Genomic DNA, 922,746 nt, shown 5'->3' with positions numbered 1-922,746 from the left:
ATTTCCATATATCCCAAAGCATAAGCATTTATGATTGCCGATGAGATAGGCAATACATGAATAAAATTTAGTTTAGCTCCTGAAACTTTAGCAAACTGTACAGCCTGTCGTATAGCTTTACTCGTTAGTTCTTCTTGAGCAATATCAACAGCTACTAAAATAACTTTATACATACACATCTCCATCTAAAAATTTTCATTCCAACTTTTAAAGTATAAGATAAAAGTGATAAAATAATTGTGAATATCTTTACATGGATAAATTAAATATTTTTACCTAAATGGCAACAATCGCTGCACCTAACAGCAACCCTGTTTTCGATTACCATTCTTCGCCATTTAAAGGTCCGACATAATTGCAATCACAAGATATTATAGAAACTAAAATCAAATAGTTAATATAATATTAAATACATTATTTAAATTAAAAAAGTTGTATAAAGACGTATATAAAATTCCACAACTGTGTAAAATACGCCAAATTAATTATTGCTTTATTTTTTAATTCATTGAGGCAAAAAAATGACAAATGATTGCTCGAGTAAACCGGATACGGAAACCATTGCTACTGAAATTAGTTGCTTGAAAACTTTTATAACCTATATATTAAAAGCGCTAAATCAAGCCGATGCGGGAAGAGCTATACTCAATATGGAAAAAGAAGTTCTTGCTATGCAAGATGCTAAACAAGCAGAAGTTTTTCAACGAATAATAGAACAAATCAAAACAGCCTATCGAAGTTAATAAAAAATCCCACCTCATCAGGTGGGATTGATTATTATTTTACCGATTAAGATAAGTGCCCATACGTAAAGCTTCAATGCGCTTATCAAGAGGAGGATGGGATAAAAACAACTCACTAAAAGATTTAGAACGTCCGTTGATGCAAAAAGCCATCATACTGCCAGCTTCCTGTGGTTCATAACTTGTTTTCAAACGCTGTAATGCAGCAATCATTTTTTCTCTACCCACTAAATGCGCCGAACCTGCATCTGCACGGAATTCGCGATAACGCGAGAACCACATAGTAATAATACTGGCCAAAATACCAAATACAATTTCTAACACCATTGATACCGCAAAGTAAATCATTGGATTACCCTGGCTACTTTCATTGTCATTATTACTATTTGATAAAAATCCAGACGCCAGCTGAGCAATGATGCGTGAAATAAAAATGACAAAAGTATTCACTACTCCTTGTAATAAAGTCATTGTTACCATATCACCATTTGCTATATGGCTGATCTCATGGGCGATAACCGCTTCGGCTTCATCACGTCCCATACTTTCTAACAAACCTGTACTAACAGCAACCAATGACGCATCACGACGAGCCCCGGTGGCAAAAGCGTTAATATCGGGTGCATGATAAATAGCAACTTCTGGCATTTTTATGCCAGCTTGATCAGCCTGACGCTTGACGGTATTTAGCAACCAATGTTCCGTTTCTGTTGTCGGACTTTCAATCACCTGCCCACCAACAGAACGTAATGCCATCCATTTTGACATCAATAATGAGATAAATGAGCCACCAAAACCAAAAAGACCAGCCATAATCATTAGCCCTGGAACGCTTTGTCCCTGGATGCCGGTCAAACTCAAAATAATTCCAAATACAAACATTACTGCCAAGTTTGTAAGTAAAAACAAGGCTATTCGCATCATAAAAATTGCTTTCCTTTATTAATTAACAATGATTAACATTAAATTAGTAATATAAATAATGTTTTTTAACTACTTTTCAAGCCCTTTGTTGTGCAAATATGAAAAAAACACTCAACTTTACATTTTTACAAAAAACTAGCACAAACTGGCATTTTTATTATCTTAAAACAACAATTTTCTTATATAACTTATTGTTTTCTATAAACCACTATAGTTAAAAACTATACAAAATAACCGTATGCGGGTCAATTATGGCTTCTTTTTTTACTCAATGAATTAAAAAATTGGTTTAGCTAAGCAAAAACGACTTAACTAGTCAGCAAAAAAAATAATATCCATATTTTATTAATTAATCATCAAATTAATAACAACTCATTAAGTTAATAACAACTCATTAATAATATACCAAAAAACATTAAATGTTATTATATAAATAAACTCAATTATATACTTTAATATTTTAACTAAATATTTAACTTATAAGTAATCAAGTTAATTAAAATATAAAAAAACTTCTACTATTACGAAACAAATTAATTATATAAAACTTAGTATTTTTGTGAAATTGAGAAGCAATTAACTTACATGAGCAATAATTTATAAAATAATAAATACAAAGTAAAAAATAAAAAAGTGAAAAATTAAAGTAAATATTTGTTAAGGAAACTATAATGAAAAAATTAATCTATGTAATAACTTTACTATTTATCTTAATTAATTATGCCACAGCGATACCAAATGATAATGTTATAAAAACCTTTAATGGCGAAGAATTCCATTTAACTGGTGATTACTATCATCCAAATATAACAGATGTTAATCAAAAAATGACACCGGTTATACCATTTGAAGGATTATCTACCCATGGTGGTCAACAAATTGTTGACGGCTATAAACAAGCATTCAAACATGATGTAATGGGGGATTTTATAAATTTGCAGCTTAGTTTAGTAAAAAAACAAATATCATCCAATGACCAACATACGATTATTCAAAATCTGGCTGTTATAAGAAAACAATTTCCTGAGTTAATTAATTTTTGGCAAGGGCTCGCTGCCGCAACACACCATACACTGGAGGAAATTTATCTAGTTGCCTGGTCAGAAGAGGGATTATTTGCTAATGAAATTCAAAAAGATACCAATAATTCTCTTGAAAAAATGGCTGAAATAACGAAAAAGGGCTCAGCATGTACCTCGATAGGATGGTCAAACGGCATTTTAGGTCAAACTCAAGATATGAATGTTGCCTATTCAGGCTGGGGCGCTATTTGGCAAAGTCCAACACTAATTGTGCATGCTCCAACCCCCTTCTTTACCTCAATTGTGATGGGAAAAAAACTAGCAACCACAACAAATATTATCGAAGGTTTGCGCCAAGGTAGTGGAAAAAATGGCGTGCCTATTAGTGCGGTTATTATGGCAATCGCCGCTAAAATTGATAATGTTTATAAAGTCCCTGCTCTTTTTGCTGCTCTAAAAACAAATGGCGCTTATTCACCTAGCTTTGTCGATTTAAAAAACCAAATTATTACCATAGAAATAACAAATAAAGGTAATAAAGTGATTGATGGAACAAAGAAAGGCTATGTTGTCCATACCAATCACCCAATTGGTGAAGAAAAACGTTTAGTGAAAAAATATGCCCAAGGTAACAGGCAACTGTTCGATAACTTATCCGCCAATACTTTGTGGCGGCTTGCTACCGCCAAACTGCGCGCTATATATAGCCCGACTAAAAGTGTCGATGCACTAAAAAACTTATTTAGCGTTAAACCTATTTTGATGCAAGGCTATAAAGGAAATGCTTTTATTACCACCAATGCCATCATACATGATCTAAAAGCGGGATGTACCTATGGCACGACTTGGTCACCAAACTTACAGGATTTTACTAAAGTCTGCTTTGTAAATTAATTTGTTATTACCGAATATTGTCGGTGAGTTAAAAATAAATAATATCAAACATAAATAATAAACCGATATTTTAATATGTCATTTAGACGATTATATTTAGGTCATATCGAAAATGATCTAGTAATCACTTAAATAAGCGAGTTATCTCTTCTGATGAAAAATGCAAAGATAAATAACATTGAGTTAATGTGAAAATTTTTATTAAACATTAACCAACCCTTTATACTAAAAAAACCAGCTATTGCTGGTTTTTTTAGTATAAAAATGAATTTTAATTATTTTTTAGTCTGATGCGACGCTTGCAAATCTGCCAGATCAACTGGAATTTTCACTGTTTCATCAAGATAGGGATCTGGTAATTCATAATTTTTAGGTAAATCATCTATCGTTTTTAATGGTGCTTTCCCTTGTCGAGCAAAGCGTTCATTAATACGACTTAATTTAATTGTGTCCGCTTCTCGATTTTCCTTTTCACGCTTAACATAATTAAGCGAAATAATATTTTTACTCGCCTTCATAGCGCGATAGCGGGCAATATCTTCCTCAATATATTTAAACTCAGGATTTTTCGCTATGCGTTCCTTGTAATTAGCAATTAAATTAGCAACATATTGGCTAATATTACCGACAACACTATAGCTAGCAGGCATAATGCTATCCCAAGGTAAGGCATTATCTTCAAAATTCTCACCCGTTTCAGCTGGATCGATACCCGTTGGCATAACGATATCCGGTGTAACACCTTTGCGCTGGGTACTACCACCATTGATGCGGTAAAACTTCTGAATAGTATATTGGACAGAACCTAAAGCCGGCCAATCTGGACGTAACATATGATCATAGACACGACTTAAAGGATGATATTGCTGAACGGTACCCTTACCAAAAGATGATTCTCCAACTATTAACGCACGACCATAATCCTGCATTGCAGCAGCAAAAATTTCTGACGCTGATGCACTAAAGCGATCAATTAATACCGTAAGTGGGCCTTTATAATAAACGACATCATCATCATCCACATCCTGACGAATTTTACCGTTGTTATCACGTACCTGAACAACTGGACCACTTGGAATAAATAAACCAGATAATGATACTGCTTCAGTTAAAGCACCACCGCCATTGCCACGTAAATCAATGACAAGTGCCGTGACATGACTTTTAGCCATTTTTTGTAACTGTGTTTTAACGTCATTAGTTAATCCAACGTAAAAACCGGGAATATCAAGTACGCCAACTTTTTTCTTGCCAACATTTTTGATCGTGAGTTTCACCGCCCTATCTTCCAGTCGAATATGCTCACGAATTAATGTCACGCTATGAGGCTTGGCGCGTTTCGAATCTGAAATAACTTCAAGGCGTACCTTACTACCTTTAGGTCCTTTGATAAGGGCAACAACATCATCTAGTCGCCAGCCAACAACATCTGTCATCGACTTACCCGTTTGGCCTACACCAATAATCTTATCGCCGACCTTTAATAATTTACTTTTTGCTGCCGGACCACCTGCCACCATTGAGTTGATAATAATATAATCTTCATCTTGCCGAAGTACTGCACCTATTCCCTCCAATGACAAACTCATTTCTGAGTTAAACTGTTCGGTATTACGAGGAGAGAGATAGTTAGTATGCGGATCTATTTCTCTAGCAAAAGCATTCATAATCAACTGAAAAACATCTTCACTTTGCGTTTGCGCAAGACGTTTTAATGCAAAATTATAGCGTTTTGTTAATATTGGCTTAATTTCGCTATCATTTTTACCTGACAACTTAAGATTCAACCAATCAAACTTAACTTTTGCATCCCACAGCTTATTTAGCTCCTCAACGGTTTTAGGCCAAGGCGCTTTACTTCTATCAACTTCAATGACATCGTTATTAGCAAAATCTAGCGGCATATTAAGCCGCGATAAAGCATATTGAAAACGTTCATAGCGACGCTGTTGAGCTAAATTAAATATTGCATAAAGCTCATTTAGATGACCGGTTTCAAGCTGCTGTCCTACTTTGCTTTTCTCACTAGCAAATTTGTCAATATCCGATTGTAAAAAAACATTATGGCTATAATCCAACAGATTTAAATAACGAGCAAAAATCTTACTAGAAAAGTTTTCATCCAAATTAAATTGACGATAGTGAGAACGAGTAAAACGTGAAACAACTCTTTCGCTAATAATGGCATGCTGGCGTTCCTGTTGAAGCTGAGGAAGCTTCTGAGTTGTTATTAGTGTTGGAGGCGCTACAGTATCTGCGAATGATGTAGCCATTGCAGTTATACCAAACACAAAAGCCAGTTTAATATAATTATTCATGCCGTGATTGGCCTCCGTATCAGAACTTTAAATGCTCAGCGCGTACGATCATTGCCAATCCTGTCGGCAATTGTACCCGAACACCATCCTTAGCTATCTCAAGCACTGACGCATCTACGATACTTTGGCCAACCATAACCTTTAATACTTGACCAACTTTTAATGTAGAAATATCCGTTACAGACTGTAATTTGGCTAGATTGGCCATTTTACTATTATGAGTTTTTTTAGCTTGATTTTTAGAATAAGAATGATGTTTATGTTTTTTATTTATTTCCTTAGTCTTAGTCGTTGAGCGAGAAGACTCACTTTTCTTACTAGAAGTTGCCGATAAGATCTTTTCGTTGTCTACCTTCTGGACTTTCTGTTGAAATTCCCGTTTTCTTACTTTTTGCTCTGTTCGTTGAGCCTGAATACGAGCCTTTGCATCCATTAGCTGCTGACGCGCATACTCCACATGTTCTGATTCCAGATCACCACAATCATTGCCATCCAAATCAACACGTTTAGCACCTTCTTTGACACCATACAGATAACGCCAACTAGAAGTATACATTCTCAAAGCAGATCGCAATTGGGTTTTACTGATACCATCCTCTTCAGTAAGTCTTGCCACAATATCCTGAAAGATTCCAATCTTCAGTGGACGAGCCTCACCTTCAGCAATAAAGCATTGAGGAAAACGCTTAGCCAAAAAAGCAATTATTTCTTTACTACTATTCAACTTAGGTTGATTTTCCATGAAATTTCCTGATTACAACGGTTTTGCCAACCAACGCAGGCATGAACAGGCGATATTATAATAGCGTTGCAGACAATTGCCACGCAAACCAACTGTTAAATTACATTAATTTGTGGATATTTTGGTATAACACACGCTTTCAAGTGGTTACAAAGTATTACAACTAAGGCTTTCAGACCATTTTCATCCTCTTCATCAAAACGATCAAAAATAGGACTATCAATATCTAATACGCCAATTAACTGTCCATTGACTGCTAGCGGCAAAACTATCTCTGAACGACTGAGACTATCGCAAGCAATGTGCCCAGTAAAAGAATGGACATTAGCAATACGCTGTACTTTATTTTCCATAAAAGCAGTCCCACAAACACCTTTTCCTTGCGCAATACGTACACATGCGACCTTGCCCTGAAAAGGGCCAAGCACAAGCGTATCATGACTTTTCAGATAAAACCCTAGCCAATTAATATTATCCAATCTTTCAAACAGCAGTGCACTCGTATTTGCAAGCGTGGCAATAAAATCATATTCACCTGCAATTAAGCTAGTTAAATCACATGAAAGATCATGATAAAAAACTTTTTTTCCCATAACATCCCGTTTGTCAAATTCTACATATACTCATCTGGTAGATAAATCACCAATATGGCGATTTTTTATCTCTCTAGGTTAACAATTCGCTATATTAATCGTTATGTTTTTTAACTTATTGTAATTTAACTGGCCGGTCAAATCACACAATAAATGAAAATTAATTCAAATTTTAGCTAATTATTAAATATGAAAAAAGTTTCAATAAAAAAATTATAAGCATTTTCAGTAATAACATATAACAAAAAAACCGGCGATAATCATTTTCGGCTATCTTTTTATTCTATTAACCTAAGCCCTATTTGTATTTAAATTAGCAATATTGATTCATCGCAATTTATTTGTAATTTAGTCGCTTATAATTTCGTCTAAGGTACATTTTTCATTAACATAAAAGTTATTTAAAACTGTTAGTTTTCAATAAGTAATAGTAAAAAAGCCACCCGTTTACCACCATCCCAATAATTTTGGAAAAGCGTTCCATTTATACTATTCTAAAAACTTAAAGTATCTATAGCGATTTGTTAACATTTTAAATAATTAGTGGGGATCACAGATGAAGAGAGCAAAACTAAAAATTTCCACCTACGTTATTGATGATGCACTCTTGGCTGACGCAGCTGAAAACACTATCAGTATCCCTTGTGAATCAGATACTGAATTTTGTATGCAACTTGATGGCTGGGATGAAAATACAAGCATTCCGGCCACACTAGATAATAAACCTGTTCTTCTCTATCGCCAGTACTATGATAAAAAAAAGCATCATTGGATTATGAGAATAGTTTAGTCATATCAGAATTAAAAAAGAGACCGAGCTAATTCCAATACTCGGTCTTGGGAAATGGCTCTAGAGAGCCGTGCGCTAAAATTTGTCATAGAGACGTAACAAAATGCAATTTAATACTAGCTGTCAGTTACAAAATTAGCTAGTGATAAAAACATATTCATTACATTAAATTAACATTAATTGTTCTCATAGAATAAAATATTTACTAGCCAAAAATTAAATTTGAATTGCCCTTACTTTCTCTCAAATTCGAAATATATTCGGTATGTTTTCTTAATGTTGACAGTCACCAAAATTAATAATTTTTTAAAAAATCGAATTCGTTTAAATAAAATTACAAGCAAAACTATTTCGATAGAAATTATAAGGCAAACAATAATTTTTAATTAGTTTTTACAAAGATTTTGCGCGGTTTTGAGTATCGGAGTGATGTCTATTTTCTGCTGTGATAAATCTGCCGGTTTGAGTAATATAGTAGAAAGTGGTGATGCGATAATTTCACGCTTTTTCATCTGCTCTGCCGCTATACTATTAAGAGGATATTGCATTAAGGTACTAGGATTTATAACCAATAATGCGCCATTGGTGCGACACTCAAGCATTACTTCCTCGCGCTTAAAAATCCATTTATCACCAAACTGTTTTTTACTAACCGTTATAATGGGTGGGGATGAAATTACCGGAAAAGAGACTGTTATTGTTAATAGTAATACCAACCTACTAAACTTTACCATATCAATATTTCCTTATAATTCATAATAATGAGATACAATTACTTACAATATCATTCATATTATCAGAAATAATTTTTATAACCGTTTTTTATTTTTGAATTGTTTAAAAAAGATAAAATAAAATGCTAAATGATAGTAGAGAAAATAAATTTCCCACTGGTGCTCAAAGTGGGAAGTTATAAATTAAACATGCACAGCGCTAGACATTGCTTTCAACTCTTTATCTAATAAAAATAGTGATTTACCATCTTCGCCAACTAACTCAAACTTATCCAAAATTGATTTGAATAACTTTTCTTCTTCATGTTGTTCTGCAACATACCACTGCAAAAAATTAAATGTCGAGTAGTCTTGCATCTCCAATGCCAGATGTACAAGAGCATTAATTTCATGTGTAATATTTTGTTCATGTTGATAGGTTTTTTCAAAAACCTCTTTTACAGAATTAAATTCCGCAGGCGGGGCATCAATTTGACCTAATATCGGCATTTCACCAGTATCGCTAAGATAATTAAATAAACGTTGCATATGCCCCATCTCTTCCTGAGAATGCGTTTTTAAAAACACCGCGGCCCCTTCAAAACCTTTATAATTACACCATGCACTCATTTGCAGATAGAAATTTGCTGAAAAAAACTCTAAGTTAAGCTGTTTATTTAATTTTTTAACCATCTCTTGCTGTAACATTGTTCACACTTCCTATGTTTTTAAATAAAGTTCAATTTTATTATCTTCAGTTATACCAATGATAAAGGTGTTGTAATTAAAATAAAACTAAAATTAACCATTATTTGATCAAAATAATGGCCTAAAATAGAACACTTTCATTACAATCACTATTAAAATATTATAGAAATAATAAATAGTTACATATTTATTCAAGACAAACTATGTCTCGTTTACTAAACTTAATGTAGAAATCATATTTGATGGGGTCGAAAATACGAGTATGAGCTACAATCTCGCCGAATTGGCAAAAGAGGAGAGGGAAAAACTAAATCTTGATCTTGCCGCTGCAAGTGTTGCATTTAAGGAAAGATACAATATGCCGGTTATTGCCGATAGAGTTGAAGCAGAGCAAGCGGTGCATTTGCGAGAGCATTTTCGTAAGCGGCTTAAGCTATTTCGCAAAATTTCTCATACTCTGGAGCAATTACCTTACGATCCGCGAAAAGGCTAATATAAAAAATAACCATAAATGTTAATATGCTAACAACTTTTTGCTGTTAATTTATTAATCGCTAATCGCTTTTAATTTGATAAGTAATGGTTTCATCCTGGCAATTAACAATCACCTGATAGCTAACATCTTTTTTCTTACCCCTAACGCTCAAAGGGATTCTATAACCATGTTTGATTGCTGTAATGCTATTATTATTTATCCATGCAACTACATTCGAACCACCAAGTAACTTTTTATCCTTATTCCAGTATGGCAAGCGAGTTTGAATAAAATCATTCTTCACTTTTGCGCCAATTTGCTGCGGGTTTAAATTATCACAATTGATGAATTTAGCCGTTCTTCCCTCACTAATTTCAATATCCTGAGCTGTTATTGAAAAAGATAATAACGTGGATAATATCATAGCTAGCAACATACAAAGCATCTTCATCACTTTCATTTACTCCTAAACATTTTCTTATGAAAAGTAAGTATAATTAGAGGTGTAAAGGCATATCCATCATATCAACAATATGCAATAACATAAAAAATGTTATTTCTCTTATTTAAGGTCGTTATCAGTTTGCTTTTTAACCGCATGCTTTGCACGGATCTCCTTAGCGACTAAAGCAATCGCTTCCCCACTACTCATTCCATCAGCCATCAATTGATGAATACGTTCAGCAGCTTCTTGTTGCTCCTGATGATTTAACGTTGGCATATCTGAAAACATTTATTTTTCACTCATTTTTTATTTAAACATCATTATCAATATAACATTAGCATAGTTTGACCTATGAAAAACGTTATTTTATGGTAGTATATTCGTTAATAACCCTTATCGTTGCCTAATAAATATGCGCCTGCAAAAAATTCAATTACCTTATTCATTAGATGCCGCTTTAAACTATTTTAATGCTATCGCCAACCAGCCATGGGCGATGTTATTACATTCGGGTAATGCAAGCCATCCACATAACCGTTTTGATATTGTAGTCGCTGATCCAGTAACCACGTTAGAAACAAGAGACAGTATCACGCAAATTCACCGTGAAAATGAAAAAATCAGCTCAGAACTTGATCCATTTGAGCTATTAAAAAGTGAAATGCAACATTTGAATCTCACTTTCACAGTGAATAGCGATCTTCCTTTCCAAGGGGGAGCTTTAGGTATATGGGGCTATGATTTAGGCCGGCGAATAGAAATTCTGCCGGAACTTGCTAAGAAAGAATTAAGCTTTCCCGATATGGCGATCGGTGTTTATCTTTGGGCATTAATTGTTGATCACCATAAAAAAATAGTAACTTTGCTCAGTTATCAAAATGTTGAACAACGCTTGTCATGGTTAGAAAACCAAACGAAAATACCAACTGAACAGTTTCAAATGTGTGAACCATGGCAAAGTAACATGTCAAGACAGCAATATCACCATAAAATTAGCCAAATTCATCAATATTTGCGCGATGGTGATTGTTACCAAATTAATTTAGCGCAACGTTTTAAAGCCAAATATCAGGGTAATGAATGGGAAACGTTTCTTAAACTTAATCAAAATAATCAGGCACCCTTCTCCGCCTTCATTCGTTTAGAACAACATTGCGTGCTCAGTGTATCCCCTGAACGTTTTCTTTGGCTGAACGACAATTCAATTCAAACCCGTCCAATCAAAGGCACATTGCCTAGGCTGACTGATGCCCAAGAAGATCAAAAACAGATAAAACGTTTACAATTATCAACCAAAGATCGCGCTGAAAACGTAATGATAGTTGATTTATTGCGTAATGATATTGGTAAAGTTGCAATACCAGGAACAGTCAGTGTACCAGAACTTTTTGTGGTTGAATCTTTTCCGGCTATTCATCATTTAGTTAGCACTATTGTTGCACAATTGCCTTCTAGCTATCATCCCACTGAGCTATTAAAAGCCTGCTTTCCAGGCGGCTCAATTACCGGCGCGCCGAAAATACGTTCAATGGAAATTATTGATGAACTTGAACCTCATCGTCGTCATAGTTACTGCGGAGCAATTGGCTATATCAGTTTCTGCGGTACGATGGATACAAACATCAGCATACGTACCTTATTAACTGAAAATCAAAACCTTTATTGTTGGGCAGGCGGTGGAATTGTGGCAGATAGTACCGCCGAAAAAGAGTATCAAGAGACTTTTGATAAACTGAGTAGAATATTACCCGTATTAGAAAATAATCAATGTTAATGAATATGTTAGATAATTTTATTAACCGATTTCAATTAATATTACCTATCGCCACTGGTACCGCTCAACCTGTTAATACCGATAGCGCAAAAAAAAGTGCCGCTGTACTATTACCCATTATTTGCAAACCTGAACCCACTCTGCTATTTACCAAAAGAACTGATAACTTGCGCCTTCATGCTAGTCAGATTTCTTTTCCTGGTGGCGCTCGTGAACCCGATGATCATAATTTAATTGAAACGGCCTTACGTGAATCTTATGAAGAAATTAATATTTTGCCAAATCAGGTGCAGATCCTCGGAAAAATGCAGCCAATAAAAAGCCATAGTGGCTATTTAGTGACGCCTATTGTTGGATTACTATCAACAAAGGTTTCTTATTACAAAAATCCAGCCGAAGTAGCCGCTATTTTTGAAGTCCCACTGAAGCACGCCCTCACCTTAACTCATCATCATTCCATTATGATCAATAATGCAGGCCATAAAAAGCGTCTGTTCTTTTATCGCTACAATCAATATCTAATTTGGGGATTAACTGCAACAATTCTCAATAAATTGGCCCTACAACTTGTTTAAAATAGGCAAAAAATAAAAAATCTTTTTATTTTACATTTTATTCACTGCTACTGGTATATTTCAAAAAAACGATAAACTGGCAATCTATTATAACACGGTAATATTACAACCATAACATTTAGTCTTAAGTGATTACTTTATCGTTTTTATTTTTCCAGGGGGTTCTTAGTGATCAGTGTTTTCGATATGTTTAAAGTAGGTATTGGCCCATCCAGTTCTCATACCGTTGGTCCAATGAAAGCGGGTAAAGAATTTGTCGATCAATTGGTAGAAAAAAATTTACTTTCCTCCGTCACTCGTATCGCTGTTGATATTTATGGTTCACTTTCATTAACCGGAAAGGGACATCATACTGATATTGCTATTATTATGGGTTTAGCGGGTAATTTGCCAGCAACCGTTGATATTGAATCAATTGCAGATTTTATTGCCAATGTTGAGCAAACTGAACGTTTATCTTTAGCAAATACAAGCCATTATGTTGATTTTCCACGCCAAGGCGGGATAAATTTTCATTATAATAATTTACCATTACATGAAAATGGTATGACCATTACCGCTTTCAATAATGATAAGCAAATATTCAGTAAAACATATTACTCGATAGGTGGCGGCTTCATTGTTGATGAAGAACATTTTGGCCAACAAATATCTACTAATAAAAAAGTACCCTATGCCTATAACTCAGCAGCTGAACTGTTACTTCATTGTAAGAAAACCGGTTTATCTGTTTCTAGTCTTATGATGAAAAACGAATTAGCGCTGCATACGAAAGAAGAAATTGACCACTATTTTGCTAATATTTGGCATACCATGCAGGCTTGTATCGATAGAGGGCTTAATACTGAAGGTATTTTACCCGGCCCGCTTCGCGTCCCCCGACGCGCGCCGGCATTACATCGCGTGCTGACCGCTTCCCAAAAAATGTCCAATGACCCAATGGATGTCGTTGATCTGATCAATATGTTTGCATTAGCGGTCAACGAAGAAAATGCCGTCGGTGGTCGTGTCGTAACAGCACCCACTAATGGTGCCTGCGGCATCGTTCCTGCTGTGTTAGCTTACTATGATCATTGTATAGAACCTATTACACCGGCTCTTTACAATCGTTACTTTTTAGCTTCAGGGGCAATTGGTATTCTTTACAAAATGAATGCCTCTATATCAGGTGCTGAAGTCGGCTGCCAAGGTGAAGTCGGTGTTGCCTGTTCAATGGCCGCTGCTGGATTAACGGAATTGCTGGGTGGTAATCCTGAACAAGTCTGTATTGCCGCTGAAATTGGTATGGAGCATAATTTAGGTCTTACCTGTGACCCGGTTGCAGGGCAAGTTCAAGTCCCTTGCATTGAACGTAATGCAATTGCGTCAGTAAAAGCTATTAATGCGGCAAGAATGGCATTACGTAGAACAAGTGAACCCCGCATTTCTTTAGATAAAGTTATCGAGACCATGTATGAAACAGGTAAAGATATGAATGCTAAATACCGTGAAACTTCTCGCGGAGGTTTAGCTATTAAAGTTCAGTGTGATTAATTTATCACGCATCTTAAAATATATTCCTTATCGTTTATAACCCTTTCCATAAAAAGGGTTATTTTTATTTATTACACATTTTTATAGCCAATTAGTTAAAAATCTTACCTGTATTAAAGTACAGTTTATATCTATAGAATTGCAAATTAAATTCTATTATTATTTCATACAAGATAATAACAACTATAACAAAATCAACTTGCTTGATAAAAGTTATCTTTCTCTAAATATATTTATATATATTTTAAATTTTCTGATCAGCGGCATATTTTTTCTTATATTTAAATGATAATCTATAAATTAATTAGTTTTAATAATGGTTAATGCTTTATAACATGAAAAACTATTCATATTAGTGATTATTTGATTGTATTCATCCGTCAACGGAGAGTACACTCTAATAATCATTTTTATTATTTAACCTACTTCTTAAGGGGAAAAGTAGTGAGTGTAGCTATTATAATTAGCACTCATGGTGTTGCTGCAAAACAGTTGCTCATGACCGCTGAAATGTTGATTGGCGAACAACAAAATATCGCTTATATCGATTTTGTTCCAGGTGAAAACGCTGATACATTAATTGAAAAATATAATCAAAAGCTTAATGAGCTCGATGTTTCTCAAGGTGTGTTATTTTTAGTAGATATGTGGGGAGGCAGTCCATTTAACGCCGCTAGTCGAATTATTGAAAGTAAAGATAAAGACAAATATGATATAGTTACCGGAGTTAACGTCCCCATGTTAGTTGCTACGTTACTATCCCGTGATGATGATCCTACTTTTAGTGAATTAGTCAACACTGCTATTGAAACCGGTCGCAGTGAAATTAAAGCGCTCAACAATCAGCAGACTAGCGATAAACCGCAAAATTCACCGACGCCAGCTCCCCCTCCAAAGGTAACCAATTCAGCTACGCAAGGCCATATGTTTATTGCCCTTGCACGAATTGATGATCGTTTAATTCATGGTCAAGTGGCTACTCGCTGGACCAAAGAGACAAAAGTTAAACGTATTATCGTAGTCAGTAATGAAGTTGCTAAAGATCATGTTCGTTCCACCTTATTAAAACAAGTTGCGCCACCGGGTGTCACTGCGCATGTGGTCGACGTAGAAAAATGTATTCGTGTCTACAATAATCCTAAGTATGCCGGTGAACGCGTTATGCTGTTATTTACCAATCCAACAGACGTTTTACGCCTTGTGGACGGCGGTGTCGAAATAAAGTCTGTTAATATTGGTGGCATGGCATACCGTGAAGGTAAAACACAGGTTAACAATGCAATCTCAATCGATAATGAGGATATTGATGCTTTCAATCAATTATCCAAACGAGGCATTGAACTTGAAGCGCGTAAAGTTTCTAGTGACAACAAACTGGATATGTTAGCTCTTATCAAAAAAGCAAAAAACTGAGTTTCCTTTTTTGGTTATCCATTCACGATTTAAAAATAGATTCACCAACGTTGTTGGTTACAGGAGATAAACAATGGAGCTTACCGTTGTTCAAATCATACTCGTTTTCCTTGTTGCCTGTATTGCAGGTATGGGTTCTGTACTAGATGAATTCCAATTTCATCGTCCTTTAATTGCTTGTACACTAATTGGTCTCGTACTTGGTGATCTAAAAACAGGGATAATTATCGGCGGCACGCTGGAAATGATCGCGCTCGGATGGATGAATATCGGTGCGGCCATGGCTCCCGATGCCGCCCTAGCCTCAATTATTTCTACCATTCTGGTTATTGCCGGCGGGCAGGATATTGGTACCGGTATTGCATTAGCAATTCCTTTAGCTGCCGCAGGACAAGTATTGACCGTTATTGTTCGGACAATCACTGTTGCATTCCAACATGCATCTGATCGCGCTGCATTATCTGCTAATTTACGTGCATTAACCATAATTCATATTTTAGCTCTGTTACTACAGGCTATGCGTATTGCTATTCCTTCTTTAATTGTTGCTATCTCTGTAGGTACTTCAGAAGTCCAACACCTACTGGATTCAATTCCTGAGGTTGTCACTAAAGGGTTGAATATTGCTGGCGGTATGATCGTTGTTGTCGGTTACGCTATGGTAATCAATATGATGCGTGCAGGTTATCTAATGCCATTCTTCTACTTGGGCTTTGTAACTGCTGCATTTACCAATTTCAACCTAGTTGCACTAGGCGTGATTGGTGTTGTGATGGCTATTCTCTATATTCAACTCAGTCCAAAATACAACCAATCACAAATTGCTGCTTCGCAAAGTAACGGCAATAGTGATTTAGATAATGAATTAGATTAATTAAGGAATGTAATAATGGCAGATACAACTTCAGTAAACCAAACAAATCTAAAAAAGCTTACTGCTGGTGATATTCGCGGAGTTTTTTTACGTTCCAATCTTTTTCAAGGATCGTGGAACTTTGAACGTATGCAAGCCCTGGGCTTTTGTTTTTCAATGATCCCAGTGATCCGCCGTTTATACCCTGAAAACAGTGAAGAACGTAAACAAGCCATTAAACGCCATCTTGAGTTTTTTAATACTCATCCTTATGTAGCAGCGCCTGTTTTAGGTGTTACCATAGCGATGGAAGAGCAAAGAGCTAATGGCGCGGATATCGATGATGGTGCAATTAATGGTATCAAAGTAGGTTTAATGGGCCCTCTAGCGGGCGTTGGTGACCCTATTTTTTGGGGCACAGTACGTCCAGTTTTTGCGGCTCTAGGCGCCGGAATTGCAATGTCAGGTAGTCTACTAGGACCGCTACTATTTTTTATTTTGTTTAATTTAGTTCGCTTATTAACCCGTTATTACGGTGTTACCTATGGCTATAAAAAAGGGCTCGATATTGTTCATGACATGGGGGGTGGCTTTTTACAAAAAATGACCGAAGGTGCTTCTATCCTAGGGCTATTTGTCATGAGCGCATTAGTCAATAAGTGGACTAATGTTAATATCCCTTTAGTCGTATCAGAGATAAAAAATCCCAATACTGGTGAGGTAACAATTACCACCGTACAAACTATCCTTAATCAATTAATGCCGGGTTTAGTGCCATTATTACTAACCTTTGGTTGTATGTGGTTATTGAGACGCAAGGTTAATCCACTATGGATTATCATTGGTTTCTTTATTCTAGGCATCGTTGGCTATTGGGCTGGATTTTTAGGCTAACAGACTCAATTTCTTAATTGTCAATTGCGGGAGGTTGCAACCTCCCGTTTTTAATTTTATCTTTACAGCAGATTAATAATCGATTGGAGTCTTTGCTCATGAATATGAATAATATTGTATTGACTGTCTTGATCCTACTAATGCTAACTTATGCTATCTATGAAGAATTGATTGTTAACTTATTAAATGGAAAAACAAAATTAAAAATAAAGTTAAGGCGTAAAAATAGAATCGATGCCGTTATTTTTATTATACTGATCGCGATTGTTATTTATCATAATATTATTCAACATGGTAGTCAGCTAACAACCTATTTATTAATGATTACCATTATTATTGCTATTTACTTAACATTCATTCGTTATCCTAAGCTTTATTTTAAAGATAAAGGTTTTTACTACAATAATGTCTATATATTGTACGAAAATATTAAAACAATTAATTTATCGAAAGATGGAATATTAATAGTCGGTTTAGAAAAAAGAAAAATTTATATTGCTGTTAAACAGTTTGATGATTTAGATAAAATTTACAATTTTATGATCAATAATAAATAAATATAAATAATATTGTTAATTATTCTTATATATTTAATCAACTTGAATTATTATTTTTATTAAAAATTAAATGATATTAATTTTATAAATTAATAAAAATTTAAATAATTGCCTTTTATTATTTTTATGATATCTTTTGTGATAAGTCATTGGGGAGTAGCTTGTTCTAAATAAAATTGTCTATTAGCGATTAATTTAGAAATTTCATGTCAACATACTCGTTATGATCCATAACGTGGCATGAATACCTGACAAGGTTGGCGAGACCATAGGCATATTTTTACTCTAGGTTGGAAGTAAAAATATGTGTATGGATAACTTTCCAACTGAGACGGTATAATGAACTTATACGCAACCCTAGCTTTATCTCTTGCATTATCGATGGATGCTTTTGCTGCATCTGTTTGCAAAGGTGCTAGCTTGTTTAATCCCTCTTTACGTGAAGCAATAAGAACTGGTTTTATTTTTGGTATTATTGAGGCCATCACTCCCATCATTGGCTGGAGTTTGGGACTATTGGCCAGCCAGTATATTATTAAGTGGAATCATTGGATAGCGTTTAGTCTATTATTCATGTTGGGTAGCCAAATGATATATCAAAGTTACCATCATGCAAAAAACAATAGCAAACCTCAACCTATTCACTGCCACAATTCTTTTACCCTTATTGCTACTGCCTTAGCAACCAGTCTGGATGCAATGGCTATTGGTGTCAGTCTGGCCTTTTTGCAAATTAATATCATCCATACAGCGATGGCAATCGGACTAATGACCATGATTATGGCAACACTTGGAATATTATTAGGTCGTTATATTGGTCCATTATTAGGAAAAAAAGCCGAAATGATTGGCGGTGTTATCCTAATCATTATCGGATTTAGTATCGTTTATCAAAATATTTAATTTATTAAATAATTAATACACATCTATGTTTTTAATGCTTTTTTAGGTTAAAAATGATAGCAAACAGACACTAAACAATAAATTTTTTAACCATTACTAACAAAAATTATTAATTGAAAATCTTTAATGTGTAATATTTACTAACAAAATAGCTAACCATTTAATTGATTGATTACATTATTTTAAAATAAAATAGAATATATTATAGACTGATGATAATAATTTTTATTAATTACAAATGGCATTTTTTGCCTATCTATAAATATCAAAAATCATAAAATAGAACTTATAAATAAATCAATAATTCTTTACAGTTAGGCTATTTACCCACTGATTGTGGAAGGTGAACATGTCGGAAAATGTAATCAATGATATTGTTAATTGGCTAGAAAGCCAATTACAACGAAATGAAGGCATTAAGATTGATACCATTGCTAATAAAAGTGGTTATTCTAAATGGCATTTACAACGGATCTTTAAACAATTAAAAGGTTGCACTTTAGGTGAATGTGTTCGTAAACGTCGATTACTGGAAGCAGCCAGGTTATTACGAGAAGATAAATTTTCTATTTTGGATATAGCCCTACAATACGGTTTTAGTTCGCAAGCAACTTTTACCCGAATTTTTAAAAAACATTTTAATACTACACCGGCTAAATTTCGCCAAAATGGGCAGTTACCCGACTTTAATCAATTTATGGACTAATCTAGAATTATTAATTTTTAGACTTTAGTTATTATATGCCAGTCTAAATGCTGGCTTTACGGCTGTTTGCAATAAAATTATGCTTGAATATATCTCTTTCCAGCAATGGATGCTATTAATTAACAATCATTAATTTGATTCATGCTATTTCATTGACTAACCAATTTTCGAATTGTATAAGCTGCTGATGAAAATTTGGATATTGAAACTGGATCTCAGCGATTAATTGCTTAATTGTCGCTGGTTGGTATTTTTTGCCAATCAACTTTTGACTAAAAAGCTCTAATGGCGATGGATCTAAACTATCCGTATAAATTTTGCTAGTTGAAATTTTTCCTTTATCAATATCAAAATGAAGTTCAACTCCACCCCAGGCAAATCGGGTTTCAAGTATATGACTAAAAGCTGGCGCGTGACCAAAATTCCACTCCCAGCTAGATTGTTCAGCATAAATGTCAACAAAACCGGGTAAATCAGGCAAATTAGTTGGTGAAATTATTTCTGCCTTCACTACCTCATCATAATAGTTAAAAAAATTGTTTGCTAAGGCGTTACAAATTGCCTGATGACTAATCTGAACATCAATTTCAGCTAAATTCATTACCCTAGAACGTACGGAGGTAATTCCTTTACTAATTAATTTCTTCGGATCCGGATTTAAATAACTGGCTAAACGGTTTAAATCTGTATTAATAAGTAAAGTACCATGATGAAAACCGCGATCGTGTGTTTCAAAATAAGCTGATCCTGAAATTTTACGCTCACCATGGCCGGAATGGACAACTAGATCATTTCGACCTGAAACTTGAGCCTTTATCCCAACCTCAGCTAGTCCTGCAATAATAATTTGTGTTGAAATAGTTTTATCATAGGCTGGTTTACCCGCCATAAAGGTAAAACAGGTGTTTCCCAAATCATGAAAAACCGCACCACCACCACTGCGGCGGCGAGCTAATTTGACTCCATCTTGGGCCATTTTACGTGTATTACACTCTTTCCATGGATTTTGTGCCCGACCAATAACGACAGTATTATTATTGCGCCAAAGAAACATAATCCGCTGCTTGACTGACATTTGGCGAAAAATAGCCTCTTCAACAGCTAAATTAAACCAGGGATCAAATGATTCAGAAATAAGAAGACGTATTGAAGCCATAAGAATTTTGCCAGCCTATATTCATTTTGTTATAGCAAAAACCAAAAAGTTATTATAACTAAAAATGACACTTAAATACGGCGTGCCTGCCAGAAAACCTTGCGCCAGTATATATTGTTTAACGAAGAGCGAATAACACCTTTGCTAGTTGAGGCATGAATAAAAGTATTATCCGTATCATAAATACCAACATGTAGACCATTTTCACCTGAGCCGGTTTTAAAAAAAACCAAATCGCCCGGCATAAGATCCTTAATATTAATACGGGTGCCATAAGTGGTTTGAGCTATTGTCGTGCGCGGTAATTGAATGGCAAAACGATCACTAAAAGTTCGATAAACAAAGCCTGAACAATCAACTCCACTTGATGCTAAACCACCATAACGATATGGCGTACCATACCATTGTGATAGTTGTTCTTTAAGTTGAGCGATGGTCATAATAGGATCAGAAAGTTGGCTTTTTAACGGCGGAGCTGTTCTGTTTACTGAAGAAGAACAGCCAATTAAAGTAAGGTAAAATAAAAAAAGCAGGTGTTTAATTCTTATTAACATAAAGCACCTTTATCGCTTAATAGGATAATTAAATAGACTTTAATCAGTGTTTAATAAAAAACAAGTTTTTATTAATCGGTAATCGCTATTTTTAAGCAATACACTGGCTATAAAAATAAGTATTCTGCTCAGTTTTTTAGCTTTATTTTCGCGTTACTTCAGGCCGAGAAATAATCCAAATACCAAGCAAAATAAATACTACACCGACAAATTTAATCAATGTCGCCGATTCATTAAACCAAGGCAAAGTAACTGCGAATAAATAAACTAGTACATAGCTTAAACTAATCAGTGGATAAGCTTTACTTAATGCTAAAAATTTCAAGGCAAATAGCCAGCAAACCATCGAAAGCACATAGCCAATTAAACCGATAAAAATCAGCCCAAACGCCGGCAGATTTTCAAGTAACCAATTAACATCCATCCACTGATGATTTAATTTAAACTCAGGCAATATAGTTACTCCAGCTTTTAAACAAAGCTGAGCTAAAGTGGTCAATATTACACTACCGATACCCCAAAAGTAGCCTTTCATATATTTAATAAAACTATACCCAACATGATAATAAATACGCCGATCCAATGTTTGATACTGATCTTCTCTTGATAAATAAATTGTCCAATCACTGTAACGATAACAAAGTTAATACTTAACATAGGATAAGCAATACTAAGCGGTAAAATTTGTAGTAATTTAAGCCAAAATAGCATGCCTAACGCAAGCAAAATAATCGCTATTAGCAGCCATTTAATGGTTAAACTATTTTTTGCCGGCAAATCACTTTGCCAATATATCACCGCTTGCTTTTGGCAAACCTGTCCAATGCAAGTTAACAAGCTAACAATTATCAATAAGAAAAAATGTGTCATGGTTGCTGATAATAGGTCATTATTGCCATTCTTGTATTGCGAACTACATGATCAGGCTTAGGAATATCATCAGGCAGCCCTTCATTTCTACGTAATAAAAGAACCACTGAAATTTGTCCTTCTTTCCGTGACAAGCTAAGCCATTTAGCAAAATTTCCTTGTTTGATTAAGCGAAATTGGCTATCGGGATAATTTAAGCCGTATCTTAATTCACCTGATCTTTCATATAAATAAATATCACCTTGATGTAATTCCCATGCCAAAGCTGCGCCTAATCCAACATTATCCGCTAGCACAAACTTGCTTTCTTCCAACAAAGATATATTTTGCCGAATTAATTGCTGCGGTAGCTTAGAATCAATAGTATCTTGCGGTAATGCATAACTTATTGATAAGCTCAAGGCTAAAGAACATGCCGCGCCCCACAGCCAATACCTGGCATTGGATATCAGACTAAAATAGCCAATAATCAGCCAAATGCAAAAAACCGTTATACCTAATGCCAGTTTTGGCCATTCCAACGGGGTATATAAAGGATGCTCAACAAATAACCCCATAATAATCAAAGTAATAATTGCCAATATGGCAAAAGCGATATTGGTAAAACCGTTAAATTTAATGGCTGTCAAATTGCGATTTTTAACACAATCAACCGCATATTTTGCCATCATTAATGCAAGCGGTGCCATCACCGGCAACATATAAGTAAGTAATTTACCCTTAGCGATACTAAAAAATACAAAAGGGACAATAAACCAACAAAGCAGAAAAAACATTTCCGGTTTGATTTTTCGTTCCCGCCAACTTTTTAATAATGTACCAGGTAAAAGCCCTAACCAAGGTATTACACCAAGTAAAATAATGGGAATATAAAACCAAATAGGCGCTTTATGTTGGGCATCCTCTGATGAGAAGCGCTGAATATGTTCTACCCAGAAAAAGTAATGCCAATAATCCGGTTCATATTGATTGACAGCTAATGCCCAAGGAAGGCTTATTAATGCCGCACTGATGATGGCTATGCCACCAAATTTGAGCATCTCAGTAAAACGTTTTTGATACAACATAATTGGCAGCATGACAATAACCGGGATAGCTAAGGCTAAAAAACCCTTGGTCATAAATGCCATACCACAGGTAAGCCCCATAACTGCCCAGGCAAGTAACTTTGCAGCAACCGTTGATGCTTTTAATAACCAAAAACAACATAGCATACAAGCAGTAAGCCACATGGTAAGCATCGGATCGAGTACGCTATAGGTGCCAACCGCAAAAACCAAAAACATCGAAACATACATCAAAGTAGCAACAAACGCGACATTTCGATTACGCCACATTACCATTGCTAACCAGTAAATTAAGCCAGCGCTGATCATAGTTGCAAACACAGCACCAAAACGAACAGCAAAATTGGTATCACCAAATATCATTTGACTGATATTATTTATCCAATATCCGGCCACTGGCTTTTCAAAATAGCGAATATTAAGCAAGTAAGGCACAATCCAATCACCTTTTTGCAACATTTCTCGGCTAATTTCTGCGTAACGCGTTTCATCTGGCTGCCACAACAGTCGGCCATTTAACGGTACTAAATAGGTAAAAATAAAAAAAAGTGCTAATAAAAAAGCACCGGTTTTTTGTAACTGTTTAGTTAACATCAAGCGCTATACCTCGTGTTGACACCCTAGCCAACCCTCACGACCTGGAAAAGATGAACGAATAATTTTCCCGTGTGGTAAAGAATCAATATCATTAGGTATTAATTCACGCAACGGACAAAATACCATTTGTTCTGCAATCATTCTCGCTAGTAAGCTGTCAAATTGCATCGATTTAGACATACCTTCTACTTCAGTATGAATAGTATAAACAGGCGTTCCCGCATCTTCCTGCATCGCGTTAATAATAAAATCATTAAAGTTTTCATCTTTAACCAAAGTGCCAACAACTTCATCATAAGTCGGTAGTGTTACTGGAATTTGTACAGTACCAATCGAACCATCCGCTAAAATAGGACGAAAAGGATGGGTACCACGGCAATCACTATTATAGTCAAATTTAAAATTTTCTTTCGCCGTTAATACACGTTCATCGGCCCGCCAACCAGCCACAGCTGAACATTTCACGCTAGCGCCCGTTGCGGCTTCAAGCGCATCCACGCCTAATTTAATTTGTTCGACTAATTTGGTTCTTGGCCATTTACCTACATTAGCTTGCCAGCCTTGATGATCCCATGCATGTAGCCCAACTTCATGACCTGCATCCAATGTTTGTTTCATTAAGTAACCTAGATCATTGGCTATTTTTTTACCTGACCAGGCTGTACCGGCTAATAAAATATCCCAACCATAGAGTGATGTCGCATTCGATCTTAACATTTTCCATAAAAATTTAGGTCGAAACAGGCGCCATAAATGACGCCCCATGTTATCTGGACCGACACTGAAAAAAAAACTGGCTCGAATTTGATATTTAGCGAGCACTTTAAGTAACTGTGGCACACCTTCTTTGGTACCTTGATAGGTATCCACATCAATTCTTAAGCCAATTTTCTTCATTATTTTTTACCTAATTCTTCCGTCGCAGCTTGCAAAAAGAAATCTAAAGTTTCATCAATAGTCTGTTTCATATCAACAGTTGGCTCCCAATCGAGCAAGCGCCGCGCATTTTCAATACTAGGTCTACGGTGCTCAACATCTTGATATCCTTTACCATAATAACTACTACTTTCAATCTTTTTAAGACCAGCAAATGGAGGAAAGTGTTTACGTAACGGATGTCTTTCAAAACTGTCAAGTAGCATATCAGCTAATTGAGCAATGCTTGCTTCATTGGTCGGATTACCAATATTAATAATTTGACCATCGCATTTTTCATCTTTATTTTCAATAATACGAAATAATGCTTCAATACCATCTTTAATATCGGTGAAACAACGCTTCTGAGCGCCGCCATCAACTAATTTTATCGGTGAACCTTCGACCAAATTTAAAATTAATTGGGTAATCGCTCGTGAACTACCAATACGAGCAGAATGTAAACTATCGAGACGTGGGCCCATCCAATTAAACGGTCTAAATAGAGTGAATTTCAACCCTTCTTTAACACCATATGCCCAAATAACGCGATCTAATAGCTGTTTAGAAACAGAATAAATCCAACGCTGTTTGTTAATTGGCCCGACAATTAAACGAGAAGTATCTTCATCAAATTCTTTATCATCACACATCCCGTAAACTTCAGAAGTTGATGGGAAAATAATACGTTTATTATATTTTACACAATAACGCACTATCTTTAAGTTTTCTTCAAAATCTAACTCGAAAACTTTTAATGGATTGCGGGTATATTCAATCGGTGTTGCAATAGCAACCAGTGGTAAAATGATGTCACATTTTTTAATATGATATTCAATCCACTCAGTATGAATACTGATATCGCCTTCAACAAAATGAAAACGCTGATCATCACCAAAACGGGGATCATTAATAAAACGGGCAACAGCAGAAGAACTAATATCCAAACCATAGATATCATAGTGACCATCTGCTAATAAACGTTCGGTTAAGTGATTACCAATAAAACCATTTACACCCAAGATCAAAACACGCTTACGCCGTTTTACCTGGGTCGTCGGTCTAGCACCAACTCGCACGCCATTGACGATTCCCATTTCAGCCGCTAAACGCGATCCTTCAACGTATAATCCAGCTCCACTCTGCCCGGTCAGAATTTCAAGCACACCTTGACCACAAGCTATTTGCAATGGTTCGGTAGAAATGATTGTACCCGGTAATTTATCGTGTGATTTTTCTAGCACACGGGCACGCCAGACAATCATTTTACTCTCAGCCAAATAAGTAAATGCACCAGGATATGGCTCGGTTACCGCTCGTACTAAGTTATTCACTTCGGTAGCAGATTTAGACCAATCAATTAAACCATCTTCAGCGCTACGACGGCCAAAATAGGTTGCCTTACTTTCATCTTGGGGTGTTGCTGAATAATCACCTATTTTAATTAAAGGTAATGTATCAGCCAAAAGCTGTTCAGCCGCCTGACGAATTTTCTCATGTAACACTAATGCGGTATCTGTTGCATCAATAGAGATTTTTTTCTGTGCAACAATATCACCTGCATCCGGCTTGGCTATCATCTTATGTAATGTGACACCCGTTTCTGTTTCACCATGCAAAATAGCCCAATTGATCGGCACACGACCACGATATTTAGGCAATAAAGAACCATGCAAGTTAAAAGCACCTTTAGGGGCTAACGCCAATAACTCTTGACTAAGCATGTGGCGATAGTAAAAAGAGAAAATAACATCCGGTTGCATTTTCTCAATACGCTCAATCCAAAGTGAATGATTGACATTTTCTGGCGCAAATACAGATAAACCCATCTCAGCTCCCAAGCGCGCAACTGAGGAAAAGAAATGATTCTCTTTAGGATCATCTGTATGTGTAAAAACAGCCTGAATTTCAAAGCCCGCCTTCTGTAGCGCCTTTAATCCCACACAACCAATATCATGGTAAGCAAAAACAATAGCTTTCATTATTTTTTTTCCTGATTTTCGTCAGTATCTAGATGAACACCAACTATCTTTTGAATAAAGTAACGGGGTCGGGCACGAACATCATTGTACATTCTGCCAATATATTCACCGAGTAGTCCCATGGCAATAAATTGCGCGCCAATAAATATGAATAGAATAGCAAACAGCGTAAAAACACCCTCTGCAGCCCACATTGCACCAAAAATAAGACGCAAAATAATTAACAGAACCGCCAGTAAAAATCCACTTGCCGCAATAAAACTACCAACTACACTCAACAAACGTAACGGTGTAGTAGTTAAACAAGTGAGTAAATCAAACATTAAATTTACTAGCTTCATCAAGCTATATTTTGAATCACCAAACTCACGTTCTGCATGGGCAACATCAATTTCGATCGTTCTTTTAGCAAACGTATTTGCTAAAATGGGAATAAATGTACTGCGTTCATGACACTGTAGCATCGCATTAATAATATTACGCCGATAAGCACGCAACATGCAGCCATAATCGCCCATGGCGCGCCCAGTTGCTTTGGTGATCATGGCATTAATGATTTTTGACGCTGTTTTACGAAACCAAGAATCTTGCCGATTCATCCGTCTGGTCCCGACTACGTCATAGCCTTCTTCCGCTACCTGTACCAGATGTGGAATTTCTTCAGGCGGGTTTTGTAAATCAGCATCTAAGGTGATCACAAGATCACCGGTTGCCTGTTTAAAACCAGCCATAATGGCAGAATGTTGACCATAGTTACGATTTAAAATCACTGCGATAACGTGATTTGCCGGATTTTCAGCAGCATCCATCAGCAATCTAGCTGAATTATCAGCACTACCATCATCAACTAAAATTAATTCATATGGCTGTTTCAATCTCTGACAAGCAGCCAATGTTCTTTCCAATAACTGGGGTAAGCTTTGCTCTTCGTTATAAATAGGGATAACGATAGAAACTTTTTTTATTTCTTCAAAATCATTTTGAAAAGACACTATCTCGGCTCCGAAAAAATTTCATTAATAGCAGCAACAACGCGATCAACATCTTGAGCACGCATGTCAGGGAATAGTGGCAATGAACATAAGGTCTTCGAGTTCCATTCAGAATTAGGTAGAGAAAGAGATGGATAATGTTCTCTATAATATTTTTGCGTATGAGCCGCTCGGAAATGTAGACCAGTACCAATATTCTTCTCTTTTAAGCGTTCCATAAAACTATCACGGTCAATACCACAGACAGCTTTATCGACTCGAACCATAAACAGATGATTGGCATGTAAATGGGGATAATCGGGTACATCCAACATTTTTAACGGCAGATTGGCAAGCGCTTGTCGATAATAAGCAACAAGCTCTGCACGGCGTTTATTTATCTGTGTTAACTTTGTTAATTGAACAACAGCAATTGCCGCATGAATATCAGAGAGATTATATTTAAATCCAGGTTCAACGACCTCAGCCTGTGGTTTACGACCTTGTATTTGTCGATCGAAGGCATCTACACCTAAACCATGAAATTTTAAACATCGCAGACGTGTGGCCAAGGCATCATCATCGGTAGCGACTAAACCGCCTTCGGCACAAGTGATATTTTTAATCGCATGAAATGAAAAAATGGCGGTGCCCTGTTGACCAATCCATTCACTTTGATACTGAGTACCTACGGCATGAGCCGCATCCTCGATCAATGCGATATTGTTTCTTTGTGCAATCTCACGTAACGCGTCAAGATCGCATGGCGCCCCGGCGTAATGTACCGGAATAATCGCTTTTGTCTTAGGGGTAATCGCCTTCTCAACGACATCAGGCTGAACCATTAAAGTGTCACGATCTACATCAATCATGACTGGATGTGCCCCTAACAAGGTAATCACATTAATGGTTGAAACCCATGTTAATGAGGGGGTAATAACTTCATCTCCAGGACCAATTCCTAAGGCCATAAGCGTTATATGCATACCCGCTGTTGCCGAACAAAAAGCAATTGCATGCCGACAACCAAATTTATGGCGAAAGTCTTCTTCGAGTTGATGATTTTGCGGCCCGGTGGTGATCCAACCAGAACGTAATACATTTTCTACCGCCCGGATCTCTTCGTCACCTATTGCTGGGCGAGAAAAAGGAAGAAAATCATTCATGAGATTAACCTACTAGCAATTCATCTAATATTTTTTTAGAGTCAGTTGTCTATAATATCATAAAATAGCTTAACTACACATCAACATGACAATAACTTTCCAATCTAACTAATCAGAGCGGATTAATTTGTTAAATATACTTGGCTAAAGAGAATTTCATATTAGTTAAGTAAATTAAAAAGCAAAATAAAACCCCTAAAAATTCTTAGCAATAAGAAAGTGAATAAATAATAATAAGTAAATTTAAAGCCAATGTTAGTGCAATTTTGTTAATAAGTCTTTTTGATTAATAGAGCAAAATAACGAACTTTTGTTTAGGATTATATTGATATAATTGAATAATAAAAAAGCCGCTTTAGCGGCTTTTTAGAATAATAATGCATTATTTATGAGGCTTTATCTTTTCAACCCGGCCTTTCAACTTTTGCCCTGGTCGAAAAGTCACCACTCGACGAGCAGTGATGGGAATATCTTCTCCAGTCTTTGGATTTCGACCTGGTCGCTGATTTTTATCACGCAGATCAAAATTACCAAACCCTGACAGTTTCACCTGCTCCCCATTTTCTAATGAACGACGAACTTCTTCAAAGAAAAGTTCAACCAGGTCTTTCGCATCACGTTTGCTTATACCCAGTTTTTCGAACAGACTTTCTGACATTTCAGCTTTTGTAAGCGCCATAGGTTTAGTCCCTCAAGGATGCTTGGAATCGCCGTTTTAACGCAGCAACACATTTATCAACAGTTGCGGCAATCTCTTCTTCTTCCAGAGTACGATTTGTATCCTGCAAGATTAAGCTAATAGCAAGGCTCTTATAACCTTCCGCTACACCTTTACCACAGTACACGTCAAACAAGTTTATGCCAACTATATGATTTATGCCAATTTTCTTGCATTCAGCTAATACGTCCGCTGTTGCTACTTCTTCTGGTACTACAACAGCAATATCCCGTCGGTTGGCAGGAAAACGTGAAATCATATTTGCTTTAGGAATAACACGCTCTGCAACAGTATCCCACAGCAATTCAAAAACAAGTGTCCGACCATTCAAATCTAGCTTATTTTCCAGTTCAGGGTGAATAACGCCTATATATCCAATATAATCATTATTCAGATAAATCCCAGCGCTTTGTCCAGGATGAAGTGCAGGATCAGAATGAGCCTTATAAATAATATTGTCTAATTTTCCGGTTAATGCCAATATTGCTTCGACGTCACCTTTGATATCAAAAAAATCCACAGAGCGTTTTTCTTGTGACCAGTGCTCTTCATAACGATTGCCAGTAATCACACCCGCCAACATCAATTCTTGCCGAATACCATGCTCTGCTGTTACATCCGGCACAAATCGTAATCCAGTTTCAAACAGTCGAATGCGATTTTGTTGACGATTTTGATTGTAAATTACTGTCGTTAATAAGCCGGGCAATAAAGAAAGCCGCATTACCGACATATCTGCTGAAATAGGATCCGGTAAAATCATTGCATCAGAATCTGGATGCAGTAGTTGCTGAATTTTAGGATCAACAAAACTGTAGGTAATCGCTTCATTGTAATCACGATCAATTAATAATGTTTTCACTCGTTTTAATGGCAGCGCTGATTCACAACGGGGGGTCATAACTAAATCTGCATGTAACGGTACATCCGGTATATTATTATAACCATAAACACGGGCTACTTCTTCAATCAGATCTTCTTCAATTTGCATATCAAAACGCCAAGAAGGAGCAACCACCTGCCAATTATCTTGCTCACCATTCACTTGGCATCCTAAACGCTGAAGGATCTGGGTAACGTTAATATCTGGAATACAATGACCAATCAAGCGATCCAGTTTTTGCCGAGTCAGGGTTATTGTTGCCACTTTCGGTAAGTTTGTTTGATGGCTAACATCAATAATATTTCCAACCTCGCCACCACAAATTTCAACGATTAATCTAGTCGCACGTTCCATAGCTTTATATTGCAGCTGTGGATCAACGCCCCGCTCAAAACGGTGTGAAGCCTCAGTATGAAGACCATAATTACGTGCCCGGCCAGCAATCGCCAGTGGATCGAAAAAAGCACTCTCTAACAGAATATTAGTGGTTTTTTCATTAACGCTGGAGTGCTTGCCACCAAAAATACCGGCAATCCCTAAGGCATTCTTCTCATCGGCAATGACTAAAGTATCTGGCTTCAAAGTTACCTTGCTGTCATCGAGCAAAACTAATGTTTCATCCTGTTTTGCCATTCGAACAATGATCATGCCATTTAAGCGATCAAGATCATAAGCATGCAATGGTTGACCTAATTCTAATAACACAAAATTAGTAATATCAACCACCGGATCAATACTACGGATCCCCCCTCGACGTAATTTTTCTCTCATCCAGCTAGGAGTTTGCGCTGTAACATCGATGCCTTTTATTACTCGTCCTAAAAAGCGTGGGCATGCCATAGACGCTTCCACCTGAATAGGAAAAACACTAGCATCAGTGGCTTTAACTGGTTCAATTTCTATCGTATTTAACTCTAGGTTATTGATAGCTGCAATATCGCGAGCGATACCTAAAATACTTAAACAATCAGCTCGATTCGGTGTCAAACTTACATCAAAAATATGGTCATCTAGTTGCAAGTAGTTACGAATATCGGTACCAATAGGCGCGTCCTGTGGTAGCTCAATAATACCAGTATGATCATCCGAAATGCCAAGTTCAGAATAAGAACAAAGCATACCTTCAGAAAGCTCACCGCGGAGTTTTGTCGCTTTTATTTTAAAATTATCGGGTAAAACTGCGCCAATTGTTGCCACAGCGACTTTTAACCCTTGACGACAATTTGGTGCTCCACAGACAATATTGAGTAACTGTTCAGTGCCAATATTGACCTTTGTTAACCGTAACTTATCTGCATTAGGATGCTGAACACATTCAACAACCTCACCGACTACCACACGCTGGAATTGACCGGCGACAGATTTAACATCATCAATCTCCAGACCTGCCATTGTCATCTGCTCTGATAAGGCTTCACTGCTTATTGCTGGATTTATCCATTCACGTAACCAAAATTCACTCAATTTCATGTGATAATCCTGCCTTATCTAAATTGTTTAAGAAAACGAAGATCATTTTCAAAAAAAGCACGTAAATCCGTCACACCATAGCGTAACATCGTTAAACGCTCCATTCCCATTCCAAAGGCAAAACCAGAATATAAGTCAGAATCAATGCCAACATTGCGTAATACATTGGGATGTACCATGCCACAACCTAACACTTCTAACCATTTACCATTTTTATCCATCACATCAACTTCAGCTGAAGGTTCAGTGAATGGAAAATATGATGGCCGAAAACGAACGCAGGTTTTTTCTTCAAAAAAATGATTTAAAAAGTCATGCAATGTACCTTTTAAATTGGTAAAACTAATATTTTTATCAACAATCAAGCCTTCTGTCTGATGGAACATTGGCGTATGGGTTTGATCATAATCATTTCGATACACTCGACCAGGAGCAATAATACGAATTGGGGGTTGTTTACCCTTCATAGTACGAATTTGCACACCAGAAGTTTGTGTACGTAATAGACGCTTAGTATCAAACCAAAAAGTATCATGTGAAGCACGAGCCGGATGATGAGCTGGAATATTTAAAGCATCAAAATTGTGATAGTCATCCTCTATTTCAGGGCCGGAAACAACAGAAAAACCAAGTTCAGCAAAAAATTCTTCAATACGATCAATGGTACGAGTTACTGGATGAAGACTACCATGTTCGATCTGGCGACCTGGCAATGAAATATCTATTTTTTCTGCCGCTAATCGAGCATTCAATATCGTATTTTCTAACTGCTCTTTACGTATATTCAATGAATTCTGAACTTGTTGTTTCGCCTGATTAATAACTGCTCCTGCTGCAGGGCGCTCTTCTGCAGGTAGATCACGCAACGTTGACATCTGTAGTGTTAAATGGCCTTTTTTACCTAAAAACTCAACACGCACTGAATCCAACGCAGCAACATCCTGAGCTTTTTCTATGGCTGCTTTTGCCTGCGCAACCAACTCGATGAGATGTGGCATTGTTCCCTCTTCTTACGACCCTTTGGCCTAATCATTGTTGAAAATAAAATTTTTTAGCAATTACTAACAAAAAAGCCTCCATTTGGAGGCTTATCGCGGTTTTTCGTTTCTTTTCTTAAATGCGCGAAAGCCCCAAATTTTAGGTGCTAAAATAAAAAAAGAAACGAAAAAAAACAATTTTCATCTTTAAGCAGCTATTCATAAAATAACTCTTACTTATAATACAACGGGTCATCGATAATAAAAAAGAGGGAGCTAAGTCCCCCTTAATTTAACTGATTTAAGCTAACGCGCTTTTTGCCTTCTCGACTAATGCTGCAAATGCAACTTTATCAAAAACAGCAATATCAGATAAGATTTTACGGTCAATTTCAATTGAGGCCTTCTTCAAACCATTAATAAAACGACTATAAGACAAACCATTCTGACGAGCAGCAGCATTAATACGTGCGATCCACAATTGGCGGAACTGACGCTTACGCTGACGACGGTCACGATAAGCATACTGACCGGCTTTAATTACCGCCTGGAAAGCAACACGATAAACACGCGAACGAGCACCATAGTAACCTTTCGCTTGCTTTAATATTTTTTTGTGACGTGCGCGGGCTATTACACCACGTTTTACGCGAGCCATATATACCTCCTATCACTTCGAATTAAATTCGATAATCTTAAACTAAAAAATTCAAACTTATGCGTATGGCAAACAAGCCACTACCAAAACCAGGTCACCTTTAGAAACCATGGTTTTTGGTCGTAAATGACGCTTACGCTTAGTTGACTTTTTAGTCAGAATATGACGAAGGTTAGCGTGCTTACGTTTAAAACCACCACTGGCAGTTTTTTTAAAACGCTTTGCCGCACCACGTACTGTTTTGATCTTTGGCATTTTAAATATCCACTTCGCATTGTTAATTGTAACTAGCTAGGCGAATAGTTTTCCATCTAGATAGAACGCTATTACTTGATTGCCTAACTATTTCTTTTTCGGTGCAAGCACCATGATCATCTGACGGCCTTCGATCTTGCTTGGAAAAGATTCGACGACTGACATCTCATCCAAATCGTTTTTGATACGATTAAGCATATCAATACCGATTTGTTGGTGCGCCATTTCACGACCACGAAACCGTAACGTGATTTTGGCTTTATCACCATCATCCAGAAAGCGAATCAGGTTGCGTAGTTTGACCTGATAATCACCTTCATCTGTACCAGGTCGGAATTTAATTTCCTTTACCTGAATAACTCTTTGTTTCTTTTTTTGCTCTTTGAGCGATTTACTCTTCTCATAGAGGAACTTGCCGTAATCCATGATACGGCAAACCGGCGGCTCGGCATTTGGACTGATTTCGACTAAATCAACACCAGCTTCCTCGGCTTTTTCAAGAGCTTCTTTTAGACTGATAATACCAATCTGCTCGCCATCTAAACCAGTTAAACGAACTTCAGAAGCACGAATCTCCGTATTAATACGATTCGGGCGCGCCGTTTGAATTCTTTTTCCGCCTTTAATACCTTATTCCTCCAGTTGATAAATACGACGAGTGCGAATTTCATCAAGCACTCTTTCTGCAAATTCTGTGACGTCAAATGTTCCTAAATCTTTACCATTACGGGTTCGAACAGATACCTGATCCGATTCAACTTCTTTATCACCACAAACTAGCATATAAGGAACACGACGCAAAGTATGCTCACGAATTTTAAAGCCTATTTTCTCGTTTCTCAAGTCCGCTTTTGCACGAATACCAAAATTACTCAATTTTTCTACTATTTTTTGTACAAAATCAGCCTGTGCATCCGTGATATTTATTATAACAATTTGTAATGGCGCTAACCAGGTTGGGAAGAAACCGGCATAATGCTCAGTTAAAATCCCAATAAAACGTTCAAGTGATCCTAAAACAGCACGATGGATCATTACTGGTACCTGACGTTCATTATTTTCATCCACATAGGAAGCACCTAAGCGACCCGGTAATGAGAAATCGAGCTGTACAGTACCACATTGCCAAGCCCGATCCAAACAATCATACAGGGTAAATTCAATTTTAGGCCCATAAAATGCACCTTCACCGGGTTGATAATCAAATACAATATCCCCCAGTGCCTTGGCAAGATCGGTTTCTGCGCGATCCCATTGAGCATCAGTGCCTATTCGTTTTTCTGGCCGGGTTGACAATTTAACGGCAATTTTTTCAAAACCAAAGGTTGCATACACATCATAAATCATTTTAATGCAACTTTTTACTTCAGTTAAAATCTGATCTTCAGTACAAAAAATATGCGCATCATCTTGGGTAAAACCACGCACTCGCATCAAACCATGTAAAGCGCCAGATGGCTCATTACGGTGACAGCTACCAAACTCCGCCATACGTAATGGTAAATCACGATAAGATTTCAAGCCTTGATTAAATATTTGTACATGCCCTGGGCAATTCATCGGTTTTATACAATATTCTCGGTTTTCCGATGATGTGGTAAACATGTTTTCTTTATAGTTTTCCCAGTGACCTGTTTTTTCCCAAAGAATGCGATCCATCATTAATGGACCTTTTACTTCTTGGTATTGATATTCAGTCAATTTAGTCCGGATAAAGGTTTCCAATTCACGAAATATTACCCAACCATCATTATGCCAAAACGCCATACCTGGAGCTTCTTCCTGCATATGATAAAGATCAAGTTGCTTACCTATCTTACGATGATCTCGCTTAGCCGCTTCTTCTAAACGTAATAAATAAGCAGCTAATTGTTTTTTATCAGCCCAGGCTGTTCCATAGATCCTTTGTAACATTTTATTATCGCTATTACCGCGCCAATATGCACCAGCCACTTTTTGTAATTTGAAGTAATGACAAAAACGCATATTAGGGACATGCGGCCCACGACACATATCAATATATTCTTCATGATAATAAAGTCCAGGATGATCATTTTTATTAATATTTTCATCCAAAATTTTAACTTTATAATCCTCACCTCGAGCAACAAACGTATCCCTAGCTTCCTGCCAACTAACCCGCTTTTTGATAACATCATAGTTCGTTTCAGCAAGTTCGTGCATGCGCTGCTCAAGTTTTTCTAAATCTTCCTGGGTTAAAGCGTGTTCCAGATCAACGTCATAATAAAAACCATTTTCAATGATAGGACCAATTGCCATTTTAGTCGTTGGCCATAATTGTTTAATCGCATGACCAAGTAAATGTGCGCATGAGTGACGAATAATCCCTAAACCATCAAGATCTTTACTAGTAATAATGGCTAATTTAGCATCACTATTAATTATATCACTCGCATCAACAAGTTCACCATTAACACGACCGGCTAAACAGGCTTTTGCAAGACCTGAGCCAATATCCTTTGCAATATCCATTACTGAAACAGCATGCTCATATTGGCGTTGACTTCCGTCAGGAAGAGTAATAACTGGCATTTAAAATCCTTAATTTACAGTGGTGACCCATACGCAAGATCACATGTATAGAAATATATTTTTATTAAAAGTGAGTTAAAGCAATTTCTTACTTCACCTTGTAAGTGATGTACGTGATAAAATACTAAAATAGAGCGAAAAGAATACGTACTTGCATTAACTTAGCGGCGCATATTACCATCATGCAGGTCTAATTAATAGATTAAATCTAGGATAATAAGAATAAAACACTAAAAAACTAGTGACAAAATAATTGTCAGCTAGTTAAATTTTGATTAATTAACTTAATTTAAATTTATTTTTTATTATACAATGAAATAGCAATAAAAAACTAGTTTAGTCTATCGCTAAAATTTTATTCAGTTCGGTTCGCTACAATTTTTAGTAAAAAATATAGTAAGATAAAAGTCATTATCAATTTTCTTCTTATAAATCAACAATTAATCTATCATAGCTATTGAGTTGTAAGCGTTTTTAATTTTCCAAAGATAGCGTGGTGCCTGTACATTAGGGTGTTTTGTTTGAATATGTTGATAAAACTCTTCTGCTGTTAGTTCATTAATTTTATCGATTGCAACATGACGATTTTTATCAAAAATTCGTAATAATGCCCCGGCACCATTAGCATAAGCAACCACAGTTGCATAATAAAGTACTTTTGGATCACGAATACCAACTAAATGATTTTTTTGAATAAAACGAATATAGGCGGTTCCCACATCAATATTGATCGCCGGATCTTTAAGTTGACTCGTGGTAGGTTGCCCCACTTTGCCTTGTAACCGATACGCATCACGACCAGCAGTAGAAGCCTTAACTTGCATTAGACCTATTGCATTGGATTTACTCACAGCATTAACTCGAAAATTAGATTCCACTTTAATAATTGCTCTAATTAAATTTTCATCAATCGCATAGCGTTGCGCCGCTTGTTTAATTACACCATCGTAAGGGGTTTTTGACGGTACACTTTCGGTTTGCTCTTCCATGAAATAGCGTAGATAATCGTTCTGATAGACTGTTTTGGGGTTATTAGATTGTTTGCTTGAACAGCCGATTAATAAAATAATGAATACGACTCCACAACTTTTAAATTTCACCTTACACCAATCCTCTAGTGGTATGATCTATTTAGCATAGCCTAATAAGATAAAAATAAAAAATTACCCTCTTTAGCGTTGAGTTGTGAAGAGGTTCTCATATCTGCTACTTACATTACAATTACAATAATCGGTCGTATTGACATCTTTCATATATAGTTGATAATCATTCTCATTAAAGTGCAATTTACTACTTTTTTACCGGGAAACCACTTATGTATAAAAGATCCAACCTTTCATCTAAGCACACTTTTACTGGTTTAATAATAATTGCTGTTGTTTTTCTTTTTAATCCCATCGCTTACGCAAAAAAATTTACCGTTGTAACAACTTTTACTATTATTCAGGATATTGCGCAAAATGTGGCAGGTAATGCAGCCAATGTCCAATCAATTACCAAACCGGGAGCTGAAATTCATGAGTATCAACCAACTCCCAAAGAGATATTAAAAGCACATAATGCTGATTTAATTTTATGGAATGGATTAGGACTTGAAACCTGGTTTAGTCGTTTTTTTGAAAACTTCAAACATATTCCTGCCGTTACAGTTACTAAAGGAATAAAACCGATGCCTATTCGAGAAGGGGAATATCAAGGAAATCCTAATCCTCATGCCTGGATGTCTGCCCAAAATGCATTGATCTACATTGAAAATATTCGGGCAGCACTAGTAAAATATGATCCTAAAAATGCAGATATTTATAACCAAAATGCGAAAATATATGCTAGTAAAATTAGCAAAATTGATGCACCACTACGGAAAAGACTGGCACAAATCCCGCAGCAAAAGCGTTGGTTAGTAACCAGTGAAGGTGCTTTTAGTTATTTGGCTAGCGATTATGGTTTTAAAGAAGCTTATTTGTGGCCAATTAATGCAGAAGAACAAGGTTCACCGCAACAAGTTCGTAAAGTTATCGATACTGTAAAAAAACATAATATTCCAGTTGTGTTTAGCGAAAGTACCGTTTCTGATAAACCAGCGAAACAAGTCAGCCGAGAAACCGGGGCTCAATATGGTGGTGTACTCTATGTTGACTCTTTGTCTACCCCCGATGGCCCAGTTCCAACATATATCGAATTATTAAAAACTACCGTTGATACTATTGCAAAAGGTTTTGGTCAATAATAATGAGTAACAATATTTTTTACGAAAAACCAAACTTAGTTGTTGATAATGCTACTGTTACATACAATAACGGGCATACTGCTATTTACGATGCCAGTTTTAATATTACTGGTGGTTCAATTTGTGCGCTAGTAGGCGTTAATGGTAGTGGCAAATCAACGCTGTTTAAGACAATAATGGGTTTAGTAACACCAACAAAAGGACGTGTAACATTAAACAATGCTGCGATCAAAACAGCACTTAAACAAAATATTATTGCTTACGTACCACAAACTGAAGAAGTTGACTGGAACTTTCCGGTTCTAGTTTCCGATGTAGTTATGATGGGCCGCTACGGTAAAATGGGTATTTTACGTATTCCAAGCCAGCAAGATAAACAAATTGTTGCTGAAGCATTGGCGCGGGTTGATCTTACCGGTTTAGAACAACGACAAATAGGTGAACTTTCTGGCGGCCAAAAGAAAAGAGTTTTTCTTGCGCGAGCACTTGCGCAAGAAGGAAAAGTATTGCTGCTTGATGAACCTTTTACCGGCGTCGATGTAAAAACAGAAAATGCGATTATTGAGCTTTTACGCTCTTTACGTAGCAATGGCTATTTAATTTTGGTTTCTACACATAACTTGGGAAGCGTGCCTGAATTTTGCGATCAAGTTATTTTAGTAAACCGAACTATACTGGCTAGTGGCCCGATCGAAACAACCTTTACCCAAAAAAATCTTCAACTCGCCTTCGGCGGTGTACTACGCCATATTAATCTCTCTGGTGCAGAACTTCACGATGATGATGATCCTCGTTCATTAACTGTTATTACTGATGATGAAAGAGCAGCTGTTTTTTATGGCAACCATGAACAAGCATCCGTCATTAAAAAGCAACCAAAGGAATAAATCATGTTGGATCTGTTACTTCAACCTTTTGAATATAACTACATGGTTAAAGCAATCTGGGTTAGTGCTATCGTTGGAGCAGTCTGCGCTTTTCTGTCAGCTTATCTAATGTTAAAGGGGTGGTCGTTAATGGGCGATGCCCTTTCTCATTCTGTTGTTCCCGGAGTCGCAGGTGCCTATGCCCTTGGCCTTCCCTATTCTATAGGAGCATTTTTTACCGGTATTCTTGCCGCACTTTCCATGACATTGGTGCGCCATATTTCAAAACTAAAAGAAGATGCAGTAATTGGTTTTATTTTTTCCACCTTCTTTGCCATAGGATTGCTAATTCTTTCATTAAATCCCACTTCCGTTAATGTACAAACCATTATCTTTGGCAATATTTTAGGTATTGCAGATGAAGATGTATTACAAGTTGAAATTATTATTACCATTTCTTTTATTATACTTATGTTTATCTGGAGAGATTTACTTGCCGTATTCTTTGATGAAAATCATGCCCGTTCTATTGGACTAAATTCGCTAAAATTAAAAATTATTTTTTTTACCCTATTAAGCGCATGTACGGTTGCTGCCTTACAAACTGTGGGAGCTATACTTGTGATAGCAATGGTTATTACCCCAGGCGCTACAGCTTATTTACTCACGGATCAATTCAAGCGGTTACTTATTATTGCCATACTAATCGGATTTACTTCCAGTGCTCTTGGCGCTTATATCAGTTATTTTATTAATGGTGCGACAGGCGGAATTATCGTTACTTTGCAAACACTGATTTTTCTTTATGCCTTCTTTTTTGCCCCTAAATATGGTTTATTTGCTTCCCGCCGCAAAGCACGACAAGAAATTGTACACCTCAAACAGTTAAAACAAGAGGTAAGCAACAATGAATGATTTGATGGAATTATTAATAACACCTTTTACTTTTCCTTTTATGCAAAAAGCTATCATTACCGCCCTTGTAACCGGAACAGTGTGCGCTATTCTTTCCTACTTTTTGATACTTAAAGGTTGGTCTTTAATGGGTGATGCTATTTCTCATGCTGTATTACCCGGCATCGTTATCGCCTTTGTTATTGGTATTCCTTTATCAATTGGTGCTTTTATATCAGGAATTTTTTGTGCATTCGCGACCGGTTATCTAAAAGAAAATAGCCGCATAAAAGAAGATACTGTCATGGGTATTATTTTTTCTGGTATGTTTGCCTTTGGATTAGTACTATTTGCCCGTATCGATACAGATCAACATCTTACCCATATTCTTTTTGGTAATATCCTTGGCATTACCAAAGCTGAATTTAAACAAACGCTTTGGATCTCAGCTTTTACTATCGCGATTATCCTGTTAAAGCGCAAAGATTTTATGCTTTATTGTTTTGATCCTAATCAGGCAAAAGTTATTGGTTTACCCGTTAAACTTTTACATTATGGATTACTCTCTTTATTAGCACTTACCATTGTGGCATCTTTACAAGCGGTAGGAATAATTCTGGTCATTGCTATGCTTATTTCCCCTGGAATTATAGCTTTTACACTCTGTCAAAATTTCAATCGAATGTTAATTATTGCAGTTATCGCCTCAACCACATCCTCTTTAATAGGCACTATTTTGAGTTTTCATATTGATGCAGCAACGGGGCCTTGTATTGTAATAACTCAAGCTATTTATTTTATTGCTGCATTAATCCACAGCTATATTAGTAAAATAAAAAAGCGCTCTTCTTTCGATAAAATTTCAATTCATCCTTAAGCTAAGAAATATATTAAAAATAACCAGAAAAAATTAGGATTATCTTATTTATTACAGATGATAATCCTTAGTTTTTCATACAAATTCTATTTATTAACTATAAATTGTCATAATATGATCTCAAGAATTGAAATGAATGATGCAATAACTAGAATGTAAATAGGTAATAATTCATTTCATTATTCAAATTAACATTTTGTCATCATAAAAATCTTTACTAAAGCTAAATTAGAAAACAATATATTTAACAATCATAGCAAAATAAATATTCCAATTAATTGATTTAAAAATAATTAATCGGAATTTGGTCAAAGCTGGCTCGCGCAGAAGTTGACATTTCCTTGTCAGCTTTGATAAGCATTAATTGATATATCAAGGCTATTATTGTTAAATTGCTATAAAAACATTCAAAACAATAGTTTTATTGCTAGATAAGTTATTACTGATGATCTTCATTCAACTGTTCAATAAAATTATTTTTCAATTGATTATAATATAAGAAAAACTACCAGCCTAAAATATTCATTATGAAGTAAAGTATTCCTCCTAGTATAATCGGTAATATATACAAAATAAAAAACTGCTGGAAAATGGTATGACGAGGAATAGTAATTTTAGCTTCTATCTCTTCTTTTGATACTTCAGTACCTTTCGCTCTTTCAAAAATAAGATGATCTTCAATACTTTCTTTAATAAATTTCAATTGACGATTCATTCTGTTACCTGAAGCACTCAAAGCTTGACCAACAAACATTAAGAAAAATAGTAAAATAAAACCAAGATTAGCTGTCGAAAGTCCCATATGAGTACTGGGAATTGGTGAATTATGCCAAAAAAAATTTAAAAAGACCGTGTTTTGCCGTATCATAAGAGCCATAATTTTAATAAAATCATTGGCTACAGCATTTAAGCCATCCCCTTGTAAACCTTGCTTTTCTGCTAGCAAAACTAATGAAACTACAGTAGACACCAGCGCTAAAGAAAAAATTATCCATCCTAAAACCCGCTTTGTAATAGCGATATAAAATGCTGTTTGATAATTCATTAAATCTCCTCATATTTTTTATATTACCATTTATATTAAATGATAAAATGTTATCAAAAACATATAAATGTTATTTTATCACTAACCAAAATAAGACCTCACCTACCTATATTAAAAGATTTCTTTATTTTAAATTGATAGAATTAAACAACAAATCATGAATAATAGGAGTGCTTTTAATGTCTCATGAGCTATCTATCAAAGCTGCTATTTTTGACATGGATGGGCTATTGATTAATTCTGAACCCCTTTGGAGCCAAGCAGAAAAAGAAATTCTTAGTAAACTTGGAGTTAATACTTCAATTGCTAATCAACTTCCCGACACTCTAGGATTACGTATCGATCAAGTGGTACAACTGTGGTATTTAGCTGCCCCCTGGCAAGGAACCTCATTAGAAGAGGTGGAACAAAAAATTGTTAGACGGGTTATTGAACTTATAGAAGAACAACGACCTTTATTACCAGGTGTTAAACATGCACTTCAACTATGTCAGGATCATAATTTGAAAATTGGTTTAGCATCAGCTTCACCAAAGCACATATTAGAAAAAGTACTCACTATGTTTAATATTCGCAATTACTTTTCAGCAGTAGTATCAGCGACACCATTACCCTACAGTAAACCCCATCCAGAAGTTTATTTACAAGCAGCGAAACTGCTAGCTATAGAACCAACACATTGTGTGGCTTTTGAAGACTCTTTTCATGGTATGATTGCGGTTAAAGCTGCACGTATGCGTAGTATCGTTGTCCCACCAAAAGATCATTTCACTGATCCACGTTGGACATTAGCAGACGTCAAACTCAATACGCTGGCTGAATTAACAACTAAGCATATCGTTTAAATTTGATCAATTGGCAGTAATTTGATGCATCAGTATACTGCCAAACTAATGCAATATCACTTCTCTTACAAAAAATTGCTCTTATTATTTAATAAATAAGATATTTTTTTCGATTACACTACTCAAACTAAGCCAAAACTATTATACTTTGCAAACTGTATAAATAAACAGTTGGATATTATATGCTATGACTGCCACCGGGCATCTGTTTTTTTCAGTATCATCATTAATACTTGTGCATAAACTAGCAATAACACCTGAGTTTGCACATGGTGATTGGCTTCATTTATTAGCCGGTGCGCTACTTGGCGCACTGCTACCGGATATAGATCATCCATCCTCTTCTCTCGGACGCTTATTTCGTTTCATTTCTGTGCCAATTTGTCGTTTATGTGGTCACCGTGGTTTCACCCACAGTTTACTCGCATGGCTGCTCATTATGTTATTATCAACTCAATTGCCCAATAGTTACTGGCTTTCTGATGCCCTGATTCAAGCATTCTTATTAGGTTATTTTAGTCATTTAGTCGGGGATATGTTAACCGCGAAAGGGATACCTTTCTTATGGCCAGCAAAAATTTCTTTCTGTTTTCCTATCTTAGGTAATAATTCTAATCAAAGAGCAGAACATTCTATCGCCATCTTATTAGCTATTTGTGCGATATTAATTCCATCGAACTATCAATTACCACTACGACCGCTGTTACAAGAAACAAAGAAAAACGTTATTACATATGTAGTTAATGAATTAAATGATTTAATTTTATTCCATTCACGATGAAATATTATTAATATAAAATTGAATTTAGTTATAAGAAAATTATTTTTATTGCTGATAATATATAAGGGAAAATGAGTTTCATTGGAAGTTTTTCATCATCTTACTTCACCAATGACAAAAAATCTTATACCTAGAACAATAAACCGAGCTGGAGAGTGGGTATGAATTTCCCTGTAATTCTGAATGTACTTATCTTTATCCTATTATTGCTGTTATTGGCCAAAATAAGTGCAGATGGATGGAGTCTATCAAAAAAAGTTTTTGTCGGTCTTCTTATTGGTACTGTTTTTGGTGTTGTTTTACATTTAGTATATGGTATTAATAATCAAATAGTGCATGATTCATTATCTTGGTTCAATATTGTAGGCAATGGGTATGTGAAATTACTTCAAATGATTATTATGCCTTTGGTATTTGCTTCCATACTAAATGCGGTAGCACGTTTGCATCAAACCTCTTCATTAGGAAAAATCAGTTTTTTCACCATTGGGATCCTTCTTTTTACAACAGCCATTGCCGCTCTCATCGGGATTATTATTACATATTGGTTTGGCTTAACTGCAGAAGGTCTGGTACAAACTAGTAGTGAAACTATTCAACTTGGGATAATAGAAAATAACTACATCCACAAGGTTTCTGATTTAACAATACCTCAATTAATATTATCATTTATTCCTAAAAATCCATTTGCCGATCTGGCAGGAGCTAATCCAACATCTATTATTAGCGTTGTTATTTTTTCTACCTTTTTAGGCATAGCGGCTCTCCAATTAGCTAAAACTAATCCCGAAAAAGGTGAAAAAATATTATCTGCTATTGATATTTTTCAATCCTGGATCATGAAGCTGGTTCGGCTAGTTATACGGCTTACACCATATGGAGTAATGGCTTTAATGATTAAAGTTGTTGCTAATTCAAACCTACAAGATATTATTAAACTTGGCACTTTTGTAATTGCTTCTTATTTAGCATTATCCTTAATGTTTATTGTCCATGCTATACTTCTTTCTTTCTCTGGCATTAATCCGATAAAATTTTTTAAAAAAGTCATTCCTGTATTAATTTTTGCATTTACTAGTCGTTCAAGTGCTGGCAGTATTGCATTAAACGTTGAAACGCAAACTCAGCAACTGGGCATTCCTGAATCAATTGCTAATTTTTCAGCATCCTTTGGCACAACAATTGGTCAAAATGGATGCGCAGGTATTTACCCCGCAATGCTTGCTGTAATGGTTGCCCCAACGGTAGGAATCAATCCCCTGGATCCTATATGGATCGCTACACTTGTTGGTATTGTGACCATAAGTTCTGCCGGGGTGGCCGGCGTAGGTGGGGGAGCAACTTTTGCTGCATTAATGGTTTTACCCGCGATGGGATTACCAATTACTTTAGTAGCGTTACTTATTTCGATTGAACCATTGATCGATATGGGAAGAACTGCATTAAATGTTAATGGCTCAATGGTTGCAGGAACAATTACTAGCCAATTGATGCATCAAACGGATAAAAGTATTTTCGATAAATAATATTTCAAACTTATAATCTCTGTCCAAAAGTCCTATTAGAAATCTCTTTAGGACTTTAAAACAACTAGTCAACTTTATGAAATAGATTATTTTTATTATTAAATACGATTGACAATAACGATTATTTTAAAACTTAAATAATTATTTTGTCTATTCATAATTTTCATTTTAAATCCACTAGATAACCAATAAATGCATACTATAAAATAAATATCTTGTTTCTCACAATTGTAGAATTATTAACAGTTTTTTTACTAGATGAAAAATTACCACCAGGTATAAAAATGGTGAACAGGCCCAATTCCTTCGCCAACATTTAATCTATTGGCATGCTTCAAGGTATTTTGCACATAATTTTTAGCTGCAATAATTGTATCTTGCCAGTTGTCAAAGTAAGGACGCTTAGCAGCCAACGCTGCAGATAATGTACAACCAGTACCATGAGTATTTTGTGTTCTTACTTTAGGTAATGAATATCGCCATTCACCATTATGTGTAATAAGCCAATCGGGGCTTTCTTTATTATCAAGATGTCCACCCTTTATAAGCACAGCCGGGCAGCCAAATGATAATAGTTTTCTTCCTTGAGATACCATCTCCTGTTCATTTCTAGCTATATTGCAATTAAGAAGTACTGCTGCCTCAGGCAAATTGGGGGTAATAAGAGACACTTTAGGTAACAAAATATGAATAAGACTATCGATTGCATCAGCATCCAATAATGGTACCCCACTTTTCGCAAGCATAACGGTATCTAGTACCGTAAAAGATAATGAATATTTTTCTAGTGCCGCTGCTACTATGGATATATTTGTAGCATTTGATAACATACCAATTTTCACACTATCAATTCGAACATCAGTTAATACTGATTCAAGTTGTGAAGCGACAATTTCGCCAGGAATATTATGAATTGACTGTACTGCGCAAGTATTTTGCGCAACTAATGCGGTTATCACAGCTGCACCATAATTTCCTAATGAGGAAAATACTTTCAAATCAGCATGTATACCTGCACCACCCGTTGGATCAGTTCCAGCAATTGATAAGGAATTATAAATCATAAATTTTCCTAATATTAAAATATTAATCAGAATAATTTATGCTACCTTACTTGACTTATTAGATTAAACCAATAGTTATTTTATATCACAACAAATGAATATATTACCTTTACTACCCTATTTCACTATTTTTTGTTTAGTGTTAAGATATAATAAAAATCATTCTCATTATATATCTTTTATCAATTTTGTATTTTTAATGAAATAACCCAAATACAACTAATTTTGTTGCACTTAAGCATAATATTTTTCTTATCAAGAATGGCTTTAAAACTAAAAATTTACTATTGTATTTTATAAAATGAAATAATAAATAATTTATCTATCAATAGCGCTCATTTTATATAAATAAAACCAATGGATATCACAGATTAGTCTCTTGCTTTAGCATAAAATAGTATTCAATATTGACAAGTTTATTGATAGGAACCAGTTTTATAAATAATAAAATTAAAATCAATTTTTTTCAAAACAAAAAAATAACACTATTATTGGATTATATTATCTTTCAATCGTGAAATATAATGAATCTTACAAAACCATCTGTTTTTATTAATTTAAATAAAAATTTTATATAGATAATAGTACATTTAAAATTAGATACCTAATACTAATTAACAAATACCATTTATAACTAATAAAATGATTTAACTGCATAAAAAATTAATGTAGCGCATAAAATGGTATTTATTATACAGTTTATTAAATAAAAATTGAATAATAAAGTATAAGAAATAAAAAAAATGCGACGACAATCTTGTTATTAATGCTAATGTTATTTTTATTGAAATGCCAAACTCTCAACAACGCTTTAATATTCAAATTATCTTAATATAAATTTTTTATTACTTATCCTTTGGCTAACTCAACGGCTGTGGAATATAGTTAAAACATTTTCTATACATAACCAAATACTATAGATGTTTTAAGCATAATAAATATTTAACTTTAATAATTCATTCTATCGAGAGATAACTCACTTGAAAGTTAATATATAACAATTCTTTCCTCTATCTAAAAAAATATAACTAATAAACTATAAACACATTGATTAGCTTAATTCGATAATCATAACTTTACACTAAAAATATGACATTAATAATTTTATGATTTCAGTTAAATTAGTTGATAAAATTAATAATGCAGTTTGATAATTTATTTGATTTATTGTTAGTACAATTTAATATTTTTAAAAAAGATTTACACTAACAATACTTAATTAATTTATAATTTGAGTAATAATGGGCTATTTTACCAAATTGCATAATTAAATAACGAACATTTAATTAACATATAGATATAATTTTCAAATTTTATTTAACGTTTATATTTTTTTCAATAAAACAAATTATAATCAATCTTACATACATTTAAGCTACCGTGATTTCCCTGGTGTAATATGGCGATTTGAATGATATACTATAAGATAATACTATTTTAATTTTAGATAATAATTTGAGATAAATTATAATTTAATTTGTAATTTTTTTAAATAATTGTAGATGTGTGTAATAAGAAGATATCGTTTAGGGGGTTTTTCATTCCATAATATTTCCGTACCATCTTTTATAATTGCACAAATCATACCATTTGGCATTCTTTTCAAATCAAGATAACCACTAACATTGTAAAGTTTTTTTCGTACTCTTGAAAACAATTGGCTAACGTTATTTGCTGTAATACTCCTATATCTATCCATCCACACATACTGAATAAGGTGTTCTAAATCCATCGTATCCTTGCCATGAGAAAAATTGAGGATAACTTCAAGCATAAGAAATTCTTTAGGGGTTTTTTACAACTTCATCTTCTACTTCAACCGTCCTACCAACGCTATTGATAACTATATACGACTTCATAGCTTCCTCCTCCTGATAAAATATAAATAAACTAATATAGTTATACTTATATCAATAAAGAATACAAAACTATACTTTTTTATTGAGCTTATGTTCAAAATTTTGATAATAGTTTTTTTAAAGACTAAATTAACTAAATTCATTTTACAGCAATAACAGGTTTAATTAACATAAATTTTATTTCATTTAATGAATTTTAGTTCCTAATAGTATCTAAATATTATTACTAATTATGGAAAATTTTAAAGCCATCTTTATCTCTTTTATTAAAAAAAAATAAATTATATCTTTCCAAACAGTATATTTATAAAATAAAATAACGCACGAGCCATTATAGTAATCGTAATGGTTGTAACAATAAAGTTTAATATTTGTCTTATTTTTGTTTCAATAAAATCCTTTAAAAAAGTAAATCTAGAATCTGGGGGTTATACCCATATGCCTAAAGAAAATGATGTTCTTTTATGGTGTCTTATAGGTTTGTTTTCTGCATGGGGAGGTGCTACTAGATATATATTAAATACGGAAAAAAAGAAATCAAAACGACGATGGATAGCGATGATATTTGAAATGATTATATCTTGCTTTACTGGATTTATTGGAGGCTTATTAGCTATGGAATATGGCTCTAGTGACTATATTGCACTAGTAGTTGCGGGCTTACTAGGATCCATGGGTGGTACAGGATTAAAATTACTATACCAAAAAGTTTTCAATTTAAAGGTTGATAAAAAATAATTTACTTTTATAACTGCCATAATTATAGACATTCAATTATAAACAGCTATGTTTTCTTTTCACTTTAATTACCACTAAGGGTAGTGTTGAAATAAAATTCTACTTTTAGTGGATATCTACTTTATCATTCTGATAAATAAAGTGTTGTATTCACAGCTTATTTACCAAATAGATAATTTTATTTAAATGCAATGTTAACTTTATTATATTATGTATTTTAAAGATAATAATTATTAACTTATTACATTTAAATAGTAGAAAGAAATTATAATTTTTAATATTATTTCTCCTTTGCATTAATAATAAATTATAAAATATAAAATTTATCACATGCATTTATTAATGCGTAATAAGCAAAAAAGATAAAATAAAAAATAACATTTATAATATAAAAAATTTATTTTTATATATTTAATAATATTAAGCAAAATTAGTTTCATTTTATTCTGTTGAGACATTAAAATCCTTAATCATATTTTTGATCATATTAGCAAATAGTAAATAGAATGACCCAGGAAAAAATGAATATAAAAAAATATGCAGAAAATAGCAAAATAGTACATATCAATCATAACTTTATACAAGATAATCAAAGCTCCTTAATTAGAACTTTTGTTATTGAAGAAGTAAATGTTGAATTTATACGATTGGTATTTACTTTGGCCAATATGCCATCTGGTTCATACATAGAAATTATCGATCGTAAGAGACAACATACACGTATCTTTCCACTAAAGGAAGGTTCTACGCTAAATGTAACTTTTTATACTAATTGCATTGATATTAAAGTTATTTTACCAAAAAATTATCACTATAGTAATAATCAAATAATGGAACTTGCTTATTATGAAGCACTTCCGCTTAATCTAACACAAATTGTTGAAGATAGTAATGATGGGCGACAACCCTACATGTGGTATAAAAATACGCCTTTTTTTAACCCAGCTCGCGCTGTACATTTTGTCGTATTTAATGGTTATGGTGGAACTTGCTCATTTATAGGTTCAGCTAATCACGTATTAACAAACCGCCATGTTGCTTTAGGTCCCAATAGTCAAATTGATCCGGAAGCGATAAAATCCAGTGAAATGTGGGTTAACAAACATAATATCGCCAACGACTTTTCATCACCTGAAACTGATACTATTCATTTTGATGTCGATAAAATATTGACGCACGGAGAATCAAATGGTGGGCTTGGTGATTATGCCTTATTTACTATTGCGGATTTTGATTATCACAATGCTCACGTTAAAACTTTATTTGGTGGTTTAAAACTGCAACAAACATTAAATAAAAAACGTGAAAACATCTATATTCCGCAATATGGTGGCGCAAAGCCTTTACAAATTAGTGCCCGACTTAGGGATTCTATGGATCCTTTTGCATCAATAAATCCTGATGTACCAGAGGGAACATTACTCATTCATGGAGATATGGAAGCAGGATCCTCCGGCTCCCCCCTGGTTGGTCGAGAAACACACAATATATTAGGAATTTTATGGAGTCGTTTTATAATTTTCCAACAAGGTATTTCATCACCATACCTGCTCGATAAGCTTAAAGAATTTATTGCTGATAGTAATACCCAAGTCAAAGCACAGGATAATATTGTGTCACACAACATTGAAGCCACCCCGGTAGATGACGCTGAAATTAAAGTGATATTTGGCGATAAAGAACAATTAATTCCTTTTAATACTGTTCTAGTTGAAAACCATGACGGCTACTCTATTATTGAAATGGCTGGCTTAGATCTAACAACCAAAACAACTTTGGCAGTAAAATATAAAGTATTGGCAATTATGTCTAATAATCAGGCGACACATCTCAATGATCCTGCCTTAACTGGTGAAGTAACTCTGCGATTTATCCCTTATCAACATCCACAAGATACTGTTATTAAAAGCTGGTTTGTTGCTCGAATAGAACGAAATGGCGAAATTGTAAATAATTATATTGCACGTATATTAAGCTATAACTACGATATTTTCGAAATACCATTCGATGTTAAAAAAGCAGATTGCATGCCATTAATATTTGATGCCAAACAAGCTAATACTATTCTACATCCATTTACTGAAACCAATCCTAATTTATCATTTTATACTCTACGCCATGGACAAGGAGCAGAAAATATCGGTGAAATTAGTGATGATTACTCAATTTTAAAAACACAAGTTATCAATGAAAAAGGTGAAAAAGAGTTAGTTACTTTCCAGGCATATCGAATTAAATCCATAACAGAAAGTGAGCCCTACCCTTATATCTCTATGCCAAGCAGAATTAATGTGAAATGTAATTATAACATTGAAGGACCATCATATTTAAGAGTCTGTTATTACCCAGAGGATAATCAGAATTTAATTGGTAAAGGAACATTCAAAGGCATTATTGCTCTCCATGCAAGCGATGAAAGCGGTTCTGCTGAGAGATTATGTAAAAATATTCTATTAGATATTACGATAAATGGATAATTTAATAATGTTGTAACAGCAATAAATAGTAACACTCATTTAAATTAACTGGGTATTACTCATAATAAAACCATAATAAATAATATTAGATATTCACTCAATTTTAAGTGGCAAAAATAAGCTGTTATCAATACCGCTGAGTTCTATTTTGTTGCTGTTAATAAAACTAAATATTTAAGATTAATAGTAATAAATTAAGTTAACAGCATAAAAGTATTAACTTGGCATTTAACTTTGTCTTTATAAAATTAAATAGGTCATAATATGAAAGAAGAAAAAATTACTACCGAAAAAAAAGATTTAGTTTTTGCATTTGTTCTTTTTCCAGGAATGACACCATTAGATATTATTGGTCCTGCCACACTATTACAAAATCAAGGATTTACAATAGAATATGTTTGGCATGATAAACAACCAATCTCGACAGAAATTAATTGTGTAACACTCACACCTACCACAACATTTGATGAATTAGATGCTATAGATATCTTATGCATTACAGGTTCACATAATCCTTTCCCAGCACTTAACGATACTAAAATGTTAAAATGGATACACAAAGTTGGCCAAAATGCTAGGTATATTACTAGTGTATGTAATGGCTGTATGTTTTTAGCCGCGGTAAATCTTTTAGATAATTATAGATCTTCAGTACATTGGGGTTACAATGAATTTTTAGCAAAATTAGGTGCTACTGTTTCTAACGAACGGGTTACCATTGATAGAAATAGAATTTCGGGTGGTGGCGTAACCGCTGGTATTGATTTTGGACTGCGCATATTATCAATTATAAAATCAGAAACTGATGCAAAGGTAATGCAACTACTTACCCAATATGATCCTCAACCCCCCTTTCAATCAGGAAACCCGGCAACAGCTGAACCAGAAATAGTGAATATAGCGTGTGATAAAATTAAAACATCATTTGAAACAGAAACACCTGATTATCTTGAAATACTTGAACGTGCTATTGAAAGAAAAAAAGACTTTATAAATAATTAAATTATATATTCAATAATGTTGAATATTATTTAATTTATTGATACATTTAAGTTATTTTAACAATATAGCATCCGGATGTATTATGATTAATAAGCTTAAGTGCCATAAACCCTGTGCAGTTATATTGAAGTACTCTTTATCTACGCTTTTTTTCATTTCATTTACAGCTACGGCTCATCAATACCAAGAAATTGCAGCACTTATTGAGCAACGTCTTTCTTACATGAAATATGTTGCTAAGTATAAATTTGAAAAACACCTATCAGTCGAAGATCGTACTCAAGAAAATAAAGTTATTTTAAACTCTATTAATAAAGCAGAAATTTTAGGCCTGGATAAAAAATCAATAAAGCCTTTTATAATATCCCAAATAAATGCCGCTAAAGCTATTCAATATCGCTATAAGGCAGACTGGCTAGCTATGCCAGAAACGATCGTTCAACATGATGATTTAGCAGTTATCCGTTTAAAAATTAGCAAATTAACTGATGACATCATACAATTAATTGCCAAAGAATTAAAAAACAACGGTCAAATAAAAAATCAGATCTGTTCATATATAAATAAAATCCAGCTGCATAATCTTAAAGCCGCTGATAAAAAAATAATCTGCTCATCACTTGAGCAAATATCTTTAAAAAATAAAAATACAAACTCAAAAGAATAATCTGGCAATCGGCAAAATTGTCTATTTAGTTAATTTATACTCTTGAGAAAAATTAATATGCCTATATCACCATTAACATCTGCTCCAGCATTTCCATCTGAGCAATTAAATTATAAAGAATATAATATCGACAATTACAATAATATATTATTAGAATTTGATAAAAAATTAATGATTCTACGAATATATCATTGAAACAAAAAATAGAATTTAACAATGAAATTATAGGATTAATTAATGAAATTAAAAAATTGCATGATAGTCATTTGGAATCAAGTGAAAAAAACAACAAAAATTTTATAGCAGAGTTACAAATATTAAAAATAAAATTTGGGATGGTCGCCATAAAATATGCTGATACTGACTGGGAAAGTTTTGGCCTTTCCGAAGAAATATTTAAAAATAATCATCAATTTTTGAACTCGCATTTATGTCGATTATCATTAGATGAGCAACAACGGCAAAACATAACCGACAACGATATAAATCAAGTTTGGTATTGTTGTTTATATAATTTTGCCTATGAATTAGCTCACAATAAGGTTGCCCCTCCAGCTGATAAAAATCATACTAAATATCATACTGAATATTATTCCATAGTAGATAAATTAAAAGCAGAAAATTTACCAGAAGATAAGATTTTTGCGATAGCAAATGCGCGCAGTGCGTTAATTCTTTGCAGGGATTCTTTTGTTACTGAAAGCCCTAAAGACAATGCTTTATTTATAGCACTAAAGGAAGTTAATAAGTTTTATGATAATTATCTCAACATTAATGAAAATACTAATATTGAACAATTAGAGCTCGAATGCGAGGTGCTAATGAAAGAAAAATCACTCTATATAGCCGAATCAATAAAACAGGAACTCCAGGAATTCAGAAACAATTGACTCAACCAACTTAATTCTAAATAGCAAAATTCAATATACATAATTACTATATAAGTGAGTACTCCAGCTTATATAACCAAAGAAGTAAGATAGTTTAGCTCACTAAAATAGCAGAAATTATTTTATAGAGAATACTATTCTAATTATTTGATGACTATTTTCTCCACAAATCATAATTTACTGCTATTGTTGCATTGATATCTTATAAATTCGGAGTTCTACTATGAAATTAAAAATATTATTTATTACATTAATCAGTGTGTTATTAATAAATCCTGTTTTAGCTGCCGAAAAAAATGACACAAAAAGATATGTCAGAGCAATAACGTAAAATGGGGAGTTGTCATTTTAAAGCTACACAACAATCATTAACGGGTGAAAAAGAAAATCCTTTTGCAATCCTGCCTTCGTAATAAAAAAAATCAGCAAAATGAAAGAATGAAAAATTGTAGTAAAAAAGCTAGCAACATGAAATTTAAAAAAGATGAACGGCAAGAATTTATGCAGGAATGCCTAAGTAATAAAAATAATTAATTTAATATATCAATAAGGCTACTTTCTTTTTAGTGGCTTACTTTTTTATTTCTAGAATATTGCTTTATTTTAATTAAAATAGAAATGACACCATTGAATATTTAATAAAAAATAAAATAGTAAATTATTTATCAAAAACTGTCACTTTTGATATATTAAAAATAATAATTAGAATTTAAAAAAATTAACATTTCCTAAACGAAATATAATTTAAAATAATAACGTTATTCATTTTCCTCATACTAATAGAGTGACATCAGATTACATTATCGTCACATATCAAGCAAATTTATAAAATAATTTGCTTCATTTAACAGAATTTTTCTTATAAAGTAGCTATATTATATTTTCATCTTCATTTTACTATTCAGAATTATAGATGGTTTACAGCGGGAAAGTTGCTAACCTAAAGAGATAAATATAATGCATAATGAATGGCAAGAAGTTTTAGATTTCTGGTTTAAGGAATCTACCAATAAACAATGGTTCGAAAAAAAACCACAATTTGACGCTATCATCCGGGATAGATTTAAACTTACTACTGAAAAAGCGAGTCGTGGTGAACTTGCTCATTGGCGTTGCTCAATAAAAGGGAGATTAGCTGAAATTATTGTGCTTGATCAGTTTTCTCGTAATATTTGGCGTGATACAGCAAAAGCTTTTTCGCAAGATAATATGGCGCTTATGTTAGCTCAAGAAGCAATTAAACAACCAGATTATACACACTTACCAATAAAAGAACGTAAATTCATTTTAATGCCATTTATGCATTCAGAATCACCTTTCATACATCAACAAGCTGTTCCTCTTTTTACTGCATTAAATGATAAAATAACACTTGAATTTGAAATGCGGCATAAAGAAATTATTGATCATTTTGGTCGCTATCCACACAGAAATGGAATTCTTAATAGAGTTTCTACTGCTGAAGAAATATTATTTTTAAAAAAATCGGGTTCAAGTTTTTAGCTTATAAGAAGAGCAGTAGAGTATATATTTGCAATATGTACTCTATTTTGTGAATTAACAAAACAATGATCTTTTTGCAACTTTTAAATTAAGTTATTGTTCAATTATTTTTTAAATATTACACTGAAATAACCGCAATATTTCGATAAAAAACGCGTCATAACCACCATTCAAACTATTTTATTAATGAAATAGTATTTCTTTAAAATAGATAAGATTGGCAGATATTATTTTAACCAAGAACTTGATGAGATTAGCAGACGATGCCAAACAAAATATTAATAACCAGCTACAACATTAGTGGTTTTGGTGGTATGGAAACTGTTTGTCGTGAATTTATTTTGTTATTAAAACAGCGGCGACCAGATATAACTGTCAGTTTTGTCTTTTTTAATGCTAAACAAACGCAACCGAATGATGATTGGTTAGATAACATAAAATATAGTCGATTATATTCCAATATTAAAAACGGCAAGCTGCGACGTATTCATTATGCTTTGCAGCTACGACAACTACTTAGCGAGCAAAAAATTAACGCAATTATCGCCTTGGATTCGATTGCCTGTTATAACTCAAATATCAGTAGAAAACTTATCTTAGGCAGACAAATACCACTAATTTCCTGGCCACACTTTGCCATTAATGGAAGTTATAAAAAAGAATATCTTTTAAAAGCAGATTACCATTACGCGATAAGCTCAGGTATAGCGAGGCAATTAGTTGCCCTCGGCGTCGATGAAAATAATATTTTTACCTTATTTAATCCAATAAAAAAACAGGACATTGTTATCCCTCGACCTAAGGAAAAAACTATTTTCTTATATGTAGGGAGAATTTTAGCAAAAGAGCCAAAACAATTCGCTTTTTTATTTACTGGTTTGGCAAATGTTAGTGATGATTGGCAACTCAATATTGTCGGTAGTGGCGAAGAAAATGAGATCAACGAATTAAAGCTGTTAGCTAAAAAATTAAATATTGCAGATAAAATTAACTGGCATGCCTGGCAACCAGAGGCTTGGTCATATATACAAAAAAAAATAACCGCGATTTCTGCTTTTTTATTAACGTCAAATACAGAGGGATTTCCTATGGCACTTGCCGAAGCCATATCCTATGGCATTTATGCAATAAGTTCAGATTGTCCAGCTGGGCCGGAAGATATCATTAAAAACGATATTAATGGAGAATTATTTCCTGTTAATGATCTACCCTGTTTCGTTAATATATTGCAGAGTATTGTTGATAATAAAACCTTACCCTCACAGGTTAGCATAAAAAATTCTATCTCAAATTTTTATGAAGATAGCTATTTTGACAGAGTTAATTCATCCCTGAAGAAAATTCTAGCGTGATAGCATTTAGCGGATTAATCATTATGATTAATCCGTGCAAAAACAATATTAGATGGCAACCTCTCAAAACGACATAAACCCTATTTTTGCCAAAAAATTAAACTACGTAAAACACGCCTTATTTGTAGCAAAATATAAGCTAAAGCAGACTCAAGATTGCCTCGCGTTCTTCTTTTTTCTTTAATAACATACTTTCTTCTATCAGCCTCCAAATTGCTATTTTCAACGGAAACAATCGGATGCTTAATAATTTCGGCTAAATAATATCCTTTAATTGCCTGTTTTTTATATAACAGGCCCCACGAATCAGCAACAAAAAATTGTCTTTCAAATTCAGTGATTATTCTTTTACAGGTGTTACGATGAATTAAGTAACAACAGGCACGAAAAATTTTATCCGGACTATAAGTTAATAGACGAAAGGTCACATTAGCGATGGTTACTTTATTAAAAAAACTTAACGAAATTCGTTTTCTTGAACTCAGTCCTTCTTGACCACCTAGCAAATAAACATAATCTTTTTTTAATAAATTACTTTTACCCTGTTCCAGCGCTTTGATTAGAGGGGATAATTTTTTATCAATGATAACATCGTCCTCTAGGATCAATGCCCATTCGATATCATTTTTTACAATATGTTGATAAATTGATTGATGGCTCAAACTACAAGCAATTTCATTCATTCCGCTTGCTTTCACATCAAACTTACCTGAATTAGCGGATTCAAACCAAGGCATGTCACCCTGAGTTAACTTAGCACCTTCGATGGCATCAACTATCGTGAAAGGTAAAGCTTGTGACGACAAAGCTTTACTAATTTGTCTTCTTCTATCTGTATCCTTTTTTAATGAAACAATAAAAATAGGGCAAGATTTACTCATTAACGCCACCAAAACTTTATATTTAATAATATGTTAACTAAATTATAACTAATCAATTTTATTTTACTATCTATTATATCAGCAGAATAATATCATTTATTCTAGTATTTATTGTAATATAAGCATAATAATTGCCCAAAAAAACACAAAATAATTTTTTATGTTGAAATTTAATATAAATTGTTATTTACCTTGTGTAAAAAATAATTAGTTAATTTAATCAGTTAAATATATTACATAAACATAAAAATAATATTAATTTAATTACTATATTTATCCATTATGATATTTATCTATCATAAAAATCAAAACAGAAACTAATTCATCTTATATTTTCAAGTAATGATTTAATTTAACATAAGAAAAAAAACTGATTAGCAACAGATCAGAAACCATTTTAAAACATCTCATCACTAAAAAATATTATATTTATTTTCAATAAGATATAAATTTTTCTTCATTTCTAAAAAATATAATGATTATTAATCAATTTTTATAAAGTATAATGGTTATAGCAATGGTTTTTTCTTTCCACTAACGCTAGAATCAGTAACAATTTACGATAAAATTAATGCCAGCTTTGCCAAAAGGAAACTTAATGTATTTCAATAGTAAGGAGATGATACTAACAAGCTATGAATTCTCATCTGCTAAGGTAAAAAATTGCCAGTTTCATATTGCTTACGGCGCAGATATGAACTTCTCTCTTGGTACTGCGATCTCTATCTGTTCGATTCTACATTTTAATAAAGATTATACCTTCCACTTTTATATCTTCACTGATATGATTTCTGCAGATGAACTGAAAAAATATGATGAACTAACAAAAATATATAATACAAAAATAACAATATTACTTATCGACACTCTGCAGCTAAAAAAATTACCAACCAATAAATTGTGGTCTCATGCAATCTATTTTCGCTTTATCATTGCAAATTATTTTCACCAAAAAATAAATAAAATATTATATTTAGATTCAGACATTATTTATTCGAGTGATATATCAGAATTATTCACCATCAATTTAAGCCATCATATTATTGCGGCTGTCGCTGACCGAGACCAATACCTATGGAAAAAACGGGCTGAAATGCTAGCAACACCAGCAATAGCTAATGGCTACTTTAACTCTGGCGTTATGCTGATCGATACCGATAAGTGGTATAAAAATAAAGTAACTGAGAAGACGATAAATGTATTACTTGATGATAAGACAAAAGCAAAATTTATATTTTATGATCAGGATGCATTAAATATATCTCTGGTAAATCAAGTTTTATTTTTAGAGAAAAAATTTAATACCCAATTTAGTATTAATTATGAATTAAAAAATAGAACATTATTCCTTACCATTGATAATGTAAAATTCATTCATTATATTGGCCCAACCAAGCCATGGAATAATTGGTCTGAATATCCCAGTACAGATCTGTTTATTACAATAAAAGAAAAATCTCCTTGGAAAACGACCCCTCTTATTGCGGCATCAACTTCCAACCAATATCGATATGCAGCTAAGCATATGTTTAATAAGAAAAAATATATTCAATGGCTATTGAATTATCTCTATTATTTTGTTATTAAAGTTTTATATAAATAGCAAATGGCATAAACCGTGAAATTGGATAATCGTCATTTGATGATAGACAATCATCCATTTTTATAGCTAAATTTTTAATCTATAGATATAAAAAAAATTTTCAATTTAATTTACTTTCATAATCTATATATTCGAATTGCGCTTTGGTCAATGTTAAATTAATGGCTTTAACAAAACTTTCAACCTGAGCAACAGTAGTTGCACTAGCAATCGGTGCGGTGATCCCATTAAAAGCCATTAACCATGCAAGGGCGACTTCGGCTAAGGTAGCTTGATGAGCATCAGCAACTACCTGCAACGCCTTAAGAATTCTTTCACCTCTTTGATTAAGATATTTATCGATATCACTTTTTCTAAGACTACTATTTAAATCACTTTGACAACGATATTTTCCGGTTAAAAAACCAGATGCCAAACTATAGTAAGTAACAACCCCAATATTTTCTTTGATACAGAGTTTCTTCAACTTATCATCAAAAGCGGCGCGATCGTAAATATTATATTCTGGTTGTAATACCTGGTATCGCGGTAAATTCTGACTATTCGCCACATCTAACGCTGTTTTCAATTGCCTTGCATCCAAATTTGAAGCTCCTATAGCGCGAATTTTGCCTGTTGTTAAAAGCTTCTGATAAGCGTTTAACGTCTCTTCATAAGGTGTATTGATGTCAGGCCAATGAGAAAAATAGAGATCAATGTAATCTGTTTGTAAACGCCGTAATGAATCTTCAACCGCGTTTATAATCCAGCGAGCAGAAAGCCCACGCTTACTAGGCGAACCTAAATCTGCGCCCACTTTGGTAAAAATAATTAATTTATCTCTGGCAATGGAATGTTTAGTTAGCCAATTTCCAATGATAGTTTCAGATTCTCCTCCACGATTACCTGCTGCCCAACTTGAATAAACATCTGCCGTATCAATTGCAACTAAACAGTTATCATAGAGAGCATCTAAGATGGTAAAACTCTCTTTTTCATTGATAGTCCAACCAAATACGTTACCACCAAAAACAAGTGGTGGGATAACAAATCCAGTTGAACCTAACCTACGCAATTGCATATTTCCTCACTTGTTTTTAAATAAAGCGAATGTAATAGCTAGAGGGCACCTCGAAAAACTCGAAATCTTCAATGGCTCTCCGGCTTGTCTCTAAATAATTAGATGTTTTTTGATCCCCCCGCTACTAATCCTACCGTCCATTGCCATGGACAGTGTCATTTTGTCCATTCTGGGCGTTAAAAAGCTAAGATGCCGGTACGCTGGAAGTACGCCAACCGCTTTAGGTTGTAACATGCTGCCATCATCGTCATGGCAAAATTAGCGCGCACTTGCCCAATGGTACGGATCAGTTTTCTACCCATTTGTTCCATCGCCGCGAATGCATGTTCAACCCGTGCCCTAATCTTTGCAATCCGGTGGTTGCGCCCTTGCTGAGTCTTGGACAACGGTTTATTTCGATGGCCTTTACGCTGAATCTGGCTCCTATAGCCGTTTGCCTTGAGCCAAGCTTCCCGTTCCGCAGAGGGATAGCCTCGGTCGGCGTAGATATTACGGTTGGTGTTGGCCTTGTCGATGACCCTCTCGAAATGCTGACTGTCGTGAGTGCTGGCCGTATCGGTGACGATTTTTCTGATGAACTTGTACTTCTTGTCCATGTTCACAGAAAGCTTATAGCCATAATGGCTCTTACCGTGTTTTTTAGTCCACGTGGCGTCTAAATCTTTTGCCGCCGCTTGGTTGGTTTCCAATGAGCAGGTATCGCTTCCTGCTTGAGTTGCTCCTTTTCGTCCTTCGTGAACGACTGCTTCGGAGCAGGTACCAAGGTGGCATCGATGATTTGGCCTCCCCGAGCTATAAAGCCTTTCTTCAAAAGCTGTGAGGTTACACCATCGAAAATGGCTTTAGCACCAGCTTCACCGATCCTGTTCTCGAACGTCCACACAGTGGTACGGTCAGGTATATTGATGGCATGGAGCAACCCACAGAAACGCTTGAAGCTCATTCTGTCCAAAAGCTGGTACTCCATCTGCTCGTCAGACAGGTTGTAGATACGCTTTAGAACTAAAATGCGAACCATGGTCTCGGTTGGAAATGGTGGACGTCCTCCTTTTTTGCTGACAGGGCGTGGTACCACATGGTCGATTTCCGCTGCCAGATGCGCAAAGTCTATACAGGTTTCGATCTTGACCAGAGGGTCGACCAACTGGTCAATCGTCTGTAGGTGATACTGGTCTGCAAGGAGGTCATACTTAATGGCGTTTCTTTTCTGCATGGTGGTCAGGGCAATAGGTCAGTTTTCGATAATTTTATCTGCGAAATCAAACTCTGGTTAGGTTTTTCGAGGTGCCCTAGAAGATTTTAGTGGTACTTTTACAGCAAGATTGTATTTATTAAATGTTAAACCCTATTTAACTTACGGATATAGTACAGCAATTTAGATATGTTAATTATAACTTACCAATAGCCCAATAACTTCCACCATAAACCTCCAATGACTAACCAAATTAAAAGATTAACCACACTTAATATAAACCCCACTTTCCACCATTCAGCTAAGGTTGTATAACCAGAACCAAAAATAATCGGCGCAGTACCTGTAGCATAATGGGTTAACGACATCATTAATGATGAAGAGAAAGCCAGGATCAAACCAAGCAAAATAGGTGGCGCGCCCAATGCTAATCCAGCAGTAAAAAATGCTGCAAACATTGCCATAATATGGGCTGTGGTGCTGGCAAAAAAGTAATGGAAATAGACATATATTAAAACAAGTAACAACATGCCACCAATCCAGCCGATCCCCAGATGATCAATAGCGTTTCCAACTGTTTGAGAAAACCAATTAGTCAACCCAAGCTTACTTAGAAAAGATGCCATCATGACCAATGCAGCAAACCAAGTAATTGTATCCCATGCCCCCTTGGTTTTCAAAATATCATCCCAAGCTAATACCCCGGTACAAAGTAAAACGGAAAGACCGATAAATGCCGCAGCGGTAGGGTTAATAGTAAAAGCGCTACCAAAAATAAGCGCAGGCACACCAGCCCACATCAGCAAAAGCATGGCAAATACCGCTAAAGTAATTTTTTCTGCTACTGAAATAGGCCCTAACTTGTGTAATTTTTGTTTCGCGAAATTTGGTGCATCGGGTGTTACTTTAATTTCAGGTGGATAAATCCAATAGATAATTAATGGCATAATCAATAACGAAATAATACCTGGTATAAAAGCGGCTATTGCCCACATTCCCCAACTTATCTCAAATAGAGGTGTGGTATTTTCCATAATCAAACTAACAATCAATGGATTAGGGGCAGTTGCCGTAATAAACATCGCAGATGTAATTGGATTGATATTAAAATTAACCAATGAAAGATAACGGCCAATTTTGAGTGTGCTACCTGATTCTGGATCAGAGCCGAAACTCTTTGCAATTGAGCGCATTATAGGATGAATAATACCACCACCCCGCGCAGTATTACTTGGTGTAACTGGTGCTAATATTGTTTCTGCAATCGCCAATGAATAAGCGATGCCTAAGGTCTTTTTGCCAAATAAAGAAATAAAATAATAACCAATACGGGCACCTAAGCCGGTCTTATTTAGACTAACAGAAATCATTATTGAAATACCTATCAACCAAATAAGTTGATTTGAAAAACCGCTCAATGCATCATTAATGGCTTCCGTCGGATTATTAGGATTAGTTACCCCCGTAATAGCAATTAATGCAATTGCGATAATGGAGATTGCACCTATTGGTAAGGCTTTACCTATGATAGCTATTATAGTCCCAATAAAAAGCGCAAATAATTGCCAAGCATTTACCTCAACACCGTCAGGAGTAGGAATAATAAACCAGATGATGAGAGTGATTGTAATAGCAATTATGGTTGGTAAAGGTTTGAATGGGGTCAATTTATCCATATTGTATTATCCAATTGGTGAAATATATCTACACAAAAAATAATTAATAACTTATAAATTAAAAAATCACGCTAACAAATCATACAACTACTTATTATATAAATTTATAGATTAGTAACTATATTTATTTTTATCAAGCTTAATAATAAATATTAATTTATAAGTTTATTAAATTATCCAATTTATTCTTTTAATTTTTATCTCTTTATTGTAAGAATAAGTTATTTTTATATGTTAAAACTGTGAGTTGTATTACAAAAATCACAATAAATTTTATTCATTAATTCACTAAGATCAACTATTTCTATTTCTTTTAGTCTTAGTTATTTTCATAATATAGCAAATTAATCATAATTATTTATGGTTAATTTTGTCAAATAACAAATAAGTTTATTTGTTTTATTAAAAAACAATAGATTTATTTGAAAATCAGAATTACTTTATAAAAAATAATATATTTTATATTACAATATAATGTGTAAATCTATTTATTTTTGAATAGATATAAAATTAAAGTCAAAAAAAAGCAGCAAATCAATATGTCCATTTGTGCTAACCCAAAGCCAAGAAAGATGGTCTTTATCGTTAATGATAAAGACCATCCAATATGATTTTATATCAGTTCAGCTAGACCTATTTCTCTATCCATTCAGTATGAAAGATACCCTCTTTATCAATCCGCTTATAAGTATGAGCGCCAAAATAATCACGTTGTGCCTGAATTAAATTTGCCGGTAAAAAAGCAGCGCGATAACTATCATAATAAGAAATTGCTGCTGTAAGCGTAGGTAATGGAATACCATTTTGTATACCAAAACAGACAATATCCCGTAATGATTGCTGATATTCATCAGTAATATTCTTAAAATAAGGCGCTAACATTAAGTTTGCTAAAGATGGGTTTTGGCTATAGGCATCGGTAATTTTTTGCAAAAATTGCGCCCGAATAATACAACCAGCGCGGAAAATCCTGGCAATTTCACCATAATTTAGCTGCCATTGATATTCATCCGATGCTGCTTTTAATTGCTGAAAACCCTGTGCATAGGAAACAATTTTACCTAAATAAAGTGCCCGACGAACTTTTTCAATAAATTCCTGCTTATCACCTTTAAATGAATTAACAGCCGGTCCAGTCAGGATTTTTGCTGCTGCCACCCGCTGCTCTTTTAAAAAAGAGAGATAACGCGCAAATACTGATTCAGTAATAAGCGTAACAGGTACTCCCAAGTCTAAAGCACTTTGACTGGTCCATTTTCCAGTTCCTTTATTAGCGGCTTCATCCAATATGACATCAATCAAATAATTACCAGTCTGGTCTTCTTTTTTACGAAAAATATCGGCCGTAATTTCGATTAGATAACTACTTAATTCCCCTTTATTCCATTCAGTAAAAATATCAGCTAATTCTTCATTATTTAATTTTAATGCGTTTTTAAGTATTGAATATACTTCAGCAATAAGCTGCATATCACCATACTCGATGCCATTGTGCACCATTTTTACATAATGACCTGCACCATCGGGACCAATATAGCTGACACAGGGCTCACCATCGGCCTTAGCTGCAATTTGTTGCAAGATAGGCGCCACTAAATCATAAGCCTGTTTCTGTCCACCAGGCATGATAGAAGGCCCTTTTAATGCACCTTCTTCACCACCAGAAACGCCGGTTCCAATAAAGTTAAAACCTTGTGCTGAAAGTTCTCGATTACGTCGAATAGTATCCTGAAAATAAGTATTACCACCATCGATTAGGATATCACCTTTATCCAGATAGGGTGTTAAGGAAGCGATGGTTTTATCTGTCGCTTCACCCGCTTTTACCATTAATAAAATACGACGTGGTTTTTCTAATGAATCAACAAATTCTTCAATTGTATGACAGGGGATTAATTTTCTACCTGGATTTTCTGCGATCACTTCATCGGTTTTTTCTTTAGAACGATTAAAAATCGAAACAGAGTAACCTCGGCTTTCAATATTGAGCGCTAAATTACGGCCCATAACAGCCATACCAACTACACCAATTTGTTGTTTTGACATGAAAAACTCCTGTCTGACAATTCATTACCCACAATTAACGAGCAAATATATTTTTACGTATTGATATATTAACTTACTCTATAGTTTGGTGATAGTGATTTCATGCCTCCAAGGACACGATATTTCGGCTAAAAACGATTAAAAAAACGTTATTATATTGAAATTTTTGTTCAAAGTGCCCATTATTCTAAAGGTTGGCATAAGCCGTCATATTAGAAGGTAAAATAAATTTTATGGAATGGATCGCTGATCCTACGATGTGGGCAGGGCTTCTTACTCTTATCGTACTCGAAATCGTGCTTGGCATTGATAATTTAGTCTTTATCGCTATCTTAGCTGATAAATTACCGGCTAAATTACGTAATAAAGCAAGAATAACTGGTTTAACCTGCGCACTCTTTATGCGCATCATCTTATTGTTTAGTCTCACTTTACTCGTTTCACTAACCAACCCTATCATTAATATTTGGGGTCACCCATTTAGTGCGCGGGATATTCTGATGCTTGGTGGCGGGCTGTTTCTGCTTTTTAAAGCCACTATGGAGCTTAATGAACGATTAGAAGGTAAAGATGAACGATCTGGCAAGCAACGAAAAACGGCTAAATTTTGGGCTGTTGTCGCGCAAATTATTGTATTAGATGCTATTTTTTCACTTGATTCAGTAATCACTGCGGTAGGTATGGTTGAACATATTGGCATTATGATTGCCGCAGTCACTATTGCTATGATTTTAATGATTATCGCTAGTAGACCATTAACCCTGTTCGTTAATACCCATCCAACGATTGTTATTCTCTGTCTCAGTTTCTTATTGATGATCGGTTTTAGCTTAGTTGCTGAAGGATTTGGTTATTTGATACCGAAAGGCTACTTATACGCTGCTATTGGTTTCTCTATTATGATCGAATCACTTAACCAATTTGCATTATTTAATCGACGCCGTTTTTTAAAAGGCACCAAATCACTGCGGGAAAGAACCGCTGAAGCAGTATTGCGGGTTTTAGATGGTCAACATGAACGCGCTGAATTAGATCATCGCACCTCTGATTTAATCGCTGATAATAATGGTATTTTTGATCCACAAGAACGACAAATGATTGTTCGTTTATTAGGATTCGCTCAACGTAATGTTAGTAGTATTATGACTTCGCGCCATGACGTTGAATACATTGATATCAACAAGCCTGTGGATAAGCTACTTTCATTGCTAGAAAAAACACCACATACCCGTCTTGTTGTTACAGATGAATCGATAAGCGATGAACCAGTCGGGGTTATACACGTTATCGACATATTAAATCAACAATTAAAAAAGCAAAAACTTAACCTACATGCCTTAATTACCCAGCCACTAATTTTCCCTGAAGGCTTATCACTACTTCAGGCATTAGAGCAGTTTCGTAAAGCTCATACCCATTTTGCCTTTATTGTTGATGAATTTGGCTCTGTCGAGGGAATTGTTACGCTAACGGATATTATGGAAACTATTGCCGGTAATATGCCAATTAGCGAAGCAGAGGTGGATTCTCGTCATGATATTCAACAATTAGAGGATAGCCGTTGGGTTGCTAATGGCTTTATGCCTTTAGAGGATCTGATCCTGTATGTGCCAATTACGCTTGATGAAAAACGTGAATATGAGACGATTGCCGGATTATTAATGGAGCATCTACAACGAATGCCTGTGGTAGGTGAACGTATCAAAATTGAAAATTGGATTTTTGAACCGTTGGAAGTCACCAGCCACCGCCTTAAAAAAGTGTTGATTACTCCCCTGCAACTGGCTAAAAATGATGTTAAACAGAATATTACCTTAACATAAAACATAACGCGCTAATCATGGCGCGTTACATTTGTTGAATATTAAGCTAAAACTAATTTTTCGATTTAACTTCTTTTTCTAACCAACTATCTAGTGCTTTTTTAGCTTGCGATTGAAACTCATCACGCAGCAATTTTTCAATATTCAATTGATATTGTAAATTTTTCCACTTACCATAAATACGCAGAGGAATGGACAATTGATTAATTTTATTAATAAAATTATCATTTCCATACCAGCCTTTATTGATATTAACCAGCAATTTGACGTCTGCTGATTTCCCGGCTAAATTTAGCCAACCGTTGCCATCAATACTCATAGCGTCTGAATAAGCAACCAGATTTGAGAACGATAGCATGCCTTTATTAAGTTTTGTATCAACGGTTAAATTTTCAATTTGGGTATTATCGTCAAGATTTTGCGGGGTATCAATTTTATCAGTAAGGCGTGAAAAGGCGTGTTGGATCAGTGAAGCTATATTTAATCCTGTTAACTGTGCCTTGGATAAAATTACATTAGCGTTACCGGACCAAAAATTTAGCAGCGCAAATTTATCGTATCCAGGCCCTGATAAATTTGCTGCTAACATCAATGAACCATCTAGTTTGGTCGGCATGTCAAAGGATTGCAGCAAAGGAGCCAACCTAACATGATTAAATTTGGGCTTAGCCGTGACAATAACCGGACTATTTTGATAATTTAAACTAATAGGTAATTCAAAATTTCCACCTAATAATCCACCTTCTAGCTGACTAACATTTAATAACGCTTTTTTATTGGTTATCTTAGACTTAAAGCTATCAACAACTAAACCTCGATATATAAGTTTATCGGCAGAGATTGTTGCTTGAAATGGGAATTGCTTTAAATAACTTAAATCATAACTATCGGTTTCAATCGTCGCAATAACAGGCTTAGGACTTACTTGAGGCGTTATCTTTGTCTCTGTTAAAGGTTGTAATAAAGATGGCCAACCTAAAATCTTATCTAGATCCAGTTTTGTGGAAGTAATATTTAATTGATAATCTGGTGATTTACCTAAATGAGCAACTAAATTTCCAGTTAAATTACTATCATTGACGTCAATAGCTAAATTAGACAGGGTTAATATTGGTTGCTGATCATGCAAATAATCAAACAATAAAGTTGCATTGCCGCTAATGCCATCTGTTGGTAAATTAATACCACTAATTTTATATTCTAATTGATTAATTTCCCCAGCAATCTGATGCGGATAATCTGCAATATTTAACTTACTTTTTAAAGAAAAAGTGAGATCTTGCTGATCCTTACTCACATTGCTACTAAAATTAACGCTAATGAAATGATCATCTTCCCTGCTGAGCGACAACATAATATTACGCATATTTAGCTGGGTATCATTATCCAACTGCCAAATTAACAAACTATCAGTTAGTTTTATTTTATTAATCTCAAATAACCATTTGCTATCATTATTATTTTTCCTACTAATACGGTTAAGACCTTCTGGAGCAATCGGGGCATCTGGATTTGATTTTGCTTCACTATCTGGAGTAGCGCGCAAAACTGCATTACTGATTACAATCTGTTCAACAGACAGTTGGTGGGAAATTAACGGCCATAAGGAGACATCAAGCCGCATGTTATCTGCACTAATGGCCGGCTTAGTCGCGCCCGGCGCGGTGAGTGAAATCGGCCCAGTAATAATACTTAGCCTAGGCCATACATGCCAACGCATTTCGCCTTGAAAAACTAAATGATATCCGCTTTTTTGTTCAACTTTATCAATTAAATAGTGACGAAAATCATTGGGATTAACGAGCAACACTAGCGCCGTTAAGCCTGCTAAAATAACCACCATCAGAATAGCTAATGTGGTCAAAAATCGTTTCATCACTGTCTCCATCAATGGTATTCAAACAAACAATTAATGACTTCATCTTTAGATAGCTTATTTTCCGTGACCTGAGAAAATAAAATTATTTTGGTTATAGCATGATTTCAGCTAAACACCGAATTAATTAACTTAAAATATCACAATTTATGATTACTTTTATCATCTTCACTAATTCTACTCCCTACCGCACCTTGTTGATTTTTATATTTTGCATCCTGACGGCGATTATAGGGGCGCTCAGCTGAACCGGATAAAACTTCAAAACTTAATGCGCCAATAACCATACCCGGCCGTAGTGCCAATGGCAGTTTACCTGAATTATAAAACTCTAGCACAATCTGACCGCACCAACCGGGATCAATACGGTGCGCAGTAACATGCACCATCAATCCCAAGCGAGCAAGAGAAGAACGGCCATCAAGCCAACCAACAGCATTATCAGGCAAAGTGACTGATTCTAAAGTGACCGCCAATGCTAATTCACCTGGATGCAAAAAAAACGCATCATCATGGCTTAAGGTAATTTCATCACTCATCACCCGATCTAATGCAGCATTAACTTCATTTTTGGGCCCACTAAGATCAATATAAGGTGCAGTATAGCCCTGAAATATTCGAAATTTATTGCCTAAACAAACATCAACGGTTACCCCATTGATCCGTTCGATTGATGGGCGTGGTTCAATAACCAATTTCTTTTCATCAAGCCATTTAACTATATCACGGTCACAAAGTCGCATTTTTCCATCTCCTTGCGAGAATGCCTAATCTATTTATAGATAATTATTGGCAGAACTCCCCTATTTTAGCTTTTAGAATATCAATCGCCACTCGATTTTTTCCGCCACGAGGAACAATAATATCTGCATATTGTTTCGATGGCTCAATAAATTGAAGAAACATTGGACGAACAGTTTTAGTATATTGTTCAATAACAGAATCTAATGTTCTTCCTCGTTCATTGACATCCCGTTTAATTCTTCTTACTAAGCAAATATCCAGTGGCGTATCAACATAAATGGCAAAATCCATATTATTACGTAAGCGCTTATCGGTTAATAATAAAATACCTTCAATAATAATCACTTTTTTAGGCTGAAAAAAAATGCTCTCTCGCTTACGTGTATGCTGAGTATAATCATATTGTGGCAGATCAATGCCTTTTCCTGCCTTCAACAATTGAAGATGATGAAAAAGCAAATCATGATCCATTGAGTTGGGATGGTCGTAATTTACTTTCACTCGTTCTTCCATCAGCATGTCATGTTGATCTCGATAGTAACAATCCTCAGTAATCACACCAATATTGTGGTCACCCACTTGAGTACGTAATTCATGATAAAGCGTTTTCGCAATAAGACTTTTACCCGATGCTGAAGCACCTGATATACCGACAATAGCGCACTTATGTGCTGGATCAGCCATTTTAAATAACCTGAGTTTAAATAATAGAAATTAATATAATTAAATATTATGAGCGCCGGAATTATAAGGGCTTATTGTAGTATCTGCCAGCATTTAAAATTAGGTCTGGCTAATTTTCATAACAAGACCTAATAATAATTACCACTACATATTTATTTTCAATCAATAAGCTATGGAGTTAATCAGTTTAAATAGCTCGGAAAGCAATTTCAGTGGGAATTTTTTCTCCTGCCCAATACATCTGAGCAGAAATTGTCGATGCTATTTCTCGATAAATATCAGCGAACTCACCATCAGGATCGCGCATTACTGTCGGTTGACCTTGATCTAAATCCTCACGCAAAGAAATATGTAATGGGATCTTACCTAACAGCTTGCACTGGTATTTTTCAGCCAATATTTCTGCTCCACCTGAACCAAAAATAGGCTCTACGTGACCACAATTACTACAAATATGTAGACTCATATTTTCAACAATACCCAATACCTGCACTTTTACTTTGTCAAACATCGCGATGCCTTTCATCGCATCAAGCAAAGCAATATCTTGTGGTGTGGTAACGACAATCGCCGCGGTAACGGGTATATTCTGTGCTAAGGTTAATTGAATATCACCAGTTCCAGGTGGCATATCAATCACTAAATAATCTAAATCTGGCCATTCGGTATCCTGTAACATTTGCATCAAAGCCTTGCTAGCCATTGGACCACGCCATATCATCGCATTATCATCATTAATCAAATAACCAATTGAATTAGTCGCTAGCCCATAATAAGCCATTATAGGTACCATATGATGCCCATCAGGTGATGTGGGCCGCTGATTTTTAGTTGCCAACATAGTCGGAATAGAGGGACCATAAATATCAGCATCCAGAATACCTACCTTCGCTCCTTCTTGCGCTAATGCCAACGCCAAATTCACTGTCGTGGTTGATTTGCCAACCCCTCCTTTACCTGAACTAACAGCGATAATATTACGCACTCCATTAATACCAGGCAAATTATTCGCTCTACGTAATGTATTGATATTATGACGTAATTCCCACTCTACTGTTTGCGCGCCAGTTATTTTTCGTAATTGCGGTGTCAGCTGCTCAATTAATAACTTAAAAGGTGTTTTCCAGGCAAAGGGCATGACTAATTCAATATGTAAAACATCATCGAGTAATACACAATGACATAATGCCTTTAATGTACTCAGATTACTTTGCAGTGTCGGATGAGAAAATGTGTCTAAAACCTCAGCAACTTGCTGAGTTAACTTTTTTGCTTTTGTTTGTTTGAAGGATCCTGAATTCATCGCAGCTCCTTTTATTTAGTATTAAATTATCAACAATTAATCACTACATCATACCAGAGAACAATTTAATTAAGATAAATAGATAATAAAAACGACGCTTATCAAGCAAAATTACGATAAAATAATGATTGATTATTCATGTTCAGGCCTAGCCGGAAAAAACGCAATCAGTTAACATCAAATTATTGTTCAATTTTTATGGGAATTAGATCCTTACTATGTCTCAAGTCGCGAAAAAACTTTTGGTAACCTGTGCGTTACCTTATGCTAACGGTTCAATACACCTTGGCCATATGTTAGAGCATATTCAGGCCGATATTTGGGTTCGTTATCAACGAATGCGCGGCAAGCAGGTTTACTTTATTTGTGCCGATGATGCCCATGGCACTCCAATTATGCTAAAAGCTCAGCAATTAGGTATAACGCCTGAGGAGATGATTAGTAAAGTAAATCAGGAACATCAACATGATCTTGCTGACTTTGCCATTAGTTATGATAATTACCATTCAACTCATAGTGTAGAAAATAAAACATTATCTGAACAAATTTATTTAACACTAAAAAAGAGTGGCTATATCAAAAACAAAACTATCTCGCAACTTTATGATCCTAAGCAAGGTATGTTTCTACCTGATCGCTTTGTTAAAGGGGGTTGCCCAAAATGCCAAGCCGCTGATCAATACGGTGATAATTGTGAGGTCTGTGGAGCAACTTATAACCCAACAGAACTTATCAATCCCCACTCGGTGATTTCTGGTGCAACGCCTGAAATGCGTGAAACAGAGCATTTTTTCTTTGATTTACCCGCATTTAGTCATATGCTGCAAACTTGGACACGCTCAGGGGCTTTGCAACCACAAGTGGCAAATAAAATGCAAGAGTGGTTTGAGGCGGGTTTACAGCAATGGGATATTACTCGTGATGCCCCTTACTTCGGTTTTGAAATCCCTAATGAGCATGGCAAATATTTTTACGTCTGGTTAGACGCTCCTATTGGTTATATGGGGACATTTAAAAATCTATGTGACAAACAACCCAATATTGATTTCGATAGTTATTGGCACAAAGATTCTACTGCCGATCTTTATCACTTTATCGGTAAAGACATTGTCTACTTCCATAGCCTATTTTGGCCAGCAATATTAGAAGGTAGTGGTTATCGTAAGCCTACCAATATCTTTGTTCACGGTTATATCACTGTAAATGGCGCAAAAATGTCCAAATCACGGGGTACATTTATTACCGCGCGCGCCTATTTAGATCAGCTGGATGCTGATTGTTTACGTTACTATTATGCCGCTAAGCTTTCTTCCCGCATTGATGATATTGACCTTAACTTAGAAGACTTTGTCCAACGGGTAAATAGCGACATCGTGAATAAAGTCGTCAACCTCGCGGCTCGCAATGTTGGATTCATCAATAAACGCTTTGATGGTATGTTATCATCGCAACTTGCAGCTCCTGAGCTTTACCAGCAATTTATTGCCGCAGCAGACAAAATTGGTCAACAATTTTGTCATCGTGAATACAATAAGGCGATTCGTGAAATTATGTTACTTGCCGATCTAGCCAATCGTTATATCGATGAGCAAGCACCCTGGGTAGTTGCTAAGCAGGAAGGTCGCGAACAAGATTTACATGATATCTGTTCGATGGGTATCAATTTATTTCGCGTGCTAATGACTTATTTAAAACCTATATTACCGGGACTCACCAACCGGGCAGAAACTTTTTTAAATATTTCACTAAACTGGGATGATATTAGCGACCCTTTGCTAAATCATGAAATTACGCCATTTAAAACCTTATTCCAGCGAATCGAAATGAACAATGTAACCGCTATGTTAGCGGCATCTAGCGAAAATATAACGGCGCAAACAATGACTAATCAACAAGATTGCGAAAATTCTTTCCAAGATGTCATCAGTTTTGATGACTTCAACAAAGTCGACTTACGAGTTGCTTTGATTAAGCAAGCTGATTTCGTCGAAGGCTCCGATAAGCTGCTAAAACTCCAATTAGATTTAGGTGATAGCAGCCGACAAGTTTTTTCTGGTATTCGCGCGGCTTATCCTGATCCGAAAGTACTTGAAGGGCGCTTAACGATCATGGTCGCTAATTTAGCACCACGAAAAATGCGTTTTGGCGTTTCAGAAGGGATGGTATTAGCCGCCGGTCCTGGTAACAAAGATATCTTTCTATTAACTCCAGATGCTGGCGCCAAGCCCGGCATGCAAGTAAAATAGATTAACAATAAAAAGCATTAAATCAAAATGGCGACAATTGTATTTTCGCCATTTTTAATCCCAGTGACTACACCAGCCTGGCACATTAAGTGGGCTAATTGTATTATCAGTATGTTTTGTTATAGGACTGGTATGATGTTGTTTTGCAAAAATATCTTTTATATTAGTTGGCAATATTTACGCGCTTTTTTACTCATTTATCTCTGCCTAATAATAGGAAACCTAATATCAAATTTACTGCCTTTTTCTCTGCCTGGAAGTATAATTGGCATGCTGGTGTTGTTTAGCTTATTAACCGTCCAAATCATACCTGTCCACTGGATACAACCGGGCTGTCATTTGCTACTCAAAAATATGACATTGCTATTTATTCCAATCGGGGTAGGCATAATGAATTATTATGATATGCTTAGCCAACAAATTATCCCTATTTTACTCTCCTGCATTATTAGTACCTTAATTATTATGATTATTGTTGCTTATAGCTCACACTGTATTCATCGTGACCCTAATATAAATACCTCGGATGCTGGTAAGCAGCAGAAAAAACAAATTAAGCAAAAAAATAGGCCAAATAACGAGTAACAACAATGTTAAATCATATCTGGTGGTCACTACCTTTTACTATTATCGTTTTCTTATTAGCGAGAAAATTATCCCAAAAATACCGATTAACTATTTTAAATCCGCTGTTAATTTCAATCACTATCATTATTGCTACTTTACTAATAACACATACTTCATATAGCCATTATTTCTCTGGTAGCCGTATTCTCAATGATTTGTTACAGCCGGCAGTTATCGCCTTGGCTTTGCCATTATACGAGCAATTACATCAAATTCGTGCCCAATGGAAATCCATTATTAGTGTTTGTTTTATTGGGAGTCTGATTGCTATGGTCACAGGAACCGCTATTGCGTTATGGACAGGCGCGAGCGTCGAAATGGCTGCTTCAATATTACCAAAATCTGTTACAACACCGATTGCGATGGCGGTTTCACAAGGGATTGGCGGCATACCAGCCATCAGTGCAGCTTGTGTGATTTTAGTTGGCATTTTTGGTGCTATGTTTGGGCATTTACTGTTTAATTTTTTGCGGATAAAAAAACCTATTGCTCGAGGATTAGCGATGGGAGCAGCCTCACATGCAGTAGGTACTGCACGTAGCGCCGAGATAAACTACATTGAAGGTGCCTATAGTTCTCTCGCATTAATGACGTGTGGCATAATCACCTCATTAATTGCCCCTTTCATTTTTCCTTTAATAATCGATTTATTACATTAAATGATTAGCTATAAAAAATGAATCAACAACATATTAATCACTTTCTGTCTATTTTATGTAGAAAAATTAATCTCACTATCTCACTGGCGGGCGGTAACTTTAATTTTTAGGTTATTTTGGCTGAATAAATTTAAATCCAATCTAGTCAGTCGCCACAGTAGCCTTGAACAATGTGTTAAAGCAACTAATTGGAGGTAATTTCAGCTAGTCTGAATATCGTATTTACAAACTTGCTGCCTTCTGACTATTATAAGTCTTATCTAGCAATAAGCTGTTGAATTAATCAGGGGCCGCACATGATAATAAGTAAAATAGCCCTTATTAAGCTGACTTTCTCTATCCTGTAATCTATAGGCATAAATGATGAGGAAATTCCTTATTTATAGCTTACTTACCATTATAGTAACAGCAATCGTTGCTACTCTAGCATTCGATCGTTGGATTAGTTGGAAAACTGCTGACTATATCTATGATGATGTAAAAAAATTACCACCTCGCAGCGTTGGTATGATTTTAGGTACGTCAAAATATTATTCTGCTGGTTTACCTAATGAATACTATAAGTATCGAATTCAAGGTGCCATTAACGCTTATAATAGCGGTAAAATAAAATACTTACTGGTTAGCGGTGATAATGCCCATTACAATTATAATGAACCTATCACCATGCGTAGAGATCTGATCTCAGCTGGTATCCCAGCGGCAAAAATTGTGTTAGATTTTGCAGGCTTCAGAACATTGGATTCGGTTGTCCGAACTCACCAAGTGTTTGCCACTAACAATTTTACTATTATTACCCAACGTTTCCATTGTGAAAGAGCATTATTTATCGCTATGAAAAAAGGGATTGATGCACAGTGCTATGCAGTTTCCTCACCCAAAAAAATCATTAAAGTTCGTTTACGCGAGGTTTTTGCCCGTATTAATGCCCTAATTGATCTCTATATATTAAAAAGTGAACCCCGCTTTTTGGGACAACAGGAATCTATTCCCGCAGCGATAAAAATGCCTGATGGTATCAACGGATATCCTGCCGTTTTACCTGAAGAGCTGAAATAATTTCAGCTAGCAAGTAGCGAATTTATTGGTTAAATAACGCCATAACCACTCTATTGGCCCTTGCTTAAAATATTTCAACCAGCTGATGGCAAATATAATATTAATGAACCAAATCAGCGGCACAAAGCTAAGTAATGCTAAACGGCCAAATTGAGCAAAAAAACCAAACCGATAAAAAATAGTGGTACAGATCAGCGTCTGTAATAAGTAGCTAGTTAAAGCCATAAGGCCAACTGATTGCAGGCATTTAATAATGAAGATATTTTTTATTTGTGGCCAAAAACCATAAATAATAGCAATATAGCCAATAACTTGAACCGGAATAATAATCTGATTAATAATAAAACCTAATAACCCAGTTACAATATAACTCCAGTCATAGTAATACTGGATGGCAATAGAACAGAGTTGAATAAAAATAGTTAATGGGATTGTCCAATAAGCAACATAGCGATAATGAAACAAAGAAAAATTTCCCGTTAACCAGCCAATTCTCACTAATGCTGCACCAGCCATCATTAATGCCAATAACTGCCAACCATAATCGATCACTAACATAATTAATCTTTGTGCTACCGATTCAGCCCGATATAAGAATGCTTTCCATCCGCCCGCTATTTTAATGTTGATCTCATTAGTAAAATCATTTTCTGCTGGATACCAAAATGACGAAACATCGGTAAAATAACTAAAACTGCCAAAAATAATTATGCCGGATAAATAAATAACAATAGATTTATAATAGAGCTGCCTAGTGTTATTAAAATGAATAAATTTTATTGCCAATAGCCCCGTCAAAGCATAAGGCAATAGAATATCGCCATCCCATAACCCAATGCCATGCAGCAGACCAATAATAGCCAATACAAACAGACGAATTTGATTCCAATATAAACCCTGCTTAGACAAAAATTCAAAACTTGCACCAAATAACAAACTAAAAATTGCCAGAAATTTTCCCTGCACAAAGATATTCAAAAATACCCAGCACCAAATATCCCCGGCTGTTGTGCTAGCAATATAAACTGGATTCACATAAGCTAATTCAGGTAGCGCAAAAGCAAAAATATTAACCAGCAAAATTGCAAAAATAGCGCTTGCACGCAGCAGATCAATTTGTTCAATCCGCTGCCGTCTGGCTTTAATAACAAACATTAATTAGCGGTAACGCAGGCGAGAAATATTGCGTAAAAACTCCTGACGGGTATTTTGACTTGATTTAAATAAACCACCTAGCGAGGTTGTCATAGTGCTGCTGCTTACATCACGAACGCCTCTGGCTTTCACACAATAATGAACAGCATCAATTGAAACCGCGACATTACTTGTACCTAATAAAGTTTGTAGCGCAATTAAAATCTGCTGGGTCAAGCGCTCCTGAACTTGTGGCCGTTGAGAAAAAAATTGAACAATACGATTAATTTTAGATAAACCAATCACTTTATCCTTTGGAATATAGGCCACTGTCGCCTTACCATCGATAGTGACAAAATGATGCTCACAAACACTAGTTAACGTAATATCACGAACCGTTACCATTTCGTCGAAATCCATTTTATTTTCGATCAAAGTAATTTTAGGAAAATTATTATAATCGAGGCCTGAGAAAATTTCGTCAACATACATTTTAGCAACGCGCTTAGGTGTTTCCACTAAGCTATCATCTTTAAGATCGAGATTAAGTAAACGCATAATTTCACTCATGTGCCCTTCAATCTGTTGTTTACGCTCATTTGAGGAAAGAGATTGACCGCAAAGAGGGGTTTCAAGACCACGAGCTTCTAGTGCTTTACGAACAAGATGCGCTTCTTGACTGAGCGATGACATGCATTTCTCCAACAATAAAATTCAACATTAATTTAACTAAACATTCAATAAATGGATACCATTATCCCATTACAATAGCCTATCCTAACAAAATATTTTTTATATCGCGCTAATTTTCATATCAGAGTCATTATTTATTCTTTTTTTTCTGTTCATTTATATCAAAACATCAATTTATATTACTATAAATAATCGATTTACTGACTATAGCCTCATTTTAAATCCATCGAGTTGCGACTAAATATTTTATCAAAAAAGATGAGCCTGTTAGCTAGCAAAATTGATTGCTTTAATATCACAATACAATAAATAGTGGCCGTCGTTTTTGTATATTTATATTGTTATTTATTGTGGGTGGCAGCAAAGAAATTATTTTAACCATAGCGTTCAGATTTTTAATAGCCTATTGTTTAAGCATGTAAAGATTAAAAAATGTTCGGCGATGGTTTTCCTGTTATGAAAGATTGGCTGATCGATCATTAAGAGCGCAAAATCGATAAGAACGCAAAGGATAGTCAAAATTGAATAATTATTTAAAAAAGATCGTTATTATTTAGATTATTTTGTATTTTTGTCAGTATTTCTATCAAATTATTAATTTCTTTTTCAGTTAATCCATAACTAACTTTTTCACATATTGAAAAGGAAGTTTTTATTAACTGCTGCTCTAATTGTTTCCCTTTTTCCGTTAAAAAAACATTAGAAATCCGGCGGTTGTTTTCAGGTACTACTTTGTATATAAAACCTTTTTTTTCCAGGTGCATTAGCATACGAGTAATACCGGTCTTATCTTTAATTAATTTATCAGAAATAATGGTTTGATTTATTCCATCCTCTTCCCATAAACATTTCATAATCAATAACTGTTCTGGTGATAAATTAAACGGACTCAGTATCTCTTTTATTTTACATGTTAGTAACAGATCGGTTTGATGAATAAATTTATAAAAAAACATTTCGCTTAATGCACTCCTAATATATGAATAATTTACTAAGGCAAAATTTCTTTATGATCAGTCTAATAAAATCCTGGCTTAAAGAGAAGTCAGCGGCAAATTTTAATATTAAGAGTGCAATTTCAGTCGACTTTATTTTTTACCTAATATTTTGTTATTTCTAACGCAATATCTTGTTAACTTAAATTATAATCGTAAGCTAACCTGGCCATTCAATGTCGCATTAATTAATACGCCAGCTACAGATTTATCTTCTTAAGACCTACTTATAATCGTAACAATTTCTTCTTCAATTGAATGATGACTAGGTATCCATCCTAATAACTCTCTTGCTTTATCACTATTTAAATTGCCATTCACTCCAATGACGAGCGATACAGTTTCGCCCCATAGCTGTTTAGCATGTGCAAAATTTATGCTGGCAACCGTTCGCTTTATTGCCATTTTTTTATTAATCATCATAACAAGATCTTTAACTTTCATCTGAAAGCTAGAGGGATGATATAATTCGCCAGCCGCTGATTTTTCTAATGCTAACCAATAGAGTTCCGCTAAATCCTGCACATGCACAAACGACAACATATTGTCACCATTATTAATGTAAAATAACTTATTATGTTGTAATGCCTCACCAATTAAGAAAGGTAAAATAAAGTTGCCACCTTTGCCATACGGATGAGGGATCCTAATCACGATGGTTCTTATTCCATTTTTAGCTGCATTTAAAACTAAATTCTCAGTTTGTACTCTTTTAACTATAAATGTCGGAGGAGCCTTAGCAACATGATCTTCGGCCAATGCAGTGCCTTCGCCACCAACAGTCTGTAAATCAGCCAATACCATCGCACCACTGGAGTAAATAAAAGTTTTATTTGTCCCTCTCATAGCGGTAATAATGGTTTCAACAGCTAAATAATCATGTTCAAACACCGATGTTTCATCACCAAATACACCTGGCATCGCGCTATAGATAACCGCATCAACTTTTTCACCATAGGTTTTAAGCTATCAAGCTTCAAAATATCACCACATACTGGTGTTATAGCCATTTTTTTTATTTTTTCCGCAGCGGAGGTTGATCTCACTAACCCATAAAGCTCAACAGGTTGGGTTTTCAGTTTCTCAACGATAGCTGAGCCAATATAACCAGTTGCGCCAATAATTAATATTTTCATCTAGCTACACCTCAATTTATTTTATTTATTACTATTAATGTATGTAATAGTTAACCAAACAACAGTTGATTAGTCAACTATTGTTTGGGCAATAATTTACTAGATGAAATAGGTTGTTATAATAAATAAAATTTATTTAATTCATATAATTACCCTATCAAGAACGAAATTTCAAACCAATTAAACTGCCAAAGCTAGTATGTACTAACTACTTTTTTTGATAAATAATGATAAAAATTGGCGGGCGCCACACTAATTCTCCATTAAGTAGCAGGTATGACAGAGCAGAAACCATTTTGCCCTCTGCTGCATTTTCCCATGCTAATCTCAATAAAAACGAATGTTTATTTTGGCACTAGTAACAATTTGTACAAACCGGCACGATGTAAACCTGCATAATTATGTTTTCAGTCTTGAATACTAGATTAAATTAATCCATAAAGAGGCAATAAAGTAGATAACTTCTTTGTTAATAAGTGAGATTGTTGTCATAATGCACTGAAAATATTTGGCAAAATTATGCCAATATCAGTCAAAACGGTAGTATTATTTGGAGCCAGATATGGAGCATTATCATACCGACCAATTATTATCGCTGAAGGAAGTATTAAATAATATATTTACCCTAATCACCCCAATTGCAGAAAAAGAAATTATCCCATTAACAGAATCAATTAATCGCATTACTGCCAGAGAAATTATATCGCCAATTAATGTCCCTCCATTCGATAATTCAGCCATGGATGGTTATGCAATACGCTTTAATGATTGGCATGACGCCGCCCCATTGGTTGTTGCGGGTACAGCGCTAGCTGGTTCTGCTTTTCGCGATCCGCTGCCAGCCAAGTCTTGTATTCGCATTATGACAGGAGCACCGATCCCCTCTGGCGTTGATACGGTCATCATGCAAGAAAACACCCGGTTAGTTGATAATGCCATTAGTTTCATTCAGCCAATAAAACCAGCTAGTAATATTCGTTTTGCCGGCGAAGATATTCGACAAGGTGATACAGTCGTAACAATAGGCAGCAAACTTTCCGCCACTCAGATATCCCTTGTTGCATCATTGGGGATCAGCGAGATTGAAGTTTTTCGCCAGTTGAAAGTGGCTATTTTCTCTACTGGCGATGAACTACAAACTATTGGCCAGCCATTGGCTGCCGGTCAAATCTATGATACCAATCGGCTTGCAATACGCTTAATGTTAGAAAAAATGAACTGCCAAGTGATTGATTTAGGGATTATTGCCGATGAGCCTGACAAACTCTATCAAGCGTTTGAACAAGCGGACCAACAAGCCGATCTGGTTATTAGCAGCGGTGGTGTGTCGGTGGGGGAAGCTGATTATACCAAGCAGATCCTTAATGAAATAGGCAGCATCAATTTTTGGCAACTGGCAATCAAACCCGGTAAACCATTTGCCTTTGGTAAACTAAAATCTGCCTGGTTTTGTGGTTTACCCGGTAATGCTGTATCCGCTATAGTCACCTTTTATCAACTGGTACAACCCATTATCAATCACCTTTCCGCTTTTAGCCAATGGCAAAGAACACCCTATTTAACAGCGCGCACCACCAGCCTGATAAAAACATCACCAGGACGCCTTGAGTTCCAACGAGGAGTTGCCAGGGTAAATTCTCAAGCCGAGTTAGAGGTAACCCCCATGCCACAGCAAGGTTCACACATTTTGAGTTCATTTAACCAAAGTAACTGTTTTATCGTTTTAGAGCAAAAACGTGGCACGGTTAACGCAGGTGAATTTGTTGATATTGAGTATTTTAATCATTTATTAATAAGTGAATAAATATGGCTATTGAATTATCTGACCAAGAGTTACTCCGTTATAATCGCCAAATTATTTTACAAAATTTCGATTTTGACGGACAAGAAAAATTAAAAACAGCAAAAGTATTAATTGTCGGAATGGGTGGTTTAGGTTGTGCCGCCGCTCAATATTTAGCCGCAGCAGGCATTGGGCAACTAACACTATTGGATTTTGATACCGTCTCTCTATCAAATTTGCAACGGCAAATCCTATATAACGACCAATCTATCGGTAACGCAAAAGTTGACTCGGCCAAAACCGCATTACATAAAATAAATCCGCACATAGAAATTTCTACGGTTAATAGAAAACTGGCAGAATATGAACTGAATACTTTAATCAAACAACAAGATGTAGTTGTTGATTGTACCGATAATGTGACTATTCGCGAACAGCTTAACCGCCTATGTTTAACGTTAAAACGCCCATTAGTATCAGGTGCAGCTATTCGCATGGAAGGACAACTGGTGGTATTAACTTATCAAGATAATACCCCCTGCTATCACTGTTTAAGCCGTTTATTTGGTGAAAATAATCTCTCTTGCATCGAAACCGGCGTTATGTCTCCACTGGTTGGTATTATTGGTAGCTTGCAAGCGATGGAAACATTAAAATTACTCACTAACTATGGTAAAATTATCAGCGGAAAAGTGCTATTTTATGATGCTATGTCAACAGAATTTCGAACGATTAATTTAATGCCTGATCCTAATTGTGAAGCCTGTCAGGCAACCACCATATAGAGCTAACTTTTATAGCTGTGAAACCAATATATCACTTTTTAATTATTTATTTTATTAGTGCTAACCAAGTGATGGAAACTTAACGCAGCTATAGATCATCATAAGTTTTTACTGAAGGTGCCTTATAGTGTAAAAAACGATCAAGTAAATTGGCCGCCTTATCTTCAACAATCGCCATATGTCGATATTTTTCTTGTAAAAACTTTTCATCAGCCATTTTTTCTATCATAGCAACTAACGGTGCCCAATAATTATTAACATTTAGTAAGCCACATGGTTTTGTATGTAAGCCAATTTGACCCCAAGTAAAAACTTCACTAAATTCTTCCAGGGTACCAAATCCCCCCGGTAGCGCAATAAACCCATCAGCCAAATCAATCATTTTCTGCTTACGTTGATGCATAGTATCAACAATATGGATTTCACTCAGACCAGTATGAGAAATCTCACGTTCAACTAATAAATTAGGCATTACACCAACCACTCGACCACCTTGCTCCAATACCGAGTTAGCTAAAACACCCATAATACCGACGCGGCCACCGCCATAAACCAGCGTTATTTTTCTGTTAACCAGTTCGGATGCCAATGCAATTGCCTGCTGTTGATAAATATCACTGGCTCCTACACTAGATCCGCAATAAACTGTTACACTATTTATCTTATCCACATTATCCTCCTTAACTTAAATTTACTAATGTCAGCCTTAGCAGACATTAATCAAATCTAACAAACGCATAAATATTTTTCATGTCATTTCTTTTTTAAAATTAACAATTATTATAGTGAATATCCTATTTACAATCGGCATTGAAAAGAATATTTGTTTACTTATCTTTTATGTAATAATTACACAATATCATTAAGCAAATCTTGCTGTTACTGAGTTATTATTTAGTTTCCTAACATTTATTTTGTTCTCTATTTTTGAGGTTACCTCCAGATGTCATTTGTCTTAAATCAAAAGCGTAAAACGCTGTTGCCCGTATTGTTGTTGCTATGCGCAATGATATCAATACAAAGTGGAGCTTCATTAGCAAAAAGTCTATTTCCAACTATCGGTGCACTTGGCGTAACAGCTTTAAGACTATTTTTGGCAACAATTATTCTTTTTATAATTTTTAAGCCTTGGCGAAAAAAGTTACGCGGCCATTCATTAAGACATTTAGTTATTTATGGTATCTCCTTAGGCTCAATGAATTCGCTGTTTTATCTATCGCTAGAAAGGATCCCATTAGGGATCGCTGTGGCATTAGAGTTCACCGGCCCCTTAGCCGTAGCAATGTTCTCATCTCGCCGCGCGATTGACTTTGTTTGGATATTAATGGTTATTGTTGGATTAGCCTTTCTACTACCTTTTAGAAACAATATTAATAGTTTAGATCCAGTTAGTGTTACATATGCTTTAGCTGCCGGTATTTGCTGGGGAACGTATATCATCTTTGGTCAGCGGGCTGGGGCGGGCTATGGTACAGCAACAGTGGCTTTAGGTTCGTTTATCTCGACATTGATTTTTTTTCCGGTCGGTCTTCTTACCGTTGGCATTGAACCGCTATTTGATCTGTCAATTCTACCAATTGCACTTGCGGTGGCTATTTTGTCAACGGCCTTCCCTTACACGCTTGAAATGTTTGCCCTAACACGTATGCCGGCGAAAACATTTGGTACCTTAATGAGTTTGGAACCGGCAATGGGGGCCTTTATGGGCATGATATTTCTTAATGAACACTTAACATTAACCCAGTGGTTCGCGCTATTTTGTATCATTGGCGCATCAATTGGTTCAGCATCTACCATGAAAACAAAAAACGAAACGGTTGAAATCAATTAAGTCGTTTTTCACGCTTAAACAGTGTGAATTCAAGACTAAATTCACACTGTAACTTGTTGCTAATTTCCCTTGCATTCCTATTTTTTATCACCATATTTATAATTGTAAGTAATAAAATAACGCTTACATCAATATTACCTATCAATTTAATAGGATCAAATGATAAGACTATTGATTAATAATAAGTTATTGTTTAGATAAAGTATTAATACATTATTTGATATAACGGGAGCGTAATAATGAGCACAGCTAAATTAGTTAAAGTACCGAAAATTGATTTACTTTATACCCGTAATGATATTAGTGATAGTACTAAAAAACACGCTATTTCTGTTTTAAACCCGCTAGTTGCACAACTTATTAATCTGTCATTGATGACAAAACAAGCACATTGGAATCTGCGCGGTAGAAACTTCATTGCTGTTCATGAATTATTAGATGAATTTAATTCCTCTATTTTAGAACATCAAGATGAATTAGCGGAACGCGTGGTACAAATGGGTGGTACAGCTATGGGCACAATAGAGAGTGTTCATGGCCATACACCATTAAAAGCATACCCAACCAATATTCACGATGTACAAGATCATTTGAAAGCCTTGGCCGATCGTGCTGCGGTGGTTGCCAATAATGTTCGTAAAGCAATTGATGAAGTTGGTGAAGTGGATGCTGAAGATATTCTCACTGGCGCTTCTCGTGATCTGGATAAATATCTCTGGTTTATCGAAGCCAATATTGAAAAATAACCGTTGTATCTCTCGATAACTATATAAAAACAAAATGTCGTCATTTAGCCACAAAGGAGTGTGGCTTTTTTATGTTTATTTATCCACTTAATATCAATTAATTTTTTTACTATAATTGTTAGCATTGTTTGCAATTAATAAGGATTTTCATGGATATTGTCGTTAAAGATGCTAATGGCGCACACTTAAGCGATGGGGACAGTGTGCAAGTTATAAAAGATCTCAAAGTTAAAGGAACATCAAAAACCCTAAAACGAGGTACGGCGATAAAAAACATTCGCCTAACCCAAAATAAAGATGAAATTGAGTGTAATGCAGAAGGAATTAAAGGTTTAGTGCTAAAAACCTGCTTTCTGAAAAAAATCAGCTAATTTCAATAAGGAGTAATAAGTAGCAGATAAAAAGGCTTATTACTCCGTTTCTTTAGGAAGTGTCGAGGATATTTCCGGTTCAACTATCGGAAACACCGGTAATGAAGCTAATAAACGAGCACCATACTGCTTGGTTCTTAGTCGTTTATCATAGATAACAATCTCACCATAACAATCATGGCTACGGATCAAGCGACCGACTTGCTGAATTAACGTGAATGAGGCAGTTGGCAAACTTTGTACTTCAAATGGATAAAGATTTAATGTTTTTAACCATTCATTTTCAGTAATAATGATCGGGTTTGTGATCGGTGGAAAAGAAATTTTTTGAATATGTACCTGCGACAAATAATCGCCTTTAAGATCCAAACCTTCAGCAAAGGATTGTAATCCAACTAACACACTAGTGAGTCCTTGATCCACACGTTGACAATGAGTTTCGACCAACCGATAACGCGGTTTATCACCCTGAACCAACAATTGCTCGCGTAACTCGTTAACTTGATTCAAAAAGCCTTCCATTGCTCGTTGACTACTAAACAAAAATAGGATGCCACGATGTTTGCCAGACTGGAGTTGTTGTTTAAAATAATCAGCCATTTCCGCTAAGTGTAATATTTCATTTTGCCAAGTCGGTTCGATTGACATTTTAGGGATCACTAATTGCCCTTGTTTAACATGATCAAAAGAAGCTTCTAAACTAACAAAGCGATCATCTTCACGCTCATTTAACCCGGTTAACTCCGTGAAACGAGCATAACTATCTAATGAACGTAAAGTGGCTGAAGTCACTATGATATGTGGAATATTTTGCCATAACAGCTGATTTAACTGTTCATTGACCCGTATACCCGCACAATGAAAATAGTAATGTAACTGATTTTTGTCATAATGACGGCTCAACCATTTGGATACTGGCGCATTTGATGACGTTTCACAGCCAGCTAAACGCCAAAGTTTAACCATATTTTGCCAATAACTGAGCATCTTACTGCTGATTAACAGGCTGCGATGCAAAGTAGCAGCATCATGTTTGCCAGTTTGTTCAGACAAGTGCTCGACTATTTTTTCAGTCAGCACAACAAAATCATGGCTGAGTTGCAAAAGTTGTTGGCAACAAACATTTAATTCCGCTGGTAATTGGCCTAATTTAAACAGATAAATCGGATCCTGACTATTGTCAGGTAATAAATGCTGAGTAATAGCCATAACCTGACTAAAGCAATCAATTAATTTTTGTCGGTGCCGGATTAAATGATTAGTTTTGGCGAGTTTTGGTGGTTTAACTGGGCAGTAGTGGCTCAAATAGTGCTCTATGTGACGTACAAAATTATCTAACTGCGCGGTCAGATGAGGTAAAGTAATATTCGCTTCAACTTCCAAGCTATCTCGGGCTACATCTGCGATATGATGCCCTTCATCAAGGACTAACAACATCTTTTTAGCCTCAGGTAAAACCGAGCCACTTTCCATCGCTGCCATCACCAATGCATGATTAGTAACGATAACATCAACTTGCTCAATTTTCCATCTGGCCAAAAAAAATGGACAGCAATGATAAAACTGACAATTTCTGGCTAAACATCCAACTTTATCGGTACTGATTTTTTGCCATAAACTATCATCTAACGCTGTTTTATAATGATCTCTTACCCCATCCCAATGACCGGCGATAAAATCAGCATGTAGCTGCTGACAAACCGTGCGCTCTTGTTGACTGGTTACCGCCATCTCCTGCTGCAATAACAACATCAAGTCAATCTGCGGCTGATCTGCCGCACAAATAGCAGTCAAATTGTGTGGGCACAAATAACGCCTACGGCCAAAAATAGCAATAAATCGTAGATCAGGAATAATTTTAGCTAACAAAGGGAGATCTTTATGTAAAATTTGATCTTGCAAGGCAATATTGGCCGTACTGATGACTAAGTGCTTGCTATTTGCCCGACTAATAGCAATACCCGCAATTAGATAAGATAGGGTTTTCCCCACTCCGGTTGGTGCTTCAATAACCAGATGACGGCCTTGTTCACCTGATAATGTCTTAGCTACTTCGGCGATCATTTGCCGTTGGGCAATACGTGGAATAAAGCCGTCAATATAAGTCGATAGCGATTTATACCAAAGACTTATCTGATTTTTAATTGTGTTAGATAGCGCCATAGAAATCTTATATAAAAATATCAACCATTTTGATGAGTATAAAACGATAAAAATATTAAATTTATCATAGTGTTTTATCAATAAGATAAAAATTTAATCCAGATTTAATTTCTCACAAAAAATCGATATACTAGTTTTAGTTAACACTCAACCCCAAGTTAAATTATTGCTTATTATAGAAGGGTATTATGTACGAAGCATTTTTTGTTAGCCCGCAATGGCTTCATCGGCATTTAACGGATGAAAATATTGTCCTAGTTGATGCTTCTGCGCCGCCACCTACCGATCCAACTGATTATCAACAACGATATTATCAAGAACATATTCCCAGTGCGCAATTTTTCAATTTGGATATTGTTGCTGACCAAAGTAATAATCTGCCTCATATGCTACCTGATGAAATAACTTTCACTCTAGCGGTTGAGCAATTAGGCATCAGCAATCATCATCAAGTTGTTATTTATGATCAAGGCGCACTATTTTCCGCCCCGCGTGCCTGGTGGACCTTTAAAACATTAGGCTGTAATAATGTTAAAATTTTAGCCGGAGGGCTATGCGGATGGAAAAAAGCGGGCTATTCGCTAGACTCCGGTCTGTCTGCGGTACGTGAAAGACAGCAGTTCGTTGCTAAATGTATTACTGATCAAGCTTTATCCCAACAACAAGTCATCACCCTTCTTCAACAACCTAATGTCCAATTTATCGATGCACGCCCCACTGCCCGTTTCAGTGCACAGCAGCCAGAACCGCGCCCAGGATTACGGATGGGACATCTGCCAGGCAGTAAGAATGTTCCTTGGGATTGGTTAGTCAAGGAAGGTTGTTATAAATCACCGGCAGAGTTAAAAGCTATTTTTGCCAAACAACAGGTTGACATTATGCAGCCCACAGTCATTAGCTGTGGTTCTGGTATGACTGCCGCTGTAGTGTTACTTGCTTTAATACTTTTAGGTAATAAGAATGTCAAACTTTATGATGGCTCATGGGCTGAATGGGGTCAAGATAATGGATTACCGATTGAAACGAAGTAAAATAAAAACATAACTGCTAAACTGGCAATTATGTTTTTATATGAGAAATGCTTATTATCTTTAGATAGTGGGCTATGGGCGACCGACCATTCCGGCGATAAAAAGGACAACGATAGCACCAATTACGGCAACAATAAAACTGCTTAAATTAAAGCCATCCACTTTGCCTTTACCAAAGAAGGTACTGATATAACCGCCGACAACTGCGCCGACAATACCGAGGATAATGGTCATGATAATCCCCATATTATAAGCACCTGGCATGACCCACTTAGCAATAATACCAGCGATCAAACCAAAAATAACCCAGGACAAAATACCCATACACACCCTCCGAAATATCCAACATATCAAATAAGTTAAAAAACTAACTTGCTAACATTTCAAATATATGAACACTTTTTAGTAAAGAACCTAACCGCCAGAAATGCAAATAGATAAGCTATTTTTTATCAAAAATTTGTGATAATCATTTTATATTAGTCGATTAGGAGTCTTATAATATGTTGTATTTTATACTGTTTTTTAACTATGCTGTGACAAATCAACAAAAAGTATGACGTTCAATTATATTAGCAATAGCGGCTGATTTTTTCTCTACTCTAATCTGATTAAATAACTCAGCTGCTTCAACATACTTTTTACGCAAATAACCTAACCACTGTTTAATACGCGCGGCGTGATATTGACCTCTATCACCTTGTTTTTCCAGCTGAATATATTTAAACAGAATTTGCATAACCTGCGGCCAAGCCATCGGTTCAGCTTGATATTTGATCACTTGAGCCAGGTTAGGAACATGTAATCCACCTCGTCCAATCATCAACGCGTCACAGCCGGTTATCTCCCTGCACTCATTTGCACTATGCCAATCCCAAATTTCGCCATTGGCGATAACCGGTATAGTTAATTTTTGGCGTATCTGGCCGATGGTTAGCCAATCGATTTTTTCTGCCCGATACCCCTCTGCCTTAGTTCGACCATGAATGATAATTTCTGTCGTACCAGCCTGTTGCACCGCATCGGCAATTTCAAATGCCAGACAACGATCATCCCAACCTAACCTGACTTTTACTGAAGTAGGTAAACTCGTAGGTACTGACGCCCGGATCGCCTTAGCAGCCTGATATATCCGCTCAGGATCCTTTAGTAGTGTCGCCCCACCGCCATGGCCATTAACTGTCGGAGACGGGCAGCCACAATTGAAATCTACCCCCCAAGAGCCTAACTCTACTGCTCGTGCCGCATTTTCAGCTAACCATTGCGGATGCTGACCCAGTAATTGAATACGTACTAATGTACCTGATACAGTTTTACTTGCTTGATATAATTCAGGGCAAATTCGATAAAATGTTTTGGTTGGCAATAAACTATCCACCACCCGCAAAAATTCGGTGATACAAAGATCATATTCGTTAACTTCAGTTAATAACTGACGCACCAAAGAGTCGAGAACCCCTTCCATCGGGGCGAGTAATATTCGCATTTATCCGCTACCTGGATTTTTTTGGTGCTAAAGCTTTAGTATTAACGTTGCTATTTGTCGGTTGTTTTAGTGGTTTACTCTTAGCATGAGAAGCTTTTGCTACCGATTTACGTCTGCGTTGTTTGCTTGCTGGGCTCTTTTTTGGCGTTGGTTCTGGCTTAATAGTCGGATCAGGTTCATAGCCTGCGAGTGCCATACGCGGGATACTCTGTTTTAACAATCGCTCAATCGCTGTTAATAAACTTTGCTCATCAATAGCAACTAGCGAAACTGCCAAACCTGTCGCTGCCGCCCGCCCAGTACGCCCAATGCGATGTACATAATCCTCTGCTACATTGGGTAATTCGTAATTCACCACATAGGGTAGCTGTTCAATGTCCAATCCTCTGGCAGCAATATCGGTTGCCACCAGAACTCTAATCGCGCCTGATTTAAAATCTGCCAGCGCCCGCGTTCGCGCGCCTTGGCTTTTATTACCATGGATCGCCATCGCTTTAATGCCATCCTTAATCAGATGTTCAGTTAAGCGATTAGCGCCAAATTTAGTGCGGGTGAAAACCAATACCTGCTGCCAGTTTTCACTGCCAATCAGATAAGAAAGCAATTCAGCTTTACGTCGCTTATCAACAAAATGAATAAGCTGTTTGACCTGCTGTGAAGCGGAATTACGTGGTGCCACTTCCAATATGGTCGGATTATGCAGTAAGCCATTTGCCAACTGTTTAATTTGGTTAGAAAAAGTGGCTGAAAAAAGTAAATTTTGGCGTTTTGCCGGTAATTTATTTAATATCCGTCGAATATCATGAATAAATCCCATATCTAACATTCGATCAGCTTCATCTAATACTAAAATCTCAACCTTTGACAAACTAACGGCATTTTGCTGCACTAAATCAAGCAAACGACCTGGGGTTGCCACTAAAATGTCAACTCCTCCCCGTAATTTCATCATTTGTGGGTTGATACTGACACCACCAAAAACCACCAGCGATTTTAAGCGCAAAAATTGGCTATATTCACGCACATTTTCTCCAACCTGAGCGGCTAATTCACGAGTTGGTGCCAAAATTAACGCCCTAACCGGTTTTTTGCCTTTTACAACAACAGGCGTATGACTAAGATGCTGTAATATAGGTAAAACAAATCCGGCGGTTTTACCTGTTCCTGTTTGCGCGCTGGCCAACAGATCTTTTCCAGCTAATATGGCCGGGATTGCCTGCTGCTGAATTAAAGTCGGCTTTTCGTATCCGACCGCTTTAATCGCCGATAAGATCTCTTCAGATAAACCCAATGAGTTAAAACACATAAATATAAAATACTCCAAGTTTCAGTTGACTTAATTTCAGTCAACTGAATATAAAAACCATCACTATAAGCTATTAAAAATGGCGGTTAATGACAGTAAAATAATTGATTACTGACAACCGCTATCACCAACTAATAAAAACGAAATAAAATAATTAACATAAATTCATCAAATAACCATTAACCTGATAAAATTAAATATGCATAACCTTATTTTATTCCATATTATTGAACTATTTTAAGGATGCTATGAAAAAAAATCTGCGCTTATTATCTATTGCTATCATCTGCCTACTTATCGTTATTATAGTGGCTGGATACTACTACTATCAAACCTATCAGAATAAAACGCTCATTCTGTATGGTAATGTTGATATTAGAACGGTCAACTTAAGTTTCAGAGTCAACGGTAAACTTCAGACACTGAATGTCGATGAAGGGGATAAAATTAGCGCCGGTCAGATCTTAGCTTCTCTTGATAATACTCCCTATCAAAATAGCCTGCAACGCGCGACAGGTATTCTTGCTAGCGCAAAAGCCAAATTAGATATGTTAGAAAGTGGTTATCGTAGCCAAGAAATTGCTCAGGTTGAAGCCGAAGTGGCGCAACGGCAAGCAGCCTGGAAGTATGCTAATAGTTTTTACCAACGCCAACAAGGGCTTTGGACACAACGGGTGATTTCCGCCAATGACTTGGAAAATGCGAAAAATAATCGAAACCAAGCGCTTGCAGCGCTAAATGCAGCAAAAGATAAATTAAATCAATTTCAGACCGGCTATCGTACTGAAGAAATAGCCGCCGCGCGAGGTGAATGGGAACAGGCGGTCGCTGCATTAGCGCAAGCAAAGCTGGATCTGGCAGATACGATACTAACCACACCCTCGCCGGGTACTATCCTAACCCGTGCCATTGAGCCAGGGACTATTCTTACTGCCGGCAGCACTGTTTTTACAGTTTCGTTGATCCGACCTGTCTGGGTTAGAGCTTATGTCAGTGAACCTCATCTCGGCAAAGCAATACCTGGGCGAGAAGTATTACTTTATACCGACAGTCGTCCAGATCAACCCTATCATGGCACTATCGGTTTTGTCTCACCAACCGCAGAGTTTACGCCTAAAAGTGTACAAACCACCGACTTACGTACCGATTTAGTTTATCGTATTCGGGTCATTGTTAATGATGCTGACGATATGTTGCGCCAGGGTATGCCGGTGACGCTTCATTTTGCAGAAAAAAAATACTAAGGCTTAATGAATGGTCAATACTGTTCATAAGATTACATTGACTGAGGTCGAAAAATGCTTTTCTGGTTTAGCTTCACCTGCGGTGGCAAAACTCACCACTGAGATCACCGGAGGTTCAGTGACCGGCTTAGTTGGACCTGATGGTGCAGGAAAAACAACGCTAATGCGTATGCTGGCTGGTTTATTAAAACCCGATAGCGGTAATATCACTATTATGGGCTTAGATCCGATTAGTCAAGGTGTTGACGTCCGTCGCAATCTTGGTTATATGCCACAAAAATTTGGTCTTTATGAAGATCTCACCGTACAAGAAAATCTGGATCTATATGCCAGTTTATGTGGCGTGATAGGAGAAAGCCGCCAACAAATTTATCAGCAATTACTAGATTTTACCGACCTTAGCCGTTTTACCCAACGACTGGCAGGTAAACTGTCCGGGGGCATGAAACAGAAGCTTGGCCTGGCCTGTACATTAATCAGTCGGCCAAAAATCCTGTTGCTAGATGAACCTGGCGTGGGTGTTGATCCTATTGCTCGTCAAGAGCTTTGGCGAATGGTTCATGAACTGGCAAGCGATGGTATGCTGATCCTTTGGAGTACATCCTACTTAGATGAAGCTGAACAATGCCGAGATATTTTACTGTTAAATCAAGGGCAACTACTTTATCGGGGGATACCGCAGGCATTAACTAATAAAATGGCTGGACGCTCATTTTTACTGCAAGTTCCAGCATCAAAACGCCGCGCATACTTACAAGATGCACTATTATTACCACAAACTACCGATTGTGTTATCCAAGGGCACTGTATTCGCCTGATCTTAAAACAAAACAGCCAGCAAACCGATTTCCTTACCAGTCTGAATTTAGCGGATAGTAAACTTATTACCGCTAAACCCCGTTTCGAAGATGCTTTTATTGATTTATTAGGTGGTAGCCCATCGCAACGTTCTGAGCTTGCGGAAATTATGCCGCAAATTCCAGCTGATCCGACTGAAACCGTCATTGAGGCACAAAACCTTAGCAAACTATTCGGTGACTTTGCCGCTACGGATAATGTTAACTTTACGGTTAAACGCGGTGAAATTTTTGGCTTGCTAGGTCCTAATGGCGCCGGCAAATCAACAACATTTAAAATGATGTGCGGATTAATGGTACCAAGCACAGGCAGGGCATTAGTCTTGGGGATGGATCTAAAAATAAGCTCGAATAAAGCCCGCCAACATCTTGGCTATATGGCGCAAAAATTTTCACTGTACGGTAATTTAACAGTTGCTCAGAACTTAAAATTTTTCTCTGGTATTTATGGCCTTAGTGGCAGTCAGCAACAGCAAAAAATTAGTAACATGATCAAGGCCTTTAATTTAAATCCAATACTGCAACAAACCACCGATGAATTGCCATTAGGCTTCAAACAGCGACTAGCCTTGGCCTGCTCATTGATGCATGAACCGGACATACTTTTCTTGGATGAACCCACTTCAGGTGTGGATCCCCTGACGCGAAGAGAATTTTGGTTACATATTAACGACATGGTAAATAAAGGCGTTACCGTAATGGTTACCACTCACTTTATGGACGAAGCGGAATATTGCGATCGAATTGGCTTAGTTTACCACGGTAAAATTATTGCTGCTGGCACACCCGATGAATTAAAAAGCCAAATCGCCACGGCAGAAAATCCGGATCCGTCGATGGAACAGGCTTTTATTAGTTTGATAGTTAACTATGACCGAGGGAAACAATGAGCCAAACAGAAAAACAATCAGCCCACGAAGCGCAGTTTTCCTGGCGTCGTTTACAGGCCCTGTGTATTAAAGAAAGTAAACAGATTTTACGTGACCCCAGTAGTGCGCTGATTGCCGTCGTTATTCCATTAATGCTACTATTTATTTTTGGCTACGGCATTAATCTGGATTCAAGTAAATTACGGCTTGGCATTTTGGTCAATCAACAAAATAATCAAGTGCGAGAATTTGTCGCTACCTTTACCGGATCCCCTTTTATTGATGCGACAATTAGCGATAATCGAACATTGCTAATAGATAAAATGCAAGCAGGCGAAATCCGCGGTATGGTAGTGATCCCGGTCGATTTTGCCAGCCAGCTTAATCGTCCCTCAGGGCATGCATCGATCCAGGTTATTACCGATGGTAGTGAGCCGAATACCGCCTATTTTGTACAGGCTTATGCTAAAGGCATTTGGCAAACCTGGCAGCAGCAACAAGGTGAAAACGCCGGTTATGCTACTCAACCATTAATTGTTACTGAATTACGCTTCTGGTTTAATCCAGCAGCCATTAGCCAACATTTTATTATTCCAGGTGCAATTAGTATCATTATTACCGTAGTCGGTGCCATTCTGACTTCATTGGTGGTTGCCCGCGAGTGGGAACGCGGCACAATGGAAGCCCTACTTGCCACCCAAATAACCCGCACAGAATTGCTGCTTTCCAAACTATTACCTTATCAATTGTTAGGCACCTTTGTCATGCTACTTTGCATGTTAGTCACGGTCTTTATTTTGCATATTCCTTATCGTAGTTCACTATGGTTGTTATTTATTATTACCAGTCTCTACTTGGCTACTGCCCTTGGTATGGGATTACTGATATCTACCTTAACCCGTAACCAATTTAACGCCGCTATCGTTGCATTAAATGCCGCTTTTTTACCTGCCATCATGTTGTCAGGGTTTATTTTTGAAATTGATAGTATGCCGATAGTTATTCAATGGGTAACGTATTTGATCCCAGCTCGTTACTTTGTTAGTAGTTTACAAACTCTATTTCTGGCCGGTGACATTTATGTTGTCCTGTTGACCAATTTTCTTTTATTAGCCACCACCGCCATCATCTTTATTGGGCTAACTGCATTAAAAACGCGTCGCAGACTTGATTAGGGAGAGAATATGCTACACCGTCTCTATACACTGATTATCAAAGAATTACAGTCACTACTACAAGAGCCTCAAACCCGCGCAATATTGATCCTACCGGTTATTTTCCAAATGATCTTATTTCCACTGGCCGCTACTTTAGATGTCACTAACACTACAATAGCTATCTTTAATGCGGATAAAGGCCAAGATTCGATTGAATTAACACAACGATTGGCAAAATCGACGACTTTCTCTAAAGTCTTACTACTTAATAATAATCAACAAGTTGCTGAAACAATCAATAATCGTAAAGCACTTTTAGTGGTACATTTTCCGCAAAATTTTAGTGCTCAACTGGCACAAAGAAAATCGACGCCGGTTCAACTAATACTTGATGGTAGAAATTCTAATAGTGCTCAAATCGCCGCTAACACAGTTAGCCAGGTTATTGAAAATTATCAACAACAATTAACAAACCAGCAGATAGCGCATAATAATAGCGAATTAATCATTCGTCATTGGTATAACCCTAATCTTGATTACAAATGGTTTATTGTTCCATCCTTGGTAGCATTAATTACTACCATTGGTGTATTAGTCGTCACTTCATTGTCAATTGCCCGTGAGCGTGAACAAGGCACACTTGATCAGTTACTGGTTTCACCCCTGACTACCTGGCAGATCTTTATCGGTAAAGCAGTGCCAGCATTACTTATTGCCACCTTTCAGGCAACATTGGTGCTGATTATCGGGATTTTCTGTTACAAAATTCCATTTTCCGGTTCATTGTTTATTTTTTATACTACGATGGCAATTTATGGTTTGTCATTAGTGGGTTTTGGTTTATTGATCTCCGCTATATGCTCAACTCAGCAACAAGCGTTTATTGGTGTGTTTGTCTTTATGATGCCGTCAATATTGCTATCAGGTTACGTCTCACCTATAGAAAATATGCCGGCTTGGTTACAAAATGTCACCTGGATCAATCCTATTCGACATTTTACTGATATTACTAAACAAATTTATTTAAAAAATGCCGATTTGGCCGTACTATGGCACAATTTGTGGCCATTACTGATTATTTCATTATTTACCACAAGCCTGGCTTATTGGTTATTTCGCCGAAAAATTGCCTAAATGGTAAAATAAAAAATCCCGCTAACATTATCAGCAGGATTTTTTTAACAAACAGATTAAATTAACGACGATCGCCTAGAATACGTAACATCATTAAGAACAAGTTAATAAAATCTAAATAGAGTGTCAATGCACCAAGAATAGCGTATTTACGCATACCTTCTTGATCTCGACTATCAATTTGGCTGCCCATGTCTTTCAGTTTCTGTGTATCATAAGCCGTCAAACCTGCAAAAATTAATACACTGGCGTAGGTGATAACCAACGTTAAGCCAGAACTTTGCAGCCAAATATTGACCAATGAAGCAATAATTAGCCCGATTAGTGCCATAAATAAAAAACTACCCATACCACTTAAACTACGTTTGGTTGTATAACCATAAAAACTAAGTGCCCCAAACATAGCAGCAGTGATAAAGAAGGTACTGGCAACCGAAGCGCCAGTGTAGGCAACTAATACGAGAGAAATGGTTAAGCCTGTCAGCGCCGAGTAGAGCATAAACATGGCCGTTGCCAGCGCGCCACTCAATTTGGGCAACAGAAATGATAATCCTATGACTAATGCAAATTCAGCAACAATGAGGCCTATCAATACCCAACTATGCGTCGCCAGATACATAATAATATTACTATTATTAATCGCATACCAAGCAACAAACGCAGTTAATAACAAACCTACCGTCATCCAGCCGTATACTTGCGCCATATAGGTTTGAATACCTGCGCCAGCGCGCTGGACGATCGAATCATTTTGATGTTCAAATCGATCCATGATGATTACCCTCATCACTTGCGTTAAAGATAAAGCTATTTAGTAAACTAAATAACTCAGTAAACTTAAATTAAGTCTATCATAATTTCTGGCTAAAACCATGGTTTGATATGCGCAAATAAGAGAAGGTTTTACATTACTTTTACTTTATTTAGCTAAATTTCAATAAATTGAAATAAATTCAATAAAAATTGTGTTACCAACGCTGAAATGCGGCTTGATCACTCGCTCTGGCCTCAACCCAACGACTGTTTTGCCCTTGAGCTAAATGCTCTTTTTTCCAAAATGGCGCTTTTGTTTTCATATAATCCATAATAAATTCTGCCGCTAAAAAAGCGCTACTACGATGATCGCTAGTAACACCCACAAACACGATTTCCTCACCCGGCTGTAAAGTACCAATCCGATGAATAATACAGATGCGTTGCAACTGCCAACGACCACGCGCTTCATTGGCAATATCCTGTAACGCTTTCTCTGTCATGACTGGATAATGTTCAAGAGTGAGGGTGTTAATACTATCACCCAAGTTGTGATTACGCACTTTACCAGTGAAAGTAACCACCGCACCATCATCATAACATTGTGCTAACCATTCATATTGTTCACCAACATTAAAATTCGCTTGTTGAATAAGCAATCGTGTATTTGTCATTTATCCTCCCGTTACCGGTGGAAAAAATGCGATTTCATCGCCAGCAGTTAATGGATGATCTGACTGTACAAAGGTATGATTGACCGCAAAAAGCAGTTTTTTGTGATCTAGTGCTAATGCCCAGCGCTCTCCACGTTGGCTTAATGCATCACGTAATTCTTCTACGGTGGAATAACGATTTTCTAACTCTAACCTATCAGTGCCTGTCAATTCACGGACTTGGGCAAAGAAAAGCACTTTAATCATGGTGTTACCTTAAAATCACCGGATTTCCCACCCGTTTTTTCCAATAATCTAACCGCACTAATCACCATATCTTTCTGCACCGCTTTACACATATCATAAATGGTTAATGCGGCAATTGATGCAGCGGTCAACGCTTCCATTTCAACGCCAGTTTTACCGGATAACCGACAATATGACTCAATTCGAATGCGATTATTGCTTGTTTGTGCTTCCAGTAAAACTTCCACTTTACTGAGTAATAGTGGATGGCAAAGCGGGATCAGATCCCACGTTTTTTTAGCGGCCTGAATACCAGCAATCCGAGCGGTAGCAAAAACATCACCTTTATGATGACTACCATTGATAATCATATTAAGCGTCTTAGCATTCATTGTTATAAATGCTTCAGCCCGCGCTTCACGTATGGTTTCCGCTTTAGCAGCCACATCCACCATATGCGCCTCACCCGCTGAGTTGATATGGGTTAATTGAGACATTTTAAGCTCCTTGAGATCGCTAAAAATCGCATTTATCCCCCAATAATTGAAAGATTTGACGTGATACCACTATCTCCTTGATGAAGAAAATGGCTTGCACGTTTTAACTGTAATTCTGCCCGAATACGTGCTTTTAATGCCTCAGATTGGGATGCATCAACCAATAGATCGCGTAAAATAATACTGCGCTCGCCAAACAGACAGAGATGAAGATGACCGATAGAAGAGACCCGTAAGCGATTACAACTTTGACAAAAATTCTGCTCATAAGGCATGATTAAACCAATTTCACCATAGTAATCAGGGTGCTTAAAAACCTGGGCCGGTCCATCAGAACGACAGCGTGGTATTTGCTGCCAATTTTGCTCTAATAACCGCCGCCGGATCTTTTCGCCTGAGACATGGTGACGACGAAATATTTTATCACTCTCGCCAGTTTCCATTAATTCAATAAATCGTAGTTGGATTGGCCGCAGTTTGATCCAGTTGATAAAACTCGCTAAATTACTGTCATTGATGTTTTTCATCAACACAACATTGACTTTTATTTTGTCATAACCTGCCTCTAAAGCAGCATCAATCCCGGCCATGACTTGAAAAAATTTATCTTGCCCAGTAATGGCTAAAAACTGTCGCGGATCAAGACTATCAACACTGACATTAATATCCGTTAAACCGGCATTTTTCCACTGGCTAACATTTCTGGCCAGTCGATAACCATTAGTAGTTAGGGCAATTTTCTTGATCGCATGGTTTTGTTTGATGGTAGCAATAATGTCAATAAAATCACGGCGCATGGTGGGTTCGCCGCCGGTTAAGCGAATTTTTTCGGTACCAAGCTCAGCGAAAGCTTTAGTCAGAAAAGCAATTTCCTGCAACGATAAAAAGGCTTGATCACCATTCGATTTATATCCATTTGGTAGACAATATGTGCAGCGAAAATTACATACATCCGTTATGGATAGTCTTAAGTAATAGAATTTACGGGCAAAAGTATCAATAAGTTGAGTCATAATAACGCCTTTCCAAATACGGGAGATGCAGGCATTTCTACCTTGCACCCTGGTGGCTGATAAATGCCACGGCCTCAATACCCTATTTAAATGTTAAGTTCACAAACTTAGGTAAAAAGGCTAGGAGTTAATAACACCACATACAATAATAGCGTAATGTGATGATTGCTATAAATCTTATTGCTAAATATTTTAAAAAGCGATTAAGCACTCAAATCTATAGGTTGCAATTCAACAAGTTAATCAATTAGCGGAAAATAATGTAATATAAAAGAATGACAAAGTTATTGTTTAATATCACGTTAATTCAATAAGGTCTGATATTTGATAATCAATTATGTCAAACCGCTATCAGCAAATAATAAAATAGGGGAAGTAATGCATAATCGCAGTATTCTTAATAATTTAGGCCAAGTTGTCGCGCTGGGTGGTGGTCATGGCTTGGGTCGGGTGATGTCATCCCTTGCCTTTCTAAATTCTCAATTAACAGGGATTGTCACTACAACCGATGATGGTGGCTCTACCGGTCGAATTCGCCGTTCTGAAGGTGGTATTGCCTGGGGAGATACGCGCAACTGTTTAAACCAATTAATTACGGAACCGTCGATTGCATCAACTATGTTTGAATATCGTTTTGCCGGTAACGGTGAACTTGGTGGCCATAATCTGGGTAACTTAATGCTAAAATCGCTTGATCATCTCAGTGTTAGACCGTTAGATGCGATCAACTTAATTCGTAGTCTATTAAAAGTGAAGGCGCATCTTATTCCTATGTCCGAGCAACCGGCTGATTTACTGGCAATCGATTTGATGGGCAATGAAATCTATGGCGAAGTTAATGTTGATCAACTCACCTCTCTACCACAAAAATTAATGTTATCTCCTCAGGTAAGTTGCACGCCAGAGGCTCTCGATGCTATCCATAATGCTGATTTGATCATCATTGGCCCAGGTAGCTTTTTAACCAGCCTGATGCCTTTATTTCTAATGAATGACCTAACGCAAGCATTACAAGCATGCCGGGCAGCAATCATCTATATTGGTAATCTTGGTAAAGAACTAAACCAACCCGCTGCCAATATGCAACTAACCGAAAAAATTGCAATGATTGAAAAACACATTGGCCAACAGAAAATTGATGCGGTTATCGCTGGTCCAGTAACCAATACATCAAGCCTACCAGATCGAATCGTGCTCCAAAGAAAACTGGCTGACCAAAATGTCTGTTACCGCCATGATCGAGACTTATTGCGCCAGGCTATTGAAGACATGGCACACAAAATTCATCAACTTAAACCTTTTAATTTATCTCCTTACCCGAATGCCAGCTAACGGCTTGCTTGGCACCCACCCCGCCTTAGAGGGCGTGGCTGCACCGCACTGCGGATAAAAATTGTCTAATGCTTTAAGAATTAGCAATAAACTGTTCACGTAGCAATTGAATTTGATCGCGTAAACTGGCTGCTTGTTCAAATTCAAGATCTTGTGCATAACGATACATTTGTGCTTCTAACGCCTGAATTTTAAGCTCCAATTCTTTGGTCGAAAGTTTCTGATAATCTTCGATAATCGGTGATACTTGCGGTTGTTTATGTTTACCTTTTGCCGATACTGGTACACCGACTTGTAAAATATCGCCAACTTTTTTATTTAAACCTTTAGGTACAATACCATGCTGTTGATTAAAGGCGATTTGCTTTTCGCGACGACGTTCCGTTTCTTTAATCGCTTTTGCCATTGAATCAGTAACCTTATCGCCATATAAAATAGCTTTACCTTTCAGGTTACGCGCTGCACGCCCAATCGTTTGAATTAATGAACGCTCTGAACGTAAAAATCCTTCTTTATCTGCGTCTAAGATAGCAACTAGTGATACCTCTGGCATGTCCAACCCTTCACGCAACAAGTTGATGCCCACTAAAACATCAAATACGCCTAATCGCAAATCACGAATAATTTCGACCCGTTCAACGGTATCAATATCTGAATGCAAATAACGAACCTTTATGTCATGTTCTTGCAGATAATCGGTCAAATCTTCTGCCATTCTTTTGGTTAACGTTGTTACTAGTACCCGTTCATTTACCGCTGTACGCAAATTGATTTCAGATAACAGATCATCAACCTGAGTGGCTACCGGACGAACTTCAATTTCGGGATCGAGTAAGCCAGTTGGCCGCACAACTTGCTCAATAATTTCATTTGCCGATTTTTCCAATTCATACTTACCTGGCGTGGCAGAAATATAAATTGTTTGTGGGGAAAGTGCTTCAAATTCCTCAAAACGTAATGGGCGATTATCCAACGCAGAAGGTAAGCGAAAACCATATTCTACCAATGTCTCTTTACGCGAGCGATCACCACGATACATACCGCCAATCTGTGGGATGCTGACATGCGATTCATCAATAACTAATAAACCATCTGCGGGTAAATAGTCAAACAACGTTGGTGGTGGTTCACCGGTTGCACGACCAGAAAGATAACGTGAATAATTTTCAATACCAGAACAATAACCCAATTCATTCATCATCTCTAAATCAAACTGGGTACGCTGTGTTAACCGCTGCTCTTCAACAAGTTTACTATTTTCCAGTAGTAATTTACGTCTTTGTGCCAATTCAGTTTTAATCTGCTCCATGGCTTCAAGGATACGCTCACGCGGAGTTACATAGTGGGTTTTAGGATAAATGGTAAATCGCGGTACATTATGTTGGATCTGTCCGGTTAAGGGATCAAAAAGCGCTAGCCGTTCTACTTCCTCATCAAATAATTCAACTCTTAACGCATATTGATCTGATTCGGCAGGAAAAATATCAATCACTTCCCCCCTAACTCTAAATGTACCTCGCTGAAATGCTTGATCATTGCGGCTATATTGCAAATCGGCCAGACGGCGTAAGATAGCTCGCTGATCAATAATCATACCTTTGGTTAAATGAAGCATCATTTTTAGATAGCTATCAGGATCACCTAAACCATAAATCGCTGATACCGAAGCAACAACAATAACATCACGTCTTTCAAGCAGCGCTTTAGTGGCAGAGAGTCGCATCTGTTCAATATGTTCGTTAATAGAAGCATCTTTTTCAATAAAGGTATCGGAGCTTGGAACATACGCTTCTGGTTGATAATAATCATAATAAGAAACAAAATATTCCACCGCATTGTCAGGGAAAAAAGCCTTCATCTCACTATACAATTGTGCAGCCAACGTCTTATTGTGAGCCATTACCATTACCGGGCGGTTAACCTGCTCAATAACATTAGCGATAGTGAATGTTTTACCCGATCCGGTGACACCAAGTAAGGTTTGATGAGCCAATCCATCATTAAGACCTTCGATTAATTTCTTTATCGCTGCAGGCTGATCACCGGCAGGTTGAAATTCAGCATGCAATTTGAAGACTTTACTCATCTAACCCTCTCTACTAAAAATATTTCTTTATCATACTGGATAAAAAAACAGTTTCAATGACAGCAGAAATAAAAACCCAGTTTCACCCACAACCAATTATTTACATATATTTATCATTTTAATAACTTAGTTATCCCCAAGCTTTTTTTACCTTGAATTATATTTTATGCTAATCAGCCAATGTAAAACTTTATTATATATCATTTCAGACTTGATTTTATATAACATGTTAATATTTATAAAATTTTACTTCAGAGCCGAGAATGGCATCAACTGCCAGCCAAGCCTCATCCCATCTCGGTTAGCGTAACTTTTCTAGATCTAATACACAAGGTTATCCACAGGAATAGTGGATAACTCAAGAAATTCTTTTCAGCACCAATAGTTGTAAGATTTTCACTTGAGCATTGGCAAAAATTTTTGCCAAAAAAATAATCACAAAAAAAAATTTTTTTATAAGAAAAAAAAAAGAAAAATAGCATTTCATTTGTTGCAATTAAGCTAATTCAAGCAAAATATGGCTAAAGTGGCATAACGCTTTAGCCCCAAAATTACTCCTATTACAGTAGGTTATCTAAATTGACAAATTTGCCAATCGAATGAGATTGCCAATTCGGCAAATGCGGAATAACGCCTAAACATGGTGCGGACAGCCGTTGCTGTAATGTTAACAAATAATCCTGCTGATATTGACCCGGTAAAACAATTTCATTAGCCACCCAGCCTGCCAATAATAAGCCACTTTGCTCAATGGCCTGTGCGGTTAATATTGCATGGTTAATACAACCCAATTTAATGCCAACTGTTAATATCACTGGCAATTGCTGTTGTATAACCCAATCAGCCAAAGTGTGCTCAGCACAAAGCGGTGTATACCATCCACCAGCACCTTCGACAATAATCCAGTTAGCAGATTGTGTTAATTTATTTAATCCTGTATGCATTATCTGCCAATCGATAAGCTCCCCTGTTAGTTGACTAGCAATATGGGGTGAAGTTGCTTGAGCAAAAACGATCGGATTAACATCATGGTAATTCAGTTTCACGCTACTATTTTTTCTTAATAATTGAGCATCTGAATTTCTTAAGCCAATAGTTAACTGTTCACTGCCTGAAGCTACCGGTTTATAGCCCGCTGTTTGATAACCCTGATCGGCAGCTGCTTGTAGCAGCGCACAGCTGACGACAGTCTTACCCACATCTGTGTCAGTTCCAGTGACAAAAAAACATCTATTCACGATATAACATTCCATAAACCAGTTGATAAGTTAAGGGAAATTGCTGATTAATATGAGGATAATGATCAACCAGTTTAGCTAACTGGTTTTTTGTCATTAGACCCTGCTGCTGACGCCCATCCGTTAGATAAGTCGCGCCAATACCCTTTATAGATTGAAGTAAACAGGCAAATGTAGGGTAAGTTAAATGCCAGCAACGCTGTTCTAAACTATGCGGCCAATCACGACAAGCCTGCTTAATTTGTTCAAAAGTCATAAAAGAATTAATGTGCCGGTTATTATCAACTTTTTGCCAACACTGTTGTAGCTCTTGTAATGAGCCATCGACTAAAGTAGAAAAAGCAACGACCCCACCCTTTTTAGTAACACGATATAACTCACTTAATGGGGTAGATAAATTACTACACCACTGAATAGCAAGATGACTAAAACAGAGATCAACACTTTCATTGGCCAGTGGTAACCTCTCCATATCGGCTTGGATATAGCTCATAGCCGCTTGCTTTTGTTGAGCAATGGCTAACATTGATGCCGACAGATCGAGGGCAATAACCCGTTTTCCGGCTAACTGCCACTGAGCACTGAAATAGCCGGTACCACAGCCAGCATCCAGCACTTTTTTACCAGGTATTGCAGATAAGCAATTAAACAGATGTTGGCCACTTTGTTGTTGAAATAAGGCAATATTGTCGTAATTTTTGGCCGCCCGGCCAAAAGCATGAGCAATCGCTTGCTTATTCATCGGCGTCGTTGTTAAAGAAGTCATTTAATGTTTCCATTAACTGTGCAATATCGGCTAATTGATGATTTGCCATTAAGGTGATCCTTAATCTTGCACTACCCGCTGGTACCGTTGGCGGCCGAATAGCTTGCACCCAAAATCCTTGCTGGCGTAAAAATTGAGATAACTGTAAACAGCGTTGATTACTACCAACAATGAGTGGCTGAATTGCGCTAGTTGAATTTAATAGTGGCAATTGAAAGTGGTTGGCTAATTGACGAAAATAATCAATATTGCGCTGTAAATTGGCTCTTAACTCATCTGCTTGACGAATTTGTCTAACCGCCTCAGTTAATGCCACTGCTTGAGCCGGAGGCATTGAAGTACTATAAATCAAATGGCGAGCATATTGCAGAAAATAGTCAGCGGTGTTTTCATCACAAAGCAGTGCCGCACCACTAAGACCAAAAGCTTTACCAAATGTCACCACCAGCAGTTCAGGCTTTATCTTATGTAGATAACAACTACCTCTGCCTTCATGGCCTCTTATGCCAATACCATGGGCATCATCCACTAATAACCACGCCTGCGCTTGCCGCGTCACTGCATGTAATTGAGCTAAAGGGGCACTATCGCCATCCATACTAAATATACCTTCAGTGGCAACCAGTGTTTTACCATTATGATTGGTCGCCAAAAGATGCCTTAAGGCGTCAGGTTGATTGTGGGCAAAACGTTGTAATCTAGCTGGCGATAACATCGCGGCTTCCAGTAAGGATGCATGACTGAGTTTATCGGCCACAATATGATCATTTTTGTTCATTAAGGCCGTTATTACACTTTGATTTGCCGCATAGCCGGAAATAAATAACAAAGCACGGGGGTAACCTAACCAATCGGCAAGCTGTTGCTCTAATTGGGCGTGAGCGCAATTAAAACCGATAACATGACCAGAGCTTCCACTACCTGTCCCATATTGGCTTAATCCTGTTTGCCAGGCTTTAATAATTGCAGCATGATGACTTAATCCCAGATAATCATTACTTGAAAAATTGACATACTGCTGTTGTTCAAAGATTAGCGTACACGCATCATTTTTTTTTATTAGCTGCCGCTGCCGCCACAATGCTTGCTGCTTGCGCATATCAAGTTGACGAGTTAAAAATGTTGACCAATTCATTATAGTGCCGCGTTATAAAACTGTTCCGTATCCACTTGCATCATCGCTTCTTCCAGCCGCTCAATTTGCTGGTGGTGAGTCAAGGCGGTTGCAAGCGGTTGAGGATTAATATTTAGCTTGCGAAAAAGTTGCTGATCTTTATCTTCTTTGGGATTAGCGGCCGTCAATAACTTACAGCCATAAAAGAGGGAGTTAGCCCCGGCCATAAAACAGAGTGCTTGCATCTGTTCATTCATCTGTTCACGACCAGCAGAAAGCCGGACAAAGGAGGTTGGCATCATAATACGGGCAACAGCGATGGTGCGAATAAAGTCAAAAGGATCGACATCTTCATTATCTTCAAGGGGCGTTCCTTTTATTTTTATTAGCATATTAATCGGCACACTTTCAGGAGCCTGCGGTAAATTAGCTAATTGAACCAATAGCGCCGCCCGATCAGCCACCTTTTCACCTAAACCAACAATTCCACCAGAGCATACCTTCATGCCTGCCTGACGAACTACATCAATCGTATCCAGCCGTTCTTGATAGGTTCGAGTGGTAATAATACTGCCATAAAATTCAGGTGAGGTGTCCAAATTGTGATTGTAATAATCAAGTCCAGCCTCCGCTAACCGGTGTGCTTGCTGATCATTTAATTTACCCAGTGTCATGCAGGTTTCTAGGCCTAACGCTTTGACTTCTTTCACCATGGTTTCGAGATAAGGCATATCGCGTTCATGGGGATTGCGCCAGGCAGCGCCCATACAAAAACGGGTTGAACCGGCTTTTTTGGCTTGTTTAGCCGATTCGATCACTTGCTGGACTTCTAATAGTCGCTCGGCTTTTAATCCGGTTTTATAGCGAGCACTTTGTGGGCAATATTTGCAATCTTCCGGGCAGGCGCCGGTTTTAATGGAGAGTAAAGTACTAATCTGGATCTGTTGAGGATCAAAATGTTGACGATGAACTTGCTGAGCTTGAAAAAGTAATGCAAAAAAAGGTAAATCAAATAGTGCTTGTGCCTGGCTAAGTGTCCATGGTTTTTCCATCTTCACCATTCTCTCTTCTGAAACAAAAAGTATTGCCAGTTTAAATAACTGCGTTATCATGTAAACTAAAATAAATATAATTAGTTGACTATGGATAATGAAAATCGACGATCTTAATTTTGATGCGAAACATATTTGGCACCCATACACTTCAATGACCAAACCAATACCAGCCTATCCTGTCGTGCGCGCTTCAGGTGTCGAACTTGAATTAGCTGATGGCAGAAAATTGATTGATGGTATGGCTTCCTGGTGGGCAGCAATTCACGGCTATAACCACCCCGTACTCAATCAAGCCGCTACAGAGCAATTAACGAAAATGTCCCATGTAATGTTTGGCGGCATCACACATCCGGCAGCGACTGCTTTGTGCCGACAATTAATCGATATAACTGATGATAAATTAGAGTGTATTTTTCTGGCTGATTCCGGCTCAGTTGCGGTCGAGGTGGCATTAAAAATGGCATTACAATATTGGCAGGCGCGAGGCGAAGCGCGCCACCAGTTTATTGCCTTACAACAAGGATATCATGGTGATACCTTTGGTGCTATGTCAGTTTGCGATCCGGAAAATTCGATGCATAGTCTTTATCGGGGCTATCTACCCGAACATATTTTCGTGCAAGCACCTCAATGCGGTTTTTATCAACAATGGCAAGCTGACTCTCTGATCCCATTACAAAAAATACTAACCGAACGGGCAGACAAAATTGCTGCCATTATCGTTGAGCCGATCGTTCAGGGAGCGGGCGGTATGCGAATTTATCACCCTAATTATTTGACGGCTGTGAGAGAATTATGCGATCGCTATAATATTTTGCTGATTGCCGATGAAATCGCCACCGGTTTTGGCCGTACCGGCAAATTATTTGCTTGTCAACACAGCGGCATTGCGCCGGATATTTTATGTTTAGGTAAAGCGCTAACCGGTGGTTATGTTACTCTGTCAGCCACTCTGACCAGCCGTTCTATCGCAGACACTATCAGCCTAGGTAAAGCCGGCTGTTTTATGCATGGGCCCACTTTTATGGGCAACCCACTAGCCTGCGCGATCGCTGATGCGAGCATAACATTACTAAGGAATAGCCCATGGCAAAAATGGGTGAAAAACATTGAAACTCAATTAATGGCTGAACTCTACCCACTGCGAGATCAACCACAAGTTGCTGACGTGCGAGTTTTAGGCGCAATTGGTGTTGTTGAAATGAAAAGCCCCGTCAATGTGCCTGAATTACAACGTCATTTTGTTGCTGAGGGAGTCTGGATCCGGCCATTTGGTAAATTAATTTATTTAATGCCACCCTATATTATTACCGCTGAACAGCTGACTAAGTTAACGCAAGCGATAAAAAAAATAGTCATCAAGCTGTAAATTAAAAATAATTTAGTTTTCAATTATATGGGTCGTGATCCACATCGGCCCTTTGCCAACCGGATACCGATCTAATGCTTGTAGCACGCCAGTCACCGCATCTATTTTATAAACCGCAATATGATCGGACTTTTGGCCTGCAGCCAGCAAAAAATGACCGCTTTGATCAATATTGAAGCCACGCGGTTGAGTTTCGGTTGCATAAGCTGCCATCGGCGTTAATACTAACCCCTCTGCTGTCACCTCGAAGTGGCGAATAATACTGGCAGAACGTTCACTAGCATAAAGATGACGACCATTTGGCGTAATATGGATATCGGCAGCCCAAGGTTTACATACCGCTCCGGCAGCTAAAATGTCACAATTTTGCTTTTGCTGATAAGGTTCAAATGCAGAATAAACATTAATGGTGGCATCTAGCTCATTTAAACAATAAAAAGCGGTGTGGTTGGGTGAAAATGCCAAATGGCGAGGCCCTGCGCCTTCGTTAGTTGTGATCCGATAAGCAACCTGTTCGGTTAAATGTCCATTGTCATTGATGGTATAAACGCGGATCTGATCTTCCCCTAGACAAGGGACAAACAAGTGTGAATTATCAAAACTTACTCCCGATGCATGGGGATGTTTTAAATCGCCAATAACTTGAATTGGTGATTGAGCGATCCCCTGTTGATCAACCGGTAACACCATTAAATTACCTTGATGGTAAGAGGGAATAAATAACCAACGCCCCTGATTATCAGTTTCAATATGGGTTGGCGTGGCGGGAATAGCGGTAATGGCCTGTTGGCTGAGTTTTCCTTCAGCTGAAATAAGATAAGTAATAATCGCAAAATCAGGACGGATACCAACATAAAGGTGTCGACCATCACGACTAATCTGCATCGGCTGTACTTCACCTGGTAATGTCAACTGTTGCAATAATGTCAGTTTGCCCTTTTCATCCATTGACCAAACATGAATTTGCTTGCTTTCTGGACTGGCAACATACACCACCTGTTTCATTGCTTAACTCCTCAGAAATGATTCGACAAAATAGCCTTAGTTATCATATCCGATTTGCTGCTAAATAATGACAAAAATAGCCAAATGGTTAATAAAAAAATTTATGCATCAGCTGACTGATGTCACTATATTGCAGGTTTTTATAAATTATCACTGTGTGACTAAAGTTTATATTTACCGATAATAATTACTTGACTGTTGAGAGCCATTGAATATAGCCTTATTCAACTAAATTTAGTATTCAGATTATCACCAATTAAATTAAATCCTATAAAAAATCTGTTGTTAAAAAGTAAAAAAATAATATTATATAAATATATAAGATATTTTTTTGTTAATAAAAATATCTTAACAAAAACGCAATATAATCAATATAGCCATTAAATATTTAATATAAATTTCACATTATTGTTTACTGTAAGCAACATATAAGCCGAGTTTATTTGACCAATCGCTTTATATAGATTTTATCAGTCTCGCATAATTAAGTCATAAATAACATCAGAAAGCCGTGAGCAAAATTTTAAAATAATAAACCGAAAATATCAGGATGAGCAGATTAACACCATTAAGTGTTAATAAAAAATTAAGGAATAGTAATGAAACCCCGCGAAAATTTAATGGTAGACTTAGAAACCATGGGCATGGGCAGTTGCGCCGCCATTGTAGCAATCGGTGCGGTTTTTTTTGATCCAACAACCGGTGAAACCGGTGCTGCCTTTTATCAAGCTGTCGATCTCTCTTCATCAATGTCTGCCGGTGGAACAGTTAATGGCGAAACCATAAAATGGTGGTTATGCCAATCTAATGAAGCTCGAGCAACGATTGCCAAAAAAAGTTTACCGCTAATTGATAATGTTCTGCGTGAATTACATTTCTGGGCGCGCGAAAATGCACAAGAACGAATGGATGGTTTAAAAGTCTGGGGGAAAAGCGCTAATTTTGTCTTAAGAGGTGCTTATGAAAGATCAAATTTAACCCCTTTTTGGCATGTCGGTAATGATCGTGATGTACACACTATTATCGATATGGGAATGAACCTTGGCTTTAATCTACAAAGTGAGTTGTCAATGGTTAAAACGCAAGATAATGCGCTTAATTGTGCGCTTTATCAAGTGAACCATGTTGCCAATATTTGGCAAAAAATTATCCAACATGAGGGGTGAAAATTTATTTCTGCTAATGAAAATTACCAATGATTAATATCAAATACCAATAAACTTACATTACACTAAATTATTTGATAAAAGCTAGCTAAGTAGAAATAGCTAGCAATTAATAATAGTAAATATTGCATAATACAAAAGTTTGTAAATCTGATTTGAAATTATAATATTGGTTACTTCACACACTAAAAATGGCTATTAATATTATTTAGCTTGCATATCCACATCGACAACTTGATAAAAAGCATTTGCCGTATCAGCAATTGACCAAACACCTAAAATAACTTGATAACCAGTGCGTTGTGGAACATCACAATCAAAATAAATTTGATCTTTAGCTGGCATCTCACCACCGTCAAAACGCTCACAGAACGGTTTTAAATCAAAAGAGGCACGGGTTAATGGTGCATTGGGATTCCAATCCTGTTTAGTAATAAAAAACTCCCATTTTTCTGTTCTGTGTGTCTGGGTTAGCGACCAACGAAAGGTGTTTTTGCCTGAAGTTAGCGGTACTTTTTTCCAGCGATCTACACTTTGTTCGTTGAGTTTATAAAATGATGAATTATCACCACTAGCTATCTTACCATCACGAGCACCGCCTTGCGGAAAACCTTTCGGCCCTTCAATAGACATAGGATCATATTCAACAGCGCCACAATTATTATTTTCATGTATCCAACATAAAACTGCCCGGCTCTTAGGTTCAAAAATAAAACTATGCTGTGGTTCCGGTTTTGCAGATGCAGTTGCAATATTGGCAGCACACATGAGTGCTAACGGGGCTAATAGTAATTTACTTTTCATTTAATACATCCCTTAAATAATTTCTACTTTTAATAATTAACACTATTTTTATATAACATTACTTACAGCAGGCTAAATTATTATGCCTATAAAACTAAAATATCAATTTAATTAATCTATTTTTTGCTTAAAAAAATATTTCACTTAAATATAAATAAAATAAAAAATTAATATATTGGTCTTTATGTAAAAAATTATGACCATCAAATAACAAATAAAATAATATATTAAATAGGATATAAATATAATTTCAGCAAATCTTAGTTAAATTATTCTAACGTTATATTTAATAATAAGAAGAATTTTAATTCATAAATAATCCATTTTTATAAAATATAATAAATTAATATCTAATTTATCATCTAACCAAAATATCAGTTAAAATTAACAACCATCAGCATAATAAATTTAAATACTAATATTAAAATACGCTGTTCAGATAGGAGCATTTATTGTTAAAAAAGACAATAAATATCGATTTAAAATTAACAACATTGACATTAAATTAAAAAAAATGTCCATTTATTAACTCAACGGGCCAAAAATTTTGCTGCTTATTAATATTCAATTATGTTGCTAGTTTATTATCCCCTAGGGTAATTATTTATTTTTTCTGGTTTAGTTAACGTCTATTATTCGATATGATTAGATTTGAAAAAATTTATCGGTTTGCACCTGTAAGATAAATAATTTACTAAGTTACATTGTTTAAAATTACTAGCTAGATTAAATGCTATATCACTATTTAATGAGGCTGATTTATGTCATATCGCGTCATCGCTTTAGATCTCGATGGTACTCTATTGGATCCACAAAAACAGATCTTGCCACAATCTTTAGCAGCTATAAACCAAGCTCGTCGCCAAGGGATCAAAGTTATTATTGCTACCGGCCGCCATCACGTTGCTATTCACCCATTTTATCAAGCACTGAATTTAGATACGCCGGCAATTTGTTGCAATGGTACTTATCTCTATGACTATCATGCTAAAAAAGTGCTGGAATCGGATCCGTTATCAGCAGCAGAAGCGACTAAGGTAGTTGCCTATTTACAAGGTACCGATATCAACCACTTGATGTATGTTGATGACGCCATGCTATATCAACAACATAATGATGCTATTGAACGAACATTGAAATGGGCAGATTCTTTACCTGAAAATCAACGTCCCAATATCCATAAAATTGACGATTTTAATACAGCAATCCAACAGGTTACGGCTATTTGGAAATTTGCCACTTGTACGCCTGATATCGAAAAATTACGTACTTTTAGCCAAACTATTCAACAAGAGCTGGAGCTTGCTTGCGAGTGGTCATGGTTTGATCAAGTTGATATTGCTAAAAAAGGCAATAGCAAAGGTTTGCGTTTACAACGTTGGGTCGAATCACAAGGTTTGACGATGAAAGATGTGATAGCTTTTGGTGATAATTTCAATGATGTCAGTATGCTAACTGCCGCAGACCTCGGCGTTGCAATGGGTAATAGCTGTGATGAGGTGAAAAAACATGCTGATATAATTACCGATCAAAATAGCGCGCCAGGGATCGCTCAAGTGATCGAAAAATATGTGTTATAAAGGCTGTAAAGCTATTTGCACAACTGACTAATAATCTTTGTTCGCAAATATTGCATCATCATTAGAATTAAAGCCGCCGAGTTAGCGATAGACTCTTGATTTGGGCATAAACCCATTTACCCGGCTTTATTTCTAGCTCATCTCTTGCCCAACGCGTGATCCTGGCCCAGATAAAGTGGCTATCTATTGCTAACTTAACATCTATTTGCTCGCTGTCATCAATGCACTCCACTACTCTAACGCTTAATATATTACGAATCGTCGTTTGCGTTGGCTTATGTAAGGTTAAAGAAACGTCTGTAGCATCAATACGGATCCGAACCGATTGACCTAATTGAAATTGCAACTGGGGAAGCCACAATCGTTGATCCGATATAGCAACCGATGACATGGTATAAAGGCTATGATGCTCGATCACCTTAACATTTAAGATACTACTTAATGCATCAGCTTGCAGCCAGGGACGGAAAATACTGCTTGACCAAATATCAGCTAATGGCGCGACTGCTTCAATTTTACCTGCTGACATAACAATTACATTATCAGCCAACCGGACTATTTCATCCAGATTATGACTGACATAGAGAATAGGGATTTGGATATCTTGCGATAACTTTTCCAAATAGGGAAGTAACTCTCTTTTGCGTGGTAAATCTAACGAAGCTAATGGCTCATCCATTAATAATAATTCAGGCGCGGTTAATAATGCGCGGCCAATAGCCACTCGTTGTTTTTCGCCACCTGACAACATAGCTGGCAAGCGCGGCAATAATGTTTCAATACCGAGCAATTGAACAATATCATCAAAGTGTGATTTCATTGCGCGAGACATGCCATATTGCAAATTACCTTTGACGCTATAATGTGGAAACAGGCGCGCATCTTGAAAAACATAACCCATTTTACGCCTTTCTGGTGGTACAAACAGACCTTTATCCGTATCGACTAAAACCCGATCATTAAAAATAATCTGTCCTTTATCAGGTTTGGTAAGCCCACCTATCAGGTTTATCAGGGAGGTTTTGCCAACACCGGAAACGCCAAAAATAGCGGTGATGCCTTGAGTTGAAAGTGTGGTATCGGCATAGAGCGATAAATCCCCTAGCTGCTGTTGCAGACGCAAAGCTAACACATTGCCCCCAAGCGTTTTCTGCTACAACGAGTTAACCATTCAGAAAAAAGTAACGACAGCAAGGCTAAGATGATAGCAATAATACATAAACGAGCCGCGGCTATTTCTGCGCCTGGTGTTTCAATTAGAGTATACATGGCTAATGGAATGGTTCTGGTTTCTCCTGGAATATTAGAAACAAAGGTAATCGTGGCACCAAATTCACCTAGTGAACGAGCAAAAGACAAAACCATACCGACAATAATTCCCGGTAAGATAAGCGGTAAGGTGATGGTAAAAAAAACCCGTAATGGATTAGCGCCTAAGGTTCGGGCGGCCTGCTCAAGGCGTCTATCAACCCCCTCCAATGCTAATCTTATTGCTCTAACCAACAATGGAAAAGCGATGATGGCAGAAGCTAAAGCGGCACCTCGCCAACTAAAAGTAAAACTAAATCCAAACCAATCGTATAGCCATTCACCTATTGCCCCATGGCGACCAAATGACAGTAAAAGGAGATAACCTACCACTACTGGCGGTAATACTAGCGGTAAATGGATCAGACTATCGAGTAATGTTTTGCCCGGAAAATGACAACGCACCAAGATCCAGGCCATTAATATTCCTAAAGGCAGACTCACCAATACCGCAACACTCGATACTTTTAAGCTTAAAATAATAGCTTGCCACTCATATTCACTTAGCATCTGCAAAAATTAATTTCCTATAATGGCCTAAAACCATAATGTTTAAATGTTGCCGCTGCGGCCGGCGTTTTTAAATAGGCAAAAAAATCGTTAACCTGATTAGTCTGATGATTTTTGACAATCGCCATCGGGTATTCGATAGCGTTATAACTGTTCTCTGGAAATATGCCAACTACTTTAACCTTTTTACTCACCCCCACATCAGAGCCATACACTATGCCTAATGGTGCTTCATTCAACTCAACTAATGCCATACCACTGCGAACATTATTGGTTCTGGCTAACATTGTATCAACGGTTTTCCAGGCGCCTAAAGCAACTAGTGCCTGTTTAGCATAGATACCAACCGGGACATGATCAGGATCACCGACAGCAATTCGTTCACCATTGGCAAGTGTGCGCCAATCAGTTTTTTGGCTAATTGTGATTGGTTTTAGTGTTGAATTTATTGGCGCAATAAGAACTAAATTATTACCTAACAAAGTATGGCGACTGGCATTAACCATAAGTTGTTTCTGTTGCACATAATCCATCCATTGTTGGTCAGCAGAGATAAAAATATCGGCCGGAGCACCCTGTTCAATTTGTCTGGCTAACGTTGAGGAGGAAGCATAAGCGGCAATAATTTTAGTATTATGATCCTTTTCATATTGCGTTACGATATCATTTAAGGCATTGGTTAACGATGCAGCAGCAAAAACGGTCACTTTATTCTCCGCCGCCCAATTCTGGCCAATGACCAACAAAAAAAGTGCAACCGCTGCCACTATTTTGGCAATATATTTTTTCATCATTGATACCTTTTTCATTATTTTTATCGTTATATATATCAGGATATAACGAATAATGAAAGCCGTATGATATCGATAAAATTAAATTGTCCGAGTTAGTTAAAAACAGTGATAAACAGAATAAATGAGCGGTATAACAATTGCTAAACATCTGTTGTTAAAAGATAATTAACAACAAAATAAAAATAATTATATCATCTTGATAGTTAATAAAAAAAATCAGCTTAAAATTTCAATGGCTGGAATTAGCTGATAAAAAACCGTTATTTTGCTTATCATTTAAATAAAGTTATTTATACAAATTTTATTTATTAAAGAATATAAAAAATTGGCAATTAATTATTAGAGGCCTAGCTAATTAAATCAGTATTATCTTCCACCCTGCTATAATTGTGTCACCATAAGTTAAATAATGATATTTTAAAAATAATAACCCGCTAACCCTTGCTGAATAAAATAAAACAACATTGGACAATCTATGAACGACAAACCATTATCATCGGCAACAAACATAGATCAAGGACAACTCAAACGAGGTTTACAAAATCGCCATATTCAACTGATTGCTATAGGTGGTGCCATAGGCACAGGATTATTTATGGGCTCAGGCAAAGCTATCTCTTTAGCTGGCCCGTCGCTTATTATTATTTATCTAATTATCGGCTTTGTTTTATTTTTCGTAATGAGGGCCATGGGGGAACTACTCCTTTCCAATTTAAATTATAAATCCTTTAGTGATTTTTGTGCTGAACTTTTAGGCCCATGGGCCGGCTTTTTCGTTGGCTGGACTTATTGGTTTTGTTGGGTAATCACCGCAATCGCAGAAATTGTTGCTATTACTGCCTATATTGGTTACTGGGCACCTGATTTTCCGCCCTGGCTGACTTCATTACTTTGCATACTCTTGTTATTAACCCTTAATCTGGTCTCGGTTTCCTTATTTGGTGAAACAGAATTTTGGTTTGCGATTATCAAAATCATTGCCATTGTCTTTCTTATTTTGATTGGCGTAATATTAGTGATTATCGGCTTCAAAACGCCTACCGGTCATATTGCATCCTTCAGTCACCTGTGGAATGATGGCATCTTTCCCATGGGCATTAACGGTTTTTTTGCCGGTTTCCAATTAGCTATCTTCTCTTTTGTTGGTATTGAAATCGTTGGCGCCACCGCAGCCGAAACGCGCGATCCAAATCGCGTGTTACCAAGAGCGATCAGTGCCATTCCGTTTAGATTTATCGCCTTTTATGTCCTTTCTTTAGTGGTTATTATGTCAGTCACCCCTTGGCGTGAGATTGCTGCCGATAAGAGCCCATTCGTCGAATTGTTTGTCTTAATTGGTGTACCGGCTGCCGCCAGTATTGTCAACTTTGTGGTGCTGACTTCAGCCACTTCCTCTACCAATAGTGGCGTCTTTTCCACCAGCCGGATGTTATTTGGGCTAGCCAAGGAAGCCAATGCCCCCAGCCAATTTAGTCAATTATCCAATAAAGCAGTGCCAGTTAAGGGATTATTTTTTACCTGCTGTTGCCTTAGTATGGCAGTGGTATTGATCTATTTTATTCCCGATGTTATGCGGGTTTTTGTCCTGATCACCACCGTAGCTGCGATCCTTTTTATGTTTATCTGGAGTATGATCCTGTGTGCTTATCTGGCTTATCGCAAAAAACAACCGCATCGCCATCAAACTTCGATTTATAAAATGCCAGCTGGCATTGTTATGTCTTGGGTTTGCCTACTATTTTTTGTGTTCGTTTTAATATTGCTAACCTTAGAAAAAGATACTCGCCAGGCGCTACTAGCGGTACCCATTTGGTTTGTAATATTGCTAATTGGTTATCAAATTGCTAAAAATCGTAAAACTTGATACTAATTAAACTAAACATGGTGGTTTACTCCACCATTTTATTCATTTTACCTGGTTGTATTAACTCTTAGCATTAAATCATCTAAATGATAGTGAACACTTTTTCTGTTATTGGCTAACATATCAGAAATTGTAGGCCATTTCTCTAATACATCATGTATCATATAGTGTATTTCATTTTTATATTTTTCATATTCTTTAGCTCTGGTTTCAGGGTATTGAGATGATTTATCTATAAAAAAATTATTTTTCTCGAATACATACTCCATATCTTTCCACACAATGAATTTATTATCATAAAAATCACCTTCTAACGATAAATATAAATAGGCTAATGTATCAAGAATTGTGATGAAATCATTTTTACCAGCATATTTATCTAATTGATGTATATTATATTGTTCAGCAGTTTTACTGTCATATATATCAAAAAATTCCATATTACAATCATTCATATACAAACTTTGAATAAGATGTTTATATAATCTGGCATCAGATACAGCATTAAGATTCTGCAATTCTTTAGCACTTATTCCTGGTACAACTCTTATTCCTGGTACAATATTAGCGTTAACCTCTTTATCTTCGTAATAATAAATATTACTATTATCTATTCTTTTTTTTATTTCTGAGCACAATAAAGTAATAGATGATTTTACTCCTTCTTGCTTGCTATGCTCATCTGCAAAAAAAAAATTCAACCGATTGATTACAAACACCCTTTAGCTTATCGATGATAGCATGATTAATATTACTCTTGACTTTTCTATAACATTGACTAATAGAATTAATATTACCTATACGCATAATTTGTTATTTCAACCATCCCAAAAACAACAAATATCAATAATTTCATTATTAATTAATATAACGAAACCACCTAAAATAAAAATAATCTACTAAACTAAATAGTGAACAAATCTCAGATTAAATAATAAAATGGCTGCTGATTAATCGGTGAATCAATCAGCAGTCGTTAGCGTGTTATTGGCTGGCTTTATATTCAGCTTCCGCTTTAATAAAGCGTTTCACGGCGCTCTGGCTAGGTGAGGTAGTTAACAGGCTAACAACAACAATGGCGATTGAGGCAAAAATAAAACCGGGAATAATTTCATACAAACCAAACCACTTATATTGCATCCATATCAATACCGTTAAAGCACCGACCAACATACCGGCTAAAGCACCATAGCGATTCATACGTTGCCACAAGACAGAAATCAAGATCACTGGACCAAAGGCCGCGCCAAAGCCTGCCCAGGCGTTGCTAACCAAAACCAATACTTTATTATTGGGATCACGAGCAATAAAAATAGCCATTGCCGCCACCACTAACACCATGGCGCGACCAACCCAAACTAACTCTCGCTGGCGAGCTTTAGGTCTGATAAACGGTTTATAGAGATCTTCAGTCAACGCACTGGCACAAACCAATAATTGACAACTTAAGGTACTCATCACAGCAGCTAAAATGGCTGATAACAATATCCCGGCCAGCCAAGGATTAAATAAAATAATGGCTAATTCCATAAATACCCGCTCAGGATTAGCCATAACCGCACCGGCAACGGCGGGATGCAGATCAAAATAAGCAATAGCAAAAAAACCAACCGCAATCGTACCTGTTAAACAGAGTACCATCCAGGTCATACTAATACGCCGTGCACGGTTAATGGTTTGCGCTGATTCAGCTGCCATAAAACGTGCTAATATATGCGGTTGGCCAAAGTAGCCTAAGCCCCATCCCAATAAAGAGATAATGGCAATAAAATTTAATCCTTTAAACATATCTAGATATGCGGGATCTTTATTGTTAATGAATGTTACCGCGCTGTCCAAGCCACCGACAGCAAAGATCACCATGATTGGTGTTAATAATAAGGCAAAAATCATCAAAGTGGCTTGTACCGTATCCGTCCAGCTAACGGCTAGAAAACCGCCCAAAAAAGTATAAATAATGGTGGCTAATGCACCTAACCACATCGCTTGCTGATAGCTTATGCCAAAAGTATTTTCAAACAGTAATCCGCCAGCAACCACACCGGAAGCACAATAGATAGTAAAAAAAACCAAGATCACCAAGGCCGAAACAATACGCAACATTTTACTTTTATCTTCAAAGCGGCTGGTAAAATAGTCAGGTAATGTCAGCGAATTATGATTATTTTCGGTTTGCACGCGTAATCGCCCAGCGACTAATCGCCAATTTAAATAAGCGCCTAAAGATAATCCGATTGCAATCCAGCTTTCCGCTATTCCGCTTAGAAAAATAGCGCCCGGTAATCCCATTAATAACCAACCGCTCATATCTGATGCACCAGCAGAAAGCGCCGTTACTACCCCACCTAAACGACGTCCGCCTAAAATGTAATCATCAAAACTGGTTGTTGAACGATAGGCCCAAAAACCGATTAACAACATCACAAAAATATAAATCACAAACATAATTATCATTGGGTAGCTTAATATCATCTGTCCCTCTCCATCGTTTTTCTCTTTTTTAGTTTTGTTAGTATGCAGGCATGTAAGTTATAATTTTGAATTAACGAAAATTAGACTTATTTTTAACGCATAAACTGACTTTTTATTTTCCTATTCTTCTTGAAATTTTATTTTGATGAAAATATAATCAACTCAATAAATAAACCATAAAATAACAAAAAATTAATAGTTATTGGGCCAATAATCAGAAAACTAGCCACAAATGTTAATTTGTTTGGTGATATATTTAGTTAAATAATTATAACATTAATTAATTTAATATTTTTTTATTTATTTATTTATGTTTCAGCAAGATATAACAATACTTATAATAAAATCTATTTTAATTAATACAAAAATAGATTTATTTCACATTTCTCACACTTTCATTAGTTAACAATATTGCACCAAATTAAAACATAAAGGATATTGTTAAATTACCGACTTCTAACAATCAGCAAAAGAATAAGAATGAGTCGCCGCATAACTGCAGTCATTCTTTCTGTTGATAAAGTAACCAGATAAGGTATTGAAACAACTTTACAACGCCTGGTGCTTAGATCGATTAGTTAACAGGACAGGCAATATTTAATTATCTTAGACACTTTGATAATGAGGAAACTATGATTCAATTCCCGGCTACCAAAGTTAATGAAAAAGAAAATTCATCTAGTGACATCGCAATATGCCCTAAAACAGGAAAGCCCTCCTTTTTAAATTTTGCACAGCATATTTTACCTCAATCCGCAAAACGCTCAGCAATCACTGCAGCCTATCGATTACCTGAAACACAGCTATTACCTCTATTAGTGCAACAGGCACAGCTACCAGAAACTGAGACACAAGCGGCTTATCAACTAGCCTATCAGCTAGCAAAAAATCTACGTCAGCAAAAAAAGAGTGTTGGCCGTTCTGGTTTAGTCCAGAGTTTATTACAACAATTTTCTCTCTCGTCGCAAGAAGGGATTGCGCTTATGTGCCTGGCTGAAGCACTGCTGCGCATCCCCGATAACGCTACCCGTGACATATTGATCCGCGACAAAATTAGTGGTGGTGACTGGCAGTCACATATTGGACAGAGTTCATCATTATTTGTTAATGCCACCACCTGGGGTTTGCTAATTACCGGCAAATTAGTTGCCAGCCATCATGAAACTAAACTTACCAGTGCTCTTAACCGGATCATTAGTAAAAGTGGTGAACCCATTATTCGTCAAGCTGTGAATATGGCAATGCGGCTAATGGGTGAGCAATTTGTCACTGGTGAAACCATCACAAAAGCACTAAGTAATGCGCATAAAATGGAAAATGAAGGTTTTAGCTACTCGTATGATATGTTAGGTGAAGCGGCCTTAACCGATGAAGATGCCAAAAGCTACATGGCTGCTTATCAACAAGCGATTGATGCTATTGGTAAAGCTTCCGACGGCAAAAGCATTTATGCCAGTGCCGGAATTTCCATTAAACTGTCTGCCCTCCATGCAAAATATTGCCGGGCTCAATATGAGCGGGTGGTGTCTGAGCTTTACCCTCGTCTGTTAACATTAACCTTACAAGCACGTCATTACAATATTGGCATTAATATTGATGCTGAAGAAGCTGATAGATTGGAAATTTCCCTAGATCTGTTAGAAAAGCTGTGCTTCGAACCGCAACTAGCCGGCTGGGATGGAATTGGCTTTGTCATTCAGGCATATCAAAAACGTTGCCCCTATGTTATCGATGAAATTATCGATTTAGCGCAACGCAGTCAGCACCGTTTGATGATCCGACTGGTAAAAGGCGCTTATTGGGATAGTGAAATTAAACGCGCGCAAATAGATGGTCTTGAAGGTTACCCGGTCTATAGCAGAAAAATTTATACTGACGTCAGTTATCTGGCTTGTGCGCGTAAATTGCTGTCGGTGCCCAATTTGATTTACCCCCAATTTGCCACCCATAACGCCCATACCTTAGCCACGATTTATTATATGGCTGGTGAAAATTATTATCCTGGCCAATATGAATTTCAATGTTTACATGGCATGGGCGAAGAGCTATATCAACAAGTTGTCGGCGCCATCGCCGAAGGTAAACTTAATCGTCCATGTCTTATTTATGCCCCAGTCGGTAGTCATCAAACCTTGTTGGCTTACCTGGTGCGCCGCTTACTGGAAAATGGCGCAAATACGTCATTCGTTAATCAGATTGCCGATCCTAATATTCCATTAGATAAACTGGTAGCCGATCCAGTGCAACAAGTGCTGGTGGCGGCTGAAACGGCAGGCCAACTGGGTTTGCCACATCCACAAATCCCACTGCCTCGTGCGCTATATGGCAGCAAGCGCCTCAATGCTATTGGTATTGATTTGACTAACGAACATCACCTGGCGGCACTGGCGCAGACCCTACTGACCACCCCTCTCTGTTATCAGGTTAAACCTTTACTGGCAGGAGAACCACCCTCGCCGACTGAAATTTCAGCCCGACAGCCGATCACTAATCCGGCTAATTTTGACGATATCGTCGGCTATGTCCATGAAGCAAGTCTAACCGACGTCGAGCATGCGTTGGAAATTGCTACCGACGCAGCTACTCGCTGGGCGACGATTCCCGTCATAGAACGAGCGGCCATTTTGCAACAAGCGGCTAGCCTGATGGAGCAGCAATTCTCCCGTTTAATTGGCGTATTGATCCGTGAAGCCGGCAAAACCTTTAGTAATGCCATTGCTGAAGTGCGCGAAGCGATCGATTTTTTGCGTTACTACGCCGTACAGATCAGTGAAAATTTCAATAATGAAAGCTATTCGCCACTGGGTGTGGTGGTTTGCATTAGTCCGTGGAATTTCCCACTGGCGATTTTTAGCGGCCAAATCGCTGCCGCTTTAGCGAGCGGTAATAGCGTATTGGCCAAACCGGCAGAGCAAACACCGATTATTGCCATGCTAGCGGTTGAGTTACTGCACCAGGCGGGCATTCCCCGCGACGTTCTCCAGCTGCTGCCCGGTAGCGGCGAGCGAGTGGGTAGCAAACTGATCAGTGACAAGCGGACGGACGGTGTGATGTTTACCGGTTCAACCCAGGTGGCCAAACTGATCCAGCATAATCTTGCCGGCCGACTCAATGCTCAGCAACAGCCCATTCCACTGATTGCCGAAACCGGCGGCTTAAATGCCATGATTGTTGATTCATCCGCACTGACGGAGCAAGTTGTCAATGACGTTATCATTTCAGCCTTCGATAGTGCCGGTCAACGCTGCTCTGCCCTACGTATTCTTTGTATCCAGGAAGAGGTCGCTGAACGCACACTGACGATGTTAAAAGGTGCGATAGCCGAATACCGAATCGGTGATCCTAGCCAGCTGGCAACCGATATTGGCCCGGTCATTGATAGCGAAGCACAGCAGAATATCGAACAGCACATTGCCCAGCTGCGTCAAGCAGGGAAAACCCTGTATCAGGCTGAGCAAACTAGCCAACAGCATGATAATCAATGGCAACAAGGCACCTTTGTCCGACCCACCTTAATTGAAATTGACCATTTTAATGAACTGAAAAATGAAATTTTTGGCCCGGTACTACATATTTTACGCTTTAAGCGCCATCAACTAACCAGCCTGATCAAACAAATTAATGACTCAGGTTATGGCTTAACTTTAGGGCTGCATAGCCGTATTGATGAAACTATCGCCGACGTTTGCCAGACGGCCAAAGTAGGTAATATTTATGTTAACCGCAATATGGTCGGTGCGGTAGTTGGGGTACAACCATTTGGCGGAGAAGGACTATCGGGTACCGGGCCAAAAGCCGGTGGCCCGCTTTATCTCTATCGATTGCTCAGCCAAAGGCCAGCTACCATCATGGATAAACTGTTTACGCCACCAGATAATCGCTATCCAGTTAAACATGGCCAACCATCATTGCAGCCATTAACGCCCTTTGCTGCCTTCTGTGATTAGGTAAAAAATCGCCATCATGCAACTGTTGCTGCGGTTATTGACCTCTATCAGCCATTGACCGCAACCGGCATCTGCCATCAGCTGCCCGGCCCAACCGGAGAGCATAATAGTTATAGGCTAGTGCCACGCGGGCGGATTTTGTGTCTGGCGGAAACACAAGCAGATGCAGTGATCCAGCTAGCAGCAGTGTTAGCGATGGGATGTCAGGTGCTATGGCCAAATAATGCCATCCAGCAGCAATTGCAGGCAGAGTTGCCTGCTTTAGTCAACCAGATGATCAGGCTAGCTGATAATTGGCAACTAACCGACTGCCAATTTGATGGGGTTATTTTTCATGGCGATCGCAATCAGTTACAAACTGTTTGTCAAGCAGTGGCTGAACGTGACGGGCCAATTATTTCCGTGCAAGGATATCGATCCGGAGACCAGCATTTATTCCTTGAGCGTTTAGTCCATGAACGAGCTATCAGTGTCAATACTGCGGCGGCCGGCGGCAATGCCAGTTTAATGACACTAGAATAATTTTTCATTGCCAACAATAAAGCCTTAGCGATTTGCTAAGGCTTTATTTATCTAATAACTGTGAAATAATTTAGTTTCTATCCATAGCAACCTTATGCTGAGTGATCGGCCTGCCAGTCTAGGAATTGCTCATATTTACGCAACGCAATATTGTAATTACTAAAGGCAGAGTCGGTCATTTTATCCTGCATCTGAGCCTGAATTTTTTCAATCTCCAATTCAGCGAGCGGAAATTGTATTTCACTTAACAACTCATCCAGTCGACGCAGCCGCACCACATATTCACGTACGGTACTATGGCTCATTTCAGTCTCTTTAAACAGATACTGTTTAAACGACATAATATCAAAATAGCCAGTATCACTATTACAATAGATTTCACTACAAAAACGACATAACGCGGTAAATTTATGCTGTAACTCGGCCCAAGCTTGCCCATCAACCAGCTCAGTCATCGCTGAAATCGCTTCTTTATTCAGAATTTGATCATTAAACACCAATGAAATCCGATCAAGGGTTTTGTTACAGTGTGCGCAGTGAATTTGACTATGTTTATAGTCTTTAATATAACGGCTCAGCGGCCGCTTCTTTTGGTTAGAAACAGACATATTAGATAAGCCCTGTGTGTAAATCGTAAACAAAAAAATAAAAAATATTATTTATCTGGATTTAAGCGCACTCGTAGCCGTTTTATCGCCTGGCTATGTAGCTGGCTGACGCGGGATTCCCCGACATTCAACACCGCGCCTATCTCCTTCAGGTTCAGATCTTCTTGATAATAGAGCGTCAAAACCATTTTTTCCCTTTCAGGCAAACATTCTATCGCCTTTATAATATTTTTGCGAATATCAGTTGCTATTAAAGTTTGCAGCGGATTTCGCTCGTCGTCAACCTCAATAATCGGTTCACAGCTCTCACCATGCACTTCATGCCACTCATCATAAGAGCATAATTGACTATTGTTGCTATCCTGCAATAACTGCTGATACTCCGACAGACCGATGTGCAACTTATCAGCAATCTCCTGCTCGCTCGCCGGTCGGCCTAGTGCTTGCTCAAGCTGCTGCATCACTTTGGCCCCTTCCCGCGCCAGACGGCGCACACTACGCGGCACCCAATCGCGGGCGCGTAATTCATCTAACATCGCGCCACGTACCCGTTGCACGGCATAAGTAGCAAAAGCGGTACCTTGCGTCATATCAAATCGCTCGATCGCATCTAACAAACCAATACCGCCAGCCTGAATTAAATCATCCAGTTGCACGCTAGCAGGTAATCTCACTTGCAGTTTTAATGCTTCATGACGTACTAAAGGAAGATAGCGCTCCAATAGTACATCTTTTTCAATTATCCCATCCTGGGTGTAGAGATCGTTCACCGTAAGCACCTGTCATTGATAACAGGCGCTTATTATCCGAAATTGAGGCGGCAAATAATGGCGTAAATAGTACTATAAAACGGGCTTTTTTTACTTATCTATTATTTTTAACCACCTCAGTTAACCGAACACGGAACCTAGCGGCAAATTATGGCCAGTGTCAAAAGCATTGACTTAGGCTAATTGATCGTCATTTAGGGCAATACTTTGTTGCTTGAGGATGGTGCCGTCAGGAGGGATATCAGTGAATCAGGCAGGATAGCTTGCGACGATCACACCATATTACAATTAATTGCTATTAATAATTATTGATTTTAACAGTGATGGCGATAATATCTTAGCCTATTTTATAATACAGGCCGGCAAAAGCCGGCCTGCAAAGAATTACCAAAATAATGACTAATTAAACTATTAACGCAGTAAAGAAAGCACTGACTGGTTAGACTGATTAGCCATTGCCAATACTGTGGTGCCCGCTTGTTGCAAGATTTGGGCATTACTTAAGTTAGACACTTCTTCCGCAAAATCGGCATCCAGAATACGGCTACGGGCAGCAGACAGGTTGTTAACCGTATTGGTTAAATTCTCAACCGCTGATTCCAACCGGCTCTGTATGGCACCCCATTGGCTACGTTTAGCAGAGACATCATCCAAGGCTTTATCAAGTTTTGCAAAAACTTGATCCGGTGTTACCGAACCTGCACCTTGACCTGTACCTTGGCCACCTGGTAAGGCCGTACCTACAGTACCGGCATGGCTAGTGTTAATTTTAGTACCAACTGTGATACCCACTTCTTTATCAGCACCACTAGCATCAGCTGCTAAAGTCACCTCGTAAACGTCGCCTGCAGTCGTTTTCAATACATATTGATCAGCAACCGCATTACCCGTTGTATTATCCAGCTTTTGATGCAACTCATACCCTGAGCTTAATGCATTACCTACCGTAAGACCAGAAGCACCAGCATTAGTTATTGTAACGTTAGCTGCATCCAAGGCATTTGTGGCAGTATTTCCGGTGAAAGTTAGATCGGCATCAAGTCCAGCTGCTGTTGCTGCAGTTGAGTTATACTGCATTGTTGCTGCCGATCCCGATGACGCACCTGCTGCAAATACATTTAAATCAATATCTTTAATATCTAGAGTAGCGATAGTGGTTGCCGTTACATTTACCGCAATTTGTTCACCATGGTTGGCACCCGTTTGCAGCATTATCGTGCCATTGGTATCTAATGTTTTATTGCCGTTAAATTCGGCTTGGTTAATAATACGGCCAATTTCCTCTATACGCTGTGTTACTTCAGCTTGCAGCGTCGCAATATCTTTGTTTGAGTTAGTACCGTTACTGGCCTGCACCGCTAAATTACGGATCGCCTGCAAGTTATCATTCACCTGTGACAACGACCCTTCGGCGGTTTGTGCTAACGAGATACCATCATTGGCGTTACGCGTCGCTTGTTTCATACCCATAATGTTAGAGGTCATGCCATTGGCAATTGACATGCCAGCCGCATCGTCTTTGGCACTGTTAATGCGCAGGCCAGTAGATAGACGTTGGATAGTAGTGCCCAAGTTATTTTGGGTTTTATTTAATGCTTTTTGCGCATTTAACGCAAACATATTGGTATTGATAACCAGAGCCATAATAATTCCTTTATTTAAATTTAACTTTTTAATTGGCCAAAACGTTTGGCTGTTTTGATTATCGTCACAGCGGTTTGATACTTTAATTTTTTGTGGCAATAAATTAATTTGGCCTGATTATTTAACTTCTATTAGCTGAGGCCGATAATCAATTTAATAAGGTTTAATTAATCAAATAGGATAGGGAAAAATCATGTCAAATATGACTTCGTTGGGTGTAGGATCAGGCATGCCAATTGATCAATGGCTGGATAGTATGGAGGCCAATGAAAAGCAAAGATTGCGGCCGTTAAAACAGAAGCAACAAAAATATAATCAAAAGATCAGTGCTTATGGTTCATTGCGGGCTCAGCTGGATAAATTACAACAAGCCGCTGAATCATTAATGAAGTTTGATAAAATTAGTACCACTTCAGTCAGTAAAAATCATAACACGGTAACTGTTAGCAGCGACGAAAAAGCGGTTGCTGGTAGTTATGAGGTAAAAGTTGAGCAACTGGCACAGGCCCAATCATTAGCCACCACTAAGGTTGATGATGTAAAGAAAAAATTGGCTGGCCCTGTTGCGGCAGGCCAAGAGCGGATATTAGTTATCAAGCAAAACAGTGAAAAACAACCGCTGGAAATTAAATTAAGCGAGCAGCAAACATCACTGATTGAGATCCGCGATGCAATCAATAGAGCCGATGGCAATGTCAGTGCTAGCCTGGTTAAAATAAAAGAGGGTGAACATCAATTAGTACTTACTGCCAAAAAAACCGGCACCGATTCGGCGATGGAGATTGAAGTTAAAGGTGATAGTCAGCTAAATGGCGTTTTAAATAGTAACCAAATGAAACCAACCGTTGCTGCTAAAAATGCTATAGTAGAGATTAATGGTATCCAAATTGAGCACAGTAGTAATGAAATTAAAGACGCGCCCGAAGGGATCACATTTACCCTGGTTAAAACGGCAGAAAAAGATAAAGCTGGCGGATTAATATCAGAAACCGTCACTGTAGCTCGCGATATCGAACCGACTAAAAAGGCGATCAAAAACTGGGTTGATGCTTACAATAATCTGCATAGCTTTTACAAAACACAAACCAAATATGAGCCAACCAAATTAGGTGAAGCGCCTTCTGCCAATAATGGCGTACTATTAAACGATAGCGGTTCAGCAATAATCTTCTCACAAGTAAAAAATATGACCTTAAATGTGCAAAATCTGCCGGATATGAATCATTTGAACCATTTTGGTATCGGTTTTAATCATGAAGGCAAATTAACTATTGATGATAAAAAACTGGATGAAACACTAAAAGATAACCCGGCGAAAGTTAAACAATTTTTTATGGGCGATGGTGAAAAAACCGGCTTTGCCACTGAAACCTTTAATTATCTTAAAAAGACCCTGGATACCCTGGAAGGCCCACTACATCTCAACACAGAGTCACTGAATAAACAAATAAAAATACTCAATGTAAAAATGGAAAGTATGCAAAAGAATATAGAGGCAAAACTTAAAACTCAGCGGGACAAATTTATTGCCATGGATAAAGCCATCAGCGAGATGAAACAAAGCAGCAACTCTTTAGTGGCCTTACTGACGAAATAAATTATGAATACATCAGCAGCTGAAACTTTATATACTCAGGTTGATATTGAAAGCCAGGTTTTAAATGCTTCACCTTATCAGCTAGTAAAAATTTTATTTGATGGCGCCTTGAGTGCCTTAAAACGAGCGGTAATTTATATTGAACAAAATAATATTCAGCAAAAAAGCCGTGCTATCTCAAAAGCGATTGCTATTATTAATGAGGGATTAAATAGTGGCGTTGATCTAGAGCATGGCGGTGAAATTGCTGAAAATATCTCGTTACTGTATGACTATATGATCCGCCAGTTGCTATATGCCAATCTTTATAATGATGTTGACAGAATTCAACAGGTAATTAAATTATTGACTGACTCGGCAGACACATGGGCACAACTTAACGATCCGGCAACACAATCTAATGAACAGTGAGCAACAGATCTTTTTGCCTGCTTACCATCATTTGCTGACGATTAGTCAGCAAATGTTAATGCTGGCACAACAAGCGCAGTGGGAGGAACTATTAATTGTAGAACCGGATTATCGCCAAGCGGTTGGCCAGGTGACGGCGTTAGGCGCCATTGCCGGATTGCCTGAGCCTTTACAGCATAAATTAACCAAAATGTTGCAAACAATATTGCGTGAAGAAAGTGAAATTCGGCAATTAATGCATAGCAGAGTGCATCAACTGACAACCTTTATTAGACAGACCGCTCAACAACAACAGCTGGAATGCTATTATAATCCAGTCGAACAATAAGTTTATGTGACTTAAATTATCAACTTTATTATTAAGCTAATCATCAATATCGCGCCAGTTTTATTCACTCAACAAGAATCAATTTTATCTGTATAAAACAAAAAAAGACCGCTATAAGCGGTCAAAACATAATACCAGGGTAGGTAAATGATACATATTTTACTGTGGGAAATAATAAATCGGCATGCTTTTGGATTGGCAGTTTAGCAAATAGTTAAGCCCAAATGCCCCTTGCTTACTCCAAAAATCTCCTTTGCTTGTTGCTATAATTTATTCTCCTGAATAATAGGTTCTTTTTATGGTTGATATTGGCTGATGATTTAAAATTTTATTACATTTTTGCGCTGTAATTATGCTTAGCAGGCAGTTTAAACCATCATAATTGTTTATTTTATTAATAATTATTTAATTTATTGTCTGTCATATTTTAATAAAGAAAATACGCAACACGATTTATAAGTTCAAACAGTTTTTTTTCCAGCAAAGATTAATATTAATATAATTATCTTTAAATTTAATCAGTTATCATAAACAACAACAACCAAATTTTTTATTTATAATTTTAGTTGATCATTATTAAAGACCAGCAAATAAATAACGCTAAAAAATGTTAATTGAAAATTCAACTTTACTTACGCTATTGGCAGAAATATTTGTCACCAGCTAGCAAGATGCCGATATTAAATACTGGTAACATTATCTTATAAACAACATGACTAATTTTTTACAAAAAAGATTGAAATATATAATTATCAACATAAAATAATTATACCAATTATCAACAACCTAAGTCGATATAAATACTTTGATTAAAATTTTTTGCCCGGTAGTGATTTTTTGTTTATTTTCAAGTGAATCAGTTTCTACTGATCTTTTTACCAATCACCGCTGTCAATTAAATCCAAACATTACACCAACACGGCCCGGTAATGTATGCTGCCCGGCTGCTAATCCAGATGAATACTACTGCTATTTTTCATCTAAACAATCGGTTCAAGATAAAAATAACCACTAATCGTTGATTAAAAGTAACGGCTGGTTAATATCAAATAAATTTTTCATTTTCTCTTTAGTCAACGCAAGCTTGACGATAAGTTTAGCATAAAGTAAAAAACTTAATTTTATACTGAATTGACAGTAATAAATATATTTAATATAGAAGGATATATTTTAAATATTATTAGCAAATAGAATTTGATATTTGCAGCTTGAAAATTTAATTACTAGTGATAATAGATTACAATCATTCGCTTTTATCAACCAGTAATTCCGTTGCTATTATTTATAATAGTATTTATTAGCACCATATAATAAAAAATAGCCACTGATTGGTGGCTTAGTATTAATAAATGCCCTTTAAACCGGCATATTCATGATTTCCTGATAGGCACCGACTAACTTATTTCTCACCTGAATACCAAACTGCAGGGATAAACTGGCCTTTTGCAGATCGACCATCACATCATTGAGCTCAACCCCGGGAGTTTCCAACGTTAATGCCTGGGCTTTCTGGCTGGCGTTGACCCGTGTCTGATTAATTTTAGCTACCGCATTTAATAAATGGCTGGCAAAACCAGTTTGTGGTGCCGCTGCCAGTTGGCTATTATTGATGCTAACCATTTCTGTTGTCATTTGCGCAATAACAGACTGAATAGCGGGAATTGACATAAAAACCTCAACCTATTTTTTCCAATAATTTTCTCTAAGTCGTGCCATCGTATTGATTTATCTTTTGGCACTAATCGGAAAACAACCCTATCACAAGCTAAATAAATCAAAACCAACAATTAGCGTCGAACTAAAAGTCTATTTCGGCCATTAAACCGAGGGCAAAAAACGATAATAGCAGGATGAAACTGGAAATACTTTATCAGTATGGGGAAGCCACTTTGTTACGCCACGTTATAAATCTTGATCAAGAACAAGAAGGCAAGGATTGTTTATGAATGCCATAAATACGAATGGAGCAAATCCGCTCAAGGGATTAAGTACCATTTTCGAAAAAATAAAATCTGATCCTAAAGTGCCGCTGATCGTTGCCGGTGCTTTGGCTATTACTTTTTTCATCGCTGCTATGTTTTGGTTACAGGGAACCGACTATCGACCGGTTTATACCAATCTTAGCGATAAAGATGGAGGAGAAATTGTTACTCAACTAAGCCAAATGAATATTCCTTATCAGCTGTCTGACGATGGTAGTATGGTTAAGGTGCCGGCTGATAAAGTGCATGAGGTGAGACTAAAGTTAGCACAGCAAGGGTTGCCCAAAGGCGGTAATGTCGGTTTTGAACTACTGGATCAAGAAAAATTTGGTTTGAGTCAATTTAATGAACAAATCAACTATCAACGAGCTTTGGAGGGCGAATTAGCCCGAACTATTGAATCACTCGGTATTGTACAACGCGCCCGGGTACATTTAGCTATCCCAAAACCGTCACTATTTGTTCGTGAGCAAAAAGATCCCACCGCGTCAGTCACCCTCAACTTACAAAACAGCCGTAAACTGGATGATGGTCAGGTTGCCGCTATTGTGCATATGATTTCCAGTAGTGTCAGTGGCTTATCTGGCAACAATGTCACCATCGTTGATCAATCAGGTAATCTATTAACTCAACCCGAGGGTATTAGCCGTGATCTTAATCTGACACAACTCAACTATGTTCAATCGATCGAAAATCGTTATAAGCAGCGTATTGAATCAATTATTACGCCACTGGTTGGCCGGGGTAACGTACAGGCGCAGGTTACTGCTCAAGTTAATTTTGCCCGTACCGAAGAAACCGCAGAAGAGTATAAACCTAATCAACCGCCTAATGAATCAGCCGTGCGTTCAAAACAGAGCAGTCGCAGTGAACAAAATGGCCAATCACTGATTGGTGGTGTACCTGGTGCGCTGTCTAACCAGCCAATACCTGAGCCAAAAGCACCGATTGACAGAGCTAATGATAAGAATAACCCTCGCCCGCTGAATAATAATCATAATAGTCGGGTTGATGAAACGACCAATTATGAAATCGATCGGCGCATTCGTCATACCCAACATCAAATAGGCTCGCTACAGCGACTGTCGGTGGCAATCATCGTTAATTATGCTGATAGCGACAGAAAAGAAAATGATGATAGTTTACCTCTGACAAATGAAAAATTGGCCCAAATAAAAACATTAGCCCAGGAAGCGATGGGGTTTTCTGAACAGCGTGGTGATAGCCTGTATGTGGTAAATGCACCATTTGAACCGCAGGATGCAGAACTAAAACCGCTTGAATTTTGGCAGCAACCTATTGTTATCGCCAATCTATTAGAAATTGGCCGTTATCTGTTGTTATCGTTTTTGGCGTGGCTATTTTGGCGTCTGATAATCCAACCTCAATTACGCAAAAAACGTGAAGCGGCGGAGAGCGCTAAAACGGCCGCTGATCTTGCCATAATAAGAGAGGCAAAACGCGCCGCTCAACAAAAAATTGAACATGACGAAGCCATGCGCCAGGAGCAGAAGCGTCAGCGTATCAACGCAGAAATGCAGACCAAACGGTTACGTGAAATGGTGCAAAAAAATCCCCGCGTAATGGCGATGGTTGTTCGTAATTGGATGAGTGAAGAACTATGAGTTTTAATGGAATTGAAAAAAGTGCAGTTATGTTAATGTCTGTAGGTGAAAAGCTGGCTGCTGAAATTTTTAAACATTTGAATAGCGGTGAAGTACAAAAATTAAGTGTCGCCATATCAAATTTAGGCCAAATTTCTAACCATCAATTGACAGATATATTGTCTGAATTCGAAGAAAATGCCACCCAATATGCGGCAATTAATGTTAATACCAAAGATTACCTGAATTCAGTATTAATCAAAGCACTGGGTGAAGAACATGCTAATAGTTTATTAGAAGATATTTTTGAGACCAAGGAAACCGTCACTGGTATCGATAAACTGAACTTTATGGCACCCGAAGTAGCAGCAGAGATGATCCGGGATGAACATCCGCAAATTATTGCCGCTACTTTAGTTCATTTAAAGCGCACCCAAGCTGCTGAAATTTTAGCGCTGCTGGATGAAGAATTACGTCATGATGTGGTATTGAGGATCGCAACCTTTGGTGGCATACAACCTTCCGCTTTAGCTGAGTTAACTGAAGTGCTTAATAGTTTACTCGATGAGCAAAATATTAAGCGAAGTAAAATGGGTGGTATCCGTACTGCAGCCGAAATCATCAATTTGATGAAAAGCCAGCAAGAAAAAATGGTTATTAGCGCCGTTAAAGAATATGACGATGAATTGGCGCAAAAAATCATCGCTGAAATGTTCTTGTTTGAGGATCTTATCGAAATGGACGATCGTTCGATGCAACGCCTGCTACAAGAGGTGGAAAACGATTCTCTGGTTATTGCATTAAAAAGTTGTTCACAGACTTTACGCGATCATTTCCTCAATAACATGTCACAACGTGCAGCTGAAATCATGCGTGATGATCTCGATTCACAGCTCCCTGTTCGCCTATCTCAAGTGGAAACAGAACAAAAAGCAATCCTGTCTATTGTTCGCCGCTTGTCTGAAAATGGTGAGATTGCGTTGAATGGTGGTGATGATCGTTATGTCTAAAAAATCTCAATCGCGATGGCAGCCCTGGCTGCCCGATGAAATTACCATTTGGGCAGATTTAAATCCTGCGATTAATCGCCTGCATGAAGAAGATGAAAATTCATCCGTTGAAGATAATGAAAAAGATGTTTTGAATAAAATCAACCAATTGGATGAATTAAAAGCGCAAGCTAAAGAAATCGGCTATCAGGAAGGGCTATCAGCAGGGCATCAAGCCGGCTTGGTGAAAGGCCAGCAAGAAGGTTATCAGATTGGCTATCAACAAGGTTTGACTGAAGGTCACCAGGCAGCGACTAATGAGGTCAAAAAAGAGATGGCCGCTATCACCCAACAATGGCAAGCACTACTAATTGAGTTTCGCCATTGTTTAGAAGGCTTAGACAGTATCATTGCGTCACGCTTAATGCAGATTGCCCTGCAGGCTGCCGGTCAACTATTAGGACAGCCGGCGGTTTGTGACGGTAGCGCGTTATTGAACCAAATTAGTCATTTTCTGCAACAAGATCCGCTATTGTCAGGCACTCGTCAACTGCACGTTAACCCTGCTGATCTGGCACTGATTGAATCACAACTAGGTGATAGCCTAACCACCAATGGCTGGCGTTTGATGCCAACGCCAGAATTACATCGATATGGTTGTAAAATTAGCACGGAAAACAGTGAGCTAGATGCCAGCATAGAAACCCGCTGGCTTGAGCTTTGTCAGTTAATTATGCCGGAGAAATGCGCATGACGGCAAAACTTGCCCGCTGCTTAAGCCGAATAGATAGCTTTGAAAAGCAGATCAGCCAACTACAATCAGTGCGTCACTATGGCAAATTAACCCGCGTAACGGGTTTAGTATTAGAAGCAACCGGTCTGCAAATGCCGTTAGGCGCCAATTGTTTAATAAAACGGCAACAACGACAAGCTAGTGACGAAATTAGCTGTGAAGTGGTAGGTTTTAATGGCGACAAAATGCTGTTGATGCCTTACCAGGATCTAGAAGGGATTGTGCCTGGCGCTCAGGTTTATCAGCTATCGGCGTCAGATAAGCAGCAAAATAGTGGTCAACAATTTCCCCTTGGCCCTGCTCTACTAGGTCGTGTGCTAGATGGTTTTGGTCAGCCATTAGATGGTAAGCCCTTGCCTACCATAGATACTTTCTCTTCTCTGGTTACCCCTCCTATTAATCCACTACAACGCGAACCGATTAATCACCCGCTTGATGTGGGAGTAAGAGCGATTAACAGTTTGTTGACGGTTGGTCGCGGCCAACGAATGGGACTATTTGCTGGTTCAGGGGTAGGAAAAAGTATTTTATTAGGCATGATGGCGCGTTATACCCAGGCTGACGTGATCGTTGTTGGCCTGATTGGTGAACGGGGCCGGGAAGTAAAAGACTTTATCGAAAATATTCTTGGTTCTGAAGGTTTACAACGCTCAGTGGTTATCGCTACGCCGGCGGATGTCTCTCCCCTACTACGCTTACAGGGCGCCACTTACGCCACCCGGATCGCGGAAGACTTTCGTGATCGTGGTTTGCAGGTATTACTGATTATGGATTCGCTCACCCGTTATGCTATGGCACAACGTGAAATTGCACTAGCGATCGGTGAACCTCTTGCAACTAAAGGTTACCCGCCTTCAGTATTTGCCAAATTACCTTCGCTAATAGAGCGGGCCGGTAATGGTACTGAAGGTAGCGGCAGCATTACCGCTTTCTATACCGTGCTAACCGAAGGTGATGATCAACAAGATCCGATCGCTGATTCAGCGCGGGCTATTCTTGATGGGCATATAGTACTGTCACGTAGCCTGGCAGAAGCGGGGCATTATCCAGCTATTGATATTGAAGCCTCAATTAGTCGAGCGATGAATAATCTTGTTACTAAAAGCCATTTTTACCAGGCGCAACAGTTCAAACAGCTATTATCCCGTTATCAACGTAATCAAGATCTGATTAATGTTGGCGCTTATGCCGCGGGTAGTGATCCAATCCTGGATCAAGCCATTCAGCTTTATCCCCATTTGCAGCAATTTTTACGCCAGGATTGCGATGAATACTGTTCAAAGGAGACTTCCCACCAACAGCTTTGTCAGTTATTTCCTGCGACTAGTTTTGAAAATCCTAGTGAGGAACCATGAAGCAAACAAACTCCTTCGCACTATTACATAATTTAAGCCGTAACGACAGCCACCAGGCGGCGCTACAGTTATCGCATATTCAGCGGCAACGTCAACAAATGCAACAACAGCTAATACAATTGCTACAGTATCAAGATGAATATCGCCAACAGCTTAATACCATTCTTCACCATGGAACTTCTTCCGCAATATTACAAAATTATCAGCAGTTTTTACTGACGCTTGAACAAGCGATCACGCAACATCAACAACAGGTAGTTAGCTGGCAGCAGCGTGAAACGATCGCCAAAAAAAATTGGCAGGGAAAACAGCAAAAAACTAACACCTTCAATAAGCTACAACAACGTAGTGAACGTTTACAGAAAAAACAGGCTGATTTTATTGAACAAAAACAAATGGATGAAATAGCACAACGTGCCGTTTTAAGGACATCATAATGATAGATACATCGGTAACATTTAGCGCTGGCGCGCACTCATCTAAGCAACAGTTATCATCACCAACAGAACATGCTGCCAATTTTGCTGACATGCTAGCTAACTATTCATCACCAGCAAAAGAGAAAAACTCACCAGACAGCGCTAACTCAGATCTGGCCCAACAAGAAAATGAATTATCGGCTATCAATGGCTTTTTGGCGGATGAAGTCACTGCACAAATCAACGACAGCGCCGACTTATCCCTTGAGCAAGAATTTATACTGTTAGCTGATAATCAACTTATTGATCAACTTCCTATTTCGCTGGCAACCATAGCCTCGCAGCTAAAGCAGGAAAATAGTCCCGCCGGTTTATCAGAAGAATTACCCGAGCAGACTAATAGCCAAACATTAACTGATGATATTGAGCAGCGGGATAAAAACCTTAGTTTAAAACATCTTACTCTGCTATCAACCACAAATAATCCCTCAATTGACTTTCCTCTGTCCAATATATCATCGCCGTTTGTTAAACCAGACGCCGCCCAATCTCAGTCACAATTGACTAAACAGGATATAGCGCCATTGCAGTCATTACTGGCAAAACAAGGCGTCTCGCCATCTGAAGCATTATTACCACCAATTCAGGCTAATATCGCTGCCACAAGCCAGACTCAGGCAATAGAAAACCCAGCACTAGCTACTGGATCGATAACCAATAATACTACGATATCATTAACATCCTTAATGCCAAACTCAACAACATTAAGTCACTCAATTTCACCTACCATCAATTCTATTGCCTTGGCTACCCCGATTGATCATCCTGAATGGGGACAAAAATTTAGTGAGCAGATCTTATTTCTCAGTCGTCATGGTTCACAACAAGCGGAGCTACGGCTTTATCCCGAAGAATTAGGCAACCTACAGATCCAACTTAAAGTTTTCGATGATAAAGCTCAACTCTCTATTGTTGCGGCTAACCAACAAGTCCGTCAGGTTATTGAAACAAATCTGCCTCAGTTACGTCATGCATTATCAGAACAAGGCATAGAACTGGGTCAAACACATGTTGGTGATCAGCATAATAAGCAACATAGTGATGAAAATAGTCAACCGTTCACATCACCATCATCAATCGCTGATGATCGACAGCAACAGACAAAAGATGATGCATTAGTCAGATCCCAACCAATTATGCAGACCGCCATAACAACCGGTATTGATATATTTGCTTAAATTTATCAGCCATCTTTATTATTTTGATAGGGGAAAATTTCCCCTACTATTTTCAACATTTATCAATGGCAAAATAACCTCCCATTTTTATTGTTTTATTCCTCCGTCAAAATATTCATTGAGCAGGATAATTATATCGAAATGCAGAAACAGGGATAACACGTTAATTGATAATAGTTTCATTATCCCAAGTAAAATCAAAAGGAATTACCTGTCTATGTCCAGGTCTCAACGTCAAGGAAAACGCATAAGTCGGATCATGCTAACCATTATCGCGTTACTCTTAATATTAAGTTGTTTTATTGCTGGCTACTGTTGGTGGCTATACCAAATAAAAAAACAGGATGAATATCAACCAGAAAAAAGAACCCTGGTGATCCCGGTATTTATGTCCCTAGGGGCGTTTACGGTTAATCTGATTGATAATGATAAACGCGATCGCGTGTTGTATGTGGAAATTACTTTACGCCTTACCGATGAAGAGACACGTAAGCGCCTACATGATTTTATGCCTGAAGTACGCAGTCGAATATTACTGTTGTTATCCCGCCAAAAAGCCACTGAGTTAGTCACAGAAGCCGGCAAGATCCACCTGATGTCTGAAATTAAACAGGCATTAAGACCGACTTTTGAATCTGAATTAGAAGAGTCTGAGCAAATTATTACCGATGTATTATTCACAACATTTATTTTACGATAAATCCCATGAGCGAGAATTTTCTTTCACAAACAGAGGGTGATGCCCTGTTAAATGATGCTCCAGCTGGTAATCCTATTGTCAGTAAAGCGAAAAAAACATCTAAAAAAACATCTAAAGCTAAAATGGATATCCAACCTTACAATCCGAATACCCAAAGACGTACTGTTCGCGAGCGGCTGCAATCGCTGGAAATGATCAACGAGCATTTTGCCCGCCAATTTCGGATGAAATTATTTAATCTTATGCGGTATAGCCCGGATATTACAGTCGGTTCAATAAAAATTGAGCCTTTCTGTGATTTTGCCGACAATCTGCCTGCGATGAGTAACTTTAACCTGATCCAACTGAAGCCACTGAACGGAACCGCCCTTTTCACTTTTGAAACTAATTTAGTTTCTATTGCGGTTGATAATCTGTTTGGTGGAGATGGCCGATTTACCACCGCTATTGATGAGCGGGAATTTACCCATACTGAACAGCGCATTATTGATAAAATGGTAGAGTTAGCACTCGATGCCTATAGTGATGCATGGCAAATTGTTCACAAAATCCAGGCAATCTATATTCGTTCTGAATCACAGGCAAAATTTACTAATATTACCTCTTCACCTAATGATATCGTCATTACTACTCCATTTTTAATGGAGATTAACAATATGATCGGTGAATTTAATATTTGCATTCCTTTTTCTATGATCGAACCTCTTTATGAACAATTAACCAACCCGCCAGTTGAAAAGATGAAACAAGATGGCGGCGTCTGGATGAACGGTTGGGTTAAACAGGTTAAATATTCTGAATTAGAGTTAATTGCTAATTTAGTTGAACATCCAACGCGGCTGTCTAATATCCTCAAACTGCAAGAAGGGGATGTGATCCCTATTGAAAAACCTGAACGTCTTATGGTCCATGTCGATGGTGTGCCCGTGCTAACCAGTAAATATGGAACATTGAATGGGCAATATGCTCTTCGTGTCGAACATCTTATTAATCCAGTTTTAAACGCTCAGGAAGAGGAGCAAAACCATGAGTGACACCAACGATTTTACTGAAAATCAAGCTAACACTTCTGCTGAAGATATCTGGATAGAAACCATTGCTCAGCAATCTAAACCGCCGAAACCAAGCGATAGTGGGCCGGCTATCTTTGATAATTTGGAAATGCAAAATCTTGAAAATCAATTTTCAGATATCAACATGATTATGGATATCCCGGTAAAACTCACTGTTGAGTTAGGACGTACCAAAATGACTATCAAAAAACTATTAACCCTGACGCAAGGTTCGGTTGTTTCACTCGATGGTTTGGCTGGTGAAGCGTTAGATATTCTGATCAATGGCTATTTGATCGCACAAGGTGAAGTGGTAGTGGTCTCAGAAAAATATGGTATTCGTATTACTGATATTATTACTCCATCAGAACGCATGCGTAGGTTGAGTCGATAAATTATGCCAGCCTATTCGTCTTTTTTCATATCTGGCGCGGCTGATAGCGTGGCCCCTTTATTAAAAGGGGGCGCTACGCCCAATAGTCCAATGCTTTCAGGCAGTAGCATGTTAACTGAAATGAGCAGTTCCTTATTACTAATTATTGGCTGTTTATTGATTACGTTATGGCTAGTGCGCCGTTTTTTACCTAAGCGTTATCTACCCACTGGCACAAACGCCATCAAGGTAATAGATAACTATTCATTAGGTAGTAAAACCAAAATTACTATTATTGAAGTTGATCAACAAGCGCTGGTGCTCGGTGTTACCGAAGAAAACATTAGCTTGCTACATAAAATGCCGGCCAAAACAGAACTAAGCGAACAAGCTGAGGAAAAATCTGCTCCACCTTCTTTTGGCCAATTAATAAAAACATGCTTAGTAAAAAGTAGAAACAGTGATGCGTAAACGGCTATTTTTATTATTAGGCACGCTACTTTGGCTGCCATTCGATACCTACTCTGCTATACCCACCATCGTTAGCCAGCCATTAGCCAATGGCGGCCAGAGCTGGTCATTGCCAGTGCAGACGCTTATTTTTATCACCGCGCTCGGTTTTATTCCTGCGCTGCTGCTGATGACCACTAGTTTTACTCGCATCATCATCGTCCTCGGCTTATTACGTAATGCATTAGGCACCCCGACCGCACCACCTAATCAAATTTTATTAGGCCTGGCGCTATTTATGACTTTTTTTGTCATGTCACCCGTATTTGATAAAATTTATCAAAATGCTTATTTACCCTTTAGTGAAGAGAAAATTACCATTGAAGTGGCTTTATCTGAAGGCGCTAAACCCTTACGTCAATTTATGTTACAACAAACCCGACAACCTGATTTAGCACTATTTTCCCGCTTAGCCAATGATAAAGAGTATCAAACACAAGCTGATGTTCCGCTGCGTATTTTAGTGCCGGCATTTATTACCAGCGAACTAAAAACAGCTTTTCAAATCGGTTTTATGATATTTATTCCTTTCCTGATTATCGATCTGGTGGTTGCCAGCGTATTAATGGCGTTGGGTATGATGATGGTTCCGCCTGCCACTGTTGCGATGCCATTCAAATTAATGTTGTTTGTTTTGGTTGATGGCTGGCAATTAATTTTAGGCTCATTAGCGCAAAGCTTTTTTAATTAGGAGTAAAAATGACACCGGAAACAGTGATGGAGCTTGGTATTGATGGGATGAAAGTTGCTATTGCATTAGCAGCACCACTGTTGCTGGCGGCGTTGATCAGTGGTTTAATTATTAGTTTATTGCAAGCAGCCACCCAAATTAATGAGATGACCCTGTCTTTCATTCCTAAAATTATTGCTGTTTTTGTTACCGCGATAGTAGCCGGCCCATGGATGTTAGAACTATTTATCGAGTATACCCGTCAGTTAATCACTCAACTGCCGCAATTTATTGGTTAATGATGATCACTTTTACCACCGATTTTTTTTATACTTATGTTAACCAACTATTTTGGCCATTTGTGCGAATATTAGCCCTATTTAGTATTGCACCTTTTTTTGCTGAAAAACAAATTCCTAAAAAAAGCAAAATTGCCCTCGCCTTGATGATCACGATTTTAATCTCAACGTCATTGCCTTTACCGCAAATTCCGCTCTTTTCTGCCATGGGTTGTTGGATATTAATACTACAAGTTTTAATCGGTTTATTAATGGGACTGACGATGCAAATTGCCTTTGCCATCGTTCGTTATGCAGGGGAAATATTAGGCATGCAAATGGGGCTCTCGTTTGCATTATTTGTTGATCCCTCAGCCGGCCCCAATATGCCAATTATAGCGCGTTTTGTGAATCTATTATTACTACTCTTGTTTCTCTCTTTCGATATTCATCTTTGGCTGTTGTCACTGTTAGCAGATAGTTTTCAAACTATTCCGCTGCTATCATCATTAAATAGCAACAGTTTTATATTAGTTGCCCAATCAGCCGGAATTATTTTTTATTATGGCTTATTATTGGCTTTACCTATTTTAACCTTATTATTAATTATTAATATCAGTTTGGCGATTTTAAATCGAATGACCCCCCAGCTTTCTATTTTTGTTGTCGGTTTCCCTCTGACACTTTTAATTGGTATTTATCTATTACCGCTGTTAACAACCATAGTGACCAAATATGCCGAGAAAATATTTAATGATATTCTCGGTCAATTAACACTGATATTGCTTACATTAGCTGGGAAATAATAGTTTTAAAATCGCTTTCTCCGATAACGTTAATTCTTTATTTAATACTAGATCGCTAAATCCGTTTAATTCTATGCCATAACCGGTATAAATTTAGCTTATTTTTAAATTAATAAAGCCACTTTGCCCGATAAGCAATAGAGTTTATTTAGGTATCGCTATCCACTCAGCAACAATATCCTGATACACACCGGTCTTTTTATTTAGATGTAACCATTGATCTACATATAGTTTCCAACTCATATCGTCACGTGGCAGCATATAAGCTTTCTCAATGTATTGCAGAGGTCTTTTCGGATTAAGCGCGCACAATTTTGGATACTGCTTTTGTTGATAAAGCGCTTCTGATGCATCGGTAACCATAACATCAAATTTTTTATCAATAATTTGCTGGAATATTGCTGCATTATCATGAGTCAGCTGTAACTGTGCTTTCGGTAAATAACGGTGCACAAAAGCTTCGTTAGTACCACCAAACGGGGCAATCAAACGAACTGTTGGTTTATTGAGTTGCTCAATAGTTTGGTATTTTGCTTTATCATCACACCGTACTAATGGGATTTTACCATCAACCGCGATTGGGGCAGATAACCAAGCCGTCTGTTGGCGCTTTAAGGTGACAGAAATACCACCAACCGCAATATCACACTGTTTACTGCGAAAATCTTCCATTAAAGTTTTCCAGGTGGTTTTTTGCCATTTAACTGTCGCTCCCAGACTGGTGGCCAGATTTTCCATCAGGGCCACATCAATCCCTTCATATTTACCATCCTGCAGTAAATAAGTATAAGGCCTATAATCACCCGTTGCGCAAACCGTTAATGTTTTCGTTTTCATCACTCGGTCAAGATGAGACTGCGCCTGTGCTGCTGCGCTCAAGAAAACCAGGCTGACTACTGTCAATTTCTTCATCATGCTTGTTCCTTCCTTTATCTCAGGAAATTGTTTATCGCAGAAAAATCGAGCTAAACAAAATTACCCTCAATTATGAAAATGAAAAATAGTAAAATTTATTCAATATTACTATTTTTTCAACACTATGAAACTGTTATTTTTTGATATTACGTTATAATTTTTGACGTTATATTATATATAGTAACTTGATAGTTAATTTAATAGCTATCCATCGAATTCTATTATCCTACAATAATATTGGCTTAATATTTAATATAAAGAATTAACTATTATTGAATAATAAAAATAATTTTCCAGCTATTAATTAAAATAAGTAAGATAGAAATAAAAATAGCGTAGATGAAAAAAAAATAAAAAACCAGGAGAAAATGGCTCCTGGTAAAATTTTATTTAATTATCGGCTGATTTTTTGTTGTTTACTTTATAATCTAAAAAAGTATTAACAAAATCACTCAACGCAAAATTTTAAATAGCGATAAATCTTTCATTTGACCATATATGCTATAAGAAGCCTGCATCACTTCTTCTAACTGCTTAAATTCAGTTATTTCTTCCAGCAAATTGGTATCCATTAATTGGCTTTGCCGCTCTTTTAATAATACTGAAGTCTCTTCATGACGACTACTTAAATTTTCAACCTCTTTTAGTTGTAAACCAAGCTGGCTAGTAATAGTAGAGAGGGCTTTGGTGGTATCTTGTAAACCTCCAGTAGCCGTATTTATCGCAGCGGCCATAACAGCTTGCTCCTGAGGAGTGGCTGATTGATAAGGTGCTTTTAAAGTAGTAATTACCGAATCTAAAGATTGAAAAATATTTGACCCAGTTGCCGGCAGCAAAACTTGTTCGGCAGTAAAGTACACCGTTACTTCACGATCAGCATCAATATGTTGCTTAACTGCATCGGCGCCACCTTGATAACTAACCGTACCACTGTTATTCATCTCTAACGGTGCAGTATCGGTTTTATAACCAGCAAACATATAATTGCCCGAACCATCTTTATTATTGGCTAAAACAAACAATTGAGATTTTAAATCTTCAATTTTAGTGGCATAAGCCAGGCGTTCTTTATCATTCAGAATCGACTGATTAGAAACTGCCACCAAGGTTTCCTTGATGTTACGAGTCACATCCTCCATTTTGTCTACAACTTGCAATTGTGATTGCATCTGATGTTGAGCAATATTATTCACTCTTTGATATTGAGCTAAACGGACTTGTGTCTGCTTAATCTGTAGGTTTTCTGCCGCTGCTGCCGGATCATCGGCTGATTGTAACAGCCGTTCTTTGGTGGTTATACGCTGATATTTATCTGCTAATTCTGACTGGGAGCGCATCATACTACTCATCTTTTGATAATGCATCAATTGATTACTTAAACGTGTTACCATCACTTTTTCCTTTTAAATTAATTACATTATCAACATCAGAAAATGCGCATTAAAGTCTCAAACAAACTATTTGCCACTTGAACAACTTTGGCGTTTGACATATAAAATTCTTGCATGCGGGTCATTTCCAAATATTCTTCATCCAGATTGACACCGGCAATTGACTGCTGCTTCTGGTAATAACTATCGGTTATCACTGATTGGGCTTTTACGTCTACTTTGGCCTGATTTGCTTTAGCCGCTATATCACTAACGACAGAAGTATAAGCTTTGCTGTAAGTTGACCTGCCATCAATCAACTTTTTATCTTGTAGTGCTAATATTTCCTTAATATTGCTATTATCTGCCTGCCCTGTTCCCGCCTGACCAGCAGCTGCAATACCTGTCGGATTGGTCATTACAACCGATAATCCATCAATAACCCCCTCAACCGGCTTGATAATAAACTGGTCACCGGCTTGTGGTGTTGAAGTCGTAGCAACCTCAATTTCCATACCAGCAAAGGTCAATTTTGTGCCGTTAGTACTAGATGCGGGTGTAACAGTGACAGTTACCGGCTGCTTTGTTGCCAGTTCAGTGACCTGCCAATTGTTACCATCAAAGGTCATGGCATAGTCAATACCTTTAACTTGAGTGGTATTGGTAAATTGAGCAGAAAAATCACTGCTACCCTGATTTTGTTGATTGGCCACAATAGTCGGTTGGCCAGTCTTAAACAGTGCTTGACCAGCATTACCCTGTAAATCATAACCGCCCTGCTGAACCTGATTGACACTTTCAGCCAACACCAAACCCAGATGGTTAATTTTTTGTCGGTTAGGTTGCAGTACCTCATCACGCACGGCTAATGCACCGGCTAATTGACCGCCAGTGACAGAAGCATAATCAATTTCACGGCGGATGGTCATGCCATCATCATAACCTAGTGTGATATGGTTAGGATCAGCGGCTGATGGCTGCGCGAAGATCTTATTCGCTTTGTTGCCGTTGACCAGTGATAAGCCATTGGTAAGGTTAATATTGATAGTCTCACCATGGGCAACAACATTAATGCCAACCACTGCTGACAGTTCGCGTGCCAGCTGATCACGCCTATCTAATATCTCATTCGGTACATTGCCCTGCAGGCCTTTGACTTTTGTGATCTCACCATTCAAATTGGCCACTTGTTGCGCCAACTGTGAAACTTTATCCGCTATCATGCCAATATTGCCATTTAACTGCCGTTCCATGGCATTAAATTGCTGTTCAACCGATTTAAACCGATTAACTAAAGCTTGAGATTTGTTAACCACGACATTTCTCAACGGCTCAGAAGCAGCATCCGTTGACAACATTTGCAAACTACTAAAGAATTCAGTCACCGATGAAGCTAAATCGGTATCAGAAGCCGACATTAATTTATCCAATTGCAATGCATAGTCAGCATAAACTTTTAACTCAGACTGCTTTGTTAATGACTTGTTATAGTTGGTATTGATAAATTCATCGTATTCACGTTGAATACCAGCCACTTTTACTCCATTCACATTGTTTGTACTGCTGCCATCCGTTGCTAAGGTAATGGTTTGACGGTGATAACCCTCTACTTTAGCATTGGCTATGTTACTACTAATTGTTGCCAACGCAGTTTGCGCTGTTTTTAAGCCGCTCATTGCGGTATTCATTAAACTGCCAGACATAGTCAGTCTCCTAACAAATTCTAATACTGCCAGCTAACCGACAGTGAGATAATGGTTTTACCCAATAAAATATCGGCTTCGAAAGACGAAACTTAAGTAGTGAGCATCAAAAAAGATCGCTTAAATCATGCTGATAGAGTTGCTTTGCTTGTTGAGTGGTAGTTTTCAACTGTTGAATAAGTTGGATCAGTTTTTGCGCATAGCTCGGATCGGTAGCATAACCCGCTGCTTGTAACGCAATTGCCGCCTGTTCTGGTGTATTGGCAACCACGACTTTAGCGTAACGTTGGTTTTGCGTCAGCAAATTAACATAATCGGTAACCGCCTCAAAATAAGAGGGATAGACCCGAAAATCATCGCGTATTTTGACTGCCTGGCCATCAATATATTCGGTAGTGACGATATTGGTCACCTTACCACGCCAATTTTTACCGGCTTTAATAGCAAATAAATTATGACTAGGGGTTCCTTCAGCGGTCATAATTTGACGTTGTCCCCAGCCGGATTCTAAGGCCGCTTGGGCAATAATCAGTAAATGCGGAATACCACTATTTTCACTGGCTATTCTGGCTGGTATAAACAACTTAGCCAGGAAATCGGCACTGTTTTCTGATAGATATTTTAGGGCTCCCGCTGCTTCTTCCGGTAAAAAACGGCGAAATGTACTAACTATCTGTTCCGGTAGATGGTGGTTAAGTGACGGCGCAGACTGAACATCTTGCGGTTCACTATGCTGACGAGTTAACTGTTCAACCATAATATCAGCAAAACCTAAGCTTTTGTGCGACAGATCTTGGGCTAATTGCTGATCATAAAGGGAGGTATAAAGATGACTTTGTTGGTTACTGAACAAACCTTCTTGTGGTAAAGCCGCCCGCATGCTTTTTAGCATCATCTGGACAAAAACACTTTCTAATTGCTCAGCGACCTGACGCAGCCCCTGTTGAGGCTGCTGGCTAACTTGATTCTTCAAGGCATTCAATGATCTGGCGTCGTAGGCTGCTCCTGTCAGTGTTGCAAGATCTTGCATTAAATGATCTCCAACTTAGCGCGCAAACATCCCGCACTTTCCATCGCCTGTAAAATTGACATGAGATCCATTGGTGTAGCACCTAGCACATTTAACGCGCGGATCACTTCATTTAAATTGGCACTGGCATTCACTTTATGTAGCCCATCATTTTTTTCATTCAGGGCGATATCGGTGTTACGGGTTACTACCGTCTTACCACCGGCAAAAGGGGTGTCAGGCTGACTGACGTTAATTTGTCTATCCACCGTAATCGAAAGCCCACCTTGAGAAATGGCACAATTATCTAACATCACACTACGATTCATCACCACCGAACCGGTACGCGCATTTAAAATAATTTTGGCATCAATCGGTACTGATTTTATAGATAAATTCTGAATTTGCGCTAAAAAACGTACTTGTTCACTCTGTATAGCTGGTAATCTGAGTTGAACTGTCCGGGCATCCAATGGCGTTGCAGTACCAAAACCTTTGATACGATTAACTGCATCAGAAATCGTCTGCGCCAGCGAAAAATTTTCTTCATTCAACTGTAAATTAAGGATGTTGGTTTTACCAAATTGGCTGGCCAGTTCACGTTTGATTACCGCTCCCCCACTAATGCGGCCACCCGCTAATTGGTTAACCTTGACACTACTGCCCCCGGCACTGGCGCCGGCGCCACCCACAATGATGTTACCTTGGGCAACGGCATACACCTGATTATCAGCGCCTTTTAACGGGGTCATCAAAAGAGTACCGCCGCGCAAACTCTTAGCATTACCCAATGAAGAAACCACCACATCAATGGTTTGTCCAGCACGGCCAAAAGGCGGTAATTTGGCGGTGATCATCACCGCCGCCACATTTTTCAACTGCATGTTGGTACCCGCTGGCACCGTGATCCCCAATTGAGACAGCATATTATTCATACTTTGGGTAGTAAACGGGGTTTGCATAGTTTGATCCCCCGTTCCATCCAGTCCGACTACTAAACCGTAGCCGATCAACGCATTTTCCCGCACGCCTTCAATACTGGTTAGATCACGAATACGTTCTGCTGATACCATGCTCGAACATAACAATAACATTGGCAATGGTAACCAAAATAGTAACTTAGATAATAATGAATCAACCATAAGCTCCCTCTGTTTAGAATGGCGAAATATTTAACAATATCCGCTGTAACCAGCCCATATTTTGCGCTTCGTTAATATAACCATCACCGACATATTCAATACGAGCATCAGCAACCTGGGTTGAATTGACGCTATTGCTACCACTAATGGTTCTTGGATTGACCACGCCCGAGAAACGGATATATTCTGTGCCTTGATTAATAGCGATCTGTTTTTCACCGACAACCTGCAAATTACCGTTAGCCAATAATTTAGTGACGGTCACGGTTATGGTTCCTTTGAAGGTATTATTGGCATTGGCGCCACCTTTGCCGCCAAACTCATTTTCGCCTTGTATGTAATAGGCATGTGGTGGTTAGCTACTATCACATGAAGTGGAGTGAGCCAGATTTTCGCCTAAGGTTATGACCTTCTATGGAAGCTATAGCCCTCCACTTCACCTTTCACGCCAGCATTAACATTGAACGGTTGCCAAGAGCAATGACTCTGCATGTACAAGGCTAATAGGCGTGATGGTTCAGTGAAAGGAGAAAGCATTTATGTTTCAGTTAGGTATTGATGTCAGTAAGAAAACTCTTGATCTGTGCCTATTGCGAGAAGGTGTAAAAGGCAGAGTAAAAACACGTAAGCTTAAAAACGATTTCAACGCCGCCAGCGCTGTAATAACTTGGCTTCGCAAGCAACACGTTGAGCCGACTGATATCCATATCATCATGGAAGCCACCGGGGTTTATCACGAATTACTGGCTTATGGCCTTCACAAGTCCGGAGTAAGGATATCGCTTGCCAATCCCCATCGAGCAAGAGAGTTCGCACGAGGCATGGACATTTTGTCAAAAAATGACAGTGTTGATGCTTATATGCTCGCCTGTTACGGTGCACTTAAAGTGCCTGAACGATGGGTTCCCCCGCCTGAAAATGTCCGTTATCTCAGTGCACTTCTTCGCCGACGAGATGCGATTATCACCGACAGAACCCGTGAAAAAAACAGGTTGGAAAAATGTCGGGCAACGGACACCCCTCCTGCTGTGACTGAATCCATCGAGAATGCACTTCGTAACTTAAGCACGGAGATTGAGCATCTGGATGCTCTTATCCTAGCTCACCTTGACCAGCATCCTGAATTAAAAAAGGATTTTGACTTGCTGACGTCGATAAAATCCGTCGGTATTCAGTTAGGTCTGAATATGCTGGTTATATTGCGCAGTCATCATTTCGACACTGCAAAGCAGGCAGCTGCTTTTCTGGGCGTGGTGCCTATTGAAAAGATCTCCGGTTCCTCAGTCAGAGGTAAGCCGAGACTGTCTAAAATAGGACCCCCTGAAATCAGGGCAAAGCTTTATCTGGCGTCACTGTGCGGTCTGAAATTTAACCCTGTGATGAAGCTGATGTATGAGAGGTTGTGCCAGCGTGGCAAGGCTAAAATGTGCGCCATTGGTGCTTTGATGAGGAAACTTGTTCACTGGTGTTATGGCGTTTTGCATACGCAGAAAGCGTTTGATGCTGAATATCAGTCTTCCGATGGGCGTAGCGCATGTAAGGCGGCATGATGTTGTTTTATATGGCTCTATAGTTAAACCGACGACACCCGGCGTAAGCCGGTGAAGGACTGTCAGAGAGCCGTATACCCCATCCGCCCTGAATAGCCATGTGTGCTTATAGCTATGATGGTGTTGATATAAGCCCTTTTAACCCCGTTAGCGCGGCCTAGCCGCGATGTATCGGGGACTTAGTACTGGCAGCTTGCTGACAGTGCTTAGGAGGCTGTATTCCTGAAATTAAAGCGAGTTTTTTCTTGACTTTACACGGTAGCTTCCATGCCGCCTATTGTGGTTGCTGCTATTGTCGGCACCCTAGTTTCATTAATTCAAGCTTTAACCCAGATCCAGGAACAAACATTAGGATTTTTATTTAAATTAATTAGTGTCATTGTCACTTTACTGGTGATTGCCGATTGGTTGGGACATGAAATCTATCGTTTTACTGATCTGATCTTTCAAAGGATTGTAAACTTATAATGCCTTTTCAAGAGTTACAACAATATTTATTAGCTTATTCACTGTTTATCCCCCGGTTATTGGGATGTTTCACTACACTACCTATTTTGAGTAAAAAATTATTAGGCGGAACATTACTAAGAAATGGCATCATATTTTCTTTAATATTTTTTTTAATCCCTACCATTGATCCACAATTAATCATCAATATCAGTGGCAATGAATATATTTTACTCATTATTAAAGAAACATTACTGGTTTTTTTTTCGGCTTTATCGCTGCAATACCTTTCTGGATGATGCAATCTATCGGTTTTATGATCGATAACCAACGTGGTACTACAATGGCTTCTATTGTTAACCCGCTGTTTGATGAACAAACCTCACCAATGGGATTATTTTTTAGTCAAGCTTTTACAACGCTATTCTTGATTAGCGGCAATTTCCTATTACTGATACAAACCCTTTATTACAGTTTTTCTCTTTGGCCTATCGATCAATTTTTACCTGGCTTTAATGAGCAATTATTAGCATTTTTCATTCAGCTATTTAAATTGATGTTAGATAATTTTCTGATATTAGCGGCACCTTTAGTTATTGCGATGTTTATTGTTGAATGGGGATTAGCATTAATTAGCCGTTTTGCTCCTTCATTAAATGTATTTATCTTATCTATGCCCTTAAAAGGTGCTATTTCCAGTTTATTATTAGTCACTTATTTTAGTATATTAATTTCGCATGCAGAAATAATACAAAGCCAAATAAATAAAAGTTATAAAAAACTGATTCAAATATTGAGCTAAACAATGAGTGGCGAAAAAACCGAAGCACCAACCGCAAAAAAAAGCAAAGATGCACGCCAAAAAGGCCAAATACTTAAAAGCAAAGAGATTGTTTCCAGTAGCATTATTGTGATCCTATTATCGCTACTATTAAGCTTATCCACTTTCTTTATTGAACATTTTTTATTGCTCTTTGCTTATCTTCAAGACAGTAGCTTGCTAGATTTCCAAACAGGGAAAGCCAAAATTTTGCCACATATTTGGCATATTACAATTAATATTTTATTACCAATTATAATCGTAACAATAATTATTATCGTATTATCTCATGTTGCTCAGTTTGGTTTTTTACTTAGCCCTTCATCTTTAAAACCCGATATTAAACATATTAATCCGATCGCCGGTGCAAAAAAAAATATTTTCACTTAAAAATTTACTTGAATTTTTTAAATCATTAATAAAAGTTATTTTTATTGGTTTTATTGTTTGGTTTGTTATTAAAGGTAATATTAATTTTTTTTCCATCTGCCAATATGCGGATTAAAATGCATTCCAGTATTTATTGGACAATTACTTACCCAACTAACTGTTATTTGCGTATTAGGATTAATTATCATTTCGTTATTAGATTTTTGTCTTGAACACTATTTTTATATTAAACAGTTAAAAATGAGTAAAGAGGAAATAAAAAAAGAACATAAGGAAATGGATGGTAATCCGGAAATTAAAGGTAGAAGAAAACAATTACATAAAGAGCTGCTAGTTAACAATATCGTAAACAAGTTAAACAATCCTCAGTAATTATCACTAACCCAACGCATATCGCGATTGGTATACGCTATGTTAAAAATCAAACCCCTTTACCTATCGTCACCTTAAAACAAACAGATGCTTTAGCGCAGTTGGTAAAAAAAATTGCCAAACAAGAAAATATCCCTATTATTCAACGAATTCCTTTAGCCCGTAGCTTATATGCCGAAGGGATTATTAATCAATATATTCCAGAAAATACCATTGAGACGATGGCTGAGGTGCTACATTGGCTAATCGAAATCAAGCAAACAGATGAATATCATTAGTATCATCAAGTGAGTGATTATTTACCCATTAAAAATCCTTATCGTTATTTTTTTTATCATTATAATGTTAACACCTAATATGAGTAAAAACAAAATTTAAATCTAATTTTTTACCGATTAAATATATTTTCTCACATTACTATAGCTTATTTTATTAATCAAAAACTGGATAAACCAGCTAAATGATTAAAAAAATTTAACTATTGAGCAAGTATTAACTAAAAAACACCCCATTATCGCGGTTAAAAACTTTTTTTAAAAAATTTTCAACCGAAAAATACAATTTAAGTCTAATTTTATATGTTAAAATAAATCTAAAATTTAATAAAAAAATACATTAATTAACAAAAAACAAACAATGATAGTGTTTTTATTAACCCTAATATGGTAATTAACGATCAATAAAAGCGGAAAAAACGAATGATAACATAGCATCTATCAATTAAATGAATAAGGACATATTTTTTAATATTTTGAAATATATTCTGACAATTAGAAAAATTATTAATTGAGCTGGCAATTACCGCCGTAGAAAAAGCGTATTTAACGGAAGCTAATGATATTTCTTGCTGGCTAACGCAATTAGATAAAAAATATCTTGAATCAGCATTACTGATAAAAATCCTTATTTTGCTGCGTCAGGAGCAGTATCAAACTATTTTGGAGTTGGCGCAACAATATGACTATCTAAATTTAATGCCTTTTTTTATTTTATCTGCCCATCAGCTAGGCTTAACAAAATTAAAAAATAACTTTTTGGCTAAACTTAATATAAATAAAAATCAACATGCTGATTTAATTAATTTTGCTTTATCATTAATAGAAAATTATCAGAGCAATTAATATGAAAATTAACTATGATTATTATCCACATGATTTCAAAACGATAGTGCAATTAACTGACGATCAGCACAATAATATTGTTGTCACTACAGATAATATTGCGCTTAACCAACAGCAAATATTACTTGATGGATTAATCAAAAATTTAAGTCAATATACGCATCAAATTGATAAGGATGAATAATGGATATTAAACAGGTTAATAACAACATAAAATTTAATTTAGATGAAATTAATCAATCGATAGAAAATGTTAATCCAATCAATAATCAATTTGCCATAACTGCAAGATCAGCAAATAATGAAATCAATTTCTTTGAACAAATAGAATCAGTACGCCAAAATATGAGCCGGGCAAAAACTGAATTCCAGCAAAATATGAATAGTGAAGAGTTATCACCGCAAAAATTAATGCAAGTACAGTGGTCGTTGATGAGAATTACCTTACAGGAAGAATTAATTGCTAAAACTGCCGGTAAAGTTACCCAAAGTATGGAAACCTTATTAAAGGCACAATAACCAGATGAAAATAGTGCTGATTACCTTACCGTTGTTATTATCCATACTGCTAACTGGCTGTAAAACTGATCTCTATACTGGCCTGTCGCAAAAAGAGGCTAATGAGATGTATGCATTACTCAGAAATGAAGGAGTTTCCATCCACAAAGAAGTCGACAAAGAAAATACCGTCAAATTGCTGATTGATGAATCAGACATCGCACAGGCAACTGAGATATTAAAACAACATGGTTACCCAAGAGAAGTTTTCTCTTCGTTAAAAGACGTTTTTCCAAAAGATAGTTTGATTTCTTCTCCTGTTGAAGAGCAAGCGCGGCTTAACTTTGTTAAAGAACAAGCGCTGGCAAAAACAATATCACAAATAGATGGCGTCCTTAATGCTCGGGTGCATGTGGTTATGCCTAATAATAATGATAAAAATAGCTTCTCTTCCGCATCTGTCTTTATAAAATATGCGCCTAATGTCCAACTAGATAACTATACTCCACAAATAAAGCGATTAATTCACAACAGCATTGCTGGATTAGATTTTGATAGAATTAGCGTAGCATTAATACCTGGCTCGGAAATATTACCTAGCAATACATATAGTCAAGAAAAACATTTTTTAGGTATCGATATTAATGAACATACTTATAATAAATTTATTATTCTTATATCTTTACTTATTTTTTTACTTATTAGTACTAATCTACTGCAATATTTCCTTAATAAAAGAAAATCGTAATAAAATATGCTGACACTTTTCCAATTACAATATTGCCCGGCACTTTATATTAATATTGAAAATTTACCTAATCTATGGCAAAAAACACTACAAAATTTACCTAATTGGCGCCACTCAAAAAATATAAATAAAATTATTTTTAAACATTATAAATTAAATAACAATATGATAAAAATTGAGAAAAATGAAAATATTGCCCTTTTCCCTCAATATGAATTTAATCAAATTTTAGCTTTATTAGGCATAATGTTACACATCAAATCACTTTCTCATTGCATTAATAGTAAGCAAATAGGCTTTATTATTAATGAGATTGGTAAAGAAAAATATCGCTTTTGTTTAGCCAACGCAAATTTTATTATTGGTAATTGGCCGGAAGGCTGGCAACAAAAATTACCACTTGAAATGCATATAAATTATTTTTGCCAAACCGGACTTAATTTCTGGTTAGAGACTATCAACCAGAATAATGTCGATTTAATTAAACGCTTAAAATTACGCTTACCGAAAAAAAAGATAGAAAAAAATATTATCATAGCCGATAAGTATAAACCCGTTGCAGAGATATTATGTCAAAAGATAACCAAAGAAGTAAATTTACAATGTTACCATTTACTCAAATAGATGATCAGATCATCATTAACGATGAAATAAAAATTTTAAAAAAAGCCGATTATCAATCCTATCTTAATGGCCAAGAATTTATCAATATTGCCAAACAGCATGCCAGAAAAATTGAAAATGATGCAGATAGTATTTATCAAGAGCGTTATACCGCCGGTTGGCAAGAAGGTTTGGCACAATCAGCCCAACAACAAGCAGAGATTATTCATCAAACTTTAATAAATTGCCAAATTTTTTATCAACAAGTCGAAAACCAATTAGTTAATATTACTATAGAAGCGATGCGAAAAATTATTGCTAATTATGAACCTAATGAACTTTTATATAAAAATATCAGCCAAAATCTTGCGCTTGTTCATCAACATAAAAAAGTTATCTTACGCATTTCACCTAAGCAAGTTAATTTTTTGCAAAGTAAATTAACCGAACTACATAAAATACAACCAGAAATTGAGTATATTGATATTGTTGAAGATCCGAGATTAGAAGAGAAAGATTGTATTTTAGAAACTGAAGTCGGTATGTTAAATGCCACTATTGAGAGTCAATTAAATGCAATAAAGCAAGCCTTACTAGGAAAATAAACATTGTTTTAATTAATAGCAGTAGATAAAAAATTAAATAATAGTATTTTCCTGCCCTAATTCATTTTCCTCACCCGGCAGTGATAACTAGCTTTCAGATTTATAGTGAACCTTTTATAAGAAAATTCCTATTTTTTTGATTTTTTAAATAATTGAAATAAATCGATCACTAAATAGTGAATTAATTTTTTATTATAGATTTTAATAGATTAAATTACCATTTAGGCTTCAAATTGATCAATAAAATACTGATTAAAATATATTTCAGTATTTAGCCAGTTAATTTAATAAAATGACAATAATCAAACATTGCTGGCATAAAAGCACAATTTTATCTATATTGGAGGATTATTAAACTACATTATTCGTTTAATTTAGATAACATGCAAGTAATAATAGGAGCACGCATGATCACCTTTGATAAAAAAGTTTTATGGATGACATTTTTTATTAGTCCTCTTGCGATAGCTAATGATAGCCTATTTACCGTAATGGATGACCCTGCAACGGCAAAAAAAGATATTGAAATGTCAATCTCAGGTGGTTATCAAGTACAAACAGGAAACTCAAAGAGTTCAAACTTAACAGCAAAATCAGCACTAACACTCTATTCTTCAAACTTAGCTTATAGCTTTTGGGGAAATGCTACCAACAACTCATCCAATGATAAAAGATCATCGGAAACCTATCAGTTAGGTGCCAGGACTCGATACAATTTAACTAAATATGATTATCTATTCGGTCAAGCTAGCTGGTTAACTGATAGATATAATGGCTTTGATTCTAAAGACGTATTTGCCGTGGGCTATGGCCGACAAATATTTGATGGCCCCATTCATTCACTAAAAGTTGAAGCTGGCCCAAGTGTCAGATATGAACATTTTACCAGTGGTGGCCATGAAATAACAGGATTAGGCTACATTGGTGCAAACTATGAATGGAAAATTACTGATAATACGTCATTTAAGCAAGGTATATCATTTTTTACCCGACTCAGCAATGACTCTTCCGCTATCTCAGAAACTGCCTTACAAGTTGCCATGAGTGAACGGCTGTCACTCAATTTGATCTACAACGTTAACTGGAATGATAATCCTCCGCTCTCGGCACCAAAACGGATCAGCACCAAAACATCCATCCAATTAGGTTATGCTTTCTGATAAATCGATTATTATTATTAATTACTAAAATCAATAGACCTATCTAATTAGGTCTATTGAAAATATTATTAAAACTCTTGCCGGGTTGGACGAAACAGAATTTCATTAATATCAACATTTTCTGGTTGTTTTATAGCAAAAATTACCGCTCGAGCATAGGAATCTGCCGGAATGGCATAATCGTTATAAAAAGATCGCATTCTGGCAGCGATATCTGGATCACTAATACTATCAAGCAACTCACTAGTGATTGCCCCTGGCGAAATCACTGTTGTTCTAATATGATAAGGTATCATTTCTTGCCGCAAACCTTCCGAGATCACTCGTACTGCCGTTTTGGTCGCTGAATAAACTGCACTGCCTGGCTTTACTTTATGTCCTGCAACTGACGATGTATTAATAATATGGCCACTCATCTGTTTTTTCATATAGGGAAGCGCTGCTGCTATCCCATAAAGCACGCCCTTTAAGTTAATGTCGATCATCTCATTCCATTCATCAATATGACAATCTTCTAACAGTGATTGCGGCATAATACCGGCATTATTAACTATCACATCAATTCGGTTATACAATGCAATTGCTCTGTCAACTAATGCCTGTAGCTGCTCAGGTTTTGTGACATCGGTGGCGACAACGGCTTCTTTATCAAGATTTAATTCTTCGGCTAATGATTGCAATCTATCAATACGACGCGCCCCCAAAACCAGTTTGGCACCATCTTTAACTAAATGACGAGCTAGTTCTTCACCTAATCCACTACTTGCACCGACAACGACAATAACTTTATTTGCAATTCCTAGTGCCATAATCATTATCCTTTTGGTTATATACTATTCATCAGCATATTTGTCTAAGCAATTGACCTTTTTTAATTTGACCTGCTGAAAGAATCTTACTGCAAGCCATCTAACCTTTCGATATCTTCAGGTCGCTTTTCCAACTGAGATAAATAGCGCAGATAAAAATAATCAATGTCCTGAATGAGTTAAGCTGTTTACTGTTCAATAACCATTTTTCCCTCTACTCACAGCGAAGAAAATTTTGTCATCAAAGCTAATCTTACTAGCTAGATAAAAGATAGCCACTAATGAACAATAGATAATTTTAACTATAGTCAATAATAGGCCAAGGATCTTTGATAAAGAGAATAAAAACACTAACTCATTATTGCAACCATTTGAGCTATTTTTAGCCTAAAAAAGTATTCTATCGAATGCATAAAATAAGATTAATATTTTATTTTTTATAAAGACAAAAACCTTATTATCTATTTATTCTTATTATTTTTAATTATATAAAAACAATTAATTAAAAAAGTTGACATTATTTTCACAGCAATAACAGATAAATTTTTAATATTAAGATAAGTTATTTTGTTAAACACAATAATAATCTTATAAACAACTTAATTGAATCTATAATGCTATTAATTATGAACAATAAAATAACAAATATTGTATTTTAATAATATTGTAAATAATTATTTTATTTTCCTCCCACTAAAGGTGTTAATAAATACTTTACCCATTGCGCAACTATTTTTTATTTTGTGATCCTTATCACTACCCCTACTGTATAAGCGATGATACTGTGACTAAACAAAATATCTTTCGTTTTGTCCGTGCATGATTTTTTATCAAACACCGTATTACCTGGCTTAAACTTCGTAAATAAAAAAATCATCACAATATTATTACTTTCGATATTTTATAAATCGAAAGTAATATAAACCCATTATTCTATAAAAATGAACTTTAATCATGATCACAGTTTCGTTTACTTTCTTTTGTTGTAATTACTAATGCGTTGTTTGTGCAATTAACTTTAGTTTCTATTGTTTACCACCACGATTTAATAACGTAACAGGAGTTAAAATGAGTACTGATACAATAAAACGCCGAGAAACTATTATCGACATGCTATACCATGATGGTAGTGTAAAAGTTACCACTCTTAGCCGGCGTTTTAATGTCTCTCTGGTGACCATTCGTAATGATTTACGTTATTTAGAAAAAAAAGGCTGTGCATTACGCTCGTATGGTGGCGCAATGGCAAATAACAAATTTGCTTTCGACAGACCCTTTCAAATAAAAGGTCAAATAGATAGAGAACTAAAAATATTGATCGCTGCCAAAGCGGCAGAGTTTGTCCAAGATGGCGATTCGATAATTATCGACTCAGGCTCAACAACAACTGAAATTGTGCCTTTTTTACGTAATCATCATGCATTGGTGGTGATGACCAACGCACTTAATATCGCTTATGAATTAGCCAATCTTGAGCAAATTGATGTGATAGTTCTAGGTGGAAATACGCGTAAAAATTCCTACTCCCTTTATGGTTCAATCGCAGAACAACAGCTTGCTCAATATCGTTTCAATACCTTGTTTCTTGGCGTTGATGGTTTTGATCTTGAAGCTGGCATCACAACCCCTCATCCAGGCGAAGCTCACCTTAATCGTATTATGTGTGATGTAGCACATCAAATTATTGCTGTCACAGATGGCAGTAAATTTGGCCGTAAGAGCTTTTGTTTAATTTGTGAAACCACACAAATTCATCATCTGATTACTGATAGCCGGATCCCAAAACAGTACCGTGAAACACTAGCTGAACTTGGGGTTAATGTCATTATTGTCGACGAATAACGCCTTGTTGATTTAATCCTAAATATAAATATACATCAGCTAGCAGGGAAATATTATGCAGTCGCTACTACAACTTATTCATCGCCATAAATCTGGCGAAGCGGTCGGGATCTATTCTGTTTGTTCTGCTCACTCCTGGGTATTAGAAAGCGCTTTACAGCTAGCAAAAGAGAGAAAAACCTCGCTTTTAATTGAAGCTACCTCTAACCAAGTAAATCAATTTGGCGGCTATACTGGTATGCAACCAATTGATTTTAGAAATAAAGTATTCAACATCGCGCATAAACTGGATTTTCCGACCCAACAAATTTGGCTAGGTGGTGATCATTTAGGACCCAATGTATGGCAAGAACACAGTGCAGAACAGGCTATGATATTTTCAGAAACGCTGATCTACGACTATGTCAAAGCTGGATTTCGAAAAATTCATCTTGATTGTTCAATGCCTTGTGCTGACGATGCAACACCTTTAACGGACGAAATTGTAGCTCAACGTGCAGCCCGTTTGTGCGCTGTGGCTGAGCGCAGTTGGCAAGAAAATGGCGGTGAAGCACCCGTTTATGTTATTGGTACGGAAGTGCCTACACCAGGTGGTGCTAAATCAGCACTGACCGGTATACAAATCACATTAGCTAAAGCTGCCGACACAACCCTTAATATCCATCAAAAAGCTTGGCACAATACAGGACTCACCGACGTTTGGCCTAGAGTTATCGCTCTGGTTGTGCAACCGGGCGTTGAGTTTGACCATTACCAAGTTGAACACTATCAGCCAGAAAAAGCGAAAGCACTTAGTCAATATATTAAGAGCCATCCCCACATCGTTTACGAAGCCCATTCAACCGATTATCAAACTGCACAAGCTTACCAAAATTTGGTACGTGATCATTTCGTTATTTTAAAAGTCGGGCCGGCATTAACATTTGCCCTGCGTGAAGCACTGTTTGCACTTGATAAATTAGATCGTGAATGGAATGGAGAACATGTTGCAGCGCATCTTAGCGAAACCCTTGAGCAAGTGATGTATGAACAACCAAACCACTGGCGGCCTTATTACCAAGGTAGTGCACATCAGCAATATATTGATCGCCAATACAGTTTGAGCGATCGTATTCGCTATTATTGGACCAATCCTAAAGTCTCGGCGGCAGTTGAAAAGTTATTAACCAACTTACGCCAGCATCCCGTTCCCCTCGCTATGTTAAGCCAATATCTACCAGAGCAAATGGAAGCAATTAATGCAGGTCGCTTATCAGCCACTGAGCCGAAAGAGTGGGTAAAGGATAAAATTCGTTCGGTATTAATGCATTATGCCATCGCTTGTGAGACAAAAACAGAAGGAGCCGTTGTATTATGATCCCCTTTTTCTCATATGATGCCCTATGGCTTAAAAGCCATAACGCGCAATACACCGTACAAGAAATCGAGCAACAACCTCAGTTATGGCGTAACTTATATCAAACGCTAACAGATAATTCAGCTGCCTGGCAAAACTTCCTTTACCCAATACTAAAACACGCTAATTTACAAATTATTCTGTGTGGCGCAGGCTCTTCAGCATTTGTTGGCAAATCAATCGCACCTTGGTTACGCGAACATAGACATTTAAATGTTTATGCTATTGATTCAACGGATATTGTGCCAACACCAAAGCAATATTTGGACAAAAGTAAACCCACTTTATTTATTTCTTATGCCCGCTCGGGTAATAGTCCAGAGAGCCTTGCGGCAATAAAGCTTGCAGATCAATTGTTAACAGAGTGCCATCATTTAATCTTAACCTGTAATCCCCAAAGCAAACTCACAGATTATGCAACAAACCGAGCAAATGTCTATTTACTCACTATGCCCGAAGGATCAAACGATCGCAGTTTTGCCATGACATCCAGTTTCAGTTGCATGGCATTAGCGACCATATTGTTATTAGGCAATTCAAATTTAAGCCATGCGCAACAGAATTTAGCCACCTTAATCACTTTATGTGAAAACCAGGCCAGCAACTGGCAAACAATTATTCAACCTATTATTCAGCAAGGTTTCAATCGCATGATAGTTTTAGGTTCCCACTGTTTTACCGGTATAAGTGAAGAAGGTGCGCTTAAAATGTTAGAGTTAACGGCGGGACAAGTTGCCACCCGTTATGACTCAACGATGGGAGTTCGCCATGGCCCGAAATTTTTTATTGATGAAGAAACGTTAGTTATCATTTTGCTTTCTCAAGAAGCGTATTGTCGACGTTATGATCTGGATCTACTTAATGAATTAAAGCATGATGGACGGGCTAAAAAAATCCTGGCCTTAAGTAGTCTACCTGATAGTAATGCCATTGAACTTAACACGACGCTAGCTGATATTTGGCTTATTTTTCCCTACCTATTATTTCTACAATTAATCGCGGTCGAAACTTCACTATCCCTAGGGCTAGCACCTGATAATCCCTGTCCAACAGGTGAAGTAAATCGGGTAGTAAAGGGTGTCCATATTTATCCCTACATACAACCAGAACAATAATAAGGAGCGTATATGTCCCCTCCAAACATCTTAATGACTCGAATTGATAATCGTCTGATCCATGGTCAAGTCGGTATTACTTGGACCAATTCTCTCGGTGCCAATTTAGTTGTCGTTGCCAATGATGAGGCTGCCAATGATCCAATCCAACAATCTCTCATGGATATGGTGGTATCCGATGGCGTACAAACCCGCTATTTTACCTTACAAAAAACGATTGACATTATTCATAAGGCAGCAGAACGGCAGAAAATTTTCATTGTTTGCAAAACGCCGCAGGATGTATTGACGCTGGTAAAGGGTGGGGTACCGATCGATTTTGTCAATATCGGTAATATGCATTTCTGCGAAGGGAAAAAACAGATCCATAAAACCGTTTCCGTTGATAACAATGATATCGACGCTTTTCATCAGCTTAATCAATTAGGTATCACCTGCGAAATTCGCCGTGTTCCAGATGAAAGCGGTGAAAATATTACCAATCTGCTAAATTAATGGAGACAAATATGTTTATTGATGCATTATTAATCGCCTTATTAGCAGGTATTGCTGGTGTTGACTTATTTAATGGTCTAACCCATCTTCATCGACCGATTGTAATAGGCCCGATCGTAGGGCTAATTTTAGGTGATGTGCAGACAGGTTTATTAGTTGGTGGGACTTTAGAACTTGTTTGGATGGGAATGGTACCACTTGCTGGAGCGCAACCCCCAAATGTGGTTATCGGTGGTATTATTGGCACCGCTTTTGCTATTCTCACCCATTCTGATCCTAAAGTTGCTATTGGGATTGCCATTCCCTTTTCGATTGCGGTGCAAGGTTGCATTACCCTATTATTTACCCTTTATTCACCCATGATGCATAAATGCGATCAAATGGTTAAAAATCTCAATTGGCGTGGTGTTGTTGAGTGGGTAAACTATTTTGGCATTATTATTCTATTTTGTTTTTACTTTATCGTTGCCTTCTTACCTATTTACTTCGGCGCTGACGCCGCCAGTGCTATGGTACAAAAAGCCCCACAATGGCTGCTCGATGGACTGGCGGTTGCCGGTGGTATGATGCCTGCAATCGGCTTCGCTTTACTGATGAAAATCATGATGAAGAAAACTTATATTGCTTATTTTATCTTAGGTTTTCTTGCTGTCACCTTCCTTAACCTACCGATTATCGCCGTCGCTTTAGGTGCCTTTGCTATCGCTTTAATCGATTTCTTTAACCGCACTCGTAATAATGATGGCGAAACAGCAAACATGCCATCAAAAACCAATCAACAGGAGATGAATGATGGCATTTAATGGATCTGATGAAGAGATGGCAAATAAAAGCGAACAACGCATGGCTCAAGCCCTAGCCACCAGCCAGGTAGAGAGTGATGACTATATTGATACCACGCCGGGTAAAGCACTAACCTCCTATGATATTAATGTTATGGCGCTACGTTCGCTCCTTTTGCAAGCTTCTTTTAACTATGAACGTATGCAAGCCGGTGGCTGGTTATATACGCTTATTCCCGCTTTGCGTAAAATTCACAACAATCCACAAGATCTTGCCAATTCCATGAAAATGCATATGGAATTTATTAATGTTCACCCTTTTGATGTCACTTTTTTATCCGGCCTGGTATTAGCTATGGAGCGCGGTAAAGAAAAAATTTCGACTATCCGCGCGGTTAAAGTTGCCTTGATGGGGCCATTAGGCGGGATTGGTGATGCCTTATTTTGGCTCACTCTATTGCCAATATGTGCCGGTATCGGTGCTTCACTTGCCTTGCAGGGGAGTATTTTTGGCCCGATCGTTTTCTTGCTGTTATTTAATATTGTTCATTTTGCCTTACGATTTGGTCTAGCCCATTACGGTTATCAAGCAGGAACTAAGGCGATTGCGATACTAAAAACTCACACCAGAAATATTTCTCATGCTGCCTCTATTGTCGGTATGACGGTAATCGGGGCACTGGTAGCTTCATATGTTCATCTCTTTACGCCGTTAATACTAAAGGCCGGTGAGGCCAAGGTGGCATTACAAAGCGATGTGTTGGATAAATTAATGCCCAATTTATTACCGCTGGCTTTCACACTAATCGTTTATGGTTTTTTAAAACGTGGGTTTTCAGCCGTAAAAATGATCGGAATTACCATCCTATTTGGGCTGGCAGGTAAATTAGTTGGATTCTTATAAGGAGTAAATATGTTAGGCATTGTCATTACTGGCCATGGAAGTTTTGCTAGTGGTTTAATGCAAGCAATGGAGCAAATTGTTGGTAAACAAGAGCAGTGTACTGCCATTGATTTTACTGAAGGCATGACAACAGAAGATTTACATCAAGCATTAAATCAAGCCAGTAAAATTTGTGATATCGGTGACGGCTTAGTATTTCTTACTGATTTACTTGGCGGCACACCATTTTCGCAAGCCTCGCAGTTAACATTGGCACATCCACAATGGCAAGTCCTAACGGGAACGAATATGCAAATGGCGGTCGAAATGATGTTAGAACGACAAGCGATCGATGCAGAAAAATTTCGTGATATGGCGCTGGATTGTGTCCACCAAGGATTAACCAGTTTATGGCATCAGCAACAGCAGAATAAAAGATCTCATAATAATGATGGTATTTAAGGAGTTACCATGTATTTAATATCTACCCGCGAAATGCTAAAAAATGCCCAACGAGGGCAATATGCGATACCCGCGTTTAATGTTCACAATTTAGAAACTATCCAAGTCGTTGTTGAAACTGCGGCCAAAATGGCTTCACCGGTCATTCTGGCCGGTACACCGAGTACCTTTACCTACGCCGGCCTTGAATACATGGTATCTATTTGTACCCAAGCCGCTTCATTGAATAAATTACCCCTTGCTCTCCATCTGGATCATCATGAAGGATTGAGCGATATCTGCAATAAAGTCAAAGCCGGTGTTCGCTCGGTAATGATCGATGCCTCCCATCTACCATTTGCAGAAAACATCGAGATCGTGGCTAATGTTGTGCAATTTTGCCAACGTTACGATGTGAGTGTCGAAGCTGAATTAGGTCGCCTGGGGGGGCAAGAAGATGAATTAGTTGTTGATAGTAAAGAGAGTTTTTATACCGATCCGATTGCTGCTAAAAAATATGTTGCGCAAACTGGTATAGATTCGCTGGCAGTTGCCATTGGTTCTGCTCACGGACTCTACCATGATGAACCTCATCTTGACTTTGAACGCCTGGCGGAGATCCAGCAGCAGGTAGATATTCCATTAGTTTTACATGGCGCATCAGGCATATCTGAAGAGATGATACGCCAATCTATTTCATTAGGGATCTGTAAAGTCAATGTGGCTACCGACTTAAAAATTGCCTTTGCTGATGCAGTAAAAATATATCTATCTGAACATCCTGACGCTAACGATCCCCGCAAATACATCACACCAGGTAAACAAGCAATGCAACAGGTAGTAGAAAATAAAATCATGATGTGTAATAGTGCCGGAAAAATCTAACGCTATATTGCCACTTCAATTAACCACTATTTAACACAGCTTGATGATTTATTATTTGGCAATAACTTATTCCAATAATATGAAATAACAAAGCTAGCTTAATTTTCATTAAAATAGATAAAAACAGCAATAAAAATAAATTATCCAGCGACTGACTAAATATTTGCGCTCGAATAAATTGATATTTAACAAGTTTAAATAATCATTAAAATTAGTTGTTTTGTTTAATAACAGAACAACTATTATCCTGAAACACCACTAAGCAAGCGCTACCCATAAAGGATCTTCAGGAAGATCGGTGATCGAGAGACCTGTTTCTGTCGGTGTTAACATAACCGTAGGTGGCTGCAAAAAGCTATATTGCTGTTGTTCATCATTATCATAAATTAATGCTTCCCGCTGATCTTCTGATAACCCCAAGTAAACCAGATCGTGATTAACATCTAAACTACTTCCGCATCTTACTATCCGACCAGCTATACTATCATACCAACTTCTAATTGGATTTCCCTCCCGATCCTGTAACCCCTGTAACATTGTGTGATCCGTAGAATGGGGCATTTCATAAATAAGATCATCATTTATTCGGTAAAATTTCCGGTAGGGTTTTTAGCTGGTTATAACTAGCATCAAGTAAAATCAAATTATCTGGCAACACATCAGGCAGTTTATCTAATTGATTAGACGCTACACTAAGCATTTTCAACATTTTTGGCAGCTGATTGGGTAATCTGTTTAGCAAATTTTTATCAACTCGGAGTTCTTGTAACCGATGCGGAAGTTTAGCAGGCAGCCCAGTTATCTGATTGTTGCTGATATCAAGAAACCATAACGTGTCAGGCATAGTGTTTGGTAATGCCGTCAAAAATGCGCCATTAACCTCTAATTTTTCTAGCTTAATCGGCAACTTATTAGGCAAAGCGATCAATGGATTGTCACTGGCCTTGAGATGATAGATGTAACTCGGCAGATTATCAGGCAAACTCTCAAGATTATTTTTATTAACATGCATAATGGTTAATAATGAGGGTAACTTATTAGGTAAAGCGGTTAATTTGTTATCACTAGCTTTTAATACTGATAATCGTTCAGGCAGATAATTAGGTAAGCTAATTAATTGATTGTGACTAGCATTTAAGGAGACTAAGCCTTTTGGCAGATTATCAGCTAGCCTAACCAAGTTATTACAATCCACCTGTAATTCTATTAATGTTTCAGGTAAATGCTCAGGCAAGTTAGTTAACTGATTTGTACCTACAAGCAAATGGGTTAATTTTTTAGGTAGCTCATCGGGCAGTCTGGTTAATTGATTATCACTGACATCTAATTTTATTATCCATTCTGGTAAATTAGGCAACGAAGTTAAATTTAGTCCAGATAAATTAAGAGATGAATTTTCTTCAGTAATACAGGTAAAAACTCTATTGAGTGCAGTCTCTCGCTTTTCCGATGGATCGATATTTGGTTGTTGATACCCAATCATACCATCCAGCGATTAGATCCATTAAAGCAGGTGATAAAGCCATAGTGTCGCCATCCTAATACAAGTCAATTGTTAAAAAATATTTATTAATTCACTTAAATTTAACAATTAATTCACTTTATTAATACTATAGAAATGTTAACTGTATCAAATATTGCATAAAATAATTACTAGAAAATGGAAAGCATTGGCAAATAACTGAATGAACCATAAAAGAATTGTTGCCAGCAGCAAGATGGCTAATTTGCTACTGGCAATTACATGATGCTAAATAAAAGATGAGAGGTTAAAAGCCGATCAAATAATCAGCCTTCCGCTTGATCGAGATAGGTAATGATAAATAGTGGCTTGCTTGCCAGTGATTCAAGCTCTGGAGCATCAGAATATTGCGCCAATAAGGGCATAAAAATTGACTGGCCAATAATGCTGCGACTTGGCGGCGCTGCTGGTCTTAATCCCCACACATTATGGTAGATTATCGGCACAGTACGACCCTGCCAATCTGCATTACCGACATACAGCATAATATGCCCTTTTATATAGACTAATGTTTTAAATGGTTGGCCATATTTGATCAAATAAGCAAGCCGTTGATCAGTTGAATAATGGCTTAAATCAATTCGCTTACCACTTAACGATTGAGCTAGTGAATTTCTGGGTAGAAAAATACCAAAAGGCAGCATAAGATTTCTTACTTCCGCAGAGCAGTCATTGAAACCATAAAGACTTCCCCAGCCATAATCTTTACCTTGCATGTATTGAATGATATGCGCCATATTTTCTGCTGTTGGTGAAATAGGTGTCTGACGCACCATCTGTTCAAACTGTGGCGCATAACGAATAACAGCATAGCCCTTATCATCGTAGGCCGGTAATGCGATATTTGTTTTACCGTTAATCGATTTTAATGGCAATAATGTACCGGTACGGGCGGTAAATCTAAATACGCCCTGCTTATCAGTGAAACTGGCATTATCATTAATAACTGCCCCAAGCTTTTTTTTCGCCATGGTTGTCCACTGTTGGATAAAATGATCATTCACTTTAGCAATATGTGAACTATCTACCCAGCCCATTTCAGTAGACGATATTATAAAACTCCAGGATCTATCAGCGGTTACTGCCACAATGTAAACCGGTTCAGCGGGATGCAGAGTGGAATTTTGTAACATATCAAAAGGATAACCTTGACCTGCCTCACGCGGATCTTCAAAAGCAGGATAAGCTGTTGGTAAGAATCTTACCGCGGTTTCACGTAAAGTGATCCCCCGGGCAGTAGGCGTGTATCGATCGGCGATCGACACGGATACCCGATGTTGCATTTTTGCTTTCCAGCTAGCATCTAATAAACGAAAATTTTCGCCATAGTGACTGACATTAGCCGCAGTAAATTTTTCAGCAAAATGTGATAAATTTCTTTTCGCACCTTTTGCATCCTGCAAAACTGACTGAATATAATCACCATTCCAGGGAGATTGCGCACCAAAATAGTGTGCTAACAGGGTATTAAAAGCTTTTTTTTGTTGTAATTCAGTTAAAAATGGTTGTCGGTAACTAGGCTCATTAGGTGGGATCCAGCGAGCGCTATTTTGTGGATAATTAGCAATCGGAAAAAGTTTTTTCGTTTGATCAATAACGTTAATATCTTGCTTATCATTAAATAATGATAATGAATGAGGTGTTTTATTGCTACAACCAATCAGTAATAACAGAATGCTAAAGCCAATCATTTGTTTCATCAACGCCAGCTCCTCTAGATTTACTACTTTTCACTATATCCATATCATGCGGACTTATTTAATTTTAAATATTAAGATTAATTAAAATCTTAATTTATATTACACCATCTACTATTAATAATAACAACATATAAGCCATTAATTTTTAACATTTAGCTACTGACTGATAATCAATAATATAGTAATTATGGTTAATCTGTTATCAATAATAATTTTTATCTTTATTATTAATCAAAAAAAATAGTAAAATTAACTGATTCTTAATACCCTATTATTGATAAGGATAAAAATAAATATTTATCTATTTTTATAACTTAATATTGAACATAGAAATAATTTATTAATTTCAGACTAAATTATCATCATATTATAATAGACTTTAATTCTGCTATTTGATATTCAGAAAGTTGATACAATGGATAAAATAAAAAACCAATAGATAAAGTAGCACCTGAAAATTGAATAGCAATATTTCCCACTCTTATTAAATGCAATTATTTTACACTTTAACCGCTTTTATTTAATAAATAAATATAATTTGACAAAATATTAACAAATGAATTACCTTTATGTGGCTAGTGTTTGTACTATCGATCGATCCATAAATAAATCAGTAAATATTATATTAAGGAGCTTAATATAAATCTTGCTATAAAACGTGGGTTATTAATACTATCAATAACTTCTGCCATGGTCACAACCTTTTCATCAACTGCAATTGCAGGAACAGAAGGAAAACAGCAATATTATTGCAAAGGTAACCATGGTGATGATAATGATCGAGGACTATGGGATTATATTTTCACCGCATCTAGTAAAGCAGATGCTGAAAGTCAAGCCGAAAAGCAATATAAAGTTGATGGCCCCAATGCTTTTGTTAATATCAAAGAATGTACACTCCAAAATTAAATTTGAGCAATAAAGCTTTAATTTCCTCCATGCCAACAGTGGCAAGGAGGTATTTATATCTCAAGACTAATTAACTGGCTTATTCTATTTTAAGCGAAAATCTTAGTCACTATTTTATCGATTCTGTTTGCCACTATCAGGCACTAATGACATAACCACGGTTTCAAAAGGCGATAACGTCACTAATGCCGATTGATTAATGGTAGCCGGTTTCTTACTACCCGCTTGACTAATATAATTCAGGCTAACTTGATAACTTTGTGGCGTGCCAGCGGGTAATTCTAAATCACGCTGTAAATCCAAATAATAAACCTGGGGTTTATCCGATGGATTTCTTAAACTGATAATCGATTTATTGCTACCCCAGGCAGCCCAACCATAGATCGCTAATTTGGTTGGATCACTACCTATCCAATGACTATCAAATAAAATAGCTTGATTTTCATACGCCCAATTTGCCGCACTGGCTAATACCTGCCAATTATTATCGCTTAACAGCTCAGGCGTAATATACATTTCTTGTAGCTGAGTGCCGGTAGCAAAATAACTCCACACTTGATCAGCAAAGTCCCGCTCTGATTGGCTAGCAAGGTATTTGGCTTGTTTAGCATAAATAATACCATGCAGCATCAACGAATTAAGCGGAAATAAGGGTCCTTTCATAACAATTGAACGATAAGATTCCGCATCGCGATAAGTAAGCCATTGTTGTACTTTAGTGCCCGGGCCATAATAGTTAACATCATCACCCCCACGCCAAATCGAATCAGCGTAAAAAAGCCAGGATGGGGTCGCTTGAGTACCAGTGGTCAGGTTAATATAAAGATTATTATTTGCTTTTCGCATATCACTGATCATATGAATTGCCGCATCAAAGTCACTAGTAAAGCGGCTACCAGCAATCACCTTATCGGCATTGCCGGTACCATCCAATTTAAACATAGTAATATTTTGTTGTTTGATTAACTGTAAAATACGTTGATGAAAATTGGCATAATAATTGGCACCTGATAGGGCCAATTTACCATCCATTATTTCATAACCAAATTCTACCGCATGGGAAACGCGAATATCACGTGGTTTATTATATCCTCCCCAGGGTGATAACCAAATACCTAATGCCGCATGATATTTTTCAGCTGCAATTTTTAATTTATTAAACTCATTGGGGAAATTAGCACCAAATCCCCAGTTACCGGTTAAATTATCCCAACCATCATCAAATAAATAGCCATTTAATTTGACACCACGTTTTTTGACCAACTGTTCGCCATACTGTTTAATACGTAATAATGCTTGCTTTTCGGTATAGGGATTAAAAAAACCAATATCAAGCCAAGAATTATAGTGTAAATAAGGATGATAAGGACGAGCACGAACAAAATTTAAAAACTGATTGACATTACGCCGTAATTGGCCAGCTGCATAAATGCCAATATAAGTTTTGTAACTAAGTGTATGGCCTGGCTGTAAAGGAATGGCCTGGGCTATTTTTTGTGTTACTCCGCCTTCATAAGCTATCGTATTGGTTAACGGATTTTCTGGAATGACAAAAAATGAATCACTAATAATTGGAGAACTGACAACCGAACCATAAACAAAAGGCGCCTGCGTCTTAAAAGGCATTAATGACACCATACTCATGTTTAGGGGATTATTTTCAGCGCTGATTTGGATTTCATAACGGCCAAAATTAGCCCGGTCACATAAAGACAATATCGTGGTGACTTTGATAGTGTCTCTAATATAATTTATTGTGATGGTATTTTTATCCTGCTTAATATCTTGCAGGTTAAAATCTTTTTCCGCTAATTTTTTTCCTGAATTAAAATTAATTTCAAATAAATTATCAGTTTTAATTGCATCATTATTTCTGTTATTTTTAAACCAAAGTAATATACCTTTCTTATTATCGGATAATAGAATGTTTATATTTTTACCCGTCAGTTGATACTCTTTTGCCTGTAAGGATTTTACTAAACATAATGACATAAATATACTCAATATAATAACACTCAATGCTCTCATGCAATAAACTCCTATTGACTGCTTAATTATTTTATTTTGCAAAAATCAAGTCCTAAAGCATGTAACATGGCTTATTACAGCAAAAACCATATCAAGAAAGTGTGAACTGGTTGGCAGTTGTTGGTTTATATGACTAACAGTAAGCAATTAAAGCATCATTTAGTGATATAAAAACAGATAAAAGGTGAATTTCTTAACCAAAAATTCTATTATTGAAATATTTAACAAATGCTTCAATATTTTCTCCAGTTTAAAATTTAATTTATAACATTCAATTTCTTCATAAAATTTCTCTATTTATTTACGACTAGCTAACACTGTTGTTTAGTAGGAGTTTTTATACTAAATAACAGTTGCTAAATTTTATTTATCATATTTTCTGCTATATCTTTTATTGGTTGAAATATTATCTTATTGCAATATTTGATATAAAAAAGTTTTACTTTAACTAACTATTTATATTAGTTAATACCACAATGAAAAATTATCCAATATTATATTAATATCTAATAAAATAAATTTTTATATCAATCTAAATCGATGTAAAATTACTTTAAGTAAAATATAGTGGGTGTTTTTATCGATTATAAGCGGCAATAAACCTTCTCGGCGTCCATCGCAAACAAATTTGACCCAAAAAATAAAAAGACTATTATATATCTCTCGCTTGCTGTTATTATTAGCCCTATTATCGATTACTATAAAAATTTGCAACCATGGATAAATTTACCCGTCCTAAACTAACGCTGCCTAATGGCGCAAATAAATTATTACTGCATTCTTGTTGCGCTCCTTGCTCAGGTGAAGTAATGGAAGCACTAAGTGCTTCAGGTATTGATTATACTATTTTTTTCTATAATCCAAATATTCACCCACAACGAGAATATGAGATCCGCAAAAACGAAAATATTCGTTTTGCCGAGCAGCATAATGTGCCGTTTGTTGATGCTGATTATGATAGTGATAACTGGTTTGCACGTGCCAAGGGGATGGAGCAAGAACCTGAGCGTGGAATTCGTTGTACTATGTGTTTTGATATGCGATTTGAGCGTACCGCTCTTTATGCTGCCGAGCATGATTTTAGCATTATCTCCAGTTCATTAGGTATTTCTCGCTGGAAGAATATGCAACAGATCAATGATTGCGGTAAGCGTGCCGCCAGCCATTACGATGGCCTAACTTATTGGGACTATAACTGGCGTAAACAAGGTGGTTCCGCAAGAATGGTGGAAATTAGTAAGCGCGAACAATTTTACCAACAAGAATACTGCGGTTGTATCTATTCTCTGCGTGATACCAATAAACATCGGCGCACACAAGGACGGGAGATCATCCGCATCGGCGTTAAATATTATACTGACGACAAACAACCCTAATGAGGCAAGCTATTTCAATAAGCAGGCAAGCGTTAAATACTATATTGGCGACAAATAATAGATCGAACAAAAAATAGCAGTGCCTGGCTTCAGCCAGGCACTATTTATCCAATTTGCTAAACTATTTACCAGGCCGTAATGCTGGAAACAGAATGACATCACGAATTGTATGACTATTGGTTAATAGCATGATCATCCGATCAATACCAATACCTAAGCCAGCCGTTGGTGGCAATCCATGCTCCAGTGCAGTGATATAATCCTCATCATAAAACATGGCTTCATCATCACCCTCATCTTTCTGACGAACCTGCTCAGCAAAGCGTTCAGCTTGATCTTCTGCATCATTTAGCTCAGAAAAACCATTACCAATTTCACGACCACCAATAAAGAATTCAAATCGATCGGTAATAAATGGATTATTATCATTACGACGAGCCAACGGAGAAACTTCTGCCGGATATTCAGTAATAAATGTCGGTTGGATCAAATGGCTTTCCGCCACTGCCTCAAAAATCTCACACTGCAGACGGCCTAATCCCCAGCCTTTTTCTACCTCTATATTGAGTGATTTTGCGATGATTGTCGCTTTAGCCAGATCATCCAAATCAGCCGGATCAGTTTCGGCCCGATATTTGACTATCGCTTCTTTCATCGTCATTTTGCTAAAAGACTGCCCGAAATCAAATGAATGCTCACCATATGTTACCTGGGTTGTGCCTAATACTTCTTGCGTTACCGTTTTAAATAACTCTTCGGTTAACACAATAAGATCTTTATAATCAGCATAAGCCATATACAGTTCCATCATGGTAAACTCTGGATTATGCCGCGGCGAAATGCCTTCATTACGAAAATTACGATTAATTTCAAAAACTCGCTCGAATCCGCCAACAACTAAACGTTTCAAATAAAGTTCTGGCGCAATACGCAGATACATATCAATATCTAACGCATTATGATGAGTAATAAATGGACGTGCCGCTGCACCACCCGGTATAACCTGCATCATGGGTGTTTCGACTTCCATGAAATCTTTACTAACCATGAAGTTACGTAAAGCCGACAACACACGTGAACGCGTAATAAAAGTCTGGCGTGATTGTTCATTAGCAATAAGATCGAGGTAACGTTGGCGATAACGCGTTTCCTGATCTGCCAGCCCATGGAATTTATCTGGCAGAGGTCGTAATGCTTTGGTTAATAAATAGACTTCATGCGCATGGATGGTTAACTCACCTGTTTGGGTCTTAAATAATTTACCCTTAACACCAAGAATATCGCCCAGATCCCATTTCTTAAACTGTTCGTTATAAATACCTTCTGGTAAGTCATCGCGAGAAACATAAATCTGAATCCGACCGCCCATATCTTGTAAAGTCGCAAAAGAGGCTTTACCCATGATACGGCGTGTGATCATTCGGCCGGCAACAGAGACGTCAATATTCAGTGCAGTAAGTTCTTCCGCATGGTTCTCATCATATTTACCATGCAAATCGCCAGATAAATACTCACGGCGAAAATCATTAGGAAAAGCAATGCCATTACCACGCAATCCGGCCAGTTTTTCACGCCGAGTTTTTAATTCATTATTTAAATCAAGGGACCGCTCAGTACCCTGTTGTTGTTGAGACATCTTTTTTCCTCATAGGCCAGCTTTTAAGCTTGCTTCAATGAATTTGTCCAGATCACCATCCAGCACAGCTTGGGTATTGCGATTTTCAACACCGGTTCGTAGATCTTTAATTCGAGAATCATCCAGCACATAAGAACGAATTTGGCTACCCCAGCCAATATCAGATTTATTTTCTTCTAATGCTTGTTTATCGGCATTTTTCTTTTGCATCTCTAGTTCATATAATTTTGCTTTTAGTTGCTTCAATGCCTGATCTTTATTCTTATGTTGAGAACGGTCATTCTGACATTGGGTAACAATGCCAGTTGGAATATGGGTTATCCGTACCGCTGACTCTGTTTTATTAACATGTTGGCCTCCAGCCCCTGACGCCCGATAAACATCAATGCGTAAATCCGCCGGATTGATTTCAATATCTATATCATCATCTACTTCAGGATAAATAAACGCTGAGCTAAATGAGGTATGGCGGCGACCACCAGAATCAAAAGGACTTTTACGCACTAATCGATGAACACCGGTTTCAGTCCGTAACCAACCAAAAGCATACTCACCAATAATCTTTATCGTGGCAGATTTTAAGCCTGCAACATCACCATCTGACGCTTCAATAATTTCTGTTTTAAAACCTTTTGACTCTGCCCAACGAAGATACATGCGCATCAACATGCTAGCCCAATCTTGCGCCTCAGTTCCCCCTGAGCCTGCCTGTAAATCAAGATAACAATTAGCACTGTCATACTGCCCTGAAAACATACGACGAAACTCTAATTGTCCCAGTTTTCCTTCCAGCTGCGTTAACTCCGCGACCGCCTCATGAAAAGTTTCTTCATCATCAGCTTTAATTGCCAAATCGAGCAAACCAGATACATCGTCTAAACCTTGTATCAAGGCATCAATAGTTTCTACTATTGCTTCAAGAGAAGAACGCTCCTTACCCAATGCTTGGGCTCGCTCTGGTTCGTTCCACACATCAGGCTGCTCAAGTTCTGCATTTACTTCTTCCAAACGTTCTTTCTTGGCATCATAGTCAAAGATACCCCCTCAAGATCTTCGTCCGCTCAGACAGATCCTGAATTTGATTTTTTATTGGATTAATTTCAAACATACCCTTATATCTTATTTATGTTATTTTCATTAAAAGTCATAAAAATATAAACCGCCTATTGTAGCGGATCTGATTGCTGGATTATAGTTTTTCAGTCAATATGCTTCATGATAACTCATTTTACCAACCAAATAGCCGCTTTTAGTCAGTAAATGCCACTATAAGAATAATGCTTTAAATCTAACTAGTTGCAATTAGTGGCAGAAAAATAGTGATTATAATAAGGGAAATCATAACTATACCTACCACTGTTGATGGTCAAAATAGGCTAAATACTATTCGCAAGGCCATAAATGCTGAATGAGTAACTGGATGTTACGATTACCACGATACTCATTCACATCTAGTTTATAAGCCAATTCGACCATTTTAATACTATTGTCAGGCCAATAAGCGGTATCAATATTAAAGGCGATGCCATCTATCATCGGACCACCAGCCAGTGGTTCTAACATCACTTTTAGATGACAATCACCGACAAGACGTTGTTGCAATAGGCGAAATTTGCCATCAAAAATTGGCTCAGGAAAAGCCTGGCCCCATGGCCCGCCATTTCTAATTAGTTCAGCAATATCCAATGACAACTCTTCATTATTTAGTTCACCATCACTCCAAATAACCCCTTCAAGCATATCGTTATCCAGTAGTTCTGCCATCAGATTAGCAAAGTTCTCTTGAAACTGAGTAAACTTCTGCTCCTCCAGCGTTAATCCTGCCGCCATAGCATGGCCTCCAAACTTTAAAATTAATCCCGGATTAAGCGTATCTAAGCGTTCAAGAGCATCCCGTAAATGCAAACCATAGATGGAACGCCCTGACCCCTTTAAAATCCCTTCACCAGCCGGCGCGAAAGCAATAACCGGACGATGAAATCGTTCTTTGATCCGAGAAGCCAATATTCCTACTACTCCCTGATGCCATTCAGGATGATAAAGCGCAAGACCATTGGGTATTTGATGACGTTTTTCTTCTATTTGCTCAAAAATCTGCCAAGCCTCTTGCTGCATATCCTGTTCAATTTCGCGGCGGGTACGATTTAAACTATCTAATTCATTAGCCAATTTTCTAGCGTGAACGATATCATCAGTCAATAACAGTTCTACACCGATTGACATATCATCTAATCTTCCCGCTGCATTAAGCCGTGGCCCAACTGAGAAACCTAAATCATTAGCAACCAGACGACTAACATCACGTTTGGAAACTTCAATCAAGGCTTTGATCCCGACACAGCTTCGTCCCGCCCGAATACGGTTTAAACCTTGATAGACTAAAATACGATTATTACTATCCAAGGGAACAACATCAGCCACCGTACCTAATGCAACCAAATCTAATAATTCAGCCAGATTAGGCATCTTACGTGCTTGTTGCTCAAACCAATCAGTCTGGCGCAATGCAGCACGTAATGCTGACATCAAATAAAAACTGACACCAACCCCCGCTAATGCTTTTGATGGAAAATGACAATCAGCTAAATTAGGATTAATGATTGCTTCTGCACAAGGCAGGGTTTCTCCTGGTAAATGGTGGTCGGTAATAATCACTTTTATACCGTGTCGTTGAGCAACTGCAACGCCTTCATAGGAAGATATACCATTATCAACGGTAATAATAAGTTGCGCTTTTCTTTTAATTACTTGATCAACAACCTGCGGGCTAAGCCCATAGCCATCTTCAAATCGGTTAGGAACCAAATAATCAAAATGACGATATCCCATCGCGCCCAGCGCTCGCAGTGTCAATGCCGTACTGGTTGCACCATCGGCGTCGAAATCACCGACCACTATAATTCGCCAATGTTCATTCAGAGCAGTGATTAATAACTGAACCGCTGTTTCAATACCATTAAGTGATTGGTAATTAAGCAATCCTTTTGCACCTGTTTCTAACTCATTTTCTGATAACACACCTCTCATAGCGTACAAACGGCGTAATACCGGAGACAAATGAGCAGGAAGGTGGCTATCATCTGCTTTCGGTCGGCGACGAAGCTGTATTTTCATATTTATTGTTAACTCATTATGATTTTTTCTTAAGTTTTTCTAATCCTTTAACTAAATCATCTGCCGTCATATAACCAGGTATTACTGTGCCATCGTCTAACACCATAGCGGGTGTCCCATTGATACCAAGCATATGACCGATATTAAATTGAGCGGCAATATCGACTGTTTTGCATTTTTCAATCGGAGAAATCGTTTCGCCTTTAAAAGCGTCTGTTAATGCTTTTTGTCGATCAGCACTACACCAGATAGATGTCATTGTTTTAGCTGATTCGTGGTGAAGGCCATTACGAGGGAATGCCAAATAACGTATGGTGATACCCTTTTTATTATATTCTGCTATATCTTGATGAAATTTCTTGCAATAACCACAGGTAACATCGGTAAACACGGTGACAACATATTTTTCCTCTGGTGCTTTAAATATGATCATCTGGTCGCTCATTGCTTCTATTTTCTTTGCCAAGATCTGATTTGTAACATTAACCGGCATTTGACCACTTAAATCATAAATCGGTCCTTCTAATAAATACTTACCGTCTTCAGTCACATAAACCAGACCTTGGCTAGTAATTACTGTACTTAAACCTACAATAGGTGACGGATGGATATTCTCAGTTTCTATACCCATTTTATTCAATGTTCTTTTAATTGCCACATCATCAGCCAATGCAGAATGTGACATTGCGGCCAGAAGACCAATTAACCATACGATATTTTTTTTCATTTAGAATTTCCTTGATCCTCAATCAACCTCGAGGATGATGTTGTTGATGCAATTGCCTTAAACGCTCTGTGGCAACATGGGTATAGATCTGGGTGGTAGAAAGATCACTATGTCCAAGTAACATTTGTACTACACGGAGATCTGCCCCATGATTCAGCAAATGGGTGGCAAAAGCATGTCTTAATACGTGAGGAGAAAGTTTTTCACTATCAATTCCAGCAATTGCTGCATAATGTTTAATCCGATGCCAAAAAGTCTGACGTGTCATTTGCGTACCTCTTTTACTCGGAAATAATACATCATTAGTCAATCCATTAAGTAAGATTGGACGACTTTCGGTTAAATAAGTTTCCAACCAATAAATAGCCTCTTCACCCAAGGGTACCAATCGTTCTTTATTACCTTTTCCCACTACCCGAATAACACCCTGACGTAAACTAATATCTGTTAATGTTAGCCCAACCAGTTCAGAAACACGTAGCCCACATGCATAAAGCACTTCAAGCATCGTTTTATCTCTTAATTCAATCGAATCATTAGTGATAGGTGCATGCAGTAAATCTTCAACTTGTTTCTCATTAAGATCTTTAGGAAGCCGTTTCGGCAATTTAGGTGCCGACAATTGTGCCGTCGGATCATCGGTGCGCAGTTTCTCACGATAGAAATACTGAAATAAGCGTCGCATGGCACTCAGTAAACGAGCAGAACTGGTGGCTTTATAACCGCCCTCTACCCGTTCTGCCAGAAAAGATTGTAAATCGATGATCTCCACCGTAAGCAGATCATGACCATGGCGCGATAACCAATTAACTAATGCTTGTAAATCAGTACGGTAAGAAGAAAGCGTATTAGCGGCTAAATTGTGCTCAAGCCAAATAGTATCGAGAAATTGTTCTATCAACGGATGACTGTCTCTATTTTTTTCAGTTGACACAACAGCACTCCTAGTAAATTAATTGCACCATATTATGCCTCAAAAAATGCTTTCTGCCACAATGTCATCTTCACATTTATGAATATTGTTTCTTTATTAATTAAATTAGAATGATAATTGCATATAACTAATTAAATTAATAATTTAAATCAATATCAACTGATTAATTATAGTATTAAATATTGTCAATTAGGAATAAAAAACTATTGACTCTCATTAGTTTTTTATAAGTGATTACTTATTATCGATATTTAAATTTGTAAAAAATAAAAATCATGATGATATTATTATAAACATTCCATTTTAAAATATAAAAATAAATTAAAAAAACAAATCAACCACTCTATTATTTAATTAATTCCGTTATAACCAATTGATATTTTAATAAGTTGATATTTCAATAATATATCATCCCAAAAAAACGCTATACAAAATAAAACAAAAAATAATCTAATCAATATAAATAGATGGTTAACATGACAAATTATTAAGTTGTTTATTGCATTACGAATATAAATTTTTTAATAACAATCAAATTTATAATTAAAAAGGATAATAAATATGCCAGTAAATATTGTCTATTCTGCCACTCCAACAACTGAAAACTCACATGGCGTAGAAAAAAGAGCAATTGGTAAGTCCATCTTTCTAAACCAAGCTAATGGTACACCTATTTCATTAGCACCAGGCTTACCCGATTTAGAACAACAATTTGCTGAAATGGGGATCGTTGATCTTCGTACTCATGATTGGTACGGTGTTTGTGATATCGATAGTTGCTTTGATACAACAGATATTAATTACCTTGATCAGATAACAAATAATGCGCCAGACAATGTTAAAAAACAAATAAATAATTACGCGGATGATTTTTTTAATCGAAGAACTATTTGCTTAAATGCCCCACAATATTTTTCTGCTGAAGAAGAGCCTCTATTCAATTGGCAACCAACCGATACCTATCTTAAAAAATCTTTATCTAATAAATATTATCAAGGCGAACAAAAGCCGAATATATTATTTAGAATAGGAAGAATGCTTAATGGTGGTAAACAAAAACCCACCAATATTGAAAAATATTGTCAATTAGTAAAAAAATTAGTAGAAAGATATAGTATTAACTATCATTTGATAGGTCTGGCTTATCCAATTTCTGAATACGAAATTTGGAATGAACCCGATCTTGGTTTTTTCTGGGCAACACCCGAAAATAATCAGCGCGCAGTTATCGAATTTTATGATTTTTATTGTGCCGTTGCCAATACAATTAGAGCAACTGCCCCCTGGGTAAAAATTGGTAGTTGCGGAACAGCATTTGTTTTTAAGAATGAAAATTTTGTCGATAACTTTATTACCTATATAAAAAATAATCATGTTCCTTTTGATTTTTACTCATATCACTATTACGCAATCGATACTGCCAATCCAAAAAATATTTATGAAATCCAAGAGTATGTTCGCAGTACATTAAATAAATATGGCTTCCAGCAAGTTAAATGCTATATAACTGAATGGGCCTTAACGGCTAACGCCAGTAAAATTAATAATACTAAGCTGCAAAGTCATGTTGCTGCTGCCTATTTGCTCTCTTTTTTGATCCACGCAGAACAGGCTGGCGTAGATAAAGCCTATCTATATCGAGCTGATGGAGCAGAGTTTGGTCTGTTTGATAATAGTGCTTATGCTACCTATGCTGCCCAGGCATTTTGGCTATATAATCAATTTGCTTCTCAGCGTGATTCATCAATTATCAAATTAACAGACACCTCCAAAACTGGCATAACAACAACCGGCGCAATTAATGCCAACAATCAAATAAACATTCTTGTGGCCAATTATACAGCCGATCCCACTAATGTCGGCGAAAGCGGTCAAACAAAGCTACCCACAGGAGTCAAACTGCAATCACAATATTATATTGATACCGCGATCCCTGCTACTTTAATCGATAATGAGCGTTGGTATGGCAGCAATAATGTTCCACCACGTAATAGAAATAAAGTGTTATATAATAATAAACCAGTACCAAATGGCGCAAATTCGCCCAACCAAAATGACCAATTAAAATACGACGATGCCAACTATCAGCAATCGAGTAAAGGATATATTGTTACCGTAACAGATATTCCTGCTAATTTTAATCACTACACGATTATTTTACATAAAGTATTTAATGGCGGACAACGTCAAACACTTAATGGAGAAACTTTTATTTATGAACCCTATGGTACTATCTCACAATCCCGAGAGATAGTTATTAAAGATGATGATCCTAGCACAGCAGGAAATAATACATTAGCTTTAATAACGATCGAATTATACTAATTCAATAGTTATTATGCGTCATTTGAAAAAATTTCAAACCTATTATAACAATAAAAATCTGTTACTAGTGGTGAACTCAATAACATTTTTAGTGATTAGATATTACTATCAATTCAAATAATAGGTTTGTTCTTCATAAATTTTATTATTCAGATAAAGATAAAAAATTATGTCGTTAGTAATAAGCTAAAATTTTATTCTTATAATAATAAAAACTATCTTATAGACTTTAAGCATATATAAATGTTAAATTAAAAACTAATTATCCCTGCCTATCAGTTATAAAAAAACTGATTTCATTAAACTATTAATAGAATGAAAATCAATTAATTTTTATGACTAAATTAAATAAAAAAATATTCATCAAATTTAATTATCTTAAATGAAATTTATTATGCTAATTTTTTCTTCGCTAAATAAGCAAAATAATTATGATAATCATCTTTAACAATATGGAGCTAAACAATGCAAAAACATAAATTTATTATAAAATTTAATAAATCTGTTATCCATGAAAGAAAAGATAATAATAAATTAATTTTAAAACCTACAATATTAAAGGATGGGTTTCTAAATAATTTTAATTACTATTCTATTGTTGATGATGATTTACTAACAATGAAAAACCAGCTGATTAATTGCCAAAACCTTACTGGTATTTGCTACGTTGAAGAAGCTGACAATTTGCCATTAGATGAACTACAACGTTTAGCGGATAAAATAAATAGTTATGATTTTGTTGAATATGCCTATATTGAACATACCGATACGCCCCCGCCATTCAGGCAATTATTAGATAATAAGACAGAGCAAATTTATAATACCCCTAATTTTAACCCTCTCCAAGGCTATCAAGGTGGGACAACCTCAAATCATATTGGTATTGATATCGAGTATGCCTGGTCACTTGGTATAGTTGGTCAAGGGATCCGCTGCGCCGATATAGAAGGTGGATTTGATTTTGAGCATGTTAATTTACAAAGAAAAAGTTTTATAAATCTATCACCTGAGTATCCACTTAAAAATGAACATGGCACCGCAGTTGCTGGAATAATGTATGCCAAAGATATGGGATTGGGTATAAAAGGATTAGTGCATGGAGCAGATACTTTTTATGGTGTTTCAGAAGCGCCAGCAGGACGAGTTAATGGAATTGCTAAAGCATTAAAATACTTAAGGGCGGGAGACGTATTTATTTATGAATTACAATCCATGGGGCCACGTAATAAATATGTCCCAGCCGATTACCAAAAAGCGGTTTGGGATATCACAAAAGAAGCCACTGATGCCGGCATTATTGTCATTATGGCGGCTGGCAATGGCGCTGAAGATTTAGATCATAAATTATACAATGAATATAGAAATCGTAATGACGATGGTGATAACGGTGCAATTCGTGTTGGTGCGGGCGATAAAAAATACTTGATCCCCACTGATTTCACCACTTATGGCAGCATGATACATGTGCAAGGATGGGGGCTAAATGTTGTCACAACCGGTTATAACGATTTATACAATACCGGTGAGCATAATAATTATACCCATACTTTTTCGGGTACATCATCTGCTACGCCGATTGTTGCTTCCGCTGTTGTGGCGATCCAATCATGGTATAAACAATATATTGGTGAGGTTATTAAACCAAAAGACATGCGTTCACTGTTAATCGAAACAGGCACACCGCAAGGATACCATCAAACTAGTAATAAATGGATAAATATTGGTCCATTACCTAATGTACGCCGAGCAATTAGTACACTACAAAGGCGTTTACAATAAATAAGCGCTAAATATGATCACTAATAATATAATATCTTGCCATGTGGTAATTTTTTAGCAAATTAACTTAAAACCAGATCGCGACATTTATCTTTTAGACTGATTAAGATCTGGTTTTTTATCCCATTATCTGAAAGAAATAAGATTAAATATTATAAAAAATAGAAAATAGCATAAAAAAAAGCCAGTTTTAACTGGCAAACATATCAAACACAACACCAGGGAAAGTCTCTATCTAACAAGAATAGAATGAACAAATAAGGCGTAGAAATTGCAAGGACTAATTAGAGGATAGGTTAAAAATAATTATTTTCTATCTTTATTGATGATAATATGAGGCATATCAAAAAAACAGCCATATTAATTAACGTTAATGAAATAATATGACTTATAGTTCAACCTATAAATTAACCTTAATTAACTGAATTATAATATTTTTTTAATGTTTTTCTGCTATAATACTCTATTATTACTCGCAAAATGACAACAAGTTGCAAAATGAAAATTGGTCTTTTTTATGGTTCCAGTACCTGCTACACCGAAATGGTTGCAGAAAAAATCCAGTATAATCTAGGTGAAGAATTAGTTGATTTATATAATCTTAAAGATATTTCGCCGCAATTAATGGAAAATTACCAAATTCTGATTTTAGGTATTCCTACTTGGGATTTCGGCGAACTACAAGAAGACTGGCAAGCAATTTGGGATGAACTCTGTTCGTTAAATTTAGCCGGCAAAATTGTATCCCTATATGGTTTAGGCGATCAAATCGATTATAGCGACTGGTTTCTTGACGCACTAGGTATGCTTTATGAGCAGCTATTACGGATGCATGTAAAATTTGTCGGCTTTTGGCCTACAGCAGGATATACCTTTAGTAGCCTTAAACCATTAACCACTGATGGTAGCCAATTTGTCGGACTAGCGCTCGATGAAACCAACCAATTCGAACAAACGGATGAACGGATAGAACAGTGGTGTATGCAAATATTAAATGAAATAGAAGCCTTATTATAAGGCTTCTATTTCATATCAAATATCAGGGTACTGCAACAACAATTGATTTAAATTGCGCCACTCCTCTTCTGGCATACTATCTGAAGCAATCCATAACCGAATCCGCTTATTACATTGCAATGAACGAAGAGTAAGTTTTATACCAAATAAGCAAAACCAAGGTTTTTTAACAATCAGCCATTCACTTTTCTTCCACTGTATCTTATTACCATTAAGTAAAGCTAAACTACCTTTACAACGACTTATATTTTTTTGACTCCTTACCCAACTTGCCACAATTAATAAGGTTGCTATCAACCAAGTGACCAGATTATTTGGCGGCCAAGATGAAAAGAAAACTAACAAGCCAATTCCCACATGAACACCCGTTGAAAAAAGCTGTGTCAGCCACGAAACATTGATATTAAATTTCCAAAGAACCACGTTGTTTATTTCTACTCTGTATCAATTGAATCATATGATAAAGACCATCATCATCAGGACGTCCATGATTCATCAACCAGTTGAACAAATCAGGATCTGCACACTCTAGTAAACGAACAAACAGACATTTCTCATCCTCTGTGAGTGAATCATATTCATACTCAAAAAAAGGCATAATGGCGATGTCCAACTCACGCATTCCTCTGCGACAAGCCCAGTGGATCCTGGGTTTATTATTGATATCCATACGATAAAATAACCTTAAAAACTTTTGTGAATAATTTTTGATTCCATATCAGAATTTAGCGTAGCAAATTCTCATCAATATCGAAATGATTTAAGTAACATTTTTGTAAAAACCACAACTAACCACTAACTAAAAACTTTATATAGATAAATTATTCGACATTAATTTTGTTAGTTAATTTTGATAATATTACTTGCTTTGTCTGTTAGCTATTTTACCATTATGACTACTCTTATCCAGGTTACTAGCGGATGAACACATGACAAGCCTAAATAGATTTACACCAGCAACTTGTGAAATAGACCATCAATTACCCTTAACGTTAATGTCACTTAATGATTGGAGTTTCATCACAGCAACAGGGGTTGATGCTGAAAAATATCTACAGGGTCAATTAACCGCGGATATTGCTACATTAACTGCACAACAACATATATTCACCGCCCACTGTGATGCCAAAGGAAAAATGTGGAGCACACTACGTTTATTTCATTATAACCAAGGCTTTGGCTATATTTTACGCACTAGCGTGGCAGCAAAACAACTTGCTGAACTGAAAAAATACGCGGTTTTCTCGCAAATAGCACTCAGCCAGCAGCACAATACTGTGCTGTTAGGTGCTGCCGGCCAAGAAGTTCGTGACGCATTGAGCAGCCATTTTTCTCTATTACCCGATAAGGAAAAGCCCGTTATTCATCTAGGGCAGACGACTTTACTGCACTTTAGTTTACCGTTTGAACGTTTTTTAATTGTTACTGATAGCGCAACTGCTGCTGAACTAACAAAACATTTCCCCCAACATGGTGATAGTCAGCAATGGTTAGCGTTCGATATTGCCGCTGGAATTGCTAATATTGATGTTGAGAATAGTGAACAATTTATTCCTCAAGCCGTTAATCTACAAGCATTACCCGCAAGTATTAGTTTTCAGAAAGGCTGCTATAGCGGGCAGGAAACGGTCGCTCGAGCAAAATATCGCGGCGCCAATAAGCGTGCCATGTTTTGGTTAACCGGGACAGCAAATACGCTGCCAAAAACTGGAGATGCTATCGAGTGGAAAATAGGTGATAACTGGCGGCGCACTGGAACAGTATTAGCTGCTGTTACCATGACAAAAGGTTTTATTAGTGTGCAAGTTGTCATGAATAATGATATGCCTAAAGAGAGTATTTTTCGGCTGGTTGGCGAAACCAATAGTCAGCTCACTATTCAGCCTTTGCCTTACTCATTGTCGGAAGAGGAATAACATATCCGTCGATTGCTAATAAAAAGGTATTCAGATAAGCAGTTTTCATATAGCAAAACAGGGATCCTGAAAATATCCCTGTTATAAAATTAATACCTAATTAATGTAACCTTATTCATTTTATTGGTAAAAAATACTGTTGGATCCCAGTCAGTAGGTTTAGCGTTAGGGTGTAATCCATCAGTCTGGCTGTCAATAACACGCTGATTGGCCATGTTTCAATCAGATGCAATACTGTTATGTCGAGCTAAATCGGCACTACTACTTCAACCCGGCTTTGATTTAATGTCAAACATGTCATTATAACCCTACCTCTATTATAGAAGGTATAGCGCCTCTCACCCGTATCATTGGTAGCCACATTAATTTCAATTTGCTCAACTTGAGCAAATCTTTTATCAATAAAAATATCGGTTATTACTGTTAATTGATCATTAATGTTGAGCAATAGCAGCTGCCAGGGAACTAATAGGATCTAGCTGATTAATATTATCTATTATTGTTACCACAGTTCCTATTGCAACAGGAAAAGTAACTATAGCATCAGTCAGAATATTAGCTATTTTAACTATACTATCTGCCATTTGTAGTTCTGAATCATTTATCTCCTTTAATGAAAATTTATCAAGTTGACCACCAAAACCACAATCTACTATTGATGCGTCAATTTGTGAATATGATTGATACAATTCATCTAGCGATGTTTCTAATGTTTTGTCATTATTAATTTTAGAAGTAGTTGTATTTTCCATTTTTTATCCTTTCCTTGGTTAAATAACAGTATAGCTCTTATACATAAAAGTAGTATTACAATAAAAAACATAACAATGAATATCATTCTAATAATATATTTTATAACAATAAAAAATAATAAATCACTTTCATAGATATTCTTAAACTGAAATCCAATGTTATTTCTATTAATTAACTTACAGTATTTATTAATGATTATTTTCTAATCATAACTTGATTAATTACTCTTTTTTAATCACTATGCTTAATCAATACATAATTTACGATTCATTTTTTGCGGCAACATATTATTCTGTGCTACCCAATCGGAAAGAACAATAAATCTAAGACCAATAATAAGTTTCATATCGTCAGCAGATACTGATGAATTTAAAAATTTAAGCTCTATTCTTGATATCTCAATTTTCTCTGCTGATTCCTCAGTAGGCTTATATTTTTTGTTCTCTTCATCATAAGATATTTTTATTTCGGCTGAATATAAATATAATCTAACAACATCAGATTCTGAATTTAATACGGTATGAGTAAATAGTATACCGCTATTTTTATCAGTAATATTAGCAACAGAATGTCTAATCAGTGTCTTCAATGATAAATTGATATATTTTTTTCTTGCTCTGATACATTTTGATATTGCTGTAATGTTTTTGCTAATAAATCTTTATAATTATTATTATCATAATAAATTTTATGGGTAGACGAAGTTTCGACAAGAAACAGGGGGCTAGATAAAAGTATTGAAAGATATTTACGATAATTTTCATCATTATTCTCTTTCTTTGGATCAAGGGGACTCCAATCACAAATTTCTTTAATAAAAGATAGGAAAGATGTTACAAAATGCTGCGGATAGTCAATAAGCATTGGTAATAATTTTTCTATTTCATTATTACTATGCATCTCTTTTAATAAAGACTCTTGTTCTAATAAATTTTCAACATTATTACCAATGACTGTTGCTCCACTAGTAACTCAATCTGATTTTAAATTTTCATCTTTAACTATATATTTATTAACAATAGAATTATATGATCCATTCAAAATTGAATATAAATTTTTATCTTTAAATATTCCCATAAAATATCCTTTTATATTTTAATGTAGACAATCAATAATAATTAACTTTTATTCTTAAGCAATAAATAAAATAATAATAGGTAATAGTTATTATTTCTCATTAAAACAATAGTTCATACTTTCTTTTTTATTTTTTGCTTTAGTTTTCATTTTTTTTATCCATTCTTCCAAATCACTTCTGGTCGTATCAAGTAGAATTTCAGCAATTTTCTTATCATAAATAAAAGTATGCATTTTTAGCAAAATATTTTTTATTTGTATGCGGGAAACATATTTATCGGTAGGCTGACTTTTAGTATTACCAGTTTGTCTTTCAAATAAGATATGCGAAGAGTTTATATAAAATTTCACATCATCTTTACTTGCTGATGCGATAACACCTTGGGAAAATAATATATTGGTATTTTTTTGTTCAGAATAAGATAATGCAGCTTTAGCTAACTGAGTAACAGAATTTTTAATTTTATTCTTATCAATACCAGTAATACTATCATATATATTTACAATCTTATCAATGAGATCATTATAGTTCTCTTCTCGATAACTAAGATCAATTAACTTATCTTCCTCCACCATCATTAGCACATTTTTTTTCATTTCCTCCGCATAAGCCATATATGCCTCAGCATTGCCTGACATGCTTGGTTTTTGCGGATCATAGCCAATGCCACCCATCGCTATGGTACTTATAATAGCAAGACCATTGGCTGGCGATTCTGCTAATTTTTCAGCCGTAATATCCGTCGACTTCCCGTCTCTATTCATTTCATTAAGTTGTTGAGCAACCACTAAATCTTTATCTTGATAAGCGCCAATGATATCTCCTGTGGATAATGTAAGTTTTGAATCACTGTCATAAACTTGATTTGATAATGTCGGTGCTGGTCTTAATGATTTAATCCAATCAATTAGTTTTTTATATTGCTCTTCCATATTTATTTCATTCATAAACACTCCATATTTAATAATGAAAAATTTAATATCAATAATATTTATTTTAAACTTATAAAAACAATCTAATAAAAAATTCAAATTTAAATAAATAAAATAATTACCATATAATTGCTATAAAAACTCGATACGCTGATCACCAACATCATATTTTATTTTGTTGTTTATTTTAATTTGCATTTTATCACGGATAATAACATTGAAATCAATAACAATTGTCATTAATTATATATGGCTTTATTGAATAAAAATAACTGATTAAAATAGTATTTAGTCAATTACGTTGGTTGCTATTTTATTATTTTTAATCAGCCAATTTTTAATAAAACAAACGTAAAAATACAATAAAATAACTTTAGTTAATTAATGTTTTGCCATAACGCACAAAGCTGGGTTTTACAACCTGAACTGGCATTTCATGTTTTTTTATTTGTACAACCGCCTGCATGCCAATATTCAATGGTACTCGTGCTAAAGCTATACTTAACCCCAACGTAGGCGAAAATGTGCCACTGGTAATGATCCCTTCACATAATTTACCTGCTGTATCAGTAAAACGAACCGGCAAATCAGCTTGCAATATTCCTCTATCACGCATCACTAAACCAACTAGTTTTTCTGTGCCTACCTGCCGTTGTCTCTCTAGCGCATCTCGTCCGATAAAATAGCGCTCTTCCGGCTGCCAGGCTATTGTCCATTCCATATTAGCCGCTAATGGTGACACCAGTTCACTCATTTCTTGTCCATAAAAATTCATTCCTGCTTCCAGACGAAGGGTATCACGTGCCGCCAATCCCGCCGGCTTAATATCTAAATCAATTAATTTTTGCCAAAGTTTGACAGCCTGCTCTTTCGGCAGTGCTATCTCATAACCTAATTCGCCGGTATAACCTACAGTAGTAATAAACCAGTCATCAATTTGTTTACCATAGAAGAGTGGCATATCCATAACCGCAGTTTTCTGCTGTTCATTAAGCAGAGATTGTACTTTGAGTTGTGCATCTGGGCCCTGTATAGCAATGAATGCCAGATCATCTCGTACCTGCACATCAATTAGGTAATTTTCTATATGTTGATTGATCCAAGCTAAATCTTTCTCCCGAGTGGCAGAATTAGCAATTAAGCGATAGTAATCATCATCAAAATAGTAGACAACCAAATCATCGATCACGCCTCCCGATGCATTTAACATACCCGTATAGAGCGCTTCACCAGGCTCTTTCAGTTTTGCTACATCATTGGCTAATAAATAACGTAAAAAATCTCGGCACAGTTCACCATGCAGATCAATAATTGTTAAATAAGAAATATCAAACACGCCAGCTGCTGTCCGAACAGCATGGTGTTCATCAATTTGAGAGCCGTAATGCAATGGCATCAGCCAGCCATGAAAATCGATCATGGTTGCATTACATGCTAAATGCTGCTGATATAATGAAGTCTGTTTTATCGTCATTGTTCTATTTTCCTCATTAATAGGTATAGACAAATTAAATTGTTAAATCAAAGTACCTATAGTAGAGTAAAACATTAAGCTGAAAAACGGAGAACTACAGTAGTAAAAATAATAACCCAAATTGCTAAATTAAATTAATTAAAACAACTATTTCAAACCAGCAGTGTTATTCCATGTAAAACGATAGATTAAAAGTAATGCACCGATAAGTTACACTATTTCTGATGAATTTGTTGTGACTTTTGCTAACCATTCAGGCATATCATGTGCTCCTAACGCATAGCTTAACAATTTTGGTTTTATGCCTGGTAGTGTATTAGCCAACAGTAATCCAACATCACGAACCATTTTTTTGACTAGATTATTGCCATCAAATAATTGCCGGAGCCCTTGCATACTAGCCAACATTAGTACAGCACTATGTTTACGTTTACGTTCATAACTTTGTAAGTAAAAATACTGCCCAATATCTTTACCTGCGCTATTCAAACGCCGTAATTGTCCAATCAACTCTGCAACATCCATAAAACCTAAATTTACTCCTTGACCTGCTAAAGGATGTATCGTGTGAGCAGCATCACCTAATAAAGCAATACGTTGACCGGCAAAATTTCGCGCATACTGGCCAATAAGTGGAAAAATCTGACGTTCACTAATTAACTGACAAAAACCGAGGCGCATATCTAAAGCTACACTTAACTCTTTTTCAAATGCAGAAACCTCTAAATTCAAGCGTCTATTCGCTTGCATTGCCGGTAATGACCAAACAATTGAGCAAAGATGAGGATCCTGTAGCGGTAAAAAAGCTAAAATGCTATCGCTATGAAAAGATTGACGAGCAGTTAGCATATGGGGCATCTCAGTTCGAATGGTGGCTACCAATGCCGTATGTTCATAATCCCAGAAGCTAAGCGGAATATCCGCTTTTTCCCTTAACCATGATTTAGCACCATCAGCACCAACTACCAACCTTGCCGTCAACATTTGCTCATTATCAAAAGTCATAAATACTTCATTCTCGCCCCAAACAACTTTTTGCAACCTATTGTCTGTTAATAAAGTAATATCTTTGCTTGATTGAGCCTGTTGCCATAATGATCCACGAATAATCGAATTTTCAATGATATATCCGAGACCAGGTAAATAATGCTGCTTGGCATCAAATTGTATATGACCAAAACTATCTTGCTGCCAAACCTCCATTTGCTGATAACTACCAACTCGTTTCTGCACGATGGTTTGCCAAACACCTAAATAATCGAGTAATTTTTGGCTTGCTGCATTGATAGCAGACACTCTGAGTGAAGGCGCTTGTTGCGGATCAAATTGATGTTGCACAGGAGAATTTTCAATAACAGCAATCCTCATCCCGCAGCCCCGTAATCCACAAGCCAGAGCGAGGCCAACCATACCACCACCCACAATAACCACATCAAACGATTGCATAGTGAAAATATTCCTTCTTAAATAGCTAGAGATGAAACGATCGTCCCATTGCTTGGTGGGCTAAAATGTCACGCATAAGTGGTAGTGTTTCCATTGCCATTAATCCAACATTACGGCCGATAGCACAAATTAGATGATTATTGGAAAATAAATGAACCAGGTTATCGGTTAACTTTATGGTGCTTTGACGATCATCATGACGCTGCATTTGATACTGCATAAGAACCGAGTAAGCTCCCATATCACCACCATGATTGGCTACTTTACTAATTATATTGGCAAGGATCATGACATCACGCATACCAAGATTAAACCCCTGACCAGCAATAGGATGTAAAGTTTGTGCTGCATTGCCAACTAAAACCAATCGATAGCTAATCAATCTTTTCGCTTGCGAAAGTAACAATGGAAAACAGTAACGCTCACTAACGGCCTTAATTTCACCTAACCGCCAGCCAAACCATTTTTGTAATTCTGTCATAAATTGGTCATCACTCCACTGCATAATAGACTGCTGGTTTTCCAATGGGTGACACCAAACCAACGAACTACGCCCTTTAGACATAGGTAACATTGCCAACGGACCATGTTGGGTAAAACGCTCGAAGGCTTGGCCCTGTGGTGCTTGGCTAGTTAAAATATTAGCAATAATTGCACATTGTTGGTATGACGCGCGCTGCCATTCAATTTGACTGATTTTACCTATCATGGAATCGCTGCCATCAGCAGCAATTAATAATTTCCCGGTTAATACTTTACCACTCGTTAATTTGACTGATACATGCTCAATTGTGCGCTCAACAGCAATAACTTCATCAGGACAATATAATTCAACACCCGGCGCTTTTTTAAGCTGCTCAAATAAGTAATTTCCTGCATCCTGCAATTCGACAACATAACCAAGTGCAGGAAGGGAATAATCTTTGGCATACATATTTACCGCGCCAGCATGGCCATAGTCAGAAACATGAATATTAGTAATTGGCGTCACATACTTTTTTAATCCGTGCCAGACACCAATTTGATTAAACTGTTGGCAAGTGCCATAAGCCAGTGCAATTGTTCTGGCATCAAAACCAGGATGTGCCCTATTAGGTAACCTTGCTTCAATTAATGAAACTTGAACCTTTCCCTGACTGAAGGCGGAAATAGCAAGTGCTAATGACGCACCTGTCATACCTCCGCCAACAATAATTACTTTCATCGTTTCTAATCCCCTGCCTACTTTGCTGCTGCCATCAGTGCTTCTATCTCATCAGGATCTTTAATAGCAGCCGCTGTCAGGTTTTCATTACCTTCTTCAGTGATCACAATATCATCTTCAATACGGATACCAATTCCTCGATAAGCTTCATGCACATTAGCATCCGGTGCAATATAAAGCCCCGGTTCAACGGTCAATACCATACCCGGCTCTAACGGACGATCGCGATTGTTTCCATAGTCACCAACATCATGGACATCAAGCCCTAACCAGTGACTTAAACCATGCATAAAAAAAGGCAAATGAGCTTTACTTTCGATCAGTTTGTCTAGTTCGCCTTGCAAAAGACCCAACTTAATTAAACCTTCGATCTTAATCTTTATCACCGCCGCCATCACTTGATGAATAGTGACCCCAGGTCGATATAAAGTTAAAGCGCTATTTAGTGCCATCAATACAATGTCATAAATTTCACGCTGCGGTGGGCTGAATTTACCATTGACTGGAAAGGTACGCGTAATATCACTGGCATAACCTTGATATTCTGCACCGGCATCAACCAAAACTAAATCCCCTGCCTTCATCACGGCATCATTTTCGGTGTAATGCAAAATACATGCATTTTGCCCACTGCCGACAATGGTAGTATAAGCAGGCGATTTTGCGCCTTGACTGGCAAACTGATGTTCAATTTCTGCAGCCAGCTGATATTCATACATATCAGGCTGGCAGGTTTGCATTGCTCTAAGGTGTGCATCAGCAGAAATTTTGCTAGCTTCACGCATTAGAGTGAGTTCTTCAGGTGATTTAAATAATCGCATTTCGTGCAGCATTGGCCGCCAATCAATTTGAGTAGATGGAGCTTTTAATTTTTGCCGACTACCTTGCCTTAACCGATTAAGTGCTGCACCAACAATCTGATCGGCATAAGCAAATTCACCTTGCGCATGATAAATAGCGGCTAAACCATTCAATAATTGATAAAGTTGTTGATCAATTTCGGCAAACGGTAATGCCCGATCCACGCCCAGTTTTGCAATCGCGGCTTGCTGGCCTAAACGACGACCAAACCAGGTTTCCATCGCTTGATCACGCACACGATTAAATAGTATGCTCTCACTAGAGGTTTCATTATATTTAATAATAACTAACGCTGCTTCAGGTTCACTAAAACCAGTTAAATAGAGAAAATCACTGTGTTGCCGATAGGGATATTCACAATCTGCATTTCGCAAAGCAGATGGAGCGGCAAAAAAAATAGCCGCGCTGGCAGGTGCCATTTTTTTTAATAACTTATGGCGACGAGATATAAATGGTTGTTGAGTCATGCCTTCTCCCGCAAGCGATTAACAACAAAATAGGTTAGAATATTATGCCTATCAATGTAATGTTGGTTTATCGTTTTTTGCTTTCATTTGCCGATCTTTTACCTCCATAAAGGCAATAAAACAGAGCTGAACTGCGACCTTAACATACTCAATGATCTCTTCCAAAGCCTGTTCTAACTCATTTTGATCGTCATTTTTGTCATAACCCAACATACCAATATTACGTAAATCCGTAACAATTTCTTTTAATTCTTTTTTTTCCATCAACTTAGGTTGCGTAACCCCCAAGCCTAATAAAAAATGGTTAACCCAACCGGCTAAGGCATCAGCTCGCTCAGACACCTTATCATTTTCAGGTAACAACAAATTAAAAATGAAATCATTATTATCTAAAGATGCAAATGTAAAGTCATAAAGCTCACGGAGTGGATTAGTTAATATCTGTGAAAAAGCTAATCCATCATTGGTTAGTTCATAAATTGACTTTTTCCAGTTATAATCGTGATTACCGCCACAAATTAGGCCCGTAATTAAGCCGTGCATTTCTGCGGCTGTTAAAGCAACATTCTGTTGTTGCAATAGTAGCTCAAGAGTTTGATAATTAGGTAAAGATTTCTGTATTGGCATGTCTGCTCAGTTACGTTAATAATATTGATATGTAATATGCTACCATCAAGGACGGTCGCTATACTAGATAAGTGCACAAATTGCACATATATTACTCATAATTATTCTGATAGCATCAATAGAATTATGGGCAGCGAAATATTACTTGTCTATTTCGTTTCCCCACATAATCAGGAAGGTATAATGTCTACACAACCTGTTGATATTCAAATTTTGGGACGAACATTAAGGGTTAATTGCCCCAAAGAACAACAAAATGCCTTAAAATCGTCTGCGGCTGAGCTAGAGCAACGGCTAAAAGATCTAAAAAATCGAACTGGTGTCACAAATACCGAGCAACTTATTTTTATCGTCGCTTTAAACATTTGTCATGAACTTGCGCAAGAAAAAATCAAAACTCAGGACTACACTGATAATATGGAACAAAAAATCCGTGTATTGCAACATACGATCGAACAGGCATTGCAAGAACAAGCGCGCATTACTGGACGAACAATTACTCCGTTAGAATAAAACCGATGAATAAAACAACATTGGTACCAAAATAGAGTAAGAATAGGTTGCTTTCTGTATTTACTTTCATACAATAGATACTAAGATATAGTTTAGAATTCTCTGAGATGCTCGTCAGCGGGTCAGTCCCCTGAGCCGATATTTCAAATCACTTAGAATGTGGCTATCTGTTTATGGTGTGCATGCCTGGTCAGCTAGGGAAAGCCTAGCCACTAGGAAGCCTAAAGTTAACGATACTACGTTCACCTTGAACCCCGGGTTCAAGGGTTACAGCCTGCAACGGCATCTTGGAGGTCCTCAATGAGCTTACTTTTATACTTTCAATGTTACCATTTAAATATACTATGCTTCAGTCAATAAAAGTTGAATGATACAATTATAAAAAACCGTATTATTTTATTGCTGCCAAATTAATAATTCCCAATTTTATGTCTAATAATCTAGTCGCACGACAGAAAATTATCCGGCAAACAGTTCGCCAATATCGTCGACAATTAACATGCGAGCAACAAAATAGCGCAGCAGATAAAATAACTCACCTGGTGTTAGAACACGAACTTATCCGATCTGCCTCCCATTTGGCGTTATTTCTTTCATTTGATGGTGAAATCAATACTCATCTATTAATTAAAAAACTTTGGACACAAAACAAAAAAGTTTATCTACCTGTTTTGCATCCCTTCAATCGCCATCAACTACTGTTTTTACACTATAGCCCTGACACTCAACTGATAAAAAATCGCTTTCATATCGATGAACCAGCACTTAATGTTATGGATGTGATGCCAGTAGCACAGTTAGATATTCTGTTCGTGCCACTAGTCGCATTTGATAAACAAGGACAACGATTAGGTATGGGCGGCGGATTTTATGATAGGTTGCTTGCCAATTGGCGTAAAAAACACTTTTATCCGATTGGATTGGCGCATGACTGCCAATTGGTTGATAAAATTCCTACCGCACGATGGGATATCCCATTACCAGAAATAATTACACCTTCAAAAAGATGGCGTTGGTAAACAATTTAACCGGGATTAACCAGAGTTATATTAAAATCAGCAATTGATCTTATGGTCAAATAGTTGTTATTAACTGTTTCTTTCCCCTAACAATATTTTGTTGCAACATAGCAATATTATTCTGATAAGAATTACGATAAACATCATAATGGCCATTGCGTTTATTTAAATATATTCGTTTACCCTGATATTTATCTAAATCTTGTTTATGTTGTTGGATAAAATACTTTATTTCATCCGCAGATAGGCTATCGATAGTTAATTTAATTTTTTTATTAAAGTTTTTTTATGGTTAATAATTTCTAACTGAGTTGTTCGTGTTTTTCATCCATGGTAATAAATTTTAATGATATTTTCTCATCAATTTTTATTTTTTGTTGACTATTAGCCAGTTTAGCTAATGCAATAATCGAAATTTCATTATCATTAACCAAAAAACGATTTAACTGTTTTTCTTTCTGCTCATTTTGATGATGAGTAATGTGACTCTTTTTAATAAAACTTCCCATGGCAAAAGTGAAGTTTCCATCTGCTTGCTTTTCCACCGCATAGATAGCAGCAAGTTGATTAAAAAACTTCATTAATTTTTGTTTATCGGTAAAATGATAAACTCCTACATTTGAATCGAATACAGTAAAAACTGGCTTATGATCCTCATCATTCTCGATTGTTAGCATCACCGAATGAGCATTTAAGCCAATATTTAAATAAATACCATCACAATTAGGTCGGAATCTATTCAATATATCAACAAAAGATTGAGAGGAGGTCTCTAGCAAACAATACCGTTCTATTCCAATTATACTTTCATAGCCAATATTATAATTAGAAAGAAAAAATTCAATATCCCTTGAATATGAATTAATGATATTTGCTTTTGCCTGATTAAACTTGATCAAAATATCTTTTATAGAAAAAATATTGTCTTCTATACAAATACGTTTCCATTCTACATAAAGATCTCTATGCCATTTAAATTGAATCAACTCAATATTTTGATTAATACTTTCTGCATAAAATATATCAAAAAAATAATTAAAATATTTTCTCTCAACAAAATGCTTATTACTTCTGCATACCTGCATAATATTTTTATTATTTTCATTAATAACTTGTCTTATGTTAACTAAATTTGTTGCATAAAGTAGAGCATATTTATTAATAAAATTATGTAAATAAATTGCTTCATTCAGTAAATCATTAATTTTGGTATTAGCATGTCGTTTTTTAGCTTCAATAATGATTTTTTCGTAATCATCCATATAACTAGTTATTTCTAAATTGCTTAATTGATTTAATTCTTTAATTGATTCTAAGAATTTATCACCTTACGCGTAACCACGCTGAGCAAACTGGCACATGTACATTAAAGACAAGCCGTAACATATTCCTTCATCAATTTGAAAGCGCTTATCGGTTAAACTAGTTTAAAATACCTTTCTTTCAAGAGTGCTATATTTTGATTAAAATCTTCAAAAATATGTTTAGTTTGACAAAAATAATATCTGGCCTTCTTATTCCATTAATTGACATAATAACCTCCTTACAGTATCGGTTGCCTAGTTAACTAAATAAAACCTTAAATGAATTTAAATTACAATAAAGTCAATAATAAGCGCTTTTTTTATAAAATAGAATAAATTGGTTGTATTTTATATTTACAAATAAAATATGTTAAATTAAATATATTAATTAATAAGTAAGTTATTAATTATAGAAATATTCATCTCTAGTCAAATAGACATGTTAATACACAATAAATAAAAATCAGCCCGCCTTAACGGGCAATCTATTGGAAAAAAGTAAATTAGTAAAATTTATTAATTTAATAAAGAAGGCGTGTCCGGATCGTACCAGGTAAAGACTTTAATTTTTGTAATAAACTTTTTGCCGTCGTTGCCGGTTGCGATGTAATATCAATCACAACATAACCAATATTGCCGGTGGTTTGCAAATATTGTGCCGCTATATTAATCTCATCTTCCATAAAGATCTGATTAATACGATTTAACATCCCCGGACGATTTTCATGAATATGCAATAAACGATTAGTATCGTCAGTATGAATAGGTAATGAAACTTCAGGGAAATTGACCGCCGATAAAGTAGAACCATTATCAGAATATTTTGCTAACTTATTAGCCACTTCAGAACCAATATTTTCCTGTGCTTCTTGCGTTGAGCCACCAATATGAGGGGTTAAAATAACATTATCAAAACCTATTAACGGTGAACTGAAAGGATCACCATTACTGGCCGGTTCTTTAGGAAATACATCAATTGCAGCACCTGAGATATGCTGACTTTTCAACGCCTCAGCTAAGGCCGGGATATCAACTACGCTACCACGTGAAGCATTGATCAAAATCGCGCCGGGTTTCATCAAGGTTAGTTGTTCTTTGGCAAACATATTCTTAGTACTCGCTGATTCAGGAACATGTAAGCTAATAACATCACTCATATTGAGTAATTCGGTCATAGTAGGAACTTGGCAAGCATTACCTAGCGGTAACTTATTTTCAATATCATAGAAATAAACATTCATTCCAATATTTTCAGCTAAGATACCTAATTGAGTACCAATATGACCATAACCAATGATACCTAATTTCTTACCCCGTGCTTCATAGCTTCCTTTGGCTTGTTTATTCCATATTCCACGATGGGCTTTCATGCTCGCTTCTGGAATACGACGTAAAAGCAATAGTAATTCGCCAAGTACCATTTCTGCCACAGAGCGTGTATTGGAAAATGGCGCATTAAAAACTGGAATGCCCCGCTTAGCCGCAGCTTGAATATCAACTTGATTGGTGCCAATGCAAAAGCAACCGACTGCAATCAATTTTTCAGCTACGGCTAATACCTGTTCGCTAAGATAGGTACGGGAACGAATACCGATAAAGTGGACATCTGGGATCACTGCGATTAATTCTTCTGTTGATAATGCACCTTCATGATATTCAATATTGTCATAGCCTGCTGCCCGCAGATTATTAATTGTACTTTGATGCACACCCTCTAAAAGCAAAAATTTAATTTTCTGTTTTTGTAAAGATACATTAACCATTTACCCCATCCTATCATTAAGATTACGGCGATCACCTATTTTGTCATACAAACATAACAAAAATTTTCCCAGTAGCAATACTATCATTTACCCAGGCAACGAAATAAATCTCAACTAAAACGCTATAACGAACAAAAAGGAAATTAAAGAGGAAAAAATAAGATTTTTATCATATTAAATCAATTATTATGATATAACTCACTAAATTTGAGAGTAAAAAAATATAAATTTAATCCAGGCAATAAGTACTACCTTAATAGCCGGTCAGCACTTTAAAAACCACCAAATAATTAGCTGTTAGCCGTTAATTTTTTTACTCCAGCTGGTGTTGCCAGCAAAATAATATCTGCTGGGCGATTGGCAAATAAACCTACCGTTACTACGCCGGCAATCGCATTAATTTTATTTTCAAGCTCTATCGGATCTAGGATCTCTAAATTGTGAACATCAAGAATGACATTACCATTATCAGTAACCACATTTTGCCGATATTCTGGCATGCCTCCTAACCTTACCAATTGACGAGCGACATAAGCGCGCGCCATCGGAATCACTTCAACAGGTAATGGAAATTTACCTAAAATATCAACTTGCTTAGATTTATCAGCTATAGCGATAAATTGCTTAGCCATCGCAGCGATGACTTTTTCACGCGTCAAGGCAGCGCCACCCCCTTTGATCATCATTAGATCTGGATTAAATTCATCAGCACCATCAATATAAATATCAATACCATCCACATCATTACTATCAAGAATAGGAATGGCTAACGCGGTTAATTTGTCTGTAGAAGCAACCGAACTTGAGACTGCACCTTTAATTAAATGTTTTTGTGTCGCTAAGCCATCAATAAAATGCGCAACGGTAGAGCCTGTTCCAACACCAACCACCATATCTGGTTTGATATATTCCAAAGCAGCCCAGCCGACCATTTTTTTTAATTCATCCTGTGTCATAATTAGTTGCCCTATTATTTTTTATTGCTAAAACCTACTAATTAATTAGTATAACGAAATTTCCCCGGCTATCGATTGGAAAAATATTGCATAGTAAGATATAGAATAACATCTGAATTGAATTTTAAAGAGATTTTTTCGTGATTAAACGCCCTGACTATCGAGCACTACAAGCATTGGATACTGTGATCCGTGAACGCGGCTTTGAACGCGCTGCGCAAAAGTTATGTATCACTCAATCTGCCGTTTCCCAACGAATTAAGCAGCTTGAGAACCTATTTGGTCAACCATTATTAGTGAGGACTATCCCTCCTCAACCGACTGAGCAAGGACAAAAACTACTCGCGCTATTACATCAAGTGGAATTACTAGAAGAGCAATGGCTTGGTGACGAAAGTAATGGCACAACCCCGTTGTTACTATCAGTGGCAGTCAATGCTGATAGTTTAGCAACCTGGTTCCTGCCGGCTCTTAATCCAGTACTACATGACAGCCCTATTCGTCTTAATATTCAAGTCGAAGATGAAACCCGGACTCAAGAGCTGCTACGTAGAGGAGAGGTCGTTGGCGCGATTAGTATTCAACCAGAGCCTTTACCTGGCTGCCTGGTAGATAAATTGGGTGCACTGGATTATTTATTTGTATCCTCACCGACTTTTGCTGAGCGTTATTTCCCTACCGGGGTAACAAAAGCCTCACTGTTAAGAGCACCTGCTGTCGCTTTTGATCATCTAGATGATATGCATCAAGCTTTTGTGCAACAGAATTTTAACCTATCTCCGGGTAGTGTTCCTTGCCATATTGTGAATTCATCAGAGGCATTTGTTCAACTTGCTAAGCAAGGCTCAACCTGTTGTATGATCCCACATTTACAAATTATTGATGAATTAAATTCAGGTGAACTAGTCGACCTAACGCCCGGACTATGTCAGCGTAGAATGCTATACTGGCACCGCTTTTCGCCTGAAAGCAGGACAATGAGAAAGGTAACTGACGCCCTGGTAAAAACTGGACGCCAGATATTAAAACAAACAGATAATGATAATGTGGCAAATAACAATTAACGTTTCAATTCAAAAACAACATCAACTTGATCGGTAAAATCAATGCTCTGTTGTTCATAAGTTTGATTGCTATCACTGGCAGCAGCAGCCACCATTTGGTTCATAGCCTTCATTCTTGGCATTGGATAAGGGGTTGCATCAGGTGCTCGATAATTAATACTATAAACTTTGCCTAATTTAACATTAAATCCTGCTGCTAACGCTTCTGCTTGCGCTTTAGCATTGTCAATTGCTTTATTACGAGCTTCATCACGATAATGTTTAGGATCCTTAACACCAAATTGCACCGAATTAATTTCATTTAAACCAGCTGCTAAGGCACCATCCAATAAAGTATTCAATTGATCTAGTTTATATAGTTTAACTTCTACTGAACGTTCCGCAGTATAACCGACTATTTTAGATTTTTCGGCGCTTTTATCATATTCATATTTCGGTTGAGTCGTGATATTTGCCGCATTGATATCGCTACTTTCTATCCCTTTATCCTTGAGAAAGTCAAAATATTGCTTAACACGTGCGTCAACCGCCGTTTTAGCTGAGGCAGCATTTTTTTCAGTTACAGCAACATTAATTAGTAAAGTGACCATATCTGGTGTGGCTTTAATCGTTGCATTACCTGAGGTCACGATATGTGGCCCATTAGGTAAGGAGTTAGATTGAGCAAGTAATGGTAATGAACTGACTGACATCATCGCTAAAAATATAATCGAACTAAGCTTCACGAGACCTCCTGCACATAATTAATCAACTCTAGATAGACTATTTGCTAGCCAATAATCGTTTATTCTTAACATAATAGAATATTAAAAAGCATAATGGGAAGATTAATCATAATGAATAATTTTAATCAACGCTAACTAATGCAAATTTAAATAGCGAGATTTTACTAACCAATAAAAATATTGGTGTGAAAGCTAATCCACACCAAAATAATTGGCTAGCTATTTTTGGTTTGATATAAATGAACATCCATTTGTGGAAAAGGTATGCCAATATTATGTGCATCTAACTGTTTTTTAAAATTTTCCATCAAGTCCCAATAGACATTCCATCCATCAGCATTAGTCGTCCAAACACGTACGACAAAATTCAGAGAAGAAGGTGCCATTTCATGTAAACGGATAGTAACACCTTTATCATGCTGAATACGCTCATCTGCCGCAATAACATCACCTAACACTTTTTTAACCTTATCAATATCCGCATTATAGCCGACACCCACCATAATTTGAGTACGCCGATTAGGTTCACGAGAAGTGTTTATAATATTGTCGTTAATCACTTTGCTATTGGGTATAACAACAATGCGATCATCAGCCGTACGTAATGAAGTTGAAAAAATCTGGACATGCTCAACGGTTCCTTCCACTGCACCTAAAATAACATATTCCCCTGCCCGCAATGGCCTAAAAATAACCAATAACACACCAGCAGCAAAATTAGATAAAGAACCCTGTAAAGCTAAACCAATCGCCAAACCGGCAGCACCTAAAACAGCAATAACAGAGGCAGTTTGCACACCTAACTTACTTAATACTGCTATTAAGGTAAATGCAATAATGCCATAACGAACAATTGCTGATAAAAAATCTCTGACCGTCTTATCTATACCACGTAATGACATTAATCGATTAGTGATGTGACTGATCCATTTAGCAACAATCAAACCAGCAAATAAAATAACTAATGCAAAAACGATATTTACCGCATACTGAATTAACAAATCCTGATGATTAATAAGCCAACTCTTTGCCTGATCGATCGTTTCTACCACACCATTTTCATCCATCTCAATCCCCCTCGAGAAAATAAATCAATTACTAATCATATATCCGAAACTGTATAATTTTAGATATAACATTGACAAAATAAAACAGCGATTTTGTTATCTTTTAATCGATAATGTTTAATAAAATAAAGTTACGATAGTTTTCCAGCATTTTAATAAAATCATCTAAACCACAAAATGCAATACTCTCGTTATCGTAATAACACATCCCTTCTTCTAAATCTTCTGTTTGAAAGTGTAACTGATTAGCTCGTATCATGATCTCTTTATCATCCATGAACAATGTAAATTCACGTCCGATTTTTTTCCATTGACGCCCGCTGCCTTTAATAGAATGATAACCTGTCTGAATCTGCTCTAACTGACATAAATCACCTTTAATTTCCTCATTCAACCAATAACCAATTGCTTCATGATCCATTGAAAATCGAGCGATGATATGGCCAGTGACATCCTGTTGAAATTCATAATCCATACCTGATCTCCGTCCTGTTCCTCGAGTGTATTTTTTATTTATATCAGCACAAATATTATCATTACCATAAAAATACTTTATTTCAGCAATAATATAAATACCCTATTACATATAGAGGTGGCTATTTAAAAATTGGCGCTTAATAAGCAATATCGTTTCAGCCATTAAAGAGAAAAGACTTAGCTAATTTAATGTAACAACTCCATTTTTAAGAGAGTTTATAGTTATATTGTCTTGTAAGCATATTTCTAAATATGTAATCTTCAATTATGGCCGTTCAAAAATTATTTTCTTCGTAAAATGGGTAGATGATGGCTGTAATTCTCTACAGTTGGAATTTAATATTTAATAAAAGGATTTAAGTTATGGATGTTAAAGAAATTAATGATAAATTAGATAAAATTATAAACCAAGCATATAAAGATGATAGAATTAATAACGAAGAAGTTCAGAATATTCGTGACATAGCCGATCTTGTTTTTGAAAAAATTGTCATTGAAGCGGCTAACACTGGTAAAAATAATTCCATAACAGCATTCCAGAAATCATGCGATGTAACGGTTCAATTAATGCAAGATTCTTTTTTAAAATTGAAAAAAGAAAACCTTAACAGCAGTCAAAAAGATCTAATTAAAACAGCATTTAATGCACAACTTACTTATATAAAAGCAAATTTTGATCGCTTTTTTAATTCCCTTTAACAGATCTAATCTGAAGTTGTCTGGTAAATAATAAATACAAATCCTAAAGAGACATAAGTTTTTCAGATAGCAGATAAATGAATCTAAGCGCTATACCCTATCTCTGATTAATTACAGCAAGAAATAGGGTATATGAAAAATTATTACTTCAAACAGCTGACTGGAAAATTATTGTTTCCGCTTTTTTTGTATATTGAGGTAGTAAGTCAAAATTTAAGTATTGGTATATATTTTGACTCTTATTTCCCATGCCATTAATCAATTGCAGATACTCTTCTACCGTTGGTAAGTATCCCAATAATGAAGCAACTGCTGCCAACTCTGCTGAAGCAAGAAAAACCCTTGCGCCAGTTCCTAGTCGATTAGGGAAATTACGGGTAGAGGTCGAAACCACGGTTGCTCCATCCATAACACGAGCCTGATTACCCATACATAGTGAGCAACCAGGAATTTCAATCCGTGCCCCACTTTTACCAAAAATATTGTAATAACCTTCTTCGATTAGCTTAGCAGCATCCATTTTAGTCGGCGGAGCAACCCATAAACGAGTGGGGATTTGCCCTTTATGTTGCTCTAGAAGCTCACCTGCCGCACGGAAATGACCAATATTAGTCATACAGGAGCCAATGAAAACCTCATCAATTTTTTCATTCGCCACGGAAGATAATAAACGTGCATCATCTGGATCATTTGGTGCACATAAAATGGGCTCGATTATTTCATTTAAATTAATTTCAATAACTGCTGCATAATCTGCATCAGCATCAGCCGTTAATAGTTGCGGATCAGCCAACCATTTATTCATTGAACTAATGCGACGTTCGAGAGTACGGCGATCACCATATCCATTCGCAATCATCCATTTCAATAATACAATGTTAGATTGTAGATATTCGATAATGGGCTCTTTATCTAACTTGATAGTACAACCCGCAGCTGAGCGTTCTGCCGAGGCATCCGCTAATTCAAACGCTTGTTCAACTTTTAATTGGGGTAAGCCTTCAATTTCTAATATTCGGCCTGAGAAAATATTTTTCTTACCTCGCTTTTCGACCGTCAATAAATCCTGTTGGATCGCATAGTAAGGGATAGCATGAACTAAATCACGTAAAGTAATACCTGGCTGCATTTGACCTTTAAAGCGGACTAATACCGATTCAGGCATATCTAAAGGCATAACACCGGTCGCCGCAGCAAAAGCAACTAATCCGGAACCAGCAGGAAATGAAATACCAATAGGAAAACGCGTGTGTGAATCACCACCCGTTCCCACTGTATCCGGCAACAGCATCCTGTTTAACCAAGAATGAATAATACCATCACCGGGACGCAAAGAAACACCGCCACGATCCATAACAAAATCAGGTAAAGTATCATGGGTGGTTACATCGATAGGCTTTGGATAAGCGGCAGTATGACAAAATGACTGCATAACCAAATCGGCTGAAAAACCTAAACAAGCTAAATCCTTAAGCTCATCTCGGGTCATTGGTCCTGTAGTGTCCTGCGAACCAACCGACGTCATCTTCGGTTCACAATATTCACCAGGACGAATTCCAAGCTTATTACAAGCACGACCAACCATTTTTTGTGCCAGGGTAAAACCTCGGTCACTTTGTATAACTGATTTTACCTGGCAAAATACTTCAATCGCAGGCAAGCCCAAAGACTCCCGCGCTCGTGCTGTCAGTCCACGGCCTATAATCAGCGCAATCCGCCCGCCGGCTCGAACTTCATCAAGTAAAACGTCGGTTTTTAATGCAAAAGTTGTTAATAAGGCATTAGTGGCATGACAGCGAATTTCTCCTTTATAGGGATAAATATCAATCACATCTCCCATATTCAGTGAAGTCACATCAACTTCAATCGGCAGGGCGCCCGCATCTTGCATCGTATTAAAAAATATTGGTGCAATTTTTCCACCCAAAACAATACCGCCATTACGTTTATTTGGTACAAAAGGAATATCTTTGCCCATAAACCATATTACTGAATTGGCTGCTGATTTTCGCGAAGAGCCTGTACCGACAACATCACCAACATAAGCTAATGGAAAACCTTTTTTACACAATGTTTCAATCTGTTTGATAGGCCCAATGACACCAAGCTCATCGGGTATAATTCCATCACGGGTATTTTTAAGCATTGCCTGTGCATGTAACGGAATATCCGGTCGTGACCAGGCATCAGGTGCTGGTGATAAATCATCAGTATTGGTTTCCCCCGTTACCTTAAAGACAGTTACAGTCAGTTTCTCTGCTAATGCAGGTTTATCAAGAAACCATTCGGCATTTGCCCATGAATCTATAACTTGGCGCGCATATTGGTTGCCCATATTTGCTTTTTCTTCTACGTCATAGAAGTTATCAAACATTAACAAAGTATGGGACAATGCTTTGGCTGCTATTGGTGCCAACTGTTCATCATCCAGCGCATCAATTAATGGAGAGATATTATAGCCACCCTGCATAGTGCCTAATAACTCTGTCGCTTTTGCTGGTGTAAGTAAGGGGGAATATGTTTTTCCTTTAGTAATAGCAGCTAAGAAGTCAGCTTTCACGTAAGCAGCTTCATCAACACCAGGAGGAATACGATTACTTAACAGATCTAATAGGAAATTTTTTTCAGTTTCAGGTGGGGTTTTTATTAGTTCAACTAATTTAGCAACTTGGGTAGCATTTAGTGGCTTGGGTATTATTCCTTGTGCTGCACGTTCAGCTACATGCTCACGGTACTCTTTTAGCACGACGTTCTCCTCAATTGATTTTAATTTATATACCTGGATGTCTACATCTCAAATAGAAAATGAAGGGCCTGGTCAGAGGAATTAGCTTAACATAATTTTACTTCTATCAATTATGCCCAGTATGGAACATCCAGAATAACAGAATTTAATTATACTGTTAATTTATTTACATACCTCCAACATTCATCAGAGCCAATAAATATTGCTGCGGTTTTTTGATCTCATGTATTGCTACTCTAGGTAAAAAATTTTATCCATTAGTAGCAAAAATGGTTTGTTTTTTATAGACAATTGCAATAACTAGTTAATTTTATTAAATAATAAACATTTCAATTGAATAAAATATTATTCTTACTTTTCAAGCAAAAAATAGCTCCCTTATTTAAATCAAATAAAGGAGCTAGTAATAAGTCGAATAATGCTTACAACAAATTTATTTTACGAGAATAAAATAAATTACTTTTTCTTTGCTTTTGGATTAGGCAAATCAGTAATACTTCCCTCAAATACTTCAGCTGCCATACCGATTGATTCGTATAATGTCGGGTGAGCATGAATAGTCAATGCAATGTCTTCTGCATCACACCCCATTTCAATTGCTAAGCCAATTTCACCTAGTAATTCGCCACCATTAACACCGACAACCGCCCCACCAATAACGCGGTGGGTTTCCTTATCAAAAATAAGCTTAGTCATACCCTCTGAACAATCAGATGCAATAGCACGACCAGAAGCAGCCCATGGGAAAGTGGCTACTTCATAACTGATACCTTTTTCTTTAGCTTCTTTTTCTGTCAAACCAACCCAAGCAACTTCAGGTTCAGTATAAGCAATTGAAGGAATGACTTTTGGATCAAAATAGTGTTTCAAACCAGAAATCACTTCAGCCGCCACATGACCCTCATGAACACCTTTATGAGCCAGCATTGGCTGACCGACAATGTCACCAATCGCATAAATATGGGGCACATTGGTACGCATCTGTTTATCTGTGTGGATAAAACCTCTCTCATCCACTTCTACTCCGGCTTTACCCGCATCAATTAATTTGCCATTCGGTACACGACCAATTGCCACTAAAACAGCATCATAACATTGTGGTTTGGCCGGTGCCTTCTTGCCTTCCATCGTTACATAGATACCATCTTTTTTGGCTTCCACCGCAGTCACTTTCGTCTCGAGCATTAAATTAAACTTCTTACTTATCTGTTTAGTAAAAAGCTTAACAATGTCCTTATCTGCTGCAGGAATAACCTGATCGAACATTTCAACCACATCAATTTCCGATCCTAATGCATGATAAACAGTACCCATTTCTAAACCGATGATACCGCCGCCCATCACTAACATACGCTTGGGTACTTTTGTTAGTTGCAAAGCATCAGTAGAATCCCATACTCGCGGGTCGTCATGAGGAATAAATGGAAGCTGGATCGGACGTGAGCCTGCAGCAATAATAGCATTGTCAAAGTTGATGGTTGTTGTTTCTTTTTTACCTTCAACAACCAATGTATTAGCACCGGTAAATTTACCTAATCCATTAACAACTTTAACTTTACGACCCTTTGCCATTCCGGCCAAACCAGTTGTTAATTGGCCAATAACCTTTTCTTTCCACAGCCGTACTTTATCAATATCTGTTTTCGGTTCACCAAATACGATCCCATGTGCCGCCAATGCCTTCGCTTCTTCAATAACTTTTGCAACATGCAATAATGCTTTGGAAGGAATACAACCGACATTAAGACAAACACCGCCTAATGTCTCATAACGCTCGACTAAAACCGTTTCTAAACCAAGATCTGCACAGCGAAAAGCTGCTGAATAACCCGCAGGTCCCGCTCCTAGAACCACTACTTGGGTTTTAATTTCAGTACTCATCATGACCTCTTACTTTTGTTGTCCGGCGAGTCAGACGAAAAAATTTATAACCACCGAGACGTGTGTACTAAAGGCAGTTTACAGAATTGTTAACATCCTTGAAAGTGCTCTAACGTGACATAACTCTCAACCTATAGGACAAATTAGAAAAAATTCTGTAATTACTAATAATAAAACAGACCGACATTCAGTCGGTCTATAAATTACATAACCAAACGGCGAATATCACTCATTAACTGTGCAATACGAGTGACAAAACGAGCGCCATCTGCACCATCGATGACACGATGATCAAAGGAGAGTGACATAGGTAATATCAGACGTGAAATAAATTCACTGCCATTCCATACTGGCTTCATAGATGAGCGAGATAGCCCCATAATAGCCACTTCTGGCGCATTAATAATTGGTGTAAAACTTGTTGTACCGATACCACCTAAGCTAGAAATAGTAAAGCTGCCACCTTGCATATCAGACGCGGTCAATTTGCCGGCACGTGCTTTCTTCGATACTTCCATCAATTCTTTGGAAAGCTCGATAATACCTTTCTTATTAACATCGCGAATAACAGGCACAACCAAACCATTTGGGGTATCAACGGCAATACCAATATGAACATATTTTTTCAATGTTAATCGCTGAGCATCGGCAGAAATTGAACTATTGAAACGAGGTATTTCTTCTAATGCTCGAGCAACCGCTTTCATGACAAAAACTAATGGTGTAATTTTTACTCCCGTTTGCAACTTTTCCATCTCTTTATTTTGCTGCTTACGGAAAGCTTCTACTTCGGTAATATCAGCATCTTCCATGACAGTCACATGCGGGATCATTACCCAGTTACGACTCAAATTAGCGCTAGATATCTTTTGAATGCGGCCAAGTTCAACTTCTTCAACTTCACCAAATTTACTAAAATCAACTTTTGGCCATGGTAGCATGCCTGGCAAACCACCCGCGGTAGTCGCTCCAGCTTCAGAACGTTTTACCGCCTCTTTGACATAAGTCTGAACGTCCTCACGCAGAATGCGACCTTTACGCCCTGTTCCATTTACCTTAGCCAAATTAACACCAAATTCACGCGCTAAACGGCGAATAAGCGGTGTTGCATGCACATACGCATCATTTTCAATAAATTCATTTTTAGTCTCAGAAACATTACTTGCCTGTGCTGTAGATGAGACTTGAGGGGGTTCAGAAGGCGAGGCCTCTGATTTTTTCGCTATTTCAGCGCTGCTAGTTTCCGCACTGGCAGCTGGCGAAGCTGCGGTGGCATCAACCGCAAAAATCATAATTAGTGAACCGGTTTTAACTTTATCGCCTTTAGCAATTTTGATCTCTTTAACTTCGCCGGCAAAAGGCGCTGGCACTTCCATCGATGCCTTTTCACCTTCTACAGTAATTAGCGATTGCTCAACGGAGATTTTATCACCAACGTTAACCATTATATCGGTAACTTCAACTTCATCATTACCAATATCCGGTACAATAACTTCCGTTAATTCACTTTTTGCTTGACCCACATCTTTGCTATCTGCTTTATCCGTGTTTGCATCAGAGGTTGTTTTAGCGCTAGCTTCTGTTACTTTTTCCGCTGTATCAAAAACCATAATCAACTTACCGGTTGCGACTTTGTCACCAACTGCGACTTTAATTTCTTTCACAACACCAGCCTGTGGTGACGGAACTTCCATTGACGCCTTTTCACCTTCTACGGTAATTAACGACTGCTCAACATCAACTTTGTCGCCCACTTTTACCATAATTTCGGTAACTTCAACTTCATCTGCACCAATATCAGGAACGTTAATTTCAATAGACATTGATTTTACCTCTTATGCCAAACGTGGGTTAATTTTTTCTGGGTTGATGTTGTATTTTTTGATGGCTTCATTCACCAATTTTACATCCATTTCACCACGTTTAGCTAATTCACCCAACGCTGCTACTACCACATAGGAAGTATCAACCTCAAAATGATGACGAAGGTTTTCACGGCTATCTGAACGACCAAAACCATCAGTACCCAAAACACGATAATCACTTGCAGGAATGTAGGAACGAATTTGTTCTGCAAATAATTTCATATAATCTGTTGATGCAACTGCCGGAGCATCATTCATGATTTGAGCAACATAAGGTACACGAGGTTTATCAGATGGATGTAACATATTCCAACGCTCACAATCCTGTCCTTCACGAGCTAATTCGGTAAATGACGTTACACTATAAACATCGGAAGCAATACCATACTCACTAGACAAAATTTTTGCAGCTTCGCGAACATGGCGCATCATTGAACCCGATCCCAACAATTGAATTTTGCCTTTTTCGCCTTTTAGTGACTCCAGTTTATAGATACCTTTACGAATACCTTCCTCAACACCAGTAGGCATCGCTGGCATATGATAATTTTCGTTCAAGGTAGTAATATAGTAGTAAACATTTTCTTGTTTCTCACCATACATACGAACTAAACCATCATGCATAATAACAGCAACTTCATAAGCATAAGCTGGATCATAAGAGATACAGTTAGGTATGGTTAGTGACTGGATATGGCTATGCCCATCTTCATGCTGCAAGCCTTCACCATTCAATGTGGTACGTCCTGAGGTTCCGCCAATTAGGAAGCCACGCGCTTGCTGGTCTCCAGCTGCCCATAACAGATCACCAATCCGCTGAAAGCCGAACATGGAGTAATAAATATAAAATGGGATCATCGGCAGATTATTTGTGCTATACGATGTAGCAGCAGCTAACCAAGAAGCGCCGGCACCCAATTCGTTGATGCCTTCTTGAAGAATTTGACCTTTTTCGTCTTCTTTGTAGTAAGCAACTTGTTCACGATCTTGAGGGGTGTACTGTTGTCCATTTGGACTATAGATCCCAATTTGACGGAATAAACCTTCCATACCAAAAGTACGTGCTTCATCAGCAATAATTGGCACTAGACGATCTTTAATTGAGTTATTTTTTAACATTACATTCAAAGCACGTACAAATGCGATCGTAGTAGAGATCTCTTTATTTTGCTCTGCTAATAATTGACCAAAATCTTCTAGGCTAGGAATATCCAATTTTTCATCAAATGTAGGATTTCGTGCAGGTAAATATCCACCTAATGCCTGACGACGCTCATGCAGATATTTATATTCAGCTGAATCTTCTTTAAAAGTAATAAAAGGTAATTTTTCTACTTGATCATCCGCTACCTGCACATTAAAGCGATCACGGAAATAACGAACCCCTTCCAGGTTCATTTTTTTCACCTGATGGGCAATATTTTTACCTTCAGCAGTATCGCCCATGCCGTAGCCTTTAACTGTTTGAGCTAAAATGACTGTTGGCTTGCCTTTAGTGTCTTGCGCTTTTTTAAAAGCGGCATAAACTTTTTTCGGATCATGACCACCACGGTTTAACGACCAGATTTCATCATCGGTCATATCCTTGACTAGTGCACTTGTCTCAGGGTAACGATTGAAGAAGTGTTCACGAACATAAGCGCCATCTTTAGACTTAAATGTTTGATAATCACCATCCAAAGTTTCATTCATCAACTGAATTAGTTTACCTGAAGTATCCTTACGCAATAATTCATCCCATCGGCCACCCCACAGGACTTTAATGACCTGCCATCCAGCACCGCTAAAGATACCTTCTAATTCATTAACAATCTTACCATTACCAGTAACTGGCCCATCAAGGCGTTGTAAGTTACAGTTGATCACAAAAACCAGGTTATCTAACTTTTCACGAGTCGCAATCGTGATAGCACCTTTAGATTCAGGTTCATCCATTTCACCGTCACCAAGGAAAGCATAAACTGTCTGATCTGCGGTATCCTTTAAACCTCGGTGTTGTAAGTATTTTAAGAATTTTGCTTGATAAATAGCACCTATTGGACCTAATCCCATCGACACCGTAGGAAATTGCCAAAATTCAGGCATCAATTTAGGATGAGGATAAGAGGAAAGACCTTTGCCACCAATTTCTTGCCGGAAATTGTCCATTTGCTCTTCAGTGAGACGACCTTCCAAAAATGCGCGTGCATAAATACCAGGCGAAATATGTCCTTGGAAATAAACTAAATCTCCACCATTTTTATTGTTTTTTGCCTGGAAGAAGTGATTAAAACAGACTTCATATAAAGTTGCAGAAGACTGGAAAGATGCCATATGACCACCTAACTCCAGATCTTTTTTAGAAGCTCGTAAAACTGCCATTACAGCATTCCAACGAATCGCAGAGCGAATACGACGCTCTAAATCCATGTTGCCTGGATAATCAGGCTCATCCTCTACGGAAATAGTGTTGATATAATCACAGTTTCCAGAACCAGCTGCGATATTAACGCCGCCCTTGCGTGCTTGTTGTAATACTTGATCAATAAGATACTGAGCACGATCAACACCTTCTTCACGGATGACCGATTCGATCGCCTGTAACCAGTCGCGAGTTTCGATCGGATCCACGTCATTCTTCGACATATCTGACATGGTCTATTCCTTATCTATTATCTGTTTCTAATATAGTTACTGAGCCATCTTTTGAACATATTTACTAAACCAGAAAGAAGAACAAAAGATAGTCACTATTGCCGCAACTTTGTCTCTAATAAATCAGAGCGGTAATGCAGACGCAGCAACAAAAAAATCTGCACTACTAAATTAAATTTTGATATTGTTGTATTCGACGTAAAGAACGCTCACGACGTGTATGCTCACGACTGATGTCCAGCAAAATCTCCTCAATAAATGCTAAATGACGATGTGAAGCTTCCTGTGCTTTTTCAGGTTCACGTGCGATAATAGCCTCAAAAATTTGAGTTCTATGTTTACTTACTGCTGCGTGCATTTCTTTACGGGTATATAAGCACTCAAAATTTTGTCTAATATTCTGCTCTAACAATGGAACCATACAACGAAGTATATGAAGTAATACCACATTATGAGCCGCTTCATTAACAACCAGCTGATATTGCAAAACAGCCTCAACTTCAGCATTAACATCCCCACGCTCTTCAATATCCTGAATTTGTAAATGACTGATCTTAATCCGAGCCAGATCCTCATCGGTTCCTCTTAAAGCAGCATAATAAGCAGCAATACCTTCAAGTGCATGACGTGTTTCTAAAAGATCAAATTGTGATTCCATATGCCCAGATAATAACTGGGTAAGCGGATCACTAAAGCTTTGCCATAGATTTGTTTGGACGAACGTCCCCCCTCCTTGTCGGCGAAGAAGAAAACCTTTTGCTTCAAGCCTCTGAATAGCCTCACGCAAAGAGGGACGAGAAACATCAAATTGCTTAGCCAACTCACGTTCAGGTAGCAATTTTTCTCCGGGGCGCAATATTCCTTCAAGGATTAAATGCTCAAGGCGCTGTTCAATGACATCAGATAATTTAGGTTGGCGAATTTTGCTATAAACCATATTTACAATAGGCCACTTATATTTTGCGTAAATACTTATTTAACACTACCAAAGTCAATTGGTAATACCAATTTATCCTAGATGTACATAAAGTAACAAAGTATTCACCAACTGTCCATAAGAGCTTATATTTAACCTTAAGAAAGTCGCATTTTTTGATAAAGATTTTTAAAAATTAAAAATAAATGATAGTTTTAATTTGTTTTTTAGCAACGATGTTAATTTTTTTATACATATAACTAATCAACTGAAACGTTACTATTTACCTTTAATTAAATTATTAATCAATATAAATGAATTAATATTCAATCCAGCAGTTAAGAACATAACAATTTTATTATAAATAACATTAATGGTTTTCAGTGAAAACGATTGATAGAGTTGATATTAAAAATATCCTTAATTTTTCAAAACATCTAAAATAATTAAAAAAAATTTAATTAATAAAGTTTCTTTGATATCAATATTTTGATTGAATAAATAGTTAGAATATTTAGTAGTATTATTCAACTATTCATGAAATCTCATAGAAAGATCTATTGCTGTAATATTTTTAGTTAATGCACCAACAGAAATATAATCTACCCCTGTCTTTGCATACTCTTTTAATGTTTTAAGTGTAATATTGCCCGATACTTCGAGAGCCACTTTTCCCTGAGCAATCATTACCGCTTCTTGCATCATAGAGATAGTAAAATTATCTAACATAACAATATCTGCTTTTGCTTCAATTGCTTCAATCAATTCATTTATATTTTCAACTTCAACCTCGATAGGAACATTTGTATGCGCTAAACGCGCTTTCTTAATTGCTGAAGTAATATTCCCTGCTGCAATGATATGGTTTTCTTTAATTAAATAAGCATCAAATAAACCTAGCCTGTGATTAAAACCACCTCCACAAAGTACTGCATATTTGAGCGCGCTCCTTAAACCAGGAATGGTCTTACGAGTATCTAATAACTTTACTTCTGTGCCTTGTAATATCTCAACATAATGAGCTGTTTTGGTAGCAACACCTGATAAAGTTTGTAGAAAATTAAGTGCAACCCTTTCAGCAAGCAACAGTATATGAGCATCACCTTCGATAGTACAAAGAGTCTGGCCAGATTTAATTTTGTCGCCATCACGGACCTGCCATTTAAGCTGAACAGATTGATCAAGTTGCTGAAATATCTGCTCTACCCAACGCATTCCACAAAATATACCATCTTCCCGGGTAATTATTTTAGCAGTAGCCAACTGATTTTTTGTCAGCAATTGTCCACTAATATCACTGTCTATATTTATATTTCCACCTAAATCCTCCTGTAATGCGAAAGTAACATTAGCTGGAATATCTTGATGTAAACGTTCTAATAATTTTTCCTTACGTCGCTCAACATCATGAGTGATAAACACCATTACAACTCCTTAATATTTACAGTAATAAATTATTTTGAACTATTACTCCACGGCATTGCATAAATATCTCTAGTAAATTTTTTTATTAACTTACATCAATCCTACACGTTACTACAACCTATAAAATCTAAATAGAAATTTTTTCTGCATAATTAATGTGGAGACTAACTATAATAAAAATTCTTTATCTTAGAACTGAATAAATAATTCATTTCATGAAAGATATGACAAATGTATATATTTCCAATGAGCTATTATAAATAGTTATTTATTTCTACTGTCAGCAAACTTACAAATGATGACTAATATTAAAAAATTTATATCAATAAAAAATAGCTAAATTAATTATTTGTGAAATTGCTCGAATTTATTTTTTTATTTTCAATATAAAAAAATAATATTTAGAACAATATTCTAATATTTTATTTTCTCATTGTTATTTTTTTTTACCATTGTGCATTATCACTTTATCTTCAATCGATAATGGAAAATATGATGAAACAACAAGGATTCTCTCTAATGGAAATAATGGTTGCAATTGCAATTATTGCTGTTCTTAGTGCAATTAGTATTCCAAGCTACAAAAGTTATATGCAAAAAGCATCTCTGACTGACATGTTGCAATTTATTGTTCCTTATAAAATGCATACCGAGCTGTGTGGATTTGAAAATGGGTATTTTACAGGTTGCCACAATGGCATATCTTCAATTCCGACAAGTAAGACAGGAAAATATGTCAGTAATATCGATGTGAAAGATGGAATAATTAAAGTTGTTGGTACAAAACCACTGAAAGATTTAACAATAACATTAGAACCGACATTATCTACAACAGATAATCGAGTGAGCTGGAAAGTTTCTTGTGAAAGTACAGATTCCGGATTAAAAAAACATTGTGCAGACACCTTTAGATTCTAAATAATAGGATTCTATTATGACTTTCATAACAGCTATTCCCAAAGACTTTAATGTTATCGAAGATGAATTAAAAAAACTTTGTTATCGTCATGATATTGTAATGATCGAGTTCAATTCAAAAAAACTTTCCATTGCGAGTTATAGAAAACCCAATGACGAATTGTTAACAGCATTACGTTTTATTTCTAGTGTTCCTGTTTGTTATGATATCTGGCCAAAAGAAAAAATTGAGCATTATTTTAATCGCTGTAATCATGAAGTTGAAATACAAGAAGAACCTATACGTTATGATCCTTCAATTAACAATGAAGAAAAACCTAATTCACCAGCAGTAAATTATGTCGATTATCTTATTGGATCTGCTATTGAAAAACGGGCATCAGACATTCATATTGAGCCATTTAAGACCGGTGCCAAAATTCGAATCAGAGTTGATGGTAAATTATTTTATGTTCCTTCGCCGCCAGTCGAAAATTGTGCAGAAATATTTGCCCGATTAAAAATATTGGCAAAATTGAATATTGCAGAAAAGCGCTTGCCTCAAGATGGGCAACTTGAATGGATCAGCCGTGATATCCACTATGCTATTCGCATTTCAACATTACCAACTCTTTATGGTGAAAAAATAGTTTTAAGGATATTAAATACTAAAAACCATTATTCTTTAGAACAACTAGGTATAAAAAATAATTTTCTTGTCATTTTAAAACAAAAACTTTCACTGCCACAAGGAATGATTCTTGTCACTGGGCCAACTGGAAGTGGTAAAACAGTAACGCTTTATAGCTGCCTTGAATATCTTAATCACAGTGAATTAAATATTTCAACGATTGAAGATCCAGTAGAAATACCAATAAAAGGGATTAATCAAATACCTGTAAGCGAAAAAATAGGATTAGATTTTTCAACCATCTTAAGGGCATTACTTCGCCAAGATCCTGATATTATTATGGTAGGCGAAATCCGCGATCAAAAAACAGCCGAAATTGCTATAAAAGCTGCCCAAACCGGCCATTTAGTATTATCAACCCTCCATACAAATTCAACGAAAAGTACACTAGAACGACTAGAAAATTTAAGCATATCACCACATTTGATAAATTCTTGTGTGAAATTAATTATTGCTCAGAGACTGGTTAGAAAACTATGTCCTAGCTGTAAACGTCATGAGGAAAATCCTGTTACTATTCAATATGATAATATTGAAACTGTAATTACAACCTGGCGGGCGGTTGGATGTGACCATTGTTTCGGTGGATATTTAGGTCGAACCGCAATTTATGAGTTTTTAGAGCTTAAGGAAGAAACTCTTGCTACGCAATTTTATCAGCTACCAATAAAAACAGAAAAAATACCTTTCGTTAGTTTATTTGCTTCTGGATTACTTCTAGTCAAAGCCGGCATAACAACACTAAAAGAATTGTATGAAGTAACAGGACAGGACATAATTCAGTGAATTTTATCTATATATATCGAGCAATTAATACTCAGGGAATATTAATAGAAAATTATAAAATATCTCATTCTAAACAAGAGGTTTTTAAATATATTCTTAGAAGCAATTTAATACCTATTTCAATTAAAATCCGAGAAATTGCGCTATATACCACAAAAATTCTTAGCTATCGTTTGCATTTTATGTATCAACTTAGTGTATTACTTAAATCCAATATTTCTTTAATTCAAAGTCTAAATATTATTCAAAAAGAATGTAATATGTCCGTTTGGAAATGTATATTAACAGAAATCATTAAACGTATTAATCAAGGGGAAGCATTCTCTTCGGCATTAAAACATTATCCTAAACTTTTTCCAGAAATAATTTATCGACTAGTAGAAATAGGAGAACAAACCAATAGCCTGGAAAAAAATTGCCAACTTATTTACCAACAACTTCAACAACAACAAATTTTAAAACAAAAAATAGCTAAAGCACTACAGTATCCATGCATTATTTTAATTATCGCTTCAGTCGTGGTTTCGCTAATGTTATTTTTCGTTTTACCTGAATTTAAAGCAATATACCAAACATTTGATGCTCAACTTCCAATAGCGACTAGGTTGCTTATTACCATTTCTGATAAAATTGCTGACAATGCTCTGTATATCGTTGTTACCTTAACTTGCATTTGTTTAGGGTATTTTACATATAGAAAATATACGCCAAATTTAATTAAACAAGAACAAAAGGTTATCTTACATTTGCCATTACTCAATAAGCTTATTGGTTGGCAACAACTTTACTATTTTTTTCAAACACTACATATTACCCAAAAATCAGGATTAACATTATTAGAAGGGTTCGAATATGTATTAAAAACACTAAAACATCCCGTTTATCACGATGCCATCCATTCTATATATCAAAAAATTCAACGAGGTATTTCTTTTAGTGACAGTATAAAAAGAGAAAAACTATTCCCATATCTATGCTTGCAATTTATTACAGCCGGAGAATTATCTGGTAATTTAGTATTATTTTTAGAAAAACTAGCTAATTGGTATCAAAATAACCTAATAAACTATGTTAATAAAAAGATAAAATTAATTGAACCAATGCTAATACTATTACTCGCAGTTGTAATTACTGGATTATTATTCACTATGTATTTGCCGATTTTTAATTTAGGTAATATTATTTCTTAAGTAATCAATGTAACAATAAAATAAAAAATATTATTATGTTAAAACCCGTTATAATAAACATAAAAAAATTATCAGACCTTTGCCTGGAATTTACCATTTAAATTTATTGAAAGAGAGGATGCATGAGCTATATTGTTGCTCTCACAGGCGGGATAGGAAGCGGCAAAAGTACCGTTTCAGATAAATTTGCATCCTTAGGAATACCAATTGTTGATGCAGACATCATTTCAAGACAAATAGTTATGCCTAATACTTATGCTTTTAACATGATAAAACAACATTTTGGTTCAACTATTCTCAATAACGATGGCTCTTTAAATCGCGCCAAGTTAAGAAAAAAAATATTTAGCGATCCAAGAGAAAAAAATTGGTTAAATAATTTGCTTCATCCATTAATACATCAAGAAACCCAACGCCAGCTAACTTTACTTAATTCCCCTTATGTAGTTTGGGTTGTCCCGTTGTTAATTGAAAATAATCTAGAGCACCTTGCCAACCGCGTGCTAGTCATTGACGTAACACCTGAAGAACAAATAGCTCGTATAATGAAACGTGATAGAATTAGCCAACAAGAAGCAAAAAATATTTTATCTAACCAAGTTAGCCGAACAAGGCGTTTAGAAAAAGCTGATGATATAATTAATAATCACGATAATAACTTAACACTTGATGAAACTTTAGCGAAATTACATCAGAAATATTTGCAATTAGCTATGAATGCTTCTCAGGAAACACACAATGAGTAATACTATTTCTACCATTATTTATGAACATCCATTAAATGAGAAAATGCGCTCTTGGCTGCGCATGGAATGTTTGCTTCAGCAACTCATTGACTTGAAAAACATCAACTCATTAGCTAGTGGATTAGCTTTTTTTCGTGCCGTTTCTGAATTAATCGAAGTATTAGATCGCAGCGATATACGTGCAGACATTATTAAAGAATTAGATAAACAAAAAAACAAACTTAATCAATGGTGCAGTGATCCCCATGCAGATAAAACTCTGATTAAAAATCTTCTAAAAGAACTGCAAGAAAATCTCACTTCATTAAGAGAAGCACCACGCATTGGTCAACACTTACGGCAAGATAAAGTTATTAGTATTGCTCGCCAGCGGTTAAGTATACCCGGAGGTTGTTGTAGTTTTGATTTACCAGCCTTACATTTATGGTTAAATACGCCTAAAAAAGAGATAGAAACTAGAATTAACTTTTGGATTGACGGCATCCTTCCGTTATGTTCCGCTTTAAATATGCTATTAAATTTGATCCGCAAGTCCAATACATTCACCAGTCAAAAAAGTTATAATGGCTTCTATCAAGGTAGTGTAGAAAATGCGGATCTGATCCGAATAAAGTTACCGATAAATCTATCTCTATATCCTCAGATTTCTGGACATAAAACACGTTTTGCTATCCGATTCTTACATGAAGACAGTGAAAATGGTATTGTACCTGATGAATTACCATTTAAATTAGCCTGTTGTTAGGAGTCATTATGCCAGATAAGCTCACGGTAAAATGTCCGACTTGCCATAAAATTGTTATTTGGCAAGAGAGTAGCCCTTATCGCCCTTTTTGTAGTAAACGATGTCGATTAATCGATCTTGGTTAATGGGCTGGTGAGGAAAAAAGGATCTCAAGTCAACGAAATATTTCCGAAATAGATGATTGGAGTGAAATATCCGATGATCATGACATTAAAAAATAAGCTTAAAGTCAAAAGTGCTATAAATTTCACCTGTACCATTATATAACCCTTAGGTAAGATAATTTCAAAACTTAGTTATATTAACTTATCTGTGGGATAGGCAAACTCAAATCACGTTGTTGATTAGCATATCAACAATTACTCGGTTAGCAGGTGGAAATTCTTCGGCTACCAGTGATTTTTGCAAAAGCCAACGTGAAGATTGGCCTTCTTTTCCATAAGGCTGGCAATCCCACTGCTCTACCAGAAAAAAATGTAATGTTATTCTACGATCAGGAAATTCATGTTCAACAACCTGCAACAATTGACTGTTAATAACATCTATCCCAATTTCTTCTTTAAGTTCACGCAACAATGCTTCTACTGGTGTTTCGCCTATTTCTAATTTACCACCAGGAAATTCCCAAAAACCACCCATATGTGAATTAGCTGCCCGTTGGGTAATAAAAACTTCTTGTTTCGTATTTCTAATAATACCAACAGCAATATGTAATTGTTTTTTTTTCATAAAAATAATTTAATTACTTTTGAAGTTTACAGTAAAAGAGCGGATATATTTTCCGCTCCTGTTTTTAATTGTTTTAGCAACTGAGCTTTAACCTAAGCTACCATGACAATGCTTATATTTTTTACCTGAGCCACATGGACAAGGTTCATTACGACCAATTTTATGGCCTTGGGCCGCCATTTGAGCTTCTGTTTTTGACATCAATGCTTCATTTTCAATTTCATGGCTCAGGTGCTGCTTTTTCATAAGACGTTCTGCCTCTTCACGTCTTTGCTGATCAAGTATAGCTACTTCCTCTGGTAATCGAACTTCTACTTTGCTTAATGTGCTAATTACTTCATATTTCAGAGTTTCTAGCATATTGGCAAACATACCAAATGACTCGCGCTTATATTCCTGTTTTGGATCTCTTTGTGCGTAACCTCGTAAATGAATACCCTGGCGCAAATAATCCATTGCAGCCAAATGCTCTTTCCATAATGTATCAAGAGTTTGTAACATGATGCCCTTCTCAAAATTACGCATCATCTCACTACCTACAATTGTCTCTTTTTCCTTATAAGCTGCAACCGTTTTTTCTAGAATACGTGCACGCAAAGTTTCTTCATGTAATTCGGGTTCTTTATCCAACCATTCTTGAACAGGTAATTCTAAACTAAAATCGTTGCTTAATCGCTTTTGTAAACCATCAATATCCCACATTTCTTCCAAAGATTGGGGAGGGATATAAGCATCAATAGTTACGGTTATAACATCTTCACGAATACTGTCAATCGTTTCACTAACATCACCACCATCTAATAAATCATTGCGCTGTGAATAGATAGCTCGACGCTGATCGTTAGCAACATCATCATATTCCAAAAGTTGTTTTCGAATATCAAAGTTACGGCTTTCAACCTTACGTTGTGCATTAGCAATTGCTTTCGTTACCCAAGGATGTTCAATCGCTTCACCAGGTTTCATACCCAATTTACGCATCATTCCTGCCACTCGATCAGAGGCAAAGATACGCATCAAAGAATCTTCCATTGAAAGATAAAAACGGGATGAACCGGGATCACCTTGGCGTCCAGAACGCCCACGTAATTGGTTATCAATACGACGGGATTCATGGCGTTCTGTACCGATGATATGTAAACCACCAGCAGCAATTACCGCTTCATGCCGCTCTTGCCATGCTGTCTTTATTTTATCAATTTGCTCCTGACTAGCGTCCTCTAGTTTATTGATTTCTGCTTGCCAGCTGCCTCCTAATACAATATCTGTACCTCGCCCCGCCATATTAGTTGCAATAGTCACTGAACCTGCCTGCCCGGCTTCAGCAATAATATCTGCTTCCATTGCATGGAACTTAGCATTTAAAACATTGTGTGCAATTTTAGCTTTAGTTAGTTCCTGAGAAATTAGCTCTGATTTTTCGATTGAAATAGTACCTACTAATACCGGTTGGCCTCGGCTAGTACATTCACGAATATCATCAATAATGGCAGCAAATTTGTCCGCTTCAGTCATATAAACTAAATCAGGTAAATCATTACGGATCATCGGACGATTAGTTGGAATAACAATTGTGTCCAATTTATAGATAGATCTAAATTCGAAAGCTTCTGTATCAGCAGTACCGGTCATACCGGCGAGTTTTTCGTATAGCCGAAAATAATTTTGGAAGGTAATTGATGCCAATGTTTGATTCTCATTTTGTATTTCAACACCTTCTTTTGCCTCAACAGCTTGATGCAATCCATCTGACCAACGGCGTCCTTCCATTGTCCGTCCAGTATGTTCATCAACAATAATAATCTGACCGTCTTTAACAATATAATCTACGTCCCGGCTGAAAAGTGCATGAGCACGTAGGGCAGCCATGACATGGTGCATAAGCATAATATTAGCTGGAGAATATAATGACTCCCCCTCTTCCATTAAATTCGCTTTCGCTAATAATTGCTCAATTAATTCTAATCCACGTTCTGTCAATGTAACTTGACGTGATTTTTCATCAACAGAAAAATGACCTTCTCCTTGAAAAGTGTCTGAATCTTCTTTTTCTTGCTGCTTAAGATTAGGGATTAGTTTATCCACTTTTTTGTATAGATCTGAACTATCTTCTGCCGGTCCTGAAATAATCAATGGGGTACGAGCTTCATCAATTAAAATAGAATCAACCTCATCGACTAATGCATAATGGAGTTTACGCTGCACACGCTCTTCCGGACTAAAAGCCATGTTGTCACGCAGATAATCAAAACCATATTCATTATTAGTCCCATAGGTAATATCTGCGGCATAGGCTTCACGCTTCAATGTAGCAGGCATACCAGGTAAATTAATACCGACTGTCATACCAAGAAATTCAAACAATAGCCGATTATTTTCTGCATCACGCTTAGCTAAATAGTCGTTTACAGTAACAATATGGACACCCTTACCCGTTAAAGCATTTAAATATGCAGGTAATGTAGATGTTAATGTCTTTCCTTCACCAGTACGCATCTCTGCAATACAGCGCTCATTGAGTACCATCCCCCCTAGCAACTGAACATCAAAATGCCGCATATTAAATACCCGTTTACTGGCTTCGCGAACGGTGGCAAACGCCTCTGGGATTAAATCATCTAATGTTGCACCTGATTTAAGGCGCTGGCGAAATGCATCAGTCTTGGCTTTAAGTTCTTGGTCGGAAAATTTTTCAAATTCAGGCTCTAACTGATTAATAATATCAACAAATTTACCTAAACGACGTAAAGTACGATCATTACGACTACCAAAAATTTTTGTTAGTAACTTAGTTAACATAAATATTTTTTCTCAATTAAGGCGGTGTTCTTGTTAGAATCCGCCTATATTATCTATTTTAAACCAATATAATTAATATATTCAGTTGAACAATGGTTGCTATAAGAATCAACGAAAAGTCTATGAAATTTGTGTTAAGGCCCAGCTCGAATACCCTGACCCCAAGCAACCCATAGCGCAGTTTGGTAGGTAACGTGGTAAGAAGATTGTGTTAATAAATAGCTGAAATTTTGCTCATTTGGATGAAAAACACTCAAATTAATCATAGAGTAAAGAGTGTCAAGCATATTATAAAGCGAAATTGGTTTGTTGTGCGCACTTAAGTTGGCATCCAGCTGCTTTTGTGTCTCTTGGGCTGAAAAAACAAAAGTCAGCTGACGGATCATATTACGTAAAGCATGCTGATGCCAATAATTTGCGCCACAATTATAAAAAATACGATATTTACTGGCAGCTATTAGATGATCTAATGCTAAATTTTGCTGATAATGGGGTAATAACTGGCTAGTATGTGACATATTTTCAGTCACTTTTGCCAAAGTTGTAGGTATACCAATACTAGCCGTTACAATACCTAATAGCAGGTGCGGCCAAAAATATCGTTTACCAAAATGTCGACAAAGATCTAATATATTCATTAAATATCATATAATATAAGAGTTGGAGTAAAAAATGCGCGATAGTTATCCCCAATCTTTAAATATTTTGTTAAAAGAGAGCAACCTTGAGTCCAATACCTTACAAACGATTCAACAGCGCGCGCAGGCATTAATTAAACTCAATAATACTGTTATCAGCCTACTTCCTATCGAGTTAAAGGCTTGGTGTCGAGTCGCTAATTATCGTCAACATATTCTTATTCTAGAAGTTACAAATGCTAGCCGAAAAGTACGACTAAACTATGAACTTCCTACGCTACTCTCAACATTACGTAACACTATTTTACCATCTTTATCTTCAATCAACATAATGATTAATCCATCATTATCATCTAAAAATTCAAAAAATTGCTTATCATTTCAGCAAATAGCTATAAAACCATCAAAACAGATAATAAGCCAGCTAAGCAAAGAAAGTGCAAAGACAATTCGTAACCTAGCAAAAAGAAGTCCAAAAAAACTAAAGGAAAAATTAGAGCGGCTAGCTGCATTGGCCGGAGAGAATACCAAAGCAACTAGCAATAAAGATTAGTGTTGAGTAAAAAGCATCAACGAAAGTAACGTAAGAGAGAGAATAATCCACTGATGTACCATAGTTAGAATATCCTGCTTAAAATAATATATCTCAGATTATTATTGTCGAAGGTGTTTTAAATGCGACTGGCATTTCAGATTCATCTTCGAACGTCACCATATCCCAAGCAGATTCCGTCGCTAAAACAGCCTGCAATAATTTGTTATTCAATGCATGGCCTGATTTATACGCGGTAAACGCAGCAATGATATTATGACCACACATAAATAAATCACCAATAGCATCTAGCGTTTTATGACGTACAAATTCATCTTCAAAACGCAAGCCATCTTCATTTAATACGCGATAATCATCAACAACAATCGCACAATCAAAGCTACCGCCCAAACATAACCCTTTAGATTGTAAATACTCAATATCACGCATGAAGCCAAACGTACGCGCACGGCTAATATCTCTAACAAAAGATTTTGCCGAAAAATCTAATTTATAACGTTGAGTACTACTATTAATAGCAGGATGATTGAAATCGATAGTGAAATCTAAGCTAAATCCATTATAAGGTGCTAGCTCAGCCCATTTATCACCATCTGTAACTCGGACACTCTCTTTAATACGAAGAAATTTCTTGGCGCTGTTTAACTCTTCAATGCCTGCATCTAACAATAAAAATACAAAAGGCGCAGCACTTCCATCCATTATTGGAATTTCTGGTGCATCTACCTCAATGATAATATTGTCAATTCCTAGCCCTGCTAATGCAGCATTCAGATGTTCTACCGTTGAAATACGTACATCATCTTCATTGACCAAGCAGGTACATAGCATAGTATCACGTACCGATTTTGCCTCAGCCGGGAAATCAACCGGTGGATTTAAATCTGTACGGCGGTAGATGACCCCGGTATTGGCCGGTGCTGGACGCAATGCTAAAGTGACTTTCTTGCCAGTATGTAAACCGACGCCCGTCGCTTGAACAATACGTTTTAGTGTCCTTTGTTTGATCATCATTTTCTCTCACATCGTTAACAGTCTTGCTAATCCTCACTCCAGGATTAGCAAGATATTTTAGCACAAAAAGCAGAGAAACCAATCAATTGTTAACTAATCAGCCTGTTTTCTTAAAAAAGCTGGAATATCAAGATAGTCCGGCTCTTTATTTGATTGCATATTTTGCTCATTCACCACTTTAGCAGCAGATTTTTCCTCTGTTAACGGCATCATAGCCGGCATTGAGCCTTGCATCTGCTGATAACGCTGCTCTAGCGATGATTTTTGGGCTGTTTTGTTAGTAACCAATGTGATTTCTGGCCGCTTATCCATACCAATTCCTGTAGCAACCACGGTCACCCGTAACTCATCATTCATTTCAGGATCCAGTGAAGTACCGATAACAACTGTTGCATTATCAGAGGCAAATGCACGAATGGTATTACCCACTGTTTCAAATTCATCAAGCCGTAAATCAAAACCTGCGGTAATATTAACTAATACACCACGAGCGCCCGATAAATCGATATCTTCCAACAAGGGGCTGGAAATTGCCATTTCTGCCGCTTCTTCAGCTCGATCTTCACCTCGTGCTACGCCTGATCCCATCATAGCATAACCCATTTCAGACATGACGGTACGAACATCTGCAAAATCGACATTCATTAAACCTGGACGAGTAATCAGCTCAGCAATGCCTTGAACCGCGCCTTTCAACACATCATTGGCGGCACCGAATGCATCTAGCAAAGAAATACCGCGTCCAAGCACTTTTAATAATTTATCATTCGGAATGGTAATCAAGGAATCAACATGCTTAGACAGTTCTGAGATCCCTGTTTCAGCAAATGCCATGCGTTTTTTACCTTCAAAGTTGAAAGGTTTGGTCACAACCGCTACCGTCAGTATACCAAGCTCTTTAGCAACTTCGGCTACAACAGGGGCTGCGCCGGTGCCCGTACCACCACCCATACCAGCAGCAATAAAGACCATATCTGCCCCATCAAGCGCATTGCGCAAGGCTTCACGATCTTCTTCAGCGGCATTACGACCAACTTCAGGATTCGCTCCTGCTCCCAAGCCTTTAGTAATACCATTGCCGATCTGAATAGTTTGTCCTACTGCTGTTTTACGTAATGCCTGAGCATCTGTATTAACAGCAAAGAATTCAACACCTTCGATGCGTTCACGCACCATGTGTTCAACGGCATTGCCACCGCCACCGCCAACGCCGATGACTTTAATCACCGCGTCATTGGTTAATTCCATTGGTTCAAACATAATCTCTCTCCGTTTTGTGCCTTATATAGAAGCGAAGATTTGCTTCTTACAAAATTAAAATTCTTTTCTCAGCCAACTAGTGATTTTATGAAACCAACTACTCACTGATGTACGCTTATCCATTTCGGCTTCATTCCCAATATGAGTCTGTTTGCCGTAATGCAGGAGCCCGACAGCTGTGGAGTAATAAGGCTCCTGTGCATAGTCCGTTAAACCAGTTATATTTAATGGCTTACCGATGCGTACCTGAGTATGGAATACTCTTTGGGCACATTCGACTAGACCATCAATTTGAGCACCGCCTCCTGTTAAGACAATACCCGCTGCCAGATGATGTTTAACACCTTGCTGACGTAATTGTTCTTGCAATTTCAAAATCTCGTCATTTACTAAGTTTAGCAACTCTGTGTAACGTGGCTCGATAACTTCAGCTAATGTTTGACGTTGTAAACTTCTTGGCGGCCGTCCACCTACACTTGGTACCTCAACATTTTCGTCTTTACTAACAATAGTACCTAATGCGCATCCATGGCGAACTTTTATTGTTTCCGCATCACTAGGGGGAGTACCAAATGCATAAGCAATATCACTTGTCACGACATTACCAGCATAGGGTATAACCTTGGTATGGCGCAGTGCACCGCCAGTATAAACGGCTATGTCCATAGTTCCTCCGCCAATATCGACGACACATACCCCCAATTCACGTTCATCTTCCGTTAAAACGGAATAACTTGACGCTAAACCGGCAAAAATTAATTGATCTACTTTTAAACCACAACGTTCAACTGCTTTGACAATATTTTTGGCCATATCATTATGGCAAGTAATTAGATGTACCTTAGCTTGCATACGTACACCTGAAAGTCCTACTGGATTTTTAATTCCTTCTTGATAATCAATCGCATATTCTTGTGGTATAACGTGTAAAATTCTATGCTCATCACGGACCCGGACAGATTTAGCAGTATGAACTACGCTATCTACGTCATCTTGAGTAACTTCATCCTCAGAAATAGGCACCATACCTATTTCATTTTGGCAACTAACGTGCTTGCCAGAAAGCGCCAGATAAACCGATGATATTTGGCAATCCGCCATCAATTCTGCTTGATCAATAGCTCGCTGCACACATTTAACGACTGATTCCAAATCATTCACACCGCCTTTATCCATCCCTCGAGATGGACAATTGCCGACACCAATAATATTTACCATCCCATCAGGCAGAATTTCACCAACCAGCGCAGAAACCTTGGAAGTTCCAATTTCAAGACCAACTACTAATTTTCTGTCCGTCGTTTTAATCATCGTTAATTTGCCTGTATCTGATCAATCAGCAGTCTCAAACTATTTCAATTCAGTGTGTAACAGGTTCGGCTAAAAGTGGTAACCAACCTACCGCAGCACCGCTACCATATCGCAAATCTATATATCTAAGACGTTTATCTGTCACTTGTTTTAATAGTGGATAAAGCTCAACAAAACGGTTTAATCTTTCTTTAATATCCTGTTTACCGATATTTAATCGAATATCATTCGCTAAAACTAATTGCCACGCGCGTCGTGCAGTCATTGATACTGACTTAATGCTAAAATTATGTGGCGCTAGTTGCTGTTGCATAACACGATACATCTCTAATACTTCTTGCTGGCTGCCTTGTGGACCATATAGCATTAGGAAATTACCTTTAACATTTAGTAACGCTGGTAAGCTAAAAACAGAACCTTCTGAATTAATAAAAAAGGTATCATTCCATTTGGCATAAGGCTTATATTCCACTAAATGAATTTTTAGTTCATCCGGCCATTGTTTACGTACCGTAACTTGCCTTATCCATGGCATGGTTTTTATTTGATTCTGGATCGCATTCACATCAATAGTCATAAATGTACCCGGCATACCTAGTGCCAATATTGCTTTTCTAACATTATCATCACGGGTGTAAAGGCGTTCTCCAGTGATCACCAGCTTGGAAATAGGCAATCGATTAACGTCTTTCATCCAATTTAATACCATCCACCCACTCCATATAATAGTACCCAATACTATCAAGAAGAAGATAATGCCTGCCAAATAAGAACCATTACTTCGGCCGCCATCGTTGTGACGCTCTTTAGGTTCTTTATTATGAACGTTCAATGATGCCTGCGGCATATTACTTAGCCAATTCCAAAATCTTTTTAGCTAACTGTGAAAAACTCATTCCTGCTTGTTTGGCAGCCATCGGTACTAAACTATGACCGGTCATTCCCGGTGAGGTATTAATTTCTAATAAATAAAAAATACCATTGTTATCCCTCATGACATCAACGCGTCCCCAACCAGTACAACCAACCGCCTTATAAGCCGCTAACGCTAATTCATTCAATTGTTGTTCTTCTTCAGTTTTCAACCCACTAGGACAAAAATATTGTGTTTCATTAGAGAGATATTTGGCATCATAATCATAAAAAACGCCTACCGGTTGAATACGAATCGAAGGCAGTACCTGCTCCCCTACAATTGCCACGGTATATTCAGGCCCATTTAGCCATTTCTCAATCAGCACATCTTTGTCATAACGAAAAGCAAACTCGAGCGCTATTCTTAATTCAGGCAAAGTGGTTACTTTACTCATACCAACGCTTGAACCTTCAAGACTTGGCTTCACAATAAGCGGTAAGCCCAAATGATAAACAGACTCAAAAAGCATTTCATCTGACATCATTGCTAACTGTTGTTTCTCCAGTGCTATATAGGGTGCAATCGGTAAACCTATCCCCGTCCATAACTGTTTAGTACGTAGCTTGTCCATCGAAAGTGATGAAGCTAAAACACCACTACCGGTATAGGGTAAACCTAAAAATTCTAAAACCCCTTGCACCGTGCCATCTTCACCACCGCGTCCATGTAATGCGATAAAAACTCTATTATAACCAGCTTCTTTTAATTTGATGACAGCAAAATCTTTAATATCAACTGGATAGGCATCTATTCCAGCATCACGCAAACCATTTACTACCGCCTCACCAGATTGCAGTGACACCTCTCTTTCGGCTGAATTTCCGCCTAAAAGCACGGCAACTTTATCAGCCATGATCCTTTCCCTCATTTGTTAGCATTGGCCGTAAATCTGTGTCAGCCAAATTACGTGCTATCTTGCCGATATTACCAGCTCCCTGTATAAGTATCAGGTCATTATCTTCGATAATTTGTGCTAATGTTTCGCTAATTTGCTCATGTTCAGCGACAAAAATAGGATCCAATTTGCCTCGATTGCGAATTGTCCGACATAATGAGCGACTATCTGCACCAGGAATAGGCTCCTCTCCTGCCGGATAGACATCTAGCATTATCAATACATCAACCTGCTCTAAAATATTGGCAAAATCATCATATAAATCACGCGTGCGAGTATATCTGTGAGGTTGAAAAACCATCACGATACGTTTATCTGGCCATCCTTCTTTTGCTGCTTTAATAGTAGCATTAACTTCTGTTGGATGGTGACCATAATCATCCACCAGCATAACGCTACCTTTTTTGCCATTAACTTCAGCTAAAGGGAAATTACCTAAGAAATCAAAACGTCGACCCGTGCCTTGAAATTTTTCTAGCGCAGTCAAAATAGCACTATCATCAATTCCTTCTTCCGTCGCTACCGCAATAGCCGCAGTTGCATTTAATGCATTATGACGACCTGGTGCATTCAAGATAAACGCTAAATCAGTTCGGTTTTCTCGCGCTACAGTAAAGAAACCTTGATTGCCTCGTTGTTCATAGGATTTAATGCGCACATCTGCGTCATCACTAAAACCATAAGTGGTAATATAACGACCTATTTGCGGTAGCAGCGAACGCACCACAGGATCATCGATACATAATATTGCTCGACCATAAAATGGCAGATTATGTAAGAAACTAATGAAAGTCTGTTTTAATTTCTCAAAATCACCATCATAAGTCTCCATGTGATCTGCTTCTATATTTGTTATAACAGCAACTAGTGGTTGTAAATGTAAGAAAGAAGCGTCACTCTCATCGGCTTCTGCAATTAAATAGCGGCTAGTCCCTAGACGTGCATGAACTCCTGCTGCTTTCACTAATCCGCCATTGATAAAAGTTGGATCTAACCCTGCTTGCGCATAGATGCTGGCAATCATTGCGGTAGTCGTTGTTTTGCCATGGGTTCCTGCGATAGCAATCCCATGACGAAAACGCATTAATTCAGCCAACATTTCAGCGCGTCGAATGACCGGAATACGAGCTTCGCGTGCTGCAATAATTTCTGGATTATCGGCAGCGATTGCCGTAGATACGACAACAACGCAAGCATTTGCAACATTCTCTGGTCGGTGATTAAAATAAATTTTTGCGCCAAGCTCTATTAATTGCTCAGTAACCGTATTAGGTAACAAATCAGAACCACTAATTTCATAACCTTCGTTAGCCAATACTTCAGCAATACCGCCCATGCCAGCACCACCAATGCCAACAAAATGGATATGCCTAACTCGATGCATTTCAGGCACTGTTGCTCTTAATTTGGCTAATTGTTGTGTATTCACTTTACTCTCTTCACTATTTCTATCGCTGATTTCAACATTCTGCAATGTAAAATCGGTTTCATTTAGCAACTTCAATTAAGGTTGCCGCCACACGTTTAGTTGCGTCAGTAATCGATGTCGCTCGTGCTTTTTTTGCCATATCCAATAACTGCGGACGCGACCATTGATTTAATTGATTCACCAACGCATCCGTTGAAAATTGCGGCTGCTCAACAATTTTCGCTGCTCCAGCCTTCTCTAACGGTAACGCATTCCAGTACTGTTGCCGATCTTTATGCTGAAAAGGAACAAAAATTGCTGGTAAGCCGGCAGCAGCAACTTCACTTACCGTTAAAGCACCTGCTCGACAGATGATGATATCAGCCCAAGCATAAGCCTCAGCCATATCATCAATAAATTCAGTTACTTTATAATTATCTGATTTACCACATAATTTTTTATATAAAGTTTCCGTCATTTGCTGAGCACCTTTGCCCGCTTGATGCCAAATAGTCACCTTTCCATCTAGTTGAGCGGCTACTTCGGGTAATGTTTGGTTTAAAATTCTTGCCCCTTGACTACCCCCTATCACTAAAATTCGAATAGCGCCATCACGATCAATTAAACGTTCTTCGGGTTCAGGTAAGGCTAATACCGTCTCCCGAACTGGGTTTCCGACTACCGTAGCATTAGGGAATGCACTTGGAAATGCTTGTAAAACACGCTTAGCAATTTTAGCTAACCACCGATTAGTTAAACCTGCTACCCCATTTTGTTCATGCAGTACAATTGGAATATTAGATAACCAGGCAGCAATACCGCCCGGGCCAGAAACATATCCTCCCATGCCTAATACGACATCAGGTTGATAACGCTGCATAATCACTTTTGCCTGCTTTATTGCTTTAATAATTTTAAACGGAGCTACCAGCAATGCTTTGATACCTTTACCACGTAAACCAGAAATGTTTATAAATTCAATCTCAATGCCATGCTTAGGAACTAAATCTGCCTCCATCCGGTCAGCAGTTCCTAACCAACGAACATCCCAACCTTGTAGCTTTAAATAATTAGCCACTGCCAGTCCGGGAAAAACATGTCCTCCAGTACCGCCTGCCATCACCAGGAGGCGTTTTGGTTGGCTCATTTCGTTCTCCTTACAAATGCTTGTGCTCTCTTAAGGCGTGTTTCAAAATCGATACGTAACAAGATAGCAATGGCAATAAACATAATTAATAAGCTAGAGCCGCCATAGCTAATTAACGGTAGTGTCAATCCTTTAGTTGGTAACATTCCGGCTGCAGCGCCAACATTAACCAACGCTTGGAAAGTAAACCAGATACCGATTGAACAGGCTAGATAACCGGAAAAATGTTGCTTTGCATCTAATGCCCGCTTGCCAATCATCATGCTGCGAAAAGCAACGAAAAATAACATTACAAGCACTAACACAACACCGATATAACCAAGTTCTTCCGCTAAAACTGAGAAAATAAAATCAGTATGTGCTTCAGGCAAATATTCTAATTTTTGGATAGAATTACCTAAACCTTGGCCCCATAATTCACCACGCCCAAACGCCATCAAAGATTGTGTTAATTGATAGCCACTGCCAAAAGGATCCGCCCATGGATTGAGAAAAGAGGTTATTCGACGCAAACGATAAGGCTCAAAATAGATCAAGCCAATAACACCTACCGCACAAATAACAATACCGATAATAAACGGTGCTAATCTAGCACCTGCCAGGAATAGCAGTGCTAAAGTTGTCACAACCAGCACAATTACTGTACCTAAATCAGGTTGTAATAGCAGTAAAATAGCCATTAATATTAAAATGCACATCGGTTTGATAAAGCCCAAAAACCGCGTTCGCACCTCATCGGTTTTTCTGACTAAATAACTCGATACATAGCAAAATAAGGCTAATTTTGCGATCTCAGCCGGCTGTATACGGACAATACCGGTATTAATCCAACGAGAAGCTCCATTAACTGAGCTTCCGGCAACCAATACCACTAATAACAATATTAGGGAGGTTATCAATAATAAAAAATTATATTTTTCCCACCACACCATTGGAATATTTAAGACTAATAAAGCTAAACCAAATGATAAAATAAGATAGATAACATCGCGTTTAGCAAAGAAAAAAGGATCTTGCGTTAAACGCTGCCCAACTGGCATCGATGCTGATGTCACCATAATAAAACCAATTATAGCCAGACCTAATGTAAGCCAAACCAAAGTACGATCATAAAGGATCGTATCCAGAACATCGTTATCCGGCTCACCGTTAGCCCAATTTGCTAGTCGTTTGAAGTTAAATATCATTCTTGACCTAACTCCTTTGCTAATTGGCTAAATCTATCACCCCGTTGTTCAAAGTTACGAAATTGGTCGAAGCTAGCACAAGCAGGCGAAAGAAGTACCATATCACCGGCTTTCAATTCTGGTGCGATGGCGCGCAGACATTGCTCCATTGTATCTAGTAACAAACTATTCGGTTTTAATTGTGCCAATTGATAACCATCACGGCCAAAACAGCACAATTTAATGTTTTTTGCTGAGATATAGGGTTTTAAAGGTGAAAAATCTGCTGACTTTCCCTCCCCACCCAATAATAAATAAAGCGTTCCAGCTACTTGTAAACCTTTTAAAGCGGCTTCTGTGCTGCCAACATTCGTTGCTTTAGAATCATTAACCCATTGAATACCTTGATTCTGATGAACTAATTGGCAACGATGAGGCAAGCCTGCATATTGAGTTAATGCCGTTAAACTTGCTTTTCTTGGAATCTTCACCGCATCCGCTAAAGCCAGGGCAGCCGCGCCATTAAGATAGTTATGCTGCCCAACTAACCGTATTTTAGCGGTATCAATAATTGGTTGCCCTTTTATTTGTAGTTCTTGGCAACGTGTATTTAATTGATAATCCCCACTATTAATGCCAAAACTGATACAACGTGCATCACGGCCCAATAGTGGCCAAGTTTGTGGTTCTTGTTCATTAATAATACAAACTTTAGCGCCAGCATAAATTCGTAACTTAGCCGCGCGGTACTGTTCAACACCTGTCGGATACCGATCCATATGATCTTCTGTCACATTTAATATGGTTGCTACCGCAGCCTTTAAACTTGATGTTGTTTCAAGCTGAAAACTAGAAAGCTCTAATACATACAAATCATAATCTTTTGCTAATAATGTCAGCACCGGCGTTCCAATATTGCCACCAACTGCCACTTGCCAATTAGCTGCTTTTGCCATTTCACCAACTAATGCTGTAACCGTACTCTTACCATTAGAACCGGTGATAGCAACTATCGGTTTATCTATTTCACGACAAAAAAGTTCAATATCACCAATAATTTCGATACCTTTATCTGCGGCTTCTTTTAATTCTGGAGTAGCAAGCGAAATACCGGGGCTTGTAACGATCAAATCAGCCGCCATCAACCATTCACTATTCCAACTACCACAGTGACAGACGACTTCCGCCGGCAATTTATCCTTACCTGGCGGTGTTATTCTGGTATCAATTACGCGTGGCACAACCTGGCGAGAGAGAAAAAAGTCGATACAAGATAGACCTGTCTGGCCTAACCCGATGATGACAACTTTTTTGCCCTGATAATTAGCCATTATTAACGTACCTTTAATGTTACCAATCCAATCAATACCAGCATTAATGAGATTATCCAAAAACGCACAATGACTCGAGGTTCAGGCCATCCTTTTAATTCGTAATGATGGTGGATCGGCGCCATCCGAAAAATGCGTTGACCACGCAGTTTAAATGATCCAACTTGTAAAATTACCGATAAGGTTTCAACAACAAACACACCACCCATAATCAGTAATAAAAATTCTTGCCGTAATAAAACTGCAATCGTTCCCAATGCACCGCCTAATGCCAATGAGCCAACATCGCCCATGAAAACTTGCGCAGGATAGGTGTTAAACCATAAAAATCCCAAACCGGCACCAACAATTGCCGTACAAACCACGACTAATTCACCTGCGTGGCTGATATAAGGAATTTTTAAATAGTTGGCAAAGTTGAAATTACCCGTTGCCCAAGCCACTAATGCAAAACCTGCCGAAATAAAAACGGTTGGCATAATCGCTAAACCATCTAGTCCATCAGTTAAATTAACTGCATTACTTGTGCCAACAATGACAAAATAAGTCAGTAAAATATAAAACAGACCAAGTTGTGGCATGACATCTTTAAAAAATGGTACAACCAATTGAGTGACTGCCGTATCTTTACCTGTGCTATATAGAGCAAATGCTATTCCCAAAGCCAATACGGATTGCCAGAAATATTTCCACCGAGCAATCAACCCTCTAGAGTTTTTACGTACCACTTTACGATAATCATCAATAAAGCCAATAACACCATATCCCAATAAAACGGCTAATACGCACCAAACATATGGATTATTTAACCGCGCCCATAGCATGACTGAAATCACAATAGAAGATAAAATCAACACACCGCCCATGGTAGGTGTGCCACGTTTGCAAAAATGCGATTCGGGACCTTCATCACGCACAATTTGACCTATTTGTAATTTTTGCAAATAGGAAATCAAATGGGGCCCCATCCATAGCGCAATCACCAAAGCCGTTAACAAACTGGTAATAGCCCGAAATGTCAAATAGGAGAAAAGATTAAAGCCAGAAAAATATTTAACTAAATATTCGGCTAACCAGACTAACATAAAAAGCACTCCTGTAAGGCGTGTACAACTTCTTCCATTGCTGTACTGCGCGAACCTTTAACTAAAACTGATACCGTTTCGTGTTCTTTTATTAATGGGATCAGTTTTGCAATTAACTCTTTTTTAGAAGCAAAATGCTCACCGCAACCACTCTGTTGACTAATAACGATACTTTGTTGACCAATACTTAACACTCGGTCAAGCTTCATTTGCTGAGTCGCCAAGCCGACTGCTTGGTGCCATTTTTCGGTCTGATCGCCTAATTCACCCATATCACCGACCACCAAAATACGGTATCCAGGCATTTGAGATAAAACATCAGCAGCAGCAATCATAGAGCCGGTATTGGCATTGTAGGTGTCATCTAAAATAAGTTTACCGGGCGCTAAATGAATTGGGTATAAACGACCTGATACCGGCTGAACAGCTGCCAATCCAAGCCTTATTTGCTCAAGCGTCGCACCAACAGACATAGCTAAAGCACTAGCCGCTAATGCATTAGCAACATTATGTTTACCGGCTAAGGGTAATAATATTGAGACAATACCGATTGGTGTATGCAACTCAAATTCGCTACCTATTGATTTCGTGGTAATATTTTCCGCATAAAAATCAGCCTGTTGCTGTTTCTCTATAGAAAAACGCCAAATGGTTTGTTGTTGTTTAAAATAAGATTGCCAATTTTTCCAATCATGGCTAGCTAAATTAATAACTGCCGTTCCTGTTTCCGCTAATCCCTGAAAAATCTCTCCCTTTGCCTTAGCAACACCCGCTAATGAACCAAAACCTTCAAGATGAGCAGCAAATAAATTATTAACCAATACACTATCCGGTCTAACCATATTAGTGGTATAGGCAATTTCACCGATATGATTGGCTCCCATTTCAATCACTGCATACTGGTGCTCTGCCGTCAATCGAAATAACGTTAACGGCACACCAATATCATTATTGAAATTACCTGCAGTAAAAAGTGTTGTACCACATTGTGATAGAATGGCGGCCACCATCTCTTTAACCGAAGTTTTGCCAGAAGAGCCCGTCAGCCCTATAACCTTAGCTTTGCTTTGTGATCGAACCCAAGCGGCTAACTTCCCCATAGCTAAACGCGCATCTTTAACAATAACTTGTGGACAGTGAATAGTTAACGGTCGCTCAACTAATAATGCCGTAGCACCAGCTGCAATAGCCTCTTTAGCAAAATGGTGACCATCAAAATGTTCACCCTTTAAAGCAATAAATAAACCATTAACGGGTTGCTGGCGGCTATTGGTTGTTACCGTATCCAGCCATAAACTCGCTGCCTGCTGATCATTTATTTGCTGTAAAGCACCTTGGGTTACAGTAGCCAATTGCTTCAATGAAATAGGGATCATGCCATCACCCCCAATAGCCGGGCTACCGTCAAGCGATCGGAATAATCGAGCCGACGATCACCAATAATTTGATAATCTTCATGACCTTTACCGGCAATTAATATGACATCATCAGTATCGGCCTGCATAATCGCACTAGTGACCGCTTCCACTCGGCCAACAATCGGCATTGCCCGACCAGCATCAAGAAAACCGCTTAAAATATCATCGATTATGGCTTTTGGCTCTTCACTACGTGGATTATCATCGGTTACTACCACAATATCAGCATACTGTTCAGCCACACTACCCATTAATGCACGTTTACCCTTGTCTCTATCACCACCACAGCCAAATACACACCAAAGTTTGCCACGACAATGGAGACGGAGCGCAATTAATGCTTTTTCGAGTGCATCCGGAGTATGAGCATAATCGACAACAACCGTTGGCCGCCCTGGTGAGGTGAAGACTTCCATTCGTCCACAGACCGGTTGTATGGCATGTGATGATTTTATCACCGTATCAAATGGGTAACCGATCATTAAAAGTGTCGCCATGGCTAACATGACATTATTAACATTAAAAGCCCCCATTAGTGGGCTTTCTAGCGAACTTTTTCCCCAAGTCGAATTAAAATGAATAGTCGCCCCACGATCATGATAATCAACTTGCTCCACTAGCACCCAAGCACCCTGCCAATCGGTAGGTATGCGATCCTCCATCGAAACTGCACATGCTTGTGGCAATCTTGCAAGCCACTGCAAACCGGTATCATCATCTACATTGATAATCTGTTTATCAGATTTATGGCTTGAAAATAATAACCATTTTGCCGCTGCATAATTTTGCATATCACCATGATAATCAAGGTGATCACGACTTAAATTAGTAAACACAGCAGCGGTAAAAGGAATAGCAGCAACCCGACCTTGCACTAAGCCATGGGAGGAAACTTCCATCGCCACTAAGGTTGCCTGCTTGTCAACCAACAACTGCAATTCAGCCTGAACATCAACCGCCGAGCCGGTGGTATTTTCACTAGGTACAATTTGTCCTAATATTCCGTTACCAACCGTGCCCATTATGGCACTGACTTCGCCCAGCCCTTTAGCCCACTGAGCAATTAGCTGAGTAGTGGTTGTTTTACCATTTGTTCCTGTTACACCAATTAATCGCAATTTTGCAGCTGGATGTTGATAAAATTCTCCCGCTAACAGTGATAATTGATTATTCAGATCATTAATATAAATGACAGGGACGCCATGCATATATCGAATCGTTCCAGCTTCTGTCTCGCCTTGTGCTTCAGCAATAATTGCGGCCACACCTTGCGCTATCGCTTGAGAAATATATTGTCGTCCATCTGTTTGATGGCCATTAATTGCTAAAAATAGGTCTCCTGCCGCTACCTTACGGCTATCAAGCGTCATTTCTCGTAACACCTTATCTGGCGCGTTAACACCCAGTGGTGCAAGTAAATCGCGTAGATTACGATCTGCCACCTGTATCCTCTTTTATCTTGTTAATTACTAATTCATTATCATCTGAGGTCAATGCATCAGGCTCTATATTCATTAAACGTAAAACGCCGCCCATAATGGCTCCAAATACGGGCGCAGAAACAGCACCACCGTAATATTTCCCCGCAGTAGGCTCATTGATAATCACAACCAGGGCATAACGAGGGTTACTTGCCGGTGCTACGCCAGCCGTATAAGCAATATATTGATTAATATAATGGCCATCATTACCAACTTTTTTTGCTGTACCTGTCTTAATTGCTATTCGATAACCCTTCACTGCGGCTCGAACACCACCACCACCAGGCAATGCAACACTTTCCATCATGCGAACCACCGTCCGCATAATCGCCTCAGGGAAAATACGAGCTCCAGATACCGGCGGATCAACTTTTGTAATTGATAGCGGGCGATAAATACCAAAACTACCAATTGTTGCATAAACTCTCGCTAACTGTAATGGTGTTACCATTAGCCCATAACCAAAAGAAAAGGTGGCCCTTTCAAATTCAGACCACCGCATTTTTTTATTAGGAAAGATGCCACTACTTTCTCCAATTAATCCTAAATTTGTTGGTTTACCCAAACCGAAACGAGCATAAACGTCTACCAGTTCATCGGCAGGCATCGCTAACGCTAACTTTGAAACACCAACATTACTTGATTTTTGTAAAATACCTGTAATCGATAACTCACTATACCTTGCTACATCTTTAATTTCATGACCACTAATTATATAGGGTTGAGTATTTAACACACTATTGGCTTTGACAATTCCATTATTCAATGCACTAACGATTACCATCGGCTTAACTGTTGATCCAGGTTCAAATACATCGGTGATCGCGCGGTTACGCATCACTTGAGTTGGAGTACCAGCAAGATTATTCGGGTTATAGGAGGGGCTGTTAGCCATCGCCAATACTTCACCCGTATGAACATCGACTAAAATAGCAGTACCCGACTCGGCTTTATTCTCCATTACACTGCGTGTTAATTCACGATAAACCAATGACTGTATGCGTTCGTCAATACTTAATACCAAGTCGTGGGCAACCTGACTATCAATGGAAGAAACATCTTCGATAACTCGCCCATAACGATCTTTACGCACTATCCTTTCGCCTGGAGCCCCAGTTAATAGATAGTTAAAGCTTTTTTCAATTCCTTCAATTCCCTGTCCATCAATATCTGTTACCCCAATTAAATGCGCTGCTACTGGACCAGATGGATAATAGCGACGAGACTCTTTACGCAAATAAATACCGGCTATTTTTAATTTGCTAATATATTCACCAACAGATGGATTCACTTGGCGCGCTAAATAGGCAAACCGACTGTTAGGGTTAAGACTAATTTTATGGTTCACTTGCTCGAGCGGGAGCCTTAGCTCATCCGCTAATGCTTGCCAACGTTCATCATTGGTTAATCCACCATTTTCGTAAATTATTTTCGGATCAGCCCAAATAGCATAAACCGGAACACTTACTGCTAGCTGACGCCCCTCACGATCACTTATCATGCCCCGTGCAGCCGTCACTTTCTGAACGCGAAGCGAACGCATATCACCTTCTTTAACAAGCTCTTCCGGGTTAATAACTTGTAGATAAGTAACACGAATAATGAGACCAATTAATGCCAATCCTATGCCCGCACACAATAGCAAGAAACGCCAGCTAACATAGCTAACTTTTTCTTCGTACCGTCTTTTATACTTCACTGAGCGCGCAGGCTTCATGTTGTTTACCTATTGACTAAAACTATTTTGCAATCACAATATGTTCTTGTGTCGGATCTACATGGACCATTTGTAGCTTTTCAACCGAAAGGCGTTCAACTCGACTATGATTTCCTAATGAGTTTTCTTCCAAAATCAAATTGCGCCATTCTATATCTAAAGATTCTTTTTCTTCTGTCATCAAATCCTTTTGTGCTGTCAATAATCGTGTTTGATGACTGACTGTAACAATTGAAATCGCTGATATAATAATCACTATCAATAGAATCAACGGGACAGCTCCGTGCCGAAAAATATCGTAACCAATGATCCTAATTAAGCTATATTTTTCCGCAGTCATTATCATTCCAACATTTCAGCAAAACGTACAACTGAGCTTCTTGCTCGTGGATTTTCGATAACTTCTCTTGCTGTCGGTTTCATTTTGCCTAACACTTTCAATATCGGGCTACCAATTGCTTTTAATTGCACATCGGTTAATGGTAATCCGACCGGGATTTTTGGTCCTCTGCTATGCTCGCGGATAAAACGCTTAACCAATCTATCTTCCAATGAATGAAAACTAATAATCGACAACCGTCCCTGCGGTGCCAATACCTTCAATGAACCCTCTAATGCTTTTGCTATTTCTTCCAATTCACTATTGATATAAATACGAATTGCCTGGAACGATCGCGTTGCTGGATGCTTATGTTTCTCTTTAAACGGACTAACTTGTGCTATCAATTCTGCAAGTTGTTTTGTCCGTGTTAATGGCTCTTCCGCTGAATGATGGTTACGAGCCACAATCGCTTTTGCAATTCTTTTTGCAAATCGTTCTTCACCATAAGTTTTCAATACCCAGGCTATATCCGATTCTTCCGCCTTCATCAGCCATTCAGCGGCAGATTGACCTGTCGTCGGATCCATTCGCATATCTAATGGTCCATCACGCATAAAAGAAAAGCCTCGCTCTGGATCATCTAATTGCGGTGATGAAACACCTAAATCAAGCAGTACGCCATCAATCTTGCCAACTAATTCCTCTTCTGCAATAAATGTCTGTAACTGAGAAAAAGAACCATGTTTAATTAAAAATCTGTCATCAGTGATCATTTTTTCAGCGGCTGCCACTGCATGCGGATCTCTATCTATCGCGATCAGGCGCCCTTCACTGCCTAACCGGGAGAGAATTAATTGCGAGTGCCCTCCCCGGCCAAAAGTACCGTCAACATAAATGCCATTTGCTTTTATATTCAATCCATTGACTGCTTCATCAAGAAGCACACTGATGTGTTTAAACCGACTGTCTGCCATATTAAAGAGATAGATCCTGTAACCGCGTTGATAATGGTTCATTTGTGCTGTGTTGAGCCTCAATATCCGTTTGTACTTGCTGATACCAAGTCTGCTCATCCCATAACTCAAATTTATTAATTTGACCAACCAGCATAACTGCCTTTTTGAGCCCGGCATGTTGCCGCAAAGTATTAGCGAGCAAAAGACGACCTGCACTATCCATCTGACATTCACTGGCATGCCCAAGTAATAAACGCTGAACACGACGTTCAGCCGGATTCATAGTAGAAAGTTGTGATAGTTTTTTTTCAATAATTTCCCATTCAGGTAATGTATAAAGTAATAGGCATGGCTGATGAAGGTCGATAGTAAAAACCATCTGCCCTTCAGACTCCTCGTTCAGCATACCGCGATAACGCGTAGGCACGGTTAATCGCCCTTTGCTGTCGAGATTGACGAGTGTTGCGCCACGAAACATATCTCTTCAACCCTTATATTACAAAAATCACCACATTACACCACAATTTCCCACTTACTATAGAGTTTACGAAGGGTATGAAAATCTTGTCAAGCAACAGCACGGTGCTTTAGTTTTATTTACAGAATAATGTTGGAAGATGATTGGGTGGGTTTTCTGACGAGTAAAAAATTAAAAACAATTAACATTATGATAAAATTGAATAAATTAATTTTTATACTTATATTCACTGCCGAAACTTATTTATTTCGCAAAAAATGAAATAAAAACTAAAATACACAACCAATGCTTCATTTTAAATCAACCTTCAGATAACACTTTATCCATACAAATAACAATTAATCAAACTTCCCCAAAATTATTTGTCGTAAAATTTTAAAAATTATATTATTTATCAGTATATTGCACATACTGATAAATATACAGTAACTTTTTATATCGTTTATCGTACAAAGTCTATACTTTGAATAGAAAAATATTCTAATCAGTCCGTGACTATTTTATGTGTGAATCTTATTATTCGAAACAATTTTATTAGGAATTATTACTATTTATTGTTATTAGTTTATTAATTTTTAAAAAATACGCCATTTTAATAGCGCATTTTTTAAATTTGATTAAATAATTTTTAACTTAAGTTAAATTTTACGACTTAAGCTACCTCTTCTACATAGGTCACGCTGGATACGTGTTACACCAATGCTTGGCTTATTATTTTCACTTAAACTGGCTAATACCAGTTCTATTACTTTATCAGCAATAGCTTGGTGACGTTGAACAACCGATAATACTGGACAAGTAAAAAAATCTAACAATTCATTATCACCAAAAGTTGCAATCACAACATCATTTGCTAATTGCCCATTACGCTTTAACATCACGTCCATTACTCCTTGTAACAGAGAAAATGATGTTGTAAAAAACGCTTCCGGCATTTCATTATGATTTAACCACTGCGCAAAAATTTCTTCAGCAGCATGACGTTCATAACTACTCGCATATAAATAAGTGACAGAATGTGAATTATCTTGCCAAGATTCTCTAAATCCCTGTTCACGTAATAAGCTAACAGAAAGCTCTGGCAGCGCACCTAAATAGAGAACTTTTTTAACCGAAAATTTGTGTAATTCAGTTGCTAACATTTTGGCATCTTGTAAATCATCACCAACAACACTAATAAAATGCTGTTGTTCTAATGCGCGATCTAAAGCAATAATAGGTAATGAACGGTTAGTCCAGCGCTGATAAAAGGGATGTTCCGGGGCTAGAGCGGTAGAAACAATGATTGCATCCACCTGACGCTTTAGTAAGTGCTCGATACACCGAGTTTCGTTATCTGGTTGATCCTCCGAGCAGGCAATGAGTAACTGATACCCACATTGACGTGCCTTACGCTCAAGATAATTTGCAATCCGTGTATAACTGGTATTTTCTAAATCTGGGATCACCAAACCAATTGAATGGGTACGGCCAGCTCGAAGACCTGCAGCAACCGCATTTGGATAATAGTTATGTTCCTTAACAACAGACATCACTCTTTCAACGGTCTTATCACTGACTCGATACTGTTTAGCTTTACCATTGATAACATAACTGGCGGTTGTGCGAGAAACTCCGGCTAGACGGGCAATTTCATCCAATTTCACGTTGATGACCCCTTTTACAAACAGGAAAAGTCTCAAAAGCTTGAGACAATAAATGTTGCTCCATTTTAACTTGCTGAAGAGATATTTTCACCGCAAAATTTGCTTTTTTTTCACCATGAAAACCCTATTAGAATTTAGTCTTGGTACATGGATTCAATTTCACGCTGATATCGTTGTGCGATGATCATACGCCTTAATTTTAAAGTCGGGGTTAATTCACCATTTTCCATAGAAAAACCAATAGGTAACAGAGTAAAACGTTTTACTTGATGAAAACTGGCAAAATTCTTTTGCATTTCTTTGAGGCGTGAATCAAATAGTTCAACAATACGACTATTACGTAATAGCTCCAATCGACAGCAATATTTCAAATTAATTGAATGGGCATACTCTTCCAGTGAATCAAAACAAGGCACGATCAGTGCGGAAACAAATTTACGCGCATCAGCGATTACTGCAATATGTTCAATAAAACGATCTTGACCTAATGCCCCTTCAATCAATTGAGGAGCAATATATTTACCATTAGAGGTTTTCATTAAATCCTTTAACCGTTCGGTAATGAACAAGTTTCCGGCTGCATCAAGCTTACCGCTATCTCCTGTTTTGAACCAACCATCTTGGGTGAAGGCCTGTGCTGTTTCAGTTGGCTTATTAAAGTAGCCCCTCATTACAATAGGCCCTTTAACCTGGATCTCATTTTCCTGACCAATACGCACCTGAATATCAGATAGCGGTGTACCAATCGAACCTAAGCAATAATTATTCTCTTCCCAACAAGAAATTGTTGCGCAAGTTTCTGTCATACCATAACCATATTTGATATTGATACCGACAGCCAAAAAGAAACTAATAACTTTATCATCAAGATGAGCGCCAGCGGCAGGTAAAAAACGTAACCGACCACCTAAAATCATTTTTAATTTAGTTAATACCCATTTATCCGCATTACTATAAAAAAAACAGTGCAACCAATTGCCTTTTTTTCCTTGTTGAGCCAGTGCTACATGACGTTTACCTTGACTAAGCGCCCAATTGAAAAGCTGTCTACGAAGCCAAGACGCTTTGGCAACTTTCTGATTTATGGCAGCATAAACTTTTTCATAAAAACGGGGCACCGCGCACATCACAGTGGGTTTTACTGCAACCATAGCTTCTCTAACACTTTGAGCATCTGTTAAATAGACATTTTGTGCGCCAATATGCATAACATAGAAACTCCAAGCTCGCTCAAAAACATGAGAAAGTGGCAAAAAACAGAGTGAAATATCTGACTCAGTTAATGTTAAGCGTTTATCATGTAAATAAAGTTGAGCAGCCATATTGGCATAATCAAGCATCACACCTTTCGGCTCACCGGTGGTACCTGAAGTATAAATTAATGTAAATAAATCACTTAATTGATGTTGTGCAATCCGCTGTTTCAATTCTGCCAAAAATAGGGTTGAAGATTTCGCTATTAATGCAGATAGAGGGTAAGCTTTTGGGCAATCAGAAATATCAATATCTTCATTAAAAACAATAATATCAGTCAATTTAGGACAAAATTCAAATAGCGACTTAGCTATATCATATTGAACCTGATCACCGACAAATAGAATGCGAATATTAGCATCATTTAAGATATAAGTAGCCTGAGTGACACTACTGGTTGAATAGAGAGGCACCGTCACTGCCCGAAGTTGTAAAATGGCCAAATCAGTTAAAGACCAATTCATACCATTGTCGGCAAAAATAGCGACATTTTCTTGTACGTTCACGCCTAATTCAAGTAATGCTAAAGAAATAGATTCTGTTTTTTGTCCAATTTCTTGCCATGTTAATTGTCTTTGATGAGCTGCTGACCATTCTCTAAAAGCAACTCTTTTAGCCAAAGTTGGCGAATTAATCTTTTGTTGAAACTGGTTAACTAAATGATAAGAATGCAAATTCTCAATAGTCAAAATATCTTCCCTTAGTGAACTTTTATTTACCAAATATAATTATTTAATGACAACAGGTTATATATGCTAAAGTTATAAAAAATAATTTCAGCGTACAGCTGTTAGCTAATAGCGGCATTATACATAATTGCTGGATAAAAAAAGAGGCTTTAATGAAATTAAAAAACACGTTCACGCCAAATCCACACTAACGTATCAATGACTTGGCATAAAAGTGCTTTTATAAAAGAAAATATTTTATATATCAATTTGATAATTGTAATGGGATAATTTACAAACTATCTTTAATTCAAACGTTATTATCTATTCCTATCGACTTATTTGCAGAATATACGAAAAAATATTCTATTTATTAGTTACTCAGTTGTCCTAATTGCGTTTTCATCCACTTATGCCCTTTGTCACGAGTTGTGGATTCATGCCAGATCAAATAACAGGGACGCGCTGTTTTTTCCCAGGGTAATTCAACTGATCTTAAATTTAACTGATTTGAATAATATTCAACAAGCCATTTTGGTGCAATAGCAACAAAATGAGTTTGAGAAACAATATTTAATACGCTATTTAAATCTGTTCCTTGGTAAATAATAGAATGAAAAAGATCGCTATTATGATAATAGGGTTTACTAAAAGAGCCCATATTATCCATGGAGACAACAGCATGTTTTTCACGCTGTAATATATCATCAGAAATTGTATTTTTAATATTGGGGTGATTATTAGAGACAGCTAAAACTAATTCATCATTAAATAATGGATGGTGATGATATTCAGGTTTATCAAATTCGTTATAGCTAATAACAAATTCTGTTTCCTGATATTTTAATTGATGGGCAATATTATCATCAAGATAGGATTGAATAATTACGTCAATGTTTGGTGCATTCTCTTTAACTCGAGCAACAATACTAGCTGCCAAACGAATATCTAGCGGGCTACATATTGATAATTTAAATACTCTTTCACTCTGTTCTGGCTCGAATCCTGCACCTGGTAATTCATTATGCACTAGTTGTAATGCTTGTCTAACTGGACCAAATAGTTGCTTAGCACGTGAAGTTGGCTGAATACCTCGGCCATAACGAACAAAAAGCTCATCATTGAACATCACTTTCAGACGCGATACAGCATTACTGACAGCAGGCTGTGACATACCTAAAATTTGCGCTGCACGGGTCACATTCTGCATCTGCATCTGCATCTGCATCTGCATAACTACATCAAAAACCGTTAATAAATTTAAATCAACATTTCGCAAATGAATATCGCTTGGCTCTTTTTTCGTTGCTGAAACTATGTTGTAGTCAGTCATTATTTTACTCCACTTGATATATATGTATGTTCAATGAATAAAAATAAAAGATTAACCCAATTAATTATTAACTTAGGTATATTGTTTTATTATTAAATTCATTAAAATAAATTAAGCGAACCATTTAATTTTTTAAATGATTTTAGCTTCCATGCATTAACATTAACTGATCAGTTTAAAAATCATTTCACCAAAACCCTAATTATAGAATTATTACTCTTCAACATTCACATAATCAATGAATAATAAAATTAAATATCCATCTATTAATCCTTCAATTAGATGATAAAACAAAGCATGGTAGAATTCATAATAAAATTATTCAATTCTTATTATTCATAACAAATTATCAGATTCATCACAGAATAAATTATTGCTTATTCAATATTTCCTTTACTCATTTTTATAACAAACACTTCCTAATATATTTTTATTAAACTAATTTTATACTTCACAATTAAGAAACATTAACAAAATAAATTAAAGATAACTGAATTAATTTTTAACGAAATTTTATCAGTTTTTTGAATTAAATGAATAGATAAAAATAGTATTAAAAATATAAAATTTAGCCATATAGCCTAGTAAAAACATTTGCTATATTAACAAAATAAATTTTTATTTAATGTTGACATAATGATAAAGATCAGGTAATCATTAAGGTAATATTTTTGATATTAATAAGGTCAATGTTTTATGTATCTTTTTATTCACCTACTAAGCCTACTACTTCTCGCATTTTCTGTGCGCGGTATGCTTATGGGTGAACGAAGTTATTAATATCCACCCGCAATAAAAAAACCGCGCAGATGCGCGGTTTTTTTATGCCCACAATCTAACTAAATAGCACTTTCTATAAATTTACTAATAAAAGAACCGATAACAAGCAAGAACACAATAAAGGAACAAACAGTATGAGCAATAATATCATTATCTTTGATACAACATTACGTGATGGCGAACAAGCTTTACAAGCAAGTTTAAGCGCCAAAGAAAAATTACAAATTGCTTATGCTTTGGAACGTTTAGGCGTCGATATTATTGAAGCCGGCTTTCCAGTCTCCTCACAGGGAGATTTTAAATCTGTGCAAACCATCGCCAAAGAAATTAAAAATAGCCGTATATGTGGTTTGGCACGCTGTATTGATAGCGACATTGATATCGCCGCTGAAGCATTAAAAGTTGCCAATAGTTTCAGGTTGCACCTTTTTTTAGCAACCTCGTCATTGCACATCAAACATAAATTAAAACGTTCATTTAACGATATTTTAGCCCTCGCTAGCCACTCTATTAAGCATGCCAGACGTTATACTGATGACATAGAATTTTCCTGTGAAGATGCTGGGCGCACTGATCCCGATAATTTATGCCGGATCGTGGAAACAGCAATCAGTGCCGGTGCAACAACGATTAATATCCCTGATACTGTCGGTTACACTATCCCTTTTCAATTTGGCAATATTATTAAAGATCTTTTTAATCGAGTACCAAACATCGATAAAGCCATTATTTCGGTCCACTGTCATAATGATTTAGGTATGGCGGTAGCCAATTCTATTACTGCAATTCAAGCCGGTGCTCGACAAGTAGAAGGAACGATTAATGGTTTAGGAGAACGTGCTGGCAACTGCGCCTTAGAAGAAATTATTATGGCAATTAAAGTGCGCCAAAAAATGTTGGCCGTCACAACAAATATTAATCATCAAGAAATTTACCGTACCAGCCAATTAGTCAGCAAGTTATGTAATGCCCCTATCCCTGCTAATAAAGCGATCGTTGGCAGTAATGCTTTCTCACATTCTTCAGGTATCCATCAAGATGGTGTACTAAAGAATCGAGAAACTTATGAAATTATGACACCAGCATCCATTGGCTTAAGGGAAACGCAATTAAATCTGACTTCTCGTTCTGGCCGAGCGGCGGTAAGGCACCGAATGACAGAGATGGGATATCAAGATACAGATTACAATTTAGAACGTTTGTATGAAGCATTTTTGCACTTAGCTGATAAAAAAGGCCAGATCTTCGACTATGACCTGGAAGCTTTAGCTTTTATAAATCAACAACAACAAGAGCCTGAATTTTTCCGTTTAGCCTATTTCAGTATCCAATCTGGCTCAAATCTACTAGCCACAGCCACGATAAAAATAATATGTGGCGATAAGGAAAAATCTGATGCAGCAACAGGCAATGGTCCGGTGGATGCGATTTATCAGGCCATTAATAAAATAGCAAAATATCCAATTAAACTGATTTCCTACCAGTTATCCGCTAAAGGTCATGGCAATGAAGCTTTAGGTCAAGTTGATATCGTTGCAGAATGCTTTGGCCGACGTTTTCATGGTATCGGCCTGGAAACCGATATTGTCGAATCGTCTGCTATGGCAATGATCAATGTGTTAAATAATATTTGGCGCGCAGAATTAGTGAAAAAACAAAAAAATTACAGCAATACAGAGGTAGTTCAATAATATGGCTAGTAATTATAATATTGCTGTATTACCAGGTGATGGTATTGGCCCTGAAGTTATGCCACAAGCCTTAAAGGTGTTAGCTGCTATTGGCCAACAGTTTAATTTGACCATCGTCACACATGAATATGATGTCGGCGGAATTGCTATTGATCGCCATGGTCAGCCATTACCAGCTGCAACACTTTCAGGTTGCCAACAAGCGGATGCGATACTCTTTGGTTCAGTTGGTGGCCCGCAATGGGAACACCTGCCGCCTGCTAGTCAGCCTGAGCGTGGCGCATTATTACCCTTACGTAAACATTTTCAGTTATTTAGTAACCTACGACCCGCACGTCTATATCCTAGTTTAAATAACTTCTGTCCATTACGGGCGGATATTGCCGCAAAAGGTTTTGATATTCTTTGTGTGCGTGAATTAACCGGTGGGATCTATTTTGGTCAACCTAAAGGACGTGTTGGGTCTGGTATTGATGAAAAAGCCTTTGATACCGAGATTTATCATCGTTTTGAAATAGAACGCATTGCGCATATCGCTTTTCAGGCAGCACGTAAACGAAGCTATAAAGTAACATCAATAGACAAAGCCAATGTATTGCAAAGTTCGATTTTATGGCGAGAAGTTGTCAATGATATTGCCAAAATTTATCCCGATGTCGAAATCAATCATATATATGTCGATAATGCCACTATGCAGCTCATCAAAGATCCTGCTCAATTTGATGTTCTGCTCTGCTCTAATATTTTTGGCGATATTATTTCCGATGAATGTGCAATGATTACCGGTTCAATGGGGCTGTTACCTTCCGCCAGTTTAAATCAACAAAATTTTGGCTTATACGAACCAGCTGGCGGCTCAGCACCGGATATCGCTGGTAAAAATATTGCTAATCCAATTGCGCAAATCTTATCTGTAGCGCTATTAATGCGTTATAGCCTGCACCAACCACATATTGCTGATGCGATAGAAAATGCCGTCAATAAAACCTTATTGCAAGGTTATCGAACTCAGGACTTGGCATTAGATAAGCAATTTGTCAGTACCGATGAAATGGGCAGTATTATTGCCAGTCATATTATGCAAGAGGTTTAGATTATGGCGAGAACTTTATATCAAAAATTGTACGATGCACACATTGTCCATGAAACAGAAAATGAAACACCATTAATTTATATCGATCGCCATTTACTGCATGAAGTCACTTCGCCTCAAGCATTTGATGGATTGAGAGCACATAACCGCTCGGTCAGACAACCCAATAAAACTTTTGCTACCATGGATCACAATGTCTCTACTCAGACTAAAGACATTAATGCTAGTGGTGAGATGGCTCGCATTCAAATGCAAACCTTGATAAAAAATTGTCAACAATTTGCTATTACTCTTTACGATTTAAAACACCCTTTCCAAGGTATTGTCCACGTTATGGGGCCAGAACAAGGCATAACTTTACCTGGCATGACTATCGTATGCGGTGATTCCCACACCGCAACTCATGGTGCATTTGGCGCATTAGCTTTTGGTATTGGCACATCCGAAGTTGAGCATGTCTTGGCCACGCAAACCTTAAAACAAGCTCGAGCTAAAACCATGAAAATTGAGGTCATTGGTAAACTAGCTAATGGCATCACAGCAAAAGATATGGTACTGGCGATGATTGGCAAAATCGGTAGTGCCGGTGGCACCGGTTATGTTATTGAATTTTGCGGCGAAGCAATTGAAAACTTAACTATGGAAGGCCGAATGACTGTCTGCAATATGGCAATTGAAATGGGTGCTAAGGCGGGTATTATTGCGCCTGATGAAACCACTTTTAATTATATTAAAGGCCGACAATTTGCACCAAGCACAGAACAGTGGCAACAAGCCGTTAGTTATTGGAAAACGCTGAAGACTGATCCCGGTGCTCATTATGATGCGATCAAAACTATCTATGCTGATGAAATTGCCCCTCAGGTTACCTGGGGAACTAACCCTGGGCAAGTAATTGCGATCGATAGCCCCATACCGTCACCAGATCAATTGCGCGATCCCACTGAATATGCTTCTACAGAGAAAGCATTAAATTATATGGACTTACAAGCTGGGAGCAAATTGACCGACATTAAGATTGATAAGGTATTTATCGGCTCTTGCACTAATTCGCGTATTGAAGATTTGCGTTCTGCTGCCGCTATCGCGAAAGGCAAAAAAGTGGCCCCTAATGTACAAGCAATTGTTGTTCCTGGTTCAGAGCCAGTAAAAGCACAAGCTGAGCACGAAGGTTTAGACAAAATATTTATCGATGCGGGTTTTGAATGGCGTTTACCGGGTTGCTCTATGTGCTTAGCAATGAATAACGATCGCCTTGCTCCTGGCGAACGTTGTGCCTCCACCAGCAACCGTAATTTTGAAGGACGGCAAGGCCGTGGAGGTCGAACTCATTTAGTCAGCCCAGCAATGGCAGCCGCGGCGGCTATTTACGGCCATTTTGTCGATGTACGTAAAATCGATAATAATCAAATAAAACAGGAATTGGCAAAATGAAAAAGTTTATCCAACACACCGGCTTAGTGGCTGCTTTAGATGTTGCCAATATTGATACTGATGTGATTATTCCAAAACAATTTTTACAAAAAGTCACTCGAATCGGTTTTGGTCAACACCTTTTCCACGATTGGCGTTTCCTGGACGATAACGGGCAACAACCTAATCCGGATTTTGTCCTTAATAAACCACGTTACCAAGGTGCTACTATTTTATTAGTCCGTGAAAATTTCGGTTGTGGATCATCGCGCGAACATGCGCCGTGGGCATTAACAGATTACGGCTTTTGCGCCGTTATTGCGCCAAGTTTTGCCGATATTTTCTATAACAATGCCTTTAACAACCAATTATTACCAATTAAATTAAATGAAGAAGAAATTAACCAGTTATTTAACTATGTTGAACAATATGAGGGTTGTCAATTCACCATTGATTTGACGACCCAAACAGTCATTACTTGGGATAAAACTTATTTTTTTAGCATTGATAATTTTCATCGTTATTGCTTGATGAATGGGTTAGATAATATTGGATTGACTTTACAATATGAAAAGTTCATTACCCGTTATGAAGAGCAGCAACCACTATTTTTGCGATAACAGTTAAAATAACAGGCACTGCCTCACTATGTAGGCAAAGCCTGATTATTTTTCTTTTTATTTAAATTAATTAAAATGTTAGAAAAGGTGATGATATTCTATTTAATTAGATGCCTAAATCTTATATTGCGTTTTATTTACTGAAAAATAATTTAATTTATCTATTAATAATGAAAAATTATCCACATGTAGGGCTATATTTATTAATTTATTCACCTTTTCTGTGGATATCCATGTGAAAAAAGCTAGAGTAAACAGGGTATAATTTCATAAGTTTTTCAATCGATAGATTTCGAAATAAAAAATTAATAGTTTTTTTCATAGAGATAAATCGATTTAATCGATTAAACATAGCTCAAAGCAGAACAGATAGCTAACCATCAAAACAGGATGAACAAAGATCCAGCAATATCCATTTTATCCACAGGATACGCTGTTTTGTTAAACAAGCTAACCGCTCTTTTTAATATAAACCATCCTGTCAAGACTGTAAATTAAACCAGTAAAGGCTTTTTATTAGAGTTATCCAGTAAAATTGTGGATAACTATAGCTGAGATCCTGTTTATTACCGATTCGATTAAATTCATAACAGAAAAAAAATATATCGACCATGGATAAAATGATTTGATTATCAATGGATTGTTCTTATTTACTCGATCTATGTTAAAATTTTCACTGTGTGTACAAATTTAACTGGCTATTTTTTATACAGGCGTGATTTATGCAATTTTCTCCCCTGCCCCCTGATGATGAACAAAGTTTACTGAGTAAAGCCAAAAGCCTAGCGGGTTATACCATGGCTGAACTGGCTTATCAGGCAGGTATCGCAGTCCCCCACGACCTTAGATTTGCTAAAGGTTGGGTAGGTCAGTTATTAGAATATTGTTTAGGCGCAAATGCTTGTAGCAAAGCAGAACAAGATTTTGCCCATCTTGGTATTGAACTTAAAACCATCCCTATTAACCGCTATGGTGAGCCATTAGAAACAACCTTCGTTTGTGTGGCAGCTTTAACCGGTAATAGTGGAGTAACCTGGCTTTCAAGTCATGTACGTCATAAGCTATCACGGGTTTTATGGATACCCATTGAAGGTGAGCGCCAAATCCCATTAGCTAAGCGAAGAGTTGCTTCACCCTTATTGTGGAGTCCCAATCCCATTGAAGAGCAGCTGCTTAAAACAGATTGGGAAGAATTAATGGATATGATCGTATTAGGTCAGGTTGAAAACATCACCGCACGCCATGGCCAGATACTACAAATCCGCCCTAAAGCTGCAAATAATAAGGCTTTGACAGAAGGGATAGGTAGACACGGCCAGCCAATAATGACGCTACCGCGTGGATTTTATCTGAAGAAAAATTTTACTGCTCCAATACTGGCCCGCCATTTTGATTTACCAACTCATAAATAACAACTTAACCCAGCTATCTGCCGAGTGTGGTCTTTATAATGACAATTTACGATAATAATGCTCAACTCGTTGACGAGCCTCTTCATAGGATGCACGACGAATATTGTGCATTTCTTGCCAACGTACATTGAGCGGTACATGGTAACCTTCATTTTTGGCGGCTTGAATAAATTCAGCCAGTGCCTCTACTGAATCCAGTACCGTTATTTTGGCATATTTTCCAATCACTTTAGGCAAAAATAGCGTTACCGGAAAATTGTCAGCCAACTCCGATGACTCATTATAAACATCTGCACCATGATGAATCAGCTTATGCTGTTTATCACGACCTAGCGCACAGTGAATATCATCAGCTAACCACTCAGAACGAGAATTTGTTGTTCCTTGTGTGGGGTCATTACGTTTAATGTTATCTAAAGAGCCAAAATCATGGAAATCAGTAGCGACTAGTAATAAATCATAATCAGGGACAAAAAATTCTTGTATTTCCGGTTCACTTAACACATAAATCGGTTTCCCGGCTATTTCTATTCGATAGTGGTTATGATTATTAGATTGAGGAATAGCTTCAAATTGATATTCCTGCCCAGTTGGTGAGCGTGCTAATAAAATCCTGCGATCGCCACGTGAGCGAGATGACTCAAGACAACCTAACTCGATCAGTTCGTTGATCCTATCGCGAGTTATTGTCAAAGGCACACCAATTGCTTCACCATTTTGTATATTTTTACTGATCAAGGCATTGTATTTTTGCACCTGTTCTGACTGTCCAACAAGCTTACTAAAATTTTGATCAACACAAATAAATCCGGCTTGTGGACCCCAATCGGCAGTTTTCCCTTTAATCATAAGTGGCTTAGTGGGATAACCGGCTTCAATTAAAGAGGTCGCAAATGGACTAATGGGGCGAATACCATAAATTAGATTTTTTTGAATCGCATAGTTAGAAAGGGTTTTTAAATGCGTTGCTGGAATACCACTTTTTGGTTGGTTTTTCTGACAACTAGTGGAAGGAGCAGGTTGTTCCGCCATTTGTCTAGGATAGGCAGCATTTAATATTAAATTATTAGATATACGATGCATTTATACTTTATTCCTGCCATTTGAAAAGTGATATTTTACCTATTTTATTGCATAAAAAACAGTCAGATAACTTACTTTAATAAGTAAAAAATAAATTCAGATTGATTGCATGTCTTAACTAATATTCATTCAATTTGATAGATAATTAGTTGACTTAAGCGCAAATAAAAATGTGCCATAAATGGCACATTTTTGTTGCAAAATTATATAGATTAGTTAACGCTTTTTGCTAGCCTGAATATAAAGCATATCCAGTGCGATGGTAGCCGCCGCTAAGGCAGTAATTTGTGAATGATCATAAGCCGGAGCAACTTCCACAATATCCATGCCAACAATATTCAATGGTTGTAAAGCTCGCAACAACTTTAAGGCACGATCACTGGTTAACCCTCCGACAACCGGCGTTCCTGTACCGGGCGCAAAGGCAGGATCCAAACAATCAATGTCAAAGGTCAAATAAACCGGTAATTCACCCACTGTCGATTTTATCTGAGCAATAATATCTTCCAGCGGTGCGTCATTCACATAAGCTGCATCCAACACTGTAAAGCCATTGTGCTTATCATATTCGGTCCGAATACCAATCTGAATTGAGTGTGTGGCATCAATTAATCCTTCATTTGGCGCATGGTAAAACATGGTACCATGATCAAATTGACTACCATTACTATAAGTATCGGTATGAGCGTCAAAATGAACCAACGCCATGGGGCCAAAATGCTTTGCGTGTGCACGCAGTAAAGGTAACGTGACAAAGTGATCACCACCAAAGGTTAAACATCTTTTGCCAGATGCCAATAACTTTTCGATATGTGCCTGCAACTTATCGCTCATATCCTGTGCATCACCAAAAGCAAATACCAGATCTCCGCAATCAACCACTTTTAACTGATCGTTGAGATCAAACTGCCATGGCCAACGTTTACCCTCCCATGCCAGGTTTGCTGATACCTGTCGAATAGCAGCCGGCCCATGACGGCTGCCCGCCCGACCTGATGTCGCCATATCAAAGGGAACACCGGTGATCACCCATTGTGCATCACTATCATAAGGTGAAAAATGGAGTGGAAAACGCATGAAACCAAAGGCATTAGAAACCAAAGAGTTATCTTCTTGATTATTTAATGTATTATTGATCATATAATTTATCTCAAACTGTTTATTAGTGAATAACTTTCACTATTAAGGCTACTGCGCTTCTGCCTGGCATCCTCCCTGTCTTAAAGGACGAGATTGACGATGCACCGGTTAAGATTTATTCCCTTATCGCTCAATAACCTTGGCTAACTTATATTGACTCACCTTCTAAATAGGTATAACCATATAATCCTGTTTCAAATTCAGCCAGAAACTGCTCCTTTAAACTTTTCGTCAAATCTTTACTATCGACTTGATCACGAAAAAGCGTCAATAACATGTTAGGATCAAGCTTGACGTAATGGAGCATATCCGCTACCGAATCTCCCTCTTCACTTTGTAAATACCTGACTTCACCTGAATTATCAATATAGACGTCAATCGCTGCTGTATTGCCAAACAAATTATGCATATTGCCTAATATTTCTTGATAAGCACCGACCATGAAAAAGCCTATCATCGGCGGCTCTTCCGGATCATAATTAGGCATCGGCATAGTAGCAGCGATACCATCACCATCGATATAGTGATCAATAATACCATCCGAATCACAGGTAATATCTAATAAAACCGCCCGCCGTTCTAATGGCGCATTTAATCCTTGAATCGGTAATACTGGAAAAAGTTGGTCAATACCCCAGGCATCCGGCATAGATTGAAATAACGAAAAGTTAACATATAACTTATCAGCCATTCGCTCTTGTAACTCATCGATAATAGGACGATGAGCTCGATTACTGGGATCTAAATCCTGCTGAATACGACGACAAATATTAAGATAAAGTTCTTCAGCCCAAGCACGCTCTGTCAAATCTAACATGCCATGGGCATATTGGGTATGCACATCATATAACGAAAGTTGACTATCATGCAGCCATTCACGTAATGAACGGCTATTTCCCTGTTGCATTTCATTCCATGTCTCCCACAGGGAAATCAGCGATAATTCGGTATCTTTCGGTGGTGGCGTGATCTTAGTAAATTCATTACGTTCAACACCAATTATATTGGAAACTAATACGGTATGATGCGCGGTTAACGCTCGACCAGATTCAGTGATCACCGTTGGATGCTCTAACTCATGTTCATCACAAGCTTCACCTATCGCCCAGATAACATTATTGGCGTATTCATTTAAACCATAGTTGACAGAACAATCCGATTGCGACCGAGTCCCCTCATAATCAACCCCAAGACCACCACCAACATCAAAACACTCAATTTTGACACCTAATTTATGTAACTCAACATAAAAACGAGCTGCCTCTCTAGCGCCTGTGGCAATATCGCGAATATTAGACATCTGAGAACCTAAATGGAAATGTAATAATTGCAAACTTTCCAGGCGCCCTTCACTCCTTAATGTATCAATCAACTGCAAAACCTGAGCCGCGGCCAAACCAAATTTTGATTTCTCACCACCACTCGCTTGCCATTTACCCGAACCTTGTGACGCCAAACGCGCTCGTACTCCCAAACGAGGAATAACATCTAACCTTTTAGCTTCATCCAAAACTAGGGCAATTTCAGTCATTTTTTCAATCACTAAGTAGACTTTATGGCCAAGCTTTTCGCCGATCAACGCTAAACGAATATATTCCCGATCTTTATAGCCATTACAAACAATCACTGATTTCGTCATACCTGCATGCGCTAATACAGCCATTAATTCTGCTTTGGAGCCGGCTTCTAAACCTAAGGGTTCTCCTGATCTCACTAAAGTTTCAATCACTCGCCGCTGCTGATTTACCTTAATTGGGTAGACAAGAAAGTAATCACCTTGATAGCCATAATCACGACGCGCCCGTTCAAATGCAGCATTAATTGACCGCAATCGATGTTGTAAAATTTGCGGAAAACAAAACAGGGCCGGCAAACGCAGATGTTGCTGTTCTTCCTGTACTTGTTCAACTAAGGCGGCTAAATCAATTTTCGCGTCTGGTTGGTCAAGATTAGGACATACAGTAATATTACCTTGTTCATTAACCTGGTAATAGCCGCCTCCCCAATATGCAATATTATAAGTTTGTTGCATTTTACGCGCGATATTGTTATTCATACTTATCTCCTGAAATGGAGTATGAGCTTCACTTTTTCCCCAACATATCCTATCTAATGAGATAATATTCTGTGCAAATTTTAAAATTTCAGGAAACAGCAATAACTCTTATTTTATTAAAAAAGGATTCATGACAACTCAGCAATCATTCTGTTATTTAATAGTTGCAAAACAACTGATCAATGAATGATTTTAGTCTGTCTCGAGTACGACCTATAATTTCGACTAGAAGCCATAATATAGAGAAAGGAAATAGAAGCGGCTACACAGACATTAAGCTGTGATGATTGGTAATTTGCTATTTGCTGATAATGGAACATTACCCATTCACCTCAAAACATGGTTATAACATTCAGCCTCAGAACGTAACCATTCTAAATTGAGAAGTAGTATCAATACCGATACTACCGCATAACGCCTGATGAGAAAAAAGGTTCATCAGTTATCGCGCTGTTTATACCTTTATTATAAGAAAAATGCAAAATCAAATTGAATAAAACATCAACATATTTATCTATATCTAGCAAATCAGATTTTTGCCATCAACAAAGATAAAAAACAGCTAGCAATAGCGCAAAATTAACATTAGAATAGACGTCTGGATGGTAATACATCTAATTCAGTTTCTCCGAATTTTTAAGGTAATAAAACATCTATGACCACACATCTTTTCACTTCTGAATCAGTATCAGAAGGTCATCCTGATAAAATTGCAGATCAAATTTCAGACGCAGTTCTTGATGCAATTCTTGAACAGGATCCAAAAGCACGCGTTGCATGTGAAACCTATGTAAAAACAGGTATGGTAATGGTTGGCGGTGAAATTACGACCAGCGCCTGGGTAGATATTGAAGAAATTACGCGGCGCACGATACGCGAAATTGGCTATACCAGCTCCGATATGGGTTTTGATGCCAATTCCTGTGCTGTTATCAGTGCAATTGGCAAACAATCTCCTGATATTAATCAAGGAGTCGATCGTGCAAATCCTTTAGAACAAGGCGCAGGCGATCAAGGGATCATGTTTGGGTACGCTAATAACGAAACCGATGTTCTTATGCCAGCGCCAATTACTTATGCTCACCGCTTAGTCGAACGCCAAGCCGAAGTGCGAAAAAATGGTACTTTACCCTGGTTACGTCCAGATGCTAAAAGCCAAATCACTTTCCAATATGAAAATAATAAAATAGTGGGCATTGATACTATTGTCTTATCTACTCAGCATGCTGAAGAAATTAGCCAAGACACCTTATCAGAAGCGGTAATGGAAGAAATTATTAAGCCAGTATTACCGACAGAATGGTTACAGCAAAAGACTAACTATTTTATTAATCCAACAGGTCGTTTTGTTATAGGCGGTCCAATGGGTGATTGTGGTTTAACTGGCCGTAAAATTATTGTCGATACTTACGGTGGCATGGCTCGCCATGGTGGTGGGGCTTTTTCTGGCAAAGATCCCTCTAAAGTCGATCGTTCTGCTGCCTATGCAGCGCGCTACGTAGCAAAGAATATTGTTGCCGCAGGACTTGCTGATCGCTGTGAAATTCAAATTTCTTATGCGATTGGTATCGCTGAACCGACATCCATCATGATCGAAACTTTCGGTACTGAAAAAATAGCCAATGAAACGCTGGTTCATTTAGTGCATGAAATCTTTGACTTACGTCCTTATGGTCTAGTCAAAATGCTCAATTTATTACAGCCTATTTATCGTCAAACTGCAGCGTATGGACATTTTGGCCGTCCTCAATTCCCATGGGAAAAAACAGATAAAGTTGCTGAACTTCGCGCAGCCGTCGGTTTTAACTAACTAATCGTCGATTTTATCTTGTTAAAACAGCAAAGCAACTGTCTTGAACAGTATATTTATGGAGCAACGTTATGATACGACTCATCCCATTCTTGGTTCTTTCTGAGAATCGCATTCAGGATAGTCAGCAGTTTGCGCATACAGGCAACCAGCGCCACTTTTTTGGCTTTTCCTGCTGCAACCAGCCGTGTGTAAAATGCTTTTATCACCGGATTGAAACGAGTTGCAACCAGTGCAGCCATGTACAAAGAGGTTCGAACTCCGGCCCGACCGCCAAAAATGGTTCGTCGGCCACGCATGGTTCCCGAGTCTCTATTAACAGGAGCTACCCCAACCAGCGCACTGATCTCCCTGCGCGAGAGTTTCCCTAACTCAGGGACTTCTGCCAGCAATGTAGCAGCAGTCATCATACCAATGCCTTTGATAGTACTTAGCCGCTCTGCAAGCTCGTTGAAATGATCAGTAATATGCTTATGCATATCCTCGTCAATCCGTTTAAGTTCATTTTCTAGTGCATTGATGATGTTACTGATGCTTTTTCTGTTTTGCGGGTGAGATGGATGCATCCGGTTTCTTTCAGCTACAAGCATTGCAATCAGCTGGCGTCTGCGCACCACCATAGCAGCAAGAATCTGACGCTCTGCATCAGGAATAGCCTGGATAAAACGTGACCGCTCAGGATGGCGGTTAATGACATCAGCCATCTGAGCTAAAACTCTGGCATCTATTCTATCAGTCTTTGCCAGATAGCCCATGGATCGAGCAAAGTCTCTGGCTTGCCTGGGATTGATAACGGCAACATCAAAACCTTCAGCCTGAAGAGCGCATGCAATCGCTGCCTCGAGACCACCTGTAGCTTCCATCAGAATCAAGGCTATGTTGTTCTTTTTCAGTTGATAAATGATGGTATCGAACCCGTCAGGGTTATTGCTGACTCTGAACTGCTCAATGTTATTGGTGCCTGCAATATCCAATGAAGCTTTAGAAACATCAATTCCTACACAAATTGGATTTAGCTGACTCATATTACCCATCCTTGCAAATACGTTATGAATTACGGACAACTGTTCGGGTTTCAGATGAGTGGCTAAGTGTATGCATCATTCGCTTTGCTACGGGCTATAAACCCCAGGGACAATCGGATTACATACACCTTGCCAAATCTAATCGCTATTATTATAACCAAATTTCAAGATACAAGTTACCGTCTTGAAAGTCAACCTTAAAAACTAAAAATAACCCATGAATTTAATTCTATAATTTTAGGTTAATTCCGCTTCCTCGCCCGTTCGCTTGCTCTCGGACTCCGGTGAGCGGATAGAGTTAGCTTAGAGGAGGTTTTGTCGCTTAAAGCCAAAACTGGGTTTGCGTTATCATCCGTAAATTGATTTTAAGCCACCTAGGAAGCCCGTAGCACCATTTTCTCTATCTAAGACATCCAAAGTGCCACCTAAAATCTAAGATGGCTCAAACTCGATTTTATGAATTCAAAGTTGGGCTTGAGTAGTTTTGGTCATAAGCTAGACCCGTTTTCAATACTCCATAGCACAGGTGAACTAATTTCCTCATTGCTGCACCTAGAGCTGACATTTTTGACTTACCTCTTGTTAATAGACGATCATACAATGACTTAATATGTCGGTTATGGCGTATTGCTGTTAGAGCTGATAAATATAATTTAGCGCGAATTTCAGATGGTCCTATTTTAGATAGATGGGCACGCCCGTTAACAGAGGTACCTGATCGGCGTTCTACAGGCACTAATCCTAAATAAGCAGCCGCCTGCTCAGCACTATTAAAATCATGACCGCGTAATACCATCAGCATATGACTTCCTACTTGAGTCCCAATTGATTTGATTGATGTCAGTAACTCCATGTCTTTTTTCAACTCAGGATGGTTATTGATATGCTTGGAAATCTCAGATTCAATAGCCAATAACTCTTTTTCTAATACTTTTATGCACTTAACAAGTGATTGCCTAACAACTTTTGGCGTAGGCGTTGTTAAGGTCTTTTCCTGACGGTTTTGTTCACGTAATAAATCAGCTAAAAGCGCTTCTCGACGTTTGATTAATGATTTCAATGCTCGAATTTCTAGTGATGGAGCTATCCATGCTGAAGGCTTTTTTAGCTCCCCATAACAAGCTAAAACGAAGGCATCCACTCTATCTGTTTTAGTTAAAATACCCATGCCTTTTGCAAACTCTCTTATACGATAAGGATTTACGATGGAAACATGAATACCCATATCATAAAGTTCGGTGCAGAGTTGTTCGTGATAAGTTCCTGTAGATTCAAGAGTAATTCTTACATCTTCGAGTAAGCATTTTTGTGTTTTCAGCCACTCTATCAATGTGTTAGCTGAATGTTGATCATTTTTAATGACTTTGTTTTTTTGTTTTCCCTCAATACCCTTAGCTAACAGGCAGATATCTAGCTTTTTTTTACTGACATCTATTCCGATTTGATACATGAGAATACTCCTTTCACATAATAAACCATCATGCCTATTCCCCTTGTACATACAGAGTCAATGCTCTCGGTAACCGTTCAATCTAAATGCTGGCATGAAAGGAGAAACAGAGGGCTTTAACTAAAAAACAAGGTTGTCCCATTGGCGGAGTCACAAGCTCACTCTGTTTCATGTGATGGTAGCTAATCATCACAAATAACAAGATACAAGGGACAGTTAGATAACTTTCCCTTTTGTTATTTTAGAACTATGCAAAAATAGCAATTAGTTATTAAACTTTTTTAACGATTATTTAAAAAATACCATAATAAATTAATTACTTTTGTTCTAAGCTCACGCTTAGCCCATTTAACCATATTAATAGTATGAAATCACATCGAGTACCTATCGCTTTACAACAGATTGTCATGCGAGTATTGCGCAACAAACTGGCTACAGCGAGTACCAAATTAGGAAAAACCTTTACAGAACCGTTGATTAATTACCGACAACGAGGAACCATCGCTGGTAGTGCTCACCTGGAGGCGTGGGAAATACGTCTTAACCCCATTTTACTGATTGAAAATGGTGAAATTTTTATCAATCAAGTTATTCCACATGAGTTAGCCCATTTATTGGTATATCACTGTTTTGGCAAAACAGCCCCTCATGGTAAAGAATGGAAATGGATGATGGCAATAATCCTTGATGCTCCACCACAGAGAACACATCAGTTTGCATTAACCTCAATTCATAAGCAGACTTTTCATTACCATTGCAAGTGCGACCTATCTCATCAATTAACCCTACGGCGGCACAACAAAATCCAACTCGGGAAAGGGGAGTATATTTGCAAAAAATGTGGTCAATATCTTGTTTGGCAAAATCAATAGGAGAGCGAATCACTCTCCTTTGTTGATCAAGCTAAATCAGTCATAATCATCTTAGCAATTTCAAAGTAAATAATTAATCCTGTGCCATCAATAAAAGTTGCAATAAAGGGAGCAGAAACAATCGCAGGATCAATATTCAATCGTTTCAGTACCATTGGAATAATCGAAGAAACAATCGCACTCCACACAGTAATTGCCATCATAGTCAAACCGACAACCAGGGTAACTTGATAGCCTACGTTCAAGATCCAGGCACGAAATATGCCAACACAACCTATCGTTAGTGCCACTAAAAATGATGTAGATATCTCTTTTTTAAGCACAGCACCTAAATTACGTAAACTGACTTCCCCTAATGCCATTGCTCGCACTAAAGTAGAAGTTATCTGAGTACCACTATTACCGCCGGTGCCAATTAATAAAGGAATAAAGAAAGCTAATGAAATGGCAGATTCCAACTGATCAGAAAAAGCTTTCAATACTGTGCCTGTATAAGCTTCAGCCACAAATAGCATCAATAACCAAACAACACGTTTACGCCATAATGTTATTGGGCTGGTTGACATATAAGGCACTTCTAAAGGTAGCGTGGCGCCTTGTAGATGTGCATCTTGGGTATTCTCATCCTCAATTAATTCAGAGATGTCTTGAGCACGTAATACGCCTTTTAGTTTAGAAAACTCCACAACCGGAATAGAATCAACATCACAATGATTGAGAAGAGCAAACACTTCTTCTCGTGATTGATCTGGTGAAACAGAAAAAAAATCACATTGCATAATATCTGATACAAATAATTCATCTGATGAAGTTAATAATGTTTTCATTAATAACAAACCATTCAGATATTTATTTTTATCAATTACATAAAGATAAGTCGGGATTTGATCGCCGGTAATTATATTAGCCAGATTATTTTTAATAGCAGCAACAGAATCATTCATAGAAACTGCAATATAAGATTGGCTCATATATGCACTAACCTTCACTTCATCAAATTTATTATGATGTTGCTCATTGAAATTTTCTGTAGGACTATTGGCCGGACACACCACATTGGGAGCCGTTTTTTGTAGGGATGTTAACTTCATTTTCGAAACCTTATCACTGTTATAAACTGCAAACAGTTCTCAATATAAGGGCAAAACTAGATGCGAGAATATTAAGCTATCTCAACGTCTCAGTTTTAGCACTATACAACGTATCCTGAAAATAGCAGGAAGTTACATGGGGATACACCTTGACTCGATATATCCTGTCCTGATCTTGGGCGTCTCTCGACGTCGTCAGATCAGCAACCTATGTTTGTATAGGAGCCTCGCCTAACGAGATACTGCACCGTGCTTAATATTAAAAAATAATATTAACTCGGGCGAATTATAATGAAGATAAATAGCTTTTCCAATTATAGCATTACATATGGTTTAGCTTTTGTTTAAGTTGATAAATAATAAAATCAATCGGCAGAGTTAATAAACAAAAATAATATTTAAAATCGTAAGTTATTTAATTAAAAAAGCAAATTTTCATCAAATGCCAGACGATCTATTTTTGGGCACCTCGAAAAACTCGAAATCTTCAATGGCTCTCCGGCTTGTCTCTAAATAATTAGATGTTTTTTGATCCCCCCGCTACTAATCCTACCGTCCATTGCCATGGACAGTGTCATTTTGTCCATTCTGGGCGTTAAAAAGCTAAGATGCCGGTACGCTGGAAGTACGCCAACCGCTTTAGGTTGTAACATGCTGCCATCATCGTCATGGCAAAATTAGCGCGCACTTGCCCAATGGTACGGATCAGTTTTCTACCCATTTGTTCCATCGCCGCGAATGCATGTTCAACCCGTGCCCTAATCTTTGCAATCCGGTGGTTGCGCCCTTGCTGAGTCTTGGACAACGGTTTATTTCGATGGCCTTTACGCTGAATCTGGCTCCTATAGCCGTTTGCCTTGAGCCAAGCTTCCCGTTCCGCAGAGGGATAGCCTCGGTCGGCGTAGATATTACGGTTGGTGTTGGCCTTGTCGATGACCCTCTCGAAATGCTGACTGTCGTGAGTGCTGGCCGTATCGGTGACGATTTTTCTGATGAACTTGTACTTCTTGTCCATGTTCACAGAAAGCTTATAGCCATAATGGCTCTTACCGTGTTTTTAGTCCACGTGGCGTCTAAATCTTTTGCCGCCGCTTGGTTGGTTTCCAATGAGCAGGTATCGCTTCCTGCTTGAGTTGCTCCTTTTCGTCCTTCGTGAACGACTGCTTCGGAGCAGGTACCAAGGTGGCATCGATGATTTGGCCTCCCCGAGCTATAAAGCCTTTCTTCAAAAGCTGTGAGGTTACACCATCGAAAATGGCTTTAGCACCAGCTTCACCGATCCTGTTCTCGAACGTCCACACAGTGGTACGGTCAGGTATATTGATGGCATGGAGCAACCCACAGAAACGCTTGAAGCTCATTCTGTCCAAAAGCTGGTACTCCATCTGCTCGTCAGACAGGTTGTAGATACGCTTTAGAACTAAAATGCGAACCATGGTCTCGGTTGGAAATGGTGGACGTCCTCCTTTTTTGCTGACAGGGCGTGGTACCACATGGTCGATTTCCGCTGCCAGATGCGCAAAGTCTATACAGGTTTCGATCTTGACCAGAGGGTCGACCAACTGGTCAATCGTCTGTAGGTGATACTGGTCTGCAAGGAGGTCATACTTAATGGCGTTTCTTTTCTGCATGGTGGTCAGGGCAATAGGTCAGTTTTCGATAATTTTATCTGCGAAATCAAACTCTGGTTAGGTTTTTCGAGGTGCCCATAAAATATTTACAACAAATTGAGTTACTTAAAATTAACAAAAACAAAACAAGAGAAGAGGATGAGTAGCATGAAAATAAGGCGTATTGCATTGTTAATGTTAGTATTTCCCGTAACTAATATTGCCAACGCAGCTGAAATATATAATCAAGATGGAAATAAGCTAGATCTTTACGGAAAAATTGATGTGAGAAATCATATTGGTAAAGGTAAAAGTGGCGGAGATGATTCAAGAGTTCGGGTTGGAATTAAAGGCAGCACCGAAATTTCCGATAACCTTACTGGATTTGGTCAATTTGAATGGGAAACAATGGTTAATAAAACAGAGGATAACAATATCGATAAAAATCGATTAGCCTACGTTGGAATTAATCATAAATATTTAGGTTCTATTGATTACGGCCGTAATTATGGCGTGCTATATCATATTGACGGCTGGATTGATGTCCTGCCTATATTTTGGGATGATGGCATATCAATGCCGGATAATTATATGAACGGTAGAAATAGAAATTTACTTACCTATCGCAACAATAATTTATTTGGCTATATTGATGGATTAAACATTGCATTACAATATCAAGGAAAAAATACGGATAATAATAAATCAGGTGTAAGTACAGCCAAGCAAAATAACGGTGACGGCTACGGTCTATCAGTGATTTATAATACTGATTTTGGACTAAGTTTTGGCGGCAGTTATAGCAATTCACACAATGTCAATAATGACACGGTTAATTACTATGCCAATGGCAAACGCGCAGAAACTTGGAGTATTGGTGCGAAATATAATGCCAATAACGTCTATCTGGCATCAACTTATATTGAAACACGTAATACGACACCTTTTGGCTCGACGAATACCAACATTGCACCTAAAACAGAAACTTTTGAAATTGTCGCTCAATACACATTTGATTATGGTTTGAAACCATCATTAGCTTATATTCAGGCTCAAGGGAAAGGTCTTGGAGAATATGGAAATAATTACTTAAATAAATTCATATCACTAGGCTCATTCTACTATTTTAATAAAAATTTTGCTGCACTGTTAGATTATAAAATTAATTTATTAAATAAGAATAAATTTACTGAAAATTACGGCATTAGCACTGATAATGTTTTAGGCATAGGTTTAGTCTATTATTTTTAATTATATTTAATATATGATCCCAGATAAGCAATATCTGGGATATTTTTATAAAAAATAACTAGTCCTAAGCTTATTTAATAGCAGTTTGATTTTACAAAACAAAAAAGTTAATCAATTGTTATCAACACTAGTTACTATCAACAAAGACTCTTTAATTTATTAATATAACCAGATACAAAAATAGAGGCCGCTCTCATAGCCAGCCTCTATTTTAATTGATATCTATTATGACAAATTTAATTTACTTTAGACATAATTTTGTTAGGTGCTTTTTTTGCTCCAGATTTAATATGAGCAGCTTTCTTCGCTTTTACTTTACCAGCATGAGATATTTGTTTGGTTTTGACTTGTTGCTGTCCAACATTGGTTTGACTAGTTGTATTCATTGGAGTAGAAGCAGCCATACTACCAAATGAAATTAATGCTATCGATAAAAGTGCATATTTTACAAATTTCATTATAAACTACCTTCAAGTTGATTTAGATACGTTATCATTATAATAAATTAAAAATGAATTACTGTTATGAATATTTATTTTATCTATAAAATTTATTAGCAGTGTTAGTTAATATTTAGAAGATGCAGGCTTTGAAAAAAACTGTAAATATAAGAAAACATAGAAACCATTTTTAGGGAAAATCTAGTCAGAATTGATGATTATCATTATATAATAAAAATGCTTTTTTAATAACCAATCTACTAAATGACAACCTGGTATTAAGCAAATTGAATACAGCCAATTTATCTCTATTGATTATAAAAAAACCCCACTCAATGAATATTCAATTGTTAGGGGCTTAATTTATAAAATATAATTACGTTATATCAAACCGTTAATGATTGGTAACCTTTAACGACTCTAACTCCTATATTTTTCAACCAATGCACGAGCAATAGCTTCTGTTTCAGCATCTGCATTACCACTTATATCAGCTGGTCGAAAGTGAAGCTGAAATGCACTAATGGTTCTGCGTGTTTCCTCATCAAGTTCACCTGATTGTGGAATTTTATCATAACCATATTTCTGCAAATATTTTTGAACAACTGACACACTAGCCGGCGCATAAGCTGATCGCCCTGCCAGATATTTCTTAACCGTCATCTCATCCGGCCAAGCTCCAATACCAAGCTCAGCTAAACGTTTCCACGGGAAAAGTTTACCTGGATCATACTTTCTCAATGGAGCAATATCACTATGGGCTAAGACATTATCGGGAGTTATATTATATCGTTTTATGATATCTTTAGCTAAAACAATAATAGCGGAAATTTGCTGTTCATTAAAAGGATACCAAACCTTATCGCCAAGCATATCTTCAGTAAACCCTTTATTGACTATTTCGATGCCAATAGAGCTATCATTAAGATTAAGCCTACCGTTCCAATTACTTAATCCTGCATGCCATGCTCTTTTATCCTCTGGAACAAAATTATATATAACGGGTTTATCATTTTTTATTTTCGGAATTGACGGAATAAGATAATGGGCACTTACTTTAGCTTGAGTTAAAATTTGCAATGAGCGAGCATCATTTACTGCAGTATAATGAAATATTAAAAATTTCACTCGATCATCTTGGCTTATCGATGAAAAAGATTTATCGATATAATAATTACCTCTATCAACGATAGGGGTTTTAGACGAACAACCCACTATCATTAGCACCAATAACATCATAAACAACTTTCGCATATCATCTCCATATAAGTGTTTGATACCTACCCTTACAAAAGTATTACTTGTCATACACTCTACTTCATGCACCTAAATAATTTAGGTCAAAACTTTTGGCTATACGCTTAGTTTTCATTACCAGCTAATTTGTATCTCCATTTTTATAATTTAAAAGAATAAACTATTTATAATATCTCATCTCATTTACATAATTTATTTTTTTATTATCACAATAAATAATAGCAATAATCTTAATCAACAAAGCATTGCAACATCACAATTATATATAATTAATAATAAATTCACAATTGATTGTAATTGTTAATTTTTTTAATCAATTGTGGATTTATTAACTCAATATTTTTGTGGTTAATCGATATTTTGACCGTAATTTTATAAAATTATAATTAATAGTAGAACAACAGCTTTCATCAATTATTTACAATTTTAAATCAGCTACATTATCAAATAGTAAGAGACAGCTCTTAAAAAAAACTTTTTTGCAACATTATCTATTGAAAAAGAATTTAGTATAAATTTTATACTTGATTATCATACTCATATCATTTCAAGTCATACAGTTTTTGATACATAATAACTATCGCTATTTTATTAAAAAATCGTTCTAAAAAAGTAATAAAGAGGCTAGTGAGTTAGTTTAATTAATATTTACATTCATTTTTATGCTTTGTTATATAACTGTCATTTTTTTATATTCATCATGCCAATGCTGGCGTTCATGGCCTAATTAACAATAGTGGGAATTTTTTCTGTAAAAAATTAGCTAGTTGGTAGGTTTGATATGTTGGTGTTAGCAATAAAAGTGAGCTCTAACTTAATTTTCTTTTAATAACCAATGATTATTTTTATTAAATAATCCATACTAACAAAAATAAAAAAAATATAACAAGATTAATAATATTTAATTATATTAAACTATAAGCTTTATCAAAGACCGAATCATTATAAGGCTGTTGACCATTTTCATAAAATATTATAGCTTTTACTAAACTAATCAATGTTGCTTTATCTTTTATATTAACAACTGCCTTAGGTGATAAATTCATACTATTGGATACGCTTTTAATATATGAATTAGTGTTATTTTCATTGTTTGGTGCCCATCGACTAATTAAATCAGATATATTTTTTAAACCATACTTTTGTTGATATGTTTCAAGTAATAACATTATTGCACGAATACCATATTCAGGTGATTCAAATCGACAAAATCGTTTTTCAATTGCAGGATCATAAGGTACTGCCCCCTGCCATTTATTAATAGGATTATAGTCAATATTTCCTGGATTATTATTACGCAGACCACGTTGAATGGCCATAATTTATTTACTCCATATTTATTTTAAATAATATTAACATTGAGTTAAGAATATCTTTAAATTTATTCTCAAATAAATAACACCACGAAACAAAGCTAATAAATTAACAAATTTAATTTTTTAAAAAAATATTATTTGTATATCAAGCATGCTACATGCGCTAGCTACTAAAAATATATTTATAACTATTCACTTCTTATTTAATCTAAGCTGTTAAAAAATCCCATGGTGAGACCAACAAAAATTTTCATTCGGTTATTATAGAATTTAATTCAATGATAAAATAGAAAATTTTATAATTTATTTATAAAAATATAGATATTTTATATCTGATAATTATATTAATGAATAAGCACCAATTTGTTAAGTTTTCATCCAATTTGAGCATAACCTTACAAACTATTTGACTATTATATATCTGATATATTCACATCTATAACTTGATAAAAAGCTGACCCCGTATCAGCTATTGTCCATATACCTAAAATAATTTGATAACCACTTCGTTTCGGTACATCACATTCAATATTCATCTCATCAACAGTTAATTTCTTTCCATCATTAGAACGTAAACAAAATGGTTTTGATTCAAACGAATCACGCGTCAATGGTGCATTTGGATCCCAATCCTGCTTGGTAATATAAAACTCCCAACTTACCGTATAATTTGGCTGAGTTAAAAACCATTCAAATATATTTTTACCTACTTTAATATTATTTTTATGCCAGCGATCGCTATTTTGCTGATCTAATTGACTAAACCAAAAATTATCACCGCTAGCTATTCTACCATCTTTAGCACCCTGCTTTGGAAAACCACTCGCGCCTTCAATCGACATTGGGTCGTTACTAGCACTACCACAATCATCATTCTGCTCTATCCAGCATAAAACCGACCGACTTTTAGGTGTATAAACAAATCCATGCATTGATTCACGATTAGAACTTACACTTGAAAATGCAGTTACAACAATTAATATAAATAGCATTAATAAGAAATTATTTTTCATCTTATAAATCCCTTAATTAATCATATGATTTAACAAAGCATCTGTCAGAAAAATATTTCATTAACAAAATAAATATAAGTAATTAGAAGACAATTGGGATTATTAAATTAATAGCGACACTTAATCAAGTAAAATAAAATTATTTTTTTATTGAGACATTTTTTATTTTCATATAACAGATTAATTTATACCTAATTAATATTATATAAATTTTAATTTGAAAAATTTTCACTTAAAAACAATCAAATATCATTAAAAACGATCACTTTTAGATTAAAAATTAATTTCTTAATTGATTAAGGATAATATTTTTTACTTATTGATATAATTTAAATAAAAAAGCTTCTTATATAAAAAACAATTTAATACAATAGCAACTGAACAAAATTTTATCCTAAAAATTCTTAATATTCAGTGAAATATATCATTCAGTGTTGTTACTTTAATAATTGACCAGTTAATATTATCGGTAAATATCATTAACTGTGCATCGAAATACTCTTTTCAATGCACAATAGATAAGAAAAATATTTATAATTTATTTAATTTTCTCTAGGTATACGAGGCTCCGGTAGTTCTGACCAATCAGGCTTTTCACCTGACATAATAGCCCTTCGTTGACTATCTGTTTTCACTACACCAACACCCATTTGAGACTCTTCTCGCTTCTTTTTATAATACTGTTGTTCATAATCATCTGAGCTGACACAACCTGCCAATAAAAAAAAGGAATTATTGCAAAAAAATAATTTTTCATTGTCATATTCTCCTTAGTACAAAAATAAAGTTTAATATAAAAGTTTTTCTCTGAATATCATTTATGTCTGAACCATAAGAGAAATAATTAGAAAAATTATTTTTTGCTAAGTTAAATTAAACTTCATTTAACAGTTTGTTACGAGCAATCAGTGTGGCAAAATTCAATTTTATGCGATTACCAAATTTATCAGTTTTATGTAAATGACCTGGATCTTCATTGTATTTAATGATTTCCCATTCTTTATAATAAGTTATTAATTCATTAGGTGCTAACAGACTATCAAAAGGTAAAATTTCATAAGGCGTATTATCTGTTTCGACTGCACAAACAATTAAATTGTAACCACCTACATTAGTATGATTTTGAATATCCTCAATAATCTTAGCGATTTTATTTCTCTGTAAAAACATTAATACTACAGTTGAAATAATCATATCGTAATTTTCGGTTAAAGCATGGTCATTAATGTCATAGATTGCTGTTTTTATCTGCCTAATATCAGCTGATTTTTTTACCATTTCAATGGCATTAATATGTTGAGGATTGATATCCATTGCTGTCACAGCATAACCTTGCAATGCCAAAAAAAAGCTATTACGACCCCGGCCTGATCCCAAATCTAATACTTTACATGGTTTAGTAATTTGGGAAAGAGCACAAACTTCTGAATGCGGAAGTGTAAGACCATTTTTTTTATAAAAAAATGCATCTTCAGTGCAATAAAAAGAGAGTTGACACTCAATATCATCACTAGCAGATGCTATTTTATGCCAAATTTGCGGCTGAATTTGAATTGGTTGATTGTTTACATCAAAATGATACTGCTGTTCATTACCATTATCACCAAATATCACAAACTGTAAGCTGCCCCGAAATATTGTCAATTGGGCCCATGTACCTTCTTTAGTATTATGACGTTCCATTAAAGCTAGAGGAATAGTATTTTTATGCCAAATAGCAAATTGCTTGTAACAAATAAGCTTATTCATAATCATCTCTTGATAAATTGCATTTCAAATGCATTTTAATTTTTTTTTCTGTGTTGGTAAATTATGCTGACTAATAAAATTGAAAAAATTTATTCTTAATTATTTTGCTAAGCAATCAGTTTGCTACCCTCTTTCTTATAGAAAAATGCCAAACAGGAAGCTAATTATTATTATAAAATCAATTGGTTAGTAGAATGCAAAAGAAACGGCCACCATTGGTAGCCGCTTTAGATGATATGACATTAATAGATAAACTTTACAACTAAGTAAGTTTAAATTTTAATCAAATGCAGGATTATGCTGTAACATAATTATGAATAAATCAAAAATCATAACTGACTGACACTTTCAAGGTACGGGGTGTACCCTGAAAAATATAGCGGCCATAATCTTCAACACCAGCCCAATACTTTTCATTAGTTAAGTTATCAATTCCAATACGCCAAACCATTTCATTTTGATTATGATTAACGCGCATATTATAGCGCATGGCTAAATCCAAAGTGGTATAGCTATCAAGTTTTCTGCTATTTTCTAGGTTAACATATTGGGAACCAGAATGATTTACTCGCATTATGGCAGTTAAACCGTCAACTGATTGAATATCATATTCAGCGCCGATGACCATGTAAAAACGTGGTACGCCAATCGCATCATGGCCATCATTGGCTCTATCTTTTGCCTTCGTTAACACTGGAGCTAACCAAGTTGCACTAGTATTCAATCGCAAGCCTAATACCGGTTCACCAAATATGTTTAATTCAATACCGCGATTACGCTGTTCACCTGTAAGGCTATAACGTTTTGTGACACTATCCATAAGTGCAGAAGGTTTTTTAATTTCAAATAATGCTAATGTACCGCCAATGCGACCAAAATCCGTTTTTATACCTACCTCATTTTGTTGGGAATGAGCAATACCGGTACTTTGACCATAATTTGATGCGCCCTTTGGTGCTACACTTCCCGGTTGCAAGGCTTCAGTATGATTGGCATATAAAGCAATCTGCTGCCATGGTTTATAAACTACTCCATAAGTAGGCATCCAGTGGCTCTTGCTATAACGCTCATCACGCTCTTCAGCACCTGTTTCAATATTATAATTTCGAAGTTCTACTTGCTGGTGACGCGCCGCAATCAAAAACTGTAATTTATCATCAAAAGCACTCAATGTATCACTTAATAGCCAACCCTGAGTATAGCTGCGCACTGTTGTTAATGGGTCAGAATAGTTGCCTCCAAAAATAGCATTATCTGGCATAGCAACATCACGTGAGTGATAAATGTTGGTAAACGGATCATTACTGGACATTCGCCATGCCATTTTATTACGTTTATTCTGTGCAGAATATCCCATATTTAAGCGATGGGAGACAAAGCCTGTCGCAAACTGCCCACGTACTCCCGCCATAGCACTAAATGTATCGGTAAAGAATTTTGTATCCAATCGGCTTACTGTGGCATCACCCTTGCTATTTATGATCTTCGGTGAGCTATATGTACCTATTTCCTGACCATGTTGACCACCTGCGCCAGCATACAGTACCCAGTTGTTTGTCAGATCATATTCAGCTCGTGCCAGACCAAACTGATTCTCAATATTACTATAGCCCCACTTTTGACTATAATTATGTGTGTTATTCGGTACTAGTGGAATAAAGTCGACACCACTAATATCAACTCCCATTGTACTACCGTGAAAAGTTTTCTTTTGATAACCTAAATCCAATGAACTTCTAACTCGATCGCCACGATAATCCAAAGCAAGCGAGGCCAACGTGGTTCGACGCTTATCATTTTTTACCGCAGTTTCTCCCTCGCGGTGAACTAAATTGATACGCGCCCCAAACTGATTATTTTCACCAAAACGGCGTCCAACATCTAATGTTCCACCCACTTGCGACATTGAAGTATAGTCGAGGCCTAAATGAGTAATGGGTATATCTTCTGCTCGTTTGGGTTCAAGATTAATAACGCCGCCAACACCGGAAGAAGCTGCACCATTGACTAATGCGTTAGCACCCTTAAAGATTTCCACCCGCTCGATCATTGCGGTATCAACCATCTGACGAGGCAGAATGCCAGGCAATCCACCTAGCGTCATATCATCGCCATCTAACTTAAAACCTCGGATACGGTAAGTTTCTGCAAAATTACCATACCCTTGTACATTCTGAACACCTGCATCGTTATTAACAACCTCAGCAACGGTTTTTGCCTGCTGATCTTTTACCATTTTCGCTGTATAACCAATTACATTAAATGGAACATCCATGGCATTTTGCTCGCCCAACATACCAAGACGGCCACCATATGCAATATGGCCATCTAAATAGGCTGGAACAAGGGAATCACCACCAGGCAGAAAGTCATTTTGCGACTTTGCGTGCACGACGATTGTATCCTGTTGATTATTTTTATTACCGATTTCAGCAGTTGCTGTTTGCGCTGCAGTACTCATTGTCAGCATCAATAACGAGCCACAAAATGGTACCTTCATATATTTGATATTATTCATATTTTATTCAAACAAAAGACTGGTGTTATAAACAATGACCGATGGGAAAGTTGATTTGCTATAAATCAGTAGAAACTGAACTCAGTGAAAAAGCAGCCAATATCCATTTCATACCAAAGATTAATTGAAAACAACTTGCCATTATTGAGCCATAATAAAAAAACAGAAATCCTATATAATAAAAAATATTTTGCTTTATCATATAGTTATTTATACGAACTCTTTACGTTTAGCATTTTTATCTAAAACGATATAAATTCCCTGTCAAATATAGAAAAGCTATTACTGAAATAGGAATTTCCTCAAACGCAAATGAGAATTATACTCATTTGTTTGTGGTAATCAAGAATATATACAAGATATTAATAACCAAATAAATGTATACCTTAGGTAATCTTTTAACTAATAATAATTTTTATTTATAAAACTCAATATGTTAAATCATTTAAATGCCATATTTAAAAAGATGACTCATTATTGGTTTAATTAAAATTAATTGTTATAAAACATGACAATATATTTCAAATGCAACTTATATTTAATATTAAATATAAGAAAACAACAAATATAAAAAATCGTATAAAAACTTAATCAATATAAATAATGCTTAATAGAAAAACCACCAGTATTAACCAGTGGCTATTAATAAAAATGCTTTTCAATAATAAATCTATTATCTAATCGATTGGTTACAGTAGAAAAAACATTAATTTTTTATATCTATTTATTCTAAGCTTTTTATTATCAATAACAGAGAGTTGAAGAACAACCAGCATCAAATTTAATATGTTAATTTAAATTTATATTTTCTTGCATCTGGCAAATAAATTTTAAGAGCCCAACCTTCCAAAGATTTTACTTGATGATTACCGTGATAATATTGGTTAATAAATCCTCTTGATTTATTTAATTTTGATAATTTAATAATACCAATCGTGGTTGATGTTCCATTAATTTTAACCAAGTATAATTTAGTAACAATTAATATCTAGGTTGAATTATACTACAACCCATTTTCTCAACTAATTTTCCTGGTGTTGATTTTATTGCTAGTTGAATATTTGCTGGTAACCGACTCCAAATAATTAAACCCGTTCTCTGTTCAATTTCTTTTACTGTTACCTGATATTGACAAAAACTCCTGCTCTGCGATGTATTTTGTTCCATAATAAATGCTGCATAAGAAGATTTTTCAGGGCTCTCGTTTATATATGTCACTTTCCAATATCCACTGGGAATAAAATGATTTTTGTCGCTATTAGGTAGCTTACCAATATTTTTTCATACAAAGGACCTGTTACTGAAAATACCTTATTACCTGCTTTGGCTAAAGCTCTTTCCTGATCTTCTAAACGTGCCCATGGGCCTTGATTAAGCTCAGCAGCTTGCGGTGTGATATTAGATAAATAATTAAGTGCCGGCCAGTCCACCAAACCAGCCAGAGAAGCTAATGGCGCCTGATGTCCTCTATCTACTTTTAATACTTTATTAGCACCAATATAATCAGCTGGAGATAAAGTTTCATCATTACTTAGGTCAGGATCTTTTTTCCAATTTCTCTGCTTGCCAGAAGCTATACTGTCGATTGTTATTAAGTAGGCAACCCAATTAGCAAATTTGGTATTACTATTATTATTTAGCGTATAAACCTCACGATATATTGTTGTATTACTCCCTCCCAATGGACAACCTATTCCACAATTTTTTCTTACCGCCGGCGTAATTTTTTCAATAGACGTATCAGGTACTGGTTCATGTTGAATAATATTACAGCCAGAAATAAGTAAAAATAAAAAATTTAATGGTAAAAATATTTTCATATGATAATTTTTCATCTTTATAGTCAATCCCTTCAAATAAACTTTACTGTAATATTTAAACCAGCAAATACGCTATTTGTTAATAAGATAAAACAGCAAAATAGATATAAAATACAATAAATTCATTTATATAAATCAGATTTATAACACTTCATAAATGTTATTGCAATGTTAAAAAAATGGCGCATAATTAATCATCATTTTCATTTATCATTGGAGGATAATTTTATGATAGGGTTATTGAAAACTTTAGCAATTATCTCTATTTTTAGTATTAATTTTGGCCATGCCACAACTGATATATCAAATGACAATACAAAAGACACGGATATAACTACTAATACAGGTTTAAACTCTGCTGTTGAAAATATAATGACAGATATCCTTGATACCACCCTCGAAATCACAAATAATGTTCCACATTTATCTAACTAAATTAGAGATGACTCTTGAATAAGAAAAAGTATATTATCTCTGTTTTAATAATTACGATTATTTGCTAATCATCGCAAAATTATATTTCAAATAACATTAATAAAATTTGATAATAACATAATTTATTAATACAAATAATTTTATTAAAAAATTTATTCACTCATAGTTTTAAATAAAAAATTTATATTAATTTTTATATTATGTAAATATTACTCTAACCGCTAGATGTTATTCCAACATGGAATAAAGTTATTCTATAATGTTTTATTGATTTTCAATTATTACCCCTTAATCATTAATAATCAGTTTTTATATCTGTAAATGATAAAAACGCCACTAATAACCAAGTAACTTGAAAATTCTATAGATTGTTAGTAACAACTGTATTATAGATATCTCAATATCCTCTTTCTAATGAGATTGCATCAATTCTTATTAATTAAAAAATAGGATTGATATTATCATAAATAACAAATATTCCTTAGTCCTAACTATCAATAACCAAATAATTTAGAAAACACTATATAAGTAACAAAATTTCAGATTAATATACTATGATAAATATTGCTATTTAATTTATAATCGATAGTGAATTTCACAAAAATAAAGGTTAAAAATGAATAGATTAAAATTAACGATCGCTCTTTCTTCCTGTTTATTATTAGCTGCTTGTGATAAGCAAACAGAAACAACTATGTCAGATAATGAAAATAAACCAATCCCATTAGCAATTAAAATGATGGGAAATAGTTTCCAGCCTGATGTTAGTAATGTTGTTATTACTCAACGTACTAATCGTGTTGAATCTCCTGATTCAGTGGAAGTGAGCATTGTAGAGTCTGGCCTTTTAGATGATTCTGTCGAAGCAATCAAAACCATTTTTACTTTTATCCTTAAAGATGACAAATGGATCTTAGAAAAACCTCAAGATGTATTAATTAAATGCTATGAAGGTAGAGGACATAAAGATTTTTCACCCGAAACATGTGGCTAATTTACAGTTACATTTAAGCCAAAATAAGATAAATCGCATAAAGTACCGTAATAGATTACGGTACTTTATAGGACGCGATTAACAGACAAAATAAATAAAATTGATATTTATGGCAACAGCTAGTAAATGGCAATATTTTAACCCTGGTTAATGTTATCTATTTTATTTGCTCAATATGACAGGGAGAATAGGTCATAAGTATTTTTACAATAAAATTCAATATTAAATTATCGCCATTTTGTTAATATAAACAGTCTCCAGTTTTCATTTATTAGTATATTATGCCAATAAAATTTTATTTTGCTAATTTAGCGGAAATCACATAATCTGCCCCATGTTTTAAGCTTCCTTGTTGAGCAATACATACCAGTGCCTGTTGTTCTAATTGATTAATATGCTCAAGCATAGTCATCGATAATTGTCGATCAACGAGCCTACCGATCCGCTGGCGACACATTTCCATTTGACCTATCAACCAATTGTGACCGTAATTAATTGGATAATGTTTTAAATCTACTATTTCAAATCCCATTTGTTGTAAATGATAGATCACCCAATCGGCTGGATATTCTCGATACGGACGTTCACCAGCAAGTAATAAACACGCGTCACGTAAACGGCCAATACTTACCACAAGATGCCCCGCTCGACAACTTGCATTGTAAGGCACGTAAGGCTCTAAGCCAGTAAAATATAACCGATTAAGGGTTAATGATTTTAAACGGTACAATAAAGGTATTTGCCAGTAAGGCACAAAACCGTCTACCGCACCTAATAAATAGTCAGCAATAACGGTATCAAATCGCTCATTAACCATAAAATCACTATCAGCCCAATTACCTAATAAAAGACGATCCTGAGGTCTTTGCTTAGTTGAAATAATTTGCTGAATATCAGCTTTCATATTAATTGCACAAGTCACTGCGGTCCAACTTTCACTCTTAAGCTGGCTTATCCAGCTTAGTGAATTAATGCCTGAACCCGCATCTAATACTTTGCCCCAAGGATTATTGCCTTGGATCATTTCAATATGACTAAATAGTGTTGATACCAAACCAATTCCCCCTGAAATTTAGAAAGATAAACTTGCCCCGATGACAAAATTACGACCAGGCAAATACATTTCATTTTTAATATACGAGGTATGATCCCGGGCTGCGCTATTAAATAGATTCTCAATGCGCCCATACAACATATAATCCAAGTCATTTAAACGATTTTGCCAGGTCAAACCAACATCAACTCGATTATAACCGGCTGTTGGTGTTTCATATTGCGCTGTTTTATGTTGGCTACCAACATGAGTAAATCGTAATCTTCCAGTTAAAGATTCAAACCATTGATGTTCAATGGTAGCCGAAACACGATAAGCCGGAATACGCGGCAAATAGCCTCCACTACGAAGCTTGGCGTTCACAATATCCCCTTGGACCGCGAACTTGGTATTATCAGTAAGTTGATAAGATGCTTCAGCTTCTAGCCCATTAAAAACGGCATCTTGCTGAACATAGTGTAGATGGCGATAACCGCCGCCCGGTGAATAACCTGCATCTTTGCCATAAATATATCCATCAATATAGTTATAGTAAGTATTTAGGCCAAATTGGAAATCACCAGCAAATTTGGTAAAACCAATGTCAATATTAGTTGCTGATTCAGCCTTAAGATGCTCATTACCGGTTTCAATCGTTCTTGTTGCGGCATGGATCCCATTGGCATAAAGTTCTTCAGCAATAGGTAAACGTTTAGAATGGGATAATGAAGCTGTCAATGCATACTCAGGTGCTAATGTCCATGTTACACCTGCCGATCCGGAAGTGCCACCATGTTGGCGAGAACGACTACCTTTTGTTACATCAATTTTTTGCCACTCATGACGAACGCCTAATTCATAACGCAACGGGCCGGCTTCAAATTCCTCAATTAAAAAAAGTGCCTGATTTCGCGTTAAAGTAGCAGGAACATAAGCTTCTAAGCCTTCAGCTGAAAAATTGCGCTGAGTAAACTGTCCACCCATTACCCCACGCCAACCCCAAATGGGTGCATGGGTTAATTCTAACCGCCCCTCTGTTGCTTTATTATCAAATGTCGTTTCAACTGTTCGACCTTCAATCTCATCATGAGTATAATCCGTATGTGCTGCACGTAGTCGGATACGTTCAAAACCGCTAAATGGATCCTCATATTCGCCACGAATTTCCCAACGTTGCTGTTTCATATTCACAAAAGGGACACCATGACTATGATGATGCTGATGATCGTGTGCATGAGAGTGCCCATGAGAATGTCCATGATGATGCGTATGATCATCTTTCTCACAATGCCAATTGCCTGAAGAGCTATGTTCATGGCAATGAGCATGGCTATGTCCCGGTAAACCATATTCATTATGTTGAATACCGTAGGCCAAGCCAATATAGCCTTTGTCCCCAATCCAACTGGCACCGATATTAAAATTATTAGTTCGATTATAGGAACCCTGCAAACGATAAGAATCTAGTTCACCGGCTCGCTTTGGCATACGATAATCTTGAGTATGACGTTTTAATCCTTCCAATCGTAACGCAAAATTCTCTTTACCTAATGTTAACCCGACAGCTCCAGTATTTTCATTAGCGATACTATTCGCCCGTAGATTGATTTGCCCTGCATAACCTTTATCTGGTACTGAAGTCGGGATCCGAGCATCTAGCACATTGATAACACCACCAATCGCCCCACCGCCATAAAGTAATGTTGCCGGTCCTTTTAAAACTTCAATTCGATTAGCTAATAGAGGTTCGCTGGTGATCGCATGATCAGGTCCAGCAATCGAAGCATCGAGTACATCAATGCCATCATTCAGTACTTTAACGCGTGCGCCCGACATGCCACGAATAATCGGTTTTATTGCACCAGCACCAAAATGGCTACCACTAATACCGGGTATTTCCTCTAATGTTTCGGCAATAGAAGCTTTACTTTGCTGCGTTAATTCCTCCCCTGACAAAACCTTAGTTGGCGTTGTCATCAATAAAGAAGAACGATTTAATGGATTTGTTTTTACAACAATAACATCCTTGTTCATTTTTTCCGTACTTAGTTTTTCATCTGCCATAACATCAGATGAAATAGCCATCCCAATTGCTGTTGCCAAACTGGACAATAAAATTTTCTTCATTTTGTTTACATTTCCTATAAACGAGTGCTATTTAATTCCACCAAAATGTTATGTTATAATGTAATATTAGTTTTGGTGAAAAAATAGTCCTTTTATAACAAATGAAATTATTGATAACTATTTTAGGAAGGTTTCAACTAAGCTAATGGCGATATTAATTTGTTATTCAATATTTATAGAATTTTATATAACTAATTATTATACATACCATATATCATATTAAAAGTACTAACATCACTACCAATTCCAAGTTTTAACCACGCCGATTAGTCGCCCACTTTGATCCAGCTCAATCCAGAAGTATGATGAATTATTAAAATCTACATACCTCCATTAACGATTTACCCACTGAGGAAAAAATTTTGTCTATCGTACGCCGCACGTTAATTATCTTGCTTAGTTGTACTTCGCTATACATCTATGCGGCTTCCAATAAAGAATTAAATATTGCCTGGCCAGTTAATGTAGGACCACTTAATCCACACCTCTACACCCCAAACCAGATGTTTGCCCAAAGTATGATTTATGAGCCCTTGGTTAAATACCAAGCTAATGGGCAAGTAAAACCTTGGCTTGCAAAAAGTTGGCAGCATTCCTCAGATGGCAGAGTGTGGATTTTTACCTTACGCGATGACGTCAAGTTTTCTAACGGTGAACCTTTTAACGCGCAGGCAGTCGAAAAAAACTTTCGGGCTATTCTCAATAACCGCCAACGTCATGCTTGGCTAGAATTAACTAACCAGATAACCAATGTTAAAGCGTTAAATAACACTGAGTTACAAATTACGCTGAAAAGCGCTTATTACCCTTTCCTACAGGAGCTATCTTTACCTCGCCCTTTTCGTTTTATCGCACCTTCGCAGTTTAAAAAACATGAAACTATGGATGGTATCATAGCGCCAATTGGTACTGGACCATGGAAGTTACAGACATCAAAACTTAATCAATATGATATTCTGCTACGTAATGATCGATACTGGGGCAAAAAACCGGCGCTAGAAAAAATAACTATTAAAGTGATCCCCGATCCAACTAGCCGCGCCGTCGCATTTGAAGCTGGCGATATCGAATTACTATATGGTAATGAAGGGCTATTACCACCCGAAACTTTTGCACGATTTAGCCATAATCCAAAGTACCATACCCAGCTTTCTGCGCCGATTGAAACGGTGATGCTAGCTCTAAACTCCGCTCGAACACCAACTAAAGAGTTAGCGGTACGGGAAGCACTTAATCATGCTATTGATAAAAAAAAGCTGATCGCCAATACATTTTATTCTACCCAAAAAGTAGCCAATACCCTGTTTGCCCCATCGGTACCTTATGCGAATATCAAGCTCACGGCCAGAGAGTATGATCCGCAGAAAGCTAAAGCAATATTAGATAGTGCTGGCTGGATATTACCGGTAGGTAAAACAATCCGCGAAAAGGAAGGCAAACCGCTAACAGTTGAACTTGCTTTTATTGCAACCGACGCCCTCAATAAAACAATGGCTGAAGTTATTCAGGCTAACTTATGGCAAATTGGGGTAGATACAAGACTAATTGGCGAAGAAGAAAGCAGCTTTTATGCCCGTCAACGCGATGGCCGTTTTAGCATGATTTTTAATCGCACCTGGGGTGCGCCTTACGATCCACACGCTTTTATGAGCTCGATGCGGGTTCCTTCACATGCTGACTATCAAGCTCAATTAGGTTTGCCCGACAAAAAGATAATTGATAGTGAAATCACCCAGATCCTGACAACAACAGATGAACAACAGCGTAAAATGCTATATGCCGATGTACTGACTCGATTACATCATTCAGCTGTTTATCTACCAATTAGTTATATATCACTGATGTCCATTTCTCGTCCACAATTGGGTTATATTCCGTTTTCACCTATATCGACAGAAATTGCATTTGAGCAAATCAAGCCCGAGAAATCATAATGTTACGTTATATTTTACGGCGTATTTTACTACTAATACCGTTGCTATTAGCTGCTTCAGTTATTGTTTTTGTCCTACTGCGTTATGGCACCGGTGACCCAGCCATGGACTATTTGCGGCTGTCAAATCTGCCGCCTACGCCAGAAATGTTGGCATCAACACGAATAATGCTTGGTCTTGATCAACCGCTCACTGTGCAGTATGGAACATGGTTATGGCAAGCTCTGCATCTAGACTTTGGCACTTCATATGCAACGCAACGTCCTGTACTAAATGATCTTTTACAATTTATGCCAGCAACACTGCAACTCGCTGGATCAGCATTACTGATTATTTTATTTACCTCGATACCCTTGGGGATATGGGCGGCCCGTCATCGTAATCGTTTACCCGATTTTGTCGTACGTATTATCGCATTTTTAGGCGTTTCAATGCCAAATTTCTGGCTAGCCTTTCTATTAATCATGTTATTTTCAGTATGGCTAAAATGGCTACCTGCTTTTGGTTATGGTAGATGGCAACATATTATCTTGCCGGCATTTTCTATTGCTTTTATGTCACTAGCCATTAACGCCAGATTGCTACGTGCCAGTATGTTAGAAGTTGCAGGACAACGACATGTTAGCTGGGCAAGGTTACGGGGACTAAACAAGCAACAAACTGAAAGACGACATATTTTACGTAATGCATCATTGCCGATAGTAACCGCACTTGGAATGCACATTGGTGAGCTCATCGGTGGTACCCTGATTATTGAAAGCATATTTGCCTGGCCCGGTATAGGTCGCTATGCCGTATCGGCAATTTTTAATCGAGATTATCCGGTGATCCAATGTTTCACCTTAATGATGGTTGTAGTTTATGTGTTATGCAATCTGCTGGTTGATCTCCTTAACGCCATTCTTGACCCAAGGATCCAACGTCATGAAAGAGGAAATGCATGAATTTTTATCTTTCAACTCGTTGGTCTGTCCGCTTAGCGATCATCATTATTGTACTACTGGTTATAACAGCCCTTACCAGCCACTGGTGGCTACCTTACGATCCACAAGCGATCGAGTTAACACAGCGACTACTACCACCAAATCAGCAACATTGGCTTGGCACCGACCATTTAGGCCGCGATATTTTCTCTCGTTTATTAGCAGCTACGCGTGTTTCACTAGGCTCCGTCATACTCTGTCTTATTTTGATACTGTCATTAGGATTAATCATTGGTGGCAGCGCTGGGTTATTGGGTGGCAAAATAGATCAAATCCTGATGCGTACCACTGAGCTTTTTATGACGTTCCCTACTTCAATTTTATCATTTTTTATGGTCGGCGTTTTAGGAACAGGGCTAACAAACGTAATCATTGCTATCGCTTTATCACATTGGGCTTGGTATGCACGTATGGTGCGAAACATTGTTATTTCTCTGCGTCAACGTGAATTTATTCTAATAGCAAAGATGTATGGCTCCAGCAACAGCCGTTTATTCATTGATCACCTAGCCGGTGCAATTATTCCATCGTTATTGGTTTTGGCAAGCTTAGATCTTGGTCATATGATGTTACATGTGGCAGGCATGTCTTTTCTTGGACTGGGTGTTAGTGCGCCAACGGCTGAATGGGGAGTTAAGATCAATGATGCTCGCCAATATATCTGGACTCAACCTCTACAAATGTTGTGGCCGGGTTTAACCCTATTTCTAACGGTGATGGCTTTTAATCTACTTGGCGATGCCCTACGCGATCACCTCGATCCTTATCTGCTAGCGGAGCGTAACGGCTAATGTCACAGAAAATTGAGCTACAAAATATAACACTAAAAGCACAACGACTGCTGGTTCAAGATGTATCACTCACCATTAATAAAGGCAAAGTGTTAGCATTAGTCGGTAGCAGCGGTTGTGGCAAGTCATTAACATGCGCCGCCATGCTCGGAATATTACCTGCGGGCGTAAATCAGACCGCCGGAAGCTTACTACTAGATGGAGATATTACCTCCGCTCAACAATTACGTGGTAACCACATCGCAACCATCATGCAAAATCCACGCAGTGCTTTTAATCCGCTTAATACAATGGCTAGCCATATTCAAGAAACCTGCCGGGCACTTGGCAAACCTGTCGATATCGACAGGATTAACATAACATTACAGTCAGTTGGATTAGAAAATGCTAGCCATATACTTTCACTTTATCCTTTTGAAATGAGTGGAGGGATGTTACAGCGCCTGATGATAGCAATAGCGATACTCAGTGATGCACCATTTATCATTGCTGATGAACCAACGACTGATCTTGATACGGTTGCCCAAACACATATTCTTGATCTACTAGAAAACACTATCCAAACTCGAGCGGTTGGTATGTTATTAGTCACCCATGATATGGGAGTAGTAGCGCGTTTGGCTGATGACGTCGCTGTCATGCACGATGGTAAAATTGTCGAATATAGCAACGTTAACACCATCTTTAACACACCTAAACACCAAATTACGCATAATTTAGTAGCCGCGCATCTGGCATTATATGATCTGAGGTTCTCTGTATGACATTGCTTGATATTGATAGAGTCACTTTTGGCTATCCCGATCTACCCCTGCTTTTAAACCAAATAACGCTAACACTAAAGGCTGGAGAAACCGTTGCTTTATTGGGTCGCAGTGGTTGTGGAAAAAGTACGCTCGCACGTTTATTGGTGGGTCTTATCTCACCTAGTTGTGGCGAGATCCGCTGGTGCGGAACTTCTCTAACCAAGCTGAAAGGAAAAGCAATTAGCCAATTTCGTAAAGATGTTCAGATCGTATTTCAAGATCCGATAACTGCCGTTAACCCACGTAAAACCATAGACGAAATTATTCGTGAACCCATTCGTCACCTTTTATCGCTAACTAAAAAGGAACAGCATGCACGCATAACTAAAATGCTAAATGCTGTTGAATTGGATAGTTTTCTACTCAATCAACGTCCACCTCAACTAAGCGGTGGTCAGTTACAACGTGTATGCCTGGCACGCGCTATGGTTGTGGAGCCTAAATTGCTGATCCTTGATGAGGCAGTTTCTAATCTCGATCTGATACTCCAAGCTGAAATCATCCAATTACTTAAAAACCTTCAACAACAATTTCACACTGCCTGTTTATTCATTACACATGACTTACGGTTAGTTGAACGTCTCTGTCAACAGATTATGATAATGGAAAATGGTCAAATTGTTGAAACTTCGTTAGTAAAATCACCATTGTTCTTACATTCTAAGACCGGTCAGGCACTACAGAATACTGTTTTGCCAGCATTTCCTGTACGTAATGACAATTGCAGCGCAGAACTATTTTTCTAATTTAATCACATCCTGTCCAGATAAAGTTTGGCAAATCAGCGATGATTTGTTGAAGAACATTTTTTTATTTGCCAACTTTTATTATTTATTCCCCTTACTGATAAACAACAAGCTAATTTATTTAATAATAGACTTTGACAAAAATTAGCATATTTTTAAATAATAATATTTTACATTCAGTTAACCTTTAAGGGGGGAAGATGGCTTATTATGGATGGGTTCTTATCAAATTTATCATTGGATTTGTCATTGTTATTACCCATTTAAACCTTTCAGGAAAAACACAACTATCGCAAATGACGCCGATTGATTTTATAGGCAATTTTGTTCTAGGAGGCATAATTGGTGGGGTCATTTACACAGATTCTATTCCACTATATCAATATATTATTGTTTTACTTATCGGTGTTTCATTGGTTTCCTTATTGAATTTTATTAGCAAGCATATCCACTGTATTCGTTCTGTCACCATTGGTGACCCAATTCCAATTATTAAACACGGCAAATTTTTAATGGAAAATATTCTGCAAAACAAAAATAAAATAGATATTTTAAAAATCTCCTCACAGCTGAGATCAAAAGGAATACATTCTTTTCAAGAAGTTGTTTATGCGCAAATTGAACCAGATGGACAGATGACCGCTGTTTGCGAGGGAGCAAAAATGCCATCAGTGATCTTAATGAAAGATGGTGAAATAAGAAAAGCGGGCCTTATTGAAATTGAAAAAGATAAAGATTGGTTATTAAAAAAAATGAAAAAAATAAAAATCCAAGAAAAAAATGTATTTATTGCTGAATTTTGGCAAGGTAATTTACTCTTTATATTAAAAAATGGTGATATTAAAAAACTACCTGCTGACTTGCTTAAAAAAGATTTAGAATAATTTATTAACACTATAATAAGCAACCAGATTAAAATTTTAACTTTCTAATCAATATGTTGCAAAAATCCAATCACTCAGAGGCCGGCAAATATTTTTTAATTAATAGACTGATTAAAATCTTTCTGATTTACAATTTAGCTAGCTAAAAAATAGTTACAAAACACGTAGTTATTTTTAATATTTTCATTAATTACAATTTGTATCATAATTATAAAATTTAGATTTATCATAATCATGTTAATAAAAACAGCAAACAAAATTGAATGAAAAGTTTTGTTTCATCAAAATCTATAGTTAAAATAACCTAAGTAACAATAAATTTAATTATTTAACCTTGAAACAATATATATTGAAAGAAAAAATTATGTTGTTCTCTATTAGTTACAATTGATGAACTTATGCAAAAAACCTGATAAATTTAATTTAGTAAACCAGTAAATAAAAAATAGAATATAAGTTTTTAAATTATTTTTATTATACATGTATCATTCTCTCTGTTAAATATATCTAGCAAATAGATTTCACATCATTATTTATATTAAATATTTGCATATATAAAAAATTAAACAGCAATAGATATATTTATCTTAATAAGAGGATTTATTAAATAAATCCTTTTTAGTTATTTCTATTATGAATTTAACACCAGACAAATATGCACCAATTGGCGATCCGACCATTGGCTACCCGCAATTATGCATACGCACAAATCGCACAGCAGAACGAACAAATTTAGATGAAGTCATAAAAATATTAGACGCAGCGGCAAACAATACCCTATTGATGAAAAAGAAAAACGCGCCAAAGTGGTCATAGAAGCATTAGTGACAATTTTTAGTAGTGGAGATTTAGGCCACGCATGGATAATTATTTTTTAATAGTGATAAAAAAGGAGATTATACCAGCTACGCGTATCATGGAGATCTTGGATTTGTTAAGAACGCAGACTCAGAAGATATTAATGATAGCCCTGAACGTAAATTTTATATTCAGCGTTGCATACGCTTAACAAATCCAGACCATTGTCCTGATAAATTAGAGTAAACTATTATTGCCAGTTTAAATAGAAAAAGTTATCTAATGGCCAAATTAATGAGGATGGCGGTAAAAAATCCTGCTAATGGCGTCTATACCCCAATTAACAACTGTACCTGGTTTGCCGGATATTTATGGAATAGTATTACTAACGAACAACTAATCTATGAACAAGATTTTAATGGTGCAGTATATGCTGAAAAATGGGGGATTGATTATCTTGCGCTAATCTCAAAGATTGCTGATCCCGGCATGCTAGCCGAAAGTCTCAGTAAAATAAAACAAATAGATTAAAAAACAAACAGCGAAAATATGATTAAGCATATGGTTTGTTCTTATTGCCACCTTTAAGGTGGTATTTAGCTCTATCAAATTAATGTTTTGTCAAAAAAATGACCGATAGTGAAAAATTTATTTAGCAACTAAGTGTCAACAACATCCATCTTATTAATATCGTTTAAATACTACCACTCTTGCCTTGAAGCTATTATTGATAATATTTATCAATAGATTAATGCTATTTGATTGTCTATTTCTTTTATTAATTAACTAAATCCGTTGACACAGTTCACTCGATATAAATCTATAAGCTAATTATTCTTTCACCTTAGCACTGAAATATTATGCCCATAACCCGATGACAATACTGCAATTAATTTAGACATCACTTTTTCTTAAAACTAAAAAAAGCCAGCATTTAAGCTGGCCAACACCAGGGAAAACAACAAATTCGACAATAATTTATGTAATTATAATACAACACAAAATTATTAAAAATAATGAATATAAGCTTTAATGTTTAAATAATGACCATTTCATTAATTACTTTGATGTTAATCAAAATGTAATATGTAGTAATCCAAAAGTGAATAATAAATAATTTTATTTTAAATGATAAAAAACAACCAATTACATAGTACTGCTCTGGTTGAGATAAGGAATTCAGCCGAATGTTTATGCTAATTTGCAGATATAATCAGTATTGACTGTCGCGTTTAAATAAATATGCGAAATAAAAGACTATAGTGAACACTAGACAGTAACCATTATGTCAGCGCTACTTTGATTGGACTTAGCACAATGAAAAAATACTATCCGTCAGAAACTAAAAAGTATTGCCAAAATCAAGGAATATTTTAGATATATCGTTAAAGAACTAAACAAAAACTGCATTATGGGTTAAAGCACCCAAGTGGTGCTTTTATATCTATTTATAAGCAAAAGTAAACCTTGTTTTTTTACAAGCAAGGTTGTTTTTAGTATATTGAAAATTAGCCACACTAATAATTTTATAATATCTAAAGTGATTTTTTTGGCCAAAAGGTGTTCTAAACTATAAATTTTTAGACAGATAAAAATAATTTAAAAAAATAATATAGAATAGTTGAAATGGACGTGACTGAAAAATAGGTGTTAGAGTAGCCACTTGGTGGCTACTCAAATCGACATCTGAAAATTAAATTTCACTATTCGAATAGTATTTACCTAGCACGCTGTTTAATCGGGGTAAAAAACATATCCCATAGATAGTCAGCCATTCCCTGGTTCGTGAGTAAAGATTCTCTTCGAATGTCACTAAATCCAGACATTGACGCCTGGAAACCAAGAATTTGGCCATTATCAGTAACGGTAAAACTTTCATTGTAGCTATTTCTAGTTATTCCATCTTGGCTATAGAAGATATCCTTCTGTTCAAAAATTATAATTTGCATACGGTTTCCTACAGTTGAGCTTTAGATCCCTCAAAGTGGCAAAATACCGCCCCTTTTTATTATCAATAATATGATAACCAAAGTTGACAAACTAAGTGTTGTTAACTATAGTTAACAGCATCTAAGGGAGATAGTGCAATGATTGAAATCAGGCAAACCGAAGAAGTTAAAAGATGGCTAAAAGGATTAAAAGATAAAATAGCCAAAGCAAAAATTTTAACACGGATTGAACGGATGAAAGAAGGTAACTATGGGGATGTTGAACCGATAGGTGATGGATGTTCAGAATTAAAAATCCATCAAGGCAAAGGTTACAGGGTGTATTTTGTAGTGGTCTAATAAAACTGTAGAGATTTATAGCTTATAATTAAGCAAAATCTTATAGGTATAAACATGCCACGAAAAGTAAAAGTGACCTTTAGCGCAAAGCAAAAACTGGAATATGCAAAACTCATGGTTGAAGGTGGATATAGCAATATCCAAGTTGAAAAAATATCCGGTGCGGGTAAATCTGCCGTATCGCGCTGGAAGCAACAATATCTTGCCGAGTTGAATGGGAATACGCCTGTAAAATCAAAAGCGTTAACGCCCGAGCAACAGCGCATACAAGAATTAGAAGCAAAACTTAAGCGTGCTCAGAGGGATAATGACATATTAAAAAAGCCGCGGCTTACTTCATCCTCGACAATCAAAACTCAAAATCGTGAAGCAAATGAAAATTATGTACCCCAATTTTACGGTCACTGAGTTATGCCATCTTTTTGAAGTAAGCAGTAGTAGTTTTTATTATGAAACGAAAATACCGACAGTTGAAAATGAAAGGCTGTGTGGCGAAATCAAACGTATTTTTTATACATCGGGCCAAACTTATGGCAAAAGACGTATCCAAGCTGAGTTAAAGGGTTTAGGGTGCCAGATTGGCACTTATAAAATATCAAACATCATGAAATTAAATCAATTAGTTGCAATTAGACCAACGAAAAAGCATTACTATCCCTCATCGGGTAACGAACATCGATATGCCCCTAATTTGCTTAAACGACAATTTTCCCCTCAACAGCATAATCACTATTATGTCGGTGATATCACGTATATTAGATATCACTATGGGTGGAGCTATTTAGCTTGCGTGTTAGATTTAGCCACCAAAGAAGTTATTGGTTATGCCTTATCAACAAAACCGGATACGAAATTAGTGAAAGAAGCCTTAGATAACGCCATTGAACGGCAATTACCGGATACGACAAGTTTGATGTTCCATTCAGATCAAGGTTGCCAATATTCATCGGAGGAGTTTAGGGCGCACCTCTTTGAACGGAAAATAACTCAAAGCATGAGTCGGCGAGGTAATTGCCTCGATAATGCCGTGATGGAAAGATTTTTTAGGAGTTTAAAGACAGAAAAGCTTAACCATTTATCGTTTATGAATCATCAATCTGTTGTCTATGAAGTTGAAAATTACATTCAGTTTTATAATTATTATCGACGCCATTCAACAATTGGTTATTTAACGCCACATCAAAAATATCATGAACTAAAGAATGCCGCTTAGATCTTCTACAGAATTTGTTGACCATTACAGGTTTGGTTGATGGAGCATGCTTGGGAAATAACCTGGATATCCTGGAACATGGTGAATTGCGAGGGATCAGTCGAGTCAGCCATATGTCAATTAAGCGTGGTGGTATATTCATAGGCCAATCTGAGAAAATTGAGCATCAATCGGAAAAAGTAATAAAATTAGAAGCTATTGAAGAGATACCCAAAAGTAAATGAGCATTTTTGCTAACGTGATAGAATGCGGTGTTATATTGATAGTGAAATCTTTTTCAATTGGTAATGCATGGTTATTATCCTAAAGACTCCTCGTTTAATTTTAAGGGAATGGCGAGAAGCTGATCGGCTTCCTTTTTATCGTCTTAATAGTGATCCTGATGTTATGCGTTATTTCCCACACTTACTTTCAAAAAAACAAAGTGATACTTTCATTGAAAGTATTAGACAGAAATTTATCCAACAGCAAGGTTGGGGATTGTGGGCGGTAGAGTTGCGTGCACAGAAGCAATTTATTGGATTTGTCGGACTCAATATTCCCGCATATGATCTACCTTTTATGCCTTGTACTGAAATTGGCTGGCGATTAGCTAAGCCATTTTGGCGGCAAGGATTGGCTTATGAAGCTGCTCGTAGCGTATTAGATTTTGCTTTTTTGCAGCAAGAAATGCCGGAAATTGTCTCTTTTACCGCTAAAATTAATCGTCCCTCTGAAAATTTGATGAAAAAATTAACCATGGAAAAAGATGCGCATAATTTTTTACATCCGGCGTTACCATCGGCTCATCCCTTACAGGAACATATTCTTTATCGGCTCAATCAGCAGCAGTGGTTAAAAAATAGCACTAATTGACAGCTAAACTATTTCGTTAGAGTTAATTCGCCTGCTATTGCAGCAGGCGAGGTGGCGTTATTTAAGCCTAATTTGTTGGTGAATAATACGCTGCATTTCATCTTTTATATGAAGCTTTTCTTTTTTTAATTTGATGACGTTATCATTATAGCCTGCGCCATTTGGGCCTTCTAATTCAGTGATCTGTTTATCCAGTTGGTGGTGTTTTTCAAATAGTGATTGGAAGCGTGGATGAAAACGTTTTAGGTGAGAAAATAACTCATGATCGGACAATAACATATAACCTCCGGCAAAATTATTGAGGGTCAATTTAAGTATAACAATAATTAAAATTTAATAACAGCGAACACAATAATTTACATTGTTAAATGTTATATATAATCATTTGATTTTTAATAATATTTACAAATTAATTGGTTGTTTTACTCTTTACGATTTTTTACTTTTTGACACGACAGTTATACTAAAAAGATGTTTGAATTAGCTAAGCATAAAAATTATTGTTATCAGTTATAGTTAATATCACTTTTATCACTATTTATAAAGTAGGATGTGGCAATGAATAAATATACCTTTCCATTACTGGCGATGCTCCTAACGACATCTTATGCGATGGCAAATGATAATCTGTCCAAAATCGCACCATACCCGGCTGCAGCAAAAGGGATGCTCCGCTATGTTATTCAGCTAGACAAAAAACCGAATGAAAATAATTTTATGGTAGAACTGGTTATTGGTAAATCAATGCTGGTTGATTGTAACCAGCATTGGTTTGGCGGGGATTTTGAGAAAAAAGAACTTAAAGGTTGGGGCTATGACTTTTATGAATTAAAAAAAGTATCCGGTCCTGCAGCAACCTTAATGGCTTGCCCAGATAAAAAGCAATCCAAGAAGTTTGTTACCACTCATCTCGGGGAAGGCAATAATATCGTTCGCTATAATAGTAAATTACCGATAGTGGTATATGTTCCAAACGATATGGTAGTTAAATATCACGTGTGGTCAGCACCAGAAGAACTTAACAGTGCGAAGATTAAATAACGGTTTAATTTAACCAATAAGCCATCTCCTGTGAGATGGCTAGTTGTGTGCTTGGTTTATTTTAGCGAGCGACTAAAACAGTCATTTTTGCATGACGAACAATGCTAGCTGCGGTTGATCCTAGCAGGTAACTGGTAGAATTGGGGCTATGAGAACCAATAAGAATTAAATCGGCGTCAATATCTGATGCATAGCTTAAAATTTCCTCTTTTGTCGGGCCAATGCCTATTTTACAAGTAATTTGCCCTTTAGGAATGTTTACTTTCTTAATGATTTCCTTAAGTAGTTCGAGTGCAACTCGGCTGCGCTCTTCAGAATCTTGTTGGCTCTCTGGTAGCGCCGCAATTTCAATACCAAAAAATATTTCTAAATTGGGCAGCACAGATAGGAAGTGGATTTCTGGTTTGCTAGGTTGGTTAAATGAGACCAGTGTTTCAACATGCTTAATCACTTTTTGATTCAATTCATCTTCAACAATATCAATAGGAACTAAGATCTTATTATACATGATACCCTCGCATCATATTATTATCTAATTATATTGTAGCAATAGTAAAAAATGATGTCGTGATATTTTTATTTGCTCGTTATTTGGAATAATTAACTTAATATAAAAAATATTTAAAATAAGCGTGTTATTTTAATCAATTATCCTAATTGAAAATAAATATTATTTCTATTTCATTATAGATAGTGGTAGAAATAAATAAGTAAATAATTATCAATTGTATTTTATTAAAGTAAATGATTATGAAAATGAAAAATCAAGACAAATATAATTTTTTATGTCATATTATAGGAAGGTAAATTAATATTTGTTTTTGAATAAAATTAGCATTAATAATAACAATATTGTTTTTAAGGTTTACTATCATCTTTTCCTTATTTTACTAAAAATAATTAACTTCAGAATTTGATTATGACACAGACTAAACACCGCGAAGAAAAACACACACTTTTTGTTTCCGATGAGCAGCAAATAAAATTTAAAGCTGCCAAAAAGAGCACGATCATTAGTATCATTGTCAACTTTTTTCTCTCTTTATGGCAAATTATTATCGGCTTTTTGGCACATTCCCAAGGTTTGATTGCTGATGGTCTTCACTCATTATCAGATTTATTGGCAGATTTTGTGGTGTTGATTGCGAATAAACATAGTCATAAACAACCGGATGCCGATCACCCTTATGGCCATTTTCGCTATGAAAATGGAGCATCTTTAGTACTGGGAACAATTTTGTTAGTGGTTGGCGGGGGCATGATATGGAAAGCGATTGAAAAAATGCTAAATCCAGCTGAAATTCCCGATGTGCATATTATTGCTCTGGTTGCTGCGCTATTATCACTTATTATTAAAGAAGGTCTGTTTCGTTATATGCTTTTTGTGGCAAATAAGGTTAATTCAAGTATGTTAGTTGCTAATGCATGGCATGCACGTTCAGACGCAGCTTCATCTTTAGTAGTTGCCATTGGTATCATTGCTAGTTTATGTGGTTTTAAGATCTTTGATCCTATTGCGGCCTTAATTGTTGGTGTTCTAGTTATTAAAATGGGGTATAAGTTTACTTACCAAGCGTTTAACGATTTGATGGATAAGGGAGCTGATGAACAGACCCTAGCGACTATTCGTAAACAGCTGTTGGCAATGGACGGCGTGATTGATATTCATGATCTTAAGACCCGTAAATCTGGTGATTATTTACTAGTTGATGTTCATCTTGAGGTTAATGGCCTTTTAACGGTAGAACAAGGCCATCTAATTGCTGTTTCAGCACGAAAAAAATTACTTGAAAATCCCACTATCTTAAATGTCATGATCCATGTCGATCCGGTTGAAATGCAATAGCTCATTTCCTGATTGATAATAAATAACAATCCGATAAATATTATTTCCGCAACTAAGCTTATTAGTTTCATAATAATAAATATTATCGCTAATTTTCTTTATCAAAGATTATATTATTGAATGGCGTGATATATTAGTTAGCTAAAATATGATGTTTATCGATATATCATTGTTACATAGCATAATATTATGTTCATGGCTTATTTGCTCATCCAGGCAATATCCTAATTTAATTAAGGTTGGAAAAGAGGTTAATGTGGAAATATTAGTAACAGGTGGTATGGGCTATATTGGTAGTCACACATGCGTTCAGATGTTGGCAGCGGGTATGCAGCCTGTTATTTTAGATAATTTGTGTAATGCCAGTAGTGAAGTATTGGCGCGAATAGAAACATTAACGGGTTGTCGTCCGGTTTTTTATCATGGAGATGTACGTGATGAAAAATTATTAGACACTATTTTTTCCAACCATACTATTAAAGCCGTTATTCATTTTGCTGGCTTAAAAGCGGTTGGTGAATCAGTTACTAAGCCTCTTGAATATTATGATAATAATGTCAATGGCGCGCTGGTATTAGCGCGTAGTATGCATCGGGCTGGTATAAAAAATGTTATTTTTAGCTCTTCTGCCACCGTTTATGGTGATCCGGCAACGGTGCCTATCACCGAAGAGTTTCCGATTGGCAATACCACTAATCCATACGGTAGCAGTAAATTTATGGTAGAGCGCTGTTTATCGGATCTCCAGTATGCTGATAATAGTTGGTCGGTTACCCTGCTTCGTTATTTTAATCCGGTTGGGGCACATCCATCCGGCACGATGGGGGAAGATCCGCAAGGTATACCTAATAATTTGACGCCTTATATCACTCAGGTAGCCATTGGTCGGCAGCAGAAATTGATGATTTTTGGTGATGATTATCCTACCCCAGATGGCACAGGAGTGCGTGATTATATTCATGTCATGGATCTCGCTGATGGGCATATTGCGGCACTTAAATCAGTTGGTTTTAAGCCTGGTTTACACATTTATAATTTAGGCACAGGTAATGGGACAAGTGTATTAGAGATGCTGAAAGCATTTGAAGAAGCTTGTGGTAAAAAAATCGCCTATGAAATTAGTCCTCGCCGACCAGGTGATATTGCTGAATGTTGGTCAAGTTCTGCTAAAGCTGAACGTGATTTGGGATGGAAAGCCACTCGCTCAATTCAACAGATGGCTGCTGATGGATGGCGTTGGCAATGTCAGAATCCACAAGGTTATGGTAAAAAATAATAGCTAGATTGTGGTTTGATTTGTAATAGTAAACATCAATACCCAGCAGATCAGTTCCTCTCTTGAATAAAATTTATGATCAAGTGATAGGCAAAAATGCTGGGTTGCTGTTATTGAAAAGCTGAATGATAACAGTATATTTTGTCCGGTTTAGAACAGTTGATATCAATGTAGGGTATAGATATTGCAAAGCTTCAGGCTTGGACAAGTGAGGTATTTAGCTTGTATTAATGTTTTTTTATTCTACTTATTTTGGTGTGTATGTTAAAATTGGTAATTCAAATGTTTCTATTGTGAAAGGTGTATTTCCTTGGTTTATATCATGATAATTATCGTCTAATTCATATTTAAATCTTGCTGGTTGGTTATCACCCATTTCTTTAAGTATGATATTTGTATATTCGACAACAGGTCCTCTTTCATGTTCACCATCTTTATCGGGAAGCATTGTTAAAGCGTGCACGACTTCATGCATAAATGAACGAGCTAAACTAAAAGGGGTATGACTGCCGTTTTCTGTTTGGTAAGTATTATAAGAATCTGGCTCATCAATAGGATCCATATTTAATGAAATAATTTTTCTACCATTAGTCGCTGCTATCTGTTCGGATGTGATAGTCGTGCCAAAATCTTCATCTGCGGCTAATACCCAACCACCATCATGCAGAATATTGTCATAACCATAATTAAATAACCGTCTAAATGTCGGGCTCTTGTTGTAGGCAGATTCCATGATATGTGATAGAGCATGTTCGCATCTTATTTGTTGCTGCTGATTTATGGCTCTATCAGGATCATGTCTACCGGCACCAGATATGAACAAAGACTTTATTTTTGCAGATGCATGTAATCGGTCACTATTTGTTGCTAGTTTATCATGTTTAACTCTCATTGATGATGGGTTGGCAAATTGCATGGTTAAGTCGGGATATAGTTTCGCTAACATATCATCAGTGCTAGTTTTTTTAGCTGCATCATCTTTTAAGATAGTAGCTGGATAATGGGATACAGAAACAATTTTAGGCATAACCAATTTCCCCTTGGTATAATATCTGAAAATAATATATGTATTTTTTAATATTTTATTTTTAACTATAAATTAGTATGTAATTTAATTGTATTAAATTTTCATATGTAAAAATATAATAATTCATACATTTATTTTTAATTATTACAAAATAAATGTATAAATAATGTAATTTAATGCCATGAATATGTTGATTCAGTTTAATTAAAAAAAGGCTTGAAGGGGAAATGTATTATAGAATGAAAAAACTGGGTTTGTGATCTGGAAAGATAGCTCATAGAAAAGGGAAAACTAATAAGCTGTGTTATTCGGTAGAAAATAGTGTTGAAGTTATTCTTCAAAATGCTTTAAATTTATCTAGTTGAAGAAAGGTATCCTCTTAGTCTTGTTGATAAATATATTAAGGTGTGATAAATCACATCACTATAATTTATTTTTATAGTAATTTTAGGCACTTTATTAAGATTATTTAATATATTTTTAATGACGGCATTTTTATATTCACTCTAAGAAATAAAAAGATGCTGAAAACAATATTTTTAACTACAGTGATTTTTACTTGAACAAATATTTATGCTGATATTTTATTTATTGTTTTCAAAGTTAATCAGCCATCATTCTAATTATTTTCGTTGCGCTAAATTGACAGCTTAACTTAAATATTAATCAATAACTTTTAATTTTTTCACATTTAAACATGGATATCCTCCTTAAGGGAGGATATGCGCATGCTAAAAAATACTCTAGCCCCATAAGTTAGCCTGAAAGGTAAGTCATATTATATCTTAGCAAGTTATCCATTAGGTTATGCTTTTTGTTGTTGTAAACGTCGTTGTAATGTATTAATTGCATTACGAACATTTGGCAGCGGTCCAATATGGTTATTGATAAAACCAGGTCGTTGTGGTGTGCCGGTCTCTATCAACAGACTTCGCATTTCACGTGGTGTGAGAACCTGGCCAGTCTGTTGTTTATACCATGATTGAATGCCAATTGCTGCTGAAGCTACAATTGGGGTAGCGGCTGAGGTGCCATCAAAGTTACTAGCATAATTATTATTAGGACCACCATCGTATAAAGTACCAAAGCCGGTTGTTACGACACTATCACCCCAGGCCTGGACATGGATCATCGTTTTGCCATAAGTTGAAAATGAACGACATATTTGATTTTTAGAGCCAGCACCAACCCGAATAGCGCCGTTATCACCGCGATCGCGATATTGTGCATAATAATCATCATCCAGATTTTCACTGCCATTACCTGCCGCAGCAATAATAATAATACCGGCATCGGTGGCCGCTTTAGTGATATCCCAGACCGATTGGCAATAATCAGCAGGTACTTGAGTTGTATCATCATCTGGTTTGGATTGGATAGATAATTCGTAAATAAAAATATCACCCGCTCTTAAATGTTGTAATCCTCTTATGATCCCGCCTGCGGCATCATAAGGTTTAACAGAAATACCATTGTGCGAACCTTAATGGCATTTTACGGAATATTAATTTTATTGAGTAAATATTGTGCGAACCTTAATGGCATTTTACGGAATATTAATTTTATTGAGTTAGCATGAAATTAAACAATAAACAAAAGCAAATAAAAAAATCAATCTGTCGCTAAACGATTCGCTTGTCTTCGACCCTCAAACTGCTGAGTCGCTTTATTTATCGTAAAAAGATGGCTTGGCAGGAACGCTAACGCGGGGGTTCCTTGCTACCCGATAAGTCCCCCCCTGGCTTCGGCGGTTTTGCAGTCGGTTATCTTTGCGATTTCAATCTGCCGCCTTACATGTCCTGACGGACATTTTAAAACATAAAAAAAGCCCGCCATAAAAGTAGCGGGTTTCCCTGATATGGTGTGATGCGACTCAAAATCAGAAGTGGCGGTATTTACGATTAATTTTAGAAGTTATGACCTAATACCAAATCGATATTATCTCATCGAATAAAATACCCTAGGTGCATTTAACGCACCTAGACTAATCCGCTTTTTTATGTCTTACGAATGCGTTGTTGGCTATCATACAAAGCAAATAACACTAAACGAACATGAAATACCGTTAATAATCCCGTCAATGACGCTGGCTCAAATTTCATTCTGGCTTCTGTTATCGTCTGTCTCACCACTTTATACGCCACTGAACGCAACACTGAGATTTCTTTTTGTGGAATACCAAAAGCAAATAACAGTGCCGTTTCAAACTGCACTGGCGTTAATTCAGGAAAAAGATTGCGTAACTCTGGATATTGAGTAGGATCGAACACAGTCATATAGACCTCCTTATAAGGTTTATGTGATAGCTGTGTAGTCAGATATGGAGTCTGGCTATACAGCGCCAAAAAAATAACTTAACGCTTAACAAACAACATGTAATACAACAAAACCGGCGTTCTATTTTCTTACCGGCTACGTCGGTTTGCCTCTTCATGCAAGGCAGCGTTCCTCGCTAACGCTGTGGTACGCTGCCTGCCTTCATCGTTGAACCTTCTTCACCTGTAAAATCACTAAAATATCGGTTTTATTATTTTCTGTCGAAGCACTGGTAAACCAGCCCTTCGGCAAAAACGAAAATCCGGTATCCGCTTCGGTTACTTTATTTTCAGCCAAACCGCCTAACAAAATAATATCACCATCGGCAACGCTCACTTGCGTATTGACCTGGCGTTTAATCAACGTTGGACTGTTATTGACACCCGTTTCAGTTTTAGCAAAATTTGATAATTGCTGGTCAATGGTTAAATCAACACCCTGTTGCCGGATTTGCGGACGTACATTTAAAATTACCCCACTAGAGCGATATTCTATCGACTGGACAGGCTTATTATCAGCATAACTTACCTTACCTAATACAGGCACATCTGAGCCGACAGAAAATGATGCCTGCGCCCCATTCTTCACTCTTAATCTAGGTGAACTCACCACATGAAAACGGCTATCAGTACGGAACAATTCATATAACGCATCTAATGAACCTAAATTAAAGCGAACAAAATTATCAAATCCTGCCTCTTTACCGATACCAACATTAAATTTACCGGAAACCAATTTGGCAGCCAATGCCAAGCCTGACCCATTACGCTCAGCGGTTTGTACCTCAAAGACATAGGCAGAAACCACCACTTCATCCGTTACAGTATCGATTTTAGGTAACAATATTTTTAATCGGGCAATATCGGCTTTAGTACCATAATAAACCAGTACATCCCCTGTCCGGTTCAGAAAATCCGAAGCCGTCCCCGCCACGGCTTTTTCTGGTGCGATTTGCCCCACTGAAATACCACTACGAGACGAATTAAAATTACCATCAAACTGGCTGCGTAATAAATCCGATAAATACGATACTGAGCGATAACGGGGCTGATAAACATAGGTTTCCCTGATTACTGTGGGTGTTTTTGGCGTAAAAAAAACTAAATAATCAATCCCATTACGTTCATGAATGGCAATCTGTAAATTATTCAAATAACGCTTAATAAAAGCCCGTTCATCAATTTCTGGCGTAATACGAAAAGTCACTTTACGAGGGTCATTGATTAATTCTGGCGATAACATAAACGGACGTTCAAAAACCTGTCGATAAAGCACATTCAACGCTTGCGGTAAAGGCACGTTATCCAGTTCCATCATCACGCCTTTAGCCATTAACAAGGGACTTACCGTTAACAACACCCCTATCCATGCCCTTTTCATTTCATGCCTCCCGAATAGGTTGTGACAACCTCACCGTCAATGTTGCCCGTCATCCGCAAACCATAAAAACGAAACTGCGATAATGGCTCAAGTCGAATCTGCCCCTGCTGATTAAGTAACACCACCCACGCCTGACCACGCTGACTAATTTTGCCCGCAATACGCCATTAAGTGGATAAATTTTGTGGCGACGGATTTTGATGTGATTTTTGGGTAGTCACTGATTTATCAACTGATTCAGAGACAGGCCGATTTTTGGGCGTTATCCCGTTACCACCAAAAAATTGATAAAGAAAATAAACGGAGGCTATGACCAGCAACAACAGTCCTAATGTTAATAACCAGAATTTAGATTGATTAAAAATACTCTGGCGCTTATCCACCACCTGCTCTTGTCCTTGCCCCCCTTCATAAGAATGATAAAGTGGAAAAATCACCTTGTCATAACTGCACTGATAAGATGAAGTGCGATTATTTTTAAACAGTTTAATCCCTGAATAAACATCGACCCGATAGCGATGACGTAACCCTAACGCCACCAATTTGGTCATTTTATACGTCGTCTCAATCCGGTCTTTGATAAAACGCGGTAAATTAGCCACCGACTGATTTAATACCACTAAATCACAGGTAACACCTTCTATATTAACAAAATGACCATGTTCGGCAATAAATGAGCGATGTTGTTGCGGTATCTTGTCGTTTTCCCAAATTCGCCACGCTTCATCAATGCAAATTAAATCACCTGCCTGACAAAAGGTGTCTTCTGCGATACCCGTTTCTGTTTTAAATGGAAAAAAATCAGCCTTTTTAACCTGTTCATTATCAACGCAGATAATCTCACCTAATTGATATTCATCGGCTTTCTTTTTATCAAGACAATAAACCCTGATTTTTTCTGCTGAAATGCCGTAGATATTCGTCACAATCCGGCGACCTTTCATAAAAGCCGGAATAATAACGTTACAAACTACTTCGTAAGATTTACCGCTTCTTGGAATACCGACATAAGCTGAAATCGCCATACATCACCCTATCACCGGAATACGGCGCACAATAAAACGGGTCAGATAAGCCGAAATCACAATCTTCATCCCCGTTATCACGGCAAACAGATTCATAAAATACCAGACACTATCAGGCAGTTGACCAATCAACTCCGGCAAATTCGTTGACGTGGGTAGTAAAGCTAATAAAACGGGGACAAATTCAGTAACCACTAAAAACAGCGCCGAAAACACAATAAATTTAATGGCCAGCGTTCTAAAAACGAACCCTAATAAAAAATTAAATGCGGATACAATCAAGGCATACATCACTTAATCCCCTTAAGAAGACAATACAATCCGTAATCCCAGAAATGACCAGATAATCATTGAAAACAGGGTTAACAAACCACGAATGCTTTCAAACAAGGTACAATGAGCATCAATGACAAAATGCTGCTCAAACACCTCAAAAGTCGCTACTGGGCATGACGCTGCTCGTTCTGGTAAATTAAAATTTTTCAAAAAAGGAAAGAGATTCTGTAATGGCGATAATACCGATTCTGCGGTGGGTGAATCTAAATCCGGTTCATTATTATCGGGATGCGATAAATCGGTTCCCTGACCATTACCTTTTGAACCAGAAGATTGCCCAAAATTTGAAGAAGCACCCGAAGATGAACTGACACCCGATTGACTGGTTCCGGATGAAGACAATGAATGCGTGGCACTCTCGGTATTCACTAAACTTCCTGCAATACTCGAACCTGCATCAACGGAATGGGCTGTACTCCCTAAATTTATTGAACCACTCCCTGACGGTGAAGAAAGCGGTAAATCAGAATAAACAGGTAACGGATATCTAGCTAAATCCAAATCAGGATGAAGCGCTAAATAATTAAGATTATATTCCACCTTATCTTTAGCAGAAGCCGAATCTGAAATGGCATAATCGGGATTAGGTACAACACTAAATATTCCCGTATCAGGAAAATCAGGCGGATTATTCATATCAGAATAAGCACCACTACCCACCCAACCTAAAAATTTATCCTCTTTAAAAACGGGTTTACATCTGTCCGTCACAACAAACTCATCTGAAGAGCCAATCGAGCCATAAGTACCATACTGAGACGCACAAAAGGAATGGGCTAACGTCGTCTCATCGTTATTATTCGTTTTACCATAACCTTTACCTTCTGCTACTTCCCCTGTCGGTTTCCAAGATGTTGCATTACAAATATCGCTTTTATCAAAACAAATAAGCACATCACCCGTGGCTATATACTCACAACCGTCAACATAAATATAACGTTCACCTGAAATACTCCTAACGCCACTTTGAGAGCCGGATAAAGGCGGTTTCTTCTTACAAATTTCTTCCGGAGTGGATTTTTCAATTGCATCATCCGATTTAGATTTATCAAAATTATCATTCTCGCGAACTGAAACGGTATAAAATCCTGCGCCTTCTAATGTATCACCTAAACCACCAATAATTGTACCCACATAATCCACCCGAACATTATTAAAAATACCCACATCAGAAATCGAAGTGATTTTTTTAAATTTGCAAGAACGCGAAGGCATACAATAAACCACGCCGGCTTTTTTTACTTTCTCATCCTCAAACGCGCGTAATGCTATCGAACGTCTATCATGACCCTCATAATATTGACTATTTTCGTAAGCATAAAATGGATATTTATTAGACAGTGAATGATTAACAGCAATAGAACTTGCGCTTACTAAAACAGGATAAAAAACAGATAAAACGGCAAAATAGAAAAAATATATCAATCCAACCCTTGTATGACTGCCCAGGCACATAACAGCCCCCACAAAAAACACAGAAAATAAAATCCGATTGTCAGCATCGATATAAAGGGGCATTAATTTGCCCCTCTCCTTGTTACGCACCACGTACCATACGTAAAACCCACTTAACGCCTGCCATGCCTGCATAAACGGCAATCAGACCGCCTGCAACGGCTAAAATACCCGTCATGACAGAATTAAAATTAAGGGAGTTCGTTAATTGCGTGTAATCAATAGCCGTACCTGTCCCTGTTGCGGCTTCTGCAAATGACATTGCAGAACTAAAAGCACCGAATAAACCAATACCTACACTTAAATATAAAGTGCGTAGATTAAGTTTGTTAAAAAACTTATTTAAACCTAATTTAGTCAACATAATTAAACACCTTTAAACATATTAATTACTGCACCAAGACCTTTGGAAAATAACCAAAGTCCGATTACCGAGGTAAAAGGAATCCCCCAAAATTGTGCCGCGACTGAATAATCAATATTAAGGAGTTCCTGATATGGCAACTCTTTTATCGTCAATTCAATAGTTTGGCAGTCATTCGTGACTTTCGAACAAATCTCACCGACAATATTATTTTCCGGAGTAGCCATAGCGATCACCTATTCCACTAAATCGAGAAACATTTCAACGTTATGCCCCGTTAAGGGTTGCCCTGTCTGTTTATCGTGATATCTAAACGAACGTTCAAAACCGGAAATTCGGCAAACCAATTCATTCACTTCTGAATCAATCGCCCCCACACGCCGTTTAGAACGAATTTTTACAACCGGCGGTTTAGAATAAGGATCAGGTGCGGGTAAAATAACGGTGGTATAAACATGTCCATCATTAGACGTACTGATACGGGTCACTTTTCCACTAATCACTGTTTGATATAAGGGCAATGCAGCCATAATGGTTCACCTTTCTTGATTTAAGCGTTTGCAACTTGTTTAAATGGATAAATAGTATTCTGACGTTCAAAAACACTCACTGGCTCGACATACCAGTCAGGCCGTTGTTGAGAAAAATCGATATGGATAACTTTATAAAAGGGAATGACGTTAGATTTATCGCCGGTGAGATTTTGTAATTGTGATTTGCTGAGGCCAATATTCGTTAATAAAGTTAAATTATCATAAAATGTTCTTCTTGCCAGAGAATTAAAAACATTTAAATAACCTTCATTAACTAAACGACGATAAAAACCAAATATCCGTTGAGCTTTAGCATAGGAAATGTTGCCTTTTGGCGTGGTAGAATAATAATGAGATTTTAATCGTTCAAAAATATGTTCGTCATCATAAATATTCATTTCCATTCCCCTCAGTGCCGTCAACAAATCATCAAAACTTTTCATCCACAGATCGTAAATTAAATTAGCCCCACTACGTTCATATTGTTGTTGATAAAGGCAAAGCGCAGAAAAATTAATCGGAATCTGATTATCTTTTAAAAACGTTTTTTTAATCGCCCTTCTAATCTCAACAGGTTATTGGCAAAATCCGTCAAACGTTTATTATTTAAAATCGCAAACTGATTAAGCAACACCTCATCATTGGGATTAACCCGTAATTTTCTTTGTATTTCACCAAAACGTTTTGCCAGTTCAAGCGCTTTGTAATAAATACACAATTCCCTGTGTTTAGAACCACGATTAAAATAAACGGTGGATTCATGATCGTTTGATTTCGTGGCTTTGGTTTGTCCATGACTGATATTCTTAAAATAAGCAATCACCTGCTTACAAATACTTTCCGTTGGTAATCTTACTGATAACGTTGTATGAAGCTCAGAAACTTCGCTATTCTCGACATCTAACAAATTAAAAAGATGTGGCATGGAAACCGCTAAATTAGTCATTAACTCCAAGCCACATAATGCAATATTGGTTGAACCAAATACATTATGCCCCTGTAAGAGCTTGGCGGGTGAAGCCTTAAGATTGACACGCGGGAAAATCAAATGAGTTCCCTGATAAATTTTCATGCCCAAACTGGCAAAATGCGTTGGTAACGATTCAAAAGGATGCGCTAATCCCTGAACAGATAAATCCCCTTTTATTTCAAATTCCACATCACGAGCAGACAACCGAACCCCACTTAATTTAGCAATCTGCATAAAATCGATAGAGCCTCCTCCATGCTCCCTATCACGAGATGTTCTCATCACATACTCATCTTTAAATGGAATCTGAAGCTCAAGAAGATCAATCATAATAACCACTCTATGAATACTAATAGTGATTATATATAGTCAACTATCTTTAAATAGTCAACTTACTATTCATAAATAAGTTATTATTTCTATAAATGACTCACAAGAGAGAATTTTTATGGCTATAGGTGATAATATACGAACAAGGAGAGAAGCTTTAGGAATGACTAGAGAAGAGTTAGCCGAAAAAACACAAATATCATTCTCTCAATTATCAAAGATAGAAAGAAATGAACAAAAAAATCCAACTATTCAATCAATTATCGCAATCAGCACCGCTTTAAATTGTTCAGTTGATGAGCTTATCTATAATAAAAAATCAACTGACACTAATTATTTAATAAAAGTAATAAATAACTTGCCATTAGAAGATCAAGAAGTAATCAAAAAAATAAGTAAAGGTATGAGTCTGATAAATCAAGCTGAAGAAATGTTAAATAAAAATCAATAAACATAATAAAATATGTAAAATAATGCGGATTCCGCACAAGAGTACATAATTAAAGAGTCATGTACTCTTGATTATGTAACATTTAATTAACAAATGGCTAATGTAAATGGAAAAGAAAAAAATAATAAAACAACTAAAAGAACTAGAAATTGAATTTAGAAAAAATAACCCTGACGTTATCGGTTATACCCTGTTTAATACAGTTAATCGCCGCTTTGTGACAATGAGAGAAAATGAGTTTGGAATGCTTATTTATACGGATAATCTTGAAGTAGCCTATTTTGAAGATACAAAACTTCCCGCATTGACACGAGTTTCGCACGGACATATAAAATTCTAGAAATGGCGTCAAAACAATGATTAACCTGTAACTTACTAAGAGGTATAAATTTACTTAAATTACAATAAGTTGTTTTTAATTTATGAGATTTTTTCTATTTATATATTATGCTGAATTAGACGTAAAAATAGAGCGTTTTTTTATTGGTGCGAAACTCGTGATTGATAAGTAGAGAATTGTTACCAGAACCTGATAAATTCGATATTGCGGTTGTTCCACTAATCAAAAACCCCCTATTTGGACTTAGCGTCAAGTCAGGCTACCTAGATCGACATAACCGCAGGTTCGCACAATAGCGTTATGTATAAATGGCCGCCGTCTGCGAGGAGATATTTTCGCAGACGGCTATTCAACATAACGGCATTGTACATTGTGCGAACCTTAATGGCATTTTACGGAATATTAATTTTATTGAGTAAATATTGTGCGAACCTTAATGGCATTTTACGGAATATTAATTTTATTGAGTTAGCATGAAATTAAACAATAAACAAAAGCAAATAAAAAAATCAATCTGTCGCTAAACGATTCGCTTGTCTTCGACCCTCAAACTGCTGAGTCGCTTTATTTATCGTAAAAAGATGGCTTGGCAGGAACGCTAACGCGGGGGTTCCTTGCTACCCGATAAGTCCCCCCCTGGCTTCGGCGGTTTTGCAGTCGGTTATCTTTGCGATTTCAATCTGCCGCCTTACATGTCCTGACGGACATTTTAAAACATAAAAAAAGCCCGCCATAAAAGTAGCGGGTTTCCCTGATATGGTGTGATGCGACTCAAAATCAGAAGTGGCGGTATTTACGATTAATTTTAGAAGTTATGACCTAATACCAAATCGATATTATCTCATCGAATAAAATACCCTAGGTGCATTTAACGCACCTAGACTAATCCGCTTTTTTATGTCTTACGAATGCGTTGTTGGCTATCATACAAAGCAAATAACACTAAACGAACATGAAATACCGTTAATAATCCCGTCAATGACGCTGGCTCAAATTTCATTCTGGCTTCTGTTATCGTCTGTCTCACCACTTTATACGCCACTGAACGCAACACTGAGATTTCTTTTGTGGAATACCAAAAGCAAATAACAGTGCCGTTTCAAACTGCACTGGCGTTAATTCAGGAAAAAGATTGCGTAACTCTGGATATTGAGTAGGATCGAACACAGTCATATAGACCTCCTTATAAGGTTTATGTGATAGCTGTGTAGTCAGATATGGAGTCTGGCTATACAGCGCCAAAAAAATAACTTAACGCTTAACAAACAACATGTAATACAACAAAACCGGCGTTCTATTTTCTTACCGGCTACGTCGGTTTGCCTCTTCATGCAAGGCAGCGTTCCTCGCTAACGCTGTGGTACGCTGCCTGCCTTCATCGTTGAACCTTCTTCACCTGTAAAATCACTAAAATATCGGTTTTATTATTTTCTGTCGAAGCACTGGTAAACCAGCCCTTCGGCAAAAACGAAAATCCGGTATCCGCTTCGGTTACTTTATTTTCAGCCAAACCGCCTAACAAAATAATATCACCATCGGCAACGCTCACTTGCGTATTGACCTGGCGTTTAATCAACGTTGGACTGTTATTGACACCCGTTTCAGTTTTAGCAAAATTTGATAATTGCTGGTCAATGGTTAAATCAACACCCTGTTGCCGGATTTGCGGACGTACATTTAAAATTACCCCACTAGAGCGATATTCTATCGACTGGACAGGCTTATTATCAGCATAACTTACCTTACCTAATACAGGCACATCTGAGCCGACAGAAAATGATGCCTGCGCCCCATTCTTCACTCTTAATCTAGGTGAACTCACCACATGAAAACGGCTATCAGTACGGAACAATTCATATAACGCATCTAATGAACCTAAATTAAAGCGAACAAAATTATCAAATCCTGCCTCTTTACCGATACCAACATTAAATTTACCGGAAACCAATTTGGCAGCCAATGCCAAGCCTGACCCATTACGCTCAGCGGTTTGTACCTCAAAGACATAGGCAGAAACCACCACTTCATCCGTTACAGTATCGATTTTAGGTAACAATATTTTTAATCGGGCAATATCGGCTTTAGTACCATAATAAACCAGTACATCCCCTGTCCGGTTCAGAAAATCCGAAGCCGTCCCCGCCACGGCTTTTTCTGGTGCGATTTGCCCCACTGAAATACCACTACGAGACGAATTAAAATTACCATCAAACTGGCTGCGTAATAAATCCGATAAATACGATACTGAGCGATAACGGGGCTGATAAACATAGGTTTCCCTGATTACTGTGGGTGTTTTTGGCGTAAAAAAAACTAAATAATCAATCCCATTACGTTCATGAATGGCAATCTGTAAATTATTCAAATAACGCTTAATAAAAGCCCGTTCATCAATTTCTGGCGTAATACGAAAAGTCACTTTACGAGGGTCATTGATTAATTCTGGCGATAACATAAACGGACGTTCAAAAACCTGTCGATAAAGCACATTCAACGCTTGCGGTAAAGGCACGTTATCCAGTTCCATCATCACGCCTTTAGCCATTAACAAGGGACTTACCGTTAACAACACCCCTATCCATGCCCTTTTCATTTCATGCCTCCCGAATAGGTTGTGACAACCTCACCGTCAATGTTGCCCGTCATCCGCAAACCATAAAAACGAAACTGCGATAATGGCTCAAGTCGAATCTGCCCCTGCTGATTAAGTAACACCACCCACGCCTGACCACGCTGACTAATTTTGCCCGCAATACGCCATTAAGTGGATAAATTTTGTGGCGACGGATTTTGATGTGATTTTTGGGTAGTCACTGATTTATCAACTGATTCAGAGACAGGCCGATTTTTGGGCGTTATCCCGTTACCACCAAAAAATTGATAAAGAAAATAAACGGAGGCTATGACCAGCAACAACAGTCCTAATGTTAATAACCAGAATTTAGATTGATTAAAAATACTCTGGCGCTTATCCACCACCTGCTCTTGTCCTTGCCCCCCTTCATAAGAATGATAAAGTGGAAAAATCACCTTGTCATAACTGCACTGATAAGATGAAGTGCGATTATTTTTAAACAGTTTAATCCCTGAATAAACATCGACCCGATAGCGATGACGTAACCCTAACGCCACCAATTTGGTCATTTTATACGTCGTCTCAATCCGGTCTTTGATAAAACGCGGTAAATTAGCCACCGACTGATTTAATACCACTAAATCACAGGTAACACCTTCTATATTAACAAAATGACCATGTTCGGCAATAAATGAGCGATGTTGTTGCGGTATCTTGTCGTTTTCCCAAATTCGCCACGCTTCATCAATGCAAATTAAATCACCTGCCTGACAAAAGGTGTCTTCTGCGATACCCGTTTCTGTTTTAAATGGAAAAAAATCAGCCTTTTTAACCTGTTCATTATCAACGCAGATAATCTCACCTAATTGATATTCATCGGCTTTCTTTTTATCAAGACAATAAACCCTGATTTTTTCTGCTGAAATGCCGTAGATATTCGTCACAATCCGGCGACCTTTCATAAAAGCCGGAATAATAACGTTACAAACTACTTCGTAAGATTTACCGCTTCTTGGAATACCGACATAAGCTGAAATCGCCATACATCACCCTATCACCGGAATACGGCGCACAATAAAACGGGTCAGATAAGCCGAAATCACAATCTTCATCCCCGTTATCACGGCAAACAGATTCATAAAATACCAGACACTATCAGGCAGTTGACCAATCAACTCCGGCAAATTCGTTGACGTGGGTAGTAAAGCTAATAAAACGGGGACAAATTCAGTAACCACTAAAAACAGCGCCGAAAACACAATAAATTTAATGGCCAGCGTTCTAAAAACGAACCCTAATAAAAAATTAAATGCGGATACAATCAAGGCATACATCACTTAATCCCCTTAAGAAGACAATACAATCCGTAATCCCAGAAATGACCAGATAATCATTGAAAACAGGGTTAACAAACCACGAATGCTTTCAAACAAGGTACAATGAGCATCAATGACAAAATGCTGCTCAAACACCTCAAAAGTCGCTACTGGGCATGACGCTGCTCGTTCTGGTAAATTAAAATTTTTCAAAAAAGGAAAGAGATTCTGTAATGGCGATAATACCGATTCTGCGGTGGGTGAATCTAAATCCGGTTCATTATTATCGGGATGCGATAAATCGGTTCCCTGACCATTACCTTTTGAACCAGAAGATTGCCCAAAATTTGAAGAAGCACCCGAAGATGAACTGACACCCGATTGACTGGTTCCGGATGAAGACAATGAATGCGTGGCACTCTCGGTATTCACTAAACTTCCTGCAATACTCGAACCTGCATCAACGGAATGGGCTGTACTCCTAAATTTATTGAACCACTCCCTGACGGTGAAGAAAGCGGTAAATCAGAATAAACAGGTAACGGATATCTAGCTAAATCCAAATCAGGATGAAGCGCTAAATAATTAAGATTATATTCCACCTTATCTTTAGCAGAAGCCGAATCTGAAATGGCATAATCGGGATTAGGTACAACACTAAATATTCCCGTATCAGGAAAATCAGGCGGATTATTCATATCAGAATAAGCACCACTACCCACCCAACCTAAAAATTTATCCTCTTTAAAAACGGGTTTACATCTGTCCGTCACAACAAACTCATCTGAAGAGCCAATCGAGCCATAAGTACCATACTGAGACGCACAAAAGGAATGGGCTAACGTCGTCTCATCGTTATTATTCGTTTTACCATAACCTTTACCTTCTGCTACTTCCCCTGTCGGTTTCCAAGATGTTGCATTACAAATATCGCTTTTATCAAAACAAATAAGCACATCACCCGTGGCTATATACTCACAACCGTCAACATAAATATAACGTTCACCTGAAATACTCCTAACGCCACTTTGAGAGCCGGATAAAGGCGGTTTCTTCTTACAAATTTCTTCCGGAGTGGATTTTTCAATTGCATCATCCGATTTAGATTTATCAAAATTATCATTCTCGCGAACTGAAACGGTATAAAATCCTGCGCCTTCTAATGTATCACCTAAACCACCAATAATTGTACCCACATAATCCACCCGAACATTATTAAAAATACCCACATCAGAAATCGAAGTGATTTTTTTAAATTTGCAAGAACGCGAAGGCATACAATAAACCACGCCGGCTTTTTTTACTTTCTCATCCTCAAACGCGCGTAATGCTATCGAACGTCTATCATGACCCTCATAATATTGACTATTTTCGTAAGCATAAAATGGATATTTATTAGACAGTGAATGATTAACAGCAATAGAACTTGCGCTTACTAAAACAGGATAAAAAACAGATAAAACGGCAAAATAGAAAAAATATATCAATCCAACCCTTGTATGACTGCCCAGGCACATAACAGCCCCCACAAAAAACACAGAAAATAAAATCCGATTGTCAGCATCGATATAAAGGGGCATTAATTTGCCCCTCTCCTTGTTACGCACCACGTACCATACGTAAAACCCACTTAACGCCTGCCATGCCTGCATAAACGGCAATCAGACCGCCTGCAACGGCTAAAATACCCGTCATGACAGAATTAAAATTAAGGGAGTTCGTTAATTGCGTGTAATCAATAGCCGTACCTGTCCCTGTTGCGGCTTCTGCAAATGACATTGCAGAACTAAAAGCACCGAATAAACCAATACCTACACTTAAATATAAAGTGCGTAGATTAAGTTTGTTAAAAAACTTATTTAAACCTAATTTAGTCAACATAATTAAACACCTTTAAACATATTAATTACTGCACCAAGACCTTTGGAAAATAACCAAAGTCCGATTACCGAGGTAAAAGGAATCCCCCAAAATTGTGCCGCGACTGAATAATCAATATTAAGGAGTTCCTGATATGGCAACTCTTTTATCGTCAATTCAATAGTTTGGCAGTCATTCGTGACTTTCGAACAAATCTCACCGACAATATTATTTTCCGGAGTAGCCATAGCGATCACCTATTCCACTAAATCGAGAAACATTTCAACGTTATGCCCCGTTAAGGGTTGCCCTGTCTGTTTATCGTGATATCTAAACGAACGTTCAAAACCGGAAATTCGGCAAACCAATTCATTCACTTCTGAATCAATCGCCCCCACACGCCGTTTAGAACGAATTTTTACAACCGGCGGTTTAGAATAAGGATCAGGTGCGGGTAAAATAACGGTGGTATAAACATGTCCATCATTAGACGTACTGATACGGGTCACTTTTCCACTAATCACTGTTTGATATAAGGGCAATGCAGCCATAATGGTTCACCTTTCTTGATTTAAGCGTTTGCAACTTGTTTAAATGGATAAATAGTATTCTGACGTTCAAAAACACTCACTGGCTCGACATACCAGTCAGGCCGTTGTTGAGAAAAATCGATATGGATAACTTTATAAAAGGGAATGACGTTAGATTTATCGCCGGTGAGATTTTGTAATTGTGATTTGCTGAGGCCAATATTCGTTAATAAAGTTAAATTATCATAAAATGTTCTTCTTGCCAGAGAATTAAAAACATTTAAATAACCTTCATTAACTAAACGACGATAAAAACCAAATATCCGTTGAGCTTTAGCATAGGAAATGTTGCCTTTTGGCGTGGTAGAATAATAATGAGATTTTAATCGTTCAAAAATATGTTCGTCATCATAAATATTCATTTCCATTCCCCTCAGTGCCGTCAACAAATCATCAAAACTTTTCATCCACAGATCGTAAATTAAATTAGCCCCACTACGTTCATATTGTTGTTGATAAAGGCAAAGCGCAGAAAAATTAATCGGAATCTGATTATCTTTTAAAAAACGTTTTTTTAATCGCCCTTCTAATCTCAACAGGTTATTGGCAAAATCCGTCAAACGTTTATTATTTAAAATCGCAAACTGATTAAGCAACACCTCATCATTGGGATTAACCCGTAATTTTCTTTGTATTTCACCAAAACGTTTTGCCAGTTCAAGCGCTTTGTAATAAATACACAATTCCCTGTGTTTAGAACCACGATTAAAATAAACGGTGGATTCATGATCGTTTGATTTCGTGGCTTTGGTTTGTCCATGACTGATATTCTTAAAATAAGCAATCACCTGCTTACAAATACTTTCCGTTGGTAATCTTACTGATAACGTTGTATGAAGCTCAGAAACTTCGCTATTCTCGACATCTAACAAATTAAAAAGATGTGGCATGGAAACCGCTAAATTAGTCATTAACTCCAAGCCACATAATGCAATATTGGTTGAACCAAATACATTATGCCCCTGTAAGAGCTTGGCGGGTGAAGCCTTAAGATTGACACGCGGGAAAATCAAATGAGTTCCCTGATAAATTTTCATGCCCAAACTGGCAAAATGCGTTGGTAACGATTCAAAAGGATGCGCTAATCCCTGAACAGATAAATCCCCTTTTATTTCAAATTCCACATCACGAGCAGACAACCGAACCCCACTTAATTTAGCAATCTGCATAAAATCGATAGAGCCTCCTCCATGCTCCCTATCACGAGATGTTCTCATCACATACTCATCTTTAAATGGAATCTGAAGCTCAAGAAGATCAATCATAATAACCACTCTATGAATACTAATAGTGATTATATATAGTCAACTATCTTTAAATAGTCAACTTACTATTCATAAATAAGTTATTATTTCTATAAATGACTCACAAGAGAGAATTTTTATGGCTATAGGTGATAATATACGAACAAGGAGAGAAGCTTTAGGAATGACTAGAGAAGAGTTAGCCGAAAAAACACAAATATCATTCTCTCAATTATCAAAGATAGAAAGAAATGAACAAAAAAATCCAACTATTCAATCAATTATCGCAATCAGCACCGCTTTAAATTGTTCAGTTGATGAGCTTATCTATAATAAAAAATCAACTGACACTAATTATTTAATAAAAGTAATAAATAACTTGCCATTAGAAGATCAAGAAGTAATCAAAAAAATAAGTAAAGGTATGAGTCTGATAAATCAAGCTGAAGAAATGTTAAATAAAAATCAATAAACATAATAAAATATGTAAAATAATGCGGATTCCGCACAAGAGTACATAATTAAAGAGTCATGTACTCTTGATTATGTAACATTTAATTAACAAATGGCTAATGTAAATGGAAAAGAAAAAAATAATAAAACAACTAAAAGAACTAGAAATTGAATTTAGAAAAAATAACCCTGACGTTATCGGTTATACCCTGTTTAATACAGTTAATCGCCGCTTTGTGACAATGAGAGAAAATGAGTTTGGAATGCTTATTTATACGGATAATCTTGAAGTAGCCTATTTTGAAGATACAAAACTTCCCGCATTGACACGAGTTTCGCACGGACATATAAAATTCTAGAAATGGCGTCAAAACAATGATTAACCTGTAACTTACTAAGAGGTATAAATTTACTTAAATTACAATAAGTTGTTTTTAATTTATGAGATTTTTTCTATTTATATATTATGCTGAATTAGACGTAAAAATAGAGCGTTTTTTTATTGGTGCGAAACTCGTGATTGATAAGTAGAGAATTGTTACCAGAACCTGATAAATTCGATATTGCGGTTGTTCCACTAATCAAAAACCCCCTATTTGGACTTAGCGTCAAGTCAGGCTACCTAGATCGACATAACCGCAGGTTCGCACAATAGCGTTATGTATAAATGGCCGCCGTCTGCGAGGAGATATTTTCGCAGACGGCTATTCAACATAACGGCATTGTACATAAAGTGCATCAGCATCATGTACCATTCCTTTTACACCAAAGGCCAGATCTTTTGCATACATAACACCCGCTACGGCCGTACCATGATTAATTTCATACTCATCGTTATCATCGCTGACAACCAGTGGAATAAAATTGTCTCTTTTCAAATTAATATGTTGGTAATTAAAAGCTGCCTCGATATCAGCAATACGGATACCTTTACCTGCTACGCCAAGAGACCAAGCATATTCCATATCAATGCCTGTCCATAGTTCTCCTATGCCTAATTTGTATTCTTGTAATTTAGTAAAATCGGGTGTTTCGGTATCGTTTAGTTGTTCAGAACCTGACAAAGTTGATGAGGCTAGTTGTGTGCATTCTAGTTCAGCATATTCGATAAAGTCATAGCCGTTAATCGCTTTTAATAATTGTTGTTTTTCGTTGGGAAGTAGCGATTCCGATCCTTTAATATAAAACATGCCACTGAGGCTAGCAAAATTAATGTTATTTATTTGACCTTGAGTTTGTAATATATCATCAGGTACGACAGGAATATAAATAAATTGGTTAAATAATTGATTTTGTAAAGCTAATGGTTTTAATAATAATTTATTATTTTTTCTAGATTGAATAACATCTTGGTTAAATTTAATAATTATTTTATTTTTTTTCATATAAAACCCCTATTGTTAGGAACAATCTCTATTACAAGTTGATGGTATGATAGAGTATTTAACACACCAAAATTACCAGGTATATTTAAATGTCATAAATATTTGTAAAATGTTTATTTTATTAAAAAATTATTTTTTTAAACTTAATTTGTGTAATTTTTTTTCATTTAACTTTTAAATGGTAATAAATTATTTTTATTATCATTAATATTAAAAATATTTTTATTATCTTAAATTAAAAAATGAAATTTAATATAAATTAATGGAATGAAAATTAGTAACACAAGAATTTATGGAGAGAAAAAATGTTATCTATATATAAAGAGGAAATGGTATGGAATAGTGTAAAAGATAAAATAGCTACTTTGTTTCATTTAGCTGAAATAAGTGAATGGACGTATCAACAATTTTGCAGCGCTATTCCGGTTATGGAAAAGAAAGAATATTTAGCTAAAAATGATCAAAGCCTCCATCTTCTTAATGGAGAGAATAGTTATCTTATTGGATTTACCAGTGGAAGCAGTGGTAAATTGAAGAGATGTCTTTATCGAGCTAATGGCGAAGTTTTCGGTGCAGAGGGATGTAAAAAATATAATATATTTTCCTCGACCGATAATTGCGCTAATCTTTTTACGATTAATCTGTTTTTTTCTGCTCATTGCTTATTTAGTAATATTGGGAGTGCCTGTGGTGCGAATATGATTTCGGTTGGTGATGTTAATGTATTAGCTGATGAACATTTTGATGCATTAACTGATATCAAGGTCAGTGTTCTAATGGGTATTCCCTGTGAAATCATTCAATTTATTCAAACAATGAAAAAGAAAAATAAATATTTACCTATCTATAAAGTTATTTTCTCAGGTGAAGCGATGAAAGCATATCAAAGAGACATAATAATGAAAACATTTGGTAATGATGTGCTTATCATTGGTATTTATTCTTGTTCAGAAGCGGGTATTATGGCTTTAAGTCTGGATACGAATAATCACAATTATGAATTTATGACAGATCAATTTTTTATCGAACGCTATCAGGATCAATTATTAATAACCAGTCTCGATAATATGAATGTTATTCCATTATTACGCTATAACTATGGTGATACTGCCGATATTAGTCTACAAGGTGATATTGTTCAATTATCAAATATTAAAAGAAATAATATTAGTTTTAATTTTATGGGTTATGTTATTGAATATGAAACGATTGTTGCGATTGTCGATAAATTTTATCCAAAGGATATTAATATACAAATCCATTTATCGGTGGCAGAAGACACCAGAGAAGTCATTACGGTATGGGTTCCTACAGGTATTTTTTCTGCTCAACGGATACAATTATTGGCAAAAGAATTAGGAAATATTCCAGATATTTACGAATCTAGTCAATTAAATCAAGGGTATTTGTTGGTAAAAGAGATTGACCCAATACAATATATCCGTTCTGTTAGAGGTAAAGTTCTTTATATTGTCGATAATAGAAATTAACAAATTAAATGAAAATAACTGAATGTTTAATATAAGAAACCATCAAATATTTATCTGATGGTTTCTTATATTAAAGGTTTTATTAAATAAACTTAATAAGATGTGTAAATAAATATAAAGCATTACTGAATATTAATTATCTTGCGTAAATTAGCTAAACTTTATTGCAAGTCTTTTAAAACCAGCAGTCAATCGATGCTAAATTTATTCTGGGATATTTCTAGCGTTAGGAATATCAGAGCATAAGTTTTTTTCTTTATTACAATTAACCTCTTCTGTTTTGTTAGTATCAGAGATAAGGCTATTAGTCTTTTGTGCTATTAGTATATTTTGAATAGATAGATGGACACGCGCATAGGAAGGTATAATGTAGAATAGTAAAAGTGTTATAGTGATGAAAATTTGAAGAGGTATTTTCATAAATTATTCTCCTAAAATTAAATGGTTATAATATTTTATGAATTATTCTCTGAATTTGCTCACCAGTGAAAACTGAGTAATAAGGCAATAAAAAAGTAAGTAAAATAGAGAATCATGTTATTTAATTTATAAATTATCGATGTTTTATCTACATTAAATTACAATTTTAATCCTATCACATGAACAGATTGCGTTACTTTGCCATTAATCTTTTCGATACAATTTTGCCCCTTTTTTTCTGCTGTACAGTGAATGTATTCTTTGTTGGAATGTTAATTGGCAATGGAAAACAGCTGAAATTTGATAACAGAGGAGCAATAAGTGTGTTATTAAAAAATTTCATCAATGACCTCGACTATGAAGTGATAAAATTAATATTAATAATACGCTCACAATTTAACATTTCAATAGCATTTTGGTTGGTTAAATTTCAACGATCGAAGAATAATGGTATTAAGTTAGCTATTATTAATGGCTAGACGAAATGGTATGCAATTTGTTATGACTTATCATATTGAAGTTAAAAGGCAAAATAAGTTTGCCACGGACTGTTGTTTATATTGCTGTAAAATTGATTAATGACCTTCATTGTTAAACAAATATAGCATTAGACAAGGTTATTTTTATCAATACCAAGGCGCTTCATGCGTGATAATAATGTTGTCCGTTTTAGCCCCAGTCGTAGCGCTGCGCCTTTAGGGCCGGCAATAACACCATTAGTTTCTTTTAGGACACGGACAATACGTTGATACTCATCTTCTACAGGATGAAATTCACTATTTAAGCCCTTTACCGGAATTTTTGTTTCACTGGTATTGAAATTCATTTCCGCTAATGAGAGCTGAAGTACATTGCCGCGTGTCAATAAAACGGCACGTTCAATCACATTTTCTAGCTCTCGCACATTGCCAGGCCAATCCATTTTACTTAATAGCTGCAAAGTTTGCGCAGGAATGCTGTCAATATTGCGTCCGAGGCGGTTGGCAATTTTAAAAGTAAAAGCTTTCACAAGTAATGGAATGTCTTTTGGCCGCTCCCGTAATGGGGGCAGATAGATAGGAAAAACATTCAGTCGATAATAGAGATCGGCCCTAAATTCACGATCGGCAACCATTTGCCTAAGGTCACGGTTAGTGGCCGCAATAAGACGTACATCTGTGTGAATGAGCCGGTTACCACCCAGGCGTTCAAATTCTTGTTCTTGTAATACCCTCAACAGCTTAGGTTGAAGTTCCAGTGGCATATCGCCCACTTCATCTAAAAATAGGGTGCTTTTATCTGCTAATTCAAAACGCCCAATACGCTGGGTGCTCGCGCCGGTAAATGCACCGCGCTCATGACCAAAAAGATCACTTTCAAGTAAGCCCGCTGGCATGGCGGCACAATTAAGTTTTATCATTCGGCGGTTATTACGCCCACTGAGTTTATGGATCGCACGCGCTATAAGCTCTTTGCCGGTTCCTGTTTCGCCTAAGATCAATACCGTGCTATTGCTGTGTGCTACCATTTCAACCTGTTTCATGACTGTCATCATGGCGTCACTTTGACCAACAATTTCACCAAAATCGGCGGTGACATTATTAATTTGTTCCGTCAGCGCTAAATTTTCATCAATCAATCGTTCCTTTAAACGGCGGATTTCTTGATAAGCTAGTGCGTTATCTACCGCAATCGCGACTCGTTCTGCGATTTGGCGCAGCAATTTTAGCGTCGAAGAGGTAAAAACCGGCGTTTGACCCTGTGCCAGTTTTAATACCCCAAGTACCCGATCGCTGAAAATTAGTGGCAACAAACATAAGGTTTGCTCCTTTTTATTCCACAATTCAAATAGCATACTTTCGCATGGCGAGTGTTTAGCGCTGTGGTGAAGATTTAGCAAAAGCATCTCTTTTTTTTGCATGACTTTTTGGTATAAAGTTCCTTTTTCATCTATCTCACTTTGATCATGTAGTGGGATATTTTTATCTACATAATGAATTGAATATACGCCAAGTTTCCCTTTATGGTTACTGCGTAATATGACGCTAATCGAATCGATAGCAAAGTTAGTCTGAATTTCTTGGGCAACCTCGGTGATCAGTTCATCCAAATTTAGCTTGGATAAAACAGCATTGGTTATCGCTACTAACAAACGAAAATCGTCACGTTCACGACATAGTTGGCCATAATTAATATTATTATTCAGACGAGATTGGATCTGTTCCACCGCCAGGCTGATGATTTGAGCCAGAGTTTGCAGTCGCGAGAAGTCTTCTTCCGTCCAGGGTGCGTCTGCCGTGCGCAGAAATTCGCAGCCACCAAATATTTTTCCTTCAGCGGTTAGCGGCATCAGACTGTAATAATTAAATGCTGGATAGAGTTTTAATTTATTAAGTTGTGGCCAGGTTTGGTTAAATTCTTGGTAGCGACAATGGAGCACATCTGGGCGTGAAAGCATATGGCGGATCGGCCCATAAGCAAGCAGGGTTTCATCTTCATAGCGAATATCTTGTTGCTGTTCGTCGACACTAAACAGGCAGACTCTACGGCGGTCGAATTGCCACAGCAGTATATTAACGTAATCGGCCAGTTTTAGTTGCCGGACATGAGTTTTAACCGCTTGGGTTAGCGCACAGAGATCAGGTTGTTGCAATAAAGTACGAGTAATATCAAATAAACCCTGTTCATTGCTTATGCTGGTCGGTGTATACGACATGCCTCATATTCCGAAAGTTTATGGCCATTTAGTGGCGTGATTAGTTAGCAAATTCTTGGTAATGGTTCACTGTAAGGTAAATCGAGTGTACGTTTGATACCATAAAGTCCGGTTAACTTTACTCCTTTATGGGCAACAACTTCGCCAATAATTGCCGCATCTAATCCTAAGGGATGTTGTTGTATGCGAGTCAAGATACGCTCCGCCGCATTGCGTTCTACCGCGATGACCAACTTTCCTTCATTGGCAAAATTGAGTGGATCTAAACCTAATAGCTCGCAAACACCGCGTACGGCAGGTTTTATCGGTAATGCGCTCTCATTTAGTTCAATACCATAACCGCCATTAGTAGCAAATTCGTGAACCACTGCATTGACGCCGCCGCGAGTTGCATCTCGCATTGCTTTGATGCCAGGTTCATTACGTAATATTTCGATTAGTGGGGTTAGAATAGTGCAATCGCTTTGTAAATCGCCTTGCATTCCCAGTTGTTCTCGTAGATTGAGAATAGTCGCGCCATGATCGCCTAGCGTACCACTAATGAGTAACAGATCGCCGGTTTGGATCTGACGCATGGCCCAGTTCAGATGGCAAGGGATGATACCGATGCCGGCAGTATTAATGAATACTTTATCTGCCGCTTTGTGAGGGACAACTTTGGTATCACCGGTTACGATGCTTACGCCTGCCTGATTGGCCGTTGCCGCCATACTCAGGACAATGCGCTCCAGCGTTGCCATCGCTAATCCTTCTTCCAGTATGAAACTACAAGAGAGCCAACGAGGGAGAGCACCGCTAACCGCCACATCATTGATAGTGCCACAAATAGCTAGTTTGCCAATATCTCCACCAGGGAAAAATAACGGCTCAATAACATAGCTGTCCGTTGAGAAAGCCAGTCTATCTCCTTGCTGAGTCAATAGCTGCAATGGGATCCGAGCCTGATCTTCTTGTTCATTGAGTAAAGGGTTGGCAAAGGCTTGGATAAAAAGCTGATTGATGAGTTGCTGCATAGCTTGTCCACCACTACCATGGGCCAGAGTCACCGTTTTCATATTTGATACTCCTGAGAACGATACTGATACCAAGCACTGCAAGCACCTTCGGACGAAACCATCAAGGCTCCTAATGCATTTTGGGGATTACATTGTCGGCCAAAATGTGGACATTGCGCAGGCTTACAGCGCCCGGTTAGTACTTTGCCACAATAGCTCTGAGGATCATCATAATCCTCAACTGGAGATATGCAAAAATGCTGCTCAGCATCAAATTGCTGGTATTTAGCGTTAAGGTAAACGCCGGAATGCTTTATCATACCAAGGCCACGCCACTCGCTAGCTCCCTTAATGCAGAATACTTGTTGCATTATTGCCTGTGCTTTACTGTTTCCTGTATCAGGTACTACACGGCGATACTGATTTTCTACCCGACTATAGCCGGCTATTTTTTGTTCAATTAACATTAATACACCTTGTAGCATATCAATTGGCTCAAAACCTGCGACAACAAGCGGGCGTTGATATTGTGTGGTAATAAAGTTGTAAGCGTGAATACCAATAATCATACTGACGTGTCCAGGCGCTAAAAATGCATCAATACTATTATCAGGTTGCTGTAATAAATTTTTTAGTACCGGTATCACGGTTATATGCTGACAAAAGAAATAAAAATTATCAATGTTAGCGGCTTCTGCTTGTTTTATGATAACAGCGGTTGTTGGCATGGTGGTTTCAAATCCGAGACCAAAAAGTACTACTTTTTTGGTCGGGTTTTGTTGGGCAAGTTTTAGCGCATCCATTGGTGAGTAAATAATACGTATATCTGCTCCACCAGTTCTGGCTGCTAGCAATGAGCCATTTTTCCCCGGTACACGCATAGCATCACCAAAAGTGCAGAATATGACTTGCGGTTGGTTGGCAATTTCCAGGCAGCTATCTATACGTGCCATTGGCAGTACACAAACTGGACAGCCTGGGCCATGGATAAACTCGACATTTTTCGGTAATAGTTGATCCAGGCCAAATTTAAAAATAGCATGGGTGTGCCCGCCGCAAACTTCCATAATGCGAAAAGGTCGTTGCTCGCTGTATGGCAGATGTCTGGCGCGTCGGTTAAGGATCTCAATTAGCGGCATTACTTTTTGTCGAGTGCGATATTCATCAACGAAACGCATTACCTTTTCTCCTCACCATATAGCAAGATACCAACATCGGGTTCTAGATCGTACATATTTTGCAATGCCGCCAGTGTGTCCAATGCTGCATGTTCATCGATTACGCTCATGGCAAAACCAACGTGGACAAGCACCCACTGGCCAAGGCGGCTATTACCATTTTGGTCGTATTTCCCGACTAGTGTCAGGTCAACATCACGTATCACCCCACCGATCGCTACTCTGGCTAACATGCTGTCAGTTATTTGACTAATTTTGCCAGGAATACCTATACACATCGCTGCTTCTCCAACCACGCTAGCCAATTCTCCATGCCTTGACCAGTGGTTGCTGATATCAGCAAAATTTCAATTTCTGGATTCACTTGACGGGCACTAGCCAAACATTTTTCCACATCAAAATTAAGATGGGGCAGTAAGTCCACTTTATTCAACAACATCAATGAGGAGGCTGCAAACATATGCGGATATTTGAGTGGTTTGTCTTCGCCTTCCGTTACCGATAATACCGCCACTTTGTGATGTTCGCCTAAATCAAACCCGGCAGGACATACCAAATTGCCAACGTTTTCGATAAACATGATGCCACCTTCAGCAAGAGGAAGACGTTGCATGGCATCAAAGATCATCTGTGCATCAAGATGACATCCCTTACCGGTATTCACTTGAATAGCGGGGGTACCTGTGGCGCGGATCCTTTTTGCGTCGTTAGTAGTCTGTTGATCGCCTTCAATCACTGCGCGAGGAATATGGTTTTGTAACTGCTTAAGTGTTTCTGTCAGTAGGGTAGTTTTGCCTGAGCCTGGACTGGAAACCAGATTTAATGCTAGCTGCTTGTTGGTCAGGAATTGACTGCGGTTACGCTGTGCTAATCGGTTGTTTTTGTCCAGTACGTTAATTTCAATTTCCAGCATTTTTCGCTGACTTAAACCGGGTGCATGGGTGCCAGCTTCACCTTGTCCATAATCCAGTTTGCCGCCTAGGAAAGCGCTAGTAAGAAGACTAGTTTTATGAACTGCTTTTATTTGTAATGATTGGCGCGGCGCAGGAGAAAATGGTGCGCTGCGAAAAGCAGAATGTGGGTTGCGTTCATCGCCTTCAATATATTGGTTGCCTTGTTCGCAACCGCAGATGGTGCACATGGTTTACTCCTATTCTATTTCTAGCCGCATGATTTGTAGTCCATCATCCGCAACAATATGGAGATTATGGCTATTACAGTTGGGACAGAGTCTGACACGATGGGTTAATAGTTGTATGTATTGCTGACATTTACGACACCAGCATTCTGCTTGCTGTTGTTCTAAATGAAGTTCACAACCTTCAGCGACAGTATCCCGGCAGACTAACTCAAAGCAGAATTGCAGCGCGCTGCTTTCTATACAGGCAAATGCACCAATTTTAAACCACACTTGGGTGACCCGTTTGGCGTTGCTTTGTGCTACTTGTTGCTCAATAAGTTCTAATGCCTGCTGGCAGAGGGTGATTTCATGCATAAATCCTCCATCGTCTGTTTGCATTGATTAATGCAATATGGATGCCAGTGCATAGCAATAGCATGCTTTTATTGGCATAAATGGGAGGATTAAAAAAGCGCTATCTAGCGGTTATATCGTGGGCAAACTTATTTTGTTGCTATGAATTATCAAAGAACAAATGAACAGTGAAAGGGCCGCGAGTCGCTGCTGATATTTCATATCGATAATGTCTAAATAACAACGTAATTGGGCTGGTTTTTGGCAGTTTTATTATTTAATTATATGAAATTAAAATAATTATATTTTGGCATGAGATCTGCTTAGTAAAGTTATTTTTTATAAATTGAGTCAATCACTATGCTCTTTTCACAATTAAGTCAGAAAACTGATGTTATGACTGAACACGCTCTTATGCGTTTGGTTCCAAGCTATTACTACTGTAGTGGTTATATTAGACGCCAATTGATCTCCGTTGCAAAAATAGAGCTCCATCTATTTAGCTTTTGTGGTCTCTGGCAGGGATTAATTTACCGTTTATTTGCTGGCATTTTGATTCTTATCATCGCGCTATTCGCAGCTATTAGTCATACTTTGCCGCATATCATTGAAACCGGCGAAGCCTGGCCAGCTTTGTTGTTATCAATAATTATGTTTAGTTAGCTTACTGCTGCCTAAATAGGTTATTGGAGAATGTTGAAAGTGACTATTTTGGCACAGTTTCGTCAAAAATGACTATCACCACGGGATCGCCGGTGAATCGTTTTGTTATTGCTGACTCTACGCTTTGCATTGGCTGTCATACTTGTGAAGCTTCTTGCTCGGAAAATCACCGTATACAAGGGCTACAAACGCAAGCGCGTCTTAAAGTGATGCGAAATGAAAAAGAGTCTGCCCCCCAACTTTGTCACCAGTGTGAAGATGCGCCTTGCGCGCAAGTTTGTCCAGTTAATGCCATTAACCGCATCAATAATGCTATTCAATTAAACGAAAGTTTGTGTGTTAGTTGTAAATTGTGCGGTCTCGCATGTCCGTTTGGGACTATCGAATTTTGTGGCAGTCGCCCACAGGGTATTCCTACTAATAGTAATACGCCAATTGCCCCGCCTGCACCACCGGAACCAGCTCGTATTAGCCAGTTTTTAGACTGGATACCGGGGGTTCGTGCCATCGCCGTTAAGTGTGATCTGTGTTATTTCGATCAACGAGGTCCGGCTTGTGTCCGGACTTGCCCGACTAAAGCGCTACGTCTGGTTGATAACCATAGTATTGCCAACGCCAATAAACGTAAGCGTAAGCTGACTATCCAGATGGAGTTAGGCGACTTGTCGTTAATGAACAGCCAAAATGGAGGGCTGTAATGAGTGTCGAGATATTGTTTAATACGGCAATTTTTACCTTTGTTATAAGCGGTTTATTAGCCGCATTACTGCTGTTCAATAAGCCGTTAAGTGGTTTAATCGCTGGGCTTGGTGGTGTTTTAGCTAATCTTGCAATGCTATTGGCCGGCGGACAAGTGCTTTTAGGCATTGTCAGTGCCAGCGATTTTATGTCACCTGTCGGTAACTGGTCACTAAATATCACCGCACTTAATGCATGGTGGCTAGTTGTTTTTGGCTTACCAGGAATTTTTATCAGTTTGTTTAATATCAGCTGGCATCGACATGATGAAACGCAAGCTAATGGGTTGTTAGTCAATTTATTGTTGGCTGCCGCAACCTTGGCAGTGGCTGCGGGTCATCTTGGTATGTTGGTGATGATGGCAGAAATTATGACGCTATGCGCGCTGTTTCTAACTGGTTGCCATCAATCGAGTAAAGTGTGGTTTGTGCTAGGGCGGCTTGGTACTCTGCTACTGGTTATTATGTGCGTCATCATCTATCGAACTTATGGCACCTTAAATATCGGCCAGTTGCGTCTGCTAATGGTAACGCTACCAATGAGTAGTGGAATCTGGTTGTTGGGGCTGATTGGCTTTGGGCTATTAGCCGGTATTATTCCTCTGCATGGTTGGGTTGTGCAAGCCCATACTAATGCTCCTGCGCCAGCTGCTGCGTTATTTTCCGCTGTGATCCTAAAAGTTGGCGTCTATGGCATTGTGCTGCTTTCGTTACTCAGTGCGACATTCCCATTATGGTGGGCAATTATCGTGTTATTGCTCGGTATGATCACGGCATTTGTTGGCGGACTTTATGCATTAATGGAGCATAATATTAATCGACTACTGGCTTATCACAGCCTTGAAAATATCGGCATCATACTGTTAGGGCTTGGTGCCGGACTTGTAGGTGTATCGCTGCGTGAACCTATTTTGATTGCACTTGGTATGGTAGGCGGATTATATCATCTGTTGAGCCATAGCCTGTTTAAAACCACATTATTGCTTGGTGCGGGCGCTGTATGGTTCCGTACCGGTTATCTGGATATCGAAAAATTAGGTGGTATTGGTAAACGTATGCCACTGATAGCGCTGGCGATGCTGATTGGATTAATGGCAATGGCCGCGCTACCGCCACTTAATGGTTTTGCTGGTGAGTGGGTTATCTATCAATCTTTTTTTCGCCTAGGTGAGCAGCCTGTGTTTATCAGTCGTTTGCTCGGGCCATTATTGGCGACCGGACTTGCAATTACTGGTGCTCTGGCGGTGATGTGTATGGCAAAAGTGTATGGGGTGATGTTTTGTGGCGCTGCTCGCACTCAAGCGGCGGAAAAAGCATGTTCTGCACCTTGGCTAATGAATATTTCGCTCACTGCATTAGCACTTAGCTGCGTGGTTGGTGGAGTAGGGGCGCCCTGGATTATGCCATTGCTCCGCTATGCCGTTCCATTACCGTTAGTGACCAATCAAACCATGGTATCTCAGCCAATGATTGCGCTATTGCTGATTGCAGCAACGTTGTTGCCGATTGTTCTATTAATCGTTTTCAAAGATGGGCGTTTGCCATCTCGTTCTCGTGGTTCAGCCTGGGTTTGTGGTTATCAATACGAACAGGCGATGAGTATTACTGCATCTGGTTTTGCCCAACCAATAAAAGTGATTTTTGCTTTGCTGTTGAAATTAGGTCAGATACTCAATCCGGTGTCGTTGTTACCCGGTTGGCAAGTCGCCAGTCTGCCGGTGTTGTTTCGTCGAGTTGCTTTTATAGAACTAGCATTACTGCTGGTGGTTGTGGTTTTTCAGGGAGCCTAATATGAATTCGCTGTTTTTTGCCCTGGTGCAGGCATTGCTGCTATTTGCGTTGGCGCCGCTACTCTCCGGTGTGAGTCGTATGGCACGCGCTCGGCTGCATAACCGTAAAGGACCTGGAGTGTTGCAAGAGTATCGGGATCTAATCAAGTTATTGGGTCGCCAAAGTATCGCTCCGAGCGCATCAGGTTGGGTATTCCAACTAATGCCTTTTTTAATGATCAGCGTGATGCTAACGATAGCGACTGCACTGCCTGTAGTAACGGTGGCATCGCCATTGCCAGCGGTGGGTGATTTGATCACACTGATTTACCTTTTTGCTATCGCTCGGTTCTTTTTTGCCGTCGCCGGCCTGGATACGGGTAGTCCTTTCACGGCAATTGGTGCCAGTCGTGAAGCTGTGCTGGGGATATTAGTTGAGCCAATTTTACTATTGGGTCTATGGGTTGTTGCCCAAGTGGCAGGTTCAACCCACATCAGTTTGATAGCCGCGGTGATTTACCATTGGCCAGTAGAACAAAGCATTCCTTTAATGCTGGCATTTTGTGCCTGTGCTTTTGCCACGTTTGTTGAAATGGCCAAGTTACCGTTTGATTTGGCCGAGGCTGAGCAGGAGCTGCAAGAAGGGCCGCTTTCTGAATATAGCGGTGCCAGTTTTGCTTTGTTGAAATGGGGTATTAGTTTCAAATAGCTAGTGGTATTACAGCTGTTTGTTGGCGTATTTATGCCGTGGGGACAAATTGAGCATATGTCGGTAGGGGGGTTATTATTGGCACTGGGCGTGGCGTTAATAAAACTGTTGATCGGCGTATTGGTGATTGCGTTGTTTGAAAATAGCATGGCGAGGTTACGTTTTTTAGCCACAGCACAGGTTACCTGGCTCGGTTTTGGCTTTGCTTTTTTAGCTTTCGTCTCTTTATTAGCGATAAAATTTTAGAGAATTACCATGTCTGAAGAAAAATTAGGTCAACATTATCTCACGGCTTTGTGCCAAGTATTTCCCGGCGTTGTGTTGGAGGAGAGTTGGCAGACTAAAGATCAGTTAACCATTACGATAAAAATCAACGCATTGCCTGAAGTGATAGCGTATCTTTACTATCAGCAAGGGGGATGGCTATCGGTATTATTTGGTAATGATGAACGCAAATTATGCGGTTATTACGCGGTTTATTATGTACTTTCTATGGAGCAGGAAAGCAAATGTTGGATCACCGTTCGGGTTGAAGTGGATGCTGATAAACCTGAGTTTCCATCGGTGACACCGCGTGTTCCGGCAGCGGTATGGGGAGAACGTGAAGTACGCGATATGTACGGCTTGATGCCAGTTGGTTTGCCCGATGAGCGTCGTCTGGTATTACCTGATGATTGGCCGGATGATCTTTATCCATTGCGAAAAGATAGTATGGATTATCGTCAACGTCCTGCCCCGACCACTGACAGTGAAACTTACCCATTTATTAATGAATTGGGTAATAAGAAAAATAATATTGTTCCCATTGGCCCATTGCACATCACTTCTGATGAACCCGGCCACTTTCGCTTGTTTGTCGACGGCGAAAATATTATTGATGCTGATTATCGCCTGTTTTATGTCCATCGTGGAATGGAAAAGCTGGCAGAAACGCGGATGGGGTATAACGAAGTAACATTTTTGTCTGATCGTGTTTGCGGTATTTGTGGTTTTGCTCATAGTACTGCTTACGCCACTTCAATTGAGAATGCGATGGGAATTGTGGTCCCAGAGCGAGCCCAGATGATCCGTACTATTTTGCTGGAAGTTGAGCGTCTGCATTCCCATTTGCTTAACTTGGGTTTAGCTTGCCATTTTGTTGGTTTTGATTCGGGGTTTATGCAATTTTTCCGTGTACGGGAATCTTCTATGAAGATGGCTGAAATCCTGACTGGTGCGCGTAAAACATATGGACTTAATTTAATTGGCGGCATTCGCCGTGATCTGCTTAAAGATGACATGATCAAAACCCGTCAATTGGCTCAGCAGATGCGGCGTGAAGTGCAAGAACTGGTGGAGATATTATTAACGACGCCCAATATTGAACAGCGTACCGTCGGCATCGGACGGTTAGATCCGCAAGTAGCGCGCGATTTTAGTAATGTGGGCCCTATGGTTCGTGCCAGCGGACATGCGCGTGATGCGCGTAGGGATCACCCTTTTATCGGTTACGGCTTACTCCCGCTAGAGGTTCATAGTGAACAGGGATGCGATGTACTTGCTCGCCTCAAAGTTCGTATCAATGAGGTATTTACTTCACTGAATATGATTGATTTTGGCTTGGACAATCTGCCGGGGGGAGCATTAATGGTAGAGGGCTTTACCTATATTCCACACCGTTTTGCTTTAGGTTTTACTGAAGCACCACGCGGCGATGATATTCACTGGAGTATGACCGGAGATAATCAGAAGCTGTGGCGCTGGCGCTGTCGTGCCGCAACCTATGCTAATTGGCCGACGTTGCGCTATATGCTACGCGGCAATACTGTGTCTGATGCACCACTGATCATTGGCAGTCTTGACCCATGTTATTCCTGTACTGATCGCATGACCCTGGTCGATGTACGTAAGAAAAAAAGTCAAGTGGTGCCTTATAAAGAACTAGAACGTTACGGCATTGAACGTAAAAACTCACCGCTGAAATAACTTTTGCTTTTGCTGCTGCTGTTTTCATTCGCACCGTATCAAGGTGATGATCAGCATTTTATGACCAACTGGCGCCGTCTCTTTAGCAAATTGCGTACAGTCAGCAAAAGCCAACTGGAGTTATCATGTTTAATTTTATTAAGAAAGCTTTAAAAACCGGAATTGTTACTGAAGATTATCCACTGACACCAATCGAAGTAGATAAAAACTTCCGCGGTAAACCGCAACATAATCCGCAACAATGTATTGGTTGTGCGGCATGTGTCAACGCCTGTCCATCCAATGCATTGATCACAGAAATAGATTTGCCAAAAGGCCAGCTGCTCTGGCAATGCAACTTGGGTCGTTGCATTTTCTGTGGTCGTTGTGAAGAAGTGTGCCCAACGGCGGCAATTCGTTTGTCGCAGGAATATGAACTAGCGGTATGGCGTAAAGAAGATCTTCTCCAGCAAGCACAATTTGCTATTTGTTATTGTCGGGTATGTCAGCGTCCTTTGGCGGTAAAAAAAGCGATCGATTATGTTATCGATATACTCAAACATAATGGCGACAAACACGCTGAGCAGCATCGAGAAAGATTTGAAACTTGCCCCGATTGCAAACGGTTACAGGGATTGGCTCCGTCAGATAAAATCGATTTAACCCGTGAAATGAAGGAGTCTATCTGATGAACCAGTTTTTGTCATCTAACCATCAACAGGCTATGCCAGCACCAGTAGCAATTGAAGAATCTATTGCGGGTATGAAAACATTGTTGTTGAAGAAAATTAAACGTTCAGCTTATGTTTATCGTGTTGATTGTGGGGGGTGCAATGGTTGTGAAATTGAAATTTTTGCCACCCTTTCACCCATTTTTGATGCCGAACGTTTTGGCATTAAGGTTGTTCCTTCCCCACGTCATGCTGATATATTGCTGTTTACCGGGGCAGTTACGCGCTCAATGCGTACGCCAGCATTACGGGCCTGGCACTCAGCACCTGATCCCAAAATCGCTATATCCTATGGCGCTTGTGGTAATTCGGGCGGCATTTTTCACGATCTGTATTGTGTTTGGGGTGGAACGGATAAGATCGTGCCAGTCGATGTTTATATTCCAGGTTGTCCACCGACACCTGCTGCAACGCTATACGGTTTTGCCATGGCTTTAGGGCTACTGGAGCAAAAAATCCATTTGCGTAAACCCGGTGAAGTGGATAGTCAGCCGGCAGAAATTCTACATCCTGATATGGTACAACCTTTACGAGTCCGTATCGATCGTGCCGCTCGTCGTTTAGCAGGTTATCGCTATGGTCGTCAGATTGCCGACACTTTTATCAATTATCTCATGCAGGGTGAAGATCGGGTGGCGCAATGGTTGGCTGATGAAAATGATCCTCGCTTAAGTGAAATTGTTGTCAATCTTAGCCAAATCATTAAACAGGAGCAGGTTAAATGAATGACAAGGTGGTGTTCAGTCAGCTAAGCAGTAAATTTATTGATGAAAATGAAGACACGCCGCCACAGGCACAGCAAGTTATCTATTACGGACTTGCTATTGGACACCATTTAGGCGTGATAGATTGTTTACAAGCGGTGCTTAACTGTCCATGGCAAGAATATCTGCTCTGGATTGCTACCCTCGAGGAAGGAAGTGAAGCGCAGTGGAAAATGACGGGTATTGCTCGTTATGGCGAAATCGTTATTGATAGCAGCCACGTGGTAATGTTGGCAAATGCTTTTAGCGTAGCACTTAAAAAACAGACCGAACAACAGCAAAGTTGGAGCCAGCAGCTGCTGCACATGCTAGCCGATATTCACCAGGAGAGTGCTATCTATTTGATGGTAAGGAGGGCGCGTGGCTGATGTTTTGCTGTGTGTCGGTAATAGCATGATGGGTGATGACGGAGCAGGCCCATTGCTGGCACAGATGTGCCATAATGCACCACAAGGGAAATGGATAGTGATTGATGGCGGTAGTGCACCAGAAAATGATATTGGTGTTATTCGCGAACTACAACCAACCCGTTTATTGATTGTTGATGCGACTGACATGGGACTGGCTGCCGGTGAAATTCGGTTAATCGATCCACAAGATATCGCTGATATGTTTATTATGTCTACCCATAATATGCCACTTAGCTATCTTATCGAGCAGCTAAAAGAGGATACTAAAGAAGTGATTTTCATAGGTATCCAACCAGATATTGTCGGATTCTATTACCCGATGACAGAAGCAGTAAAAATAGCTGTTGAAACAGTTTATACCAGCCTAGCTGATAATCAGCAGCTAAGTCAGTTCCGGTCACTATAAATGTTTGATTGCATTTAGTAGCAGAAAGATGCTTGGCTAAATTGTTTATGCTGTTTCACGCCGGTATTTTTATTCTACTAATACGATTTAACCAAACTGCTTCGATATTTGTCATTGCTAGTAGTGATGATGACAGGCTTATGTCAATTTTTGTTAACTTAAAAATTGGCACGGTTTATGAATATATTTCACTATTGACTGTTATTGCTGGAGAAGTAAATGAATCGTTTCATTATTACTGATGCTAATAAATGTATTGGTTGTCGCACCTGCGAAGTGGCTTGTGTCGTATCTCATCAGGCAACACAGGACTGTACTTCACTAACATCTAACACTTTCTTACCGCGTATCCATGTTATTAAAGGAGTCAGTGTCTCTACCGCCACAACCTGTCGCCAATGTGAAGATGCACCCTGTGCTAACGTTTGTCCTAATGGTGCCATTACTCGCGACAGCGATTTTGTCTACGTTCATCAAACGCGTTGTATTGGCTGTAAAACTTGTGTTGTGGCTTGTCCGTATGGAGCGATGGAAGTGGTTTCACGCCCAATAGTACGCAATAGTGGGGCAGGGTTGAATGTTGTTGTGGAAAAGGCTGAGGCGAATAAATGTGATCTTTGCCATCAGCGAGCCGAAGGCCCGGCTTGTATTCAGGCTTGTCCTACCAACGCAATTATGTGTGTTGATCGCAACAAACTGGAACAACTTAATCTTGAGAAGCGTCGGCGTGCTGCCTTAAATGGGATGGCCAGCCAAGTTTTCTAACCCGCTTGCGCAATGTTAACTAACGTAATGAATGAAAATGGTACATTACTAAGAATTTATGGCAAAGTTCAGGGAGTCGGATTTCGACCCTGGATTTGGCAATTGGCGCAGCGATTAGCCCTTAAAGGTGATGTTTGTAACGACGGTGCCGGTGTGGTAGTGCGTATTGTTGGTGATGCCAGCAGGCTACTTGAGTTATTACCAATCGATTGCCCTCCATTAGCTCGTATCGATCAGATACAGCAATTTTCCTGGCACTGGCGTCAATTACCACAAGATTTCACTATCCGTCATAGCATGCTCGCGCCGATGGCAACTCAAGTTGCTCCCGATGCTGCTACCTGTCAGGCATGTTTGCAAGAAATGCGTGATCCAAGCCAACGCCGCTATCGCTACCCATTTATCAATTGCACTCACTGTGGGCCACGCTTCACGATTATTCGTGCGATGCCCTATGATAGACCGTTTACCGTTATGAAGGCTTTTCCGCTGTGTGCGCCATGTGCAGCAGAATATCGTGATCCTGCTGACCGGCGTTTCCATGCCCAGCCGATCGCTTGTCCCGACTGTGGACCACATGTAATCTGGTTTTCCGCAGGGGAGCAACAGCAGAAAGAGCAGGCTATCCAGGCAGCAATTAGCGCATTGAAAAAGGGTAAAATTATTGCGATCAAGGGGATAGGTGGTTTTCATCTGGCTTGTGATGCCAATAACGAAATGGCAGTTAGGTGCTTGCGTCAGCGCAAACGGCGGCCGTCAAAACCCTTTGCGGTAATGATCACTGATGCAATGGCCCGCCTTCTGCCTGAACAGGCACAGACACTTTTGCAACTGCCTGCTGCTCCGATTGTATTAGTGGATAAGCAATTGCTATCGTTAGTTGATGAGTTAGCGCCACAGCTTAACGAAGTCGGTGTAATGTTAGCGGCAAACCCTCTACAGCATTTATTAATGCAGGCTGTCGCACGTCCATTAGTAATGACTTCTGGCAATCGCAATGGCCATCCGCCTGCATTGAATAATGAACAAGCATTGGCCGAGCTGATTGATATTGCTGATGGCTGGCTATTACACAATCGGGATATTTTACAGCGGATGGATGATTCCGTTATGCGCGCCTCTGGTGAAATGCTACGTCGAGCCAGGGGTTTTGTACCAGACAGCTTGCCTTTACCGCCAGGTTTTAGCAATGTACCGCCGTTATTATGTTTGGGTGCTGATCTAAAAAATACTTTCTGTATGGTAAAGGGTGAACAGGCTGTGCTCAGCCAGCATTTGGGCGATCTCACTAATCAACATGTGGAAGCACAGTGGTGTCAGGTAGTAAACAGGATGCAGCAGATTTGGCAGTTCACACCACAAAAAATAGTTACCGATAAACATCCTGCATATCGCTCACTAAAATTGGCGCAGCAGATGTCTTTGCCGATAGTAAAGGTGCAGCATCATCATGCCCATGCTGTCGCCTGTTTGGCTGAACATCATTGGCCACGTCATGCTGGTGATGTTATTGCATTGATTCTGGATGGTATTGGCTGGGGAGATAATGATCAGTTATGGGGCGGGGAATGTTTACGCTTTAGTTATGATGAATGTGAAAGATTGGCGGGATTGCCTGCGGTCGCGCTGCCTGGCGGTGATCTGGCGGCACGCCAGCCATGGCGGAATCTATTGGCTCAGTGGTTGGCATTTGTACCTGACTGGCAAATGCGATCTGAAGCCAAAATATTGGCAGATAAACCCTGGCAGCCATTAGCGCGGGCGATAGAGCAAGGGATTAACTCCCCACCGGCTTCTTCTGCCGGCCGTTTATTTGACGCGGTTGCTACAGCACTTGGCTGTGCTCCTGCGCAACAAAGTTATCAAGGCGAAGCGGCTTGCAAATTAGAGGCTTTGGCTCTGACGGTAAGTCATATCAACCACCCAGTGACGCTACCGGTTAAAGATAACCAGTTAGATATGATCACATTTTGGCAGCAATGGCTCGATTGGCAGGTAGCTGATGCTTGGCGTGCCTGGGCCTTTCATGATGCCTTGGCGAAAGGATTAGCTGAACTCGCCGCATTTCATGCTCAGTTGCGAAAAATCTCCACTATTGTTTGTAGTGGTGGTGTATTACATAACCGCTTACTACGTCAACGGTTACAGTTTTGGTTAACGGATTTTGAACTATTACTACCGATGCAATTACCCGCGGGTGATGGAGCAATTGCTTTTGGTCAAGCGCTCATTGCAGCAGCAAAACTTGCTTGATATACGCCCTTAACGTCAAAATATTGCCTATCCATTGAACTGCAACAAAAGAAATTTTTATTGTTCCTGACATAACTGCATGTTGTTAGCTGCTGGTTCATTATGTCATTTATGTCGAATGAATGACGCTGATAGCCAAAATTGGTGTTTTTCCTTTATTTTTCATTTGGTTAATTTATTTTTTTGAATGGCATGTTTCATGCATCTTAATATTTGATCCTTTTCCATTTATGCAGTTAACAGGAGTAATGTAAATGAAAAAAGTCGTCACGGTATGTCCCTATTGTGCATCAGGTTGTAAAATCAACCTGCTGGTTGATAAAGGCAAAATTGTCCATGCTGAGGCAGCGCAGGGCAAAACCAATCAAGGCGATTTATGCCTAAAAGGTTACTATGGTTGGGATTTTATCAATGATACCCAAATCCTTACCCCGCGTCTGAAATCACCTATGATCCGTCGTCATCGCGGCGGTAAGCTGAAGGCCGTTTCTTGGGATGAAGCGCTGAACTATGTGGCCAACAAGTTGAGTGCCATTAAAGCCCAATATGGGCCGGATGCCATTATGACAACTGGTTCCTCTCGAGGCACAGGTAATGAAACCAATTACATTATGCAGAAATTTGCCCGGGCGGTTATTGGTACTAATAACGTTGATTGCTGTGCGCGTGTCTGACACGGCCCATCGGTTGCAGGTCTGCACCAGTCGGTCGGTAATGGCGCAATGAGTAATTCGATAGTCGGTATCGAAGATACTGATTTAATTTTTGTATTTGGTTATAACCCAGCAGATTCTCATCCTATTGTGGCTAATCGGGTGATCAAAGCTAAGCAAAAAGGCGCGAAAATTATTGTTTGTGATCCGCGAAAAATTGAAACAGCGCGTATTGCGGATATGCATCTGGCGTTAAAAAATGGCTCTAATATTGCGTTACTGAATGCGATTGGATATGTCATTATTGAAGAAAATCTTTATGATCATGCCTTTGTTGCAGCGCGAACGGAAGGTTTTGATGAGTATCGTAAGATTGTTGAGGGCTATACGCCAGATTCGGTAGAAACGATCACCGGGCTCAGTGCACAGGATATTCGCCAGGCAGCGCGATTGTATGCGCAAGCCGAGCGGGCCACTATTCTCTGGGGAATGGGGGTCACCCAATTCTATCAAGGAGTGGAAACCGTCCGTTCACTAACCAGCCTGGCACTTTTAACCGGCAATCTGGGGAAACCGAGTGTCGGTGTTAATCCGGTACGTGGGCAAAACAATGTGCAAGGTGCTTGCGACATGGGAGCTCTGCCGGACACCTATCCAGGTTACCAGTATATTAATGTAACGGAACATCGTAAGAAATTTGCAGAAGCCTGGGGGGTTGAAAGTCTACCGGCAAAAACAGGCTATCGCATTAGTGAGTTACCTCATCGGGTAGAACATGGCGAAGTCCGTGCTGCTTATATTATGGGTGAAGATCCATTACAAACAGATGCTGAGCTACCAGCGGTACGCAAAGCATTTACTAATTTAGAATTGGTCATTGTGCAGGATATTTTTATGACCAAAACGGCTGCTGCGGCAGATGTGATCCTGCCTGCGACTTCGTGGGGCGAGCATGAAGGGGTTTATACTGCCGCCGATCGGGGTTTTCAACGTTTTTTCAAAGCAGTAGAGCCAAAATGGGATCTTAAAACCGACTGGCAGATCATTAGCGAAATTGCTACCCTGATGGGTTATCCGATGCACTACAACAACACGCAACAAATTTGGGATGAATTGCGGCATTTGTGTCCTGATTTCTATGGTGCTACTTATGAAAAAATGGGTGAACTAGGCTATATCCAATGGCCGTGTCGTAGTGAATCTGATGATGATCAGGGAACTGATTATCTGTTTGCAGAAACATTTTCCACTGCCAATGGTTTAGGGCAGCTCTTTACTTGTGACTGGGCGCCGCCACTAGATCGCATCAACGAAGAATACCCGCTGGTACTTTCCACCGTGCGTGAAGTTGGGCACTATTCTTGCCGTTCAATGACTGGTAACTGTGCGGCACTGGCTGCTTTGGCGGATGAGCCTGGTTATGTTCAAATCAATACGGCAGATGCTAAAAATCTGGGTATCGAAGATCAAGAATTGGTTTGGATCCAGTCACGGAAAGGGAAAGTGATCACTCGCGCTCAAGTCAGTGAACGCCCGAATAAAGGCGCGGTATATATGACTTATCAATGGTGGATTGGTGCTTGTAATGAATTGGTGGCAGAAAATTTAAGCCCAATAACTAAAACTCCTGAGTTTAAATTCAGCGCTGTTCGGCTGGAGTCTATCGCCGATCAACATGCTGCTGAACGGTATGTGATAGATGAATATCATAAACTGAAAAAACAACTGCGAGAAAGTGCCTTGGGTTAGATAAAGATTGACTTGTTATATTCGTCAGATAAACAACCCCAGCTGGGGTTGTTTATTTTTGCTGGTTTTAAAATTGTATCTTATTGCTCTTAATAGGGTTAGCTAATTATTGACCCAATTTGTTTTTTTTCGATTTACATTGGTTTAATTGCTCTCAACCTAGTCAGGAAATTTTTTTAGGAACTCGCGAAAGCGGTTAAGAAATTTTGGTTTATCACATTCTGCTGAATTATGAAATTTATTCTTACATATGTCATAAGTTCTGTCAATAATTACGACTTTTTTACTTTCTTTTAAGTTTACTATTTCTATTACATCGTAATTTTGAACTTCGGTAGCATAAATTAATGTTTCACTATTATTTGCTAAAGAAAGTGCGTTAAAACCGACTAATAAGCTAATGGTAAATATTTTCAATCTCCATTTCATGGTTTTTTCTCCTAAAATAGTAAAAGCGCCTATTGATAATAATTGTTTTTTTAACATTTTCATTACTATTTTGTTGTGTGGATGGTTTTACAAGCGAAAAATAGAACATCTAGTTCAATAAGCTAAATTGATAAAGCAAAGTAGATGAGCAATTATTGACTATAAAAAGAGATAAGCCATGGCTTATCTCTTTTTATTATTGGTTAATGTTTTTTAACCTTAGAATAATTTTTTGCTAGAAAATGGCTATTTACATTCTTATCGAATATCAATGCATCCTTCGCCGCTATATTCTTTTCCTTTAGTCGGTTCGCAATATGGTTTTTCTTCTTTTTTATCATTTTCAAAAATAATTGGATTATCATCCTTTACCGTGTTGTCAGGATTTTCATCACTTGCTAGCGCGAAAAAATTCTGTGACAAAAGAGTGCTAATCATGAGAATTTTGATAAGTAATTTCATAATTTATTCTCCATAGTTAGATAGAAATTATGATATATATCACACTTATAATTTTAACATATAATTAACATTTGTGTTAATTATTTTAATGTTTATTATTTATTGGGTTATTATTTTTTTTAATATTTTTTCTATATTGTATTTGATGTAATAACTTAATAATACTTTTAGAAATTTTAATAAAATATGATTTTTAATATGATAAGCAGGTAATTTAATATTAACGCAAAAAATAAATTCTTTTTAACAAAACTTATTTAAATAAAAAATAAGCAAGTTAAATATAATATTCATTTTTTTTAATAAAAATTAAAATGTCTCAATATATAAGATTTGATATATTTTCTATATATAAAAAACATATAAATAATAAGGAAGTATATTATTAGCGTATGGGATAGATTTTATCGATTAGATTACCTTGATTTAGCTTTTGTAAATAATAGATCAGCTGAAAAGGCGACTATTTATGGCAATGGTCAAAATCGAATAGCGATTTCATTAAAAGTGAAAGTTGTTGATAAAAATAATAATCCCTTGGTCATTCCGGCGGATGAATTACAAGGTCGGGCACACTTAGTTGAATATCGCAGTGGCAGACGATTAAATTGGGAAGGCAATGCTCCTAATAATTTTAAGCCTTGGATTTATACGAGGCATAGTAATGACTATATTATGGTGCCTTCATTTGACACATTTTTGAGTGATAGCTACGTTGACACTCAAACAGGGGAGCAGGAAGTCATTTTTTATCTTTATGCGACTGACGTTAGTAACGGTATCGATATCGCGGCAGGATTCAATGTTCCTGGCGTGGGTGATTTTAATAACAGCGAAAGTGGCACTGCCACTAGAAATGGTCCGCGTGGCGAAACAGGATCATCATTTAGAAATCCACAAAGAAAATATATTAAATCTATTGAGAAGGTTAATTATAGTGATCAGAAAAATATTGATGTAATAGCGGAATCTATGGTTTTTGAAAATAACTTTAGTTGGATGTCTCGCTTCAGCGATTCTGGGCCATATAAGGGACATCAAAATGGTGAAGTATGGTCACGCGTTGTAAAATTTAAGCCAAAGAATTCAGAGAATTTTAAAAAGTGGTCTATCGACTATGATATTAAAAAAAATCACGATGCAAATCGTGGTATTGTTTTATGGCCTCCTATCGAAGAAGGCTTTTTTTGTATTGTAGGCCCAGATTTCCCTTGTTCAGTGATCCATAGGCCAAATAAAGGTAATAATGGCTCGCAAGCACATGTTAATTTTTGGTATAATCCAGATAAAGGCACTTTTGAAGTAAATGGTCATTTTTATCTGGAAGATAGCTCGTATGTGTATCGGCTTGCTCCCTTTGTTAAAGCAAACCGTACTAGAAACGAGACGCCTACCATGTACTTATATAAATTTATTATTCCGGAAAATAACACTGAACAACTCCAGTGGCAAGATCTGCTTAACAAAGCAAAAGTCAAAGTAACTGACATGTTTGGTAATTCAGGAGAATTCAATCTTTCTTTTGATAAAGAAAATTTTGACATTCCCGCTGTGAGTTAACATTTTGTACCGTAATTGCGCTTCTCGTTATTTTTAATAAGCATGCCGCTCCACCTTATTAAATATTCATTGAGAACATAATCACGCTCTTTGGGTTTTGCTACTTCGATTTCTTTTACTGATAAGGGTCTGGCTTGTCTTGTTATTATTGATGTTTCATTTTTTAGGTACCTCAAAAACTATCAAAGTACCTAAGATAATTTGATTTAATTAGGTTACATTAGACAGTGTAGGGTATAGAAAAGCCCGCAACTCATTGAATTAGCGGGCTTTTCAGTCTTCTTTGGATGTCCTTAGAAGATAATTTGGTGGAGCTGGCGGGAGTTGAACCCGCGTCCGAAATTTCTACATCCTCGGTACTACATGCTTAGTCTAGTCTTTACATTCGCCAGCTAGCTGTGGACAGACACACTACTAACAGACTAGCCTGATTAAGTTTAACGCTTCAACCCCAGGCTAGGCATCCACGCGATCTCTTTTAGGTTTGACCTCTCTTGATCCCCGTCCTAAGAGCGGAGGCTAGGGAGAGAGGGCTCTGCGCAGGTTATTAAGCTGCCAGTGCGTATTTATCGTCGTTTGCGACTATTTTTTTGCGGCTTTTTACGAGGCCAACCGCCCCTCGGCATGCACCTTGGGTTTCGCAAATCCCGTCGAATCCAGAATCAGCCCCAAGTTGATTACTTCAATTATATCAGAAAAAAACTTAATAATGCTAGCACTTAGCTCATTATCGACCTGAGTTTTTCATAATTCTCGCTTTGTCTAACTTCCATTCGCGATCTTTAATGTCAGAACGCTTGTCGTGCTCTTTTTTACCCTTGGCGACACCAATTTTGACTTTACACCAGGCATTTTTCCAGTAAAGGGATAATGCTACCGCTGTGTGGCCTTCGCGATTGATTTTACCAAATAGCGAATCTAGTTCACGCTGATTTAGCAATAACTTTCGGGTGCGCATTGGATCACAAACCACATGGGAGGAGGCTACATTTAGCGGGGTAATAGTTGCACCAAAAAGATAAGCTTCACCTTCTTTCAGTAAAACATAACTGTCGCTAATATTGGCTTTACCTGCGCGTAGTGCTTTGACTTCCCAACCCTGCAAAGCTAAGCCCGCCTCAATTTCTTCACTGATGAAGTATTCATGGCGTGCTCTTTTATTTAACGTAATCGTTGCCGAACCGGGCTTGTGTGCTTTTTTCTTTGTCATAATTGGCGATTATACTGTATGTATAAATAAATGGCACGGTAAGGATCTATTATTTGGTGTTAAGTGAGCATTTATTAGACTAAGTTGTCGTGCAGAATTTTTATTTAAGTGTATATCAATGTTATTATTGTTTATGATTTATTTGGTGAGAATGGTTATGCCGCAAATTAGTCGATCTGCATTAGTGCCTTATAGTGCGGAGAAAATGTACAATTTAGTTAATGATGTAGATTCATATCCACAATTTTTACCAGGTTGTGTGGGCAGTCGGGTTCTGAATCATGTTAATAATGAAATGACTGCGTCGGTTGAGGTTGCTAAAGCGGGTATTAGTAAAACTTTTATTACGCATAATATATTGCAAGATAATAAGAGTATTCAAATACAATTGGTAAAAGGGCCATTTCGTAAATTAATGGGTAATTGGTTATTTACACCTTTAAATGAAAATGCCTGTAAAGTGGAATTATATCTTGATTTTGAATTTACTAATAAATTGATTGAGTTGGCTTTTGGTCGGATTTTTAAAGAACTGGCTGGAAATATGGTGCAAGCTTTTACTCAACGTGCTCACGAGGTTTATCGTGGTTGAAATAAATATTGAGGTGGTTTATGCATTGCCAGATAGGCAATTTCTGTTGCACGTCAAGCTAGCAGAAGGTGCGAGTGTTGAAGAGGCAATTATGCAATCAGGTATTTTGTCACTTCGAGATGACATTGATTTGAGTAAAAATAAAGTCGGTATTTATAGTCGACCCGCTAAATTATCCGATATCTTATCTGATGGTGATCGGGTTGAAATTTATCGTCCATTACTTGCTGATCCGAAAGAGATACGTCGTAAACGGGCAGAAAAAGCCAAACAAAAATCTTAATAACCTGTTTGTAATGAGATAGGTTGACCGCCAATTTAAATGTCGCCTAATTGGCAGTCTATTAATATTTATTTAAATAAATATCAATAACGTGATGTGGCATCTACATAAGTGTTGATGCTTTTTGTGCTGCTAAGGTATCGTTATTTTTAATGTCAACTAAAATCCCATTGCGATCAAAAGTGAGTGTTAGTGTTTGCTGTTTAACTTTTTCATGTCCAGGCTGTTGACGGAAAATATAATACCAAACTTGCTGGCCAAACGGTTCCTTTAGCATTGGTGTTCCTAATGTATAGGCTACTTGCTGTTGCGTCATTCCTTTTTGGATTTTGGCAACATCACTGGCGGAAAGATAGTTGCCTTGATTAATGTCAGGACGGTAAACAAGCCGTTCTGCTATAGAACAACCCGCTGTTAAAACAACAACAGACATAGCAGCAGCAATTAACAGTTTACAACGCATGGTCATATATTCCTTTAAGAGTCAGAATATCGATAATAATCGACATTGATGAAATTGAAAACCTTTCCTCATTTTTCTATGACCTATACTATACAATAAAGTTGAGGATGTTTTTAAGCAGCAAGTAGATCTTTTGCGCTAGCCAGGATGTTTTTTGTTACTTCACTACCACCCAGTAAACGGGCGATTTCTTGTAAGCGAGTTTTTTTATCTAATAATTGCATTTGTGTTTCTGTTTCACAGCCATTGGTCTGTTTACTCACATAAAAATGGTGATGTCCACAGGCTGCAACTTGAGGTAAATGGGTAACACACATAACTTGAGTTGAATTGCCTAATTCACGTAACAATTTTCCAACCACCGCGGCGGTAGCACCGCTAATACCCACATCAACTTCATCAAAAATAAGTGCGGGAGTATCCATTTTTTGGGCTGTAATGACTTGTATGGCCAGCGCGATGCGTGATAGTTCTCCACCTGAAGCAATTTTTATTAATGCTTGATGTGGTTGTCCAGGATTGGTTGTCACGTTGAACTCGACTTGGCTTGCTCCATCAATTTGTAAATGTTCAGGATTAAAATTTACATCAACCGTAAAATAGCCATGAGGCATTGAAAGTTGGTGCATACTGTTGGTGATTAATTGACTTAATTCACTGGCATATTGTTGCCGTATTTGGTGGAGTTTGCCGGCTATTTCTAATGCATATTGATGTTGAACTTCGACCTGACTTGTTAAGTGGTCACAATCATCTTGCTGCTGATTTAGTTTTTCTTGTTCTGCCAGTAGTTGTTGGTGTAATTCAAACAATAATTCGGGCGCAACCCGATGTTTACGGGCTAAGTTGACATATTTCGCGATGCGTTGTTCTAATTCGAATAGTTGGCTAGGATCTAGTTCTGTTCGATCACCATAATGACGCAATTCATTACTCACTTCATTAATTTGGATCGATGCCTCTTCAAGCATATCAAGTAAATGACTGAATTGATTACTAACAGAAGCAAGCTCATTAATTTCTTGCTTTGCATGATTTAGCATACTGATAATATTTTGTTCCTCATTGTCATTAAGAATTTGTAATGCATTTTGACTCAAGGAAAGAAATTGTTCACGATTTGCTAGCTGTTTATACTCTTGCTCTAATTTTTGATATTCATCAGCTTGTGGTATCAATTCACCCAATTCTTTAAGATGATATTCAATAAGTTGTTGGCGCGACAGGCGTTCAGTTGCTTGTTGTTGAAATTTCGTTAGTTCTTGGCAACTTTGATGCCAATTTTTCCAGGCCGATTTCATTTCAGCCAAGAGAGTGGTTTGGTTAGCGTAAGTATCCAACAGAAATTTTTGATGCTGATTATCTAATAATAATTGGTGAGCGTGCTGGCCATGTATTTGAATAAGTAACGTCCCTAGTTCGCGCAATTGTGATAAGGGAACCGCTGTGCCATTAATAAAACCACGTGATCGTCCATCAGCAGTGATGGTTCTGCGTAGCAAGCATTCATTATGGTTATCTAACTGATAATTTTTAAGCCAATCTTGCGCTGAAGGAGTATCAGTAAGAGAAAAATAGGCACAGATATCGGTACGAGAAGCACCAGGGCGAACAATATTGGTATCCGCTCGGTTGCCTAAACATAAACCTAATGCATCAATTGCAATTGATTTGCCAGCCCCTGTTTCACCGGTAATAGCACTCATACCAGGATGAAAATCAATTTCTAGTTTGCGGACAATGGCAAAATTATTGATGGTTAATTGAATAAGCATGTGCTTCTCCTGTATGTAAAAACACAACTGTTAATAAATACAGTATAAACTGGTTTTTTATACAGTAAAGTAGTAATTAATAAAAATTAAAAGGTTTTCTTTGACCAGCCTAATTTTGAACTTAATGTATTGAAATAATTATAATCTTTTGGGTGGATGAGATTAAGTTTTTTATTACTTCGTTTGATTAATACTTCATCATCATCTTGGATAGGTAAAATAATTTGGCTGTCACAGCTGATTTCATAATTGATGTTTTTTTGTCTAAATTTTAATTTAATACTACTATCGCTGCTGATGACTAATGGACGTGATGAAAGTGTGTGAGGGAACATAGGGACTAGCGCGATAGCCTCAAGATTTGGAGTGAGTATCGGGCCACCGGCAGAGAGTGAATAAGCGGTTGAGCCAGTTGGTGTAGTAATAATTAGCCCATCGGAACGTTGAGAAAAGGCAAAGCGATCATCAATATAAACTTCAAATTCAATCATGTGAGCCACTTTGCCGGGGTGTAAAATGACCTCATTAATTGCCGTACTCATGCGAGGTTTGTGATTTTTTTTGCTGATTTCAGTTTCCAGTAAGAAGCGTTGTTCTTCATAGAAATGGCCAGCCAATACTTCTGTTAGCTGTTGTAGCGCGTTATCTGGCCCAAGATCAGTTAAAAAACCAAGGTTACCGCGATTGATGCCAATAACTTTATTTTCATAGCGTGATAGAACACGAGCAGCGCCGAGCATATTACCGTCACCGCCAACAACAATAATTAAATCAGCTGTTTTACCAATTTCTGTTAATCCACCAATGGTGGCATTTTTTAGTTTAAGCTGTTGAGCAATTTGTCGTTCAACAATAACTTTATATTTTTGCGCTCGAAGCCAATTATAAAGTTGTTCATGAGTTGCCAATGCCTCAGGATGTCGAGGATGACCAACAATACCAATATATTCAAATAATGTCTTTTTTGCTGCTTTTCCGGTCAGCATGGTTTATTTCCTCTTATCAAGTTGGTGTGTTCTCTTGAATCCCAAACTTTTATCCCCATAATAAGCTAATAATCTGGATTAATGCTAAAAAGAATGTGGAGATACTCATGAGTAGTAAAGATCATAAAGTGCATGATGAGCAAGCCTCTAAACAAAAAGAATTAAAAAAATCACAAAAAAATGAGGCAAAAGAACAAGCAATTGAGACCGAACAACCAGTGAGTTCTACTGAAGAAGTATTAATTGATCCACGCATTACTGAATTAGAGCAGCAATTACTTGAAGCGCAAAAACGTGAGCGTGAAGCGTTGCTACGCGCTAAGGCTGAAGTGGAAAATATTCGCCGCCGTACTGAGCAAGATGTTGAAAAAGCACACAAGTTTGCCCTAGAGCGGTTTGCCAATGAGTTGTTACCCGTTATTGATAATTTGGAAAGAGCAATCGAACTTGTTAATCGGGAAAATGCTGAATCGATGTCAATGCTTGAAGGACTTGAATTAACTTTAAAATCTTTTTTAGCTACTGTTGGCAAATACGGTATTAAGGTGGTAGCGGAGAAGAATGTTGCTTTCAATCCAGAACTGCATCAAGCCATGACCATGATCGATTCAGAAGAACATGAACCTAATCAAGTTATTGATGTTATGCAGAAAGGCTATACTTTAAACGGTCGCTTACTACGCCCGGCGATGGTGATTGTGTCAAAAGCAAAATAAACTGAAATAATGCCACCCATATGGTGGTGGCATTTAGTTTATTGTTCTGGAATGAAAGGTGTCCAGTCTATCGGGCTTAATCCTTGTTTTATGAGTATTTCATTGGTTTTGGAAAAATGTCTGCATCCAAAGAAACCTCTATGGGCCGAGAGTGGTGAAGGATGGGGCGCTTTAAGCACAAAATGTTTTTGGTTATCGATAAATTGGCCTTTTTTCTGCGCATGAGATCCCCACAATAAAAAAACCACGCCAGTACGGTGTTGATTAATTGCCGCTATAACCTTATCCGTAAATGTTTCCCAGCCAAGATGGGCGTGAGAATGAGCTTTGCCTTGTTCAACGGTTAAAACCGTGTTTAATAATAATACCCCTTGTTGTGCCCAACTGACGAGATAACCATGATTGGGGTATTGGAAATCGGCAATGTCTTTTGCCAGTTCTTTGTACATATTAACCAGTGAAGGCGGTGCAGGAATACCTGGCCGAACTGAAAACGAGAGTCCGTGCGCTTGATTCGGTCCATGGTATGGATCTTGTCCTAGGATCACAACTTTTACTTCGCTGAGTTCGGTGTAACGGAAAGCGTTGAAGACATCTTTTTGTGGTGGATAGATTGTTGTGCCATGTTGACGTGCTTTGGCAACATAAGCCAGGGTGTTACGGAAGTAATCTTGTTCTTTTTCTAGGCCGATGACATCGTGCCAGCTGGGCAAAGAGGGCATAACCATTCCTTTAGGTTTTGATTAATATCATGTTTAACTTAACATCTACGTTATATGAGGTAAATTTTAAAACGGAAATCGCTTATTTTTCATTATATATTTTGATATTAAAAATATTTTCTAAAAATTATAAATTTTTTTTAAATGGAAAATTGATTTAAAACAGTAACCTGTCGATAATATTATTAATAACGCTTTGAAATTATTGATTAATGTCAATGAATTGCTGATATTTAATTGATATATATTTTATAGAAATAATGGTTATAGCAAATAGCCAATTTGAAAATAATTTCAAATTGTTATTTCAATCTTGTTCGAATTTGGAGGTCGACATGGTTATTGGGATTCAGATTACTAAGGCAGCTAATACAGCACTATTAAATTCCTTTTGGTTATTAGACGATGAAAAAAATGAAGCTCGCTGTATTTGCGCTAAAATTGATTTTAATGAAGGACAAATTGTTGCCAAGGAGTTGTTAGGTTCGTTTGAATATCGCGAAATTCCCCTTGAGGTTAAACCGCAGGTGTCAGTAGAAGGCGGACAACATTTAAATGTTAATGTTCTGACTCGGGAAACATTAGAAGATGCGATTGAAAACCCAGAAAAATATCCTCAATTAACTATTCGTGTTTCAGGCTATGCGGTGCGTTTTAATTCTTTAACCCCTGAGCAGCAACGCGATGTTATTACGCGTACTTTTACGCAAAGTTTATAATAAAATAGTGCTAAATTAATTGATGGATAACTAATAGCCTGATAATTTTATCAGGCTATTAATTTTGGTTATTTCACCAAATAAATCAATAAATAGTTTAAATATTTATTATTTGTTATCAGTTTGCTTTACTGATGGTTGACGACGTTTGCCAATATTTTTACTGTCGCGATGGCGTTCTTTGGTTTTTTTCTTTTTTTGTTGGTCAATTTTTTTCTTTTCTTGCCGTTTTAGCTGGATTTTTTTCGACGGTTTGGGTTTACGTAGTGAACCTTCAGCCGGTGCTTTGGTGGTAGGCCGAAGGCTATCGATGACGCGTATTTTTAATGGTTCTTTAAGATAACGGTTGATTTTACCTAATAGCGGTTGATCATGGGCTTCTACTAAGCTAATTGCAATTCCTTTTCGTCCCGCGCGTGCGGTTCTACCAATTCGATGTAGATAAACATCAGCAGTATGCGGTAAGTCGAAATTGAATACGTGACTAATATCGTCAATATCAAGGCCACGTGAGGCAACATCGGTCGCGACTAAGACGTTAATTTGCCCACTATTCAGGCGTTTAACCGCTTCAGTCCGTTTTGCTTGAACCATTTCCCCTTCAAGTAACCAGGTTTTTATTTTGGCTTGCTGTAACCATTGAATTAACTCATGTGCTCTTTCGCGTTTACGGACAAAGATAATAGATTTAGTGGCATCGGGTTGTTTTAACAGATGGCAAAGTAGCGCAGTTTTATGTTCGAGGTTATCAGCGCGATAATAGTATTGTTGGATCTTTTTTCGTTCACGCCTTGAAGGATCAGCATCAATTTCATAAGGATTATTTAGTAATCGATTAGCAAAATCGTGAATGACATCACCTGCTAGTGTTGCTGAAAATAGCATAGTTTGTTTGCGCCAGCGTGTTTCACCGGCAATGGTTTCAATGTCGTTGGCAAATCCCATATCAAGCATTCGATCAGCTTCATCTAAAATTAACGTTTCGATCGCCCGACAATCAAAATTTTCTTCTTTAATATATTGTAGTAAGCGGCCTGTGGTTGCGACCACAATATCTTGGTTTTCACTAAAAATTTCAGCGTGGTTAATATAAGATACCCCGCCAGTAATGGTTGCAATATCAAGATGGGTGTATTTGGCTAATTCTTTTGCTTGTTCAGCTACTTGCATTGCCAGTTCACGGGTTGGCGCTAATATGAGAATACGCGGTGGCCCAGATCGTTTACGTGGAAAATCAAGTAAATGTTGGATCACCGGCAGTAAGTAAGCGGCAGTTTTTCCTGTTCCTGTAGGCGATGAACCTAAAATATCGCGTCCTTCCATAGCGGCAGGGATAGTTGTAAGCTGAATGGCTGTCGGGCGGTCATAGCCTTTATCATCCAGTGCATTGAGAAGACTTTGGTCTAACTCAAGTTCAGAAAATGTGGTTGCAGTCATTGTATACCTCTGGTTAGGCAATGGATTATAAACAGAACGCCCAAATTGTTCATCTATTAAAATGTTTTGTTGAATGTTTGAGTGATGATATAAATAATTATTAGTAATTAATGGCAATTTGGTAGCATTTTCACCTTCATATATGAAAGAGGGTTAATTATATCCCCCTCTCTAGTTATTTAGTTGATGGGGTCAAAATAGTCGGTTTAGCATCTGGTTGCTGTTGCGGATAATCTAATGTGTAATGTAATCCACGGCTCTCTTTACGATCAAGCGCACAGCGGATCATCAATTCAGCTACTTGCACAAGGTTACGCAGTTCCAATAAATTATTTGATAAACGGAAATTTGAATAATATTCCTCTATTTCTTGTTGTAGTAAATGGATGCGCCGCAATGCGCGGGTCAGTCGTTTGGTCGTTCTGACAATTCCCATATAATCCCACATGAACAGTTTTAACTCATGCCAGTTATGTTGAATAACAACTTGTTCATCTAAATTATGACATTGATTTTCATTCCATTTGGCTAGTGTAGATGGCATATCAATTTGTTCGATATGTTGTTTTATCTGTTTTGCCGCAGACCATCCATAGACGAGACACTCTAATAATGAATTGGATGCTAGTCGGTTGGCGCCATGTAACCCGGTATAACTGACTTCACCAATAGCATATAGGTGTCGAAGATCGGTTTGACCATAATGATCCACCATAACACCACCACATGTATAATGCGCCGCCGGTACAATCGGAATTTGCTCATTGGTAATGTCGATACCTAATGTGGCTAATTTATGATAGATAGTTGGAAAATGTCGTTTTATCTCGCTTGCCGGCTGATGGCTAATATCAAGAAACATGCAATCTGCCCCTAAGCGTTTCATTTCATGATCAATGGCCCGGGCAACTATATCACGAGGGGCAAGTTCCGCTCTTTTATCAAAATCAGGCATAAAGCGGCTGCCATCAGGTCGCTTCAGATAGGCACCTTCACCTCGTAACGCTTCAGTTAGTAGAAAATTGCGCGCTTGTGGATGATAAAGACAAGTCGGATGAAACTGATTAAATTCAAGATTGGCTACACGACAACCGGCTCGCCAGGCCATTGCAATTCCATCACCTGATGAAATGTCAGGATTGGTAGTATATTGATATACTTTTGCGGCTCCTCCGGTTGCTAAAACTGTCACTTTTGCATGGCAAATAACGATTTGTTGTTGATTGAGATCCCAAATGTAAGCACCGATAATTGTTGTTGGATCTTTATCTGCGCGGATCAAATCGATCGCGTTATGCTGCTCCTTAATCGTGATATTCGGATGTTTGATGGCTTTTTCAACCAAGGTGGTTTCTACTTGCTTGCCTGTTGCATCGGCATGATGAAGAATACGGCGATGGCTATGGCCACCTTCTTTTGCCAGATGATATTGTTCTTTACCGGCCAAATTTAGCTCTTTATCAAATAAAACACCTTGATTGATAAGCCATTGGACAGAATGGCGGGCATTGCAAGCGACAAATTCAACGGTTTTTTTATCACACAGCCCGGCACCGGCAATTAAAGTATCATTAACGTGGGTTTCTATACTATCGGTTTGATCAAAAACCGCTGCAATTCCACCTTGAGCATAGTAAGATGCGCCTTCAGTTGAAATGTTTTTACTAAGTATCGTTATTTGGTATTGTGGCGCTAATCGAAGTGCTAACGACAGACCGGCGATGCCACTACCAATGATTAAAATATCCGTATAATGTTGTGTTGATGGCATAATATTTTATTACTAAGGTTTCGGAATAGAGTAAATTACCATGTTAGCCTATTCTTTTATTTAGAGTAAATACGATGGCCTTGAAAGAACTTTTCTTATGGTTTAGCTTAGATTAAATATAAATAATTTAAATTGACTGGAACTTTGCGAGTTTTTGTCACTCAAAAAAATGCTTGCTTACAAATGAGAGAAAACATGGCGGGTTCAAATAAGGAAAATATGAGGCTTATTTTCGGGAGAAGTGACCTCGAATGAGCGAGCAGTTAACAGACCAGGTGCTGGTTGAACGGGTACAAAAAGGGGATAAAAAAGCTTTTAATTTACTGGTTATTAGATACCAGAATAAAGTTGTGAGCCTTGTTTCTCGTTATGTGCCGCAGGGAGATGTACCGGATGTAGCTCAAGAGGCATTTATTAAAGCTTATCGCGCTATCAGTTCATTTCGTGGTGAAAGCGCATTTTATACTTGGCTTTACCGGATCTCTGTAAATACAGCAAAAAATTATCTTATATCCCAAGGACGTCGACCGCCATCGAATGATTTGGATGTAGTTAATGCAGAGAATTTTGAGGCTTCTAATGCATTAAAAGAAATTTCGAACCCTGAGAATTTAATGTTGTCAGAAGAATTGAGAAAAGTAGTCTTCCGGACTATAGAGTCACTTCCTGAAGATTTACGTCTGGCAATTACGCTTAGGGAGTTAGATGGACTAAGTTATGAGGAGATAGCGCTTATTATGGATTGTCCTGTTGGCACAGTTCGTTCGCGCATTTTTCGAGCAAGAGAAGCTATTGATAATAAAGTGCAACCGCTAATACGAAATTAAATGTGGTTCATATTTTACTGAAGGGTACTTTGGCATGCATAGAGAAAGACTTTCCGCTTTAATGGATGGAGAGATCTTTGATTTAGAATTGATCCATACCATTTTACAAGATGTTTCGTTACAGAAACGATGGGAGAGCTACCATCTTATCCGCGACAGTTTGAGAGGCGATATCAATGAAGTTATCCATCTTGATATTACCGACAAAGTAGAGCAGGCGCTGGCAAGTGAGCCTATCCAAATTGTGCCTAATGCAATACCGGAGTCACAACCTGTGCCTGCTAGCTGGTGTTTAATGCCTTTTTGGCGTAAGCTTCGCCCTTGGGCTAACCAGATGACGCAAGTTGGTGTCGCAGCGAGCGTTGCCGTAGCTGTTATTGCAGGTGTTCAGAATTATAATACGTCTAGCATAGAAACTGATGTCAAATCTGACTCACCCATATTTAATACGGTACCTATCATGGGGGCTGCGTCGCCTGTGAGTTTAAATGTATCTAATGATCAATTTTTTGCTCATCCACAAACCGAGCAGCTAGAACAACGTAATCGCCGACTTGGTCTGATGTTACAACAATATGAGCTTGAGCGTCGTTCAATGCTGAATCAAAGTGTAACATCATCTTCACCAGTAGCAGAAAAATCTTACTCAGGAGCAGAATAGTAGTAATGAAGCATTGGTTATCCGCCCTCTTTTTTTTGCTGGGCGGTTTATTGTTGCCTTTACATTCCTATGCGAAAGAATTATCGGCTGAAACTTTATTAACTGATATGGGTAATGCAGTAAAGTCTTTACCCTACGAATTATCATTTATTATTGTCAATCCACAAGGTATAACGCCGATTAGATATCGTCATGTCATTATTGACAATCAACCAATTGCTCAAATGATGCAGATGGATAATTCTCGTCGTGAAATTATTCAGAAAGGTAATCAAGTTAGCTACTTTGAGCCAGGATTTGATTCTTTTAGCTTAGAGGGCGCTTATATCGTTGATTATTTGCCGTCGGTAGTTTTTGCTAATTTTACTAAACTGCAATCCTATTATAATTTCATTAAGTTAGGCAGAACACATATTGGTGATATAAGCTGTCAGGTTATTCGTGTTATACCGAAAGATAATTCACGTTTTAGCTATATCTTATTAATTGATGAAAAAAGCAAGTTACCATTGCGCATTGATCTTTTAGATAGTAAGAATGAAATATTAGAGCAATTTAGAGTTGTCTCTGTGGCTTTTAATAGTCAAGCATTGCTGAAATCAATGCATGTGATCGCATCGTTGAATATGCCTCCCTTATTACTTATCCCCAAATCGATTACTAAGCGATTTAACTGGCAAATAAACCAACTGCCGTTGGGATTTGAAGAAATTTCACGTAGTTGTAAAGAGATTGCTGCTAATGAATCTTTAGAGGCCATGTTATTTAGTGATGGGTTATTTAGTTTTTCTATTAATGTTACTAAAGCAGGTGAGCATCAACTTAGTGAAAAACCATTTCGTAAAGGTGGTTTAACTATTTATACGGTGATAAAAGGACAATATGAAGTGACGGTTATTGGCCAGTTACCATTGTTAACCGCTAGCCAGATTGCAGCTAATGTTAGTTTTAAAGAGGCTAGTAATGGTTAAAGAGTGGGCAACGGTTGTGTATTGGCATAATGGTCGAGCTGTGTTGCGATATGGTTCTAATTCCGGTTGTGGTAGTTGTGCTGCTCGCTCAACTTGCGGATCTTATATTCTCAATAAAATAGGACCGAAAACTGAGTATCAATTAGAACTTGAGGTCAGTCAGCCTCTGATAGTTGGTCAGAAAATTGAAGTCGGGATCCCTGAAGCCAGTTTATTACGTTCAGCAATGCTTGTTTACCTTACCCCATTACTTGGCCTTTTTATCGGCAGTGGGGTTATGCAATTTCTTTTTTTAAATCAATTTATTATCTTTTTAGGTGCAGTTATTGGTGGCTGTGTTGGCTTTTTTCTGGCAAAAAAAATTGCGCATTATTGGGAAAAAGAGACGCTATATCAACCGATCATTTTACAGATAGGTTTACCGCCTGATGAATTAAAACAGCAAGTATGAATGACATAGTAAGCCTAAATGCCTATCATTAGTAATTACATATCGTCACTAATCTATGCCTATAATTGCCTTATTTATAAAAACGACTTTTTCATTATCAATGATTCTTTGAGTTGTTTGTCGCTTATATGTAAAATGCATTCCCAAGATTGTTATAACAGCTTTTATTAGTTTTAGCTTTGTAGGGCTAAGCTATCGCTAAAACTGATTTTATAAGGCCATTTAGAAGAAGATATAACCTTGAAAATCAAACATATAAGAAATTTTTCCATCATCGCTCACATTGATCATGGTAAATCAACTCTGTCGGATCGTATTATCCAGATCTGTGGTGGCCTTTCTGATCGTGAAATGGCAGCCCAGGTATTAGATTCTATGGATTTGGAGCGGGAACGAGGGATCACAATAAAAGCGCAGAGTGTTACCCTGAATTATAAAGCCAGTGATGGTGAAACCTATCAGCTTAATTTTATTGATACACCTGGCCATGTTGACTTCTCTTATGAAGTATCCCGTTCATTAGCTGCTTGTGAAGGGGCATTACTGGTTGTTGATGTAGGGCAAGGTGTTGAAGCGCAAACCCTTGCTAATTGTTATACCGCTATTGAAATGGATTTAGAAGTTGTTCCTGTACTTAATAAAATCGATTTACCTGCGGCAGAGCCTGATCGGGTAGCTGAAGAAATTGAAGATATTGTTGGCATCGATGCTCATGATGCTGTTCGATGCTCAGCAAAAACTGGATTAGGGGTACAAGACGTAATTGAGCGGCTGGTTAAAGAGATCCCACCACCAGAAGGTGATCCGGCAGCGCCTTTGCAGGCATTAATTATTGATTCGTGGTTTGATAATTATTTAGGTGTTGTTTCGCTGGTACGGATTAAAAATGGTACGCTTTGTAAAGGTGATAAAATTAAAGTGATGAGCTCTGGCCAACTTTATAATGTTGATCGCTTAGGAATTTTCACACCCAAACGAATTGATCGTCAACAACTAAATTGTGGTGAAGTCGGTTGGCTGGTCTGTGCCATAAAAGATATTCACGGCGCGCCGGTTGGCGATACATTAACTGGCGCTCGTCATTCTGCAATACAGGCGTTGCCTGGTTTTAAAAAAGTAAAACCGCAGGTTTACGCCGGTTTATTCCCCGTTAGCTCTGATGATTATGAAGCATTTCGTGACGCTTTAGCTAAATTAAGCTTGAATGATGCTTCGTTATTTTATGAACCAGAGAGTTCAACTGCATTAGGTTTTGGATTTCGGTGTGGTTTCCTTGGCCTACTTCATATGGAGATTATCCAGGAGCGTTTGGAACGTGAATATGATTTGGATCTTATTACAACCGCGCCTACAGTTATTTATGAAGTTGAGTTAACAAATGGTGATGTCATCTATGTTGATAGTCCCTCTAAATTACCAGCACTTAATAATATAAATGAATTACGCGAACCAATTGCAGAATGTAACATGCTAATGCCTAAGGAATATCTTGGTAATGTTATTACGCTCTGCGTAGAAAAACGCGGTGTTCAGACTAATATGGTTTACCATGGTAATCAGGTCGCATTAACCTATGAAATTCCTATGGCTGAGGTGGTGTTAGATTTCTTTGATCGCTTGAAGTCTACTTCTCGAGGATATGCTTCATTGGATTATGGCTTTGTCCGCTTCCAGGCGGTTGATATGGTGCGTGTAGATGTGTTAATTAATGGCGAAAGAGTGGATGCCTTAGCCTTGATTACCCATCGTGCAAATGCACCATATCGTGGTCGTGAGCTAGTTGATAAAATGAAAGATCTGATCCCGCGCCAACAGTTTGATATTGCAATCCAGGCTGCAATTGGTACCCATATTATAGCGCGTTCAACGGTGAAACAATTACGTAAAAATGTATTAGCTAAATGTTATGGTGGTGATGTTAGCCGTAAGAAAAAATTACTACAGAAACAGAAAGAAGGTAAGAAACGTATGAAGCAGGTTGGTAATGTTGAACTACCACAGGAAGCGTTCCTTGCTATTCTTCACGTAGGTAAAGATAACTAACCGTTGTAAGGAGTCATAATGGCTAACACTTTTTCTTTGATCTTGACGCTGGCGACCTTGATTACAGGGATTATCTGGGGTATTGATCGTTTTAAATTAGCACCTGCTCGTAAGAAAAAAATGGCGCAGCAGCAAAAAGTTACTGAAGGAAGCGTAGAGCAGACGCATTTAGCTGAAAGTATCCATAAACCATCATGGGTTGATACTTGTTCATCTATTTTTCCGATATTAGCGATTGTATTAGTGATACGTTCGTTTATTTATGAGCCATTTCAAATCCCGTCAGGTTCAATGATGCCTACCTTATTGGTCGGTGATTTTATACTAGTAGAAAAGTTTGCTTATGGATTAAAAGATCCTGTTACCCAAACGACATTATTTGAAACAGGAAAACCTAAACGTGGTGATATTGCGGTATTTAAATATCCTAAGGATCCTAGTGTAGATTTTGTTAAACGTGTTATTGGTCTACCTGGTGATAAAATTGTTTATGATCCTGAACAAAAAGAGTTACGTATATATCCGAATTGTTCAATTTCAAACTGTGTTCGAGCGTTACCAATTATCTATTCTTCATTAAAAGAGAGTGAATGGTCTTTATTTTTTAATATTGACTCTATGGTCGAAAGTCAGAAAGGAAGTTATCAAATTCCATTGGGCGAACCAGTACCAAGTAACGCATTACGTCAAGCGGAAAGAATCGAAAAATTAGATGATACTAGCCATGAAATCTTAGTGATCCCACAAGTATATACTCAGTCACGTTACCAACAGCCCGGTTTACCAGACAATGAATGGATTGTTCCCCCTAAACACTATTTTATGATGGGAGATAATCGGGATAATAGTGCAGATAGTCGTATGTGGGGTTTTGTGCCAGAAGAAAATTTAGTTGGGCGTGCAGTTATTATCTGGTTTAGCCTTGATAAGCATGAGGGTGAATGGCCAACTGGAGTGCGTTTAAGTCGTATTGGTGCAATCAACTAATAAAATAATGAGATAAACTAATCATTAATGCTAAATTGATTTATATCGTAATCGATATAGAATATAGCACGATAATCAAAAATGATGGTTTCTTGAACGATATCAGGAAACCTGCCAACGCAACAGTTTTGTAAAAATTTATTTTGCAGATCTGTTGCGTATGCTTTTTGTAATTTGATAATGAAATAATTGGTAGCACATGAATTTTTCTTTAATTGAGTGGTCAGAGCGACAAGAAATTAAACAGCTACAGCGTAAGCTTGGCTATACTTTTAAACAAATTGAATTATTAAAGCAAGCGTTAACTCATCGTAGTGCCAGTAGTAGTCACAATGAGAGATTGGAGTTTTTAGGCGATTCAATTCTTAGTTTTGTGATTGCCAATGATCTTTATCATCGTTTTCCTAAGGTTGATGAAGGCGATATGAGTCGTATGCGAGCAACATTGGTCAGGGGTAATACACTGGCTGAGCTTGCACGAGAGTTTGATTTGGGAGAATGTTTGCGTTTAGGGCCAGGTGAATTAAAAAGCGGTGGTTTTCGTCGAGAATCAATATTAGCAGATACTATCGAAGCGTTAATTGGCAGTATTTTTTTAGATAGTGATATTCAAACGACTGAACAAATTGTTTTAGCTTGGTATGACACTCGATTAATAGAAATTAGCCCCGGCGATAAACAAAAAGATCCTAAAACACGTTTACAAGAGTATTTACAGGGACGCCATTTACCTTTACCAAGTTATTTGGTAGTTCAAGTTCGCGGTGAAGCGCACGATCAGGAATTTACTATTCATTGTCAGGTTAGTGGTATAAATGAACCGGTTGAAGGAGTGGGTTCAAGTCGTCGTAAGGCTGAACAAGCCGCAGCTGAACAGGCATTAAAAATATTGGAGCTTGAATGAGCAAACAGAAAACCTATTGTGGATTTGTAGCCATTGTAGGGCGCCCAAATGTGGGTAAATCAACATTATTGAACCAATTACTCGGGCAAAAGATTTCTATTACTTCACGTAAACCACAGACAACCCGTCATCGCATCATGGGCATTGAGACAGAAGGTAATTATCAAACAATTTATGTCGATACTCCAGGATTGCATGTAGAAGAAAAGCGCGCAATAAATCGTTTAATGAATCGGGCAGCAAGTAGCTCAATTGGTGATGTGGAACTGATTATTTTTGTTGTTGAAGGCACACATTGGACAAGCGATGATGAGATGGTAATAAATAAGCTGCGTCATTTGCCTTGTCCGGTATTATTAGTGATCAATAAAATTGATAATGTAGTGGATAAAACCCGTTTGCTGCCCCATATTGAATTTCTTAGCAAGCAAATGAATTTTCTGGATATTGTGCCAATTAGTGCAGAAAAAGGTACCGGTATCGATATTATTACTAAAATTGTCCGTCAACATATGCCAGAAGCAGCACATCATTTTCCAGCGGACTATATCACTGATCGCTCACAACGTTTTATGGCTGGTGAAATTATTCGTGAGAAATTAATGCGTTTTCTCGGCGATGAGCTCCCTTATTCGGTCACAGTTGAAATTGAGCAATTTGTGGTAAATGAACGCGGTGGCTATAACATTCATGGCCTGATTTTGGTTGAAAGAGATGGCCAGAAAAAAATGGTTATTGGCAATAAAGGTAGCAAAATTAAGAAAATTGGCATTGAAGCTCGGATGGATATGGAAAAACTTTTTGCTACTAAGGTTCATCTTGAACTTTGGGTGAAAGTTAAAGCCGGATGGGCTGATGATGAACGTGCACTGCGTAGTTTAGGCTATATGGACGATCTTCATTAAGGCGGGTTTCCGTGGACGGTTGGCAACGTGCATTTGTACTTCATACTCGCCCTTATAGTGAAACGAGTTTACTGTTAGATTTTTTCACCGAAAATGAGGGCCGTATTCGACTATTAGCCAAAGGTGCTCGTAGCCGTCGATCTAATTTAAAAGGCTGCTTACAACCTTTTACGCCATTGCTGATCCGTTGGGGAGGTAAGGGAGAAATGAAAACGTTGCGTGGCGCAGAACCTATTTCTCTAGCGCTACCATTTACCGGTACCGTACTGTATAGCGGTCTATATGTTAATGAATTGCTTGCGCGAGTTTTAGCCCAAAATATCCCTTATCAAACCCTATTTTTTGAATATCTGACCTGTTTGCAAGTATTGGCTGGTAGTGAATATACGCCGGAACATGCATTGCGCCGTTTTGAATTATCATTGCTATCTCATTTAGGTTATGGTGTTGATTTTTTACACTGTGCCGGTAGTGGTGAACTGGTGGCAGATAGCATGACTTACCGTTATCGAGAAGAGAAAGGTTTTATTGCCAGTTTGGTTATTGATCACTTAAGTTTTACCGGTAAGCAGCTTAAGGCATTTGCCGCTCGTCAGTTTCCTGATGTCGATACATTAAGAGCAGCCAAGCGTTTTACCCGTATTGCGCTAAAGCCTTATCTGGGCGGAAGTCCATTAAAAAGCCGTGAGCTTTTTTACCAGGTCATATTGCCTAAAACGCGTTGAAGCGAGGTTATTAAAACCTCTTTGAATATATTATGATTGCATGGATAAACGAAATTCAAACTATGAAATGGATAACAGGAGTTAAATATGGCAGAGTTATTATTAGGCGTTAATATTGATCATGTTGCCACGGTACGAAATGCGCGGGGAACACAATATCCTGATCCACTACATGCAGCATTTCTTGCTGAACAAGCTGGGGCAGATGGGATCACTGTTCATTTGCGTGAAGATCGCCGTCATATTACTGATCGTGACGTTAAGTTACTTCGCCAGACGTTACAAACCCGAATGAATTTGGAGATGGCAATAACGGATGAAATGGTCAATTTTGCCTGTCAGATCAAACCTCAATTTTGCTGCTTGGTACCAGAGCGACGTAAAGAAGTTACGACGGAAGGTGGGCTTGACGTTGTTGGGCAACAAGCATTAGTCGCAACGGCGGTCAAACGATTAACCGAAGCAGGTATCACGGTTTCTTTGTTCATTGATGCTAAAGAACAACAAATTGATGCTGCAGTGGAAATTGGTGCTCCCTTTATTGAAATTCATACTGGTGCCTATGCTGATGCTAAGAGCGAGTTAAAGCAGCAAGAAGAGTTTAAACGTATCAAGAAGGCGATAAGTTATGCCACTGCAAAAAAACTTAAGGTCAATGCGGGTCATGGGTTAACTTATCATAATGTTCAACGTATTGCTCAATTGCCTGATATATATGAACTTAATATTGGCCATGCGATTATTGGGCGAGCACTCTTTAGTGGCATGGCGACAGCTGTGAGTGATATGAAGAAAATTCTTCGTGAGGCGCGTTGTTAATGGCGATTATTGGATTAGGTACTGATCTGGTTGAAATTGTACGTATTGAGCAAATTATCAAGCGTTTAGAGGAGCGTCTGGCGAAGCGTATATTGTCCGCGCAAGAGTGGCGACAATATCAACATCATTCTCAGCCAGTCCGTTTTTTGGCTAAGCGTTTTGCGGTCAAAGAAGCAGCAGCAAAAGCTTTAGGCACGGGGATCCGAAACGGTTTAGCGCTTAATCAATTTGAAGTTTTTAATGATCAATTAGGTAAGCCAGGGCTTAATTTATTAGGACAAGCAAAAATATTGGCTGATTCTTTAGGTGTACAACATATCCATGTATCATTATCTGATGAACAAAATTATGCTTGTGCCACTGTGATTATGGAAAGTTAAATTTTATCGGCATGATGTAATAGGACAAATTTATCCCATAATTGTTCTTCTGTTTCAGGATTATCAGGATCTTTTAAAATGGTATTGTTGATCGGACAAACAGATTGGCAAGTTGGCTTATCATAGTGGCCAATGCATTCAGTGCAAAGATTGGGATTGATTTGGTAAAATTCTTCTCCCATTGAAATCGCTTCATTTGGGCATTCTGGTTCACACATATCACAATTGATACAGCGTTGAGTAATTAATAAAGACATAGTAATATGTTATAAGTAATTTGAGTAAATATAAATAAATTATGCATTAAAAACATAATATTATCTGTAACTGATGATTTTGTACAGTATGTATTCTATTGAAAAACCCGATTCAGTAATACAAAGCTGCAACCCAGATCGATTTTACTCTCTTTACAATGATAAGGGTATGAGCGTTATATCGACAGTTTGTTCAAAAAGCAGTTCAATAGTAGCTAGAACAGTACACCACAGACAAAAAAGCTGAGTGTTGGCGCTTTGATGTAAACTCATAGCTAAAATCTGTGTTGCAGCAGCTAAATCTATTTTAAAACACTTTGCTAAATCGTGTCGATCTAAAAACTCAAAAGAATATAATCAAAGGCTGGATTTTAAATTGAAATCCAGCAATATTGTTGCTAAGTAATTGTTATTCTATCAAGGAAAAAGGTAAAATATTTTCATTAGCTGTTAGCACTCGATCATATTCTCTTTCGCTTCTAAGAATATTTTTATCAATGTCATAGCCAAGCAGTTCGGATAAAATATACTTATTCATCAAACCACTCAAGTATCCGTCTTTATTACGAAAAGATTCGATAAAGGCACAATTAAAATGTTTATTGGTCGATTTATACATAAAGGGGATCAAATATTGTTCTTTTCCTTTTTCCAATCCATGACCAACATTGACTATCTCGCCGTGATCTGCGGTATAAATTAAATTAAAATCTATTTTTTTGCATAAATGATATTCATTATATCATTTATGATCCTGTCAGTATGATGAATAGTGAGATCATAATCCGCTGCTTTTGGTAAAGCTTTTTTATCCATTGCATCATAGTTGTCATAGGGTAAATGATTACCATAAAGATGAATAATGATAAATCTCTTTTGTGCATTATCAAATAACACTTTTGCTAGCAGGTTGGCTAATTTATTATCGTTATAATTGGTTAGCCTTAAATCATCACTTTTTTGAGCGATAAAACCATATTTTGAACCATGCAGACCTTGTATTTCTTGGGAACCTAACCAATATGTTTTATATCCATTGGCTTTTGCCATTTCAATAATAGATTTATTGTTGAACAGGTTTTCTTCATTTTCCGGTGTGTGAAAGGCTAGTGTCATTGACACTGAATCTCGGGTTATCGGTGAACTGGAATGGGCATTATTTAAGATGCAGCTATCTTCGGTTGAAAATATTTTTGTCATATGTGGCGTTGTATTTAAATGATAGCCATATGCACTATAGCGGGAGTAGAGTGAGGCTTCCCCCATGATTAATATAATATTTTTATTATTATTGTCTTTTTTAGATAATATTGCATGATTAAATTTTTCAATTTCGGCTGTATTTGCATATTTATTATTTTCATATGATGAAATTAATAAATAAACCACGTCACCAAATACTAAAGGGACTTTATGATGAAAAAAAATCCCGAGCTGTTTTTTATCTTCTTTGATATTAGAAATTAATCTGTTTTCATCTTTGATATCTAAAACAACCAGGATCATCGAAAGTGCTGTAAACGATAATGCTGAATACAATAATAGAGAGGTATTTTTTAAATTTTTCTTAATTCTTGTTATTAGATAAAATAAAAAAGCAGTAAAAATCAATGTAGGAAAAATTAACTTCAGCAGTAAACTGCCTGACATAAATAGAACTTCATTTATGTTCGTTTCAAGGATGGAATGGAGAACAGAGGTTGTTATATTTATAAAGAATAAAAAAAGTAATCCAATTAGTTTTGGTAATTTATTCTTACTTATTATTAATAAGAAAGTAATTAAGAGAATAATAAAACTAGATATATGCGGTAGTCTTGAATCTTCTTTGAAAACAAAAACATTTAATAAAAGTGAGAATATAAATAATAATAATATTATTATATAGTTAAAGTATTTTTTGCGGTTTTCATATAATTAATTTATTAATCTGCAATAAAAATGAAGATATATAACTTTTCAGCTAGCGTATTGAATATATCTTTAATTTGTTTTAATAGCAGATTGGTATTCCTATGTATGCTTGGTATTTTTTTGTGTTGCTAAATAGAGTGAAATTGCGAATAAATAACGCCAATTCAAAAAATTAAAATATAATACAAAACTATATTACAATTATTTTAAAACTATTTAAAGTTATTTTATATCACAATTGATACAGCGATAAGTAATTTATAGTGACATGTTAAGTGCTATTTAAAATATTACTTATATCATTAAATTAGTCAAAACTGCATTTATTATTAAGCTAAAGTCGTGAATAAACGCAGTATATTTTATACCTCAGATAATAAATTATCATGCTATAACCACAATATTTGCCTTATTTGCTGTTTGCTATTTGGCATAATGTCATGGCGCCATATCTGACGGTAATTTTGTATAGTCAATTCGTTTATTATTAAAGTCAATAACACTATTTTGTTGATGACAAATATCGTTTGAAATCATATGACAGGAATGGCCAATACTGGGATCGTCAATGCCTGACCATTCAGAAAATAGAGTTAAAAAGTTAATTCCACTTCTAGCAGCAGTAATGTACTGCCGTTCGTTAGAATTATAAGAACTAATAAATAGTGGTACTTCATAATCCTGACGGTATTGATCATTATGGGTAAGTTTTAGGTCACTCGGGTTGTTTTTATTGACGAAACCGAGGCCATGATCAGAAAAATAGATCATTGTCCATTTTGATTGGCTGTCGGTTAAATATTGATGAATTGTTGCTAACAGTTGATCAGTATTTTTTATGCTCTGTATATAGCATGAAATCTCTTCACTTTTGTAAAAAGTTTCATAGTGATCATTAGTCCTTGCGCAAGCGCGAGGATGACTACCAATTAAATGAACAATAATGAATTTTTTGGCCTGAGGAGCTTTGATTGCTGTTGCAATTTGTGGTAGTAATTCATCATCATTGGTCTCTTTACTATTATAACTTGCTCTTTTCAGAAAAAACGAATGATCTGCTTTTTTCCCCATAGAGGCAATCGGTGTGTCGTAGATACCAACAGCTCCCTGATTTGATAACCAATAGGTAGTAAATCCCCATTTTTTTGCCAGCGCAATAACGCTATTGGCTAATTTGGGCGCTTGGGTTAGGGAGCTGGTTAATGATGGAATAGTTGATGAAGCGGCTGAAATATAATGGTTGAATAGAATACCATTAGCGCTATCCATAAATGGGGTATTATTAATTGGAAAGCCATAAACGTGCATAAAATCGCGTCTAGCGCTTTCACCAATCACCATAACATAGGTATCAAATGGCGTGGCACTATTGTTTGGTTGGAAGTCATCTGTTTGCGCAAGTAAACTAAAAAGTTTATTGGTTTCTTCCTTGGCACTATTGAAGTCTTTGACAAATTTGATTTCTGGATAACCGCTATTTAAAATATCGAATTCACCCGTTTCTTTATAATCTTTTATAGGGCCATATAGAAGAAACGCCAAAAAGGTAATAAAAGCACCAATCTTTGTTTTGTTACCGGTTTTAAGCTTAAATGTTGTACAGAAAAAGCCGAACAGTAAAATAAATAATGATCCAGCATAAAGATAGTATGGAATATTACTAATAAATTCTATTGCTTCATTTAAATTGGTATAAGTAACTGATGTTGCTATGGTTAGTGAGGGAGTACCATAAAGTAGCCTAATTGGAAAATATAGCGCTGCAATAATGGTGAATATAATAATGAATCCACTATATATTATTCGTAACTGATTGATAACGATTAGCAATGCCACGATACCAGCTGTATAGTTTAGTCTTGGTGGGTAACCCATAGCGTAATGAATTAGGCTGAATAATATAATAAGTAGCGATATTTTCAGCAAAAAATTTTGATTATCATTTATTAATTTTTTTATCATTTATTATATCCGATTTAGATCAGTGACTACCCTTAATGCAACGATACACAAAGTTGAATTAGTTAATTTTATTAATAACATAAGTGATTTTTGGGGTGATTTATTGATGTTATTTATTATATGAGATGGCTATTAATTAGTATTAAAGAGTTATTAAATCATAACTTGATATTATCTTATAACTATTTTTGCGATTTAAATTAATATTTGAGGTTTTTATTCGTGGATCAAGCCCAAAAAGATGTTTATTGGATGCGAAAAGCTGTTTTACTAGCCAAAAATGCTCAAGAAAAAGGTGAAATTCCTGTTGGCGCGGTATTAGTACATGAAGATGAATTGATTGCAGAAGGTTGGAATCATCCTATTTTGTCTCATGATCCATCTGCTCATGCGGAAATTTTAGCTTTGCGGGCAGCGGGTCAATCTTTACAAAATTATCGCTTACTCAATACGACGCTTTATGTGACACTCGAGCCTTGTATTATGTGTGCTGGAGCTATGATCCATGCGCGCATCGGTCGTTTGGTATATGGCGCCTCTGATCAAAAAACTGGCGCTGCTGGTTCAATTATTGATGTTTTTAATCATCCGGATATGAATCATCGTATTCTGGTATTGGGAGGGGTTTTGGCCGATGAATGTTCGACGATGTTAAGTGTTTTTTTTCAACAACGGCGAGCAGAAAAAAAATTGGCCAGGAAAGGGCAGCGTTGATAAATTAAATCTGCCTAAGTCGCTTAGTAAGGCGGCTTAGGCAGAAATAGAAGCTAATACTGTTTGTAATGATTAGCTAAATTAGTCACTACTTTTTTCTTTGCTGCTGGTTCTAGAGAATAATAGCGGATCCCTTGCGGCGAGCTGCATATTTTGATTCATTTCTTTATTCTGTAGGTAACCCACCAAACTTTGGTGATAACGGCGGATATTTTCCACATAGCGATAGGCTTCATAGCCACGTGCATAACCGTAGGTTAATTTAGCAAAATATTTTTTCTTGCTAAGTAGCGGCAGTCTGGCTTTTACATCTAACCAACTGTCTGGATCTCCGCCTTGTATGCGTGTCAGTTTCCTGGCATCAAGCATATGTCACAACCCCATATTATAGGCCGATAAGGCAAACCAAATACGATCATCAGGCGCAATAGTAGTTGGTAAGCGCGAAATCAGATATTGCAAGTAAGCGGCGCCACCTTTAATACTTTCCTCTGGATCCAGCCTATCTGACACACCCATAGTTTGTGCAGTAGGTACTGTTAGCATCATTAAACCACGAACACCAGTGGGTGATGTGGCTAGTGGATCCCAGTGTGATTCCTGCCAGGAAATTGCTGCTAATAGACGCCAATCTATATCTTCTGCATATTTTTTAAATAGATGCTTATAGGTTGGCAAAATTTTATTAATTGCAGTAATAAAAGAAAGCGTATCAAAATAGTCAAAAGTAGCAACATGGCCAAAATATTTTTCATCTAAACGTGTTAAAAGTTCTTCTTCATTACTTTTATTGAAGAAGTCTAACATTGCTGCATTTAGACTATTATCTTTTGAGCGTTTCATATACCAATTAAGGCTATGATCGTCGCTAACATTAAAAGCGACAGCAATGTTTGGATGAATACGTTGCTGCATAGCGACGACAATAGAATTTTCTAAGGTATAATCAATTTTCCCTTCAGCTAGCAGTTGCAATAACTCAGTCGCATTATAATGACTGGTTTCTTCCCATTCAAGATTTGGATATTTTTGCTTCAACTGTTGCAGCGTATTAGCGTTTACTGAATCAGTGGCAACGACAAACTTTCCTTTTACATCGTTCAAAGAGCGTGGACGACTTACCCCTTTGCGATAAATTAGCTGCTGGGAAACGGTATAGTAGGCAGGGCCAGGCTGTGCTTTATCGAGGCGCTTCTCATTATAAAGAAGTCCTGCAGTAATAAAGTCACTATTACCGTTTTCAAGGTCATTAAAAAGTTGATTGATATTTGAACGTACATTGATACGTAGCTTTACGCCAAGGTAATCGGCAAAGCGTTTAGTCAGTTCGTAATCAAATCCGCTTGCTTCTTGCTTATCGTTAAAGGACATAAGGGGCGAATTAATGGTACTTACACGTAATTCACCGCGAGAAATAATTCTCTTCACCTGGTCTTGCTGCTGGTTGGGCCACTCAATATTAAGTGTAATGACACCAACAGAAATTATAGAGACAATAACGATAACAAGATAATTAATTCTAATATTAATCAAATGGTTATATCTCGTTAGTTAAACATATTTTCTTAATTAAAATGACCAAATTATGGCCAATTTTTTAAGAGCCCGACATTCTGCTTAACAAAAGTAGAATTTGCAACTTAATTTAATCTATTTTACATATCTTTAACATTTACAGGTGCGTGATAAATGTGCACGCAAACGGTTTCGTATTGGTTCATGATGATTTATAATAGCCTTCCAGTTTTCCTGATACATATCCTTCAGGCCAGCTTTATAAGTTAAGAGAATCTATTACTATGGAAATTCTGCGTGGCTCACCCGCTTTATCGACATTTCGCATTACTAAGCTTCTTTCCCTATGCCAGCAGCAGCAACTACCGGTTACTGACATTTATGCTGAATATGTACACTTTGCTGAACTTGGTGCGCCATTAAATCAGGATGATCGACAAAAATTAAGTCAATTGCTTTATTATGGTCCTTCATTAACTGAGCAACAGCCTGCTGGCCAGTTACTCTTGGTTACTCCTCGACCAGGCACTATTTCACCCTGGTCTTCAAAGGCAACGGATATTGCTCATAACTGTGGATTACAGCAGGTTATCCGGCTTGAGCGTGGAATTGCTTATTATATTATTTATTCCTCGCCATTGGATATATCACAATTGGATGATTTATCTGTCATTTTGCATGATCGGATGGTTGAAACTGTTTGGACTTCTTTCGAGCAAGCAGAATCACTCTTTATGCACCATAAGCCGGCACCGATGGTGACGATAGAAATATTAAAAAACGGTCGACGTGCACTTGAATTGGCAAATATTGAATTAGGGTTAGCGTTAGCTACAGATGAAATTGATTATTTAATGGATGCCTTCCAAACATTAGAACGGGATCCAACGGATGTTGAACTCTATATGTTTGCGTAAGCTAATTCAGAACATTGTCGGCATAAAATATTTAATGCCAGTTGGGTTATTGATGGTAAATCACAACCTAATTCTTTGTTTAGTATGATAAAAAATACTTATCAACAAACGCCAGATTATATTTTATCAGCTTATAAAGATAACGCTGCCGTAATGGAAGGATCGAATATTGGGCGTTTTTTTCCTGATCCAGTAACCGGCAAGTATGATTATCATCATGAAAATGCTCATATTTTGATGAAAGTAGAGACCCATAACCACCCAACAGCTATTTCTCCTTGGCCTGGTGCTGCCACCGGTTCAGGTGGAGAAATACGTGATGAAGGGGCAACAGGGCGTGGTGCAAAGCCTAAAGCCGGTTTAGTTGGATTTGCTGTTTCTAACTTACGTATTCCAGGTTTTAAACAACCATGGGAACAAAATTTTGGCAAACCACAGCGTATTGTTAGTGCGCTTAATATTATGCTTGATGGGCCATTGGGTGGCGCCGCTTTTAATAATGAATTTGGCCGACCCGCTTTATTAGGTTATTTTCGTACTTATGAAGAGCTAGTGAATAGTCATAATGGAGCAGAATTACGTGGTTACCACAAACCGATTATGCTAGCAGGTGGTATAGGTAATATTCGGGCAGAACATATTAAAAAGGGCAATATTCCAGTTGGCGCTAAATTAATCGTATTAGGTGGCCCATCGATGAATATTGGGCTGGGAGGTGGCGCAGCTTCATCGATGACTTCAGGGCAGTCTGATATTGATCTTGATTTCGCTTCGGTGCAACGTGATAACCCTGAAATGGAGCGTCGTTGTCAAGAGGTTATTGATCGGTGCTGGCAGTTGGGAACTGATAATCCGATCCTCTTTATTCATGATGTTGGCGCTGGTGGCCTTTCTAATGCTATGCCTGAGTTAGTGAATGATGCTGATCGAGGCGGAATATTTGAACTACGTCAAATATTGAATGATGAACCAGGCATGGATCCTCGTGAGATTTGGTGCAATGAGTCTCAAGAGCGCTATGTATTAGCTGTTTTACCTGAACAACTTCCCCTATTTGAGTCTATCTGTCGTCGAGAACGCGCGCCATATGCTGTTGTTGGTGAAGCGACGGAAAATCGCGATCTTGTTCTTAATGATAGTTATTTTACTAACCAGCCTATTTGCATGCCGCTAGATATTTTGTTAGGTAAAACGCCTAAAATGCTACGTGATGTTAGTTCTCAATTTGCTGCCGGTAAGCCGATTAATCGAGAAATGATAACCTTAACCGAAGCAGTTAAACGGGTATTACATTTGCCAGTAGTAGCAGAGAAAACTTTTCTGATCACAATTGGTGATCGCAGTGTTACCGGAATGGTGGCCCGCGATCAAATGGTTGGCCCTTGGCAGATCCCGGTTGCTGATTGTGCGGTCACGACAGCTAGTTTAGAAAATTATTATGGCGAAGCTATGTCTATCGGTGAGCGCTCACCCATTGCGCTATTGGACTATGCGGCATCTAGTCGGATGGCGGTTGGAGAAGCGTTGACCAATATCGCTGCTACTTATGTTCAGGACTTAAAACGGGTGAAGCTTTCCGCTAATTGGATGGTAGCAGCGGGGCATCCTGGTGAAGATGCCGGTTTGTATCAAGCGGTGAAGGCTATTGGAGAAGAGCTATGTCCGGCATTAGGTTTAACCATCCCAGTTGGTAAAGATTCGATGTCAATGAAGACCACCTGGCATGATGGCGAACAGATTTGTGAAATGACGGCGCCGCTTTCTGTGGTTATTACCGCTTTTTCCCGGGTTGAGGATGTTCGTCTGACGGTTACACCTGAACTGAAAAGTGATCAAAATAATGCATTATTATTAATTGATCTCGGGCAAGGTCATAATGCATTGGGAGGTTCAGCACTTGCACAGGTATATCGGCAAATAGGTGATCATGCCCCGGATGTCCGTGATGCTAAATTATTAACCGGTTTCTTTAATGCAATTCAGGCGCTTATAAAAGAACAAAAATTATTAGCTTACCATGATCGTTCCGATGGTGGCCTATTTGTAACATTAGCAGAAATGGCATTTGCCGGTCATTGTGGGTTAGATATTGATATCGGTCATTATGATAAAGATATTCTTGCTGCTTTATTCAGCGAAGAATTAGGGGCAGTCATTCAGGTCAAGCAAGCGGATAGGGAAATGGTGGAAGCATGTTTGGCCGAGCATGGATTGGCTGGGTGTGTACAGTATCTTGGTACAGCAATTAAAAACGATATTGTTACTATCAATAGTCACGGTAGAGAAATTTATCGTGAAAAACGTAGCCAATTGCGTTTATGGTGGGCTGAGACTACCTGGCAAATGCAACGTTTACGTGATAATCCTGCGTGTGCAGATCAAGAACATCAGGCTAAACAAGATCTGACAGATCCTGGATTGAATGTAAAAATAAACTTTGATCCAGCAGATGATATTGCAGCGCCTTATATTATGACAACCCCGTCACCTAAAGTGGCTGTTTTACGTGAACAGGGTGTCAATTCTCATGTTGAAATGGCGGCCGCATTTCACCGTGCAGGTTTTACTGCCATTGATGTGCATATGAGTGATTTGTTAGCAGGCAGGGTAACACTCACTGATTTTCAGCTATTAGTTGCCTGTGGCGGCTTTTCTTATGGTGATGTATTGGGGGCGGGAGAAGGCTGGGCAAAATCAATTTTATTCAATTCACGCGTACGTGACGAATTTGCAGGCTTTTTTACCCGTTCTGATACTTTATCATTAGGCATATGTAATGGCTGTCAAATGATGTCTAATCTCAATCAGTTGATTCCAGGTGCTGAACATTGGCCACGATTTGTACGTAATCGTTCAGAACGCTTTGAAGCGCGTTTTAGTTTGGTCAAAGTGATGGAAAGTCCTTCACTATTTTTACAAGATATGGCTGATTGTCAGCTACCAATAGTGGTATCTCATGGTGAAGGTCAAGTTGAAATGCGAGACATTGCGCATCTTGACCAGTTGGAAAAAAATCATTTAGTTGCGCTACGTTTTGTTGATAATTATGGTCAGGTTACTCAACAGTATCCAGCAAATCCAAATGGATCGATTAATGGTATTACTGCAGTGACCAGCTTAGATGGGCGGGCGACTATCATGATGCCCCATCCGGAGCGAGTATTTCGTACAGTTACCCATTCATGGCATCCGCCAGAATGGGGCGAAGATAGCCCCTGGATGCGTATTTTTCGTAATGCGCGGCGGCAGCTGGGTTGATATTGATATAAATATTTTTCCCTATGGCTAATTAAAGTGATAAAAACTTGGTTAGTTATAGGAGATAAAATGTAGTTTTTGTGCGGTTGATTGAAAATAAGTAAAAATAAATTTCATTATGAGCTAAATTTAGCTGAAATTTGATGTTGATTATTATTAAAATTATTTAAATTTGCTTATTAAATCTTATAACTGTCGTCAATTAGCTAAGTGATAAAAATAAGTTGTCTCTAATTGGAGACATTTAATTGTATGATTTTTTGTTAATATTTTATTCACTTAATGAAATGTCGCTAATAGGCGACATTTTTATTAAAAATCATGGCATTAAATTTGATGAAAAACCATTTTAAATGCTTAATAAATTTATTTTATATTAAATTTCAATAAGTTAATAAAATTTTTAAAAGTTGGCATATAAGGTGCATACTATATTGGGTAGTCGCTCATTCAACTTTTTATGTTGGTCCCAATATAGAGGGATGCACACCACATAAGCCAGGAATGATGCCAAAAGTCAGGTGCCTACCGTCCAGCAGCATGATATTTGCTTATAAACAAGCTTTATCAAACATCGGGCGACACGTGGAGTGAGGCACCATCTATTAAAAATTCTCTGCTCTCCTCGCCAATATCGGTGGGGCGCAGTGAATTATTTAATAAAGTATTTATTGCTGCTTAAGCACATGAATATTATTTACTCTCCTTGCCTTATTCCCTTATTAATTAAAATGTTACCCTCGATTTTGGTGATTAAAAGACTGTTTTTCACATAATAATCAAATTAGAAATTTTTTATTAAATCGGCAGGCAAATTCACTATCGAATATAAGTTCTGTTACCATAATAGTATGAATAGGTAATGAGATGATTTCTTTGAATAAGTGGCATTCTTTTCCGCGTTCACTACGCCAACTGGTGGTGATGGCTTTTTTATTGGTTCTTTTGCCATTATTAATATTGGCATACCAGGCCTATCAAAGTTTAGATCAATTGAGTAATCAAGCGGCTGATATCAACCGAACCACTTTGCTTGATGCTAGGCGCAGTGAAATCATGACGAGTACTGCGCTTGAAATGGAGCGTAGCTATCGTCAATACTGTGTGTTAAACGATCAAACTTTTGCTGCTCTATATAAGAAAAAACGGCAAGAATATAGTGAGATGCTAGCTCGCCAAATGACTATTTTGCCTGATAAAAACCAAATCACGACTATTCAAACTTTACTGGAAGATCTCTCCGATTTAAAATGCGAAAATAACTCACCTATCCCAGCAATGGCGGCGGCACTTGAACGTTTTTCGGTTACCAACAATCAGTTAGTACAATTAACACGTGATGTTGTATTTGGACGAGGTACGCAATTGCAGAATGCAATTGCTGAAAAAGGTCAATATTTTGGTTGGCAAACGCTAATTGTGTTTTTATTGAGTGTATTATTAGTTGTGTTGTTTACTAGAATGATTATTGGTCCGGTTAAAGCTATTGAGCGTATGATTAATCATCTTGGGGCAGGAGGAACACTTTTCACCAGACTTGAACGTTTTAAGGGCCCTAGTGAGTTACGTTCATTAGCTCAGCGTATTGTTTGGTTAAGTGAGCGACTGAGCTGGTTGGAATCACAACGGCATGAATTTTTACGTCATATTTCTCATGAATTAAAGACACCTTTAGCCAGTATGCGTGAAGGGGCTGAACTATTAGCTGATGAAGTAGCAGGGCCTTTGACTTTAGATCAACGAGAGGTTGTCGCTATTTTGGATAATAGTAGTAAACATTTGCAACAACTCATTGAGCAATTATTAGACTATAATCGTCAGTTAGCCGATGGGCCAGCACTGATTCAGCAAATTGATTTAACCAAGTTAGTGGCAAATGTCGTTTCCTCAAATAATCTAACGGCTAGAGCTAAAAATATTCAAACTGAAATTGAGTTAAATATTACTCATTGTTGTGCAGAGCCAACTTTTTTGGCAAGAGTGATCGATAATCTCTATTCTAATGCAGTGCACTACGGTTCTGAATCGGGTAAGATCTGGATAATAAGCAATGAAACTGATGATAAACTCCAAATCGATATCGCTAATACAGGAACACCCATCCCAGAATCTGAACAAAATATGATTTATGAACCTTTTTTTCAAGGATCTTTATTGCGTAAAGGGGCAGTAAAAGGGAGCGGGTTAGGATTAAGCATTGCCCAAGATTGTATTAAAAGAATGAATGGTCAATTGTTGCTTATTGATTGTCAGTTTGCTGATGTCTGTTTTCGTATTGAGCTACCACTAACCACAGAGTATGAATAATGCCAAATTGGTCTAATTACAACACCCTAATAGCCGCAGGGATAATGCGGAAAACATGGCATATTGCATTTGCGAAGCTAAGTTGTGGGGGATTTTTTTCCACTAAATGGAAAGTAAAGTTAACAACACTTCTTTTACCTTTTTTATTAATAGCTTGTAGTAAATATCACCATCCAGTACCACTGGATATGATAAATGAATCTATACCAATAGAAGAACGTATAACAGATTATCGCTATGTTACTTGTGAAAAAATATGGAATATAGATAGTGAGAATGCTTCAGATAATCCGCTTTACTGGTTGAGAATTGTTGACTGTGCTAATCGATTGAATAAAGAGCAAGCGGCTTTGATGGCTAAAACGATTCAGTTAATTAATTGGCAAAATGTTTTTCGACATAGTATTTTATTCGATGTCGCAGAGCCAACCGTCACTGCCCGGCGTAAAGTGATTGATAATTTGAATAGTTATAGTTTGCAGTTCCCTTCACCTATTCGCCCACTGTTAGAATTATGGCGTGAAAAGCAAATTCAGATTGTTAATGTTGAAGAAGCAAATGCTAAATATTTACGTTTACAACAAGAGAGCGATAATAAACTAGATCGTTTAGCTGAACAAAACGCTCATCTAACCTATGAATTAAATATTGTCTCACGTAAGTTGGAAAATCTGACCGATATTGAACGGCAACTTTCTTCACGCAAACAGCAGGAACAAGCGGTTTCAAGTGGAAAAATGGATAAAAGCAGTACCAATTCAACAGCAAATAGCGCAGAGCCGAAAACAACAGATGTTATTAAAGAGTCTCATCAGGTTGATAAAAGCGGAGAAAATCCCCAATGACAGTGCATAAATCAGCCAATCTATTATTGGTAGATGATGATCCCGGTCTATTGAAATTATTGGGTATGCGTTTGACTAGTGAAGGATTTAAGGTGGTTACCGCAGAAAATGGTGTGGATGCCTTGAAAATTCTAGCAAAAGATAAAATTGATCTGGTTATCAGTGATTTGCGTATGGATGAAATGGATGGCATGGCACTTTTTGCGGAGATACAGAAACAGCAACCAGGCATGCCGGTCATTATTTTAACAGCGCATGGTTCAATCCCTGAAGCGGTAGCGGCAACACAAAGAGGGGTATCGAGTTTTCTCACTAAGCCAGTTGATCGTGATGCTCTCTATAAAGCGATTGGTGAAGCCTTGGCTATGTCAATTTCCGTTTCTGATGAAAATTGGAGTGAGGAAATTGTCACTCGTAGCCCGATAATGCTTCGTTTATTAGAACAGGCACGTATGGTGGCGCAATCTGATGTTAGTGTATTAATAAATGGGCAAAGTGGTACTGGTAAAGAAGTGTTGGCACGAGCAATTCATCGTGCTAGTCCTAGAGCTAAAAAACCCTTTATTGCAATTAACTGTGGGGCTTTACCTGAGCAGCTTTTAGAATCGGAGCTGTTTGGTCATGCCAAGGGCGCTTTTACCGGTGCGGTTACACATCGTGAAGGTCTATTTCTCGCTGCGCAAGGTGGGACACTATTTCTCGATGAAATTGGTGATATGCCTTTGTCTCTTCAAGTGAAACTATTGCGGGTTTTACAAGAACGTAAAGTGCGGCCTTTAGGCAGTAACCGTGATTTGGATATTGATGTTCGAATTATTTCAGCGACCCATCGTGATTTACCAAAGGCAATGGAAAAAAATGAATTTCGGGAAGATCTCTATTACCGTTTGAATGTGATAAATATCAAAATTCCTACCCTTAATGAGCGTTCGGAGGATATCCCTTTATTAGCAAATCATTTGTTAAGGGAATCAATAAAGCGTCATAAACCTTTTGTGCGTAGCCTATCGAGGGATGCAATGAAATGCTTAATGGCGGCAAGTTGGCCGGGTAATGTAAGGCAATTAGTGAATGTTATTGAGCAGTGTGTTGCATTAACAACCGCGCCGGTTATTAGTGAAGCATTAGTCATTCAGGCGCTGCAAGGCGAGAATACTGCATTACCTACTTTTGTTGAGGCTCGCAATCAATTTGAGCTTAATTATTTGCGTAAATTGTTACAAATGACAAAAGGTAATGTTACCCATGCCGCGCGTATGGCAGGTCGAAACCGAACGGAGTTTTATAAGTTATTAGCCAGGCATAAACTGGATGCTAATGATTTTAAAGAATAATTTTTATTATGTCTGGAGAATGAAATTTTATGAACCGAACGCTGAATATTGCACTAGCACAATTAAATTGGCTGGTAGGTGATATTGAAGGCAACTGTGAACGCATGTTGCAGGAAGCTAAGGCTCAACAACTACAGGGTGCAGATCTTATTCTGTTTTCGGAATTAGCTTTAACTGGCTATCCGCCCGAGGATTTACTTTTTCGGCCGGATTTTTATCAACGCTGTGGCAAACAGCTTAATCGTCTGAAAGACGCTAGTCAAAATATCGCCATTGTTGTTGGTCATCCATGCTGGCAAAACGAAAAATATTATAATGCATTGTCATTTTTCTGGCAGGGGCAGTTAGTGGCGCAATATTTTAAGCAACAATTGCCTAATTATGGTGTTTTTGATGAAAAGCGTTATTTTCATTCAGCTAACGAAACTTGTGTAATGCCTTTTAAAGGTTACAAGTTAGGTTTTTTAATTTGTGAAGATGTCTGGTTTGATGAGCCAGTTGATGCAATTAAAGCTCAAGGCGCTGATGTCCTTATTATCATTAATGCTTCACCTTACAATCGTGAAAAGCCGCATATTCGTTCGACATTATTAAAATCACACTGCCAAAGAACCCAATTACCAATTGTCTATTTAAACCAGGTTGGTGGACAAGATGAGCTCATCTTTGATGGCGGCTCAAAAGTATTCAATGGCAAGGGTGAGATAACGCATTATTTAGCGCAGTTTGCTGAGCAAGTTCTCCAATGTAAATTTAATGATGATGAACCACTGCCAGTGGCTAATTCAGCAAAAACTTTATCACCGATAGCCCAGGTTTATGAAGCATTAGTCATGGCAACCCGTGACTATATTAATAAAAATGGATTCTCTGGCGTTATTTTGGGATTATCAGGCGGAATTGATTCAGCTTTAACCTTGGCTATTGCAGTAGATGCTTTAGGTAAAGATAAAGTTCAGGCAGTAATGATGCCTTTCAAATATACCGCTGAAATGAGTATCCATGATGCCAAAGAGCAGGCAGCATTGTTAGATATTGAATTTGCGATAATATCTATTGAAGCTATGTATGATGCATTTATGGCAGGTTTGTCACCATTATTTATCGGCATGGCGCCCGACACAACCGAAGAGAATTTGCAGGCTCGCTGTCGGGCTATCATTCTGATGGCAATATCGAATAAGCGTGGCCGTTTAGTGTTAACGACCAGTAACAAAAGTGAGTCCGCCGTTGGTTATACCACTCTTTATGGTGATATGGCCGGCGGGTTTGCGGTGCTTAAAGATGTACCAAAGATGTTAGTATTTGAGCTAGCAAAGTATCGAAATACGATTTCACCAATCATCCCTCAGCGCGTGATCGAACGGCAGCCTTCTGCTGAGCTAGCGCCAGGGCAGCTCGATCAGGATAATTTACCCCCTTATCCTGTATTGGATGCGATCCTGGAAGGTTATGTTGAACAGGATAAATCGGTCAGTGAATTAGTTGCGGCTGGATTTGATGAAGTAACAGTTCGTAAAGTGATCAAATTAGTTGATATTAATGAATATAAACGGCGTCAGGCACCGATAGGTCCGCGCGTTACAATGCGAAATTTCAATAAGGATAGGCGTTACCCAATTACTTCGGCTTTTGGTCGTAAAAACTGGTGATAATAGGATAATTTGATGAAAAAAATTGATGCAATTATCAAACCTTTCAAGTTGGATGATGTAAGAGAAGCTTTAGCAGATGTCGGCATAACCGGAATGACAGTGACGGAAGTAAAAGGGTTTGGCCGTCAAAAAGGTCATACAGAACTTTATCGTGGTGCAGAATATATGGTTGATTTTTTGCCTAAAGTAAAAATTGAAATTGTTGTTCCGGACGATATTGTTGACAGTTGTATTGAAACGATAATACAGACGGCACAAACGGGAAAAATTGGTGATGGCAAAATTTTTGTTTATGATATTGCTCATGTGATCCGTATTCGAACTGGCGAGCAGGATGAAGCGGCTATTTGATTTTAAAGGGTAACAGATGGTTGAAAGTTACAAAGGAGTTGATATGGAATCTGTAACTTTTTGTTCCACCTGTTACCACTTACCCTGGTTTTAGTGAGGGTTTTAATTATTATTGTTCATTTCCCTCAATAACTTTATGTGGTCCAAAACACTCATAGTGGATGTGACTGGTATTTACACCCATGGCGAGCAACTGTTTGGCAATAAATTGCATAAAGTTGACTGGGCCACAGAAGTAATAATGCATATTTTTAAGATTAAGCTGCTCTTTTACTTTTACAGCTCCATTAACCCTTGGTATTGGTACTGTTTTTGTGGCCTGTCTTGCTCTCGTGGATTGTTATACCAAACGGCACTGAAGCCATGAGTAAAATCGGTTAATTTATTTTTTACTTCATTAGCAAAGGCGTGATGTCCACCATGCTCTGTCGCGTGTAGCCAATTCAGTGGTGCTTTATGTTGTTGCTGATGTAACTTTTCCAACATACTTATCATCGGCGTTAAGCCGACACCGGCTGAAATTAGTGTTACTGGTGTATCGGCATTAACGGCGAGAAAAAAATCACCGCAGGGTGGTGCCAGTTTGACGATGTCACCTTCTTTTATCTCATTATGAAGATAGTTTGACACACTTCCTTTTTCTTCACGTTTTACAGCGATACAATAACTTTTGCCATTAGGTGCATTGGTTAATGAATATTGCCGAATTTGTTGATTAGTGAGTTTTTCATTATCCTGTAGGTAAATCGTTAAATATTGTCCTGGGCGGAAATCGACTACTTCATTACCATCTTCTGGAATAAATTGAAAACTGGTGATCGTTTCGCTGCGCGGGATCTTTTTAGCCACTTTGAAATGACGTAAACCTCGCCAACCTCCGATACGCTCTTCATTTGTTTGGTAGATCTGTTCTTCACGGTTAATAAAGATATCGGCTAGCACGTGAAAAGCTTTAGCCCAGGCATCAATAATTTCTTTTCCAGGCTGAAATAGCTCATCAATGGTATGCAATAGATGTTGACCAACAATCGAATAATGTTCAGGTTTTATATTCAGACTGGCATGTTTTTGGGCGATTTTTTCAATGGCAGGCAGTAAGGCTGAAACATTATCAATATTGCTGGCGGAGAGGCAAATGGCATTGAATAAAGCTTCTCTTTGTTCACCATTAATTTGATGACTCATGTTGAAAATATCTTTTAATTCAGGGTTATGTTGAAACATACGCTGATAAAAATGAGCGGTTAATTTAGGGCCGGTGGAGACAATAAGAGGAATAGTTGATTTGACGGTCGCGATAGTTTGAGTATCTATCATATAAAGTTCCTAAGTTTTGGCCAGAGTTTATAAGTTGCATTTCATATGAAACTTAAATTGTTTAATGTTAAAAGTAAATAATTAATTGTAAAACTGAGATTGAATTAGCATATTTAATTGGCAATAAAATCGCTATTGAGAAATGTTTTTATTTGATAATTCGGATGTGGCAATCGTTTGCGTAATTTTTTATTTTTGGGCTATCTCAGTGAGCTAAAAGAGTTTACACTGTGTGATATTCATTTAGTTGAATAAAGATTTAAAATGTGGCTGAGTCAGGAGAAGTAAATGTTAAAGCGCGAAATGAATATTGCAGATTATGATCAAGAACTATGGCAGGCAATGGAAAATGAAGTTAAGCGTCAGGAAGAGCATATTGAGTTAATCGCTTCAGAAAATTATACCAGTCCAAGAGTTATGCAGGCTCAAGGTTCTCAACTTACGAATAAATACGCCGAAGGATATCCTGGTAAACGTTATTATGGTGGTTGTGAATATGTTGATATTGTTGAACAACTCGCTATAGATCGAGCAAAAACTCTATTTGATGCGGATTTTGCTAATGTTCAGCCACACTCAGGTTCACAAGCTAATACCGCTGTTTATATGGCTTTATTGCAACCTGGTGATACGGTATTAGGTATGAATTTGGCACATGGTGGACATTTAACCCATGGCTCACCCGTCAATTTTTCTGGTAAGCTTTATAATATCGTTCCCTACGGTATCGATGAAGAGGGTAAAATTGATTACGACGATATAGCCACTCAGGCACAAAAACATAAACCTAAAATGATCATTGGCGGTTTTTCTGCTTATTCAGGCGTGGTTGACTGGGCTAAAATGCGTCAAATTGCAGATAGTATTGGTGCTTACTTATTTGTTGATATGGCACATGTCGCTGGCTTGATCGCTGCTGGCGTTTATCCTAACCCTGTTCCTCATGCACATGTCGTGACGACCACTACCCATAAGACTTTGGCTGGCCCTCGTGGTGGTTTGATCTTGGCTAAAGGTGGTGATGAGGCGTTTTACAAAAAACTAAATTCTGCCGTATTCCCTGGTGCTCAGGGTGGCCCATTAATGCATGTTATTGCTGGTAAAGCGGTTGCATTAAAAGAAGCGATGGAGCCTGAATTTAAAACTTATCAACAGCAAGTGGCTAAAAATGCGAAAACGATGGTGGAAGTTTTCATCAAACGTGGTTACAAGGTTGTTTCTGGTGGAACTGAAAACCATTTATTTTTATTAGATTTAGTGGATAAAGGGATCACAGGTAAAGAGGCAGATGCTGCGCTGGGTCGCGCTAATATTACCGTCAATAAAAATAGTGTACCGAATGATCCTCAGAGCCCATTTATTACTTCAGGTATTCGTATTGGTTCACCCGCCATTACTCGTCGTGGTTTTAAAGAAAAAGAATCGGCTGAATTGGCCAATTGGATATGTGATATTTTGGATAAGATTGATGATGAAAGCGTGATCCAAAATGTAAAACAAAAAGTATTGTTGATTTGCCAACAGTTTCCTGTTTATGCATAAATAAGTTAAAATTTAGTCATCCGTTTCGGCCCGTTTTAGTTGTTAACTGAAACGGGCTTTTTACATCGATAATCAAATGGGAATAAATAATGATTATTCCATCAACACGTTGGCTTGCTTTAGATTATTTCACTTATTTTTTTGCTTATGGCATTTTTTTGCCTTTTATCGCGATTTGGCTAAATGGTGAAGGACTTGAGGCTGATATAATTGGTATCTTGCTAGCCGCCGGCCTTACCGCTCGTTTTATTGGTTCTTTAATGATCGCACCGATAGTGAAGCGAGCCTATCACCTAATTACGACTTTGCGTCTATTTGCTGGTTTAACGCTGCTCTTTGCTGTTGGATTTACCGTAAGTTCACATTGGTTATGGTTATTATTTATCATGTTGGCTTTCAATCTCTTCTTTTCACCGATGATACCTTTAACCGATGCGTTAGCCGCGACTTGGCAAAAACAGTTAACATTTGATTATGGAAAATTAAGGGTTTGGGGTTCGATTGCATTTATTATTAGCGCTTCTTGGATCGGTTATTTAGCGAATAGCGGGGGACATAAAATAATTATTTACGCATTACTTGTCAGTATAATCATTATGCTGTTGACGATGTTATTACAACCTACAGTTATGCCTAAAGCCACTTATCGCCAAATAGCTAATACAACTATATCATTGAAGCAATTATTAGCCGATAACTCAGTCTGGCGTTTTTTACTGTGTATTACTTTATTACAAGCTTCTCATGCTGCCTATTATGGTTTTTCTTCAATTTATTGGCAACAAGTGGGTTATTCCGATGGTATTATTGGCCTGTTATGGTCTTTAAGTATTGTTGCTGAAGTGATTGTGTTTACCTTTAGCCATGTCCTTTTCCGTCATTGGCAGGTAAGTGGATTATTATTGTTATCAGCTAGTTGCGCGGTTGTTCGTTGGGGATTAATGGCCTATTTTACCACTTTACCAATACTGATAGTTAGCCAACTTTTACATAGTGGTACTTTTACTGTTTGTCATCTAGCGGCAATGCGTTTTATTAGTGCACGTAGCGAAGGTGAAATTATTCCGCTGCAAGCATTTTATTCGGCATTTGGACTAGGAGGTGGTTTAGCGCTAGTGACAATTGTGGTAGGTTTTGTTTATGAACATTTACCTTTTCACCATAACTGGGTATTTTGGTTAATGGTATTGATTGCCATTCCAGCACTATTTATTCGCCCGAATAAAAAAATAACATCATTAAATTCGATGGAATAGCTAAACAATTAAGTTAGAGTAGTTCATTTAATTTGAATAACAGATAAATATTAACCAACTATGCAGATAAAAATTTTTATATTAAAACTAAACAAGCTGGCCAATCATTAAAATACCCCTTAATGCCTGAAAAGGAATAGGGGTTTTATATCCAATTAAGCAATAAAGCACCGATAACAAGAGTAAATATTGAAAATATTTAGCGGGTTTATTTAACTAATTAAAGCCATGGTGAATTTTTACCATTTGCAGCCTTCACCAATTAGTAAATGACAAAGTTAAGCCATCAAGACATTATTAACTCAATATAACTTTGGCTATTGCTTTTTAAGCGCATTGTTTAGCATTTCAATGGATCGCTTAACTCGGTCTGCATTTCTAGCACCATTTTTTTCACTATCCGTGGACTGCCAGCTAGCAGATTGCCAGAGGTGAGATAATTATGTCCGCCAACGAAGTCGGTTACAATTCCACCGGCTTCACGCACCAATAGTTCTCCAGCCATAAAATCCCACGGTTTTAAGCCAATCTCAAAAAAGCCATCGACACGATCAGCAGCAACATAAGCTAAGTCCAAAGCCGCTGAACCTGTGCGGCGAAAATCGGCGCATTTTTTAAATAGTTTAGCGACAATATTAATATATGCAGCTGAATGTTGTTTCGCTTTGAAAGGAAAACCCGTGGCAATAATTGCCCCGTCTAATTCATTATTATTTTTAAGACGAAGGCGGTAACCGTTTAATTGTGCACCTTGCCCACGTACCGCAGTAAATAGCTCATTAAGCATAGGGTTATAAATAGCAGCGATTTCTGTACGGCCGTTAATACGTACTGCGATGGAGACGGCAAAATGGGGTAAGCGTTTAGTGAAATTGGTTGTGCCATCCAAAGGATCAATAACCCACTGAATATCATTTTTTTCACCAAGTATTTGACCACTCTCTTCGGTAATAATGGTATGAGTAGGATAAGATTTTTGAATGACTTCAATAATAATTTGTTCTGCTTTTTTATCAATATTGGTCACAAAATCATTTTGGCCTTTTGCCATTATTTCGATAGAGTCAGGTTTTTCATAGCTTTTAGCAATAAAGTTACCTGCTTGGCGAGCTGCCCGTATAGCAATAGTTAGCATTGGATGCATGGGTTATTTCCACTGGAATGTTAAAGAACAAGGTTTAAGCAAGTTCGGCAGTATAACAGAGATTCGTCAACATGACTATGATTGTGGTAGAATAGCCTGATTATTAACACCAAATAAAGACAATCATGCTAGAAAATATTCGCATTATTTTGGTTGAAACCTCGCATACCGGAAATATGGGATCAACTGCCCGTGCGATGAAAACGATGGGACTAACTAATTTGTACTTAGTTAATCCACTCATATTGCCGGATGCACAGGCTATTGCATTATCAGCTGGCGCCAGTGATGTTATTGGTCAAGCGACTATCGTGAAAACATTAGATCAAGCTTTGCTTGGATGCAGCTTGGTAATTGGAACGAGTGTGCGCGATCGTACGTTATCATGGCCACAGGTAACGCCTCGCAAATGTGGCGAAAAAACTGTCCGCCAGGCAATAAATTCTCCGGTGGCTATCATTTTTGGCCGCGAACGAGTTGGTTTAACAAATGAAGAACTACAGAGATGCCAATATCATCTTCATATTCCAACCAACCCTGAATATGGTTCACTCAATTTAGCAATGGCTGTTCAATTGATCAGTTATGAAATTCGTATGGCATACCTAGCAATAAATGAAAAAAAAGCCTCGGTAGATAATGAAGATAGGGTACAATATCCACCATTTGAGGATATAGAACGATTTTATAACCATCTTGAAGCAGTGCTTAATGTATCTGGATTTATCAGAAAGCGTCACCCTGGGCAAATCATGAATAAATTGCGACGTTTATTTACTCGAGCGCGTCCCGAAGTGCAGGAACTCCATATTTTGCGTGGCATTCTCACATCAATTGAAAAATGGCATAAATAATAGTTGAGTAAATTACTAGGTTAAATAGTTGACTAAAACACTCTGGAATGACACAATTTTTGTCACATTTAACTATGGGGATATATTATGAGACTCACATCTAAAGGACGCTATGCAGTAACAGCCATGCTGGATGTGGCATTGCATTCAAAGACAGGGCCTGTGCCATTGGCTGATATATCGGAACGTCAAGGCATTTCTCTTTCTTATCTTGAGCAACTTTTTTCTCGACTTCGCAAAAACGAACTGGTTTCCAGTGTTCGTGGCCCTGGCGGCGGATATCTATTAGGTCGGGAAGCGAAAAATATTTTTATCGCTCAAGTGATTTCTGCTGTTGATGAGTCTATTGATGCCACTCGTTGTCAAGGAAGAAAAGAAGGATGTCAAGGTGGAGAGCGTTGTTTGACCCATGCACTATGGCGTGATTTAAGTGACCGTATTACGGGTTTTCTTAGTAATATTAGCTTAGAAGAATTGGTCAATAATCAAGAAGTACAAGAAGTTGCTGGTCGTCAAGATAACGATAAACACCATATGAGAGCGACTCATCAATCCGAACCCATTATTAATATACGAGCATAAATTGCACGGTTCTACAAAATAGAATAATTGCAAAGTGATAAAATTTTGAGACGTTTTTCGTCTTATGGAGCTAGTGAGTTAATGAAACTACCGATTTATTTAGATTACTCGGCGACTACACCGGTTGATCCCCGTGTTGCTGAAAAAATGATCCAGTGTATGACAATGGATGGCAATTTTGGTAATCCATCATCGCGTTCTCATGGTTTTGGCTGGCGGGCTGAAGAAGCTGTTGATATTGCGCGAAATCAGATTGCTGAATTAGTCAATGCGGATCCGCGTGAAATTGTTTTTACTTCAGGAGCGACTGAATCAGATAACCTGGCAGTGAAAGGGGTTGCCAATTTCTATCAGAAAAAAGGTAAACATATCATTACCAGTAAAACCGAGCATAAAGCGGTTTTGGATACTTGCCGTCAACTTGAGCGTGAAGGTTTTGAAGTGACTTACCTTTCACCACAAAATAGTGGTCTTATTGATTTACATGAACTTGAAGCGGCTATGCGTGATGATACAATTTTGGTTTCTATCATGCATGTCAATAATGAGATTGGAATCATTCAAGATATTGCCTCTATTGGCGAACTTTGCCGCAATAGAGGAATTTTTTTTCATGTTGATGCTACCCAAGCGGTCGGTAAATTACCGATTGATTTGAGTAAACTAAAAGTTGATTTAATGTCTTTCTCAGCACATAAACTGTATGGACCAATGGGAATAGGTGCACTTTATGTGCGTCGTAAACCCCGTATTCGACTTGAAGCCCAACAACATGGCGGTGGTCATGAACGAGGCATGCGCTCAGGAACATTACCTGTCCACCAAATTGTAGGAATGGGGGAAGCTTATCGGATTGCTAAAGCAGAAATGGCGGTAGAGTCTGATAGATTAAATGCCTTACGCCAACGTTTATGGAACGGCATTAAGAATATTGAAGAAGTTTATCTTAATGGCTTCCTGGTAAATGGCGCACCTCATATTCTGAATGTCAGTTTTAACTATGTAGAAGGTGAATCATTGATGATGGCACTCAAAGATTTGGCTGTCTCATCAGGTTCCGCGTGTACATCAGCAAGCCTCGAACCTTCATATGTACTAAGGGCATTGGGAATGAATGATGAGTTAGCTCACAGCTCAATTCGTTTCTCCTTTGGTCGATTCACCACAGAAGAAGAAATCGATTATGCCATCCAGCTAATCCATAATGCGATAGGTCGGCTGCGTGATCTTTCTCCGTTATGGGAGATGTATAAGCAGGGTGTCGATCTTAATAGCATTGAATGGGCTCATCATTAATAGACGGATTAAGGAGTTTACAATATGGCATATAGTGAGAAAGTAATTGATCATTATGAAAATCCACGTAACGTAGGTTCGTTTGATAATGATGATCCAATGGTGGGCAGTGGGATGGTAGGGGCACCTGCATGCGGTGATGTCATGAAGCTTCAGATCAAAGTTAATGACGCAGGCATCATCGAAGATGCGCGTTTTAAAACTTATGGTTGTGGTTCGGCCATTGCCTCTAGTTCATTGGTAACGGAATGGATGAAAGGTAAGTCATTGGATGAAGCGGAGACTATCAAAAATACGGCTATTGCAGAGGAATTAGAGCTGCCTCCGGTTAAAATTCACTGTTCTATTTTGGCAGAAGATGCGATTAAAGCCGCTATTGCAGACTATAAAAATAAACGGCAAAGCAAATAATTAATTAATATAAAAATCCCTTTTAGGCGTGATGCTATTTTATTTTTGTTTATAGTGTCCGCCTGCACTGGTTTTGATTGAGAGGTGTTGTATGTCAATTTCTCTAACAGAAAATGCTGCAGAGCGTATTCTGACTTTCTTACATAACCGAGGAAAAGGTGAAGGATTACGTTTAGGCGTTAGGACTTCTGGCTGCTCAGGCATGGCTTATGTGCTTGAATTTGTTGATATCATTAATGAAGACGATACAGTATTTGAAGACAAAGGCGTAAAAGTTATTGTTGATGGTAAAAGCATTGTTTATCTCAATGGGACAGAATTGGATTTTGTTAAAGAAGGTCTTAATGAAGGTTTTAAGTTTAACAATCCTAACAGCAAAAATGAGTGTGGCTGCGGTGAAAGCTTTAACGTATGAGAATTTATTTATTATTTGTTAAGTCTAAAACTAAATAGACGACGTGATAAATTTTTTAACCGTCTATTTAATATTTTCAACTTAGAGCATTTATGGATTATTTTACCCTTTTCGATCTGACATTTTCATATTCTATTGATCTTGAGCAATTAACTTACCGTTATCAGGAATTACAGCGCCGGTATCATCCTGATCGCTTTGCTAACCAATCTGAAAGCGACAAAGTATCTGCACTGCAACAGGCTGCGACAATTAATGCTGCTTATCAAGCCTTAAAACACCCTTTGAAACGTGCTGAATATATGCTCACTTTATATGATATTGATATCAATAATGAGCAATATACTATGCATGATACGGCTTTTTTGGTGGAGCAGCTTGCGCTACGTGAAGAATTGGAGTGTATCGAAACCAGTGTTCAAGCAGAAGAGGCATTAGCCTTGTTTTCCTCTAGTTTAGTTAAAACAATAAAAAGCTACTTACAGGAAATGGAAAAACAACTAAATAGTGAACAGTGGATAAATGCAGCTGATACTGTTCGGAAACTTCGTTTTCTTGATAAGTTGCAGCAACAAGTTGAACAATTGGAAGAGCGCTTATTCAATCGTTTTTAGAGTAAATTTTATGGCATTATTACAAATTAGTGAGCCGGGCATGTCGTCGATGCCACATCAGCACCGTTTAGCCGCTGGTATTGATTTAGGTACCACAAATTCGTTGATTGCAACGGTTCGCAGCGGAAAAGCGGAAACACTGCCTGATCTAGCAGGATATGAATTGCTACCCTCAATAGTTAGTTATCAACCAACGGCTATTACAGTAGGTAAGCAAGCACAAGCAAAAGTAGAACAAGATCCGGCTAATACCATTATTTCAGCTAAGCGTTTATTGGGTCGCTCACTGGCTGAGATCCAGCAACGTTATCCTAATTTACCCTACCAATTGACAGCAAGTAAAAATGGCTTACCGCTGATCCAGACAGCTATAGGGCAAGTTGATCCTATTCAAGTTTCTTCTGAGATATTAAAGTCGTTGGTGCAGCGGGCAGAAGAAACATTGAATGGTAGATTAGAAGGTGTAGTGATCACTGTGCCTGCTTATTTTGATGATGCGCAACGTCAAGGAACTAAAGATGCGGCGCGGTTGGCCGGATTACAGGTATTACGTTTATTGAATGAACCCACTGCGGCTGCTATTGCCTATGGTTTAGATTCACAACAAGAGGGTATCATTGCTGTTTATGATTTGGGTGGTGGTACTTTTGATATTTCCATTCTTAGGTTACAGCGTGGCGTATTTGAAGTATTAGCAACAGGCGGAGACACGGCATTAGGAGGTGATGATTTTGATCATTTGCTGGTGGATTGGATATATCAACAAGCGGGTATTATTGATCGCCAAGATCATCGCCTACAGCGACAGATTTTAAATATAGCCAGCCAGGCTAAAATAGCATTAACGAATTGTAGCCATACTGAGATTGAAATCAATGGTTGGCGAGGGGTTTTGTCAAGGGAGCAGCTAAACACATTAATTTGGCCATTGATCAAACGCACTTTATTAACCTGTCGTCGCGCATTGAAAGATGCAGCGCTTGATATCGATGATGTTTTGCAGGTCGTCATGGTGGGTGGTTCGACGCGTGTACCGTTGGTGGTTTCTATGGTTGAAGAATTTTTTGGCCTTACACCATTAACTTCAATTGATCCGGATAAAGTTGTTGCTATTGGTGCGGCTATTCAGGCAGATATTTTAGTTGGTAATAAACCTGATAGTGAAATATTGCTACTGGATGTTACTCCTTTGTCGCTTGGCTTAGAAACCATGGGGGGCCTGGTTGAAAAAGTGATCCCACGCAATACGACACTGCCTATCGCTAAGGCACAGGAATTTACTACCTTCAAAGATGGGCAAACAGCTATGACATTTCATATTGTCCAAGGAGAACGTGAAATGGTTAATGATTGTCGTTCGTTAGCGCGTTTTACTCTACGTGGAATACCGCCACTAGCTGCCGGCGGAGCGCATATTCGGGTCGTTTTTCAAATAGATGCAGATGGATTATTGAGTGTCAGCGCAGTAGAAAAGTCAACCGGTGTTCATTCTTCGATTCAAGTTAAACCTTCATATGGTTTAACCGATGAAGAAATTGCCAATATGATCACTGATTCAATCACTAATGCTCAAGATGATATGGTAGAGCGTCGTCTTGCTGAGCAGAAAGTTGAAGCTGCTCGGGTAATAGAAAGTCTAATGGCTGCATTAAAACAAGATGCGCATTTATTGAATAAAGAAGAAAAAGCAGCAATTGATAATGCTGTAAATAAATTAGTTAACTGCACACAGGAAAGCTCCTCCCCTGTTGCGATTGAAAATGCAATTAAACAACTGGATAAGCAAACACAGGATTTTGCTGCCAGACGTATGGATATCTCTATTCGTCAGGCATTATCAGGTCATTCTGTGGACGAGATATAATAATGCCGAAAATAATTTTTTTACCGCATAAAGAGTTATGCCCTGAAGGGGCGGTTGTGGAAGTCGAGAAAGGTGAATCAATTCTTAATGCTGCCTTACGTAGTGGTATTGATATTGAACATGCTTGTGAAAAATCTTGTGCTTGTACCACATGCCACTGCATTGTTCGTGAAGGTTTTGATTCACTGGAAGAAAGTTCTGAGCTAGAGGATGACATGCTAGATAAAGCATGGGGGTTAGAGCCTGAAAGCCGCTTAAGTTGTCAGGCTATTGTGACCAACGAAGATCTGGTAATAGAAATTCCTAGATATACGATCAATCATGCCAGAGAGCATTGATCCTTATATTTAATTGCAGGAGGGGAAGGTGAGTTTAAAGTGGACTGATAGCCGTGCAATAGCAGAGGCACTCTATGATAAATATCCTAATATTGATCCGCAAACGGTTCGTTTTACCGATATGCATCAATGGATTTGCCAATTAGACGATTTTAATGACAATCCGCAAGCTTCAAATGAAAAGATCCTAGAAGCCATTCTATTAATATGGCTTGATGAGTATCAATAATGACTAATTGAAGCAATCAATTACATATAAAGCTGGGAATTGCCAGCTTTTTTATTGCTATCACTCATCGTGCAATGTATTAACTCATGATAACCTTTATGATTAATATCTTATATTTATCAATTATTCCATAAACACAATATGACAAACTAAGGTGGGAAGAGGGAATGGAAAAGCAGATCATGCAAGTCTCGCTATCTTATCAAGCAGCGGCGCCTTGTTGGGGAAAGAATGCATTAATCAGTTCTAGTGAACAAGGGATAGTCATTCATCTGAAGCCACAAGCAAAACTGTGTGCTATCCAGAGTGCTGGTCGTAGATTGGACAGTCAAGGCATTCATCATGTGCTGTTAGCAGGTGATGACTGGGACTTGGAAAAAAGTTGGGCATTTTGGCAAGGTTTCAGAGCACCTAAGGGAGCGCGTTCGATTGAATGGCCAAATTTATCTGAAAATGAAAAAAAAGAGCTACAGTATCGCATCCGAATTATTGATTGGGTACGAGATATTATTAACGCACCGGCTGAAGAATTATCGCCTGAACAGCTGGCTCAGCGTAGCGCTGATTTATTATGTGAAACAGTAAAAGATAATATTAACTACCGTATCATTCAGGGTGAAGAGTTAGCCAAACAGAAATATAGTGGAATTTATACTGTAGGACGTGGCTCAAGCCGTCCACCCGCATTACTAGTGCTGGATTATAATCCAACTGGCAATTTAAAAGCACCGGTATTTGCTTGTTTAGTAGGAAAGGGAATTACGTTTGATTCTGGTGGTTATAGCATAAAGCCATCTTCATCAATGAATTCAATGAAAGCCGATATGGGTGGAGCAGCTATGCTAACTGGAGCGTTAGCCTTAGCAATAAGCCGAGGTTTAAAACAACGAGTAAAACTTTTCCTCTGCATTGCCGATAATATGGTTAGTGGTAATGCCTTTAAATTAGGTGATATTATTCGCTACCGTAACGGCAAATCTGTTGAAATTATGAATACCGATGCGGAAGGAAGACTGGTTTTAGCAGATGGATTGATCGATGCTTGCAAAGAAAAACCAGCATTAATTATTGATGCTGCTACGTTAACTGGCGCTGCCAAAATCGCGGTAGGTAACGATTATCAATCGGTATTGAGTTTTGATGACAAATTGGTGGCTGAATTGATGTCAGCAGCAGAAATGGAGAATGAACTCTTTTGGCGATTACCTTTAGCTGAATTTCATCGCCGCCAATTACCTTCTGGATTTGCTGATCTCAATAATATTGCATCACCTTCTCATACTGCGGGCGCCAGCACCGCTGCTGCTTTCTTATCTCATTTTGTTGAAAATTATCATAAAGGGTGGTTACATATCGATTGTTCGGCGGCTTATCGTAAATCTGCTGTGAATTTATGGGCGGAAGGTGCGACTGGCATTGGCGTCAGGACGATTGCTAGTCTATTGCTAAAAAAAGCAAAATAGCGGTTATTTGGTATGATTATTTACCCAGAAATATTATTTTCCCGGGTAAATAATTAGTTAGCAAAAGAGTATTCGTTAGGAAAGAAGCTAAAATGGCAGCTGATAAAATCAATCAAACCGCGCTGATGACTACCATTACAGTGCCAGGCGGTAGTGTCATTAAATTGCGCATACCTGAAACTATGCCGCAACAATTAATCAATGTGCTATGTCAATTTTTCCAACAGCATAAAATCATACGCCGTGCTTTTTTACTGCAAGCGGAGGATGATACTGTAGTAGAAGCGTCGGTTATGCTTATTGCTTTAGAAATTAATATTGGCTATGAAAAAGAAGGGCAACTATTAATTCCACAGTTAGGAAGCATGGCGCTTGATTATCTGGAAGCTAATCAGTCAGTTGATTTTTATTTTTTGCAACCGAATAGTACAGGTATCGATCATTTTATTGTGCGCCATACGCAGCCGTTTTATCAACGTAAAATAGGGGGCTGGTTGCGCAGCACCATTGCTGTTAAAAATTGTTAAATTATGTCACCCATTATTCCCTTATTTATACCCCGCTTTTTTTATCTTTAAATTTGTTTATGCCTAAATCCTAAAGAGAATTGAGCAGATTATTGTTTGTGATCATGTCTGGTGTTTTAAGTTTTATAAAAATGTGATTTAAGCTAAAGAAATAAAAAAATTGTATAAAAAAAATTAACAAAATTTATCGTTAAGTGGGCAATTGAATTGCCAATATTTATAATAGCTAGCTATTTTGCCTTAATAAAATGATGATAAATCTTTTTCTTGGCGGGCAGAATGGATGCAAGGCAAAAATATCCTGATGAAAAATAACAGCTAAGAGGATTTCTAATGACAATACAACGCACGTTTTCCATTATTAAGCCAAATGCAGTTAAGAAAAATGCTATTGGTGCGATTTATGGCCGGTTTGAGCAAACTGGATTCGAAATTATCGCTGCTAAAATGGTGCATTTAAGCGAAGAACAGGCAGCTGGATTTTATGCTGAGCATAAAGGTAAGCCTTTTTTTGCTGGATTAGTCGAGTTTATGACCTCAGGCCCCATAATGTTGCAAGTTTTAGCCAGTGACGATGCTATACAGCGCTATCGTGATTTGATGGGCGCAACGGATCCTGCTAAGGCATTGCCTGGGACATTACGTGCTGATTATGCTGATAGTTTTACCGAAAATGCAGTCCATGGTTCAGATTCTGTCGTGTCAGCAGAGCGAGAAATTGCTTTTTTCTTTACTGATGACGAAATTTGTCCGCGTTAACAAACAGAAATAGGATATTATTAGCAAAATATTAATAAAGTTTGTAAAATACCATGCCTTGTTAAGTGATTTATTGACAAGGTTATGGCATATAAAGCTATTAAAATAAGATTTAATGCCAATAAATATAGTTAATTATTAAAAATCTACAGTTTTCGCCGAAAAGTGTAATAACGAGGCAATAAAAATGTTTCAATCTAAAACAACAGCGCAGTGTGTGCCCTCTTTTTCTCCTGTTACCAAATCAACAAAAATTAATTTGTTAGATATGGATCGTAAACAGATGCGGCAATTTTTTAGTGACATGGGTGAAAAACCATTTCGAGCCGATCAGGTAATGAAATGGATTTATCACCACTGTTATGATGATTTTGATTTGATGACTGATATCAATAAGGTGTTGCGGACTAAATTAAAAGCAGTTGCAGAAATTCGGGCGCCTGAAATTGCGCAAGAGCAGCGCTCTGCTGATGGCACTATCAAATGGGCAATCACGGTAGGTGAGCAACAAGTCGAAACAGTCTATATTCCTGAAGATGATCGAGCGACACTTTGTGTCTCTTCTCAAGTTGGCTGTGCCCTTGAATGTAAGTTTTGTTCAACCGCTCAACAAGGTTTCAATCGTAACTTACGCGTTGCAGAAATCATAGGCCAGGTGTGGCGGGCTGCTAAAGTCATCGGCTCTTTAAAATCTAGTGGCCGGCGGCCAATTACCAATGTTGTGATGATGGGAATGGGAGAGCCCCTATTAAATCTAAACAATGTTATTCCAGCAATGGAAATTATGATGGATGATTTTGGCTTTGGATTGTCAAAACGACGGGTGACTTTATCGACGTCTGGTGTTGTGCCTGCGCTTGATAAATTGGGTGATATGATCGATGTTGCTTTGGCAATTTCCTTGCATGCTCCGACTGATGAAATTCGTGACCAGATTGTACCTATTAATAAAAAATACAATATTGAAACCTTCCTGGCTAGTGTTCGGCGTTATCTCACTAAATCTAATGCAAATCAGGGACGTGTTACCGTTGAGTATGTGATGCTAAATGGTGTGAATGATAGTATTGAACATGCTCATCAGCTCGCTGAATGTCTTAAGCATACGCCTAGCAAAATTAATTTAATTCCTTGGAACCCATTTCCTGGTGCACCATACAGCCGTAGTTCTAATAGTCGTATTGATCGTTTTGCAAAAGTATTGATGAAATATGGTTATACTACTATTGTGCGTAAAACACGTGGTGATGATATTGATGCGGCCTGTGGTCAATTAGCGGGTGATGTTATTGATCGAACAAAACGAACATTGAAAAAACAGCTTGTTGGTGAACCAATTATAGTAAAAGCAGTCTGAATATTAATTATGTAAATAAAGGGAATTAGATATCATAATTCCTTTTATTACCAGCTATATAAACAAACGAGAGTGATATGATAAGGATATCTATCATTAATATTCTATTGTTAGTGGGTTTATTAATAGGATGTACTAGTATTAATAAAGACCTTGATATTGCGATTGTGACACGGACACAGCTAGGCATTGCTTATTTATCAGCAGGGAATTATCCAGCAGCATCTTATCATTTTAAGAAGATAATGCTGGCAGAGCCAAAAAATGGGATAGCAAATTTAGGCATGGCGGTCATTATGCGTCAGCAAAAGCAACCAGATTTAGCATTAAAATATTTTAAAGTGGCAATTCGTTCATCAGCAATCAATAATACAAGTATGCGATATTATTATTTAGACTTTTTATGCTCTGAAAACATATCTGAGGAGATAATTAAATTGAGGAAAGAGGAAGAACGTAGTGGGCTGAATTGTCAAAATATTTCAAAAGTAAAATAAGAAATATTATCGGTATGAAGGTTTTTTATTAACTTATAGATGAAGTTTTTTAAAAGCCTTCATGATGTTAAAACTCAAAAAAGACCAATATTTCCGCGAATGAATAGCAAACCTAAAACAGAAAAAACAGAAATCACCGTTGGCCAACGTTTATTACAGGCACGGGAAACGCTTGGTCTTTCCCGAGAAATCGTTGCCGAGCGACTTTGCTTAAAAGTGTGCACAGTACGTGAGATAGAAGAAGACAGCAATTCCCATAATGTTGATCCTACTTTCTTGCGTGGTTACATTCGTTCTTATGCAAAATTAGTGAAAATTCCAGAAAAAGAAATTCTTGAATTATTGGATAAACATACACCAGCAAAAGCAGCTGTAGTTTCTCCTATGCAGAGTTATTCTCTAGGAAAAACCCGTAAAAAACGCGAAGGCTGGTTAATGAAATTTACCTGGCTAATTATCATTATTTGTATTGCTATGGTAGGTATTTGGTGGTGGCAGGGTTATAAAGTACAAAAACAAGAAATTGCCACGATGGCTGAACAGAATCGCTCGAATACTGCTCAAATGCCAGCAGATCCAGCTTCTTCTACTCCTGGTGAAGTAGCAGAGACTGAACAAAATAATTTAAATACATCGTCGACAGAAACTAATGTACAGCCGGTAACCTCATCGATAGCTAATAATGTCGTATCACCGGCGCCTAAAACGCCATTAACTTCTGAAACACCAAAAAATAGTGATATAAATGCTAATATCGAGTCAGTAAATCCAGCAGAAGTAAAAACAGTGCCATTGCCAGGCAGTATGAATAATAATAGTAATCCAGAACGAGATAGAACAGCAGAGGCTTCTGCGGATACTGATGCTGCTAATATAGAATCTGGTGATGGAGTTGTGATGAACTTTAAAGGGGAGTGCTGGTTAGAAGTTCTTGATGCTAAAGGTAAGATTTTATTTAGTGGTATTAAAAATGCAGGCCAGAAACTTGAATTAAATGGTGAACTTCCTTATCAATTTAATATTGGTATACCCGCCAATGTTAATCTGTTATTCAAAGGTAATTCCGTTGATCTAAATCGCTTTATTAAAGCTAATCGTCCAGCCAAGTTTAAATTGCCTGGATTGTAAATGAATATTGTAAGACAACATCTATAAATAATGATAAATTGTGAACAAATAAGAAGCCATCGTCAATTCGATGGCTTCAATTATAGAAATAGCGCAACTTATTAAACATGGATGTTGAAGGAGAGTAATATGCATAATCAATCACCGATAAAAAGGCGTAAATCAACGCGCATTTATGTAGGAAATGTTCCCGTTGGTGATGGTGCACCCATCACAGTACAATCTATGACAAATACGCGGACAACGGATGTTGAAGCGACAGTTAAACAGATTAAATCTTTAGAACGAGTGGGCGTTGATATTGTGCGTGTTTCTGTGCCTACAATGGATGCAGCAGAAGCGTTTAAACTTATTAAGCAACAAGTTAATGTTCCTGTGATTGCTGATATCCATTTTGATTATCGTATTGCACTAAAAGTAGCTGAATATGGTGTGGATTGTTTACGTATCAATCCAGGTAATATTGGTAATGAAGAACGTATTCGTCAGGTTGTTGACTGTGCACGTGATAAAAATATTCCTATTCGGATCGGCGTTAATGGTGGTTCATTAGAAAAAGATATTCAAGAAAAATATGGGGAACCCACGCCAGCAGCGTTAGTTGAATCGGCTATGCGCCATGTGGATATATTAGATAGATTGAATTTTGATCAGTTTAAAATTAGCGTTAAAGCTTCAGATGTTTTTTTGGCTGTAGGCGCATATCGTTTACTAGCTGACAAAATTAATCAACCTTTACATTTAGGTATTACCGAAGCGGGTGGAGCGCGAGCCGGTTCGGTGAAATCTGCTATCGGATTGGGAATGTTATTGTCTGAGGGGATTGGTGATACATTACGGATTTCATTAGCTGCTGATCCAGTTGAAGAAGTTAAAGTCGGTTTTGATATTTTGAAATCTCTGCGTATTCGCTCGCGAGGTATTAATTTTATTGCTTGTCCAACCTGCTCACGTCAAGAGTTTGATGTCATTGGTACCGTTAATGCATTAGAAGAACGGTTAGAAGATATTATTACTCCGATGGACGTTTCAATTATTGGTTGTGTTGTTAATGGTCCTGGTGAAGCCGAGGTTTCTACCCTTGGCGTCACAGGGGCAAGAGCAAAGAGCGGATTTTATGAAGACGGCGTTCGTCAAAAAGAACGTTTAGACAATGTTGATATGATCGATCAGTTGGAAGCTAAAATTCGGGCAAAGGCCGTTATGTTGGATGAAAATCGGCGGATTGATATTGAACAATTAGATAAATAATTTAATCATATTGGCTCATAAAGTAATGAGCCAATTTTGTTTATGGATTGCACCCTGTTAATATTCACTTTTATAATCCATATTATGGTAGATTTTTAAATAGAGAAATAACGTGGCTAAAAACATTCAATCTATTCGCGGTATGAATGACTGTCTTCCTGCCGATATTCAATTCTGGCAAAAAATTGAAAGTAAATTAAAACAAATCCTTGCTAGTTATGGTTTTAGTGAGATTCGAACTCCCATCGTAGAGCAAACCTCATTATTTTCTCGCGCAATAGGTGAGGTCACTGATGTAGTTGAGAAAGAGATGTATACCTTTGATGACCGGGATGGTGACAGTTTAACACTGCGTCCAGAGAATACAGCTGGTTGTGTACGCGCTGGGATCGAACATGGTTTATTGTATAATCAGCAACAACGTCTCTGGTATTTAGGCCCGATGTTTCGTTATGAGCGGCCACAGAAAGGGCGTTATCGCCAATTCCATCAGTTAGGTGCAGAAGTTTTTGGTTTAGCCGGGCCCGATATTGATGCCGAACTTATCATGATGACAGCACGTTGGTGGCGTGAGTTGGGGATCGCTAACCATGTTTCACTGGAATTAAACTCGATTGGTTCATTAGCGGCGCGCGCAAAATATCGTCAGGCATTAGTCACTTTTTTGCAACAGTATGAAGATAAATTGGATGAAGATTGCCGACGTCGACTGTTGACTAATCCGTTACGCATCCTTGATTCAAAAAATCCTGATGTGCAAAAACTGCTTAATGATGCGCCATTACTTGCTGATTATCTTGATGATGACTCGAAACAACATTTTACTGGAATTTGTAAATTACTTGATGCAGCAGGCGTTCAATATCGAATTAATCAACGTTTAGTTCGTGGTTTAGATTATTATAATCGTACTGTATTTGAGTGGGTTACTGATGCATTAGGTGCGCAGGGTACGGTATGCGCCGGCGGTCGCTATGATGGTCTGGTCGAGCAGCTCGGCGGGCGGGCGACCACCGCGGTAGGTTTTGCGATGGGAATGGAGCGCATGGTGTTATTGGTGCAACAGCTTAATCCAGGTTTTGTTGCTGACTGTACCTTAGTTGATGTTTATTTGGTTGCTTGTGGTGAGGCAAGTCAACAGGCAATATTAGTCCTGGCGGAAAAAATTCGCGATAAAGTGCCAGCTTTGAAATTAATGACTCATCATGGTGGAGGTAACTTTAAAAAACAGTTAGCTCGCGCAGATAAACATCAGGCGAAAATTGCCCTAATTTTAGGTGAAGATGAGTGTCAATCGGATGAAGTCACAATAAAAGATTTGCGTACCGGCGAACAGGAAAAAATTTCTCAGCAGAATGTTGCTGTACGTTTGGTTGAACTTTTAGGTTAAAGGAGACTCTGTGGAAGTCTATACCACTGAAAACGAGCAGGTAGATGCTATTAAACGCTTTTTTGTTAACAATGGCAAAGCGTTAGTAATTGGGTTAGCTGTCGGAGTTGGCGCGATTATTGGTTGGAATTATTGGCAATCACATCAGGCAAATCGTTTGCAAGAAAGTGCTCAAGCCTTTGAACAAATTTCATCTCAATTGCAGACAGGTTCAAAACAAGCACTGGCTGCTGGCGAACAATTTGCTAATGAAACAAACAATATTTATGGTGTATTGACCAATATTGAACTTGCCAAAATTGCGGTGGAAAAGAGTGATATTGCTGGTGCAGAAAAAGCATTACTAAAGGCATTAGCAGTAGCAAAATTAGATGATCTTAAAGATTTGATCAATGTCAGATTGGCACGCGTACAGTTAACTTTGAACAAGACAGATCAAGCACTGATTACTTTGACTCAAGTACAGGATAAAGGATGGAGTACGATTGTTGAAGATATTCGTGGCGATATATTATTGAAAAAAGGTGATGTTGCTGGCGCTCGTGCAGCTTATTCTAAAGGAATTGAATCAACTGGAGCTGAAATGATGAAGACAATATTAAAAATAAAAATTAATAGCTTGCCAAACTAAGAGGAATATTAACATGCAATTGGCTAGAACGCTCTTGGTTGGTTTGTTGGCAATGACTTTATTAATGGGATGCTCAACGGAAAAAGATTCTATCGTAATGTCTCCTTTACCTGAGGTTGACAATCAATTTACCCCCTCTATCATCTGGCATCGCTCGATAGGGGATGGTAGTGGAAAATATTATTCTCAACTTTCACCAGCTTACGATGATTCTGTTGTTTATGCAGCCGATCGTAAAGGAACGGTGAAAGCAATGGATGTTGATTCAAGTGAGATACTATGGTCAATTGATTTATCAGAACATGTTGGTTTTTTCACGGCTAATTTACCGGCCTTACTTTCCAGCGGATTAACGGTTTCAGGAGATAAGCTTTATATAGGGACAGAAACTGGCAAAGTTATCGCATTGAATAAAGCCGATGGAGAAATGGCATGGGAAACAGATGTTGCCGGAGAAGCACTTTCGCAGCCAGTAGTGAGTGACGGTTTGGTATTGATCCATACCAGTAACGGTGTGTTACAAGCGTTAGATGCACAGACTGGACAAAGTAAATGGAGTATTAATTTAGACACCTCGACATTATCAGTAAGAGGAAAGTCAGCGCCAGCTACTGCTTATGGCGTCGCGATTGTTGGTAGTGATGGTGGTCGTATTAGTGCCATAATGCTTGCTCAAGGGCAGATTGCCTGGCAACAATATATTTCTCAGATCCGTGGCGCAACGGAAATTGATCGTTTGCACGATGTTAATATGACGCCGGTTATTGATACTAATTCAGGCGCTATCTTTGCTATTGCGTATAATGGTGATTTAGTTGCAATGGATATGCGCTCTAGCCAAATTATCTGGAAGCGTGATCTAGGCACGGTGAATGATATTATTGTCACCAATGATATTATCTACTTAGTTGATCAAAATGATCGTGTGCTGGCCATTCGTAAAAATGATGGTGTCACTTTATGGACACAAGATGCTTTATTACATCGCAATTTGACCGCACCGGCTATTTATGATGGTTATTTAGTAGTTGGCGATGGTGAAGGTTATCTTCATTGGTTAGATACCCAAGATGGTCAATTTGTGGCACAAAATAAAGTTGATAGTTCGGGCTTACGCAGCCGTCCGATTATTGCCAGTGATAAATTACTTATTCAGGCAAAAGATGGAACTGTATATCTGATTGAACGTTAATTGCCTGACATTTTCTTATTTTCCAGATAGAATTAACGGCTGCTGATTTACGCAGCCGTTTTATTTTTTAGTATTCTGAAGATTGGAATCAGAATACCGATTTTAATTTTTATGAGGCATCTTAAAAATGATACCTGTCATTGCGCTAGTAGGGCGTCCAAATGTAGGAAAATCTACCTTATTTAACCGATTAACTCGAACTAGGGATGCGCTGGTTGCTGATTTTCCTGGTTTAACCCGTGACCGAAAATACGGCACCGCAGAGTTTGCAGGACAGGAATTCATTATTATTGATACCGGTGGTATCGATGGTTCAGAAGAGGGGATAGAAACCCATATGGCTTCTCAATCCTTACTAGCGATTGAAGAAGCTGATATTGTTTTTTTTATGGTTGATGCGCGTTCAGGATTGATGCCGGCAGATTATGAGATTGCGAAACATTTGCGCAGTCGCAAAAAGGATAGTTACCTGGTAGCAAATAAAACTGATGGTTTGGATATCGATACAGTTTTAGGTGATTTTTATGCACTTGGGATCAAGGATATTTATCCCATTGCCGCATCTCATGGACGTGGTGTTACTCAACTGATTGAAAAAGTGGTTTCTCCCTATTCGCCGCAAAAATCAGCCAATGATATTGAATTGTCGGCAGAGGAGGCTAATGCAGCTTATTGGCTTGCTCAGGAAGAGAAAGAGGCGCTTGATAATAATAGTGAAGAAGAAGCCTTTGATCCGCGTTCACTACCGATTAAGTTAGCGATTGTTGGTCGGCCAAATGTTGGTAAATCAACCTTAACTAACCGTATTTTGGGCGAAGATCGAGTAGTTGTTTATGATATGCCAGGTACAACGCGGGATAGCATTTATATTCCGATGGAACGGGATGGATGTGAATATATACTGATTGATACAGCGGGTGTGCGTAAGCGCGGAAAAATAACTGAAACGGTCGAAAAATTTTCGGTGATCAAAACGTTGCAATCAATTGAAGATGCTAATGTTGTTTTACTGGTTATTGATGCTAGAGAGGGTATTTCTGATCAAGACTTATCATTATTAGGTTTTATTTTGAATGCAGGGCGTTCTCTGGTGATTGTAGTCAATAAGTGGGATGGCATGTCGCAAGAGGATCGTCAATCGGTTAAAGATATGCTGGATTTGCGATTAGGTTTTATTGATTTCGCTAAAGTGCATTTTATTTCAGCGTTGCATGGTAGTGGTGTTGGTAATTTATTTGAGTCTATCCATGAAGCTTATGAATCGGCAACACGGCGAGTAAGTACAGCCTTATTAACACGTATTATGAAGATGGCAGAAGAAGAACATCAGCCACCCCTGATACGAGGTCGCAGAGTGAAAATGAAATATGCTCATGCCGGCGGTTATAATCCACCGATTGTGGTTATCCATGGCAATCAAGTTGCTGAATTACCCGACTCTTACAAACGTTATTTAATGAACTATTTTCGTCGCACATTACAGGTTATGGGGACACCGATTCGTATTCAATTTAAAGAAGGCGCTAATCCTTATGCCGGCAAGAAAAATAAATTGACACCAACGCAGCTACGTAAGCGTAAACGTCTAATTGCCCATCTTAAAAAACGTTAATAACAAATTGCACACTTAAAAAATAAGTGTGCTGCTAATATTTATACCCACTCTTTTTCGATTAAAAAATGATTATAAAGTTTTTCTTCATCTGAATTGGACTCAGGATGATAGTTATATTCCCAGCGTGCTAGTGGTGGTAAGGACATTAAAATTGATTCTGTTCTACCGCCAGTCTGCAGCCCGAACAGGGTTCCACGATCGCATACCAGATTAAATTCTGCATAACGTCCTCGGCGGTATAATTGAAATTGGCGCTCGCGTTCACTCCAAGCTGTTTGTTTTCTTTTTTCAACAATAGGTAAATATGCCTTAAGAAAACCATTGCCAATATCCTGAGTAAAGTGAAAGCAGGTAGTAAAATCGGGTTGGTTTAAATCGTCAAAGAAAAGGCCGCCAACCCCGCGTGGCTCATTGCGATGTTTGATAAAAAAATAGCGATCACACCATTTTTTATAGTTGGGATAAATTTCTTTTCCATAAGGTAAACATAGAGACTGCGCAATCTTGTGCCAGTGTATAATATCTTCTTCAAAGCCATAATAGGGAGTTAAATCAAATCCACCACCAAACCACCATACTGATGGTTCACCTGGTTTTTCTGCAATGAAAAAACGGACATTAGCATGGGCTGTTGGAATATAAGGATTGAGTGGATGAGTAACTAAAGAAACTCCCATTGCTTGATAGCGACGACCTACCAGTAGTGGACGATTTTCTGTGGCAGAAGCAGGTAAATGCTCACCACTTATATGGGAAAAATTGACTCCTACTTGCTCAAAAATCGTCCCGTTTTTTAATATACGGCTACGACCGCCACCTTTTTGTTTATGTTGCCAGTTATGTTCGGCAAATTTTGCGGTGTTATCGATATGTTCAAATTGCTGACAGAGCTTATCTTGCAAAGTGAGAAGAAATGCCTTCACTGCATTAATATCAGGTATATTCATAACATTGCTTTTGATTATTATTAGAGTAGTAGATTAGCGGTTAATTATACACTCAATACGGTCTGAATACATTTTGTTATTGATTGGATCTTTTAGTATTGCAATAACGATAGCAAAATATTAAGCATGACTGCCTATAAATATTAATAGTAGAGTTATGCATGTATCAGTGAATCAAGTAAGCTAATTATAGTCTATTCAAAAACTGTCGTTGTTGGCAGTTTAAGTCTATGGTTAATACTATAATTGTCGGTTAGTAAAGTTAACCACAACCCAATTTCGGCTAAAAAGCAGAAGTATTTATCTATTCTCTTATTGTCAGAATGGAATGGATTTAATATAAAATGAATTTTAGCCAATAAAATTCTGATATTATTTAGTGTTGGTATTATTATTTTAGTAAATTTTAATTATTTGCTATTGAAAAGCCAAGTAGAGCGGTGTTAAATAAACAGAATAATAAATTTACGTAATAACCATATGATTTTATTGTAAATAAATTAAATTATTTAAAAGTGAAATAATGATTTATGGAGTATAAAATCAACATTTTCGGCGCTATCTTATTCATTTTATTTTGCTACCATCATTCTTGTTTAGATAATAAGAATGCCAATCTTTATTCTTCACTAAGTAGGTAAAAAAATATGGAAATAAGAACCTTTCAACAAGATGATTTTGAAGAAATTATCACATTATGGGGGCTTTGTCAGCTAATTCAAACAGATAGAGATCCTGAAGCAGATATCGAGCGTAAAATGTTATCGGGGGCAGATCTTTTTTTAGTTGCTGAAATGGCAGGTGAAGTTGTTGGTACCATCATGGGAGGATACGATGGTTATCAAGGATCTGCTTATTATTTAGCGGTGCACCCTGAATACCGTGGTAGAGGGATTGCCAATGCATTAATTAGTCGTTTAGAAAAAAAATTAATTGCTAAAGGTTGCCCACAAATTATGTTTTTAGTACCTGAAGAGAATGACGCTACCATCTGTATGTGTGAGAAAATGGCTTACGAAGAGTTACAACAGGAAAATATTTTATACACTAAACGATTAATTGATGATCAAGCGTTTGAGTGATTAATGCAATTAATTTGATGATAGCAATATTTATCTTTTTTGATATAAAATTTTATTAATTTATTTTTTGTGAAAATTTTTTATCGGTATTAGTGGGTTATTTTTAAACTGTCAGATTAATAAAAGTTAATTTCATCTTTATTTGGAAAAAACTTGTTTTACTTACTTTTTTGTAGATTATTAACTTGTATTCTATCACGCTGCTAATTTCACACATTATAAACAAATTTTAAATAAAATTATTAATATTTTTACTTTTTTTATTATATTGTAAATTAATTTTAAGGGGTTTTTTATGCCACAACTTTTTGGCAACAGCCGATTATTTTGGTTAAAAGTGTCATTTGCAACAAGTCTATTATCACTAACCGGATGTAGCAGTATTTCATGGTCAAGTTTATATCCAATGAATTGGTTTGCCAGTTCAGTTAAAATTTCCTCTACCGGAGTTGGTCAAATTAATAAAATGACCCCGATGGAAGAGCAGATTATTGCAGCAGCGTTAAATAACCGATACCATTTTCGCTCTGGAATGCAAATTGAGCAGGGGCAATTAATGTCTCTTTTCCAAGGTATAAATAATTTTCAAGAAAAGATAGTTATTTATGGTGTTGAGAATGGGGAAGTTAAGCGAATCGAAATCGTGGATGAAGATATTAAAACAGTATGGGATACAAAAATAGGAACACTATTCTCGCAAATCTATCAAAACGCAGTGCAAGGTAGTTGTTACCCTGATTCAAAGCAAACCAATATGTTAACTATCAATTGTGTTTCTCCTCAATCTAGGCATGTTACTTATCGTTTTACTGGCAAATGGAGTGGTCCCAAAAATCTAGTGCCATCAAATGATGTTTTAGCTAATTGGAAAGTAAGTGGTATTATTTGGTCTGCACAATAATGATTTAATTTAGTAATAAATTATATCAAGGTATGACATAAAAATTGAATTGTTTAAATCCTTTAATCAAAGTTGCATATTATAACTTTGTTGCAAGGATTATCAGCTATTTTTGTTGTTTATGTTGCTATTAGCGTTGTTTTATTCTTTATAATAAAAATAATTAGGTAAATAATGTGGATTATTTGGAAAAATTTATTGGTAATACGCCACTAGTTAAGCTAAAAAGATTGACTAAAAATAGGGATGCTGAAATTTGGGTAAAACTAGAGAGTAATAATCCTGCCGGTTCAGTCAAAGATAGAGCAGCCCTTTTTATGATCCAGCAAGCAGAAAAACGAGGTCAAATTACACCTGGTGATACCTTAATTGAAGCAACTAGTGGTAATACAGGGATCGCATTGGCAATGATAGCCACCATAAAGGGATATAAACTAAAATTATTAATGCCGGAAAATATGAGTGTTGAACGTCAGTCAGTGATGCGAGCTTATGGTGCTGAAATAGTTTTGGTTAGTGAAGCGGAAGGGATGGAAGGGGCACGTGATCGTGCATTAGAGATGCAATCTCGAAATGAAGGTAAAGTGCTTGATCAATTTAATAATTTTGATAATCCATTAGCCCATTTTATGACGACAGGCCCTGAAATTTGGCGTCAGACAGCAGGGCGGATCACGCATTTTGTCTCAAGTATGGGGACAACTGGGACAATTACCGGTGTCAGCCAATATTTAAAATCTAAATCAAATAAAATAGAAATTATTGGTTTGCAACCAGCAGAAAATAGCTATATTCCAGGGGTTCGGCGCTGGTCTCAAGATTATATTCCAAGTATATTCAGATCTGCACAAGTTGATAGAATATTGGATATCACTCAGATAGAAGCAGAACAAATGATGAAGAGCCTAGCAATAGATGAAGGTATCTTTTGTGGTGTTAGTTCAGGAGGCGCTGTGGCAGGGGCATTACGCGTTGCTAAACAGAACCCTGGGGCAGTTATTGTGACTATTATTTGTGACAGAGGGGATCGTTATCTTTCCACCGGATTATTTAATTGAATTAAATAATATCAAAGATAAATAGTTGTTTATAGTAAACAATCATTGTTATTAAATAGCGAAATAGCGAAGAAGTTCCCTTCATTAATAATTAATGAAGGGAAGAATGGTAGTTTATTTTTTGATCTGCATAATAACGGTTTCACCTACAACAACAGAGCCACTAAGTTTAGTTAGCTCTTTTATTTCATCCATATTAGAAATGACCACAGGTGTTAATGTCGATTTTGCTCTTTCTTCTAATAGAGGAAGATCAAGTTCAAGCACTAAATCTCCTTTTTGTACCTTTTGTCCTTCTTCTGCTATGCGGGTGAATCCTTCACCCTTTAATTCAACTGTATCAATACCGCAATGGACAAATAACTCAATACCATTATCTGATTCGATAGAAAATGCATGGTTCGTTTCAAATATTTTACCAATAGTTCCATCAACTGGAGCAACAATTTTGTTACCAGTAGGCTTGATAGCAATGCCATCACCAACAATTTTCTCGGCAAAAACAACATCTGGAACATCTTCTATATTAACAATTTCACCTGAAATTGGCGCAATAATATCAATATTACCAGTGCTATTTTTATCATCTGAAACCAGTGATTTGAGTTTGTCAAACAGACCCATGGATCTTCTCCTAATTAATTGTTTTCTTATGGGGTCAAGAGTTGGTTGATGATTTTAGCAAAGTGTTTTTTCTTTAATAAATGTTTCAACCAAATCCATCAATTCCTTCGCTGTCGGTTGATTAAGAGCTTGTTCTGCTAATGTTTCTGCATCTTTGAAATTTGCATTTCGGATAATTTTTTTAATAGTTGGAATTGAGATTGCACTCATACTAAATTCATCTAATCCCATACCAAGTAATAATAGTGTAGCACGTTCATCACCAGCAAGCTCACCACACATACCTGTCCATTTCCCTTCTGCATGAGAAGCATCAATAACTTGTTTAATAAGTTTTAACACTGAAGGAGACATTGGATTATAAAGGTGAGAAATCAGATCATTTCCGCGATCAACCGCTAAGGTATACTGTGTTAGATCATTGGTTCCGATGCTAAAAAAATCGACTTCTTTTGCTAAATGATGCGCAATAACTGCAGCTGCTGGTGTTTCAATCATAATCCCAACTTCAATCGACTGATCGAAAGCGTGCTTTTCCTCGGTTAATTGCTGTTTAAGTATAGCTAGCTCTTCTTTTAAGGTGCGAATTTCTTCCACAGAAATGACCATGGGAAACATAATACGTAGATGGCCGAAGGCAGAGGCTCTTAAAATAGCACGTAATTGAGCGTGCAGGATTTCTTTGCGATCAAGGGAAATACGAATTGCTCGCCAACCAAGAAAAGGATTTTCTTCTTTCGGTAGGTTCATATAGGGAAGATCTTTATCCCCACCAATATCCATGGTACGAATAATAATAGCCTGTTGCCCCATAGCTTCTGCAACCGCTTTATAAGCTTGAAATTGTTCTTCTTCGCTAGGTAAATTATTGCGATCCATAAACAGAAATTCAGTACGGTACAGACCCACACCTTCAGCACCATTACGCTCAGCACCTTCTACATCACGTACAGTACCAATATTTGCGCAAACTTCAACTTGATGACCATCTAAAGTTATTGCGGGCAAATCTTTCAATTTTGCGAGCTCACTTTTTTCACGTAAATACTCATCTTTAATTTGTTTAAGCTTGTCAATCTCACTATCAGATGGATTTTGATAAATATGATTATTGAGAGCATCTAAAACAAGATAATCGTTTGGTTGGATGTTCTTCGTTGCATTGCTTGTGCCAACAATAGCCGGAATTTCCAGCGATCTGGCCATAATTGAAGTATGAGAAGTGCGTCCGCCTATATCAGTAATAAAGCCAAGCACTTTCTTCAAGTTTAATTGTGCGGTTTCAGACGGGGTAAGATCCGCCGCAACCAAAATGACTTCTTCTGTAATTGAACCAAGATCAACAATAGGCAACCCTAAAATATTTTTTAGCAGGCGTTTACCAATATCTCTGACGTCAGCGGCACGTTCCTTGAGGTATTCGTCATTTAATTCTTCTAATGCTGTGGCTTGTTCTTCAATCACTTTTTGGGCTGCAGCATCCGCAGTTTTGTGCTCTTTTTTGATGAAAGAAAAAATTTCCTGCTCAAGTTCTTCATCTTCAAGCAGCATTATATGACCTTCAAATATTTCCGCTTTTTCTTCACCAAGATTTTTTTCTGCGGTTTTTTTTATCGTTTTTAATTGTGCTATTGCTTTTTCGCGTCCAGCAATAAAACGGTTAATTTCACTGTCAATTTGGTCGTCAGAAATTTTCTTTTGATTGACAACAATTGGCGCTTCTTTAAGAATTAATGCCTTGCCGAAGGCGATACCTGGTGATACTGAAATTCCTGAAATCATAAATGTTACCTTACTACCAATGGGCGAAAAATAGCTAGCTCATAGGACTGGCTCTGATACTTATGGTTAAATAGATATCCCCAGATAAAGATATCAAGGGATAAAAAATAGAAAATAAATGTTATATTGCCCGTATGTCATTACTCCAATTCGGCCATTAGTTTAACTAGATGTTCTACTGCTTTCTGCTCATCTTCACCTTCAGCAGAAATAGTGACAACAGTTCCTTGAGTCAGGCCGAGTGTTTGTAGTTTAAATAAACTTTTAGCGCTCGCAGATTTGCCGTTATAGGAAAGTGTAATTTCAGAAGAAAAACTTTTTGCCTCTTTGACAAACTGAGCCGCCGGGCGAGTGTGAAGACCATTAGGTGCTGTGATGGTGACTTCTTGTTGGAACATATTTTTTCCCTCAACAAACTTAATATTTTTTATTAGTAAATCCAAAATATTTTAGCTGAAATAATCTGGATTTGCGTATTACTTTTCAGTGATAATAAAAGAAAAACGTTTTTTTTCCATTATCAAACATAAATTTTATGTATATCGACATTATAGAGCCAGACATGCTAATTTGCCTAGTTTATGCCCTATTTGTAAATTTTCACTGCTTATTTTTTGATTAATTTCGATTGTCGAAATAATTAATGACTTAAATACTAAACTCGTTTCAAGAAATCATCTTAATACACACTAAACTTTGATCTACGACACAAAAAAAGCACTTTTAAAGTGCTTTTTTAGCTAATTGTGCGCAAAAATAGTCATTAGCTTGCATTGGCAGCAGAAAATAAATCTGTACTCAAATAGCGTTCACCGGAAGAAGGTAAAATAATCACAATATTCTTATTTTGAAATGCCGGTTTTGCCGTTAATTTTACCGCTGCGGCAACTGCAGCGCCTGATGATATACCGGCTAAAATACCTTCTTTTTGCATAATTAGCCGAGCGGTTTGTATCGCTTCGTCATCGCTAATAGCAAACACATCATCAATAAGAGCAAGATCCAGGTTATCAGGGATAAAACCAGCACCTATGCCTTGGATTTTATGTGGACCAGGTTTTATTTCTAGGCCAGCTAATGTCTGGCTTATTACTGGCGATGCGGCTGGCTCGACAGCAATCATTTTAATGGCTTCACCACCTGCTTTCTTTTTTAGATAACGGCCGATGCCAGTAATTGTACCACCGGTACCAACTCCAGCCACGACAGCGGCTATCTCACCATCAGTATCTTGCCAAATTTCAGGTCCAGTTGTTTTTTGGTGAATTTCAGGATTGGCTGGATTATTAAATTGTTGCAAAAGAAGATAACGATCTGGAGCAGTTGCAACAATTTCGATGGCTTTTTCAATGGCGCCCTTCATGCCCTTAGCACCTTCAGTTAGGACTAAATTAGCGCCAAGTGCTTTTAATAATTTACGCCGCTCAAGGCTCATAGTTTCAGGCATGGTCAAGGTAAGCTTATATCCACGCGCAGCGGCAACGTAAGCCAGGGCAATTCCGGTATTGCCACTGGTCGGCTCGATTAAAGTTTTATTGGTTGTCAATTTGTCTAGTTTAGGGGTTAACAGACCTTTTTTTTCTGCGTCCCAAATCATATTGGCCCCAATGCGGCATTTTACGCTAAAACTTGGGTTACGTGATTCGATTTTTGCTAACAAATTTCCGTTACCAAAGTGTTTCAAACGAACTAATGGAGTATGACCAATAGTTAGCGAGTTATCTTCAAAGATGTTGCTCATCGATCGTCCTTACTATTTTTCAGAAGCTATAAACATGCTCAAATATAGTACTAATCACCATACGCTAAGCGAATTATTTTGGAAATAAAAATTTATCCTACCGTTATATCACTCAGGTGTTTATCGTCGCTTTGATTAATTTTTACTAACTGATATAACGGGATATTTGGTGGTAACTAATAACTATTTTTTAGTAAATTAAGCTTAATTTTTATGTTGACTGCGGATACTAACATCAAATATGCCACAATCATTTATTTTGATTATTATTACTATCTGAGATAGCTGAAGTTAGGGTAAGAAATTTTAGCTAACTTCAGCGTTTGAGTTAATGACGGTTATGTTTCAGACGGTAGAGATCAACCCACATTGCTGTTGCACCGCAGATTGCGACGGGCATGATAACCAAATTGATAATAGGGATCATTGTCAGCAAATTGACTATTGCACCAAACTGGATACTGGTTGTTCGATTATTGGCAAGTGCCAACTTCATTTGATCAAATTTTACTTTATGGTTATCAAAAGGATAATCACAATATTGAATTGCCATCATCCAAGCACCAAATAAAAACCATAAAATTGGTGCGATTGTCTGAGCAATACCGGGAATGAAAAACAGGATCAGCAACGGAATAACACGAATAAGGTAGTAACATAATTTTGTTACTTCCCGCGCTAAGATCCGCGGTATGTCGGCAATAAGTACCGCAAAACTGGTATCGGGCGCGGGAGTTCCTGTTAATTCGGCTTCCAATTTTTCAGCTAACCAGCCATTAAAAGGAGAAGCAATAAAATTGGCGATAGTACTAAAGAAGTAGCCAAATATAAGTAAAATAGAGATCACCGCAATAGGCCATATTAGATAACTTAACCACTGCATCCAACTGGGAACATAAGAAAGTAATGTTTGGATCCAATCGCCTAATTTGCTATAAAGCCACCAAAAGGCACTACCGAGTAAAATAATATTTGCTAATAAGGGTAAGATAACAAAACGTCTTATACCTGGACGAGTAACTAGCTGCCATCCCTGAGCAAAATAATAGAAACCATTCGCAGTTTTTAGTGATTTTATTGAATTAATCATACTTCATATTATCTCCTTTATGTTTGATCTTGTATCATATAGATAGGATTTTTAGCTGGCTAGTCTTTTGTTGGCTAAAAAAACAGCGAAAAAAGAATAAATATCTAACTTTTTGTAAGAAAATTATGTAGAGGGTTGCACTTAACGTTATTGGCAAATACTCTTAATATAATGATACCGCCATGGTGGCGATTATTTTTCAAACAACAGAGATAGAGCGATGCAGGATTTGCGTCTAATATTAGTGGTCGTTGGTGCGATAGCTATAATAGCTTTACTGTTACATGGCTTTTGGACAAGTCGTAAAGAGCGTTCGAAGCTATTTAAAGATCGCCCTATGAAGCGCCGTAAACAACATAGTCAGGATACACCTGAGAGTGCAGGCGATCCATCCCTTGGCGATAAAATGATGGAGGCACAACAATCAGCATCTAAATTGACTAGTCAGAAGGCAAATGAACAATTTGCTTCCCGAAAATCTGAATCATCTAAGGTAGTGAAAACACCTAACGATGATCCACATCTAGCTGATACTGAAGTAGAAATTGGATCTCGTGCTAAGCAAGAAAAGAGCGTTCAGACTAAACAGCTTGAACTTGAGATTTCTGAGCCTGCGCTAAATTCAATTAATAGTGAAGAAAGGGAAGACGCTTTCGTAGCAAACACAGCAGAAAGCAGCCAACAGGCTGTTGGTGGAGTTGAACATCCTGATGGTGAAAAACAACAAAGTAGCTTAGCTGATGAAGCTGATAAAAAGGATATTGTTGTTGTTTTACATGTTGCGGCACTGCAAGGTCAAGTTTTAGGCGGTGATCTGTTGTTACAAAGTATTTTTCAATCGGGTTTTCAGTTTGGTGAAAGGCAGATCTTTCATCGTCATGTTGATCCTTCTGGTTCTGGGCAGATTTTATTTAGCTTAGCCAATATGGTGAAACCCGGTTCTTTTGAGCCAGAGGCCATGTCTGATTTCACCACTCCGGGTATATCTATATTTATGATGGTACCTTCATATGGTGACTCAGCACAAAACTTCAAATTGATGTTGCAAGCAGCACAACGTATTGCGGCTGATGTTGGTGGTGTCGTGCTTGATGAGGATCGCAAAATGCTGACACCCCAAATGATAGAGGAATATCATAGCCGAATTAGAAAAGCATTAACTTAAATATTAGATGATTAGTAATCGACCCCCGTGATAGCGGGGGTTTTGTCTTTAGTTGTATGGTGAATAATGAAAGAACAACAAAATTATCTTGCTCGGCTTAAACAGCAATTACGGCATCATGAATATCTTTATCATGTATTAGATACGCCTGAAATACCTGATGCAGAATATGATCGGATGATGCAGGAATTGAAAAAATTGGAGGCTGAGCATCCAGAGTGGATTACTGCTGATTCGCCAACACAACGGGTTGGTGCTGCGCCATTAACGGCTTTTGAGCAGGTACGCCATGAAATACCGATGCTGTCATTAGATAACGTTTTTGATGAAGAGAGTTATTTAGCCTTTGATAAACGAGTACATGATCGTTTAAAAAATAATAGCCAGTTGACATTTTGTTGTGAACTTAAATTAGATGGTTTGGCGGTTAGCCTGTTATATGAACATGGCGAACTGGTGCAGGCTGCGACGCGTGGTGATGGTACAACAGGCGAAAATATTACGGCTAATATTCGTACCATTCGAGCAATTCCGCTCCGTTTGACCGGCGACAATATTCCTGCGCGTATTGAAATTCGTGGTGAAGTTTTTATGACTCATCGCGGTTTTGAAAAACTGAATGAGGAAGCTCGGCGTAATGATGGTAAAATTTTTGCCAATCCACGTAATGCCGCAGCAGGCTCATTACGTCAGCTTGATCCTCGTATTACTGCCAAAAGGCCATTAGCCTTTTTTTGTTATGGTTTCGGCTTGTTAGCGGGCGGACAATTGCCGGCTAGCCAATATCAATGTCTAATGCAGTTTAAAAAATGGGGCTTACCCGTTAGTGATAAGGTAGCGCTTTGCCAAAATAGCCAACAAGTTTTAGCCTATTACCATCAAATTGAGCAAGAGCGTTTAGGCTTAGGTTTTGATATCGATGGTGTGGTTGTTAAAGTGGATCCGTTGTCGCTGCAAGAAGAGCTTGGTTTTGTTGCTCGAGCTCCTCGTTGGGCTACGGCATTTAAATTTCCCGCTCAAGAACAGATAACTTTATTGCATGATGTTGAATTTCAAGTAGGACGTACCGGTGCTATTACACCGGTTGCCCGATTAGAGCCTGTTCAGGTTGCAGGGGTCACGGTAAGCAATGCAACATTGCACAATGCTGATGAGATAGAACGTTTAGGTATACGCATTGGGGATACCGTCGTTATTCGCAGAGCGGGTGATGTGATCCCGCAGATTGTTAATGTGCTCACTGAAAGACGTTCTACTGATAGCAGAGAAATTCGGTTTCCTATTCACTGCCCGGTTTGTGGTTCAGCCATTGAACGTATCGAAGGTGAGGCTGTGATCCGTTGTACTGGTGGTTTAATTTGTGCCGCACAACGTAAGGGTGCCTTGAAGCACTTTGTTTCGCGCCGAGCAATGGATATTGAAGGCATGGGTGATAAGATTATTGATCAATTGGTTGATAAAGAGTATGTAACGACAGCGGCCGATCTTTACCGTTTAAATCCTGATATTTTAGCCAGATTAGAACGTATGGGGCCAAAATCTGCACAAAATCTAATTAATGCGCTTGATAAATCCAAACAAACTACATTAGCTCGTTTTATTTATGCGTTGGGTATTCGGGAAGTTGGCGAAGCAACGGCGGGCAATTTGGCGACACATTATGCGACGTTAACTTCACTCATGTCAGCAGATATAGAGTCGCTAAAAACAGTACCCGATGTTGGCGAGGTAGTAGCAAAGCATATTATTAATTTTTTTCACGAACTACATAATCGCGATGTTGTTAATGAGTTAGTGAATGAAATTGGTATTAGCTGGCCAGCTATACCAGTTAAGAAAACCAATAGTTCATTTACCGGCAAAACACTAGTTTTAACCGGTACATTAAACCGTTTAACGCGTGATGAGCTTAAAGACAAGTTAATATTACTTGGCGCAAAAGTCACTGCCAGTGTTTCTAAAAAAACCGATCTGGTGATCGCAGGTGAAGCTGCTGGTTCTAAATTGGCAAAAGCAAATGAGTTAGGAATAAAAATTATTAATGAGGATGAATTAATGGAGTTACTACAAGAACATTAATCTTTTATGGCTTTTCGAGGTAGTAATTCGCAGGATGTTGACTGCTTTGATTTCGTAATCGTTTTATTCATCATCAATTAGCTATCAGCAAGTTAAATCACTAAATTACCCACTTAATACGGTTTTTAGTGATTAAAATCACGCCCGATTATTTTCTATTACATAAAATAATATAACTATTTGTTAAATTAAAAACCTACTTGGAAATATTTATGTCTGCCGTTTTTCACTTTCTTTTATCCATTATTCTTATTGGTGGGTTATCGATTTTAACCAGTAGCGATCGTGCTAGTATTCGCATTCGCTATGTTTTTCAACTATTAGTTATTGAGTTAATATTAGCCTGGTTCTTCCTCAATTCAGATATTGGTCAGGGATTTGTGGCTGGATTTGCTAAATTTTTTGACTATTTATTGGTTTATGCCGCAGCAGGAACTGATTTTGTATTTGGTGGAATGATGGACGCAAATCTCGCTACCTTCTTTTTGCGAGTATTATGTCCAATTATTTTTGTTTCAGCTTTAATTGGCATCCTGCAACATATCAAAGTGCTACCTTTTATTATTAAAATAATAGGAACATTACTGGCTAAAGTTAATGGTATGGGAAAACTGGAATCTTTTAATGCGGTCAGTTCATTAATCCTTGGTCAGTCAGAAAACTTTATTGCATATAAAGATATATTGAGTCGAATGTCACCACGTCGGATGTATACGATGGCAGCAACAGCCATGTCGACGGTTTCTATGGCGATTGTAGGCGCCTATATGGGAATGCTTGATCCTAAGTATGTCGTTGCGGCGCTGATCCTGAATATGTTTAGTACATTCATTATTCTATCATTAATTAATCCCTATTCGGTTGACGAAGAAGAAGATATTCAAGTCAGTCATCTTCATGATGGACAAAGTTTTTTTGAAATGTTAGGCGAATATATTCTGGCTGGTTTTAAAGTTGCTTTGATTGTAGCGGCAATGTTGATAGGATTTATTGCGATTATTGCTGGAATTAACGCCATTTTCAGTGCAGTGATAGGAATAAGCTTTCAGGATTGTTTAGGCTATGTGTTTTATCCATTAGCATGGATCTTGGGTATACCTGCTGAAGATGCACTTAAAGTAGGTAGTATTATGGCCACCAAATTAGTATCTAACGAATTTGTCGCTATGGGATATTTGAAACAAGTTGCCGCTGAATTATCCCCTCGTTCAGTAGGTATTTTGTCGGTCTTTTTAGTTTCTTTTGCTAACTTTTCATCAATAGGCATTGTTGCAGGAGCAATAAAAGGGCTCAATGAAAAGCAGGGAAATGTTGTTTCTAGCTTTGGTTTAAAATTATTATATGGTTCCACGCTAGTCAGTTTCTTATCGGCAGCAATAACGGGATTAGTTTTGTGATAATTTGACAGTATGTTTACAAAGCGGCATTCTTGATTAACGAATGCCGTGTTTGGTTCTATTAACCAATAATATAGTGGAATTCTGCATGCAGAAACAGGATCTGATCGATATTGCTAATACCGTTATGCCATTCGGTAAATACAAAGGACGGGTTTTGATTGATTTACCCGAAGAATATTTACTTTGGTTTGCACGTAAAGGTGAATTTCCTCAAGGAAGACTAGGTTATTTAATGGAAATGACGTTAACAGTCAAAGTGGAAGGGCTAGACAACTTAGTTAAGCCCCTAAAGCATTCATAGTAAGTAATGGGGTTTAATATTGATTAAATCTAAATTGGCTGGAATTTAAATTTGGTGGAGCTAAGCGGGATCGAACCGCTGACCTCTTGCATGCCATGCAAGCGCTCTCCCAGCTGAGCTATAGCCCCTACACAAAGTCGATTGGACGGGCGCATAATATGCAAGCTGAATAAGGCTGTCAATCGATTAATAGGAAAATAGTGTTTAACCGTTGAAAAAATGCTCATACAGCTTAGTGTGAAGAAAAAAGGCACAGTGAAATGTGCCGTTATGCTAAGTTAATTTTATTCGCTAACCCTATTTTCACGCTCATTAATATAAACCAAAGCGTTATCAATGCGTTTTAATGAACGATTTTGGCCAATGGCATGTACAGTGGCATCAACACTCGGTGATTGACCTGCTCCTGTCACAGCGACCCGCAGAGGCATCCCCACTTTACCCATCCCAATTTCCAGTTCTGTAGCCGTTGCTTCGATTGCATGATGAACATTTTCATATGTCCAGTTGCTAATAGCCGCCAATTTTGTCCGTACGGTTTCTAATGGTAAACGCGCTATCGGGCGTAAATGTTTTTTAGCGGCGTCGCCGTCGAATGTAGCAAAATCCTGATAGAAATAGCGACATGAACTGGCTATTTCTTTTAAGGTCTTACAACGTTCACCGAGAAGCTTAACTAAATCTGCTAAGCTTGGTCCAATTTGGGTATCAATACCTTGCTGTTCAATGTGCCATGCTAAGTGAGTAGCAACATATTCTGCCGGTAATGAATTGATATAATGATGATTCAGCCATAATAATTTGTCAGTATTAAAGGCACTGGCGGATTTATTAATTGCATCTAAGGAAAAATAACTGATCATTTCCTCGCGGTTAAAAATTTCTTGATCACCATGGGACCACCCGAGACGAACCAAATAGTTTAATAAGGCTTCTGGTAGATAACCGTCATCTCGGTATTGCATGACACTAACTGCGCCATGACGCTTAGATAATTTTTTACCATCATCACCCAAGATCATTGAAACATGCGCATATACAGGTATTGGCGCACCGAGAGCGGTTAATATGTTAATTTGCCGTGGGGTATTATTAATATGATCTTCACCACGGATTACATGGGTGATTTTCATATCCCAGTCATCAATAACAACACAGAAATTATAGGTAGGAGAACCATCGGTGCGGCGTATAATGAGATCATCTAGCTCAAGATTGCTAAATTCAATTGGGCCACGGATTTGGTCTTCAAAAATAACAGAGCCTTGCTGGGGGTTGCGAAAGCGCACTACGTGAGGTTCATTCGGTGTATGGTTATGAGCATGCGAGCGGCAACAGCCATCGTAACGTGGTTTTTCGCCTCTAGCCATCTGTTCTTCACGTAAATTGTCTAACCGTGTTTTAGAACAGTAACAGCGATAAGCTGTCCCTGCACTAAGCATTTGATCGATAACTGCATGATAACGATCGAAGCGTTTAGTTTGATAGTAAGGACCTTCATCCCAATTTAAACTTAACCAGTTCATTCCATCCATTATGGCGTCAATGGCTTCTTGTGTTGAACGCTCAAGATCGGTATCTTCAATACGTAAGACAAACTCTCCGTTATTATGTCGACTATAAAGCCATGAATAGAGTGCGGTACGAGCACCGCCGACGTGAAGATAACCGGTTGGACTTGGTGCAAAACGGGTTTTTATTTTATTCATTAGGATTGCCTTAATGATCTTTTTTTATATCGAATCTAGTCTAGTGATAAATTTACAGTTGGTTATTTTATCACTGCAACTTAATTCCTCAATGCTGTTAGCGCGATAATGATACTTTATTTTGCTAATTTAATGGTAAAACTGCTTAATTTATGCTGTTAGGAGCTAGACTAAATAAGTTTAAATAAATATTATTTAGCGTCGATAATATTTGGTGCATCTTGCTTAATTTTGCAACGAACGGATATTTTCCTTAGAAAAACCGTTGACTCATGCAGAACTATCCCTATAATGCACCTCCATCACGACGGGCGATTAGCTCAGTTGGTAGAGCATCTCCCTTACAAGGAGGGGGTCATCAGTTCGAATCTGGTATCGCCCACCAATTGTTGTGATGATTTAGTTATGATTGGGCGATTAGCTCAGTTGGTAGAGCATCTCCCTTACAAGGAGGGGGTCATCAGTTCGAATCTGGTATCGCCCACCATTCATACAAAAAATAAAGCATTATTTGTTTAAATTATTTATGCTGTGTTTTGCTATTAATAGATAGGGTCGTTAGCTCAGTCGGTAGAGCAGTTGACTTTTAATCAATTGGTCACAGGTTCGAATCCTGTACGACCCACCATCTAACAATATCTTGTTACTTTCCAAAGAAACAGAAATAACATATAGCACTGTGAGTACAGGATGAGAAGCTGTGTAGGTTCGAGCCGAGCGAAGCGAGACAGCGTTATGCGAAGCACAACGACCCGCAGGGCGAGGCCATAGGCCGAGTTATCCTGTACGACCCACCATCAATATTGCTTTATCAATGATGATTTATGCCTAACTTTGGCGAAATTGCGCAAACCATTCTACAATCATTAACATATAGACATATTGATTTACTATAAAAACTATTAGATAAAAATAGAGTCAGAGAGATGGCTTGTAGGTTAAAGCGCTTTATTTATTATCTAATAGATTGAGGTTTAAATTTTTTCCTCAAAACTAAATGATGGAGGTTATATGGGATTATTTGATTTCTTAAAAAGTGCCGGCGACAAACTATGGGATCCTGCTTCGGCAACTAAAGATGATAAAGAAAAAAAACTGAAAGAACATCTTGATTCATTAGGGATCAAAGGGGCGGATCAGGTCAATCTCAATGTTGATGATAATGGTAAAGTCACCGTTTCCGGTGAAGGCATTGTTGCTGACATGAAAAATAAGATTTTGGTTGCCCTTGGCAATGTTGCTGGTGTTGAGAAGGTTGAAGACCATACCGGAGGTAGTAGTATTGAGGTTCAGCATTACACGGTGGTAGCGGGTGATACGTTGAGTGCTATTTCGAAAAAAGTTTATGGTGATGCTAATCTTTATCAGCAAATTTTTGAAGCAAATAAGCCGATGTTGAAAGATCCAAATAAAATTTATCCTGGACAGGTATTAATTATTCCTAAACGATAAATGCGATAATTACTGGTAATAAGTTAACGTTAATAAAGCCGCTAAATTGATAAGCGGCCTTATTGATCAACGCTGTTTTTTAATCAGCAGGATTGCGACCTATGCTACCTTAGTTAGTATCCTGTTTGGCAAGTAATTCAAGTAAAGCGTAGCGCTTTTGTGCCGCTATCTCTGCTTGTTTTGCCAATATTTCCGCTTGTTCAGGTAGTTGTCTGGTTAATTGAGAAAAGCGCTGCTCTTTTTGTAAGATATCCGCAAGCGATGCGTTCGGTGCTCTTGAATCAAGTATTAACGCTGATTTTCCTGCCTGACTACGTTGAGGATCAAAACGATATAATGGCCAAAATCCAGCTGCTGTTAGTTGTTTGGTTTGTTGATGACTATAGGCAAGATCATAACCATGTTCTTCACAAGGGCTATAAGCGATAATGAGTGATGGTCCTGAATAGGCGGCAGCTTCCTGAATCGCCTTAACAGTCTGATTCATTTGGGCGCCAATAGCGATTTGTGCCACAAATACATGTCCATACATCATCATGGTTATTCCCAGATCTTTACGGGTTTTTTGTTTGCCATTTTGACCAAACTTAGTCACAGCACCGATGGGCGTCGCTTTTGATTGCTGTCCCCCGGTGTTGGAATAGCATTGTGTATCTAGCACCAGAACATTGATATTTTCGCCACTATTGAGTACATGATCTAAGCCACCATAACCAATATCGTAGGCCCAACCATCACCACCAATGATCCATACTGATTTATCAATCAAATAGTGAGCATCGGTGCTTAATTGTTGAGCTTCAATAGTATTGAAATTATCCAGCAATGATTGTAACTGATTAATTAATTCACGCTTTATCTCAATAGATAAAGAATCATCTTTTAGTTGATTAATTAGCGCTATTGGCAATTGTTCAGCGAAGCTATTTAGCAGACGAGAAACCCTTCTTTTATGCTGTTCTAATGTTAAACGAAATCCCAGGCCAAACTCGGCGTTATCTTCAAATAGGGAATTTGCCCAAGCGGGACCTCGCCCCTCGCTATTCTTGGTATAGGGAGTTGTTGGCAGATTACCACCGTAAATAGATGAACAGCCGGTAGCGTTAGCAATCAGTAGTCTGTCACCATATAATTGAGTTAGTAATTTTATATAAGGAGTTTCTCCACAGCCGGCACAGGCACCTGAATATTCAAATAACGGTGTAATTAATTGTGAAGTACGAATATCAATACGCTCTAGTTGATCTGGGGCGATATCAGGAATTTGCAGGAAAAAATTGAAATTTATTTTTTCTGTCGCTAGATGTTCAACTCGTGGCTGCATATTGATAGCGCGGATTTGTGGATTTTGCCGCTCTTTTGCGGGACAAACTTCATAACAGAGATTACAACCGGTACAATCCTCCGGTGCTACTTGTAATATATAATTGAGTCCTCGCATATCCCGAGATTTAACTGCTAAAGAGGGTAAACTAGTCGGTGCTGCTTCCAGTATTTCGGCAGAAGTGATTTTTGCCCGAATAGCAGCATGAGGGCAGGCGGCAACACAATAATTACATTGGGTACAGAGATCAGGTTGCCAGATAGGGATTGTTTCGGCGATATTGCGTTTTTCCCATTTTGTTGTGCCTGTTGGCCATCTGCCATCAGGTGGAAATACTGACACGGGTAGAATATCACCTAAATCTGCGATCATTGCTGCGGTAACGTTTTTTACAAAATCAGGGGCATCATGGGCTACGGTAGCGGGTCTGCAAAGGCTAGTAATATCAATCTCCTGTAAATCAAATTTTTCTATTGCCTTAATGGTAAGATCAATAGCGTTAATATTATTTTCAATGATATTGGCGCCTTTTTTGCCATAACTTTGGCTAATTGCCTCTTTTAATCGCAGCGAAGCTTCAGGCATTGGCAATAATTGTGTCAAATAGAAAAAAGCGGTTTGCATAATAGTATTGATACGGCCACCCAATTGGCATTGTCGGGCGATTTGATAAGCATTAATGGTATAACATTGTGCTTGTTTCTGCCGCAGCAGATATTGTATTTCTTGCGGCAGATGATGCCAGATTTGATCAGATTTATAAGGAGCATTGATTAAAAAAATACCGCCGGGTTTTAATTTTTCAATCAACTGGTATTTATGAATAAATTGCCATTGATGACAACCAATAAAATCAGCCTGCTTAATAAGGTATGAGGAATAAAACGGATGGTGGTTAATGCGTAAATGTGAAACCGTCAGCCCGCCTGCTTTTTTAGAGTCGTAAACGAAATATCCCTGTGGAAATAAAGGAGTATGGTTGCCAATAAGTTTGATCGTATTTTTGGTAGCCGATACCGAACCATCACTACCTAATCCATAAAATAAAGCGGCTAATTTGTGTGTATTAGGTAGTGATGCTTTAATCATCGGTAAAGACAGTCCGGTAACATCATCATGAATGCCAATAGTAAAACGTGGTTTGGGTTTTGGTAGTTTAAGTTGATGAAAAATGGTGAACACACAGTCAGGATCAAACTCTTTTGAGGACAAGCCATAGCGACCAGAAATAACATTAGGTAACTTATCACGTTGGCCCAGGCTAAATGATTCAGCAAATGCCGTCATAATATCTAGGAAAAGCGGTTCTGCTTGTGATCCTGGTTCCTTGGTTCGATCAAGAACGGCAATCGATTTTACTGATAGTGGCACTTCGTTAAGCAAGTGCTGGGCAGAAAAAGGGCGAAAAAGATGAACTTTTACTATGCCGACTTTTTCATTTTGTGTCAGCAGTTGATCGATAACCTCTTCACAAGGTCCGGCCGCTGATCCCATTAAAACGATAATCCGCTCAGCATCTGGATGGCCATTATATTCAAATGGTTGATAGTAACGGCCAGTAGTATTACCAAAGGCCAACATGGCATTTAAAACATGCTGGTAAGCGTCAAGATACCAAGGATTAATAGCTTCACGAGCTTGAAAATAGGTGTCTGGGTTGGCTGCCGTTCCTCGGATAGTGGGGGCCTCTGGCGACAAAGCACGTTGACGATGTTCTGTTATTGCTTGCTCAGGTATCAGTTTTTGCAGTATTTCATCGGAGATTGGCTGAATTTTGTTGATTTCATGTGAGGTACGAAAACCATCGAAAAAATGGATAAATGGCAATCGACTATTTAGTGCAGCTATTTGTGCAATGACGGCAAAATCCTGTGCTTGCTGCACATTATTAGCACACAGCATAGCACAACCCGTTTGCCGCACCGCCATCACATCGGAGTGATCGCCAAAAATTGATAAGGCATGGGTGGCGACAGTGCGGGCGGCGACATGTAAGACAAAAGGCAGTAATTGGCCAGCCAGTTTATAAAGCGTTGGGATCATCAATAATAATCCCTGCGATGAGGTAAATGAGGTCGCCAGTGCGCCGGTTTGCAGGGCTCCATGCACTGTTGCAATAGCACCTGCTTCTGATTGCATCTCAATTATTTGGGGTGTGTCTTGCCAAATATTTTTTCTCTGATTAGCTGCCCATATATCTGCTTGCTCGGCCATACTGGAACTAGGGGTGATAGGATAAATTGCGATAATTTCATTGAGTCGATATGCTACGGAAGCAACGGCAGAATTTGCATCTGTCGTTATATGAGAGGAAGTTAAATTACTCACAAAAATGGCCTTTCGATTTTTGATAATATTTTATTAGTCGAAGAAATTAGCAAAATAAACCAGTAAAATTTATCGATATTGTGGGGAATCGAAGTTATTTAAAACACAAATAAGATGTTTAAGTTATTAAATTTATAGATTATTTTATATTAAGTAATTAATATCAATTGCAGGTTAATAATTTGTCATTTTTAATAGAACGATAAAGGTTATTTATTAAATTTATGTAGCCTTTAAATTTACAATATTAATTTAATTAATTAAGTTGTTTTGTTAGAAAATTGCTATAAGCATCCAGCCATTTTTGTAAAAAAATCCTCGTCCTTTCCAGTAAATTACCATGCTGATCAATAATATTTTCATTCCATTGGATAAACGCTTCTGGTTGATTTAGTGTTGGCATATCAAGAAAAGTTAGCACATTTCTTAAATGCTGTTGTGATAGAGCACTTCCCATAGCACCAGGGGAAGTTCCGATAACCCCCGCAGGTTTCTGCGCCCAGACATTTTTTCCATAAGGCCGAGAGCCTTGATCAAGGGCATTTTTTAATACACCAGGAATAGATCGATTATACTCTGCGGTAACAAAAATAACGCCATCAGCATCAGCTATTTGTTGTTTAAAATCTTGTACTATTTTACTTGGCTGCTCATCATCATCTTGGTTATAGAGTGGCAGTTTTGCTATTTCGGCGAAAGAAAATTGTAGTTGTGGATGAGCTAGTTTGATTAATTCGTTAGCCAGTTTTTTATTATATGAACCTTTACGTAAGCTACCAACGATGATAACAACTTTATATTCTTTCATATATCACCTTTACCTTATTGAACGTCAAGCAAACAATAAATTTGGCAAAAATTAATCATGTTATTTAATGGTGTATATCAATGGATAGTTTGTCTTAAATTAAGAATAATAATTAATTAGTGATATTGCCAGCCAGGCGGGATGATTATTCCCGCATAATCGTGTTTATCTAATCACTAAAACTGGGATTTTCGCATAATTCACCACTGCGGTAGCGGTTGAACCGAGTAAATGGGTTCTAAAATTAGGTCGGCGAGAGGCGATAACAATTAAGTCTGCATTAATTTCATCGGCGATTTCTAAAATAGCATCTCTTGGCGGATCGGTTTTAATTAAGCAGTGTATTTTTTCCGCTGGAATAGCAAATTTTTTTGCCATACTTTGTAGGCTTTGTAGAGCCTGTTGGACAATTTCATCGTCATCGCTAATTGGCTGTTTAGAATAGACAATTTTACTAGCAATGAAAAAAGAAGGCGCATAAATCGCAGAAATAAAATAGAAATCAGGATTATCAGTTTGGCTAAGTGCATTAATATGGGGGATAACTTTTTGCGTTAATGTGTCTTCAGACAGATCGATCGGGACTAAAATAGTTTGATACATATTGTCTCCTGTCTTGGCATAATTTAACAAAATTTTAGCTGTTATTATTTTATTATCAAATAAATGGAATGGCTCTCGGTTATGGCGATCCTCTAATAGCAAGATTATGTTATTTAATTTTTTAATGGTAGCGACAATGAAAATAATTATTGCCCCAAATTCGTTTAAAGAAAGTCTAACGGCTAAGCAGGCGACACATGCCATCGAAGCAGGTTTCATGGCCGTTTTTCCAGCCGCTGAATATTTATGCTTTGCTATGGCCGATGGTGGGGAAGGCACAGTTGATGCATTGATTGACGCTGAAGGAGGTGAACGTATTGAGCTGACCGTAACAGGGCCGTTGAGAACACCAGTGAAAGCTTATTATGGCTTACTGAATAATGGTGACACAGCAGTGATAGAAATGGCAGCGGCAAGTGGATTAATGCAAGTTCCTTTAGCACAACGTGATCCATTATTAACAACCAGTTATGGCACCGGCCAATTAATTCTTGCAGCGCTTGATCGCGGAGTTAAAAGGATCATTTTAGCTGTTGGTGGAAGTGCTACGGTAGATGGAGGAATTGGCATGATGCAGGCACTCGGCGCCCATTTTTATCGTGCAGATGGTCATTTATTAGAGTTTGTAGCCAAAGAGATGGTTGAACTGGAACGGATAGATTTGGCTGGTTTAGATAGCAGATTGCAACAGTGTCAGATTGAAATAGCCTGTGATGTGAATAATCCATTAGTTGGCGAACAAGGTGCGGCAAAAATATTTTCGCCTCAAAAAGGCGCTACAGCCGACATAATTATCCATTTAGAACAGAGTTTAATTCATTACGCTGATGTTATTCAATGCATGACAGGTACTGATTATCGATATCTACCAGGATCTGGCGCTGGTGGCGGAATTGCTGTAGCTGCATTGGCTTTTCTAAATGGCACATTGCGTTCAGGCATTGGATTAGTTTGTCAGGCTATCCATTTCAAAGATAAATTAGCCGATGCCTCTCTAGTTATTGTTGGAGAAGGGAGTATGGATGGACAGACAATGGCTGGAAAAGCACCCGTTGGTATTGCAAAGCTTGCGGCTCAATATGGTATCCCTGTTATCGCAATAGTGGGTAGACAAGGAAAAAATATTGATGATCTCTATCGGCAAGGGATCAATGCGGTATTTAGCATTTTACCTCGAGTTTTATCACAGCAAGCAGCCTTAGAGCAAGGGATGTTAAATCTACAGCACTGTGCATATAATGTTGCAAAAGTTCTACAAACTGGGATAATGCTGGCCAAAAGTTAATGGTTTCGGTTAAAAGTTAAAACTTATTAATTATTCGTTTTTTGCAAAGTTATTAAATCGGCGTTAAGTAGTAAGAATTTGGTTTGTTGGCTATTGAGTAAATGATTTGCATGTTGTTGTTCTATTCTTAACAAAGCCTCTTCTTAATATTTGTAAAATAATAATTAATTAAATTTACTTTAATAGTGGAAAATATATTTTAAAAGCCTGGCAACAGCATTTCTTTGTAGCAAAAAAGTAATAATCTAATTTAATATTAATAATTTTTTGCTTTTGGGATTAGTTTAATATATTTCATTATTTTGGTGCTTGAAATACAGTTTTATTTTGCCTGTAAACATCATTTATTGATTATTCAAGATTTCATTAGCAAAAATAAAGGAGAATCGTTGATGATAGGACTGGTAAAAATTTCCAGTCATATTCGCTGGTTTACATTCCTCAGTTGGACATTAATTTATTTTATTTCGGCGGTTATTTCTAAAGAAGTACAAGTACCGTATGATGACGTGCTAGTTGTAGTCTGGTTTCCTGCCGGTGTAAGTATTGTGGCATTTTTATTATCACCAGTACGTACCTGGCCTATTTTTTTGCTTTTATTTAGTTTGGTAAATTGGTACTTGGAACCATTCGATTTTGTATCTTTTTACTTGAGTATGATTAGTGCAGTTAGTTTACTTATTTCCCCGTTATTAATTGCCGCTATTGTAAGATATTTAGCACAATATCAATCGCCATTAAATACCATTATGACTTGGATTGTGATTTCAGCAATAATATGTGCTATTGATAATTGGCTGAGTGTCATGTGGTTGGGATCCCTTGATGAGAAGATTATTTTAGATGATTTTCTTACAAGTTGGCTTGCCGATATGTCAGGTATCTATTTTGCTGTTGCTATGTTATTAGGTTTAGTACAACCACAGTCATTGAAGCAGCTTAATAGTGTTAAAAAAGTATTATTGACATTATGTTGGTTAATATTGCTGGCGATAAGTAGTTGGTTAATTTTTTCTGATGCAATCACTGGACTAAAAGGTTATATTAATCATTATTATGGTTCAGCATTAAATATTATATTAGCCTGTATACCGATCATTTTTATTATTCTTCTGATCCTATTTCTGCAAGATTTTGGCCGAGGAATTGGATTATTAGTGCTCGGAACCATTGTTATTTTCTATAGCGAACAGGGCTATGGGCCTTTCTTTTTACCAGGCTTATTAAGAGAAGAACCTTTATTACTTGCTCAAACTTACCTATCTGTTATTGCCATTTTTATGTTGCTACTTTCATTGCTTGCAGCATCTCAAGTAGAAAAAACGGTTAAACATGCATCAAAATCCCTTATTCGTTACCAATTATTTATTCAAGATGACAAAATAAAATTTGATCCACAAATTAAATTAATAACATCATTACCTGTGAAATGTGATGTTTACCATATATTACAATCGATTGAAATTTCGGCCCATCAAATTTTAAAAGAGCACTGGTCATTAGTAAGTTCTCATCATGGTATTCCTGTTAATTTTCAATTAAAGGGGTTAGATGATGAATGGCTTAATGTGCGTGATCGAATATTAATTACTATTGCTGATAAAACTAATCCGATGTTATTAGGTGAATGGGAAATTCTTGCAGCATCAAAGGCTAATTTATAACGGATTTTTTATGTTGCAAATTGCTTGTTTACTTTTAGGTAAAAAATTTATGCACCAGCAGTCAATTTGGTTATTAATTGGTGGTGTATTATGGGCTTTATTGGGTTTAGTTATATTATGTGATGAATTAGTACAAACACGTTATATTCCAGTTGTCTGGATAAGTATATTCACATTAATTGAGAGTTTAATTACCCTGAGTGTTGCCAATAGTGGAATTGGTAGCCAAAAATTTATCCTTTTTCTTAAAGGTGGATTATTTTTTCTGGTATCTGTTTCTCTTTTAATTGATGATAATTATAGTCATTTAATCTTATCAATAGTGTTAGGCTTTAATTATTTATTACTTGCTATATTTAGTATCGTGTCCGCTTTAGTTGTTCGTCATCGCCTATGGAAACGTACTATTTGGCTAGGTGGATTTTATTTATTGTTTGCTATGGTGATCTTATTTCCTTACCCCATTAGTTACCAATCGACATTTCCAATCGTTTTGGCTGTGTTACTAATGCTTAGTGGAATATCTGCCATCCGTTTTTCCAATAAATTACGGGTCATTCGACATGGACAAACGATATTTACTTTAATGGCTGATAGCGCATTATCGCAAAAGGAATTTGAGCAACAAGAAATTAAAATAGATGCTATTATGCCAATGACTGACGAGCAGCAAATGAGTATCAATTTGTCTCACATTTTACCGCTTACAGTTCATATTTGGACGCCAGAAGGTTCGGCTAATGTAACGCCCAGACCTCGCCCAGTAATTAATCGTTATATTGCAGCTGTTGACAGTAATGGTGTTATTTCTACCGGTCACGCGGCATTGGAGATCAGAAATCAGATTTATATAAGTTTGTATCCTATCGAGGATATCGATCGTTCTCCTTCTGAATTTTTAAATAAATTAAAAGCTACCGAAGAAAATAATGTTGCTGGTGAATTTCAGTCTGACTATGTCTCAGAAGTTTCACAGTGGTGTCGATCAGATTTTCAAATCCATTTTTATCATTATAACGCGGTTAACTTGGCTATTTTTTGGCAAAAATATCGGCAAATAGAGCTTTATAATCTAACATACCGCAATTGCTCCAGTAGTGTGGCTTATGCATTAGAAGCTGCGTTAGAGGGAGTGCTTGCTGATAAAAGTAACAATTTTTTAACGCTTGGGAAATTATTGCTGGCGCCAGAATTATGGGTTGCATCGCAAATTCGCCAGCGAGCGATATCAATGGCGTGGACGCCGGGTTTAGTCATGGACTATTCTCGTGCCTTGAATGCGCTAGTACACCCTACACCACATAGTTGGTACCAACGGTTCTTACGTATTTTTCATTCTAGCTGAGTGACGAAAATAACAAGCCAAAATAATTATCATAAGTAATTTTGTTAAATTTAATTTGTTATTTTAACTAATCAATAGCATAAATTGAATTTTTTATGAACTATTATCTATAATTTATGCAAATTCTTAAAGAAAATAGTAAGCTCGCTTTATTATATCTTATATTAATAAATCATATAAAGTAGATGCAAATATTAGATTTATTTTGATTGCTAATTATTTTGGGATAAGTTTAATTTAATATATTAGGATTATTGTTGTCATTTTTCTGATGATATTGCTTTTAATTTTGTGTTGCTGCGTTTATTATTCTGTCTTTGTTAAATCTATTGGCGCAACTGGTTTTGGCTATTGCTGGGTGTTTTTCCTGATTAGCTAATACAGTCTTTTTCCAGTTGCGGTTCTATCTGCATTACTATAAGGGATAGATGATACCTTAAATGACTGAGACAACCTCTTTTACACCACTGATCGAATTAAAATCCTTAACTAAAGGTTTCGATAGCAAAAATATTATTTCACAATTTAATCTTACGATTAATAATGGTCAATTTCTTACCATATTAGGTCCGTCAGGGTGTGGTAAAACGACTATTTTGCGATTAATTGCTGGATTAGAGCACGCTGATAATGGGCGTATTTTTCTTGAGGGGCAGGATATTACGGATATTCCGGCTGAACAGCGTCATGTCAACACTGTCTTTCAAAGTTATGCCTTATTCCCCCACATGTCGGTATTTGATAACGTTGCCTTTGGTTTACGTATGCAAAAAAAATCTTTTCAAGATATAAAACCGAGAGTGGAAGAAGCGCTACGCATGGTGCAATTAGAAGATTTCGCCCAGCGATATCCCCATCAGTTATCGGGTGGACAACAGCAAAGAGTGGCAATTGCGCGTGCGGTTATCAATAAGCCTAAGGTTCTTTTATTAGATGAGTCATTATCGGCGCTGGATTATAACTTACGTAAAAAGATGCAAAGTGAATTAAAAGCCTTGCAACGTCAGTTAGGGATTACTTTTATTTATGTGACTCATGATCAAGAAGAAGCGTTAGCCATGTCTGATCGTATTTTAGTTATGCGAGACGGTCATATTGAACAAGATGCATCGCCCCGTGAAATATATGAAGAGCCGAAGAATTTATTCGTTGCGCGGTTTATCGGCGAAATTAATATTTTTGATGCGATTGCTTTACATCGAATTGATGAGCAACGTATTCGTGCCAATATTGAAGGCTATGAGTGTGATATTTACACTAAGCTTTCTGTATCGGCAGGTCAGCGATTAAAAGTTTTATTACGGCCAGAGGATTTACGCGTTAAAGAGATCGATGATGAACAGCAACCTTCTGGACTAATTGGTCATGTGCGTGAACGCAACTATAAGGGCATGATGCTTGATATAGAAGTAGAAATGAACAATGGTAAGCGGGTAATGGTCAGTGAATTTTTCAATGAAGATGATCCAGATGTTGACCACTCGTTGGCACAAAAAATTGCTGTGACATGGGTAGAAAGTTGGGAGGTCGTACTTCTCGATGAACAATAACCGTAAAATTTTTCAGAATATTATCGTTATCGGGTTGGTTTCCTGGTTGCTATTGTTTGCCTTTCTACCAAATTTAATGATCATTATTACCAGTTTTTTGACCCGTGATGATGCCAATTTAGTCGACATGGTTTTTACCCTCGACAATTATACTCGGCTATTTGATCCTTTATATGCAGAGGTAATGATTCACTCACTAAATATGGCAATCATTGCTACTTTCTGTTGTTTAGTCATTGGTTATCCATTTGCATTTCTTCTAACACGATTACCGCCAAAATTGCAGCCATTAATGTTATTTTTATTGATTGTGCCATTTTGGACTAATTCGCTTATTCGTATTTATGGGTTGAAGATTTTTTTGAGTACCCGAGGTTATTTTAACGACTTTTTACTATGGATTGGATTGATAGATAAACCTATTCGTATCATGTATACACAAGAAGCCGTCATTATGGGATTAGTTTATATTTTGTTGCCATTTATGGTGATGCCGCTTTATTCTAGTATTGAAAAACTGGATAAATCTTGTCTTGAGGCAGCTCGAGATCTTGGTGCTAACAAATTTCAGACTTTTTTACGCATTATAGTGCCTCTAACTATGCCTGGCATTATAGCTGGATGCTTATTAGTGTTACTACCAGCAATGGGATTGTTTTATGCCGCAGATTTGATGGGTGGGGCAAAAAATTTATTAATCGGTAATGTTATCAAGAGCCAATTTCTTAATTTGCGCGATTGGCCCTTTGGCGCTGCGACCAGTATTGTATTGACTATTGCAATGGGCTTGCTGCTTTATATTTATTATCGTGCTGCGAATTTGCTGAATAAAAAGGTGGATTTAGCATGATTGGACGTTTTTTGCGAAGTGGTTTTCTCACCATAGTTTATGCCTATTTATATATTCCAATTATTATTTTGATTGTCAATTCATTTAATGCATCACGCTTTGGGAATCAGTGGAAAGGATTGACTATCGATTGGTATGATATGTTGTGGAATAATGATAGTTTATTACAGGCAGCAGGCCATTCATTGACGATAGGAATGATTTCAGCTAGTTGTACTACTTTGATTGGTTCATTAGCAGCAGTGGCTTTATTTCGCTACCAATTCAGAGGAAAGTCATTTGTTAGTGGTATGCTATTTGTTGTTATGATGTCCCCTGATATTGTAATGGCAATTTCATTACTATTAGTCTTTATGTTATTAGGCGTTTCTTTAGGTTTTTGGTCTTTACTCTTCTCTCATATTACATTTTGTTTACCTTTCGTTGTTATTACTGTTTATGCACGACTGAAGGATTTTGATGTGAAAATGTTAGAAGCTGCGCGAGACTTAGGTGCTAGTGAATTAACCATTTTACGGCAAATTATTTTACCATTAGCATTGCCAGCGGTAATTTCGGGTTGGTTATTAAGTTTCACCCTTTCAATGGATGATGTGGTTGTATCTTCTTTTGTTACTGGACCGGCTTATGAAATATTGCCTTTAAAAATTTATTCAATGGTAAAAATAGGAATTTCACCAGAAGTTAATGCGCTGGCGACAGTTTTATTACTATTTTCATTGATAATGGTGTTGTTGAGTCAATGGATGTTAAAAAGAAAATCGATAAAAACTATAAATTAAATTAGTGTCAAAATTAAAGACTATTAGTCGTTAATTAGTATATTAATGGTATTTAAATTATTGTATTTCAGTTAGTCATTATCATTTGTTTTTTATTTGAGCAAAATGTCCGAAATAGTCTTTTTCTAATAAAAAAGTCACTAAACGACTTTTATAAGCTTTACCCAATTACAGGTGCCTCATATAATGACTTTTTTTGGGCTAGAAAAAAGTCTATTAGGTTTTCATTTAACATTATTTTATGAAGGAAACACTATATGAAAAAGTGCTCCTTATGGCTTGCAGCAGGGATCATAGCCGCGAGTATTGGCTCAGCAGTAGCAGCTAATGATGATAAGGTAGTCTATTTTTATAATTGGTCGGAATATGTTCCCCCAGGGCTACTTAATCAGTTTACTAAAGAAACTGGTATCAAGGTGATTTATTCTACTTATGAATCTAATGAAAGTATGTATACCAAGCTCAAAACTTATGCAGAAGGAGCTTATGATTTAGTAGTGCCTTCAACTTATTTTGTGTCGAAAATGAGTAAGGAGGGTATGCTACAAAAGATTGATAAAAGTCAATTGAGTCAATTTAAAAATCTTGATCCAAATTTATTACATAAATCATTTGATCCTAAGAATGATTATTCGATTCCTTATATTTGGGGAGCGACAGGAATTGGTATCAATAGTGAAGTTATTGATCCCAAAACTATTACCTCTTGGGCAGATTTATGGAAACCTGAATATAAAAATGGGCTGTTATTAACTGATGATGCCCGGGAAGTGTTTCAAATGGCACTACTCAAGCTAGGTTATTCAGGTAATACAACAGATCCAGCACTGATTAAAGCTGCATATGAAGAATTAAAAAAATTAATGCCCAATGTAATGGCATTTAATTCTGATAATCCCGCGAACCCTTTTATGCAAGGTGAAGTTGATTTAGGCATGCTATGGAATGGTTCTGCCTATGTAGTGAGTCAATCAGGTGCCCCGATACAATTTATTTGGCCTAAAGAAGGTGGTATTTTTTGGATGGATAGCTTAGCGATTCCAGCCAATGCAAAAAATGTCGCAGGTGCGCTTAAGTTGATTAATTTTCTACTTCGTCCTGATATTGCCGCTAAAGTAGCGCAACAAATTGGTTATCCGACACCCAATCTAGCAGCTAAGCAATTACTATCATCCACGTTAGTTGCCGATAAAACCCTATATCCTGATGAGGAAACCTTAAAAAAAGGGGAATGGCAGAACGATGTGGGCAATGCTAATATTTTGTATGAAAGTTATTTTCAACGATTAAAAGCGGGTCGTTAAATTTCATCAGGCTATTAGTATTTTGAACAGGGTTATTATAATAAAGCACCATCATAATATCGTGGTGCTTTATTATTTACATTTAATGATTAAATAAGAAATAAACATTGAGAATTATATTTTATATTTTTAATTAAAAAATTAATTTGGTTATTTTAAATTAATAAATTTAGCGCTTTAAAGTCAGAGATATATTTACTAATTAAAGATGGTGTAATAGCAGGTATTGTATCCTCAACAGCAGAAGAAAAATTATTAGCTAGAAGCCAGAAATTGCTGGTTATTTTCTCTGGGTGTTTTAATTGTGTAATAACAGGTAACATAGAATACTGTTTTAAATTTTTAGGTAATTTTCTCATTTTTAATTTAAATTGTTGATACCATTCTTGATAGTTATCAATTTTTTTAATATTAAAATCTGAATTAATTAACCAATCAATAATTGTATCAAGAGACACTTTATCATTTTGGGGATTAACCATGTTGAAAGTGAGTCGCTGTTGGTCATAATTTTTTGATAGTTTGATTATTGATGAAGCAACAAAATCAACTGCTAATCCATTATAATGGGGAGATAGATCACTCCCTGAATGGTAGAACGATTTTGGCGCAATCTTAGTATTAATGATACTTAATAGTAATCGACTAAATACATCAGTAATATTAAGCTGAGTAGCATATTGGCGATGAGCCAATATCATACTAGGGCGAAAAACGATCACAGGTAAATTAAATCGATTATATGCATCATGGAGCAAAATTTCAGCCGCCCATTTACTAATAGCATAGCCATTAGCATATTGATTATTAATTTCTTGATAAGGTATAGCTTCGCATATATTAGCTTCTTCGCTTAGTGGTTTATTATTGTAAGGTAATGCGACAATTACACTAGAAATAAAAATGAAATGCTTCAATCGATTGATGAGCGCTAATTTAATTAATTCTGCTGTACCTAACACATTCGTTTCAAACAAATGTTGATATGGCAATATATGATTAACTAAAGCACCAGCATGAAAAATATGATCAACAGTTTGCGATAAATAATCCCATGTTTTTTCATCAAGCCCTAAGTTTGCCTTAGTTAAGTCGCCCGCCAATACAGTTAGATGTTTATCGGCAAGTTGCTTAAATTTAACTGTTAGCTGATTATTATGTGGCGAAAACGTATTAATTAAACGTTGTCTTGCGCTATTATTATCTTTTTCGCGTATCACACAAATTAATTTACCATCAGTTTTATTTAATTCCTCGAGTAAAGCTAAACAAAGAAATTTTCCTAGATAGCCATTTGCTCCAGTTAATAATACGTTATGAAAGGTCGATAGGAAGAGGGAGGAATTTTTTATTTGTTGGAAAATCTCGGGATCTATAAATTTATCTAAAGCTAATTGACTCGCATAAATTTTCTTCTTATCTATACCATGTATGGTAGCGAAAGTCGGACGTGAATTTATTACACATTGTTTTGATTTTATATAATCAGCAATATCATGCAGGGTACACGTTGGATTGGCAATCATTTCGACAGATACAATGATACCAAAAATTCTTTCTAATTCTAATGAAAATTGTAATACAGATAAAGAGTCGCCACCCAGTTGGGAAAAATTTGCTGTTGAATTAATAACAATATCAGAGGAGCCTACTAGATACTGTGTTAATTCTATAACAGTATTTAATATATTTTCTTTATTAATATGTAGTGACAAATCTGACAAATTGTTATTGGAAATTTCTTTGTATAATTGATGTAACTTATCAATATAACGAGCTTTAATTTTTTGCTTTAATGGTTTTCCTAGTTCAGATAATAAGCCATTCTTTTGACTGAAAGGTTCTGTATCGATTATGAAATCTCGTGGAACTTCGTAGGGTTGTAAATTGGCGTCTTTAGCAATTTTTTTAAGTGATTGGTGAATTAATCGTTTTATTTCGTTGTGTTGTTTATTATAGCGATATAATAATTCTGCTGTAGGAATGATAACAGCTAATAAATAAGACCACTGACTATCAGCGTAAATAAAAATATCTTGTACCAAGGGACTATTTTTGAATGAAATTTCAAGCATTGTAGTGGCAATAAATTCCCCTTGAGAAAGTTTGAGAATATTTTTTCTTCTTTCAATAAATGCTAACTGATTTTTCCCTATCTCTTCGACGATATCTCCTGTTTTATAATAACCCTGTTCATCAAAAAATTGGTTATTTAATTCAGGACGTTTATAATAACTGCAAATAATAGTGGAAGTCTTAAGTAATAGCTCACCTCGTGGATAAGGTTTATCTGTTGTATAATAACCTAGCTCAGGAACATCAATAAGTTTATAATCCTCAACGTATGGTTTCGATACCTTATTATCATGACAAATAACTAATGTTTCTGTGCTACCATAATTATTGTGCAGTGGTATTTGAAATATTGACTCAATAAAATCAGCTAATTCTTTGGCAATTGGAGCTGAAGTATAATCTATTTGTTTGACATTGCCGCCAAAAATATTGATACGTATCTCTTCTTTGAGTGTCGTATTAAGTTGTGGATCATCTGCTGTTTTCTTTCTACGTTCTAGCTCAGTTTGATATAGCTGCAGTATCATTTCAGCTATTCTGGGTATTAATATAAGTTCAGTTGGCTTTGCTAAGGCAATATCTTCAAATAAAGAAGATAAGTTACTTTTAGCCACCAGATAACAAGTACCACCTCTTGCTAAAAGATTATAAAATTGTACGTTTGCCATACTATGACTTATTGGTAGGTACAGAACAGTCGTCATATACTTATTAGAATTATTAAGAAGAATAGGGTTCCATATATTTGATACAAATTTTTCATTATAAATAGCGCCTTTGGGCGAACCAGTGCTACTGGATGTATAAATTATCATCGATATCGAGGATAGATCATTATTATTCTTAGGATAAGGTACTTTCGGTAACTGGCTACTTAAATGGATAATATTGGATAGCTCTTCGATTGTGATATTTGATTGTTTTTGTAATAGTTCAAGTTTTTCTGAATTGTCATCGGAAAGGTCATAATCGAAAACAATTATTCGTTTTATTGACTGATTATTTTTTACTAACTCTACTGCTATGTGTAAGTATTCTATGCTGGCTGCAATTATTTGTGGTTCTATTTCTTGTAAAATAAGTGTTAATTCTTTGGTTGATAAATTAGCTTGTAGAGGAATTATAATTGCATTAATTTGCACACAGGCAAGATTAATAGCAATATAATCACTATTAATAAAAGATAAAATAACAACTTTATCACTGGCTTTTAGCGGGTATTGGCAATGGTGATACCATTCATTGGCAATACTTTCAGCTCTATTCCATAATTGTTGATAAGTAATTGTTTGATATTTTGCTTCTAATTGGCTAACAACCCGCTTGGATTTAGCATCTGTTATATAGTGTTTAACACGCTCGCCAATAGCTGGTCGATCATGATATTTTTTTATAATATTTTCAACTACATATACTAAACGCATAACCCCTCCTTGTTATTTTTAGCACGAAATAAAAGTATATTAATTATACAAGAAGGCTTAACGCAAGTTCAGTGATATTAAGTTAGCGGTAAATTAGGCTATAAATATACGCAGAGTAGAGATTGCAATAAACGGTAAGAAGTATAAGAGAAGGTAAATAACTTTTTGCTAATTAAAATAAATTGCTATCAATTTGTTAATGGCGTCCCCTGCAGGAATCGAACCTACAATTAGCCCTTAGGAGGGGCTTGTTATATCCATTTAACTAAGAGGACATAGAATTGTTTCAGTCTAAATTGCCTTGATATACTATTTATTTTACTATTAAATCCCTATTAAAATCAACTTGTTGAATACAATTAGTTTAATTTTATTGCTGATGGCTGGATTTGTGTTTAAATAGGTTTGATTCTATGTTGCGCTATATTAGAGTAAATCGTTAAATTATTATTTTATAAATTATCATTTAGTGAATTATTTAATAAATATTGTTATTAAATTTGTTTATCCATTTTACATTATGATGCGTTTATCATTTGAGAATAATTATTATTGTTTGTTTTTTTTTATATTTTTGGGCTATAACTTAGTGTTATTTATTTGTTTTTTAAACTATCCCCCTATTTAAAATAATCGCTTGCACATTATATGCTTAGATAAATAGTGATTAAATTCTTATCATTAAATCAAAAAGTAAGTAAGATTAAATGAATGAGGATATATAATTATGAATGGACAATCTATGTGAGGGTGTTTTGTTGAATAGAAAAACAAGATTTAAAACATATCGATTATGTGGCGTATTTTTTGCAGTAGGGTTGATTACAAGCTGTTCTAGTACACCGACCGATAATCAACAGCGCTCTGATCCGCTAGAGAGTTTTAATCGAACAATGTTTGATTTTAATTATCATGTTCTCGATCGTTATGTGGTGCGTCCAGTTGCCGTTGCTTGGCGTGATTATGTTCCTATGCCTGCACGTAATGGTTTAGTCAATTTTTTTGCTAACCTGGAAGAGCCTGCAAGTATGGTGAATAATTTTCTACGCGGTGATATTTATCAAGGAATGAAGCATTTTAATCGTTTTTTCCTAAATAGTGTTTTTGGTATGGCGGGATTGATCGATATTGCTTCAATGGCTAATCCTAAACTTGCTAAACAAGAATCTAATCGTTTTGGTAGTACTTTGGGATATTATCAGGTTGGTTACGGTCCATATGTGGTATTGCCAGGTTATGGTAGTTTTACCCTACGAGAAGATGGAGGAGACTGGGCTGACAAGACTTACCCGATGTTAAATTACCTTACTTTTTGGATGTCAGCCGGAAAATGGGTATTAGAGGGAATCGAAAAACGGGCACTTTTTTTAGACTCTGATGGAATACTACAAAACTCTTCTGATCCATATTTAATGGTCAGAGAGGCATATTTTCAGAATAAAGATTTTAAGGCGCAGGGAGGGGTGTTGAAGCCGACTATTAATCCTAACGCTGCTGTGATTGAAGAAGATTTGGATTCTATTGATTAGTAATAGACTGGTACATTTTAGTTTAAATGTTAATGAGTAAAAAATAACGGTGAGATAATTTATTGATTTTTATAGTCACGTTAACTTAAATCTTTATAAATTAAAAAATCAATTAATAATATAATTGTTTGCTAATTATCATTTACGATAAATTGTTTAATTAGTGAATGGTGGCATCAGTGGGGATATTTGGATTTAAAATTATCATCACTAAATATTTCTTACTGATCGATTTTAGCAAGGATAGCTATTGCTATCCTTTTGTATTTTTAAGAAAAAATTAGAATTTGTAGTTAAAGTTAACACCTGCTAACCAAGCGCTACCACTTGATTTAAATTCATACGCCGGTAGGGGCATACCTATTGACGGCATTTCTTCTTTGATTTTTACATGTTGTCCGTGCATGTAGGAAATGCCTACGTCAACTGAGGCATTTTCGTTAAAGGCATAAGTTGTACCGGCACTGATCCAAAAGCGATCTTGATCGGGAATTGAGATCGAGCGATTTTTAGCGGGTACTGGGCTATCATCAAAGGCAATGCCGGTACGAAATGTCCAATGATCATCATGATAGTAAGTGGTGCCTAAAGCAATACGGAACACATCTCTAAAACCTTCATGTTTATTAAATAAAACGCGTCCATCATCTTTTGCGGTGGCTTTCAGTTCTTTAAACTGGCTCCAACTGGTATAGGCTAAACTATAATGAACTGCCCATTTAGGGGCAACTTTATTATAGCCGGAGATTTCCCAAATTTCGGGCAGATTCAGATCCAGTTTGCCGTTAACGCTATTGCCGCCTAAACCACCAGGCATTGATGGAGGAAGCTCATTACTATAGTCGCCATTAAACTTTATTTTAACTTCTGAACGATAGGTAAAGCTGTAACGATTATTCTCATCTAATTCATACAGGATACCGGCATTCCAGCCATATCCCCAATCACTACCCTTAAGTTTGGCAATAGTGGTTGATTTAGGTAGCCCCCCCAATATTGGGCCCAATTCCCCGATATGACGGGTAATTTTTGCATCGGCATAGACTGCATTAAAGCCTAAACCTGCACTGAAATGCTCATTAAGGCGATAAGCGCCGCTTAAATTTAAGTTCAGGGTAGTGAGATCGGTTTTCCCACCAATAGGCCCAGCATTATAGTTATGATTGAATTCAGTGGCTAAACCGTAATTAGTAGTAATTGAAGTGCCAACAGCCCATTTTTCATTTACTGGAAAAATAAAATGGGCATTGGGTATCCAGGCATGAGGCGCGATATTGTTTGAACTGGTACTATTACCAGTGATAGGTGATTTTCCTTTTATATCAACGTCAGGATTAATATAAATTGCACCAAGAGAAAGCACTGGATTATTGAATAACATCATCGCTGCTGGATTGCGACTACCAACACTAGCATTATCGCCAATCGCACCTTCCCCTGAAAAAGCACGACCCAATGCAGAAGTGGAATATTCGTTTAGTTGAAAGCCAGCAGCACTGGCATTTGTCGAAATAAAACTTACAGCCATTGCCAAGATTGTATGTTTGAACAGGTTTTTCTGGTTCATAACCAAAACCCCTTAAATTATATTTATGATAAGAACGACATTGATAGTCGTAATAGAAAGGCCCGAATTGTATTGCTCCATGCCAATATGGCAAATCAGACCAGTTGACTGAGTATAGAATTGAATACCGGTTTTATTACAAGCATGTTTACTGCGGATATGTTATTTGTTTGTAAAAATGTGATTTATTTAACATAAAATTGGTGCATTAATTATGCGAAGTGATAGGAATAGAGTAACAATAGGGATATTAGATCAAATAACTACTTGATATTTTATAGATTATCAGATAGCAGCTGGTATTTTTTTGTTAATTAGCGTTATGATTATATTTTGTTAATGTTTATTGTTGGAAAAAATTATGTCGGATGCTAAGAATCGTTGTCATGCGGAAGAAACTGCTGCTTGCTGTTGTGTTGATGTGGGTACAGTGATAGATAATCAAAATTGTGCCGCTTCTTTTGAAAAAAATTTTTTAAATCAACAAGAGGCTGAAAAAATGTTAACACAGCTAATAGAAAAAGCGCGGTCAGTTGAATCGGAGCCTTGTGTGATTGAACATCAGATTCAGCCTATTGTTGAGGGTGTTAAATTACTAGCGAGTTTTACCTTTTGTTGTGAAGCTGAAACGCTAATTTTTCAATTAAATTTGCGTTAATTGAATTTAACAATGCCTACAGAGGTTTTGTAGGCATTGGGTCGTTGAGTTGTTCTCAATATTTTGACTTGTGTGACAAATAAATATTCATATCTTGTGTGCCGCCTCTCAGTTTTTAATTTTTATTATTTTTCTTTCACTACATTTGAATAACAATTGATTATCAGATCAGACCTCTGTGAAGTATTGGGAATGATTAACTATAGTTTCATTTTTCATTTTTTATAAAAAGGGAAGCGAGATCTGCTATGAACTACAACGTTAAGAATACTGATCGTATCGCAATTGTTACTGGGTTACGCCTTCCTTTTGCTAAACAGGCAACGGCTTATCATAATATACCTGCTGTCGATCTAGGCAAAATGGTAGTACGTGAATTAGTTATTCGCAGTGGTATTGATTCTCAACTTATTGATCAAGTGGTTTTTGGTCAAGTAGTTCAGATGCCTGAAGCGCCGAATATTGCTAGAGAAATTGTTTTAGGCACTGGACTACCTGTTTCAATAGATGCTTATAGTATTTCTAGAGCATGTGCTACTAGTTTTCAGGCTATTACCAATATTGTAGAAAGTATGAAGGCGGGCACTATTAAGGTCGGTATTGCTGGTGGAGCGGATTCATCATCAGTTTTACCTATTGGTGTAACTAAAAAAATGGCAAGCACTCTAGTTGACCTCAATAGAGCAAAATCAATTGGCCAACGTTTGAGGCTCTTAAGCTCATTAAGTTTTCGTGACTTTTTGCCAGTTTCACCAGCAGTAACCGAATATTCTACGGGTTTAAGAATGGGAGATACTGCCGAACAGATGGCAAAAACTTATCATATTAGTCGTGAAGAACAAGACGCTTTTGCTCATCGTTCTCATATCCTAGCCGCCCAGGCTTGGGATAGCGGCGTATTACAGAAAGAAGTAATGACAGCTCATATACCGCCGTTCCTGGAGTCATTATCGGAAGACAATAATGTTCGAAAAGACTCAACACTTGCTTCTTATGCAAAGTTAAAACCGGCTTTTGATCGCCAACATGGTACTGTTACCGCCGCGAACAGCACGCCAATGACTGATGGTGCAGCGGCAGTAATGTTGATGTTTGAATCAAATGCGAAAGCATTAGGTATAACTCCATTAGGTTATATTCGTAGTTATGCTTTTTCGGCTATTGATGTTTGGCAGGACATGTTATTAGGCCCTTCTTATGCAACACCATTAGCTCTTAAGTACGCGGGATTAAGTTTAAAAGATCTTACCTTAATTGATATGCATGAAGCTTTTTCTGCTCAAGTATTAGCCAATATGAAAATGTTTGCGAGCAAAAAATTTGCTCAAGAAAAATTAGGGCAATCTGAAGCGATTGGTGAAATTAATATGGAAAAATTTAATGTATTGGGCGGGTCTATTGCTTATGGCCATCCATTTGCTGCTACAGGTGCTCGTATGGTGACCCAGACGCTTAATGAGTTACATCGTCGTGGCGGTGGTTTGGCGCTTACGACCGCTTGTGCAGCAGGCGGTTTAGGTGCAGCAATGATTTTGGAGGTTGAGTAGTTATGACCAATAAAAATGAAGAAAAAAACTTACCTGCAATTACTAGCTATCCTGTGTTTCATTTTTCCGTCAAACAAAACAATATCGGTGTTATTTCGATTGATGTTGCCGGTGAAAAAGTTAATACATTAAAAGCTGAATTTGTTGATCAATTTTATATGATATTACAGCAAGCACAAGCAATCGTGGGTTTGAAAGGGATTATTATTATTTCAAATAAACCAGGCTGTTTTCTTGCTGGTGCTGATATTAGTATGATTTCCAATTGTAAAACAAAAGAAGAAGCAACAAGGCTTGCCATGACAGGCCAAAAATTATTTAACTTGCTTGAAAATTATCCATTACCTATTGTCGCTGCAATTGATGGGGTATGTTTAGGCGGCGGATTAGAGTTAGCGCTTGCCTGTCATGTAAGAATTTGTACTCTGTCAGATAAAACGCGTCTTGGTTTACCAGAGGTACAATTAGGCTTAATACCAGGTTCTGGAGGAACACAACGTTTACCTCGTTTAATCGGTTTAGTTAATGGATTAGATTTGATTCTGACTGGTCGTCAATTAAGGCCAAAGCAATCACTAAAATTGGGTTTAGTCGACGATATTGTTCCAGCAGAAATTTTATTGCAAACGGCAATTAACTGGATTGATAAAGGGAGAAAAAACAAAACATGCTTGCCTCTCATGCCGCGTTTATCAGAATTACCCATTATCAGAAATATCTTATTCGCGATAATTAAAAATAAAACAAATTCAAAAAGTAAAGGTCATTACCCTGCGCTAGAAAAAGCGATTTCAGTGGTTGCTATTGGCTATGAAAAAGGTGTGCAAGCCGGACTTGAGGCAGAGGCAAAAGCCTTTGGAGAGCTGGCAATGACACCAGAATCTACCGCTTTACGAGGTCTTTTTTTTGGCTCGACTGCGCTTGTATCTTGTTATTTGTGATGATTAGCTACCATCACATGAAACAGAGTGAGCTTGTGACTCCGCCAATGGGACAACCTTGTTTTTTAGTTAAAGCCCTCTGTTTCTCCTTTCATGCCAGCATTTAGATTGAACGGTTACCGAGAGCATTGACTCTGTATGTACAAGGGGAATAGGCATGATGGTTTATTATGTGAAAGGAGTATTCTCATGTATCAAATCGGAATAGATGTCAGTAAAAAAAAGCTAGATATCTGCCTGTTAGCTAAGGGTATTGAGGGAAAACAAAAAAACAAAGTCATTAAAAATGATCAACATTCAGCTAACACATTGATAGAGTGGCTGAAAACACAAAAATGCTTACTCGAAGATGTAAGAATTACTCTTGAATCTACAGGAACTTATCACGAACAACTCTGCACCGAACTTTATGATATGGGTATTCATGTTTCCATCGTAAATCCTTATCGTATAAGAGAGTTTGCAAAAGGCATGGGTATTTTAACTAAAACAGATAGAGTGGATGCCTTCGTTTTAGCTTGTTATGGGGAGCTAAAAAAGCCTTCAGCATGGATAGCTCCATCACTAGAAATTCGAGCATTGAAATCATTAATCAAACGTCGAGAAGCGCTTTTAGCTGATTTATTACGTGAACAAAACCGTCAGGAAAAGACCTTAACAACGCCTACGCCAAAAGTTGTTAGGCAATCACTTGTTAAGTGCATAAAAGTATTAGAAAAAGAGTTATTGGCTATTGAATCTGAGATTTCCAAGCATATCAATAACCATCCTGAGTTGAAAAAAGACATGGAGTTACTGACATCAATCAAATCAATTGGGACTCAAGTAGGAAGTCATATGCTGATGGTATTACGCGGTCATGATTTTAATAGTGCTGAGCAGGCGGCTGCTTATTTAGGATTAGTGCCTGTAGAACGCCGATCAGGTACCTCTGTTAACGGGCGTGCCCATCTATCTAAAATAGGACCATCTGAAATTCGCGCTAAATTATATTTATCAGCTCTAACAGCAATACGCCATAACCGACATATTAAGTCATTGTATGATCGTCTATTAACAAGAGGTAAGTCAAAAATGTCAGCTCTAGGTGCAGCAATGAGGAAATTAGTTCACCTGTGCTATGGAGTATTGAAAACGGGTCTAGCTTATGACCAAAACTACTCAAGCCCAACTTTGAATTCATAAAATCGAGTTTGAGCCATCTTAGATTTTAGGTGGCACTTTGGATGTCTTAGATAGAGAAAATGGTGCTACGGGCTTCCTAGGTGGCTTAAAATCAATTTACGGATGATAACGCAAACCCAGTTTTGGCTTTAAGCGACAAAACCTCCTCTAAGCTAACTCTATCCGCTCACCGGAGTCCGAGAGCAAGCGAACGGGCGAGGAAGCGGAATTAACCTAAAATTATAGAATTAAATTCATGGGTTATTTTTAGTTTTTAAGGTTGACTTTCAAGACGGTAACTAAAAAGTGAAATGGGTAGTTTTGGAAAATCTGCTACAATTCATCAGGTAGGTGTGTTAGGTGGAGGCCTCATGGGAGGCGGGATTGCCTATGTGACAGCGGCTCGAGGTAAATTACCTGTTCGAGTGAAGGACATTAATAATGGAGGACTTAATCAGGCATTAAAATTCAGTTGGCAGCGCTTAACGGAGCAAGTTAAACGTAAACGCATATCTGTACAAGAGCGCGCTCAACAGATGATGCTAATTTCAGGCACATTAGACTATAAAGGGCTTGAAAAAACGCAAATTATCGTAGAAGCAGTTTTTGAAGATTTAGCATTAAAGCGTAAAATGGTACAGGAAGTGGAGGCAATGACATTAAATGAAGTCGTTTTTGCTTCTAATACATCTTCGTTACCTATCCATAAAATTGCAGAGTTTACAAAATACCCAGAACGTATAATTGGACTTCATTACTTTAGTCCAGTCGATAAAATGCCATTGGTTGAAGTGATCCCTCATAGTAAAACGAGTGATCAGACAATTGCTACTGCTGTGACATTGGCAAAAAAACAGGGTAAAACTGCAATTATTGTTGGTGACAGTGCAGGTTTTTATGTTAATCGGATACTAGCACCCTATATTGCTGAAGCGACACGTTGTCTGTTAGCTGGTGAATCAATTGAGCATATAGATAATGCTTTAGTTAAATTTGGTTTTCCAATTGGTCCATTGAACTTGTTAGACGAAGTCGGAATTGATGTAGGCACTAAAATTATGCCAGTGCTTGTTGAACAGTTTGGTGAACGATTTTCTGTCCCTTCAGAACTTAATATTATATTGGAAGATGATAGAAAGGGGCGTAAAAATGGCAGAGGTTTTTATCTTTATAAGAAAAATAAGATTATTTGGCCGTGGAGTAAAAAACAGCGTCAAGTCGACACAACCATTTATGAGTTACTTAATATTCAACCCAAAGCAATTTTATCTGAGCAGGAAATTGTTCAGCGCTGTATTATGCTGATGCTGAACGAAGCTACTCGTTGTCTTGACGAAGGTGTTATTCGGCATGTAAATGATGGTGAGATTGGTGCAGTGTTTGGAATTGGTTTTCCTCCTTTTACTGGTGGACCATTTAGATATATGGATCAACAAGGTATATCAAATATTGTTGACATAATGCATCGACTAGCACAGAAATATGGTAACAATTTTGTTCCTTGCGAAAGGCTAATGCAAATGGTTAAATCAAATAAAAAATTCCATCAATAGTTGATTATTATTAGTAGCATCTTAAACCTTACTAATATCATGGTCTTAGGCGTGATTTCTATTTAACTTGATATAAAATAAACTTTTTTTTCGTTTTTTATGAAAATAAAGCGGTTCCTTTTTTTGTGATTTTAGTGCAGAATCTCGGGTTGCCTTGCCCTGCATATTTTCCGACAACAACATTAGCGAGTAATGAGAGGGCTCCTATGTAGGGGGTTAGGTGAAAATATTTTACTCAAATGGTGGATTATGCAAGTTTTTATTATGCGTCATGGTGACGCAACGATGAATACAATAAATGATGAAGCAAGAGAACTTACTCTTAAAGGAATTGAAGAATCTAAATTAATGGCCAATTGGCTAGCACAACAGAATCCAGTGTTCGACCGAGTGTTTACCAGTCCATATGTAAGAGCAGTACAAACTTATCAGGCAATGCAGCCATTATTGCCCTATTCAGGCGAACAAGAAGTCTTAGCTGAACTTATTCCTGATGGTGATCCGCAATCTATTGCTAATTATTTGCAATTACTTGCCGAAGGAGGTGTAAGAACAGCATTGATTATTTCTCATTTGCCATTAGTCGGTTATTTGGTATCAGCCTTATGCCCACAAGAAATCCCTCCTATGTTTGCAACTTCTGCGATTGCTTATGTAGAGATAAATACGGAAATGCGGCACGGTGAATATAGATGGCAACGGGGACCTTCTCAAATATTGCATAGTGTTAATAAACTAGCGGCACATTTCTAGTTTTATTTTACGTATTATCTGCGCTGAGTTTCATCAGTTTCGACCAAGATAAGCAACGAGGCGCTACCACCCCAAGCTTTGGGGGCTTGATGAAAAGCAGTGATATTAGGGTGTTGAGCAAGCCAAAGAGGAATCTGTTGTTTTAAAATGTGTTTTCCATGGCCATGCATAATACAGGCACAATGGATATTATCTCTATAGCAAGCAGCGATTAGAGCTCCAATTTCTTGTTTAGCTTGTCGTTGGGATAAGCCATGTAAATCGAGAAATAGTTCGGGAATATAATCATTCCGACGTAACTTTTTTAATTCATAGGGATTAATATCGGGTCGTAAATATCGAATCGGTCCATCCGCTTCTAGCGCCGGTTGATACTCATCTGAAAAGTAATAACTAGCATTGACTTGTTCTTGGAGCAAACGTTTTGTCACAAGTTGTGATTTTATTTGATGATGTCTTAGTGGTGGATGACTAACAATGTCATGTAATAAAGGTTTAGTCCCTGTAGTCGCCTCTTTAAATAGTTTAATTTCCTCAGCACTCAATTTGAACTTATTTTTCATTGTGATTCTATCAATCAGTTAGTCAATTATTCTGTTAAGTTTATCTTAATTTTCCTGCTATTACCTTCCTTATAAGCAGCAAGCTTTATAAGCTATTGTTAGTATTCTAATATCAATTAATGAGATTGCTATAAAATTCCTTAACAATAAGCTGATTTATTAAGTAGTTCGTGGCAGACTATCGGGATTAAATATATGAACTTTGTATTGGCTAGGAGGCGTTTTGGACAAGATTTTTGTTGATGAAGCGGTTGCGGAATTACATACCATCCAAGATATGTTGCGTTGGGTAATTAGTCGGTTTAATGCAGCAAATATTTATTACGGTCATGGAACAGATAATTATTGGGATGAAGCTTTACAACTTGTTTTGCCATCACTTTTTTTGCCCTTAGATATCCCTCAACAATTATGGGTTTCTCGTCTGACTTTAAGTGAACGTCATCGTATCGTTGAACGGGTGTTACGCCGTGTTAATGAACATATCCCTGTTGCTTATTTAACCAATAAAGCCTGGTTTTGCGGACATGAATTTTATGTTGATGAACGCGTTTTGATCCCACGTTCTCCTATAGGAGAACTGATTAATAAGCATTTTGCCGGTATCATTGATTATGAACCTGTAACTATTTTAGATATGTGCACGGGTAGTGGATGTATTGCTATTGCTTGTGCCTATCAATTTCCGCAAGCGCAAATTGATGCGGTTGATATTTCTGCTGATGCATTGGCGGTAGCTGAACAAAATATTGCCGCTCATGGGTTCTCTGAACGGATAGTACCTATTCGTTCAGACTTGTTTTTGAATATGCCTATGATTAAATATGATTTAATGGTTACTAATCCACCTTATGTGGATGCTGAAGATATGTCTGATTTACCAGCTGAATATCTGGTAGAGCCTAAATTAGCCCTTGCAGCAGGCTCTGATGGTTTAAAACTTGTCAGAAGAATTCTAGCTAATGCTTCACGTTTCCTAACGGACAATGGGGTGCTTATTTGTGAAGTTGGTAATAGTATGTTACACCTTATTGAGCAATATCCGGATATTTCTTTTACTTGGTTGAAGTTCGAACAGGGAGGCGATGGTGTATTCATGCTAACGCAGAAACAACTTATTGAAAATCAAGAGAAATTTAAATTATTTATCGATTAATGGGTAATTACATTTTTTCGTACAATAAAATAATTTATTAATTAATTATTATAATGAATGATAAAAAGAGGAAACAAAGGGGATGGCAGGAAATTCGATTGGGCAGCTTTTTCGTGTTAGCACTTTTGGTGAATCGCATGGTTTGGCGTTAGGCTGCATTGTTGATGGCGTTCCGCCTGGAATGGCATTATCAGAAAAAGATCTGCAAACCGACTTAGATCGTCGTCGGCCTGGTACTTCTCGTTATACAACTCAGCGGCGTGAACTTGATCAGGTTAAAATTTTATCCGGTGTTTTTAATGGCATAACGACAGGAACACCCATTGGTTTGTTGATTGAAAATCAGGATCAACGGTCGCAGGATTATAGTGAGATCAAAGATATTTTTCGTCCTGGGCATGCAGATTATACCTATCAACAAAAATATGGTTTACGTGACTATCGTGGTGGTGGGCGATCTTCAGCACGTGAAACGGCGATGCGTGTTGCTGCCGGCGCGATCGCAAAAAAATATTTGCAACAAAAACTAGGTATAACCGTTCGGGCTTATTTAAGTCAAATGGGAGATATTTGTTGTGAACTGAAGGATTGGGATTTGGTTGAACAGAATCCTTTCTTTTGTCCTGATGCAACAAAATTGGAGGCAATGGACGCTTTATTACGCTCATTGAAAAAAGAAGGTAATTCTATTGGTGCTAAAATAACCGTCATTGCTGAACATGTCCCGGCTGGATTAGGTGAACCTGTTTTTGATCGATTGGATGCGGATATTGCCCATGCAATGATGAGTATTAATGCAGTTAAAGGGGTTGAAATTGGTGCTGGTTTTAAGGTGGTTACATTAAAAGGGAGTGAAAATCGGGATGAAATAACCCGTGATGGATTTGTCAGTAATCATGCCGGTGGCATCTTAGGTGGCATAAGTAGTAGTCAACCGATTATTGCCCATTTAGCCTTAAAGCCAACTTCGAGTATTAGCATACCGGGTAGAACGATTAATCGGCAAGGTCATGAGGTCGAAGTGGTTACAAAAGGACGTCATGATCCCTGTGTTGGTATCCGAGCGGTACCGATAGCAGAAGCGATGATGGCAATCGTGCTTATTGATCATTTTTTACGTCATCGGGCTCAATGTGGTGAATTAGCTTTTAATCGTACGATATAAATATTAATGAAAGAACATAATTATAATCATCTAATTAACATTTTTAGTATTTGTTTTGAGAAAGAGTATTGCACACGTTTAATTAAAGGAGATGATGAACCTATCTATCTACCTGCAGATGATAAGATACCGTATCATCGGATTATTTTTGCTCGCGGCTTTTATGCTAGTGCTTTACACGAAATTTCCCACTGGTGTATTGCCGGAGAAACTAGACGTCAACAAATTGATTTTGGTTATTGGTATTATCCAGATGGGCGAAATGAGCAAACACAAAGCGCTTTTGAGAATGTTGAAGTCAAACCGCAAGCACTTGAATGGATGTTTTGTGTGGCGTCAGACTTTCCCTTTAATGTTAGTTGCGATAATTTGGCCGCTAATTTTGAGCCAGACCGGCATGCTTTTCAGCGCAAAGTCTATCGGCAGGTGCTGAACTACCTTACAAATGGCATTCCAGCCAGAGCTGAGATATTTATTCAAGCTCTACAGTTGTTTTATAATATGCCTCCCTTGGTGAAGCAAAATTTCATTTGCCCCGAAGAGCTGTAAAAAATTTAGTTAGTATAAAGGAACGAAACCATGCTTGCGGAATTAGAAACACGTATTTTAACGCAAATTGATAATAATGTTGATGATGCTAATCAAGATGAACTTTTTGCTGGCGGTTATTTACGTGGACATTTGACATTAGCCATTGCTGAATTAGAAACTGAAAATAAAAATAATATTGAAGCGCTTTCAGAGCGTGTCGAAGCGAGTATTGACAAAGCAATTAAGGCGGGTGAATTAAGTCCCCCTGATCAACGATTGATATTAAATACTTGGCGGATGTTGTTAGAAAATGCCGCTCGATAAGCAAAAAAGCAAATAAATTAAAACAACGTATTGTTGCACTTTTTTAAAATGGGGTAACGATGTTGGTAAGGTTGGCAGTACCCGATGAAGCAGAAAAGTTAGTCAATATTGAACGTTCCGCAGCAGCCATATTCCGTCAAATTCCAGCGCTTGCTTGGGTTGCTGATGCACAAGGCAAATCCGTTAACCAACATTTAGAATTTATTGTTGATGGTGATTGTTGGGTAGCAGTTGAGCAGCAGCTTGTTGGTTTCATTGAGGTTGAAGTAATGGATCAAGCTTTGCATATTTGGGAATTATCTGTTGATAGCCGATGGCAGAGAAAAGGAATTGGTAAGGCTTTACTGCAAAAAGTTATTATGCAAGCAAAACAACTAAACTGTGATCATGTTACTTTAACCACTTTTCGTGATGTTGCTTGGAATGGTGTTTATTATCAGAAATTGGGCTTCACAATTATTTCGGCTGAAAAGTTAACTCTGTCACTACAAGCTATTTTAAAAAAAGAGGTAGCTTATGGATTTACTGCATCCTCACGTTGTGCAATGCAGTACATCCTTTAATGGAGATTAAATTTTTTGCTAGAAAGCTAATTATCCAGTTTAACCGCCCGGCCTTGTAATAATTTTCTGATCCAAAAACGGTTAGGATTGAGATTTGCCAATATATCATCGTCAAAAGGCAATGGTTCAGCAAAAATTTGACTGCAAAGTAGCTCTGCGCAAATTGGCGCACTACATAACCCTCTTGCACCTAATGCGCCAATAACAAATAGATTGTCATGAATTGGGGCTTGCAAAATATGCTGTTGCTCACTGAGCTGTTTATCTAGCTGTGCATATTGAAGAATAAGTTGATTAACATCTGGTACATTACCCACCATCGGTAGATGATCACGTGTAACACAGCGGATGCTTTGGCGTGATGCATTTTGGCTGATATCAATTTCTTTTGTCCATTCAACATCAGGCAAGCAAGTTAATAAGCGAGCATAGTTTTCTTGTTGCTCCAATTTGGAATATTTTAGCGTGAGTTGATGACGTTTATAGCTAGCGCCTAAGCAATGATATTGATGATGAGTGGGTGTTATATATCCGGCATAACAGAGTGTTGTTTGCAGTTGGTTGAGTATCGGTGTGGTCGGAATATGGCTCACTTGTCCGCGAACAGCACTAACGGGTAATTTTTCCGTTTGAGAAAATAAAGGCAGTTGATGACCATTAGCGATAATGACGGTTTTATGGGTTATTTGTCGTTGCATATCTCCTTGTTTAAATAGCAACTTCCAGCCAGCGGCACTATTTTCAAGTTGAATAAGACGATGATTAAAATGACTGATTAAACCTTGTTGTTGCCCATATTGCCAACTATTGGATGTCAGCTCAGCTGGACATAACCAGCCAGCAGCTGGATAGTAAATGCCATCATGGTTAACATCAACACCACAAATGGTTTGTAATGTTTGTCGAGTTTCATGGTGTGCAAAATCAGCTGGCCAATTTTTTGTTAATATTTGATCGATTTTTTGTCGGCTTTTTACGTCATAAGCTAATTGTACTAAACCGTTCCAATCGTGAGCAAATGTGATGCCTAACTGTTGAAGTTGGATGTAATAGCGTTTAGCAAAAGTAAAGGCGGTAATAAAAAAGCGTTCTAAACCATCGTGGTGACCAGTTAATAATGGATAAAGTGCGCCTTGACGATTGCCGGAAGCATTTTGTGCCACACTGGGATCTTGGCAATATAAAGTTACCTGACTGCCTCTACGTAATAAAGCAAGAGCAGTCATCATACTGGCAATACCACCGCCAATAATGGCAATATCCTCGGTTGTTGATGCGGCTTGTCGAGCGAACCAGGGTTGTGGATCAGATTGCTGATTTGCTAGTAATTGACCAGTTAGCATTTCACGTTTACGGCCAAAACCCTTGATTTTTTTTACTTGAAAACCGGCTTTTTCCAATCCACGGCGAACGATACCGGCAGAAGTAAAGGTAGCAAAAGTACAACCATCACGTCCCCAATTTGCCATTGTAGTGAACAGTTGTTCACTCCACATTTGAGGATTTTTAGCTGGAGCAAAACCGTCTAAAAACCAACTATCTATTTTATTGAAAAAATTAGATTTTAATTGAGGTAATTGTATATTTATATCACCAAACCAGAGATCGAGAATGATTGCCCCATTTTCCATAACTATTCTATGACAACCTGGTAACGACTGAGGCCATTGTCGACAAATTTGTTTAGAAAAAGTCGCGAGTTCAGGCCAACATTGATGAACTCTTAGCAAATCAGTAATGGACAAAGGATATTTTTCAAAACTGATATAGTGTAAAAGTTGTAACTGGTTGTTAGGCGCTTGTTGGCGAAACTGAATAAATAACTGACAGACTGCCATAAAGTTTAGCCCAGTACCAAAACCAGTCTCTGCAATAACATATTGTTTTGCTGAGTGAGAAAAAAAGCGATTCGGTAACTGATTACCGGCTAAGAACACATAACGCGATTCTTCTAAACCATTTTGATTAGAATAATAGACATCACCAAAGTGTTCAGAGATAGGGATATCTTGCTCGTTCCAGCTTAATTTAGCTTGGCTGATCTCATTTGTATTCACAAAATTATCTACAATATTTTAAATAATCAGTCAATTTTAACGAATTTAATCTGAGTGCGCTAGCTATCGCAAAATATAAAAGTTAGCCAAGATAATATTTTCTACAAAATTTTACCTGATCGGACTTGTTCAGCTTACAAGTGTAAGCTAAAGTAACAGGCTAAGCTCCCAGTAAATGAATTTCGACTATGAGGTAATATAAGCAATGAAGCGTGCAGTCATCACTGGTCTGGGCATTGTCTCCAGCATAGGTAACAACCAGCAAGAGGTACTGGCTTCCCTGAAAGCGGGTCGTTCTGGCATCAGGTTTTCAGAAGAATTTAAAGAAATGGGTTTACGCAGCCATGTCTGGGGTAATATTCAGCTGACGGAAGATGATATTAAACAAAAGATTGACCGAAAAATTCTTCGTTTTATGAGTGATTGCTCTATTTATGCCTACTTGGCGATGGAAGAGGCAATTCAGGACGCTAAGCTGACAGAAGAGCAGATCTCAAATATTCGTACCGGTTTAGTTGCTGGTTCTGGTGGCGGTTCACCCCGTAATCAAGTGGCTGGTTCTGATGGTATGCGTGCCAAAGGATTACGTGGTGTTGGTCCCTATATGGTGACTAAAGCAATGGCTTCTGGTGTTTCAGCTTGTTTAGCCACACCGTTTAAAATTAAGGGCGTTAATTATTCTATTAGCTCCGCTTGCTCAACCTCAGCCCACTGTATTGGCCATGCAGTTGAATTGATCCAATTAGGTAAACAGGATGTTGTTTTTGCTGGTGGAGGTGAAGAATTAAGCTGGGAATTAACCTGTGAATTTGATGCAATGGGAGCATTATCTACCAAATATAATGCAACCCCAGAAAAAGCTTCTCGTACCTATGATCAGGATCGGGATGGTTTTGTGATCGCTGGTGGCGGCGGTATCGTTGTGGTGGAAGAGTTAGAGCATGCTTTGGCACGTGGTGCACATATTTACGCTGAAATTGTTGGTTGTGGAGCGACTTCAGACGGTTATGATATGGTTGCTCCGTCAGGTGAGGGTGCGGTACGGTGTATGAAAATGGCATTGGCAGATGTCGAACAGGTTGATTATATCAATACTCATGGAACTTCAACGCCAGTTGGCGATACAAAAGAGCTAGAAGCAATTACTGAAGTGTTTGGTACTAATACGCCAGCGATTTCAGCGACTAAAGCAATGACTGGCCATTCTCTGGGCGCGGCTGGGGTACATGAAGCTATTTATAGTTTGCTAATGTTAGAGCATGGATTTATTGCTCCAAGCATCAATATTGATAATTTGGATGAAAAAGCGCAAGCAATGAATATTATTACGCAACCCACGGATAAGAAATTAAATACTGTAATGTCAAATAGCTTTGGTTTTGGTGGAACTAATGCGTCGTTGGTAATGAGTAAATACCATTCATAATTATTTTAACAAGAAAAACAACAACCTACTGATAATCTATCAGTAGGTTTTTTATTGTTTTTGATATAATTAATTGATTTAATAAGTTATTGTTCTTTTTTATTAGTATTATAACGGAGATGGTTAAAAAGCTGTGTCAGTGGCGTACGTAATTGCTGCGCTAAAATAACACCGAGTAGCACTACACCACCACCAATTAAATGGTAGCTGTGCATTTTTTCATTTAAAAATAGGACAGCGATAATGGCAGTAAATACCGGTGCCAGATTCATAAATATTGAAGTTGTATTAGCGCCAAGTCGAAATACACCCTGGATCCATAAGTAAGGTGCAATCAGCGAGGCGGCAATGCCGGCAAACAAGATCAAATTAATATTTGCTGCGGTAATTTCTACTGTTTTAGCCAGTAAAAAATTAGGCAATAGTAGGATCACCGCAAAGCTAATTTGGATATAAAGTGATTGCCAATTGGGTAATGGGATTGCCCAATGCTTGGTTAATACACCATATAGAGAATAAGAGAGAGCAGCGATAAACATGAGTAATTGCCCGCTATTTATTCCCTGCATAAAAAATATCATTGGCTCACCTTGACTGATAAGCCAGATAAGCCCAATTAAGGATAAGAGGGTACCGATTACAATACCAATAGTAGGAATAGTGCGTAGCACAAAAATACTGAGTATCACCGTTAACAAAGGAATAACCGAATTTAATACTCCCATAAAGGTTGCGCTGACCGTGTGTGCAGCATAATAAGCCAAACTTTGGTAGAGCACCATGCCAAGGGCCCCTAAAATAAAAAGTTTCCAGCCATATTGCATCACTACTGCGCGATTTTTAACTATCCCTTTGATCATAAAAGGGGTAAGTAATAAAAACGCCAATAACCAGCGATAAAAGGAAATAGCCGCAGGGTCAATAACATTTGCAGCCGCTTTACTTACGACTGCATTAATTGACCATAATAAAACTGCAAAAAGGGGAAAAAGAAAATTTTTCATTATTTAGTCATATCTATCATTTGGTAATAATTTTGCTATTTTAGCATTGTCTGATTTATTGCATATATTTATAATAAGACAAACGATCCGTTCTTTCTGCCAATATTACTGTAATGGAAAAAATCAAATATATACTTGAACCAAATATTATTGAGCCAGAATCCATAGTTTTTCGTAATAATGAATTGTTAGGTGATACTGAGTGTAAATTACATCGCCATAACTTTGGCCAATTAATTTATGTGGTTAAAGGCATTATAGAGATGCAAGTTGCTGCTCAACATTATATTGCTCCGCCGGAATTTTGTATCTGGATCCCAAGCGGTGTTGAACATGCCACTTACAACAAAAAAAGTGTTAAGTTTAATATATTAGATATTTCTCAGACACTTAGTCATGTTCTGTGTAAAAAACCGTGTATTATTCGTCAAACAGCTATTTTTCATACCATATTATTAGATTTTTATGCACGTCAGATAAGCCAACCTAACACCGTAGAAGATATGCGCTTAGCCAATGTTTTGATTGATCAATTAAAACGTTCACCTATTCAAAAAACCTATTTACCTGCCAGTAAGGATAAATTTTTAGCACCTATTTTAGCGCAATTACAGCAAAATCCAGCCGATAATACTGCTTTAGCTATATGGGCCAAGCGGGTATATACCTCAGAACGTACCTTGTCACGCCGTTGTCAGCAGGAACTGGGGATGTCATTTAGTGAATGGCGCCAGCGATTACGTTTTTTACATGCCATAATGAAATTAGAACAAGGTAATAGTGTCCATCAGGTGGCTTTTGATGTCGGTTATAGTTCCTCCTCGGCTTTTATTACCATGTTTCAGCAGATTTCAGGCACAACACCAGAACGTTTTCGACAAAAAAGTGACGGTGACTAAACCGGTTGTTAGGATTTATTTCATTAACATGGCAAAATAGCAATTTGTTACCTTATCGAATAGTAAAAAACGATGGGTTAATTTTGATAAATATAATTGGGCATTAAATAAGTGAAAATATTGGTTGATGAAAATATGCCTTACGCAACACAATTGTTTCAAACAATGGGTGAAGTCAAGGCAGTTTCTGGGCGTTCAATCTCATCATCAGAGCTAGCAACAGCGGATGCTTTAATGGTGCGTTCTGTTACTCAAGTCAATGAAGCATTACTTAAAGAGAGTAAGGTAAAATTTGTTGGTACTGCAACGGCCGGATTTGATCATGTTGATAGGCAATGGTTAGCGCAAGCGGGCATCGCTTTTTCTGCCGCTCCGGGTTGTAATGCGACAGCGGTGGTAGAGTATGTTTTTTCCGCTTTATTGGTACTGGCTGAACGTGATTGCTTTGATTTACGAGAAAAAACGGTCGGCATTGTTGGGGTTGGTAATGTTGGCAGTCGTCTTAATGCGCGTTTAAAGGCTTGGGGAGTGAATACGTTACTTTGTGATCCACCTCGTGCAGACGCTGCCGATAATAGTGAGCAATTTTGGCCACTGGAAAAATTAGTTAGTCAGGCGGATATTTTAACTTTTCATACCCCGTTAAATAAATCTGGCCGTTATTCATCTTATCATTTATTAAATGAAGAGTTGCTTGCAGCTATGCCGGCAGGACGTATTTTACTAAATACTAGCCGCGGATCAGTTGTTGATAATCAGGCATTGTTAACAGCCTTAGAAAATGGTAAAAAAATCGACGTTATATTAGATGTTTGGCAACATGAACCCTCTATTTCCCTACCTTTGTTAGCTAAAGCTAGAATTGGCACGCCACATATTGCTGGCTATTCTCTGGAAGGTAAAGCACGCGGTACTAGCCAGATTTTTACCGCATTTAGCCAGTTTTTAGGTCAAGAACAGCAAATTAAACTAGCTGATTTATTACCTAGTGCAGAGTTTAATGAAATTACTTTTAGCGGTGAGTTAACGCAGGCAAGTTTAAAACGTTTAGTGCATTTAGTTTATGATGTCCGTCGTGATGATGCGCCATTAAGAAAAATTGCCCATCTTGCTGGTCAGTTTGATCATCTGCGTAAATATTATCCAGAACGCCGTGAATGGTCATCGCTTAGAGTGAGTTGTAATGATGTTGATGTTGCGAATGCACTAAAAATGCTAGGCTTCAATACCAAATTAATTTGATTAAGCATGCTAATGAAATTGGAGAAAACCAACATGACAGAAGGTTGGAATATTGCACTATTAGGTGCTACTGGTGCGGTCGGAGAAGCCGTATTGAGTTTATTACAAGAACGTCAGTTTCCTGTTGGTGAGTTATTTCTATTGGCCAGTGAAAATAGTGCGGGAGAAAGCATTCGTTTTAATGGCAAGCAATATACGGTTATTGATGCTCAATTATTTGACTGGACACAGGTGCAATTAGCTTTTTTTGTTGCTGGTAAGGAAGCATCCGCTCGTTATGCAGAGCAAGCAGCGCAAGATGGTTGTATTGTCATTGATAGTAGTGGTTTATTTGCGCTGGAGCCAGATATTCCATTAGTGGTACCGAGTGTTAATCCCCATCTATTGGCTAATTATCGTAACCGTAATATTATTGCCGTTGCTGATAGCTATGTCAGTCAATTGTTAGTCGCCGTTAAACCGCTAATTAATGTTGCCGGCATTCATCGTTTAATTTTAACCAATCTGTTTTCAGTTTCGGTGCATGGCAAAAGTGCAGTGGATGAATTGGCGGGTCAAAGTGCCCGATTATTAAACGGTTTACCCGTTGATAATGAACGTTTTATTAAGCAGCTAGCATTTAATCTATTACCATTATTAAGTGATGATGAAGGCTCTGCACCACAGGAGCGCAGTTTAGTTGATCAAGTGCGTAAAATTTTACAAAATGATGGGTTATCTATTATTGTCAGTTGCTTACAAGCACCGGTTTTTTATGGCAATGCACAAGTGGTTCATGTGGAAACATTACGTCCAATGACTGTACAAGAAGCCTGGCAAGAAATTGCTCAATTTGATGATATTGAGCTAGTTTGCGAGGATGATTTTCCAACTCAAGTAACCGATGCTTCAGGTAGTGATCGATTAAGTATTGGTTGTATGCGTAATGATTATGGTGCACCTGAGATATTACAGTTTTGGTCGGTTGCCGATAATACCCGGTTTGGTGGTGCTCGAATGTTAATAGAAACTGCGGAGCGATTAGTGCAGGAGCAATATTATTAATGTTGGAGAAGCAACCCCCTTTGTCGATGGCTAAAATTGCGTTAGGCATTGAGTATGATGGTAGCCATTATTATGGCTGGCAGCGTCAACAACAGGTAAAAAGTATTCAAGCTTGTTTGGAGTTCGCGCTAACAAAAGTTGCCAATGAATCTATCCACGTTTATTGCGCCGGGCGCACTGATGCAGGTGTGCATGCGACTGGTCAGGTTATCCATTTTGAAACATCTGTCATACGTAAAGATTCTGCCTGGACGATGGGGGTTAATAGTTACTTACCATCCGACATTGCAGTACAGTGGTGCAAAATTGTTGAGCCAGATTTTCATGCTCGTTTTTCTGCCACCGCGCGTCGATATCGTTATATTATTTTCAATCATCGACTTAGACCTGCGATATTAGCCGCAGGCGTAACGCATTACCATGTCCCTTTAGATGCGGAAAAAATGCATCTTGCCGCTCAGGCATTGGTTGGGGAGCAGGATTTTACTTCATTTAGGGCTATTCAGTGTCAATCTAAATCACCTTGGCGTAATATAAAGCATGTTCATGTCAACCGTTATGGTGACTATATTGTGGTTGATATTAAAGCTAATGCCTTTGTTCATCATATGGTACGCAATATTGTTGGTAGTTTGCTGGCAGTAGGGTGTGGTGATCAGGATATTAGTTGGGTAGCAGAGCTTTTAGCATTGAAAGATAGAACAAAAGCGGCGGCGACTGCAAAAGCAGAGGGGCTCTATTTAGTTGCTGTCGATTATCCGGCAAAATATAAATTACCTACAACGATCGTAGGACCGCTTTTTTTACCAGAATAATGAATTTAATTTTGCGTTTAATTACACAGCGCTGAAGCTGTCAACTGTTGGATTTTTTATGGAATTTATTACTTTTATTATTGATTTTATTATACACATCGATCTTCATTTAGCTGAGCTGGTTGCTGAATATGGTATTTGGCTATATGCCATTCTATTTTTGATAGTATTTTGCGAAACTGGATTAATTGTTACGCCTTTTTTACCGGGTGACTCCCTATTATTTGTTGCTGGGGCATTAACGGCACTGGAGAGCAATGATCTTAATGTTCATTTAATGGTAGTATTAATAATTATTGCAGCAATTATTGGTGATGCGGTTAATTATACTATTGGTCGTTTATTCGGCGAGCGTCTATTTAGCAATCCTAATTCAAAAATTTTTCGACGGGTTTATTTGGAAAAAACACACCAATTTTATGAAAAACATGGTGGTAAAGCGATTATTTTAGCTAGATTTATACCTATTATTAGAACGTTTGCTCCATTTGTCGCAGGGATGGGAAAAATGTCATATCGGCATTTTGCTTTTTATAATGTGGCCGGGGCTTTAATATGGGTTCTATTATTTACTTACGCGGGTTACTTTTTTGGTGATTTGCCAATTGTTCAGCAGAATTTAAAATTATTAATTGTGGCAATTATTTTAATTTCTATTCTGCCGGGTATTATTGAGATTTGGCGTTATCGTCGATCATCAATAAAAGAAAAACAGGTTGTTAAACCAAAAAATAGATAGTCATTAGCAGGTTTGATCAGTTTTTTATCCACTATGCTTTGTCATTGTGGTTTAATGATTAACATAATAATGAGACTGATAATGTAATTTCAGACAGAAAGGTCTATTAATGAGCTGGATTGAAAAGATTCTTAATAAAAGCAATATTAGCCAGACCCGTAAAGCGAGTATCCCTGAAGGGGTTTGGACAAAATGTGATAGCTGCGGGCAAGTACTCTATCGCGCTGAATTAGAAAGTAATTTAGCCGTATGTCCAAAATGTGATCATCATATGCGTATTTCGGCCCGTCAACGTCTGGCCTCTTTTCTTGATGAAGGAACCACGGCTGAATTAGGTAGTGAATTAGAGCCGAAAGATATTTTAAAATTTCGTGATTCCAAGAAATATAAAGATCGCATATCAGCAGCACAAAAAGCGACACATGAAAAAGATGCTTTAATCGTGATGAAAGGCTCGCTTAAAGGTATGCCGGTCATTGTAGCCGCTTTTGAATTTGCTTTTATGGGCGGCTCAATGGCTTCAGTTGTTGGTGCACGTTTTGTGCGTGCGGTAGAGCAAGCACTGGAAGATAATTGTCCGTTAGTTTGTTTTTCTGCCAGTGGCGGTGCTCGCATGCAAGAAGCATTAATGTCCTTGATGCAAATGGCAAAGACCAGTGCGGCACTGGCGAAGATGCAGGAACGAGGGCTTCCCTATATCTCAGTACTTACCGATCCAACTATGGGCGGTGTATCAGCAAGTTTAGCCATGTTAGGCGATATTAATGTTGCTGAACCTAAAGCGTTAATCGGCTTTGCTGGTCCTCGGGTTATTGAGCAAACGGTTCGTGAAAAATTACCACCAGGTTTTCAGCGCAGTGAATTTCTGATTGAAAAAGGTGCGATTGATATGATTGTCAGACGGCCTGAAATGAGGGACAAATTAGCCGAAATACTGGCGATGCTTACCCATCAAACCGTTCAAGATGCAAGTCAAATTGATGTTATTACCTTAGTTGACGATGATCTGGAGCCACCCTATCGTGAGAAACCCGAAATTGACAACAAATCAGATCAAAAATGAGAAGATATCTGAACCCTTAATGATACCAGAGGTAACCTCTTCTTTAGCTACCTGGTTAACTTATTTAACCCAGCAGCATAGCAAAATTATCGATATGGGGCTTGAGCGGGTTGGTGTCGTCGCTCGACAGCTGGATCTTTTATATCCCGCCCCGAAAGTCGTTACTGTTGCTGGCACTAATGGTAAAGGAACGACTTGCCATACATTGGAATCTATTTTAATCGAAGCAGGATTAAAAGTCGGCGTTTATAGTTCTCCTCACCTGTTAGATTATACTGAGCGCGTTAGGATCCAGGGTAAAATGTTAGCTGAAGCTGAATTTTGTCGGGTTTTTGCCGATATTGAATCGAAACGTAGCACAACAACGCTGACCTATTTTGAATATGGCACCTTAGCTGCTTTACAGCTATTTAAACAAGCTAAACTTGATGTGGTTATTTTAGAAGTTGGTTTGGGTGGACGGTTAGATGCAACCAATATCGTCGATGCGGATATTGCTGCCATCACTAGCATTGCATTGGATCACATTGACTGGCTTGGTGGTGATCGTGAACAGATTGGCTACGAAAAAGCCGGTATTTTTCGCTCAGGACGCTATGCGGTTGTGGGTGAACCGGATATGCCACAGTCGATTAATCAAGTGGCTCAAACCTTAGGGGCAAAGTTATTTCGTTATGGAGTAGATTGGCAATTTGAGCTACAAAGTGATCATTGGCATTGGCGATCCCATGATCACGATTTTAAACAGTTACCTGTGCCAAATGTCCCACTGGCCAATGCTGCAACCGCATTGGCAATTATTGATTGTTTAATCAAACAGGGTGATGCCATTGGGCAGGCGATATCATTGTCTGCTATTCAGCAGGGATTGATTAAGGCGAAATTACCGGGACGTTTTCAAATTATCTGCGAGCAACCTTGTGTAATTTTAGATGTTGCGCACAATCCCCATGCGGCAGCTTATTTAGCCGATAGACTAGCTCGCTTACCCAGGCAGAAAAATACTAAAGTTCATGCCGTTGTAGCGATGTTAGCCGATAAAGATATAAAAAGTACTTTATCTTATTTGGCTGCGCAGGTTGATAAATGGTATCTCGCTTCATTAAGTGGGATACGCGGTGCCGATGCAGCGCAATTAGCGCAGTATGTTGAATCGCCATATCAATTTGCGACGGTCAAAGATGCCTGGTTGCAGGCTATGGCTGAGGCTGACAAACAGGACATTGTGTTGGTTTGTGGCTCATTTCATACTGTTGCAGAGGTTATGGAACTGCAGACAAAAGAGGAAAGTTTAAGTGGCCAGTAAGTTTCAAAACCGTTTGGTGGGAACGATTGTTATTGTTGCAGTTGGTGTTATTGTATTACCCATATTATTGGATGGTAATAAGAAATATAATGAGACTGAATTTGCAGCGATCCCTTTGGTGCCTAAAGCCAGCGATGAATATGAAATTGAACCTATTGCGCCGATTAATCCGAAACCACTAGCGGCATCTTCTGCAGAAGCCATGATTTCTGAGGCCACTTCTGATTCGAAGGCCAAATCAGCAGATAGTCTGTCCGCTCAGCAACAAGCAAAGTCTAAACCAGCTGTCAAAGTTGAAAAACCCGCGCTAGTGCCAGAACATATCACTAAGTCAAATGAGAAAACTCAAGCACCGCAGGCGCGGGCTTATGTTATTCAGTTGGCAGTACTGAAAAATGCAGCAAAAGTGGAAGAAATTATTGCCAAATTACGTTTATCTGGCTACCAGGTTTATACCGAGCCATCATTACCAATTAATGGTCAATTAACTCGAATTTTTGTTGGCCCAAATGCTTCGAGAGATAAATTGCAATCCAGTTTGTCGGAATTGAAAGATTTAACCGGCTTACAGGGGCAAATACGCGGTTATAAACCGTAAAATGGGTATGTACTAATAGATAAAACATATTGATACTAAACAGTTATATTAATTATTCCTGCGGCGATCATGATTTATCTTTGCGCCGCAATTTATTGCTACTTTTCAGCAAAATATCTAACGCAAACGTTTTCGTTTTCTGCTAGAATGCGTTCGACCATGCTGAATATTTAATTTTTTGGATTAAAATTATGGTTTGGATTGATTACGCTATTATTGCCATTATTTGCTTTTCGGCCTTGGTTAGTTTAATTCGTGGTTTTGTACGGGAAGCTTTGTCACTTATTACTTGGGGTTGTGCTTTTTTTGTTGCCAGCCAATTTTATCCTTATCTGGCGACTTATCTCACTCGCTTCGATGACACGCTGATTAGAAATGGTATTGCGATTGCAATTTTATTTATCGCCACTTTAATTGTGGGTGCGGTAGTCAATTATGTGATTAGCTCGTTAGTTGAGCGAACAGGATTATCAGGTACTGATCGCGTGTTAGGCGTCTGTTTTGGTGTATTACGCGGTATATTAATTGTGTCGGCAATCCTGTTTTTCCTGGATACTTTTACTCCCTTGCCAAAAAGTGAAGATTGGCAACGTTCTGAATTGATACCCCAATTTAGTCATATTATTAGATGGTTTTTTGATTATTTAAAAAATGCGTCAAGTTTTTTACCTGAAAATATCACTCCGTTTGGTTGATAAGGAAAAAGTAGATGTGCGGTATTGTCGGTATTGCTGGTTTTACACCAGTTAACCAATCAATTTATGATGCGCTAACAGTGCTTCAACATCGTGGGCAAGATGCTGCAGGTATTGCAACAATTGATGAAAATAAACAATTTCGCCTACGTAAATCGAATGGCTTAGTAAAAGATGTATTTGCTGCTCGCCATATGCTGCGTTTGCGGGGTAAAATGGGAATTGGCCATGTGCGTTACCCAACCGCGGGTAGCTCCAGCGCTTCCGAAGCGCAACCTTTTTATGTTAATTCTCCTTTTGGTATTACATTGACCCATAATGGTAATTTGACCAATGCACATGAATTAAGAAAAACGTTATTTGAAACGGCTCGTCGTCATGTAAATACTTCTTCAGATTCAGAAATCTTGCTCAATGTGCTTGCCCATGAATTGGATCAATTTGATCATTTTCCGCTGACTGCAGAAAATATTTTTACCGCTATTGCTGCGATGCATAACAAAGTTCGTGGCGCTTATGCTTGTGTTGCAATGATTATTGGCCATGGTTTAGTGGCGTTTCGTGACCCATTTGGTATCCGCCCTCTGGTACTGGGTAAGCGCACATTGGAAGACGGTCAAAATGAGTACATGGTTGCTTCGGAAAGTGTCGCTTTAGATACCCTTGGTTTTGAGTTCTTGCGTGATGTCGCGCCTGGTGAAGCGATTTATATCACTGAACAGGGAGAACTTTACAGCCGGCAATGTGCAGAAAATCCACAATTAACCCCTTGTCTGTTTGAGTTTGTCTATTTAGCCAGACCAGATTCTTTTATCGATAAAATATCGGTTAATAAAGCTCGGTTGCGGATGGGGCAAAAATTGGGCGCCAAAATTGCCCGTCAATGGCAGGATTTAGAGATTGATGTTGTGATCCCGATCCCTGAAACATCTTGTGATAGCGCACTGGAAATAGCTTATATTTTGGGTAAACCCTATCGCCAAGGTTTTGTTAAAAATCGTTATGTGGGACGTACTTTTATCATGCCAGGACAGCAGGAGAGACGCAAGTCGGTACGTCGTAAACTGAATGTCAATCGAGCCGAATTCCGTGGTAAAAATGTTTTATTAGTCGATGACTCTATTGTGCGCGGAACAACCTCTGAACAAATTGTTGAGTTAGCACGCGAAGCTGGGGCCAAAAAGGTCTATTTTGCTTCGGCATCACCAGAAGTTCGTTTTCCGAATGTTTATGGTATTGATATGCCGTCCGCTAATGAATTGATTGCCCATGGGCGTGAAGTGGATGAAATTCGTCAACTTATTGGTGCTGATGATTTAATTTTTCAGGATCTTACTGATCTGATTGCCGCTGTGAGGGAGGAAAATCCTGATATCACCACTTTCGAGTGTTCGGTTTTTAATGGGGTTTATGTTACCAAGGATATTGATCAAGCTTACTTGGATTATCTGGAAAATCTGCGTAGGGAGGATCAGTTAAAAGAACATAATGAGATTGAAAATTTGGAAATTTACAACGAAGGCTAACTTGTTGTTATCGTTTGAATTAAGTTAGACTTTAACGGATATCGTTAAGCTGACAATACTGAAATCTATTTTATCGTTATTATTGAGCAAAAATGATGCAGAGAATAATTATCGGATTGACAGGCGCTAGTGGTGCAATTTACGGTATTCGTTTACTTGAAGTTTTACGTTCTGTTGCTGAGATTGAAACACATTTAATTGTCAGTGCAGCAGCTAAGCAGACTATAGCGCTGGAGACCTCTTATCGCCTACGCGATGTTCTAGCAATGGCTGATGTTGTCTATGAAGATAGAGACATTGCTGCGGCGATTTCTTCTGGTTCATTTATTGCCTCCGGTATGATTATTATGCCGTGTTCAATAAAAACGTTATCTGGTATTGCCAACAGTTATAACGATACATTAATTACGCGGGCGGCTGATGTGGTTTTAAAAGAGAAGCGTAAATTAATCTTGGGTGTCAGGGAAACACCTTTGCACCTAGGTCATTTGAGATTAATGATGAATGTCATAGAGATTGGCGCGATAATTTTTCCACCGATGCCGGCCTTTTATCATCAGCCAGAAACCGTACAGGACATTGTCGATCAAACTGTCAATCGAATATTAGATCAATATGGTATCACCTTACCACAAACCTTATTTACTCGTTGGCAAGGTATTAAGTAATGGTCTCTTGCGACGTAGTTAACAGTAATGACTCGAGTGCTTCTTTTAATTCAATATAGTGAAATTTAAATCCAGCTTCTTCAAGACGCTTTGGAATCGCTTGTTGCCCACCTAACATTAATGCTGCAGATTCGCCCATAATCGATTTAATAACAAATTCTGGCGTTCTAATCACTGCCGGACGATTAAGTACTTCGGCCAGTATTGCACTGAACTGATCATTATGCACCGGGTAGGGTGAAGTAATATTAAACGCACCAGATAATGAAGGTGACTCAAGCAGGTAATTAATCGCATTGACAACGTCATCAATATGGATCCAGGGAATATATTGTTTGCCTTTGCCGATTGGCCCGCCTAATCCGGCTTTAAATATCGGTAACAATTTCTTCAGTACACCGCCTTCTTTCGCCAGTACCACTCCGGTTCGTAGCAAACAAACGCGTGTTTTATCACTTTCAGCTTCTAATGCCAATGATTCCCATTTTTGGCATAGTTGGTGAGTGAATTCGGCATGTGGCATATCGGATTCAGTGACAACGCTTTGTCCCTGATCACCATAATAACCAACTGCTGAACCAGAAATAAACGTTTTTGGTGGTTTTTTACTGTCGTTGATCAGTTGGCTTAAGCGTTCTGTCATTTTCCAGCGGCTTTCACACAGAATTATTTTTTGTTCCTTAGTCCATGGTTTATTTGCAATAGGTTCACCGGCAAGATTAATAATGGCATCGAAACCATCAAGATTATTAATCTCATTTAAGCTTGTCAGACAATCAACATGTCGACCAAATAGGCTGTAAACTTTTTGGCATGATCGACTCAATACGGTGATAGTATGGGAATGTATAACCAGTTGTTGAACAAGTCTTGAGCCAATTAAGCCGGTACTGCCAGTAATAAAAATCCGCATTCTCACTCCGTGGTTTTCAATAATGATATAAGTAATTATAGTATTGATATTTAAAGAAACAGCAGATCATTAGACTGTGAATACAATCAATAAACTGGCCAGTAAAATTGTCGCCGATTTGTTGTTTAAAAACTTCATTAAATATGGCTAATTAATGTTATTTAACACTTTAAATGTTAATTTTTGGTTAGCTTATTGATTAATTAAAACTAAAAAATGAAATAGTGAGTTATATAATAATCATATATTCATATTTCTTGTAAGACTGTTAAATTAATGCTAAAAATCATATTAACTAAGCTTATTTATTTTAATTTTTTATGAAAAGAGATTTATATTCATCAATAAATTAATTGTAACAATAAGTTGTTATTTTACAGATTGTTAATATATTAAAAGTAAAGGTAGGATAATAGCAATATTTTATTAATTATTGTTGATATTAGTTGTTATTTATAAAAAAACCAGCCGCTAGATAAAAGTAATTAATATTAAAATGGCTAATATATATCAGTAAATTTTCATCGTTTTATTTAGCGGCTAAAATTAGTATATCTTGTTTTTATATTTTGCTAACTTAATGCTTATTATCATTTTTGCTTTATATTATAAAAAGAATTGATGTGATTTTATGAGTAATTTAACTGTTAATTTCAACTATCCCTAGGCTCAGCGTAAAGCCTTTTGTATCTGCTAATAACAGGCTATGCTTATTTAAGCTGTAGTAAAAAAACAGGGTGCAAAAAGTGCGCCAATGGCTATCTAATTAAGACTTAATTTGCATCAGCAAGTTACTGAGTTTAGACTCAAGTAAACAGATTGATGACCGCTTAAAAATGAGAAAGGTTCAAGATGGGACGAGTAATAAGCGAAGTAGTCAATGCAGAATGGATTGATATTGTTGACGATAAAAATAAAGTGATTGCTCAGGCGACACGCCAGCAGATGAGAGCAGAGAATTTGTGTCATCGTGCAGCTTATATTATTGTGCATGATGGTATGGGTAAAATTTTGATCCAACGTCGTACTGAAATGAAGGATATTTATCCTAGTTTACTTGATGCAACCGCTGGCGGTGTTGTTACCAGTGGTGAAGGTATGCTGGCAGCAGCCAGGCGAGAGGCAGAAGAAGAGTTGGGGATTGCCGATGTACCTTTTGCCGAGCATGGGCTTTTTTATTATGAAACAACACAATGTCGGGTGTGGGGTGGTTTGTTTAGCTGTGTCAGTCATGGCCCGTTTGCATTACAGGAAGCGGAAGTGGAATCGGTTTTTTGGTTGACGCCAGACGAGATTAATGCCCGTCGTCATGAATTTACCCCTGATTCACTGAAAGCCTTGTCACTTTGGTTATCCCGCAATAATAATGAGTTGCACAAAACCAAATTATGCCAGAAAGTTGATTAAGTTTTGATGAGCAAAAATAAATAATGGTAAAGTAGTAGTGATAAGATTTAATCAGCAGTAATTTATCAATCTATTTGTTGATAATATATAATAATATTATTTTGTAATAAAAGTCTTATATTGCAAATTATAGCATATTATCTTGTTATTTTAGATAATATGCTATCGGTTTAAATAAATTATTAATTTGTTATTTCAGCCGCCGTATCATTTTCATCTTCGCTAACCGTCAACCAAGGATAGTATTGTTGGCGCCGCTGATAGCCTTTAGCGGTAACCGTTCGTGTTTCTCGCCCTAGCGGATCATAATAATGGGTGTCGGCATAGTAGCTATCACGACCGCTATCATCGAGAATATAATGCCAGCTATTACTGAAAAAAGGTTGATATTGGCGGACAACTAAGCCCTTGTTATCATACTCTACTCGACCGGTTACTGCCCATCGTGAGCTGGTGAGAGCCTGTTTTGCCTTACCGAGTTTATTTTTGGCTAAACGACCATCTTTGGTCACAATATAAGCATCACCAGCGGGTACCCGTAATGCAGTTTGCAGAGACCTGCCTGCGCCATCAATAAAGTTGATCTGTTGTCGCTGCTGTTGTTGCTCATCAGGATAATAACGATCGGTAGTGACAGTTAAAACATAGGGCGGTTGCCTTTCAGCATCATCTGCTAACTGTACTTTGTCGACTGGCGTATTGCTATTACGTAACCAACGTTGGTAGCCAATAACATTGACATAACCTTGCTCATTGACAACTTGGTTATATTGATGCTGTGAATTAGTGATTGCTGAGACAAAATCTTTGGTTGCTGGTTTCATCCACGCTGCTGGTGCATAGAAGTAAAATTGTGCAACCGGCTGTGGTGTTGGCATGCTTAAAGCCGCGTCAATTGTGTCCGGTGGCATAAAAGGAACTTCATCGGGAGGCGGAAATCCGGCTGGCTGTCCTTCTTCTGTACCCCATATTCGACTGGAAGAGATGCGCCCAAAGGCATCAAAATCGACATAACTAATATTATCATTAATATCTTCAATGCGATAAGGCATAAGAAAACGGTAATCATAATCCGCTTGCGTATAGAAACCAGCGGCATCAGTAGTGCTTATTACGACGCAGTAATATTTATCCCATTGATAATTGGTTGCGCCGGTTAATAATGAGTGTCGCTGGCGATAAGGATAATAAAAAGCCTTTTCATCATAATATTCACTATAGTTAAGTCGTGCGACCCAGATATTGGCAGTTTCTTCCCCTGGACGTGGGAACAGGTATTTGGTTTTGATATAACCCGCATTGGTTAAATATGCTTCAATTTGACTTGTGCTAAGTACTGGTTCAAATGCGAGCAAACTTTGCTCATCCAGTTCGGCCTGCTCAGTAAAAGCGACTAAAGCTTGGATTGTCGGGATTTCTACTAGTTTATTATCGCCACCCTCCAGGTAGTAAATTTTACTTTGTCCGGCATATTCTCGCGGTGTGTTTTCACTCAAAATACCATCAGGATTTAACAGCGATTCAAGCGAAAATCCTTCAGCTGGCACATCGCTGGCAGGTAAGGTGATTATATCTGTCCGCTGTATATCAGCAATATTTAATCGCCACTGTTCTGGTGTTTTTAAATTGTGATAGCGGATTTGATTTTCGCTAATGCGTAATAGTAGTTGTTGTGGATCGTAACTCTGCTCAAAAGCACCGTCTGGCAACCAGATGGAGGGAGGAATTATACTAATGGGTCGACGTGGATAGTTGATGGCAACATTATGTATTATTGCCCCATTATCATCAAACGCAAGAGTAACGTTTTGGCTATAAAGCGGATCTTCAGCAATACGTTCATAATTGTAATCCCATTGCTCTAATGACATGGGGGCCATTGCTAAGCCGGTTTTGCGCGTTGTCACCGCCGGAATTTGCCTAACCTGATAACGGTAATAGGTAACGGTGTAAGGATTTTTGGCGTCAGCGGCCTGATCTAAACCATAAAGTTCACTGCGCAGTGGACTGCCTTTTAATGATCGATAAGCCCAGAATCGTTGCTGTTCATCCGGAGAGATAATTGGTACATCTTGGCCTTGCTGGTATTGGGTAAGACGGGTTTTACCGGCTGGAAATGCTTGTTTATCCCCTTGCCAGTATTCTGACGCGAAAGCTGCTTGGTCATCGATATTGCCGATATGAAACCATTGTCGTAATAATGACGGCATACTACGTTGGTCGGTATTGCCTTTTGCATCTTGAGTTGAATCGATAATATCAAGCCGGCCAAAGCCACGGAATTCGCGCTCTATACCATCATACATACCATGCATATAATCAACACTTTGACTAAAACAACTCATGGTAATTTCGTCAAGTTGGTTAATTTTATTGAGCAGCTGAATCGGGAAAGGTAGGTGGCTGGCATAGCTTTTATTTTGTTGAATTGCTTGCTGTTTTTCATCCAGCCAAAATTGCACTGAACTGCGATAGTAAAAAGTGGTATCGCTGCCACAATTATTATTTTGTTGATTGAGGAGGTAAGGTTTTTGGTTGGCTAAATCATAGCGCCAATGCTTTTGCTCCATATGCGGTATACTCAAGATCAAACTGGCGACGCCTAAGCCTTGGATATCTGCAATCCACAATTGGCAGGTATCATCATAAGCCACACCGTTTGGCAGCGGTATGGTTATCGGTGAGGCGAAGCTCTTGCCACTTGCTATTTTTTTCTGGCTTAAATATTGATGGTTCTATTTGTTTCGCGGCATCTTTTAGCGTTGGATTTTGCCAACTTGTTGGTAAAGAAGGTTCATCTTCACCCATCAATTCTAACGCTTGCACATACCACATTTTTGCTTCCGCTAAGGTATCTCGCTCTAATTGACGATAATCCTGATCACCGCGTGCGATCAGTAACTCTATCATATTCATCAAAGTGGATAACTTATAATGCATCGGATCAGCTTGCGCAATTGCGTCGGGATCGGTGATATCTTCAGGTACTTCATTCCAACTGGTATCCTCTAGCAATGGACGCGTATTCCAGTACTGATTTTGTCGTCCGTTATTATAACCGGCTGAGCTAAAAATAAATTTTAACCAGCTGGCTGAATCGGCAAAATTTTGTTCTTGCAACAGACGCTTCATCACCAGTATCGGCACGTAATAGAACAGTTCCCAAAAATAGAGTGCATTGGCACCGGCAAAGTCCATCGGTTCGGTTTTATTATCTCCTCTAGCAAAGAAGCTTTCGACATTATCAATACTTTCTAACCCTGGGAAGGTTCCACCGTTGTAACTGGTATCCAATTGCCACTCTTTTTTGCCTGGAATTTTTTTGAATAAAATTCTATTCTGTTTGCCTTTTTGGTATTCCGCTTCTAGATAGAGATTATCTTTATTACCATGGGCATCATTATAACGATTAAGAAAGCAGGTTACGGTGGTTGGCTGGTCACTCAATTCGCCGGTATAAAGCAGTAATGAATCACCACTCTCCCAAATATCAGCCTCTCTCAGTTTAAAGATTTTATTGCTGCCATTAATCGCTTCATCATAGGGTTTTAGGGTTAGCGTCACTTGCACACCAGTACGTGGCAGGGCAGGTTCTGGCATATATTGGGTATCAAGGCTTAATAAGGTATCTAGTCCACGATCTGCGCGAGCAGTCAGTTCTTTAGCAAATAGAGTATTGAGCCGGACTTGATAGATACCGCTATGCTTTTGCGGTTGGTCAGACTGATAAGTATCACTGAGTCCACCTTCCATATATTGTGCTTTATTAATTGCCGTTTTTAGTAATAGAGGTTGGGTGTCACCAACGACTTTGCTTTCGACGGGAATTAGGTGGCTAACGGAACCCATATCACCACCATCGCGATCAGCTACACTTACCGTAAATTCTACAGAGAGTGTTGATGGTAATTTATTTAGTTGAAGATTCCAGGCTTTATCAGGTAAGACTAATTGCCAATAAAAATCATCTTCAATGATTTCTTGGGTCGCTTGAATAGCACCATCGAATCTTGCTGTCAGAGTGTATCTATAAGGCCTTTGGATAAGCATTGATGATACCGGATTGCCGTTAACTTTGAACACCTGACCAAGATTTTTCGCATAAATATCAAAGATAGATTGTTCATCGGTTGGCGTGACATAGTCTATTTGCAAATTGGCGTTGTTAGCCCGGAAGGGTGGCAGTTCAATTCCCACAAAGCTACGTGAAATTGTGGATGCTGCTTGGGGTGAATTGGTATAACTGGTCATCTGGTATTTACCGGCATGTTCACCCTGGGTTTGTTTAAATATGGCGGTCAGAAGATTGGTGGAGGTTGATGGCAGGGTGTAGTATTGAATTATTACCTGGCCAAATGGGGTTAATGAAAATTGGGTATCTAACGCGTCGAGCAGGGCGTCCAGATTGGGATCACCCGTATTTAAGTAGTTGTTATCTTGCCCTTTGGCTTCAATACGGACAATCACACCCCGCAAGTAATATTGATTATTAACGGTATCTTTTATCAGTGATAATTGGCTTAAACCTTGCGATAACGGAGCAAGGCCGTTGGGTATCTTTGCTGCAACGGAATGGGAAGTGGCGATAATATTAGTCGGAACCTGGACAATATAGCTTAATGGTGCGGGTACACTTAAAGCTATCGTCGTATCTAACTCACGCCAAATAACTGATAGACTAAGGAAAAATTCTGTCTGTTTATCATCGTTATTGATTAGAGTAAAATCTTGGTTAATTGTCCATGACTGCCCTTTGGGCATAGAGTCTTTATCATATTTTGGCTGTTTGTGGTACAAGATGACCAACATATCTTTTTGAGTAAGATCGTAGGTAACAAATATACCTACTTGCTCATTAATGGTTGGCTTATCTTTATTTAAAAGAGTAAGAAGTTCATCATTAATATCTAATGTGGTATAAGTAAACGGCGTGCTCCAATTGCCATCGTACAATAAATGGGAATGTTTTAAATCATAAGTGTATTCGGGGATAGTCTCTTGCTTGGTTTTTTTCGGCGTATCTTTTTTCTCAGCATTGATTTGCCGCTGTTCTAGCCAAAATAGATATAAGCGAGATTTATAGATAACTGGCCGAATAAGATTTCGATACGGTTTGGCAGACGCGGTAATGGCTTGCCACTCTGTCCAGGCATCAGCCGGAAATCCTTGGTTAATAAACATATCATGATTAACTTTACGCCAGGAATAATTGGGCGAAGCTTCTTGGCTGGCACCGATAAGATAGGTGAAACCTTTTTGCACATCTAATTGGTCATGGTAGCCACTAATCATGGTTAAATTGGCGACCAACTCAAAATCGGTCAGGTAGCTATGGAAAGCCTGCTCAACAATATCGCTGGTTAACTGACTTTGATTAATCGCTTGTAGCAGCTTATTCATCATCTGGGTTTGGCCGATCCTTTGGGTCGGATTGATATAATTTTCTGGATAGTAGTCCAGTTCCCTGATGCCCGCCCAGCTACTATAGCGGCGATTATATTGTTCCCAATCTAGGAAAAATGGCCGTTGCAGGGCAGAGTAATTTACCCCAACCTCATACTCTGGCTGCTGAATACAACGATTAATGTAGAGTTGCACACTCGCCATGGCCGCCGCTATCTGACTGGAGATGACTTGATAACTGTCTTGGTTATCAATCAACAGATAGCCATACAATTGGTCTCGGTTGTTGAGTGTCAGATTTTTATCAGCGACATAGGCCAGATAGTAATAACATTGAGCGCGACTGAGGTTTTCAGCCAGAATACCGTTCACGGTTTTGAGTTGTGACTTGTTAAGGGCATTTAACAGGCTGGTGGCTAAAGATAATAAAAAGGGATTCAAATCGGGCTGAATTGGGATGGTAATATTGAGCTCTTGAGACAATTGGTCAATAAAGGTTGTTGTTGGATATAAGTCGCTTTTTTGTTGATATGAATATTTTTGATTAACAATAGGTTGCTGATTTTCACAATTGTAAATTGTAATTTCATTAGGTATTTTTAATGTTGTCCAATCTATGTATGTGGTGAGTTCATATTCATTTTCACTGATCTTTTTCGCATCCCCTAAATATTGGATGCCCGATGTTGTTTCATAAGCCCAACCATATTGTTTATCTTGATTCCAGTCAAAAATCTTGGCCTTGATTTTAAATTGATTATTCCCTAACGGATAAAGTAACAGGATATAGCCAGGATTTCTTTCTGCATTATCCAAATACCATAATGCAATATCATCATTATTGCTAATGATAGCAGCTTGATAACTATAATCTCCTGATGCTGGATTGTAATCTCTTGTTAATGCAGCAATAGCATTTGTTAATCTCTCAATGGGAACTTGGGTTTGTAGTTGTAACGAAGACAATGTTAATGGGTAATTATTAGTGGGATCGTATAAGCTGCCAACCACTGTGGCATCAACCGCTAGCGTTTCCCCTGCCTGATACCACTGCTGAATAAATAAGCCTTGTTGGACATCGCTAACTATGGTATCGCTGGTGGCAAGTTTATCAACTTGCTGAGCAGCGGCGGTATATTCGTCAACTGGGGCATTAATCGCTTTTGCCAGCATGCTGACGGTGAGTTGATCTTTACCCAATGAAGTAATGGCGACGGGTGCTTGTGTCGCCAATAGGATGGTCCAGTCGTGGAATTGAGTGATAAATTGTAAATTGTTTACCGTTAGATAAACTTTGGTTAACGCTTTTTTCAAGTGCTCTGGTTGGTTTACAATCAGCGTGACTTCAGCCAGTGATAGCTTAAACAGGTTGGTTATAAGCGCTAGTTGGGCAATCCGATGGCAATAACGGATGGCTGTTGGAGTGAGAGTAAAGGGTTGATCAATGTTAATGTTACTGATTTGTTGCCAAAATTGATTGGTGTCTAGGTCTTCAGGACGAGTTTTAATATTATCCAGCCAAATCAGTAATTGGTAGGCGATGTCTGCTGACGAAAGCGCTAACTGGGAAGCAAAATAGGGTGCCAGCGCGGTTTTGAGCGCGTTATCTGATAAATTTGGATCATCCAAATTACTTCTTAGCGTAATAATCAGATTTTCAATTTCAGGTGATTGATTGGTATCGAAATTATCTGTCGTTAATGCGACTAAGCTGGCGACATTAAGATTCTGTTTATTTAGCCATTCGACGGTGGTATTAAGTTTACTAATTAACTCGGCAGATGGAATATTTTTATAGTTAAGTAGGTCAAGTAAGATAGTTAATTCAGCAACTGTGAGATGAAAAGCAGAAGTCAGTAGATAAAGTGAATAAAAAACGCTGGTTGTTGCTAGATCATTTTTACAATAGTTATCGTCTTTAAAAAGCAGCAACATTTGATATAACTCTTGGTCATTAACCGCAAACGCTTGCTTCAAGTTCGATTTAAAGATGTTTTGGGCGCTGGGTGCAATGTCGTAATCTTTATCGTCTGGGACGAATTTTTGACCATATAAAGGCGGGTTATTAAATAGTTGGTCGTATTGACTAAGCTCCTCATTAACAGCGGTTTGGCTAATTTTTTGACCGGCTAATATCCGTGCTTGTGGTTCTTTAATGGTATCGTATTGTTCATATAGTTTTATTTGCAAAATTTCAGTTAAGGTATCATCTGTGACGTTACCATTCCTGTCGTCCACTAAATTAAGTAGCGTGAGTGGCGTCAGTTGAGTGGTTTTGTGCAATAAAACAATTTTATGCACTTTTAGTAAATGTTCTTTAAGCTGCTTTTCCGTCGCATCTTTATTAGGTAGTAATAGTTCAAAAAAAATCAGGCGTTAAATCGTAATGTTCTGCTAGTGTAACCGCTGTGGTCAGGGTTTATGGTGGAATGGTGCCAAACACTTTTTGGTATTCAGCGTCAAGATTATCTGGAGTAATTTCCGTGGTTAATAGCGTGTAAATCGGCGGTGATATTTTTAAATCGGTACATAAGATAAAGATTTCATCGGTATTAGCCGGACGATTTTCCGGCTGAATTAATTGCGCCAGCATGACATTATGGTTTTGTAAAACCTGCTGAATAACATCGGTGTAATAATAATAGGGGCCATCAGGATTTAACGTATCTTTAGCCAACGCGTCGAGAATTTTTTGTTTATCGTTATCACCGATTTTTTTGCCAATTTGAGCCGCTAGTATTTGATTGGATAAGGTTAGCGTGCTTACTGGTGTATCCATATTGTCCTGACTCAAAACCAGATCGGCTAAGTCAGGGCGACGATTGTCGATAAAATAGAGTGAATTTACCGGATGCAGTTTTTGTGCTTCGCGATAAAGTTTTACCAGATAAGCGGCTGGTGAAAACATGGACGCGATATCACCTTGATTGACAAAATCGCTATCACGATCGGGAATAAAATCGTTACTGTAAAACATGGCTTCGTCATACTGCAGTTGTTGCGCTTTTGCGTTGCTAAAATCTGTCTGTAATTGAGTCGCGACCAGATGTGTTGATTGTTTTGGAATGGCCTGGCGGGTGATTTGTTGCCGGTATTGAGCATTATTTTTTTCCTGGATCTTTTTGGCTTGGGCTAACAGTTGGTCACAATCCTGCAAACTTAATTGATTATCGGCAACTTGATAAAGTTCTTCTTTAGCGTAATCAGCTAGCTCACTGAATGATTTAACATTTAATTTATTAATAATATTCTTAATGGAATTTTCGTTAATTTGGTATGACATAAAACCCTCACTTATATTAGATGGCTCTATCGTTGTTTTAAAGAAAAGGAATATCTTTCGATGGAATATAAAAATCAGATGTGATTATTTATATTCATATCTTTTAATTTATTTTTATTGATTAGGATTAAATTTAAAAAAATCATAACATACTTTATTTTTAAAGCTAGTATTTTTTATTTAAATTTATAATAAATATTTTTTAGTAAAATCAGTTAATTATGCGATTTATGGATTTAGCTTGGTGATTATTTTTATTTTAAATTATCGCAGGAGTTCATTTTTATTAGAAATGAGCATTTAATAATAAGCAAAGGGTAAATTCATATTGGTTAATTATTTTTTGTTGTAATTAAAGATAATAAATTATGTGTCATTGAATAAAAGTTTTTTTATTTATTAGCTGAATCGATTAATTGTCGCCAAATTATTTTAACCGTTATTTTTATTTTTTATTGCATCTTTAATTTAATAAAAAAATTTAATTAATCAGTATCATTTAACTTTAATTTAAATTTAAATTTAAATTTAAATTTAATCAGAATTAAATTTCACTATTTAAGTGGCAATGTAAATGAATAAAAATAGATGATAAGTATGCTTTATCTAAAATAAAATCACTTATTTCAAAAGCAATAAGTGATTTTGTGTATGTTAATTATTGGTTTATTGTCTACATGTAAACATTATTTGATCTATTTTTTTCATAGATACGCTGTGCTCTTTGATAACTGATATTTGCAAGTAAGGGATATTCGTCTAAGTACATGTTTTTGGCATATTCAACCCAATCAGTCTCACTTTCAAATAAACCTACAGCGTAATATAAATACTGAATTGCTTCTTCTTGAGTTTCTGGGGCTCTAGATGCAGGATTTTTGGTAAATTCTCCTTTATCGATTTCGATATCTGAGGCGCGCTCGATACGTTTTATGTAATCATTAGCAATATTTTTTGTTAATATTTTGGTTTTTTTTGTAATGCATTTGTTGTCCATTTAGCTAAGTCAGAAGTTAGATTTTGTAAACAAAAAGTCTCAGAATTTATATCTCTTTCAAGATATGGTTTAAGGAAAGAATACATGTCTTTACTCTCTCTTGTTTGGTTAACAAGATCTTTAGGAGGACGATTAAATCCTTTAGTCGAAATTAATATTTGTTTACCCTCTGATAAAGAGCCTTCTGGTTGAAGATCAATAAAAAAGGTTGAAAGTTTACTCATTGTACTTTCAAATCTACTTCCTGTTAATGCTCTTGCGCCCCCTCGTCCTTCTTCGATTAAATCAACTAAACGTTCAATAACAATGTTTAATGGTTTTTGGGAGGCTGTAGTATTTCCACTACTAGTTGAGGGTTTAGCTTCTGCATTACTATTTGTTGTTTGGTTATTTTTTTTCTTCCATGGCCAGGGCATTAGACCATGTATATCTTTGTTATTAACAGGATTATTTCTTACCATGCGATAGATATTTAATCCATCAATGATATCTGCGGGATCTGGATTTAACCACCGCCCAACCCATGGTTGATAATAACGGAAGCCATAATAATATAGCCCAGTAGCATCCCGTTCTTTGCCTGAATAACGATAGGTTTTATAATGGTTTTCAAGCTGATTTTCAGCCGCCCACCAGGCAGTGCCACCAAAGGGGAAAAATTCTTCTTCACTACTCAATTGGCCATATTCATCTAACTCTAAAATGCAGCTGCCGATCTGATTATTTATACTATAGCGTAACGCATTATTGCCGATTTCTGCTGGCGCATCTTGCTCACTAGCCCAATGCAATACGCACAAATTTTCTTGCATAATGACTGTTCGTAGGGATTTGCGCTGTTGTGATTGATCATCTGTTGTTTGTAGATCATGAGTAATTATCTCAATTCCAGGCAAATAACAACAGGTTTCAATGTGGCTTACATTGCTAGCTAGATACTGCTGCTGTTTGACCAGGCGTATTCCCTGGCTGTCATAACAGTAGATTTCACTATCATTTTGCCCTGTTTCCCGGCTAATTGGGACAACTGCAGCCAACTGATTTCGACTATTCCAGCTTAAATTTTGGCCAATTTGCAACTGAAGCTGATTGCCAGCGGCATCAAAGTAATCGTCAATTGGTAAGCTTGGAGTTGATGGAAAAAAAGAGTCAGCTAAAGCATGGTTACTGGTGTCAGAAGCATAAATATGCTTTGTCCACTGACTAGCACCTTGATGTTTTATGGTCGTTAAATTACCTGAAGCATCATATTGATACTGGCGAGTATAAGGGGTGCTTTGATAGGCGGCGTCAGCAGGTGAGGTAAGAAAACGTTGAGCAACAGGGGGGCGGTTGGTTAGGGATTCTCGTCCAGTCGCTTCGATGAGCTGATAGAACGTATCATAGTGGTACTGATTTTCGGCAACGGATTTTTGATTATGATAAAAACGGGAGGCATGAGCATCATTCTGGATAAGGATAATATTACCAACCGGATCATAGGTGTAGCGTAAATCCTGAAAAGTTAAATAACCCAAAGGATGATCTGCGGGACGGTAGGTTTTTACCATTAATAGATAACCTGTTTCAGCTTCATAGGTATAATCAGTTACTACGCCATTACCCAATATTTCCTGTCTGATTTGTCCACTAGCCGCGTAATCAGCCGATTGTAAGACAATTTTTAGCGGTTGATCTTTAATTTGCAATAAGCGTGCAATTAACTGTCCTGCGCGGTTATAACTCTGTTGTTGAATGTTACCGTCAGCATCAATTTGTTGTAGTAAACCACCTTGAGTATCATAGTCTTGGCGAGTAATAAAATTTTCTGGGGCGATTTTTTGTTGCCACTGTTGTTCTGTACCCTGCCAATCGCTTTGCTCAGAAAAATTTAGCAATAGTTGGCGTTGCTGAATTTGAAGATATCCTTGAAGGGTAAAACTTTGTTGTTGTTGACAGCCGGCGGTATCATAGTGACGAATGACTTGACCGCATAAATTATATGCTTGGCTTTCTGGTGTTGCTGGTGCATAAATAAAGCGTTCACGGATCTGTGATGGTTGATTAGCGACTTGCTCATCGATAGCAAGTAACCTGCCTATAAACGGTAATTCAGCCGATTCATATAGCCAGTTACGCTGAGTATGTCTTGCATCTTGTTGATAAAAAGATCGTCCTTCAATGTCGTTTAAGGTGAATAAGTCACCACTGTCCTGGCTCTTAGTATGGATGATATTGCCTGTTAATGATGTTTGATAAAGAAAATTGGGGATAGTAAGTCGTGGATCTTGTTGGGAAAGCGGGTTACCGATAGCGGAAAACTTTTGTTGGGTCAGACGTATTTCTGGGGGATTTTCGGTCGTTGTTCGATAAAATTCTAATGTTCGAATTGCTAAGCCCCGGTTATCTTGTACTTTGATAGTGGGAGTTCCTTGATGAATTGAGCTAGAAGAGGTAGAGATAGACATAAAACCTCCAATGTTTAAATTAAGAGTATTAATGTTACATTCATCCCCAATCACTTATAGGTATTCAGTGAGTGAGTTTGTTCAGTATAGTGAAAAAACTTAGCGCTAAGAAGCCTATTTTTAATTCGATTTTTAGCTAAAAATAATATTTTGTATTAAATTGATTTACAAATATTATGGAATAGATTGATTTGCTAATAATATGTTTGCTGATTATTATTGAGTGAAAAAACTTTACTATTTGAAGCCGATTAATTTTGTCATGGATTGATTCTTTGGCATTTTTGCCTATTCCTCGATGGCTTACAATCTCTTTAGATGCATTCTATTTATATTGAATATCACTTTTATTAACGATTTCATATTAAAAACCTTTTTATGATAATCACTTTTTTTATTTTTGTTGGTTAGTATCAATAGTAATAAATTAAATAGTGAATAAAAAAGCTGAAACACAATGTGTTTCAGCTTTTTCACTAGTGAGCAAAATCCATTATTTTTGATTTTGTGTCGCCTGAATAGCAGTGAGCGCAATGGTATAAACGATATCATCAACTAGCGCGCCACGGGACAAGTCATTAACCGGTTTACGCATCCCTTGTAGCATTGGGCCGATAGAAACCAGATTAGCTGAGCGTTGTACCGCTTTATAAGTGGTGTTGCCAGTATTGAGATCAGGGAAAATAAACACCGTGGCTTGACCGGCTACCGGTGAATTTGGTGCTTTAGATTTAGCCACATCGGCCATAATGGCGGCATCATATTGTAGTGGACCGTCGATCACCAGATCTGGCCGTTTTGCTTGCACCAAACTGGTTGCTTCACGGACATTGTCTACGTCACTACCGGCACCGGAGTTACCGGTAGAGTAAGAGATCATCGCCACGCGCGGTTCAATACCAAATGCTTTGGCAGAATCGGCTGACTGAATGGCAATTTCCGATAATTGTTCGGCCGTTGGGTCTGGATTTATCGCGCAGTCGCCATAAACTAATACTTGCTCAGGTAACAGCATAAAGAATATCGAGGAGACGATTGAACTACCTGGCGCAGTTTTGATTAGTTGCAACGGTGGGCGAATAGTATTGGCGGTGGTATGAACTGCGCCGGAAACTAAACCATCAACCTCATTTTTTTCCAGCATCATGGTGCCTAACACCACATTATCTTCTAACTGTTCGCGCGCAACAATTTCAGTCATGCCTTTATTTTTACGCAGCTCAACCAAGCGCTCAACATAATTTTTCCGTACTGATTTAGGCGCCACAATTTCGATCCCCGCACCTAATTCAATTCCTTGCGCGGCGGCAACCCGTTTTATTTCATCAGGTTCACCTAGCAGAATACAGGTGGCAATACCTCTTTCAGCGCAAATAGCCGCTGCTTTTACCGTACGGGGTTCATTACCTTCCGGTAGCACGATACGTTTATTAGCTTTACGTGCGAGCTCGGTTAATTGATAACGGAAAGCCGGCGGTGATAGCCGTTTGGGTCGTTCAGAATCAGCAGTCAGTGAATTGATCCATTTTTGGTTGATATGCAAAGCAACATAATTTTGTATTTTTTCAATCCGCTCATGATCATCCGCATGCACTTCTAAGCTGAAACTTTGTAGACTTAATGAAGTTTGCCAGGTATTGGTATCTAACATCAGCACCGGTAAGCCCGTTTCGAAAGCACGGTGACAGAGATCGTGTATCGGCTTGGCAATAGGGTAACCGCCAGTTAACAGTAACGCGCCAATTTCGATACCATTCATGGCAGCTAGACAGGCAGAGACGATAACATCTGGGCGATCAGAAGAGGTCACCAGCAATGTGCCGGGACGAAACAGCTCGACCATATTGGGCACACTGCGGGCACAGAAAACAACCGATTTTATGCGCCGGGTTTGTAATGCGCCTTCATTGATAATAGCGGCATTCAGATGATTCGCAATATCGATACCACGGGTGGCTATCAGATCAAAATTCCACGGAATACAACCCAAAATTGGTAGCGGACAATTGTCAGCTAACGTTTTACTGTCAATTTTTGCGATTGTGGCTTTAGTTGATTCATCAAATATTTCTGATAAATCAGGACGGGTACGGCCATGCTCATCAACTGGTGCATTGAGTTTATTGATAATTACTCCAGTGATATTTTTATTTTGTCCGCCACCAAACTCTGCGCGGGCTAACTCAATGCGCTCTTTTAACTGTTCTGGTGTATTGTTACCCAGTGCGGTGACAAAAATAACGTCAGCACCCAGTGTGTTAGCGATATCGTAATTCAACGATTGGGCAAAAGGGTGCTTACGGGTAGGCATTAAACCTTCGATCAGAATAACTTCAGCCTGCTGCGTATTATCATGGTATCGCGCAACAATCTCCTCCATTAAAACATCTTTTTGATCATTAGCCAGTAGGGATTCAACATAACTCATTTTTAGTGGTTCAGCGACCTGAACACTAGAGTGGGAGCGTAATACTTCAGTTGTCTGATCTTTATTACCAAAACGGGGTTGAGCAATGGGTTTAAAAACCGTTAGACTAACCCCTTTTTGCTCCATTGAACGAACGACCCCTAAACTGACGCTGGTTAAGCCAACACTAATGTCAGTCGGTATTAACATTATTGTACGGGACACAAGTACCTCTTTAACAATTGCAAGATGTTCAACTCAGAACTGCCAATCAGTAGACTGACAGTTTCTAATCTATTTATGCCGTTAGACGGCTCGCGTCCTGTGCAATAACTAACTCTTCATTTGTTGGAATAACCAGAGCAGGAATGCTATCGTCAGTTGTGATCTTACCTGATTTGCCAAAACGGGCGGCTAAGTTGCGCTCGTGATCATATTTAATACCAATTAAAGATAGCTTCTTAAGGGTTAATTCACGTACTAAAGCTGAATTTTCGCCAATACCACCGGTGAAGATAATAGCGTCTAGGCGCCCTTCCATTAATGCACAATAAGCGGCGATATATTTGGCTAAACGATGACAATAGACATCCATCGCTCGTTTTGCATCTGCTTTAGTGTCATAATTGTCTTCGACATAACGACAATCGTTGGTAACTTCTGTTAATCCAAGTATGCCAGACTCTTTGGTTAATAAGGTATTGATCTGATCAACACTCATACCCAAGGCGTCGTGAAGGTGGAACACAATAGCTGGATCGATATCACCACTGCGGGTTCCCATTACTAAGCCTTCTAGCGGTGTGAGACCCATTGAAGTATCTACAGATTGACCATTGACGATCGCGGTAACTGATCCACCATTGCCCAAATGACAGGTGATCACATTCAGTTTATCGATCGATTTATTCAATTCTTTGGCAGCTTGCTGGGAAACATAGTAATGACTGGTACCGTGCGCACCGTAACGACGAATACCATGCTCTTTGTAAAGATTATAAGGTAGAGCATATAAATAAGCTTCAACCGGCATGGTTTGATGGAAGGCGGTGTCAAATACAGCGACATGCTTGTCATTTAAATGTGGAAATGCTTTTTTAGCTTCTTCAAGTCCAATAATACCAGCAGGATTATGTAATGGTGCAAATGGAATAGAGGCTTTAATGCCTTCAACGACTTCATCATTGATAATAACCGATTTGGTAAATTTTTCACCACCATGAACAATACGATGGCCAATAGCCGAAATGGCTTGCGCTAATTCTGGTTTTGCGGTGAGAATTTGATTGACAATGAAAGCCATCGCTTCACTGTGAGCAGCGCCTGAACCTAAAGCAGCTTCGTTTTTAGTGCCATCTATTTTCCACTTAATACGGGCTTCTGGTAGATGAAAACATTCTGCTAAACCAGATAGTTGTTCTTCGCCGTTAATCGGATCAATGATAGCAAATTTAAGGGAAGAGCTACCGCAGTTGAGGACAAGTACCAGCTTACTTGACATGGAATTACCTACTATATCGTTATCATGGAGTCTTCTTTGTCAGATTAACCAGGAAGACTAGGGTTAATAAACATCAATCCAATAGAATGCTAGTAGCCTAGCTTATCCCTGGGATCATACTGAATGATTAATATCATATTTATGCAATATTATGATATTTTAACTGTATTTATTGACTAAATAACTATGTTTGCAATGTTAATATTAAAGATGCAATATAATATTAACATTATGGATTGAAAACATAGTAATAGACCAAATATAAACTTTATATGATATAAGTTTTTTCTATAGATTATAGAAGTCGTGGCCTCAGGTAACCAAAGTTGCCCCATAAATTCTACTAAAAAGATTTTATGCTTTATACATTTTTTTTAAATTTTACATGAGAAATTGATTGAAGTCATGTGAGGTATTGATGAATACGACACCAGAAACGACCCCTGGTTTCTTACAAAAGTTGAAACTAGGCCGGCAATATGCCAAGACATTTCCGTTAGAAAAATGTTTGATGCCTATTTTTCCTGAACATCGGGTGATCACAGTTAGTCGCTTTGCGATTCGTTATATGCCTGCTGTTGCTGTTTTTACCCTTACCTGGCAGATTGCATTAGGTGGTCAGTTGGGACCGGCTGTGGCGACAGGGCTTTTTGCCTGTAGCTTACCTTTGCAGGGATTATGGTGGTTAGGTAAGCGCTCAGTTACGCCACTACCGTCGGCATTACTAACTTGGTTTTATGAAATTCGTGAAAAATTTAATCAAGCTGGAATTGCCATCACACCCGTCAAAGGAACACCGACTTATCAGGCATTAGCTGAATTGTTAAAACGTGCTTTTAAACAATTAGATCGCTCTTTTATTGATGGTATTTAACCTAATTTGAATAGTTATGGGGTTAGCTAGTCAGCAATAGAGATAATAGGTATTACAAAATAGATTATTAATGGTTAAAGTTTGAAAAGCCTTTTTAGATCAATAAAAGGTAAGTTATCACTATAAAAAGAAGGGCGGTAATGCGATGATTTAGCAAATTTCCAAGTATAGGAGAACCATAATGGAAATGACTAATGCACAACGCTTAATTCTGTCTAACCAGTATAAAATGCTGATCAAGCTTGATCCGGATAATGCCAAAAATTATCAACGCTGTCAAACTATCATTGAAAATGGTTTTGGCTTGCAAATGAAAGAGTTAGAGAAAAATTTTACTGAGTTGTCAGAAGAAAATTGCCAGACTATCATTGATATTATGGAAATGTATCATGCCTTACAAGTTTCCTGGGAAAATTTGTCGTCTAAAACCGATATTACGGACAGAAGAGTTATCTTTTTAGGCTTTGATGCTGTTACGGAAGCACATTATCTCAATTATGTTCGTTTTTTGATTAATAATGAGGGTCGCTACCGTCATTTTGTCAGTGGTAGTGATGATTTTAATGCTCAGACACCTATGTGGGATAAATATCTAAGAATGTTAAATGTTTGGACATCTTGTCCGCGTCAGTATCATCTTTGTGCAGTAGAAATTAATCAAATCATTAATGCATGACTTATCTAAGGAGCATCAATGGTATTAAAATGTAAGGGATTTTTATTTGATTTGGATGGCACGCTGGTTGATTCGTTACCTAATGTTGAACATTGCTGGCGAGAATTTAGCCGTCGAATTGGTGTATCAGAAAGCGATGTGTTGCACTATATTCACGGCAAACCAGCAATCAGTTCTATCCGTCATTTTATGCCAAATGCCTCAGAAACTGAAATTGATGAAATTTTTTATTGGCTGGAAAACCTAGAAGCAGCCAATACTTCGGGTATTGTAGCACTACCTGGTGCAATTGCTTTATTAGAACGACTCAATACATTTGCTATTCCATGGGCAATAGTGACTTCTGGCACAGTACCAATTGCTTTTAATCGTAGTAAAGCGGCAGGTTTGCCGGAACCGAAACACTGGGTCACGATTGAACGAGTTGAACACGGTAAACCGCAGCCAGATCCTTTTTTGCTTGGTGCACAACTACTAAATTTACCGCCTGAAGCCTGTATTGCGGTTGAAGATGCGCAGGCAGGGATCTATTCTGCTTTAGATGCGGGTTGCCAGGTTATCGCTGTTCATGCGCCAGCAGATATGCCACGGCGAGAAGAAATTTCATTAATTATCAAATCATTTACTGAATTAAATATTTCAAAACCAGATAACCAAGGTATTGTTACGGTGACTCAGCGATAAAAATATGTCAGTTTCATAAATTAGGCCGGCAAATTTGCGCTACTTATGGCAAATGAGCCCTATGAATAGACTTAATTTGAGGTCATTTTGAATAGCCAGCTGGTATGGGTATTAATTTTACTGCTAATAGTCGTCACTCTTTTTATGACTAATAAGATCCGTATGGATGTTGTCGCATTATTAGTCATTGTGGCTTTAGTATTGAGTGGAACTCTGACGCTTAAACAAGCAACAATCGGCTTTAGTGATCCCAATGTGCTGCTAATTGCGGCACTTTTTGTTTTTAGTGAGGGATTAGTCCGTACTGGTATTGCCTATCAAGTTGGCGACTGGTTAGTTGGTGCAGCCGGTAATAATGAAAATAAGATGCTGATTTTTTTGATGATCACAGTCGCAGGTTTAGGCGCTTTTATGAGTTCAACCGGCATTGTTGCCATCTTCATTCCCGTTGTTCTTAATGTTGCTAAACAGATGAAAATCCCACCAGGACGTTTGATGATGCCATTAGGCTTTGCTGGACTTATCAGTGGTATGATGACGTTAGTAGCGACCCCACCAAATATGATAGTTAATAGTGAACTGGTTAGGGAAGGTTATGCCGGATTTAAATTTTTTGCCATTACGCCGATTGGAATTGCGGTGCTGTTGCTGGCAATTATTTATATGTGGCTGGTTCGTCGTAGGTTAGGTAACCGCGAAATTGCAGCGGGTTCTGCTCCTCATCGGCGCACATTTCACGACTTTATTCGTGATTATAAGCTAACAGGTCGTGCTCGTTGTTTAGCCATTTGTCCAGGTTCCCCCTTAATAGGCTACTCACTCGATGAGTTACATCTACGCACACGTTATGGTGCGAATATTATTGGTATTGAGCGTTGGCATCGTTTTCGTCGACTTATGCTAAGTGTAACAGCTGCAACAGAGTTACATGAACGTGATGTGTTATTAGTTGATATGTCGGATAGTGAGGTTGATCTCAATGAGTTTTGTCATGAACAAAAATTGGCTCCGATGATTTTGAGAGGTGAATATTTCTCCGCACGTGCGCGTGAAGTCGGAATGGCTGAGTTCTCCTTAGCGCCGCAATCTGACTTATTAGGCAGTACATTGCGGGAAATTAAATTTCGTACGCGTTATGGCCTTAATGTTGTTGGCATTTACCGTGAAGGAAAAACTATCGATGATAAATTAATTGATCAGCCAATGCGTTTAGGTGATGTTTTACTGATCGTGGGTGACTGGAAATTAATTCGCTTATTGTCAACTGATAGACGTAATTTTATTGTGTTAAATTTGGCCGCTGAGGTAGAGGCAGTTGCTCCTGCTGCATCGCAAGCGCCACATGCAATTTTTTGTTTGATATTAATGGTTACTATGATGGCAATAGATGAAATTCCCAATTTTATTGCTGTACTGATTGCGTGTTTGTTAATGGGAAAATTTCGCTGTATTGATATGGAAAGCGCTTATCGTGCAATACACTGGCCGAGTATTATGTTGATTGTTGGCATGATGCCCTTTGCATTGGCATTACAAAAAACTGGTGGTATTGATTTGATTGTTAATTTACTAATAGATATTGCAGGTGGCATGGGACCAAGGATAATGTTGCTTTGCCTATTTATTGTTTGTGCAGTAACTGGATTATTTATTTCTAATACCGCAACAGCAATATTAATGGCACCGGTTGCCATTGCTGTTGCTAATCATATGAGTGTTTCGCCAATACCTTTTGCTATGGTGATAAGTGTTGCAGCTTCCGCGGCTTTTATGACCCCAATTTCTTCACCGGTTAATACTCTAATTTTGGCGCCTGGTGGCTATAAATTTACTGATTTCGTTAAATTTGGTGTTCCTTTTACTGTTTTAGTTATGGCTATCACTATTGTTATTGTTCCTTAATTGTTTCCATTTTAAAGTTATCGCCTATTTTATGTAACAAACAGTAAGATAATAATACTATTTATATGTTATATAACTTACTAGCTACTGATTTCATCTAACGATAGGCTAAATCCGGGTACAAAAACTTCAATAAAGTATTGCATTTCATCGCTATAACGTTCAGAAAGTGTTTTTTCAAGTCGCATTTTAGCTAGATTAAACTCGGTATTGCCTGCAGATAGCTCTTCTAAGCATTTTAAATAGGCACAAAGTGCATCCGCTTGTTTAACGATAGCGCGTTCTTCCTCAGTATGATATTCATCATCCAAAATTGGCTGAAAATCTTGTTGTAATTCTTCTGGTAGCATAGCGATAAGTTTTTGCTGAGCGTATTTTTCAATTTTTTTGTATTCGTTAGCAATTTGTGGGTTATGATATTTTATTGGTGTTGGCAGATCACCGGTGATCACTTCACTGGCGTCATGATACATAGCGAGCAGAGTAATACGTTCAGGATTGAGTTGGCCATTAAATTTTCGATTTTTAATGCAAGCAAGGGCATGAGCGACAAAGGCAACTTGTAAACTATGCTCTGAAATATTTTCGGTACGTACATTGCGCATTAATGGCCAGCGATTAATTAATTTCATCCGAGAAAGATGGGCAAAAAAATAACTCATAGACTGTCCTCATGGGATTGTTATAGTGATAAGCACTGTGGATTGATTAGATTAACAAGTAAATAACAAAATAGAACATCCTTAATGTAGATTAAGAATGTTCTATTATTGGACAACTATTGGCGATAGTTTAGCAGGAATTGGCTAAATTTATTAATTGCAGCTTCAAGCTCGCCAACATAAGGTAGCGTAACAATTCTGACGTGATCGGGTTCAGGCCAATTAAAAGCTGTTCCCTGAACCAATAAAACTTTTTCCTGTAAGAGTAAATCAAGTACCATTTTTTGGTCGTTTGAGATATTGAACTTTTTAATATTAATTTTGGGAAACATATATAAAGCACCTTGCGGTTTAACACATGATACCCCAGGAATTTCATTAATCAGTTCCCAAGCGCGATTACGTTGTTCATATAATCGCCCACCAGGACAGATAAATTCGTTAATACTCTGATAACCGCCTAATGCGGTTTGGATTGCATGTTGCATAGGAACGTTAGCACAAAGCCGCATGGAGGCTAATATTTCTAAGCCTTCAATATAGCTTTTGGCATTCTCTTTCGGGCCATTAAGCACCATCCAGCCTTGACGAAAACCAGCAACCCGATAAGTTTTTGATAAACCATTAAAAGTAACGGTTAATAGATCCGGTGCTAACGCGGCAATTGAATGATGCTCAGCATCATCGTAAAGAATTTTATCGTAGATCTCATCGGCAAAAATAATCAACTGATGCTGACGAGCGATTTCGACAATCTCCATTAATAATGCTTTGCTGTAAACAGAACCAGTAGGATTATTGGGATTAATGATGACGATGCCACGTGTGCGAGGGGTAATTTTTTTGCGAATATCATCTAGATCAGGAAACCAATTTTGTTCTTCATCACATCTATAGTGTACAGCTTTGCCACCGGAAAGAGATACCGCAGCAGTCCATAGCGGATAGTCAGGAGCTGGGACTAACATTTCATCGTTATTATTCAGTAAGGCTTGCATCGATTGCACGATGAGTTCAGAAACACCATTACCAATAAAAATATCCTCGATATTAATGTCAAGCATTCCTCTAGCCTGATAGTGTTGCATGATTGCTTTGCGGGCGGAGTAAATTCCTTTTGAATCACTATAACCTTGTGAGTGAGTAAGATTGCGTAGAACATCAAATAAAATTTCATCCGGCGCTTCAAAACCAAAAGGCGCTGGATTACCAATATGAAGTTTAAGAACTTTATGGCCTTCTTCTTCAAGACGTTTGGCCTCTTTAAGAACAGGCCCTCTTATGTCGTAGCATACGTTATCCAATTTATTGGATTTAGTTATTGTATTCATTTACTCTGTTTGAACCTCAACGTTAATAGAATATGAGGAAATTTTGCTGCATATTTATATTCACACTCTACTCTTAGTTGGAAAAATTTTGAAGATATAGGCTTATTTTTGGTAGAAAAGGTTGGTTTAAATAATTAAATTAGGTCAAATAAACTTTTTATATAACTTAATTAGATAAATAAATTCAAAAATATCGCATAAGTTAGTCTTATATTTTAGGTATGAGATGATTTTTAGTATACAAAGAATAAATTACTTAGTGAATAGATTTGGCAGTGCATTTTTTGTTACAAACCATTGGTGGTTTCATGATAGAAATATTGTTTTTATAACATATAATTAAAGTTAATATGTTATTGCCGTATCCGGGTAAATAGAGTTTTGTTGCTGATTATCAATTAATAGTTTTTCCTAGCTGCATTATCTTTGACAGTTATTTTGTTGAGAATAACCTATTTTTTTGCTGTTTGAAAAATTGTTATTTTGGCATAGGACTGGAATTAAAAATTATTCTAATAAAAACGAGAAGAAGAACATTCTCATTGGCATTTTGTTTATCAATATGTAAAACATGCTTATTATTAAACAATTTAAGTTAATAAAAGTGTATACACAGTAATAAATACTGCATTAATAGAAATAAATTTTAATATGTAAGGTTTTATCTTTATTTCTTTAACTATCAATGATTTTAATATCTATTGAATTCGTAAAAACACCAGGAATGATATAAGAGAATAAAATGATAAATTCAAATCGCCCAATTATGAATCTCGATCTTGATTTACTTAGGACTTTTGTTGCTGTTGCCGATCTTAATACATTTGCGGCAGCTGCTGCAGCTGTTTGTCGTACTCAATCAGCCGTTAGCCAACAAATGCAGTGTTTAGAACAGTTAGTGGGCCGTGAGCTTTTTGAACGCCATGGCCGTAATAAATTATTAACGGATCATGGTTTGCAGTTATTAGGTTATGCGCGGCAAATATTACGGGCTAATGATGATGCTTCAGCTTCACTAACATATAATGATGCTGAAGGTGAGTTGCGAGTTGGTGTTTCTGATGACACTACCAATACTTTATTACCATTTCTGCTGAATCGTATTGCATCAGTATATCCGCGTATGGCCGTTGATATTTATATAAAGCGCGCCCATCTTATTAAAAAAATGCTGGATAATGGTGAAATTGATTTAGCACTAATACCCACAGAATTGAGTCAATATCCAAGTACGTTGTTACGTTCTGCGCCGATCCTTTGGCATTGTGCACCTGATTTTCAGCATCAATTAAATGAGCCAATCCCTTTGGTTGTCATGGATGAAACCAATCCATTTCGTGAAATAGCGATAAGCACCCTTAATGCTGCGGGTATCAAATGGCGTATTGCGTATGAAGCAGCTTCGTTATCGGCAGTGCTTGCTGCGGTTAATGCTGAAGTCGGTATCACTGCGCGTCCGCTAGAAATGCAGACTGGTGATTTAAGAATACTAAGCGAAAGTGATGGTTTACCCCGTTTACCCGAAATTCGTTATTGGTTATACCGTAATATTAATGAGCAAAACGAGGCTATTTTAACTGTATTTGGTGCAATTAAAAATAAGAAAACACCTTATATAGTACAGCCGATTAGCGAGACAATTAATAAAGAAATATTATAAATCTGACGATTAGTAAATTACGCTTTAGTTAACGTTGTTATTTAAGTTAAATATCGCGTGCACTGCTATTATTCCTGCACTGTTTCTCTATTTTATATAGTTATAGCAGTGCATTTTTATTTTCCCTAGAGAAGCTTATTTTATTTAGCTGACAATAGCTAAAAATATTAGTACATAAAATATTCTTTATTATTGTGATAAAGAAAAGAATTGTTTAACAAAAATTATTTAAATATTTCTTATCAATGGAACTAAATTTTATTTTGGAAAAATTTGTTGTGGCTTAAAAGGTTTGGGTTTTATCTAATAATTAGGATTATTTATAAATTTGTGAAAAATGACAGTCGTTAATATAATCAATTGAGTTTTTTCAACAGAATTGTGCGCGTGATCATAAAATAGCGGAAGTGAAGCGGTTTTAAAACAGGTTTTTCCTGAGATAATGGTGTAGTAAAAACGAAATATCAGTTACACTAGTTACTAACTATTAGTATTAGTTGAATGAGCTGTCACGTTTTAGCTAGCGAGATTTTTTGATTTACAGTTGTAAGGTAAAAGGTATGAAGAGAGCGTTATTCTATAAACAAAATAGTGGTGAGAAGAATTAAGTTGAAGAAAATTGATGTATTTCTGTCTATTGTAATTTTTTCTTCTCATCTAATTATGGTTAGTGTGGTGTAATATTGCGCTAATTCAAGAGCAAAGCAATGACACCGTTTTTATTTATAATGAGTAAGCAGCGAGTATGTCTACATCTATTGAAGTATTTGCTCATCATTGGGCTTTTGCAATATATCTTATCGGTGCTCTTGGTCTGTGTTCCTTAATGTTACTTGGTGCTTATTACCTCGGTGGTAGATCCCAAGCCAGAGCAAAGCATATCCCTTATGAATCGGGCATTAATTCTGTTGGTAGTGCCCGTTTGCGTATATCAGCCAAATTTTACTTGGTTGCAATGTTTTTTGTTATTTTCGATGTTGAAGCGTTATTCCTTTATGCGTGGGCAGTCTCTATTAAAGAAAGTGGTTGGTTAGGCTTTATTGAGGCAAGTATTTTTATTTTGGTGCTATTGGTGGGTTTATTCTACTTGGTTCGTGTTGGGGCACTTAATTGGACGCCAGAGCGTTCACGTCGCCATGTTGCAAAACCGAGTGAAATAATTAAAACCAATAATCGTCACCCCTAGTAAAATTGAGGCATTCAAAGATGGATTATACGCTCACTCGCATTGACTTAAATGGTGAGAATGACCGTTATCCCTTGCAAACACAGCAAGTTGTCGGGGATCCATTAGAGCAGCATGTTCATCGTAGTGTTTATATGGGTAAATTAGAGCATGCTTTACATAATATGGTGAATTGGGGCAGAAAGAATTCTCTCTGGCCGTACAATTTTGGCCTTTCTTGTTGCTATGTTGAAATGGTGACTTCTTTCACTGCGGTGCATGATGTCGCCCGATTTGGTGCTGAGGTACTAATGGCATCACCGCGACAGGCTGATTTTATGGTTGTTGCCGGAACCTGTTTTACTAAGATGGCACCTGTTATTCAACGACTTTATGATCAGATGTTAGCGCCTAAATGGATAATTTCTATGGGGGCATGTGCTAACTCTGGTGGTATGTATGATATTTATTCTGTTGTACAGGGGGTTGATAAATTTCTTCCTGTTGATGTCTATATACCAGGTTGTCCACCACGCCCTGAAGCTTATATGCAAGCTTTATTATTATTACAAGAATCGATTGGTAAAGAACGTCGTCCATTATCGTGGGTGGTCGGCGATCAGGGTGTTTATCGCGCCAATATGCAATCTGAAAAAGAGCGTAAGCGTGGTGAAAGAATAGCGGTCAAAACGCTACGAACACCTGATGAAATATAAGGCTTAAAAATATAAGCTATTCAGCGTAACAGAAGCAATGTGTTGCGGTCGTAATAAACCTGATCAAGCGTTGTGGTGCATAATGATAACAGATCAGATAACGCAAGAGAGTGTCAGGCCGGCATGGCAAACTTATGATCATTGTGATGATCCAATAATTTTGACACTGCGTAACCAATTCAGTCCAGATGCTTTCACCATTCAATCAACTCGTACCGGAATGTTGGTTATATGGATCAAACGTGAACAACTTCTTGCCGTAATAGAGTTTTTGAAAAAACAGCCTAAACCTTATGTAATGCTGTTTGACTTACATGGGGTTGATGAGCGGCAACGAGTATATCGGCAAGGTTTGCCTGAAGCGGATTTTTCCGTTTTTTACCATCTTATTTCTATTGAGCGTAACCGCGATATTATGTTGAAAGTGGCGCTTAGTGAGAAAGATCTTAATATTCCCTCTATCGTTTCTTTATTTCCCAATGCTAATTGGTATGAACGTGAAGTATGGGATATGTTTGGCATAACATTTAATGGCCATCCGAATTTGCGACGGTTATTAATGCCAATGACCTGGGAAGGACATCCGTTATGTAAAGATTATCCGGCCAGGGCCACTGAATTTGACCCTTTTGTTTTAACCAAACAAAAGCTTGATTTAGAGATGGAGTCACTGACCTTTAAACCCGAAGAATGGGGAATGGCGAGAGGCAACGAACATGAAGATTTTATGTTCTTGAATCTGGGCCCCAATCATCCCTCATCTCACGGAGCCTTTCGCATTGTACTGCAACTAGATGGTGAAGAGATTATCGACTGTGTACCGGATATTGGTTACCACCATCGAGGTGCAGAGAAAATGGGCGAGCGCCAATCCTGGCACAGTTATATTCCCTATACTGACCGCATTGAGTATTTAGGTGGCTGTGTTAATGAAATGCCTTATGTATTAGCGGTAGAAAAACTAGCAGGAATTGACGTTCCTGATCGAGTTAAGACTATCCGCGTTATGTTGTCAGAGTTATTCCGTATTAACAGCCATTTACTCTATATCAGTACCTTTATTCAGGATGTCGGTGCCATGACACCGGTTTTCTTTGCGTTTACCGATCGTCAGAAAATTTATGACATTGTTGAAGCGATCACCGGTTTCCGTATGCATCCAGCTTGGTTTCGGATCGGGGGTGTTGCTCATGATTTACCGAAAGGCTGGCAAAAACTATTGCAGGAGTTCCTTGACTGGATGCCAAAGCGATTGGATTCATATGTCAAGGCAGCATTGCATAATAGTATTCTTAAAGGGCGTTCAGTTGGTGTCGCTGCTTACACGACTAAAGAAGCATTAGATTGGGGGGTCACTGGCGCCGGATTACGCGCGACGGGCCTTAATTTCGATATTCGTAAATGGCGACCCTATTCAGGTTATGAAAACTTTGAATTTGAAGTTCCTATCGGCAACAACGGCGATTGTTATGATCGAGTGATGTTAAAAGTGGAAGAACTGCGGCAAAGCCTGCATATTCTTAAGCAATGCTTAAATAATATGCCTGCAGGGCCATTTAAAGCCGATCATCCCCTAACTACTCCACCACCGAAGGAACGCACTTTACAGCATATTGAAACCATGATTAATCATTTTTTACAAGTTTCATGGGGGCCAGTTATGCCTGCAAATGAGGCTTTTCAGATGATTGAAGCAACAAAAGGGATCAATAGTTACTATCTGACTAGTGATGGTAATACTATGAGTTATCGCACCCGTGTTCGTACACCAAGTTTTGCCCATTTACAGCAAATTCCTGCGGTGATCAGAGGCAGCCTGGTGTCTGATCTTATTGTCTACCTTGGTAGCATTGATTTTGTCATGTCAGATGTGGATCGTTAATGATGCAAGATGAATTTAATCCCAATCAACAGCAAAAGCGGCTCGATGTCGCTAACATGGTAGAATCTCACACCAAACATGATTTTGCCTTGACGACAGAAGAGCGAGAAGAGATCGAGCAAGAAAAACATCACTATGAAGATGCCAGAGCCGCTTCAATTGAAGCATTAAAAATTGTACAAAAAAAACGCGGTTGGGTGGAAGACGGTGCTATTTATGCAATTGCCGATCTGTTAGGTATTCCTGCTAGTGATGTAGAAGGAGTGGCCACCTTCTACAGTCAAATTTATCGCCAACCTGTTGGTCGCCATATTATTCGTTATTGTGACAGTGTGGTTTGTCATATTACCGGTTATCAAGGTATTGAGGCTGAAATTATCAAATTATTAAAGATTGCGCCCGGCCAAACAACTACTGATGGCCGGTTTACCTTATTACCAACTTGTTGTCTGGGTAACTGTGATAAAGGTCCGACTATGATGATTGATGAGGATACCCATAGTCATGTAAAGCCATCTGATATTCAACGGCTATTGGAGCAGTATCCATGACAACACAGCGACAAATTACCCGTAGTGCGCAGACACATCCATTAACCTGGCGGTTACGTGAAGATCAGCAGCCGGTCTGGTTAGAGGAATACTTAAGTAAAAATGGTTACCAAGGTGCTAAAAACGCCTTAAAAAGTATGTCGCCAGATCAAGTTGTTAGCTTAGTTAAAGATGCTGGTCTTAAAGGTCGCGGTGGTGCTGGTTTTTCTACCGGCCTCAAATGGAGCTTGATGCCGAAAGATGACAGCATGAATATCCGTTATTTACTTTGCAATGCGGATGAAATGGAGCCTGGAACCTATAAAGATCGTCTTTTAATGGAACAGCTACCGCATTTGTTGATCGAAGGAATGTTAATTGGCGCCTTTGCATTAAAAGCGTACCGTGGATATATCTTCCTGCGTGGTGAATATATCGAAGCTGCCAAACATTTGCGGAAAGCGATTGAGGAAGCGAAAGCAGCGGGTTTATTAGGTAAGAATATTCTGGGTACGGATTTTAATTTTGAGCTTTTTGTGCATACCGGTGCTGGGCGCTATATTTGTGGTGAAGAAACAGCGCTGATTAACTCCCTTGAAGGGCGCCGGGCAAATCCGCGCTCAAAACCGCCTTTTCCGGCAACATCCGGTGCTTGGGGTAAGCCGACTTGTGTCAATAATGTGGAAACACTTTGTAACGTGCCTGCGATTATTGAACATGGTAAAGAGTGGTATCTCGGCCTTAGCGAAGGTAAAAGTAAAGATGCCGGAACTAAGCTGATGGGATTTTCCGGGCGGGTTAATAATCCAGGGTTGTGGGAATTACCTTTTGGTATTACTGCTCGCGAGATCTTGGAAGATTATGCCGGTGGAATGTGTAAAGGTTTAACGCTTAAAGCTTGGCAACCAGGCGGGGCTGGTACCGACTTTCTAACCGAAGCGCATCTCGATTTAGCAATGGATTTCGACAGTATCGCTAAAGCAGGTAGCCGTCTGGGTACCGGGCTTGCCATGGCGGTTGATAATGAAATTAATATGGTTTCTTTAACTCGCAATTTAGAGCAATTTTTTGCTCGTGAATCCTGTGGCTGGTGTACACCGTGTCGGGATGGCTTACCCTGGAGTGTGAAAATTCTACAGGCGTTAGAGCGTGGTGAAGGACAACCAGGCGATATTGAGACATTAGAGCAACTTTGTCGCTTTCTTGGGCCAGGTAAAACTTTTTGTGCTCATGCACCTGGTGCGGTAGAACCTTTGCAGAGTGCTATCAAATATTTTCGTGCTGAATTTGAAGCGGGCATCAGCCAACAGAATTTTACCAACTTGAGTCCAATTACTGGCATTCAACCAAATTTGTTAAAGCAGCGTTGGTGATAACTTACGCTAAGCTGAATAAAAACATATTTAAGTCGACTGAATTTTTGATTAACGCCTGCTGAAAAAGCAGGCCATTAGGAAGCATGCTGACTATGGCTACAATATATGTAGACGGCAAACGATATGATGTAAATGGGGCTGAAAACCTATTGCAGGCCTGTCTCTCTCTGGGTCTGGATATCCCTTACTTTTGCTGGCACCCAGCGTTAGGAAGTGTTGGTGCTTGCCGTCAATGCGCAGTTAAGCAATATCAAAATGCTGACGACACACGTGGTCGTCTGGTAATGTCTTGCATGACACCGGCTTCTGATGGAACCTATATTTCCATCGATGATGATGAAGCCAAACAGTTTCGTGCAAGTGTTGTTGAGTGGTTGATGACAAATCATCCACATGATTGTCCAGTTTGTGAAGAAGGCGGCAATTGCCATTTACAAGATATGACGGTGATGACTAGTCATACAATGCGTAAATATCGTTTTACCAAAAGAACACATCATAATCAGGATCTAGGTCCATTCATTGGTCACGAAATGAATCGTTGTATCGCTTGCTATCGTTGTGTTCGTTATTACAAAGATTATGCTGATGGCACCGATCTGGGGGTTTATAGCGCCCATAATCATGTCTATTTTGGCCGGGTGGAAGACGGTACGCTAGAGAGTGAATTTGCTGGCAATTTAGTTGAGATCTGCCCAACGGGGGTTTTTACTGATAAAACCCATTCTGAACGTTATAACCGCAAGTGGGATATGCAATTTGCGCCAGGTATATGTCAACAGTGTAGTATTGGTTGTAATACAAGCCCTGGTGAACGTTATGGTGAATTACGCCGGATTGAAAACCGTTATAATGGTGTGGTAAATCACTATTTTTTATGTGATCGTGGCCGCTTTGGTTACGGTTATGTTAATCGCAAAGATCGACCTCGTCAGCCTCAATTAGTTAAAAAAGCAAAACGACACACTATTTCGGTGATGGAGGCGATGCAAACGGGCGCCAAAATTTTACGCCAAGCAACAAAGACTATCGGTATTGGGTCACCAAGAGCTAGTATCGAGAGCAATTATGCATTACGGGCACTGGTTGGCGAAGAAAATTTTTATTCAGGTATATCGACAGCAGAACAACGTCATCTCGAACTAATGGTTAATATTCTGCAAAAAGGAGGCGTCTATACGCCGACATTGCGTGAAATTGAAAATTATGACGCAGTGCTGGTTTTGGGGGAGGATTTAACCCAAACTGGAGCTCGTATAGCATTAGCGGTTCGTCAGGCGGTTAAAGGTAAAGCAAGGGCCATGGCTGAAGCACAAAAAGTGGCAGATTGGCAAATTGCCGCCGTGTTAAATATTGGCCAACAGGCTAAATACCCATTATTTATCACTAATATTGATGATAGCCGTTTAGATGATGTTGCTGCATTAAATTATCGCGCGCCGGTTGATGATCAAGCTCGCTTTGGCTTTGCTATTGCCCATGCTTTGGACAGCAAGGCGCCAGCGGTGGATGATTTGCCAGCGGATATTAAAGCAAATGTTGAATTAGTTGCTGCAGCGTTATTGCAGGCCAAAAAGCCACTTATTATTAGTGGTAGTAATTCTGGTAGTGAAGCACTTATCCAGGCCGCAGCTAATATTGCTTTTTCATTAAAAGCGAAAAATGTCGAAGTTGGAATTAGCTATATTGCAGCTGAAGCTAATAGCTTTGGCTTGGCTTTAATGAATGCTCAATCGTTAGATATCGCAATGGAACGTATTTCATCCGGTGAAGTTGATACTGCGGTAGTAATGGAGAATGATCTTTATCGGCATAGTAATGTTGATAGTGTTAATAATGCTCTGAAAAAACTGAATAAATTGATTGTTGCGGATCATCAACATACTACTATTATGGATCAGGCGGATCTGATTTTACCCGCTGCCAGCTTTGCTGAAAGCAGTGGAACATTAATTAATAATGAAGGTCGAGCGCAACGTTATTTTCAGGTGTTTGATCCGACTTATTACCAACCTAATATTGCCATTAATGAAAGTTGGCGTTGGTTACATTCATTGCAGGCAGAGCTCGAAACACGTCAAATCGATTGGTCACAATTAGATCATGTTATCCAGGCCTGTATAACCGCTATGCCGCAGTTTGCGGCTATTGTCGATGCGGCACCTAATGCCACATTCCGTATCCATGGACAAAAATTAGCCCGTTCGCCCCAGCGTTATAGTGGACGTACCTCAATATTGGCTGATATAGAGGTCAGTGAACCTGGTCAACCATGTGACATTGATACGCCATTTGCTTTTTCGATGGAAGGTAATAATAGCCCCACCGCTATTCGCCAGCAAATTCCGTTTGCATGGTCGCCAGGCTGGAATTCACCTCAAGCGTGGAATAAGTTTCAAGCTGAAGTCGGTGGCCATTTACGTTTTGGCGATCCGGGGATCCGATTATTTGATTCAACTGATAGTTGCTTAGATTATTTTACTGCTATTCCGCTTGCCTGGCAGCGGCATGATAATCAATGGACGATTGCACCTTACTATCATTTATTTGGTAGCGATGAAACCTCACAGCGAGCTGAAGCAATACAACAACGTATGCCAGAAGCTTACATTATGCTCAATATTCAGGATGCTGAAAACCTGGTTGTTAAAGCTGGGACAGTGCTTGAATTCAGTTATGGTGGGCAAATTTATCGATTGCCAGTTCGTCTCAGTTATCATTTGGCGCCAGGACAGATTGGTTTACCTTTAGGTATGCCTGGGATTGCACCAACGATGGCAGGTATGGCGGTGAAAAATTTACGGAGGGCGACATAATGACCCTATTTTCTGCTGAAGTCACCGCAGCGATTATTGCTGTTCTACAAGCAATAGTTATTTTGCTGGTGGTGGTTATTTGCGGCGCTTTAATGAGTTTTGGCGAACGTCGTTTATTGGCACTGTTCCAGAATCGTTATGGACCTAATCGGGTAGGTTGGGGAGGCTCATTACAGATTGCTGCTGATATGATTAAAATGTTATTTAAAGAAGATTGGATCCCACAATTTTCAGATAAGCGCATTTTTATGTTGGCACCAGTAATTGCCTTTTGTTCCATGTTATTGGTATTTGCCATTATTCCGGTTAGCGCAACTTGGTATGTTGCCGATCTTAATATAGGTCTGCTGTTTTTTTTCATGATGGCTGGCTTAGCGGTTTATTCGGTACTGTTTGCAGGTTGGTCAAGTAATAATAAATACTCTTTATTAGGCGCGATGCGCGCCTCAGCTCAGACGTTAAGTTATGAAGTTTTTCTCGGTCTTTCATTAATGGGGGTCGTTGCCCGAGCTGGCTCCTTTAACTTAATTGATATTGTAAATTCGCAAGCTGGATTATGGAATATTATTCCACAATTTTTTGGCTTTTTAACCTTTGTCATCGCGGGTGTTGCTGTTTGTCACCGGCATCCATTTGATCAACCTGAATCAGAACAAGAACTGGCCGATGGCTATCATATTGAATATTCCGGTATGAAATTTGGTCTGTTTTTCGTCGGCGAATATATCAGTATTGTCACCGTTTCTGCATTAATTGTGACCTTATTTTTCGGCGGCTGGCTTGGCCCATTTTTACCTGGCTTTATTTGGTTTGCATTGAAAACAGCTTTCTTCATGGTGATGTTTATTCTTGTTCGCGCCTCATTACCACGTCCGCGTTATGATCAAGTGATGGCTTTTGGTTGGAAAGTGTGTTTGCCATTGACGTTGATCAATCTGTTAGCAACCGCAGCCGTTATTCTATGCAACGCTTAATAAGGGAGGATTGAGCCATGACATTAAAAGAGTTAGTGGTTGGTTTGGCCACCCAGATACGTAGTATTTGTATGATCGGGCTACATGCTTTTCATAAACGTGAAACGAAAATGTACCCGGAGGAGCCGGTTTATGTACCTCCTCGTTATCGTGGGCGTATTGTATTGACCCGAGATCCTGACGGTAAAGAACGTTGTGTGGCTTGTAATTTATGTGCGGTAGTTTGTCCGGTTGGCTGCATTTCATTACAAAAAGCGGAACAGCCAGATGGTCGTTGGTATCCAGAATTTTTCCAGATCAATTTTTCCCGTTGTATTTTCTGCGGTTTATGTGAAGAGGCTTGTCCGACTACCGCTATTCAACTAACGCCTGATTTTGAAATGGGGGAATATAAACGCCAAGATCTGGTCTATGAAAAACAAGATTTGTTGATTTCAGGGCCAGGTAAATATCCAGATTATAATTTTTATCACAAAACGGGTATGGCGATTAGTGGTAAAGATAAAGGTGAAGCGGATAATGAAGCTAAGCCTATTAATGTTAAAGATTTGTTGCCATAAGGAGCGATGTTTATGGAATTTGCATTTTATGTCGCTGGATTGGTGGCTATTTTGGCGACGCTTAGGGTAATAACACATACCAATCCAGTACATGCGCTGTTGTATCTGATCGTTTCTCTGTTAGCTTTATCGATCGTTTTCTTCTCGGTTGGTTCTTATTTTGCCGGTGCCTTAGAGATTATCGTCTATGCCGGGGCTATTATGGTGCTGTTTGTGTTTGTGGTCATGATGCTTAATTTAGGTAAATCAGTCGTTGATCAGGAGCGTGCCTGGCTACAACCAAAAGCATGGATTGGCCCAGCTATCCTTTCAGCAGTTTTACTTAGCGTGATTATCTATGCCATTGTTTCAATAAAACATAGCCAGATAAAAGGTCAGATGATTAGTGCTAAGGAGGTTGGTATGAGCTTATTTGGTCCTTACGTATTGGCCGTTGAACTGATTTCTTTACTGTTATTGGCGGGTCTTGTCGTGGCATTTCATATTGGACGTGAAAAGCGGCTTAACTCTCTGGATAGTCATTCGGATGTGGAGGAACAAGTATGATCCTTCTGCAACACGGTTTAATTTTAGCGGCAATTTTATTTGTTTTAGGTTTAAGTTGTCTGCTGATCCGGCGCAATCTTCTCTTTATGTTAATTGGATTAGAAATAATGATTAACTCAGCCGCATTGGCTTTTGTGGTGGCGGGTAGTTATTGGGGACAAGCTGATGGCCAAGTCATGTATATTCTAACGATTAGCTTGGCTGCCGCGGAAGCAAGTATAGGATTGGCGTTGTTATTGCAACTTCATCGTCATCGCCAGAACCTTAATATTGATGAAGTCAGTGAGATGCGCGGATGAATTTACTCTATTTAACCATTCTGCTGCCACTATTGGGATTTCTACTACTCGCATTCTCTCGCGGACGTTGGTCGGAAAATGTGTCCGCTATCATCGGGGTTGGTTCGGTAGGGTTGGCAGCACTGGTAACATTTTGGCTAGCGATTGATTTTTTCGCTAATAATGCTGACGGTGGTTATGCTTATCGTCAAACATTGTGGCACTGGATAGCAGTAGGCGACTTTAACATCCCAATTACACTGGTACTTGACGGTTTATCGTTAACCATGTTGGCAGTTGTGACAGGCGTCGGCTTTTTAATTCATCTATACGCTTCTTGGTATATGCGTGGTGAAGAAGGTTATTCTCGTTTTTTTGCTTATACCAATTTGTTTATTGCCAGTATGGTTGTTTTAGTTTTGGCTGATAACATGATGCTAATGTACCTGGGTTGGGAAGGCGTCGGGTTATGTAGTTACTTGCTAATCGGTTTTTATTACACCAATCCAGAAAATGGCAAAGCAGCCATGAAGGCTTTTTTTGTCACGCGGATTGGTGATGTATTTTTAGCTATTGGCATGTTTATTCTCTATAACCAATTTGGCACCCTTAATTTCCATCAATTGAGCATACTGGTACCACAACAAATTAGTGCAGGCTCTTCGCTGATTAATTGGGCCACGCTAATGATCCTTGGCGGTGCAGTCGGTAAATCTGCTCAGTTGCCTTTGCAGACCTGGTTAGCCGATGCAATGGCGGGGCCAACTCCAGTATCTGCGCTTATTCATGCCGCAACAATGGTAACTGCTGGAGTTTATTTAATCGCTCGCACGCATAGCCTATTTTTGATGGCGCCGGAAATATTGCACTTAGTCGCTATTATTGGTGCAGTCACCCTAATATTGGCTGGATTTGCGGCCTTAGTACAAACAGATATCAAGCGCGTATTAGCTTATTCGACGATGAGTCAAATAGGTTATATGTTTTTAGCTTTAGGTGTTCAGGCTTGGGATGCGGCTATTTTTCATTTAATGACCCACGCTTTCTTTAAAGCTTTACTCTTTTTATCCGCTGGCTCAGTGATTGTTGCCTGTCACCATGAACAAAATATATTCAAGATGGGTGGTTTACGTAAAACGTTACCTTTTGTTTATGGTTGTTTTTTAATCGGCGGTGGCGCGCTAGCGGCAATACCACTAGTTACTGCCGGTTTTTATAGCAAAGACGATATCTTATGGGGAGCAGCCCTTCAAGGAGAAACAGTTTTACTCTGGGCTGGTATAGTTGGTGCATTTATGACCTCACTTTATACCTTCCGTATGATTTTTATTGTCTTCCATGGCAAAAAACAGACCTCAGCTCAAACTGTCGGTGGTATTAGTCATACTCTGCCGTTAGCGGTATTAGCAGTTTTATCTACGGTTATTGGTGCACAGATTGTTCAACCGTTAGCGGGCATATTTCCTGTCAATGAAATAATCAATAAGTCAGGTAAAGCTAGGCTGGAAATAATTTCAGCAATTGTTGCATTATTGGGGTTGGCACTGGCGGTATTCCTCTATATAGGCAAACGTAAGGTTGCTAAATCAATTGCTAAAAGCGCAGCAGAGCGTTTCTTTACTATTTGGTGGTATCAGGCTTGGGGATTTGACCAACTCTATAACCTTATTTTTGTAAAACCATTTAAAGCAATTGCTCAATTATTGGCAAATGATCCTGTCAATTCATTAATGAATATTCCCGCTGTGATGTCACGTTGGGGCAATAAAGGCTTAACGTTAAGCCAGAATGGGCAGATCCGTTGGTATTTGGCTTCTATGGGGTTAGGGGCAGTGTTGATGTTAGCACTGTTACTTCTGGTTTAATTAAGGGACACATTGCGCCATGCTATTACCTTGGCTAATACTTCTCCCCTTCATCGGTGGTGTCTTATGTTGGCTGTCCGAACGATTCAATAAATGGGCACCACGCTATTTGGCACTGCTTGTGATGGGGTTAACTCTGCTCCTCTCTGTATTACTTTGGTTGCAGGGAAATTATTCGTTGCCTGATACGTTGGCATTACCCCAATGGCAGGCGATCTTTTTCATGCCATGGATCACGCCATTAGGTATTAATATTGCCCTAGCCATTGATGGTTTATCATTACTAATGATAGTGCTAACGGCTATTATGGGGATTTTTTCCATATTGAGTTCGTGGAGTGAAAATCAACCTAATCAGGGTGCTTATCACTTCCATTTGATGTGGATTTTAGCCGGCGTGATGGGAATTTTCATGGCGGTGGATCTGTTTTTGTTTTTTTTCTTCTGGGAAATGATGTTGATCCCGATGTATTTCCTAATTGCTAATTGGGGACATAAAGGCTCAGAAGAACGTGCACATGTTAATGCTGCAACTAAGTTTTTTATTTATACCCAAGCAAGTGGCTTGATTATGTTGCTGGCGATTGTGGCATTGGCATTAATTCATTATCAATCATCGGGTCATTGGTCATTTGCCTATCACGATCTGTTAAATACCAAAATGTCAGCGCTGACACAGTATTTATTGATGCTGGGATTTTTTATTGCCTTTGCGGTAAAAATGCCTTTGGTACCTTTTCATGGATGGATGGCAGACGCGCAGGAACAATCCCCAACGGCCGGCTCCGTTGATATTTCAGGTATCATGCTGAAAACGGCCGCTTATGGTTTATTGCGTTTCACTTTACCGCTATTTCCTGAAGCATCGATTCAATTTACCCCTATCGCCATGACGTTAGGTGTGATCAGTATATTTTATGGTGCATGGTTAGCATTTAAACAGACAGATATCAAACGTCTGGTGGCTTATAGTAGTTTGTCGCATATGGGGTTTGTTACCGTCGCCATTTATGCAGGCTCCATTCTTGCTTACCAAGGAGCTGTGTTACAGATGATTGCCAATGGTTTATCAGGTGCGGCTTTGATCATTATTAGTGGTCAACTTTATGAACGCACCGGAACACGTGATATGCGCATGATGGGCGGATTATGGAAACGGATCATGTGGCTGCCTGCGCTATCACTATTTTTTGCGGTTGCAACCTTAGGAATGCCGGGTACCGGAAATTTTGTCGGTGAGTTTATGATCCTATTTGGTACTTTTGGCCAATTTAAATTGGTGACCATTATTATGGTATTCGGTGTAGTATTTGCATCTATTTATGCACTTTGGATGATGCAACAAGTTTATTATGGTACTGCAAAATCGGAAAAAGCACTGCCTGCTTTAAATGGTCGCGAAGTGTTGGTTTTATTGACATTAGCACTATTATTAGTGGTATTAGGTTTTTATCCGCAACCGGTGTTAGATACTCCAAAAAATGTGATGGAATCACTCCACAGTTTATATTCCATTTCATTTTCAACATTAAGGCCATAATTCGTCATGACCATAACTTTTGAACAATTGATCGCATTGTCACCACTTTTGATCGTTGGGCTATTAGTGGTGATTGTGATGTTATCCATTGCCTGGCAACGCCATCATTTAATCAATGTCACATTAACAATAACCGGTTTTATTATTGCCCTGCTATCTTGCTTGTTAATTGGAGATAGGTTGCCGATTGAAGTGACGCCATTAATCTATGTCGATAAATATTCACTTTTCTATAGCATACTGATTTTGATTGCCGGTATTGGCACAGCAATTTATGCCTATCGATGGCTTGCAGGGTATCCGGATAATAAAGAAGAGTTTTATTTATTACTAAGTATTGCGGTAACGGGCGGGATTCTGTTATCAATGGCTAATCATTTAGCAACCTTATTTATTGGTATTGAATTGATTTCATTGCCATTATTTGGCTTAGTTGGTTATGCCTTTACTCAGAAGCGTTCATTAGAAGCTAGCATTAAATATATGTTACTATCCGCGGCTGCTTCTGCATTTTTATTGTTTGGTATGGCATTACTTTATGCTGAATCAGGCAGTTTAGCCTTTGCCAAATTAGGTTCAAGCCTAAATGAGCATATTATTCACTATCCAGTCCTTATGGTTGGTTTAGGCATGATGTTGGTTGGTATTGGTTTTAAACTCTCTTTTGTCCCATTCCAATTATGGACGCCGGATGTTTATCAAGGTGCGCCTGCACCAGTTGCGACATTTTTGGCAACTGCCAGCAAGATCGCTATTTTTGCGGTTTTAATGCGTCTACTGATGACATCGCCCCTAGCAGAAAGTCAGGCATTATTGTCAGTACTCAGCGTTATTGCCATTGCTTCTATACTGTTTGGTAATTTGATGGCTATTTCACAACAGAGCATTAAGCGTCTGTTAGGCTACTCATCTATTGCCCATATGGGATATTTGCTACTACCGTTAATTGCTTTACAGACTGATAGTGTTGCAGCACAAATTACAGTGTCAATCTACTTTATTGGCTATTTATTCGCTAGTTTAGGGGCTTTTGGCGTGGTAAGTATTCTATCCAGTCCTTATTGTGGCGATGATAAAGACGATATTAGTGTTTATCGGGGATTATATTGGCGCCAACCGGTTCTAGCGATTATTTTGACTATCATGATGTTGTCGTTAGCTGGCATACCGATTACTTTAGGTTTTATTGGTAAATTTTATCTCATCATTAGCGCTATCAATGCCGAGCTGTGGTGGCTAACGGCTGCCGTTATTGTCGGTAGTGCGATGGGTTTATATTATTATTTACGTTTTATGGCCAGTCTATATAGCCGTCAGCCAATAACAAATAATCAATCTGACAAACAGTCAAATGTTAATTTAGCAACTTTATTTGCGCTCTTGTGTGCTGTTATTACAATTTTATTGGGAATATGGCCACAACCATTGTTTGAGATTGCGGTTGCTGCCTTGGCGGCATAAATATCAGTATACGTTAATAACCCAGCGCTAATATCGCTGGGTTTTTTACGCTCAATGTTATCAAAAGTGAAAAAACTAACCAATGGTTTGCTAAAGATACAAATAGCAGAATAAATACGAGGTTAGCCAATTGGCTTGATAAAATGATTTATTGGATGGTAAGTCAAGAGGATAGTAATAGTGGTTAATATTACCGAGTTTATGGCAAGTGTTCATCAATTTTTATCTGAACAACAAATCGATGCTGGAAGTGTGCGACAATATGAATTCCCTTTACCCGCTGATATCACATTTCCTGCTTTAGATTGGTTAGCCAGTCAGCAATTTTATCCTCAATTTTATTGGTATCATCGCGATGGTCATGAAGAAGCGGTTTTACTCGGTGAGGTAAAACATTTTAGCAACATTGCTGATGCTGAACAATTTTTACAGCAACAAACAGCAATACCAACCATGCGGATCTGGGGATTGAACGCTTGGCAGCCACTGCCGGATAATGAATATTATGCCGATTTTGTTGGTAATGATAGCTATTTGTTTTTACCACGAATTGAGTTTCGTCATTGTCAAGAAAAGTGGATATTGGCTATCAATATTATTGATCAACAAGATCTGCCAGATGCCCTGCAATTTTTATCCAAATTGCAATCAGTCAAACCCATCTTGCCGATTAATAGCCGTATTAAGCGAATTCAACACCTTCCTGAATATCAACAATGGCACGATTTAACCACTCAGGCAGTAGAACTGATCAATAGTGGGGTTATGGATAAAGTTGTGATTGCCCGTCAAACGGATATTCAATTAACCAAACCGTTAAATCCGGCAAGTCTACTGTCGGCAAGTAAAGCGGTTAATGGTCAATGTTATCATTTTATGATGTCCTTTAACGCTCAACATACCTTTTTATCATCAACTCCTGAGCGACTTTATTATCGTAAATTTCAACAACTTTACACTGAAGCATTAGCTGGAACAGTAGTTAATTCATCAGACCCCATAGTCAGAAAAACCAATTCCGATTGGTTAATGAATGATGATAAAAATCAACATGAAAATTTACTGGTGGTGGAGGATATTTGCCAAAGATTGCACAATAATAGTGAAAAAATTGATGTTTCCCCACCTGATATTATTTTATTACGTAAAATTCAGCATTTGCGTCGTCTTATTCATGTCACGTTACATCATGCTAGCGATAGCGACTGTCTATACCGTTTACAGCCAACCGCTGCGGTTGCCGGTGTACCGAGGAAAATAGCCAAGCATTTTTTACAGCAAAATGAGCCTATTTGCCGCGGTTGGTACGCAGGTAGTGCCGGTTATTTATCACTAAATCAAAGTGAATTTGTGGTTTCTTTGCGTTGTGCACATATCAATTATGATCATCTTCGGCTTTATGCCGGCGCCGGTATTGTTAAGGATTCAGATCCGCAGCAAGAATGGCTTGAAGTCGAAAATAAGGCCGCAGGTTTACAAACATTGCTAAATAGAGACATATTTTGTTGTGAAAGTTGATATTAACAACAAAAATAATTTTTTAGCGTCATTTTATTGAACTGGAATAAGGAAAATCACGTAATTTTACTTAAAATTGCTATTATTTTATTTCTTATTTCTGCTTTGAGTAATATATGTCGCATAGTGTTTTTAACCGTCAATGGGCGGAAGTCATTTTGGAAGCATTAACCAGACATGATTTAAGTCATGTTTGTATTGCGCCAGGTTCTCGCTCTACGCCATTGACATTGGCAGCTGCGGCACATAGTAAATTAATTTGCCATACTCACTATGATGAGCGAGGGTTGGGCTATTTTGCTTTAGGCTTGGCTAAAGTTATTAGTAAACCGGTGGCGGTTATTGTTACTTCTGGTACCGCAGTAGCTAACTTATATCCTGCTTTAATAGAAGCCGGATTGACCGGTGAAAATATCATTTTTTTAACCGCCGATAGACCTGCTGAATTAATTGATTGTGGTGCTAATCAGGCTATCCGACAAACGGCTATTTTTGCTGATCATCCAGCACAAACATTAGCATTGCCTAACCCAACACAAGCTATCAATGCACAATGGTTGGTGAGCACTATTGACAATGCGATGAATAATCTTTCTCACGGCACTTTGCATATCAATTGCCCATTTGCTGAACCTTTATATGGTGACAGCGCAGCACAAATTGACTGGCAATATTCACTGGCTAGTTGGTGGCAATCTTCGACACCCTGGTTGATAGGTTCCAGATCCAGCTCACTAGCATTAGTTGTTGATTGGCATATTTGGCGACAAAAAAAAGGTCTCGTGATTGCGGGCAGAATGCGGCCTGATGAGGGAGAAAAAGTTGTCCAGTGGGCAGAAATGCTAGGCTGGCCAGTTATTAGTGATGTTTTATCACAAACTGGGCAACCTTTACCATGCGCTGATCTCTGGCTATCCGTAACAGAGGCAAAAAACATTCTGCAAAATGTAGAGCTAGTCGTCCAGTTTGGCTCAAGTTTAACCAGTAAACGTTTATTAGAATGGCAAGCACAATGCCAACCAGAAGAATATTGGATTATTGATAGCATTCCCGGTCGTTTGGATCCGACTCATCATCGTGGTAGGCGGTTGGTTAGTACCGTATCTGACTGGTTAATTGCGCATCCGCCAATTAGCTGTTTGCCTTGGGCGCATGCATTGACAGAAATTGTCAATAACGTTCATAGCACGGTTAGTAAACAGTTTGCTCAACAATTCTCAGAGGCCGCTATTGCTCATCAACTTGCACATTTGTTACCGACAGATGGGCAACTTTTTGTTGGTAATAGTTTGATTGTCAGATTAATTGATGCTCTAGGTCAATTACCGATCAGTTATCCAATTTATAGCAATCGTGGAGCAAGTGGTATTGATGGTTTGATCGCTACGCTAGCCGGTGTGCAAGCTGCCAATGCAAAACCCACATTGGGGATTATCGGCGATATTTCGGCGCTTTATGACTTAAATAGTCTAAATTTATTACGTGCTTGCGTGGCGCCCATGGTGTTGATTGTGGTGAATAATAATGGTGGCCAAATATTCTCTATGTTACCTACTCCTGAGATGGAAAGAGAACGTTTTTATTGCCTGCCTCATCATCTGCAATTTAAGCATGCGGCCGCTATGTTTGGACTATCTTACGCCTCACCATCAAATTGGCTTCAGTTGAAAGATACCATCAACAATTATTGGCAGCAGGGCGGCAAGGCGTTGATGATCGAATTGTTAGTAGCCGGTGATGAAGGCGCGAGAACACTCAATCAGCTTGTTAACCAGATGATGGAATTATAATGCTATATACGCGAAGATATCATGAAAAATGTGCTGGAACATGGTTAGTTTGGTTACATGGTCTACTTGGCAACGGCAGTGAATGGCTACCTATTATAGAAAAATGTGTTAATCGCCCGTCACTTACAATTGACTTACCGGGACATGGGCGCTCACCTCACATTCAATTAACCGATTTTTCTCACGTAAATCGGCTAATTGAGCAGGCTATTGGGGCTAATCAAATTGATAGTTACTATCTAATCGGCTATTCGTTGGGTGGCAGAATTGCTATGTATTACGCCTGTCAGTTTCAACCCACTAAATTAAAAGGCTTGATTGTTGAGGGGGCTAATGTTGGTTTAACACAGCCAACGGATCGCCTGCTACGTATAAAGCATGATCAGTCTTGGGCAAAACGCTTTCGATGTGAGCCAATGGATAGTGTCTTATCTGACTGGTATCAGCAAGCCGTTTTTGATGATTTATCTGCCGAGCAACGGCAACAATTAATTACTGAACGCAGCAATAACCGTGGTGAATATGTAGCTCATTTATTGGAAACGACTTCACTAGGTAAACAACCTTTTTTAGTCAATAAATTATTACAGCGAAACTACCCGTTCAGCTACCTCTGTGGTGAGTATGACGAAAAATTTTGCTCTATCTCACAACAATTTTCGTTACCACTTATCCGGATACCTGGAGCTGGGCATAATGCCCATCGTAGTAATCCAGTCGCTTATGCTACAGCAGTGGAGCGTTTTTTAACATTTTCTGACGGAAGGAATTGAATATGCAATGTCTGAATGAAGAACAACTTTATGCTGTTGCTCAATGGCATGATTATTCAGCCCAATTTGAAGATATTCTGTATCATAAAAGCAAAGATGGAATTGCTAAAATTACAATCAATCGTCCACATGTTCGTAATGCATTTCGGCCACAAACCGTCAAAGAGATGATCCAGGCGTTATCCGACGCCCGTTACGATAATGCGATAGGTTGCATCATTTTAACCGGCCAGGGTGAGAAAGCCTTTTGTGCCGGTGGTGATCAGAAAATTCGTGGTGATTATGGTGGTTATCGAGATGATAATGGCGTTCACCACTTAAATATTTTAGATTTTCAACGGCAAATTAGGACCTGCCCAAAGCCGATTGTTGCTATGGTTGCCGGTTATGCGATTGGCGGTGGGCATGTATTACATATGATGTGTGATTTAACCATTGCTGCTGACAATGCCATATTTGGTCAAACGGGGCCTAAGGTTGGCTCATTTGATGGTGGTTGGGGAGCGTCCTATATGGCACGCATCGTTGGACAAAAAAAAGCACGCGAAATTTGGTTCTTATGCCGTCAATATGATGCACGGTCAGCACTAGAGATGGGATTGGTAAATCAGGTTGTGCCTTATGCTGAATTGGAGCGTGAAACGGTAGGCTGGTGTCGTGAGATATTAAAAAATAGCCCAATGGCACTACGCTGTCTGAAAGCAGCGCTTAATGCGGATTGTGACGGCCAGGCCGGTTTACAAGAGTTAGCCGGTAATGCAACCATGTTATTTTACATGACCGAAGAAGGGCAGGAAGGGAGAAATGCTTTCAATGAAAAACGGCAACCTGATTTTTCAAGCTTTGAGCGTAATCCATAATGCGTAAGGCGGCAATATATCAATTTAGTCTACCTATGGAAGCAGGGATCGTATTAAGGCAGCAGCGATTAAAAACCCGTGATGGTTTTCTTATTCATTTACAGGAAAATGACTCCCAAGGTTGGGGTGAAATTTCACCTTTACCCGAGTTTAGTGTTGAAACACTGGAAATGGCCAGGCAATCATTGCAAACAGGCTTACATAACTGGTGCCAGGGTGCAACAGTTAAAACGTGCCATATTCCATCAGTGGCTTTTGGGCTCAGTTGTGCGCTGGCTGAATTAAAGGCTGAATTACCTGAAATAACCCATTATCCAAAAGCACCCCTTTGCACCGGTGATCTGGATGCGCTTATTTTACAATTAAATGGTACTAGCAGTGAAAAAGTGGCTAAGGTTAAGGTTGGCCTTTATGAGTCGGTGCGGGATGGGATGGTGGTTAATTTGCTACTTGATGCGGTTCCTTTATTGCGTTTACGGTTGGATGCTAATCGAAGCTGGAACCAATCACAAGCCGCCGCGTTTGCCAAGTATATTAAGCCAGCCAATCGCAGTAGAATTGATTTTATTGAAGAGCCTTGTAAAACCATGCTTGACTCATTAGCGTTTGCTCAACAAACGGGGATCGCTATTGCTTGGGATGAAAGTGTGCGCGAACCTAATTTTAAACTTGAAAAACAGCCAGGTGTTAGCGCCATTGTTATTAAACCTACCTTACTGGGTAGCTTAAATCACTGTAAGCAACTTATTGATGACGCCAGGGCTTTGGGATTAAATACTGTAATTAGTTCAAGTCTTGAAAGTAGTTTTGGTCTAACACAATTAGCCAGAATAGCAAGCTGGTTAACACCAGAAACCGTTCCCGGATTAGATACCTTGTCTTTGTTCCAGACTCAACTGGTTCGTCAATGGCCTGAAAGTTCATTGCCATTAATCGGATTAAATGAATTAGAACTAATATGGCAGAATGAATGATATTTAATCAATGGCCTTGGATCTATTGGGCAGAAAAATCGCCTGCTGACATTGCACTGATAACTGTGCATAGACAATATAGTTGGCGGCAATTGGTAGCAAAAATTAATTGCGTTGCCGACAATCTCCACCGTCAGTTGCTTGCTCCCGAGTCGATGATCGTCATGCTAAGAGGAAAAAATAGTTTTTCTATGCTGTTATGTCAGCTGGCATTGCTGCAGTTGGGGGCGCGTATTTTGCCCCTCAATCCACAACTGCCAGAGAGCACAGTAGTAGAATTAATTACCGGTTTGTCGATTGATTATATGATTGATTTTACTGAACAACCGTTGTTTTTGCCGAAGGTAAAATTGTTAGACTATCGCGCAGTAATAGCAAAATCGGTTAATCTTCAACATGGTGTTACTGGCCCGTTACCTTTTATGCCATCGCTGCCGGCAACATTAATATTAACTTCGGGTTCAACCGGAATGGCGAAAGCGGTGGTGCATAATATTACCGCTCATCTCAATAGTGCTAAAGGTGTGCTTTCGTTATTACCGTTTGAACGTGAGGATTGTTGGTTACTTTCTTTACCGCTTTTTCACGTCTCGGGTCAGGGAATTGTTTGGCGGTGGTTATATCGAGGAGCAAGATTAGCAATAAAAGCAACCATTTCATTACCACATGCATTACAGCAATGCAGCCACGCTTCTTTAGTACCCACTCAATTATGGCGTTTATTGAAGATAAAAGAGGTTGAGCAAAAATTCAGTTTACAAAATGTGTTATTAGGCGGTGCGATGATCCCGCTTGAGCTAGTCACTACGGCTAAGCAGCATGGCATCCGTTGTTGGCTCGGCTATGGTATGACAGAAACAGCCTCCACGGTTTGCGCAAAACAAGCAGATAGTACTCTAGGCGTTGGTTTACCTTTAATCGGCAAGTCTCTTCGCTTAGTGAATAATGAAATTCATATTCAGGCTGATAGTTTGGCATTAGGCTATTGGTGGCAGGGTAAAATCTTACCCTTAGCATTAGTTAATGGTTGGTTTGCTAGCCGTGATAAAGGTGCTTTTTCGGGTGGAGAATGGCGGATCTTAGGTCGATTAGATAATCAATTTTTTAGTGGCGGGGAAGGTATTCAACCCGAAGATATCGAATCGATATTGAATAGTCATCCTGATATTAAACAGAGTTTTGTCATTCCAATAGCTGATAAAGAATTTGGTCACCGTCCAGTTGCGGTCATTGAGTCTGATAATCAACAACTGGTAACCAGCTTAAGTCAGTGGTTAAATCATCGGTTAGCGGCCTTTCAACGACCTATTGCTTATTATTTATTGCCTAGTATGTTAATCGATAATGCCGGCATTAAGCTTTCACGCCGCAATATAAAGCAATGGCTTTTGCAGCATCATAATGATAATCAAGTGGATTAAGATAATCTGGTGCTGGCTTTAAGGCGATAATAGATAGTAATGTATATCCTTGGCTAAATACAATTTTTAGACTGCATCAGCGTAAAAATGATCCGGAGAGGTTTTACTCTCTCCGTTTGCTAGCAAGCAATTTTATTTATGCTGTTTTTTTCGCCATTTTTCTAATGCTTTTTCAACCCCTTCACCATATTTAGGGTGTACCTTGCTAAATAGCGCAACCTGCCGCTGCTGGGTTTCAATTGAAGCTTCAACTAATTCACTGGCAATTCTGTCAAACATACGTTTATGTTCGTGTTTACTGAGCAATTTATAAAGTGCTCTTGGCTGACTGTAATAATCTTCATCTTCCCGATGATTCCAGTGATCGGCTGTTCCACATAGTGTCAACGGTGGTTCTTTGAATTGAGGTTGTTCTTGAAATTGGCCCGCACTATTTGGTTCGTAAGTAACCCCATTGCCACTATTACCATCCACTCTCATGGCACCATCACGGTGGTAGTTATGAAATGGACAGTTAGCCTGTGGTTTATTTACTGGGATCTGAAAATTATTGACGCCTAACCGATAACGATGGGCGTCGCCATAAGAGAATAACCGGCCTTGTAACATTTTATCCGGCGAAAAACTAATACCTGGCACGATATTCGCTGGGCTAAAGGCGGCTTGTTCCACATCAGCAAAATAATTATCAGGATTGCGGTTTAATTCAAACTCACCAACATCTATTAATGGGCAATCTTTATGTCGCCATACTTTGGTCAAATCAAATGGGTTGTAAGGCAGTTTAGCGGCATCGGCTTCAGGCATCACTTGGATTTGCAATTTCCAACGTGGATAATTTTGGCTGTTAATGGCATTAAACAGATCACGTTGTGAACTTTCACGATCTTTAGCGATAATTTGTTCCGCTTCGTCATCCATCAAATTTTCAATACCTTGTTGGCAACGAAAATGAAATTTAACCCAGAATCGCTGATTTTTTTCATTAATAAAACTATAGGTATGACTACCGAAACCGTGCATATGGCGGTAGGATTTAGGTATACCTCGGTCACTCATATCAATAGTTAATTGATGAAGAGATTCAGGCAAATGCGAGAAAAAATCCCATTTATAAGCAGGGTTACGTAAATTAGTGTGCGGATCACGTTTTACCACATGATTAAGATCAGGAAATTTTAATGGATCACGTAAATAAAAAACCGGTGTATTATTACCCACTAAATCCCAATTACCTTCTTCAGTGTAAAACTTTAAGGCAAAGCCACGAATATCTCGCTCTGCATCAGCAGCTCCCCGTTCGCCGGCCACGGTAGAAAAACGAATAAATAATTTGGTTTCCTTACCTATTTCAGAGAAGATTTTTGCCCGTGTATATTGGCTAATATCATGGGTAACGGTAAAAGTACCAAATGCTCCAGAGCCCTTGGCATGCATACGGCGTTCAGGAATAACTTCACGATCAAAGTGAGCCAATTTTTCTAAAAACCAAACATCTTGTAATAACATCGGACCTCTAGGGCCTGCGGTGATAACATTATTATTATCAACGACGGGTGTGCCTGCAGCGGTAGTAAGACCTTCTTTTTTCTCCATTACTCATCTCCAGTTTTAGTTGAAATAGATAGAAAATGTAGTTAAAAACAATTAGCAGGTGTTACATAATTTTTATTAATCTTATTAAAGTCATATCAAATAGATTATCTAAGCTAATAAAGTATATAGCCAATCAAAAATACCTATTGCTGCGATATATCAGAGCAAAAAATGTTTTTTACAAAAAAATAATAATAATTCGAAAGAAAATGAAATATATTGTTGATATTTTAGTAACTAGAATAATTAGTAGCTTAGGATAACTATTTTAATGAAAAAATTTTTATTACCGGTAACAGTTGGATGTTTTTTATTCTCAGGTCATTCTAATGCCGCTTCTGTCAGTGCACAAGTAGGAAAAGATTTTACTGAACTAGCGGCTGGTATTGGCAGCAAAGGGGCAGGATTAGGCATAAATGGCAATTGGGCACGTAGCGATCATGATGGTCAGGTAGTTAGCTTAGGGGCAACTTTTGGCTTACCTTTAGGGCCGTTTAGCGCTTATATTGGTGGAAAAGCTTATTATTTATCACCACAAGATAATAATAACGGTTTTGCCTTTGCGGCTGGTGTTGGTGCCAATTGGCAAATTATGCCATCGTTGGCTTTATATGGGGAAGTTTATGGCTCACCGCGTGATTTCACTTCGGGCAATTATGCTTATCAGGAAGCGGATGTGGGCATTAAATATGAAGTGATTAAACCATTAGCGATTAATTTTGGTTATCGTTTTATTAAACTGCAAGGCAAGAGTCAGCATCCTAACAATACCATTGCAGATGGTTTTTATCTTGGTGCAGGCGTCAGTTTCTAGCTGCTTAATTGTTCGCACCATATGAATTATGGTGCTTTACTTTTTCTTTATGTCAAAAGTGTTATCCAACAGCAGGTAACATACCACTAACAATACCAATCTGAATTAAAATCACGGCAACACCACAAGTTAGCACTATTAGTAATGCGGGCGTTCCACCTTTAACCCGATAACGATTAGTTTTATTTGCTTCGATTTTTCTGACGCGCATCACCATCAAAGTTGGCAGAATGAGTGCTAAAATCGATAAAGCAACGGCTGCATAGGTTAAGGCTTGAACAAAACTGCTGAAAAATAGCGCGCAAACCAGTGGTGGCAGGAAGGTTAATAATCCACTCTGCAAGCGACCAAATGGCGTATTTTTACGTTTAAACATATCGGCCAAATAGTCAAACAAACCCAGCGTAACACCTAAAAAAGAGGTCGCTAACGCCAGATCCATAAATAGGTTAACAGCAATATTTACTTGTGAAGTGGCGACGATATCATTAATTGCACTCAGTAATCCGTTTAAACCCGACTGGCTGGCTAATATACCGATAAAGTTGGTTTGTGGGATAGCTCCTAAGGTGGCTATCTGCCATAAAATATAAGCGAATAGTGGGATAGCACTACCAATAATAAAAATTTTACGTAATTTATTGATATTACCATCCATATAGCTTACCAGGCTCGGAATACTACCGTGAAAGCCAAATGAAGTAAAAATGACTGGGATCGCTGATAAGACTAATCCTTTTTCTACTGGCATAGCGGTAAGATTAATATTTTCTACGTGGGGCATCATGACGACTAGCATGATGAGCAGAAAAACAATTTTTGCGATAAACAAAATGCGATTTATCAAATCGACTGAATGAGTGCCAATACAGACAATCGTACCGCCAATAATGGTGAATAAAATAATTGCAGAATTGATGCTAATATTTATACCTGTCCAAGATGAAAGGCTATTAGCGATCAAAACTCCTGCTCCACCGATATAAGCGGTCGCTAATGCATACATCAGTAGTAGCATGCTTAAACTGGTTATCACTCTTCCAGGTAAACCAAGATAACGTTTGGCAATAGAGCCTAAACCTAAATGTGCGGGGTTGTATTGATATACTTCGACTAATAATAACGCGGTATAACTCATTAAAGCCCATAACCCAATTAGCATAAGTGCAATCATGGGAAAACCAACGCCTGATGCGGCAAGCGGCATTGCCAACATACCGGCACCGATTGTTGTGCCAGCAACAATTAAAATACTACCCAGTGTGAGATTTTTCACAAGTGATCCTGAGCCTTATAGCGCTAAATTTAATATGGGGGCAGAGTAAATGATTGATTATTATGTGTCAAATTAATATTACATTTTATGGAATTTTATGTTTACATTATCAGTCTGAACAGTAGTTAATTGAATGATGATCAGGCATAATATAAAAATTTGATTAGAGAGTGATAGTTAAGCTAGTTATATACCAATTATTGGAATTTAGTTATGAAAGAGAATATTTACGATCAGGATGATTTTTTTATTGCCTATAGCCAGTTTCCTCGTTCTGTTGATGGATTAAATGCCGCTGGTGAATGGCCAGCATTACAAAGTTTATTACCTAATTTTCAAGGTAAATCAGTATTAGATTTGGGCTGTGGTTACGGTTGGCATTGTTTATATGCAGCAGAGCATGGCGCGAGAAAAGTGATTGGTACAGATATTTCGCAGAAAATGTTAAAGGTAGCAAAAGAAAAAAATCGCTTTCCTGATACCATTGAATATCGGCAACAAGCGATAGAGGATATTCAGTTTGCTAATGCTAGCTTTGATCTGGTTGTCAGTTCGCTAGCATTACATTATGTCGCTGATTTTGCTCAAGTATGCCATAAAATCTACGCTTGTTTAACCGAGAAAGGCCAGTTTATATTTTCAATCGAGCACCCAGTTTTTACTGCTCATGGTTCACAAGATTGGTGTTATGATAGTTCAGGCTCTAAGCTCCATTGGCCAGTTGATAACTATTTTAACGAAAGTGCGCGTCAGGCAGAATTTCTCGGTCACAAAGTGACTAAGTATCATAAAACCTTAACAACTTATTTAACCAGTTTATTAACAGCTGGATTTTCTATTGCGCGACTCATTGAGCCTCAGCCGGCTGATTATTTGCTAGATAAAATTGATGGCATGAGAGATGAGCTACGACGTCCGATGATGTTACTGGTGGTTGCTGAAAAAGCGTAAACAGTCTTAATGTTAGCGCCCGCTGGTGTTATTGATTGATATCAATATCAATATCGGTGATAGGCCGGCAACTACAGGCTAATATCTCATCTTTATCAATGAAAGCTATTGGTTTATGACGATATGCGACTTTTCCTTTTCGCAGACGAACTCGGCAGGCACCACAAAAGCCTTCCCGACATTGAAATTCAATTTGAATTTTACTCTGTTCCAGAGCATCAAGTAGACTTGTATGTTGTTCGGAATGAAAAGGGATCAGTATGCCCTGCGCGTTGCGCAGGGTAATTTTATAGCTTGCCATAACGGTTATAACTCAAAGTTGCCCAATTCATCGGTATCGACCTGAGCATCAATTTGCCCTACCAAGTAAGAACTCACTTCTACTTCTTGTGGGGCCACCTGAACGTTATCAGAAACTAGCCAGGCGTTGATCCATGGGATTGGATTAGAACGCGTTTCGAAGGGTAATTTTAATCCAACCGCTTGCATGCGAATATTGGTAATATATTCGATGTATTGACATAGAATATCTTTATTAAGACCGATCATAGAACCATTTGAGAAGAGATATTCTGCCCACTCCTTTTCCTGTTCGGCGGCTTGTACAAACAATTTGTAACACGCTTCTTCACACTCTTTGGCAATGATGGCCATTTCAGGATCATCTTGACCAGAACGCATCAGGTTTAACATATGTTGGGTGCCGGTGAGATGCAAAGCTTCATCACGGGCAATCAATTTAATAATTTTAGCGTTTCCTTCCATCAATTCACGTTCAGCAAAGGCAAATGAGCAAGCGAAGCTGACATAAAAACGAATCGCTTCTAATGCATTAACGCTCATCAAACATAAATAGAGCTGCTTTTTCAAATCGTGTAAAGAAATAATGACATTTTTGCCATTAATTGTATGATTGCCCTCACCTAACATATGGTAATAGCTGGTCATCTCAATTAAATCGTCATAATAAGTAGAAATATCTTTTGCCCGCTTTAAAATTTCGTCATTAGTTACGATATCGTCAAAAATAATTGATGGGTCATTAACAATATTACGAATAATATGAGTATAAGAGCGCGAATGAATAGTTTCTGAAAATGACCAGGTTTCTATCCAGGTTTCAAGTTCAGGAATTGAAATAAGGGGCAGTAGTGCCACGTTAGGGCTACGTCCTTGAATAGAATCTAATAGTGTTTGATATTTTAAATTACTGATAAAAATGTGTTTTTCATGTTCAGGTAGCGCTTGATAATCAATACGATCACGAGAAACATCAATTTCTTCTGGGCGCCAGAAAAAAGAGAGTTGTTTTTCAATTAGCTGCTCGAAAATAGGATATTTTTGCTGATCATAACGGGCAACGTTGACAGGCTGTCCAAAGAACATCGGTTCTTGCAATTGATCGTTTTTGGTTTGCGAAAATGTTGTATATTGGTATTCCATACGTCCTCACGTTAAATCTTACAAGCGCCGCCATCACAATCGCTGTCAGCTGATTCAATCACCTCTTCAAGATCGGCTTGGCTATCCTCTGCACCATCTCGGGTATTATGGTAATAAAGCGTTTTTAACCCATATTTATAAGCGAGTAACAAATCTTTCAGTAATTGATTCATTGGAACTTTATTATTTGGGAAGTGGGTTGGATCATAATTCGTATTAGCAGAAATTGATTGATCAATAAATTTTTGCATAATACCAACCAACTGCAAATAACCGTCATTGTTGGGCATTTGCCATAACAGTTCATAATCATCTTTCAGGCGTTCGTATTCAGGTACAACTTGACGCAAAATACCATCTTTGGATGCTTTAATACTGATATAGCCTCGCGGTGGTTCAATGCCATTGGTAGCATTGGATATTTGCGAAGAAGTTTCTGATGGCATCAAGGCGGAAAGCGTTGAGTTACGCAAACCATATTGCTTGATATCTTTGCGTAAAGTTTGCCAATCATAATGTAGCGGTTCAGATGTTAGTGCATCTAATGATTTTTTATAACTATCAATCGGTAAAATACCTTTTGCATAAGTAGTTTCATTAAACCATGGGCAAGCACCTTGCTCTTTTGCCAGTTCATTGGATGCTTTCAATAAATAATATTGGATTGCTTCAAAGGTTTTATGGGTCAGATTATTGGCACTACCATCGGAGTAGTGAACGCCATGTTTAGCTAAATAATAAGCATAATTTATGACGCCAATACCTAAAGTACGACGACCCATAGAGCCTTTTTGCGCTGCAACAATCGGATAGTTTTGATAATCGAGCAGTGAATCTAATGCACGCACCGCTAATACCGCCAACTCTTCCAATTCATCCAATGAGTTAATGGCACCCAAATTAAAGGCGGAAAGAGTACAGAGAGCAATTTCACCATTTTCGTCGTTAACATCATTTAAGGGCCTGGTTGGCAAGGCGATTTCCAGACAGAGGTTTGATTGACGAATTGGCGCAACTTTAGCATCAAATGGACTATGGGTGTTACAGTGATCGACATTTTGAATATAAATACGTCCGGTTGACGCTCGCTCTTGCATCATAAGTGAAAATAGATCGAGCGCTTTAACGCGTTTTTGGCGTATGTTTGCGTCTTGCTCATATTTTAAATATAAACGTTCAAATTCGTTTTGATCAGCAAAAAATGCTTCATATAAGCCGGGCACATCAGAAGGGCTAAAGAGGGTAATTTCTTTACCTTTGATAAGGCGTTCATACATCAGTTTGTTAATTTGTACGCCATAGTCCAGGTGACGAACACGATTACCTTCAACGCCACGGTTATTTTTCAATACTAATAGGCTTTCAACCTCTAAATGCCAGAGCGGATAAAATAGCGTAGCGGCACCACCACGTACGCCACCTTGAGAACAAGATTTTACCGCAGTTTGGAAATGTTTATAGAACGGGATACAGCCTGTATGAAACGCTTCACCTCCCCGAATTGGACTACCTAGTGCGCGAATATGGCCGGCATTAATACCAATACCGGCACGCTGAGAAACATATTTTACAATCGCGCTGGAAGTGGCATTAATTGAATCAAGGCTATCGCCACATTCAATTAATACGCAAGAACTAAATTGGCGGGTTGGGGTGCGTACCCCCGCCATAATCGGGGTAGGTAGTGAAATTTTGAAAGTTGAGATTGCATCATAAAAACGATGAATATAGTTTAACCGCGTATCTTTTGGATAGCGTGAAAAAAGGCAAGCTGCAACAAGGATATAGAGAAACTGCGCACTTTCATAAATTTCACCGCTTACCCGGTTTTGTACTAAGTATTTGCCTTCTAATTGCTTAACTGCCGCATAGGAAAAATTCATGTCACGCCAGTGATCCAGAAAACTATCCATCTGCTCGAATTCTTCAGCTGTATAATCTGTCAGCAGATGCTTATCATATTTACCTATTTTAACCATATGCAAAATATGCTGATATAGTGCTGGTGGTTCAAATTGGCCATATGCTTTTTTGCGTAGATGGAAAATAGCTAATCGAGCTGCAAGATATTGGTAATCGGGTGTATCAGCTGAAATAAGATCTGCCGCCGCTTTGATCATGGTTTCGTGAATATCGGACGTTTTAATACCATCATAAAACTGGATCTGAGAACGTAGCTCTACTTGTGAAACGGATACATCTTTTAGGCCTTCAGCCGCCCAGGTAATGACTTTATGGATTTTATCAAGATCAATGCGCTCTTTATGTCCATCACGTTTAGTGACTAACAGACTTTGGTTCATGGGTAAATACACCTAAAGTTAACTAGCTAAATATTTATCGATCACTGCACTCAATGGTTAATAATAAAATACAAAACGGTGGGCTGTTAATAGCATATTATGTTTGTATTTTGAACTAAAATGGAGAGCAGTAAACACAATATATAGTGTTTGATTGCGTTTATACTAACAAGATAATGGTATTTGCTACTTTTATCAAGTCTATAAAAAATGGGGTTTTTAGCAATAATCGAGCGCTAAATTTTGTTAATTGGCCGATAACTCTGTGTGATAATAGAAGAATATTATAATTTATGTTACCGGCAATGGTGAAAAATAAATTTAATAATGACCTACTGACTGCTGCTTTCTTCAGCAAATGTTAACAATTATTTGTATTTGACAAGTGCAACATATAATTAACATCAACATTCGAGCCTAACGAAAATTTGTCGCTAATCGGATTATAATGTAATCCGATCATATGCTGTTCTTGTAAAGAGGTTTTATCTATCCAACTGAGTAGCTCTGAAGGTCGAATAAATTTCTTTACATCATGAGTACCTTTGGGAACTATTTTTAAAATATGCTCAGCGGCAATAATTGCCAATAACCAGGCTTTTTTATTACGATTAATAGTAGAAAAAAATACATGACCGCCCGGTTTGACTAATTTTGCGCATGATTGAACGACAGACTCGGGATCGGGCACATGTTCCAACATTTCCATACAGGTAACGATATCATAAGTTTTAGGGTATTTTTCGGCATGACTCTCAGCGGTTTCCTGTAGATAATTGATCTGCATATTGCTTTCTAATGCATGGAGCTTTGCGACTTCCAGCGGCTCTGCGGCCATATCAATTCCTGTCACCAGGGCGCCTTCTTTAGCCATACTTTCTGATAAAATTCCGCCGCCGCAGCCAATATCGAGTACTTTTTTACCAAACAGACCATTAGCCTGTTGCAGGATATAGTTTAAACGTAATGGATTAATCCGATGAAGAGGTTGGAATTCACTCGTTTCATCCCACCAACGAGTCGCAACAGAGCTAAATTTGTCGATTTCAGCTAGATCAACATTTGCCTTGCTGAGCGAATTCTTGTTATTCATCAGAAAATTTACTCCTTAATTTTTTTATTAACATAGACTGTATAATGGCATTAGGTCATTATACATGTTTTATTGATCATTATGCGTTTCCTGTTTTTATAAAATGGCGATTTTGTGGTATAATTTTACTCCTTAATGAATAAGGAGTATGAGGGACAGTGGCTCCATGAGTGACATAGCAAGAGAAATTACCCCGGTCAATATCGAAGAGGAGCTGAAAAGCTCTTATTTGGATTATGCGATGTCTGTAATTGTTGGACGCGCCCTTCCAGATGTACGAGATGGATTAAAGCCTGTTCACCGTCGCGTATTATATGCGATGAATGTATTGGGCAATGATTGGAATAAACCGTACAAAAAATCAGCCCGTGTAGTCGGTGACGTCATTGGTAAATACCATCCTCATGGCGATAGCGCTGTTTATGATGCGATAGTACGTCTGGCACAACCTTTTTCAATGCGTTATATGCTAGTTGATGGGCAAGGTAATTTTGGCTCTGTTGATGGCGACTCTGCTGCAGCTATGCGTTATACCGAAGTACGCATGGCAAAAATTGCCCATGAATTGTTGGCAGATTTAGATAAAGAAACCGTTGATTTTATTCCTAACTATGATGGTACAGAGCAGATCCCTGATGTTATGCCAACTCGGGTGCCAAACTTGCTGGTTAACGGCTCTTCAGGTATCGCTGTTGGTATGGCTACCAATATTCCACCTCATAACCTTAGTGAAGTCATTGATGGCTGTCTGGCTTATATCAATGATGAAAATATTAGTATTGAAGGATTACTGGAGTATATTCCAGGTCCTGATTTTCCAACCGCTGCGATTATTAATGGTCGCCGCGGTATCATCGACGCATATCGGACGGGACGTGGTAAAGTCTATATCCGTGCACGAGCTAACGTTGAAGTTGATGATAAAAGTGGTCGCGAAACAATTATTGTCAATGAGATCCCTTATCAGGTTAATAAAGCTCGTTTAATTGAAAAAATTGCAGAATTGGTTAAAGATAAGCGTGTTGAGGGGATTAGTGCATTACGTGATGAATCTGATAAAGATGGCATGCGTATTGTTATTGAAGTAAAACGAGATGCAGTGGCGGAAGTGGTACTGAATAATTTGTATTCCCTCACTCAACTTCAAGTCTCATTTGGCATTAATATGGTTGCCTTATGTGATGGCCAGCCTAGACTTTTAAACTTAAAAGAAATTCTTGAAGCTTTTGTTCGCCATCGTAGAGAAGTGGTCACTCGACGGACTATTTTTGAATTGCGTAAAGCGCGTGAACGGGCTCATATTTTGGAAGCTCTCGCCGTCGCATTAGCAAATATTGATCCAATAATTGAACTTATCCGCCAAGCATCAACGCCTCATGAAGCGAAATTGTCTTTGATTGCTCGTCCTTGGCAATTAGGTAATGTTTCTGCCATGTTAGCCAATGCAGGTGATAACGCTGCTCGCCCTGAATGGCTTGAACCCGAATACGGTGTGCGCGATGGTCAATATTATTTGACTGAACCGCAAGCTCAGGCAATTCTTGATTTGCGTTTGCAAAAATTAACTAGCTTAGAACATGACAAAATATTGGATGAATATAGTGAGCTGCTAAAACTGATTGCCGCATTGCTATATATATTAACCAGCCCAGAACGGTTAATGGAAGTTATCCGTGAAGAGCTGGAAGCTGTTAAAGATCAGTATCGTGATGTCCGTCGCACCGAAATTACTGAAAATAGCGCGGATATTAATATCGAAGATTTAATTACCCAGGAAGATGTGGTCGTCACCTTATCACATCAGGGGTATGTTAAATATCAGCCACTATCTGATTACGAAGCACAGCGACGTGGGGGTAAAGGTAAGTCTGCTGCGCGTATTAAAGAAGAAGATTTTATTGAGCGTTTGTTAGTTGCCAATACCCATGACACAATTCTATGCTTCTCTAGCCGTGGCCGTCTCTATTGGATGAAAGTTTACCAATTACCCGAAGCTAGCCGTGGTGCACGTGGACGACCAATAGTCAATTTATTACCGTTAGAACAGAATGAACGTATTACCGCAATTTTGCCGGTACGTGAATTTGATGATGGTCATTATGTATTTATGGCAACCGCGAGTGGTACAGTTAAAAAGACATCACTAAAAGATTTTAGTCGTCCCAGAAGCGCCGGCATTATTGCAGTTAATCTTAATGATGGCGATGAGCTGATTGGCGTTGATTTGACTGCTGGTAAAAATGAGGTAATGCTTTTCTCTGCTGGTGGTAAAGTTGTTCGTTTTGCGGAAAATGCGGTTCGTCCTATGGGACGTACAGCAACGGGTGTTCGAGGTATTAAGCTACAAGCTGGCGATAAGGTCGTTTCGCTGATTGTACCCCGTGGTGAAGGTGATATTTTAACCGTTACAGAAAATGGTTATGGAAAACGAACCGAGCAGAGTGAATACCCAACAAAATCTCGAGCTACTCAAGGTGTTATTTCCATTAAGGTTAGTGAACGTAATGGTAATGTGGTCGGAGCAATTCAGGTAGAAAAAACTGATCAAATCATGATGATCACGGATGCTGGTACCTTGGTGCGTACCCGAGTTGCAGAGGTTAGCATTGTCGGTAGAAATACTCAGGGTGTCACTTTGATTCGTACTGCTGAAGATGAAAAAGTAGTTGGTTTACAACGCGTTGTTGATCCTGAAGAAGAGGAAGATGATAACCAAACGTTAACAGAAGATACAATCAGCGTAAAAGTAGAGCCTGATATCAATAACGTAGAAAATCTTTCGCTTAATGAGTGATAAATTAGTTTTATCTGAGCGGGCACAAGTAGGTGCCCGTTTTTACACTTTATGTCAATTCATTATTAGTGATAACTTTTTATTATTCCGCTTATCGTATATGCTTTATCATTGATACACTTCTTTTATAGTTAGGACAGTGTTTGAGATATCTATCTTCATTTAGAACGTCATTGAAAATTTCTCGTTATTTGTTCCGTACTCTCGGCGTTATGCTGTGGGCAATGGGAGCTGTAATCACACTTTTTTATCTATTTAATATCTTTAATGAAGTTAAATCTGATATACATCAACAGTATTCATCTACTTATGACAGTATGGTTGAATATGTGCATTATACGGATAAAACTCTGCGATCAATCCAATATATGGTAGATAGCCATATCGAAAAATTAGCGCAAGATCCTAATTATACGCCTGTCTTGCCAAAACAACTTAATTTCACCTACTTACCCCTAACGGCAGATGCTGATTGTAGCAAATTGCATGAAACATCAAAGAGTTACTTAGTCGCATTTAATCAATTATTCTCTTTTTGGCGAAATAATATTGTGCCACCACAAGGTTTAAAAACGGTTTTTATTGTTGGCCCAGAAAGTAACTGCATGATTGATTTGGCTATCCGAAACAGTACTACCAGTCTTCAATCGTTTAAAAAAATAATCCATGAAAATATGCGGGCTTATATGAGCTTGAGGGCACAAGGCAGAGAGCAAAATATTTATTGGATCACACCAGCGTCGGGAACTGATAATGGCTCTTTCTACATATTAGCGCCTATTTATGATAAAGGGACTTTGATTGGTCTAATTGGTTTGGAACGTTCAATACGCTTGGAGCAATTTAATTTACGCTATGAAAGGCCAATTAGTACCTTCGTTTTAAATGCAAATAATAGATTAGTATTACATTTTCCGTATGATAGTAATTTAAGATCTGATGATTATGTTTATCAGTTAGAAAACTTTCATTTCGGCTATGATAATGATTTTAGTCGATTAATTTATAAAAACCGCTTACTACCTTCGTTATTAAGTGTTGTTTTTTCTGTACCTATTAGTGATATTCTTAATGAATTTAAGCTGTCAATTATAAACGGCATTTTGTTAAATATAATCTCATTTATTTTAATTACTTTTTTGATCTGGCTATTAGAAAGGAAGATGTTATTACCAGCAGAAGATAATGCCATTCGTTTAGAAGAACATGAGCAATTTAATCATAAAATAGTGGCGTCGGCGCCGGTTGGTATCATTATTTTACGTCTTGTTGATGGTGTTAATATATTGAGTAATGAATTGGCCCATGATTATTTTCGATTATTAAGCCATGATGATAAAACCCGCATCTTATCAATTATTCAAGATAAATCTAGTAGTTATATTGATGTTGTTACTACCAGTCATACCCATTTACAAATAAGTTATGTTATTTCTCGTTATCAAAATAAGGAAGTGGCCATTTGTGTTTTGGTTGATATTAGTGCCCGTGTTCAGATGGAAAAATCTTTACATAATATGGCGCAGGCATCAGAGCAGGCTAACCAAGCCAAATCTATGTTTTTAGCAACCGTTAGCCATGAATTACGAACACCACTTTATGGCATCATTGGTAATTTAGAGTTATTGCAATCTTATGAATTGCCCATTCAAGCTGATCGCCTTTTGACGACAATGGATCACTCTTCATCATTATTATTAAAAATAATTAATGATATTTTAGATTTTTCAAAAATTGAATCTAAGCAACTTAATATTGATCCAGCACCGTTTAATTGTCGTGAAGTTTTCTCATTTATTATTTCTAATTATATTCCGCTGATAGGTAAAAAGGGTCTTTCGATTTATTACTATATTGATCCTAATGTGCCCGATATTATTAATGCCGATTCGGTTCGAGTACAGCAAATTGTTTCTAATATTCTCAGTAATGCGATTAAATTTACAAAAACTGGTTTTATTCTGTTAAATATTTTCATAAGAGATTTTTATATTTATATTGAAATTAGGGATACGGGGATTGGTATGCCTGATAATATATTAATGCAACTTTTTGATCCTTTCTTTCAGATTAAAGTTAATAATGAGAGTTTTTCCCAGGGCACTGGTTTGGGGTTACCTATTTGTGAAAAATTAATTAACTTAATGGATGGCGATATTGAAGTTAACAGCCAGGTTGGTATAGGTAGTAGTTTTACTGTTAGGCTACCTTTGTTTGATAGTGAATATGTGGTTTGTCGCCACCCAGAATATCGGCAAAATTTTCGTATCGGTCTGTATTTTTTTAATCATCACCTGCGAGATTATCTACAAACTTATTTAGACTACAATGGCTTTAAGATAACGACAGTTTGCAATGAACACCATAAAGATAAAATATATGATTTGATTATTACTGATTATGAAGGTTTGGTGGCTGAAAGCAAATTTACACTTAGGCTATTTTCAACTTTTATCGGTGAACCCCAGGAAAATGCGAAAAATGATTGGTTTCATAATACTTACCAACTTGATAAATTAGATGGTTTTATTGATCAGTTAGTGATGGAAAATGGTGAGCAAGAGGTTGTTAATCCATCTTCAATAATGTCGCTACCAGATAAAAAATTATGTTTTCTAACGGTATTGATTGTTGATGATCATCCAATTAATCGGAGTTTACTGGCTGATCAGCTGAAATTAATAGGCTTTAATATAGTACTTGCTGAAGATGGGCTAATCGCTTTGGATTATGTTCGACAAAATAATATAGATATCGTTTTGACAGATGTAAATATGCCTAATCTCGATGGCTATGGTTTGACAAAGTTAATTAGAGAAGAAGGTTATGCGATACCGATTGTTGCTTTAACGGCTAATGCCATGGCAGAAGAAAAGCAGCGTTGCTTAAGTGTAGGAATGGATGACTGTCTATCCAAACCGGTTACATTAAAAAAATTAAAGCAATCGCTATTGAAGTGTTGCGATGTTAGTATATTAGCAACACAAGAAAATAATGATTAAATACTATTTTAATATTCAAATGATTATTAATTTATAAAAACAGGATGGAAAACCGATTAACCTTATTCATTGCCCATAAGATTAGGATCAATCAGTTTTTTATTTGTATCATATTACTAGTTAATTTCTTTCTCAATTGTGACTGAAGAAAGATAATTTAATAATGCTATATCATTTTCAACACCGAGTTTTAACATAGCCGACTTTTTTTGGCTACTAATTGTTTTAATACTTCGATTAAGTTTTTTTGCAATTTCGGTGACTAAAAAACCTTCCGCAAATAGGCGCAACACTTCACTTTCTTTTGGCGATAAACGTTTATCGCCATAACCATTCGCATTAACTTTCTCCAATAATTTTGATACATTTTCAGGAGTGAATTTTTTTCCTTTTTGTAAAGCTGATAATGCCTTTGGTAAGTCAGCAGGAGCGCCTTGTTTCAATACGATGCCTTCGATATCTAAATCTAACACAGCACTGAGTATTGCGGGATTATTATTCATGGTAAGGACTATTATTGATAGGTTAGGGTAGTGGCGCTTAATGTATTTAATTAATGTAATTCCATCACCGTATTTATCACCGGGCATCGAAAGATCAGTAATTAGAATATCTGCTTTAAGTTTGGCTATATTATTGATAAGAGATGTGGAATCTTCAAATTGACCAACCAAATTAATTCCCTCGATTTGCTCAAGAGATTTTCGTATACCAAATAGTACAATAGGATGATCATCAGCGATAATGACATTAAGGTTATTCATTTTATTGGTTGCCCTCTGGCATTAGTTTTTTGATAAAGATATCAATATCTCTAATGCTATTTAAAATCTCAAATTCATTATTATCTGCTATGTGCTGTTCTAATTGCTCACATGCTTTTTTAAGAAGCTCAAAGTTCAGCATAGCAAAAACACCTTTTAGTCTATGTGCTATATCTTTTAGTTTTTTTAAGTTACCTTTTTCTTGGTTAGTATACAGCTTATTAATATCTATAGGTACTGTAGTAAGGAATAAATTACGATAGTCACTATCAGAAAGCTCTTTTTTATAATCCTCAAGGATTATAAGGTTTGAATTATTGTTATGATTGATGATAGTAAATATTGATTTATCGGTTGATTCTTGCTCCGTAATCAAATTATCTTCGATTAAGATAGAAATTGCATTAATAAGTTCATCATTAAAATTGAAATTACATTTTATCAAATTTTGTTTTACTACTCTATAATTAATAATATTATCAACAAGGTAAATTGTCGGTTTATTATATTCTGTTTTATGATCAGTTATAAATAAATCATAGGATGAATGACAATTATTTTTAGCCATATCAGAATAATTAGCTCCATAAGTCATTAAATGCTGCTGGATAATTTTATGAATTTCAGGATTTCTAATATCATGAAGTATATTAATACCATCAAGAAGTGGTAATGACTTGGAACTTTGTTCATTTTCTAATTCTAAGGGCAATGTCACTGTATAATGAGAACCGATTCCAACTTTACTTTTTATGAAAAATTCACCTTTCATACGGTAACATAGCTGATGACATAGATAAAATGTCATTCCTGAATTGGATAGGGTTCCGTCATTATTTGTTGAACTAGCAAAAGGCATGTGGATATTTGCCAGATCCATAGCATTAAGTCCTATACCGCTATCAATGATCTCGAGAGATAGTCGTTTAGTTGCATAGTTTAATATGACAGTAATTTTGCCAAAATTAGTTGTATTGATTGAATAACTTAATAGAAGTGAAATTATTTTAAATAAAGCGTTATTATTTGTGGTGATATGTTGTTCATGATTTAAATTATTATGATAGTAAAGTGAAAGTCCTTTGTTGATAAGCAGTGATGTTTTTTCTTTTAGTATTTTATTCATCATTTCAGCGATTGAGACAGGTTTAAATTCATTTGGTTGCTCTAATTTCCATTCACCAGATTCAATGGTATTAAGTAAAGCAATATTATCTATCCAGTTAACAATATAATGTGTTCTAATTAATGATTCATTAATTAAATATTTTATGTTGTGCTCATCAGAGGTTTGTTTGATTTGGTTAATAAGACTATTAATTTCTATAATGGGAGTATGGATCTCTTTACACATGTTAGACAACATCGAGCGTCGGACTTGAATATTTTTTTCATGCTCATGTTTAGCCATTAGTAATTTCTTGTTTGTTAGTGCTTCTTTATCTTGATCATGAATAAAAAACATATAAGTATTATCTAATAATTGATTATTAAGTAATTTTATTTCATAAATAGTATCTTCAATTGAAATTTGAATAGCCCCATGATGCTGGATTGCCATGTCACGAATACGTATCAAGTCCATATGGGGTAAAAGTAATTCAGCTATTCCATTACTCATAATTTTGCGATTGGTTGTGAAATTATAAAGTAGAAAACCAATAGGAATATTTGAAATAATATAGTTGCTAATTGTGTTTGTAATTTGTATCTCGTGAAACATATTTTGGTTAGGGGCAACAAAGCGTGTCCTGATATACAAGCTGCCAACAATAGAGATGGTTGTAAAAAAACAAATGGCGATTATGGCCCACAAATTATTATATAAAAGATCCCACAAGATATCTTTAATTGGTAATTGATATACTAGCCGGTAAGTTGTTCCAGGAATGGGTTGGGTAAATTGTAGTGAGAGACCATTAAATTCAATATCAACTAGGTTTCCATTGTTGTGTATTATGTCATTTGAAAAGGTAATTGATAAGTATTCAGGATTAATATTTTTTGAGAGTAATAAATTTATTGGTAATTCAAAAGTTATAATGGTAGTCAATTGGCCTGGTGAGTTGAACATTGTGCGGTAAGTATAATAGTATGAATTATCAGGGCGCGTACGTTGAATATTTGACAAGCTTTCTCGTTTGTCTATAGCCGATGATAATGTCAACATCTCAGAGCGTTTTTCTTCTGCGGTTAAAGTTAAATAACTCTCTTTATAGCGAATCTCTGGTTTTAATATCGAATGGGTAGTTACCAGCAAAAGTGTATTATCAGGACCATTGAGATAGTACATCGAGCTGTATTCATTTTTAGCTCCCCAGATTATGCCCATATAGTTAGATAGTTTATAGGCCAGATTAATATTAGTATTATTTTGCCTGCCAAAAATAATGGCATCGACATGACGCTCGTAGTTATTGATCCAAAAAATATCAGGGCGCAATTTTATGGGTAAGGGGGTATCACTCTTAGTTTCATCCCCGCCATCGTTTGCAATGTAATAGAGTTGACTTGCGTAATAACGGTAATCTTCAATTTCATATTCAAGTTGTTTAGTGATGTTACTGAGCGAATTTTGACTATTATTGATCCAATTATGAAAGTAATTGTAGGCAAATAGAAATAACAATAATACAAGCGAGCTGATAAACATTATAAAAAAGCGGGTTAGCGATGAAAGTTGTAAGGTTGGTTGTTTATAATCCATTGGTAGAAGAGGCGCCTTTTTATTAAACATGAAGAAAAAAATTAGTATGTTGATTACTATTTAAACAATTCTGTCTTATTATTTTAACAGGTAATTTCGGATAGTATAATTTTAATGATCAAACTTTGAGCAAACGATGAAAAAAATAGTATTTTTTTATATTAAGGTCTAGACAAGGTCATCACATTTCGCCATAATTCCGCGCCATGGAAGGATGGCCGAGCGGTCGAAGGCAGCGGTCTTGAAAACCGCCGATGGGAAACCATCCTAGAGTTCGAATCTCTATCCTTCCGCCAAATTCGCCGGCTTAGCTCAGTTGGTAGAGCAACTGACTTGTAATCAGTAGGTCACCAGTTCGACTCCGGTAGCCGGCACCAATTAAGTCAAAAGCTACTCAGTTATCCCACAGTGCCTTTTAGGTAAGTGGGATATTTCTGGGGTGCTTCTATAGATAAGTTCCTATTTATTCCGCTGTTCTATTGAGTAAACAGACATACCTGTGAAACGTTTGGTTTGATTTCAATTTAATCCACATTAGTAAAAATAGTATTTGCTGTCTAAAATAGCTGCTCAATCTCTTAAAATCATGTAAATGAAATTTTTTAATATTTTAATTTGATTTTAGGAAGCATATTAAACAATTCTTATTTTTAACCTTGTCACAATAGCGGTATGTTCAAAAGTAATATTGTTATGATTAATTGTGGTTATTTCACGGTTTGTTTTAGTGCGTAGCTTTGATATATATCTCCATAATCGACAACACCATTTTCATCAAAGCATAATTTTTCTTCAATTTTGTCATTATAATGACATACCGTAACCGGGCCATTTTGGTTATATATATATTCATCCGCGACTTTATCGTTAGTGCTCTCATTAGCAAAAGAATATGATTGAATAAGAGAGAGACAAATAATGGATAACATCTTCACGCAATTTTTTATTTTTTTCCTTTTTTTTTAACCTAACAATAAACAAAATATCTCTATCAACAATAAATTATGCATATCTATTAATTTTAGATTATTTTATTGCTCTTATCTATAAGATAGTTTAGGTTGATTATTTGCTTGTAATTTAAATATGTTACAGAGTGAGATTAATCAAGTTTTATATTTAATGTAGTTGATATTGCCAGCGTAAATATTATTAAATAAATTCATGGTAATATTACAGTATAGTATTAGAAGCGGTAGCTTAATTTAGAAATTGAATGTGGATTTTTATCGATAAAGGCAAAAGATTAATATAATTAAACAATTGTATATTTCTAATTTGGTTGGTTTAAATTATATTAAAAATAAAATTAAAAAACTCTTATTTTTGTTAATGTCAAAATAGATGTAAAATATATTTTAGGTTATTTAAATTAATTTTAAAAAAATTTTTAAAAAATTAATTTATTATTTTAATTCTGCTGGTTTATAGTATTTCCTATGCTAATTTTTTATAATATTACAACTTATGATACTGATTTTTACTCTTAAGGTAAGCTATCCATACGATTTTTTATATTTTTGCTACTCATTTTATAATTAATTTAATAGTCTGCTTACCCGACAAAATAGATACCATCAAGCCTAATATTTTTAATTAATTTTGGTGTTTCTTTTTTCTTCTTTTGCTGCTGAATTATTGACACTATTATAGAGTTTAAAATCAAACCAAGAGATATGAGATATTTCGTCAGTAGAAACAACAATATTTAAATCTTTTATCTTGCTAGGATATACATTTGTAAATTCTAATAACATCGTATCCTTGTCTCGATAACCGGACATAACGGGGAAGAAAGAGATATATTTATTTGGTTCTTCTTTTTCGTTTGGATCGGATAATCCGCTGATAATGCCAATATAAACCTTTTTTGAAGAGAGGTTTATTAATACTGGACGCTTAGGTGTTGACTCAAGGGCATCAAGTAACATGCAGTCAATAGTACCATTCGATAATGTTTTTCTCAGTACTCTCGCATTTTTAGCTTGGCATATATTATTGTAAGTCGCTAAATGTTTTTTACTGTAAAAATAGCCAAGTATATAGTTTTTTACCCAAACAAAAAAAACGTATATCCATGAAAATAAAATTGATGTGACTGATAATAATGTTAACAATGCATAGATATGATCATTTTTTTTATCACCAGTAAGGGTAAAATTTTTTGCAATCAAATCTATCAGATGAAAGTTTGGCAACAAGAATTTAATTAATACACCAATTACCGTAGTGCAAAAAAGGCAAAAAGTACCATAAGTAGCTACTTTTAAGTATAAAAGCTGTCCATCGTGCCTATGTAATCTAAAGTAGTGATAGGGATTTAGGACTATCATAATATAGCCGCTAACTAAAATGGGAATAAGTAGTAATGCTAACAAGCTATTTCCTTGTACTGGTTTTTTTCTGTTTTACAATCAAGCTAGCCATCTTTTGCATTTCTTTTACTTCGGGTAATGCGGCAATTTCATTAGAGGGGATATAAGCGGCACCGCTTTTGTCAACACGTACAAATGCGGAAATTTTATCATTTTGTCTTTTGCTCATTTTTTGATGATCACTCGGAAAGTATCTGGTAATCCAATTCCGTAATGTTGACATAATAACCACCTATGAACACAGACTGTTTATCAGTTAATTGATTACTTGTTTGATGGTTTAAGCATCAAACAGTATTATATACTTTTTGCCGTTAATTTGTATACCGTCCAGTCATGACGGTTAAATTTATAGCAACTTATTACTTCTACCGCATTAATAATCATTTGGTGTATTAAATAAAATACTGCAAACAACATATATAATTTTATTGCTGATTGCATAGTAGGATACAGCTAGCAGCAATTGAGTAAAATACGTTGGATTGTTTTGCTTATTAAAATAGGTTGTTAAAACTATCAGATTTGGCAGGGCGTTATTATAAAGCTTTTTCAGTCATAATTTTTCATTTAGCTATTAGTAGGGCGACGATGTTTTAGTAGTTAATTTATTGCTTTAGCGTTGTTTAATCATGAAATGAGGGCTTGGTTGGCTAAATGGTTAAATGAATAAATTGCTTATGCCGATTAGGTAAGTGGTCTGGTCCAGCAAATTACTGAAAAGGGCAGAAAATTATTTTCCATACCATTTTTCATTTGTTATTTATTGTTTGTCATTAGATCAGATCAATTACATTTTTGTAATTTAGAGTATTAAGCTGTGATGGATATCATACTAATTAGTTTTCAGATCAATATTTAAGCAAATTTGTGTTATGTTTCGTTTCTCGCAGCAATTGACTGACTTTATATTTTAGATATTTGTCTTACATCATTATTTTTTCCTGTGTGTTTTGGCCAGCTTAGCTGGCTTTTTTTTTTAACTTTCTGTCCTGCATAGTGGTAATTCATTTATGGCAATGAAATAAAATAGACCATAAATTAAAACGACTAATCAGCTGGTTATTAACGACTCAGCAGGATTGTCTGAATCAAAATTATTGGTCATTCACTAGCAAGTGAATTTTTTGTCAATTTTATCCTAATTTTACCCCACGTAAATTTCAGGCACAAAAAACCAATCATAACTAATTGGTTTTCTAAGTAAAAATTGGTCGGCATGAGAGGATTTCAACCTCCGAATAAATCCTCTGTACAGGTTATATACCATGCTTGTTTAAAATAATTTTATTAAAATAAAAAGAAATTAAGGTCTACTAGCGTGTATTATACATTCACAGTAAGTCTTTGAGGATTACTGAATAATACTTCATGGCTTCCTGGTAATTCAGTAAAACGATAAATATTCAGACGATTGCTAAATTTAGGGTGCCAGCCATACTCACCAACAGGAAGAGCATTATCTCTTGACGCATATATTATGCTACGAGGAATTGATAGTGATTCAAATGTTTTTAGCGGTACTTTATCATAATGACTTGCAGCACAACATGGGGACCAAAAATTATCATAAACTTCCTTTGCTTTTTCTAATTCAACATCACCAATAAATAACTCTCTAAAAATCTCAAAAGGGAGCATTATTTTATTATCAATGGTTATTTTTTCCCATATTTCGTGAAAAATAGGTGGGTACATATCATAAAGTGATTCTCCATCACGTAAAACAAATGCATTATGGAAGATCAAACGCTTTATACGAGATGATTCTATTTCTGCTAGCCGTTGTGCAATAGTTCCACTAAAACTGTGTCCTAAGACAACTAAAATTTTGTTGGCGAAGATACTTTATTTAATTATTTTTTATAGATAAAAAAGCGGTTAACTAACAGCATTATCATCACGCCCTTGGCAAGTGTGACAATAGATAACCGCTGGGTGCTACGACATAGAAAATTAACTAACAAACAGCATCTTTATTTTTGTGCATTACTCCACACGGTTATTATGCCTGCTTTTAACCACATCAGGTGAAGTGGTTTTTTAGTTACCACCGCCAAATAAAAAAGATTTATCAATGACTGATAAAAAAGTTGTGACAGAAAGTGTTTCAGAGCAAAAGTATATGCCTGCAATGGTTGTTAGGCCAACAGAACAAAATGAATTATCCACATCAAAAAATTCAGAGAGTGATAATAAAAGCAAGGATTAATAGCGATGAAGCGAGAAGAGATTATAGACAGAATTCTTTATAGTAATTTTCGGTTCAGTCGTTGTAATAGCATGTAATCTTTTCTTCTTTGCTGTATTGATAGCGGTTCTTTCCACTATTCTGGTTCAGTGTCTAAATTGTTTACCATAAATGAAAGCCAGATACTACTAATTAACAATAGGGACCAACAATTTAATTGAACACTGAAGAAAAATAGGTAACTTGGACATAACTAGTGGTCCCATCAGCTTTGGTAATTCCCCTTATATCAGTTTTTGATTAGCTGAATAAGAAAACAAAGAAGCCACCATAAGGAAAAATGTTATCTTTTTCATTTTACTTTCAAATTAAGCAGTATTAATTTAAACGCTATTTTATTTAATTATAAATTTTGAAAATTGATTTATATGAAGTCTTTGATGCGATAGACCAATGAAAGAGCAGAAAACCACCAATAATTATCGATCATCTTACTCCAATTTTACCATCGGTGAATTTCAGGCACAAAAAAACCAATCATAACTGATTGGTTTTCTTAGTAAATCTTGGTCGGCATGAGAGGATTTGAACCTCCGACCCCCGACACCCCATGACGGTGCGCTACCAGGCTGCGCTACATGCCGATATAGGCTCGCTATACTACCGTTTTTTTGGTTAAAATCAATAGCAAGTACTACGACCGCTTGATTTTTAAGCATTAATTAGTATTAAAACGGGTAGATTCGGCAAAAGCTCTTAGCAGTTGAGTTAAATCAGGTTTTTCATCTGTTATTTTATTGCCTTTATCATCAAAGATATAAACCTCACCATTTTGATTAAGGTAAAGCGTTTTATTAGTAAAGTTAATAATTAGTACTTGTTCATCACCTAATAAAACCCAGGGTTGGTTACGTTTAGGGGTAAAAAGATCTTCTCCTTGAGAATAGTCTTCTGGTGAATTATCAACATAAAGTAAACGCTGCATTAAGGTGGTCATAATATCTTGATGACTGGTTAGCTTATTAATTTGCTGTGGTGGGGTATTTGGCCAATACACCCATAAAGGCACCTTCATTTGTTTAAGATTAAATTGACCGTTAGTGAACCATTTTGTTGTTTCATGAGTTTCTGGATTGCTACTATGGTTTGCCGTAATGACGACAACGGTATTGTTTAACATATTTTTTTGTTTTAGCGCATCAATTATGCGTTTAATCTCATGATCTAATTGTAACTTATTGTCACTTTGCGATTTATGATTATCAAAACCATTAAGATTAAGAAAAGAAAACCACCGAGTCTGGTTTTCTATGCTATCTAACCATTTTACCCATTCATTGGTAGTTTGATAATCATTACCGGCAGTATTTTCGGGTAACGAATAATCTGCCAGAATTGCATGACGAAATAATGGTGAGCTAAAACCATTCGATGAAAACAGACCAAATTGATAGTTTTGATATTTTAATGCTTCAATTAGGGCGGAAGGTTTTCTGCTATTAAGTATACTATCTAAATAACTAGGCGATAAACCGTAGAATAGGCTAAATAGCGCCCGTTGGTTTTGGATACCTGTACTGAGGTGTTGATTAAATTGCGTACTGATTGATTTAACAGTATTCAATGCTGGCATACCTTCAGTGGTATCTTGATAGTTAAGATTATTAACGACCAGTAGTAATAAATTATACTTTGGTGCTTGTTTTTGATAGCTAAGTGGTTTGAGTGGATATTCAATAGACAGTGCTGAAGGGTTGCCTTCTTGTTGTATCTTGCGTTGATATTCCACTTGATCGAGATAACCATAGCGTTCAAGAAATTTTCTCGCTGTCATTGGGTGAGATAGGGGATAGTTAGCTCGCTGCATAGTTATTGGGCGATAAAAATTTGCATCAGCCCAAATATACATTAAATGGGAAGCAACAAATGCTGTGATGAAGATACCTGCCAAGGGTTTAGTGAATCGTTGACGGTTTAGGCTGCGTAATTTTTGCCAACTCCAGGTAGCAAATAACATCTCAATTAAAAAAATGATAGGCACACAAATAAACATTAACTGCCATTCTCTCGCCATTTCGCCGTTTTTAGGATTTATTAATAACTCCCATAGTAGTGGTGTTAAATGGAGGTTATAGCGCGAAAAAAACGCAATATCAAAAATGAGAAAAGTCAGTATGGTGGTGGTAACGATGGTGTATAGAAATCTTAGCAGTCGCTGTGAACCAATAATGAAAGTAATAGGAAAGATGATTAAAAGATAACAGGCAAAAATAACAAAGCTAAAATGCCCAAGCCAGCTAACAATAGCATAAATACGGCCGAATAACGTACCCGGCCAATCAAAAACAAACAGATATCGGCTACTTAATACTAAACTGAGTACTATATTGAATAACGTAAACCAGTGTCCCCAGCTTATCATTTGGGAGACTTTTTCACGATAGTTTCGAGAGTTGGTCACCATGTAATATTTTATCTGCTAAATTAGTGAATTTTTTCTTCATTAACAGAAGCAAGTAACGCCTGAGCGAAAGATTCTGCAATAGTTTTACGCTGAGTCAGTGTAACAGTTGTATTAATTAAGTTTGTCACCATGTTACCTAATACTATCAATGATAGATCAGTTGGAGCTTTATATTTTTCTAATACCTTGACTAATTCTAGGAGTAGATGTTCAATTTGCTCATCACTATAACGGGATGATTGTGGCATAATAAAAATCCTGAATGAATAAAGCTTTATATTTTAGCGTATTATTGTGTTTTTTTCTGTAGCTGTTTTGTCTAATTTAACTGGATAATTTCATTTAATAACATTTTAAATTGACCGGTTTCCATAAGTTACAAATCTTATTATATGCCCATAATACAAAAATGTTATATCAATAGATATCAATTTAGCTGCCGGAAAAAGTTATCGATGTCTGAATACCGTTGATCTTTATGCCATAAAGAAAATAAGGAGTAAATGATGAGTCTGGATATTTGCCAGATTGCTTTACATCAGTTGATAAAACGTGATGAACAAACACTAGAGGTTGTGCTGCGTGATTCTTTATTAGGCACGGATAATATAGTGCAAGAAATGATGGCAGAATTGCATCGAATTTATGGCGCTAAAAGTAAAGCCTTTGCCACTTTTAATCAAGCGAGCGAATTAGCTGAAGCATTAGTGGCTTTGAGAAAGGAAGATGAAAACTTTTTGGGATTTAGCCGTGCGGCTACTATTCGTTTGCGGGATGAATTGGCAAAATATCCGTTTGCAGAAGGTGGGGTGGTACTGTTTTGTCAATATCGTTATTTGGCGGTAGATTACTTATTGATAGCTGTATTAAATAGCTGCAATAGTATGTTTGTTAATGATAATCTGGAATTGAATACTACTCATTATCTTGATATTCCGCATGTTGATATTGTTGCTCGCATAGACTTGACAGAATGGGAAAGAAATCCCGCTTCTGAACGTTATTTAACTTTTTTAAAGGGCCGCGTCGGGCGTAAAGTATCTGATTTTTTTATGGATTTCCTGTCAGCTAGCGAAGGTATGAATGCTAAAATACAGAATAAAGGATTACTGCAAGCCGTGAATGATTATTGTGATTCGTCTGAGTTAAACCAGGCCGCCACACAAGAATATCGCCAGCAAGTTTATCGCTATTGTAATGAGCAACAACAGACCGGAGAAGAAATTGAATTAAAGTGTTTATCAAAAGAGTTGCCTGCTTTAGGAGAGCAGAATTTTGCTGAATTTACGCAACAAAATGGTTATCAATTGGCAGAAAGTTTTCCACCAGATCGTACGACTCTCAAACAATTAACCAAATATTCAGGTAGTGGTGGTGGCTTGACCATTAACTTTGATGCTTTGTTACTTGATGAGCGTGTTTTTTGGGATCCGGCAACGGATACGTTAACAATTAAAGGTACACCACCAAACTTACGTGAGCAATTAGAGCGTGGCAAGAAAAGCCGTTAATGATGGTAAAAACAAATAACGCCGCAAAAGCGGCGTTATTGATAATTGGCTTGGTAAAAAAGCGCAATTTTGCGTAATTAAACCCGCAAGAAATCGATATGGGTTAGTTTAGGCTTAAACGGATGACGTTGAACCGCTTGTACTTTAACTTTGGTTTTTTTCCCATCAACCACCAGTGTTAATACTTCATAAAACTCTGGCTTGCTTTCTTGGTTGATAATTTCATCATGGTTGAGTTCAATAGAAACGGGTTCCTGATCACCACCATAGACGATAGCCGGTAATTTGTTGTCTTTACGCAGGCGGCGGCTCGCACCCTTACCCTGCTCTTTGCGGATTTCTGCATTAATCGTTAGCATGATTTGTTCTCATAATATAAAAAGACTCTGCAACAGGCGACCCAGTGGCAGATCCGATAATAAAAACTTGTTAGTGATTGCTAATCAAGCGGGCGGCATTTTAGCGAAAAAAATGCTCTACAGCAATGAAAAAGATGTCCTAATTTTAGGGCGTTGATATTCATTTCAGTAAAAACAGCGATATAGTAAATACAAATGGAAATCATGTTGTCAATAGAGGTCGTCAGCCAGACGATACTTTCCTTGGTAGTCAAAAATTTTCTCTCTTATTTGCCAAAACTGGCTTTTTTTACGTGCGATAACAAAGTTAGGATGACGTAATGATTCCTTTTGACGTAGAATATCGGCTACAGTTTGCCATTGGAAGGGAAGGCCTGGAGCTCGCTGGTGGAGCAATAGAAAACGTTGTTCAAATACTTTGCGCTGAGCTGGGGTTGTTAATCGAAACAGTTCTGAGACGCTGCTACCATCTTCATCATAGTAAGTGGCTTTTAACCATTCTCCTTTCTTATCATATCCGGTAGTCAGTTGCATGCCACCGCAACGAAGGATCAGGGAATTTTTCAATTTTAACGCCGCTTTTAACATATCATCCGGATCAACTAAAATTGCCTGACATTGATGACAACGTCGTGCTGCAATGTCATTTTCAGCATTGCAGTTGGGACATTGTTTAAAACGAAAGCGAAATTCACACTGTTTTTTTTGTCCATTATGCTTTTCTTCCCAGCCTTGGCATCGACGGCCGTAATGTTCAATGATTTGACCGTCTGGATCGCTTTTCCCCCAAAATAGATTAGCAAAATGACAAAGTGGGCAAAAAACCTGAACTGGTACGTTTTGTGGATCACTTTTAGGGCTGCCAACTTCTGGCATATAAAGATCATGGGGATTTCCTGCATAATCAAGAATAATACACTGGCTTTTGTTAGGAAATAATCTTAATCCGCGACCAATTATTTGTTGATAGAGACTAATTGATTCAGTGGGACGCAAAATAGCAATCAGATCGACATGAGGAGCGTCAAAACCTGTAGTTAAGACAGAAACATTGACTAAATAGCGAATTTTTTGCGCTTTAAAGGCATCAATAGCTTTTTCACGGACGATTGCCGTCGTTTCTGCGCATATTAATGCAGTATCATCATTAGGTAATAATGTCAAAATTTCTTTGGCATGTTCAACGGTAGCGGCGAAGATCATACAGCCCTGACAGGAATGTGCATATTCGATAATTTGCTGAATAATCAGGGGAGTGACTCTATGCTGACGTTTAATTGTCTGATCCAAATCAGCATGATTAAAAATACCCGTTTGGCTTATCTGCAATTGACTAAAATCATATTGAATAACCGGCATATCTAGACGTTTAGGTGGTACAAGATAATGGTTTTTTATCATATACCTTAACGGTAGTTCATAAATACAATCACGAAAAAAACAGTTATCATCACCTTTTATCATACCATGGTAGTGATACTGATATATCCAGCCTTCAGACAGACGATAAGGTGTTGCTGTTAATCCCAAAACACATAAATTAGGATTATTGTGTTGTAATTTTTGAATGATTTGTTGATATTGACCATCGTTATTTAAACTGATGCGATGACATTCATCGATAATTAACAGTGAAAAAGAAGTATTAAAATCAGCTAAATTTTTTGCCATAGATTGTACACTAGCAAAAATAACTTTATTTTCATTTTGTTTTTTATTAAGTCCGGCGGCATAAATGTCGGCGGTTAGCCCATAGGCTTGATATTTATTATGGTTCTGTTCAACTAATTCTTTTACATGGGCTAATACCAGTACTCGCCCACGGGCTAATCGGGCTAATTCAGCAATAACCAGACTTTTTCCTGCGCCAGTAGGTAACACAATAACCGCAGGTTGTTTATGGCGGCGAAAATAGTTTATCGCTGCATTAACGGCCTCTTGTTGATATGGTCTTAGCGTAACTATCATGATTATTAACTTAAATATTAAAAATAAATAACAAATAGAGTAGCAATTTTTGTTAATTTATATTGAAATAATCTATATTAAAAATAAAATCTACTGTAGCAAGCTATATCTTCTCTAACAAGTTGTTGGTATAATTAATCGCGTTATAGTTATTTGCGTTATTTATTATCTGGATTGTTTTAAAAGCAATTATTGTAATCATCCAATGATTTAGCATAATAATACATATGCATTCTAACCCTTTCATATACATTTAAAAATCATGATGCGACTTGATAAGTTTTTATCTCAACAACTAACAATTAGCCGTGGCTTGGTTATGCGAGAATTACGGGCAGGAAAAGTTATGGTTAATAATGAAGTAATAAAAACCGGCTCTCATCAAATTACGCCTGAAATGGTAGTTAGTTATGAAGATATAGTATTACAACATATTATTGGCCCACGTTATTTTATGTTGAATAAACCGCAAGGTTATGTTTGTTCGACGGCAGATAATGTTAACCCAACAATTTTATCTTTTATTGATGAGCCAGCTATAACAAAGTTACATATTGCCGGCAGATTAGACATAGATACAACCGGTTTAGTAATTATAACTGATGATGGTCAATGGACACATAAAATTATCTCGCCAAAGCATCATTGTGAGAAAACTTATCTTGTCACATTGACACAACCGATTTCGACTGAGGTAGCTGATAAGTTTTTAGCAGGTATATGGCTTAAAGGTGAAAAATCACCCACAAAGCCGGCCAAACTAGCTATAGTTTCATCAATGCAGGTGCGTTTGACAATTAGCGAAGGCCGGTATCACCAAGTCAAAAGAATGTTTGCCGCGGTGGGTAATCACGTTTGTGCGCTGCACCGTGAGCGTATTGGTGGTATTTATCTTGATCCAGCATTAGGGGCTGGTGAATATCGTTCTTTAACGAAAGAAGAAATAAAAACTATTTAAATTATATTTTTACTTGCTCGATTTGGGAGTATGTTAGTATGCAACGTCAGGGTTCATCTTATTTCAGCCTAATTCTGATTTTAGGCCTTATATCCATGTTGATGCCATTAGCCATTGACATGTATTTGCCTAGTCTGCCATCGATTGCAAAAAGTTTTAATGTTGATACCGGCCAAGTTCAGATGACCTTAAATAGTTATATTTTGGGCTTTGCAATAGGTCAACTGTTTTATGGTCCGATGGCCGATAGTATAGGTCGTAAGCCAGTGATATTAGGCGGCGTAATTATTTTTGCGATTACTTCAGCAATTTGTGCTTTAGCCAATAATATTGAGCAATTTATTTTTGTTCGTTTTTTACAAGGATTATCGGCAGCGGCAGCAAGTGTTGTCATCACTGCTTTGATGAGAGATATGTTTAGTAGTGATGAATTTTCACGAAGCATGTCTTTTGTTTTGCTAGTTATGACGATCGCGCCACTATTAGCACCGATCTTAGGTGGTATGGCAATGATTTGGTTTTCCTGGCATGCCATTTTTTGGATTATTTCCATAGCTGCAATCATAGGGGCGTTATTAGTTGCTTTTTTTATTCAAGAAACGTTGCCTAAGGAAAAAAGACAAAAATTTCATTTACGTAATACGATAAAACAACTTTTTACCTTGTTTCGTGCTAGACAAGTCTTCTGTTATATTCTTGCTAGTGGATTTTCCTTTGCTGGGTTGTTTTCATTTTTAAATACCGGGCCGTTTGTCTATATTGAATTAAATGGGGTTTCGCCACAGCATTTTGGCTATTATTTTGGTTTAAATATTGTTTTTTTATTTTTACTGACCACGCTTAATAGCCGTTATGTACGCCATTTTGGCGCATTAAAAATGTTACATATGGGCTTAACATTGCAATTCATTATGGGAATGTGGCTGATCCTCAGTACTATATTGGACTTAGGTTTTATTCCTATGATATTTGGTGTTGCTGTTTATGTTGGTAGTATTGCGATGATCTCTTCTAATGCTATGTCTGTAATTTTAGATAGTTATCCACATATTGCGGGTACAGTTTCATCTTTAGTTGGCACAATACGTTTTGGTATCGGTGCATTTTTTGGTTATTTGCTTTCTTGCTTTAAAACAACCACAGTGTGGTCGATGGTAGGATTTATGGGGTTATGTGTTTGTCTTGCGATGGGGTTTGTGTTGTTGGCTAATTACAGTAAAGACTAATGTGATTAGGATTTAATAAAGAAATAAATTTCATTAGTGTTGTATCGTTATTTAAATACTTTATTAATATGAACTCAATGTAATTTCTTATCTTTTACTTCGATAACAATCACAATTTAGATAGGCTCAATTCATGAGCCAATCAATTTATTAATTATTTCATTTTTATCTTTCATTACTGCTTATTTTAGCTAATTATCTGATATATGGCTTTTTTATAAAGAATTAAATGAAATAATACAGTTTTACTATTGAAAGATAATATGCTTTGTTGATTTTTAACAAATTTTATTTTGTTTAGGATAAGTTTTTATATTAGAATAACAAAAATTTATAATATTTATATGATGTAAAATACCAGGGCAAGTATAAAATAGCTTGATAAGTTAGTATGTTAAGTTATTTTTTTACTTAAATAGAAAAATAATATAATTAATTACAATATAGGGTTTTTAGTGGGTAATTTAAAGTTATCTGTCATTCATCGTTTGCCACAAAATTATCGATGGTTAACAGGGCATACAGGTGAAAAAATTGAGGTAATGCCTGATAATATATCCAGCTCCGAGTCTAATATATTAATTGGCTTTAAGGTACTTTGCCATGATATTAGCGATAATTTGGCGGTATTAAAGTATTTAAGTTCAGCTTTAGATGAAATACAAATTGCTAATGATTTGCTTGAATGGCAGGGTCAAGTTTGCCTTTTTATTCGTTATGAAGATGAAAGTTTAGCGATTTGTCATTTTAAAACAGTGGGTGTTGCTATTGCGGAATCAATAACGCTACCATCTCGTTATTATTCTCATTAAATATTAATACGTATCAATGATTCGACGAGCTGCATAATAACGTTTACTCCAGTAATCATCATTTATTGCAGAAACTGTTACACCGCTACTTGTTGAGGCATGGACAAATTTATCATTACCAATATAAATACCGACATGTCGATTAGTTGGGCCAGTTCTAAAAAAAACCAAATCGCCAGGGCGTAAATTTTGTTGCCTGACCCAGTGGCCGGTATATTGTTGTTCATCTGTTGAGCGAGGTAAATCAACACCAAACTGCTCACTAAACATACGTTGAGTAAAGGCTGAACAGTCAATACCTTTCTTTGTTGTACCACCAAAACGGTAAGCAACACCTCTCCAGTTTGCATACTGCTCTAATATTTTTGTTTTAATTTCCACATTGCGTACTAATTGTTCAAACTCGGCTTGTGATACCTGATAAAGTGAGTTAGATTGTGTTTTATATAGCGGTGAGTTTGGTGAATTACAAGCGGATAGTAATAAAGTAATGATTAGTGCCGGAGTAGGCTTCATACAGTATCTCAGTAACGGTTGAAGTTTGACCATTATTGATTTATCCCTTGTTATCTTTATGTGGATATTCGATATAATGTAAATTTGACGATATTTTATTTTGTTAGCTAAAGGTTAAAATATCATCACTATTGCTCGTTATATAAATGTATATGATTGAGTACCTATTTCAAATACATTGATATGTTAAACATAAACAAGTTTATACAAGGAAATAAAAAATGGCGAGTTTTCTTGTATTAATTTACAAAAAATCAAAATTTTTTGATTAAATAACTAGTGTCGATGTAAATAAGCTTATTGAATAAAAGGTTTAATATTTTGGTTAAATATACTATTTAAAAAATCAGCGTATTGATGATCAGCAATTAAAATTAGCTAATTAATAAAAAATTAAGCTAAATTTGTTAGCAATATTTTATTAATTTATTGTTGGTTTTTTGTTAAATTTTAATAAAATTTAGTCTGTTACTTAAAATAATTTAGTCTGTTTTTCAGTAGCAGAAAATTATTCAATTTTGTATAAATATAGGAATTGTTATTTTAAAATTTTTCTCCAATACGTTGTTTTTACTTTACTAAATTATTTTTGACTTTATCAGTTAGATATTTGTGATATTTATTATAATAAAGTTATATTAAACAAATAGTCGTGATGACGAGAGAGCCATAAATTTAAATAGCGGTTAAATTAAAATGATTAATAAAGAACAAAACATTTTAATAAAGATGAGTAATTAGTTGTTATATTTAAACGATAAAATAGACAATTTAATATTATATAGAAGCTATCTTATGTGGAATTTTGCGGTTAGCCATATTTCATGATTCAACAAGATATTGAGTTATAGTAGTAAATGTTATTTTAATAAATCATTAGCAATTTCTCAGTAATTATTTAATAAAAATATTTAATAGTAATTTTATTTATTGACCAGGATTAAACTTTTTATGATTTTATATAAAAAATATGGCAATGCGCAGCCTAAGATACCCTATTATTTAAATAAGAATTTTTTTATATCTCTACTGGTATTAACTTTATCATCTCAAGTTTATAGTGAATCAGATACTGGCGGTGTAATTCATTTTTATGGCGCTATTACTGTACCTACCTGTCAAAATATTGTAAATGATAATATGCTAGAAACGAATTGTTGGGATAATGCTGGAAACATGGCAACCCAGAAGATAAGTATGGATTTATTAACTAATCAGCGACAAAAATCACTAATTAAATATGGTGAAACCCGTTTTTTGTGGTTTAATAAAAACAAAAAGCAGGGCATGTTAGAAATTAGCTATGATTGATTTTATTTTTAAGTTAGTCACTTTTATTTTTTAATATAGCCGCTCTTTAAGTAAGAGCAGCTATTGTTTGATTTTTATCGATTTTAATCACAACGGCCCATATAACGGCGTTCTGCAATGTGAATGCGAATTTTTTCGCCGATGGATAAGTATTCTGGAACTTGTATTATTAGCCCGGTTGCCATCATAGCTGGTTTTGTTCTTGCATTGGCTGATGCTCCTTTGAGACTTGGTGCTGTTTCTACAATTACCATATCGACAGTTTGCGGAAGTTCTAACGCGATAGCCTGGTTATTCATTACTAAAACTTGCAGTCCAGGTGTTCCTGAAGTAGTAAAGAATAAAAGCTCTTCTTCTATATCTGTTTTATTGAAACTATAGGGAGTAAAATTTTCATTATCCATGAATACATATTCATCAGCCTCAACATAAGAAAAACTTACCGCCCGATGAGTTAAATGGATTGTATCTAGATTGTCATCGCCCTTAAAACGCTCTTCAACTTTTTGTCCGGTTTTAATATCAGTAAAACGCATTTTGTAGAGTGTGCTTGCGCCTCGTGCACTTGGTGTCTGAATATCAATATCTTTTACTAATAGCAACTTACCATTTAAGCTTATCGCATAGCCTCGTTTTATTTCATTGGCTCTAGCCATATGAGTTCCTTTCATTAAATAAGTATAATCCCAATTTTATAATAAAATTACCGGCAATTAGAATACAAAGTGATGCTTACTAAGAATTTGCCTCATGACAACTATCAGCACGAAGTATGAGGCGTTGAAATTAATCTTGGCAATCGAAGCGCTACTTATAAACAGGCAAAATATTGAATAGCGCTAATATATGGATAACGGCGTTAATCAAACCAAAAAATATAACAAAATAAATTAATAGATTACCGCCAGGTGCATGATAAACCGCATGAGGAAATTTTTTCCGGCTAGCTTTAGCCATCATTGCCGGCACAATTACTGCCCATATAGTTGCCGCTAGACCAGCAAAACCAATGGCATGAATAAAACCATCAGGGTAGTATAAAGCTAAAATGGTGGGAGGAATGAAGGTTATCAAAGCGGATTTTAAACGGCCTAGATTATTATCTTTGAATTTAAAAAAATCGGCAATGAAATCAAACAGCCCAAGTGTCACACCTAAAAATGAACTAGCAAGTGCCATATAAGAAAACAGATTTAAACACTGTTTTATAATATTGTTATTAGTGCTGTGATCCATTTGTTTTAATAGCGAGTCAATATTACCACCTTCAGTAATGATTTGTTTAAAGGCAGTGCGCGGTATATTACCTTGAATGGCATATTGCCATAAGATATAAATGACTAAAGCAATAAAAGTGCCATATAACAAACTCAGAACAACTGCTTTACTTTCTTTATGATAATATTTCACTAAGCCGGGCACATTACCATGATAGCCAAAAGAAATTAGTAAATAAGGTAGAGCAATAAATGCATAAGGTAAATAATCTGTATCCAGACTATTTTTGTTGAATAAGATGGTGGATGAAGCACTATTAAACATGCCACTGACAGACATGATAAAAGTAATAACCATACCGCCAATCAAAATTGTACTTAGACGATCAACCGCTTTAGTCGATAGCCAAACAACAAAAGCGATCAATAAGCTAAATAATAAACCGGCCATAGGGTGATTTATGGGGATGATCTTATTAAGATTATGTGTAATGATCGATCCACCGGCTGAAATATAAGCATAAGTTAAGATATAAAGAACAAATGCAATTGAAATGCTATTTAGTAAATTCCAGCGTGTGCCAAGTAAATCTTTAACCATGGTATGAAAGCTTGCACCAGAAGGATAATTCATGTTGGCTTCTAAAATCATTAAACCAGAAGAAAACATACATACCCAAGTATAAACTAATAAAATGATTGAACCGGTAAACCAGACGCCAGAAGTGACAATAGGAATAGAGAACATACCGGCACCGATGGCAGTGCCAGCGATGATCATAGCACCACCAAATATGGAAGGGCGTTTAATATTTTGTATTACTTCGTTAGCCATTACTATAATTGCCTCTTTTATTATTGATTTTGTGTACTAGCTTGATGATACATTAGGTATGATATTTAAGTAAATTAATATTTTTGCCAGTTAGTTAAAATTGGTTTTAACCCTAGTGTTCGGATGCTGTATTTGATCGAGAGGTGATTTTGATAAATTAATAAAAGGGTCTCTGCTAATTAATTGATCTAATTTTGTTTTCAGCTTTATAAATAATTGCCTAGTGAGATGACGATTAAACAGATAATAATGCAATATTGATCTATTTTTTTACATCATAAAATCACAACAAAAGTTATACACTACGGCTATTTACCAATAAAAAATAGCCGTACTAGATTAATTTTCATCTGTTGTAAGAACGATAAATTTGTTGAAGATTGGTTATTGTTGCGACTTTAACCAGGCGATTTCTTGAGGCCAGAGCTCAGGATTTATGGTTTCTAGGATCAAAGGTATATTATCGAAGCGGTTATCTTTCATAATATAGCTGAAAGCTGTGTAACCGATATTACCTTCTCCTAGGCTTTGGTGGCGATCAACGTGGCTGGCAAATTGGCTTTTGGCATCATTTAAATGCATTGCTCGTAGGTATTGAAAACCGACAATTTTATTAAATTGGGCAAAAGTATTATCGCAAGCTTCTTTTGTTCGTAAGTCGTAACCTGCTGCAAAAGCATGACAAGTATCCAAACAAACACCAACTCGCTGTTTATCTTCAATATCTTCAATTATCGCTGCCAGATGCTCAAATTTAAATCCTAAATTAGAGCCTTGACCGGCAGTATTTTCAATCACAGCAATAACATTTTTAGTTTGCGCTAAAGTAATATTGATTGACTCAGCAATACGGGCGAGGCATACATCAACGCTAATTTTATTCAGATGACTACCTGGGTGAAAATTGAGCAAAGTAATACCTAATTGCTCACAGCGTTGCATTTCATCTAAAAAAGCGGCACGTGATTTTTTCAGTGCTTCTGTTTCAGGATGGCCTAAATTAATAAGGTAGCTGTCGTGTGGCAGAATTTGCTGTTGGTCAAAACCATATTTTTCACAATTTAGTTTGAATTGTTCAACTGTTTCCGGTTTTAGTGGTGGAGCTTGCCATTGACGCTGATTTTTTGTGAAAAGAGCAAAGGCTGTGGCATTGATTTCGTGGGCACGGAGTACGGCTTGATCAACACCGCCAGCAGCGCTGACGTGGGCTCCAACAAATTTCATTTTTTTCTCCTAATTTTATTTTAATTATGACACTATTGGCTTAAAAAATGAAATGCATAGGCTTAAGTCATTTAGGCATTAATAATGTTTGTTTGTTAACGACAGGGGAGATAAAAAACAAAATTTTATCGGATGTTAATGAAAAATAGATTGCATCGATGAATTTATAAATAACCCACCGATAGTTAGCCAGCCAAAAAGACACAAAGCCATCACCAGTGGTTTGATCCCGGCTTGTCGAATTGCACTTATATGTGTAGTTAATCCAAGTGCAGCCATCGCCATAGATAATAGAATAGTATCAAGGGTAATAATGGATTGAACTAAAATTTGTGGCAATAAATGAAAAGAGTTTATGTATGCAATGATAATAAAAATTATTGCAAACCAAGGGATCACAATAGTGGGCTTTGATTGCGATAAATTGCTAGTTGCCATTTTGCGATTTAGATAACCTGATAATATCAATAAAAATGGTGCTAACATCATAACGCGGATCATTTTACTAATCACCGCACTGTTTTCTGCCTCAGGGCTGATCGCATGGCCAACAGCAACTACTTGAGCAACTTCATGAACGCTCGAGCCAACAAAAATACCAAATTGAGCCGGATCAAGTGAAAACCAGTGATGTATTTGATTTAGATAATAAAACCACGGATAGAGAAAAATAGCCAAGGTACCAAAAATAACGACGGTTGCTACCGCAATGGCAACTTTATCTGCCGATGTTTTGATGACAGACTCGGTTGCTAAAACCGCAGCTGCGCCGCAAATGCTACTACCGGCTCCAATCAAAATGGTGGTTTGACTATCCAACTTGAAAAAATATTTGCCTAGTAACAGTGCAATTAAGAATGTAGAAGTTAGCATAATTAAATCGGTCATAATACCAATCGTGCCTACATCCATAATTTGTTGAAATGTCAAACGAAAACCGTACAAAATAATCCCGGTTCTTAATAAATAATGTTTAGCGAATCTGATCCCTTCATCACAAACGGGTTTTACGGCAAAATAAACGGTGTTTCCAATCACAATGCCCAATAAAATCGCCAAGCTTAGAGCACTTAGTCCAATATTGGCAAACCATTCGTTATTACCAAGATAAACGGCAATAGTAGTTACAAAACCCGTTAATAATAAGCCAGGGATAAATTTAAAATTTTTATGCTTAATAGGTGTTGCCATAACTGTTTTAACCATAGGTTTATGCAATATGCATTATCTCATTCTGTTATAAGCATATATCATTATTATCTATCTTGAAAATGGATTATTTTTGTATTATCTATTAATAAAAGTGGTAAATTAATAGTTGGCTAGATTATTATGATAGCTTGATTTATGTGATTAATTAATAAAGTGAGCATTGTTATGCGAATAACCCTTAGACAACTTGAAGTTTTTATTGAAATTTTACAATGTGGCTCAACAACACAGGCTGCTCAATCATTGTCATTATCCCAATCAGCTGTAAGTGCTGCTTTAACAGATTTGGAGTCCCAACTTGAGGTGCAGTTATTTGATAGAGTTGGTAAACGTTTAGTTACTAATGAATATGGTCGGCTATTATATCCAAAAGTATTCGCGTTACTTGAACAGGCGACAGAAGTTGAACAGATTTCAAAAAAAGGCTTAGGTGCCGTAAAATTGGCAGCAAGTACGACAATTGGTAACTATATGTTGCCAGGTAAATTGGTACATTATCGTCAGGATAATCCGACTATTCCTTTTGAATTATTAATAAATAATACTGCGGAAGTGATTAAAGCGGTACAAGAATTCAAGGTTGACTTAGGATTAATTGAAGGCAGCTGTTATGAATCAGAATTGATCACTATACCATGGAAAAAAGATCAGCTGGTGGTATTTTGTGCGCCAAATAACCCACTTGCAGGCCGTCAATTAAAGCAACATGAGCTAGAAAATGTGAGCTGGATTTTGCGTGAAAGCGGTTCAGGAACCCGCAATATTGTTGATCAACTGTTATTAAGTAAACTAACTCAGTGCAATATTTTAATTGAATTTAATAATTCTGAAGCCATTAAGCATGCAGTTATGAATAGCATGGGAATAAGCTGTTTATCTTCACTCACGATTGAAGAGCAATTAAAAAATGGCTCATTGATTGCGTTAAATATCGATAAACTCGAGCTTTCACGTACATTATATTTAATTCATCATCAAAATAAGCATTTATCTAAGGCGTTGTTACTTTTATTAGAATATTGTCAGTGAAGTTTTTAATATCAAGATCCTGCGCAATACTAATAATTTTTAGTCAATTATGAAGGTATCTTATAACTGAGAATAGATGCTTATTTATAGTAACACGGTCTGTTACAATCACTGACGTTAAGATCCACGTTGAATAAAAGGTCATTAATGTCAGAACAATCAACACATACATCACAGGGCGCTACAACAAAATTGCGCCGAGAACTAAAAGCACGTCATTTGACGATGATAGCTATTGGCGGCTCTATTGGTACCGGATTATTTGTTGCTTCCGGCGCAACTGTAGCGCAAGCCGGGCCAGGTGGTGCTTTATTCTCTTATATTATTATTGGTTTAATGGTTTATTTTTTGATGAGCAGTTTAGGCGAGCTTGCGGCTTATTTACCCGTTTCTGGCTCTTTTTCTACTTATGGTTCTCGATACGTTGATGAAGGCTTTGGTTTCGCTCTTGGCTGGAATTATTGGTATAACTGGGCGGTCACTATTGCTGTTGACTTAGTTGCAGCGCAATTAGTGATGGGATACTGGTTTCCTGAGATTGATGGCTGGATTTGGAGTGCGATTTTTCTGTTTATCATTTTTATGCTTAATTATATTTCTGTCAAAGGATTTGGCGAGGCAGAGTATTGGTTTTCTTTAATTAAAGTCATTACCGTCATTATTTTTATTGTGGTTGGCATATTAATGATTATTGGCATTTTTCGTGGAGCAGAAAATGCTGGCTGGCATAACTGGCAGATTGGTGAAGCGCCTTTTGTGGGAGGCTTTTCGGCAATGATTGGGGTTGCTATGATCGTTGGTTTTTCTTTTCAGGGTACGGAATTAATTGGTATTGCCGCTGGTGAATCTAAAGATCCAGGTAAAAATATTCCTAAAGCGGTGCGCCAAGTATTTTGGCGGATTTTGTTATTTTATGTTTTTGCTATATTGGTGATCAGTTTAATTATTCCATATACGGATCCACGTTTGCTGCGTAATGAGGTAGCTGATATTAGTGTTAGTCCTTTTACCTTGGTTTTTGAAAACGCCGGATTATTATCCGCGGCTGCCGTCATGAACGCGGTTATTTTAACGGCAGTATTATCCGCTGGCAATTCAGGGATGTATGCTTCTACCCGAATGTTATTTACCTTAGCCAAAGAAGGAAAAGCACCAAAAATCTTTTCACGCTTATCACCGGGTGGGGTTCCTCGCTATGCCTTGATTGCAACTACCGTTGTGGCAGCACTCTGTTTCTTAAGTTCAATGTTTGGCAACCAGGTTGTTTACTTATGGTTACTGAATACTTCAGGTATGACCGGATTTATTGCCTGGTTAGGGATTGCTATTAGCCATTATCGTTTTCGTAAAGGTTATATGTTGCAAGGCTATGATCTAAATAAGTTACCCTATCGCTCAGGCTTTTTCCCTATTGGCCCTATTTTTGCTTTTGTTCTCTGTTTAGTCATTACATTAGGCCAAAATTATCAGGCATTTTTAGCGGACAAGATTGACTGGTATGGTGTTATTGCCACCTATATTGGTATCCCTTTATTCCTGGTCATATGGTTTGGTTATAAACTCGTCAAGAAAACCCATTTTGTTCATTATCGGCAGATGGATTTCCCTGAATATGATGAAAATTTAAACAAATAATTGTCAAAAATCCTATCAATTTTCTATCCAGGCACACGTATTTTATGGGTGTGCCGAGCGTTATTTTTTACTTAGGTCAAAGAATAAATAAAAAAAAAGTAACGTTAGCAATAATCGTATTGATAATAATTATTATTTGCTTTATTGTTACGCGCAAATCGGATCAGTTGAATGGAGAGGCAATCAAGTGAAGTTTGCGTGTAGTTTTATCACCAAGGGCGTTAATGGTTGTTTATTAGCGGGTGTAGCGTTAATGACATCGTTTGCCGCATGGTCAGTAACGGTTACTGATGTAGCGGGTCGCACTGTTCAGATACCGGAGAAGGTAAATCGCATTCTATTGGGAGAAGGACGCTTATTTCATGCGATTGCTTTACTGGAAGGAAATAAACCTTTAGCGCGCATTGTTGGCTGGCAAGGTGATTTTCGTAAACTTGATCCACAATCATATGCGGTTTACAAAGCCAAGTTTCCAGAAATTGACAAAATTCCTTTAATTGGTAATACCAGTGCTGAAAGTGTTAGTGCGGAAAAAGTATTAACCTTAAATCCTGATATTGCTATTTTTGGCTTATCCGGGCACGGCCCAGGCAAAAATAGTGAATTGGTCATGCAACTCGAAAAGGCTGGTGTACCAGTTGTTTTTGTTGATTTTCGTGGTGAGCCACTAAAAAATACTTTACCGAGTATTCGCTTATTAGGTAAGGCTTTGCATCGGGAGCAACAGGCTGAAAAATATGCCAATTTCTATGAAAAAAATCTTAAGTTAGTAACGGATATTACCAATAAAATTGCTAACGATAAAAAACCCACTGTTTTTATTGAATTAAGAGCGGGCTCGTCCGAAGACTGCTGTGGTACGGCAGGCAACGGTAATATGGGCAATTTTATTGATTTAGCCGGTGGGGTAAATATTGCCAAAAATGCGTTACCCGGACCATTAGGGATGATGAACCTTGAGAAGGTCATTGCTGATGATCCTGCAATTTATATTGCCAGTGGAGCCAAGATGCCTGGCAGCAAAGAGCTAGGAGTACAATTAGGTGCTTTATCGTCAAAGCAAGCAGCCATAACCAGTTTAAGCAAAATAACCGAGCGTAAAGGTATCAATACCCTTACAGCCATTAAAGATGGTCGCAGTTATGCTATTTGGCACAATTATTATAATTCGCCCTATAACGTTATCGTGACACAAGTTTTTGCTAAATGGTTCTATCCAGATAAATTTGCCGATCTGGATCCGCAAACTACGATGAAAGAGTTATATCGTCAATTTTTAGCGATAGAGCCAACGGGTATCTACTGGATTAGTCAAGACTCATTAAAAAGCAGGTAATTATTTTCAATGAGTATGACAACTGAACCTATGTCAGCTATTAAGCAGCAAGCTAATCATGATGGAATAAATATTAAGGCTCATTATCAATATATATTGAAACGCCGTATTATATTGATGATGGCAATCATTATGTTAATTGTGCTGTCATTAGTGATTGATTTTACCTTGGGGCCATCAGGTCTTTCAGTAGCCAAGTTATGGCAAACATTGGTCTCACCAGCGAGTGTTGATATTGGTACTCAGGTGATTGTTTGGGATATTCGCTTACCCTATGCATTAATGGCTGTCACTGTTGGTATGTCACTTGGACTGGCGGGTGCTGAAATGCAGACCATCTTAAATAATCCGCTAGCCAGTCCTTTCACATTAGGTGTTTCTAGTGCCGCGTCTTTTGGCGCCGCATTAGCGATCGTTTCTGGCATTGGCATTGCCGGGATCCCTGAACAATGGTTTATTTCGGTTAATGCTTTTATTTTTGCTTTACTAGCGGTCTTAATGCTAGATGCGATCACCCGTTGGACCCGCATTGCAACTTCCGGCGTGGTACTATTTGGTATTGCATTAGTATTTACCTTTAATGCATTAGTTTCGATGATGCAATTTATTGCCACGGAAGATACCTTACAGGGACTAGTCTTCTGGACAATGGGCAGTTTGGCAAAGGCAAGCTGGACTAAGCTGGCAATGATGGCCGCCATTTTTGCGGTCATTTTTCCCATTTCTATCATGAGTGCCTGGAAGTTAACTGCACTACGTTTAGGTGAAGATCGTGCAATCAGTTTTGGTATTGATGTCCGTCGGTTGCGTTTGGCGACATTATTAAGAATTAGTATGTTGGCGGCTTTATCCGTTGCTTTTGTCGGTCCTATTGCTTTTATTGGTTTAGTCGCTCCCCACATTGCTCGCATGATGTTTGGCGAAGATCATCGATTTTATTTACCGGCCAGTGCCTTAATTGGTGCTTTAGTGTTATCGCTAGCTTCGATTGCATCAAAGAACATTATTCCAGGCGTCATTATACCTGTTGGTATTGTCACTTCTTTGGTTGGCGTTCCCTTTTTCTTAAGTATGATCTTGCGACATAGAGGTAATATTTAATGATAAAAGGATTACGAATAAATCAATTTAATGCAGGTTATCCTAAATGTCCGGTGATCCAAAATTTATCCACCAATATTTTACCAACTGGGAAAATTACCGTTTTACTTGGGCCAAATGGTAGTGGTAAATCTACGTTATTGCGTTCTTTAGCTGGATTAAATAGCGCTGCTGGCCAGTTATGGTTGAATGGGCAGGATTTAATGGCGATGAATTTTGCTCAACGTGCCAAACAAGTGGTTTATTTACCGCAATCATTACCAAATGGTGTTCATTTACATGTGCTGGAATCGATTATTGTTGCCCAACGTGCTGCTGGCGGAAATTGCGATCAAATTTGCCAATTAGAGGTTATGAAACTACTACGGCAATTAGACATAGAGCATCTGGCACTGTGTTATTTAGATCAGCTGTCAGGTGGACAAAAGCAGCTAGTGGGTTTGGCACAATCACTTATTCGGCAACCAAAGCTATTGTTACTCGATGAACCATTAAGTGCACTGGATTTAAATTATCAATTTCATGTTATGGATTTAATTGCTAAAGAAACTAAGCGCAGAGATATTATTACTATCGTTGTTGTGCACGATATTAATATTGCCTTAAGACACGGTGAACACATATTAATGTTAAAAGAAGGTCGTTTGGTTGCAGAAGGTGCGGCTCGAGAGGTTATTACACCTGAAAATCTGGCTGATGTTTATGGTGTAGTTGGCCGCATTGAGCACTGTTCGCAAGGGGTTCCTCAAGTATTAATCGATGGATTAGTCGCTAATTTATTCTAATTAAAAATATCAAATTAATTAGGCTGTGCTTTTCGAGTGAAATAAAAAATTAATAAAAAGACAGGGGAAATTAATTTCACTGGCATTTGAGTGTATGTCGATTATCTGACTAATAAATAATCCTGGTATTTCTTGGAGAATAGGGAATGAATTTTTTTAATAAAAATAAATTAACGTTAATTATTATTATCACGTTTATTTCTGCTGCCGGTTATGCTGCTGAAGATAGTGATACCATTATGGTCACTACCGCAGCTGGTTTTAAGCAGAAAATTGAAGATGCGCCTGCATCTATTTCAGTCATCGGAAGAAAACAATTAGAAGATAAGGCTTATCGTGATGTTACCGATGCATTAAAGGATCTGCCTGGTGTTCATGTGATAGGGGGTGCAAGTAGCACTGATATAAGTATTCGAGGCATGCCAGCAAAGTACACCATGATTTTAGTTGATGGCAAACGGGTAGATACACGCAATACCCGACCCAATAGTGATGGCTCTGGCATAGAACAAGGTTGGTTGCCGCCCTTGGTTGCGATTGAACGTATCGAAGTTGTGCGTGGTTCGATGTCTTCACTTTATGGCTCAGATGCCATGGGGGGCGTGATCAACATCATTACTCGCAAAATAGGTAAAACCTGGCATGGTAGTTTGCGAGCGGATACAACTATCGCTGAACGTAGTAACTCGGGTAATGCGGGTCAGGGGAGTTTTTATCTGGCCGGCCCATTAATTGACGGTGTGTTGGGAATGAAAGCAAATGGTCTTTATTCCCATCGTAATGAAGATAAATTTGTTGGTGGTTATCAGAAACAGTCAATGGGTAATGCTGGGGTAACATTCTCATTTACTCCCGATGAGCAGAATAATTTTGATTTGGATTTAAAGCACGATGAACAGAAACGTGACTCGACGATTGGTAAAACCCGTGCTTGCACTAAACGGTCATGTGAAGATGATAATACCACTTATCGACGTAATAACTATGCATTGACGCATAACGGTAATTATCAGTGGGGTTCAATGGATACATTTATTCAACGTGATGAATCAGAGAACCCAAGTAGAAAGATGAAATATAATGATAACTTACTTAAAAATCAGACAGTATTTGACTTAGATTCACATAAGCTCAGTATTGGTGGTCAGTATCGTTATGAAGATTTACATGATCAAGACAACCAATTACCGACAGCGACCAATGTTAATAAATTAACCCGTTGGAGTTGGGCATTATTTACTGAAGATGAATGGACGATCACCAATGATTTCAGCTTAACCGCTGGTATTAGAATGGATAAAGATGAGAATTTTGGTGCACATTGGACGCCTCGCTTATATGGTGTTTGGCATATCAATGATCAATGGATACTTAAAGGTGGCGTTTCGACCGGATATCGTTCACCTGATTTACGCCAAGTGGCGCCTAACTGGGGACAAATAACTGGCGGCCAAACAAGTAAAGGGATCATTCTCGGTAATCCAAATTTAAAACCGGAAAAAAGTATTGGTCAGGAAATTGGTTTGTTATGGAATAATCAGGATGACCTGAATATCGGATTAACAGTTTTTAATACTGATTTTAAAGATAAAATTATGGAATATCGTCTCTGTGGCGATAAATTAGCCGCTTGTAGTAATGCGATTATTCCCAATGGCAGTCAATATGATTTTATAAGTACACGTGATAATGTTGATAAGGCAAATTTGCGAGGTATTGAGGCGACATTTGATTGGCAAATCATGGATAATCTATCAATGGCAGCCAATTACACCTACTCAGATTCTGAGCAACTAAGTGGCAATTTTAAGGGCCAAGCCTTTAGTCAAACACCTAAGCATATGGCGAATGCATCGTTAAGCTGGCAGGCAACCACTGAATTAGAAGCTTGGACACGGGTAAATTTCCGTGGTAGAACCAATCAATATCTTTCTCGCTCATCGATGGCGAATGAATTACCCTCTTATACCTTTGTTGATCTGGGAGTAAATTACGCGCTGAGCAAAAATCTTTCTTTATTCACAGGGGTTTATAATATTTTAGATAGGCGTTTAGTGGATAATGATAATAAAGCCCTATTAGATGGCCGCCGTTACAATTTAGGATTAAATTATAACTTTTAAAATCATTTTGAGCTAAAAAGTTAGCTAGCTATACTCATGGTAACAGCTAGCTAATTTTTTATTAAAAATTAAAAAAATATTGCTATTTCATGGGATGAAGTGCAGAATGCGCCATCAGAAATAACTGATGCTCATTAATTGCATCAGTTATTTTTTTATTTGTAAGCTGATTTATTTAATTTTATATGAGGCCGGAAACCTGGCCGGAGTTGATACAACTGTTAGAAAAAACGTGTAGTCAAACCAAAGCAGACTACCGTAGTGAGGAATGCTATTATGGCGCAATTATCTATTTTTGCACCTGTGCCAATGGGTCATGGTTGCTGTATTATTGATGACTACGGAGCGTTCGGCTTCGAAGATAACTTATTCTCTCATTTCTCTTTTTTCTCAGCCTATAGGCGTGAGCGAAGTCTTCCTTATAACTATCGATTTAGGCAAAATAGCCAGGCGAAATCGGAAGTTGTAGGAGGTTTTGGCCATGTCTCATGATATCCAATTAGCTCTCAGTAAAGAATCTACCGAGATAAATAATCGTGCGCAACTGGTTAAGACATTAACTTTAATCCAGGTTGTCATGATGGGGCTGGCTTATTTGCAGCCAATGACGGTTTTTGACACTTTTGGTTTAGTGTCATTAAAAACTGATGGGCATGTTCCTTCTTCTTATATCATTGCTTTGATTGCTATTCTTTTTACTGCATTGAGTTATGGTAAATTGGTAAAACGATTTCCTTCGGCGGGATCGGCCTATACCTATGCACAAAAATCGATGAGCCCACATTTAGGTTTCATGGTGGGATGGTCATCTTTGCTTGATTATTTATTCATGCCGATGATTAATATACTGTTAGCGAAAATTTATCTGGAAGCTATTTTTCCGGCTGTTGCGCCTTGGATTTTTGTGGTCGGATTAGTTTTTTTGATGACTATTTTTAATCTACGGGGTATCAATTTAGTCGCTAACTTAAATACCATTATTGTGATTATTCAAATCGCTGTTATGCTAGTTTTTTTAGCTGTTTTGATCCATGGATTATCTAAAGGCGAAGGTTCTGGTCAGATTTGGTCATGGCGACCTTTTACCTCCGAACAGGCGCATTTAATTCCGATGATCACCGGGGCGACGATTTTATGTTTTTCATTTCTCGGCTTTGATGGTATCAGTTCATTATCGGAAGAAACACCAAATGCAGGAAAAGTAATACCAAAGGCGATTTTCTTGACGGCCTTAATTGGTGGTTTGATTTTTATTGGCGTTTCTTATTTTTTACAGCTGTATTTTCCTGATGTTTCGCATTTTAAAAAACCTGATGAATCGCAACCTGAAATTATGCTATATGTTGCTGGCGCACTTTTTCAGTCTATTATTTTGGTTTTCTCTTGTGCAACCGTATTAGCATCAGGTATGGCTGCGCATGCAGGAGTTTCTCGTCTCATGTATGTGATGGGACGAGATGGCGTATTTCCTGAGCGTTTTTTTGGTTATGTTCATCCAACATGGCGAACCCCAGCTTTTAATGTCATTTTAGTTGGCATGCTGGCTTTAACGGCAATTTGGTTTGATATGGAAATTGCCACAGCATTGATTAATTTTGGTGCATTAATTGCTTTTACCTTTGTTAATCTTTCGGTTATTTCGCAATTTTATTTTAGAGAGCGTCGCTGTCATACTTGGCGGGATAAATTTAATTACTTAATTCTACCTACTATGGGCGCTTTAACCGTATCAGTGCTTTGGATCAATTTAGAGAAAACTTCCATGCTATTAGGGATGGTATGGGCAGCGGTTGGGATTTTTTATATGGCAATTATCACCCGCCGTTTTCGTCGGCCATTACCACAAATGAATGACGCTTAGTGATCGCAAATTTTAGCGCTACCGACGGTTTCACCACAGCAAAGGCCAATTATTTGGCCTTTTGCTATATTAGCTAACCCGTTTTTGTATGTTATGACGAAACCCAATTAACTGGCTATCTGTTTGGCATAATCTACCAGTGCTTTTAGTTGCAGGCACTTTTCTTTATCTTCTTGATGTTCAATAAATAATTGCTCGATAGTTTGCAGATATTCGGTTATTTTCTCGCTGGTCAATCTATCGCGTCGGTGATGTAACCAGGCAAGCTGTTCTTGTTCTGTCAATATGGCCGGATAGTTCCTGGCACGATAACGAAAAAATAGTTGCTTCATGCGCGGATCGTCAAATTTGAGATCCAATGCGGGTAAATTTTGCGGTAAAGTTTGACGGATAATAGCCATTGTTGAACGATCATTATCACCAAAGAAACCGGCATAAAGCTTAGTATCTACATCAGCTGCTTCAGGAAAGGGTTGCGGTTCGGTAAAAAGCTGAATAACTTTATCCCGCACTTCACTATGTTGTCGCAATATAGCTAAATTATTCAGACAGACATCGAGATCTAGTGCTATGCGTTGTGCATCTGCTGCTCGCAGTGTGTTGGCCGGAGCCAGAATTGGACATTTATTAATATGTATCAGTTTAATAGGAATGGCTAATTCACCGGCTAACTCTGCTTTGGGTGTGTATAAACGTTGCCTTAGAGTATCACTATCTAATGTTAACAGTGGGCTAATGTCTGCCGCTAGATCACAGGCAATAATGGCATTACGGTTTTCGGGATGCCAGGCCAGTGGTGCAATTAGACTGGTATTAGCTCGTATTGCGCCCAACATGCCGGAAACATGCACTAACGGGGTCATGGCAATAATATCAATCAATTGGCGAATTTCATTTTTATGTCTTAAATGAAAGAAGTAATCGAACATCCTTGGCTGTGCTTGCTTAACTAATTTTGCCATTTCGATAGTAGCAAAAACGTCGGCCATTGCATCATGAGCATTTGCATGCTCAATACCGTTTGCAGTGGTCAGATGTTCTAATTTGAAACTAGGTAGTCCTTCATCATTGCTAGGCCAGTTAATGCCATCAGGTCGTAGCGCATAGCAAGCGCGTAACACATCAAGTAAATCCCAACGTGAATTACCTTGCTGCCAGCTATAAGCATAAGGATCATAAAAATTACGGTAGAAAATATGACGAGTCACTTCATCATCAAATCGAATATTGTTGTAACCGACAATACAACTATTGGCTATGCTAAATATTCCATGAATACGTCTAGCAAATTCAGCTTCATTTATGCCATGAGCTATTGCATATTGGGGCGTAATACCCGTGATCATTACGGCTTGAGGTTGAGGGAGATAGTCATCGGCAGGGGCACAGTAAAAAATTTGTGGCTCTTCGATAATATTAAAATTTGAGTCGGTTCTGATGCTGGCAAATTGTGCGGGTCGATCGAGAGCAGGATGCTGCCCAAATGTTTCATAATCGTGAAACAGAAATGAGGATTTTTGCTTATTGGCCAAAATATTTTCCCAATTTTTATGTAGCGCAATATGTTGTTTAATAATATTAAAATATTCCAATCTGACAATGAATGTTTTTTTACTCTCTGTGTTAACTTATTTTTAATGACTGATTGATGAGTCCAGCAGAAATGAATTTTGTATTTTAAATTATCCGTAATCGCAATAATACGCCGTTAATGGATACTTAAGCTGAATGTCATTATTATGCAATGAATTATCATAGTATTAGTGCTAACTGTGAAAATTTCACTTATTTATCATTTTTTGTTTAACTAAATTTAGGTTATTAATAACACAAAATTAATAAAGACAGAGCAAAAGCGTCATTATCAGTGCAAAGATAATAAAACAGAGTAAAAATCTTAGAAATTGGCTTGTGTCATTAAGTTAATCGCCGTATCGTGTAGTTTATTATTCATAATGCATATGTTTTATTGAAAGGTATAGAAATGACAAGTAAAAATAAGCAGTCATTCCAAAATGTACTGGAGTTTGTACGTATGTTTCGTCGTAAAAATAAGATCAAACGTGAATTAGCGGATAATGAAAAAAAAATTCGTGATAATCAGAAACGAGTTTTGCTGCTGGATAACTTAAGTGAATATATTAAAGAAGGTATGACCATTGAAGAGATCAGAGCAATAATTGCTAATATGCGTAGTGATTATGAAGATCGGATCGATGATTATAATATCAAGAACGCAGAATTATCAAAAGAACGTCGGGAGTTATCACAAAAATTGAAAACCACGGCTGATACTAACGGCTAATAGAATTTGCTTAGACTCATGAATTCCCTGTAACACTTTTTTATTACAGGGATTTTATTAATCGTTACTTCATATTAAAACTCAAATTTGGATCTATTACCGTATAGGTTTGTTGGTAAGTTAGCTTATTTTCAGCAATATTTGATAGCTCTATGGCAATATCTTGCCGAGTAACTAATCCTATTTGAGGGAGTTGAATACGTTGGTGATTGCCGGTAGCAGGTAAATTAAGCAGTCCACCAGGCCGAAGGATAGTGTAATCTAATGAACTTGTTTTTAGGTAGCACTCAACCATTGATTTATGGCGAATTGACATACCAAATAGCGCCTTAGCTTTAGATGATAGATATTTCCAACCATCACCGCAGCCAACAGAGGTCACCAATAATAAGCGTCGCATATTTAACGTTTCGGCCGATTTAATAATATTAAGATTACCAGTTAGATCAGCGCTCTTACCGCCTATAGTACTAAATACAATGCTGTTATTAGAAATATCAGCCAATGTATTTTTTATGTCGCTATATTGGCAAGCATCTCCTTCAATAACTTGCGCGCCTATTTGTGTTAGTCGTGTTTTATATTTTGCATTACGAATAAAAGCGATGACTTGATGACCTTGCTGAAGACCATATTGTACAAGATGATAACCAATTCCTTTACCTGCGCCGAAAACAATCCATTGAGACATATTTATTCCTAATTTAATAATAAAGAATACATATTTTACTAAAAGTACTCTGATATTAAACGCGAATAAGTAAATTTTAGTTAAAATTCAGAATAAAAAAAATGCCCTAATTAGGGCATTTTTTATTGGTTATTATTTGGGTTTAAACATATTGGATGTGGCTATATTTGTGGCAACATGACCACCGGCACCATTTTTACCGTGGAAAGCTATCGCAGGTCGTACGTAAGCTTTAATTTCCAAACCGCTTTCAATAATTTCCGGCGCCGGTGCTTTTGTGGTCGGCGCATGGGAATAGCCTATTTTTTTTACTAATTTTATCGCAGCAGTTTCTTCTTTTCGATGACTTGCCTTTTTTGCAATGACATCGGTCATAGAAGATATATTTGGCTGAACATGGCTATAATTTTCATCCGATGAGTCGGTTGCTTTTTCCTGACTGATTTCATCGATTGAATATTCATCCTTTTTAATTTCATTGGCTATGAAAAGTTCATCATTAACCGATTGCCCATTTTGTAGCTGATCGGTTGCTCCATTATCTACTAGCGTTTCCACAACCACATTAGTGTTGTTTTCAGGCATTACTTTCGCTTCAATAAGTGTTTGACAGGCTTTTTCGTTTTGTTCAGTACCTTGAGTCTTTATGGGAATAAGCAATACTTCGGCTGAGGGTAGTAAGCTTTTTTCCATCGTTGATTGAGCCGTTTCACTAATTGGCACTGTTTTTTCTTCAGCTTCAACTTTATCGATGATGTCATTACCGTTAATTGGATTGGCAGAAGATGCTGTTTTTTCATTAAATGTCATCATATTTTTACTATTTGATGACACTTCGTTCAATTCATTTAACTTAATCGGGTATTGGATCCAGACTTTACCTGAAGATAATTCAGGCGAAGCAACAGCCATTTTTAATGGTACTAATGATTTGCTTTGATTTTCATCACGATAACGACGACGGCGTTGCCCGCTAACGCGTAGGTGGCGAGGAGATCGTCTTGATCGCCGCGGAATGATCGTTTCTTGTCGTTCATTAGCATAATTGGTAGCTGCTTCTTGAGATTCAACCTGTTCGGTGACATGCGGCATATAGGTTTTTTGCTCCGCAGGCAGAATCGGTTCGGCAGTTAACAAACCAGGCTTATCCTCTGTGCTATTGGCAATAGGCAACTTAATATCTTGATATTCTTTATCAATAGATAATTTTTGCTGCTCAGTGGCACTATTTGCAACCCGTATTGATTGAGCTAGTTGACGCTGTTGACGGCGAGGAGAGGTAACGACCGTTCTTTCCGTTTCAGCCTCTTTCTTGTCAAGTGGTTGTGTTTTAGTTTCAAGTTGCAGCTGGCGTTTTTCTTCCTGACGACGACGACGTTCAGCTCGCTGCTCGCGACGCTGTTGTTGAGTTTCACGTGCTGCGCTCTCTTGAGTATCATTAAAATGACTTTTCTGATTACGGCTTTTACGTGATTGTTGCTCATCGGTATGTCCACGATTTTGACGGTTATCGATATTGTCATTCTGTTCACGGCGTTGAGTTGGCCGACGATTATTACGCCGCTCACTATTACGTCGCTTATCATTACCACTTTTCGATTTTTTTTCTGCTTTTTCGATTGGTTGCGGTGATTCGGTAAATAATTTTTTCAAGAATGAGGTAATTCTATTAAACAGACTTGTCGAAGTTTGCTTGTTGGTTAATTTACTCTGTTTACTTGATTTGCCCTTAGCAACCCCGGCATTTTTTGTATCTGCTTGAGATTGAAGAGCAAAAGTAGAAATAGCCGGTTGTTCAGGTAACTTTTTCTCACTGGCGGCATCATCTATTAGATTATTGGTTTCAGCTTCGTGATATTGAGCGAGATAGTAACTTAATGCTGAAACTTCTTCACCCTTACGAATGCGGACCACATTAAAATGCGGTGATTGCATCTGATCGTTAGGAACAATAATGACACGTATATTGTGTTGCCGACGTTCAATTTCATTGACAGACTGGCGTTTTTCATTCAATAGATAAGAAGCAATTGGTACCGGTACAATAGCATGTACTTCATGGGTATTTTCTTTTAATGCTTCTTCTTCGATCAAACGTAAAATAGAGAGAGAAAGTGATTCATTATCACGAATTGTTCCTGTGCCGCTACAACGAGGGCAAACGTGATGACTGGATTCACCAAGTGACGGACTCAAACGTTGGCGTGACATTTCAAGTAGACCAAATCGTGATATCCGAGCGATTTGGATACGTGCTCTGTCTTGGCGTACGGCTTCACGCAGACGATTTTCAACTTCACGCTGATGGCGGACGGGTGTCATATCAATAAAATCGATAACAATTAGTCCACCTAAATCCCGTAACCGTAATTGACGGGCAATTTCATCAGCAGCTTCTAAATTGGTGTTGAATGCGGTTTCTTCAATATCGCCACCACGGGTTGAACGTGATGAATTGATATCGATAGCCGTTAATGCCTCAGTGGTATCGATAACCAGTGCACCACCCGACGGTAAACGAACCTCACGTTGAAAAGCCGACTCGATCTGTGATTCGATTTGATAGTGGCTAAAGAGTGGAACATCTCCACTGTAATATTTGATTTTACTTGCAAAATCTCCACGACCAATCGCTTCAATATGATGACGAGCCATTTCGACAATTTTCGCATTATCAATCAGGATTTCACCAATATCAGGGCGCAGGTAATCACGAAACGCCCGCACAATGACGTTACTTTCTTGATGAATAAGGAAAGGCGCTGATCGGTTTTCTGCAGCTTTTTTTATGGCTTGCCAATGTTTAAGACGATATTGTAGATCTTGCTGTAGCGCTTCCGCTGATTTACCTACACCAGCAGTACGGACAATTAATCCCATACCATCGGGTATTTCTAATGAGGATAATGCCTCTTTCAGTTCTGTGCGATCTTCACCCTCAATACGTCGTGATATTCCACCTGCGCGAGGGTTATTTGGCATTAAAACAAGATAGCTACCAGCTAAACTAATAAAAGTTGTTAGCGCGGCCCCTTTATTTCCTCGCTCTTCTTTATCAACTTGGATAATAACTTCCTGGCCTTCTTTTAAAACATCCTTTATGTTTGGGCGACCGTGGGGTTGATAATGGCTAGGGAAGTATTCACGAGCAATTTCTTTAATCGGGAGAAAGCCGTGCCTTTCTGAGCCATAATCAACAAATGCTGCTTCTAGACTAGGTTCTATACGGGTAATTTTGCCTTTGTAAATATTTGCTTTTTTTTGTTCGTGTCCGGGATTTTCAATATCTAGGTCATAAAGACGTTGCCCATCAACAAGAGCAACGCGCAACTCTTCTTGTTGAGTTGCGTTAATTAACATTCTTTTCATTATAAATACTCATTATTCTACTAAGTCAAAAAAGTTGCGACTAAAAATGGTTACTGTTGACCGATGGTTTCGTGACTTTTACAAAATCGTCAACCTCGCGGTTGTCGGTTGTATTGAAACGCAATTTTTCGGTGAAGCTACGTTTAAATAAAATGCTGCATTCTTAAATTAGTACTGTTGCTGAATTTATCCGTTCAATGTACAGTTTAGCTAATCCAGTAAACCTTTGTTCACAATTCAATAATTTATTTTTGATTTTACACACCGTCTTACACCATTGCTGCGTTTATGTGTTATCAAAATAGATCGATCTCAAATTACGCCAACGCTTGTTTTAATAAACATTATGGCAACTGTCCATTATTCCATTGCTTATGGGTAGATATCAAGATAACTTTTGCTGTTTATTGCGTTTTTATAGGGAAAAATGTGAAAAAAATGCATTTGACAACGGAATTGACAAAGTTTAAGAAAAAAGGCTAAAACAAGGTATCATAATATTTGGTCGCAATATTTAACAAGTTCAAATGTTAACAAAATATTATAATTAGATAATGAAAATACAGAATCAGGTCCAATTTGTTACTATCGATAATGATGAAGCAGGTCAACGTATTGATAATTTTTTATTGACACGTTTAAAAGGTGTTCCTAAAAGTATGATTTACCGGATTATTCGCAAGGGTGAAGTAAGAATAAATAGCGGTAGAATCAAACCTGAATATAAAATTCAAGCAGGCGATTTAATCAGGATCCCACCCGTTCGGCTGGCAGAAAAGCAACAGAATGTTATTTCGGCTAAATTGGATAAGGTAGCTGCACTCACTGATTATATACTTTACGAAGATGAACATCTGCTGGTTTTGAATAAACCTTCCGGTATGGCTGTTCATGGTGGCAGTGGGGTAAATTTTGGTGTTATTGAAGCTTTACGCGCATTACGTCCTGAAGCACGTTTTTTGGAACTTGTCCATAGGTTAGATCGCGAAACATCGGGTGTTTTACTGATAGCGAAAAAACGTTCGGCTCTTAGGCTATTACACCAACAGTTACGTCTGAAACAAATGCAAAAAAAGTATGTTGCGTTAGTGAAAGGGCAATGGCCGTCGCATATTAAAGTTGTTCAGGCACCTTTATTAAAAAATATTTTACAAAGTGGCGAACGGATAGTAAAAGTCAGCGCTGATGGTAAACATTCAGAAACCCATTTTAAAATTGAAGAGCGTTTTTCTAATGCTACGTTAGTCAATGCCAGTCCAATAACAGGGCGAACACATCAGATCAGAGTACATGCACAATATGCAAAGCATCCTATAGCATTTGATAACCGTTATGGTGATCGCGATTTTGATCAACAGTTAACGATTACCGGTTTGAAACGACTTTTTTTACATGCTAGCTCATTAATGTTTATCCATCCGGCCAGTGGGGAAAAATTAACTTTCAATGCCCCTTTAGATCAACAACTTAAAAGCTGTTTGGCAATATTACGTAAGCAATAATGCATCGCTAATCAAATTAGTAAACCAGCTTGCATTATAAACTGGTTTGCTTTTTGTATGCTGTAAGATAGTTAATTAAGAGGGTTGATGCCGTGAGTACGTAACATATTGATTAAACTAATTAAAGGTAAACCGATTAAAGTATTAGGATCCCGTCCAACAAGTTTTTCAAATAATGTGATGCCTAATCCTTCTGACATAAAAGCCCCTGCGCATTGATAAGGCTGTTCTTTTGTAAGATAGTTTTCAATTTGTGTATTTGTTAAGTGGCGAAAATAAACAGTGAAAAGTTCACATCTAGCATTGTATTTTCTGCTTTCACTATCAAATAAACAGAGTCCGGTATAAAAGATAATTTTTTTGCCGGAGGCTTGCTTCAGTTGCTTGGTTGCTTTGCTATGAGTTAGTGGTTTTCCTATTATTTGATTTTCCAGGATACAGACTTGATCTGCACCTATTATTAAATGTGTAGGATATTTAGTTACTAATGATTTTGCTTTTTCAATGGCTAAGCGAGTGACGAGAAAAGTTGCCGATTCATTGATTAATGGGGTTTCATCTATATTAGGTGCATCAGCAATAAAAGGTAAGTCTAATTTTTGTAGTAGATGATAACGTGAAGATGACATTGACGCCAATACAATTGATTTCATAAAATATCTAAAATCCATAGCCAAATGAGGTGAGACATTTTAAACTAAATAGAGCTTAAATAGCGAACATTTGGTGGAAAAATAAGCAAAAGCAGCCTTTTCCTTTGACTATGTCTCATTACAAAGATAATATGCGCGCCTTATGCAAAAGGTAAAATTACCCTTAACGATTGATGCGCATCGCGCAGCACAAAAAAAATTGGATTATTCAGGATATTATTCACCTGAACAGGTTTTGCGTGTCGAAGAATCAGTAGTAAGTATAGATAGCGATGTAACTAGTGAGCTATCGTTTGCAATAGATAATCAACATTTAGTTGTCATAAGAGGCGATTCTGATGTTGATGTCACGTTAAAATGTGAACGTTGTGGTAAAAATTTTAACCGCCATGTTCATGTAACTTATTGTTTTAGTCCTGTCATTGATGATGAGAGGATTGCGTTATTACCTGAAGAGTATGAGCCAATCATTATTGATCAATTTGGTGAAATAGATTTGCTAGCAATGATTGAAGATGAAATAATCCTTTCTTTGCCGGCGATCCCGGTTCATAACTCTGAACGCTGTGAAGTGTCCGACGCGGATATGGTTTTTGGTGAGTTGCCTAACGAGGCAGAAAAGCCAAATCCCTTTGCCGTATTAGCTAGTTTAAAAAAAAGTACTTAAGGAGTAAGGTCAATGGCCGTACAACAAAATAAACCCACTCGTTCTAAACGTGGTATGCGTCGCTCACATGATGCATTGACAACTGCCGAAGTATCAGTAGATAAAACTTCTGGTGAAACCCATTTGCGTCATCATGTGACTGCTGATGGCTATTACCGTGGTCGCAAGGTTATTAATAAATAGTTGTTGTGTTAATTATTAAACGATTAATGCCTTGGCTAATTTAACCTTAGCATTAGATGCGATGTGTGGGGATAATGGTCCTCGCATTATTGTGCCTGCTGCATTGCAGGCACTCGTTTCTAACCCACAGTTAAGATTATTACTGGTCGGTATTCCCGAAATTTTAAACCCATTGCTTGCAGATCAGCGTGCTGAGCTGCGTGATCGTTTGCAAATTATTCCTGCTGAATATGCTATTGCTAATGATATTAAGCCATTACAAGCAATCAGGCAAAGTAAAGGCTCGTCAATGCGGATTGCTTTAGAATTAGTGAAGTCTGGTCAGGCGCAAGCGTGTATTAGTGCTGGAAATACTGGTGTACTTATGGGGTTAGCAAAACTCATATTGAAGACAATAAATGGTATTGAAAGGCCAGCGTTGACAACGATTTTGCCAAATCAAGAACATGGTAAAACCGTTGTACTTGATTTAGGCGCTAATGTTAACTGCGATAGTCAAATGTTAGTACAATTTGCCGTGATGGCAGCAGTAATGGCGGAAGAGGTTGCTAATATAAGCAATCCACGAGTAGCATTATTAAATATTGGCGAAGAAGAAAATAAGGGTTTAGATAATATCCGCGAAGCCGCCTCAATATTAAAAGCAACACCTTCTATTAATTATATTGGTTATCTAGAAGGTAATGAGTTATTGACGGGTAAAGCTGATGTATTCGTTTGTGACGGCTTCGCAGGTAATGTAACGTTGAAAACAATGGAAGGTGTGATACGCGTTATTTTATCTTTAGTAAAATCTTCAACTACAGAAAATAAGATCTCATCGTGGCTGATGAAGTTGATTAAACCGTGGTTACAGAAACGTATCTCAAAACGTTTTGGGCACCTGGATCCTGATCAATATAATGGTGCTTCACTTTTAGGATTACACGGCATTGTAATTAAAAGTCATGGAGCGGCAAACCAAAAAGCATTTAAAGCTGCAATTGAACAGGCGATTCAGGCGGTAGAGAAGCAAATTCCTGATAGAATTGCGACTCGCTTGAATACCTTACTACCCAAGAGTGATTAAAGCAAAATGTATACAAAAATCTTAGGTACTGGCAGTTATTTGCCTGTACAGATTCATACGAATGCTGATTTAGAGAAAATGGTAGATACTTCTGATGAGTGGATAACTACCCGAACAGGAATTAAAGAACGCCGCATCGCAACAGAAGAAGATAATGTATCTACAATGGGTGCTAATGCTGCGCGAAAAGCGTTAGAAATGGCTGGCATTGCAGCTAATGAAATTGATTTAATCATTGTAGCAACGACTTCTTCGACCCATGCTTTTCCAAGTGCGGCATGCCAAATCCAACAAATATTAGGCATTAAAAACTGTGCCGCATTTGATGTTGCTGCTGCATGTGCTGGCTTCACTTATGCCCTGAGTATTAGTGATCAGTTCATTAGAACAGGGATGGCGAAGAAGGCATTAGTTATTGGTTCTGATGTATTATCAAGAGTATTAGATCCGAATGATCGTAGTACACTTATTTTATTTGGTGATGCAGCAGGTGCAATCGTTGTCGGCGGTTCACCAGAGCCAGGAATTTTGTCGACCCATTTACATGCCGATGGTAATTATGGTGATTTATTAACTTTACGCCATCAAGAGCATAGTAAATGCTCAGAGCCAGCTTATGTCACAATGGCGGGTAATGAGGTTTTTAAGATCGCGGTGAGTGAGTTAGCTAATGTAGTGGGTGAAACATTAGAAAAAAATGCACTAGATAAATCAAAATTGGATTGGTTAGTCCCGCATCAAGCTAATTTACGGATTATTCAAGCAACAGCAAAAAAGCTGGCAATGCCAATGGATAAAGTCGTTATTACGTTGGATAGACACGGTAATACTTCAGCAGCATCAGTACCGACAGCGTTTGATGAAGCAGTCAGAGATGGCCGCATACAGCGAGGGCAAATGGTATTGCTTGAAGCATTTGGTGGTGGTTTTACTTGGGGCTCAGCGCTGATCCGTTTTTAAATTATACAGGAAAATAAAAATGTCTAATTTTGCAATGATCTTTCCTGGCCAAGGTTCTCAATCTCTTGGCATGTTAGCTGATCTAGCAAAAGAGTTTGCAGTAGTAGAGGAAACGTTTGCTGAGTCTTCTAATGTCTTAGGATATGATTTATGGGATTTGGTCCAAAGTGGCTCAGAAGAAGAATTAAATAAAACTTGGAAAACACAGCCAGCACTTTTATCCGCATCTGTGGCAATTTTTCGAGTATGGCAGGAAAAAAAAGGCAAAATGCCTACACTAATGGCAGGCCATAGTTTAGGTGAATATTCTGCATTAGTCTGCGCCGATGTCATCGATTTTAAATCTGCTGTCAAATTGGTAGAACTACGCGGGCAATTGATGCAAGAGTCTGTGCCGGCAGGGATGGGGGCTATGTATGCAATTATTGGTTTGGATAATGAATCAGTATTAGCATCTTGTCAGCAAGCTGAACAAGGCCAAGTGGTTTCTGCAGTTAATTTTAATTCGCCAGGTCAGGTTGTTATTGCCGGTGAAAAAAGTGCTGTTGAGAGAGCGGCAGCATTATGTAAAGCTGCTGGTGCAAAACGTACTTTACCGTTGGCTGTCAGTGTACCTTCACATTGTGCATTGATGCAGCCTGCTGCAAAAAAATTAGCGCAAGCATTAGAAGAAGTTGTATTTAATAAGCCTAATATCGCTGTTGTAAATAATGTCGATGTTAAAATCGAAAATTCGGTAGAGGGTATTCGACAGGCTTTAGTCAGGCAGCTGTATAATCCTGTACGCTGGGTTGAAACCATCGAATTCATAGCTGAGCAAGGGATCGTGCAACTATTAGAAATAGGGCCAGGTAAAGTATTGACTGGTTTAACTAAGCGCATTGTGAGTACGATTAATTCGGTGGCGATTAATGATACGGCATCATTAAACGCTGCGTTGATAAATAATTGAGGAAAACATGAGTTTTGATGGAAAAATAGCCTTGGTAACTGGGGCAAGTCGTGGTATCGGGCGATCAATAGCTGAACTACTGGCTGAACGTGGTGCGAAAGTAGTTGGTACTGCTACAAGCAAAGAAGGTGCCGAGGCGATTAGTAGCTATCTTGGTGATAAAGGTAAAGGTTATGTCTTGAATGTGACAGACACTGAATCTATTGATAGTACTCTATCTAAAATTCGTGCAGAATTTGGTGAAATTGATATTTTAGTTAATAATGCAGGTATTACCAGTGATAATCTATTGCTGCGAATGAAAAAAGAAGAGTGGGACAGAGTTATTGATACAAACTTAACTTCGATCTTTAGTCTATCCAAAGCTATAATGCGTTCAATGATGAAAAAACGTTATGGTCGCATTATCTCTGTCGGCTCAGTAATTGGCACATTGGGTAATATTGGACAGGCAAATTATGCAGCGGCTAAAGCAGGTGTTATCGCTTTTAGTAAATCATTAGCACGTGAAGTAGCTACCCGCGGTATTACGGTGAATGTTGTTTCACCTGGTTTCATAGAAACCGATATGACTCGAGCATTGACAGATGAACAGCAAGCAGGCATTTTAGCTAATGTTCCTGTAGGGCGGCTCGGTGATGCAAAAGAAATTGCCAGTGCTGTAGCATTTTTAGCTTCTGATGAAGCAGCTTACATCACGGGTGAAACATTACATGTCAATGGTGGCATGTGTATGATTTAAAAACCAATGAATCATTTGCATGGTTAATGCTAAAATAGCATATAATAATGCGAAATCAGGTTCGAATAGCCAGGATTGGGTTGTGCCTTTCCTGTATCTAAACTACGAAAACCATCGTGAAAGCGAGTTTTAATAGGAATTTAAATAGTATGAGCACTAAAGACCAAGGTGTTGTTGCCAACAACAGTATTGAAAGCCGTGTTAAAAAAATAATTGCTGAGCAGTTAGGTGTTAAAGAAGATGAAGTTGCAAATAATTCTTCATTTGTTGAGGATTTAGGTGCGGATTCTCTTGACACTGTTGAACTAGTCATGGCATTAGAAGAAGAGTTTGATACCGAAATTCCTGATGAAGAAGCGGAAAAAATCACGACAGTGCAAGCAGCTATTGATTATATTAATAGCCATAGCTCATAAGCCGTAAATTTAATTATAGAGAGCTTTTATGCACATATTCAGGCGGTCGATCGACCGCCTATATTTTCACCGAAACTTATTCCTTTTTCTGGAGGATATACGTGTCTAAACGTCGAGTAGTTGTGACTGGACTCGGCATGTTATCTCCTGTCGGCAACACAGTTGAGTCATCTTGGAATGCTGTATGTGCTGGACAGAGTGGCATCAGCCTTATCGAGCATTTTAACACTGAAAACCATACAACCAAGTTCGCGGGTCTAGTTAAAAATTTTAATCATGACGATTATGGTATTTTGGCTAAAGATGCGCGCAAGATGGATCTTTTTATTCAATATGGGCTTGCTGCTGGTAAACAAGCTATCGAAGATGCAGGTATAGAAATCACAGAAAAAAATGCGCATCGCATTGGCGCAGCAATTGGTTCTGGTATTGGCGGATTAGGACTAATCCAGGAAAACTGTGATGTTTTACTGACTAATGGTCCGCGTAAAGTAAGTCCTTTTTTTGTTCCTTCAACTATTATCAATATGGTGGCTGGACACTTAAGTATTATTTATGGCTTTAAGGGACCAACTATCTCTATTGCTACCGCTTGTACTTCTGGGGTGCATAACATTGGTTATGCAGCGCGGATTATTGCTTATGGTGACGCGGATATCATGCTGGCGGGTGGCGCAGAAAAAGCAAGTACATCCTTAGGTATTGCTGGATTTGGATCTCTCAAAGCCTTATCAAGACGTAATGACGAACCTGAGCGAGCAAGCCGACCTTGGGATCAGGAGCGAGATGGTTTTGTATTAGGCGATGGAGCGGGTATTTTGGTGCTGGAAGAGTATGAGCATGCTAAAGCTCGAGGCGCCAAAATCTATGCTGAATTTGCGGGTTTTGGTATGAGTAGTGATGCCTATCATATGACGTCACCACCAGAGAATGGGGAAGGTGCGGCACTGGCCATGAGAAATGCGTTACAGGATGCAGGTATAAACGCAGAAAAAATAGGTTACATTAATGCTCATGGTACATCAACACCGGCAGGAGATATTGCTGAAGCACGAGCAGTTGCATCAATTTACCCAGAGCAGAGTAAAATACTGGTTAGCTCGACTAAATCGATGACCGGTCATTTATTAGGTGCAGCAGGTGCAATTGAATCTATTTTTACGATTCTGTCGTTAAGAGATCAACTTATTCCTCCAACAATTAACCTTGAAAATCTCGATAGTGAATTAGACGAATTAGTGAAGACAGGACGGCTAGATTTTATACCGGAGAAGAAACGTAAAGTTGAAGATATGCAGTATGCATTATGCATTATGCATTATGCAATTCTTTTGGTTTTGGCGGCACAAATGGTTCGATTATTTTTCGTAAAGTCAATTAATTGATATTTTCTTATAAAGAGGCCTCAATTTAACTTAAGTTGAGGCTTTTTTATTGATATAAATGATAGATTTCAAATAAACTGTAGCGATAAGTAGCAGGTATTCAGTTTGATTAAGAAGTTAACACAATGATATGTTGGATTAATGGTGAACAGCAAAATAATATTTCGGTAATGGATAGAGCTGTTCAATTTGGTGATGGCTGTTTTACAACAATTCGTGTGGTTGGACATCAACCAGCCTTATTGTCACACCACATTTATCGATTACAAAAAGGGGTTACACAACTACTTTTACCTACACCAGATTGGCAAAAATTGGCTGCTGATATAAATAAAATAGCGCTATTGAATAAAAAGGATTTAGCGGTGATTAAAGTTATCATTAGTCGTGGTGAAGGTGGGCGAGGATATAGCATAGCAGGCCTCAACAAAGCAACAGTCATTATTTCGTTAACTGATTATCCAGCTATTTATTTAAATCAACAGCAAACAGGTATTAATTTAGCATTGAGTAAAATACCCGTAAATAGTAACTGTTATTTGGCTGGCATTAAACATTTAAATCGATTAGAACAAATATTAATAAGACAGCAAATTGAATTATTAAATGTTGATGAAGCTATTGTGACGGATACTAATGGCATATTGATTGGATGTTGCGCAGCAAATATTTTTTTACGGAAAGGAAAAAAAATTTACACGCCCAATTTAAATCACGCTGGTGTTGAAGGTGTAATGCGCAAACAGGTTATTGCGAGTTTATCTGATACTGATTATGAACTTTTCTATATCAGCGACTATCCTAATATATTGGCACAGAGCGATGAGGTAATCATTACTAATGCTTTGATGCCCATATTATCGGTTAAGCGTATTATAACGCAGCCTAAGCAACCCGTATGGAACTATTATTCTCGTGAATTATTCAATTTTCTTATGCCATATTGTTTGAGGTTAACTTAATTTTGTGATTAATATTAGATTAACTTTTTTAGTGTAATATTAGGAAATGAATGTTAAATGAAGTATGCAAGAAGAATATTGTGGTTGATTATTTTTTTATTAATATTGAGTGGCTGTATTCTTTATACATTTTACCGTCAGATACAAAATTACGCTGATACAGCGATTAATATTCATGAAACAACTATTTTTACTTTGCCAGCAGGCACAGGGCGAGCCGGATTAGAATCATTGTTAGCAGAGCAGAAAATAATAAATTCGGCGAATAATTTTCAATGGTTACTAAGATTAGAACCACAATTGGCGCAATTTAAAGCGGGAACCTATCGATTAAATCCTGGCATGTCTTTGCGGGCAATGTTAGCAATGTTTTATGCTGGTAAAGAAGCGCAATTTAGCTTGCTGTTTATTGAAGGCTCTCGTTTTGAAGACTGGAAAAAAGCATTACATCAAGCGCCTTATTTAAAGCAGACTATTGAAAATCAGTCTGCTGATAAACTAGCGCAGCAATTAGGGTTACCGCCAGGTCAATCACTAGAGGGATGGTTTTATCCAGATACTTACTATTATACCGCAGAAATGAATGATATTGACATATTGAAGCGTGCGCATCAGAGAATGTTAACGGCTGTTGAATATGAATGGCAGGGACGAGAGTCAAATTTGCCGTATAAAACGCCATATCAAATGTTAATTATGGCTTCAATTATTGAAAAAGAAACCGGCATTGATATAGAGAGAACTAAAGTGGCATCGGTATTTATTAATCGCTTAAAGAAAAAAATGCGGTTGCAAACGGATCCTACTGTTATATATGGTTTAGGCGATAAATATCGTGGGGTGCTTTATCGTAGTGACTTAGATAAGCCAAGTCCTTATAACACTTATTTGATTGTTGGGTTGCCTCCTTCGCCAATTGCTATGCCAGGTAGAGCTTCAATTAAAGCAGCGGCTCATCCTGATGAAACCGATTATTTTTATTTTGTAGCCACAGGTAATGGTGGGCATACTTTTACTACCAATATTAATGATCATAATCAGGCCGTTAAACATTATCGTCAGACAAAAGATAAAAATGAATGAAAAGTCGTTATATAGTTATTGAAGGTCTCGAAGGTGCAGGGAAAACTACCGCGATAAAAACAGTTGTAGAAACTCTCGCTAAGGTAGGAATAACTGAGATTGATTTTACCCGTGAGCCGGGAGGAACGCCGCTAGCAGAAAAATTGCGACAATTAATTAAACATGGTATTGCCGAGGAAAAAGTCACAGATAAAGCGGAGTTACTAATGCTTTATGCCGCGCGTATTCAATTAATTGAAAATGTTATCAAGCCTGCTCTTGCAAAGGGAAGGTGGGTGATTGGTGATCGCCATGATCTTTCATCACAAGCATATCAAGGTGGAGGACGTGGGCTTTCTGCCGAATTGATGCAAGTATTGCGCAATACGATATTGGATGATTTTCGACCTGATCTAACACTATATCTTGATATAGAACCCACTCTTGGCTTGCAGCGAGCGCGGGATCGTGGTGAACTAGATCGGATAGAAAAAGAGTCATTGGACTTTTTTGAACGAACCCGTCAGCGCTATCTTGAATTAGCTGCGGAAGATGACACCATTATCACAATTGATGCTAACAAATCACTAGAAGAGGTGCAAAAAACCATTCGCCAGACATTGTCGAATTGGTTGGTAGCGCAAGGCAAGTAGAATGAACTGGTATCCATGGTTAAATCATGCCTATAGACAGATAATTGCTTTCCATCAGAACAAGCAAGGACATCATGCATTGCTATTACATGCTAATGCTGGAATGGGAAGTGATTCACTCATTTATGCTATTAGCCGCTGGCTGATGTGCCAACAACCAGTGGGTATGAAAAGCTGTGGTAGCTGTCATAGCTGTCATAGCTGTCAACTGATGTTGGCAGGGACACATCCTGACTGGCATAAAATTACCGCTGACAAAGGTAAAAATACGATAGGTATTGAAAGTATTCGTTGTTTAACTGACTTTTTAGTTAGCCATGCACAGCAAGGTGGTGCGAAAGTTATTTGGTTTCCTGCGGTGGAAGCACTAACAGAAGCGGCTAGCAACGCATTATTGAAAACTTTAGAAGAGCCGACAGACAATACCTATTTTTTTTTAGAGTGTCGAGATCCAGCTTCATTGCTAGCCACGTTACGTAGTCGATGTTTTTATTATTACCTTTCAGTACCTGAGTGTAAAACCGCGATTTCATGGTTACAAAAACAAAAAATATCGTTAGCGCAAGTTGATATTGAAACGGCAATAAATCTGAATGCAGGTGCGCCTCTTGCCGCTTTAACACTGTTACAACCGGATAATTGGCTGAAAAGAAAGCAATTTTGCCAATCATTAATGCAGCATTTATCAACAAAGACACTTTTAAACTGGTTACCTGAATTGGATCAGCCAGACGCTGCCTGTCGGATCAGTTGGCTGATAAGCCTATTGTTGGATGCAGTAAAATATCAACAGCAAGCAGGTAATTATTGTGTCAATCAAGATCAGTCATCATTAATTACTAAATTGGCTGGCATCAACTCTGTAGACATCTTATTGAAGAGCGCTACTGAATGGCAAAATTGTCGCCATCAATTAATGTCAGTGATGGGATTGAATCAGGAACTACGATTGACATCTCAGTTAATCAACTGGCAAAACACCCTTCATCACCATAATTAAAAGAGTTTATTATGTTTTTAGTGGATTCACACTGTCATCTCGATTGTTTAGATTATAAGAATAAACATAAAGATATCGATGATGTTATCGTAAAAGCAGCGGCTAATGAGGTAAAATATATTTTGGCTGTTGCAACAACCCTGCCAGGCTTTATTAACATGAAAAAACAGATTGGTCAGCGTGACAATGTGGCCTTTTCTTGTGGCATACATCCGCTTGATCTCAATCAAGGTAATGATTTTGATGAACTGGCACGTTTAGCGTCAGGCGATGAAGTTGTTGCGTTAGGTGAAACCGGTTTGGATTATCACTACCAAAGTGAAAATGCTAAATTGCAACAAACATCTTTTCGTCAACATATTCGTATAGGTTGTCAATTAAAAAAACCTGTTATTGTCCATACACGAGCAGCCCAGCAAGACACATTAGCGATATTGAAAGAAGAACAGGTGGGTAATTGCGGTGGGGTTTTACACTGTTTCACGGAAGATGAGCCGATGGCTAAAACATTATTAGATTTAGGGCTTTATATCTCATTTTCCGGTATAGTGACATTTCGTAATGCCGAACAGATCCGCCAGGCTGCGCGTATGGTGCCTTTAGATCGTATTTTAATTGAAACTGATGCTCCTTACCTGGCGCCTGTTCCCCATCGCTGCCAAGAAAATCAACCCGCTTATGTAAGAGATGTAGCACAGTTTTTAGCCCAATTGAAAGGTATAGATATTGAAGAAATTGCGCGAGCTACTACACAAAATTTTTGTGATCTTTTTCATTTAACCATTAAACGTGATTAAGAAACTTGCATCTTCATAAAAATTTAAAGGATGAAATTATGGCAGCAGAAACGATTTTTAGTAAAATTATTCGCCGCGAAATCCCCGCTGATATTGTTTATCAAGATGATTTAGTGACGGCGTTTAGGGATATTGAACCACAGGCTCCGGTCCATATTTTAATTATTCCTAATATTTTGATCGCCACTATCAATGATGTAAAACCTGAGCATGAACAAACGTTAGGCCACATGATTACGGTTGCGGCAAAGATTGCTAAGCAGGAAAACATTGCTGATGATGGTTACCGTTTAATTATGAATTGTAACCAACATTCCGGCCAGGAAGTTTTCCATATTCATATGCATTTAGTGGGAGGTCATCCTTTAGGGCCGTTATTAACAAAAAAGATAGATAGATAAATTTTGTACCGTTATTTTGTTGATTTGTTATTAGAAAGACAAAAGTAATTTTTTGGTTAATATTTAATTATAAAGCAATTTAAATTGGTATTTTGGCGCAGGCTTTGTTATTCAGTTTACCTTGCAATTAAAGGTACACAGGAGAAGAGTAAATGAGACGTATTTTTCAACTTATGGTTGTGACATTCATATTAGTTGGTTGTTCATCGATAACGAGTAAAAAACCAGCACCTGTTATTACAATCGAACCGACTGAGCCTACCGAACAACCAACAACACCAACGTCTCCAGATACTGTACCGCAGCTACCAAAGGTAAAAACAGTAGATTGGTTAACAGCCGTGATTCCTTTAGCCCATCAATTGGTACAAGCTCAAGGGGTTGAGTCAGGCAAGGTGTTATTAATTGATTCAATAAAAAATAATACCAATATGTCAATTCAATCAATGCAAGCAACCGATGCGATTATTGAGGCGGTTAATAACCAAAATGTATTCAAATTAGTTCCACAAGATGTGGTGGCAAATGCACGTAAAGCACTGGGCTTATCTCAGGAAGACAGTTTAGTTACGCGGAGTAAGGCTATCGGCCTTGCGCGTTATGTGCAAGCTGACTATGTGCTTTATTCGGTCATTTCGGGCAATCAACAGCAAAGTGAAATTGAAATGCAGCTAATGGCAGCACAAACGGGTGAGATCCTCTGGTCGGGATCAAATCGCATTGAATAAAAAGAAAACACTTATTAACTTGTTATTACAAAAATATCCAGCAATAACTAGTGATAAGTGGCGAATTAAGGCGTTATCAGGAGCGAGCGGTGGAAGTTTTTACGCTGAAGCAACTGCCAATATTAAATTGATTGCGCGTTTTGCCGGAAAAGATCAGCGTTTATTAGGTATTAACCGGCAAAAAGAGCGTAAAATATTACACCAGCTTACTCAATTTGTTGCTGCTCCGAAGGTACTGGGAGGTGATAATGACTGGTTACTATTAGAATGGATGGAAGGTAAGGCCGTTATTGATACCGCATATTCTTTACTGGAATTATATCAACCATTAAGTCGGATACTCGCATCATTACATTCATCTCCATTATCTGGTTATTCACTGCATCTGAAACAACATTTAGCCAGTTACTGGTATCAAATTGATCGGCGCAGACTATCAGCTAATTGGTTAAATTTACATCATTTTTTTCAACATGCCTGCCAACCTAAAACCAGTAAAAAAGTACTTGCCCATCTTGATATTCATAGTGGAAACGTTTTATTGACTGATAACGGAACTTTGAGACTTTTGGATTGGGAGTATGCCGCTGATTGTGATTTGGCATTTGCTCTGGCAACGTTATTCGCGACAAATAGTTGGGAAGAAAATGTACAAAGTCAGTTTTTGCAACACTATTGTCAGCAATTGCATGCTTATAATGATTTTTATAAATTAAACCAGAAAGTGCTGTTATGGCAGCCTTGGGTTAATTATATGAGAATGATGTGGTATGAAGTCCGATGGATGCAGACAAAAGATCCACAATACATAGCGCTGGCTCAGCCTATTAGAATATGGTTTGGTTTGATCTGATAATAAATAGTAATTCAAAAAATGTATTAAGAGGATAATTTATGGGGCTAATTATATTAGATCTACAGGGATTTGAATTAGATGCTGAAGAACGTGAAATTCTACAGCATCCGCTGGTTGGCGGTATTATTCTCTTTACGCGCAATTATCATGATCCTGAGCAACTCAGAGAGCTAGTCCGCCAAATTCGCAATGCGACAGATAACCGTTTAATTATTGCTGTGGATCAAGAAGGTGGCCGTGTGCAGCGATTTCGAGACGGATTTACTGCGCTACCTGCGGCCCAATCTTTTGCCATGCTTAATGATCAGTATACGGCGGCTAATCTAGCGGAAGAAGCTGGTTGGTTGATGGCAGCAGAAATGATCGCGATGGATATTGATATTAGTTTCAGCCCTGTACTTGATATTGGACATAATTGTATAGCTATCGGTGATCGCTCTTTTCATCAACAACTAGATACGGCTGTTATTATGGCTGAGCGTTTTATTAAAGGCATGCATACGGCGGGAATGAAAACAACAGGTAAACATTTTCCCGGCCATGGTGCAGTTAGTAGTGATTCACATAAAGAAACACCGATTGATGATCGCTCGTTAACCATTATCCGCGCACATGATATGAAAATCTTTAGTTATTTTATTCAACGTCGTTTACTTGATGGCATTATGCCAGCTCATATCATCTATACTCAAATTGACGAACGACCGGCGAGTGCTTCGGCTTATTGGTTGAAGTCAGTTTTGCGCCAACAGCTAGGATTTAGCGGGACAATATTTTCTGATGATCTTTCGATGGAGGGAGCAGCGATGATGGGAGGATATCCTGAACGGGCACAGGCAGCACTTAATGCCGGCTGTGATAGGCTGCTTATTTGCAATAATCGTATGGGGGCGATTAGTGTATTAGATAGTTTACCAAACGCAAAATATAACCAAACGGTAGAGCTTTATCATCATGCGCAGCAATACTCTTTAGTTGAATTACAAAAAACATCACGCTGGCAAGCGGCGAATCTAGCATTAACGTCCTTGAGTGAAAAATGGCAGAGGCAATTATGATTATTTATTTACATGGCTTTGATTCAGATAGTCCTGGAAATCATGAAAAAATCATGCAATTACAATTTATTGATCCGGATGTGCGTCTTATCAGTTACAGTACACTATATCCACGGCATGATATGCAACACTTACTTAAAGAAGTCGATAAAAATATTCAAAGTATTAATCAAACACCAATTTTAATTTGTGGTGTTGGCTTAGGTGGTTTTTGGGCTGAACGGATAGGATTTTTGTGTAATATAAAACAATTGATGATTAACCCCAATTTATTTCCTTATGAAAATATGATAGGAAAAATTACCCGACCGGAAGAGTATTTAGACATCATGACCAAATGTGTGGATAATTTTCGCCAAAAGAACAAACATAACTGTATGCTAATATTATCTCGCCATGATGAACTTATTGATAGCCAAATAAGCGCTAATATTTTAAAACATTATTATCCTATAATTTGGGATGAAAAACAAAATCATAAATTTAAAGATTTGTCATGTCATCTAACCAAAATTAAATCATTTTACTATTAAATCTTATATTCTAATAACGTCATTTCTTTACTTAAAAAATATAATTTATCATATTTAAAATGATTGCTATTATAAAAATAACAGCATGAAGAATATATTATTTAATTAACGCTATTTTATATATAGACATAATTTCCCACCAAATTTTTATAGTTGATAACAAATGATTATTCGCTTTTATTTTAGCCAAGAGTTTGTTATTAATAACGCCTAAAATTTAAATAAAAAATAATGATATATAAGGTGATTTATTATGCCAAATATTATGAAGTATTTTTTTGATATTAGTTTTTCGCAAGATGATTATATTTATAATGAATTTGAAGATAAACTATTATTTATTTTTAATAAATTTGTTGCTACTAATGATAGCAATATTACTGAAGGGATCACCGGATTATGTGCAGCACTTAGTGCTGAATATTTAACGCATGTACGTCAAGGGAGGTTAGAACAAGGTAAACATTATTTGGAGAGTATCAAAGTTTTGACAAAAATCTTAGATGAAGAGATATATTCTCATACTTCCCCTTATTTGAAGGCCAACTTACAAGCGAAAAAACTTCATGCCCAAGAAAAAATTAATCGTTTATTAATTGATTTAGCAAATCGACAACGGGCATCATTTGATATGTTAGATATTGCTAGTTATGAACCAGCCTATTGGTATTGGCCGAAAAAAGAATCTACGGAAACATTAGCTAATTATATTGAAAGAGTGAGTGAATATGAAAATAATGTTCAAATTTTATATAAAGATAGATTTTGGTTTAAAGAATTTTTTCTTGAAACAGCACTCCAGGTAGATAATGAAAGTTATACTACCGAAGAAGTTAAATTTTTTGCTAATAATGCCCTTATCGCGCTTAAGAAAAAATATCTTGAAAAATATATTAATTATTACAATCAGCGAGGATTAAAGACTATTAATAATAGCCAAAAATACATTTTAAATGAGATTAATTTTGATGAATTTATTAAAACAAGTATAGATATTGAAGATATAGATAAAAATAAATATTTTGAATTTTGCTCAGAAGATCACATGATGGCGATTGTGATAGAGAAAAATAGGGAAACTAGAAAATTAACCTATGCATTTTTTGATCCCAATTATGGTGTTATACAAACGGATAATAAATATATTTTCATCCAATTTTTAAATTATATTGTAAAAATAAGAGATGACATTTATAGATTTCCTGGTTTCCAAAATGATACAGTTAATGTATTTATTTCTGAAATGGAATATGATGATTTAATAACAGAGCATGTCATTTTACCAGTAATAGATGAAAATTTAGTTAATATTACAACAAATAAAATTCTTTGTGAAAGCAGGGATAATTTTATTTTGGATAATAAAGTAAAGATAATTTTCAAACAATTTAATGATAATAATAGAACCACAACGATCGAATTAATTAGTGAAAAAAATCAACTAAAAAATATTAATATTGTGGTAGATACATTGGAAGCAGATGAAATATTAGCATTATTTACCAATCAATATGAAAATATTCTGCAATTATCAGAGAATAATATTCATATACGTATCAATAATCAAAATTATGAGATACGAAAAATTACTAATATAAGTGATATTATTTATTATTTACCAAATAGCAGAGAATTATTAGAGTTTTATCTCACTGTTCCTATTGCTAATTTTCCTTGCGAGCAATTACCTGTAAAATTATTTGAATTATATAATAATAAAGTTTTAGGTGATAAAGAACTTGAACCGCTTGAACAGTGGTGGAACCCGAAAATTAGTCCAGAACTGATTTCTCAGCAAAAGCAAACAGAATTAACTAAGTCACAGTTAGATGGTTCTAATGACTCGTATAACATTATTATCCAGTTGGAAGATGAAGAAATTGTTAATCAAGCGGTGGTAAATTTAATTGGTAAACATCCGACTAATACGGTGCTGATACAATATGATTTGGCAACTGATCAGTATCGAGTTATCTATGGTGATATGGATAAAGTGGCTGGCAAAAAAACGCGTTGGCTACTCGTCGGCCATGGCCGTTTAGATAAGCAGAGCAACCAACGACTGTTTGCTAATAAGAATGCTTATGACATTGTTGATAAATTAAAAAAATTAAAAGAAACGTTATTAGTTAGCAATGAACCAGAAAAAATTGTTTTGTTAGGTTGTAAACTAGGCAAGGATAATTTATTGGATAATTTTGCTTTAAATATCAGTCAGCAATTTTGGCACAAAGGTTTTAGCGCAACTGTAGTGGCCTATACCAAAGATTTATACATTAATGACAGTGGCCGTAAACAAGTTTATTTGGATGGTGAACAACATAAACAGCCGGCTAAATATTATAAGAATCGATATATAAAAGATAGTGCTAGTGGTGAAATAATGATTAATGGAGAAGCTTTAATATTATCTCTTTTACGGGAAATAAATTTAGCTGATATTTCTTTACCAAAGGCAGTAAATCGTTATCGTGACTACCTTAATCAATATTTTTATTACCCTAATGGCGAGCTGGATTTAGATTTGCTTAAAACGGTTGCTTACGATGGTGAAGCTTATCAAATTTTTATTGATAATTTTACCAGCGATGAAAGAATAAGCAATAATTACGATATTGGTGTATTAATTGATAATTTACATAAAAAAAATATTTACAATGTCCCTTTATGGTCAAAAATTAATACTGCTAATATAACAGCCGGATCATCACAAATATTAAATGAAAATGGCGCACAAATAATATTTCGTTTTTCTGGTGATAAAATATTTCGTCAGCAAGCTGAACTATTAGCTAAACAGTTACCAAAAAATACGTTCATTTTTCAGGTTGATAAATATTCAAATACAGCGATTATAGAATATGGTGAATTAAATAAACTCAATAATACTGAAATTAAAAAATGGATCTTATTAGGTGATATTGTTAACTACGATGAGCAATCTTTATTTGAAGGGCTATTATCAGCCAAATTAGTTGATGTTCTTGGCGAAATAAAGCTATTTTTGGGTTTAAATATTCCGGTAGAAGTCTGTTTTTTCTCTCAACAAGGGCTAGGTAAATTGGCTAACCCTTATGATCCAAGTGGTATGGCAAGTGAAACTGTAATCAATTTGGCAAGAAGAGCGATAAATAGTACAGTAACCACCTACCAAAATGAAAGTAGTAGCTTACTGTCATTATCGTCGGATGAATTGCATCAATATAATGTATTAACACACAACCCGCAAAAATTAAGTCGATTTGATTATAATATTGATACTAAGCAGCTTTATTTTAATCATATACCTATTGAACAATATTTATTAATGGACATTGTCACAAATAAAATAGATTTGAATACAAATAGCCATAAATATGGTTATCATTTACAAGGTTATTTAATGGATGAAAATGATCAATTAGATATTAATAAAATAAATCAGATTAAATATGATCCTATTATAAACAGAAAAGTAAATAGTTATTTCGAACAAAATAAATATATTGGTATTAATGCCTTAATCGAATGGCGTAATTTATTTTTGAATAATCAGTTGCCGACGATACAACAGCAAGCTTACGATATTAAAATATTATTAGAGAATATTGCTTATCGACCTCAGATTATTCATTATTTAAGTAGTTATTCAAATTATTTATTATCACAATTATTTTTCTACCCAAATGGAACGATAAATATGGCAAAAATAATGATGTTAATTCAGGATAATACATCATTAGAAAATTTAAAAATATCGTTAATGGAACTAGCTAGTATAGATAGACGCAGTAGCCTCAGTAAGTTAACTTTAAAGCAGGCATTAGTTAAAAGTCAACAATGGCATAACCACTATTTAAGTAATATAATAAGTTTAGCGAATAGAATTGATAAAAAATCGATTCCAACTTTTGATATAACCATAAATCCGATATCGCATGCTTTTTATTATGAAAAAAGTAATCGATTAGAGAAAAAATTATCATTATTATATGCTTATAATGAAAATAACACGGCAAGATTAAGTGAATTATTACAATATCATCATAGTTTATTAGCATTTTCTAACCAGCGGTTATTAACCGACCAAGATGATGCCGCGTGCGATATTTGAAGCCAAAATGTGCGATAAATGGTGAGCTACTTTTGTTTCCGTCAGTGCAACGGAATTACACTTTTATTTTTCATCAGAGCTACTTTGACCTACTTGGATAAGGCCTATTAAGGACTACGTTCTACGTCACGCTTGGCTTCCAGTTCACGTACTAGAGGAATGATGTGTTTACCAAAGAATTCTACCTCTTCCTGAAAATGCAGAAAGCCGAGTAGGATGAGATCTGCACCGGCATCTTTTAACGCAATAATTCGTTCGGCGATCTGCACCGGCGTTCCGATCAGATTACTACGAAATCCATCATTGTATTGAACGAGGTCTTCAAAGGATGATTTTGCCCAGTTTCCCTTTCCTTCGGGTGAAGCCTTCCCTGCATTTTTCACCTGATCGGCAAAGCCCTGCACAGCTTCGGGATTAGCCTTAGCGACAATTTCGTCAAGAACCGCTTTCGCCTCTTCTTCAGTCTGGCGGGCAATGGCAAAAGCATTCACCCCAATCTTGACGGAATGTCCGTTGGTCACGGCCTTGGCGCGGATATCATTGACCTGCTTTCTGATCTCCGCCGGAGTGTTACCATTGGTAAAGTACCAATCAGAGACACGGGCAGCCATGTCACGCGCCGCACGCGATGAACCGCCCTGAAAGATTTCTGGTTGCGGATCCACCGGCTTTGGTTTCATCGAATATTCGTTGAAACGATAAAAGTTACCTTTGAACGTAAAGCTATCTTCTGTCCAGATACCACGTATGGCTAGTATAAACTCCTCCGAACGACGATAACGCTCGTCATGATCGAGCCAAAGTTCACCGATAGCGGCAAACTCATCACGGAACCAACCACTGACAATATTCACTGCAACACGACCATTAGTCAGGTGACTGATCGTGGCGATCTGCTTAGCGGCTATGGCTGGATTCCATGGCCCGGGCAAGAGTGCGGCGATAACCTTCAGTTTGGTTGTTCCCGCCAGCAGTGCATGACTGAATGATACCGATTCATGCTGGTTGTCTGCACCGTAACTAGAGGTGAAGCGGATCTGGCTCAGCGCATAATCAAAGCCGTTGGCTTCTGCGATCTGTGCTAACTTGAGATTGTAATTGATATCCCAGCTAGTTCGCTGTTCGATATTACTGATAACAAGTCCCCCTGACACATTAGGAACCCAGTAAGCGAATTTCAGTTTATTGCATGTTTGGTTCATTATCCATCCCATTTGTGGTCGTGACTCAGATTTATTGATTCAATATATTCTATCATTTTTAAAAATAGACTATGGTGATACCGAATGCTATATTTGAAACTGAAATCTGTGATAAATCGTAAATCGCCGGCTATATCTGTTTCCGTTGAGTGTAACGTAACTAAATTGTTATGTTTCATCAGAGCCGTCTTGGCCTGTTCAAACGTTTTGATTCGCTGGACAATATTTGTAAATGCTCGCTAATGAAACTCCGTACAGTAATGCCAGCTGTTTTCTACTCTGACCGAACTCAAGTAATTTTTTAGCCTGCTCTTGCTGTGCAGAAGATAATGAGCAAGGTCTACCGCCGATACGTCCTCTGCTTCTCGCTGCGGCCAAACCTGCCTGAGTACGTTTAACAATCAGCTCTCGGCTCCATTTGCGCCAACGCACTCATCACATGAAAGAAAAAACGACCTGCTGACGAAGCAGTGTCGATAGAATCCGTCAAACTATGAAAATGAATACCTTCATCTTCCAGTTTGGATATTAAAGTAATCAAATGTTTAATGCTGCGACCCAGTCTATCCAGCTTCCAGACGACTAAGGTGTCACCCGATTTCAGTGCATTTAGCGCGCGTTTTAATCCGGGTCTCTGGTCTGTTTTTCCGCTGATTTTATCCTCAAAAATCTGCTCACAATTTGTACAAATGAGCGATTTTCGCTGTAAATCGGTGTTTTGGTCATTTTTTGACACCCTCATATAGCCTATTTTTGCCATTTTAGGACCTTATCCTCCCTCTGAAAGCCTTGTCATCGCTGGTTTTGGGCAAAATATTAGCTAAATTCCAGATTCAATAAAACCTTGGTTTGTTGGAAACGGTAGATTGTGCAAAAAATACGCTGGACAAACGTACTGGCGGCACCGTCAAGGGCGACATTATGTCACAGGGTACCCAAATCGGACTGAAGGGGATAACCGCAAGCATTTTATTCTCGCGAATGCTGATGGCAAAGTGCGCGCCTATATCTGGAAAGATAAGGGCGGTGATGGAATACACATCAATAACGGTATTGACGGTGGTGGTGAGTACGTTTTCCATAAAGATGGCGGTTTTTGTGCACCTTCTTCCGTGTATGCAGGAGCGGGAAGAATGGCCGCTGACGGCAATGTTGTCGGCAGCAAATGGGGAAATCAGTGGCTGGATGTTTACCTGAAAAATACCTTCCAGCCCAAAGGGACCTACGGTCAATCGAATACGGCAAAGCGCGAGGTCAACGGATGGTGGAAATGCGGGGACACGGGGGTGATTATCCAGTGGGCGAGATATGGAAAAGACAGAGGGGCAGGGACCTATGATTTCCCGCTGCCCATGAAGTTTCTCAAAGCAGGATTGCTCTGTATCGGCTATGTTGATACTGCGATTAACGCTTGGGGCGATAATCAGTCCCAGTCAGCCCATCTGGTCGATAACGCGACCGTCAGGGTGACGATAGATAACGGTCTTGAAAGCGTCGTTCTAGCGATTGGTTTCTGAAAGAGGATTTGGCGAGTGAATATCCGGCACACTGCTAAACCGTGTCGATATCGGCACCACGCCAGATATTGTGCGGCCGGAAGCTCCGAAAAGATAAAAACTTTATGCTGCCCTGACAATGTAGTTAAACGCGACATTTCGCGGCCTTGTTTCTGAAGCGGTTCTCAAACCAGACTGAAAACTGGCTGAGCAATCAACAGCGAATACGCCGCTGGTTCCTCCAGTAATGCTACTACTGGCCATTCTTCTTCCCATTTTGAAAATCCCACTGGCTGATGATTGACCGACAAACTGAATGCCGGTTATGTTTCCAGTGAAATTTTGAAGGGTATCACCTTGTACGCTTAATATTTTGCGTCCGTTATCCACTTTTCGTCCTGCATCCCAGCCCCGAATAAATTCGCCACGTAAATCAGGGAGTTTCCCTGATGGATAAGCGAGTGCCAACAGTGGGTATTCTTTCTTATTAAAGCTCTCACCATTGCATATACGCCAACCTGACGGAGGCGTTTCAGTAGGCCAAGGCAGAGGAACGCCGACAGGGATTTCGACACGCAATACTTCTGGCGTAACAGCATGAACATCGGTGGCGGTTAATTTTACATCCTGAATCAGGGTTTTGCCGTTAATTTTACGCTGACTAGGTGTTGCATTTTTAGCCAGATTTACTGTTTCTAACAAACCAAGGTTTTCTAAAAATTTATTTTTGTCTGGGATGTCAGCGCCGTTGTCATTTTTTGCCAGTTTCTGACTCAACAGTTGCATGACGTTTTCAGCAAATTTGGGGTTATTGCTAATCGCTTGCGCCAGCTTGTTCAGCGTATCTAAATCGGAAGGCGCATGGTCGACCACCGCATTAAGTCTATCATTGACAATTTTCACCGCTTTAGGGGTTGCGGCTTCCGTTTCACTGCTGCTCTGATTGGCATTGCTGAGCTTGACAAAACCTTTTTCACTTACGCTGGCATCCGGGTGATTTCGGGAGCGCGTATGCGCCGTTAACGCCGCTTCGGCCGCTTTTAATTGCTGCTTTAACCAGGCGGTACGATTCGCCAGTTCACGCGTAGGTCGGTTGGTGATACCGTCTGGCCCACCCAATACCGGGTCGGAGGTCTCTATCTGGTAGATACCGTCCTCCCAGGCAGCCGTTTCTTTTAAATAACTCATGTCATCGTTCTCCATCGGGCTGGATCCCCTCGTGGGCGGATTGTTAGTCATAGTGTAGTCTGTTTTTGTCTATTCATTAAGTATTTTTGCATACCCTTAACTGCTGCCATGATTATAGCGCCCGTGGTAGGTCGTTTGATTGTTATAGCGCAACGGAACCGCCGTATAATCCAGCGCCACCAGTTCGCTCCGCGCCGGCGCAAAGGCCGCGAGCGTCTCGCGTAATCTGGCCGCCTGGTCATTGGTGATCAACGTATTGAGTACCACCCGATATAGCGCCCAGTGCGTCTCGCCATCGGGATACGCGGTGGCCTGTTCCGGTTTAAGGGCCGCTCCCCCTTCGGTTATCGTCACCTCCCCAAATCCCAGCGCCCGTATCATGGCGCGAATCGACCAGGGGGTGCCCTTATAGCGATGCAGCGTGATGGCCGATTTCAGCATCGCACGGCGGGCATCATCCGATTCGGCTAAATGCCAGCCATTAACCCCGGTTAACGCCAGCTGCTCTGCCAGCCAGGGCAAGGCCGACGCCTCGGTCATGTCCAGCAGATAAACCAGCAGCGGCGTCAGGTCAATCTGCTGCAACCGCGCCGCCTGTGCCGCCAGCCCCTGAAAATGTTTCTCTGCCGCCAGCAGCGGCGGTAACAGGCTGTTATCGGTCATCGCCGCTCTCCGTGCCCAGGGTCAACTGAATGTCGCTACAATGCGCCCATTGCTGTGCCGACAGTACCGTCGACTCAAGGGTAGTGAAACTCGTGAGCTGCACCCGGTAAACGCCCGGCACTGACAAGGCAGCGATAATCTGGCTGGGCACAATATCCCGCCCCAGCTGTTTAGCCTGGCGGGCCACATACTGCTCAGCGGCCTGCCACGCCTGTTTCAGTACCGGCTCGCCTGGCTGGCTGGCATAACAGGTCAGCTGTGCGGTAATGGTATAGTCAACCTTTTCAGGGGCCAGCACCTGCACTGTATCATTCAGCGGGCGCACCCGCTCTTCCGAGCACAGGGCCGTCACCAGGCTGAGCACCGTCTTGTCCGGCAGCCCGCTGGTCAGCAGCGGATACAGGTTGACCGTGCCGGGTTTCGGGCGGGTCACTGCCACATCACAAATCCCCGGATGGGCACTCATGGCATGAAAGCGGTAGGCTTCACGTGAACCAGCGGTGCTGAAGGACGCCGGAGCCAGACGGATACGGTTGCGTAGATGCTCATCGTCTTCAACGTCTGAGCCGCCTTCGCTTGGCGTGGTATTAGTGACCTGAATATCCCCGTCATCGATGGCCTCCATCAGGGTGCTGATTTGCGCCGGTTGCCAGCCGTTACCCTGTATCCCTGCCTCGCTGCAGGTCGCACTCACCGTCACCCGGGATGCCGTTGGCGTCAGCCTGACTTCGCTGTCGGTGGTAAATAGCAGGCTGTCCGTGGCGCTGAGCCGTGTACCGGCCGGTATCGGTATCGTCAGCGAGGGTGCGACCGCCAGTGAAAATTGCACCGTGGTGCGTGCCGGTTGAGCCGGTAAACGGTAAACGCCGACCAGCTCGGCCAGATAGTCCAGCATTGGCGCACGGGCAAAGGCCACCAGGTTTTGTTCGGCGGCGGATTGAATGGCACTGCGCACCAGGGTTTCCCGGTAGGCGAACAGGTCAATCAATAGCCGCTCCGCCTGCGCCGGCCACAGGGTTTTACCGCTGGCCGCTTCATAGGCCGCAATCATCTCGCGGGTAATGGCTTGGGCGTCTGCGTTCACAAACTGCGGTTTCTCAAGGGTTAACGCCATGCCACCTCCGTTTGTGCGTTGACCTGACTGCCCGGCAGTCGCCAGCGCAGCAGGAGATTCACCCGCTCACCCTGCGCATTAAGCCGCACCTGATGTAATTCGCATCGGGGCTCCCAGCGTTTGATGGCCTCCACCGTTTCCCGTACCACATGCGGCAAGGCGCGCTCAGTGGGCATATCCAGATAACGATGCAGATCACTGCCAAAATCCGGTCGATGCGGGTCGCTGCCTTTTGGGGTGCCTAAAATCAGTCGCAGGCACTGCTGAATATCCTCGACGCCACTGACCCGTTCACCCGATACGTGCAGCGCGGGTTGCCAATCTACGGCGCTGAGGACGGTCATTGTGTTCATCAAACGCGTTCCTCCCTCGCTTATAACGGCTTGCCGGTGGGTTTACCGTCATGCCCGTTGCTGTGTTGATGCTGTTGCAGCGACACCCGACCTGCCTGGATATCGCCGCTGGCCTGGAGCGTGCCGTCAATGATGGCTGTCGCGCCACTGCCGCCCGAACCGCTCATGCCGCCCTGGTAAGTCAGTTGCTTTTGTACCGTCAGGTTGCCCGTCGCGACCGTATCGGGTGCATCCAGTAACAGGGTGTGACTTGCCTTCACCGTCGCATTTTGCGTTTGAATGAGCACAGTGGCCTGGGTGGTCAGCGTCAGGGTCTGTATATTGCCGCCGATAGTCATCGCGTGGTTTTTGCGGTCATACTCGACAAAAGTCCCATCGGCAAAATCTACCCGCCGCTTATCGCGGCTCGCCACTGTCGGGCGGTCTATCTCGGAATACACCGCCCCTAACACCACGCCGTCATCGCCGTCAGCATCCAGCAGCAGGCTCACCTGTTCACCCACATCGGGTAGCCCGTAATCCTTGTTATCCTGGGTGTTGCGTTGCAATACCGGCAGCCAGGCGGTGCGCAGGTTATCACAGGTCGGCAGCCGTACCCGTACCCGGACGTTTTGCTCATCAATCTGGCTGATGGTACCGAACATCAATTGCAGTCCTTTCATGGTGGCTTTTCTCCGATTGTCATCTCTTTTTCACTCAGCGGCCCCACGCTGCCATCGGCTTTCACCCCAATCACCTGTCGGGGCGCAGGCTTATCCGCGCGAGTCGTTTTCCTGTTGGTGTGCGCCATCGGCCCCTGGCCCAGGGTGAGTTCACAGGTGTACCCGCTTTGGCGCGATAGGGCATGGCGAACTTCAGTAATCAGCCACACCCCGGACAGGCGACCAAAATCGGCCAGGCGCACGGTTAACCCGGCTTGATACGCCGTATTGCCGGCCAGCGCTACCGTCGCCACCCGTTGATATTCATTATGCCGGTTCAGCCCCGCACACACCTTGGCAGTCGCTTCTTCCCGGCTCCGTGCCCGGCTGTGCAGTCTTAAGGTATCGGCGCTGGTTGAACGTCCCTGTTTTTGAGGAGCCGTTTCTCGCGCCACGTCGCCTATCGTGCCATCGGCCTTGATACCGACCGTGACCAGTTGTTTGCGCTGGCTGTCCTGGTATTTCACCTTGCCCTGCTGGTAGATACGGTTAAGCGTATCGCGCAGGCTGTAATGGCTGACGGCTTGCGGGGTAATGACGTTAACTGGCAAGGCTTCCCGCAATCTGACGCGCTCAGAAAAAATCAGCCTGCTCGGCGTGACTTTAACGATATAGCCGTATTCCTCGGCCAGTCGGCGCAAAAAAGCCAGGTCGGTTTCATGTTGCTGCGTGACCCGGTCAAGGGGCAGCGGCGCAATCTGCCCTTCCAGTGTCAGGTGGTGTTTTTGGGCAATCCGGCGGGCGATGGCCGCCAGGCTGGTCTGCTCAAACGCCCGGTAGCTCCGGGTTCGCAGCGCGGTGGTCACTGAAGCGGATAACCCACGCAGCGACACCGTATCCGGCGGGCCACTGAGTTCTATTTCATCAATCGAAAAGGTGCCACAGGGACGTAATGGCGTGCCGACCCTGCCGAGCGCCAATGAGAGCGTGTCGCCTTTACCCGGATACCAGGCCCCACGCCATCGCCCGGCGCTGTCTTCCAGTTCGACCGTCAGCTCATCAGACTGGCCACTGAGCTGATCGGTAAAGCGGATCCCGAGCACGTCCGGGGTGATATCGTGCGTGATGTCCTTTTGGCCATAATGCAGGGTCCAGGTCGGGGCCGGTACCGCCTGCTGTCTTTGTGTCGTTAACGTAACCATGGCGGCGTCTCCTCCACGGTGTCCTGCGCGTTAATCAGCGGTATAGCCAAGGTGATGCCGGCAGGCAACACCGGTGTAATGGGGATATCAGGATTGGCGGCAATGATCCGCACATAGCCCAATGCGTCACCGTAATAGTGGGCGGCCAGCGTATCCCAGCGCTCGCCCTCACGGGTAATATGTTGCCAGACACCTGGCTTATGTTCTTCTTCATGTTGACTTGCAAACATCGGCCTGTTCTCCTTTTTAGTGACGCGTCACCAGATGGCTCGTCAGACGGCTCAGCACCGGGGCGACGTCGTTCCAGGTACTGAGGGCACCGCCCACCTGACCGGCCACCGTATCCAGTGCACCGGGCAGTGCCTGGCCGGTACCGGGGGTCAGAGTACTGAGCGTGTTTTTCGCCTGGCTGGCCGTGGTCGCCACCTTGCCCGCCGCACGGGTCAGGTGACTGGCCGCAGGAAAATGGGCTTCCAGGCCGGCCAACAACGGCTGCGCCTGTATCAACGGGGTGGCCACCTCACCTAAGCTAGTAATGACCCCAGGGACGCGCGTTAACGCCGCGACCGGATCCGTTTTCATCTGGCGCGCCACCCGGATCGCCTGTGAGGCCGTAGCCAGTGCCGACTGCGCCTGACGGGCCAGACCCATCGCCCGCGATAGCGGTGTACCGCTGCCGATCGCCGGTGTTAGCCCGGCGGCTTTTCTGTTCAGTGTGGTGGCCATCGCCGGCGGCTAAGCGGCTGGCGCAGATCGCCGGTAAATTCACGCAGACTGATATCGACCTCCAGGCATTGGGCGATACCGTCGGCATGGGCTAACAGCGTGCGACCGGTAAGCGTGCTGATCACAAAATGCCCCAGGTACTCGCCATTGCCGAGCACAAATGCCAGTGCCTGATGGGCACGACAGGCGGCCTGTAGCCGTTGCCATTGCGCGGTCGGTTGACAGTACTGCTGATGAAATCGCACGCTGAGGCGATATTCATCCCCTTTATCGCCGACCCACTGCAGGCCGGGCTTACGGCCAATGCGCGCCTGTTCGGCAAACTCACCGCCGAGGGTCGCTTCCAGTGCGGTAAAGCCGGTCTGTAGCTGCACTTCAATCTCACCCAGGATCGCCAGCATCAGTAAAAGTCCCTCCGTTGTTGTTGGTGCATCAGCTGCGCCAGGCGTTTTTCTAGCTCACGCACACTGATAGCCAGGGCTTCGCGTAACGCCGCTGGGGCCGCCTGGGACTGACCGTTTATCACAATCTGTGGGGCAAAGGTGATCTGTATGCCTGAAAATGCCTTCCCCTGACCGGCAGGGGGGATTGGGGTATCAGGCCAGTGGGGCACACGCGGGGAGGGCGGTTGCATCAGCGGCATCAGGCCGCCAACGGCGCGTTCTAACGCGGGCGTGGTACGGGTAATGCCCACCACCGCCCCCTGCACAATATTGTCCCCCAATCCGGCAAAGACCCGTGAGGGACTGTGTATGCCCAATGTCTCCTTAAACCAGCCTGAAACACTGTCCCCAAAATTGACAATCGTCTCTTTGGCGGCGGTTAACCGACTTTTGATGCCATTGACCAAACCCTCAATCAGCTGGCGACCCGCATCGGTAAAATGGGCAGGCAGTTCAATGTTGAAATAGCCCATCACCCCGGCGAAGGCTTTATAGAGCAGCCCCAGCGGCGACCCGTTAAGGATAAGTGCACCCACATCAGCAATACCGCCGGAAAACGCCTGTTTCACCTCGGCCCAGCGGGCCTGAAGAAAGCGCTTATCGGCGTCCAGTAGTGGTAAATCAGGTAAGCGCCGGCGGCAATCGCGGTGATAGTCAGGCCGATAGGGTTAAACATCAGTGCTCGCCCCAACCACAGCAGGGCATGACCAGCCAGGCGCAGGCCCGTCACCAGCCCACCGGCCAACACCTTACCTAATCGTCCTACGCTGCCTGCGAGTCGGCTTAAGCGCCCACCCATGCCGAAAGCACTCTGGAGTAACAGCCAGCCGGTACGCAGCCGGGTAAACCCACCCCACAGCAGGCGTATCGGCGAACCCAGCAGATTGAACGCCAACCTTGTGGCCAACAATCCCCCCTTAAACAACAGGAGCGCCCCCACGGTTTTGGCGATACCGCTGACCAGTTGAGGGTGGGTTTTGACCCAACCACTGGCGGCATTCAGATAAGGCAGAACCGTTTGCGTTAACGACAGTACGGCGGGGAGAGTGATTCACCGATACTCAGTGACAGCTCTTGACTGGCAATGCCTAACTTTTTCATCTGCTCAATCGGTGAGGCCAGCCGTTTTTTATAGTCGCCCAGCAGCACATTTTTATCGGCTGCCTGTAAATCGTCTGCGCGCATTTGCCGGTACTTGTCCATATTCGCGAGCATCGGACGCACAAAGGCCATTACCTGCATATCGGCAAACAGTTCACCTAAGCCAAAGTTCTGCTGCAGGGCCAGTAACGCCTTATCGCGCGCGGTATCGTCCTGCAGCGCCATCGCTGATTTAAATTGTGCCAGCGCCTCGGGACTCTTTTGTGCCAGATAGCTTTGCAGGGTATTCATCATCCCTTCAATCGGCGAAATCCCGTGCACTTTTGTTGCATTAAGGACTTTTCAATATCGATACCGACATCCGCAAAGCGTTTTGGGTTTCCAGGGCAAACACCTTTTCGAGAAAGTTTTTGAGATTATTGGCTGCTTCATCGGAGGTGCCTGCCCCCATCCTGGCTATCTGCAAGGCAGAGACCAGCTCCGCCACCGCCTCTTTACCCTCAGCAATGCCTTTCATCTTTGGGGCCAGCTCGGGCAACCACTTCACCTGGTCAGCGATTTCAAATGACCCGGCCTTACCCCCTTGCGCCATGATGTTCTGTACCGCGGCAAAATCTTTCGCGGCAATGCCCAGCGACTGCTGGGTGGTCACCGCCGCCTGCGCCCACAGTTCAGCGGAGGTGCGGGTGGCGGTTGCGCCTCGGGCGATGTGTGGCAGGTAGGCGCGAATATCGTCCAGGCTGTCAATGTTATTGCCAATAAGCGCACTGGTGGCGGCCTGTAAATCGGACTGGGTCTGGTTGTATTGCTGGCTCCAGGCGCGGATATCGTTACCCATTGCCGCCTGGGTGGCACCGTCGTAACCGGCGGTGATCCCCATATCGACCAGGTTGTCCTGAAAGGTCATCGATTGTTTAACCGACGGCGCGACCGCACCCACCGCTGCCGCCGTGGTGGCACCTAACGCCAGACCTCGCCCCATTAAGGCGTGATGCTGTTGTCCGAGACGGGAAAGCGTCTGACCCACCCGACCCAGCTCACTATTGAGGCTACGTGCTGCCTGCACACCCAACTGACCGTAACGAGTGACCGCCTGGGTCAGTTGTTGCTGACGGGATTGCAGGCGATGGGTGGTTTCACTCAGGCTATTGAGGCTACGCCGTGAATCGCCCATCGCTGAGCGAAAGGCACCGGCCACCGCTCCTTTGATCACCACCCCAATCGAAAATGTGCTCGACACTGCGTCACCTGCCTCTGTTACACCCGATCACTCTTTATCGGTTTGCCCCGCGTTGCCCGTGCTCCTGCCGGATTTGGGCAGCCGCTTCCTGTAAATAGTCCTCAAACTCCATCACCGTCAGCGCATCCAGCTCACTCGGCTGCCAGCGGAACCATCTCGCCAACAGCGCCTGTGCCTGACGCAGTGCCTTCGGCGAGTGCATCCAGCCCCGCAAACTGACGAAAGTGGCCTTGCAACTGTTGATAATCTACCAAATCCATATTGTCGATATCTTCCGGTATCAGGCCGGTCATGCGGGCAATCAACAGGCTGTCCCAGTCATTGACGTTTTCACTTAAGCGACGTACCGCCTTGATGTCACTGACCTTGAGCCGGTTTAAGCTGACCTGGGTTAGCCTTTCACCACTGCCCAGGGTATAAGGGTATTGCAAACGATAATGAATACAATCTGTCATCATCACTCCTCGGATTGTCAGGTTAAGCACCCAGATTGGCGCGATAATCGGTGAGCATATCTTCACCGTTGATTTTAAAAATATTGGCGATCACATCCAGCTCCAGCAGCACCTGGCCATCCATCACCTGCTTGATATAGCTGCAGGTAAAACTACTGCTCATCTCCGGCACCTCGTGCTGCTTGAAGCTGCCCAGACTATTTTTGCTGAACATCACCGTCATAAACACCGCCACCGGCAGTTCATCCTGGCGACCCTGTGCCGGGTTATAGCGCTGCAGGCTGCCGCGACATTGCAGTGGATACGCCTTGAAGGGATTGGCGGTACGCAGGGCCACCTCTTCATACAGACTGGTCCAGTGAATTTCCCCTTCCAGCTTGTCAAACCCCGCCGGTAACTGAATTTTGCCTATCATCCCCAGCGCCTGATGCTCCTGCTGCACCACGTTGATTTCCGGTAGTTTGATTTCTTTTGCCCGACCTATCAGACTATTGCCGTCCAGATAGACATTGGCATTGGTCATAAAATGCAGTGCATTACCCGCCATGACGCGCTCCTTCTTCTGTTTTTGCTGTCTGGTTATCATGATGAGACCTTGCTTTTCAGTATCGTCAGATAGTCATCGGTGATTTCTGTTTCAAAGGTCAGATGCTCCATGGGTGGCGGCGGGGTGTATTTGTAATTCAGTTTCAACTGCCCCAGACTGAGCGCATCCTTGGTGTTGTTCGCCGGGTCATACCAGCAGTGAAAGCCCAGCAGCGCCCCATCGGCAATCAACCTCCTGCCATAGCCATTGACCGATTCGGTCAGCGCATCAATCAGCCCCTGATTAATGGGGCGATCAATATATTGCAGACTGAAATGGCGGATAGACTCATTAATCATGTCCCCGGTGCGCCGCACATTTTCAAAATTCTTCAGATGCGTCACGGTCGGCCAGGCCGCCGTGCGGTTGCCCCACAGGCGTAATCCGCTACCAAAACTGTTAAATACCGTGGTAATGCCGTTCTGGTTAAGCAGATTGACCTCGCTATTGGCATCGTCAATACGCGCACTTAACAGGCGCTCAATCCCCACAATGCCCATCAGCGCCTGATTGGAAGACGACCACCAGAACCCTTTTTCACGGTCAACTTTGGCCCGCAGACCCGCCGCGCGTGCCGACAGCGGCTCCAGGCGAGTCTGGTTTGTTGCCTTGTCATAGACCTTGACCTGCGGATAACACAGGCGCACCCGATCAGAGGCGGTATTAAAATTAATCGTGCCTTGTGGCCCCCGTCCAGCGATGGCCTGGGCAAACGTCGTCCCCGCCGGAGCATCAATATAGGCGATGGCTTCACATTGGTGTGCCAGGGCTATCATAGCGGTGGCCACCGCATTTTGGTGCGAGAAGCCGGACGCAATCAGCAGCTTCGGGCGAAAACCAAACAGGCTGTCGGCATTTTCCAACGCTTTCATACCGGTACGCTGGTCGGCGGCATTGGTGGTGCCCAGAATGTCAGCAGCGGTGATTTTTGAGACATCCGGCGTATTATAGGTGACACTGACGGTGGCCCCCTGGGCAATACCGCCGGTGGTGACACGGATGACTTTGCCGGTTGCGGCGGCCACGGTATAGTCGGTCGCTACCTGATAGAGGGTCTGCCCATCGGCGCTTTTCACCACCATATCACCCACGGGTAACTGGCTCAGTGTGGCACTGTGGTGCGTGCTATCGAAGGTGACACTTTCTGCGGTTATCGTTTTCTGATGGCTTTTGGGATCAAACACATTGACCACCAGAACCGTCCCGACACCGTGGTCATAGATAGCGCGCAAGGCTTGCGGCAGGGTAAATCCACTTCGCTCATCGCCAAACTGCGCGGCATCCTTTTCCGATGTACACAGGGTCAGGGTATTGACCGGGCCTGTGGGCGCGGTACCGACCAGGCCAATCACGGACGATTCTCCCGTTTTGACCGGACGAGTCCCGCGTTCAATTTCCAGCGTATCAACGCCGTGATGGTGTTCTCTACTCATGGGGTGACCTCGTTACTTTTTGTGTCTAATGGCCCTTTGCCGCGTTTTCTGGCGGGCATCACTAACGCTGTGCTGACCGGCGCTTCGACGGGCCGGGCCTCATCAGCGGGAAGCGCCACGGTGTCGCCCGATGAGGTGATTGCCTGTGCCAACGGTGCCGTCATGATGGGGTCGACGGGGGTTGCTGCTTCCTGACCCAGAAAGGTTAAATAGCCCTGGGCTTCCAGCCCCAGCACATAATCGTTATCCATCGGCAGGGTCACTTCCTGACCCGGCCAGAACATCACATCCAGGATGCGGCCATCCGGTAAACGTAACGAAGCACCGCCCATCTGTTCGCCGTCATAACGATAACGGGCCGGTTTGCCAGTCGGCTGCTGGGCCTGTTGTGATCGTTGTTCAAAATCAGTCAACGGTTTTGGCGGTTCAACGGGCGTATCGGGATAATCAAAGCCCAGGAAGGTCAGATAGCCCTGCGCTTCCAGCGAGACAATAAACGGATGATCGACCGGCACATCGACCACCTGACCGGGATAAAACATCACATCCTGGGTACGGCCATCAGCCAAACGCAGGGCCGCCCCATTCGGGGACTCACCGTTGTAGCGAAACTTCGCCATAAGCCACCTCGTTATTCTCTGTCTTCATGATATCTTCCCGGGTACGCGGTAAGGCCTCCTGCGGGGCGTCCTGCACAAACCAGGTTTCGGTCGCCACCGTCAGCGCGTATTGCCATAAACCCTCGGATTGCCCCAAAAGACCTCATCAATCAACCACAGCGGGCGGCGACAGTCCGGCGGCATAAAGCCCCACGGCCTGACGCAGGGTATCGAGGGTGGCAATCGCCCCGTCGTTACCGTTAAGCTGGCGCATCACCAGGGTCAGCGTGAAATGCAGCACCCGCGGCTGGAATACCATGCCCACATCCTCAATGTCGCCAAAACGTGAGCGGGCAAAACTGAGCAGCACCGCACCGAGTGGATGGTTAAGATGAAAGCGTTCCGGCTGCTCAGGGAAGAAGGTGACCTCCAGCTGCGGTAAGCGTTTTGTCAGCAGGCCCAGGAGGGCGCGCATGATATCGAGCGTCATTCAAAGTCCTCCAGTAAGCCGCCGGGGCCGCTAAAGCGCGCCGGACGGGCATAAACATGAAAAGCCCCCGGCTCGGAGAGCACCTGACCACTGGCGGCGATACCTAACGTCAATTTTCCGTCGCGCAAGGCTTCCAGCATTTTTAAGCTGCCTCGATAAACCTCTTTTATGGCTTCCGGCAATTGGCCTTCGGGACGACGCAGGTACAATCGATGGCTGACCAGATTGACCGCCATATCGCGCAGTACCGTGGGAACGGTTTCCAGTGGCAATACATAACGACCGCGCAGATGGGCATCAATCAGCTCATCGGCATAGCGAATGGCATCGTTCAGCACCTTGTCGTTAATCACATTGGGCAGGCCACCCATCAGCGCTTCGCCTGAGACATCCTGCGTCAGCTGAACCAGCGTATGACGGGAGAGCAATTGCCCGATATCCTCCAACGTGCAGTAGGCCATCAGATACCTCTGACCATGCGGATAATTTCACCCGCGGCAGTGGCCGCATCCAGAGCCACCCCCACCGTTGAAGCGGGCAGCCCGCCACCGGTTAATGCACTTTCCGATACCACCCGGCCTTCACTGTCGGCCTTGAGCAGCTCGCCCGCGCTAATCGCGGCGCCGGCCTCTACCGCCATGATGCCCAGCACATTAATCGGTACGCTGTCGCCTTTTTTACCGGAGACCTCGGCGACACCGAGTTCCGTCCCGGTGCCCTTAAAGGGTTTTGCCGTTATGCCCACCAGACGATGGGCGGTTAAATCTTCCACCGCCACGACGGTGGTGGTGAGTACCACCTGTTGTGTCACCATCTTTTACGCTCCTTTAATGCCGCTAATCAGATAACCGGCTTCACTGCCCACCACCGCTACCTTGTAAATATCGGTATAGCGGATATTGACCACCTTGCCGCCAACACTGTCAAAGCGGTCGGCCAGCGGCATCCCTGCCGGCGGAAGGTATAGCCAAAGGAAGGCATATGCTCATCGGCGCTATCACTGCCTACTGACGGAAAATTGACGACATGCAGCATCAGGTTGTCTTTCCACAGGTCGGTGGTGCTTTTACCGTCTTTCGCCAGCTGAACGGGTGCGCCAATCAGCACCTCATCCACCTGGAATAAATCTTTTAAAATCTCGGTGGTAATACGCTTGCGTTCATTGCCGCCCAGCGCGTCTTGCAGCACCTTATGGAAGCGCAACAGTGCCATCACGCTCGCCCCCATGGTAATGACGTTGGGGCGCAGGCCGATATTGGCCCGGACCACTTCCATCCCGGCTTCAATCTCTTTCAGTGGATCGCCATTTTTCTTGTTCCAGGCGGCCTCGCCCGTCAAGGCTTTGGTGGCGTTGCTGGCATAGACCGACGCCGATTGGGCCAGCTCGGCGACATACTGCTCACGGCGCAGCAAAATACCGTCGGTGGCGCGTTTAATCGCCTTGATTTCTTCATTGAACATCGATTCCGCCTGTTCGCGGTAATCGACCGGCACCGCCAAATCATGCTCATCGAGCACGATATCGGTGAACGCCTGTTTCTCTCTTAACAGAATATTGCTGTTGGCCCCGACCGCGCGTTTGGTTTCATACAGCGCCAGCCGTCCTTTACCAAAGGTCGGCACCTTAACCCTTCCTTTTCTACCCTGACGAGAGGAAACAGCTTTTCCCCAATCAGGCTGGCATTGCGGTATTCAGCGGCAATGTGGGTCAGCACCGGGTCGTTGGCCCGTTTGCTTTTAAATAATCAGACATAGGACTCTCCTGACAGGCAGCGCTTCACCGCCGCTTCGTAAGGGATGGACTCACGCGCCTTAAGCGCCATGGCCTGTTGATGCAGCGTATCCGGATCGGATGCCCGCTCACTAAAGGTCAGACTGTTTTGCGGCGTGTTGCCTCTTCCCGGCACCGCCCGCTGACTAAAATCAACCAGCGGGGTAGCGCTGGTAAACAGAGACTTGACGGCATCAACCAGTGGTTGCGTTTTGCTGCCCTCACTGAAGGTCAACGCCTGCTCTTTGCCAGACAGCGCATCCAGTAACGCCACCATCACCGCTTGTCCGGCAGGGGCCAGGCGTGCTTCATTAATCAGACTTTCGGCAAATGCCACATTGACCTCGTGGGCGACGTTGGCGGCCTGCGCGGCCTTTTCAGCCTGATGGGCGCTAATCTGTTGCTTTAAGGCGGCGTTCTCGGCTTGCAGCCGTTGATTTTCGGCTCCATTTTTTTCCACGGTAAGGTTCTCCGTTGTCAGGGGTGGCGTGATGAGCCTCGGCTCAGAAAAGGTGCTGGTCGCGGTGGTTAAGCGGGGCGTGTCAGGCTGGGTGCGCAAATAGTGACTAAGGAACGCCCGTAAGCGGGTAAACAGCGGATCGTGATCGCACTGCATGTCTTCACTCAACACGACGACCCCTTCTTCGCCTTCACTAAAGGTCACCGGCTTAAGGCCCTTGACCGCCGGCGGCTGGGCGCCAGGAAACCGACGTGTTGCAAATAGTAAATACCGGGCACCGGATTATGGGGGGAATCCGGCGCATAAAAGGCGGCTGAGATTTTTTTGTAACGCCCACTGACCACGGATTCGCTAAATGTCGGCTCCAGTTGCTGGGGTTCGGCTATCAGTGAGCGTCCTTGCGCCGACAGCCGTTTGATCCAGCCATAAGCGGGTGCATTGGTCGTCGGATGACCGATCACTATTGGCGCTTCATGCAAAGCCGGATCATAGGCATTCGCACAGACATGCAAATCGTTTTCACTAAATGTCACGCGGTCACCGGCTCCGGTAATATAGTGGCCTGGCTTGAGAATATGCAGGGTTTCATGGCACCTCCATTGACTATCATGCCAACAGTCTATGTCGGGTTGTCTGATTTCCCTTTTAAAGGGCTTTAAAGATTTTCATTTGCGTCTTTTTTGAAGACAAATGAATGACGAGGCGGCTATCAGAAATAACCGCGTCAGGAAGGGGTTTATAAAGCTTTATAAAGGGCGGAAACGCGCTCGGGTATCGCGTTGTATCCTTTAAGCACCCGAACGCGTCAAGCAGCGCTTAGCGGAGGCTAGCCTGTTGCAAATAATCAATCACTTCATCGAGCAGCTGGCGTTTGACTTCAGCCTGTAGCTGTCCCGCCTCGGATACCGGCAGGTAAGGGCGCGGCGGCAGCGTCACTGACCCACCGCGCCCCGCTTTCCCACCCAATTGATGAAGTCGGGCATAAACGCGATGGGTGCCGACCCTGGCCTGATGCGCATCATATTCCGGCGTTACGCTGCGGCGCAAATACCCGTCACGTGAGAGCGTCATGCCCTGGCGGGCGAGTGCTGCGACCGACGGTTGCCAGCGTGGCCGCCCTGTTCTTCAAAATTAAGGTCGGTAGCCGTTTTCAGCGTTTCAGACCAGCGGCGCATCAGTGGCGTCAGGTCATAAGCGGCGTTCTCCAGTTGCTTCAGCGCCTGTTTCAGGTCGTTATCGGTTATCTCAACCGACAGGAGGGTGGGTTTCATTGAGTGCCTCCGAGTGCTTTGCTAGCGACGGCGTGTAACGGCCCCTGATAGCGGGTTAAGTCCGGTCGATACCCTTCACCGGGGTTATACGACCAGCCGATATCCGGGGAAAACACCGTATGATTGTCGAGTGTCAGCTGGGCCACCGGCTGCATTTCGCCGGTTTTGCGCGAGACCACCTGCAACGACCAGCGCAGGCGGTCGCCGGACGTTTCCACCGTGAGTCCTCGCGCTTTGATGTCCCGTTCAGACAGTGCAATCACGCTGCAGCGACAGCGCCAGCCATTGGGCGGGTAGAGTGCACGCCATACCGGGTCATCGGCAGAAAACACCCGGCCATGCAGTGCCAGGTGGCTTTTGCGGGTGCGGTTATCGCGTATTGCCACATACATCCAGTAGGGACGCGCCGCAACATTCTCCCGCATTTCTGCCCAGCGCCCGGCGTTGTACAGGGTAGTCAGATTGGTGCGGTAAATGGTCTCCAGTCGCTGCGGACTGCCTAATTGCACCGTCACCGGCTCCCCGCTCACCGGGTCGGTGTTTGCCTGTTCCCCCCACCATCCCTTGGCCTGCAGTGTTGGGGTCAATTCACGGGCAAACCACTGGCCGGTTTTGCCTTCCGCCAGAGTGGTTTCCAGCGCCTGATAAATGTCCTGCAGAATATCCAGTTGTGTCACCTTGGCCACCGTCGCGCTCTGCGCATGGGCGGCTTGCCAGACGTCCTGCCAATCCCAGGAAAAGGTAAAGCCTTTCGCTTTTAAGTAGGCTATCGCCCGTTTGGGCGGCAGGCTAAACAGTGCCGTCAGTTCGTTATCATTGAGTGTTGGCATGTAACCTCCCCCAGACGTTGGCAACAAACATCACCCGGGCCAGGGTTTCCTGGAGGGCGTCCGCCTGCATCTCGGGGTAAAGTGCGGCCAGTTTTCCCCTCAGTTCGCCGGGGGAAATACCCGATTTTACCGCGTCAAATAACGGGATGAGCAGCGGTTGCAGGGTGTTGTCCAGCGTGCCGTTTTTCATCAGGCTGTCCAGTGCCCGGTCAAGCTGTGCCTGGGCATCAGACGCGGTCTTGGTTTGTTCCTCAGCAAAGGTCAGCGCGGGTGCGGAGGGAGCAGTGGCTTTTGGCTCGCTTTCCATCAGCAAATCCCCCGGTTGCAAGCCATATTCACGCTGATAGTATTGCGCGCTGAAAAAGCCGGCGGTTTGCGCCAGACTCAGGTCACGCTTGGCCTGCACCTCATCGATGGTCTCCTGCTCCCACAGTCGCCACACGGGCGCGGGCACATCACCAAAGTTCAGCTCAACCAGCCAGCGGAGTATCTGGTTTACCGCACTCATTACCATCACCGCATCGCCATCGCGGATATCGGCGGCCACTTCCAGCCCGGCCTGGGCGGAAGCGTGATTGGTTTCGGCTTCGGTAGTCTGGTTCTGGCCCAGCAGCGCAATGGTGATTTCGCTGCGAGCCATCTCAATCAGGTCTTTATACAGACGGCTCGACGCGCCTTTGGTGGCGGGCTCCTTGAATTCAATGCTGCTGTCATCCGGGATAACCGCCACCGCATCCTGCACCATCTGCTCGAGGGAGTGCAGCAGCGGGCTGATATGCGCCTGGTCCTGGCTACGCGGATGATACCCCACTACCCAGGGGGTGCCGTACTTCTCACTAAAGCGCATCCAGAACGACCAGCCGGCTTTCTTGAACGTCACCGGCCAGAAGCACAGCGACAAATCCGCAAACCCGTAGGGGTTATCAAAGGTGGCGTCTTGTGTCGCCACCACAAATTTGCGCGGCGGTAATAACTCGCCCGCCAGGCCGGACTGCGGTGCCTGAAAGCGCAGGCGATTCTCGGTATCAAAGGTAAACCACTCCGGTGGCTTGCCCACCACATCGGTGACCACCAGATGGCGACCGTCTTTTGCCCAGCTCAGTTCGGCGGGTTGATAGCCAAAAAAGGCCGCCTCCAGCAGTTCACCGATGATGCGGTTCATGTCCCACTGCGCCAGGGTCTGTTCAATAAAGCGCAGCACATGGGCGGGCGCTTGCCCTGCATCCAGTCCGCGCTCCAGGCATTTGACCGCCGATTTGCGCCGCCGGATACTGCTACCCACCAACGGCTCAGCGCGTAACTGGCGGTAGACGCTAATCGCCTGGCCTCTGGCGCGTAATATCGGGTCGGGATTGGGTAAATGGCCAAACAGTTGCCCCAGGCCCGCCGGACTGCGGGCACGGGTAGCAATGTCACTGAACAACGCTTTTTTATCGATAATCATCAATATCCCTCCAGCAAGGATGAGGCCTGCCGTGGGCAACAGGAATAAGCGCGCACCGGGCCGTGCGGCTGGTCGGCGGCGTTAAGCGCTAAAAACAGCGCCCAGGCACGGTCAGCGTGCCCGGCGGCATCGCTCTCGGCCACAAAACGCGGCGCGCCAGTCGGACTCATCACTTTTTTCAGTTTATGCAAATCGGCGCGTAACGCGCCATCGCCCTGTGGCAGTCGCAAGCGCCGGTCTTCAAAGACCTCTTTACCGCGTGTCGCCAGCGTCAGCTTGTTTCTGGGCGTGAATAACACCCCTTCGACCCGCGTGCTGCCATGACGGCGTTTGGCATCTTCCACCGGCTTTTCGCCGAGACCAGTCTGGTCGATGCAGCAGCGCAGCACCCGGTAGTGGGCAAAGACCCCATCGAGCAGTGCATCCTGCTCGGCAAACGGGGCACGCTTGCGGGTAATGATGTCGCGCGTCCAAACCACATCGCCCACCTGCTCAATCACCCAAATCACAAACAGGTCGTGGCGCAGACCGATATCGACCCCGACAAAACAGGGGCCACCTGATAGTGCTCAGGCTTGCCGGCCTGCGGGTGCTCTACGCCATCAATCAGATCATAGGAAAGCCAGCTTGATGCTTCATCCAGCCAGTGCAGTTCAAATTCCTGCGCCCAGGCGTCTTCATCATTGAGCGCCTGTTTGAGGGCGGCCACATCCCGTGGCAGGCCGTATTTGACCGCTTGGTAAATGTCGACCCGATGGCGCGACCAGACGCTGTCCAGCGACGGGTCGGTCATCAGTTCATAAAACTTGTTGCCCTTGCCATTCGGGGTGGAAGTGACACGCAACTTGTAGCCGTTTGATATTACCGGAAACAGCGCGGCCCAGATTTTGCGACTGTCAGCATGAAAGGCAAATTCATCGAGAAACACATTGGCGGCAAAGCCGCGCGCCGTATCGGGGTTCGCCGGGAGTGCGGTAATACGTGAGCCGCCGGGTAGCTCCGCCTCTAGCATGGTATAACGTTCGCTGCCCGAGCCTTTCACGCTGCCTTCGATTTCACGGATGGCCAGACCGTACGCCTGACAATGCTTTTTGACCCCTTCTTCCATCGCCTCTTTGGCCTGGCGCTCGCCGCGCGATAAAATCACCCAACGCGCCGACCCACCGAGGGCTTCCACCCTGAGACAGTCATCGACAATTTCCAGCGTGGTGGTAAAGGTCTTACCGGTCTGGCGGGCAAAACAGCCAATCTTGAAACGCGCCGGATCCAGCATCCAGTGTTGCTGATACGGGTAGAGTGTCACGTTTTTGCTCATGTGATAATCCCATAAATTTCTTCACGCACCCGCTTCAGGGTCTCCAGACTGACATGTCCTTTGCCTTGCTGCGCTGCTTCCAGCTCCAGCGTAGCCATTTCCGCGCTGATTTTTTAAGCTGGCCTTACAGTTTTTCAGACTGACGCTGGCATGAATAATCGGGGCCAAATTTTTCGCCATGCGGGCAAAACGTTCAGCCCGTTCAACCGGCGAGCCCGCTTCTTCCTTGATGGTTTGTGCCTCCAGCAGGCTATTGAGTAATTCAGTCTGCACCAACGCCATAATGGACTCTGAACGGGTATCCTGGTCATCCGGCGCACCCTTGGTCAGTTGCCGCGCCGCTTCAGTCGCGTCACGAATAGCGGCAAAGCGGCGTTGCACCTTCTGGCCATAGCGGGAAATCTGCGCCCGACCGATGCTGTACCCTTTATCCCGCAGCAACGTCTCCAGCTCGCGGTAGCCACTGAAATTGCGCTCGGTCAGCGCCCGGTCGAGCCATTCACGCACCGAGACGGGCAAGACTTCGATATGACTGCGCGGTGCCATCGTCACTCTCTCCAGTATTTGGCCGGGCGGGCAATGCCGGGGATATCGTCGGTGACGTATTCCACCAGATTCACCCTTCCGGCATCAGTGTGGCGGTCCATGAGCGTGCGGGCGGTCGGGTCAGGCGAACCAGGCTTAAGCCCTCAAGGAACAGCAACTCTTTTTGCAGCTCCAGCATGGTCATATCCGGGTAGAGCGAATGGCCCACATCCCACAGCAGCCGGTCATTGGCCGGATAGGGCCGCGCCTTGTTGACCACCTGCAGTAACACCCAGCGCAACCCTTCACGGCGCGCCTGTTCGGTCTCTATCATCGTTATCCTCCTGCCACCTGACGCAGTTGTATCGTTTCCAGCTTCTGGTAAATCGCGTCAAGCCGTGACTCCACCACCTGCTGATAATGAATAAATTCGTCGCGCCGGACGTAACGCTCCGGCACCTCTACTTTGAACTCCAGCACCTCGCGCTCAAGGCGTACCCCTTTATCGGACGCCTCGCGCATCAGACGCTCCAGTGACGCAAACCGTTCGGTCTGACGCTTTTCGGTCTCCCGGATAAACCACCGTGCCAGCCCCGCGAGAAAGCCCGCCAGCCCAAACAGATAGCTCACCAGTACCCAGAAATCGACCTGTAATGTCATGGTTGTGATCCTTCTATATAATCCAGTAATCCATTTACCTGTGCCCGCCAGACCTGGCACTGTTGCCCGTTGTCGGTGATATTGGCGAGGATATCGCGCTGGGTAACTGGACTCGGGGTGTGTCGCTCGCCAGGGGTCTCAGCTGACCGGGTCGTGTTGCCAGTGCCGCCGGCAGCAGCGGCAGGGACTGAACCGTCAACGTCTGACAGCCCGAGGGCGGCGTTGTAGTGCTGCACGAAGCCACGAGTAAATACGCAGGCCACAGTATGTGCCTGGCCTTTTTCATCCTGCCAGTGTTGGGTAACGTCATCTATCCGCCTGGTTAAGTGTCGGGTTTTGTCACGAAGCTGCGCAATACGATTCAGATAGTCCTGTTCAGCCTGATGCGCCACCTTCACCTGATGGGTAAAACGCTGTTGCAAAGCATTTAGGGCTTGTGCGGCCTGCTCGGCGCGCTGTTTTTCCTGCATGGCAAACGTCTCGCGCAGCTGACTGAGGGTTGCCGCGCACCGTTCGGTTGAGCGAGCTGCGCCTTGTGTGTAGCCGTGCCACCAGATGCCCGACAGCAGCGCCATCACCAGCACCCTGCTGAGGCTTTTCAGGCTGACTGCACTAAACACAGCTTGCCCCTCCCCAGGTCAGATAACGCGGTGCCAGGGCTTTTAAAATACGGCGGGGATAATGGCGATTCTCGCGCCAGGCACTTGCGCCGCGTCCGGCATTCACCCGCTCAATGCTGTCAAACCAGCGCCTGCCATCGAACCCCTGCTGTTTCGCAAGACGGCGGTCACGCTGTACCCAGCCCAGGCCGCCGTTGTAGGCCGAGAGCGTCATCGCCATGCGCTCACGCATTTACCGCCGACACGCGTTGCCATAGCCAGTGATCGAAACTCACCACCGCACGTAAACTCCAGCCGGGATTGAGGGGTGCTTTGGCCGCCAGCCCTGGCATTAACGCCCCAATCCAGGCGGTGGTCGTGGGCATAAACTGCCCCAGCCCCTGCGCCCCAATGGTATTGGTGATACCCGGCTGCCAGCCACTTTCGTGGTCAATCTGGGCGGCAAAATCCGCCACTGGCGCATTAAGGCCCCATACCAGACGGGCGTTGCGTATCAGGTCAGCCCGGTATGGCAGTGCTGCGGGCGGGGGATGGGCGGCATTCGCATCAAAGGCACCACCCAGCAGTAGCATCAGCAAAAAGAACAGCATCATGCCGGGTGGTTTATTGGGGTGTTGGTGATAATGCATACTCACAACCCCATCGCCACACTCAGACACACCGCCGCCACAATCACCGCTCGACGCAGTTGAGCGGCAGCAAAGACCTGATGGCAGCCGCCGCGCACCGGATGTCGACCTTGTGCTACCTCCGGGTGGTCATGGTGCAGGTATTGACCGGGTCGCGCTTTGGGGAACAGCGAACGGTCAAGCCAGTAACCGACCACCGCTGCCAGGGTAATCAAAGCCAGCTTATAGACGACCACCGGCAATTGCTGCGGCGACACCAGGCCAATCACCAGCAACAAACCGGCCGCAGTGAGCAACCAACCGCCGAGACGCGGGGTTTTAAAGGGTGTCAAAGTCAATTTTTTTCGGATTTTCATCACCATCTCCCTGAGAATCAGGCCGACAGTGTCGCAGGACAGTGCGCCAATCGCTTTTAAAGCGGTTTACTAGTGGGAGGATTGGTGAACGGTTAGGTTAGGCGCAGTGATTAGCCCCGAATGGGGCAAGGGAAAAAGCGCGACCCACCCGGTGCAGGAACACCGGACAGGCCGTCAACACACAGACACGACCTGTGAGTCAACCGTGGCGCTTTCCGTTCTCGAGAACAGGAAAGAGTCTACCTTAATTTCCATTAGTGAAAAAGGCTTACAGACAATGCAGCAAAATTTTTTACCGATACTGCCCTGGATAGGCGGTAAACGGCGGCTGGCAAAACAGATTTTACCGCGCTTTCCTGCGCATACCTGCTACGTGGAGCCGTTTTGTGGCGCAGCCGCGCTCTACTTTATGAAGTCACCCAGCAAAGCGGAAGTGATTAACGATATCAACGGCGAGCTGGTCAATCTCTATCGGGTACTAAAACACCATCTGGAAGAGTTTATGCGCCAGTTTAAATGGGCGCTGGTCAGCCGGGCGATGTATCACTGGTTAACCATCACCCCAACCGAAACCTTAACTGATATCCAGCGGGCCGCCCGTTTCTATTACCTGCAAAAACAGGCATTTGGCGGCAAGGTGGCGGAGCACACCTTTGGCGTGACCACCACCACGGGGCCACGCCTGAATCTGCTACGCATGGAAGAAGAGCTGTCGCTCGCGCATCTGCGATTATCACGCACCACCATAGAACAGCTGGACTGGGCCAGCTGCATTGCCCGTTATGACCGTCCGCACACGCTGTTTTACTGCGACCCACCGTACTGGGGGACAGAAGGCTATGGCGTGGATTTTGGCCTGGAGCAATATGAAAAATTAGCGGGTATGGGACGGGATTTAGCGGGCATGATGATTATTTCAGTCAATGATATTCCCGAGATGCGGGCAGTGTTTCGAGGCTTTGTGATGGAGAGTGTACCAATTCGTTATAGTCTCAACAGCAATCAGCCCACCCAACGGCGTGAGCTGATTATTACCGTTAAATAACCCTCTCCGCTGCAACGGAGAGGGATGGGTCATGCGCGGCTGCGGGCGGCTTTTTTCTCTGCCATTGCAGCCAGGGTACGTTGTGCCACCTCGCGTGTTTCACCGGGGATATGGCGGAACGTCGTCAATAAAGTTGCCTCCTCCTCATCTCTTACCACGTCGAGTGCACTGGCTTCATCACTGCGCTCACCAGTGATCAAGTAATTAACATCAACCCCTAATGCTTTAGCCGATACCAGATAAGCCGCATCAGGATGCCGCTCACTTTTTTCATAGTTGTATTGAGTGAGTTTTTTGACTCCGCACCGTTCGGCGAAGATCTCCTGGCTAAGCCCCAATCGCAGGCGCTCTGATTTAAGACGATCTCCCACCCCTTCGAGTGTCAGTGTCACCCACTGCTGGGTATCGAGTGGTGCCTGTTCATCGCTCGTAGCAGCCGTAGACGTTTTGCCAGCCAGTTGCTGGCTTAGTTGTTGCAACTGCTTCTCTTTTTCTGCCACCAGTTGCTGACTGCGTTTAAGCGCCGACTCATCTTTACGTAATGCCGCCCGTAATTCCCGTACCGACATCCGGTCAACGTCATCTAGCGTCAATCCGGCGATGGTGCCGCCTTCGGCTAAAACATCTAGATCCTCATCATTTTCAGTTAATAATTCATAAAGTTTAGCTTTTCCTAAAACGCCTAACGTTGCGCGTTTTGGGGCTTCAATTCCATTACCTAAAAACTTTAGGCTTGCCTGCATCATTCTGCGAGCTGTTTGCGGTATAAGCCCTAAATCCTTTTCAAGGATTTTTGTAAATTCCCCATGAGGTTCATTCTCTTTAAGAATAATCAGCCGCTTCCCGGCCTCCAGCATCGCCTCGGCACTTTGCGCCATATAGAAGCGCGCTTCATGCACAATGCGTTCCCTCTCATAGGGTAGCCCATCCCCAAAACGCGCCATCACCTCCTGTTGAGCGCTGTTTTCTGCCTTTTTTCAGGGTATGCAATTGCCCCCCCCCGCAATCGTGATATTGTCCGCCGTACTGACAGACAGGCTGGTTGTCGCTTTTTCTTTGCCATACAGGTCTCCTTTAGGCCGATAACAGCCCGTGGTCTTTAACGGTGATAGAAAACATACAAAAACATATAAAAAAGACTTTACATTATTTTGAATGCTATTGTATATTTATTTTTAACTTTTTATAACGGAGATAACACCATGTCACTGCAACACCCAGCCGACTTTAAGCGCAATTTTTACGAGCATATCTATCAGCAATATCCTTCGGTCGCTAAGTGGGCACAGGAATATGGTTTTAAGCCTCATGACATCTATGTGTTACTGAATGGTGCTTGCCAAGGCTCACGCGGAAAAGCCCGTAAAGTAAAATGCGCTATTGAACAGATAGTTGGTTCACCCATGCCATACAGTAAAAAACGCCATAAAAAATAACATTCGCCTGTTTCACTGACGGTAACACAATTTCCATTAATGAAAAAGAGGCATTCGATGAAAAACACCTTATTACTGCACCCCTCTTCACGCACACGGCGGGCGCTGCGTATTTTGAAAGCCATGAAAGGGCATTACCGCGACGGCCTGTCCAATAAAGCCCTGGCGGCGCTAATCAATGACTCTGCGGCCAATATCAGTCGCACCCTGCCATTTTTAGTGGAAGAAGGGATGATTGAGCGGCGCTTCAATGGGAATTACGCCTTGAGTGAAGAATTGATACAGATTGCCCTTGCCTTTTTTGATGAAACCGAACGGGCACAAATCAAGATGGCAGAAAGGCATGGCCGCTGCGTAGCCTCATCGTCAAAACTGTAAGAGGACAAAATAATGGGTAGAAAAGCATTACCGATGACGGCTGAAATTGCCCCCGAACAACCGTTGGCACCGGATTTAATGAACAACCTTAATGCCCTGGCTGAACATCAGCAAGCCATTATGGATAAGTACGGCGAGGGCTTGCCTATCAGCGCGAGCGCATTGTGCATGAGGCGCGCTTCTATATGGCACAGAGCGCCGAAGCCATGCTTGAGGCGGGGAAGCGACTCATTATTCTTAAAGAGAATGAACCTCATGGGGAATTTACAAAAATCCTTGAAAAGGATTTAGGGCTTATACCGCAAACAGCTCGCAGAATGATGCAGGCAAGCCTAAAGTTTTTAGGTAATGGAATTGAAGCCCCAAAACGCGCAACGTTAGGCGTTTTGGGAAAAGCTAAACTTTATGAATTATTAACTGAAAATGATGAGGATCTAGATGTTTTAGCCGAAGGCGGCACTATTGCTGGTATGACACTGACCGAGGTTGACAGGATGTCGGTACGAGAACTGCGCGCAAAATTACGAGAGACAGAAAAATCCCTTGAAGCCAGCCGCCGCCTGGCCAATGAGAAAGATCAAAAGATCAATGAACTGAGTGAAAAACGCCTGATCGATCAACATCGCCCGTTAGGGAAGAGGGCTTACGGCATCTCCGCGAAGAAATTAGTCTGGTGGGCTTTGATGTTAAAGCTATGTTAATGGGACGCTTCCGCGAAGGGTTGGAAAAACTGAATAGCCACAGTGGGGATATTCTGTCCCATGCCGACTATTTAGCGGGGCTACTCAATGATATTGAGTTTGAAATCAATGTATTACGTAGCGACTTTGCCTTGCCCCACCACGCGGTGTCAGAGGCAGTACCTGACTGGATAAAAGACGATAGTGATGCCGAAGACGCCGATTTTCAGTTACCGGAGCACCTGCGCGGTACTGGTGAAGATAACGGTGAGGAGGTGGTGCAATGAACACCATCCTGACCGAACGCGTACTGGCGATTGCTCAGGCTGCCGAAAAAGCAAGGCATGGCGGTAAAGACGCGGTTTATCAGACAGGTTGCCAGGCACTCGGCATTTCCAGGGCGACGCTGCTGCGAAAAATCAAGCAGGTGAGCTATAAGGCACCGCGCAAGCAGCGGGTAGATTATGGTACCAGTGCCCTGACGCGTGACGAAGCTCTGTTGATATCGGGCGTTATCATGGAAGCAGAACGTAAGAATGGCAAACGCCTCTACAGTCTGCGAAAGACGGTTAACGACCTGCGGGCTAATAACCTGATTGATGCCGGGTATATTGATAATGAAACCGGCGAGTGGTTCGCCCTGTCGGTCGATGCCATCAGCCGGGCATTGTACCACTATCGTCTACACCCTAATCAGTTACGGGCACCGGCCCCGTGTGTCCAACTAAAAACTGACCATCCCAATCATGCCTGGCAGCTGGATGCGTCGCTGTGTGTGCTTTATTACCTGAAAAATCCCGATAAAAAACGCACGACACGCGATAGCGGCCTGCGCATGATGACAGAGGCGGAATTTAACAAGAACAAGCCCAAAAATCTCGACCGCATTGTTAACGACCGCGTCTGGTCATTTGAGCTGACCGACCACACCAGCGGCTGGATTTACGCCGAGTACCGCTTCGGTGGCGAAACGACACAAAATTTTACCGATGTGCTGATTAATGCCATGCAGGAGCGCGGTGGGGCCGACGTACTGCATGGCGTGCCGCGTATCCTTTATACCGACCCCGGTTGTGCCCTGGTCTCGTCCACGATGCGTAACTTGTGCAAAACCCTCGGTATTCAACTTATCGCCCATAAAGCCCGCAACGCCCGCGCTACCGGCTCAGTGGAAAAGGCGCGCGACATTCTCGAGTGCCATTTTGAATCTGGCCTGCGGTTTGTGCAAGTCGATAATATTGATGAACTGAACCGCCTGGTCGGGTTGTGGCGTAAAAAATACAACCGTACCGCCATCCACCGACGTACCGGCATGACCCGCACCGACTGCTGGCTGCGTATTACCCCTGGACAGTTAATCAAGGCACCACCTGTTGACGTATGCCGCGAACTGGCGGTGAGTCTGCCGGAAAACCGTAAGGTTAGCACCCACCTTCGCGTGTCGTTCAGGGGGAGTGAATATGATGTGCGGCAAGTCCCCGGCGTTTGCGTGGGCGACACCGTACAGATAGTGCGTAACCCCTGGCGCGACAGTGAAGCGCAGGTGGTCATGATGAATGAGGACGGGCTGGAAACCTTCTGCCGGGTGCCGGAAGTGGTGAAAGACGACTATGGCTTTGCCCTCAATGCACCGACATTAGGCGAATCGTTCAAGGCATTACCCCACACCACGGCGCAACATCATCTGGCGGAAGTCGAGCAGACCCTGTATGGCACCACCACGCCGGGGGAAACCGCCGCCGCGCAAAAAGCCAACGCCTTACCCTTTGATGGGCGCTTTAACCCTTATCTGGACAATGAACGCGATACCCCACCGATTTACCTGCCCAAACAGGGTCAGGTCTCCCCGGTTTGCGCCCCGCGTTTTGAAGAACGTTTAAACCCGGTCGTGGTGGTGCAACGCCTGCGCGCGCGTTTCCAGTCGGCGGGCAAGACCTGGCGCAGTGAATTTTACACCGCGCTGACCCAACGCTTCCCGGACGGTATTCCGGCTGACCAGGTCGATGCACTGGGTGATGAACTGATGGCCCAGTCCACCGATGTGGTGCTCAGTCTGGCCAGTCACGGTTAACGGGAGGCCATCATGCTGAAACTGAAAACCCTGTTACAACAACACAATCTGACCCAGGCGGCACTGGCCCGTGCGCTTGACCTTTCCGAGGCGACACTGGCGCAGATAGTCAACCACCATCAGTGGCCGAAACAGGACACCGACGCGCTAAAACAGCGTATCCGTGCCTGGCTATGTAACCAGGGCATCGCAGCGGACGACTGCTTTGACGGGATAACGCCCGGCGGAAAGGAAAAGCGCCCACTACTTAGCAATGAGGAAGACACCATGTTACTCAAAAAACAGGTATTGCTGCCTGCCACCAAAAAGCATTTCGGGCTGTTTCGCGCCCCGTTTGATGACCAGGCCATACAGGGTCATGAAGATGTGTTTTTAACCCTCAAAGCCGTTATGTGCGTGAGGCATTGTACCAGACCGCCCGTTATGGCGGCTTTATCGCCGTTATCGGCGAATCCGGTTCGGGTAAAAGCACGCTGCGACGTGACCTGACTGACCGTATTTATCGGGAAAACGCCCCGGTGGTGGTGATTGAACCCTACGTGCTGGCGATGGAAGACAACGACCATCAGGGCAAGACCCTGAAAGCGGCCAGTCTTGCCGAGGCTATTGTCCATACCCTGGCCCCACTGGAAAAACTCAAACGCTCGCCGGAAGCCCGCTTCCGTCAGTTACACCGACTATTAAAGAGAGCAGCCGCGCCGGGTACAGCCATGTACTGGTGATTGAAGAAGCCCATTGTCTGCCCATCCCGACCTTAAAGCACCTCAAACGCTTCTTTGAGCTGGAAGACAGCTTTAAAAAACTGCTGTCCATCGTCCTGCTGGGACAACCCGAACTGGGCGACAAGTTATCCGAGCGCCTGCTGGCGAGTCAGGAAGTGGTACAGCGCTGCGAAGTGATTGACCTGCCGCCGCTGGATGAACACCTGACCGACTTTCTTGATTTCAAGTTTAAACGCGTCGGTGGCGACACGAGCAAAGTCCTCGGCCCGGATGCGATACCGGCACTACGTCAACGCCTAAGCTGGCTGCGCCCGAAAAAAGACACGCCGGTCAGCCTGCTTTATCCCCTGGCTATCGGCAATCTGGTGACCGCCGCCATGAATCTGGCCGCGCAAAACGCCATTCCGGTTATCGACGCCAATATTATTCACAGTGTGCATTAAAGGAGGCTTTTATGCTGAACCCCGCCGTGACCATTAAAAACCCGTCAGCGATGACCTACCAGGCCATCCAGCAGCAGTTCAGGCAATGCCTGTCGGTGATGGACAACCTCAGCCAGGAAGGTTTTACCGTCAGTCAGTTTACCGTTGATGGCTATAGCCGTCCGACCATTACCCTGCTGCATGACCGACGGTGTGATGCCTTACATAAAAAGGGGCATGCCGTTCGCTATGCCCTGGGTACCGACCATCAGGGTCGCTGGGAAAAATACCAGTTTCTGCAAGATAACTGCCGAATCACCTGGGAGGTACGTTAATCATGAAAACACGCCCTGTCCGTATTACCGCTCGCCAATCGGTTTATTTGGCAAAGACCGTCGATATGCCGGAACAGGACTATGAAACCTATTTATCGATTTGCGAAAACTGCCGTGATTTTAATGAACAGGATTGCTGTCTCGGTGACATTGCGGCCCGATATAGAATTAACGTATTTGAGCATATTCAATACAGTGACGCCCTTGAGGACATTATTTTCGAGCGCGTTTAATTCCCGACGTTGTTAATGAAAAGGTAAAAAAGATGGCAAAGAAAATAACGCGGCTTAAAGCCGTGGCGGCTTCCTGCACCCCGCAAACCCGTGAGCAGGTGATAAGCGATATTAAAAGTCTGGGCGATATCCAGCGGGAAATGACCCGGCTGGAGACACAGATTAACGATGAAATTGCGCGCTTAACCCATCAACATGCGGCTGATATTGAAGCCATGAAAGCCCGCATCACCCTGTTGCAAAGAGGTATCCAGACCTGGTGCGAGGCCAACCGTGAAGAGCTTACCCAAAACGGCAAAACCAAAACCGCCAACCTGATAACCGGCGAGGTGTCATGGCGTAACCGCCCACCGTCCGTTTCGCTAAAAGGGATGGACGATATCCTGCAGGCGCTGGAAGAAAACGGACAGACCGACTGCATTATTCGCAAAGCACAGCTTGATAAAAATGCCCTGCTCAAAAATCAGGACACTATCCAGCGACTGAATATTCCCGGCATTACGTTTCGCAACCAGCTTGAGGATTTCATTATTACCCCCTTCGAGCAGGAGGTGGCCTCATGAGCTATCAGGAAATAAAACCTCTACGCCGTCAGATTGAAAGGTACATAAACCGCGGCATACATCACCTGCGGGCAGACCATTCCGCGGCGGCGTATCGTGACTTTCAAAATGCCTTCGAGATATTGGCCGAACTGATAGCACGATTAGATGAGGAAGACACATTATGAGCATTACCTGCATCAGCTGCCATCGGGCGACTCACCACCTGCAGCCCGTCCAGGCAGACGTTATTCAGCAACCTGAAAGCGGTGAGTGGGGGATTGACCTGTTACTGACCTGTCCACACTGCGGACAGCGGTATAGCGCCTGGGTACTTAATTGGGATGTCGTGCCGCTAAAAGGTATCACGGCAAAGTCGCCATCAATACCACCCCATCATCAAACGCACGAGGTAAATAAACCATGAACCTTGACCTTTGGTTAGTTTTTTTAGGGGGTGCCTTGCTCAGTGCCGTATTACCCGGTGCGGGCGCTATCCTCACGCTTAACCATGCCTTCCAGCGGGGATGGCGCAAGACGCTACCGCTTATTGCCGGTCAGGCCACGGCATTAGCTTTGATGGTGCCCATTGTGGCACTGAGCACGGAAGCGTTGCGCGCTTCAGCGGCCGCCTGGCTGTTGCTGAAAGGCATCAGCGTACTCTGGCTACTGTTTGCCGCCTACCGAACCTGGCGCGCACCGGTCATCATGGATGCCTACGATGTCGTGACATTGATCCGCGGCTCGCAACGGTTCTGCTGGGGTTTTCTGACCGATATCACCAACGCCAAAGCGCTCGCCTTCCTACTCGCCACACTACCGGTCTTTCTTAATCCGGCCCAATCGTTAGGGCCACAAATTACCCTTATGACTCTGACGATGGTAATGGTCGATGCGCTGATGATGACGCTCTACGCATTCATTGCCACTCGCTTGCGGCCTTATTTTCAATCGCCCGAAACCCGCAAACAACAAAACCGCCTGTTTGCCGGTTTCCTGGTGTTCATTGCGGTCAGCCTTTGTTTTATTGAACATCCGACCTTAATTCAGTGAAAGAGGATAAATTATCATGTGGATATTAATTTTAGCCCTATACGCCAGTCCCTATGCCGGTCATGCTTTTTCCACGCTGCATACACAGGAGTTTGACACGGCAACCGCCTGTCAACAGGCCGCCAAACAGTTCGCAGAAAAATTTGAAACCTTCAAGGATATTGATGCCAGGGCGATTTGCGTGAAGAAGTCATAGCAGAAAATAGGCGTACAATTCATTCAATTGTATAATAACGATATTCATTTTATAATCCTTCAAAACCCGAAGGATTATTTTTTTATTCATGGCATAAGGAATCCTGACCCAGACCAAAACGATAAAGGACGCCTCCGATGACCCGACAAAAATACCTGCAGTTAATCCATATCGCGGCCCATCATCTCAAACTGGACGACACGACTTACCGCCAGATGCTGCACAGGCTAACCGGAGAAACCTCGGCAAAAGCCCTGAATATCGGTCAACTGGCGCAAGTGTTAAACGCCCTGAAAGCCAAAGGCTTTCGTATCCAACCGACTCAACCCACGACGAAAAAGCAGACCGACCGTCCGCAAATCCAGAAAATGCAGGCCCTGTGGCAGGCAATGGCCGATGAGGGCATTGTCCGGGATGCGTCAGCAACAGCCCTGGCCCACTTTGTTAAACGGGAAACCGGCTGTGATTCGCCTTACTGGCTGGATAGCCAGCAGGCCAGCCAGGTTATCGAGAAACTCAAGCAGTGGCAAAAACGCGTGGTGAGGGCAACCTCATGCTAGAGCATACCTTTCGCAGTAAAGGGCCTGAGTTACTGGTTGAGCTGGCCGAGCACACCGCACAGACTGTTAGGCAGATTATCGACGTTGATCCCGCTGTTGCTAGCCAGATAGGCGATGCCGTCGCTAATCAAATGATGCGGGTCTGGGGCGGGCAGAATGTCTACTTTCCGATGGGGCTGATGTGGAAAATAAACCAGCGCGACCGGGAGATATTTGCCGATTTCAACGGCCATAACCACCGTGCCCTGGCACGCAAGTACGAAGTCTCGCTACAGTGGATTTATTCCGTGATAAAACGGGTTAAAAAAGAAGAGCTGGCCCGCATCCAGGGCAATCTGTTTGAAGATGAGGATAAGCAGGCAGGCTGATCATTTATAACGCGCTTTAAGTACCTCAGCATTTTTTTATTACTATTATCATTACGATAGCACCCACGCAAAGGCGATAAATATGCTTGATTCAACCCTGCTGGATTTACCCTGGGCAACACTCGTAACGCTGGCCTCTGGCTACATTAGCTACTTTATTGCCAATGTTGGTCTGAAAGAACACCATAAACCCATTGATATTCTCTTCTCTACACTGATTTTTAGCCTGTTGCCGACAGTAATATACCACGTGACACTTTGGTGTGGCGTCAATGCTTACGCAGCAGCGCTGCCAACCGTGTTGTTGGCATTTACCCTGGGTGCATTGTGGCGTAAACGGTTGTGCGCGTTTCTCCGGCAGCATAATATCTCATGGTCTGACAGTACCCACTCTGCCTGGCAGCAAATGTTTGGTCTGACGGATTATCGGGCGACCGAATTACTTGTGGTACTGAAGGATGGCTCGGGCTTGCTATCACGATTGCCGGGGCGCTTCGAGGAACTTCCAAATGGGCCTTTTACACTGGGTAATAACGGCGATGTCATTCTCTATGTCACGCATAGAAGTCCGGCAAATAGCGATGAGTGGGTAGAGTATGGCGATGTTATTCATCAGGACTACGGCGCTCTTGCCACTTACATCCCTGCAGATCAAATTACCAGAATAGGCATCAGGAGAAGAGAAGCAAAGCCATCATGCTCTTCTACCGACTGAACTGGATACGACTTGAACGAATCAGCCTAGCGGCTGCAAATCGTCTTCTGTGAAACTAGCGCCAGACATCTGAGCTAGATGTTTATTTTAAGGCCACTGTGAGCCTCGTTACGGAGTTTTCTCCCCCTAAACCATCCAAACCCGTACCGCTTTGTTCTCAGAATCGCTTTAAGCAGCTTACAGACATGGCCTATCAGTTATAGGTACCCAGATCATATATTTTGGTTATTTTTTAACCAAAAAAAACTTTGAAATTCCTAGGCGTCAAGCAGCAATATGATTTCAATAATCGATTAATTTGAGTGATGATTTCTGTTTCACTATGTGTAACTTAATCACCCTGACTTGTCCCAGATAGATCCAGTTTGTCCCAGGTAGATCCACATTTATCGCACGTTTCCCGTTTAAATATCTCACGTCCTATCAGGTTGCAGTGATACATGTGGTGATAGAACTAAGAATAATTATACTATAATGAAGCTGATTAATACCAAAGATAAGATTAAATAGAAAACCGATACCTATCATTATAATACCCACTCGTTGTAATAAGCATAGTGGGCAGGGTATTTCATGTAATATAATTTGATAATAGAATGCAACGATTAATGTTACAGATATTCCTAATAGTCCTAGAATATTCAGATCAGAAATAACTATTGTTGAAGATAGTGTTTTCATCATAATTCTCTAACTAAAACGATAGGTTGATATTATCGCTTGCATGATATTTAAATAATAAGATAGTTATAATAAACAGCATTAATAAAAGGATATAACTTAGTTTTCTCTGTTTGAGAATAAGTGAGATAGTGACCAGAAAAGCGATGAAAAAAGGTAAAAACATCATAAGATCCTATTAGCATAACATTAACTATTAGATTTCATATGCACAATAATATTATCAATATAAATAATATATTTTATAATAATATATTAAAGTGATATTTTTAATTATAAATTATAGGTGTTAACTAATTATTGTCAAAAATTGTTAATAAACTGTATTTATCAGCAAAAAGCAATCCAATACAAGATCATCTAGTGTTAAATTAAAATTCTATAGAGTTTTAAAACACAGAGGGTCAATGCAATTAATTTTATCAGGTTAACATTACCCTCAAATTTTCATTCTTTATAAAAATTATTAATATTTCATTAAGTTAAATTATGTAGTCGTTTTAATATTACCAAAACAGAGATATTTTAATTCTAAAAATTCATCGATACCATAATGGGAGCCTTCGCGCCCGAGTCCTGATTGTTTAATACCACCAAAAGGCGCCATTTCATTAGAGATGAGTCCTTCATTAATGCCTATCATACCTGTTTCCAATGCTTCAGCAACTCGATAGATACGGCTAATATCGCGTGAATAAAAATAGGCAGCTAAGCCAAATTCAGTTTCATTAGCTAACTGAATTGCTTCCGATTCGTTAGTAAATTTAAATAATGGTGCTAATGGGCCAAATGTCTCTTCTTTAGCGATTTTCATTTGGTTATTTACATCAGTCAATATCGTTGGTTCAAAGAATAATTTTCCTTGTGAGGCAACATTGCCGCCGGTTAACAGGTGTGCCCCATGCGCGATAGCATCCGCAATATGTTGTTTTACTTTGTCGATGGCTTGCTGATTAATTAACGGTCCTAGTTGAGCATCTTTTTGACTTGCTGGCCCGACGCGCAGAGTTTTTACAGCTGCACTAAGTCGTTTTGCGAATTCGTCATATATAGTTGCTTGAACCAAGATACGATTAGCACAAACGCAAGTCTGTCCACTATTGCGAAATTTTGCTGCTAATACACCTTGAACAGCCGCTTCTAAATCAGCATCATCGAAAACAATAAAAGGTGCATTGCCGCCTAACTCTAATGAGATCTTTTTGACTGTATTAGCACACAGCGCCATTAATAATTTCCCCACTTGCGTTGAGCCAGTGAAGGTTAATTTGCGGACTATCGGGCTTGCTGTCATAACCGAACCAACTGTTTTTGCATCGGTACTGGGTACAATATTTAAAACACCAGCAGGAATACCTGCTTTCTCAGCCAGTACTGCTAATGCTAAAGCTGATAGAGGTGTTTCAGCCGCGGGTTTTAGAATAACGGTACAGCCAGCAGCCAGGGCAGGGGCAACTTTTCTTGTGATCATGGCATTGGGAAAATTCCATGGCGTAATGGCAGCTACGACACCAACCGCTTGTTTGATAGTCATTATTCGGCAATCAGCGACAGGAGAAGGAATTGTTTCACCATAAGTTCTCTTTCCTTCTTCCGCAAACCATTGGATAAAACTAGCGCCATAAGTTATTTCACCCATTGCTTCGCTGTGGCATTTACCTTGCTCCAGGCTCAATATTTCTGCTAAGGCTGTCTGATTTTCCATAATCAAATAAAACCATTTATTTAAAATCTGACTGCGCTGTTTTGCGCTCATTGCACGCCATGCGGGTAATGCCTTGTCAGCGGCATCGATAGCTTTTTGTGTTTCGATTTTGCCTAAATCACTGACTTTAGCAATTATATCACCATTAGCAGGATTGATAACATTAAATGTTGAATGCTTATCAGCATCGACCCATTGACCGTTAATATAGGCTTGTTGACGGAAAAGGGGAGAATTAATGAGATTATTTTCCATTGATTTTTCTCCAGGATTTATGGATGGTATACCATTCGATATTTATCTTTAATTTGATTTTCAATTGCGGCTAACTGCTGTAAAAATAAAAAAGAACAATTGCTAGCTGATTTAAATCTGCGCAAATGCAAGTCATCACCATTATTAGGATAGATTTTGATTATAATTTAGAAAAATACAATAATAACTTCTGAACAAATAAAATAAATTTTATTGAAAAAAATGATGATAAAGTGGGGAATAATTTTGTATTGGCAGGCCAATTTTATCTGTTAGTCGTTTAAGAAACAGCAGCGTAACCTTTACTAGATTGCTGGTGTTAATGTAATAAAATAACAAAATTTAATTAGTTGCTGTAAAAAATAAACTCTAACATAACTTAAATTTACTCAGGCTTACCAAATAATATTTTGCCAGAAAATCGATTATTTCTGTTGTTATTCATAAAAAATTTTTAATACCATTCAGTTTTAATACTTAATGAAGTAAATAATAATTCAATTCTAATAATTATTAGACATCTCTTAATATGTAATTAAAGGCACAATATACATTTAACGAATCGTTATTTGATTTGTTAAGGAGATTTTCTGCTATTGTCTATTATTTAAAAGTTCTTTTATGCTTTAGTTGCCAAAAATCATTCCATTCTAGCAAAAATAAATTTCTTATTATTAATGTGATAGAGCCAAAAGTTAGCAATAAAAATCTACCACCAAGACCAAAAAAATTGATATTATAAATGATATTGTTTATCAATATCATTTAAAGCGATGTAAAGGACATTATATGCTTTCTATCTCCTCTACCTTATTCTCTAATTCTATTAACCCTACTAATTGTTTGGAAAAAATATCAGAACCTAAAAATGATATAAGTCAATCACCTTTTTCGTCTATGATAAGTAATGTTAGTAATTCTAATCAAAATATAAATAATGATTCGATACCATCTATTCTTGTGCAGTCAGGGGATTTAGATAAACAAAAAAATATATTAAGTAATACAAAAACTTTTTGTAATAAAATAACAATGTCAGCATATAATTATTTGCGTTCTATTGATGGAATTGATGAATTTACCGGAGCGACAGGACAAATTTTACCACAATTTCATCAGTCATTATTATCGTTAAGTATATTACTACCAGCTATTCCTTTGGTTGGAATAGGTGCAAAAGGCGCTTTTGATGAATCAGTAGAAAGTTTTAAAGATATTTATCCTACATTTATGAATGATATTAAGGAAAAAAAACAAGAGATATTAAAAATATTACAACAAAATTTTGCTGAAGATGATGTCAATAAGAAGCTTTTTGAAGAAAAAATTGAACCATTTTTTGATGTTTGGATTAATTGGTTACAAGGTGGAAGTGAAAAAGAAAATATCGAAAATTTACAGCAACTATGTACTACTTGGAAGTATTTGCAAGAACAATCACAAGAACAAGGTAATTCTACCGCCAAGACACTTTATATGGCTACCGAATATCAACGTATGCAACAAGAAGTACCGGCAGTAAAAATTGACCGTAATTCTTCTCCATTACAAGCAGCGGCGATGAGTTTAATGACAGGTGGAATGGTTGGATTGTCTGCCAAATCAATCGCAGATCTAGTGATGTCTCAAGGGATCAGTGGAGCAGAAGCTGTCAGTGATTTAGCCGGAATGGTCAGTAATACTCTGCTTTTGCCAGCACAGATCATGATGACTGGGTATGGAATTTCGCAAACCATTTCCGGACACCAGCGGGATACGCTACTGCGAGAAGATCGTTCTTTATTAGTAAAGAACCCGCAACTAGATATTATTAAAGAAAATATTGCACAATTAAAAGAAATAGCTGACCGTAAAATACATTATAACTATAAGCAAAGAATAGAGTATGGTACTGTCACTGCTGTTGGCCAGGCAGGGATGGCGTTAAGTTCATTAAGTGCAATTACTGGAATTGGCAGCGCGGTAGGTTTTGTTCCTGCTTTAGTCGGGGCGCCGGCTACTATTTATGGATCTTATATTCGTACAAGAACAAGGGTGCAAGAAGGAAAATATTTAGGTGCTAGAGATGCTCAAAATATAGCTGATAAAAGATTAAATTTCGATGAGTTGGCGAAACATACAACTGAAAAGTCTACTGGTACAAATCAAGCAACACAATCAACTGTAACAACGATTGATACTTTTAACACGGTTGTTAAAGCGGCAACCAATACAATGGTGCAGCAGCAAAAAGTTTTAGCAGAAGCAAAATTACTCTCATTAATTCAACAGACGATCGATAAAGCAAATAAAAGTAATATTCAACTAACGGTAGAAAAATTGCATCAACAAGTTGATTCTAAAGTAAAAAAATTATTTGATAGAATAATAGATAGCCAAAAACAATTTATAAAACAACCGGGTAAGTATTTTATTCGACAACGTACCTCTTTACTATCAGATGATCTAAATATAATAAAGGGGATGCTTGACAATGGTGAATATAGCATTGACCGTTTGGGAAATAAATTAGACAAGCAACAAGGAAGTTATAGTTTAATATCTAGATTGGAGTATGTAAAAGAAAGTTATAATATATCTCTATCAACCAAGACAAAAGAAAAAGTATTAGAATCTAGTGTGCAAGATCTTTTAAAATTAGCAAATGAAAATAAAACAATTAAACAAGCACTAAAACATCAAGATAGTATTTCTGATAAAACTTTTAATTGGAATGATTTGCAAAAACTCATCCTGCATGATGAACAAGCAAAAGCTATTTACACGCAACATCATAACCATTATTTTATTAAGCAAATGAAAAATGAAGGTAAATCTCTGAGAGATGATGCTTATAATAATATCATAAATGGATTAGCGGCTAAATCAGCGATTGAACGAAATATAAATAAAGTAATATAATCAAACAGATGTTTAGCTTTAATTATTTCTTGATATATATTATCAAATTTGAGGAATAATATTCTATATAGCAATATATTAAATAGTAATCTTAATTCTATTATATACCTCGATTTTATAGAAATTGAGCTAAACATGATTTTAGTTATAGGTTATAGGTTATAGATTGTACTTATATTAAATACATCCCAATTTAGGAAATTTTAGAAGAAAAAAATAGTAAAATGATTTTAACAATATGATTAAATTGATTAACAATGTATGTCGAGTATCTGCAAATTATTTTTCTCATTATTAGCCAGGCTAAACTTTTAAATAATGCGGATTAATTTGACAATATTTATCACTAGAACAGTTTAAAAATGGAATTTATGAAAAATATTTTATGTGCCAAGGCAGGTATATGAAAAAGTGTTGTATTGCTATCTGATAAAAATTAGCAAAATATTTGGCAGAGAGGGTATATAAACGCAATTATTTTTTAATGAAAATAATATATTGTTAACATTTCAGCCATCGCTGGTAAGCTGCTTTCTTCTATTGGCGTTAAAGGTCGATTGGGTTTTATTGATATTGTATATATAAAGGTTTTGGTTTTAAACTGAGAATTTCTTTCTTAGATAGGAGTCGATGAGGAGGCGAGATTAAATCATTTTTATAAAATATTTTTATGCCTGAATATTTAATACTGTATTCTGAAGATATAACTTGGTTGTACTTAAGTTTTTTTAGCGAAGGAGAACCAAAACCATCCATATTTAAAACAACTTGGACGTTTTTCGAATTCTTCACTTTTTCAAAACCAATAACCATTCTTTTGGTAAACCGATGAATAATTAAAACTTTAGGTGGTAAATTAAACTGTTCAACCAGGTTTGATAAATAATCAATAATATAATTGATATCAACATAAGATATTGATCCTATTACTTTACCTGGTATATTTCCATTGTGCATCATAAATTCTGGATCTATACCTAAATGAACATTTGGCATTTTTAAATAAGGACTAAGTCCTATAACCTCATTCCTTAAATTACTCAATCCGGGTTGGATGTCTAAAAATAAAATAGTGTCTTTTTCCATACCTGCGATTGAAATCGCCTTTTCTATTTGGTATTTGTTCATTCTATTAATATATTCACCATCGTAGCCTGGATTATTGCTGGCAACGATGGCTATATAGTGCAAAGCCATTATCACTGGTGTTGTTGGGTCGGCTGCATTCCATTCTGCGGCTTCATTTTTTAATTTACTCCACATTACTAAAGGGGAATACTCGCCTAATACTCCCATTTTTCTTGAGTCAAAATTACCATAATAAGCAACGATTCTTCTATCTGGAAGTATGTATACATCTGAGGAATTAACATCTTTAATTAATTTATTTTTATGAAAAGGAACCTCATTAGTATTTTCTAAACCATAGCTTTTAGTGCTCGACTCACAATAGAACAGAGCGATAAATACAATAATATTGTACATGCATGCCCTGATCCCGAAATTTTTTTCATCTCTTCGATAGTGCAAAGTATTCACTCCAATATTGCCGAATCGTTTGCTCTCTTTGTTGCTATCAGTCTCTTCCATTTACTGGTTATTTTCGACTGATAAACGCTTTACTTCGCTTGCATTGATTTTTTCATTCATGGCTAGATTAACTAGTTGCCTATATTCATCTTTGAGCACTGATGCCTTGATGTCAAGATTTAACGCTTTTTTGATATCAATGGAAAGACTTTTTTCTATTGTTGAAATTAATTTGTTAAGCTTTTTTGCTTGATGATTAATTGCAGTCTCAATAACCTGACTAGGCCCCTTTGGTTGTAGTGTATTTGGTAACTGATTGGTCTAAAGCGTTTTTGCTGTTTTTTGTTTTTCTATGGAATAATCTATTGGTTATCGTTTATTGCCCGATATAGTGTTTTTTAAAATTGATAAAGGATTAGTTATCTTTTATTAAATCAATTAGTTTCAAAAGATGATCATTAGCAAAGATAAAGATAGTTTTACTGATTGCATACATAATTAAACTTGCAGCGACATAATTAATTAAAACGATAACTCAGATTTTATTTATCTAACTATTATCCAAATAATAGTCTGATTTCTTTATATCTGATAAGCATAGGATGCGTGGTTTTTTCTATAGATTTTTAAGTTAATTTTAATCTGGTTGTTATTTTATAAATGGTCTAATAATTTGATAATTGAATATTAAAATCCATTTTAATGCTATTAAAAGATATTTATCAAAATGTTTAAAATCCTTAGATGAAAGTTCCTAAATTATAGCCATTATTAGCGAATCGAGTGATATTTAAAAATAGCAAATATCTGGTGGTAAATTTGTAAAAATAAAAGAATGTAATAAACTTTAATAATTTGTTAAGAAAATTAACATTTAAGAGTCGGAGGGGGTATGGGGGAAAGTTATACACATATTAGAATAAATTATAATAATTCTAATCAATCAGATACTCGACATACATTACCTAATTCAGCTCAGGCTCCAGCGGTTAATCCTTCTGCTAGTTCAGCCGCATTACCGGCTAGCGAGCGCACAATGCCGATGTCGGCTTCGCATAGCACAACTATGTCGCCGACTTCACATGTAACGATTAAGATGCCTGATGCAGGTGTAAATTTAAGCTATAACTTAACATATCCGGTACCGACATTATCGCATCCAACAACGACACCCACTGCGCATCCAACAACAACGACACCCACTGCACATCCAACAACGACGACACCCACTGCGCATCTAGCAACAACGACACCCACTGCGCATCCAACAACGACACCCACTGCGCATCCAGCAACAACGACACCCACTGCGCATCCAGCAACAACGACATCCACTGCGCATCCAACAACAACGACACCCACTGCGCATCCAACAACAACGACATCCACTGTACATCCAACAACAACGACATCCACTGCGCATCCAACAACCACGTCGCCAATTTCACATGTAAAAATTAAGATACCAGGTTCAAATGTAGATTTAGACTATACGTTAATAATAGATAGAACTCCGACATCATCGCAGCCAGCAGTAACCCCACAGGAAGCATTATTTTTACCTCGTTCAGATGAGTCAAAACAAATTGTTGAATTAATAAATGATTATGCAAGAGGGGGTTATAGTTATGGAGTCAATAATAAACCTTCTTATACTATTGCTAAAGCTGCAGAGCAAATATCGCGAGCAAATTCAACCTGGAATGGCAAAAATATTCTAGGTAAACATGCTGAAATAACTTACTCTTTTTATGACTGGGGTCAGGCGAATGAGCCTGGTTCAAATCAGATGGTAGGCCTTAGCGAACTACAACAGCAGCAAATATTACTCGCATTACAATCTTGGGCCGATGTCGCTAATATTACTTTTACCTATAAATCAGCGCGAGATAGCCAAACAAATCTTGATTTTGGTAATTTTAACAAACCGAAAGGTCAAGCTTTCGCTTATTTACCTAATTCTGGAGTCCTTGCAGGGCAATGCTGGTTTAATGTTCAGAATCATTCAGAAAATTTATATCCAGAGAATGGTAATTATGGACGGCATACTTTTACGCATGAGATTGGTCATTCCTTAGGTTTATATCATCCTGGTGAATATAATGCACAAGAAGGCGTTAAAATAACTTATCTGTTTGATGCGAGTTATAAGGAAGATTCTCGGCAATTTAGTGTAATGAGTTATTGGCCTGAAGGTGCCACCGGGGCTTATTTTCACGGGCTGTATGCAGCGGCTCCCATGATGGATGATATAAGTGCTATGCAACGGTTGTATGGGCCGAATATGGATACTCGGACTGGGGATACAATCTATGGTTTCAATTCTAATGCTGATAGAGATTACTATTCAACCAATGATGCCCGTATAGGTCTTGTTTGCTGTATATGGGATGCTGGAGGAAATGATACTTTAGATTTTTCAGGATATTATCAAAACCAACGAATAAATTTGAAGAGTGGAACATTTTCCGATGTTGGTGGCTTAAAAGCAGATTTTTCAATTGCTGCTGGAGTGGTGATTGAAAATGTTATCGGCGGTAAAGGCAATGATATTATTGTTGGTAATGATGCAGATAATCATATTAAAGGCGGCGCTGGCTCTGATAATATTTATGGCGGACTTGGTGCTGATCGACTTTGGGGTGATGGTGTAAATCCGCAATCGATTCGGTTTACTCGGGCCATTGAAAGTATTGGAGTAAAGAAGCTTAATTTTGGCTCTTTAAGTTCAGAAGAGCTGCAATCTATTGAGCGTGAGATAACTTTATTTGATCCAGTTAGTGCCGTTGGAATAATAGGGTCAGAAGCTGACCAATCTACCACTCAACAGCAGGCCGCACAACCGATTACGCAGCAAAGAGTTGATCGGCAAACCGTAGTTAACAATTATGAAATTATCGAAAAAGATTATTTTGTTTATCATTCTGCTAAAGAATCTACACCCTCAGCCTATGATTTGATTATGGGTTTTCAGGGTGGAATTGATAAAATAGATCTTGCCTCTATGAAAATTAGCAATAAGGCACAAAATAGAGATAGCACGTATGTTGTTGATCACTTTAGCAATACGGTTGGAAAAATAGAGGTAATGAATTATTCGGATAATATCCATCGTATTTTTATCAAAGGGGATAACTATTCAGACGGGGATTTTATGCTAGACATTTTAGGTTCCTTTATACCAAAAACCGATATTGTTATATGGTAGTTATATTGGTGTCCTTAAATTAATAACGTTAGTATTATTAACAAGAATAAATGATTAGCTTGGCTTTTATTTTTGTAAATCGATGATATTGCATGAAAATATTTTGCTGATGATATTAACTCATTTCTGGTTAAGCTTGATTAATTTAGTAAAATTGAATCAGTTTTATTTGCTTAGCGGTTACCAATATAAACAATAGTAAAATAAATACTCTAATAACTATTTGTTTTAAAAAGTATAAAAATGAATTTTTATTTTTCTGTTAATTCAATATTTATCTAATAGCTTATCATGACTAGTGAAAATATTATGTTATTTATGTCACAGCTATTACCGCCAATTTGGGCTCTGGGTAAAGACATTGCGAATATACTATTTTGGTAAACCGTTTTTGGTGTAATAAATCTGGCAATTATTTTAATCAACATGTCACAGCATTAATTTCAAATTATTATAAATTTTATATGATCAACCTTGCCAGATTAAAAAAAAGAGGCCAGAAATACTGGCCTTATCAGGTTAGAAGGAAGTGTAAAACAATGTTATTCTTATTTCGATGGTTCTAACTACAATTAACTTTTTAACAATCTTTTCTTTTAATTCATTAAACTAATTGAATTTTATTGTTTTTGTGGTTGAGAATTTTGTTGCATGGTTGCTGCTTTTTCTTTAGCGCTTTCACTTAAAGTGTTTGCCTTATTGGTTAGATCCTCTTTAGCCGCTGCTGCTTTATCAGATAATGTCTGGACTTCAGAATTAAACCCTTCTTTAACTTGGGTTGCTTTTTCTTTGGCTTGATTTGTGGCTTCAGTGGCTTTATCTGAAATATTTTGTTGCAACTCTGATGTTTTTTGTTTGGTTGTTTCTTTTAATTGATCTGCTTTTGTTGATAGTTTATCAGCTTCTTCAGCAGCTTTATTTTTTATATCGGTTGCAGCTTCTTTCGCATCATCAACCACTTGTTTAGCTTTTTCTGTCCCAGCCTGTTTTATTTGTTCAGCGCTTTCCTTGGTCTGTTGGATGGCATCGTCTACTTTAGGTGATTCATCACAAGCAGTAACAGCAGTTATTATACCCGCCAAGATTAGCATACTTAGAATTTTTTTGTTCATTGATAGGTTCCTTTCTCTATATTCATGGACGATCATAAATAAGTGTATAATCAATAAAAAAGACTTTAACATTATAGATACATCTATTAGATAAAGACATAAGACTGGATATAAGATTTTAACAACATAACAACTTGATATGTATAACTCTGTAGCTTATGTCCGTTATCCATTAAGCATAGATGAGAATTAGAGGAATGAAAAAAAATTACCATCAGTAATTGTACTAAAAATGAAAATGGCTAATCCTTCTTAAGTTGAATTAATTAAATACTTAAAATCAATCAAGCATATTATATCTTAAGTAAATAAGCCGCGCCTACAGGCGCGTCTTGTTGTGCTATTTGGCTGGAATATTATCTATTATTAAGATTTCAAACTAATTTTATCAGTAAAAAGATTATCAGATTTTTCTTTCGGTGTGCCTCGGCAACCGTCGCCATAGTGTTCACCTTCCCAGCGACCAACCAGTGCCGCTCCCATGGCATTACTCATGACATTCGTTGCTGAACGTCCCATATCTAAGAAAGGATCAATACCCATTAATAAAATTAAGCCGGCTTCTGGAATATTAAATTGGCTTAGTGTCGCTGCAATAACGACCAACGATGCCCGTGGTATACCAGCCATACCTTTAGATGTCAGCATCAAAATCAACAACATAGTGATTTGTTCACCCATACTTAAATGGATATTACATGCTTGACCGATAAAGATAACTGCAAATGAACAATAAGCCATTGAACCAACAAGGTTGAATGAGTAACCAATTGGTAAAACAAAGCTAGCAATCTTATTAGAAATACCAAACTGTTCCAGTTTTTCTAAAGTACCCGGAAAAGCCGCTTCAGAACTTGAGGTGGTGAAAGCGAGTAAAGCCGGTTCCATGATGTTTTTGACTAAGCGTAAAATGCATGGGCCAACGATTAACACGGATACCCCAATTAAGATCACCCAGAGTAACGCTAGAGTAAAGTAAAATTCTCCCATAAAAATGCTAGTACTGATCAGTACACTCAATCCGCGTTCAGCAATCATGGCTGAGATAGCAGCAAAAACAGTAATAGGGGCAAAAAGCATAACATAGCTTGTCAGCTTCAACATTACGTAAACCAGTGAATCTAGAATTTTAATAATCGGTTCACCTTTTTTACCTATGGCAGATATGCTGCATCCCATAAAAATTGAGAAAATTACAATCTGTAAAATCTCATTACGCGACATCGCATCAATGATACTAGTAGGTATAGCATGGGCAATAAAATTGTGGAAAGAAAAGGTGGTTGGTTCGATATTTGTCACCGTTGAATTGGTCTCTGCCACGAAATTGATACCTACTCCTGGTGTAAGAATATTAACAATAACCAGGCCAATGGTAATTGAAATGAAAGAAGCAACCATGAACAGTAACAATGTTTTTGAGAAAACACGCCCTAAGGTTTTGGCGTCACCCATTTTGGCGATCCCGACGATCAAGGTTGAAATAATTAATGGTGCAATAATCATTTTAATCAAACGCAAAAAAATATCTGTAATGATCGAAATATTTTTGGCGTAGCTGGCGGTTATTTCTGGATTGGTGAATGAATTTAATGCAAATCCAACTATTATCCCGGCGATCAAGCCTACAATAATCCAAGTGGTTAAACTTTTCGATTTCATAATGATTCCGTTTTAGTCAGGCCGGTATTAGATCTCATATTATTTAACAAGCCCTGAATTAGTATTTCAGTGTTATTACCTAAGTTATCCTTTCCTTTAATTGTGTTAAATAAATGTATTTAAAATGAGAAATAATATCGATTTGTTTTTATCGAAATTGATACAATATCCTGGTATAGATACATGTTTAGTATCAAGTTAAATGAATGTTTATATTGATTATTTGTTATTTAATTAAGTGTTAAATTTCATGTCAAAAATGATTTACGTTATTTATTATTAGGCACGTTAGTATTTTTATTTTGTCTGCAATACAACAGTGTAGAATGATAACCATAACAGTATTAAAGTGAACAAACCATATAATTTAATGAATAATTTTAAATTTTGTGACTTAACAAGCTGATATTATTAGTTTATTTAATTAATAAAATGTTCTAGTAATAGCGGCTATTCGACTTTTTTTACCATTTTTAACTAATAATTTAGCTTTTTAGTTATTGATTAATTGATATCTTAAACAAAAGTACGTTACTAACGAATTGTTTGAAAACTGGCCAGTTTAAAACTGGTTATCAGATATGATTTGTATCTATAAATTTTATAATTAATGGTGTAACTCTCCCCTAAGAATTAACTCGGGGAGAGGAATAAATGAAAGGACTATTTTTTTAGTTGATCATAGGTTTTTAGTGGTTGCTGTTTGTTATAAGGATCACCAATATAACGGGGAGAAGGTTGAAAATCTTTGTTAATGACACTTTTACTGACATCCAATCCATCATAATCAAGCCCGGCTAAATCTGACCAAGTGTGAATCAAATGCATAATACTATAGGGCCTATTTACCATGGTATCTAAATGGCGTTGGTGAGTATTAATCCATTGGGTTGATTGCCAGATAATAAAAGGGATCTCATACATAGGACGGGTTGGTGCTGCTTCATTACGACCTAAAATATGGTGTGGCGGTGTGTCAAAAACCTCTTCGCCATGATCAGAAAAATAGACCAAAAAACCGTTTTCGTTAGATGCAGCAAAATCTCTGATTAGTGTTGCCACTACCTTATCGTTGAAGTGTTGTGCACTATCATAGTCGTTATAATCGGCTTGCTCACTTTTAGCCAAATTGGTGGGCATAGTATCTGTTTTATTATCAAATATTCCCTCATCTTTAGGGTAACGATAGGCATATTTCATATGGGTGCCAAGTAAATGGACAATGATGAATTTCTTTTCTGCTGGATCTTTTAAGACTTCATTGAATGGAGCTAATACTGATGTGTCATATTGGCGTGAACTTTGCGCCATATCGTTGTTTAGATAATATTGTTTATCGGTCTGGCGCGAAAATGCGGTTAACATCGTATTACGTTGAGTTATGGTTTGCTGATTGGTGATCGAGAAAGTTTTATAACCTGCTTGCTTCATCATATTCATTAACGAAGGAGCTGTTTTATAAAGTTCTGGGTGTAATTGATCGGCAAAAGTTAATGCTTGTTGTAACACTTCGATAGTGTAAGGGCGTGAGGTAACTACATCGTTGAATGCTTTGAAATTATTTGGGTATTGTGCTTTTAATGCGCTTAATTGTGGTGTTGTTTGGCGGCCATATCCATATAAACTCATACGGTTTCGACTTGTCGATTCACCAATGACTAACACTAATGTTCTTGGAGTAGCGCCATTATTATCAATCAAATTTTTTAAAGGAGGTATTTTAGCATTGTGGGTTAAAATAGCTTCCATATTAGTAAGCTGATTTTGATAAAGAAAATAACCGCTAATAAATTGCCAAGGAGCAGCATAAGCCATCCTGGCATTTAAATATGGCATTAGATCATCAAGATCACCGTTTGATTTGATGACTTTTTTGTAAAAAGGGGCACCAAAAAGAATACCGATAATAATTGTTGTCAATATAACTTTGGCCGAAACGGAAATATGAATAGGTTTTATGCGTGTCCATAAAAAAATAGCGATAAGTGTATAAACCAATAGGCTTGCGATAACTTTAATACTTAAATATTGGGTTAAGAATTCACTTGCTTCATGTGTGTTTGTTTCAAACATGATAAACATGACACTTTGTGAAAACTGTTGGCCATAAACAATATAATAGGCCAAGGCGATGGCAGAAGATAGCCAGAGAAAAATGCCTATAATGGCGGCAACCAATTTGATATGGCGAGAAAAAAACAGTGCAGGAATGAGCCAAAGAGTGCTGTATAAAAGGGAATCTCTTAGACCAATGGTATTACTTTGACCGGTTGTTACAACAATGATTTGAATAACTGTAGAAAAATAGAGAAAAAAGACAAGCAACCAGATAAAGGCTACTAAGTTATTTTTTTTATTTGGTGAAGAATTAAACATATAATTTATGCTCATCAATTTTGGTTTTTTTAACATAAGTGTTATGTATTATTTTCATTATCAGCTATTTTGGCGGCTGATAATTTTTTGAACATTAAACGAAATAGAAATAATTGCAACAAAAATATTGTTACCTTTGAGCAATTGTTGGGAATATGTTGCCAGTTTTTTGGTTGGAAAGAAGTATTATTAAATTATATTTTAATTTGACTAAAACCATAGTCAATTATTTTTGTTTTTTATAATAAATATAAAAAATACGGTAATAATAACAATAGTAAGTTTTTTTTGTGACAAAATAAATAAAATTCAATCTTCTTTTTGCATCTTTTATTTGTTTTGCCGAAAGGATTAACTAAACGATTTATTGGGTTAATTTGGGGAATTAAATATATTGATAGCTTAAATTTAATGTTTATAATTAGTGTTTAGAAAAATTTCTATTTAACTAGAGGGATTGTAATAAAAAATTAAACCGGCGAAATAGAATATTATTGAATAATAATTATTTGTGTAAAATAGATTTATTAATAAAAAACATTTTATTGTGAAATTTATAATAAAAAAATTTATTAAAAGATTAATAATAATGTAAGTGAAAACAATAAAGTTACCGCCATTGGTAAGGAATTGAAGGCGCGAGCGTTAAACAAAGGTGCGGCCCGCTGCCGTTCCCTGGCATTAATTGTATCTATTGATATCTTTTATTCTTATGCAGACAGCAATTGCCGCATATCCTGCTCCACATTAGTGATTTTTCTTAAACCAAATTTTTTCTCGAAGATAGTGAGCAAATCTGGCGTCAAGAAAGCGGGTGTCGTTGGACCAATTATGATATTAGTTATGCCAAGTGACAGCAAGGTGAGTAAAATAGCAATCGCTTTTTGCTCAAACCAGGAAAAAACCAGTGATAGTGGTAGATCATTCACGTTACACGATAATTTTTTCGCCAGCTTGGTGGCAAGAATAATTGCACCATAAGCGTCATTACATTGACCAACATCGATTAAGCGTGGTAAACCTGCTATTTCACCAAAATCCAATTTATTAAAACGATATTTACCACAAGCTAAAGTTAGAATTATACAATCATTTGGCACATGAGTGGCAAAATTGGTGAAATAGCTCCGCTTAGCGCGCGCTCCATCACAACCACCTACTAGAAAGATATGGCGTAATTTTTTACTGTTGATTAACTCAATTAGTGTATCTGTTGCATCCAGCAGAGTGTGGCGACCAAAACCAACTGTAATCTTATGTTCAATTTCACTATATGGGAATCCTGCCATCTGCTGTGCCATAGCAATCACGGGGCTAAAATCGTTACCTTCCAAATGGTTTATCTCTGGCCATCCAACAATACTGCGGCTCCAGATACGATCGGAATAGTTGCCAACAAATGGATCGATAATACAATTTGATGTCATAATAATGGGGCCGGGGAACTGAGCAAACTCGATTTGTTGATCCTGCCAGCCACCCCCATAGTTACCGGCCAGATGTTTGAACTTATGTATTGCTGGGTAGCCGTGTGCTGGTAACATTTCACCATGGGTGAAAATATTAATACCTGTACCTGCAGTCTGTTGCAATAAGTTGTGTAGATCTTTCAGATCATGGCCAGAAACTAGAATACATTTACCTGCAATGGGTTTTACGTTAACTTGAGTGGGTATTGGGTGGCCATAAGTGTCAGTTGCACTGGCATCTAAAATGCCCATTACCTTAAAATTCATCTGACCAATTTCCATTGCACATTGCAATAAGGCATCCATATCAGATGGCAGGCTACCTAACCATGCCATAATTTTATGGTATTGGTAGTAAATATCGTTATTGTCTTGACCGAGAACTCTGGCATGCTCCATATAAGCCGCAGCACCTTTCAAACCGTACAGACAAAGCAGACGTAAACCAAGGATATTTTCACCAATCACCACTTTATCTTTATTTTGCGCGTAATCTGCTGCTTGATACTGTAACTCGCTAGGATCGTCACTGAATAACTGCAGTTCGGCCATTGGATGATTTATAATAATCGTTGGATCTTTATCTAAGCATTGGATTTTCAGTGCCTCACGTTTGGCTATTGCTTCACGTGTATAGGCAATGATACGCGAAGAGTCAAAATTTACATTAGTTAAAGTAGAAAAAAGGATGCGCGGTGAAAAGTGGTTGACTTGATGATCAATGATACCGTTTTGATAAGCTTTAACTGTCCATGCAGATAGACCCTGTAGCGCAGCGATCAATAGATCTTGTAAATCAGATGTTTCAGCTGTTTTACCACATACACCACGAGTGTAAATACAGCCATTGCCAGCTGGACTGCACATTGTTTGCTCACATTGCACACAAAACATGTTAACTCCATTAAATTTGCATTTTATATACATGTTTATACTATACTTGAGCTTAAGCAGTTGAAAATATATTTTTAAAACAACTTGATAGGAAATTGATTTAGTACAGTTTTGGCGTTAAAGGGAATGCATCTAACAGTAATAATGGTATAAATAACCAACAATTTTGCTTTTTATTATCATTGAACATCACGCTTCTAATATTAGTTAAGTTAGCGACAGCGTTAATATCTAGGGTAGTGACGGCTAGGCATCTATCATTACACCACTATTAAGTAAAATATCTATCTGTTTATCACTATACTTTCATTTTCATCGATGGGTATTAATGCAACCATAATGGTATTTTTACGCTTTAATTAATGCCTCTACTTTTAATCATTAAGTTTTATGCTTAAGCGCTAATTGACCACTGTTGCCAACGGGAAACGCAAAAGTTATGGTGGCAAATGAAAAGAGATAACTGTAGGGCACCTCGAAAAACTCGAAATCTTCAATGGCTCTCCGGCTTGTCTCTAAATAATTAGATGTTTTTTGATCCCCCCGCTACTAATCCTACCGTCCATTGCCATGGACAGTGTCATTTTGTCCATTCTGGGCGTTAAAAAGCTAAGATGCCGGTACGCTGGAAGTACGCCAACCGCTTTAGGTTGTAACATGCTGCCATCATCGTCATGGCAAAATTAGCGCGCACTTGCCCAATGGTACGGATCAGTTTTCTACCCATTTGTTCCATCGCCGCGAATGCATGTTCAACCCGTGCCCTAATCTTTGCAATCCGGTGGTTGCGCCCTTGCTGAGTCTTGGACAACGGTTTATTTCGATGGCCTTTACGCTGAATCTGGCTCCTATAGCCGTTTGCCTTGAGCCAAGCTTCCCGTTCCGCAGAGGGATAGCCTCGGTCGGCGTAGATATTACGGTTGGTGTTGGCCTTGTCGATGACCCTCTCGAAATGCTGACTGTCGTGAGTGCTGGCCGTATCGGTGACGATTTTTCTGATGAACTTGTACTTCTTGTCCATGTTCACAGAAAGCTTATAGCCATAATGGCTCTTACCGTGTTTTTTAGTCCACGTGGCGTCTAAATCTTTTGCCGCCGCTTGGTTGGTTTCCAATGAGCAGGTATCGCTTCCTGCTTGAGTTGCTCCTTTTCGTCCTTCGTGAACGACTGCTTCGGAGCAGGTACCAAGGTGGCATCGATGATTTGGCCTCCCCGAGCTATAAAGCCTTTCTTCAAAAGCTGTGAGGTTACACCATCGAAAATGGCTTTAGCACCAGCTTCACCGATCCTGTTCTCGAACGTCCACACAGTGGTACGGTCAGGTATATTGATGGCATGGAGCAACCCACAGAAACGCTTGAAGCTCATTCTGTCCAAAAGCTGGTACTCCATCTGCTCGTCAGACAGGTTGTAGATACGCTTTAGAACTAAAATGCGAACCATGGTCTCGGTTGGAAATGGTGGACGTCCTCCTTTTTTGCTGACAGGGCGTGGTACCACATGGTCGATTTCCGCTGCCAGATGCGCAAAGTCTATACAGGTTTCGATCTTGACCAGAGGGTCGACCAACTGGTCAATCGTCTGTAGGTGATACTGGTCTGCAAGGAGGTCATACTTAATGGCGTTTCTTTTCTGCATGGTGGTCAGGGCAATAGGTCAGTTTTCGATAATTTTATCTGCGAAATCAAACTCTGGTTAGGTTTTTCGAGGTGCCCATAAGGTGGCTTGGGCATATTGACCATTGCGGAAGGTAAAGAAAAAAACGCCACTAATAATAATGAGTAAGAGTTGTCCTTCGATAGAGGGTACGAAATAGAGCAGAGGTAACCCAATTAGAATAGCGGCAATGGTTCCAATAATACGCAAGATTAAGCAATTCTTAGTTGCAATATAATTTGGTTGGCATACAAATAAACTTGTCAGTAATATCCAATAACCCTGTGGTAGATTAAAGCATTGAACAATAATATAACCGGTACATAATACTACTGACATTCTAATCGCATGGCGAAACAGTGTTGAATTAAGTGTTAAGTTACTGGTAAGTGTGAGCCAAAAGTCACTGATGTTAGACAATGAATTGTCAGAAAGTTGTGTTTCTGTCAATGATTGGCTATGTGGAGTTTCTATTTGCTCAACAGCAATACTATTAAGTTGAGTATCTATCTCTTTAAGATTAACTAATAGGTTATAAAGTGCGTTTATTTGTTTGTTGTTGGAATATTGTTGTGTAAGGTGTTGCAATGAATTTTCCAGATTAGCAAATGCATATTTAAATTTTGCATTATGCTGATACCTTGTATGAGATAAAATGGAGTGAGCAACCAATTGGCATGCTTCAGCTTGCATTGATAATAATTTCTGGAATCGGAAAAGAATATCACTATGCGGAAAATCCTGATTTAAATTTTGATATTTAATGTGTGATGAACTTGCTCGCTCATGGATATCTTGAACGATAAAATAGTAATGTAGGCTATTGCTAGTTCCTGATTGGTTTTTATTATTTTTCAAGCGACTAAGCAGTGTTACTTTCATTTGATTCATAGTATTGACCAGTTTGCTATTGGCCATTGCAAGATCAAAGATCGATTGTTGATAATTTTCTTCAATCTCGGGGGTAAATAAATTGGCTTTATTAGCTAGATAGATAGAAAGTTGTTGGTAACATTGGGCTAATTTATTATGTAAGGGCTGGATAGGAAGAAAAATATGACTGATAAGTGTTAATAAATAGTACCAAATAGTCCCGATAAGTAACAGTATCGGTTGTTGATACCAAATTGTAAAAATAGCCGTTCCAAGCATGGTATAGATTGCGACCAGAAGTGCGCCAAAGGCGATTGTTCCATAGGGTAACCCGAGAACACCAAGAAATGTAAAGCTAAAAGTTGATAACGCTAAGCCAATAAAAAATAGCCACGGGTAGGGAAATAGTAGCTCAACAGTGACCGAGGCAATCAGAAATGATAATAGGGTGATGGCGATATTACGAAGCTTACCAATAAATCGATCATCAAGATCAGTTAATGCAGCGGCAACGACACCCAGTGTTAAAGGGATAGTTATTTTAAGTTGTTCACCTAAAATCCAAGGGAGTAATGTTGTTCCTGAGAGCGCAATTAGTATTCGGATATAATAAAGGATGTTGCTATTATAAAATACATGGCGAAAGCTAGAGAACATGGTAAGCACAATAACCCCTAATTTGTCAGCATACTGATTAATTGTATAAAAGCATCCATAATAGCCTATAAGGTTTAGCAAAGAGAAAAAACTTTTTCTTGCCATCTCCTAACATATTTTAGCTAAGGTAGTGTGTAATGGAATTGAAATCGACACATGTAGGTCAGCGTTTCGCTCAACATCCTTATAATCGAGTTCGTCTATTGAATGCGGGTGTGGAAGTGAGCGGTGAAAAACATCAGTATCTCATTCCGTTTAATCAACTTGTTGATATACGTTGTAAACGAGGTATTGTTTGGGGAGAGCTTGAATTTGAATTACCAAGCAACCAGGTAGTTCGTTTACACGGTACCGAATGGAACGAAACACAACATTTTTTTCATTATCTTATTGATATATGGAAAAAATGGAGTCAAGAGATGAGTTCGATTTGCTCAGATGTTTTATCTGAACAAGTGCAAGAAATAGAGAAATACTTAATCCAGGATAGTTGGTTTACCCATGCGCAACTTACTCTGTTGCAAAATCAAATTAATAGCAGATTAAATGCCCTTCCAATGCCGCTTGTGCGTTTAAATGAATTCACAAGTTGCCGCCAAAATTATGCTGTTTGTCAGCATTGGCTCCATTTGAGCCATCAGGCACTATGTGACATTAATCAATATTGGGTCGCTCGCTTGTTTAAGCAGTACTCTGAATTTTTTCAGCAACTTACTATTGCTCCGTTAAACCAATCTCAAATCAATTGTGTGGTCAATGGCGAACAAAATATTTTAGTATTGGGCGGACCAGGTAGCGGTAAAACGTCTGTTTTGATAGCGAAAATGGGTTGGCTTTTACTCAGGCAACAGGCTATTGCTGAACAGATTTTATTACTTGCGTTTGATGAGAAAACAGCAAAAAAAATGAATGAATTGGTTCATACTGATTTAGGGCAGCCAGCATTTCAGGCAAAAACTTGTAATAGCTTAGTACTGTATATTATTCAAAGTTGCAGTAATAAAAATGTCGCTATTAGTGAATTAGAAATAAATGAACAAAAAAGACATAATTTTCTGGTCAGTGAATGGCGAAAGCAGTGCCATGAGCGAAAAGCGCAGGCAAAAGGGTGGCGTGAGTATTTAACGCGAGAATTAGCTTGGAATATAGCTAGCGGTGAGTTTTGGCATGACAAGCAATTAGCAAAAAGATTAGTGGTTCGTTTAGATAATTGGCTTAATTTATTACGTATACATGGCGGCAGTCAGAAAACAATAAGTGAATTAGCAACGCCAGAAGAGAGCAAGCAACTGCAAATGGAGCTGCGATTAGTGGCACCCATTATTAAAAGATGGAAATCGATGCTAAAAGCCGAGGGGGCAGTTGATAGCTTAGGGCTAATACATCAGGCAATTAATTTATTACAGAAAGGAAAATTTATTAGCCCATGGAAATACATTCTGATTGATGAATTCCAAGATTTTTCGCCATTAGAAATGCAGTTACTGCAGTTATTACGAGAACAGAGTACACAAACTCACTTGTTTGCAGTTGGTGATGATGGGCAAGCAATTTATCGTTTTCCGCTAGCAAAATTAAATTTAATGGCTTCTTTTGAACATTATTTTGGTCAAGGAGTTTATTGTACACTTGATACCACTTATCGTTTTAATGATCACATAGCTAAAATTGCTAGCCAATTTATACAAATGGATCCTGAGCAGCAGATTAGACCATTAAAAAGTTTTGTTAAAGCAAATAAAAAATCAATAGTTTTATTACCAGAAGAGCAACTGGAAAATCTGCTTGATAAAATGAGTGGTTATGTTACTGAAAAAGAGACGATTCTCATTTTATCGCGTTATTTTTATTTGCAACCGGCTGTGATTAAAAAAGCTAATACCCGTTGGCCTAAATTAAATATTAATTTTATACCTATCCAAGCTGCGAAAGGGTGTCAGGCCGATTATGTTATTATCCTTGGATTAGACCATGGAATAAATGGTTTTCCTATATGTGAACCTGAGTCTGCAATAGAAAAAGTATTATTATCAAAGTCTAATATTTTTCCTAACCTACAAGATAGACGTTTATTATACGTTGCTTTGACTAGAGCTAAAAAGCAAGTTTATTTATTGTATGATAAATTAACACCGTCTATTTTTGTTGAGCAATTGAAAAAATTAGGTGTATCGCAACAAAAAAGAGCATGACTGTTATTTATTCTAACTTTTTTATTATTTAACTGGATTATTGCTATTGTTGTTAAAAATATGTTTTAGCAATTATAACTTAACGTTATTTGTCAATTCAGGTTTCAAGGTATTGTTGATAATTGGGGATCTCAATTTCAGTTTCATGATCAAAAGCTGGCGATGTGATAATGAAATCAGCACTAGCTATATTCGTGGCAACAGGAATGTTCCATACAGTAGCGAGTCGAAGTAGCGCTTTTACATCCGGATCATGTGGAACTGCATTTAATGGATCCCAAAAGAAGATCAAAATATCGATTTTTTGTTCGGCAATCATCGCGCCAAGTTGTTGATCTCCTCCCATTGGGCCACTGAGCATATTAACAATCTTTAATCCGGTATGTTGATGAATTAAGTTACCCGTTGTACCAGTGGCAAATAATTTGTGTGTTTTTAGCACAGAAATATGTTTTTGCACCCATGTTAGTAGTGATAATTTACGGTGATCATGGGCAACCAAAGCAATATTTTTACTTTTTTCCAATCTGCGAATAACGGATTCCATAAATTTCCTTACATTGATAGATATTCACTAGTTTAGCAACTAACGCACTATGCCAATATTGATTGAGTTAACTCAACAAATTTGACAAGTGTAGTAGCACTTTATTGCGATTTATATCATAGTTTAGTAATTATTTTTTAAATTATGGAGTTGTTGTAAATGGATGATCCGAAACTGACAGATATTTTAACTAAAGTGAAATTTATAGCATTAGTTGGCGCTAGTGATAAAGTTGACCGCCCAAGTTATAAGGTAATGAAATACCTTATAAATCAAGGATATAATGTGACCCCTGTCAGTCCAAAACTAGCAGGCAAAGAATTACTCGGGCAAAAAGTTTATGCCCATTTAGTTGATATTCCATATCCAATTGATATGGTTGATGTTTTTAGAAATTCAGCCGCTGCCTTTGAAGTTGCCGAACAGGCAATAGCAATTAATGCAAAAGTAATTTGGCTACAATTAGATGTTATTAATCAAGAGGTTAAAAAGATGGCTGAGCGAGCAGGATTAGCGGTGGTGATGAACGCTTGCCCTAAAATAGAGATACCTCGCTTAGGCTTAGAGAAATAGATCAAGGAAGATGATAGACTAACCATCTCCATTGATTGTATTTAAAATTAGTTAATTACGTAATTGTGGGGCTCTAAGTTGAGTTTTAATTGATTCCGACAGCTCATCTAACGATGACTGTTCTGGGTGCTCATCAGAAGTTTCATAAGTAATCTGGGCTTCAGCCAGATAAGTGTGAATAGGTTCACCATTATCATCTTCCATAACGACATGGTACCAGGGAGCTGAGCGTAGAGCTGCATTAGCTGCAATATCGTCATCCTGTGGTTTATCCAGGGAGTATTCGGCGTCAACATCGACGATTACTCCAAGATAACCCAGGAGTTTGTGCCTTACTTGTTGCCCAATACTAAATTTACTGGTAGTCATCATAGCTACCTCCTAGAAGCCTTGCATATTCTATAGGTAATGATATGTGGGTAATAATATAAATTTCAAGCAGGTCACTCTGTTACGCTAGTTTCTTAATAACTCTAATCCATGTAGATTAAAAACTCTATACTATGAGAGTATCTGTTGTTTACACAAAAAACAATATGTTGAAGTTATTATTTATTATAAGAGAGCACTAAAATGCGAAAGATAGGTAGAAATTACTATATATATGGGCGAGTTCAGGGTGTAGGGTTTCGTTATCATACCTTGCATTGGGGCAAAGAACATGGACTATATGGTTATGTTTATAATCGTTATGATGGTAGTGTCAACATAAAAGCTTTCGGTACATTACAGCAAATTCAGCAGCTAGAGGATTGGCTAAAAGCTGGTGGGCCAGTGGGTGCTAAAATTGAATATTATAAAAGTGAAGAGTGTCATGTTGAAAAAGAGGTAGTAGATTTTCATATTCGACACTCGCTGTGATAACTCAAATACATTTTACTGGCTTAGGTAAACCTGCAAGTTTTGTTGCTTGTTTCGCTGGTCCTTTTGGAAAAAGGCGATAAAGATAGCGGCTATTACCAATATCCTCACCATATTTTTTAGCAATTGCCTTTACTAACATACGAATAGACGGCGAGGTATTGAATTCGAGATAAAATTCACGAATGAAGCGAATAATTTCCCAGTGTTGCTCCGTTAATGTAATATTCTCTTGTTTGGCTAGTAGATATACCATGGATTCACACCATTCTTGGCTATTTTTAAGGTAACCATCGGCATCAGTGTTAATTTCACGACCTTCAAATATAAACATATGATATTTCTAAGCTTAAAAAATGGATGGTTAATTTAACAAAATTGAACTCTTTACCCAAGTATATTCGTAAAATGCCGATAAATTAAGCGAATAATCACTTAATAGCATAAATATATAGCGATTAAATTATATAAGTCTTTACAACCATTCAAGCTGTGTTTATAGTTCTTGGCATTGTGGAGGGGTGGCCGAGCGGCTGAAGGCAGCGGTCTTGAAAACCGCCGATGGGAAACCATCCGAGAGTTCGAATCTCTCCTCCTCCGCCATTTTCGTTTTAGTCGCGTCTTTTAAACACAGACGAATCTTTATCAATCCAACAAATTAGTAAATTCCATTATGTACAATGGGTTATTACAATCTTGCTACAATTTATTATATCGAATTGTTCACTGTCATTTTTATCCCATCGATCTATAAAGCTATTTGATATGGTTAGTAAGCTCATTTAGTCAAATTGATATTTACAGAAACCAGAATGAAATAGATAACGCTAAACCAATAAGTCATTAATGAAGATTCAATGAGTCTCATTTTATGTAAAAGAATGTTTTATTATTTTTTTGAGGAAAAGTTTTGCATTAAATTTAACCTGACAGATATCATATAAATAATGGACAACTGTCAGTTTGTTTAAATTTGGTTAATAATTTTAACTTGTTTATATCGTAATTAAAATATTAACGATTTGACTTCGAGCAAAGAAAGCCAGTTGTAGGAATAAGATCAAGATTAAAATGAGAATCTTTTATTTCTGTTAATTTTAGAGCAATACCTTCTTCATTTTCTGGTTTAAATTCTAAAATCTTTAACTTTTTAGTGATATCATTGTACTTAATCTTTGCATAGCCTTTAGAGATTAAAATAGCATTATCATTACGCTGAATAATATAATCTAAAATTATTGTTCCTGCTGAATCATCAATTTCTATTGTCGCATATTTATCATCGGGATCAGCAGGACTCACTGAATCAATTTTTATGGTTTTACCAGTAGAACTGGTAATCGTTACTCTAAATCTATTGTTTGTTTTAAAGATTTTATCAGTGAATCGAAAAAATACTAAAAAACCATCACCCATTGTATTTATACTCATAGTTAATTTCCTATAGTTGATCGTTAAAAATATTTGCTTTAATGACTATATTTTATTGTTCTTATTGATTGATAAGATCATTCTTAGTATTAGTTTTCAATAATTTAAATTTGCAGAAAACTAAAATATATAAAAATAATTTTATGATATTTAAAAATAAAAAATTAATATTGCTATTTACGTTTGATAAGATATTTGCATGTTTGCATAATTTTTAATGGTTTTCTATTTAATTTAAAATAAAAATTATGAATTTCTTATCAATAAATTTGATTAATTATTTTTATAAAAAATAAAATTTTATATTAAAAATGCAATTAGTAAACATTTGTTGAAGTTATATAAAAATTATTTTATTTTTATGAAAAATTTAACCATATTATAAATATTATTCTAGATAAAATATTTCTTATAAAAATATAATTTATTCTTTATAAAGAAAAATTGATAATCAAATAAAAAATGTTTTCTAAATGCAAACAGCATAAATAAATGCATTATTTTTATTAAGCCAGTTCATTATCAAAATATTTATCTCGTAATTGAAATGTAAAAAAATAATGTTTATCGAGTCATCTTATTAGATTATGTAAGGATAATAACTAGGAAAATAATGGTAAATATTAAACCAGTTTATTCCTCTAACTAAAAATGATATTAGAATGTACTAAATTAAAATATAATTAATAGCAAAATGTTACTAGAAAGAATAAAAATATTCTCTTTATTACTTCAAAGCTAATTTTTCCATTCTTATATAATTTGATCTGATAAATATTTTTATTTTTTTGTATGAAGACTTATCATTATTAATATAATGTAAGCGTTTTAAATAATATATACTATGGTGAAAATTTATTTAATTTTTAGTGAATAAATAAAAATTAAATAAATTTCATTAAAAAAATAATGGAATCATGACAAAAATAAAAATAAAAATAAAAATAAATATAATTGTAAAATTACTCTTGATTAATGACATGCTATTAATTATATATATTACATGTTAATCAAATAATTTCTTTATAATATTATAATCAGAGAGAAAACTAATTTGTTAACAGAAGTAATAAAAAAATAGAAGGTGGGCGTTTTTTTAATAGACGTGAATCGTGAGTAAATTATGGAAGAGGATTATAGATTTGAAATGAATTTTAATATCATTACCAATAAATAGGTAAAAATTAACTTAGTTTGATTTATTAAACTCAGTATATAAAAAATTTATTTTGCTGTTTGAGCATAAATAATGATTTTGATTTTATTTTATAAAATAAAAAAAGATATAGCCAAACAATTTTATAAAATAAATGTAACTATATGTTCGAGGTGAATTATTTAAAATAACTTAAACAGAGTTATAAGAGTATTTATTGAGTAAGTTTTATAGCTAAAAGATCCAATATTAACCTCTATGAAGACTTAATAAAATAATAAATATTTATTTAAAATAATGAAATGAAGATATTTAACTATGGTTATGAAGATCAATTTGAATAACAGTATCAATATGGAAAAATTTCATGAATAAAGATATTAATATAAATAAGAATAAGCCAGCACCCGAAGTCGCAGGAGCTTTGGGTGATATGCTTGCTGATAGCACCAGTCAGATCACGGTGATTATTCCAGAGTCAGCAAACCTTAAAAATTATGATCTATTAATGATACACTGGGCAAGTCTTTCTGAAGAAAGCACAGATAAAAGCTATCCGTTACCTATTACTAAAGAAAAAGCAGGGAAAAGCTATTCATATGTTATTTCTGAAGAGAAAATAAAAAAAATCAACAGTACCTCAGTCAAAATCTGGTATTCGGTTCAGCAGGCTGGCTCTATTCAGACTCAGATTTCCGATATTTTAACTTTGATAATTCCAAGTTCCCTTGCAATAGATAAAAGGATAGTTTACGCAAAAATTCATCCAGGCATTGGAGTAGGGCGAGTCGGAAACAGCGAAAATGAATTTTACATTGGACCTGAATATGCGAATGCAGCACAGCAAGAATTTGGTGCGACACGAGATAGGACTGGTGCTATTAAACGGCAAGCTGCTCGATTCAGAATTTACGGCTACAACAAACAAGGCGTTGCAGTTGCAGAGTTGACTCCAGATATGGCCGATATCGAATGGAAGGTTGAGCTTGCTAACAAAAAGTCATCTTGGTATGAATTTTATGCTGCCATGGATCAACCAAAAACTAGGCCAGTTAAACGGCGAAATCCATTAATTACCGGTGAGCAACGCAAACAATTGGAAATTAAACCCTCACCTAAAACAATAACTGGCAAGAACAGTAGTGGTGTGCAATTTGATGATGGCAAATTTAAAGAAGTAACTGTTAATCTTGGGGAATTACGTACTGATGATAAAGGACGTTTGCTGGTACTTGGTGGGCATGGCAAATCAGCATCACCGAGTGGCGCTCCACTATTAGTTATTGATGAAGACGGAAAAGAACAAAATTTCAATAATTCAGTTGACTGGTATGATGATATTTCTGATGGCCCTGTTTCGGCTAAGGTAAAAATTGAAGGTAAAGAAATTCCTGTTACCGAAGCTTGGGTTATTATGGGACCTCCAGACTATGCCCCAGGACTTATTCCGTTTCGTTCGATGTACGATATGATCAAGCACTCAGCTATGGATGCGGGCAAAATTCTACCTGAAGAAAAAACTTCTTATGCTAAAGATATTTTGCCGTTGCTACAACGCCTCTCCAATCTACAGTGGGCTAACCTAGGCTTTGCGCAAACATTTGGTCCGGGTGGTTCATTTCCACTAGATGCAGATCTCATTAATGAATTATCTAAGCCGGAAAATGATGCTAAACGTTTTAAAGTCTATGAGCGATTCCGTTCACCTGATGATGAAAGTGTTGATAGTGGAGATAAGATGAAATGGCCTCAGCTTTATGGCGATGGATATGCTGCTGAATATCCTTCTGGTAAAGGTGATCTTCTAGCCGTGGATAAACAAAGTTATAAGCATTTAGAAAACTTCGTATCAGCAAAATTTAATGATGATATGACGGGTAATAATTATGTAAGTGGTACTTCTTTCCCCGATCCATGTTATGACAAGCCTGTAGATGAGTTACCGATTGCTGAACAGCCGGCCATTTTGGATAAGGGGCCATTATCTTACTGTCTTGCAGATGCATTTCATCCGGGTTGTGAACTGACTTGGCCTATGCGGCATACCACATTATATAGTGACAATGACTTTTTACGTATTAAACGCCGTGAAGACGGTATTTTAGAACAGGATTATGGTGATGTACTAACACCCGAACAAGCTCTGGCGGCTGATGGACCCCTTCATGCTCAAGGTCCTGGTGATATAACACGTTGGATGGCAATGCCATGGCAAGGCGATACCGCTCGCTGTCGCTCAGGTTATGACAAAGAATTCCATCCTTATATGCCATCTTATTGGCCGGCAAGAGTGCCGAATGAAATTTTTAGTGAGAAAAATTATAAAATATTTATTGATACTGAGCTGAGCGCCGAAGAGCGCGACAATGCTTTTCAACAACGTGACAGTTGGCTACGGGCATTTCTATTAGAAGGTCATGATAATGAGACCGTAATGCAAGCAGTTGTCTCCCGTTTTGATGAATTGGGGATTGTACAACGTTTGCCTGCCCCAGAAGATTATTCATCGTGTATTGAAAGCGTATTTGTTGAACAATTAAAACCCGGCCAACCCCCTTTGCCTGAAGCGGCTTCTGCTTTTGGTGGACGTATTGATGGTAAGCCGATTGATAATCAAGTGGATTTATTAAAACAAGCAGGATGGACTGAAGAAAAATGGGACAAATTTCGTCGTACACGTTAACTCCTTTGACATGTGAAGTCCTGATTGTCGGTGCCGGCCCAGCCGGTACTGTAGCGGCTCGTTTGCTGGCTCTGGCTGGAATAAAGGTCGTATTAGTGGATCGTGTCAATATTGAACAACAAAAAATAGGTGAAAGCTTGCCGGGGGCAGCCCGGCCTATGCTTGAGAGGCTAGGACTAGTTTCTTGGGTTGAGAAAAGTTCTTCAATCGTAAATAAGGGAAATTTATCTTGTTGGGGTGGGACACAGTTGGTAGCCACCGATTTTATTCGTGACCCATATGGTTGTGGCTGGCATCTTGATCGACAACAGTTCGACCAAAATCTTAGAGATGCTGCCGAAGATGCCGGTGCTTTAATGATTAATGGCCGTATATCTTCTGTTGTTGAAAATAGTGATGGTATACAGGCAAAAGTAGGTGATCAGAGTATTACTGCGCAGTGGGTAATTGATGCAAGTGGCAACTCACGCTTTGTGGCTAGTATGTTTGGTGTTTCAAAGCACAGAGATGTACCTTTGTTTACGCTTTACACTTGGTGCAAAAATAGCACCGTTGATACACGCAGTGTTGTTGAGGCTGTTCCAACAGGATGGTGGTATACAGCAGGATTGCCTGACGAACAACGGGTGCTGGCATTTTTCTCCCTGCCAGAGCAAATCAAAATCCTGCGTGATAAGGATAATTTTATATCTGCATTAAAAGAGACAATACATATTGCTAACTGGTGTCCTGCTGCTGGTATCTCCTCAAGTCCATTACAGGTTACTGAGGCAACAGGTAGTTATTTGGATAAGGTTTTTGGTGCACGTTGGTTAGCTGTTGGTAGTGCAGCACTGTCATTTGAACCATTATCATCTCAAGGAATTTACAACGCAATTTATACCGGTTTACGTGGTGCTGAAGCCGTTAAAGCCGCCTTGATAGATAATGATCGTTCTTTGCTAATTCAGTATGGTGAGCGCATAAAATCTATTCGTGCTGCCTACAATATTGCAATCAGTGGCTATTACCAGCAAGAACAGAGATGGCCAGAACAACCGTTCTGGATAGAACATCAAAAAGAAAGACTATAACAAGTTTTCGATAATTTGAGATCGGCAAATTTGTTTGATTTGAATTAAAAATTTTACGAGTTGACTTTATTTATATTCTTTAAAAAAGTTAACGATCATAATCTTATGTTATGGAGGCGGGCAGTAATATGAGTAAAGATAATATGAAAAATTCTTCCGCAATGCATGTTCATCTGACACCAGAAAGTCAAGATATGGAAACGGCAATAGAAGGGATCCGCAGGATGTTTGTCGATAAGGTACAGCACGATCACATCGTTAATAACAGACAGACACCCGCACGACGGGCAGCGTTTATTAAACAGCACGGTAGTGCTTACGGAATTTTTAAAGTAAATGATAATCTGCCAGCTGTATATCAAGTAGGAATATTTAAACCAGGAGCTCGTTATAAAGCCTGGCTGCGTTATTCAAGCGATACACCGCAAACACTTCCGGATAAAAATACTACTGTCGGTATTGGTATTAAACTGTTCGATGTAGCGGGTAAAAAAGAGCTCGAAGATGATGTTAATGCTACGACCTTAGATTTTATTCTGCAAAATACGCAAGTATTTTTTGCCGCAGATGCTATTGAAATGTGTGAGTTTAAAGCAGCAGCATTGAATGGTACTTTAGACGAATGGCTGAAAACACATCCGGAGACCGCTCGTATTTTAGCTGAGATGGGTAGTCGTACTGTTGAGAGTGTTTTGACGGAGCCGCTCTGGAGTTGCGTGCCATTTAAATTTGGTGATCATAATTATTGTAAGTTCAAACTGGCTGTCCAGTCAGTTGCACGCCCTATTGAAACAGTAAATGTCAATGCTCCAGGTTATTTAGGCAGAGATATGCAAGAACGGCTGATACAGCGAGAAGCCATACTGGATTTTTATGTTCAATTGCGAAATAATCCTAGCAAACAGTCTATTAGTAACGCCCGTAATCTGTGGGATGAAGCAGAGGCTGTCCCGGTTAAGGTGGCAACGTTGATTATCCCACAACAGAATATCATGGCACGCGGGCAGGCTGATTATGGAGAGTCTTTATCCTATAATATTTGGCGAACATTGCCCGAGATGGCGCCGGTGGGCAGTATTGCTGAGGCGCGAAAAGTGGTTTACCGATCATCTGCTCAAGTCCGGCGAAATGTCAATGGTCAGGCAATTGGTGAGCCAACTGAGGCACGGCCGCCAAGTGCGCCAGTTCCCCCATATAATCCTACCCTAGAAGTTCCATGGCCATCAGGAACAGTTGGTAATATCATAGAAGACTTTCAGGCCTTCAGGATAAAGGAAATTCCAGCTAATTATTTTGCTACTATTGGCCCTCTAACCCTCAGTGCACGTGATATGCGGCAGAGTATTTGGATTACCAAAACACAACATGAGGTTACTGGGGTTGTTGATGACGTGGTTGTTCAGGTCCGCAATGAAATAGAGGAAAAGGGAAGTCTACGTATTTTATTAGAAAAAAGGGCGGCTGAAAGTATTAGATTTGGATTGAGTGTTAGAACTGCCAGCAGCAATGCAAAGCTAAACATTTCAGCCTATAACGAGGATAAGAGTATAACAGTTGCTGATGAGGTTATCGTTACGCAAGGAAATTCGATAATCTATATTGAAGCGGATAAAGGAGAAAAGATAGATCTCCTGACATTTGGATTCACAGAGGAAATCAAAATTTTTGAATTGGATAATTTTGTCGTGACATATGCTTCTAACTAGGTTACCAACTAACCCTTTAAGCAGTCCAATAAATTATACAGTCATAGTGATGGAGTAAGCTTGAAAAACAAAAACTGGCAACTGATTATATCCAAAAACAAGGGATGGACAGAGTAGGTAATCTGGGTTCTTCAGGTTTTAGGTAAGCAATTTAATTAGCTAACAGTTGGATCAGATATAGTTATTGACGAGTTTACTTTATTAGTTTTGGATCCTTAGATCTAAACCGTTGCCTGGTTGGTAAAAATTTAACTAATCAGTTACCAATGCAAGTAGCTGATTAGTATTATTTTTCACCGTTATTCCATTTGGATATTGCTTCTTATTTCTATCCTCGATACATCCTTTTTGTCATAACAGCTAGGATGAATTCAACAATTATCATAATTTTATCAGAACCTAGAGCAAATCTTTATTTTTTGTTCATTTTCAGTTGTAGAGCCTTGCGGTTATGCGGGGCCAAACTGAGTGTCGCACATCTCATTTGTGGTTATTTTTTCATCTGATGAGTTCTCTTTATTTGCAAAAGCCAGAAAACTAATACCTAAAACAGACGTAATAGCAAATATTTTAACTAGTCGTTTCATAACTTGTCCTCTTGTGTTGGTTGAAAACCATATTCGATAATAATTTTATTTTTTTTATTTTCAGTAATATTTTGTTGTGTGATTTTTGCGACAATTTTTTGTTGGAGTAGTTATTTTTTAGCAAAACCGGATAATAGCTGCGCCAGGGCAGCTAATGATAAGAGGATTTGATAGCTAATTATCTTCACAATTACTATGCGAAAGATTATATTGATCATCATGGCAAGGAGTTATGGCATTATTAAATTGCGAATAAAAAGAGGGATCTGGGCTACTAAGTCCTGCATGTTCGTGTTGTTCGCGGTGGTTATGTTCACCATGTCCAGTATTATGAGCAGAAGTATGAGCAGGGGGATGAGCTGGAGCATGGGTAGCAGGATGACCACCACCGCCAATATAACTGCTACGATAATTATTACTATTAGCTTCAGCTGAACTATTAAAAATAGTAAAAGAGAACAGTACAGTAACCAATAAAACTTTAGATAACGTTTTCATAATATATACCTTAGCTAAATTGTTTATGTGTTTTTTGTACGGCTAAATTAGCAGTAATAAAAGATAGTAAAAGCTAATTATATGTAAAATGCCGTGTATTTATATGTTAAATATATAGAAAATTAACGTTTAAAATATTTGCATTTTTTTGTGTTGTACTTTTTAATAATGCATGAAGAATTAGATGTTTTTAATATTTTAAATTAATGACTGTCAGTAGTTGTTTTATAATTTTTACTATTAATAATAAATTATTTATATTGCCGTTTGTTATTAACATTGCGATCCAACATTAAAAATCAGCAATACAAATACTATTAATACCTTCATTGGCAGTTGATCACAGTTAATATAAAAGCAAGTATTTTGCCACTTGGTGCTGCAAAAATGTTAGCCAGGATATTTTCACTATAATTATAATTAATTCTTTGAATTATAAGATAGGTAAAATGATAAATAAAAAACAGTTATGGTTTTTTCCTGTTGTTTTAATTAGTCATCTATTTATTTTTATTTCCTTTGCGATTTCCCATGAAAATAACGACATAAAATCGCGACAATTTATTGTCAACTTGGCTCATGGAAATGGTTGGGCTAGTCAAGGTGGCGAAATGAATTGGAGCAGTTATCAGGTAAGCTTTGGAGAAAAGATGGCCAATAATTTTTTTGCTTCAATAGCTTATTTAAATGAAGGACATCCAAATAATAATCACCGCGATGGTTTTGCCGTTATTGGCACTGGAGTAGTTGATTTCAATCAACTAATAAAGTTAGATTTGTCACTTGGCCCCTATTTTAGTATGAATACAACTCGCCGTAATAAACAAGTACATAATGATAAACGAGTTGGTATTTACGGTTCAGTTGCGCTTATTTATTACCTTATTCCTGATAGATTTTATCTGCAAGCCCAATACAATCATGTGCAAATGTTTAATTCATTTACAACAGATTCAGTCATGGTTGGTATTGGTAGCAACTTTCAAAATGAACTACGATCTTCGTTTGCTACTAAAAAAGATATGCAAATAAGTTATTGGTTAGGCACTTCTCAAACTAATCGAGCAAAATTACCATTAAAAATAGGTCAACAAGTAGAGTTTAAGCATTTTATCAATGATGCTGCCGCCTATTCAGTCAGTTATCTTTATGAAGGGGATAATGGTCTAGTTAATAGGCAAGGTGTTATTGGACAGATTTGGTATGTCATGCCGATATCAATCTATTGGATGCTTAGTGCTGGAGCCGGGCCTTATTATACTTATGATAGGCATGAGATAAACAATAAGAATGATTTGGCCGGTGTCATTAGCTTACAAATAGATTATCAATTAGTTAGGCATTTAAGTACTAATTTTCGTTTTAATCGTGTTGTTTCGTTTAATGATAAAGACCAAGATATGTTTATGGCAGGAATTGCTTGGCGCTTTTAACATCTCAAGTTAGTTATTTTTGCTGCTGATTGGCCATAAAGTATTATCAAGCATATCTCTTTCAGTATTGTTTAAACAACTATACAGCCTATATTATTAAAATATAATTACCAAATGCGTTTTATATATATCATTTGTTTTATCAATTTATTTTATTTATTACCGTTAAAATACATTGGAAAAAGCATAAATAGAGGGTAAGGCTGAAAGAAAAGTTTTATGTTTTTATATTAATGTTATTATTTTCTACTTTTTGAATTAGCAGTGGAGTTGCTCAATGTCGAATAAAGAAAGTTTTCACATACACGGAAATGATTTATGTCTATCAACGTTAAATTATATTGATAGTATAGTATCGGAAAGACAATTGAATATTAATAGTTTTCGCATATTAGATAATAAAACAATTATCTTTACGGCTGACGCTGTGACCGGTTCATTTTTAATGCTGGCAACGCCGAGTGGGGTGGTGAAGATTTTAGCTGAAATGCCTAATAAAGATGTCAAAAAAAATATTGAAAATATCAGACAAGTTGATGTTTTTTTGATAAATAAAGATATTTATTTCTTATCCAGCGCTTGGGCCACCTCGGCAGCAATACATAAAATAACTTGGAATAAGATAATTAATGCTGTTAATAATATACCTGTAACTATTGATGATATAGAGTTTATAACAAACGGTAATTCATTCTATGTTATTCAAAGTGGTAAATATCAGGGATATATAATTGCTAATCAGCATAAGTATAGATCTGGTGGTGGTGCTTATGATATCTACATTCTGATTTCTTCCTTAGGCAAAGAAATAAAAGAAATTGGACTAGAAAAACAAAGCGTTAATAATTTTCTATCGTTATCAGGTAGTAGCGAAATATTATAATAGAAGAATTAGTTAACATTGATATATTAATAATAAGTATTTATAAACCAGATAAAAAAGCCTAAAGAGGGGCCTTGGCTATTGATAAGATAACCGATTAGCGCAAAATTTTCGTAAAAAGATGAATGAAAATTATTAAATCGAGCGATGTTAGTCACTATTCTTTATTAAATTGATGACTGGCAATAACATTCGATTTCTCTTTATTGTTATTATTAAATACAACCTTTTTAACAATATATTATTACAATCTAATTGATATATTTGAAGATAAATTGGTAATAATCTAATTACTCTATTTAACGTAAAGATATTAGTAATAGTATTACACCTAGGTTTGATTATTTCTTAAAAGATTTATTGTGGTTATTATCTTTATCGGCTAGTACAAAGATAGTAGTAATTATCATATCACTGAGGTTAACTAAAGGAATAGGATGGTGATAATTTTAAGTTTCACTTAGCTATATTTGTATAAAATTTATTCTCACTATTGCATTATTAGTTAAAGGGAGGATAGCAATAATGACGGTAGTTACTGAGGTTAGTGCCAACCAATATATCGGCGATTGTGCTTCAACTGAATTTGATTATGAATTTAAAATATTTAGTGAGCATCATTTAGTTGTCATTATGACTGATGGCAATGGTGATCACGAGGAAAGATTGACATTAAATAAGGACTATACAGTAACTGGTGTTAATTGTGATAAAGGAGGCAAAATAATCTTGTCATCACCTTTATTCAATGGAAATCATTTATTGATAGAGAGATGTTTACCAGCAAAACAAGAAGTCTCATTTGAAAATTGCAAACAATATAACGCAAAACAACATGAAAACGCATTTGATTATGTCACGATGTTAGTTCAACAAGTGTTAGCAAACACTTCGCTAGTACTACAGCAACCCAACAGGTTTGCAAATTATTTTGATGCTAAGAATTATCGCATTTCCAACATTAGTCAGCCTAAAAATGATAATGATGCGGTTAACTTAGCTTTATTGCAATCTGTTATAAAAGATATGGATATTAGATCGATACGGGTTAATGACATTGATATGCCTGCATTACCTGACGCGGAAAGCCGTAAAAATAAGCAGCTTGGTTTTGATCAAGATGGTCAACCGGCCTTGTTTGAGCTTAATGAATTGGGGGGGGAGTGACTATATTTTAGTCGATTCATTCGAAAAAGGATTTGAAATAACAAGCCGTTATCATGTATTGCATTATGAGAAAGAAAGTAGTTATTACCGATGGACAGGTAAATTACCAAAACAGGTTTCCGAAAATTCTACCCCTGAGTCGACAGGTGGGATAGAGGCTGGCGCTTGGATACAAACAATCGTTAATTCCTACACAAAAAAAGAAATTGATAATCAATTTGTTAAAGTCAAAGATAGTAGAGCTGTGCAATTTGCTACATTAGATTTAGTGAGAACGGATAATTATGCTGGCATGTCAATAAAAAATAATGTCCAACGTGTATCTTTATCTGTTTCTGGTAATAGTGCCTATACCCTGAAGGCTCAAAATAATAATAACGCCATTAAGTATTCAATAATATTTCCCACTTATTCAAGTACATTAGCTGCTACCAATACTTTAGATAAAATAACTGCTTATGGATTTAACGCTATTCATCCTACCAGCGACGCTGTTATCCGATTAGGAGCAGATAAAGGAGACTATGACTTAGTTTGTGCAAGGAATAACCATAAATTTTTTATCCGTAATAATAACACGCATCAAATTATTTATTTGCCGCAAAAGCAAGGAACATTTGCTGTGCAAGAGGATAATTATAATAAACAGGAGATTGATGCTAAATTAGTCGGCACTCAATGGAGCGCTAAAAAAGCAGTAAATGGCTGGATGAAAGAGCCTTACACCGGCATAATTATTCAATGGGGATGTGTTGCTAGAAAAAACAGCGCAAGAAATTTCTTTCCTATCGCTTTCCCTAATACTTTGGCTAGCATGGGAGTTGCCAATTTCAATTCTAATTCAAAACTAACCGAATTGTATACGCCTAATATATTCGATGCCAACAATAGTGGATTCACAATGCGCCAAACTAAGGTGACTAATGGTAGTAATGCTTCTCCATTAGTTGATATGAGATGGATTGCAATAGGATGGTAAGGATGGAAAAAAATAATGTTTATTATTTTAGTGCAACAAAATTATGTTGGTTATCTGAATCATTGAAAGATAGTTATATCAGTGCGGGGACTTGGGATGATGAAGCGACTAAAATTCCGTTTAGTATATATAAAGAGTATGCACTTTGCGTGCCGCCGGAAGGAAAAATGTTAGGTGCAGATAAAAATGGTGCACCGATTTGGATTGATATTCCATCTAAAACTAACAATGAATTAATCGAAGAGGCAGGAAATACAAAAATTGAATTAATGCAAAATGCAACAGCGATCATTGCGCCCTTACAGGATGCTATTGATTTAAATATAGCAACCGATGAAGAATATAAAGAATTAATGGAATGGAAAACCTATCGTGTACTATTAAGTCGTATAGATATATCAATTGCGCCTAATATCGAATGGCCAAAATTGCCCAAATAAAAAGGTTATTTTATTTATGATAAGAATAAAATTTCCATTATTAATTTATGGAATATTATTTTTAATTATGATGAAAAATTATTAATTAAAATAGTAAATCTAATATAGTAATAATATAAACTGTTTTTGATCTAATAGCTAATTTACTGTAATTTTTCATCTATTAGATCAGATTAAAAATAGTCTATTTTTAGAGAATAAAAAACAGCAGGCTATTGAAATTTATTTTACAATTCTCTATTAGCAATCTTTTGTTTTTTATCAAGGAAAATTTATCCTTATCTGGCTTCGGGTATCCTGGCTCAGTATCATTACACCACTATTTACTTACAAACGGCATTATTCCAGTATATTTGATTCATTTTGCAGTAATTAGACACATATTTTTTTGATCAATATAAATTTCTCCATTATTTTGTAAAAAGATTAATTACTTTCACTTTATGTGTAGACAAAATAAAGGATATTTTTATATATTTACTAAATATTGCAATATGGTGAAATTATATCATTTAATAAATTTATTTTTTTGATATGAAACTTTTTTCCATTTAATTAATATTTGGATGTTTATTGCTTTCATAGTAACTATTGTTATGTTGATTATGAATAGCCATTCCTTGACGGGGATATTAAATTAAAGCTTATGAAATAAAAATATGAGTATTTAAAAATAAAATTGATAATAAAAAAATTATCTTAATAAAATAATAATCAGGCTAGTTAGCACTGTCCCTGCAATGCAAGAAAATTGGTTTATACTTTTTATTTATATTGTATTTGCTCAGTTTATTACTTTTAGTTTTAAATGCAGTTTGCAGTCAGCTAATTAGAATGATTTTCATCATATGGGAGTAGGTAGGTATGTCGGAACATAAAAAATTTCGCTTTTATCAGCCTTTAAAGGGCTTCAATCATACATTTGGTGATGAATGGTTTGCTCTTAAAGCAGAAGCGTTTGCGCGTTTTTTTGGCACTCCTGGTTTTTTAGTTGGACAAACTGTTGTTGTGGTTGTATGGATCTACCTTAGTATGACTGGGATAACTAAATTTGATCCTTATCCGTTTATTTTACTAAATTTAGCTTTTAGTCTGCAGGCAGCCTATGCAGCTCCGTTAATATTACTTGCTCAAACTCGCCAATCTGAACGTGATCAAGCGCATGCGATTGCAGATGCTCAACACAGAGAAGATTTAGCTGAGGCAATGGCGCAAAGACAAGCTATTGCAGAATATAGCGCTGAACAGTTGTTTGTATTACTTCAACAAAATACAGAGTTAACCAAATTAACCAAAGAAATGGCCGAGCGTATTGAAAGCTTAACCATTCAATTAGAAACCCGTACCCGCAAATAAAAATTATTTAGAATAAAGGTAAACGGTAGTCTTTTATCAACTGGCTATTGTTTAAGGTAAAGACAACTTATTTAGTTAAGTATATCTGGGTCCTTTATGTAAAGCATAAAGTGATGATATAACTGGCGTAGTGTAATAGAAAAGACGGCGTTTTAGCCACTGAGTATCTTCTCTTTCTTTGGTGCTAATTCGTCCTAATCGCCAAGTTTCTGGTTGGCAGGCTTTATTCATACGACGCTCTGTTGTATAGAGATAATTAAATCCCAATTCTTTTGCAATTTTGGCGTAGTCTCGAGTATAAAATCCTTGTGGCCAACATAGATGCTGACTGCAATAACCAAGTTGTTGGATAAGGGTATTACGGCATTGTTCAATATCTTTAATTAATGCGGCATGACGTCTTTCAATATTAGTTTCTAATTGATCCCAACGTAAATGTGAGTGAGTGTGATTATGGAATTCGATTAATTCACTAGCTTGCATATGTTCAATTTCCGACCATCTCAGCATAACATCATCGGCTTGGCCGTTACGGATTTTCGCTTCACATTCACGGTGTGAATATTCAATGTTAGATAGTTTTCTAGCCTGACCATTACCTATATCTTTTGTAATGAGAAAAATACTGGCTTTTAGCTGCAATCGTTCTAATACAGGAAAAGCGTAAACCCAATTGTCTAAATAACCATCATCAAACGTAATCATGACACTCTTTCGGGGAAAAGGTTTTCCCTGATAAAATTGTTCTAATTCATGTGCAGAAAGGGTTTTCCAGCCGCTATTAGCGAGCCATGTCATCTGTTGTGTGAAAGTTTTTGGTGATAAAGTAACTAACCCGGGAGACGGGCTAACATGATGATACATAAGAATAGGAATAGTTGTTGCATTCATTATATTAATAAAATCATTGATTAATACGTAGTTAACTATTTTTACTCAATTGTTAGCATAATGGCAAGTATTTAAATATTGCATAAATGTTAATATTATATCATTAATCGATCAAATAATTATAAAAAAAAGAGAATATTAGTAATTTTTGTAGTTATAAGACAAATAGAGTTAGCTGTCAGCATTAGTTGATAAATTAGCTATCAGTACAGAGTTTTTATTTAATTTGGATGACTTTAATTATTTGTTCGCTCCTGAGAGGCTTTATTATGAGAATTAATATTAGATACTTTGCCAATTTGTAACAGACGGAATAAGCATGACTCGATTGAAAATTTTTGGGTTACCTGAAGTTGTCCTCGTTGTGCCATTTCTTGATATTTTTTAGGTTGTTGTAGAAAATCATTAATAGCTGCTACCCAATTGTTGATATCAGATGGTGGTAGTAATAGTCCATTGCTTTTATGTTGGATAATATCAGGTAGCCCACCCACATTACTAGCAAAGACGGGCACAGCAAAGAAAAGTGATTCAACCGCTACCATACCAAACGCTTCCTTAGTAGAAGGAATTACGGTTAAAGATGCATATGAATATATGGCAGAAGAAGGAAAAACAATACCGGCTAGCAGTGTTTCAGGCTCTAAATCATAGTCGATAATTTTTTTCTGTAATTTAGCCTTACAAGCGCCATCACCAATAATTAAATAACGAAATGAACGGCCTTGACGCTTTAATTGGGCGAGGGCTGCTAAAATAATATCATGTCCTTTTTCTTCTCTTAGCATACCTACTTGAATTATTATTGGCGCTGTTCCATCGTTTATCCAAGTTAAAATACTATCAGCGACAGGTGTATGACTTTCGGCAACCATTTTAGAAAAATCAAATCCAGGATGAACAACCTTCACCTTTTGTGGTATACAACCAGATTGCAATAATGTTTTTCGCATTGGTTCGCTGGGTACAATGACGTAATCGAATAAGTAATTCATACTGAAGGCTTTTATTTTACCCGACAGATAGGTTTTTTGTCGCAGTACACATGGTCGTTGTTTCTTAGCTAATGTTTTTACTGCGATGGCAAGGTTATTCGCATCATGGCCACTGTGACAAACGGCTAAAATTGTTTGCTGCTGGCGTAGTAGTCTGCGTAGACGTATGATTGACGTAGGATGAGCGCTATTAGTAAATGAAACATGATAGATAGGAATGTTGTTTTTTTTTGCTTCATGTGCAATTTGGCTGTCAATATGGCAAGCTAAAGTTACGTTAAAGCCTCGATGTATTAGGCCTTTCATTTGTAGTAAAGCTTGAGCTTCTTGGCCACCAAAGTTCATCGAAGATTCGGTATAGATAATGGATGTATTCATGATATACCCTGATAATTAGCCCGTTTGTAAATTGACTTGCTATTCAATTAACAAAATAAATAAATGACGTAATATTCTAATTTTTATGTTATTTTGCCAAAAAATTTAGCGTTAGGAATTAGTCATCTGTAATAAAACAGTTCCGCACATAATGTTATGACTTTGTTAAATTAAGGCGCTAAAGCATAATGTGTTAACTATGCTTACTTTAACTAATTGTAGTATTTTTTTATAGTAATTTTCCTGCTTATTTTTTCGTAATGTAGATTTTATAGGATCATTTTCTACATTTTGTGATTATTTGTTTATGATTATAAAAATAATAGAGATAAAGATTGTAATGAGATGATGTTAACACTATTTTTTACATAATTAATGCTCATTTTGCTAAATTTAGACAAGTATTATAGCTATCATGCAATTCATTGATAATAAATATAAAATTGTTAAAATATTTAATATAATAGCTATCTAAAATGGTTAAATCGATAATTTTATCATCGTATGGTATTTTATATTTGATACATAATTTAATTAAATAAGCTCAATGGATTAATTGTAAATAACATTTTATTACATTAATGTTAAAAAATCGTTCATGTTGTGCCATAGCTCCATTTTTACTCGGCAAAAGGTAAAATAGAAATTTATGTGTAGCTTTATCAGTTTTGTATTAGATACTTTATTTATATTTTTTAGTTAGAGGTTAAATGATGAGTATTTTCATGAAAAATTTTACATTATTGTTACTAAATGTGGTTTTATATTTCTATTCAGCTTTTACTTTGGCCAAATCACCAAAATTACTTACTTCACCAGCACCTAATGTATTGTGTGATAGATACATATGTGCTGATAGAATTGAAGGAGTATCGGCCAGTTTAACAGAAAAATATTTAGGCAAAATACAAGCTAAGCGCTTATTGTCTCAAGGTTCATTTGATAAAACCGCCTTTACATTTGATAATGGAGTTTTTTGTGACATAAAGGATAAAAAATGCTACGTTGATAGATATTTTAATGAGAAAGGAGTAAGGAGCAAAGTGTGCCAGCAGTACACAAAAAAATTATTTAGTAATTAAATATCAGTAAGAATAGCAAATGGGGTTGTATTTTCTTTTTTATAAATTTAAATATGGCTTTAAAAACGACATTGTAAAGTTAAAATTTACTTGTTTGATTTAGTATTTTATTAGTTAAAAATCGCTTACTCTTTTAAAGTAAGTTGTGATATTTTTATGGTTATCGAATTGTAAAATAGAAGCATTAGTTTTAAAAATAGAAAATTTATCATAAAAATTTTTATTTAAATATAAATCCAGCGTAAATTATTGATATAAACGATCGATAATTGCATTACAATAGTTTAAGTCTATCATATATGCAAGTATTGATCGTTTATATCAATTTTTTTTATATGACTATTTTAGGTATGATTTATTCCATAAATTTTGTTTTGGTTTAATTTATAATGATTACGTTAACTAAGATTTATATTTTCTTTTTATGTTTATTACTTGAGGTATTAAATTTTACTTAACTCGAGGACAATGAAAAATGTGCCGCTAACACATTTAAGCAATATGGTATCTGCATTGTTAATAGTGTTAAATCGTCAGCTGTTCTGAGCTATGATTTTTCTGATTATCGGTATTTTATGTTTACCATAATTAGAAAAGTTATAGATAAATATTTTATTAGCATAATTTTTACTAAAGCATATTAAACAATAAAAATAGCTTTAGTCTAAACCAGCATTATTTTTATGGCATGATTGGCGCCAGCACTTAGGGATTATTACTATTATTACATCATGGCTTTTTACAATATGAGTATTTTTTGTGAAAATATAATAATGATTAAGGAGCAGATATAAAAGATAATTTGAAGTCAATTAATAGATTTGTAATATTTTTGGTTGCTAATTTATCGCTCATATAATTTATTATTAATAGTGAGTTATATGCTTATAGATTGATCAAAATAAACACTATTTAAAAATACTGATTTTTTTACTCTCGTTTATGAGATTAAGACAAGTAATTTTATCAAAAAATATTTTTTTCCTTGTGTGTTTAAAGCCAGTCATTTTGGCGATGCTGGCTTTTTTTTTTGCAATCATGTAAAAGTTAAATTTTATTAATTTAATAATCGAGAATTTTTATTTTATATAATAATAAATATTATATAGACTTTTATTTTTGTAATATCAGCCTTGTAATTAATACGTTGTAATTAGTGGAAGATTTTAGTTTTTTTCACTAACATATTATCATAATTAGTATATTATTCTGATTGCAGTGCCAGCTTGTTAAAGGTACGTAAGGAATCATCCGATATTAAATAAATATTAATTATGTTAATGATTATGTTGTTTGTAATATAAGCAAAATTTATTACTAGAAAATGTATTACCAAATACCATCTTATTTTATGTAATTGAAGTGGAAATTAATAAATATTCTTAAAAACAAGCAAAGTCAAAATTTTATGGTAAATGAAATTTATTTTTAATTGACTCCATCTAAATAAAGTTTTATTAATAAAATAAATTATAATGAACTTTAAAGGAGCGTTGAAAAGATGAAAAAAAGATTAATGATATGGCTTCTTTTAGCTTTAATATCGCCAGTTAGTTATTCGTTAGAAAAATTTCAAGATTATGAATTGACTCAGGTATTAATTTTAAGAGGCATAATTTAAGAGCACCAATAATATATGAGGATATATTAGCCCGCGCAACGAATAAACTTTGGCCTATTTGGCATACTAAAGATGGAAATCTTACCAATAAAGGACGTCAATTAGAGATTTATATGGGAAACTACTTTGGGTCTTGGTTTGATAGAGTAGGGCTTTTGCGGCCAGAACAATGTCCAGACTCAAATAATGTTTATATTTATGCGAACAATCTACAGCGTACTATTGCCACAGCACAATCTTTTATTACTGGTGCTTTTCCTGATTGTTCGATTAAAGCTTTTTATCGAACAGATATGGCTAAAGGAAAATTGGATCCTATTTTTGACTTAGTTATTACTGACAACAGTGCAGAATTTAAACAGCAAGCCATAACCGCTATGACAGAAAAATTAGTACATTTAGATTTAGCAGAAGCTTATAAACAAATTTCCACTATTTTGGATTTTAAAAATTCAACACTATGTAAAAAAGACAAGTTGTGTGAGCTGGTTAGTACCCCCAATAAGATGATTATTAGTGCCGATAAACAGCCACTTGTATTTGGACCGTTAGGATTAGCAACATCCGCTGTAGACGTTTTTGATCTGCAGTATTACCAAGGATTTGCTACAAAAGACGTTGCTTGGGGAACAATTAATACACCAGAACAATGGAAAACACTTAATGAAATTAAAAATGGCTATCATGCAGTTGCATTTACAACTAAGATTGTTGCTAAAAATATAGCTAAGCCTTTATTAAACTATATAAATTCGCATTTTGTTGAACAAAATAAGAATGAAAAATCAAAATTGCTGATTATGTTTGGTCATGATGCAAATATTGCATCAGTCATGTCTGCTCTGGATTTTGCCCCTTATCAGTTGCCTGAACAATATGAAAACACACCCATTGGTGGCAAATTAGTGTTTCAGCGCTGGCATAATAAGAAAACTAATAAAGATTATCTAAAAGTTGAATATATTTATCAGTCAGTAAATCAATTGCGAGATGGGACGCCATTGACATTAAATAGCCCACCAAAACAGGTCACTTTATCGCTTGAGAATTGCCCAATTGATGAAAGTGGTTTATGTAATTGGGACGACTTTGAAAAGAGCATACAACAAGCATTAAGATGATAAAGTTAATGTTTGATTAAGTAAAATGAAGGCAGCGTGGTTAACGCTGCTTTTCTTAATATTCACCACGAAAGAAAATATTTTGCTAGTCATTTTTGTAAAATGCGTTTTTTCTTCCATTTTAACAAATTATAAAGTCTATTCCTTTATTATTAATACTTATTGTAATTTAAAGATAATATTAATTTATTTTTACTTTAATATCGATATTTAGCCAAATATCCGCAATTTTTTTATTTATTACTATTCAGTTTTGATGTTCAGTAAAATCTTCAACAATCAATAATTGAGTAGTCAAACCTCATTCCTGCTTACAACACATTTTTTCTGGATTTATACGATTTAAAGTATCAGCAAGCGATTAGCATAAAAAATAGTATTATTTTACCAGGTAATATATACATTAAAAAATTGAAAACTGATATAAATAACTATTTTATTAACCAAATAGTGAATAAAATAATTTAATAACACTAAATTATTTTAATATCACAGAAAATTTTGTAAAACAGTTGTTACTGTAAATTAATCAAATCATATCTTAGTTAATATAATCTTGTATTAATGTATTTCTGGTATACAAATCATGTTCTACTTAAATATATAAATAGTAATTTGTACAAATATATAAATAAGAGCATTTGGCATGAAAAAAATAGTAACCATGATAATTGTAGCATCATCACTTGGTTTTTCTCTAACATCTCAGGCCACTGAAAATTGTCCGGCATTAAATAAAATTGCAGGTGCTAGCGGTGTTTTCCGCGCAGATGGAATAAATGGAGAGTGGCGTGGAGTGTTGCAAGGCATTATTACAGAAAAAGCAGCGCTACAATCTTTTGAAATGGCACTTGCAATACAGGAAAGTCAGACGGCTCCTAGCAAGTTTCAGCATTGTACCTATTTAGTTGGTGATGATAAAACCCTAGATATGAAGTTTGTTTTAACGAATGAAAATGAAAATGAAATTGAAAGAGAGTTTACCATCCAAACTGTAGGTAACCTATGGAAAAAAGAAGATGGGCCTTTTGGACTTATTTATGATGCCTGTGAAAAAACTGCGCCAGAGAATTGTATATTTACAGTTGATCATTTAAATATCCTTTAAAGAATAATTTTTGGTTCTGTCACAGTAAGATTGCTTCAATTTGTTCAAAGCAACAGATAGCAGTTTTATGGTAAACAGCTATTGATTTTATTGGGTATCTGTTTTATTAGGACGGAACCTTTATTTTTAATTTAGTCGAAAGGGCCAATACTGTTTAAAAAAAGAAGCTGATTAATAAAGGCTAAATGTTCTATTAAGCGGATTTTGGTTTTAGCCTAATATAAAATAGTATAAATTTTTCGCTCCCATATATTTGTTAATAATTAATTTCTATTAGGTAAAGGGTATGAATAATTTCGGTATTGGTAATAAACATGGTTATATTCGATTATCAAGTGACAGTTCTATGAATGCCACAGTTAGTGATATTGGCCACACTAACGTATTATCGGATCAATTGGCTAGTGTGAAAAATAGTGCCGCTGCTAACTATCAACCAGATAATTCTCACATGGGAAATTATGGACGTAGTACTCAGGATAATGGTAAGGATACAATGAGAATGGCAATAACTAAGCTTTATAAAGTGGTTTCTAATTCTGATAAAATAAATATTGATAAAAAAGATTTAAATAAACTAATTGATAAAATGAATCATAATGACGTTAATTATTATGATATAAAAAAACAAGTCACAACTTTAGGCGAATTAAAAGTCTTGCATCGCAGTATAAGTAACAAACATAGCTGAATCGTGAAATTATCACTTAGAATATAAAAGATAATAATTAGTAGGCGATGGTGATTAAATAGCAGTTATTTTAATAAGCGTTTATAAAAGATTAATAATTGTCGATATTAAAATGGCAGCAAAAATCCCCAATACCATGCTAATTATTTCTTTTGTTAAAAGTTCACTGTTTGCTTACGATGGTGAGCGGCAATTGTTAGCAAAAAGTGAGCGTAGCTTTTGTAATTTGGCAGGGATTATAGCTAAACAATAACGGTTCTGTTGACCTTCATTCTGCCAAAAATTTTGATGATATTTTTCTGCTGGATACCATTTTTTAAAAGGCTCTAAGGTCGTTACTATCGGTATTGCATAGGTTTGTTGGGCATTGTTTATCGCTATTTCGGCGGTTTGTTTTTGTTGCGCAGAGGTGAAGAAAATAGCGGAACGATATTGGCTACCAATATCATTGCCTTGTCGGTTTAATTGAGTTGGATCATGGGTAGCAAAGTGGATATCTAGCAACTCATTATAGTTTACTTGTTGTGGATCAAAAGCGATGCGAATAGCTTCTGCATGTCTTGTATTACCGGAGCAAACCTGTTCATAAGTGGGGTTTTCTACAGTTCCACCGGTATATCCGCTTTCTACCGATTTTACACCAATTACCTGTTCAAATATCGCCTCGGTACACCAAAAACATCCACCACTAATTACTGCATATTCAATAGTCATAGTGATTGCCTTGTAAGCTGGTCAATAGAATTAGAATCAATTAATACGATTTATCAAAAAAGATGATAGCTATTTTTGTCATATCAAATGAGTCGTCTGAGTCTAGTTTATTACTGTAATATAGTTTTAGGTTGATAGCTATTCTAAGTGGTTAGCTTATAGTTTTGATGCTGAAAATAGTCAACATTTTGATTTTTATCTGTTATTAATAGCTCCCCTTAATTTTTCGATCGAGGGGAAGAAATTCATTATTTAGCCTAAATTGTTTGTTGATCGGCGTTTTGTAGCATTTTTCTGATAGGAATAATTAAGATTGCCAATACCGCAGCGCAAATTATTAGGGCAATAGAAACGTGGGAAAATAGTGTCGGCATAGATTGTAACTGTTCTTTATTGATATTTCCGCCCATAATTCCTGCAACCAGATTACCTAACGCGCTAGCACAGAACCAAAGCCCCATGACTTGTCCGCGCATTTTTTTAGGCGCCAGTAATGTCATTGTTGCTAGTCCAATTGGACTTAAACATAATTCACCTAAGGTTAATAATAATATACTGCTGATTAACCAAATAGGTGAAACATTGATATTATGCATGATAACTATGTTTGCGGCTAGCATCATAACGGCAAACCCAGCAGCAGCAAATAAGATACCTACGACAAATTTTGTGGTACTAGTCGGGTTTATATTGCGCTTAGCCATTGTTGGCCATAGCCAACTGAATAGCGGGGCAAGAGTGATTATGAAAAGCGCATTAATTGATTGAAACCAAATAGTTGGAATTTCAAAGCCATTATTAAGATGGCGATCAGTATAGTCACGAGCAAAAATATTAAATGAGGTCGGTTTTTGCTCAAAAGCTGACCAGAAAAATGTCGCTGAAATAAGTAAGATGAGGCAGACTAATAAGCGCATCCGCTCATTTTGATTTAATCCTGCCAGGAAAAACATATAAATAAAATAGAGGCTAACAAAGGCGGCAATAATATAAGCAAAACTTTTGGCCACAATGGTAGCATTAAATGGCACGATATCGGTCGCAATAAATATCACGATAGCGGCCAATAATACCATTACAAATGTGATCCATTTACCAATGTTTTTACGCTTGACGGTTGGTTGCTCCCAACTAGCATCAATACCTGTTTCTTTACTATAGCGACGCATTTGGGGGACGGCATAAAATCGGAAGATAAGTAGAGCAACCAGCATCCCAATTCCACCAAGGCCAAAGCCGATATGCCAACCATATTTTTCATAAAGTGGTCCAATAATTAACGGGGCAATAAATGAGCCTATGTTAATTCCCATATAGAACAGTGAAAATCCGCCATCACGGCGTGTATCATCTTTTCTATACAGAGTACCAACCATAACAGTAACACAGGTTTTAAATAAACCCGTTCCAAGTACAATAAATAATAATCCGATAAAAAATAGGCTATTACCCCAAATTGCAGAAAACGCGATGGAGAGATGGCCTAATGCAATAATTAGTGATCCATACCAAACTGCTTTACGCTGCCCAAGCCAGTTATCAGCTAACCATCCGCCAGGGAGTGAGGTAATATAAACTCCACCGGCAAAAATACCAACAATAGCTGATGCTTGCTCGATTGTTAATCCCATTCCTCCTTGCAATAAGGTTGCACTCATAAAGAGGATCAACAGTGGCCGCACGCCGTAAAATGAAAAACGTTCCCACATCTCAGTTAAGAAGAGAGAGCTCAGAGGATAGGGATGACCAAAGAAGGTTTTAGTTTTTGTGACTGTGCGTTGCATCTAAATATTCCCCATCAATACTCTACCAGTGAAATTATAAAAGTAAAAAATATTAGCCTTAAGTTATAAAATATTCTCTTTTTCAGTTCAAATATTGCTGTTAATCCAATATCGTGCAATATTATTTTCTATTTAATTATTAGAAAACTATATTTACTTTTATTTAACCCATTTTTTATAAAAAAGTCGACAAAAATATTATTTTTCCTACCTTAGATAGATTAAAAACAGAAAATATAGTTAATGTAAATTTTTAAATTTAATTATTATTAAATTTAAAAATCATGTAAATCAATAAGATAAATGTTCATTTTCTGATTGTTATTATATTGTTTATAATAAATTTAATTTGAAGTAAAAAAAATGATAAAGCCATCATTTAATCACATATTAGGGTGATATTTTAGCATTTAATCAATAGTTAATTTAATGATAGTGCATTAGCAAAAAATTGTCTGGATAAGCCTAGTGACTGGTCAGATAACACAGTCACTGGTAGCTTTATTAATCGTGTATGTTATCAAGCTCACCATAAAGCGATGGCATATCTTTGGGTCTAGTTTTAAATCGACGATGTAGCCACATATATTGCTCGGGCGCTTGCATAATCTGTTTCTCAATCAATTTATTCATAAAAGCTGCAGTAGAAATTTCATCCTGCTGTGGCAAGTGGGTTATTGCCGGTTGGATAAGCAATTCATAACCTTTTGCGTTAGCTAATCGCCTGGGGGTAAAAGGTATTATGGCTGGATCGGCAAGTTTTGCCAGAATATGGGTACCAATAGTGGTAGCAGTATGTTTGACAGCGAAAAAAGGCACAAAAACACTTTTTCTTGGGCCATAATCGTGATCTGGCGCATACCACAAAATTTCTCCGTGCTTTAGGCTGCGTATCATGCCCTTTATATCTTTGCGATCAAGCATAAATTTATTAGAGCGCAACCGTCCTCGGGTTTGCAACCAATCCATTACTGGATTGTCGTTTGGACGATAAACACCAATACCAGGATTTAAGATACCAAAGATACGAGCGCCTAATTCGAGCGTTAGAAAATGAATTCCTACTACGATGATCCCTTGCCCTGTCTGCTGAATTTTTTCAATATTATTCTGTCCTTTAATCGTAAACCAGTGTTGTATTCGTTTATCAGACCAGAACCAGGCCATACCTGTCTCAAATAATCCCATACCTACCGACTCAAAATTTTTATCGATCATTTGCTGGCGTTGCTGCGCACTCATAGCCGGAAAGCAGAGTTCTAAATTACGCTCTGCAATCTGTAGGCGTTTTTTTAGAAAATATTTGGCTAACCGTCCAAGGCGAGTTCCTAGCCAATAGATAACAGGATAAGGTAGTAAAACCAGTAAATAAAGGAGCCCAATTCCTAACCATGTTAGCCAATATTGGGGATGTAAATATGAAATTTTAAAAGGAGTTACTTTTATCATCTGCGTTTTGTTTAGTCAGTATTAATATTAATATTATCTATTGTGACACCTTTTTAGCAAAGCTAAAACTATAATTGTATATTTAACCGCCATTCACTACTTAACATTGGTTTGCTTTAAGAGGGGGTTACTATACGTTTTTCCGTTGATGAGGGTGATATGCTGCAATTTAATATGGTCTTTCTTTTTAGCGGTTGGTATAACTTATTAAAGATCATATATTAAAGTATTTTATCAATGATATCAGATGTAAATGAAATAAAAGATATTGAGCACGAGAATGATTGGTCGTACTCATTTTAAATAAATGCAAAGCAAGAAAATTGATATAAATTAAGAATAAAATTAATTATATTATTTATAATATGATTAAGTTGTATTCCTTTTGTAAATAGAAAATATTTTAATCATTCGAATATATATATTTAAAAATATTATAAACAAAAAAAAGTTCAATTCGATTATTAACAAAAATTTTTTCAGTAATGTGTCTTTTATGGGAATACACAGTGCTATTACTAATTCCAAGTTTTCTGGCAATAACGTGATTAGGTACTGCATTCATCCAATTTTTGATAATTTTTTGCTCTTGATAACTAAAAATAGATGCATTGTCATTGGATAAATAAGTGATATTTTTTAATATGCTATTGGTTTCTATTAAACGTTCTAATACATGATTTAATATTTTTTTAGACATAATAAAACATTGATTTTTTAGTAAGATGGGCCGATTCGTGAAAGGGTAAGGAGAATCAAGATAAATATAGAAACGTACATTATGTAGTTTTTCAATAAATGTTTGTAGTTGATTACAATACTCTGCATGATGACAATAATGTGTTAAATTGGCTAAAACAACATCAGGAGAAAAATTATTAATATGATTAATGGCAGAGTTAATATTATCTTGACTAATAAACTGTAGTTTATTGATTTTTGATAAATATTCACTGATGCCTAATCTTGTATAATAACATTCGTCAATGATTAAAACTTTCATTACAAAACATCCTTGTCTAAGTAATAGATAAACGATAAATTTCTTATTGATTTCTTGCTATAAGTAAAATAAGAAATAACGATAAAATTTTGTAAATGTCTTACTGTTATATAATTAAAATATCATAGTAAGTATTTAATTGAATACCCATATTAGCTTAATATTGTTTATTAATTGATTTAGTTTATTTATATAATTTAGCTTTATTAATAATACTTTTCAGAAAGTATATTCATTATCTTTCTGGATTTTTATTAGTTTTATTGTTTATTTTATAGAATTTTTTTGCTAAACAGATTAACTAATGTATGATCTTATATTGATTATAAATAATATATTGTTAATAAAATAAACCTCGATAATAGCGTTATTTTTAATGAAATAGCTGTTTTTTAAGCACAAATCATATGATAAAAGATGACCGTGGTTGATAAATTAATAATCAACCATTGCCATGGTAACTTTATAGTAGAGAATTATAGTACATTGATTTCCCAATTAGCATCTTCATTTGCTAAAAAAGGAATTAAATGATTTTTACCTTGGGAAATTTTGTCAGGTATAATTACTTTTTTACGTTTAAGTTCAATAAACCCTTCATTAACAGGTAAGCCATAAAATTTAGCGCCGTTTAATGAACAAAACGCTTCAAGGTTTTTCATCGCATTCATTTCATCAAAAACGGTAGCATAAGCTGCAAGGGCCGTAGGTGCATTAAAAACACCGGCACAACCACAGGCAGACTCTTTTCTATTTTGTGTATGGGGTGCAGTATCTGTGCCAAGGAAAAAGCGTTGACAACCTATTGTTATTGCTTCACGTAATGCTTTTTGATGGATGTTGCGCTTTAGAACAGGTAGACAATATAAATGAGGTTTGATGCCACCAACTAACATATGATTTCTGTTAAACATTAAATGTTGTGGTGTGATGGTCGCAGCCAGCTTTTCATTACCAGCCAATATATATTGAACGGCTTCTTTAGTGGTAATGTGTTCAAACACAATTTTTAGGCTGGGGAAATTTTTTCTGATAGGCTCCATCGTTTGATCAATAAAATAGGCTTCGCGATCAAAAATATCAATATCACTGTTTGTGACTTCACCGTGAACTAATAGTGGCATACCTATTTTTTCCATTTTGGCAAAAACGGGATAAATATTGGCTATCTTTGATACCCCATATTTAGAGTTAGTCGTTGCGTTGGCTGGGTAAAGTTTACAGGCAGTAAATATCCCCTGATTGAAGCCTTCTTCTACTATTTGGGCGTCAGTGGAATCGGTTAGGTAGCAGGTCATTAATGGTGTAAATGAATGTTCTGCAGGGGTCGCGTCAAGGATCCTTTCTCGATAAGATTTTGCTTGATTAATATCAGTAATTGGCGGTACCAAGTTTGGCATAACAATAGCTCGACCAAAAAATCGGCTAGTATAAGGCACAACAAGTTTTAATATATCATCATCTCTAAAATGAACATGCCAGTCGTCTGGGCGGCGAATTTTAATAGTTGTCGTGATTTGGGTCATTAAATTGACTCTATCTTAAAAGTAGATAATGAAAAAGATGAGTTGTGAGTATGTTAACTAGAGATGATAAAGTGAAAAAAGCAAAATAGCTATATTAAATAGCAGATTAACCTGTATCAAACTAATAAGTTATAAAAGTAATAACAAAAGTATAAGCTAAGATTGTTTGGCTCCTCCAACTGGACTCGAACCAGTGACATACGGATTAACAGTCCGCCGTTCTACCGACTGAACTATGGAGGAATAACATTAGATGAGCATTGAATGTTATCGATAGAAAGTCAATTTGTCAAAGACCAAAAGGAGTTATATTAATCAGCAGTGCGGAGTTTTGAATATAACAATATGTTGGCTAGCGAGAGGTTGCGTTCTAGTAAGCATAACGGTTGATTTTTAATCTATCTAATTTGCCTATGAAAGCAAAAAAACTGCCAATTAGGCAGGTTTTCTTAAGAATCTGGCTCCTCCAACTGGGCTCGAACCAGTGACATACGGATTAACAGTCCGCCGTTCTACCAACTGAACTATGGAGGAATTGGCTGTGCGCTTCACAACGAGCGGAATAATAGCGGGGCTTATCTTAGTTGTAAAGTGTAAAAATGAAAATAATCACTGTTTGGTCATAAGGTAATCAAGAGCCAAGATTTTAGATTTAAAAATCCGAGTCTTATGTTGTAGAAGTTTAAAAAATTGACCAAATTGAGTGGCGTATTTTGTATTAGCTAAAAGAATTGGATGAAAAACAAGTAAATTTTGGCGGCGTATAATTATGGTATGTTAACTAAAAAGTAAAAGCCCGCATGATTGCGGGCTTTAAGTATTTGGCTCCTCCAACTGGACTCGAACCAGTGACATACGGATTAACAGTCCGCCGTTCTACCGACTGAACTATGGAGGAATTAAGCAAGCTAAAAAAGCTGGCTGCATACTAACGATGTCCTGCACCACTGTCAACGTTAAAAATATAATATCTTTACTGTTTGTTTATACTGTAATCACATTGCATCAAAAATAAACTATTTATCTGATATTATATGAGTTTTATATGAATTATGAGCGATTTTTTATTGAATTAGGCGGGTATGCAAGTAGATATATATCATAAAATGTTATTTTGTTTTTTTGCTTGATAAGACGTTTTAACTCGGTTTTGATTGCATTGTTGATAGTTGGCTCAGCAAGTATTTTATTAATCGCAGCATCTGATACTTTTTCAGTAACAAACCATTCACCATTGTAACATACACGTAAATCTAGTATCCCAATATCCTTAAAGCGGTATGTTGGTTTGATATCAAACAGTAATGCAGCGGCGAGCAAAAGAAAAAAAAGTGTAAAACCGATTGTCCAGTACAAACCAAAGTACGAGGTATGATAGATTAGAATCGCTGTTAGCAAGTAAGTCATGACCATTCCTATACATAGGTATGGATGGGCAGTAATAAACTGCCAATTTAGATAAGGCCTATTATTACGGTTTTGCTGTTTATTTATTTGGCAGAGATTTTCATTCAGGATTACTTTTATCATATCCATGATATTTACCTTAATTGATTAGATTTATAGATGAATCTAAACCCTGAGACTAGTATATTAAATTGCTTGAGTTATCGACATATCTTTTTTTCTTTTATTTTAAACAAAATTTCTATTGATTAGGAATCGTCCCAAACAGAAAAAAAATTTATATTTATGGATTTATTTAGATCATTTTGATTTTTTTATTAATTTATTGGGTTAACGAAGAATATTCTTGAAAAAATTCGATTTTTTTCTTAAACAAAAGCATAAAACTATTGATATTATTAACTACTCGTGCGTTAATGGGAGGAAGCCTAATAAACAGATCTATTTTATTTACGACATTTAAGTTAATGTGTTATGAGTAGCGTTATCCTTGATAGCCTTTCGACCGTTTCTTGCTGAGTGCTTCCATGAATTAAATAGTGATGTAGGCTTTTGTATACCTGCCGAAAGCGGCAATGTTTATTAGTTATATAGGAAAAGGCACATGTCTGACAAAATGAAGGGTCAAGTGAAGTGGTTTAACGAATCTAAAGGCTTTGGTTTCATCACTCCTTCTGATGGTAGCAAAGATGTATTCGTTCACTTCTCTGCCATTCAAGGAAATGGATTCAAAACCCTGGCTGAAGGGCAAAATGTAGAATTTACTATTGAAGATGGTTCGAAAGGCCCAGCTGCAGCGAATGTAACTGCTCTTTAAGATTAGTTAAATAAATGGATTTCTTGAAGCCTGTCGTGCAAGCGGCAGGCTTCTTTATTATTATTTTGTAGTATTGGTACAACATTCAATTTTTTGGCATAACCGATGAAAATCAATGATAGCGTTTTAGTAAAGACTGATGGCGAGCAGATGAGAGAAGGCATTATTCGATTAATAGAGCCTTTTAATGAGGGAGTAATGTATTTAATTGAGTTGCCTGAATATCCTACTGGTATTTGGTTTTTTAATGAGAATACGGCAGATGCAGGTATTTATGTGATACCAAAAGAGAGTGACTAAATATAAATTAACATCCTCCTAACCTAGTGAATTATTATTTCTGCACTGAATATCTTTGCCATAGGTAAAGGGTTTTTAAAGCTGATTAAATTGATAATTGTTTTAATAAATAATTTATAACTAAATATGCTTTATAAGCCTATAAGACCAGGTATTATTTACTAAAAAATTATTATTTTTATATTATATTTTTAAAAATATTTCTTTTATTATTTGTATTATATATTCTAAATTTTAAATAAAAAAATCTCTATTAAGAATATCTTTATTTTATAAAACATTTTTATATCAAGAATAATATATTTTTTATCGTAAAATAAGTGATTTTTTATATGAAAATATCTTCAATGTTATTTTTGGCCTAAAAATTTATTAAATAAGATTTTTTACTTACCTAACATATTGAATTGTATAAATTATTTTTAAATTCGTTATGAGTCACTGATATTCATAAGTAAGAGAATTATTATTCATTCTCAACGTAAATAAAATTTACAAAAAATAGTTTACAATGATAAATGTCGTATTTGTGTTTTTTTCATTTGCATGTGTATTGGTTTTTGCTGATTTTATAGCATTATAATCTTCTTATTGTCGTTATGTTGCGTTTATTGTTTCATGTATTGCTAATTAATGGTTATTTTAATATTTATTAATTGATTAAATTAATAAAATAACCTTAGTTATTATTCTATTTTTCTGAGTAGATAAATTAATAAAAAAAATTAATATTGAGTTTAATAACAAAAGCCGGCTATTTTTGATATAACATAACGTCAAATTTAAATAGCCTAAGTACAACTGAATAATCGTAAGAATCAGCTATAAAGATGCAGCTTATTCTGGTTATTAAGTGTGAATTTTTATTCAATTTACAAATGTTGAAGTAAGTTATGACCATAAGACTTTGGTTTTTAAGATAGATTTATAGAGCAATTTTTAGCGGCTGAGTAAAAAGAATTTAACCCATTAGATATCATTAATGGTAAGTACTCTTATAGCCAAACACCAGCAAATTTAACTAAATAGAATAAATGAGTATAAAAATATGAATACAGCAGATTTATTGAAGCAAATTTACGATATTAACCTTTCTTATTTATTACTTGCACAACGTCTTATTAAGGAAGAAAAAGCTTCCGCTATGTTTCGACTGGGTATCACCGAGGAAACGGCAGATTCATTGATTAGTTTGACATTACCACAGTTAGTTAAGTTAGCTGAAACTAATCAATTAATATGTAATTTTAGATTTAACAATAGCGAAACGATTGAACAATTAACTAAAGAATCTCGTGTTGATGATCTACAACAAATTCACACTGGAATTTTATTATCAACTCATTTGTTCCAACAATTATCGGAAAATGATAAATCGATAAAAAGAAGGGCATAATTATGGCGAGTAAAAGTATTGTTCAAGAAGCAAAAGATATCCATTTGGCTATAGATTTAATTAATTTAGGTGCACGTCTTCAAATGTTGGAAAGTGAAACTCAACTCAGCCGAGGACGATTAATTAAGTTATATAAGGAATTACGGGGTAATCCACCACCTAAAGGTATGTTGCCATTCTCAACCGATTGGTTTATGACTTGGGAACAAAATATTCATTCTTCTATGTTTTATAATGCTTATCGCTTTTTATTAACCAGTGGTCATTATAGGGGAATAAATGCTGTCGTACGGGCTTATGGTTTGTATCTGGAACAATGCTGCACTGAACCAAGCAAACCACCTATACTTGCTTTGACAAGGGCATGGACGCTAGTTCGATTTGTTGATAGTGGCATGTTGCAACCATCAACTTGTCGCTGCTGTGGTGGAACTTTTATTACCCATGCACACCAACCAGTGAACAGTTTTGCTTGTAGTTTATGCCAACCACCTTCAAGGGCGATCAAAAAACGTAAACATTCTTGTCAATTTGCCGATATTCATCCGCAAGTATTGGGGAAAATTCAGTAGTGGAGCAACTGAGCTTATAAAATAGAGAATTATGGTTTAGGTTTACCATAGCTCTCTTATAGGTCGGTATGTTAGCTTTGAATACGGATCTCTAGTTCATCATTATCAATAAAGGGAATATCAGGTGCTTATATTCTTAGGCTATCTTGTGGTTATTGGAGCAGTATTAGGTGGTTATTTACTTGTTGGGGGGCATTTGTCTGCTCTTTATCAACCGGCCGAGTTTTTGATTATTTTAGGGGCTGGCTTAGGTGGTTTTATCGTAGCAAATAATGGCAAAGCGATTAAAGCAACATTGAAGATATTACCAAAATTACTAACAAGTTCGCGATATAATAAAATAATTTATATGGATCTAATGGCACTACAATTTCTATTACTATCAAAAGCGCGCCAAGAAGGAATTTTATCGTTGGAGCGAGATATTGAAAATCCACATCAGAGTGACATTTTTTTTCAATATCCTAAATTATTAAATGATCCGCATTTAATAAGCTTTTTAACTGACTATATGCGATTAATGGTTACTGGCAATATGAATGCCCATGAGGTTGAAGCATTAATGGATGAAGAAATTGCCACTTTTGAACATGAAGCTGAAATCCCTGCGGTTAGTTTAAGTATGTTAGGTGATTCATTACCTGCTTTTGGTATAGTTGCCGCGGTGATGGGGGTGGTGCATGCACTTGCTTCTGCGGATAGGCCTGCTGGCGAGATGGGAATATTAATTGCTAATGCGATGGTTGGAACTTTCCTGGGAATTCTACTGGCGTATGGTTTTATTTCACCATTAGCAAATTTGGTGCGACAAAAGAGCCATCAGCAAATTAAGATGATGGAATGTATTAAAGTCACTTTACTGTCATTCCTTAACGGTTATGCCCCACGAATTGCGGTAGAATTTGGTCGGAAAACGCTATTTTTAGATGATAGGCCCTCTTTTTATGAATTAGAAAATCATGTTCGTAGTATGAAGAATCCGATTGGTACCAATTCTTCTGATGTTAAAGATTCTTGATTATGAAAACAGCAAAATCTACTATCATCATCAAGAAAAAACGGCGTAAAAAAAAGGGTTATTATCACACTGACTCATGGAAAATTACTTATGCCGATTTTATGACCTCTATGATGGCTTTCTTTTTAGTCATGTGGATTTTATCTATTTCTAGTCCTCAGGAACTGACTCGTATTGCCGATTATTTTCGTACACCACTGAAAACTTCATTAAATGAAGGCACTAATAGTAGTGATGTTACTAAACCGATACCTGGTGGTGGCCAAGAAATTATTTATCAAGACGGTGATACAACAGTAGAGAAAACTATTCAACTACCAGACAGTGAACCAGAAAGATTTAAAAAATTACAACAGGATCTGGAACAATTAATTATGAATGATCCTCGTTTGCAGGATGTAAAATCTAATTTATTAATAGATTTAATTGATGACGGTTTACAGATACAAATTATTGATGGTGAAAGTCGGCCTATGTTTGGCACTGGCAGTGCGGTAATTGACAAAAATATGCGAAAAATTCTCCATATTTTAGCACCGGTATTGAATGATTATCCGAATAAAATTAGTCTTGCTGGCCATACTGATAGTACCCCATATGCTAAGGGCGGTTATGGTTATAGTAACTGGGAATTATCGGCAGATAGGGCAAATTCTTCACGCCGGACATTAATTAGTGGTGGTTTGAAAGAATATAAAATCATCCGTGTGGTAGGCATGGCCTCAACGGTACCATTAGAAACCAATCCAGCGGCAGCCGCTAATCGTCGAATTAGTATTTTGGTGTTAAATAAAGAGCGTGAAGCGGCAATTATTCATGAAAATCAGCGGCCACAGCTTACAAAAGAGACTAAAGAAAAAGGCAGTCAATTGAAGAATTCGTAATTGCTTTAGTACATCAGCAATATTATCTACCGACAATGGTAGATAATGTTACCTCAACGAAAAAATAAATAACTATTTAGACGCGCTTTATCAAATATTTTCATAAAGCAGAAGAACGTTTTGAATGAGATGGCGCAAATATTGTTGTTTTTAATATTTCATAAGGTCATTATTCGTTGGGGTTATTCACTTTTTGTTAAAATTTATGCTGCAAAATCTGGCTTTTGTCAGTTATAACAATAGAACTATCTTTGTTGAAAATCTGATTAGATAGTTTTTTACATTAAACAGTGTCAATACGCAAAGTTATATGACAAATTCTGGCTCAACAACCGAACAAGGGCGTTGTTGGTTGTGTGGCAGCGCCTTATCTTGTGCAAGAAATGATTAAAAAGCGTGATCCGTCCTATTACCCACTGAGTATTATGGTTAATAGAACGGAAGACATTATTATTGTCTCTAAAGCGGAGCCAGCAAATATGCGGTGAAATATTTTGCTGCTGGAATTTTTGAGCAGAAAATTGAACAGATTATTCAATAAATGACGTAAAACATAAGAATGAAGTATAAGCAGTAGGTAACACAAAGAAGCTGAATCTTATCGCGTTAAGTTTAGAAACTGGCTGGTAGACTTACGGTGGATAGTTCGCGGTTATTTATGGTTATTGATGATTTACAATAGCCAACAAAAATAAAAGAGATACAAGATTATTCAAAATAAAATAAGCAATGTATCTCTTCTTAAATAATGATCGAATATTATTTACTTCATATTTAACGACTGTTTTATCTGCTTCATCGCATCGATGCCTTGTCGGCAAGCTTTATCTTGCTGATCTTTAGGCAGGGCAATGATCTGTTTTTTACCATCTTCAAGTTGATTTTTTATAGAATCAAGTTGTGCTTTGGTTTGTGGGTTTTCAGAAGCCTTAGTAACTAAGGAATCAACTTCAGAGAAATAAGCTTTACAGGTATCGGTTGCACCGATATAGTCGATTTTTTTCTCTTCTTCTGAACAAGCAGTGATGATAAATGCGAATAAACCCATGCTACAAGTTAATAGTAATTTTCTCATAATAATCCCTAACCAAATAATATTTATCTAGTTTATAAAGTATAGATTCATTTTATAAAGATGTGAAATATTAATAGTTTTAATCAGGTTGTACATTTTCCTCATGATCGTATTTTATAGAATGAAAAAAACAAAATAGATAAAACGATCACTCATTGTTATATCAGCAAATTAATATCAATGGATATTAGCCATAACTTAATGATTCTATATAGTGAAGAAATATTAACTATGTTTATCTTATTATAATTTTTTCATCTGAGCTAATAGCGGAAATAATAACTATTCCTTCTCTGTTATCTTCCTTTTAAGTTGATTTTATTATGGCAAGCTTAGCGCCTTTCCTTTGTCAAAAGAAAATTAACGGAGTAAAAGGGAGTGGCACAAGAGAGTGATTTAGAAAAAACCGAAGAACCTACTGCCCGAAAAAAGGAAAAAGCAAAGGAAGATGGCCAGGTTGTTCGTTCCCGTGAATTAAGTTCTTTTTGCATGTTAATTGCCGGTGTTTCGCTATTCTGGGTTTGTGGCCATTATTGTTATCAAAAGCTCCATATACTTTTTTCACAGACTTTTTATTTTAATAAATATATTTTATACAATAGTCACCTATTGCCTAAATTAGTGTTTGAGTCGATTAAAGTTGGCCTCAACGCATTATTGCCGATTATAGCCGGATTGGTATTAATCGCTTTTGCTGCTCCTAGTTTTTTTGGTGGTATACATATTAATTTTAAGTCGATTAAATTTGACTGGAAAAAATTAAACCCAATCTCTGGATTGAAACGCATATTTTCAATCCATGCATTGGCAGAACTGTTTAAAGCATTATTGAAAGTTATATTAGTTTCTATTGGTATCAGCCTTTTTGTGTGGGTCAATCTTCCTCACTTTTATCATTTAGTCACCGAACCGCGTTATCTGGCATTAACTCAGGCGACACAATTAATGATATTTGCTGCTTATATTGCCATATTTATGCTTATTCCACTAATCGGCTTTGATCTTATTTATCAGCTGCTTAGCCATTTGAAAAAACTTAGAATGACTCGCCAAGAAATCAAGGATGAATTCAAACAGCAAGAGGGCGATCCACACATTAAAGCACGTATTCGTCAGCAACAGCGAGAGATTTCCCGCCGTAGAATGATGGCTGATGTGCCAAAGGCAGATGTTATTATTGCTAACCCGACTCACTATGCAGTTGCTTTACAGTACGACAATCAAAACATGCAAGCACCTAAAGTATTGGCTAAAGGGGCTGGATTAATTGCATTAAATATTAAGCAACTGGGTGAAGAAAATCGTATTCCAGTGCTGGAGGCACCACCTCTGGCAAGAGCACTTTATCGCCATAGCAAAGTCGGTGGTCATATTCCGGCAACACTTTATGCCGCGGTAGCAGAGGTGTTGGCCTGGGTATATCAGCTCAGACGTTGGCAGCGAGAAGGCGGATTGAAACCAAAGAAACCAACTAATGTATCAGTACCTCAGGGACTGGATTTTGCAGGAGATAATAATACTCATGGCTAACTTAGCCTCACGATTGCGTTTACCTAAAGACTTAAAAGATACTCAATGGCAAATTTTAGCCGGACCAATATTGATCTTATTAATTTTGTCGATGATGGTATTGCCATTGCCGCCTTTTTTATTAGATATGTTGTTCACTTTTAATATTGCCCTCTCGATTATGGTGTTATTAGTGGCCATGTTTACCAAGCGCACTCTTGAATTTGCGGCATTTCCAACTATTTTGCTGTTTTCCACTTTATTACGACTATCACTCAATGTGGCTTCAACCCGCGTTATTTTGTTAGAGGGACATACCGGATCGGCGGCAGCAGGTAAGGTTGTTGAATCCTTTGGCCATTTTCTGGTGGGTGGTAATTTTGCGATTGGCATTGTGGTTTTTATTATTCTGATTCTGATTAACTTTATGGTGATCACCAAAGGTGCTGGTCGAATAGCAGAGGTGGGTGCCCGCTTTGTGTTAGATGGTATGCCAGGTAAGCAGATGGCGATTGATGCCGATCTGAATGCCGGCTTGGTTGATGAAGCGGAAGCGAAAGCGCGACGGAAAGAAGTTAACCAAGAGTCTGATTTTTATGGCTCAATGGATGGTGCTAGTAAATTTGTGCGTGGTGATGCCATCGCCGGACTGATGATTATGGCGATCAATATCATTGGTGGGTTAGTGGTTGGTGTCGCTCAACATGGTTTAACGTTGGGTGAATCAGCGAGTATCTACACCTTGTTAACCATTGGTGACGGCCTGGTGGCACAGATCCCGGCATTAATTATTTCTACCGCTGCTGGTGTGATTGTTACCCGGGTTGCGACTAATGAAGATGTCGGCGAGCAGATGTTGGGCCAACTGTTTGATAACCCACGGGTATTGATGTTAACGGTGGGAGTATTAGGTTTGCTTGGGCTTGTCCCCGGTATGCCAAATATTGTTTTTTTGCTCTTTACTTTGGTATTAGGTTTTATTGGTTGGAAATTGATGAAACGCTCGGCCAAACCGGTAATTGATGTTGAGCAACAACAAAAAATTGAACAGCGTTACCAGGCGGTAGAGGTTAGTTGGGATGATGTTCAGCCTGAAGATCCATTGGGTATGGAGGTTGGTTACCGTTTGATCCCATTGGTTGATCAGGGACAAAATGGCGAGCTGCTTAATCGAATTGGCGGCATCCGCAAAAAATTTGCCAAAGAAATAGGTTATTTACCGCCGGTGTTACATATTCGCGATAATATGGCGTTGAAGCCCGAAGTCTATCGTATTTTAATGAAAGGGGTAGAAATTGGTCGGGGGGAATCCTATCCAGGGCGTTGGTTGGCAATTAACCCAGGTGGTGCTATCGGGGAATTGATCGGTGATGCGACCCAAGAGCCTGCTTTTGGTTTACCGGCTATCTGGATCGATGAAGCATTACGTGAACAGGCGCAAGTGCAAGGTTATACGGTGGTTGCAGCTAGTACGGTAATTGCGACGCATTTTAATCATCTGTTAAGTCGCTTTGCTAGTGAATTATTTGGTCGTCAGGAAGCGCTGCAGCTTTATGAACGGATCAGTAAAGAGTTACCGAAACTGACGCAGGATCTGATGCCTGATGATAGGACGTGAGATATTTAAACGGGAAACGTGCGATAAATGTGGATCTACCTGGGACAAACTGGATCTATCTGGGACAAGTCAGGGTGATTAAGTTACACATAGTGAAACAGAAATCATCACTCAAATTAATCGATTATTGAAATCATATTGCTGCTTGACGCCTAGGAATTTCAAAGTTTTTTTTGGTTAAAAAATAACCAAAATATATGATCTGGGTACCTATAACTGATAGGCCATGTCTGTAAGCTGCTTAAAGCGATTCTGAGAACAAAGCGGTACGGGTTTGGATGGTTTAGGGGGAGAAAACTCCGTAACGAGGCTCACAGTGGCCTTAAAATAAACATCTAGCTCAGATGTCTGGCGCTAGTTTCACAGAAGACGATTTGCAGCCGCTAGGCTGATTCGTTCAAGTCGTATCCAGTTCAGTCGGTAGAAGAGCATGATGGCTTTGCTTCTCTTCTCCTGATGCCTATTCTGGTAATTTGATCTGCAGGGATGTAAGTGGCAAGAGCGCCGTAGTCCTGATGAATAACATCGCCATACTCTACCCACTCATCGCTATTTGCCGGACTTCTATGCGTGACATAGAGAATGACATCGCCGTTATTACCCAGTGTAAAAGGCCCATTTGGAAGTTCCTCGAAGCGCCCCGGCAATCGTGATAGCAAGCCCGAGCCATCCTTCAGTACCACAAGTAATTCGGTCGCCCGATAATCCGTCAGACCAAACATTTGCTGCCAGGCAGAGTGGGTACTGTCAGACCATGAGATATTATGCTGCCGGAGAAACGCGCACAACCGTTTACGCCACAATGCACCCAGGGTAAATGCCAACAACACGGTTGGCAGCGCTGCTGCGTAAGCATTGACGCCACACCAAAGTGTCACGTGGTATATTACTGTCGGCAACAGGCTAAAAATCAGTGTAGAGAAGAGAATATCAATGGGTTTATGGTGTTCTTTCAGACCAACATTGGCAATAAAGTAGCTAATGTAGCCAGAGGCCAGCGTTACGAGTGTTGCCCAGGGTAAATCCAGCAGGGTTGAATCAAGCATATTTATCGCCTTTGCGTGGGTGCTATCGTAATGATAATAGTAATAAAAAAATGCTGAGGTACTTAAAGCGCGTTATAAATGATCAGCCTGCCTGCTTATCCTCATCTTCAAACAGATTGCCCTGGATGCGGGCCAGCTCTTCTTTTTTAACCCGTTTTATCACGGAATAAATCCACTGTAGCGAGACTTCGTACTTGCGTGCCAGGGCACGGTGGTTATGGCCGTTGAAATCGGCAAATATCTCCCGGTCGCGCTGGTTTATTTTCCACATCAGCCCCATCGGAAAGTAGACATTCTGCCCGCCCCAGACCCGCATCATTTGATTAGCGACGGCATCGCCTATCTGGCTAGCAACAGCGGGATCAACGTCGATAATCTGCCTAACAGTCTGTGCGGTGTGCTCGGCCAGCTCAACCAGTAACTCAGGCCCTTTACTGCGAAAGGTATGCTCTAGCATGAGGTTGCCCTCACCACGCGTTTTTGCCACTGCTTGAGTTTCTCGATAACCTGGCTGGCCTGCTGGCTATCCAGCCAGTAAGGCGAATCACAGCCGGTTTCCCGTTTAACAAAGTGGGCCAGGGCTGTTGCTGACGCATCCCGGACAATGCCCTCATCGGCCATTGCCTGCCACAGGGCCTGCATTTTCTGGATTTGCGGACGGTCGGTCTGCTTTTTCGTCGTGGGTTGAGTCGGTTGGATACGAAAGCCTTTGGCTTTCAGGGCGTTTAACACTTGCGCCAGTTGACCGATATTCAGGGCTTTTGCCGAGGTTTCTCCGGTTAGCCTGTGCAGCATCTGGCGGTAAGTCGTGTCGTCCAGTTTGAGATGATGGGCCGCGATATGGATTAACTGCAGGTATTTTTGTCGGGTCATCGGAGGCGTCCTTTATCGTTTTGGTCTGGGTCAGGATTCCTTATGCCATGAATAAAAAAATAATCCTTCGGGTTTTGAAGGATTATAAAATGAATATCGTTATTATACAATTGAATGAATTGTACGCCTATTTTCTGCTATGACTTCTTCACGCAAATCGCCCTGGCATCAATATCCTTGAAGGTTTCAAATTTTTCTGCGAACTGTTTGGCGGCCTGTTGACAGGCGGTTGCCGTGTCAAACTCCTGTGTATGCAGCGTGGAAAAAGCATGACCGGCATAGGGACTGGCGTATAGGGCTAAAATTAATATCCACATGATAATTTATCCTCTTTCACTGAATTAAGGTCGGATGTTCAATAAAACAAAGGCTGACCGCAATGAACACCAGGAAACCGGCAAACAGGCGGTTTTGTTGTTTGCGGGTTTCGGGCGATTGAAAATAAGGCCGCAAGCGAGTGGCAATGAATGCGTAGAGCGTCATCATCAGCGCATCGACCATTACCATCGTCAGAGTCATAAGGGTAATTTGTGGCCCTAACGATTGGGCCGGATTAAGAAAGACCGGTAGTGTGGCGAGTAGGAAGGCGAGCGCTTTGGCGTTGGTGATATCGGTCAGAAAACCCCAGCAGAACCGTTGCGAGCCGCGGATCAATGTCACGACATCGTAGGCATCCATGATGACCGGTGCGCGCCAGGTTCGGTAGGCGGCAAACAGTAGCCAGAGTACGCTGATGCCTTTCAGCAACAGCCAGGCGGCCGCTGAAGCGCGCAACGCTTCCGTGCTCAGTGCCACAATGGGCACCATCAAAGCTAATGCCGTGGCCTGACCGGCAATAAGCGGTAGCGTCTTGCGCCATCCCCGCTGGAAGGCATGGTTAAGCGTGAGGATAGCGCCCGCACCGGGTAATACGGCACTGAGCAAGGCACCCCCTAAAAAAACTAACCAAAGGTCAAGGTTCATGGTTTATTTACCTCGTGCGTTTGATGATGGGGTGGTATTGATGGCGACTTTGCCGTGATACCTTTTAGCGGCACGACATCCCAATTAAGTACCCAGGCGCTATACCGCTGTCCGCAGTGTGGACAGGTCAGTAACAGGTCAATCCCCCACTCACCGCTTTCAGGTTGCTGAATAACGTCTGCCTGGACGGGCTGCAGGTGGTGAGTCGCCCGATGGCAGCTGATGCAGGTAATGCTCATAATGTGTCTTCCTCATCTAATCGTGCTATCAGTTCGGCCAATATCTCGAAGGCATTTTGAAAGTCACGATACGCCGCCGCGGAATGGTCTGCCCGCAGGTGATGTATGCCGCGGTTTATGTACCTTTCAATCTGACGGCGTAGAGGTTTTATTTCCTGATAGCTCATGAGGCCACCTCCTGCTCGAAGGGGGTAATAATGAAATCCTCAAGCTGGTTGCGAAACGTAATGCCGGGAATATTCAGTCGCTGGATAGTGTCCTGATTTTTGAGCAGGGCATTTTTATCAAGCTGTGCTTTGCGAATAATGCAGTCGGTCTGTCCGTTTTCTTCCAGCGCCTGCAGGATATCGTCCATCCCTTTTAGCGAAACGGACGGTGGGCGGTTACGCCATGACACCTCGCCGGTTATCAGGTTGGCGGTTTTGGTTTTGCCGTTTTGGGTAAGCTCTTCACGGTTGGCCTCGCACCAGGTCTGGATACCTCTTTGCAACAGGGTGATGCGGGCTTTCATGGCTTCAATATCAGCCGCATGTTGATGGGTTAAGCGCGCAATTTCATCGTTAATCTGTGTCTCCAGCCGGGTCATTTCCCGCTGGATATCGCCCAGACTTTTAATATCGCTTATCACCTGCTCACGGGTTTGCGGGGTGCAGGAAGCCGCCACGGCTTTAAGCCGCGTTATTTTCTTTGCCATCTTTTTTACCTTTTCATTAACAACGTCGGGAATTAAACGCGCTCGAAAATAATGTCCTCAAGGGCGTCACTGTATTGAATATGCTCAAATACGTTAATTCTATATCGGGCCGCAATGTCACCGAGACAGCAATCCTGTTCATTAAAATCACGGCAGTTTTCGCAAATCGATAAATAGGTTTCATAGTCCTGTTCCGGCATATCGACGGTCTTTGCCAAATAAACCGATTGGCGAGCGGTAATACGGACAGGGCGTGTTTTCATGATTAACGTACCTCCCAGGTGATTCGGCAGTTATCTTGCAGAAACTGGTATTTTTCCCAGCGACCCTGATGGTCGGTACCCAGGGCATAGCGAACGGCATGCCCCTTTTTATGTAAGGCATCACACCGTCGGTCATGCAGCAGGGTAATGGTCGGACGGCTATAGCCATCAACGGTAAACTGACTGACGGTAAAACCTTCCTGGCTGAGGTTGTCCATCACCGACAGGCATTGCCTGAACTGCTGCTGGATGGCCTGGTAGGTCATCGCTGACGGGTTTTTAATGGTCACGGCGGGGTTCAGCATAAAAGCCTCCTTTAATGCACACTGTGAATAATATTGGCGTCGATAACCGGAATGGCGTTTTGCGCGGCCAGATTCATGGCGGCGGTCACCAGATTGCCGATAGCCAGGGGATAAAGCAGGCTGACCGGCGTGTCTTTTTTCGGGCGCAGCCAGCTTAGGCGTTGACGTAGTGCCGGTATCGCATCCGGGCCGAGGACTTTGCTCGTGTCGCCACCGACGCGTTTAAACTTGAAATCAAGAAAGTCGGTCAGGTGTTCATCCAGCGGCGGCAGGTCAATCACTTCGCAGCGCTGTACCACTTCCCTGACCGCTAGCAGGCGCTCGGATAACTTGTCGCCCAGTTCGGGTTGTCCCAGCAGGACGATGGACAGCAGTTTTTTAAAGCTGTCTTCCAGCTCAAAGAAGCGTTTGAGGTGCTTTAAGGTCGGGATGGGCAGACAATGGGCTTCTTCAATCACCAGTACATGGCTGTACCCGGCGCGGCTGCTCTCTTTTAATAGTCGGTGTAACTGACGGAAGCGGGCTTCCGGCGAGCGTTTGAGTTTTTCCAGTGGGGCCAGGGTATGGACAATAGCCTCGGCAAGACTGGCCGCTTTCAGGGTCTTGCCCTGATGGTCGTTGTCTTCCATCGCCAGCACGTAGGGTTCAATCACCACCACCGGGGCGTTTTCCCGATAAATACGGTCAGTCAGGTCACGTCGCAGCGTGCTTTTACCCGAACCGGATTCGCCGATAACGGCGATAAAGCCGCCATAACGGGCGGTCTGGTACAATGCCTCACGCACATAACGGCTTTGAGGGGTTAAAAACACATCTTCATGACCCTGTATGGCCTGGTCATCAAACGGGGCGCGAAACAGCCCGAAATGCTTTTTGGTGGCAGGCAGCAATACCTGTTTTTTGAGTAACATGGTGTCTTCCTCATTGCTAAGTAGTGGGCGCTTTTCCTTTCCGCCGGGCGTTATCCCGTCAAAGCAGTCGTCCGCTGCGATGCCCTGGTTACATAGCCAGGCACGGATACGCTGTTTTAGCGCGTCGGTGTCCTGTTTCGGCCACTGATGGTGGTTGACTATCTGCGCCAGTGTCGCCTCGGAAAGGTCAAGCGCACGGGCCAGTGCCGCCTGGGTCAGATTGTGTTGTTGTAACAGGGTTTTCAGTTTCAGCATGATGGCCTCCCGTTAACCGTGACTGGCCAGACTGAGCACCACATCGGTGGACTGGGCCATCAGTTCATCACCCAGTGCATCGACCTGGTCAGCCGGAATACCGTCCGGGAAGCGTTGGGTCAGCGCGGTGTAAAATTCACTGCGCCAGGTCTTGCCCGCCGACTGGAAACGCGCGCGCAGGCGTTGCACCACCACGACCGGGTTTAAACGTTCTTCAAAACGCGGGGCGCAAACCGGGGAGACCTGACCCTGTTTGGGCAGGTAAATCGGTGGGGTATCGCGTTCATTGTCCAGATAAGGGTTAAAGCGCCCATCAAAGGGTAAGGCGTTGGCTTTTTGCGCGGCGGCGGTTTCCCCCGGCGTGGTGGTGCCATACAGGGTCTGCTCGACTTCCGCCAGATGATGTTGCGCCGTGGTGTGGGGTAATGCCTTGAACGATTCGCCTAATGTCGGTGCATTGAGGGCAAAGCCATAGTCGTCTTTCACCACTTCCGGCACCCGGCAGAAGGTTTCCAGCCCGTCCTCATTCATCATGACCACCTGCGCTTCACTGTCGCGCCAGGGGTTACGCACTATCTGTACGGTGTCGCCCACGCAAACGCCGGGGACTTGCCGCACATCATATTCACTCCCCCTGAACGACACGCGAAGGTGGGTGCTAACCTTACGGTTTTCCGGCAGACTCACCGCCAGTTCGCGGCATACGTCAACAGGTGGTGCCTTGATTAACTGTCCAGGGGTAATACGCAGCCAGCAGTCGGTGCGGGTCATGCCGGTACGTCGGTGGATGGCGGTACGGTTGTATTTTTTACGCCACAACCCGACCAGGCGGTTCAGTTCATCAATATTATCGACTTGCACAAACCGCAGGCCAGATTCAAAATGGCACTCGAGAATGTCGCGCGCCTTTTCCACTGAGCCGGTAGCGCGGGCGTTGCGGGCTTTATGGGCGATAAGTTGAATACCGAGGGTTTTGCACAAGTTACGCATCGTGGACGAGACCAGGGCACAACCGGGGTCGGTATAAAGGATACGCGGCACGCCATGCAGTACGTCGGCCCCACCGCGCTCCTGCATGGCATTAATCAGCACATCGGTAAAATTTTGTGTCGTTTCGCCACCGAAGCGGTACTCGGCGTAAATCCAGCCGCTGGTGTGGTCGGTCAGCTCAAATGACCAGACGCGGTCGTTAACAATGCGGTCGAGATTTTTGGGCTTGTTCTTGTTAAATTCCGCCTCTGTCATCATGCGCAGGCCGCTATCGCGTGTCGTGCGTTTTTTATCGGGATTTTTCAGGTAATAAAGCACACACAGCGACGCATCCAGCTGCCAGGCATGATTGGGATGGTCAGTTTTTAGTTGGACACACGGGGCCGGTGCCCGTAACTGATTAGGGTGTAGACGATAGTGGTACAATGCCCGGCTGATGGCATCGACCGACAGGGCGAACCACTCGCCGGTTTCATTATCAATATACCCGGCATCAATCAGGTTATTAGCCCGCAGGTCGTTAACCGTCTTTCGCAGACTGTAGAGGCGTTTGCCATTCTTACGTTCTGCTTCCATGATAACGCCCGATATCAACAGAGCTTCGTCACGCGTCAGGGCACTGGTACCATAATCTACCCGCTGCTTGCGCGGTGCCTTATAGCTCACCTGCTTGATTTTTCGCAGCAGCGTCGCCCTGGAAATGCCGAGTGCCTGGCAACCTGTCTGATAAACCGCGTCTTTACCGCCATGCCTTGCTTTTTCGGCAGCCTGAGCAATCGCCAGTACGCGTTCGGTCAGGATGGTGTTCATTGCACCACCTCCTCACCGTTATCTTCACCAGTACCGCGCAGGTGCTCCGGTAACTGAAAATCGGCGTCTTCGGCATCACTATCGTCTTTTATCCAGTCAGGTACTGCCTCTGACACCGCGTGGTGGGGCAAGGCAAAGTCGCTACGTAATACATTGATTTCAAACTCAATATCATTGAGTAGCCCCGCTAAATAGTCGGCATGGGACAGAATATCCCCACTGTGGCTATTCAGTTTTTCCAACCCTTCGCGGAAGCGTCCCATTAACATAGCTTTAACATCAAAGCCCACCAGACTAATTTCTTCGCGGAGATGCCGTAAGCCCTCTTCCCCTAACGGGCGATGTTGATCGATCAGGCGTTTTTCACTCAGTTCATTGATCTTTTGATCTTTCTCATTGGCCAGGCGGCGGCTGGCTTCAAGGGATTTTTCTGTCTCTCGTAATTTTGCGCGCAGTTCTCGTACCGACATCCTGTCAACCTCGGTCAGTGTCATACCAGCAATAGTGCCGCCTTCGGCTAAAACATCTAGATCCTCATCATTTTCAGTTAATAATTCATAAAGTTTAGCTTTTCCCAAAACGCCTAACGTTGCGCGTTTTGGGGCTTCAATTCCATTACCTAAAAACTTTAGGCTTGCCTGCATCATTCTGCGAGCTGTTTGCGGTATAAGCCCTAAATCCTTTTCAAGGATTTTTGTAAATTCCCCATGAGGTTCATTCTCTTTAAGAATAATGAGTCGCTTCCCCGCCTCAAGCATGGCTTCGGCGCTCTGTGCCATATAGAAGCGCGCCTCATGCACAATGCGCTCGCGCTGATAGGGCAAGCCCTCGCCGTACTTATCCATAATGGCTTGCTGATGTTCAGCCAGGGCATTAAGGTTGTTCATTAAATCCGGTGCCAACGGTTGTTCGGGGGCAATTTCAGCCGTCATCGGTAATGCTTTTCTACCCATTATTTTGTCCTCTTACAGTTTTGACGATGAGGCTACGCAGCGGCCATGCCTTTCTGCCATCTTGATTTGTGCCCGTTCGGTTTCATCAAAAAAGGCAAGGGCAATCTGTATCAATTCTTCACTCAAGGCGTAATTCCCATTGAAGCGCCGCTCAATCATCCCTTCTTCCACTAAAAATGGCAGGGTGCGACTGATATTGGCCGCAGAGTCATTGATTAGCGCCGCCAGGGCTTTATTGGACAGGCCGTCGCGGTAATGCCCTTTCATGGCTTTCAAAATACGCAGCGCCCGCCGTGTGCGTGAAGAGGGGTGCAGTAATAAGGTGTTTTTCATCGAATGCCTCTTTTTCATTAATGGAAATTGTGTTACCGTCAGTGAAACAGGCGAATGTTATTTTTTATGGCGTTTTTTACTGTATGGCATGGGTGAACCAACTATCTGTTCAATAGCGCATTTTACTTTACGGGCTTTTCCGCGTGAGCCTTGGCAAGCACCATTCAGTAACACATAGATGTCATGAGGCTTAAAACCATATTCCTGTGCCCACTTAGCGACCGAAGGATATTGCTGATAGATATGCTCGTAAAAATTGCGCTTAAAGTCGGCTGGGTGTTGCAGTGACATGGTGTTATCTCCGTTATAAAAAGTTAAAAATAAATATACAATAGCATTCAAAATAATGTAAAGTCTTTTTTATATGTTTTTGTATGTTTTCTATCACCGTTAAAGACCACGGGCTGTTATCGGCCTAAAGGAGACCTGTATGGCAAAGAAAAAAGCGACAACCAGCCTGTCTGTCAGTACGGCGGACAATATCACGATTGCGGGGGGGGGGGCAATTGCATACCCTGAAAAAAAGGCAGAAAACAGCGCTCAACAGGAGGTGATGGCGCGTTTTGGGGATGGGCTACCCTATGAGAGGGAACGCATTGTGCATGAAGCGCGCTTCTATATGGCGCAAAGTGCCGAGGCGATGCTGGAGGCCGGGAAGCGGCTGATTATTCTTAAAGAGAATGAACCTCATGGGGAATTTACAAAAATCCTTGAAAAGGATTTAGGGCTTATACCGCAAACAGCTCGCAGAATGATGCAGGCAAGCCTAAAGTTTTTAGGTAATGGAATTGAAGCCCCAAAACGCGCAACGTTAGGCGTTTTAGGAAAAGCTAAACTTTATGAATTATTAACTGAAAATGATGAGGATCTAGATGTTTTAGCCGAAGGCGGCACCATCGCCGGATTGACGCTAGATGACGTTGACCGGATGTCGGTACGGGAATTACGGGCGGCATTACGTAAAGATGAGTCGGCGCTTAAACGCAGTCAGCAACTGGTGGCAGAAAAAGAGAAGCAGTTGCAACAACTAAGCCAGCAACTGGCTGGCAAAACGTCTACGGCTGCTACGAGCGATGAACAGGCACCACTCGATACCCAGCAGTGGGTGACACTGACACTCGAAGGGGTGGGAGATCGTCTTAAATCAGAGCGCCTGCGATTGGGGCTTAGCCAGGAGATCTTCGCCGAACGGTGCGGAGTCAAAAAACTCACTCAATACAACTATGAAAAAAGTGAGCGGCATCCTGATGCGGCTTATCTGGTATCGGCTAAAGCATTAGGGGTTGATGTTAATTACTTGATCACTGGTGAGCGCAGTGATGAAGCCAGTGCACTCGACGTGGTAAGAGATGAGGAGGAGGCAACTTTATTGACGACGTTCCGCCATATCCCCGGTGAAACACGCGAGGTGGCACAACGTACCCTGGCTGCAATGGCAGAGAAAAAAGCCGCCCGCAGCCGCGCATGACCCATCCCTCTCCGTTGCAGCGGAGAGGGTTATTTAACGGTAATAATCAGCTCACGCCGTTGGGTGGGCTGATTGCTGTTGAGACTATAACGAATTGGTACACTCTCCATCACAAAGCCTCGAAACACTGCCCGCATCTCGGGAATATCATTGACTGAAATAATCATCATGCCCGCTAAATCCCGTCCCATACCCGCTAATTTTTCATATTGCTCCAGGCCAAAATCCACGCCATAGCCTTCTGTCCCCCAGTACGGTGGGTCGCAGTAAAACAGCGTGTGCGGACGGTCATAACGGGCAATGCAGCTGGCCCAGTCCAGCTGTTCTATGGTGGTGCGTGATAATCGCAGATGCGCGAGCGACAGCTCTTCTTCCATGCGTAGCAGATTCAGGCGTGGCCCCGTGGTGGTGGTCACGCCAAAGGTGTGCTCCGCCACCTTGCCGCCAAATGCCTGTTTTTGCAGGTAATAGAAACGGGCGGCCCGCTGGATATCAGTTAAGGTTTCGGTTGGGGTGATGGTTAACCAGTGATACATCGCCCGGCTGACCAGCGCCCATTTAAACTGGCGCATAAACTCTTCCAGATGGTGTTTTAGTACCCGATAGAGATTGACCAGCTCGCCGTTGATATCGTTAATCACTTCCGCTTTGCTGGGTGACTTCATAAAGTAGAGCGCGGCTGCGCCACAAAACGGCTCCACGTAGCAGGTATGCGCAGGAAAGCGCGGTAAAATCTGTTTTGCCAGCCGCCGTTTACCGCCTATCCAGGGCAGTATCGGTAAAAATTTTGCTGCATTGTCTGTAAGCCTTTTTCACTAATGGAAATTAAGGTAGACTCTTTCCTGTTCTCGAGAACGGAAAGCGCCACGGTTGACTCACAGGTCGTGTCTGTGTGTTGACGGCCTGTCCGGTGTTCCTGCACCGGGTGGGTCGCGCTTTTTCCCTTGCCCCATTCGGGGCTAATCACTGCGCCTAACCTAACCGTTCACCAATCCTCCCACTAGTAAACCGCTTTAAAAGCGATTGGCGCACTGTCCTGCGACACTGTCGGCCTGATTCTCAGGGAGATGGTGATGAAAATCCGAAAAAAATTGACTTTGACACCCTTTAAAACCCCGCGTCTCGGCGGTTGGTTGCTCACTGCGGCCGGTTTGTTGCTGGTGATTGGCCTGGTGTCGCCGCAGCAATTGCCGGTGGTCGTCTATAAGCTGGCTTTGATTACCCTGGCAGCGGTGGTCGGTTACTGGCTTGACCGTTCGCTGTTCCCCAAAGCGCGACCCGGTCAATACCTGCACCATGACCACCCGGAGGTAGCACAAGGTCGACATCCGGTGCGCGGCGGCTGCCATCAGGTCTTTGCCGCCGCTCAACTGCGTCGAGCGGTGATTGTGGCGGCGGTGTGTCTGAGTGTGGCGATGGGGTTGTGAGTATGCATTATCACCAACACCCCAATAAACCACCCGGCATGATGCTGTTCTTTTTGCTGATGCTACTGCTGGGTGGTGCCTTTGATGCGAATGCCGCCCATCCCCCGCCCGCAGCACTGCCATACCGGGCTGACCTGATACGCAACGCCCGTCTGGTATGGGGCCTTAATGCGCCAGTGGCGGATTTTGCCGCCCAGATTGACCACGAAAGTGGCTGGCAGCCGGGTATCACCAATACCATTGGGGCGCAGGGGCTGGGGCAGTTTATGCCCACGACCACCGCCTGGATTGGGGCGTTAATGCCAGGGCTGGCGGCCAAAGCACCCCTCAATCCCGGCTGGAGTTTACGTGCGGTGGTGAGTTTCGATCACTGGCTATGGCAACGCGTGTCGGCGGTAAATGCGTGTGAGCGCATGGCGATGACGCTCTCGGCCTACAACGGCGGCCTGGGCTGGGTACAGCGTGACCGCCGTCTTGCGAAACAGCAGGGGTTCGATGGCAGGCGCTGGTTTGACAGCATTGAGCGGGTGAATGCCGGACGCGGCGCAAGTGCCTGGCGCGAGAATCGCCATTATCCCCGCCGTATTTTAAAAGCCCTGGCACCGCGTTATCTGACCTGGGGAGGGGCAAGCTGTGTTTAGTGCAGTCAGCCTGAAAAGCCTCAGCAGGGTGCTGGTGATGGCGCTGCTGTCGGGCATCTGGTGGCACGGCTACACACAAGGCGCAGCTCGCTCAACCGAACGGTGCGCGGCAACCCTCAGTCAGCTGCGCGAGACGTTTGCCATGCAGGAAAAACAGCGCGCCGAGCAGGCCGCACAAGCCCTAAATGCTTTGCAACAGCGTTTTACCCATCAGGTGAAGGTGGCGCATCAGGCTGAACAGGACTATCTGAATCGTATTGCGCAGCTTCGTGACAAAACCCGACACTTAACCAGGCGGATAGATGACGTTACCCAACACTGGCAGGATGAAAAAGGCCAGGCACATACTGTGGCCTGCGTATTTACTCGTGGCTTCGTGCAGCACTACAACGCCGCCCTCGGGCTGTCAGACGTTGACGGTTCAGTCCCTGCCGCCGCTGCCGGCGGCACTGGCAACACGACCCGGTCAGCTGAGACCCCTGGCGAGCGACACACCCCGAGTCCAGTTACCCAGCGCGATATCCTCGCCAATATCACCGACAACGGGCAACAGTGCCAGGTCTGGCGGGCACAGGTAAATGGATTACTGGATTATATAGAAGGATCACAACCATGACATTACAGGTCGATTTCTGGGTACTGGTGAGCTATCTGTTTGGGCTGGCGGGCTTTCTCGCGGGGCTGGCACGGTGGTTTATCCGGGAGACCGAAAAGCGTCAGACCGAACGGTTTGCGTCACTGGAGCGTCTGATGCGCGAGGCGTCCGATAAAGGGGTACGCCTTGAGCGCGAGGTGCTGGAGTTCAAAGTAGAGGTGCCGGAGCGTTACGTCCGGCGCGACGAATTTATTCATTATCAGCAGGTGGTGGAGTCACGGCTTGACGCGATTTACCAGAAGCTGGAAACGATACAACTGCGTCAGGTGGCAGGAGGATAACGATGATAGAGACCGAACAGGCGCGCCGTGAAGGGTTGCGCTGGGTGTTACTGCAGGTGGTCAACAAGGCGCGGCCCTATCCGGCCAATGACCGGCTGCTGTGGGATGTGGGCCATTCGCTCTACCCGGATATGACCATGCTGGAGCTGCAAAAGAGTTGCTGTTCCTTGAGGGCTTAAGCCTGGTTCGCCTGACCCGACCGCCCGCACGCTCATGGACCGCCACACTGATGCCGGAAGGGGTGAATCTGGTGGAATACGTCACCGACGATATCCCCGGCATTGCCCGCCCGGCCAAATACTGGAGAGAGTGACGATGGCACCGCGCAGTCATATCGAAGTCTTGCCCGTCTCGGTGCGTGAATGGCTCGACCGGGCGCTGACCGAGCGCAATTTCAGTGGCTACCGCGAGCTGGAGACGTTGCTGCGGGATAAAGGGTACAGCATCGGTCGGGCGCAGATTTCCCGCTATGGCCAGAAGGTGCAACGCCGCTTTGCCGCTATTCGTGACGCGACTGAAGCGGCGCGGCAACTGACCAAGGGTGCGCCGGATGACCAGGATACCCGTTCAGAGTCCATTATGGCGTTGGTGCAGACTGAATTACTCAATAGCCTGCTGGAGGCACAAACCATCAAGGAAGAAGCGGGCTCGCCGGTTGAACGGGCTGAACGTTTTGCCCGCATGGCGAAAAATTTGGCCCCGATTATTCATGCCAGCGTCAGTCTGAAAAAACTGTAAGGCCAGCTTAAAAAAATCAGCGCGGAAATGGCTACGCTGGAGCTGGAAGCAGCGCAGCAAGGCAAAGGACATGTCAGTCTGGAGACCCTGAAGCGGGTGCGTGAAGAAATTTATGGGATTATCACATGAGCAAAAACGTGACACTCTACCCGTATCAGCAACACTGGATGCTGGATCCGGCGCGTTTCAAGATTGGCTGTTTTGCCCGCCAGACCGGTAAGACCTTTACCACCACGCTGGAAATTGTCGATGACTGTCTCAGGGTGGAAGCCCTCGGTGGGTCGGCGCGTTGGGTGATTTTATCGCGCGGCGAGCGCCAGGCCAAAGAGGCGATGGAAGAAGGGGTCAAAAAGCATTGTCAGGCGTACGGTCTGGCCATCCGTGAAATCGAAGGCAGCGTGAAAGGCTCGGGCAGCGAACGTTATACCATGCTAGAGGCGGAGCTACCCGGCGGCTCACGTATTACCGCACTCCCGGCGAACCCCGATACGGCGCGCGGCTTTGCCGCCAATGTGTTTCTCGATGAATTTGCCTTTCATGCTGACAGTCGCAAAATCTGGGCCGCGCTGTTTCCGGTAATATCAAACGGCTACAAGTTGCGTGTCACTTCCACCCCGAATGGCAAGGGCAACAAGTTTTATGAACTGATGACCGACCCGTCGCTGGACAGCGTCTGGTCGCGCCATCGGGTCGACATTTACCAAGCGGTCAAATACGGCCTGCCACGGGATGTGGCCGCCCTCAAACAGGCGCTCAATGATGAAGACGCCTGGGCGCAGGAATTTGAACTGCACTGGCTGGATGAAGCATCAAGCTGGCTTTCCTATGATCTGATTGATGGCGTAGAGCACCCGCAGGCCGGCAAGCCTGAGCACTATCAGGGTGGCCCCTGTTTTGTCGGGGTCGATATCGGTCTGCGCCACGACCTGTTTGTGATTTGGGTGATTGAGCAGGTGGGCGATGTGGTTTGGACGCGCGACATCATTACCCGCAAGCGTGCCCCGTTTGCCGAGCAGGATGCACTGCTCGATGGGGTCTTTGCCCACTACCGGGTGCTGCGCTGCTGCATCGACCAGACTGGTCTCGGCGAAAAGCCGGTGGAAGATGCCAAACGCCGTCATGGCAGCACGCGGGTCGAAGGGTGTTATTCACGCCCAGAAACAAGCTGACGCTGGCGACACGCGGTAAAGAGGTCTTTGAAGACCGGCGCTTGCGACTGCCACAGGGCGATGGCGCGTTACGCGCCGATTTGCATAAACTGAAAAAAGTGATGAGTCCGACTGGCGCGCCGCGTTTTGTGGCCGAGAGCGATGCCGCCGGGCACGCTGACCGTGCCTGGGCGCTGTTTTTAGCGCTTAACGCCGCCGACCAGCCGCACGGCCCGGTGCGCGCTTATTCCTGTTGCCCACGGCAGGCCTCATCCTTGCTGGAGGGATATTGATGATTATCGATAAAAAAGCGTTGTTCAGTGACATTGCTACCCGTGCCCGCAGTCCGGCGGGCCTGGGGCAACTGTTTGGCCATTTACCCAATCCCGACCCGATATTACGCGCCAGAGGCCAGGCGATTAGCGTCTACCGCCAGTTACGCGCTGAGCCGTTGGTGGGTAGCAGTATCCGGCGGCGCAAATCGGCGGTCAAATGCCTGGAGCGCGGACTGGATGCAGGGCAAGCGCCCGCCCATGTGCTGCGCTTTATTGAACAGACCCTGGCGCAGTGGGACATGAACCGCATCATCGGTGAACTGCTGGAGGCGGCCTTTTTTGGCTATCAACCCGCCGAACTGAGCTGGGCAAAAGACGGTCGCCATCTGGTGGTCACCGATGTGGTGGGCAAGCCACCGGAGTGGTTTACCTTTGATACCGAGAATCGCCTGCGCTTTCAGGCACCGCAGTCCGGCCTGGCGGGCGAGTTATTACCGCCGCGCAAATTTGTGGTGGCGACACAAGACGCCACCTTTGATAACCCCTACGGGTTTGCGGATTTGTCGCTGTGCTTCTGGCCGGTGACGTTCAAGAAAGCCGGCTGGTCGTTCTGGATGCGCTTTAGTGAGAAGTACGGCACCCCCTGGGTAGTGGGGTATCATCCGCGTAGCCAGGACCAGGCGCATATCAGCCCGCTGCTGCACTCCCTCGAGCAGATGGTGCAGGATGCGGTGGCGGTTATCCCGGATGACAGCAGCATTGAATTCAAGGAGCCCGCCACCAAAGGCGCGTCGAGCCGTCTGTATAAAGACCTGATTGAGATGGCTCGCAGCGAAATCACCATTGCGCTGCTGGGCCAGAACCAGACTACCGAAGCCGAAACCAATCACGCTTCCGCCCAGGCCGGGCTGGAAGTGGCCGCCGATATCCGCGATGGCGATGCGGTGATGGTAATGAGTGCGGTAAACCAGATACTCCGCTGGCTGGTTGAGCTGAACTTTGGTGATGTGCCCGCGCCCGTGTGGCGACTGTGGGAGCAGGAGACCATCGATGAGGTGCAGGCCAAGCGTGACCTGAGTCTGGCGCAAACCGCCGGCTTTTTCAGCGCGCAATACTATCAGCGTGAATATGGCTTGCAACCGGGGGATTTGCTGATGGAAAGCGAGCCAAAAGCCACTGCTCCCTCCGCACCCGCGCTGACCTTTGCTGAGGAACAAACCAAGACCGCGTCTGATGCCCAGGCACAGCTTGACCGGGCACTGGACAGCCTGATGAAAAACGGCACGCTGGACAACACCCTGCAACCGCTGCTCATCCCGTTATTTGACGCGGTAAAATCGGGTATTTCCCCGGCGAACTGAGGGAAAACTGGCCGCACTTTACCCCGAGATGCAGGCGGACGCCCTCCAGGAAACCCTGGCCCGGGTGATGTTTGTTGCCAACGTCTGGGGAGGTTACATGCCAACACTCAATGATAACGAACTGACGGCACTGTTTAGCCTGCCGCCCAAACGGGCGATAGCCTACTTAAAAGCGAAAGGCTTTACCTTTTCCTGGGATTGGCAGGACGTCTGGCAAGCCGCCCATGCGCAGAGCGCGACGGTGGCCAAGGTGACACAACTGGATATTCTGCAGGACATTTATCAGGCGCTGGAAACCACTCTGGCGGAAGGCAAAACCGGCCAGTGGTTTGCCCGTGAATTGACCCCAACACTGCAGGCCAAGGGATGGTGGGGGGAACAGGCAAACACCGACCCGGTGAGCGGGGAGCCGGTGACGGTGCAATTAGGCAGTCCGCAGCGACTGGAGACCATTTACCGCACCAATCTGACTACCCTGTACAACGCCGGGCGCTGGGCAGAAATGCGGGAGAATGTTGCGGCGCGTCCCTACTGGATGTATGTGGCAATACGCGATAACCGCACCCGCAAAAGCCACCTGGCACTGCATGGCCGGGTGTTTTCTGCCGATGACCCGGTATGGCGTGCACTCTACCCGCCCAATGGCTGGCGCTGTCGCTGCAGCGTGATTGCACTGTCTGAACGGGACATCAAAGCGCGAGGACTCACGGTGGAAACGTCCGGCGACCGCCTGCGCTGGTCGTTGCAGGTGGTCTCGCGCAAAACCGGCGAAATGCAGCCGGTGGCCCAGCTGACACTCGACAATCATACGGTGTTTTCCCCGGATATCGGCTGGTCGTATAACCCCGGTGAAGGGTATCGACCGGACTTAACCCGCTATCAGGGGCCGTTACACGCCGTCGCTAGCAAAGCACTCGGAGGCACTCAATGAAACCCACCCTCCTGTCGGTTGAGATAACCGATAACGACCTGAAACAGGCGCTGAAGCAACTGGAGAACGCCGCTTATGACCTGACGCCACTGATGCGCCGCTGGTCTGAAACGCTGAAAACGGCTACCGACCTTAATTTTGAAGAACAGGGGCGGCCACGCTGGCAACCGTCGGTCGCAGCACTCGCCCGCCAGGGCATGACGCTCTCACGTGACGGGTATTTGCGCCGCAGCGTAACGCCGGAATATGATGCGCATCAGGCCAGGGTCGGCACCCATCGCGTTTATGCCCGACTTCATCAATTGGGTGGGAAAGCGGGGCGCGGTGGGTCAGTGACGCTGCCGCCGCGCCCTTACCTGCCGGTATCCGAGGCGGGACAGCTACAGGCTGAAGTCAAACGCCAGCTGCTCGATGAAGTGATTGATTATTTGCAACAGGCTAGCCTCCGCTAAGCGCTGCTTGACGCGTTCGGGTGCTTAAAGGATACAACGCGATACCCGAGCGCGTTTCCGCCCTTTATAAAGCTTTATAAACCCCTTCCTGACGCGGTTATTTCTGATAGCCGCCTCGTCATTCATTTGTCTTCAAAAAAGACGCAAATGAAAATCTTTAAAGCCCTTTAAAGGGAAATCAGACAACCCGACATAGACTGTTGGCATGATAGTCAATGGAGGTGCCATGAAACCCCTGCATATTCTCAAGCCAGGCCACTATATTACCGGAGCCGGTGACCGCGTGACATTTAGTGAAAACGATTTGCATGTCTGTGCGAATGCCTATGATCCGGCTTTGCATGAAGCGCCAATAGTGATCGGTCATCCGACGACCAATGCACCCGCTTATGGCTGGATCAAACGGCTGTCGGCGCAAGGACGCTCACTGATAGCCGAACCCCAGCAACTGGAGCCGACATTTAGCGAATCCGTGGTCAGTGGGCGTTACAAAAAAATCTCAGCCGCCTTTTATGCGCCGGATTCCCCCCATAATCCGGTGCCCGGTATTTACTATTTGCAACACGTCGGTTTCCTGGGTGCCCAGCCGCCGGCGGTCAAGGGCCTTAAGCCGGTGACCTTTAGTGAAGGCGAAGAAGGGGTCGTCGTGTTGAGTGAAGACATGCAGTGCGATCACGATCCGCTGTTTACCCGCTTACGGGCGTTCCTTAGTCACTATTTGCGCACCCAGCCTGACACGCCCCGCTTAACCACCGCGACCAGCACCTTTTCTGAGCCGAGGCTCATCACGCCACCCTGACAACGGAGAACCTTACCGTGGAAAAAATGGAGCCGAAAATCAACGGCTGCAAGCCGAGAACGCCGCCTTAAAGCAACAGATTAGCGCCCATCAGGCTGAAAAGGCCGCGCAGGCCGCCAACGTCGCCCACGAGGTCAATGTGGCATTTGCCGAAAGTCTGATTAATGAAGCACGCCTGGCCCCTGCCGGACAAGCGGTGATGGTGGCGTTACTGGATGCGCTGTCTGGCAAAGAGCAGGCGTTGACCTTCAGTGAGGGCAGCAAAACGCAACCACTGGTTGATGCCGTCAAGTCTCTGTTTACCAGCGCTACCCCGCTGGTTGATTTTAGTCAGCGGGCGGTGCCGGGAAGAGGCAACACGCCGCAAAACAGTCTGACCTTTAGTGAGCGGGCATCCGATCCGGATACGCTGCATCAACAGGCCATGGCGCTTAAGGCGCGTGAGTCCATCCCTTACGAAGCGGCGGTGAAGCGCTGCCTGTCAGGAGAGTCCTATGTCTGATTATTTAAAAAGCAAACGGGCCAACGACCCGGTGCTGACCCACATTGCCGCTGAATACCGCAATGCCAGCCTGATTGGGGAAAAGCTGTTTCCTCTCGTCAGGGTAGAAAAGGAAGGGGTTAAGGTGCCGACCTTTGGTAAAGGACGGCTGGCGCTGTATGAAACCAAACGCGCGGTCGGGGCCAACAGCAATATTCTGTTAAGAGAGAAACAGGCGTTCACCGATATCGTGCTCGATGAGCATGATTTGGCGGTGCCGGTCGATTACCGCGAACAGGCGGAATCGATGTTCAATGAAGAAATCAAGGCGATTAAACGCGCCACCGACGGTATTTTGCTGCGCCGTGAGCAGTATGTCGCCGAGCTGGCCCAATCGGCGTCGGTCTATGCCAGCAACGCCACCAAAGCCTTGACGGGCGAGGCCGCCTGGAACAAGAAAAATGGCGATCCACTGAAAGAGATTGAAGCCGGGATGGAAGTGGTCCGGGCCAATATCGGCCTGCGCCCCAACGTCATTACCATGGGGGCGAGCGTGATGGCACTGTTGCGCTTCCATAAGGTGCTGCAAGACGCGCTGGGCGGCAATGAACGCAAGCGTATTACCACCGAGATTTTAAAAGATTTATTCCAGGTGGATGAGGTGCTGATTGGCGCACCCGTTCAGCTGGCGAAAGACGGTAAAAGCACCACCGACCTGTGGAAAGACAACCTGATGCTGCATGTCGTCAATTTTCCGTCAGTAGGCAGTGATAGCGCCGATGAGCATATGCCTTCCTTTGGCTATACCTTCCGCCGGCAGGGGATGCCGCTGGCCGACCGCTTTGACAGTGTTGGCGGCAAGGTGGTCAATATCCGCTATACCGATATTTACAAGGTAGCGGTGGTGGGCAGTGAAGCCGGTTATCTGATTAGCGGCATTAAAGGAGCGTAAAAGATGGTGACACAACAGGTGGTACTCACCACCACCGTCGTGGCGGTGGAAGATTTAACCGCCCATCGTCTGGTGGGCATAACGGCAAAACCCTTTAAGGGCACCGGGACGGAACTCGGTGTCGCCGAGGTCTCCGGTAAAAAAGGCGACAGCGTACCGATTAATGTGCTGGGCATCATGGCGGTAGAGGCCGGCGCCGCGATTAGCGCGGGCGAGCTGCTCAAGGCCGACAGTGAAGGCCGGGTGGTATCGGAAAGTGCATTAACCGGTGGCGGGCTGCCCGCTTCAACGGTGGGGTGGCTCTGGATGCGGCCACTGCCGCGGGTGAAATTATCCGCATGGTCAGAGGTATCTGATGGCCTACTGCACGTTGGAGGATATCGGGCAATTGCTCTCCCGTCATACGCTGGTTCAGCTGACGCAGGATGTCTCAGGCGAAGCGCTGATGGGTGGCCTGCCCAATGTGATTAACGACAAGGTGCTGAACGATGCCATTCGCTATGCCGATGAGCTGATTGATGCCCATCTGCGCGGTCGTTATGTATTGCCACTGGAAACCGTTCCCACGGTACTGCGCGATATGGCGGTCAATCTGGTCAGCCATCGATTGTACCTGCGTCGTCCCGAAGGCCAATTGCCGGAAGCCATAAAGAGGTTTATCGAGGCAGCTTAAAAATGCTGGAAGCCTTGCGCGACGGAAAATTGACGTTAGGTATCGCCGCCAGTGGTCAGGTGCTCCCCGAGCCGGGGGCTTTTCATGTTTATGCCCGTCCGGCGCGCTTTAGCGGCCCCGGCGGCTTACTGGAGGACTTTGAATGACGCTCGATATCATGCGCGCCCTCCTGGGCCTGCTGACAAAACGCTTACCGCAGCTGGAGGTCACCTTCTTCCCTGAGCAGCCGGAACGCTTTCATCTTAACCATCCACTCGGTGCGGTGCTGCTCAGTTTTGCCCGCTCACGTTTTGGCGACATTGAGGATGTGGGCATGGTATTCCAGCCGCGGGTGCTGCATTTCACGCTGACCCTGGTGATGCGCCAGCTTAACGGTAACGACGGGGCGATTGCCACCCTCGATACCCTGCGTCAGGCCGTGGGGGGCTTTATGCCGCCGGACTGTCGCCGCCCGCTGTGGTTGATTGATGAGGTCTTTTTGGGGCAATCCGAGGGTTTATGGCAATACGCGCTGACGGTGGCGACCGAAACCTGGTTTGTGCAGGACGCCCCGCAGGAGGCCTTACCGCGTACCCGGGAAGATATCATGAAGACAGAGAATAACGAGGTGGCTTATGGCGAAGTTTCGCTACAACGGTGAGTCCCCGAATGGGGCGGCCCTGCGTTTGGCTGATGGCCGTACCCAGGATGTGATGTTTTATCCCGGTCAGGTGGTCGATGTGCCGGTCGATCATCCGTTTATTGTCTCGCTGGAAGCGCAGGGCTATCTGACCTTCCTGGGCTTTGATTATCCCGATACGCCCGTTGAACCGCCAAAACCGTTGACTGATTTTGAACAACGATCACAACAGGCCCAGCAGCCGACTGGCAAACCGGCCCGTTATCGTTATGACGGCGAACAGATGGGCGGTGCTTCGTTACGTTTACCGGATGGCCGCATCCTGGATGTGATGTTCTGGCCGGGTCAGGAAGTGACCCTGCCGATGGATAACGATTATGTGCTGGGGCTGGAAGCCCAGGGCTATTTAACCTTTCTGGGTCAGGAAGCAGCAACCCCGTCGACCCCATCATGACGGCACCGTTGGCACAGGCAATCACCTCATCGGGCGACACCGTGGCGCTTCCCGCTGATGAGGCCCGGCCCGTCGAAGCGCCGGTCAGCACAGCGTTAGTGATGCCCGCCAGAAAACGCGGCAAAGGGCCATTAGACACAAAAAGTAACGAGGTCACCCCATGAGTAGAGAACACCATCACGGCGTTGATACGCTGGAAATTGAACGCGGGACTCGTCCGGTCAAAACGGGAGAATCGTCCGTGATTGGCCTGGTCGGTACCGCGCCCACAGGCCCGGTCAATACCCTGACCCTGTGTACATCGGAAAAGGATGCCGCGCAGTTTGGCGATGAGCGAAGTGGATTTACCCTGCCGCAAGCCTTGCGCGCTATCTATGACCACGGTGTCGGGACGGTTCTGGTGGTCAATGTGTTTGATCCCAAAAGCCATCAGAAAACGATAACCGCAGAAAGTGTCACCTTCGATAGCACGCACCACAGTGCCACACTGAGCCAGTTACCCGTGGGTGATATGGTGGTGAAAAGCGCCGATGGGCAGACCCTCTATCAGGTAGCGACCGACTATACCGTGGCCGCCGCAACCGGCAAAGTCATCCGTGTCACCACCGGCGGTATTGCCCAGGGGGCCACCGTCAGTGTCACCTATAATACGCCGGATGTCTCAAAAATCACCGCTGCTGACATTCTGGGCACCACCAATGCCGCCGACCAGCGTACCGGTATGAAAGCGTTGGAAAATGCCGACAGCCTGTTTGGTTTTCGCCCGAAGCTGCTGATTGCGTCCGGCTTCTCGCACCAAAATGCGGTGGCCACCGCTATGATAGCCCTGGCACACCAATGTGAAGCCATCGCCTATATTGATGCTCCGGCGGGGACGACGTTTGCCCAGGCCATCGCTGGACGGGGGCCACAAGGCACGATTAATTTTAATACCGCCTCTGATCGGGTGCGCCTGTGTTATCCGCAGGTCAAGGTCTATGACAAGGCAACAAACCAGACTCGCCTGGAGCCGCTGTCGGCACGCGCGGCGGGTCTGCGGGCCAAAGTTGACCGTGAAAAAGGGTTCTGGTGGTCGTCTTCCAATCAGGCGCTGATGGGCATTGTGGGGATTGAGCGCCCGTTAAGTGCGCGTATTGACGATGCCAATAGCGAGGTCAATCTGCTTAACCAGAACGGCATTACCACGGTATTTAACAGTTTTGGTAGCGGATTACGCCTGTGGGGCAACCGCACGGCGGCCTGGCCGACCGTGACGCATCTGAAGAATTTTGAAAATGTGCGGCGCACCGGGGACATGATTAATGAGTCTATCCGCCATTTCAGTCTGCAATATATTGATCGCCCCATTAATCAGGGGCTGATTGATGCGCTGACCGAATCGGTCAATGGCTATGGCAGGAGGTTGATTGCCGATGGGGCGCTGCTGGGCTTTCACTGCTGGTATGACCCGGCGAACAACACCAAGGATGCGCTCAGTCTGGGGCAGTTGAAACTGAATTACAAATACACCCCGCCGCCACCCATGGAGCATCTGACCTTTGAAACAGAAATCACCGATGACTATCTGACGATACTGAAAAGCAAGGTCTCATCATGATAACCAGACAGCAAAAAACAGAAGAAGGAGCGCGTCATGGCGGGTAATGCACTGCATTTTATGACCAATGCCAATGTCTATCTGGACGGCAATAGTCTGATAGGTCGGGCAAAAGAAATCAAACTACCGGAAATCAACGTGGTGCAGCAGGAGCATCAGGCGCTGGGGATGATAGGCAAAATTCAGTTACCGGCGGGGTTTGACAAGCTGGAAGGGGAAATTCACTGGACCAGTCTGTATGAAGAGGTGGCCCTGCGTACCGCCAATCCCTTCAAGGCGTATCCACTGCAATGTCGCGGCAGCCTGCAGCGCTATAACCCGGCACAGGGTCGCCAGGATGAACTGCCGGTGGCGGTGTTTATGACGGTGATGTTCAGCAAAAATAGTCTGGGCAGCTTCAAGCAGCACGAGGTGCCGGAGATGAGCAGTAGTTTTACCTGCAGCTATATCAAGCAGGTGATGGATGGCCAGGTGCTGCTGGAGCTGGATGTGATCGCCAATATTTTTAAAATCAACGGTGAAGATATGCTCACCGATTATCGCGCCAATCTGGGTGCTTAACCTGACAATCCGAGGAGTGATGATGACAGATTGTATTCATTATCGTTTGCAATACCCTTATACCCTGGGCAGTGGTGAAAGGCTAACCCAGGTCAGCTTAAACCGGCTCAAGGTCAGTGACATCAAGGCGGTACGTCGCTTAAGTGAAAACGTCAATGACTGGGACAGCCTGTTGATTGCCCGCATGACCGGCCTGATACCGGAAGATATCGACAATATGGATTTGGTAGATTATCAACAGTTGCAAGGCCACTTTCGTCAGTTTGCGGGGCTGGATGCACTCGCCGAAGGCACTGCGTCAGGCACAGGCGCTGTTGGCGAGATGGTTCCGCTGGCAGCCGAGTGAGCTGGATGCGCTGACGGTGATGGAGTTTGAGGACTATTTACAGGAAGCGGCTGCCCAAATCCGGCAGGAGCACGGGCAACGCGGGGCAAACCGATAAAGAGTGATCGGGTGTAACAGAGGCAGGTGACGCAGTGTCGAGCACATTTTCGATTGGGGTGGTGATCAAAGGAGCGGTGGCCGGTGCCTTTCGCTCAGCGATGGGCGATTCACGGCGTAGCCTCAATAGCCTGAGTGAAACCACCCATCGCCTGCAATCCCGTCAGCAACAACTGACCCAGGCGGTCACTCGTTACGGTCAGTTGGGTGTGCAGGCAGCACGTAGCCTCAATAGTGAGCTGGGTCGGGTGGGTCAGACGCTTTCCCGTCTCGGACAACAGCATCACGCCTTAATGGGGCGAGGTCTGGCGTTAGGTGCCACCACGGCGGCAGCGGTGGGTGCGGTCGCGCCGTCGGTTAAACAATCGATGACCTTTCAGGACAACCTGGTCGATATGGGGATCACCGCCGGTTACGACGGTGCCACCCAGGCGGCAATGGGTAACGATATCCGCGCCTGGAGCCAGCAATACAACCAGACCCAGTCCGATTTACAGGCCGCCACCAGTGCGCTTATTGGCAATAACATTGACAGCCTGGACGATATTCGCGCCTACCTGCCACACATCGCCCGAGGCGCAACCGCCACCCGCACCTCCGCTGAACTGTGGGCGCAGGCGGCGGTGACCACCCAGCAGTCGCTGGGCATTGCCGCGAAAGATTTTGCCGCGGTACAGAACATCATGGCGCAAGGGGGTAAGGCCGGGTCATTTGAAATCGCTGACCAGGTGAAGTGGTTGCCCGAGCTGGCCCCAAAGATGAAAGGCATTGCTGAGGGTAAAGAGGCGGTGGCGGAGCTGGTCTCTGCCTTGCAGATAGCCAGGATGGGGGCAGGCACCTCCGATGAAGCAGCCAATAATCTCAAAAACTTTCTCGAAAAGGTGTTTGCCCCGGAAACCCAAAAACGCTTTGCGGATGTCGGTATCGATATTGAAAAGTCCTTAATGCAACAAAAAGTGCACGGGATTTCGCCGATTGAAGGGATGATGAATACCCTGCAAAGCTATCTGGCACAAAAGAGTCCCGAGGCGCTGGCACAATTTAAATCAGCGATGGCGCTGCAGGACGATACCGCGCGCGATAAGGCGTTACTGGCCCTGCAGCAGAACTTTGGCTTAGGTGAACTGTTTGCCGATATGCAGGTAATGGCCTTTGTGCGTCCGATGCTCGCGAATATGGACAAGTACCGGCAAATGCGCGCAGACGATTTACAGGCAGCCGATAAAAATGTGCTGCTGGGCGACTATAAAAAACGGCTGGCCTCACCGATTGAGCAGATGAAAAAGTTAGGCATTGCCAGTCAAGAGCTGTCACTGAGTATCGGTGAATCACTCTCCCCCGCCGTACTGTCGTTAACGCAAACGGTTCTGCCTTATCTGAATGCCGCCAGTGGTTGGGTCAAAACCCACCCTCAACTGGTCAGCGGTATCGCCAAAACCGTGGGGGCGCTCCTGTTGTTTAAGGGGGGATTGTTGGCCACAAGGTTGGCGTTCAATCTGCTGGGTTCGCCGATACGCCTGCTGTGGGGTGGGTTTACCCGGCTGCGTACCGGCTGGCTGTTACTCCAGAGTGCTTTCGGCATGGGTGGGCGCTTAAGCCGACTCGCAGGCAGCGTAGGACGATTAGGTAAGGTGTTGGCCGGTGGGCTGGTGACGGGCCTGCGCCTGGCTGGTCATGCCCTGCTGTGGTTGGGGCGAGCACTGATGTTTAACCCTATCGGCCTGACTATCACCGCGATTGCCGCCGGCGCTTACCTGATTTACCACTACTGGACGCCGATAAGCGCTTTCTTTCAGGCCCGCTGGGCCGAGGTGAAACAGGCGTTTTCCGGCGGTATTGCTGATGTGGGTGCACTTATCCTTAACGGGTCGCCGCTGGGGCTGCTCTATAAAGCCTTCGCCGGGGTGATGGGCTATTTCAACATTGAACTGCCTGCCCATTTTACCGATGCGGGTCGCCAGCTGATTGAGGGTTTGGTCAATGGCATCAAAGTCGGTTAACCGCCGCCAAAGAGACGATTGTCAATTTTGGGGACAGTGTTTCAGGCTGGTTTAAGGAGACATTGGGCATACACAGTCCCTCACGGGTCTTTGCCGGATTGGGGGACAATATTGTGCAGGGGGCGGTGGTGGGCATTACCCGTACCACGCCCGCGTTAGAACGCGCCGTTGGCGGCCTGATGCCGCTGATGCAACCGCCCTCCCCGCGTGTGCCCCACTGGCCTGATACCCCAATCCCCCCTGCCGGTCAGGGGAAGGCATTTTCAGGCATACAGATCACCTTTGCCCCACAGATTGTGATAAACGGTCAGTCCCAGGCGGCCCCAGCGGCGTTACGCGAAGCCCTGGCTATCAGTGTGCGTGAGCTAGAAAAACGCCTGGCGCAGCTGATGCACCAACAACAACGGAGGGACTTTTACTGATGCTGGCGATCCTGGGTGAGATTGAAGTGCAGCTACAGACCGGCTTTACCGCACTGGAAGCGACCCTCGGCGGTGAGTTTGCCGAACAGGCGCGCATTGGCCGTAAGCCCGGCCTGCAGTGGGTCGGCGATAAAGGGGATGAATATCGCCTCAGCGTGCGATTTCATCAGCAGTACTGTCAACCGACCGCGCAATGGCAACGGCTACAGGCCGCCTGTCGTGCCCATCAGGCACTGGCATTTGTGCTCGGCAATGGCGAGTACCTGGGGCATTTTGTGATCAGCACGCTTACCGGTCGCACGCTGTTAGCCCATGCCGACGGTATCGCCCAATGCCTGGAGGTCGATATCAGTCTGCGTGAATTTACCGGCGATCTGCGCCAGCCGCTTAAGCCGCCGGCGATGGCCACCACACTGAACAGAAAAGCCGCCGGGCTAACACCGGCGATCGGCAGCGGTACACCGCTATCGCGGGCGATGGGTCTGGCCCGTCAGGCGCAGTCGGCACTGGCTACGGCCTCACAGGCGATCCGGGTGGCGCGCCAGATGAAAACGGATCCGGTCGCGGCGTTAACGCGCGTCCCTGGGGTCATTACTAGCTTAGGTGAGGTGGCCACCCCGTTGATACAGGCGCAGCCGTTGTTGGCCGGCCTGGAAGCCCATTTTCCTGCGGCCAGTCACCTGACCCGTGCGGCGGGCAAGGTGGCGACCACGGCCAGCCAGGCGAAAAACACGCTCAGTACTCTGACCCCCGGTACCGGCCAGGCACTGCCCGGTGCACTGGATACGGTGGCCGGTCAGGTGGGCGGTGCCCTCAGTACCTGGAACGACGTCGCCCCGGTGCTGAGCCGTCTGACGAGCCATCTGGTGACGCGTCACTAAAAGGAGAACAGGCCGATGTTTGCAAGTCAACATGAAGAAGAACATAAGCCAGGTGTCTGGCAACATATTACCCGTGAGGGCGAGCGCTGGGATACGCTGGCCGCCCACTATTACGGTGACGCATTGGGCTATGTGCGGATCATTGCCGCCAATCCTGATATCCCCATTACACCGGTGTTGCCTGCCGGCATCACCTTGGCTATACCGCTGATTAACGCGCAGGACACCGTGGAGGAGACGCCGCCATGGTTACGTTAACGACACAAAGACAGCAGGCGGTACCGGCCCCGACCTGGACCCTGCATTATGGCCAAAGGACATCACGCACGATATCACCCCGGACGTGCTCGGGATCCGCTTTACCGATCAGCTCAGTGGCCAGTCTGATGAGCTGACGGTCGAACTGGAAGACAGCGCCGGGCGATGGCGTGGGGCCTGGTATCCGGGTAAAGGCGACACGCTCTCATTGGCGCTCGGCAGGGTCGGCACGCCATTACGTCCCTGTGGCACCTTTTCGATTGATGAAATAGAACTCAGTGGCCCGCCGGATACGGTGTCGCTGCGTGGGTTATCCGCTTCAGTGACCACCGCGCTGCGAACCCGGAGCTACCGGGCGTTTGAGCAGACCAGCCTGGCGGCCATCGCCCGCCGGATTGCCCAAAAACACCACCTGACACTGGAAGGGCAGATTGCGCCGCTGCCCTTGACCGGGTCACGCAGCAACATGAAACCGACCTGGCTTTTTTGCGCCGACTGGCCGAGGAATACGGCTATATCGTTAAAGTCACGCCGAGCAGGCTGATTTTTCTGAGCGCGTCAGATTGCGGGAAGCCTTGCCAGTTAACGTCATTACCCCGCAAGCCGTCAGCCATTACAGCCTGCGCGATACGCTTAACCGTATCTACCAGCAGGGCAAGGTGAAATACCAGGACAGCCAGCGCAAACAACTGGTCACGGTCGGTATCAAGGCCGATGGCACGATAGGCGACGTGGCGCGAGAAACGGCTCCTCAAAAACAGGGACGTTCAACCAGCGCCGATACCTTAAGACTGCACAGCCGGGCACGGAGCCGGGAAGAAGCGACTGCCAAGGTGTGTGCGGGGCTGAACCGGCATAATGAATATCAACGGGTGGCGACGGTAGCGCTGGCCGGCAATACGGCGTATCAAGCCGGGTTAACCGTGCGCCTGGCCGATTTTGGTCGCCTGTCCGGGGTGTGGCTGATTACTGAAGTTCGCCATGCCCTATCGCGCCAAAGCGGGTACACCTGTGAACTCACCCTGGGCCAGGGGCCGATGGCGCACACCAACAGGAAAACGACTCGCGCGGATAAGCCTGCGCCCCGACAGGTGATTGGGGTGAAAGCCGATGGCAGCGTGGGGCCGCTGAGTGAAAAAGAGATGACAATCGGAGAAAAGCCACCATGAAAGGACTGCAATTGATGTTCGGTACCATCAGCCAGATTGATGAGCAAAACGTCCGGGTACGGGTACGGCTGCCGACCTGTGATAACCTGCGCACCGCCTGGCTGCCGGTATTGCAACGCAACACCCAGGATAACAAGGATTACGGGCTACCCGATGTGGGTGAACAGGTGAGCCTGCTGCTGGATGCTGACGGCGATGACGGCGTGGTGTTAGGGGCGGTGTATTCCGAGATAGACCGCCCGACAGTGGCGAGCCGCGATAAGCGGCGGGTAGATTTTGCCGATGGGACTTTTGTCGAGTATGACCGCAAAAACCACGCGATGACTATCGGCGGCAATATACAGACCCTGACGCTGACCACCCAGGCCACTGTGCTCATTCAAACGCAAAATGCGACGGTGAAGGCAAGTCACACCCTGTTACTGGATGCACCCGATACGGTCGCGACGGGCAACCTGACGGTACAAAAGCAACTGACTTACCAGGGCGGCATGAGCGGTTCGGGCGGCAGTGGCGCGACAGCCATCATTGACGGCACGCTCCAGGCCAGCGGCGATATCCAGGCAGGTCGGGTGTCGCTGCAACAGCATCAACACAGCAACGGGCATGACGGTAAACCCACCGGCAAGCCGTTATAAGCGAGGGAGGAACGCGTTTGATGAACACAATGACCGTCCTCAGCGCCGTAGATTGGCAACCCGCGCTGCACGTATCGGGTGAACGGGTCAGTGGCGTCGAGGATATTCAGCAGTGCCTGCGACTGATTTTAGGCACCCCAAAAGGCAGCGACCCGCATCGACCGGATTTTGGCAGTGATCTGCATCGTTATCTGGATATGCCCACTGAGCGCGCCTTGCCGCATGTGGTACGGGAAACGGTGGAGGCCATCAAACGCTGGGAGCCCCGATGCGAATTACATCAGGTGCGGCTTAATGCGCAGGGTGAGCGGGTGAATCTCCTGCTGCGCTGGCGACTGCCGGGCAGTCAGGTCAACGCACAAACGGAGGTGGCATGGCGTTAACCCTTGAGAAACCGCAGTTTGTGAACGCAGACGCCCAAGCCATTACCCGCGAGATGATTGCGGCCTATGAAGCGGCCAGCGGTAAAACCCTGTGGCCGGCGCAGGCGGAGCGGCTATTGATTGACCTGTTCGCCTACCGGGAAACCCTGGTGCGCAGTGCCATTCAATCCGCCGCCGAACAAAACCTGGTGGCCTTTGCCCGTGCGCCAATGCTGGACTATCTGGCCGAGCTGGTCGGCGTTTACCGTTTACCGGCTCAACCGGCACGCACCACGGTGCAATTTTCACTGGCGGTCGCACCCTCGCTGACGATACCGATACCGGCCGGTACACGGCTCAGCGCCACGGACAGCCTGCTATTTACCACCGACAGCGAAGTCAGGCTGACGCCAACGGCATCCCGGGTGACGGTGAGTGCGACCTGCAGCGAGGCAGGGATACAGGGTAACGGCTGGCAACCGGCGCAAATCAGCACCCTGATGGAGGCCATCGATGACGGGGATATTCAGGTCACTAATACCACGCCAAGCGAAGGCGGCTCAGACGTTGAAGACGATGAGCATCTACGCAACCGTATCCGTCTGGCTCCGGCGTCCTTCAGCACCGCTGGTTCACGTGAAGCCTACCGCTTTCATGCCATGAGTGCCCATCCGGGGATTTGTGATGTGGCAGTGACCCGCCCGAAACCCGGCACGGTCAACCTGTATCCGCTGCTGACCAGCGGGCTGCCGGACAAGACGGTGCTCAGCCTGGTGACGGCCCTGTGCTCGGAAGAGCGGGTGCGCCCGCTGAATGATACAGTGCAGGTGCTGGCCCCTGAAAAGGTTGACTATACCATTACCGCACAGCTGACCTGTTATGCCAGCCAGCCAGGCGAGCCGGTACTGAAACAGGCGTGGCAGGCCGCTGAGCAGTATGTGGCCCGCCAGGCTAAACAGCTGGGGCGGGATATTGTGCCCAGCCAGATTATCGCTGCCTTGTCAGTGCCGGGCGTTTACCGGGTGCAGCTCACGAGTTTCACTACCCTTGAGTCGACGGTACTGTCGGCACAGCAATGGGCGCATTGTAGCGACATTCAGTTGACCCTGGGCACGGAGAGCGGCGATGACCGATAACAGCCTGTTACCGCCGCTGCTGGCGGCAGAGAAACATTTTCAGGGGCTGGCGGCACAGGCGGCGCGGTTGCAGCAGATTGACCTGACGCCGCTGCTGGTTTATCTGCTGGACATGACCGAGGCGTCGGCCTTGCCCTGGCTGGCAGAGCAGCTGGCGTTAACCGGGGTTAATGGCTGGCATTTAGCCGAATCGGATGATGCCCGCCGTGCGATGCTGAAATCGGCCATCACGCTGCATCGCTATAAGGGCACCCCCTGGTCGATTCGCGCCATGATACGGGCGCTGGGATTTGGGGAGGTGACGATAACCGAAGGGGGAGCGGCCCTTAAACCGGAACAGGCCACCGCGTATCCCGATGGCGAGACGCACTGGGCGCTATATCGGGTGGTACTCAATACGTTGATCACCAATGACCAGGCGGCCAGATTACGCGAGACGCTCGCGGCCTTTGCGCCGGCGCGGAGCGAACTGGTGGCGCTGGATTATACGGCGGTTCCGTTGCGCTATAACAATCAAACGACCTACCACGGGCGCTATAATCATGGCAGCAGTTAAGGGTATGCAAAAATACTTAATGAATAGACAAAAACAGACTACACTATGACTAACAATCCGCCCACGAGGGGATCCAGCCCGATGGAGAACGATGACATGAGTTATTTAAAAGAAACGGCTGCCTGGGAGGACGGTATCTACCAGATAGAGACCTCCGACCCGGTATTGGGTGGGCCAGACGGTATCACCAACCGACCTACGCGTGAACTGGCGAATCGTACCGCCTGGTTAAAGCAGCAATTAAAAGCGGCCGAAGCGGCGTTAACGGCGCATACGCGCTCCCGAAATCACCCGGATGCCAGCGTAAGTGAAAAAGGTTTTGTCAAGCTCAGCAATGCCAATCAGAGCAGCAGTGAAACGGAAGCCGCAACCCCTAAAGCGGTGAAAATTGTCAATGATAGACTTAATGCGGTGGTCGACCATGCGCCTTCCGATTTAGATACGCTGAACAAGCTGGCGCAAGCGATTAGCAATAACCCCAAATTTGCTGAAAACGTCATGCAACTGTTGAGTCAGAAACTGGCAAAAAATGACAACGGCGCTGACATCCCAGACAAAAATAAATTTTTAGAAAACCTTGGTTTGTTAGAAACAGTAAATCTGGCTAAAAATGCAACACCTAGTCAGCGTAAAATTAACGGCAAAACCCTGATTCAGGATGTAAAATTAACCGCCACCGATGTTCATGCTGTTACGCCAGAAGTATTGCGTGTCGAAATCCCTGTCGGCGTTCCTCTGCCTTGGCCTACTGAAACGCCTCCGTCAGGTTGGCGTATATGCAATGGTGAGAGCTTTAATAAGAAAGAATACCCACTGTTGGCACTCGCTTATCCATCAGGGAAACTCCCTGATTTACGTGGCGAATTTATTCGGGGCTGGGATGCAGGACGAAAAGTGGATAACGGACGCAAAATATTAAGCGTACAAGGTGATACCCTTCAAAATTTCACTGGAAACATAACCGGCATTCAGTTTGTCGGTCAATCATCAGCCAGTGGGATTTTCAAAATGGGAAGAAGAATGGCCAGTAGTAGCATTACTGGAGGAACCAGCGGCGTATTCGCTGTTGATTGCTCAGCCAGTTTTCAGTCTGGTTTGAGAACCGCTTCAGAAACAAGGCCGCGAAATGTCGCGTTTAACTACATTGTCAGGGCAGCATAAAGTTTTTATCTTTTCGGAGCTTCCGGCCGCACAATATCTGGCGTGGTGCCGATATCGACACGGTTTAGCAGTGTGCCGGATATTCACTCGCCAAATCCTCTTTCAGAAACCAATCGCTAGAACGACGCTTTCAAGACCGTTATCTATCGTCACCCTGACGGTCGCGTTATCGACCAGATGGGCTGACTGGGACTGATTATCGCCCCAAGCGTTAATCGCAGTATCAACATAGCCGATACAGAGCAATCCTGCTTTGAGAAACTTCATGGGCAGCGGGAAATCATAGGTCCCTGCCCCTCTGTCTTTTCCATATCTCGCCCACTGGATAATCACCCCCGTGTCCCCGCATTTCCACCATCCGTTGACCTCGCGCTTTGCCGTATTCGATTGACCGTAGGTCCCTTTGGGCTGGAAGGTATTTTTCAGGTAAACATCCAGCCACTGATTTCCCCATTTGCTGCCGACAACATTGCCGTCAGCGGCCATTCTTCCCGCTCCTGCATACACGGAAGAAGGTGCACAAAAACCGCCATCTTTATGGAAAACGTACTCACCACCACCGTCAATACCGTTATTGATGTGTATTCCATCACCGCCCTTATCTTTCCAGATATAGGCGCGCACTTTGCCATCAGCATTCGCGAGAATAAAATGCTTGCGGTTATCCCCCTTCAGTCCGATTTGGGTACCCTGTGACATAATGTCGCCCTTGACGGTGCCGCCAGTACGTTTGTCCAGCGTATTTTTTGCACAATCTACCGTTTCCAACAAACCAAGGTTTTATTGAATCTGGAATTTAGCTAATATTTTGCCCAAAACCAGCGATGACAAGGCTTTCAGAGGGAGGATAAGGTCCTAAAATGGCAAAAATAGGCTATATGAGGGTGTCAAAAAATGACCAAAACACCGATTTACAGCGAAAATCGCTCATTTGTACAAATTGTGAGCAGATTTTTGAGGATAAAATCAGCGGAAAAACAGACCAGAGACCCGGATTAAAACGCGCGCTAAATGCACTGAAATCGGGTGACACCTTAGTCGTCTGGAAGCTGGATAGACTGGGTCGCAGCATTAAACATTTGATTACTTTAATATCCAAACTGGAAGATGAAGGTATTCATTTTCATAGTTTGACGGATTCTATCGACACTGCTTCGTCAGCAGGTCGTTTTTCTTTCATGTGATGAGTGCGTTGGCGCAAATGGAGCCGAGAGCTGATTGTTAAACGTACTCAGGCAGGTTTGGCCGCAGCGAGAAGCAGAGGACGTATCGGCGGTAGACCTTGCTCATTATCTTCTGCACAGCAAGAGCAGGCTAAAAAATTACTTGAGTTCGGTCAGAGTAGAAAACAGCTGGCATTACTGTACGGAGTTTCATTAGCGAGCATTTACAAATATTGTCCAGCGAATCAAAACGTTTGAACAGGCCAAGACGGCTCTGATGAAACATAACAATTTAGTTACGTTACACTCAACGGAAACAGATATAGCCGGCGATTTACGATTTATCACAGATTTCAGTTTCAAATATAGCATTCGGTATCACCATAGTCTATTTTTAAAAATGATAGAATATATTGAATCAATAAATCTGAGTCACGACCACAAATGGGATGGATAATGAACCAAACATGCAATAAACTGAAATTCGCTTACTGGGTTCCTAATGTGTCAGGGGGACTTGTTATCAGTAATATCGAACAGCGAACTAGCTGGGATATCAATTACAATCTCAAGTTAGCACAGATCGCAGAAGCCAACGGCTTTGATTATGCGCTGAGCCAGATCCGCTTCACCTCTAGTTACGGTGCAGACAACCAGCATGAATCGGTATCATTCAGTCATGCACTGCTGGCGGGAACAACCAAACTGAAGGTTATCGCCGCACTCTTGCCCGGGCCATGGAATCCAGCCATAGCCGCTAAGCAGATCGCCACGATCAGTCACCTGACTAATGGTCGTGTTGCAGTGAATATTGTCAGTGGTTGGTTCCGTGATGAGTTTGCCGCTATCGGTGAACTTTGGCTCGATCATGACGAGCGTTATCGTCGTTCGGAGGAGTTTATACTAGCCATACGTGGTATCTGGACAGAAGATAGCTTTACGTTCAAAGGTAACTTTTATCGTTTCAACGAATATTCGATGAAACCAAAGCCGGTGGATCCGCAACCAGAAATCTTTCAGGGCGGTTCATCGCGTGCGGCGCGTGACATGGCTGCCCGTGTCTCTGATTGGTACTTTACCAATGGTAACACTCCGGCGGAGATCAGAAAGCAGGTCAATGATATCCGCGCCAAGGCCGTGACCAACGGACATTCCGTCAAGATTGGGGTGAATGCTTTTGCCATTGCCCGCCAGACTGAAGAAGAGGCGAAAGCGGTTCTTGACGAAATTGTCGCTAAGGCTAATCCCGAAGCTGTGCAGGGCTTTGCCGATCAGGTGAAAAATGCAGGAAGGCTTCACCCGAAGGAAAGGGAAACTGGGCAAAATCATCCTTTGAAGACCTCGTTCAATACAATGATGGATTTCGTAGTAATCTGATCGGAACGCCGGTGCAGATCGCCGAACGAATTATTGCGTTAAAAGATGCCGGTGCAGATCTCATCCTACTCGGCTTTCTGCATTTTCAGGAAGAGGTAGAATTCTTTGGTAAACACATCATTCCTCTAGTACGTGAACTGGAAGCCAAGCGTGACGTAGAACGTAGTCCTTAATAGGCCTTATCCAAGTAGGTCAAAGTAGCTCTGATGAAAAATAAAAGTGTAATTCCGTTGCACTGACGGAAACAAAAGTAGCTCACCATTTATCGCACATTTTGGCTTCAAATATCGCACGCGGCATCAGCAGAGTATTATTGGTTGCTGAAAATGTGTTTATTAATATGCTGCACCCTGATTTGAATACAAGATGGGATCATATTGTTCTTTTTCAGGATGGTAACTGTTTGAGTCCGACTGAATACAATCTGAGTCGATGTTACAAAGAAGATTTTCCGCTTTTTGCCGCGTCTTTTATTAATAGTGAAAATCAGACAACGTTTAATAAATTAATTGAGGCCTTAGATTTAAATGACCAATATAAACAATTTTTCCTTGAGGCTATACAATCCAATGCTTATAACACAAAGCTGATAGATAGCTCTGCTCAACAGGAGTTAACTAAAATTTTTTCTCGTCTGCTTGATTTTCAACAGGGCTACACTTTGAAAAAACAAAATTATGACCAGATCCTCAACTTATACAATTTAACAGCAAGTACAGATAGAGAAAAAGCCGAGCATCTATTCGCGTTATCTGCCGTTTTTACTCATTATTCATCCAGTGCTATTTTTGGAACTGAGTCAGAATCACCGCTAATGCTCAGGTATTATGCATGCGCTTTAATGGAAAAAGCTTACAATCTGAATCAAACACTGATTGGTCAGGATAGATTCAATGATTGGAAAAATCGACTACTAGGAATAGGAACAGAGAACATTTTCACTTGTACTGCGGTTTTATCTAACATAATGACTAAATATGCTTCAGAGCACTGTAATTATGTTTTGCAAAAGATCCAGCCATTGGCCTGGCGCTAAAAGATGCTATTTTATTAATGAAGAGTAATTAAATTTATGCAGGATGGTATGGCTTATTTGGTCTTAGCTGCTAGAAAATGCCATCCTGTGTTTTTATTAATCTGTCATCCCTCAATGTTTACAAATGTGGTAGTGGGTTAATGCGGCAATAACGCTGACTAATCAGAACGTACAAGCATTGGCAATAGTCATTACAAGAAAAAATGCCAAATCTGGAAAGTTATTTAAAAATGTATTTGGCAAAGATTAAGTAGAGAGCATATGTTAGTCATACAGACTTAGATGGTTTGGTTAAACTTTATTATCAAGCTGCCTCAGCTAATTCTGCAGTGAATACCATAAACAATAATTACTACCCATTTGTTCAAAAAATGTGGATGAATTAGATAAAGATTTATTCTCTAAAATTGATAAGTTAGTAAAGATAAAAAAGCGACTAATGCTGATGAGTTTGCTGAGTTTAGATGGAATTTATTTCTTTAACCAATAATTCTTATGTTTTGTAGGATAAGTTTGTGGGAGTAAGTCTGGATGCAGTAAAATCATTAAATCAATATACAATTGAGAATGATTTCAAAAAATAATCGAAATTGTTAGTTTTAATCACTCTGCTAGCAATGTGGTGCCGGACTCGGAATCGACATGCTAAATTAACTCATTGAATTTTATTGTTTATTTTTGATATGATTGTTTTTATGCCCTCAATTGTACCCTCGGTCCTTTTTGGTGCTGGAGCGGGGGATTCAAACTCAGGAGCGAGCGGGTAACATCGAAGTAAAATGCTTCGCTACAATGTCGTTCATTTTATCAAGCAGTTCTAGCCTTTTGAAGCTGATATGCGCTGTTCCTTTCTGAAAATATTTAATCTCAAACATCTCATCCTCACAACGATTGCTGTGCCTGTTCTCATGGATATGATCCCCCAGCCGACGGGTAACGTCAGCACGGTTGTCAGGAACAGGTTTTCCGTCAAGGATCATCAACATCCGCTCAAGATCAGCTAATCGATCGCGCTGCCAGCCCCAGTTTAGACCAAATCCCCAACGGTCATATTTCACCAGCCCTGCCACGATAATCTTTCTCCCAAACTTACACGGGCTGTTGCTCTTGTAGTCCCAGCTCAGATCTTTAAACACATTGATCACCCCACGTTCAAATACGCCACCTTTACTATGATGCAGTTGCTCGAATGTGTTGAGAAGGTTGGCTTCGCTGAAAGCCGGAATAGCATCCTTTTCCAGGCTGTTGTACCACTGATTAACTTGCTTCCATAACGGTGGCCGGTGCGCATTGCCCAGTCATTCGACGTACCATCGCCAACACCTGAGGTGAGCTGAGAGAATGCATCGAGTTGGCGGATCAGCGCGCCGATACGTTTCAGTGCTGTATTGCGCCCGGTGACGATGTGCTCAATGCTTGTGGAGCTGATGACTTCAGTGTGGCCGGTCAAAGCTTCAGGTTCGGTGAGGGTAAAGTCTGACATCATTTTTCCCTTTATATAAAGCAAAACGCCAGTCGGTGAGGACTGGCACTTATGCGTGTATGATGAGTATAGTTCGGCGGTTAATCTGTTCTGGTCTGTTGCAGAAGCTGCAGATGGCGGAGATCGCGAACGTTCTGTAATGCCTGTTCAATCCAGGGCAACAGTGTTGCGGAGTCGGCATTGTTTTCGTCGTTATCGAAGATGATCTCCGTACCGCAATTGATATTGTCCTGCAGCCATCCAATCAGAATGTTGAGAGAGGCTTCCGTGGTTATGCATGATGCACTAGTCTTTGGCAGACGCTTTCGGACCTTCAATGCGGTGGATGATTTTAACCGCGAAGCCCTGGCGATAGAAATCGACCTGAATATCCCGGTTCAGCGTTTTGTCCGGGTTCTGGACAGGATCGTGATAAATCGCGGCTATCCGCTGAAGATGCGGATTGATAACTGACCCGAACTGGTCTCGCTGGCGCTGACACAATGGGCCGAAGAACATGGTGTGCTGCTCGAATTTATTAAGCCGGGTAAGCCCACGTCTCTTTCCGGCAGGGATACCACCCGGCACGAACATTTAACCGAACAGCACCACTATCCTGGCGTAAAGGTGTTCACCGGCAAAATACAACAGGACTGTATTACACACCTGCTGTCGAAAGCGACCTGGAAATCAGAGACAGAAAACCGGAGAATCAGAGCTATCACGCCAGTGGACTGACGCTGCTGACGGCTGCTATCTCGCTGTGGAATACCGTCTGTATGGAAAGAGCGGTCGATGCCCTGAAGCGTAAAGGGGTGAAGATCAACGAGCAACTGCTGTCACATTTGTCGCCGTTAGGATGGGAACACATCAATCTGACAGGCGATTATATCTGGAAAAGCAACCGGATACCGGCTTCCGGTAAGTTTCGTCGGTTGAGACCAGCTAAAGTCGAAAGGTCAAAAAATAGCCTTAACGTACAATAATTTTCGATATCCAAACTGACCCCTGGTACGGCTCACAGAAGTACCTGCCTGCAGCTGTGGGACGCCACCGGGGAAATGATGCCTAGAAGGAGATCCCCTGCAGGTGCCTACAGGCTTGCTATGACGCCGGACTCGATATCCGGATGCAAATCAAAAAGAGTGAGACGCCGGAATCGCCGAAATTTCCTCCCTGTGGTATAATGGGAGCATTGTATCTAACTATAAGGTTTCCCTGGCTAAATTGCCGGGTCTCATTTATCAATTTTCAGTGGGCTTATGTAGTCAAAAAGGTGTGTCGCTCCCGATATAGCAAGCCAGCCGCTGTTGGGTAAAGAAAAGCTCAAACGCTGACAGCTCAACATCAGTAGGGGGTTGCCAGTGCTGTCCCGGATATGTTTTTCCTAGTTGCTGCCATTTCGATTCTCCTAATCGATGGAAGGGCAGCAGATTTACTTCGTATACACCAGCAGACTTCATAAATGTTGCCAGCGCCTGCATGTTGTCGTCGGTATCATTGATACCAGCAATCATAGGTACACGAAGCACCAGGCGACCTGTCCAGCCTTGCTGAACCAGAGCACGGATATTGCTCAGGATAAGTGTGTTATCCACGCCGGTATACTGGCGATGGAGATGCGTATCCAAATGTTTAACATCGATAAAAGCGAAATCAATAAACCGCATCGTACTCAGGAAAATGTCTTCTCGAACATATGCCGTGGTCTCAATGGCAGTATGGATCCCGGCCTCCCGGCAGCGATGAGCGATATTTTCCAGGAAGCGATGCTGAACAAAAGGATCGCCGCCGCTGAATGTCACACCGCCTTCTTCACCCCAGAAATCCCGGTCATGCTGTAAACGTTGTAACAATGCTTCCGCGGAATAGTTATAACCACAACGCTTCAGCGCCTGCGATGGACAGGCGTCGATGCAGGTTAATGCCCGACACACCTGACACTGAGCGTTATCCAGCATGAGTTTTCCGCCAGCAATCGTGATAGCCTGGCAGGCACAATTCTCCACGCATCGGGTACACCCTTGTGATGCGACACAACGCATCTCACTGAACAGCATTTTTTCCTGCGGTTGCCAGCTTTCCGGATTGGCGCACCACTGGCAGCTCAGACGGCAACCACTCATAAAAAGAGTGGTACGACTACCGGGACCATCATGGATTGAGTGGCTCTGAATATCAAAAATCAGGCCCTTTTCAACATCCATAGCATGTCTCCTGTAAAAAAGAACCCGCCCGGACAGCGGGTTCAGAGCAACCTGAGTCATAGTTAACGGCGTGTAAATGCGTCACACAGTCCGGCGTTTGTACTGGCATCTACCCAGTAAGGTTTGCCAAACCCCAGACACTGCGCAGGTGAGGTTTTGTCGCAGTAGTGTCTGCAATGTTCACAACGCGGCTTTTCGTTGTAGTTCTCACAGACAGGAGTGTCAATCATGATGAGGTTTCCGCTCAGACGACATAAACCTTTGGCGACGTCAATGGGGCAGAAATTATGGCAGTGGGTATGGTTGCATTCACACATGATTACATCTCCTCGTATTCTGTTCTGGCTATCACTTCATCCTGAATCGGCTTACCAATTTCACACCAGTACTGCGTAAATCCCGCGACGCGAACCATCAACTCACGGTAGTTTTCAGGGTGCTGCTGCGCATCCCGCAGCGTTCTGGAATCAACAATGTTGTACTGAATATGGAACCCGCCTTTCCGCAGATAGCTGCGGGTTAGTTCCAGCAGTTTGCGCGAGCCCGATGCGCCACGTACAGAAGTGGGATGCAGTTTCAGGTTCATCTGTGAGTTCTGAGACTGGCTGTGATCCCAGACCGTCGCGGAACTAAATAACGCATAGGGGCCGTTGCGATCGGTGCCTGGATAGGCGGACATGGATCCGTCTGAGTAAGTCGTTCCCGCCAGCCGTCCGTCAGCACTCGCCAGCGTACAGGCACCTTGTGGACCGTGTGTGGAAACTGAGATCTGGCAACGGTACATTTTTTTGCCGTACAGCGATTCATACTGACGCGCCATCGTACAGAACCAGGCTTCGTACATTTTCAGTAAATCATCTACATAAGGATCATTATTGCCAAATTTAGGCGCATTCAGGCAGGCGGCATGAATATCATCAAAGCGTCTGCCTGTATTAGCCTTACGCTGCTCAGCCATGGAATAATTGCCGCTTTCTTCGGCTGTCTGGTAACCGAAGTTGTTCAGCAATGCGTCCGTCAGTTGTTCAAGGGGATACGCTTTGTCGTCAAACACCAGTTTTTTAATGGCCGCCAGCGAATTGATGCAAGTGATAGTGCCGCAGCTTTCAATGTTATAAGTGGCATTGTAGCGGTAGCCCATCTGGCCGATATGCTTACCGTCGCGCAGGCAATCCGGCTTCAGGAAGGAGTTCATAATGGACATATTATTTTTACGCCAGATATCCATCTGAATGTTGTTTGCTTTAGCCACCACATCGCAGGTCTGTGCATAATAACGGGTGAATTGTTCCCATAACTGTTCGAAGCTGTCTGGCTTCAAATTGTGCGGCGGATAAACCTGAGTACCTGTACGTTTGTCCAGACCGTTAGTGAGGACGAGTTCAAGGATTTTTGGATTCGCAAGAAAGTGCACGCCAGTGCCGGCAGTCTGCCCGGATCCGCCGGGAAGATCGTACTGTTTGCCATTTAGCGTCAGCGGCAGGAACGAACCCGGTGAGGTTTCAAGGCAACCACCAAGAGCAATGGCTCGAGCCTCCTCCACATCCATTCCTTCAGCCGCGTACTGGTTTAACAGGAACTGCATCCCCACCTGATTGTTAACCCAGGCTGGATAGCCCACACCGGTTTTCGTGCATTCAACGGCTTTAAGAAGGAAGGATTCCGGTACTTTTTCGTCATACAGCACGCTCAGAGTCGGCTGCGGGGACTGACAGCGAATACCCGCTTCCAGGATCAGCTCTTCAAGCCGGTTAGCGGCGGATGAACCTTCTTTTTTCAGTCCACCAAGCACCACATTGTTGAAAGTATTGCCGGAAAGTACACCACCCACTACCCCTGTGGAAGCGAAACAGTCCACGCAAGTGAGTTTAATACGGTGAAGCTGAAGGAGTTCCAGCGCTTCTTCTTCATCAAGGCGCCCTGCAGCAATATCCTGTTCGAACCAAGGCCAGAGAATCTGCCCAATGCGTCCCGGCGACATTCCTGAGGCGGCATCTTCATTCAGCACGGCAAGGTGCATGGTGTAACTGAGTTGCAGAGCTTCGTGGAAGGTACGGGGCTGATGATGGGCAATCCACGCCAGACATTCCGCAATGTCAGTATATTCCTGGCGCTGTTGCTCATCATCAGTGCGTTCGGCAAGAACACGCGCGTGTTGCTCGTAGTGATAGATCCAGTTTTGTAGCCCTTCAATAATGATGCGCACTGCGTCGTAGTAATAGAGCCGGTCCATGCCGATGATGCCATCGCCGTTAGCATTTCCGGCAACCAGGTCGCGCTGCTCGAGGGCAAAATTTTTAATACCATCCAGTCCATACTGAAGCGGGTAGTAGTAGTTGATGACCTCACGCCCCTGCGGAATGGTATAACCGGAATCGAACATGCAAATCACGGACTTCATGATGTTTTCTTTTATCTGGTAATCTGGTATCAGCATTTCGTACTTGTGTCCGAGCGCTTCAACCGAACGTCCCTCCCAGGCTCTGGCTAAAGTAATCAGAGCTGGAGTTTGTTCAGCACGAATACCAAATTTGCCGGCAATGGACACAATATTGCCGGCACTTTGCGTCACATTACCGCCGCCGTTGCCAAAATGAGAGAGCTTTCCAGCACTGTCGCTACCGGTATCAGCACGAGAGGTCAACTCATCAGCGTTAGCCAGAAAAAAACTCTCCGACAGCCATGGCATCGGAAAAGAGCCACGGTAGTAAGCCGTTTTCTGCATGACCAATTTTTCGCCGGGGAAAATATTGGGTGTTAAATGGGAAAAAGCACATTTCAGGGCTTCTGCACGGCGAACGATCGCCACATCATCAGCCAGTTCATCCCACTTACGGGTATACCAGTAGGGAAATTCGGTATCCACAGATGAAAGAGTTTGGAAATAAATATCCCGCAGCGCTTTTGCCCGGGGATAAGGAGCATCATTCAGATTTGACTCATTGTGTATATCGGAATGAGCAGCGTGTGAAGCAATGCTTCGCTGCTGAAGAATAGCAAGTTTTTCGGTATTCATTGGGTTAAAGCCTTCTGAATATTTTGGTCTTCTGACCGTCGTCCCTCGTGATAATCCCTCAGTCTATTTATAAAATAGCCTGCTAATAATTTACTCCTTACAGTAAATGATTCAAAGGCGATATTTTTATTTTGTTGTTTAATATCAATTTATTGATTGATTGCGATATGTTCCGTATCCGTAAATCATTTCTATTTTCATTCTCAGTGGGGGCATTGATGTTTCCGAATGGCAGTTTTTTCATAATACTCATTCCTTACTATTGCGGGAAAGAGTCCGGTACCCCATTCGATGGGCCGTGAAGATGCGGGGGCCTGCACGATGGCATCGCACTGAGTACAGGCATGCTTCTCACGTACAGTCCGGATAGACGCTGTTTATCGCATCCAGGAAGCCCTTCACTTTCTTTTTTCTGGTTCCCAGCGTGTTAGCTATGTCTTTTTCATCGAAGGGAACGCTTAAATAGAACTTTTCCATTCCTGAGCCAGTATCCTGCGTTAGTTCAGAAGATTGTATCAGCCTGTGCTCGAACGATTTTATGCTGAGTCAAGCTCCCCGGAAACTTTATGTAGATATCAGATGGGGATTACGACAACGTTCAGACCGTAACTTGACTCGCCTCGGTGGGCTCCTGCTTCAACGGAGGGTTTGACTGCATCATCCTCCTAAGCAAATACGGCATGTCCTGTCGCTAAAATATTACGAGCACCGTTTACATCGGCGTTAGCTGCCTGGCGCAAAATTTACTGTAAGCGCCTCGTGAGGATCGTTGGGTAAAATTAGCCTGATAACGTTCGCCCGCAGTTGTACTTTGGCCGGGAAGCAGGGGTGCCGGGCAGGTCTGCGGTGAAATATTTGTTTACCAGATACGAACGACATGCTGCGGGTTCGAGCGGCAAAGAGCCAGCATTTATAACTTTGCTGTGCTTAATTCACGACGTTCACAGCGATGTTGTTGATCATCATTAGATGAAAATGCGAGTGAACTCGCTATTTGTGGAACATGATCCCATCTTTTTTGTAGTTCCCGGAACCCTCATTTTCTATAATCCCTCCCGTGCCCCAATTCCATGTATTGGATAGGGTTTTTCAATTCGGCTCTTTCCGGCATTTCAGGTGCTGAATGAGGCAAGAGGATACATTATGTTCACCATTCTCGCGTACATCGCGATCTTTTTATTGTGCAGTTACAGTATTTTTAAAGTTGACCTTCACAGGGACTCTCTGTCAAAAAGTGTCTTTATCGGTATGTTTTTCGGCGTACTTATCGGTATTTCACTCCACTTTGTCAGCGCTGAGGCCAGAAATCAGGTCACCGACTGGTATGACATTGTTGGTAACGGTTACGTTAACCTGCTGAAACTGGTCGCGATCCCGCTTATTTTTATATCCATTCTTTCCGCCATTAATAAACTGGAGCACAGTGCCGGTATTGGCAAAATGTCACTGACGATCGTCGGCTGCATGTTGTTCCTGGTTATGATAGCCGGGTTCATTGGCCTGTTGACCGCCCGTACTATCGGGCTCGACGCCAGTGTATTTGCCCATCTTCAGTCCACTCTGACAGCTGATGATGTAGCGAAAACTGCTACAGTGTCGCTGCCGAAACTTATTACTTCGCTTATCCCCACGAACCTGTTTCTCGATCTGACCGGTGCACGCAGTGTATCCGTTATCGGAATTGTGGTATTCACCCTACTGGCTGGCGTTGCACTACTGAAAGTAAAAAAAGAAGCGCCTCAGGAGGGAGAGCAGCTTAGTGCTGGCATCAATGCTGTCCAGTTCTGGGTAATGAAAATGGTCAGGATAGTTATCGCCATGACGCCTTATGGTGTTATGGCTCTGATGACTAAGGTATTTTCGGCCTACAGACTGGAGCAGTTTGTCAGTTTGCTGGGTTTTATTGCCACCTGCTACCTGGCTGTGCTGATGATGTTTATTGTGCACGCTATTTTGTTGGTTATTGCCGGGCGAAATCCGGTTCAGTATTTCCGAACTGTATGGCCAGCGTTGACATTCGCTTTTGTTTCCCGCAGCAGTGCCGCGTCAATTCCGTTGGCGATTACGGTGCAGAAAAAATTTGGTGTTCCTGATACCGTCGCCAACATTGCCGCTTCTTTTGGTTCAAGTATGGGGCAAAACGGCTGCGCCGGGATTTATCCAGCGGTAATTGTGGCCATGATTGCGCCGACGATGGGCATAGACCCTCTTTCATTGACTTTCCTTGCGGCAATGCTACCGGCTATTGCTCTTGGTTCAATTGGTGTGGCGGGTGTTGGCGGCGGTGGGACCTTGGCGGCTCTTATCGTCCTCTCCACCCTTAATTTCCCGGTGGCATTAGTGGGTATTTTTATTGCGATTGAGCCAATTATAGATATGGCTCGTACGGCACTTAATGTCAATGGTTCAATGATTTCCGGAGTGTTGGCTAGTCGGCTACTGGAGGAAAAAGACAGTCTTCGTGAACAGCCTGAGACCTGAACTGGCTGATGCATCCAGCTCCTCTCCCGCTTTTTTCGGGTGAGGGGCAATTTTTTACCTGATGTTTTTAATCTCGTATATCTGCATTCACAATTGCCGCCTTTTTTATCGTTAACATCATTGTGATGTATAACATTCACTCAAAATAGTTACTTAATTTTGTCCAAAGTACCTCAGAAAACACTATAAAATCCTCTAGTTGAATGCCATACCAATCACTGCGACTTTTAGCGAATAAGTCCCCAGCGAACCCAGTTCCTGGCTGGACAGCCATCCGCGCAACCCGGACAGGCAGAATCCACGCTGGTTTTGATACAGAAAAACATTCGAGACTTGAAAAAATTCAGACTGGCATTGCGATTTGTAGGCACTATGCGGGCGTACGCCCGCTATATAAACTAAAAGTTAACATTATACCCTAGTGTCAATATCGTAATGCTCAAATACAGCACCACTATTGTTATAAACATTTTGTAGTCAGTGAAAAATTTTAATGGGGCAGTAAGGTAAAGATGTTTTCTTGCACCATTATTTATTTCCGTAAACAACCTGTAAACCTCTGGGTTATCCTTTAACGATTTTATTTTGTTATGTTCGCACCAATGTTTTTTGTTAGCGAAGTACAAAGACCAGTCGGCATACACTGTTATGATGGCAAGCAATACGCCTACCGCCACTGCATCATAATAAAAAACAACCTTATGCGGCAAAATCAGAGCAACTAACTCATCCATTACCTTCCCCCCATATCATTATAGGCTTTATCGGAAAATGAAAGGGTTAGTGCAACCCCCATCCCAGTGATTAAAAAAATTGGCACAAGCAGAACAACTAATGCTAAGAAACCAGACAGGTGATCAGGTTTATTTAAATAACTGATAGCAAGCAGCAAACTAAAACCGAAAAGCATCCCGAACACCACGGCATATTGCCACGGGGATAAATAATCAACATACCAGTCTGGTATCGGATCCGGGCTTAAACTGGGGTAACGGAAATTTCGGTGGTTCCGGCGTAAACCCCTTGTGGATCCTTTTTTATCATCTCATTACCAAAATCCTTTAACGTGAGTTTTCGTGCCACTGAGCATAATAAGTTTAAAAATTCCAAACTAACAATGAATTAGCTTCTAAGCGTACGTTTTCGTTCCATTGGCCCTCAAACCCCGTTTACAAAAAATAAGGGATACGCTGAGGCTCAGCCCTTTATGGGCTGAGCTTTTATACCATTGTAGTTTTATAAGTATCTTCTTGCCCATCAGAGTAGTCAGTATACCAATGCATCGTTCCTCCTCTTCCTACTAGACTGCTTTTAATTCGAACCACTATCCTGAGTGAAGTTTTGCAAAGTCAAAGGGGCTTACTGATTTCTCACCATTTACATCGAGAAAATCTGCCCACCATTGCAGCATCAGCCTGCGCTCATCCAGAAATTCCGCTTTATGGATATAAGCTGCACGTACGCCATTACGTTCCTGATGGCTCATCTGGCGTTCAACAGCATCCCTCGACCATAACCCTGACTCAATCAACGAACTACAGGCCATTGCCCTGAAGCCATGACCACATACATCTACTTTTGTGTCGTAACCCATTAGCCGCAATGCGTTATTCACGGTATTTTCACTCATAGGTTTCCATGGATTGTGATCACCGGTGAAAATCAGTTCATGTTCTCCACTGATGGTGTGGATCTGCTGCAGAATATCCAGCGCCTGAGCTGAGAGTGGAACCAGATGCTCTGTCCGCATTTTTGAGCCACGATGAGAATACTTGACCCCGTCAATAGGTTTCCGCTCGGGAGGAATAGTCCACATGGCTTTCTTGAAGTCGATCTCAGACCACCTGGCAAAGCGAAGTTCACTGGAACGGATGAAAATAAGCAGGGTTAGTTTAGTTGCCAGTCGGGTGAGAGGCTGCCCTCTGTATGCATCCAGTCGTTCAAGGAGCTCTGAAATGCGATTTAAGGTGAGGGCAGGGCGATGCTGGCGTTTCACCGTCGTTAAAGCGCCAGCCATATCTACGGCAGGGTTATAGCTGATAATGCCTGACTGGGCGGCATAGCGCATGATTGCAGTGATACGTTGCTGAAGGCGAGCTGCAATCTCATAGATCTCTTTGGCTTCGGCAGCCTTAACGGGGACAAGTAAATCGGGAGTCCTTAGGGTGGTAATATCGCGTGAGCCGATAAAGGGGAAAACGTGAGTCTCGAGACTTTTCAGTATCTTCTCACTATGTGAGGCTGACCATTTTTTGTTGCTCTTATGCCACTGCCTTGCGATGCCTTCAAATGTCTGAGCTGTTTCGGGTACCGACTTTTTGATCCGTTTCTGTTCGCACGGGTCAGTTCCCTCAGCTATCAGCTTCCTCGCCGTATCGCGTTTTTCCCTTGCTTCTGATAACGAGACTTCAGGATAGACACCCAGAGCGAGCGTTTTCTCTTTGCCCAGAAACCGGTAGCGGAGCCGCCAGTAGCGCGAGCCGTTAGGGTGAACGAGCAAAAACATGTTGCCGCTGTCGGCAAGTTTATAAGGTTTTTTATCCGGTTTAGCTGCACGGATTTTAGCGTCAGTGAGCGCCATTGGCGGTATCTCCTGATAGTAAAAAGGGGTATAAATTTTATCGAATCAGACTATACCCTCAGTTGTACCCTCGCAAGGGACTTGATGCGGGTTGACGTTGATTGAGCTGAGTGGAGTTAAGGGATTGTAGAAGCGTTGGTTTTGGCGGACTTAGAATGCAAAAACGGACCTCCGTAGAGGTCCGTTGATATGAATTTGGTGCCCGGAGGCGGAATCGAACCACCGACACGAGGATTTTCAATCCTCTGCTCTACCGACTGAGCTATCCGGGCAACAGGGCGTATTAAACCTGATTATGATATTTTCGTCAATTAAAATTATTGCAATAAGCTTTCTTATGCTTGTTTTTTCAACAATTTAACAACTGGTATATAAAAAGTGTTCGAAGCTTTTTTGCCGATTAGAAATGGTACCCTTTATTATAAGGGTACCAACTTAACTAAGTAAAAAGGCTGTTAACGATAATTTTTCTGCGCATTATTTACTTTAATCAGATAATTACGTGATTGCGCAGCCGGATGTTTAGTCACTAATGCTTGGTAAACATCACCGGGTGGCATTTGGTTAATAATCTGTGCTGCCAGCTTTTTATCGTTATGGAATACTCTTAATACACTACCGGCTCCACCATTATAGGCAGTGATGATCGCATAGCGGCGCGAGGTAGCATTAGTGATTTCACCTAAATAAGTGTTTTGTAGCAATGATAAATAGGCGGTTCCCAGATCAATATTATTGGCAGGATCAAATAAATAATTGCGACTTGGTATGCCTGATTTTCCTTGGGCACGAAAAACGTCTTTGCCAGCAGTGTTTGGCATAATTTGCATTAAACCTAAAGCATCAGAGCGACTGACTGCGTAAGGATTAAAACTAGACTCTATTTGCATAATTGCCAAGATCAACGATTGATCAACACCATATTTTGCCGCTGCCTGGCGGATATATGGTAAATACTTATGAGCACGTTTATCCAGGTGATTTGGCACTAATTGGATAGTAATTGACCAGATGACGTGCAATCCTGACTGACGTCGCTGTAATTTATTTTCTAATAGATAGTCGGCAAATTTTGTTGCTCGCCATTCCCAGCGGATCGGTTGATTCGTATGATCAAGTACTTGTCCATATAAAAATGGCTCTTTACTGATAGCAATATTATTAATATCAGAGTAGAGATCAATGGAGCCTGGATCATCGCCCATCAATAGAGTAGTAACAATGGCTTTTTTTAAGTATTCCTTTGGCTCTACGCCAGCGATGGTTTCAATTGTGATGCTGCCGCTGTCAAAATTAATATGGCTACGGGTTTGGTATTGATCGGTATATTTGACATAATCTTTTGGCCCAGCAATCAGCACTTCCTGAATTCCCCAAATATTCTCAATATTGTGAGCAAATTGCTGAACTAAAATATCAAATCCATTGGTATCTTTGATGTATTCAGGATGAAATGAGAACTCTTTTTTACTGGAGCAAGCCAGCAAAAGTTGGACAATGATCAGAGGGAGCAGCAGCTTTTTCATATCATTCACAGTTTGTCAGATAAAAAACCATCAGAATGGAAAAAATTCTGATGGGGTTAACAATTATTTTTCAGGCGGGGTATAGCCTTCAATATGAATTTCTTGCCCCTCAAACAGAAATTTTACCATCTCTTGCTCTAATAGCTTTCGGTCTTCAGGATTCATCGTGCTAAGTTTTTTTTCATTGATCAGCATGGTTTGTTTGCTCATCCATTGTCCCCAGGCTTCTTTAGATATTTGATTAAAAATCCGCTTACCTATTTCACCAGGATAAAGCTGAAAATCCAAACCTTCAGCTTCACGTTGTAAAAAAGTACAAAAAATAGTTCTACTCATTAAGTGGATCCTCAGAACGGTAAAGTTAATATCTAAATTGTTTAAGTAAGTTTTCAACCGGTGCTGCTAAGCCAATTTTTATATCTTGCTGTAAGTTATACCAAAGTCCTTGTGTTTCATCCATACAAGCAGAAAACTGATTAATAGTGACATAAATAGGTATAACATCTAAATGAAAGTGGCTAAAGGTATGACGAAATGTAATTAATTGCTCAATTTTGTTATATACAATACCGGAATTATTAAGCCACTCGTTTAGTGCATCAAGCGTATCAAATTGTGGAAAAATATATAAGCCTCCCCAAATACCAGAAGGAGGACGCTTTTCCAGCCAAATTGAATTTTCATATTGTAGAATCAAAAACCAGCCACATTTGGTGGGAATTTGCTGTTTAGGTTTTTTGGCTGGAAAATTTTGCCAGCTGTGGTTCATAAAAGCATAGCAACCTTTTTGTAACGGGCAGAGTTCGCATTTAGGTTTACTACGACTACAGATCATAGCACCGATATCCATCATCGCCTGATTAAAATATTGAGCATCATTAGCAGGAGTTAACAGAGTACTGATAGCCCATAGTTGGTTTTCAACTTCTTTTTTACCGGGCCAACCATCAATTCCATAATAACGAGTAAGCACGCGTTTTACATTACCATCCAGGATAGGCAAATGTTGGTTTTGGGATAACGATAAAATAGCGCCAGCAGTGGAGCGTCCGATGCCTGGAAGTGAAATAACTTGGTCAAATTTATTGGGGAAATGGCCATCATATTTAGCCACAATTTGTTGTGCTGCTTTATGCAAATTGCGGGCTCTGGCATAGTAACCGAGGCCTGTCCATAGGTGTAAGATTTCATCTTGCGGGGCATTTGCTAAAGATATGATGTCAGGGAAATGGCTAATAAATTTCTCAAAATAGGGGATTACGGTAGCGACCTGTGTTTGCTGCAACATTACTTCAGATAACCAGACGTGATAGGAGGATTTTTCTCGTTGCCAGGGAAGTGTTTTGCGCCCATAACGATGATACCAGTTAAGTACAGCTTGCGAAAATTGCAGTGTATCCATATAAAGAGTCTTTACCCTAAACAGTTTTATAAAAAGTAGCTTTTGATATGAGCGATGGTATCATTGCTAGTTGTTTTTTCCGCAAGGAATAAATATTTACTCTTTAGCCAAATATTAGCTTTGATGAAGCTTTTTATTCCGTCAATAGAGTAATGCTTTTTACCTGCCATTTTCATATTCAACTGCTCATAATATAATTATTTCTATTATGAATAGTATTAATTGGTAAAAATAATCTCAATACTTATGATGAAAAATGTTATTACTCCAGAAGTTAATGAAGAGGGCAAAGTAATACGTCGTGTTCGTAGCTTTGTCCGCCGTCAGGGGAGATTAACTCCTCGTCAGGAAAATGCACTGCAAATGTTATGGCCTAAGATGGGGGTAGATTTTACCGGCGAGCCTCTATCATTTGATTCACTATTTGGCAATAATGCGCCGGTGATCCTGGAAATTGGTTTTGGTATGGGGGCATCATTAGTTGCCATGGCTGAACAAAATCCGGCTAAAAATTTTCTCGGTATTGAAGTTCATTCACCGGGAATTGGTGCTTGTTTGGCAGCGGCGAAAGAAGCCAATCTGAGTAATTTACGGGTTATGTGTCATGACGCAATTGAAGTATTGGAGAAAATGTTGCCAGATGATTCGTTAAATATGGTGCAACTTTTTTTCCCTGATCCCTGGCATAAAGTAAGGCATAATAAACGCCGAATTGTGCAGCAGTCCTTTGCTAAGCTTGTTTTACATAAATTGGAATTAGGTGGTATATTTCATATGGCAACCGATTGGCAGCCTTATGCCGAGCATATGTTAAATGTAATGCGTGAAATTAGTGATTATCGAAATTTGTCAGCAGCAGGCGATTATGTTCAGCGACCCGCTACGCGACCGGTGACTAAATTTGAAAAGCGTGGCCAGCAGTTAGGCCATGGAGTATTTGATCTTATGTTTGAGAGGATAAAATAATGTCTAAACAGCGTAGCCGTCGTTTACGTAAAAAACTACATATAGACGAATTTCAAGAGGTTGGTTTCTCAGTAAATTGGTCTTTTCCCGCTAAAACGCCCATTGATAAGATTGATAGTATGGTTGATACCTTTATTATAGAGCTTATTCAACCTAATGGTTTAGCGATGGACGCCAGTGGTTATTTAGATTGGGAAGGATTGATCTGTATGGAGAAAACTGGCAAATGTACAGAAGAGCATCGTAAATTAGTAGACGAATGGTTAAAAAATCACGGAATGAAAAAGGTGGTTACTTCTGAATTATTTGATATTTGGTGGGATTAATCAGCTTTAAATGTTATTAGACAGATTATTGTGACTAAGTGTTTTTGGCATGCTTTAATTTGTCTAAATGAAGAATCGATATAAGGGATTTTTAATCGATATTTAAAGATTATTTTTTTGGTGTAAATAAGTCTATCAATAGATTTTTTTACTATAAAAACTGTATTTTTAATTATTATTAATTAAAGAAAAATAAATGTATTTTATAACAGTTTTAAATTTAGTTTTTATATCTTTTAATTGAAGATAGTTAATCAGCAAATTGGCAAATAATATGCTGTCTTATTTTTAATTTTTCATACTAAATAAAGAGAAAATCAAATTTATATTAACTGATTGAGTAAAAATAATAAATTATTATTCTAATATTTCAATTTTAAGTAATAAATATTGTTTTTTATTACAACAATATATTTTTAATAGCTTTATATCAATCAAACTGGTTGTCTGCCATTCCATTTATTATATAAATATAAAAAATATTAATATATTTTTCAAATAGCTAATAGTAGCATGCGTATAATATTTGCTAAAACAAATATTAAATTAGTATTTAACTAGCTATCCATTTTTATATTGTATTCATTAAACTGTTTAAATATATTAATTAATTTTACTGATGCTCAATGTTGGGTGGTTATGTTTTATATAATAAGTTAAAATTTTATTATGTTTTTTATATTATAGTGAATGCTAGATTTTTTTGTCATTAACTTAACTAAGTGATATTTAGCTGTATAATAGGTACTTGATAATTATGAGTTTTGAAATTAATTAAATTTTTTAATCATCAATTGAATGAATTTTAAGCATAAATAGGAAATAGATAAAAATTATTCTAATAAATAGATTATATTTTTATCATGATAATTTATAGGAAATAAAAATAATATCGGATAGTATTAAGATATGAAAACTTTAAACACAACGCTTTCTAATACATTACTTATAGATATTTTACAACAGGTCCGTGCTCTGATTGGACAAGGAAAAGTAGCAAATTATATCCCAGCGTTAGCAGAAGTGCCGAATCATCATTTGGCAATGGCTGTTTGTACTGTCGAAGGAGAGATATTTTCAGCCGGTGATGCATATGAGCGTTTTTCTATTCAGTCAATTTCTAAAGTACTTGGTCTTACCTTAGCGATGACCCGTTACCGGGAAGATGAGATTTGGTGTCGGGTTGGTAAAGAGCCGTCAGGATTACCCTTTAATTCATTGGTACAATTAGAAATGGAAAAGGGGATACCGCGGAATCCTTTTATTAATGCCGGGGCTATTATTATTACTGATATGTTGCAGTTTCGGTTTAGCACACCTAAGCAACGAATGCTGGAGTTTGTTCGTTCTCTTACCGGTCAAACGGATATTAGTTATGATAACCAAGTTGCGAAATCGGAAATGGAGCATGCGAGTCGCAATGCAGCAATTGCTTATTTAATGAAATCTTTTGGTAATTTCAAGAGCGATGTTTTAGCGGTATTAGAAACTTATTTTCATTATTGTTCGCTAAGTATGAATTGTGTGGAATTGGCTCAATGTTTTAATTATTTAGCCAACAATGGACGATTATTAAATAATGATCAGATCATCACACCAATTCAAGCCCGACAAATTAATGCCTTGATGATGACTTGTGGGATGTATGATGGTTCTGGTGAATTTGCTTTTCGTATTGGAATACCGGGTAAATCAGGTGTTGGCGGTGGCATCATTTGTGTTGTGCCTAATGCTTTTACAGTAGCGGTATGGTCACCTGAATTGAATAAATCAGGGAACTCTTTGTCAGGTTGCGCTGCCTTAGAATTATTATCGCAACGAATAGGTCGCTCCGTTTTTTAGTATATGGCAATACAAAGCTGTTGGTTAAAGGAGAAAATATGTTACGTATCATACTAATTATTTGCACATTATTGATGGCAACTTTTGTCGTAGCGAAAGAGCATCAATGTTCTGTAAATCTTAAAGATGACATTATTATTACCAAACAGCAGATACAAGTTAAAGGTGCCAGTGGGAATTTGCAGATCACACCTGATGGTGAAGTTACCTTTAATAATAAAGTATTACCGTTAACCCCGATGCAAAGAGAACATGCTGTTGCTTATCAAAGCGTGGTTCGTGCAAATTTACCATGGATCAAACAGCATACTGAGCAGAAATTAGTTGAAGCTAAGCAAATACTCGATAATTTGGTTATTCGGGTAATGGGACAAAACAGTCAAGTGAGAAATCGCTTAAATACACTAAAACAAAATTTGGATAAGCAGATTGATAAAGTTATTGAACAACGCGCCGATAGCCTGATCTTTCATCATCAGCAGTTAAAAACGATTGAAGCTGACAGCCGTATTTTACTCAATGAAAGTTTAGGCGGAATATTGCAAGATAGTATTAATGAAATGGGGCGTAAACAATTATTGACAGGTGGTGATGCAAATCAGTCGCTGCAAAATTTGCTGGGTGGACTAAGCGGATTACAGCAGGATTTAGAATTAGAATGGAAAAAGCAGGAAAATAATTTTCGCCAGTTTGGTCAACAGGTTTGTCATAAAATTGCCCATATGGAGCAGCTTCGTATTGATCTATTAAATAAGTTGAAATAATTTTTAAACTATCATATATTTTATTTTAAGCGTGCAATTTAACTAAGTTATTACTAAAGTAAGCGTTTAATTTGATCGAGATTTATCCAATCAATAAAGTTTAATCTGGTTTTTATCTGTTATTGTTGCAGATATTAGTCAGGTTAATCTCAATATTCCCATTTTTCATTTTAGCTAAATTTAGTCTGACAAAATAAATGTCGCTGTACTTGGGATATGAAAGTGACAAAAGTCAGTGTAATACCCGATATAGCAATCCTAAAAATTAGTATAGTTTGTAGGCATAATAATGCTTATCGTTAAATAAACAGTTTTGCTAGTGATTGCTTTCAACAAAAATAGAATATTAAGTATAAAACTTAACAAGCAAACCTGTTATATGAAATAAATTACTAAAAAATTTGTTTTTGATAGGAGTACAATGCATGTCTACCATATTGAATTTAGGCAATAATTACAATTATAACTTTAGTGAAAGTCGACTTAATCGCGTTATGAATGCAGAAACATTAGCTGAAGCGCAAAATATGGGGTTATGGGATCGGATTAAAGACTTTTTTCACGGTGGCGTGAAGCGGCAAGCAATAGAGATATTATTTGATCATATTAATCAGCCGGCATGCCATGATACTTCACCAAATAAACAACTACTGAAATTTGAACGATTGATTGATTTAGCCAAACCTGAACACAAAAAAGATTTTATCATTGATGCTGATCCACCTAATGTATACGGTAAATGGAATTATCGATTACAGATCGCAGAACATACTGTATATCAAGCTAATGAGATAGTTGATAGTTCAACCACTTCTTATGGAGCTTTTTGTGCAGTTATGACAGGTATGGCTTTTCGCCAATATATATCTGATAACCCTGATATTTTTGGTAGTGGAAATGATAGTAATGATGACTATATCAGGGCTAGTATCCAATGTATGAGTGATAATGAAAAAATACGCCAGCAGCTTGAAAAAGACCTAGACAACCCGAAGTATAGCCATAAAAATTTTTGTGCAATCGAAGAAGTTGCTGATTCAGCAGAATTTATTGCCCGCTTCAAAGAGGGAAGTTTAGAATTTTCTAATAGAGATAATTTACACGGTGAATTTAGAGGTGCTCTTTTAAAGAATGCATTGCAAAGTGGAAATTATCACAATTTGAGAGAATTGTGCTTACAAGGTAATAATCGTACTGGGCAAAATACCATACTAAAGTATGCAGTAGCTCCTCATATTGATATTTTCATTCAGAGTCTGACAAAGGGTAATCCCATTGATTGGCCGAATGGTAGGTATGATCCCATTAAGATTCTAATTGAAAATAAAAGTCCTCTTATCAGTGCCGAAACTATTCAATCACTAAATGAACAGGTTATTGGTGATACGACATTAGGTAAATTATTTGGCATTCCTCAACCTGATATCGATGATGCAGATGGTAAGCATAGAAATACTATAGTAGATAAAAGAGTATAGTTGATTAGAAAAGTAGAATAATATGCCGTTATTTACATCCCACCCTAAATGGGATGTAAATGGCTTTATAAAAATAGTGTTAACAAAGAATTGAGAAATAATTTGCCTTGTTCGGTGATCTGCCAGCTCAATTTTGTTTCTGTGATATAACCTTGCTCCAGCGCGTTATCAAGTTGACGACGAATGACATTTTCCGCTAAACCGGTGTAATCAATAAAATCCTGTCTTGGTACTGCCTCAAGTAAGCGAAAACGATTCATAAAGAATTCAAAAGGCCTATCTGGTTGGTTTACTTCCTTTTGCTGATACAGATAGTTCCCCGATAGATAGCCACGGGGATGTTTCGTTTTCATTGTTCGCAAAATACGACCATCGGCAAAAGAGATTTTTCCGTGTGCGCCACAGCCAATGCCTAGATAATCGCCAAAACGCCAATAATTTAAATTGTGCTGACACTGATAGCCAGGCTTGGCATAACCAGATATTTCATATTGTTGATATCCGGCTTTATTAAGTAGCTGATGTCCTTCTGAAAAAATCTCCCACAGCGCATCATCATTAGGTAATACTGGCGGGCAGGAGCCAAAATGGGTATTCGGTTCAATCGTTAATTGATACCAAGAAATGTGGGGCGGAAATAAATCAATTGCTTGTTGCAGATCAGAAAGTGCCTGTTCAAGTGACTGATCAGGTAAACCATGCATTAGATCAAGATTAAAACTACGTAAATTTAATGCTGAAGCCAGACAAGCGGCTTGGATAGCTTCTTCGGGGCCATGTATTCTGCCTAATCTTGTGAGTTTATCGGCAGCAAAACTTTGTACTCCAATAGAAATCCGATTAATGCCAGCTTGTTGATATTGGCTAAAACGTTCAGCCTCAACGGTACCAGGATTTGCCTCCATGGTGATTTCGGCATCAGCTGCCAGCGATAATCTTTGACGTATACCATCAAGTAACGATTGCATTGCCTTAGCGTCGAGTAGACTAGGTGTACCGCCACCAATAAAAATACTCTTAACTTGACGACCATTTATCAGTGCAAGGTCAGCTTGAAGATCGGTTAGTAGATGTGTGACATATTCTTGTTGGGGCAACTCACCTTTTAGTGCATGTGAATTAAAATCACAATAAGGGCATTTTTGCACGCACCAGGGAATATGCACATACAGACTCAATGGCGGTAATTTAAGCATTAGTTAAAGATCCTAATAACATTTTTAATGCTTGCCCACGATGCGATACTGCATTTTTTTGCACTTTGGTTAATTGAGCTGCGGTAAGTTTTAGTTTGCTATCATAAAAAATCGGATCATAACCAAAACCGTTGCTACCTTTAGGTTCATGGGTTAGCACACCTTGCCATATACCGTGACATATAATCGGTGTTGGGTCGGCAAAATGGCGCAGATAAACGAGTACACAATGGAATTGAGCTTGGCGTTGGTTGTCCGGAATATCTTTCAGGATGGATAATAGTTTGTGCAAATTTTCTTCGTCAGATGCATTTTCACCGGCAAAGCGAGCTGAATAGATCCCCGGCGCACCTTTTAACGCATTAACCGAAAGGCCTGAATCATCGGCAATGGCCGCGAAACCAGAGGCTTTTGCCGCATGGCGTGCTTTTAATATCGCATTTTCAACAAAAGTTAGCCCAGTTTCTTCAATTACACTAATAGCTAACTCAGTTTGGGCAATAATATTTAAGTTACACTCTTTTAACAGTTCAGTGAATTCAATTACCTTGCCGGCATTACCCGTTGCTAATACCACTTTATGCATGAAATTTGCTCACCTTTACATTAAATAGCCAACTGAATAGAGTATGCTGGTAATAGTCGGATCAATGAATAGCAGAATATCCAGGCGCAGATAATTTAAAGCAATCAAAATCAGCATTACAATCATGGCTGAGAAATCTAACCCGCCCATAGCAGGGATAATACGACGAATAGGTGACATTAAAGGTTCAGTTAATTGCATAAGCATATAATCAATAGGATTACGACCTTGGCTTATCCAACTAAGAATAGCTCGAATTAAGATCAGCCAAAAAACTAACTTGCCGGCATAAGTTAATAATTGAATAAAGCTAATAGGTAATAGCGTTATGCTGATTAAAGCGAGCGTGTTCGTTGCCCACATGACAAAAAGAATATTGGCTATGGTAAGAATATAAGCGACCAATAAAGTTGCGGTATCAATAGCTCCAATAGCAGGAATAAAGCGCCGTAAGGGCCCTACAATTGGTTGAGTTGTTTTGACCACAAATTGGGAAAATGGATTATAGAAATCCGCTCTGACCCATTGCATCCAAACTCGTAGCAATAAAATAATAATGTATAGTTGAATAATGGTTGGTACGATAAAAGTTAAAAATTGCATTTAATTATCCTGATAAATCAATATTGTTTTTCCATTTCTTCAGCGCGGCGGATTGCAGCACGCATTGCGTCGGTGACAATTTGAGATAAATTAGCTTGATAAAACTGCTCTAAGGCTTTAGCCGTAGTGCCGCCTTTCGAAGTCACTTGTTCTCTTAGTGTCGCAAAAGAGAGATCTGATTTGGTTGCCGCCAGAGCAGCAGAACCTTGGGCGGTATATAAAACCAGCTCTCTTGCTGTTTTACTATCAAAACCAAGCCGTTCAGCCTCCTGTTGCATTAATTCCATAAATAGGAAAAAGTAAGCAGGTGCACTACCAGTAACGGCAATAATATCATTAATTGCGGCTTCGTTAGTCAGCCAGAAAACTTTGCCAACACTTGCCATTAGTTCTGTGGCAAAAGTTTTATCATTCTTTGATACTGAATCCATGGCATACAAACCACTAACACCTTGGCCTACTAGTGATGGCGTGTTAGGCATAACACGCACCAGACTTATGTTAGGCGCGAGATATTGTTGATAACGTTTCACCGGAATTCCAGCGGCAATTGTCAAAACCAGTTTATTGGCAAAATTAACCTGTTCTTTTAGTGATTGACAAACAGTTTCCATAATCTGGGGCTTAACAGCAAGCATAATAACATCTGCATGTTTGCTTGCATCACCGTTATCGCTTTTTCCATGTATGCCATATTTTTTTACCAGTTGATCGCGATTTTTGCTGGTGGGGGAGCAGACTGTGATGTTATTTGCCGGATAGCCAGCTGAAATTAATCCGGCAATAATCGCGTGAGCCATATTCCCAGCGCCGATAAAGGTAATTTTTCGCTGTTGCATTATATTGCTCCTTTTATTGATTGCCTTGATTTTCAAATTGATTCATTATCGGGAACCAAAAATAGCTGTGCCAATTCTGACTAATGTTGAACCACAAGCAATTGCAATATCAAGATCTGCGGTCATGCCCATTGAAAGTGTATCAATATCTGGATATTGTTTTTTTAACTGATTGAATAAATTTTCCATGCTACGAAAAATTGACATCTGTTGGCTAAGCTCATTATTTGGCGCTGGAATTGCCATTAAACCACGTAATTTTAGGTTTGGTAATAATACAATTTCAGCCGCTAATTTATCTAACTCTGCTGGTGTGATACCTGATTTACTTACTTCATCACTGATATTAATTTGGATTAGCACGTTTAGTGGCGCTTTATTTATCGGACGCTGATTATTTAATCGTTGTGCTATTTTTAATCTATCAATAGTATGACACCAATCAAAATGCTCTGCTACTAATCGACTTTTATTGGATTGTAGCGCGCCGATAAAATGCCATATTAAATCCTGTTTGTTACTAAAATAGGCGATTTTTTCTATCCCTTCTTGCAGATAATTTTCACCAAACTGGTATTGTCCCGCATCGATAGCCTCTTGAATTGCATCACAAGATTTTGTTTTACTGACGGCCAGCAGAGTAATACCTTCGGGCTCTCGATGATATTTTTTGGCCGCTTGTATAATGCGATTTTTGACATTAATCAGATTTTGTTGGATTGTATTCATAAAATTTGGATGCTAAATGAAAATGAAATAGGATAAAAATATAATTTCATTGTCACGGCTGTGCGTGACAGTTTATTGTCATTATGCTGATTAAGCATGTTGTTCAAACCAACTTTCTAAAATAATGACAGCAGAAATGGAATCAATCTTACTTTTATTTAACGCCCGATAGCCACCCTGATTAAATAGTTGTGCTCGCGCTTCTATTGTTGTTAAGCGTTCATCGTGTAATGTAACTTGGATACCAAAGCGCCCATGCAGACGATTAGCAAATTTACGGGCTTGATTACTTATTGGCTGCTCTGTTCCGTCCATATTGAGAGGAAGTCCAACGATAGCCAGTTCAGGTTGCCACTCTTGTATTATTTTTTCAATGTCTAACCAGTTAGGCTTACCATCTTTTGCTTTTATTGCAGTTAAAGGGCGTGCAGTTGCTGTAATTTCCTGCCCAATGGCGATACCTATACTCAGTGTACCGAAATCAAAAGCAATAATTGTTCTGTTTGCCATTATGCATGACCCGCTTGATTTGAAATATTAAAGATATCAATCCCAATTAAAGCAGCGGCTTCACGCCAACGTTCAGAAATGGGGGTGTGAAAAATGATATTGCTATTTGCTTTGGCGGTTAGCCAACTATTTTCCATTATCTCTTTTTCCAGTTGCCCTTGTTCCCAGCTTGAATATCCCAAGGCAATAAGTGTTTTTTCTGGTTGTTTGGTAGTACCTAAAGTTTCGAGAATGTCTTTTGACGTTGTGATCATAATTTCATCAGAAAGCTTTAAGGTAGAACTAAAACTATTTTGTGGCGAATGTAGAATAAAACCATGAGCTTCTGCGATCGGGCCACCAGAAAAAACCGGTTGACTTAATTCAGTTATATGATCGTATTCTGTCGTTTTAATGTTTAAATTTTTTAATATGCTATTGATTGAAATTTGTTCGATTTGTCTATTGATAACGAGACCCATAGCACCTTTTTCATTATGCTCACAGATATAAACCACCGACTTTTGAAAATACGGATCTAATAACGTTGGCATGGCAATGAGAAAGTGGTTTTGTAAATTCATATTATTAAACTTATTTTCCTGAATTATCAATAAAATATACCTGAATTAAAAGTTAAAAAATAATTAATGAAACACATTCGCGATTGTTTAAATTTTATTTTCGGCTGACTGTAAGATATTAATATTTTATAACAATAGAAAACATTTATAGTATCCTATCTTATTATTCAGTTAACTGTAGTGTTAGCTGTGGTTAATTTACTGTTTTTGCAGCCAGTCGTTTTTCTATTGCATCAAATAACATACCTGTAATTGATATAGCCGAAAATGCTGCTTCAATTTCACGTATACAGGTAGGACTGGTAACATTAATTTCGGTTAAGCGATCACCAATAATATCTAAGCCAACGAAAATTAATCCTTTTTCCTTTAATATAGGTGCGACCGTTCTGGCAATTTTCCAATCACTTTCTGTCAATGGTCTTGCTTCACCATATCCTCCTGCCGCTAAATTTCCTCGCGTTTCACCTTGAGCAGGAATACGAGCTAAGCAATAAGGAACTGGTTCACCATCGACAACCAACACCCGTTTATCACCTTGCTTGATAGCAGGTAAGTAATCCTGAGCCATACAGAAGCGCTGGCCATGTTGAGTTAATGTTTCAATAATGACACTGGCATTAGGATCATCTTTCTTTAAACGGAAAATCGATGCGCCACCCATTCCATCTAGAGGTTTAAAGATGACATCACCATGTTTTTGATGAAATTCTCGCAGTTTTTTATTATTTCGGGTTACTAACGTATCAGGTGTTAATTGAGGAAACCAGGCGGTAAATAATTTTTCGTTACAATCCCGCAGGCTTTGAGGTTTATTGACAATTAGACTACCCGCATATTCTGCCCTTTCAAGAATATAAGTGGCATAAATATATTCAGTATCAAAAGGAGGATCTTTACGCATTAAAATAACATCAAGATTTTTCAAAGCAATATCTTGTTCAGTACCAAATTGATACCATTGTGCAGTATCTTGTTTGATGTTGATCAGTTGTCTGGTATGTCCGTAAGCTTCACCTTGTAATAAATAGAGATCGTCCATTTCCATATAGTGAATTTCATATCCACGGCGTTGTGCTTCTAATAGCATAGCGAAACTACTATCTTTTTTAATTTTTATGGTTGAGATGGGATCCATCACAATACCTAATTTGAACATTTTGTCTCCTTAACCAAGATCGCCGAAGCGAACTTGTAATGCTGTGATTGCAGTTAACGCAGTGGTTTCTGTTCTTAATATCCGAGGCCCTAGTGGGATATTAGTAAATTGGTAGTTAGTTGTCATTATGATTTCATCTGGCGAAAGACCACCTTCTGGGCCAATGAGTAACCTAATTTTATTTACCGCAGCGGGCAGTGTATTAATACTTGATTGGGCTTTAGGATGGAGATTAATTTTTAATGCATCATCTTTTTCTGTGCACCAAGCTTCAAGAGGCATAACTGGACGAATTAAGGGGATTTTGTTACGTCCGCATTGTTCGCAAGCAGAAATGGCAATATTCTGCCATTGTTGTAGCTTTTTACTGAGTCGTCCAGGCTCTAATTTAACATTACAGCGTTCAGAAATAAGAGGAGTAATGATATTGACGCCCAGTTCTACTGATTTTTGAATAGTGAATTCCATTTTTTCCCCACGAGAAATAACTTGTCCAAGATGGAGATCTAAAGGGGATTCTCTGTTTGCAGTTGTCGCCATCCCGAGTTGGACTTTAACTGACTTTTTATTAATCTCAAGTATTTGCCCTATGAAAATAGAATTACTGCCATCAAATAACTCAATATTTTGTCCTACACTCATACGTAGAACTCGACTAACGTGGTTAGTGGCATTATCGCTTAATCGTATTATTGCGCCTGATTCTAATGGTTCAGGATGATAGATCCGAGGAACGCGCATAGCCATGCTTCCTTATAAACTCGATGCTAGCAAAATATTGTGCCTATAATAAAGATGGGAAAATAAACTAGCAAGCTGTCTTGCTAGCTATTGATTTTCCTTTTTTATTTTGCGTACAAATTCGCAAAAATTCGCTTACAACCGGATTATTGTTAATATTTATTGTAGAACTGTTATAAAGCATTGTTTTTTTATTTATGGATATTGGAAAAGAATGCTGAGTGAATAATGCGGTTTTTCAAAAAGGAATTTGAAGATGGCAACATGGCTAACCACTTTTTCGTATTGGCTGTTGATTCAATCATTTGTTATAACAATTATTTTATTACCATTAAGCCATTTATTAGTTAGTTATTTACCCCTTTATCTATTTAATTATAGATCGCATGACTCACCTAGTAGATATCTTCTTTTTATTACTCTTTTTATTCCTTTCACTATCATATTTTTGCTGATCACAGATCTTAGCCATATAGTGATTTTACTTTTTTTCGTTTGGTTTAGCGTATTACTTGGGTTTATTGATCATCAGACAGGTTATTTGCCAGATTTATTAGTCTATCCATTACTTGTGTTAGCGTTGCTTTTTCATGCCATGCAATCTAATGAACAGTTGTTATTGGCTATTTATGGTGCCTTGGTTAGTTATTTAATATTTTGGTTTATTTATGGTTTTTTTAAATTAGCTATTAAGCGTAGAGGATTAGCACAAGGAGATATTAAACTTGTGGCGGCTTATGGGGCTTGGTTAGGGGTATATATTTTACCTTATTTAATGCTATTATCTGCTTGTCTTGGCTTACTTAATTATATTCTTTTATGGATCAAGATACGCTATAAGCCAGATAAAATTGCTTTTGGCCCTGCATTAGCTAGTGCAGGTATTGGTTTGATGTTGATTAAATATTTTAAAGAAGATTGGCTCATAAAAATTATTCTCTAACAAGTTAGCATGTCGATATTTGGGGCTATGGGTAACTTTGTTAAACTTAGACTAGTATTTTTTATTGAAAAGAGACTTTATTAATTTTTATGTGCTTTTAACTCGTTAGATGAAATATGAGGAAAGTTAAAATGAAAAAAGCAAGTTTGTTATTATCTTTTCTTCTCTGTTGTTCATTTTCAATTATAGCATCTGTGCCAGATGGTATTACGGTATTTGCCAGCCAAAAAGAAGACGGTAGTATCTCTTCGGCAAAAAAATCCTATTACACAAAAACATTTGATGTTACGGTGGTAAATGCGTCTGAAAAAGATATTGATCTATCTAAATATTGTTTTAAAGCTTTTTTAGGTTCAAGAGAGTTTAAGGTAGATACTATTGATGAGAATTTACATAATAAAGTGCTAAAAAATAACGAAAGTGCAAAAGGCTTGATAGTATTTGCATCTATTAATCGTGATATTGCTAAAGCAGCAGTGGTTAAATTAACTGATAAATGTAAATAAATAATCTCTAAACGCAGCTTAACTTTACAATAATAAGCTGCGTTAAATTACTAAAGGCCTACATTTTAATTGTTTTCAAATTTATTATGCTAAATAAACAATAGTTAACTTTTTTCCTTCCATGGAAAAAAATAAATAATTTTTATGATAAGGAAGCCGCCGATAAATTTTCCAGATAATTTTGCCATAGTTGTGGTTGAGTAAAATATTTATCTAAATTTATTACCATCAGGTTTTCATTATGCTGAGCAATTAGGGTCGGAAAACCGGAACGAGCAACTTGATGTAATAAGGTACGACTTGATTGGATATGCTTGTTTGTTGGTTCATCTTTATTTATGGCAAAAGTTTGTTGAAATAACTGTTTATCTAGTCCAATCTGCTGGGCTAATTGCAATAAAATGTTTTCGTCACTAACCCGAAGGCCATCAATATAGTGGGCTGTTTGGATGGCGTTTAACATTGCTAAACCTTTATTTGCTAATTTATCAGCGGTAATAATTGCTGTTATCGGTGGTAATGAGTCAAGTATTACGTCATGTTGTTGTAACATTTGGTGATAATTATCTCCAAATGTTTGCCCCGTTATACCGGCTATCTGCTTATCAGTATCCAACAAAAATTGACGCCATTGATCGTCTATTTTTACTCGGTTGTGGCCTGTCAGCATACCACCACCATGAAGTTGTAGTTTAATATTCGGCTGACCAGCTGCAATTTCTATCAATGGAGACGCGCCATAACACCAACCACAGAAAGGATCAAAGATATAGTGTAAGGTTATTGGTGACATTTTTTCCTCGCGAAATTATTGTGGCCATTTCATTTCGCCCTTCAATACTTTGGCACTTAATTCAAGACTAGCAGGCTCCTTTAAATTTGGGTAAGCTTGCTTCATCATGTCAATAACTTCAGTTGAATTTTTGCTTTTTGCTAAAGCTTTTTCTAGTTTTTTCAAATAGTTTTGTGTAAAAGTAACGGTAGTAATATCTTTTGCTGATGGTTCAAGGTAATGACCGGGAATAACGACTTTTGGCTTAAGTTGTTTGATACTTTCAAGGGCTTGTTGCCAGTGTTGGCGAGATGCTTTGCTTTGTGTATCAGCTGTCCAGACATGGATATTGTCAGAAACAAGTACGCCACCAACAACAGCTTTAAGTTTTGGGATCCAGACAAAAGTACGATCAGGTGCGGCACTTTTTAATCCCTGAATTTTAATTTTTTCACCATCAACCACTAATGTATTACCTTGTAACACTTCAGGAACAATAATCTTGGTTGGTGCCTGTTCTTTCAATATAGGCCCCCAATAGGCCAGTTTACCATCTTTGGACGCTTTTATCGCTTTAACAGTTTCGGCAGTTGCTAATACTTTTGCGTTAGGAAAAGCTTTAGTAATGACCTCTAGTGCAAAATAATAATCGGGATCAGAATGACTAATATAAATTGTTGTTAGTTTTTTATTTGTTTTTTTTATACGATTAACTAATTCTTCCGCATCATTTTTTTGAAATTGTGCATCAATAAGGATTGCTTGGTGATCACCACTAATAATTTCAGAAGAGACGGGAAAAATACTTTTTTCACCTGGATTGTAGACTGACATTTTCAAATTAGTGGCTTGAACTAATGCGCTGAAAGTAAAGAGAGTAGCCATTGTAATGATGGAAACAACTTTCATAATGTTTTCCTTAATACTGAATGTTTAATCACTTATAGCAAATAGTAAAAATTGGAAGAAAAATAATACAATTGACAGCAAAGTGTGGCAAAAAATGAGTATTCACACTGGATAGCAACATCATTTCACCAGATTTGTTACCTTTATTGCCCAGTAATTGCTGGCATAAAAATTTAGTTTGTTTCTAATAACCATTAATGTTCACAATTATCCAGCAAATAGTATTTTAGTCGCTAGTTTGGCAAATTTCGCCCATTTATAAAAGAGTATTACTGTGGATCGACAATTTATCAATAAAACAGTTAACTAAGGAAATGATCCTATTGTCTCAGCGTGACAGATTATTAAATAATCAAAAAATAATCTAATTATTTTTAATTATCATTGTGTTTATTAAAAATAAATTAGTAATATTTAAATTATTATTGAATTCTATAAACTTAAGTTGGTTAATGGATCAGATTAAAAATAATCAATAATTAAAGGCAGTCAGTAACTGAGTTTCAAATTCTTTAATCGTAATTTTTAGGCATTGAATAAATCGTTCGGTAAGTTCAGAAGAAGGCCGATGCATTGGTTTAATTAAATTGACAGTGAAAGGAATGGGTTTAATAAAAGGTCTGATGCAGAGGCTATCAGGATCATGTTGTAAAAAATCGATAACGGTAAATGGGTTGACGATTGATATACCCAATCCTTCCCTTACCATAGCACAAACAGAGGAAGCATTATGGACTTCCATTATCATTCGTCGGCTAATATGTTGTTCTGCAAAAAATGTATCAATGGCTTGTCGATAACTATCCGTTATTGAAAGACTAATAAAAGCAACATTATTAAAGTCTTTAGCGGTTAAATATTTTTTTTTACTCAGTGGGTGCATACGAGGTAACACAACAACTTCATTTAGGCTAGTTAAAATATCACCATAAGTACCGGTGGGTATCTGCCGATGTTCTGTCAAACCGATATCATAATGTTGTGCCGAAAGCCATTCCTCTAATATAGGTGACTCTTGGGAGGTAATGGTAAAATTAACTTCAGGGTAATCGAGTAGAAACCGCTTACAGGCTTTAGGTAATAACGACTGACTAAATACCGGTAAACAGGCAACTGAAAGTTGCGTGTCTCTAAATTGTCTGATAATTTCCGCCATATTATAGATCCTTTCTAATCCATAATAAGAACGTTCGACTTCTGCGAATAACCTTAATCCCTGAGCCGTTGGCAATAGCCGTCCTTTGATCCTATCAAATAACTTAAATCGTAACAGACTTTCTAGACGGCTAATTTCACGGCTGACGGTAGGCTGAGATGTTCTAACTAATTGTGCTGCATCAGTTAAGTTTTTGGTGGTCATGACCGCGCGAAAAATTTCTATATGACGCCAGGAAAAAGTTTTCATTTACATAACTCGCTGCTGTTATTTATATCCTATATGAATAGACTATAGCTAAATAGATATTTTTAATGCTTATTTTCTCTATTAATAATAAAAAAAATGAAAAAATAAATTAAGGTTATCAATGACAACGTTTGCAACCACCATAAGTCGATATTTGACGGCAGAACAATTAATTAAACTGCCCGCTCAATTCGGGACTCCTATTTGGATCTATGATAGTGAAGTCATTATACAGGCGATTAAGCAGTTAGCTGCGTTCGATGCGATCCGTTTTGCACAAAAAGCGTGCTCTAATATTCATATTTTACGTTTGATGCGTCAACAAGGCGTGAAAGTTGATGCTGTATCATTAGGCGAAATCGAAAGGGCGTTAGTTGCAGGTTTTCGCCCAGGTAGAGAACAAGCCGAAATTGTATTCACCGCAGATGTCATTGAAAAGCAAACTATTGAGCGTGTAATAGAGTTAGATATTCCTGTTAATGTCGGCTCTATTGACATGCTCGTTCAATTGGGAAAAGCCAAACGACATCATGCTATTTGGTTACGTATCAATCCAGGATTTGGCCATGGTCATAGCCAAAAAACCAACACCGGTGGAGAAAATAGTAAGCATGGTATCTGGTTTAGTGATTTGCCATTAGCGATTGAAAAAATTAATCAATATCAGTTAACGCTGGTCGGTATACATATGCATATTGGTTCTGGGGTTGATTATTGCCACTTGGCTAAAGTCTGTGAGGCAATGGTAGAGCAGGTCATCTTAAGTGGCTGTGATATACAAGCAATTTCAGCTGGTGGGGGATTGTCGATCCCTTATAATTTAGCTGAAGAGCGAATTGATATTAACCATTATTTTGCTTTGTGGCATGATGCTCGTGAACGTATTTCAGCTCATTTGGGGCATCATATAACATTAGAAATTGAGCCTGGTCGTTACTTGGTAGCAGAATCTGGCGTGCTTTTAGCTGAAGTAAGAGCAATAAAAAGAATGGGCAAAAATCATTATGTATTAGTTGATAGTGGTTTTAATGATCTAATGCGTCCTGCTATGTATGGTTGTTATCATCATATTTCTGTCTTGCCAGCGGATAATCGAGATCTTACTGATGGAAATTTACGTGAAACACTAGTAGCTGGTCCTTTATGTGAGTCTGGTGATGTTTTTACCCAGACAAATACCGGCGCTGTTGTGCCTCGTTTATTACCTGAAATTTATGTGGGAGATTATTTAGTCTTTCATGATACTGGTGCTTATGGTGCTTCAATGTCTTCTAATTATAATAGTCGGCCGTTAATCGCTGAGGTAATGTATTTAAATGGTGAGGCAAAATTAATTCGTCGGCGTCAAACATTGGCAGAATTGTTGGCATTAGAAACGAGTTTGATAAGTAGTGATTAGGGAGCTTAAGCCCCCTGCAAGTTCTACAATTATGCCGCTTGTTCTTTATCTAATGGGGAACTATTTTTCTGTTTGTCAGATTTTTTACTCGCTATCGCCAGTGCATCATATTCAAATTCATCAACATTGATCGATCTTAAACGGCTGGCTTCTGCTTTACGTAAAATGTCAGCTTCTTGTTGGCTAATTTTACCATCGGCGAGTGCTTGTTCGGCAAGTTTATCTAAATTGATAAAGTGTGGTTTATGGCTAGCTTGACTGGTCAAACGTTCAAAAATCGGCTCAGCGGCAATAATATCTGATAATGCGGTATTAATTATGCCATGAGGGTTATGCTCACTTGGTGTCATATATTGACCGCGACCAATACGCTCGCGTGTTTCTGATGGTGTCATCATAATTTTTGCTAGTTTATGATCAAGTTGATCGTTAGGTGGCGCATAACGATAACCCAATGGAAAAATGATAATACGGCTTAACATAGCAACCAGACGATTGGGAAAGTTTCGCAGCAGTGCTTGCATGGCTTTTTCTGATTGAAATAGACAATCTTTTATTACCCATTCAACAATAGGTAAATCCATTGCTGGGCGGCCATCATCTTCAAAACGTTTTAGTGTGGCGGATGCTAAATAGAGGTGGCTTAAAATATCGCCTAAACGGGCAGAAATCCGCTCACGACGTTTTAACCCGCCACCTAATACGGCCATAGAAATATCAGCAAGTAAGGCAAGATTAGCACTTTGGCGATTTAATTGCTGATAGAAGCGGCGAGTATTATCTTTTGTTGGTGCTTTGCTTGTTCTGCCGTTTGTTATACCCAAGTAGAAACTGCGCAATAGGTTACTTATTGTATGACTTAAATGGCTAAAGAGTAATTTATCAAAGGCGATAATGTCGTTATTTTGTGTTGCGGCTATTTCATGCAAAATATAAGGATGACAGCGAATAGCCCCTTGGCCAAAAATCATCATACTGCGTGTTAAAATATTGGCACCTTCAACGGTGATAGCAATAGGAGCTCCTTGATAAAAGCGAGCAAGAAAATTTGAGGGACCTAGACAAATTCCTTTACCACCAGCAATATCCATCGCATCAATAATGGCTCTTTGGCCTCGATGGGTACAGTGATATTTGACAATCGCAGAGAGGACTGCTGGTTTTTCGCCAGATATAATTGCCGTCGTAATTAAGGTTGAAGCGGCATCCATTAAATAAGCATTAGCAGCGATCCGTGCTAACGGTTCTTCAATACCTTCCATTTTTCCAATAGATACTTTGAATTGACGGCGAATATAGGCGTACGCACCGATTGCCAGCGCGACACTTTTTAAGCCACCCGTGGCGTTAGATGGAAGCGTGATGCCACGACCAATAGAAAGACATTCCATTAACATACGCCAGCCTTGGCCAGCCATTTTGGTACCACCAATAATATAATCAATCGGCACAAAAATATCTTTACCGCGCGTAGGGCCATTTTGGAAAGGGATATTCAAAGGAAAATGGCGATGGCCAATTTCTACTCCTGCAACATTGGTTGGGATTAGTGCGCAGGTAATGCCGAGATCGGTTATATCGCCAAGTAAATGGTCTGGATCATAAAGTTTAAATGCTAGCCCTAATACCGTAGCAATCGGCGCTAATGTAATATAACGTTTATTCCAATTTAAACGCATACCTAATATCTGTTGGTTTTCCCATTCGCCCATACAGACAACACCAGTGTCAGGGATAGCTCCAGCATCAGAACCGGCTTCAGGGCTTGTTAAAGCAAAACAGGGGATCTCTTCACCGCTAGCAAGTCTGGGAAGATAATACTGTTTTTGTTCATCGGTGCCATAATGTTGTAAAAGTTCTCCTGGGCCTAATGAGTTAGGCACACCTACAGTAATGGCTAATATGCCGGAAACTCCGGCCAATTTTTGTAACACTAGCGCTTGAGCATAGGCAGAAAATTCGAGGCCACCATACTCTTTTTTGATGATCATAGCGAAAAAACGGTGTTGTTTTAAATGTTGCCATAATTCAGTAGGTAGATCGGCTAGTTCATGGCTAATTTGGAAGTCATTAGCCATACGGCATGCTTCTACAACTGGGCCATTGAGAAACGCTTGTTCTTCAGTTGTTAATTGCGGTTTTGGATAATTATGTAATTTATCCCAATCAGGCATACCTTGAAACAGATCACCTTCCCACCAGGTTGTGCCCGCTTCGATGGCTTCTTTCTCGGTTTTTGACATGGAAGGGATAATTTTCTGAAAAATTTGTAAGACTTTGCTAGAAATGAATGAGCGACGTACTGGGAGATAGACTAATGGAAATAATACCGCCGCTGCGAGCAATAATGTCCAAAAATACCATAAATCAGCACTAGCCATAATTAAACAATAAGCAAGTATAAGTAAGCTACTAAATAGTAGATTTGTTTTGTGATAGCAAAGAATTCCGATTAAACCAATAAATAGAAAAATAGTGAGTAGAGCCATAATGGTACTCCTGATTATGATTAAGCTAAGTCATCGGAGGTCATATCTGTGTTTTTCTTATCTTTAATCTATGTAATTTTATTTATCAATATTTTTACATATTAATTACAATGAAGTTCACAAATTATTTATTGAGCTTAACTTGGTTGTGATAAGTCGTATTGATACTTCTTTCATAAAGTTTAATCCGTTACACTGGGATTGTTGAAAAAATAATATTTTATTAGGAGTAAAAATGATGTATCAGGAGCTTATTTGTGCTGAATTAAAAGAAGCGGCGGTGACATTGAACAATTTTCTTAATAACCGAGAAAATATCGAAGCGATTGAACAAGCTGCGATTATGTTGTCGAACGCCTTTAAAGCGGGAGGAAAAGTATTATCTTGTGGTAATGGTGGCTCGCACTGTGATGCTATGCATTTTGCAGAAGAATTAACCGGACGTTATCGTGAAAATCGTCCAGGTTATCCAGCCATTGCGATTTCTGATGTTAGTCATCTCTCTTGCGTTGGTAATGATTTTGGTTATGACTATGTTTTTTCCCGTTATATAGAGGCTGTCGGTAAAGAAGGGGATATATTATTTGCACTCTCAACATCAGGTAATTCTGGCAATATCATCAAGGCAATCGCGGCTGCACGAGCTAAAAAGATGCAAGTGATCACATTGACAGGTAAAGAGGGCGGAAAAATGGCAGGAACCGCTGATATTGAGATCAGAGTACCTCATTTTGGTTATGCCGATCGGGTCCAAGAAATTCATATTAAGGTGATCCATATCTTAATTCAGTTAATAGAAAAAGAAATGGTGAAATAACATTGCTAGGCAATATTGTCGGGTAGAAATGTGATCAGTTAGCGTGATTATGCTTAGATTTGGAAATTTCATTCTGGCATACATAAAGAAGGCATTATGTGTGAATTGCTTGGTATGAGTGCTAGTGTCCCGACAGATATTAATTTTAGTTTAAGTGGTCTTATCCCGCGAGGAGGTCAGACTGGGCCAAACAAAGATGGTTGGGGGATCACTTTTTATGAAGGTCGAGGTTGCCGAACATTTAAAGAACCCAAGCCATGTTATCAATCGCCTATTGCACGCTTTGTGCAAGAGTACCCGATTAAATCAGAGGCAGTTATTGCGCATATTCGCCAGGCGAATCGGGGCGATGTATTATTAGAAAATACCCATCCTTTTACCAGGGAACTGTGGGGCAGAAATTGGACTTATGCACACAACGGCCAACTTGAGGGTTATAAAAAATTACCAGTAGGACACTATCGGCCAATTGGAAAGACGGATAGTGAGTGGGTATTTTGTTGGATTTTATATCAATTGGCAGAAAAATACCCTAAAAAACCGACAAACTGGTTAACTGTATATCGGTTTATTGCCAAACTGGCTGATCAATTAAAATTGATGGGGGTACTTAATATGTTGATTTCAGATGGACAATATATGATGGCCTATTGCTCAACTGATTTGCATTGGCTTACCCGCAAAGCACCTTTTGGTAAGGCAAAATTGCTTGATAATGATATTGAAATCGATTTTCAGCAACATACACAAACAACTGATATAGTCTCAGTGATTGCCACCAAGCCTTTAACTGGTAATGAGAGTTGGCACCGAATTCAGCCGGGAAGTTTTGTTTTATTCCATTTTGGTAAGCGCATATTGTAGCCTTTCATCTGCTGTAGCTGGCGATGATTGATGGTTAGGAAATTTGTTTACTAAGTATTGTCCTTGCTGAATATTAATTACTGGCAATCGACTTGTTTTAGTAAAATATTCATACGCGGGTTGCAGTTGTCGCCAGAAGGTATAGTAACGTGAATTACGATGGCGATTCATATTGTTAGAAGTCATTTTAAATGGATATATATTGACCTGTATTTCATATTGACCATTTTGTAATGCATTTTCCACATAACGATAGATTTCATTTATATAGCGATCAGTCATCGCGTAGCAGCCAATTGATTTACAGCCACCATGTACCATCAAATAAGCGCCAGTATAGCCATGAGCCTGGTCGTATTTATTGGGAAAACCTAAATTAAAAGCGCGATAATATTTGCTATCAGGTTTTAATTGTGAGCGTGTGATGCGATAAAACCCTTCTGGACTCTTTAAGTCACCTTGTCTTTTCTTAGGTCCTAATCCACCAGAGAAATTACAGATTGGATAACTTTTAAATAGTGAAAATAAGCCTTTTTCATTTTTAGTATAGAGTTCTAGCACTCTTTCTTCTTTGAAAATTTGAATAAATATTGAATTATTTAAATATTTTTTGCCGTTATTACTGCTATCTAATGGGTAATATAGCTTTGTCGCTGAGTAGCTATTATTGATAAAAAATGACAGGGAAAAGATCCCTATGCTAATAAAAAAAGAGAGTTTCATAAGCTTCCATACAAAAGTGATGTATTGTACAAAAAAAATACACAAATATTAATCATATATTTGTATTGTAGTTTTTTATATTAAAAATTAATAATTTTGTCTCCTGTCATTTTTGACTTATTTTGGCAAAAATTCCGACATTCTTCGAAAAAAATGATTTAAATAATCGTTTTTTGCGAAGTGTTCTCAATATATTAAAAAATTTATTCTTATTTGCTTGAACTAAATCACTTGTTCTATCAGACAGAAAGCGAGGGAACTGATAAAATCATCTGCGTTAAAATAATAGGTAAATTGTAATTAATTAGTGGATATTCATTAGCTGGCTTGTTTCAATTATTCAACAGCCTTTTGATTATTGGTTGCTATCTGATTTCATTTGAAATCGTTAGCTTAGGGTTTAACTGATAAACTTGTGCAATTCTTATGATTAAAATTAAAAAAGGACTCGACCTCCCGATTGCAGGAGTGCCCGCTCAAGTAGTAGAGGATGGCCCTGTTATTCATCATGTAGCAGTATTGGGTGAAGAGTATATAGGGATGCGTCCTTCAATGTTGGTGAAGGAAGGTGAGCAAGTTAAAAAGGGGCAAATTCTTTTCGAAGATAAGAAAAATCCAGGCGTATTTTTCACCAGCCCGGCTTTTGGCACTATCATAAAAATCAATCGAGGTGAGCGCCGAGTTCTTCAATCTATTGTTATTGAAATTAATGGCGATGAGCAAATCGTATTTAACCGCTATGATAATAATCAAATCGATACATTAACGTATCAACAAGTAGAAGCTAACTTACTTCAGTCAGGTTTGTGGACAGCATTGCGAACGCGTCCTTTTAGCCATACTCCAGTGCCAGGTACTAGCCCAAAAGCAATTTTTGTTACTGCGATGGATACGCGTCCACTGGCGGCTGATCCCTTGTTGATTATTGCAGCGGAGGAAACGGCTTTCAATAATGGTTTGAAAGTATTGACTAAATTAACAGAAGGAAAAATTTATGTATGCCATGGAAACGGCAACTTAGTCAAGTTAACTGATAATGAAAAAATTATTTATAAGCAATTTATTGGACCACATCCTGTAGGGTTAGTCGGTACCCATATCCATTTTCTAGAGCCGGTAAGTATAGAGAAAACTGTTTGGCATTTAAATTATCAAGATGTGATTGCGATTGGTAAACTTTTTACAACGGGTCATCTTTATTCGGATCGCGTTATCTCACTTGCTGGGCCTCAAGTTAAAAAGCCACGTTTAGTTCGTACTTGTTTAGGCGCTGATCTCTATGAGTTAACTGATGGTGAACTAAAAATAGGTGAAAATAGGATTATTTCAGGGTCAATCTTGTGGGGCAATAAATGTGATGATACTCGGGGTTATTTGGGAAGATTCCATAATCAAGTTTCGGTATTGAGTGAAGGACGTGAAAAAGAGTTATTTGGCTGGATTGCGCCTGGAATAAATAAGTTTACTATCACCCGTACAACACTTGGCCATTTCCTGAAAAATAAACAGTTTAATTTCACCACCACGACCAATGGTAGTGAACGTTCTATGGTTCCTATTGGTAATTATGAACGTATTATGCCACTTGATATTATGATCACTCATTTATTACGAGATCTGCTTGTTGGTGATTTAGCCAGCTCACAGCAACTTGGTTGTTTGGAACTGGATGAAGAAGATTTGGAGCTGTGCACCTATGTATGCCCAGCCAAATATGAGTATGGTCCTGTACTACGTGAGGTATTGGCCAGAATTGAGCAAGAAGGTTAACTACATGGGCTTAAAAAATTTATTTGAAAAGTATGAACGTCATTTTGAACCCGGTGGAAAACTAGAAAAATACTATGTGCTCTATGAAGCTGTGGCAACTATTTTTTATACTCCGGGAACCATCAGACATGGGAGTTCCCATGTTCGTGATAGTATTGACCTAAAACGAATGATGATTTTAGTCTGGCTGTCGGTTTTTCCAGCCATGTTTTGGGGCATGTATAATGTCGGTGCACAAGCGATCCCAGCTCTTTATCAATTACATACTGAAGCTGAGTTGCAAAAGATCCTTGTTTCTGATTGGCACTATAGAGTTGCTCAATTTTTGGGTGCTTCATTAACACCAGAGGCAGGCTGGGTAAGTAAAATATTGCTTGGGTCGGTATATTTTTTACCTATCTATATGGTTGTTTTTTTGGTTGGTGGTTTTTGGGAAGTATTATTTTCGCTGCTCCGTGGTCATGAAATCAACGAAGGTTTTTTTGTCTCTTCTATTCTATTTGCCCTGATTGTGCCGCCTACTATACCGCTTTGGCAGGCGGCATTAGGTATTACGTTTGGTATTGTTGTGGCGAAAGAAATTTTTGGTGGTACTGGGCGTAATTTTTTAAATCCAGCATTAGCTGGGCGTGCATTTCTATTTTTTGCTTATCCTGCGCAAATTTCAGGTGATTTAGTTTGGACTGCCACAGATGGTTATTCTGGCGCTACGCCATTATCACAATGGGCTAGGGGCGGAGATCATGCACTAATAAATAATTTGACACATCAGCCTGTTACCTGGATGGATGCTTTTTTGGGCAATATTCCAGGCTCAATTGGTGAAGTTTCAACATTAATGATCTTAATCGGTGGAGCATTGATTATTTTTTGCCGAATAGCTTCATGGCGTATCGTTGCCGGTGTAATGATAGGCATGATGGTAATGTCTTATCTATTTAATGTTATTGGATCAATGACTAATCCTTTATTTGCGATGCCTTGGTACTGGCATTTGGTACTAGGCGGTTTTGCTTTTGGCATGATGTTTATGGCGACTGATCCTGTTTCGGCTTCTTTTACCAACAAAGGTAAATGGGCATACGGAATATTGATCGGTGTAATGTGTGTTCTCATCAGAGTCATTAATCCTGCTTATCCGGAAGGGATGATGTTGGCAATTTTGTTTGCTAACTTATTTGCGCCTCTGTTTGATTATCTGGTAGTTCAGGCAAATATTAAACGGAGAAAAGCCCGTGGCTAACAATAAAATAAAAAATCCAAAAGATAGCATCGGCAGAACATTTCTTGTGGTATTTATTCTGTGTTTAGTGTGTTCAGTAGTTGTATCTGGTGCAGCGGTAGGTTTGAAATCTAAACAGCAAGCGCAAATATTATTAGATAAGCAACGTAATATTCTTGATGTTGCTGGTTTACTCAAACCAAAAATGTCAGCTGAAGAGATACAATCTCTTTATAATACTCGTATTAGCGCTAAGATTTTGAATTTCAACACAACTGAAATATCAAATAGTAATGGCAACTTCGATCTTAATAGTCAGCTACGTAATGATGAAACCCGAATTGCATTATCTCCTGAACAGGATGTTGCTAAGATCCGTTATAGAGCCAACTCGGCAGAAATTTATTTAGTCAACGATGATAATGGAAAAACCATCGCACTGGTATTACCGGTTTATGGTTCTGGTTTATGGTCGGTAATGTATGCTTTTATCGCTGTTGATATAGATGGAACGACATCACGAGGTATAACTTATTATTCTCATGGTGAAACGCCAGGTCTAGGTGGAGAGGTAGATAATTTACAATGGCGTGCCCAATGGATTGGTAAAAAACTTTATAATCAACAAGGGAAACCGGCGATAAAAATTGTGCGTGGTGGAGCATTAGATGGTCCCTCTAGTATCGATGGCCTATCAGGGGCAACACTGACATCAAACGGTATCCAGAATATGTTTGATTTCTGGTTGGGTAATAATGGTTTTGGCCCATTCCTGAATAAAGTACGCAAAGGAGAGTTAAATCATGGCTGATAGTAAAGAGATTAAACGAGTGCTAATTGGACCTTTATTGGATAACAATCCTATTGCATTGCAAGTTCTAGGTGTTTGTTCGGCTTTGGCGGTAACGACTAAATTAGAAACCGCCCTTGTGATGGCCATTGCTGTGACTTTAGTCACTGGTTTTTCTAGTTTTTTTATCTCATTGATCCGTCATTATATTCCTAATAGTGTGCGAATTATTGCTCAAATGACAATCATAGCTTCTTTAGTTATCGTTGTAGATCAAATCCTGCGCGCTTACGCTTATGAAGTTTCTAAGCAACTTTCAGTATTTGTCGGTTTAATTATTACTAATTGTATCGTCATGGGACGTGCTGAAGCTTATGCAATGAAATCACCACCAATTGAAAGTTTTATGGATGGTATTGGTAATGGTTTGGGATATGGTGCTATTTTAATTTTAGTTGGTTTTCTAAGAGAACTATTTGGTTCAGGTAAACTATTCGGTATTACTATTCTGCAATCGGTTCAGAATGGTGGTTGGTATCAGCCAAATGGCTTGTTCCTGCTTGCACCAAGCGCGTTTTTCATCATAGGTATGTTGATTTGGGGACTGCGCACATTGAAACCTTCACAGGTTGAAAAGGAGTAACTGACGCAATGGAACATTATATCAGCTTGTTTGTTCGAGCTGTGTTTATTGAAAACATGGCTCTTGCCTTTTTTCTGGGGATGTGTACATTTTTGGCGGTTTCTAAAAATGTCAAAACAGCCTTTGGATTAGGAATTGCAGTTACTGTTGTTCTGGGTATTTCAGTACCTGCGAATAATTTAGTTTATAATTTCATTCTACGTGATGGTGCCCTGATAGAAGGCGTTGATTTAAGTTTCTTAAATTTCATTACTTTTATCGGTGTAATTGCCGCATTAGTACAAATTCTAGAAATGATTTTGGATCGTTATTTTCCCGCCCTTTATAACGCATTAGGTATTTTTCTACCACTAATAACCGTTAATTGTGCGATTTTTGGTGGTGTCTCATTTATGGCTCAGCGCGAATATAATTTTAGTGAATCTATTGTTTATGGATTTGGTTCAGGATTGGGATGGATGCTGGCCATTGTTTTATTGGCATCTATTCGTGAGAAAATGAAATATGCAGATATCCCATCGGGTTTAAAAGGTTTAGGGATCACCTTTGTCACTACTGGTTTGATGGCATTGGGTTTTATGTCTTTTTCCGGTGTACAGTTATAAGGGTGAAAATAATTCATGGATATTATTATTCTTGGTGTAGTAATGTTTACCCTAATTGTGTTAATTCTAACGGCAATGATTTTATTTGCCAAATCTAAGTTAGTAAACACAGGGGATGTAAAAATTGAAGTTAATGGTGATCCTGAAAAGAGTTTTGCTGCGCCTGCAGGTGACAAGCTATTAAATATGTTGTCCAATCAGGGAATTTTTGTTTCATCTGCCTGTGGTGGCGGTGGTTCTTGTGGCCAATGTCGGGTGACAATCAAGCATGGTGGCGGTGATATCCTGCCGACTGAACTTGCCCATATTAATAAGCGTGAAGCTAGAGCTGGATGTCGTTTGGCTTGCCAGGTTAATGTAAAACAGGATCTGGAAATCGAATTACCTGAGGAAATTTTTGGTGTAAAAAAATGGGAATGTGAAGTTATTTCGAATGAAAATAAAGCGACTTTCATTAAAGAATTAAAATTGAAAATTCCAACAGGAGAAGTTGTCCCATTTCGGGCAGGTGGCTTTATTCAGATCGAATGTCCTCCACATAAAGTTTCTTATACTGATTTTGATGTACCTGATGAGTATCGTGAAGATTGGGATAAATTCAATTTATTTCGTTATCTCTCTGAAGTAAAACAGCAGACAGTAAGAGCTTATTCGATGGCAAATTATCCAGAAGAGCATGGGATAATCATGCTAAATGTCAGGATAGCAACACCTCCGCCGAAAGCTGCCGATTTACCTCCGGGTATTATGTCTTCATACATTTGGTCATTAAAACCAGGCAACAAAGTCACTATTTCTGGGCCATTTGGTGAGTTTTTTGCTAAAGAAACCAATGCGGAAATGATTTTTATTGGTGGTGGTGCGGGTATGGCACCAATGCGGTCACATATTTTTGATCAATTAAAGCGTTTAAAATCTAAACGAAAAATCAGCTTTTGGTATGGGGCTCGTTCAAAACGTGAATTATTTTATGTTGAAGATTTTGATCAATTAGCTGCTGATAATGAAAATTTTACCTGGCATGTTGCGCTATCAGATGCAATACCTGAAGATAACTGGCAAGGGTATACTGGTTTTATTCATAACGTTTTATATGAAAACTATTTGAAAGATCATCCAGCGCCAGAGGATTGTGAGTTTTATATGTGTGGTCCTCCTGTGATGAACGCCGCAGTTATTAAGATGCTTAAAGATTTAGGTGTTGAAGATGAAAATATTTTATTAGATGATTTTGGTGGTTGATTGTTTCCGGTATTTTAACTTTTTGTGTCATCATTGAGTTAATGTGGACTTAATATGCTTAAAAAAATTTTATGCTAAAAAATAAATTATTCAATTGGATTATTACTTTATCTACTATTTTCATGCTTTGTGGTTGTTTTGAGACAGAGCAAAAGTGTATTCAAGGGCAAACGATGGGAACTTACTATGTTGTTAAGTATGTTAGTGAATCATCTCATCCTTTTTGGGAAACATTGCGTGACGATATTGATAGCCGTTTAGAAGAAGTTAACAATCAAATGTCAACTTACCGCCCTAAATCTGAATTAAGCCAATTTAATCAATTTCAACATGTAAATACGCCATTTCCTGTTTCGTTAGCCATGATGACAGTGATTAAAGAAGCGATTCATATTAATAAATTAACCAATGGTGCGCTCGATATTACTATCGGACCATTAGTTAATTTATGGGGATTTGGCCCGGAAGGAAGGATAACCAAAGCACCACCGAAAGAGACGCTGCAGTTGCGCCGGCAATGGATTGGTATTGATAAACTTGCGATTAGAGGTAATAGCCTGATAAAAAAAATACCTCAGCTCTATATAGATCTGTCAGCTATCGCTAAGGGTTACGGCGTTGATGTTATAGCAGAATATTTAGAGTCACAAAATATTGATAATTATATGGTCGACATTGGTGGTGAAGTCCGCACCAAAGGCCATAACGGTAAAGGTGTAGCGTGGCGTATTGCGATTGAAAAACCTTCGGATAAAGGGCTAGAACAGTCGGTACAAGAAATTATTGAACCTGGAAATATGTCAGTTGCTACCTCTGGTGACTATCGTAATTATTTTGAACAAGATGGAGTTTATTATTCACATACTATTGATCCGAAGACCGGTAGACCGATTATTCATAATTTGATTTCTATTACTGTTATCGCTCCGACTTGCATGATGGCAGATGGTTTATCTACTGGCCTCAATGTGTTAGGGGCTGAAAAAGGAATGGAGTTAGCTGAACGTTTAAATTTACCGGTTTTCATGGTCGTTACGACTAATAAAGGTTTCGAAGAACGTTATAGTTCAGCATTTAAACCTTATTTAGTAAAAAAAATGTAGCGGAGTCATTATGTTAAAAATATTTATCGCTACTTTGGTTTTTTTCCTGCTTGCTTTTATTGCTATGTCACTTGGCTATATTATTAAACGCAAGCAACTTCAAGGAAGTTGTGGTGGATTAAGTAATATAGGCATTGAAAAAGTTTGTGATTGCCCGCAGCCATGTGAGCTTCGCAAGAAACGTATAGCAATGGAAAAGCGTCAAAAGCATCAGCAGATTAACAACCGTATTATTTAATAAAAAATCTCGTTATTAATAGTAATAACAAGATTATTAATATTTTGATTTTTTTATTATCTTATATCTTTAAAATATTTAGGTGAATCGACCATAACTTCATCTGCATCTAGCTCTTTAGCCAGTTTATAATCAGCTTCATCTTTTATACCAAATAAAACGATATGTGCACCACCGCTGGCGCGGAAACATTTCATTGCTTCATGATCCCAAACTAAATCTGAGGATGAGCGAGCTTCACCAAGAGTATATTTTTCCACAACTTCTACTTTACGTCGCAGTTCCAGTCCATACCAGCGCTGAGTATTAACTTTTTTATCAATCAAACAATGATGATTCATGGTAATATTTGCCAGAATATCACGCGTTTCATCACGACTTTCAAAACGTTGTACATGATCAGATAAAGCATTCAAGAAAGCTTGGTTGGTGGAATAAAAGCGAGTACGTCGAAACGCTTTTTCTTCTTTTAACACTTTTTCAATTGCTTTTGCTTGTTCGTAAGGATCGGCATCGGGAGATTTTAGATCGATATAGAAATCGGTCGCTGGAAACTGTTGCAGTACTTGCTTCAAGGTCGGAATGACTATTCCTTTATTACAATAAAGATGGTTATGACGGGAACCGAAACGGTAGCCGGCATCAGCCTTTATAAGCTGCTACGCAGAGTAAGAGGAAACCGGGCCACTTCTATTGGTTAATGTATTTAAATCAGATGGACGATATAATACGGGGACTTTATCACTGGAAAGTTGTAAGGTGATCCATATTTTATCGGCGCCGTTTTTCAATGCCTGATCAATGGCATAAATGGTATTTTCTGGCGCATCGGCAGTTCCTCCACGATATGCAACGATTTTCGGTGAATTTGCTAAGGCAGTAACTGAACAGAGCAAAAGCAGTACAGCTGTCATACTTTTATGCATTATTTTCTCCATAAGTTGTGTGTATGAAAAATATTATAAATTAATTTTATTATTAAAGTAGAAGATTAAATATAAATTAATATAGCAGATTTTTATTATTTTTTATCGTAAATTTAATGATATAACTTTACGTTATATTAGTTATAAAATCATTTATTTCTTAATTATAATTAAAGCTTAAATAATATTTTCTTGTCAGATAATTTTTATATTCTTAAATGAAAATAACATATTGTTTAAAAGTGTTTTTATGCTTCTAATAATAAATTTCCACAATAAATTTTTTATCCCGTCAGATGAAATTTAAATACTATATATTATTTAAAAAATAGTAAAGATAGACTGTCCAATCTTTATTTTAAAATTAGATTATATTAATATATCTTAACTTGTAATATAGTTTTTATATATTATTGTATTAAAAGGTTTTTATTATTTCAATTTGTGAGCTTATTAAAGTTTATCATGATAAATTATTTCTTAATATAATAGAGGAAATAATTAAAATAAATATATTTTATCATCTATTATTTTTAATTTAAAATGATTTAATTTTATTAATAATGATAATGTCTATAGCTTAATATAAAATAGGACATTAGAATTATAGTGTTTTAGATGGACTTATTGAGTTGTATATTATAGTAAAATAGTATTGTTGAATTAGTTAAATTAAATAAATAATAGTAAATATTATTATTTATTTTGTATTATTAATTAAATAAGGCTGTTAATTATGAAAATTTATACCTTTAATAATGCAGAAAAGGATCCTTTTTGTCGTGGTAAACAGATTGGAGAATGTTGGGCAACACAAATAAAACAGATTGTAATGCTATATTTAGATTTTTTTTCTCGTATTGGCATAACTGGCGATCAGGTGAGAAAAATTGGCGAGAATAGCTTATCTGCCTTGGAATATTGGTGTCCAGATTTGGCAAGTGAAATTGAAGCAACGGCTCTTGGCGCAGATCTTCCCGTTTGGTATTTGGCAAGTCTCAATGCACGAACTGAAATTTTATCAACCAAAGCAACATCATATTTAGGTGAATGCTCTACCGCAATTTATGCAGCTCCTGATATTAATATGCCACAAACTATACAAACTTGGGATTGGCATGACGTTTTAGCACCTTGCGGATTAATGACTGAATTGCAGAATAAAAAAGGAATGCGATTTAAGCTTTTTACCGAATTTGGCATGTTAGGTAAAATTGGTGTTAATAGCGCTGGATTAGGATTACATTTTAATATCTTACATCATATAAGCGACAATGATTCTGGTGGAGTGCCTGTACATGCAGTAGCTCGCCGAATATTAGAAGAAGCAACAACCATAGAAGAGGCTATCGCTTTAGCATTTTCTGCGCAAGTGAGTGCATCGTCAGTATTAAGTATATTTTCCCATCGTGCTGAAAGATGCAGAGCGGTAAGTATTGAGTTAAGCCCATTTCGGACAGCGATCATTTATCCGCAACAAAATGATTGGTTACTACATACTAATCATTTTCTGGCATCTGAATTAGTTTCGGGGGAACGCACTACTGATGATACTACTTATAAACGTTATGAGCATCTTAAAATAGTCGCTAGTGATATGAAAAATAAAGGCATTATAGAGTCTGCTGCGGCAATGTGTGGTCCCGAAGGTGAGCAGTCACCAATTTGTTTTTTACCTGATAGTTCGCAACCTGATACCGAGCGTTGGGAAACTTTATTGACAATTAGTATTAATACTAAAAATTGTATATTAAAATATGCCGCAGGCAATCCTTATCAATTATCTCAAACAGGTTACCGCTCTTTTTAGCAACAAAATTTATTTAGTATATTAAAAAAGTAATACATTATTTTAATAAAATATTTTATGGCCATAATCCTATTATTGAGTTGTTATTTTCTTTAAAATTTTTTATTTACGATTAATAAAATCATCACTATACTGTTTATTTAAACAGTATTATTGGGAGAAGGTTGTGTGCAAAATTATCCATATTGATATGGATTGCTTTTATGCAGCTATAGAAATGCGTGACAATCCTTCTTTGCGCAATATTCCGCTAGCGATTGGCGGTAGAGCGGATCGACGTGGGGTAATTTGTACAGCTAATTATATGGCTCGACGTTATGGTGTGCATAGTGCAATGTCTACAGCTTTAGCACTTAAACATTGCCCACAATTGAGAATTATCCCTGGCCGTATGTCTTTATATAAAGAAATATCATGGCAGATACGGCAAATTCTGCTCGATTTTACGCAATTGGTTGAGCCTATTTCTTTAGATGAAGCTTATCTTGATGTGACAAATAGTCCCCATTATCACGGTTCCGCAACCTTGATAGCTAATGCGATTAGACAGCGCATTTTTAATCAATTATCGCTTACGGCATCAGCGGGTATCGCACCGGTCAAATTTCTCGCTAAAATTGCTTCCGATATGAATAAACCTAATGGGCAATATGTTATTACGCCTGATCAAGTGGCCAATTTTATTTATCCATTACCATTAAGAAAAATTCCTGGTGTCGGTAAGGTTACGGCACAGCGGTTGCAAAAAATGGGATTGGAGACCTGTGGCGATATTCAACAATTTGATTTGATTACATTAGTGAAAGAATTAGGTAAGTTTGGTCAAATTTTATGGGATCTTAGTCATGGCGTAGATCCACGTAACATTAATAGTGAGCGTTTACCTAAATCAGTTGGGGTAGAGCGTACTGTTGCTAAGGATATTTATCAATGGGATGACTGTATGAAAATTATTGAACGACTTTATCCAGAACTTGAGACTCGATTAGCAAAAATTAAACCGGAGCTTAGCATTGCAAGTCAAGGCGTTAAGATGAAATTTACCGATTTTCAGTTAACGACTCAAGAGCATAGTTATCCGATTTTAAGTAAAGGTGATCTTATCCAAATAGCACAGCAAATTTGGCAACAGAGGCGAGCAGATCGCGGTGTTAGATTAGTAGGTCTACATATAACTTTACAAAATCCACAGATAGAAAAGCAGTTAATACTGAACTGGTGAAAAGCAGGCTAGTTTAGCCTGCTACAATTATTAACCTTTTTCAGGTATTGATTTAAGTACTGATGTTAATAGTTGCCAGTATTTCTCGACACTTTTAATGTTAGCTCGCTCGTCGGGTGAGTGGGCGCCATATATCGTTGGCCCAATGGAAACCATATCCATTTGAGGATAAGGTTTTTTAAATAGCCCACATTCTAAACCAGCATGGATCACCATGATCTTAGGTGTTTTGCCAAATAGTTGCTGATAGATATCGCTAGCAAGTGCCATGACTGGCGATTTCGGATCTGGTTTCCAGCCAGGATAACTGCCTTTATGTTCACATTCCGCATCGGCAAGCATCGATAATGATGTCAACATGTTAACAACATAATCTTTGCCCGTTTCAATTAATGAGCGAATTAAAAAAGTAATTTCGGCCTTTTTTTCATCCATATTAACAACGCCGATATTGAGTGAAGTTTCAACAACCTCTTTGATGTCGTCGCTCATCCGAATGACACCGTTAGGCGCAGCATTGAGAAAATGTAATAAGCGAGATTGACAATCTGCGGTTAGCGCAAATAATTCTGTTGTTGTCTCATCAAGCGTAATGACTAAGTTTTTTTCAAGCGCGGCAAATTCAGATCTTAGCATCGCTAGATAGTGATTTTTACTAGTTTCTAAATTAGCTGCTGCTGATATGGGCACTGCAAAAATTGCTTCACTCTCACGAGGGATCGCATTACGTAAGCTACCCCCTTGAATATGAATGAGCTTTAATTGTAATTCACTGGCATGACCTGCTAGAAAACGCGCCAATAGTTTATTCGCATTAGCTAATCCTAAATGAATATCACCACCCGAGTGACCACCGGTTAACCCTTTAAGTGTTATTTTGAAGATTATATGATCAGCTGGAATGGCTTCTCTTGCCAATTTAAAGGTGGTGGTAAAATCAACGCCGCCGGCACAACCCATGTAGATTTCGCCTTCTTCTTCGGAATCGGTATTGATCAGAATATCTGCTTGTAGCCAATTTGGCTGTATGCCAAAAGCACCAACCATGCCGGTTTCTTCCGTCATGGTGAGTAAAACCTCTATTGGTCCATGTTTAACATGTTCATCATCCAGTACAGCTAAAGCAGAGGCCATACCAATGCCATTATCTGCTCCTAATGTGGTACCTTGCGCTTTCACCCATTCATTATCTACGTAAGGACGGATAGGATCCTGAGTAAAATCGTGCTGAGTATCACTGTTTTTTTGTGGCACCATATCCAAATGGGCTTGAAGCACGACAGGTCGAAGATTCTCCAAGCCGGTGGTTGCCGGTTTGCGAATAAGAATATTACCGACTTTATCGCGTTCAACGCTAAATTTTTTGCTCTCCGCCCATTGAATAATATAGGAAGCAAGTGCTTCTTCATGTCCAGATGGATGAGGAATTGCACAAATTTGTGCAAAAATATTCCAAAGCGGCTGTGGTGAAAGCTGTGAAAGTTCAGACACGTTTTATCTCCTATTACTACCCTTATTATTAAGATTGCTAATTAATTCCGCAGTCTTGGTAAATATTATTTATTTTATTAATTCAGAATATCACCTTCTAACATCTATTCCTTTAGTTAATTGTGATAATATTAATTAATTTCTGGTTTTTGTTATTACAAATCACTATAATCTCGCGCAATATTTTCTCCACTAATATGCTTTTCTAAAATTGTCTCTAGTCGTTGGGATCAGAATTTTATGAGTGAAAAATACATCGTAACATGGGATATGTTGCAAATGCATGCCCGTACTTTGGCACAACGCTTACTACCAGCCAAGCAATGGAAAGGCATTATTGCGGTTAGCCGCGGTGGACTTGTTCCAAGTGCTATTGTTGCTCGTGAATTGGGTCTACGCCATATTGATACGGTCTGTATTTCAAGTTACGACCATAATAACCAGAGAGAACTTAAGGTTATTAAGCGAATGGACGGCGATGGTGAAGGTTATATTGTGGTCGACGATTTGGTCGATACTGGCGGGACAGCGCAAGCTATCAGGGATATGTATCCCAAAGGCTATTTTGTGACTATTTTTGCGAAACCCGCTGGGCGTCCATTAGTTGATAATTATGTTATTGATATACCGCAAAATACCTGGATAGAACAACCTTGGGATATGGAAAAAGAGGTTTTTATTAAGCCGCTTTGTGAACAATAATAATTATTTTATTTATTTCGCTTTGATTCGTGAAATAAAGTATATGATATAGGGATGCTAATCGCATCCCTTTTTCATTGCTAAAGTTTTTAACTGAATAAAGTCAATATGAGTGAAAAAAATCTGTCAGAAAAGCTGTTTAAGCCTAAATCAAAACTGAAACAAACTGAGACCTCTGTTCTGGTGACTTATAGCGTGCCTAAAACGCATTTATTGAAGCATAGCTCAACATTCGAAGGGACGAGTTATGTTAGTTGGTATCGTATGCTTAACCGGCTAATATGGATTTGGCGTGGCAACGATGGGCTGGAGATTGAAGCAGTATTAAGTCGTATTGCGGCAAATAATCGTATTCGAAGTTTTGATAACTTACTCGATACCATAATTGGTTACCAGCCAGGAAATTGGGCTTATGAGTGGTCACAACAAGCGATGGGCTGGCAGAAAAAAGCACTTGAATTGCCAACAAAAATAGCAGCAAGCCAAGCTTGGTTACGGGCAGCTAATTTATATAGTATTGCCGCATATCCTCATCTTAAAGGTGATAATCTTGCCGAACAAGCGGTGTTATTAGCTAATAAAGCTTATGAAAATGCAGCGCAATTGACCGATTTTCGACTGAAAAAAATTTCTTTCAAAATAGCGGATGGTAAAAAAGAGGTGATTGGTTTTTTACATTTACCGGATACCAGCCAAGGCCCGTGTCCCACGATTTTAGTTTGTGGCACATTAGATAGTTTACAACTAGATTATTACCGCCTTTTCAACAACTATCTGGCCCCGCAAGGTTTTGCTATGTTAACTCTGGATATGCCATCAATTGGCTATTCTATTAAATATAAACTTTCTCAGGATACTAGCGCGCTGCATCAACAGGTACTTAATCAATTGGCCAATATTCCATGGATCGATCATACTCGAATAGGTGTAATTGGTTTGCGTTTTGGTGCCAATATTGCACTTCGCTTAGCTTATTTAGAACCCAAACGCTTAAAAGGCGTTGCAGTTTTAGGGCCCATCGTCCACAGCTTGCTTACTGAACAAAAATATCAGGATCAAATACCGGTAATGAATATTGACCTCTTTGCCAGTCGATTAGGTTTCTATCAGGTAGATGAAGCTGTTTTACGTTCAGAACTAAGTTGTTATTCGCTAAAAAAACAGGGATTATTAGGGCGTCGCTGTTCTGTACCGTTTATGGCTGTCAACTGGCAAAATGATATTTTTAGTCCTAAAGAAGACGCACTACTTGTCGTACGTTCGTCCATTGACGGTAAGTTATTGACTTTACCAACCAAGCCGTTGTATCAAAATTTTCATCAGTCACTTTCTACAGTAGTGAGTTGGCTGAAAAGCAAAATTGAATAATCGTTGTGATTACGTGATTATTTTTTCTTATTTGCTAAAAAGGTAGCTTAACAACAAGGAGATCCTTATTATGGCTTTAACTTCAAATTATTCTAAAAGTAAATTATTGAAGCATTTTACCAGGTTAGGACCTTATCTCCGCGAATCTCAATGTCAGGATGATCTCTTTTTTTTCGACTGCCTTGCTATTTGTGTTAATGCAAAGACTGCTCCAGAAAAGCGTGAATTTTGGGGATGGTGGTTGGAATTAAGACGAGAACTTGACGGATTTGTATATCATTATAAATTAGGTATGTTTGATAAAGCGGGTAATTGGCAGCAGATCGAAATTAATAAATCAAATATTATCAAGTCGCTTGAAGAGACATTGCAAGAATTCCACAAACGTTTAGGTGATTCACTTAATACATTGGAATTAACATTAACCCCTTGCCCCAAAATGGTTGCAATTAATATATAGCTTATATTGTTGGCAACTATTGTAAAATTAACTTTTCATTAAAATTGCGTTATGTCAGTTGGCATAACGCTTCTTACTTGGGAACGAATCAGCCTACGGCTGCAAATCGATAACCAGTAAGTACAGACATAAAAAAAACCGCCTGTAATTGATTTTAAGGCTATCAAATAAAAAAACCTATCATTCCCTATTACCCATCGTATATCTCTTCATAAAAAGTGATACAGGACGTTTTATAGCGTGTTTTGTCGGTTAGTTAAATAAGATTTGGTTAAATAATCCTGCAACGTTAAAATTGATTATTTTTTCACCCTAAAACATGACAGTTATTAATCGTTAAATGGCTAATTTCGTTTCTTTTTTCCGTGAGTTAACTTCCCGATGAGAGCTGATTTTCAACCCAAACCGTTAAAATTGCTTTTTGAGCGGAATAATGCATGGGCGGCGATCATGGAAACTACCCAACTGAGAGATATTGAAATCGAGGTGGTAACAAAAATGTTAGCCTGTGGCACAACGATGATGGGGTTCCGTCAATACTGTTGTGAAAATGAAGATTGTGCTCATCAGAAGTTAGTTTGTTTTACCTGCAAGGGACGAGGTTGTCCATCCTGTGGAACAAAAGCCACGGATACTTGGATAGACACAAATATAATGCGTTTACCGGATGTCGAATGGCAACATGGTACGTTTACGATGCCGGATAGTCTTTGGCTTCTCTTTGAATTGAATCGATGGTTACTAGGGAAACTGTTCCCGTTTGCTGCGGACAATTTACTTTATGCAGCAAAAAAACGGGGATTAACAATGGGTATTTTTGGTGCGCTACATACCTATGGGAGAAAACTAAACTGGAACACGCATATTCATCTCTCATGGACAATGGGCGGCATCAATCAAAATGAAAAATGGAAGTCGATGCAATTTGACCTCGCTAAAGTCAGAAAACGTTGGATGTGGAATATTCGACAATATCTTCTTTCTGTCTGGGGGAAAATTTACCTACCTGAAAGTTTACAGCACATAAGAGATTATGATGAGTGGAAGCGGTTTATTCTGAATGCAGGGAAAAATGCTGAAGGTAAAGATTATTGGCATGTTTATTTTGCCGACCCGACATCCAATGCCCAAAAAACAGCAAAGTATATTGGGCGTTACCTGAAGAAACCGCCAGTCTCTGGCGCAAGGCTAGCGCATTATGATGGAGGAAGTCGCATTACGTTGCGGTTTTTCGACCATAATACCGGTCATTATAAAAATTTAGATTTAACCCAGAAAGAATTAATTTTACGGCTTATCAAACAGATCCCCGAGAAACATTTTCGGATGATCCGTTATTTTGGTTTTTGGCAAATCGAGTGGTGGGAAAATTACTCGATATTGTTAGAAAAGCAGTGGGACAATCGGCATTCAAAAGAAAACGTTCGATGACTTTTACCCTGCTAAGCCAGCGGTTTTAGGAGTCGATCCGTTTAGTTGCATTCTTTGTGGTGGCAGGATGAAATTTTCTCGTTTTATCGAAGGATTGAGGATAGCTCAATTAGTCGATCATGCTTTAGAGATTGCTCGAATGCGTTACGTCCCCTTTTTGGGGTAAGGGGAGATCTACTTAAAATCCACTCAATTGTACAAAGTTAACTCATATTGTTCATAAAAACATCATTACCGCTTATTGACAAATCTTTCTCTCGCCTCAAAAAGAAAAAAATCACGTTTGATACCCGTTATGCTGCTTAATAATTAATGTTAATTTTTCGTTAAATTATTTTTGAAATTCTTATACATTAAATTATTTTTGAAATTCTTATACATAAATATTTATTGTTATAGAGAGTTAATGGCAGAAGCATGATGAACAATAGCCAAACTTTGGTGATAAAATTAGGAACAAGTGTATTAACGGGTGGATCGCGTTGTTTGGATCAGGCTCGTATTGTTGAATTAGTGCGACAATGCGCACAGCAGCATGAAAAAGGTCACCACATTATCATTGTCACTTCGGGTGCAATTACTGCTGGTCGAGCGCATTTAGGTTATCCAACATTACCTGAAACAATTGCTTCGAAACAATTACTCGCGGCGGTTGGGCAAAGCCATCTGATCCAACTTTGGGAACGGTTGTTTTCCATTTATGGTATTCATATTGGTCAGATGTTATTGACCCGAGCTGATATTGAAGATCGCGAACGTTTTTTGAATGCACGCGACACATTACAAGCGTTATTGGATAACCGTATTATTCCTGTTATCAATGAAAATGATGCCGTTGCGACAGCCGAAATTAAAGTTGGTGATAATGATAATTTATCGGCATTGGTTGCAATTTTAGCTGATGCGGATAAGTTACTATTATTAACGGATATCGAGGGACTGTATACCGCAGATCCACGCAACAATCCAAATGCACAATTGATCACTGAAGTTCATGATATTAATGATGAACTAAGATGCATGGCAGGTGATAGTGTGACCGGTTTAGGCACTGGTGGAATGGCAACAAAGTTGCAAGCAGCGGGCATTGCTGGCCGAGCGGGAATTGAAGTGATTATTGCCGCCGGTGATAAGCCTAATGTGATCGCAAATGTGCTCGAAGGTCTGCAAGTAGGAACAAAATTTCATCGCTTAAAAACGCCGATGGAAAACCGAAAACGGTGGATTTTTGGCGCGCCTCTGGCGGGTGAAATTGTTGTCGATGAGGGTGCTGCTTTGGCTATCCAGCAAAAAGGCAGCTCATTATTACCAAAAGGAATAAAGAAAATTAGTGGTAATTTTTCGCGCGGCGACGTTGTGCGTATTCTTAATTTATTAGGCAAAGATTTAGCGCATGGGGTGACTCATTATAATAGCGATGCTTTACGCCTAATCGCAGGATATCATTCGCAAGAAATTAATCGAATTTTGGGTTATGAGTATGGTGCTGTTGCTGTTCACCGTGACGATATGATAGTGAGTAAATGATGTTGGAAAAAATAGGCAAAGCGGCTAAACAAGCTTCATGGTACCTGGCAGGGTTAAATACAAAACAGAAAAATAATGTCTTAATGGATATAGCTGATTGCCTGCAACAACAGAGTGATGCAATTTTAGCTGCTAATGCTAAGGATATGGAAGCCGCAAAAGCTGGCCATATGAATGCAGCTATGCAAGACAGACTATTGCTAACTGTTGAGCGATTAGATGCTATTGCGAATGATGTAAGAAAGGTATGTCAATTAGTTGATCCGGTTGGACGTATACTCGATGGCGGCTTATTAGATAATGGCTTAAATATACAACGTCGATGTGTTCCACTGGGCGTGATTGGTGTTATTTATGAAGCGCGTCCGAATGTAACGATCGATGTTGCCTCGTTATGTTTGAAAACCGGTAATGCGGTAATTTTACGTGGTGGTAAAGAGACCTCACAGACTAATCAAGCAATCGTTAAAGTTATTCAGCAAGCGTTGCAACAAAATGATATTCCACAGGCAGCGGTTCAATCTATTGATGATCCAGACAGAAAATTAGTAACCCAATTGCTGAAAATGGATCGCTATGTAGATATGTTGATCCCGCGTGGTGGAGCAGGTTTACATAAGCTATGCCGTGAACAATCAACCATCCCAGTGATCACTGGTGGTATTGGTGTCTGTCATATTTATGTCGATCAGCATATTGATTTTAACAAAGCACTACCACTGATCGTGAATGCTAAAGTGCAGCGCCCAAGTGCATGTAATTCATTGGAAACGTTATTAGTTCATAAAAGTATTGCAGCTACATTTCTACCGCTTTTGGCTGAGAAAATGGCTGAGCAAAATGTGACTCTACATGCCAGTCGGCATGCAATGTCCTATTTAAAGTCAAGCCCGGCAAGCGTTGTTGAAGTGTTGGAGCAGAATTACCGTGATGAATGGTTATCGCTTGATGTTAACGTTACAGTCGTCAACGATATCGATGCTGCGATTAATCACATTCGGGATTATGGAACGGCCCATTCTGATGCTATTTTGACCCAATCAATTCAACAAGCTGATTATTTTGTTCAGCGCGTTGATTCTGCGGCGGTTTATGTTAATGCCAGTACGCGATTTACAGATGGCGGACAATTTGGTTTAGGTGCAGAGGTTGCGGTAAGCACACAAAAACTACATGCAAGAGGTCCGATGGGATTAGATGCATTAACAACCTATAAATGGATTGGTTATGGAGATAATTTAACACGTTCTTGAGTCATTACTTCACGATTTTTTGAGCCACACTGTTGTTGTGTGGCTTTATTTTAATCGTGGAAATTTAGAATTTTTACTTTTGTAAATTTTAAATCTCGCTTGTAAGCTGACATATATATTCTAACTAATTAAATAAATTATCGATTAGGACGACTTGATATGCTTTATCTTATTGGACCAAGAGGTGCAGGGAAGACAACAGTAGGAAGAACGTTAGCTGAATCTAGGATGTGTCATTTTTTTGATACCGATTTGTTAGTTAAACAAAATGCTAAAATAAGTATTGCCTAGTTAGTTGAACGAGATGGTTGGGATTGCTTTCGTGATTTGGAGTCCAGCGTGTTGCGATCAATACAACAGCCAAACTCAGTGATCTCAACGGGAGGAGGGATTATTTTACTGAAAGAAAATCGTGATTTTATGAAAAAAAATGGCTGTATTATTTATTTACAAGCTCCATCTGATGTATTGATTAGGCGTCTGTCTGCTGATCCTGAAATTTCACAACGACCAACATTAACAGGTAAGCCCTTAGCAGAAGAGATAGCTGAAGTAATGAATGAAAGAGAAGGTTACTATTTAGATACCGCTGATTACATTATTGATGCCGACTTACCGACGACAAAAATTGTTTACCAAATAGACCATTTTTTGCAAAACGATAAAAAATACTTTGTATGATCTCAATTTTGCTATGTTAGTCATCTTCGGTGAAAGATGTACTCTAAAATGATCAATAACATTAAGGAGTAAGGAAAGAGATATGCTGATAAAATTATTGCGCGCAATATTCCAGTTTTTTTTCGCGTGACTGTGGTTGGTGAAATAAAACTTAAAGAATATGAGCGATGTTTAATAACACCTAATCATGTCTCTTTTTTAGATGGGATCCTACTCGCTCTTTTTTTACCTATTCGCCCGCTTTTTGCTGTTTATTCATCTATCGGCACACCACGCTTTATTAAATTATTAAAACCCTATGCCGATGTTGTTCCGCTTGATCCTGCCAACCCAATGGCTATTCGAACTTTAGTTAGAGAAATAGAAAAAGGGCGTCCGATCGTCATTTTTCCTGAAGGAAGAATTAGCGTTCATGGTTCACTGATGAAAATTTATGATGGTGCTGCTTTTGTGGCGGCAAAAACAGCTGCTAAAGTTATTCCGATTAGAATTGATGGACCTGAATTAAGTTATTTCAGTCGGTTGAACGGCATTTTTAAGCTTAAATATTTTCCTAAAATAACATTAACGATTTTACCAGCAACAAAAATTACCATGCCTGAGGCGAAACGAGCGGCAGACCGTCGTCGGCTGGCGGGAGCACAACTTTATAAGATTATGAAAGAGGCTCGATTGCATAGCCGTTGCCAGCAAACATTAATGGAAGCTTATTTTGCTGCGATGAAACGTTTTGGCCGTTTCACGGGTTGTATCGAAGATATTAGTTTTAAAGAAGACAGCTATCAAAGTTTTCTCAAGAAAACCTTAGCGGCTGGGCTTATTATTGAACGTTATACCAAACAACATGAGCATGTCGGTTTACTTTTACCTAATGCAACAATGACGGCGGCTACTATTTTTGGCGCAATATTACGTGGCCGGATCCCTGCCATGATGAATTATACTGCTGGTAGCAATGGCTTAAAAAATGCCATCAAAGCGGCATCCATTAAAACAATTTTTAGTTCTCGTCAGTTTATTGAAAAAGGTAAGTTATCACATTTGCCTGAACAGGTTACTGAAGTCAATTGGATTTTTTTAGAAGATCTGCAAAATACCCTGACTTGGCAAGATAAAAAATGGATCCTATATCACTTACTATTGCCAAAAAAGGCGCTTATACCAGTAAAACCAGATGATGCGGCATTGATCCTTTTTACCTCAGGATCGGAGGGAACGCCTAAAGGGGTAGTTCATAGCCATACCAGTTTATTGGCTAATGTAGAGCAAGTTAAAACAGTGGCTGATTTTACCCCTAAAGATCGATTTATGTCCGCATTACCGCTTTTCCATGCTTTTGGGCTGACGGTAGGTTTATTTATTCCTATTTTTTCAGGTAGTCATGTCTTGCTTTATCCTAGTCCACTACATTATCGGGTGATCCCAGAGTTGGTTTATGACAAAAATTGCACAGTACTTTTTGCTACTCCTACTTTTCTGGCACATTATGCCCGTTTTGCTCACCCTTATGATTTTGCGCGCGTGCGTTATGTTGTTGCAGGGGCAGAAAAACTTATTGAAAGCACAAAAAAAATTTGGTTCGACAAATTCGGTATCCGAATACTTGAAGGCTATGGCGTGACCGAATGCGCCCCCATTGTATCAATCAACGTTCCTATGGCGGCTAAAGTTGATACTGTTGGTCAAATTTTACCTGGTATTGAAACCAGACTACTGCCGGTGTCAGGTATCGAGAAAGCCGGCCGTTTACAGTTACGTGGCCCAAATGTCATGAAAGGTTATTTACGAGTCGAGGATCCTAATCATTTAGAATCGCCTCATGCCAAAAACAGCCAAGGAGAGAATGAGGAGGGATGGTATGATACCGGTGATATTGTTGAACTTGATAATGATGATTATTGTATTATCCGTGGTAGAGCAAAACGTTTTGCAAAACTAGCAGGTGAAATGGTTTCACTAGAAACAGTCGAGCATCTTGCTGGCAGTTTATCACCCCATGCTCAGCATGGCGTGGTTATCAAAACTACCAATAATAAAGGTGAAAGCCTGATCTTATATACCACCGATAACACATTAGATCGTCGTCGATTATTAGCGGCAGCAAAAGAAAAAGGCTTACCTGAATTAGCGGTACCAAGAGATATTCGCTACCTAAAAACATTTCCTGTACTTGGTAGTGGAAAACCGGATTTTGTGGCGTTAAAAAAAATCGCGGATGAGGAGTCTTGATGAAAGATTTAATAGTATCGCCGCCGCTATTAACTAGAGGTATAAAAGCGCTACTCTTATCTCAATTTTTTTCTGCTTTTGCTGATAATGCCCTATTATTTGTCATTTTAGCGCAACTCAAAGCCAAGCTTTATCCCGACTGGAGCCAACCTATCTTACAAGTGGTGTTTGTTTTTACTTATATTATATTAGCGCCTTTTGTGGGACAAATAGCAGATTGTTTTGCTAAAGGTCGGGTCATGTTATTAGCTAATATTAGTAAGTTGATCGGAGCGGTAGGCATTCTATTAGGACTGGATCCTTTTCTCTGCTATGGTTTAGTTGGTATTGGTGCAGCAGCTTACTCGCCAGCAAAATATGGCATCTTAGCTGAGCTCACTACTGGCAATAATTTAGTTAAAGCAAATGGTTTTATCGAAGCTTCGACAATAGCGGCAATTTTGTTTGGTTCTGTTGCGGGTGGTTTTTTTGCCGATATCGATCTGTTATTTGCTTTAGCTATGTGTGTCCTGTTTTATGTAATTGCGGTGGTGATTAATTTATATATTCCTCGATTAGTGCCCGCTAAAAATAAACAAAAATGGGTTTTTCGCCAGCTAATTTTGAATTTTATTGGTCTATTTAAAACACTTTGGCGTGATCATGGTGGGCGATTTTCTTTAATTGGTACTAGTCTTTTTTGGGGCGCCGGTGTAACACTGCGTTTTTTATTAGTGCTCTGGGTGCCAATAGCACTTAATATTACCGATAATACTACACCTACATTGCTGAATGGGGTGGTGGCAATAGGTATCATCATTGGTGCCGGATTTGCGGCACATATCATTACACTCAATAAAGTTAGTCGTTGTATGCCGGTAGGGATCTTTATTGGTGTGATAATTATTATTTTATCAATGCAACAACATCTTTTTTCTACTTATTTGATCCTTATTATATTAGGTGTTTTAGGTGGTTTATTTATTGTTTCGCTTAATGCTTTGCTACAAGAAAAAGGCAAACAGACGATTGGTGCAGGTAATGCTGTCGCTATTCAGAATTTAAGTGAAAATACCACTATGCTAATTATCTTGGGTTTTTATTCATTAGCGCTCAAAACAGGTATTTCTATTATTACGATAGGAATAGTGTTTGGTATAACCTTTGCAGTAGCAATTGGCATCCTCTGGATTTGGTATCTATATCGCAAGATGTATGAAAAAGGATAATGGCTAAAATGAATAGTGAGCAGCTGCTCTATGAATTAAGTAATAATCTTGCTAATAGCCTAAAGAAACAGGGTAAAACAATAACTTGTGCAGAGTCATGTACAGGAGGATGGATTGCTAAAGTCATTACTGATATTTCAGGTAGTTCTGCCTATTTTCAGCGAGGTTTTGTTACTTATAGTAATGAAGCTAAGCATGATATGCTAGGTGTGAGTAAAAATACGTTGCATAAATATGGTGCTGTTAGTGAACAAGTTGTCATAGAGATGGCAGAAAGAGCGTTAGCTAGGGCTAATGCTGATTTTGCGGTTTCAGTTAGCGGTATTGCCGGCCCTGGTGGTGGTACTGATGAAAAACCGGTTGGTACAGTTTGGTTTGGTTTTGCTTGCAAATCTCTTTCTGTTGCAAGGATAGTAACTCGTTGTTGCTTGTTTAAAGGCGATCGTATTCAGATCCGACGCCAAGCTGTGATATTTTCATTAACAACACTATTGAAAGAAATAATCAAAAATTAACTTGATACTGGATGGTTATACAGTATAATTATCAACAACCGATATCAAATCGTCTTATCTGCAGTGAAGTATTATCTTCACTTCATTGCTCGGGGGAGTTAAACAATGGCTATTGATGAAAACAAACAGAAAGCACTCGCTGCCGCATTAGGTCAAATTGAAAAGCAATTTGGTAAAGGATCAATTATGCGCTTAGGTGAAGATCGTTCTATGGATGTAGAAACTGTCTCTACCGGTTCATTATCTCTTGATGTCGCCTTAGGTGCAGGAGGCTTGCCATTAGGTCGTATTGTTGAAATTTATGGCCCAGAATCTTCCGGTAAAACCACGTTAACATTACAGGTTATTGCGGAAGCTCAACGTGAAGGTAAGACTTGTGCATTTATTGACGCAGAACACGCTTTAGATCCTATTTATGCCAAAAAACTTGGTGTTGATATTGATAATTTACTTTGTTCACAGCCGGATACGGGTGAACAAGCACTGGAGATTTGTGACGCTTTAACACGGTCTGGGGCAGTAGATGTTATTATTGTCGATTCTGTAGCAGCTTTAACACCAAAAGCTGAAATTGAAGGTGAAATTGGTGATTCACATATGGGACTAGCTGCTCGTATGATGAGTCAAGCGATGCGTAAGTTAGCCGGAAATTTAAAAAATTCTAATACACTATTAATTTTTATTAATCAGATCCGAATGAAAATTGGCGTTATGTTTGGCAATCCTGAAACAACCACCGGCGGAAATGCGTTAAAATTTTATGCTTCAGTGCGTCTTGATATCCGACGTATTGGTTCCGTCAAAAATGGTGAAGAAGTTATTGGTAGCGAAACTCGCGTTAAAGTAGTAAAAAATAAGGTTGCGGCTCCTTTTAAACAAGCAGAGTTTCAAATCTTGTACGGAGAAGGGATTAATATCTATAGTGAGCTTATTGATCTAGGTGTGAAGCATAAATTGATTGAAAAAGCGGGTGCCTGGTACAGTTATAATGGCGAGAAAATAGGTCAAGGCAAAGCAAATGCGACAGTTTATTTGAAAGAACGCCCGCAAATTTACACTGAATTAGATAAAAAATTACGGGCTATGTTGCTTAATCACGCTGGTGAATTTAGTAGTGCCGCTTCTGATTTTGTGACAGAAGCGGTAGAGGAAACTCCATTACCAGAAGAATTTTAACTTAATAAATAAAATTGATTAAATCTATGGGCTATATTCGATCTGGATATGGCCTTTTGCTCATTATAAATTAGTTATTAATACAAGTTAGATTGAATTATGATTTGAAACACACTTTAGTAAGATAGTCTTGGAATTTACAATATTATTAACAATTAATGGAGATGATTAGTTCATTTTTTACAAAAAGTGCTTTGTTTTGTTATATATAGCAAATTGTTATTATTGGCTTAATATATTCAGGCGCAGTTTTTGATTAATTTGTGTTAGACTTACGCTATTGCTTTCCTTAATCTTCTATTTAGCTGATAACTATAGCTTATACGTAATTTAAACTAAGTGAAATTAGCCACTGGAGTTATCTATTGGCAATTATCTTTCTAAATGTAGATGGAGACAAAATTTAACCGCTTTGTCCCGATAATAGGAAAATAAATATAATGAAATAGTGTTAATGTAGTGTTAGTTTCCCTGCGTAATAGTTAAATCGTTTTATGTTAAACTAATCAGACTAGTCGTTGTTGTATTAGTTAGAAAACGATATATTTAGGGAAAGATGTACCTATAAAGCCTGAGCATTTGAGCGATGTATTAATACTCGTCAGTTAGTAGATCCTTGTCACCGATTTAGTCATAAAACAATTTAAGGATTTCTCAGGTTTGCCAGGTAAAATGCCGTCGGTAACTTGATTGATGATAAAAATGTGTTTATCACATCAAGTCATAGATCTATTTTTCCAGCTTGATTTCAGGATAATTATGAGTAGTAAAAGCACCGCTGAGATCCGTCAAGCGTTTCTCGACTTTTTTCATACTAAAGGGCATGAAGTTGTACCTAGTAGTTCATTAGTACCAAATAATGACCCAACATTATTGTTTACTAATGCAGGCATGAACCAATTTAAAGATGTATTTTTGGGATTGGATAAAAGAGCTTATTCTCGAGCAACAACTGCACAGCGTTGTGTTCGAGCTGGAGGCAAACATAATGATTTAGAGAATGTTGGTTATACCGCTCGCCATCATACTTTTTTTGAAATGTTAGGTAACTTCAGCTTTGGTGACTATTTTAAACAGGATGCAATCAAATATGCCTGGGAACTGCTGACAAGTGAGCAGTGGTTTAATTTACCCAAAGAGCGACTTTGGATCACCGTTTATCACACTGATGAGGAAGCTTATAAAATTTGGCAACAGGAAATTGGTATTCCTGCTGAGCGTATTATTCGGATAGGTGATAATAAGGGTGCCCCTTATGCTTCTGACAATTTCTGGCAAATGGGGGATACCGGTCCTTGTGGCCCTTGTACAGAAATTTTTTATGATCATGGTGAACATATTTGGGGAGGGCCGCCAGGGTCACCTGAAGAGGATGGTGATCGCTATATTGAAATCTGGAATATTGTTTTCATGCAATTTAACCGCCAGTCTGATGGCGGTTTAAAGGCACTTCCAACACCTTCTGTTGATACAGGCATGGGGCTTGAACGTATTGCCGCAGTATTACAACATGTTAACTCAAATTATGAGATTGATTTATTTCGTCAATTAATTGCTGCTATTGCTAAAGTGATTGCTTTATCGGATCTGAATAATAAATCATTACGCGTCATCGCTGATCATATTCGATCAAGCGCTTTTCTTATTGGTGATGGTGTATTTCCTGCTAATGAAGGACGTGGATATGTATTGCGTCGTATTATTCGTCGAGCGGTTCGTCATGGATATATGCTAGGAGCGAAAGAGACATTTTTCTATAAATTAGTTGCACCATTAATTCAGGTAATGGGTAACGCTGCTGACGAGCTAAAATCTCAACAAGCAACGATTGAAAAAACATTGAAGAATGAAGAGGAACAGTTTGCTCGTACTTTAGCGCGTGGATTGCAACTACTGGATGACGAATTAGCACAATTACAAGGCGACACTTTAGCTGGTGAAATCGCATTTCGGCTCTATGATACTTATGGTTTCCCATTTGATTTAACCGCTGATGTTTGCCGTGAACGCGATATTAAAGTCGACGAGTTAGGTTTTAACGCTGCGATGGAGCAGCAAAGAGATCGAGCTCGAGAGTCGAGTGGATTTGCGACCGATTATAATGATGCCATTAAAGTAGATAGTCATAGTGATTTCTCAGGCTATGAAAATAACAACCAACAAGCTACAGTAACGGCTATTTTTCATCATGGTAAGCCTGTCAATGTATTAAACCAATGTGAAAAAGGGATTATTATTCTAGATAAAACCTCTTTTTATGCTGAGTCAGGTGGTCAGGTTGGTGATAGCGGTATACTTAGCAATAGCCATTGTCAATTTGCTGTGTCTGACACACAAAAATATGCTCAAGCAATTGGACATATTGGTAAGGTAATGACTGGCTCAATAGCGGTAAATAATTCGGTCGACGCAGGAATTGACATTGAACGTCGTAACGCTATTCGTCTCAATCACTCAGCTACCCATTTGTTGCATGCCGCTTTGCGTGATGTATTGGGAAATCATGTAAGCCAAAAAGGATCTTTAGTGAATGAGAAATATTTGCGTTTTGATTTTTCTCATTTTGCTGCAATGACGCCGATGCAAATACGCCAAATAGAAGATATCGTAAATTATCAAATTCGTAAAAATGACCCTATTATAACGACATTAATGGATTTAGAGGCGGCAAAAGAAAAAGATGCGATGGCGCTTTTTGGTGAAAAATATGATGCACAGGTACGCGTTCTTAGTATCGGCGATTTTTCTATTGAGTTATGCGGCGGTACTCATGCCAATCGGACTGGCGATATAGGATTATTTCGTGTTAGCAGTGAATCGGGTACGGCAGCGGGAATTCGGCGGATAGAAGCTATAACCGGACAAGTTGCTATAGATGATCTTCACCAGCAATCCAATTTATTGGCTGAAATTGGCCAATTAATGAAAGGTGATGCTAATAATCTAATGGAAAAAATTAAAACGACATTAGATAAAGTTAAGTTATTAGAAAGGTCGTTAGATCAATTAAAAGGGCAACAAGCTGCCCAAGAAAGTGTTTCTTTAAGTCAACAAGTTAAAAAAATTAACGGAGTTAGCTTATTAGTTACTCAGTTAAATAACACTGAGCCTAAACAGCTACGTATCATTGTTGATGACTTAAAAAATCAATTAAAATCAGCAATTATTGTGCTTTCTACTATAAGTAATGATAAAGTCAGTCTAATTGTTGGTGTAACCAATGATTTGACTGCTAAAATAAAGGCTGGTGATTTAATTTCATTTGTTGCGCAGCAAGTAGGCGGAAAAGGGGGTGGTCGCCCTGACATGGCTCAGGCGGGCGGCTCTAATATAACAGCACTTCCTGCTGCATTAGCATCAGTTGAAGAGTGGGTTAATTCGCGCTTGACATGAATTAACCATGAGGGTTGCATAACTTAATTATGCAACCTTTAACGGATTGTTTTTAAATGACCTAAGTACAAAATTATATTTTTAGCTACAATATTAGTATGATGATTGCTTTAGGTTAAATACTTTAGGTGAATATCATTGCTTTACGTTTTCACGGTGTGTGATGGATAATAGCGGGGAAACCTAGAGACCCGACTCTTTTTAATTTTCAAGGAGCAAAGAATGCTTATTCTGACTCGTCGAGTTGGTGAAACGCTCATGATAGGCGATGAGGTAACAGTAACGGTGCTGGGTGTAAAAGGCAACCAGGTACGTATAGGGGTTAATGCACCCAAAGAGGTTTCTGTTCACCGTGAAGAAATTTATCAACGGATCCAAGCTGAAAAATGCCAGCCCAATAATCAGTAATTTTTAGTAAAGCGTTCATTCTTAGGTATATGTTAATTATATTTATAGAATGAGCGCTGTTTCTTATTGCCATCTATTTTATGTCTGTATTTTTTCAAGCTTAGTATCCTATAAAACCAATTAGATAGATTGTAAAAAATGTCTTTTTTTTAGTATTTTTTTACATTATGAATCAAATGCCGGATTTTAATTGTTAGATACCAACGCATTTTTTAAAATACTTACAAATAAATCAATAGATTATTAGCTGACATAACTTATAAAAAGAAAATATTTAGGTTAACTATTTTACGCTGGAATAGTTTTCTTTATTAAAGGATAAGAACCTACTTTTGATCTGTTTTTTTCTGTTAATCTTCCTGTTTTGATGATTTTTTATTGGTGAATATAGAATGCCATATTATTTTATTTCGTTGTTAAACTACTCATCTTGATTGTGAAATGTGCAAACGAACTAAAGAACGTAAAAAGATCGGAAAAATTGTTTGACTTCTAAGTCTGGGAAAGTAATATGAGCGCCACGCAACAGAGAGATGGTTTGAAATTGTCTCGTTGCTTATTCGATGGTGAGGTGGCCGAGAGGCTGAAGGCGCTCCCCTGCTAAGGGAGTATGCGGTTAATAGCTGCATCGAGGGTTCGAATCCCTCCCTCACCGCCATTTTGATAGTGCATCCATAGCTCAGCTGGATAGAGTACTCGGCTACGAACCGAGCGGTCGGAGGTTCGAATCCTTCTGGATGCGCCATTAATTTTAGAATAAAGAATATTGTTTATTAAAGCTAACTAGCGTATCTTTAATAATAGAAAACAAAAATTGCATCCATAGCTCAGCTGGATAGAGTACTCGGCTACGAACCGAGCGGTCGGAGGTTCGAATCCTTCTGGATGCGCCATATCATAAAACCCTGTCAATTAACGGCAGGGTTTTTTGTTTTATAATTAAAATGTGTTTGTTAATAAAATATACGATTACTTTAGTGATTTGCTCTAGATAATCTAGACGGCGACAATTTTAATTATTTACGCTAAAGTAACTTTTCTAAAAGTAAAAATAACGAACGGATAACGGGAGGTCAATTTGATCCCGAATGTATCAAAAGCGCTATCATGGTTAGAGGCACGTCCTAATATTTTACATGGTCTTTGTCGAGGTATTGAACGTGAAACACTGAGAATTACACCAACAGGCGGACTGGCTAAGTCTCCTCACCCTGATAGTTTAGGGAAAGCGTTAACTCATCCATGGATCACGACTGACTTTGCTGAAGCTTTGTTGGAATTCATCACTCCAGTTGATAATAATATTGGGCACGTTCTAGCATTTTTAAGAGATTTACATCGTTATACAGCACGTCATCTTGATCATGAATTGATGTGGCCATTAAGTATGCCTTGTTTTATAGAGAGCCAAGATAACATTAAACTGGCTCAATATGGTGTTTCTAATATTGGTCGTTTTAAAACTTTATATCGGGAAGGATTAAAGAATCGTTATGGGGCGTTAATGCAAACAATTGCAGGGATCCATTATAATTTTTCTTTGCCGATTGAATTTTGGCAAGCGTTGGTTGGTGTTAAGGATGCCGAAAGTGGTAAGGATGAAATTTCTGCTGGTTATTTTCGACTCATTCGTAATTATTATCGCTTTGGTTGGGTTATCCCCTATTTATTTGGCGCCTCACCTGCAATTTGTGGTTCTTTTTTGCATGGAAATGCCAGGCATCTTCCTTTTGAGAAGACAGCTAAAGGAACCTATTATCTCCCTTATGCCACATCGCTACGAATGAGTGATTTGGGATATACCAACAAATCCCAAAGTGATCTGAAAATCACCTTTAATGATCTAACGACTTATGTTACTGGTCTTAAGCAAGCAATAAAACAGCCTTCTCCCGAGTTTACAAAATTAGGTATATACAATAAAGATGGTAAACATTTGCAGCTGAATACCAATATTTTACAAATTGAAAATGAGTTATATGCGCCGATTCGACCCAAACGAGTGCTTATTGGTGATGAGTCGCCATCCGATGCACTGTTAAATAGAGGAATCGAATATATTGAAGTTAGAGCTTTGGATATTAACCCATTTACTGCCATTGGTATTGATGAAGCGCAGATCCATTTTCTTGATCTCTTTTTAATCTGGTGTGTATTAGCGGATGCGCCGGTGATGGATGAAAGAGAATTAAATTGTTGTCGCACGAATTGGAATCGAGTGATCCTTGAAGGTCGTAAACCTGGACAAATAATCGGTGTGGGTTGTGGTGAATCAATGAGACCTTTAAAAGAGGTAGGGCAGATATTATTTGATGATTTAATTAGAGTTGCTGATGTGTTAGATGTTAGTGGCAATACACGATATCGTGAAATTTGTTCTCAATTGATAGCAATGTTTGAAAATCCAGATCTTACTTATTCTGGCCAAATATTATCCCCGATGATTGAACAGAGTATTAGTCAATATGGTTTGCAACTGGCTAAGACCTATCATCAACAATTAAGCAATGAACCTTATGAAGTGATTACTGAAACTGAGTTTGCTAATGTTCGTCACACCTCGATTAGCAAACAGTTTGCAATTGAACAAGCGGATAAAATAAGTTTTGAGCGTTACTTAAAGGCCCATATCGGGTAAGAATAAAGAAATGGCCACTTTGAAGTGGCCAAAATAGAATCTCTTAGAGAATAGGATGATAACAATTTTCGCGTCTTGCTTAAGTAAGACTTGCGATATGAAAGGAAGTTCCATTTATTTTGTAAAAAATTAATTTTTTGGAGATCACAGTAATGCCATTACTTGATAGTTTTATGGTTGATCATACCCAGATGAAAGCACCTGCTGTGCGTATTGCTAAAACGATGAAGACTCCGCATGGTGATGCGATCACGGTATTTGATCTTCGTTTTTGTGTGCCAAACAAACAGCTATTAACGGAGAAAGGCATCCATACATTAGAACATTTATTTGCCGGTTTTATGCGTGATCACCTCAATAGTAGCGATGTAGAGATTATTGATATTTCACCGATGGGCTGTCGTACAGGATTTTATATGAGTCTAATCGGCCAGCCTAATGAACAATCTGTTGCTGATGCCTGGAAAATGGCTATGCAAGATGTACTTAAAGTGACGGCTCAGAATCAAATACCTGAGTTAAATAAATATCAGTGTGGTACTTATGAAATGCACTCTTTAGTTGAAGCTCAGCAAATTGCTCGCAATGTGATTGAAAGTGGCATTGTGGTTAATAAAAATAACGAACTAATGTTATCGAAAGAAAAGTTAACGCAATTATCATCATAAAATAGCCTATAAAAAGCGGCTAAAATGATAGCTAGTATGGTTTTTGTTCTATCGTAAAGGGCAGGTCAATCGGCATTGCTCTAACTTGTTTAATCACGTTGCCATTGATAGCTAATACTATAAAACGGTACTTACCTATTAAGATTTCAGTATTTAGCATTGGAATGTCACCTAGCTCTTCTAATAACAGACCATTGATAGTCCTGGCGCCGTCAACCGGTAAGTGCCAATCAAAAGCTTTATTGATTTCTCGTATATTAGCAGTACCATCAATTAACACAGAACCATCGGTTTGTGGTAAAGCTTCCTCGGCTAAACTGGGAGACATTGAGGTAGTAAAATCTCCAACAATCTCTTCAAGAATATCTTCTACTGTTACCAGCCCTTGAATATCACCGTATTCATCAACAATAATACCTACTTTTTCATTATTACGTTGAAATTTTATTAGCTGTGTATTTAATGGCGTACTCTCTGGAATAAAATAAATTTTATCTGCAGCTCTGATTAGATTTTGCTTGTTAAATTCTTTCTTTTCGACCATTAGTCGATAGGCTTCACGAACTCGTAGCATGCCGATAATATCATCAAGGGTATCTCGGTAAAGAACAATTCGACCGTGTGGTGAATGAGTTAGTTGGCGGATAATCGATTTCCATTCAGTATTAACGTCAATCCCAACGATTTCATTGCGAGGAACCATAATGTCGCCTACAGTGACTTTTTCTAAATCTAAGATTGAGATCAACATATCCTGATTACGACGAGAAAGTTTACTTTTGGATTCATTAACAATCGTACGCAATTCATCTTTGCTAATCGCATCACTACTAATAATGGGCGATTTAATACCAAAGAAACGCATGAACATAAGGGTGATGGTGTTAAATAACCAAACAATGGGTAACATCAATTTCTGTAGCGGTTTAAGCAGAAGACTGCTAGGAAAAGCCACTTTTTCTGGATAGAGTGCCGCCATTGTCTTTGGTAGCACTTCAGCAAAAACTAGGATCACAAAAGTTAAGATACCAGTAGCGATGGCCACACCAACATCACCATAAAGTCTCATACCAACAATAGTTGCTAACGATGAGGCCAATATATTAATCAGATTATTACCAATCAAAATAAGACTGATTAGGCGATCTGGTTGTTTTAATAGTGATTCAACGCGACGAGCAGCTTGATGGCCATGTTTGGCTAAATGGCGTAATCGATATCGATTAAGGGTCATCATTCCTGTTTCTGAGGCAGAAAAATAGGCTGATAAGATAACCATGACAATAAGTATGATGATTAAAGTACTTGTTGAGACCTGCTCCAAGGTAAAATTCCTATGTTGTTCATTAGTTAATCATAAAATAGTCTAAAAAATTAAATGACGATTACATGCTGTAGTAATCGCTTACCAAAAAAAGCCAATGTCAAAATAAATGCGCCAATCAGATTAAAAACAATCACCCTTCTACCGCGCCATCCGTGATGAAAGTGACCCCATAACAAAATAATGTAAATAACCCAAGCACAAATAGATAAAATAGCTTTATGGATGTTTTCTTTATTAAAAACATTATCCATAAACATCATTCCTGTCCCGAGGGTGAGTGTCAGTAAAATGACCCCAACTTGTATAATGTGGAACATTTTACGTTCAATAACCATTAATGGTGGCATATCAGGTGTAAATATTAATTTTTTATTTTTTAATTGATAGTCTAATAAAGCTAGCTGTAGGGCATATAAAGCGGCGATTATCAGGGTTGCATAGCCTAATAATGCTAGCCCGATATGAATAAAAGTTGCCACACTTGTTTCTAAGTGGGTAATAAACTCACCGGGCATAATGGTTGCTAATAGTAAGTTGATAATAGACAAACTATAAACGATTGGTAGCAGGAACCAGGCGCGGCCGTTAAAGGCAACGATGGTCATAATGATACTGATTAACAAACTGACGATAGAGCCTAAGTTTAATAAAGTTAAATTCTGACCTCCGCTAACAAAGATCAATGCTTTTAATGCGATACCATGACTTACCAGAGCAATAACCGCTAATATGAGTGTTAGCCTGGCATAAAGTTTTTGTTTACCAGCTAAAGCTGGCATGATGAGTATCACACTCAAAAAATAGGTACTAATGGCGATAATAGCGAATACTGGCATAATATTTTATTTGTTAGCTAATTTATTAAATGTGAGTTAGTTAGTATAGCGTTTGCCAGCATTGCCTCCAACAGTTGTTCACTATTCTTATGAAACTCGATGCAGAGATTGAATTATCATCGTGTTATAATAAAAATTAACTGACAGCAGATCCCTTTAACAGAATTGAGTTAAGCACATGTTTGATAATTTAACTGACAGACTTTCGCGTACATTGCGCAATATTAGTGGCCGTGGAAGATTGACTGATGACAATATTAAAGAAACATTACTTGAAGTTCGCATGGCGTTATTAGAAGCTGATGTTGCTTTGCCAGTCGTACGCGAATTTATTCAATCGGTAAAAGAAAGTGCAGTAGGTCAAGATGTCAATAAAAGCCTAACACCGGGCCAAGAATTCGTTAAAATTGTGCAAAATGAGCTCATTAAAGCGATGGGCGAGGAGAACAGTGCTTTAAATTTAGCCGTACAGCCTCCCGCTGTTATTCTTATGGCCGGCTTGCAAGGTGCGGGTAAAACCACCACTGTGGCTAAATTAGGCAAATTATTAAAAGAAAAACAGAAGAAAAAAGTTTTAGTGGTTTCTGCTGATATTTATCGTCCTGCGGCTATTAAGCAATTAGAAACACTCACTCAAACAGTCGGGATTGATTTTTTTCCATCAACTGCCAGCGAGAAACCCGTTGAGATTGCGACTAATGCGCTACAACATGCAAAATTAAAATTTTATGATGTGCTAATCATCGATACTGCTGGTCGTCTGCATGTTGATGAAGCTATGATGGAAGAAATTCAGGCAATCCATCGGACTATTAATCCAATTGAAACCCTATTTATCGTTGATGCGATGACCGGGCAAGATGCCGCTAACACTGCTAAGTCTTTTAATGAAACGTTGCCATTAACCGGTATTATATTAACGAAAATTGATGGTGATGCTCGTGGTGGTGCCGCATTATCAATCCGCCATATTACAGGTAAACCGATTAAATTTTTGGGTATAGGCGAGAAAATTGATGGCTTAGAGCCTTTTTATCCTGACAGAATTGCCTCTCGTATCCTTGGTATGGGAGATGTCTTATCACTGATTGAAGAGATAGAAAGCAAAGTTGACCGTGAAAAGGCGGAGAAGCTTGCTCATAAACTTAAAAAAGGGAATAGTTTTGATTTAAATGATTTTCTTGAGCAGCTTAAACAGATGCGAAATATGGGTGGTATGGCGAGTATGTTAAGCAAAATGCCAGGCATATCCCAAGTTCCCGATGCGGTTAAGTCACAAATGGATGATAAAGTGTTGGTTAGAATGGAAGCGATTATTAGCTCGATGACCACTAAAGAACGACAAAAACCAGAGATTATTAAGGGATCACGCAAGCGGCGTATTGCAGCTGGTTCTGGCACACAGGTACAGGATGTTAACCGATTACTTAAACAGTTTGATGATATGCAGCGCATGATGAAGAAAATGAAAAAAGGCGGGTTAGCTAAGATGATGCGTGGGATGAAAGGTATGATGCCACCGGGTTTCCCTGGCGGTTAACAACCAGGCATTAAATAAACAATTCGTACTTTTGATTGCTTTTTATCTTAAAAAGAGTAGAATCTTGGGGCTTTTTATATACAACCAGACTCTATTCCTCGATAGGGTCTGGTTGTTTTGTTAACTAATGAGGATGTTATGGTAACAATTCGTTTAGCTCGTGGTGGCGCAAAGAAGCGTCCGTTTTATCAAATCGTTGTCACAGATAGCCGTAATGCACGTGATGGTCGCTTTATTGAGCGTATAGGCTTTTTTAACCCTATCGCATCAGGTAATGCAGAAGAGTTGCGTCTAGATTTAGATCGTGTTGAACATTGGGTTGGTTTGGGTGCATCAGTTTCTGATCGTGTTTCGACACTGATCAAACAAGCAAAAAAAGCAGCTTAATTTACTACGGTGGTGGTGGTGAGCAAAGAGGTTTGCCTTAAGATCCCTGTTAATCCTATTGTGTTAGGAAAATTAGGCTCTGCGCATGGCATTCGTGGTTGGCTCAGAGTTTTTTCATCCACCGAATATACCGAAGATATTTTTGAGTATCAGCCTTGGTTTATTCAACGTTCGGGTCAGTGGCAACAACTGGAATTAGAAGGTTGGAAACATCATAACCAAGATATTATCATCAAAATAAAGCATATTGATGATAGAAGTGCTGCTAATTCAATGGCTAATTACGAAATTATCGTCGATTCAGCACAACTACCTGTACTTGAAGGTAGTGAGTATTATTGGAAGGATCTAATTGGTTGCCAGGTCATAACTACTAAAGGTTATAGTTTGGGCTATGTTCAGGATTTAATGGAAACAGGCTCAAATGATGTACTGGTAATCAAGGCAAATCTGAAAGATGCATTCGGTATTAAAGAACGGCTAATACCGTTTCTTGATGAACAGGTGATCAAAAACGTTGATCTTACTACTAAGACAATTGAAGTAGATTGGGATCCTGGATTTTAAACGCCGATTGAAGGTTTTATGAGTGGAACGCAAGATGTGGATTGGGATTATTAGCCTGTTTCCAGAAATGTTTCGCGCAATAACCGAGTATGGAGTGATAGGTCGTGCAGTAAAAAATGGCCTATTGAATATACAGTGTTGGGATCCGCGAGATTATACTCACGACAGGCACCGCACTGTAGATGATCGCCCTTATGGCGGTGGTCCAGGTATGCTGATGATGGTACAACCTCTTAGAGATGCCATTCATGCAGCAAAATCTGAGATCGGTGAAGATGCTAAAGTAATTTATCTTTCACCACAGGGACGCAAACTTAATCAGCAAGGTGTTTGCCAATTGACGGCAAATAAAAAGCTTATTTTGGTTTGTGGTCGATATGAAGGTATTGATGAACGGATCATTGAAACTGAAATTGATGAAGAATGGTCAATTGGTGATTATGTTCTTAGCGGAGGAGAATTACCAGCAATGGTAATGATCGATTCAATTTCCCGGTTTATTCCTGGTGTATTAGGGCATCATGCATCAGCGGAAGAAGATTCTTTCATGACTGGGTTACTTGATTGTCCTCACTATACCCGTCCTGAGGTGTTAGAAGGTATGGAAGTTCCGAGCATCTTATTGTCGGGCAACCATGCTGAAATAGAGCGTTGGAGAAGAAAACAGTCACTAGGCCGAACTTGGCTTAGAAGACCTGAACTTCTAACAAGCCTAGCTCTGACTGACGAGCAGAGAATGTTGTTGGCAGAATTCCAACAGGAATATGAAGAACAGCAACGTATTAATTGAGACATTGTATCACACTGTCTTGTATATATCAGTTTACCTAGGGTAAGAGAGTAATTATGAGCAACATTATTAAACAGCTTGAAGAAGAGCAAATGAAGCAAAATATCCCTTCATTCCGTCCAGGAGATACCGTAGAAGTTAAGGTATGGGTGGTTGAAGGTTCTAAAAGACGTTTGCAGGCATTCGAGGGCGTGGTTATCGCTATTCGTAACCGCGGTTTGCATTCAGCATTTACTGTTCGTAAAATTTCTAATGGTGAGGGTGTTGAGCGTGTATTCCAGACACATTCACCAGTTATCGACAGTATCACAGTTAAACGTTGTGGTGCTGTTCGCAGAGCTAAATTGTACTACCTGCGAGAGCGTTCTGGTAAAGCAGCTCGTATTAAAGAGCGCTTGAACACTAAATAATTCGCTTTTCGCTTCATCCTAAAAATCTTAAAGGCTCGCGATTTTTGCGAGCTTTTTTATTAGCTATTTTCAGCTTATTGCATTATTCGTTGTTATTTTTATTAAATCTTTTGTGTAATTTTTTATAAACGGGAAAATATTTTTCTTTATTTGAGGTGTAAATTTTTTTGTTTATTTTCATTATATTATGTGTTTTTTGTTCTGCTTTTATTTTATTAGTAAATTAAATGTTACTATGTGTCATCGCCATTGGATTGTATTATTTACAGTTCGTGTTATGGTATAGCTGAATTTCAAATCGGTGTAATGCAATGTAGGAAAAAAGTTAAATAGGTAAAAATAATGATCATGCAAAAAGATGAGCTTAATAATGTTAATATTTCCGATGAACAAATTTTAATTACACCGAAAGAGCTTAAAAAATATTATCCATTGGATCATAATAACCAGCAAATAATTAGCCAATCTCGCCGAATTATTGCTGATATTATTCAGCATCGTGACCCACGGTTGTTAGTCATTTGTGGCCCCTGTTCTATCCATGATGTAGATGTAGCGCTGGAATATGCTCATCGCTTAAAGCAGTTAGCAATCGAACTGAGTGATAGTTTATATATTGTCATGCGGGTTTATTTTGAAAAACCACGCACCACTACGGGCTGGAAAGGTCTGATTAGCGATCCGATGATGGATGGCTCTTTTGATATGGAAAAAGGACTACATATCGCACGTAAACTACTATTATCGCTTGTCGATATGGGATTGCCATTAGCGACAGAAGCACTTGATCCAAATAGCCCACAATATTTAGGTGATTTATTTAGTTGGTCCGCTATAGGTGCTAGAACAACTGAATCGCAAACACATCGTGAAATGGCTTCAGGACTCTCCATGCCGGTTGGTTTTAAAAATGGTACTGACGGTAATTTAGTTACAGCAATTAATGCAATGAAAGCTGCTGCAATGCCACATCGGTTTATGGGTATCAATCAATCAGGTCAGGTTTGTTTATTACAAACGCAAGGTAACCCTGATGGTCATATCATTTTAAGAGGAGGGGAAAAGCCAAATTACAGTGTGCAAGATATTGCAAATTGTGAAATACAGATGCGCAATGCTAATTTATCACCCTCTTTAATGATTGATTGTAGCCATGGTAATTCCCAAAAAGATTTTCGCCGTCAACCGCAGGTTGTTGAATCTATTATTGAACAAATTACAAATGGTAATCGGTCAATTACCGGTATGATGCTGGAAAGCCATATTAATGAAGGAAGTCAATCTTCAGAGCAATTACGTTCTAAAATGAAATATGGTGTTTCTGTCACTGATGCTTGTATTAGTTGGGAAACAACAGAGGCAGTATTAAGAAAATTACATACTAAAATTCGTTCAGTACTTAAAGAGCGTATTAAAACCCTAGAAAAAGCAAGTTAATTCAAGGTAAATTGATGTCAGCAGAATTATTACAATTACGTCAACAAATTGATGAAATCGATAAATCATTACTAGCTTTATTAGCAAAAAGAATGCAATTAGTGATGGCAGTTGGTGAGGTAAAAAGCCAACAAGGGTTACCTATCTATGTGCCAGAGCGTGAGGCTTCAATGTTGGAGGCGCGTCGCAAAGAAGCGGAAAAAATAGGTATTGCTTCTGATCTGATTGAAGATATCTTACGCCGCATTATGCGAGAATCTTACCTACATGAAAATAATCAAGGATTTAAAAAATTAAATGCTGATCTAGGGCCGATTATCATTGTAGGCGGCCAAGGTCGGATGGGAAAATTATTTAGTCGCTTATTTAGACTCTCGGGCTATGAAGTTCATAGTTTGAGCGAACAAGATTGGGATAGAGCTGATAAATTATTGGCTAATGCGGCGCTAGTAATGATTAGTGTTCCCATTCACTCAACGCTAGAAGTTATCCATAAATTGCCAAAATTGTCTGAAGATACATTATTGATGGATATATCTTCTATTAAGCAGCAACCGCTTGAAGCTATGTTATCAGTGCATAATGGGCCTGTTGTTGGCTTACATCCCATGTTTGGCTCAGATGTAAATAGTATTGCTAAACAGGTTATTATTTATTGTGAAGGGAGAAATCCACAAGCATACCAATGGTTATTAGAACAATTGACTGTTTGGGGAGCCAGATTACATAAAATTAATGCTGTAGAACATGATAAATGTATGGGATTTATCCAGGCACTTCGTCATTTTACTACTTTTGCTTATGGACGATATTTATCAGAACAAAAAGTCGATCTGCAACAATTGTTAACCCTTTCATCGCCTATTTATCGATTAGAGTTAGCAATGGTTGGACGTCTGTTTGCTCAGGATCCACAGCTTTATGCAGATATTATTATGGCATCCGATCAAGACATTGATTTAATTGCTAAATATTATCAAAGTTTTGGTCATTCTGTTGGATTGCTTAAAGAGAAAGATAAGGAAGAGTTTATTTCTCAATTTGAGAGAATTAGCCAATGGTTTGGTCAAGATGCTAAACGGTTCATGCAAGAAAGTAATACATTATTACAACAAGCTAATGATATTAGCCGTTAATTTACTGTTATTAATACTTTTAAAAAACCGGTTATACAACCGGTTTTTTAGTTAGCAACATCGGTAGATACTAAATTATCAGCTGGGTAGCAGCCTAAAATTTTTATTGAGCGTGTCATTGCAGTTAACTTTTCTAAAGCATGTTGCATATCTAATGAGCGTAAGTTTGCCTGTACATCAATGTAAAACATTTCTTCCCATGGTTTGTTATCGATAGGGCGAGATTCTAATTTACTCATAACAATATTATGTTCTTTCAATACTAATAATGCATCGACTAAAGCACCGGCATGTTGGCTGGTCGCGATCAATAATGTAGTTTTAGCGGGAATTTGCTCTGATACTTGTACTGCATCACGTGCGATAACAATAAAACGGGTCATATTATTCGATTGATTGGCTATATTATGTTCTAAAATGGTCAAGCCATATAACGCGCCGCCAATTTCACTACCCAATGCAGCCACTTTAGCTGAATTAGTTTTAGCCACTTTTTGCATAGCACTGGAACTACTATCGCAATATTCAATTTTCCAATTAGGATATTGCTGTAGAAATTGATTACATTGTTGAAATGGTTGTGGATGGCTATATACCGTCTCAATATTTTCTAATGGTACTTTAGTTATTGCTAGTAGGCAGTGATTAATAGGTAAACGCATTTCGCCTACGATTGAAAGTGGAGTGGTTTGCAGTAAATCATATACATCATTAATTGCACCTGAACTAGAATTTTCTATAGGTAAAATGCCGTAATCAGCTTGCTTTGTCTCGACTAAAGCAAAGATATCTTCGAATTTATTACAACTACATTCAATTGATTGGATAAAATGGTGAGCTGAATATTGACGTGCGGCAAGATGAGAATAGGATCCATTAGGGCCTAAAAAAGCAATTCGGCCAGAATTATTTGGTAGCGGATTTAAGTGTTGCTGAAAAACAGCCTGCTGCGTTAACACGAAATCTTGATTGATTGTTTGAAAAAGCCGCGTGATATAAAAGCTATCTAGACCTTGTTTTTTCCCTTCAGCGATTAATCTATTTAGCAATTGCTGTTCATCGTTTGCCTCATTAATAGGCTGATTTATTTTTAATTTAGCGTCAGCGATATTAGTTGCTAAATGATGTCTTTCCGCCAGTAAATTTAATAACAAACTATCAAGTTCATTTATTTTTTTCTGCATATTTAATAGATTAGATTTATTATCCATAATGATTTTCTCTGATTGTATTTTTTTATTTTTGGCGATGAATGATAATAAAAAAACGCCTTTCTGATGATTATCAAGAAGCCAACAAAAACTCAGTGAGTATAACGATTAAGCTTAATTATTAATTCTGTTTTCAATCAGTGTGAATTATGAAGCTTATTTTTATGTTAGGCAAAACAAATAACATAATAAAAAACGCACTATTAAAAGTGCGCTTGGAGAAAGATTAAATGGCGAAATAGTTATTACAAGGCGGCAAGATCTATCTCTTTTGCGGCTGGATAAGCACGCCTGGCCTCATTTTTATGTTGACGCTTATTAAGTTGTTTCTCAAGTTTAGTTATTAATTCATTGGTTGCAATGTAAAAATTACTATGTTTTGCGCTTGCAAATAATTTTCCATTAGGTGTGTGAATATTGGCGTCGACAATAAACTCTTGAGGCTCTTTTGACAGCACAATGTGAGGATTAATTAAAGAAACTTGCCATTTGCTAAGTTTATTCAAACGTTCTTCAATGTGGTGACGTATAGCAAGTGTAATTTCTATGCATTTGCTTGTTATACTAACTATCATATCGCTACCTCACTTGTCATTGAGTTATGGATATTTTCAGAATAGCGATAATTAATAGAAAAAAAGTGATCTTGATCGGTTTTATTTGGTCTCTAGTTAAAGTAATAGTGAGATTGTGATGCATTATCAAAAAAAGATGCTTGCTACTTGCATGAGATACTGGTTTTTTGCATTATTACTTGATTGTGCTATTTTTATCGGTTTAAAAATTTAACATCTGGCTAAAACTCTTTTTACTATTAAAGTTAAAAACAGCAAAATAGCTTTGCTGTTTTTAATCAATAGCTTCTAACGATTATTTCGCCTCTAGGCATGGTTAGCTGCAATTAATTCTGCAACCTTATTTTTTTCCTGTGTTAAACCTAACTTATTATAGGCTATTTCCATGTATTTTAATGCATTGCGTGTTGACTGGGTATCGGGATAATTTTTTAGCATCTGTTCAGTGCGATTAATAACAGCAACATAAGCACCACGTTTATTATAATATTTAATAATAGCCAGTTCATATTTTGCTAAACGCTCTTTTAGGAAGGCTAAACGTTTGCTAGCATCTGTTGCATACAGGCTATTTGGATAAAAACGAACCAATTGGCTAAAGTCTCTAAAGGCTACAATTGCATGTTGGGGATCGCGATCTGAGCGATCAATACCAAAAAAATCTTGTAGAGCACTATCGTCTAACGCTTGTGCTGTAAGACCGCGCATATACAAAACATAGTCAATATTGGGATGTGTTGGATTCAGGCGAATAAATCGGTCAATGGTTGCTATCGCTAATGGCAGCTCCGCTGATTTATAGTAGGCATAAATCATATCCAATTGAGCCTGTTGGGCATAAGGGCCAAATGGATAACGATTATCAAGGGTTTCCAATAATTTAATTGCCCCTTTATAATTACCGTTTTGTAGTTTCTCTTGACTGCTGGTATAGATATCAGTGGGAGAGCTTTCTGGTACAGTATCCTTATTGCTGGAGCATCCGGTAACAAGTAAACTCAATGTGGCTGCTGCCAGCAGATATTTTATACTTCTAATCACGTGGTTATTTCCTCTGAATGTTTTTGGGGCGATCTCCATAAAGCCCCTAACGGAATATGAGTTACAATAGCACATATTTTAATTAAAACGGCACTGCCGTCAAAATGTAAACTTTACTGTAGATAATTTTATGGCTCAACAATTACAACTCCAGGCGCAAATTCTAGAATCACAACTTGGCCAACGTTTAGACCAGGCATTAGCTGAATTATTTCCTGATTATTCTCGCTCACGAATAAAAGAGTGGATTTTAGATAATAGAGTGCAGGTAAATGGCAAAATTATAAATAAGCCGAAAGAAAAAGTATTTGGTAGCGAACAAATTGCCATTGATGTACTTATTGAAGAAGATATGCGATGGCAGCCACAAAATATTCCATTAAATATTGTTTATGAAGATGACGAAATAATTGTCATTAATAAACCTCGTGATTTAGTGGTTCATCCTGGTGCAGGGAATCCTGACGGAACGGTACTAAATGCGCTTTTATATCGCTATCCCGAGATTATTAATGTTCCACGAGCGGGGATCGTTCATCGGCTAGATAAAGATACTACCGGGTTAATGGTTATTGCAAAAACGATTCCTGCCCAGACTCATCTGGTTGAAGCTTTACAGCTAAGAGAGATTACGCGTGAATATGAAGCGGTAGTAAATGGTCGTATGACTGCTGGTGGAACGGTAGATGAACCTATTGCTCGTCACCCAACTAAGCGAACACATATGGCCATTCACCCGCTGGGCAAACCCGCTATTACCCATTATCGAGTAATGGAGCATTTTCGCGCTCATACCAGGCTTAGATTAAGGTTAGAATCCGGTAGAACGCATCAAATTCGTGTTCACATGGCGCATATTAATCATCCTTTAGTTGGCGACCCGGTATATGGTGGCCGTCCACGCCCATTAAAAGGTGTTTCGGAAGAGTTTCGTCAAGTTATGAACAATTTCGATCGTCAGGCTCTCCATGCCACGATGTTACGTTTATATCACCCTCGTACAGGTATTGAAATGGAGTGGCACGCAGATATTCCTGCAGATATGGTTATACTAATTAATATACTCAAAGCAGATGCCATGATGCACAAAGATGAGATGGATTGGTAAATGGATAGCTTAATATATCCGGATTGGCCGCAACCTAAAACAGTCATGGCTTGCAGTACAACTCGTATTGGTGGCGATAGTTTGCCACCTTATGACAGTTTCAATCTAGGGTTACATGTCGGAGATCAAACGAGATTAGTGGAACAGAATCGCAGTAGCTTAATGAAACAACTACCAACGCAGCCTTACTGGCTTAATCAGGTACATGGCACGCATATTATCGATTTGGCTAACGAAAAAAATGGTAATCGGCAAGCGGATGCTGCATATAGTAGCGAGCGAGGACAGGTATGTGTCGTGATGACGGCAGACTGTTTGCCTGTTTTACTCTGTAACCAACAAGGCACGGAAATTGCTGCCGTACATGCTGGCTGGCGCGGTTTGTGTGACGGGATCCTGGAAAAGGCAATAAAACAATTTAAATCACCGGGTTCCTCTATTATGGCCTGGTTGGGACCGGCAATTAGTGCGGAAAAATTTGAAGTAGGTAGTGAAGTCAGGAATGCTTTTATTCAACATGATGCAGAATTAGTGCAAGGTTTTAAAGCTTATGATAATGGTAAATATCTCGCTGATCTCTACTTGCTAGCGCGTTTGAAATTAAATGCAGTGGGTGTCAAAAATATTTATGGTGGAACCTATTGTACGGTTAGTGAGCCAACGCGTTTTTTTTCCTATCGACGTGATGGCGTGACAGGACGAATGGCATCATTGATCTGGTTAAAATAAATCTTTAATCAGATTAATTATTATTTTTTATACCAATAGCTGATTTTTATCGTAAGTAACTTGAATAATATGAAATAAAACCTCATTTAATCTGCATAAATGATTGCAATTGTATTTTGGAGGTATTATGCGTTTGGATCGTCTTACCAACAAATTTCAACAAGCACTAGCTGATGCTCAATCTTTAGCAATTGGACAAGATAATCAATTTATTGAACCAGTACATTTACTGGTTGCCTTGTTAGATCAAGAAGGCGGTACATTACGTCCTTTATTGACATCGATAGGGGTTAATATCAGTCAGCTTAGTAACAAATTAAACGATATTCTCAATACCTTACCGCAAGTGCATGGCACTGCTGGTGATATCCAGCCATCAAACGATCTTATTCGGCACTTAAATTTGTGTGATAAGTTGGCGCAACAGCGAGGTGATACGTTTATATCCTCAGAGCTATTTCTTCTGGCAATTTTTGATGCCAAAACCTCCCTGGCAGATACACTTAAAACGATGGGAGCGAATAAAGCAAATATAGAAAAGGCGATAGAACAAATGCGTGGTGGTGATAATGTTAATGACCAAGGTGCTGAAGAGCAGCGTCAAGCACTTAAAAAATACACAATTGATTTAACTGAAAGAGCTGAACAAGGCAAACTCGATCCTGTTATTGGACGTGATGAAGAGATCCGCCGAACGATACAAGTTCTTCAGCGCCGAACAAAAAACAATCCGGTTTTAATTGGTGAACCAGGGGTAGGTAAAACCGCGATTGTTGAAGGTCTTGCTCAAAGAATTGTTAATGGTGAAGTACCCGAAGGGTTGAAAAATAAACGCGTTCTCTCTTTAGATATGGGTGCTTTGCTGGCTGGCGCTAAATATCGGGGCGAATTTGAAGAACGCTTAAAGGCTGTCTTAAATGATCTGGCCAAACAAGAAGGAAGTGTGATTCTGTTTATCGATGAATTACATACTATGGTTGGCGCAGGTAAAGCTGAAGGAGCGATGGATGCTAGTAATATGTTAAAACCAGCACTAGCGCGAGGAGAATTGCATTGCGTCGGTGCGACTACACTTGATGAATATCGTCAGTATATTGAAAAGGATGCGGCATTAGAGCGTCGTTTCCAGAAAGTTTATGTTGCTGAACCTACCGTTGAGGACACCATTGCAATATTAAGGGGACTGAAAGAACGTTATGAGCTGCATCATCATGTACAAATAACTGACCCTGCCATTGTTGCTGCTGCCAGTTTATCAAATCGTTATATTTCTGATCGTATGCTTCCTGATAAAGCAATAGATTTAATTGATGAAGCTGGCGCTAGCTTACGGATGCAGATGGATTCTAAACCGGAAGCGCTTGATCGTTTAGAACGTCGAGTTATTCAATTAAAACTTGAACAACAAGCGCTAAAAAAGGAATCTGATGACGCCAGTAAAAAGCGGCTTAAAATGTTAGAGGAAGAACTAACGGAAAAAGAACGGGAATATTCAGAGCTAGAAGAAGAGTGGAAAGCGGAAAAAGCAGAGCTTACCGGTACACAGCATATAAAAGCGGAATTGGAAAACGCACGTATAAGTATGGAGCAGGCTCGGCGTAGCGGTGATTTAGCTAAAATGTCAGAATTGCAATATGGTAAAATTCCTGAATTAGAAAAACAACTTGAAGCTGCCACTAAGGCGGAAAGTCACAGCATGAAGTTATTGCGCAATAAAGTAACTGATGCAGAGATTGCAGAAATATTAGCGCGCTGGACAGGCATTCCCGTTTCAAGAATGTTAGAAAGCGAACGTGAAAAGTTACTCCATATGGAACAGGATCTGCATAAGCGAGTCATTGGTCAGAATGAAGCTGTTGATGCGGTATCTAATGCTATTCGGCGTAGTCGTGCTGGTTTATCAGATCCAAATCGGCCTATTGGCTCATTCTTATTTTTAGGTCCTACGGGTGTTGGTAAAACCGAGCTATGTAAGGCACTGGCAAATTTTTTATTTGATAGTGACGATGCAATGGTACGTATTGATATGTCCGAATTTATGGAAAAACATACAGTCTCCAGGCTAGTTGGTGCACCTCCAGGTTATGTAGGATATGAAGAAGGCGGTTATTTAACCGAAGCCATCCGACGTCGCCCTTATTCTGTTATTTTGCTTGATGAAATTGAAAAAGCACATCCCGATGTTTTCAATATTTTATTACAAGTTCTGGATGATGGACGTTTGACCGATGGGCAAGGAAGAACGGTCGATTTTCGTAATACAGTTGTCATTATGACATCAAACTTAGGTTCGGATTTAATCCAAGAGCGTTTTGGTAGTTTGGGTTATGACGAAATGAAAGAGCTCGTCATGGAAGTTGTCAGCCGTAGTTTCCGACCCGAATTTATAAACCGTATTGATGAAGTAGTAGTATTCCATCCACTCGATAAAGAGCAAATTACAGAAATTGCGCAGATTCAACTAGCGCGTTTATATAAACGAATGGAAGAGCAAGGCTATAAAGTAAAAATCACGCCAGCGGCATTAGAAAAATTAGGCGAAGCGGGATTTGATCCGGTATTTGGTGCACGCCCTTTGAAACGAGCGATCCAACAAGAGATAGAAAATCCATTGGCTGAACAGATGTTATCAGGCAAATTAGTGCCAGGCAAACAAATCACTTTAGATATTAAAAAAGGTGTTATTGTTGCTAAGCAATAAATAAAATTAAATTATTAATCTTATTTGAAGAGGTAATATTTGCCTCTTCAATAGTATTATAAGAACTCACTCGCCTTGATTAAAGATCATTATTAGCAACTAGCATAGATACTATTAATTCAAGGTTAGAGCAATAAATGAGCACTTAAACAGAAAAAATGTAAATAATAGTTGTTAATTTCAGAAAAGCCCCTATAATGCTGACCCGTTATCGCGATTTATTCATCAATAAAAGAATAAACGCGTATTAAGGTGAAAAGCGTAATATACGCCACCTCGCGGCCTAGGTCGCACGCTCTTTAACAATTAATCAGACAATCTGTGTGGGCAGTCGCAAGACATCATCAAAAAATATTTGATTTTAAAGTCTTGAAGAGTGACAAAACAGTTAATTCATATATGAACTAATATGCAGTAACGTTATTTTGGACGGCAGCGGCGAAGGTGGTCAAACATCGGCAAAGCGGGTTGAACAAAAGGGCGTTACAGTCAGTAAAACATTCTTTGAGCATCAAGCTTTTAATTGAAGAGTTTGATCATGGCTCAGATTGAACGCTGGCGGCAGGCCTAACACATGCAAGTCGAGCGGCAGCGGAAGGAAGCTTGCTTCCTTGCCGGCGAGCGGCGGACGGGTGAGTAAGGTATGGGGATCTGGCCGAAGGCGGGGGATAACCACTGGAAACGGTGGCTAATACCGCATAATCTCTAAGGAGCAAAGTGGGGGACCGTTCAGGCCTCACACCTTCGGATGAACCCATATGAGATTAGCTAGTAGGTGGGGTAATGGCTCACCTAGGCGACGATCTCTAGCTGGTCTGAGAGGATGATCAGCCACACTGGGACTGAGACACGGCCCAGACTCCTACGGGAGGCAGCAGTGGGGAATATTGCACAATGGGCGCAAGCCTGATGCAGCCATGCCGCGTGTATGAAGAAGGCCTTCGGGTTGTAAAGTACTTTCAGTCGTGAGGAAGGTGTTAAGGTTAATAACCTTAGCAATTGACGTTAGCGACAGAAGAAGCACCGGCTAACTCCGTGCCAGCAGCCGCGGTAATACGGAGGGTGCGAGCGTTAATCGGAATTACTGGGCGTAAAGGGCACGCAGGCGGTTAATTAAGTTGGATGTGAAATCCCCGGGCTTAACCTGGGAATGGCATTCAAGACTGGTTAACTAGAGTCTTGTAGAGGGGTAGAATTCCATGTGTAGCGGTGAAATGCGTAGAGATGTGGAGGAATACCGGTGGCGAAGGCGGCCCCTGGACAAAGACTGACGCTCATGTGCGAAAGCGTGGGGAGCAAACAGGATTAGATACCCTGGTAGTCCACGCTGTAAACGATGTCGATTTGGAGGTTGTGGTCATGAACTGTGGCCTCCGGAGCTAACGCGTTAAATCGACCGCCTGGGGAGTACGGCCGCAAGGTTAAAACTCAAATGAATTGACGGGGGCCCGCACAAGCGGTGGAGCATGTGGTTTAATTCGATGCAACGCGAAGAACCTTACCTACTCTTGACATCCAGCGAATCCTTTAGAGATAGAGGAGTGCCTTCGGGAACGCTGAGACAGGTGCTGCATTGCTGTCGTCAGCTCGTGTTGTGAAATGTTGGGTTAAGTCCCGCAACGAGCGCAACCCTTATCCTTTGTTGCCAGCGATTCGGTCGGGAACTCAAAGGAGACTGCCGGTGATAAACCGGAGGAAGGTGGGGATGACGTCAAGTCATCATGGCCCTTACAGTAGGGCTACACACGTGCTACAATGGCGTATACAGAGAGAGGCGAGCCAGCGATGGGAAGCGGAACTCAGAAAGTACGTCGAAGTCCGGATTGAGTCTGCAACTCGACTCCATGAAGTCGGAATCGCTAGTAATCGCGGATCAGCATGTCGCGGTGAATACGTTCCCGGGCCTTGTACACACCGCCCGTCACACCATGGGAGTGGGTTGCAAAAGAAGTAGGTAGCTTAACCTTTTGGATGGCGCTTACCACTTTGTGATTCATGACTGGGGTGAAGTCGTAACAAGGTAACCGTAGGGGAACCTGCGGTTGGATCACCTCCTTACCTAGATAGATGGAATGTGAGTGTTCACACAGATTGTCTGATGAAATAGCGCGTCAAGCCAATCTAAGATTGACTAAAGAGCTTGAAGTCCCCTTCGTCTAGAGGCCTAGGACATCGCCCTTTCACGGCGGTAACAGGGGTTCGAATCCCCTAGGGGACGCCACTTTAGTGATTTAGAAAGGTGGTGCATCACGCTTTTAGTGTTGTGCACTGTTTGTGCTTTACGCAATAATGATTAAACCAATTTAGTGAGTTGGTTTACCAATTATGCTCTTTAACAATCTGGAACAAGCTGAAAATTGAAACACACATTATTGAAAAAATAGTGTGGAGAACTCTCAAAACTCCAATTTGAAGTGTTATTCAAATAGGCAGACGAGTAGCATGAGCGAGCAGGGTGAAATTTGCGGCGTAGGCGCGCAGTCAGCGCAGCGTACATAAGTACGTGAGCATGACGAGCACCGCACAACAAAAAATTTCGCACGGCGCAGCCATGACGCTTCTCTATTATTTGATAAGAGACACCTTCGGGTTGTGAGGTTAAGCGAATGAAGCGTACACGGTGGATGCCTAGGCAGTCAGAGGCGATGAAGGACGTGCTAATCTGCGAAAAGCGTCGGTAAGCTGATATGAAGCGTACTAGCCGGCGATGTCCGAATGGGGAAACCCAGTGCATTAATGCACTATCGTTTGATGAATTCATAGTCAAACGAGGCGAACCGGGGGAACTGAAACATCTCAGTACCCCGAGGAAAAGAAATCAACCGAGATTCCCCCAGTAGCGGCGAGCGAACGGGGAGCAGCCCAGAGTCAACATCAATATTTACCGCAGGAGAAGGGTCTGGAAAGGCCAGCAATAAAGGGTGATAGCCCCGTATCTGAAACGGTAAGTGTTGTGAACTCGAAGAGTAGGGCGGGACACGTGTTATCCTGTCTGAATATGGGGGACCATCCTCCAAGGCTAAATACTCCTGACTGACCGATAGTGAACCAGTACCGTGAGGGAAAGGCGAAAAGAACCCCGGCGAGGGAGTGAAATAGAACCTGAAACCGTGTACGTACAAGCAGTGGGAGCACCCGAAAGGGTGTGACTGCGTACCTTTTGTATAATGGGTCAGCGACTTATATTCTGTAGCAAGGTTAACCGCATAGGGGAGCCGTAGGGAAACCGAGTCTTAACTGGGCGTTAAGTTGCAGGGTATAGACCCGAAACCCGGTGATCTAGCCATGGGCAGGTTGAAGGTTGGGTAACACTAACTGAAGGACCGAACCGACTAATGTTGAAAAATTAGCGGATGACTTGTGGCTGGGGGTGAAAGGCCAATCAAACCGGGAGATAGCTGGTTCTCCCCGAAAGCTATTTAGGTAGCGCCTCGTGAATTCATCTTCGGGGGTAGAGCACTGTTTCGGCTAGGGGTCATCCCGACTTACCAACCCGATGCAAACTACGAATACCGAAGAATGTTATCACGGGAGACACACGGCGGGTGCTAACGTCCGTCGTGAAGAGGAAACAACCCAGACCGCCAGCTAAGGTCCCAAAGTCATGGTTAAGTGGGAAACGAAGTGGGAAGGCTTAGACAGCCAGGATGTTGGCTTAGAAGCAGCCATCATTTAAAGAAAGCGTAATAGCTCACTGGTCGAGTCGGCCTGCGCGGAAGATGTAACGGGGCTAAACCATGCACCGAAGCTGCGGCAGCGACATTTAGATGTTGTTGGGTAGGGGAGCGTTCTGTAAGCCGTAGAAGGTGGACTGAGAGGTCTGCTGGAGGTATCAGAAGTGCGAATGCTGACATAAGTAACGATAAAGCGGGTGAAAAACCCGCTCGCCGAAAGACCAAGGTTTCCTGTCCAACGTTAATCGGGGCAGGGTAAGTCGACCCCTAAGGCGAGGCTGAAAAGCGTAGTCGATGGGAAACGGGTTAATATTCCCGTACTAAGGGTTACTGCGAAGGGGGGACGGAGAAGGCTAGGCTATCCGGGCGACGGTTGTCCCGGTTTAAGCGAGTAGGTGGGTAGTGCAGGCAAATCCGCACTGCTACAACACTGAGACGTGATGACGAGCCACCAAGGTGGTGAAGTAGTTGATGCCCAGCTTCCAGGAAAAGCCTCTAAGCGATAGGTAATCATTAATCGTACCCCAAACCGACACAGGTGGTTAGGTAGAGAATACTCAGGCGCTTGAGAGAACTCGGGTGAAGGAACTAGGCAAAATGGTGCCGTAACTTCGGGAGAAGGCACGCTGGCATTAGGTGAAGGGTCTAGCATCCGGAGCTGAAGCCAGTCGAAGATACCAGCTGGCTGCAACTGTTTATTAAAAACACAGCACTGTGCAAACACGAAAGTGGACGTATACGGTGTGACGCCTGCCCGGTGCTGGAAGGTTAATTGATGGGGTAAGCCGTAAGGCGAAGCTCTTGATCGAAGCCCCAGTAAACGGCGGCCGTAACTATAACGGTCCTAAGGTAGCGAAATTCCTTGTCGGGTAAGTTCCGACCTGCACGAATGGCGTAATGATGGCCAGGCTGTCTCCACCCGAGACTCAGTGAAATTGAACTCGCTGTGAAGATGCAGTGTACCCGCGGCAAGACGGAAAGACCCCGTGAACCTTTACTATAGCTTGACACTGAACATTGAGCCTTGATGTGTAGGATAGGTGGGAGGCTTTGAAGTGTGGACGCCAGTCTGCATGGAGCCAACGTTGAAATACCACCCTTTAATGTTTGATGTTCTAACTTGGGCCCGTAATCCGGGCTGAGGACAGTGTCTGGTGGGTAGTTTGACTGGGGCGGTCTCCTCCCAAAGTGTAACGGAGGAGCACGAAGGTTGGCTAATCACGGTCGGACATCGTGAGGTTAGTGCAAAGGCATAAGCCAGCTTGACTGCGAGCGTGACGGCGCGAGCAGGTACGAAAGTAGGTCTTAGTGATCCGGTGGTTCTGAATGGAAGGGCCATCGCTCAACGGATAAAAGGTACTCCGGGGATAACAGGCTGATACCGCCCAAGAGTTCATATCGACGGCGGTGTTTGGCACCTCGATGTCGGCTCATCACATCCTGGGGCTGAAGTAGGTCCCAAGGGTATGGCTGTTCGCCATTTAAAGTGGTACGCGAGCTGGGTTTAGAACGTCGTGAGACAGTTCGGTCCCTATCTGTCGTGGGCGAAGGAAGATTGAGGGGGGCTGCTCCTAGTACGAGAGGACCGGAGTGGACGCACCACTGGTGTACAGGTTGTCATGCCAATGGCATCGCCTGGTAGCTAAGTGCGGAAGAGATAACCGCTGAAAGCATCTAAGCGGGAAACTTGCCTCAAGATGAGTCTTCCCTGACAGTAATGTCCTATAAGGGGTGTTCGAGACGAGGACGTAGATAGGCTGGGTGTGTAAGCGTAGCGATACGTTGAGCTAACCAGTACTAATGACCCGAGAGGCTTAACCTGACAACACCGAAGGTGTTTTTGGAGAGAGAATTTTAGCTTGTTTTGAGATTGAATCTGGTCGAATTTTGCTGAAGGCCGAGGTGTGTTTGCTACTGAGGTAGGTGAGCAGCCTGTAAGGCAGCGAAATGAGACGGGATAAATAGAAAAGAATTTGTCTGGCGGTAATAGCGCGGTGGTCCCACCTGACCCCATGCCGAACTCAGAAGTGAAATGCCGTAGCGCCGATGGTAGTGTGGGGTCTCCCCATGTGAGAGTAGGGAGCTGCCAGACTTTGATTTAATACTAATGGGAAAGACCGTTAGTGAAATGAATCGGGTGGTGCGGTAGTTCAGTTGGTTAGAATACCGGCCTGTCACGCCGGGGGTCGCGGGTTCGAGCCCCGTCCGCACCGCCAATAATATCGAAAGTAAGCCCTGTGAAGATATCACAGGGCTTTTTGTTGTTTATTAAAAAACTTGTCAAATATATAAATATTTTTTATAAAGTTGTTTTATTTTCATTTTTCTTGAACTTTAAGATGCAACTATGCTTCTAAATGATGAGTTTTATCTATTATCTATGTATTGGATAGATTAATAAATATTCGATTTTTAAGGGTTATTTGAGGTGGCAAAGAAAATTTATTCAGTGCGTTATATTGCTGGCCAGCCAGCAAAGCGTATTTTACCTGTATCTGAATATACGCTTGATGATGATTTACCTATAGGGATGCCATTATTTTCAGAAAGTGATGAATTAAGCATTGTTTCATGGAATATTTATAAGCAGCAACGCCCAAACTGGTATTCAGTTTTAAATAAATTAGTCATAGATAAACATTTGATTCTGTTACAAGAAGCTCAAACTTCACCTCAACTTATTGATTTTGTCGTATCTCAACATTTAGTTGCTGATCAAGTGCCAGCAATTGTTTTCCCTCAACACGCTTCTGGAGTAATGACGTTAGCAAGATCTCATCCAATTTATTGTTGTCCATTGCGGGAAAAAGAGCCATTACTTCGGTTACCGAAATCAGCGTTAATTACCGTTTATCCATTACATAATGGCCGAAATTTAATGATTATTAATATTCATGCGGTTAATTTTAGTTTTGGGGTGGATATTTATAGTCGGCAACTACACAATATAGGGGAGCATATTAAAAGACATCAAGGGCCAGTGATTTTTGCTGGGGATTTTAATACCTGGAGTCGACAACGTATAAATGCACTTAAACGTTTTACGCGCAGTTTACGGATGAAAGAAGTCAATTTTGGCACTGATGAACGCACTATCATCTTTGGTTACCCATTAGATTATGTTTTCTATCGTAGTTTAACCCTTCTGGATGCAGAAGTGATTAAAACGCAATCTTCTGATCATAATCCCATTTCTGCCAAGTTTAGTATCAAATAGTTTTAATCAAAGAATAAAAAAATAGAAATGCTGATTTAGCATTTCTATTTTAAATATTAGGTTTGCACTCAGATAATGATGTTAGTTATCAATGCTATTTTATTGATATATTTTCTTTTTTAATAAATAAGTAGTAAGTAATTGACAAGCAGACGATCCAAATCATTCCTACGATCAGCGCAACGCGTGTATCTTTGAAAAAGCCTAACAGCATGATGACAAACACCATAAATAAGATGGTGATGAATGGACCAATCGGCCAAAATGGTACTTTAAATTTCAGTTTGCTTGCCGTTTCAGCGCTCATTTTACGGCGCATAGCAACTTGAGAAAGCAAGATCATTAACCAAACCCAAACGGTTGCGAATGTGGCTAAAGAGGCAATTATTACAAAAATATCTTTTGGAATAATATAATTGAGATAAACACCGATCAGCATAATTACCGACATAACAACTACTGTCATCCAGGGAACACCAGTGCGGCTAACTTTCATAAATGAACGAGGTGCTTGCCCTTCCTGGGCCATACCATACATCATACGGCCAGCTCCAAAGATATCACTGTTAATAGCAGATATAGCAGCTGTAATGACAACAATATTTAAGATATTAGCGGCAGAAGTTATATTTAAATTGGCAAAAATTTGTACAAATGGACTGCCATTTTGTCCAATTTGATTCCAAGGAAAAATGCACATTAAGACAAATAGCGTTAAACCATAAAACAGTAATATACGCAATGGCACAGCATTAATGGCTTTAGGGATAGTTTTTTCTGGTTCTTTAGCTTCACTTGCAGTAATGCCGATCACTTCAATACCACCAAAGGCGAACATAACGATTGCTAGTGAGGCAATAATTCCTTCTACACCATTAGGCATAAAGCCACCATGTTGCCAAAGGTTAAATAAACCAGTTGCATGATGTTCAGTTCCTTGACCAAAACCAAATAACATGATTGCACCACCACCAATGATCATCGCAATAATGGCAATCACTTTAATAATTGATAACCAGAATTCCATTTCACCGAAAATTTTCACATGACACAAGTTCAATGCGCCAATAAATAGGACAATACTTAATACCCATATCCATTGTTCAACTTGAGGAAACCAAAAGCGCATATAAGTGCCAAAGGCAGTTACATCGGCCAGACAGACAATTAACATCTCAAAGATATAATTCCATCCAGTAAGAAAACCGGCTAATGGCCCCATATAGTGGCTAGCATACTGAGAAAAAGAACCTGGCACTGGGTGATGGACGGCCATTTCACCCAGTGCTCGCATAACCATAAAAACTGCTGCTCCACCAATCATATAGGCAAGCAGTACCGCTGGGCCGGCCGCTTGTATTGCTGAAGCTGAACCATAAAAAAGCCCTGTACCAATTGCAGAGCCTAGCGCCATGAAGCGAATATGCCTGCCAGTCAATCCCCGTTTAAGTTGATTTGTATTGTTCATGTGTTGCCTTTCCATCTTTCTTTTTAATGTGCTGGATATGCTCCCAGTTCACAACCTAAATGGTTTTGATAACTACAAAGCACAAGTTGTTAACCATAACATAAAGAAAGGTGTTCTAGGGATAGATATCTGCAATAATAGGCAAATTATTAAGTTATTTTAGAGAACGTCATGGATTATCCAATTAATCAAATTTTTCAAACAATACAGGGAGAGGGCTATTTTACCGGAGTAGCAGCAATTTTTATTCGTTTACAGGGTTGTCCGGTCGGGTGTAGTTGGTGTGATACTAAACATACTTGGGCTAAAAATAAGCAACAACAACGACCATTATCGATAATCTTAGCTAAAAAGATCGAAAGTGACGAGTGGGCAGCGTGTAGTTCAGAACAAATTATTGATCTATTTGAACAGAATAATTATACCGCTCGTCATATCGTCATTACAGGGGGAGAACCTTGTTTATATGATCTAACCGAATTAACTGATAACTTAGAAAAAAATGGTTATCAATGCCAAATCGAGACGAGTGGGACACATAATATTTATTGTTCTGAAAAAACTTGGGTAACTGTATCACCAAAAGTGGCGATGCGTGGTGGTTTTAGTATATTGCCGACAGCGTTAAATCGAGCAAATGAAATTAAACACCCTGTCGGGCGCCAAAAAGATATTGATGCATTAGAATCTTTGATTAATCAGCTTGAGCCCAATCATCCTGCACCACATATTTGTTTGCAACCGATTAGTCAAAATGCTAATGCGACTCAGCTTTGTATTGAAACCTGTATTAAACGTAATTGGCGGTTATCGGTTCAAATGCATAAATATCTAGATATCGCTTAATAGTACTCAGCACCAATCGGTGCTGAAAATAAAGGACGGGGTTTATTCACCGCGATAAATACAACCTGCATTGCAAGTTTCTTTAATCATTATCGAACTTAATTGTGGCAAAATGGGTTTCATTTTATGCCAAATCCAACGTGCAATAACTTCACTAGTAGGATTTTCTAATCCTTCTATGTCATTAAGATAATGATGATCTAATTGTTGCCATAAAGGTTTAAAAGCTTTAGAAATATCGCTAAAGTCAACTATCCAGCCTGTTTGTTGATCAATTTCACCGGTTAATTCTAATCTGACCATAAATGAGTGCCCATGTAAACGTCCACATTTATGGCCTACGGGAACATGGGGTAGTCGATGGGCAGCCTCAAACTGAAAGTCTTTAAAAATTGTTGCGCTCATTGTGGCACCTATCAATTGTATTAATGCAAACATTTTATCTGAATGAGTACATTTTTTATATTAGAAACTTTTGATTAATTAATCTCATTATGTGAGTTAAAAATAATTTAATCATTTTAAAAATGAGATATGGTTATATTATCTTATTATCTTGACCTTGTGTGATAACTTAATGAATATAAAATAGAATGAAAGAATTTTTCAGCATAATTTTTTACTTTAAATAAAAAAAACAGTTAACCAACAAAATATTTTAAATTGATCAACTTATTAGATGGTAAAAACAAACTTTTTTTTGACATATAGCTAAGCTATACTTTGTCAATAAAAAGACCCGTTTGACTCTATTTCATATTTATTTATGAATTTTTTATTAATAACTTATCTGTGATAGGTAGCGTCATAGGGTAAGTTGTGGGATGATAAGTGAGTCTTGCAGGGGGCTTCGATGCGTAAATTAGCGCTGATATTGTTGGCGGTGTTTTGCTGGTTACAATATTCACTATGGTTTGGTAAAAATGGTGTCCATGACTATTTGCGTATAAAAAGTGAAGTTGCAGCGCTAGAAACGTTGAATACGACATTTAAAGTACGCAATGAACGTTTATTTGCTGAAATAGACGATTTGAATGAAGGACGCGAAGCTATTGAGGAGCGATCCCGCTCTGAGCTTGGTATGATTAGACCTGGAGAGTCTTTTTATCGAATAGTGAATGAGAATGCTTTTCCAAACCATAAATAAAATTTTTAATTAATAATATTTTTTCCGGCCACAAAATTATTTAAAAATATTATGACGAAAAAGTAGTAATTCATAAGAAAACAGTCTAGAGCAATGAATAAATTTATATCTAATCATAAAGTGCAAATTGCTGCTTTAATACCTGCCGCTGGTATTGGCAATCGTATGAAAGCGAATTGTCCCAAGCAATACTTGAAAGTAGCGGGAAAAACGATTATTGGGCATACCATATCTGCCTTACTTAAGCAGCCAAGAATTTCCCAAATTATTGTTTCGTTAAATAAGGATGATATCTTTTTTCATCAATTAGCGATTGCTAAAAATGCAAAAATTAAAACAGTCGTTGGTGGTTGTCAAAGGGCTGATTCAGTTTTGGCTGGACTGAATTATTTATCAGACAATTTACAGCTAGATCCCTGTTGGGTTTTAGTTCATGATGCAGCTCGACCTTGCTTACATCAAACTGATTTAAATAGTATTATTCGTTTTATTGATAGTAAACAGTCTTCTTATGGTGGTATTTTGGCTGCGCCAGTAAGAGATACAATGAAACGTTCAGTTCAAGGAAAAATAGATATTAGTCATACTGTTGAACGAAGTGAACTTTGGCATGCACTGACGCCACAATTTTTTCCTTTAGCATTAATCAAAAACTGTTTGACTCAAGCATTAGCGCAAAAAGCGGTAATTACCGATGAGGCTTCGGCGCTTGAATATTGCGGTTACCATCCTCAATTGCTGGAAGGTAGAGTGGATAATTTAAAGGTTACTCAACCAGAAGATTTGATGTTAGCAGAATTCTACCTTTCTCGCGCTTTATAAGACTATTGTTAGGAGTATCGTTCATGCGGATTGGACATGGATTTGATGTACATAAATTTGGTGGAGATGGCCCAATTACAATGTGTGGAGTGAAAATTCCCTATGAACAAGGATTAATAGCGCATTCTGATGGTGATGTCGCCTTACATGCAGTGACAGATGCTATTCTTGGAGCAGCAGCATTAGGCGATATCGGTAAACTTTTTCCTGATACCGATCCGGCTTTTAAAGATGCCGATAGTCGCGGTTTGTTACGCGAGGCGTATTCGCAGGTGCTGAAAAAAGGATATTGTATTAGTAATCTTGATATCACAATTATTGCTCAAGTACCCAAAATGCTGCCATATATTGCTGATATGCGCAAAAATATAGCGGATGATCTAGGTTGCCATATTGATGATGTCAATGTTAAGGCTACCACAACGGAGAAACTTGGATTTATTGGTAGAAAAGAAGGCATTGCTTGCGCAGCAGTGGTTTTATTAGTAAAGGATAATAGTCATGATGGTGACAGCACTTCAGTGGCTGCATGGTAAACCAGTAGCAAGCGGAGCAATAAAATTAACGGCTGAAGATTTTATTGTACGTGAAGATCTGGGATTTTCACCTGAAGGTGAGGGTGAACACTTGATGGTGTATGTTAGAAAAAAGGGCTGTAATACTCTATTTGTAGCCGACCAGTTGGCTCGATTTGTTGGTATTTCTCCACGTAGTGTCAGCTATGCTGGATTAAAAGATAGGCAAGCAGTGACAGAACAGTGGTTTTGTCTTCATTTGCCGGGAAAGGAAGATCCTGATTTTAGCCAGTTTTCACTTGCAGGATGTGAAATTTTGCTAGTGAAACGACAGAAACGTAAATTGCGTATTGGTTCATTAAAAGGCAATGATTTTGAGTTAACTATTCGACATATTAGTGATCAGCAAGCAGTGGAAACACGTTTGCAGCAAATCAGAACATTCGGGGTAGCTAACTATTTTGGTGAGCAGCGCTTTGGTCGAGCGGGTAATAATCTCGTGCAAGCTGAGCGTTGGGCAAAAGGTGAAATTGAAGTTAAGCAGCGTAATAAACGTAGTTTTTATCTTTCTGCCGTTCGCAGTGTTATATTTAATTTTATCGTCAGCGAACGTATGCTTAATAATAAAGTACGTCAGGTAATGGACGGTGATGTTATGCAATTAACCGGCAGTGGTAGTTGGTTCGTTGCTAAGAGTGAAGAGTTATCTCAATTACAACGAAGATTGCAGGCTGGCGAAATTCAAATTACCGCTCCGCTATATGGTGAAAAAGAATTAGGAACTCAATCAGAAGCTAAACTGTTTGAACAGCAGTGCTTAACTCATTTTTCTGTTTTATTGCCGCTGCTGGAAGCTGAACGAACAAATTTGGTTCGACGAGCGATCATTGTTGTTCCTAGTAATATGCATTGGAAATGGTTAGAGCAGCAAACCTTGAGATTGTCTTTTTCATTACCTAAGGGTAGTTTTGCCACCAGTGTGATACGAGAATTAATTAATCAATCTACTGAAAATATTATTGATATTGCTGAATAGTATTCGGTTAAAAATAATGTTGTTGATGATAAATCTTATTATATAAATATAATAAGATTTAAAATTTAACAATTATGTTGTCAGTTTGTTTTTAAAGGTATTAAGCCTTCTTTTGTAATAAGCGCCATTAAGGTAAAATTTTTATTTTGCTATTATCAGTCAGATGTAACCGATTGCTTGCAACTCTTAATTGATAAATGCTGTTATTAACTAAAGTTAAAATAAAAGAGGCTGAAAATAGCTAATCAAATTTGCCCAATAGATTTTAAGCTTAAGTGAAAATATTAGAATTCAACCGACAAAATTTTAATAAAAAATTAGCGGTTAATACATTGGGCAGTGTTATTTCTGTTGTTGTAAAAAGTTAACTTGCTTATTTTGTTCGTTATTGACTGGTAGTGTTGATAGTATTTAGTCAACAACTCTTTTATACATTTTTAATATTTATTAGAAATTTTTTTTTATTGATTGATGTATTGCTAGTTAGATATTTGGTTAAGATAGTATTTTCACTGGATATTATTTTGGCGTATCTTATTTATGTTATTTAAAAATGATAATTGTAATTAGATATTTTATTATTTTTCAGGTAGTTGTTAAAACAAACAAAATTATATTGTTATTTTATTACATTCACATCCACTAATATTAGACCTTCATTTTTCTATCGTAATTTGATGTGTTTTATTGTTACTTAATGATATTCTTGCTGTAATCTATTATTGACGCTATTTTCAACCCATAATCTTTTTTTATCATAGATGATAATAGTTGGATAAAATAGCCTGGTTCTTAATATAACGTTCAATATAAATCAACGGGATACAATAATGCTAAGGATATTGCTAAGTAATGATGATGGTGTAACAGCAACTGGCATCCAAACGCTTGCTACTGCATTACGTAAACATTATTTCGTTCAGGTTGTTGCACCTGATAGAAACCGAAGTGGGGCATCAAACGCATTAACACTTCATAAACCATTACGAATAGCTAAGTTAGCCAATGGCGACATCTCAGTACAGGGAACGCCAACGGATTGTGTTTATTTAGGCGTTAATCAGCTTATTCTACCCTCTCCTGAAATCGTCGTTTCGGGTATTAATCATGGACCCAACCTGGGTGACGATGTTATTTATTCAGGTACCGTTGCAGCGGCGACAGAAGGACGTCATCTTGGTTTACCTGCACTTGCGGTTTCATTGAATGGTGAAACACACTTCCAAACAGCAGCAGAAGTAACTTGTCATTTATTAAAATTATTACAGAAAACGCCATTAAAAGCGGGTAATATTCTTAATATTAATGTTCCTGATATTCCTTTATCGGAAATTAAAGGTTACAAAGTGACACGCTGTGGTAGTCGTCATGCAGCTCAAAAAGTTGATCCATCTAAAGATCCAAGGGGCGATACGGTCTATTGGTTAGGGCCAGTTGGCGGAATATCTGATGCGGGTCCAGATACTGATTTTGCTGCAGTAGCGGCGGGTTATGTTTCTATTACGCCATTACAAGTGGATTTAACCGCTTATAAAGATCAGCAAGTTGTTAAAGATTGGTTATTAAAAGCAGAGGCAAGTGAGGAATGCTAAAACGGTCAATGAGAGATTTATTGACACAACTACGCCATCAAGGGATTAAAGATGAAGGTCTATTGGCAGCTATTGCAAAAGTTCCTCGTGAGCGTTTTGTCGATGAAGCACTTTCACATAAAGCTTATGAAAATATTCCTTTACCTATAGGTTTTTCTCAGACTATTTCGCAACCTTATATTGTTGCTCGGATGACAGAATTACTTACGCTTTCTCCTTCGGATCATGTTTTAGAGATAGGCACAGGGTCGGGTTATCAAACAGCCATTTTAGCTCATCTTGTCGCGCGGGTTTTTTCGGTAGAACGGATCAAGGGGCTACAATGGAATGCTAAACGTAGATTAAAACAACTTGATCTCCATAATATTTCAACCCGTCATGGAGATGGCTGGATGGGATGGGCTTCAAAGGGGCCTTTTGATGGAATCATTGTCACCGCGGCGCCGGCAGAACTCCCACTCGTGTTGCTTGAACAATTGAAAGATGGTGGCCGCATGGTATTACCTGTCGGTGAGAAAAAACAAATGTTAAAAGTCATTAAACGTCAGGGTAATGATTTTCATGCTACAACGGTAGAGTCAGTGCGATTTGTTCCTTTAATTCCTGGAAGTTTGGCATGAAATAGGTAATATTTTAGCGATAGATAATTTAAGGTTTTATTAATCTCTGCTTTAATAAGCATAATAATTTATTATTTAGCTATTGCGATAAATTGTCGATCATGACTTACATTATCGATTTTTATTCAAGATTTATCTTCATGGGAGAAGAAGTATGAATTTTAACAGCCCAAAATTTGCGATTCGATGGGCAACTATCTGTATAATAACAGGCACAATGTTAATAGGGTGTTCGACACCATATCATCCAGCAGCGCCAATTAGTAGTGTCCAAGATAGTAGCCGCCCAATTGATACTTATCCTGCTGTCAATACATCATCAAAAAATACGCCAATACCCTCTTCTCCTAAAAATATTTCTGTTAGTAATCAAAATAATAGTATAAACAAGCCGGTATATCAGCCAGTGATACCAGCACCTAAGACTAACACCGATGGCCGAATAATTTATAACCGAAATTATGATAATATCCAAAAAGGAAGCTATAGTGGTAACACCTATACTGTTAAACGAGGTGATACGCTGTTTTATATTGCTTGGATAACAGGCAATGATTATCGTGATCTAGCGCAACGTAATAAAATTGCAGAACCTTATAGTTTAAATATTGGGCAAGTACTTAATATTGGTAGTAGTTCTACCGACTCAGAAATGGTAGTTGCTAATCGTACTCCGAATACTAACAATACAAATGTTGATTCTCAGTCAACTAATGCGTATGCTTCATCTGTCAGTGAGCAAAATTCAGGAAAGATGTTACCGAGAGCATCCAAGCCACTAGCACCTTCTACGCCGCCTGCAACAACAGCATCTTCGGGCTTAAATAGTAACAGCGTAGTCAATACAGTAGGTAAGTGGCGCTGGCCGGCCGAAGGGAAAGTGATTGAATCTTTCTCTGATGTAAAGGGCGGAAATAAAGGTGTTGATATTGCGGGATCGCGCGGTCAACCTGTTTTTGCAACTACAGCAGGAAAAGTGGTTTATTCTGGAAATGCATTACGTGGATATGGAAATCTTATAATAATAAAACATAACGATGACTATCTGAGTGCCTATGCTCACAATGATACTATATTAGTTCGTGATCAACAGGAGGTTCAGGCAGGGCAAAAGATTGCCACTATGGGTAGCACCGGTACGAGTTCGGTAAGATTACATTTTGAAATTCGTTACAAGGGAAAATCAGTAAACCCGTTGCGTTATCTTTCGCAACGATAACTTGGACAGATTGCTTGTCAATGCTGTCTGCATTATCAAGGGTAGGAGTGACTGATGAGCCAAAATTCGCTAAAAGTTAACGAGTTATATGACGATTTAGACGAAACTAGCATGGATGCGGAAGCTTTCGATGAAAGCTTGCTAAAAGAAGAGGACTTAAATTTAGAGCAAGATGATGATTCAGATATATTTCAGAATATTAATCAACGTGTTCTAGATGCAACTCAGCTTTATCTTGGTGAGATTGGATATTCACCTCTTCTGACAGCGGAAGAAGAAGTATTTTATGCGAGGCGCGCTTTACGTGGTGATGCAGCATCACGTCAGCGTATGATTGAGAGTAATTTACGTTTGGTTGTAAAAATTTCTCGTCGCTATAGTAATCGTGGTCTTGCCCTACTGGATCTTATAGAAGAAGGCAATCTTGGATTAATTCGGGCGGTTGAAAAATTTGATCCAGAAAAGGGTTTTCGTTTTTCAACTTATGCAACATGGTGGATCCGTCAAACTATTGAACGAGCAATTATGAATCAGACGCGTACTATCCGCTTACCGATTCATATCGTTAAAGAGTTAAATGTTTATTTGCGTATTGCAAGAGAATTGGCTCAGAAACTTGATCATGAGCCAAGCGCCGAAGAAATTGCAGAACGCTTAGACAAACCGGTGGATGATGTTAGCCGGATGTTGCGGCTAAATGAGCGGATCTCTTCTGTTGATACTCCAATCGGTGGTGATTCAGATAAAGCGTTACTTGATGTGTTATCTGATGATAATGATTCAGGGCCAGAAGGAACTATCCAAGCTAACAATATGAAAGAAAGTATTGTTAAATGGCTGTTTGAACTTAATGCAAAACAGCGTGAAGTATTAGCACGCCGCTTTGGTTTATTAGGTTATGAATCGGAAACGTTAGAAGAGGTAGGGCGAGAGATTGGTCTTACTAGAGAACGTGTTCGTCAGATACAGGTTGAAGGTTTGCGCCGATTAAAAGATATTTTGCATAATCAAGGTCTTAGTATGGAATCTTTATTTAAGACTTAATATCTTTGCAATATCGTTAATATTAATAAGGTGGGAGGAAAACCCACCTTTTTGTTTGATATCAGGCGGGAACGCCACTATGAAATTTAAAATCGCTATCCGGCGTTTCGATCAATTCAGCCTCGATGTTAGCAAAATATTCGATCCGCTGCTGAATATTTTCGCTAGAAATAGCTTGCGCTAAAACTAAATAATCTTGATAGTGGCGAAATTCTGATCTGAGTAGTGAAATATAGAATTTAGCTAAGGATGTTTCAAGATGAGGCGCCAGTTTAGCAAAACGCTCGCAAGAGCGCGCTTCGATATAAGCACCAATGATCAGTTTATCAATTAATGTGTTCGGTTCATGATGGCTAACATGACTAAATAAGCCCTTAGCATAACGACCGGCACTAATAGTTTGATATTTGATATCTCTTTCCGTCATGATTTCCAGCACTTGATAAAAATGGTGGAGTTCCTCTTTAATTAATAACACTATTTTATCAATCAGAGATTGGCTATAGCTTGTGTTTTTCTTTCCTCGGATCGATTTGGATAACTGATTTTTTCCTTTAAGCGTATCAATATTGCCAATTTTCTTATAAGCAAAATCTTCGAAAGGTTGTAACCATTGTAAGAGTGTATCACTGCTCTGTTCATCAACGGCATATTTTCGCAACAGTAGCATAGCACTTTGCGCGGCTTTTAGTTCACACAACAGGTGATCGCATAAAATAATCGCTAAGTTTTCTGGCTGACTGGCTTTATCTATCCACGCTTGCGGTGTTTTGCAGGCTAAAAAATGGTGAATTGGATCAAGTAATTTTCCATCATATAACATAACTATTTCACCATTTCTTTTAACCGATAAATCAATTCTAGCGCTTGACGAGGTGTTAATGTATCAGGATTTAACTTTTCGAGAGTTTCAATGGCTGGTGAAACCGTCTTTTCCACTACTTTTGCTAGTTGTGAATTATCAATAGATTTATTTGCTGGCAGCGTGGAGAGCGTTTCTAGCTCGATTAATTTCTGTTTTGCTCGTTGAATAACCTTGGCGGGGACACCCGCCAATGAAGCCACCGCTAGGCCATAGCTTTTACTGGCAGCGCCTTCTTGAACGTTATGCATAAACGCAATCGTGTCGTCATGCTCTATTGCATCTAGATGAATATTAACCGCACCTTCCTGCTTATCTGCCAAATTGGTTAATTCAAAATAATGCGTAGCAAATAACGTCATAGCTTTAATCTGGCTAACCAGATTTTCCGCACAAGCCCAGGCAAGTGAAAGGCCATCATAGGTTGAAGTACCGCGACCAATTTCATCCATTAATACCAGACTTTGTTCTGTCGCATTATGGAGGATATTAGCGGTTTCTATCATTTCCACCATAAAAGTTGACCGACCGGCAGCAAGATCATCCGACGCACCAACCCGAGTGAAGATCCGATCAATCGGGCCAATAATCGCTTTTTCGGCTGGCACAAAGCTACCTATATAAGCAAGCAGTGTAATTAAGGCTACTTGACGCATATAAGTACTTTTACCGCCCATATTGGGGCCAGTAATAATTAACAACCGACGTTGTGGTGACAGATCCAGTGGATTAGAAATAAATGGCTCACTAAGTACCTGCTCAACGACTGGATGGCGTCCAGCAACAATTTCTATGCCAGGTTTCTGATTTAATATTGGGCAGCGATAGTCCAAAGTCTCGGCGCGCTCTGCCAAATTATTGAGTACATCTAATTCTGCTAACGCTTCGGCGCTAGTTTGCAATGCTGATAAATGGGGTAATAACAGATCAAACAGTTCTTCATAAAGCTTTTTCTCAATTGCTAATGCTTTACTTTTAGAAGTTAGCACCTTGTCTTCATATTCTTTCAACTCAGGGATAATATACCGTTCGGCATTTTTTAGGGTTTGGCGACGAACATAATGGATAGGTACCAGATGACTTTGTCCACGACTGACTTGCAGGTAATAGCCATGCACCGCATTAAAGCCGACTTTTAGGCTATCAATGCCTAATTTCTCTTTTTCCCGCAATTCAAGTTTTTCCAAGTAATCACTGGCACCATCGGCCAATGCACGCCATTCATCAAGTTCGCTATGATATCCGGTTGCGATCACTCCTCCGTCTCGCATTAACACCGGTGGTGTGTCAACAATGGCTTCTTCCAATAGTGTTTGCAGTGATGCAAAGGAGCTAATGCGTGACTGCAAGTTTTTCAAATAGGGAAATTCAATCTTATCTAATATTGCGTGAATATCGGCAAATTGTTGGAAAGCATGACGCATGCGAACCAGATCCCGAGGCCGGGCTGAACGGAGTGCTAAACGAGCAAGTATCCGTTCTAAGTCACCAATTTGGCGTAGAAAAGGTTGTAATTCGAAATGATAAGATTGGAGTCCGGCTATCGCTTGTTGGCGATTGGATAATTTATTTAGATTGCGCAACGGACTATGTAGCCAACGTTTTAGCATCCGGCTACCCATCGGCGTTACGCACTGATCCAGTATCGCAGCTACCGTATTCTCGCTACCACCTGATAAATTTTGTGTTAATTCAAGATTACGACGCGTAGCGGCATCAAGGATAATGGTCTCTTTTTGCTGCTCCATGGTAATACTATGGATATGGGGCAATGCTGTACGTTGGGTATCTTTAACATATTGCAGTAAGCAACCCGCTGCGCGCAATGCCAATGTCGCCTTTTCAACACCAAAACCCATCAGATCCTGGGTACCAAATTGTAGATTCAATTGTTGTCTAGCGGTGTCTAATTCGAACTCCCATAATGGGCGACGACGTAGTCCTTTATTATTTTCAAATAGTGCAACATCAACAAAATTCTCTGGATAGAGCAGTTCTGCCGGTCGGGTACGTTGTAATTCAGCACTGATGGTGTTGATATCAGCCATTTCACTGATAATAAAACGGCCGGAAGTGATATCTAAAGTAGCATAGCCATAACCATTATCTTCTTGCCAAATCGCAGCTAATAGATTGTCCTGACGCTCTTGTAGTAATGCTTCATCGGTAACGGTTCCCGGCGTTACGATGCGAACAACTTTACGTTCGACGGGGCCTTTGCTGGTGGCGGGATCACCGATTTGTTCACAGATAGCAACCGACTCACCTAACTGAACTAATTTGGCTAAATAACTCTCTACGGCATGATGAGGTACGCCAGCCATCGGAATGGGTTGGCCGGCCGATTGCCCACGCTTAGTTAGTGAGATATCAAGTAATTGGGCTGCTTTTTTAGCATCATCAAAGAATAATTCATAAAAATCACCCATCCGATAAAATAACAAAATATCAGCATGTTGTGCCTTAAGGCGTAGATATTGCTGCATCATTGGGGTATGGGAAGCGAAGTTTTGGGAATTAGTCATAGTTTTTATTTTTTAACTCTTTGAGTTGTAATATTGCCGGTAAGACTTGCTGACTGAATGCTATTTTAATTAAACCCGAACACTTTGCTGTGTAACGGATTGGTTTTAAAATAGATTGTCCGTTTGTTAGCAAAATCTAGCCACTTATGAAAAATTTTCTTCACTATACTATGGATAAGCAATAACCAGAAGTCACGGCGATGAAAAAATAGTGCTCACAAAATTAGCCTCATAAAGGTTCTATGGCAAATTTATTGACTACATTGCGAGCGGAGTGGAGAAAACATATGTAACTGTTATTTAGTTGCTTGCGTCATAGTAGTGAGAATTGCTATCAGATAAGCTCTTTACGAAAACAGATAACGCGTTCTGTTTCATTAAAGCCCCAATTTTGATGAGCTTTATGTGATAGTTTATTGTCAATTTCGGCATCGGAACAGAGTTCTCCAAATCCCTTTGCAATCAGATCGGTGGTTATTTTATTGATCAATGCCTGACCAATACCTTGTTGACGGTATTCAGGCTTAACCCAAATACCTTCCAAAAAGGGAACCGGTTGTTTGGTGCAGCCGTTGGCATATTCCCGTAGGCAAATTTCGGCAAAACCGACTGCCTGATGGTTTAACATAGCGATATATCCTGCATTTTGCTTACTACTCAGCATTTTATCTATGTCACTAAGATGGGCATCATGGGCATGTCGATCCCATAGTTGCAGACGCATAGTTGCCCAAACCTTATGGTCATTTTTCTCCATCTTTCTAATCATTATTGACATACCGTTTCCTATTTTTTAACAGTGACAAAATTATTTTTTAGCTGGATAAAAGTTACGCCGAATTTAAACGGCTTTATTGGTTCCTTATTTTATAACAATATTATTTAATCGCGATATAAAACTAAATCAAATTGGTTTTATTGGGGCTATAAAATAAATAACCTCATATTTATTTTACACCTTGTTTTAGTTAAAATTATTTAACTTTATTTATCACAGGGATGATAATGAAAAAATTAGTTTTAGCTTTAATTGCAATGGGAATAATGAGTGGCTGTGCAACGATAGTGGGTGAAAAAACTCAGCGTATACAGATTAATAGCAATCCGTCTGGCGCTGAATTTTCCGTCAAAGATGAAAAGGGATCGATCATTGCTCAAGGAAAAACACCTCAGGGAATTACATTAGAAAAATCTGAGGGTGGTTATTTTGGTAAAAAAAGTTATGAAATTACTTTGACAAAGGAAGGATTAAAACCGGTTACCTTACCGTTAAAAGCGAGTGCTAATGGATGGTATGTTGCTGGTAATTTTTTCTTTGGTGGATTAATAGGTTGGTTAATTGTTGACCCATTTAATGGTGGTATGTATACACTTCGTCCAGAAAAAATTGATGCTACTTTATCTCAAATATAATTTTAGCTAGTATGTATGAAATAATTATCGTTATTTTCATTAATAATTAAGCTCCGTAGGGGCTTATTTTACTTTTACAGAATTATTTTAATTAATCGTATTAACGAACGGCATAAAGTGTTTTTTAAACTATTGTTGTTTATTTATTACAAACGCTATTTCTCTGCTATTAAGATTTATTGGTTTGTCGCATTAATCATTATTACATTTTTTATTTCTAACTAGCCGAGAAGTCTATTTATTGTTGAGCAAAATTAATTTCTATTAATGCGACAAAACCAGTTAATTTTTAAGCCAACTTTTGATAACGAGCAAAAAAAGCGTGGGCGTCTTTAGCATTAGCGTTCGATAAATTATCATCGATAATTTTGTCGGCATAATAAGCGGTAAAACGTCCACAATCTTTACTATTAAGCAGGGCTTGATGTCCAAGATGTTCGCTAGTGACGGCAAAATCTTTGTCTAAACCTAGCTCCTTTTCTACCAATAATTGCTTGGTTAAATGTGCTGCACCAATATAAAAAGTATCAAGCAGTGGGCCTTTTGAATCATGGATTTTAGCCGATTGAATTTTACCTGCATGCATATCGACTTCTAGTAAGACAAAATGGCCTCGAGTACTACCGCAGAATTTATTGCTTTGGGCGATCGGTACTAAGACTTTGACTTGCTCGTGGGGATAGGCTTTTTTAATTTCATTCAGCGTCTGTGCAGCAGTACGGCCACCGGATAATAGATCCTGCATTGGATTAGGGTTAGTTAAATCATGGCAAGCAGAAGAGACAATATAAGTTATACCGTCCGTTTGCTTGCTGCGGTAGCCAACTTGATTTGTTCCGCCGAATTCAAAATGGGCTTTTGTTTGCCAGCCATTTGTTGGTTTGAAGATCTCATCTAAGGCAGAATTTAGCTTTGAGCAACTTAATTTCTCACCGAAAGTGCCAGTTAAATAATTGAAAAAATTACGCATCCAGGAACAAAATCCGGACTTTTCTGGCGAGGGTGGCTTGCTAAACTCAGCTGATAAACTGTGACCAGCCGTAGAGGTATCACCCCAATGACCCGTTGGATGGGGATTTGGGGGACTGTTTGAAATATATGGCATAATTTTAAATCCTTAATTAGCAACAGAATTATTATTTCATTTTAACGCTATTTCAAAACATCAGTGACTTGCCTGTTGGCTGAGATAAGTTTGAGTTTCTACAATAATTTTTCCAATAAAATTTATTTATTACTATCAGGATTAAACCTTATTATTGTGAATTTCTTTTATCATTTGTCGCTTCCGCCACTGTTGCATTTAGATTGCTGAATACTAAAAATGATTGGCTATTTTGTTATTGAGAACATATGTAAATTTTGGCTTTAATATTAAAAATAATACCTAGCAAATAATTTAGAGTAAATAATTAAATTACTTTTCTTGTAAAAAAGGTTGATTAAAGAAAATGAAAAATAAAACAGCATTAAATACTATTTGCATTTGGTTATTTCAATAAATTGAAAGAAATAAATATTTTTTTAAAATTTTTTGCAATGCTATTTGTTATTGAATAAAGATCGTCTAGTGATAATTTTTGATAAAGCATAATTTAAATAGCAAACAAGTACTTTATTAACAGCAAATATATGGGTTATTGATAACGCTATTACAGCCTACTAAATGATGGCAGAATTTTATGTTAAGGTTTGGAGGATTAGCGATTATTGGTGGAGTATTAATCAATAGCTCTAAGGTAATCAAGCTAGCGGATCAATCGAAAGAAACATCAGTTGATAACTTAAATGAAACAATTGAAAGGTTTAATAAATATAACTAATTAATATTGGTAGTGTCCCTGATCGCAAAGACCAGTATCGCTGATTTCAATTCGATAAAGTTGAAAGCGATTGCCTATTGAGGAAAGCCTATTATCAAGACAAGCAGGCGAGCGGGACAGTAAATTTTTTTACTGTGGTTTTATTTTATACCTGCAAAGACACTGTTTATCAGTTGAATTAATAATAATAAACTGTATTTTTATGTTTGATTCATTTTTAATATGGTTATTTAATGCATTGATATATAATTATTTTATCAAGATTAATGAGATAAAAACAGGTCATTAATGCGTTTTGATATTATTAGTTCGTCCGCAAGCCCCTACACTTGTTGTAAGCAGAGATCTTTATGAATGGCCGTAAGGCTGTTGATATCTGAACCTAAACAAAGGAATCTATCCATGCTTAATAATAATATTACAGTACACCACGGCACCCCAACGATCACGGTGCTTGACAACCGTAATCTAACTGTACGTGCTATCGCCTACCATTGTCATCCGGATACACCGGCAGTGACCGAGGAACGCATCACTCATTATCAATATGATGCTCGTGGTTTCTTGATTCAAAGCGCCGATCCGCGTCTGTACAAAGCTGGTTTGGTGAATTTTACCTACTGGACTGATGTGACTGGCAATGCCTTGCGTACGCAAGGCGTGGACGATGGTACCACCGTCTCCCTGAACGATGTCGCCGGCAGACCCTTTATGACTCTCAGTAACCTTCGTATCACTGACGATAAGGTGGAGGATCAGAGTCAGACTGTCATCCGTACTTTTGACTATGAGAAAAGTGATCTACCAGGCCGTTTGCTGAGTGTAACGGAGCAGGTAAATGATGAAGTAGTCCGAATTACCGAGCGTTTTATGTATGGAGGTGATACACAAACGGAAAAAGAGCTGAACCTCGCTGGGCAGTGTGTCAGTCACTACGACACGGCCGGCTTGGTGCAGACTGATAGCGTTGCCTTGACTGGCGTAGCACTCTCTGTCACTCGTCAGCTGCTAAAAAATGCCTGCAACCCGGATATTTTTGCTGACTGGCAGGGAGAAGATGCATCTGCTTGGAACGCTCTGTTGAACGCAGAAACCTACACCACTCTGACCACTGCGAATGCTGTTGGTGCGCTGCTAACTACCATTGATGCAGCTGGTAATCAGCAACGTATGACATATGACGTGGCTGGTTTGCTTGCCGGTCGCTGGCTGACGGTGAAAGGAGGAACGGAGCAGGTTATTATGAAATCTCTGACGTATTCCGCTGCTGGGCAGAAGCTGCAAGAAGTGCATGGTAACGACGTCGTGACTACCTATAGTTATGAACCGGAGACTCAGCGTCTTATAGGGATAAAAACCGAACGCCCAACCGGTCACATTGTGGGCGCTAAAGTGCTACAAGATTTACGTTACCAATATGATCCGGTGGGTAATGTACTGAGCATCAGTAATGATGCTGAAAAAACCCGTTTCTGGCGCAACCAGAAAGTGGTTCCTGAAAGCAGGTATAGCTATGACAGCTTGTACCAGTTGGTCAACGCTACTGGCCGTGAAATGGCCAATTTTGGTCAACAGGGTGGTCATTTATTTTCTGTCCCCGTGCCCTTTCCCACAGATAGTTCAGCATATACTAACTACATCCGCATCTATGGTTACGATAGTGCCGGTAACCTGATACAGATACGCCATAGCGCACCAACCAGCAATAACAATTACACGACAGATATCACGGTCAGTGACCGTAGCAATCGAGGAGTATTAAGTTCACTAACCAATAATCCGTCAGAGGTTGATGCGCTGTTCACGGTGAATGGTCAGCAAAAACAGTTACAGCCAGGTCAGAGCCTAGAATGGACGCTACGCGATGAATTACTTAAGGTGACACCGATTCACCGTACCGGAACGGCAGACGATAATGAAGGCTACCGCTATGACGCTAACAGCCAGCGCCTCATTAAAATTAGCAGACAAAAAACTGCGAATACCATGCAAACACAACAGGTGCTATATTTACCGGGTCTAGAGTTACGCATTAAGGTCGCTAATAACAGTGAAACCGAAAATTTACAAGTGATTACGATCGGTGAGGCTGGTAATGCTCAGGTGCAGGTACTGCATTGGGTGAGCGGAAAACCAGATGATATCGACAATGATCAATTACGTTATAGCTTTTGATTGGCAGCAGCTGTTTGGAGGTGGACGGCATCGGCAATATTATTAGCCAAGAAGAGTACTACCCATATGGCGGTACTGCACTATGGATAGCTCGTAGCCAAATGGAGGCGGACTACAAAACTATTCGTTACTCTGGCAAGGAACGGGATATCACCGGGTTGTACTACTACGGCTACCGCTACTATCAACCATGGGTAGGCCGCTGGCTAAGTGCGGATCCCGCCGGGGCGGTCGATGGGATGAACCTATTTAGAATGGTACGCAATAATCCTGTGACATTTAAAGATGTGGATGGTAGGGCTCCCAAAAAAGTGAATGATGCTTATGATAGAATGGTATCTTCTGGAGAAGCATGGCAAAGTTTAAAAAATAAAAAGGGTAAAGATGCGATATCAGCTTTGTCACAAAAAAACCTCTCTTTACTAAAAGAATCAATAATTCTGACCCCTCAGGAACAAAAATTTTTGGTAATGTTTCAACAACAACCTTTCTACCTTACCCACTTTACTTCTTCAGATTTAAGGCAGCCAGACGGAAGTTTACAGTTAAAGTCAAGAGTTCAGTTATCGAAAGATAGAGTGAAATTTAATCAATCAAATACGGTTCAATTAGATCTTGATAGTTTTGCTACAGATGACTTTGTATTCTTTGGTCTTGAAATTGGGGCAACGACTAAAAAAACCACAAGTCGTTTTGGTGATACGCTTTACAGGATCCCCTTGAGTGGTGTAGATAGTGATATAAAGAAATATGCTCACCTTGAAATGACAGATTTGGCTCAAAATGATCAGAGGCCAACAACAACTCCTCCTGAATGGCTTGACCAGAGCGATAAAGAAAAATTTTTTCATGGGGAAGTTGAAAGTCATAAAGCTACCGATTTGATTTTTTACGGAAAAGATATGATCAAAGGGGTAGGGTATCGTTTGATCCGTGATCTCAGGGAGTTTTCGCCGGCAACGTCGACTAAGGTTTATGCAATAGATAAAGCTGAAGATTTAAATAATCTGATGAATAAATTGTATCGTCCCCAAATTGTCATTCCCCACTCCGTGACATTTAAAGTAAGGGCATTTGAGGCTATTTTGCCGCAAAGAGGTCGCCAAAGTGGTGCATCAACGAGCACAACTCCCTTAAAAGTAACACACTATTATGTTTGAATAATTACCATCTCGGGGAAGAAAATCCTTCCCTGAGATAGTACAACAAGCTGCATTTATTCAACTAATTTGCTGCGAATAAAACACAATTGGTAGAGCAGAATAGTGAATGAATGTATTGTTTACATATTTAGCTATTTCCTGCAAAGCTTATCGGGTTAATTTTTCTAGTAACTAACAAGCTATCTGAGTGTGAGCAAGGGAGTATTAAACTTAGATAAGGATTTTTTTGATCCATAAATAGATGATTGCTAACAATGTCGTCAGTAGGGAAACTGTTAATACAATAATAAAGCCTATCACTTCGCCTTCAAAAGGGACTTTAACATTCATTCCCCAAAAACTAGAAAAAATCATCGGGATAGTTAATAGTATGGTAATGGTAGCCAGAAACTTAAGAAATTTATTTTGATTATTGGCTATCGTTGAAGCAACCGTATTCATCATATCGGTAATTATTCTTGAATAGGTTGCTACTATTTCAATTGTCTGTTTATTTTCAGTATAAACGTCATCTAATATTTCTTCATCAATTTCATCGAAATAAGAAGCTTTATAACAAGCATTGTCTTTTATTTTAATAATTCTCATTATAGCCAAATCATTCGAATGTAATGACATTGAAAAAAAGACCAGACTTCGTTGTATATCCATTATGCTGATAACATCTTCATTTTTGGTAGAGGTTAATAATTCAATTTCTAAACTTTCAAATTTATTAATGATTAATTTTGTGATGGCATTAAATTCACTAGCGATATTATACATCAATGCCAGCAATACATTTATACCAGTCATTTTTTTATAATCAATAGTCTCTAGGTATTTCAATGCATTCACTTTATCATATGAAATAATAGCAATATTTTTTTTAGTTAAAAAAATACAAATTGGGCTAATTGAGAATGAGTTATTACCGATTTTTATTGGCGAATTAAAGATAGTAAAAATGTAATTATCCCTTAAATCAATTCTCGCTCTATCTTTGTTAGCCAGTGCTTTATTGATATTTTGCGTCGAAATATTTGTTTTTTTTGCTATCGAGTCAATATCCTGAACGGTTGGATTTGCAATATGAATAATATAGCCATCATTATAATGTAATGTATTAGCATCTTTATTATCTAAATGATTATTCGTCATAAATAATTAATCACTTTCATATCTTAATATTTTATTATGTAATTATTACTCACAATATTGAATTTATCCATCTCGGTTTAGAAGGTGAGCGTACTCGGTATTATTTCCAGTGTTCTCTAGCTAAATGTTGTCAATTATCTTGGCAAAAAATCCAACGTCTGAAAAGGGCTCCACTATCTGTTATAAAAAATAATAGTAATATCAAAAAATAATTATATTCATACTATTACTATGCAGATTAATAAATTATTTCATCGGCACTTGGTAACAAAATCTCTCTGGTAAAGATAACCAATGACAAATTTATAAACCGATTAGTTATTTAAGTAGTTGCCGAATTTGTCCGTGATTTACTCTGTAAGCGATTAAAACAACGGTTTGCGGTAGCCAAAAATTCAGCACTGATTGAAATATATGTTTAACGGATAATATTTTGTTTCTCTAACGGAGCTCTTTTATTGTTACTAATCATTTTGACTTCCCGTAAATCTATGCTAACCCTTTAGTGGTTACAATAAAACAATTTAAATAAATTGCTCATTATTTTCATGATAAGGATAGAAAGATAAAATGAAATTTATGCTATCAATACTGGTTGTTTCCGTCCTGTTTTCCACCACCTCTTTTGCTGCAAAGGAGATCACAACTGAAGAATCTTCTGGCTATACAAAGATAGGTGAGCTGTCCTTTCAGCAGTCAGGTTTACCTATTGGAAATCATGCACAATTGTTGAAAGAAGTAGATAAGAAATGCCAACAAATCAGTGGGGTACAAGCAGATAATTGTTATTATCGCGTTATTGATAAAACAGGTAATCAAACAAACTATCAAAATATTGATCTTGAAATTTTCAAAAAATAAGCTTTAAACCCATTCTGCTCTAAAATTAGCCAAATCTAATTATAGAGTGGATAAACAGATTAAGTTATCAGCCTATCTGCTTTTTGAGGTGAGAAACTAGCTATGATAAAGAAAATCACATTTTTTCCTATTTTATTTATTACTCTATTGTTTTCTACTCAAATATCAGCAGAAGTGATTGTTGAAGTAGGTTCAGAACCTGCCTGCCCGTACGGTTATTACGATTACAAACCCTATTATTGTGCGCCTTATGGCTATTATGGTCCCGAATGGTTTGTCGATGGTGTATTTATTGGTGCCGGCCCCTGGTTCCACGGCTCTCGTCACTTTCGTGGTCATGTAGATAACCGTTTTGATCCCTATCATGGCTACCATGGTGCATTTCCTGAACGTGGTGATAAGCCTTTTAACCACTTCAGAGGAAATGAAATACGGTCGGGCCGTGGTTCCCACAACAGATGAATTTCTCAAAGGGATATAACAATGAATAAGCTGATTGTTTACGTTTTTGTATGTGTTCTGTTTGGTTGTGTAACAGATAATCGTGCGAAACGGTAGGAGGAGAATATGGAGTTTCTATAGCTAATAGTGAAAATATAAATTTAAGTGGAGAATTTCATGGGAATAGACATGCAGTTTCTCACGGAGGAGGTACAATTTCTACACTAATTCCTATAGTTACTTATAATTGTCATCATGCCGGAAAGTTCACTTCACTGATAGATAATGCTTGTGATTTTCATGGAAATACTGAATTTTCATCTTTTTCTGGATATATTACCGGTGTCAATATTGGTGGACATAATAATAAAGTAGAAAATAGCTATATTTGTAACCATCCTGTCAATATCTCACATCAGGTTGTTTATTTTGCAGAAATAACTTCAATAATGCATAGCCTGAAGGTTCTATAATAGAATCATTTGCAGCACTTAATGATGGCAGGGGAGTTATTGATATGGGTTGGAATAGTAACTCATTAACAATAAATACATACATAAACGGAATATTAAATTTATCAAACTTAAAAATAAAAACAACATCTAGTACTGGAGTCTTGTTTACTTTAAGAAACAGAAGATCTATTGCAAGACTTGCAATAGATATTACAAATTCTATATTAGAATCAGAAAAAAATTCAGATGCAGCAATTAATATTCAACAAATTTCTGGAAACAAAATATCTATCTTAAATAAGACAGGAATAAATTTATATGGTGGAGATAAAATTACAATTCCTGGAGTAGAAACTGTAATTGGATAATTTATTTTACTTAGTAGCAACTCCTAAAATAATATATTTCCAATTTTTTGGTGTTATTTTTAATATTAATTTATCAAGTTTACTTAACATTTTTCTTTGCTTTTCATTTCTACCAAAACATGAAGTAATCCCAAATGTTTTATATTTTACAGATGAGAATTGATTTAAAAATAACATCATTTCATTTATTGAAACATATCTCCAGTTATCCCCCCATTTTATAAATTTTTTTCTCATCAATTGATGAAATGGTGATGCAATAAGATTTTCTATAAACCAAAATTCACCACCTTTTCTTAACGTACGATATATTTCAGATATAGCAATTTTTTGGTTAGTAATATTATTATCATAACCAAGAGCTCCCAATATAGATTTTGACATAATGACATCTAGTTCATTTTCGTATGGAATTTTTAGTGCATTTACTTTTTTATATTGTATTAGGTGATTAACATTATATTTTTTATGCTTTCGTTTGGCATCATTAGTAGGGCCATCTTTATCTGAACATATAACATTAGCTCCATTCATTGCAGCCCACAATGATAAACCACCATTTCTACCACCTAACTCTAATACTGAGGAATTATTAATATCAATATGGCTATTTTTTGTCCAATAACTTAAGCACTCTTTCCAATTGTTGACATCCCATTCAATAACATCATCAATAAATTTATTATTCATTTTTAATACCGTAATTAAAAGATAAAAATTTATCTCAGATAATAACTAAAATAAAACCAAATTAAAAGATTGCTTTTTTAATGATGAGATCTTGATGTGATTAATACTAAAATTATTTTGGTATAGTATATTTATTCATGTAGCTCACATGGTATAAATACAATAATATCAACTAATTAAGGTTATTTTTTATGGATCAGCTCACAATCCTCTAAGAAATAATTTTAAATATTGCTAGCGATAAAAATATTCTATAACCCGCCGGTTATAAATCTATTTATATCAATTAGTTGAATGGATTTTATGGGGATTAACCCGCCTATCATAGATGTGCTTTTAAAACGTGAAATGAATAATAAGCAAAAGCCCCAATAATGGGGCTTATTCTCAGCGTTGACTAAGCTTGCAATCGCTATATGTCACGCTGGCTACAATGGTCGCACCTTAGAGTAGTCTTAATGCCTGTCATTAGTTATCAAATAACTAACGCAGGAGACACTAAAATATTATCAAATCCGGTTAGTATTCTCTATTGAAAAATAAAGATATTTTCTTATTTTATTGGTTATTTCCGGTTAGCTAATTTGTGAAATAAAAAATCATAGATAAAGTGTTTTATTAATTTGATGATATCAAATCATTAATAGAAAGATTGCACAGATCCATTACATCATACGAACGAGACCAATAACATAACCAATTTTCAAGTTCTTGAGATGAATAGTATTTTTGAGCTAACCCGCAAGCCATTTCAACTATTTCAGAACCTGGAGCCGTTAATTCATAACCATTGATCAGCAAAAATACATATCCTGACATCAAAGCAGTACGTTTATTTGCATTAGCAAATGGGTGATTTTGAATTAGGCTTTCTATCAAAGCAGCTGATAAAACAAACATATCATTAGTCTGCTCGTAGTACCTAACTAGAGAAGGCCTAGATTGGGATGATCCTAGAGAGTTTTTATTGATAATCTTAATAGGTTCATTGGGAGTTTGAGATTCTATTAGTCTTTTATTTATGTATATAATATCATCAACAGATAAGTATCTGATGCCATCAACTGTTTCACCAAAAGAAAATGGCATCATTTATACCTTTGAAAGTTCCTTCATATTCATTTCATATCTAACAAAGCCAAATTCAAAAGCTTTGGCAATTTGATCAGTATGAGAGCAGTCGGGAGCAATCACAGGTTTAGGATTGGCAATTCTGCTTTTGTCACGTTCAGGTATTGACAAGCGAAATGCTTTTTTCAATGCGTGACCCATAATTTAGCCTCTTAACAAAATGTAAACTATTTTTATGATAATCTCATATTGTAAATAATACAACTTCAACTTGTTTTATCTTTGATGACATAAAATAAAAAACCAGCTCTTCGGCTGGTTTAGTTTTCCCTGGTGTTGGGATATCTGCATGTAGTTGTAATGTATAAATAATAACTTGGCGTCAATGAGAATATTATCCACCATAAGTTAAATATTGTTAATTCCCTAAATTAGGGTATTGCAGCATTAGTTAATACATGGTATGTCATTAGAAAATAATGGAATATTTTTACTTGAAAAACAGATAGTAACGATGATTTTGACTCAACGTCATACTTTTTCCTGATGAGTAAAATAGTTTTCTTAATTGTGTCATGCGTCACATAACGCATATCAGCAATGTTTTTTTCTGGAACTCCTATGGCTAATAGAACCGCAATTTGAATTTGGTCTTTGGTTAATTCTGGGAATACTTCTTTATAGATTTCTAATTGTTGATCTGTGAGAGCTTTCATACTTTAGCTCCCGTTAAAACTTTACAGACGTGTATAACGGTAATAGACTTTTTCATAGCCTTGATCCTACTTTGTCTAGGGTTGAGGTTAGCTGGCTTTTAGGATTGCCGTCCTTTCAGTCAGCGACATTTCCACAAAAAAATACACTCACTATTCAACGTAACTTGTTGATTTATAGTGAGTGTAAATTCATGTTTTATCTTGTAAATGCGTATATAAAATAAACTATAAATAAATTAACTAATTGATATATAAATATTTTATTTATATTTATTTAACTACCTGTGTGGCAGTGAACAGTTTACAGCATCTTGTAAGCGAAAGAATAAACTTCTAAGCTGCCTATGCGGCAGTGAACGTCAGGCTGTCAAAACCACCTTTTGCTCTATAGGGTTTGGCGTGATGCCAATAAATAACATGGTGTAAGTTTTCTTTTTGATGATTATATAAACCGATGATTTGTGGTTCTAATACGTTAAAAATCAATAAAGAAATTTCGTTGTGTCTTGGATGTTTTTCAAAAGTAAATCTGACATCGATATGTTGGCCGTCGTCAGTAGGATCTTTTTGTTTACCTTTTTTAACCCATTGCTGAAAAAGAGGATCTAATTTGCCAATGTCATGTAAACAGCCAGCTAAATAAACAACCTTTGATAAGTTACTATATTCATTGTTATCAACCAGTTGTTTAAATAATTGCTGTGCAATATAACCGACGGCAAAAGAGTGTTCTGCTAGAGGTTGTAATTGTGTATTGGCATAATATTCATCTTTTTTTACTTTGTTGATTGCAATATCCATAAAAATCTCTTTTTGTGTGGTATTAACGGGTACTATTCCTTGCAGATTGAATTTATTACGATTGCCAATAATCCAAAGTAGTTCGCTGCGCTGTCTTGAGCGGATCCAATGACAGCTTACCGCTGTATTTTTGCTGGCGGTTTTGCGTAATAATTTTTTTACTGTAATCAAACCATCTTCAGTAATCACCGTTTGCCAGGTATTATTTCCAATTCGATCAGCAAAGGCATCTAATACCCGACGTGTACGAGTAAGCGCTTTTTTTTCGCATTGACTGATAAAAGTGACATACATTGGTTTATTTTCCTGAAAACGATGATAAAGAAACTCTTTTTACTTGTTTGAACATAAAGTCCATTGCTTTGTGTTCAGTCAATTTTTGTAACACTTGCTGACGAAATGCTTGCTCAGTCATTTTTTCTTTGGCACAAATAAATGAATAAGGTAAAACGATCGCATCTTTAATTAAGTCAGCGACGTCAAATACCAATGCGCCACGATGGGTTTTGCCATGCATAACTGCGAAACTATGGGGAATGCCTAATACCCATAAGCAACTTGCGGCTAAACCGTAAGCTAAGTAATTGCGGTGATTAAGGAAATTATTAGCTAAATCACCTCGTTCTTGGTTGCGTTCAAAACCATTTAATTGACATCGTGTTGCTGCAATTTTGTAAAATTGCTTAGTAGTAAGTGCTTCAGCTAGTAATAGTTCACCAACTTTGTTGAGGTGGGATACTTTTTTCTCAAAATTTGTTATGGCTTGTTCAATATCGGAATCATTGAGGTAGAAGTGATATTCTTTTAGGTGACGATCTTTAGACCAAGTAGCACGAATAAAATCAACTCGCGCCTGTTGAAATTGCTTCGCGGCAGCTAAACGTTTTTCTTTGTCAAACCAGAACTGCATCCAGCCTTGCAAATATTCCGTTGGTCGATACTCATTTTGTGGTGTTAGCCACTCGATTTCTGCACCCATAAATAAGGGGGTACCGCCGCCGCCGCAAAAACCTACCAGTACACCGGCGGTGGCTAACATGCGCATGGCGGCTTGGGTAATAGAGGTTCCTGTACCTAATAAAATTACTGTGGTATTTGCAATTGGAATATTGTAATAGCAGTTTTCATTTTTAGCTTCCGTTAGATATAAAACTCGGCCATCTTTTTGCATAACCCGGCAATGCTCAAGATAGTAGATATTAGCTCTTTTAGAATGTAATATGGTTTTTAAATCTGAAGGAGGTAATTGTTCCATTTTTTGTTTTAAAAACTCCATTTTAATGATTTTTATTTTTTATTGCTAAATTGCGATAGCGTATTAATTGATTGCGAAGTCGTATTTTATTGGTTGCTATTACGCGTTATATATTAATGAAAATTTATTTTACATTTCATGATATAGCACATAAAAATCAGTTTAATTTAGGTTAAGTCTGGTGTTGTTTGCGGTATAGGTTTAATGGAATTAGCTTTAATTTTAACTATTGAAGAGTAATAAGTTTATTAGTTAGTCGCGAGCAACTTTTTTATTGGCTAATAAGTTATGTAAATATAATTAATATAAGTTATAGAAATACAATATTAATTTAAAGAACTATACATTAATAAAATGCTGTTAATATTTTATGGTCTTTATTTATCAGAAAATTAAAAATTACTAATAATGATTGAATAGGTAAATAAATAGAGGTTAAACAGGAAATAAATTGAATTTGATTTTGTATTTATATTTGGTTGAAATACTAATGTATCTCAGATTGCAATACACAACATTTTTTTACAAAAAATGAAGTTTATTTATATTAAATATATTATTAAAAATTTAATTTCAGAAAAATATTTGCTAATGTCAGATTACCATAATATTTGATTATAAATTGTTAGAAATTAATTTTAGTTACATAACTATTCGATAAAACATACAGCGGAGCAGTAATGAAAAAATTTTTACCACAATTAGAAAATAAAATGCTGATGGCGTTTGTCGCCGCTGCTGAATCAGGTAATTTTTTGCAGGCTGGGATACTATTAAATAAGTCTAAAACAACAATTAGTCGTTGGATAAATGAACTCGAGGTTATATTAGGATATACGTTATTTGATAAACGCTCGAATGGTTCTGTGTTGGATATAAATAGTAATGGTAAAATTTTATTACCAAAGGTTAAAATGTTTTTGTTATCTTTGCAAAAACTAGAAAAGTTTTCTTTTGCTTTAAATAATCATAAAGATCCAGCGGTCATTAGATTAGCATTTAATCAGCTGATTCCAGAAGAAGCGATTGCTGATGTAATATTAAAATTAAAGAGCGAGTTTCCTGCTGTTGAAATATATATTGTGCATGCAGATTTATTTGATGTTGAATTTACCCTTAATAGTAATAAAGCAGATTTTGTTTTAGGCTTACAATGTGTTGAGATATATAACAACATTAATGCCCAAGTGGTTGGTGATATTCAAATGATGTTGGTCGCTGATCCAGCCCATCCGTTGACGAAAGAAGAACCGATAAATAGTTTATCTTTATCTTCAGAAACAGTCATTTATCCTTCATTACAAGGTAAAGTCGATGATGAGCGATATCATTTTTTGCCTTATTCAGAAATGATGTTAACTACTGATTATTATTCGTGTTTAAAATTGGCTGAAAAAGGATTAGGCATTACTTATATTCCTGATCATATGGCAATTAATTCTATTTTGGCAAAAAAATTAAAAGAGATAAAAATAGACAAAAATGAAATTAATAATATTCATTCATTAATGTTATATTACCGGGCAGATTATAGTTATTTTGCCATATCTGCGATTTTAAGCTCAGGATTAAAGGAGTGGTTTGGTTATCATTAAATGATGAGTACTGTTTGTTGTGAGGTTTTATCATAAAATAGATAACATAATTAAATAAAACATAAACAAACTATCAATGTGATATTTTTTCCCAATTTTTTACGCATATAATACGCGCTTATTCGAAAGTGTTATATCTCGTTAGGCGAGGCTCCTATACAAACACAAGTTGCTGATCTCACGACGTCGAGAGACGCCCAAGGTTAGGACAAGGCAGATCGGATTAAGGTTTGCCTCAAAGTAACTTCCTTTCATAGGATACGTTGTATAGTGCTAAAACTAAGACGATTGGGATAGTGTTCTATGCTCTTTCATCTGGTCGCCCCTATAGATGAGATTTATTATAGGGTAATCTATATGTTTTTATTTTTGACATTCATTGGGCAAAGTATTTTCTTAGCTAGATTTATTTATATCTCTCTTCTTTCTCCTATACCGATAAATTAACTGATTATTTTATTGCTTTCAAATGACATGCAGTGATTATCAATAATCACTAATTAGACAATGCCTATTTGAAATATTGGCATAGTGTTCTATTCATAAATTTTTTTTATCTGTATTGAGATAAGTATTATGTTTTCTTTTCGTAAAAATAAATCAGCCAGTTTAATTTTTTTCTGTTTTTATATTCCCGGGGCTATGGCAGTAGATATTTATGATAAGCAAGGTAGTCGAATCGCGGTTAATGGTGAGATTGAATCTAAACTAATGAGTTCTAAAGATCAGGATCACGATGGTAATGAGATTAAAGTAAAACTGGGTTTAGAATTAGAGAGTCAGTTTACCGATTCTGCTAGTGGTTTTGCCAAATTTGAGCATGAAACCGAACTACATGGCGGAGAAGGGGATAAAAGTAATGAGTCAAAGAATAATTTGGCGTTTGCCGGATTAAAATATGATACTCATCATATCGACTATGGTCGTAATTATGGTGTTATTTATGATGTTGATGGTGCGCAGGCCAATGAGTTACCAGATCAAGTTCCAGAAGAAGTAAAGGAGGCGCGTTACCACCGTTTTATGCAGGTTCAGCAGCAGATTTCTAAGCAGCGATTGCAAGAAAAAATTGGATCTAAGATCTGGATAATGATCGATGAGCTGGATGAGCAGGGAGCCGTCGGCCGTAGTATGGCAGATGCGCCTGAAATTGATGGTGTGGTTTATCTCAATGATGAATTTGATGTTAATCCTGGTGATATTTTTCAGGTGCTAGTTGAGCATGCTGATGAATATGATCTATGGGCGACCAGACATATCCATTAATTTAAATCAAGTCTATAAGGTATAATAGGTTTTTTCATATACCTATTAACAAGATTACCGCCTTTTTTTGAATTTTGTCCAATTCTAAATTCTTGTGTTAAAATTACTCTGTTCATTGTTTAGTTAATTATGCTAAGCAGTGAACATTTTTATTTTTGAGCCTGCATCTTGTATCGAAGATTATCTTATTGTATTTCTAAGGACAATAAATCATGATTATTCGTTTGTCTAAAGCGTTGGCTGTATGTGCGGTGGCGTTATATGCCTCTTTAGTGGTTATAGGCAATATTACCGATTATGACACCAATTTTGCCTTAATTCGTCATGTTCTTTTGATGGATACTATCTTTCCTGAGGCTACAATTAAGTACCGTGCAATTGAATCTCCAACTGCTCATAATGTTAGTTATATCATTCTGATTATTCTGCAAACATTAACGGCAATACTTTGCTGGATTGGTGGCATTAGATTATTGGCTAATTTGAAAAATACTGCGGCTAATTTTAATAGAAAGAAAAAAATTGCAATTGCTGGCTTAACATTGGGCTTTTTGACCTGGCAAGTTGTCTATATGTCATTAGGCCGGGAGTGGTTTGGCATGTGGATGTCTGAATGGAATAGCGGGGCAGAAGCGTTTCAAGTTTATACTACTATTTTGTTGGTGCTTATTTATCTTGTTCATCGCGATAGAGACCGTAATCGCGAGCGTGATGAGATGAAATAACCAGCTTTTAATATGCCGTGAGTTGCAGGTCATATTATTGGCAAAGTTCATTAGCATTTATAAGTTTATAAATGCTAATGAACCGCTAGGTTATCGTTAGTTAAAATAGATGTTATTTTATTTTTTGAACTGAATAATATCGGCTGTTACGGCTATTTTACGCTAATATTAAATTAAATATTTTTATAATAATTTATTAAATATATCAATAGTATCATCCAATGAGATATATAATAAAATATAGTTTTATTTAAAAATTCTTTTTCAACGATATTAAATAATAGGTACTTAAATGAAATATTATTTATTGCCTAGCACGATAGAATTTAGTCAAAGTTTTAGCATCAAACTATCTTTATTAAAAAATTAAAATAATTTTCTATTTATTATCATAAATTGTCGCCATTTTAAAAATAATTAAATATTGAGTTAAATAAGTATACAGAAATTATAACCGCACTTTTGCTAACTGAATTTATTTAAAATTTTTATGATATAAAAATATTAATAAGTTGATGCTGACATTTCAATTACTTAATTAATTTTTATTAAAATCACAATAAGTATATTCCTAAAGTAATGTTTTCATGGTATCCAAATTATATTTACGATAGATTTAGGCGAGAATGTTAAAGTATGTGTAAAATTATGTATTTTTTTGGTTGCAATTTGATTATTTTTAGGTAATATATTGCTTATGGTAATGATTACTAATCAATATGATAACGATCTTGTTTTAAAATGGAATAATTAATTTGGTGACCAATTTATTAAAGATAATTTTATTACTTCAGATTGGGAGTTATTACTTTACCTATATTTTATACCAGCCTAGCTAGGTATTATTTTTTGCATATCATAAATTACAACTCCAGTTTTTAATTTTATTATAAATTAATGTTTTTCGAGTATACAGCTGCGTCATTTAAATATTTCACTATAATTTTGAAATATATCATTTGTTTTTATTAGGAATAGATAAATGAAAAATACTCTTACCAGCTATTTTATTGGTATATCACTAATTTTATTCAGTAAAATTGCTTTTTCTGCGACTGATGGAACCGTGACGTTTAGTGGGGCAATTATTGACACGCCTTGTGACGTAACTTTATCTCCTGGATCATCCAATTCTTCTTTAGCTATCGATATGGGTGTTTATATGAAAGATAAGGTACCGAGTACTTCAGGTCAAAAAGTTAACGGTAGTGAGAGGCCATTAGCATTTAGGTTAAAAAATTGTCCTCATTATGATGGTCATAGTATCGTGCCTAAAATAACATTTAAAGCGAATAAGGATGACCATAATCCCAAGTTGATAAAGTTAGATGGTTCCGGCGCGGAAGGAGTGGGTATTGGTCTTTATGATGATTCAGGTAATTTATTAGATATCCGTGATATATATCAACACAATATAGCAACACCTAAGGGAGGAGTGTTATTTATTATTCCTTTTAAAGTGGCATATGTATCTAATGGTGAGACAGCTAAACCTGGTAAAGCAAATGCTTCAATAAGTTTTGAGATTGCTTATAAATAAAAATTGATAATTAAATTTATAGATACTTTTTCTGGTCATAGAAAGGATTCTTTATATTTATGACTAATATTCGAGTAATAATAATGAAAAACAGAAAGATAAAGCTTTCTACGCTTTATATACTATTATTTTTTGTATTTAAAACTTATGCAAATGTAACAATTAGTGGAACACGAGTTATTTATGATGGAAATAAAAGGGAAGCTTCAATTCTGATAACTAATCATGATGAGAATAGGCCTTATTTAATTCAGTCTTTTATTAGTATTAATAGCGATGGGAAAAAAGCGCCATTTATTGTTACGCCACCCTTATTTCGTTTAGACGCAGGCAGAGAAAATATTTTGCGAATTATACGAACGGGTGGTGACTTGCCCTTGGATAGAGAATCCGTTTTTTACCTCAATGTTAAAGCGATCCCTTCTGCGCAGGATAATCTGCAAAATGTTTTATTTATTACGGTAAAAACCCGAATAAAATTATTTTATCGGCCAAAGGAAATTCAAGGTGATGCGGATGAGAGTTATAAATTATTAGTTTTTCGTCGTCTTGGTAAACAATTAGCAGTTAAAAATTCCAGTAATTATTATGTGACTATTAATCAACTTAAAATTGGTAGTCAAATAGTTAATTTAAAAGATCAGGACATGATTGCTCCACAAGGAGTCGCTTATTTTAATATATTGGCTAACTCATCAGATTTAATTAGTTGGAATAGCATCAATAGTTATGGTGGTATTAGTACAGAGATGAAAAAAAATCTACCTTAGATGAAATGGAAGGTCTTTAGTGTGATTTTTTTTAATAAACAACTAGAAGAAAAACAGTTATGTTCATTTATATTTTTTCTCGTGACGTTATGTTCCTTGATATTTTTACCCGAAATTATTGCTCAAGATTATTTCCCATTATCAGCATTAGAAATAAGTAATTCTGAACAGGCCGTTATTGACTTAAGTTCGTTTTCTATACCTGGTGGACAGTTGCCAGGAACATATAGAGTCACTGTTTTTCTTAATGGGACAGAAAAAGAGAACAGGGATATTAACTTTGTTCAGAAAAATGGAAAATTATTTGCTGCGTTAACTGTTGATGATCTAAAACGATTGGGCGTTAAAATAGCTGCTTTTCCTGAATTGTTGAAGCTGCCTGCCAAACAGATTTTGTATAATATTGAGGATTACATTCCCTACGCCACAATATTATTCGATTTTCATCAACAACGCCTTGAAATTAATATTCCGCAAGCAGTTATGGATAACATAGCCAGAGATACTGTTCCAACCGATTTATGGCAACAAGGGGAGTCTGCTTTTTTAATTAGTTATGATTTTAGTGGTTCACATAATCATAATCGTAACGCCAGTAGTCAAAATTATTATTTAAATTTGCATAATGGCATTAATATCGGTGCCTGGCGCTTTCGAAATCAATTAGTTTATAACTATGATTCGCAACGAGGTAAGAATAATTTATCGTCCGTTAATAGTTATATTCAACGAGATATTCATAAATTAAAAAGTCAAATAATTTTAGGTGAAACATTTACCAATAATGATGTTTTTGACAGTATAAAATTCGTTGGTGCGTCAATTATCTCAGATGATTTAATGTTACCAACTAGTCAACGTGATTTTGCGCCGGTTATTAGAGGAATAGCGCAAACAAACGCACGCGTTACGGTTCGACAAAACAATTATATCATTTATGAAAATTATGTTCCGCCAGGTCCCTTTGTGATCACCGATCTTTATGCAATATATGGTTCTGGTAATTTGCATGTTACAGTCACGGAAGATAATGGCAAACAAACAAAATTCATTCAGCCATTTTCATCAGTGCCAATAATGCAACGAGAAGGAAAATTAAAGTATCAGTTTACCTTGGGACGCTATGCTAATTCGAAATCAAATTTTTATAAACCCTATTTTAGCGAATTAGCATCAATATATGGGGTTTCTAATCGATTAAGTTTATTATCTGGTATCCAGGCTGCAGAAAATTATTTATCTCTTTCCCTTGGTTTCGGGTTAGGTTTAGATGATTTTGGTGCCTTTTTTTTTAATGTAGTATTTGCTGATGCAAATTTGCCTAATAATAAACATAAAAAAGGACAATCTTATAAAATTCAATATGAAAAAAGTATTGATGAAATAGGAACATCCTTTAATTTTTCGGCAAATCTTTATACTAGCTCTGAATATTATTCTTTTCCTGAAGTAAATAGACCTTTAAGAAAACAGGATGCCGAAAATGGACAAAATAAACTTAGCCAATTTCAGTTTACGCTCAATCAAAATCTGGAAGATTTTGGTAATTTTTATTTTTCTGCTTATTGGCAGAATTATCGTCGAAAAAAAGGCACTACGCAGTCATTTTCTGCCGGATATAATATTAATATTGCTGATATTACCTTTGGATTAAATTTATTTTTTAATAATAATGATGAATCTACTGAAAATAAGGATAAACAAATAGCATTTAATGTTTCTGTTCCATTTAGTAAATGGTTACCTAGCGGCTGGATCACTTATAATATTAATAATAATACAATAAATGGGCAACAATTAGCCATTAATGGCAGTTTATCTGATAACGATGATTTATTATATAATGTTCGGGTTGATAACAATTATACAAGTTTAAAAGAATTTGGTGGCGGTATTTCTTTGAATTATACCAATAGTTTGGCTCGTATGAATGTAGGATATAATTATAATAATAACGATCGTTCATTTAATTATGGGCTTTCAGGTGGTGTTATTGTTCATCGAAATGGTATTGTTTTTTCTCAACCATTAGGGGAGACGGTTATATTAGTTAAAGCCGATGGTGCGGTAGAAACTAAAATATTAAATCATCGTGGTGTTAAAACAGATGGACGAGGCTATGCGGTGATCCCCTATAGCGAACCATATAATTATAACTATATTACGCTTGATACTGAATCATTAGCCAATGGGGTAGATATTGATAATCCGGTGCAAAAAGTGGTACCAACTCGAGGAGCGGTAGCAAAGGTTAATTTTCATGTGCGTCGCGGTAATCGTATATTGGTCAAATTATCCCAAAATAATAAGCCCGTCCCTTTTGGTGCTATCGCCACATTAATTGATGGTGATAGCCATGGTATTGTTGGTGATGATGGTGAATTGTATTTAAATGCAGTACCTGATTTAGCCAAAATAAGAGTTCAATGGGGAAAGGGTGAAAAACAGCAATGTTATGTCAAAGTAGATCTTTCTAAATTACCAAGAGAATCAGATATATTAGAAATGAATGCCAATTGCTATAAGCTTAGTCATTTTTCAGCATAAAATATAATAGGGATTATATGATATTTAATTTTAATATAGCTTCATTGATAATTTTTATATTAATAATTAATTATAGCCAATTCACTATTGCAGCTGCATGTTTGGTTGATAAAGAAGTAGAAAATATTACATTTAATGAAATATCTATTGACGTTAATAAAAAAACACTCCCCTATGATATAGAAGAAAGGGGTAGTCCGATTAGCGTAAATTGTAAAGGTAAACATAATCAATATATCTATGTTAGATCTATTGATGGCGTTGGCTCTGTTAGTGGAAATATTTATAATACTAATCTTAAAGGAGTGAAATTTATTTTTAGTTTGGAACGAAATCGAAACGGCTCTTTAAGAAGAATACATACTGATAAATATAGAAGGATCGGTAATAAACGCGTGTTTATTGGTCATTTTAGTCTTCGTATTTATCCTGGCTTTCAATCGGGGAGAATAAATCCAATAAAAATAACACTAGCACGTCGTGATGAAAACAAACAAGATACCGATGAAATATTATTTACTTATAATATTGCTGGCATAAAAATTAAAGAGCATTCTTGCATAGTAAAAACACCAAAATTGAATGTTCAGATGGGAACAGTATTTAAAAAAGATTTTAGAGGTAAAGGCAGCACCACCGGAGAGCGGACTTTTAATATTGAGGTAAACTGTAAAGATGTTAATCAAGCCTATATTACCTGGCAAGGAGGAAATTCAAATGGCGTTATACCGGCTGATACAAATTCGACAGCAACAGGGGTTGGGATTCAAATTTTTGCTAATAATACACCTGGGCACCTCGAAAAACTCGAAATCTTCAATGGCTCTCCGGCTTGTCTCTAAATAATTAGATGTTTTTTGATCCCCCCGCTACTAATCCTACCGTCCATTGCCATGGACAGTGTCATTTTGTCCATTCTGGGCGTTAAAAAGCTAAGATGCCGGTACGCTGGAAGTACGCCAACCGCTTTAGGTTGTAACATGCTGCCATCATCGTCATGGCAAAATTAGCGCGCACTTGCCCAATGGTACGGATCAGTTTTCTACCCATTTGTTCCATCGCCGCGAATGCATGTTCAACCCGTGCCCTAATCTTTGCAATCCGGTGGTTGCGCCCTTGCTGAGTCTTGGACAACGGTTTATTTCGATGGCCTTTACGCTGAATCTGGCTCCTATAGCCGTTTGCCTTGAGCCAAGCTTCCCGTTCCGCAGAGGGATAGCCTCGGTCGGCGTAGATATTACGGTTGGTGTTGGCCTTGTCGATGACCCTCTCGAAATGCTGACTGTCGTGAGTGCTGGCCGTATCGGTGACGATTTTTCTGATGAACTTGTACTTCTTGTCCATGTTCACAGAAAGCTTATAGCCATAATGGCTCTTACCGTGTTTTTTAGTCCACGTGGCGTCTAAATCTTTTGCCGCCGCTTGGTTGGTTTCCAATGAGCAGGTATCGCTTCCTGCTTGAGTTGCTCCTTTTCGTCCTTCGTGAACGACTGCTTCGGAGCAGGTACCAAGGTGGCATCGATGATTTGGCCTCCCCGAGCTATAAAGCCTTTCTTCAAAAGCTGTGAGGTTACACCATCGAAAATGGCTTTAGCACCAGCTTCACCGATCCTGTTCTCGAACGTCCACACAGTGGTACGGTCAGGTATATTGATGGCATGGAGCAACCCACAGAAACGCTTGAAGCTCATTCTGTCCAAAAGCTGGTACTCCATCTGCTCGTCAGACAGGTTGTAGATACGCTTTAGAACTAAAATGCGAACCATGGTCTCGGTTGGAAATGGTGGACGTCCTCCTTTTTTGCTGACAGGGCGTGGTACCACATGGTCGATTTCCGCTGCCAGATGCGCAAAGTCTATACAGGTTTCGATCTTGACCAGAGGGTCGACCAACTGGTCAATCGTCTGTAGGTGATACTGGTCTGCAAGGAGGTCATACTTAATGGCGTTTCTTTTCTGCATGGTGGTCAGGGCAATAGGTCAGTTTTCGATAATTTTATCTGCGAAATCAAACTCTGGTTAGGTTTTTCGAGGTGCCCTGTATTGAGGTATACACTTTAAGTCATTTTAACTTATCACGATTAATGCGATCAAAGACGTGAATTTAGGCGGTAGGGTGGCATAATTTCCAGCTATTGGGAATACTAATAAATTATTATTGTATTATTTACTATTAATTATTTGTTATATCAAGGCGATTGCTACTATAGAAAAAATGGCACAAAATATTGCTGATGATGTGTTCTATTGGATGAAATAAATTTATGATTAAAATCTTTTTGGCGATCTCAATAGGCTCTGCGCTTGGTGGTATCTCACGTTGGCTTTTGTCAACCAAATTAAATCCATTAATTGCACTTTTACCATTAGGGACTTATCTGTCAAATGTTATTGCTAGTTTTATATTAGGTCTTGCTTTTGCTTATTTTGCTAACCATTATACCCTATCACCTGAGTGGCGATTGATGGTAATGACCGGTTTTTGTGGTGGTTTATCAACTTTTTCTACCTTTTCATTGGAAGTTATGCTCTCCTTTCAGCAACAGCGCTACTATCATGGATTTTTGGAAATCTTAATTCATGTGGTTAGTACCTTATTGGTAACTTACCTTGGTATAGTGATTTATCAATTAATTCAGAATCGCTAGTATCTGACAATTTTTGTCAACCTAAATTGCTTAAAGACACTCTTTTTCTGCTAAATCTAACGCAAAATAGCTCAAAATCAGATTAGCACCGGCACGTTTGATGGCACCTAATGTTTCTAGCGCAACATCGATTTCATTAATCGCGCCTGCTTGAGCAGCAAATTTAATTTGGGCATATTCACCGCTGACCTGGTAAGCTGCTAATGGCAGTTCAGTTCGCTCACGAATATCACGAATAATATCGAGATAAGCACCAGCAGGTTTTATCATTAAAACGTCAGCGCCTTCTTGCTCATCTATCAATGATTCTCTAATTGCTTCATGACGATTCATTGGATCCATTTGATAACTTTTGCGATCACCAATTAAGCAAGAGCCTGCCGCTTCGCGAAAAGGGCCATAAAGGTTAGATGCAAATTTGGTTGAATAGGACATAATACCGGTGTTAGTAAAACCGGCTTTATCCAGCGCCTCACGAATTGCCCTGACTTGCCCGTCCATTGCGGCAGAGGGCGCAATAAAATCAGCACCAGCATTTGCCGCAGTGACTGCTTGTCGGCCGAGGTTGAGTAATGTTGCGTCATTATCAACGCCATTGCTACCTAAAACACCACAGTGGCCGTGGGAGGTGTATTCACAAAAACAAGTATCTGACATGACTAGCATATCGGGTACGCTATCCTTGCAGGCTTTTGACATACGGGCAACTAAACCATTCTCTTGCCAGCTATCGCTACCTGTTTCGTCAAGATGATGGGAAATACCAAATAACATCACTGACTTGAGCCCGGCTTTAGCGATCCGTTCGATTTCATAAGGTAATTTGTGTTCCGGGATACGAAAAACCCCAGGCATAGTTGCAATAGGCTGATAATCTTTAATTTCTTCTTCCACGAAAAGGGGCAATATAAGATCATTTAGCGTTAAAATTGTTTCTTTAAATAAAGCGCGAACTGTTTCTGTTTGACGTAATCGCCTTAAACGACGAATAGGCTGTTGATATTGCACACCTTCTCCTTGCTATTGTTACATAAATTATAATTAATCATATAATTTTTTTAATAATAATATTTGCATCGTATTATAAATGCTATTAATTCATCTTACATCTTTATTGATAGCGCTGTTTCTCTATGCATGCCATTTTGTCTTATTGGCTGAATCCTAAATAGAGATAAATAATTAATACGATTATTGCGGTAACAATAGCATAAGGCATCTGGGTTCTGATATGTTCAATATGATCGCAATCAGTCGCCATTGAAGCAACGATGGCGTCGCTAGAAATTGGCGAAGTCATATCACCAAAAATCGAGCCGGTAATTGCTGCTCCGATCATTAATTCGGTAGGCATATTAACGGAAAGCGCTAATTGCACGCCAATTGGGATCATAATAGCAAAAGTTCCCCATGAAGTGCCGGTTGCTAATGACATGATAGCGCTGATTAAGAAAATGAAAGCTATCGAAAACCCTGCCGGCAACACGCCTGAAGAAATTTGTGCAATATAAGCACCAGTATTAAGATCGGCAGAAACATTGCCCATTAAAAAAGCTAAAATCATCACTGAGCTAATTTTGATCATGCTGGCGTAACCGATATAAATTTCCTTAAAGAAACTTTCGATCGTCAAAATGCGGCGGGCTAAAAACCAGATAAACGAGACTAAAGTACCAAACATAACTGCCCAGTAAACTGAGGTTGAGCCACTGCCTTTAGTGAACTCGCCATTACCGGTGATATATAGAGCGATAGGTACCATTAAAACTGTTGCCAGAATAGGAATAAAAAAGTTCAATACAGTGTTGGTTGCTGGATGATCAATGACTTCCTCATCAGTAATGGAAGATAGCTGATGAGATCGATGTTGATTGGCAATCGCTTTTTGTTCAGCTATTTTCATCGGCCCCCATGAATAATCGGTGAGGATATAAAATAGTACTGAAGCTAGTGATAACCAAGCCATAATATTATATGGCATAGCGGTAGCAAGAATTTCGAATGGTTCGCCAGAAATAAAACCTTTAGAGATTTGTACGCCAATAACCCCCATCATGGCTGCTCCCCAACCATTGATCATGACAGAAGAACATACAGAGACACCAGAGGTTTGAATAATATAGGCCATTTTTTCTGCGGAAACACCATAATATCTAGCAATATTTTTAGTGGAAGCACCAGCGACTAATTGATTAATAGAACTCTCAATAAAAATGATTATTGAAATAAACATGGCTAGCAGTTGAATTGCTTTTTTATTTTTTATTAAACGCGTTTTATTGGTTAGTAAATATACTAAACTTCTAACACCGCCGGTGACGCTAATTAACCGCATAATTCCGCCAATTAACAAAATAAAAATAATAGTTTGTGTATTGCCGGGGGAGGCAAAAGTAGCAATAATTCCTGTTAGTGTTGCTTGAATGCCTAACAAAATATTGTGATCGTTAATAACGGTATAACCAACTAAAATACCTATCAATAATGATAAGATTACTTGACGTGTTATTATCGCGAGTATAATAGTGATAAGCGGCGTAATTACTGTCCAAATTCCGTAGTCATTCATTGCGATACCCTGTCTCTAGCTGAGTATTAAAAATTAAGTGCTTGCTCTAAATCGTTAATTAGATCGTCAATATCTTCTATCCCTACGGATAAACGTAATGTTGTATTGTAAATGCCCATTTTTACTCTTTCATCTTCAGTCATAGCGGCATGGGACATGGTTGCTGAATGATTTACCATGCTTTCAACACCACCTAATGACTCGGCCAGAACAAAATATTGCAATTTGCTGATAATATTTTTTACGTTATCTCGATTGCCATTAATGTTAATGGTAACAACAGCGCCACCAGTTTTCATTTGTGTCTGACAAATATGATACTGGGGATTATCTGATAGCCCTGGATAGTATACTTTTGTGATATTACGATGATTATTTAAAAACTTGGCAATTGTCAGTGCATTAGCGCATTGTCTTGTCATGCGAAGATCTAAAGTTTTTAATCCCCTTAATGCAAGATAAGCATCAAAAGGTGAAGCAATAGCACCGATGGTTGTTTTAATAGCATCAATTTTATCGGCTATTGTAGATTGATTAGTGATAACGGCGCCACCGATCAAGTCTGAGTGTCCGCCTATGTATTTACTGGTAGACAACATGACAATATCAGCGCCTAATTCAAGGGGTTTTTGATTCCAGGCAGTAGCAAAAGTATTATCGACACAGGTTATGATGTTATTTTCTTTTGCCAACTGACAAATTTTACTGATATCAACAAGTTCTAATAGCGGATTAGTAGGGCTTTCTATCCAAATCAGACGGGTATTATTGCGTAAATGCTGTTTGACTAGTTGGAGATTATTGAGATCAATATAATCAACTTGATGGCCACTTGTTTCTTTGATTAACTTTTCAAATATACGGTAAGTACCGCCATAGACCCCTTGCATGGCAATAATATGAGAGTTTTGTGGTAGTAAATTTAATATTAGTAATGTTGCAGCGACACCCGATGCGGTTGCGGTAGCATAAATACCCTTTTCAATATCGGCAAGTAACGTTTCGTATGCATAGCGAGTTGGATTTTTAATTCTTGAGTAGCTAAATTCACCATTTACATCAATATTTTGTTGAATAAAACTACTTGCTGTGGTGATAGTGGGGAAAAGCGCATTATTAGCTTTATCAAGCTGGTTTCCACCATGAATTAAAATAGTTGAAAATTTTGCCATTATAATCCTTATATTTTTTTCTAATCAGTGTTAATTCATTATATGACAATAAGTATAGTTGTATAAATGGATAGAATTACAATAGATTCGTGTTAACCAAAGGGGCTATTTGATATATTTGTACTATTATATTTATCCTACACCAATATGCTAAGGAGTAATAGCGTATTTTATAAAATAACAAATATTTTATATTTTATTTATTTCTCGTTAATAGAATATATATTTTGTTTTTATAATATTAAATTACTAAAAATGTGGTATTTATAATGGTAGATTGGTAAATAAGAAATATTACAACTTAAAAAATATAGACTTCATAATATTCTTATGAATTATTTTTTAAAATAATCTATTCTTTTATTTTCATTACGTCTTGATATTAATGTTTTTATATAAAAATCAACTAAGTATTTCCAAACAAAAATAAAATATTGTTATATTTTTGTTTGCATAATCATAATGTAAGTTAAATTTTATTGTATGAAGTTTCTATTCACAATATAAAATAAATTTCTATTTATCATGTAAGATGGAAGAGTCATATTTTGATTTTATTTTAGTGTTAAAATCTATCAATGATAGCTTATAAAGATAATTACTATCATTAATTAGTGCTTATAGAAAATTAAAAAATAGCATAAAAATAAATTTATCACTTACAACAAAAGGAAAGTGGCTATTTAGTGGCTAGTTAAAGCGGTAAAGAATAGCTAACTTTTATAGAGTGAACGAAATATTAGTTATTAAAATTTAAGTTTATTTTTATACAGCAAAAAATTAATGATAAGAAAAATTGGAGCATTAAAAGATGATGAATTAATTAGTTGTGAACAAAAGCCTGCAGTACATATCAAATATATATTTATTGGTATAATTTTGTATTGAAAGGGGAAAATAGTATCTTATATCTACTTTTGTTTAAAAAACAAACATAAATAGATTGAGATATCATTAAAAATATTTAATAAACTAATTTATTAGTCAATAAATTAATGTTGTGTGTAAGTAATAATAAATTTATAACAGTAGATTTTATTTGATAAAATATTTAGAAATAACAAAATAAATTTATTATCAAATAAAATATCAAAAAAGAATATCTTATTGTAAAAGTTTAAAAAATATTTATTATTAGATAATAAAATGTTTCATTTTGGATGATTTTAAGCATTAAATGTTATTGTTAAATTATAAATAAATTGATTATGTTTATTTTTTGATGCGCAAATAAAAAATATTATAATATTCTTTATTATCAATTGGTTATTAAAATGTTTATTTTTTGATAGTTTTAGGCTATCAATAATGCGTAAACGGATCGATAAAAACAAATTGCATAATTGAGGTAATATGACTTTAATCTTTTCTTGTAATAGATAACTATTATAATATATTATTATACTTCCTATATATTTTATTATTTAAAAATCATACTGATGCTTGTTTTCATTAGCGGAGTTAAGTAATGGAATTAAAAAATTTAAATTTATTCATATTAGTGGTAAGAGTTGTTTAACCTTCAATCATTTTATTTAATGTAAATAATAAAAAATCTGTAGAATAACGGATAGTGTAGAGCAATTTTATTATGGATACCCTTTTCAAGGATGGCTATTAATTAGACTATTAAATAAAGTTGTAGAAGAGGATGCTTATTATGAAACATCAAGATTTAGTTTTTCAATTTTTAGATTATCGATTGCATTGCAATGAAATGCTGATGAAAAATGGAGAAATTATTGCAGTACCACCTAAAGAATTAAGGGCATTAAGTTGTCTAGTGGCTAATAGTAAAAAGATTATAAAGAAAGATGATATCGTTGCTTATGTTTGGCAAGGTGGCGAAGTAAAAGATGAATCAGTTGTTCGTTGCATATATTCATTGAGAAAATTGTTTAAACAGGAAAATTTGATTATAACAATTTATGGTAGAGGATATTGTTTTAATAGTGATGTAAAACTTATTGATTTAAATGCAAAGAATGATTATTTATACGAAATTCCTAACCATGATAAGCGGCAAAGTGGGCTTTATATGCAAAGTATTGGCAGAATATTACCTGTATTCAAAGAGGGTATTTGTTCTTCAAATACAATAAAGGATAGTTTTCAGCGTTTAACATTGAACATTAAATGTAAATAGTCATGATTTCGTCATAATTTGGTTGTGATCTTTGGGTTATTTTAAGGTTTAATGAGATCGTGTTTTTTGCTAGAAGCTGGTTTCATGTTAAGGAGCAAGTTTTGCGGCAGAGTGAATCTATGTGGATAAAATATGACGAAATTTTATTAGAAAATCCAGTTCTTTATTATGTTACGGCAGTAAGTAAAACAGAACTTCGTATTAGTTCAAAAGGAAATCAAGAAATTTGCTGTTTCGATATTGGAGAGAGTGGGATCATGATGATTTTACCTTCTAAAATAGATGTTCTATCGGGTGAAATCAGGTTAAAAAAAGAAAATATCTTACATTTAGCTAAAATGCAGGCTTTTATTGATAAAGCAAATAATCAAATCCATAATTTTAAGAATAATTACCTTTCTGCTTTTATTAATTTTAATTTTGATACTTATAAAAAACAAAAAAATCTTGAATATTGGTTTTTGAGTCAACAAATTAATAAAGAAAAAAAAGCAGAAAGGTTTTCTTCTTTATTACGCCAAAATGAAGAATATCGTATTGTCAGTTTTCTGCTTGAAGAATCGATGTCAGAAGGAAACCAAAAATTACAGAAAATGAGTGTAAAATATGGATTATCTGTTTCTTACTTTAGAAAATTAGCAGGAAATGCATTAGGGAATTCTCCTAAAACTGAGTTAAAAAAATGGCGATTAGTTAATGCGTTATTAGATTTAAACGATAAAAATCATAATATTACACAAATAGCTTTTAAATATGGTTATTCCAATTTGTCTCATTTTTCTGATGAAGTGAAGAGTTTTTTGGGGATAAGTCCGAGCCGGTTAAAAAGATACTATCAAAGGAAAGGATCTAGTGTCACCGATGAAGAAATTATTGATAAGAAAAGATAGCAGTATATTAATTTTTTTAGTGTTTTTAAATTTCATATTATTGTCCAGTTCTAAAGCTGTATCAGAGCAAAATATCGAATCAGGTTATATTGCTAAAAATGAAACTATACGTGGTGTTTTTGATGCCCTATCTTCGGTTATTAATAAACCAATCGTAGTTAGTCAGCTTGCTGTAAAAAAGAAAATAACTGGCGATTTTGATCTTAAATATCCACTGGATACTTTAAAAGACATTACTCAGCAACTTAATTTGATGTGGTACGATAATAGTCAAGTAATATATATTTGTGATGCAATTGAAATGCGTGATACTGTTATTACCTTACATAATACGACAATTTCTGAGATAAAAAATTTTTTAAAAGATTCAGGTCTGTATGATGAACGTTACCCATTGCGCTCAGGTAGTAACAATCGTTTATTTTATATATCTGGGCCGCCAGTCTATATTGAGACGATAATTAATACTGCTCAGTTTTTAGATGAAGTGACTACAAGCTTTGATGGCCAAGAAAAAATAGCAATTGTGCCATTATATAATACTTTTGTAGAGGATCGTCATTATCAATATAGGCTTAATGATATTATTATTCCAGGAATGGCATCAATAATAAATAAATTGATGGATGCTTCAAGTAGTAATATTGCAAAATTAAAAACGCATACGCTAAAAAAAAATCAAGATGATTTAGCTAATCAGAATAATAATTCATTACTAACAGAAGATTTATCATTAAATAAAGGTGCGGTTTCTATTATATCTAATCCTGGTAATAATAGCTTATTAATAAAAGGTAATAAAGAACAAGTAAATTATTTACGAAAGATTGTAGAACAGCTAGATATCACTAAAAGGCATGTTGAACTATCAGTATGGATTATTGATATAGAAAAAAAAGCGCTTGATCAGCTTGGTATAAAATGGAGTGGTGGTGCTAATATTGGGCAAAAATTAGGTATATCGATAAATGCAGGAACAAGCACTATTGATGGGGCTAGTTTTATGGCAGATATATTTGCATTAACAAGGAATGATAAAGCAAATATTGTTTCTCGGCCAATGGTACTAACACAAGAAAATATTCCAGCAATATTTGATAATAATCGAACTTTTTATACTAAATTGATTGGAGAAAGAGCGACAGATTTAAAAAATGTTACTTATGGTACAGCCATTAGCGTATTACCTAGGTTTACTCTTGATAATCAAATAGAAATGATGATTACCGTTCAAGACGGAAGTCGAGGGCAACAGTTAACTGATCATTTACCAGAAATAGGACGAACAGATATTAGTACTATTGCTAGAGTACCTCAGAATAAAAGCTTATTAATTGGTGGTTATACTCGTGATGAACATAGAAATATAGAAGAAAAAATACCATTACTGGGAGATATTCCTTATTTAGGTAATATATTTCGCTATACTACTGAAAAAAAGGATAGTTTGGTGAGAGTATTTCTTATTCAACCTAAAGAGATTACTAATCCTTTAGGTTTGAGTGCAGAAAATATTGCTAAAAAAGTAATAGAAGATAGATTTGATAATAAATTAGAAAATTGGATGTCAAATTTTTCGAGTAATCGTTGATGAGTAATAACATAAATAATTCTTATAATATTGTCCAGTACATGCTGCGTCATAGACAAAAATTAATTATGGAAAAAGTGAATACTCAGGAAAAAGTGGATCGATACGAGGCACTCGACGATGAAAGTGAGAGCAAAATTGAAGAAAGGCATCAATATAACCAAAAAAAATTTGGTAATGAACAAGGAAAAGCACTATTACTATCGCAAACTAGACAGAGAAGAGAATTAGTTAAAAAAAGTGAATTAGAAAATTGTAATGAATTTGACTATGTTTTGGATGATGAAATCGATCAAAAAATCGATAAAGTAGTAAATATTTTATCTGTGCCAAAAATTTCTCCCCAAAATTTAGTAGCACAGCTTAGAAAATTAATAACTGATGATAGTGATTTAGTAATTGTATTACGAGCTTTAATTAGGCGTAATATGCTACATGAAAAAAAAAGAAAAAAAATAACAGATGTATTAAGTTATGTAGAACAAACTACGAATAAAAAACGATTAAAATCAGGAATTAATGTTGCTCTTAAAGCACGTATATTTAGCTCTAAAATAGATGTTGAACCCTATTTACTGCGTGAGAGCTATAGACAATTTATTGAAACGGATCTATATGAGATACAAATTTATGGTAACTGGATTTCAACCTATGGAACAGAAAATCGAGAAATAATTTTGCAATTTATCGAAAATGCAACGATTACTGATATTAATTCCAATGATCCCAGTTGTAGCCGAATAGAATTTGGTAATCTTTTGTCAAGATTAAATCAAATAAAAACAATAAAATCATGTGATAAATTCTTTATTGAATCTTTAATTAACTATTATAAAAGTAAAGCAATTCCCTTTCGGGAGTTAAACATAGTATTATTTTTTATTAGTGTACTTGAAAAACCTAATGCTATAGGTAATTTTCTAGATTTATTATTAAAAGCGGATAGTGGTAATGAAGATAAAGGAAAAATAACTCAATTAATTTATAATTTAATAAAAAAATTGCCACTATGTATTTTTATTGATATGAATGATAAAGAAATAATAAAAGAGCAGTTGATAGAAAAATTAAATAATTTTTTTCATTTAAGATAGTATAAATCACTATAATATTTGAGTAAATATGAATAAATTTCTAAATGAAATAAAAAAACATTCAGAGCTGTTTGTATTAATTTTAGTTTTTGTCATCATTTCGATGTTGGTAATTCCTTTACCTACATATTTAGTTGATTTTTTAATCGCGTTAAATATTATTTTATCCGCATTAGTATTTTTATCTTCATTTTATGTAAATAGAATACTAAATTTTTCATCATTCCCTGCCATTTTATTGATAACAACATTATTTAGATTATCCCTAACCGTCAGTACAAGTCGATTAATATTAAGTGAAGCTGATGCAGGGGAGATTGTCGCTGTATTTGGGCAATTTGTTATTGCTGATAATTTAGTTGTTGGGTTTGTCATTTTTGCCATAGTTACTATTGTACAATTTATGGTTATTACCAAAGGTTCAGAACGTGTTGCAGAAGTTGCTGCCCGTTTTTCTCTGGATGGTATGCCAGGCAAACAAATGAGTATCGATGCTGATCTACGCTCTAGTATTATTGATGCAGAAGAAGCTAAACGTCGGCGCAGTGTTGTCGAACGGGAAAGCCAGCTGTATGGATCTTTTGATGGTGCAATGAAATTTATCAAAGGTGATGCAATTGCGAGTATTATTATTATTTTCATAAATTTTATTGGCGGCATTAGTGTTGGTATTAGCCAACATCATATGGATTTTTCGCATGCTTTAGCAACCTATACGATTTTGACGGTAGGTGATGGATTGGTTGCACAAATCCCTGCTTTATTAATAGCGGTTGCAGCAGGTTTTGTTGTTACCAGAGTTAATGGTGATAATGAAAACTTAGGTAGAACGATCATTAACCAGTTATTAACTAATCCTTTAATTTTGATTATTTCAGCAATTATTGCATTGAGTATTGGCAGTTTACCTGGCTTTCCTTTTATTGTTTTTTTATTGATTTCGGCAATATTAGCTAGCATGTATTATCTTCAGTTTAAAAGAAATAAACCAAATAAAGAAGATACGGCATTGATTGAAAAAAATGAAATAACGGACTTAGAGATAGATAATCAAGGGGTGATTAATAAAAAAACAAATGAAACGATCCCTTTAATTTTGGTTGTTAATAAAAGCGTAATTGAAAATTTAAAAAAAGAAAATATTTCTGCTAAATTAAAAAATAAATTTTATCTAGATTATGGAATAAATTTGCCTGATATCATAATAAGTGATTCTGATGATTTAGAAGAAAATACCATAGTGCTATTAATTAATGAAATAAAAGCAGATCAATTTTATATTAGATACGATGGATATCGTCTTATTAATAAGACAGATGAAATTGAACATCTTGGGATTGAAAAGATTACTATTAATAATGATATTTGGATAAATGAAACGGATTATGAAAAAATAAAAGAAATAGGATATTTATGTCGCCATTATATAGATGAAATTTATTTTAATTTAGCCAATATACTCACTCGTTATGTACACGAATATTTTGGTATACAAGAAGCTAAGCAAGAAATTGATAATTTAGAAGAAAGGTATCCAGATCTTATTAAGGAAGTCGTAAGGCATGCAACAATTCAAAGAATAGCAGAAATATTACAACGGCTAATTAATGAAAAAATATCAATAAAAAACATGAAATTAATTATGGAAACTATTGCACAATGGGCACCAAAAGAGAAAGATGTTATTTTACTTGTCGAACATATTCGTAGTGCATTAGGAAGATATATTTGTCATAAATTTTCGCGAGGAAATAATTTAAACGTTATTTTATTATCAAATGAAAATGAAGAGGTTATTCGGAGTAATATACGAAATACCTCGGCCGGTGCTTTTTTGAATTTAGAACCTAAAGAATCTGAATATTTATTAGATAAAATATCATTAGCATTAGATAGCATGCCGTTATCTTATAATGATTTTGTAATTTTATGTTCAGTTGATATTAGAAGATTTTTAAAAAAGTTTGTTGAAAATAAATTTAACAATGTGGATGTTATTTCTTTTGGTGAATTAACAGAAACGGTTTCCGTAAATGTATTGAGAACGATTTAAAACTAAATGGAGAGAGTATGCATATTGATATTGCCTTATTAGTTCGTGATGCGCTAGCACATAGTGGTTGTGATAAAAATTTAATTTCTGATTTTGATGGACATTCAACGATTACATTAGAATTTAGTGATTCATTAGATATCAATATAAGTATTGATGATAATTATGTATGGCTGTGGAGCCCTCTTTGCGAAGTGAGCAGTAATTTGATTTGTCAATTAAGCGAAAAGATATTAAATAAATTAATGGAAGAATGCCTGTTTACCGTGACAAAACAGTTACAATTAGTTTCTCGTAATCAATATATTAATTTGGCAGGCGTCGTAGCTCCTGCATATTTAGTCGATGGAGCCAGCTTTTCTGCGGCGTTAGAGGAATTCTTCCACTTAATAAATAATTATTCAGAGATGCTTTGTTAGAGATGCTTTGTTAATGAATGAAATTACTTTAAGCCATAGAATATATAAAATTCAGTCGCTATTAGGAACAGTGATTGAAGCCAATATTGCCGATTGTGAAATTGGTGAAATTTGCCATATTCATAAAAATTGGCGAGACACGAAAATTATTGCTAAGGCACAAGTTCTTGGTTTTCGAAAAGATACTGTAATACTAGGGCTAATTGGTGAATCGATAGGGATCTCAAAAGAGAGTGTTATTATTACATCAAAAGAACATTTTACCATAAAACTTTCATCAGATTTATTGGGTTGTGTCATAAATTCAATGGGAGACATTGCTGAAAGTTTTAAAGAAAAAAGTGGTTTATTAACTAATGAAAAGCGTGGGATCAACCAAAGTTCACCAAATTATTTGCAAAGAAAACCAATACAACATCCATTTGTAACCGGTATTAAAGCGATCGATGGACTAATTACCTGTGGAATTGGTCAACGATTGGGTATTTTTGCTTCTGCTGGATGTGGAAAAACATCACTGATACATATGATGATACAACATGCCAGTGCAGATATTTTTGTTATCGCATTAATTGGTGAACGGGGGCGTGAGTTGACTGAATTTGTTGATACACTGAAACAAACTGGTCATATTGATAAATGTGTTATCGTCTACGCCACTTCTGATTACTCTTCAATAGATCGGGTAAATGCTGCTCTGGTTGCTACAACAATCGCAGAATATTTTCGCGATGCAGGAAGTAACGTAGTACTGTTTTTAGATTCAATAACACGTTATTCCAGAGCATTACGCGACGTTGCATTAGCTGCAGGAGAACCGCCAGCCAGACGCGGATATCCTGCCTCTGTATTTGAAGCATTGCCAAAATTATTGGAACGGCCAGGGCTTACACAAAAAGGGGGAATAACAGCATTTTATACTATATTATTAGAAAGTGATGATGAGCCTGATCCGATTGCAGAAGAGATCCGTTCTATTCTTGATGGACACATTTATTTAAATCGTAAATTGGCAGAAAAGAGTCATTACCCTGCTATTAGTATTCTACAAAGTATAAGTCGTGTAGCTTCTCACATATGTGATCAACAACATTTGAGTCATGCCGCTCAAGTTAGAAAAATTTTAAGTAAAATTGAAGAATTGAAAATATTTATTGATTTAGGTGAATATAAAGAAGGCGAAAACTGTGAAAACGATGAGATGTTATATAAATATAACAAAATAAATAGTTGGCTTATACAATCTCAAGATGAAAAAAAATCCTTTGAATCAATAAAGCAAGAGATGTATGAGATTTTATCGTAATGTAAAAAAAAGGCATACTTTAATATGTCAAAAAATAAATCAGAACGATATTTTACTGCAAAACCTAGATAATAGAATAATGATAATTGAAAATAAGATAAAAGAAATCAATAAAGAAATTTTATTTGTTAGTAATTTATTGGCAGATATTAATAATGTGGGGTTATTATCAAGAGATGAGTTGTTTTCAATAAAAAGAAAACAAGCGGTATTTAATCATAAATTAATAGATTTAAAATTGGAGAAAGCAAAAAAGGAAGCTGATCATCAAGTTATTATTTTAGAAAAGAAAGAAAAATTAAACACTAAAAAAATTTTACATATGAAAAGCGAAAAGTATATTTTTTTATTAAAAAAAGAAATGGTTAAAATTATTCAAAGGAAATATCTTATTGAAGAAAATGAAATAGAGGAAGTTCTTTATGCCAAAAGTCAGTTCAATAAAAACTTTTAATATACAATCAAAGCAGAATGGAACATGCTCATTAGATGATATTATTAAAGAAAATATAAAAAATAGCAAACCATTATCTAAAATCGATTTATCAAAAACTAATGATATTAATTTATTATATGATAATACTATATTTCATGATGGTAGATATAGCTATGATCTTGATGAAGTTAACTATCTTAGTGATGTTGATGAAACTGATATCTTAATGAAAAATGAAGAAAAAGATAATACAATAGTAGATAATCAACTTTATAATATTTCTTTAAGATTATCTGATGTTAGCATAGAAAATATTATAATAAGTAATCAATCAATATTTAAGGCTTCTGGAAGTATAGAGGAATTAAAAAATGATAACTTTAGTAATCATAAAAAATATGTTCAAACTGATAAAAAATCTAGTCGGATACACCATGTAAAACATGAAAATAGTGTTATAAAAAAAGAAAATATTGCCAATAAATTAAGTATTAATAATACAATCGATGCAGATTATATAACTAACTTAATTCACTTTGTTGGTTTATCATCTCGTGGGCAGAGCAAACAAATTAGGGTAAATAATTTATTTAACTATCAAGAAATGAATTTAACACCAAGTTATGAAACAATGCCAATAAGTTATAAAAGTAATATTGATTGCAATTACCATTCAAGACTTATTTTATCTAAAAGAACTTTTAATAAAAAAATAGAAATGCCATCATTGGAAAATTTACAAAAAAATAAATGTATAAGAAATAATTTCATTAATTACAATGAAAATAAAGAGTTGAAATATTTTTTCAAAAAATGGGGAAAAACACATTATGTGGATATAAGTATAAATAAAAAATTCCAATGTTATCCAATATTTAGCTTTAATCCATCAGATTCATTGGTTGATAATAGAATTCATAGTTATTTGAATAATAATAGTAACTCTGAAAAAAATCTTCTTATTATAAGAAAAGATAATAAGGATGAATTTAATGAAAAAAGCGATAAATACCAAATTTTCTTTGAGGATGAGGAATGATAAAAAATTATTTTCCTATAAAAAGTCACAAAGAAATTAATTTAAAACAATTATTAATTACTTGGCAAAAAAAAGGAATTAGTCAAAAAAGATTTCCATTACCAAATGGAGAGCTATTATTATCTTTTTCTACCAATAAAAATTGGAAAGGGATCATAGACCTTAGAGAATGGTTAGAATTAATAAAACCAGATTTAAGCAGTTTATCTATGTATGCCTGGAAATTTGATGAATTAGAAACTCTTTTTTTAAATAGCTATACATTAAATGAATTTTTACCTTCTGAATTAGAATTTAATACTTTATATAGTAATGGAAAAGTTAATTGTAATGATAGCGATTATAAAAATATCATCGCTATGCTCAGAACAGATTATGGTAATATCTGGATCCATGATATTGATAATAACTTGAATCATGTAAGTAAATTAGAAAAATATAAATGTGAACACATCCCAGTGGAACTAATTTTAAGAATGGGATTCAGCAATATAACTGTATTAACTTTAAATAAGGTTAATCTGGGTGATATTTTATTTGTGAATCAGCAAACACATGATGTGGTTATTCAAAATAAAGTTATCGGACATTTTACTAATGATAATGGAGTCTATATGATAAATAAAAATTTTTATAATGATAATATTGAAGATACAATCAATGACGATGATAATCTAATAGAATCTAGTGATAATTTAAGCTCTAAAAGTGATATACCCATTACACTTGAATATATTTTACAGAAAAATAAAATTCCTTTATCAGAATTGGAAAGTATTTTTCAAGGTAAGGTACTACCATGTGACTTAGCCGCAGAAAATAATATTAAAATTGTTGCTAATAGGGTTTTAATTGCAAAAGGAAATATAATTTGGATTGAAGATAGATTGGGTGTAGAGATCACTCATTTATTTCATAACGAAAAATAAACAATTGTTAATACAGAGAGTAAAAGTAGAAATTATGAATAATGATATTTCTCTGATTACCCTATTGGCGTTTTCAGCCTTATTACCATTTATTATAGCGACTGGCACATGCTATATAAAATTTTCTATTGTTTTTATTATGGCTAGGAACGCTTTAGGACTACAACAAATTCCTTCTAATATAGTATTAAATGGTGTTGCATTAATGTTGTCATTTTTTGTGCTACTGCCTGTAGTAAAAACCAGTTATCAAGAATTTAATAAGGTTAATATAGATTATAAAGATATTGATTCTATTATTAATTCAGTAAACTCTGGATTAGGTGGATATAAAAATTATTTAATAAAATATTCAGATAAAGAATTAGTGTCATTTTTTGATAAGTTACATCAAAAGTCAGATGATGGAAATTATGATCAATATGAAAATGGTAATGAAAGCTCTATTATTTCATTGCTTCCTGCATATGCCTTAAGTGAAATAAAAAGCGCTTTTACTATCGGCTTTTATTTATATTTGCCCTTTGTTGTTATTGATTTACTTATTTCAAGTATTTTATTATCACTTGGAATGATGATGATGAGTCCGGTAACAATATCTGTTCCTATAAAATTAATTTTATTTATATGCTTAGATGGATGGAGCTTGTTATCAAAAGGATTAATAACTCAGTATATTGAACTAGCAACAGGATAATATATAAAGTTTATGAGTAATATAATTTTTGCAAGTAATAAGGCATTATATTTAATATTGATCTTTTCATTATTTCCGGTCATCGTCGCTACTATTATTGGGCTAATTGTTGGGCTTTTTCAGACGATAACTCAGCTACAAGAGCAGACATTGCCTTTTGGATTAAAATTAATTGGTGTAATGGGATGTTTATATTTACTATCAGGTTGGTATAGCGAAGTTCTCTTAAGCTATGCTCATGAAGTTATTAAGCTAGCACTATCGTGATTTAATATTATGCATATAGATACTAATTTTTATTTTAATATTTATAATTTTTTGTCTCATTTAGCTGTCGTAGCTTCGCGTATTTTTCCAATATTTTCTATTATTCCATTTTTATCTAATAATATTCTATCCTCCACGATTAAATTTCCTCTTTCACTATTTATTGCTATGGGTGTATGGCCATATGATGCATATGATTTACCTCAATTTGAATCGATCAATTATTTAGTCATCTTGCTAAAAGAAATTATTATTGGATTAATGATTGCTATTTTTATTTCTTTACCTTTTTGTGTTTTACAAATAGCAGGAAATATTATTGATAATCAAAGAGGAGCGACATTAAGTAGTAGTATTGACCCTATTAATGGTGTGGATACATCCGAGCTGGCTAATTTTTTTAATTTATTTGCGGTGACACTATTTTTAGCTAATGGTGGGGTTATAACTATTTTAGAAATTTATAATTATAGTTATCGTTTGTGGCTACCTTTTTCAATGGAATTGCCATCAGTTTCAAATATTTTAACTTTTATTTCTTATGCAATTTCAAAAGCGATAATGTTAGCGAGTCCATTAATTATTATTTTTTTAGCCACTGAAATTATGCTCGGGTTACTTGGTCGATATGCACCTCAATTAAATCCATTTTCTATTGCTTTAACTGTTAAAAGTCTAATTTGTTTTACTATACTGATGATTTATTTTTCTTCATCTTTTAGCGAAACGGTATTAGTCATGCAGCAAATATCTTTTAAATTGATTGAAAACAGTATCTAATGGAATACTATGTCAGCAAACAAAACGGAAAAACCAACGCCTAAGAAGCTAAAAGATGCAGCTCAGAAAGGAAAAAGTTTTAAAAGTAAAGATTTAGTTATCAGTTGTCTTATTTTTTTAGGTTGTTTATATTTGACAAATTATATTAATTTCACAGCCATAATAGATATTTGGGCGAATACATTAAAAAATAATCATCGTATTACACCATTAAATTATACTTTTGTCCTTTTATTTTCGGCATTAAAGATTTTTTTACCTTTTCTTTTTTTATGTATATTAATTATTATGCTTACGACGATGGCACAGACAGGATTTAAAATTGCAACTAAAGTATTAAAATTAGATTTTAATACTTTAAATCCTATCAATGGAATTAAAAAAATATTCAATATTAGAACGATAAAAGGCTTCATTAAAACATTTTTATTTATCTTAGTATTTTTTATTGTTACATATATTTATTGGGGTAATAATAAAAAAATTATTTTTGCTCAAATTTATTTAAATATTCAAGATGTTTTTTTAGTATGGAAAACGTTACTTATCGATTTTATCGTTATTTTATTATTGTCATCTATTATTGTCTTGATTTTAGATTCTGTTGCAGAGTATTTTATTCATATTAAAGATTTAAAGATGGATAAAAATGAAGTTAAACGTGAACATAAAGAGCAGGAAGGAAATCCTGAAATCAAATCAAAAAGAAAAGAATTGCATGTCGAGATTTTATCCGAACAAGTAAAAAGAGATATTAAGAGTTCAAAATTTATGATTGCTAATCCAACACATGTCATTATTGGTATCTATCTAAATCCGCAAATAGTTGCTATACCAATGGTCTCAGTATTAGAGAAGAATCAACGAGCGCTTGCTGCTCGCGCATATGCTGAAAAAGAGGGCGTGCTGGTAATAGAAAATATTGCATTAGCTCGTCGAATATATAATACCCATCAACTTTACTCTTTTATTAATTTAGAGGAAATTGGTGAAATAATTAAAATTTTAAGTTGGTTACAAAAAGTTGAAAATGAGTGGGATAGCGAGGTTACATAAAGAACTAACATTTTTTATGAGCGTTATTTATGTGAATACGATTTATTTATCTGTTTTAATTGTGAAAATGAATGCTAATAGCAATTCAGGAGATTTACTATGCCCTATAATAATGAAAATATATCTCTTACTCAGAATGAACAAGATAGTTTTGGTCTTGAAGAAACTATTCTGACCGTTATGAATACGGGTGCCACACTAAAAGATATTTATGAAATAGATGAAAATGTTATAGAGAATATTTATGCGCATGCTTATGAATTTTATCAGCAAGGTAGGCTTGATGAAGCTGAAAAGTTTTTTAAATTTCTATGTATGTACGATTTAAAAAATGCTGATTATTTCATTGGGTTAGGTGTTGTTTATCAGCTTAAAAAGGATTATGCCAAAGCCTGTGATATTTATGCTTTATCTTATGTAATGGCAAAAAACAATCATTGCCCAGTTTTTTATTCAGGCCAATGCCATTTGCAAATGGGAGATATTGCTAAGGCACTTTATTGTTTTGATTTAGTTTGTAATGAAAGTACCGATGTTAAATTAGTAAAAAAAGCGGAAGTCTATCGAAAAGTTATTAAAGAAGCTAGATTATCAGAAACAGAAGTTAAAACAGAAACTTCGATTTCTTAATGTTTTATATTTTTAATTAGGAGTTATTATATGGGAGAGATAGATACATTTAATATAAGAAAAAATTTTTCTAATAATTTTAATAATGAAAATATAAATGCTGATCATTTTAATGAAATTGCTAGCGTTATTAAAGATAAAATTACTATTTCTCCCAAAGAAAGTGTTCAATTAAATAATAAAGCTAAATTAGAATTAATTCTAGCATCAGAGTTTAACAATAAAAATGTATCTGATAATTCAATAGATATTCTGCAGATTAGAAAGCCTAAATTTTCGCTGTCAGAAAAAGGTAATTTATTATTAGTATTAGCTGAAATGCAAAAAATTAGTGTCGATCTTCAAGGAAATAAATTAAAACTTAGAATTGAACTTTTTAATGTTAAATTAAAGGCTAAGACTGAAAATGCTAATCAATTATCTAATGAAATAGATCAGTTGAATCATGACTATCAACAACAATTAGCGCTTTTAAGTAGCATGAAAATCAAGCTTGAAAGTTTACAATTGAGTAAGAATGAGCTTGAAAAAGAACTTAGTACTAAAAAAAATGATAAAAATAACAAACAGATAGATTATCAAAATTTGAAAGAAAACTTAGCTGATAAAGATTTGGCCTTAGAAAACCAGTTAGCAGAAGAAATTAATGATCTTGCTGAATTTATTCAACAAAAAGAAACTGACTTAGTCGAATTAAACGACACATTTGAGATGTATTCAAATGAGTGTAAGACTGCCATGAAAGACATAGCTCAATGTACGGGTTTAATTAATGATGCGCTTAATAAATTGAGTCAATTCAAAGCAGCAGACAGAATAGAAAGTGATAAACCTATTGAACAGCATATTAAAGAAACTCTCTCAAATACAGGTGAATTATTAAAAATTTTATCAACACTAATTATTAATATCGGTAATTGTGCAGTTGATAAATTAAAGGATGATCTTGAGATTAATCGTAAACGGGCGATGGCTAATCAAAACGAATTGAAACGCCAATCTGAAGAGTTTGACCAGCAGGTACGCAAAGCCGAACAAACGCAAAAAATAGCTAAATGTGTAGGGCAAATCCTTGGTGGTTTGGTTATGGCTCTTGGGGCAGTCAGTGCGTTATTTGGCGGCGCTGGAATTGCTTTGATGGCTGTTGGTGTAGCGTTATTAGCGGCAGATTTTATCGCTGAAAAAGCGACCGGTCGATCATTAACCGATAGGATCATGAGCCCGTTAATGGAGCATGTTTTTATGCCATTAATAGAGATGTTAGGTAAAGTTGTTGATGCGATATTGGAATATACACCACTGGGTGGTTTGTTAAAAGAGATCGATAAGGCAGCAGGAACTGATATATGTGGGATAACAAAGGGCATTGTAACGGCGGTGGTCGCGGTTGCAGCCGTTATTGCTTTAGCTTATGTGGCGAAATCGGCGGCAAAGTTTCTTATTGAAAAAATGTCACAAACTTTTATTGCCTCAATGGTACAAGTTGCTAAACAAGCAATAGTTCAGGTAATAAAGAAAATTATTCCCAACGTGGTAAAAAATGCAACTAAGCAAACATCAGCGGTAGTAAAAAAAATAATTGATGAGATTACTAAAAAGTTAGAACAAATTGCCAGTAAGATTTCAACGATGATGGAAAAAACAACTCAGCAAATCAATAAATCTGTATTTAAAAATATGAAATTAAGCACACCAGAAGAAATTCATCGTTTAATGAAAATTACCGGAAATAGATTAGTTATGAGTAATCAAGTCATTATGTTTACCAATACAGCAGCGCAAGGCGGTTTAAACGTTAATGTTGCCAATGTTCAGCTCCAGAAAGCTAAGATCACTGCTGATATGTTGTTTGAACGGTATGAAATTGATCGTTTAATGGATGATTCAAAGAATTTATTTACAACTTATAAACTTCTGCAAGAGAGCATTATGAAATTATTTTCTAATATAACAGAGATAATCACTGCTCAGAATAATACTGGTAAATATATTACTAAGTCTATGCGTGCTTAAATTAAAGAGGAAAATATGACAGCAATAAGTACTTCTGATAATAGAGCTATTTTGTATCAAACGGATCGTAATATTGATGATGCCGATACTATTTCAAATAAGGAAAAAACTTCTTTAGCTGGATTGTCGCTATCACCAATCGAGATACAAAATATAATAAATAATAGCCCCCAGGATGAAGCGGAAAAATCTGTAATACGACGACCAGATGTTAAGAGTTATGGAAAGGTTCAAGCTAGTGATGTGAAAAATGCTTTTGAGGATTTACTTACCAATATTGAAAAGAAAGAACAATTATTTAACTTTTCTCTATCAGATGAAGATCTTGCGAGTATTGCTGATACTATAAATCGTTTTGAGATTACAAAGTTAGCGAATGGCTATACAGGTAACCAGGATAGCTTACTTCTGGCAATGATTAAGGCAGCTTTGAGTCAGTCAGAGACTTGTCGTCAATTAGCCAATATGGAGACTAAGATCGCATACGACTCAATTAAATCAAGTGCTAGTAATACGGTTATGGCGGCTCATGAAGGGCAAAAACAAGCGATAACAACGGCAATGGTTTCTCTTGCCATGGCGGGTACAGCAACTTTTGGTTCGATTAAGAGCTTAAAGAATCAAAATTCGTCACTGAAACTTCATGAAACTCAATCGGTTAAACACAGCGCAGCTGCAACAGAACATCGAAATGCGGCGTTAAATGCTTCTCGTGACCCAGAGATGAATAATGAAGCGGTAGAAAGCTTGATGGCTAAAGCTCAGGAATTTCAGAATAAATCCCAATTTTCACAGGTGGCTGGACGCGAAGCGCAAAATGAAGCGCAAAAAATTTTCGTGGCGTCAAATGCAGTGCAGCAAAATTCAGCATCGGTGGGGCAGATGGCAGGACAACAGCATGCAACAGCGCAGGCAGAAAAATCTGGGCAATCACAAATGGATTCTGCGCAAGAACGTACTTTTAGTGAAGTAGCGCAAATAACTAAAAAAAATCATGAAGAATCCATCGCATTAGTGAAAAAAGCATTAGAGATGTACTTGGAAGAGAGCCAACGTAGAGTCGTAACTTGTCGAGCTATTATTGGTTAATTTATTAACGACATTCGATTTAAAAAGTAAAGCACTGGATTAATATTACTGAAATTTAAGGCTAATATGAAGTGCCCTGATTGGGTTTTTTAGGCAATATCGGTAAAGGAATGGAGATGGAAATTTATAACCCTTCTATATATAAGGCACCCATTTTTTATAAAAATGATGATAACGGTGATAATGCTGATATTGATTTTCCTCAGGCGAGTAATAAAAAAGACATTATTGATAATTCAGAACTTCAATTAAATGAACTAAAAAGTTGGCGTAACCGAAATGAAAAGTTGGTTGGATACAATAAAAAATTAATTCAGTCCATGGCAGAGGAAGCTAGTAATAAATTAGTTCAATCAGCAGAAATAATAAATAATAATGGCCGTTTGTTGTTATCGTCAAACTCCCTACGCGCAGGGCAACAAATAGAAAATCAGATAATGACATCGTTATCGGATAGTCTTAATTATGAGGGGGAAAACAGTGAAGAGATTGACAAAAAAATTAGAACGATACGTAGCGTAATAGATAAATATAAAGAAGAAAATATACCTGGTTCAAAAAAATCATTATTTAATAATGCTAATTTTTCTAAAGTTAAATCAAGCCGGGAAATAGCTAAACACTTATTTCAAAGTATTACTAATATTAATAAACATTATTTAAAAATTTTTCAGGATGGCGCTAAAGTTTATGCCGATGTGTTAAGAGAACTCAATGAAATACTTGCCCCATTTAAAGATGCGATAAAAACGGATAAAGATACGGTTGAATTTAAATTTGATGAAACAAAAGAGATAATTGATAATCTTATAAAACTGAAAAGTAAGTATGGCCATAGAAGGCTGGTACCTTCTAAGGGTAGTCTAAAAAGTCAAGATGAGGCGATTGCATGGGCTAAACAGCTTGGTTTGGATGCCAAGAAATGTATTGTTATTGATGGTAATAATTTCTATCTTAAAATAGATATTAGCTTTATTGATCAACTAATCGACCATTTTCCAAAGATTAGCACTAAAAAAGGTGAAAAAAAATTTTTATCGGATGCTAGTTTTAATTCAGTACGCTGGGCAGCTTGGCAATCTGGTTTTGACCAATTTAAAACAGAAGCGCAAACTCTTTCACAAACCGTGACGCAGAAATACTCAAATGCTAATGCTATTTACGATAATGTTATTAAAATATTGACCAATACAATTAGGGAATTACTAGAATCGAATAAATCATTCCTTATTACTTAATTGGAGAGGAGTTATGCCTAATCCATCTTATATTAATAGCACCAACTTAGCAGCAAATTTTAGTCTGCCACTAGACAAAGCTAATTATTCTAAAGATATATCAACCCAGTATGCTAGAGGGATCCAAAAAGTTAGTAATAGTAAAGATTCGATTGCTGTTACTTCATATTCTGAGCAACCTGTTTTAGCCTTTGATTGTAACGTAAATAGTAATATTAATCACAGTGGCAATGTTTCTCTCAATGAACGTATGTATAAAGCTAAGAACAGCATGCCAGATTCAAAAAAGGCCATAATGATCAGTTGTGATAGTCAATTCGATCTATTAAAAACAGGCTGTCAGGTATTTTTTACTCATTCTCCTAATAGCTTCAAAAAAAATACTTTTAGCCAACTAACATATGAACAAAAAGAATATCTTTATCTCTTTTTTGCCCTATTTAATTTTATACTAACATCAGATTTAACTAAAATTGACAAAAAAAAATCATATGAAGAATTTAATGATTTTTTTAAAAAAATATTAAAATATAAATGTGATACTTCAATATTAGATGGGACAACCACTAAAAAAGTAGAACAAGCACTTAAATTTCAAAAAATGGCTAAAGATTTATTAAGTAAATATAGTGAAACTAAAAATGGACTATCTTTTTCTAATTATATTAAACAACTTGCATTAAAAGAATTATATGCTCATTTTAATAAATATGATATTAAACAAAATATCATTGATAGCAAAATAAAAAATGGACGACTTTTTTCGCCAAATTTTAATATTTTCTATAATAAAAGAATGTTAACTATCAATAATGAAAAAGATATCTTGATGCGCTTTAATAATATTGTTAGTCTTGAATTTATGATTTTTGATACATTAAATCGTTCATATGAAAAAATTGTAGAGGATACGGCACCTAGTGCTCCGCCTGAATCATTGATGCCTGATTTTCAAAATGTGAATATTATTGGATGGAAGCCAGAGTACCGGTTAGAGTTTCAGCCACAATATATTAATAAAAATCCTTGATTTGGTAACAGTTATTGCTAAATTATATAAAAGATGAACTCATGTTAGTGAAAATTAAAATAGCTATAATTTAATTTTATAAATAAGATAATTGATTCTATTTAATAACTATAATGAAAATTTAAAATATTAAATTTAATAAATAGTACTATATTTTTAATACGGTATAGATTTTAATTAAATAAAATTTTAGCTGCATCATTTATAATGAGATAATATATGGATGCTTTAGATTACAGAATGACAAATAGTATTATTGCAAAATGCCTCAATTTATCAATTAAAGAAATTTTACCAGAAATGCATTTAATATATGATTGCATGGCTGATTCTTTAATGTTAATAGATTTATTTATTGAACTAGAAAATTATTATCATATAAAATTTACCAGTAACAATATTGAAAATATAGAAACTGTTGATGACATATACAAATTTTTAAGGGCGATATAAAAAATTTTCAAGCAAAATATAGTAGTTACATTAGTAAATATTACATGATTTATTTTTTCCTTCGTTAATTATGATTATAATTTGATGATTATCTGGTTATGATTTTTTTTATAAAAAAACATATCTTAGTCAAAAGTAATAATTAGATAAGTATTAACTGTATGGAGATGAATAAAGATAACCAACTCGTTTTTAGGATCCTGAGTGGAAAACTAGCTGGGTGTGAATTTTTGCTTGATAATCTTCATACTGTTTTTATGGTTACAAATGATAGCACTATTGAGACAATACATAAGGGAAATTTATATCCAAATAACCTTATTTATATTCCTTGCGTTGATCGTGAATATAGCTTTGAAATAGTTGTTGAAAATAATGCATTAAGTAGTAATGGTAATATAACTGTTAGAGAAATCAATGATGGAAATATAGATAATGGACAAACTATTGCATTAAATGAAATATACCATGTTAATGACCTTTCGTTTGCGATTCGTAGCATGAGTGATAGCTTTAACGCAGAAGTTTTGCATTATCGTTACCCTATTATTGATATAACGGCAGAGAAGGTTTTGCCAGTTAAGAAAAATTATTTAGCCATAACCCTGTTTCTTTTATTGATATTATTTCTTATAGGTTTATGTGCTTATTTTTATTTTACTAGTGAGCAGAGAAAAATATCTAAGCTTTCTGTTTTATTGCGTAATGATTTAGAACATTATCGCATAAGCTATGGTCAGGATAATATTATATATCTGTTAGCGAGTAATGAACGTTACGTTTATCATGCTAAAAAGTTATTGAATAATAGTGATGATGATAATCAAGTGAAAGTATTATCGAGAAAGCAGCAAATAAAAGCTATTTCTTGGTGGTTAAGAAAAAATTTTCCATCAGCCTATTTTCACTCTATTGAACTGGATAAGGCAGAGCAGCCAGTAATATCACTGAGTAAAGAAAGGACAAGCCTAGCAGATAAAGAAAAATCGAATATTATTAATAAATTAAAAAAAGATTTTTTATTTGTTAGAAATGTAGTCTTTCAGTCGATAAGTGATAAATATATCGAAAATATTTCAGAAAATGGAATTAAAAAATTAAAAATAAATTATAAGAAAATTGTCTCTAAAAATAGTATTACTTTTTTTATCTTAGATAATTTAAGTGATCAGGAAATACAATCAATAAAACTTTTTATTAATAATTTTTATCAAAATTGGGAAAAGAATTATATTTATTTTACTATTGAGTTAAATAGTGACTGGTTACAAGATAAATCTTATAGGTATGGTAGTAAAAATTATATACGTACTTCTCCATTTCACTATTATTTTAATAAAAATTAACAGGAGGTTTTATATGACTGTATCACCTAGCGGTGGCAAAGTTGGTCCGGCTGATGAAGGTAAATTTGATACAACACAGTCTGTTGGTGGTTATCTGGTACAAAAATCTGCCAGCTTTGATAAGGGTGTGGTAAATATGAATAAAGAACTTGATGCAACCTTAATTGAATTAACTAAAGATCCATCAAATCCCATGCTGTTAGCTAAATATCAGTCTCTACTCTCTGAATATACCTTGTATCGTAATCTCCAATCTAACGTAACAAAAACGCTTAAAGAGACGTCTATGAATACAATTAGAAATACGTAAGCTAAATTTTATAGAAAAATATTTCTGTTAAGAGTGATTTATGAAAACAAAGATTTTTAATTCTTTTGTTAGTAACTATCTTATTGATATTACTAACTTAACTCCTGATTCAACTGGCTTGGATAATCATTTAATAGCCAGTTTTGCTAAGTTATCTCACAAAACTAAAATGGAATATGATCAAATATTGAATATGGCAGAAAACCCTATCAATATTTCCGATCCGAAGTATCTAGGTTATCTTCAACAAAGGACCGCAGATTATGGTTTACGTATTTCATTATTACAAACGTTAGTTCGTAAAGGAGTAAATGCGGTTGAAACATTATTGAAAACCTAGTATGAAAAAAATTTATCTCAGCATAATTTGGCTACTGTTATTATTAACGGGCTGTCATGAACAGGAACTTCTTAAAAATTTGGATCAAAATCAAGCTAATGAAGTTATCGCTTTATTACAACAAAATAATATTGATGCATATAAAAAAGAGAGCGCTAAATCGGGTTATATTATTTATATCGAAAAAGAAGATTTTATTCCAGCGGTAGATTTAATTAACCGTTATGGTTTACCACGTAAACCAAGATTAGAAATTGCGCAAATGTTTCCATCTGATAGCTTAGTATCATCGCCGTTAGCTGAAAAAGCACGCCTCTATTCAGGAATTGAACAGAGGTTAGCGCAATCTTTACATTCTATTGAAGGTATCGTAACTGCCCATGTGCATATTAGCTATGAGTTGAATAGTATTGAAAGCAAAAAAGAACAAAAATATCATGTTTCGGCATTGATTAAATATAATGATACGATTAAAGATGTAAATCTATTAATTAATGATATAAAAAGATTTTTAAAAAATAGCGTCAATGGCGTAAGTTATGATGATATTTCTGTTGTTACCACAGAAATGGAACAGATAAACCGATTAAAATTAACATCTAGTCATCAAGGGGCAACATCTGGTTTAATATGGCTATTTTCTGCTAATGTTTTTATTATTTTAATCATCTTTTTTCTATTTTTCTTGATAAATAAAAATAGAAAAACACCCGCTTTACTGACGATGAATAATAATTTGGTAACAAATTTCATTAAAAAAAAACTTATTATGAAAGATAGAAGTAATAAATAAATGGTTATGTCTAGTAATACAATTAATTTTTTTTTGTATGATCCGATATCTTAGATGCATCGCGATCATTTTTCTATTCCTGCAATTTTTAATAATAAAGTTTGTCGATCGATTTTTAATAGTGTGGTAATAAATTTTTATTCTCTCCCGATTGATAGTACTTTTAATCAAAATTATGTTGAAAGATATATTATAGAAAATTGGAAGAGCATGTTGCAGGTTTCCTTTATGTTAGCTTGCTTACGCTATCGTTCTCTATTATTTCACAGTGGAAAAATAGTAAAATTAGATGAAAATATAAGAAACTTTTGTAAGTTAAATATTATTGATGATTTTTTTCTTGTCGAAAAAAATGATTTTGCTGATATTGATTTTTGGTTATTAGCCAGAAATGAACTATTTATATTTCAAGACTATTTATCAGATACAGTAATAAAGCGATTGGCGATATTATTTCCCCGAATAGACAATAATGATTCTAATTTTGCAAAAATAAATCCACAATTTAGTTTATTAAAGTTAGCTGTTCAATATGCAAAAAGATATCAATATAATAGATAATGTTTTATTAAAAAAAGAGATATTGGCTGAACATAATAAAGCATGTTCAATTGCAGATAAATCAAGGAATTATGCCAATACTGTAGTTAATAATGCAGTCAAAGAGTCAGATAGAATAACCAAAGAAGCATTTTTGATCGGCTACAAAGCCGGATTAAAAAGCATTATTGATAATATTATCTGTTATTTTAAAAATTCTGATGATATTTATCATGCAATGCAGCAAAAAGTACTAAATCAAGTTAATCAAAGTTTGATTAATATTATAAATGATGAAAAGTTGGTTTCTTATTTTATTAATAGCTATTTAGCTAGTTTTTCTACTAGTTCAGCAACAGATGAACTTATTATTATTCAGCCAGAATTATATAAAAAGTTAGAATATAAAATTATTAATAGTATTGATTTTAAAAAAGAAAATATTATTTTTGATTATCATGCCGAAAATTATTTTCTTATTAAATATAAAGATAATATGATAAGACTTGAGCATAATTTTATATTAGAACATATAAATTTATCTATCCAAGAAAAGTACTTTTATAAAGAAATGATCAAAAATATTGATCAACTTATTGATAATATTTAACCTTTAGGATAATAGCATGAAAATTCTGATAATTGATAATATTGTGTCATCTATTGCACCATCCTCTCTTAAAGAAACTAAATTATTAGATGATAGATTGAGAGAAAATATAATGGCTACAAATGGTAATGATTTCTCAGAGGTAAATAAAAAATCTGGAGTTAATATTATTTTTTTTACTCAACTTCGTGAAATATATGATAAAGCCCAAGAAGATGAAGAGGAAGGATTATAAATGGTAAGTAAAACTATTTTTATTTATCTTATCATATTTTTTCCTTGCATTATCAGTGGTTGCCATAATTTTCGTGATCAGAGTAATTTTTTAGGCAGCGATTTAAATAATAATTTAAAATGTGAAAAAGTAAAAAGTAATCTAAATAAATCTACACCGATAGTTTTGTATAAGGGAATGGTAGATTGCATAAAAATAAATCAATATAAAAATGGTATTTTCCTCTATCTATTAGCCGGGAGTTATACTTATTATGATGCAAATCGTATAAATACTTTTTATGCCAGAAAGGTTCATCATGATTTATTGACTGAAAATTTAGCTTTGTTAACTACAGCCGAATATAACTCTTTTTGGCGTATTTTGAAAAATTTTATGCAGCAAGAAAATCAAAGAAAGATGGTCTGTAGCAAAATTGAGCGGATTGGAGCTCCTGATTATCAACCAATTTATATGTTAAGAAATAAAGTTACTACAATATCACGATATAATATTGATTATGTTTTATTCAAAAAAAGTTTAAATAACTACTTGAATTGTTGATATTAATTGTTATCAGTTATTATTTTTAATAAAAAATAAATTGTTTATCATAAGTTAGTCTTTTATTTTCTTTAAATGTTATATTTCAGTATTTATTAATTTTTCCATCATGATTATGATTAACATTTTAGCTAACATACCATTATGCTAAATGTCTCATTTGATGGTGAATATTATGGATTGTATAAATTATAATATTGGACAAATGATAAGAAAAAAAAGACAAAAATTGCAAATTTCGGCAGCAGATCTGTCAGCATTATTAGGTATAAGCCAACAGCATCTCTCTCGTTATGAGAGAGGAGAAGTTAAGATTAATGTTGAATGGTTGATCAAAGTTTCAAGGGTACTCGATATCGCTATAGAAAGCTATTTTGTTAATTCCAGAATTAATTTCTGGGAGGACTATTATAGTATGGGAAATTGTTTAATGGTAACTAAAAATAAGCGTTAATGTGTATCTAATTTATTTTAAACAGTATATTAAAACTAGGAATTGCGATAATAGTGATCAAATTTCAAATATAATCTTCTTCGTCCCTATAGAAAAATAAACTGCATCTTTATTTTTCTTTTTAATAACCAATAAATAGTTATTGCCCCCATTTCTTCGATAGGAATTGGGGGATTTTTAGTTTTTTTAGCTAAATTTATACTAGTGTATTATGCTATGTTTGACTTAATTGTATAAATTATTTCTATTTTCAGATGGGTATCTGCCATAATAAAAAATAAATATTATTTATGCTATTACTAGTTTTTATTATTAATTATTTAAAAAATTATATATTATAAAGCAGAGCGTATTTATGGAAATAACCTTTAGTAGTGTTGTTAATATAAATCATGTCAAATTAAAAACAGACAATAATAGTGATAATAATAAGCTGAAAAACAACAAATCAGCAAAACAAAGATTAGATGAAAATATGGCAACAGTGATATCCTCAGAGGAACTGCCTGATATCGCTGCTCATTTTGAAATGATGAATGCAATGAGTGCTCATCGAGCAGAAAATATACGTAATACTCAATTAAAAAAAACGATTTCAAGCGAAATTCTTGTTGATGTTCTCAATTTAATTAATGCTGCTGACAATAATATAAAACATCTAAATAATATAACTGGGTTGAGTTATTATCTTACAGTAAAAGATAAAATTAATATAAAACAATTACAACTAGATAGTTATAGACAGCAATTAACGTTATTAAAAACAGATGAAGAGAAATATAAAATAATTGAAAATGAAATAGTTGAGATTGAAAATGATATTGAAGTTTATCGTAAAGTATTGTTGATAGCAGAAAAATCTACTCGTGCTCATCAACTTAGTACTATAGGTTTTTCAGTAAATACAATTCCTATTTTTAGATTTACTCAAGCGTTAAACAATATAATTAAAAAAAATTTTTATTATTCTCTATCAGACAATAGTAGCAAAGTGTTTATCTATGGATTAGATAACATAATTAATTTAATTGATCAAACGGATAAATATGTTTCTGATCACTACTTAAATATGATTGAAGCATTATATGAAAATAAATTAAAAAGTATAATAAGAACACCTATACATTTTAAAAGAGAAGATATGATCCAGAATATAATTAGACTGCATGCAGAAGGTTGGCAAAATAAAACTGTCGCAGAAAAAGCAGAATTATATGAAATGATTAACGCATCGGATAGAATAGTAACAAAATTTAACAGTGGTAAATCTATTATTGAACCAGAAATTGAAACATTAAATATTTATGCAATATCTGTTTTAGCATCTATTTATGAAACCGATTCACATGTATTTGGTAAATTATCATTAGATGATCTTATATCAACAAATTATGTTTATAGCTACAAAGATGAACGAGGCAGAACTGAAGTTGATATAACAACAATTTATGAATATATGTTACGACATATAAAAGAAATTGATTCACCATTATCAAAAAGAGATCATATTAGACTAAAGTTTCCTGCTGAGTTTCAACCAGGTTTAATTTCTTATCTGGAAGAAGAGTGCGAAAATATCAAAGAACATTATTACTTTATTAAAAATTTTCAACAGTTAGAAAAAGAAGTAAATGATATTAATGAGTTAATACCGAGCTCAGTGCAATATTTAACTAATTTTTTATCTGATTTGGGTAATAAATATCGGGTGAAAAACCTTTCTTTAACAGATGAAGTAGATTATAAAATTATAAGACGGGGTTTTGGATATTTGGATGCTACTCACCCAGTTAGTAAATCTAAAAAATTTACAATATATGATATTCTTATAGGTAGAGATAGACAATATATATCAAAAGAATTAGGTTTTATTAATTATTCTTTACTGAGATCATTTCCTCTAAAATATAATAAAGAAATAATCGACGTTATTGATTCAGTTGATATTCAAGCTGACTATACTAATAAAATAGAACTATTAAAAAGTAATAATAATTTAAAAAATAATTTTTATCATTATATCGATGATTTAATTACTGTTTATAATAATAAAAGCAAACCTTATTATCTTATCGAAAATTGTTCATCACTGTTAGTTTATGCGCAGCCTGAAATAATAGATCGGACTGGGTTAGACCAAATTAATTATCAATATATCCATCCTGAAAATACTCCAATTAGTGTGATCTCGATCACTACCGGTCAACGCCTTCAATTTAGTTCATTACGTGATATGAAAAATCAAATAAAAGATAATAAAGAAATAAGTGCTTGGTTTAATTATCACTTTCCGCTTGATTATAAAATGGCTGCTTTAGAATTAAAACTAATAAAGAAGGGTAAGGATTATTCTTATTTATATGAAAATATATTGGAAAAGTATCTTGCTGATATAGATGTACTAGTTTTTTCTCATAGTGAAGATAACATATTTAATACATTTGAATATATTAAGTTATTGATATTACCTGTTTTTTTTATGGGACCTTTAGGGGCATTTTTATATGGTAGTTTAATTTCTGTGATGCCTTTACTTGGCCAGGCAGCTATTAGTGATACAGCGGAAGAACGTAATAGTTATCTAAAACAAGCAGCCTTTGCGATGGCTTTAGAAGTTGCCGGCAGGATTTCCACTGTGGTTTTACAAAAGATCATTTCTAAGGCAGCTACGCTTTATGCGAAGATTAAATTACCTAAAAAAGTATTTGCTACTCAAGATAATATTTTTAGTGACTTGTCTCATTATGGAATAAACCGAAATTTAACGTCCAGCATAGCGGTAAAAACGGCAGAGATAGTGTCGCAACCACAGAATATTAATGTTATTAACAGCACTAATATGATGAGTTATTTAGGTTTGGCTCCGAGAAATCGTATAAGAGAAGTTATTCGTTCAAATATGCTGACTGGGACAAAGTATGAAACTGCCGAACTTTATATTGCTGATATATTAAAGCAAGCCAATGTAATCAATGAATTGCAAGAACGGTCATTAATTGAAAATCTAAAAAAGACAAAAAATTATACTAATTTTTTGCATAATAGTGGTTTATTTAATAATGTCAAAAAAATAACCACCATGGATGAGCTTTTGCAAATTAAACAAGGAGAACTTGTTGTTTTTACCCAAACGCTGGCTAATACAGATAGGCCAGTACATGCTATGGTCAGTGTTGGTAATGGTCGTTTTGCCGGGGTAAAAAATAACCTATTGGATGTTAATTTAGGCGATGGCAAGAAAATTATTACAGCAGAACAATTAGGCCAATTTGACAGCGGTATTTTAAAACATTCAAGTTCATTGGAAGCAGCAGGATTGAATGTTTGGGCTGGTTACCCTAAAGGAGCAAAATACAGTTATGGCCAACCAATAGAAGAAGTTGCTAGAAAATTAGCCTCAGAGCCTATCGCAGATTCAGCAAAATGTGTTGCTGAGCTATTAGAGCAATCAGGCGAGTTATCTTCTGAGCAAGCATTGGTATTTTATGACGTTGCGAAAGCACTATATTCCTCCAATACTCATCAAAAGGCGTTACAACAGTTGATTACTAATCAAAAACAAATTAATCATTATTCTGAATTAGCGTCGTTACCCAAAGGTAGCTTGGTTGCTTTTCATGAGAATAATTATACAGTTAAGAAATTAATGGTTAGCTTGGGTGATGGAAAGTTTGCAATTAGGCATGCAGATCATTTGGAATTAGCTTTTGGTGGTAATTTTACTCAACTTGCTGATGGTAAATTTGGTCCCTATCAAGTAACGGCCGGTAAGGTTAACTTATCGGCAATGCGACAAGCGTCATTGTTAGGAAAAGATTCCATTTTTGGTTTAAAAGGTAATAAATTACTTATCAGAGCACATGGCGCACCATCGATTATTAATTATATGGATTCGATTGAATTTGCAAATGTTGTTAAGGGGTTAATTTTAAGAACAGAAAATTCGATTGATTTACGAAGTGTCGGCGCTATAGAGTTACAATCATGCTTTGGTGCTTTTGGCCGATATCCTTCCGGAAAGATTTTAGCGAATGAATTAGGTAAAAAAGTAACAGCTTATCCATTAACTTATAGTGAAAAGATTGCGCAAAATCCCGAATGGTGGCGGCCGTATCCTAAAACATTTTTGCCATCGAATTATTTTAATTTTACTCAACTATGGTTAATTAATCAGCAACACATGCGTAATCATAATTTTTGGAATAAATTACTTGGTTTACACAAAAACGTTACAACGATTAATAGTCGCATTACCCGAGCAGTAGATCATAATGAAGCGGACAGCATTATTGAATCACTAACATATGATATAGCAAAGTTAGTCTTAAAAAAAATAAGCATTGATGATTTTTTACAATTACATGCAGAATATTTTAGTGATAATTTAACAGAGGTTCCGCCAGCTGTGCTAAAGTCAGCATTAGAGGCTTTATTGGGTAAGGATATACCTGATAATGAACAAAGTTTTGCTCAACAGATAATAGCCGTTTTTTCGTTAAATAGATATTCATTTCAGTTATTGGATAATTATCTCACCAATATATAATAGTCTTAACTGATGATTATATTATTAGCTGATGTACATGCAGCTAATAATAAATCCATTTTTCCGTAAAATTTAGTAGTATTGAATTCTATTATCAATAAGGATGATAGCAGAATAATTACTGTTAAAAAGCGTTAAAATTTTTTCGTATTAAAACAAGTTTTCGCTAGTCTATTTTAGGCGTTGGTATTGAAGGTTTTACTATTTATCGTTGAATGTTGCAATTTAGCGCTAAAATTTTCACTATGTTAGCAATAGGATGAATATCTTGGAAAATGCTAATGGCAATTTTTCATTTAATTTTTTTAAAATTTATTTTTATTTTTTTAATTAAATTTTAAATTAAAAATAAACATTAAAATAACAAAATAAACTTGGAAATGTTTTAATGTATTAATGAAAAAACCTTATCTTTAATGTCAAGTTAAAAAATAACAAAATTATCTTTACTAATTATTTTAATAAATAACAAAATAAAAAAATGACTTTATTAAATTTTTTATTAATCGTGTTTTGTAGGATATTTATTTTGAGGATATAAAATGACTAACATAGAATTTAAAAGTAGTCGTTGGACCAGAGCTGATGCTCTTAAAGTTTGTATTGATGATCCAACCACGACTCAACCCCTCATTGATTATAATTTTCCTGTTATGGATGAAACGTTGTTTATCTGGGATACCATGCCGCTGAGGAATTTCGATGGAACGATTGTTTCGGTTAATGGATGGTCAATCATTTTTACGTTAACGGCTGAAAGACGTCCAGATTTATTCAAATATAAAGATGGTCGATATGATATAACAAGTGATTGGCATGACCGTCATGGCCGTGCTCGTATCTGTTACTGGTATTCAAGAGATGGTCAAAGTTGGGAATTCGGTGGTCGAGTGATGCAAGAAGGGGTTTCACCTACCAGCAGAGAATGGGCTGGCACACCGATCCTGATCAATGATAAAGGTGAAATAGAGTTATATTATTCCTGTGTCACACCAGGCGCGTGTATGGCTAAAATTTGTGGTCGTGTTGTTACATCAAACACTGAAGTTAGAATGGTAGGTTTTGACGAAGTGATCCAGCTATTTTCGGCGGATGGTTTTTATTATCAGACAGAAGAACAAAATCAATACTGGAATTTCAGAGATCCATGGCCTTTTATCGATCCTATCGATGGAAATCTGTATATGGTGTTTGAAGGTAATGTGGCCGGTGAGCGAGGTACACATGTTATTACCAGTGATGATATGGGGGATATCCCGCCTGGATATGATGACGTTGGTGGAGCGCGTTTTCAATGTGGTTGTATTGGAATTGCGGTTGCAAAAGACAAATCTGGCGAAAATTGGCAATTGCTTCCTCCATTGATCACTGCTGTGGGGGTGAATGATCAGACTGAACGCCCACATTATGTATTTAAAGACGGTAAATATTATTTGTTTACTGTCAGTCATCAGTACACTTATGCTGATGGTTTAAATGGCCCCGATGGGGTATATGGTTTTGTTAGTAACAACCTGACCGGACCTTATGAACCATTAAATGGTTCTGGATTAGTTCTTGGCAATCCATCTACTCGCCCTTACCAAACTTACTCACATTATGTTATGCCTAATGGCCTAGTCACATCATTTATTGATAATATTCCCAATCCCAATATAGATGATGACAAAGGGCAATATCGCATTGGCGGAACTGAAGCACCAACTATCCAAATAAAAATTGCAGGAAACCGCACATTTATGGTGAAAGAATTTGGCTATGGTTATATTCCGCCAATGGAAAATGTTGTAGTAAGAAAAAGATGTAGTGATTAACGAGTTATATTGGCTAAATTTAAGTTAAATTTTCGCCTAGATGAATAGATATTTAAAATTGTATTTTCTGACAGATCTATTATTTAATTTATTTATTTTAATTTCTGGTTGGAAAGTTAACCTATCTTTAAAAATTAAAATGTAACATTTAGTTGTTATTTCTGTTCTGCTATTACCTCATATCGAATGGTCAAAAAGGAAGATAAAATTAATTTAAATGTATAAGAATTTCAAAAATAATTTAACGAAAAATTAACATTAATTATTAAGCAGCATAACGGGTATCAAACGTGATTTTTTTCTTTTTGAGGCGAGAGAAAGATTTGTCAATAAGCGGTAATGATGTTTTTATGAACAATATGAGTTAACTTTGTACAATTGAGTGGATTTTAAGTAGATCTCCCCTTACCCCAAAAAGGGGACGTAACGCATTCGAGCAATCTCTAAAGCATGATCGACTAATTGAGCTATCCTCAATCCTTCGATAAAACGAGAAAATTTCATCCTGCCACCACAAAGAATGCAACTAAACGGATCGACTCCTAAAAACCGCTGGCTTAGCAGGGTAAAAGTCATCGAACGTTTTCTTTTGAATGCCGATTGTCCCACTGCTTTTCTAACAATATCGAGTAATTTTCCCACCACTCGATTTGCCAAAAAACCAAAATAACGGATCATCCGAAAATGTTTCTCGGGGATCTGTTTGATAAGCCGTAAAATTAATTCTTTCTGGGTTAAATCTAAATTTTTATAATGACCGGTATTATGGTCGAAAAACCGCAACGTAATGCGACTTCCTCCATCATAATGCGCTAGCCTTGCGCCAGAGACTGGCGGTTTCTTCAGGTAACGCCCAATATACTTTGCTGTTTTTTGGGCATTGGATGTCGGGTCGGCAAAATAAACATGCCAATAATCTTTACCTTCAGCATTTTTCCCTGCATTCAGAATAAACCGCTTCCACTCATCATAATCTCTTATGTGCTGTAAACTTTCAGGTAGGTAAATTTTCCCCAGACAGAAAGAAGATATTGTCGAATATTCCACATCCAACGTTTTCTGACTTTAGCGAGGTCAAATTGCATCGACTTCCATTTTTCATTTTGATTGATGCCGCCCATTGTCCATGAGAGATGAATATGCGTGTTCCAGTTTAGTTTTCTCCCATAGGTATGTAGCGCACCAAAAATACCCATTGTTAATCCCCGTTTTTTTGCTGCATAAAGTAAATTGTCCGCAGCAAACGGGAACAGTTTCCCTAGTAACCATCGATTCAATTCAAAGAGAAGCCAAAGACTATCCGGCATCGTAAACGTACCATGTTGCCATTCGACATCCGGTAAACGCATTATATTTGTGTCTATCCAAGTATCCGTGGCTTTTGTTCCACAGGATGGACAACCTCGTCCCTTGCAGGTAAAACAAACTAACTTCTGATGAGCACAATCTTCATTTTCACAACAGTATTGACGGAACCCCATCATCGTTGTGCCACAGGCTAACATTTTTGTTACCACCTCGATTTCAATATCTCTCAGTTGGGTAGTTTCCATGATCGCCGCCCATGCATTATTCCGCTCAAAAAGCAATTTTAACGGTTTGGGTTGAAAATCAGCTCTCATCGGGAAGTTAACTCACGGAAAAAAGAAACGAAATTAGCCATTTAACGATTAATAACTGTCATGTTTTAGGGTGAAAAAATAATCAATTTTAACGTTGCAGGATTATTTAACCAAATCTTATTTAACTAACCGACAAAACACGCTATAAAACGTCCTGTATCACTTTTTATGAAGAGATATACGATGGGTAATAGGGAATGATAGGTTTTTTTATTTGATAGCCTTAAAATCAATTACAGGCGGTTTTTTTTATGTCTGTACTTACTGGTTATCGATTTGCAGCCGTAGGCTGATTCGTTCAATAATCCACTACTAATATAACAGAGTTTCACTTGACAGCTATGGAGAAATAAACATTTATTTGATTTATAAAAAATGAATAGATTATCTATTTTGCAGTAATAATCGTCATTAAATTGATGATTAGTATTGAAAATGCTAATAAAAATCATCAAACATTTATCAAATTATTGTTTGTTTAATTTAGCTTTCTATTGGAATATTTAATTGTCAGATATTAGCTAATTTAAACATTTTTATTCACTTTGATTGACAATGATTAGCATTCTCCTCTGTTTCAAGGAGAATGCTAAATTCCAATTTGTGATAATTTTAATTTTGCAATATTAAGTCAGTTTTATTAATCGAATACAAAAAATTAAAGTGGTAGACATCAATGTCACACAAATAAAAGCCGCTGGCAGTGTGAACATATGAGCAATACCGCCAATCAAAGCCGGTCCAAGTAAAATACCGGAGTAACCTAGAGTAGAAACTGCGGCTACCGCTAATGCTTCAGGCATTATGGTTTGCTTTCCTGAAACAGTGAATAGCATAGGGGCAATATTTGATAATCCAAGACCTATTAGCATAAATGCGATTGCTAGAGTCCATAACGGACCATTGGCTACCAGAATTGCAAAGCCAAATATTGCCATAAAACTACCATTAATAAATACTCGTTGAGCGCCCCAGTGGCTAATTGCTTTATCGCCAAAGACACGACCAACGGTCATCATAATTGCAAATAATGTATAGCCTAGTCCGGCATGGTTAGGCGCAATATGCTGTTGACTGAGGAGTAAAATACCACTCCAGTCGAGCATTGAGCCCTCCATGATGTAAGCGATAAAACATAATAATCCCAATATAATCACACTACCTTTTGGTAGGACAAAAAAAGGCGTGTCATTAGAGGTAGTATAATTTGTTAGGCCGCTCCAGGTTGATACCATTAGAAAACTTATAAATAATACAACTAATATAATTACTTGTAAGGGTGTGGTGCCTAATGTTAATAACAAGCTAACAATGCCAGCACCAGCAAATCCTCCTAAGCTAAATAGTGCATGAAAACCGGACATGATTGGTTTTTGTGCCTGTTTTTCGGTGATAACAGCATGAATATTAACCACGACATCCATTGCACCAATACCCGCACCAAATAGAAATAGGGTGATTGCTAATGGTAAAACCGTTTCTATTGAAACGAGTGCTGGTAACATTACCAGCACTAATATTGTCGCTAGAGTAAATATTCGCCGACATCCAAAACGAGCTGCTAACATCCCAGATAATGGCATCATTAATAAAGAGCCGAGACCAAAAGCCAATAGTATCGCCCCCATAGTGCCATTCTCTACCTGTAGCCGTTGCTTGGCTAAAGGTATTAATGGTGCCCAGCTTGCCAAGCTAAAACCGGCAATAAAAAATGCTTTACGAGTAGCAATGATAGGCAAGTGCATAGCACTTACTATATTTATTTCAGACACAACGAGTTCCTCGACAGCGAACATACATTTTTGAAAAAGCGGTTGAAAATTAGCTTTGGTTTTTTAGCTCGGCAAAATCCACTATTTCATCGAGATGGCTAATGATTGAAGTGGCTTGATGATAGCATTGCTGAGTAGATAACTTGTGTGGCCAGGCATATATCCTACGAAGACCAGCATCATAAGCTGAACTGATACCTAAATCTGTATCTTCAATAACGATGGTATTATTGATGTTAGCTTTTAATTGAGTCATCATCGTTAAATAGGGTTCTGGATGAGGTTTGGTATATTTAACATCATTACCAGCAATTAATTTAATTGGGTTTAATAGTTCAAGTAAATTTATGTTTGCTAAACATACATCACGTGGAGCTGTAGAAACAAACCCAAATGGAACATGTTGTTGTTCTAACATATTAATTAATTCAGTGATCCCAGGGCGCAAATATTTTTTAGCTAATTTAGCTTTATAGGTTTCAACTATCTGAGCGGAAACCGATCGTTGCTGTTCTGGTGGAATACCAATATGTGATAAGGTTTCCTTTAAACTTAGGCCAATCAATTGTTGTGGTTCAAAATGCTGAGTTTGCTCAGCAGCCACAGTGCGTAGAACATCAAAATGTAATTGTTCGCTATCAACAATAACACCATCTATATCAAAAATAACCGTCAGTTTATCCATTTTGCTATCCTGCTTATCAGCTAATTAATATTAGATAGTCGTAGTAGTACTTTGCAGTTGGGAGCCTGAAGTGGAACCATCGTTTTGTTATCAATGTCGCAGCCAACGGTACGAAAAGCTGATAGATAATCGGAAAAATTGAATGTATGGCTTATTAGTTTATCTGCCGGGATTTGTTTATCGCGGATCATGGTGTAGGCACGTTCGAAACTATTATTTAGCGAATCAATTGAACCTATTACCGATAAACTTTTATCGGCGATTTTTAGTACGTCTATTGTTGCTTTCTTATCTTTTAAGGCCACATTAAGTAATTTACCGCCAGGAGCAAGATGAGAAATGAGTAATTCAGTCACTTGGCCGGTAGTATCAATACATAAATCTATTTGACTATTAGCTGCTCCATACTCTTGTTCTATTGCTGATTCAAAATCGTGATAGATTTTGCTATTGGGCGGTAAATTTTTACTCGCGAACTGATAACGATGGGGATTTTTTTCAACAATAAATGCATTTACACCACGTTGATGAAGCACCCACAAATAGAGCATTCCCATTGGGCCTGCACCGATCACTGCTGCACGAATATTAGTATGGGTAATTGCTAGTTTATCGACACCGGTAATAGTACAACTCAGGGGTTCAGTCAGAGAGGCGGCTTCCATACTGACATGATCGTCTAACTTAATTAAAAAAGCTTCTTTAGCTCGATATTGATCAGCAAAAGCGCCATCGTAGGAAACGCCGGCTTCAGTCCCCATTTTCATTTCACAATGATTAGGATTACCGGTTAAACACATTCTACATTTTTGGCAGGCATAAGTTGGATTGATAACAACCCGATCACCAACTTTAAATTTAGTGACATTATTACCAATTTCAGTGACTATCCCACTTGCTTCATGACCTAATGTGGTACCTGCTATTGCAACTGGGTAGTGATCATTAATAATACCGATATCTGTCCCACAAACGCCACATACTGCGATATTAACAATCACATCATCAGCCTCTAGGCAATGAAGGGCAGGAATTTCATGGATATTGACCTGCCAAGCTTGTGAATATTTAAGTGCCTTCATAGTATCATTGCCTCTGGTTTATTCGATTTTAACTGATTCATTTCATTAAATGTGATATCGAGTTTATTGATAATTTCATCGATATGCTGGCGGGTGCAAATTAGTGGAGGTCGTACTTTTAGGGTGCAGCTTTTACCATAACGTGATCCTCGGATGATAAGATGATGTTTGTAGGCGAGGCCAATAATTTGGGCTGCGTATTCTGGTGATGGTGTGTCGAAGCCAAACATATATCCAAGGCCACGAACTTTAGTAATATCATCGTGCTTATTTTGTAATGCAATTAAACTATCTCGTAAATAACTTTCATTTTGTTGTACATTAGCCAGAATATTTTCATCTTCGATGATATCAATAATTTCATTAAGTGCGGTTAGTGCTAATGGATTGGCACCAGAAGTACTTGAGTGCTCATAGAATTCAAGTACATCTAATTCTTCTTTCATTAAGACGCCTCCCGTAGGAATACCAATTCCGCCTGCGCTTTTAGCAAACACAATAATGTCAGGCTCAAGATCTTTGGCATAACCATTAGAGGCAAAGAATGTGCCAGTACGACCAAAACCGGTTTGCACTTCATCGGCAATAATAATAATGCCGTATTTATGACAGATATCTTTTATATAACGGTAGAAATCAGTGGGTATAACAATATTTCCACCATTTCCCATAATGGGCTCAATAATAAGACAAGCAATATTGTCATTAGAGCCAAGCTGGATAATTTGATCGAGATCGGGATAAGAAGCTAATGCATTTGTATCTTCAGCATCGGCTAACTGGCTAGGTGGCATAGGAATTTTAAGCGACCCTTCAATATTAATGCGAAAATTTTTGATTCGAAAAGCATTACCGGATATTTGTGCCGTTGCCAGCGATTGGCCATGATGAGCCAGGTAGAGTGAAATGACGCCAGAGCGGCCGGTCGCTTTTTGTGCCATTCTTATAGCACCTTCAACAGCACCTGATCCTGAAACATCTCTAAACCAAATACGATTAATTTTTTCAGGAAGATATTTGGTTAATTTTTGTAGAATGCAAATTGACATTTCACGGGTAAAAGCGGAGCTTAAATGGGTGCAGCGATCTATTTGCTGTTTTAGTTTATCGGTTATTCTTTTATTCGTATAGCCAAGTGGTAGATTGAATGTTCCTGAAGCTGCATCAATATATTTATTTCCGTCTATGATTAAGTAGGGACCATCACCTTGGTATTTGGCAATGAGCGTTTCAAATGTTTCCTGCATAATATTAAAGCCTCCAATTTGGTTAATATTATATATTTTATGGTTTTATTACTTTTGTTTATTAATAAATATCAAAAAATAAATTAAAAAATGATAATTACATATCAATTAAAAAATAATAAAAAAACAAATCAGTATTAAATTAATTAAGCTTAACCATGATAAGGCTATTTTTGTTTTAAATCAATTTGTTATGAGATTTTGCTTATAATGGATTAATTAATAAATTTAATGAAAAATTAAAGTATTTATAATTATAATATAAGTTATAATATCATTGTGATATTAAAAATAATAATTTAAAATTAAATATTTTGTTAATTCATCTCTATTATGATGTCTTTAATTAAAAAATTGAACAGACAATATTTTTTTTACAAAGGATGTTAATTTTTTTTAAAATATTATTTAATTATAAATATCGTTTGATATTATTAAATTAATATTTAACATGATTAGTAATGATTATTTAAAAATAACGTTATATTAATTGACTAGAAAAATAGTTTAACAAACGGTTAGTGGAGCTTAAATCGACGCTAGAGGTTTTTCTGTTAGGAAAAAATATCGACCACAACGTTTTTTCAACCTGCTTTGCCAGATAAAAATATTTTATTTTTTGTTGTTTACTATATTATACTGTTTTTTTATACAGTATAATGATGGTGATTGATATGAGTAATTTGCCTTTATTTTTAGATAAGATCACTTGTGGCTTTCCTTCTCCTGCGCAAGATTATGTTGAAAAGCGGCTTTCTTTAGATAAACAATTAATTCGTTTTCCTGAAAGTACCTATTTTTTGCGGGCATCGGGTCATTCGATGAAAGATGCCGGCATCTTAGATGGTGATTTGCTGATTGTTGAGTGCCATAACACAGCAAAACAGGGTGAGATTGTGATTGCTGAGTTAGATGGAGAATTTACATGTAAATATTTACAATTATCTCCATTTAAAGCACTGCTTTCAGCGAATGCTGTTTATCCGCCGATTGTCATCCATGAAGAGATGCTTGTGCGTATTTTTGGTGTTGTCAGATATGCTATTCATTATTTTTAAGCGACAAAATGTTTGCCCTGATTGATGTTAATAGTTTTTATGTATCTTGCGAGCAAGTTTTTCAGCCTGATTTAAAAGGAAAACCTACGGTTGTTCTTTCTAATAATGATGGTTGTGTTATCTCACGGTCTGAGCAAGCCAAAGCTTTTATCAAAATGGGGGCACCCTGGTTTGAAATTGAGCCGATGGTTAAAGCTAACGATATAGCGGTATTTTCTTCCAATTATACCTACTACGCTGATATGAGTATGCGTGTTATGGAAGTGTTAGCCTCTTTGGTACCAAAATTAGAAGTTTATTCCATTGATGAGGCATTTTGTGATCTCTCTGATATTGAGGCATTAGACGATTTAACCCAATTTGGTTTTTATCTACAACAACAAATTATGCAGCGCTGCCATTTGCCTGTTGGGGTGGGAATATCCACGACCAAAACATTAGCTAAATTAGCCAATTTTGCAGCCAAGCAATGGAAAGGGGCAAAAGGTGTCATTGATCTTAGTCAACGTGATAGGCAACAAAAATTAATGTCGTTAATTGCGGTTGATGAAGTGTGGGGGATAGGTCGAAAATTGGCTAAAAAGTTAAAATTAATGAATATTAAAACGGCATTAGATTTAAGCCAACTACCGCCAAGCGATGCGCGCAAATTAGGTTCTGTCATATTAGAAAGGACAGTCCGTGAATTAAATGGCGTTTCGTGTTTAACATTAGAACAGCAACAAAAAGCCAAAAAGCAGATAATTTGTTCTCGTTCTTTTGGCAGAAAGATCACTGAGTTTGAATTTGTTAGACAAAGTATTTGTGCGCATGCAGAGCGTGCAGCCGAAAAATTAAGGCAACAAAGACAATGCTGTCGAGCTGTTAGAGTTGCTATTCAAACTAGTCGTTTCTCGCCAAGCGATCCGGCTATTTACCGCTATGCGAGCAAAATATTGTTTTATCCAACGCAAGATAGTCGAGATATTATTAAGGCGGCAACAGAGATTTTACTGCAAATATGGCAGCAGGGAGTTAGATATAGTAAAAGTAGCGTCATGCTAAGTGATTTTAGTGATCCAAATTTGAGTCAACTTTCTCTTTTTACAACAGAAAAGCCATTTGCTAACGCTTATTCCCTTATGCAAGTGATCGACACTATCAATCAAAATCAAATTGCCAAAATAGGGTTTGCCGGGCAAGGGCTGATTAATAAAAAATATCCCTGGGTAATGAAACAAGAATATCTCTCTCCTCATTGGACGACGGATATTAATCAAATACCTATCGTAAAATGCTAATATAAGAAATGGTTTGGTAATATTTACCCTGCTGTATGTACCTGCTGTTTTTGAAAAACGCAGGTGATTTCACGTTTTCTTGTAATGGTTATTATGGCGGGCCATATCAGATTTTTATTAAAAAATTTAATGGTATTTTTTAATCTATAGTTTGTGACGGTTTTTTTAATGATCGATGGTTTATTTATCATATCTGCATAGCACATTCCGATATTAACTAATATTTAACAAATATAACAAAATATTAAAAAACGCTAAGTTATTAAATAATTAATTAACAAAAAATTAATATTAGTCTATACATTTTAACGTTAATAAAATTAAATAATGGAATATAGCATGCCATTGGTAAACTCGAGTGCACCATCATCTAGCTGGTTATTTTCTACATTAGATCTTTTACGACGCGATAAAAAAGCTGCTGAAAATATAGCGAGTGAAGAAAATCCAACAGATAATTTAATCAATTCAGAAAATGCAATGCTGCAAGATGAAGCAACCTCATTGACTTCACAGTCAAATAACGCTGTCACCAAGCATGAGCATGATAGTGTTGTTCTTAACAATCCATTGCCTGATAAATTACCAACTGTCTTATCATTGTCAAAAGAAGATTTTTATCTTTCTGTTAACGATGAACGGGTTAGATTGTTATGTGGTCTACTAACCGAGGAGGGTTACATTACTTGTCAACCTTGCGATATTATTTTAACCAGTGAGTTGATAAATCATGTCACTGACTATTTGACCCGCTATAAAGATAATGAAGAAAAGATAACCGCCTTTGTCAGGTTATTACTTAAACCCTCAGGGGAATATGGCGCTAATCAAGGTGAAAAAATCTCGTATAGCCGTCAACAGGCAGTTATTACCGATTGGCTACAATATGCAATCTTTGGTGAGTCAATGGATAACTGGCTACTGGCACAGATAGAAAAATATCAAACGCAACAAAAGGCCTTTATTCTGACAGCCAAGTTCACCGATAAACTACACCAAATTATAGCGGGCGGTATTCCATCAGATAGCTGGAGTTTAATGCAGACTGAGCAAACTAAATCGTCAGAGAATTTCCTGTTACGTCATGAAGATCTGAAAAATGATCACCACAATCAAATCGAATTAACTTTGCCGTATGCGAGGCTTGATGATTATTATCAGCAACAGCTATTAAACCGTATTATGCCAACATTGATGTTGCAGCCTAAAAAACCAGATGAACAACAAAGACTGCAACAAATGGCGATAAATCAACCAGAGTGGGGTTATCTCCATGCAGGGACAGCATTACTGAGTGAAAGTGGCGCTGATTTTAATAGTATGAGTCTGAATGAGATTATTGATATCGGTATATGGCTAGAAATGATGCTGACGGAGAAAAAAGTTCCTGCTGAATATGTTCAATACTTCAAATTACCTGCCATGATCCATGACCGATTAAATAAAGAACATACTGCTACCACCACACGGGAAATGACCGACGTTTATCACAATTATTTTGATTATTTAACGCAATATGGCCAAAACAATCCCTTTATCAAATTGGTTACTTTATCTCAAAGTTGGAAGTCCCGGACAGAGCTTGCCCACCAACAATTAAAAGCGCATGAGCTGGAAGAGAGTTGGTTAGATGATTATTTGTATCACAATAGAGAGGTTGACTTTCCGAATAAACAGCGACAGATGATCTCATTACCTAATATAAATCAAATTTTTGCCGAGCAGAACCAACAAATTGCTAGATTTACCGAACAGACAGAAAAAATCTTGCTCCCCCTGACGTTTAATTCAATTAGACAAAGCGAACAAAAGTTTATTGAACAGGCTGACATTCAACTGGTGAGGGCCAAATTTGATGCCACCAGTAGTGTGTACAGTGCCCCGTTACCGCCAGCAGCAAGACAAGGAATGAGAGATTCAGATGCATTAGTGACCAAGGTACCCGAATCGATTGATCTGCTGAAATATATGTTTGATGGCGAAACACGGATGTATGCATTAACCCTGGAGCAGGATATAGGACGTTATAAATTATATCGGGTTGATTTCAATAAAAATTCAATTCTTGGCCTATTTGGCCATGATAAATAGTGCCTATCAGGATGATTATAAATTAAAAATAGAGACCATTTCGTCCTTAAAAGCCGAAAATGATAAACCGGATATACTATTCGCAAAGTTGGCTAAACGACATGGTGAAAAATTATGTCAAAAGCTACATGATGAGGGTTATGAGAAAACAACCCGGCAAAAAGTGGAGGATTTTTTCTTAAGCCTGATTCCATTCTATACCTGTATTACTGAAGCCCAAAAAGGCAATACTAATAGGGCGATCGAAGCCGGCTTATTCGATATCGTAAGTTTTTTACCAGTTATAGGCAAAGGTGCTCAAGTTGGTCGCCGATTCAGCGTTGCGATAGGAGAAACTGCAGTTAACGCCGGACGAGTAGCATTAGCGCAGGTTACAATCAGACAAGCATTACTTGAAGGCGGAAAACAATTCGTTAAATTTGGCATTCCTCATATAGCAAACCGTTTACCGCAAAAAACTTATATTGACTTAGGAGTCACTCTTTTACGTAGTGCTGATCCGGGTTTTGAATTGCTAACATTGGGCGGCATAAAAGGGGTTAATGCGCTAAAAAATGCGGCGAGCCAACTACAAAAGAAAATTCACGGATTAAACCCATTAGCTAAAGCGTTAGAAAAAAAGGTAAAAGAGTTGGCTGTTGAGTCACTGGAGTCATTCAAGGTGGAGACGGCCTATCGCCCTGAATTAAAAAGAGAAGTTCAGGTCGTAAATATTGGCCAGCAGCAAGGTAAAAACATTTGGGTACAAGTCAACTTGGAAAGCAATACCCTTTTTGGTCGAAAATATCTGCGTAATTCAGCGAGTGAACTGGAATTAGCACCGGTACCAATACGCGAGCGGTTTTATCAACTAAAAACTGAAGGAATGGGGGGGGAAGGGGGCGGGTAAAGCCGCTCAAAGATGGTCTGTGGAATCTAAGCGAGTGTTAGGCTCGGCAGCAAATGCTGAGCGATTCGATAAGCTAAAAGAATTAATTATTAATCGGGAAGCTAACACTGTTATCAATTTATCCAATGCGGATTTGAGTAATATAAACTTTACCAATTATTTTAATATGTTTAATGTAAAGGTCGATCTCTCATTAGCTAACCTAACCAATATTAATTTAAGTAATAGTAAGCTATATCAAATTAACTTGGCGAAAGCTAATTTGGCTGGAACGAGTCTAATGCATTCTGATCTAACCGAAGCTTCAATGGTGGGCGCTAACTTACGTGACGCTAAATTGAATCAGGCTATTATGAGCAAGGTTGATCTAAGATCGGCTGAACTGACAAACGCGACACTAAACGGCGTTGATCTGACAGAAGCTAAGCTACAGGGTAGTAAGCTGGCGGAAGCACAGATGATTTTCAGTAAACTAAATAACGCTGATTTAAGTATCGCTGATTTACATAATACAATATTGATTAATGCTGATTTGACGCAAGCTAATCTAGTTGGCGCTAATTTGACTGCTGCGGATATGACAGCAGCAACACTCACAAACAGCAACTTAAATGACGCTGAATTAGGAAATGCAATCCTCAATAACGCTGATTTAACGCAAACTAAAATGCATGGTACTCAATTAATTGCCGCTCAATTGGAAAATGCAAATCTGACAGAAGCTAGACTAGGCAATGCTAACTTATCTCAGGCTAACTTAGCCGGTGCCAAGTTGATAAAAACTAACTTGGCTGAAATCAAGGGAATTAATGCTATTTTATCAAATGTTGATCTATCAAATGCTAATCTGATTGATGCTGAGTTATTTAATTCTAAATTACTCAATGCTAATTTACACGAGGCTGATCTCAGTAACGCAAAGTTACTTGACGCTGACTTAACTGGGGCTAAATTGATTAAAGCTCGATTAGAGAATGCTATTTTGTGCAGAGCTAATTTAAGCAAAACTAATTTAACGCAGGCTAAAATGTATCAGGTTGATTTAGTGGCAGCTAATTTGAATGATGCTGTGCTAACGGGTGCTGATATGAGAGAGGCTAAATTAGTAAAGGCTAATTTAATTAACGCGCAATTACAGGGCGTTGATCTTAGCAAGGCTGAACTAAAAGAAGCCGTTCTAAAGTCGGCTAATCTGAACGATGCTAAGTTGATAAGCGCTAAATTAAATGGTGCTAAATTAATTAAAGCACAACTGGATGAAGCTAACCTATCTGATGCCTTGTTAGTCGAAATTGATTTGACAGAAGCTAGTCTGGTAAAAGCCAATTTACATAGCACAATTTTAATCAGGGCTGATCTTACTAATGCTGATTTGACCGAAGCTAAATTGAGTGAGGCAAATCTATTTGAAATTGATTTTGAGAATGCTAACTTGACTGCGGTTAAAATGCATAAAGCTAATTTGAATAGTGTTAGTCTAATTAATGCTAACTTGAGTAGAGTTGATCTGACGAAAGCTGACTTAAAAAAGGTCAATTTCACTAAAGCAAATTTATCGGGTGCTGAGTTTACAGAAGCGCAATTAGAAGACACTAATCTGACTGAGGCTAATTTGAGTGGTGTTGATCTGACGAAAACTGAGCTAAAAACGGTCGATTTCACTAAAGCGGATTTATCGGCTGCTAAGTTGACAGAAGCGCAATTAGAAAATACTAATATGGCTGAGGCTAATTTGGCGGGTGCTAAGTTAAACAAAGCCAACATGCAGCTAGTTAATTTGACCAAGGCAGAATTAAATGGCGCAAAATTGTATTATGCTGATCTAAGTGGCGCTACACTCACTGATGCTAACATGGCTAATACTGAATTGGATAAAGCGATCTTTGCTGCTGCTGAGTTGAATAATGTTGATTTGACTAAGGCCAGTATCAGATTGGTTGATTTAAAGAGTGCCAATTTGAGTGGCGCTAAATTGAATAAGGCCGATCTGACCGGGACTAAGCTGAAAAATGCCAATCTAGAAAACGCTGAATTGTATCAGGCAAATATGCCAGAGGCGGAACTATGCCAGGCTAATTTGAGTCAAGCTAAATTAATTGAAGCTAATCTATATAAGGCAGATTTGACTAAAGCGACTTTAACTAAGGCTAAATTAAAGGGCGCTAAATTATATAAGGCTAACTTGGCTGAGGTCACTATGAATCTGGCTGATTTATCTAAAGCTGATTTGAGTGGTGCTGAACTTTATAATGCCAATCTGAACGGAGCAAATTTCAGCAGCGCTGTATTAAAAAATACAAAATTGAATGATGCTCATTTAGTCGCAGCTATTTTAACGGAAGCTGATCTGATTAATGCCAATCTGACGGGTGCTAAATTAATGCGTGCTGATTTAAATGGTGCTAATTTAACCGCTGCTAATTTGACTAATGCAATTCTGACTGACGTTAAATTGAATAGAACTGAATTGGCTAAGGCTAATTTAATGGATACTAAATTACTGGATGCCCAGCTAACAGAAGCCAATCTAACTGAAAGCAGATTAAATAACGCTGATTTGACTCGCGCTAACCTGAAAGCGAGTAAACTGATTCGGGCTGATTTGCATAGTGCTAAGCTAAACAACGCCGATTTAACTAACGCAACCTTAATGGGTGCTGATTTGAATGGTGCTGACTTGAGTGGTGCGACGTTAGTCGGTACTGAGATTAAAAATGTTGAACTCAGTAAGACTACGCTAGCACGATTACATATTAATAATACTGATTTTACTGGCACGGCTCTCAACGATACCTTTACCCTTGACCTGCCGAATGAGTGGAATGAAAGTAAGTTAGATTTGCTGCTTAACCATTTTAATAATGATGGGAGTATTTTAACAAGTATCAATAGTATTGATCATGCCTATGATAAGCTAAAAACAGAGCTGGTTATTCAATTAATTAACTCGCTGGATCAATCCGCCATTAATCTCAATCGGGTCACGTTACCATTAATAGATATTATCGGTAAACCGCCGTTTATAGCAAATCAGCAAATCAATAATTTTATTAATAAATTGTTAGATAATTACTTAAAAGATCATTCATCCGAATTGCTAAGAGCCCTGGAAACTCACCCGACAATAATTAATACTTTGTTTAATTATTTTGACCAACAGCCGAGTTTGATGGTGTTACAAGGATTCCATAGTAGCTTTATGCAAACTTTATTGGCAGCCAGGACGGAAGGTCTTGACGTTGCGAATGCTTGGTTGGCTAATAATTTGTATGAAAAATATTTACATTTACCTTATATTCAACAGCAACTGCAATATGAACAGATTAAAGATATTTTTGGTGATGGTAACGGTAATGTAGATTGGAGCGATAATGATGCGCCAAACTATCTCTTTTTATCGCCGACCAGACAAGGCAGGGTATTGGTTGTTTCTCAAAATATCCTGTCACAAATGTTACATCCGAATGTAGAAACCAAATGGGATAATATTTACCGCTTTCAGGATGGCGAATGTTTAAACTTTACTGAGTCTAGTTTAAATGAATGCTACAACGAGGAGTTTCCTCTATTCTCGAAATATTTTACTTATAATACTCATCAGGCCACATTTAGTAAGTTAATCGAGGCGCTGAATTTGGGTGACCAACTTAAACCTTTATTTGTTGATACATTGAAAACCAATACATTTACTACAAAATTAGTAGATGATGACTCTCAACAAGCATTAAGTGATGTATTTTCTAAGGTACTTAATTTTGCAGATAATAGTTTAAAAAGCGAAAATTATAGCCAGATCATGGAATTATATGGCTTGACATCAAGTTCAGATAGAGAAAAAGCAGAACATCTATTCTCATTATCAGCCGTTTTTACCCGTTACTCTTCCAGCACTGTATTTGGTACTGAGCATCATTCACCGTTAATGTTAAGATATTATGCCTACGCTTTAATGGAACAAGCCCACAAACTTGATCCAACCCTAATGGGTCAAGTTACATTTAATGATTGGAAGGCGAGATTGTTAGGAATAGGGGATGCTTTCACTTGTACAGCGCTTTTATCTGACGTAATGATTGTGATAGCTAGAGAACGTTGTAATGAAGTTTTAAAAAGGATCCAACCACCGGCATGGCGGTAAGATACTTGCTATATTAATTTAGCTTATCAATAAAATGGCACTGTTGTTGTTTGTCACAGTGCCATAATTAAGATACTAATATTTGTCCTTAGCCAGTTTTTTACTGATTACGGCTATCAGATTAGCATATCACTAACTAATAATATTATTTATTGTTATTCTCTTTAAATTATTCATAGTGAAATATAATTCAGTATTTAAGCTGAATTATATTATTAATAAATATTTATTACATTCTAACAATAAGATTTAAATAACTAGCTAATATGACAATAGTAAAGCCATTAATAATACATTAATTTATTATTTTTGTATTAAAATAATTTATGGGGAATTCCATAGTAATATTTAAGGTGAAAATAATATATTCTTCTATAATTATTTTTCACTTTTTGTTTTTTTATGATAAATGGAGAAAAATTTTAATGCAAGATAAATTAGAGAGTCAAAATCAAACTAAACATTTAATCAATGGCACTGATGGTAATAATATATTAAAGGGTGGTGCAGAAGACGATTGCATAAATGGAAGTGAAGGAAATGATACTATTAAAGGAGGGGCAGGAAAGGATTGGCTTTACGGTCATGAAGGCAATGATAAAATATATGGCGAAGAGGGGGATGATTTTATTTTTGGTGATGAGGGAGATGATAAACTATATGGTAATGATGGGCATGATGATATTTTAGGCTCAGAAGGTGATGATATTATAGAAGGCGGAAATGGGTCTGATTCTCTCTATGGTGGCCGAGGAAATGATAAGATAGATGGTGGTGATGGAGATGATAGAATTATAGGTGGCCCTGGGGCTGATAAATTAACCGGAGGCATAGGTAAGGATCTTTTTTCTTATAACTCAGTAAATGATTCTACAGCAGAATCACCGGATAGAATAACAAATTTTCAGAGCGGGATAGATATAATAAATCTTTATGGTGTAATAACAGATGATAAACTTAAACAAATTCCGATTAAAAAAGTAGATAAATTTACTGGAAATATAAATGAATTATTGCTTAATTATGATGAAAGCATTAATGAGACTAGTCTAATGTTAGATCACGATGGTAATGGGCAAGCGGAATTTAAAATTGACATTGTAGGTAAAGTCGATTTTGAGCAGGATATTATATTTTTATTACCGTTATAGTAAAAAAATTAATTAATATTCAATAATTATGTAACGACTCGAAATAATCGGGTCGATATTTGAAAATATTAATTAAACATTCAATACATCTTACTATCAAAAATAAATATTGTAATTATCAAATTTAAATAACTGATAATATGATAATAGTGAAGTTATTAATAATATAGGAAGTTATTGTTCTATTGTTAAAATGATTTATTGAAAATTAATGACGCTATTTAAGGCTAAAATAAGATGCTCTTCTATAATTATTTTTCATTTTTTATTTTTGTAATGATAAATAAATAGAGGGAAAATATAATGCAAGATAAATTAAACAACCAAAACACGACTCATAATCTAATTAATAGCACTAATGATCATGATATATTGTATGGCACGCCAACAAATGATCAAATAAATGGTCTTGAAGGAGATGATCAAATAATTGGTTATGCTGGTAATGATACCTTAGTCGGAGATGCCGGTAATGATATTATTTCAGCTGGTGATGGCGATGATCGCTTGGAAGGTAATTCAGGCAATGATCGTCTGTTAGGTGAGGCCGGCAATGATATTATCAAAGGGGGAAAAGGGGATGACAGTTTATCTGGTGGTGAAGGTAATGATCAAATATTTGGCGATGAGGGAGATGATAGCATAGAAGGCGGTGCGGGATACGATAGCATAGCAGGCGGTGATGGCAATGATACGATAACAGGTGATGCTGGCAAAGATCGTATCAACGGTGGTGCAGGAAATGATATTATATCCGGCGGTGGGGGAAATGATGACATATCCGGCGATGATGGAGATGATACGATAACAGGTGATGCAGGTGAAGATCGTATCCAAGGTGGTTTTGGAAATGATAATATATCCGGTGGTGAAGGCAATGACATATTAATCGGTAATGATGGCAATGACAGCATATCCGGCGGCGATGGTGATGATATTATTATCGGCAATCTTGGCGCCGATCATTTAACTGGTGGTGCTGGCAATGATAAATTTATGTATTTTTTAATAAATGATTCTTTGACAGAATCGCCAGATAAAATAGATAATTTTGAGACAGGCAAAGATACAATAGATCTTTCTTATCTTACAATAATTGATGATAAAAAAATTGAGATTAAAAAAGTAGATAGTTTCACTCATCAGAAAAATGAGTTATTGCTTAACTATAATGAAAGCACCAACAATACCAATCTAATGTTAGATCAAAATGGTGATGGGCAAGCGGAATTTAAAATTGACATTGTAGGTGAAGTCAATTTTGAGCAGGATATTATATTTTCATTACCGTTATAGTAAAAACAAAATTAATTAATATTCAATAATCATTTAACGGCTCGAAATAACCGGGTCGTTTGCCGAAATAATCTGACAGTAACAAAAATATGAATGATAAAATTATGGTACTGAATTGAGTTCCTAATTTTTTATTATTTCACTGAATCTAATTATCATAACCTCATATCTCGCTGTTATCGAAGAATGATAATTATTTTATCTATGTTACCTGCTGTAATAATTGTATTATTTTTTAATAAACTTTTATTGCTACGCCAAAATTTATAGAACCTTCTTTAAAGCGCTAGCATAGGTTAATAACATGAATGAAATAAAATATATTAACTAAGGTTAAAATAACTATTTAAAGTATAAAAAATAATTAACTGAGAAAAATCTTTGCTAGCAAAGGAAAAAATCCATAACTCAAATATAATAGGCTATTTAAACTAAAACATTGGAACCATAATGGCTACAATAAGTTCAACGTTTTCACCAAATGCCTGGTTATCATCTACTTCAAATCTTTCACACCATAATAAACGAGAAGCTGAAAATATATTAACTGAAGAACAGTGCTCAAATGACAAAGAAACTCGAAACAATCAAATACAAAAAAATGAAAAGCGCCAATTAAATGCTTCACAGGATAAGAAATTCGCTATTTCAGCTATAAATAGCGCCGATGTAACTGGCATACAATCTGTTAAGAATATAGAAACATTTTTACGAACTTCAAGCCAGCCAATAAATTTTACTTTACCCGCTACCGAGGCGCCATTTTTTTATTCAGTTGCATATCAAGAACAAAATCGGCTGTTATATTCTTTATTAATTCAAGAGGGTTATACAATAGATCCGCATGAGGATGGCACATTATCATATCGTTTAGTTAATCATATCAGCGATTATCTTTCGCATAATGAAAATACGGAAGCAAAGCAAGCGACCCTTGCAAAGCGACTATTAAAGCCATTAGGTGAGTATGGTGCGGGTGAGGGAGAGAAAATTTCATCATCTCGCCAGCGCGGGGTTATTGCTAAGTGGTTGCAGCGTGCGGTGCTAGGCTTGCCATCGGACAAATGGATTTTACTGCAACTTGAGGCTGCAATAACACTCAATATGGGTAAAATAAAAGATAATCGATTGCTTGATCATCAATATCTAAAACAAAAATTTTTTCAACAACTTAAGAGTAGCAACGGACTGGCTATATTGTCTCCGCAGGCTCGTACGTATTATCAAGAAAATGTATTGAGCAGAGTCATGCCTACCTTCTGTCTGCAGCTTAAGGATCCGGATGAACAAATAAGACTGGAAAGTATGATGGTAAATCAACCTGCGTGGGGGTATTTGCATGCAGGTGCTATGCTACTCAGCGAAAGTGGTGCTGAACTTAATCAAATGAGTTTGGATGATATTATTAATACCGGTGTTTTACTGCAAACACTTATCGTTGAGCGGAAATTACCGGCTGAATATGCTCATTATTTCAAATTACCGGCTCTCATCCATCAGCAATTAAAACCAGAATATATGACAGATAGCGTAGAAATAAATGAACAAACTATGTCATCTATTTATCGACACTATTTTAATGAATTAGAACAAGCCAACCAAAACAACCCTTTTTTCAAACTTAATAACTTATTACAAAACTGGAAAAGCCGGCCATAACTTGCCCGCCAACAATTAACAGCACATAATATTGATGAGAGTTGGTTAGATAACTATTTGTATCAAAAGAGTGAGGTTGCCTATTACAATCGCTGGGGCGAAAAGCCATTATTACCTAGTATAGATAAAGTTTTTGCCGACCAAAACCAACAAATTGCTAAACTTACCGAACAGACAGAAAAAATCTTGCTCCCCCTGACGTTTAATTCAATTAGACAAAGCGAACAAAAGTTTATTGAACAGGCTGGCATTCAACTGGTAAAGGCTAGATTTGATGCCACCAGTAGTTTGTACGGAGTCCCGTTACCGCCATTAGCAAGACAAGGAATGAGAGATTCAGATGCATTAGTGACCAGGGTACCCGAATCGATTGATCTGCTGCAATGTATGTTTAATGGCGAAACACGGATGTATGCATTAACCCTGGAGCAGGATATAGGACGTTATAGATTACATCGAGTTGATTTCAATAAAGGTAAAATTCTTGACCTATTTCCGAATGATGGATTAGCTCGCTATGATAATGATTATAAATTAAAAATAGAGACCATTTCGCCCTTAAAAGCAGCAAATGATAAACCGAATATACTATTCGCAAAGTTGGCTAAACGACATGGTGAAAAATTATGTCAAAAACTGCGAGATGAGGATTATGAAAAAACAGCCCGACAAAAAGTGGAGGAGTTTTTCTTAAGCCTGATTCCATTCTATACCTGTATTACTGAGGCCCAAAAAGGCAATACTAATAGGGCGATCGAAGCCGGTTTATTCGATATCTTAAGTTTTGTACTGTTTGCTGGCAAAAGTGCTCAAGTAGCTCGTCGGTTGGGTATTGCTGCTAGTGAAGCCGCTATTGATGCACTACGGATTGCGCTAAGACATGCGACGATTGTTGAGGCTTTAAAAGAAGGCGGAAAACAGCTCATCAAATTTGGTCTACCTCATATAATGCAAAGTGTACCAAGAAAAGCTTATGTTGATGTAGGTGTAGCGTTTATCCGTTCAGCTGATCCTGGATTTGAACTGTTAGCAACTAGTGGATTAAAAGGTCTCAATAACCTAAAAAATGCCGCTATAAATGTAAAACAGAAAATTAGCGGTTTAACTCCGTTGGTAGAAGCGTTAGATAAGCAAGCTAAAGCGTTATCTATTGCACCAGTTGAGTCTTTCTATACTGAACGCGCTTTTCGCCCTGATCTGGCAAAAGTCGTTCAGGTAGTTAACATTGGCCAGGAACGCGGAAAAGATATTTGGGTACAAGTGGATCCTACAACCGGTGTTCTTTTTGGTCGAAAATATCTACGAGATGCTGCCGGTAACCTGGAGTTAGCACCGGTTTTAATACGAGAACGTCTTTATCGGTTAAAAACCCAAGGTATGGGTGGAAAAGGTGCTAATGCAGCCGCCAAAAATTTATCTTCTCAATCCGATACAGTTTCAACTCAATTAGAAAAAATATCGCTTAAGCAATTGGACAAATTATTAGTAAATCGACAAGCTAATACGATTATCGATTTATCCAAAAAAGACTTGAGTAACATGAAGCTTTCTCATTGTTTTAATCAAAACATAGACAGCGCTTTTGTTAATCTAA

At 38.3% G+C, this 922,746-nt stretch carries 821 protein-coding genes, 18 tRNA genes, 3 rRNA genes, 3 other RNA genes, 46 pseudogenes, 4 riboswitches and 1 other annotated feature (2 of these 896 running past the window's edge); of the genes and pseudogenes, 504 read left to right on the top strand and 387 right to left on the bottom strand.

Going from position 1 to position 922,746, the window contains the following annotated elements:
- Positions 1–173, bottom strand: partial view of a universal stress protein gene (locus tag WH390_RS05570; RefSeq protein ID WP_032115938.1) — the beginning only. Its footprint begins 256 nt before the window's first position; 173 of the gene's 429 nt are visible here — the first part of the coding sequence; it begins with the start codon at positions 171–173; the stop codon falls past the left edge of the window.
- A gap of 348 nt (positions 174–521) precedes the next feature.
- Here WH390_RS05570 and WH390_RS05565 point away from each other — a divergent pair, with 348 nt between their 5' ends.
- Entirely contained in the window at positions 522–743 is a 222-nt protein-coding gene (locus WH390_RS05565; RefSeq protein ID WP_032115939.1) for a DUF2594 family protein, read from the top strand.
- A 39-nt stretch (positions 744–782) separates the two neighbouring features.
- Here the strand turns inward: WH390_RS05565 and htpX are convergent, their stop codons facing one another.
- Positions 783–1,667, bottom strand: coding sequence for a protease HtpX (gene htpX / locus WH390_RS05560; protein ID WP_032115940.1), 885 nt, complete (start codon positions 1,665–1,667; stop codon positions 783–785).
- Between the two features lie 671 nt (positions 1,668–2,338).
- Here htpX and WH390_RS05555 point away from each other — a divergent pair.
- Entirely contained in the window at positions 2,339–3,583 is a 1,245-nt protein-coding gene (locus WH390_RS05555; protein ID WP_032115941.1) for a hypothetical protein, read from the top strand.
- 275 nt (positions 3,584–3,858) lie between these two features.
- Here the strand turns inward: WH390_RS05555 and prc are convergent, their stop codons facing one another.
- The 3 genes from prc to WH390_RS05540 all read right to left on the bottom strand — a co-directional run bounded on the left by prc (position 3,859) and on the right by WH390_RS05540 (position 7,236).
- Positions 3,859–5,901 (bottom strand): carboxy terminal-processing peptidase, encoded by a 2,043-nt coding sequence (prc, locus tag WH390_RS05550; RefSeq protein ID WP_032115942.1) that lies wholly within the window; start codon positions 5,899–5,901, stop codon positions 3,859–3,861.
- 19 nt (positions 5,902–5,920) lie between these two features.
- Positions 5,921–6,643: an RNA chaperone ProQ gene (proQ, locus tag WH390_RS05545; RefSeq protein WP_032115943.1), complete on the bottom strand. Its 723-nt coding sequence runs from the start codon at positions 6,641–6,643 to the stop codon at positions 5,921–5,923.
- A 95-nt stretch (positions 6,644–6,738) separates the two neighbouring features.
- A complete protein-coding gene (locus WH390_RS05540) occupies positions 6,739–7,236 on the bottom strand; it encodes a GAF domain-containing protein (protein WP_032115944.1) in 498 nt (165 codons plus the stop codon).
- Between the two features lie 556 nt (positions 7,237–7,792).
- Here WH390_RS05540 and WH390_RS05535 point away from each other — a divergent pair.
- Entirely contained in the window at positions 7,793–8,026 is a 234-nt protein-coding gene (locus WH390_RS05535; protein ID WP_032115945.1) for a DUF1480 family protein, read from the top strand.
- A 386-nt stretch (positions 8,027–8,412) separates the two neighbouring features.
- On the opposite strand, the gene WH390_RS05530 is transcribed toward WH390_RS05535, so the two are convergent.
- A complete protein-coding gene (locus WH390_RS05530) occupies positions 8,413–8,760 on the bottom strand; it encodes a YebY family protein (protein WP_032115946.1) in 348 nt (115 codons plus the stop codon).
- Between the two features lie 183 nt (positions 8,761–8,943).
- On the bottom strand, positions 8,944–9,447 hold the full coding sequence (gene ftnA / locus WH390_RS05525; protein WP_032115947.1) for a non-heme ferritin: 504 nt from the start codon (positions 9,445–9,447) through the stop codon (positions 8,944–8,946).
- A 262-nt stretch (positions 9,448–9,709) separates the two neighbouring features.
- On the opposite strand from ftnA, the gene WH390_RS05520 reads away from it, so the two are divergent.
- Positions 9,710–9,940: a DNA polymerase III subunit theta gene (locus tag WH390_RS05520; protein WP_032115948.1), complete on the top strand. Its 231-nt coding sequence runs from the start codon at positions 9,710–9,712 to the stop codon at positions 9,938–9,940.
- A gap of 61 nt (positions 9,941–10,001) precedes the next feature.
- On the opposite strand, the gene yebF is transcribed toward WH390_RS05520, so the two are convergent.
- Together yebF and WH390_RS05510 are read right to left on the bottom strand one after the other, a co-directional pair.
- On the bottom strand, positions 10,002–10,373 hold the full coding sequence (yebF, locus tag WH390_RS05515; RefSeq protein ID WP_238565699.1) for a protein YebF: 372 nt from the start codon (positions 10,371–10,373) through the stop codon (positions 10,002–10,004).
- Positions 10,374–10,484: 111 nt separating this feature from the next.
- The gene (locus tag WH390_RS05510) at positions 10,485–10,655 is read right to left on the bottom strand and encodes a YoaH family protein (RefSeq protein ID WP_072012868.1); all 171 of its coding nucleotides are present in this window, start codon (positions 10,653–10,655) and stop codon (positions 10,485–10,487) included.
- 124 nt (positions 10,656–10,779) lie between these two features.
- Between WH390_RS05510 and pabB the strand changes: the two genes are divergently transcribed.
- The 9 genes from pabB (at position 10,780) to WH390_RS05465 (ending at position 19,575) form a co-directional block, all read left to right on the top strand.
- Positions 10,780–12,141, top strand: a complete 1,362-nt coding sequence (gene pabB / locus WH390_RS05505) for an aminodeoxychorismate synthase component 1 (protein WP_032115950.1) — start codon at positions 10,780–10,782, stop codon at positions 12,139–12,141.
- Entirely contained in the window at positions 12,141–12,716 is a 576-nt protein-coding gene (locus WH390_RS05500) for a CoA pyrophosphatase (protein ID WP_032116002.1), read from the top strand. The genes pabB and WH390_RS05500 overlap by 1 nt, the downstream gene beginning before the upstream one ends.
- 168 nt (positions 12,717–12,884) lie before the next feature.
- On the top strand, positions 12,885–14,249 hold the full coding sequence (locus tag WH390_RS05495; RefSeq protein ID WP_032115951.1) for an L-serine ammonia-lyase: 1,365 nt from the start codon (positions 12,885–12,887) through the stop codon (positions 14,247–14,249).
- A gap of 444 nt (positions 14,250–14,693) precedes the next feature.
- Complete coding sequence (gene manX / locus WH390_RS05490; protein ID WP_032115952.1) at positions 14,694–15,662, top strand: PTS mannose transporter subunit IIAB; 969 nt, start codon at positions 14,694–14,696, stop codon at positions 15,660–15,662.
- Between the two features lie 73 nt (positions 15,663–15,735).
- Positions 15,736–16,536, top strand: coding sequence for a PTS mannose/fructose/sorbose transporter subunit IIC (locus WH390_RS05485; protein WP_032115953.1), 801 nt, complete (start codon positions 15,736–15,738; stop codon positions 16,534–16,536).
- 15 nt (positions 16,537–16,551) lie between these two features.
- Entirely contained in the window at positions 16,552–17,409 is an 858-nt protein-coding gene (locus tag WH390_RS05480; protein WP_032115954.1) for a PTS mannose transporter subunit IID, read from the top strand.
- Between the two features lie 98 nt (positions 17,410–17,507).
- On the top strand, positions 17,508–17,966 hold the full coding sequence (locus WH390_RS05475) for a DUF986 family protein (RefSeq protein ID WP_032115955.1): 459 nt from the start codon (positions 17,508–17,510) through the stop codon (positions 17,964–17,966).
- A gap of 139 nt (positions 17,967–18,105) precedes the next feature.
- Positions 18,106–18,224, top strand: a riboswitch (yybP-ykoY riboswitch).
- 81 nt (positions 18,225–18,305) lie between these two features.
- On the top strand, positions 18,306–18,869 hold the full coding sequence (gene mntP / locus WH390_RS05470) for a manganese efflux pump MntP (protein ID WP_032115956.1): 564 nt from the start codon (positions 18,306–18,308) through the stop codon (positions 18,867–18,869).
- A gap of 349 nt (positions 18,870–19,218) precedes the next feature.
- On the top strand, positions 19,219–19,575 hold the full coding sequence (locus WH390_RS05465; protein ID WP_032115957.1) for a helix-turn-helix domain-containing protein: 357 nt from the start codon (positions 19,219–19,221) through the stop codon (positions 19,573–19,575).
- A gap of 139 nt (positions 19,576–19,714) precedes the next feature.
- On the opposite strand, the gene WH390_RS05460 is transcribed toward WH390_RS05465, so the two are convergent.
- The 18 genes from WH390_RS05460 to WH390_RS05375 form a co-directional block, all read right to left on the bottom strand.
- A complete protein-coding gene (locus WH390_RS05460) occupies positions 19,715–20,731 on the bottom strand; it encodes a lipoate--protein ligase (RefSeq protein WP_032115958.1) in 1,017 nt (338 codons plus the stop codon).
- Positions 20,732–20,802: 71 nt separating this feature from the next.
- Positions 20,803–21,285, bottom strand: coding sequence for a C40 family peptidase (locus WH390_RS05455; RefSeq protein ID WP_032115959.1), 483 nt, complete (start codon positions 21,283–21,285; stop codon positions 20,803–20,805).
- A 142-nt stretch (positions 21,286–21,427) separates the two neighbouring features.
- Positions 21,428–21,820 (bottom strand): 4-amino-4-deoxy-L-arabinose-phosphoundecaprenol flippase subunit ArnF, encoded by a 393-nt coding sequence (arnF, locus tag WH390_RS05450; protein WP_032115960.1) that lies wholly within the window; start codon positions 21,818–21,820, stop codon positions 21,428–21,430.
- On the bottom strand, positions 21,817–22,155 hold the full coding sequence (gene arnE / locus WH390_RS05445; protein ID WP_032115961.1) for a 4-amino-4-deoxy-L-arabinose-phosphoundecaprenol flippase subunit ArnE: 339 nt from the start codon (positions 22,153–22,155) through the stop codon (positions 21,817–21,819). The genes arnF and arnE overlap by 4 nt, the downstream gene beginning before the upstream one ends.
- On the bottom strand, positions 22,152–23,816 hold the full coding sequence (arnT, locus tag WH390_RS05440) for a lipid IV(A) 4-amino-4-deoxy-L-arabinosyltransferase (protein WP_032115962.1): 1,665 nt from the start codon (positions 23,814–23,816) through the stop codon (positions 22,152–22,154). Before arnT ends, arnE begins: the two co-directional genes overlap by 4 nt.
- 6 nt (positions 23,817–23,822) lie before the next feature.
- On the bottom strand, positions 23,823–24,716 hold the full coding sequence (arnD, locus tag WH390_RS05435; RefSeq protein WP_032115963.1) for a 4-deoxy-4-formamido-L-arabinose-phosphoundecaprenol deformylase: 894 nt from the start codon (positions 24,714–24,716) through the stop codon (positions 23,823–23,825).
- Positions 24,716–26,716 carry a bifunctional UDP-4-amino-4-deoxy-L-arabinose formyltransferase/UDP-glucuronic acid oxidase ArnA gene (arnA, locus tag WH390_RS05430; RefSeq protein ID WP_032115964.1) on the bottom strand — a complete coding sequence of 667 codons (2,001 nt, stop codon included), beginning with the start codon at positions 26,714–26,716 and terminating at the stop codon, positions 24,716–24,718. The genes arnD and arnA overlap by 1 nt, the downstream gene beginning before the upstream one ends.
- Positions 26,716–27,708, bottom strand: a complete 993-nt coding sequence (arnC, locus tag WH390_RS05425; protein ID WP_032115965.1) for an undecaprenyl-phosphate 4-deoxy-4-formamido-L-arabinose transferase — start codon at positions 27,706–27,708, stop codon at positions 26,716–26,718. Before arnC ends, arnA begins: the two co-directional genes overlap by 1 nt.
- Positions 27,708–28,853, bottom strand: a complete 1,146-nt coding sequence (gene arnB, locus WH390_RS05420; RefSeq protein ID WP_032115966.1) for a UDP-4-amino-4-deoxy-L-arabinose aminotransferase — start codon at positions 28,851–28,853, stop codon at positions 27,708–27,710. Before arnB ends, arnC begins: the two co-directional genes overlap by 1 nt.
- A gap of 382 nt (positions 28,854–29,235) precedes the next feature.
- Positions 29,236–29,532, bottom strand: coding sequence for an integration host factor subunit alpha (gene ihfA, locus WH390_RS05415; protein ID WP_032115967.1), 297 nt, complete (start codon positions 29,530–29,532; stop codon positions 29,236–29,238).
- A 4-nt stretch (positions 29,533–29,536) separates the two neighbouring features.
- Positions 29,537–31,924, bottom strand: a complete 2,388-nt coding sequence (pheT, locus tag WH390_RS05410) for a phenylalanine--tRNA ligase subunit beta (RefSeq protein WP_032115968.1) — start codon at positions 31,922–31,924, stop codon at positions 29,537–29,539.
- A 14-nt stretch (positions 31,925–31,938) separates the two neighbouring features.
- Positions 31,939–32,922 carry a phenylalanine--tRNA ligase subunit alpha gene (gene pheS, locus WH390_RS05405; RefSeq protein WP_032115969.1) on the bottom strand — a complete coding sequence of 328 codons (984 nt, stop codon included), beginning with the start codon at positions 32,920–32,922 and terminating at the stop codon, positions 31,939–31,941.
- 65 nt (positions 32,923–32,987) lie between these two features.
- Positions 32,988–33,110 (bottom strand) — a sequence feature (Phe leader region).
- Positions 33,062–33,106 (bottom strand): pheST operon leader peptide PheM, encoded by a 45-nt coding sequence (pheM, locus tag WH390_RS05400; RefSeq protein ID WP_225507512.1) that lies wholly within the window; start codon positions 33,104–33,106, stop codon positions 33,062–33,064. It overlaps the preceding feature by 45 nt.
- 92 nt (positions 33,111–33,202) lie before the next feature.
- Complete coding sequence (rplT, locus tag WH390_RS05395; protein ID WP_026821652.1) at positions 33,203–33,559, bottom strand: 50S ribosomal protein L20; 357 nt, start codon at positions 33,557–33,559, stop codon at positions 33,203–33,205.
- A gap of 57 nt (positions 33,560–33,616) precedes the next feature.
- Positions 33,617–33,814 carry a 50S ribosomal protein L35 gene (gene rpmI, locus WH390_RS05390; RefSeq protein WP_032115970.1) on the bottom strand — a complete coding sequence of 66 codons (198 nt, stop codon included), beginning with the start codon at positions 33,812–33,814 and terminating at the stop codon, positions 33,617–33,619.
- A gap of 87 nt (positions 33,815–33,901) precedes the next feature.
- Complete coding sequence (gene infC, locus WH390_RS05385) at positions 33,902–34,441, bottom strand: translation initiation factor IF-3 (protein ID WP_072012869.1); 540 nt, start codon at positions 34,439–34,441, stop codon at positions 33,902–33,904.
- Positions 34,442–34,444: 3 nt separating this feature from the next.
- Positions 34,445–36,367 (bottom strand): threonine--tRNA ligase, encoded by a 1,923-nt coding sequence (gene thrS, locus WH390_RS05380; RefSeq protein WP_032115972.1) that lies wholly within the window; start codon positions 36,365–36,367, stop codon positions 34,445–34,447.
- Positions 36,368–36,807: 440 nt separating this feature from the next.
- Positions 36,808–37,467: a transglycosylase SLT domain-containing protein gene (locus WH390_RS05375; protein WP_032115973.1), complete on the bottom strand. Its 660-nt coding sequence runs from the start codon at positions 37,465–37,467 to the stop codon at positions 36,808–36,810.
- Positions 37,468–37,682: 215 nt separating this feature from the next.
- Between WH390_RS05375 and WH390_RS05370 the strand changes: the two genes are divergently transcribed.
- From WH390_RS05370 to WH390_RS05355, 4 genes are read left to right on the top strand one after another with little or no spacing between them, the layout of a single operon-like run.
- Positions 37,683–38,594: a metal ABC transporter substrate-binding protein gene (locus WH390_RS05370; RefSeq protein ID WP_032115974.1), complete on the top strand. Its 912-nt coding sequence runs from the start codon at positions 37,683–37,685 to the stop codon at positions 38,592–38,594.
- A gap of 2 nt (positions 38,595–38,596) precedes the next feature.
- The gene (locus WH390_RS05365; protein ID WP_032115975.1) at positions 38,597–39,481 is read left to right on the top strand and encodes a manganese/iron ABC transporter ATP-binding protein; all 885 of its coding nucleotides are present in this window, start codon (positions 38,597–38,599) and stop codon (positions 39,479–39,481) included.
- A gap of 3 nt (positions 39,482–39,484) precedes the next feature.
- A complete protein-coding gene (locus tag WH390_RS05360) occupies positions 39,485–40,375 on the top strand; it encodes a metal ABC transporter permease (protein WP_032115976.1) in 891 nt (296 codons plus the stop codon).
- Positions 40,368–41,231: a metal ABC transporter permease gene (locus WH390_RS05355; RefSeq protein ID WP_032115977.1), complete on the top strand. Its 864-nt coding sequence runs from the start codon at positions 40,368–40,370 to the stop codon at positions 41,229–41,231. The genes WH390_RS05360 and WH390_RS05355 overlap by 8 nt, the downstream gene beginning before the upstream one ends.
- Before the next feature lie 505 nt (positions 41,232–41,736).
- Here the strand turns inward: WH390_RS05355 and WH390_RS05350 are convergent.
- A complete protein-coding gene (locus tag WH390_RS05350) occupies positions 41,737–42,276 on the bottom strand; it encodes a YniB family protein (RefSeq protein WP_032115978.1) in 540 nt (179 codons plus the stop codon).
- Between the two features lie 179 nt (positions 42,277–42,455).
- On the opposite strand from WH390_RS05350, the gene hxpB reads away from it, so the two are divergent.
- The 3 genes from hxpB to WH390_RS05335 all read left to right on the top strand — a co-directional run bounded on the left by hxpB (position 42,456) and on the right by WH390_RS05335 (position 45,428).
- A complete protein-coding gene (gene hxpB, locus WH390_RS05345; protein WP_032115979.1) occupies positions 42,456–43,121 on the top strand; it encodes a hexitol phosphatase HxpB in 666 nt (221 codons plus the stop codon).
- A gap of 187 nt (positions 43,122–43,308) precedes the next feature.
- Positions 43,309–43,902, top strand: a complete 594-nt coding sequence (locus WH390_RS05340) for a metal-dependent hydrolase (protein ID WP_032115980.1) — start codon at positions 43,309–43,311, stop codon at positions 43,900–43,902.
- 161 nt (positions 43,903–44,063) lie between these two features.
- Positions 44,064–45,428, top strand: coding sequence for an L-cystine transporter (locus WH390_RS05335; protein WP_032115981.1), 1,365 nt, complete (start codon positions 44,064–44,066; stop codon positions 45,426–45,428).
- A gap of 266 nt (positions 45,429–45,694) precedes the next feature.
- Here WH390_RS05335 and thiD read toward each other — a convergent pair whose 3' ends face one another.
- Both thiD and WH390_RS05325 read right to left on the bottom strand, forming a co-directional pair.
- On the bottom strand, positions 45,695–46,492 hold the full coding sequence (thiD, locus tag WH390_RS05330) for a bifunctional hydroxymethylpyrimidine kinase/phosphomethylpyrimidine kinase (protein WP_032115982.1): 798 nt from the start codon (positions 46,490–46,492) through the stop codon (positions 45,695–45,697).
- Positions 46,493–47,957: 1,465 nt separating this feature from the next.
- Complete coding sequence (locus WH390_RS05325; RefSeq protein ID WP_032115983.1) at positions 47,958–48,266, bottom strand: hypothetical protein; 309 nt, start codon at positions 48,264–48,266, stop codon at positions 47,958–47,960.
- A gap of 523 nt (positions 48,267–48,789) precedes the next feature.
- Here WH390_RS05325 and WH390_RS05320 point away from each other — a divergent pair.
- The 8 genes from WH390_RS05320 (at position 48,790) to WH390_RS05285 (ending at position 56,980) form a co-directional block, all read left to right on the top strand.
- A complete protein-coding gene (locus WH390_RS05320; RefSeq protein WP_032116003.1) occupies positions 48,790–49,089 on the top strand; it encodes a phage holin family protein in 300 nt (99 codons plus the stop codon).
- A 521-nt stretch (positions 49,090–49,610) separates the two neighbouring features.
- Positions 49,611–51,566, top strand: a complete 1,956-nt coding sequence (locus WH390_RS05315) for a trypsin-like peptidase domain-containing protein (RefSeq protein WP_032115387.1) — start codon at positions 49,611–49,613, stop codon at positions 51,564–51,566.
- Positions 51,567–51,830: 264 nt separating this feature from the next.
- Positions 51,831–52,568 (top strand): DJ-1/PfpI family protein, encoded by a 738-nt coding sequence (locus tag WH390_RS05310; protein WP_052044874.1) that lies wholly within the window; start codon positions 51,831–51,833, stop codon positions 52,566–52,568.
- Between the two features lie 82 nt (positions 52,569–52,650).
- Positions 52,651–53,235: a chorismate mutase gene (locus WH390_RS05305; protein ID WP_052044873.1), complete on the top strand. Its 585-nt coding sequence runs from the start codon at positions 52,651–52,653 to the stop codon at positions 53,233–53,235.
- 191 nt (positions 53,236–53,426) lie between these two features.
- Entirely contained in the window at positions 53,427–54,125 is a 699-nt protein-coding gene (locus WH390_RS05300; RefSeq protein ID WP_032115385.1) for a hypothetical protein, read from the top strand.
- A gap of 375 nt (positions 54,126–54,500) precedes the next feature.
- Entirely contained in the window at positions 54,501–54,659 is a 159-nt protein-coding gene (locus WH390_RS05295) for a PsiF family protein (protein ID WP_148305552.1), read from the top strand.
- Positions 54,660–55,082: 423 nt separating this feature from the next.
- Entirely contained in the window at positions 55,083–55,628 is a 546-nt protein-coding gene (locus tag WH390_RS05290) for a DUF924 family protein (RefSeq protein ID WP_032115384.1), read from the top strand.
- 263 nt (positions 55,629–55,891) lie between these two features.
- A complete protein-coding gene (locus tag WH390_RS05285) occupies positions 55,892–56,980 on the top strand; it encodes a glycosyltransferase (RefSeq protein ID WP_032115383.1) in 1,089 nt (362 codons plus the stop codon).
- Positions 56,981–57,060: 80 nt separating this feature from the next.
- Here the strand turns inward: WH390_RS05285 and WH390_RS05280 are convergent, their stop codons facing one another.
- Positions 57,061–57,861, bottom strand: coding sequence for a glycosyltransferase family 25 protein (locus WH390_RS05280; RefSeq protein ID WP_032115382.1), 801 nt, complete (start codon positions 57,859–57,861; stop codon positions 57,061–57,063).
- A 598-nt stretch (positions 57,862–58,459) separates the two neighbouring features.
- On the opposite strand from WH390_RS05280, the gene WH390_RS05275 reads away from it, so the two are divergent.
- Positions 58,460–59,464: a glycosyltransferase gene (locus WH390_RS05275; protein WP_032115381.1), complete on the top strand. Its 1,005-nt coding sequence runs from the start codon at positions 58,460–58,462 to the stop codon at positions 59,462–59,464.
- Positions 59,465–59,564: 100 nt separating this feature from the next.
- Here the strand turns inward: WH390_RS05275 and WH390_RS05270 are convergent, their stop codons facing one another.
- The 4 genes and pseudogenes from WH390_RS05270 to gndA all read right to left on the bottom strand — a co-directional run bounded on the left by WH390_RS05270 (position 59,565) and on the right by gndA (position 65,438).
- Complete coding sequence (locus WH390_RS05270) at positions 59,565–60,524, bottom strand: aldo/keto reductase (protein WP_032115380.1); 960 nt, start codon at positions 60,522–60,524, stop codon at positions 59,565–59,567.
- A 176-nt stretch (positions 60,525–60,700) separates the two neighbouring features.
- Positions 60,701–61,737: pseudogene (locus WH390_RS05265) on the bottom strand (IS5 family transposase).
- 182 nt (positions 61,738–61,919) lie between these two features.
- Complete coding sequence (locus tag WH390_RS05260) at positions 61,920–63,392, bottom strand: DASS family sodium-coupled anion symporter (protein WP_032115379.1); 1,473 nt, start codon at positions 63,390–63,392, stop codon at positions 61,920–61,922.
- A 633-nt stretch (positions 63,393–64,025) separates the two neighbouring features.
- On the bottom strand, positions 64,026–65,438 hold the full coding sequence (gene gndA / locus WH390_RS05255; RefSeq protein ID WP_032115378.1) for an NADP-dependent phosphogluconate dehydrogenase: 1,413 nt from the start codon (positions 65,436–65,438) through the stop codon (positions 64,026–64,028).
- 233 nt (positions 65,439–65,671) lie between these two features.
- On the opposite strand from gndA, the gene WH390_RS05250 reads away from it, so the two are divergent.
- A complete protein-coding gene (locus WH390_RS05250; protein ID WP_032115377.1) occupies positions 65,672–67,261 on the top strand; it encodes a TerC family protein in 1,590 nt (529 codons plus the stop codon).
- A 52-nt stretch (positions 67,262–67,313) separates the two neighbouring features.
- Here the strand turns inward: WH390_RS05250 and asmA are convergent, their stop codons facing one another.
- The 4 genes from asmA to apbC all read right to left on the bottom strand — a co-directional run bounded on the left by asmA (position 67,314) and on the right by apbC (position 71,868).
- Positions 67,314–69,137, bottom strand: a complete 1,824-nt coding sequence (asmA, locus tag WH390_RS05245) for an outer membrane assembly protein AsmA (RefSeq protein ID WP_032115376.1) — start codon at positions 69,135–69,137, stop codon at positions 67,314–67,316.
- 140 nt (positions 69,138–69,277) lie between these two features.
- Complete coding sequence (gene dcd, locus WH390_RS05240) at positions 69,278–69,880, bottom strand: dCTP deaminase (RefSeq protein WP_032115375.1); 603 nt, start codon at positions 69,878–69,880, stop codon at positions 69,278–69,280.
- Between the two features lie 43 nt (positions 69,881–69,923).
- Positions 69,924–70,565, bottom strand: a complete 642-nt coding sequence (gene udk, locus WH390_RS05235; RefSeq protein WP_032115374.1) for a uridine kinase — start codon at positions 70,563–70,565, stop codon at positions 69,924–69,926.
- Between the two features lie 187 nt (positions 70,566–70,752).
- Positions 70,753–71,868 (bottom strand): iron-sulfur cluster carrier protein ApbC, encoded by a 1,116-nt coding sequence (gene apbC / locus WH390_RS05230; protein ID WP_032115373.1) that lies wholly within the window; start codon positions 71,866–71,868, stop codon positions 70,753–70,755.
- Between the two features lie 218 nt (positions 71,869–72,086).
- Between apbC and metG the strand changes: the two genes are divergently transcribed.
- The 4 genes from metG to sanA all read left to right on the top strand — a co-directional run bounded on the left by metG (position 72,087) and on the right by sanA (position 76,459).
- A complete protein-coding gene (gene metG, locus WH390_RS05225; protein WP_032115372.1) occupies positions 72,087–74,114 on the top strand; it encodes a methionine--tRNA ligase in 2,028 nt (675 codons plus the stop codon).
- Positions 74,115–74,249: 135 nt separating this feature from the next.
- A complete protein-coding gene (locus WH390_RS05220; RefSeq protein ID WP_148305554.1) occupies positions 74,250–74,699 on the top strand; it encodes a CidA/LrgA family protein in 450 nt (149 codons plus the stop codon).
- Positions 74,700–74,704: 5 nt separating this feature from the next.
- Positions 74,705–75,400: a CidB/LrgB family autolysis modulator gene (locus WH390_RS05215; protein WP_032115371.1), complete on the top strand. Its 696-nt coding sequence runs from the start codon at positions 74,705–74,707 to the stop codon at positions 75,398–75,400.
- A gap of 363 nt (positions 75,401–75,763) precedes the next feature.
- On the top strand, positions 75,764–76,459 hold the full coding sequence (gene sanA / locus WH390_RS05210) for an outer membrane permeability protein SanA (protein ID WP_032115370.1): 696 nt from the start codon (positions 75,764–75,766) through the stop codon (positions 76,457–76,459).
- Between the two features lie 6 nt (positions 76,460–76,465).
- Here the strand turns inward: sanA and yeiB are convergent, their stop codons facing one another.
- From yeiB to WH390_RS05190, 4 genes and pseudogenes are all read right to left on the bottom strand, one after another.
- Positions 76,466–77,614: a DUF418 domain-containing protein YeiB gene (yeiB, locus tag WH390_RS05205; protein ID WP_032115369.1), complete on the bottom strand. Its 1,149-nt coding sequence runs from the start codon at positions 77,612–77,614 to the stop codon at positions 76,466–76,468.
- A 3-nt stretch (positions 77,615–77,617) separates the two neighbouring features.
- A complete protein-coding gene (gene folE, locus WH390_RS05200) occupies positions 77,618–78,286 on the bottom strand; it encodes a GTP cyclohydrolase I FolE (RefSeq protein WP_032115368.1) in 669 nt (222 codons plus the stop codon).
- Positions 78,287–78,819: 533 nt separating this feature from the next.
- Positions 78,820–79,242 (bottom strand): MarR family winged helix-turn-helix transcriptional regulator, encoded by a 423-nt coding sequence (locus WH390_RS05195; RefSeq protein WP_052044872.1) that lies wholly within the window; start codon positions 79,240–79,242, stop codon positions 78,820–78,822.
- A gap of 255 nt (positions 79,243–79,497) precedes the next feature.
- Positions 79,498–80,417: pseudogene (locus WH390_RS05190) on the bottom strand (NAD-dependent epimerase/dehydratase family protein).
- A gap of 562 nt (positions 80,418–80,979) precedes the next feature.
- Here WH390_RS05190 and moeA point away from each other — a divergent pair.
- Positions 80,980–82,221: a molybdopterin molybdotransferase MoeA gene (moeA, locus tag WH390_RS05185; protein ID WP_032115364.1), complete on the top strand. Its 1,242-nt coding sequence runs from the start codon at positions 80,980–80,982 to the stop codon at positions 82,219–82,221.
- A gap of 2 nt (positions 82,222–82,223) precedes the next feature.
- Positions 82,224–82,985, top strand: coding sequence for a molybdopterin-synthase adenylyltransferase MoeB (gene moeB / locus WH390_RS05180; RefSeq protein ID WP_032115363.1), 762 nt, complete (start codon positions 82,224–82,226; stop codon positions 82,983–82,985).
- An 88-nt stretch (positions 82,986–83,073) separates the two neighbouring features.
- Here the strand turns inward: moeB and WH390_RS05175 are convergent, their stop codons facing one another.
- Positions 83,074–83,655 carry a TIGR00730 family Rossman fold protein gene (locus WH390_RS05175; protein ID WP_032115362.1) on the bottom strand — a complete coding sequence of 194 codons (582 nt, stop codon included), beginning with the start codon at positions 83,653–83,655 and terminating at the stop codon, positions 83,074–83,076.
- A gap of 273 nt (positions 83,656–83,928) precedes the next feature.
- On the opposite strand from WH390_RS05175, the gene rhtA reads away from it, so the two are divergent.
- From rhtA to WH390_RS05160, 3 genes are all read left to right on the top strand, one after another.
- Entirely contained in the window at positions 83,929–84,816 is an 888-nt protein-coding gene (gene rhtA / locus WH390_RS05170) for a threonine/homoserine exporter RhtA (protein WP_032115361.1), read from the top strand.
- Positions 84,817–85,055: 239 nt separating this feature from the next.
- Positions 85,056–85,562, top strand: coding sequence for a DNA starvation/stationary phase protection protein Dps (gene dps / locus WH390_RS05165; protein WP_032115360.1), 507 nt, complete (start codon positions 85,056–85,058; stop codon positions 85,560–85,562).
- A gap of 149 nt (positions 85,563–85,711) precedes the next feature.
- On the top strand, positions 85,712–85,933 hold the full coding sequence (locus WH390_RS05160; RefSeq protein WP_032115359.1) for an alkylphosphonate utilization protein: 222 nt from the start codon (positions 85,712–85,714) through the stop codon (positions 85,931–85,933).
- Between the two features lie 39 nt (positions 85,934–85,972).
- On the opposite strand, the gene dinG is transcribed toward WH390_RS05160, so the two are convergent.
- The gene (dinG, locus tag WH390_RS05155; RefSeq protein WP_032115358.1) at positions 85,973–88,096 is read right to left on the bottom strand and encodes an ATP-dependent DNA helicase DinG; all 2,124 of its coding nucleotides are present in this window, start codon (positions 88,094–88,096) and stop codon (positions 85,973–85,975) included.
- Positions 88,097–88,284: 188 nt separating this feature from the next.
- On the opposite strand from dinG, the gene sseA reads away from it, so the two are divergent.
- On the top strand, positions 88,285–89,127 hold the full coding sequence (gene sseA, locus WH390_RS05150) for a 3-mercaptopyruvate sulfurtransferase (RefSeq protein ID WP_032115357.1): 843 nt from the start codon (positions 88,285–88,287) through the stop codon (positions 89,125–89,127).
- Between the two features lie 72 nt (positions 89,128–89,199).
- Here sseA and WH390_RS05145 read toward each other — a convergent pair whose 3' ends face one another.
- From WH390_RS05145 to rhlE, 3 genes are all read right to left on the bottom strand, one after another.
- Positions 89,200–89,451 (bottom strand): GlsB/YeaQ/YmgE family stress response membrane protein, encoded by a 252-nt coding sequence (locus WH390_RS05145; RefSeq protein ID WP_026822154.1) that lies wholly within the window; start codon positions 89,449–89,451, stop codon positions 89,200–89,202.
- Between the two features lie 220 nt (positions 89,452–89,671).
- Entirely contained in the window at positions 89,672–90,613 is a 942-nt protein-coding gene (gene dusC, locus WH390_RS05140) for a tRNA dihydrouridine(16) synthase DusC (protein ID WP_032115356.1), read from the bottom strand.
- 7 nt (positions 90,614–90,620) lie between these two features.
- Positions 90,621–91,919 carry an ATP-dependent RNA helicase RhlE gene (gene rhlE, locus WH390_RS05135; protein WP_032115355.1) on the bottom strand — a complete coding sequence of 433 codons (1,299 nt, stop codon included), beginning with the start codon at positions 91,917–91,919 and terminating at the stop codon, positions 90,621–90,623.
- 248 nt (positions 91,920–92,167) lie between these two features.
- Between rhlE and hlyD the strand changes: the two genes are divergently transcribed.
- From hlyD to WH390_RS05115, 4 genes are read left to right on the top strand one after another with little or no spacing between them, the layout of a single operon-like run.
- Positions 92,168–93,163, top strand: a complete 996-nt coding sequence (gene hlyD, locus WH390_RS05130; protein ID WP_032115354.1) for a secretion protein HlyD — start codon at positions 92,168–92,170, stop codon at positions 93,161–93,163.
- Positions 93,164–93,173: 10 nt separating this feature from the next.
- A complete protein-coding gene (locus WH390_RS05125; protein WP_032115353.1) occupies positions 93,174–94,910 on the top strand; it encodes an ATP-binding cassette domain-containing protein in 1,737 nt (578 codons plus the stop codon).
- Positions 94,907–96,064 carry an ABC transporter permease gene (locus WH390_RS05120; protein WP_032115352.1) on the top strand — a complete coding sequence of 386 codons (1,158 nt, stop codon included), beginning with the start codon at positions 94,907–94,909 and terminating at the stop codon, positions 96,062–96,064. Before WH390_RS05125 ends, WH390_RS05120 begins: the two co-directional genes overlap by 4 nt.
- A gap of 9 nt (positions 96,065–96,073) precedes the next feature.
- The gene (locus WH390_RS05115; protein ID WP_032115351.1) at positions 96,074–97,180 is read left to right on the top strand and encodes an ABC transporter permease; all 1,107 of its coding nucleotides are present in this window, start codon (positions 96,074–96,076) and stop codon (positions 97,178–97,180) included.
- A gap of 61 nt (positions 97,181–97,241) precedes the next feature.
- On the opposite strand, the gene WH390_RS05110 is transcribed toward WH390_RS05115, so the two are convergent.
- The 5 genes from WH390_RS05110 to moaA all read right to left on the bottom strand — a co-directional run bounded on the left by WH390_RS05110 (position 97,242) and on the right by moaA (position 100,342).
- The gene (locus tag WH390_RS05110; RefSeq protein WP_032115350.1) at positions 97,242–97,952 is read right to left on the bottom strand and encodes a Bax inhibitor-1/YccA family protein; all 711 of its coding nucleotides are present in this window, start codon (positions 97,950–97,952) and stop codon (positions 97,242–97,244) included.
- A gap of 196 nt (positions 97,953–98,148) precedes the next feature.
- A complete protein-coding gene (moaE, locus tag WH390_RS05105; RefSeq protein WP_032115349.1) occupies positions 98,149–98,607 on the bottom strand; it encodes a molybdopterin synthase catalytic subunit MoaE in 459 nt (152 codons plus the stop codon).
- The gene (gene moaD / locus WH390_RS05100) at positions 98,608–98,853 is read right to left on the bottom strand and encodes a molybdopterin synthase sulfur carrier subunit (protein WP_032115348.1); all 246 of its coding nucleotides are present in this window, start codon (positions 98,851–98,853) and stop codon (positions 98,608–98,610) included. It lies immediately after the preceding gene.
- Complete coding sequence (gene moaC / locus WH390_RS05095; RefSeq protein ID WP_032115347.1) at positions 98,850–99,329, bottom strand: cyclic pyranopterin monophosphate synthase MoaC; 480 nt, start codon at positions 99,327–99,329, stop codon at positions 98,850–98,852. The genes moaD and moaC overlap by 4 nt, the downstream gene beginning before the upstream one ends.
- 32 nt (positions 99,330–99,361) lie before the next feature.
- A complete protein-coding gene (moaA, locus tag WH390_RS05090; RefSeq protein ID WP_032115346.1) occupies positions 99,362–100,342 on the bottom strand; it encodes a GTP 3',8-cyclase MoaA in 981 nt (326 codons plus the stop codon).
- Positions 100,332–100,481, bottom strand: a riboswitch (molybdenum cofactor riboswitch). Its footprint overlaps the gene before it by 11 nt.
- A 239-nt stretch (positions 100,482–100,720) precedes the next feature.
- Here moaA and yvcK point away from each other — a divergent pair.
- Positions 100,721–101,674, top strand: coding sequence for a uridine diphosphate-N-acetylglucosamine-binding protein YvcK (yvcK, locus tag WH390_RS05085; RefSeq protein WP_052044871.1), 954 nt, complete (start codon positions 100,721–100,723; stop codon positions 101,672–101,674).
- A gap of 73 nt (positions 101,675–101,747) precedes the next feature.
- Here the strand turns inward: yvcK and uvrB are convergent, their stop codons facing one another.
- From uvrB to bioB, 5 genes are all read right to left on the bottom strand, one after another.
- Entirely contained in the window at positions 101,748–103,760 is a 2,013-nt protein-coding gene (gene uvrB / locus WH390_RS05080) for an excinuclease ABC subunit UvrB (RefSeq protein WP_032115345.1), read from the bottom strand.
- Between the two features lie 560 nt (positions 103,761–104,320).
- The gene (gene bioD / locus WH390_RS05075; RefSeq protein ID WP_032115344.1) at positions 104,321–104,998 is read right to left on the bottom strand and encodes a dethiobiotin synthase; all 678 of its coding nucleotides are present in this window, start codon (positions 104,996–104,998) and stop codon (positions 104,321–104,323) included.
- Positions 104,991–105,764, bottom strand: coding sequence for a malonyl-ACP O-methyltransferase BioC (gene bioC, locus WH390_RS05070; protein WP_032115343.1), 774 nt, complete (start codon positions 105,762–105,764; stop codon positions 104,991–104,993). Before bioC ends, bioD begins: the two co-directional genes overlap by 8 nt.
- Positions 105,733–106,899, bottom strand: coding sequence for an 8-amino-7-oxononanoate synthase (bioF, locus tag WH390_RS05065; RefSeq protein ID WP_032115342.1), 1,167 nt, complete (start codon positions 106,897–106,899; stop codon positions 105,733–105,735). Before bioF ends, bioC begins: the two co-directional genes overlap by 32 nt.
- The gene (bioB, locus tag WH390_RS05060) at positions 106,899–107,930 is read right to left on the bottom strand and encodes a biotin synthase BioB (protein WP_406850722.1); all 1,032 of its coding nucleotides are present in this window, start codon (positions 107,928–107,930) and stop codon (positions 106,899–106,901) included. The genes bioF and bioB overlap by 1 nt, the downstream gene beginning before the upstream one ends.
- A 97-nt stretch (positions 107,931–108,027) precedes the next feature.
- Between bioB and bioA the strand changes: the two genes are divergently transcribed.
- Complete coding sequence (gene bioA, locus WH390_RS05055) at positions 108,028–109,302, top strand: adenosylmethionine--8-amino-7-oxononanoate transaminase (RefSeq protein WP_032115340.1); 1,275 nt, start codon at positions 108,028–108,030, stop codon at positions 109,300–109,302.
- Between the two features lie 12 nt (positions 109,303–109,314).
- Here bioA and pgl read toward each other — a convergent pair whose 3' ends face one another.
- Positions 109,315–110,307 carry a 6-phosphogluconolactonase gene (gene pgl / locus WH390_RS05050; RefSeq protein ID WP_032115339.1) on the bottom strand — a complete coding sequence of 331 codons (993 nt, stop codon included), beginning with the start codon at positions 110,305–110,307 and terminating at the stop codon, positions 109,315–109,317.
- Positions 110,308–110,906: 599 nt separating this feature from the next.
- Here pgl and WH390_RS05045 point away from each other — a divergent pair.
- Positions 110,907–111,473 (top strand): 3'-5' exonuclease, encoded by a 567-nt coding sequence (locus WH390_RS05045; protein WP_032115338.1) that lies wholly within the window; start codon positions 110,907–110,909, stop codon positions 111,471–111,473.
- A gap of 204 nt (positions 111,474–111,677) precedes the next feature.
- Here the strand turns inward: WH390_RS05045 and WH390_RS05040 are convergent, their stop codons facing one another.
- Positions 111,678–112,277, bottom strand: coding sequence for a lytic polysaccharide monooxygenase (locus WH390_RS05040; RefSeq protein WP_032115337.1), 600 nt, complete (start codon positions 112,275–112,277; stop codon positions 111,678–111,680).
- Between the two features lie 761 nt (positions 112,278–113,038).
- Between WH390_RS05040 and WH390_RS05035 the strand changes: the two genes are divergently transcribed.
- Positions 113,039–113,857 (top strand): pyridoxal phosphatase, encoded by an 819-nt coding sequence (locus WH390_RS05035; protein WP_032115336.1) that lies wholly within the window; start codon positions 113,039–113,041, stop codon positions 113,855–113,857.
- 67 nt (positions 113,858–113,924) lie between these two features.
- On the opposite strand, the gene modC is transcribed toward WH390_RS05035, so the two are convergent.
- The 3 genes from modC to modA are packed head-to-tail and all read right to left on the bottom strand — an operon-like array spanning position 113,925 to position 116,466.
- Positions 113,925–114,989 carry a molybdenum ABC transporter ATP-binding protein ModC gene (gene modC / locus WH390_RS05030; protein ID WP_032115335.1) on the bottom strand — a complete coding sequence of 355 codons (1,065 nt, stop codon included), beginning with the start codon at positions 114,987–114,989 and terminating at the stop codon, positions 113,925–113,927.
- Positions 114,983–115,675, bottom strand: a complete 693-nt coding sequence (gene modB, locus WH390_RS05025) for a molybdate ABC transporter permease subunit (RefSeq protein ID WP_032115401.1) — start codon at positions 115,673–115,675, stop codon at positions 114,983–114,985. The genes modC and modB overlap by 7 nt, the downstream gene beginning before the upstream one ends.
- Positions 115,676–115,692: 17 nt before the next feature.
- Complete coding sequence (gene modA / locus WH390_RS05020; RefSeq protein ID WP_032115334.1) at positions 115,693–116,466, bottom strand: molybdate ABC transporter substrate-binding protein; 774 nt, start codon at positions 116,464–116,466, stop codon at positions 115,693–115,695.
- A 478-nt stretch (positions 116,467–116,944) separates the two neighbouring features.
- On the opposite strand from modA, the gene cycA reads away from it, so the two are divergent.
- Positions 116,945–118,333, top strand: a complete 1,389-nt coding sequence (gene cycA / locus WH390_RS05015) for a D-serine/D-alanine/glycine transporter (RefSeq protein WP_032115333.1) — start codon at positions 116,945–116,947, stop codon at positions 118,331–118,333.
- 47 nt (positions 118,334–118,380) lie between these two features.
- On the opposite strand, the gene WH390_RS05010 is transcribed toward cycA, so the two are convergent.
- Both WH390_RS05010 and putP read right to left on the bottom strand, forming a co-directional pair.
- Entirely contained in the window at positions 118,381–119,052 is a 672-nt protein-coding gene (locus WH390_RS05010; RefSeq protein WP_032115332.1) for a hypothetical protein, read from the bottom strand.
- Positions 119,053–119,317: 265 nt separating this feature from the next.
- Positions 119,318–120,805 carry a sodium/proline symporter PutP gene (gene putP, locus WH390_RS05005; RefSeq protein WP_032115331.1) on the bottom strand — a complete coding sequence of 496 codons (1,488 nt, stop codon included), beginning with the start codon at positions 120,803–120,805 and terminating at the stop codon, positions 119,318–119,320.
- A 578-nt stretch (positions 120,806–121,383) separates the two neighbouring features.
- Here putP and putA point away from each other — a divergent pair.
- Positions 121,384–125,274, top strand: a pseudogene (gene putA / locus WH390_RS05000) (trifunctional transcriptional regulator/proline dehydrogenase/L-glutamate gamma-semialdehyde dehydrogenase); the annotation flags it as partial.
- Positions 125,275–125,366: 92 nt separating this feature from the next.
- On the opposite strand, the gene fliZ reads toward putA, so the two are convergent.
- The 3 genes from fliZ to WH390_RS04985 all read right to left on the bottom strand — a co-directional run bounded on the left by fliZ (position 125,367) and on the right by WH390_RS04985 (position 128,296).
- Positions 125,367–125,882, bottom strand: coding sequence for a flagella biosynthesis regulatory protein FliZ (gene fliZ, locus WH390_RS04995; RefSeq protein WP_032115330.1), 516 nt, complete (start codon positions 125,880–125,882; stop codon positions 125,367–125,369).
- Positions 125,883–125,929: 47 nt separating this feature from the next.
- Complete coding sequence (locus tag WH390_RS04990; protein WP_032115329.1) at positions 125,930–126,652, bottom strand: RNA polymerase sigma factor FliA; 723 nt, start codon at positions 126,650–126,652, stop codon at positions 125,930–125,932.
- A gap of 411 nt (positions 126,653–127,063) precedes the next feature.
- Positions 127,064–128,296 (bottom strand): flagellin, encoded by a 1,233-nt coding sequence (locus tag WH390_RS04985; protein ID WP_032115400.1) that lies wholly within the window; start codon positions 128,294–128,296, stop codon positions 127,064–127,066.
- Between the two features lie 193 nt (positions 128,297–128,489).
- Between WH390_RS04985 and fliD the strand changes: the two genes are divergently transcribed.
- The 3 genes from fliD to fliT are packed head-to-tail and all read left to right on the top strand — an operon-like array spanning position 128,490 to position 130,632.
- On the top strand, positions 128,490–129,893 hold the full coding sequence (gene fliD / locus WH390_RS04980; protein WP_032115328.1) for a flagellar filament capping protein FliD: 1,404 nt from the start codon (positions 128,490–128,492) through the stop codon (positions 129,891–129,893).
- Positions 129,894–129,896: 3 nt separating this feature from the next.
- Positions 129,897–130,304 carry a flagellar export chaperone FliS gene (fliS, locus tag WH390_RS04975; protein ID WP_032115327.1) on the top strand — a complete coding sequence of 136 codons (408 nt, stop codon included), beginning with the start codon at positions 129,897–129,899 and terminating at the stop codon, positions 130,302–130,304.
- Positions 130,294–130,632, top strand: a complete 339-nt coding sequence (fliT, locus tag WH390_RS04970; RefSeq protein WP_032115326.1) for a flagellar protein FliT — start codon at positions 130,294–130,296, stop codon at positions 130,630–130,632. The genes fliS and fliT overlap by 11 nt, the downstream gene beginning before the upstream one ends.
- Before the next feature lie 1,356 nt (positions 130,633–131,988).
- On the opposite strand, the gene fliE is transcribed toward fliT, so the two are convergent.
- Positions 131,989–132,300: a flagellar hook-basal body complex protein FliE gene (gene fliE / locus WH390_RS04965; RefSeq protein WP_032115325.1), complete on the bottom strand. Its 312-nt coding sequence runs from the start codon at positions 132,298–132,300 to the stop codon at positions 131,989–131,991.
- Positions 132,301–132,574: 274 nt separating this feature from the next.
- Here fliE and fliF point away from each other — a divergent pair, with 274 nt between their 5' ends.
- The 13 genes from fliF to fliR all read left to right on the top strand — a co-directional run bounded on the left by fliF (position 132,575) and on the right by fliR (position 143,401).
- The gene (fliF, locus tag WH390_RS04960) at positions 132,575–134,239 is read left to right on the top strand and encodes a flagellar basal-body MS-ring/collar protein FliF (protein WP_032115324.1); all 1,665 of its coding nucleotides are present in this window, start codon (positions 132,575–132,577) and stop codon (positions 134,237–134,239) included.
- Entirely contained in the window at positions 134,236–135,228 is a 993-nt protein-coding gene (gene fliG, locus WH390_RS04955; RefSeq protein ID WP_032115323.1) for a flagellar motor switch protein FliG, read from the top strand. The genes fliF and fliG overlap by 4 nt, the downstream gene beginning before the upstream one ends.
- Positions 135,221–135,961 (top strand): flagellar assembly protein FliH, encoded by a 741-nt coding sequence (fliH, locus tag WH390_RS04950; RefSeq protein WP_032115322.1) that lies wholly within the window; start codon positions 135,221–135,223, stop codon positions 135,959–135,961. The genes fliG and fliH overlap by 8 nt, the downstream gene beginning before the upstream one ends.
- On the top strand, positions 135,958–137,355 hold the full coding sequence (gene fliI / locus WH390_RS04945) for a flagellar protein export ATPase FliI (RefSeq protein WP_032115321.1): 1,398 nt from the start codon (positions 135,958–135,960) through the stop codon (positions 137,353–137,355). The genes fliH and fliI overlap by 4 nt, the downstream gene beginning before the upstream one ends.
- Positions 137,352–137,792, top strand: a complete 441-nt coding sequence (gene fliJ / locus WH390_RS04940) for a flagellar export protein FliJ (protein ID WP_032115320.1) — start codon at positions 137,352–137,354, stop codon at positions 137,790–137,792. Before fliI ends, fliJ begins: the two co-directional genes overlap by 4 nt.
- Complete coding sequence (locus tag WH390_RS04935) at positions 137,792–139,012, top strand: flagellar hook-length control protein FliK (protein ID WP_032115319.1); 1,221 nt, start codon at positions 137,792–137,794, stop codon at positions 139,010–139,012. Before fliJ ends, WH390_RS04935 begins: the two co-directional genes overlap by 1 nt.
- 217 nt (positions 139,013–139,229) lie before the next feature.
- Entirely contained in the window at positions 139,230–139,712 is a 483-nt protein-coding gene (fliL, locus tag WH390_RS04930; protein WP_032115318.1) for a flagellar basal body-associated protein FliL, read from the top strand.
- Between the two features lie 5 nt (positions 139,713–139,717).
- A complete protein-coding gene (gene fliM, locus WH390_RS04925; protein ID WP_032115317.1) occupies positions 139,718–140,746 on the top strand; it encodes a flagellar motor switch protein FliM in 1,029 nt (342 codons plus the stop codon).
- Positions 140,739–141,158: a flagellar motor switch protein FliN gene (gene fliN / locus WH390_RS04920; RefSeq protein ID WP_032115316.1), complete on the top strand. Its 420-nt coding sequence runs from the start codon at positions 140,739–140,741 to the stop codon at positions 141,156–141,158. The genes fliM and fliN overlap by 8 nt, the downstream gene beginning before the upstream one ends.
- 3 nt (positions 141,159–141,161) lie before the next feature.
- Positions 141,162–141,608, top strand: coding sequence for a flagellar biosynthetic protein FliO (fliO, locus tag WH390_RS04915; RefSeq protein WP_052044869.1), 447 nt, complete (start codon positions 141,162–141,164; stop codon positions 141,606–141,608).
- Positions 141,601–142,338 carry a flagellar type III secretion system pore protein FliP gene (fliP, locus tag WH390_RS04910; protein ID WP_406850697.1) on the top strand — a complete coding sequence of 246 codons (738 nt, stop codon included), beginning with the start codon at positions 141,601–141,603 and terminating at the stop codon, positions 142,336–142,338. Before fliO ends, fliP begins: the two co-directional genes overlap by 8 nt.
- An 8-nt stretch (positions 142,339–142,346) precedes the next feature.
- Positions 142,347–142,616, top strand: coding sequence for a flagellar biosynthesis protein FliQ (fliQ, locus tag WH390_RS04905; protein WP_032115314.1), 270 nt, complete (start codon positions 142,347–142,349; stop codon positions 142,614–142,616).
- Positions 142,617–142,618: 2 nt separating this feature from the next.
- Positions 142,619–143,401, top strand: a complete 783-nt coding sequence (fliR, locus tag WH390_RS04900; RefSeq protein WP_032115313.1) for a flagellar biosynthetic protein FliR — start codon at positions 142,619–142,621, stop codon at positions 143,399–143,401.
- A 144-nt stretch (positions 143,402–143,545) separates the two neighbouring features.
- Here the strand turns inward: fliR and WH390_RS04895 are convergent, their stop codons facing one another.
- The 6 genes and pseudogenes from WH390_RS04895 to WH390_RS04870 form a co-directional block, all read right to left on the bottom strand.
- A complete protein-coding gene (locus WH390_RS04895; protein ID WP_052044868.1) occupies positions 143,546–144,316 on the bottom strand; it encodes a transporter substrate-binding domain-containing protein in 771 nt (256 codons plus the stop codon).
- 452 nt (positions 144,317–144,768) lie between these two features.
- Positions 144,769–145,707, bottom strand: coding sequence for a flagellar hook-associated protein FlgL (gene flgL, locus WH390_RS04890; protein WP_032115311.1), 939 nt, complete (start codon positions 145,705–145,707; stop codon positions 144,769–144,771).
- A 35-nt stretch (positions 145,708–145,742) separates the two neighbouring features.
- Complete coding sequence (gene flgK, locus WH390_RS04885) at positions 145,743–147,389, bottom strand: flagellar hook-associated protein FlgK (protein WP_032115310.1); 1,647 nt, start codon at positions 147,387–147,389, stop codon at positions 145,743–145,745.
- Positions 147,390–147,495: 106 nt separating this feature from the next.
- The gene (gene flgJ, locus WH390_RS04880; RefSeq protein ID WP_032115309.1) at positions 147,496–148,419 is read right to left on the bottom strand and encodes a flagellar assembly peptidoglycan hydrolase FlgJ; all 924 of its coding nucleotides are present in this window, start codon (positions 148,417–148,419) and stop codon (positions 147,496–147,498) included.
- On the bottom strand, positions 148,419–149,492 hold the full coding sequence (locus WH390_RS04875; RefSeq protein WP_032115398.1) for a flagellar basal body P-ring protein FlgI: 1,074 nt from the start codon (positions 149,490–149,492) through the stop codon (positions 148,419–148,421). Before WH390_RS04875 ends, flgJ begins: the two co-directional genes overlap by 1 nt.
- Positions 149,493–149,553: 61 nt before the next feature.
- Positions 149,554–149,877 (bottom strand): annotated as a pseudogene (locus tag WH390_RS04870) (flagellar basal body L-ring protein FlgH); the annotation flags it as partial.
- A gap of 202 nt (positions 149,878–150,079) precedes the next feature.
- Between WH390_RS04870 and WH390_RS04865 the strand changes: the two are divergent.
- From WH390_RS04865 to WH390_RS04800, 14 genes and pseudogenes are all read left to right on the top strand, one after another.
- On the top strand, positions 150,080–151,090 hold the full coding sequence (locus WH390_RS04865) for an IS110 family transposase (protein ID WP_032115308.1): 1,011 nt from the start codon (positions 150,080–150,082) through the stop codon (positions 151,088–151,090).
- Between the two features lie 270 nt (positions 151,091–151,360).
- Positions 151,361–151,558: pseudogene (gene sctS, locus WH390_RS04860) on the top strand (type III secretion system export apparatus subunit SctS); the annotation flags it as partial.
- The gene (locus WH390_RS04855; protein WP_052044867.1) at positions 151,558–151,836 is read left to right on the top strand and encodes a hypothetical protein; all 279 of its coding nucleotides are present in this window, start codon (positions 151,558–151,560) and stop codon (positions 151,834–151,836) included. The pseudogene sctS and the gene WH390_RS04855, both read left to right, overlap by 1 nt.
- Positions 151,833–152,339, top strand: a complete 507-nt coding sequence (gene sctT / locus WH390_RS04850) for a type III secretion system export apparatus subunit SctT (RefSeq protein ID WP_052044866.1) — start codon at positions 151,833–151,835, stop codon at positions 152,337–152,339. Before WH390_RS04855 ends, sctT (WH390_RS04850) begins: the two co-directional genes overlap by 4 nt.
- Before the next feature lie 3 nt (positions 152,340–152,342).
- Complete coding sequence (locus WH390_RS04845) at positions 152,343–152,747, top strand: EscU/YscU/HrcU family type III secretion system export apparatus switch protein (protein ID WP_238565681.1); 405 nt, start codon at positions 152,343–152,345, stop codon at positions 152,745–152,747.
- A complete protein-coding gene (locus WH390_RS04840) occupies positions 152,722–152,862 on the top strand; it encodes an EscU/YscU/HrcU family type III secretion system export apparatus switch protein (protein ID WP_406850696.1) in 141 nt (46 codons plus the stop codon). The genes WH390_RS04845 and WH390_RS04840 overlap by 26 nt, the downstream gene beginning before the upstream one ends.
- Positions 152,844–153,397 (top strand): annotated as a pseudogene (locus WH390_RS04835) (EscU/YscU/HrcU family type III secretion system export apparatus switch protein). The gene WH390_RS04840 and the pseudogene WH390_RS04835 overlap by 19 nt, the downstream one beginning before the upstream one ends.
- A 504-nt stretch (positions 153,398–153,901) precedes the next feature.
- A pseudogene (locus WH390_RS04830) lies at positions 153,902–154,240 on the top strand (YscG family type III secretion protein); the annotation flags it as partial.
- A 1-nt stretch (position 154,241) separates the two neighbouring features.
- Positions 154,242–154,424, top strand: coding sequence for a hypothetical protein (locus WH390_RS04825; RefSeq protein ID WP_032115305.1), 183 nt, complete (start codon positions 154,242–154,244; stop codon positions 154,422–154,424).
- A complete protein-coding gene (gene sctI / locus WH390_RS04820) occupies positions 154,424–154,759 on the top strand; it encodes a type III secretion system inner rod subunit SctI (RefSeq protein ID WP_032115304.1) in 336 nt (111 codons plus the stop codon). The genes WH390_RS04825 and sctI (WH390_RS04820) overlap by 1 nt, the downstream gene beginning before the upstream one ends.
- 4 nt (positions 154,760–154,763) lie before the next feature.
- Positions 154,764–155,486 carry a type III secretion system inner membrane ring lipoprotein SctJ gene (sctJ, locus tag WH390_RS04815; RefSeq protein WP_052044865.1) on the top strand — a complete coding sequence of 241 codons (723 nt, stop codon included), beginning with the start codon at positions 154,764–154,766 and terminating at the stop codon, positions 155,484–155,486.
- A gap of 6 nt (positions 155,487–155,492) precedes the next feature.
- The gene (locus WH390_RS04810; protein WP_032115303.1) at positions 155,493–156,110 is read left to right on the top strand and encodes a SctK family type III secretion system sorting platform protein; all 618 of its coding nucleotides are present in this window, start codon (positions 155,493–155,495) and stop codon (positions 156,108–156,110) included.
- On the top strand, positions 156,056–156,694 hold the full coding sequence (locus tag WH390_RS04805; RefSeq protein ID WP_081932880.1) for an HrpE/YscL family type III secretion apparatus protein: 639 nt from the start codon (positions 156,056–156,058) through the stop codon (positions 156,692–156,694). Before WH390_RS04810 ends, WH390_RS04805 begins: the two co-directional genes overlap by 55 nt.
- 407 nt (positions 156,695–157,101) lie before the next feature.
- Positions 157,102–157,854 carry a YdiY family protein gene (locus WH390_RS04800; RefSeq protein WP_032115301.1) on the top strand — a complete coding sequence of 251 codons (753 nt, stop codon included), beginning with the start codon at positions 157,102–157,104 and terminating at the stop codon, positions 157,852–157,854.
- A 68-nt stretch (positions 157,855–157,922) separates the two neighbouring features.
- On the opposite strand, the gene WH390_RS04795 is transcribed toward WH390_RS04800, so the two are convergent.
- Positions 157,923–158,663 carry an SDR family oxidoreductase gene (locus WH390_RS04795; RefSeq protein WP_032115300.1) on the bottom strand — a complete coding sequence of 247 codons (741 nt, stop codon included), beginning with the start codon at positions 158,661–158,663 and terminating at the stop codon, positions 157,923–157,925.
- Between the two features lie 1,068 nt (positions 158,664–159,731).
- On the opposite strand from WH390_RS04795, the gene agaR reads away from it, so the two are divergent.
- The 8 genes from agaR to WH390_RS04755 are packed head-to-tail and all read left to right on the top strand — an operon-like array spanning position 159,732 to position 166,502.
- Complete coding sequence (gene agaR / locus WH390_RS04790; protein WP_032115299.1) at positions 159,732–160,505, top strand: transcriptional repressor AgaR; 774 nt, start codon at positions 159,732–159,734, stop codon at positions 160,503–160,505.
- 55 nt (positions 160,506–160,560) lie between these two features.
- Positions 160,561–161,862: a D-tagatose-bisphosphate aldolase, class II, non-catalytic subunit gene (locus tag WH390_RS04785; protein WP_032115298.1), complete on the top strand. Its 1,302-nt coding sequence runs from the start codon at positions 160,561–160,563 to the stop codon at positions 161,860–161,862.
- On the top strand, positions 161,859–163,016 hold the full coding sequence (locus tag WH390_RS04780; protein ID WP_032115297.1) for an SIS domain-containing protein: 1,158 nt from the start codon (positions 161,859–161,861) through the stop codon (positions 163,014–163,016). Before WH390_RS04785 ends, WH390_RS04780 begins: the two co-directional genes overlap by 4 nt.
- Before the next feature lie 12 nt (positions 163,017–163,028).
- Complete coding sequence (gene agaV / locus WH390_RS04775; RefSeq protein WP_032115296.1) at positions 163,029–163,511, top strand: PTS N-acetylgalactosamine transporter subunit IIB; 483 nt, start codon at positions 163,029–163,031, stop codon at positions 163,509–163,511.
- 11 nt (positions 163,512–163,522) lie between these two features.
- The gene (gene agaW, locus WH390_RS04770) at positions 163,523–164,314 is read left to right on the top strand and encodes a PTS N-acetylgalactosamine transporter subunit IIC (protein WP_032115295.1); all 792 of its coding nucleotides are present in this window, start codon (positions 163,523–163,525) and stop codon (positions 164,312–164,314) included.
- Positions 164,304–165,197 carry a PTS system mannose/fructose/sorbose family transporter subunit IID gene (locus tag WH390_RS04765; protein ID WP_032115294.1) on the top strand — a complete coding sequence of 298 codons (894 nt, stop codon included), beginning with the start codon at positions 164,304–164,306 and terminating at the stop codon, positions 165,195–165,197. The genes agaW and WH390_RS04765 overlap by 11 nt, the downstream gene beginning before the upstream one ends.
- 9 nt (positions 165,198–165,206) lie before the next feature.
- Positions 165,207–165,638, top strand: a complete 432-nt coding sequence (gene agaF / locus WH390_RS04760; protein WP_032115293.1) for a PTS galactosamine/N-acetylgalactosamine transporter subunit IIA — start codon at positions 165,207–165,209, stop codon at positions 165,636–165,638.
- Positions 165,639–165,647: 9 nt separating this feature from the next.
- Positions 165,648–166,502, top strand: a complete 855-nt coding sequence (locus tag WH390_RS04755; RefSeq protein WP_032115292.1) for a tagatose bisphosphate family class II aldolase — start codon at positions 165,648–165,650, stop codon at positions 166,500–166,502.
- 258 nt (positions 166,503–166,760) lie between these two features.
- On the opposite strand, the gene WH390_RS04750 is transcribed toward WH390_RS04755, so the two are convergent.
- The 3 genes from WH390_RS04750 to WH390_RS04740 all read right to left on the bottom strand — a co-directional run bounded on the left by WH390_RS04750 (position 166,761) and on the right by WH390_RS04740 (position 169,724).
- Positions 166,761–167,039, bottom strand: a complete 279-nt coding sequence (locus WH390_RS04750; RefSeq protein WP_032115291.1) for a hypothetical protein — start codon at positions 167,037–167,039, stop codon at positions 166,761–166,763.
- A gap of 40 nt (positions 167,040–167,079) precedes the next feature.
- Complete coding sequence (locus WH390_RS04745; RefSeq protein ID WP_052044864.1) at positions 167,080–167,985, bottom strand: hypothetical protein; 906 nt, start codon at positions 167,983–167,985, stop codon at positions 167,080–167,082.
- Positions 167,986–168,290: 305 nt separating this feature from the next.
- Positions 168,291–169,724, bottom strand: a complete 1,434-nt coding sequence (locus WH390_RS04740; protein ID WP_032115290.1) for an SH3 domain-containing protein — start codon at positions 169,722–169,724, stop codon at positions 168,291–168,293.
- Positions 169,725–170,414: 690 nt separating this feature from the next.
- Here WH390_RS04740 and WH390_RS04735 point away from each other — a divergent pair.
- Complete coding sequence (locus WH390_RS04735; protein WP_032115289.1) at positions 170,415–170,633, top strand: hypothetical protein; 219 nt, start codon at positions 170,415–170,417, stop codon at positions 170,631–170,633.
- A gap of 114 nt (positions 170,634–170,747) precedes the next feature.
- Here the strand turns inward: WH390_RS04735 and WH390_RS04730 are convergent, their stop codons facing one another.
- Positions 170,748–172,661: a hypothetical protein gene (locus tag WH390_RS04730; protein WP_032115288.1), complete on the bottom strand. Its 1,914-nt coding sequence runs from the start codon at positions 172,659–172,661 to the stop codon at positions 170,748–170,750.
- A gap of 716 nt (positions 172,662–173,377) precedes the next feature.
- On the opposite strand from WH390_RS04730, the gene WH390_RS04725 reads away from it, so the two are divergent.
- A complete protein-coding gene (locus WH390_RS04725; RefSeq protein WP_032115287.1) occupies positions 173,378–174,037 on the top strand; it encodes an epoxyqueuosine reductase QueH in 660 nt (219 codons plus the stop codon).
- A 121-nt stretch (positions 174,038–174,158) separates the two neighbouring features.
- On the opposite strand, the gene lysS is transcribed toward WH390_RS04725, so the two are convergent.
- From lysS to xerD, 5 genes are all read right to left on the bottom strand, one after another.
- On the bottom strand, positions 174,159–175,673 hold the full coding sequence (gene lysS, locus WH390_RS04720; RefSeq protein ID WP_032115286.1) for a lysine--tRNA ligase: 1,515 nt from the start codon (positions 175,671–175,673) through the stop codon (positions 174,159–174,161).
- A 9-nt stretch (positions 175,674–175,682) separates the two neighbouring features.
- Positions 175,683–176,781 (bottom strand): peptide chain release factor 2 gene (prfB, locus tag WH390_RS04715; protein ID WP_148305547.1). Its coding sequence is split into 2 segments (ribosomal slippage): positions 175,683–176,705 and positions 176,707–176,781, totalling 1,098 coding nucleotides; the frame shifts between segments, so codons are not numbered across the junction.
- A 275-nt stretch (positions 176,782–177,056) separates the two neighbouring features.
- Positions 177,057–178,793: a single-stranded-DNA-specific exonuclease RecJ gene (gene recJ, locus WH390_RS04710; protein ID WP_032115285.1), complete on the bottom strand. Its 1,737-nt coding sequence runs from the start codon at positions 178,791–178,793 to the stop codon at positions 177,057–177,059.
- A 10-nt stretch (positions 178,794–178,803) separates the two neighbouring features.
- Positions 178,804–179,514 carry a bifunctional protein-disulfide isomerase/oxidoreductase DsbC gene (dsbC, locus tag WH390_RS04705; protein WP_032115284.1) on the bottom strand — a complete coding sequence of 237 codons (711 nt, stop codon included), beginning with the start codon at positions 179,512–179,514 and terminating at the stop codon, positions 178,804–178,806.
- A 22-nt stretch (positions 179,515–179,536) separates the two neighbouring features.
- Positions 179,537–180,448, bottom strand: coding sequence for a site-specific tyrosine recombinase XerD (xerD, locus tag WH390_RS04700; protein WP_032115283.1), 912 nt, complete (start codon positions 180,446–180,448; stop codon positions 179,537–179,539).
- A gap of 561 nt (positions 180,449–181,009) precedes the next feature.
- Between xerD and WH390_RS04695 the strand changes: the two genes are divergently transcribed.
- The 3 genes from WH390_RS04695 to fldB all read left to right on the top strand — a co-directional run bounded on the left by WH390_RS04695 (position 181,010) and on the right by fldB (position 185,569).
- On the top strand, positions 181,010–182,773 hold the full coding sequence (locus tag WH390_RS04695; protein ID WP_032115282.1) for a GH39 family glycosyl hydrolase: 1,764 nt from the start codon (positions 181,010–181,012) through the stop codon (positions 182,771–182,773).
- Positions 182,774–183,238: 465 nt separating this feature from the next.
- Complete coding sequence (locus WH390_RS04690) at positions 183,239–184,552, top strand: S8 family serine peptidase (protein WP_052044863.1); 1,314 nt, start codon at positions 183,239–183,241, stop codon at positions 184,550–184,552.
- A gap of 498 nt (positions 184,553–185,050) precedes the next feature.
- Positions 185,051–185,569 (top strand): flavodoxin FldB, encoded by a 519-nt coding sequence (fldB, locus tag WH390_RS04685; RefSeq protein WP_032115281.1) that lies wholly within the window; start codon positions 185,051–185,053, stop codon positions 185,567–185,569.
- A 15-nt stretch (positions 185,570–185,584) separates the two neighbouring features.
- Here the strand turns inward: fldB and WH390_RS04680 are convergent, their stop codons facing one another.
- Both WH390_RS04680 and sdhE read right to left on the bottom strand, forming a co-directional pair.
- The gene (locus tag WH390_RS04680; RefSeq protein WP_032115280.1) at positions 185,585–185,992 is read right to left on the bottom strand and encodes a protein YgfX; all 408 of its coding nucleotides are present in this window, start codon (positions 185,990–185,992) and stop codon (positions 185,585–185,587) included.
- Positions 185,973–186,239: an FAD assembly factor SdhE gene (gene sdhE / locus WH390_RS04675; RefSeq protein ID WP_032115279.1), complete on the bottom strand. Its 267-nt coding sequence runs from the start codon at positions 186,237–186,239 to the stop codon at positions 185,973–185,975. Before sdhE ends, WH390_RS04680 begins: the two co-directional genes overlap by 20 nt.
- A gap of 259 nt (positions 186,240–186,498) precedes the next feature.
- Between sdhE and ygfZ the strand changes: the two genes are divergently transcribed.
- Positions 186,499–187,485 carry a tRNA-modifying protein YgfZ gene (gene ygfZ, locus WH390_RS04670; protein ID WP_032115278.1) on the top strand — a complete coding sequence of 329 codons (987 nt, stop codon included), beginning with the start codon at positions 186,499–186,501 and terminating at the stop codon, positions 187,483–187,485.
- Positions 187,486–187,919: 434 nt separating this feature from the next.
- Here the strand turns inward: ygfZ and WH390_RS04665 are convergent, their stop codons facing one another.
- From WH390_RS04665 to WH390_RS04625, 9 genes are all read right to left on the bottom strand, one after another.
- Positions 187,920–188,237, bottom strand: a complete 318-nt coding sequence (locus WH390_RS04665) for a hypothetical protein (RefSeq protein WP_032115276.1) — start codon at positions 188,235–188,237, stop codon at positions 187,920–187,922.
- A gap of 245 nt (positions 188,238–188,482) precedes the next feature.
- Complete coding sequence (locus WH390_RS04660) at positions 188,483–188,827, bottom strand: hypothetical protein (RefSeq protein ID WP_032115275.1); 345 nt, start codon at positions 188,825–188,827, stop codon at positions 188,483–188,485.
- Positions 188,824–189,138, bottom strand: a complete 315-nt coding sequence (locus WH390_RS04655; protein WP_032115274.1) for a hypothetical protein — start codon at positions 189,136–189,138, stop codon at positions 188,824–188,826. The genes WH390_RS04660 and WH390_RS04655 overlap by 4 nt, the downstream gene beginning before the upstream one ends.
- A 267-nt stretch (positions 189,139–189,405) precedes the next feature.
- On the bottom strand, positions 189,406–190,263 hold the full coding sequence (locus WH390_RS04650; RefSeq protein WP_032115273.1) for a hypothetical protein: 858 nt from the start codon (positions 190,261–190,263) through the stop codon (positions 189,406–189,408).
- Between the two features lie 358 nt (positions 190,264–190,621).
- Complete coding sequence (gene gcvT / locus WH390_RS04645) at positions 190,622–191,722, bottom strand: glycine cleavage system aminomethyltransferase GcvT (protein ID WP_032115272.1); 1,101 nt, start codon at positions 191,720–191,722, stop codon at positions 190,622–190,624.
- Between the two features lie 210 nt (positions 191,723–191,932).
- A complete protein-coding gene (ubiI, locus tag WH390_RS04640; RefSeq protein WP_032115271.1) occupies positions 191,933–193,168 on the bottom strand; it encodes an FAD-dependent 2-octaprenylphenol hydroxylase in 1,236 nt (411 codons plus the stop codon).
- A 25-nt stretch (positions 193,169–193,193) separates the two neighbouring features.
- Positions 193,194–194,372: a 2-octaprenyl-6-methoxyphenyl hydroxylase gene (gene ubiH / locus WH390_RS04635; protein ID WP_032115270.1), complete on the bottom strand. Its 1,179-nt coding sequence runs from the start codon at positions 194,370–194,372 to the stop codon at positions 193,194–193,196.
- Positions 194,373–194,389: 17 nt separating this feature from the next.
- Positions 194,390–195,700, bottom strand: a complete 1,311-nt coding sequence (pepP, locus tag WH390_RS04630; RefSeq protein ID WP_032115269.1) for a Xaa-Pro aminopeptidase — start codon at positions 195,698–195,700, stop codon at positions 194,390–194,392.
- A 51-nt stretch (positions 195,701–195,751) separates the two neighbouring features.
- The gene (locus WH390_RS04625; protein WP_032115268.1) at positions 195,752–196,327 is read right to left on the bottom strand and encodes a YecA family protein; all 576 of its coding nucleotides are present in this window, start codon (positions 196,325–196,327) and stop codon (positions 195,752–195,754) included.
- Positions 196,328–196,510: 183 nt separating this feature from the next.
- Here WH390_RS04625 and zapA point away from each other — a divergent pair, with 183 nt between their 5' ends.
- From zapA to WH390_RS04610, 3 genes are all read left to right on the top strand, one after another.
- Positions 196,511–196,840 (top strand): cell division protein ZapA, encoded by a 330-nt coding sequence (gene zapA / locus WH390_RS04620; RefSeq protein WP_032115267.1) that lies wholly within the window; start codon positions 196,511–196,513, stop codon positions 196,838–196,840.
- 96 nt (positions 196,841–196,936) lie between these two features.
- Positions 196,937–197,138: non-coding RNA, 6S RNA (ssrS, locus tag WH390_RS04615), on the top strand.
- Positions 197,139–197,268: 130 nt separating this feature from the next.
- The gene (locus WH390_RS04610) at positions 197,269–197,859 is read left to right on the top strand and encodes a 5-formyltetrahydrofolate cyclo-ligase (RefSeq protein ID WP_032115266.1); all 591 of its coding nucleotides are present in this window, start codon (positions 197,269–197,271) and stop codon (positions 197,857–197,859) included.
- 302 nt (positions 197,860–198,161) lie between these two features.
- Here WH390_RS04610 and WH390_RS04605 read toward each other — a convergent pair whose 3' ends face one another.
- From WH390_RS04605 to rpiA, 3 genes are all read right to left on the bottom strand, one after another.
- Positions 198,162–199,121, bottom strand: a complete 960-nt coding sequence (locus tag WH390_RS04605) for a hypothetical protein (RefSeq protein WP_032115265.1) — start codon at positions 199,119–199,121, stop codon at positions 198,162–198,164.
- Positions 199,122–199,684: 563 nt separating this feature from the next.
- Positions 199,685–200,926: a phosphoglycerate dehydrogenase gene (serA, locus tag WH390_RS04600; protein WP_032115264.1), complete on the bottom strand. Its 1,242-nt coding sequence runs from the start codon at positions 200,924–200,926 to the stop codon at positions 199,685–199,687.
- 290 nt (positions 200,927–201,216) lie between these two features.
- Complete coding sequence (gene rpiA / locus WH390_RS04595) at positions 201,217–201,882, bottom strand: ribose-5-phosphate isomerase RpiA (RefSeq protein WP_032115263.1); 666 nt, start codon at positions 201,880–201,882, stop codon at positions 201,217–201,219.
- 143 nt (positions 201,883–202,025) lie between these two features.
- Here rpiA and WH390_RS04590 point away from each other — a divergent pair, with 143 nt between their 5' ends.
- On the top strand, positions 202,026–202,946 hold the full coding sequence (locus tag WH390_RS04590) for a LysR family transcriptional regulator ArgP (RefSeq protein ID WP_032115392.1): 921 nt from the start codon (positions 202,026–202,028) through the stop codon (positions 202,944–202,946).
- On the opposite strand, the gene WH390_RS04585 is transcribed toward WH390_RS04590, so the two are convergent.
- The 3 genes from WH390_RS04585 to WH390_RS04575 all read right to left on the bottom strand — a co-directional run bounded on the left by WH390_RS04585 (position 202,943) and on the right by WH390_RS04575 (position 205,213).
- Positions 202,943–203,671 (bottom strand): oxidative stress defense protein, encoded by a 729-nt coding sequence (locus tag WH390_RS04585; protein ID WP_032115262.1) that lies wholly within the window; start codon positions 203,669–203,671, stop codon positions 202,943–202,945. The genes WH390_RS04590 and WH390_RS04585 overlap by 4 nt on opposite strands.
- Positions 203,672–203,886: 215 nt before the next feature.
- A complete protein-coding gene (gene mscS / locus WH390_RS04580; RefSeq protein WP_032115261.1) occupies positions 203,887–204,738 on the bottom strand; it encodes a small-conductance mechanosensitive channel MscS in 852 nt (283 codons plus the stop codon).
- 103 nt (positions 204,739–204,841) lie between these two features.
- A complete protein-coding gene (locus tag WH390_RS04575; protein ID WP_032115260.1) occupies positions 204,842–205,213 on the bottom strand; it encodes a YacL family protein in 372 nt (123 codons plus the stop codon).
- Positions 205,214–205,578: 365 nt separating this feature from the next.
- Between WH390_RS04575 and WH390_RS04570 the strand changes: the two genes are divergently transcribed.
- Positions 205,579–205,914 (top strand): hypothetical protein, encoded by a 336-nt coding sequence (locus WH390_RS04570; RefSeq protein WP_032115259.1) that lies wholly within the window; start codon positions 205,579–205,581, stop codon positions 205,912–205,914.
- 148 nt (positions 205,915–206,062) lie between these two features.
- On the opposite strand, the gene acnB is transcribed toward WH390_RS04570, so the two are convergent.
- The 6 genes from acnB to nadC all read right to left on the bottom strand — a co-directional run bounded on the left by acnB (position 206,063) and on the right by nadC (position 217,381).
- On the bottom strand, positions 206,063–208,660 hold the full coding sequence (gene acnB / locus WH390_RS04565) for a bifunctional aconitate hydratase 2/2-methylisocitrate dehydratase (protein ID WP_032115258.1): 2,598 nt from the start codon (positions 208,658–208,660) through the stop codon (positions 206,063–206,065).
- Positions 208,661–209,116: 456 nt separating this feature from the next.
- Entirely contained in the window at positions 209,117–210,541 is a 1,425-nt protein-coding gene (lpdA, locus tag WH390_RS04560) for a dihydrolipoyl dehydrogenase (protein WP_032115257.1), read from the bottom strand.
- A 203-nt stretch (positions 210,542–210,744) separates the two neighbouring features.
- The gene (aceF, locus tag WH390_RS04555; RefSeq protein ID WP_032115256.1) at positions 210,745–212,364 is read right to left on the bottom strand and encodes a pyruvate dehydrogenase complex dihydrolipoyllysine-residue acetyltransferase; all 1,620 of its coding nucleotides are present in this window, start codon (positions 212,362–212,364) and stop codon (positions 210,745–210,747) included.
- A 12-nt stretch (positions 212,365–212,376) separates the two neighbouring features.
- Complete coding sequence (gene aceE, locus WH390_RS04550) at positions 212,377–215,040, bottom strand: pyruvate dehydrogenase (acetyl-transferring), homodimeric type (RefSeq protein ID WP_032115255.1); 2,664 nt, start codon at positions 215,038–215,040, stop codon at positions 212,377–212,379.
- 166 nt (positions 215,041–215,206) lie between these two features.
- The gene (gene pdhR, locus WH390_RS04545; protein WP_032115254.1) at positions 215,207–215,977 is read right to left on the bottom strand and encodes a pyruvate dehydrogenase complex transcriptional repressor PdhR; all 771 of its coding nucleotides are present in this window, start codon (positions 215,975–215,977) and stop codon (positions 215,207–215,209) included.
- Between the two features lie 510 nt (positions 215,978–216,487).
- The gene (nadC, locus tag WH390_RS04540; protein WP_032115253.1) at positions 216,488–217,381 is read right to left on the bottom strand and encodes a carboxylating nicotinate-nucleotide diphosphorylase; all 894 of its coding nucleotides are present in this window, start codon (positions 217,379–217,381) and stop codon (positions 216,488–216,490) included.
- A 495-nt stretch (positions 217,382–217,876) separates the two neighbouring features.
- On the opposite strand from nadC, the gene ppdD reads away from it, so the two are divergent.
- From ppdD to yacG, 6 genes and pseudogenes are all read left to right on the top strand, one after another.
- Complete coding sequence (gene ppdD, locus WH390_RS04535; protein ID WP_052044862.1) at positions 217,877–218,299, top strand: prepilin peptidase-dependent pilin; 423 nt, start codon at positions 217,877–217,879, stop codon at positions 218,297–218,299.
- Between the two features lie 16 nt (positions 218,300–218,315).
- Positions 218,316–219,755, top strand: a complete 1,440-nt coding sequence (locus tag WH390_RS04530) for an ATPase, T2SS/T4P/T4SS family (RefSeq protein WP_032115251.1) — start codon at positions 218,316–218,318, stop codon at positions 219,753–219,755.
- Positions 219,752–220,945, top strand: coding sequence for a type II secretion system F family protein (locus WH390_RS04525; RefSeq protein ID WP_032115250.1), 1,194 nt, complete (start codon positions 219,752–219,754; stop codon positions 220,943–220,945). Before WH390_RS04530 ends, WH390_RS04525 begins: the two co-directional genes overlap by 4 nt.
- A gap of 122 nt (positions 220,946–221,067) precedes the next feature.
- The gene (gene coaE, locus WH390_RS04520; RefSeq protein WP_032115249.1) at positions 221,068–221,691 is read left to right on the top strand and encodes a dephospho-CoA kinase; all 624 of its coding nucleotides are present in this window, start codon (positions 221,068–221,070) and stop codon (positions 221,689–221,691) included.
- The gene (gene zapD, locus WH390_RS04515) at positions 221,684–222,436 is read left to right on the top strand and encodes a cell division protein ZapD (RefSeq protein WP_032115248.1); all 753 of its coding nucleotides are present in this window, start codon (positions 221,684–221,686) and stop codon (positions 222,434–222,436) included. Before coaE ends, zapD begins: the two co-directional genes overlap by 8 nt.
- Positions 222,437–222,444: 8 nt before the next feature.
- Positions 222,445–222,657, top strand: a pseudogene (yacG, locus tag WH390_RS04510) (DNA gyrase inhibitor YacG).
- A 106-nt stretch (positions 222,658–222,763) separates the two neighbouring features.
- Here yacG and mutT read toward each other — a convergent pair.
- The 3 genes from mutT to secM form a co-directional block, all read right to left on the bottom strand.
- Positions 222,764–223,165: an 8-oxo-dGTP diphosphatase MutT gene (gene mutT, locus WH390_RS04505; protein WP_032115247.1), complete on the bottom strand. Its 402-nt coding sequence runs from the start codon at positions 223,163–223,165 to the stop codon at positions 222,764–222,766.
- A gap of 87 nt (positions 223,166–223,252) precedes the next feature.
- On the bottom strand, positions 223,253–225,964 hold the full coding sequence (gene secA, locus WH390_RS04500) for a preprotein translocase subunit SecA (RefSeq protein ID WP_032115246.1): 2,712 nt from the start codon (positions 225,962–225,964) through the stop codon (positions 223,253–223,255).
- Between the two features lie 134 nt (positions 225,965–226,098).
- The gene (gene secM / locus WH390_RS04495) at positions 226,099–226,602 is read right to left on the bottom strand and encodes a secA translation cis-regulator SecM (protein WP_032115245.1); all 504 of its coding nucleotides are present in this window, start codon (positions 226,600–226,602) and stop codon (positions 226,099–226,101) included.
- Positions 226,603–226,636: 34 nt separating this feature from the next.
- On the opposite strand from secM, the gene WH390_RS04490 reads away from it, so the two are divergent.
- The gene (locus WH390_RS04490; RefSeq protein ID WP_032115244.1) at positions 226,637–227,155 is read left to right on the top strand and encodes a DUF721 domain-containing protein; all 519 of its coding nucleotides are present in this window, start codon (positions 226,637–226,639) and stop codon (positions 227,153–227,155) included.
- Between the two features lie 93 nt (positions 227,156–227,248).
- Here WH390_RS04490 and lpxC read toward each other — a convergent pair whose 3' ends face one another.
- The 19 genes from lpxC to leuO form a co-directional block, all read right to left on the bottom strand.
- Positions 227,249–228,166 carry a UDP-3-O-acyl-N-acetylglucosamine deacetylase gene (gene lpxC, locus WH390_RS04485; protein WP_032115391.1) on the bottom strand — a complete coding sequence of 306 codons (918 nt, stop codon included), beginning with the start codon at positions 228,164–228,166 and terminating at the stop codon, positions 227,249–227,251.
- A gap of 96 nt (positions 228,167–228,262) precedes the next feature.
- Entirely contained in the window at positions 228,263–229,429 is a 1,167-nt protein-coding gene (gene ftsZ, locus WH390_RS04480) for a cell division protein FtsZ (protein ID WP_032115243.1), read from the bottom strand.
- Between the two features lie 54 nt (positions 229,430–229,483).
- Positions 229,484–230,740 carry a cell division protein FtsA gene (ftsA, locus tag WH390_RS04475; RefSeq protein WP_032115242.1) on the bottom strand — a complete coding sequence of 419 codons (1,257 nt, stop codon included), beginning with the start codon at positions 230,738–230,740 and terminating at the stop codon, positions 229,484–229,486.
- A gap of 49 nt (positions 230,741–230,789) precedes the next feature.
- Complete coding sequence (ftsQ, locus tag WH390_RS04470) at positions 230,790–231,587, bottom strand: cell division protein FtsQ (protein ID WP_032115241.1); 798 nt, start codon at positions 231,585–231,587, stop codon at positions 230,790–230,792.
- Between the two features lies 1 nt (position 231,588).
- Positions 231,589–232,509 carry a D-alanine--D-alanine ligase gene (locus tag WH390_RS04465; protein WP_406850695.1) on the bottom strand — a complete coding sequence of 307 codons (921 nt, stop codon included), beginning with the start codon at positions 232,507–232,509 and terminating at the stop codon, positions 231,589–231,591.
- Entirely contained in the window at positions 232,502–233,935 is a 1,434-nt protein-coding gene (murC, locus tag WH390_RS04460) for a UDP-N-acetylmuramate--L-alanine ligase (protein WP_406850721.1), read from the bottom strand. Before murC ends, WH390_RS04465 begins: the two co-directional genes overlap by 8 nt.
- Positions 233,936–234,038: 103 nt before the next feature.
- Positions 234,039–235,106, bottom strand: coding sequence for an undecaprenyldiphospho-muramoylpentapeptide beta-N-acetylglucosaminyltransferase (murG, locus tag WH390_RS04455; protein WP_032115239.1), 1,068 nt, complete (start codon positions 235,104–235,106; stop codon positions 234,039–234,041).
- On the bottom strand, positions 235,103–236,293 hold the full coding sequence (gene ftsW / locus WH390_RS04450) for a cell division protein FtsW (RefSeq protein ID WP_032115238.1): 1,191 nt from the start codon (positions 236,291–236,293) through the stop codon (positions 235,103–235,105). The genes murG and ftsW overlap by 4 nt, the downstream gene beginning before the upstream one ends.
- Positions 236,290–237,603, bottom strand: a complete 1,314-nt coding sequence (murD, locus tag WH390_RS04445) for a UDP-N-acetylmuramoyl-L-alanine--D-glutamate ligase (protein WP_032115389.1) — start codon at positions 237,601–237,603, stop codon at positions 236,290–236,292. Before murD ends, ftsW begins: the two co-directional genes overlap by 4 nt.
- Before the next feature lie 2 nt (positions 237,604–237,605).
- The gene (mraY, locus tag WH390_RS04440; protein WP_032115237.1) at positions 237,606–238,688 is read right to left on the bottom strand and encodes a phospho-N-acetylmuramoyl-pentapeptide-transferase; all 1,083 of its coding nucleotides are present in this window, start codon (positions 238,686–238,688) and stop codon (positions 237,606–237,608) included.
- Positions 238,682–240,064, bottom strand: coding sequence for a UDP-N-acetylmuramoyl-tripeptide--D-alanyl-D-alanine ligase (murF, locus tag WH390_RS04435; RefSeq protein WP_406850694.1), 1,383 nt, complete (start codon positions 240,062–240,064; stop codon positions 238,682–238,684). Before murF ends, mraY begins: the two co-directional genes overlap by 7 nt.
- Positions 240,061–241,548 (bottom strand): UDP-N-acetylmuramoyl-L-alanyl-D-glutamate--2,6-diaminopimelate ligase, encoded by a 1,488-nt coding sequence (gene murE, locus WH390_RS04430; protein WP_032115235.1) that lies wholly within the window; start codon positions 241,546–241,548, stop codon positions 240,061–240,063. The genes murF and murE overlap by 4 nt, the downstream gene beginning before the upstream one ends.
- Positions 241,535–243,304, bottom strand: a complete 1,770-nt coding sequence (gene ftsI / locus WH390_RS04425; protein WP_032115234.1) for a peptidoglycan glycosyltransferase FtsI — start codon at positions 243,302–243,304, stop codon at positions 241,535–241,537. Before ftsI ends, murE begins: the two co-directional genes overlap by 14 nt.
- A gap of 22 nt (positions 243,305–243,326) precedes the next feature.
- Positions 243,327–243,644, bottom strand: a complete 318-nt coding sequence (ftsL, locus tag WH390_RS04420; RefSeq protein ID WP_081932879.1) for a cell division protein FtsL — start codon at positions 243,642–243,644, stop codon at positions 243,327–243,329.
- 2 nt (positions 243,645–243,646) lie between these two features.
- Positions 243,647–244,600 carry a 16S rRNA (cytosine(1402)-N(4))-methyltransferase RsmH gene (gene rsmH / locus WH390_RS04415; protein ID WP_032115233.1) on the bottom strand — a complete coding sequence of 318 codons (954 nt, stop codon included), beginning with the start codon at positions 244,598–244,600 and terminating at the stop codon, positions 243,647–243,649.
- Between the two features lies 1 nt (position 244,601).
- Complete coding sequence (mraZ, locus tag WH390_RS04410) at positions 244,602–245,060, bottom strand: division/cell wall cluster transcriptional repressor MraZ (protein ID WP_032115232.1); 459 nt, start codon at positions 245,058–245,060, stop codon at positions 244,602–244,604.
- A 638-nt stretch (positions 245,061–245,698) separates the two neighbouring features.
- Positions 245,699–246,706 carry a catabolite repressor/activator gene (gene cra, locus WH390_RS04405; RefSeq protein ID WP_032115231.1) on the bottom strand — a complete coding sequence of 336 codons (1,008 nt, stop codon included), beginning with the start codon at positions 246,704–246,706 and terminating at the stop codon, positions 245,699–245,701.
- A gap of 134 nt (positions 246,707–246,840) precedes the next feature.
- A complete protein-coding gene (locus WH390_RS04400) occupies positions 246,841–248,649 on the bottom strand; it encodes a long-chain fatty acid--CoA ligase (protein ID WP_032115230.1) in 1,809 nt (602 codons plus the stop codon).
- Between the two features lie 352 nt (positions 248,650–249,001).
- A complete protein-coding gene (gene leuO, locus WH390_RS04395; protein WP_406850693.1) occupies positions 249,002–249,961 on the bottom strand; it encodes a transcriptional regulator LeuO in 960 nt (319 codons plus the stop codon).
- A gap of 914 nt (positions 249,962–250,875) precedes the next feature.
- Between leuO and leuA the strand changes: the two genes are divergently transcribed.
- The 5 genes from leuA to mutH all read left to right on the top strand — a co-directional run bounded on the left by leuA (position 250,876) and on the right by mutH (position 256,970).
- The gene (leuA, locus tag WH390_RS04390) at positions 250,876–252,432 is read left to right on the top strand and encodes a 2-isopropylmalate synthase (RefSeq protein WP_406850692.1); all 1,557 of its coding nucleotides are present in this window, start codon (positions 250,876–250,878) and stop codon (positions 252,430–252,432) included.
- 1 nt (position 252,433) lies between these two features.
- Positions 252,434–253,525, top strand: coding sequence for a 3-isopropylmalate dehydrogenase (gene leuB, locus WH390_RS04385; protein ID WP_406850691.1), 1,092 nt, complete (start codon positions 252,434–252,436; stop codon positions 253,523–253,525).
- 3 nt (positions 253,526–253,528) lie between these two features.
- Positions 253,529–254,959, top strand: a complete 1,431-nt coding sequence (gene leuC, locus WH390_RS04380) for a 3-isopropylmalate dehydratase large subunit (protein ID WP_032116526.1) — start codon at positions 253,529–253,531, stop codon at positions 254,957–254,959.
- On the top strand, positions 254,956–255,558 hold the full coding sequence (gene leuD / locus WH390_RS04375) for a 3-isopropylmalate dehydratase small subunit (RefSeq protein ID WP_032116525.1): 603 nt from the start codon (positions 254,956–254,958) through the stop codon (positions 255,556–255,558). Before leuC ends, leuD begins: the two co-directional genes overlap by 4 nt.
- A gap of 722 nt (positions 255,559–256,280) precedes the next feature.
- Positions 256,281–256,970 carry a DNA mismatch repair endonuclease MutH gene (gene mutH, locus WH390_RS04370; RefSeq protein ID WP_032116524.1) on the top strand — a complete coding sequence of 230 codons (690 nt, stop codon included), beginning with the start codon at positions 256,281–256,283 and terminating at the stop codon, positions 256,968–256,970.
- Positions 256,971–257,003: 33 nt separating this feature from the next.
- Here mutH and WH390_RS04365 read toward each other — a convergent pair whose 3' ends face one another.
- From WH390_RS04365 to speA, 3 genes are all read right to left on the bottom strand, one after another.
- Entirely contained in the window at positions 257,004–258,053 is a 1,050-nt protein-coding gene (locus WH390_RS04365) for an anthrax toxin-like adenylyl cyclase domain-containing protein (protein ID WP_032116523.1), read from the bottom strand.
- 216 nt (positions 258,054–258,269) lie between these two features.
- On the bottom strand, positions 258,270–259,193 hold the full coding sequence (speB, locus tag WH390_RS04360) for an agmatinase (RefSeq protein WP_032116522.1): 924 nt from the start codon (positions 259,191–259,193) through the stop codon (positions 258,270–258,272).
- 148 nt (positions 259,194–259,341) lie between these two features.
- The gene (gene speA, locus WH390_RS04355; RefSeq protein WP_406850690.1) at positions 259,342–261,249 is read right to left on the bottom strand and encodes a biosynthetic arginine decarboxylase; all 1,908 of its coding nucleotides are present in this window, start codon (positions 261,247–261,249) and stop codon (positions 259,342–259,344) included.
- Between the two features lie 655 nt (positions 261,250–261,904).
- On the opposite strand from speA, the gene metK reads away from it, so the two are divergent.
- The gene (gene metK, locus WH390_RS04350) at positions 261,905–263,059 is read left to right on the top strand and encodes a methionine adenosyltransferase (protein WP_032116520.1); all 1,155 of its coding nucleotides are present in this window, start codon (positions 261,905–261,907) and stop codon (positions 263,057–263,059) included.
- Positions 263,060–263,115: 56 nt separating this feature from the next.
- Here metK and WH390_RS04345 read toward each other — a convergent pair whose 3' ends face one another.
- Positions 263,116–264,084, bottom strand: a complete 969-nt coding sequence (locus WH390_RS04345) for an IS110 family transposase (RefSeq protein WP_032115191.1) — start codon at positions 264,082–264,084, stop codon at positions 263,116–263,118.
- A 454-nt stretch (positions 264,085–264,538) separates the two neighbouring features.
- Positions 264,539–265,534, bottom strand: a complete 996-nt coding sequence (locus tag WH390_RS04340; RefSeq protein WP_032114711.1) for an IS110 family transposase — start codon at positions 265,532–265,534, stop codon at positions 264,539–264,541.
- Positions 265,535–265,899: 365 nt separating this feature from the next.
- Between WH390_RS04340 and WH390_RS04335 the strand changes: the two genes are divergently transcribed.
- Positions 265,900–266,406 (top strand): SprT family zinc-dependent metalloprotease, encoded by a 507-nt coding sequence (locus WH390_RS04335; RefSeq protein ID WP_032116518.1) that lies wholly within the window; start codon positions 265,900–265,902, stop codon positions 266,404–266,406.
- Between the two features lie 26 nt (positions 266,407–266,432).
- On the opposite strand, the gene WH390_RS04330 is transcribed toward WH390_RS04335, so the two are convergent.
- On the bottom strand, positions 266,433–267,497 hold the full coding sequence (locus WH390_RS04330) for a magnesium transporter (protein WP_032116517.1): 1,065 nt from the start codon (positions 267,495–267,497) through the stop codon (positions 266,433–266,435).
- A gap of 73 nt (positions 267,498–267,570) precedes the next feature.
- Positions 267,571–267,743: riboswitch (M-box (ykoK) riboswitch) on the bottom strand.
- Between the two features lie 349 nt (positions 267,744–268,092).
- Positions 268,093–269,128: pseudogene (locus tag WH390_RS04325) on the bottom strand (IS5 family transposase).
- A 147-nt stretch (positions 269,129–269,275) separates the two neighbouring features.
- Here WH390_RS04325 and WH390_RS04320 point away from each other — a divergent pair.
- A complete protein-coding gene (locus tag WH390_RS04320; protein ID WP_052044974.1) occupies positions 269,276–270,358 on the top strand; it encodes a porin in 1,083 nt (360 codons plus the stop codon).
- Positions 270,359–270,594: 236 nt separating this feature from the next.
- Here the strand turns inward: WH390_RS04320 and WH390_RS04315 are convergent, their stop codons facing one another.
- The 7 genes and pseudogenes from WH390_RS04315 to WH390_RS04285 form a co-directional block, all read right to left on the bottom strand.
- Positions 270,595–270,816 (bottom strand): hypothetical protein, encoded by a 222-nt coding sequence (locus tag WH390_RS04315; protein WP_032116516.1) that lies wholly within the window; start codon positions 270,814–270,816, stop codon positions 270,595–270,597.
- A 402-nt stretch (positions 270,817–271,218) separates the two neighbouring features.
- Entirely contained in the window at positions 271,219–272,052 is an 834-nt protein-coding gene (locus tag WH390_RS04310; protein ID WP_032116515.1) for an N-acetylmuramoyl-L-alanine amidase, read from the bottom strand.
- Between the two features lie 908 nt (positions 272,053–272,960).
- Positions 272,961–273,374 carry a structural protein gene (locus WH390_RS04305; protein ID WP_187290969.1) on the bottom strand — a complete coding sequence of 138 codons (414 nt, stop codon included), beginning with the start codon at positions 273,372–273,374 and terminating at the stop codon, positions 272,961–272,963.
- A gap of 410 nt (positions 273,375–273,784) precedes the next feature.
- Positions 273,785–274,384, bottom strand: a complete 600-nt coding sequence (locus WH390_RS04300; protein WP_032116513.1) for a lytic polysaccharide monooxygenase — start codon at positions 274,382–274,384, stop codon at positions 273,785–273,787.
- A gap of 873 nt (positions 274,385–275,257) precedes the next feature.
- On the bottom strand, positions 275,258–276,133 hold the full coding sequence (gene tehB, locus WH390_RS04295) for an SAM-dependent methyltransferase TehB (protein ID WP_032116512.1): 876 nt from the start codon (positions 276,131–276,133) through the stop codon (positions 275,258–275,260).
- 322 nt (positions 276,134–276,455) lie between these two features.
- Complete coding sequence (locus tag WH390_RS04290) at positions 276,456–278,651, bottom strand: TonB-dependent siderophore receptor (protein WP_032116511.1); 2,196 nt, start codon at positions 278,649–278,651, stop codon at positions 276,456–276,458.
- A 981-nt stretch (positions 278,652–279,632) separates the two neighbouring features.
- Positions 279,633–280,471, bottom strand: a pseudogene (locus tag WH390_RS04285) (DNA/RNA non-specific endonuclease).
- Between the two features lie 228 nt (positions 280,472–280,699).
- Here WH390_RS04285 and WH390_RS04280 point away from each other — a divergent pair.
- Together WH390_RS04280 and WH390_RS04275 are read left to right on the top strand one after the other, a co-directional pair.
- Positions 280,700–280,906, top strand: coding sequence for a hypothetical protein (locus WH390_RS04280; protein WP_032116509.1), 207 nt, complete (start codon positions 280,700–280,702; stop codon positions 280,904–280,906).
- A gap of 616 nt (positions 280,907–281,522) precedes the next feature.
- Positions 281,523–281,900, top strand: coding sequence for a hypothetical protein (locus WH390_RS04275; protein WP_052044972.1), 378 nt, complete (start codon positions 281,523–281,525; stop codon positions 281,898–281,900).
- A gap of 295 nt (positions 281,901–282,195) precedes the next feature.
- On the opposite strand, the gene WH390_RS04270 is transcribed toward WH390_RS04275, so the two are convergent.
- Together WH390_RS04270 and WH390_RS04265 are read right to left on the bottom strand one after the other, a co-directional pair.
- On the bottom strand, positions 282,196–282,954 hold the full coding sequence (locus WH390_RS04270) for a hypothetical protein (protein ID WP_202962597.1): 759 nt from the start codon (positions 282,952–282,954) through the stop codon (positions 282,196–282,198).
- 18 nt (positions 282,955–282,972) lie between these two features.
- Positions 282,973–285,060 carry a TonB-dependent receptor domain-containing protein gene (locus WH390_RS04265; RefSeq protein WP_032116507.1) on the bottom strand — a complete coding sequence of 696 codons (2,088 nt, stop codon included), beginning with the start codon at positions 285,058–285,060 and terminating at the stop codon, positions 282,973–282,975.
- A 359-nt stretch (positions 285,061–285,419) separates the two neighbouring features.
- Between WH390_RS04265 and nikA the strand changes: the two genes are divergently transcribed.
- The 8 genes from nikA to WH390_RS04225 all read left to right on the top strand — a co-directional run bounded on the left by nikA (position 285,420) and on the right by WH390_RS04225 (position 292,533).
- Positions 285,420–286,994, top strand: a complete 1,575-nt coding sequence (gene nikA / locus WH390_RS04260; protein WP_148305605.1) for a nickel ABC transporter substrate-binding protein — start codon at positions 285,420–285,422, stop codon at positions 286,992–286,994.
- Positions 286,994–287,938: a nickel ABC transporter permease subunit NikB gene (nikB, locus tag WH390_RS04255; protein WP_032116505.1), complete on the top strand. Its 945-nt coding sequence runs from the start codon at positions 286,994–286,996 to the stop codon at positions 287,936–287,938. Before nikA ends, nikB begins: the two co-directional genes overlap by 1 nt.
- Positions 287,935–288,768 carry a nickel ABC transporter permease subunit NikC gene (gene nikC / locus WH390_RS04250; protein WP_406850689.1) on the top strand — a complete coding sequence of 278 codons (834 nt, stop codon included), beginning with the start codon at positions 287,935–287,937 and terminating at the stop codon, positions 288,766–288,768. Before nikB ends, nikC begins: the two co-directional genes overlap by 4 nt.
- The gene (locus WH390_RS04245; RefSeq protein ID WP_032116503.1) at positions 288,768–289,532 is read left to right on the top strand and encodes a nickel import ATP-binding protein NikD; all 765 of its coding nucleotides are present in this window, start codon (positions 288,768–288,770) and stop codon (positions 289,530–289,532) included. Before nikC ends, WH390_RS04245 begins: the two co-directional genes overlap by 1 nt.
- On the top strand, positions 289,529–290,320 hold the full coding sequence (nikE, locus tag WH390_RS04240) for a nickel import ATP-binding protein NikE (protein ID WP_032116502.1): 792 nt from the start codon (positions 289,529–289,531) through the stop codon (positions 290,318–290,320). Before WH390_RS04245 ends, nikE begins: the two co-directional genes overlap by 4 nt.
- A 200-nt stretch (positions 290,321–290,520) precedes the next feature.
- Positions 290,521–291,204 carry a DUF421 domain-containing protein gene (locus tag WH390_RS04235; protein WP_032116501.1) on the top strand — a complete coding sequence of 228 codons (684 nt, stop codon included), beginning with the start codon at positions 290,521–290,523 and terminating at the stop codon, positions 291,202–291,204.
- Between the two features lie 633 nt (positions 291,205–291,837).
- Entirely contained in the window at positions 291,838–292,020 is a 183-nt protein-coding gene (locus WH390_RS04230) for a hypothetical protein (protein WP_238565714.1), read from the top strand.
- A 264-nt stretch (positions 292,021–292,284) separates the two neighbouring features.
- Positions 292,285–292,533: a hypothetical protein gene (locus WH390_RS04225; RefSeq protein WP_238565713.1), complete on the top strand. Its 249-nt coding sequence runs from the start codon at positions 292,285–292,287 to the stop codon at positions 292,531–292,533.
- A 1,187-nt stretch (positions 292,534–293,720) separates the two neighbouring features.
- Here the strand turns inward: WH390_RS04225 and WH390_RS04220 are convergent.
- Positions 293,721–293,951, bottom strand: coding sequence for a hypothetical protein (locus WH390_RS04220; protein WP_032116500.1), 231 nt, complete (start codon positions 293,949–293,951; stop codon positions 293,721–293,723).
- Between the two features lie 138 nt (positions 293,952–294,089).
- On the opposite strand from WH390_RS04220, the gene WH390_RS04215 reads away from it, so the two are divergent.
- The 4 genes from WH390_RS04215 (at position 294,090) to WH390_RS04200 (ending at position 296,358) form a co-directional block, all read left to right on the top strand.
- Complete coding sequence (locus WH390_RS04215; protein WP_406850688.1) at positions 294,090–294,290, top strand: type II toxin-antitoxin system RelE/ParE family toxin; 201 nt, start codon at positions 294,090–294,092, stop codon at positions 294,288–294,290.
- 54 nt (positions 294,291–294,344) lie between these two features.
- A protein-coding gene (locus WH390_RS04210) for an IS3 family transposase (RefSeq protein ID WP_395971238.1) occupies positions 294,345–295,503 on the top strand; the annotation gives its coding sequence in 2 pieces (ribosomal slippage) (positions 294,345–294,619 and positions 294,618–295,503; 1,161 coding nt in all).
- Between the two features lie 50 nt (positions 295,504–295,553).
- Positions 295,554–295,727, top strand: a complete 174-nt coding sequence (locus tag WH390_RS04205; RefSeq protein ID WP_238565711.1) for a hypothetical protein — start codon at positions 295,554–295,556, stop codon at positions 295,725–295,727.
- Between the two features lie 67 nt (positions 295,728–295,794).
- Positions 295,795–296,358 carry a GNAT family N-acetyltransferase gene (locus WH390_RS04200; RefSeq protein ID WP_032116498.1) on the top strand — a complete coding sequence of 188 codons (564 nt, stop codon included), beginning with the start codon at positions 295,795–295,797 and terminating at the stop codon, positions 296,356–296,358.
- Between the two features lie 57 nt (positions 296,359–296,415).
- On the opposite strand, the gene WH390_RS04195 is transcribed toward WH390_RS04200, so the two are convergent.
- The gene (locus tag WH390_RS04195) at positions 296,416–296,637 is read right to left on the bottom strand and encodes a DUF465 domain-containing protein (RefSeq protein WP_032116497.1); all 222 of its coding nucleotides are present in this window, start codon (positions 296,635–296,637) and stop codon (positions 296,416–296,418) included.
- Positions 296,638–296,916: 279 nt separating this feature from the next.
- Between WH390_RS04195 and eco the strand changes: the two genes are divergently transcribed.
- Positions 296,917–297,399: a serine protease inhibitor ecotin gene (eco, locus tag WH390_RS04190; RefSeq protein ID WP_032116496.1), complete on the top strand. Its 483-nt coding sequence runs from the start codon at positions 296,917–296,919 to the stop codon at positions 297,397–297,399.
- A gap of 61 nt (positions 297,400–297,460) precedes the next feature.
- Here eco and WH390_RS04185 read toward each other — a convergent pair whose 3' ends face one another.
- Positions 297,461–297,907 (bottom strand): universal stress protein, encoded by a 447-nt coding sequence (locus WH390_RS04185; protein WP_032116495.1) that lies wholly within the window; start codon positions 297,905–297,907, stop codon positions 297,461–297,463.
- Between the two features lie 411 nt (positions 297,908–298,318).
- On the opposite strand from WH390_RS04185, the gene WH390_RS04180 reads away from it, so the two are divergent.
- Complete coding sequence (locus WH390_RS04180) at positions 298,319–299,245, top strand: cation diffusion facilitator family transporter (protein WP_052044969.1); 927 nt, start codon at positions 298,319–298,321, stop codon at positions 299,243–299,245.
- Positions 299,246–299,501: 256 nt separating this feature from the next.
- Positions 299,502–300,521: a UDP-glucose 4-epimerase GalE gene (gene galE / locus WH390_RS04175; RefSeq protein WP_032116494.1), complete on the top strand. Its 1,020-nt coding sequence runs from the start codon at positions 299,502–299,504 to the stop codon at positions 300,519–300,521.
- 247 nt (positions 300,522–300,768) lie between these two features.
- On the opposite strand, the gene WH390_RS04170 is transcribed toward galE, so the two are convergent.
- The 11 genes and pseudogenes from WH390_RS04170 to WH390_RS04120 all read right to left on the bottom strand — a co-directional run bounded on the left by WH390_RS04170 (position 300,769) and on the right by WH390_RS04120 (position 310,209).
- The gene (locus tag WH390_RS04170) at positions 300,769–301,548 is read right to left on the bottom strand and encodes a PipA/GogA/GtgA family type III secretion system effector (RefSeq protein ID WP_052044967.1); all 780 of its coding nucleotides are present in this window, start codon (positions 301,546–301,548) and stop codon (positions 300,769–300,771) included.
- 805 nt (positions 301,549–302,353) lie between these two features.
- Positions 302,354–302,926 carry a S8 family serine peptidase gene (locus tag WH390_RS04165; protein ID WP_238565715.1) on the bottom strand — a complete coding sequence of 191 codons (573 nt, stop codon included), beginning with the start codon at positions 302,924–302,926 and terminating at the stop codon, positions 302,354–302,356.
- A gap of 619 nt (positions 302,927–303,545) precedes the next feature.
- Positions 303,546–303,824 (bottom strand): hypothetical protein, encoded by a 279-nt coding sequence (locus tag WH390_RS04160; RefSeq protein WP_032116493.1) that lies wholly within the window; start codon positions 303,822–303,824, stop codon positions 303,546–303,548.
- Between the two features lie 202 nt (positions 303,825–304,026).
- Positions 304,027–305,244 carry a type II secretion system protein GspD gene (locus WH390_RS04155; protein WP_032116492.1) on the bottom strand — a complete coding sequence of 406 codons (1,218 nt, stop codon included), beginning with the start codon at positions 305,242–305,244 and terminating at the stop codon, positions 304,027–304,029.
- Positions 305,241–306,269: pseudogene (locus WH390_RS04150) on the bottom strand (zonular occludens toxin family protein). Before WH390_RS04150 ends, WH390_RS04155 begins: the two are co-directional and overlap by 4 nt.
- Positions 306,270–306,272: 3 nt before the next feature.
- On the bottom strand, positions 306,273–306,560 hold the full coding sequence (locus tag WH390_RS04145) for a DUF2523 family protein (protein WP_032116491.1): 288 nt from the start codon (positions 306,558–306,560) through the stop codon (positions 306,273–306,275).
- Positions 306,561–306,572: 12 nt separating this feature from the next.
- Entirely contained in the window at positions 306,573–308,195 is a 1,623-nt protein-coding gene (locus WH390_RS04140; protein WP_406850543.1) for a hypothetical protein, read from the bottom strand.
- Positions 308,143–308,424: a major capsid protein gene (locus WH390_RS04135; protein WP_238565709.1), complete on the bottom strand. Its 282-nt coding sequence runs from the start codon at positions 308,422–308,424 to the stop codon at positions 308,143–308,145. Before WH390_RS04135 ends, WH390_RS04140 begins: the two co-directional genes overlap by 53 nt.
- A gap of 2 nt (positions 308,425–308,426) precedes the next feature.
- Entirely contained in the window at positions 308,427–308,651 is a 225-nt protein-coding gene (locus tag WH390_RS04130; RefSeq protein WP_032116489.1) for a hypothetical protein, read from the bottom strand.
- Positions 308,652–308,660: 9 nt separating this feature from the next.
- On the bottom strand, positions 308,661–308,954 hold the full coding sequence (locus tag WH390_RS04125; RefSeq protein ID WP_032116488.1) for a hypothetical protein: 294 nt from the start codon (positions 308,952–308,954) through the stop codon (positions 308,661–308,663).
- A gap of 20 nt (positions 308,955–308,974) precedes the next feature.
- Positions 308,975–310,209, bottom strand: a pseudogene (locus tag WH390_RS04120) (phage/plasmid replication protein, II/X family).
- A 166-nt stretch (positions 310,210–310,375) separates the two neighbouring features.
- On the opposite strand from WH390_RS04120, the gene WH390_RS04115 reads away from it, so the two are divergent.
- Together WH390_RS04115 and WH390_RS04110 are read left to right on the top strand one after the other, a co-directional pair.
- Entirely contained in the window at positions 310,376–310,708 is a 333-nt protein-coding gene (locus tag WH390_RS04115; protein ID WP_032116486.1) for a helix-turn-helix domain-containing protein, read from the top strand.
- Between the two features lie 106 nt (positions 310,709–310,814).
- Positions 310,815–311,048: a hypothetical protein gene (locus tag WH390_RS04110; RefSeq protein WP_032114835.1), complete on the top strand. Its 234-nt coding sequence runs from the start codon at positions 310,815–310,817 to the stop codon at positions 311,046–311,048.
- An 895-nt stretch (positions 311,049–311,943) separates the two neighbouring features.
- On the opposite strand, the gene WH390_RS04105 is transcribed toward WH390_RS04110, so the two are convergent.
- From WH390_RS04105 to WH390_RS04055, 11 genes and pseudogenes are all read right to left on the bottom strand, one after another.
- Positions 311,944–312,078 carry a hypothetical protein gene (locus tag WH390_RS04105; protein WP_406850687.1) on the bottom strand — a complete coding sequence of 45 codons (135 nt, stop codon included), beginning with the start codon at positions 312,076–312,078 and terminating at the stop codon, positions 311,944–311,946.
- Positions 312,072–312,221: a hypothetical protein gene (locus tag WH390_RS04100; RefSeq protein WP_406850686.1), complete on the bottom strand. Its 150-nt coding sequence runs from the start codon at positions 312,219–312,221 to the stop codon at positions 312,072–312,074. Before WH390_RS04100 ends, WH390_RS04105 begins: the two co-directional genes overlap by 7 nt.
- Positions 312,222–312,423: 202 nt before the next feature.
- On the bottom strand, positions 312,424–313,641 hold the full coding sequence (locus WH390_RS04095; protein ID WP_032116492.1) for a type II secretion system protein GspD: 1,218 nt from the start codon (positions 313,639–313,641) through the stop codon (positions 312,424–312,426).
- Positions 313,638–314,666, bottom strand: a pseudogene (locus WH390_RS04090) (zonular occludens toxin family protein). The gene WH390_RS04095 and the pseudogene WH390_RS04090 overlap by 4 nt, the downstream one beginning before the upstream one ends.
- A gap of 3 nt (positions 314,667–314,669) precedes the next feature.
- Positions 314,670–314,957: a DUF2523 family protein gene (locus WH390_RS04085; protein ID WP_032116491.1), complete on the bottom strand. Its 288-nt coding sequence runs from the start codon at positions 314,955–314,957 to the stop codon at positions 314,670–314,672.
- 12 nt (positions 314,958–314,969) lie between these two features.
- A complete protein-coding gene (locus tag WH390_RS04080) occupies positions 314,970–315,371 on the bottom strand; it encodes a hypothetical protein (protein ID WP_406850685.1) in 402 nt (133 codons plus the stop codon).
- Positions 315,371–316,591: a hypothetical protein gene (locus tag WH390_RS04075; protein ID WP_406850684.1), complete on the bottom strand. Its 1,221-nt coding sequence runs from the start codon at positions 316,589–316,591 to the stop codon at positions 315,371–315,373. Before WH390_RS04075 ends, WH390_RS04080 begins: the two co-directional genes overlap by 1 nt.
- Positions 316,539–316,820 (bottom strand): major capsid protein, encoded by a 282-nt coding sequence (locus WH390_RS04070; protein WP_238565709.1) that lies wholly within the window; start codon positions 316,818–316,820, stop codon positions 316,539–316,541. Before WH390_RS04070 ends, WH390_RS04075 begins: the two co-directional genes overlap by 53 nt.
- 2 nt (positions 316,821–316,822) lie before the next feature.
- Complete coding sequence (locus WH390_RS04065; protein ID WP_032116489.1) at positions 316,823–317,047, bottom strand: hypothetical protein; 225 nt, start codon at positions 317,045–317,047, stop codon at positions 316,823–316,825.
- Positions 317,048–317,056: 9 nt separating this feature from the next.
- Entirely contained in the window at positions 317,057–317,350 is a 294-nt protein-coding gene (locus WH390_RS04060) for a hypothetical protein (protein ID WP_032116488.1), read from the bottom strand.
- Between the two features lie 20 nt (positions 317,351–317,370).
- A complete protein-coding gene (locus WH390_RS04055; RefSeq protein ID WP_032116487.1) occupies positions 317,371–318,654 on the bottom strand; it encodes a phage/plasmid replication protein, II/X family in 1,284 nt (427 codons plus the stop codon).
- Positions 318,655–318,772: 118 nt separating this feature from the next.
- Between WH390_RS04055 and WH390_RS04050 the strand changes: the two genes are divergently transcribed.
- Both WH390_RS04050 and WH390_RS04045 read left to right on the top strand, forming a co-directional pair.
- Positions 318,773–319,105 (top strand): helix-turn-helix domain-containing protein, encoded by a 333-nt coding sequence (locus WH390_RS04050; RefSeq protein ID WP_032116486.1) that lies wholly within the window; start codon positions 318,773–318,775, stop codon positions 319,103–319,105.
- A gap of 106 nt (positions 319,106–319,211) precedes the next feature.
- Positions 319,212–319,445, top strand: a complete 234-nt coding sequence (locus WH390_RS04045) for a hypothetical protein (protein ID WP_032114835.1) — start codon at positions 319,212–319,214, stop codon at positions 319,443–319,445.
- 345 nt (positions 319,446–319,790) lie between these two features.
- Here the strand turns inward: WH390_RS04045 and WH390_RS04040 are convergent, their stop codons facing one another.
- A complete protein-coding gene (locus tag WH390_RS04040) occupies positions 319,791–320,471 on the bottom strand; it encodes a hypothetical protein (protein WP_032116485.1) in 681 nt (226 codons plus the stop codon).
- A gap of 305 nt (positions 320,472–320,776) precedes the next feature.
- On the opposite strand from WH390_RS04040, the gene WH390_RS04035 reads away from it, so the two are divergent.
- Positions 320,777–321,961 (top strand): AMP-binding protein, encoded by a 1,185-nt coding sequence (locus WH390_RS04035; protein WP_052044816.1) that lies wholly within the window; start codon positions 320,777–320,779, stop codon positions 321,959–321,961.
- Positions 321,962–322,165: 204 nt separating this feature from the next.
- Here the strand turns inward: WH390_RS04035 and WH390_RS04030 are convergent, their stop codons facing one another.
- The 7 genes from WH390_RS04030 to hypA form a co-directional block, all read right to left on the bottom strand.
- Complete coding sequence (locus WH390_RS04030; protein ID WP_032114803.1) at positions 322,166–322,381, bottom strand: hypothetical protein; 216 nt, start codon at positions 322,379–322,381, stop codon at positions 322,166–322,168.
- Between the two features lie 607 nt (positions 322,382–322,988).
- Positions 322,989–325,076 carry a formate hydrogenlyase transcriptional activator FlhA gene (gene flhA / locus WH390_RS04025; RefSeq protein ID WP_032114801.1) on the bottom strand — a complete coding sequence of 696 codons (2,088 nt, stop codon included), beginning with the start codon at positions 325,074–325,076 and terminating at the stop codon, positions 322,989–322,991.
- Between the two features lie 44 nt (positions 325,077–325,120).
- On the bottom strand, positions 325,121–326,131 hold the full coding sequence (gene hypE, locus WH390_RS04020) for a hydrogenase expression/formation protein HypE (protein WP_032114800.1): 1,011 nt from the start codon (positions 326,129–326,131) through the stop codon (positions 325,121–325,123).
- Positions 326,128–327,249 (bottom strand): hydrogenase formation protein HypD, encoded by a 1,122-nt coding sequence (gene hypD, locus WH390_RS04015; protein ID WP_032114799.1) that lies wholly within the window; start codon positions 327,247–327,249, stop codon positions 326,128–326,130. The genes hypE and hypD overlap by 4 nt, the downstream gene beginning before the upstream one ends.
- Positions 327,249–327,527 (bottom strand): HypC/HybG/HupF family hydrogenase formation chaperone, encoded by a 279-nt coding sequence (locus WH390_RS04010; protein WP_032114798.1) that lies wholly within the window; start codon positions 327,525–327,527, stop codon positions 327,249–327,251. The genes hypD and WH390_RS04010 overlap by 1 nt, the downstream gene beginning before the upstream one ends.
- Entirely contained in the window at positions 327,518–328,390 is an 873-nt protein-coding gene (gene hypB, locus WH390_RS04005) for a hydrogenase nickel incorporation protein HypB (RefSeq protein WP_032114797.1), read from the bottom strand. The genes WH390_RS04010 and hypB overlap by 10 nt, the downstream gene beginning before the upstream one ends.
- Positions 328,391–328,399: 9 nt before the next feature.
- Entirely contained in the window at positions 328,400–328,744 is a 345-nt protein-coding gene (hypA, locus tag WH390_RS04000; protein WP_032114796.1) for a hydrogenase maturation nickel metallochaperone HypA, read from the bottom strand.
- 375 nt (positions 328,745–329,119) lie between these two features.
- On the opposite strand from hypA, the gene WH390_RS03995 reads away from it, so the two are divergent.
- The 12 genes and pseudogenes from WH390_RS03995 (at position 329,120) to fdhF (ending at position 342,276) form a co-directional block, all read left to right on the top strand.
- Positions 329,120–329,386, top strand: a complete 267-nt coding sequence (locus WH390_RS03995) for a hypothetical protein (RefSeq protein ID WP_406850683.1) — start codon at positions 329,120–329,122, stop codon at positions 329,384–329,386.
- A 92-nt stretch (positions 329,387–329,478) separates the two neighbouring features.
- Positions 329,479–330,084 carry a 4Fe-4S dicluster domain-containing protein gene (locus WH390_RS03990; RefSeq protein ID WP_032114833.1) on the top strand — a complete coding sequence of 202 codons (606 nt, stop codon included), beginning with the start codon at positions 329,479–329,481 and terminating at the stop codon, positions 330,082–330,084.
- Positions 330,084–331,913: a formate hydrogenlyase subunit 3 gene (gene hycC, locus WH390_RS03985; protein ID WP_032114794.1), complete on the top strand. Its 1,830-nt coding sequence runs from the start codon at positions 330,084–330,086 to the stop codon at positions 331,911–331,913. The genes WH390_RS03990 and hycC overlap by 1 nt, the downstream gene beginning before the upstream one ends.
- Position 331,914: 1 nt before the next feature.
- Positions 331,915–332,847: pseudogene (locus WH390_RS03980) on the top strand (respiratory chain complex I subunit 1 family protein).
- Positions 332,848–332,856: 9 nt separating this feature from the next.
- Positions 332,857–334,566: an NADH-quinone oxidoreductase subunit C gene (locus tag WH390_RS03975; RefSeq protein WP_032114793.1), complete on the top strand. Its 1,710-nt coding sequence runs from the start codon at positions 332,857–332,859 to the stop codon at positions 334,564–334,566.
- A gap of 125 nt (positions 334,567–334,691) precedes the next feature.
- Positions 334,692–335,234, top strand: coding sequence for a formate hydrogenlyase complex iron-sulfur subunit (locus tag WH390_RS03970; RefSeq protein ID WP_032114792.1), 543 nt, complete (start codon positions 334,692–334,694; stop codon positions 335,232–335,234).
- Positions 335,234–336,001 (top strand): NADH-quinone oxidoreductase subunit B family protein, encoded by a 768-nt coding sequence (locus WH390_RS03965; protein WP_052044815.1) that lies wholly within the window; start codon positions 335,234–335,236, stop codon positions 335,999–336,001. The genes WH390_RS03970 and WH390_RS03965 overlap by 1 nt, the downstream gene beginning before the upstream one ends.
- The gene (locus tag WH390_RS03960) at positions 335,998–336,408 is read left to right on the top strand and encodes a formate hydrogenlyase maturation HycH family protein (protein ID WP_032114791.1); all 411 of its coding nucleotides are present in this window, start codon (positions 335,998–336,000) and stop codon (positions 336,406–336,408) included. The genes WH390_RS03965 and WH390_RS03960 overlap by 4 nt, the downstream gene beginning before the upstream one ends.
- Positions 336,401–336,856 (top strand): hydrogenase maturation peptidase HycI, encoded by a 456-nt coding sequence (gene hycI, locus WH390_RS03955; protein ID WP_032114790.1) that lies wholly within the window; start codon positions 336,401–336,403, stop codon positions 336,854–336,856. The genes WH390_RS03960 and hycI overlap by 8 nt, the downstream gene beginning before the upstream one ends.
- Before the next feature lie 219 nt (positions 336,857–337,075).
- The gene (gene hydN / locus WH390_RS03950) at positions 337,076–337,621 is read left to right on the top strand and encodes an electron transport protein HydN (RefSeq protein WP_032114788.1); all 546 of its coding nucleotides are present in this window, start codon (positions 337,076–337,078) and stop codon (positions 337,619–337,621) included.
- Positions 337,622–337,648: 27 nt separating this feature from the next.
- Positions 337,649–339,874: a carbamoyltransferase HypF gene (gene hypF / locus WH390_RS03945; protein WP_032114787.1), complete on the top strand. Its 2,226-nt coding sequence runs from the start codon at positions 337,649–337,651 to the stop codon at positions 339,872–339,874.
- A 254-nt stretch (positions 339,875–340,128) separates the two neighbouring features.
- Complete coding sequence (gene fdhF, locus WH390_RS03940; protein ID WP_081932865.1) at positions 340,129–342,276, top strand: formate dehydrogenase subunit alpha; 2,148 nt, start codon at positions 340,129–340,131, stop codon at positions 342,274–342,276.
- 159 nt (positions 342,277–342,435) lie between these two features.
- On the opposite strand, the gene WH390_RS03935 is transcribed toward fdhF, so the two are convergent.
- A complete protein-coding gene (locus WH390_RS03935) occupies positions 342,436–342,762 on the bottom strand; it encodes a hypothetical protein (protein WP_406850682.1) in 327 nt (108 codons plus the stop codon).
- Between the two features lie 201 nt (positions 342,763–342,963).
- The gene (locus WH390_RS03930) at positions 342,964–343,167 is read right to left on the bottom strand and encodes a hypothetical protein (protein WP_032114783.1); all 204 of its coding nucleotides are present in this window, start codon (positions 343,165–343,167) and stop codon (positions 342,964–342,966) included.
- A gap of 507 nt (positions 343,168–343,674) precedes the next feature.
- On the opposite strand from WH390_RS03930, the gene WH390_RS03925 reads away from it, so the two are divergent.
- Positions 343,675–344,727 (top strand): hypothetical protein, encoded by a 1,053-nt coding sequence (locus WH390_RS03925; RefSeq protein WP_032114782.1) that lies wholly within the window; start codon positions 343,675–343,677, stop codon positions 344,725–344,727.
- A gap of 35 nt (positions 344,728–344,762) precedes the next feature.
- On the opposite strand, the pseudogene WH390_RS03920 reads toward WH390_RS03925, so the two are convergent.
- The 3 genes and pseudogenes from WH390_RS03920 to smpB form a co-directional block, all read right to left on the bottom strand.
- A pseudogene (locus tag WH390_RS03920) lies at positions 344,763–344,873 on the bottom strand (preprotein translocase); the annotation flags it as partial.
- A 160-nt stretch (positions 344,874–345,033) separates the two neighbouring features.
- Positions 345,034–345,397: a transfer-messenger RNA gene (ssrA, locus tag WH390_RS03915) on the bottom strand.
- A 57-nt stretch (positions 345,398–345,454) separates the two neighbouring features.
- The gene (smpB, locus tag WH390_RS03910; protein ID WP_032114781.1) at positions 345,455–345,937 is read right to left on the bottom strand and encodes an SsrA-binding protein SmpB; all 483 of its coding nucleotides are present in this window, start codon (positions 345,935–345,937) and stop codon (positions 345,455–345,457) included.
- Positions 345,938–346,094: 157 nt separating this feature from the next.
- Between smpB and WH390_RS03905 the strand changes: the two genes are divergently transcribed.
- Positions 346,095–346,529: a type II toxin-antitoxin system RatA family toxin gene (locus WH390_RS03905; protein WP_032114831.1), complete on the top strand. Its 435-nt coding sequence runs from the start codon at positions 346,095–346,097 to the stop codon at positions 346,527–346,529.
- Complete coding sequence (locus WH390_RS03900; protein WP_032114780.1) at positions 346,522–346,812, top strand: RnfH family protein; 291 nt, start codon at positions 346,522–346,524, stop codon at positions 346,810–346,812. The genes WH390_RS03905 and WH390_RS03900 overlap by 8 nt, the downstream gene beginning before the upstream one ends.
- Positions 346,813–346,915: 103 nt before the next feature.
- On the opposite strand, the gene bamE is transcribed toward WH390_RS03900, so the two are convergent.
- From bamE to nadK, 3 genes are all read right to left on the bottom strand, one after another.
- On the bottom strand, positions 346,916–347,275 hold the full coding sequence (bamE, locus tag WH390_RS03895; RefSeq protein ID WP_032114779.1) for an outer membrane protein assembly factor BamE: 360 nt from the start codon (positions 347,273–347,275) through the stop codon (positions 346,916–346,918).
- Between the two features lie 113 nt (positions 347,276–347,388).
- On the bottom strand, positions 347,389–349,050 hold the full coding sequence (recN, locus tag WH390_RS03890) for a DNA repair protein RecN (protein WP_032114778.1): 1,662 nt from the start codon (positions 349,048–349,050) through the stop codon (positions 347,389–347,391).
- Positions 349,051–349,136: 86 nt separating this feature from the next.
- Positions 349,137–350,036: an NAD(+) kinase gene (gene nadK / locus WH390_RS03885; RefSeq protein ID WP_032114777.1), complete on the bottom strand. Its 900-nt coding sequence runs from the start codon at positions 350,034–350,036 to the stop codon at positions 349,137–349,139.
- Between the two features lie 107 nt (positions 350,037–350,143).
- Between nadK and grpE the strand changes: the two genes are divergently transcribed.
- Entirely contained in the window at positions 350,144–350,752 is a 609-nt protein-coding gene (gene grpE, locus WH390_RS03880; RefSeq protein ID WP_032114776.1) for a nucleotide exchange factor GrpE, read from the top strand.
- Between the two features lie 38 nt (positions 350,753–350,790).
- Here grpE and ung read toward each other — a convergent pair whose 3' ends face one another.
- The gene (gene ung, locus WH390_RS03875) at positions 350,791–351,474 is read right to left on the bottom strand and encodes a uracil-DNA glycosylase (protein WP_032114775.1); all 684 of its coding nucleotides are present in this window, start codon (positions 351,472–351,474) and stop codon (positions 350,791–350,793) included.
- A gap of 335 nt (positions 351,475–351,809) precedes the next feature.
- On the opposite strand from ung, the gene grcA reads away from it, so the two are divergent.
- A complete protein-coding gene (gene grcA / locus WH390_RS03870; RefSeq protein WP_032114774.1) occupies positions 351,810–352,193 on the top strand; it encodes an autonomous glycyl radical cofactor GrcA in 384 nt (127 codons plus the stop codon).
- 108 nt (positions 352,194–352,301) lie between these two features.
- Here grcA and srmB read toward each other — a convergent pair whose 3' ends face one another.
- Positions 352,302–353,630, bottom strand: a complete 1,329-nt coding sequence (gene srmB, locus WH390_RS03865) for an ATP-dependent RNA helicase SrmB (protein ID WP_032114830.1) — start codon at positions 353,628–353,630, stop codon at positions 352,302–352,304.
- Positions 353,631–353,805: 175 nt separating this feature from the next.
- On the bottom strand, positions 353,806–355,401 hold the full coding sequence (nadB, locus tag WH390_RS03860; RefSeq protein WP_032114773.1) for an L-aspartate oxidase: 1,596 nt from the start codon (positions 355,399–355,401) through the stop codon (positions 353,806–353,808).
- A 251-nt stretch (positions 355,402–355,652) separates the two neighbouring features.
- Between nadB and rpoE the strand changes: the two genes are divergently transcribed.
- The 11 genes from rpoE to acpS all read left to right on the top strand — a co-directional run bounded on the left by rpoE (position 355,653) and on the right by acpS (position 365,074).
- The gene (rpoE, locus tag WH390_RS03855) at positions 355,653–356,228 is read left to right on the top strand and encodes an RNA polymerase sigma factor RpoE (RefSeq protein WP_032114772.1); all 576 of its coding nucleotides are present in this window, start codon (positions 355,653–355,655) and stop codon (positions 356,226–356,228) included.
- 34 nt (positions 356,229–356,262) lie between these two features.
- Entirely contained in the window at positions 356,263–356,889 is a 627-nt protein-coding gene (gene rseA / locus WH390_RS03850; protein ID WP_032114771.1) for an anti-sigma-E factor RseA, read from the top strand.
- A 5-nt stretch (positions 356,890–356,894) separates the two neighbouring features.
- Positions 356,895–357,860: a sigma-E factor regulatory protein RseB gene (gene rseB, locus WH390_RS03845; protein ID WP_032114770.1), complete on the top strand. Its 966-nt coding sequence runs from the start codon at positions 356,895–356,897 to the stop codon at positions 357,858–357,860.
- On the top strand, positions 357,853–358,311 hold the full coding sequence (gene rseC / locus WH390_RS03840; protein WP_032114769.1) for a SoxR-reducing system protein RseC: 459 nt from the start codon (positions 357,853–357,855) through the stop codon (positions 358,309–358,311). Before rseB ends, rseC begins: the two co-directional genes overlap by 8 nt.
- Positions 358,312–358,557: 246 nt before the next feature.
- The gene (gene lepA / locus WH390_RS03835; protein WP_032114829.1) at positions 358,558–360,354 is read left to right on the top strand and encodes a translation elongation factor 4; all 1,797 of its coding nucleotides are present in this window, start codon (positions 358,558–358,560) and stop codon (positions 360,352–360,354) included.
- A gap of 18 nt (positions 360,355–360,372) precedes the next feature.
- Positions 360,373–361,341, top strand: coding sequence for a signal peptidase I (gene lepB / locus WH390_RS03830; RefSeq protein ID WP_032114768.1), 969 nt, complete (start codon positions 360,373–360,375; stop codon positions 361,339–361,341).
- Between the two features lie 199 nt (positions 361,342–361,540).
- A complete protein-coding gene (gene rnc, locus WH390_RS03825; protein WP_052044814.1) occupies positions 361,541–362,245 on the top strand; it encodes a ribonuclease III in 705 nt (234 codons plus the stop codon).
- Positions 362,242–363,150, top strand: a complete 909-nt coding sequence (gene era / locus WH390_RS03820) for a GTPase Era (RefSeq protein WP_032114767.1) — start codon at positions 362,242–362,244, stop codon at positions 363,148–363,150. The genes rnc and era overlap by 4 nt, the downstream gene beginning before the upstream one ends.
- Before the next feature lie 11 nt (positions 363,151–363,161).
- On the top strand, positions 363,162–363,875 hold the full coding sequence (recO, locus tag WH390_RS03815; RefSeq protein ID WP_032114766.1) for a DNA repair protein RecO: 714 nt from the start codon (positions 363,162–363,164) through the stop codon (positions 363,873–363,875).
- Between the two features lie 87 nt (positions 363,876–363,962).
- On the top strand, positions 363,963–364,694 hold the full coding sequence (gene pdxJ, locus WH390_RS03810; RefSeq protein WP_032114765.1) for a pyridoxine 5'-phosphate synthase: 732 nt from the start codon (positions 363,963–363,965) through the stop codon (positions 364,692–364,694).
- A complete protein-coding gene (gene acpS, locus WH390_RS03805) occupies positions 364,694–365,074 on the top strand; it encodes a holo-ACP synthase (RefSeq protein WP_032114764.1) in 381 nt (126 codons plus the stop codon). Before pdxJ ends, acpS begins: the two co-directional genes overlap by 1 nt.
- Here the strand turns inward: acpS and WH390_RS03800 are convergent.
- The 4 genes from WH390_RS03800 to WH390_RS03785 form a co-directional block, all read right to left on the bottom strand.
- Positions 365,071–365,331, bottom strand: a complete 261-nt coding sequence (locus tag WH390_RS03800; protein ID WP_032114763.1) for a YfhL family 4Fe-4S dicluster ferredoxin — start codon at positions 365,329–365,331, stop codon at positions 365,071–365,073. The two genes, acpS and WH390_RS03800, sit on opposite strands and share 4 nt — an antisense overlap.
- A 409-nt stretch (positions 365,332–365,740) precedes the next feature.
- The gene (locus WH390_RS03795) at positions 365,741–365,986 is read right to left on the bottom strand and encodes a hypothetical protein (protein ID WP_406850681.1); all 246 of its coding nucleotides are present in this window, start codon (positions 365,984–365,986) and stop codon (positions 365,741–365,743) included.
- Between the two features lie 56 nt (positions 365,987–366,042).
- A complete protein-coding gene (locus WH390_RS03790) occupies positions 366,043–366,837 on the bottom strand; it encodes a sulfatase-like hydrolase/transferase (RefSeq protein ID WP_238565664.1) in 795 nt (264 codons plus the stop codon).
- An 846-nt stretch (positions 366,838–367,683) separates the two neighbouring features.
- On the bottom strand, positions 367,684–369,081 hold the full coding sequence (locus WH390_RS03785; protein WP_187290931.1) for a phosphoethanolamine transferase: 1,398 nt from the start codon (positions 369,079–369,081) through the stop codon (positions 367,684–367,686).
- Between the two features lie 348 nt (positions 369,082–369,429).
- Here WH390_RS03785 and tadA point away from each other — a divergent pair, with 348 nt between their 5' ends.
- Positions 369,430–369,921: a tRNA adenosine(34) deaminase TadA gene (gene tadA, locus WH390_RS03780; RefSeq protein ID WP_148305528.1), complete on the top strand. Its 492-nt coding sequence runs from the start codon at positions 369,430–369,432 to the stop codon at positions 369,919–369,921.
- 81 nt (positions 369,922–370,002) lie between these two features.
- Here the strand turns inward: tadA and mltF are convergent.
- Positions 370,003–371,454, bottom strand: a pseudogene (gene mltF / locus WH390_RS03775) (membrane-bound lytic murein transglycosylase MltF).
- A 266-nt stretch (positions 371,455–371,720) separates the two neighbouring features.
- On the opposite strand from mltF, the pseudogene purL reads away from it, so the two are divergent.
- The 6 genes and pseudogenes from purL to glnB all read left to right on the top strand — a co-directional run bounded on the left by purL (position 371,721) and on the right by glnB (position 382,103).
- A pseudogene (purL, locus tag WH390_RS03770) lies at positions 371,721–375,611 on the top strand (phosphoribosylformylglycinamidine synthase).
- A gap of 867 nt (positions 375,612–376,478) precedes the next feature.
- Positions 376,479–377,918: a HAMP domain-containing sensor histidine kinase gene (locus tag WH390_RS03765; protein WP_032114760.1), complete on the top strand. Its 1,440-nt coding sequence runs from the start codon at positions 376,479–376,481 to the stop codon at positions 377,916–377,918.
- The gene (qseG, locus tag WH390_RS03760) at positions 377,918–378,763 is read left to right on the top strand and encodes a two-component system QseEF-associated lipoprotein QseG (RefSeq protein ID WP_052044809.1); all 846 of its coding nucleotides are present in this window, start codon (positions 377,918–377,920) and stop codon (positions 378,761–378,763) included. The genes WH390_RS03765 and qseG overlap by 1 nt, the downstream gene beginning before the upstream one ends.
- Entirely contained in the window at positions 378,760–380,097 is a 1,338-nt protein-coding gene (glrR, locus tag WH390_RS03755) for a two-component system response regulator GlrR (protein ID WP_032114759.1), read from the top strand. The genes qseG and glrR overlap by 4 nt, the downstream gene beginning before the upstream one ends.
- 29 nt (positions 380,098–380,126) lie before the next feature.
- On the top strand, positions 380,127–381,749 hold the full coding sequence (locus tag WH390_RS03750; RefSeq protein ID WP_032114758.1) for an NAD+ synthase: 1,623 nt from the start codon (positions 380,127–380,129) through the stop codon (positions 381,747–381,749).
- A 15-nt stretch (positions 381,750–381,764) separates the two neighbouring features.
- The gene (gene glnB, locus WH390_RS03745; protein WP_032114757.1) at positions 381,765–382,103 is read left to right on the top strand and encodes a nitrogen regulatory protein P-II; all 339 of its coding nucleotides are present in this window, start codon (positions 381,765–381,767) and stop codon (positions 382,101–382,103) included.
- Positions 382,104–382,212: 109 nt separating this feature from the next.
- Here glnB and hmpA read toward each other — a convergent pair.
- Positions 382,213–383,420, bottom strand: a pseudogene (gene hmpA / locus WH390_RS03740) (NO-inducible flavohemoprotein).
- 288 nt (positions 383,421–383,708) lie between these two features.
- Here hmpA and glyA point away from each other — a divergent pair.
- Both glyA and WH390_RS03730 read left to right on the top strand, forming a co-directional pair.
- Entirely contained in the window at positions 383,709–384,962 is a 1,254-nt protein-coding gene (gene glyA / locus WH390_RS03735) for a serine hydroxymethyltransferase (RefSeq protein ID WP_032114756.1), read from the top strand.
- A gap of 89 nt (positions 384,963–385,051) precedes the next feature.
- The gene (locus WH390_RS03730; protein ID WP_032114755.1) at positions 385,052–386,218 is read left to right on the top strand and encodes a 3-phenylpropionate MFS transporter; all 1,167 of its coding nucleotides are present in this window, start codon (positions 385,052–385,054) and stop codon (positions 386,216–386,218) included.
- 340 nt (positions 386,219–386,558) lie between these two features.
- On the opposite strand, the gene suhB is transcribed toward WH390_RS03730, so the two are convergent.
- Positions 386,559–387,362, bottom strand: coding sequence for an inositol-1-monophosphatase (gene suhB, locus WH390_RS03725; RefSeq protein WP_032114754.1), 804 nt, complete (start codon positions 387,360–387,362; stop codon positions 386,559–386,561).
- A gap of 125 nt (positions 387,363–387,487) precedes the next feature.
- On the opposite strand from suhB, the gene trmJ reads away from it, so the two are divergent.
- From trmJ to der, 20 genes are all read left to right on the top strand, one after another.
- On the top strand, positions 387,488–388,216 hold the full coding sequence (gene trmJ, locus WH390_RS03720) for a tRNA (cytosine(32)/uridine(32)-2'-O)-methyltransferase TrmJ (protein ID WP_032114753.1): 729 nt from the start codon (positions 387,488–387,490) through the stop codon (positions 388,214–388,216).
- A gap of 87 nt (positions 388,217–388,303) precedes the next feature.
- Entirely contained in the window at positions 388,304–388,798 is a 495-nt protein-coding gene (gene iscR, locus WH390_RS03715; protein ID WP_032114752.1) for a Fe-S cluster assembly transcriptional regulator IscR, read from the top strand.
- An 81-nt stretch (positions 388,799–388,879) separates the two neighbouring features.
- Positions 388,880–390,094, top strand: a complete 1,215-nt coding sequence (locus WH390_RS03710; protein WP_032114751.1) for an IscS subfamily cysteine desulfurase — start codon at positions 388,880–388,882, stop codon at positions 390,092–390,094.
- Between the two features lie 24 nt (positions 390,095–390,118).
- Positions 390,119–390,505, top strand: coding sequence for a Fe-S cluster assembly scaffold IscU (gene iscU / locus WH390_RS03705; protein WP_032114750.1), 387 nt, complete (start codon positions 390,119–390,121; stop codon positions 390,503–390,505).
- A 91-nt stretch (positions 390,506–390,596) separates the two neighbouring features.
- Positions 390,597–390,920 carry an iron-sulfur cluster assembly protein IscA gene (iscA, locus tag WH390_RS03700; RefSeq protein WP_032114749.1) on the top strand — a complete coding sequence of 108 codons (324 nt, stop codon included), beginning with the start codon at positions 390,597–390,599 and terminating at the stop codon, positions 390,918–390,920.
- Positions 390,921–391,012: 92 nt separating this feature from the next.
- Entirely contained in the window at positions 391,013–391,534 is a 522-nt protein-coding gene (hscB, locus tag WH390_RS03695) for a co-chaperone HscB (protein WP_032114748.1), read from the top strand.
- A 10-nt stretch (positions 391,535–391,544) separates the two neighbouring features.
- A complete protein-coding gene (gene hscA, locus WH390_RS03690) occupies positions 391,545–393,398 on the top strand; it encodes a Fe-S protein assembly chaperone HscA (RefSeq protein ID WP_032114747.1) in 1,854 nt (617 codons plus the stop codon).
- 2 nt (positions 393,399–393,400) lie between these two features.
- On the top strand, positions 393,401–393,736 hold the full coding sequence (gene fdx / locus WH390_RS03685) for an ISC system 2Fe-2S type ferredoxin (protein WP_032114746.1): 336 nt from the start codon (positions 393,401–393,403) through the stop codon (positions 393,734–393,736).
- 28 nt (positions 393,737–393,764) lie between these two features.
- Positions 393,765–393,965: a Fe-S cluster assembly protein IscX gene (gene iscX, locus WH390_RS03680; RefSeq protein WP_032114745.1), complete on the top strand. Its 201-nt coding sequence runs from the start codon at positions 393,765–393,767 to the stop codon at positions 393,963–393,965.
- Between the two features lie 167 nt (positions 393,966–394,132).
- On the top strand, positions 394,133–395,428 hold the full coding sequence (gene pepB / locus WH390_RS03675) for an aminopeptidase PepB (RefSeq protein ID WP_032114744.1): 1,296 nt from the start codon (positions 394,133–394,135) through the stop codon (positions 395,426–395,428).
- 92 nt (positions 395,429–395,520) lie between these two features.
- Positions 395,521–395,955, top strand: coding sequence for an enhanced serine sensitivity protein SseB C-terminal domain-containing protein (locus WH390_RS03670; protein ID WP_052044808.1), 435 nt, complete (start codon positions 395,521–395,523; stop codon positions 395,953–395,955).
- A gap of 333 nt (positions 395,956–396,288) precedes the next feature.
- Positions 396,289–396,714, top strand: coding sequence for a nucleoside-diphosphate kinase (gene ndk / locus WH390_RS03665; RefSeq protein WP_032114743.1), 426 nt, complete (start codon positions 396,289–396,291; stop codon positions 396,712–396,714).
- Between the two features lie 187 nt (positions 396,715–396,901).
- Positions 396,902–398,071 carry a bifunctional tRNA (adenosine(37)-C2)-methyltransferase TrmG/ribosomal RNA large subunit methyltransferase RlmN gene (locus WH390_RS03660; protein WP_032114742.1) on the top strand — a complete coding sequence of 390 codons (1,170 nt, stop codon included), beginning with the start codon at positions 396,902–396,904 and terminating at the stop codon, positions 398,069–398,071.
- A gap of 77 nt (positions 398,072–398,148) precedes the next feature.
- Positions 398,149–398,568 (top strand): tetratricopeptide repeat protein, encoded by a 420-nt coding sequence (locus WH390_RS03655; RefSeq protein ID WP_069187502.1) that lies wholly within the window; start codon positions 398,149–398,151, stop codon positions 398,566–398,568.
- A 99-nt stretch (positions 398,569–398,667) separates the two neighbouring features.
- Positions 398,668–399,696 carry a cytoskeleton protein RodZ gene (gene rodZ, locus WH390_RS03650; RefSeq protein WP_032114823.1) on the top strand — a complete coding sequence of 343 codons (1,029 nt, stop codon included), beginning with the start codon at positions 398,668–398,670 and terminating at the stop codon, positions 399,694–399,696.
- Between the two features lie 129 nt (positions 399,697–399,825).
- Positions 399,826–400,947: a flavodoxin-dependent (E)-4-hydroxy-3-methylbut-2-enyl-diphosphate synthase gene (ispG, locus tag WH390_RS03645; protein ID WP_032114741.1), complete on the top strand. Its 1,122-nt coding sequence runs from the start codon at positions 399,826–399,828 to the stop codon at positions 400,945–400,947.
- 112 nt (positions 400,948–401,059) lie between these two features.
- Positions 401,060–402,337, top strand: coding sequence for a histidine--tRNA ligase (gene hisS / locus WH390_RS03640; RefSeq protein ID WP_032114740.1), 1,278 nt, complete (start codon positions 401,060–401,062; stop codon positions 402,335–402,337).
- A 10-nt stretch (positions 402,338–402,347) separates the two neighbouring features.
- The gene (locus WH390_RS03635; RefSeq protein ID WP_032114739.1) at positions 402,348–402,968 is read left to right on the top strand and encodes a YfgM family protein; all 621 of its coding nucleotides are present in this window, start codon (positions 402,348–402,350) and stop codon (positions 402,966–402,968) included.
- 13 nt (positions 402,969–402,981) lie between these two features.
- A complete protein-coding gene (gene bamB, locus WH390_RS03630) occupies positions 402,982–404,160 on the top strand; it encodes an outer membrane protein assembly factor BamB (RefSeq protein WP_032114738.1) in 1,179 nt (392 codons plus the stop codon).
- A 127-nt stretch (positions 404,161–404,287) separates the two neighbouring features.
- Positions 404,288–405,772 carry a ribosome biogenesis GTPase Der gene (der, locus tag WH390_RS03625; RefSeq protein ID WP_032114737.1) on the top strand — a complete coding sequence of 495 codons (1,485 nt, stop codon included), beginning with the start codon at positions 404,288–404,290 and terminating at the stop codon, positions 405,770–405,772.
- A 41-nt stretch (positions 405,773–405,813) separates the two neighbouring features.
- Here the strand turns inward: der and hemF are convergent, their stop codons facing one another.
- On the bottom strand, positions 405,814–406,722 hold the full coding sequence (hemF, locus tag WH390_RS03620; protein ID WP_032114736.1) for an oxygen-dependent coproporphyrinogen oxidase: 909 nt from the start codon (positions 406,720–406,722) through the stop codon (positions 405,814–405,816).
- Between the two features lie 647 nt (positions 406,723–407,369).
- Here hemF and WH390_RS03615 point away from each other — a divergent pair.
- The 3 genes from WH390_RS03615 to cysM all read left to right on the top strand — a co-directional run bounded on the left by WH390_RS03615 (position 407,370) and on the right by cysM (position 409,763).
- The gene (locus WH390_RS03615; RefSeq protein WP_032114735.1) at positions 407,370–407,804 is read left to right on the top strand and encodes a GNAT family acetyltransferase; all 435 of its coding nucleotides are present in this window, start codon (positions 407,370–407,372) and stop codon (positions 407,802–407,804) included.
- Positions 407,805–408,099: 295 nt separating this feature from the next.
- A complete protein-coding gene (locus WH390_RS03610; RefSeq protein ID WP_032114734.1) occupies positions 408,100–408,705 on the top strand; it encodes an RpoE-regulated lipoprotein in 606 nt (201 codons plus the stop codon).
- Between the two features lie 176 nt (positions 408,706–408,881).
- Positions 408,882–409,763: a cysteine synthase CysM gene (cysM, locus tag WH390_RS03605; RefSeq protein ID WP_032114733.1), complete on the top strand. Its 882-nt coding sequence runs from the start codon at positions 408,882–408,884 to the stop codon at positions 409,761–409,763.
- Between the two features lie 114 nt (positions 409,764–409,877).
- Here the strand turns inward: cysM and crr are convergent, their stop codons facing one another.
- The 5 genes from crr to cysZ all read right to left on the bottom strand — a co-directional run bounded on the left by crr (position 409,878) and on the right by cysZ (position 415,000).
- Entirely contained in the window at positions 409,878–410,387 is a 510-nt protein-coding gene (gene crr, locus WH390_RS03600) for a PTS glucose transporter subunit IIA (RefSeq protein ID WP_032114732.1), read from the bottom strand.
- Positions 410,388–410,441: 54 nt separating this feature from the next.
- Entirely contained in the window at positions 410,442–412,169 is a 1,728-nt protein-coding gene (gene ptsI / locus WH390_RS03595) for a phosphoenolpyruvate-protein phosphotransferase PtsI (RefSeq protein WP_032114731.1), read from the bottom strand.
- A gap of 140 nt (positions 412,170–412,309) precedes the next feature.
- The gene (ptsH, locus tag WH390_RS03590) at positions 412,310–412,567 is read right to left on the bottom strand and encodes a phosphocarrier protein Hpr (RefSeq protein WP_032114730.1); all 258 of its coding nucleotides are present in this window, start codon (positions 412,565–412,567) and stop codon (positions 412,310–412,312) included.
- Positions 412,568–412,932: 365 nt separating this feature from the next.
- Positions 412,933–413,910: a cysteine synthase A gene (gene cysK / locus WH390_RS03585; RefSeq protein ID WP_032114729.1), complete on the bottom strand. Its 978-nt coding sequence runs from the start codon at positions 413,908–413,910 to the stop codon at positions 412,933–412,935.
- Positions 413,911–414,238: 328 nt separating this feature from the next.
- The gene (cysZ, locus tag WH390_RS03580) at positions 414,239–415,000 is read right to left on the bottom strand and encodes a sulfate transporter CysZ (protein ID WP_032114728.1); all 762 of its coding nucleotides are present in this window, start codon (positions 414,998–415,000) and stop codon (positions 414,239–414,241) included.
- 220 nt (positions 415,001–415,220) lie between these two features.
- Here cysZ and zipA point away from each other — a divergent pair, with 220 nt between their 5' ends.
- The 4 genes from zipA (at position 415,221) to WH390_RS03560 (ending at position 419,945) form a co-directional block, all read left to right on the top strand.
- On the top strand, positions 415,221–416,165 hold the full coding sequence (gene zipA, locus WH390_RS03575; protein ID WP_032114727.1) for a cell division protein ZipA: 945 nt from the start codon (positions 415,221–415,223) through the stop codon (positions 416,163–416,165).
- A gap of 66 nt (positions 416,166–416,231) precedes the next feature.
- Positions 416,232–418,244: an NAD-dependent DNA ligase LigA gene (gene ligA / locus WH390_RS03570; RefSeq protein ID WP_406850680.1), complete on the top strand. Its 2,013-nt coding sequence runs from the start codon at positions 416,232–416,234 to the stop codon at positions 418,242–418,244.
- Between the two features lie 212 nt (positions 418,245–418,456).
- Entirely contained in the window at positions 418,457–419,641 is a 1,185-nt protein-coding gene (locus WH390_RS03565; RefSeq protein WP_032114725.1) for a NupC/NupG family nucleoside CNT transporter, read from the top strand.
- Positions 419,642–419,729: 88 nt separating this feature from the next.
- A complete protein-coding gene (locus WH390_RS03560; protein ID WP_032114724.1) occupies positions 419,730–419,945 on the top strand; it encodes a DUF3820 family protein in 216 nt (71 codons plus the stop codon).
- A 52-nt stretch (positions 419,946–419,997) separates the two neighbouring features.
- Here the strand turns inward: WH390_RS03560 and WH390_RS03555 are convergent.
- Both WH390_RS03555 and gltX read right to left on the bottom strand, forming a co-directional pair.
- A tRNA-Ala gene (locus WH390_RS03555) sits at positions 419,998–420,073 on the bottom strand.
- Between the two features lie 156 nt (positions 420,074–420,229).
- A complete protein-coding gene (gltX, locus tag WH390_RS03550) occupies positions 420,230–421,654 on the bottom strand; it encodes a glutamate--tRNA ligase (RefSeq protein WP_032114723.1) in 1,425 nt (474 codons plus the stop codon).
- A 309-nt stretch (positions 421,655–421,963) separates the two neighbouring features.
- On the opposite strand from gltX, the gene WH390_RS03545 reads away from it, so the two are divergent.
- From WH390_RS03545 to lysM, 5 genes are all read left to right on the top strand, one after another.
- Positions 421,964–422,039: transfer RNA gene (locus WH390_RS03545), tRNA-Val, on the top strand.
- 26 nt (positions 422,040–422,065) lie between these two features.
- Positions 422,066–422,141, top strand: a tRNA-Val gene (locus WH390_RS03540).
- 65 nt (positions 422,142–422,206) lie between these two features.
- A tRNA-Lys gene (locus tag WH390_RS03535) sits at positions 422,207–422,282 on the top strand.
- Positions 422,283–422,323: 41 nt separating this feature from the next.
- Positions 422,324–422,451: non-coding RNA, RtT sRNA (locus WH390_RS03530), on the top strand.
- A 214-nt stretch (positions 422,452–422,665) separates the two neighbouring features.
- A complete protein-coding gene (lysM, locus tag WH390_RS03525) occupies positions 422,666–423,106 on the top strand; it encodes a peptidoglycan-binding protein LysM (protein WP_032114722.1) in 441 nt (146 codons plus the stop codon).
- Between the two features lie 109 nt (positions 423,107–423,215).
- Here lysM and nifJ read toward each other — a convergent pair whose 3' ends face one another.
- The 3 genes from nifJ to WH390_RS03510 all read right to left on the bottom strand — a co-directional run bounded on the left by nifJ (position 423,216) and on the right by WH390_RS03510 (position 428,169).
- Entirely contained in the window at positions 423,216–426,758 is a 3,543-nt protein-coding gene (gene nifJ, locus WH390_RS03520; RefSeq protein ID WP_238565663.1) for a pyruvate:ferredoxin (flavodoxin) oxidoreductase, read from the bottom strand.
- Between the two features lie 256 nt (positions 426,759–427,014).
- Complete coding sequence (locus WH390_RS03515; RefSeq protein WP_032114721.1) at positions 427,015–427,566, bottom strand: NADPH-dependent FMN reductase; 552 nt, start codon at positions 427,564–427,566, stop codon at positions 427,015–427,017.
- A 165-nt stretch (positions 427,567–427,731) separates the two neighbouring features.
- Positions 427,732–428,169: a universal stress protein gene (locus WH390_RS03510; RefSeq protein ID WP_032114720.1), complete on the bottom strand. Its 438-nt coding sequence runs from the start codon at positions 428,167–428,169 to the stop codon at positions 427,732–427,734.
- Positions 428,170–428,305: 136 nt separating this feature from the next.
- On the opposite strand from WH390_RS03510, the gene WH390_RS03505 reads away from it, so the two are divergent.
- The 7 genes from WH390_RS03505 to potD all read left to right on the top strand — a co-directional run bounded on the left by WH390_RS03505 (position 428,306) and on the right by potD (position 436,949).
- Entirely contained in the window at positions 428,306–429,454 is a 1,149-nt protein-coding gene (locus WH390_RS03505; RefSeq protein WP_032114821.1) for a glycerate kinase, read from the top strand.
- A gap of 392 nt (positions 429,455–429,846) precedes the next feature.
- The gene (locus tag WH390_RS03500) at positions 429,847–431,118 is read left to right on the top strand and encodes an MASE1 domain-containing protein (protein ID WP_032114719.1); all 1,272 of its coding nucleotides are present in this window, start codon (positions 429,847–429,849) and stop codon (positions 431,116–431,118) included.
- A 10-nt stretch (positions 431,119–431,128) separates the two neighbouring features.
- Positions 431,129–432,463, top strand: a complete 1,335-nt coding sequence (locus tag WH390_RS03495) for an HdeD family acid-resistance protein (RefSeq protein ID WP_032114820.1) — start codon at positions 431,129–431,131, stop codon at positions 432,461–432,463.
- A gap of 440 nt (positions 432,464–432,903) precedes the next feature.
- The gene (gene potA / locus WH390_RS03490) at positions 432,904–434,013 is read left to right on the top strand and encodes a spermidine/putrescine ABC transporter ATP-binding protein PotA (RefSeq protein WP_032114718.1); all 1,110 of its coding nucleotides are present in this window, start codon (positions 432,904–432,906) and stop codon (positions 434,011–434,013) included.
- Positions 434,003–434,863 carry a spermidine/putrescine ABC transporter permease PotB gene (gene potB, locus WH390_RS03485; RefSeq protein ID WP_032114717.1) on the top strand — a complete coding sequence of 287 codons (861 nt, stop codon included), beginning with the start codon at positions 434,003–434,005 and terminating at the stop codon, positions 434,861–434,863. The genes potA and potB overlap by 11 nt, the downstream gene beginning before the upstream one ends.
- Positions 434,860–435,645 carry a spermidine/putrescine ABC transporter permease PotC gene (potC, locus tag WH390_RS03480; RefSeq protein WP_032114716.1) on the top strand — a complete coding sequence of 262 codons (786 nt, stop codon included), beginning with the start codon at positions 434,860–434,862 and terminating at the stop codon, positions 435,643–435,645. Before potB ends, potC begins: the two co-directional genes overlap by 4 nt.
- A 257-nt stretch (positions 435,646–435,902) precedes the next feature.
- A complete protein-coding gene (gene potD, locus WH390_RS03475; protein WP_032114715.1) occupies positions 435,903–436,949 on the top strand; it encodes a spermidine/putrescine ABC transporter substrate-binding protein PotD in 1,047 nt (348 codons plus the stop codon).
- Positions 436,950–437,104: 155 nt separating this feature from the next.
- Here potD and WH390_RS03470 read toward each other — a convergent pair whose 3' ends face one another.
- Both WH390_RS03470 and WH390_RS03465 read right to left on the bottom strand, forming a co-directional pair.
- Positions 437,105–440,449 carry a thioester reductase domain-containing protein gene (locus WH390_RS03470; protein ID WP_052044806.1) on the bottom strand — a complete coding sequence of 1,115 codons (3,345 nt, stop codon included), beginning with the start codon at positions 440,447–440,449 and terminating at the stop codon, positions 437,105–437,107.
- A gap of 200 nt (positions 440,450–440,649) precedes the next feature.
- Positions 440,650–440,724: transfer RNA gene (locus WH390_RS03465), tRNA-Arg, on the bottom strand.
- A gap of 483 nt (positions 440,725–441,207) precedes the next feature.
- On the opposite strand from WH390_RS03465, the gene mlaA reads away from it, so the two are divergent.
- Positions 441,208–441,978, top strand: coding sequence for a phospholipid-binding lipoprotein MlaA (gene mlaA, locus WH390_RS03460; protein ID WP_032114818.1), 771 nt, complete (start codon positions 441,208–441,210; stop codon positions 441,976–441,978).
- Between the two features lie 280 nt (positions 441,979–442,258).
- Here the strand turns inward: mlaA and fadL are convergent, their stop codons facing one another.
- Positions 442,259–443,545: a long-chain fatty acid transporter FadL gene (gene fadL / locus WH390_RS03455; RefSeq protein WP_032114714.1), complete on the bottom strand. Its 1,287-nt coding sequence runs from the start codon at positions 443,543–443,545 to the stop codon at positions 442,259–442,261.
- A gap of 361 nt (positions 443,546–443,906) precedes the next feature.
- Here fadL and WH390_RS03450 point away from each other — a divergent pair, with 361 nt between their 5' ends.
- From WH390_RS03450 to sixA, 6 genes and pseudogenes are all read left to right on the top strand, one after another.
- Positions 443,907–444,203 (top strand): YfcZ/YiiS family protein, encoded by a 297-nt coding sequence (locus WH390_RS03450; protein ID WP_032114713.1) that lies wholly within the window; start codon positions 443,907–443,909, stop codon positions 444,201–444,203.
- A gap of 248 nt (positions 444,204–444,451) precedes the next feature.
- Positions 444,452–445,750: an acetyl-CoA C-acyltransferase FadI gene (gene fadI / locus WH390_RS03445; RefSeq protein WP_032114712.1), complete on the top strand. Its 1,299-nt coding sequence runs from the start codon at positions 444,452–444,454 to the stop codon at positions 445,748–445,750.
- 2 nt (positions 445,751–445,752) lie between these two features.
- Positions 445,753–446,673, top strand: a pseudogene (locus tag WH390_RS03440) (enoyl-CoA hydratase-related protein); the annotation flags it as partial.
- 207 nt (positions 446,674–446,880) lie between these two features.
- Positions 446,881–447,876, top strand: a complete 996-nt coding sequence (locus tag WH390_RS03435; protein ID WP_032114711.1) for an IS110 family transposase — start codon at positions 446,881–446,883, stop codon at positions 447,874–447,876.
- Between the two features lie 278 nt (positions 447,877–448,154).
- Positions 448,155–449,408 (top strand): annotated as a pseudogene (locus WH390_RS03430) (3-hydroxyacyl-CoA dehydrogenase NAD-binding domain-containing protein); the annotation flags it as partial.
- A gap of 249 nt (positions 449,409–449,657) precedes the next feature.
- Complete coding sequence (gene sixA, locus WH390_RS03425; RefSeq protein WP_032114710.1) at positions 449,658–450,161, top strand: phosphohistidine phosphatase SixA; 504 nt, start codon at positions 449,658–449,660, stop codon at positions 450,159–450,161.
- A 14-nt stretch (positions 450,162–450,175) separates the two neighbouring features.
- Here sixA and smrB read toward each other — a convergent pair whose 3' ends face one another.
- Entirely contained in the window at positions 450,176–450,724 is a 549-nt protein-coding gene (smrB, locus tag WH390_RS03420) for an endonuclease SmrB (RefSeq protein ID WP_032114709.1), read from the bottom strand.
- A gap of 223 nt (positions 450,725–450,947) precedes the next feature.
- Between smrB and prmB the strand changes: the two genes are divergently transcribed.
- The 5 genes from prmB (at position 450,948) to WH390_RS03395 (ending at position 454,463) form a co-directional block, all read left to right on the top strand.
- A complete protein-coding gene (gene prmB / locus WH390_RS03415; protein WP_032114708.1) occupies positions 450,948–451,880 on the top strand; it encodes a 50S ribosomal protein L3 N(5)-glutamine methyltransferase in 933 nt (310 codons plus the stop codon).
- An 82-nt stretch (positions 451,881–451,962) separates the two neighbouring features.
- Positions 451,963–453,045: a chorismate synthase gene (gene aroC, locus WH390_RS03410; protein WP_032114707.1), complete on the top strand. Its 1,083-nt coding sequence runs from the start codon at positions 451,963–451,965 to the stop codon at positions 453,043–453,045.
- Positions 453,046–453,051: 6 nt separating this feature from the next.
- A complete protein-coding gene (locus WH390_RS03405; protein WP_032114706.1) occupies positions 453,052–453,594 on the top strand; it encodes an elongation factor P hydroxylase in 543 nt (180 codons plus the stop codon).
- Positions 453,595–453,624: 30 nt separating this feature from the next.
- Complete coding sequence (locus WH390_RS03400; RefSeq protein ID WP_032114705.1) at positions 453,625–453,900, top strand: YfcL family protein; 276 nt, start codon at positions 453,625–453,627, stop codon at positions 453,898–453,900.
- Positions 453,901–453,959: 59 nt separating this feature from the next.
- The gene (locus tag WH390_RS03395; protein WP_032114704.1) at positions 453,960–454,463 is read left to right on the top strand and encodes a GNAT family N-acetyltransferase; all 504 of its coding nucleotides are present in this window, start codon (positions 453,960–453,962) and stop codon (positions 454,461–454,463) included.
- Between the two features lie 26 nt (positions 454,464–454,489).
- On the opposite strand, the gene mnmC is transcribed toward WH390_RS03395, so the two are convergent.
- A complete protein-coding gene (mnmC, locus tag WH390_RS03390) occupies positions 454,490–456,520 on the bottom strand; it encodes a bifunctional tRNA (5-methylaminomethyl-2-thiouridine)(34)-methyltransferase MnmD/FAD-dependent 5-carboxymethylaminomethyl-2-thiouridine(34) oxidoreductase MnmC (protein WP_032114703.1) in 2,031 nt (676 codons plus the stop codon).
- Positions 456,521–456,725: 205 nt separating this feature from the next.
- Here mnmC and fabB point away from each other — a divergent pair, with 205 nt between their 5' ends.
- Complete coding sequence (gene fabB / locus WH390_RS03385; RefSeq protein ID WP_032114702.1) at positions 456,726–457,946, top strand: beta-ketoacyl-ACP synthase I; 1,221 nt, start codon at positions 456,726–456,728, stop codon at positions 457,944–457,946.
- 86 nt (positions 457,947–458,032) lie between these two features.
- Here the strand turns inward: fabB and WH390_RS03380 are convergent, their stop codons facing one another.
- Positions 458,033–458,950, bottom strand: coding sequence for a DMT family transporter (locus WH390_RS03380; protein ID WP_032114701.1), 918 nt, complete (start codon positions 458,948–458,950; stop codon positions 458,033–458,035).
- Between the two features lie 113 nt (positions 458,951–459,063).
- Between WH390_RS03380 and WH390_RS03375 the strand changes: the two genes are divergently transcribed.
- The 11 genes from WH390_RS03375 (at position 459,064) to WH390_RS03325 (ending at position 469,545) form a co-directional block, all read left to right on the top strand.
- Positions 459,064–459,849 (top strand): helix-turn-helix transcriptional regulator, encoded by a 786-nt coding sequence (locus WH390_RS03375; protein ID WP_310511429.1) that lies wholly within the window; start codon positions 459,064–459,066, stop codon positions 459,847–459,849.
- Between the two features lie 111 nt (positions 459,850–459,960).
- Positions 459,961–461,091: a 4-phosphoerythronate dehydrogenase PdxB gene (gene pdxB, locus WH390_RS03370; protein ID WP_032114699.1), complete on the top strand. Its 1,131-nt coding sequence runs from the start codon at positions 459,961–459,963 to the stop codon at positions 461,089–461,091.
- A 33-nt stretch (positions 461,092–461,124) separates the two neighbouring features.
- Positions 461,125–462,135, top strand: a complete 1,011-nt coding sequence (locus WH390_RS03365; RefSeq protein ID WP_032114698.1) for an aspartate-semialdehyde dehydrogenase — start codon at positions 461,125–461,127, stop codon at positions 462,133–462,135.
- The gene (truA, locus tag WH390_RS03360) at positions 462,135–462,950 is read left to right on the top strand and encodes a tRNA pseudouridine(38-40) synthase TruA (RefSeq protein ID WP_032114697.1); all 816 of its coding nucleotides are present in this window, start codon (positions 462,135–462,137) and stop codon (positions 462,948–462,950) included. Before WH390_RS03365 ends, truA begins: the two co-directional genes overlap by 1 nt.
- Positions 462,951–463,008: 58 nt before the next feature.
- Positions 463,009–463,689 (top strand): DedA family protein, encoded by a 681-nt coding sequence (locus tag WH390_RS03355; protein WP_032114696.1) that lies wholly within the window; start codon positions 463,009–463,011, stop codon positions 463,687–463,689.
- Positions 463,690–463,798: 109 nt separating this feature from the next.
- Positions 463,799–464,752, top strand: coding sequence for an acetyl-CoA carboxylase, carboxyltransferase subunit beta (gene accD, locus WH390_RS03350; protein WP_032114695.1), 954 nt, complete (start codon positions 463,799–463,801; stop codon positions 464,750–464,752).
- A gap of 4 nt (positions 464,753–464,756) precedes the next feature.
- Positions 464,757–466,058, top strand: a complete 1,302-nt coding sequence (folC, locus tag WH390_RS03345) for a bifunctional tetrahydrofolate synthase/dihydrofolate synthase (RefSeq protein WP_406850720.1) — start codon at positions 464,757–464,759, stop codon at positions 466,056–466,058.
- Positions 466,048–466,656, top strand: coding sequence for an SPOR domain-containing protein (locus WH390_RS03340; RefSeq protein WP_032114694.1), 609 nt, complete (start codon positions 466,048–466,050; stop codon positions 466,654–466,656). The genes folC and WH390_RS03340 overlap by 11 nt, the downstream gene beginning before the upstream one ends.
- Positions 466,657–466,847: 191 nt before the next feature.
- Positions 466,848–467,351: a colicin V production protein gene (gene cvpA / locus WH390_RS03335; protein ID WP_032114693.1), complete on the top strand. Its 504-nt coding sequence runs from the start codon at positions 466,848–466,850 to the stop codon at positions 467,349–467,351.
- Between the two features lie 14 nt (positions 467,352–467,365).
- The gene (gene purF / locus WH390_RS03330; RefSeq protein WP_032114692.1) at positions 467,366–468,877 is read left to right on the top strand and encodes an amidophosphoribosyltransferase; all 1,512 of its coding nucleotides are present in this window, start codon (positions 467,366–467,368) and stop codon (positions 468,875–468,877) included.
- A 95-nt stretch (positions 468,878–468,972) separates the two neighbouring features.
- Entirely contained in the window at positions 468,973–469,545 is a 573-nt protein-coding gene (locus WH390_RS03325) for a UbiX family flavin prenyltransferase (protein WP_032114691.1), read from the top strand.
- On the opposite strand, the gene WH390_RS03320 is transcribed toward WH390_RS03325, so the two are convergent.
- Positions 469,538–470,458 (bottom strand): TIGR01777 family oxidoreductase, encoded by a 921-nt coding sequence (locus WH390_RS03320; protein ID WP_334470207.1) that lies wholly within the window; start codon positions 470,456–470,458, stop codon positions 469,538–469,540. The genes WH390_RS03325 and WH390_RS03320 overlap by 8 nt on opposite strands.
- Before the next feature lie 852 nt (positions 470,459–471,310).
- On the opposite strand from WH390_RS03320, the gene yfcD reads away from it, so the two are divergent.
- Entirely contained in the window at positions 471,311–471,865 is a 555-nt protein-coding gene (gene yfcD, locus WH390_RS03315; RefSeq protein WP_032114689.1) for an NUDIX hydrolase YfcD, read from the top strand.
- A gap of 182 nt (positions 471,866–472,047) precedes the next feature.
- On the opposite strand, the gene WH390_RS03310 is transcribed toward yfcD, so the two are convergent.
- From WH390_RS03310 to WH390_RS03280, 7 genes are all read right to left on the bottom strand, one after another.
- Positions 472,048–474,519: a toxin TcdB middle/C-terminal domain-containing protein gene (locus WH390_RS03310; protein ID WP_052044802.1), complete on the bottom strand. Its 2,472-nt coding sequence runs from the start codon at positions 474,517–474,519 to the stop codon at positions 472,048–472,050.
- A complete protein-coding gene (locus WH390_RS03305) occupies positions 474,509–479,569 on the bottom strand; it encodes a neuraminidase-like domain-containing protein (RefSeq protein WP_032114688.1) in 5,061 nt (1,686 codons plus the stop codon). Before WH390_RS03305 ends, WH390_RS03310 begins: the two co-directional genes overlap by 11 nt.
- A 118-nt stretch (positions 479,570–479,687) precedes the next feature.
- On the bottom strand, positions 479,688–480,551 hold the full coding sequence (locus WH390_RS03300; RefSeq protein WP_032114687.1) for a Tc toxin subunit A: 864 nt from the start codon (positions 480,549–480,551) through the stop codon (positions 479,688–479,690).
- 673 nt (positions 480,552–481,224) lie between these two features.
- Complete coding sequence (locus WH390_RS03295; protein ID WP_052044801.1) at positions 481,225–481,548, bottom strand: hypothetical protein; 324 nt, start codon at positions 481,546–481,548, stop codon at positions 481,225–481,227.
- Positions 481,509–483,995: an RHS repeat domain-containing protein gene (locus tag WH390_RS03290; protein WP_052044800.1), complete on the bottom strand. Its 2,487-nt coding sequence runs from the start codon at positions 483,993–483,995 to the stop codon at positions 481,509–481,511. The genes WH390_RS03295 and WH390_RS03290 overlap by 40 nt, the downstream gene beginning before the upstream one ends.
- 493 nt (positions 483,996–484,488) lie before the next feature.
- A complete protein-coding gene (gene pta, locus WH390_RS03285; protein ID WP_032114686.1) occupies positions 484,489–486,627 on the bottom strand; it encodes a phosphate acetyltransferase in 2,139 nt (712 codons plus the stop codon).
- 73 nt (positions 486,628–486,700) lie between these two features.
- Positions 486,701–487,903: an acetate kinase gene (locus WH390_RS03280; RefSeq protein WP_032114685.1), complete on the bottom strand. Its 1,203-nt coding sequence runs from the start codon at positions 487,901–487,903 to the stop codon at positions 486,701–486,703.
- A 418-nt stretch (positions 487,904–488,321) separates the two neighbouring features.
- Here WH390_RS03280 and yfbV point away from each other — a divergent pair, with 418 nt between their 5' ends.
- The 4 genes from yfbV to WH390_RS03260 all read left to right on the top strand — a co-directional run bounded on the left by yfbV (position 488,322) and on the right by WH390_RS03260 (position 492,039).
- Positions 488,322–488,777, top strand: a complete 456-nt coding sequence (gene yfbV, locus WH390_RS03275) for a terminus macrodomain insulation protein YfbV (RefSeq protein ID WP_032114684.1) — start codon at positions 488,322–488,324, stop codon at positions 488,775–488,777.
- A 181-nt stretch (positions 488,778–488,958) separates the two neighbouring features.
- Entirely contained in the window at positions 488,959–489,453 is a 495-nt protein-coding gene (locus tag WH390_RS03270; RefSeq protein WP_032114683.1) for a YfbU family protein, read from the top strand.
- A gap of 18 nt (positions 489,454–489,471) precedes the next feature.
- Positions 489,472–490,137 carry a sugar phosphatase gene (locus WH390_RS03265; RefSeq protein ID WP_032114682.1) on the top strand — a complete coding sequence of 222 codons (666 nt, stop codon included), beginning with the start codon at positions 489,472–489,474 and terminating at the stop codon, positions 490,135–490,137.
- Positions 490,138–490,224: 87 nt separating this feature from the next.
- On the top strand, positions 490,225–492,039 hold the full coding sequence (locus WH390_RS03260) for an SLC13 family permease (protein WP_032114681.1): 1,815 nt from the start codon (positions 490,225–490,227) through the stop codon (positions 492,037–492,039).
- 80 nt (positions 492,040–492,119) lie between these two features.
- On the opposite strand, the gene yfbR is transcribed toward WH390_RS03260, so the two are convergent.
- Both yfbR and WH390_RS03250 read right to left on the bottom strand, forming a co-directional pair.
- On the bottom strand, positions 492,120–492,701 hold the full coding sequence (gene yfbR / locus WH390_RS03255) for a 5'-deoxynucleotidase (protein WP_032114680.1): 582 nt from the start codon (positions 492,699–492,701) through the stop codon (positions 492,120–492,122).
- Between the two features lie 116 nt (positions 492,702–492,817).
- Positions 492,818–494,032 (bottom strand): pyridoxal phosphate-dependent aminotransferase, encoded by a 1,215-nt coding sequence (locus WH390_RS03250; RefSeq protein ID WP_032114679.1) that lies wholly within the window; start codon positions 494,030–494,032, stop codon positions 492,818–492,820.
- Positions 494,033–494,774: 742 nt separating this feature from the next.
- On the opposite strand from WH390_RS03250, the gene WH390_RS03245 reads away from it, so the two are divergent.
- The 20 genes from WH390_RS03245 to menE all read left to right on the top strand — a co-directional run bounded on the left by WH390_RS03245 (position 494,775) and on the right by menE (position 518,737).
- Positions 494,775–495,692 carry a LysR substrate-binding domain-containing protein gene (locus WH390_RS03245; RefSeq protein WP_032114678.1) on the top strand — a complete coding sequence of 306 codons (918 nt, stop codon included), beginning with the start codon at positions 494,775–494,777 and terminating at the stop codon, positions 495,690–495,692.
- Between the two features lie 745 nt (positions 495,693–496,437).
- Positions 496,438–496,878, top strand: a complete 441-nt coding sequence (locus tag WH390_RS03240) for an NADH-quinone oxidoreductase subunit A (protein WP_032114677.1) — start codon at positions 496,438–496,440, stop codon at positions 496,876–496,878.
- A gap of 20 nt (positions 496,879–496,898) precedes the next feature.
- On the top strand, positions 496,899–497,573 hold the full coding sequence (locus WH390_RS03235) for an NADH-quinone oxidoreductase subunit B family protein (RefSeq protein ID WP_032114676.1): 675 nt from the start codon (positions 496,899–496,901) through the stop codon (positions 497,571–497,573).
- An 82-nt stretch (positions 497,574–497,655) separates the two neighbouring features.
- Positions 497,656–499,455 (top strand): NADH-quinone oxidoreductase subunit C/D, encoded by a 1,800-nt coding sequence (gene nuoC, locus WH390_RS03230; protein WP_406850679.1) that lies wholly within the window; start codon positions 497,656–497,658, stop codon positions 499,453–499,455.
- Between the two features lie 56 nt (positions 499,456–499,511).
- Positions 499,512–500,006 (top strand): NADH-quinone oxidoreductase subunit NuoE, encoded by a 495-nt coding sequence (gene nuoE / locus WH390_RS03225; RefSeq protein ID WP_238565666.1) that lies wholly within the window; start codon positions 499,512–499,514, stop codon positions 500,004–500,006.
- A complete protein-coding gene (gene nuoF, locus WH390_RS03220; protein WP_032114675.1) occupies positions 500,003–501,358 on the top strand; it encodes an NADH-quinone oxidoreductase subunit NuoF in 1,356 nt (451 codons plus the stop codon). Before nuoE ends, nuoF begins: the two co-directional genes overlap by 4 nt.
- 86 nt (positions 501,359–501,444) lie before the next feature.
- Positions 501,445–504,177: an NADH-quinone oxidoreductase subunit NuoG gene (gene nuoG / locus WH390_RS03215; RefSeq protein ID WP_032114674.1), complete on the top strand. Its 2,733-nt coding sequence runs from the start codon at positions 501,445–501,447 to the stop codon at positions 504,175–504,177.
- Positions 504,177–505,151, top strand: coding sequence for an NADH-quinone oxidoreductase subunit NuoH (nuoH, locus tag WH390_RS03210; protein WP_032114673.1), 975 nt, complete (start codon positions 504,177–504,179; stop codon positions 505,149–505,151). Before nuoG ends, nuoH begins: the two co-directional genes overlap by 1 nt.
- Before the next feature lie 17 nt (positions 505,152–505,168).
- The gene (gene nuoI, locus WH390_RS03205) at positions 505,169–505,711 is read left to right on the top strand and encodes an NADH-quinone oxidoreductase subunit NuoI (protein ID WP_032114672.1); all 543 of its coding nucleotides are present in this window, start codon (positions 505,169–505,171) and stop codon (positions 505,709–505,711) included.
- A gap of 12 nt (positions 505,712–505,723) precedes the next feature.
- Positions 505,724–506,257: an NADH-quinone oxidoreductase subunit J gene (gene nuoJ / locus WH390_RS03200; protein WP_032114671.1), complete on the top strand. Its 534-nt coding sequence runs from the start codon at positions 505,724–505,726 to the stop codon at positions 506,255–506,257.
- Positions 506,254–506,556: an NADH-quinone oxidoreductase subunit NuoK gene (nuoK, locus tag WH390_RS03195; RefSeq protein WP_026822041.1), complete on the top strand. Its 303-nt coding sequence runs from the start codon at positions 506,254–506,256 to the stop codon at positions 506,554–506,556. Before nuoJ ends, nuoK begins: the two co-directional genes overlap by 4 nt.
- A complete protein-coding gene (gene nuoL / locus WH390_RS03190; RefSeq protein ID WP_032114670.1) occupies positions 506,553–508,400 on the top strand; it encodes an NADH-quinone oxidoreductase subunit L in 1,848 nt (615 codons plus the stop codon). The genes nuoK and nuoL overlap by 4 nt, the downstream gene beginning before the upstream one ends.
- A gap of 19 nt (positions 508,401–508,419) precedes the next feature.
- Complete coding sequence (gene nuoM / locus WH390_RS03185) at positions 508,420–509,940, top strand: NADH-quinone oxidoreductase subunit M (RefSeq protein ID WP_032114669.1); 1,521 nt, start codon at positions 508,420–508,422, stop codon at positions 509,938–509,940.
- Positions 509,941–509,946: 6 nt separating this feature from the next.
- Positions 509,947–511,401 carry an NADH-quinone oxidoreductase subunit NuoN gene (nuoN, locus tag WH390_RS03180; protein ID WP_032114668.1) on the top strand — a complete coding sequence of 485 codons (1,455 nt, stop codon included), beginning with the start codon at positions 509,947–509,949 and terminating at the stop codon, positions 511,399–511,401.
- 180 nt (positions 511,402–511,581) lie between these two features.
- The gene (gene menF, locus WH390_RS03175; protein WP_238565662.1) at positions 511,582–512,919 is read left to right on the top strand and encodes an isochorismate synthase MenF; all 1,338 of its coding nucleotides are present in this window, start codon (positions 511,582–511,584) and stop codon (positions 512,917–512,919) included.
- Positions 512,920–513,035: 116 nt separating this feature from the next.
- Entirely contained in the window at positions 513,036–514,709 is a 1,674-nt protein-coding gene (menD, locus tag WH390_RS03170; RefSeq protein WP_032114667.1) for a 2-succinyl-5-enolpyruvyl-6-hydroxy-3-cyclohexene-1-carboxylic-acid synthase, read from the top strand.
- On the top strand, positions 514,709–515,482 hold the full coding sequence (gene menH, locus WH390_RS03165) for a 2-succinyl-6-hydroxy-2,4-cyclohexadiene-1-carboxylate synthase (protein ID WP_032114666.1): 774 nt from the start codon (positions 514,709–514,711) through the stop codon (positions 515,480–515,482). The genes menD and menH overlap by 1 nt, the downstream gene beginning before the upstream one ends.
- A gap of 2 nt (positions 515,483–515,484) precedes the next feature.
- On the top strand, positions 515,485–516,342 hold the full coding sequence (gene menB, locus WH390_RS03160; RefSeq protein WP_032114665.1) for a 1,4-dihydroxy-2-naphthoyl-CoA synthase: 858 nt from the start codon (positions 515,485–515,487) through the stop codon (positions 516,340–516,342).
- The gene (gene menC, locus WH390_RS03155; RefSeq protein ID WP_032114664.1) at positions 516,342–517,316 is read left to right on the top strand and encodes an o-succinylbenzoate synthase; all 975 of its coding nucleotides are present in this window, start codon (positions 516,342–516,344) and stop codon (positions 517,314–517,316) included. Before menB ends, menC begins: the two co-directional genes overlap by 1 nt.
- A complete protein-coding gene (gene menE, locus WH390_RS03150) occupies positions 517,313–518,737 on the top strand; it encodes an o-succinylbenzoate--CoA ligase (RefSeq protein ID WP_032114663.1) in 1,425 nt (474 codons plus the stop codon). The genes menC and menE overlap by 4 nt, the downstream gene beginning before the upstream one ends.
- 132 nt (positions 518,738–518,869) lie before the next feature.
- Here the strand turns inward: menE and WH390_RS03145 are convergent, their stop codons facing one another.
- Complete coding sequence (locus WH390_RS03145; RefSeq protein WP_032114662.1) at positions 518,870–520,333, bottom strand: catalase; 1,464 nt, start codon at positions 520,331–520,333, stop codon at positions 518,870–518,872.
- Between the two features lie 271 nt (positions 520,334–520,604).
- Here WH390_RS03145 and WH390_RS03140 point away from each other — a divergent pair, with 271 nt between their 5' ends.
- Complete coding sequence (locus WH390_RS03140; protein ID WP_032114661.1) at positions 520,605–521,147, top strand: YfaZ family outer membrane protein; 543 nt, start codon at positions 520,605–520,607, stop codon at positions 521,145–521,147.
- 61 nt (positions 521,148–521,208) lie between these two features.
- Here the strand turns inward: WH390_RS03140 and tyrP are convergent, their stop codons facing one another.
- Positions 521,209–522,363, bottom strand: coding sequence for a tyrosine transporter TyrP (gene tyrP / locus WH390_RS03135; protein ID WP_406850678.1), 1,155 nt, complete (start codon positions 522,361–522,363; stop codon positions 521,209–521,211).
- Between the two features lie 273 nt (positions 522,364–522,636).
- On the opposite strand from tyrP, the gene WH390_RS03130 reads away from it, so the two are divergent.
- On the top strand, positions 522,637–523,374 hold the full coding sequence (locus WH390_RS03130) for a bifunctional 2-polyprenyl-6-hydroxyphenol methylase/3-demethylubiquinol 3-O-methyltransferase UbiG (RefSeq protein ID WP_032114659.1): 738 nt from the start codon (positions 522,637–522,639) through the stop codon (positions 523,372–523,374).
- Positions 523,375–523,402: 28 nt separating this feature from the next.
- Here WH390_RS03130 and yfaE read toward each other — a convergent pair whose 3' ends face one another.
- The 4 genes from yfaE to ubiG form a co-directional block, all read right to left on the bottom strand.
- Positions 523,403–523,675, bottom strand: coding sequence for a class I ribonucleotide reductase maintenance protein YfaE (gene yfaE / locus WH390_RS03125; RefSeq protein ID WP_032114658.1), 273 nt, complete (start codon positions 523,673–523,675; stop codon positions 523,403–523,405).
- 5 nt (positions 523,676–523,680) lie between these two features.
- Complete coding sequence (gene nrdB / locus WH390_RS03120) at positions 523,681–524,817, bottom strand: class Ia ribonucleoside-diphosphate reductase subunit beta (RefSeq protein ID WP_032114657.1); 1,137 nt, start codon at positions 524,815–524,817, stop codon at positions 523,681–523,683.
- 11 nt (positions 524,818–524,828) lie between these two features.
- Complete coding sequence (nrdA, locus tag WH390_RS03115; RefSeq protein ID WP_032114656.1) at positions 524,829–527,120, bottom strand: class 1a ribonucleoside-diphosphate reductase subunit alpha; 2,292 nt, start codon at positions 527,118–527,120, stop codon at positions 524,829–524,831.
- Between the two features lie 361 nt (positions 527,121–527,481).
- Positions 527,482–528,213 carry a bifunctional 2-polyprenyl-6-hydroxyphenol methylase/3-demethylubiquinol 3-O-methyltransferase UbiG gene (gene ubiG / locus WH390_RS03110; protein ID WP_032114655.1) on the bottom strand — a complete coding sequence of 244 codons (732 nt, stop codon included), beginning with the start codon at positions 528,211–528,213 and terminating at the stop codon, positions 527,482–527,484.
- Positions 528,214–528,379: 166 nt separating this feature from the next.
- On the opposite strand from ubiG, the gene gyrA reads away from it, so the two are divergent.
- Entirely contained in the window at positions 528,380–531,007 is a 2,628-nt protein-coding gene (gyrA, locus tag WH390_RS03105) for a DNA topoisomerase (ATP-hydrolyzing) subunit A (RefSeq protein ID WP_032114654.1), read from the top strand.
- Positions 531,008–531,150: 143 nt separating this feature from the next.
- Positions 531,151–534,009: a two-component system sensor histidine kinase RcsC gene (gene rcsC / locus WH390_RS03100; RefSeq protein ID WP_072012845.1), complete on the top strand. Its 2,859-nt coding sequence runs from the start codon at positions 531,151–531,153 to the stop codon at positions 534,007–534,009.
- Between the two features lie 116 nt (positions 534,010–534,125).
- Here the strand turns inward: rcsC and rcsB are convergent, their stop codons facing one another.
- A complete protein-coding gene (gene rcsB / locus WH390_RS03095; RefSeq protein WP_032114652.1) occupies positions 534,126–534,773 on the bottom strand; it encodes a response regulator transcription factor RcsB in 648 nt (215 codons plus the stop codon).
- A gap of 1 nt (position 534,774) precedes the next feature.
- Positions 534,775–537,480, bottom strand: coding sequence for a phosphotransferase RcsD (gene rcsD, locus WH390_RS03090; RefSeq protein ID WP_032114651.1), 2,706 nt, complete (start codon positions 537,478–537,480; stop codon positions 534,775–534,777).
- 208 nt (positions 537,481–537,688) lie between these two features.
- Here rcsD and WH390_RS03085 point away from each other — a divergent pair.
- A tRNA-Ser gene (locus tag WH390_RS03085) sits at positions 537,689–537,776 on the top strand.
- Between the two features lie 5 nt (positions 537,777–537,781).
- Positions 537,782–537,857, top strand: a tRNA-Thr gene (locus WH390_RS03080).
- Positions 537,858–539,072: 1,215 nt separating this feature from the next.
- Here the strand turns inward: WH390_RS03080 and WH390_RS03075 are convergent.
- The 3 genes from WH390_RS03075 to WH390_RS03065 form a co-directional block, all read right to left on the bottom strand.
- Positions 539,073–539,858, bottom strand: coding sequence for a hypothetical protein (locus WH390_RS03075; protein ID WP_052044799.1), 786 nt, complete (start codon positions 539,856–539,858; stop codon positions 539,073–539,075).
- 1 nt (position 539,859) lies between these two features.
- Positions 539,860–540,078, bottom strand: a complete 219-nt coding sequence (locus WH390_RS03070; RefSeq protein WP_032114649.1) for a hypothetical protein — start codon at positions 540,076–540,078, stop codon at positions 539,860–539,862.
- Positions 540,079–541,181: 1,103 nt separating this feature from the next.
- On the bottom strand, positions 541,182–541,553 hold the full coding sequence (locus WH390_RS03065; RefSeq protein WP_052044798.1) for a hypothetical protein: 372 nt from the start codon (positions 541,551–541,553) through the stop codon (positions 541,182–541,184).
- A gap of 379 nt (positions 541,554–541,932) precedes the next feature.
- On the opposite strand from WH390_RS03065, the gene WH390_RS03060 reads away from it, so the two are divergent.
- Positions 541,933–542,067, top strand: a complete 135-nt coding sequence (locus WH390_RS03060; RefSeq protein ID WP_256379489.1) for a hypothetical protein — start codon at positions 541,933–541,935, stop codon at positions 542,065–542,067.
- Between the two features lie 546 nt (positions 542,068–542,613).
- Here WH390_RS03060 and WH390_RS03055 read toward each other — a convergent pair.
- The 3 genes from WH390_RS03055 to WH390_RS03045 all read right to left on the bottom strand — a co-directional run bounded on the left by WH390_RS03055 (position 542,614) and on the right by WH390_RS03045 (position 544,758).
- Positions 542,614–542,690 (bottom strand) — tRNA-Pro (locus WH390_RS03055).
- Between the two features lie 74 nt (positions 542,691–542,764).
- Positions 542,765–544,510, bottom strand: a complete 1,746-nt coding sequence (yejM, locus tag WH390_RS03050) for an LPS biosynthesis-modulating metalloenzyme YejM (protein WP_032114648.1) — start codon at positions 544,508–544,510, stop codon at positions 542,765–542,767.
- Between the two features lie 20 nt (positions 544,511–544,530).
- A complete protein-coding gene (locus WH390_RS03045) occupies positions 544,531–544,758 on the bottom strand; it encodes a DUF1414 domain-containing protein (protein WP_032114647.1) in 228 nt (75 codons plus the stop codon).
- A 258-nt stretch (positions 544,759–545,016) separates the two neighbouring features.
- On the opposite strand from WH390_RS03045, the gene yejK reads away from it, so the two are divergent.
- Positions 545,017–546,021: a nucleoid-associated protein YejK gene (gene yejK / locus WH390_RS03040; RefSeq protein ID WP_032114646.1), complete on the top strand. Its 1,005-nt coding sequence runs from the start codon at positions 545,017–545,019 to the stop codon at positions 546,019–546,021.
- Positions 546,022–546,098: 77 nt separating this feature from the next.
- Here yejK and rplY read toward each other — a convergent pair whose 3' ends face one another.
- Complete coding sequence (gene rplY, locus WH390_RS03035; RefSeq protein ID WP_032114645.1) at positions 546,099–546,380, bottom strand: 50S ribosomal protein L25; 282 nt, start codon at positions 546,378–546,380, stop codon at positions 546,099–546,101.
- 210 nt (positions 546,381–546,590) lie between these two features.
- Positions 546,591–548,348 carry a DEAD/DEAH box helicase gene (locus tag WH390_RS03030; RefSeq protein WP_032114644.1) on the bottom strand — a complete coding sequence of 586 codons (1,758 nt, stop codon included), beginning with the start codon at positions 548,346–548,348 and terminating at the stop codon, positions 546,591–546,593.
- 265 nt (positions 548,349–548,613) lie between these two features.
- Here WH390_RS03030 and rsuA point away from each other — a divergent pair, with 265 nt between their 5' ends.
- The 3 genes from rsuA to WH390_RS03015 all read left to right on the top strand — a co-directional run bounded on the left by rsuA (position 548,614) and on the right by WH390_RS03015 (position 551,344).
- Positions 548,614–549,306 carry a 16S rRNA pseudouridine(516) synthase RsuA gene (gene rsuA, locus WH390_RS03025; RefSeq protein WP_032114807.1) on the top strand — a complete coding sequence of 231 codons (693 nt, stop codon included), beginning with the start codon at positions 548,614–548,616 and terminating at the stop codon, positions 549,304–549,306.
- Positions 549,307–549,344: 38 nt separating this feature from the next.
- The gene (locus tag WH390_RS03020; protein ID WP_032114643.1) at positions 549,345–550,532 is read left to right on the top strand and encodes a Bcr/CflA family multidrug efflux MFS transporter; all 1,188 of its coding nucleotides are present in this window, start codon (positions 549,345–549,347) and stop codon (positions 550,530–550,532) included.
- A gap of 455 nt (positions 550,533–550,987) precedes the next feature.
- Positions 550,988–551,344, top strand: a complete 357-nt coding sequence (locus WH390_RS03015) for a hypothetical protein (RefSeq protein ID WP_032114642.1) — start codon at positions 550,988–550,990, stop codon at positions 551,342–551,344.
- Positions 551,345–551,347: 3 nt separating this feature from the next.
- Here the strand turns inward: WH390_RS03015 and mepS are convergent, their stop codons facing one another.
- Positions 551,348–551,893 (bottom strand): bifunctional murein DD-endopeptidase/murein LD-carboxypeptidase, encoded by a 546-nt coding sequence (mepS, locus tag WH390_RS03010; RefSeq protein ID WP_032114641.1) that lies wholly within the window; start codon positions 551,891–551,893, stop codon positions 551,348–551,350.
- A 918-nt stretch (positions 551,894–552,811) separates the two neighbouring features.
- Between mepS and WH390_RS03005 the strand changes: the two genes are divergently transcribed.
- Complete coding sequence (locus tag WH390_RS03005) at positions 552,812–553,171, top strand: hypothetical protein (RefSeq protein WP_032114640.1); 360 nt, start codon at positions 552,812–552,814, stop codon at positions 553,169–553,171.
- A gap of 83 nt (positions 553,172–553,254) precedes the next feature.
- On the opposite strand, the gene yeiP is transcribed toward WH390_RS03005, so the two are convergent.
- From yeiP to WH390_RS02985, 4 genes are all read right to left on the bottom strand, one after another.
- Positions 553,255–553,827 carry an elongation factor P-like protein YeiP gene (gene yeiP, locus WH390_RS03000; protein ID WP_032114639.1) on the bottom strand — a complete coding sequence of 191 codons (573 nt, stop codon included), beginning with the start codon at positions 553,825–553,827 and terminating at the stop codon, positions 553,255–553,257.
- 151 nt (positions 553,828–553,978) lie between these two features.
- The gene (gene mtr / locus WH390_RS02995) at positions 553,979–555,223 is read right to left on the bottom strand and encodes a tryptophan permease (RefSeq protein WP_032114638.1); all 1,245 of its coding nucleotides are present in this window, start codon (positions 555,221–555,223) and stop codon (positions 553,979–553,981) included.
- Positions 555,224–555,607: 384 nt separating this feature from the next.
- Positions 555,608–556,447 (bottom strand): deoxyribonuclease IV, encoded by an 840-nt coding sequence (nfo, locus tag WH390_RS02990; RefSeq protein WP_032114637.1) that lies wholly within the window; start codon positions 556,445–556,447, stop codon positions 555,608–555,610.
- A 135-nt stretch (positions 556,448–556,582) separates the two neighbouring features.
- Entirely contained in the window at positions 556,583–557,653 is a 1,071-nt protein-coding gene (locus WH390_RS02985) for a YeiH family protein (RefSeq protein WP_032114636.1), read from the bottom strand.
- Between the two features lie 171 nt (positions 557,654–557,824).
- Between WH390_RS02985 and WH390_RS02980 the strand changes: the two genes are divergently transcribed.
- The 8 genes from WH390_RS02980 to WH390_RS02945 all read left to right on the top strand — a co-directional run bounded on the left by WH390_RS02980 (position 557,825) and on the right by WH390_RS02945 (position 567,529).
- On the top strand, positions 557,825–558,688 hold the full coding sequence (locus tag WH390_RS02980; RefSeq protein WP_032114635.1) for a LysR family transcriptional regulator: 864 nt from the start codon (positions 557,825–557,827) through the stop codon (positions 558,686–558,688).
- Between the two features lie 147 nt (positions 558,689–558,835).
- The gene (locus WH390_RS02975) at positions 558,836–560,323 is read left to right on the top strand and encodes an amino acid permease (protein WP_032114634.1); all 1,488 of its coding nucleotides are present in this window, start codon (positions 558,836–558,838) and stop codon (positions 560,321–560,323) included.
- A gap of 253 nt (positions 560,324–560,576) precedes the next feature.
- Positions 560,577–561,659, top strand: coding sequence for an ABC transporter substrate-binding protein (locus WH390_RS02970; RefSeq protein WP_148305530.1), 1,083 nt, complete (start codon positions 560,577–560,579; stop codon positions 561,657–561,659).
- 9 nt (positions 561,660–561,668) lie between these two features.
- Complete coding sequence (locus WH390_RS02965; RefSeq protein ID WP_032114632.1) at positions 561,669–562,760, top strand: iron ABC transporter permease; 1,092 nt, start codon at positions 561,669–561,671, stop codon at positions 562,758–562,760.
- Positions 562,760–563,545: an ABC transporter ATP-binding protein gene (locus WH390_RS02960; RefSeq protein ID WP_032114631.1), complete on the top strand. Its 786-nt coding sequence runs from the start codon at positions 562,760–562,762 to the stop codon at positions 563,543–563,545. Before WH390_RS02965 ends, WH390_RS02960 begins: the two co-directional genes overlap by 1 nt.
- Before the next feature lie 146 nt (positions 563,546–563,691).
- The gene (locus WH390_RS02955; RefSeq protein ID WP_032114630.1) at positions 563,692–565,668 is read left to right on the top strand and encodes a ligand-gated channel protein; all 1,977 of its coding nucleotides are present in this window, start codon (positions 563,692–563,694) and stop codon (positions 565,666–565,668) included.
- A 261-nt stretch (positions 565,669–565,929) separates the two neighbouring features.
- Positions 565,930–566,160 (top strand): hypothetical protein, encoded by a 231-nt coding sequence (locus tag WH390_RS02950; RefSeq protein WP_238565661.1) that lies wholly within the window; start codon positions 565,930–565,932, stop codon positions 566,158–566,160.
- On the top strand, positions 566,150–567,529 hold the full coding sequence (locus WH390_RS02945; protein ID WP_032114628.1) for an APC family permease: 1,380 nt from the start codon (positions 566,150–566,152) through the stop codon (positions 567,527–567,529). The genes WH390_RS02950 and WH390_RS02945 overlap by 11 nt, the downstream gene beginning before the upstream one ends.
- Positions 567,530–567,636: 107 nt before the next feature.
- Here WH390_RS02945 and sbcB read toward each other — a convergent pair whose 3' ends face one another.
- Positions 567,637–569,064 carry an exodeoxyribonuclease I gene (gene sbcB, locus WH390_RS02940; protein ID WP_032114806.1) on the bottom strand — a complete coding sequence of 476 codons (1,428 nt, stop codon included), beginning with the start codon at positions 569,062–569,064 and terminating at the stop codon, positions 567,637–567,639.
- A 449-nt stretch (positions 569,065–569,513) separates the two neighbouring features.
- Here sbcB and tmaR point away from each other — a divergent pair, with 449 nt between their 5' ends.
- Positions 569,514–569,834: a PTS system regulator TmaR gene (gene tmaR / locus WH390_RS02935; protein ID WP_032114627.1), complete on the top strand. Its 321-nt coding sequence runs from the start codon at positions 569,514–569,516 to the stop codon at positions 569,832–569,834.
- A gap of 64 nt (positions 569,835–569,898) precedes the next feature.
- On the opposite strand, the gene WH390_RS02930 is transcribed toward tmaR, so the two are convergent.
- Positions 569,899–570,525, bottom strand: a complete 627-nt coding sequence (locus WH390_RS02930; protein WP_032114626.1) for an NAD(P)H-binding protein — start codon at positions 570,523–570,525, stop codon at positions 569,899–569,901.
- A gap of 132 nt (positions 570,526–570,657) precedes the next feature.
- Positions 570,658–573,894 carry a ribonuclease E gene (rne, locus tag WH390_RS02925; RefSeq protein WP_032114625.1) on the bottom strand — a complete coding sequence of 1,079 codons (3,237 nt, stop codon included), beginning with the start codon at positions 573,892–573,894 and terminating at the stop codon, positions 570,658–570,660.
- A 554-nt stretch (positions 573,895–574,448) separates the two neighbouring features.
- On the opposite strand from rne, the gene rluC reads away from it, so the two are divergent.
- Positions 574,449–575,396, top strand: a complete 948-nt coding sequence (gene rluC, locus WH390_RS02920; protein WP_032114624.1) for a 23S rRNA pseudouridine(955/2504/2580) synthase RluC — start codon at positions 574,449–574,451, stop codon at positions 575,394–575,396.
- A gap of 71 nt (positions 575,397–575,467) precedes the next feature.
- On the opposite strand, the gene WH390_RS02915 is transcribed toward rluC, so the two are convergent.
- Entirely contained in the window at positions 575,468–576,049 is a 582-nt protein-coding gene (locus WH390_RS02915; protein ID WP_032114623.1) for a nucleoside triphosphate pyrophosphatase, read from the bottom strand.
- Positions 576,050–576,191: 142 nt separating this feature from the next.
- On the opposite strand from WH390_RS02915, the gene yceD reads away from it, so the two are divergent.
- From yceD to WH390_RS02820, 19 genes and pseudogenes are all read left to right on the top strand, one after another.
- A complete protein-coding gene (gene yceD, locus WH390_RS02910; protein ID WP_032114622.1) occupies positions 576,192–576,716 on the top strand; it encodes a 23S rRNA accumulation protein YceD in 525 nt (174 codons plus the stop codon).
- A gap of 12 nt (positions 576,717–576,728) precedes the next feature.
- A complete protein-coding gene (rpmF, locus tag WH390_RS02905; protein ID WP_026822220.1) occupies positions 576,729–576,899 on the top strand; it encodes a 50S ribosomal protein L32 in 171 nt (56 codons plus the stop codon).
- Positions 576,900–576,930: 31 nt separating this feature from the next.
- Positions 576,931–577,968: a phosphate acyltransferase PlsX gene (plsX, locus tag WH390_RS02900; protein ID WP_406850677.1), complete on the top strand. Its 1,038-nt coding sequence runs from the start codon at positions 576,931–576,933 to the stop codon at positions 577,966–577,968.
- A gap of 6 nt (positions 577,969–577,974) precedes the next feature.
- A complete protein-coding gene (locus WH390_RS02895; RefSeq protein WP_032114621.1) occupies positions 577,975–578,928 on the top strand; it encodes a beta-ketoacyl-ACP synthase III in 954 nt (317 codons plus the stop codon).
- 19 nt (positions 578,929–578,947) lie between these two features.
- Positions 578,948–579,880 (top strand): ACP S-malonyltransferase, encoded by a 933-nt coding sequence (gene fabD / locus WH390_RS02890; protein ID WP_032114620.1) that lies wholly within the window; start codon positions 578,948–578,950, stop codon positions 579,878–579,880.
- Between the two features lie 7 nt (positions 579,881–579,887).
- Positions 579,888–580,622 (top strand): 3-oxoacyl-ACP reductase FabG, encoded by a 735-nt coding sequence (gene fabG, locus WH390_RS02885; protein WP_032114619.1) that lies wholly within the window; start codon positions 579,888–579,890, stop codon positions 580,620–580,622.
- 149 nt (positions 580,623–580,771) lie between these two features.
- Positions 580,772–581,038, top strand: a complete 267-nt coding sequence (gene acpP / locus WH390_RS02880) for an acyl carrier protein (protein WP_032114618.1) — start codon at positions 580,772–580,774, stop codon at positions 581,036–581,038.
- 101 nt (positions 581,039–581,139) lie between these two features.
- Positions 581,140–582,419: pseudogene (gene fabF, locus WH390_RS02875) on the top strand (beta-ketoacyl-ACP synthase II).
- A gap of 129 nt (positions 582,420–582,548) precedes the next feature.
- A complete protein-coding gene (gene pabC, locus WH390_RS02870) occupies positions 582,549–583,385 on the top strand; it encodes an aminodeoxychorismate lyase (RefSeq protein ID WP_032114617.1) in 837 nt (278 codons plus the stop codon).
- Positions 583,386–583,442: 57 nt separating this feature from the next.
- On the top strand, positions 583,443–584,468 hold the full coding sequence (gene mltG, locus WH390_RS02865) for an endolytic transglycosylase MltG (RefSeq protein WP_032114616.1): 1,026 nt from the start codon (positions 583,443–583,445) through the stop codon (positions 584,466–584,468).
- A complete protein-coding gene (tmk, locus tag WH390_RS02860; RefSeq protein ID WP_032114615.1) occupies positions 584,465–585,100 on the top strand; it encodes a dTMP kinase in 636 nt (211 codons plus the stop codon). The genes mltG and tmk overlap by 4 nt, the downstream gene beginning before the upstream one ends.
- A 1-nt stretch (position 585,101) precedes the next feature.
- The gene (locus tag WH390_RS02855; protein WP_032114614.1) at positions 585,102–586,100 is read left to right on the top strand and encodes a DNA polymerase III subunit delta' C-terminal domain-containing protein; all 999 of its coding nucleotides are present in this window, start codon (positions 585,102–585,104) and stop codon (positions 586,098–586,100) included.
- A gap of 11 nt (positions 586,101–586,111) precedes the next feature.
- A complete protein-coding gene (locus tag WH390_RS02850) occupies positions 586,112–586,897 on the top strand; it encodes a metal-dependent hydrolase (protein ID WP_032114613.1) in 786 nt (261 codons plus the stop codon).
- A gap of 38 nt (positions 586,898–586,935) precedes the next feature.
- Positions 586,936–587,298: a purine nucleoside phosphoramidase gene (gene hinT, locus WH390_RS02845; RefSeq protein ID WP_032114612.1), complete on the top strand. Its 363-nt coding sequence runs from the start codon at positions 586,936–586,938 to the stop codon at positions 587,296–587,298.
- A gap of 152 nt (positions 587,299–587,450) precedes the next feature.
- Positions 587,451–588,026: a penicillin-binding protein activator LpoB gene (lpoB, locus tag WH390_RS02840; RefSeq protein WP_032114611.1), complete on the top strand. Its 576-nt coding sequence runs from the start codon at positions 587,451–587,453 to the stop codon at positions 588,024–588,026.
- Positions 588,019–588,879: a phosphotransferase gene (locus WH390_RS02835; protein ID WP_052044797.1), complete on the top strand. Its 861-nt coding sequence runs from the start codon at positions 588,019–588,021 to the stop codon at positions 588,877–588,879. Before lpoB ends, WH390_RS02835 begins: the two co-directional genes overlap by 8 nt.
- A gap of 41 nt (positions 588,880–588,920) precedes the next feature.
- Positions 588,921–589,940 carry a beta-N-acetylhexosaminidase gene (gene nagZ, locus WH390_RS02830; RefSeq protein ID WP_032114610.1) on the top strand — a complete coding sequence of 340 codons (1,020 nt, stop codon included), beginning with the start codon at positions 588,921–588,923 and terminating at the stop codon, positions 589,938–589,940.
- Complete coding sequence (gene ycfP / locus WH390_RS02825) at positions 589,937–590,473, top strand: alpha/beta hydrolase YcfP (RefSeq protein WP_032114804.1); 537 nt, start codon at positions 589,937–589,939, stop codon at positions 590,471–590,473. Before nagZ ends, ycfP begins: the two co-directional genes overlap by 4 nt.
- A gap of 253 nt (positions 590,474–590,726) precedes the next feature.
- Complete coding sequence (locus tag WH390_RS02820; protein ID WP_406850676.1) at positions 590,727–594,566, top strand: C80 family cysteine peptidase; 3,840 nt, start codon at positions 590,727–590,729, stop codon at positions 594,564–594,566.
- 107 nt (positions 594,567–594,673) lie between these two features.
- Here WH390_RS02820 and sfnG (WH390_RS02815) read toward each other — a convergent pair whose 3' ends face one another.
- Positions 594,674–595,768 carry a dimethylsulfone monooxygenase SfnG gene (sfnG, locus tag WH390_RS02815; protein WP_032116648.1) on the bottom strand — a complete coding sequence of 365 codons (1,095 nt, stop codon included), beginning with the start codon at positions 595,766–595,768 and terminating at the stop codon, positions 594,674–594,676.
- A gap of 198 nt (positions 595,769–595,966) precedes the next feature.
- Positions 595,967–596,528: pseudogene (locus WH390_RS02810) on the bottom strand (recombinase family protein).
- Positions 596,529–596,634: 106 nt separating this feature from the next.
- Between WH390_RS02810 and WH390_RS02805 the strand changes: the two are divergent.
- Positions 596,635–597,285, top strand: a complete 651-nt coding sequence (locus tag WH390_RS02805; protein ID WP_406850675.1) for a hypothetical protein — start codon at positions 596,635–596,637, stop codon at positions 597,283–597,285.
- Positions 597,286–597,387: 102 nt separating this feature from the next.
- Here WH390_RS02805 and WH390_RS02800 read toward each other — a convergent pair whose 3' ends face one another.
- The 32 genes and pseudogenes from WH390_RS02800 to WH390_RS02645 all read right to left on the bottom strand — a co-directional run bounded on the left by WH390_RS02800 (position 597,388) and on the right by WH390_RS02645 (position 619,379).
- A complete protein-coding gene (locus WH390_RS02800; protein WP_148305615.1) occupies positions 597,388–598,467 on the bottom strand; it encodes a phage tail protein in 1,080 nt (359 codons plus the stop codon).
- Positions 598,468–598,548: 81 nt separating this feature from the next.
- Positions 598,549–599,115, bottom strand: a complete 567-nt coding sequence (locus tag WH390_RS02795; RefSeq protein WP_032116649.1) for a phage tail protein I — start codon at positions 599,113–599,115, stop codon at positions 598,549–598,551.
- Complete coding sequence (locus tag WH390_RS02790) at positions 599,105–600,229, bottom strand: baseplate J/gp47 family protein (RefSeq protein ID WP_032116650.1); 1,125 nt, start codon at positions 600,227–600,229, stop codon at positions 599,105–599,107. Before WH390_RS02790 ends, WH390_RS02795 begins: the two co-directional genes overlap by 11 nt.
- Entirely contained in the window at positions 600,220–600,582 is a 363-nt protein-coding gene (locus tag WH390_RS02785; protein WP_032116651.1) for a GPW/gp25 family protein, read from the bottom strand. The genes WH390_RS02790 and WH390_RS02785 overlap by 10 nt, the downstream gene beginning before the upstream one ends.
- Before the next feature lie 20 nt (positions 600,583–600,602).
- Positions 600,603–601,244: a phage baseplate assembly protein V gene (locus WH390_RS02780; protein ID WP_406850615.1), complete on the bottom strand. Its 642-nt coding sequence runs from the start codon at positions 601,242–601,244 to the stop codon at positions 600,603–600,605.
- Complete coding sequence (locus tag WH390_RS02775) at positions 601,241–602,425, bottom strand: phage late control D family protein (protein WP_032116653.1); 1,185 nt, start codon at positions 602,423–602,425, stop codon at positions 601,241–601,243. The genes WH390_RS02780 and WH390_RS02775 overlap by 4 nt, the downstream gene beginning before the upstream one ends.
- Positions 602,413–602,655: a tail protein X gene (locus WH390_RS02770; protein WP_032116654.1), complete on the bottom strand. Its 243-nt coding sequence runs from the start codon at positions 602,653–602,655 to the stop codon at positions 602,413–602,415. Before WH390_RS02770 ends, WH390_RS02775 begins: the two co-directional genes overlap by 13 nt.
- A gap of 16 nt (positions 602,656–602,671) precedes the next feature.
- Positions 602,672–603,151 (bottom strand): hypothetical protein, encoded by a 480-nt coding sequence (locus WH390_RS02765; protein ID WP_406850674.1) that lies wholly within the window; start codon positions 603,149–603,151, stop codon positions 602,672–602,674.
- Positions 603,136–603,552, bottom strand: a complete 417-nt coding sequence (locus WH390_RS02760) for a phage tail protein (RefSeq protein WP_406850673.1) — start codon at positions 603,550–603,552, stop codon at positions 603,136–603,138. The genes WH390_RS02765 and WH390_RS02760 overlap by 16 nt, the downstream gene beginning before the upstream one ends.
- Positions 603,552–605,935: pseudogene (locus tag WH390_RS02755) on the bottom strand (phage tail tape measure protein). Before WH390_RS02755 ends, WH390_RS02760 begins: the two are co-directional and overlap by 1 nt.
- 131 nt (positions 605,936–606,066) lie before the next feature.
- Entirely contained in the window at positions 606,067–606,390 is a 324-nt protein-coding gene (locus WH390_RS02750; protein WP_406850618.1) for a phage tail assembly protein, read from the bottom strand.
- Between the two features lie 22 nt (positions 606,391–606,412).
- Positions 606,413–606,937, bottom strand: coding sequence for a phage major tail tube protein (locus WH390_RS02745; RefSeq protein WP_032116658.1), 525 nt, complete (start codon positions 606,935–606,937; stop codon positions 606,413–606,415).
- A 35-nt stretch (positions 606,938–606,972) separates the two neighbouring features.
- The gene (locus tag WH390_RS02740; RefSeq protein WP_406850672.1) at positions 606,973–608,409 is read right to left on the bottom strand and encodes a phage tail sheath subtilisin-like domain-containing protein; all 1,437 of its coding nucleotides are present in this window, start codon (positions 608,407–608,409) and stop codon (positions 606,973–606,975) included.
- Positions 608,406–609,029, bottom strand: coding sequence for a hypothetical protein (locus tag WH390_RS02735; protein ID WP_032116660.1), 624 nt, complete (start codon positions 609,027–609,029; stop codon positions 608,406–608,408). Before WH390_RS02735 ends, WH390_RS02740 begins: the two co-directional genes overlap by 4 nt.
- Positions 609,004–609,483: pseudogene (locus tag WH390_RS02730) on the bottom strand (Gp37 family protein). The gene WH390_RS02735 and the pseudogene WH390_RS02730 overlap by 26 nt, the downstream one beginning before the upstream one ends.
- 11 nt (positions 609,484–609,494) lie before the next feature.
- A complete protein-coding gene (locus tag WH390_RS02725) occupies positions 609,495–609,959 on the bottom strand; it encodes a DUF1320 domain-containing protein (RefSeq protein ID WP_406850671.1) in 465 nt (154 codons plus the stop codon).
- The gene (locus WH390_RS02720; protein WP_032116663.1) at positions 609,959–610,312 is read right to left on the bottom strand and encodes a capsid cement protein; all 354 of its coding nucleotides are present in this window, start codon (positions 610,310–610,312) and stop codon (positions 609,959–609,961) included. Before WH390_RS02720 ends, WH390_RS02725 begins: the two co-directional genes overlap by 1 nt.
- Before the next feature lie 3 nt (positions 610,313–610,315).
- Positions 610,316–611,251 (bottom strand): annotated as a pseudogene (locus tag WH390_RS02715) (hypothetical protein).
- Positions 611,244–611,933, bottom strand: coding sequence for a hypothetical protein (locus WH390_RS02710; RefSeq protein WP_406850670.1), 690 nt, complete (start codon positions 611,931–611,933; stop codon positions 611,244–611,246). Before WH390_RS02710 ends, WH390_RS02715 begins: the two are co-directional and overlap by 8 nt.
- A complete protein-coding gene (locus WH390_RS02705) occupies positions 611,930–612,262 on the bottom strand; it encodes a hypothetical protein (RefSeq protein ID WP_406850669.1) in 333 nt (110 codons plus the stop codon). Before WH390_RS02705 ends, WH390_RS02710 begins: the two co-directional genes overlap by 4 nt.
- A gap of 283 nt (positions 612,263–612,545) precedes the next feature.
- A complete protein-coding gene (locus WH390_RS02700) occupies positions 612,546–612,800 on the bottom strand; it encodes a phage virion morphogenesis protein (RefSeq protein WP_406850668.1) in 255 nt (84 codons plus the stop codon).
- Complete coding sequence (locus WH390_RS02695; protein ID WP_406850667.1) at positions 612,797–613,000, bottom strand: hypothetical protein; 204 nt, start codon at positions 612,998–613,000, stop codon at positions 612,797–612,799. Before WH390_RS02695 ends, WH390_RS02700 begins: the two co-directional genes overlap by 4 nt.
- Positions 612,997–613,830: a phage minor head protein gene (locus WH390_RS02690; RefSeq protein WP_052044999.1), complete on the bottom strand. Its 834-nt coding sequence runs from the start codon at positions 613,828–613,830 to the stop codon at positions 612,997–612,999. The genes WH390_RS02695 and WH390_RS02690 overlap by 4 nt, the downstream gene beginning before the upstream one ends.
- On the bottom strand, positions 613,814–615,274 hold the full coding sequence (locus WH390_RS02685) for a DUF935 domain-containing protein (RefSeq protein ID WP_406850620.1): 1,461 nt from the start codon (positions 615,272–615,274) through the stop codon (positions 613,814–613,816). Before WH390_RS02685 ends, WH390_RS02690 begins: the two co-directional genes overlap by 17 nt.
- Positions 615,274–615,774, bottom strand: a complete 501-nt coding sequence (locus WH390_RS02680; protein ID WP_406850666.1) for a hypothetical protein — start codon at positions 615,772–615,774, stop codon at positions 615,274–615,276. The genes WH390_RS02685 and WH390_RS02680 overlap by 1 nt, the downstream gene beginning before the upstream one ends.
- 5 nt (positions 615,775–615,779) lie before the next feature.
- The gene (locus tag WH390_RS02675) at positions 615,780–616,589 is read right to left on the bottom strand and encodes a terminase large subunit domain-containing protein (RefSeq protein ID WP_406850665.1); all 810 of its coding nucleotides are present in this window, start codon (positions 616,587–616,589) and stop codon (positions 615,780–615,782) included.
- Positions 616,590–616,610: 21 nt separating this feature from the next.
- The gene (locus tag WH390_RS02670; RefSeq protein WP_406850664.1) at positions 616,611–617,135 is read right to left on the bottom strand and encodes a phage protein Gp27 family protein; all 525 of its coding nucleotides are present in this window, start codon (positions 617,133–617,135) and stop codon (positions 616,611–616,613) included.
- Positions 617,136–617,205: 70 nt separating this feature from the next.
- Positions 617,206–617,448 carry a hypothetical protein gene (locus tag WH390_RS02665; protein WP_406850663.1) on the bottom strand — a complete coding sequence of 81 codons (243 nt, stop codon included), beginning with the start codon at positions 617,446–617,448 and terminating at the stop codon, positions 617,206–617,208.
- A gap of 2 nt (positions 617,449–617,450) precedes the next feature.
- Positions 617,451–617,774 (bottom strand): hypothetical protein, encoded by a 324-nt coding sequence (locus tag WH390_RS02660; RefSeq protein ID WP_032116670.1) that lies wholly within the window; start codon positions 617,772–617,774, stop codon positions 617,451–617,453.
- Positions 617,771–618,394, bottom strand: coding sequence for a hypothetical protein (locus WH390_RS02655; RefSeq protein WP_032116671.1), 624 nt, complete (start codon positions 618,392–618,394; stop codon positions 617,771–617,773). The genes WH390_RS02660 and WH390_RS02655 overlap by 4 nt, the downstream gene beginning before the upstream one ends.
- Positions 618,387–619,023 (bottom strand): annotated as a pseudogene (locus WH390_RS02650) (transglycosylase SLT domain-containing protein). The gene WH390_RS02655 and the pseudogene WH390_RS02650 overlap by 8 nt, the downstream one beginning before the upstream one ends.
- Before the next feature lie 2 nt (positions 619,024–619,025).
- Positions 619,026–619,379, bottom strand: a complete 354-nt coding sequence (locus WH390_RS02645) for a putative holin (RefSeq protein WP_032116672.1) — start codon at positions 619,377–619,379, stop codon at positions 619,026–619,028.
- 277 nt (positions 619,380–619,656) lie between these two features.
- Here WH390_RS02645 and WH390_RS02640 point away from each other — a divergent pair, with 277 nt between their 5' ends.
- Positions 619,657–620,424, top strand: coding sequence for a DNA adenine methylase (locus tag WH390_RS02640; RefSeq protein WP_032116673.1), 768 nt, complete (start codon positions 619,657–619,659; stop codon positions 620,422–620,424).
- A 532-nt stretch (positions 620,425–620,956) separates the two neighbouring features.
- Here the strand turns inward: WH390_RS02640 and WH390_RS02635 are convergent.
- Positions 620,957–621,374: pseudogene (locus WH390_RS02635) on the bottom strand (DUF3102 domain-containing protein); the annotation flags it as partial.
- 252 nt (positions 621,375–621,626) lie between these two features.
- On the opposite strand from WH390_RS02635, the gene WH390_RS02630 reads away from it, so the two are divergent.
- From WH390_RS02630 to WH390_RS02555, 16 genes and pseudogenes are all read left to right on the top strand, one after another.
- Complete coding sequence (locus WH390_RS02630; protein WP_032116674.1) at positions 621,627–621,860, top strand: hypothetical protein; 234 nt, start codon at positions 621,627–621,629, stop codon at positions 621,858–621,860.
- Positions 621,861–621,917: 57 nt separating this feature from the next.
- Positions 621,918–622,238: an Rrf2 family transcriptional regulator gene (locus tag WH390_RS02625; RefSeq protein WP_032116675.1), complete on the top strand. Its 321-nt coding sequence runs from the start codon at positions 621,918–621,920 to the stop codon at positions 622,236–622,238.
- Positions 622,239–622,423: 185 nt separating this feature from the next.
- Complete coding sequence (locus WH390_RS02620; RefSeq protein ID WP_406850662.1) at positions 622,424–622,939, top strand: hypothetical protein; 516 nt, start codon at positions 622,424–622,426, stop codon at positions 622,937–622,939.
- Positions 622,912–623,205: a hypothetical protein gene (locus WH390_RS02615; protein ID WP_406850661.1), complete on the top strand. Its 294-nt coding sequence runs from the start codon at positions 622,912–622,914 to the stop codon at positions 623,203–623,205. Before WH390_RS02620 ends, WH390_RS02615 begins: the two co-directional genes overlap by 28 nt.
- Complete coding sequence (locus tag WH390_RS02610) at positions 623,202–624,989, top strand: DDE-type integrase/transposase/recombinase (protein ID WP_032116676.1); 1,788 nt, start codon at positions 623,202–623,204, stop codon at positions 624,987–624,989. The genes WH390_RS02615 and WH390_RS02610 overlap by 4 nt, the downstream gene beginning before the upstream one ends.
- Before the next feature lie 12 nt (positions 624,990–625,001).
- Positions 625,002–626,154 (top strand): annotated as a pseudogene (locus WH390_RS02605) (AAA family ATPase).
- 98 nt (positions 626,155–626,252) lie between these two features.
- Positions 626,253–626,468, top strand: a complete 216-nt coding sequence (locus WH390_RS02600) for a hypothetical protein (RefSeq protein ID WP_290605697.1) — start codon at positions 626,253–626,255, stop codon at positions 626,466–626,468.
- Between the two features lie 2 nt (positions 626,469–626,470).
- The gene (locus tag WH390_RS02595) at positions 626,471–626,701 is read left to right on the top strand and encodes a hypothetical protein (RefSeq protein WP_032116679.1); all 231 of its coding nucleotides are present in this window, start codon (positions 626,471–626,473) and stop codon (positions 626,699–626,701) included.
- A gap of 32 nt (positions 626,702–626,733) precedes the next feature.
- The gene (locus tag WH390_RS02590) at positions 626,734–627,264 is read left to right on the top strand and encodes a host-nuclease inhibitor Gam family protein (RefSeq protein ID WP_032116680.1); all 531 of its coding nucleotides are present in this window, start codon (positions 626,734–626,736) and stop codon (positions 627,262–627,264) included.
- On the top strand, positions 627,261–627,431 hold the full coding sequence (locus WH390_RS02585; protein WP_187290976.1) for a hypothetical protein: 171 nt from the start codon (positions 627,261–627,263) through the stop codon (positions 627,429–627,431). The genes WH390_RS02590 and WH390_RS02585 overlap by 4 nt, the downstream gene beginning before the upstream one ends.
- Positions 627,428–627,670 carry a hypothetical protein gene (locus WH390_RS02580; RefSeq protein ID WP_032116681.1) on the top strand — a complete coding sequence of 81 codons (243 nt, stop codon included), beginning with the start codon at positions 627,428–627,430 and terminating at the stop codon, positions 627,668–627,670. The genes WH390_RS02585 and WH390_RS02580 overlap by 4 nt, the downstream gene beginning before the upstream one ends.
- On the top strand, positions 627,667–628,296 hold the full coding sequence (locus WH390_RS02575) for a LysE family translocator (RefSeq protein WP_032116682.1): 630 nt from the start codon (positions 627,667–627,669) through the stop codon (positions 628,294–628,296). The genes WH390_RS02580 and WH390_RS02575 overlap by 4 nt, the downstream gene beginning before the upstream one ends.
- A 16-nt stretch (positions 628,297–628,312) precedes the next feature.
- The gene (locus WH390_RS02570) at positions 628,313–628,492 is read left to right on the top strand and encodes a hypothetical protein (RefSeq protein ID WP_032116683.1); all 180 of its coding nucleotides are present in this window, start codon (positions 628,313–628,315) and stop codon (positions 628,490–628,492) included.
- A 137-nt stretch (positions 628,493–628,629) separates the two neighbouring features.
- Positions 628,630–629,052 carry a gp16 family protein gene (locus WH390_RS02565; RefSeq protein WP_032116684.1) on the top strand — a complete coding sequence of 141 codons (423 nt, stop codon included), beginning with the start codon at positions 628,630–628,632 and terminating at the stop codon, positions 629,050–629,052.
- Complete coding sequence (locus WH390_RS02560) at positions 629,046–629,420, top strand: Mor transcription activator family protein (RefSeq protein WP_032116685.1); 375 nt, start codon at positions 629,046–629,048, stop codon at positions 629,418–629,420. The genes WH390_RS02565 and WH390_RS02560 overlap by 7 nt, the downstream gene beginning before the upstream one ends.
- Before the next feature lie 229 nt (positions 629,421–629,649).
- Positions 629,650–630,135 (top strand): hypothetical protein, encoded by a 486-nt coding sequence (locus WH390_RS02555; protein WP_406850622.1) that lies wholly within the window; start codon positions 629,650–629,652, stop codon positions 630,133–630,135.
- Positions 630,136–630,558: 423 nt separating this feature from the next.
- On the opposite strand, the gene WH390_RS02550 is transcribed toward WH390_RS02555, so the two are convergent.
- The 3 genes from WH390_RS02550 to WH390_RS02540 all read right to left on the bottom strand — a co-directional run bounded on the left by WH390_RS02550 (position 630,559) and on the right by WH390_RS02540 (position 632,776).
- Positions 630,559–630,816 carry a disulfide bond formation protein B gene (locus WH390_RS02550; protein ID WP_202962601.1) on the bottom strand — a complete coding sequence of 86 codons (258 nt, stop codon included), beginning with the start codon at positions 630,814–630,816 and terminating at the stop codon, positions 630,559–630,561.
- Positions 630,817–630,829: 13 nt separating this feature from the next.
- The gene (locus tag WH390_RS02545; protein ID WP_238565722.1) at positions 630,830–630,982 is read right to left on the bottom strand and encodes a DUF5993 family protein; all 153 of its coding nucleotides are present in this window, start codon (positions 630,980–630,982) and stop codon (positions 630,830–630,832) included.
- 321 nt (positions 630,983–631,303) lie between these two features.
- Positions 631,304–632,776, bottom strand: a complete 1,473-nt coding sequence (locus tag WH390_RS02540; RefSeq protein ID WP_406850660.1) for an NAD-dependent succinate-semialdehyde dehydrogenase — start codon at positions 632,774–632,776, stop codon at positions 631,304–631,306.
- 789 nt (positions 632,777–633,565) lie between these two features.
- Between WH390_RS02540 and WH390_RS02535 the strand changes: the two genes are divergently transcribed.
- Positions 633,566–635,677 carry a hypothetical protein gene (locus tag WH390_RS02535; protein WP_032116688.1) on the top strand — a complete coding sequence of 704 codons (2,112 nt, stop codon included), beginning with the start codon at positions 633,566–633,568 and terminating at the stop codon, positions 635,675–635,677.
- Between the two features lie 564 nt (positions 635,678–636,241).
- On the opposite strand, the gene WH390_RS02530 is transcribed toward WH390_RS02535, so the two are convergent.
- Positions 636,242–637,267, bottom strand: a complete 1,026-nt coding sequence (locus WH390_RS02530; RefSeq protein ID WP_052045002.1) for a hypothetical protein — start codon at positions 637,265–637,267, stop codon at positions 636,242–636,244.
- An 832-nt stretch (positions 637,268–638,099) separates the two neighbouring features.
- On the opposite strand from WH390_RS02530, the gene WH390_RS02525 reads away from it, so the two are divergent.
- Positions 638,100–640,415, top strand: coding sequence for a M10 family metallopeptidase C-terminal domain-containing protein (locus WH390_RS02525; protein ID WP_406850659.1), 2,316 nt, complete (start codon positions 638,100–638,102; stop codon positions 640,413–640,415).
- Between the two features lie 620 nt (positions 640,416–641,035).
- On the opposite strand, the gene WH390_RS02520 is transcribed toward WH390_RS02525, so the two are convergent.
- The 6 genes and pseudogenes from WH390_RS02520 to yccS all read right to left on the bottom strand — a co-directional run bounded on the left by WH390_RS02520 (position 641,036) and on the right by yccS (position 651,114).
- Positions 641,036–641,527 carry a hypothetical protein gene (locus WH390_RS02520; protein WP_032116689.1) on the bottom strand — a complete coding sequence of 164 codons (492 nt, stop codon included), beginning with the start codon at positions 641,525–641,527 and terminating at the stop codon, positions 641,036–641,038.
- A 366-nt stretch (positions 641,528–641,893) separates the two neighbouring features.
- Entirely contained in the window at positions 641,894–643,189 is a 1,296-nt protein-coding gene (locus tag WH390_RS02515) for a dicarboxylate/amino acid:cation symporter (protein WP_032116690.1), read from the bottom strand.
- A gap of 663 nt (positions 643,190–643,852) precedes the next feature.
- The gene (cptA, locus tag WH390_RS02510; RefSeq protein WP_032116712.1) at positions 643,853–645,565 is read right to left on the bottom strand and encodes a phosphoethanolamine transferase CptA; all 1,713 of its coding nucleotides are present in this window, start codon (positions 645,563–645,565) and stop codon (positions 643,853–643,855) included.
- Positions 645,566–646,275: 710 nt separating this feature from the next.
- Positions 646,276–647,928 carry a hydroxylamine reductase gene (gene hcp / locus WH390_RS02505; RefSeq protein ID WP_032116691.1) on the bottom strand — a complete coding sequence of 551 codons (1,653 nt, stop codon included), beginning with the start codon at positions 647,926–647,928 and terminating at the stop codon, positions 646,276–646,278.
- A gap of 601 nt (positions 647,929–648,529) precedes the next feature.
- Positions 648,530–649,566, bottom strand: a pseudogene (locus WH390_RS02500) (IS5 family transposase).
- Between the two features lie 57 nt (positions 649,567–649,623).
- The gene (yccS, locus tag WH390_RS02495; RefSeq protein ID WP_081932937.1) at positions 649,624–651,114 is read right to left on the bottom strand and encodes a YccS family putative transporter; all 1,491 of its coding nucleotides are present in this window, start codon (positions 651,112–651,114) and stop codon (positions 649,624–649,626) included.
- A 137-nt stretch (positions 651,115–651,251) separates the two neighbouring features.
- Between yccS and helD the strand changes: the two genes are divergently transcribed.
- Positions 651,252–653,306 carry a DNA helicase IV gene (gene helD / locus WH390_RS02490; RefSeq protein WP_032116692.1) on the top strand — a complete coding sequence of 685 codons (2,055 nt, stop codon included), beginning with the start codon at positions 651,252–651,254 and terminating at the stop codon, positions 653,304–653,306.
- A 97-nt stretch (positions 653,307–653,403) separates the two neighbouring features.
- Here the strand turns inward: helD and WH390_RS02485 are convergent, their stop codons facing one another.
- A complete protein-coding gene (locus WH390_RS02485; RefSeq protein ID WP_032116693.1) occupies positions 653,404–653,853 on the bottom strand; it encodes a methylglyoxal synthase in 450 nt (149 codons plus the stop codon).
- Between the two features lie 159 nt (positions 653,854–654,012).
- On the opposite strand from WH390_RS02485, the gene WH390_RS02480 reads away from it, so the two are divergent.
- Positions 654,013–654,426 carry a CoA-binding protein gene (locus WH390_RS02480; protein ID WP_032116694.1) on the top strand — a complete coding sequence of 138 codons (414 nt, stop codon included), beginning with the start codon at positions 654,013–654,015 and terminating at the stop codon, positions 654,424–654,426.
- 51 nt (positions 654,427–654,477) lie between these two features.
- Here WH390_RS02480 and hspQ read toward each other — a convergent pair whose 3' ends face one another.
- Positions 654,478–654,798, bottom strand: a complete 321-nt coding sequence (gene hspQ, locus WH390_RS02475; protein WP_180560911.1) for a heat shock protein HspQ — start codon at positions 654,796–654,798, stop codon at positions 654,478–654,480.
- Between the two features lie 201 nt (positions 654,799–654,999).
- Between hspQ and yccX the strand changes: the two genes are divergently transcribed.
- Entirely contained in the window at positions 655,000–655,287 is a 288-nt protein-coding gene (gene yccX, locus WH390_RS02470; protein WP_032116695.1) for an acylphosphatase, read from the top strand.
- A 4-nt stretch (positions 655,288–655,291) separates the two neighbouring features.
- Here the strand turns inward: yccX and tusE are convergent, their stop codons facing one another.
- Complete coding sequence (gene tusE / locus WH390_RS02465) at positions 655,292–655,621, bottom strand: sulfurtransferase TusE (protein WP_032116696.1); 330 nt, start codon at positions 655,619–655,621, stop codon at positions 655,292–655,294.
- Positions 655,622–655,802: 181 nt separating this feature from the next.
- Between tusE and WH390_RS02460 the strand changes: the two genes are divergently transcribed.
- Positions 655,803–655,890: transfer RNA gene (locus WH390_RS02460), tRNA-Ser, on the top strand.
- A gap of 411 nt (positions 655,891–656,301) precedes the next feature.
- Here the strand turns inward: WH390_RS02460 and WH390_RS02455 are convergent.
- Positions 656,302–656,718 (bottom strand): hypothetical protein, encoded by a 417-nt coding sequence (locus WH390_RS02455; RefSeq protein WP_032116697.1) that lies wholly within the window; start codon positions 656,716–656,718, stop codon positions 656,302–656,304.
- Between the two features lie 1,523 nt (positions 656,719–658,241).
- On the opposite strand from WH390_RS02455, the gene WH390_RS02450 reads away from it, so the two are divergent.
- The 3 genes from WH390_RS02450 to WH390_RS02440 all read left to right on the top strand — a co-directional run bounded on the left by WH390_RS02450 (position 658,242) and on the right by WH390_RS02440 (position 663,336).
- The gene (locus tag WH390_RS02450; RefSeq protein WP_406850658.1) at positions 658,242–660,557 is read left to right on the top strand and encodes a LodA/GoxA family CTQ-dependent oxidase; all 2,316 of its coding nucleotides are present in this window, start codon (positions 658,242–658,244) and stop codon (positions 660,555–660,557) included.
- 5 nt (positions 660,558–660,562) lie between these two features.
- Positions 660,563–661,630, top strand: coding sequence for a tryptophan 7-halogenase (locus tag WH390_RS02445; RefSeq protein ID WP_406850657.1), 1,068 nt, complete (start codon positions 660,563–660,565; stop codon positions 661,628–661,630).
- A gap of 128 nt (positions 661,631–661,758) precedes the next feature.
- The gene (locus tag WH390_RS02440; protein ID WP_406850656.1) at positions 661,759–663,336 is read left to right on the top strand and encodes a hypothetical protein; all 1,578 of its coding nucleotides are present in this window, start codon (positions 661,759–661,761) and stop codon (positions 663,334–663,336) included.
- Positions 663,337–663,785: 449 nt separating this feature from the next.
- Here WH390_RS02440 and WH390_RS02435 read toward each other — a convergent pair whose 3' ends face one another.
- Positions 663,786–663,923 (bottom strand): hypothetical protein, encoded by a 138-nt coding sequence (locus WH390_RS02435; protein WP_406850655.1) that lies wholly within the window; start codon positions 663,921–663,923, stop codon positions 663,786–663,788.
- Positions 663,924–664,097: 174 nt separating this feature from the next.
- Complete coding sequence (locus tag WH390_RS02430; protein ID WP_406850654.1) at positions 664,098–664,421, bottom strand: hypothetical protein; 324 nt, start codon at positions 664,419–664,421, stop codon at positions 664,098–664,100.
- A 449-nt stretch (positions 664,422–664,870) separates the two neighbouring features.
- On the opposite strand from WH390_RS02430, the gene WH390_RS02425 reads away from it, so the two are divergent.
- The 6 genes from WH390_RS02425 to WH390_RS02400 all read left to right on the top strand — a co-directional run bounded on the left by WH390_RS02425 (position 664,871) and on the right by WH390_RS02400 (position 670,679).
- Complete coding sequence (locus tag WH390_RS02425) at positions 664,871–665,854, top strand: hypothetical protein (protein WP_406850653.1); 984 nt, start codon at positions 664,871–664,873, stop codon at positions 665,852–665,854.
- A 277-nt stretch (positions 665,855–666,131) separates the two neighbouring features.
- The gene (locus WH390_RS02420; RefSeq protein ID WP_406850652.1) at positions 666,132–666,737 is read left to right on the top strand and encodes a hypothetical protein; all 606 of its coding nucleotides are present in this window, start codon (positions 666,132–666,134) and stop codon (positions 666,735–666,737) included.
- Between the two features lie 525 nt (positions 666,738–667,262).
- Positions 667,263–667,904 carry a hypothetical protein gene (locus WH390_RS02415; protein WP_406850651.1) on the top strand — a complete coding sequence of 214 codons (642 nt, stop codon included), beginning with the start codon at positions 667,263–667,265 and terminating at the stop codon, positions 667,902–667,904.
- Complete coding sequence (locus WH390_RS02410; protein ID WP_406850719.1) at positions 667,885–668,883, top strand: gp53-like domain-containing protein; 999 nt, start codon at positions 667,885–667,887, stop codon at positions 668,881–668,883. Before WH390_RS02415 ends, WH390_RS02410 begins: the two co-directional genes overlap by 20 nt.
- A 2-nt stretch (positions 668,884–668,885) precedes the next feature.
- On the top strand, positions 668,886–669,323 hold the full coding sequence (locus WH390_RS02405; protein WP_406850650.1) for a tail fiber assembly protein: 438 nt from the start codon (positions 668,886–668,888) through the stop codon (positions 669,321–669,323).
- 864 nt (positions 669,324–670,187) lie between these two features.
- The gene (locus WH390_RS02400) at positions 670,188–670,679 is read left to right on the top strand and encodes a DUF1003 domain-containing protein (RefSeq protein ID WP_406850649.1); all 492 of its coding nucleotides are present in this window, start codon (positions 670,188–670,190) and stop codon (positions 670,677–670,679) included.
- A gap of 75 nt (positions 670,680–670,754) precedes the next feature.
- Here WH390_RS02400 and WH390_RS02395 read toward each other — a convergent pair whose 3' ends face one another.
- Positions 670,755–671,573, bottom strand: coding sequence for a polysaccharide deacetylase family protein (locus tag WH390_RS02395; RefSeq protein WP_406850718.1), 819 nt, complete (start codon positions 671,571–671,573; stop codon positions 670,755–670,757).
- 233 nt (positions 671,574–671,806) lie between these two features.
- On the bottom strand, positions 671,807–672,943 hold the full coding sequence (locus tag WH390_RS02390; protein WP_406850648.1) for a glycosyltransferase family 4 protein: 1,137 nt from the start codon (positions 672,941–672,943) through the stop codon (positions 671,807–671,809).
- A 725-nt stretch (positions 672,944–673,668) separates the two neighbouring features.
- Between WH390_RS02390 and WH390_RS02385 the strand changes: the two genes are divergently transcribed.
- The 4 genes from WH390_RS02385 (at position 673,669) to WH390_RS02370 (ending at position 678,566) form a co-directional block, all read left to right on the top strand.
- Positions 673,669–674,025, top strand: coding sequence for a YcgJ family protein (locus WH390_RS02385; RefSeq protein ID WP_406850647.1), 357 nt, complete (start codon positions 673,669–673,671; stop codon positions 674,023–674,025).
- 1,584 nt (positions 674,026–675,609) lie between these two features.
- The gene (gene agp / locus WH390_RS02380) at positions 675,610–676,767 is read left to right on the top strand and encodes a bifunctional glucose-1-phosphatase/inositol phosphatase (protein ID WP_406850717.1); all 1,158 of its coding nucleotides are present in this window, start codon (positions 675,610–675,612) and stop codon (positions 676,765–676,767) included.
- 646 nt (positions 676,768–677,413) lie between these two features.
- On the top strand, positions 677,414–677,875 hold the full coding sequence (locus WH390_RS02375; protein ID WP_406850646.1) for a DUF3757 domain-containing protein: 462 nt from the start codon (positions 677,414–677,416) through the stop codon (positions 677,873–677,875).
- Between the two features lie 286 nt (positions 677,876–678,161).
- Entirely contained in the window at positions 678,162–678,566 is a 405-nt protein-coding gene (locus tag WH390_RS02370) for a hypothetical protein (protein ID WP_406850645.1), read from the top strand.
- Between the two features lie 174 nt (positions 678,567–678,740).
- On the opposite strand, the gene msrA is transcribed toward WH390_RS02370, so the two are convergent.
- The 9 genes from msrA to WH390_RS02325 form a co-directional block, all read right to left on the bottom strand.
- Positions 678,741–679,280: a peptide-methionine (S)-S-oxide reductase MsrA gene (msrA, locus tag WH390_RS02365; RefSeq protein WP_406850644.1), complete on the bottom strand. Its 540-nt coding sequence runs from the start codon at positions 679,278–679,280 to the stop codon at positions 678,741–678,743.
- Positions 679,281–679,537: 257 nt separating this feature from the next.
- Positions 679,538–681,064, bottom strand: coding sequence for a peptide MFS transporter (locus WH390_RS02360; protein WP_406850643.1), 1,527 nt, complete (start codon positions 681,062–681,064; stop codon positions 679,538–679,540).
- 504 nt (positions 681,065–681,568) lie between these two features.
- Positions 681,569–682,513 (bottom strand): Kdo(2)-lipid IV(A) acyltransferase, encoded by a 945-nt coding sequence (locus tag WH390_RS02355; RefSeq protein ID WP_406850642.1) that lies wholly within the window; start codon positions 682,511–682,513, stop codon positions 681,569–681,571.
- 403 nt (positions 682,514–682,916) lie between these two features.
- The gene (locus WH390_RS02350; protein WP_310509040.1) at positions 682,917–683,516 is read right to left on the bottom strand and encodes a LuxR C-terminal-related transcriptional regulator; all 600 of its coding nucleotides are present in this window, start codon (positions 683,514–683,516) and stop codon (positions 682,917–682,919) included.
- A gap of 476 nt (positions 683,517–683,992) precedes the next feature.
- Positions 683,993–685,042, bottom strand: a complete 1,050-nt coding sequence (gene pyrC, locus WH390_RS02345) for a dihydroorotase (protein ID WP_406850641.1) — start codon at positions 685,040–685,042, stop codon at positions 683,993–683,995.
- A gap of 167 nt (positions 685,043–685,209) precedes the next feature.
- A tRNA-Asn gene (locus WH390_RS02340) sits at positions 685,210–685,285 on the bottom strand.
- A 215-nt stretch (positions 685,286–685,500) separates the two neighbouring features.
- A tRNA-Asn gene (locus WH390_RS02335) sits at positions 685,501–685,576 on the bottom strand.
- A 288-nt stretch (positions 685,577–685,864) separates the two neighbouring features.
- Positions 685,865–685,940 (bottom strand) — tRNA-Asn (locus WH390_RS02330).
- A 152-nt stretch (positions 685,941–686,092) separates the two neighbouring features.
- Complete coding sequence (locus tag WH390_RS02325; RefSeq protein WP_310512613.1) at positions 686,093–686,578, bottom strand: YlaC family protein; 486 nt, start codon at positions 686,576–686,578, stop codon at positions 686,093–686,095.
- A 475-nt stretch (positions 686,579–687,053) separates the two neighbouring features.
- Between WH390_RS02325 and cspE the strand changes: the two genes are divergently transcribed.
- The 6 genes from cspE (at position 687,054) to motB (ending at position 691,436) form a co-directional block, all read left to right on the top strand.
- Positions 687,054–687,266 carry a transcription antiterminator/RNA stability regulator CspE gene (gene cspE, locus WH390_RS02320; protein WP_026823671.1) on the top strand — a complete coding sequence of 71 codons (213 nt, stop codon included), beginning with the start codon at positions 687,054–687,056 and terminating at the stop codon, positions 687,264–687,266.
- A 105-nt stretch (positions 687,267–687,371) separates the two neighbouring features.
- On the top strand, positions 687,372–687,566 hold the full coding sequence (gene dsrB, locus WH390_RS02315) for a protein DsrB (RefSeq protein WP_406850640.1): 195 nt from the start codon (positions 687,372–687,374) through the stop codon (positions 687,564–687,566).
- Between the two features lie 1,048 nt (positions 687,567–688,614).
- Positions 688,615–688,962, top strand: coding sequence for a flagellar transcriptional regulator FlhD (gene flhD, locus WH390_RS02310; RefSeq protein WP_032116607.1), 348 nt, complete (start codon positions 688,615–688,617; stop codon positions 688,960–688,962).
- Between the two features lie 2 nt (positions 688,963–688,964).
- Positions 688,965–689,534: a flagellar transcriptional regulator FlhC gene (flhC, locus tag WH390_RS02305; RefSeq protein WP_032116606.1), complete on the top strand. Its 570-nt coding sequence runs from the start codon at positions 688,965–688,967 to the stop codon at positions 689,532–689,534.
- Between the two features lie 124 nt (positions 689,535–689,658).
- Complete coding sequence (gene motA / locus WH390_RS02300) at positions 689,659–690,552, top strand: flagellar motor stator protein MotA (protein ID WP_032116605.1); 894 nt, start codon at positions 689,659–689,661, stop codon at positions 690,550–690,552.
- Between the two features lie 2 nt (positions 690,553–690,554).
- Positions 690,555–691,436: a flagellar motor protein MotB gene (gene motB / locus WH390_RS02295; protein WP_069187518.1), complete on the top strand. Its 882-nt coding sequence runs from the start codon at positions 690,555–690,557 to the stop codon at positions 691,434–691,436.
- A gap of 763 nt (positions 691,437–692,199) precedes the next feature.
- Here the strand turns inward: motB and WH390_RS02290 are convergent.
- Entirely contained in the window at positions 692,200–692,511 is a 312-nt protein-coding gene (locus WH390_RS02290) for a DUF5339 domain-containing protein (protein WP_032116604.1), read from the bottom strand.
- A 378-nt stretch (positions 692,512–692,889) separates the two neighbouring features.
- Here WH390_RS02290 and flhB point away from each other — a divergent pair, with 378 nt between their 5' ends.
- On the top strand, positions 692,890–694,041 hold the full coding sequence (flhB, locus tag WH390_RS02285; RefSeq protein WP_032116603.1) for a flagellar biosynthesis protein FlhB: 1,152 nt from the start codon (positions 692,890–692,892) through the stop codon (positions 694,039–694,041).
- Positions 694,034–695,623 (top strand): annotated as a pseudogene (locus WH390_RS02280) (flagellar biosynthesis protein FlhA); the annotation flags it as partial. The gene flhB and the pseudogene WH390_RS02280, both read left to right, overlap by 8 nt.
- A 428-nt stretch (positions 695,624–696,051) precedes the next feature.
- Here the strand turns inward: WH390_RS02280 and WH390_RS02275 are convergent.
- The 15 genes from WH390_RS02275 to WH390_RS02205 form a co-directional block, all read right to left on the bottom strand.
- A complete protein-coding gene (locus WH390_RS02275) occupies positions 696,052–696,537 on the bottom strand; it encodes a hypothetical protein (RefSeq protein ID WP_406850622.1) in 486 nt (161 codons plus the stop codon).
- 229 nt (positions 696,538–696,766) lie between these two features.
- Complete coding sequence (locus tag WH390_RS02270) at positions 696,767–697,141, bottom strand: Mor transcription activator family protein (RefSeq protein WP_032116685.1); 375 nt, start codon at positions 697,139–697,141, stop codon at positions 696,767–696,769.
- A complete protein-coding gene (locus tag WH390_RS02265; RefSeq protein ID WP_032116684.1) occupies positions 697,135–697,557 on the bottom strand; it encodes a gp16 family protein in 423 nt (140 codons plus the stop codon). The genes WH390_RS02270 and WH390_RS02265 overlap by 7 nt, the downstream gene beginning before the upstream one ends.
- A 137-nt stretch (positions 697,558–697,694) precedes the next feature.
- Positions 697,695–697,874: a hypothetical protein gene (locus WH390_RS02260; protein ID WP_032116683.1), complete on the bottom strand. Its 180-nt coding sequence runs from the start codon at positions 697,872–697,874 to the stop codon at positions 697,695–697,697.
- Between the two features lie 16 nt (positions 697,875–697,890).
- The gene (locus tag WH390_RS02255; protein WP_032116682.1) at positions 697,891–698,520 is read right to left on the bottom strand and encodes a LysE family translocator; all 630 of its coding nucleotides are present in this window, start codon (positions 698,518–698,520) and stop codon (positions 697,891–697,893) included.
- A complete protein-coding gene (locus WH390_RS02250; RefSeq protein ID WP_032116681.1) occupies positions 698,517–698,759 on the bottom strand; it encodes a hypothetical protein in 243 nt (80 codons plus the stop codon). Before WH390_RS02250 ends, WH390_RS02255 begins: the two co-directional genes overlap by 4 nt.
- Positions 698,756–698,926: a hypothetical protein gene (locus tag WH390_RS02245; protein WP_187290976.1), complete on the bottom strand. Its 171-nt coding sequence runs from the start codon at positions 698,924–698,926 to the stop codon at positions 698,756–698,758. The genes WH390_RS02250 and WH390_RS02245 overlap by 4 nt, the downstream gene beginning before the upstream one ends.
- A complete protein-coding gene (locus WH390_RS02240; protein WP_032116680.1) occupies positions 698,923–699,453 on the bottom strand; it encodes a host-nuclease inhibitor Gam family protein in 531 nt (176 codons plus the stop codon). The genes WH390_RS02245 and WH390_RS02240 overlap by 4 nt, the downstream gene beginning before the upstream one ends.
- A gap of 32 nt (positions 699,454–699,485) precedes the next feature.
- On the bottom strand, positions 699,486–699,716 hold the full coding sequence (locus WH390_RS02235; RefSeq protein ID WP_032116679.1) for a hypothetical protein: 231 nt from the start codon (positions 699,714–699,716) through the stop codon (positions 699,486–699,488).
- Positions 699,717–699,718: 2 nt separating this feature from the next.
- Positions 699,719–699,934 (bottom strand): hypothetical protein, encoded by a 216-nt coding sequence (locus WH390_RS02230; RefSeq protein WP_290605697.1) that lies wholly within the window; start codon positions 699,932–699,934, stop codon positions 699,719–699,721.
- 98 nt (positions 699,935–700,032) lie between these two features.
- A complete protein-coding gene (locus WH390_RS02225; RefSeq protein WP_032116677.1) occupies positions 700,033–701,187 on the bottom strand; it encodes an AAA family ATPase in 1,155 nt (384 codons plus the stop codon).
- A 12-nt stretch (positions 701,188–701,199) separates the two neighbouring features.
- Positions 701,200–702,987 (bottom strand): DDE-type integrase/transposase/recombinase, encoded by a 1,788-nt coding sequence (locus tag WH390_RS02220; protein WP_032116676.1) that lies wholly within the window; start codon positions 702,985–702,987, stop codon positions 701,200–701,202.
- On the bottom strand, positions 702,984–703,940 hold the full coding sequence (locus WH390_RS02215; RefSeq protein WP_069187520.1) for a hypothetical protein: 957 nt from the start codon (positions 703,938–703,940) through the stop codon (positions 702,984–702,986). Before WH390_RS02215 ends, WH390_RS02220 begins: the two co-directional genes overlap by 4 nt.
- 12 nt (positions 703,941–703,952) lie before the next feature.
- On the bottom strand, positions 703,953–704,273 hold the full coding sequence (locus WH390_RS02210; protein WP_032116675.1) for an Rrf2 family transcriptional regulator: 321 nt from the start codon (positions 704,271–704,273) through the stop codon (positions 703,953–703,955).
- A 57-nt stretch (positions 704,274–704,330) separates the two neighbouring features.
- Positions 704,331–704,564, bottom strand: coding sequence for a hypothetical protein (locus WH390_RS02205; RefSeq protein WP_032116674.1), 234 nt, complete (start codon positions 704,562–704,564; stop codon positions 704,331–704,333).
- Between the two features lie 139 nt (positions 704,565–704,703).
- Here WH390_RS02205 and WH390_RS02200 point away from each other — a divergent pair, with 139 nt between their 5' ends.
- Positions 704,704–705,741: a hypothetical protein gene (locus WH390_RS02200; protein ID WP_406850639.1), complete on the top strand. Its 1,038-nt coding sequence runs from the start codon at positions 704,704–704,706 to the stop codon at positions 705,739–705,741.
- Between the two features lie 29 nt (positions 705,742–705,770).
- On the opposite strand, the gene WH390_RS02195 is transcribed toward WH390_RS02200, so the two are convergent.
- Positions 705,771–706,517, bottom strand: coding sequence for a DNA adenine methylase (locus tag WH390_RS02195; RefSeq protein WP_406850716.1), 747 nt, complete (start codon positions 706,515–706,517; stop codon positions 705,771–705,773).
- 297 nt (positions 706,518–706,814) lie between these two features.
- Between WH390_RS02195 and WH390_RS02190 the strand changes: the two genes are divergently transcribed.
- The 32 genes and pseudogenes from WH390_RS02190 (at position 706,815) to WH390_RS02035 (ending at position 728,811) form a co-directional block, all read left to right on the top strand.
- A complete protein-coding gene (locus WH390_RS02190) occupies positions 706,815–707,168 on the top strand; it encodes a putative holin (RefSeq protein WP_032116672.1) in 354 nt (117 codons plus the stop codon).
- A 2-nt stretch (positions 707,169–707,170) separates the two neighbouring features.
- Positions 707,171–707,809: a transglycosylase SLT domain-containing protein gene (locus WH390_RS02185; protein ID WP_081932935.1), complete on the top strand. Its 639-nt coding sequence runs from the start codon at positions 707,171–707,173 to the stop codon at positions 707,807–707,809.
- Complete coding sequence (locus tag WH390_RS02180; protein WP_032116671.1) at positions 707,802–708,425, top strand: hypothetical protein; 624 nt, start codon at positions 707,802–707,804, stop codon at positions 708,423–708,425. Before WH390_RS02185 ends, WH390_RS02180 begins: the two co-directional genes overlap by 8 nt.
- Positions 708,422–708,745: a hypothetical protein gene (locus WH390_RS02175; RefSeq protein WP_032116670.1), complete on the top strand. Its 324-nt coding sequence runs from the start codon at positions 708,422–708,424 to the stop codon at positions 708,743–708,745. Before WH390_RS02180 ends, WH390_RS02175 begins: the two co-directional genes overlap by 4 nt.
- A 2-nt stretch (positions 708,746–708,747) precedes the next feature.
- A complete protein-coding gene (locus tag WH390_RS02170) occupies positions 708,748–708,924 on the top strand; it encodes a hypothetical protein (protein WP_406850638.1) in 177 nt (58 codons plus the stop codon).
- Between the two features lie 136 nt (positions 708,925–709,060).
- On the top strand, positions 709,061–709,483 hold the full coding sequence (locus WH390_RS02165; protein ID WP_032116668.1) for a phage protein Gp27 family protein: 423 nt from the start codon (positions 709,061–709,063) through the stop codon (positions 709,481–709,483).
- Positions 709,484–709,608: 125 nt separating this feature from the next.
- A complete protein-coding gene (locus WH390_RS02160; RefSeq protein WP_406850637.1) occupies positions 709,609–710,652 on the top strand; it encodes a terminase large subunit domain-containing protein in 1,044 nt (347 codons plus the stop codon).
- Positions 710,625–710,924, top strand: a complete 300-nt coding sequence (locus WH390_RS02155; protein ID WP_406850636.1) for a hypothetical protein — start codon at positions 710,625–710,627, stop codon at positions 710,922–710,924. The genes WH390_RS02160 and WH390_RS02155 overlap by 28 nt, the downstream gene beginning before the upstream one ends.
- A pseudogene (locus WH390_RS02150) lies at positions 710,924–712,358 on the top strand (DUF935 domain-containing protein); the annotation flags it as partial. The gene WH390_RS02155 and the pseudogene WH390_RS02150, both read left to right, overlap by 1 nt.
- 6 nt (positions 712,359–712,364) lie before the next feature.
- Positions 712,365–713,198 (top strand): phage minor head protein, encoded by an 834-nt coding sequence (locus WH390_RS02145; RefSeq protein WP_052044999.1) that lies wholly within the window; start codon positions 712,365–712,367, stop codon positions 713,196–713,198.
- On the top strand, positions 713,195–713,650 hold the full coding sequence (locus WH390_RS02140; protein WP_406850619.1) for a phage virion morphogenesis protein: 456 nt from the start codon (positions 713,195–713,197) through the stop codon (positions 713,648–713,650). The genes WH390_RS02145 and WH390_RS02140 overlap by 4 nt, the downstream gene beginning before the upstream one ends.
- A 226-nt stretch (positions 713,651–713,876) precedes the next feature.
- On the top strand, positions 713,877–714,449 hold the full coding sequence (locus tag WH390_RS02135; RefSeq protein WP_406850635.1) for a hypothetical protein: 573 nt from the start codon (positions 713,877–713,879) through the stop codon (positions 714,447–714,449).
- 139 nt (positions 714,450–714,588) lie between these two features.
- Positions 714,589–714,951 carry a hypothetical protein gene (locus WH390_RS02130; protein WP_406850634.1) on the top strand — a complete coding sequence of 121 codons (363 nt, stop codon included), beginning with the start codon at positions 714,589–714,591 and terminating at the stop codon, positions 714,949–714,951.
- Entirely contained in the window at positions 714,944–715,882 is a 939-nt protein-coding gene (locus tag WH390_RS02125; protein WP_032116664.1) for a hypothetical protein, read from the top strand. Before WH390_RS02130 ends, WH390_RS02125 begins: the two co-directional genes overlap by 8 nt.
- A gap of 3 nt (positions 715,883–715,885) precedes the next feature.
- Positions 715,886–716,353, top strand: a complete 468-nt coding sequence (locus WH390_RS02120; protein ID WP_406850633.1) for a capsid cement protein — start codon at positions 715,886–715,888, stop codon at positions 716,351–716,353.
- Positions 716,238–716,555, top strand: a complete 318-nt coding sequence (locus WH390_RS02115) for a DUF1320 domain-containing protein (protein WP_406850632.1) — start codon at positions 716,238–716,240, stop codon at positions 716,553–716,555. Before WH390_RS02120 ends, WH390_RS02115 begins: the two co-directional genes overlap by 116 nt.
- 2 nt (positions 716,556–716,557) lie before the next feature.
- Positions 716,558–716,701, top strand: a complete 144-nt coding sequence (locus tag WH390_RS02110; RefSeq protein WP_406850631.1) for a hypothetical protein — start codon at positions 716,558–716,560, stop codon at positions 716,699–716,701.
- Complete coding sequence (locus tag WH390_RS02105; protein ID WP_032116661.1) at positions 716,698–717,195, top strand: Gp37 family protein; 498 nt, start codon at positions 716,698–716,700, stop codon at positions 717,193–717,195. Before WH390_RS02110 ends, WH390_RS02105 begins: the two co-directional genes overlap by 4 nt.
- Positions 717,170–717,628 carry a hypothetical protein gene (locus WH390_RS02100; protein WP_406850630.1) on the top strand — a complete coding sequence of 153 codons (459 nt, stop codon included), beginning with the start codon at positions 717,170–717,172 and terminating at the stop codon, positions 717,626–717,628. Before WH390_RS02105 ends, WH390_RS02100 begins: the two co-directional genes overlap by 26 nt.
- 160 nt (positions 717,629–717,788) lie before the next feature.
- Positions 717,789–719,225, top strand: coding sequence for a phage tail sheath subtilisin-like domain-containing protein (locus WH390_RS02095; RefSeq protein WP_032116659.1), 1,437 nt, complete (start codon positions 717,789–717,791; stop codon positions 719,223–719,225).
- A 36-nt stretch (positions 719,226–719,261) separates the two neighbouring features.
- A complete protein-coding gene (locus WH390_RS02090) occupies positions 719,262–719,786 on the top strand; it encodes a phage major tail tube protein (protein WP_032116658.1) in 525 nt (174 codons plus the stop codon).
- Positions 719,787–719,808: 22 nt separating this feature from the next.
- Positions 719,809–720,132, top strand: a complete 324-nt coding sequence (locus tag WH390_RS02085) for a phage tail assembly protein (RefSeq protein ID WP_406850618.1) — start codon at positions 719,809–719,811, stop codon at positions 720,130–720,132.
- Positions 720,133–720,263: 131 nt separating this feature from the next.
- A pseudogene (locus WH390_RS02080) lies at positions 720,264–722,650 on the top strand (phage tail tape measure protein).
- A complete protein-coding gene (locus WH390_RS02075; protein ID WP_032116655.1) occupies positions 722,650–723,531 on the top strand; it encodes a phage tail protein in 882 nt (293 codons plus the stop codon). The pseudogene WH390_RS02080 and the gene WH390_RS02075 overlap by 1 nt, the downstream one beginning before the upstream one ends.
- Before the next feature lie 15 nt (positions 723,532–723,546).
- Positions 723,547–723,789 carry a tail protein X gene (locus WH390_RS02070; RefSeq protein WP_032116654.1) on the top strand — a complete coding sequence of 81 codons (243 nt, stop codon included), beginning with the start codon at positions 723,547–723,549 and terminating at the stop codon, positions 723,787–723,789.
- 85 nt (positions 723,790–723,874) lie between these two features.
- Positions 723,875–724,333, top strand: coding sequence for a phage late control D family protein (locus WH390_RS02065; RefSeq protein WP_406850629.1), 459 nt, complete (start codon positions 723,875–723,877; stop codon positions 724,331–724,333).
- A gap of 31 nt (positions 724,334–724,364) precedes the next feature.
- On the top strand, positions 724,365–724,958 hold the full coding sequence (locus WH390_RS02060; protein ID WP_406850616.1) for a hypothetical protein: 594 nt from the start codon (positions 724,365–724,367) through the stop codon (positions 724,956–724,958).
- Positions 724,955–725,596 (top strand): phage baseplate assembly protein V, encoded by a 642-nt coding sequence (locus tag WH390_RS02055; RefSeq protein WP_406850615.1) that lies wholly within the window; start codon positions 724,955–724,957, stop codon positions 725,594–725,596. The genes WH390_RS02060 and WH390_RS02055 overlap by 4 nt, the downstream gene beginning before the upstream one ends.
- Positions 725,597–725,616: 20 nt before the next feature.
- Positions 725,617–725,979, top strand: coding sequence for a GPW/gp25 family protein (locus tag WH390_RS02050; RefSeq protein WP_032116651.1), 363 nt, complete (start codon positions 725,617–725,619; stop codon positions 725,977–725,979).
- Positions 725,970–727,094 carry a baseplate J/gp47 family protein gene (locus WH390_RS02045; RefSeq protein ID WP_032116650.1) on the top strand — a complete coding sequence of 375 codons (1,125 nt, stop codon included), beginning with the start codon at positions 725,970–725,972 and terminating at the stop codon, positions 727,092–727,094. The genes WH390_RS02050 and WH390_RS02045 overlap by 10 nt, the downstream gene beginning before the upstream one ends.
- Positions 727,084–727,650, top strand: a complete 567-nt coding sequence (locus WH390_RS02040; RefSeq protein ID WP_032116649.1) for a phage tail protein I — start codon at positions 727,084–727,086, stop codon at positions 727,648–727,650. Before WH390_RS02045 ends, WH390_RS02040 begins: the two co-directional genes overlap by 11 nt.
- 81 nt (positions 727,651–727,731) lie before the next feature.
- The gene (locus tag WH390_RS02035) at positions 727,732–728,811 is read left to right on the top strand and encodes a phage tail protein (RefSeq protein WP_148305615.1); all 1,080 of its coding nucleotides are present in this window, start codon (positions 727,732–727,734) and stop codon (positions 728,809–728,811) included.
- Between the two features lie 102 nt (positions 728,812–728,913).
- Here the strand turns inward: WH390_RS02035 and WH390_RS02030 are convergent, their stop codons facing one another.
- Positions 728,914–729,510 carry a hypothetical protein gene (locus tag WH390_RS02030; protein ID WP_052044997.1) on the bottom strand — a complete coding sequence of 199 codons (597 nt, stop codon included), beginning with the start codon at positions 729,508–729,510 and terminating at the stop codon, positions 728,914–728,916.
- A 161-nt stretch (positions 729,511–729,671) separates the two neighbouring features.
- Here WH390_RS02030 and WH390_RS02025 point away from each other — a divergent pair.
- From WH390_RS02025 to WH390_RS02015, 3 genes and pseudogenes are all read left to right on the top strand, one after another.
- Positions 729,672–730,232 (top strand): annotated as a pseudogene (locus WH390_RS02025) (recombinase family protein).
- 198 nt (positions 730,233–730,430) lie between these two features.
- Positions 730,431–731,524 (top strand): annotated as a pseudogene (gene sfnG, locus WH390_RS02020) (dimethylsulfone monooxygenase SfnG).
- Between the two features lie 140 nt (positions 731,525–731,664).
- A complete protein-coding gene (locus WH390_RS02015) occupies positions 731,665–732,387 on the top strand; it encodes a hypothetical protein (protein WP_406850628.1) in 723 nt (240 codons plus the stop codon).
- Positions 732,388–733,136: 749 nt separating this feature from the next.
- Here WH390_RS02015 and WH390_RS02010 read toward each other — a convergent pair.
- Both WH390_RS02010 and WH390_RS02005 read right to left on the bottom strand, forming a co-directional pair.
- Positions 733,137–733,870, bottom strand: a pseudogene (locus WH390_RS02010) (DUF4942 domain-containing protein).
- Positions 733,871–733,950: 80 nt separating this feature from the next.
- Positions 733,951–734,145, bottom strand: coding sequence for a DUF957 domain-containing protein (locus tag WH390_RS02005; protein WP_072012863.1), 195 nt, complete (start codon positions 734,143–734,145; stop codon positions 733,951–733,953).
- On the opposite strand from WH390_RS02005, the pseudogene WH390_RS02000 reads away from it, so the two are divergent.
- Positions 734,144–734,407, top strand: a pseudogene (locus tag WH390_RS02000) (DDE-type integrase/transposase/recombinase); the annotation flags it as partial. The gene WH390_RS02005 and the pseudogene WH390_RS02000 overlap by 2 nt on opposite strands.
- A 128-nt stretch (positions 734,408–734,535) precedes the next feature.
- Positions 734,536–734,835, top strand: a pseudogene (locus WH390_RS01995) (Tn3 family transposase); the annotation flags it as partial.
- Between the two features lie 282 nt (positions 734,836–735,117).
- On the opposite strand, the gene hpdA reads toward WH390_RS01995, so the two are convergent.
- From hpdA to WH390_RS01970, 5 genes and pseudogenes are all read right to left on the bottom strand, one after another.
- Positions 735,118–736,056 (bottom strand): 4-hydroxyphenylacetate decarboxylase activase, encoded by a 939-nt coding sequence (hpdA, locus tag WH390_RS01990; RefSeq protein WP_032115538.1) that lies wholly within the window; start codon positions 736,054–736,056, stop codon positions 735,118–735,120.
- Positions 736,057–736,118: 62 nt separating this feature from the next.
- Positions 736,119–736,373 (bottom strand): 4-hydroxyphenylacetate decarboxylase small subunit, encoded by a 255-nt coding sequence (hpdC, locus tag WH390_RS01985; RefSeq protein WP_148305563.1) that lies wholly within the window; start codon positions 736,371–736,373, stop codon positions 736,119–736,121.
- Between the two features lie 2 nt (positions 736,374–736,375).
- Positions 736,376–739,072: a 4-hydroxyphenylacetate decarboxylase large subunit gene (gene hpdB, locus WH390_RS01980; RefSeq protein WP_406850627.1), complete on the bottom strand. Its 2,697-nt coding sequence runs from the start codon at positions 739,070–739,072 to the stop codon at positions 736,376–736,378.
- A 287-nt stretch (positions 739,073–739,359) separates the two neighbouring features.
- A pseudogene (locus tag WH390_RS01975) lies at positions 739,360–739,440 on the bottom strand (hypothetical protein); the annotation flags it as partial.
- A gap of 230 nt (positions 739,441–739,670) precedes the next feature.
- Positions 739,671–739,800, bottom strand: a pseudogene (locus tag WH390_RS01970) (RNA-guided endonuclease TnpB family protein); the annotation flags it as partial.
- A gap of 415 nt (positions 739,801–740,215) precedes the next feature.
- Between WH390_RS01970 and WH390_RS01965 the strand changes: the two are divergent.
- Positions 740,216–741,553, top strand: coding sequence for a cation:dicarboxylate symporter family transporter (locus WH390_RS01965; protein WP_032115536.1), 1,338 nt, complete (start codon positions 740,216–740,218; stop codon positions 741,551–741,553).
- A 398-nt stretch (positions 741,554–741,951) separates the two neighbouring features.
- Here the strand turns inward: WH390_RS01965 and WH390_RS01960 are convergent, their stop codons facing one another.
- The 8 genes from WH390_RS01960 to WH390_RS01925 form a co-directional block, all read right to left on the bottom strand.
- Positions 741,952–742,287 carry a hypothetical protein gene (locus WH390_RS01960; protein ID WP_032115535.1) on the bottom strand — a complete coding sequence of 112 codons (336 nt, stop codon included), beginning with the start codon at positions 742,285–742,287 and terminating at the stop codon, positions 741,952–741,954.
- Entirely contained in the window at positions 742,287–742,463 is a 177-nt protein-coding gene (locus tag WH390_RS01955) for a hypothetical protein (RefSeq protein WP_187290953.1), read from the bottom strand. Before WH390_RS01955 ends, WH390_RS01960 begins: the two co-directional genes overlap by 1 nt.
- 414 nt (positions 742,464–742,877) lie before the next feature.
- Positions 742,878–744,134 carry a tyrosine-type recombinase/integrase gene (locus WH390_RS01950; protein WP_406850626.1) on the bottom strand — a complete coding sequence of 419 codons (1,257 nt, stop codon included), beginning with the start codon at positions 744,132–744,134 and terminating at the stop codon, positions 742,878–742,880.
- A 196-nt stretch (positions 744,135–744,330) separates the two neighbouring features.
- Positions 744,331–744,406 (bottom strand) — tRNA-Phe (locus WH390_RS01945).
- Between the two features lie 183 nt (positions 744,407–744,589).
- Positions 744,590–745,660, bottom strand: coding sequence for a membrane-bound lytic murein transglycosylase MltC (mltC, locus tag WH390_RS01940; protein ID WP_032115533.1), 1,071 nt, complete (start codon positions 745,658–745,660; stop codon positions 744,590–744,592).
- Between the two features lie 63 nt (positions 745,661–745,723).
- Entirely contained in the window at positions 745,724–745,996 is a 273-nt protein-coding gene (locus WH390_RS01935; RefSeq protein ID WP_032115532.1) for an oxidative damage protection protein, read from the bottom strand.
- A 25-nt stretch (positions 745,997–746,021) separates the two neighbouring features.
- Positions 746,022–747,062, bottom strand: a complete 1,041-nt coding sequence (gene mutY / locus WH390_RS01930; protein ID WP_032115531.1) for an A/G-specific adenine glycosylase — start codon at positions 747,060–747,062, stop codon at positions 746,022–746,024.
- Between the two features lie 26 nt (positions 747,063–747,088).
- Positions 747,089–747,238 carry a hypothetical protein gene (locus WH390_RS01925; RefSeq protein ID WP_187290952.1) on the bottom strand — a complete coding sequence of 50 codons (150 nt, stop codon included), beginning with the start codon at positions 747,236–747,238 and terminating at the stop codon, positions 747,089–747,091.
- Positions 747,239–747,308: 70 nt separating this feature from the next.
- Between WH390_RS01925 and trmB the strand changes: the two genes are divergently transcribed.
- The 5 genes from trmB to WH390_RS01900 all read left to right on the top strand — a co-directional run bounded on the left by trmB (position 747,309) and on the right by WH390_RS01900 (position 752,438).
- Entirely contained in the window at positions 747,309–748,028 is a 720-nt protein-coding gene (trmB, locus tag WH390_RS01920) for a tRNA (guanosine(46)-N7)-methyltransferase TrmB (RefSeq protein ID WP_032115530.1), read from the top strand.
- Positions 748,028–748,354 carry a YggL family protein gene (locus WH390_RS01915; RefSeq protein WP_032115529.1) on the top strand — a complete coding sequence of 109 codons (327 nt, stop codon included), beginning with the start codon at positions 748,028–748,030 and terminating at the stop codon, positions 748,352–748,354. Before trmB ends, WH390_RS01915 begins: the two co-directional genes overlap by 1 nt.
- 909 nt (positions 748,355–749,263) lie before the next feature.
- Complete coding sequence (gene glsB / locus WH390_RS01910) at positions 749,264–750,196, top strand: glutaminase B (RefSeq protein WP_032115528.1); 933 nt, start codon at positions 749,264–749,266, stop codon at positions 750,194–750,196.
- Between the two features lie 38 nt (positions 750,197–750,234).
- Entirely contained in the window at positions 750,235–750,960 is a 726-nt protein-coding gene (locus WH390_RS01905) for a DUF2884 family protein (protein WP_032115527.1), read from the top strand.
- A 425-nt stretch (positions 750,961–751,385) separates the two neighbouring features.
- The gene (locus tag WH390_RS01900) at positions 751,386–752,438 is read left to right on the top strand and encodes a hypothetical protein (RefSeq protein WP_032115526.1); all 1,053 of its coding nucleotides are present in this window, start codon (positions 751,386–751,388) and stop codon (positions 752,436–752,438) included.
- 65 nt (positions 752,439–752,503) lie between these two features.
- Here WH390_RS01900 and hemW read toward each other — a convergent pair whose 3' ends face one another.
- From hemW to rsmE, 9 genes are all read right to left on the bottom strand, one after another.
- Positions 752,504–753,634: a radical SAM family heme chaperone HemW gene (hemW, locus tag WH390_RS01895; RefSeq protein WP_032115525.1), complete on the bottom strand. Its 1,131-nt coding sequence runs from the start codon at positions 753,632–753,634 to the stop codon at positions 752,504–752,506.
- Positions 753,627–754,220 carry an RdgB/HAM1 family non-canonical purine NTP pyrophosphatase gene (gene rdgB / locus WH390_RS01890; RefSeq protein WP_032115524.1) on the bottom strand — a complete coding sequence of 198 codons (594 nt, stop codon included), beginning with the start codon at positions 754,218–754,220 and terminating at the stop codon, positions 753,627–753,629. Before rdgB ends, hemW begins: the two co-directional genes overlap by 8 nt.
- 15 nt (positions 754,221–754,235) lie before the next feature.
- Positions 754,236–754,823, bottom strand: coding sequence for a YggT family protein (locus WH390_RS01885; RefSeq protein WP_032115523.1), 588 nt, complete (start codon positions 754,821–754,823; stop codon positions 754,236–754,238).
- Between the two features lie 17 nt (positions 754,824–754,840).
- Complete coding sequence (gene proC, locus WH390_RS01880; RefSeq protein WP_032115522.1) at positions 754,841–755,662, bottom strand: pyrroline-5-carboxylate reductase; 822 nt, start codon at positions 755,660–755,662, stop codon at positions 754,841–754,843.
- Between the two features lie 45 nt (positions 755,663–755,707).
- A complete protein-coding gene (locus tag WH390_RS01875; protein ID WP_032115521.1) occupies positions 755,708–756,391 on the bottom strand; it encodes a YggS family pyridoxal phosphate-dependent enzyme in 684 nt (227 codons plus the stop codon).
- A 90-nt stretch (positions 756,392–756,481) separates the two neighbouring features.
- A complete protein-coding gene (ruvX, locus tag WH390_RS01870; protein WP_032115520.1) occupies positions 756,482–756,901 on the bottom strand; it encodes a Holliday junction resolvase RuvX in 420 nt (139 codons plus the stop codon).
- Positions 756,901–757,464 (bottom strand): YqgE/AlgH family protein, encoded by a 564-nt coding sequence (locus WH390_RS01865; RefSeq protein WP_032115519.1) that lies wholly within the window; start codon positions 757,462–757,464, stop codon positions 756,901–756,903. The genes ruvX and WH390_RS01865 overlap by 1 nt, the downstream gene beginning before the upstream one ends.
- Positions 757,465–757,657: 193 nt before the next feature.
- A complete protein-coding gene (gshB, locus tag WH390_RS01860) occupies positions 757,658–758,623 on the bottom strand; it encodes a glutathione synthase (protein WP_032115518.1) in 966 nt (321 codons plus the stop codon).
- Between the two features lie 9 nt (positions 758,624–758,632).
- Positions 758,633–759,364, bottom strand: coding sequence for a 16S rRNA (uracil(1498)-N(3))-methyltransferase (gene rsmE / locus WH390_RS01855; RefSeq protein WP_032115517.1), 732 nt, complete (start codon positions 759,362–759,364; stop codon positions 758,633–758,635).
- A gap of 256 nt (positions 759,365–759,620) precedes the next feature.
- On the opposite strand from rsmE, the gene WH390_RS01850 reads away from it, so the two are divergent.
- Positions 759,621–760,307, top strand: coding sequence for an A24 family peptidase (locus tag WH390_RS01850; RefSeq protein WP_052044890.1), 687 nt, complete (start codon positions 759,621–759,623; stop codon positions 760,305–760,307).
- Positions 760,308–760,438: 131 nt separating this feature from the next.
- A complete protein-coding gene (locus WH390_RS01845; RefSeq protein WP_032115516.1) occupies positions 760,439–760,813 on the top strand; it encodes a DUF4354 family protein in 375 nt (124 codons plus the stop codon).
- Between the two features lie 142 nt (positions 760,814–760,955).
- On the opposite strand, the gene WH390_RS01840 is transcribed toward WH390_RS01845, so the two are convergent.
- The 3 genes from WH390_RS01840 to WH390_RS01830 all read right to left on the bottom strand — a co-directional run bounded on the left by WH390_RS01840 (position 760,956) and on the right by WH390_RS01830 (position 763,899).
- Positions 760,956–761,606 (bottom strand): DsbA family protein, encoded by a 651-nt coding sequence (locus WH390_RS01840; RefSeq protein WP_032115515.1) that lies wholly within the window; start codon positions 761,604–761,606, stop codon positions 760,956–760,958.
- 15 nt (positions 761,607–761,621) lie between these two features.
- Positions 761,622–762,494: an MBL fold metallo-hydrolase gene (locus tag WH390_RS01835; protein WP_032115514.1), complete on the bottom strand. Its 873-nt coding sequence runs from the start codon at positions 762,492–762,494 to the stop codon at positions 761,622–761,624.
- A gap of 472 nt (positions 762,495–762,966) precedes the next feature.
- A complete protein-coding gene (locus WH390_RS01830) occupies positions 762,967–763,899 on the bottom strand; it encodes a LysR family transcriptional regulator (RefSeq protein ID WP_032115513.1) in 933 nt (310 codons plus the stop codon).
- Between the two features lie 121 nt (positions 763,900–764,020).
- Between WH390_RS01830 and lysA the strand changes: the two genes are divergently transcribed.
- On the top strand, positions 764,021–765,298 hold the full coding sequence (gene lysA, locus WH390_RS01825) for a diaminopimelate decarboxylase (protein WP_032115512.1): 1,278 nt from the start codon (positions 764,021–764,023) through the stop codon (positions 765,296–765,298).
- A 29-nt stretch (positions 765,299–765,327) separates the two neighbouring features.
- Here the strand turns inward: lysA and fadE are convergent, their stop codons facing one another.
- The gene (fadE, locus tag WH390_RS01820; RefSeq protein WP_032115511.1) at positions 765,328–767,787 is read right to left on the bottom strand and encodes an acyl-CoA dehydrogenase FadE; all 2,460 of its coding nucleotides are present in this window, start codon (positions 767,785–767,787) and stop codon (positions 765,328–765,330) included.
- Positions 767,788–768,025: 238 nt separating this feature from the next.
- Here fadE and lpcA point away from each other — a divergent pair, with 238 nt between their 5' ends.
- Together lpcA and WH390_RS01810 are read left to right on the top strand one after the other, a co-directional pair.
- Positions 768,026–768,604 carry a D-sedoheptulose 7-phosphate isomerase gene (lpcA, locus tag WH390_RS01815; protein ID WP_032115510.1) on the top strand — a complete coding sequence of 193 codons (579 nt, stop codon included), beginning with the start codon at positions 768,026–768,028 and terminating at the stop codon, positions 768,602–768,604.
- Between the two features lie 96 nt (positions 768,605–768,700).
- On the top strand, positions 768,701–769,468 hold the full coding sequence (locus WH390_RS01810) for a class II glutamine amidotransferase (RefSeq protein ID WP_032115509.1): 768 nt from the start codon (positions 768,701–768,703) through the stop codon (positions 769,466–769,468).
- Here WH390_RS01810 and WH390_RS01805 read toward each other — a convergent pair.
- A complete protein-coding gene (locus WH390_RS01805) occupies positions 769,439–770,191 on the bottom strand; it encodes a murein L,D-transpeptidase family protein (protein WP_032115508.1) in 753 nt (250 codons plus the stop codon). The genes WH390_RS01810 and WH390_RS01805 overlap by 30 nt on opposite strands.
- Before the next feature lie 426 nt (positions 770,192–770,617).
- Here WH390_RS01805 and WH390_RS01800 point away from each other — a divergent pair, with 426 nt between their 5' ends.
- The 8 genes from WH390_RS01800 (at position 770,618) to nqrM (ending at position 777,804) form a co-directional block, all read left to right on the top strand.
- Positions 770,618–771,961, top strand: coding sequence for a Na(+)-translocating NADH-quinone reductase subunit A (locus WH390_RS01800; RefSeq protein WP_032115507.1), 1,344 nt, complete (start codon positions 770,618–770,620; stop codon positions 771,959–771,961).
- A gap of 4 nt (positions 771,962–771,965) precedes the next feature.
- On the top strand, positions 771,966–773,204 hold the full coding sequence (locus tag WH390_RS01795; RefSeq protein ID WP_032115506.1) for an NADH:ubiquinone reductase (Na(+)-transporting) subunit B: 1,239 nt from the start codon (positions 771,966–771,968) through the stop codon (positions 773,202–773,204).
- Entirely contained in the window at positions 773,197–773,994 is a 798-nt protein-coding gene (locus WH390_RS01790; RefSeq protein ID WP_032115505.1) for a Na(+)-translocating NADH-quinone reductase subunit C, read from the top strand. The genes WH390_RS01795 and WH390_RS01790 overlap by 8 nt, the downstream gene beginning before the upstream one ends.
- Positions 773,987–774,616 (top strand): NADH:ubiquinone reductase (Na(+)-transporting) subunit D, encoded by a 630-nt coding sequence (locus WH390_RS01785; protein ID WP_032115504.1) that lies wholly within the window; start codon positions 773,987–773,989, stop codon positions 774,614–774,616. Before WH390_RS01790 ends, WH390_RS01785 begins: the two co-directional genes overlap by 8 nt.
- Positions 774,617–774,624: 8 nt before the next feature.
- Positions 774,625–775,221: an NADH:ubiquinone reductase (Na(+)-transporting) subunit E gene (gene nqrE, locus WH390_RS01780; RefSeq protein ID WP_026823020.1), complete on the top strand. Its 597-nt coding sequence runs from the start codon at positions 774,625–774,627 to the stop codon at positions 775,219–775,221.
- A 15-nt stretch (positions 775,222–775,236) separates the two neighbouring features.
- Positions 775,237–776,463, top strand: coding sequence for an NADH:ubiquinone reductase (Na(+)-transporting) subunit F (gene nqrF / locus WH390_RS01775; protein ID WP_032115503.1), 1,227 nt, complete (start codon positions 775,237–775,239; stop codon positions 776,461–776,463).
- A 71-nt stretch (positions 776,464–776,534) separates the two neighbouring features.
- Positions 776,535–777,566: an FAD:protein FMN transferase gene (locus WH390_RS01770; protein ID WP_032115502.1), complete on the top strand. Its 1,032-nt coding sequence runs from the start codon at positions 776,535–776,537 to the stop codon at positions 777,564–777,566.
- A gap of 10 nt (positions 777,567–777,576) precedes the next feature.
- On the top strand, positions 777,577–777,804 hold the full coding sequence (gene nqrM, locus WH390_RS01765; protein ID WP_032115501.1) for a (Na+)-NQR maturation NqrM: 228 nt from the start codon (positions 777,577–777,579) through the stop codon (positions 777,802–777,804).
- 56 nt (positions 777,805–777,860) lie between these two features.
- Here the strand turns inward: nqrM and WH390_RS01760 are convergent.
- Positions 777,861–778,730, bottom strand: a pseudogene (locus WH390_RS01760) (glycerophosphodiester phosphodiesterase family protein).
- 736 nt (positions 778,731–779,466) lie between these two features.
- On the opposite strand from WH390_RS01760, the gene WH390_RS01755 reads away from it, so the two are divergent.
- Both WH390_RS01755 and dinB read left to right on the top strand, forming a co-directional pair.
- Positions 779,467–780,540: a C45 family peptidase gene (locus tag WH390_RS01755; RefSeq protein WP_032115500.1), complete on the top strand. Its 1,074-nt coding sequence runs from the start codon at positions 779,467–779,469 to the stop codon at positions 780,538–780,540.
- 166 nt (positions 780,541–780,706) lie between these two features.
- Complete coding sequence (dinB, locus tag WH390_RS01750) at positions 780,707–781,762, top strand: DNA polymerase IV (RefSeq protein ID WP_032115499.1); 1,056 nt, start codon at positions 780,707–780,709, stop codon at positions 781,760–781,762.
- A gap of 30 nt (positions 781,763–781,792) precedes the next feature.
- Here the strand turns inward: dinB and WH390_RS01745 are convergent, their stop codons facing one another.
- The gene (locus WH390_RS01745; RefSeq protein ID WP_032115498.1) at positions 781,793–783,253 is read right to left on the bottom strand and encodes an aminoacyl-histidine dipeptidase; all 1,461 of its coding nucleotides are present in this window, start codon (positions 783,251–783,253) and stop codon (positions 781,793–781,795) included.
- A 240-nt stretch (positions 783,254–783,493) separates the two neighbouring features.
- Between WH390_RS01745 and gpt the strand changes: the two genes are divergently transcribed.
- The 18 genes and pseudogenes from gpt to luxS all read left to right on the top strand — a co-directional run bounded on the left by gpt (position 783,494) and on the right by luxS (position 802,910).
- A complete protein-coding gene (gene gpt / locus WH390_RS01740) occupies positions 783,494–783,955 on the top strand; it encodes a xanthine phosphoribosyltransferase (RefSeq protein WP_032115497.1) in 462 nt (153 codons plus the stop codon).
- A gap of 108 nt (positions 783,956–784,063) precedes the next feature.
- Entirely contained in the window at positions 784,064–785,323 is a 1,260-nt protein-coding gene (frsA, locus tag WH390_RS01735) for an esterase FrsA (protein WP_032115496.1), read from the top strand.
- Between the two features lie 70 nt (positions 785,324–785,393).
- A complete protein-coding gene (crl, locus tag WH390_RS01730) occupies positions 785,394–785,783 on the top strand; it encodes a sigma factor-binding protein Crl (protein ID WP_032115495.1) in 390 nt (129 codons plus the stop codon).
- Between the two features lie 381 nt (positions 785,784–786,164).
- Positions 786,165–787,214 carry an IS91 family transposase gene (locus WH390_RS01725; RefSeq protein ID WP_406850625.1) on the top strand — a complete coding sequence of 350 codons (1,050 nt, stop codon included), beginning with the start codon at positions 786,165–786,167 and terminating at the stop codon, positions 787,212–787,214.
- Positions 787,215–787,631: 417 nt separating this feature from the next.
- The gene (proB, locus tag WH390_RS01720) at positions 787,632–788,741 is read left to right on the top strand and encodes a glutamate 5-kinase (protein WP_187290951.1); all 1,110 of its coding nucleotides are present in this window, start codon (positions 787,632–787,634) and stop codon (positions 788,739–788,741) included.
- Positions 788,741–789,994: a glutamate-5-semialdehyde dehydrogenase gene (proA, locus tag WH390_RS01715; RefSeq protein ID WP_032115561.1), complete on the top strand. Its 1,254-nt coding sequence runs from the start codon at positions 788,741–788,743 to the stop codon at positions 789,992–789,994. The genes proB and proA overlap by 1 nt, the downstream gene beginning before the upstream one ends.
- 159 nt (positions 789,995–790,153) lie before the next feature.
- A pseudogene (gene aroL / locus WH390_RS01710) lies at positions 790,154–790,675 on the top strand (shikimate kinase AroL).
- An 82-nt stretch (positions 790,676–790,757) separates the two neighbouring features.
- Positions 790,758–792,904 (top strand): annotated as a pseudogene (gene aas / locus WH390_RS01705) (bifunctional acyl-ACP--phospholipid O-acyltransferase/long-chain-fatty-acid--ACP ligase).
- Positions 792,904–794,112, top strand: a complete 1,209-nt coding sequence (gene lplT / locus WH390_RS01700; protein WP_032115492.1) for a lysophospholipid transporter LplT — start codon at positions 792,904–792,906, stop codon at positions 794,110–794,112. Before aas ends, lplT begins: the two are co-directional and overlap by 1 nt.
- 8 nt (positions 794,113–794,120) lie before the next feature.
- The gene (pncC, locus tag WH390_RS01695) at positions 794,121–794,627 is read left to right on the top strand and encodes a nicotinamide-nucleotide amidase (RefSeq protein WP_032115560.1); all 507 of its coding nucleotides are present in this window, start codon (positions 794,121–794,123) and stop codon (positions 794,625–794,627) included.
- Positions 794,628–794,732: 105 nt separating this feature from the next.
- Entirely contained in the window at positions 794,733–795,803 is a 1,071-nt protein-coding gene (recA, locus tag WH390_RS01690) for a recombinase RecA (RefSeq protein WP_032115491.1), read from the top strand.
- Positions 795,804–796,562: 759 nt separating this feature from the next.
- Positions 796,563–799,196: an alanine--tRNA ligase gene (alaS, locus tag WH390_RS01685; protein WP_032115490.1), complete on the top strand. Its 2,634-nt coding sequence runs from the start codon at positions 796,563–796,565 to the stop codon at positions 799,194–799,196.
- A 222-nt stretch (positions 799,197–799,418) separates the two neighbouring features.
- Positions 799,419–799,604, top strand: coding sequence for a carbon storage regulator CsrA (csrA, locus tag WH390_RS01680; RefSeq protein WP_032115489.1), 186 nt, complete (start codon positions 799,419–799,421; stop codon positions 799,602–799,604).
- A 565-nt stretch (positions 799,605–800,169) separates the two neighbouring features.
- Positions 800,170–800,262 (top strand) — tRNA-Ser (locus WH390_RS01675).
- Positions 800,263–800,272: 10 nt separating this feature from the next.
- A tRNA-Arg gene (locus WH390_RS01670) sits at positions 800,273–800,349 on the top strand.
- 71 nt (positions 800,350–800,420) lie between these two features.
- A tRNA-Arg gene (locus WH390_RS01665) sits at positions 800,421–800,497 on the top strand.
- Positions 800,498–800,682: 185 nt separating this feature from the next.
- Complete coding sequence (gene gshA / locus WH390_RS01660) at positions 800,683–802,242, top strand: glutamate--cysteine ligase (RefSeq protein ID WP_032115488.1); 1,560 nt, start codon at positions 800,683–800,685, stop codon at positions 802,240–802,242.
- Positions 802,243–802,394: 152 nt separating this feature from the next.
- Complete coding sequence (gene luxS, locus WH390_RS01655; RefSeq protein ID WP_032115487.1) at positions 802,395–802,910, top strand: S-ribosylhomocysteine lyase; 516 nt, start codon at positions 802,395–802,397, stop codon at positions 802,908–802,910.
- A 31-nt stretch (positions 802,911–802,941) separates the two neighbouring features.
- Here luxS and WH390_RS01650 read toward each other — a convergent pair whose 3' ends face one another.
- A complete protein-coding gene (locus tag WH390_RS01650) occupies positions 802,942–804,234 on the bottom strand; it encodes an HlyC/CorC family transporter (RefSeq protein ID WP_032115486.1) in 1,293 nt (430 codons plus the stop codon).
- 50 nt (positions 804,235–804,284) lie between these two features.
- Positions 804,285–805,073 carry an inner membrane protein YpjD gene (locus WH390_RS01645; protein ID WP_032115485.1) on the bottom strand — a complete coding sequence of 263 codons (789 nt, stop codon included), beginning with the start codon at positions 805,071–805,073 and terminating at the stop codon, positions 804,285–804,287.
- 178 nt (positions 805,074–805,251) lie between these two features.
- Here WH390_RS01645 and ffh point away from each other — a divergent pair, with 178 nt between their 5' ends.
- The 7 genes from ffh to tyrA all read left to right on the top strand — a co-directional run bounded on the left by ffh (position 805,252) and on the right by tyrA (position 811,340).
- Positions 805,252–806,613, top strand: a complete 1,362-nt coding sequence (gene ffh, locus WH390_RS01640) for a signal recognition particle protein (protein WP_032115484.1) — start codon at positions 805,252–805,254, stop codon at positions 806,611–806,613.
- Between the two features lie 138 nt (positions 806,614–806,751).
- On the top strand, positions 806,752–807,000 hold the full coding sequence (gene rpsP / locus WH390_RS01635; protein WP_032115483.1) for a 30S ribosomal protein S16: 249 nt from the start codon (positions 806,752–806,754) through the stop codon (positions 806,998–807,000).
- Positions 807,001–807,018: 18 nt separating this feature from the next.
- Positions 807,019–807,567, top strand: a complete 549-nt coding sequence (rimM, locus tag WH390_RS01630; RefSeq protein WP_032115482.1) for a ribosome maturation factor RimM — start codon at positions 807,019–807,021, stop codon at positions 807,565–807,567.
- Positions 807,568–807,601: 34 nt separating this feature from the next.
- The gene (trmD, locus tag WH390_RS01625; protein WP_032115481.1) at positions 807,602–808,357 is read left to right on the top strand and encodes a tRNA (guanosine(37)-N1)-methyltransferase TrmD; all 756 of its coding nucleotides are present in this window, start codon (positions 807,602–807,604) and stop codon (positions 808,355–808,357) included.
- Between the two features lie 56 nt (positions 808,358–808,413).
- A complete protein-coding gene (rplS, locus tag WH390_RS01620; RefSeq protein WP_032115480.1) occupies positions 808,414–808,767 on the top strand; it encodes a 50S ribosomal protein L19 in 354 nt (117 codons plus the stop codon).
- A gap of 342 nt (positions 808,768–809,109) precedes the next feature.
- A complete protein-coding gene (locus WH390_RS01615) occupies positions 809,110–810,204 on the top strand; it encodes a 3-deoxy-7-phosphoheptulonate synthase (RefSeq protein ID WP_032115479.1) in 1,095 nt (364 codons plus the stop codon).
- A 14-nt stretch (positions 810,205–810,218) separates the two neighbouring features.
- Positions 810,219–811,340 (top strand): bifunctional chorismate mutase/prephenate dehydrogenase, encoded by a 1,122-nt coding sequence (tyrA, locus tag WH390_RS01610; protein WP_032115478.1) that lies wholly within the window; start codon positions 810,219–810,221, stop codon positions 811,338–811,340.
- A 47-nt stretch (positions 811,341–811,387) separates the two neighbouring features.
- Here the strand turns inward: tyrA and pheA are convergent, their stop codons facing one another.
- From pheA to bamD, 3 genes are all read right to left on the bottom strand, one after another.
- Entirely contained in the window at positions 811,388–812,551 is a 1,164-nt protein-coding gene (gene pheA, locus WH390_RS01605) for a bifunctional chorismate mutase/prephenate dehydratase (RefSeq protein ID WP_032115477.1), read from the bottom strand.
- Between the two features lie 245 nt (positions 812,552–812,796).
- Positions 812,797–813,126 carry a ribosome hibernation-promoting factor, HPF/YfiA family gene (gene hpf / locus WH390_RS01600; protein ID WP_032115476.1) on the bottom strand — a complete coding sequence of 110 codons (330 nt, stop codon included), beginning with the start codon at positions 813,124–813,126 and terminating at the stop codon, positions 812,797–812,799.
- 306 nt (positions 813,127–813,432) lie between these two features.
- On the bottom strand, positions 813,433–814,164 hold the full coding sequence (bamD, locus tag WH390_RS01595; protein ID WP_406850715.1) for an outer membrane protein assembly factor BamD: 732 nt from the start codon (positions 814,162–814,164) through the stop codon (positions 813,433–813,435).
- A 133-nt stretch (positions 814,165–814,297) separates the two neighbouring features.
- Between bamD and rluD the strand changes: the two genes are divergently transcribed.
- The 9 genes from rluD (at position 814,298) to WH390_RS01550 (ending at position 825,596) form a co-directional block, all read left to right on the top strand.
- Positions 814,298–815,275: a 23S rRNA pseudouridine(1911/1915/1917) synthase RluD gene (rluD, locus tag WH390_RS01590; RefSeq protein WP_032115474.1), complete on the top strand. Its 978-nt coding sequence runs from the start codon at positions 814,298–814,300 to the stop codon at positions 815,273–815,275.
- Positions 815,276–816,004, top strand: coding sequence for a purine nucleoside phosphorylase YfiH (gene yfiH / locus WH390_RS01585; protein WP_032115473.1), 729 nt, complete (start codon positions 815,276–815,278; stop codon positions 816,002–816,004). It abuts the gene before it with no gap.
- Between the two features lie 127 nt (positions 816,005–816,131).
- Positions 816,132–818,705, top strand: coding sequence for an ATP-dependent chaperone ClpB (clpB, locus tag WH390_RS01580; protein ID WP_032115472.1), 2,574 nt, complete (start codon positions 816,132–816,134; stop codon positions 818,703–818,705).
- A gap of 520 nt (positions 818,706–819,225) precedes the next feature.
- Positions 819,226–820,763: ribosomal RNA gene (locus WH390_RS01575) — 16S ribosomal RNA — on the top strand.
- Between the two features lie 87 nt (positions 820,764–820,850).
- Positions 820,851–820,926: transfer RNA gene (locus WH390_RS01570), tRNA-Glu, on the top strand.
- 375 nt (positions 820,927–821,301) lie between these two features.
- Positions 821,302–824,201, top strand: a 23S ribosomal RNA gene (locus WH390_RS01565).
- Between the two features lie 154 nt (positions 824,202–824,355).
- Positions 824,356–824,471: ribosomal RNA gene (gene rrf, locus WH390_RS01560) — 5S ribosomal RNA — on the top strand.
- Together the 16S, 23S and 5S rRNA genes with 2 tRNA genes alongside form the textbook arrangement of a ribosomal RNA operon.
- A 47-nt stretch (positions 824,472–824,518) precedes the next feature.
- Positions 824,519–824,595, top strand: a tRNA-Asp gene (locus WH390_RS01555).
- A gap of 212 nt (positions 824,596–824,807) precedes the next feature.
- Complete coding sequence (locus tag WH390_RS01550; RefSeq protein WP_032115471.1) at positions 824,808–825,596, top strand: endonuclease/exonuclease/phosphatase family protein; 789 nt, start codon at positions 824,808–824,810, stop codon at positions 825,594–825,596.
- 94 nt (positions 825,597–825,690) lie between these two features.
- Here the strand turns inward: WH390_RS01550 and WH390_RS01545 are convergent, their stop codons facing one another.
- Positions 825,691–827,064, bottom strand: a complete 1,374-nt coding sequence (locus tag WH390_RS01545; RefSeq protein WP_032115470.1) for an amino acid permease — start codon at positions 827,062–827,064, stop codon at positions 825,691–825,693.
- A 171-nt stretch (positions 827,065–827,235) separates the two neighbouring features.
- Here WH390_RS01545 and queE point away from each other — a divergent pair, with 171 nt between their 5' ends.
- Positions 827,236–827,910 (top strand): 7-carboxy-7-deazaguanine synthase QueE, encoded by a 675-nt coding sequence (queE, locus tag WH390_RS01540; RefSeq protein ID WP_032115469.1) that lies wholly within the window; start codon positions 827,236–827,238, stop codon positions 827,908–827,910.
- Between the two features lie 42 nt (positions 827,911–827,952).
- Here the strand turns inward: queE and queD are convergent, their stop codons facing one another.
- Complete coding sequence (gene queD, locus WH390_RS01535; protein ID WP_032115468.1) at positions 827,953–828,315, bottom strand: 6-carboxytetrahydropterin synthase QueD; 363 nt, start codon at positions 828,313–828,315, stop codon at positions 827,953–827,955.
- Positions 828,316–828,763: 448 nt separating this feature from the next.
- Between queD and ftsB the strand changes: the two genes are divergently transcribed.
- The 8 genes from ftsB (at position 828,764) to rpoS (ending at position 835,905) form a co-directional block, all read left to right on the top strand.
- On the top strand, positions 828,764–829,057 hold the full coding sequence (gene ftsB, locus WH390_RS01530) for a cell division protein FtsB (protein WP_032115467.1): 294 nt from the start codon (positions 828,764–828,766) through the stop codon (positions 829,055–829,057).
- Positions 829,058–829,150: 93 nt separating this feature from the next.
- A complete protein-coding gene (ispD, locus tag WH390_RS01525; protein WP_032115466.1) occupies positions 829,151–829,879 on the top strand; it encodes a 2-C-methyl-D-erythritol 4-phosphate cytidylyltransferase in 729 nt (242 codons plus the stop codon).
- A 23-nt stretch (positions 829,880–829,902) separates the two neighbouring features.
- A complete protein-coding gene (gene ispF / locus WH390_RS01520; protein ID WP_032115465.1) occupies positions 829,903–830,415 on the top strand; it encodes a 2-C-methyl-D-erythritol 2,4-cyclodiphosphate synthase in 513 nt (170 codons plus the stop codon).
- Positions 830,381–831,430: a tRNA pseudouridine(13) synthase TruD gene (truD, locus tag WH390_RS01515; protein ID WP_032115464.1), complete on the top strand. Its 1,050-nt coding sequence runs from the start codon at positions 830,381–830,383 to the stop codon at positions 831,428–831,430. Before ispF ends, truD begins: the two co-directional genes overlap by 35 nt.
- Before the next feature lie 830 nt (positions 831,431–832,260).
- A complete protein-coding gene (gene surE, locus WH390_RS01510; protein WP_032115463.1) occupies positions 832,261–833,022 on the top strand; it encodes a 5'/3'-nucleotidase SurE in 762 nt (253 codons plus the stop codon).
- Entirely contained in the window at positions 833,016–833,642 is a 627-nt protein-coding gene (locus WH390_RS01505) for a protein-L-isoaspartate(D-aspartate) O-methyltransferase (RefSeq protein WP_032115462.1), read from the top strand. The genes surE and WH390_RS01505 overlap by 7 nt, the downstream gene beginning before the upstream one ends.
- Before the next feature lie 154 nt (positions 833,643–833,796).
- On the top strand, positions 833,797–834,861 hold the full coding sequence (nlpD, locus tag WH390_RS01500; protein ID WP_032115461.1) for a murein hydrolase activator NlpD: 1,065 nt from the start codon (positions 833,797–833,799) through the stop codon (positions 834,859–834,861).
- A gap of 54 nt (positions 834,862–834,915) precedes the next feature.
- Positions 834,916–835,905, top strand: a complete 990-nt coding sequence (gene rpoS / locus WH390_RS01495) for an RNA polymerase sigma factor RpoS (protein ID WP_032115460.1) — start codon at positions 834,916–834,918, stop codon at positions 835,903–835,905.
- A 61-nt stretch (positions 835,906–835,966) separates the two neighbouring features.
- Here the strand turns inward: rpoS and miaE are convergent, their stop codons facing one another.
- The 3 genes from miaE to aac(6') form a co-directional block, all read right to left on the bottom strand.
- The gene (gene miaE, locus WH390_RS01490; protein ID WP_032115459.1) at positions 835,967–836,728 is read right to left on the bottom strand and encodes a tRNA isopentenyl-2-thiomethyl-A-37 hydroxylase MiaE; all 762 of its coding nucleotides are present in this window, start codon (positions 836,726–836,728) and stop codon (positions 835,967–835,969) included.
- Between the two features lie 2 nt (positions 836,729–836,730).
- Positions 836,731–839,292, bottom strand: a complete 2,562-nt coding sequence (mutS, locus tag WH390_RS01485; RefSeq protein ID WP_032115458.1) for a DNA mismatch repair protein MutS — start codon at positions 839,290–839,292, stop codon at positions 836,731–836,733.
- Positions 839,293–839,626: 334 nt separating this feature from the next.
- Positions 839,627–840,070, bottom strand: coding sequence for an aminoglycoside 6'-N-acetyltransferase (aac(6'), locus tag WH390_RS01480; RefSeq protein WP_069187510.1), 444 nt, complete (start codon positions 840,068–840,070; stop codon positions 839,627–839,629).
- 227 nt (positions 840,071–840,297) lie between these two features.
- On the opposite strand from aac(6'), the gene WH390_RS01475 reads away from it, so the two are divergent.
- Positions 840,298–840,705, top strand: a complete 408-nt coding sequence (locus tag WH390_RS01475; RefSeq protein ID WP_032115457.1) for a hypothetical protein — start codon at positions 840,298–840,300, stop codon at positions 840,703–840,705.
- Positions 840,706–840,994: 289 nt separating this feature from the next.
- Here WH390_RS01475 and WH390_RS01470 read toward each other — a convergent pair whose 3' ends face one another.
- A complete protein-coding gene (locus tag WH390_RS01470) occupies positions 840,995–841,810 on the bottom strand; it encodes a hypothetical protein (RefSeq protein ID WP_187290950.1) in 816 nt (271 codons plus the stop codon).
- A 577-nt stretch (positions 841,811–842,387) separates the two neighbouring features.
- Between WH390_RS01470 and WH390_RS01465 the strand changes: the two genes are divergently transcribed.
- Together WH390_RS01465 and WH390_RS01460 are read left to right on the top strand one after the other, a co-directional pair.
- Positions 842,388–842,528: a hypothetical protein gene (locus tag WH390_RS01465; protein WP_187290949.1), complete on the top strand. Its 141-nt coding sequence runs from the start codon at positions 842,388–842,390 to the stop codon at positions 842,526–842,528.
- 402 nt (positions 842,529–842,930) lie between these two features.
- Positions 842,931–845,863, top strand: a pseudogene (locus tag WH390_RS01460) (RHS repeat protein).
- 213 nt (positions 845,864–846,076) lie between these two features.
- Here the strand turns inward: WH390_RS01460 and WH390_RS01455 are convergent.
- On the bottom strand, positions 846,077–847,006 hold the full coding sequence (locus WH390_RS01455; protein ID WP_032115456.1) for a magnesium transporter CorA family protein: 930 nt from the start codon (positions 847,004–847,006) through the stop codon (positions 846,077–846,079).
- A gap of 570 nt (positions 847,007–847,576) precedes the next feature.
- On the opposite strand from WH390_RS01455, the gene WH390_RS01450 reads away from it, so the two are divergent.
- From WH390_RS01450 to WH390_RS01435, 4 genes and pseudogenes are all read left to right on the top strand, one after another.
- Positions 847,577–847,867, top strand: coding sequence for a hypothetical protein (locus WH390_RS01450; protein ID WP_032115455.1), 291 nt, complete (start codon positions 847,577–847,579; stop codon positions 847,865–847,867).
- A gap of 102 nt (positions 847,868–847,969) precedes the next feature.
- Positions 847,970–848,329, top strand: a complete 360-nt coding sequence (locus tag WH390_RS01445; protein ID WP_052044888.1) for a hypothetical protein — start codon at positions 847,970–847,972, stop codon at positions 848,327–848,329.
- 101 nt (positions 848,330–848,430) lie between these two features.
- Positions 848,431–848,781: pseudogene (locus WH390_RS01440) on the top strand (hypothetical protein); the annotation flags it as partial.
- Positions 848,782–848,825: 44 nt separating this feature from the next.
- Positions 848,826–849,131, top strand: a complete 306-nt coding sequence (locus WH390_RS01435; RefSeq protein ID WP_032115454.1) for a hypothetical protein — start codon at positions 848,826–848,828, stop codon at positions 849,129–849,131.
- A gap of 6 nt (positions 849,132–849,137) precedes the next feature.
- On the opposite strand, the gene WH390_RS01430 is transcribed toward WH390_RS01435, so the two are convergent.
- From WH390_RS01430 to cas1f, 6 genes are all read right to left on the bottom strand, one after another.
- Positions 849,138–849,821, bottom strand: a complete 684-nt coding sequence (locus tag WH390_RS01430; RefSeq protein ID WP_032115453.1) for a class I SAM-dependent methyltransferase — start codon at positions 849,819–849,821, stop codon at positions 849,138–849,140.
- 618 nt (positions 849,822–850,439) lie between these two features.
- Positions 850,440–850,910 (bottom strand): type II toxin-antitoxin system death-on-curing family toxin, encoded by a 471-nt coding sequence (locus tag WH390_RS01425; protein ID WP_032115452.1) that lies wholly within the window; start codon positions 850,908–850,910, stop codon positions 850,440–850,442.
- A 3-nt stretch (positions 850,911–850,913) separates the two neighbouring features.
- The gene (locus WH390_RS01420; RefSeq protein WP_032115451.1) at positions 850,914–851,093 is read right to left on the bottom strand and encodes a hypothetical protein; all 180 of its coding nucleotides are present in this window, start codon (positions 851,091–851,093) and stop codon (positions 850,914–850,916) included.
- Between the two features lie 230 nt (positions 851,094–851,323).
- The gene (locus tag WH390_RS01415; RefSeq protein WP_032115450.1) at positions 851,324–851,608 is read right to left on the bottom strand and encodes a hypothetical protein; all 285 of its coding nucleotides are present in this window, start codon (positions 851,606–851,608) and stop codon (positions 851,324–851,326) included.
- Between the two features lie 342 nt (positions 851,609–851,950).
- Positions 851,951–852,703, bottom strand: a complete 753-nt coding sequence (locus WH390_RS01410; RefSeq protein ID WP_032115449.1) for a CRISPR-associated endonuclease Cas3'' — start codon at positions 852,701–852,703, stop codon at positions 851,951–851,953.
- Between the two features lie 4 nt (positions 852,704–852,707).
- Entirely contained in the window at positions 852,708–853,664 is a 957-nt protein-coding gene (cas1f, locus tag WH390_RS01405; RefSeq protein WP_032115556.1) for a type I-F CRISPR-associated endonuclease Cas1f, read from the bottom strand.
- A gap of 680 nt (positions 853,665–854,344) precedes the next feature.
- On the opposite strand from cas1f, the gene WH390_RS01400 reads away from it, so the two are divergent.
- The 7 genes from WH390_RS01400 to WH390_RS01370 all read left to right on the top strand — a co-directional run bounded on the left by WH390_RS01400 (position 854,345) and on the right by WH390_RS01370 (position 862,949).
- Positions 854,345–855,259 (top strand): LysR family transcriptional regulator, encoded by a 915-nt coding sequence (locus WH390_RS01400; protein ID WP_032115448.1) that lies wholly within the window; start codon positions 854,345–854,347, stop codon positions 855,257–855,259.
- A 130-nt stretch (positions 855,260–855,389) separates the two neighbouring features.
- A riboswitch (M-box (ykoK) riboswitch) is annotated at positions 855,390–855,559 on the top strand.
- Between the two features lie 276 nt (positions 855,560–855,835).
- Positions 855,836–856,525, top strand: a complete 690-nt coding sequence (locus WH390_RS01395; RefSeq protein ID WP_032115447.1) for a porin — start codon at positions 855,836–855,838, stop codon at positions 856,523–856,525.
- A 212-nt stretch (positions 856,526–856,737) separates the two neighbouring features.
- Complete coding sequence (locus WH390_RS01390; protein ID WP_032115446.1) at positions 856,738–857,250, top strand: DUF2165 family protein; 513 nt, start codon at positions 856,738–856,740, stop codon at positions 857,248–857,250.
- Positions 857,251–858,232: 982 nt separating this feature from the next.
- Positions 858,233–858,790 (top strand): fimbrial protein, encoded by a 558-nt coding sequence (locus WH390_RS01385; RefSeq protein WP_032115445.1) that lies wholly within the window; start codon positions 858,233–858,235, stop codon positions 858,788–858,790.
- Positions 858,791–858,849: 59 nt separating this feature from the next.
- Entirely contained in the window at positions 858,850–859,560 is a 711-nt protein-coding gene (locus WH390_RS01380) for a molecular chaperone (RefSeq protein ID WP_148305560.1), read from the top strand.
- 21 nt (positions 859,561–859,581) lie between these two features.
- Complete coding sequence (locus WH390_RS01375; RefSeq protein ID WP_238565686.1) at positions 859,582–862,107, top strand: fimbria/pilus outer membrane usher protein; 2,526 nt, start codon at positions 859,582–859,584, stop codon at positions 862,105–862,107.
- A gap of 101 nt (positions 862,108–862,208) precedes the next feature.
- Positions 862,209–862,949, top strand: a complete 741-nt coding sequence (locus WH390_RS01370; RefSeq protein ID WP_187290948.1) for a fimbrial protein — start codon at positions 862,209–862,211, stop codon at positions 862,947–862,949.
- Positions 862,950–863,031: 82 nt separating this feature from the next.
- On the opposite strand, the pseudogene WH390_RS01365 reads toward WH390_RS01370, so the two are convergent.
- Positions 863,032–864,068 (bottom strand): annotated as a pseudogene (locus tag WH390_RS01365) (IS5 family transposase).
- A gap of 302 nt (positions 864,069–864,370) precedes the next feature.
- Here WH390_RS01365 and crcB point away from each other — a divergent pair.
- Complete coding sequence (crcB, locus tag WH390_RS01360) at positions 864,371–864,754, top strand: fluoride efflux transporter CrcB (protein ID WP_032115444.1); 384 nt, start codon at positions 864,371–864,373, stop codon at positions 864,752–864,754.
- Between the two features lie 30 nt (positions 864,755–864,784).
- Here crcB and hemB read toward each other — a convergent pair whose 3' ends face one another.
- From hemB to WH390_RS01345, 3 genes are all read right to left on the bottom strand, one after another.
- Positions 864,785–865,762: a porphobilinogen synthase gene (gene hemB / locus WH390_RS01355; RefSeq protein ID WP_032115443.1), complete on the bottom strand. Its 978-nt coding sequence runs from the start codon at positions 865,760–865,762 to the stop codon at positions 864,785–864,787.
- Between the two features lie 142 nt (positions 865,763–865,904).
- The gene (locus tag WH390_RS01350; RefSeq protein ID WP_032115442.1) at positions 865,905–867,323 is read right to left on the bottom strand and encodes a Na+/H+ antiporter NhaC family protein; all 1,419 of its coding nucleotides are present in this window, start codon (positions 867,321–867,323) and stop codon (positions 865,905–865,907) included.
- 26 nt (positions 867,324–867,349) lie between these two features.
- Positions 867,350–868,495 (bottom strand): PLP-dependent aspartate aminotransferase family protein, encoded by a 1,146-nt coding sequence (locus WH390_RS01345; RefSeq protein WP_032115441.1) that lies wholly within the window; start codon positions 868,493–868,495, stop codon positions 867,350–867,352.
- A 1,660-nt stretch (positions 868,496–870,155) separates the two neighbouring features.
- Here WH390_RS01345 and WH390_RS01340 point away from each other — a divergent pair.
- The 31 genes from WH390_RS01340 (at position 870,156) to WH390_RS01190 (ending at position 901,182) form a co-directional block, all read left to right on the top strand.
- Entirely contained in the window at positions 870,156–870,641 is a 486-nt protein-coding gene (locus tag WH390_RS01340) for a winged helix-turn-helix domain-containing protein (RefSeq protein WP_052044885.1), read from the top strand.
- Between the two features lie 101 nt (positions 870,642–870,742).
- The gene (locus WH390_RS01335) at positions 870,743–871,531 is read left to right on the top strand and encodes a helix-turn-helix domain-containing protein (RefSeq protein ID WP_148305558.1); all 789 of its coding nucleotides are present in this window, start codon (positions 870,743–870,745) and stop codon (positions 871,529–871,531) included.
- Positions 871,503–873,122, top strand: a complete 1,620-nt coding sequence (sctC, locus tag WH390_RS01330) for a type III secretion system outer membrane ring subunit SctC (protein WP_032115439.1) — start codon at positions 871,503–871,505, stop codon at positions 873,120–873,122. Before WH390_RS01335 ends, sctC begins: the two co-directional genes overlap by 29 nt.
- On the top strand, positions 873,122–874,216 hold the full coding sequence (gene sctW / locus WH390_RS01325; RefSeq protein ID WP_032115438.1) for a type III secretion system gatekeeper subunit SctW: 1,095 nt from the start codon (positions 873,122–873,124) through the stop codon (positions 874,214–874,216). Before sctC ends, sctW begins: the two co-directional genes overlap by 1 nt.
- Positions 874,217–874,244: 28 nt before the next feature.
- Positions 874,245–876,269, top strand: coding sequence for an EscV/YscV/HrcV family type III secretion system export apparatus protein (locus tag WH390_RS01320; RefSeq protein WP_052044884.1), 2,025 nt, complete (start codon positions 874,245–874,247; stop codon positions 876,267–876,269).
- Between the two features lie 17 nt (positions 876,270–876,286).
- Positions 876,287–876,688: a hypothetical protein gene (gene spaK / locus WH390_RS01315; protein ID WP_032115437.1), complete on the top strand. Its 402-nt coding sequence runs from the start codon at positions 876,287–876,289 to the stop codon at positions 876,686–876,688.
- Between the two features lie 13 nt (positions 876,689–876,701).
- Positions 876,702–877,994 (top strand): type III secretion system ATPase SctN, encoded by a 1,293-nt coding sequence (sctN, locus tag WH390_RS01310; RefSeq protein ID WP_032115436.1) that lies wholly within the window; start codon positions 876,702–876,704, stop codon positions 877,992–877,994.
- On the top strand, positions 877,978–878,448 hold the full coding sequence (locus WH390_RS01305; RefSeq protein ID WP_032115435.1) for a hypothetical protein: 471 nt from the start codon (positions 877,978–877,980) through the stop codon (positions 878,446–878,448). The genes sctN and WH390_RS01305 overlap by 17 nt, the downstream gene beginning before the upstream one ends.
- Positions 878,417–879,469, top strand: a complete 1,053-nt coding sequence (locus WH390_RS01300) for a hypothetical protein (protein WP_032115434.1) — start codon at positions 878,417–878,419, stop codon at positions 879,467–879,469. The genes WH390_RS01305 and WH390_RS01300 overlap by 32 nt, the downstream gene beginning before the upstream one ends.
- Positions 879,466–880,398: a FliM/FliN family flagellar motor switch protein gene (locus WH390_RS01295; RefSeq protein ID WP_032115433.1), complete on the top strand. Its 933-nt coding sequence runs from the start codon at positions 879,466–879,468 to the stop codon at positions 880,396–880,398. Before WH390_RS01300 ends, WH390_RS01295 begins: the two co-directional genes overlap by 4 nt.
- Before the next feature lie 34 nt (positions 880,399–880,432).
- The gene (locus WH390_RS01290; RefSeq protein WP_032115432.1) at positions 880,433–881,095 is read left to right on the top strand and encodes an EscR/YscR/HrcR family type III secretion system export apparatus protein; all 663 of its coding nucleotides are present in this window, start codon (positions 880,433–880,435) and stop codon (positions 881,093–881,095) included.
- A gap of 12 nt (positions 881,096–881,107) precedes the next feature.
- Positions 881,108–881,362, top strand: a complete 255-nt coding sequence (locus WH390_RS01285; protein ID WP_032115431.1) for an EscS/YscS/HrcS family type III secretion system export apparatus protein — start codon at positions 881,108–881,110, stop codon at positions 881,360–881,362.
- 9 nt (positions 881,363–881,371) lie between these two features.
- Complete coding sequence (sctT, locus tag WH390_RS01280) at positions 881,372–882,142, top strand: type III secretion system export apparatus subunit SctT (protein ID WP_032115430.1); 771 nt, start codon at positions 881,372–881,374, stop codon at positions 882,140–882,142.
- Between the two features lie 9 nt (positions 882,143–882,151).
- Entirely contained in the window at positions 882,152–883,198 is a 1,047-nt protein-coding gene (locus WH390_RS01275; RefSeq protein WP_406850624.1) for an EscU/YscU/HrcU family type III secretion system export apparatus switch protein, read from the top strand.
- Between the two features lie 99 nt (positions 883,199–883,297).
- Positions 883,298–883,828: a SycD/LcrH family type III secretion system chaperone gene (locus tag WH390_RS01270; protein WP_032115428.1), complete on the top strand. Its 531-nt coding sequence runs from the start codon at positions 883,298–883,300 to the stop codon at positions 883,826–883,828.
- A gap of 30 nt (positions 883,829–883,858) precedes the next feature.
- Positions 883,859–885,841 (top strand): type III secretion system translocon subunit SctE, encoded by a 1,983-nt coding sequence (gene sctE / locus WH390_RS01265; protein WP_032115427.1) that lies wholly within the window; start codon positions 883,859–883,861, stop codon positions 885,839–885,841.
- Between the two features lie 15 nt (positions 885,842–885,856).
- A complete protein-coding gene (locus WH390_RS01260; RefSeq protein WP_032115426.1) occupies positions 885,857–886,930 on the top strand; it encodes a hypothetical protein in 1,074 nt (357 codons plus the stop codon).
- Between the two features lie 116 nt (positions 886,931–887,046).
- A complete protein-coding gene (locus WH390_RS01255) occupies positions 887,047–888,168 on the top strand; it encodes an IpaD/SipD/SspD family type III secretion system needle tip protein (RefSeq protein ID WP_032115425.1) in 1,122 nt (373 codons plus the stop codon).
- A 13-nt stretch (positions 888,169–888,181) separates the two neighbouring features.
- A complete protein-coding gene (locus WH390_RS01250) occupies positions 888,182–889,198 on the top strand; it encodes a hypothetical protein (RefSeq protein WP_032115424.1) in 1,017 nt (338 codons plus the stop codon).
- A 219-nt stretch (positions 889,199–889,417) separates the two neighbouring features.
- Positions 889,418–889,651 carry an acyl carrier protein gene (locus WH390_RS01245; RefSeq protein ID WP_032115423.1) on the top strand — a complete coding sequence of 78 codons (234 nt, stop codon included), beginning with the start codon at positions 889,418–889,420 and terminating at the stop codon, positions 889,649–889,651.
- Positions 889,652–889,818: 167 nt separating this feature from the next.
- Positions 889,819–890,997, top strand: coding sequence for a PrgH/EprH family type III secretion apparatus protein (locus WH390_RS01240; RefSeq protein ID WP_187290946.1), 1,179 nt, complete (start codon positions 889,819–889,821; stop codon positions 890,995–890,997).
- Positions 890,998–891,010: 13 nt separating this feature from the next.
- Positions 891,011–891,307, top strand: coding sequence for an EscF/YscF/HrpA family type III secretion system needle major subunit (locus WH390_RS01235; protein WP_081932889.1), 297 nt, complete (start codon positions 891,011–891,013; stop codon positions 891,305–891,307).
- Between the two features lie 40 nt (positions 891,308–891,347).
- Positions 891,348–891,647: a type III secretion system inner rod subunit SctI gene (gene sctI / locus WH390_RS01230; protein ID WP_052044883.1), complete on the top strand. Its 300-nt coding sequence runs from the start codon at positions 891,348–891,350 to the stop codon at positions 891,645–891,647.
- A gap of 1 nt (position 891,648) precedes the next feature.
- Positions 891,649–892,440: a type III secretion system inner membrane ring lipoprotein SctJ gene (gene sctJ / locus WH390_RS01225; protein WP_052044882.1), complete on the top strand. Its 792-nt coding sequence runs from the start codon at positions 891,649–891,651 to the stop codon at positions 892,438–892,440.
- Positions 892,441–892,494: 54 nt separating this feature from the next.
- A complete protein-coding gene (locus tag WH390_RS01220; protein ID WP_032115421.1) occupies positions 892,495–893,001 on the top strand; it encodes a hypothetical protein in 507 nt (168 codons plus the stop codon).
- Complete coding sequence (locus tag WH390_RS01215; RefSeq protein ID WP_032115420.1) at positions 892,973–893,590, top strand: hypothetical protein; 618 nt, start codon at positions 892,973–892,975, stop codon at positions 893,588–893,590. The genes WH390_RS01220 and WH390_RS01215 overlap by 29 nt, the downstream gene beginning before the upstream one ends.
- Before the next feature lie 16 nt (positions 893,591–893,606).
- The gene (locus tag WH390_RS01210; RefSeq protein WP_032115419.1) at positions 893,607–893,825 is read left to right on the top strand and encodes a hypothetical protein; all 219 of its coding nucleotides are present in this window, start codon (positions 893,607–893,609) and stop codon (positions 893,823–893,825) included.
- Positions 893,826–894,368, top strand: coding sequence for a hypothetical protein (locus tag WH390_RS01205; RefSeq protein ID WP_032115418.1), 543 nt, complete (start codon positions 893,826–893,828; stop codon positions 894,366–894,368).
- A 175-nt stretch (positions 894,369–894,543) separates the two neighbouring features.
- Positions 894,544–894,822 carry a helix-turn-helix domain-containing protein gene (locus WH390_RS01200; protein WP_052044881.1) on the top strand — a complete coding sequence of 93 codons (279 nt, stop codon included), beginning with the start codon at positions 894,544–894,546 and terminating at the stop codon, positions 894,820–894,822.
- 355 nt (positions 894,823–895,177) lie between these two features.
- Positions 895,178–899,368: a hypothetical protein gene (locus WH390_RS01195; protein ID WP_032115417.1), complete on the top strand. Its 4,191-nt coding sequence runs from the start codon at positions 895,178–895,180 to the stop codon at positions 899,366–899,368.
- A gap of 542 nt (positions 899,369–899,910) precedes the next feature.
- A complete protein-coding gene (locus tag WH390_RS01190) occupies positions 899,911–901,182 on the top strand; it encodes a glycoside hydrolase family 68 protein (protein WP_032115416.1) in 1,272 nt (423 codons plus the stop codon).
- Between the two features lie 405 nt (positions 901,183–901,587).
- On the opposite strand, the pseudogene WH390_RS01185 reads toward WH390_RS01190, so the two are convergent.
- The 5 genes and pseudogenes from WH390_RS01185 to WH390_RS01165 form a co-directional block, all read right to left on the bottom strand.
- Positions 901,588–902,804, bottom strand: a pseudogene (locus tag WH390_RS01185) (IS91 family transposase).
- A 626-nt stretch (positions 902,805–903,430) separates the two neighbouring features.
- Positions 903,431–904,600: an MFS transporter gene (locus tag WH390_RS01180; protein WP_187290945.1), complete on the bottom strand. Its 1,170-nt coding sequence runs from the start codon at positions 904,598–904,600 to the stop codon at positions 903,431–903,433.
- A gap of 25 nt (positions 904,601–904,625) precedes the next feature.
- A complete protein-coding gene (locus tag WH390_RS01175; protein ID WP_032115414.1) occupies positions 904,626–905,261 on the bottom strand; it encodes an HAD family phosphatase in 636 nt (211 codons plus the stop codon).
- Between the two features lie 20 nt (positions 905,262–905,281).
- On the bottom strand, positions 905,282–906,343 hold the full coding sequence (locus WH390_RS01170) for a zinc-binding dehydrogenase (RefSeq protein WP_032115413.1): 1,062 nt from the start codon (positions 906,341–906,343) through the stop codon (positions 905,282–905,284).
- Positions 906,340–907,590, bottom strand: a complete 1,251-nt coding sequence (locus tag WH390_RS01165) for an aspartate aminotransferase family protein (protein ID WP_032115412.1) — start codon at positions 907,588–907,590, stop codon at positions 906,340–906,342. Before WH390_RS01165 ends, WH390_RS01170 begins: the two co-directional genes overlap by 4 nt.
- A 674-nt stretch (positions 907,591–908,264) precedes the next feature.
- Between WH390_RS01165 and umuD the strand changes: the two genes are divergently transcribed.
- From umuD to WH390_RS01120, 9 genes are all read left to right on the top strand, one after another.
- Positions 908,265–908,648 (top strand): translesion error-prone DNA polymerase V autoproteolytic subunit, encoded by a 384-nt coding sequence (gene umuD / locus WH390_RS01160; RefSeq protein ID WP_238565685.1) that lies wholly within the window; start codon positions 908,265–908,267, stop codon positions 908,646–908,648.
- An 8-nt stretch (positions 908,649–908,656) separates the two neighbouring features.
- Positions 908,657–909,928, top strand: a complete 1,272-nt coding sequence (gene umuC / locus WH390_RS01155; RefSeq protein ID WP_032115410.1) for a translesion error-prone DNA polymerase V subunit UmuC — start codon at positions 908,657–908,659, stop codon at positions 909,926–909,928.
- Positions 909,929–910,267: 339 nt separating this feature from the next.
- Positions 910,268–912,019 (top strand): hypothetical protein, encoded by a 1,752-nt coding sequence (locus WH390_RS01150; protein ID WP_032115408.1) that lies wholly within the window; start codon positions 910,268–910,270, stop codon positions 912,017–912,019.
- On the top strand, positions 912,009–912,908 hold the full coding sequence (locus WH390_RS01145; RefSeq protein ID WP_148305556.1) for a hypothetical protein: 900 nt from the start codon (positions 912,009–912,011) through the stop codon (positions 912,906–912,908). The genes WH390_RS01150 and WH390_RS01145 overlap by 11 nt, the downstream gene beginning before the upstream one ends.
- A gap of 19 nt (positions 912,909–912,927) precedes the next feature.
- Positions 912,928–917,046, top strand: a complete 4,119-nt coding sequence (locus WH390_RS01140) for a pentapeptide repeat-containing protein (protein ID WP_148305555.1) — start codon at positions 912,928–912,930, stop codon at positions 917,044–917,046.
- Between the two features lie 425 nt (positions 917,047–917,471).
- On the top strand, positions 917,472–918,197 hold the full coding sequence (locus WH390_RS01135; RefSeq protein ID WP_052044878.1) for a calcium-binding protein: 726 nt from the start codon (positions 917,472–917,474) through the stop codon (positions 918,195–918,197).
- A gap of 303 nt (positions 918,198–918,500) precedes the next feature.
- On the top strand, positions 918,501–919,493 hold the full coding sequence (locus WH390_RS01130) for a calcium-binding protein (protein WP_052044877.1): 993 nt from the start codon (positions 918,501–918,503) through the stop codon (positions 919,491–919,493).
- Positions 919,494–919,943: 450 nt separating this feature from the next.
- Positions 919,944–921,152: a hypothetical protein gene (locus WH390_RS01125; RefSeq protein WP_032115406.1), complete on the top strand. Its 1,209-nt coding sequence runs from the start codon at positions 919,944–919,946 to the stop codon at positions 921,150–921,152.
- Positions 921,153–921,209: 57 nt separating this feature from the next.
- A protein-coding gene (locus tag WH390_RS01120) for a pentapeptide repeat-containing protein (protein ID WP_052044876.1) crosses the window boundary here: on the top strand, positions 921,210–922,746 show its 5' portion. It continues 1,418 nt past the right edge of the window; the window shows 1,537 of its 2,955 coding nt (coding positions 1–1,537); the start codon lies at positions 921,210–921,212; its stop codon lies off the right edge, out of view.

Source organism: Candidatus Arsenophonus nilaparvatae (assembly GCF_045346035.1).
Lineage (GTDB): Bacteria > Pseudomonadota > Gammaproteobacteria > Enterobacterales > Enterobacteriaceae > Arsenophonus > Arsenophonus nilaparvatae.
The sequence above is the reverse complement of the archived record's forward strand: the minus strand, read 5'-3'. Positions and strand labels throughout refer to the sequence as shown.

Coding starts and splice junctions, on each gene's coding strand:
- secA (WP_032115246.1), bottom strand. CDS start 225,964: ATGTTAACTAAGTTACTAACAAAAATTTTTGGTAGTCGTAATGATCGT.
- hemW (WP_032115525.1), bottom strand. CDS start 753,634: ATGCTTAAATTACCGCCATTGAGTCTGTATGTGCATATTCCCTGGTGC.
- WH390_RS02750 (WP_406850618.1), bottom strand. CDS start 606,390: ATGACAGATTGTATTCATTATCGTTTGCAATACCCTTATACCCTGGGC.
- WH390_RS02435 (WP_406850655.1), bottom strand. CDS start 663,923: ATGAAACGACTAGTTAAAATATTTGCTATTACGTCTGTTTTAGGTATT.
- WH390_RS02100 (WP_406850630.1), top strand. CDS start 717,170: ATGGCGAAGTTTCGCTACAACGGTGAGTCCCCGAATGGGGCGGCCCTG.
- WH390_RS04155 (WP_032116492.1), bottom strand. CDS start 305,244: ATGAAAAGGGCATGGATAGGGGTGTTGTTAACGGTAAGTCCCTTGTTA.
- WH390_RS02795 (WP_032116649.1), bottom strand. CDS start 599,115: ATGACCGATAACAGCCTGTTACCGCCGCTGCTGGCGGCAGAGAAACAT.
- WH390_RS02520 (WP_032116689.1), bottom strand. CDS start 641,527: ATGAACAAAAAAATTCTAAGTATGCTAATCTTGGCGGGTATAATAACT.
- WH390_RS05145 (WP_026822154.1), bottom strand. CDS start 89,451: ATGGGTATTTTGTCCTGGGTTATTTTTGGTTTGATCGCTGGTATTATT.
- nqrM (WP_032115501.1), top strand. CDS start 777,577: ATGTTAAAAATATTTATCGCTACTTTGGTTTTTTTCCTGCTTGCTTTT.
- arnA (WP_032115964.1), bottom strand. CDS start 26,716: ATGAAAGCTATTGTTTTTGCTTACCATGATATTGGTTGTGTGGGATTA.
- rpmI (WP_032115970.1), bottom strand. CDS start 33,814: ATGCCAAAGATCAAAACAGTACGTGGTGCGGCAAAGCGTTTTAAAAAA.
- WH390_RS02695 (WP_406850667.1), bottom strand. CDS start 613,000: ATGAAACCCACCCTCCTGTCGGTTGAGATAACCGATAACGACCTGAAA.
- cvpA (WP_032114693.1), top strand. CDS start 466,848: ATGGTTTGGATTGATTACGCTATTATTGCCATTATTTGCTTTTCGGCC.
- WH390_RS02685 (WP_406850620.1), bottom strand. CDS start 615,274: ATGATTATCGATAAAAAAGCGTTGTTCAGTGACATTGCTACCCGTGCC.
- WH390_RS01415 (WP_032115450.1), bottom strand. CDS start 851,608: ATGAAAGCTCTCACAGATCAACAATTAGAAATCTATAAAGAAGTATTC.
- WH390_RS02485 (WP_032116693.1), bottom strand. CDS start 653,853: ATGGAATCCGTTATTCGCAGATTGGAAAAAAGTAAAAATATTGCTTTG.
- WH390_RS02965 (WP_032114632.1), top strand. CDS start 561,669: ATGAGTATGACAACTGAACCTATGTCAGCTATTAAGCAGCAAGCTAAT.
- apbC (WP_032115373.1), bottom strand. CDS start 71,868: ATGAATTCAGGATCCTTCAAACAAACAAAAGCAAAAAAGTTAACTCAG.
- nqrE (WP_026823020.1), top strand. CDS start 774,625: ATGGAACATTATATCAGCTTGTTTGTTCGAGCTGTGTTTATTGAAAAC.
- sixA (WP_032114710.1), top strand. CDS start 449,658: ATGCAAGTTTTTATTATGCGTCATGGTGACGCAACGATGAATACAATA.
- pyrC (WP_406850641.1), bottom strand. CDS start 685,042: ATGACCCAAATCACGACAACTATTAAAATTCGCCGCCCAGACGACTGG.
- WH390_RS03710 (WP_032114751.1), top strand. CDS start 388,880: ATGAAACTACCGATTTATTTAGATTACTCGGCGACTACACCGGTTGAT.
- yebF (WP_238565699.1), bottom strand. CDS start 10,373: ATGAAGATGCTTTGTATGTTGCTAGCTATGATATTATCCACGTTATTA.
- yejM (WP_032114648.1), bottom strand. CDS start 544,510: ATGGTGACCAACTCTCGAAACTATCGTGAAAAAGTCTCCCAAATGATA.
- WH390_RS02480 (WP_032116694.1), top strand. CDS start 654,013: ATGGATGATCCGAAACTGACAGATATTTTAACTAAAGTGAAATTTATA.
- pncC (WP_032115560.1), top strand. CDS start 794,121: ATGAATAGTGAGCAGCTGCTCTATGAATTAAGTAATAATCTTGCTAAT.
- dsbC (WP_032115284.1), bottom strand. CDS start 179,514: ATGAAAAAAAATATCGTATGGTTAATTGGTCTTCTGGCCGCAATGTCA.
- WH390_RS01340 (WP_052044885.1), top strand. CDS start 870,156: ATGAAACATCAAGATTTAGTTTTTCAATTTTTAGATTATCGATTGCAT.
- nuoC (WP_406850679.1), top strand. CDS start 497,656: ATGATAACAGATCAGATAACGCAAGAGAGTGTCAGGCCGGCATGGCAA.
- WH390_RS05305 (WP_052044873.1), top strand. CDS start 52,651: ATGATTAATAAGCTTAAGTGCCATAAACCCTGTGCAGTTATATTGAAG.
- srmB (WP_032114830.1), bottom strand. CDS start 353,630: ATGACTGCAACCACATTTTCTGAACTTGAGTTAGACCAAAGTCTTCTC.
- WH390_RS04115 (WP_032116486.1), top strand. CDS start 310,376: ATGGCTATAGGTGATAATATACGAACAAGGAGAGAAGCTTTAGGAATG.
- fliE (WP_032115325.1), bottom strand. CDS start 132,300: ATGTCAATTCCCGCTATTCAGTCTGTTATTGCGCAAATGACAACAGAA.
- arnB (WP_032115966.1), bottom strand. CDS start 28,853: ATGAATGATTTTCTTCCTTTTTCTCGCCCAGCAATAGGTGACGAAGAG.
- trmJ (WP_032114753.1), top strand. CDS start 387,488: ATGCTAGAAAATATTCGCATTATTTTGGTTGAAACCTCGCATACCGGA.
- hypD (WP_032114799.1), bottom strand. CDS start 327,249: ATGCGTTTCGTTGATGAATATCGCACTCGACAAAAAGTAATGCCGCTA.
- WH390_RS03295 (WP_052044801.1), bottom strand. CDS start 481,548: ATGGACAACAAATGCATTACAAAAAAAACCAAAATATTAACAAAAAAT.
- clpB (WP_032115472.1), top strand. CDS start 816,132: ATGCGTTTGGATCGTCTTACCAACAAATTTCAACAAGCACTAGCTGAT.
- gshB (WP_032115518.1), bottom strand. CDS start 758,623: ATGTTCAAATTAGGTATTGTGATGGATCCCATCTCAACCATAAAAATT.
- WH390_RS02545 (WP_238565722.1), bottom strand. CDS start 630,982: ATGTTTTTACCTTTTTTCATCGCTTTTCTGGTCACTATCTCACTTATT.
- menB (WP_032114665.1), top strand. CDS start 515,485: ATGCAATGTCTGAATGAAGAACAACTTTATGCTGTTGCTCAATGGCAT.
- WH390_RS01955 (WP_187290953.1), bottom strand. CDS start 742,463: ATGCTTTTCGGTTTTAGTTTGCTGCTTGCTATCAGTTATTTAAATAAA.
- WH390_RS02855 (WP_032114614.1), top strand. CDS start 585,102: ATGAACTGGTATCCATGGTTAAATCATGCCTATAGACAGATAATTGCT.
- hypA (WP_032114796.1), bottom strand. CDS start 328,744: ATGCATGAAATCACCCTCTGCCAGCAGGCATTAGAACTTATTGAGCAA.
- WH390_RS02125 (WP_032116664.1), top strand. CDS start 714,944: ATGTCTGATTATTTAAAAAGCAAACGGGCCAACGACCCGGTGCTGACC.
- mraY (WP_032115237.1), bottom strand. CDS start 238,688: ATGTTAGTCTGGTTAGCCGAATATTTAGTTAAATATTTTTCTGGCTTT.
- zapD (WP_032115248.1), top strand. CDS start 221,684: ATGAGTAATACTATTTCTACCATTATTTATGAACATCCATTAAATGAG.
- rhtA (WP_032115361.1), top strand. CDS start 83,929: ATGTCATTTGTCTTAAATCAAAAGCGTAAAACGCTGTTGCCCGTATTG.
- sctI (WP_032115304.1), top strand. CDS start 154,424: ATGGATATTAAACAGGTTAATAACAACATAAAATTTAATTTAGATGAA.
- WH390_RS02970 (WP_148305530.1), top strand. CDS start 560,577: ATGACATCGTTTGCCGCATGGTCAGTAACGGTTACTGATGTAGCGGGT.
- WH390_RS04755 (WP_032115292.1), top strand. CDS start 165,648: ATGTATTTAATATCTACCCGCGAAATGCTAAAAAATGCCCAACGAGGG.
- WH390_RS05195 (WP_052044872.1), bottom strand. CDS start 79,242: ATGTTTTTTTATAAATTTATTCATCAAACCGATCTGTTACTAACATGT.
- hscB (WP_032114748.1), top strand. CDS start 391,013: ATGGATTATTTTACCCTTTTCGATCTGACATTTTCATATTCTATTGAT.
- WH390_RS02535 (WP_032116688.1), top strand. CDS start 633,566: ATGCTTTCTATCTCCTCTACCTTATTCTCTAATTCTATTAACCCTACT.
- WH390_RS03145 (WP_032114662.1), bottom strand. CDS start 520,333: ATGGAGAAAAAAGAAGGTCTTACTACCGCTGCAGGCACACCCGTCGTT.
- WH390_RS04575 (WP_032115260.1), bottom strand. CDS start 205,213: ATGGATTATGAATTTCAACAGGATGTCACTGGCCATATCATCGCTCGA.
- WH390_RS02140 (WP_406850619.1), top strand. CDS start 713,195: ATGAAACCCACCCTCCTGTCGGTTGAGATAACCGATAACGACCTGAAA.
- pdhR (WP_032115254.1), bottom strand. CDS start 215,977: ATGGTTTATAGCAAAATTCGCCAACCTAAATTATCTGATGTCATTGAA.
- WH390_RS03905 (WP_032114831.1), top strand. CDS start 346,095: ATGCCGCAAATTAGTCGATCTGCATTAGTGCCTTATAGTGCGGAGAAA.
- glyA (WP_032114756.1), top strand. CDS start 383,709: ATGTTAAAGCGCGAAATGAATATTGCAGATTATGATCAAGAACTATGG.
- WH390_RS03730 (WP_032114755.1), top strand. CDS start 385,052: ATGATTATTCCATCAACACGTTGGCTTGCTTTAGATTATTTCACTTAT.
- WH390_RS01145 (WP_148305556.1), top strand. CDS start 912,009: ATGATAAATAGTGCCTATCAGGATGATTATAAATTAAAAATAGAGACC.
- WH390_RS05555 (WP_032115941.1), top strand. CDS start 2,339: ATGAAAAAATTAATCTATGTAATAACTTTACTATTTATCTTAATTAAT.
- secM (WP_032115245.1), bottom strand. CDS start 226,602: ATGAATATATTAGATCTTTGTCGACATTTTGGTAAACGATATTTTTGG.
- WH390_RS03395 (WP_032114704.1), top strand. CDS start 453,960: ATGTTGGTAAGGTTGGCAGTACCCGATGAAGCAGAAAAGTTAGTCAAT.
- WH390_RS02955 (WP_032114630.1), top strand. CDS start 563,692: ATGAATTTTTTTAATAAAAATAAATTAACGTTAATTATTATTATCACG.
- WH390_RS03140 (WP_032114661.1), top strand. CDS start 520,605: ATGAAAAAATTTTTATTACCGGTAACAGTTGGATGTTTTTTATTCTCA.
- nuoF (WP_032114675.1), top strand. CDS start 500,003: ATGACAACACAGCGACAAATTACCCGTAGTGCGCAGACACATCCATTA.
- WH390_RS04490 (WP_032115244.1), top strand. CDS start 226,637: ATGCGCGATAGTTATCCCCAATCTTTAAATATTTTGTTAAAAGAGAGC.
- ftnA (WP_032115947.1), bottom strand. CDS start 9,447: ATGTTACAGCAAGAGATGGTTAAAAAATTAAATAAACAGCTTAACTTA.
- ruvX (WP_032115520.1), bottom strand. CDS start 756,901: ATGGCAAACAGAACAATTATTGCTTTTGATTTCGGTACACTGAGTATA.
- WH390_RS05270 (WP_032115380.1), bottom strand. CDS start 60,524: ATGCAATTGCGTAGGTTAGGTTCAACTGGATTTGTTATCCCACCACTT.
- WH390_RS04345 (WP_032115191.1), bottom strand. CDS start 264,084: ATGAGTCAGCTAAATCCAATTTGTGTAGGAATTGATGTTTCTAAAGCT.
- WH390_RS04320 (WP_052044974.1), top strand. CDS start 269,276: ATGAAAATAAGGCGTATTGCATTGTTAATGTTAGTATTTCCCGTAACT.
- WH390_RS02570 (WP_032116683.1), top strand. CDS start 628,313: ATGTGGATATTAATTTTAGCCCTATACGCCAGTCCCTATGCCGGTCAT.
- WH390_RS01465 (WP_187290949.1), top strand. CDS start 842,388: ATGTTAAGGTTTGGAGGATTAGCGATTATTGGTGGAGTATTAATCAAT.
- WH390_RS03750 (WP_032114758.1), top strand. CDS start 380,127: ATGAACCGAACGCTGAATATTGCACTAGCACAATTAAATTGGCTGGTA.
- WH390_RS03060 (WP_256379489.1), top strand. CDS start 541,933: ATGACTGATAAAAAAGTTGTGACAGAAAGTGTTTCAGAGCAAAAGTAT.
- WH390_RS02245 (WP_187290976.1), bottom strand. CDS start 698,926: ATGAGCTATCAGGAAATAAAACCTCTACGCCGTCAGATTGAAAGGTAC.
- WH390_RS04010 (WP_032114798.1), bottom strand. CDS start 327,527: ATGTGTATAGGTATTCCTGGCAAAATTAGTCAAATAACTGACAGCATG.
- WH390_RS04625 (WP_032115268.1), bottom strand. CDS start 196,327: ATGCCAATACAGAAATCTTTACCTAATTATCAAACTCTTGAGCTACTA.
- rcsB (WP_032114652.1), bottom strand. CDS start 534,773: ATGAATAACCTTAATGTCATTATCGCTGATGATCATCCTATTGTACTA.
- WH390_RS01400 (WP_032115448.1), top strand. CDS start 854,345: ATGAAAAAATTTTTACCACAATTAGAAAATAAAATGCTGATGGCGTTT.
- WH390_RS01345 (WP_032115441.1), bottom strand. CDS start 868,495: ATGGCAAAATTTTCAACTATTTTAATTCATGGTGGAAACCAGCTTGAT.
- agaV (WP_032115296.1), top strand. CDS start 163,029: ATGTCCCCTCCAAACATCTTAATGACTCGAATTGATAATCGTCTGATC.
- WH390_RS02075 (WP_032116655.1), top strand. CDS start 722,650: ATGCTGGCGATCCTGGGTGAGATTGAAGTGCAGCTACAGACCGGCTTT.
- WH390_RS03560 (WP_032114724.1), top strand. CDS start 419,730: ATGCAGAAACAGGATCTGATCGATATTGCTAATACCGTTATGCCATTC.
- WH390_RS02165 (WP_032116668.1), top strand. CDS start 709,061: ATGGCACCGCGCAGTCATATCGAAGTCTTGCCCGTCTCGGTGCGTGAA.
- menD (WP_032114667.1), top strand. CDS start 513,036: ATGTCGCATAGTGTTTTTAACCGTCAATGGGCGGAAGTCATTTTGGAA.
- WH390_RS01390 (WP_032115446.1), top strand. CDS start 856,738: ATGATTATTCGTTTGTCTAAAGCGTTGGCTGTATGTGCGGTGGCGTTA.
- WH390_RS01245 (WP_032115423.1), top strand. CDS start 889,418: ATGGATGCTTTAGATTACAGAATGACAAATAGTATTATTGCAAAATGC.
- WH390_RS03030 (WP_032114644.1), bottom strand. CDS start 548,348: ATGATAGTTACGCTAAGACCATATCAACAAGAGGCCGTTAATGCAGCG.
- WH390_RS04040 (WP_032116485.1), bottom strand. CDS start 320,471: ATGAAAAAAAATAAAATAATTATTAAATTTAACCAAGATGTTATTCAA.
- WH390_RS01725 (WP_406850625.1), top strand. CDS start 786,165: ATGAGAGCTGATTTTCAACCCAAACCGTTAAAATTGCTTTTTGAGCGG.
- WH390_RS02980 (WP_032114635.1), top strand. CDS start 557,825: ATGCGAATAACCCTTAGACAACTTGAAGTTTTTATTGAAATTTTACAA.
- csrA (WP_032115489.1), top strand. CDS start 799,419: ATGCTTATTCTGACTCGTCGAGTTGGTGAAACGCTCATGATAGGCGAT.
- WH390_RS01385 (WP_032115445.1), top strand. CDS start 858,233: ATGAAAAATACTCTTACCAGCTATTTTATTGGTATATCACTAATTTTA.
- WH390_RS03065 (WP_052044798.1), bottom strand. CDS start 541,553: ATGTACCCACCTATTTTTCACGAAATATGGGAAAAAATAACCATTGAT.
- mscS (WP_032115261.1), bottom strand. CDS start 204,738: ATGGATGAAAATGGTGTGGTAGAAACGATCGATCAGGCAAAGAGTTGG.
- ung (WP_032114775.1), bottom strand. CDS start 351,474: ATGCCCTCTTTGCCCAGCTGGCACGATGTCATCGGCCTAGAAAAAGAA.
- menC (WP_032114664.1), top strand. CDS start 516,342: ATGCGTAAGGCGGCAATATATCAATTTAGTCTACCTATGGAAGCAGGG.
- thiD (WP_032115982.1), bottom strand. CDS start 46,492: ATGATTTATAATTCCTTATCAATTGCTGGAACTGATCCAACGGGTGGT.
- proC (WP_032115522.1), bottom strand. CDS start 755,662: ATGCAACAGCGAAAAATTACCTTTATCGGCGCTGGGAATATGGCTCAC.
- WH390_RS01800 (WP_032115507.1), top strand. CDS start 770,618: ATGATTAAAATTAAAAAAGGACTCGACCTCCCGATTGCAGGAGTGCCC.
- WH390_RS02760 (WP_406850673.1), bottom strand. CDS start 603,552: ATGCTGGCGATCCTGGGTGAGATTGAAGTGCAGCTACAGACCGGCTTT.
- potD (WP_032114715.1), top strand. CDS start 435,903: ATGAAAAAGTGCTCCTTATGGCTTGCAGCAGGGATCATAGCCGCGAGT.
- queE (WP_032115469.1), top strand. CDS start 827,236: ATGGATTATCCAATTAATCAAATTTTTCAAACAATACAGGGAGAGGGC.
- WH390_RS03375 (WP_310511429.1), top strand. CDS start 459,064: ATGGAAAAAATCAAATATATACTTGAACCAAATATTATTGAGCCAGAA.
- WH390_RS01475 (WP_032115457.1), top strand. CDS start 840,298: ATGAAAAAATTAGTTTTAGCTTTAATTGCAATGGGAATAATGAGTGGC.
- WH390_RS04605 (WP_032115265.1), bottom strand. CDS start 199,121: ATGGATGATTACGAAAAAATCATTATTGAAGCTAAAAAACGACATGCT.
- WH390_RS02235 (WP_032116679.1), bottom strand. CDS start 699,716: ATGAAAACACGCCCTGTCCGTATTACCGCTCGCCAATCGGTTTATTTG.
- WH390_RS04935 (WP_032115319.1), top strand. CDS start 137,792: ATGATAGATACATCGGTAACATTTAGCGCTGGCGCGCACTCATCTAAG.
- murF (WP_406850694.1), bottom strand. CDS start 240,064: ATGATCCCTATTTCATTGAAGCAATTGGCTACTGTAACCCAAGGTGCT.
- mutH (WP_032116524.1), top strand. CDS start 256,281: ATGCAATTTTCTCCCCTGCCCCCTGATGATGAACAAAGTTTACTGAGT.
- hpdB (WP_406850627.1), bottom strand. CDS start 739,072: ATGAATACCGAAAAACTTGCTATTCTTCAGCAGCGAAGCATTGCTTCA.
- WH390_RS01755 (WP_032115500.1), top strand. CDS start 779,467: ATGAAAATTTATACCTTTAATAATGCAGAAAAGGATCCTTTTTGTCGT.
- rhlE (WP_032115355.1), bottom strand. CDS start 91,919: ATGTGTTTTAACTCATTGGGTTTATCTGAAGAGATCTTATCGGCGATT.
- nikC (WP_406850689.1), top strand. CDS start 287,935: ATGAATTTTTATCTTTCAACTCGTTGGTCTGTCCGCTTAGCGATCATC.
- umuC (WP_032115410.1), top strand. CDS start 908,657: ATGTTTGCCCTGATTGATGTTAATAGTTTTTATGTATCTTGCGAGCAA.
- WH390_RS01165 (WP_032115412.1), bottom strand. CDS start 907,590: ATGCAGGAAACATTTGAAACGCTCATTGCCAAATACCAAGGTGATGGT.
- hycC (WP_032114794.1), top strand. CDS start 330,084: ATGAGTGTCGAGATATTGTTTAATACGGCAATTTTTACCTTTGTTATA.
- WH390_RS04235 (WP_032116501.1), top strand. CDS start 290,521: ATGGCTTATTATGGATGGGTTCTTATCAAATTTATCATTGGATTTGTC.
- WH390_RS05260 (WP_032115379.1), bottom strand. CDS start 63,392: ATGGATAAATTGACCCCATTCAAACCTTTACCAACCATAATTGCTATT.
- fliR (WP_032115313.1), top strand. CDS start 142,619: ATGATCACTTTTACCACCGATTTTTTTTATACTTATGTTAACCAACTA.
- WH390_RS01900 (WP_032115526.1), top strand. CDS start 751,386: ATGTCTACCATATTGAATTTAGGCAATAATTACAATTATAACTTTAGT.
- tmk (WP_032114615.1), top strand. CDS start 584,465: ATGAAAAGTCGTTATATAGTTATTGAAGGTCTCGAAGGTGCAGGGAAA.
- mntP (WP_032115956.1), top strand. CDS start 18,306: ATGAACTTATACGCAACCCTAGCTTTATCTCTTGCATTATCGATGGAT.
- WH390_RS02610 (WP_032116676.1), top strand. CDS start 623,202: ATGAACACCATCCTGACCGAACGCGTACTGGCGATTGCTCAGGCTGCC.
- WH390_RS02770 (WP_032116654.1), bottom strand. CDS start 602,655: ATGTTTGCAAGTCAACATGAAGAAGAACATAAGCCAGGTGTCTGGCAA.
- WH390_RS04275 (WP_052044972.1), top strand. CDS start 281,523: ATGAATAGATTAAAATTAACGATCGCTCTTTCTTCCTGTTTATTATTA.
- WH390_RS04785 (WP_032115298.1), top strand. CDS start 160,561: ATGCAGTCGCTACTACAACTTATTCATCGCCATAAATCTGGCGAAGCG.
- yfbR (WP_032114680.1), bottom strand. CDS start 492,701: ATGAGTTATTTTTTTGCCCATCTTTCTCGGATGAAATTAATTAATCGC.
- nikB (WP_032116505.1), top strand. CDS start 286,994: ATGTTACGTTATATTTTACGGCGTATTTTACTACTAATACCGTTGCTA.
- proQ (WP_032115943.1), bottom strand. CDS start 6,643: ATGGAAAATCAACCTAAGTTGAATAGTAGTAAAGAAATAATTGCTTTT.
- WH390_RS05500 (WP_032116002.1), top strand. CDS start 12,141: ATGAATATGTTAGATAATTTTATTAACCGATTTCAATTAATATTACCT.
- sfnG (WP_032116648.1), bottom strand. CDS start 595,768: ATGAACCAAACATGCAATAAACTGAAATTCGCTTACTGGGTTCCTAAT.
- crr (WP_032114732.1), bottom strand. CDS start 410,387: ATGGGTCTGTTTGACAAACTCAAATCACTGGTTTCAGATGATAAAAAT.
- nikE (WP_032116502.1), top strand. CDS start 289,529: ATGACATTGCTTGATATTGATAGAGTCACTTTTGGCTATCCCGATCTA.
- WH390_RS04065 (WP_032116489.1), bottom strand. CDS start 317,047: ATGGCTACTCCGGAAAATAATATTGTCGGTGAGATTTGTTCGAAAGTC.
- murD (WP_032115389.1), bottom strand. CDS start 237,603: ATGGCTAATTATCAGGGCAAAAAAGTTGTCATCATCGGGTTAGGCCAG.
- aceF (WP_032115256.1), bottom strand. CDS start 212,364: ATGTCTATTGAAATTAACGTTCCTGATATTGGTGCAGATGAAGTTGAA.
- WH390_RS02985 (WP_032114636.1), bottom strand. CDS start 557,653: ATGGTTAAAACAGTTATGGCAACACCTATTAAGCATAAAAATTTTAAA.
- WH390_RS03655 (WP_069187502.1), top strand. CDS start 398,149: ATGATAAGGATATCTATCATTAATATTCTATTGTTAGTGGGTTTATTA.
- WH390_RS01200 (WP_052044881.1), top strand. CDS start 894,544: ATGGATTGTATAAATTATAATATTGGACAAATGATAAGAAAAAAAAGA.
- fadE (WP_032115511.1), bottom strand. CDS start 767,787: ATGGCTCTACTCACTATTTTTCTATTTATTGGTTTAATCGGAATTCTT.
- WH390_RS02115 (WP_406850632.1), top strand. CDS start 716,238: ATGGCCTACTGCACGTTGGAGGATATCGGGCAATTGCTCTCCCGTCAT.
- WH390_RS04200 (WP_032116498.1), top strand. CDS start 295,795: ATGGTTATTATCCTAAAGACTCCTCGTTTAATTTTAAGGGAATGGCGA.
- WH390_RS04985 (WP_032115400.1), bottom strand. CDS start 128,296: ATGGCTCTGGTTATCAATACCAATATGTTTGCGTTAAATGCGCAAAAA.
- WH390_RS05250 (WP_032115377.1), top strand. CDS start 65,672: ATGGAATGGATCGCTGATCCTACGATGTGGGCAGGGCTTCTTACTCTT.
- WH390_RS02640 (WP_032116673.1), top strand. CDS start 619,657: ATGCAGCAAAATTTTTTACCGATACTGCCCTGGATAGGCGGTAAACGG.
- WH390_RS04145 (WP_032116491.1), bottom strand. CDS start 306,560: ATGTATGCCTTGATTGTATCCGCATTTAATTTTTTATTAGGGTTCGTT.
- mltG (WP_032114616.1), top strand. CDS start 583,443: ATGAAGTATGCAAGAAGAATATTGTGGTTGATTATTTTTTTATTAATA.
- WH390_RS04070 (WP_238565709.1), bottom strand. CDS start 316,820: ATGTTGACTAAATTAGGTTTAAATAAGTTTTTTAACAAACTTAATCTA.
- WH390_RS02190 (WP_032116672.1), top strand. CDS start 706,815: ATGAAAATCCGAAAAAAATTGACTTTGACACCCTTTAAAACCCCGCGT.
- WH390_RS04650 (WP_032115273.1), bottom strand. CDS start 190,263: ATGAATGAAATAAATATGGAAGAGCAATATAAAAAACTAATTGATTGG.
- WH390_RS02070 (WP_032116654.1), top strand. CDS start 723,547: ATGTTTGCAAGTCAACATGAAGAAGAACATAAGCCAGGTGTCTGGCAA.
- ptsI (WP_032114731.1), bottom strand. CDS start 412,169: ATGATTTCAGGAATTTCAGTATCACCAGGTATCGCCTTCGGCAAGGCA.
- yfaE (WP_032114658.1), bottom strand. CDS start 523,675: ATGGCAAGCTATAAAATTACCCTGCGCAACGCGCAGGGCATACTGATC.
- WH390_RS05475 (WP_032115955.1), top strand. CDS start 17,508: ATGAATATGAATAATATTGTATTGACTGTCTTGATCCTACTAATGCTA.
- WH390_RS01205 (WP_032115418.1), top strand. CDS start 893,826: ATGGTAAGTAAAACTATTTTTATTTATCTTATCATATTTTTTCCTTGC.
- WH390_RS03670 (WP_052044808.1), top strand. CDS start 395,521: ATGGCAGCTGATAAAATCAATCAAACCGCGCTGATGACTACCATTACA.
- WH390_RS05035 (WP_032115336.1), top strand. CDS start 113,039: ATGTCATATCGCGTCATCGCTTTAGATCTCGATGGTACTCTATTGGAT.
- WH390_RS05460 (WP_032115958.1), bottom strand. CDS start 20,731: ATGGCTTCAATACGTCTTCTTATTTCTGAATCATTTGATCCCTGGTTT.
- WH390_RS02045 (WP_032116650.1), top strand. CDS start 725,970: ATGGCGTTAACCCTTGAGAAACCGCAGTTTGTGAACGCAGACGCCCAA.
- WH390_RS02210 (WP_032116675.1), bottom strand. CDS start 704,273: ATGAAAAACACCTTATTACTGCACCCCTCTTCACGCACACGGCGGGCG.
- WH390_RS01455 (WP_032115456.1), bottom strand. CDS start 847,006: ATGACGAATAATCATTTAGATAATAAAGATGCTAATACATTACATTAT.
- ppdD (WP_052044862.1), top strand. CDS start 217,877: ATGAAACAACAAGGATTCTCTCTAATGGAAATAATGGTTGCAATTGCA.
- ptsH (WP_032114730.1), bottom strand. CDS start 412,567: ATGTTCCAACAAGAAGTCACCATCACAGCACCTAATGGTCTTCACACT.
- WH390_RS03365 (WP_032114698.1), top strand. CDS start 461,125: ATGACAGAAGGTTGGAATATTGCACTATTAGGTGCTACTGGTGCGGTC.
- WH390_RS04230 (WP_238565714.1), top strand. CDS start 291,838: ATGAATTTAACACCAGACAAATATGCACCAATTGGCGATCCGACCATT.
- WH390_RS02290 (WP_032116604.1), bottom strand. CDS start 692,511: ATGAGAAAATTACTATTAACTTGTAGCATGGGTTTATTCGCATTTATC.
- WH390_RS02575 (WP_032116682.1), top strand. CDS start 627,667: ATGAACCTTGACCTTTGGTTAGTTTTTTTAGGGGGTGCCTTGCTCAGT.
- hypE (WP_032114800.1), bottom strand. CDS start 326,131: ATGAAAACGGTGACTCTGGCCCATGGTAGTGGTGGACAAGCTATGCAG.
- speA (WP_406850690.1), bottom strand. CDS start 261,249: ATGAATAACAATATCGCGCGTAAAATGCAACAAACTTATAATATTGCA.
- zapA (WP_032115267.1), top strand. CDS start 196,511: ATGTCTACACAACCTGTTGATATTCAAATTTTGGGACGAACATTAAGG.
- ycfP (WP_032114804.1), top strand. CDS start 589,937: ATGATTATTTATTTACATGGCTTTGATTCAGATAGTCCTGGAAATCAT.
- WH390_RS04095 (WP_032116492.1), bottom strand. CDS start 313,641: ATGAAAAGGGCATGGATAGGGGTGTTGTTAACGGTAAGTCCCTTGTTA.
- WH390_RS04280 (WP_032116509.1), top strand. CDS start 280,700: ATGATAGGGTTATTGAAAACTTTAGCAATTATCTCTATTTTTAGTATT.
- acpS (WP_032114764.1), top strand. CDS start 364,694: ATGGCGATTATTGGATTAGGTACTGATCTGGTTGAAATTGTACGTATT.
- htpX (WP_032115940.1), bottom strand. CDS start 1,667: ATGATGCGAATAGCCTTGTTTTTACTTACAAACTTGGCAGTAATGTTT.
- ubiH (WP_032115270.1), bottom strand. CDS start 194,372: ATGAAAGTAATTATTGTTGGCGGAGGTATGACAGGTGCGTCATTAGCA.
- recA (WP_032115491.1), top strand. CDS start 794,733: ATGGCTATTGATGAAAACAAACAGAAAGCACTCGCTGCCGCATTAGGT.
- WH390_RS04735 (WP_032115289.1), top strand. CDS start 170,415: ATGGTCACAACCTTTTCATCAACTGCAATTGCAGGAACAGAAGGAAAA.
- WH390_RS02820 (WP_406850676.1), top strand. CDS start 590,727: ATGCCAAATATTATGAAGTATTTTTTTGATATTAGTTTTTCGCAAGAT.
- WH390_RS04045 (WP_032114835.1), top strand. CDS start 319,212: ATGGAAAAGAAAAAAATAATAAAACAACTAAAAGAACTAGAAATTGAA.
- WH390_RS04665 (WP_032115276.1), bottom strand. CDS start 188,237: ATGGAAAATACAACTACTTCTAAAATTAATAATGACAAAACATTAGAA.
- bioA (WP_032115340.1), top strand. CDS start 108,028: ATGAAAATCGACGATCTTAATTTTGATGCGAAACATATTTGGCACCCA.
- flhC (WP_032116606.1), top strand. CDS start 688,965: ATGGCGAGTAAAAGTATTGTTCAAGAAGCAAAAGATATCCATTTGGCT.
- WH390_RS04225 (WP_238565713.1), top strand. CDS start 292,285: ATGGCCAAATTAATGAGGATGGCGGTAAAAAATCCTGCTAATGGCGTC.
- dps (WP_032115360.1), top strand. CDS start 85,056: ATGAGCACAGCTAAATTAGTTAAAGTACCGAAAATTGATTTACTTTAT.
- WH390_RS01905 (WP_032115527.1), top strand. CDS start 750,235: ATGTTACGTATCATACTAATTATTTGCACATTATTGATGGCAACTTTT.
- iscA (WP_032114749.1), top strand. CDS start 390,597: ATGTCAATTTCTCTAACAGAAAATGCTGCAGAGCGTATTCTGACTTTC.
- WH390_RS04180 (WP_052044969.1), top strand. CDS start 298,319: ATGACACAGACTAAACACCGCGAAGAAAAACACACACTTTTTGTTTCC.
- sanA (WP_032115370.1), top strand. CDS start 75,764: ATGAGGAAATTCCTTATTTATAGCTTACTTACCATTATAGTAACAGCA.
- WH390_RS01135 (WP_052044878.1), top strand. CDS start 917,472: ATGCAAGATAAATTAGAGAGTCAAAATCAAACTAAACATTTAATCAAT.
- surE (WP_032115463.1), top strand. CDS start 832,261: ATGCTAAGGATATTGCTAAGTAATGATGATGGTGTAACAGCAACTGGC.
- WH390_RS03400 (WP_032114705.1), top strand. CDS start 453,625: ATGCTTGCGGAATTAGAAACACGTATTTTAACGCAAATTGATAATAAT.
- rdgB (WP_032115524.1), bottom strand. CDS start 754,220: ATGCATAAAGTGGTATTAGCAACGGGTAATGCCGGCAAGGTAATTGAA.
- rpiA (WP_032115263.1), bottom strand. CDS start 201,882: ATGACACAGGATGAATTAAAAAAAATGGTCGGCTGGGCTGCTTTGGAA.
- WH390_RS01380 (WP_148305560.1), top strand. CDS start 858,850: ATGACTAATATTCGAGTAATAATAATGAAAAACAGAAAGATAAAGCTT.
- WH390_RS04215 (WP_406850688.1), top strand. CDS start 294,090: ATGATTGAAATCAGGCAAACCGAAGAAGTTAAAAGATGGCTAAAAGGA.
- WH390_RS04725 (WP_032115287.1), top strand. CDS start 173,378: ATGGATAAATTTACCCGTCCTAAACTAACGCTGCCTAATGGCGCAAAT.
- fabB (WP_032114702.1), top strand. CDS start 456,726: ATGAAGCGTGCAGTCATCACTGGTCTGGGCATTGTCTCCAGCATAGGT.
- WH390_RS01125 (WP_032115406.1), top strand. CDS start 919,944: ATGGCTACAATAAGTTCAACGTTTTCACCAAATGCCTGGTTATCATCT.
- agaW (WP_032115295.1), top strand. CDS start 163,523: ATGTTTATTGATGCATTATTAATCGCCTTATTAGCAGGTATTGCTGGT.
- WH390_RS01770 (WP_032115502.1), top strand. CDS start 776,535: ATGCTAAAAAATAAATTATTCAATTGGATTATTACTTTATCTACTATT.
- WH390_RS02085 (WP_406850618.1), top strand. CDS start 719,809: ATGACAGATTGTATTCATTATCGTTTGCAATACCCTTATACCCTGGGC.
- tusE (WP_032116696.1), bottom strand. CDS start 655,621: ATGTTTATATTTGAAGGTCGTGAAATTAACACTGATGCCGATGGTTAC.
- WH390_RS03250 (WP_032114679.1), bottom strand. CDS start 494,032: ATGAATACAATAACTAAATCCAATAAATTGGATAACGTATGCTACGAC.
- WH390_RS04655 (WP_032115274.1), bottom strand. CDS start 189,138: ATGCATAGTAATAATGAAATAGAAAAATTATTACCAATGCTTATTGAC.
- WH390_RS04340 (WP_032114711.1), bottom strand. CDS start 265,534: ATGTATCAAATCGGAATAGATGTCAGTAAAAAAAAGCTAGATATCTGC.
- WH390_RS03970 (WP_032114792.1), top strand. CDS start 334,692: ATGTTTAATTTTATTAAGAAAGCTTTAAAAACCGGAATTGTTACTGAA.
- WH390_RS03405 (WP_032114706.1), top strand. CDS start 453,052: ATGAAAGAACATAATTATAATCATCTAATTAACATTTTTAGTATTTGT.
- WH390_RS02040 (WP_032116649.1), top strand. CDS start 727,084: ATGACCGATAACAGCCTGTTACCGCCGCTGCTGGCGGCAGAGAAACAT.
- WH390_RS04800 (WP_032115301.1), top strand. CDS start 157,102: ATGATCACCTTTGATAAAAAAGTTTTATGGATGACATTTTTTATTAGT.
- truA (WP_032114697.1), top strand. CDS start 462,135: ATGTTGGAGAAGCAACCCCCTTTGTCGATGGCTAAAATTGCGTTAGGC.
- WH390_RS04300 (WP_032116513.1), bottom strand. CDS start 274,384: ATGAAAAATAATTTCTTATTAATGCTATTTATATTAATTGTTGTAACT.
- ftsL (WP_081932879.1), bottom strand. CDS start 243,644: ATGACTGCGGAAAAATATAGCTTAATTAGGATCATTGGTTACGATATT.
- rseB (WP_032114770.1), top strand. CDS start 356,895: ATGAAGCATTGGTTATCCGCCCTCTTTTTTTTGCTGGGCGGTTTATTG.
- WH390_RS04170 (WP_052044967.1), bottom strand. CDS start 301,548: ATGCCTAAAATTGTTTCTGTATCCCATTATCCAGCTACTATCTTAAAA.
- sdhE (WP_032115279.1), bottom strand. CDS start 186,239: ATGGATATCAATAATAAACCCAGGATCCACTGGGCTTGTCGCAGAGGA.
- WH390_RS01795 (WP_032115506.1), top strand. CDS start 771,966: ATGGGCTTAAAAAATTTATTTGAAAAGTATGAACGTCATTTTGAACCC.
- mtr (WP_032114638.1), bottom strand. CDS start 555,223: ATGGCTAACGAAGTAATACAAAATATTAAACGCCCTTCCATATTTGGT.
- nfo (WP_032114637.1), bottom strand. CDS start 556,447: ATGAAATTTGTTGGAGCCCACGTCAGCGCTGCTGGCGGTGTTGATCAA.
- WH390_RS02105 (WP_032116661.1), top strand. CDS start 716,698: ATGACGCTCGATATCATGCGCGCCCTCCTGGGCCTGCTGACAAAACGC.
- ygfZ (WP_032115278.1), top strand. CDS start 186,499: ATGACAAGCCTAAATAGATTTACACCAGCAACTTGTGAAATAGACCAT.
- potB (WP_032114717.1), top strand. CDS start 434,003: ATGAACAATAACCGTAAAATTTTTCAGAATATTATCGTTATCGGGTTG.
- ftsI (WP_032115234.1), bottom strand. CDS start 243,304: ATGAAGCCTGCGCGCTCAGTGAAGTATAAAAGACGGTACGAAGAAAAA.
- moaC (WP_032115347.1), bottom strand. CDS start 99,329: ATGTCTCAATTAACCCATATCAACTCAGCGGGTGAGGCGCATATGGTG.
- mutY (WP_032115531.1), bottom strand. CDS start 747,062: ATGGATACACTGCAATTTTCGCAAGCTGTACTTAACTGGTATCATCGT.
- proB (WP_187290951.1), top strand. CDS start 787,632: ATGATGAACAATAGCCAAACTTTGGTGATAAAATTAGGAACAAGTGTA.
- hypF (WP_032114787.1), top strand. CDS start 337,649: ATGAATGAAAATGGTACATTACTAAGAATTTATGGCAAAGTTCAGGGA.
- bamB (WP_032114738.1), top strand. CDS start 402,982: ATGCAATTGGCTAGAACGCTCTTGGTTGGTTTGTTGGCAATGACTTTA.
- nuoK (WP_026822041.1), top strand. CDS start 506,254: ATGATCCTTCTGCAACACGGTTTAATTTTAGCGGCAATTTTATTTGTT.
- WH390_RS04035 (WP_052044816.1), top strand. CDS start 320,777: ATGTTATCTATATATAAAGAGGAAATGGTATGGAATAGTGTAAAAGAT.
- WH390_RS02945 (WP_032114628.1), top strand. CDS start 566,150: ATGTCTCATGATATCCAATTAGCTCTCAGTAAAGAATCTACCGAGATA.
- WH390_RS05220 (WP_148305554.1), top strand. CDS start 74,250: ATGTTGTTTTGCAAAAATATCTTTTATATTAGTTGGCAATATTTACGC.
- tyrP (WP_406850678.1), bottom strand. CDS start 522,363: ATGTTGGCAATGCCGCTTGCCGCATCAGGCGTTGGTTTTCCCATGATT.
- WH390_RS02670 (WP_406850664.1), bottom strand. CDS start 617,135: ATGGCACCGCGCAGTCATATCGAAGTCTTGCCCGTCTCGGTGCGTGAA.
- potA (WP_032114718.1), top strand. CDS start 432,904: ATGACTGAGACAACCTCTTTTACACCACTGATCGAATTAAAATCCTTA.
- helD (WP_032116692.1), top strand. CDS start 651,252: ATGGAATTGAAATCGACACATGTAGGTCAGCGTTTCGCTCAACATCCT.
- nagZ (WP_032114610.1), top strand. CDS start 588,921: ATGGGGCTAATTATATTAGATCTACAGGGATTTGAATTAGATGCTGAA.
- WH390_RS03435 (WP_032114711.1), top strand. CDS start 446,881: ATGTATCAAATCGGAATAGATGTCAGTAAAAAAAAGCTAGATATCTGC.
- fliT (WP_032115326.1), top strand. CDS start 130,294: ATGAACAGTGAGCAACAGATCTTTTTGCCTGCTTACCATCATTTGCTG.
- nuoE (WP_238565666.1), top strand. CDS start 499,512: ATGGTAGAATCTCACACCAAACATGATTTTGCCTTGACGACAGAAGAG.
- trmD (WP_032115481.1), top strand. CDS start 807,602: ATGTGGATTGGGATTATTAGCCTGTTTCCAGAAATGTTTCGCGCAATA.
- nuoM (WP_032114669.1), top strand. CDS start 508,420: ATGCTATTACCTTGGCTAATACTTCTCCCCTTCATCGGTGGTGTCTTA.
- WH390_RS04695 (WP_032115282.1), top strand. CDS start 181,010: ATGCCAGTAAATATTGTCTATTCTGCCACTCCAACAACTGAAAACTCA.
- WH390_RS02560 (WP_032116685.1), top strand. CDS start 629,046: ATGCTAGAGCATACCTTTCGCAGTAAAGGGCCTGAGTTACTGGTTGAG.
- putP (WP_032115331.1), bottom strand. CDS start 120,805: ATGATATTAAGCTACCCAATGATAATTATGTTTGTGATTTATATTTTT.
- WH390_RS02270 (WP_032116685.1), bottom strand. CDS start 697,141: ATGCTAGAGCATACCTTTCGCAGTAAAGGGCCTGAGTTACTGGTTGAG.
- WH390_RS01210 (WP_032115419.1), top strand. CDS start 893,607: ATGAAAATTCTGATAATTGATAATATTGTGTCATCTATTGCACCATCC.
- WH390_RS01875 (WP_032115521.1), bottom strand. CDS start 756,391: ATGAATACAATCCAACAAAATCTGATTAATGTCAAAAATCGCATTATA.
- hcp (WP_032116691.1), bottom strand. CDS start 647,928: ATGTTTTGTGTGCAATGTGAGCAAACAATGTGCAGTCCAGCTGGCAAT.
- hspQ (WP_180560911.1), bottom strand. CDS start 654,798: ATGATGACTACCAGTAAATTTAGTATTGGGCAACAAGTAAGGCACAAA.
- WH390_RS05280 (WP_032115382.1), bottom strand. CDS start 57,861: ATGAGTAAATCTTGCCCTATTTTTATTGTTTCATTAAAAAAGGATACA.
- rnc (WP_052044814.1), top strand. CDS start 361,541: ATGAATTTTTCTTTAATTGAGTGGTCAGAGCGACAAGAAATTAAACAG.
- WH390_RS04220 (WP_032116500.1), bottom strand. CDS start 293,951: ATGCAAATTATAATTTTTGAACAGAAGGATATCTTCTATAGCCAAGAT.
- WH390_RS01250 (WP_032115424.1), top strand. CDS start 888,182: ATGCCTAATCCATCTTATATTAATAGCACCAACTTAGCAGCAAATTTT.
- fabD (WP_032114620.1), top strand. CDS start 578,948: ATGTCTAATTTTGCAATGATCTTTCCTGGCCAAGGTTCTCAATCTCTT.
- lysS (WP_032115286.1), bottom strand. CDS start 175,673: ATGTCTCAACAACAACAGGGTACTGAGCGGTCCCTTGATTTAAATAAT.
- WH390_RS01950 (WP_406850626.1), bottom strand. CDS start 744,134: ATGGCGCTCACTGACGCTAAAATCCGTGCAGCTAAACCGGATAAAAAA.
- accD (WP_032114695.1), top strand. CDS start 463,799: ATGAGCTGGATTGAAAAGATTCTTAATAAAAGCAATATTAGCCAGACC.
- ftsA (WP_032115242.1), bottom strand. CDS start 230,740: ATGATTAAAACGACGGACAGAAAATTAGTAGTTGGTCTTGAAATTGGA.
- asmA (WP_032115376.1), bottom strand. CDS start 69,137: ATGAAACGATTTTTGACCACATTAGCTATTCTGATGGTGGTTATTTTA.
- WH390_RS02120 (WP_406850633.1), top strand. CDS start 715,886: ATGGTGACACAACAGGTGGTACTCACCACCACCGTCGTGGCGGTGGAA.
- coaE (WP_032115249.1), top strand. CDS start 221,068: ATGAGCTATATTGTTGCTCTCACAGGCGGGATAGGAAGCGGCAAAAGT.
- agaR (WP_032115299.1), top strand. CDS start 159,732: ATGAGTACTGATACAATAAAACGCCGAGAAACTATTATCGACATGCTA.
- luxS (WP_032115487.1), top strand. CDS start 802,395: ATGCCATTACTTGATAGTTTTATGGTTGATCATACCCAGATGAAAGCA.
- modB (WP_032115401.1), bottom strand. CDS start 115,675: ATGCTAAGTGAATATGAGTGGCAAGCTATTATTTTAAGCTTAAAAGTA.
- WH390_RS04310 (WP_032116515.1), bottom strand. CDS start 272,052: ATGCGAAAGTTGTTTATGATGTTATTGGTGCTAATGATAGTGGGTTGT.
- WH390_RS04740 (WP_032115290.1), bottom strand. CDS start 169,724: ATGAAACAAATGATTGGCTTTAGCATTCTGTTATTACTGATTGGTTGT.
- WH390_RS02410 (WP_406850719.1), top strand. CDS start 667,885: ATGAATTGGGGGGGGAGTGACTATATTTTAGTCGATTCATTCGAAAAA.
- suhB (WP_032114754.1), bottom strand. CDS start 387,362: ATGCATCCAATGCTAACTATTGCTATACGGGCAGCTCGCCAAGCAGGT.
- WH390_RS04160 (WP_032116493.1), bottom strand. CDS start 303,824: ATGACTGTGTTCGATCCTACTCAATATCCAGAGTTACGCAATCTTTTT.
- pabC (WP_032114617.1), top strand. CDS start 582,549: ATGATATGTTGGATTAATGGTGAACAGCAAAATAATATTTCGGTAATG.
- ligA (WP_406850680.1), top strand. CDS start 416,232: ATGAAAGAACAACAAAATTATCTTGCTCGGCTTAAACAGCAATTACGG.
- iscR (WP_032114752.1), top strand. CDS start 388,304: ATGAGACTCACATCTAAAGGACGCTATGCAGTAACAGCCATGCTGGAT.
- WH390_RS01470 (WP_187290950.1), bottom strand. CDS start 841,810: ATGCCATATATTTCAAACAGTCCCCCAAATCCCCATCCAACGGGTCAT.
- hemF (WP_032114736.1), bottom strand. CDS start 406,722: ATGAATATACCTGATATTAATGCAGTGAAGGCATTTCTTCTCACTTTG.
- ispF (WP_032115465.1), top strand. CDS start 829,903: ATGCGGATTGGACATGGATTTGATGTACATAAATTTGGTGGAGATGGC.
- WH390_RS02690 (WP_052044999.1), bottom strand. CDS start 613,830: ATGCCAACACTCAATGATAACGAACTGACGGCACTGTTTAGCCTGCCG.
- nrdB (WP_032114657.1), bottom strand. CDS start 524,817: ATGGAATACCAATATACAACATTTTCGCAAACCAAAAACGATCAATTG.
- serA (WP_032115264.1), bottom strand. CDS start 200,926: ATGGTTAATGTATCTTTACAAAAACAGAAAATTAAATTTTTGCTTTTA.
- ftsQ (WP_032115241.1), bottom strand. CDS start 231,587: ATGCCGCAGGCATCATTGAACGTTCATAATAAAGAACCTAAAGAGCGT.
- WH390_RS02975 (WP_032114634.1), top strand. CDS start 558,836: ATGTCAGAACAATCAACACATACATCACAGGGCGCTACAACAAAATTG.
- WH390_RS01425 (WP_032115452.1), bottom strand. CDS start 850,910: ATGCCATTTTCTTTTGGTGAAACAGTTGATGGCATCAGATACTTATCT.
- WH390_RS02895 (WP_032114621.1), top strand. CDS start 577,975: ATGTATACAAAAATCTTAGGTACTGGCAGTTATTTGCCTGTACAGATT.
- WH390_RS02220 (WP_032116676.1), bottom strand. CDS start 702,987: ATGAACACCATCCTGACCGAACGCGTACTGGCGATTGCTCAGGCTGCC.
- rsmE (WP_032115517.1), bottom strand. CDS start 759,364: ATGCGCGTTCCTCGGATCTATCATCCTGAACCATTAGAATCAGGCGCA.
- WH390_RS04765 (WP_032115294.1), top strand. CDS start 164,304: ATGGCATTTAATGGATCTGATGAAGAGATGGCAAATAAAAGCGAACAA.
- mraZ (WP_032115232.1), bottom strand. CDS start 245,060: ATGTTTCGTGGCGCAACACTCGTCAATCTCGACAGCAAAGGGCGATTA.
- WH390_RS01805 (WP_032115508.1), bottom strand. CDS start 770,191: ATGAAACTCTCTTTTTTTATTAGCATAGGGATCTTTTCCCTGTCATTT.
- WH390_RS05535 (WP_032115945.1), top strand. CDS start 7,793: ATGAAGAGAGCAAAACTAAAAATTTCCACCTACGTTATTGATGATGCA.
- mltC (WP_032115533.1), bottom strand. CDS start 745,660: ATGAAAAAGCTGCTGCTCCCTCTGATCATTGTCCAACTTTTGCTGGCT.
- dinG (WP_032115358.1), bottom strand. CDS start 88,096: ATGGCGCTATCTAACACAATTAAAAATCAGATAAGTCTTTGGTATAAA.
- lysA (WP_032115512.1), top strand. CDS start 764,021: ATGACAACGTTTGCAACCACCATAAGTCGATATTTGACGGCAGAACAA.
- WH390_RS02440 (WP_406850656.1), top strand. CDS start 661,759: ATGAGTAAAGATAATATGAAAAATTCTTCCGCAATGCATGTTCATCTG.
- fldB (WP_032115281.1), top strand. CDS start 185,051: ATGAAAATTGGTCTTTTTTATGGTTCCAGTACCTGCTACACCGAAATG.
- WH390_RS04805 (WP_081932880.1), top strand. CDS start 156,056: ATGTCAAAAGATAACCAAAGAAGTAAATTTACAATGTTACCATTTACT.
- cysK (WP_032114729.1), bottom strand. CDS start 413,910: ATGAGCAACATCTTTGAAGATAACTCGCTAACTATTGGTCATACTCCA.
- WH390_RS03930 (WP_032114783.1), bottom strand. CDS start 343,167: ATGAAATTACTTATCAAAATTCTCATGATTAGCACTCTTTTGTCACAG.
- rplY (WP_032114645.1), bottom strand. CDS start 546,380: ATGCTAACGATTAATGCAGAAATCCGCAAAGAGCAGGGTAAGGGTGCG.
- arnD (WP_032115963.1), bottom strand. CDS start 24,716: ATGAAGAAAATTGGCTTAAGAATTGATGTGGATACCTATCAAGGTACC.
- WH390_RS03325 (WP_032114691.1), top strand. CDS start 468,973: ATGCAGAGAATAATTATCGGATTGACAGGCGCTAGTGGTGCAATTTAC.
- ftsW (WP_032115238.1), bottom strand. CDS start 236,293: ATGATATTTAACTTCAAACGACTAGCAAATTGGGCTAACGGTGAGCCG.
- bioB (WP_406850722.1), bottom strand. CDS start 107,930: ATGGAAAAACCATGGACACTTAGCCAGGCACAAGCACTATTTGATTTA.
- WH390_RS02415 (WP_406850651.1), top strand. CDS start 667,263: ATGACGGTAGTTACTGAGGTTAGTGCCAACCAATATATCGGCGATTGT.
- WH390_RS02145 (WP_052044999.1), top strand. CDS start 712,365: ATGCCAACACTCAATGATAACGAACTGACGGCACTGTTTAGCCTGCCG.
- WH390_RS02265 (WP_032116684.1), bottom strand. CDS start 697,557: ATGACCCGACAAAAATACCTGCAGTTAATCCATATCGCGGCCCATCAT.
- WH390_RS03660 (WP_032114742.1), top strand. CDS start 396,902: ATGTTTCAATCTAAAACAACAGCGCAGTGTGTGCCCTCTTTTTCTCCT.
- nqrF (WP_032115503.1), top strand. CDS start 775,237: ATGGATATTATTATTCTTGGTGTAGTAATGTTTACCCTAATTGTGTTA.
- bioF (WP_032115342.1), bottom strand. CDS start 106,899: ATGAATTGGTCAACATTTTTAACTCGTCAACTTGATATGCGCAAGCAG.
- pdxJ (WP_032114765.1), top strand. CDS start 363,963: ATGGCAGAGTTATTATTAGGCGTTAATATTGATCATGTTGCCACGGTA.
- WH390_RS04125 (WP_032116488.1), bottom strand. CDS start 308,954: ATGGCTGCATTGCCCTTATATCAAACAGTGATTAGTGGAAAAGTGACC.
- WH390_RS04795 (WP_032115300.1), bottom strand. CDS start 158,663: ATGGCACTAGGAATTGCAAATAAAGTTATTGTCGTTGTCGGTGCAAGT.
- ihfA (WP_032115967.1), bottom strand. CDS start 29,532: ATGGCGCTTACAAAAGCTGAAATGTCAGAAAGTCTGTTCGAAAAACTG.
- mepS (WP_032114641.1), bottom strand. CDS start 551,893: ATGGTCAAACTTCAACCGTTACTGAGATACTGTATGAAGCCTACTCCG.
- eco (WP_032116496.1), top strand. CDS start 296,917: ATGAATAAATATACCTTTCCATTACTGGCGATGCTCCTAACGACATCT.
- yejK (WP_032114646.1), top strand. CDS start 545,017: ATGAGTCTGGATATTTGCCAGATTGCTTTACATCAGTTGATAAAACGT.
- WH390_RS04195 (WP_032116497.1), bottom strand. CDS start 296,637: ATGTTATTGTCCGATCATGAGTTATTTTCTCACCTAAAACGTTTTCAT.
- WH390_RS03130 (WP_032114659.1), top strand. CDS start 522,637: ATGAAAGAGAATATTTACGATCAGGATGATTTTTTTATTGCCTATAGC.
- WH390_RS01305 (WP_032115435.1), top strand. CDS start 877,978: ATGAGATTTTATCGTAATGTAAAAAAAAGGCATACTTTAATATGTCAA.
- potC (WP_032114716.1), top strand. CDS start 434,860: ATGATTGGACGTTTTTTGCGAAGTGGTTTTCTCACCATAGTTTATGCC.
- WH390_RS03975 (WP_032114793.1), top strand. CDS start 332,857: ATGTCTGAAGAAAAATTAGGTCAACATTATCTCACGGCTTTGTGCCAA.
- fliS (WP_032115327.1), top strand. CDS start 129,897: ATGAATACATCAGCAGCTGAAACTTTATATACTCAGGTTGATATTGAA.
- WH390_RS03505 (WP_032114821.1), top strand. CDS start 428,306: ATGAAAATAATTATTGCCCCAAATTCGTTTAAAGAAAGTCTAACGGCT.
- WH390_RS02390 (WP_406850648.1), bottom strand. CDS start 672,943: ATGAATACATCCATTATCTATACCGAATCTTCGATGAACTTTGGTGGC.
- murC (WP_406850721.1), bottom strand. CDS start 233,935: ATGCATCGAGTTAGGCATATCCATTTTGTTGGCATTGGTGGTGCTGGC.
- cycA (WP_032115333.1), top strand. CDS start 116,945: ATGAACGACAAACCATTATCATCGGCAACAAACATAGATCAAGGACAA.
- WH390_RS02630 (WP_032116674.1), top strand. CDS start 621,627: ATGTCACTGCAACACCCAGCCGACTTTAAGCGCAATTTTTACGAGCAT.
- WH390_RS02585 (WP_187290976.1), top strand. CDS start 627,261: ATGAGCTATCAGGAAATAAAACCTCTACGCCGTCAGATTGAAAGGTAC.
- speB (WP_032116522.1), bottom strand. CDS start 259,193: ATGATCAATAATACATTAAATAATCAAGAAGATAACTCTTTGGTTTCT.
- WH390_RS01170 (WP_032115413.1), bottom strand. CDS start 906,343: ATGAAGGCACTTAAATATTCACAAGCTTGGCAGGTCAATATCCATGAA.
- sseA (WP_032115357.1), top strand. CDS start 88,285: ATGTACGAAGCATTTTTTGTTAGCCCGCAATGGCTTCATCGGCATTTA.
- WH390_RS05455 (WP_032115959.1), bottom strand. CDS start 21,285: ATGTTAATAAGAATTAAACACCTGCTTTTTTTATTTTACCTTACTTTA.
- WH390_RS03935 (WP_406850682.1), bottom strand. CDS start 342,762: ATGTTAAAAAAACAATTATTATCAATAGGCGCTTTTACTATTTTAGGA.
- grpE (WP_032114776.1), top strand. CDS start 350,144: ATGAGTAGTAAAGATCATAAAGTGCATGATGAGCAAGCCTCTAAACAA.
- pgl (WP_032115339.1), bottom strand. CDS start 110,307: ATGAAACAGGTGGTGTATGTTGCCAGTCCAGAAAGCAAGCAAATTCAT.
- zipA (WP_032114727.1), top strand. CDS start 415,221: ATGCAGGATTTGCGTCTAATATTAGTGGTCGTTGGTGCGATAGCTATA.
- WH390_RS02385 (WP_406850647.1), top strand. CDS start 673,669: ATGAAAAATTTTACATTATTGTTACTAAATGTGGTTTTATATTTCTAT.
- WH390_RS05040 (WP_032115337.1), bottom strand. CDS start 112,277: ATGAAAAGTAAATTACTATTAGCCCCGTTAGCACTCATGTGTGCTGCC.
- hpdA (WP_032115538.1), bottom strand. CDS start 736,056: ATGGATGTTGAAAAGGGCCTGATTTTTGATATTCAGAGCCACTCAATC.
- WH390_RS04875 (WP_032115398.1), bottom strand. CDS start 149,492: ATGTTATTGTTATGTTCGAGCATGGTATCAGCAGAACGTATTCGTGAT.
- pabB (WP_032115950.1), top strand. CDS start 10,780: ATGCGCCTGCAAAAAATTCAATTACCTTATTCATTAGATGCCGCTTTA.
- flhA (WP_032114801.1), bottom strand. CDS start 325,076: ATGTCGTATACACCGACCAGCATAAGCAATGAACAGGGTTTATTTGAT.
- WH390_RS02850 (WP_032114613.1), top strand. CDS start 586,112: ATGTTTTTAGTGGATTCACACTGTCATCTCGATTGTTTAGATTATAAG.
- WH390_RS04750 (WP_032115291.1), bottom strand. CDS start 167,039: ATGTTACAGGGGTTACAGGATCGGGAGGGAAATCCAATTAGAAGTTGG.
- leuC (WP_032116526.1), top strand. CDS start 253,529: ATGGCGAGAACTTTATATCAAAAATTGTACGATGCACACATTGTCCAT.
- nadK (WP_032114777.1), bottom strand. CDS start 350,036: ATGCTGACCGGAAAAGCAGCAAAAAAGACATTATTTGAATATATTGGT.
- WH390_RS02725 (WP_406850671.1), bottom strand. CDS start 609,959: ATGGCCTACTGCACGTTGGAGGATATCGGGCAATTGCTCTCCCGTCAT.
- hpf (WP_032115476.1), bottom strand. CDS start 813,126: ATGATAGTTAGTATAACAAGCAAATGCATAGAAATTACACTTGCTATA.
- fliN (WP_032115316.1), top strand. CDS start 140,739: ATGAGTGACACCAACGATTTTACTGAAAATCAAGCTAACACTTCTGCT.
- WH390_RS04855 (WP_052044867.1), top strand. CDS start 151,558: ATGCCTTTTCAAGAGTTACAACAATATTTATTAGCTTATTCACTGTTT.
- WH390_RS05325 (WP_032115983.1), bottom strand. CDS start 48,266: ATGCTTGAAGTTATCCTCAATTTTTCTCATGGCAAGGATACGATGGAT.
- yfbV (WP_032114684.1), top strand. CDS start 488,322: ATGAATACGACACCAGAAACGACCCCTGGTTTCTTACAAAAGTTGAAA.
- WH390_RS02170 (WP_406850638.1), top strand. CDS start 708,748: ATGATAGAGACCGAACAGGCGCGCCGTGAAGGGTTGCGCTGGGTGTTA.
- WH390_RS05335 (WP_032115981.1), top strand. CDS start 44,064: ATGAATTTCCCTGTAATTCTGAATGTACTTATCTTTATCCTATTATTG.
- WH390_RS02565 (WP_032116684.1), top strand. CDS start 628,630: ATGACCCGACAAAAATACCTGCAGTTAATCCATATCGCGGCCCATCAT.
- WH390_RS02200 (WP_406850639.1), top strand. CDS start 704,704: ATGGCAAAGAAAAAAGCGACAACCAGCCTGTCTGTCAGTACGGCGGAC.
- aceE (WP_032115255.1), bottom strand. CDS start 215,040: ATGTCAGATATGTCGAAGAATGACGTGGATCCGATCGAAACTCGCGAC.
- frsA (WP_032115496.1), top strand. CDS start 784,064: ATGAGTGAAAAAAATCTGTCAGAAAAGCTGTTTAAGCCTAAATCAAAA.
- msrA (WP_406850644.1), bottom strand. CDS start 679,280: ATGACTATTGAATATGCAGTAATTAGTGGTGGATGTTTTTGGTGTACC.
- WH390_RS03300 (WP_032114687.1), bottom strand. CDS start 480,551: ATGTCATACCAAATTAACGAAAATTCCATTAAGAATATTATTAATAAA.
- fliH (WP_032115322.1), top strand. CDS start 135,221: ATGTCTAAAAAATCTCAATCGCGATGGCAGCCCTGGCTGCCCGATGAA.
- WH390_RS02090 (WP_032116658.1), top strand. CDS start 719,262: ATGGCGGGTAATGCACTGCATTTTATGACCAATGCCAATGTCTATCTG.
- sctJ (WP_052044882.1), top strand. CDS start 891,649: ATGAAAAAAATTTATCTCAGCATAATTTGGCTACTGTTATTATTAACG.
- WH390_RS01180 (WP_187290945.1), bottom strand. CDS start 904,600: ATGTTCGCTGTCGAGGAACTCGTTGTGTCTGAAATAAATATAGTAAGT.
- WH390_RS01150 (WP_032115408.1), top strand. CDS start 910,268: ATGCCATTGGTAAACTCGAGTGCACCATCATCTAGCTGGTTATTTTCT.
- cysZ (WP_032114728.1), bottom strand. CDS start 415,000: ATGATTAATTCAATAAAATCACTAAAAACTGCGAATGGTTTCTATTAT.
- nuoH (WP_032114673.1), top strand. CDS start 504,177: ATGACCCTATTTTCTGCTGAAGTCACCGCAGCGATTATTGCTGTTCTA.
- WH390_RS01235 (WP_081932889.1), top strand. CDS start 891,011: ATGACTGTATCACCTAGCGGTGGCAAAGTTGGTCCGGCTGATGAAGGT.
- ftsZ (WP_032115243.1), bottom strand. CDS start 229,429: ATGTTTGAACCAATGGAATTAACCAATGACGCGGTGATTAAAGTCATC.
- WH390_RS02225 (WP_032116677.1), bottom strand. CDS start 701,187: ATGCTGAAACTGAAAACCCTGTTACAACAACACAATCTGACCCAGGCG.
- gpt (WP_032115497.1), top strand. CDS start 783,494: ATGAGTGAAAAATACATCGTAACATGGGATATGTTGCAAATGCATGCC.
- WH390_RS03265 (WP_032114682.1), top strand. CDS start 489,472: ATGGTATTAAAATGTAAGGGATTTTTATTTGATTTGGATGGCACGCTG.
- WH390_RS05320 (WP_032116003.1), top strand. CDS start 48,790: ATGCCTAAAGAAAATGATGTTCTTTTATGGTGTCTTATAGGTTTGTTT.
- WH390_RS03235 (WP_032114676.1), top strand. CDS start 496,899: ATGGATTATACGCTCACTCGCATTGACTTAAATGGTGAGAATGACCGT.
- WH390_RS04530 (WP_032115251.1), top strand. CDS start 218,316: ATGACTTTCATAACAGCTATTCCCAAAGACTTTAATGTTATCGAAGAT.
- WH390_RS03240 (WP_032114677.1), top strand. CDS start 496,438: ATGTCTACATCTATTGAAGTATTTGCTCATCATTGGGCTTTTGCAATA.
- WH390_RS05520 (WP_032115948.1), top strand. CDS start 9,710: ATGAGCTACAATCTCGCCGAATTGGCAAAAGAGGAGAGGGAAAAACTA.
- iscU (WP_032114750.1), top strand. CDS start 390,119: ATGGCATATAGTGAGAAAGTAATTGATCATTATGAAAATCCACGTAAC.
- WH390_RS04245 (WP_032116503.1), top strand. CDS start 288,768: ATGTCACAGAAAATTGAGCTACAAAATATAACACTAAAAGCACAACGA.
- WH390_RS01885 (WP_032115523.1), bottom strand. CDS start 754,823: ATGCAATTTTTAACTTTTATCGTACCAACCATTATTCAACTATACATT.
- pepB (WP_032114744.1), top strand. CDS start 394,133: ATGGAAAAGCAGATCATGCAAGTCTCGCTATCTTATCAAGCAGCGGCG.
- mutS (WP_032115458.1), bottom strand. CDS start 839,292: ATGACTAATTCCCAAAACTTCGCTTCCCATACCCCAATGATGCAGCAA.
- spaK (WP_032115437.1), top strand. CDS start 876,287: ATGCATATTGATATTGCCTTATTAGTTCGTGATGCGCTAGCACATAGT.
- WH390_RS02050 (WP_032116651.1), top strand. CDS start 725,617: ATGAACACAATGACCGTCCTCAGCGCCGTAGATTGGCAACCCGCGCTG.
- WH390_RS02700 (WP_406850668.1), bottom strand. CDS start 612,800: ATGACGCTCTCACGTGACGGGTATTTGCGCCGCAGCGTAACGCCGGAA.
- WH390_RS02255 (WP_032116682.1), bottom strand. CDS start 698,520: ATGAACCTTGACCTTTGGTTAGTTTTTTTAGGGGGTGCCTTGCTCAGT.
- fliG (WP_032115323.1), top strand. CDS start 134,236: ATGAGTTTTAATGGAATTGAAAAAAGTGCAGTTATGTTAATGTCTGTA.
- WH390_RS02370 (WP_406850645.1), top strand. CDS start 678,162: ATGAATAATTTCGGTATTGGTAATAAACATGGTTATATTCGATTATCA.
- WH390_RS02775 (WP_032116653.1), bottom strand. CDS start 602,425: ATGGTTACGTTAACGACACAAAGACAGCAGGCGGTACCGGCCCCGACC.
- hypB (WP_032114797.1), bottom strand. CDS start 328,390: ATGTGCACCATCTGCGGTTGCGAACAAGGCAACCAATATATTGAAGGC.
- nlpD (WP_032115461.1), top strand. CDS start 833,797: ATGAATTTTAACAGCCCAAAATTTGCGATTCGATGGGCAACTATCTGT.
- lepB (WP_032114768.1), top strand. CDS start 360,373: ATGGCTAACACTTTTTCTTTGATCTTGACGCTGGCGACCTTGATTACA.
- WH390_RS04570 (WP_032115259.1), top strand. CDS start 205,579: ATGGATGTTAAAGAAATTAATGATAAATTAGATAAAATTATAAACCAA.
- leuD (WP_032116525.1), top strand. CDS start 254,956: ATGAAAAAGTTTATCCAACACACCGGCTTAGTGGCTGCTTTAGATGTT.
- ftsB (WP_032115467.1), top strand. CDS start 828,764: ATGCGTAAATTAGCGCTGATATTGTTGGCGGTGTTTTGCTGGTTACAA.
- flgL (WP_032115311.1), bottom strand. CDS start 145,707: ATGGTAACACGTTTAAGTAATCAATTGATGCATTATCAAAAGATGAGT.
- miaE (WP_032115459.1), bottom strand. CDS start 836,728: ATGTTATATGATGGAAAATTACTTGATCCAATTCACCATTTTTTAGCC.
- WH390_RS05115 (WP_032115351.1), top strand. CDS start 96,074: ATGCTACACCGTCTCTATACACTGATTATCAAAGAATTACAGTCACTA.
- nadB (WP_032114773.1), bottom strand. CDS start 355,401: ATGCCATCAACACAACATTATACGGATATTTTAATCATTGGTAGTGGC.
- gndA (WP_032115378.1), bottom strand. CDS start 65,438: ATGTCAAAACAACAAATTGGTGTAGTTGGTATGGCTGTTATGGGCCGT.
- WH390_RS02030 (WP_052044997.1), bottom strand. CDS start 729,510: ATGTCACAGGGTACCCAAATCGGACTGAAGGGGGATAACCGCAAGCAT.
- gltX (WP_032114723.1), bottom strand. CDS start 421,654: ATGAATAAAATAAAAACCCGTTTTGCACCAAGTCCAACCGGTTATCTT.
- WH390_RS02430 (WP_406850654.1), bottom strand. CDS start 664,421: ATGAAAACGTTATCTAAAGTTTTATTGGTTACTGTACTGTTCTCTTTT.
- WH390_RS05355 (WP_032115977.1), top strand. CDS start 40,368: ATGAATGATTTGATGGAATTATTAATAACACCTTTTACTTTTCCTTTT.
- WH390_RS02095 (WP_032116659.1), top strand. CDS start 717,789: ATGAGTAGAGAACACCATCACGGCGTTGATACGCTGGAAATTGAACGC.
- moeA (WP_032115364.1), top strand. CDS start 80,980: ATGGAGCATTATCATACCGACCAATTATTATCGCTGAAGGAAGTATTA.
- cspE (WP_026823671.1), top strand. CDS start 687,054: ATGTCTGACAAAATGAAGGGTCAAGTGAAGTGGTTTAACGAATCTAAA.
- rpoE (WP_032114772.1), top strand. CDS start 355,653: ATGAGCGAGCAGTTAACAGACCAGGTGCTGGTTGAACGGGTACAAAAA.
- WH390_RS05350 (WP_032115978.1), bottom strand. CDS start 42,276: ATGAATTATCAAACAGCATTTTATATCGCTATTACAAAGCGGGTTTTA.
- thrS (WP_032115972.1), bottom strand. CDS start 36,367: ATGCCAGTTATTACTCTTCCTGACGGAAGTCAACGCCAATATGAGCAT.
- WH390_RS03290 (WP_052044800.1), bottom strand. CDS start 483,995: ATGTCTATCTCTACCTCTTCTAGCTCAATTCATCAAGGAACTCCCACT.
- WH390_RS02915 (WP_032114623.1), bottom strand. CDS start 576,049: ATGAAATCAATTGTATTGGCGTCAATGTCATCTTCACGTTATCATCTA.
- WH390_RS04140 (WP_406850543.1), bottom strand. CDS start 308,195: ATGCAGGCATGGCAGGCGTTAAGTGGGTTTTACGTATGGTACGTGGTG.
- ubiG (WP_032114655.1), bottom strand. CDS start 528,213: ATGAATAACAAGAATTCGCTCAGCAAGGCAAATGTTGATCTAGCTGAA.
- nuoJ (WP_032114671.1), top strand. CDS start 505,724: ATGGAATTTGCATTTTATGTCGCTGGATTGGTGGCTATTTTGGCGACG.
- tmaR (WP_032114627.1), top strand. CDS start 569,514: ATGACAAGTAAAAATAAGCAGTCATTCCAAAATGTACTGGAGTTTGTA.
- agaF (WP_032115293.1), top strand. CDS start 165,207: ATGTTAGGCATTGTCATTACTGGCCATGGAAGTTTTGCTAGTGGTTTA.
- rplS (WP_032115480.1), top strand. CDS start 808,414: ATGAGCAACATTATTAAACAGCTTGAAGAAGAGCAAATGAAGCAAAAT.
- bioC (WP_032115343.1), bottom strand. CDS start 105,764: ATGACTTCTTTAACAACGACGCCGATGAATAAGCAAGCGATTGCTCAT.
- WH390_RS03500 (WP_032114719.1), top strand. CDS start 429,847: ATGATAGGACTGGTAAAAATTTCCAGTCATATTCGCTGGTTTACATTC.
- WH390_RS04050 (WP_032116486.1), top strand. CDS start 318,773: ATGGCTATAGGTGATAATATACGAACAAGGAGAGAAGCTTTAGGAATG.
- WH390_RS02215 (WP_069187520.1), bottom strand. CDS start 703,940: ATGGGTAGAAAAGCATTACCGATGACGGCTGAAATTGCCCCCGAACAA.
- nadC (WP_032115253.1), bottom strand. CDS start 217,381: ATGGTGTTTATCACTCATGATGTTGAGCGACGTAAGGAAAAATTATTA.
- menH (WP_032114666.1), top strand. CDS start 514,709: ATGCTATATACGCGAAGATATCATGAAAAATGTGCTGGAACATGGTTA.
- crl (WP_032115495.1), top strand. CDS start 785,394: ATGGCTTTAACTTCAAATTATTCTAAAAGTAAATTATTGAAGCATTTT.
- WH390_RS01220 (WP_032115421.1), top strand. CDS start 892,495: ATGCATCGCGATCATTTTTCTATTCCTGCAATTTTTAATAATAAAGTT.
- flgK (WP_032115310.1), bottom strand. CDS start 147,389: ATGTCTGGCAGTTTAATGAATACCGCAATGAGCGGCTTAAAAACAGCG.
- fliL (WP_032115318.1), top strand. CDS start 139,230: ATGTCCAGGTCTCAACGTCAAGGAAAACGCATAAGTCGGATCATGCTA.
- WH390_RS02745 (WP_032116658.1), bottom strand. CDS start 606,937: ATGGCGGGTAATGCACTGCATTTTATGACCAATGCCAATGTCTATCTG.
- WH390_RS04030 (WP_032114803.1), bottom strand. CDS start 322,381: ATGAAAATACCTCTTCAAATTTTCATCACTATAACACTTTTACTATTC.
- sctI (WP_052044883.1), top strand. CDS start 891,348: ATGAAAACAAAGATTTTTAATTCTTTTGTTAGTAACTATCTTATTGAT.
- WH390_RS03790 (WP_238565664.1), bottom strand. CDS start 366,837: ATGATCCTGGTTGTTTTAGATATCAAAGATGAAAACAGATTAATTTCT.
- WH390_RS01295 (WP_032115433.1), top strand. CDS start 879,466: ATGATAAAAAATTATTTTCCTATAAAAAGTCACAAAGAAATTAATTTA.
- nrdA (WP_032114656.1), bottom strand. CDS start 527,120: ATGAACCAAAGTCTGTTAGTCACTAAACGTGATGGACATAAAGAGCGC.
- WH390_RS02425 (WP_406850653.1), top strand. CDS start 664,871: ATGATAAATAAAAAACAGTTATGGTTTTTTCCTGTTGTTTTAATTAGT.
- yceD (WP_032114622.1), top strand. CDS start 576,192: ATGCAAAAGGTAAAATTACCCTTAACGATTGATGCGCATCGCGCAGCA.
- WH390_RS03470 (WP_052044806.1), bottom strand. CDS start 440,449: ATGCGTTTAGTATATGTAGTTGAAAATATTATAAAAAAATATCATGAT.
- smpB (WP_032114781.1), bottom strand. CDS start 345,937: ATGACAAAGAAAAAAGCACACAAGCCCGGTTCGGCAACGATTACGTTA.
- WH390_RS02665 (WP_406850663.1), bottom strand. CDS start 617,448: ATGATAGAGACCGAACAGGCGCGCCGTGAAGGGTTGCGCTGGGTGTTA.
- fdx (WP_032114746.1), top strand. CDS start 393,401: ATGCCGAAAATAATTTTTTTACCGCATAAAGAGTTATGCCCTGAAGGG.
- flgJ (WP_032115309.1), bottom strand. CDS start 148,419: ATGCAAGATCTTGCAACACTGACAGGAGCAGCCTACGACGCCAGATCA.
- WH390_RS05275 (WP_032115381.1), top strand. CDS start 58,460: ATGTATTTCAATAGTAAGGAGATGATACTAACAAGCTATGAATTCTCA.
- pheS (WP_032115969.1), bottom strand. CDS start 32,922: ATGCCACATCTCATCGAGTTGGTTGCGCAGGCAAAAGCAGCCATAGAA.
- WH390_RS04185 (WP_032116495.1), bottom strand. CDS start 297,907: ATGTATAATAAGATCTTAGTTCCTATTGATATTGTTGAAGATGAATTG.
- mutT (WP_032115247.1), bottom strand. CDS start 223,165: ATGAAAAAAAAACAATTACATATTGCTGTTGGTATTATTAGAAATACG.
- sctC (WP_032115439.1), top strand. CDS start 871,503: ATGAAGAAATTATTGATAAGAAAAGATAGCAGTATATTAATTTTTTTA.
- WH390_RS02515 (WP_032116690.1), bottom strand. CDS start 643,189: ATGAAATCGAAAAGTTTAACCACTTGGATTATTGTAGGCTTGATCGCC.
- hscA (WP_032114747.1), top strand. CDS start 391,545: ATGGCATTATTACAAATTAGTGAGCCGGGCATGTCGTCGATGCCACAT.
- WH390_RS03515 (WP_032114721.1), bottom strand. CDS start 427,566: ATGAAAGAATATAAAGTTGTTATCATCGTTGGTAGCTTACGTAAAGGT.
- WH390_RS02360 (WP_406850643.1), bottom strand. CDS start 681,064: ATGCAACGCACAGTCACAAAAACTAAAACCTTCTTTGGTCATCCCTAT.
- yccX (WP_032116695.1), top strand. CDS start 655,000: ATGCGAAAGATAGGTAGAAATTACTATATATATGGGCGAGTTCAGGGT.
- yeiB (WP_032115369.1), bottom strand. CDS start 77,614: ATGTTTGTTATTAAAGCCAGACGGCAGCGGATTGAACAAATTGATCTG.
- WH390_RS01410 (WP_032115449.1), bottom strand. CDS start 852,703: ATGTATGTCACTTTTATCAGTCAATGCGAAAAAAAAGCGCTTACTCGT.
- WH390_RS02135 (WP_406850635.1), top strand. CDS start 713,877: ATGAAACCCCTGCATATTCTCAAGCCAGGCCACTATATTACCGGAGCC.
- aroC (WP_032114707.1), top strand. CDS start 451,963: ATGGCAGGAAATTCGATTGGGCAGCTTTTTCGTGTTAGCACTTTTGGT.
- der (WP_032114737.1), top strand. CDS start 404,288: ATGATACCTGTCATTGCGCTAGTAGGGCGTCCAAATGTAGGAAAATCT.
- recN (WP_032114778.1), bottom strand. CDS start 349,050: ATGCTTATTCAATTAACCATCAATAATTTTGCCATTGTCCGCAAACTA.
- arnE (WP_032115961.1), bottom strand. CDS start 22,155: ATGACACATTTTTTCTTATTGATAATTGTTAGCTTGTTAACTTGCATT.
- WH390_RS03280 (WP_032114685.1), bottom strand. CDS start 487,903: ATGTCAAGTAAGCTGGTACTTGTCCTCAACTGCGGTAGCTCTTCCCTT.
- WH390_RS02600 (WP_290605697.1), top strand. CDS start 626,253: ATGGACAACCTCAGCCAGGAAGGTTTTACCGTCAGTCAGTTTACCGTT.
- WH390_RS05215 (WP_032115371.1), top strand. CDS start 74,705: ATGTTAAATCATATCTGGTGGTCACTACCTTTTACTATTATCGTTTTC.
- metK (WP_032116520.1), top strand. CDS start 261,905: ATGACCACACATCTTTTCACTTCTGAATCAGTATCAGAAGGTCATCCT.
- tyrA (WP_032115478.1), top strand. CDS start 810,219: ATGTCAGCAGAATTATTACAATTACGTCAACAAATTGATGAAATCGAT.
- WH390_RS01430 (WP_032115453.1), bottom strand. CDS start 849,821: ATGAATAATAAATTTATTGATGATGTTATTGAATGGGATGTCAACAAT.
- WH390_RS02550 (WP_202962601.1), bottom strand. CDS start 630,816: ATGAAAACACTATCTTCAACAATAGTTATTTCTGATCTGAATATTCTA.
- WH390_RS04810 (WP_032115303.1), top strand. CDS start 155,493: ATGCTGACACTTTTCCAATTACAATATTGCCCGGCACTTTATATTAAT.
- WH390_RS03510 (WP_032114720.1), bottom strand. CDS start 428,169: ATGTATCAAACTATTTTAGTCCCGATCGATCTGTCTGAAGACACATTA.
- WH390_RS02350 (WP_310509040.1), bottom strand. CDS start 683,516: ATGAAAGTTTTAATCATTGACGAATGTTATTATACAAGATTAGGCATC.
- glnB (WP_032114757.1), top strand. CDS start 381,765: ATGAAAAAAATTGATGCAATTATCAAACCTTTCAAGTTGGATGATGTA.
- WH390_RS04465 (WP_406850695.1), bottom strand. CDS start 232,509: ATGGCTGATAAAGTTGCCGTGCTTTTAGGCGGAAATTCAGCCGAAAGA.
- rseA (WP_032114771.1), top strand. CDS start 356,263: ATGCATAGAGAAAGACTTTCCGCTTTAATGGATGGAGAGATCTTTGAT.
- flhD (WP_032116607.1), top strand. CDS start 688,615: ATGAATACAGCAGATTTATTGAAGCAAATTTACGATATTAACCTTTCT.
- fliZ (WP_032115330.1), bottom strand. CDS start 125,882: ATGTCTGTTTCTAACCAAAAGAAGCGGCCGCTGAGCCGTTATATTAAA.
- WH390_RS02960 (WP_032114631.1), top strand. CDS start 562,760: ATGATAAAAGGATTACGAATAAATCAATTTAATGCAGGTTATCCTAAA.
- WH390_RS02240 (WP_032116680.1), bottom strand. CDS start 699,453: ATGGCAAAGAAAATAACGCGGCTTAAAGCCGTGGCGGCTTCCTGCACC.
- WH390_RS05310 (WP_052044874.1), top strand. CDS start 51,831: ATGAAAGAAGAAAAAATTACTACCGAAAAAAAAGATTTAGTTTTTGCA.
- metG (WP_032115372.1), top strand. CDS start 72,087: ATGTCTCAAGTCGCGAAAAAACTTTTGGTAACCTGTGCGTTACCTTAT.
- truD (WP_032115464.1), top strand. CDS start 830,381: ATGATGGTGACAGCACTTCAGTGGCTGCATGGTAAACCAGTAGCAAGC.
- WH390_RS02660 (WP_032116670.1), bottom strand. CDS start 617,774: ATGACATTACAGGTCGATTTCTGGGTACTGGTGAGCTATCTGTTTGGG.
- rodZ (WP_032114823.1), top strand. CDS start 398,668: ATGAATAGCAAACCTAAAACAGAAAAAACAGAAATCACCGTTGGCCAA.
- fliO (WP_052044869.1), top strand. CDS start 141,162: ATGCCAGCCTATTCGTCTTTTTTCATATCTGGCGCGGCTGATAGCGTG.
- WH390_RS02185 (WP_081932935.1), top strand. CDS start 707,171: ATGCATTATCACCAACACCCCAATAAACCACCCGGCATGATGCTGTTC.
- WH390_RS04895 (WP_052044868.1), bottom strand. CDS start 144,316: ATGATGAAGAAATTGACAGTAGTCAGCCTGGTTTTCTTGAGCGCAGCA.
- rpmF (WP_026822220.1), top strand. CDS start 576,729: ATGGCCGTACAACAAAATAAACCCACTCGTTCTAAACGTGGTATGCGT.
- WH390_RS03615 (WP_032114735.1), top strand. CDS start 407,370: ATGGAAATAAGAACCTTTCAACAAGATGATTTTGAAGAAATTATCACA.
- WH390_RS03020 (WP_032114643.1), top strand. CDS start 549,345: ATGCAACGTCAGGGTTCATCTTATTTCAGCCTAATTCTGATTTTAGGC.
- WH390_RS04845 (WP_238565681.1), top strand. CDS start 152,343: ATGAGTGGCGAAAAAACCGAAGCACCAACCGCAAAAAAAAGCAAAGAT.
- WH390_RS01445 (WP_052044888.1), top strand. CDS start 847,970: ATGATAAAGAAAATCACATTTTTTCCTATTTTATTTATTACTCTATTG.
- WH390_RS02590 (WP_032116680.1), top strand. CDS start 626,734: ATGGCAAAGAAAATAACGCGGCTTAAAGCCGTGGCGGCTTCCTGCACC.
- WH390_RS02230 (WP_290605697.1), bottom strand. CDS start 699,934: ATGGACAACCTCAGCCAGGAAGGTTTTACCGTCAGTCAGTTTACCGTT.
- fliJ (WP_032115320.1), top strand. CDS start 137,352: ATGAAGCAAACAAACTCCTTCGCACTATTACATAATTTAAGCCGTAAC.
- WH390_RS05120 (WP_032115352.1), top strand. CDS start 94,907: ATGAGCCAAACAGAAAAACAATCAGCCCACGAAGCGCAGTTTTCCTGG.
- WH390_RS02355 (WP_406850642.1), bottom strand. CDS start 682,513: ATGATAAAAGTAACTCCTTTTAAAATTTCATATTTACATCCCCAATAT.
- fadI (WP_032114712.1), top strand. CDS start 444,452: ATGAACTACAACGTTAAGAATACTGATCGTATCGCAATTGTTACTGGG.
- hlyD (WP_032115354.1), top strand. CDS start 92,168: ATGAAAAAAAATCTGCGCTTATTATCTATTGCTATCATCTGCCTACTT.
- lplT (WP_032115492.1), top strand. CDS start 792,904: ATGAAAGATTTAATAGTATCGCCGCCGCTATTAACTAGAGGTATAAAA.
- fliM (WP_032115317.1), top strand. CDS start 139,718: ATGAGCGAGAATTTTCTTTCACAAACAGAGGGTGATGCCCTGTTAAAT.
- WH390_RS02595 (WP_032116679.1), top strand. CDS start 626,471: ATGAAAACACGCCCTGTCCGTATTACCGCTCGCCAATCGGTTTATTTG.
- hxpB (WP_032115979.1), top strand. CDS start 42,456: ATGTCTCATGAGCTATCTATCAAAGCTGCTATTTTTGACATGGATGGG.
- WH390_RS01270 (WP_032115428.1), top strand. CDS start 883,298: ATGCCCTATAATAATGAAAATATATCTCTTACTCAGAATGAACAAGAT.
- hydN (WP_032114788.1), top strand. CDS start 337,076: ATGAATCGTTTCATTATTACTGATGCTAATAAATGTATTGGTTGTCGC.
- WH390_RS05315 (WP_032115387.1), top strand. CDS start 49,611: ATGAATATAAAAAAATATGCAGAAAATAGCAAAATAGTACATATCAAT.
- trmB (WP_032115530.1), top strand. CDS start 747,309: ATGATGAAAAATGTTATTACTCCAGAAGTTAATGAAGAGGGCAAAGTA.
- WH390_RS03800 (WP_032114763.1), bottom strand. CDS start 365,331: ATGTCTTTATTAATTACTCAACGCTGTATCAATTGTGATATGTGTGAA.
- WH390_RS03380 (WP_032114701.1), bottom strand. CDS start 458,950: ATGAAAAATTTTCTTTTTCCCCTTTTTGCAGTTTTATTATGGTCAATT.
- motB (WP_069187518.1), top strand. CDS start 690,555: ATGAAAACAGCAAAATCTACTATCATCATCAAGAAAAAACGGCGTAAA.
- WH390_RS04075 (WP_406850684.1), bottom strand. CDS start 316,591: ATGCAGGCATGGCAGGCGTTAAGTGGGTTTTACGTATGGTACGTGGTG.
- ispG (WP_032114741.1), top strand. CDS start 399,826: ATGCATAATCAATCACCGATAAAAAGGCGTAAATCAACGCGCATTTAT.
- WH390_RS02400 (WP_406850649.1), top strand. CDS start 670,188: ATGTCGGAACATAAAAAATTTCGCTTTTATCAGCCTTTAAAGGGCTTC.
- WH390_RS01545 (WP_032115470.1), bottom strand. CDS start 827,064: ATGAACAATACAAATCAACTTAAACGGGGATTGACTGGCAGGCATATT.
- lpcA (WP_032115510.1), top strand. CDS start 768,026: ATGTATCAGGAGCTTATTTGTGCTGAATTAAAAGAAGCGGCGGTGACA.
- WH390_RS04315 (WP_032116516.1), bottom strand. CDS start 270,816: ATGAAATTTGTAAAATATGCACTTTTATCGATAGCATTAATTTCATTT.
- WH390_RS02450 (WP_406850658.1), top strand. CDS start 658,242: ATGAATAAAGATATTAATATAAATAAGAATAAGCCAGCACCCGAAGTC.
- sctT (WP_032115430.1), top strand. CDS start 881,372: ATGCATATAGATACTAATTTTTATTTTAATATTTATAATTTTTTGTCT.
- WH390_RS03965 (WP_052044815.1), top strand. CDS start 335,234: ATGAACCAGTTTTTGTCATCTAACCATCAACAGGCTATGCCAGCACCA.
- sctT (WP_052044866.1), top strand. CDS start 151,833: ATGATGCAATCTATCGGTTTTATGATCGATAACCAACGTGGTACTACA.
- WH390_RS02035 (WP_148305615.1), top strand. CDS start 727,732: ATGGAGAACGATGACATGAGTTATTTAAAAGAAACGGCTGCCTGGGAG.
- udk (WP_032115374.1), bottom strand. CDS start 70,565: ATGGCTGATCCAGCACATAAGTGCGCTATTGTCGGTATATCAGGTGCT.
- gcvT (WP_032115272.1), bottom strand. CDS start 191,722: ATGACGATAAAACAGACTTCATTATATCAGCAGCATTTAGCATGTAAT.
- yfcD (WP_032114689.1), top strand. CDS start 471,311: ATGGGACGAGTAATAAGCGAAGTAGTCAATGCAGAATGGATTGATATT.
- nuoL (WP_032114670.1), top strand. CDS start 506,553: ATGAATTTACTCTATTTAACCATTCTGCTGCCACTATTGGGATTTCTA.
- WH390_RS02405 (WP_406850650.1), top strand. CDS start 668,886: ATGGAAAAAAATAATGTTTATTATTTTAGTGCAACAAAATTATGTTGG.
- dusC (WP_032115356.1), bottom strand. CDS start 90,613: ATGCGAATATTACTCGCCCCGATGGAAGGGGTTCTCGACTCTTTGGTG.
- WH390_RS01350 (WP_032115442.1), bottom strand. CDS start 867,323: ATGAATGACTACGGAATTTGGACAGTAATTACGCCGCTTATCACTATT.
- WH390_RS01785 (WP_032115504.1), top strand. CDS start 773,987: ATGGCTGATAGTAAAGAGATTAAACGAGTGCTAATTGGACCTTTATTG.
- sctW (WP_032115438.1), top strand. CDS start 873,122: ATGAGTAATAACATAAATAATTCTTATAATATTGTCCAGTACATGCTG.
- nuoN (WP_032114668.1), top strand. CDS start 509,947: ATGACCATAACTTTTGAACAATTGATCGCATTGTCACCACTTTTGATC.
- fliI (WP_032115321.1), top strand. CDS start 135,958: ATGACGGCAAAACTTGCCCGCTGCTTAAGCCGAATAGATAGCTTTGAA.
- uvrB (WP_032115345.1), bottom strand. CDS start 103,760: ATGAGTAAAGTCTTCAAATTGCATGCTGAATTTCAACCTGCCGGTGAT.
- WH390_RS01965 (WP_032115536.1), top strand. CDS start 740,216: ATGTTCACCATTCTCGCGTACATCGCGATCTTTTTATTGTGCAGTTAC.
- WH390_RS01915 (WP_032115529.1), top strand. CDS start 748,028: ATGTCTAAACAGCGTAGCCGTCGTTTACGTAAAAAACTACATATAGAC.
- WH390_RS05465 (WP_032115957.1), top strand. CDS start 19,219: ATGTCGGAAAATGTAATCAATGATATTGTTAATTGGCTAGAAAGCCAA.
- fabG (WP_032114619.1), top strand. CDS start 579,888: ATGAGTTTTGATGGAAAAATAGCCTTGGTAACTGGGGCAAGTCGTGGT.
- era (WP_032114767.1), top strand. CDS start 362,242: ATGAGCAAACAGAAAACCTATTGTGGATTTGTAGCCATTGTAGGGCGC.
- WH390_RS05370 (WP_032115974.1), top strand. CDS start 37,683: ATGTATAAAAGATCCAACCTTTCATCTAAGCACACTTTTACTGGTTTA.
- WH390_RS02785 (WP_032116651.1), bottom strand. CDS start 600,582: ATGAACACAATGACCGTCCTCAGCGCCGTAGATTGGCAACCCGCGCTG.
- WH390_RS05045 (WP_032115338.1), top strand. CDS start 110,907: ATGAAACCCCGCGAAAATTTAATGGTAGACTTAGAAACCATGGGCATG.
- murG (WP_032115239.1), bottom strand. CDS start 235,106: ATGAGCCAACCAAAACGCCTCCTGGTGATGGCAGGCGGTACTGGAGGA.
- WH390_RS04690 (WP_052044863.1), top strand. CDS start 183,239: ATGCAAAAACATAAATTTATTATAAAATTTAATAAATCTGTTATCCAT.
- gyrA (WP_032114654.1), top strand. CDS start 528,380: ATGAGTGACATAGCAAGAGAAATTACCCCGGTCAATATCGAAGAGGAG.
- WH390_RS04085 (WP_032116491.1), bottom strand. CDS start 314,957: ATGTATGCCTTGATTGTATCCGCATTTAATTTTTTATTAGGGTTCGTT.
- proA (WP_032115561.1), top strand. CDS start 788,741: ATGTTGGAAAAAATAGGCAAAGCGGCTAAACAAGCTTCATGGTACCTG.
- WH390_RS02675 (WP_406850665.1), bottom strand. CDS start 616,589: ATGAGCAAAAACGTGACACTCTACCCGTATCAGCAACACTGGATGCTG.
- sctN (WP_032115436.1), top strand. CDS start 876,702: ATGAATGAAATTACTTTAAGCCATAGAATATATAAAATTCAGTCGCTA.
- WH390_RS02625 (WP_032116675.1), top strand. CDS start 621,918: ATGAAAAACACCTTATTACTGCACCCCTCTTCACGCACACGGCGGGCG.
- WH390_RS05290 (WP_032115384.1), top strand. CDS start 55,083: ATGCATAATGAATGGCAAGAAGTTTTAGATTTCTGGTTTAAGGAATCT.
- yeiP (WP_032114639.1), bottom strand. CDS start 553,827: ATGGCTAGAGCCAATGAAATAAAACGAGGCTATGCGATAAGCTTAAAT.
- qseG (WP_052044809.1), top strand. CDS start 377,918: ATGCCAAATTGGTCTAATTACAACACCCTAATAGCCGCAGGGATAATG.
- WH390_RS05530 (WP_032115946.1), bottom strand. CDS start 8,760: ATGGTAAAGTTTAGTAGGTTGGTATTACTATTAACAATAACAGTCTCT.
- hpdC (WP_148305563.1), bottom strand. CDS start 736,373: ATGTGTGAATGCAACCATACCCACTGCCATAATTTCTGCCCCATTGAC.
- WH390_RS04825 (WP_032115305.1), top strand. CDS start 154,242: ATGAAAATTAACTATGATTATTATCCACATGATTTCAAAACGATAGTG.
- WH390_RS04100 (WP_406850686.1), bottom strand. CDS start 312,221: ATGACTGTGTTCGATCCTACTCAATATCCAGAGTTACGCAATCTTTTT.
- menE (WP_032114663.1), top strand. CDS start 517,313: ATGATATTTAATCAATGGCCTTGGATCTATTGGGCAGAAAAATCGCCT.
- WH390_RS02055 (WP_406850615.1), top strand. CDS start 724,955: ATGAAAGGACTGCAATTGATGTTCGGTACCATCAGCCAGATTGATGAG.
- WH390_RS05110 (WP_032115350.1), bottom strand. CDS start 97,952: ATGGATCGATTTGAACATCAAAATGATTCGATCGTCCAGCGCGCTGGC.
- WH390_RS05540 (WP_032115944.1), bottom strand. CDS start 7,236: ATGGGAAAAAAAGTTTTTTATCATGATCTTTCATGTGATTTAACTAGC.
- arnT (WP_032115962.1), bottom strand. CDS start 23,816: ATGTTAACTAAACAGTTACAAAAAACCGGTGCTTTTTTATTAGCACTT.
- WH390_RS01865 (WP_032115519.1), bottom strand. CDS start 757,464: ATGAATTTACAAAACCACTTTCTCATTGCCATGCCAACGTTATTAGAT.
- WH390_RS03355 (WP_032114696.1), top strand. CDS start 463,009: ATGGAATTTATTACTTTTATTATTGATTTTATTATACACATCGATCTT.
- ubiI (WP_032115271.1), bottom strand. CDS start 193,168: ATGCAATCGTTTGATGTGGTTATTGTGGGTGGTGGTATGGTTGGCCTC.
- WH390_RS04780 (WP_032115297.1), top strand. CDS start 161,859: ATGATCCCCTTTTTCTCATATGATGCCCTATGGCTTAAAAGCCATAAC.
- WH390_RS01255 (WP_032115425.1), top strand. CDS start 887,047: ATGGAAATTTATAACCCTTCTATATATAAGGCACCCATTTTTTATAAA.
- WH390_RS03565 (WP_032114725.1), top strand. CDS start 418,457: ATGTCTGCCGTTTTTCACTTTCTTTTATCCATTATTCTTATTGGTGGG.
- rplT (WP_026821652.1), bottom strand. CDS start 33,559: ATGGCTCGCGTAAAACGTGGTGTAATAGCCCGCGCACGTCACAAAAAA.
- WH390_RS05565 (WP_032115939.1), top strand. CDS start 522: ATGACAAATGATTGCTCGAGTAAACCGGATACGGAAACCATTGCTACT.
- rluC (WP_032114624.1), top strand. CDS start 574,449: ATGAAAATACAGAATCAGGTCCAATTTGTTACTATCGATAATGATGAA.
- WH390_RS05160 (WP_032115359.1), top strand. CDS start 85,712: ATGGATATTGTCGTTAAAGATGCTAATGGCGCACACTTAAGCGATGGG.
- WH390_RS01830 (WP_032115513.1), bottom strand. CDS start 763,899: ATGAAAACTTTTTCCTGGCGTCATATAGAAATTTTTCGCGCGGTCATG.
- nuoI (WP_032114672.1), top strand. CDS start 505,169: ATGACATTAAAAGAGTTAGTGGTTGGTTTGGCCACCCAGATACGTAGT.
- WH390_RS01175 (WP_032115414.1), bottom strand. CDS start 905,261: ATGGATAAACTGACGGTTATTTTTGATATAGATGGTGTTATTGTTGAT.
- moaD (WP_032115348.1), bottom strand. CDS start 98,853: ATGATTAAAGTGCTTTTCTTTGCCCAAGTCCGTGAATTGACAGGCACT.
- fliF (WP_032115324.1), top strand. CDS start 132,575: ATGAATGCCATAAATACGAATGGAGCAAATCCGCTCAAGGGATTAAGT.
- alaS (WP_032115490.1), top strand. CDS start 796,563: ATGAGTAGTAAAAGCACCGCTGAGATCCGTCAAGCGTTTCTCGACTTT.
- WH390_RS01260 (WP_032115426.1), top strand. CDS start 885,857: ATGACAGCAATAAGTACTTCTGATAATAGAGCTATTTTGTATCAAACG.
- WH390_RS01240 (WP_187290946.1), top strand. CDS start 889,819: ATGAATAAAGATAACCAACTCGTTTTTAGGATCCTGAGTGGAAAACTA.
- WH390_RS01845 (WP_032115516.1), top strand. CDS start 760,439: ATGAAAAAAGCAAGTTTGTTATTATCTTTTCTTCTCTGTTGTTCATTT.
- WH390_RS01300 (WP_032115434.1), top strand. CDS start 878,417: ATGCCAAAAGTCAGTTCAATAAAAACTTTTAATATACAATCAAAGCAG.
- WH390_RS02735 (WP_032116660.1), bottom strand. CDS start 609,029: ATGGCGAAGTTTCGCTACAACGGTGAGTCCCCGAATGGGGCGGCCCTG.
- WH390_RS01290 (WP_032115432.1), top strand. CDS start 880,433: ATGAATAATGATATTTCTCTGATTACCCTATTGGCGTTTTCAGCCTTA.
- WH390_RS01275 (WP_406850624.1), top strand. CDS start 882,152: ATGTCAGCAAACAAAACGGAAAAACCAACGCCTAAGAAGCTAAAAGAT.
- WH390_RS02260 (WP_032116683.1), bottom strand. CDS start 697,874: ATGTGGATATTAATTTTAGCCCTATACGCCAGTCCCTATGCCGGTCAT.
- WH390_RS02325 (WP_310512613.1), bottom strand. CDS start 686,578: ATGGATATGATAAAAGTAATCCTGAATGAAAATCTCTGCCAAATAAAT.
- WH390_RS04330 (WP_032116517.1), bottom strand. CDS start 267,497: ATGAAGTTAACATCCCTACAAAAAACGGCTCCCAATGTGGTGTGTCCG.
- WH390_RS01810 (WP_032115509.1), top strand. CDS start 768,701: ATGTGTGAATTGCTTGGTATGAGTGCTAGTGTCCCGACAGATATTAAT.
- prc (WP_032115942.1), bottom strand. CDS start 5,901: ATGAATAATTATATTAAACTGGCTTTTGTGTTTGGTATAACTGCAATG.
- moeB (WP_032115363.1), top strand. CDS start 82,224: ATGGCTATTGAATTATCTGACCAAGAGTTACTCCGTTATAATCGCCAA.
- lpdA (WP_032115257.1), bottom strand. CDS start 210,541: ATGAGTACTGAAATTAAAACCCAAGTAGTGGTTCTAGGAGCGGGACCT.
- moaE (WP_032115349.1), bottom strand. CDS start 98,607: ATGACAAATACACGATTGCTTATTCAACAAGCGAATTTTAATGTTGGT.
- WH390_RS02580 (WP_032116681.1), top strand. CDS start 627,428: ATGAGCATTACCTGCATCAGCTGCCATCGGGCGACTCACCACCTGCAG.
- purF (WP_032114692.1), top strand. CDS start 467,366: ATGTGCGGTATTGTCGGTATTGCTGGTTTTACACCAGTTAACCAATCA.
- nuoG (WP_032114674.1), top strand. CDS start 501,445: ATGCTGACTATGGCTACAATATATGTAGACGGCAAACGATATGATGTA.
- WH390_RS02765 (WP_406850674.1), bottom strand. CDS start 603,151: ATGGCCACCACACTGAACAGAAAAGCCGCCGGGCTAACACCGGCGATC.
- sctJ (WP_052044865.1), top strand. CDS start 154,764: ATGAAAATAGTGCTGATTACCTTACCGTTGTTATTATCCATACTGCTA.
- leuO (WP_406850693.1), bottom strand. CDS start 249,961: ATGACTGACTACAACATAGTTTCAGCAACGAAAAAAGAGCCAAGCGAT.
- WH390_RS02420 (WP_406850652.1), top strand. CDS start 666,132: ATGTCGAATAAAGAAAGTTTTCACATACACGGAAATGATTTATGTCTA.
- WH390_RS02780 (WP_406850615.1), bottom strand. CDS start 601,244: ATGAAAGGACTGCAATTGATGTTCGGTACCATCAGCCAGATTGATGAG.
- pheA (WP_032115477.1), bottom strand. CDS start 812,551: ATGGATAATAAATCTAATCTATTAAATATGCAGAAAAAAATAAATGAA.
- WH390_RS02620 (WP_406850662.1), top strand. CDS start 622,424: ATGGCACAGAGCGCCGAAGCCATGCTTGAGGCGGGGAAGCGACTCATT.
- WH390_RS02160 (WP_406850637.1), top strand. CDS start 709,609: ATGAGCAAAAACGTGACACTCTACCCGTATCAGCAACACTGGATGCTG.
- WH390_RS02455 (WP_032116697.1), bottom strand. CDS start 656,718: ATGAGTATAAATACAATGGGTGATGGTTTTTTAGTATTTTTTCGATTC.
- WH390_RS01645 (WP_032115485.1), bottom strand. CDS start 805,073: ATGCCAGTATTCGCTATTATCGCCATTAGTACCTATTTTTTGAGTGTG.
- modA (WP_032115334.1), bottom strand. CDS start 116,466: ATGAAAAAATATATTGCCAAAATAGTGGCAGCGGTTGCACTTTTTTTG.
- yccS (WP_081932937.1), bottom strand. CDS start 651,114: ATGTTCTCTAGCTTTCGCCATGTATTTTATAATAGCAACATCCTTTAT.
- hinT (WP_032114612.1), top strand. CDS start 586,936: ATGGCAGCAGAAACGATTTTTAGTAAAATTATTCGCCGCGAAATCCCC.
- WH390_RS05340 (WP_032115980.1), top strand. CDS start 43,309: ATGACTGCCACCGGGCATCTGTTTTTTTCAGTATCATCATTAATACTT.
- rsuA (WP_032114807.1), top strand. CDS start 548,614: ATGCGACTTGATAAGTTTTTATCTCAACAACTAACAATTAGCCGTGGC.
- WH390_RS04130 (WP_032116489.1), bottom strand. CDS start 308,651: ATGGCTACTCCGGAAAATAATATTGTCGGTGAGATTTGTTCGAAAGTC.
- pepP (WP_032115269.1), bottom strand. CDS start 195,700: ATGACTCAACAACCATTTATATCTCGTCGCCATAAGTTATTAAAAAAA.
- bamE (WP_032114779.1), bottom strand. CDS start 347,275: ATGCGTTGTAAACTGTTAATTGCTGCTGCTATGTCTGTTGTTGTTTTA.
- WH390_RS02175 (WP_032116670.1), top strand. CDS start 708,422: ATGACATTACAGGTCGATTTCTGGGTACTGGTGAGCTATCTGTTTGGG.
- lysM (WP_032114722.1), top strand. CDS start 422,666: ATGGGATTATTTGATTTCTTAAAAAGTGCCGGCGACAAACTATGGGAT.
- WH390_RS01435 (WP_032115454.1), top strand. CDS start 848,826: ATGGGTTGGAATAGTAACTCATTAACAATAAATACATACATAAACGGA.
- WH390_RS01925 (WP_187290952.1), bottom strand. CDS start 747,238: ATGAAAATGGCAGGTAAAAAGCATTACTCTATTGACGGAATAAAAAGC.
- rluD (WP_032115474.1), top strand. CDS start 814,298: ATGGCTCAACAATTACAACTCCAGGCGCAAATTCTAGAATCACAACTT.
- WH390_RS01960 (WP_032115535.1), bottom strand. CDS start 742,287: ATGGATGAGTTAGTTGCTCTGATTTTGCCGCATAAGGTTGTTTTTTAT.
- WH390_RS02645 (WP_032116672.1), bottom strand. CDS start 619,379: ATGAAAATCCGAAAAAAATTGACTTTGACACCCTTTAAAACCCCGCGT.
- WH390_RS04110 (WP_032114835.1), top strand. CDS start 310,815: ATGGAAAAGAAAAAAATAATAAAACAACTAAAAGAACTAGAAATTGAA.
- WH390_RS02740 (WP_406850672.1), bottom strand. CDS start 608,409: ATGAGTAGAGAACACCATCACGGCGTTGATACGCTGGAAATTGAACGC.
- fliP (WP_406850697.1), top strand. CDS start 141,601: ATGCGTAAACGGCTATTTTTATTATTAGGCACGCTACTTTGGCTGCCA.
- smrB (WP_032114709.1), bottom strand. CDS start 450,724: ATGAAAAATAAGTTCAAATTGAGTGCTGAGGAAATTAAACTATTTAAA.
- WH390_RS01835 (WP_032115514.1), bottom strand. CDS start 762,494: ATGAAAGTTGTTTCCATCATTACAATGGCTACTCTCTTTACTTTCAGC.
- WH390_RS04060 (WP_032116488.1), bottom strand. CDS start 317,350: ATGGCTGCATTGCCCTTATATCAAACAGTGATTAGTGGAAAAGTGACC.
- leuA (WP_406850692.1), top strand. CDS start 250,876: ATGAGCAATAATATCATTATCTTTGATACAACATTACGTGATGGCGAA.
- tehB (WP_032116512.1), bottom strand. CDS start 276,133: ATGAATAAGCTTATTTGTTACAAGCAATTTGCTATTTGGCATAAAAAT.
- WH390_RS02375 (WP_406850646.1), top strand. CDS start 677,414: ATGAAAAAAATAGTAACCATGATAATTGTAGCATCATCACTTGGTTTT.
- rpsP (WP_032115483.1), top strand. CDS start 806,752: ATGGTAACAATTCGTTTAGCTCGTGGTGGCGCAAAGAAGCGTCCGTTT.
- WH390_RS01130 (WP_052044877.1), top strand. CDS start 918,501: ATGCAAGATAAATTAAACAACCAAAACACGACTCATAATCTAATTAAT.
- WH390_RS05510 (WP_072012868.1), bottom strand. CDS start 10,655: ATGTTTTCAGATATGCCAACGTTAAATCATCAGGAGCAACAAGAAGCT.
- WH390_RS04335 (WP_032116518.1), top strand. CDS start 265,900: ATGAAATCACATCGAGTACCTATCGCTTTACAACAGATTGTCATGCGA.
- WH390_RS04305 (WP_187290969.1), bottom strand. CDS start 273,374: ATGGCCATTCAACGTGGTCTGCGTAATAATAATCCAGGAAATATTGAC.
- WH390_RS04290 (WP_032116511.1), bottom strand. CDS start 278,651: ATGAATAATATCAAATATATGAAGGTACCATTTTGTGGCTCGTTATTG.
- rpoS (WP_032115460.1), top strand. CDS start 834,916: ATGAGCCAAAATTCGCTAAAAGTTAACGAGTTATATGACGATTTAGAC.
- glsB (WP_032115528.1), top strand. CDS start 749,264: ATGAAAACTTTAAACACAACGCTTTCTAATACATTACTTATAGATATT.
- grcA (WP_032114774.1), top strand. CDS start 351,810: ATGGTTATTGGGATTCAGATTACTAAGGCAGCTAATACAGCACTATTA.
- WH390_RS01285 (WP_032115431.1), top strand. CDS start 881,108: ATGAGTAATATAATTTTTGCAAGTAATAAGGCATTATATTTAATATTG.
- WH390_RS03070 (WP_032114649.1), bottom strand. CDS start 540,078: ATGTCAACATTACGGAATTGGATTACCAGATACTTTCCGAGTGATCAT.
- WH390_RS05125 (WP_032115353.1), top strand. CDS start 93,174: ATGGTCAATACTGTTCATAAGATTACATTGACTGAGGTCGAAAAATGC.
- WH390_RS02790 (WP_032116650.1), bottom strand. CDS start 600,229: ATGGCGTTAACCCTTGAGAAACCGCAGTTTGTGAACGCAGACGCCCAA.
- WH390_RS03450 (WP_032114713.1), top strand. CDS start 443,907: ATGTCGGATGCTAAGAATCGTTGTCATGCGGAAGAAACTGCTGCTTGC.
- moaA (WP_032115346.1), bottom strand. CDS start 100,342: ATGACTCAACTTATTGATACTTTTGCCCGTAAATTCTATTACTTAAGA.
- WH390_RS01320 (WP_052044884.1), top strand. CDS start 874,245: ATGAATAAATTTCTAAATGAAATAAAAAAACATTCAGAGCTGTTTGTA.
- lpoB (WP_032114611.1), top strand. CDS start 587,451: ATGAGACGTATTTTTCAACTTATGGTTGTGACATTCATATTAGTTGGT.
- WH390_RS01195 (WP_032115417.1), top strand. CDS start 895,178: ATGGAAATAACCTTTAGTAGTGTTGTTAATATAAATCATGTCAAATTA.
- WH390_RS01850 (WP_052044890.1), top strand. CDS start 759,621: ATGGCAACATGGCTAACCACTTTTTCGTATTGGCTGTTGATTCAATCA.
- rseC (WP_032114769.1), top strand. CDS start 357,853: ATGGTTAAAGAGTGGGCAACGGTTGTGTATTGGCATAATGGTCGAGCT.
- yfiH (WP_032115473.1), top strand. CDS start 815,276: ATGGATAGCTTAATATATCCGGATTGGCCGCAACCTAAAACAGTCATG.
- WH390_RS02250 (WP_032116681.1), bottom strand. CDS start 698,759: ATGAGCATTACCTGCATCAGCTGCCATCGGGCGACTCACCACCTGCAG.
- rne (WP_032114625.1), bottom strand. CDS start 573,894: ATGAAAAGAATGTTAATTAACGCAACTCAACAAGAAGAGTTGCGCGTT.
- WH390_RS05285 (WP_032115383.1), top strand. CDS start 55,892: ATGCCAAACAAAATATTAATAACCAGCTACAACATTAGTGGTTTTGGT.
- pheT (WP_032115968.1), bottom strand. CDS start 31,924: ATGAAATTGAGTGAATTTTGGTTACGTGAATGGATAAATCCAGCAATA.
- fadL (WP_032114714.1), bottom strand. CDS start 443,545: ATGAACCAGAAAAACCTGTTCAAACATACAATCTTGGCAATGGCTGTA.
- WH390_RS03320 (WP_334470207.1), bottom strand. CDS start 470,458: ATGCGGATTTTTATTACTGGCAGTACCGGCTTAATTGGCTCAAGACTT.
- WH390_RS02205 (WP_032116674.1), bottom strand. CDS start 704,564: ATGTCACTGCAACACCCAGCCGACTTTAAGCGCAATTTTTACGAGCAT.
- WH390_RS03995 (WP_406850683.1), top strand. CDS start 329,120: ATGACTGAACACGCTCTTATGCGTTTGGTTCCAAGCTATTACTACTGT.
- queD (WP_032115468.1), bottom strand. CDS start 828,315: ATGAGCGCAACAATTTTTAAAGACTTTCAGTTTGAGGCTGCCCATCGA.
- cas1f (WP_032115556.1), bottom strand. CDS start 853,664: ATGGAACAATTACCTCCTTCAGATTTAAAAACCATATTACATTCTAAA.
- arnF (WP_032115960.1), bottom strand. CDS start 21,820: ATGAAAGGCTACTTTTGGGGTATCGGTAGTGTAATATTGACCACTTTA.
- WH390_RS01395 (WP_032115447.1), top strand. CDS start 855,836: ATGTTTTCTTTTCGTAAAAATAAATCAGCCAGTTTAATTTTTTTCTGT.
- WH390_RS04055 (WP_032116487.1), bottom strand. CDS start 318,654: ATGATTGATCTTCTTGAGCTTCAGATTCCATTTAAAGATGAGTATGTG.
- WH390_RS02530 (WP_052045002.1), bottom strand. CDS start 637,267: ATGGAAGAGACTGATAGCAACAAAGAGAGCAAACGATTCGGCAATATT.
- WH390_RS05360 (WP_032115976.1), top strand. CDS start 39,485: ATGTTGGATCTGTTACTTCAACCTTTTGAATATAACTACATGGTTAAA.
- crcB (WP_032115444.1), top strand. CDS start 864,371: ATGATTAAAATCTTTTTGGCGATCTCAATAGGCTCTGCGCTTGGTGGT.
- WH390_RS03245 (WP_032114678.1), top strand. CDS start 494,775: ATGATAAATTCAAATCGCCCAATTATGAATCTCGATCTTGATTTACTT.
- ffh (WP_032115484.1), top strand. CDS start 805,252: ATGTTTGATAATTTAACTGACAGACTTTCGCGTACATTGCGCAATATT.
- WH390_RS05485 (WP_032115953.1), top strand. CDS start 15,736: ATGGAGCTTACCGTTGTTCAAATCATACTCGTTTTCCTTGTTGCCTGT.
- lpxC (WP_032115391.1), bottom strand. CDS start 228,166: ATGATCAAACAAAGGACACTAAAACGTATTGTTCAAGCGACGGGCGTC.
- leuB (WP_406850691.1), top strand. CDS start 252,434: ATGGCTAGTAATTATAATATTGCTGTATTACCAGGTGATGGTATTGGC.
- WH390_RS04730 (WP_032115288.1), bottom strand. CDS start 172,661: ATGAGAGCATTGAGTGTTATTATATTGAGTATATTTATGTCATTATGT.
- WH390_RS04745 (WP_052044864.1), bottom strand. CDS start 167,985: ATGATTGGGTATCAACAACCAAATATCGATCCATCGGAAAAGCGAGAG.
- WH390_RS02930 (WP_032114626.1), bottom strand. CDS start 570,525: ATGTCTCAATGGATTGTTTTCGGCGCAGGTAAAGGAATTGGTTATCAT.
- umuD (WP_238565685.1), top strand. CDS start 908,265: ATGAGTAATTTGCCTTTATTTTTAGATAAGATCACTTGTGGCTTTCCT.
- WH390_RS02720 (WP_032116663.1), bottom strand. CDS start 610,312: ATGGTGACACAACAGGTGGTACTCACCACCACCGTCGTGGCGGTGGAA.
- WH390_RS01615 (WP_032115479.1), top strand. CDS start 809,110: ATGATCATGCAAAAAGATGAGCTTAATAATGTTAATATTTCCGATGAA.
- WH390_RS04365 (WP_032116523.1), bottom strand. CDS start 258,053: ATGCATCGTATATCTAATAATTTAATATTAAATGCTGCCTATCCTAGA.
- yvcK (WP_052044871.1), top strand. CDS start 100,721: ATGCATAATCGCAGTATTCTTAATAATTTAGGCCAAGTTGTCGCGCTG.
- WH390_RS04135 (WP_238565709.1), bottom strand. CDS start 308,424: ATGTTGACTAAATTAGGTTTAAATAAGTTTTTTAACAAACTTAATCTA.
- WH390_RS03495 (WP_032114820.1), top strand. CDS start 431,129: ATGTTGCAAATTGCTTGTTTACTTTTAGGTAAAAAATTTATGCACCAG.
- WH390_RS03610 (WP_032114734.1), top strand. CDS start 408,100: ATGCCACAACTTTTTGGCAACAGCCGATTATTTTGGTTAAAAGTGTCA.
- fliQ (WP_032115314.1), top strand. CDS start 142,347: ATGACACCGGAAACAGTGATGGAGCTTGGTATTGATGGGATGAAAGTT.
- glrR (WP_032114759.1), top strand. CDS start 378,760: ATGACAGTGCATAAATCAGCCAATCTATTATTGGTAGATGATGATCCC.
- dsrB (WP_406850640.1), top strand. CDS start 687,372: ATGAAAATCAATGATAGCGTTTTAGTAAAGACTGATGGCGAGCAGATG.
- WH390_RS01840 (WP_032115515.1), bottom strand. CDS start 761,606: ATGTCACCAATAACCTTACACTATATCTTTGATCCTTTCTGTGGTTGG.
- WH390_RS02110 (WP_406850631.1), top strand. CDS start 716,558: ATGCTGGAAGCCTTGCGCGACGGAAAATTGACGTTAGGTATCGCCGCC.
- WH390_RS02525 (WP_406850659.1), top strand. CDS start 638,100: ATGGGGGAAAGTTATACACATATTAGAATAAATTATAATAATTCTAAT.
- rcsD (WP_032114651.1), bottom strand. CDS start 537,480: ATGGATTATAAACAACCAACCTTACAACTTTCATCGCTAACCCGCTTT.
- ndk (WP_032114743.1), top strand. CDS start 396,289: ATGACAATACAACGCACGTTTTCCATTATTAAGCCAAATGCAGTTAAG.
- WH390_RS03270 (WP_032114683.1), top strand. CDS start 488,959: ATGGAAATGACTAATGCACAACGCTTAATTCTGTCTAACCAGTATAAA.
- WH390_RS01215 (WP_032115420.1), top strand. CDS start 892,973: ATGCAAAAAGATATCAATATAATAGATAATGTTTTATTAAAAAAAGAG.
- WH390_RS01450 (WP_032115455.1), top strand. CDS start 847,577: ATGAAATTTATGCTATCAATACTGGTTGTTTCCGTCCTGTTTTCCACC.
- WH390_RS01190 (WP_032115416.1), top strand. CDS start 899,911: ATGACTAACATAGAATTTAAAAGTAGTCGTTGGACCAGAGCTGATGCT.
- folE (WP_032115368.1), bottom strand. CDS start 78,286: ATGTCATCGCTCAGTCAAGAAGCGCATCTTGTTCGTAAAGCACTAGAA.
- WH390_RS04265 (WP_032116507.1), bottom strand. CDS start 285,060: ATGAAGAAAATTTTATTGTCCAGTTTGGCAACAGCAATTGGGATGGCT.
- WH390_RS03960 (WP_032114791.1), top strand. CDS start 335,998: ATGAATGACAAGGTGGTGTTCAGTCAGCTAAGCAGTAAATTTATTGAT.
- WH390_RS01505 (WP_032115462.1), top strand. CDS start 833,016: ATGCTAAAACGGTCAATGAGAGATTTATTGACACAACTACGCCATCAA.
- acpP (WP_032114618.1), top strand. CDS start 580,772: ATGAGCACTAAAGACCAAGGTGTTGTTGCCAACAACAGTATTGAAAGC.
- rsmH (WP_032115233.1), bottom strand. CDS start 244,600: ATGGCAGACAGTCGGTTTAAACACATCAGTGTGCTTCTTGATGAAGCA.
- WH390_RS01935 (WP_032115532.1), bottom strand. CDS start 745,996: ATGAGTAGAACTATTTTTTGTACTTTTTTACAACGTGAAGCTGAAGGT.
- WH390_RS02800 (WP_148305615.1), bottom strand. CDS start 598,467: ATGGAGAACGATGACATGAGTTATTTAAAAGAAACGGCTGCCTGGGAG.
- WH390_RS03005 (WP_032114640.1), top strand. CDS start 552,812: ATGATTTTATATAAAAAATATGGCAATGCGCAGCCTAAGATACCCTAT.
- fliD (WP_032115328.1), top strand. CDS start 128,490: ATGTCAAATATGACTTCGTTGGGTGTAGGATCAGGCATGCCAATTGAT.
- sctE (WP_032115427.1), top strand. CDS start 883,859: ATGGGAGAGATAGATACATTTAATATAAGAAAAAATTTTTCTAATAAT.
- dcd (WP_032115375.1), bottom strand. CDS start 69,880: ATGCGACTTTGTGACCGTGATATAGTTAAATGGCTTGATGAAAAGAAA.
- WH390_RS01420 (WP_032115451.1), bottom strand. CDS start 851,093: ATGGGTCACGCATTGAAAAAAGCATTTCGCTTGTCAATACCTGAACGT.
- WH390_RS05480 (WP_032115954.1), top strand. CDS start 16,552: ATGGCAGATACAACTTCAGTAAACCAAACAAATCTAAAAAAGCTTACT.
- WH390_RS02540 (WP_406850660.1), bottom strand. CDS start 632,776: ATGGAAAATAATCTCATTAATTCTCCCCTTTTCCGTCAACAAGCCTAT.
- WH390_RS05365 (WP_032115975.1), top strand. CDS start 38,597: ATGAGTAACAATATTTTTTACGAAAAACCAAACTTAGTTGTTGATAAT.
- ispD (WP_032115466.1), top strand. CDS start 829,151: ATGAATAAATTTATATCTAATCATAAAGTGCAAATTGCTGCTTTAATA.
- WH390_RS03765 (WP_032114760.1), top strand. CDS start 376,479: ATGATTTCTTTGAATAAGTGGCATTCTTTTCCGCGTTCACTACGCCAA.
- WH390_RS04610 (WP_032115266.1), top strand. CDS start 197,269: ATGTCTAATAATCTAGTCGCACGACAGAAAATTATCCGGCAAACAGTT.
- cptA (WP_032116712.1), bottom strand. CDS start 645,565: ATGTTTAATTCTTCACCAAATAAAAAAAATAACTTAGTAGCCTTTATC.
- WH390_RS03045 (WP_032114647.1), bottom strand. CDS start 544,758: ATGCCACAATCATCCCGTTATAGTGATGAGCAAATTGAACATCTACTC.
- WH390_RS04865 (WP_032115308.1), top strand. CDS start 150,080: ATGTTTCAGTTAGGTATTGATGTCAGTAAGAAAACTCTTGATCTGTGC.